The sequence below is a fragment of the Pseudomonas sp. NFX183 genome (genome assembly GCF_047943075.1).
GTDB lineage: Bacteria > Pseudomonadota > Gammaproteobacteria > Pseudomonadales > Pseudomonadaceae > Aquipseudomonas.
The window spans coordinates 4,016,245-4,930,208 of sequence record NZ_CP181333.1 but is presented as its reverse complement, the minus strand read 5'-3'; the positions used below and the strand labels follow the sequence as shown (position 1 = coordinate 4,930,208).

Below are 913,964 nucleotides of genomic sequence, written 5' to 3'. Positions count from 1 at the left end.
GTGGTGCCTTCGCGAATCTGTGGCGAGAAGGTTTGTGGCACCTGCACATACACGCGCAGGCGGCTGACATCGGCCACCGCAAACAGCTCCTTGCCGGCGGTCCCGCCCGCGCTGATCAACGCGCCTACGTCAGTGCTGCGCGCGGTGACCACACCGGCAAACGGCGCGACCAGATGCTGGAAGCCCTTGGTTGCGACCAGCTGGTCGACATTGGCCTTGGCCGCCGCCACTTTGGCTTGCTTGGCGGTCAGGTCGCCGGTGCGTTCATCCACGTCCTGGCGCGACACCGAGTCGTTCGCCAGCATGGCCTGCCAGCGTTTGGCGGTTGTTTCGGCGAGGTGCTCATCGGCTTGGGCCGAGGCCAATGTGGCACGGGCCTGCAGCAGTTGCTGGTCGAGTTCCGGGGTGTCGATTTCAGCCAACACTTGCCCGGCTTTGACGCGGGTGCCGATGTCGACATTCCAGGATTTCAGGTAGCCGTTGACCCGGGCGAAGATCGACGCGCGTGAATACGCCTCCATCCGCCCCGGCAGGTTGAGCACCGGGCCCTGGGCTTGCACCACCGGCTTGATCAGGTTGACGCTGGGCAGCGCCTGGGCGTCGGTCCAGGTCTTGAGGTCGCGCGATTCACTGGCGCGCACGCCGATGCCGACACCGACGATAACAACCACCACTGCCGCGCCCACGATCAGCCACAGCAGGCCACGGGAAGACTTGGATTTAGAAACGGAAACGGACATGTCAAACCCCTTGGGTAACGGTGGTCGCACGCGTGGCGTGCTGGCGACGCCCGTGGACAAGACTGAAAATCAACGGAACCAGAATCAACGTGGCGACGGTGGCAAACGCCAGGCCGCCGATCACCGCGCGGCCCAGTGGCGCGTTCTGCTCGCCGCCCTCGCCCAGGCCCAAGGCCATGGGCGCCATGCCGATGATCATCGAAATGGCCGTCATCAACACCGGCCGCAGCCGCGTGAAGCCGGCTTCGAGCGCGGCCTGCACCGCATCGCCGTGCACCGCCAGGCGTTCGCGACAGAAGCTCACCACCAAAATGGCGTTGGCAGTGGCCACGCCCATGCACATGATCGCCCCGGTCAGCGCCGGCACCGACAGCGGCGTGTGCGTGACAAACAGCATCCACACGATGCCCGCCAATGCCGCCGGCAACGCAGTGATGATCACAAACGGGTCGGCCCAGGACTGGAAGTTGACCACGATCAGCAAGTAGATCAGCACCACCGCGCCGAGCAGGCCGAACAGCAAGCCACTGAACGCGGCGTTCATGGTCTGTACCTGGCCTTGCAGGATGACCTTGGAGCCGGTCGGTACTTCACCGGCGTGGGCGGCGATGATCTTTTGGATATCGGCGGCAACGCCACCGAGGTCGCGGTCCTGAATCGCGGTCAGCACTTCGACCACCGGCTGGATATCCGATTGGGTGAACACCGAATTACTGTGGCTGCGCTGGATATTCGCCAGGCCGCCCAATGTCTGGTCGGTGGCCGCCCCGCTGCCGCCACTCAACGGCAGGTTGTGCAACGCCGCCAGGCTTTCAAGGCTGTACTGCGGGGTTTGCATCACGATCGGGTAGGAAATGCCGTTGGCCGGGTTCAACCAAAAGGTCGGCGCCACTTGGCTGGAACCGGCGAGGTTGACCACCAGGCTGTTGGTCACGTCACGCTCGGTCAAGCCGACCAATTGCGCGCGGGTGCGGTCCACGTCGATATTGAACGTCGGCAATTGCCGCGACTGCTGGATGCGCGCATCGACCACGCCCGGCACCCGGCGAATATCCCGCAGCAACGCGCTGGCGTACGTGAAGTTGCCCGCCAGGTTATTGCCGGTGATTTGCAGGTCAATCGGCGCCGAAGAGCCGAAGTTAAGGATCTGCCCGACGATGTCCGACGCCGGGAACGAGAACACCGCACTGGGGAACTCGCGTGGCAGGGTTTCGCGCAATATGCGCATGTATTCTGCCGTCGGGCGGTGGCCTTCATTGAGGCTGATCTGAATGTCGCTGTCCTGGGAGCCCACGGTGCCGGTGTTGTTGTACACCACGTTGATGCCACTGATCGACAGGCCGATGTTGTCGACCAACGCCTTGAGCTCATTGGCCGGGACCTTGCGCCGGATCGCGTTCTCGATGTCGGCGATCAAGTGCGCGTTGCTTTCCACCCGCGTGCCCACCGGGGCACGCACGTGCAGCAGGATCAGCCCGGAATCGACCTCCGGGAAGAAGTTGCGCCCCAGGAACGGCACCAGCGCAAACGACACCGCAACAAACGCCAGCAGGCCGATCACCACCGTGCGGCGATGGTGCAAGGCACTGTCCAACACGCTGTGGTAGCGCTCGCGAAAGCCTTCAAAACGCCGCTCGAAACCACGTTGGAAATTCACCAGCGGATTGCGCGACGGCGCGTGCCCGTCCTCACCGTGCACATGCGGCTTGAGCAGGTAGTTGGCGAGCGTCGGCACCAGCGTACGCGACAGGATGAACGAGGCAATCATGGCGAAAATCACCGCCTCAGCCATCGGTACAAACAGGAAGCGCGCCACGCCGTCGAGGAAGAACATCGGCACAAACACGATGCAAATACACAGCAGCGAAACGAACGCCGGCGTGACGATCTGCGCCGCGCCGTCGAGGATCGCGGTCTCCACCGGCTTGCCCTGCTCCAGGTGCCAGTTGATGTTCTCGATGGTCACCGTGGCGTCGTCCACCAGGATGCCGACTGCCAGCGCCAGGCCGCCGAGGGTCATGATATTGAGGGTTTCGCCCAGAGCCGAAAGCGTGGCAATCGAGGCCAGGATCGCCAACGGAATCGACGTGGCGATGATCACCGTCGAACGCCAGCTGCCAAGGAACAGCAGGATCATCAGGCTGGTCAGCGCCGCCGCGATCACGCCTTCACGGGCCACGCCGCTGATGGCCGAGCGCACGAACAGTGACTGGTCGCCGATCAGGTCGATGTTCAGGTCAGGCGGCAAGGCGGCCTTGTTGTCCGCGAGCTTTTCCTTGATCCCGGCGATCACGCCCAAGGTCGATGCCGAGCCGGTCTTGAGCACCGGCAGCAGCACCGAGCGGTTGCCGTTCACGTGCACGATGTTGGTTTGCGGCGGGTTGCCGTCGCGCACGGTGGCCACATCGCGGATCAGCACGGTGGTGCCGTCGGCGGTCTTGATCGGCAGGTTTTCCAGGTCATGGAAATCCGACGGTGCGTTGTTCAGTTGCAGGTTGAATTCGTAGCTGCCGATCTTCTGCGTGCCCACCGGCGTGATCAGGTTCTGCGTGGCCAGGGCGGTGGCGACGTCTTGCGCCGACAGGCCGCGCGCCTGCATGCGCGCCGAATCAAGGTCGATCTGCACCTGGCGGCTCTTGCCGCCAAATGGGTATGGCAGCGCCGCACCGGGCACGGTGGTGAGCATCAGGCGCACCTGGTTAAGGCCAATATCGCCCAGGCGCTGCTCGCTCAAACCCGCGCCCGACAGGGCCAACTGCACGATGGGCACGGTGGAGGCGCTGTAGTTGAGCACCAGCGGCGGCACGGTGCTGGGCGGCAGTTGCCGCAGGATCGCCTGGGACACCGACGTGACCTGGGCGTTGGCCGTGCTGATGTTGACGCCGGGCTGGAAGAAGATCTTCACGATGCCGTAGCCATTCATCGACTGCGCTTCGATATGGCGAATGTCGTTGACGGTGGTGGTCAGCACGCGCTCGAACGGCGACGTGATGCGCCCCGCCATCTGGTCGGGCGGCAGGCCGGTGTACTGCCAGATCACCGCGATGACCGGAATGCGGATTTCGGGAAAGATGTCGGTCGGCGTTCGCCAGGCCGCCAGCGGGCCGATGATCAGGATGAAAATAGCCAATACCAGAAAGGTATAGGGGCGCCGCAACGCGATGCGCACGAGGCTCAGCATAGGAGGTGATCCAGACAGGGGTTGGATGATCAAGCAGGCAGAGCCGTGCCGTTTTCCCGCCTCGCCCCACGCGTTTCCTGGGGAGCTTGTAACGACATCCGGTCACAAAGAGGCATATGCCACGATATCTAATTTAGTGGCGTACGCAACTAATTTGTTTCAAGCTGTCTCAGTCTTCATCTGCAAGCCATCTTCGGTCTGAAAGGCCTTGTCCTGACAGGTCGCGCAGGCATAATCACCCGCTTCGTGTTTTGTATCAGAGAGTATCTGCCCTTGAAATCTGCCCCGCCTTGTTCCGAGAGTCCCAGCGCCTGCGTGAACGGTGCCGTGCGCCGCACGTCCCGTCGCCTGGGCCAGATCTATGACGAGGCGTATGCGCCCTGCGGGTTGAAAGCCACTCAATACGCGGTGCTCAACCGCATCGCCAAGGCCGGCACGCCGAAGATGGGCGAACTGGCGCAAGCCCTGGTGATGGATTTGTCCGCCCTGGGCCACACACTCAAGCCTTTGGTGCGCGATGGCCTGGTAGAGCTGCGTGTGGACGAGTTCGACCGCCGCACCCGCCGCGTGCTGCTGACCGAGCAAGGCCAGCGCACGCACGCGGCCGCCAAGCGCATCTCGACGCAAATGGCCGAGCGCTTTGATCAGGCGTTCGGCCGTGAAGCGGCGGCGCAGCTGCGCCAGACCCTGGATTTTATCGCCTCCGACGAGTTTGCCCGCACGCTCCTGGCCAAGGACGATTAAGCCATCCGCCTCGAAGACATCCTCGCCGACCACCTGCACGTGGTGTTCTGCGGCATCAACCCGGGCAAGGGCTCTGCCGCCCTCGGCCTGCACTTCGCCAATCGCAGCAACCGCTTCTGGCGCACGTTGCACCTGGCGGGTTTTACCCCGCATGAAATCCGCCCGGAGGATGCGCGCACCCTGCTCGACTATCACTGCGGCTTGACCACCCTGGTCGAGCGCCCGACGGCGAGCGCGGGGGAATTGGCGCGACATGAATTCACCGAAGCGGCGACGGCGTTTGAACACAAGATCCGTCGTTGCCAGCCGCGGTGTGTGGCGTTCCTGGGCAAGGTCGGTTACAGCGCGTTGTCCGGCCAGCGCGAGATCGCCTGGGGGCTGCAGCCGCAGCTATTGGGCGGCGCCTCGGTGTGGGTGTTGCCCAACCCGAGCGGGCGCAACCTGGCGTTCAGCCTGGAGCAACTCGTGCACGCCTATCAGCCGCTGCGCGCGGCCATTGCGCAGGCCGGCCCGGTGCCTTTAATCTCTTGAGCCAAACACCCTGAGAGCCTTGGAGGCTTCATGAAACTGGTCGGCATGCTGGACTCGCCTTACGTTCGTCGCGTCGCAATCTCCCTTGAACTGTACGGCGTGGATTTCGTACACGAGTCGCTCTCGGTGTTCAGCACCTACGCTGAATTTTCTGCAATCAACCCGGTGGTCAAGGCGCCCACGCTGGTGCTCGATGATGGAACGGTGCTGATGGATTCCAGCCTGATCCTGGACTACTTCGAAACCCTGGCGCCGACCGACAAGAAGCTTGTGCCACCCAACGCCGGTGCACGCGCCAAAGAGCTACAAGTGCTCGGCCTGGCCCTGGCGGCGTGTGAGAAAACCGTGCAGATCGTCTACGAGCACCACTTGCGCCCAGCGGAAAAACTGCATGAACCGTGGCTCGATCGCGTAACCGGGCAGTTGCTGGCCGCTTATTCGCTGCTGGAAACACACCTGGCCCAGGCGAGCGGTGAACGCCTGAACCAGGCCGCGCTGACGGCGGCCGTGGCCTGGTCGTTCACGCAGTTAAAACTGCCGACGCTGCTCAAGGCCCAGGCGTATCCCAACCTGCAACGCCACGCCAATCAGCTGGAACAGCATCCGGCGTTCAGGAAATACCCCATCGAATAACTGGCCTAGACCCAGCCCCCATCCACAATAAAGTTTTGTGCCGAACACATCGCCGACGCATCGGAGGCAAGAAACAGCGCCATGTTGGCGATGTGTTCCGGCAGCACACTGCCTGGCAAGCACTGGCTGCGGCTGATCAGCTCCCTGGCCGCATCGTCCACCCACATCGCCAGCTGTTTTTCGGTCATGACCCAGCCGGGCACCAGGGTGTTGACGCGGATACGGCTGGGGCCCAGTTCCCGCGCCAGCGCTCGGGTCATGCCATGGGCCGCCGCCTTGCTGGCGGCGTACACCGGGTAGCCCGCCGACGCCATCATCCAGCCGACCGAGCCCAGGTTGATAATCGCCCCGCCGCCCGCGCTTTTCATCATCGGCACCACCGCCTTGGCGGCAAAAAAGGCGTGTTTGAGGTTGACGGCGATCAGCCTGTCGAACATGTCCGAATCGACTTCTTGCAGCGTATGACGCACGTCGTTGGCTGCGTTGTTCACCAGCACGGTGATCGGCCCCAGCGTTTGCTCAAAACGGGCGATCGCCGCTTTGTAGGCGATTTCATCAGTGATGTCGCAACACACGAACTCAACGCTATGCCCTTGGGCACTCAACACCGCCGCGAGCCGCTCGCCCTGGCTTTGCGCGCGGTCCACAAAGGCCACCTTGGCGCCTTGTGCGGCGAAGGCGCGCACCATGAATTCGCCGATGCCCGAGGCACCTCCGGAAATCAGTACGGTCTTACCCTTCAGGTCGGGATAAACGGCGTGTGCAGTACTCATATAACGCTTGCCTCGATCAATTAGTCTTATTTTATTTGGCGTATCTGGTGTTTAAGGCTATAAATTCGCTGTCAACTCGACGAAATATCGCACATTAGTAGAACTATTCCACTGAAAACAACAAAAGGAAGTTCGACCATGAAGCACCCTCGACACCTGCTTTCAGGCCTTGCCTTGTCCACGCTGGTTGCCAGCGGTGGCGCCCAGGCCGCCGGGCTTAGCAGTGAACACAAGCCTTTCGGCAAAACCAACGACGGCACCGCCGTCGAGCAATACATCTTGCGCAACAGCCATGGCATGCAAGCCACGGTGATCACTTACGGCGGCGTATTGCAGTCGCTGAAAGTGCCGGATAAAAACGGCAAGGTCGATGACGTGGTACTCGGTTTCGACGACGTGCAGGGCTATCAGAGCGGTACGGCCTTTTTCGGCGCGAGCATCGGCCGCTTCGGCAACCGTCTGGCCGCCGGGGCGTTCGAACTCGATGGCAAGCGTTACCAGGTGCCGCTCAACGATGGCCCCAACTCGCTGCACGGCGGTGCCCAGGGTTTCGACAAGCACGTGTGGCAGGCCGAACCGGTCAAGGGCAAGGATTCGGTCGGCGTGAAGCTGAGCTACCTGTCCAAGGACGGTGAAATGGGCTTCCCCGGCAACCTGAAGACCGAGGTCACCTACAGCCTCAACGATAAAAACGAACTGCACATCGACTACAAGGCCACCACCGACAAACCGACGGTGCTGAACCTCACCAACCACAGCTACTTCAACCTCGCCGGCGCAGGCAATGGCGACATCCTCAAGCAAGTGGCGACCTTGCATGCCAGCCACTACACACCGGTAAATGCCACGTTGATTCCGACCGGCGAACTGGCTCCGGTCAAAGGCACGCCGATGGATTTCCTCAAACCCACGCCGATCGGCCAGCACATCAAGGACGACCATCCGCAGCTCAAGTTCGCCGAGCCCAAACAGGGTGGGTTTGACTTCAACTGGGCGCTGGATACCAAAGGCGATATCAAGCAACTCGCCGCCGACGTACACGACCCCGCCTCCGGCCGACGTTTGCAGCTCTACACCACCGAGCCCGGCGTGCAGTTCTATACCAGCAACTTCCTGGATGGCACGGTGAAGGGCAAGGCCGGCAAGGTGTATGCGCATTGGAGCGCGTTTACCCTGGAAACCCAGCACTTTCCGGACGCACCCAACCAGCCAACGTTTGCATCGACCCGGTTGAACCCTGGGCAGACCTACACCCAGAACACCGTGTTCAAGTTCTCCGCCGATTGAACTGAGGGAGCGTGCTTGCTCGCGAAAGCGGTGGTTCAGTGCCAGACGCAGTGACTGACACTCCACTTTCGCGAGCAAGCCCGCTCCCACATTCAGTGCTCACTGAGCATGGCTCAGCAGTGGTTCATCGGTTTGGCCACTGCTCAGTTCCAGAGGCCGATTTTTTCCAGTTCCTGCTTGAAGTTCTCGCGGGTGATCAGCGTCACTTCATCCATGGCGGTATACTTCGGTGGTTCCTTGCCGGTGGTGACCCAGTCGAACATCATCTTCGCGGTGTTGTAGCCTTCGATGTGCGGGCTGGGCAGCATTGAGCCGAAGAAGCCGCTGTTGGCTTTCTTCAGTTCGCCGATGGCGTCGGTGCCATTAATGCCGATGCCGATCACATTGGCCGCGGCAAAGCCTGCGGTTTCGGTAGCGCGTACGCCGCCGAGCACCGTGTTGTCGTTCATGCCGCCGATGATCAGGTTTTTCGCGCCGCTGGGCAGCTTGACCAGAGCCGAGTTGGTGGCGTCCATGCTGCCCGGGACGTCGAGGGTCTTTGCGGCGGTGAACAGGATGTGCTCCTTGGGAAAGCCTGCATCTTCCAGGGATTTGACCGAGCCGTCGGTACGCTTTTTACCGGTGTCGAGTTCGTTGAAGGTGTTGATCACCGCATAAGTGTCCTTCCAGTCCCAACCGCGTTTTTTCGCTTCAGCCGCCATCGCCGCGCCCTGCTTCTGGCCGACTTCAAAAGCGGCCATGCCCAGGTACGGCACGTCCTCCATGAAGTTGCCCTTGGCATCGACAAAGCGATCGTCCACGGCAATCACTTTCAGGCCGTTGACACGGGCCTTGGCGACGATGGCCGGGCCGAGGGACACGTCCGGCGGGCAGATCACAAAGCCCTTGGCGCCGTTGGCCGCCAGGCTGTCGATGGCCGCCAGGGTTTTCTCGCCATCGGGCACGGCGATCTTGATCACGGTAAAACCATGTTCCTTGCCGGCCTTTTCGGCAAACGCCCATTCGGTCTGGAACCACGGCTCTTCAGCCTGCTTGACCAGAAAACCGATCTTCACTTCTTCAGCAGCCAGCAACAGGCCGCTCAGGCTCAGGGCTGACACCGCCACAGCGGCGCAGCACAGGGAACGCAAACCACGACGACGATTCATACGGGTGACTCCTTGTTGTTGTTTTTGAATGTCAGGATTTAACCGGCAAAGCGGTGACAGGGTGTGCCGGGCACATCGACCTCGATGGCCAATACCGCGCCATCCAGGGGGTGATCCAATGGGCTGGCGGCGCTGGTGATATAGAGCGTGGTGAGAGTCGGCCCACCAAATACGCAACTGGTGGGGCGGCTGACGGGCAGTTCGATGACGCGGTCCACTGCGCCGTCGGGCGTCAGGCGCAGCAGGCAACTGCCGTCCCAGCGTGCATTCCAGACATAACCCTGACTGTCCATCGCCGAGCCGTCCGGCCCTCCGCGTGGATGCGGGCCAAACCAGACGTGCGCCGGGTCGAGTTGGCCGCCCTCCTGGATCACGTGTCGGTAGAGCGTGCCGTCCAGACTGTCGCCGAAATGCACCTGGCTGCCGTCCTCGCTCCACAGCAAGGTGTTGGGAATGCCCAGGCCGCGCAGCAGCGGCGTGACCTGCGCATCGGCATCGATGCGAAACAGCCCACCGGAACGTCGCGTGATCGGCAGGTCTTCGCCCCGCTCGCCAATGTTGTTCTGCATGGTGCCCAGCCATAGGCGGCCCTGGGCATCGCAGCGCGCTTCATTGCCACGGTTGCCGGGTTGCGGGTCGGCCACACACAGCAGCGTCAGCGCTTCGGTCGACAGGTCGAGCCGGTAGACGCCGCTGCTCAAGGTCACAAGCGCATCGCCGCTTTCACAGGGGATAAACGCCGAGACGTGCTCGGGCAGCTGCCAGATCTGCAACTGCCCGTCCATCAGGCGCAACGCCTGTTTGCCGATGATATTGACCCAATACAGCGCCTGGGTCGGCGCATCCCAAAACGGGCCTTCGCCCAACTGTGCACGGTGTGCGGTAACGGCATTAAACGGCATGTGACCTCCTGTTTTTTACAGCGGCTCGCGCGATGGCGTGCCATCGACCAGCCGCTGGATGCGCAACGGGTTGGCGTTTTTCAACGCGTCGGGCAGCAGGCTATCAGGGTAATTCTGGAAGCACACGGGACGCAGAAAGCGGTCGATGGCCAAGGTACCGACCGAGGTGCCGCGCGCGTCCGAGGTGGCCGGATAGGGCCCGCCGTGGACCATCGCGTCGCAGACTTCAACGCCGGTAGGGTAGCCATTGAGCAGGATGCGGCCGACTTTTTGTTCCAGCAACGGCGTCAGTTCGGTGAACTGCTCAAAGTCGGCCGGCTCGCCGATAATCGTCGCCGTCAGTTGGCCGTGCAGCCCTTGCAAGGCGGCGCTGAGTTGGGCTTGATCAGTCACTTCGACCACCACCGTGGTCGGGCCGAACACCTCTTCCTGCAGCACTTCATCGCCGTCGATCAGCAGGCGGGCGTCGGCCTTGAACAGCTGCGGCTGCGCCTGATTGCCTGCTTGAGCGCTGCCCGCCAGATGCTGGATGCCCGGGTGCGCGAGCAGCTTTTCCAGGCCTTTGCCATAGCTGCTCAAGGTGCCGGCGTTGAGCATGGTTTGCGCCGGCTGATCATTGATCAGGCTGGCCACCTGCTGGGTGAATGCGCTGAACTGCGGCGATGCGATGCCGATCACCAGGCCTGGATTGGTGCAGAACTGACCACAGCCTTGCACCACCGAGGCCGTCAGGTCGCGGGCGATGGTGTGCGCCCGCGCCTGCAATGCCTGCGGCAATACGATCACCGGGTTGATGCTCGACATCTCGGCAAACACCGGGATCGGCTGCGGCCGGGCTGCGGCCATGTCGCACAAGGCGCGACCGCCCTTGAGCGAGCCGGTAAAACCCACCGCCTGGATCGCCGGGTGCTTGACCAGCGCCTCACCGACGCCGCCGCCGAAGATCATATTGAACACGCCCGCCGGCATTTCGGTGGCCTGGGCCGCGCGCAGGATTGCATCGGCGACCTGCTCAGCCGTAGCCATGTGCCCACTGTGGGCCTTGAACACCACCGGGCAACCCGCCGCCAGCGCGGCTGCGGTGTCGCCACCGGCGGTGGAAAATGCCAGCGGAAAGTTGCTCGCGCCAAACACTGCAACCGGGCCCAGGCCAATGCGGTATTGGCGCAGGTCCGGACGCGGCAACGGCTGACGCTCGGGCAAGGCTTTGTCGATGCGTGCGCCGTAGAAATCGCCACGCCGCAGCACGGTGGCAAACAGACGCATCTGGCCGCTGGTGCGCCCGCGTTCGCCTTTGATACGCGCGGCGGGCAGTGCCGTTTCGCGGCACACCAGCGCGATGAAGTTATCGCTCAGCGCGTCCAGCTCGTCGGCTATTGCGTCGAGAAACTGCGCGCGCCGCGAGGCACTCAACGCGCGGTATGCCGGGTAAGCCGCGGCGGCCGCCGTGGCGGCGGCGTCGACTTCTTCGGGGGTCGCCTGGAAAAAATCCTGCGGCAAGGCTTCGCCGGTGCTGGCATCGACACTGTGCAGGGTCACGCTGCCGAGGGCGCTGCGCTGGCCGCCGATGTAGTTGTGGCCGAGGAATTGGGTCATGTTGATCTCCTTAAAGGGTGATGACATTGCCGGGCTCGAACACCGCGTCGGCCTTGCCGACCGTGTTGACCAGCGGCGCGCCGAATTCGGCCTGGCTGATCTCGAACACATCGCCCGGCTGCGTACGTATACCGTCGGCAAATGACAAGGTAGCAGTGCCGAAGAAATGAATGTGCACGTCACCCGGCTTGAGGAATTGACTGTATTTGAAGTGGTGATACTCAAGATTTTCCAGGCTGTGGCACATGTTGGCCTCGCCACTGAGGAATTCGTTTTGCCAGATCACTTTGCCGTCACGCAGGATGCGGCTGGTGCCCGCCAGGTGCTGCGGCAACTCGCCTACGCGTAACTCCGGACCATAGCTGCAACTGCGCAACTTGGAGTGGGCCAGGTACAGGTAGTTTTTGCGCTCCATCACGTGATCAGAGAACTCGTTGCCCATGGCGAAGCCCAGTCGATAGGGTTTGCCGTCGTGGCCAATCACGTAGAGGCCACCGATTTCCGGCTCTTCACCGGCGTCTTCGGCAAACGGCGGCACCGGGAAAGCCTGGCCCGGGCGTACCACGATGCTGCCGTCGCCTTTGTAGAACCACTCCGGTTGCACACCCGCTTGGCCAGACGCGGGCTTGCCGCCCTCCACGCCCCATTTGAAGATGCGCAGGGTGTCGGTCATCGCACTGTCGTCGCCGGCCTGCTGGTGCATCTTGTCCCGCGCCGAGGCGCTGCCCAGGTGGGTCAGGCCGGTGCCGCTGATCAACATGTGGGCCGGGTCCGGGTGATCGAGTGGCGGCAGGATTTTCAGGTCAGCCAGCAATGCGCGGTAATCGTAGCTGTCGCCCAGGCCCAGCTTGTCGACCTGCTGCGCCAATTTGACGCCCGCCTCGATGGCCGCCAACGCCAGCTCACGCATGCTGCGGGCCGTCTGCACCTCGCGCAGCTTGGTGCCTTCTACTACGCCGACACGGCGCTCACCGTTGCGTAACTCAAACTGAACTAAACGCATGAAATGTCTCCTTGATTAAGTCCGCGTGGCACCCCGGGCGCTGGAGGCAAATTGCTCGGTGGGCAGCACGTGCTTGCGTTCCAGCACGCGGTACACCACGCCGGTCAGCAGTAACCCGAATACCATCACACCCGACAGGAAGTACAAGCCCGAGGCCAGGTTGCCGGTGTACTCCTTGAGCGCGCCGATCACGAACGGGCCGATATAGCCGCCGAGGTTGCCCACCGAGTTGATCAATGCAATGCCCGCCGCCGCACTGGCGCCGGCGAAAAAGCGCCCCGGCAGGGTCCAGAACACCGCCGTGCAGGAGAACAGCGCGAACGCCGCCAGGCACAGCGCGGCCATTTGCAGCACCGGCAAGCTCAGCCAGGCACTCAAGAACAGCCCGATGGCGCCCAGCACATACAGCACCGCGAGATGGCCGTAGCGATCATTCAAACGGTCGGAGCTGCGCGGAATGATCAGCAGGCCGAGAATGCCGAAGATATACGGCACCGCCGAGACGAAACCGGTGACCAGGTCACTGCCGCCAAACTGCTTGATCAGCGTCGGCAGCCACAGGCCGAGCCCATAAATGCTCAAGGTCACGGGCAGGTAGAACAGCGCCAGCAGCAGTACTCGTTTGTCTTTCAGCGCATGCAGCGGGTTGCCGTGGCGGGTCTGGCCGTAGGCTTGCAGGTCTTTATTCAGCTCGCCGGTGAGCCAGGATTTCTCGTCCTCGCTCATCCACTTGACCTGCTGGGGGCCGTCCGGCAGCCAGCGCAGCACCGGCCAGGTCAGCAACAGCGCCGGCGTGCCGATGACGATGAACAACCACTGCCAGCCATGCAGGCCGAGGATGCCGTCCATGCCCAGCAAGCCGCCGGACACGGGGCCGGTGATCATCATCGCAATGGGTTGGGAGAGGATGAACAGCCCGAGGATCTTGCCGCGATGGCGCACCGGGAACCACTGGGTGATGTAGTACAGCACGCCCGGAAAGAACCCCGCCTCCGCCGCGCCGAGCAGAAAGCGCATCACGTAAAAACTGTGCGGCCCCTGCACAAAGGCCATGCCGATAGTGATCGCGCCCCAGGTCAGCATGATGCGCGCAAACCAGCGCCGGGCGCCGAAGCGGTCGAGCATCAGGTTGCTGGGAATCTCGAACAGGAAGTAGCCAATGAAGAACAGCCCCGCGCCCAAACCATAGGCGGCGTCGCCAATGCCGACATCGGCGCCCATGTGCAGCTTGGCAAAACCCACCGCCGAGCGGTCCACGTAGGCGATCAGGTAGAGCAGGATCAGGAAGGGAATCAGTTTCAGCGTGATGCGCCGAATAAGCCGCAGTTCCTGGCTCATGGGTCGATCTCCGATTGTTGTTTTTATAGAAGCTCGGGGGTTACCGCTGGCCAAATTCAGGCAGGGCGATACCTCATTTGAAGCCGACTATATAGTATGACTATTTACAAAACAACTCTTCCAAAGCCTCGATTTTGCGCTTATGTTTAGCCGTATATAGAACATATAGTCATACAATAAGAGAGACCACCATGCCTGATAAAAAGCCCACCCTCCGCTCCGCCCAGTGGTTTGGCACCGCCGACAAGAACGGCTTCATGTACCGCAGCTGGATGAAGAACCAGGGCATCGCCGACCATCAGTTCCATGGCAAACCGATCATCGGTATCTGCAACACCTGGTCGGAGCTGACGCCGTGCAACGCGCACTTCCGCCAGATCGCCGAGCATGTCAAACGTGGTGTGATCGAGGCAGGTGGCTTCCCGGTGGAATTCCCGGTGTTCTCCAATGGCGAATCCAACCTGCGCCCCACCGCCATGCTCACGCGCAACCTGGCGAGCATGGACGTGGAAGAGGCGATTCGCGGCAACCCCATCGACGGCGTGGTGCTGCTCACCGGCTGCGACAAAACCACCCCGGCGCTGCTGATGGGCGCGGCCAGTTGCGACGTGCCGGCCATCGTCGTCACCGGCGGGCCGATGCTCAATGGCAAACACAAAGGCCAGGACATCGGCTCGGGCACGGTGGTGTGGCAGCTCAGCGAACAGGTCAAGGCCGGCACCATCACCCTGGACGATTTCCTCGCGGCCGAAGGCGGCATGTCGCGCTCGGCCGGCACCTGCAACACCATGGGCACGGCCTCCACCATGGCGTGCATGGCCGAGGCACTGGGCACTTCCCTGCCCCACAACGCGGCGATCCCGGCGGTGGATGCGCGCCGGTATGTGCTGGCGCATATGTCCGGCATGCGTGCGGTAGAGATGGTGCGCGAAGACTTGAAGCTGTCGAAGATCCTCACCAAGGAAGCGTTTGAAAACGCGATCCGCGTGAACGCGGCCATCGGCGGTTCGACCAACGCGGTGATCCACCTGAAGGCCATCGCGGGGCGCATCGGCGTCGAACTCGACCTGGATGACTGGACGCGCATGGGCCGCGGCGTGCGGACCATTGTCGACCTGCAGCCGTCGGGGCGTTTCCTGATGGAGGAGTTTTACTATGCCGGTGGCCTGCCCGCCGTGTTGCGCCGATTGGGCGAAGCCAACCTGATCCCGCATCCGCATGCGCTGACCGTCAACGGCAAGTCCCTGGGCGAGAACACCAAGGACTCGCCGATCTACGGCCAGGACGAAGTGATCCGTACCCTCGACAACCCGATCCGCGCCGACGGCGGCATCTGCGTGCTGCGCGGCAACCTCGCGCCGTTGGGCGCCGTGCTCAAACCATCGGCCGCCAGCCCCGAGTTGATGCAGCATCGCGGCCGCGCGGTGGTGTTCGAGAACTTCGACATGTACAAGGCGCGCATCAATGACCCGGAACTGGACGTGGATGCCAATTCGATCCTGGTCATGAAAAACTGCGGCCCCAAGGGTTACCCGGGCATGGCCGAAGTCGGCAACATGGGCTTGCCGGCCAAGCTGCTGGCCCAGGGTGTGACCGACATGGTGCGTATTTCCGATGCGCGCATGAGCGGCACCGCTTACGGCACGGTGGTGTTGCACGTGGCACCCGAAGCCGCCGCCGGTGGGCCGCTGGCCACGGTGCAGGAAGGCGACTGGATCGAACTGGACTGCGCCAATGGCCGCCTGCACCTGGACATCTCCGACGCAGAGCTGGCGGCACGCATGGCCGAGCTGCCGCCACCGCAGAAGCTGATCGTCGGCGGCTACCGTCAGCTGTACATCGACCATGTGCTGCAGGCCGACCAAGGCTGCGACTTTGACTTTCTGGTGGGTTGCCGTGGGGCTGAAGTCCCCCGTCATTCCCACTAATTGGGATGCTATGATGCCGCCTATTTAGCCAGGGCCTCCCGTTCGTTATGGATCACCAGCCGTCCAAGCCGCGCAAGAGCATGCATGCCCAGATCGTTCAGGACTTGGGCATGCACATCGTTTCCGGTCGCTTCAAACCCGAAGAACGCCTGCCCATGGAGGCCACGCTGTGCGAGGAGTACAAGGTCAGCCGGTCGGTGTTGCGCGAGGCGACGCGCGTGCTCAGCGCAAAGGGCCTGGTGTATTCCAAACCCCGGGTGGGCGCGGTGGTGCGGCCACGCCTGAAATGGCATTTGCTCGACCCTGACGTGTTGTCCTGGCTGATGCAGACCACGCCTCACAGTGAGTTTTTCAACACCCTGGCCGGCGTGCGGCGCATCCTCGAACCGGAAATCGCCGCCATGGCCGCGACCACCGCCACCGATGAAGACATTGCCACCATCGAACAAGCCTACCTGGGCATGGAAACCGCCAAGACCCACGACGACCTGCTGCAGGCCGACCTGGACTTCCACCGTGCGATTGCCGACGCCACCCGCAATGACCTGCTTGCCTATATGTGCAACATGCTCTCGCTGCCGTTGCGCGAGTCGATCAACATCACCAACCGCCGCCCGGACATCCAGGGCCTGAGCCTGCCGCGTCACAAGGCGATCCTCACGGCGATCCAGAACCGCGACGCCCTCGGCGCCCGCCACGCTTCGCTGGTGCAACTGGACGACACACGCGTGGCGCTGGACACGGTGATGAACGTGCTGACCCCGCTGTAAATGCACGACGGGCGTCACCTGATTGAGCCAATCGGCTACTGAACAGCGTCCACCAGCGAAATCAGCCGCGACTCAATCGACGCCTCAACGATCTCAAGCACCGCAAGTGTCACCGGCAGTTTGAACCGGCGCCTGCCAGCGCTGCCCGGGTTGACGTACAACGTTGCGCCGCGCCACACGATCAAGGGTTTGTGCGAGTGACCGGTGATCACCAGCCGTGTGTGCGGGTCGAGTAACGCGGGCACGTCGGCAATGTCATGCACGACCAGGGTTTTCCAGCCGTCAAGATCAATGCTCAGATGGTCAGGCACCTGCTGCGCCCAGGCCGCGTCCTGATCATTGTTGCCGCGCACCACATGCACCGGCGCGATCTGCGCCAGGTGTTCAAGGATGTCCGGCCCGCCGATATCGCCCGCATGGATAATCTGCTCGCAGCCTTGCAGCGCCGCGATCGCCTCAGGCCGCAGCAAGCCGTGGGTATCGGAAATCACGCCAATTTTCATAGAGCCTCATAAGGGTTATGAACATTGACCGCACTCGCCTTAAACGATTCAGGTCAACAGCGAACCTTCCCCCCAAACCAGCGTCCGAGCTAAGGCATTGTTGCTTACCGCTCGCCGCGAGGACCTCGTTTGAAAGCCGCCATCATCAAAAAATACCGCCTGATCATCAAGACCATGGGCTATGTGGGCTGGGCCCTGTTCTGGCTGTTGTTGTGGGATGTTGCCGTGACGGTGGATTTCATGCTGTTTCTCACCACCAAGATCAATTTGCCGCTGATGCCGTTGACCTTGCTGGGTTCGGCGCTGGTGGTGCTGATCAGTTTTCGCAACAGCAGCGCTTACAACCGTTGGTGGGAAGCCCGCACGCTATGGGGCGCGATGGTCAATAACTCACGCAGTTTTGCCCGACAGGTGCTGACGCTGCTGGACGACCCGGACGGCGAAGTGAACCCGGCCAAAGCCACGCTGCTGCGCCGTCATGTGGCCTATGTGAATTGCCTGGCGGCGCACCTCAGGGGCAAGCCGTGCCCCGACGAGGTGCGCGCGTTCATCCCGGCCGAGGAGTTCGCGCGCAACGGTGCGACCAACAACTTCGCCAATGACATCCTTACCGGCTCGGCGGCATTGCTGGCCAGGGAGTATAAGGCCGGCCACCTGGACAGCATCCGCCTGTCGCGAGTGGAGTCAACCCTGGTGGACTTGTCCAATGCCCAAGGTGGCATGGAGCGCATCGCCAATACGCCGCTGCCCTACCCTTACGTGTATTTTCCACGGCTGTTTATTTCTCTTTTCTGCCTGATCGTGCCGGTCGGGTTGGTGGAGTCCTTGGGCTGGTTCACCCCGCTGGCCTCGACGGTGGTGGGCTTTATGCTGCTGGCGATCGAGCGTATCGGCACCGACCTGCAAAGCCCGTTTCACTCCAGCGAGCACCAGATCCAGATGGAAAGCATCTGCGAAACCATCGAGAAAAACCTGCAGTCGATGCAGCGCGATGCGTTGGGTGGCGAGCGCATCGGCTGAGCGCATCAGCAGGCTCACGAAGGCAGGTGGTGCTCGTCAGGCGCATTTCATCTGCCACCGCCGGTTCGGCGCGCGATGCGCCAAGGCCCGCATGACAACCGTTGGTATGGCGTTTGCTGGAGAAACCGCGCATCCCACCGCCCGGAGGCGTCATGCAAACCGACCTGATGACATTCAGCGAGCAACTCGCCCACCTGACCAGCCTGGATGCGTGCCTGGCGCATGTGCAAGCGGCGACCAACCGGTTGGGGTTCAACACGCTGATCTACGACTTTGCGCCAGTGCCGGTCAGCCATGAAGGCGCGTTGATCACCCCGTCGGTGTTCAAGGCGCTGAATGCACCGCTGGACATGCACGACCTGTGGTGCACGGGCGGCTATTACCAGATCGACCCGGTGCAGCAATGCGCCGCGCGCAGAACCACGCCGTTTGTGTGGTCGTTCGGCAGCGACACCCCGTGGAACGTCGCCCTGACCGACGCCCATCGCCCGGTGGCCCACTATGTCCGCGACTACGGCCTGAGCACCGGCCTGACGGTGCCGCTGCACTTGCCGGATGGCGGCTTTGCCACGCTCACCGCGATCATCGACGGCACCCCGGCGCAGGCCGAGCAGCAGGCCCGGCAAAGTCTTGGTGACATGCTGGGAATGGCACACACCTTCCAGGCCCGGGCCAGCGAACTGCTGGCACCGGCGCAGCGCTGTTGCACGCATGTTCACCTCACCCGGCGCGAGCGCGAGTGCCTGCAGCATTCGGCCAAGGGGCTGTCGGCCAAGTGCATTGCAGCCGCCCTCAACCGCTCCGAGGCGACGGTCAACCTGCACCTGGTCGCTGCCGCGCGCAAGTTGGGTGCGCGCAATCGCGTCGAAGCCGTGGCGCGTGGTTTGCATTACCGGCTGGTGGAAGTTTGAGAACCTATCACTTTTACCAGTGCACCTGACGCGCCGTTTTGGCTAGCCTGTACCGCATCGATCCCAATGAGGTACAGAACATGCTGGTTCGCGAAGGTTATGCCGATTTCCGTGGCTATCGGACGTGGTTCCGGGTCACCGGCGACTTGAATTCAGGGCGCCTGCCCTTGATCGTCGCCCACGGCGGCCCGGGCTGCACCCATGATTACGTCGACAGTTTCAAAGACCTGGCCGCCACGGGCCGTGCGGTGGTGCACTACGATCAGGTCGGCAATGGCCGCTCGACCCACTTACCCGGCGCCTCTGTCGATTTCTGGAGCGTGGAACTGTTCCTGGCAGAGCTGGACAACCTGGTCGAGCACCTTGAGATCAGCGACTACGCGCTGCTGGGCCAGTCCTGGGGCGGCATGCTCGGCGCCGAGCACGCGGTGCGCCAGCCTGCCGGCTTGAAAGCATTGATTATTGCCAACTCGCCAGCCTCGATGGACTTGTGGTGTGAAGCGGCCAATGAACTGCGCCAAGCGCTGCCGCCCGAGGTGCAGGCCACCTTGCTGCGCCATGAAGCCGCCGGCACCACCGACACCGCTGAATACCTCGCCGCAGCGGAAGTGTTTTACGCGCGCCATGTGTGCCGTACCCAACCGATACCGGCCGAAGTTGAGCGCACCAATGCCGCCATCGAAGAAGACCCCACCGTCTACCACGCGATGAATGGTCCCACTGAGTTCCATGTGATCGGCAGCATGCGCAACTGGACGATCATTGATCGCCTGGCGCGAATCCTGGTGCCCACGCTGCTGATCTCCGGGCGCTTCGACGAAGCCACACCGGCCACGGTGCAGCCGTTTGCCGACGGCATCCGCGACGTGCGCTGGCAGATTTTCGAGCAGTCCAGCCACATGCCGCATGTTGAAGAGCGTGAAGCGTGCATGGCGTGTGTAGCCGAGTTTCTCGCCTCCCTGAAGTGAAGAGTGGCGAGCAGGCTTGCCCTGCGTTGGGCTGCGAAGCGGCCCCAATAAAAACACCGCGGTCTGCCAGCCAGAACGCGGTGTTTGTTTTCAGGACTGCTTCGCAGCCCAACGCAGGGCAAGCCTGCTCACCACACAAAGCCTGCTCACCACACAAAGCCTGCTTGCCACACAAAAAAGCCTGCTTGCCACTTCAAGGCGGTTTGCAACACCATCATCCCAAAGCCTGTAACAGACTATTACCCAGTAGAATGTACTAACCAGTTACTTATCTTGCTAACATTCGACCTTTAGTCACTCACCTTCGAGTCCTGTCGACATGAAACGAGCATCCCGCGCCGCTGGCGCCTCACGATATCTCCTGCTGGGCCTGGGCATCATCATTGCCCTGCTCGGCGTGGCCCTGGCCGTTGGCGGCGCCAAACTGGTCAGCCTGGGCGGTTCCTGGTACTTCCTGATCGGTGGCGTGGCCATGGCCGTTTCCGGCCTGTTGATCGCGCGACGCAACCCGGCTGGCGCGTGGTTGTTCGCCGCCTTTCTGGTGGGCACGGCGGTCTGGGCGGTGGCGGATGTAGGGCTGGTGTACTGGCCGCTGTTCTCGCGGCTGTTCATGTTTGCGGTGATCGGCGTGGTGGTGGCGTTGGTGTATCCGCTGCTGGTCGGCAAGCCGGCTCGCGGCGCGTATGGCATTGCTGCCGTATTGGCAGTGGGCGTGGCCGTCGCTGCAGGCAACATGTTCGTGGCGCACCCAAGCGTGGCGCCCACCGGTAAAGGCCCGGGCATCACGCCGGTGGCTGCCGCCGACGCGCAGAAAGACTGGGCCCACTACGGCAACACCGAAGGCGGCAGCCGGTTTGCCGCGCTGGACCAGATCAACCGCGACACCGTCAACAAGCTCAAAGTGGCGTGGACCTACCACACCGGCGACGTTGCCATCAGCGACGGCAACGGTGCCGAAGACCAACTGACGCCCCTGCAGATCGGCAACAAAGTGTTCATCTGCACACCGCACAACAACCTGATCGCACTGGACGCCGACACCGGCAAAGAGCTGTGGAAGAACGAAGTCAACGCCAAATCGGCGGTGTGGCAGCGTTGCCGTGGCATGGCGTATTTCGACGCCACCGCGCCCATTGCCCAGCCGACCCAACCCAACAGCTCGCCGATCATGGCTGCCAGCGTGGCGGCCGGTGCCCAGTGCCAGCGTCGCCTGCTGACCAACACCATTGATGCACGCCTGATCGCGGTGGATGCCGACACCGGCAAATTCTGCGAAGACTTCGGCACCCACGGCCAAGTGGACCTCAAAGCCGGCCTGGGCGATGTGCCGGACAGCTACTACCAATTGTCGTCGGCACCGTTGATGGCCGGCACCACCGTCGTCGTCGGTGGCCGCGTCGCCGACAACGTACAAACCGACATGCCAGGCGGCGTGATCCGTGGTTTCGACGTGATCACCGGCCAAATGCGCTGGGCCTTCGACCCGGGCAACCCCGAAGACAAGCAAGCGCCAGCCGCCGGCAGCACCTACGTGCGCAGCACGCCGAACAGCTGGGCGCCGATGTCGTACGACCCGCTGATGAACACGGTTTTCCTGCCGATGGGCAGCTCGTCCACCGACATCTATGGCGTTGAACGTACCCAACTGAATCACAAATACGGCGCCTCGGTGCTGGCGCTGGACGCCTCCACCGGCGCAGAAAAGTGGGTGTACCAGACCGTCCACAACGACCTGTGGGACTTCGACCTGCCGATGCAGCCGAGCTTGATCGACTTCACCCCACCGGGCAGCGACAAGGCAGTACCGGCTGTAGTGATCGGCACCAAGGCCGGGCAGATCTACGTGCTCGACCGCGCCACCGGCAAGCCGCTCACAGACGTCAAGGAAGTGCCGGTCAAGGCCGCGAACATTCCCAACGAGCCGTACTCGTTGACCCAGCCTAAATCCGTGGGCATGCCGCAGATCGGCGCGCAAACCCTGAACGAATCGGACATGTGGGGCGCCACGCCCTACGACCAGTTGCTGTGCCGTATCGACTTCAAGGGCATGCGCTACGAAGGCCTGTACACCGCGCCGGGCACCGATAAATCGCTGAGTTTCCCAGGCTCCCTGGGCGGCATGAACTGGGGCAGTATTTCCACCGACCCGGTGCATGGCTTTATCTTCGTCAACGACATGCGCCTGGGCCTGTGGATCCAGATGATCCCGTCGCAGAACAAGGCCCAGGCCTCGTCCGGTGGCGAAGCGCTGAACACCGGCATGGGCGCCGTACCGCTCAAGGGCACGCCGTATGCGGTGAACAAAAACCGCTTCCTCTCGGTGGCCGGCATCCCGTGCCAGGCGCCGCCGTTCGGCACCCTGACCGCCATCGACATGAAGACCCAGCAGATCGCCTGGCAAGTGCCGGTGGGCACGGTTGAAGACACCGGCCCGCTGGGCATCCGCATGCACCTGCCGATCAAGATTGGCCTGCCGACCCTCGGCGGCACGCTGTCCACCCAGGGCGGCCTGATCTTTATCGCCGGCACCCAGGACTTCTACCTGCGCGCCTTCAACAGCGGCAACGGTGATGAAGTCTGGAAAGCCCGCCTGCCGGTGGGCAGCCAAGGCGGCCCGATGACCTATGTGTCGCCGAAAACCGGCAAGCAATACATCGTCATCACCGCCGGCGGCGCGCGCCAGTCCACTGACCGTGGCGACTACGTGATCGCCTACGCCCTGCCATAACCCCGTGTTCGCGCGGTGTCGCCCTCCGGCACCGCGCTTTTTGTCTGGAAAACCACGCATGACCCCCACTTCTCATCTGCCCCTTGGCCGCCTGGTGCTGGGCCTGGCCTTTGCTGCCGCCCTGCCCGTTCAAGCCGACGACACCACCCTGACCGGCGACTGGGGCGGCCTGCGCCGTGAACTCGACGAGCAAGGCATCCGCTTCACCGGCGACTACAGCGGCGAAACCGCCTACAACGCCGACGGCGGCCAACACCGTTCGGCGCGGTACTCGCAAAACATCAAGCTTGGCGTGCAGTTCGACCTGGGCAAGCTCTACGGTTTCAACAACGGCGACCGCATCCAGCTGACCATCAACGACCGGCGCGGCAACAGCGCCTCCGAAGACCTGGTGGGCAACCGCCTGCCGATCCAGGAAAACTACGGCGGCCTCTACACCCGCCTCACCGAGTTGAGCTACGAACGCACGCTGTTCACCCCCGCGCTGAACATCAAGCTGGGCTACATGGCCATGGGCAATGACCTCGGCGGCCTCGACAGCGGCATCCTGTGCAACTTCATGAACGCCGGTTTCTGTGGGCACCCGCTGAACATGTCCGGCGGCAGCGGCTGGACCAACTACCCGAATGCGCGCCTCGGCGCGCGGGTGAAATACGATTTCTCGCCATCCTGGCAACTGCGCGTGGCAGCGTTCAATGTCGACCCGGACAGTAACGGCAACTCCAGCCGCGCCTGGCGTCTGGACCCTAAACGCACCACCGGCACCGTGGTACCGATCGAGTTGGTCTACAAACACGCGGGCACGCTGCCGGGCGAATACAAGCTGGGTTACTACTACGACAGCTCCGACGTCAAACGCATCGGTAGCAACAAAGAAGTCAGCGGGCGCGGCGGTCACTACCTGCTGATCGACCAGGCCGTGTGGGCGTCCAGCACATCAGCCGGTCGCGTGCTGCACGCCTTCGGCCAATACTCGGCCGCCAGCGAGGCTGCCTCGCCGTTCAGCAAGTGGTATGGCGCGGGCGTGGTGCTGTACAAACCGTTCGAAGGCCGCCCGCGCGACACCGTCGCCCTGGGTTATGGCCGTGCGGTGCCGAACCCGCGCAGTCGGGATGTGCAGGAATTGGCGGCGTTCAACGCGGGCACCGACTACCCCAACCTGAACAATGCCGAGCAACTGATCGAACTCAGTTACGGCTACCAGGCCACGCCGTGGCTGACGTTGCGCCCGGATGTGCAATACATCATCGAGCCGGGGGCGTTTTCCGGTGAGAACATCGACAACGCGCTGGTAGTGGGTTTACAGGTGAAGGCCACTTTCTGACCGGATAAGGGCCGAGGCGCGAGCGCCAGCTGCGTCTCGCGCCTGTCAGGTCACAGTGGTTGTGTCACCATTTACCGAATCAAACGCCATCCCGACTACCCCTGCGCTCTCGAAGCGACGCTTTACCTCTTCGCTGACGATGATTGCACCCAGATAGTGCTTAAGCCTGAAAATATCTCGTCCACCTACGTTTACCGGATCAATAACGAGCCTGGTAAAGCCGCGATAATCCCCCGCCCGGTCCGGCCGCACCGGATCATCCACGGCATACCGCTGATATTCCGAGCGTTGTTGATCAACGCACTCAACCTGCGTCTCGATGATCATCACGAAATAGTCCTGTTCAACGTGCGTGTTCGCGATGTGCACCGGCTCAAGTACGAGATGGTGATAAGGCTTATCCACCTCCGGCAAGCCCACTAATGCATCACGTGCTCTTCTGCTCAATACCGGGACACTGCCATAACCCGCCAGCGCGTAATCAACCTCAACCCCTTCGAACCTGACGTCGAGGGTGTACGTGCCAGGCTCCATGTAATTGGGCGGCGGATTACTGAAGTGCCAGTTATTAACGTGCCGTATGTCTCCAAGCACCCATTTCTCCGGCACGGAGTGATCCGGCCTGAGTAAGTAATACCGCATGTCCTTATCCTTTCCCCGCGTCTGCCGACATTATGAAGCCGCTGTGTGCTGATACTCACGCGGCGTACACCCAAACTCCCGTCGAAACACGGTGTGCAGGTACTGCGCCGATTTGAAGCCGCAGCGCGCCGCGATGTCGGCAATCGCCAGGGTTTGGTTTTCCAGGCCCTTGGCGGCGGCTGCGAGTTTGAAGCGCAGGATCTCATCGTGCACGCTGCAGCCGCGCGCCTTGCGAAAGTGTGATTCGAGGGAGGAGCGCGAAACGCCAACATAGGCCGCCACTTGGGCGGTCTTGATGCCCTGGCAAGCGTACTGGCGGATAAACAACAGCGCCTGCATCACGTACGGGTTACCCAACGGTTGATGCAAGCTGGACGCCTGCACATTGATCGCATCCGGCGGCACCAGAATCTGTGTGCCCGCGCAGGGTTTGCCGTGCAGCATCTGGTGCAGCAGCGCCGCGGCCGTGCGGCCCATGGTCTCGGTGCCCTGGATGACTGAACTCAACGGCACGCGCGTCAGCGTGCGAGTCAGCGGGTCATTGTCGATGCCGATCAATGCGACTTCTTCGGGCACGGCAATGCCGGCAGTGAGGCAGGCTTGCAGCAACTGCCGTGCGCGGGCGTCGGTGACGGCAATGATGCCGATGGGCTTGGGCAAACTGTGCAGCCAGGCAATCTGCTGTTCCACGGCGCTGTCCCACAACGGTGCGCTGGTGCCCAGGCCGCGGTAGACCTCCACGTGCAGGCCATCGCGTTGCAACAGACGGCGGAAGGCTTTCTCACGCTCCTGGGCCCAGCGATTGGCCTGGGCTTCCGGCAGGCTGAAACAGGCAAAACGGCGCAGGCCTGCCTCGATCAAATGCTCATACGCCAGCTTCATCAACGCACGGTTGTCGGTGGCTACATAGGGAATGCCCTTCGGGTAGGCACGCGCATCCTGATAGGAGCCGCCCACCGCCACCACCGGCAGCTTGATGTCGGCCAGCGCCTCGCCGATCAGCGGGTCATCAAAGTCGGCGATGATGCCGTCGCCCTGCCAGCGTTCGATGCCCTTGAGGCGACACAGAAAGTCTTCTTCAAGAAACAGGTCCCAGGACACGCGCGTGCTGCTCAGGTAATTGCCGATGCCGGTGATGATGCCCCGGTCGTAGATCTTGCTGCCATTGAACAGCAAGGCGATGCGGTGAACAGGCGGTAGGGTTTTCATTGTTTTTATCCTTAAAGCCGGTCGCCACAGCCTAGACCTCTCTAGTCAAAATCGCACCATGGCTTGGTGATTTTCATAATCGGCAGTCCCGATGCCGTTGCTAGTATCGAGTCACCGCCAAGAACAATAAGGAAATCGCCATGCCGTACTTCCCCGGTGTCGAGAAGGTTCGCTTCGAAGGCCCCAGCAGCGACTCTGCCCTCGCCTTTCGCCACTATGACGCCAACAAAATCATCCTCGGCAAACCCATGCGCGAGCACCTGCGCATGGCAGCCTGTTATTGGCACACCTTCGTGTGGCCAGGGGCGGATATGTTTGGTGTAGGCACCTTCAAACGCCCCTGGCAGCGCACCGGCGACCCGATGGAACTGGCCATCGGCAAGGCGGAAGCGGCGTTCGAGTTTTTCTCCAAACTGGGCATCGACTACTACAGCTTTCACGACACCGACGTTGCCCCCGAAGGCACCTCGATCAAGGCGTACCGCAACCATTTTGCGCAAATGGTCGACCACCTGGAGCGCCACCAGGAACAGACCGGCATCAAATTGCTGTGGGGCACCGCCAACTGCTTCAGCAACCCGCGCTTTGCCGCCGGCGCTGCCAGCAACCCGGACCCGGAGGTGTTCGCCTACGCCGCCGCGCAGGTGTTCAGCGCAATGAATGCCACGCTGCGGCTCAAGGGTGCCAACTATGTGCTGTGGGGCGGCCGCGAGGGCTACGAAACCCTGCTCAATACTGACCTCAAACGCGAGCGCGAACAGCTCGGACGCTTTATGCGCATGGTGGTGGAGCACAAGCACAAGATCGGCTTTACGGGCGACCTGTTGATTGAGCCCAAGCCCCAGGAGCCGACCAAACACCAATACGATTACGACAGCGCCACGGTGTTCGGTTTCCTGCATGAGTACGGCCTGGAACACGAGATCAAAGTGAATATCGAGGCCAACCACGCGACCCTCGCCGGTCACAGTTTTCATCATGAGATCGCCACCGCCGTGTCCCTCGGGATCTTCGGCAGTATCGACGCCAACCGTGGCGACCCGCAGAACGGCTGGGACACCGACCAGTTCCCCAATAGCGTCGAGGAGATGACCCTGGCCACCTACGAAATCCTCAAGGCCGGCGGGTTCAAGAACGGCGGCTACAACTTCGATTCCAAAGTCCGCCGCCAGAGCCTGGACGATGTCGACCTGTTCCACGGCCACGTCGCCGCCATGGATGTGCTGGCCCTGGCGCTGGAGCGCGCAGCGGCAATGGTGCAGAACGACCGGCTGCAGCAGTTCAAGGATCAGCGTTATGCCGGCTGGAACCAGCCATTGGGCCGGGCGGTATTGGCCGGTGAGTTCAGCCTGGAGTCACTGGCCGAGCACGCCTTTGCACACGAGCTGAACCCGCAGGCCGTGAGTGGCCGGCAGGAGATGCTTGAAGGCGTGGTCAACCGGTTTATCTATACCTGACAGGGTGTCTGCCTGTGGCGAGCGGGCTTGCCCCGCGTTGGGGCGCGAAGCGGCCCTGAAACCTGACACCGCGGTATTTCAGGTAGAACGGGTCGCCTGGAATGGGACTGCTGCGCCGCCCAACGCAGGGCAAGCCCGCTCGCCACAACTACACTGTTCGCCTACAGTCGTCACACCGTGTCTTTCCAACAACAATAAAAGGACGCACCACCATGAAGTCATTTAAACGCACCTTGCTCGCCACTGCTCTGGCCATGCTCGCCCTGCCGGTGATGGCCGATTCCGCCCATCCAAAAATCGGTTTCTCCATTGACGATTTGCGCCTGGAACGCTGGTCCCGTGACCGTGATTACTTCGTCGCCGCGGCCGAAAAACTCGACGCCAAGGTCTTCGTACAATCGGCGGATGCCAATGAACAGAAGCAAATCTCGCAGATCGAAAACCTCATCTCCCGAGGCGTCGATGTGATCGTTATCGTGCCTTTCAACGCCACCGTGCTGACCAACGCCGTTGCCGAAGCCAAGAAGGCCGGTATCAAGGTGGTGTCCTATGACCGCCTGATCCTCAACGCCGATATCGACGCCTACATTTCCTTCGATAATGAAAAAGTCGGCGAGATGCAAGCCAACGGAGTGCTGCAAGCGGCGCCCAAAGGCAACTACTTCCTGCTCGGCGGCGCGCCCACCGACAACAACGCCAAGGTGCTGCGCGAAGGCCAGATGAAAGTGCTGCAACCGGCCATCGACAAGGGCGACATCAAGATTGTCGGCCAGCAGTGGGTCAAGGAATGGAACCCCACCGAAGCCCTGAGCATCGTCGAAAACGCCCTGACCCGAAACGACAACAAGATCGACGCCATCGTCGCCTCCAACGACGCCACCGCCGGCGGTGCGATCCAGGCCTTGGCCGCGCAGAAACTCGCGGGCAAAGTGCCGATTTCCGGGCAAGACGCCGACCTCGCTGCCGTCAAGCGCGTGATCGACGGCACCCAGACCATGACCGTGTACAAGCCGCTCAAACTGATCGCCTCAGAAGCGGCGAAACTCTCGGTGCAACTGGCGCGCAATGAGAAACCCACCTACAGCTCGCAATACGACAACGGCAGCAAGAAGGTCGACACCATCCTGCTCACGCCTACGCCGTTGACCAAGGCCAATATCGATCTGCTGGAGAAAGACGGGTTCTATACCCAAGAGCAGATTGCCGGGCAGTGACCGCCATGGCCGACTACTTGCTGCAAATGAACGGCATCGTCAAAACCTTTGGCGGTGTCAAGGCGCTGAACGGCATCGATATCAAGGTACGGCCGGGGGAATGTGTCGGCCTGTGCGGTGAAAACGGTGCGGGCAAATCCACCTTGATGAAGGTGCTGTCGGCGGTTTACCCGTATGGTACCTGGGACGGTGAAATCCTCTGGGATGGGCAGCCACTCAAGGCCCAGTCGATCAGCGAAACCGAGGCCGCGGGCATCGTCATCATCCACCAGGAGCTGACGCTGGTGCCGGACCTGTCGGTGGCCGAAAACATCTTTATGGGCCACGAACTGACCTTGCCCGGCGGGCGCATGAACTACCCGGCGATGATTCATCGTGCGCAGGCACTGATGCGTGAACTCAAGGTGCCGGACATGAACGTGGCGCTGCCGGTTTCACAGTACGGCGGCGGCTACCAGCAACTGGTGGAAATCGCCAAAGCCTTGAACAAACAGGCGCGCCTGTTGATCCTCGACGAGCCCTCTTCGGCCCTGACCCGCTCGGAAATCGACGTACTGCTGGACATCATCCGTGACCTCAAGGCCAAGGGTGTGGCCTGCGTGTATATCTCGCACAAGCTCGATGAAGTGGCAGCGGTGTGCGACACCATCGCGGTGATCCGCGATGGCAAACACATCGCTACCACCGCCATGGCCGACATGGATATCCCGCAGATCATCACCCAGATGGTAGGCCGCGAGATGAGCAACCTCTACCCCACCGAGCCTCACGAGGTCGGCGAGGTGATTTTCGAAGCGCGTAATGTGACCTGCTATGACGTGGACAACCCCAAGCGCAAACGCGTCGACGATATTTCCTTTGTGCTCAGGCGCGGGGAAATCCTCGGCATTGCCGGGCTGGTGGGGGCTGGGCGCACGGAGCTGGTGTCGGCGCTGTTCGGCGCGTACCCCGGCCGCTACAGCTGCGAAGTGTGGCTCGATGGCCAGGTGATCGACACGCGCACACCGCTCAAATCGATCCGCGCCGGGCTGTGCATGGTGCCCGAAGACCGCAAGCGCCAAGGCATCATTCCCGACCTGGGTGTGGGCCAGAACATCACCCTGGCGGTGCTCGATACCTATGCGCACCTGACCCGCATCGACGCCGAGGCCGAACTGGGCAGCATCGACCAGCAAATCGCGCGTATGCACCTCAAGACCGCCAGCCCGTTTTTGCCGATCACCAGCCTGTCCGGGGGCAATCAGCAAAAGGCCGTGCTGGCAAAAATGCTGATGACCAAGCCCAAGGTGCTGATCCTCGACGAGCCTACGCGTGGGGTGGACGTGGGCGCCAAGTATGAGATCTACACACTGATGTGCGCGCTGGCGGCCGAAGGCGTGGCGATCATCATGGTCTCCTCGGAGCTGGCCGAGGTACTGGGGGTTTCCAACCGCGTGCTGGTGATCGGCGACGGCCAGTTGCGCGGTGATTTCATCAACCAGGGCCTCACCCAGGAACAGGTGCTCGCCGCCGCGCTCAGCCATAACAATAATGATCGGAAGACCGCGTAGATGAACCACGTCAAACAGCTGTTTACCCGCTACAAAATGCTCGCCCTGGTGATTGCCGTAGCGTTTATCTGGCTGTTTTTCAGCTGGCAGACCGAGGGCGGTTTCGTGACGCCACGCAACCTCTCCAACTTGCTGCGGCAGATGTCGATAACTGGCATCCTGGCGTGCGGCATGGTGCTGGTGATCATCAGCGGCGAGATCGATTTGTCGGTGGGTTCACTGCTCGGATTGCTGGGCGGGCTCGCGGCGATTCTGGATGTGGTCTATCACATCCCGCTGCTGGCCAACCTCAGCCTGGTGGCACTTTGCGGCCTGATGCTCGGGCTGGCCAACGGTTACATGACCGCCTACCTGCGCATCCCGTCGTTTATCGTCGGCCTGGGCGGCATGCTCGCGTTTCGCGGGATTCTGCTGGGGATTACCGGCGGCACCACCATCGCGCCGGTGTCACCGTCGCTGGTGTATGTGGGCCAAGGGTATTTGCCGCACAGCGTAGGTATCGGCCTTGGGATTTTGCTGTTCGCTCTGACCCTGTTCCTCACCTGGAAACAACGGCGTAACCGCGCCCTGCACAGCCTGGCCGCGCACTCCCTGATGCGTGATGGGCTGCGCGTGGCTGTGATCGGCGCGGTGCTCGCGGGGTTCGTCACCACCCTCAACAGCTACGACGGCATCCCGGTGCCGGTGCTGTTGTTGCTGGTGCTGCTCGGCGTATTCAGCTACGTCACCAGCCAGACCGTGTTCGGCCGCCGCGTGTATGCGGTGGGCAGCAACATGGAAGCCACGCGGCTGTCGGGCATCAACGTGCAGGCGGTGAAGCTGTGGATCTTCGGCATCATGGGCGTGATGTGCGCCCTCGCCGGCCTGGTCAACACCGCGCGCCTCGCGGCGGGCTCACCGTCGGCGGGCAACATGGGTGAACTGGATGCCATCGCCGCGTGCTTTATCGGCGGCACCTCGATGCGCGGTGGCTCGGGCACGGTGTATGGCGCGTTGCTCGGCGCGCTGGTGATTACCAGCCTGGATAACGGCATGTCGATGCTGGATGTGGACAGTTACTGGCAGATGATTGTGAAGGGCAGCATTCTGGTGCTGGCGGTGTGGGTGGATGTGAGTACGCGGGCCGGGCGGCGCTGAATCACAGCCATAAAAAAAGCCACTCGAATGAGTGGCTTCTTTTTGGCTGGTCTAGCTCAGCACAACATCACGCATTGCCGGGATGTAACCGTAATCGTAGGCCTCCTGCACAAACGAACGGTCCCCCTTCAATACGATCCTCACGGTGGGCGCCTCGGTGCCGCCGATACGGTAGTCACCGCCGGTGGTGGGCACGCTGTCGATAAACGACGTCACCAGGCCATTGGGCATCACGCAATGGGAATAGGTTTGGAAAGGTTGCGATGGTGGGTTGCCAAGTACCAGCCCCGAGCCATTCATCGGCGTGTAGGGACCAAACAGATGATCGCCAACAAACCCGTAGACGCCATCCGGCCCCGTCACGCCGTCGGCGTAGGTGAACTTGTGACTGATGGTGAACAGGTAGTACTTGTTGTCCTGGAACACATAATGCGGGCGTTCGGTTTGATCGTTCACGCCCACCGCCGTCACCAGTGGCGGCAGGATTTCCCATTCGTCACCGTTGAGGTCCTTGGCGACAGCAATGCCAATGCAACCGACCTGGTACCGCGCACCGCCGACGCCTTCATGGCCAGGTGGCACCAGGCCGAGTTCATCCGGGCCTACTTCGTGAGTACCGCGCTCGCCCGCGACATTGCCTTCAAACACCATGTACAACTTGCCGTCGTTGGGGTCGATAAACGGGCTGGGGTCGCGAAAGTTCCACGTCGCATTCTGCGCTTCGGTCTGGTAATACGTGCCATCAGCCTCGAACAGCGACTTGACGTCAGTGAAGCCCTCAAGCGTAACGCCGCTGTCCGACGTGACGACCCGGCCCCTGACCTTGGCAATCGTGGCCCCCGGCGTTACGCAGGTGTAATACAGGTCGATATCGCCATTGTCGTTGAGCAGGATCGGCGTACCTGCCCATTCGCGGGTGGTCGGCGAAACCCCCTCAGCCATCACGCGGCCACCGAAGATCCAGTCCTTGCCGGTGCGCGAGTACCAGTAGCACATGCGCGCATGGCCGTGGCGGTCTTCCCAATCACGCTTGATATCGTAACGGCCATCGGCATTGATGAATTGTGGATCATGCGGGCGACGGTCTGCGGTCAACGTGAAGATAACCGACCAACCATTAATTGATACCACCGTGCCATCCAGTTCACGCAATGGCATGGTGTCCCAAATAAACACGGTGTCACTCATGACAGGGAAGTCAGGACTCACTAACGGCTGTGTAGTCGTCGGGTCATTTTCATTAACTTTTAGCGCATCGGCCCGAGTCCAGCGAGTGGGTGTGTGATTCGCAGGTTTCATGATGATGTCCTTTTACTGACGCTTTAGTGACAAGCGAAGATTAAATAACACTGACAGCCGGCAACTGCATTGCGACTGAAAAGAGCGAGCCGTAGTTGGCTCTATATGTGCGAAACAAGGTTTAACATGAAGCCTATTGATGACAACATTAAGAATTATTTAAGTCACAAGTGCCACCACTGTATTTATATCCTTGATATAAATACAGTGGCACGCTTCATAAGTGATCGATCAATAGACAGCGAGCTGCTCAACTACCAAACACCAGCGCTACCGCCTGAGCCCCAGCGTTCTTTTGCGTGAAATCCTTGGCCTGTGCTGCGGTTTTCAAGGTGTAGTTATAGTTGGAACGCGCTGTCCACTGGGCGTTAGGCGACTTCTGGTTGGTGATGCTGGGCACACTGTTGATGTCGGTGAACGTACCAGTGCCTTTATCGTCCAACATGCCGTTATTCTGGCTGCCCTCGCCGAAGTAATTACTTTCAGAAAGGATATTGGCGTTTTGCGCCAGGGTAAAACCCAGGTGAAAGTTATTCACGTAGTTGTTATACACGTGAAAATAACCGTAACGCATCAAACCCGGCGCGCGCACTTCCATGTTGTCGAAGCGGTTATGGCACAGCGTAAGACGCGGGTAACCATTGAAAGCTGCGTTGTTGTCATCGGCTGGGTGGCCGAAGATCAAGCCGTATTTGTGGTTGCCAAAAAAGCAGTTGCTGATGGTGGCGTAGTCGGCCTTTTCGCCGATATATACCAGTTTATCTTCACTGCCGTCCGTGGTGGACCAGGTGTGGCCGACAAAAGAGCAATGGTCGATCCAGTATTTACTGCCGTAGTTCAGGTACACCTGGATATCGTCATTGGCCTTAATACTTGCCGAATGCTTGAAGATAATGTTCTGCAGAATAATATTCTGCGACTGCGCCGTGGCACGCAGGTGGATGTTCTCCAGCGTACGGTTCTGGAAGGAGCCGATCAGGGTCTTGTTGGCGCCCATGTTCACTTTGGTCAGGCTCGACGCCGAGATATTACTGTTGATCACCAGCACCCGCGGGGTGGTGTCGCCAATATTGGCCTTGAGTTGGTCCAGCGTGGTGATACTGACCACCTGGCCCGCCCAACCACCAGTGACTTTTGCCGCAAGGGCGAAACCGGTCAAGCCGATGAGCTTGCTTTCTGGATACGACATGAGTTCCCTCTCTTTCATAAAAAGCGGCTCGACAGTGCGAGCCTGTGCATTCAAGTTAATCCGTTAACTTGCACACATTGTTCGGCATGGCTGGTAATGCCGGTTTTGGCTGATCAGCGCTTAAACACTGCGTTTATATACAGTAGTAGACATTCAGTACGCGGTCAACCCACGAGCACCACCAATGAGTAGGAAATGGCTTTTTTTCTGGTTTTTAAAAGGCCAGCAAGGCGCGTCGCTTTTAATCGCAGGACGTTTCCTAGACAATCCCTGCCGCCTTGTGCCTGTTGGAATCGGTGGCTAGTCTGCGGTCCGTCGCTGCATTTCAGCGACCGGGTTTAGCAGCCTGACTTCAATAGGCACACGGTTCACTTCTGCTTTTATGGTGGCTGTGCGTGGGGCACCTTCGGGTGCGCTGGTTTTCCTATTGACCGGTCTGCTAACCCGCGTACAGCTGCCACCCTCGTTTAGCAGCGTTGGCGGTAGCTTCCTTGTTCAATAGGAGTTACACCATGAATAAAGTCGTCCCCGACCCACCCCTCAGTTCAGCCAAGGCCCGCGCCGCATTCAACCGCGCCATCGACCATTACCTGCCTGCCCAGGGTGTTCCCATCGAAGACTTGAGCTTCGAAGACGCCCTGCTCTACACCGAGAGCCTGCTCGACAGCGCGTCGGCCACCACCCTCAATTGCAGCGAGCTGCTGCCAAACCCCGAGCGGGCGAAGATTCTGGCGGTGTGGCATTTGCTGGAGATGGCCAGGACCACGGTCGACCGCTCTATCGAGTGCCTGAACCCCGCCCGTTAAAAACTGTGGGAGCTGGCTTGCCTGCGATGGCGGTGTGTCAGTCAGAAGATCTTTTACTGATACACCGCCATCGCAGGCAAGCCAGCTCCCACAGTAGATCTACGGTGATCTTGCGTTACTTGGACACCGGCATCGCAAACTCCGCGCCCTGCTCGATGCTCTCCGACCAGCGCTGCATGATCGACTTCTGCTTGGTGTAGAAGCGCACGCCTTCAGTGCCGTAGGCATGCATGTCGCCAAACAAGCTCTTCTTCCAGCCACCAAAGCCGTGCCAGGCCATCGGCACCGGGATCGGCACGTTGATGCCGACCATGCCCACTTCGATACGCCGTGCAAACTCGCGAGCAATGTTGCCGTCGCGGGTAAAGCAGCTGACGCCGTTACCGAACTCGTGGTCGTTGACCAGCTTGATCGCCTCGCCGAAGTCATTCACGCGCACGCAGGCCAGCACCGGGCCGAAGATTTCTTCGCGGTAGATGCTCATGTCTTTCGTCACGTGGTCGAACAAGGTGGCGCCGAGCCAGAAGCCGTTTTCCAGGCCGGGTTCGGTGGGCACGTAGTCACGGCCATCGAGCAGCAGTTGCGCGCCGGCCTGCACGCCTTGTTCGATGTAGCCGCTGATGCGTTCCAGTGCGGCACGCGAGACGATCGGGCCCATCTCGGCTTTCAAATCGCGGCCGTCGGTGATGCGCAATGTCTTCGCGCGCTCGGTCAAGGCAGCGATGACTTTATCGCCCACATCACCCACCAGCACCGCCACCGATATCGCCATGCAGCGCTCGCCGGCACTGCCGTAGGCGGCGCCCATCAGCGCGTCGACGGTTTTTTCGATGTCCGCATCGGGCATCACCACCATGTGGTTTTTCGCGCCGCCCAGGCCTTGCACGCGCTTGCCGTTGCGCGCGCCGGTTTCATAGATGTATTGCGCAATCGGCGTGGAGCCGACAAAGCTCACGGCCTTGACGTCCGGGTGTTCGAGCAGGGCATCCACCGCTTCCTTGTCGCCCTGCACCACGTTGAATACGCCCTTGGGCAGGCCGGCTTCGCGCAGCAACTCAGCCATGAACAGCGACGCGCTCGGGTCGGTCGGGCTGGGCTTGAGGATGAAGGTGTTGCCCGCCGCGATGGCGATCGGGTACATCCACATCGGCACCATCACCGGGAAGTTGAATGGCGTCACGCCGGCCACCACGCCCAAAGGCTGGCGCATCGTCCAGTTGTCCATGCCACGCGACACCTGGTCGGAATGTTCGCCCTTGAGCAGGTTGGGAATGCCGCACGCGAACTCGAGGATGTCGATGCCCCGGTCGACTTCGCCCTGGGCGTCGGTGAACACCTTGCCGTGTTCGGCGACGATGATGCGCGCCAGGTCGTCTTTGCGTTCACGCAGCAGGTGCAGGTATTGGAACAGTACGCGGGCACGGCGGATCGGCGGGGTGTCGGCCCAACCGGCGAAGGCGGCCTGGGCGGCGGCGACAGCCTCGCCCACGGTCTGGCGGCTGGCCAAGGCCACGCGAGCGGTCACCTCACCGGTGGCCGGGTTGTAAACGTCCTGATAGCGATCATCGCGGGAAACGCGCTGGTCGTTGATGTAATGCTCGATGGTGCTCATGGCAATTGGTCCCAGGTCGGTAACGTTGGAGCCCACGATAGGCTTTCAGTTTGTTCCGAACCAGAGCAGAATCCAGAACTTATTGTCCTCATAAGCGAACAATAGAATCATGGAAAAGGCTGAGATCGAAGGGCTGTGGACCCACATTCATTGGTTGTCGGTGCTTGAGGAGCAAGGCACCTACACCGCCGCCGCCGCGCGCCTGGGCGTGAGCAAGTCCGCCGTCAGCCAGCGCATTTCAGACCTGGAGAAAGCCACCGGCACCCGGCTGGTCACCCGCACCACGCGCAGCGTGCGGCTGACCGATGCGGGCCTGTCACTGACCCGCGAAGTGCGCAGCGCCTATGCGCACATCGCCCGTAGTTTCTCGTCGGTGCGCGACGCTGCCGGGGAAATTCGCGGCCTGGTGCGCCTCACCGCGCCGGTGGCGTTTGCCCGCCAGCAGCTGGTGCCGCACCTGTCCGAGTTCCTGCAGCTTTACCCGCAGGTGCGCATCCAGCTGGACGTCTCGGATGCCTTGAGTTCGCTGGCGGCCGAAGGCTACGACCTGGCGGTACGGCACGGCTTCCAGGTGCCGGAAACCCATGTGGCGTGGAAGCTGTGCGACACCGGCTCGGTGCTGGTCGCCACGCGCGAGTACCTGCAACAGCACGGCGAACCGCGCGAACCTGGCGACCTCACCGCGCATAACTGCCTGTACTACCCGCGGGGCACCGACCAGCCGGCGTGGACCTTTGAACGCGGCGGCAAACAGGTTGAACGGGTGACTGTGCCGATCGCAGGGAGTTTTTCGACCAATAACAGTGAAGCGCTGCGCGACTCGGCGGTGAACCACCTGGGTATCGCCCTGCTCCCGGATTTCAGCGCGCAGGCCGCACTGGCCGATGGCAAGTTGGTGCAGGTGCTCAAGGGCTGGACGCTTAAGGGCGCGTTTGCCGATGAGATTTACCTGATTCGACCGTACTCGCCCCATGTACCTAAATCGGTCAGTACATTAGTTGGCTATCTAAAGGATAAGTTGTCCGGCGGTTTTCGGTTCATGGGTAAGTAACACACTTATGCAGACGACTTAAGCGGAACCATTCTCGACAAGCACTTAGTGCCGAACGACTTATAGCCAGCGGCAATAATACAAATAACCAACATTAAGACCTTGTATTGAACTTGCTACTTGCCAACGCCTGCAACAACGGGTTCTTGACGCTTTAAAAAAAGCCATACAACTACTTGTAAAACGTAGATAAATATCGCTGTGTAAACCTCGCCAACCTGCCGGTTTTAAACTCCTTGCGGCGCAAACTTGCAAAAAAACCACAACCGGCTACGTTCATGAATACCGTGAAAGCCATCAGCCATTACGCACACAACCAGCCCGACGGGCGAGGAACTCTATTGCTCTGAAAACAGCGCTTAATACTGACACGGAACTTAGTCTTAACTCTCAAAAGGGATGCTTTGATGAAGCGCAGCCGGTGGTACCGTGCGTTCTCGAAAAAGGGGCCAGCCGAACATTTTTGGCTGTCGTTGATAGGCTTTGCTGTGCTGGTGATCGCCAGCTTCCTGTTGTTTGAACAACAGATCCAGGACTTCCTGATTCACCTCAACCTGTACCAACCTTCGACGCCTGCCCAGGCATTCAACCTGGCACTGCTGCTGCTCGCCCTGCTCGCCCTCGATGTGGTGTTGCCAGTGCCGTCAAGCCTGGTGGCGTTGCTGGCGGTGGCCATGCTCGGCAGCCTTGGCGGTTACCTGGTGATTTTCATTGGGCTGTGCCTGGGCGCCGGGTTGGGCTATGCGCTTGGCGCCGGCTATTTGCGCTTGCTGTCCGGCCGCCTTGGCTTGCCTCAGCGCCAGCCTGGGCAGTTGGCGTATCGGCTGGGCACGTTGTCGCTGATTTGCCTGCGCGGCGTGCCGGTGCTGGCGGAAACCTCGGTGGTGGCCGCCGGCATGCAACGCTACCCGCTGCGCGCATTCTTGCTGATCACCACCCTGGCCAATGCCGGACTGGCACTGGCTTACACCGCCATCGGCACGTTGCTGATCGAGCAGAACTCGCTGCTGGTCACCCTCCTCGCCAGCATGGTGTTGCCGCTGGCGTTTATGGCCGGTTACAGCCTGCTCAAACGCAAACCCGATGGGCAGCAGCCGCTGCGCGGACGGTTCGAGGTCAGTTACGACTACCCGGTGATGTTCACCGATCACGTGTTTGATCCGCTCAACCCGTGCCTGCACCGCGCGCTCGTCACCCAGCACGAGGCGCCGGTGACGGTGATGGTGTTCGCCGATGCGCAACTGCTGCACAGCGCGCCACAGTTGCTGGCGCAAATCGACGCCTATTTCGCCGCCCATGCAGACCTGCATTTGCAAACCGCCCCCATTGCCGTGCCGGCGGGTGAACTGAGCAAAACCTCACGCGTGCTGGAGCAGCTCTACACCGACATGCTGCAACACGGGCTGGACCGGCATTGCTACGTGCTGGCCCTGGGCGGCGGCGCGGTCCTGGATGCGGTGGGCTACGCCTGCGCCACCTTCCACCGTGGCATTCGCCTGATCCGTATCCCCAGCACGGTGCTGGCCCAGAACGACGCCGGCATCGGCGTGAAAAACGGCATCAATGCCTTCGGCCAGAAGAACCTGCTGGGTGCCTTCTACCCTGCCACGGCGGTGATCAACGACTTCCAACTGCTCACCAGCCTCACCCGCCGCGACCAGATCGCCGGGCTGGCCGAAGCGGTCAAGGTGGCGCTGATCAAGGACCAGGCGTTCTTCGCGTGGATGGAACAACACGCCGATGCCCTCGCCCGTTTTGATCACCCGGCCAGCCGCCATGCGATTCGCCGCTGCGCCGAGCTGCACCTGGCGCACATCACCGGCGCCGGCGACCCATTCGAACGCGGCAACGGCCGGCCGCTGGATTACGGCCACTGGGCCGCGCACAAATTGGAAAACCTCAGCCACCACCGGCTGCGCCATGGCGAAGCAGTCGCGGTGGGCATGGCGTTGGATGGGCTGTATGCGAATGCCTTGGGGCTGTTGAGCGATACCGACACTGAGCGTGTGATGAGCCTGCTGCGCAAACTGGGCTTCAACCTGTGCCCGCCGGAGCTTGCCTTGAAAGATGCGCAGGGTCGCTCGCCGCTGTTGCTGGGGCTTGAGGAGTTCCGCCAGCACCTGGGCGGGCAACTGTCGATCCCCATGCTCAACCGCATCGGCCAGTCGGTGGACCTGCATGAAATCGACAGCGCGACGATGGAGGTCGCGCTGCAACGGTTGTCGACCGCAAGCGAAGCAGCGCTGACGCTGGGCGAGGGTTACGCACAATGAGCCCGATGAAAACCTGGATGACCCTGGGCCGCGTCTCCAACCTGCCCACGGTATGGACCAACACCCTCGCTGCGGCCCTGCTCGCCAGCAGCGCCGGCGCCCTGGCACCGCCGTCGTCGCTGGTGTGGGGGTTGCTGCTGATCACGCTGTCGCTGCTGTACCTGGCCGGCATGCTGTTGAACGACTGGCTTGACGCCGACTGGGATCGGCAACACCACAACCCGCGTCCGATCCCCCTGGGCCTGGCCAGCCGGCAACAAGTCGGCCTGGCCACGGCGCTGCTGCTGATACTCGCCGCCGCAGCGGTACTGGGCCTGAGCCGCTTGATCGACAAGCCGCATTGGTTGCTTGGCAGCGTGGTGCTGTTGGTGGGCTGCATCGTCGGCTACAACCTGCTGCACAAGAAATACGCCCACAGCGTGTGGCTGATGGGCGCCTGTCGCTCGGCGCTGTACCTCACGGCAGCGGCCAGCCTGGCGGTGCCGCCGGAGCCGATCTGGCTGTGCGCGATGCTGCTCGGCGTGTACATCAGCGGCCTGACCTACCTGGCGCGCCAGGAGCATCGCAACCAGCTGATCAGCCGCTTGCCATTGCTGCTGATGCTCAGCCCACTGGCCCTGGCGTTCTACTCCAACACGCTGTGGTTCTGGCCGGTATTGCTGCTGTGGCTCGGCTGGTTGGGCTGGCATTACTGGAAACACCTGGCCAACCCGCAACAACGCCAGGTGCGTGTCTTTATCGGCGCTGGCCTGGCCGCCCTGCCGCTGTTCGACGCGCTGGTGCTGGCGGTGGCCAACCAACCGTTGGGCAGCCTGTTGTGTGTGCTGGTGTTTTTCCTGCTTCCCCACTTTCAGCGCTGGATCAAGCCGACATGAACATGCGCCAGGATGGCCTCGCCGCACACCTTCAAGCCCTGACCCAGCAACTGAACGCCGCCGAACTGGATTGGTGGCAGCAGGCGCAGGCGCAGCTTGCCCAGCAACCCAGCGCCACCCTGGCGGCGTTGTTGAGCGGCCAATGCAAGCGTCTGCTGCCCGCGCCGGCCGTCGAGTTGGCACGTGCACTGGTGGCGGCCAAGGCACTCGAACACACCCCGGCCACCGAGCAGGTGCCGTTGCTGCGTCAGCTGTTCCTGTGGGGTGACGACCAGGAAAAAATCGCCCTGCTGGGTGCGCTCGACTGGCTCGACAGCGACGGCCTTTGCGTGGAGCTCGCCCTGCAGGCCGGGCGCACCAGCAACCCGCAGGTATTTGCCGCCCTTGCCCTCGATACGGCTTACCCGTCACGCCATTACCCGGAGCGCGCCTTTCACCAGTTGGTACTCAAAGCGCTCGGCATGGGCCTCGACGTCGGGCTCTTGATGGGCCTCACGCAGCGCCAGGGCGTCACGCTCAACCAGCTGGCCCTTGACCTGCTCGATGAACAGCTCGCGGCCGAGCGAACCGTGTCCCCCGGGCTGCCCACCGTCATCGCCTTCGACCTGCTCAGCCCGGCGCAACACCAGCGCCTGCGAAGCCTGAACCTGCCGCCGCAATGGCGCGCCTGCCTGACCTGACACCGCACAACGCCGCCCCTGCCCTTGACGAGGATTCACCATGCTCAAGTACTTCGATCCGCATATTCATATGGTCAGCCGCACCACCGACGACTACCAGAACATGGCCGCCGCCGGCATCACCGGCGTGATCGAACCGGCGTTCTGGCAGGGCCAGGCGCGCACCAGTGTCGGCAGTTTTGTCGACTACTTTGACACGCTGCTGGGCTGGGAACGCTTTCGCGCGAGCATGTTTGGCATTCATCACTTCTGCACCATCGGCCTGAACCCCAAAGAAGCGAATGACCTGTCGATCGCCAATGAAGTGCTGCAGATTCTGCCGCGCTACCTGGTCAAGGACGGCGTGGTGGCAGTGGGCGAAATTGGCTACGACGACATCACCCCTGAAGAGGACCGTTTTCTCGCTGCGCAGCTGGAGCTGGCCAAGCAATTCAACCTGCCGGTGCTGGTGCACACGCCGCACCGCGACAAGATCGGCGGCACCAAACGCACCCTCGCGGTGATCCGTGAAGTAGGCATCGCCGAGCACCTGGTGATCATCGACCACCTCAACGAACTGACCTTGCCGCTGGTGCTCGACAGCGAGTGCTGGCGCGGCCATTCCATCTACCCCAACACCAAGATGTCGGAGCAGCGCATGGTCGCGCTGCTCAAGGAATACGGCACCGAAAAAATGGTGGTCAACAGCGCTGCAGACTGGGGCATCAGCGACCCACTCAAAGTGCCCAAGACCGGCCAGGCGATGTTGGCCGCAGGCTTCAGCGAAGCCCAGGTGGAGCAGGTGCTGTTCCATAACCCGGTGGATTTTTTTGCCCAAAGTGGCCAGCTCGACAAGGCGCTGGTGAGCACGCCGCTGCCCATCGACCAGCGCAAGCAATGGCAGGAAAACTCCGCCCTGCGCGGCCAGGAACCGGTGGTCAAATGAGTGCCGGCAGCGGCTGGACGGCCGCCCAACTCGGGTATTGCAGCAATGTGCACCCGACCCGCGACCTGGCCGGGTTACGTGCCTCGATCAAGCAGCACTTTGAAGGCGTGCGCAGTTTGCGCGGGCTGCGGCAACAGGACAGCGGCCTGTGGATTTGCGCTCATGCGGCGGCGCAGCTGCAACAGGAATCGGCGCGCGTGCCGTTCCTGGCATTGCTCAAGCACAGCGGCTTGCGCCTGACCTCGCTGAACGGTTTTCCCTATGGCGAATTTCATCAGGGCGCCGTCAAAGCCGACGTCTACCTGCCCAATTGGGCCGACCCACAACGCCTGGCCTACAGCCTGGACCTGGCGCGCATCCTCGCCGATGCCTTGCCAAACGACTGCCGCCACGGCGTGATTTCCACGGTACCGCTGGGCTATGCCGCCACCTGGACGCCGGCATTGCAGGCGCGCGCCGACGAGCATCTGAGCCAACTCACCGCCGCACTCGCCCACCTGCATTGGCAAACCGGCAAGAAAATCGTGTTCTGCCTGGAAATGGAACCGGACTGCGTGCTGGAAAACACCGAGCAGGCCATCGCGTTTTTCCAGCGCCGACACGCCATGGACCCCAACCATGCCTACTTGGCGTTGTGCTTCGATGTGTGCCACCAGGCGGTGATGTTCGAAGACTGCTACCAGTCGCTGGAACGGCTGCGCGCGGCCGGGGTGCCGGTGGGCAAGGTCCAGCTGTCCAACGCGATGATTTGCCGCTTGCCATCGGACGATGCCAGCCGGCGCGAACACGTGCTGAAGACCCTGAGCAGCTTCGCCGAACTCACCTACTTGCACCAGGTGAAAGCGCTCACGCCCCAGGGCCATCGAGTGGCCTGGCCAGACCTGCCTGCCGCCCTGAATGACTGCACCGGGTTCGACGAACTGCGCATCCACTTCCACATCCCGCTGTTCAGCGACCACCTGTTGTTGCCCGAACTCAGCGGCAGCCAGGTTGCCCTGGCGCAGACCTTCGATTACCTGGCGGCGCATACCGATTTTCGCCCGGTGCTGGAGGTGGAAACCTACAGCTGGGGCGTGCTGCCCGTTGAATTGCGGCCCGCTACCGAGGCCGCTCAACTGGCCGGCATCGCCGCCGAACTGCGCTGGGTCGAAGAGCAACTGCGCCAGCGCAATCTGTTGCATGTGCGGGAGGCGTACGCCGATGCCCTCTGAACAACCGCTGCTGCTGATCAATGTGGTCGGGCTGACGCCCTCGCTGCTGGGCGAAGCGACGCCGCACATCAACACCCTGCTCAAGACCGCCAAGATAGCCAACCTGCAACCGGTGTTCCCCGCCGTGACCTCGACGGTGCAGGCCTCGATCCTCACCGGCGCACCGCCGTCGCAGCACGGGATTGTCGGCAATGGCTGGTACTTTCGCGATCAGGCCGAGGTGCGTTTCTGGCTGCAACCCAACGCGCTGATCCAGGGCGAAAAGGTCTGGCACACGCTCAAGCGCGAGCTGCCGGGCTTTCGCTGCAGCCAGTTGTTCTGGTGGTACAACATGTACGCCGACGTAGACGCCGCCATCACCCCGCGCCCGCATTACCCGGCCGATGGGCGCAAACAGTTCGGCCTGTATTCGTCACCGCCCGGGCTGCATGAGCAGATCGAGGCGCAGATTGGCGAGTTCCCTTTCCATGGCTTCTGGGGGCCGGCGGCGGGCATTGCATCAAGCCGCTGGATCGTCGATTGCGCGATGGCCGAGTTCCAGATCAATCGCCCTCACCTGCAATTGATCTACTTGCCTCACCTCGACTACAGCTTGCAGCGCGTGGGGCCTGAGCACCCCTCGATTGCCGATGAAGTGCGCGCCATCGACGCCGAGGTGGGGCGCCTGCTGGCCTTCGCCGAGGCGCAGGGGGCGGCGGTGATGGTGCTGTCGGAGTACGGCATCGAAGCGGTCGAGCAGTCGGTGTCGATCAACCGCGTGCTGCGCGCCGAAGGCCTGTTGCAGGTGCGCCAATCCTTGAGCTGGGAATTGCTCGACCCGGGCGCCAGTGCGGCGTTTGCGGTGGCCGATCATCAGGTTGCGCACATCTACGTGAAGCAGGCACAGGACATTGCGCGGATCAAAGCCTTGCTGCAGCGCCAGCCCGGTATCGAGCAGGTGCTCGATAAAGCCGAGCAACGCACCTGGCAGCTCGATCACTCGCGCAGCGGCGAGCTGGTGGCCGTGGCCGCCGCGGGTTACTGGTTCGATTACTACTACTGGCTGGATGAGCGCAAGGCGCCGGACTTTGCGCGCACCGTGGACATCCACCGCAAGCCTGGCTACGACCCGGTCGAGCTGTTCATCGACCCGGCAATTCGCTTCCCCAAACTGAAAATGGCGCGCCGCCTGCTGCAAAAAAAGCTCGGCTTTCGCTACTACATGGACTTGATCGCGCTGGACACCACGCTGGTGCGTGGCAGCCACGGCCGCCTGCCCAGCAGCGCACAGACCGGCCCATTGCTGATCACCAATTGCGACCTGGCGTTACCGCAGCAGCTTGCGGCGACGGCAGTCAAGCAACTGCTCCTGGAACATTTCCTGGGGCGCCCACACCTCGAACTGGCCAATGCCAAGGAGCTTCCATGCGGCGAGCCTTATCTATCACTGTCCTGAGTGCACTGGCCGGATTGGCCCAGGCCCAAGGCGCAAGCACGGCCTTCGACTGCACGAATTTTCTGCAGTTTGGCGGCAACCTCGACAAGACGCGAGCCACCTTCACCCAGAGCCCCGAGACCCTGGCCTGGAACTGGTTTGTCTGCCTCAACCAACCGGCTGCGGCACAAAGCCCTGATCGGGCCTGGGAAACCATGAAGCCTTCAGACCAGGTTTACCTGGCCAATGGCACGCAACCCCTGCCCTACGCCCAGCGCACACCCGTGCCCGCCGCGGTGCTGACGCAAGCCCAGGCGATGGGCATGAACGTCAATCGTCTGTTTCACAACCTCAACGCCACGCAACAGGTGGACGGGCTGATCCTGGAAATGGGCGGCCAGGTGCCGCAAGCCCAGAAAGGCCAGGCGGTGCGGTTTCAGCTGCTGATGGGCCCGGACACCTTCAACTACATCGTGCAACAGAAGGTTTACAACGTGAATGGCCAGGCCGCCTTGACCAGCGACCTCAACTTTCCCTCCACGGCCTGGGAACTGAAGGCCGCCTGGCTGTGGATCGGCAACAACCCGACCTACCAGCAGCAACTGACCAACGATGGCTACTACATCGCCCAGACCTACTACCAGCAAGGCAGTGAGTACGTGGTCGGCTATGCCGCGTTGAGCGGCTTGCATGTGATCAACAAGTTGAACCCCGACTGGGTGTGGACCACCTTCGAAAACCGCAACAACAGCAAGTACACCGTGACCAACGCGATCCCGCCCACGCCGATGACCAACAGCACCGGGCCGACCCCGGCGGCGCAACCGGTCAATACAAGTTTTCAGGCAAGCAACCCGACGCTGGCGCAATACGAGTTGATCGGCGTGCAATCCAATACCACGCCCACGCTGCTCGCCAACTCCCAATTGGAATCGGCGTTCCAGAACCAGTCGTCGTGTTTCGCCTGCCACGGCACCGCCGCGTATTCGCCGACCAAGGGCTACTTCAATTTCGCCCTCAAACAAGACGGCGGCATCGTTTACCCAACCGCCGCACTGCCGGCTTCCGACTTTGTCGGGTATCACAAACTGGACTTTGTCTGGTCGCTCAAACGCGCCCAGTGGCAACGCTAAGGAGCCTCACATGAGCGTATTGAATTTCCCGCGTATCTACCTGGGCGGCCATATGTTCTGGAACCCGCCGACCGCCAACAACAACGACATGTACCCGCTCTACGATGCGGTCAAAATGCAGATGAACTGGCGGTTCCTGGAAGCCTTCAAGATCACGCCGCTGAACGCTGCCAGCCAACTGCTGCCGTGGACCATCGCGCCACTGGCGCCAGCCGCCGTACCGGACTACGTGATGCAGGTGCCGGGCAATGCCGGGCAGTTGGCATCCCCCATGATTCCCGGCGAGTGGAACCTGTTCGGCGATAACGCCTGCGGCACCGTGAGCTACAACCAGACCCAGTCGGTGATCACCGGCGGCGAATTACCCGACGGTGGTTACGTCAGCCAGGACCCGCTGATCAATCAAAGTTATCAGCTGCTCGGCAATCCGTTTGGCGGCGCGCCGACGTCGCCGGCGCGTTTTGTCGACGTGAGCCCGTGGCAGAACACTTTCACCGCGCTGTACTTCGACAAGCTGGTGCTGGGCAATGCGCAATGCGGCCTGACGCTCAACCGCGAGCATCGCATGCTCGACCGTTTCCTCAATTTCAACTGGGCCAACCTCGGCGGCCTGGCGTACGTGACCACCACCTGGCAGACCTGCTTTGCGAAAGAAAACCTGGAGTGGGTGATCGGCAACTCGGCCTTGCTGCAAAACCTGCAGGCGCAGATGGCGCAACAACAGGCCAAGGGGCTGATGTTCCGCTTTACCACCTACCTGACCTGCTACGACAAGAACGGCGTCTTCAACAACTACCCACCCATCAACACCCACAGCGCCACGCCCGAAGCCCAGGCCAAGGTACAGGCCATGTATCAACAGGCGCTGGATAACGTCGGGGATATTTTCTTCAACCCGGCCTATAGCCGTACCGTCGGCAGCCTGGGGTTGTGGTTTGAGGATGAATTTCCCACCGCGCCGGCAGGCAGGCGCCTGGTGCCGGCCGCCAAGGTGGCGATCTACAAAACCTCACCGGGCACCACCAGCCAGGTTCAACTGGGCGTGATCTCGGCCCAGGCCCATGGCAATACCTTGTCGCTGGACCTGGGCAACGCCTTTCCGTTCTACCCCATCGACAGCAAAGCCGACATTCCGGTCGCGGCCAAGTACCAGGCCGGCAACTACCAGATCGGTATCCGCCAAGGCACGCAATTCAGCCCATTGGCCAGCTTTGGCTATGACGATTACCAGCAATTGGCGTTCGACAAGCGCGCCGGCATCCTCGACCTGCCGCTCACCGTCGAGGCCCAGGCTCAGCTGCAATCCGGCACGCTGGAACTGCAACAGCAAGGCACCACGCCGGTCATCGCCGCGACCCAGCAATTGTGGACCGCCGAGGTGGTAGAGAGCGCCAGCTTTATCGACGTGGGCGACACCAAGACGTTGCAGGTGATGGTGCAATACGACGGCCAGCCCGCACCGGCCGGCACCACGTTGTGGGTGGCCGAATACGGTAATGCCTACATGCTGTGCACCACCGATTACTACCTGGCGTTCAGTAACGCAGCGGACTTTTCGCTGTTCAACAACGACCCGCAGAACCCGGCCAACAACAGCCCCTGCCTGCCGCAATTCGTCGGTGCGAAGACCTTGGCCGGCCAGATCACTGAAGGCACGGGCCGCCAGCTCATGGCAACCCGGCTGGCGGTGCCCGCCGATCAAACCGTGCCGGTGACCTACCAGCAATTCCTGCCGACGCCCGCCGCTGTCGCCCTAAGCCCGACGCTGACGTTCGCCAACCCGATCACCCTGCAACGCACGTTGCAAGACCCGCTGAACAGCCCGGTGCAATTTAGCCTGACCAAGATCCAGACCGACGCCAATGGCATCGCCAACCTGACGGTCACGGCCCAGGCGCCGGGCTTTCCGACCTTGCGTTTCTTTGTCCAGGACGGCCAGCAGGAACCGGAGATTCCTTTCAGCTTTCCGCTCAACCAGGCCTTTACCGATTTTCTCGCGCCGCTGCGTGTGCTGCCGCTGGAACCGCAGATGCAGCAGGATTTCGTCAACGCGTGGAACCTGATTTATCAGCGTGAAAATGCCGGCCAACTGATCTGGGAGACCTTCATCTACCCGTTCATCCTGCAGCCGTTCTATTACCTCTACCCGATCATGAGCAAGTACATGCCGCTCAATAACCTGACGCGCATCGAGGGCGCCGTCGACCAACTGATCGTGTTGATCAGCAAGGCCTATCAGGAGGAAAGCACGCTGGCGATGCCCATCACGCGGGACATGCCGCAAAGCCGTCGCGCCGTGCTGGAACTGTGGGCGCAGGCGTTGGTGAAGCGTAACTATCCGCCCGTCCCGCTGAGCATGAACGACTACGCGTAAGCCACGCACAGGACCACCGGGTGACGCCCCTGTCACCCGGTTTTCAAAGGAGTGTGTTATGAACGCCAGCCTCTTGAGCCGACTGTTGCTATTGCTGATGCTGCTCAGCCCCGGCGCCTTTGCCAGGGACGACAGCGGCAAGCCCTCGGCATTGGCCACGCAACTCAATTGCCAGCCGCCCACGAGCGCGCCCGCGGCCACTGCCAGCCAGGACCAGTTCGATCAATACAGCTGGCAGCTTTTTGTTGCCTTGAACTGGCCGGCACAGGACGGGCAGCGCGGCGCGCCCAACTGCAGCAAACAACCCGGCGACCCCGGCTACACCGTGTGGCAGACCTACAAGACCGTCAGCGAAATTTTCCTGCCGGGGGCCGCCAACCCCGGGCCGTGGAATAGCCCGCTGACCGCCAGAAGCCTGGGCATCATCAACATCGCAGCGCTGAAAAACAGCTCACTGGTCAACTCCATCGACCAGGCGGTGGGCGGCTGGTTGATCGATCAGGCAGGCAACCCGACCTACTACGATATTTCGGCCAACCAGGCGTCCTACAACTACATCGTCGGCAATAACTTCTACAACGCGAATGTGGTGTCCAGGGCCAATACCATCAACTTCCCCAATGGCGTGATCGAGGTCAAATCCAGCTGGCGCGTGCTCACCGCCCGTGACAATGCCAGCCATTACCTCACGCAGTTTGCCCGCGTGGCGCGGTTCAACAGCCAGGGGCAACGCATTGGCGTCGGCGAGGCGTACCTGGGCCTGGTGGGCTTGCACATCATCACCAAGGTCAACGGGTACCCGCAGTGGATCTGGTCCACCTTCGAGCAGGTCGAGAACGTGCCGCCCAAAGCCAAAGTCAACGGTCAATGGGTCGATCAACCGGCGCCCGGCACGGCCTATTCCTACTTCAATGCGGCCGCGCCCGCCGCCGCGCTGAATCAGTCACCCTGCAATTGGCAAACACAAGGCGCCCAGCTGGTCTGCGTGCCCAAGCCCGGCACCACGTTCCAGACGCCCAACCCGCTGAACCGCGTGACGCCCATTGCGGATGTGACGAGCTGGGTCAACAACAATTACCGCAACGATCCAGGCCTGCAACGCAGCGTGTTGAAGTACTACCAGTTGATCACCACCCAACGCCCGCTGATGCCGAACAACCCAGGCAACCCACTGGGCCAGCCGACCCCGGCGCTGTCGGCCAACGTGACCATGGAAAGCTATATCCAGCCCACCAGCAGTTGCATGAACTGCCATTCGATGGCGACACCGGTGAAGAGCCCGTTCAAGTCCGACTTCTCCTACCTGTTCAAATTTGCCAACAGCCCCATCACCCCACACGCCACGGGCAAGGAATAGACCATGAGCATCCTCAACGGACCACGACTGAATTTCTGGGGCGGCATCCGCACGGACGTGAGCTTGCCGAACAACTCGCCGACCATTCCTTTTAATGGCAACAAGCAATGGCCGCTCTTCGATCTGACCACGTCGACCCTGGCACCCGGCGCGCAGTCTTACACCGATGACCAGTTGAACAGCATGATCAACGCGCCCGACGGTAACTACTACACCGCCGGCGGCTGGAACCACTACGGCCAGCACGTGGTGGACATGCAGAACGCCTTGATCAGTTCCCAAGGCAGCCCCGGCAATATCAGCACCACGGGTGACCAGGTCGGTCAGCCGGTGTACCTGCTCGGTTCGGTGGACCCGGTGAGCGGCCAGGCACCGGTGTCCGGGCCGATGATGGTGGATCTGGACCCCAGCGCCTCGACCACCACGCAGATTTTTGTCGGCGGCCTGCAAATCGGCAGCAACGACAATATCCAGCTGCTGATTCGCTGCAATGCGGTGTGCAGCAGTTTCGACGTGACCGGGCGCGTGCTCGAGCCGGCAAAGATGGACGCTCCGGGTTCGTTCCACGCCAGCGGCACGTTCCAGCTGACGTTCCCGCTGAACAGTATCGTCAGCTGGAACCCGAACAGCAGCGGCCTCAAGGCGATCATCCAGGCGCCGGGCGCGACGGGCATCGTCCTGCGTTTCGTGATGTTCGAGATGTGCCCGCAGATGACCACCGCGCAGCTCGATGCCGATTATGCTGCCGGTAAATACACGCCCAACCCGAGCATTGGCCGGGTCATCGGTACGCTGGCCCCGGCGTTTGCCGGCGAGCCGCTGAGCTGCCAGCCGGGGCGGCAATTGGTCAACGCGGCCACGAACAACGCCGCCTATGCGGCGCTGGGCAATAACGGGCTGTTGAGCCTGGACATGGTCAACGTGATTCCCAAGCAAACCTTCCGCGCGGTACGGGACGACATCACCAGCCCGATCGGGCCGAATGCGAATTATGGGCCGGTGACCATTTCGGCCGGTGCCGCGCCGCTGATCACCCTCAACCCGACTGCCAGCCCGCTGGTCAATTACTACGTGTATGGCGGCATCGTCGATGTGGCGCTGACCACCAGCCAGCAGCAGGCCGTCAGGACCACGCCGTTGGCGATCAACGCCCCTGGCCAGGTGGCCGGGACTCAGTTGCAGGCGACCGAGTCGACCTATCGGGTGTATGCGGATCAGCGCAACGTGTACCTGGAGGATTACCCCAACGGCCTGACGATCACCTTGCAGGTTCGCTACCTGGGCGGGCCGGTGCCCGGCGCCACCAAAGTCAGCCTCGCAGCGAGTGCGCCGGGCGTCTACGAGCAGAAGCAATACACGGACTTTCTCAACTTTCCGACCTCGCTGACGGTGAATGCTGGCCAACAGACGGTGAGTTTTCCCGTTACGCTCAAAACCGGCAGCGCCGCCCAGGCGGGCTTCGTGGCCCTGACCTACACGGCCAATGGCGTGGACAACGGCGCCTTTTTCACCAACTTCCGAAAATACGCTCAGACCGACTTTGGCATCGCCAGGGGCAGCGTCATTACCTGGCAACAGGTGTACCCGAATGTGCTGCGCTTTCACTACCTGGCCTTCCCCGCCATGTCGCGCTACGTGCCGTTGAACCAGCCTGACGCGATCATGGGCGCGAAGAACGCGATCCTTGCGCGCACCTCGGACGCCTACAAAGGCACCACGCTGTTCATGCCGGTGGTGCGCTCGATGTCCCCCGCCCAGCGCGCACTGCTGCGGGCCTATCTCACCGGCAGCCCGTGGCAGCCACCGCAATAGGAAGCGAACGCTATGACACTTCATATTCCCGCACAGCCCATCGAAGCCCTGCGCCCGAGCAGCGTTATCGCCGAAGGCCTGCTCAACCCGCGTGGCATGTGCCTGCAAGCCGATGGCAGCCTATGGCTGGCCGAAGCCGGCTCAGGCGTGGCGGACCAGCCGTTCAGCAGTCGCATCAGTCGGCTGCAGCCCGACCCACTGAGGCCTGGGGCCTATCTGCCCGGCGAAGTGCTCGCACAGGGTTTTCGCAGCATGAACCTGCAGGCGCGCATGCTACGCGATGAAATCATGGGCCTGTCCGACATCGCCTGTGGTGACGGACGTTGCCTGGCCAGCCAAACCGATTACGTCGGCGGTTCCAGACTGCTCGACCTGCAATACAGCCCGCCCGAGCCGGTGTTCCACAGCCGTGGCAACCTGAACGCGCTGTGCTACCACCCGACGCGACGCAGTTGGCTGGCGGTGAAACCGGATACCAATCAACTGGTGGAGTTCAGCCACGGCGAGCAAGAACGTGTGCTCGCGCAATTGCCCGTTCTGGATGAGGATCAGGAAGCTGTTCCTGTCACCCTGGTGTACGAGCCGCACACAGACGCCGTGTTGATCAGCCTGTTCTCCGGGGAATTGCACGGCGACCCCGCGCGCAAAGGCATCGACTTTGCCGACTACGCCGGGCAAGTGATTCGAGTGCACCCGGCCAGTGGGCAAATCGAAGTGGTGATTCGCGGCCTGCAACTGCCCACCGGGCTGGCGCTGTGCCCGCAAGGCAATCTGCTGGTGCTGGAGCTGTGCAGCCATCTGCAACAGCCCTTGCTGCCGGACTGGAACGGCGAGCCGCTGCACGGAGGCTTTACCCGCTTTACCGGGCGACTGTTGCGCTGTGACCTGCGCAACGCGACAGTTGAAGTGCTCGCGCGCGGGCTGGATACGCCGTCCAACCTGTGTGTGATGCAGGACGCGGTAGTGGTGAGCGAAGGCATGGGCTTGACGGGCCGACCGCTGCCGACACCCGACGGCACTGTGGCGCCGCTCAGTGGCAGGCTGCGGCGGGTGCAGCTATGAGGCTAGAGCGCATCCTCTAACAGCAGAACGGTCGCGGGGCCGGCGCGAAAAGACGGATTGTGCCTGGCTGCTTCAACCATATGAGCGGCCTCATGGTGGGCGGTCAGGGCGTCCTTCGAAGCCCACTTTTCGATCAAGACAAAACTGTCGGGGTTGCCGACCACGGGGTGCAAATCGTACTGCAGACAGCCCTGCTCAGCCCTGACCAATGGGGCCAGTTTGGCGAACGCTGCACGTTGCTCGGCGCCCTTGCCGGGCTGCGTATTGATAATGACGACAAGCCGCACTTCATCTGACATGCAAACACCACCGCAAAGTTTGGTTAAGGAAGCCGCACAGTACGTGAGCACGCCGCCAAGGTGCAAAAAAGCCTAACCGAGGAGCGCATTTCACACGGTTTTCACAGTCGGGCGCATAGGCTCAACTCAGCTCCTAAGTGAACACCTTTAAGCCCGCGCCCCCATCGTGGGCTTTTCTTTGTCTGCGATTCTCATTGGATACTCGCCTTATCGTCGTACCACAGCACTGGCTGCGCGGTTTTTTTGCTCCATTTAACCTGTTTACTGAACTGGATGAATGAGCGATGACGCTGAACCAATCGCCACCCAGCGCAAGAGGTTAAGCACGCGCATAGATAATTTGAATTAGTCAGTTGCCCGCCCGGTCAAGAACTATGAACGCAGTAAATCTGACGAGGTAACAGCAATGACTATCCAAGCAGAGACACTCGTAGCATTGACCGAAGCGCTTCAGGAGCGCGGCCTGAATCTGGTTTCAGATGTGCACTTCACCCGCGCGCCGTATCGGCAGAACCACCGCTGGATTTGCACCGTCGCGTAACGCTGCATTTTGCCGGCGGTCAGGCTTAATGGCCGACCGCTGGCACCGCGTTGATCACCCTAGTTCGAGCGGCTTTCGTTACGATTTTGTTGTTTTTTAACGCCCTTCCCGGTTTTTCGCTCGTATTGGTGATGACAGAACCAGACGACCAGAAGCAGGCCAGCCAAGCCAAAAATGAACAGTAACAGCTCTAGTGCGGGACCTTCGTGTGAAAACATTTTTCGTTCCTCATCCTGAAGTCGTGCAAACCGAAATCGGTCGCACCCGAAATTATTCGTAACAATTCGAACATTTTCAGGTTAATCGCCAAAACCACGCCTGGCAACCCCGAGTCGGCTTAAAACCATTGATCTAGACGGGTTGCATGGGTGATCACGTTCTGCAGGCAATAAAAAACCCGGCGCAGTGGCCGGGTTCGCTGAAGTGAAATGATCAATTATCGGGGTGTTCACTCGCGACTGAATCAGCCGCGTCCACATCCGACATATCCTCTTCCAGCGGCGCGTCGTCGTCAGGCGGCAATGGGAGCGCGCCCTCATCTTGGCGCGGATCGTGGCCCGTTTCGTTGTCTGTGCCGCGCGTCACGGCTTGTTGGGAAAGGTTTCCTGGCGCCTTCTCGTTGATTTCCATGTTGACTCTCCGCTTTGGCGCACGGGAAATGCGCACTTAAGCTTGAGAGACGGCGCAGCATTCAGAGTGCAAAGCATTAGACGAATGGTGCCGATCAGCGCTCGGCATTCAGGCTTTCAGCTTTGGATGTTTACTACCGCACGCAGGTAGAGCCGCTTTAAACCTGGTGGGCCGCCAGCGATGGCGACGCACAACGTGAAACAACTCACATTTATGCAACGCCGATATTGAAGGTCAATAATTGACCAACCTATATTTCGTTCCACCCGAGCGCTCACCTCTATACGGATATTGTTCTGCGCCAGCTCGGGTCCCCACTTGAGCGCAGGCAATCAAACATTGAGGTTTGCCATGCGTCTTTCCAAACTCGCGCCAGCCGCCACCCTGCTCAGCCTGCTTACCCTGCCCACCCACGCTGCCGACCTAACCGCCCTGACGGGCGCCCTGTCGTCTGCCCTGGGCGGCGCCAGCAACAGCAACACCCTCAACACCACTAACGCCTCCTGCCAGCAACAGATCCGCGACCTGCAGGCAAACATAAATGCGGCCAATGCCAAGGGTGACACCTTGCGCGCGACGGCCTTCCAGGCAGCGTTGACGCAAACCAACAAAAGCTGCAGTAATTCCAACTACAACGCTCAGGCGCAGGTGGACACCCACCCTCAACGCCAACAAAACATGAACAAGGCCGCGGATGCGATCAATGCCATCGGTGGTTTGTTCAAGTAAAAAGAAATAATCGGAGGCTCCTGCGTCGAGCGTCTTTTATCCCAGAAATGCAGAAGCCCCGCTTTAACGGGGCTTTTGTGTGAGTCAAGCAAGAGCCTTTCTCATGCACTTTGAAACCGCAGCAATACTATTTTTGCAAATGGTGAAGGCTGTGGGTCGGTGTAAGCGGGACGCTTCTGAAGGACCGTCCGAGGCGGGATCGTAGGATTGCTGCGCTTAAGTGAGCAATATTACGCGTACCAGTAGGGCATTTTTGTCGTGCTGAATTCAGCTTTTCAATCGGCTGAAGACTTTTAGATCAAGCGCTGCGAGCCTCAACGCTCATGCTCGCGACTTCATTTGAACGGCTTCATTTGAAGTGGCTTCGAGGCTGGCAGCGAATGTTGGGGTTATTCGATTACAAGCAAGACCTTGGATTGGCATAGCAGAGAGGAGTTCTCTCCAGGGATCTCAATGGAGATGCTGTAGCCACCTGGTTCCAACGAAGACAAATCAGCATTGAAGGAGAAACCTGACTTCAAGAGCTTCTGATTGTTGAATGCCTTTGCCACGTCCGGCCGATCAATAACAGTATGATCCTTGAATGCGACAGGATCGCCCTTATAACCGTTCAGGCGAAGTTTGATTTCCTTCGAAGCACTTTGGTTCACGCTATCGAAAGCCCAGCCGTTGAATTGAACAACGCTGCGCGGAACGTAAATACTTGCACCGGTCTTTCCGGCGATGGTGTCAATGGCGCATTTATCAGATGGGTTATAAGTGGTTTTGGTAGCTGCCGCGTTTTCCTTGCTTCCTTCCTTTTCATTGCATCCAGTCATTGTCGCTGAAGTTATAGCGAGAAAGCTCAGTGCCGCAATCATCTTGTACATGTTTTTTCCTGAGGGGCGTCAATGTGTGTAGCGTTGATTTCTTCAATATATAAATGCTTGGCAGTGCAATCGGCGCAGCTCGAAAAATGCACGACTCATAAGCGGCACAGTCTTCGTCCTTGCTGCTAAAGACATCAACCTCAGCGGTGGGATTATGTAGCGGTTGGCAGCGCAGTACAAGAGTGCGGGAACGGCCTGACAGCAGTTCTCATGCCTTTTCATGGCGCAGTTGGATGGGCAGGTACTGGGTAAAAACGCATCTGTCGGGCACCACCTGCGTAGGGTGCGCAACGGGTCGACACGCTGCAGGCGCCCCTGCCCCCCGCCGGATTCGACCGGGTGAGCGCGCCAAACCCTATCGGCGAGCAGCGCTACAGAAAAGCCAACTACTGAGTGTGTTTTACGCCCAGCCAAGGTCCTTATAGAAACCTTGTTCCGCTCAGAAAAGTCGGTTTTGTAATCTCAAAACACGCGCTCCTGGCGAGGGTTGTACTACAGCGGAAAATATTCGTTCGGCATTCAAACCTTGAAGTCTTCGGCCATTAGCTGCCACGTCAGGAAGAAACTTGAGCGAACACGCGAGACGCTCACAAGAATATTGTATGAACGGGTGCATCCACTTTGATCGCTGGCGCGTAGATTCAATACCCTCACTCGGAGGGCATACGAGCCAAGGAGATACACCATGCACGCCTTTTACAAAAAAATTGCTGCAGCAGCCTGCTTCGCTATTCTCTCCGTAACTGCAACCGCAAGCTTCGCCGCCGACTCTGTGATGGTCGGAGGCGCAGCGATGTACCCCAGTAAAACCATCGTGGAAAACGCGGTCAATTCAAAGGACCACACAACGCTGGTTGCAGCAGTCAAGGCTGCCGGGTTGGTTGATACGCTTAATAGCAAAGGCCCATTCACCGTATTCGCGCCGACAAACGAAGCCTTTGCCAAGCTGCCCGCAGGCACCGTCGATACGCTGGTCAAGCCTGAACACAAAGCCGACCTGACTAAAATCCTGACCTACCATGTCGTACCCGGCACTCATACATCGGCACAACTTAAGGCCGACGCCAAAAAGAACGGCGGCACCGTTATGCTGAAAACAGTTCAAGGTGAGTCGCTGAATATCAAGCTGCACGACGGCAAGCTTTGGGTGATAGATGCCAAAGGCGGTAAGGCAAGTATCAGCATCGCAGACGTGATGCAGTCCAACGGCGTGATCCACGTTGTCGACTCGGTCTTGATGCCTTAAACGCTCTTCAAGCCCGGCAGACGCGCAGTTTGCCGGGTAGTGAGGCCTGTCAATAACCGGCCGGTGATCATGGCCGTGTTCACGAGCCATGCCGAAACGTTCACAAACCTTAGCCGGCGCACCGCAACGTCAATGTCTCGATATTCATCGTAAGTTTCTGCGTTGAAGCCAGGTACTGATTGCCTCAACAAGTTCGTTCTTGCACTCCACCGGCAACCAATGCCCGCCAGATAAGCTCGTCACAGTGAGGTCTGCGCAGGCCGCACGCATTGGCTCGCCCAGCTGATTACCCTTGATGGTATTCATCGGGTCGTAGTCGCCGTTCACAAACAGTACGGGCAGGGACAGGCTGCCGCCATTGGGCGCTCGATGGGCATAAGCGATGTTGGCATCGTCGTTCAAATACCACGCGCAGGGCGCGCGGAAACCATGCTCCTCAAAACTGCGCACCAGTGCTGCGAAGTCCGTCTGCGGCCAGAGCGCGGGGTCAGGCTGGGTGGGCGGGGCTCGGTGCGCTGCGCCAAACCGCCCTCCTTTGCTGGTGACTTGGGCGTTTGATGCGACTTTAGTGATGCTCGCAGGGTCGCCTCGTCGATAGATCGAAGCCAGTGATGCGGCTTTATCGGCATCAAGGTCGGCAACGGCGGACGCGAAGTGCGTGTTGTAATAGCGGTAGTAGTCCCATTGACCGTCTGGATACTCGTCTGCCGGATAGATTGTCCGGTCAACCAGCGGGACGAGCGTCGGCAGCGCGTTGGTGGTGGGGAAGTACGGGACCGAAATCAGCACAACGCCGCGGCTGCGTTGGGGCTGATGAGCGACCAATTCACCCGTCACAACGCTGCCCCAATCGTGGCCCACCCAAATGGCGGGCATTCCACCGAGATGGTCATGAAGCTCTGCCATGTCCGCCACGATGTTTTCAATGGTGTACGCGCGGGTGTCCGCCGGCACAGAAGAGCCACCATAGCCGCGCATGTCGGGTGCAACGCAGTGCCAGCCCTGGGCAGCGAACGCTTCCATCTGCGCGCGCCAGATCAGACCGAGCTCCGGCCAGCCGTGCAGGAACATCATCAATGGCCCCTCGGCAGGCCCCGACGCCACATAGTGCGTCGTATGACGGGGCGTGCTGAAGACGTGCGAAGTCAGTTTGGAAGTGGACACAGGATCTCCTGATGCTAACCGGCAGATACAAGCGAAGCGGCGGCGCCACGCTGCGTCGCCTGTACCCAGAATAACGCCTTTATGTCATCACGGCGCGGTGTTGCACTGGAGGCCGCCTGAAGCCCTTGGCATGGCTGCCCACGGATTTTAGGTGGACGCCATTGCCGTTATATCGCAATCCAGGCAGTGACCTCGCCAGACACTCACAAACTTTTCACAGTCGAGCGCCTATGGTTAACCCAAGCTCCTGGTGAACATCCCTTTAAGCCCGCTGATCCCCATCGCGGGCTTTTCTTTGCGCGCAATTTGGCTGTTGATATTGCGACCCGATTGGAACTAGATCGCCTCAACCTTCCTACATTCAGAAATCTCGGGCAACGCCTGGTCTGCAGAGATTTTATTAAGCTGCCAATGCAGCTTGACAGCGTTTGATTGGTTTACACGCACTCTGGCGCTGCTGGACGTGAGGCTGATGTACGAGGCATCTGAGCTTTTAACGTCGATGACAACGGCGGTGGTGCCGCCCTCAAGATCAGAATTCCCCAGGATTCCAGCTTTCCATTTCTGAGTGACCCTGTGCTCACCTGGTGTAACAGGTACGGCTATGTAACCACCGTTCTCCAGAGACGCTACGTGCTTGCCATCCAAAGAAATCAAGGCAGACATTAAGCCCATGTCGTAGTTACTGGGCCTGTAGACATAGATGACACCCTGTTGTGAATCCACGTTTTCAAGAGGTGTAAATGTTGGCCCGGTGATCGTGCAGGCGCTTAAGAGCCCCAACCAGACAAGTGCTGAGATCTTCCATACTCGATTCATAACTGCTCCATTCTGATCCAGCGCTTGAAGATCAACACTGCAAGACTGTCAATCAAACTTTTTGTGCTGATCTTGCACGTCCCCCACTCTCCCCCCAAATGTTAGCGGTAAGCCACAAATGGTAAGCGAGGGCTTTAGTTCCTGCCTAGAATCGCCATGCATTCGAAGATCGGTGACAGCCCGCTACGTCGTGATCGCCGCGCGTCGAACAGCCGAATGAGTGCGCTGATGCCGATGCGGCGGATGGGCCCAGCATTTGACTGCCGGGCCTGAAAGGTAAATTAAAGCAGTGCGACGCCAGCCACCTGCTCGGGCACACGGACAAGCGAATAACAGAGATGGTTTATCAGCGCGTCGGGCAGATCGTTAAGCCAACACGCTGACCGCAATTTGCAATGAGTTGCGGAAACCGCCTGAAATGATGCGAAAACGATCAGTAGCTAGGCTGCTTGATTCTCAAACCCCGGAAACGCAAAAGCCCCGCTTTCGCGAGGCTTTTGTGTAAATCTTGGCGGGAAACCAGGGATTCGAACCCTGGGAACGCTATTAACGTTCGCCGGTTTTCAAGACCGCTACGTATATAAAGACGGGCTGACGCCTTGAGGGCCTGCAGAGTTCCTTTTCTCGAAGCAATTGATAAGGCTTGAAGGCGCATTCCACCTGGGGTACTTTTTTAGTTTAGGAACTGCTTTTCTAAGCAAATTGCCCCATAAAAAACCCAGCTAGCACTCCAGACCACCCAGGTCAACAAAAACTTGACAGGCCGTTTTTTTATGAGATGATTTTATAGATTAGTGTTTTTAGCTAGTGTGTTTCTGAGTTCGAATCTCAGTGCCTTGCTGTTCCCCCTACTGTTTCTTAGTTTTTTGCGTTTCATCAGCGTTTTAGTGCAAAAAAAATCAGAACAGAGCTTTAAATCAACAAAAAAGGGGGTACTTATGAATAATAAATCTCAACGTCGTACAAAAAGCAATGTCATCACTTATGTTGCATGTTTTTTTGAGACAGTATGGGCAGCAATGGTATCGGTAATGGCGGCCAGCACGAGCGGTGTACAGGGTATCCTGTCACTAGCTAAGAACATTATTTCTCTTCGCTGATTCCTGCGCACCTTTAATTAGATGCTTCGGCCTCACTTCTCAAATACCTTCTGACTGGTACTCTTATTCCTTCTTAGGAGAACCAGACATGCCCAACTCAGACCTGCTCCCCTCTCTTCTGTCCAAGCTCTACGAAAACCAGCTGGCCCTTGAGGCTTCCATCATGGAGATATCGAACTGGATCGAGCAGCGTGGCTCCGCCGAGGTAGCCGAGAACGTGCGCGGAGCTCTGGACACCATTGATGACAACGAGAAGTTCATCAAGCTGACCCTGGCGGTCCTTATGTCGCCCGAGTGAAGTTGATCTGACGCTGAGCGCTTCACTACTTGCAAGCAACCGACCACAGCTGATCGAGCTTCGTAGTGTAGCTCTGGCTCATCATGTCCCGGCGCATCCCCCAGTCGGGGTTTGTCGGTACACTGGCCGATCGCAGCGTCCCCCTTCCCCACCTGTCATTGATCTGGTCCAGCACGGTCATCACTCTGGTGGCCTCGACTGGCTGAGACACCGCGAATAGATCGTCCGTGTATTCACCTGGCTGGCAAAGGTTGAGCAACATCACCTCGGCTTTACTGTACTTGAAGCCAGGTCGAAAAATCCGGTCAAGGGCGTCAACTGCAGCCTTTGTCAGCAGGCGCACGTCGTCAGTTGGATACGGCATATCCACCACTACCCCATTGGCATACTTGGCTTCTTCGGGGTTGAACATGCCTGTGCGGATGCAGACACGGACCTTTTTGCACAGCGAGTTTTGAGCTCGCAGCTTTTCAGAGGCGCGCATCATGTAGGTGGCCACCGCCTCCTTGATCGGCGGCAACTCGGTAAGGCGCTTTCCGAACATCCGGCTACAACAGATTTCCTGCTTGGGTGGGTCGGGCTCGTCCAGTTCCAGGCATGAGGTGCCGGCCAGTTCGCGGGCGGTCTTCTCGATGACCACGCTGAATTTTTTGCGAAGCGTCCAGGGGTCGGCCTTGGCCAGATCCATCGCTGTCTTGATGCCCATCGTGTCCAGGTGAAGCTTCATCTTCCGGCCGACACCCCACACCTCTGAGACGTCGGTGTTGCGCAATACCCAGTCACGCTTTACCGGGTCAGTGATATTCACTACACCGCCGGTCTGGGCCTGCAGGCGCTTCGCTGTGTGGTTGGCCAGCTTGGCCAGGGTCTTTGTGTGGGCGATTCCGACGCCCACCGGGATTCCGGTACACTGAAAGACCCGTGCGCGGATCTGGCGTCCGAGGACATCCAGGCTGGCAATACCGCTCAGGTCGGCGAAGGCCTCATCAATGCTGTAGATCTCGACGGCGGGCACCATGCTCTCGATCAGCGTCATGACCCGCTCACTCATGTCCCCGTACAGGGCATAATTTGATGAAAACGAGACAATGCCGTGCTGCTTGAGCTTGTGCTTGATCTGGAAATACGGCTCGCCCATCTTGATGAAAGGCTTCGCGTCGTAGCTTCGGGCGATGACACAGCCGTCGTTGTTGCTTAGCACCACGATTGGCACCTTTGCCAAGTCAGGGCGGAACACACGCTCGCAGCTTGCATAAAAGCTGTTGCAGTCAATCAGCGCAAAGACAGGTGTCTGTTCAGACATGGCTGCGTACGGTGCTGGTGATCACGCCCCAAATCGACAGCTCGTCGCCCTCCAGAATGTACCGCGCCGGGTATTTCGGGTTCTCCGACAGAAGGATCACCTCTCTCCCGCGCTTACACAGACGTTTGCAGATGGGTTCATTATTCAGCAGCGCCACCACTACATGCCCGTGTGCCGGCTCAATAGACCGGTCCACAACCGCCAGGTCACCCTCAAAAATTCCCGCGCCCTGCATGCTCTCGCCAGTGATGGCGATCAGATAGACGTGCGGCGCCCTGATATTTAAGACCTCATCCAATGAGATGTTCTGCTCAATATGGTCGGCCGCCGGCGATGGAAAGCCAGCTGGTACCCGAAAAGAGCAAAAGGGCAGCTTCGTGCCGCCCTCGGCGATAGGACCTAAAATTGCGAAGCTCATGATGCAGCCTTTTACATACACTGTACGAATGTACAGTTAATAACGCAGATGGCTTGCGGTCAATTTGGCGTAAGAGATATCTGACAAGCGGCCCCGTCAGACAAACTCATCTGCGTAAGCGGCGACAGCCTCTTCTGTGAGTTCCCGCCACTCACCGCTGTCGATTACGCCGCGCTCTTTCATATCGTCAGCCAGGGACAGGCGCCTCTCGTAACGATCTTCAGCTGTCGCCGATATGAAGTCGGGTTCATTGCGCAAGGCGAACCACGCCTGCATTGCGTTGATTTGCTCGCTGTGGATCGTCATGACGAATACTCGAGGCCAGTGTCTACAGTGTAGAGATTGGCCAGCGCCCAACTGTTCAGCAGGTCCGACAAGCGGAGAGCATCATGTGCGGAAGACTTACCCAGTACCGGGGAATTCACGACTTCGTGGCAGCGTTGAGCATGCCTAACGCTCTGGCTAACTCTGTCGGTGAATTGCCAGTGGAGCGTTACAACGTAGCCCCCACAACCCAAGTCGCCCTGCTCCACCTACAGGGTGATCTGCTGCACGCCGACATGGTGCGCTGAGGTCGGCGGCCACACTGGGCCAAGGTCAGGGCCGCACCGATCAATGCGCGCGTCGAGAAAGTAGCCCATGGACGGTTCTTTCGTGCGATCTGTCCGCACCGGGCAATCGCACCCATCAACAGCGGCTGCGCTTGTCGCGATGGCGACTGTAAAGACGCTACCACCACGCCCCCGGCGCTTTCCGTCTGATCAGGGACAGCGCTGGCGGCCCAGTTCGGCCACGCCACAGGCACCCTGAATGGATCGCCGAACGGATGGGAAAAGCAACCGGCAACATGATCCTCTAGCACCATGGGGAATGGATTAACGAGGATGGGCCGGACGCGGTGGGCGTGCTACAGCTGGCACTAAAGCTTCCGCCGACGCCAGTTTTACACTTGACGCCTTAAAGCCCCATGACTGGCGCAACGGACCACTGCAGTGGGGCTTGATCAGGTACGCAATGGTTCTCGTACAGAGCGCATCGGTACAAGCCGCGCCGAGGTATCGCCCAGACGAATCGAAAGCGTCCGCTTACTATCTTTGCCGGCAATGCTTCCAACCACCACCTCACGCATCACGTGTTCACTGACAAGAACTTTAGCGTGTCGGGTGAAGCCTCCTCGATCAAGCGGTCAGTTCCCGGTACCGCGCGGCAGCTGCGTCCTCGACCGCAATAAACAGCGCCTCGATGGTCGCCGGGGTCAGCGCATGGGCTGCATCTACCCCTTCGACAAAACCTTTAGCGCGCGCCAGGGCCAGCTTCAGGGCTTGCAAATCCTCAGCACGCGCCTGGCGTGACAGGTGGTTTTGCATCTTGGTGCGAAGCCCAGCCGGTAGGCTTATCGCGTCCAACTGCTGGCTGACGTTCATCTCGCAACTCCCTGCACTTCGGCTAATATTGTGGCCAATTCGCGCAACGGGTACTGAGCTTGAATCAGCTCGCAGCCTGCGCAGTGTCGCACCGGGTCATGAGCATTACTCGGCCATTGCGTGGCCAGGCATAAACGGCAGCGTACCGCTTCCTCGCTCATGATCCATCGCTCATTCAACAGGCCTAAAGCGAAATCAGCACACAAGTCGGGCGACAGTGGGCTAGAAACAGGACACTGAACCTTTATGTATTCATCCATGCGGACTCGAACCCTTTAATAAGACGGTAATGGAATTCCCGCCCGTGCTCTGGGGATAAGACCTCGCCGGCGATCAAACCGTCCAAAAAACCAATCAACTGGTTATACAGACTGGGCGGCGCCCGCTCAGTCAAGGACTGGATCCGGAACGCCTCTACGTGGTGACGCACTCTAAATAAGATGTACTCGGGGTCTGCTAGGGTCATGAGGTCGTTGAAAAATTGCTGGGCGTTATCGATGGCTAGTGGATGAGTGAGGGGCGCGTACATAATTATTGTTGCCTTTGTAGATGGACTGCACGTTGAAGCGGTTATGCGAAACTGGTAACGCAGTCTAGGGCTGCCTGGCTGCCTATACCAATAAAAAACGCCCCCGTCAAGTCAATACGTGCAGCCCCTTTTTATAAGTGGATTATTGTTAACGCCTGACTGGGAGAATGCCACTCATGGAGAATCCTCCGACACAGCCCTCAGAATGTTTGCCAAATCCCGCAACGGATATTGTATGTTGCCAATTTCACAGCCATCGGAATGGACCATCGGAATTTGAGCATTGCTGGGCAGTTGTGTGGCAAGGCAGTAGCTGCAGCGCACGGCTTCGTCACTCATAAGCCACTTATCATTCCACAGTCCGAGTGCAAAATCGGCCGTCGTTGTGTCGGCCACTGCCGGCGGTAGATCTGGATTTAGGATCATACTCCACCTCGCCATGCGCTGGTCAGCGTCGCCATTCGTATTCGGGCAACCAAATTCCTCGGGGAAGACTTTGTTATCGTTCAGCCACGTAAAGACCTGGGCACATGCTCGGACGATCTCTGGATCAAGTCCCCACACCTCGGTAACGGCGGAGCGAACATGTCTTCCCGCGTTCCACAAGGTGAACAGAAAACTGGCTACCGTACGGCCCTGCCTGGTGTCCTTCTGAGCGGTTAACAGGAGTTGCTCAAGTGCTTGTTGAGTTTCGGAATCGAAAGTAAGTGACACGGCGTAATTTCCTTTTTACGTGATCGATGGACTTACGAAGAGCTACTGCGGGGGTAGGGTATACCCTGCCTGAGGCCGACTTTCCATTCAGCTATCAAAGCTCTACCTTTGACATAGATGATTGCAGCGACTAACGCGATACGCTTCAGCGATGCACAGAGCCCACGCCGCTTCGGCTTGTCCGCCAGAAGGTAGCACAGGTTAACTCGCTGATGGCCACACCATAAACACCGACTTGTAACACCGGAGCGTGACTGGTGATAGTACGGGTGGCGTGGACTGTGTGGGCCAAAGCCGACGCTGAGGGGCGCCAACCGCTGCTGCTCGCGATTGACGCATGCACTGATGGGCCCTGACAGAATATGCACACTCGTCGACAGGTGAAGTGAATAATCTCCACAACTACCAATCCATGCAATACAACTTGGATACCGGAGACTAAGGTTGACTAGTATTAGTGGGTGAAGGTGTCGTAAGCACTCACCAATATTCTGAAATAGCCCCCTGTACTACACTGAAAGGTTCCACGCAGCGTCACTTGATGCCCTCGCAGATTTTCCCGATTCACTTTTCGCAATCCATCTGCCGTAAAATTGGCGTTTTGAGAGCTCCATAGACTCCAAGCACGCTCAGCTGCAGACATAACGGGTCATTCGATAGAAATTTTTGATTGATCTGTCAGAGGTTAAGGCCGATAGATAAATAATACTGGCAGCGTCGCTGGTTTTTTCCCTATGGAGTCACCATGAATCTACGTTCCATTAATATCGCTCCCAGATCCGCTCTCTGCTTCGGCCTTATCACTATGCTTGTAATTGCACTTGGAGCCTTTTCGTACGTACAGCTCGGAAAATTGAGAGGAACAGAGCAGGACATTGAAAATAATTGGCTCGCAAGCATACAGACTGCTGACGATATACAGATTGCACTTTTGGGCGCCCGTTTAGAGAGCATTCGCTTACTAGCCACTTCGAGCCTAGAAGAAAAAGCGACAGCTTCAGAGCATCTTCAGGACGCGCAGAATATACTTAATAAGCAAACCGAATACTATCGAAACAATTTAATATCCGATGAAGACGAACGAGCGAAATTTAATGAAGCCGCTACGACGATGGAGAAATATATAGACGGGCTCAAAACCATACTCGAATTAGATGGCACGCAGCATGAGAAAGCCGTTCAATTTGCAAATACTGAACAGCGTGATCGCGCCAACGATTACCAGGCTAAGCTTACAGCATTGAGAGATCACAACGTCAAAGGAGCAGCTACAGCAGGGACTACAGCGACGGCTGTATACTCAAACAGCATTACAATTGTCGACTCAGTGATTGGTGCTTCATTAGTTCTTACCATATTTCTTGCAATTGCACTTACTCGAAGTATAGTTCGCCCTATGAACTCCTCTGTAAAGATGGCAGAAGAGATAGCAGCAGGCGACCTTAGGCTTGTTCTTGAGGTAACCGGAAATGATGAGTCCGCAAGGTTAATGCGAGCGCTCAATACAATGCAAGGAACCTTGCGTGATACCATCAGCGAGATATCTGAGGCTGCCACGCAGCTTAGCACTGCCGCAGTTGAGATGAGCTCGATAACAGAAGGCGCAAGCTTTACCCTTCAGCAGCAAAATAGTGAAATCGAACAGGCTGCAACTGCGGTGACCGAGATGAGCGCCGCGGTTGATGAGGTTGCTCGCAACGCTATTTCCACATCAGAATCAGCTCGTGAATCCAACAAAGCTGCAGCGGCAGGAAACAATAAAGTTGGTGAAACACTCAAAGCAATGCGCAGCTTAACGGACAGAATTGAGATCACGTCGGAACAAGTACAACTGCTAGCTGGACAAACGCAAGAAATAAGTACAGTTTTAAGTGTAATTCGAGCAATCGCGGAGCAAACCAACCTCCTAGCGCTAAACGCTGCTATTGAAGCTGCTAGAGCAGGTGAACAAGGAAGAGGATTCGCAGTGGTTGCGGATGAAGTTAGAGCTCTTGCTCATCGAACCCAAACTGCAACTCAGGAAATCGAACAAATGATTTCAAGCATTCAGGCAGGTAGTGCGCAAGCTGTAGAATCGATGATTAGTAGCACCCATGAGGCGCATAGCACTAGGCAAACGGCTGATGAGGCTGGCCAGTCGCTCAAAGCTATCACATCAGCTGTTCAGCTGATCGATGATCGGAATCAGCAGATCGCGACTGCATCGGAAGAGCAGGCTCATGTAGCAAGAGAGGTAGATAGAGCTCTCATAAGCATTAGAGAACTCAGCGTTCAAAGTAGCGAAGGAACCCATCAGACTCTTCTAGCAAGTAACGAGCTTTCGAGACTTGCAATATCACTCAATCAGATGGTCGGTCGTTTCAGAATTTAAATACCAAACCCACCGTCAGCCCTGCCATTTAATTTAATCGGCTATCGCCCTGAGATATGCCTGGCACGCGCGCAGCGCGATCAGTCCGTTGTCCCCATCGTCGGTGATGGCGATAATTCGTTGCGCATGCGCTGGGTCAAGTTGGGCTCGACGGGCTGCATGAACCACGCCGACGGCGCCGGCGGCGGTAGGCACGTTACAGCCACTGGCTGGATCATCGGCAAGGAGGACCGACAGCCGCACATCAGCAGTGGCAAGGCGGTCGCGCAAAAGAGCCTGGTTGCGTTGAGCATCGGATAGTTCTCGAGTGTGTTGTTGATCCTGGGCCGCGAGATCCTGCTCGATGGCCAAGCGTTTGTCCTGTTCGGCGCGGGCCTGGGCCGCTGCGGCATTGCTGATCGTTGCCAAATCATCCTTGTGCAGGCCGGCCTGCTCGGCGAGCTTCTCTCCCATGCGCCAGTCCTGCACCTGCCAGGTCACGCCCGCGGCGCCGGCCATCAGCGCCAGGATCAGCAGCACCAGGCTCGCCAGCTTCTGCACCGGCGTCACGCCAGCACCTTCTTAGCCCGCTCCCACAACTGCAGGCGATCTTCCAGGCCGTTGAGCCCACCGTTAATGCGGCGGGTGATCTTCGTGAATTCACCCTGATCCGCCAGCGTGTTGAGCCCCTTGGTGGACCAGAACCAGGCCGCAGACATCGCCGCGTGCTGGGGCAGTTCGAGCAGTTCGGGCTCGTTGATCAGCTCCAGGCCCATCGCTTCACCGCACGCGGCATAGTTGGCCCGGCCGGTGATCTGGATCAGGCCGCGGCCACGGTACTTAGAACCGTCCCCCTTAACGGTGTTGCCCAGATCGGCGCGACCTTCATAGCCGGCCTGCTGGGCTGTGGGTCCCCAGACCTCGCGCACGTAACGCAGTTGCCCCGATTCATGCCCGACCTGGGCGATAAACGCGGCCAGGCGCAACTTGCCGACGATGCCATAGCGGCCCATGGCCGTGTTCAACACAGGAACGAAAACGCCGGTTTGGCGGCCGGCGTTCGGGAGGATTTGCAGCAACTGCTGCTCGGTGATCGGCATAGCTTTTCTCCAGGCGAAAAAAAACCGCTCAAGGCGGTATCGGTGGGCTTCTTTGTGGGGGGCTCTGCTTAAGCCTGTGCAGCCTTCAACGCAGCGAGTTCTGCGCGCAATTCTTTGACAGCCCCCATCAAGTCCGTGATCAACGCCATCGGTTCGAGTTGCTGAACGCGGGGTTGGCCGTCGTCGCCAATCCCATCTTTTTCGCCGGTGACGGCAAGCGGATTGACTTCCTGCGCCTCGTGCGCGATCAGGCCTTGGTAAACGACGTTATCTCCCTTGAAAACATCGCCGAAATTTTTGCGCTGGTAGGTGACGATCCGGTAAGCGTCGATACGGTCCAGGTAAGATGCCTGCGGCGCGTCCTTGATGTATTTTTTGAAGCGGTAGTCAGAGCCGAACAGTGTCATGGTGCCCACGTACGTTGCGCCGATGTACACGTCAACGTTTGAGCCGGTCCAGTTGAAGTTATAAGAGTTCGCTGTGTAAGCCCCGTTCAAACCAGTGCGGCAACGAATTCCACGAACCGGAAGCTCTACTGAAACCTCGTTCGTTACAGCTAACGTACCTACCGCCACACCCGTTGCAGATATAGTGGGAACGCTCAATATCCCAGCATATGAGTAGGTCATGGTTGGGCCACCGGCAGTATTGCCGGCGTTTACTGAGCGCCAGGAGAAGCCGCCGTCACCATTACCTTTGTTTACAATGAAATGCCCCTCCCCCAGCCCGGCAGCATTCCAGCCCATATACAAGCCCTGAATGTTGTACCGGCCTGACGCCGCCTGCACGCCTACCTCAGTGAATATAGCGCGGCCATCAGTCACGCCAGTGCCACCCTTAGAGATTGGTAAGGCGGACGGGAGAGTTCCATTCGTTCCGCCGAGGGCAGCATAAATCTCCGTCGACATTGCATTCATTTTAGCGGCGGCGCTCCGGGTGGTATCACCACCGGCGCCTGTAGGCGCTGTACCTAAGTTAATTTCCTGTCTTGCCATAATAATCTCCAAGTAACATATTCATCGAATCAGTGATAAGAGTATAAAAAGTGTGTTACTTCAATTAAACGGAAACGGTAGGCTCGCCGTCTCTACAACAAGAGCAGTCGGCAACCTATCAGTCGCAACTTGTGAAAAGTTTGGAGGCATCGGCGTACCGGTAATAACCACCGGAGTATCTTGGGGCGTTCCCCCTGCTGGCCCAAACATGAACTGCATCCCTCCAACGATTCCGTATGCGCCTTCACTCCCGCCGTATCGATAGGTAGGGTAGCTTTCATTATTGCCGTACACCCATATTTGGCAGCCGCGAGTCCATGGGAGATACGCCGCGTATTCAATCCCGGCCCGGAGGTTCATCGTAACCTTCGCCGTCAATATGTTTACCTGATAATTTGGCGGGGTCTGACGCTGCTCTACTGTGAGAACTGCCCCGGCGTAAGGTCTGCTCGCAGTGGGGATTGGATACATCGTTGCTTGCGTACCTGTAGGCGGAGGAGCCTGGACCGCAGCTACAATATTCAGGGGCGGCTGCAGCGAGTTGAAAGACGCGCTCGCATCACTGAACTTGGCCTTCAAATACCCGCCTCCAGGGAACACATCCTGCATTAGATCAAAGCAATAAAACCTCGTGCTAGTGCTTGCGTTTGTGTAAAGAAAAACCATTGAGTCGCCAATGATCTTTGTACCCTGCAAGCACCCTGGCCCAGTTAAAAACACAATCGGTGATTTTGCACCGGTAACTGTGAACCCATAAATAACATCAGCAAACGATACACTTTGGCTAACAGTTGGCTCCGTCCAGTTGCCGCCCCAACTTGGATCTACGTTACCGCTCTTTAACTGTCTACGCCTCCAAGTCTCAATAACAACCATGTACCCACTTTTAACGAGTCCATAGGTGATACGGCTAGTATCGAAAAGCAGAGTTCCATCGCTCTTTTTGACTGCAAGCTGAGGCATTAATAGTACCCGTAATAAATTATGCAATTAACTGAGAAGTTTCCCCAGCCATTGGTGTTATACGAATACGCCCATGAGAGGACACCGTTAACAATGGTGGCAGCAGGCAGCTTACCTTTCTCCTGCTGCCTATCTTGTAGAGGTACGACGATAGGGTATTGGGTTTTCCCTGGAGGTGGCGCAGGCAGAGCGAGAGACCCATTCACGGCGTTTGTAACTACCGATCCTTGGGTCTGACTGATGCTCATGGTCATATCAACCTTAACCAAACCCGTTACTTGATCTTTAATAACTAGTCCGACCATTTTTAAAGACTCAAGTCAATGCCAACTACACCGTTAGCGTAAATGAATTTAAGGGCTGTATTGGTCAGCCTCATGGTGCCGACGTTCGGAATATTCCCGTTCATTTCGAAAGTGCCATCAAACGACAGTCTCCAGCCCGCCCTCCCCGGGTCGTAGTTGTTGGATTGGATGTAGTTGCCGATCTTGGCGTTGGTAATCGTGCCGTCCTGGATGAAAGCCGACTTAATGAACGTCTGCCCACCCTGTACCGCAAAGGGCACGATGCCGGCTTGCCCGATGGCGAACCGGTCGGCGTCGATGATGAACTGCGACTGCAGACCGCCCGGCCCGTTCTCCAACCCAAGACCGATACCCGCGTACTTGTAGAGGCCGGTGGCAGCCTCGTACTGCAACCGCACAGTCCAATTCGCAGTGACCTTGCCGTCGACGGTTTGAATGGCCGTGGCATTGGTCTGGATGGCCAGGGTGTTGCCACCCACCGAGGTCTTTAGCGTCTCGATGCTGGACGCGAGCACGCCCTCGCCGCTGATCCTTGCGGTTTGCTCTGCTGCAACTGCCGCGGCGGTCGCCGCCACCTTCACCTCGACGGCCTCGGTTTTCTGCCCCTGGACAAGATCCCCCTCGATCAATGCTGACTGAGTGGACCAGACCCCAACGTAGGCCGCTTCGGAACCCATCAGCGCGCTATCGTCGCCCTGCATCGGTGGATTGACCTGCAGATAGATGCCGTCAACGCGCTCGGCCGTGGTTGAGACCTTGCCGTCGAGCGTTTTAACCGATGCCTTCAGCGTGCTCAGACCCGACGCCGTGGCAACCACGCCGGTGACTGGATCGTTTACCGTCGTCCTCACCGCATTCAGCTGCGACGCCTGAGCGCTGATGTCCTGGCCGTGCTGATTGATCGTCGCCGAGTTCTGCTGAACCTGCGTCACCAGGGCGTTTACCGTCTGCGTTACAGTGCCGATATCGGTCCAGTAGGTTGCGTTCGGCGGCGGGTTGTTTGCCGGTACCGGGCCGTTTGCCTGGTACAGGTGCTGCCCCACTCGCACAATGTCGTTCAAGGCGTAGGCCTTGCTGGGAACGTACTCAAGGGCGTCGACGATCTGGTCAATCAGGCCTTCCAGCTCCTGCTTGGCCGTGTTGATGCGGCTGTTCACCGAACCCGGGCCATTGCCGTCGACAAGGTTGATACGGTCGTTGAGCGTCTTCCCAAGCGATGTTTCGTTGATCTGCCCCTTGATCTGTTCAAGTATCGGGCCAGCGTCCGAACTGGCCTGGCCCATCACACCATTCACCACCGGGTAGAACGGACCTATGTTGCTGGTGCGGTCCACCAGGCGCGCCCAGAAGAACAACGTAGCGCCCGCCAGCAACTGCTGCATGCGATAGTCGGCCTGCGGGTACGCCAGGTCGGCCAGCTTGGTAGCCGCCGCCAGGTTGTTCGCCGGGCCATACCACAGCTCGGTGCGCTGGGTGTCATCTGCACCTGCTGGGAAGCCCCACTTAATGCTGATGCCGAACAGTTCGCTGGTGGTGCGCAGGAACGACACCGCCGGCGGCAGGCCCGTTTTGCCTTGCAGGTTGGTGAGGTTCGAACTCTTCCAGACTGAGGAAATTTCAAAGGCGCTCACCGAGCGCACGCGAGCCAGGTAGGCGCCCGAGTAGATGCCGGTGACATCGACGCTGGTCGAACCAGTGCGCTGCACCTTGATCCAGTTGCCGCTGTCCTTACGCCACTCCACGTCGTACGCGACGGCGCCGATGACGGCTGGCCACGAGATGTCCATGGTGCTGATCGCGATGCCCTGATTTACGGCATAGCTCGATGTCAGGGTGACGCTGGCCGGCGCCGGAACCACGGTGATCGGGATAACGCTGATCGGCCGATCTTCCAGGCGCGCGCCGGTGTCGATGTGCGCAAACTTGCTCGGGTCGTACTGCACGGCCGAGATCTCGAACACGCCAGGCTCTGGCCGGGCCACGCTCAGGACCCGATACAGCGGGATCGCCAAGTCGTCGGCATCCAGCGCCCACACCAGTTCAGCTTCGGGCGTCACGGAATAAGCCACGGTCACCGTGACTTTCCGGCCACTCACCAGTTGCACAGTCCGCCCCTCACACTTGCCATCAGGCAGGTTGAGGATCAGCCGGTCGCCGGGCTTGGCCTGGGTGTCGCGGTCCAGGGTGATGACCTTGCCATTCACAGCCGAGATGCGCCCGCCCACCGGCCGACCGGCCAGCAGTTCGTCAGCGATCGGAATTACGTAGCCGGGCAGCGGGATACGACCGTCGAGGCCGACCTTGAAGGTGACCGCCCGATCCTTGGAGTTTGTGAGCAGCGCCCACTTACCACGGCGCTGGGCCTCGGATTCGCGGGTGCAGCCAATCGCGCTGATCTCCAACGGATTGTCGCCATAGCGCCGCTGCAGCTTCTGGTCAGTCACCGCCGTGACGTCGGTGTCGTAGTTGTTCAGCGGGTTGTCGTAGCTGACCAGCGCGCGGGTATAGCGGGTGCGCTCCGACGCGCTGGAATAGGTGAACTTGCCATCGAGCACGCTTGCGCGGGTGTAAGCGAAGTCGAAGTCCGTGGCTCGCGGCATATCCGACAGGGTGAATACCTGGCCCTGAGCCCAGTAGGTCATCCCTCGGTAGATCGCCGAGATATCGCGCAGTAGCGACCAGGCATCAGCCTTGCTCTGCAGGTTTAAATTGCAGATGAAGCGCGGCTCCTGGCCACCCTTCCCGTCCGGCACCAGATGGTCGCAATACTGCGAGATGCGGTACAGCTCCCACTTGTCGACCATCCACGGCTTGATGCGGCGGCCCAGGCCGAAACGGTCGTTCGTTGTGATGCCGTAGGTGTGCCAGACAGGGTTGTCCGTCCAGGCCTCCTTGAACGTCCCATCCCAGACACCTGTGTAGCTACGCGATCGGGGATCATAGTTACTCGGCACCTGCCATTTTCGGCCATCACACTCGAGCGTTACCGCTGGAATATTGCGGAACTGCTCGGCCGAAAACTCGATGAAAAGTAGGGCCGTATTTGGGTAACGAATCTTTGCGTCGATCACCTCGGTGAAACCGGCGATCTGCATCGTGTCGGAGATTTTGTTGTTGTTCTGGTTGGGCGTCAGCCGGGTGATCTTCAGCAACCATCCAGTCGTTGCGCGCGGCAGATCGATTCGCCGGCTGCGCTCGTACAGGCTGGTGGTCTTTCCGGAAACCCCCTCGCTCAGCACTTCCTGGTAGGCGCCGCCGTCAGTGGCCAACTCGATCTTGTAGCCGATCGCGTAACCCTTGATGTTGCTGCCAGCATCCACAGATTGAAGCGCTGGCCATGCAAAGCGCACGCGCACAGCCGAGAGCTGTGTGTTGCTGATGGAACGGACCCATGGAGTACCGCTACGCAACTCGGCGCCAATAGTGGTTTCGTTCGCGACAGATGGAATGCCCTGGATGTAGGTTTGGTCTACCGCTCCTGCTCGCCACTCCCACTTCACATTCGGGAAATTGATGTTTCCCTGAGGGTCTTGCAGGGGGGTGTTGTCGAGATAGATGTCGCGCGCCGTCGGTATGCCTTCGAACTCACCCTCGCCCACCGCGATCAGCATTTTCGCGATAGCAACAGAGCGCAGACTGTCCGGCGCTTCGGTTGGTATTTTCGGTTTCTCGGAACCACCCTTGGCGCCGTAGATGTCGAGCTTCTTTGCTGCGCCCATGCTTTCCTCCAGGCAATAAAAAACCGCCTCAAGGGGCGGCGCTGTTCAGCAGGTGCGGGCTACATTTGGTCTTCCGCGTAGATTTCGGCACTGATGATCGCGCCGCCCCAGCGTCGGCGGCCGGCACACAGTGCTGCCGGGTTGCCGGATGCCGTGGTGTTCTTCGCGCTACCGAAGGCGTAGCCGGGAGTATTCTCCGGCGCCGCACTGGTCTTGAGGCCGCCGGCCTGGGGGCTGAGCATTTGGATAACGCCGCCCAGCACCATCGAACCGCCCATCATGATCAAGGCTGAGCCAAACGGTGCCCCCGCGCCAAAGGTTCCACCGGTGATGACCAGCCCGACAACGATCAGTACTGCGCCGACAATGGTTTGCAGCGCTCCGCCGCGCTTACTGCCGGTTATCACCGGGGCAATGCGAATATCACCCTCCCCCGAGAACTCAAGTTCCTTCTCAGCTAGGTTTGTCTTGCCGCGAAATACGGCGAACTCGATCCCACGGGACTTCGCGTTGGACAAGAATCGCTCGAACCCTGGAATTTGCACGCACAGGGCCTTAACTGCTTCTGCCGGCGTCCTTACGGCCATCCGAAAGGACTTACCAAACTGACGAAGCTGTCCGTAGAGCAGGATCGTGGTCATAGGCTGATAATTAACGGCAAGTGCCGCCATTTGCTTTTCTCCAGGCAATAAAAAGGCCCGCAGAAACGAGCCTTGATCAATTTGATGCGCTGCAATACGCGCTAGTTTAAGTACCGCCAGTCTCTTACTGGCGATCCAGTAACTCACCAACAAATAGTGCGTTGTCTCAGAAGCTACGCCTCTGGGCCGATTTAAAGTTACTCTCCAACGAATGAACCTAGCCCTCAAAATGGCAGCCTTACCGGACCACCTCGTTCGCTAAGCAACCTGGGTCGCAAACCTGCCCACCGCGTCGACCACTCGCTTCGCACCATCCTGAATTTCGACAATGACCTGACCTGCCTGGGTGGCGAGCTCAAGGCCCTGTTCAGCTTGTGATTTGCTATTCGCCATTTCAGTGACGGTCTCATCTACCAGCTTCTGATTCTGTAAAACTACCGATGCGATTTCTTCTGTCGCCGTGCTGGTTCGCCCAGCCAATTGTCGAACCTCGTCGGCCACAACGGCAAAGCCTCGACCCTGCTCACCTGCGCGAGCGGCTTCAATCGCAGCGTTTAAAGCCAGAAGATTGGTTTGCTGAGCGATGCTGCTAATCGTCTGAATAATCGAGCTGATCAACAATGACTGTTTGCCCAGCGCTTCTACTCCCCCAGAGGCTGCCTGCATGTCAGCGGCGATTTTACGCATTGTGTGCATAGTGTCGTTTACGACAACAGCTCCTCGCTGTGCGCTGATATCAGTTTGCTGGGATATCTCAAACGCTGTTTGGGCTGCCCCGCTGACTTCTTGCTCACGGGCCACCTGATCCGTCACCACAGTCGCGAACTTTACTACTTTACAAAGTTTACCTTCGGTGTCGTAAACAGGGTTGTAGGTTGCTTCCAGCCACACCGTTTGGCCGCGGCTGTCTAAGCGCTCGAATCGGCCGGCAATAAACTCACCTCTATTCAACGCTGACCAGAAATCCTTGTATTCCTGGGATGAAACTTGCTCTGGTTTACAGAAAACTCGGTGATGGCTCCCTTTTGCTTGTTTTAGGCTGTAGCCCATAGCTTGTAAAAACTGATCATTTGCCATCAGTACATTTCCAGAGAGATCGAACTCGATCACCGCTGTAGAACGTAGTAGCGCCTCAATAAATGACGCATTTTCCGAAGCTTTTTCTACTCGAGAAGTAATGTTAGTAGCGTAGCAAGTAACATGACTCAACTGGCCACTCTCATCTTTGATTGGCTGCCAATGTGCATGAATCCAGACTAATGAGCCATCAGCATGAAGGTACCTATAATCGTCGGTGATCGATCTGCCTGCGGCAACCGCGGATCGGAAGTTATGAAAGCACTCTAGTTTGGATACGTACTGCGGCACAATCTCTGCCATTGCGCGACCTAAAAGACTATCCGGAGCATAGCCCAGTGCTTTTCCAAAATTGTCGTTACATGCCGTAATTCTAAACGTTGAGTCGATACTCAAAGTTAACATTTCACGGTTAAGGCCATCGCGCAGCTGGCGCAGCTCCAACAGCTCATTATTTTGAAATTGAAGCTGTTTCTTAAGGTTAGCGTTGAACATAGGAAATCGCCTCTGTGATCACACCAGTCCTATCGGCATCTTCTGGCGAAAATTGAGGACATCCGAGGGGAAAACGGTTTTGCTGTGCACAGTATAGTTGAGCGACGATGCTGCAACATCTAGAGGCTGCAGAATTCAGCGACTCTGGCGCTAAATAAAATTATTTCAATTGGCTCATGGCGTCTTTGTGCCGGAGAATCAAGCTGGTTCGGTCATACCAAGATCCGCCAAAGACAATGATCTCAGATGGCCTTCCGTAAAGATGGTGTAGTAGGAATGGACCGACGCCGAACGTACCCGACTCTTCATCGGGCAGTGCCGGGTCTGTGCCCAGGTAAATCCCAGCGTGGTTCGGGTGAACAGTCCGCCCGACATGCATGACGATTAGGTCGCCGCGCTGTGGCCGGTCGACTCGCACAAAGCCGGCTGCCGCGTAATGCTGCTCGTACAGGCTTACGTTCTCTGCACTCTCCCACCAGCCATCGACGCGCTGGAAGGCTTCAAACTTCAGCCCCCATTCCCGCTGATACCAATCGGCGCAAACCTGCCAACAGTCCCAAGCGCCGTGCACGAACGGGCGCTTGAGCAGCGGCGTGCTACCCGCCGGCGTAATCGTGCGCAAGTCACCCTCGGGCCAAGACAGGATGTGCCATGGCAAAGCCGTGGCCTCACACATGGCCAAGTCATGCGGTGAGGGCCTGCTGGTGGCGTCCGGGTGCGAGTGGACGATGCCGATCACCTCGCCCAAGTCTTCCGCCGCGGCGTAGTCCTCGGGGTCAAGCCGGAACTCTTCGTTCGGCTCCTTGGCTATGTTCCGGCACGGGAAGTACTTCTGCGCGCGGCCCACGGCCAACAGCAGGCCGCAGCACTCTCGCGGATACTCCGTCGCCGCATGCGCCTGGATGGCCGCAATGATGTGCTTGCGCATGGTCAGCTCCGGGCAATGAGAGACACGGCGGGGAATCCGCCAAAGGACAGTTCGTTGTTCTCGCCGAATCGCAACTTGCAGGACGACAGGCAGCCCTTGCACTGATCCTTGGCCGGATCATCCGTGGGGTTGTCTTCGTCGTCGAACATGGCCGCGCCGGTGTAGCCGCAGTCCGGCCCTCGGTAACCATTGGTCATGGCCCAGTGGCAGAACGTCGTCATCTGGCGCCCGGGAAGTCCATGGTTGTCGATCTCACCAGGAGACGACAGCTCCCAGACCACCGCCTCGCCGTCCTCGCTGGTCTTCTGGTCGATGTACCAGATCTCCAGCGCCTCCTGGGTCGAGTCTGCAGTCGGATTGCCCTCCGGGTAGTTCGCTGCATCCAGATACTGCGCCAACGTCTCGCGGACAGTGAGCTTGAACTTCAGCAGGTCCTCGAACGCCAGGCACAGCGCTGTGACACGCCCATTGATGTTGCCGGCGGCAAATGTCGGGCGAGTGGCTGTTCCGTCGCTGCTGGAACCGATACCTTCAATTTGCACCGGCCAGGCCGCGTACTCGGCACCCTGCCACCAAATCGACTTAGCCGGCAGATCGGCTTCTGATCCCTCGTATGCCAATAGTTCGTCCGGCGTGTGCGGGATAGCATGACCGTGGAAGCGCAGGTAATCGGCGCCGTATTCGGTACCGTCAATTTCGAACAGGCGAATCTCGCCGCCGGGCTCCAGTTTCTGGATGTCCGTGATCAGTGCCATGGGTGGTTATCTCAGGGATGAAAGGTTTGCTGGAAGGTAGCGGTGATGGCGTAGACCTGGCCGCCGCGGTGCACTGGCTTGTAGCCGTTGCACTTGTAGAGGCCAAGCTCGCCGAGGGGCGGCGTCCAGAGAAAGCCTTTTGCCCCCTTATGCCTGTCGAGGAACTTCCTGATCTCCAGGATTCGCGTGCCCATACCGGTAAACGTCACCGGCCAGGATTCCGACTGATTGTTCAGTCCATCCTCGACCGACTGCTCATAGCCATCGCCGAACTTTTTGGTCCGGACGCGCTGGGTAATCTCCCCTTCCGCGCCCTTCTCCGTTGCCCATGTAAATCGTTCGATTGCCATCAGCGCCCCTTGATTGCTTTGTTGATAACGCCGCCCTGGCCCATGTCCTTGTTGCGCATCTGCTGGTACTTCTGCTCCACAAAAGCCGCCAGCTCCTTGCCGAACAGGTCGTAGCCAGGCGCGTCGGCGGAGGATGATGCGTTGCCGTCTCCGTCGATATGCACCGCGACGTTGATCTGCGTTGCACCCGCCCCGCCACCGCCCATGGCCATAACACCCAGCTTGCCGCTGGATGTGCGAGTCAGTGGCATGATCGCCTCTGCTCCAGCCTCCCCCATAACGCCGGTTTTGCCGTTGGCCATGCCAAAAGCTGTGGGTTTACTGACGACCGAGTTGGTGAAAGCGCCGCCGTCGGCGAACATCTGCACTCCGCCCGACCAGGCGCCGCCCAATGCTTGCGGGAAGTAGGACCCGGAATAGCCGCCAGCCGAGGCGCCAAGGTTTGAAGACGCGGCACCAGCTGATCCAGCAGCCAGCCCATTGCCAACGGCGGCACTGCCGCCCAAGTAACTCGCCGCGGAACCCACCAGGCTGCTCAGTAATGCCGAGCTGGCCTGACGCGTTGCTATGCGCGCCATGTCAGCCAGGATCGATTTTGCAAAGTCCGAGAACGATGCTTTACCAGTCATGGCGAAGTTGACTACCGCGTCTTCCATCGAACTGAAGGCGTTGCCGAACAGGCTTTTCGTCTGCCCGGCGATGTTCCGCGCCGAATCCAAATAGTTGTCCCAAGCCGCTGTCGCGCCCTTCGTCCAGTCGCCCTGGGCGCTCTCCACATCCGCGTAGTTCTGCCGAATCTGGTCAGTGGCAGCTTTATTCGCGTCGGCGAGCGCTTGCGACTTACGCTTGAACTCTTCCTCCGACATGTTCCGCGACGGGTCAGACTTCTGGTTGGCAAGCTCCAGCGACTGCTGAGCAAATCGGTCCTGTTGGTTGTTCAGTTCGCCGCTGAGTGCGTTCTGACGGTCACCCTGGCCTACGCCAATCACGGCGCGCTGCCCGGCAAGCTCCAGGGCTCGTTGTTGCTGCCCCAGTGCCTGCACGTAGGTGCTGATCGCGCGCTCTTGCTTCGCCAGGCGCCCGGTCTCGTTGGTCGCCAGCACTTCAAGCTGGCTATCAGCGTCCTTCTGTGCCTTGACCATTCCCGCTCGCGCGTCAGCGATCTTCTGGTCGAGCTGGATGGTCTGCGCGGCCAACGTGGTCTTCATCCCCTTTGCGGCTTCAAGGGCGGCGATCTCGGCCTCGTAGGCCGCCGTTGTCTGGTCGAGCTGATTGCCGATAAGCGCCTGGCGCCGCAGCAGATAGTCTTCCTCGGACAGCAAGCCAGCCTTTTGAGCCGCTTCCAGTTCCTTCTGGTAATTTTTGTAGGTGTCGGTGATCGCCGACAGGTCGTTCTTAGCGTTGTTGAAACTGGTTAAGTCCACCTGGGAACCGGCGGCCTTCGGGTCTTTGAACTTGTCGTTGATATTGGCGATGTTTTTGTCGACCGTTGCCTGAGCCAGGCGAGGATCGTTCGGCGCTACCTTGCGGATATCGTCGAGCTGTTTCTTGTAGTCCTTGAGGGCGTCGGCGCGTTTCTGCTCATTCGTCCATGACGATTTAGTCAAAGCATCGATTTTAGCCATCGATGATACGGCTTCGCCTTGGGCCTTGGCTTGGTCACCCTCCCACTTCGCGATATCGGCTTGGGCCGCCTTCTCATCTTCCAGCATATTCAGGCGATCTTGCCGAAACTCAATCAGCGCGTCTTTGGACTTTTTGTTTTGGAACAAACCGTCCATGTTATGCGCTTCAAGCAGGTCCGCCTTCGCGCTTTCAATATCCGCGTTGATGTCGCGACGACCAATATTCTTGATCCCGTCGGCGGCGCGCGCCACGGCGTTGTACGCCTTCTCCCAAAGACTGAGGTTTGCCAGAATCTTTGGAGTGCGCTCATTGATCGCATCAGCGTAGGCATCGGTCGCGAGCTTCACGGCGCCGGCGTGATCGCCTTGCTTTTCCAGGGCCACGATTTGCGAGTAAACCGAGGCAGTCAGGTAGTGGTACTGCTCGTTTAGCGCGGCGGACGCCTTGACAGGGTCGTCCGCCAGCTTGGAGAACTCCCCTACTGTCTCACTCACAGCTTTGCCAGTGGCTTCCTGCATCGACACGGCGGCCTGAGTGATCTCGGTAAAGCTCGCACCTGCGATCTTTCCGTTGTCAGCCAGCAGGGCCAGGACAGAGGCTGCTTGCCCCGTAGATCCGACAGTAGCGCTGACCTGGCGCGCCATATCGCCGAGCTGTCCGGCACTGACGCCTGCGTAGTTGCCGGTGAGGATCAGCGACTTGTTGTAATTGTCGGTTTCGGCTCTACCCTGAACAAATCCATAAGCGAGTGCGCCGACCGCTGCGACAGCCAGCCCAATAGGCGCGGCCATTGCCGCGATCCGAATTGCCGATGAACCGGCATTGGTCCCCAGCTCCAGAATGTTGTGCGCTGCAACGCGGATGTTGCCTTCAGCCAGAGCGTTTCCCAGCTGAACCACGTTCTGCCGGGCGGCCTTGGTGTTCAGTCCGAGGCCGGCAAACGCCGAACTTGTCTTGTCGATCTCGGCATACTTGCCATCGATCTTCTTTAGGGCTTGGTTGTATTGCTCTTGGTTGATACGGCCCGCATCCAGGTGCTTGCCCAGTTGCTCGACCTGGGTATCCAGCTTGGCCAATGCGGCGCGGGCCGGGTCAATGGCACCCAGCAGGCTGTTCAGGGCCTTCTGTTCGTCCATTGCAGACTTGGCCAAGGCGATTTGCTGCTTATCGAGCTGCGCCGAGATCTTCGCCGCCTCGGCCTCGCCGTAGGCGCCGGTCTTGGTCAACTTGGTGAGCGCGTCACGCTGCTTTGCCAGGTCCTGCGTAGTCTTGGCGCTGGTGGAAAGCGACTTCTCCAGCGCCTGCATTTCGTTCATCAGCGAAACGGCGGACTGCTCGGCCCGGCCGCCGGCCTTCGCCATATCATCCAGGCTCGCTTTAGCCTGGATTGCATCGGCCGAGTCGATCTTGACGCCGAGTTCTGCAATGTTCATCGACTCACCTTGAATAAGTGCCCGTGCTCACGGGCTGTTTTCCCTTTCCTCCGCCATGACGCGCAGGGCTTCGCCTTCCAGCACCTGAAGGTCAGGGAAGATTTCAGCGAGTTTCTTTTTCTTGATACCGAGGAAGCCGGCCACGTCGCGGATGCAGTTGTAGTCGAGACCGATCGCGCCGCCGGAGCCCGCGCGCCACTGAGTCGACATCCGGCTGAACAGGAAGAACGCCGGCCAGTTGCAGGGCCAGACCTCGACATCCTCATCGTCAAGGTCGGCAGCCGTCAGCCCGAGAACACCCAACTGCTCAGCAGATGGGCCGCTTTCGTACATTGCTTTGGCTGCCGCCCTCAGTTTCCCAGGCGCGCCTGGCTAAAAGCGCTCTGGTAGGCGTTGATTACTGCTTCGGCGGTGCCATAACAGGACTTCACAAGAGCATGGATGCTCTTGTCGTCGAACTTGTCATCGAAGCCCCACCCGACGACGAGATCCTTGATTTGCTGCACCTGAAGCTCGGTCTCGGCAGAGACGACATCAGACAATGTGGTCCCTTCAACGAAACTGGCGCGCATCTCCTTGCCCTTCGCGCTCCAATCATCAAACAGGGCGGCAAGTCCCGGCCGATCCCGATACTTGAAGGTGAACTCAATTTTTTCGGGCTCCTCCCCGACAATTGGAATCTGCACGAATGCCTTGAATGTAGGGTTCTGGGCGATCCTGATCTTTGCCATGGGAAGTCCTTATGCGCCAGCCAGATAACGAAGCGAACGAGCGGAAAGCCCGATGCTGATCGTGCGCGTCATGACGTTGTTGCGCTCCATGGTCGGGTCAGGGGTGATGCTCACATAGCCCGGATAGAGGATCTGATCACCGTTACGCAGCTTCATGCGGACGACCGCCAGCTCCTTGGTGTCGTCATAACCTTCGACGGTTTCCACATACTGAGCTGTCGGCTGGTCCTCTACTACGATGGTGATCGTGGTGGGGTTGCGGTTGGTCGGGAACTGTTTGTCGTCATCGTCTTCCAGATAGCCGACAGTTTGGTACTGCTGCTCACCACCGGACGATGTGAAGGACGTGACCTTCGAGATCTGCGTCCAGCCGGACACAGGAATCACTGAGCCGGCACCTGCGCCGACGGTGTACTTGTCTGTGTTGGTGGTGTTGAGGCCTGCCAAGGAAAAGGCATCGGCAGTAATCCCGGATGCTTTTACAGCGCGATCATTGATGAGCGCCCAGCCAGAGTTGACCAGCAAGATGTCGCCCATTTCAATGCTGTGTCCAACAGATGCAGCGACTGGAGGTTTGGCATTGGTCAAGGCGGTGAATGGGACAGCAGATCCCAAAACGCTGGCGATCTCCAGCACAGCGCCGTTCGGCAGCGGGAAGCGTGCGGCCATGGTGTATTTCCTCTTGAGTGCCCGCCTGACGGCGGTAGGTTATGCCCCAGCGGGCGGTTGGTCTGCGACACCCAGATAGGTGAAGCTGGCCGGGACCGTGTAGGTCGCCGACTCGGTAATAGTTGGTCCTTGATCTACTGGCTCGGTGATCAAGCCCACGAAACCGTTGCGGGCCAGTGGCGTGTCGACGCGAAACAGCCGGGTCAGTTCGTCAATAAGCGCTTCAGCAGTGGCCATGGCCTGCGCAGAGGGGCAGACGATGCTGACCTGATAAACACCGGCGTACTCGTAGGCCTCCCCGCCGAGATAGCGGCAGATTGTGCTGGCCGGCAGTTGGAAAGCTCGCAGATACGTTTCAGAAGCGCTTGGTGTAAAAGGCTGGTTTGGGTAGGCCACTCGTATCGGGCGCGCAGCCGCCCATGCGGCCAGCTTCGTTTCGATTGCCTGACGGGCGCGTGCGTGACTCATACCTGGTTGTTCCTGATGGCCTCCAGCACTATCTGCTGAAAGCGAGCCACGGTTACCCGGACCATGCCGCCGGGGGCCTGGGTGGAATGGCCGAACTCCAGCGGAATCGCGTAGGGCAAGTTGTTTACGATGAAAGCCGTTTCGCCGGCCTTAAACTCAATGGCGCCCGCCACAAGCCGCGCAGTCGCCTCAGCTCCTGTCGGGTCCGGGTGAATGCGGAAGCTGTTGTCGACAGAGCCAATAGAGAAATTCCAGTTCGCCCGAAAGCGGCCGCCGACATAGTCCTGACCGGCGACCAGGCCATTCACGTTGAAATTCTGGTCGCGCTCAGTCTTTGTCAGCGGCTTGGCGTATTTCACGCCGCGCTTGAGGTTGCCTGCCTTCGTGAAGTTCGACTCGTTCAGGTTGATGAGCGTGTTACGGACGGCGACTTTGAAGTCGTAGTCATCGGCAGCGCGGGAATTGGCATCGCGATGAGCGACGTTGGCAGCCCATATTTCAGGGTTGCCCACCGGCGACATGCGGATGATGCTGCTGCCAATCTCGATGATGATTTCTCGCAAGCTCGCGTCGATGGCTTCGCTGGCCTGGGCGGCGAACTCGGCAAGGCTCAGGGCGAAGCTACCGGACTGGCCGGCGCCTGCCCGGCTCACGACCGCACCTGCAGTTCATACAGGATCGGGGTGCCGGCGGGGTTAACCTCTTTCAGCGGCGGGACGATTGACCAGGTGCGGCCTTGGGCTACGACTTTGTCGAGCAGACCCGGTACCCAAGCCAATCCTTGCGCGGCGATCTTGAGCTTCTTGTCGCCCTGCTTGATGAGGCCGTTGTTTTGGAATTCTTGGCCGGTGAAGTCGAGCAGGATGCCTTGGGCGATTTGCTCGACAGTTGCGCCTGGCGCTTCGCCGCCGATATCCGGGTCGTACTCGCCCGGCTCCGTCTTGCTGATGGTCACGGGCTGGCCGAACTCTGTGATCATATCCAGAGCCATCGCGGCCATTTCGTCGTAGAAGGTGGCCATGGTGGTCTCCGTTGCAGCTATGCGCGGATCGCGAACAACCCGCGCTTTTGTAGGTAGTCGGCAAACTGCGTAGCGCTCGGTCGATCAGGCGCCGCCGGCAACAGTCGGCCGCTGGTGTTGGAAATCGTCGCGTATTCGCGGGTTACCGCACCTTCGACACGCTCCAGCGTCACAGCGCCTTTGCGCCTGTCGATTGGGTCGATGTCGTCCTGATGGATCTCGGCGGCCAGGGCCATCTGCCCGTACTGGATGCGCGCCGGAAGGTAGTTGTTCGGCTTGATTTCGTGATCCAGCAGCACTTCCCGGCGCGGCCAGGACAAGGCCTGCTCGCCACTGGTCTTGCGGCCTTTCCAAGTCATGCCGTCCATCACCAAGGCGGCCCGGCGCAGCAACGCTTCCTGCTCGGGAGCGCCCGTAGGGATGACCGTGCCGAACTTCACGGCATACAGGGCCAGGTCTTCAGCGCTCGCGTAACTTTCGGCGTCAGGCTTGCCGGTACCGTCCTCGATGATGAGTGTCATGCGTCAACTCGCTGGAATGGTTTGAAGATTGGCCGCCGGATCACCGACAGCCCGCAGTATTACTCCTTGGGCAGCTCAGCGACGAGTTTTTCCAGGGATTCTTTCGAGGCGTTGGCCCGATACTGGACCTTGGCTTCATCGAGCCTTGCTTTCAGCGCCGCGATTTCACCGGCCTCGTCAGCCGGCAGCGTGAGGGCAGACTTCTTCAGCGCTTCAACCTCTCCGCGAAGTGCGTCGACAGTGAAGGCCAGGCCGTCACGTTCAGTGGTCAACTCATCAACCGAAGCATGGATGGTGCCGAGCACGTCAAACAAGCGCAACGCCAGGTCGCCTGACTCGGGACGTTGAATCTCGCCAGCTTCCAGGCCGTCAACAAGGATCTGGATCGATCCATGCTCAGCACGCAAAGTCGCGATCACCTTTTCCAGTTCGGCTTGGTTGCCCGCACCAACAATCTGCGCCCGCTTGGCTTCCTTCACCGACACGTCAATGCCGACTGCTCCGTACGCTTCAACCACGCTCGGCCAATCGCCAATCACCAGCACGCTGGTCACACCCGCTTCGGGCTTATCGAAGTGTTCCGGATTGCGGTAACGCTTCTCCGGGTCGAAGCCGCTCAGCTGGTTGCTGTAAGTCAGTTCCATGTGTTTCTCCAAGGCGGCCATTGCTGACCGCGCGTTGAGTTTGAGGCTTAACCGCCAGTAACAGGAGGCGTTGCGGTCAGCGTAATCATCACGCCGGCGGTGACTTTGTTGCTGCCCGCATGCTTGACCCAGTTGGCAGCGGAGCCGACGGCAGCCAGGGTTGGGTTGGAACCGCCGGTGGTGGCTTTCCAGCTATAACCCAGCACATCGATGTTCACGGTGCCTTCCGCGCGGTAACCGATGCTCAAGTTTTCTTCATCATTCACTTCGTAGGAACGGAATCCCGGCGCCTGCGACTCGGTGATGGTTACGGCGTTTGGCAGCAGGCCGAAGATCACATCCGCCGGCGCGGTGTCGGTCACCAGTACAGGCTTGCCCAGCGTGCCCGGCAGGCCGCCGTAGATCACTACGCCGGCCTCTTCGTAGATCTTGTTGGTGATGGCTTCGTCGACGATGTCGAAGTAGGCGCTGGAGTGCATGACCCACAGAGCAATGCGGCCGAACTTGTCGCCGAACTTGCGCATACCGCGAGTCAGCGTCTTCTTGCCATCGGTTTCAATGTTGGCCGAAACCACCATATCAGCGTTGGAGCCGATGGCGGCACGCAGGCCAGCAGTTGCGTACTGGATGAAGCCTTCCAGGGTCGCATCAGCGACGTCGGCGCCGACGATCTGGGAGAACTCCTCGACCGGACGACCGCGGCGCTTGAATGCCTCTTCGGTGGTCTGGTACGGGCCGTACTTCCAGGGAGCTTTGACGCCGACAGCTTCGCCGGCGCTGATCTTCTTGGCAGTTACCTTGCCGTCAGAGTTGACGTCGCGATGCTCCAGAGAGCCGTTCAGCTTGTAGAGCGCGCGCTTGCGGAAGTCGCCTTCGATCAGCTCGTTGTCCAGCACCATCGCGCCGTTGGACGATGCGTTGAACACGTCCAGGTTGTCCTGGACACGCTCCAGGTATGCGGTTTGCGCCTCATCGTTGTAGATGATCAGGTCGCTGTTAACGGTTGTAGCCATGGGTCAATCCCCTTACTTGGGCAATGCGAGATATGCGGTTTGGCCGTGCTTGCGCTGAAAGTCGCGCTTCTGCTCGGAGGTCATTTCGGAGCGCTTGAATGCAGCCTTGCCGCCACCCCCGCCCGGGGCAAATGTCCCTGAAGCCCTTGGCCACAGGTGAGGTGCGCTTTCGCGCAGAGATTCCGCCCATTCGAGCGGAGTCAGAGGGGTCTTGCCGTCTTTACCGAGGATGACCTGGCCGGATTCATCAACGGCGACTGCATCGCCATCTTCGTTAAGGGTGAACACGCCTTTGGCGCGCAGGATGATGTCGTCGGTTGCTTCAGGTAGAGCGCCAGCTTTCAGTGCTGCTCCGCGCACGGAGTCGCCCAGGACTTTGCCCTGGAACTTGGCCGCGAAGGATTCGGCCTTCTCGGCGCGCTCGCTGATGGTCTTCAACTGCTTGTCGTAGTCACCGCGCAAGCGCTCGGTGCGGCGGCTGAAGACCTCGTCCACCTTGCCCTCGGTCAGCAGCTTGGTTTCTTCATCCTGGCCCGCACGACTGAGCAGGCCTTTGACGGCGTCAATGTCGATGCCTTCAAATTGGGTCTCGAACTGGGTCAGCTTGCCGGAAGTTTCCTTCAGCTTGCCCAGCAGTTCCGAGTTCTTGGTTTTGAGACCAGACACAGATGCTTCAACGGCAGTCGCGATAGCGGCCTTGATTGCCGGGTTTTCCAGGTCGATTTCGTTTTCTTCTGCCACGTTGATGCACCCCTTGGGTTTGGATTAGCCTGCCTCGCAGGCAAATGAAATCGCGTCCCTATTTCAGGGGCGATAAAAATGGTGAAAGTTATGGCGCGGATGGACACAAGGCTGGAAAGCGAAGGAGCTGAATTTCTCGTGCTAGGGCAATTGCTGATTCACAAAATCGCCGCTTACAAGACTTATACCAACATGTCTGGATACGACATCGTGGCTACCGACGCTGCGCAAAACTCTTCCGTTCGAGTTCAGGTAAAAAGCCGTTGGAGAACAGGTGCGACTGGATTCCCCATCAAAAACTTCGATTGCGAATTTGTGGTCGCGGTATTCCTCAATCGCGGATCTCCAGACGGAAAAAAGCAGCCTATCCCACCGCATTACTATGTTTTGCCAGTAGCAACGATCCAGGCCCTTCCTAGATCTGAGGGCTGGAGCAAGGTGGACCTGAAGCACTTGCCCGATCTTGAGCAGTACAGAGAGGCGTGGGGCTTGATATCAGACGCCTTAGGATCAATTCGGGCCGACGCCTGCCCTTTGGAACGCTAGTGGTTCCAGTGTTTTCATCTGCGCGAGAGTCAATGGCGCAAAGTTGCGATCAAGCTGCAGCTCTGCGAAGCGTTCAACGCTTAGACCACCCTCGCGAAACAGCTTGGCCCGCATAGGACCGATTGCCTCGTCCTGGAACGAGGCTGGCTGCTGCTGGAGCCAGTGGTAGTAATCGATGTCAGCACTGACCTGCTTTCCGCCGTCAGCACCTACCGAGGCACGCGTTGCGCCCTTGGCGAACATCGCGCTGAGCTTGGTCAACAGAATGAAGGTGGTGCGGCAGTTAGGGTGGAAAGGCGGTCTTGGGCCGGAATCCACCGGAAACTTGCGTTTGTCCATCGAGCGGCACAACTGGCTGGTCTTGCTATCCAGCGTGGCCACCATCTGGATCTCTTGCACGATATCCGTGTTGGCCTTTGCGACCTCCATCCGCGCCTGGGAGGCCACATGCTGAATCGCGGTATGCACGACCGTGCTGGCATTGCGGTTGGTGGTGGCCAGGATGCCGTCTTTGTACCCTGCCGCCTTGGTGCCGCGAATGTTGCGAATGATCTGGAAGTTCGTCTGCCCTTCGATGAAGCCCTGCCGGATCGTGCCGGTGACGCGCTCACGCTCTGCACTGGTCCAGCCCTTGATGAAGGCCTTAAGCAGCTTCCCGCCGCCGGTGCCACGTACACTGAGCGGGTTCGTCAGCACTGCGGTGCGAATTGCAGCGGCCGTCGGCGCGACCACATCCAGCGAAACGCCAACCGGCGCCGACCTGGCAAGGCTGGTCGCCTCAAATTCGGCCTCGTAGTTGGCGATGTCCACCAGGTCGAGGTTCAGTTGCGCGCTGTAGCGGTCGAAGATGCCCAGCAGCAGGCTATCCACCTCTTTCAGCAGCGCTTCCAGGCGCTTGACGTTGTACTCAGTCAGGTCCGACTGGATCAGCCGATCCCGTATACATCGGTCAATCTCCTTGAGGAAGGGTGCAAACTTGCCCACCTCCCCCGCCTTGAGCTTTTCGAGGAAGACCGCGTGCCGGATCGTGGCGTCAAGGATTGCTTGGTTTGCCGCCATTTGGTTTGTCCTCATCGTCCAGGCCTAGACCGTCGCCCTGCTCCTGCAATTCGCCGTCGATCTGCAGGTCTGTACGCTCTGGCGCAATCAGGCCAAGTTTGCGCAGGTAGGCCCGCAAGTCGGCCTTAGCGAAACCGCGTTGCTGCCAGAGCGAAACCAACGCAGCGATCATCTGCGGATCAGCCGTCAGCTCTACGAACTCTTGATTGACCTGGTAGGCAACCTTTTTGTCGGCAATCCCCATGTAAGCGCAGCACCACATGATGGCTCGCGTGTATGCCTCGCTGACGTTTGCCACACAGCCAGCGAGCACCGATGTGGATGCCGACTGATCGCCGCGCGACTCGGTAGCTGTCTTGGTGGCAAGTGAAGCCACCACCATCCGTGCGCCGAGTTCGATCATCATCTGGTTCTTATCGGCCATTGCCTCCTTGACCAGCGTGTTCGGCGCCGGTTGTGCGTAGCCGAATGCACCACCCGCCGGCAGCATCATCGGCGCCCTGGAGCCGACATAGACGCCGTTCTTCTCCATCCAGTCGCGCCACTGCTCATCAAGGCCGCTGATCCACGGCTGAGCCTGACCACACCAGAAGACGCTGTCTTCGTAATCGGCACTGTTCCGGTAATGGCCCAGGTTGATCATGGCGATGTCGTACAGCGGCGACTCGTCGATGCTTGGGTCGTTGTTCTGCGCGCCGACGAAGGTGAATGGGATCTCCTTGAGGCGACCGGTTACGCCTTCGGGCTTGAACTCGTCGATGACCGCAAGCGGCCCGCCACCTTTCGGACCGGACCGGCGCCAGACGCGGCAAACAAAGCCGTCATCCTCAAGCGCCAGCTCCCGGTACTGCTCAGCCGTCTTGTAGCCGAAGCCGTCAGGAATCTCCGGCGACTCGCGCAGGACCACCAGCGTCAGCACGCTGTGACCGTTCACCATGCCTGTGCGCCAGTTGATGATGTCTTCAGCGCAGTAGGACAGGATCACCGAGTGCCCGCCGATGCCGTCGTCCTGATGATAGTCGACGTACAGACCGTGGCGACCAGCTTCAAGCACCTTTTCAAGCGTGCCCTGGGAGTGTTGATAAATGCTCACTCCGGAGCCGTTGGCGTTGTCCTGCAGGTATTCCAGTTTCTTCGGCACCGTGAGTGTCGGGTCTTTATGGAAGGCCAGACCCAGCAGCCCGTTACGGGTGTGCCCGGTTGCGTTCTTGAACACCGCCCGCTCGCGGTAAGCCCGATTCCGGTCTTCGTTCTCCGGCGACTTGTCGTGCGCGTTTATGTACGGCAGCCGATCGACTACCCGGTGCTGGCCCGCGCAGACGTCGCGAACGGTCGCCCAGCGGTCCAGGACTGCCGTGTATTCCGCCCGTTTGAAGGAGACGTCGTTGCTCATCGGGCGTATCCCATTTTGATAGCGGTGACCGGTTTGATGATCGGGTACTCGCGGTGGATGAAGTAGCCGCCGGCGTCGTTCGCGTGATCGATGCCGGCGGTTTTGTCTGGCTCCCCGTTCGCGCCCCACACCTGCTGCTCCAGGCCATCGGCATAAGTTGGGCAGGTGAACGGGTTGACCAGGTAGCGGCGCTCGCCCTGCGCATTGCAGAAGACGGCGTTCATTGCGTTGATTCGGTCCTTCACGGGCGGGTTTGCCGCTGGAGCGATGACCGCGAACCCGGCCTGCTTGAGCATGGCAAGGTCGGTGATGCTGGCGTTCAGGGACTTGCGTGAATCACCCGAGGCATCCGGGTAAATCCTGATCTCGCACGTCTTCTTGAAGTCGTTGCCGTCGTGCTGCCAGTAGCGCTCTTTGATCCGGCGGATCATGTCGGGCGTGTCGTAACCGTCGATAAGCTCATCCACGGCCCTGGGCAACCCCTGGTCGCGCTTGACGTGGGTGATCGCCGCCATCTTCCCGACGTTGAAGTCCATACCGATGAACAGCGGCTCGCCGGGCTGCACGGTGTCGAAGCACCCGTTGAGCTTGCGGTCGTAAGCCGTGTAAATCGTTCCCGACGTAAGGTTGACGAACTGGCCCTTGAGGTACGCCATGATCAACTGGGGCGGATATGACTCCATCAGAGAGGCGATGTAGTCATCCGGCAGGTTCAGCTCGTTGTCGAACGTGCTGGCCTGCACCAGGCCGTACATCTCTTTCAGTGACGGCTTGTCGCGCAACTGCTTCACGAATTGCAGGAAGACAAACTTAAAGCCTTCCGGCGTCGTGGTGACGTCCACGCCGTTCTTCAGCCCCGGAAGGTTGTAGCGCATACGGGCAATGATCTTGCGCCAGGCCTGCTGAGCCTTGATGGCAGTCAGTACGTCAAGCTCATCCACCAGGGCGTGACCAATCTTGAAACCGACAATCGTCTGCGGTTTCTCCATCGACCGGCAAATCACAGTGCCGCGGTACTGCCGACCGCTGTAGATGTGAACCTCGTGGTTCGCCTGGTTGATCTTGGTCTTGAGCCCCCAGTCGTAGGCCACCTCATCCATGGTCGGATAGAAGATGTCCCGGATCTGCGGGTAAGTCGGTGCGAAGTAGCCAGCGTTGACGCCGGGCCACTCCATGAAGTGCTTACTCAGTGCCGAACAGCCCACCCAGGTCTTGCCTGAGCCGAACCCGGCAACGAACGCACGGAATTTGTGAGGCAGCGTGAGGAACTGAGCCTGCGGAACGTTAAGGCTCGGCATTCGGCTTCCTCGCATCCACCACGTCGACCTGGATGCGGGTCGGGATCACCGGTTCATCACCGGCCTCTTCCTTCCGTGCCCGGTTGACGTAGATGTCGCCGCACTCTTTGGCAGCCTGCTCCAATAGCTGGGCAGTGAGCGCCATGTTCTTCATGCCTTCGGCTTTCTCAGCCATGCGGCTCAGGGCGCGCAGTCGGAAGGCTCGATTGGCGATCGGGATGTCTTCAGTCTCTTCGCGGAACCGCTTGCGGCTCTCTCGGAACATCGTTGCCCACTTCTCGCCCAGCGCCTTACCGGCTGCCTTTGTTGGGTCGTGTGATTCGCACTGCTGACGAGTGACAACAACGTTGAATTCTTTTAAGACCGCCTCAACCACCTGAGAAGGTGTGTCAAAGCACGCGAGAGCCTGAACAATAAAGGCTTTCACCTCACTTCGAAGAGCTGCCATTGGCGATCATCCGTCTTAACCTGTCTAAAATCAGGCCGACTTGAGCAGACAGGTTCCGCAGGCCCTCGATATGTTCAATTTCCCCACCTCAGCAGGACTGTTTGCAGCGTCCACCAACGCTTGAACGTCAGGGCTTGCACCATAACGGCGGACGACACCGACGAACTCTTCAACGTCGTGGCCCTGCAGCTTGATCTTCGGTGCGCCGTCTTGGGTGAATGCTGGTTGAGCGTACTTGTCGGTCGCATGAGCCAGGTGATACAGCTCGTGTTCGATCAGGGCGCAGAACTCAAGGTCGCTGCACTGGGCGCAGTAGTCGGCCGCCAGGGTGATGATGAAGGCCGGCACGTCGCCGAACCAATCACGCATCTGTTGCTCCATCCGGGCTTTCTGCCAACCGCCGGCGCGGAACGCTACCTGTTCGGCCTGGCCAAGAACTGTGAGTCCCTGTTTCTCGAAGCTCGACGACGCCCACATGAAACGGATACCTGCATCCAGCAAATGGGCATGGTCTTGGTTGTAAAGGCTGCCGGTGTCGGCAAGTATCTCGGCTTGTAGCCAGTCCCATACCTCCGGCGCTGGTGTTAGGCGAATTAGGAAGTCTGGCAGATCGGCCAGATGAAGCGCTGAGGGAGGGGGTCTCGGCCAACTCAAAATCACACCTTTCCAAACTTGAAATAAGTAGCTAATACCTGCAAATATGTGACTCGCATAGCTAAGGAGCAGCAAATGGTGATGTCATGCCATGACCCCCGAAGACTCGTTAAGCATATTGAAAATGCATACCCTGATGCCAGTCGGTCTGCGGTCAATGCGGTCGGAGCCCTACAGTTTGTATTTCCTGATGGCATGGTAATCAACATCTATCCAAAGGGAACCATTCACTTCCAAGGGAAATCCAGCGCCATTCGGGCGAGAGTGGAAGCTCAAATCTCATTTATTAACAGACGATAGCGAGCAGTATCGGTGTTGATTCACCGCTGGCTACCTCAAAGTCACAATCGATCAGGCCGTTTTAGTGGGCAATGGTATTCATTGAGATACCATCTCATAGGCCTGCATGGTGACCATGGAGCAATCCAATGATCAAGCCTTTAGGAACGCTGGTAGACAACGCTGCCGTGGCATCGGCAATAGCCTTGTCGATAGCGCTTACCGCAGTATTGATATCCGGGATCACTGGCGTACTGTGAAGCAGTCGGACGAGGTTGCTCAGTTGCAAAGCCTCGCGCCACGTTTGGGCGCATTCGAAAAATATGGCGCGTTGGGTACGGCGTACCGTTAGCCGCTCGTCACACCAATTAAACTTTCTGAGCGCCAGTGCCGACCTATATTTAGGTGCAAATAAAAAATTTGGAGCGCTAGTGAATAAAGAAGAAATTGAACGAGAGCTTGCCCATGCCGCAAATAATTACAGGCAGCTGGCAAGTACCCTCGCAATGATCAAAGGCACTCCACTTGCTCAAGATCCATCTTTCATAGACCAAATTGAGCACCTCAAAGGTGCAATGATTGCTCTTCAAGCGCAAGTTCGCCGGCTGAGCGTCCTCGATGGAGCAATGCATAGTCCTGCTCCAAGAGGGAAGCACGCGCTGCACCTCGTCAAGCGATAAACGTATAGAGCGATGTCGCACTCACTTACTCTTGCTTATGACGATCTGAGCGTTCATCTAGCCTGCTCAGGAGGCCAGCAACCTAATCTACTTAACTAAGTAGGCAGCGCACCCGCAGTACGCCATCACTGGGGTGCTCGGTTTAGGACTTCATCCGCTTTGTCGGCAGCTTTGGCAGCAGTCGTCGCAGCCTTCGTGGCTTGGTCGGCGGCGGTACCGGTTCGGCGGCTCAGCTCTTCTAGGCGCTTGTCGCGCTCAGTCATGGCGGTATCGTAGGCTTTTCGCATGTCGGTCACTTGGCTGCTCTGCTTATCAGCGAGCGACCAGTATGCGGCTTGGTAACCCAGTACTGCCCCACCACCCACCAGCACTACAGCAATGGTCCAAACTTCGGCCCGGCGCCACCAGCGGCGTGCGATAAATTCCAATGCGCATCTGTCCATTAGGCGATTCCTCCCAGCTTGGTGCGAAGGCGGGTGATCTCATCGCTCTGCTGCGTCACGCGGTCAGTGAGTTGAGCTACCTGGCTGGTGAGCGCTTCGATCTTACCTTCCATGCGCCCAACGGCAGCTGCCAGGTCATTCCGCTCCTTCGCGAATTGATCGGCGCGGGCCTCGGCTTCTTTGCGAGCGGCGCGCTCCTGGTTCAGCAACTCGTTTAGTCGCTTCAGTGTGCCGATATCGGCGCTGTCCATTGCTCGGTCAGTTGCATCCTTAGAAAGGAACCGGCGCAACCATAGCAGGCCGCCCAGTACCACGGTGGCACTACCGCCCAGCCAGGTAGCTGTGCCTGGGCCTAGGTCAGTAGGGTCCATCTTCACTCCAAACCGCATTTATTCCCATTCTGGGATTCAATAATTGCATGTTCCGCATCATTCAGAAGCGGAGACAAAAAGATATTTCCACACAAAAAATCAGATAATTCCTACATCAATTTTACTTCGGATAGGGAATATTGACGTCGAAATGAGTAATTGAGCAGAGAGGATCACCTTTTGTTAGTCATTACTAGAACTCCCAATAAGCGCTTGCGTATAGGCGACGAAATCCAAATCAACGTGGCTAAGGTCGTTGAAGATACGGTGTATTTAGCCCTCAGCGCACCCGAACGCATATCAATCAAAGCGGTGAGTGGTATTCACGACGATGAAATACCCAAGCGTCCGAACGGAGCAGTAGAACTTGCTTGAAACGAGGTTAGCAGGCTGCACTCCCTGCTCAGAGCGAGGGGTGGCGGGGCAGAAAACGAAAAAGCCCGCATAATGGCGGGCCAGTTATTACAGCTAGTATCGAAATCCCACTAAAGAAACAGCTCTAAAAAGGGAAAATTATGAGCATTGGATACATACTAATTAGTATCAAACTTGTCAACCATAATTCTGGCGCTAATTGGATACCGAATGAAAAGTCAATGACCGTCCGTCAGTTGCGGAAGTACGTTTTAAGCAAATTTAGCAAAGTTGACGACTGATCAACCTGCAAGGCGCTACTCGACCTCGGTCAAGCGGCGCTCCAAAAAAACTTATCCTTTTATCCTTCTCCAGACTCACCAAGTATTTGCAGTTTCATCGCAGAAATTTCTGTTACGAGAACAGTAATGCGAGAAGACTGCGCATCATTCATAACCACCCGCTCAATTTGCTCGATCTGAGTCTGAGCCCTGACCGCGGGTACCTAGCCGCTCACTGGGCTGAATTGAGGGTACAGATCTTTTCTGTGCCTCTTATCGGGAAAAATCCAGCGAATGCTGGGTGCCCGAATAGGGACGTCACAATCAATGAAATTAAAGTGAGGTCGATACTAAATCGACGCCCAACTCAGTGTGCAGATCATGCGGAAGGCCTAGCGCCAAATATTCCAAAAACTTTGGTTGTCGAATATGAGGGACGGCGAGAGGTTCGAAGCAGCACTCCTCTCCATTGGCATTGGCCGGAGAGATCTAGATACGTGCGCACTTTGCTCGGGATCGGGTCGATGAGGACACCTTATCTGCCCCGTTTGCGCAGCGTTCGGAAAAGAAAGCCAGCCATGGATGCGAAAAATGAAGCGGCGCGGCCATTTTTTTCACACAAACTCAAAACGCGTAAGATCGACAGCATGGGCGAATAATCTCTCACTTTCTCACTCGACGCAACTCCATTTTGTGATAAAAGGAGATTTTTTATAGCTACAGTTGCTAAGCATCAAGTATTTCAGGGGAATTGTTAGCGGCTTTAGGCGACCCTAAACATATGAGCTCGCTTTCGGCACCAATCCTACCGAATAAAGCTATGACCATCATAGATAAATGCAGTCGAATTGGTGATGAGCATCTGATATGTTCACACACATATGTGTTCCAAGCGGAGGTGATCATGGATGCTGCCGATTCGACCCCAGATTATGAAGAGGTGCGCTTGAAGCGCGTGGCAGAATTTTGCTCATGCGACCAAGAGAGTGATGAGGTTTTCGAAAAGTTAATCGCTATCACTTCAGAATATTTCAACGTACCGATCGCACTGATATCCATTGTAGATGAGCATAAGCAATGGTTTAGAGCTCGGATTGGAATCCCAGAACACTCAACATCTCGCGGTATTTCGTTCTGCGCGCACTCGCTTTTTGACAAAAACCCTTTAGAGGTTTTAGACGCTAGAATGGACGAACGCTTCAAAGATAACCCTATGGTAAATGGACCACCTTATATTAGGTATTACGCTGGCGCGCCTCTTCTTACAGATGACGGCTTCTCTCTCGGTAGTCTCTGCATTATCGATACATCTCGTAGAGAACCAATGAGCAAACGAGACATGGGAATGCTCGTTTATTTCGCTCAACTCGTAATTATGCGAATGACGGGCTTACGCTCACGCACCTACATTGACCAGCCAACTGGCCTATTTAATCGACTCCGATTGGAAGAAGATATAAGACTCGTCAGCACCACTGACGAAGAACATTATCTTTATGCTGTGGACGTTATCTCACCTAAATTTCTAAACGACGTTGTAAAAGCTCTCGGGTACAGTTTCTCACAGGAACTAATGCTCAACGTCAAGACTCGCCTTCAAGCGATATTACCAAAAGGTTGCGTCTTATATAAAATCAGCCCTACACGATTTGGCTTTCTTCTACATGCGATAGACCCTATAGAGACTCTGTGTATGAAGATACTTTCAGATTTCGAACGGCCGGTTGATTGCAAAGGGATTCCCATACAGATGCAGACAGGCATTGGCGTGTTACCTCTTATCGACTCAGGGGAGAAAGACTGGCTTCGCTTAGTGGTTGGAGCTGCTGACGACGCTAGAGTTCGCAATCTGGGATGGTCACTGTATCAACCGAAGTTAGATGCAGCACAGAAACGGGCGTTTGTGCTACTAAGCTCATTATCTGAGGCCGTCCGGTCAGCCAGCCAATTAAATTTGGTTTTCCATCCGAAAGTACACCTGTCGGATTTTTCCTGCGAAAGTGTTGAGGCGTTAATCCGCTGGACCCACCCGACACTCGGCCCTATAGGTCCAGCTGAATTTATTCCTTTGGCTGAAAAGACTGCATTAATGCGACCTCTGACTTTCTGGGTACTTGATGCAGTTGCCACGCAAGCAAAAGAGTGGAAGGATCAAGGGATTAAATTGAGAGTGGCCATGAACGTAACTGTTGGCGACCTTGAAAATTCGAATTTCGTAGATCGAATCGAAGACCTTATAGGCGAGAGCGACCTTGATCCAGACGATTTAGAGCTGGAATTCACTGAAAGCATGCTTATGTCCGAACCCGTAACGGTAATAGCGCAACTGGAGCGCGCACGAAAATTGGGCATAGAGGTCTCTGTGGACGACTTTGGCACTGGTTACAGCAACTGGTCATATCTACGACAGCTTCCAGTTAACACGGTGAAACTTGACCAATCACTAATTAGCAACCTCAATGCAAATGAAAAAGACAAGCGACTCGTTAAGACATTGATCGAGCTCGCTAAAGGACTGGGATATCGGGTAGTAGCAGAGGGAGTTGAAACCGAAAAGATTCTGTCCCTCATTAGCCAATGGGGCTGCACCGAGGCCCAAGGGTACTTGATTACTAAGCCTCTGAGCGCAGGTCTATTGACCGAGTGGTTGCAACAGGGAGGTTTTCGACCTGAATCTCGATAAGGCGAGAGCACCCAATTTTGTGCTATGCCGAGGCGCCTTTGATCTCTCAGCCTCCGCGCTGAGTCCCGCCTCTATACGCGCTTAGAAAACGTCGACTCCAGCATTGAGAACCTTCAATTCTCCGTCTAGTTTTACTAGACCCAATCAGGGACGACTGAAATCGGAGATAGGATATGCGTGGATATAAGGGAGTATTCGTTGTGGCGTGTCTAGCTGCGGGAATCATGTCACAAGCGGGCATCGCTAGCGCCGAGGGGGATATTGCCACAGACGTGCGCACGGATGTACGTAATGCAGACAAAGAAGCTGACCGCGCCGAGCATGATGTTGATAAGGAAGCGAAGCATCTAGAAAACGAGCGGCACAAGGGCGATCGCCACGTAGATAAAGAGATGAAGAAAGACCTCTAAAAAACATGACCATGGCGGCGGGCAGCCCTAACATCGGCTCCCCGCCATCTCAATAGTGCGCCCCATCCTATGCAGCAACAGTTTCAATTAATCCTTCCGCATCGAGCAGGTCTTGAGCAGCGGTCAGCGCAGCATTCACCTGGTCGTCTAACACTTTACGGATAGACGAACGCCAGCGGTGGCGTGTCGATTCCGGCTTACCATCATTGTCCCAATTAGTAATGTTGTACCAGGCAGCGGGTAGCACCGCGGCGGAGCGCTTGCCCTCGGCACCGGACACCTGCGGGATGGCCCAGGTAAGTACAGCGCACTCACGGAACCGTTTCGGCGCCGGCGTCTTCACCGAGTTCAGCAGTTCCAAAATGGCGCCATGCTTTCGTTCCTGGTGCGTCGAGTACTTAGCCACAAGTGCCCGCCAGTGCGCCGGGCTCAACGCCTTGTGTAGCCGCCCGAACACCCAGCAGTCCTGAAGAAACGCAGCCTCCTTGCCGACGATCTCCCCCTTCTGCTTAGCGCACTGCACCTTCGGTTCAAAGTCGCAGCCGCCGGCGGAAGTGATGGTCTCAGCCGCGAGGGCTCGAACTACTGCTGAAACGACGTTGCGATAGGTCATGCGGCTTCCCCTTTTTTCAGCTCTCTGGTCATTGCCCGGTATTTGGCCTTGATGGCCTTGATCTCATCCACGGTGTACTTGCGCGCCTCATGAGGCCCTTCGATCCATGCGACCTTCTCGGCACCAATGCGCAGCACAAGGCGGATGCGGTACTCCACGGCGTTGCCGGAAAGGTTTCGGTTGCACTTCACGCACTGACGGTGGATGTTCGACGGCTCGAAGCGCAGCTCTGGGCAGGCGCCGACGGATCTATAGTGCCCAGCGTCCCAGCGGCTGCCAGTCATGAGATCGTTGTCAATGGGCGTCGAGTCGCAGCTGATGCATGGCAGGTGCGCGTCACGCAGGCGCACGTACTCGTTCACCGCGGCTTGGGCTTCGCGCAGGTGGTCCGCCCTACTCTTCATCTTCTCCTTGCGGACCTTGATGTCCTTGCGCTCAACGTCGGCCAGCGCCTTTCGTGCCCGGACCTGATTGACCGGCGCATGAGCCAGCGCACAAGCAATTTCACCACAAACCGCCTGGAAGTCTCGAACCGGGGTGAACTTGACCCGGCATACGGCGCAGCACTTCTGGCGGCGCGCCCGGGTCTGGATCCCGCCGGACTTGAGCGGCGTGGTGCGCTTCAGTTCGGTACGCTTCATGCCGCCTCCTTGAATGCTTCAAACTCTGCCATTTCGGTCAGGCGCTCTTCCGTGAGCGTTGGCCAGTCATGCAGCATCAGGTACGCGCAGCACTGGCGCCAGAAGTCTTGGAATGTCTCCTCCCCCATTGAGTCGTACGAGAGACTGCGAGGTGTCTTGCGCGTGAGCTGGCCCAGGCCAGGGATGTCGAACAACTCCTCGTCGCAGTACACGCCCGACTCCAGTTGCAAGGCCTTAATGGCGTCGTGGGACTGCTTGCCAGAGAACCGGTCGATGTTCTGGCTCAGCACCCGGCCCAGGCCGTGGACCAAACCATTGAACCGTGGGTTGCGTGGCTGCTTGAGGTCGGCACGAATCTTCGTGTTTATCCGAAAATCGCGCTCGCGGAGTATCGACCGGTCAGCGTCGGAGGACGGCACGAACGCTGCCACCTCCTTGCCAGTAGCCGGATCGACCAGGCGGCGCAGCACCAGGTACACAGGCATTGGGCGTGGCTTGGCTGGCTTGGTCATAGCCGCTCCTCCCTACCACTACCGCGGAAGCAAAGATCCAGACCAAAACCAAATACGCCAAGTACCACCACCACACCCAAAGGCACAGAAAAGAACGCTATTACCAGGCCAACCGCCAGTGCTGGCACGGCGGCGAAGAACAGCCCTGCAAGGAAGTTGCTCATGACGGCTCTCCCTTGCCCATGACGGCGCGTCGACCTTCGTGGAACGCCATTACCTCCTGCATTCCGTTATCCAATGCGACGATCTCGCGGTCGAAGTAGGCCTGGCTGTCGGTCTCACCCTCTGGAGGTAGCTCGCCCGGGCCGGCCAGCGAGTTGTAGATCCACGCCATTGCGGCGGCCGGGCCCTTGCCATGCTCTTCCTCGATGAGGGCCGAGCGCATGGCGAGGAGGTAGCGACCAAACAGCAGATCCAATTCCTTGATACGCATGCGGGCCAACTCGTTCTCTGCCAGCAGCTCCAGGGCCACCTCCTCCACGGTCTTCTCCCCGAGGAATTCCTGCAGCGCCTCGGTGTTGCGCTTCCAGTCGGCGCAGTCGGCCCGGAATGACGCGGCTTCGGCCCAGAGCATTTTCTGAAGTTGTTGCTTGTCGATGGTCATGCTCGTGACTCCAATTCCTGGGCCTGCTTGATCAGCAGCGCGCGGCGATCCGCCAACTCGTTGGCAGCTGCAATCCGTATTTCGTCCATCTGCTGTGCGCTGGCTTTGCGCATTTCCAGCATCGAGCTCTTAACGATCTCGAGCTTTGCGCGAAGGGCGGGCTCCGGCCGGGTGACGTTGCCAGTGAGCAATCCGGCAATGGCCCGGCCATCTTCGGTGATCGGCTCAACGCTCAGGTCTGCCAGGTACTTCTGGGCGCGTTCGCGCGGGATGCGCTTCAGCTCCATCGCCTTGGTCACAGCCTGCACACGCCGGTTGGCGTCGAAGCCCACGGATACGTGCCAGTTGACCGGCTTCGCATCTTCGCGAGCCTGGCTCACGAACCTCTGGTAGGCGTCAATGAACGCCATGCGCGCGCCGATTTTGTCGCCGCCATCCAAGATGGGTTTCGCGGCTGCCAGGGCCAGCTGGATCTCATCGGTCAGCACCACGGTTTCAAATTCGTCGTTGGTGGTCATGGCGATGGCCCAGGCCTCGTCCTTGCCCGGGCGCCCGTCGGAGGACTGGACGCGCTGCAGGATGTCGGCCATCGCCAGCTTGCCCTTCACCTCGAAGCGGCAAGCCTTCAGTGCGCCTTTCACGACAGGCACCGGATACGCACAGAGGTCTTCAGCCATCATCGCGGCAGTGCCCGGGTTCATTTCCTGGCCCATGGCCTCGGCGGTGGCGCAGATGGCGGCGGCCAGCCCGGCAACCTGCTGGTCATTCATTTCAAAGGTATTCATTGCGGTCACCTGCTTGGCGTTTGGCCATTACCATCTGGGCGGCCTGCTCCGCTGCGGAGTGGTTCGCCTCTGTCCGTTCCATCTGGCGGGCGGTTGTCCCGTTGATACGCTGCCCGGTCACCCACTGGGTGTGATAGCTCTCGGCGTTGGCCAGCAGCTCGTTGAGGCTGTGGCACTTGCGCAGTACAGCGGCATCGCTGGTTTTCAGGAAGTGGGCAGCGACGTGATGGGCGACATCGGCGCCGAGGCGGTCGACCAGTTGGCCGAGCTGGCCGCCGACCTTGGCATTCCACACCGGCCAGGCGCTGTAGCGCTTGCGGTATGCCATGGCGTAATTCGCCCAGACCTTGAAGGTTTTGCAGGTCTGGTCTTTGGGGCCCGGCATGTCGGCGGGGATCTCAACCCGTGGGGCATCGGTGCGATCAGCCACCAGCATCAAGCCGCGGGAGTGAGCCGGAACAACCTCGGCGGGAGCCGGGGGTGCAATTGGTTCATTGACCGGTTCCATGACTGGTTCAAGAGAGTTACTGATTCTGGGTGCAGCTGCTGCACTACCCCCTGGTGCAGGAGATTCACTAGGGGGTGAACCTGCTGCACTACCCGGGTGAATCTGCTGCACTACCCCTGGTGCAGGAGGTGCACCACCCCCTTCGAGGGTCAGGAAGTAAACGTTCGACGAATTCCCTTTTGGGCCTCCCTTCCGGATCTCCTTGCGCAACAGTCCCGCCTCACACAGAGCGGTGATGTGGTTCATGACAGAGCGCTTGCTGATCTCGCACTGATCGGCGATGTGCTGGTAGGACGGCCAGCACTCACCAACGTCGCTGGCGTTGTCGGCCAACTTGATCAGCACCAGCTTGCGCAGTGGATTACCGACGCGAAGTTTCATCGCGGCGACCATAAGGCCCATGCTCATGCTGCACCTCCGGCGAACGCGCGGAAATCAATCGTCCGCACGCCCTTCCAGCTATTGCAGGACATGCAAAGGGTCTGGAGGTTGCCCAAAGAAGCCTCTCCACCTTGGCTTTCAGGTACGACGTGATCAGCCCTCAAACGCATCAGCACCGAGCAGCCACAGCGCAAGCACGCGTGACCGTCACGGGCGAATACCCGAGCACGCAAGCCAGAAGGGATTGGTTTCTTTTTCGTCCTGCGCCGGGGCGGGAGGGCCCGTGGTTGGTGCGCGGTGACGTGACCCATACGGTCCGGGTTCCACTCACAGCCTTTTTCCGTGAGTCGGAATGCTTCAGGACGAAGCTCAATCAAACCGGCCTCTTCAAGGGCCTTCAGCATGCGGTAAGCGGTGTCTGGCTTGTGGGTGAGCAGCGGCAACTCCTCAGTGATCTTGGCCTTGCTCAGCGCGAAGAAGACCCCGTCATAGGTATTGATTGGCTTGGTCCAGCTCGGGCAGCCGTAGACGAAGGCGAACAGCAGGGCCTGCTGAGAATTCAGCCCCCACTCCAGCGCCTTCACCTGGTTAATCGTGACGGTGTATTGCATGTCAGGCCTTCCCGACCTTTGCGGCCAATTCGATGAAGCGATCCACGTACCAGTGAGGCTGCGTCTCGCGGGGGCATTGAGGGCTGGTGAGGTTCTTGCCGTAGGCCAGGCCCTTCCCGGTCACGGACCAGAAGTCGATCATTTCCTGCTTGGAGTTTTTGCGCCGCAGGACCTTGAGGAAGCCGTGGGCCTCCAGTGCAAGGTTGAAGGCGCGGGCGGTGCTGGCGATGGCGTGATCTTTGATCAGGGCGGTAATTGCCTTGGTGGGCATCGAAGAGCCGCCAGCGGCATCAGGGGCGGCGTCAACGGCGTAGCCTGGAAGAAACTTGGCGTCCAGGCCGTTGTTGGCGGCGATCATGGCCAACATCAGCATCTTGCTGGAGTTGGCCGGCTTCAGCAGGCGGTCGAAGCATTCCAGAATGGCGAGTTCGCCAATGACCTTGGAGTTGTTCGTCTCTTGGGCGGTGTAAGAGCCGGTCTTTCGAATGGTCGGCAGCACCTGGCCCACCACCCACTCTTCGAACTGCTCAGCAGCCGGAAGCTTGGACTTCATCACAAGACGGTAGAGATCGCGCTCAGGGATGATTTGCACTGCGCGGACCTGACCTCCCATTTCGGTATGGCAGGTACTGACCGCTTTGCAGTGAACATTGATCGCTTTCGACGTGTTGGAGTAGCCGAGGGTTTCGGCGATATCCTTGGCGATGAACCAAGGCTCTCCGAGGCCGTCGTCAATTACGCGGACAGGGAAGCCGTGGAAGTCGAAAGGGGTCACAGGCTTAATCCGCGCCACGTTTTGAAATTGCGGAAAACGTGGCGCGGGAATATTGGGGGTATTGATCGATTCAGTGTGTTGGTGCATGATTTGCTCGAATTGTTTACCGCTGTAGAAAAAGCCGACCTCTAACGTTGGCTTTTTTGTGCCTGCTAGTCAGGCTATGGATTTCAGTGGCCGAGCCGCCGCGAGCAGTTGCTCAGCTCTACGCCCCAACTCCCCCGCCTTCGCTTCAACCTGACGGCACTGCTTGGCGAACGCTGGCAAGTGCGGAAGGTCCAGTTCGCACATCACTTGATCATCAAAAACTTCGCTGCCGGTATCGATCACATCGCCCAGCGCGCGGATCAGCGCACCGAAGCTTTTGTTCGCACATTGGTCGCTGGTCATCTGGCGGGCGCCGGTCAGGCCGTGGCGGCTTGCAAGCTCGTTTACGCAGTGGTCGCGGAATTCGGGTTCAAGGGCGTTGACCCAGGACTCTTCCAGCCACGACGGCATTTCCTGATCGCCAGACAGCCAGCGCTGAACACGCTTGAGCCAGCGACCGGTAGCCTTCACAAACTCATTTACGTCGGCGGTCAGTTCCGCAGAGTTGAAGTCAGGAACGTCTTTCTTCTGGGCGCGCTCCGGGATCGACAGGTGCAACTCGCGACTCAACGCCTGGGCGAAGTCGTCCTGGCTCAGGCTGGTGCGTGCGATCTGGTTTGCAGCGTGGGCGACCAGCACCTGATCACGGGTTTGTACGGTGTGTCTAGAACTGGACGTTTTCATGAGGCCTGCCCTCTTCTAACCTGGCTTCAATGGAGCGGCGGACAGAGACGTCAGGCGGCTGTCTTACGTGCGGGAATAGGGCGTATCTCATTTGCCTGGATCGACCCGTCGTCCATCAGCGTGATCGAGATATCCCGACTAGAGTGATACATCTGAGATACGGCGCTTTGCTGGATACCCAGAGCCTTGGCGAGATCGCTCTGGGTTCCGTGCGATGACAGGTATTCCCCGAGGGATACAGTCTTCATCATCTGAGTCTCCGGTTGAGTTGCAGCCATATTAGCACTGCTGTTTTAAACTAAACAAGGAAAGGATTAGCAGTGCTGTTTGCAGAAATATCAGCGCTGCTACTTAATCACTCGCATGACCAAGCCCATTCGAACCCCTCTTAACCAAGAGCAGCTAAATGATGCCGCTCGCCTAAAAGACGCGTACCGCAACGCGGTTAAGGCGTCGAAGGATAAAGGCGAAAGCCCGGCACTCAACCAATTTGAAGTTGGCGCAAGGTGTGGCTGGAGCTCACCGCAGAGCACTGTAAGCCAGTACCTTAATGGAAAGGTCGCACTCAACTTGGACGCCCTCATCAAGCTGGCAGAGGTATTCGGCGTCAAACCTTGGGATATAAGTCCATCACTTGCAGACGGTATCAGGCGCGCCGCTGGCGAAACGGCAGTCCACATGCACAGTGGTAGGGATCTAGCCGCAAATAGCCCCTTTCCTGCCGGCAGTGATATCGAAGCAGCGGAAGAAAAATACGCCCACGTACCGCAGTACAGCGCCAAGGCGGCTGCCGGCATCGGACATGAGAATCCGCACGTCGAGTCAATAGCCACTCTCGCGTTCAAGCGCGACTGGCTGCGAACCAAAGGTGTGAAGCCAGAGAGTTTGATCGTGATTTATGCCGACGGCGATAGTATGTGGCCAACGATCAATGACCATGACGTCCTGCTGCTTGATACCTCTAAAACCGAGCCTGTCGATGGTCAGGTGTTCGTTCTCACTAGTGCGGACAAAGGCTCGATCGTTAAACGAGTCGTGAAGACACCGCTCGGCGGCTGGATCCTCAGAAGCGATAACGATGACTGTGATGACTACGCCGATATTGTGCTTGTCCGCAGTGAAGTGAATGAGCACCGCATCATCGGCAAGGTTATCTGGAGAGGTGGAGACCTGTGAATCTCACCAAGCCAAACCAAGACCTAAAGCACGACCTACAAGCATCGCCTCCGACCTCAAGTGGTCAGCCGTAGAGCTAATGAGAATTTTGGAGCGGCTGACGCTTGCCGGCAATGAGGCGGGTACCCAAGCCGTGCTGAAGATGTGCACGGTGCTTTTTGCGGACGAGGATCGGCTGGCCGGGTATGCGGACGAGGTGAAGGCGGCCAGATAAATCGAAGCAAGCCTGAATAGGCGCATAGTTTGGCGCGGAGGGATGCTGTAGCCTCTCGCTTTCGGACGGGCAGCCATAGTCTTAAATAGACAGAATCACGCACGGAAGCAACAATGGAAGACATGAGCAAAGCATCGCTACAAGTCGTTTATGACGGGCCCGCGCTTCAATCGCACGAGATGGAGGTGCGTGATCTTGCGCCCGCCCTTCTGGCTCTCGGGGAGCTTTTCGAAGAGGCAAACGCCACGCTCAACGATGGCCGAACCAAGCTCTCCGTCAGCGTCAAAGGATCATTTAAAACTGGCAGTTTTGGAATTGATCTTGGCGTAACGCAGAGTCTGATTCAGCAAGCCCAGGATCTTTTTGCCGGTAGCCCGGTTACCGCAGCGGCGAATCTGATCGCCCTGCTCGGCTTTACGAGCCTAACAACGAGGGGTGTTTTTCAGCTCATCAAGTGGGTTCGCAATCGAGATATCACAAAAGTTGAAATCCTTAGCGATGGCGTTGTCAGGGTTTTCTGCGATCAGGAGCATTTCGACACCGAGGAAAAGGTCTTAGCGCTGTTCCGAAATTGGAAGCTACGCAAGGCTTTCCAAGACGTAGTGCACAAACCGCTCCAGCGGCCGGGAGTTGATTACTTCGCCGTTCGCGAGCCTGATGGCGATTTCGTAGCGGCATCAGAAACGGAAGCCGAAAACTTCATCGCTCCCGAGCAGGAAGAGGAGCGACTTGATGAGAGTGAGCGAGTGGCCAGCCTTCAGTTGGTGAACATCGCCTTTCGCGACGAAAATAAATGGAGATTCCACGATGGCGCGTCCACGTTCTACGCATCAATTGTTGATCCAAGTTTCCTTTCGATGATTGAGAGTGGCGATCTGCGATTTGGCAAGGGAGATATCTTAAGGGTTCGCCTAAAGGAAATTAAAACCCTTGTGGGCGATCAGTTGAAGGCCGAGCACCAAGTTTTGGAAGTGCTTGACCATCGCCGCTCTGGCACTCAGCTAAAGCTTCCAATTCAACACCCCGATTGAATCAAGCCCGGCCCAGCGCCGGGCTTCTTGTATCTACTCTACCCTGGCCCGCCCATACATTGCGCAGTACTGCAAAGCAATGCTCCCGCGTGCTGCACCAGCCTTCTCCACTCATCGCTAGTTATGAGGTCCGCTCGCTCCATTGCGTCAGCCCGCCTCAGCAATTCGAAATATTTAAACTCTGCGTCCATTCGACTTGCAGCCAACGCACATAGCTCGCGCCAAGCTGTGAGGGCTAATTTTCGCTGCTCCTCTCTCATAGGAAACCCGCCATCGACATTCCGGATATGCGTCAGATTACAGGCGTCAATAGCGTGATGCTGCTAAAGGCGACCAATGGTGGCCGTACGCCATGATTGGCAAAGTGTCGGCTCTATTACGGGAGGGATTCAATGCGTTTGAAAAACTGCACTCCGCTTGCTGCTTTGACCATGGCCTTGGCTGGCTACGCCGCATCGCAACAGAGAACTCCAGTCGCACAGGTCGCTGCAGGTCCTGCCAAGGCGCCGCATGTGTTCAAGGCTATTGATTTCTAATATGACCCAAATTCACCTGAGGCCGTCAACTTCTCTAGGCAACTGGATCTTCCTGCATGGCAGTGCGACCTGGAGACGACCACTAGCAATGCTATGGTTTGATATGCGAGCGCTCAAACTATAGCCGTATACAACAACTCGCTTAGCGCATGCTTCAAGCACGCTAGGGCACAGGGTGATGAAGCAGTTAATCGCCTAAAGGCCGCCAAAGTACCGGCCACACAGGCCGAACTGAGCAAGGACCTATACCCAAAGTGGTCGGCCTACATGGTCACCATGAGTGCCTATCGCACTACGGGCCAACAAGCCAAATCCGCGTACCAGGCCGCGAAAGAAGCTCTCGCGACAGAGGTGAAGTTTTCTAACTGACCTTTAGCCGAAGCATCCAAGCCTGCCAAGTGCGTGCTTTTTTATGCTTCGCACCGACAGGAGTACATCCGTACTCTTAAAGCTTGCCCTTCCTACGGGCATGAAATACTGTTTATGCATACAGCCAAACAGCGGAGCGTCATCTATGGCAAAGCACAAATCTCAAGCACCAAAAGAACCGTCGACCTATGAATTGCTCGGCATGCGCGTACAGCGAGCGGTCAATGCGACCAAGGCGCAGGCATCCAAATCTGCGCTCTTGGAGCGCTCCACAAATGACGATCCGGCTGATTGGGACCGCGTGCTGGACGAAATAGCGGAAAACGATAACGTGACCATCGCCCATCGGGATGACGGATTAATTCAGCTGCTATGGACGTAACCTGGAGAAGACTGAGCCTGCCCTCAATAGAGCCCGCACTTGCTGCGGGCTTTTTCATGTTCGCGCAAAATACATTAGCAGTGCTGTTTACTTCAATTATCAGCAGTGCTAATTTATCTTCACCGAGTCACCCAACAGCGACTCGCCAGGGCCTTGCAGCCCAACGCTCTTTAGCGAAACCCCTCGCCGGATCACCGCCGGCCCAGATTCAAAGGCAGCGATGAACCGGCCTAAACGGTTCAGAGGGTTGGCAACTGACCCGGGCGTGCAGCGTAAAGCGCCAAGTACAGTTATCCAGCGGGAGAACAAACCGAAAGGCCCGCGGCTGGAAGAACATTTGATTCAAGCCGGTGACCGACGCCAGTAGCGGGTCACGGCCAGCTCCAAAAGATTTGAATTAGCGATCCCAATAGCCTCGGCTGGGAACGCCGGACCTCATGCACCCTGCCCACCTAACCGGGCAAACGAGCTGCAGCGTGCTTGTTGTAGGGACCTGTGATCCAAGGCGAATAGATGCTGATTGACGCCCTGAGGAGGAAGCTCACCGCCAACCTACGAAGATGAACGGCCAGCCCTGCAATCAGCAGCGGGCAACGAGCCACACCGCTGACGCAACAAACCCAGGCCGTCGCCAGTAGCGGGCCTGGGCCCCCTTCCCCACCTCTATTACGTCAGCACTCCTCCCCCGCGCCCATCGGCAACCAGCGGGAGGCATGAGTGTTGACGAATACAGGTGAACAACCCGCCACCTTGGAGGCGACCATGAACGCAGCATTGAATATTTGCCAGGAGCGTTACGACGCTCAGTTGCCTCCAGAGGTCAGCGAGAGCAACGAGGTGGCTGACTGGCTTGAGCATTCGGCGGAGCGCTTGGTGTGCGGCGTCGACATCAACTGGAAACGGCGCTTCGGCCAGCCGCAGGTCGTAACGTTCGACCGGTTCTGCACGGTCCTGCAAGGCCACCTTAACCAACGCCAGATCGACGGCTTGGACCAGCGTGATTCGTTTGCCCGCCTGCTGCTGTCGGCGATGCTTGGCAGCCAGAGCGACGCACGGTCCCACGCCGCGGACCTGCTGGGCCAGCAACGGCCAATTGAAGCAATCGAGAAGATCGCTGTAGCGCTGCTGAGGCCGTATGCCGAAGACGCAGTAGCTGCGGAAAGGGAAGAGCGCGAAGACGACGTGGATGCCGATGTATGAGCCCGCACATCTTGATCGACGAAGCGCTGGAGGCGCTTGAACACCCAAGCTGCGAGCCCGGCTCCCAAGCCGTCGTGGCACGGATGATCACCAACATGCTTACCGGCGACGCGATCACCGTCGAAGAATTCAACCACTACTGCCAGCGCCTGCTGAAGATCACCAGGCAGCGCAAGGAGGCCGCATGACCACCGCACCGGTTAAATCGCTGATTGATGAGCAGCTTGAAGACGTTGAGTCAAAGCTGATCATGCTGGGCTTCGGCCTCCCCTTCAATGAAGTGATCGGCCAGCCGCGTGAGCGTGCTGTGGCCACCTTGCCGAAGCGCCTGGCGGCGACCATGAAGGGCGGTCGAATTGCGGTGAGGGTTCGGCCGTGACCACCCGCCAGCGCACCCGGCGTCTGCTCATCTGGCGCGGCTCCTTCTCTGCCCTCGCAGTCTTCACCCTCCTGATGTTGCTCAGCGCTCTCGCTGATCGGATCACCTCCTAAACACTTACAGCGCCCCTCTCCGGCGGCGCGGAGACCAATCATGTCCGAACAGAACATGCATATCTGGAACAAGGTCGATAAGACCGACACCAGGTTCACCAAAAAAGCCAAGGTCAACGGCCAGGACATCACCAGCTTGAGCGGTACCGCGATGGCCATGAAGGCCACCGAGTTGTTTGGTCCGGTCGGCATCGGCTGGGGCTGGAGGATTGTCGAAGAGCGCTTCGATGAGGGTCATGAAATCTTCATCGGGGAAGGCGACAAGCGCGCATGCATAGGTCGCGAGATTGGTCACACAGTCAAAATTGCGCTCTGGTTCATGCAGGACGGCCAGCGTGGCGAGATCGAGCAATACGGCTGCACTCGGTACCAGTACAAAACTACCTACGGCATGACCACTGACGGCGAAGCGCCAAAAAAATCGCTCACCGACGCCATCAAGAAATCGCTTTCGATGCTTGGGTTCAGCGCCGACGTGTTCCTCGGGCTGTTCGATGACGACGCGTACGTCACTCAACTCAAAGAAGAGGAAGCGATCGCAAATGCCGACGACAAGGACGCTGAAATTCTTCGGCAGAAGCAGGAGCGCGTGGACTGGCTCGCCTCAGCAGTTGAGACAATCGGCAAGGCCGTCACTACGTACGAACTGAAAACCTTGAACGTGAAGTACATCCGCGAAGCCACTCGCCGCAACGAGCCCGCTTTCATCGCCCGCATCACTCGCGCATTCGAAGAACGCAAAGCCAGCCTTGAGAAAGGCAAGGAGGCAGCAGCATGACTCAACTGTACGCACTCACCGGCAAACTCGCCGAACTCCAAGCCATGGCCGACACCGATGATGAAGGCCTTAAAGAGGCTTTGCAGCACGCGATGGACGAAGTCCAGGGCGACTTCAACGACAAGGCCGACAACATCGTTATGTTGCGCCGCAATATCGAAAGCGACGTGACGGCCATCGAAAACGAAATCGAGCGCCTGGCCGAACTCAAGCGGATCAAGTCCAACAGTGTGTCGCAGATCAGCGACTATCTGCGGCGCAACATGGAAGCCGCCAACATCAAGTCGATCAAGCGTCCGCTCTTCACCATCACACTGGCCATGGGCAGCGAACGGGTGATCGTGGATAACGAAGATGCAGTGCCGGACGAACTGACCACTGTGAAGTCGAGCATTGCTCCGGACAAAAAAGCCATTGCCGCCAAGCTCAAGGAGATCCGCGAACATAACGAAGCGGTGCGCAAGCGCATGGCAGCCGGTGAAGACGCTGAACACGAACTTCTACCCGAACCTACCTGGGCTCACTTGGAGCGCGGCGACAGTTCGATCCGAATCAAGTGAGGTCGCCATGTACGTCAGCAACCACCTCAACCTGTTTGAGCAGCACCGCCAGGACGCCTACTCAATATCGGAGCGCACGGCGGAGTTCTTGGCCGCTGGCGGGACAGTCGCGCAGTTGCCAAGCCCGCCACGCAAACCACTGCCACCGCCCCGCTCCACCAAGATCGATCCCGAAACCATCCTCAAGCGCCGCAAGCCGTCTATCACAGCGGCAGAACGTAAGGCGCTGCGCAAACTCGCGGTGGCACTATGAGCAAGCGCAAACCGCATAACCTGCATGCACGCATAGCCCGATCGTGCCGCTCGCTGCTGGCATCCAATCACGTCGCAGTGGTCAACATCGACCCCAGCGGCCGCCAGGGCATGATCAATTACAAGTCGCTGAAGAACATCGCGCCGGGGAAGATTGGCCAGGCCGTCTGCGGTATCCCCCACCGATGGACGATCTACCTCAGCGCCCTCTGCATTGACGCCCGCGGCGACCGGTACAGCAAGTCGGTGGAGGTGGCGCCCGATGGTGTTTACCTCTCCGACCACCTGGAAGACGTGATCGAGCATTGCTACAAGAAGCTGCGCGACGAGGCGAATCAAAGCCAGATGGTGGCTTCGGGCTGGATCGCCATACCTGAAGCAATATCGCTGGACGAGGCGCACGCCGCACGGATATTCGAAGCGGTCGGCGCCTGGCAACAGGTGAAGGTCGATTCATGCGCCGCATAGCCCGCATCCAGCAACGCAAACGTCAAACCTGGCTCGCACTGCCGGCCAGCGGAATAGAAGAGGTAGGCCATGGCAGCAGTACCCCAGAAAGAACGCTCGGCGAAGTCTGCCAGAAAGCGTTTGGCACTTGCCGAGGAAGAGTTGAGGCTCAGGGTCCGCCCAGGCACCCGGCAAGCGCTGGCCGACCTGATGGAGTGGTCAGGCATTACTGAGCAGGGCGAGGCGATGACGCTGATGATTCATCACCTGCACGCGATGGGCTCCGCGAAGTGCCAGCCGCTGCTGAATCCGCCGCGCCACGAAATCGAGATATCGCAAAACGTGGCGCGGGAATTTCGCAATAAAAGCCTGCTCGCCATCCAGAAAGACCCGGGCGACGAGATCATCGAACCAGCATAACCCACCCTACTTGCTGCATCCGGTTACTTGCGACCGCTCGCACCGAAGAAAGGAAGCACCAGCAAAAATAGCCCCCCTGCAAGAATGCCAACACCAAAGGTATGCACAAAACCTTCTGAGTTGGTGGCAATGATGGCTGCACCAGCGATCGCCCCGGCGCAGCCCACTATCCGTATGTTTTTGCTCGGCGACTTCAGTTCCATTGCAGTGATGCTCCCTATTAAGAATGCGCTGAGTTTATCGCAGCGCCCTTCAAATAAGAATCTTTCTCGCTGCATCCGGTAACCGGAGGGCGGCGCCTATCTGAGGTAACCGCAATGCCAATTCTCCACAGCGCAATCCACAAAATCGACAAGAAGCCCGACGGCAACCCGGCGGTGCTGCATCTGGCCTCAACTGAGCAGGTTGAAAGCCAGGCCCGCGACGATCTGATGCAGCAGTTCAACGAAAACTACAACGCCACCGCTGGCAAGGCCTGGGGGTTCTTTCAGGCCGAGTCGGGTGCATATCCCCTCAGCGGCTGGCTGAGCAAGTACCTGGCCGGCGGCTCCACCTTCTTGGAGTTCAGCACCACCGCGGTCGAACACCTTACCAAGCTGATGGAAGAATCGAACCTTTCCACCGGTGGGCACGCGCTCTTCTGCCATTACCAGCAAGGTATGACCGATTACCTGGTCATCGCCCTGGTGCAGGAAACAGAAGCGGTGACCATGACCGAAAAACTCCACCTGATAACGGTGAAGCGCCTGGACCTGGACCACATCCGCCTGGCAGCACGGATCAATATCAGCGAATGGCAGAACAACCCGCGGTCGCTGCAATACATCTCCTACCTCAAGGGCAAGCAGGGCCGCAAGTTCAACGAGTACTTTCGCGATTTCATCGGCTGCCAGGAAGGAATCGACGGCCCGGGCGAGACCCGCACGCTGTTGAAGGCTTTCAGCGACTTTGTTGAGAGCGAGGACATGGTCGATGAGGAGGCCCGCGAGAAGACGACCACCCTAGTCAACTATTCCATGGCCCAGGCCAAGATCGGGGAACCAATCACCCTCGACGAGCTGTCGGGGCTGATCGACGAAGACCAGCCGAAGAACTTCTACGACTTCATCAAGGCCAAGGACTACGGGATTTCAGAGACCCTTCCGCCGGACAAGAAGACGCTCAACAAATTCCGGCGATTCACTGGCCGGGCCGAGGGTATGTCGATCAGCTTCGAGGCCCACCTGCTGGGCGACAAAATCAAGTTTGACGTAGCCGGTGGCACGCTGACGCTGCGCGGGCTGCCCACTCAACTGACCGAGCAGCTCAAGCGCGCGGCAGCCTGACACCAACCGCAGCGCCGCGCTCTCGACGGAGGGCGGCGCCTGACTGGAGTATCAGCCTTGAAACTGGAGATCAAAGAGCTGTACCGCTGCGGTGAGTGCCGCGAGATCCATGACGATGAGGACGAGGCCCGCGAGTGCTGCATGCCGGCCGTTTACACGCTCTACGTCTGCCCGGTGTGCGCTGAGAATCATGACCAAGCGGAAGATGCGATGTCCTGCTGCAATGCGGACGGAATCAGTTGCCCTCAATGCCGACGAGATTACCCGTCGATCTCAATCGATTACCAGGCAATCAAGATCGCCGGGCACTGCAACGCTTGCAACCCGCTGTTCACCATTGAGCAGCAGCTCGCAGTTCAGGATCTGCACTACCAGTACACCGGTAAGCGCGAACATCTTCACGAATGATCCGGCTCCATGTCGGTCCACCCGTAATACCCCAACCCAAACCAAATTGCCACCACCGGCCACCGGAGGGAGGCGCATGACTGGAGATAATCCATGGACGACCAGTTCTACCTACAAGACAGCCGCCGTCATGCCTACGTCGGCGACGGGTTGTCGTTCTGGGGCTTTGGTGGCTCCGGGTACGTCACCGACTTGGCCAAGGCCCAGGTGTTCACCCGTGACGGCGCTTGCGATCACCGAGACACCGACATCCCTTGGCCCAAGGCTTACGTCGACGCCATGGCGCGCACTGGTGTCGATTGCCAAAATGTCACCTTGAGCGAGGCGCTGGAACAACACCCCGACGCAGCCGAGTTTTTCATCCAGAAGCCGCAGTGCTGGAACGGCAACAACCTGATTTGGCTTTGTGAGGACGGGGTATTCACCAGCGACCTGTCGAAGGCAGTCGTAGTGCCGAGAGCTCACACCGTCACCTGGATCGGTAAGCTCGGTCAATCAGGCGCAGTGGTCTGGCCCAAACCCTGCATCGACGCCCGCTCCCGGCGCCTTGTTGAGCGCGACGACGTGAATATCAAGGAAGCCCTGCGCGGTACCGGAATCAAGTTGGCCAAGCCGAAGAGGCCTAAAATGATAATGTTCAATTGCGTTGGCTGCGGCCGGTTCATCAGCGACGCTCAGCGCTATCGGGAAGACTGTCGGAACTGCGGAACAAGCAACACGCCTTGAGGAGCATTAACGCGCACGCTTAATGCTGCCCTGTTGCATGAGCTGTTCAAACTCAGCAAGCATAGTGACCGCCATGAACTGCAGCTCACCGTACTGAGCGGCTATCTCGTCGGTCTGGAATGGCCAGTTTTTCTCGTAGAAGTCTTCCGCCGCTACCGCCGCTTCATCTTTCGCGATTTGAAGATCACGAATACCTGCTTCGTAGTTGTACTCACGCACACCTACCTCCTTGATCCGGCTCCATGCCGGTCACTCAAAATAAATTAGTATGAAAATTCGATCATTGTTTCCGTGATGACACTCAATCAAGTGACAGACTGTTTGTCCTTTAAATCTAGATATTTTTGGGTTCTGTAATACCACAACAGTATACCAACAAATGCAACTATTAATGAAACGCACTGCAGCCATCCGTAAAGATAAGCCAGACCTTTGAGCTTGTTAAAATAGCTTTTGACCAATTCCAAATTAGCATTGAGTTTTGCATTTACTAATTTTGCCTCATCAAATCTTGACTGTATTTTATCTCTAGTCGCCTCCAGGCTCGGCATAGCCCCCACCAACTCCTGGAGTGTTGTCGTTCCAGAATTCAGGTCAGCAATAACCTTAGAAAGACGATTCGAATCTGTCTTAATCGCGTCTAGAGTCGCTAAGAACTCGACCTGCTGAATGGTCAAACTATCAATTTTCAATTCAAGATCATCTGATCTCTTATTCAAATCAAAAAAGAAAAAGACAAAACATATCATCCCTACAATCGAGAGAAACTTATACAGATTATCCGTTGGTGCCTGCATGACTTGTCCCTAATAGCGCTCAAAATGACCCTACCTAATACCCCATATCAACAAATCACGCCAGCCGGCGATGATCAGTTGACGTCCAATATGAGCAACAATCGCATCGCGTCTTCTATCGATTGAATGCTGATTGCCCAATGCTCAGCGTCTTTGTGTGAGTTGTCGGTGAAGCTTTCTGGGAAGAGTGCCTTTGTGGCCGCTATCTGAGTTCGATACCGGTCAACAACTGGCGGCCGCCAATGAAAAAGCAGCCTCTTGCGTGACGGCATGATCGAAAAACACCACGCACCACCTTGGCGAACAGCAACAGAGCGGACTTTTCCCTGCTTAGCCGTACTGCAACTGACACTTTTCAGGCAGGTGAAGGTGCCAACCAGTAACGCGAAAGCCTCCCTGGCGCCGCCAACTCGGATGTACTCGTAAAACTCAGCGATTCGCTCCGAATCGTCTGGACCTTCCAGCATCACGCATTCCTCCAACGTAACCCCCTAAATCACTGTAGCCGTTTAGCGACGAGGCACCTCTATGTCCGCACAACAGAAGAAACACCCCTTCGATTTCAAAACCCAATACGGACTCGGCTTCAACCCTCAGGACGATGAGATCGTTGTCGACTTCTTCTGTGGCGGCGGCGGTGCCGGTACCGGCTTGGAAATGGGCCTGGGCCGCGCTGTGAACGTGGCGAAGAACCACAGCCCGCAAGCGATCAGCATGCACACCATGAACCACCCAGGCGCACAGCACTTCACCACCGACGTGTTCGAGGGTGACCCTGACACCGAGTGCGGCGGCAAGCCTGTCGGCTGGTTCCACATGTCACCGGACTGCACGCACTTTACCCAGGCCTCAGCCGGCCAGCCGCGGAAACGTGAGATCCGCAGCCTGTCGTGGATCGGCCTCAAGTGGGCAGGCATGAAGCGGCCCAGGGTCATCAGCCTGGAGAACGTGAAACAGATCCTGCAATGGGGCCGGTTGATCGCCAAGCGCGACAAGGCGACCGGCCGCGTGGTCAAGCTCGGCGGCGAGATTGCCGCACCTGGTGAGGTGGTCCCTGTGGGCCAGCAATTCCTGATCCCTGACCCGAAACAGCGCGGCAAGACGTGGCGCCGTTTCGTGGCCCTACTCGAAGCTATGGGCTATGTCGTTGAGTGGAAGGTCATCAAGGCCTGCGACTTCGGCGCGCCGACCAGCCGGGAACGCCTGTTCATGATCGCCCGGTGCGACGGCCAGCCGATTGTGTGGCCGGAAGCGACTCACGCAAAGAACCCCGCCAGGGGCCAACAAAAGTGGAAAACGGCCGCTGACTGCATCGACTTCACCGACCTGGGCAAAAGCATCTTCGGTCGCAAGAAGGACCTGGCCCCGGCCACCCTGCGCCGCGTTGCCAAGGGCATGAAGAAATTCGTCATCGATAGCGCGGAGCCGTTCATTGTGCCGATTGCCAACTGGTCCGGCGAGGCAGTGCAGTCAGCCGATGAGCCGCTGCGCACAGTCACTTCCTACCCGAAGGGCGGCGCCTTCTCGGTGGTCAGCCCGATCATCGCACCGGCAACGCACCAGGGCAGCGACCGAATCAACGAACCGCTCGACCCGTTACCGACGGTGACCTGCGCAAACCGCGGCGAGCTGACGCTGATCAGCCCGTTGATGATCGGGGCCGGCGGCCCCGAGTATTCCGGTAAGCCGGTGAGCGTCGACCAGCCGACCGGTACGGTCACGACCCAGAACCACCGCGCGATCGCAGCGGCGCACCTAGTGAAGTTCCGCCTCGATGACGCGAGCAAGGCGCTGGACGAGCCACTGCCGACCATCACCAGCGGTGGCAACTATCAGCGCCCGGCCGGCGCAGCCCACGCCATGGGCATATCCACGGTGTTCATGGCCCAGATGAATGGCGGCTTCAACACCACGGTCGCCAAGAGCACCGAAGAACCGATGACCACGGTGACAAACACCGGCAGCCAGCAGCAGTTGGTCAGCGCGACTTTGATCACGAACACCACGGGCCATGCTCCCAGCGATCTTGCCGGGCCAGTGCCGACGGTGACCACCGGTCAACACCACGCATTGGTTGCAGCAAACCTGGTGCACATGCGCGGCAACTGCGATGCACGGGACGTAAATGATCCACTGCACACCATCACCGCCAGCGGCCAGCACCACGGGTTGGTCAGCGCATTCATGGAGCGGGCATTCGGCGGAAGCATTGGCCAGGGCCAGGAAGAACCGGCGCCGACCATTACAGCCTGCGGCGGTGGCAAGAGCTCGCTGGTGTCGCTCACGTTATCGCCTGAGCACGAAGCCGGTGCCCTTCGCGTCGCCGCCTTCCTGATCAGCTACTACGGTACCGAGAACATCAGCGCATGCGACTCGCCGGCGCCGACGATAACCACCAAGGACCGCTTGGCCATAGTCACCGTGATGGTCAAGGGAACGCCCTATGTGATCGTCGACATCTGCCTGCGGATGCTGAAGCCGTCCGAGCTGTACAAGGCACAGGGCTTTCCCGCCGACTACATCATCAGCCACGGTGCCGATGGTAAGCCGTTCACCAAAACTCAGCAGGTGCACATGTGTGGCAACAGCGTCAGCCCGCCGCCGATGGCCGCGCTGGCACTGGCCAACGATCCATGGCGCGCCGCCGAGAGACAATCCGAAGCAGCATAGGAGTACATCCGTACTCCTCTCGCGAAACCTGCATATTTCAGGAGAGCACCTGCTGACTAATGGCGACTGTCCGAAGCTGCTGGAACAGCCCTGAGGAAATGTCTCCACGCTTCATAGGCGTAATGATGCTTCTGAGCAGACTCCAGCCACTCAGGCCCGGTCATCTGCCCAGCCGACACCAACATCATCATTTTGCTAGTGGCAGCATCGAGTTCTACGAGCAACTCGTGGTATTTGAATCGAACGTCTTCCATCCCGCTTTCCTCAGAGGCTCATCCAAGTGGGACTCATAACGAATCTGATTCATTTTGGATCCAAAAGAGTGACAAGTCAGTCGCTCGAAAGATTCACATCAGTTGATAAGCGGTTGAATTCGAAGCTAGAACGACCTTTGACGTCGCTCTTTTGGGGGAGAAGCAAGGTTGGGTACGGACTGCGAAACTCTCTCGCGAGCAAAATCCAAGCCCCAGACCAGAGCCTGGGACATCGTCTGCCCAGGGCGATCAAGAAAACTATCTTCAAAAATCATCATTCCAGTCTGTCCGTAAATACCAACGAATAACTGGGTCTGATTGGTCTTTGACAGTCGGACTTGGATGTTCAGCAAGATGCCAGATGGAAGTCGCTCATCGTGATTGCGGCAATGCAATTCAGGATCGGCCCAATTCCAGTAGATCTGACCGCGGGTACGCATGGTCCGGCCTCATTAGATGTGTGTCGCTCAAGATTACACCAATGCCGGTGGATAGATACGTATGGCGCCGAAGGTTCCGCACATCCGACCAATGGTCATTAATTAACCCCTCCCCTTCACAGTCAGCCGCTATAGCGGCAAGGACAAAGTCATGCCTGAAGAAAGTGAATCAAGCCTGCGCCAGCGCATCACCACGTACATGAGCGGCGCCGGCGGATCCCGCGATAGCTGGTTCTGCACCTGGTGGTTTCGGTTCCACATCGAGCCATTCACCACCAAGCAGGTCCGCCGCGAACTGGAGCTGATGAAGCGCGAAGGCTTGGTCGAGTCGGACCACGGCCAGAGCAACAACACCAAATGGCGGCTCACCAAATACAAACCTGACGAGGTGACGACATGATCGCCACCCTCTGGTTCGCCTACGTCTTCATCTACAAGGGGCCGAGGCCATGAATACCTATCGACACACCTTCGCAGCCGTATGCCCTTCCGACGGCGAAACGATCCTCTACCGGCTAGAATTGCGCTCGAGCGCCATGATTCGCGTCGAGCACATCAAGGCGACGACAGCGCTGATCACCAAAGGCTGGCATGAACAGATTGCCGACAGCCTGGCGGAATCCTTGGGCGGCGATCAGACCATTATCGCCACGCACCAGGGAGTCGAAATCGAAACGGTGAGGCTCAGCGGATGAACCACTACCACGGCACGCCGGTTGGCGGTAAGCGCGAGGATGCTGCAAAGTTTCTGGCCGGCCGTCATGCACTGGTGCCGTTTCCACGTCAGGATGACGTGGGAATTGTCGCAGATGTCTGCCAGTCATTCGTGTTCGACAACGGTGCATATTCGATCTGGACCAAGGGCGGAACACTGGATGTCGACGGTTATACCCGATGGGTTGAGCAGTGGCATCGACACCCTGGCTTCGATTGGGCCTTGATCCCTGATGTAATTGACGGCGACGAGACTGCGAATGTTGCGCTCCTGTCAGAATGGCCGAAGGAGTTGCGGGGCGTTCCTGTCTGGCACCTGCACGAATCGCTTGATCGCCTACAGCGCCTTGCTGCTGGCTGGCAGACCGTGGCTATCGGAAGTTCGGGACAATGGTCAAGTCCAGGCACCGGCCAATGGTGGAAGCGAATGGGTGCGGCGATATATTCCATCTGCGATGAGCATGGCCGCCCATCCTGCAAGCTCCACGGACTGCGCATGCTCGACCCGGCGATATTCCAGCATTTACCCCTGGCCTCTGCAGACTCAACGAACGCTACCGTGAACGGCGGCGGCATCAGCAGGTTCGGCATGTATGCCCCTCCGACCGCCGGCCAGCGCGCCAATGTCATCGCCGATCGCATCGAGTCGCACAACAGTTCCCCGATCTGGCAGCGAGAAACCCAGGCCGAAATGGCGCTGTAACCCCAATCCCCCTACATGCCTGCCGGTGAGCGGCGGGCGAGGTATTCCTATGGGTCACGCACTCGATGGGCGGCCGCTGGCCGTCCGACTGCAAAAACGAATTCAGAAGTTCCAGGGCTGCACTGCGCAGTCCTTGATTATAGACATGACCCTGCACCAGCAGGCGCTCGATGAAATAGAAAGGCTGGCACAGGAGGGCGAGCGCCTACTCAAAGCACTTTCTGCGCTGACCCAGATTGCTGGTGAGTGCGAACAGATCGCCAGCAACTATAGCGGCACCATCGACGGAATCTTTGAGCACGGCGGCGACGATCACGAAGACCCGAGTTGCGCGATATTCCATCGCCTGTACTACGCCATGTTCGACGCTCGAGCCGCAATCAAGAACGCCACGACCTAACCCACCTTCTGCCGCCCAGCGCGGCAAGGACACCCCATGTACGCAACGAAACTCACCCTGCTGATGCTGGGCGCTCTGCTCTACGTGTCAGCCACGGCCTGCTGGTTCTTTTGGATCGGCCCCTGCCTGCTCATGGATGGCGAAACGGCAGATATCCTCGGTGCCTTTGTAGGCACCTGCATCTGGCTGCTAATCACTTGCGGCATGGTCATCCACATCATCAAGACAGCGCGGCCCACCGCGGGCGGCGGGAGGTAGGCATGCAAGCAGAGATCCTGTCGGACGATGAACTCGCCGACCTTACCGGCTACAAGCGTCGATCTGATCAGCGCAAATGGCTTCAGGATCGCAACTGGGTTTTCATCGAGAGTCGCGGCGGCCGGCCGCTGGTTGGCCGGATGTTCGCGCGGATGAAGCTTGGCATGGTTAACGCCGCAATCGCAGATCCAATCCCGCCGTCCACGCGACCGGCTTGGACGCCAGATTTCTCCAGAGTGAACTGATATGCGCCCCCGGAAAACGGAAAACAGGGACTTGCCGCCAGGAATGGTGCGGCGTAAGCGCCCAAGGAAAAATGGCAAGGTCTGGATCGGTTACTACTACCGTGACTCAGCGGGAAAAGAGATCCCGCTTGGAACAGACCTGAGCAAAGCCCGCCTGAAGTGGGCCGAACTGGAGGCCAAAGAAAAGCCGGCCGATCTGACAACGATGAAGGGCATCTTCGACCGATATGTGCGCGACGTCATCCCAAAAAAGGGGGAGCGGACCCAGAAAGACAACCTGGCCGAACTAAAACAGCTGCGTCCCACCTTCGACAGCGCGCCCATCGACTCTATAACTCCCGCCAACATCGCGGGTTATCGCGATGCGCGCTCGGCAAAGGTCAGGGCGAACCGCGAAATCGCCCTACTCTCCCACGTATTCAACATGGCGCGGGAATGGGGGCTGACCGAACGGGAAAACCCATGTCAGGGGATCAGAAAAAACAAGGAGACTCCCCGCGACTATTACGCCAATGCGGTGGTATGGGATGCGGTCTACGGGATGGCAGAGCCTGAGCTCAAGGAAGCGATGGATCTGGGCTATTTGACCGGCCAGCGACCTGCTGACGTGATCATCATGCGCAGCGACGATACAGAGGGGGATTACTTCCTGGTGACGCAGGGCAAGACCGGCCTAAAACTGCGGATCTCGATGCGCACGGAGGTCGGGGAAAACAGCTTAGGGCGGTTGATTAAGGAAATCACAGAGAGGAATGCGCACCACTCTTCAAAATACCTGCTGATCAACAAGCATGGTAAGAGAATGACGAAGGGGATGTTGCGCTTGCGCTGGGACAGAGCGCGTGAGAAGGCGCAACAGAAAGCAATTGATCAGGGAGACCCATTGCTCGCGGCGAAGATAGGCGGGTTTCAGTTTCGTGACATCCGGCCTAAAGCGGCCTCGGAAATCCTCGATATCGGTGATGCAAGCCTACTGCTCGGGCACAGTAAACAGGAGATCACGAAGAGGGTTTACAGGAGGATCGGCGCGACCGCCAAGCCCTCTAAATAAGCGAAGTTTCGGAACACCTGCCCGAAAGTTTCGGAACGCCTGTTGTTCGCGCCACTTTTCTTCTCAAACCCCGGAAACGCAAAAGCCCCGCTTTTGCGAGGCTTTTGTGTAAATCTTGGCGGGAAACCAGGGATTCGAACCCTGGGAACGCTATTAACGTTCGCCGGTTTTCAAGACCGGTGCATTCAACCACTCTGCCAATTTCCCTTTTGCATCACAGGATTATAGTAGCCCATCCCGTGTCAGCGGGCGCCATAATACCCGAATGAAACACACTGTCAAACTCTCGGCATCGCTTGTTACAGAGCGTCTGTTATGATCTTTGCGACTGAACGTTTCAAAACTGAAGGAGTGTCGCCATGCGCGAACAGAATTACGCAGTGAATGGTAACGCGCAGGCTGAGCAGCTTGAAGTCAGCCGCGTGTTGCGCAATACGTACGGTTTGCTCGCCCTTACCCTCGCATTCAGCGGCGTAATGGCGTATGTAGCGCAGCAAATACGCGTTGGCTACCCGAACATCTTTGTCGTGTTGATCGGTTTCTACGGTCTGTTTTTCCTGACCAACAAGCTGCGTGACTCGGCCTGGGGTCTGGTGTCGGCGTTTGCCTTGACGGGTTTCATGGGCTTTATCCTCGGCCCAATCCTTAACCGTTACCTCGGCATGGCCGGCGGCGCGGAAGTGGTCAGCTCGGCGTTTGCCATGACGGCCCTGGTCTTTGGTGGTCTGTCGGCCTACGTGCTGATCAGCCGCAAGGACATGAGCTTTCTGGGCGGCTTCATCACCGCTGGCTTCTTCGTGTTGCTGGCAGCAGTGGTCGCAGGCATGTTCTTCCAGATCAGCGGCCTGCAGTTGGCGATCAGCGCAGGGTTTGTGCTGTTCTCCTCTGTGTGCATCCTGTTCCAGACCAGCGCCATCATCCACGGCGGTGAGCGCAACTACATCATGGCGACCATCAGCCTGTATGTATCGATCTACAACCTGTTCATCAGCCTGTTGCAGATCTTCGGCATCATGGGCCGTGATGACTGATTGCTAGCGCCATAAAAAATGCCCCGCATCGAAAGATGCGGGGCATTTTTGTTTCTAACGGTTCAGTACCGATTAGGTTCCATTTCCAGCTCAACCTTGAAGCGTCCAGCAATGTCCTGCTGGATACGCAGCGCCAGGTCGGCAATATCGTGCCCTGTCGCCCCACCATAGTTGACCAGCACCAGTGCCTGCATCTTATGTACGCCCGCATCGCCATCACGAAAGCCCTTCCAGCCGGCCTTATCGATCAGCCAGCCGGCCGCGAGTTTCATCTGCCCGTCAGCCTGCGGGTAAGCCACCAGGTCCGGATAAAGCGCCTGTAGCTCTGCGGCCAGCGCTTGGGACACCAGCGGGTTCTTGAAAAAGCTCCCGGCATTACCCAGCTCGGCCGGGTCCGGCAGTTTTTCCCGGCGAATGCTGCAGATTGCGCGGCTGACGTCGCTGGGCGTCGCCTCGGTGATCCCCTGCCCGGCCAGGCGCTGCTGCACCGGGCCGTAGTCGAGCTTCAGGTGACTGGTGCGACTCAAGGCAAAACGCACGCGCAGAATCAACCAGCGCCCGGTTTCGTGTTTGAACAGGCTGTCGCGGTAAGCGAAGTTGCACTCTTGCAGGCTGAAATCGCGCAGATCGCCCGTTTGGCGATCCAGAGCGGTCAAGCCGGCAAACACATCCTTGATCTCTACACCATAGGCACCAATGTTCTGCATCGGCGCGGCCCCGACAGTGCCGGGGATCAGGCTGAGGTTTTCCAGACCGCAGAAACCGTGCTCCAGGGTCCACAGTACAAACGGGTGCCACGCTTCGCCCGCCTCGGCTTCGACCACCACCTGCTGCCCATCATCCTGCAACACGCGAATGCCCTGGGTCGCCATGCGCAACACCAATGCTTGAATGTCCTGGGTCAGCAATAAGTTGCTGCCGCCACCGATCACCAGCAGCGGCACTGCGTGCGCAGCCGCATAAGCCAGGGCTTCACGGACATCGGCGTCACTACGGGCCTCGGCAAACAATTGGGCGCGTACGTCGATGCCAAAGCTGTTGAATGGCTTGAGCGATACCTGCGCAAGCACCTGCAAGGTCATAACCGCCCCTTCAATTCGATTACCAATAAATCACAGGCGCGCTCGATCAGGTCAAGAACCCGTTCAAAGCCTTGTTCACCTTCGTAGTAAGGGTCTGGCACCTCGTCTACTTCAGACTCAAAACGGCGCAGGAACAAGTCCAGCTCCGCTTTACCCTGCCCGGGGTGCAGCGCCTTGAGGTTGCGCAGGTTGCTGTGGTCCATAGCCAGTATCAGGTCATAACGTGCAAAGTCGGCACGCGAGACCTGTTGGGCACGCTGAGCCGACAGATCATACCCGCGCACCAACGCCGCACGCTGGCTACGCTGGTCCGGAGGGTTGCCGACATGCCAATCACCGGTGCCCGCAGACGCCACTTCGACCTGGCCTGCCAAGCCCGCTTCGCGCAGTTTACGGCGCAATACGCCCTCGGCGGTCGGCGAACGGCAGATGTTGCCCAGGCAGACAAACAGAACCTCCATCAGGCCCCCAGCAGGCGACGGACGCGCTCAAGGTCTTCGTGGGTATCGACGCCGGCCGGCGGTGCTTCCAGCGCGTCGCCCACATGGATACGCACGCCGTGCCACAAGGCACGCAGTTGCTCCAGAGACTCGGTGTTTTCCAACCAGCACGGGCCCCAGCTGACAAAGTCATGCAGGAAACCGGCGCGATAGGCATAGATACCGATGTGGCGGCGGTACGGCACGCCCTCCGGCAAGACGTCGCGGCTCCTGGCAAACGCGTCGCGCGCCCAAGGCAGGGTCGAGCGGCTGAATGTCAGCGCCAGCCCATTGATGTCGCTGACCACCTTGACCACGTTCGGGTTGAACAGGGTGTCGATGTCTTCGATAGGCTCGGCCAGGGTCGCCATGCGCGCTTCGCCATGGGCAGCCAGGTTGGCGGCGACCTGATCGATCACGCTCGGCGGGATCAATGGCTCGTCGCCCTGCACGTTGACCACAATTGCATCCGCCGCCAAGCCCAGCTGTGTGGCGACTTCGGCCAGGCGGTCGGTGCCGGAGTTGTGGTCTTCGCGGGTCAACACCGCTTCGGCGCCAAAACCTTTGCAGGCCTCGATGATGCGTAGGTCATCGGTGGCCACCACGACCCGTTCGGCGCTGCTTTTGCAGGCCTGCTCCCACACCAGCTGGATCATCGGCTTGTTGCCGATCAATTGCAGCGGCTTACCCGGCAAGCGGGTCGATGCATAGCGCGAAGGAATGACAACGGTAAAGGCGGTGGTCATTTATCCAGACGCTCATCGGTGGTCAAGGTACGGGCTTCGCTCTCCAGCATCACCGGGATGCCATCACGGATCGGGTACGCCAGGCCGGCGCCTTTGCTGATCAGCTCGGTTTTGTCGGCGCTGAGCTTGAGCGGGCCTTTGCAGATCGGGCAAGCGAGGATGTCGAGCAGTTTGGTGTCCATGAGCGTTTCCTGGGTAAAAGCGATTTAAGGCAAGAGTCGGGCGGGCAGCAAGCGCATCAGTTGCGTGTCGAACCAGGCGACAAACGCCGGTGACGGCAGCGCATCCACTGCAAGGTACCACCAGTCGGGACGGGCAAAGGCGCGGCACTTCACCGCGTCCTTTTCGGTCATGACCAACGGCAATGTCGGCGTAAAATTCAAGACGTCGGCGCTGTAGGGCGCGTGGTCGGCAAACGCATGCGGTATCGGCCGCCAGTGTAGCGTTTCAAGGGTAGTGAAGAAACGCTGCGGGTTGCCAATACCCGCGACCGCATGGACCTGTTGGCCTACCGGAAAATAATCGGCGGGCTGGCGCTCACCGGTTTTCAAATTGATCAGTGCCGTGGGTTGGAGACGGAAGGCGAAGCCATCCTCGCGATCGGACGCGGCACCGTTATAGAGCAGCGCATCGACGCTCTGCAGACGCTCGACCGGCTCGCGCAAAGGTCCGGCCGGCAAGCAACGGCGGTTGCCGAGGCCACGGGCAGCATCGATCAACACCAGTTCAAGGTCACGGGCCAGGCGGTAATGCTGCAGGCCGTCGTCGGAAAGAATCAGGTCAAGCGGCTCGCTGGCCAGCAGCGCTTTCACCGCGCGACTGCGGTCTGGGTCAATCATCAGCGGGACGCCGCTGCGCTGCACGATCAGCAACGGCTCGTCACCGGCCACTTCAGGGCTGTGGCTGGCCTCGACCCGCCACGGCAACTGCGGCGGTTTGGCACCGTAACCGCGACTGACCACCCCTACCCGCAAACCAGTGCGCCGGCAGTGATCGATAAGCCACAGAATCAGCGGCGTTTTGCCCGTTCCGCCCACAGTGATATTACCGACCACCACCACCGGTACCGGCGATTGGTAGATCGCGCCCTCGCCCGCGAGAAAACGCGCACGTTTGCGCTGCACCACACGCCGATACAAAGACTCCAGCGGCCGCAGCAGCGTGAGTGCCGGGTGGCCTTCGTACCAGGCCTTGAGCAAACGATCGGACATGGCCATCAGGGTTGGGTCGCCGCCTCTACGGTGGTCATGCGCAGATGGGTGAAGCCGAGCTTGCCGGCGGCATCCATCGCGGTGATCACGGCCTGATGCTGGGTTTTGCCGTCTGCACTGATCGAAAGTGGCATGTTGGTATCGCCGCCGGATTCTTTCTGCAAGGCGTCCATCAGGCTGGTGAGGTCATTTTTCTCAAGCAATTGGTTATTCACCGAAAACACCCCGTCGGCGCTGATGGCAATATCCAGTTGCTTGGCGTCCTGGTCCTCGGCCGGCGAACCGCTCACCGCTTCCGGCAAGTCGACACGCAGCTGGGTTTGCCGGGTGAACGTGGTGGTGACGACGAAGAACAGCAGCAGGATGAACACCACGTCAATCAGCGACGCGAGGTTGATATCAACGTTTTCCCGTTGCTTGCGGCGAAATTTCACACCCGGCCCTCGACGAAATCGACATCACGATCGCCCTGCACCACTTCCACCAGTTTGATGGCTTCCTGCTCCATGCCTACCACGAGTTCATCGATGCGGCGTTGCAGGAAACGGTGGAAAAACACCGAGGGAATACCGACCATCAGGCCCGCAGCCGTAGTAATCAGGGCCTTGGAGATACCGCCTGCCAATACCGCGGCATTAGTGGTCATGCCTGAGCCCATGAATGAGCTGAAAATATCAATCATGCCCAACACCGTACCCAACAGGCCGAGCAATGGCGCCATGGCCGCGATGGTGCCCAGCGCATTGATATAGCGCTCCATCTCATGGATGACCCGCGCGGCGGCTTCCTCAATGCACTCTTTCATGATCTCGCGACCATGTTTGGAGTTGGCAAGACCGGCAGCCAGGATTTCACCCAGGGGGGAGTTGGCGCGCAATTCCTTGAGTTTGTCTTTATCCAGTTGTTTGTTTTTGATCCAGCCCCACACCTGCCCCAGCAAATGCTCGGGCGTGATGCGGCTGGCACGCAGGGTCCACAGGCGTTCGGCGACGATGCCGAGTGCGGCGATGGAGCTCAAGATGATCGGCAACATCATCCAGCCGCCGGATTTGACCAATTCCCACACAGTGAATGTCCCCTCGAAAAAGTGCGCCACTTTACCATATAGGTTCGTCAGCGGGGCTCGTCAGCCACCGGCCCGCCCGTCGCGGGCCTGGGTCTTGGGCGAGGTTGATTTAGGGTAACGCTTCACGCCAGAAGCGGCGTTGACTGCGAGCAACTTCAGGTGGTTCAAAGGCGCCCAATTGCACACGCACGGCGCCTTGCTCGGCGCTGTCGTACACGCGACTGCCCAACGCCTGATAACGCGCCAGCACCTGCGGGTGCGGATGACCGAACGCGTTGCCACGCCCCCGTGAGATCAGGACCGATTTGGGCACCAGCTGTTCCAGTAAGGGCCAGGATGAAGAACTGCGACTGCCATGATGCGGCGCCTGCAGCCAATCGGTCCGTACCGCCAGGGGGGACGCGAGGAAAGCCCGTTCGGCAGCGCGGTCGATATCGCCGGTCAACAGCAGGCGTTCGCCGTTGGCCTTTACACCCAACACACAGGATTTCGGGTTGCTGCTAGTGGCGCCAGGCCACTGCCACAGTTCAAACGCTACACCGTCCCACTCCCACTGCTCGCCACTGACGCAGGGTTGAGTATCGAGCAATGCCGGCAAGCCTTGGGTTTCTCCTCCGATCACCCGCTGGACTGCAAGCCCCTGGGCAACGGCTGGCGCACCGCCCGCGTGATCCGCGTGAGCATGGCTGATCACCAGCAGGTCCAGGGTGTCGACCCCGAGTTTTTTCAACGCGGGCAGCACCACGCGCGCGCCAAGATCAAACTCGCCGGAACGCGGCCCCGCATCGTAAAGCAAGGTGTGATGACGCGTGCGCAGGATCAGCGCCTGCCCCTGGCCGACATCCAGTTGCACCACTTCAACCTGCCCAAAAGGCACGGCCTGCCTGGGTGGAAAGACCGCCAGCAACAGCATTGGCCAGCCCAGCAGCCGAAACGGCACGCCTTGGGGCAGCAGCAACAACACCGCGCCCACCAGGCTTACACACCAATACACCAGGGGCACCTCGGCCGGTATCCAGGCTGGCTGCTGGCTCGCCAGCAGCGTCAGCCCCCTGAAAAGCCCATCAAGTGCGCCGCCGGCCAACCACAGCAAGCTTTCACCCACAAACGGAATCGCCAGCAGCGCAGTCCCCAGCAGGGCCAATGGCAATACCACCAGGCTGATCCATGGCACGGCAAACAGATTGGCCACTGGCGCACTCAGGCTTACAGGCAAGCCAAGCACCAGCAGGAGCGGAAACAAACCGATGGCAATCAACCACTGTGGACGCGTCCATGCGTGCCACAGACTCCATGGGCCCAGGCGCCCGCTGAACGCCAGTACCAGCACCGCGACGGCCGCGAACGACAACCAGAACCCCGGCTGCAAACTCGCCAACGGTTCCAGCACCAGCACGGCGTCGAGCGCCAACAACAGTGGCCACCAGATCCCCAAATGCCGGAAACGCAGACGCCACAGCAATACCAGGCCGACCATCACACAGGCGCGTTGTACCGGCACACCAAACCCAGCCAACAGGCCGTAACCCAGCGCGGCGGCAAACGCCAGGCCACACGCCCATGGCAGCCACGGCAAGGCTCGCGGCCAACAGCCGTGGCGCGCAAGCCCGGCCACCAGGCCGTAGATCAACCCCGCCAATAAGCCGATGTGCTGGCCGGAGATCACCAGCAGGTGCACGGTTCCGGTGTCCTGCAATACCTGCCAGTCCCCGGCAGCCAGCCCGGAGCCATCGCCCAATACCAGCGCCGCCAAACCCGCCTCGCGCCCTTGGGCGTCCACCGCCGCCAAGCGCTGCCGGACAGCATCGCGCCAGGCATTGCGGGCTGGCGCCAGGCGCTGGCCGTCCTTGACCGATCCCGTGGCGCCGATGCGCTGGGCCAGCAGCCAGGCTTCGTGGTCAAAACCGTGAAAATTGAGCAGCCCCGCGGGCCGCTTCAAGGTGATCGCCAGGCGCCAACGCTCACCACTCTTTACTGGCGGGCCACCGTGCCAGGACACCCGAATGCGCTTGGGTAAGCGGGCTGTGCGTGACCGGCTGTCGGTCAGTTCAAACCGTACGCCAGTGCTTGTCTGCTGCGGCAGCCCGGTCACGCGGCCTTCTACCCAACGCGTCTGACCATCCAGCGCCGGCTTCAGACGGTCGTCCAAGGCCCACTGCGCGCTCAGACACGCCCAGCCCAATCCGAACAGGAAAAAGGCCACCGGGTAGGTGCGAAAAGGCAACAACATCAACGCAATCACCCACATGGCCAGTAGCCATCCGGTAGACGGCAGTGCGGGTAAAAGTCGCAACGAAAGCAGGCCAAGTCCGAGCGCAAACATGCCGATTTTCATGAATCATCCCTTGCAAGTGATCCACTCAGTCTTAGTCGCTCGCCCAGCGCTGCCGATGATGTTTTGTCACAAAGTCTGAATTTTCTGTTTATAGAATGCGGGCATACTTGCCCCTCGAACTGACCTGGACCCCTTATGCCCCGGCGCTTATTCAAACGGTACATGCCCGATCCCACGAGTATCAGGGAACACAAGTCTTTACGATTTCTCGGCACGTTGCTGCATGACCCCAACCTCTGGCACCTGAACCGGCACTCCGTTGCGCGTGCCATGGCGGTGGGCCTGTTCGCGGCATTCATCCCGATTCCGCTGCAGATGTTGTTGGCCGCGATCCTGGCGATTGTGGTGCGCGGCAATATGCCTATCGCCGTCAGCCTGGTGTGGCTGACCAACCCGATCACCATGCCGGTGGTGTTTATCTGCACTTACCTGACCGGTGCCTGGCTGATGAACGTGCCGCCGCGCAGCCTGCCGGACAACCTCACCTGGGAGTGGATCAGCGGCCAGTTGAGCACGCTGTGGCAGCCATTCCTGTTGGGATCGGTGGTCGTGGGGCTGGTATTGGGCGCGCTGGCCTATTGCCTGACCATGGGCTATTGGCGTTGGTGGGTCGCGCACCAGTGGAAGAAGCGCAAACAGCGTCGCGCGTGAAGGCTAACGCGCCAGCAGACGCAAATGCACACGCAGGCCTTGCCCGGTATTTTCCGCCCACAAACGCCCGCCCTGACGCTGCACGGCATTGCGGGCGATGCTTAGGCCCAGGCCGAAACCGCCATCACCGGGCCGTGACCCTTCCAAGCGTGTGAACGGCGCAAAAATACGCTCCAAGTCACGTTCATCAATGCCGGCGCCCTGATCCTGGAGCCAGATATGCCAGTAATCAGCGTCTCGACAGCCATCAAGCTGCACCCGCCCATGCGGGGGAGAATGCCGAATGGCGTTACGCAGGATGTTTTCCAAGGCCTGAGCCAGCGCGTTCAGGTTGCCCTGTACCCAGCAGTCCGCGGGCAACCGGCAGGGTAAACGCGACGCCGGCCAATCACTTTCAAAGCAGGCGTTTTCCCTCAGCATGTCCCACAGGGCCGGAAGTTGAATATCTTCATTGGGCAACGGCGTGCGTTCGCTGTCCAACCAGGCCAGCTGCAGGCTGTCCTCCACCAGGCGCTGCATGGCATCGATTTCCCGGCCCAGGCGCTCACGCAACTGCGTCAAATCCTGTTCACTGTCGCAGGCCACGCGCAAACGGCTCAACGGAGTGCGCAGCTCGTGGGACATGTCCCGCAACAGTTGTTGCTGCAACACCACCGTGCCCTGCAAGCGCTCAGACATATGGTCAAAGGCCCGGCCCAGTTCGCCCAGCTCGTCCTGACGACTGGTAGCTTCGCGCGACATGCGCGTATTCAATTGATCGGCGCGCCAGGCATTGGCCTGCTCACGCAATTGATTGAGGGGCATGATCAAAAGCCGATAAAGCCCAATACACAGCAACAGCGTAAACAGGCCGGGGATCACGCCATTGGTCACCACGCGCCAAAACAGCTGGTAGCGCCCCGGCATGAAACGTTGGGGCAGCTCAATCACCAGCGAACCCGCGCCTGGGTCGACCGGAAACGGGATTTTCATCCACGGCAGGCCTTTGACATGCCGGCTGACCGGCCACTCCAACCCGCGCAGAAAGGTCAGGCGCTGACTTTCCTTGTCGCTCAGTGGCGTACTGCTCAGAGACTGCAAGTCGTTGCCGATCACACCGATCCACGTGGCCTCACGCCTGGCCATAAGCGCTAACCAGGCATCCACGCCTGCCCTGCCCTGGGTACTCCAGGCCAGTTCGGCGCCTGCGGCATAACCCCGCAGAATCTCGCGCGACTCCTCGGCCACGTAGGCATTCTGCTCTTCCATGTAGCGGCCCCAGGACCAACTGAGCCAAACCATCAGCAAACAGAACGCGATCAGCAGGCAGGCCAGTTTCCAGAATAACGAATGCTTGCCCGGCAACCGCTCAACGCCCTTCATCATGGCCGCTCAGTACGTAACCCTTGCCCCACACCGTGCGCACTTCACACTCGCCGTAGCCGATGGTCTTGAGCTTGCGGCGAATCTGGCTGACATGCATGTCCAGACTGCGGTCGTGGGGCGCATAACCGCGCTGCAACACATGCTGATAGAGGAAGGCCTTGCTGAGCACTTCGTCAGCATTGCGGTGCAGGGTTTCCAGCAGACGGTATTCGCTGCGGGTCAGCCCGGCACAGTGCGCCTGATAGAAGACGTCGCACAGCTCATCGTCAAAGCGCAACATGCGACTGTCCTCGCGCACCGCCAGAGGCGTGGGCAGCGGGCGCCGGTCCAGGGCCACGCGGCGCAAGATGGCTTCAATGCGCACCCGCAGCTCGATCATACTGAATGGCTTGGGCAGGTAGTCGTCCGCACCGAGGCGAAAGCCACTGATACGGTCGGCTTCTGCGCCCAGCGCCGACATCAGGATCACCGGGATCGCGTGGCTCTGGCGCAGGTGGGTGAGGATCGACAACCCGTCCATCTCGGGCAGCAGGATATCCATCAACACCACGTCGAACGCCTGGTCGCGGGCCATTTGCAGACCTTGCTGGCCATTCTGGCACCAGGTCACCTGGAAGCCACAGCGGCCCAGATGCTCATGCACATAAGCACCCAGCACAGGGTCGTCTTCGATTGTCAGGATACTGGGTGAGCCAGCTGCGGGAGTCATTAGCGTCTGCAAGTCATTCTCAATCGCTGATTATTCAAGATTAAACTGCCCCAGGCAATCGCCGCCCGGCTCTCAATGGCCCGAAGATTGCGGTATGTCATTAATTTGCGAGATTCCAGGCCGCGCAAATGGCTACACTGCGCAAGTGGCGTGGGCCGGATGCCCGCGCAGATAATCGAAAACAATGTGGTAGCAGGAGAGTGGCGTGCTTAGAAGAATGGGGATAAAAGGCCGCGTACTGTTGCTGACCTTATTACCGACCAGCCTGATGGCCCTGTTGTTGGGGGGGTATTTCACCTGGATGCAGCTCTCGGAGTTGCAAACCCAATTGCTGCAACGTGGCGAAATGATTGCCGAGCAATTGGCGCCGCTGGTAGCCCCGGCCCTGAGTAGCAAGAACACCGACCTGCTGGAACGCATCGCCACCCAGTCGCTGGAACAACCGGACGTGCGCGCCGTGTCGTTTCTGGCGCCAGACCGCTCGCCCCTGGCGCACGCCGGCCCGACCATGCTCAACCAGCCGCCCGTCGGTAACAGTTCCCACCTGCTGCAGCGCACCGGCAATGACGCCACGCGCTACCTGCTGCCGGTATTTGGCCGCCACCGCAACCTCGCCGGCGAGCTGATCCCCGATGAAGCCGACCGTTTACTGGGTTGGGTCGAGGTAGAGCTGTCGCACAATGGCATGCTGCTGCGCGGCTACCGCAGCCTGTTCGCCAGCTTGCTGTTGATTGCCATCGGCCTGATCTGCACCGCCGCGCTCGCGCTGCGGATCAGCCGCACGATCAACTCACCGATTGGCCAGATCAAGCTGGCCGTGGCCCAACTCAAGGACGGCAACCTGGAAACCCGCTTGCCACCCTTGGGCAGCCAGGAGCTGGACCAGCTGGCCTCGGGCATCAATCGCATGGCCGAAACCCTGCAAAATGCCCAGGAAGAGTTGCAGCACAGCATCGATCAGGCCACCGAAGACGTGCGCCAAAACCTGGAAACCATTGAAATCCAGAACATCGAGCTGGACCTGGCGCGCAAAGAGGCCCTGGAGGCCAGCCGTATCAAGTCGGAGTTCCTGGCCAATATGAGCCACGAGATCCGCACCCCGCTCAATGGCATTCTCGGTTTTACCCACCTGTTACAAAAAAGCGAACTGTCGCCGCGCCAACTGGACTACCTGGGCACCATCGAAAAGTCCGCCGACAACCTGCTGGGCATCATCAACGAAATTCTCGACTTCTCGAAAATCGAGGCCGGCAAGCTGGTGCTCGACAGCGTGCCGTTCAACCTGCGCGACTTGCTGCAAGACACCCTGACCATCCTCGCGCCCGCCGCCCATGCCAAGCAGCTGGAACTGGTCAGCCTGGTGTACCGCGACACCCCGTTGGCGCTGGTCGGCGACCCATTGCGGCTCAAGCAGATCCTCACCAACCTGATCAGCAATGCGATCAAGTTCACCCGCGAAGGCACTATCGTTGCCCGCGCGATGGTCGAGAACGAACAGGAGGACAGCGTGCAACTGCGCATCAGCGTGCAAGACACCGGCATCGGCCTGTCCAACCAGGACGTGCGCGCACTGTTCCAGGCGTTCAGCCAGGCCGACAACTCCCTGTCGCGGCAACCGGGCGGTACCGGCTTGGGCCTGGTGATCTCGAAACGACTGATCGAGCAGATGGGCGGTGAGATCGGTGTCGACAGCACGCCGGGCGAAGGCTCTGAATTCTGGATCAGCCTCAACCTGCCGAAAACCCGCGATGACGTCGACGATCTGCCCAGCGCGCCACTGCTGGGGCGTCGCGTGGCGGTGCTGGAAAACCACGAGCTGGCGCGCCAGGCCCTGCAACACCAACTGGAAGATTGCGGCCTGGAAGTGACACCGTTCAACACCCTGGAAAGCCTGACCAACGGCATCACCAGCGCGCATCAGACCGAGCAGGCCATCGACCTTGCCGTGCTCGGCGTCACGGCCAATGATATTCCGCCCGAACGCCTCAACCAGCATTTGTGGGACCTGGAACACCTGGGCTGTAAAGTGCTGGTGCTGTGCCCAACCACCGAACAGATGCTGTTCAATCAATCGGTGCCCAACCCCAACAGCCAGTTGCAGGCCAAACCGGCCTGCACGCGCAAATTGCGCCGCGCACTGGCCGACCTGATCAGCCCGCGCCCCTTGCGCAGCGAACCCGGCGAGCCGCTGTCCAGCCGCGCGCCGCGCGTGCTCTGCGTGGATGACAACCCGGCAAACCTGCTGCTGGTCCAAACCCTGCTCGAAGACATGGGCGCCAAGGTGCAGGCGGTAGAAAGCGGCTATGCCGCCATTGACGCGGTGAAACAGGAAACGTTCGACCTGGTGCTGATGGACGTACAAATGCCCGGCATGGACGGCCGCCAAAGCACCGAGGCTATCCGCCAATGGGAAAGCGAGCGCCACGGCACGCCGTTGCCGGTGGTCGCCCTCACCGCCCACGCCATGGCCAACGAAAAACGCGCGTTGCTGCAAAGCGGCATGGACGACTACCTGACCAAACCCATCAGCGAACGCCAACTGGCCCAAGTGGTGCTGAAGTGGACCGGCCTGGCCCTGCGCAACCAAGGCCCGGAACGCACCAGCGACAGTTCGGGCACAGGCGTGAAACTTTTGGTACTGGACCATGAGGAAGGCCTGCGTCTGGCGGCCAACAAGGCCGATCTGGCCGCCGACATGCTCGCCATGCTGCTGGCCTCTCTGGAAGCCGACCGCCTGGCGATCACCGTCGCCCGCGAAGCCAAAGACAACAATGCCCTGATCGAGCGCGTCCACCGGCTGCACGGCGCCACCCGCTACTGCGGCGTGCCGCAATTGCGCGCCGCCTGCCAACGCGCGGAGACCTTGCTCAAGCAGGATGACGCCAAGGCCATGGCGGCCCTGGATGAACTGGACATGGCGATTGCCCGCCTGGCCAGTGAGGCGCGCGTCAGCGCCTGAGTTTATTTTATAAGCGCGGGCGCTTGCGGCACGGGTTTGCTCCTGTCTTCAAGGGTCTGCGTTTGCAACTCGCAACTTGCAGGGAGCTTTTTAATGCGCGTCATTCTTTTCAGCAGCCAGACCTACGACCGCGACAGCTTTCTTGGCGAGCCACTGCCGGCCGGCCTTGAGCTGCAATTTCAGCCTGCGCGACTCAACCTCGACACCGTGGCCCTGGCCGAACACCACGAAGTGGTTTGCGCGTTTATCAATGACGACCTCAGCGCCCCGGTGCTGGAGCAGTTGGCCGCAGGCGGCACGCGCCTGATTGCCCTGCGCTCGGCCGGTTACAACCATGTCGACCTGCCCGCCGCCCAGCGCCTGGGCCTGACCATCGTGCGGGTCCCGGCCTACTCGCCCCACGCGGTGGCCGAGCATGCCGTGGCGCTGATTCTCGCCCTTAACCGCCGCCTGCATCGCGCCTACAACCGCACCCGCGATGGCGATTTCAGCTTGCACGGGCTGACCGGTTTCGACCTGGTGGGCAAGACCGTCGGCGTGGTCGGCACCGGGCAGATCGGCGCCACGTTCGCCAAGATAATGGCCGGCTTCGGCTGCCAATTGCTGGCCTACGACCCTTTCCCCAACCCGCAAGTGCAGGCCCTTGGCGCACGTTATGTGAGCCTGCCCGAGCTGCTGGCGCACGCGCAGATCATCAGCCTGCACTGCCCGCTGACCGCCGACAGCAAACACCTGATCAACGCCCGCTCCCTGGCGCAGATGCAGCGCGGCGCAATGCTGATCAACACCGGCCGTGGCGGGCTGGTGGACACGCCGGCGCTGATCGAAGCCCTCAAGGACGGCCAACTCGGCTACCTGGGGCTGGATGTGTATGAAGAAGAGGCCCAGCTGTTTTTCGAAGACCGCTCCGACCTGCCGCTGCAAGACGACGTGCTCGCACGCCTGCTGACGTTCCCCACCGTGATCATCACCGCGCACCAGGCATTTCTCACCCGCGAGGCCCTGGCGGCCATCGCCAGCACCACATTGGGCAATATTGCCGCGTGGGCCAAAGGCCAGCCGCAGAACCTGGTCGAAGGATGATCGGCGGTCACATACCAGGCTCATGATAGGCCGGCACCCATGGTAGGATGCCGCGCCTATTTGGAGGATCCATGGCCGAACACGATTTCCGCTTCAGCTTGCTGAGCCCGCAACACACCCTGATCGAATGCCGCGCCCTGGTGCCGGGCCGTTATCAAGTCACCGGCAACGGTGGTTCGATCAAACACGGCGACGTACTGATCGTCACCCTGCGTGGCAGTAAAACCCTGTCGATGCGCCTGACCGTCGAAGGTGATGCGCGCTACTCCATCCGCCCGGCAGGCCAATGGGTCGCCATGGCCCAGGGGCCGAAATTCGGCGAGCTGGAGATTCATACCTGGAAGGTCAACTGCGACAGCTGCGACACCGTGCTGGAATTTGAATTCGCGGTAGAAACCAAGCTGACCAAAGAGCCGCTGCAACCTGCCGCCAACGCGCGCATCAAGGCATTGGGCTGGGCCAGCGAAGGCGACAAGCACCGCTGCCCTAAATGCCAGCAGGCCGCGCAATGAAAGGCCTGCTGCTGCTCGCGGCCGTCGGCATTGGCCTGACCGGCTGCGCCGGCGATGCGGTGAAGCTCAAGCAGGATCACAGCTACGTGGTGGAATGGATTGGTGAACGGCCGCTGATGGATTACGCGCACCTGACCGTCACCCTTGGCGCCGATGGTCGCGCCTACGGCAATGGCGGTTGCAACCACTGGTTTGCGCCGTACACCGTAGAGGGTGACAAGCTGAACTTCGGCAAGATCGGCAGCACTCGCAAACTCTGCGCCGAGGCCTTGATGGAGCAGGAGCACCGCTTCTTCCAGGCCCTGCAAGGCGTCGAGCGTTGGGACATCTCGCCGATCGAGCAGACGCGTTTCTGGCCGGCTGAAGGCAAGCCTATTCGGCTGTGGCTTGAAGAAGGCTGATCGACTTCATTGCACACCGGTTTTGCTGTGGGAGCTGGCTTGCCTGAGACAGCATCGACTCGGTATCACAGGCATACCGGGTCGCCCGCATCGCAGGCAAGCCCGCTCCCACACAGTTAACCGCGTAGGGCTTTGAGCTTGGCGAGCACGCCTTGCGCCGTCTGCTCACCCATCAACTGCTCGCGCACCTTGCCCTTGTCATCAATGATGTAGGTCACCGGCAACGCCTCGCTGCGCGGGATATCGAAAATCTCTTCCGGGTTCTGCGCCAGTACGGTGAACTCGATCCCCAGCTTCTCGCTGGCGGCCTTGAGTTCTTCACCCTGCACATTGTCAAAGTTGACCCCGAAAACCCCAACGTTCTGCCCTTTGAGCTGCTCGGCCAAGGCATTGAGTTCCGGGATCTCCGTGCGGCACGGGCCACACCATTCCGCCCAGTAATTGAGCACCACCCACTGTTTGTCCAAGCGTTCTGACGCGACCTTCTTACCGTATTGGTCAACGCCGTAGTCGTTACCGCAGCCGCTGAGCAGCAGGGTTGTGATGATCGCCAATGCACCGATCAGTCGCCTTGTCATGGGGTAATCCTTCGCAAAAAAATGAACGTTGGCTGCGACCTATCGCCTCTTACGGTTTAAGGACAGGACGCTGCGCAGGTAGAATACTCGCCACCTTACGCAAGATGCGACCCGCACATGACCGATCTGACGCTTTATCACAACCCGCGCTGCTCGAAATCCCGCGGTGCGCTCGAACTGCTGGAAGCCCGCGGCCTCACACCCACCGTCGTGCGCTACCTCGAAACCCCGCTGAACGCCGCGCAATTGAAGACCCTGCTGGGCAAGCTGGGCATCAGCGCACGCCAATTGCTGCGCACCGGCGAAGACGAATACAAAGCTCTCAACCTGGCCGACGCCAGCCTCAGCGAGGCGCAACTGATCGCCGCGATTGCCGAACACCCGAAGCTGATGGAACGCCCGATCCTGGAAACCGCCGATAAAGCCGTCATTGGCCGCCCGCCGGAAAACCTGCTGGAGCTGCTGCCGTGACCGCGCCGTATGTGCTGGTGTTGTATTACAGCCGCAATGGCTCGGTGAGCGAAATGGCCCGCCAGATTGCTCGCGGTATCGAGCAGGGCGGGATGGAAGCCAGATTGCGCACCGTGCCGGCGATTTCCACCGAGTGTGAAGCGGTGGCACCGAGCATTCCCGACGAAGGCGCGCTGTATGCCAGCCTCGATGACCTGAAAAACTGCTCGGGCCTGGCCCTCGGCAGCCCGACCCGCTTTGGCAACATGGCCGCGCCGCTCAAGTATTTCCTCGACGGCACCAGCAACCTGTGGCTGACCGGCGCCCTCGTCGGCAAGCCAGCCGGCGTGTTCACTTCCACGGCCAGCCTGCACGGCGGCCAGGAAACCACGCTGATGTCGATGCTGCTGCCATTGCTGCACCATGGCATGTTGATCACCGGCCTGCCCTACAGCGAACAAGCACTGCTCGACACCCAGGGCGGCGGCACGCCGTACGGTGCCAGCCATCACTCGGGGCCCGACGGCAAGCGCATGCTCGACCAACACGAAATCACCCTGTGCCGCGCCCTCGGCCTGCGCCTGGCCACCACCGCCATGTTGCTGGAGAACGGCCGTGGCCAGAAAGCCTAAGGCCCTGCCGCCCCAGGCGTGGCTGGAACCACGGGTCAACGTCGCACGCGTGCTCAGCCTGCTGGCGTTTCTTGGGCTGGTGGGGTTGCTGTGCGGGTATTACCTGTTCGTCGCCGACCTGCACGGCGCGCGCCCGTGGGTGATTCTGCTGATCGAACTGGTGCCGCTGCTGGTGCTGGCGCCGGGCATGCTGCTCGGCAGCGCACGCGGGCATTCGTGGATGTGCTTTGTGGTGAACTTGTATTTCATCAAGGGCGCGCTGGCGGCCTATGACCCAAACCGGCAGTGGTTCGGGGTGCTGGAAATGCTCGCGAGCCTGGCGGTGTTTTGTACCGCACTGTTATATGTGCGCTGGCGGCATCAGTTGAATCGGCGGCTGGCGGCAGATTTGCAGCCGGCCTGAAGACCGCTATCGCAGGCAAGCCAGCGCCCACATTTTGAACGCGCCGCCGATCAAATGTGGGCGCTGGCTTGCCTGCGATAGGATCAACTCGGCCTCAATGATTCACTGTGTAAGCCAACATCATCGACAACTGACACATCGGCCGCCCACTCTCGGCGTGCCATTGGTTGAACGCGCCCTGCACCGTCGCCAAATCCCGCAGGCTGGTCGGCACTTTGTCGACGATCTTCTGCGCATTCAACGCCGCCACCACGTCATAGCTCGGTACAAACGTGTCCTTGCCCACCATGCGCAAAAAACGCGGCGCCGACAGCCCGCCCAACTGGTGGCCGTGCTTGCTCAGGTACTTCCACAGACCGACGATATCGGTCACCGGCCAGTCGGCAACAAACGCGCCGAAGCTGCCCTTTTCCTGCTCAATGTCCAGAATCATCTGCGCATTGCGCGGCACGCTTTTGAGCTTGCCCAGGTGACGAATGATGCGCGTGTCCTGCATCAGGCGCTCCAGGTGTTCGGCGCCCATCAGCACGACCTTTTCCGGGTCAAAACCGAAAAACACCTGCTCGAACGCGGGCCACTTGCCATCCACCACACTGTGCTTGAGCCCGGCACGAAATACGCGCAGCGCCAGGGTCGACAGGTAGCGATCGTCACTGATTTTGCGCAACTGTGCCGGGGTCTTGGGCACAGGCAGGTGGGCTTCCAACTCGGCCGCTGAACCAAAACGGTTCAGACAATATTCGTGCAGCCACTTGTAATCGCGCATGCCCTCTCCTGGCAATTGAATTGAAGACGGCGCCCGTAAGCGCCGTCTTTCAGAGCGTTGAAACGTGTTAGAGGTTCACAACATTGACGAAGCGCGACGCGGCGCTCTCATCGATTTTCAGGCTGGTGAAGTCGAACAGGTTGCGGTCGGCCAGCTGCGAGGGGATCACATTCTGCAGGCTGCGGAAGATGCTTTCAGTGCGCCCCGGGGTCTTGCGCTCCCAGTCCAAGAGCATTTCCTTGACCACCTGGCGCTGCAGGTTTTCCTGGGAGCCGCACAGGTTGCACGCTATGATCGGGAATTGCTTGAAGTCGGAGTAGGCCTGGATGTCTTTCTCGTTGCAATACGCGAGCGGCCGGATCACCACGTTGCGGCCGTCATCGGCGCGCAGCTTGGGCGGCATGGCCTTGAGGGAGCCGTTGAAGAACATATTGAGGAAAAACGTCTCGACGATGTCATCACGGTGATGACCGAGGGCCATCTTGGTCGCGCCGATCTCATCGGCAAAGGTGTAGAGCGTGCCACGGCGCAGACGCGAGCACAGCGAGCAGGTGGTCTTGCCTTCCGGGATCAAATCCTTGACCACCGAATAGGTGTCTTTTTCGACGATGTGGTACTCGATGCCCAGCGCTTTCAGGTAGGCAGGCAATACGTGCTCGGGGAAGCCCGGCTGTTTCTGGTCCATGTTGACAGCGACGATCTCGAACTTGATCGGCGCGACCTTTTGCAGGTGCAGCAGCACGTCGAGCATGGTGTAACTGTCTTTGCCGCCGGAGAGGCAGACCATGACCTTGTCGCCGTCCTCGATCATGTTGAAATCGGCGACCGCTTCACCGGCCAGGCGACGCAGGCGTTTTTGCAGTTTGTTCTGGTTGACCGTAAGAGTGCCCATGGCGCTTGGATCCGCTAGAGGTGTGTGACGAAAAGCCGGGTATTTTACCTTCATGACCGACCGAGTTCCATTGTGGGAGCTGGCTTGCCTGCGATAGCGGTGTCACACAACCATTAAAATTCGCTGGCCCACCGCTATTGCAGGCAAGCCGACCTTCACAGTGGACCGAGTCATTACTGACAGACCTCACCGCGATTAGCGCCACTCTTTACAGCGCAATTTGCTCTAAAGCCCTACAGTTTTTCCGGTCATCACTTCCTATACTGCGACGTAAGGTCGCACAACTATCCGGGACCTTTGAGGCCTTTGGCCCGTGGGCGCTCCGATGGGGGGCGATGGTAATAACGACAGGAGTGACTGGCATGATCCATCACGTCGTGGGGCTGTTTACCCATCCCGACCAGGAATGGCGGGAAATTCGTGGCGATAAGGAAGAAAGTATCGGCCACATGTACCTGACTCACACCCTGATTCTCGCGGCGATCCCCGCCGTTTCGGCGTTTATCGGCACTACCCGGGTGGGCTGGGTCATCGGCAGCCGGGCGGCGGTGATGCTGACCCAGGAAAGCGCTCTATGGATGACCCTGATGTCGTACGCGGCCATGCTCGGCGGCGTGGCGGTAATGGGCGCGTTCATTCATTGGATGGCCCGTACCTACGACGCCAGCCCCAGCATGGCGCGGTGCGTGGCATTTGCCACCTACACAGCGACCCCGCTGTTTATCGGTGGGCTGGCGGCGTTGTATCCGCATATGTGGCTGGGCATGGTCGTCGGCACGGCCGCCATCTGTTACACGGTGTACCTGCTGTATGTGGGGCTGCCCACGTTCATGAGCATCGACCCGGACGAGGGGTTCCTGTTTTCCAGCTCGGTGCTGGCGGTGGGCCTGGTGGTACTGGTGGCGATCATGGCGTTCACCGTGATCGTCTGGGGCTTGGGCGTAGGCCCGATCTACACCAACTGAGCGGCTGACCCCGCAGGCAAAGCCACCGCAAGGTGGCTTTGTGCGTCATGCATGACCATTCGGCGCCTGACAGATTCGGAAACACCTGCTTTTGCGGCATACTGGGCGCCTCTGGAGAGATGGTCAGCATGCCCGAGCAGCTCAATACCCGCGTCGAAGATTGTTTCCTGCAAGCCGAATCCTTTTTTAAACGAAGCTTTAAACGCCCCCAGGTCAGCCTCAAGCTGCGGGGCCAGAAGGCCGGTGTCGCGCATTTGCACGAGAACCTGCTGCGCTTCAACCCACAGCTGTACCGTGAAAACAGCCAACATTTCCTCAAGCAGACCGTGGCCCATGAGGTTGCGCACCTGATCGCCCATCAATTGTTTGGCGAACGCATCCAGCCCCATGGCGAGGAATGGCAATTGATCATGCGCGGGGTATACGAACTGCCGCCGGATCGCTGCCACACCTATGCAATCAAGCGTCGGCAAGTCACGCGTTACATCTATCGCTGCCCGTGTGCCGACAGTGATTTCCCGTTTTCAGCCCAGCGCCATGGGTTGGTGAACCAGGGGCGACGGTATTTGTGCAGGCGGTGCCGGCATACCTTGGTGTACACCGGGGAAACCCGGGTGGAGTGAGGGCCCCATCGCAGGCAAGCCAGCTTTCACATTTTGAGCGTGCCGCCGATCAAATGTGGGAGCTGGCTTGCCTGCGATAGCGGCCGAACAGTTAACCAATCACCTTGGCCAGCCGCAATTCTGCAATTCGTTGCGCACTGAGCCCAAGCTCTTCCAACACTTCATCCGTATGCGCCCCCACCGCCGCCCCAATATGCCGAGGCTCTGGCAACCCCTCTGAAAATTTCAACGGGCATGCGATTTGCGCCTGCGTCGAACCATCGCCGCGTGGCACCTGGCTGATCAGCTTCCGCGCCTTCAACTGCGGGTGCTCCACCGCTTCACTCAGGCTCAAGACCGGCTCAACACACGCATCCACCCCGGCAAACAGCTCACACAACTCAGCAAAACTACGCGTCTCGAACTCAACCTGCAGCGCCAGCTTCAGGGCTTTTTGCTGTTCCGGCCTGGGCGAGAACCCCTGCGCCGCCAACTCCGGCCGCCCCAGCGCCGCGCACAGCTGCTGCATAAACGCAGGCTCCAGGCTGCCGACGGACATCCAGCGCCCGTCGCGCGTGCGGTAGTAATCATAAAAACTGCCGCCGTTGAGTACCTGAGTCTCCCACTCCGGCTCGACCCCACAGGCCAGGTAACCCGCGCCGGCCATGGCGTTCAGGCTGAACGAACAGTCCGTCATGCTCACATCCAGGTGCTGGCCAGCGCCGCTGTGCTGACGCGCTATCACCGCCGCCAGCAACCCGACCACCGCGTGCAGCGAACCACCGGCCACATCCGCCAATTGCACGCCCAGCGGCAGTGGCCCGCTGTCCTGGCGCCCGGTGTGGCTGGCAATGCCGGCCAGCGCCAGGTAATTGATATCGTGCCCGGCGCGGTCCTTATAGGGGCCAGTCTGGCCGTAGCCGGTGATCGATACGTAGATCAGCCTGGGGTTGATCGCCTTGAGCGCCGCATAACCCAGTCCCAAACGCTCCATTACGCCGGGGCGAAACTGCTCAAGGACGATGTCGTAGTCCTTGACCAGCTCACGCACGATCTCCAGCGCCTCGGCCTGCTTGAGGTCCAGCGCCAGGCTGCGCTTATTGCGATTGAGGTAGGCGTGGCTGGCCGATGTGCCGTGATCATGCGGTGGCAGAACGCGCAACAGATCCACGCGCGTAGGCGATTCGATCCGCAGCACCTCGGCGCCCATGTCCGCGAGCATCAAGGACGCGAACGGGCCAGGTAGCAAGGTGGAAAAATCCAGCACTTTGAGGGACGCCAAGGGACCTGACATGGAGACTCCATTTCGGTTTCGAATGCCCACAGCGTAGGCAGGCTTGATCCTACCGGCAATCGTCAGAACGATCAGCAAGGGTGACCGTTTTGATCACGGCGGGCTTTTTCGACGCGGCGGCTTTATCATTGGCCCACGTTTGCTTGCAGAGTGTTCCATGAAGTTCGCAATTGCGCTGTTTTCCGCCGCCCACGCGCCCTCCTCGCGCCGCGCCTTGCTGTTTGCCCAAGCGGCGATTGCCGGTGGGCATGAAATAGTGCGGCTGTTTTTTTATCAGGACGGCGTGTACAGCGCCTCCAGCAACATCGTCGCGCCCCAGGATGAGCAAGATATTGCCCGGCAATGGCGCGAATTTGTCAGCGCGCACCAGCTGGACGGCGTGGTGTGCATTGCCGCCGCCTTGCGCCGTGGCGTGCTCAATAGCGAAGAAGCCACGCGCTATCAACGCAGCGCGGTGAACCTGGATGCGCCGTGGGCCTTGTCGGGCCTTGGGCAATTGCACGATGCCGCCCAGGCCGCCGACCGCCTGATCTGTTTTGGAGGGCCGTGACATGTCCAGATCCTTATTGGTAATCAGCCGCCAGGCGCCATGGTCCGGGCCAAGCGCGCGCGAAGCCCTGGATATTGTGCTGGCCGGCGGGGCGTTCGACTTGCCGATCGGCCTGCTGTTTATGGACGACGGCGTGTTTCAACTGGCGCCGCAGCAAAACGCCAACGCCGTGCAGCAAAAGGATTTGAGTGCCAACCTGCAGGCGTTGGGCCTGTTTGGCATTGATGACGTGTTCGCCTGCGGCCACAGCCTGGCCGAACGCGGGCTCACAGCCCCTGCCAGCGCCCAGGCACTGAGCAACGACGCTATTTGCAAATTGATTGACCGTTACGACCAGGTGATTACCCTCTGATGTCGACTTTACATGTGGTGTCTCATTCACCGTTTACCGATAGCCGCCTCGCCAGTTGCCTGCGCGTGTGCGGCAGTGCGGACGCGATTATGCTGTGCGGCGACGGCGCCTACGGCCTGCACAACGCGGCGCTGCAAACCAGAGGCGTGAAGGTTTTTGTACTGGCCGAAGACATGCAGGCGCGCAACCTGCCGCTACCGGACTGGGCCGACAGCGTGGACTACCCGGGTTTTGTGCAGCTGTCCATCGACTACGACAAGGTCAACAGCTGGCTATGAACACCCTGACCGTAGGCGAACGCACCCTCGAATTGGACAAGGACGGCTACCTCGTCGACCTCAATGACTGGTCTGCAGAGGTCGCCAACGCGCTGGCCGCCGCCGAGCCCCTGGAATTGACCGCCGCCCATTGGGAAATCCTCGAACTGCTGCGCGGGTTCTATGAAGAGTTCCAGCTGTCCCCGGCCACGCGCCCACTGATCAAGTACACCGCCTTGAAGCTGGGACCGGAAAAGGGCAACAGCCTGCACCTCAACACACTGTTCAACGGCACTCCCGCCAAACTCGCCGCCAAGTTGGCGGGCCTGCCCAGGCCGACGAATTGCTTATGACCGACTTTGCCCCGCTGACCTTTGAAACCCCTGCCGAACACCCGTTTGCGCAGTTCGTGCGCATCCTGGGCAAAGGCAAGCGCGGCGCGCGCAACCTCACCCGTGAGGAAGCCCGCGAAGCCATGGGCATGCTGCTCGACGAGAAGGTCGAGGACACCCAGCTCGGCGCCTTCCTGATGTTGCTGCGCCACAAGGAAGAAAGCCCGGAAGAGCTCGCAGGTTTCACCCAAGCCGTGCGCGAACGCCTGAACGCGCCGGCGCTGAAGGTGGATGTCGACTGGCCAACCTACGCCGGTAAAAAACGTCATCTGCCGTGGTATTTGCTGGCAGCCAAGTGCCTGGCGCAAAACGGGGTGCGCATACTCATGCACGGCGGCGGTGCGCACACCGCTGGCCGGTTGTACACCGAGCAATTGCTGGAAGGTTTACAGATCCCGTTGTGCCGTAACTGGCAGCAGGTCGAAACGGCGCTCGAACACGGCAACCTCGCGTTTATCCCCCTGGGCGACTGGGCACCACAACTGCAACGCATGATCGACCTGCGCAACACCTTGGGCCTGCGCTCGCCGATCCACTCGCTGGCGCGCCTGCTCAACCCGCTGAATGCGCGCTGCGGCCTGCAAAGCATTTTCCACCCCGGTTACCAGGGCGTACATCGCGATGCCAGCGGCCTGCTTGGCGACAATGTGATCGTGGTCAAGGGCGATGGCGGCGAAGTCGAGATCAACCCGGACACCATCAGTCACCTGTATGGCACCACTGGCGGCCAAAGCTGGGATGAAGAATGGCCCGCCCTCTCCGCCCAACGCCACGTCAAACCTGCCAGTCTGGAACCCGAACACCTGAAAGCCGTGTGGCGGGGTGACGCTGAAGACAGTTACCCGCAACTGGCGCTGATCGCGACCATGGCCCTGGCATTACGCGGTATCGGCCATCCGCGAGAGCAGGCGTTCGCATTGGCCCAGCAATACTGGGATGCGCGGGACAAATCGATTTAATCGATCATTCCCCCGCAGTCTTTGCGCTTTTAGTTCGAACTCATCCCTTTACACTGGCCTCCAACGCTTATTAGCCAAGGAGCCAGTCATGGGTTTGCTGATCGAAGGACACTGGAAAGACCAGTGGTACGAAAGTAGCGCAGACGGCGCTTTCCAACGCGAGCAGGCACAGCGCCGCAATTGGGTGACCGCCGACGGTGAGCCCGGCCCGAGTGGCGAAGGTGGCTTCAAGGCCGAAGCCGGTCGCTACCACCTGTATGTTTCCCTCGCCTGCCCCTGGGCGCATCGCACCCTGATCCTGCGCAAGCTCAAGGGCCTGGAAAGCCTGATCGAGGTGTCCGTGGTCAGTTGGTTGATGCTGGAAAACGGCTGGACCTTCGACAAGGCCCACGGCTCTACCGGCGACAAGTTCGACGATTTTGCCTACATGCATCAGCGCTACACCGCCGACACCGCCGACTACACTGGCCGCGTGACCGTGCCGGTGCTGTGGGACAAGAAGCTCAAGCGCATCGTCAGTAATGAGTCGGCGGAGATCATCCGCATGTTCAACAGCGCGTTCAACCACCTGACCGGCAACACGCTGGACTTCTATCCCGAGGGGCTTCGCCAGGCGATTGACGCACTGAATGAGCGCATCTACCCCGCCGTGAACAACGGCGTGTACCGCGCAGGCTTCGCCACCTCGCAAAAGGCTTATGAAAGCGCGTTTGACGATGTGTTTGCCGAACTGGACCACCTGGAGCAGCACTTGGGTAAGCACCGCTATTTGGCCGGCGAATACCTGACCGAAGCCGATGTGCGGCTGTTCACCACGCTGATTCGCTTTGATGCGGTGTATTACAGCCACTTCAAATGCAACCTGCGGCGGATTGCCGATTACCCGAGTTTGTCGAACTGGCTGAGGGAGATGTATCAGTGGCCAGGCGTGGCCGAGACGGTGGATTTTGCGCATATCAAGGGGCATTACTACGCGAGCCATCGCACCATTAATCCGACGGGGATTGTGCCGAAAGGGCCGTTGCAGCATTTTGATGCCGGGCATGATCGCGAGCGGCTGAGCGGTAAAGCCGTCTGGAACTGACCCTCCTCTTCCGGTAGCGATTGGGCTTTCGTGGCGAGCGGGCTTGCCCCGCGTTGGGCTGCGCCGCAGCCCCCGTAAAAACACCGCGTTCTGCCAAGCAAACCGCGGTGTCTGGTTTTAGGGCCGCTGCGCAGCCCAACGCGGGGCAAGCCCGCTCGCCACATTCAAACCACGCACTCCAAGAGCCGTGTCAGACCTGGGACTGTGCGCCTTCGAACCACTTCAGCTTTTCGCGCAACACCACCACTTCACCGACGATCACCAGTGTTGGCGCATGCACTTCATGCTCCGCCACCATGCGCGGCAAATCCGCCAGGGTGCCGGTGAAGACACGCTGATTGGAGGTGGTGCCCTGCTGGATCAATGCCGCCGGCGTATCCGCCGAGCGACCATGCTTGATCAGTTGTTCGCAGATGATCGGCAAGCCGATCAAGCCCATGTAAAACACCAAGGTTTGCGAGGGGCCAACGAGGTCATGCCAAGGCAGGTCCGAGGTACCGTTTTTCAAATGCCCGGTGATAAACCGCACCGACTGCGCATAGTCGCGATGGGTCAGCGGAATCCCGGCATACGCCGCGCAACCACTGGCTGCCGTGATACCCGGCACCACCTGAAACGGAATGCCGTGGGCCGCCAACTCCTCGATCTCTTCGCCACCACGGCCAAAGATGAACGGGTCGCCACCCTTGAGACGCAGCACACGCTTGCCTTGCTTGGCCAAGTCCACCAATTGCTGGTTGATCTGGTCCTGCGGCACGGCGTGGTCGGCGCGACGCTTGCCGACGTAAACCCGTTCGGCATCGCGACGGCACAGCTCGAGAATGGCCGGCGCCACCAAGCGGTCGTACAGCACCACGTCGGCTTGCTGCATCAGGCGCAAGGCGCGGAAGGTCAGCAGGTCCGGATCACCCGGGCCTGCGCCCACCAGGTAAACTTCGCCCGGCGCATGCGGCGGTTTCCCGTTGACCTTTTCGATCAGCAGGCGCTCGGCTTCATCGCCCTGCCCGGCCAACTGGCGGTCGGCAATCGGGCCCTGGAAAACTTCTTCCCAGAACGCGCGACGCTGCTGCACATCCGGATACAAACCTTTGACCTGGGCACGAAAACGCGCCGCCAACCCGGCCAATTGGCCATAGGTGGACGGAATCCAGGTTTCCAGCTTGGCGCGGATCAGGCGTGCCAGCACCGGCGCATCGCCGCCACTGGACACTGCAATCACCAAGGGCGAACGGTCGACAATCGCCGGGAAGATCACGCTGCACAAGGCTGGCGCGTCCACCACGTTGACCGGCACGCAGCGACGCTTGGCATCACTGGACACTTGCGCGTTCAGCGGCTCGTCGTCGGTCGCGGCGATGATCAGGGTGCAACCGTCGAGGTCGGGCTCCTGATAACCGCGCAAAATCAGTTCCCCGCCACTGCCCAGCACCAGTTCACGCAACTGGTCTTCGATCTGGGGAGCAACCACCCGCAACAACGCACCGGCGTCGGCCAGCAGCCGGGATTTGCGCAAGGCAATCTCCCCGCCACCGACGACCAACACACGACTGCCGCGCAGGTTATGAAACAGCGGCAGAAATTCCATTTAGCCGATGACCTCAACGCCCGCCATGTAAGGCTTGAGCACTTCAGGTACACGAATCGAACCGTCAGCCTGCTGGTAGTTTTCCAACACGGCTACGAGCGTACGGCCGACGGCCAGACCCGAACCGTTGAGGGTGTGCACCAGCTCCGGCTTGCCGGTTTCCGGGTTGCGGAAACGCGCCTGCATGCGACGGGCCTGGAAATCACCGCAGTTGGAGCACGACGAAATCTCGCGGTATTTGTCCTGGCTCGGCACCCACACTTCGAGGTCGTAGGTCTTCACGGCACTGAACCCCATGTCGCCGGTGCACAGCGCCAGGACGCGATACGGCAGCTCCAGCAGTTGCAGCACGCGCTCGGCGTTGGCGGTCAGGCCTTCCAGGGCTTCCATCGAGGTCGACGGCTCGACCACTTGCACCATCTCGACTTTGTCGAACTGGTGCTGGCGGATCATGCCGCGGGTATCGCGCCCCGAAGCACCGGCTTCACTGCGAAAGCACGGGCTGTGGGCTACGAACTTGATCGGCAGCTGCTTGGCGTCGAGGATCTCGCCGGCGACGATGTTGGTCAGCGACACTTCGGCCGTCGGGATCAGGTACAGGTCGGCTTCGCCGTCGCGGCTGATCTTGAACAGGTCTTCTTCGAATTTCGGCAGCTGGCTGGTGCCCATCAGCGCCGGCGCCTGCACCAGGTACGGGGTGTAGGCCTCTTCGTAGCCGTGCTCGGCGGTGTGCAGGTTGATCATGAACTGCGCCAGGGCGCGGTGCATGCGCGCGATCGGGCCGCGCAGCAAGGCAAAGCGTGCGCCGGACATTTTGGCGGCGGTTTCAAAATCCAGACCACCGGTCAGCTCGCCGAGCGCAACGTGGTCCTTGATCTCGAAATCAAAGGCCTTGGGCGTGCCCCAGCGGCGCACCTCGACGTTGCCGTCTTCGTCTTCGCCAATCGGCACCGATTCGTGCGGCAGGTTGGGGATGCCCAGCAGGATCGAGTCCAGCTCGCTCTGAATGCCTTCCAGCTCGACTTTGCCGTCGGACAGCTCAGTGCCCATACGCTCGACGTCGGCCATCAGCGGCGCAATGTCTTCACCGCGCTGCTTGGCCTGACCGATGGATTTGGAACGTGCATTGCGCTCAGCCTGCAGTGCTTCGGTGCGGGTCTGGACGGTCTTGCGCTGTTCTTCCAGCGCTTCGATGCGCGCAACATCCAAGGCAAAGCCACGGGATGCCAGGCGGTCCGCTACGTCCTGAAGGTTGCTACGTAACAGTTTGGAATCGAGCATGTCGGTCTCTCGTTATCAAAGTTTGGTCAAGGACAGGCCAGCCCAGGTGGCGAGCAGCCCGCCGAACACGCTGATGCCCAAGTAGCCGAAGGCGACCAGGGCTTGCCCGCTTTCCAGCAGGCGCAGCGTATCCAGTGAAAAGGATGAAAAGGTCGTCAGACCGCCTACAAAGCCGACAATCAAGCCGGCGCGAATCTCAATCGGCACTTCCGGGCGCAACAGGAACCAGCCGTACAACAGCCCGATGATCAAGCAACCCACCAGGTTGACCGCCAGGGTCGCCGCATAAAAATGCTTGGGCCAATTGGCGCTCACCCAGGTACCGGTGGCGAAACGCAATAATGTACCAGCGATGCCGGCTACGGACACGGCAAGAATGGTCTTGAGCACTACTTTCTCCGCTGTTTGGGGCTGAGGCGATCGAGTTGGGCGAGGTGATTGAGCTTTTCACCAATCTTCAGCTCCAGCCCACGGGGCACCGGCTGGTAGAACGGCTGCGGCTCAAGCTCATCGGGAAAATAATCTTCACCGGCGGCATAGGCGTCCGGCTCGTCATGGGCATAGCGGTATTCGTCGCCGTAGCCCAATTGTTTCATCAGCTTGGTCGGGGCGTTGCGCAGGTGCAACGGCACTTCCAGCGAGCCGTGTTCGGCCGCGGCGCGCAGGGCCGACTTGAAGCCCATGTACACGGCGTTGCTTTTGGGTGCGCACGCCAAGTAAGTGATGGCCTGCGCGACCGCCAACTCGCCTTCCGGGCTGCCGAGGCGTTCCTGCACTTCCCAGGCGGCGAGGCACAGGCTCAGCGCGCGCGGGTCGGCATTGCCGATGTCTTCGCTGGCCATGCGCACCACACGGCGCGCCAGGTACAACGGGTCGCAGCCGCCGTCGATCATCCGCGCAAACCAGTACAGCGCGCCGTCAGGGTTGGAGCCGCGTACGGATTTGTGCAGCGCCGATATCTGGTCGTAGAAGGCTTCGCCGCCCTTGTCGAAGCGCCGGCGGGTGTCGCCCAGCAGGCTTTGCAGGAGGTCGACGCCGATCTCGCTGTGGTCTTCAGCCAGATCCGACGCGTTTTCCAGCAGGTTGAGAAAGCGACGACCGTCGCCATCGGCGGCGCTCATCAAAATCTTGAAGCCTTCGTCGCTGAGGCTGAGCTGGCGCTTGCCCAGGCCCTTGTCTTCGCTCAATGCACGCTGCAACAGCTTGCGCATCGCCGCTTCGTCCAGGCTCTTGAGCACATAGACCCGCGCCCGCGACAGCAGCGCGTTGTTGAGTTCAAACGACGGGTTTTCGGTGGTGGCGCCGATAAAAATCAGCGTGCCGTCCTCCACATACGGCAAAAACGCATCCTGCTGCGACTTGTTGAAGCGATGCACCTCATCAACGAACAGGATGGTGCGCTTGCCATACTGCCCGGCCTGCTGCTTGGCCACCTCAACCGCCTGGCGGATCTCCTTGACCCCCGCCAACACCGCCGAAACCGTTTCGAAGTGCGCATCCGAGACCTTCGCCAGCAAGCGCGCCAGGGTGGTCTTACCCACGCCTGGCGGCCCCCAGAAAATCATCGAGTGCAGCGCACCCTGCTCCAGGGCTTCGCGCAATGGCTTGCCGCGAGCGAGCAGGTGTTCTTGCCCGACGTACTCGTCCAGGTTGGTCGAACGCAAACGCGCGGCCAAGGGTTGAGCAATCGGGTCACTTCGAAACAAATCCATGGGCAGCGCTTGAAACCTCTAAACAGTTTATTCCTGGATCACGTCGGCACCCTTGGGGATGACGAACTTGAACTTGGAGGCATCGACAACGCCGTTGGCCTTGACCGCGGAGAACAAGATATCGGTGCGCTGACCAACGCTGTCGATCAGGCGCATGTTGTTGATCACGCCATTGCCAAACGATAGCTGCAGGCTGTCGAACAACGTGTCCTTGGACTTAGGCTTGAGGGTGAACTCAATCACGTTGCTGGTTTGCTTGGAGGTGATATCAAAACTGTCGCTGATTTTCGACACATCGCCCGACAGCAGCAGCGCCGGCGTCTGGTTCAGGCGCGGGTCGAGCTTTTTGATGGTCGCCTGCTCCAGGTCCGGGTCCCACAAGGTGACTTTCTGGCCGTCGGAGACGATGGTCTGCTCGTTCGGCGCGTCGGTTTTCCAGTAAAACAGGCCCGGGCGCTGCACGGCCATTTCACCGGCGGTTTCCTGCAACTGGGTGCCGCCGCCATCCAGGGTCAGCTGGGAGAAGCGCGCCGTCAGGGTCTTGGATTTGTCCAACAGGTTGGTCAGGCTGGCCACGGAGGCCGGATCAGCGTGGGCCGAAACAGCAGTCAGGGCCAGGGCCGGCAACAACAGCATGCGGATAAGACGCATGGGAGTCCTCATTGAGTCGTTAAGGCGAGCCGCGTGCTGCCACGCGGCACGAGATCAGTCGCGCATCTGCCCGGGGGCGATGACTTCGCGCGAGCCGTTGGTGTTCATTGCGGTCACGACGCCAGCGTTTTCCATGGCTTCGATCATGCGGGCGGCGCGGTTGTAGCCGATTTTCAGTTTGCGCTGTACCGCAGAGATCGAGGCACGGCGGCTTTCAAGCACGAACGCCACGGCTTCGTCGTACAGCGCGTCGGTTTCGGCGTCGTCGTCGCCACCGCTGCTGCCACCGTCGAAGCCGCTGCCGGCCTCTTCGACACCGGCGAGGATGTCGTCGTTGTATTCCGGCGCGCCGCGCAGTTTCCAGGCTTCCACCACGCGGTGTACTTCGTCATCGGAAACGAACGCGCCGTGAACCCGGATCGGCAAGCTGGTGCCGGGCGGCATGTAGAGCATGTCACCGTGACCCAACAGTTGCTCGGCGCCGCCCTGGTCGATGATGGTGCGCGAGTCGATCTTGCTGGAAACCTGGAACGCCATCCGCGTCGGGATGTTGGCCTTGATCAGACCCGTGATCACGTCCACCGATGGCCGCTGGGTCGCCAGGATCAGGTGAATGCCGGCAGCCCGGGCTTTCTGGGCGATACGTGCGATCAGCTCTTCAACCTTCTTGCCGACGATCATCATCATGTCGGCAAATTCGTCGACCACAACCACGATGGTCGGCAGCTTGGTCAGCAGCGGCGCTTCGTCGTGGATATTTTCGCGCTTGTACAGCGGGTCGGTCAGCGGCGTGCCGGCGTCCTGGGCTTCCTTGACCTTGGCGTTGAAGCCGGACAGGTTTCGTACGCCCATCTTCGCCATCAGCTTGTAGCGGCGCTCCATCTCGGCCACGCTCCAACGCAAGGCGTTGGCGGCGTCCTTCATGTCGGTGACCACCGGGCAGAGCAGGTGCGGAATGCCCTCGTAGATCGACAATTCCAACATCTTCGGGTCGATCATGATCAGCTTGGCGTCATCCGGGCCGGACTTGAACAGGATCGACAGGATCATCGCGTTCACGCCTACCGACTTACCGGAACCGGTGGTACCGGCAACCAGCAAGTGCGGCATTTTCGCCAGGTCGGTGATCACCGGCTTGCCGCCGATATCATGGCCAAGGGCCAGGGTGACCGGCGATTTGAAGTTGTCGTATTCCGGCGTCGACAGCACTTCGGAGAAGCGCACGATCTGCCGGTCTTCATTGGGAATCTCGATGCCCACGGTGGTCTTGCCGGGGATCACTTCCACCACACGCACGCTGGTCACGGCCAGGGAGCGGGCCAGGTCTTTGGCCAGGTTGGAAATGCGGCTGACCTTGACGCCGGCGGCGGGCTGGATTTCGTAACGGGTAATAACCGGGCCCGGGTGGATCGAGTCGACGGAAACTTCGACGCCGAATTCCTTGAGTTTGATTTCCAGCAGATGGCCGACGGCCGCCAGGGATTCCGGGGAATAATTGAGTTGTTTCTTTTCGGCCGGGTCGAGAATCGAGATCGGTGGCAAGGTGCCTTCCACGGCGCTGTCGATAAACAACGGGGCCTGCTTCTCTTTCTGTACGCGATGGCTGGGCTCGGGAGCCTTGGGCGGCGCCGGGGCGATTACCGGCGGCACCTGCTTCTCGCGGTCCGACATATGTTTGCTCAGGGCTTGCTCGCGCTCGATCAGGCGTTCCTTGACCTTGGCCTGCTCGCGTCGGTCTGGTGTGCTTGGGGCCACCACTTCGCTGACGCGGGTGTCCACCTCGCGCAGCTGCGCAACCATGCGTTTGCGATCAACGCGCGCCGACCACCAGCGGTTGGCCGCACCCTGGAACAATTCGAGCAGGTCGAGGGTGATCTTGCCGGTGACGTCCATCACCTTGAACCACGACAGGTCGGTGAATACCGTCAGGCCGAACAGGAAAAGCGCGATAAACATCAAGGTGCTGCCCTGGATATTCAGGCTCTTGCGCGCCAGGTCGCCAAGGCTCTCGCCCAGCGCACCGCCCGCGCCCGCCGGCAAACCGGTAGGCGCATGAAAGTGGATATGCGCCAGGGCCGCACCGGACAGCACCAGAAACACCAGGCCGATCAAGCGCCAGGAGAACAGCCAGCCGCTCCACTGCCACGGCTCGTGGCGCTGGCGGAAGATCTGCCAGGTCTTGATCGCCAGCAACAGCGGGAAGATATACGCGAAGTAACCCAGCACCATGAACAGAATGTCGGCGCTGTAGGAACCGGCAGGTCCACCGAAGTTCTGCACGTCTTCGATCTTGCTGTTGTGGCTCCAGCCCGGATCGTCCTTGCCATAGGTCAGCAAGGCCATCATCAGGAACAGGCACAGGGCGCCGATGGCGATCAGCGCCCCTTCCTTGAGTCGGTAGTGCAGGTGCTGGCGCCAGGCCGGCACGACTGCTGCTTTAGGTGTTGCGGCGGATTTCTTCAAAACGGGTCTTTTCCTGCGCCTTTAGCGCGTCCATCTGTTGAATGACTGCACACTACCGCTCAATCCGAGCGGCTGAAAAATGAACGAACGTCGCTGAATCTACTTTTAACACTGGGTGATGAAAGGGTGAAATGGCGATAACGCCACAATGGCCGCATTGTACGGGTTTGCGCCCGCGATGCCACGCCCTTGCCGATCACTGAGCAGCATAGACAAATGAAGTGTCACAGCATGTTCAATTTGAGCATGCATTGTCTTTGCTGACAAAGGCTTATGAGCTGTTTTTAGCAATCCAGGCAAGCTTGGCAAATGGCCTGCATTGCCTGGACCCGATTACGACCGCGCCTCGGGCACAGAGTTGCAGAAACACGCGCTCACGCTAATCCTCGTCGATCCCCGATTCGGGCTGGCCCCACAGCGCTGTGTCGACAATAATCACCCCTGCCGCGGCAGGCGACCCGTCTGCCACTCCCCTCCCCTTCCGTAAGCCTGGATGCCATGCTGACCTGGTTGCAACGCGACTCCCTGACTTTTCCGCCGCTGGCCAAGGCCATGCGCGAACCCAATGGCCTGCTTGCCGCCGGCGGCGACCTGTCGGCCGAACGCCTGATCGAGGCTTACCGCCATGGCTGCTTTCCATGGTTCTCGCAAGGTCAGCCGATTCTTTGGTGGTCACCCGACCCGCGCACCGTGATATTCCCCGACGAACTGCATGTCTCGCGCAGCCTAGGCAAACTGCTGCGCCAGCAGCGTTATAGCGTGACGTTCGACCAGGACTTCGCTGCCGTCATCCAGGCGTGCGCCGCACCGCGCAGCTACGCCGATGGCACTTGGATCACCGAGGGCATCCAGAGCGCCTACCTGGAGCTGCACCAGCGCGGCTACGCGCACTCGGTGGAAGTGTGGGATGACGGCGAACTGGTTGGCGGCCTGTATGGGCTGGCGATGGGCCAACTGTTCTTTGGCGAATCCATGTTCAGCCGTGCCGACAACGCGTCGAAATTCGGTTTCGCCACCCTGACCCGGCAGTTGCAGGCCTGGGGTTTTGTGTTGATCGACTGCCAGATGCCCAATGATCACCTGCACAGCCTTGGCGCGCGCGCCATACCGCGCAGTGATTTCGCGGCCTTCCTGCGCAACCATTTGGACCAACCCAGCTCTGGACCGTGGGTTTCCTAGGCGACTTTCTCGCACCTGGCTTACACTTATTTCAAAGCTTATCCCGAGGGTTGATCATGACCGAGCTGGCGCGCTTGAAGTTTTATGCCACTCAAGCCCACTCTTGCAGCTATCTGCCCGACGAGCAGGCCACCACGCTGTTCCTCGACCCCAGCCAGCCAATGGACGTGCACGTGTACGCCGACCTGTCAGAGATGGGTTTTCGGCGCAGCGGCGATCACCTGTACCGCCCCCATTGCCAGAACTGCAATGCTTGCGTGCCGGCACGCATCCCGGCTGCGCAGTTTTTGCCGGACCGTAACCAGAAACGTATCCTCAAGCGCAATGCCGACCTGACGGTGACCGCCACCAAGCCTCAGTACAGCGAAGAATATTTCGATCTCTACCAGCGCTACATCGAACAACGCCATGCCGACGGCGATATGTTCCCACCCAGTCGCGATCAGTTTTCGACATTCCTGGTGCGCGACCTGCCGTTTTCTCGGTTCTATGAGTTTCGCCTGGACGGACGCCTGCTGGCGGTGGCCGTGACCGATCTGCTGCCCAACGGCCTGTCGGCGGTGTACACGTTCTACGAGCCAAGCGAAGAACGTCGCAGCCTGGGACGCTTTGCAATTCTGTGGCAAATCGGTGAAGCCTTGCGCCTGGAACTGGAGGCGGTGTACCTCGGTTACTGGATAAAAAACTGCAAAAAGATGAACTACAAGACCCAATATCGGCCGATTGAGCTACTTATTAATCAAAGATGGGTCACGCTTAACTAGAACCCCTTGGCTTAAACACCCTTTTTCGGGCACAATGCACGCCGCTTTTGCCTGGCGCAGTTGCACCGGGCCATTCACTGGATACCGAGGGCTTTACTGCATGTCGAAAGAAGACAGCTTCGAAATGGAAGGCACTGTCGTCGACACCCTGCCCAACACCATGTTTCGTGTGGAGTTGGAAAATGGGCACGTCGTAACCGCGCATATCTCCGGCAAGATGCGCAAGAACTACATTCGTATTCTTACCGGTGACAAGGTGCGCGTCGAGCTGACGCCCTATGACTTGAGCAAAGGGCGCATCACTTACCGCGCTCGTTAATCAAGTCAATACAAAACGCCCGGTTCTGCCGGGCGTTTTTGTGTGTGCGCGATTAATAAGGGAGTTGCTTGCCTGGCGATAGCGGTATGACAGTAAGCGCGTCGCTGACTGACCCATCCAATCGCAGGCAAGCCAGCTCCCACAGTTGATCTTCAGTGTTTGAGACAGACAGCAAAAAGGCGCCCTTGGGCGCCTTTTTGCTTTGTTGCGGTCAGCGATATCAGGCCATTTCGGCCGTGGTTTCGAAATCGAAGGTCAGCTCGCCGTCCTTCAAATCGATATGCACCACGCCACCATGGTCGGAGAGCTCGCCGAACAGGATCTCTTCGGCCAATGGCCGCTTGATCTTGTCCTGGATCAGACGTGCCATTGGGCGAGCGCCCATTGCCGCGTCGTAACCACCCTCCGCCAACCAATTGCGCGCCGCGTCCGTTACGTCCAGCTGCACGCGCTTGTCTTCCAACTGCGCTTGAAGCTCGGTAAGGAACTTGTCCACCACGCTTTTGATGACCTCATGGCTGAGGCGACCAAACTGGATAATGGTGTCCAGGCGGTTGCGGAACTCCGGCGTGAAGCTTTTCTTGATCACTTCCATCGCATCAGAGGAGTGATCCTGATGCGTAAAGCCGATCGAAGCCCGCGCGGCGGTTTCAGCACCGGCGTTGGTGGTCATGATCACGATCACGTTGCGGAAGTCCGCCTTGCGCCCGTTGTTATCAGTCAGGGTCCCGTGGTCCATGACCTGCAGCAGCAGGTTGAAGACTTCCGGGTGGGCCTTCTCGATTTCATCGAGCAGCAACACGCAGTGCGGCTGCTTGGTGATCGCCTCGGTCAACAGACCGCCCTGGTCGAAACCGACGTAGCCCGGAGGCGCACCGATCAGGCGCGACACCGTGTGGCGCTCCATGTATTCGGACATATCAAAGCGCACCAGCTCAATGCCCATGGCCTTGGCCAACTGCCGCGCTGCCTCGGTTTTGCCGACGCCGGTAGGGCCTGCGAACAGGAACGAACCGACCGGCTTGTCCGGCGACTTGAGGCCCGCGCGCGACAGCTTGATCGCGGTGGACAGCGAGTCGATGGCCGCATCCTGACCGAACACGGTGAGCTTGAGGTCACGCTCCAGGTTACGCAGCAGTTCCTTGTCGGAACTGGTGACGTGTTTTGGCGGAATCCGCGCGATCTTCGCCACGATGTCCTCGACCTGAGGCACGTCGATGCGCTTCACGCGCTTCTCGACGGGTTGCAAGCGCTGGTAGGCACCCGCCTCATCGATGACGTCGATAGCCTTGTCCGGCATATGCCGGTCATTGATGTAGCGTGACGCCAGCTCGGCCGCTGCGCGCAACGCCTCATCGGTGTACTCGATGCCATGGTGCGCTTCGAAACGCCCCTTGAGCCCACGCAGGATGCCGATGGTGTCTTCAACCGAAGGCTCGGACACGTCGACTTTCTGGAAGCGACGCGCCAAGGCGCGGTCTTTCTCGAAGACCCCGCGAAATTCCTGAAAGGTGGTCGAACCGATGCAGCGGATATCACCCGACGACAGCAACGGCTTGAGCAGGTTGGAGGCGTCCATCACCCCACCGGAAGCCGCACCGGCACCAATGATGGTGTGGATCTCATCGATAAACAGGATCGCCTGCGGGCGCTTTTTCAGTTCACCGAGCAGCGCCTTGAAGCGCTTCTCGAAGTCGCCACGGTACTTGGTCCCGGCGAGCAATGCGCCCAGGTCAAGGGAGTAGACGACACTGTTGGCCAGCAGGTCAGGCACCTGATTATCGACAATACGTTTGGCCAGGCCTTCAGCAATCGCGGTTTTACCCACGCCCGCCTCGCCCACCAGCAATGGGTTGTTTTTGCGACGACGCGCGAGGATCTGCGCTACACGCTCAACTTCAAGCTCGCGGCCCACCAGCGGATCGATCCGCCCCTGGCGCGCCAACTCGTTGAGGTTGCTGGCATAGGCATCCAGCGGGTTGCTTGAAGAAGAAGACTCACCGCCCTCGTCGTCCTGCATATCCTGCTCACCCTCGGAATGATCGCCGTGCCCTGGCACTTTGGAGATACCGTGGGCGATGTAGTTGACGACATCAATACGCGCAACGCTCTGCTGCTTGAGCAGAAACACTGCCTGGCTTTCCTGTTCGCTGAAGATAGCCACAAGCACATTGGCGCCTGTGACTTCACGCTTGCCGGAGCTCTGGACGTGGAATACCGCACGCTGCAAGACCCGCTGGAAGCCCAGGGTTGGCTGGGTTTCGCGGTCCTCGTCATGCACGGGGATCAGTGGCGTAGTGGAGTCGATAAACTCCTGCAGGTCATGCTTGAGTTTGTCGAGGTTGGCGCCGCACGCACGTAGCACGGTGGCGGCAGCTTCGTTATCCAAAAGTGCCAGCAGCAGGTGCTCGACGGTCATGAATTCATGACGCTTCGAACGGGCCTCCTTGAAGGCAAGATTGAGGGTGACTTCGAGCTCGCGGTTTAACATAGCTTCACCTCATACCCAAGTGGTCGGCGTTAACCGTCCTTCTCGATTTCACAGAGTAGCGGATGCTGGCTTTCCCTGGCGTACTGGTTGACCTGCATGGCCTTTGTCTCGGCGATGTCGCGGGTAAACACTCCACATACTGCCCGTCCTTCTGTGTGAACGGCCAGCATTACCTTGGTCGCCAACTCGCGGTTCAGGTTAAAAAACACCTCGAGCACTTCGACCACGAAATCCATCGGTGTGTAGTCATCATTGAACAAAACCACCTTGTACATCGGCGGCGCCTGTAAGGCAGGCTTCGCTTCCTGAACAGCAATGCCCGCAGAACCGTCGTCGTCATGTTCCTGATCGGGGCGATCCTGATTGAATGTTAGTCGAATCTGGCTGTTTGCATGCATGGAAAGAAAGGTTCGTCAGTGGTTCAAGTACAGTGATGGGGGCGACCTGTCAGAATTTCAACTCTGACCCAATGGTCGCCTTGACTATCGGCGAATCAGTGTTACAACCAATAGAGCCCACAGTGGGTAAAAAAGGTCCGCGCAGTCAACCTTATTTATTCGGGTTAGGACGGATAAACTGGATGATACTCCAGTGATGGAGTCTGGTGCAGAGGGATATGGTATGTCTGGCGTCAAGATCAATGGCAAGGTCAAATGGTTTAACAATGCCAAAGGCTACGGTTTCATAAATGCAGAAGGAAAACCCGAAGAAGATCTCTTTGCGCATTATTCAGCGATTACCATGGACGGGTACAAGACGCTGAAAGCGGGCCAAGCAGTGACATTTGAAACCATTCAGGGGCCCAAGGGACTGCACGCGGTTGCAATCTCGGCGGCCGAGGCGCAAACAGAGGCGCAGCCACCTGAAGAAATGCACGAAAAGAAGCTCAAGACAGATCAGCCCACTCAATCAAAGAAGAAGCAAACGGCCTGATCAGTTTTTTCAGTAAGTGCCCCACAAAAAACCGGCCATTCCGAGACTTCAGAATGGCCGGTTTTTTATCGCCCGTGATTTACATATGCGAAATCAGCGCATCACCAAAGCCCGATGACGACACCAGCTTGGCGCCGTCCATCAAGCGCTCGAAGTCATAGGTCACGGTCTTGGCCGAAATCGCGCCATTGGTGCCCTTGATGATCAAGTCGGCGGCTTCGGTCCAGCCCATATGGCGCAGCATCATTTCCGCCGACAGGATCAATGAGCCCGGGTTGACCTGATCCTTGCCCGCATACTTGGGCGCCGTGCCATGGGTGGCTTCGAACATCGCCACGGTATCGGACAGGTTGGCCCCCGGCGCAATACCAATCCCTCCCACCTCCGCCGCCAGGGCGTCGGAAAGGTAGTCACCGTTCAGGTTGAGGGTCGCGATCACGTCATATTCGGCCGGACGTAGCAGAATTTGCTGAAGCATGGCATCGGCAATGGCGTCCTTGACCACCACGTTCTTGCCGGTTTTAGGATTTTTGAACTGCATCCACGGCCCACCGTCGAGCAGCGTCGCACCAAATTCCTCAGCCGCCACTTCGTAGGCCCACTCCTTGAAGGCGCCCTCGGTGAACTTCATGATGTTGCCTTTGTGCACAATGGTCAGCGAATCACGGTCGTTATCCACCACATATTGCAGGGCCTTACGCGCCAGACGTTTGGTGCCCTCTTTGGAGACCGGCTTGACGCCAATCCCGCAGTCCTGGTCGAAGCGGATCTTGGTGACGCCCATTTCTTCCTTGAGAAACTTGATCACCTTGATCGCTTCCGGCGAGCCGGCCTTCCACTCGATGCCGGCGTAAATATCCTCGGAGTTCTCACGAAAGATCGTCATGTCTACATCGCCAGGCTTTTTGACCGGGCTGGGCACACCTTCAAACCAGCGCACCGGGCGCAGGCACACATACAGGTCGAGTTGTTGACGCAGGGCCACGTTCAACGAACGAATGCCACCGCCGACCGGCGTGGTCAGGGGCCCCTTGATGGAGACCACATAATCCTTGACCGCATCCAGGGTTTCCTGGGGCAGCCAGGTGTCCTGATCGTAGACTTGAGTCGCTTTCTCGCCCGCGTAAACCTCCATCCAGGAGATCTTGCGCTTGCCGCCGTAAGCCTTTTCAACAGCGGCGTCGACCACCTTGATCATCACCGGGCTGATGTCGACGCCAATACCGTCGCCTTCTATATAAGGGATGATCGGTTGGTCAGGAACATTGAGAGAATGGTCTGCATTGACGGTGATTTTGTCGCCGACTGCCGGAACCTGAATCTTCTTGTATCCCATGCTGAACTCCATCTATGGATTGAACACCTGGCTGCGTTCGAGCCTACTCCAGATATATGGCGACTGAAACCTCACGCCACGCTCATTTGCATCGAAAACAGCATATTTGGTCGCCTACAAGCCTGAAAGCAAAGGCAAAATCGCCAATCTTGAGCACATCGTGCGACGTTAGTCGTACCTGGCAACCTGCGACCTTTAGACCAATGGACGACGCACCTTTTGTATGAAGGCTCGGCGTAAGCATAGCGACGTATGTATAATGCCGCCGCTGACCCAAGAGTCACGACAGCTGACCGCTCTAGACAGTAGCCTTCAGCCAGAAAGCAGGACTATTACAATAGTCCACCCGCTTGACGCTCGACTGATGCAACCCAACATCACCGCGAAGAAACCTCGACATTTCGCTCATGGATGACTTTGAACGAACGCGCTCCACCCGGCGCATCTCGAGTTTCTGCGCACGCTTTCAGCAAAGAAGAGAGTTAATCCGAATATGCCCACCCGCTCGAAGATCATCTACACCTTCACCGACGAAGCCCCAGCCCTCGCCACCTATTCATTGCTGCCTATCGTAGAGGCCTTCACCGCTTCCGCTGATATTGCTGTGGAAACCCGCGACATTTCCCTCGCCGCGCGCATCCTCGCAAGCTTCCCCGAGCAACTGGGCACCAAGGCTATCCCGGACCACCTCGCCGAACTGGGCGACCTGGCCGTTACGCCTGAAGCCAACATCATCAAGCTGCCTAACATCAGCGCCTCGACCCCGCAGCTGCAAGCGGCGATCAAGGAGCTGCAGGCCCAGGGCTACGCCCTGCCGGACTACCCGGAAACCGTAACCACCGACGCGGAAAAAGAAACCCGTGCACGTTACGACAAGGTCAAGGGCAGCGCCGTGAACCCGGTACTGCGCGAAGGCAACTCTGACCGCCGCGCGCCGCTGTCGGTCAAGAACTACGCACGCAAGCACCCGCACAAAATGGGCGCCTGGGCTGCAGACTCCAAGTCGCACGTCGCTCACATGAGCAACGGCGACTTCTACGGCAGCGAAAAAGCCGTACAGATCGAAGCCGCTGACGCAGTGAAGATCGAGCTGGTTGCCAAAGACGGCACCGCCACCGTGCTGAAAGAAAAGACTTCGGTACAAGCTGGCGAAATCATCGACACCGCCGTGCTGAGCAAAAAAGCCCTGCGCGCGTTCATCGCCGCCGAAATCGAAGACGCCAAGAAACAAGGCGTGCTGCTGTCGGTTCACCTTAAAGCCACCATGATGAAGGTCTCCGACCCGATCATGTTCGGCCAGATCGTTGCCGAGTTCTATAAAGACGCCCTGACCAAGCACGCTGCCGTGCTGGAGCAGATCGGCTTCAACCTGAACAACGGCATCGGCGACCTGTACGCTCGCATCAAGGCCTTGCCGGCCGAGCAGCAAGCGCAGATCGAAGCCGACATTCAGGCGGTCTACGCCGCTCGCCCATCGCTTGCGATGGTCAACTCCGACAAAGGCATCACCAACCTGCACGTGCCGAGCGACGTGATCGTCGACGCCTCGATGCCGGCCATGATCCGTGACTCCGGCAAGATGTGGGGCACCGACGGCCAGCTGCACGACACCAAGGCGGTGATCCCGGATCGCTGCTACGCCACCATCTACCAAGCCGTCATCGAAGACTGCAAGGCCAATGGCGCTTTCGACCCAACCACCATGGGCAGCGTGCCAAACGTTGGCCTGATGGCAAAGAAAGCCGAAGAGTACGGCTCTCACGACAAGACCTTCCAGATCAAGGCTGACGGCGTTGTCCGCGTCACCGACAGCAAGGGCAACCTGCTGATGGAACAGACTGTTGAAGCCGGCGACATCTTCCGCATGTGCCAGACCAAAGACGCGCCGATCCAGGACTGGGTCAAACTGGCCGTCAACCGTGCCCGCGCCAGCAGCACCCCGGCCATTTTCTGGCTGGACCCACAGCGCGCGCACGACGGCGTCGTGGTCGAGAAAGTTCAGGCCTACCTGAAAGACCACAACACCGACGGCCTGGACATCCGCATCATGTCGCCGGTCGACGCGATGAAGTTCACCCTGGAGCGCACCCGCAAAGGCCTGGACACCATCTCGGTGACCGGCAACGTACTGCGCGACTACCTGACCGACCTGTTCCCGATCATGGAACTGGGCACCAGCGCCAAGATGCTGTCGATCGTGCCGCTGATGAACGGCGGTGGCCTGTTCGAAACCGGCGCCGGCGGTTCGGCTCCGAAACACGTGCAGCAGCTGGTTGAAGAGAACTTCCTGCGCTGGGATTCCCTGGGCGAGTTCCTGGCCCTGGCAGCATCCCTTGAGCATTTGGGTGTCACTTACAACAACCCGAAAGCCCTGGTGCTGTCCAAGACCCTGGACCAGGCCACTGGCCAGTTCTTGGACAACAACAAGTCGCCATCGCGCAAAGTCGGCAACATCGACAACCGCGGCAGCCACTTCTACCTGGCGCTGTACTGGGCTCAAGCCCTGGCCGCCCAGACCGAAGACACTGCACTGCAAGCGCAGTTCGGCGAATTGGCCAAAACCCTGAGCGACAACGAGGCGACCATCGTTGCCGAGCTGAACGCCGTGCAGGGCAAGCCAGTGGACATCGGCGGCTACTACGCGCCGAACCCGGAGCTGACCAGCAAAGCCATGCGCCCAAGCAACACCCTCAACGCGGCGATTGCCAAGTTGAAGTAAGGTTGTAAGGATGCAAAGAAGCCCCGGCCCCGTGCCGGGGTTTCTGTTTTTGCCGTTCTACGCAAGAAGCCGGATCAAATGTGGGAGGGGGCTTGCCCCCGATAGCGATGGATCAGTCGAGCTATTGGTCACTGACACACCGTCATCGGGGGCAAGCCCCCTCCCACACTGACCGCAATTGTGCCCAAACACCGCGTCATATCTTGAATCGAGGCCTCCCATGACCTGGCAACCCCACATCACCGTCGCCACCCTCGTCGAAGACAACGGCCGCTTCCTGATGGTCGAGGAACTCAAGGGCGGCCGCGCCGTGCTCAACCAGCCCGCAGGCCACCTGGACCCGAACGAAACCCTGACCGAAGCCGCCGTGCGCGAAACCCTTGAAGAAACCGGCTGGGACGTCGAGGCCACCGGCATTGTCGGGATCTACCTGTACACCGCGCCCAGCAATGGCGTGACCTACCAGCGGGTCTGCTTCACCGCCAAGGCGCTGAAACACCACCCGGACTATCAACTGGACGACGGCATCGTCCGCGCCCGCTGGCTGACCCGCGACGAGCTGATGGCCCTGCGCGATGACTGGCGCAGCGAGTTGATCATCCGTTGCATCGATGATTATTTGAGCGGCCAGCGCCACAGTCTGGAACTGATCCGCCCTTCTCTTTAGCCTTGCGGACGCGAGCCTGCTAGAATCGCGTCCTTTTTAAAGACACCCGTTGAAATCCTATGCGTGATCCAGCCCCTTCTGACACACAAAAGAAGCGCGTCATCGTCGGTATGTCCGGCGGCGTGGATTCTTCCGTTTCCGCCGTTCTGCTCATGGAGCAGGGTTATGAGGTGGAAGGCCTGTTCATGAAGAACTGGGAAGAAGACGATGGAACGGAATATTGCACCGCCATGGACGACCTCGCAGACGCCCAGGCCGTGTGCGACAAGATCGGCATCAAGTTGCACACCGCCAATTTCGCCGCCGAGTACTGGGACAACGTGTTCGAGCACTTCCTGGCCGAATACAAGGCCGGCCGCACGCCGAACCCGGACATCCTGTGCAACCGCGAAATCAAGTTCAAGGCGTTTCTCGACTACGCCATGATCCTTGGCGCGGACCTGATTGCTACCGGCCACTACGTGCGCCGTCGCGACGTGGATGGCCGCACCGAGCTGCTCAAAGGCCTGGACCCGAACAAGGACCAGAGCTACTTCCTGCACGCCGTCGGCGGCGAACAGATCGCCAAGACCCTGTTCCCGGTGGGCGAGCTGGAAAAACCCGAAGTGCGCAGGATTGCCGAGAAACACGGCCTGGCCACCGCCAAGAAAAAGGACTCCACCGGGATCTGCTTTATCGGCGAGCGCCGCTTCAGCGACTTCCTCAAGCAGTACCTGCCGGCGCAACCGGGTGAAATCAAAACCACCGAAGGTGATGTCATCGGTCGCCACCACGGCCTGATGTACCACACCATCGGCCAGCGTCAGGGCCTGGGCATCGGCGGTTTGAAAGACGCAGGTGAAGAGCCGTGGTACGTGCTGGTCAAGGACCTGAAAAACAATGTGCTGATCGTTGGCCAGGGTAATGAACACCCGCTGCTGTTCTCGGGCGCACTGCTGGCCTCGGAGATCTATTGGGTCAACCCGATCGACCTGAGCACGCCGCGCCGCCTGACCGCCAAGGTGCGCTATCGCCAGAGCGACCAGCCTTGCACCCTGGAGAAAACCGCCAGTGGCTATCGCGCCACGTTCGATGACCCGCAACGCGCGGTCACGCCTGGCCAGTCCGTGGTGTTTTATGACGGCGAAATTTGCCTGGGGGGCGGTGTGATTGAAGTCGCCGAACCCTGGAGCAACCCGGCATGAGCCCGACCCAGGAGCAACTGACCGCACTCGGCGGGGTTTTCCTCGCTGCGGTACTGGTCGACAAGATCGCCAAGACCGGCCAGGTGACTGAGGCAGGCCTGACCTGCATGCTCGGCAGCCTGCTGATCCGCGACCCCAAGGACACCCTGGAAGTCTATGGCGGCGACGACCTGGCGCTGCGCGAAGGCTATCGCGCGCTGATCGGCGCACTGGAGCGCGATCCGAGCACCTTGCAGCGCGAACCCCTGCGCTACGCCCTGTCGATGCTCGGCCTTGAGCGCCAATTGGCCAAGCGTGACGACATGCTCGAGACCATCGGCAAGCGCCTGCCGCAGATCCAATCCCAGGTCGAGCACTTCGGCCCGGCCCACGAAAACGTGATCGCCGCCTGCGGCGCGCTGTACCAGGACACCTTGAGCACCTTGCGCCAACGCATCCAGGTGCACGGCGACATGCGCAACCTGCAGCAACCCAACAATGCCTCGAAAATCCGCGCCCTGCTCCTGGCCGGTATCCGTTCGGCACGGTTGTGGCGCCAGTTGGGCGGTCATCGTTGGCAGCTGGTGATCAGCCGACGCAAATTGCTCAAAGAGCTTTACCCGTTGATGCGCAACGAATAAGTCGCAGCAACCAGGATTTTTATCGCCTCACGCGTAATACGCCGGTCAGTTGGCAACGGACCGGCGGATTTTTTCATGTATGATACGCGCCCCATTTCGTTGCCCGACTGTCCGAGAACACCCCATGCAGCTTTCTTCGCTCACTGCGGTTTCCCCTGTTGACGGCCGCTACGCCGGCAAAACCCAGGCCCTGCGCCCTATTTTCAGCGAATACGGCTTGATCCGTGCTCGTGTTCTGGTTGAAGTGCGCTGGCTCCAGCGCCTGGCCGCCCACCCTGGCATCAGCGAAGTGCCGGCGTTCTCCGCCGAAGCCAACGCGGTGCTGAACGCCCTGGCGGAAAACTTCGCTCTGGAGCACGCCGAGCGTGTCAAAGAGATCGAGCGCACCACCAACCACGACGTAAAAGCCATCGAATACCTGCTCAAAGAGCAAGCGGCGAAGCTGCCGGAATTGGCCAAGGTCAGCGAGTTCATCCACTTTGCCTGCACCAGCGAGGACATCAACAACCTGTCCCACGCCCTGATGCTGCGCGAAGGCCGCGATGACGTGATGCTGCCGCTGATGCGCCAGACCGCCAACGCCATTCGCGAACTGGCGATTCGTTTCGCCGACGTGCCGATGCTGTCGCGCACCCACGGCCAGCCGGCTTCGCCGACCACGCTGGGCAAAGAACTGGCCAACGTGGTGTACCGCCTGGAGCGTCAGATCGCTCAAGTCGCCGCCGTGCCGCTGCTGGGCAAAATCAACGGCGCCGTGGGCAACTACAACGCCCACCTCTCTGCCTACCCGGAAATCGACTGGGAAGAAAATGCTCGCGCGTTCATCGAAGACGAGCTGGGCCTGGGCTTCAACCCGTACACCACGCAGATCGAACCGCACGACTACATCGCCGAGCTGTTCGACGCGATTGCGCGCTTCAACACCATCCTGATCGACTTTGATCGCGATATCTGGGGTTACATCTCCCTGGGCTACTTCAAGCAGCGCACCATTGCCGGTGAAATCGGTTCCTCGACCATGCCGCACAAGGTCAACCCGATCGACTTCGAAAACTCCGAAGGCAACCTCGGCATCGCCAACGCCCTGTTCCAGCACCTGGCCAGCAAGTTGCCGATCTCCCGCTGGCAGCGCGACCTGACCGACTCCACCGTGCTGCGCAACCTCGGCGTGGGCTTCGCTCACAGCGTGATCGCGTACGAAGCCAGCCTCAAAGGCATCAGCAAGCTTGAGCTCAACGAGCAGAAAATCGCCGCTGACCTGGACGCGTGCTGGGAAGTGTTGGCCGAGCCGATTCAGACCGTGATGCGCCGCTACAACATCGAAAACCCGTACGAGAAGCTTAAAGAATTGACGCGCGGCAAGGGCATCAGCCCCGAGGCGCTGCAAACTTTCATCGACGGCCTGGATATGCCAGCCGCTGCCAAGGCCGAGCTGAAACTGCTCACCCCGGCCAACTACATCGGCAACGCGGTGGCCCAAGCCAAGCGCATCTGATTCGCGCAAGCCCTCTTGAGACGCCCGGCCGCGCCGGGCGTTTTTATTCCTGTCTTAAAAGTGCTTTCTTTCAATAGGTTACACATGAATCCTGATATTCCTCTTCAACTTCTGGGCGGCATCACGGCACGCGAATTCCTGCGCGACTACTGGCAGAAAAAACCGTTGCTGATCCGTCAGGCCATCCCTGATTTCGAAAGCCCGATCGACGCCGACGAACTGGCCGGCTTGGCCCTGGAAGAAGAAGTTGAATCGCGCCTGGTGATCGAACACGGCGAGCGTCCGTGGGAGCTGCGTCGCGGCCCATTCGCCGAAGACGCCTTCAGCACCCTGCCCGAGCGTGAGTGGACCCTGCTGGTGCAGGCCGTCGATCAGTTCGTGCCGGAAGTCGCCGAGTTGCTGGAGCACTTTCGCTTCCTGCCAAGCTGGCGCATCGACGATGTGATGATCAGCTTTGCCGCACCCGGCGGCAGCGTTGGCCCGCACTTCGATAACTACGACGTGTTCCTGCTGCAAGCCCAAGGCAAGCGCAACTGGAAAATCGGCCAGATGTGCAACTCCGAAAGCCCGCTGCTGCAGCATGCCGACCTGCGCATGCTCGCCGAATTCGAACAAAGCGAAGAATGGGTGCTGGAACCGGGCGATATGCTCTACCTGCCGCCACGCCTGGCACACTTCGGTATCGCCGAAGATGACTGCATGACCTATTCGGTAGGCTTTCGCGCGCCAAGCGCCGCTGAAGTGCTGACCCACTTCACCGACTTCCTCAGCCAGTACCTGACGGACGAAGAGCGTTACACCGACGCCGACGCCCAGCCGGCAAGCGACCCGCACCAGATCCAGGGTGACGCGCTGGACCGCCTGAAGAGCCTGCTGGCCGAGCACATGAGCGACGAGCGCATGCTGCTGACCTGGTTTGGCCAGTTCATGACCGAGCCGCGCTACCCTGAACTGGTGGCGGGCGAAGAATTGGGCGAAGAGGACTTCGTCAACAGCCTGGAAGGTGGCGCGATCCTGGTGCGCAACCCAAGCGCGCGCATGGCGTGGTCGGAAGTCGATGACGATGTACTGCTGTTCGCCAGCGGCCAGAGCCGTTACCTGCCAGGCAAACTGCGCGAGCTGTTGAAGCTGGTGTGCTCGGCCGACGCCCTGCACAGCGAAAACCTCGGCGAGTGGCTCGCAGACGAAGACGGTCGCGACCTGCTGTGCGAATTGGTCAAGCAAGGAAGCCTGGGATTTGCCGATGAATAAGATTCACGTAAGTGTCGCGGACTGGCGAAAGGATATCGACGAGATTCGGCGCATTCGTGAAGCGGTGTTTATCGCTGAACAATCGGTTCCACCTGAGCTTGAGTGGGACGCGGACGACGCCGACGCCGTGCATTTTCTGGCGTTCGAAGGCGATTTTCCGATTGGTACTGCGCGCCTGCTGCCCAGTGGCGAGATCGGGCGTGTGTCGGTGCTCAAGGACTGGCGCGGCCTGAAGGTTGGCGACAAGCTGATGGAAGCGGTGATTGGGCTTGCCGAGCAACGCGGCCAGACCAAGCAGTTTCTGAGTGCGCAGGTGTACGCGGCGCCGTTCTATGAGCGGCTGGGCTTCAAGATTGTCAGCGATGAGTTTCTTGAAGTCGGTATTCCGCATGTGGACATGGTGCGCGAAGGCTGATCCCTGTGCCGAGCGGGCTTGCACCGCGCTGGGCTGCGCAGCGGCCCTAAAACCAGACGCCGCGTTCTTTCTGAAAGAATGCGGCGTTTTTTTTTGGGGCTGCTGCGCAGCCCAACGCGGGGCAAGCCCGCTCGCCACAACAAGCTCGTTCGCCACAACGAGGCCGCTCACTGCACCAAGCCGGCTCACGACTAAACTTGCGACCTGCCAGGCCGACAAACTGGCACTATCACGCTAAATGACTCGCAGAGATAACGGACATGTCCCTACGCACCCTGCTCACCGCCCTCCTCCTGACTGTCAGCGCCTCGGCAATCGCCGACACCGCGGTCGTCAACCTGAGCAACCGCACCAGCGCCGACCTGCTGCCCGTGGCGCAGAACTTCATCGGCAAGGACGGCAGCGTCAGCGCCTACGGCAACCAGCTGATTGTGAAAGCCGACCCGGGCAAGATTGAGGACCTGCGCGCGCTGCTCGCGCAGTTGGACACACCCGCCAAGCGCCTGCTGATTACCGTCGACACCAACGAAAACAACCAGCAGAACAGCGGCGACAACCAGACGCGCATCATCAGCTACGGTACCGCCAGCCGCGACGGCGGCATCCAGCAGATCCAGGCCAGCGAAGGCGTGCCCGCGGTGATCCAGGTTGGCCAGAGCGTACCGCTGACCACTACTCAGCCCGACGCCTACGGCCGCCCGCAAAACCAGACCCAGTATCGCAACGTCACCCAGGGCTTTTACGTCACCGCCAGCGTCACCGGCGAGACCGTGCACCTGGCCATCAGCACCAACCGTGACCGCATGAGCCAGGAACGTCCCGATGTAGTGAACGTTCAGAGTACCGACACAACTGTCAGCGGCAGGCTGGGCGAGTGGATCCCCCTGGCTGGCGTCAACCGTGAGACCCAGGCCGACAAATCCTCTACAACCCGCAATTACTCTACTCAAGGCCGTGATGACCTGACTTTGCGGGTCAAGGTCGACACCTTGAACTGAAGCACCAAAAACTGACTGATGAGTCGTCTTAGACTAAAGATGTAGTGCTTTAAAAAAAGCACTACAAAACATTTGACGATCCAAAAAAGCCTGTGCATGATGGCCTCGCTCCCGCTAATCAGGGGCCCTGGCAAGGGCCTTCGGATCGCCGCTCTAAGCTACCCACCTGAGCCGATTCGTGTCTGTACCGCCCACAAGGTGTGTTTGACGAGGTTGCGACTGGAACGAAGTTGTCCCGAGGGACGGAAGCTAACCAGGTAACCCGGCTACACACTGATGGATCGTACAAAGGCCCACGATGCCCGAAGACCGTTCGCAGTTCGCCCTTACCTGCTCAACTCCCCCTTGAGCCTGTCGTTCATCCCGTCGCCCTCCCCGCCAAACCCGGCTTGACCGCCAAGCTTCTGGTCAGCGAGCAGCCATCACCACGCACTGAGTACGTGGCTGGCAAATGGAATTTTCCACCTAGACCTATGCGACGAGGTTTTTCCCATGGCACTGACACGCGAACAGCAAATTGCAGCCCTTGAAAAAGATTGGGCTGAAAACCCACGCTGGAAAGGCGTAACCCGCGCTTATTCCGCTGCTGACGTCGTCCGCCTGCGTGGCTCGGTTCAACCTGAGCACACCTTTGCAAAACTCGGCGCCGAGAAGCTGTGGAAGCTGGTCACCCAGGGTGCCAAGCCGTCCTTCCGTCCCGAAAAAGATTTCGTCAACTGCATGGGCGCCCTCACTGGTGGCCAGGCAGTCCAGCAGGTAAAAGCCGGTATCCAGGCGATCTACCTGTCCGGCTGGCAAGTGGCAGCGGACAACAACTCCGCTGAATCCATGTACCCCGACCAATCGCTGTACCCGGTGGACTCCGTGCCAACCGTGGTCAAGCGCATCAACAACTCGTTCCGCCGCGCCGACCAGATCCAGTGGAAAGCCGGTAAAGGCCCGGGCGACGAAGGCTACATCGACTATTTCGCACCAATCGTGGCGGACGCTGAAGCCGGTTTCGGCGGCGTACTCAACGCCTACGAGCTGATGAAGAGCATGATCGAGGCTGGCGCTGCCGGCGTGCACTTCGAAGACCAACTGGCGTCGGTGAAGAAATGCGGCCACATGGGCGGCAAGGTACTGGTGCCGACTCAGGAAGCCGTACAAAAGCTGACTGCTGCTCGTCTGGCTGCTGACGTTGCAGGCACCCCGACCATCATCCTGGCCCGTACCGATGCCAACGCCGCTGACTTGCTGACGTCGGACTGCGACCCGTACGACCAGCCATTCGTAACCGGCGAACGTACCCAGGAAGGCTTCTATAAAGTGCGCGCCGGCCTCGACCAGGCCATCGCTCGCGGCTTGGCCTACGCGCCGTACGCCGACCTGATCTGGTGCGAAACCGCCAAGCCGGACCTGGACGAAGCGCGTCGCTTTGCTGAAGCGATCAAGAAGGAATACCCGGACCAGTTGCTGTCCTACAACTGCTCGCCTTCTTTCAACTGGAAGAAGAACCTGGACGACGCGACCATCGCCAAGTTCCAGCGCGAACTGTCCGCCATGGGTTACAAGCACCAGTTCATCACCCTGGCCGGCATTCACAACATGTGGCACAGCATGTTCAACCTGGCGCACGACTACGCCCGCAACGACATGACCGCCTACGTGAAGCTGCAGGAGCAGGAATTCGCTGACGCCGCCAAGGGTTACACCTTTGTGGCGCACCAGCAGGAAGTGGGCACCGGCTACTTCGACGACATGACCACCGTGATCCAGGGCGGCACCTCGTCTGTGACCGCGTTGACCGGTTCGACCGAAGAAGAGCAGTTCCACTAAGTAGCGAGTACACGGCCATTGCGGCCCCATGGAAGACCTAACCGCATTGCCGCACAACAATCACGCCCCGACTGGTTCGGGGCGTTTTTTTGCCAGGAAAAAACGCCCTGAGACACAGGAGATTAAAAATGTGGGGATGCATGCAACCTGAAGGTTTTGCGCAAAACATTGATCCAGAGCGGTGTTTGCCCGAATCAAATCAGTTAAAAGATCCCCACCAGCAACTAAGCACCAATCAAGCAAGTAACGGCAACTTCCCCCGCCACACGAGAAACATTCGCTTAAACCCTGCGCAAACAATATTCATTATCATTTAGCGCATGAAAACTTCGTTACCCGTTAAACAAAACAGAATTGATTAAATGCCCGCTAATCCCCGCCCCACAAGGGCTACAGCCCCAAGAAGGTGCACTATGTGCTTATTCCATCGAATAATTTCGCTATCGGAATTTTACTTGCCCGGTGTTTAGCCATAAAATCACCGCGATTGATTGCAGTGCGACATATCGTCACTGCATCGTTACTTTTTCGAGCTCAGAGACCTTTGCTCTCTGTTAAGGATTTCCAGCATGACCGAAGCGACAGGACTCATGGCCCACAACTGGGGCTTTGCCATTTTCCTCCTCGGTGTTGTCGGCCTTTGCGCCTTCATGCTTGGTGTCTCCAGCCTCCTCGGGTCAAAAGCCTGGGGCCGCAGCAAAAATGAACCGTTCGAGTCCGGCATGCTGCCTACAGGTGGCGCCCGCTTGCGGCTCTCAGCCAAATTCTATCTGGTCGCGATGCTGTTCGTGATCTTCGATATCGAAGCCCTCTTTCTCTTTGCCTGGTCTGTGTCCGTCCGCGAAAGCGGCTGGACCGGATTCGTCGAAGCCCTCGTTTTCATAGCAATTCTGTTGGCAGGCCTTGTCTACCTATTTCGAGTGGGCGCCCTTGACTGGGCTCCGGAAGCTCGTCGCAAGCGGCAAGCGAAGCTGAAACAATGAGGCTTTGGCGATGCAATACAATCTCACCAGGATCGACCCGGATGCTCCTAACGAGCAGTACCCAATCGGCGAACGCGAAACCGTTTCCGACCCGTTAGAAGACCAAGTCCACAAAAACATCTACATGGGCAAGCTCGAAGACGTGCTGAGTGGCGCGGTCAACTGGGGGCGTAAGAACTCCCTGTGGCCGTACAACTTCGGTCTTTCGTGCTGCTACGTGGAAATGACCACCGCCTTCACGGCGCCCCACGACATCGCGCGCTTTGGCGCCGAAGTTATTCGGGCATCACCGCGCCAGGCGGATTTCATGGTTATCGCCGGCACCTGCTTTATCAAGATGGCGCCGATCATTCAGCGTCTCTACGAGCAAATGCTCGAGCCAAAGTGGGTTATCTCCATGGGTTCGTGCGCCAACTCCGGTGGCATGTACGACATCTACTCCGTCGTTCAAGGGGTGGACAAGTTCCTGCCCGTGGACGTCTACGTGCCTGGCTGCCCGCCCCGCCCCGAAGCATTTCTGCAAGGCTTGATGCTGTTGCAGGAATCGATTGGCAAGGAGCGTCGCCCACTTTCCTGGGTTGTCGGCGATCAAGGCGTGTATCGCGCCGAGATGCCGTCACAAAAGGAACAGCGCCGCGAACAGCGAATCGCAGTCACCAACCTGCGCAGCCCCGACGAAGTCTGATCCAGCACCGCTTCTTTTATAGAACGAAAACCTGGCTTCATTCTTTACGTTGACCGAAAGCGATAAAAAACCATGACTACAGGCAGTGCTCGACGCATCCCGCCTTATAAGGCAGACGACCAGGATGTGGTTGTCGAACTCAATAACCGTTTTGGCCCTGACGCCTTCACCGCCCAGGCCACACGCACCGGTATGCCGGTGCTGTGGGTGGCGCGTGCCAAGCTCGTCGAAGTCCTGACTTTCCTGCGCAACCTGCCCAAGCCGTACGTCATGCTCTATGACCTGCATGGCGTGGACGAGCGTCTGCGCACCAAGCGCCAGGGGCTGCCGAGCGGCGCCGATTTCACCGTGTTCTATCACTTGATGTCGCTGGAGCGTAACAGCGACGTGATGATCAAGGTTGCCCTGTCCGAAAGCGACCTGAGCATTCCGACCATCACCGGCATCTGGCCGAACGCCAGCTGGTATGAGCGCGAAGTCTGGGACATGTTCGGCATCGACTTCCCGGGCCACCCGCACCTGACGCGCATCATGATGCCGCCCACCTGGGAAGGTCACCCGCTGCGCAAGGACTACCCTGCGCGCGCTACCGAATTCGATCCGTTCAGCCTGACGCTCGCCAAGCAGCAGCTGGAAGAAGAGGCTGCACGCTTCCGTCCGGAAGACTGGGGCATGAAACGCTCCGGCACCAACGAGGACTACATGTTCCTCAACCTGGGCCCGAACCACCCTTCGGCCCACGGTGCCTTCCGGATCATCCTGCAACTGGACGGCGAAGAAATCGTCGACTGCGTGCCGGACATCGGCTACCACCACCGTGGTGCCGAGAAGATGGCCGAACGTCAGTCCTGGCACAGCTTCATTCCGTACACCGACCGTATCGACTACCTCGGCGGCGTGATGAACAACCTGCCGTACGTGCTCTCGGTCGAGAAGCTGGCCGGCATCAAGGTGCCGGACCGCGTCGACACCATCCGCATCATGATGGCCGAGTTCTTCCGGATCACCAGCCACCTACTGTTCCTGGGTACCTATATCCAGGACGTTGGCGCCATGACCCCGGTGTTCTTCACCTTCACCGACCGTCAGCGCGCCTACAAGGTTATCGAAGCCATCACCGGTTTCCGTCTGCACCCGGCCTGGTACCGCATCGGCGGCGTGGCGCACGACCTGCCAAACGGCTGGGAGCGCCTGGTCAAGGAATTCATCGACTGGATGCCCAAGCGTCTGGACGAGTACCAAAAGGCCGCGCTGGACAACAGCATCCTCAAGGGTCGTACCATCGGCGTCGCGCAGTACAACACCAAAGAGGCCCTGGAATGGGGCGTCACCGGTGCCGGCCTGCGCTCCACCGGCTGCGATTTCGACCTGCGTAAAGCACGCCCGTACTCCGGCTACGAGAACTTCGAATTCGAAGTACCGCTGGCGGCCAACGGCGATGCCTACGACCGTTGCATCGTGCGCGTCGAAGAAATGCGCCAGAGCCTGAAGATCATCGAGCAGTGCATGCGCAACATGCCGGCAGGTCCGTACAAGGCGGATCACCCGCTGACCACGCCGCCGCCGAAAGAACGCACGCTGCAGCACATCGAAACCCTGATCACGCACTTCCTGCAAGTTTCGTGGGGCCCGGTCATGCCGGCCAACGAATCCTTCCAGATGATTGAAGCGACCAAGGGTATCAACAGTTATTACCTGACGAGCGATGGCGGCACCATGAGCTACCGCACCCGGATTCGTACCCCAAGCTTCGCGCACTTGCAGCAGATCCCTTCGGTGATCAAAGGCGAGATGGTCGCGGACTTGATTGCGTACCTGGGTAGTATCGATTTCGTTATGGCCGACGTGGACCGCTAAGCATGAACAGCACGCTTATCCAAACAGATCGTTTCACCCTGAGTGAAACCGAGCGCTCGGCCATCGAGCACGAGCTGCATCACTACGAAGACCCGCGCGCGGCGTCGATCGAAGCCTTGAAGATCGTCCAGAAGGAACGTGGCTGGGTGCCGGACGGCGCCCTCTACGCCATCGGCGAGATCCTCGGCATCCCGGCCAGCGACGTTGAAGGCGTGGCCACGTTCTACAGCCAGATCTTCCGTCAGCCGGTGGGCCGCCACATCATTCGCGTGTGCGACAGCATGGTCTGCTACATCGGTGGCCACGAGTCAGTGGTCAGCGAGATCCAGAACAAACTGGGCATCGGCCTGGGCCAGACCACCGCGGACGGGCGCTTCACGCTGCTGCCGGTGTGCTGCCTGGGCAACTGCGACAAGGCGCCGGCGTTGATGATCGACGACGACACATTCGGTGACGTGCAGCCTGCTGGCGTGACCCAATTGCTCGAGGGCTACCCATGACCCTTACATCTTTCGGCCCGGCCAACCTGATCAAGCGTTCGGCCGAGACTCACCCGCTGACCTGGCGCCTGCGTGACGACGGCGAGCCTGTATGGCTCGATGAGTACCAGGCCAAGAACGGTTACGCCGCCGCGCGCAAAGCCTTCGCCGACATGGCTCAGGACGACATTGTCCAGACCGTGAAAGACGCCGGCCTCAAAGGCCGCGGCGGTGCAGGCTTCCCCACGGGCGTGAAGTGGGGCCTGATGCCCAAAGACGAATCCATCAACATCCGCTACCTGCTGTGCAACGCGGATGAAATGGAGCCCAACACCTGGAAAGACCGCATGCTGATGGAGCAACTGCCCCATCTGCTGATCGAAGGCATGCTGATCAGCGCCCGTGCGCTGAAAACCTACCGGGGCTACATCTTCCTGCGTGGCGAATACACCACCGCCGCCAAGCACCTCACCCGTGCCGTGGAAGAAGCCAAGGCTGCAGGCCTGTTGGGCAAGAACATCCTGGGTTCCGGTTTTGACTTCGAACTGTTCGTGCACACCGGCGCCGGGCGTTACATCTGCGGTGAAGAAACCGCACTGATCAACTCCCTCGAAGGCCGCCGCGCCAACCCGCGCTCCAAGCCGCCCTTCCCTGCCGCCGTGGGCGTGTGGGGCAAGCCGACCTGCGTAAACAACGTGGAAACCCTGTGCAACGTGCCGGCGATCATCGCCGACGGCGTGGACTGGTACAAATCGTTGGCCCGCGAAGGCAGTGAAGACATGGGCACCAAGCTCATGGGCTTCTCCGGCAAGGTCAAGAACCCTGGCCTGTGGGAACTGCCATTCGGCGTGACCGCACGCGAGCTGTTCGAGGACTACGCCGGCGGCATGCGCGACGGCTACACCTTGAAAGCCTGGCAGCCAGGCGGCGCCGGCACCGGTTTCCTGCTGCCTGAGCATCTGGACGCACAAATGTATGCCGGCGGCATCGGCAAGGTCGGCACCCGGATGGGTACGGGCCTGGCGATGGCGGTGGACAACACCGTGAACATGGTCTCGCTGCTGCGCAACATGGAGCAGTTCTTCTCCCGTGAGTCCTGCGGTTTCTGCACCCCATGCCGTGACGGTTTGCCCTGGAGCGTGAAGCTCTTGATGGCGATCGAGAAAGGCGAAGGCCAGCCAGGCGACATCGAGACCCTGCTGGGTCTGGTCGGTTTCCTCGGCCCAGGCAAGACCTTCTGTGCTCACGCACCTGGCGCCGTGGAACCACTGGGCAGCGCAATCAAATACTTCCGCTCTGAATTCGAGGCTGGCATCGCACCTGCGCGCGCCGGCGATCTGAATCAGGTGGTCACACCGACCATGGTCGGTGCGTAACGTTTAAAAAAGGCGAAGGGCCCGTGCGCTTCGCCTTCTCATGTGCTGACGCCTTTATGGCTGTGTAGATGCACATGAATAACAAGATTCCATTAGCCACGCCCGCTGACAACGGGCCAACGAAGAACTTTGAACCATGGCCACTATCCACGTAGACGGCAAAGCGCTCGAAGTCGATGGGGCAGACAACCTGTTACAGGCATGTCTCTCACTAGGCCTCGACATTCCTTATTTCTGCTGGCACCCAGCCCTTGGTAGCGTTGGTGCCTGTCGCCAGTGTGCGGTCAAGCAGTACACCGACGAGAACGACACCCGTGGTCGTATCGTCATGTCCTGCATGACGCCAGCCACCGACAACACCTGGATCTCCATCGAAGATGAAGAATCCAAGGCGTTCCGCGCCAGCGTTGTCGAATGGCTGATGACCAACCACCCCCACGACTGCCCGGTCTGTGAGGAAGGCGGTCACTGCCACCTGCAAGACATGACGGTGATGACCGGCCACAACGAGCGCCGTTATCGCTTCACCAAGCGTACCCACCAGAACCAGGACCTCGGCCCGTTCATTTCCCACGAAATGAACCGCTGTATCGCCTGCTACCGGTGCGTACGCTTCTATAAAGACTACGCCGGCGGCACCGACCTGGGCGTATTCGGCGCTCACGACAACGTGTACTTCGGTCGCGTTGAAGACGGCGTGCTCGAAAGCGAGTTCTCCGGCAACCTCACCGAGGTCTGCCCGACCGGTGTGTTCACCGACAAGACTCACTCCGAGCGCTACAACCGTAAGTGGGACATGCAGTTCTCGCCGAGCATCTGCCATGGCTGCTCCAGCGGTTGCAACATTTCCCCGGGCGAGCGTTACGGCGAACTGCGTCGCATCGAAAACCGCTTCAACGGTTCGGTCAACCAGTACTTCCTGTGCGACCGTGGCCGTTTCGGCTATGGCTACGTCAACCGCGAAGACCGCCCACGCCAGCCACTGCTGGCCGATGGCGCCAAGCTGAGCCTGGACGACGCGCTGGATAAAGCCGCCGAGCTGCTGCGCGGGCGCAACATCGTCGGTATCGGTTCGCCACGCGCCAGCCTCGAAAGCAACTACGCGTTGCGCGAGCTGGTGGGTGCCGAGCACTTCTACTGCGGTATCGAAGCCGCTGAGCTGGAGCGCATTCGCCTGGTCCTGCAAGTGCTGAACGACAGCCCGCTGCCGGTGCCGAACATGCGCGACATCGAAGACCACGACGCCATTTTCGTACTCGGTGAAGACCTGACCCAGACCGCCGCGCGTATCGCGCTGTCGCTGCGTCAGTCGGTCAAAGGCAAAGCCGAAGACATGGCCGACGCCATGCGCGTTCAGCCTTGGCTCGACGCTGCGGTAAAAAACATCGGCCAGCACGCGCTGAACCCGCTGTTTATCGCAAGCCTGGCTGAAACCAAGCTCGACGACATCGCCGAAGAATGCGTCCACGCCGCACCGGATGACCTGGCCCGCATCGGTTTCGCCGTGGCTCACGCCCTGGACGCCAGCGCGCCTGCCGTCGAAGGCCTAGACACCGAAGCCGGTGAACTGGCCCAGCGCATCGCCGACGCCCTGCTGGCCGCCAAGCGTCCATTGATCATTGCCGGCACCTCGCTGGGTTCCAAAGCACTGATCGAAGCCGCTGCCAACATCGCCAAAGCCTTGAAGCTGCGCGACAAGAACGGTTCCATCAGCCTGGTCGTGCCGGAAGCCAACAGCCTCGGCCTGGCCATGCTCGGCGGCGAATCCCTGGACGCCGCGCTGCAAGCCGTGACTGACGGTCAAGCCGACGCCATCGTGGTACTGGAAAACGACCTGTACACCCGCACGGATTCGGCCAAGGTCGACGCCGCGCTGGATGCGGCCAAAGTGCTGATCGTTGCCGACCACCAGAAGACCGCCACCAGCGAACGTGCCGACCTGGTACTGCCCGCCGCCACCTTCGCCGAAGGCGACGGTACGCTGGTCAGCCAGGAAGGCCGCGCTCAGCGCTTCTTCCAGGTATTCGATCCGAAATACATGGACGCCAGCATCCTGGTTCACGAAGGCTGGCGCTGGCTGCATGCCCTGCGCGCTACCCTGCTGAACCAGCCGATCGACTGGACCCAGCTTGACCACGTCACCGCAGCGGCCGCCGCAAGCGCCCCGCAGCTGGCACGTATCGTTGATGCTGCACCGTCTGCCTCGTTCCGCATCAAGGGCTTGAAACTGGCCCGTGAACCGCTGCGTTACTCCGGTCGTACCGCCATGCGCGCCGACATCAGCGTGCACGAACCGCGTACACCGCAAGACCCTGACACCGCGTTCGCCTTCTCCATGGAAGGTTACTCGGGTTCGGTCGAGCCACGTCAGCAGGTGCCGTTTGCCTGGTCGCCGGGCTGGAACTCGCCACAGGCCTGGAACAAGTTCCAGGACGAAGTGGGTGGTCACATCCGTGCTGGCGACCCGGGCACGCGCCTGATCGAAAGCACCGGTGACTCGCTGAACTGGTTCACTGCCGTACCGCGTCCGTTCAACCCGGCCCAGGGCACCTGGCAGGTTGTGCCGTTCTTCCACTTGTTCGGCAGCGAAGAGACCTCTTCCAAAGCCGCGCCGGTTCAAGAGCGCATCCCGGCCGCTTACGTGTCCGTGGCCAAGTCCGAAGCCGACCGCCTGGGCGTCAACGACGGTGCCCTGCTCAGCCTGAACGTCGGTGGCAAGACTCTGCGTCTGCCGCTGCGCATCAATGACGAGTTGGGCGCGGGCCTGGTTGCACTGCCTAAAGGCCTTGCCGGCATTCCGCCTGCGATCTTTGGCCAAACCGTTGACGGTCTGCAGGAGGCAGCGCAATGACCTGGTTCACCCCTGAAGTGATCGACGTGATCATCTCGGTCGTCAAGGCCATCGTGATCCTGTTGGCCGTGGTCGTTGCGGGCGCCCTGCTCAGCTTCGTCGAACGTCGCCTGCTGGGCTGGTGGCAGGACCGTTACGGTCCTAACCGCGTTGGCCCATTCGGCATGTTCCAGATCGCTGCCGACATGCTCAAAATGTTCTTCAAGGAAGACTGGACCCCGCCGTTTGCCGACAAGGTGATCTTCACCCTGGCACCGGTCGTGGCCATGAGCGCCTTGCTGATTGCCTTCGCCGTTATCCCGATCACCCCGACCTGGGGCGTCGCGGACCTGAACATCGGCTTGCTGTTCTTCTTCGCCATGGCCGGTCTGTCGGTCTACGCGGTGCTGTTCGCCGGTTGGTCGAGTAACAACAAGTTCGCCCTGCTGGGCAGCTTGCGGGCTTCGGCCCAGACCGTGTCTTACGAAGTGTTCATGGGCCTGGCGCTGATGGGCATCGTGGTGCAGGTCGGCTCGTTCAACATGCGCGACATCGTCGAGTACCAGGCGCAGAACCTGTGGTTCATCATTCCGCAGTTCTTTGGCTTCTGTACCTTCTTCATCGCTGGCGTCGCCGTGACTCACCGTCACCCGTTCGACCAGCCGGAAGCGGAACAGGAACTGGCCGACGGTTACCACATTGAATACGCCGGCATGAAATGGGGCATGTTCTTCGTCGGTGAATACATCGGCATCATCTTGATCTCGGCATTGCTGGTCACGCTGTTCTTCGGCGGCTGGCACGGCCCGTTCAACATCCTGCCGCAACTGGCGTTCTTCTGGTTCTTCTTGAAGACGGCGTTCTTCATCATGCTGTTCATCCTGCTGCGCGCTTCTATTCCGCGCCCACGCTATGACCAGGTGATGGATTTCAGCTGGAGATTCTGCCTGCCGCTGACCCTGATCAATTTGCTGGTGACGGCTGCTGTTGTGTTGTTGAACACGCCAGCCGGCGCGGTTCAGTGAGGATTTGACCCATGTTCAAATATATTGGCGACATCGTTAAGGGTACCGGTACCCAGTTGCGAAGCCTGGTGATGGTTTTCGGCCATGGCTTTCGCAAACGCGACACCCTGCAATACCCGGAAGAAGCGGTGTACCTGCCGCCGCGCTATCGCGGCCGTATCGTGCTGACCCGCGACCCCGATGGCGAAGAGCGTTGCGTAGCCTGCAACCTGTGCGCCGTGGCGTGCCCGGTGGGTTGCATCTCCCTGCAGAAAGCTGAAACCGAAGACGGTCGCTGGTACCCGGACTTCTTCCGCATCAACTTCTCGCGCTGCATTTTCTGCGGCCTCTGCGAGGAAGCTTGCCCGACCACCGCGATCCAGCTGACACCGGATTTCGAGATGGCCGAGTTCAAACGTCAGGACCTGGTGTACGAGAAAGAAGATCTGCTGATCTCTGGTCCCGGTAAAAACCCTGATTACAACTTCTATCGTGTTGCAGGTATGGCCGTTGCCGGTAAGCCGAAGGGCGCCGCACAAAACGAAGCCGAGCCGATCAACGTGAAGAGCTTGCTGCCTTAAGGAAGAAAGATGGAATTCGCTTTCTATTTCGCGTCGGGTATTGCAGTGGTGTCCACGCTTCGCGTGATCACCAACACCAACCCTGTGCACGCCCTGCTCTACCTGATCATTTCGCTGATCGCCGTGGCCATGACCTTCTTCAGCCTCGGCGCACCGTTCGCCGGTGTCCTGGAAGTGATCGCCTACGCCGGCGCCATCATGGTGCTGTTCGTGTTTGTGGTGATGATGCTCAACCTGGGGCCGGCTTCAGTCGCCCAGGAACGCGTCTGGCTCAAGCCCGGCATCTGGCTTGGCCCGGTCATCCTCGCAGCGCTGCTGCTGGGTGAACTGCTGTATGTCTTGTTCGCTCACCAGAGCGGCCAGGCCATCGGCCACACCACCGTAGACGCCAAAGCCGTGGGCGTCAGCCTGTTCGGCCCGTACCTGCTGGTGGTCGAACTGGCTTCGATGCTGCTGCTCGCTGCAGCCATCACCGCCTTCCACTTGGGCCGCAACGAAGCCAAGGAGCAATGACGATGCCTGCTATCCCTTTGGAGCATGGTCTGGCGGTCGCCGGCATCCTGTTCTGCCTTGGCCTGGTCGGCCTGATGGTTCGCCGTAACATTTTGTTCGTGTTGATGAGCCTGGAAATCATGATGAACGCTGCGGCACTGGCCTTCATCGTGGCGGGTAGCCGTTGGGGCCAGCCGGATGGACAAGTCATGTTCATTCTGGTGATCAGCCTGGCAGCCGCCGAGGCCAGTATTGGCCTGGCGATCCTGCTGCAACTGTATCGTCGCTTCCACACGCTTGATATCGACGCTGCCAGTGAGATGCGCGGATGAACATGATCTTTCTGACTTTCGTATTTCCCCTGATCGGTTTCCTGCTGCTGTCGTTCTCCCGTGGACGCTGGTCGGAAAACCTGTCTGCCCTGATCGGTGTGGGTTCCATTGGCCTGTCGGCAATTGTCGCCGCCTACGTCATCTGGCAATTCAACGTGGCACCGCCCGAAGGCGGCCACTACACCCTGGTACTGTGGCAGTGGATGTCGGTTGAGGGCTTCAAGCCCAACTTCGCGATCTACATCGACGGCCTGTCGATCACCATGCTCGGCGTGGTGGTGGGTGTGGGCTTCCTGATCCACCTGTTCGCGTCCTGGTACATGCGCGGCGAAGCGGGCTACTCGCGCTTCTTCTCGTACACCAACCTGTTTATCGCCAGCATGCTGTTCCTGGTGCTGGGCGATAACCTGTTGTTCCTGTACTTCGGTTGGGAAGGCGTGGGCCTGTGCTCGTACCTGTTGATCGGTTTCTACTACAGCAACCGCAACAACGGTAACGCGGCACTCAAGGCGTTCATCGTTACCCGCATCGGCGACGTGTTCATGGCCATCGGCCTGTTCATCCTGTTCCAACAAGTGGGCACGCTGAACATCCAGGAACTGCTGGTGCTGGCGCCGCAGAAATTCCAGGTCGGTGATTTCTGGATCACCCTGGCGACCCTGATGCTGCTGGGCGGCGCGGTCGGTAAATCTGCGCAGCTGCCACTGCAAACCTGGCTGGCGGATGCGATGGCCGGTCCGACTCCGGTGTCTGCACTGATCCACGCGGCAACCATGGTAACCGCCGGCGTCTACCTGATCGCGCGTACCCACGGCCTGTTCACCCTGGCGCCGGAAATCCTGCACCTGGTGGGCCTGGTGGGCGGCGTGACGCTGGTACTGGCCGGCTTCGCCGCGCTGGTGCAGACCGACATCAAGCGTATCCTCGCCTACTCGACCATGAGCCAGATCGGCTACATGTTCCTGGCCCTGGGCGTTGGTGCCTGGGACGCGGCGATCTTCCACCTGATGACCCACGCCTTCTTCAAGGCGCTGCTGTTCCTTGCCTCCGGTGCGGTGATCGTTGCCTGCCACCACGAGCAGAACATCTTCAAGATGGGCGGCCTGTGGAAGAAACTGCCGTTGGCCTACGCCAGCTTCATCGTCGGCGGTGCCGCTCTGGCTGCCCTGCCGTTGGTGACCGCAGGTTTCTACTCCAAAGACGAAATCCTCTGGGAAGCTTTTGCCAGCGGTAACCAGAACCTGCTGTACGCAGGCCTGGTCGGTGCCTTCATGACCTCGCTGTACACCTTCCGCCTGATCTTCATCACCTTCCACGGTGAAGCCAAGACCGAAGCACACGCAGGCCACGGCATCTCCCACTGGTTGCCACTGTCGGTGCTGATCATCCTGTCGACCTTCATCGGCGCCATGATCACCCCGCCACTGGCCGGCGTACTGCCGCAAAGCGCTGGCCATGCCGGCGGCGCAGCCAAGCACAGCCTGGAAATCGCCTCGGGCGCCATCGCCATCGCCGGTATCCTGCTGGCGGCGCTGCTGTTCCTGGGCAAGCGTCGTTTCGTGACAGCGGTTGCCAACAGCGGCATTGGCCGTTTTCTGTCGGCCTGGTGGTTCGCCGCCTGGGGCTTCGATTGGATCTACGACAAGCTGTTCGTCAAGCCATACCTTGCTATCAGCCACATTCTGCGCAAAGACCCGCTCGACCAGACCATCGGTTTGATCCCGCGTGCCGCCAAGGCCGGTCACACCGCCCTGAGCCGCAGCGAGACTGGCCAACTGCGTTGGTATGCAGCTTCCATGGCCGTCGGTGCCGTGCTGGTGATCGGCGCCATCGTTGTGGTAGCGGTCTGACTATGAACATTGCGTACTTTGCGAACTTGCGAAAGGAAACGAGCCCGTCATGATTCTGCCCTGGCTAATCCTGATCCCCTTTATCGGCGGCCTGCTCTGCTGGATGGGTGAACGCTTCGGCGCCACCCTCCCCCGCTGGATTGCGTTGCTGACCATGTCCCTGGAACTCGCACTCGGCCTCTGGCTGTGGGCGCATGGCGACTATTCATTTGCTCCGGCACCGGGTGTCGATCCCACCTTCGCGCTTGAATTCAAGCACGTGTGGATCCAGCGCTTCGGCATCAACGTGCACCTGGCCCTCGACGGCCTGTCGCTGTTGATGATCCTGCTGACCGGCCTGCTGGGTATCCTCTCGGTACTCTGCTCCTGGAAAGAGATTCAGCGTCACGTGGGCTTCTTCCACTTGAATCTGATGTGGATTCTGGGCGGCGTTGTCGGCGTGTTCCTGGCGCTGGACCTGTTCATGTTCTTCTTCTTCTGGGAAATGATGCTGGTGCCGATGTACTTCCTCATCGCGCTCTGGGGTCACAGTTCTTCGGACGGCAAGAAAACCCGGATCTACGCGGCGACCAAGTTCTTCATCTTCACTCAGGCTTCCGGCCTGATCATGTTGGTGGCGATCCTGGGTCTGGTACTGGTCAACTTCAACAACACCGGCGTGATTACCTTCAACTACGCCGACCTGTTGAAAACCAAGATGTCGCTGACCACCGAGTACATCCTGATGCTGGGCTTCTTCATCGCGTTCGCGGTGAAGCTGCCGGTGGTGCCGTTCCACTCCTGGCTGCCTGACGCGCACGCCCAGGCGCCGACCGCAGGTTCTGTGGACCTGGCCGGTATCCTGCTGAAAACCGCTGCGTACGGCCTGCTGCGTTTCGCCCTGCCGCTGTTCCCGAATGCCTCGGCCGAGTTTGCGCCGATCGCCATGACCCTGGGTCTGATCGGGATCTTCTACGGCGCGTTCCTGGCCTTCGCACAAACCGACATCAAGCGTCTGATTGCCTTCTCGTCCGTTTCCCACATGGGTTTCGTACTGATCGGCATCTACTCCGGCAGCCAATTGGCGCTGCAAGGCGCAGTGATCCAGATGTTGGCCCACGGTGTTTCGGCCGCTGCCCTCTTTATCCTGAGTGGTCAGCTGTACGAGCGCCTGCACACCCGTGACATGCGTGAAATGGGTGGCGTGTGGTCGCGCATCGCGTACCTGCCGGCGATCAGTCTGTTCTTTGCCGCCGCGTCCCTGGGCCTGCCGGGCACCGGTAACTTCATCGGCGAGTTCCTGATCCTGATGGGTTCGTTCGTGCACACGCCGTGGATCAGCGCCATCGCTACCTCCGGCCTGGTATTTGGTTCGGTCTACTCGCTGATCATGATCCACCGTGCGTACTTCGGTCCGGCCAAGTCCGACACCGTCCTGCACGGCATGGATGCTCGCGAACTGATCATGGTGCTCGGCCTTGCGGTGCTGCTGATCTACATCGGCGTGTACCCGCAACCGTTCCTGGACACTTCTGCCGCGACGATGCATGGCGTGCAGCAGTGGTTCGGCACCGCCTTCACTCAACTCGCTTCGGCACGGTAAGAGCGCTATGGAATTCACGATCCAACACTTTATCGCGCTTGCGCCGCTGCTGATCACCAGCCTCACCATTGTGGTGGTGATGCTGGCGATCGCCTGGCGCCGCAATCACTCGCAAACGTTCCTGCTGTCCTGTGCCGGTTTGAACCTGGCGCTGCTGTCGATTATCCCGGCACTCAAGGTTGCGCCACTGGCGGTCACCCCGCTGATGATGATCGATGACTTCGCGCTGCTGTATATCGCGTTGATCCTCGTCGCCACACTGGCGTGCGTGACCCTCGCCCACGCCTACCTCGGCGAAGGCGGCACGGGCTACCCGGGCAACAAGGAAGAGCTGTACCTGCTGATCCTGCTGGCTGCGGCCGGCGGCATCGTGCTGGTCAGCGCTCAGCACCTGGCCGGCTTGTTCATCGGCCTGGAATTGCTGTCGATCCCGACTTACGGCCTGGTGGCCTACGCCTTCTTCAACAAGCGCTCCCTGGAAGCCGGCATCAAGTACATGGTGCTGTCGGCCGCCGGCTCGGCGTTCCTGTTGTTCGGTATGGCCCTGCTCTACGCAGAAGCCGGCAGCCTGAGCTTCACCGGTATCGGTCACGCCCTGGCCGCCAGCAACAGCCCGGCGCCGATCGCCCAACTGGGCCTGGCGATGATGCTGATCGGCCTGGCGTTCAAGCTGTCCTTGGTGCCTTTCCACCTGTGGACCCCGGACGTGTACGAAGGCGCCCCGGCGCCGGTGGCGGCGTTCCTGGCCACGGCCTCCAAGGTTGCGGTGTTTGCAGTGATGGTGCGTCTGTTCCAGATCTCGCCTGCTGCCAACACCGGCGTGCTGAGCAACGTGCTGACCGTGATCGCCATTGCGTCGATCCTGTTTGGTAACCTGCTGGCCCTGACCCAGAACAACCTCAAGCGTCTGCTCGGTTATTCGTCCATCGCCCACTTCGGCTACCTGCTGATCGCCCTGGTGGCGAGCAAAGGCCTGGCCGTGGAAGCCATCGGCGTGTACCTGGTCACCTACGTCATCACCAGCCTGGGCGCGTTCGGTGTGATCACACTGATGTCCTCGCCGTACAAAGGCCGTGATGCCGATGCCCTGTACGAATACCGCGGCCTGTTCTGGCGCCGTCCGTACCTGACTGCCGTGCTCACCGTGATGATGCTGTCGCTGGCCGGTATCCCGCTGACCGCAGGCTTTATCGGTAAGTTCTACATCGTCGCGACCGGTGTCCAAGCCCACGAATGGTGGTTGGTTGCCTCCCTCGTGCTGGGTAGCGCCATCGGCGTGTTCTACTACCTGCGCGTGATGGTCACCCTGTACCTGATCGAGCCAAACCTGCGCCGTGTGGACGCCGAGCTGCACTGGGAACAAAAAGCCGGTGGCGTGATGCTGCTGGCCATCGCCCTGCTCGCGTTCTTCCTGGGTGTGTACCCACAACCGTTGCTCACCCTGGTGCAGCACGCGGTACTGGGCGTTTGATCGCTTAGGACTATGCAGTAAACAGAACGGCGCCTTCGGGCGCCGTTTTTGCGTTCTGGGGGAATGTATTGGGCAAGGTGTCTGGAGTTCTTGTTACCTATCCGTTATTTGGGTTAGGGCCGGTCGCGGCTAAACCGGCGTCCTGCCGGTTTACCCGCTCCGTACTACCTGCGTTCGACCAGCGTGGTTTAACGGGGCGTCTAAGATCAAAGTCAAAAGCAGATCAAGATCAAAAACAGAGCAAGGCGGCCTGACAGCCGACCTGATCCTTGAAGCTGAACCCAATTCCAATGTGGGAGCTGGCTTGCCTGCGATGGCATCTACTGGTTATGCCTGATACACCGAGTTGTCTGCATCGCAGGCAAGCCAGCTCCCACAGAAAAGCAAAGCAGTGCGGTGCTGGCAGATGCACTCGGTCGGAGTGGTTAGATCAAAAGCAAGGCCGAGACGGCCTGGCAGCCGACCTGATCCTGGAGGCCGAACTCAATCAAATGTGGGAGCTGGCTTGCCTGCGATGGCATCTACTGGTAATGCCTGATACACCGAGTTGTCTGCATCGCAGGCAAGCCAGCTCCCACAGAAAAGCAAAGCAGTACGGTGCTGGCAGATGCACTCGGTTGGAGTGGTTAGATCAAAAGCAAGGCCGAGACGGCCTGGCAGCCGACCTGATCCTGGAGGCCGAACTCAATCAAATGTGGGAGCTGGCTTGCCTGCGATGGCATCTACTGGTAATGCCTGATACACCGAGTTGTCTGCATCGCAGGCAAGCCAGCTCCCACAGAAAAGCAAAGCAGTACGGTGCTGGCAGATGTACTCGGTTGAATTGTGGGAGCGGGCTTGCTCGCGAATGCGTTGTGTCAGTGACACATGAGCTGGCTGACCCACCGCTTTCGCGAGCAAGCCCGCTCCCACATTTGGATTTCAGTACATCAGGTAGGGAAATCAAAGCGAGAACACACCATGAAACGTGAAATCTTTTCCGAACTGGTCGAGGGCTTCGACGCGCTGGCTGAAGAACGCCAAGGCAAAGTCACCCTGCGCACCCACAAGGTCCATCTCAACAACCTGGCCCCGCTGACGGCCGAAGAGGTGGTCGCCGTACGCCAACAGCTCAACCTCTCCCGCGCGGTGTTCGCCATGTACCTGCGCACCAACCTGCGTACCCTGGAGAACTGGGAGCAAGGCCGAGCCAGGCCGAATGCCCAGGCCGCTACCTTGATTCGCCTGGTTGCACGGTTTCCGGAAACAGTGGCGCACCTCGCTGCGCTAGGCTGACAAATCAAGCTCCGACAGGTTCGGGGCGGTTGGCTAGTATCTAGCGGCCGCCAAGCATCTCGGCAACGGTCTCGCTGCCCGGCAACCCCTCAACCCACCCACACCGATGGCGCCACGCGCGGTGAACCCTCAGTCCAGAACAGCGAGTGGCTCGCGAGGGCCAACGGATCAATCCACCCACGCAGTTGCGACATGCTGTAGGCCAAGCTGACGATTCCGTTTGCCTTGTGAGGCGTCGGGGTCGTTGGGTAAATCCCCTTTTTGAGCAGGGGCCACCTAAGCTCAAGATCTACCGCCCAGCCGAGGCGGCGTGCCCCTCCAATCGTGATCCGAGACGCCCCGCGCGCCCAGCAAGGGAGCGTGCCCTAACGAGGCTGCAACAGCAGCGCCACCAACGCACTCCAGCCCGTCTGGTGCGAGGCGCCCAGGCCGCGCCCGGTTTCCCCGTGAAAATACTCATGAAACAGCACCAGATCACGACTGGCCGGGTCCGCTTCCAGCTGCGCATACCCCGCCATCGATGGACGCAGCCCGTCCTCATCCCTCAGGAACAATCGCGTCAGACGCTGACTGAGGCCGTCTGCGACTTCTTCGAGGGACGCCAGATAACCACTCCCCGTCGGGTACTCCACCGAGAAGTTGTCCGCGTAGTACCGATGAAACTCGCGCAACGATTCGATTAGCATGTAGTTCACCGGCATCCACAAGGGCCCGCGCCAATTCGAATTGCCGCCGTACAACCGTGAGTCCGACTCGCCAGGCTGGTAACGCGCGCACAAGGTGTCGCCGTTCATCTTCAGCGCCAGTGGCTCCTGGGCAAACGCCTTGGACAAGGACCGCACACCAAAGCCTGACAGAAACTCCTGGTCATCCAGCATGCGGCGCAACAAATCCTTGGTCCGTTCGCCACGCAACAGCGCCAGCAACAGGCGATTGCCCTGCCCCGGCTCGTTCCAGCGCGACACCAACTTGGCCAAGTCCGGCCGGTGATGCATGAACCCCAGCAGCCGCTCACGCAAGCCTTCCAGGCCTTCATGTTCGCGCTGCTCCAGCACCAGCACGGCAAACAAGGGCATCAGGCCGACGATGGAACGCAAGCGCACCGGTTCGTTCTGGCCGTCGGGGCGGTGCAGCACATCGTAGAAGAACAGATCCTGCTCATCCCACAGCCCTTCGGCGCTGTCGTCGACGCGGTTGATGGCGCCGGCGATGTACAGGAAGTGCTCGAAAAACTTCACCGCAATATCGACGTACACGACATTGCGCTTTGCCAACTCCAGCCCGATCCGCATCAGGTCCAGTGCGTAGGCCGCGACCCACGCCGTGCCGTCGGCCTGATCCAACTGGTAACCCGGCGGCAAGGTCGCCGAGCGGTCGAACAAGGCAATGTTGTCCAGGCCCAGGAACCCGCCCTGGAACAGGTTGCGGCCTTCGGCATCCTTGCGGTTGACCCACCAGGAAAAATTCAGCAGCAGCTTGTGGAAAATCCGCTCAAGAAAGTCCATGTCGCCGACACCCGTCAACGCCTTGTCCTGCTGATACACCCGCCAACTGGCCCAGGCATGCACCGGCGGGTTGGCATCGTCAAAACGCCATTCATACGCCGGCAGTTGGCCGTTGGGGTGCATGAAGCGGTCCTTCACCAACAGCAACAACTGCTGCTTGGCATACCCAGGATCAATCAGCGCAATCGCCACCGCCTGGAAGCCCTGGTCCCAGGAGGCGTACCACGGGTATTCCCAGGTGTCGGGCATGGAAAGGATGTCGAAGTTGGACAGGTGCCGCCAATGGGTATTGCGGATGTGCAGGCGCTCCGGCGGTGGCGCCGGTTGGGCAGGGTCGCCGTCGAGCCATTGGTTCACGTCGAAATAGTAGAGCTGTTTAGACCACAGCAAACCCGCCAGGGCCTGGCGCTGTACATTGCGCGCGTCCGCATCGGAGATGCCGTGTTGCAAGCCCGCGTAGAACTGATCGGCCTCCTCGCGGCGCTGTTCGAACAGCTTGCGCGCGTTGATCTGGGGCGCATCGGTGGGCGCAAACCGCAGGTACAGGATTTTGCTTTCCAGGCCCGCCAGTTCGAGGATGAAACGTGCGGCGACCTTGGTGCCCGCATCGCGGCGAATCGCCGACTGCACGCCAGCCACCACGTAATCGTTGATGCCATCCTTGAACGGCCCAGGTGCCGGCTGCCCGTCCAGGCGCTGATAGTTGCTCTCGTTTTCGCAGAACAGCCACTCCACGCCGTCCTGGCCCCAGGCGCTGAGGTGGCGATCGGAAAGCTCGTGATGACGGGCCAGCACCTGATCGCCGTCCATGCGCAACTGCGGCTTGGGCGCATCCAGGGTCCAGCTCCAGTCATTGCGCGCCCACACCTGGGGCAGCACCTGCAGGCGCGTCGGCTGGTCCGAGCGGTTATGCACGGTGACGCGCATGAAAATATCGTCGGGCTGATGCTTGGCGTATTCAACGCTGACATCGCAGTAGCGGTTGTCTTCGAACACGCCCGTGTCGAGGATTTCATACTCGGCATCCGCAAGCCCACGGCGCGCGTTCTCGGTGGTCAGGTCGGCATAGGGAAAGGCCGCATGCGGGTATTTGTAGAGCATGCGCATGTAGGCATGACTGGGTACACCGTCGACGAAAAAGTACAGTTCCTTGACGTCTTCACCGTGGTTGCCCTCGGCGTTATTCAAGCCGAACAACCGTTCCTTGAGGATTGCGTCGCGCTCGTTCCACAGCGCCAGGCCCAGGCACCAGCGTTGCGCCTTGTCGCTGAAACCGGCCAGGCCATCTTCGCCCCAGCGATAGGCGCGGCTGCGCGCGTGGTCATGCGGGAAGTAGGCCCAGGCATCGCCGTCTGCGCTGTAGTCTTCGCGCACCGTGCCCCATTGGCGTTCACTCAAGTACGGGCCCCACTCGCGCCAACGCTCGGCCTCTGGCGTCGCCAGGCGCTGGCCTTCAATCGTTTCAAGGATGTTGGTTACGGGTGCGGCCGTCATTGGGTCCTCCATCACTGACACAGTGACGGGCAGTGTAGAACCCATCCACGCTAGGATGCACATGAAGTCTCCTCCGCCCGGGCAAAAAAAAGGCCGCTGATCAGGCGGCCTCGGTTTTTTCAACGCGGTAAAAGTGCGAACGTGCTTAGAAGATCGCGTAGGTGTAGTTGAAGATCAGGCGGGTTTGATCCTGATCCGCAGTGCCGGTGTTGTGACCGTGATAAGTACCGGTCCGGAAGGTGGTGCCGAAGCCTTTGAGCGGGCCTGCCTGCACGACGTAATCCAGGCGGAAGTCGGTTTCGTTTTCTTTCTGGTCAGGGCCGCCAGCGACTTTGGACTTGATGTCCGTACCGTCCAGGTAAGCCACGGAAGCCTTCAGGCCGGGTACGTAGGCCTTGAAGTCATACGAGTACTGACCGAAGTTGACTTGCTCGCCCGCACGGGAGAACTGGCCAACCACGGCGTCGGTGAACAGGTAGAAGTCGCTGCCGCCCGCGCCTTGTTGCTGTGGGTCGGCGAGGCTGCCCTGGTTGACCCAGACGAAGCCGCCGTCGTCGCTCACGCCAATGTGGCCAAGCATCAGGCTGCTGCCGCCCAGTTGGTAAGTGAACGCGGCGCTGTAGGTTTTGTTGTCCACTTCACCGGCGTGCTTGGCGTAGCCACCGTTGTTGTTGAACGCATAACCGCTTTCGCCATTCTTGCCGTCGCTGGTGCTGTCGAAGTAGCGCAGGTCAGTCTTGAACGATTGGTCATTGCCCAGCGGCAATACATGGACCAGGCCGAAATAGTTCTGTTTGTAGAAGTCTTGCAGGTTGGCGTAGTAGTACTGCAGCGTCAGGTTTTTCGCGATGGCGTTGTCGGACGAGCCGAACGGTTTGTAGTCCACGCCACCGAACTTGAAGCTGTCGCTGTCACGCGTACCGCCGGCCACACTCAGGCCCGTGGAGTTGCTGGACGCACGGCCTTCGGCCTTGTTCAGCTCACCGCCAGTGAAGGTTACGTTCGGAATGTCGCTGGAGGTGAGGATGCCGCCGTCAAAGGTCTGTGGCGCAACACGGCTGTCGTTGGAGACCAGAATAGGCAGCACCGGCGCCAAACCACCGCCGACGTGCAACTCGGTCTGGGAAATACGGAATTTCACGTTGCCGGCGGCGCGACCGAAACTGTCGGCCGGTTCAGTGCCGTTGTTCTTGGTCGGGAAGAAGCTGTTGCCGTTCCCTGCCAGGCCTGGGCCTGCGGCGTGGCCGTCGCCACCATCAAGACGCAAGGCGCCGAACGCCATGACGTCGAAACCGACACCAAGGGTGCCTTGGGTGTAGCCGGATTTGTAGTCGAAGCGCAGCAGTGTCGCAGCTTCGCGCAGATCGTTGTTGGTCCCCGAGCGGTTGTCTGCGCTGTAGTACATGGTCCGCGAACTGATGGCGGCGTGGCTGTCTTCAAGAAAGCCACTGTGACCTGTGCCAGTGCCCAGAGAACCGAGCCCGAAGTCATCCGCGCAGGCGTGTTGCGCGAGCAATGCAGCGGTGATGGATAACGCCAGTGTAGAAATTTTCATGCGTGACGGCCCCTAAACATTTTTTTATGTGCGTTGTGTGCAAAACGGCGTTTTCATCCCTACAAACGTGACGATTGTTTCATGAGCACCGCGGCGCTCCTCGTGAAGAATTTGTTAGAAAAGTGCCTGTGAAAATGAAATTTCGCCGCCAGGGTTTTTTGTCATATTCACGTCATCTCATTCATTTGCAGAATGAAGTCCAGAGGATTCTTCGTTTGCAACACTGGCTCAAGCTCAACAAAATCCAGCGATAGGCCAAGTTCACGCCCCTAGCCATCAGGAATTTTTCTATGCCCACCACCGCACATGTCAGCCCCGACGACATCCGTAGAGGCTTTTCCAAAGCCATGTCCGACATGTACCGAGATGAAGTTCCGCTGTACGGGGCGCTGATGGCCCTGGTGGCCGAGACCAATAGCCGGGTGCTGGCCGGTGATTCGGGGCTTTCCCGGCAGTTGCAGCGCACGGGTGAAATCGAGCTTCTGGACATGGAACGCCACGGCGCCATTCGCCTGGGCACGGCCATGGAACTGGCAACCATCCGCCGTCTGTTTGCCGTGATGGGCATGCAGCCGGTGGGCTACTACGACCTGACGCCCGCGGGCGTGCCGGTGCATTCCACTGCGTTTCGCGCCGTGCATGAACGCTCACTGCAGGCCAGCCCGTTCCGTGTCTTTACTTCACTGCTGCGTTTGGAACTGATTGAAAACCCTGAGCTGCGCGCCTTTGCCGAAAACGCCCTGGCCAAACGCAACATTTTCACCCCGGGCGCCATGGCGTTGATCGAACAAGCGGAACGCGACGGCGGCCTCGACGCCCAAGACGCCGATGCATTTATCCGCCAAGCCCTGGAAACCTTTCGCTGGCACCACACCGCCACGGTCACCGGCGCGCAATACCAGCAACTGAGCGACCAGCATCGCCTGATCGCCGACGTGGTTGCGTTCAAGGGCCCGCACATCAACCACCTGACCCCGCGCACCCTGGACATCGACCAGGTGCAGGCCGCCATGCCCGGCAAAGGCATCACCCCCAAGGCTGTGATCGAAGGACCACCGCGTCGTCACTGCCCGATCCTGCTCCGCCAGACCAGCTTCAAAGCGCTGGACGAGCCGATCGCCTTCACCGACGCGAAGGGCAGCCACAGCGCGCGCTTCGGCGAAATCGAACAACGTGGCGTCGCGCTGACCCCCAAGGGCCGCGCCCTGTACGACCAGTTGCTGAACGCTGCGCGCGACGAATTGGGCGCCTTCCCGAACGAGGCCAACGCCGCGCGGTATGTGCAATTGATGGAGCAGCACTTCGAGGCCTTCCCCGACAACCACACTCAGATGCGCGAGCAAGGGCTGGCGTACTTTCGCTATTTCGTCACTGAGCAAGGCCTGGCGGCGCGCGGCCAAGCCAATCAACCGGCCACACTCCAGGCGCGCATTGCTGCCGGCCATGTGGACGTGGAACCGCTGGTGTATGAGGATTTTCTACCGGTGAGTGCGGCGGGGATCTTTCAGTCCAATCTTGGCGATGCGGCGCAGAGTCACTATGCGGCGAATTCAAACCAGGCCGAATTCGAGAAAGCACTGGGCTGCCGAACGATTGATGAGCTGAAGCTGTACAGCGAGACGCAACAGCGCTCGATGGATGAATGCATCCAGGCGCTGCAGGCATGAAATGAGAGTGCCCACCCGGCTCACCAGCGCAATCCTTGCGCCGCAACAGTCCCCAGAGCCGGGTGGGCGGTGCGCATGATAGACAGTGAAAAGCGCCCTGTCCCTCAGACAATTCTGAACAAATATGTCCGCGCCCTGTAGGAGCGCGGACTGCAACTACGCCAACTGCTGCACAATCTTGTCTTTGACCAGCAGGCGCTTCTTCTTCAATTTTTCCAGTTCTTCGTCAGCCCCGCCTGAAGACTCGAACGCCAGCACCTCCTTGTCGGCGGCGTCGTATTGCTCGAGCAGCGTGTTCAAACGGTCATCGCCCCTCCTGCGTTCGTGAACGACTTCCTTGGTCAAACCCAGATCCTGATACAGGTCGTGTTTCACTGGCATGGAGTACCTCCGCAAGTTGATCAATGGCCTACGCGTTTGAAGCTAGCCCATTGCGAGGGGTCTTGTCATGTCCGGGGTCATTACATCCCCGTTCGTCGTAATGCGGGCGATGCGATCAAACCTTTGCCACGCCCTGCCCTCCACTGTAGATCGCCACCCGAGGGAGAACGGTTTCATGAAACACGCTGCCACTGCTGTCGACACCCAATGCATCAACACGATTCGCACCCTGGCCATGGACGCCGTGCAGAAGGCCAACTCCGGCCACCCCGGCACGCCGATGGGCCTGGCGCCAGTGGGCTACACGTTGTGGAGCCGCTTCCTGCGTTATCACCCGCAGCATCCCGACTGGCCTAACCGCGACCGTTTTGTGTTGTCAGTGGGGCACGCGTCGATGCTGCTGTATTCGCTGCTGCACCTGGCCGGTGTGGTGGAGATTGATGCTCACGGCAAGCGCTCCGGCCAGCCGGCAATCAGCCTGGACGATATCAAGCAGTTCCGGCAGATGAGTTCCAAGACCCCGGGCCATCCCGAGTACCGCATGACCACCGGCGTTGAAACCACCACCGGCCCCCTTGGCCAGGGGTGCGCCAACAGTGTCGGCATGGCCATGGCCGAGCGTTGGCTGGGCCAGCGTTTCAACCGCGACGGCAGCGTACTGTTCGATTACAGCGTCTACAACCTGTGCGGCGACGGCGACATGATGGAAGGCATCAGCAGCGAAGCGGCCTCGATTGCCGGGCACCTGAAGCTGGACAACCTGTGCTGGATCTACGACAACAACACCATCAGCATCGAGGGCCATACCGAACTGGCGTTCAGTGAAGATGTGATCAAGCGCTTCCAGGCCTACGGCTGGCACACCCTGCACGTCACCGATGCCAATGATTTGCAGGCCTTGAGCAGCGCCCTGGAAACCTTCAAGGCCAACACCGGCGCACCGACCCTGATCGTGGTCGACAGCGTGATCGGCTACGGCTCGCCACACAAACACAACACCGCCGCCGCCCATGGCGAACCGCTGGGTGCTGATGAGATCCGTCTGACCAAGGCTGCCTACGGCTGGCCCGAGGATTCCAGCTTCCTGGTGCCCGACGAGGTCCGCACCGTGCTGCGCGATGCGCTGCTTGAACGCAGCCAGCCGCAGTATGAAGAATGGACCCGCCACGTGTCGCAGCTGGAACAGCACGAACCGGAACTGGCCGATGAACTGCGCCGCATGCGCGCAGGCGAAATGCCCGAGCATTGGCAGGATGAGCTGCCCAGCTTCGACACCGACGCCAAAGGCGTCGCCAGCCGCGCAGCCGGTGGCGAGGTATTGAATGCCTTTGCCCAACAGGTTCCGTGGCTGCTCGGCGGCTCCGCAGACTTGTCGCCATCGACCAAGACCAACCTGACCTTTGATGGCGCCGGGCGGTTCAGTGCCGATGATTACAGCGGGCGCAACCTGCACTTCGGCATCCGCGAGCACGCCATGGGCGCGATTGCCAACGGCATGGCGCTGTCGTACCTGCGACCGTACACCTCGACGTTCCTGGTGTTCAGCGACTACATGAAACCGCCGATCCGCCTGGCGGCGATCATGGAATTGCCGGTGGTGTTTGTGTTTACCCACGACTCGATTGGCGTCGGCGAAGATGGCCCGACGCACCAGCCCATCGAGCACCTGACGCAACTGCGCGCAACGCCGGGGCTACTGACCCTGCGACCCGGCGACGCCAACGAAACCCTGGAGCTGTGGAAGGTCGCACTGGCGCAGACCCATCGGCCAAGTTGTGTGGTGTTGTCGCGTCAGACGCTGCCCACCCTGGATCGTACGAAATACGCGGCGGCGTCCGGTGCGGCCAAGGGCGCTTATGTCCTGGCGGGCGCGGATAACCCCAAAGTCCTGCTGCTGGCGACAGGCAGTGAAGTCAGCCTGGCGGTTGCGGCTTATGAGCAGTTGAAAAGCGAAGGCATTGCCGCGCAGGTGGTGTCGATGCCCAGCTGGGAACTGTTCGAAGAACAGGACCAGGCATACCGCGACAGCGTGTTGCCGCCGGCGGTAAAAGCCCGGGTCGTCGTGGAACAAGCCGGCCCGCTGGGGTGGGACCGTTACGTCGGGCAGACCGGCGCCAAAGTGGTAATGAGCACCTTTGGTGCCTCGGCTCCCTTGGCCAAGTTGCAGGAAAAGTTTGGATTTACCACAGAGAACGTGGTGAAGCTGGCCAAGGAGCAAATGGCTAACGCCTGATAAAAAATGCGCAAGCGGCTGGCCCGCTTGCGCATTTTGACCTGATTGGCAGTTAAGTCAGTTCTCGCACCAGAAACGGCGCAGTACGGCTGACCTTGCTTTTGGCCACCTTCTGCGGCGTGCCACTGGCCACCACCTTCCCGCCTTGCATGCCGGCCCCCGGCCCGATATCGATTACCCAGTCACTCTGCGCCACGACGCGCATCTCGTGCTCCACAACCACCACCGTATGCCCCGCCTCGACCAGATGATTCAGCTGGCTGAGCAAGCGGTCCACATCGCGTGGGTGTAACCCGGTGGTAGGCTCGTCCAGGACATACAACGTGGCGCCGCGCGCATTGCGTTGCAGCTCGGTCGCCAGCTTGATGCGCTGCGCCTCACCGCCGGACAGCTCGGTGGCCGGCTGGCCCAAACGCAAATACCCCAGGCCAATATCGCGCAACACCTGCAACGAGCGCAGCACGCCAGGCTGCTCGGCAAACACCGCCACCGCCTGCTCCACCGTCAGCCCCAGCACCTGGGCAATGCTCAACCCCTGCCATTTGATCGCCAGGGTCTCAGGGTTGTAGCGCGCACCGTGACAAGTCGGGCACGGCGCGTACACGCTCGGCATGAACAGCAACTCGACACTCACAAACCCCTCACCCTCGCAATTGGGGCAGCGGCCCTTGGCGACGTTGAAGGAGAACTGCCCGGCGTCATAGTGGCGCTTCTTCGCCGCCGGCGTGGCGGCGAACAGTTTGCGCACGTTGTCGAACAGCCCGGTGTAGGTCGCAAGGTTGGAGCGCGGCGTACGGCCGATGGGTTTCTGGTCCACCTGCACCAGGCGCCGGATCGACTCCAGACCCGCAGTGATACGCCCGCCGCTGGTTTGCGGGATGTCGTCTTCCAGGCTGGGCTCTTCGTCGGCTTCCACCACACGGCCCAACCCCGCGCCCACCAGTTCCAGCAGCGCCTGGCTGACCAGGCTGGATTTGCCCGAGCCCGAAATACCCGTGACCGCCGTGAAGCATCCCAGTGGGAAGTCCACGCTCAGGTCATTGAGGTTGTTGCGCGTCACGCCTTCGAGCTTCAACCAACCGGTGGGCTCACGGCGCGCCTGGCTCGGTGGGCGCCGCTCGGCAAACAGATATTCGCGCGTCTGCGACGCCTCGATATCCGCCAGGCCCGCTGGCGGGCCGCTGTACAGCACTTGCCCGCCGTGCTCGCCGGCAGCCGGCCCCACGTCGATCAGCCAGTCGGCGCGGCGCATGGTTTCCAGGTCATGCTCAACCACAAACAGCGAATTGCCTGCGGCTTTCAAGCGCTCCAGCGCGGTGAACAACGCTTCGCCATCCGCCGGGTGCAGACCCGCCGATGGTTCATCCAGCACATAGATCACGCCGAACAATTGCGAGCCCAATTGCGTGGCCAGGCGCAGGCGCTGCAGCTCGCCGGATGACAACGTCGGCGTACTGCGCTCCAGGGACAGGTAGCCCAGGCCCAGCTCGATCAGGGTGCTCACGCGTTCAAGCAAATCCTCGGCGATGCGCTGGGCGGCCAGGCGTTTTTCCACCGACAGCTTCATCTTGTCCTGCCCCGCCGCGACCGGCCGCAGCAACTCGGCCAACTGCGACAGCGACAGTTGCGACAGCTCACCGATATCCACCCCGGCAAACTTCACCGACAGCGCCGCGCGGGTCAGGCGTTTGCCCTCGCACATTGGGCAGGCGCTGCCCTGCATGAACTGCGAGACGCGCTTTTTCATCAGCGCACTTTGGGTGTGGGTGAAGGTGTGCAGGATATAGCGCCGCGCGCCGCTGAAGGTACCCTGGTAACTGGGTTCGAGCTTGCGCTTCAAGGCCGCGCGGGTCTGTTCGGGCGTGAAGCCTGCGTACACCGGCACGGTCGGGGTTTCTTCGGTGAACAGGATCCAGTCGCGCTGCTTTTTCGGCAGGTCGCGCCAGGGAATGTCCACGTTATAGCCGAGCGTCACAAGGATGTCGCGCAGGTTCTGCCCTTGCCACGCCAACGGCCACGACGCCACCGCACGCTGGCGAATGGTCAGCGACGGATCGGGCACCATCAGCGCCTCGGTCACCTCATACACCCGGCCCAGGCCATGGCACTGCGGGCAAGCGCCCTGGGGCAGGTTCGGCGAAAAGTCCTCGGCGTACAGCATGGCCTGGCCCGGCGGATAACTGCCGGCACGCGAGTACAACATACGGATCAGGCTCGACAAGGTCGTGACGCTGCCCACCGAAGAACGCGCACTCGGCGTGCCGCGCTGCTGCTGCAGGGCCACGGCCGGCGGCAGGCCTTCGATGGAATCCACATCCGGCACGCCGACCTGATCGATCAGGCGCCGTGCGTAAGGTGCTACCGATTCGAAATAGCGACGCTGGGCCTCGGCGTACACCGTGGAAAACGCCAGGGATGATTTGCCGGAGCCCGAGACGCCGGTGAACACCACCAGGGCGTCCCGCGGAATGTCGACGTCGACGTTACGCAGGTTATGTTCGCGAGCGCCGCGCACTCGCACAAAGCCAAGGTGCTGGCCGGTGACGGGAGGGATGTTGCGCTGTGAAGTCATGGAAGACCTTATCGGACAGTGAGCACGCTGCGCACCCGTTGTGTGAGGGATTCGGGGCTGTAGGGCTTGCTCAGCAGATGAATGTCGGGGCTCAGCAGATGATTGCTGGAGAGAATGTCGCGGGTGTGCCCGGAGGTGAACAGCACCGCCACCGGCGGTACCTGGGCGCGGGCCCAGTCGGCTAAGTCAGTGCTTTTGACCCGGCCGGGCATGACCACGTCGGTAAAAATCAGGTCCGGCTGCACGCCGCCCTGCAGCGCTTGCATTGCGCGGTCGCCGTCTTCGGCGGTGAGCACGGTGTAGCCCGACTGCTCGAGCAATTCCACCACCGTCACCCGTACATCGACGTTGTCCTCGACCACCAGAATGGTTTCCTGGCCGCCCGCGTGCGGCACAGCCTCAACGGGGTGGCTGTCCGGGTCCTCGGCGCCGAGGCTGCGCGGAAAGTACATTTGCACCACCGTGCCCTTGCCCTCCTCGCTCCACACCTCGACATGGCCGCCGCTTTGCCGCACGAAACCAAACACCATGCTCAGGCCAAGGCCGGTGCCATGGCCCTCACGCTTGGTGGTAAAGAACGGCTCGAACACCCGCGCCAGGACCGCCGACGACATGCCCACGCCAATATCCGTGACGGCCAGGCGCACATATTCGCCAGGCAGGACGCTCTTGCCCGCACAGTCGTCGGGGTTGAGGATGATGTTATCGCCGGTGATGCGGATCACGCCCTCGCCTTGCATGGCGTCGCGGGCATTGATCGCCAAATTGAGCAACGCGTTTTCCAGCTGGTTGCGGTCGACGTTGATGCACCAGGAATCCTGGGGCAATTGCACATCGATATGGATGGTTTCGCCCAACGCGCGCTGCAGTAATTCACCCAAACCTGCGTAGATGCGCTGGGGGTTGTAAACAGCCGGCGACAACGGCTGGCGTCGAGCAAAGGCCAGCAGTTGCGACGACAGTTTGGCGCCGCGCTCCACCGCTGCGATGGCGGCCGTGACACGGCGCTGTACCTGGGCATTCTCGGGTTCGTGCCGGGCCAGCAGGTGCAGGTTGCCGGCGATCACTTGCAGCAGGTTATTGAAGTCGTGGGCCACGCCACCGGTCAGGCCGCCGATGGCTTCGAGTTTTTGCGACTGACGCAATTGCGCTTCGGCCGAGGAGCGCGCTTGCACTTCGGCCGCCACGCGTTGCTCCAGGTTATGCGTCAATTCCTGGCGCAAGCGTTCGGAGTTCACGTGGCCGGTGGTCTCCACCACAATCGCGAGCACACCGGCCGGTTGTTGGTCGTCGCCGGCGACGGGACTGTAGTAAAGATCCATCCAGACATCTTCCGGCTTGCCATTGCGCAGCAGCACCAGTGCCTTGTTGTTGAACGATAACGTGCCGCCCGCCAGACAGGTGTCCACGACATGCCGGTTGAACTCGGCCACTTCCGGCCAGCCCAGCTCCACGGGCGTGCCCAACAGAAACGGATGCCGGCCGCCGGCAAATACCGAGTAGCTGTCGTTGTAGATCATGTACCCAAGCCGCCCCCACAGCATCACCATCGGCATGGGGGATGCCAATAGCATCTGCACGGCGCTGACCAGACTCTTCGGCCAGGCGTGGATCGGGCCCAGGTCAGTGGTCGACCAGTCGAAGGCGCGGATCCGCTGGGCCATTTCACCGCCCCAGCCTTCGCAGCCATGGGTGTTGGATAAAAATTGCATCTATGGGCTCGTGGCGAAGAGAAGGATGGATGAGTGATGCAGTTACGCTGATAAAAACTTGGAGTCTGACTGCAATAATTCGTTTCATTGCATATAGCTTATCCGAGAAGGACTGAGCAACTGCCGTCAGTGAAAATCCCGGCTGCGCACATTAATCCCATCCAGCAGCGGCGTCAGATCGGTCAGGCGCCCGGCAATCAAGTGCCGCACCTCGCCTACCGCCTCCCAGCGCCCGTCGACTTTCAACAGGCGCGAACCGACCAACGCCTGACGCTGACGCTCGGCCAAGTCACGCCAGACCACCACATTGAGGTTGCCGAACTCATCTTCCAGGGTAACGAAGGTGACCCCGCTGGCGGTGCCCGGGCGTTGCCGGCCAGTGACCAGCCCCGCGACGCTGACGTTGCGCCCATGCGCCACCGCCATCAGCTCGAGGGAACTGCGACAGCGGCGTTTACGCAGCTCATCACGCAGCAACGCCAAGGGATGCGGGCCAAGGGTGGTGCCGACCGTGGCGTAGTCGGCCTGCAGGTCTTCGCCAACCGTTGGTGCCGGCAGCTGCACCGCCGCTTCGTCGGGGCTGGGCAGGCCAGCGAACAGCCCCAGCTGTTTATGCACCCCGGCCACTTCCCAGCGCGCCGTGTGCCGGTTGCCGGCCAACGCGCGCAAGGCGCCCGAGTCCGCCAGCAACGCCTGGGCGCGAGCATCCAGCCCGGCGCGTTCGTCCAGGTCGGCAATGTCGCTGAACGTACCACGCTGGCGGGCCGCTTCGATGCGCCGCGCGTCCTCCTCGCGAAACCCCGAGATCATGCGCAAGCCCATGCGGATCGCCGGTTGCTGGCCGTCGATGGGTTCCAGGCTGCAATCCCAGTCACTGGCCAGCACATCCACCGGGCGGATCTGCAAGCGATGCCGCCGCGCATCCTGCAGGATCTGGTCCGGGCTGTAGAAACCCATGGGCCAGCTGTTGATCAGTGCACAGGCAAAGGCCGCCGGCTCATGGCATTTGAGCCAGCAACTGGCGTAGGTCAGCAAGGCAAAGCTGGCCGCGTGGGACTCGGGAAAACCATAGCTGCCAAAGCCTTTGATCTGCTCGAAGATTTGCGCGGCAAATGCCTCGCTGTAACCGTTCTTGAGCATGCCGGTGCGCAGGCGCTCCTGATGCGGCTCAAGCCCGCCATGGCGTTTCCAGGCGGCCATGGAACGGCGCAACTGGTCGGCCTCGCCGGGGCCATAGTCGGCGGCGACCATGGCGATCTGCATGACCTGTTCCTGAAACAGCGGCACGCCCAAGGTGCGTTCCAGCACCGCCTTGAGTTGCGGTGAGGGATACGTCGTCGGCTCTTCGTTATTACGCCTGCGCAAATACGGGTGCACCATGCCGCCCTGGATCGGCCCCGGCCGCACGATGGCGACCTCGATCACCAGGTCATAGAATTTTTGCGGCTTGAGCCTGGGCAGCATCGACATCTGCGCGCGCGACTCGATCTGGAACACGCCAATGGTGTCGGCCTTGCTGATCATCGCGTAGGTGGCGGCGTCTTCCTTGGGAATCGTCGCCAGCGCCAGGTCCAGGTTGCGATGCCGGCGCAGTAAATCGAAGCAGCGGCGGATCGCGCTGAGCATGCCCAGGGCCAGAATATCCACCTTGAGCAGGCCGACGGCGTCGAGGTCGTCCTTGTCCCACTGGATGATGGTGCGCTCGGCCATGGCGGCGTTTTCCACCGGCACCAGCGTGTCCAGCGGGTATTCGGAAATCACGAAGCCGCCCGGGTGCTGGGACAAGTGCCGGGGGAAGCCGATCAATTGCTGCGTCAGCGTGAGCACGCGGCGCAGGAGCGGGCTTTGCGGGTCGAAGCCGCCTTCGCGCAGGCGCTCCAGGGGCGGCGCATCGTCACTCCAGCGCCCACAGCATTCGGCCAGGGCGTTGATCTGGTCCGGCGGTAAGCCGAGGGCCTTGGCCACATCGCGCACTGCGCCGGCCGCGTGGTAGCTGCTGACCACCGCCGTCAAGGCCGCACGGGTGCGCCCGTAGCGCTGGAACACGTACTGCAGCACTTCTTCGCGGCGTTCGTGTTCGAAGTCGACGTCGATATCCGGCGGCTCGTTGCGCTCCTTGGACAGGAAGCGCTCGAACAGCATGCTCATCAGGCTCGGGTTGATCTCGGTGATGCCCAAGGCAAAACACACCGCCGAGTTGGCCGCCGAGCCCCGGCCCTGGCACAGGATCGAACGGCTGCGGGCAAAGCGCACAATGTCGTGCACGGTGAGGAAATAACTTTCGTAACCCAGCTCGCTGATCAGCGCCAACTCATGGTTGATCTGCTGCAAGGTCTTGGCATCGACACCCTGCGGCCAGCGCTGGGCAATGCCTTCTTCAGTGAGCTGGCGCAACCAGGATTTCGCGTTCTGGCCGGCGGGCACCAGCTCGCGCGGGTAGTGGTAACGCAATTGGCTGAGGTCGAACGTGCAGCGCCGTGCAATGGCCAGGGTTTCATCCAGCAAGGCTTGCGGGTACAGCGCGCCGAGGGCGTCGAGGCTGCGCAGATGCCGCTCGCCATTGGGGTGCAGGCGTGTGCCGGCGTCGGCCACCGTGACGTGATGGCGGATGGCAGTCATGGTGTCTTGCAGGGCGCGGCGTCCGCGCGCATGCATGTGCACATCGCCGCAGGCCACCGCCTTGATGTGCAGGCTGGCGGCCAGGGCCAGGCGCTGCTCCAAGTGGCGCGCATCGTTCTGGCCGCAATGCAGGTGCACCGCCAGCCACAGGCGATCGGCGAAGGTACGCCGCAGCCACTGGATCGAGGCCTGGGTGTCGCTGTCTTCGGCAACCCACAGCGCCAGCAGGCCAGGCAGAGGCTGGTCGAAGTCTTCCTGCAGCAGGCGATAACGACCTTTTTCGGCACGGCGTCGGGCCAGGGTGATGAGCCGGCACAAGTGCTGGTAGCCACTGAGGTCTTCTACCAGCAACACCAGTTTGGGGCCGTTCTCGATGCGCACCTCGCTGCCGATAATCAGCGGCATGTCCACCGCCTTCGCCGCCTGCCAGGCGCGCACGATGCCCGACAAGGTGCATTCGTCGGTGATCGCCAAGGCGCTGTAGCCTTGGCGCTTGGCGCGCTCGAACAACTCCAGCGCACTCGACGCGCCGCGCTGGAAACTGAAATTGGACAGGCAATGCAGCTCGGCGTAGCTCATGCAAACCAGCCTTGCAGCCACAACCCATCGCTTTGCCCGACGGTGCGATAGGCCCAGCCTTGCTGCCCGGCGCGGGTCTGGATCAGGTAATAGTCGCGGCGAATATCGGCGCCATCCCACCAACCGGATTCGATGCGTTCCGGGCCCATCAGAATCTGTACGCCCTGCTCGGCCAGCAAGGTCGGCTCGTGCAGCAACCAGCCCGGGCGCTGCACCTTGTTCAAGGTGGGGCACGCGCGGCTATCGGCGGCGGCTTGCCAGGCGCATTCGGGGCGGTGGTCGGCATGAAAGCGCAGGCCTTGCACAGCCTCATCGCCCAGGCGTGCGCGCAGGCGTTCGCGCAGTTGCTCCCAGGGCAACGTCTGTTGCGGGCGGTCGTCGAACAAGTCCTGGCGCTGCGGCACGAACACCGGCAGGTCCTGGGCCACCAGGCGAAAGCCGCGAACCGGCGAGGTGACTTGCACCTGCTCCAGACGGCCGCGGGCCAGTTCGAACAGCATCGCCGGTTCGCGCTCGGCGCTGAGCAGGCCGACCTTGATCACGCTGTCAGGCGCCTGGGCGTGTTCCAGGTGCAGGTCGAAACGCTGCACGCCGCTGTCGCGACCGCAGAGGAAGGCCGACAGGTCACCGGTCAGGCGGCGCAACGGAAACAGTAAGGCCTGGTGGGATTGCACATCGAAATTCAGCTCGATGCGTGCATCGAACTGCTCCGGTGGCTGATAAAACGCCAGTGGCAGCGGCCGCTGTCCGCTCAGCGCATCCAGGTGCTTGAGCAAGCCGGCATCAAAGCGCCGCGCCAGCGTGTGGCGGGGCAACGCCTGCACCTGGGCCAGCGTGCGCAGGCCCATGCGTGACAAGGCGGTGGCGGCTTGCGGGTCGAGGCCTGAACGGTCGACAGGCAGTGGCGCCAGGGCTTGGTGCAGCGCGTGATCATCGGCCACGGCCAGGCCATCGTAGATATTGGCCAGCACCCGCGCCGCTGCCGGATTGGGCGCGGCGACGATACGGTGGCGAAACCCCAACGCGGTCAGCTCGTTGCGCAACCGCGCCTCGAACTGCGGCCACGGCCCGAACAGGCCCAGGCTCGATTCGATCTCGAACAGCAAGGCGCGCGGGTAATACACACTGACCTGGGAACTGAACCGGTAAGCCCAGGCCGCCAGAAACTGCTGCCAGCGCTCGATTTCTGCGGGGTCGTATTCGGCGCTGGCGAAGGTCTTGGCCAGCGCATGCGCAGCCGTCAGCGATTGCCCGGGGCGCAGGCCCAGCGCGCGGGCGGCGGCATTGACGGTTTGCAACACGCGGCGCTGCGGCGTGCCGGCCAACAGCACCAGCGGTTGATCGGGCTCGGGATGCACACGCTGCACCCCGTCCAGCGCCAATTGCGGGAAGACAATACACACCCAGCGCATGGCAACCTCAGTGCCCCGCCAGCGCAATCGGCGCCGGATGGGCCAGCCCGCCCCGGCATTTGAGCACCCGCACTTGCGCAGGTTTTGCCTCAATGGCAAGGCGCAAGGCGGCGGGCGAGGCATTGATTGCCTCGTGTAAAGAGCGCCAGGCAAACGCCAGGGTCTGCCCGGTTTCGGCCGCCACCTGCAAACGGCGCAAGGCGCGGTCATCGGCCTTGCGCGGCCAGCACAGCACGGCGCCGCAACTGCCGGAACGCAGGCATTGTTCGACGGCCCACAAGGTATCGCGCTCCTCGGCCTGGATCACCGAAAGCTGGCGCAAATCCACCCCGGCGTTCTGCCAGGCGTGCGGGTACGGCGTGTACGGCGGCGCGACCAGCACGATGCGCTCCCCTGCCGTTGATAAGCGCGCCAGGGTCGGCAACACCAATTGCAACTCGCCGACCCCTTCCTTGGCCATCAGGATTTCGCTCAGGGCCGCCTCCGGCCAGCCGCCGCTGGGCAGCACCGCGTCCAGCGCCGCCAGCCCGGTGGGGTGCACGCTGGCCGGCGGCGCAACCGGCCGGCCCTTCCAGACTCGGCCGCCATTGAACAGCGAGTCCAGAGCAACGACGGCGCCCATCAGCCTTGCCTCACCAGACCGCAGAACACCCCTTCGATGGCCAGGTCCTGGTCGGGGCCTACCTCGATGGGTTGATACGCGGGGTTACGCGGCAGCAGGCGCACATGCTCGCCATGGCGCTCGAAGCGTTTGATGGTGACCTCGCCGTCCAGACGCGCCACCACAATCTGGCCGTTCAAGGCTTCGGCGCTGCGACGTACGCCGACCAGGTCGCCGTCGAGAATGCCGTCTTCGATCATCGAATCGCCCTGCACCCGCAACAGGTAATCCGGGGTTTTCGCAAACGTGGCGGGGTCCAGTTGCAGGCGGTTGTGCACTTCAGCGTCGGCGCCAATCGGCAAACCGGCGGCGACGCGGCCGAGCACGGGCACATCCAGCCATTCGGGGCGTGCCGGCTGGTTGAGCAGGCGGATGCCCCGGGCCTGGTTAGGGTTGACCTCGATGTAACCGGCTTCCGTGAGGGCCACCACGTGCTTGCGCGCAACGCTACGGGAGGCAAAACCGAACGCCTCGGCGATCTCGGCGAGGCTGGGGGGCTGGCCTTGCTGCGCGATACGGTCGCGGATGAAGGTCAGGATGGCAGTGCGGCGGGGGGTCAGGGTCGTCATGGAGTACATTTGTACTCTTGTAGGAAATCTCTGACAATAGCCGTCAGTCGGGAGCGCTTGAGTGCCTGTCCGAGGGCAGCAACGCACCGGTACTCAGCGCAAGCCTGCCCCCCGAGTCAGCCATAAACTGGCCAGGTCTCAACTATTTTTGCGCCGCGCACCGCCAGCAAATCCCCAAACTGCAACAGCCCATACTCACTCTGCGTGGGCCGCAGTGGCGCGTTCGGGGGGGATGTTTGGGCGTGTCGTCACAGGCGGTGAGCAGGCCGAGGACGGCCAGTAATAAAGCAACGCAGCGCATGGCCACCCTCTCTTCTCAGGCTATGGAAGCTGCTTGCACACTAAGGCAGCAACGCCACGGCGTTGAGGGTTTTGGCGGACACAAAGGGGGCTTGGTGGGGCAGTCGAATGCGGGGCGTTGGCCACCCCGCATCCAGCGGTTCGCTTAGAACGCGATACCGACCTTGAAACCGTACTCGTCACGCTTGAGCTTGGTGTTGTCGGCGACATAGGAGTCGTCGTCAAGCTTGTATTCGGTACGGGTGTAGTACAGGCCCGCCATCACTGGCAGGTCGCCTTTCTGGTTCATCAGCAGGCTGACTTCAGCGTAAGGGTTGGTGCGGTCCTTGAGGTCCACGGTGTCGCTGCCCACGCCATCGACCTTGAGCTTGGCACGGCCGTCGATGGTACGACGGGCACCGGCTTCGACGCGCAGAGTCATGTCATCGAACTGGTGGTTGTAACCCAGGGCAGCTTTGGCGAACGGCGACTTGTTGGTGAGCTTGACGTCGTAGTCATTGGTGTCCGGCTCGTAGCGGGTCCAGCTGTAGCCGCCACCCACAATCACGTCGACAAAGTTGCGCGCGTCGAGCGCGGCACGCCAGCCGAGGTCCAGGTCAGCCTGGCCTTCCTTGAGTTTGTTGTCGCTCTTTTCGCCGTACTTGGCTTCGATCCCGGCCTGGTAGATAAAGCCGGATTCAGCGGTGAGCTTGTTGCCGAAGTTGTAGAACAGGCCCGCTTCAGGCATGTGGTCCTTGTCGCTGTCGCTGCCGCCTTCGAGCTTGAAGTCGTTGTAGCTGCCCTGCAGACCGAAAACCGAAATCGGGCCCGTCGGTGCAGCGGCGAACACCACGGCAGGCGCAGCGACCAGCGCCAACAGCGAGGAGCCCTTGAGGAATTTTCCGAATAGCTTGGACATCGTTTTACATCTCCTTGTCTGGTGAGCAAATTATTCAGGAATCGCTTCGAACCTCGGCTTTCGCGAAAGGTTCGAATTAATTTGCGTCGATTTGGAGAAAAAACGGTTCAGCGCAGGCTCTATCTCAAGCTTCTTTGGAAGCCGCCATCACTAGGCCATTAAGGCTCTCGCGAAGAAGAGGATGCACCGGCAGGCGAATACCCAAGGTGCCATGCAGCACTGCCAGCAGCTCATCGACACTCTCGATTGCGCGCTTTTCACTGGGCTGATCCAGGCAGTGGACCGCGTAGTGGGCGTTATTCAATGTGTAGCGTTTACCCGGCGCGAGCAGCGCAGCTTTCAATTGGCCGACAAACACCGAATCCGGGTGCGTCGACACGTACCAGTTGCCGATTTCATAGTCCCTATCCGCCTGCACCTGCAGGTCAAACACATACAAGCCACGCCACTCCTCGCCCACCTTGGCCCACAAGGTGTAATCGGCGCCATTGCACGTCAGCCGATAGGGTTCGTGGGCAGTGGCCTGGGTCGCCTCGGTGTCCAGCTGCAAGGGGCTGCTTGGCACCATGCCGCCGAAGCCGACGTCGGTGACATAGCGCACGCCTTCCAGGGTAACCAGGCTCAGGCGATGGGTGCGTCCGGTGCGCGCATCTACCGGCCCGCCCATCACGACCCAGCCGGTGAGGCCGCGCGCCTCGAAACCCAAATCCTGCAAGAGCGCGAGAAACAAGTGGTTCAACTCGAAGCAATACCCGCCACGCCCATCGAGCAGAACCTTTTGCTCGATGCTCGGCAAGTCGATCGGCACCGGGCAGCGCAGCAACGTCGACAGGCTTTCAAAGGCGAACGTGCACACATGGCGAAGTTGCAATTGCTGCAGGGTTTGCAGGGTCGGCGGCGGCGGCGTGTCGTAGCCCAGGCGTTGCAGATAAAGCTGGCGATGAGTCAAGCGGGGCATGGCGCGATCCTTGAGCGCGGGGCGAAGCGCTCACTATGCAGGGCCAGTGTGCGACTTGTCATTTTGACTGAACCTTTTTGAACACTCACCGATCCATCTATAACAAGACAGGGAGGCAACATGAGTACCGCAAAAATCTACACCATTAATTACCAGCTGCACGGCCAACCGAAGTCCTTTGTGGTGCGCGCGGAGGTGATGAACAACGCCGAGGCGTGGCATTGGGCAGCGGTGGATGCCGACATCGCCCATGTCAGCCGCATTGGGCGTGTGGGTCACGAACAGGTGAAAAAAACCACCCGGCCCTGGGCGGAAAAGTTCGGTATTACCGACGTCACCTGGGTGCCGCCCAAATAAGCAAAAGCCCCGCAATGGCGGGGCTTTTTGTGTTTCTTTAGTTAGTTTTCAAGTCGCCCAGCGGATCATAGGGCGGCTTTTTTTTCGGCTGTTTTTCCTTGTCCAATGGCGCGATCGCAGGGCCGATGGGATCGACTTGCGGGTCGGCTACATCCGGGGAGTCCGGGTCAAAACCCAGCTCGTCCTTGCCACTGCCATGCTCGTTTGAACGCGGGCCTTTCGGGGGATTACTCACGGCGATCTCCTGGTTTTAAAGCGGGCGGGCTTTGTCGTGAAGGTGTTCGAGGTCTTGCTCGACCTGTTCCACATCGTCGTCCTGACGCTGCGCCGGGTCGTTGGGGCGTAACGCATCGTTATCGCGCTCCTCCTCACCAGGTGTGCGATCAGGGTCAGGGGTGCCGGGCGGCGGCTGTTTGTATTCGGGCATGATGGTTTACCTCACGGGGGCTACACAGATGTAGAGAAACCGCGGCAAGCCATCGTTCAACTTGATTGCGCAAAGCATGCGAAGATGCCACCCCGCCCCTCTTGAGACCAGACCCGGATGTTCGAGCTCAAACCCTGCGACCCCGCCACCTTCCGCCAGCAGACCCGCCGCAGCACCCTGATCATTGCCGTGCTGTTCGTGGCCCTGGCAATGCTGCTGTCGAGCCTGGCGGTCATGCTGTTCGGTGAACCTGGCGGTGACAACTTTCGCTTCAATGTCGGCGGTGTGTTTGCCGGGGTGCTGATCACCGTCGCGTTGGTGCGCGGGCCGTTCTGGACCCAGCCCTGGCTCGCGCCGGCGGTGTATGGCTGGCAGCTCAAGCGCAGTTTGATGAGCGTCACCAACGTGATGCACAAGGTCACCGAAGGCGTGCAGGCCAACGACCCGACGGCGATCAAGCTGCTGCGTTTTTACCACTTGGGGCTTACGCAGATGCATGCGCTGGACGCCAACTCCAGTGCCCAGGCGCAATTGCTCGGCGAGATCGACGCCCACCAGGCGAAGATGCAGGCACTGGGCATCGACACCGAGCAAACACGCCTGGACCCCGCATGGCTGGACAGCCTTAAAAGCGCCTAAGCCAGCACGCCGATGCGCTGTTCATCCAGCACCTGTACGAAGTCTTCTTGAAGGGACACACACCCCCTCACCGTGTCAGTTGGAAACCTGGGTGCGCCAGCAAAATACCGCGCTCACCGCGATGGCCGCGCCCGCCAGGCCGAACACCCACGGCGCTGACGCCACCGGCAGCAATAGGCCCGCCAGCAACGGCCCGAGGCCCGCGCCGACATCACGCCACACCGCATTCGAGGCCAGTGCCGAGACGCGCATCGAGCCCGGGTTGCGCTCGGCCACCAGGGTGGTCACCAGCGGCAATTGCAGCGCGCGCAGCACCAATACCGCCGCCGCGCCGACGATCACCCAATAACTGCCGAACGCCGTCAGGGCCAGAGCACTCAAGAATGAAAACAGCAACAGCATCGACGTGGCGCCAAAGCGCTGCGCCGCCCGGCCGCCCAGGGGGCTCAGGAGCATTTCCGAGGCATACCGCAGGGCCATCAAGCCGCCGGCGATCAGCACCGCATCGCCGCCGAGAATCTTTTGTGCCTGGATCGACAGGCCAAAAATAAACAGCCCGTCCAGCGCCACGCCCTCGATAAACGACCAGGTCGCCACACTGTCGGGCCACTTGAAGCGCCGCCCGGTGCCGTGCAAATCATGCCCGGCGGTGGGCAAGCCACGCGCCACCCACAAGCCCGCCAGGCAGCAGCCGGCAAGCATCACAAAGATCGGACGTGGACCGGCCCATAAGGTCAACCAGCCACCCAGCGGCAGCGCCAGCATCGGGCCGAGGGCGATCATCGCGCGTGAACGCCCCGCGCGGCGGGCTGCGCCAGCGGGCTCGGACGTTGCCAACACTTGGGTCGACAGGTTCAGCGCGGCAAAACACAGGCCCCAGATCAGCCGCAGGCCCAGCAGCGCAGCGAACCCCGACAGCAGCGAGTTGCCCAGGGCGCACACCGTCGCCGCGCCGGCAGCAATCATGCACGTCAGCCGGTCACCGTTGCGCGCATAGAAATTGAGCACATGCCGATAGCCAAAAATCCGCACCAGGCGGTTGGCTGCCAACAACACCCCGGCCTGCGCCAGCGTGATGCCAAAGGCCTGGGACTCCATCGGCAACAGCAAGTACAGCAACACGTCGCTGGGCAGGCATAACGCGAGGGTCAGCGCGGCGCGTCGGGACGTGGTATCGGCAGTGCGTTGGGCCAGGCTGGACATAAATCTGAAACATCCTGAAATATTCAGGCCGCCACGTTAGCCTTCCCATGGCGGACTTTACAACGCCCAATCACGCCTTTTTCCCATAGGGCAACAAACGCAAACCGCTGGCCACACTGCCCACCAACGCAAACACGCAACCCAACCACAGCGCGTATTGCGGGCCACTGCCCAGGGACAGGTGAAAACACAACGCCACCAATGACGCCCCCAGCGTTTGCCCAAGCAGCCGCGAGATCGCCACGATGCCGCTGGCCCCGCCGCTGCGGGCCAAGGGTGCGCTGGTCATGATCGCCTTGAGGTTGGGCGATTGAAAAAAGCCAAACCCGGCGCCGCACAGCGCCATGCGCCAGCCGATATCAAAGGCCGACGCGCCGCCGCCCAGGGTGGCCAGCGCCGCCATCCCCGCACTGAGCAGCAACAGGCCGATGCCGCACAACACGCCCAGCGACACGCGATCTGCCAGGCGCCCTGCGACCAGGGCCATGACCGCAACAACGGCCGGCCACGGCGTCATCAGAAAACCGGTTTCCACCTGGCTATGACCAAGCACCGCCTGCAACAGAAACGGCAATGACACAAAGGCCAGGCCCTGAGCGCTGAACGCACAGATCGCCGTAAGGGAAGACAGCGCAAACACCGGGCGCTTGAACAGATCCAGGGCCAGCATCGGCGCCGGGTGTCCGGCCTGGCGGCGTAACAGTAACGCACCGCAGACCAGCGCCACGGCGATCAGGCCCAGGGTCAATGCGCCCTGAACGCCGTGCACCGCCGTGCCCAGGCCAAGCACCAGCAAGGCGAACAACCCGGCACACAGCAGCGCGGCGAGGCGGTCGAACGCGTGACCGGTCATGGGCAGTGTCGGCAATGACCGCAGGCCCAGACCCAGGGCCAAAAGGCCCAACGGCACGTTGATCAGGTACAGCCAGTGCCAGCTGGCCACCGACAGAATCGCCGACGCGGCAGTCGGCCCGAGGGTGAACGCCAGCCCCACCACCAGCGAGTTATAGCCAAGGCCGCGCCCGAGCATTTTTGCCGGGTAGATATGCCGCAGCAATGCGGTATTCACGCTCATGACCGCCGCCGCGCCCAGGCCTTGCGCCACGCGCGCGGCCGTCAGGGTCAGCAACGACCCGGCCAGCCCGCACAACAGCGACGAGACAATAAACAGCAGCAACCCACCGAGGTATACCCGACGGTGCCCCCACACATCACTCAACGAAGCGAATGGCAGCACCGTGGCGATAATCGCCAGTTGGTAGGCGTTGACCACCCAGATCACCGAGGCCGAGTCGGTGCCGATGCCTTCGGCCAATGTGGGCAGCGCGGTGTTGACGATGGCCGTGTCGAGGGTCGCCATGCCGATCCCCAAAGAAAGAGCGATCACAGCCGGCAGGCGTTTATTGAAGGGCAACCCATCGGCAACAGAAGACATGAACAATCCGGCACTGGTAACAAAGGCCCCTAGAGTACGGGCAGATGCGGATTTTTTCAGTGGCCAATTGCCTGGCTGTCAGAGTTTTCATGTTTACCGCCGCTTCGTGGCGAGCGGGCTTGCCCCGCGTTGGAGTGCGTACGCTCCCCCTCCAGTCGCCGCGGTGTATCTGACAAACCCGGTAGGCAGCCTTTGGGGCCGCTTCGCAGCCCAACGCGGGGCAAGCCCGCTCGCCACAGGTTATTCACTCGCCACAGCCCCCACTATCAACTCACCGCCCAACCAACCGGCCTGGACCACGCCTGCTTCCTCGCCCAGGCGCGCCACCAAAAATTCACACAACCGGGCACAACGGCCGTCGCCCTGCACATGCAGCAAAGCGTCGAGCTCCAACGCCTGCACCTGCCGCAAGCGCGAGGTGAACTGGCGCCGCCATACACGTCGGGGTTATGCGGGAACACCGTCTTCAACGTCGCGGTGCGTGACCGCCGGCGCCGGCTGGTGAACAGCGTTAACGCCAGGCGTGTATCCGCTCTGTGTCGCAAACACGACAGAACGTCATGCCGGTGTATCAAGGTGGTGCGCGGATACACAGTGAATAATTAACCGCCCGATGTACGCCAAATTATTCGGCATCCCGAACGACACAATTAGAAATATTCGCCTTTCCGAACGAAGCCCTCCAAGCGGCCTCGATGACCCTAAAAATCACCATAAATTTCATGCGGTTGTTGTCATCTTTGTTACATGCCAACTGGCATACATTCTGCTTTATCCCTGTTTCTGGTAATAAAATGTTTCAGCTTTGAGACAGTCTCATCAACTGAAACACAATCCGTGGCACGCCAATAAAAACGACAACGCCCCAAAGGAGGGCGACCTTTTCGACTTTTTGATCGACATCAACTTTCCAAGACTGCTGCTGCACATCTGTACCCAAAAGGGCGAATGGCCTGATCGCCAATAACAAGCCTGACTATAAAAAGGACGAATTGATGAGCTCAAGCAAGAACCACGCAGTGTCCTTCATGGACGCAGAACCCCTGGCCCCGGCGTGCGCCGAAAGCGCCCTTGGTTTTGGCCCCTTCCTGTTACTCGCACGCCAGCACGTATTGCTGCGAAACGGTGAGCCCGTCACCTTGGGCAGCCGCGCCCTGTGTTTGCTGATTGCCCTGGCCACCCGCGCCGGTGAACTGCTGGAGAAAGCCGAGCTGATCTCGTTCGCCTGGCCCAAGGTGGTGGTGGAGGAATGCAACCTGCGCGCGCAGATTGTAGCGCTGCGCCGAGCCTTGGGCGACGATGGCAACTTCAGCTATATCGTCACGGTGCCGGGCCGCGGCTATCGCTTCGTGGCGCCGGTGACCGTGCAGGCGGCCGGCGAAGACCATCTGCCGGTGCCCCACGCGCGCGTCCATGAGCCCTCTGTCGCGCCGCCGTCCTGCGAGGTGATTGGCCGCGATGAGTTGGTCGACAGCCTTGCCGACCAGGTGCTGACCCAGCGGTTCTTGACCATCACCGGCCCTGGCGGCATCGGCAAGACCACCGTCGCCATGGCCGTGGCCCATCAGTTAGCCAACGAACTCAAGCTGGACACCTGCTTCGTCGACCTGGCGCCGGCCACCAGCGGGCAATGGGTCACCGGCCTGCTCGCCAGCGCCCTGGGCATCCAGACCGTCAGCGACGAGCCGCTGCGCAGCATCGCCGCCACCCTGGCCGACCGCCGCCTGTTGCTGGTACTGGACAACTGCGAACACGTGTTGCCGGCCACCGCCGATGCCGTGGAAACCCTCTTGCGCAGTGCCCCTCAATGCTACGTGCTGACCACCAGCCGCGAGCCGCTGCGCGCCGAGGGCGAGCGCGTGCACGACCTGGCGCCGCTGCAAGTGCCCGACGAACACAGAACACTCAGCGCCGTCGAAGCCCTGAAATGGTCTGGCGTGCGCCTGTTTGTGGAACGCGTGCGCGCCCTCGACCCCGACTTTGTTTTCAACGACACCGACGTGGCGGCCGTCAGCGCCATCTGCCGCAAGCTCGACAGCAATGCGCTGGCCATCGAAATAGCAGCCGCGCGGGTACGCACCTTTGGCATCCAGGACCTGGTCGGCCTGCTGGACGGCAGCTTCCGCCTGCAAATGACCGGCCGGCGCACCGCCCTCGCCCGCCATCGCTCACTGAGCGCGACCCTGGACTGGACCTATTCGATGCTCAGCGGCGACGAGCAGGCGATGCTGCGCCAACTGGCGGTCTTCACCGGCTCCTTCACCCTTGATGCCGTCAAGGCCATGACTGCCAGCAGCGCCCTCGACCCGCGCAATGCCCTGCCCTTGCTCGAAAGCCTGATGGACAAGTCACTGCTCCTCGCCGGCGAATCGCAGTTGCTCAAACGTTATCGCCTGCTGGAAACCACCCGCGCCTACGCCCTGGAAAAGCTCGCCGAACAGGGCGAAACCAACGCCACCGCCGAACGCCATGCGCGCTATGCCCTTGGGGTGTTGCAGGAAGCCGGGCAGACCCTGGATGGCCTGTCACCGCAAACCTGGGTCGCGCTGTATGGCCCCGAGATCAACACGGTGCGCTCGGCACTCGACTGGGCCTACTCAACGACCGGCAACCTGCCATTGGGGATTGAACTGACGTTGGGCGGCGTGCCGTTATGGCTGCGCCTGTCGCTGGTCAGTGAGTGCCGCAGCTGGGTTGACCAGGGCCTGGCCAGCGACGCCAGCACCCCGTTGCCGGCGCGCCAACGCATGCTGCTGAACACCGCGCTGGCCAGCGCGCTGATGCTCACCGACGGCACGGGCGGCCCGCTGCGTGAAGCGTGGCGCCAGGTGCGCGAGGACGGCCGCGAACTCGGCGATGCCGAGCACAAACTTCGCGCGCTGTGGGGGCTCTGGGGTGACCGTTGCGCGTGTAACCAGTACGCCGAAGCGCTGGAGTTGGCCGAGCGCTACATTGCGTTGAACAACAGCGGAAACCAGCAACTGCTGGGCAAACGCATGCGGGCGGTGGTGCTGTTTCACATGGGCGACCTGGCGGGCGCCCGACAAAATATCGACGAAGCCCTGGGTTCACCGTCGGCCCCGCGCTCGCACATCATCGACGCGCTGTTTGATCAGCGCATCGCCGCACGTTGCCTCAAGGCGAAGGTGCAACTGATGGAAGGCGACGTCGACCCGGCCCTGCGGCTGATCGGCACCTGCGTCGATGAAGCGGTGTCACTCGATCACCCGGCGACCCTCTGGTACACCCTGTGCCTGGGGGCGATCCCCCTGGCGCTGCTGGCGTCCAACCTGCCGAAAATGCGTTATTACCTGGGCCTGCTGCAGGACAGCACCACCCGCCAGGACTTGCATATCTGGCGGCAATTTCGCCTGTGTTTCGAGAGCATCCTGCTGATCCGCCAGGGCTCGCCGGAAGAAGGCGTGCCGCAACTAGGCCAAGCCCTGCAGCACCTGCAGGGCCAGGGCGATGGTCAGCTCTACAGCCTGTTTCGTTGTGAATACGCTTTGGGGTTGGCGCGCCTGGGCCTGGAAAAACTCGCGCTGGAGGTGTTGGAGGAGACGCTGCAATTGGCTATCGGCCGCCATGAGCGCTGGTTTGTGCCGCAGATGCTGCGGATCAAGGCCCAACTGACACTGCGCCAAGGCAACTACGGGTCGGTGGACACGGCCACGGTGCTGCTGCGCCAGGCGTGGGTGGATGCACAGCTGGCCGGTGCGCACTTCTGGCGGGCGCAGATTGCCACGGACCTGGCGCGGTTGCAGGAGCCCAAGTCACGCATTGCTTCTTTGCCCAGGTTTCAGCATCGCTGAGGGCATCGCCGGTATTTGGGTGATGGCCGCCTTGGGTTGCGCCCTTACGGCGGGTCACTTTGGAAAAGCCCAAAGTAAGCAAAGGGCTCTTGCCCCACCACTCGGCACCTCGCCTAGGCTCGGTGTGCGCTCACGCAGGCTTTGGAGCGTGGTTTAACGGGGCGCCTAAGATCAAAATCAAAAGCGAAGCACGGCGGCCTGACAGCCGACCTGATTCTGAAAGCTGAACTCAATCAAATGTGGGAGCTGGCTTGCCTGCGATGGCACCAACCCGGTGTACCTGATGGACCGAGGTGCCTGCATCGCAGGCAAGCCAGCTCCCACAGAAGAGCAAAAGCAGTGCGGTGGTGGAGGCTGAACCCGGTCAACTTGTGGGAGCGGGCTTGCTCGCGAAGGCGATGGACCAGTGACACATGAGCTGACTGAACCACCGCATTCGCGAGCAAGCCCGCTCCCACATTTGGATCTCTGTGCTTCAGATAGAAATGCGTTGCTGTGCTTTTGATCCGCTTTTGTCTCTACCACTCAGTGCTTTGCTGAAGCCCTCGGAGTGGACCAACAACAACCACGACATCATCTGGCGCGCGGGCGACGGGTATGGCGGTGAGTATCACGATGTAGACAAACCCTGAGACGTGTCGGATAAGGCCCCCATCGGATGGGGGCCCATTCGCGGGGTGCACTCAGTTGGTGTCGAAACCCAACTGGCGGTACAGCGTTTTCATGTCGTAGTAATCGGTGCATTCGACAATCTTGTTGGCCTCAATCCTGATCACGCAGGTGCCGTCGACATTGATCTTGCGGTGAGTCGCCTGATAGCCGAACAGTTCGCCCTCATGGGTGCCCGTCATATGCCACTGGATCGTCCCGCCGCGCTCGCCAAGGCTGATCAAGTCGCGGATAACCTCGAAATCGGGCAATGCCTTTCTGATCAGGTCGAAAAAGTCGCCCAGCGCCGGGCGCCCTCGCATGATTTGCCCTGCGGCCTTGTCTTCATAGACGGTCGCCTCGGAAAAGATCGCGAGAAACCGCTCTTTGTCGGCGGTAGACCAGCTGTCGGCCCACTCCTGGATCAATGCACGGTGTTGATCTGTCATGGTGAATCTCCTGGGAAAGTTGGAACAGTGCAGCGCCACCCAATTGGTTGACGCCTGCGTCCATCGCCCGTGACAGATACACCTTCAGCTCCTGCTGAGCAGATACTCCCTCCGTACCAAAGCGCCAGATAAGCGTAGTCCGCGCGACGATTAAATCAACCGCGCCGCGACCAGCCAGTCCGCTACCGCCTGGAACGAAGCATCCGGCACCGGATCACCGGGCACAGTCTTGCGCGCGATCTCAGCCGCCAGGTTCTTGTCCGGCGCGTGCGGAATACCCAGGTCGTAAGCCTCCTGCAACATCAGCAACGCCTCCTCCGGTGAGGCCCGGCACACGATCACCGGCACTGGCGTCTCACCGCGCACATAGCGCACACCAATCACCCAGCCATCGGTGGTGCCGATCATCATCGACGCCCTGCCCAGCCCCAGCTTGGTCGCCAACGCCTGCATTTCATTGCGCTGGCGCCGCCGCTCGCTCTTGATCAGCGGGTCGCCGTCGATGTCCTTGCGTTCGCGCTTGGTTTCGCTGCGGGTCATTTTCATGTCGCGACCGAACAGCCAGCGCTGCATGATCACGTCCACCGCACCGACCAGGATGAACGCGCACAACACGGTGAACACCAGCGGCTTGAGCACCAGGAAAAACGTCGACTCCATGCACTCCGCGCCACAGCGTGACGACTCCATCAGTGCCTGCAACGCATGCTTGCCGATCACATAAAACGCGATCGCCAGCACATGCACCTTGATCAGCCCCTTGATGAACTCCACCAGGTTGCGCAAGGCAAAAATTTTCTTCAAACCCTCGGCCGGGTTGATGCGTTTGAACTCGGGCTTGATCGGGTCCACCGAGAACACAAAGCCGCGCATGGTGATGATATTGGTCAGGATCACCACGCCGGTGGTCACCGCCATCACCGGCAAGGTAATACCGATGACCAGTTGCTCGGCATGGTCGAGCACCCGCGGCCACACCGTGGCGAACGGTTCAATGTAGATTTGCGCGGTGAGGTCGATCAGCGCCGTGACCTGGGCCTTGGCACGCGGCGCCAGGATCGAGATGCACAGCGTGCAAAACAGGATAACCATGCCCGACACCAGGTCCTGGCTCTTGGCGACCTGGCCTTTCTGACGTGCGTCCTTAAGCTTCTTGTCCGTGGCCGGCTGGGATTTTTCTTCGCTGGTATCGGCCATCGGCTACTCCATTCCCGCCAGGGTTTTGAGCAATTCGACAGTGCCGCGAAATTCCGCCAATTGGTCGAGCATCAACGGAATCAGAAAGCCGATGTAGATCACCATCAGGATCGAGAAAAACAGGTTTTTCACCGGCAGCGACAAGTCGAACATATGCAGGTTCGGCGCCATCCGCGACAGGTAGGCAAGCATCAGGTCGGTGATCAGCAACGAGATCAGCAAGGGCGAAACCATCAGCACGCCGACGCGCATGATCTGGTCGAGAATCGACAGCACCGCCAGCAACGCCGAGCTGGCGAATACCGGGGTGAATGAAGTCACCGGCCATAACTGGTAGCTGTGGTAATAGCCGTCGACCATCAGGATAAAGCCGCCGGACATGAAGAACAGCGTGATCAACATCACCGTGAGCAAGGTCGCCATCACGCTGGATTCACCGGATGACAACGGGTCCACCAGCTGCGCCATGGTCGAGCCGCGTTGCAGGTCGATCAACTCCCCCGCCACTTCCGCGGCCCAGAACGGAATGCCGAACAACAGGCCGATGAGGATGCCGATCAGAAACTCCTTGATCAGCAGCCCGGCGATGAACACGCTGCCGTGCTCGGGCATTCGGGTCAGCGCGTCGAACACCGGAAAGAACATCGGGATCGAAATGGCCACCGCCACACAGCCACGAATCATGCCGGTCAGGCCCAGGCGGTTGAACGCCGGGGTGATCACCACCACCCCCATGGCGCGGCAGGCGGCAAGCGAGGCGGCGCTGATCACCGGGTAGGCGACCTCCAGAAACTGCGCGGTAAGGCTGGCATCCATGGGCGGTCAGCGCGTCCACAGCGGGAAGTTATCCAGCACCTGGCTGCCCAGCTCCGCGACTTGCCCGGCCAGCACGGGGCCGAGAAACACGATGGTCAACAGCACCGCCACCAGCTTCACCACCTGCGGCAAGGTCTGGTCCTGGATCTGTGTCAGCGCCTGGAACAGCCCCACGCTCAAGCCCACGATAATCGCCACGCCCAGCGCCGGTGCCGAGAGCATCAGCACGGTCATCAGCGCCTGTTTCATCAATGACAGGAAAACGTCCTGGCCCATGGGTCGTGCCTCAGCCGTAACTCAGAATCAAACCGTGCATCAAGCGCGACCAGCCACTCAGTGACACGAATAAAAAGATCTTCAGCGGGATCGAAATCAGGTTCGGCGAGACCATCGACATGCCCATCGCCATCAGCACGTTGGACACCAGCAAGTCCACCACCAGGAACGGGATGTAGAGCAGAAAGCCGATCTCGAAGGCGCGGGTCAGTTCCGAGCTGACAAACGCCGGAATCAGCACCACCAGGTCATCGTCGCGCAGGTCGGCGCGGGCTTCCGGCGACCAGATGGTCTCGGTGGCCTGCACAAAAAAACCGCGCTCGGACTCATTCGCAAAACGCTTCAAATGCGCCTGCAGCGGCGGGCGCAGCGCATCGCCCAAGTCCTTGAGTTGCTCGACATGCTCGATATTGAGGTCGCGCCCCTCCACCTGGCGGTACATGTCGCCAATCAACGGCGTGGTCACGTACACCGACAGAATCAGCGCGATGCCGTACAGCACCAGGTTAGGCGGCGTCTGCTGCACCCCAAGGGCGTTGCGGATCAGGAACAGCACCACCGAAATCTTCATGAACCCGGTGAGCGTGACCACTGCCAACGGGATCAGCCCGATCGTCGCAACAACCAGGATGATCTCGATCAGGTTCGGCTGATAACCGGTCATGGGGTGGCAAAACTCAGCAGGCGCACGCCCAGGCCGTCACCGATTTTTACCAGTTGGCCCTGGCCGACGCGACGCCCGTTGACCATCAGGTCAACGCTGTCCACGCCGGGCGTGTTGAGCTGCAACAGGCTGCCCGCACCCAGTTCTCGCAATTGCGCCAGGGTCAGTTCCAGGCTACCGACCTGGCACACCAGTTTGAGCGGCAAGTCATCCAGGGCCGCGGCGGCATCAACATCAGTCATTGTGTTCTCCATGTGCAAAGGGGGTGCTTGTAGTTCTTCCTGCAACCGCAATTCGTCACCCTGGTATTGGCAGCGGGCCTGCAAGCGCCCGTCCAGGTCGAGCAACAAGCCCGAGCCCTGCTCCAGCATCAGCACATCGCCGGGCCGCAGGCTGCGCAATTCGCCCAGGGTCAGCCACTGCCGCCCGGCCACCACCGCCAGGGTCTGGCGCAGGGCGGGCAGCGGGTCGGGTTCGATCTGGCCGTATTGCGCCAGCAGCTGCGCCACCAGCACGGCAGCGCCTTCGCTCAGGTCCAGTTGCGCGCTCATGGCCGGCTGGTTGCCAAAGGTCAATTCGAGCGCCAGGTGCACGGCATACGCGCACTGATCGTCAGTGGCCTCGACTAACTGCACCGGGTGGCCGAGCACCGGTTCCAGGGTCTCGATCAGGTCGAGCACCGCCAGTTCCAGCAGCAACGAGCGTGGCAACGATGGCAGCAACTGCGCATCGAACTGCAACGCCAGCGGCACCAGTACTTGCTCCAGCGCGGCCGACGACAGACGCAGGCGCACCGGGGCGCGACCCAGCAGCAAAAACACATCGCGCGAATTGCCCAGGCCTTGCACTTGGGCGGCCCAGCTCACGCGCAACGCTTGCCCGGCGCAACGGCCCTGCCAGGCGCGACGGCGACGGTGCAGCTGGTTATGCAGCGCCAACAGCGCCGGGTCGTACTGCGTCAGCCAGGGTGCCAATGGGCCGGCAAGGGCGGTGATCATGTGCCGGTGCCTTCTTCGCGCAACTCACCGACACGGCGTTCATCACTTTCACGCCCTTGCAGCAGGCTTTGCCAGGCTTCGGACTGGCGTTGACGGCTCAGGCGTTCCTGGCGAAACAGATCACGCTCGCGCTCCTGGCTTTGCAGGGTGGTGGACACGTGGTGCACGTCGTTCTCGAGCACCTGCTGGTCATCCGACAGGCCGTGCAAACGCTCCTGAGCCGCCTGCCAGCTCGCCACCGACAGGCCCTCGGTCAAGGCTGCATAAACCTGACGGGCTTCCTCGGCAATCGCTTCACGGTGCAGGCGCAGTTGCTCCTTGGCGTCGGTCAACACGTCGTGGGTCTGCGCGCAGCGTTGCTGTTGGGCGGCCAGTTGGTTGGCGGCGCGTTGTTCACGCAGCACCCGCAGGGTTTGCAGGGTGCGCAATTGGTCGGTTTTCATTGGGCTGTCTCCATGTTCATGCCAATACAAATCTGCGTGGCGAGCAGGCTTGCCCTGCGTTGGGCTGCGTAGCGGCCCCTTGCAAACTCACCGCGTTCTTCCCGAAAAAAATTCAGTGCCTGGTTTTGGGGCTGCTTCGCAGCCCAACGCAGGGCAAGCCTGCTCGCCACAGCAAGCCTGCTCGCCACAACAAACCTGCTTTTCACAAACATTTGCGCCACTCTTTAACAGGCTCATGCCAACACCTGACGCATGCGGATCAGGGTCTGGTCCAGGCTGCTCGGCTCGCCGGCGTTCTGGCGCAGGAACGCTTCGATGGCCGCATGGCGGTTGATGGCTTCGTCGGCCAGCGGGTCGCTGCCGGCGGAGTACTCGCCGACGCGGATGAGCATTTCGATTTCGCCGTAGCGCGCCATCAGCTCACGCATGCGCATGGCCAGGCGTTTGTGTTCTTCACCGGCGACCTGCTCCATCAACCGGCTGCGGCTGCGTAACACGTCCACCGCCGGGAAGTAGTTGCGCTGGGCCAGTTCCGCGCTGAGGGCGATATGCCCGTCGAGGATCGAACGGGCTTCTTCGGCCACCGGGTCACTGGCCGCATCCCCTTCCGTCAACACGGTGTACAGCGCGGTGATGCTGCCCGTGGGGCCGGGGCCGGCGCGTTCGAGCAGGCGCGGCAAGGCCGAGAAAAACGACGGCGGATAACCGCGACGGGTGGGCGGTTCGCCCACGGCCAGGCCGATTTCGCGTTGGGCGCGGGCAAAACGCGTCAGACTGTCCATCAGCAGCAATACATTGCGGCCCTGGTCGCGGTGGTACTCGGCCAGCGTGGTGGCGACAAACGCCGCACGCACGCGCTCGGCCGCCGGACGATCCGAAGTCGCAACCACTGCCACGGTGCGCGCGCGCGCCTGTGCGTCGAGTTGCACGTCGAGCAGTTCGCGCACTTCCCTGCCCCGCTCGCCGATCAGGCCGATCACAATCACATCGGCTTCGCTGTTGCGGATGATGCTGGCGAGCAACGACGACTTGCCCACGCCCGGCTCACCAAAAATGCCCATGCGTTGGCCCTGGGCCAGGGTCAGCAAGCCGTCGATGGAGCGAATACCCAGCGCCATCGAACGCACGATCAGTTGCCGCGAAAACGGTGCGGGCGGCTCGGCATGCAGGGGGTAACGCTGCAAGGCCAGGGTCGGCGGGACGCCATCACCGTCGAGAAAATCGCCCATGGGGCTGATCACCCGGCCCAGTTGCGCATCGCCCACGGCAACGCCCAGGGTTTCGCCGGTCGCCGTGATTTGCGTGCGGGTCGACAGGCCTTCCATGGAGCCGATCGGCGACAGAATCGCCTCGTCGCCATCAAAGCCGATCACCTCGGCGCTCAAGCTGCGGCCACTGCCGGGGTCGCGCAGTTGACACAGTTCACCGATGCTCGCACCGGCCACACTGGCGCGCAGCAATACACCGCGAATGCTCAACACGGTGCCGTGCATCGGCCGTGGACGGGCCTGGGCCAACCGTTCAGTCAGGCGCGGCAGCAGCTGTTGCAGGTTCATGCCACACCTTCTTCGGCAAAGGGCAGCAGGCTGCGGCGCAGGGTTTGCAACTGCGCTTCCAGGCCCAGTTCGACGGACCCGGCGGGGCTGTTGAGGCGCGCCTGACCGGCGCTCAGCTGCTCGTCGGCGTCCACGGCAATCGCCAGGCCTTCGTGCTTGAGGCGTTGACGCAAGGCCTCGACGTCGGTCGGCGGCACCCACAGGGTCAGTGCCTGGTCCTGGCGAAATGCACTCAGGGCCTGGCGGGTGCAACGCACGACCCGGTCGGCGTTGTCCAGCTCACCCAACACCTCGCGCACGATGCCCAAAGCCAGGTCGGCCAGCGACGCTTCCAGGCTGCTCAAGTAGTGCTGCACCTGGGATTGGGTCTGCACCAGCAACTGCGCGACTTGTTCGGCGCCTGCCTGGCGCGCGCTTTCAAAACCCTCGGCGCGGGCGGCGTGCAGCCACTGGTCGCTGTCGGCCTTGATCTGTTCGGCCTGTTCCTTGGCGGCTTGCAGAAAGGCAAATCCATCGGTCCACAGCGCTGCTTCTTCAGCACGCAGGATGCGCGCAGTGGGCCGGCTCGGTAATTCACTCATGGGCGTTGTCCTCGGCCGCAAGGCTCGCAGCAGCGGCCTGAACGATTTCCAGGTCGCGGGGCAAGCGTGCGCTGTGGCCCTGGGGGAAGGCGAAACGCAGGCGCAGCCAGCCCTGCAAGTCGGCGTGCTGGGCGTGCAACCAGGCGGCAACACAGCCTTGGCCGTCGCGGTCGATGGCCTCAATCAGCTCCGATGGCTCGCGCAGCAGGTCCGCGGCGCCACCAAGTTGGCGCTGCGCCAACGCCTGGCTGAACACCTCGGCACCGAGTCCCTCGCGCAATTCGTTGACCACCTCACGGCGGATCTCGCGGCTCAGGGTCGAGGCATGCCAGATGGCACCGCACAACCGTGGCAGGCGTGAAAACTGCGCAGGTGACAACAGCAACACCGCCAGGTCGGCGGCGGACGGCGTCACCAGGTGCGCAATTGGCGCCAACTGATAATGGTTGACCAGCAAATGCTCCAGGCGCTGACGAAAACGCGCCTGGCCTTGCAGGGCCTGCAGCACTTCATCGGGCAACTCATCGGCGAAACAGGCGCCCAGGCTCGGCCCGCGCACAAACTGCAGCGGCTCGGCGAGCAGCCCCTGCCAGCGCTCAACCAGGCTCATTCACCCTCCTTGAGCACATACATCGCCTGGGACTGACGCCGCGCCCAGTGTTGGCGAGCCAATACCCCAAGCGCGCCGAGGGCAATCAGCAGCAAGCCGCCAAACATCACGCGTGCCTGCGCCAGGTTGTCTTCCAGCAACCACAGCCCCATGAAGCGCGCCAACCGCGGTTGCGCCGGGTTCTGGCTGATGGCGACGGCGGCCTTGATCGCCGTCACCGAGACGCCGTCGTAGCTCAGGCCGGAAATGCCGTTGGCGACCAGGGTCTTGATCTGCGGGATCAGCGTATTGATGTCGGTGCCCGGGTCGTAACGCACCAGCACCGAGGCCGACGACGGTGAAATCACGCGCTTGAGCAGGTCGTTGTCGGGCAACACCACGTGCACGCGGGCGGCGACGATGCCGTCGATCTGCGACACCGAGTGCGACAGTTCTTCGCTCAGCGCATAGATCATCTGCGCGCGTTCCTGCACCGGCGACGACACCAGGCCATTGCCCTTGAACACCTCGCCCATGTTGGAAAAGCTCTGTTGCGGCAGGCCGGCGTTGTCGAGCAGCGTCATGGCCTCGGCAAAGCGCTCCTCGTCCACCACCACTTTGAGCTGGCCGTTGTCCTGGGTCTTGCGCTCTGCCGGGATGCCACCGCGCAGCAGCACCGCGACCATGGCGTTGGCATCGCGCTCGCTGAGGTTGGTATAGAGGTCGGTGTTGCACGCCTGCAAGAGGCTGGCGAGCAGGCCGATCAGCAGCAGGCGCAGCGCGCGGTTTGGGCTTGGCATGGCGTTATTGACCCTTGAGCAACGTGTTGGCGGACCCGGAAATCTGCGTCGCACCGCGCACCACCATCTGGGTTTCGATGGAGTAATCGAACATCTTGCCCAGGGAGTGCACGATCTGGTCGACCTGTTGCTCGCCGACTTTTTTGCCCGGCTCGCCCTGCGGCGAAGCACTTGCCGTGCGGATGTCCACCGAGGCCGGCGGCGGCGCCGACGGGTTATTGGTGAGCACGTCGGCGCGTTCGGAAAACGCGCGCGTACGGTCGATGAAACTGTTCATGCGCTCCATCAGGCCCGAGCCGATCTGGTGCGGGCTGGCGCCTTCGGGCATGCCCTTGGCGGTATTGGCCATGTGCTCGAACAGGTTCTGCGAGGCCCCGGCGGGCCCCGCACCGGCGGACGGCGGCAAGGCCGTGGCGCCGGCGGCGAGACTGATAGTCATAGGGGCTCCCTACTCTTCGTCGTCATCGGACATGGCGTCGTTCAGCAGTTCCTGCATCTTCGGCATGATGATGAACTGACCGCCGATGGTGACGGCCTGGGTGATCAACGCATCGTTGAATTCGGCGTCGCTGGTCTCCGACGGTTTGTCGGCGGCCTTGGCGTTATCCACCGCGGCGTTGAACTTGGCTTCAGGGCTGGCGCCACCGGGGGCGAGGTTGCTGTCTACGGCCGTTACGGACATGGTGCTGCTCCTTTACTGGGTTGGGGTTTCAGTACTGACTTGCGCGCCACGGAACACCCGCACCCCGCGCTCGCGCGCCACCGGGGCGGCCACGACCGTGGGTTGCAGGTGGTCGACATGCTGTTGCACCAGCGCCAGGTACGGCGGCGGGCCGGAAACAAACACTTCATCGCCCTCGGGGCCGTTGCGCATGGAGAGTTGCTGGCCGAACACGTCGAGGGTGTTCAGGTAGGCCTGCAACTGGTCCAGGTTCAGGGCGCTGGCCATGAACAGCTTGGTGCTGATTTCATCGCTGGCATTGAGGTACAACAGGTTGCCGTCGAAGTACCAGGTCAGACCGTTGGTGCTGCACAAGGTCTGCAGGAACTCACCGGCGGTGGCTGCGCGAATGGTGCTGCGCGCCTTGCCGCGCACCTTGTCGGAAAGCACCAGCGGCACGTCGAGGTTGTGACCGAATTCTTCCAACGCGCTGCGAACGTCCTGATCGACCAGCACGTAGGCGTAGGGCTGCGAGAACCACGCGGGCTCCTCGGCCGCGTTGGCAAAACCCGCACCGAACAGGCATAGGAGCGCCATCAAAAATATGCTTACATGGCCTGCGCCTTCGCCCGACGAGTTGTGACGATGACCCACAAATTTCTGCTCGCCAGCACCTTGCTGCTGGCTGCCTGCTCCAGCAAACCTGCGACCGATACCGACAAATCCCTGCAACTGGCCAACGACCTGAGCAAGCGCGGCGACTACAGCAGCGCGGCTGCGTTGTACGAGCGCGCCACCCAGCAACCGGGTGCCGGCATTGAGCTGTGGCTCAAGCTCGGCCAGGCCCGGCTCGACGCCAAGGACGCGCTGGGCGCCGAACGCGCCTTCCAGCAGGCGCTGGGGTTTGATGCCCACAACGCCGACGCCCTGCTCGGCCTTGGCACTGCGCAGTTGCAATTGGGCAAGACCCAACGCGCCGTCACGGCGTTGGGGCAGGCTGCCGAGATCAATCACCTGCCGGTGGCCTACACCCGCCTGGGCATTGCCCACGTGCTGAATGGCCAGGCCAGTGCCGCACAAACCGCCTTCGCCAAAAGCCTGAGCCTGCAGCCCGACGACCTCGACAGCCGTTGCAACCTGGCGCTGGCTTATGCGCTGGGCGGGCAGCCGCAACAGGCGCTGGATACCATTGCGCCCGTCACCCAATCGCCGCGCGCATTGCCACGGCATCAGCGCAACGAGCTGTTGGTGATGGTGTTGGCCGGGTATGAGCAGCGGGTGGCCAGCCTTCCCCTTGATGACATCCCTGCCGCAGAACGTGCGCGATTGGTGGTGGAGGCCAAGCGGATCAAGGCGATCAGTTATCCGGTGGCGCAGGCCAAGGAATTGGGGTTGGTGGACCCGCGTTGAGCCCGTGGTGATTAAGGGTGTTGTGGTGAGCGGGCTGGTTGAGGTGAACGGGCTTGTTGTGGCGAGCGGGCTTGCCCCGCGTTGGGCTGCGAAGCGGCCCCTTGCAGTCTCGCCGCGTTCTTTCAGATAGCACTCAGGGCCTGGTTTTGGGGCTGCTTCGCAGCCCAACGCGGGGCAAGCCCGCTCGCCACAACAAGCTCGCTCGCCACAGGACTTCGTCAGAACACAGGAAACGTGGCCCTCAACAGTCATTGTTGGCCTCCGGTCGCGCCGGCTTTGGCTTCTTGTTGGTCCTTGCGGCGTTGCAGCTGCTCGCGGTCGAAGCCTTCGATGTAGACCTGCGCGGCGCGGCCAACAGGGGCGGCCATCGCCGGGCCGGTGGTGCGGCCTTGGGTCAGATCCTGTCTGCGCTCGACCATCTGCATCAAATTCAAATTATTCGCGCAGCCCAGCGGCAGCGTCGGTTTGAAGTCTTCGTCCAGCCCGATTGCGTCCTTGGCCGCCGGTTGCTGGCACTGGCTTGGCAAGCCATCCGCGCGAAACTCCGGCGCGTAGTACACCGGCGCCAAGTGGGTCTGGCAGCCCATCAGCGCCAGGGGCAAGAGCATCAACACACGCAAAGCAGTCATCGCAGGCCCCCTCATCAATTCATGTAAAAACCGAACGCGCCGCCGCTGCGCGGGCCGCTGGCTGCGGCGGTCGCCGGTTGTGCGTCCAGCGGCGTGGCGAGCGTGCGACTGCGCACCGGCTCGACCAGGTACGGGGTAATCAGGATCACCAGCTCAGTTTCATTGCGCTGGAAACGCTTGGAGCGAAACAGGTTGCCCAGGATCGGCAAGTCGCCAAGCAGCGGCAGCTTCTCGATGTCCTGGCTGCTCTCACGCTGGAACAGCCCGGCAATCGCGAAGGTCTGCCCGCTGCCGACTTCCACCCGCGTGTCCGCACGGCGCACGCTGAAGGACGGCACATGGAAGTTGCCGAAATCGACGGTGCCGCCGCTGACCACGCTGCTGACTTCCGGGCGTACTTGCAGGGCGATGCGACCGTTGGGCAACAGCGTCGGGTTGAACAGCAGCGACACGCCGAACGACTTGTATTCGATGCCCACCAGGTCACGGTTCACCGGCACCGGGATCGCCACTTCGCCACCGGCGAGGAAGCTGGCGGTCTGGCCGGTCATGGCGGTGATATTCGGCTCGGCCAATATCTGCAAAATGCCGTTGGCCTGCAGCGCGTCGAGCATGCCGTCGATGTTCACATTGCCCGAGCCGGTGCCTGCCGTTGCCAGGCCACCGGCCGTTGCCGCTGCCAGGCCGCCGCCGGTGATCAGGCCAAAGGAGAAGGTGCCGTTGCTGAACATCGCGTTCCAGTTCACGCCGTAGTGCAGCAATTCGGAGCGCGAGACTTCGGCAAACCGTACGCGCAGGTTCACCTGGGCCGCGCCTGCGTATTCGGTGGTGTTGATTGCGCTCTGGAAGCCCTGGCCCTGCGGGTTGAGCAGCGCGTTAAGGTCCGTCGCTTCGGCCACCGAACCGACAGTGCCCTTGGCGATCAGGCGGTTGCCGGCGCCGCTGATCTGCGCGCCATTGCCGGGGTGCAAGGCCTGCATCGGCGTGGTCACCGCGGCCGTACCGCTGCTGACCGACAAGGTCAGGCCGGCCAGTTGTTTGCCGTCATTGCCAAGGGCGATCAGGCTGGTAGTGCCTGGCGCCTTGCCGAAAATATAAATCGTGCCCGGCGACACCACCTGCAGGTCGGCCACGTTCGGCTCGGCGACCAGTACCGAATCCACCGGCGCCACAAAATGCAGAATGCGCCCTTCACCGGACGCCAGGTTGATCGAACCTGAGGCCCCGTTGGCAATGTCCTGAGCCTGACTTGCAGCGGTGACCAGAGCCAGCAACAACATACAAAAACGCATCATGAGGCAGACGCCAGGGAGGTGACGGAAGCCGCGGCAGGCGCGCGGCGGTTGGAAATATCGGTGAGGCTGATGGTCACCAGCGCTTGCAGGTTGTACTCGGTGGCCAGCTCGCGGAACGACAGCACCGCCAGCTCCAGCTCACCGCGCAGCACCAGACGGCGCAGGCTGCGCCGCAGCTCCGGGTGCACCAGCAACACCGCGCTGTTGACCTCGCGGGTGTTTTCACAGGCCTGGCGCAGTTGCGCGAGCAAGGCGCGGCTGACGTCTTCGGGGATCAATTCGCGCTGCGGCTCCTGGCGACGCAGGGACGCGCGCAATTGGTCTTCCAGGCCCGGCGCCAGCACCAGTGCACCGATTACCCGGTTACGGTCGGCGTACTGATGGCTGATCTGGCGCGCCAAAGCCGCGCGCAAATGTTCGGCCAGCCGCCCGGCATCGGTCTCGCGGGCGCCCCACTCCACCATGGCTTCGAGCAAGGCGCGCTGATTGCGGATCGACACGCCTTCGCCGACCAACAGGCGCAAGGTCTCGGCAACGCGCTGCAAGGGGACCAGGCGCAAGGCTTCCTTGACCAGTTCGCCGTACGTGGCTTCGGTGCGCTCGAGCAGCAGGCGGGTTTCCTGGATGCCGAGGAAGTCGGCGGCATAGCGGCGCAGGCTGCGTTCCAGCACGCCGCGCAAGACTTCGTCGGGCAGCAGGAAACCGATGCCGGCGTTGCGCAGGGTCTCTTCGTGCTGGCGCTCGACCCAGTGGGCATTACGGCCGTTGAGCGGCGAGTCGGCTTGCACGGTGGCGATGTCCAGCAGTTGCACGTGCACCGGGTCGTCCTGCACAAGCAAGCCATTGATCGGCAGTTCGCCTTCGCTCACCGGCACGCCTTCCAGCGACACGCGGAAACTGCCCGGCGTGGCCTTGGCCTCCATGTAGATGCCCGGCACCGGCACATCCACGCCCAAGTCAGTACGGATGTCGTGACACAGCGCTTCGACACGCTGGCGCAGCAACTGGCGCGGCGCGCTCTGGGACAGGCCGCTGCCCAGGGTGAGCAGCACGCGAGTATCGGGCAGCAGGTTGTCATCCAGTTCGGCCTGCGCCTCGACCACCGGTTCCGGGGTTTCGGCCAAAGCTTCCAGCTCGCCCTGTGGCTGGAGGGTGTGCCGGCGGTACATTACGAACGCTGCGCCGCCAAAGGCTGCGGACAAGCCGAGGAATACCCAGGTCGGAAAACCGGGCAACAGGCTCACACCGATCATGATCAATGCCGTCAGGCCCAGTGCCCGGTAGCTGGCGCCCAGTTGCTTGATGATCTCGCTGCCCAGGTCGCCGGCTTCACCGTCGCTGTTGACCCGCGTGACCACCGTGCCCGCCGCCACCGAAATCAGCAGCGCCGGGATCTGCGCGATCAGGCCGTCACCCACGGTCAGCAGCGAGTAGGTGTGCACCGCTACACCGAACGGCATGTCGCGTTCGATCATGCCGATCAGCATGCCGCCGAGCAGGTTGACCGCCAGAATCACCAGGCCGGCGATGGCGTCGCCTTTGACGAATTTCATCGCGCCGTCCATCGCGCCGAACATCTGGCTTTCGCGCTCCAGCCGCGAACGCCGACGACGCGCTTCGGCCTGGTCGATGTCGCCATTGCGCAGGTCGTTGTCGATGCTCATCTGCTTGCCGGGCATCGCGTCCAGGGTGAAGCGCGCGGCCACTTCCGCGACGCGTTCGGCGCCTTTGGTGATCACCACAAACTGCGCCACGGTGATGATCAAAAACACCACCATGCCGACCACGACCTGGCCGGCGATCACGAAGTCACCGAAGGCCTTGACGATATGGCCGGCATCGCCGTGCAGGAGGATCAAGCGGGTGGTGGTGATCGACAACGACAAGCGAAACAGGGTGCTGAGCAGAATCAGCGGCGGCAGCGCGGAGAATTCCACGGAATGGCCGATGTAGAACGCAACGATCAGGATCAGGATGCTCAGGGCAATGTTGAGGCCGATCAGCAGGTCCACCAGGTAGGTGGGCAGCGGGATGATCATCATCACAATCGCCATCAGCATGAATGCGACGATGATCACGTCGGTGCGCTGCGCCGCCATGCGCGCCAGGTTGTTCAGGCGGTTGAGGGCACTCATGCGCCGGCCCTGCGCGCAGCCAGGTAGCGTTTGAAGCACTGCCGCGCTTCGTCCTTGCGCTCGCCGTACCACAGCGCGCGGGCGCGCAGCAGCAACAGGCTGGCGGACTCGCCTTCCAGCGCCACCAGACGATCGAGGGCACCCAGGGCACGGCCGGCGTCGCCGCTGTCGGTGAACGCGAGCACCAGCGAGCGCAGCAACACGCCGTCTTCTGGCGCGACGCTGACGGCGATCAGCAGCATCACCAGCGCGCGTTGGGACTGGCCGTTGCGCCGGTACAGCTCGCCAATGCCTTTGAGCAATTGCACGGCGTCGTCGTTATCGCGGGCCATCAGGCATGTACCTCCGAGCGTTGCTGTTCGAGGGTGCGGCGCATCTCGATCTCTTCGCTGATCAGGTCATGGGCCAGCTCCTTGATGTCCGTCTCGGCATCGAGGGACGGCAGGATGTGTTCCATCACGTGTTCCAGCAGCTCCAGGGAGCGGGCGCTGCCGAACAGCAAGGAGTCAACGCCCGCGGCGCTGGTGAGTGCTTCGAGGTCGCTGCGCAGCGAGCGGCGGGTTTGGGTCTTGCGAGTGTTGAGCACCGCTTCGAACGCAGTGGCCTGGCGTGAGTTGACCGGGCGAACGGCTTCGACGGGGGCGCTGCGTGCGTCGCTGGGGATGAGCGGGCGGGGTTCGACTTTCATGCGGGGGCCTGCGAACAGCGTTCATGGCTAAATAGGTACTCTGCCCCAAGATCTCTAGCGCCTGACAGATAGCTTTCGCGGGCAAGCCCGCTCCCACATTTGAATTGCGTGGCGGGGGGGACGCCGTCGCGGGCAAGCCAGCTCCCACGGGTGGGTTGGGTGCGTTCCATGGGGCCACTCATAAGGTGAAGGTGAAGCGCTCTTCGCCACGGGCGAGGATCACTTGGTTGTTCTCGATGCGCTCCAGCACCCAGTTGTCCGCCAGGGCCGCGCCGGGGTACAGGCGTTTGCCGCTGTCGTTGATCACGTAGGGGTTGGTGCCGAACCACACGGCCTGGAAGCGCACACGCGGGCGTGCGGCGTCGGCGCGTACGCTGACGCGAGGGTTGAGGACGATCTGTTGGCCGTAACGCTCATCGAAGGCTTGTTGCAGGGCCAGCCATTGAGGTTTTTGCGACTGTTCGAAGCTGCCGACGGCACTGAGCTGGCCGTTGGCGTCAGTGACCTTTATTGCATCCAGGTGGGCAGCCTGGAGTTGCTGCTCCAGCCAGGTTTTGGCGTGTTCACGCGATGGTTTTTTCAGCGCAGGCACCTGCGCCGCGACCGCGGCTTGGGTGAGCGGCGTGTCGTTGCGCACCGCCAGCGCCCCCGCACATAAAAACAGCAGGACGATCGCGACAATCCAGGGCGTAAATGTGCGTGTGGCGTCCGAAGGTTTTTCCTCCCCCTCAGGCGAGGCCAGGCTGACACCTGCCGTGCCGATACGCAGCTGCAACGGCAGTCGCGCGCGATGGCCGCTGCCTTGGGGAATACGGACATTTTTGCCAAGCACCACATCGCCACCCAACGCTTCGACTGCCACCTGGCCGCCCTCGAACCGCAGGCGCAGATGCAGGCCGGCGATGCCGGGATCGCTGAGTACCAGGTCGGCCGCGAGGTCCGCGCCGAGGGTGTAGACAGGCTGGTCGAGCACCAGGGAACTGCCCTGATGCAAACCGCTGGTCACAGTCAGGGTCGGTGCGCCAATACCAGCGACCGGACCCAAGGAAATCAAGGCTGTCATGTTCGGGTTTGCCCCCTTGAGCATGTGCAACGGGGTCAACAATCAGAAGGTGAAAACACTCAGCAGGTAAACGGGCAGCGCCGGCGCCGCCCGTTTTGGCGAATCAGTTCTGCGGACGCTGTTTGGTGGCGTCGAGTTCCGCTTTTTTCGCGGTACTGATTTCAGTGATCTTGGCCGACTTCTCGATAGCCATGTTGAAGGTCGCTTCCATCTTCGCGATAGCGTCGTCGGCGCCGCCGGCTTTTACTGGTGGGACATCAGCCATGTTCATCTCCTTGCATCGATAGGGAAGTTATTCAGTTGCGCAACAGCAAGCTGAAAGTATGCAAACCGGTGAATGCCCAAAACGTCAGACAGTGAGCCTTCGAACCGTCGTTGGTTTGCATGGGCCCCATACTACTCACGATCAAAACGCCTTCGCTGTGAAAGCTTGTGAAACGTTTCGCTTACAGGGTGTGAAAGGTTTGGCTCAACCTGGCAGTGAGAAAAACTCATGCCGCTGAGGCCGTTGAACTTTTTTAAAAAAATCCATACACGCAAAAGACCCAGTGTTTACGGGCCTCTGACGGCATCACTTGAACAGTTTGCGAACTTTCAACCCGTGGTTGAGTGTTCGATCCGGGACGTTCTCAGCGCTAATTTCGCGACCACTTCACATTTTTCGCTAATAGCCCTTTGCCCAACTTTGCGGATACTTCCATTTGTAACAAAAGCGACTTGATCATCGCGTTTGATAGCTCGGCGCGAGTGGCCTTAATCCCCGCGAGCAACTAATTGCCTGCGCCGAATTAGTACAGTTGCACTAATAGCCGAAATCATTAGTGCGCAGGCCCTGATATATGAAAGAACTTCCAGGTGATCATTTATGCCAGCGATCCCAAGTAGTCGTGACCCTGTTGAAACCCCGGGCACAGACGGCTCGCAGAAAAAATTCGAAACCGCGTTGAGTATGCACAACAGCTGACCGACAGGTGTCGCACCAGCGTTAGTGTGGCAAGCGGCTTTGTTATGGCGAGCAGAGTTGTTGTGGCAAGCGGGCTTGTTGTGGCGAGCGGGCTTGCCCCGCGTTGGGGCGCGAAGCGGCCCCTCCTACAAACACCGCGCTCTTTCAGGCAAACCGCGTAGCCGGTTTTGGGGCCGCTGCGCAGCCCAACGCGGGGCAAGCCCGCTCGCCACTGCAAGCCCGCTCGCCACAACGGGCCCGCTCGCCGCAACAGGCCTGCTTGCCACGACGAGCCCGCGCCTACAGTTTTAGGCTTGCGGCGTACAGCTAATCGCACTCAGGTCCAGGTGCCCGTCCTTCAGCGGTGGGCACCAGTAGTACCCGCCCGTCAACGGCTTACTGATGCGATACAGCCCATCCACTATCCCGTCTTCCAGCCCGCTCATACGCCGCAGCTGCGCTTCAAACGCATCAAAGGAATGCCCAAACGCAAGGAACATCAACCCCGCCTGACCGTTCTCGGCCCAAGGCATCGAGCGGCGCACCACGAAGGCTTCCGGGGTGAAACTTTCCTGCGCCGTGCGTTTGGTGTGCGCGGACTCGGGGGCGTCGTCCAGCTCTTCGTTATCGCCATGGCGGCGGCCGATGATGTGGTCGCGCTCTTGCGCAGGCAAAGCGGCAAAACCGTCGAGGTCGTGCTGCCACTGCTGGATCGCGGCAAAGCTGGCGCCGCTGTCGGTCATCGCGGCTTCGACCGCGGCGTCGTCGTGGGGGTTTTCAGTGCCGTCTTCATAGTCGGTCAAATCGAAGCCGGTCTTGTAGCGGAAACCTTCGGTCATCTGCACCAGGCGAAAGGCCGGCGCCAGGGCCTTTTCAACACTGCGGCTGCGCAACAGCAGCTCACCGCGATCCACACCATGCAGCCACACCCACAGCGCCTGCTGGGTGGAGGGGTTATGCGCCCCCGGGCCGCTGACGACAGGGAACGCGCGCAAGCCGTCAATGGTTGCGCCCAGTACAGTCACCAGCGGCTCACCCAAACCCACCACCGCGGCCGAATCCGTCAACTGCACCAGCGCGTCCAATGCGGTGGGTACGGCTGCCAGGCAATCCACGGCAAAAAACAGATGGCGTGCCTGCAAGGGCACCGGTGCGGCAAGAATGCCCGGCTGGTACTGACTCATGTGAACTCCTTCAAGAAAGCCGCGTAGTTTAACCGCCGCACGCCTGCTTTTGCTCAGGCTTTTCCAGATCAAGCGGGGTCCAGACCCAATTGCGCCTTCAACTGCGTCCAGCCCTTGGGCGTGACCCGTACCGCGCGGGAATCTTTCGAGCGGCGCAACCAACCGGCTTCGCACATCGCGCTGAGCAACTGCACGCCCAACGGCCCGGCCAAATGGTTGTAGCAGCACCGGGCAAAGCGCAGCGCCTGAGCCTCGCGACTTTGAGGTTTGAGCGCTATCGCCGACACAGGCGCAATCGCGCTGAGGCCGGATTCGCCGCCGGCACCCTCAACACCGCGCGACAAATCGGCGCAGCGCTGGGCGTGGCGCTGGCAGGGACGCTGCTGTAATGCGTCTGGCGCTTGCCACACAGCCCTTGGATGGGTGACTCTCTAGTCATGTTTTGCAACTATTCCAGGGGTAGCGACATGACCACCAGTAACCTGCTCGCCCAGCTGTTTCCGACCTGCGCCGCCGATATTCCCGAGCAATTTCGCCTGGCGGCGCCCATTGAACAGCGTGATTACCTGGTCGACGGCCAGTTGCAGGTGTGGAACGGCCCTTTGGCCCAGGTACTGAGCCCGGTGCAATTGGGCGATGAGCGCGTGCATATCGGCAGCACGCCACTGCTGGACGCCGACACCGCGCTGACCGCCCTCGACGCCGCCGTGCGCGCCTATGACCGAGGCCAGGGCGAATGGCCGACGATGCGCGTGGCCGAGCGCATCCAGCATGTGGAAGCCTTTTTGCGGCGCATGCGCGAACAGCGTGACGCGGTGGTCAAGCTGCTGATGTGGGAGATCGGCAAGAACCTCAAGGACTCGCAGAAAGAATTCGACCGCACCTGCGACTACATCACCGACACCATCAATGCCCTCAAGGAACTCGACCGCCGCAGCAGCCGCTTCGAGCTGGAACAGGACACGCTTGGGCAAATCCGCCGCGTACCGCTGGGCGTGGCGCTGTGCATGGGGCCTTACAACTACCCGCTGAACGAGACCTTCACCACGCTGATCCCGGCGCTGATCATGGGCAACACCGTGGTGTTCAAGCCGGCCAAGCTTGGCGTGCTGTTGATTCGCCCGCTGCTGGAGGCGTTCCGTGACAGCTTTCCGGCCGGGGTGATCAACGTGATCTACGGCAGTGGCCGTGAAACCGTCAGTGCGCTGATGGCCAGCGGCAAGATCGATATCTTCGCGTTCATCGGCACCAACAAGGCCGCCAGCGACTTGAAAAAGCTGCACCCCAAACCACACCGTCTGCGCGCGGCCTTGGGCCTGGACGCGAAAAACCCTGGCATCGTGCTGCCCGAGGTGGACCTGGACAATGCAGTCAACGAGGCCGTCACCGGCTCGCTGTCGTTCAATGGCCAGCGCTGCACTGCGCTGAAAACCCTGTTTGTGCACGAAGATGTCGTCGAGCGCTTTATCGAGAAATTCAACACCAAGCTGGCGACATTGAAGCCAGGCATGCCGTGGGAAGACGGCGTCTCGCTGACGCCGCTGCCGGAAGTCGGCAAGGTCGATTACCTCAACGCGCTGGTGGCCGATGCGGCGCAGCATGGCGCCAAGGTGGTGAATGCCAATGGCGCAACCAGCCGCGGTTCGTTCTTCTACCCGGCGGTGCTGTACCCGGTGAACCCGCAGATGCGCGTGTACCACGAGGAGCAGTTCGGGCCAGTGGTGCCGATCGTGCCTTATCGTGACCTGGGCACGGTGATCGACTACGTGCTGGACTCGGACTTCGGTCAACAACTGAGTATCTTCGGCACCAACGCCGTGGAGGTCGGGCGCCTGGTAGATGTGTTTGCCAACCAGGTGGGCCGTATCAACATCAACGCCCAGTGCCAGCGTGGCCCGGACACGTTCCCGTTCAACGGCCGCAAGAACTCGGCCGAGGGCACGCTGTCGGTACATGACGCGTTGCGCGTGTTCTCGATCCGCACGCTGGTGGCGACCAAGTTCCAGGAGAGCAACAAGGCACTGGTCAGCGATATCCTGCGCAACCGTGACTCAAGCTTCTTGACCACCGACTACATTTTCTAACGATGGCGCAGTTCACAATGTGGGAGCGGGCTTGCTCGCGAAGGCGCTGGATCAGTCAACGATGTTTCGACTGACACTGCGCATTCGCGAGCAAGCCCGCTCCCACCCTTTAAACCGCGTTCGCACTGACTACTGAGGCCACGTTTATACCGATGAACCTGCATTTGCCCGCGTTCGCCCGGCGCCTGCTGCGCCCCTTGCTCGACCCCTACCGCCGCTATCGCCATGCCAAGCTGATCCACGCCGTGCGCGTGTCCATCGGTTTGCTGGCCACCATTTTGCTCACCACCGGCATCAACCTGCCGCACGGCGAGTGGGCCTCGGTGACCATGCTGATCGTGATCGGCGGTTTGCAGCACCACGGCAATATCGGCAAAAAGGCTGTGGAGCGTGCTTACGGCACCTTGATCGGCGCCAGCGTCGGCTTGTTGCTGGTGGTGCAACAGGCCTATTTCGGCCAGCCGCTGCTGACTTATCTGTTGATGTCGGTGGTGTGCGGGTTCTTTTCGTATCACGCCATCGGCAAGGGCGGTTACATCGCGCTGTTGTCGGCGATCACGGTGTTTATCGTGGCGGGGCACGGGGATAATCCGATATCCGACGGCTTGTGGCGCACCGTCGACATTCTGATCGGCATCGTCTTGGCGCTGGCGTTCTCCTTCGCCCTGCCGTTGTACGCGGTGTACTCGTGGCGCTACAACCTGGCCAGCGCGTTGCGTGACTGCGCGCAAATCTATAGCCGAATCATCAGCGGCCAGTCGGTCACCGATGATGAACACTTGAAGCTGCTCAACCGCTTGAATGCGGCAATGCTGCAGTTGCGCTCGCTGATGCCGTCGGTGTCCAAGGAAGTGCGCATCTCCATGACCGAACTGGATGCGATCCAACGGCATCTGCGCATGTGCATCAGCACCCTGGAGATTCTCGGCAATACCCGGCCCGACCCGCGCGACGAACAGACGATGGCGCGGATGCAGGTGATGTTGAAGGCGGAGCACCGGCAGATTCGGGTGCAGTTAGTGGGCATGGCGCGGGCATTGAAGCTGGGGTTTACCGAGCGGCTGGAACGGCCTGCCACGCATGCAACGGATGACGAGGCGCTGGAAGCGCCGGTACAGAATGCGCTGGACGGGTATCGGTTGTTGACGTTGCAACTGGCGGCGAATGTGGATGCCATGCGCCAGCGGTTGGCCAAGACGGCGAGTCACTGGAAGATTTGACGAGAATGCAAAAGGGACAGCGTACGGTTAAGTAGCGCTGTCCCGACGCACGCTCAAGCATGACGGATGATCAGGTCAGACGGGTGATGCGCACCGAATTGACGATAAAGTCATTGCCACCCTCCGCACCACTGCCGCCCCCTTTGGCCTGGTAGTTATAAAGCACAACTTCCGCACCGCCCATACTGCCGACAAACTCGGCATCCAGCACATACCATTGCTGCCGAGGTATGGAGACTGGGCCTTTGAGGGTTTGCCCAGCCACAAATATAGCCAGGAGCGGGTCGTTATAACCCGACTGATTATAAATAGTTGCATCAACCCGATAACGGTGAGCGCTATTGAAATTACGCACCGCATTGAACAAGACACCCGCGTTCGATGCCGGCCAGAGTGCGGTGACAACTTGAAAGCCTGTGCCTGACATGTAACCACCCGCCGCACCTGCACCGGCACTCCAGGGTCCATAGCTTCCACCCGGAAAGTTGGATACAGCGTCAGTCCACGAATCGTTAATTATGTAGCTCGCTGTTGGAAACACTACGGCTCGCCATTTGTCCGTGCCGCCATCGTAGGCCACTCGAGTCTCAATCTGAAACCTGGAGTTCCTCGGCAGCGCCGTCAAAACATTACGCAGCACTGCCTGATTCACCAGGCCATTTATCGCATCGTGAGTCGTGACCACATAATCCGTCAGCACCTCCTGCGATCGCCCCTCTCCCGTCAACGTCATCCATACACGCTGGCCTGCTTTACTTAACGGCCATTGACTCAACGCCAACTGAGCATTGCCCGCGAAGTTGTTCAAGTCGATGACCGTTCCATTGGCTTGATGATTAATTGTGGGTGTCGGCAACAGGGCTGGCGCAATTGCACCGACTGTGACGGTTTGAACGGTTGACTGAGCTGTTCTTCCACCCCGTTGAATCGAATACTGCAACTGCACCCGGCTATTGACACTGTTATGCAGCACTTGAGCCGCCGTCAGATCGAACACTACGGTGCCACTCGCATGACCACTCAGGGTTGTTTGATATTGACTGCCATCCTGATAAATCCAACTCAGTGTGATGCTGTCCGTGGCGAGCATGCCAGGGTATTTAACTGTCACGCCGGTGTTGTATTGAATGGCCAACGGGTCAACTGTCGTCGCTTGCGCAGTGTTTGAAGCGCCGTTGAGTGTTGGGTAGGGCAACACATCGGGAGTCGGTGTGCCTACCACCCTGACCACAGTGGTGCCCGACCGTCCCAGTGGCGAGCCCGTGCCGGTTTGCCACTCGAACCTTAGGCTGACCGTGGCATCCGTCAGCGCGCTGAGCACGTCGTTGCCGATAGGAACGGTCTCCCCTCGCAGGTTTCTGTCGGTGACCGCCGGCAAACGAAGCGTACGGGTTGACTCGCCATACTCGGTCACCTGGGTGATCACCACTGTGAGCACAACGCGGTTGCTCGGGCTCGGTGTCGGCGTCTTGCGCGGCAATGCGACCAGCGCCGCAAACCGTGCCGCGCTGAACTGGTCCAGATCGACGACGGAGGCTTCGACTTCGTTGACCGTGAAGATCGGCGGATCAAGCAGGCTGGGGTCCAGTTCGCTGTTGAGGATGTAGGGTCGGGAATAGGCGTACTTCTCGCCGGAGGTGTTGTTCACCACATCGCGCACCATAAATTGCACACCCACCGGGCCGTACGGGTTGCCCGCCTGGATAACCGAAGGGCTGATGAAAACCCTGATCGGCCCCAGCCCGGCAGCCTCGTCGGGGCTGACCACATGGTCAATGGTCGTGGCGCCATAGGCGACGGTGATGGTGTCGTTCTTGCGGATGTTTTCGTACTTGGTAATCAGGCACCACAGCCCGCTTGTGATATTGGTCGGATTAAGGATCGCACCCGCCGGGAACCCCTCAACCGACAGGATCAAGCCTCTGTGGAATTGTTCGGATGCCCAGAACGTGAGGCCACCGGGACGCTTGGTCTTCACCAGGTAAGTTTCAGGCATGGAGCGCAGTAATTGCCCGCTGGCAGCGCGCTTTACCTGGCCGAACACCGGGAATTCGCCTTCCGGAATTTTGGTCTTGGGGATGGACAGGTTGTAGCGATCAGTCACTTTGGTGACGATGGCCGAGGCCACCGCAATGCTCGAGTCCCGCCAGTAGATCGCGTAAAGATCGTTGACCGTGGCCGCGTACCAGTTCTCGAAGGTAAAGAGCGCATTGGGGTCGGTTTCGCGCTGACCCAGCCCCCACTTCGCGGTTTCCGGGTACAGGGCCTCAGCCAGTGAAACAGACGGATAGACCGAATACGGCGGCGGTGAGAGTTCTTCAGTGGGGGTGGTCATGGCCATCACCTTGCTGGGTTGGGACGCGCGCAAATGGCGCGACGGGCAAGGTCGATGAAGCGCTTGGGACAGGCATCGAATCTACTGTCAGAACTGACAGTAGCGACAAATGGTAGGGCCCGTTTCACGGCGTCAGCGAGCCGCCAGGCTGGCAAGTCGTTGCAAGCGTTAACGAAAAAGGGACAGCCTGCGTTGACGCAGTGCTGTCCCATGCACGTCCTGTGTGTGTTACGTGAGGCACTAAAGACCTTAAACCGGGACGAAACTCACACTGTCCGAGCCGTTATTGACAACCAGTGCTACACCGGCGGCGGGCGAGAAGGCTATGTTTGCAGCGTTGCTGAACCCGGTGAGGCGTTTAGTAACCTGGTTTGTGTTGGTGTTGATGATGTACACCGAATCGCGATTGGACCCAATGCCGCCAGGGCCCACGCCGCCCACCCAGAGTTCCGGAGCATTCGGGTTTCGCGTGATGCCCCACGCCCAATTGATACCCGTGATTTTCTGGATGATGACGTTACTCATAAGGTCCACAACCAGGACGCCATCAACGTCACTGACATAGGCGTAGCGCGCCGGCGTGCCCGCACTGAAGGCAATTTGCACGGGCCGATTGGTACCGCTGATTCTCGCCACGAGCGCATTGCGGGTACCGGCGCTGAGGATATCCAACACCGAGGCTGAAGCGACGAGCACCTGTGTTTGTTCCGGGTTGACCGCCACGCCGAACGGGTTCACCCCAACGGAGACCCGACCCAGAACGGCGCCCGAGGCGGCATCATGGACCGACACGAAGGAATTTCGGGTGCAGGCAACAAACAATCGCGAGCCATCCGCCATAATGGCGAGCCCCGAAAGGTCGTTGCCGCCCGCGATCTGAACTGTCGAAAGGATCCTGTACGTGGAGGTATCAATGACGGTGTAACTTGACCCATCAAAATTGCCCACATACAGACGCCGGTTGTCTGGACTGAGCACCGACAGGAACGCCGAGTTCACATTAAAGAGGGTGTAAATGACTTTACGCGCCTTGATATCAATCACTGAAACCGAATGGCTAAACTGACAGGTTACAAAAGCCCGCAGCCCATCGCTGGTGATACTGATCCCGTGGGGGGCCATCCCGACGTCAACCGTCTCGGTCAACCCGCCGCCCTGGGCTTGAAACGTCAGCTCCTGAATAGCCGAAGATTGTGTCTTGGTCCCCGTCGTCACCTCATAAGACAGCTTGATGAGCTGGCCTGGGCTTTGCGCGAGGATTTGGGCGCTGATGGAAAACAGCACCAGGCCGCTGCTGACCCCGGCCTGCACAGGAATACTGGCGACAGTACCATCGGCAAAGGTCCATTTGAGCCTGATGATCTGCGCCTCAGTCATGCCCTGATACGCCACGGCCACAACGGCGCCACTCGGATAGTTGCTGGCGAGGACAATCTGGGGCCCCGTTTTGTTATCGAAAGCAGGCGCCAGCAGCCGCAACGCTGGCGTACCGACCACTTGAACCACACTGGTGCCCGAGCGATTGAGCACCACTCCCCCAGCGGTTTGCCACTCAAAGCTAAGGCTGATCTTGGCCTCCATCAACGAGCTGAATACGCCGTTGCCGATGGGAATGCTCTCGCCCCGCAGGTTTCTGTCGGTCACCGCCGGCAAGCGAATTGTTCGGGTTGACTCGCCGTACTCGGTAACCTGGGTGATCACCAATATGAGCACCACACGGTTGCTCGGGCTCGGCGTCGGCGTCTTGCGCGGCAAGGTGACCAGCGCCGCGAAATGTGCCGCGCTGGACAGATCCAGATCAACGACGGAGGCTTCGACGTCGTTGACCGTGAAGATCGGCGGGTCCAGCAGGTTGGGGTCCAGTTCACTGTTGAGGATGTAGGGCCGGGAATAGGCGTACTTCTCGCCGGAGGTGTTGTTCACCACATCGCGCACCATAAACTGCACGCCTACCGCGCCGTACAGGTTGCCCGCCTGGATAACCGACGGGCTGATAAAAACCCGGATCGGCCCCGGCCCGGCGGCCTCGTCGGGGCTGACAACATGGTCGATGGTCGTGGCGCCGTAGGCGACGGTGATGGTGTCGTTCTTGCGGATGTTTTCGTACTTGGTAATCAGGCACCACAACCCGCCGGTAATGTTGCCGGGATTAAGGATCGAACCCGCCGGGAACCCCTCAACCGACAGGATCAAGCCTCTGTGGAATTGCTCCGCAGCCCAGAACGTGAGACCTCCGGGACGCTTGGTTTTGACCAGGTAGGTTTCAGGAAGGGAGCGCACCAATTGACCGCTGGCAGCGCGCGTGACCTGCCCGAACACCGGGAATTCACCTTCCGGAATCTTGGTCTTGGGGATGGCCAGGTTGTAGCGATCAGCCACCTTGGTGACGACAGCCGAGGCCACCGCAATACTCGAATCGCGCCAGTAAATCGCGTAAAGATCGTTGACGGTGGCCGCGTACCAGTTCTCGAAGGTAAAGAGCGCGTAGGGGTCGGTTTCGCGCTGGCCCAGACCCCAGGTCGCGGTTTCCGGGTAAAGCGCCTCAGCCAATCGGACAGCAGGGTAGACCGAATAAGGGGGTGGAGACAGTTCTTCAGTGGGAGTGGTCATGGCCATACCTTGCTGGTTTAGCGCGCTGAAACGGCGCGACGGGCAAGGTGAATGAGGCGCTTGGGGCACTCATCGAATCTACTGTCAGAACTGACAGTGGCGACGAATGGTAGGCTTGCAGGAAAAATCCGACAGGCAACAACAGGATCGACAATCTGTTGTTACCCACCCATTTTCTTACATTTTTTTCACGATTTATTCACATCCGCAGACGTAGGGTGAAGCCTCATCCGTTACAAACGTTGCACATCAAGCCCGCCGCCCCAGCGGGCTTTTTTTTGCCCTGAATAAAGGCTTATCGCGCTGCCTTGGTCGCGGGCGCAACCGCTTGTTCACGAATGGCGCGCTGGGTATCCAGCACCTTCGCCAACGCGGTTTCAGCCTCAGCGCTTTGCTGCGGCACACGAATCGCGGCCGACACCAGGGTGATCAACTTGGCCATTACCTCGGCGTCCGTGGCCGGGCGGCCCAGACTCATGGAGTTCATCAGCAGGCGCAGTTCCGTCCCCGCCATCACCCCGGAAATCGCCTTGAGGGCAAATTGCAGGCGCACGCCAAGCTCATTGCGGGGCAGGTCCGGCAAGGCCAGCGCAAACGCTTCGAAAAAACGCTGAAACACCGGCTGGTAATGAACCTTGAGGTATTCCTGGATAAACGGCGAGGTGTCGCTGTAAACCCGACCCAGGAAGCGAATGAATGAGCGCCCTTCCCCGCTGGCCGGGTCACTGCGCTCCAGGCCCATGGCTGGGGCGAACAGCACGCCAAGCAAGGTATCGCAATCGAGGGGCCCATCGGATTCGGCTTCACAGCGCGCGAGCAGTTCCAGGCGCTGCTCGTTGAGCGGCTCCAGGCGCTGCATCAGCAGGGTTTTCATCAGGGAATCCTTGTCCCCGAAGTGGTAGTTCACGGCGGCCAGGTTCACCTGGGCGCGCTCTGTAATCTGCCGGAGCAGAACGGCGTCGTAGCCGTACTTGATGAAGAGAGCCTCTGTCGCATCCAGCAGTCGAGTCTTGGTAACGTTTGGAGCGCTGAGTTTCTTCGCGACCATAGGAGTTCCACGGGGGAAATATTGTTTTAAAAAATAATTTGATTTTTTATACCGGGGCGGCCCTTCGAAAGCAAGTACTGACACTGCGCTATCCATCTAAAAGCCTGTATAACCGGGACTTCTGCGACTCGCCGAAGGGATCGCGAGTCACCTGAACGCTTGCGCGATAAAATCGTTTCAAAGGGTAAAACCGCTCTACATCCATGGCTGGCGAAGCGCATGGAACGCGGTTACTATTCAAACAATATTTTAAAAACAAGAAATAAAACCAGTCCGTGACGCGTACCAGGCAGCTCCCGAACTTGTTACAAGGATTTACCGGGCGCAAGCGGCACCGTCGAGACTGCAGGCGTAGTCATGATGACAGAGACCCCCGCGCAACCAGGCTTGATCTCCCTGCAAGGCATCGGCAAACGCTATCAGCTTGCCGGCCAGGAACTGAACATCCTCAATGATGTGTGCCTGTCCATCGCCAGCGGCGACAGTTGCGGCATTCTCGGCGCCTCCGGCTCCGGCAAAAGTACCCTGCTCAATATCCTCGGCCTGCTGGATTTGCCCAACTGCGGCCAGTACCACTTCGCCGGCCACGATATTTTCAGCGCCAGCCCCGATGAGCTGGCGGCAATCCGCAACCAGCAGATCGGTTTCGTGTTCCAGAGCTTCAACCTGCTGCCGCGCCTCAGTGCCCTGGACAACGTCGCCCTGCCCTTGAGTTACCGCGGCGTGTCGCGCCACGAGTCGGTGGAACAGGCGTTGCGTATGCTGGAACAGGTCGGCCTGGCCGAGCGCGCCCACCATCGCCCCGCCGACCTCTCCGGCGGCCAGCGTCAACGCGTGGCAATTGCGCGTGCGCTGGTCGGCAAACCCTCGGTGATTCTTGCCGACGAACCCACCGGCAACCTCGACAGCACCACGGCCCAGGAGATCATGGATCTGCTTCTGGGCCTCAACCGCGAGCAGCAAGTAACACTGATCATCGTCACCCATGACCCGCATATCGCCGAACGCCTGGAGCGCAAGATCCTGGTGCGCAATGGCGTGGTGCATGAGGCCGGGCGCCTATGAGCTTGCGGGTCGAGCAGAGCCTGAGCCAACTGCTGCACGAAGCGTTCGTGAGCCTGCGCACCCTGGGCAAGCGCTCGGTCCTGGCGCTGCTGGGCATCGTCATCGGCAGTTCATCGGTGGTGGCCTTGATCAATATCGGCCATAACGCGGCGGTGGATGCCGCGATGATTTTCAAGGACATGGGCACCGACACCCTGGTCGCCCAGTTTCCGCCCAAAGGCAACAGCAGCGCCCCGATGCGCGCCAGCCTCGACCTTGAGGCCGTGCGCGACACCGTGCCGGGCATTGCCCATATCGGTGCTCTCAGTGTGTTCGGTGGCCCCATCGTGTTCCACGGCCGCACGGCTAACGCCAACCTGGTCGGCACCACAGCCGATATCAAGGACGCCATGCGCCTGGTGGTGCGCGACGGGCGATTTCTTTCGCCCTTCGACGCCAGTGAAACCTACGCCGTGATCGGCGACCAGCTCGCTCAGGCCCTGGGTATGCCGGGTGATCCGCTGAAACCGGGCGACCGCATACGCATCAACGACTACCTGTTTCTGGTAGTGGGCATCCTGCACAACCAGGCCCGCGCCATGCTCATGCCAGTGCAGGCCAACGAATCGCTGTTCATCCCCGCCGAAGGCATGCGCCGCATCTACCCGACGCCGCAGATCGGCAACGTGATTATCCGCGCCACGCCAGGCCAGGACATGGAGCGCATCGCCCGCGACGCCTCCAGCGCCTTGAAACGCCAACTCACCGACCACGATGTCGACATCCAGGTGCCCCAGCAAATGATCGATGGCATGACCCGTCAGAGCCGCACGTTCGCCTATTTGTTGCTGGCGCTGGGTGCGATCTCGCTGGTAGGCGGCGGCGTCGGTGTGATGAACGTGATGCTGATGAATGTCTCGGAGCGCCGCCGTGAGATCGGTATCCGCATGGCCCTGGGTGCGCGTCAGCGTGATATCCGCAACCTGTTCCTGCTCGAAGCCGTGACCCTGACGGCCGTCGGTGCACTTTGCGGCGCGGTGCTGGGCATGAGCGCCGCCTGGCTCTACGCCTGGCTGTCGGGCTGGGCGTTTGCCCTGGCCGCCGCCGCGCTGCCCCTCGGGGTGGGCAGTACGTTGCTGGTGGGCTTGTTCTTTGGCATCTACCCGGCGGTGTCCGCCTCGCGGCTGCAGCCGGTGGAGGCCTTGCGTGATGAATAAATGGCCGCTGTTACTGCTGATCGCAAGCCTGCCGGCCATGGCTGGCGACGTGGTGATCAACCCGTCCGCCCCCAGCAGCACCCGCAGCGGTTACGAGCGCGGTGTGTCGTTGAATGCCCAGGTCACCACCCTGACCCTGGGTGATGCGGTGTACCTGGGCTTGCGCAACAACCCGGCGATCCGCAGCGCGTACCTGCAACGGGTGGCGCAGAAGTTCGACCTGCGCGTGGCCGAAGATGTGTTCAACCCCAAGCTCACGCTCAACAGTTATTACCGCCAAAGTCGCGGCACCGCCGATAACTCACGCAATGCCAACCTGGCCCCGAACGCCACCTTGCTCGGCGAATACGGCACGCGGCTGAGCATGGCCTGGACCCAGCAACTGAACAACGCCGATCGCGCCGGCCGCTACCGCAGTGACGGCCTCGACCTGGCGCTCATCCAGCCGCTGGCGCGCGGCGCCGGCTGGGACGCCACCACCGCGCCGTTGCGCCTGTCGCGCCTGTCGGAACAGGCCAATCGGCTCAACCTCAAGGCTACCGTGGCGCAGACCATCAGCCAGATCATCGCCACCTACCGCGAACTGCTGCGCGCCCAGGAGCAGTTGAGCATCGTCCAGGATGCGCTCAAACGCTCCAACACGCTGCTGGAGGTGAACAAGGCATTGATCAGCGCAGGCCGCATGGCCGAGTTCGAAATCGTGCAGACCGAAGCCGACATCGCCACCCAACAACTCGGCGTCGAAGAAGCGCAGAACCAGCTCGATACCAGCCGCCTGGCCCTGCTGCGCCTGTTGGCGCTGGACCTGTCGACGCCCATCCGCGCCAGCGAGGCGCTGGAGGCCAGGCCGATGACCATCGACAAGCGCCAGGCCTTCAACCTGGCGCTGACCCAGCAGCCGGAATACCTCGCCGCCTTGCTGGGCAGCCAGCAGGCCGACCTCAACCTGGTGATCGCCAAGGATTCCGGGCGCTGGCAGGTCGACCTGGTGGCCGGGGCCAACCAGATCCGCGATGCCTACAGCAACAACGACAACGGCAATGGCATCGGCAACGGCAACGGCAACAACCGCACGTGGAACAGCTACGCTGGCGTGCAGGTGCAAATCCCCATCGGTGACATCAGCACGCGACAGGCCGAGGTGCGCGCGCGGGTCAACGTAGAGGACCAGGAGATCCGTATCACCGATGCGCGTCAGGAGCTGGAACGCAACGTCAATGACGTGGTGCGCGACCTCGGCACCCGCTGGCGCCAATATGAAATCTCCCAGCGCGCTGTTGAGCTGTCGCGGCGCAAGATCGAAATCGAACGGGAAAAACTCAGTGCCGGGCGCTCCACCAACTTTCAGGTGTTGAGTTTCGAGACCGACCTGCGCAACGCCGAGAACGCGCAGCTCAATGCACTGATCGCTTATTTGAACGCCCAGACCCAGCTCGACCTGACGCTGGGCATGACGCTGGAAAGTTGGGAAATCGCCCTCAATGACTACTGATAAAAAACGCCTGCTGGGCGCTGTATTGGTCGTGCTGCTGACCGGCGCAGGCATTGCCGTGCTCAGCCATCGCAGTGACGCCGGGCAAGCCCAGACGGCCGAGCAGTGGCTGGCGGTGAAACCCGACGCACTCGTGCACCAGATCGGCCTGGTGGGCAAGATCGAACCCGAGTCCACCGTCACCCTGACGGCGCCGTTCGACGGCAACGTGCTGGACAACCTGGTCGAGCAAGGCCAGCGTGTCGACGCCGGCCAGGTGCTGCTGCGCATGGACCCGGCGACCCTCGAAGTGCAGCTGCGCGACGCGTTGTCCGCCCAGCTCAAGGCCCGGCGCACCGTGCAAGAGATGCAAGACTGGGACAGCAGCCCCGCCGTCAGCCGTGCGCGCCGCAGCCTGCGCACCGCCGAAATGACCGCCGGCAACACCCAGCGCAAACTCACCGAAAGCGAAAACCTGTTCAAGCGCGGCATCATTCCGCGCAACGAACTGGACGACCTCAAACAACAGACTCAACAGCAGCAACTGGACCTCGCCTCGGCCCGCAGTGAACTGCAGCAGGCGCAGAGCCAGGGCCAGGGCGAATACAAGCAGATCGCCGACATGGAACTGACCAATGCCACGGTCAAGTACGACGCCCTGCACAAACTGCTCGATGGCAAGGAGGTCAAGGCGCCGTTCTCCGGCATCGTGGTGCCCGCCCCCGGCAGCACTACGTCGACGCCAGGCGGTGGCAACAATAACGCGCCGGTACAGGCCGGCAGCAAAGTCAGCCAGGGCCAGGTGCTGTTCGGCCTGGCGAACATCGAACGGCTGAAAATCGTCGCCAAGGTGTCGGAGCTGGACATCAACCAACTGCACCAAGGCCAGGCGGTGGAAGTGATGGGCGATGGCTTCGACGGTGAGCGGCTGACCGGCTCCGTGAGTGTGGTCAGTGGCTTGGCGATTGCCAGCGACAGCCAGGGCAGCGCGCAGTTTCCGGTGACGTTGTCGATTCCCAAACTGACACCGCAGCAATTGCAACGCGTGCGACTGGGCATGAGTGCGCGATTGACCATCGTCACCTACAACAACGCGCAGGCGATTGTGGTTCCCAGCCAGGCGATCAACCGCGCTGACATGACCGTGGAGTACCGCGCGACGATGGATCAACCGGTGGAACGGGTGAAGGTCACCACCGGGCAGTCGACCGCGCAGGGGGTGGAAGTGTTTGGCCTCAAGCCTGGTTTCGTGAAGATTGGAAGTTGAAACGCCGATCAACTGTGGGAGCGGGCTTGTCGGATCGCCGCACCGCTGCGATGGCATCAACTGCTTATGCCTGATGTACCGAGTTGCCTGCATCGCAGGCAAGCCAGCTCCCACAGAAAAGCAGAGCACAGAAGTCTGCCGGCTGAACTCGCTCCCACATTAGATATTTGTCAGCTTCAACGCCAACGCCTTGGCCTGAATCGCCACGTCGGTCACCGCTGTGCTTTCCCACCACATCCCGCGCAACGGCGGGCCCATGGCGAACAGGCGCCGGCTGACATTGCCCTCGGCATCCAGCACAGCGCCCGACACGTCCGCCGCAATCCCCAACGCCAATGGCCCGGGCTGGATCAACCCACGCTTGAGCAACTGCTGGGGCAACGGCCGGGCCACGCGGCGCCAGTCGTACTCAATGCCACTGGAATTGATCAACGCCGCCCCCGACACCTGCGTCACCTCCTGCTCGCCGCGACGACGCACGCGGACAGTCACACCGCCGTCCGAGGCCACCAGGCCCTTGAACAACGCTGCGTGAACCCGCAACCGCCCTTCGTCCTGCAACCGTGCCACCAATTGCGCGCTCAACGGCGGCGAACGGTGATGATGACTTTCCCACCACGGCCGTACATGGCGCACGAACTGGCGTTTTTCGACGTCGCTGGCCTGGCTCCACAAACGGGCAACATGCGCGCGCACGGTGTCCAGCGGCGCCTGCCAATCGATGCCTTGCTGCAGCGCACGGCGGCATTGGCGGCGCACCTCGCGCAGCAATTGCCTCGGGCTGCGCAGGCGATGGTCCTCGGCGAGAAAATCCACCCAGCCCGGGGGCTGGCGCCGTACATGCGGCAGCAGCCCGTGGCGCGAAAAAATCTCGATCGGGCCACGATGGCCGGCCTGCTCCAGCGACACCACGGCGTCCACCATGGTCAGCCCGGAGCCGATGATCAGTACCGTCGATTGCGGGTCGATCAGGGTCATCGCCTGCACATCCCACGGGTCGACGGCTGCCGCGTTCAAGCCGCTGGAGTCGGTCTGCGGCGTACGCGCTGCGGGAAACATGCCGGTGGCCAATACCGCGAAGGCGCCGCGCAGTTGCTGGCCGTTATCAAGTGTCAGCACTGTGGCGCTCTCATCCATGTGCAGGTCGATGACCTCGCCACGCACATGCTCCACCGTCGAAGCCGACAACGCCTTGGCTTCGGCCAGCCGCTGCTGCGCGTACAGCCCAAAGATCCCGCGCGGCGGGAACAGCTCACTGATCGGCACCGCTTGCTGGTGCGCCTGCGGCCACCCACCGGCGCCGATGTAGTCGGTGAGCCATTGAGTCAGGTCGTCGGCGTTATCCGGGTCGACGCTCATGCGCGCGGCGTTGCCGTTCAAGGTGTGGCCCAGCTCGACCGCGCTGTAGGCCTCGCCACGGCCCAGTTCGGCGCGGGGCTCAATCACCAGGATGCGACGCTGCCCAGGCAGGCGCAGCAATTGCACGGCCAACATCGTGCCGCTCAGGCCGCCGCCGATGATCAAGACATCAGCGTTGCGGGTGGATTCAGTCATGCACATCGCCCTTACTGTTTACCCAGATAAATATCGTGCAAATCGCCGCGCGCCCGCAGTTCAGCGGCGCTGCCACCCAAGACCACCCGCCCAGTATCCAGCACGTAGCCCTGGGACGCATAGGTGAGCGCAACGTTGATGTTCTGCTCGGCGATCAAAAAGCTCACCTGCTGCTCACGGTTGAGCTGGGCGATGATCGCGAAAATTTCCTGCACGATCATCGGTGCCAGGCCCATCGACGGCTCGTCGAGCAGCACCAGGGTGGGCCGCGTCATCAACGCGCGGCCGATGGCAACCATCTGCTGTTCGCCGCCGGAGGTCAGCCCGGCACGCGTGTGGCGCTTGGTCTTGAGGCGTGGAAACCAGGCGTAGATGCGTTCCATGTCATGCTCCATAGCCTTGCGGCTCAGGCGCCGCACAAAGCCGCCACTGCGCAGATTGTCTTCGACCGTCAGCTGGCCGAACACATGCCGGCCCTCCAACACATGGACCATGCCCTCACGCACGCGCTGGCTGGGGTCGATGCCGGCAAGGTCGCGGCCGGCGTATTCAATCACGCCCCGGCTGACCTCGGCCCGTTCGGCACGCACCAGCCCCGAGATCGCCTTGAGCGTGGTGCTTTTGCCCGCGCCATTGGCGCCGAGCAAGGCAACGATGGCGCCCTTGGGCACGCTCAAGGACACCCCGGCCACCGCCAGGATTGCGCCGTCATAGATCACTTCGATGTCATCGACCGTCAACAGCGCTTGGCTGGCGGACTCGGCGGCGGGTTGGCTCATGAGTTATTCATCTCCGGTGCAGGTGCGCGGCGTCAGGCCTTTTTCCTTGGCGAACGCGGCGGATTTTTCGTCGATCAATGGGCGCAGCAACGCGCGGTCGGCGGCGATCCAGTCGCTGATCAGCGTCCAGTTGGCGCCGTCCCATTGCTGCACCCGCGCCGAACCGCCGCCTTCATGGTCGCGGCACGACAATTTGAGGTTCTGCATCAGGCCCAGGTAGCCCATGTCCTTCAAGCGCGCGTCGTCGATGTTCAAGTGTTCCAGGCCCCAACGGCCTTCTTCGCCGTTGAGCGGGCGCTTGCCGAATTTGGCCTGGCCGGTGCGGATCGCTTCCACGGCCACGGCGGCGTTCACCAGGCCGGAGTTGTAGTAGACGCTGCCGAAGTTTTTCAGGTCCTTGAGGTCACTGTGGCCCTTGTCGAGGACGTACTGCTTGAGGCGTTTGTGGATCTCGAAGTCGGCACCGGCCGGGTATGGCGTCAGCGCCAGATAGCCTTTGGCGGACGCGCCGGCAGGCAGCACGTCTTCGCTGGAGCTGGCCCAGATATCGCCGATGATATGGTCGACCGGGAAGCCAAAACGTGCGGCGGTTTTCACCGCTACCGGCGTGGAGACGCCCCAGGTGCGCAGGAACACCCAGTCCGGGTTCGCCTGACGGACCTGGCGCCATTGCGCCGACTGTTCATTGCCCGGATCGGCCACCGGAATCTGGATATTTTCAAAGCCGTATTTCTCTGCCAGCAACTTCAGCGGGCCAAGGGTTTCGCGCCCATAGGCCGAGTCGTGATAGACCGTGGCGATCTTCTTGCCCTTGAGTTTGTCGAAACCGCCTTCGCGCTGGGCGATGTAGTTCACCAGGGTTGAGGCTTCGCTGTAAAAGGTCAGCATCACCGGGAAGTTGTACGGGAACACCGTGCCGTCGGTGGCTTCGGTACGGCCGTAACCGAGGGTGATCAGCGGGATCTTGTCCACCTCGGCACGCTCACTCAGCGCGTACGCCGCCGGGGCGCCATTGGGTTGATAGACCGCGACCGGCGCGCCATCCAGGCCATTCTTGAAGCGCTCGTAGCACTCGATGCCCTTCTCCGCCGTCCACTCGGTTTCGCATTCCTGCCACACCAGTTTCACGCCATTGATGCCGCCTTCGACCTCGTTGATATAACGCAGGTAGTCGATCATCCCGGCCCACACCTGCACGCCGCTGGAGGCGTACGCGCCCACACGGTAGGTGGCCAGGGGAATGAATTGCTGGTCGGGCGAGGCCGTCGCCTGGGGCACAGCGCCCGCCAAGGCGGCCAGCGCAAAGGCGGCGCCGACCAGGGAACGTTTCAAGGTTGCACGCATATTGGATTCTCTTGAGGGAATGTTAGAAGCGCAGCGGCCACTGCCGCAGACGGTCACGCAGGTTGTGCAACAGACGAATCAACCCCTCGGGTTCCTTGATCAGGAACACGATGATCAACACGCCAAAGATGATTTTTTGCAGGTTCTGCAATTGCCCCGCATCCACCGAGCCGCCGAACAAGGCCTGCCCGGCATGGCTGAGCAAAATCGGCAGCAGGCTGATAAACGCCGCGCCGACGAAGTTGCCGGCAATGCTGCCCATGCCGCCGATAATGATGATGAACAGGATCTGGAACGAGCGGTTGATATCAAAGCTGCTGGCACTGGCCGTGCCCAAGTAAGCGAAGGCCCACAGTGCACCGGCAATGCCTAAGTAGAACGAACTGACGGCGAACGCCAGGCGCTTGTAACGCACCACCGGGATACCGACCACGGCGGCGGCGGTGTCCATGTCGCGGATCGCCATCCAGTTGCGGCCGACCTGGCTGCGCACCAGGTTGACGGCGGTCCAGGTCAGCAGCAACACCGTGACCAGCGTCAGCAGGTAACGCCCCAGCGGCGTGTTGAGGTCATGGCCGAACAGCGCCAGTTGCGGCGCAGAAATGGTGCCAGAGGAGCCGTAGTTGTAGAACCAGGGGAATTTGACGAACAGCCACTCCAGGAAAAACTGCGCGGCCAAGGTGGTGACCATCAGGTAAAAACCCTTGATCCGCGAACTGGGCAGGCCGAACAACAGCCCCACCAATGCGCTGATCACCCCACCACCGAGCAGCGCCACCGGCAAACCGAGCGCCGGCAGACGCAGCAAAAACCCGTAGGTGGCGAACGCGCCGACGGCCATGAAACCGGCCGCGCCCACCGAGGTTTGCCCGGTGTAGCCGGTGAGCAGGTTCAAGCCCAGCCCGGCCAGCGACAGCACCAGAAACGGGACGAGGATCGCATTGAGCCAATAGTCATTGCCCCACAGCGGCACGACAACAAAGGCCAGCGCCAACAGGCCGATCAGGCCCCAGGGCACGCGTCGCTGGATCAACACCAACGGTGCGGTTTGTTGAACGACAGGAATCGACATGGGTTCAGACTCGCTCGATGGCGCGCTCGCCGAACAGGCCGGCGGGACGGATATACAGGAAGGCCAGGGCCAGTACGTAGGCAAACCACGGCGTGATGCCGCCGCCGATCAGCGGGCCGATATACACCTCGGCGAGGTTTTCCGCCGCGCCGACAATCAGCCCGCCGACAATCGCCCCGCCAATCGAGGTAAAGCCGCCGATGATCAGCACCGGCAAGGCCTTGAGCACCACCAGCGACAGCGAAAACTGCACCCCTTGGCGCGCGCCCCACAGCAGCCCCGCCACCAGCCCGACCACGCCGGCCACGGCCCAGACGATCTGCCAGATGCGGTTGAGGTTGATGCCGATGGACAGCGCCGCCGTGGTGTCATCCGCCACCGCGCGCAACGACACGCCGATGCGTGTCTTGTTGAACAGCAACGCCAACACCGTGACCAGCACCACCGCCGCCGCGGCGGCAATCAGATCAAACTGGCTGAGCATCAGTGGCCCGACAAACAGCGGCACGTCGTCAATGCCCAAATCCAGCGCGCGCACCTGCGAGCCCATCAAGCCCTGGGCCAGGCCTTCGATAATGAACGACAGGCCCAACGTGGCCATGAACAACGTGATCTGCGAACGGTTCACCAACGGGCGCAACACCAGCCGCTCGATCAGCAAGGCGCCGACGATCATCACGATCACCGTCAGCAGCAGCGCCAGGGCGAACGGCACGCCTTGGTCATGCAGGCTGACAAAGGTCAGCGCGGCGAACAGCAGCATCGAGCCCTGGGCGAAATTGAACACGCCGCTGGCCTTGTAGATCAGCACGAAGCCGATGGCGACCAGCGAGTACAGGGTGCCGGCGAGCAAGCCGCCGAGCAGGGTTTCGAAAAAGAACGTCATCAGTGTGCGACTCCCAGGTAGGCGCTGATCACTTCGGGGTTGGCCTGAACCTCGGCGGGCGTGCCGTCGCCGACCTTGCGCCCGTAGTCGAGCACCACCACATGGTCGGACAGGCCCATGACCACGCCCATGTCGTGCTCGATCAACACCACGGTGGTGCCCAGGTCGCGGTTCACGTCGGCGACGAAGCGCGCCATTTCGTGTTTTTCTTCGGCGTTCATCCCGGCCATGGGTTCGTCGAGCAGCAGCAGGCTGGGGCCTGCGATCAACGCGCGGCCCAACTCCACGCGTTTTTGCAGGCCGTAGGACAGGTTGCCCACCAGCACATCGCGGTGGGCTTGCAGCTCCAGGAATTCGAGGATGCCCTGGGCACGCAGGCGGAAGGCCTCGGCCTCACGCCGGGCGCGCGGCAAGCCCAGGGCCTGTTCGATAAAGGTGCTGCGCATATGCCGCGACAGGCCGGTGAGGATGTTGTCGAGCACGCTCATTTTTTTGAACAGCGCGTTGTTCTGGAAGGTGCGGCCGATGCCACGGCGCGCCGCGCCCAATGGGTCGATGCGGTGAAAGTGTTGTTGATCGAAGACGATCTCGCCGGCGTCAAAGCGGTACACGCCGTTGAGCACATTGAGCAACGAACTCTTGCCGGCGCCATTTGGCCCGATCAGCGCGCAAATCTCGCCGCGCTGCACGTCAAACGACAAGGCATTGATCGCCTTGACGCCCTTGAATGACAACGAGATGTCGCGTACCTGGAGAATGGCCTGGCTCATGCGATGTCCCGTTTGAATTCGGCCAGCCATGTCGGCTCGGCCTTGGATTTAAGCGGTTGCCAGATGTAGGACAGACGCTGAAAGCCCAGCAGCCTGCGCACGCGGTTTTTCAGCAAGCGGCGCAGGCCACTTTGCGGGTGGGCGATGGCCCAGTCGCACAGGCGTCGGCGCTAGGTACCGTGGGGCGCGAGGCGGCTTTCGATGTCGTCGGCCAGGTGGTGCAAACGCTCAGGTGATAACAGCAGGCCAGTCGGAGCGACTTCACTGCGATCGCGGCGGGCCGAAGCGAGGTTTTCCGGAAAGGCCAGGCCATGGCCGCTGTTGAGCCACTGCTCCAGCACCACAGCCAACCCGCCCTGCCAGTGAGTGCCCTCCTCGCTCCACAACGCGCTTTCGCCGGTGGGTTGCCACCAGCGCTGCAAGTGCTGCGCCGGGTCCAGCGGGCCGAGCAACTGGGCGAAATCCAGTCGATTGGCAGACGCCCAGTGCCGCACTTGCCGGCGGTCCTGCACATACGAATGGGTAGGGCGAATACGCCACAGCTGTTGGTAAAGGACTTCGGGCTCGAGGCCATCGGCCAGGGTCACCACCTGCCCGCCGACCGATTGCGCAGCCAACGCCAACAACAGCAGGTTCGGCTCGAACGCGCCGCTGAGGGCCAGCCGCGACTGCTCGCCAAAGCCTTGCTGGCGCAACCCATCGGCCAGGCGCTCGACGTCGCGCAAGGCGTCAATCCACCGCCAGGCATACCACTGGCCCTGGCGCTTGTGGCGCAGGGCCGTCTGCAAGGGCGTGATTTGCGCCCAGTGGCGCAGGTGTTCCAAAGGCTCGGACAGGTTGCCGAGCAGTTCGGCGGGCCATTCCAGGCCCAGCGGACGTTTGAGTTCGTGCACGCTCATAGGGGTGATGCTCCTATTAAAGTGATGTGCGTGCGGTGGTCCGCTGGCGGAGTTATTTGGATCAATACAGTTCTACTGTGGGAGCTGGCTTGCCTGCGATAACGGTGTGTCAGTCGGCACATTTCCAGCTGACCCGACGCTATCGCAGGCAAGCCAGCTCCCACATGGATTGGGTTTGTTCAGTTATAGAGCGCTGGCCTTAAGATCCCTGTAACCGGCACCCGGATGATTCGGCGCCAGCCGTGCGCCATCGCCGAACAACTTCTCGCGCAAGGTGCCCTGGGCGTATTCGGTCTTGTACACGCCGCGCTTTTGCAGCTCCGGCACCAACAGGTCCACGGCGTCGATAAAGGTTTCGTGGGTCAGCGCATAGGCCAGATTGAAACCGTCCACGTCAGTCTCCTCGACCCATTCCTGCAGCAGGTCGGCCACGGTTTCAGGGCCACCGACAAACAACGGGCCAAAGCCGCCAATGCCAACCCAGTCGGCCAGTTCGTTGGGCGTCCAGACTTTGTTCGGGTCCGCCGTGGAGAAGGCCTCCACCGCCGACTGAATGGCGTTGGTGTGCACGTGCTTGAGCGGTTCATCGGGTTTGAACTGGCTGAAGTCGATACCGGTCCAGCCAGAGATCAGTGCCATCGCGCCTTCGTAGCTGACGTAGGATTTGTACTCGTCAAACTTGGCCTTGGCCCTGGCGTCCGTCTCGCCGACGATCACCGTCTGCAAGTTGAAAATCAGGATTTTCTTCGGGTCGCGCCCGGCTTCTGCGGCACGGCGGCGGATATCGGCCACGGTCTTTTTCAGCAACACCTTGGACGGTGCCGCGACAAACACGCACTCGGCCTGCTCGGCGGCGAACTGCTTGCCACGGCTGGACGCCCCGGCCTGGTACAGCACCGGCGTGCGCTGCGGCGACGGCTCGCACAGATGAATACCGGGCACCTGGAAGTGTTTGCCAACGTGGCGGATTTCGTGGATTTTGCTCGGGTCGCTGAAAATTCGGCGCTCGCGATCACGCAATACCGCGCCCTCTTCCCAGCTGCCTTCCCAGAGTTTGTAGCAAACCTCCAGGTATTCCTCGGCGTAGTCATAGCGTGCGTCGTGTTCGGTCTGGGCTTTCTGGCCGAGGTTTTTGGCGCCGCTTTCCAGGTACGAGGTGACGATGTTCCAACCGACGCGACCCTTGGTCAGGTGATCGAGGGTGGAAAGCCTGCGGGCAAACGGGTACGGGTGCTCGAACGACAACGAGGCGGTCAGGCCGAAACCCAGGTGTTCGGTGACCAGTGCCATCGGCGCAATCAATGACAACGGGTCATTGACGGGCACCTGCGCCGCCTGGCGAATCGCCGCGTCACCGTTGCCGTTGTACACGTCGTAAATACCCAGCACGTCGGCGATAAACAACCCGTCGAATTTGCCGCGTTCGAGGATTTTGGCCAGGTCGGTCCAGTACTCCAGGTCTTTGTACTGCCACGAACGGTCACGCGGGTGCGCCCACAGCCCGGGCGATTGGTGGCCGACGCAGTTCATGTCGAAGGCATTCAAGCGGATTTCACGGGACATCAAAGCGCTCCGTTGAGGTGGTAGTTGCCGACAATCTGGTATTTGCTGCGCAACGGATCATCAAGGCTGGGCGGCAGCGCGGTGCGCTGGCCGGTGAGTTCGAACTCGGCATTGCTGGCGAAAATCAGCGCTTCGGCGGCGGCGATCTGCGCTTCGGTGAGGGCCACCGGGCTTGGGTCGGTGGCGGCGCGCTCAAGCAAGGCAGCGGCCACATCGACGCGGATCTGCCAATCGCCGAAGCGGCTGATCACGTAGGGGTCATCGCTTCGCTCAACCGTGCGGCGGGTGCTTTCCAGCAGTTGGCGCGCGTGATTCAGTGCGGTCATGGGGTCAGGTTCCTCAGTTCCAGGCGTGGCGGGCGGGCTTCACGCCGTTGAGCACGAAGTTGCCGATCAGGTGGTATTTCCAGCGGGCCGGGTCGTGCAGGGTGTGGGTGCGCGCATTGCGCCAGAAGCGGTCGAGGTTGTGCTTGGCGGTCACCGAGCGAGTGCCGGCGAGTTCGAAGAGTTTGCTGCTGGCGAGCAAGGCGGTTTCGGCCGACAGCACTTTGGCCTGGGCGACGACCAGCGAGGCGTGGGCCACGGTGTCTTCGTTCGGCTCGGCCAGGGCCAGGTCGACCGCCTTGCCGGCTTTGGCAAGAATGGCTTCGGTGCCGTGCACGCGCCATTGCAGGTCGCCAATCGCGGCGATGGTGAATGGGTCTTGCCAGCCGTGTTCCTGTTGGCTGTCGATCCAGGGCCGCGCCTGGCGCGCGTGGATTTTGGCGTGTTCAAGCGCGCCAAGGGCGATGCCGGTGTCGACGGCGGCCTGGATGATCTGCGAGATCGGGCCGTTGGCGGTGGGTTGGTCAAAGGCCAGGTGAGCCGGGATCACTGCGGTGCGCGGCACGCTCACGCCGTCGAGTGTCACCCCGCCGCTGGCGGTGGTGCGTTGGCCAAAGCCGTCCCAGCTATCAACCACCGTGAGCCCCGGCGCATCGCGTTCAACGAACGCAATAAAGGCCTGGCCGTTTTCATTGTTGCCGACGGTGGGCACGATATGCGCGAACAGCGCGCCGGTGCAGTAGAACTTCTCGCCGTTGATTTGCGCGGTGTCGTGCTCAAAACGGATCTGGGTATCAAACGTGCCGGCGTTTTTGCTCTTGGCTTCGGAGAAGGCATTGCCGAACCGATAACCGGCCAGGACCTTGCCGAAGTAGTGGCGCTTTTGTTCCTCTGTGGCGGTTTGCAGCAGGATGTCCACCACGCCCAAATGGTTCTGCGGGATTTGCCCCAGCGATGGGTCGGCGGCGGAAATCAACTTGATCACCTCGGCCACCGTCACATAGGACACCTCGGCGCCGCCATAGGCTTTAGGAATGGTGATGCCCCACAAACCGCTGGCAGAAAACTCGTCAAGTTCGGCCACCGGCAAGCGCCGCTCGCGGTCGCGTGCACTGGCGTCGACGGCAAAGCGTGCGGCCAGGCGCGTGGCGACCTCGATGGCCTCGGCGTCCGAGCGAATGATATGGGCAGGTTGTTGAGGGTGGGCTGACATGGGCCGACTCCAGGCTCCGGTGAGATGACCTGGGTGATTGCAGGAGTCGTGCCTGAATTTAATCGCCAATAAAATCAGGGTGTTGCGGCTAAAACCTTGAAAGGCCTGCGTGTGCAGGCGAGCAAAGTGTCCATCCACTGTTGCCTGGCAGACAGTTAGATCACCACGTTACGCACGAAGCGCACCGCCACCTCACCATCATTGCGATAGCCGTGGGCCTGGCGGCTGGCGAACATGAAGAACTCACCGGTGGCCACGTGTTTTTCTTCGTCATCGAGGATCAGGGTCAGGCGGCCTTCGAACACAAACAGCTGCACGCTCCAGCCTTCCGGGTCGGGTTCCGGGCTGTAACGGTCGCCCGGTTCCAGGCGCATCTCCCACAACTCCACCTCGCGCCGGGCAGTGGCCTTGGCCAGCAATACGGCTTTACTGCCGGGAATGTCGCCGGCCCACGCCAGCTCGTTGATGCGGCTGTGATCGCCGGCATCCGGCGCCTGGATCAGGTCGCTGAAAGCCACATCCAGGGCTTCGGCGACGCGGTCCAGGGTGGACAGGCTGACATTCTTCTCGCCCGCCTCGATGGCCACCAGCATGCGCCGGCTGACGCCGGACTTTTCCGATAGCGCGGTCTGGCTCATGTCGGCAGCATGCCGCAAACGACGGACGTTCTGGCTGACGTGTTGCAGGACCGACGCCCGATGTGGATTTTCTTTGTGCACTATATTGCTCAATAGGTAGGTGTGCGCAGTATACTGCCCAGCGTGCGGCGCATTGTGCGGTCCGTGCCTTTCCCTTGCAAGACCGAGCCGCCATGACTGCCCCGAACCCTTCCTCACGCTTCAACCGTTTCAGCAAAGCCGAATGCATTCTGGTGGTGATCACCATGATCTGGGGCGGCACCTTTTTGCTGGTGCAACATGCGATGACGGTCAGCGGACCGATGTTTTTCGTGGGGCTGCGGTTTGCCGCAGCGGCCATCGTGGTTGGGTTCTTTTCGTTGCGCACCCTGCGCGGCCTGACCTTGTTTGAATTGAAAGCCGGCGCCTTCATCGGCACCTCGATCATGTTCGGCTACGGCATGCAGACCATCGGGCTGCAGACTATTCCGAGCAGTCAGTCGGCGTTCATCACCGCGCTGTATGTGCCGTTCGTGCCGCTGCTGCAATGGCTGGTGCTGGGTCGCCGCCCGGGGCTGATGCCAGCCATCGGCATCATGCTGGCGTTTACCGGCTTGATGCTGCTCACCGGCCCGGCCGGCGCGTCGCTGAACTTCAGCCCCGGCGAAATCGCCACGCTGATCTGTGCCGTGGCGGTGGCCGCCGAAATCATTCTGATCAGCGCGTTTGCCGGGCAGGTGGATGTACGCCGGGTGACCGTGGTGCAACTGGCCACGGCGTCGTTATTGTCGTTTCTGATGGTGGTGCCGATGGGGGAACCCTTGCCAGGTTTCTCGTGGTTGCTGGTATTCAGCGCGGTAGGCCTGGGCTTGACCAGCGCGGTGATCCAGGTCGCGATGAACTGGGCGCAGCAGAGTGTCTCGCCGACACGCGCCACCTTGATCTACGCCGGTGAACCGGTGTGGGCCGGCGTGATCGGACGGATGGCCGGTGAGCGCTTCCCGCCGATCGCGATGGTGGGGGCGGCGTTGATTGTGGCGGCAGTGATTGTGAGTGAGCTGAAGACTAAAGGGCAGAAGGCCATCGAACTGCAGGATGAAAGGGAACAGGAGCAGCAGGGGTAAGGTCTGACTGCTGGTAATGGCTGTAAGATCGCCATCGCGGGCAAGCCCAGCTCCCACAGGAAGCCGTGGTGACGGCTGCAATGGCGCCAGCTGAAACAATGCCAAACGGGGGTTTTTCAGCCTACCTTGTAGGATCCTGCCACATCTTGGCGTTTGGTGATCGACAAAGCGGCACGTATGATGCATCCCAAACTCCCGCAGATTAGAAGCCTATGTCCCTGATAGTTCTACTGCTTCTGCCTTTTATTGGCAGCTGTCTGGCGGCCTTGCTGCCGCACAATGCACGTAACACCGAATCCCTGTTGGCTGGCCTCGTGGCCCTGGTCGGCACCATTCAAGTCGCCCTGCTCTACCCTCAGATCGCCCACGGTGGCGTGATCCGCGAAGAATTCATGTGGTTGCCCAGCCTTGGGTTGAACTTCGTGCTGCGCATGGATGGGTTTGCCTGGCTGTTCTCGATGCTGGTGCTGGGCATCGGCTCGCTGGTGTCGCTGTATGCGCGCTACTACATGTCGCCGGACGACCCGGTGCCGCGTTTCTTCGCGTTTTTCCTGGCCTTCATGGGCGCCATGCTCGGGTTGGTGATTTCCGGCAACCTGATCCAGATCGTGTTCTTCTGGGAACTGACCAGCCTGTTCTCGTTCCTGTTGATCGGCTATTGGCACCACCGCGCCGATGCCAGGCGCGGCGCCTATATGGCGCTGATGGTCACCGGTGCGGGCGGCCTGTGCCTGTTGGCCGGCGTGATGCTGCTGGGGCATATCGTCGGCAGCTATGACCTGGACCAGGTGCTGGCGGCGGGCGATCAGATTCGCGCGCACTCGCTGTACCCGGTCATGCTCGCCCTGGTGCTGATCGGCGCCCTGAGCAAAAGCGCACAGTTCCCCTTCCACTTCTGGCTGCCCCACGCGATGGCGGCACCGACGCCGGTTTCGGCGTACCTGCACTCGGCGACGATGGTGAAAGCCGGCGTGTTCCTGCTGGCCCGCCTGTGGCCGTCGCTGTCCGGCAGCGAAGAATGGTTCTGGATCGTCGGCGGTGCCGGCGCCATCACCCTCCTCCTCGGCGCTTACTGCGCCATGTTTCAAAACGATCTCAAGGGCCTGCTGGCCTACTCCACCATCAGCCACCTCGGGCTGATCACCCTGCTGCTGGGCCTCAACAGCCCGCTGGCCGCCGTCGCTGCGGTGTTCCATATCCTCAACCACGCCACGTTCAAGGCCTCGCTGTTCATGGCGGCGGGCATCATCGACCACGAAAGCGGCACCCGTGATATTCGCAAGCTCAGCGGTCTGGTGCGCCTGATCCCGTTTACCGCGACCCTGGCGATGGTGGCCAGTGCGTCGATGGCCGGAGTGCCGTTGCTCAATGGCTTCCTGTCCAAAGAGATGTTCTTCGCTGAAACGGTATTTATCTCGGCGACCGCCTGGGTGGAAATCGCCCTGCCGATGATTGCAACCATCGCCGGCACTTTCAGCGTCGCCTATGCGCTGCGCTTTACCGTCGATGTGTTCTTCGGCCCGCCCGCCACCGACTTGCCGCATACGCCCCACGAACCGCCGCGCTGGATGCGCGCGCCGGTGGAACTGCTGGTGTTCACCTGCCTGCTGGTGGGCATCTTCCCGGCCCAGGTGGTCGGCTCGATCCTCGCTGCCGCTGCGCTGCCGGTGGTCGGTGGTGTGCTGCCCGAGTACAGCCTGGCGATCTGGCACGGCTGGAACGCGCCGATGATCATGAGCCTGGTGGCGATGTCCGGCGGCGTGGTGCTCTACCTGCTGCTGCGCAAACAGCTCAAACGTGGCCGCTTCAAGTACCCGCCGGTCATCAGCTACTTCAACGGCAAGCGTATGTTCGAGCGCAGCCTGGTGGTGATGATGCGCGGCGTGCGCCGGATCGAAAAACGCATCAGCACCAAACGCCTGCAGACCCAGCTGTTCCTGCTGGTGATGGCGGCGGTGATTGCAGGTTTGATCCCGATGCTCAACAGCGGCCTCAGCTGGGGCGACCGGCCGAAGATCCCGGGCTCCATTGTGTTTGTGACCCTGTGGCTGCTGGCGATTGCCTGCGCCCTCGGCGCCGCGTGGCAAGCCAAGTATCACCGGCTGGCAGCCCTGACCATGGTCAGCGTGTGCGGCTTGATGACCTGCATCACCTTCGTGTGGTTCTCGGCGCCGGACCTGGCGTTGACGCAGCTGGTCGTCGAAGTGGTGACCACCGTGCTGATTCTGCTGGGCCTGCGCTGGCTGCCACGGCGGATCGAAGAAGTGTCGCCATTGCCCAGCTCGTTGCGCAAGGCGCGCATTCGCCGCCTGCGTGACTTCCTGCTGTCCACCGTGGTGGGCGGCGGCATGGCGCTGCTGTCCTACGCGATGCTGACCCGCCAGACCCCCAACGATATCTCCTCGTTCTACCTCAGCCGCGCCCTGCCCGAAGGCGGCGGCAGCAACGTCGTGAACGTGATGCTCGTCGACTTCCGTGGCTTCGATACCCTCGGCGAAATCACCGTGCTCGGCGCCGTGGCGCTGACGGTGTATGCCCTGCTGCGGCGCTTCCGTCCGTCCAAAGAAAGCATGCAACTGCCCGCGCAACAGCGCCAGTTGGCGCCGGACGTGGCCACCGACCTGGTCAACCCGCGCCAGGCCAGCGACACCGCGCTGGGCTTCATGATGGTGCCGGCGGTGCTGGTGCGCCTGCTGCTGCCAATTGCGCTGGTGGTGTCGTTCTACCTGTTCATGCGCGGTCATAACCAGCCGGGCGGCGGCTTTGTCGCAGGCCTGGTGATGTCGGTAGCGTTCATCCTGCAATACATGGTTGCCGGTACGCAGTGGGTTGAGGCGCAGATGAGCCTGCGGCCAATGCGCTGGATGGGTTTTGGCCTGCTTTCGGCAACCCTGACCGGGCTCGGCGCGCTGTTTGCCGGTTACCCGTTCCTCACCACCCACACCTGGCATTTCAGCGTGCCGGTGCTCGGCGATATCCATATCGCCAGCGCTCTGTTCTTCGACGTCGGCGTGTACGCCATGGTCGTCGGTTCCACGCTGCTGATGCTCACCGCCCTCGGCCACCAGTCCGTGCGGGCCCACAAACCGAGCAACCAGGCCAAAAAAGTGGTTGCCGCAACGCAAGGAGCCGCCTGATGGAAGAAGTCATCGCAATTGCCATTGGGGTCCTGGCGGCCTCCGGCGTCTGGCTGATCCTGCGGCCACGGACGTTCCAGGTGGTGATGGGCCTGTGCCTGCTGTCGTACGGGGTCAACCTGTTCATTTTCAGCATGGGCAGCCTGTTTATCGGCAAGGAGCCGATTATCAAGGACGGCGTGCCGCAAGACCTTCTGCACTACACCGATCCCCTGCCCCAGGCGCTGGTACTGACGGCCATCGTGATCAGCTTCGCCATGACCGCGCTGTTTCTGGTGGTGCTGCTGGCCTCACGCGGTCTGACCGGCACTGACCATGTAGACGGTCGGGAGCCCAAGGAATGACGTGGATCAATCAACTGATCGTCGCGCCGATCCTGCTGCCGTTGCTGACCGCCGCGCTGATGCTGATGCTCGGCGAAAAACGCCGTCCGCTGAAGGCAAAAATCAACCTGTTTTCCAGCATCATCGGCCTGGGCATCGCCGTCCTGCTGCTGTACTGGACACAACAAGGCGGCCCCGGCTCCATCGGTGTGTACCTGCCGGGCAACTGGCAGGTACCGTTCGGCATCGTGCTGGTGGTGGACCAACTGTCGGCGATGATGCTGGTGCTCACCGGGATTATCGGCGTGAGCGCGCTGCTGTTCGCCATGGCCCGTTGGGACCGCGCCGGTACCAGCTTCCACGCGCTGTTCCAGATCCAGATGATGGGCCTGTACGGCGCCTTCCTGACGGCGGACCTGTTCAACCTGTTCGTTTTCTTCGAAGTGCTGCTGGCGGCGTCCTATGGTTTGATGCTGCACGGCTCGGGCCGTGCGCGGGTGTCGTCGGGGCTGCATTACATCGCGATCAACCTGCTGGCCTCGTCGCTGTTCCTGATTGGCGCGGCGATGATCTACGGCGTCACCGGCACGCTGAATTTTGCTGACCTGGCACTGAAAATCCCCTTGGTGCCAGAGGCCGATCGCGGCCTGTTGCACGCAGGCGCGGCAATTCTGGCAACAGCGTTCCTGGCCAAAGCCGGCATGTGGCCGCTGAACTTCTGGCTGGCGCCCGCCTACTCCTCGGCCAGCGCGCCGGTGGCGGCGATGTTTGCGATTATGACCAAGGTGGGCGTGTACACCGTGCTGCGCCTGTGGACCCTGCTGTTTTCGGAGCAAGCCGGTGCTTCGGCGCTGTTTGGCGGCGACTGGCTGGTGTACGGCGGCATGGCGACGATCATTTGCGCAGCATTGGCGATGGTAGCGGCGCAGCGGCTGGAACGCATGGCCAGCTTGAGCATTCTGGTGTCGGCCGGGATTCTGCTGTCGGCCGTGGGCTTTGCTCAGCCAAGCCTGACGGCCGGAGCGCTGTTCTATCTGGTCAGCTCGACGCTGGCATTGAGCGCGCTGTTCCTGCTGGCCGAACTGATCGAGCGTTCGCGCTCGGCCAATGACCTGCCGCTGGACGAGGAAATCGATGCGTTGCCCAAGGCCATGGAGTCGTTGCATCCACGGCCCGGCGTGAACCTCGACGATGAACAGAAAGCCGTGGTCGGCCAGGTGATTCCATGGACCATGGCGTTCCTGGGTTTGAGCTTTGTCGCCTGTGCGCTGCTGATTATCGGGATGCCGCCGCTGTCTGGTTTTATCGGCAAGCTCAGCCTGTTGAGCGCGCTGGTCAACCCGCTGGGGCTGGGGAATGCGGTGGATGAACCCATACGCCCCGCCGCCTGGGGCTTGGTGACATTGCTGATCCTGTCAGGCCTGGCGTCGCTGATCGCCTTCGCCCGCCTGGGCATCCAGCGCTTCTGGACGCCGGAAGAGCGCCCCTCTCCGCTGCTGCGCCGCTACGAGTGCCTGCCGATCTTCTTCCTGCTCGGCCTGAGCATCCTGCTGACTTTCAAGGCCGAGCCGTTGATGCGCTACACCCAGGCCACCGCCGAAAGCCTGAACAACCCGGAACACTACGTGATGGCCGTCCTGGCGACGCGCCCGGTGCCGAGCCCTGAAGCCAAGACCGCCGCCCTGGAGGTGCAGCCATGAAGCGTCTGTTCCCTGCCCCCTGGTTATCGCTGGCGTTGTGGCTGTTGTGGCTGGTGCTGAACCTGTCCGTCAGCCCCGGCAACCTGCTGCTCGGCGCGCTGCTGGGCTTTCTTGCCCCGCTGCTGATGGCGCCGCTGCGCCCGTTGCCGATCCGCATCCGCCGCCCCGGGGTGATCCTGCGCCTGTTTCTGGTGGTGGGCCGCGACGTGATCATCTCTAATCTGCAAGTGGCCTGGGGTGTGCTGATCTGCGGCTCGCGTGCGCCGCGTTCGCGCTTTATCAAAATCCCGCTGGACCTGCGCGACGCCAACGGCCTGGCCGTACTGTCGATGATCACCAGCGTCACACCCGGCACGGTCTGGTCGGAACTGGCGCTGGACCGCAGCATTCTGCTGTTGCACGTGTTCGACCTTGAGGATGAAGCGCCCTTTATCGAGCACTTCAAAACCACCTACGAGCGGCCCCTGATGGAGATCTTCGAATGAGCGCCCTGCTCTCCAACGCGATCCTGATCAGCCTGTTCCTGTTCTCGCTGGCCATGGTGCTGACACTGGCGCGCCTGTTCAAAGGCCCGTCGGCACAGGACCGGGTTCTGGCACTGGACTATCTGTACATCCTGGCGATGCTGATGATGCTGGTACTCGGCATCCGCTACGCCAGTGACACCTACTTTGAAGCGGCGCTGCTGATTGCGCTGTTTGGCTTTGTCGGGTCGTTCGCCCTGGCGAAATTCCTGCTGCGTGGCGAGGTGATTGAATGATGCCGTTATGGGTTGAAGCCAGCGTGGCGCTATTGCTGGTGCTGAGCAGCGTATTCGCACTGATCGGCGCGATCGGTCTGCTGCGCATGAAGGACTTTTTCCAGCGCATGCACCCGCCGGCGCTGGCCTCTACATTGGGTGCGTGGTGTGTGGCGTTGGCGTCGATCATCTACTTTTCGGTGCTCAAGTCCGCGCCGGTGCTGCACGGCTGGTTGATTCCGATTCTGCTGTCGATCACGGTGCCGGTGACCACGCTGCTGCTGGCTCGCACTGCACTGTTCCGCAAACGCATGGCCGGGGACGATGTGCCCGCAGAGGTCAGCAGCCGCCGCTGATCGGCCAGGCGCACACAGTAAAACATGTGGAAGCGGGCTTGCTCGCGAATGCGGTACATCAGTCACCCATGTATTGACTGACACTGCGCATTCGCGAGCAAGCCCGCTCCCACATTGATTTGCGCTAGGCGAAGGATCGGATTCTGGCCGCCAGCTCTGCCAACTCAGCATCATCCGCCCGTACATGATCGTGGGACGAGATATAGCCCTCATACGCCTCGAAGAACTTGTCCACCTTCGAACTCAACGGCTTGAACGCACTGTCCGAGCCCGTGCCATGCATGGGAAACAGCTTCGCATGCAGGTGATCCACCCCATACCCTTCCAGCATCATCCCGGTGCGCGCCACATCCGGAAACGCCCGGTCGATCTGCAGTGCGGTTTTTTTGGTGGCGACAACAAGGTCGGCCAGCACCTTATCCGACTGCGCAAACGCATAACTGCCGTAATGTTGCTTGGGGATCACCACGCTGAAACCCGGCGTGTTGGGGAAGATCGACAGGAACGCCATATGGTGTTCGTCCTCCCACAGAATGTGGGCTGGAGAGGTCTTTCGGACAATGCTGCAAAAAATACAATCCATTCAAATCACCGCCAGTTTCATCATGGGTTTGGTCGTGGCGATCATCTAAAGCCATGAATGGACGAGCGTCAAAACAAAAGACAATTTTCCGAAAGCTCTTACGAAATTGAGATCAGAAACGCCACGGTGATGGGCCGCCCTGATCGATGAGCTGATCATCACCCGTATCCCGGTGCTGTTGGGACAAGGGATTCCCTTATTCAGCCAGATTGGTAGTGAGCGTGAACTGCGCCATGTCGGCACGTATGCGTCGCAGAATGGGTTTGGCAAGGTGCTCTGGGACGGTAAAGGGGCCAATCAACAGCCCCAATCACACGTCAAACCAAGGTCACCGCGTTGGCGTAGATGTCAGTCGGTGGACTCCCGCCTTGCCTACCCCACACTTCCTCTCGCCCATTGATCACTGCAAGCGAATGGCCCACCATTTGACCGTTAACCGGAACGCCATGAGTCACAAGACCCAGTTGCCCACGCGCCAAGTTTTCAACAGTGGTTTTTTGGATGTGGGCACTCAGGCCCAGGCGCACGAACCCATTGTAATTGTGACCAAAGGGCTCACCGTCATTGATGCTGTATAACGCGCTCTCGAAACCTCGCGCGGCATAACCGTCGTTATTCTCCATTTGCGCCCGTTTAGCACTCACGGCATACAGAAAATTAGCATCTGCCACCATCGCCGGATTATCGCCACTGAACTCAGATCTATAGGTTGCCTGCGCCAGCTCATCTTTGGACAGGTGGTACCAGCGGTCATCCCGCATCTGTATGTTCCAGCCATCACCCGCTGCGATTACCTGCTTGTAAATATCGGTCGGCTTCTGGCCAAACTTCATCATTGCGACCTTTATGGCTGCCACCGTCGTGCAATTGCTTTTATTTGGCCCCTGCTTGAAACCACTCCAGATATTGCCGGGCTCATTACCCACGCCAGGTCTTCTGCCAGGATTACTCCTGTCGGTGTAGAGGTCATCAAGACTCATCCTCTGAGTGGGAGTGTTATGACTTACCTGCCGCGGATGACGAAGCCCAGGTCCGTTATGTGCACGGGGGTGGCCAGTGTCATGCGACCGGCTGGACAGAGACTCTCGCCCCGCATCCGGGAACAGGTGCTGTATAGACTGAAAAACTGCCGCTTGGGAGGCTATGTAGACGTCCAAGGTTTGAATCAGCTTGTGGAGATCGTTCTTGAACGTACCGCTGTCCACCTTTTCCAGAAGCGCCTTCAAACTGAAAGATAACCGTTGAGCCATTTGCGCCTTGGAACCTGTCGCATCAAATAACTCATTGAGCTGCTGTTTGACCGCAACCACTTCGGCCGCAGGCGCAACGGAAACCGCCCTGGGTCGCACCCCATTTGGCGCATACCCGGCGCCCACACCTCCCGTCCCTGCCGCCCCTGAATTCCACATCTGCAACGCTCCCGATTAAGTGAAAAGCCCGCAGGGCTCTCACCCGCTCAGTGGTAAGTCGGATGCGGACAGTTCCATACCTTATGTAGGCTCGCTGCCCTGTCCATCGCAGAACTTTCAACGACAATTCGAGGAAGCGCTGGCGTGCCCTTCGATAGCATTGCCTGGGTAACGCTGATGCACCGAGGCGTCTGCATCGCAGGCAAGCCAGCTCCCACAGAAAAGCAAAACCCAGGCGGCATTGCAGCCGACCAAATTGTGGAAGCTTAAATCGGTCGAATTGTGGGAGCGGGCTTGCTCGCGAAGGCGGTGGGTCAGTCGCCAGATTCATTGGCTGATGCACCGCATTCGCGAGCAAGCCCGCTCCCACACTGGATCAAGTGAGCCGTTAAAACGATGTGCAAAAAAAAACGCCCCGAACCAGTCGGGGCGTTTTCATTCAGCGTTTACCAATCAAGCTTGATCAGCCAACCGCCACGTCGTCCCGCCCTTGCCGTCTTCCAACACCACACCCATCGCGGTCAGTTGGTCACGGATACGGTCGGATTCCGCCCAGTCTTTGTTAGCCCGCGCAGCCAGACGCGCCTGAATCAGCGCATCAACTTGCGCCGCATCCACACGCCCTTCAGCGCCGGCTTGCAGGAAGTCATCGGCTTCCATCTGCAACACACCGAGCACGCTGGCCAGCTCTTTCAAGCGTGCAGCCAGCCCGGCCGCTGCATCCAGATCAGTCTCGCGCAAGCGGTTGATCTCACGCACCATCTCGAACAGCACCGCACAGGCTTCCGGCGTGCCGAAGTCGTCGTTCATCACTTCGGTAAACCGTGCCACGAACGCTTCGCCGCCGGCAGGCGCCACGGCTGGCAGGCCTTTCAACGCGTGGTAGAAACGTTCCAGGGCGCCCTTGGCGTCCTTGAGGTTGTCTTCCGAGTAGTTGATGGCGCTGCGGTAGTGGCTCGATACCAGCAGGTAACGCACCACTTCCGGGTGGTACTTTTCCAGCACGTCGCGAATGGTGAAGAAGTTGTTCAAGGACTTGGACATCTTCTCGCCATTGATGCGGATCATGCCGCAGTGCATCCAGGCGTTGGCGTACGTCTTGCCGGTAGCGGCTTCGCTTTGGGCGATTTCGTTTTCGTGGTGCGGGAACTCAAGATCGCTGCCGCCGCCATGAATGTCGAAAGTCTCGCCCAGGCAGCAGGTGGACATCACCGAGCACTCGATGTGCCAGCCCGGACGCCCGGCGCCCCATGGCGACTCCCAGCTCGGCTCGCCGGGCTTGGTGCCTTTCCACAGCACGAAGTCGAGCGGGTCTTGCTTGGCTTCGTCGACTTCGATGCGCGCGCCGATGCGCAGGTCTTCGATTTTCTTGCGCGACAGCTTGCCGTAGCCCATGAACTTGGCGACGCGGTAGTACACGTCGCCATTGCCGGGGGCGTAGGCATAACCCTTGTCGATCAGGGTCTGGATCATCGCGTGCATGCCCGGGATGTGATCCGTGGCGCGCGGCTCCATGTCCGGCTTGAGAATGTTGAGGCGCGCCTCGTCCTCGTGCATGGCAGCAATCATGCGTTCGGTCAGCGCGTCAAACGACTCGCCGTTTTCGTTGGCACGGTTGATGATCTTGTCGTCGATGTCGGTGATGTTGCGCACATAGGTCAAATCATAGCCGCTGAAACGCAACCAGCGGGTCACCAGGTCGAAGGCAACCATGCTGCGGCCGTGGCCGATGTGGCAGTAGTCGTACACGGTCATGCCGCACACGTACATGCGCACCTTGTTGCCATCCAGCGGCTTGAAGACTTCTTTGGTCTTGCTGAGTGTGTTGTAGATCGTTAACACGACAACTCCCTTAAATCACTGGCCCCACGAATCACGCAAGGTCACGGTACGGTTGAATACCGGCTGACCAGGTTTCGAGTCCTTGATATCTGCGCAGAAGTAACCTTCGCGCTCGAACTGGAAACGATCTTCCGGCTGTGCGTCGCCAAGCGATGGCTCGGCACGACAACCGGTGAGCACTTGCAGGGAATCAGGGTTGATGTTGTCCAGGAAGCTCGCGCTGTCTTCAGCCTTTTCAGGGTTCGGCGAACGGAACAGACGATCGTACAAACGCACTTCGCACTCGATGCTGGCAGCCGCCGGCACCCAGTGGACCACGCCTTTGACCTTGCGGCCCTCAGGGTTCTTGCCCAGGGTTTCGGGGTCGTAGGAGCAACGCAGTTCGACGATGTTGCCATCGGCGTCCTTGATCGCTTCATCGGCGCGGATCACGTAGCTGCCGCGCAGACGCACTTCGCCATTCGGCTCCAGGCGCTTGTAGCCCTTTGGCGGCTCTTCCATGAAGTCATCACGGTCGATGTAGATCTCACGCGCGAACGGCAGCTTGCGCACGCCGAGTTCTTCTTTTTGCGGATGACGCGGCAGTTCGAGGTTCTCGACCTTGTCTTCCGGGTAATTGGTGATCACCACTTTCAACGGACGCAGCACGCACATGGCGCGCGGTGCGTTGGCGTCGAGGTCCTGACGGATGCTGAATTCGAGCATGCCGTAGTCGACCACGCCGTCGGAGCGGTTGGTGCCGACCATCTCGCAGAAATTACGGATCGACGCCGGGGTGTAACCGCGACGACGGAAGCCCGACAGCGTCGACATGCGTGGGTCGTCCCAGCCATGCACGTGCTTTTCATCAACCAGCTGCTTGAGCTTGCGCTTGCTGGTGATGGTGTAGTTCAGGTTCAGGCGGCTGAATTCGTACTGACGCGGGTGCGCCGGCACCGGCAGGCTGTCGAGGAACCACTCGTACAGCGGGCGATGGCTTTCGAACTCCAGGGTGCAGATCGAGTGGGTGATGCCTTCGATGGCGTCCGACTGACCGTGGGTGAAGTCGTAGTTCGGGTAGATGCACCACTTGTCACCGGTCTGGTGGTGGTGGGCATGGCGGATGCGGTACATGATCGGGTCGCGCAGGTTCATGTTCGGCGAGGCCATGTCGATCTTGGCGCGCAGCACGCGGGCGCCGTCCGGGAACTCACCGGCGCGCATGCGGTTGAACCAGTCCAGGTTCTCTTCGACCGAACGGTCGCGGAACGGGCTGTTCTTGCCCGGCTCGGTCAGGCTGCCACGGTATTCCTTGGCTTGCTCCGGGGTCAGGTCGTCGACGTAAGCCTTGCCGGCCTTGATCAGCTCGACGGCCCAGTCGAACAACTGGTCGAAATACTTGGAGGCGTAGCGCACTTCACCGGACCACTCGAAGCCCAGCCACTTGATGTCGCTTTCGATGGCATCGATGTATTCCTGGTCTTCCTTGGCCGGGTTGGTGTCGTCGAAACGCAGGTGCGTGACGCCACCGAACTCCTGGGCCAGGCCGAAGTTCACACAGATCGACTTGGCGTGGCCGATGTGCAGGTAACCGTTAGGCTCAGGCGGGAAACGGGTGACGATCTGCGTGTGCTTGCCCGAATCCAGGTCCGCCTGGATGATCGGGCGCAGGAAATTGACCGGGACGGCAGGTCCGGCCTTGGAATTCGAGGTAGGGTCGACAGTGGGCTTGCTCATAGGATCCTTGAACAGACGAAGTGCTTGGCCAGAAGTAGGGGCCGATAAAACAAAGGGCTTATGATAGCCGAAGCTGTCAAGCCGCTGACAGAGCGTGGTCGAAAACTGCTGCATTTAATGCATCGGCGGTAAAAAACCACCTCGAAATTCCTGCAGGTCACGCTAAACTGCGCGCCTTGGCCTCTGTTTAGCCAATCAGGTAAGGCGCTCAGGCGTCCAAACCCACGAATTCCCTGAAAAGAGTAGTGAACATGACTCAAGTCAAACTGACCACCAACCACGGTGACATCGTCATCGAGCTGAACGCCGAGAAAGCGCCGATCACCGTCGCCAACTTCATCGAATACGTTAAAGCCGGCCACTACGAAAACACCGTTTTCCACCGTGTCATCGGCAACTTCATGGTCCAGGGCGGCGGTTTCGAGCCTGGCATGAAAGAAAAGAAAGACAAGCGCCCAAGCATCCAGAACGAAGCGGACAACGGCCTTTCCAACGACAAGTACACCGTCGCCATGGCCCGTACCATGGAGCCGCATTCGGCCTCCGCGCAGTTCTTCATCAACGTCGCCGACAACGCCTTCCTGAACCACAGCGGCAAGAACGTGCAGGGTTGGGGCTACGCGGTATTCGGTAAAGTGACCGAAGGCCAGGACGTTGTCGACAAGATCAAAGCCGTGCAGACCACCGGTAAAGCCGGTCACCAGGACGTTCCGGTAGAAGACGTTATCGTCGAGAAAGCCGAGATCGTTGGGTGATATTGCTGATTTCAGATTTGCATCTGGAAGAGGACCGCCCGGATATCACCCGGGCGTTTCTGGATTTGCTCCACGGGCGCGCCCGTGGCGCCCAGGCGTTGTACATTCTGGGCGACTTCTTTGAAGCCTGGATTGGCGACGATGGCATGACACCGTTCCAGCGTTCGATTTGCGCGGCCCTGCGTGAGCTGAGCGACAGCGGCACCCCGATTTTCATCATGCACGGCAACCGTGACTTCCTGATCGGCAAGGCGTTCTGCAAAGCTGCAGGCGCCACCTTGCTCAAGGATCCGAGTGTCGTGCAGTTCTACGGCGAGCCTGTGCTGTTGATGCACGGCGACAGCCTTTGCACCCGCGACGTTGGCTACATGAAGCTGCGGCGCATCCTGCGTAACCCGATTGTGCTGTTTTTCCTGCGGCACCTGCCATTGCGCACCCGCCACAAGCTGGCGCGCAAGCTGCGCAGTGAAAGCCGCGCGCAGACACGCATGAAAGCCAACGACATTGTCGATGTGACGCCCGAGGAAGTGCCGCGGGTGATGCAGCAATTTGGCGTGCGCACCCTGGTCCACGGCCACACGCACCGCCCAGCGATCCATAAGCTGCAGATTGGTGATCAGGCGGCCAAGCGCATTGTGCTGGGGGATTGGGACAAGCAGGGCTGGGCGTTGCAGGTAGACGAGCAAGGGTTTGCGTTGGCGGCGTTTGACTTCGTCAATCCGCAGCTGGCGCTGCCTGGCGCCTGATTCTCAGACACAACACCCATCAAATGTGGGAGCTGGCTTGCCTGCGATAGCATCACCTCGATGTATCTGATGTACCGAGGTGCCTGCATCGCAGGCAAGCCAGCTCCCACATTGACCGAGTTCGGTCTTTCGATCAGTGCCCCGAAGCCTCGGGCCCGGCCTTCGCCGCAAACGGCGGTTTCGCCAGCCACACAATCACGATCAAGCCCATGAACATCCAGCCCAGCAGCGTGAAGTAATCCACGGTGGACATCATGTACGCCTGGCTGGTGAGAATCTGGTCCAGCTGCGCATAGGCCTTGTGCCCTGCCCCGCCGAGTGCCTGCAAGGCATCACGGGTTGCCGAGTCGTAGGTGGTCATGTTCTCGCTCATGTACGCATGGTGCTGGTCGGCGCGGCGAATCCAGATCCAGGTGGTCAGCGAGGCCGCAAAACTGCCGCCCAGGGTCCGCAGGAAGGTCGCCAGGCCCGCGCCGTCGGCGATTTGCGCCGGCGGCAGGTCGGACATCAAGATGCTCAAGGTCGGCATGAAGAACAGCGCCACGCCAATGCCCATGAACAGCTGCACCAGGGCGATGTGGGTGAAGTCCACCTCATTGGTGAAACCGGCACGCATGAAGCAGCTCAGGCCAATTGCCAAAAATGCCAGGCCCGCCAGCAAGCGCAGGTCGAACTTGTGCGCGTACTTGCCCACAAACGGCGACATCAGCACCGGCAGAATGCCGATCGGTGCCACCGCCAGGCCCGCCCAGGTGGCGGTGTAGCCCATCTGGGTTTGCAGCCATTGCGGCAGGATCAGGTTGATGCCGAAGAACCCCGCATAACCGAGCACCAGCACAATGGTGCCGATGCGGAAGTTGCGGTAGGCAAACAACCGCAGGTTGACCACCGGGTGCTTGTCGGTCATTTCCCAGATGACGAACACCGCCAGGGCTATCGCCGAAATCACGGCACCAACGATGATGAAGTTGGATTCGAACCAGTCCAGGTCATTGCCCTTGTCGAGGATGATCTGCAGCGCGCCGACACCGACGATCAAGCTCAGCAGCCCGACGTAATCCATCGGCTGGTAACTGGTGACCACCGGACGTTTCTTCAACTGCGAACGCACCACCAGCACCGCGAAGATGCCGATGGGCACGTTGATAAAGAAGATCCACGGCCAGCTGTAGCTGTCGGTAATCCAGCCGCCAAGGATCGGGCCGGCAATCGGCGCCACCACCGTGACCATCGCCAGCAGCGCCAGGGCCATGCCGCGCCTCGCCGGCGGGTAGACCGCGATCAGCAACGTTTGAGTCATCGGGTACAGCGGCCCGGCCACCAGGCCCTGCAGCACCCGAAAGCCGATCAGCTCAGGCATCGAGGTGGAAATACCGCAGAGGAACGAGGCCAGCACAAACAGGATGGTCGCCCACAAAAACAGCTTCACCTCGCCAAAGCGCCGGCTCAACCAGCCGGTCAGCGGCAAGGCAATCGCGTTGCTCACCGCAAACGAGGTGATCACCCAGGTGCCCTGCTCCGAACTCACGCCGAGGTTGCCGGAAATGGTCGGCAAGGCCACGTTGGCGATCGTGGTGTCGAGCACCTGCATAAAGGTCGCCAGCGACAGGCCAATAGTGGCCATCAACAGGCTGGGTGGCGTGAACGAGGCGTTATTGCTCATCAGCGTTGCACAGCCTTGGGCGCGGCGAGGCTGTTGTCATGGATCAGCTGAGTGATCATGGCATCGGCTTCGGCCAATTGGCGGTCATACACGTTGGTGGTGAACGAGGCCTTTTGCGGCGCCTGCTGCGCCAGCACCGGGCCGCTCTTGTCGTGCAGGTCCACGTTGACCACGGTGCTCAAGCCCACACGCAGCGGGTGCTTGGCCAGCTCGTCGGCGTTGATGTGAATACGCACGGGCACCCGTTGCACGATCTTGATCCAGTTACCGGTGGCGTTCTGCGCCGGCAGCAAGGCAAACGCGCTGCCGGTACCGGCGCCCAGGCTGTCCACGGTGCCGCTGTACTTCACGTCACTGCCGTAGATATCCGACTCGATGTCCACCGGCTGGCCGATACGCATATCGCGCAGCTGGGTTTCCTTGAAGTTGGCGTCGATCCACAACTGGTTGAGCGGGATCACCGCCATCAACGCGGTACCCGGCTGCACGCGCTGACCCAATTGCACCGTGCGCTTGGCCACATAGCCGGTTACGGGTGCAATCAAGGTGCTGCGGGCGTTGGTCAAGTACGCCTGGCGCAGTTGCGCGGCGGCGGCCTGCACGTCCGGGTGGGACGAAATCACCGTGTCGTCCACCAGCGCGCTGGAGGTCTTGAATTGTTGCTGCACGTTGGCCAGGGCGCTTTGCGCCGAGGTCAGGTCGTCACGGGCGTGGGACAGTTCTTCCTGGGAGATCGCGCCGCCGGCGGCGAGGTTCTTACGACGGTTGTAATTGTCCTGGGCCTTCTGCACGTTGGCTTGCTGCGCCAGCACCTGGGCTTTCATGCCATCAACGTTGCTGTACAAGCCCCGCACCTGGCGCACGGTGCGCGCGAGGTTGGCCTGGGCACTTTGCAGGCCGACAGCGGCGTCATTGGGGTCGAAGTTGATCAGCACCTGGCCTTCGTGGACCAGGTCGCCGTCGTCGGCGCCGATGCTGACCACGGTGCCGGTGACCAGCGGGGTGATTTCCACCACGTTGCCGTTCACATAGGCATCGTCGGTGCTTTCGTTGAAGCGCCCGTAAAGCTCATACCAGGCCCACACGCCGATCACGCCAAGAATCACGATCAGCGCCAGGCCGATCAGCATGATTTTGCGTTTGCGTGGGTTGCTGTCTTTTTGCTGCTCTTTGGGTTGCTCTGTTGCGTTGTTGCTTTCGGCAGTGGCCATGACAAATACCTCAAATTATTCCGTGCGTGTAGCTGGGGTGGTTACGGCCACGTTATCGGCGTTGTACCCGCCACCCAGGGCTTGCATCAATTGAATCGACAGATCGATCTGCGCAGCATTCAAGGCCGCCAACTGACGCTGGGCCTGCAGCAATTGCTGCTCGATGCTGAGTACATCCAGGTAATTCCCGATCCCCGAGCTGTAGCGCTGAACCCCGGTGTCGTAAGACTGCTGGGCAATGTCCGCGGCGTGTTGCTGGGCCTGGATCTGCCGACCGGTGTCGCGCAATTGCGAAAGGGTGTTGCCAATATCGCCCAAGGCTTGCACCAGGGTTTTGTTGTACTGGGCCACCGCCAGGTCGTAATCGGCGTCGCGGGCATCGAGGTCGGCGCGCAGGCGGCCGCCGTCGAAGATCGGCAACGAGATAGTCGGCGCAATGCTGAAGAATCGGCTGGACGAGCCAAACATCGCGTCGCCCAACAACGACTCGGCCCCGGCGCTCGCGCTCAGGTTGAGGTTGGGGTAGAAGCGGGTCTTGCTGGCGGCGATATTCTTGCTTGCTGCCTCGACGCGCCAGCGTGCGGCGATCAAGTCCGGGCGACGGCCCAGCAACTCGGCCGGCAGCACAGAAGGCACGGCAACGGCGCTGGGTTTGAGCACGTTCGGGCGGGTCAGCTCGCTGCCACGGTCGGGGCCTTTGCCGAGCAATACGGCCAGGGCGATCTTGGCGCTTTGCAGCTGTTTTTCTGCATCGATCAATTGCGACTCAGAGCTGGCTTCCAGGCTTTCGGTCTGCTGGTACTGGTACTGGCTGTCGATGCCGGAACTCAGGCGGCGCTTGCTCAGGTCGAGCATCTGGCGGGTGCGCTTGAGGTCGTCGGCGGCCAGGTCACGCACGATATGCGCCTGGCCCAGGTCGCTGTAGGCCTTGGCCACGTTGGCGGCCAGGGTCAGGCGCGCGGCTTGCTGATCGACTACGGCGGCACGCGCCTGGCCCAACGCCGCTTCCCAGGCGGCGCGCTGGCCACCCCACAGGTCAAAGTTGTAGTTGAAGCTGGCGCCGATGTTACGCACGGTGGCGTAGGCATCGCCCTGCCCCAGCGGGTCCTGATCCTTGGCCAGGCGCGAACGGCTCACGCCGGCGCTGGCATCCAGGGTTGGCATGCGGGCGGCATCGGCGGCGTAGGCAGCGGCTTGCGCCTGGTGGGCACGGGCGCTGGCGACTTGCATGTCAGGGCTGTTTTGCAGGGCTTCATGGATCAAGCCGTCCAGCTGCGGGTCGCCGAGGCTCTTCCACCAATCGGCCGTCGGCCAGGCGGCGCTCGACAAGGTCACGCCACTGAGGGACTTGCCGGTTTGCAACGTGTTGGCGTCGAGGCGTTGGCCCTGGGTGTCGAGGCCGCTGAAGTTGGCACAACCGGCCATGCTCATCGCCACCAGCACCAGGCTAAGTGCGCGTGTGTTCATTGATTACCTACCCGCTGGATGACGATGGCGTCACCGGCAGCTATCAGAATTTTCGTGAGGATTTTTTCCAGGGTTTGCAACTCGCCGGGCTGCAGGGCGCCGGCCAGCTCATTCATCGCCTGCGCGCCGATGTGCGGCAGCATGTCTGCCAGGCGCTGGCCGTCTTCGGTCAGCACCAGCTGCACCTGGCGCCGGTCCTGCTCGGAACGCTTGCGCGCCAGCAGGCCCTTTTGCTCCAGGCGGTCGAGCATGCGGGTCATGGAACCGCTGTCCAGCGACAGGTTGCGACACAGCTCGGCGGGCGTGTCGACCTCGTACTGGGCAATGATGATCAACACTTTGAACTGCGCGGCGGTGACGCCATGCGGTTCCATATGCGTGTCGATAATGCGGTCCTTGAGCAGCGCGGCGCGGCCCAGCAACAGGCCGAGGTGGCAGTTGCGAAAGCTGTCAGGGGTGAAGTGGGTCATCGAAAGTCACCTTATTACTGCCTAGGCAGTGAATGTATGACAAGATGTTACTGCTTAGGCAGCGAATGTCAAATGGAATTATTAGCTTGCTTGCTAATTGACCGACAGGTGGGCTGCACCACAAACGAACGTGGGAGCTGGCTTACCGGCGATGGCGGTCTGTCAGTCAATGAATCATCGACTGATGGACCGCCATCGCCGGCAAACCAGCTCCCACAGTGTTTGTGCGTGAGGGTTTAGAAATCGCGCTTGTAGAAGATATCCAGTGAACTGGCCACGCCACTGGCCACTTCCAGGTACACCTTCTTGCTCAGCAGGTAGCGCAGGGCAATCGTACTGGCCGGTTCGAACACCCCGACCCCATACCGCAGGCTGAGTTTTTCGGTGATTTTGCCGCTGGCCACCACGGCGGTGTTATTGCCGGTGCCCTGGGTGTCGAGGTCGAAGTCCTGAATACCCAGCTTGTTGGCGATGTCCGAGGTGACCCCGGCGCTGCCCATCAACCCCAGCCCCAAAGCGGCTTCGGCCAGCATGTTGTTGTCTTCGCCGGTGTTGTTGCGCGAACGCCCCAGCACCAGATACGAGAGTGCATCCTCCTGAGGCATGGTCGGCTCGGAGAAGATCTGCGTGGTCGGCTGTTCGGCGCTGCCGCTCAAGCGAATACCGGCCGTCACCGTTCTGGACGGTTCGGTAACGACGCGCACCGCTTCGACATCCAGGAATGGTTGGTCCAATGGCCCTGCAAACAACAGCCGCGCGCGGCGCACGTCCAGCCGCTGCCCGTAGGCACGGTAGCGGCCATCGTTGAGCCACAGCTCGCCTCGGGTGTCCATGTTGTCGCCGATGTGCACATGGCCCTGCACTTTGGCGGTGAGCCCGAAGCCCGCGAAGTTGAGCTGGTCTTCGCCCACCACCACGTCGATGTCCATGGCCATCGCCATCGGCGCCTTGCCCTCCTCGGTCTGGCTGCCGACGATCACGGTGTCATCGGAGACCTTGACGGTGGACGGCGGCAATTCACGCACGGTGATGTCGCCACGCGGGATGTGCACCTTGCCGGCAATCGCCAGTTTGTCGTTTTTCAGGCTGATTTTCAGGTCCGGCGCCACTTCCAGCTTGGCGTAAGGCTCAACCGTAACCGGCAACTGCGCGCCTTGCAGGCTGAGGTCCACCACCAGCGCCTGGCCCCAGTCGATCTGCCCCTTGAGGCTGCCCTGCCCGGCCTTGCCGCTGTGCCACGCGCCATTCAACTGCACGCTTTCGCCGGCAATCAGGGCCTGCACGTTCAAGCCTTCAAGGCTGATCGGCAACTCCGGCCCGGAGACTTCACCGCCCACCAGATTCACGTTGCCGTTGACCTGCGGTGCCAGCAAACCACCGGAGATACGCCCGTTGCCGTTGAGCTTGCCGGTGAGTTTGTCCACCATCGGCACAAACGGTCGGGCCACGGCGAGGTCCAGGCCGTTGAGGCTGAAATTACCGGTGATCGGCTTGTTCTTCGGCAGCGGGTTGATCTGCGCCTGCACCAGCAACTCGCCGAGCTTGCCGCCACGGAAGGTCAGCTGAGTGTCGATGCGTTTAGGGTTGAGGGTGGTTTCCAGCTTCAGGGTGTCGTAGGGGAAATCCACCCACTGAGCCTTGTCCTTGACGCGCAGAGTGCCACCGCTGGCATCCACCGCGATCACGCCTTTAGGCCCGCTGGCGGGCAGGTCGAGCTGCACGTCGGCGTTGAGCTTGCCTTGCCAGGCGAAATCCTTGGGCAGAAAGGCAGCCAGGCTGTCGATGGGGAATTGCTTGAGGTGGTAACGCAACTTCGGCTCAGGCATCAGGCGCTGGTCTTCACCGCACAGGCTGGAAGGGCCAGACACCCAGCAATGCGCCGCAAAGGTCAGCTTGCCGTCCGCCAGGCGTTCGATCTTGGCCGGGGCTTGCAGCTTCCAGTCCTGGCCACCGGCTTGAACGTCACCGCTGGCCAGGCGCCCGCGCCAGTTACCTTTGTCGAGGTTGCCATCGAGCGCCAGGCCCAGCCTGACCAGCGGCCCGGCCAGGTCCAGCTGGACTTTCTGGCTTTTGATATCCCCTTGAGCGCTGGCGGTCAGGGTGCCGACCTGGGTGTCGCCGGCCTGAATGCCACTGCCCTTGAGGTCGATCTTCGCGCGCTGGGCGTTGTCGAGGGTGGCGTTGAGGGTGAGGTTTTGCAGTTGATTGTCGGCGAACGCCAGTTGCTGGCCTTTAAGGTCGAGTTTGCCTTGCGGCGCCTTCAACGTACCGGCCACATCGACGCGCCCGTTGATCTGCCCACGCAGTTGCGGCCACAACTGGGCCAGGCGCGTCAGCTTGATGTCGATCTGCCCGGCCACACGTTGCTGCAGACTGCCGCTGCCATTGATGCGGTTATCGCCCAGGCGGATGTCCAGGTTGGCCAGGGTCCATTGCTCGCCTGCGCCGTCTGCCTTGGCCGCCAGCACGGCAGTCTGACCGCGCAAGCGGCCCTTGAGGTCGAGGTCGGCGTTGAGCTTGAGTTGTTCCTGTTTGAACTCGCCCTTGCTGCGCAGCGGCCCGGCCAACGTACCCGGCAACTCCGCGACCCAGTACGCCGGGTTCAGCGCCGACAGGTCCAGCGCGGTGTCCCAGGCAATGCCGTCGGCAAACTGCAGGCTCAGGTGGCCTTCAGCCTTGCCTTGGCCGGCCGTCAATTTCAGTTCGGGCAGGAAGAGTTGCTTGAGGTCGCCACTGAACGGCGTGACCACATTGAATTTGCCGGCCGGGCCGTCGAGGTCGGCCTTGAGGTTGCCGAGGTAATTGCCGTCTTTGTAGGAAATCTCGCCGTTGAGCGTATGCAGCGCGAACTGCGGCTCATCAATCAATGGATAGAGGCGGTGCCAGGGAAAATCCAGCCAATCGATCTTGGCGTCGGCGCTGAAGCCTTGTTGCCAGTCCAGATTGGCGCTGAGCTTGAGGCTTTGCTGGTCGCCGGCATTCAAATCCAGGCCGGCGATCTGCGCGCCCTTGGCGTCAACCTTGCCCTGCAGCAGCAGGTCCACCGGGCCTTTTTCCGCTGGCAGCACGGCCTTGCCCAGCAGTTGATAACCGCTGCTCAGGTCACCCTTGGCGGTGAGGTCCAGTTGATTGAGTTGCAGGGTGTCGGGCAAGTCGGCGCTGGGTTTGAAGCCATCGGCGCTGATGTGCAATTGCGCGGGCAAGTTCTCCACCAGTGGTTGCAGCTCACCGCTGAGTTTGGCGGGCAGGTAGCCACTGCTGTCGGCGTCGAGCTTGAGGGTCTTGAGCAAGTCTCCGTCGAGCTTGAGCGCAACCTTCCACGGCGCGCCGCCGGGCGCGTACGGCAGGCTCAGGTTGCCCGTGGCGCTCAACGGCCAGTTGCCGGTCGGTCGCAGCAGACCGGCCAGGTCCAGCACCAGGTCATCGCGTTGCAGGTGCACCGAGTCGATCTGCAGGCCCGCAGCGGTCCAGTGCGCCGCGAGCTGCAAGCCCTTGAGCTCTTCGCTGCCATTGAACAGCAGGCTACCGACGCGAACGTCGCCCAACTGGATCGCCACCGGCAGTTTCAACTCCGGCAGCTGGATCGGCCCGCTGCTGCTGTCATCGGTACTGGGTGGGAATTGCAGGCTGACCTGTTCCACGTCCAGCTGGTTGATGCACAGGGTCATGCGCAGCAGGCAGGCCGGCGACCAGTCGAACTTCGCCGCATTCAGCTCGACCCGGCTGGTGTCTTGCTGCCACAACAGGTGGTCGACACGCCACTGGCCACCCAAATGCCCCTGGAAATTCTCAACCGTCAATCCGGGCACCTGCCGCAAGGCCCAGCGGCTGCCCGCTTGACTGCCGAGTACCGCCCACAGTGCCAGTAACACCACGGCGAAGACTGCCACGATGGCCAGCCCCGCTATTTTCAAACCACGCATCACAGCTCAGGCCCCATGGAAAAGTGCAAACGAATGCCGCCCGGATCTTCCAGGGCATGGGCCAGGTCGAGGCGGATCGGGCCCACCGGCGACACCCAACGCACGCCCACGCCCACACCGGTTTTCAGGCTCGGCATGTCCAGGCTGTTGAAGGAGTTGCCCTGGTCGACAAAGGTCGCGATCCGCCATTTTTCGGCGATGGAATATTGATATTCGGCACTCAGCGCCACCATGTAGCGGCCGCCGATGCGGTCACCGCGATCGTTTTCGGGTGACAAGGTCTGGTACTCGTAGCCACGCACGCTCTGGTCACCACCGGCAAAAAAGCGCAGCGATGGCGGCACCGATTTGTAGCCGTTGGTGGCACTGCCGCCAAACTGCGCACGGCCGAGGAAACGGTGGTTGTCCCACAAGGTGGTCAAGCCCTTGATCGTGGCGGTGCCGTAAAGCAGGTTGGTGTCAGAACCCAGGCCTTCCTTGGCGACCTTGGCGTCGAACATCAGGCGATAGCCATTGTGCGGGTCGATGCGGTTGTCGCTGCGCAGGTAGGAATAATTGATCCCCGGCATCACCAGGTTACTCAGGCCCGAGTCATTGCCCAGGCGGTATTCTTCGCGCTGGTATTTGAGCGAGATGACCCGCGTCCAGCCGCTGGGCAATTTGCTGTGCCATTCAGGGCCGAGGGTGAGCAATTTACTCAGGGTGTCGGTATTGGCGATTTCTTCATTCTGGTAACCGCCGGCAAACCGCAGTTTGTCGGTGAGCGGTGGGTCCAGCGGGATGTCGTACCACAGGCCGACGTTCTGGCGCGGCGCCGACAGCTCGGCTTCCCAGCCATAGCTGTGACCTTGTGGGTTGACCCAGTGACGCGTCCAGTTGGCTTTGCCGCGCGGGCCGACGTCGGTCGAGTAACCCAGGCCCAGGCCCATGGTGCGCGGCTTGCGGGTGTCCAGTTGGACCGCCACCGGGATCACATCGTTGGCCGAGGCTGCGGGGCTTGCGTCTACGCGCACGGCTTCGAAAAAGCCACTCGCCTGCAGGTTCTGGTTGAGTTCGGCGATCAGCTCGGAGTCGTAAGGGTCGCCGCTTTTGAACGGCACCATGCGTTGCAGCAGGTCTTCATCAAACGGCGTGTCGCCGGCGAAGCTGACCTTGCCCATGCTGTAGCGCGGGCCGCTGTCGTAAATGAGTTCGATATCGGCGACGCCGGCTTTGGGGTCAACCGAGAGTTTCTGGCTGGTAAAGCGCCCGCTGAAAAAGCCGTAGCGCGAGGCCTGGTTCTGGATCAGACGCTTGGCGTCTTCGTAGTGGCCGTGGTTGAGCACGGCGCCGGATGTGAGGTCGCTGCTGTCGGGCACGCGAAAAGCCTTGAGGCTCGCGGCCTGGCCGTCAACCCGAATGGTCACGTTGCGCAAATGCACCGGCTCGCCGGGGTCGATGGTGAGGATCAGGCGTAGATTCTTGCCGCCTTTTACATCACTGACGATTTGTGGCTGATAGTAGCCCAGCGCCTGGGCCGCCTTGCGGGCCTGCTCTTCGGCGCCGCGGCTGAACCGCAGCAGGGCTTCTTCATCACGATCGCCTACCCCGCCGATATAGCCTTCGATGTTGGCTTTCAACGCGTCGTTTGTAGGCTTGATCCGCACGTCCAATTCGCTTTGCGCCAAGGCGCCGCAGCTTGTGAACAGCAGAATCAAGCCGCTGGTAAATCTTCCTGGAAACTTCATAGGCGCGGATGCTACACGAGCTGGGGAGAGACTTTGAACCCGGAATTATCTGAATAATTCTGCATTAAGCCGTTGCAACATGTAACGACTGCGGATTGGGGTGGAAAAACACGTGCTCCAGGACAGGCCCTATCGCCACTTCGCCGATTTCCTCATAGCCCTGGCGCTTATAAAAATCCAGGTAGCGTGAGTTGCCGGTATCGAGCACTACGCCTGAGGAATGCGGGTCGTCGGCGCACCAGTTGTGCACGGCCTCAAGCAACTGCTCGCCATAGTGTTTGCCCTGAAATTGCGGGTGGATGCCCAACAACGGCAGTACGTGCACCGACTCGGTCGGCAGGCACGCCAGCACCGCGTGATGGTATTCCAGGTAACGGCGAGTGCCGCGCACGCCAGTGCTCAACCACATGCGCAATTGCCACGCCCAGCTTTCGGTAATGCCCAGGCGCCGTTGCGGTGGCGCAATCAGGGCGATACCGATCAGCCGGTCGTTGACGAACAGGCCGATGGCGGGCAGTTTCTGAAAGAAATGCTGCTTGACCAGCTCACGCACCGTGGCGCGTACCCGCTGTTCATAGCCTGGGCGTTCAGCTTCGAAGATGTAGGCGAACGTCGGCTCATGCCGATAAGCCTGGTAGAGCATGGAGCGCGCTTCGCGCGAATAGCCGCTGTTGAGCAGGCGGATCTCGGCAAGGGCCGTCGAAGTGTCAGGCATACAGTCAATCTCCCTGGGCGCCATTCAGAAGATGGCGTTCTTATGGGTACGAACCTACGCAGCACCAGTCGTTCCCAGACATTAGCAGTGCATCTGCTCGACCGCCACGCTGGCCCCCGTCGGACTTGTCGGCTAGCATCGCCCTTTTGCCAGACTGGACTGCCGACCATGAAAATCGTCTCCTTCAATATCAACGGGCTGCGCGCCCGCCCTCATCAGCTGGCGGCGCTGATTGAAAAGCATCAACCCGACGTGATCGGCCTGCAGGAAACCAAGGTTCATGATGACCAGTTCCCGCTGGCCGAAGTGCAGGCCTTGGGCTACCACGTTTATTACCACGGCCAAAAAGGCCATTACGGGGTGGCCCTGCTCTCGCGCAAAGAAGCGCTGAGCGTGCACAAAGGTTTTGCCAGCGATGAAGAAGACGCCCAGCGCCGCTTCATCTGGGGCACCTTCGCCGATGAGAACGGCAACCCCGTGACCATCATGAACGGCTACTTCCCCCAGGGCGAAAGCCGCGACCACCCGACCAAGTTTCCGGCCAAAAAACGCTTCTACGAAGATTTGCAGCACCTGCTGGAAAGCCAGTTCAGCAATGACCAGGCCTTGGTGGTGATGGGCGACATCAACATCTCCCCGCAAGACTGCGACATCGGTATCGGTGCCGACAACGCCAAACGCTGGCTGAAAACCGGCAAATGCAGCTTCTTGCCGGAAGAACGCGAGTGGATGGCCCGCCTGAAAAACTGGGGCCTGGTGGACAGCTTCCGCCACCTCAACCCGGATGTGGCCGACCGCTTCAGTTGGTTTGATTACCGCAGCCGTGGGTTCGAAGATGAGCCCAAGCGCGGCCTGCGCATTGACGTGATCATGGCGTCCAACGGCCTGGTGCCGCGGGTCAAGGATGCCGGCGTGGACTACGAGCTTCGGGAGCTGGAAAAGCCGTCGGACCACGCGCCGATCTGGCTGGAACTGAGCTGACGCGACTCAATGTGGGAGCTGGCTTGTGTGGGAGCTGGCTTGCCTGCGATGCAGGCACTTCGGTCTTCCAGCTAAACCGAGTTGATGCTATCGCAGGCAAGCCAGCTCCCACCTTTGGGGTGGTTGTGTGCCAGTCACACCGTTGAAACCTTACTGACTTAATCTCCCGGCACTCCCTTTGGCTTAAGAAGGTGCCGGCATGATGCTGCGCGTTCTGCTCCTGTTGATCCTGCCCCTCTACGCAGTTGCCGCTGCCCTGCCCGTTCCCGACCAAGGCCCCGCGTTGCGCATCCAGGGTTCCAACACCATTGGCGCCGCGCTCGGGCCCGCGCTGGTCATGGGCATGATGCAATACCAGGGCTTGCAGGCGGTGCACAGTGAACCGGGCGAAGGCGCCAATGAACAGCGCGTGATCGGCAAGACCCGCCAAGGCAGGACGGTCGCCATCGAGGTGGCGGCCCACGGTTCCAGTACCGGGTTCGCGGCGTTGAAAAACCTCAGCGCCGATCTCGCCGCGTCGTCGCGCCCAATCAAGGACAGCGAACTGGTGGACCTTGAACCCTTGGGCGACCTGAAAAGCCCCGAGGCTGAGCAAGTGATCGCCATTGATGGCCTGGCGATTATCCTCAACCCGCAAAACCCGTTGAATACCTTGAACACCGAGCAACTGGCGCAGATTTTCAACGGCGAAGTCGACACGTGGGAGGCACTGGGCGGCATCGGCGGGCCGATTCATTTGTATGCCCGGGATGATCAGTCCGGCACCTACGACACCTTTAAGGAACTGGTGCTACGCCTGCGCGGTAAACCCCTAGCACCTGCCAAGCGCTTCGAATCCAGTGAGCAACTGTCCGACGCCGTAAGCCAGGACCCTCAGGGCATCGGCTTTATCGGCCTGCCGTATGTGCGCCAGGCCAAGGCCGTGGCAATCGTCGATGGCGACTCACAACCGATGTTGCCGTTGAACAGCCTGATTGCCACCGAGGACTACCCGCTGTCACGCCGACTGTTCTTTTACCTGCCGCCCTCGAGCCGCAACCCGTGGGCCAAGGCGCTCGTGGACTTTACCCAGAGCAGCAAAGGCCAGGCGATTGTCGCAGCCAACGGTTTTATCGCGCAGCAGGTGCAGGCGATCAGCGTGGAGCCGCGCCCGTCGATGCCTGCGGACTATCAAGCCATCGCGCGTGAGGCCCAGCGACTGAGCGTGAACTTTCGCTTCGAAGAGGGCAGCGCCAGCCTCGACAACAAGGCGCGCCAGGATTTGCAGCGGGTGGTGGCGTACCTGAAAAGCCACGACAAACTCCACAAGCAGGTGACGCTCGTAGGGTTTGGCGACGCCAAGAATGACCCACAGCGCGCCGCGCTACTGTCGAAGTTGCGGGCAATGGCGGTGCGCCGCGAACTGGTGAGGAACGGTGTGGTGCTGCGCGATATTCTCGGTTTCGGCGCGCAGATGCCGGTGGCGGCGAACACGGCGGACGAGGGGCGGATCAAAAACCGGCGAGTGGAGGTTTGGGTGCACTGACGCCTGGCGAGCAAGCCCGCTGTGGCGAGCGGACTTGCCCCGCTGGCTACATTTACTGCCCGCTGCGCATCAGCTCTTTGGGCACGTACTTGCCGATCTCGAACTTGCCGATCGCCGCACGGTGCACTTCATCCGGGCCGTCGGCCAGGCGCAAGGTGCGTTGCATGGCGTACATGTAGGCCAGCGGGAAGTCGTTGGAAACCCCGGCACCGCCGTGAATCTGGATGGCGCGGTCGATCACTTTCAACGCCACGTTCGGCGCCACCACCTTGATCTGCGCGATTTCGCTTTTCGCAACTTTGTTGCCCACGGTGTCCATCATGTACGCCGCTTTCAAGGTCAGCAGGCGGGCCATGTCGATTTCCATCCGTGAGTCGGCGATCTTGTCGATATTGCCGCCCAGACGGGCCAATGGTTTACCGAACGCGGTGCGGCTGACGGAGCGTTTGCACATCAGTTCCAGCGCGCGCTCGGCCATGCCGATGGAGCGCATGCAGTGGTGGATACGGCCTGGGCCAAGGCGGCCCTGGGCAATTTCGAAGCCGCGACCTTCGCCGAGCAGTACGTTTTCGTACGGCACGCGCACGTTGTCGAACAGCACTTCGGCGTGACCGTGCGGGGCGTCGTCGTAACCGAAGACCGGTAATGGGCGCACGATTTTCACCCCCGGAGCATCCACCGGCACCAGGATCATCGAGTGCTGCTGATGACGCGGTGCATCCGGGTTGCTCAGGCCCATGAAGATCAAGATCTTGCAGCGCGGATCGCAGGCGCCGGAGGTCCACCATTTTTTGCCGTTGATCACCCACTCGTCGCCCTGGCGCTCGGCACGGGCGGCCATGTTGGTGGCGTCTGAGGACGCCACGTCCGGTTCGGTCATGGCAAAGGCCGAGCGAATCTCGCCGCGCAGCAACGGCTCGAGCCAGCGTTGTTTTTGCTCTGCGTTGGCGTAGCGCACCAGCACTTCCATGTTGCCGGTGTCGGGGGCTGAGCAGTTGAACGGCTCCGGGCCCAGCAGCGAGCGGCCCATGATCTCGGCCAGTGGTGCGTATTCGAGGTTGGTCAGGCCGGCGCCCAGTTCGGATTCGGGCAAGAACAGGTTCCACAGGCCCTCGGCTTTTGCCTTGGCTTTCAACTCTTCCATGATGGCGGTGGGCTGCCAGCGGTCGCCTTCGCTGACCTGGCGTTCGAACACCGGCTCGGCCGGGTAAACGTAAGCGTCCATGAATGCGGTGACGCGTTCACGCAGTTCCTGAACCTTGGGCGAATAGGCGAAATCCATGAGCAGCTCCCTTCTCTGAGAGGTTGTTTAGGTCATGCAATCGATGCTAGAACAGCGCTGATAATTTACCTAGCCTATTCTCGGCGTGTATTAACATTCATCACCGATATATGATCGGCGCCTGAGCACCTGACAAATCGCCACCTAACAATAAGAGCGCAACGAAATGAATCTGAGCAAGGTCGACCTCAACCTCTTTATTGTCTTCGATGCGATCTACACCGAAGCCAACTTGACCCGTGCCGGGCAGATCGTCGGCATCACCCAGCCGGCGGTGTCCAACGCGCTGGCGCGCTTGCGCGAAACCTTCAATGACCCGTTGTTCGTGCGCACGGCCCAAGGCATGGTACCCACGCCGATGGCGCAGAACATCATCGGCCCGGTGCGCAATGCGTTGTCGTTGCTGCGGGTGTCGGTGCAGGAAAGCCGGATTTTCAACCCGCAGCAGGCGGCCAAAACCTACCGCATCAGCATGACCGACCTCACCGAAGCGGTGATTCTGCCGCTGTTGTTCCAGCGCCTGCGCCGCCTGGCGCCGACGGTGGTGATCGAGAGTTTCCTGTCCAAACGCCGCGAAACCACCAAGGAACTCGCCGCGGGGCGCCTGGATTTTGCCGTGGATGCGCCGCTCAACACCGACCCGCAAGTGCGCCACGTCAAGCTGATGGAAGACCGCTACGTGTGCGCCATGCGCAAGGGCCATCCGATGGCGGGCAAGGACAAATTCACGCTGGATGACTACCTGTCGCTGACGCATATCCATATCTCCAGCCGCCGTAACGGCCTGGGCCATGTGGACCTGGCCCTGGGCAAGATGGGCATCCAGCGCAAGATCGCCCTGCGCTCTCAGCATTACCTGATGGCCTCGCAAGTGTTGCAGCAGACCGACATGGTGATGACCGTGCCCGAGCGCTTTGCCCGGCGCCATGAATTGCACTGGTTCAACCTGCCGGTCAATGACGTGCCGCCTGTAGAAACCCACTTGTACTGGCACGAAAGCACCGACCAGGACCCGGCCAACCGCTGGATGCGCGAGCAAATGATCGAGTTGTGCCAACAGGTGACGGCGCATGAGAAAAAGCTCGATGGCAAGCAAGCCTGACCTGTGGCAAGCAGACCTTTTGTGGTGATCAGGCCCTGTGTGACAAGCAGTCCCTGTGTGGCAAGCAGGCCCTGTGTGGCGAGCAGGCTTGCCCTGCGTTGGGCTGCGTAGCAGCCCCAAACCCAGGCGCCGCGTTTTCCCTGAAAAATTGAGTCAATGTTTATTGCAGGCGCGTCACACCCAACGCACGGCAAGCCTGCTCGCCACAACACGCCCGCTCATAAGGTTGGAAAGGCAGGTTGACGTTCACGTCAACCTGACATTAGCTTAGCGCCAAGACCTTCTTGAGCGCCCCCATGAGCACGACCTACAGCATCTCCGACCTCGCCCGCGAGCTCGACATCACCACCCGCGCCATTCGCTTCTATGAAGAACAAGGCCTGCTGGCCCCGGAACGCCGGGGCCAGGAGCGCATCTACTCGGCGCGCGACAAGGTCAGCCTCAAACTGATCCTGCGCGGCAAGCGCATCGGTTTCTCCCTGGCCGAGTGCCGCGAGCTGATCGAACTCTACGACCCCAGCAGCGGCAACCACATTCAACTCAACAGCATGCTCGCCAAAATCGCCGAACGCCGTGAGCAGCTTGAGCAACAACTGCTGGATATCGAACAGATGAAGCTGGAACTGGACACCGCCGAAGAGCGCTGCACCCAGGCCCTGGCGCAGACCATGAGCCAGGTTGGCCAATAACGATAAGGTAGCCATCATGCCCCTCCCCTCACACGTACGCCTGGTGGAAGTCGGCCCGCGCGACGGCCTGCAGAACGAAGCCCAGCCCATCAGCGTGGCCGACAAGGTCCAACTGGTGGATGCCCTGACCGACGCGGGCTTGAGCTATATCGAAGTGGGCAGCTTTGTCTCGCCCAAGTGGGTGCCGCAGATGGCCGGGTCGGCGCAAGTGTTTGCGCAAATACAACGCAAACCCGGCGTGACCTACGGCGCACTCGCGCCGAACCTGCGCGGTTTTGAAGATGCCGTGGCCGCGGGCGTAAAGGAAGTCGCCGTGTTTGCGGCCGCGTCCGAGGCGTTTTCCCAACGCAACATCAATTGCTCCATCAGCGAAAGCCTGGAGCGCTTTGCGCCCATCATGGCGGCGGCCAAGCAGCACGGCGTCAGCGTGCGCGGGTATGTGTCGTGTGTGTTGGGTTGCCCTTACGAAGGTGACATCGCGCCGGAACAGGTCGCGGCGGTCGCGCGCGAGTTGTATGCCATGGGCTGCTATGAAGTTTCCCTGGGCGACACCATCGGCACTGGCACGGCGGGCGCTACGCGGCGGCTGTTTGAGGTGGTCGGCGCGCAGGTGCCACGGGACAAGTTGGCCGGGCATTTTCATGACACCTACGGGCAGGCGATTGCGAATATCTACGCCAGTGTGCTGGAAGGGATCACGGTGTTCGACAGCTCCATCGCGGGCCTCGGCGGCTGCCCCTACGCCAAGGGCGCCAGCGGTAACGTGGCGACTGAAGACGTGGTGTACCTGCTCAACGGTCTGGGTATCGACACCGGCATCGACCTGCAGGCATTGATTCTCGTGGGCCAGCAAATCAGCAGCGTGCTCGGCCGGCCCACCGGGTCGCGGGTTGCCAAGGCGCGTAACGCCAGTTGAGTAGAGCGGCTGTGACAATGTGTTACCGCACCGCTACATATCGAGTAACACGGGAACATATTTTGTCGCATTCGCTGTAGGCGATTTCTTATAAAAAATTCAACCTGCTGATTTTAAAGGCTTTTTAAAAGTTGGCACGGCTTCTGCTATCTCTATTGCATAACAAGAATAAAAAGCGCCAAACCTAATAAAAATAAGACGAAACGACTCTGACATAACAAAAACAACACGGCAGAGACGCAGCTAACAGATTTTTTTGGAGAAGATGTGCTTCGCAGGGTACGGCATGCCGAAACCCGCAACCGGTTAGAGAAAAATAAAACTACCTCAGGTAGCTGCCACTGGTTGGATCGGTAACGAAGAAGCAGATCAGCGCTCAAAAAAATACGTTTGCTCTTGACCCCGAATGGGGGTCGCCCAAAACAGCGGTAAAGGGTAACGGCTGCCAAAAACAATAACAGGCCGCCCCTCAATAATAAAAAAGAGCACGCAACGACAAATTAAAGGGGACCTTCGGGTCCCTTTGTGCTTTCCGGGATTCGACAAACGCTCGTCTGGCATCGATCAAAAAGCGTGTTCGCGAAGGCGGTGCGTCAGCGACAGATGAGCTGGCTGACCCTGCGCATTCGCGAGCAAGCCCGCTCCCACATGGGTTTGGGTTGTTAGTTGGACTGGGTTTTCAGTTCCTCGATCGAGATTTCGCGCATGCGAAATTTCTGGATCTTGCCCGTCACCGTCATCGGAAACTCTTCCACGAATTTGAAATGCTTGGGCGTCTTGAAGTGCGCGATGCGGCCCTTGCACCAGGTTTGCAGCTCCAGCTCGTTGGCCATATGGCCCGGATGGAACTTGACCCAGGCGACTATCTCTTCACCGTAGCGCTCATCCGGAATGCCAATAACTTGCACATCTGCCACCGCCGGGTGGGTGAAGAAAAACTCTTCGAGCTCGCGCGGGTACACGTTTTCGCCACCGCGAATGATCATGTCCTTGTTGCGCCCGGCAATACATACGTAACCGTGTTCATCCATGGTCGCCAGGTCGCCGGTGTGCATCCAGCCCGCGTCATCGATGGCGTCACGGGTGCCGTCGGGGTTGTTCCAGTAGCCGAGCATGACGCTGTAGCCGCGCGTGCACAGCTCGCCGATTTCACCGCGCGCGACGGTATTGCCGGCGGTGTCGATGATCTTGTTTTCCAGCTGCGGCTGGGTGCGGCCCACGGTGGTGACGCGGCGCTCCAGGTCATCGTTGGCACCGGTTTGCAGTGACACCGGGCTGGTTTCGGTCATGCCATAGGCAATCTGCACTTCCCCCATGTGCAGCTCGCTGATGACGCGGCGCATCACCTCGATAGGGCATGTGGCCCCGGCCATGATCCCGGTGCGCAAGCTTGTCAGCTCGAATTCGCCGCGGCGAGGGTGATCGAGGATGGCGATGAACATGGTCGGCACGCCGTAGAGGCCGGTGGCGCGCTCTTCGGCGACGGCGCTGAGGGTCAGCAACGGATCAAAGCCATCATTCGGGTAGATCATCGTGGTGCCGTGAGTGATGCAGCCGAGGTTGCCCATGACCATGCCAAAGCAGTGATACAACGGCACCGGGATCACCAGCCGGTCCTGCGCCGTGAGGCCCAGGCTTTCGCCAACCATGTAACCGTTATTGAGAATGTTGTGATGACTGAGGGTGGCGCCCTTGGGAAACCCGGTGGTGCCGGAGGTGTATTGAATGTTCACGGCCTGGTCGAAGTGCAGGCTGGCCTGGCGCCTGTGCAGCTGTTCGGGCGGGACGCCAGCCCCCAGGGCCGCCAGCTGCGACCAGGGCAAAAAGCCCTGGGGTGGGTTGGGGTCGAGGCTGATCATGGCGCCCAGGTTGGGGCTCAGTGCTTGCAGCATGGCGTGGTAATCGGAGCTTTTGAATGACCCGGCGCACACCAGCCATTGGCAACCGGACTGCTTGAGCACGTACTCCAGTTCACTGCTGCGGTAGGCCGGGTTGATGTTGACCAGGATCACACCAAGCTTGGCACTGGCAATCTGGGTGATACACCACTCTGCACAATTGGGCGCCCAGATGCCCAGGCGGTCACCGGCTTGCATGCCCAGGGCCAGGAACGCACGGGCGTGCAAATCAACCGTGTGAGCCAGTTGCCGCCAGGTGTAGCGGCGTTGCTGATGGCGCACCACCAACGCTTCACCCTCGGGATAGCGCGAGACCGTGTTATCGAAGGCCTGACCAATGGTCATGGCCAGCAAGGTCTTGTCCTGAGAACCACGGCTGTAGCTCTGATTCGGTTGATCCATAACGACCCCTTTTGTCTTTTTTGTAAGGTGGACGGCGGCTGCTTGACGTAAACGTAAACTACGATTGACAGCCTCGCAACGCAAGCTTACGTTAACGTAAAGGTGAGCGCCCTCCCCGGCGCTCAACCACACAACAACAAAGCTCACATTAAGGTGCCTGTCCATGAGTTACCCGTCCCTGAACTTCGCCCTCGGCGAAACCATCGACATGCTGCGCGACCAGGTGCAGTCCTTCGTGGCCAAGGAAATCGCGCCTCGCGCGGCTCAAATCGACAGTGACAACCTGTTCCCCGCCGATATGTGGCGCAAGTTCGGTGACATGGGCCTGCTCGGCATTACGGTGCCGGAAGAGTACGGCGGCGCCGGCCTGGGCTACCTCGCCCACGTGGTGGCCATTGAAGAAATCAGCCGAGGTTCGGCGTCAGTCGGCTTGTCCTATGGCGCGCACTCAAACCTGTGCGTCAACCAGATCAACCGCAACGGCAGCCACGAACAGAAGCTCAAATACCTGCCGAAGTTGATCAGCGGCGAGCATATCGGCGCCCTCGCCATGAGCGAGCCGAATGCCGGCTCCGACGTGGTCTCGATGAAACTGCGCGCCGAAAAACGCGGCGACCACTATGTGCTCAACGGCAGCAAGACCTGGATCACCAACGGCCCCGACGCCAACACCTTCGTGATCTACGCCAAGACCGACGTGGAAAAAGGCCCTCACGGCATCACCGCGTTTATCGTCGAGCGCGACTGGAAAGGCTTCAGCCGCAGCAACAAGTTCGACAAGCTCGGCATGCGCGGCTCAAACACCTGCGAGCTGTTTTTCGATGACGTGCAAGTGCCCGAAGAAAACATCCTCGGCGCACTCAATGGCGGCGTGAAAGTGCTGATGAGCGGCCTGGACTACGAACGCGTGGTGCTGGCGGGCGGCCCGATCGGCATCATGCAGGCGTGCATGGACCTGATCGTGCCGTACATCCACGACCGCAAGCAGTTTGGCCAGAGCATCGGCGAATTCCAGCTGATCCAAGGCAAGGTCGCCGACATGTACACCCAGCTCAATGCCAGCCGCGCCTACCTCTACGCGGTGGCGCAGGCGTGCGAGCGCGGTGAGACCACGCGCAAGGACGCCGCCGGGGTAATCCTGTTCAGCTCCGAGCGCGCCACACACATGGCCCTGGACGCCATTCAGATTCTGGGCGGTAACGGTTACATCAACGAATTCCCCGCCGGGCGCCTGCTGCGTGACGCCAAGCTGTACGAAATCGGCGCCGGCACCAGTGAGATTCGCCGGATGCTGATCGGCCGCGAACTCTTCAACGAAACCCGCTGAAGGAGCGCCCATGGCCACCTTGCACACCCAACTCAACCCGCGCTCGGCAGAATTTGCCGACAATAGCGCAGCCATGCGCCTACAAGTCGACGCCCTGCACACCCTGCTCGCCCACGTGCAGCAAGGCGGTGGCGCCAAGGCTCAAGAGCGGCACACGTCGCGCGGCAAACTGCTGCCCCGTGAGCGGATCAATCGTTTGCTCGACCCGGGCTCGCCGTTCCTTGAACTGAGCCAACTGGCGGCCCATCAGGTGTACGGCGAAGACGTGCCGGCGGCCGGGGTGATTGCCGGGATTGGCCGCGTGGAAGGCGTCGAATGCATGATTGTGGCCAACGACGCCACGGTAAAAGGCGGCTCCTACTACCCGCTCACGGTAAAAAAACACCTGCGCGCGCAGACCATCGCCGAGCAGAACCGCCTGCCGTGCATTTACCTGGTGGACTCCGGTGGCGCCAACCTGCCGCGTCAGGATGAAGTCTTCCCGGATCGCGAGCACTTCGGCCGGATCTTCTTCAACCAGGCGAATATGAGCGCCCAGGGCATCCCGCAGATTGCGGTGGTGATGGGCTCGTGCACGGCGGGCGGTGCCTACGTGCCGGCCATGGCCGACGAAGCGATCATGGTGCGTCAGCAGGCGACCATCTTCCTCGCCGGCCCGCCGCTGGTGAAAGCGGCGACCGGCGAAGTGGTCAGCGCCGAAGACTTGGGCGGCGCCGACGTGCACTGCAAGATCTCCGGTGTGGCCGACCACTATGCCGACAGCGATGAACACGCGCTGGCCCTGGCCCGGCGCAGCGTGGCCAACCTCAACTGGCGCAAACAGGGGCAGTTGCAGCAACGCCCGCCGGTGGCGCCGCTGTACAGCAGCGAAGAGCTTTACGGCGTGATCCCGGCCGATGCCAAGCAGCCGTTTGATGTGCGCGAAGTGATCGCGCGGCTGGTCGACGGCTCGGTGTTCGATGAGTTTAAGGCACTGTTTGGCACCACGCTGGTGTGTGGTTTTGCGCACTTGCACGGCTACCCGATGGCGATTTTGGCCAATAGCGGAATTCTGTTCGCCGAAGCCGCGCAAAAAGGCGCGCACTTTATCGAACTGGCCTGTCAGCGCGGGATTCCGCTGCTGTTTTTGCAGAACATTACTGGCTTCATGGTCGGCCAGAAGTACGAAGCCGGCGGCATCGCCAAGCACGGCGCCAAGCTGGTGACCGCGGTGGCCTGTGCCAAGGTGCCGAAATTCACGGTGATCATCGGCGGCAGCTTTGGTGCCGGTAACTACGGCATGTGCGGCCGGGCTTACGACCCGCGCTTTTTGTGGATGTGGCCCAATGCACGCATCGGCGTGATGGGTGCCGAACAGGCGGCCGGCGTGCTGGTGCAGGTCAAGCGTGAACAAGCCGAGCGCGCTGGCGCAAGCTTCAGCGCCGAAGAGGAAGCCGCGATCAAGCAGCCGATCCTCGACCAGTATGAAACCCAGGGCCACCCCTATTACTCCAGCGCGCGCTTGTGGGATGACGGCGTCATCGACCCGCTGCAGACCCGCGACGTGCTGGCCCTGGCCTTGTCCGCTTCGCTGAACGCCCCCATCGAGCCGAGCCGCTTCGGCGTGTTCCGCATGTAAATGGAGCTGTACCCCATGAGCGATTTCAACACCCTCGAACTGATCACCGACCGCCGTGGTTTTGCCACGCTGTGGCTAAGCCGCGAAGCCAAGAACAACGCGTTCAACGCCGAAATGATCCGCGAACTGATCATCGCGCTCGACCAGGTGCAGGGCGATTCGTCGTTGCGCTTTCTAGTGCTGCGCGGGCGCGGCAAGCACTTCAGTGCCGGTGCCGACCTGGCGTGGATGCAGCAATCGGCCGAGCTGGACTACCACACCAACCTGGACGACGCCCGCGAGCTGGCGGAGTTGATGTACAACCTGGCCAAGCTGAAGATCCCGACCCTGGCCGTTGTGCAGGGCGCGGCCTATGGCGGCGCGCTGGGCTTGATCAGTTGCTGCGACATGGCCATCGGCGCCGATGACGCGCAGTTCTGCCTGTCGGAGGCGCGCATCGGCCTGGCTCCGGCGGTGATCAGTCCGTTCGTGGTGCAGGCCATCGGCGAACGTGCGGCGCGGCGTTATGCCCTGACCGCTGAGCGTTTTGGCGGCCAGCGGGCACGCGACATTGGCCTGCTGGCAGAAAGTTACCCCGCCGGTGAGCTGGATCAGCACGTCGAACACTGGATCGCCAACCTGCTGCTCAACAGCCCTGCGGCGATGCGCGCCAGCAAGGACTTGTTGCGCGAAGTGGGCAACGGCGCCCTCACCCCGGCGTTGCGCCGCTATTGCGAAAACGCCATCGCACGGATTCGCGTCAGCGCCGAGGGGCAGGAAGGCTTGCGCGCCTTCCTGCAAAAACGTCCGCCCAGCTGGCAAGCACAGGAGCCGCGTTCATGAGCCCACTGACGACTGTGCTGGTGGCCAACCGCGGCGAAATTGCCTGCCGAGTGATGCGCACCGCCAAGGCCATGGGCCTGACCACCGTGGCGGTACACAGCGCCATCGACCGTGATGCGCGCCACAGCCGCGAGGCGGACATCCGTGTCGACCTGGGTGGCAGCAAGGCCACCGACAACTACTTGCAAATCGACAAGCTGATTGCCGCCGCCCAAGCCAGCGGCGCCCAGGCGATCCATCCCGGGTATGGGTTTCTATCGGAAAACGCCGGTTTTGCTCGCGCGATTGAAGCGGCCGGGTTGATCTTCCTCGGCCCGCCCGCCTCGGCCATTGACGCAATGGGCAGCAAGTCGGCCGCCAAGGCGCTGATGGAAAAAGCCGGCGTGCCGCTGGTGCCGGGTTACCACGGCGAAGCTCAGGACCTGGACACCTTCCGCGCGGCCTGCGAGCGCATCGGCTACCCGGTGCTGCTCAAGGCCACCGCGGGCGGTGGCGGCAAGGGCATGAAGGTGGTCGAGGACGTCAGCCAACTGGCCGAGGCCCTGGCTTCCGCCCAGCGTGAGGCACTGTCGTCGTTTGGCAACGGGCAGATGCTGGTGGAGAAATACCTGATCAAGCCGCGTCATGTGGAAATCCAGGTCTTTGCCGACCAGCACGGCCACTGTTTGTACCTCAATGAGCGCGACTGCTCGATTCAGCGTCGCCATCAAAAGGTCGTGGAAGAAGCGCCGGCGCCGGGCCTGAGCGTTGCACAGCGCAAAGCCATGGGCGAAGCCGCCGTGCGCGCGGCCCAGGCCATCGGTTATGTGGGCGCGGGCACGGTGGAGTTTTTGCTCGACGCGCGTGGCGAGTTTTTCTTCATGGAAATGAACACGCGGCTGCAGGTGGAACATCCGGTGACGGAGGCGATCACCGGCCTCGACCTGGTGGCCTGGCAGATCCGTGTCGCCCAGGGCGAGCCGCTGCCGATCACCCAGGACCAGGTGCCCTTGATCGGGCACGCGATTGAAGTGCGCTTGTATGCCGAAGACCCGGCCAATGATTTTCTGCCGGCCACCGGGCAGCTCGCGCTGTACCGCGAGTCTGCACCCGGCCCGGGCCGTCGCGTGGACAGCGGGGTACAACAAGGCGACAGCGTTTCGCCGTTCTACGACCCGATGCTGGGCAAGCTGATTGCCTGGGGCGAAGACCGTGAACAGGCGCGCCTGCGCTTGTTGAGCATGCTCGATGAGTTCGCGGTGGGTGGGCTCAAGACCAACCTGGGCTTTTTGCGGCGCATCATCGGCCATCCGGCGTTTGCGGCGGCTGAATTGGATACCGGGTTTATTCCGCGCTATCAGGCTGAGTTGTTGCCGGTGCCGGGCGAGTTCAGCGACGAATTCTGGCAGGCCGCAGGCTCAGCGCTTATGCAGAGTCTGCCGGCAGGTGATGGGCCGTGGGCGGACACGCGGGGGTTTCGCGCGGGGCTGCCTGCCGAGGTTTCGCTGCATTTGAGCAGCGGCGCGCAGGATCGTCAGGTAACGTTGGGTGGAGGCGCTGCGCAGTTACGCGGCGAGCAGTTGTGGCTCGAGCACAACGGCGTGCGCCGTGCCCATCTGGCGGTGCGCGGCGAAGGCTGCGTGTACCTGCGCTGGGAGGGCGAGATGCATGCAGTGAGCCTGTTCGACCCGATTGCAGCGGTCGAGGCCAGCCAATCTCATCAGGGTGGGCTCACGGCGCCCATGAACGGCAGCATCGTGCGGGTGTTGGTGGACGTCGGCCAGGCCGTCGAAGCCGGTACACAATTGGTGGTACTGGAGGCGATGAAGATGGAGCACAGCATTCGCGCGCCGCACGCTGGCGTGGTCAAGGCGCTGTTTTGCCAGGAAGGTGAAATGGTTGCCGAAGGCAGTGCCCTGGTGGCGCTTGAAACAGCGGACTAAAACTTCGCCGTGGCCTGCACGACAACGCCGAGGATTCGGCAGTCGTCGGTGAACAGCTGCTTGGGGTAGGTGGGATTGAGCGGCACCAGGTAACGCTGGCCGCTTTCTTCCATTAACTGGCGAAAGGTCGCCCGGGGGCTGTCGGCCCATTGGGCGACCACCAGTTTGCCGGGTTCGGCGTCAATGGCCGGGTCCACCAGAATCAACATGCCAGCGCCAATGCTCAAACCACTGGGGGCAGTCATCGCGTCTCCCGTCACGGGCAGCCAGTAGGCTTCGCCCCGGGCGTGGTAATCGGTCAGTTCAAAACGTGCGGCGCCGTAGGCCGGGCGCTCTTCACGTATTTCGCAGACGCCCTTCCAGTCGCTGACCGGGTAGCGAAAATACGGGTTGTAGTGTTTTTCCAGGGGCGGGGCCTGATCGGCTTTCTGCCGAATTTCCAGCGCAACCTCCAGATACTCCAACCCTAACTCGGCGAGCACCCGGTTCATGTCCGCCAGGCTTGGCACGCGGCGCTTGTTGAGCCAATGGCCCACGCCGCCCTGGGACATGCCCAGGCGTTCAGCCAGTTCATCCTGCGTGACCTTGCGGTCTTTCATGTTGGCTTTGACCAACGCTATCCAGTTATCCATGGGCCGTGACAATACGTTGTGCAGATGCCACGACAATAAACAGTTTGTAGTAATCCATCAAATGACATAAATACGATTCGTATTACTATCAGGCGCAGGTTTTCGACATTCACTCAGAGTAGCCACCCTCATGACGACCCGCCCGTATCATCTGCCCGGCACCGCTGAAACCGAACAACTGTCGGGGCTGCGCACCAGCGGCGCGGCCCAGCGCGCATTGGATCATTACTTGAAAGAGGATGTGTCGGCACCGCTCCCGGAAGAGAGCTTCTTCGACATCAAGCCCAACGTCAGCCACGAGGATGCCCTGGTGCATGCTTCGGAGCTGTTACGCAGCGCAGCAGCGGCGGCCTACGAACTGGCGAGCAGCCGGCAGGGCAACCAGCGGGACCTGGCGTTTTCAGTGGTGTATTTGATTGATATGGCGAAGGTGATGGTGGAGCGGACGTTGCAGTCGCCAGCGGCTCAGGCAAACGCATAACAGACACGAAGCAAAAATATTTCTATCCCACGGATAAAAACATTTGACTTGCAAATGATAATGATTATTATTGGGCTCAGCTGATCGCGAGATCAGTCGATAGACCAAGGGACCTTAGGTCGGACTCTTGGAATATCTCCTCATCAGGCTAATCACGGTTTTTGACCCGGCTCTTTGGCCGGGTCTTTTTTTTGCCAGTTTCCCTGGCATGGCTTCAGGCTAATGAAGACTGTGTGTTGCTTGATGGCGCGCATGGTAGCAAAAGACCATCTTCAAAAGAAAGCCGAACGAGCGCTCCAGGCCCGATCTTTCCGAAATAGCGCTTGAGAATCAATCTCATAGATTCTAAGCTGCTGCTGCGTCAGGGATGATGCCCCCCCTCCCCCGTGCAAAAATATTGCATCAAGATTTTGCCTGACTCCTGTGTAAGATATCCGCCACAACACTCATATTCAGGCAATCAGACTATGACCGTGGCCTTGACCTCCATCAAGATCAGCACCGACTTCGACAGTGGCAACATCCAGGTTCTGGATGCGAGTGATGCCTATCAGTTATTGCTGGCGATCAAACCCGACACCCGCAGCGCACACTTCCAGTGGTTCCACTTCAAGGCCGAAGGCATGCACGTGGGCCACACCCACACCTTTCGCCTGAGTAACGCGAGTCAGTCCTCTTACAAAAACGCCTGGAGCGGCTACAACGCCGTGGCGTCCTACGACCATATCAACTGGTTTCGCGTTCCCACGCGCTTTGATGGCGAAACATTGCACATCAGCCTGGAAACCCGCGAAAAACAGGCCTGGATCGCCTACTTCGAACCCTACAGCCGCGAGCGTCACGACGCCTTGATCGAGCAGGCCTTGAACCGCGCCGGTACCCAGTTACTCGCCACCGGCAAAAGTGCCGAAGGCCGTGATATCCAACTGCTGCGCCGCGGCAAGGGTGGCGAGGGCCAGCGCAAGGTCTGGATCATCGCCCAGCAACACCCCGGCGAGCACATGGCCGAATGGTTCATGGAAGGCGTCATCGAACGCCTGCAACAGGACGGTGACGCCGAGCTGAAAAAACTGTTGTCCGTGGCTGACCTGTACCTGATCCCCAACATGAACCCCGACGGCGCCTTCCACGGCCACTTGCGCACCAATGCCATGGGCCAGGACCTCAATCGTGCCTGGCAGAGCGCCAGCCAGGAAATCAGCCCTGAAGTGCTGTTCGCCCAGCAGCAGATGGAAAAATACGGCGTCGACCTGTTTCTCGATATCCACGGCGACGAAGAAATCCCCTACGTGTTCACCGCCGGCTGCGAAGGCAACCCCGGCTACACGCCTCGCATCGAAGCGCTGGAAAAACACTTTCGCAACCACTTGAGCGCATTGACTCGCGATTTCCAGACCACCCACGGTTACACCCGCGACCTGCCGGGCGAGGCCAACATGACGCTGGCCTGCAATGCCGTCGGAGAGAAATTCGACTGTCTGTCGCTGACCCTGGAGATGCCCTTCAAGGACAACGACGATGCGCCCAACCCGAAAACCGGTTGGTCAGGTGAGCGCTCCAAACAGCTGGGCAAGGACGTATTGAGCACGGTTGCCGATATCGTCACGGCACTGCGCTAAGCCGCCCCGCCCCCGGCATCAGTCCTTGGTGCCGGTCATGCTTTGCAGCACGCCGTCACGGCGAATCAAGCCGTGAAACAGCGCCGCCGCCAGGTGCAACAGCACCGTCAGAAACAGCAGATACGCCAGATACCCATGGGCCTTGCGCAACACCGCAAACAACGGCGCATTCGCACCCACCAGCGCCGGCAACTGCACTGAACTGCTGAGCATCACCGGGTCACCGGCCGCCGAAATCATCGCCCAGCCCAGCAGCGGCAACACCAGCATCAACGCGTACAACAGCACATGAGAGGCCTTGGCTGCCAACCTTTGCCACAGCGGCAAATCATCCGGCAGCGGCGGTTGCCGAGTGGAAAAACGCACCACCAGCCGCACGATCACCAGCGCCAGAATCGCAATTCCCAGCGGCTTATGCAGGTGAATCAGCCACTCATGGCGCTCCGACACCGACGCCGCCATGCCCGCACCGATAAACAACATAGCGATGACCATCAGCGCCATCAGCCAATGCAGCACACGCGCCAGCGGCGCGAAATAGCGTGGTTGAACATTCATGGCTTCGACTCCTGAGGGGCGCTGTGCAGCGGGCTGACTTCACCGGCACGACGCACGTACGAGCTGGCGTAGGCTGCCGAACGCGCCGCCAGCAGCGGGTCGTCGGAGGCCTGGATACCACTGGGCAAAATCAGCGGATCAAAGTTGATATCACGGCAATCGCCGTCCGCTTGCGGCTGGCTGCTCTGCAGTACCAGGGTGCCGGCGTTGAGCACCTTGTGTTCGCCGGTCCAGGTTTTGCTCGCATCGTCCAGCGGGTCTCCGGGGTTGGCCAGGGTCATGTTCAACTGCCAACGCAGCGGGCCCAATGCTAGGCGCTGCACCAGGTCTTTTTCAAGAAAGTCGCTGCCTGAAGGCGCGATATCGCCCGCTGCATCCTGGCTCTGCGGCACGACGCCCCAACGCACTGCCTGGCGCTTGCCGTCAGCGCTGACCAGATAAAACGCATTGATGCCGTTGTAGGTCTCTGTCGCATAGCTGGCCGACGGCTTGGCCGTCTTGACCCACGCCAGGAACGGCGCGGTCTCCGGGTGCGCGGCAAAAAACGCCGGCATGCCCGCCGGGTTCGGCTTGCCGGTGGCCGGGTCTGGCGCGCCCGCCTTGAGCATCTGGTAAAAGGCTTCAGGCGTGCCCACCGGGAACACCGGCATGCTGTTCATCCCCGTGCGCCATTGCTGGCCGTTGGCTTGGCTGAACTGCAAGGCAAAGCTGCGGATCGGCACACTGCTGTCCGGCGCGTAAGGGTTGCCGCTGGGCAAGGCAAATCGACCAATCACCGGCGTTTTCGCTTCGCTGAACACTTGGGCACTCGAATACGCCCGCGCCTCGGGGCTGCTCTCGAAGTAACCCGCCACGCACACGCCCTTGGCATGGTTGCGGCGAAAGCCAGGGTGCAGGCCGTTATTGGTTTCCAGGGCATTAACCAGGGTTTTGGGGCGCAGGCGCTGTGGGTCGAGGGTGCCGTTGACGTAGGCAAACGCCCCGGCAACAACGGCAACCACGGCACCGATACCGGCGAGCCGTGCGATCAGGCTCGCGGTACTCAACGCAGGACGGGGCGGTGATGAGTGATCTACCATGAAGTGACTCCAGGGCCAGAGGCCTAAGCGGTGAAACATAAGGTCGGAGCATTAAGACGAACGCCGATCCGCTCTATTCCCACGCCCTGTGTTTATTTTTCAGGCTTGGGAATAACCTTCAACGTCAGACGTCTCCCTAGTCCCAGCGTAGCGACCAGCCAGATTCCCATGCACGAACTCGACGAACAGTTACGTGAACTGATCCCCAGGATGCGGCGCTTTGCCGTGTCCCTGACCCGTAACACCAGCAGCGCCGACGACCTGGTGCAGTCGACCCTGGAACGCGCAATCACCCGCTGGGCCGATAAACGCATCGAAGGCGACCTGCGCGCGTGGCTGTTCTCGATTCTTTACCGGCAATTCCTCGACGCCCACCGCCGCAGCCGGCGTTACGCGCGCATGCTCGACTTCTTTACCGGCCGTGACGACGCGCAACCTTCGGTGGAGCGCACGGTGATGGCCCAATCGGCCTTGCAGGCTTTCGACCAACTCAACACCGAACAGCGCGCCCTGTTGCTCTGGGTGTCGGTCGAAGGGTTAAGCTACAAGGAGGTTGCCGTCATCCTCGAGGTGCCCGTCGGCACCGTCATGTCGCGCTTGTCCCGGGCGCGCCAGGCCCTGCGCCAACTCAGCGATGGTGAAATTGCCAGCCCTTCCCTGCGGATACTCAAATGATCAGCCTGCCCCCCAGCGAACGCGATTTGCATGCCTACATCGATCAGCAACTGCTGGAGAGCGATCGCCGCGTGCTTGAAACCTACTTGGCGGCCCACCCCGACGTCGCCGCCCAGGTGCATGCCTGGCAACAGGATGCGCAAGCACTGCGCGCGTCATTGAGCGGGGCCTTGCAACAACCGGCCAACCCCGAGCTGGACCCGGCGCTGATTCGCCAACGCATCAAACACCAATCGCGCCGCCACTTCGCCACGGCTGCCGTGCTGTTGATCGCCGTCAGCCTGGGCGGTGTTGGCGGCTGGCACGCCCGCGAAGCGACCCAGCCTGCCCTGTTGCCGATGGCCGACGCGATGCAGGCGTTCCGCCTGTTTGCCCAGGACGGCATCATGCCCGCCGACTACAACGCCCAGGACGGTGGCTCGATGCAGGCCTGGCTGGATCGCTACTTCAACCAGGCGCACCGCCTGCCGGACTTGAGCCAGGCAGGTTTCAAGCCGGTCAGCGGGCGCTTGCTCACCACTGAGCAGGGCGCTGCCGCCATGGTGCTGTACGAAGACCCGCAAGGCCGGCGCATCAGCTTCTACATCCGCCCGCCCGGCCCGGAAAACGGCTTTCTGCCCCGCGGCAGCCGCAGCGCCGATGGCTTGCAGGCCGAGTACTGGTCCGGCAGCGGCTACAACTACGCGATGGTCAGCCCGGTGGGCCAGCCAACCACGCAGATGATGAAGTTCTAAAAGCCCACGTCCAGCACCACGTTGTCCAGATAGATGCCGCTCGGCGGCGTGGTCTGGTCGGTATAGACCTTGGCGTTGTAGTTGAACACCTGGCTGCCCGTGCCCAGGCCGTTGCCAGGGTTGACCTCGGCCGTTGAACTGGCCCGACGCGCCGTGCCCACGCTGCCCCAGCGGGTCGTGCTGGCACTCTTGAAGATGTCGTAAGCAAGGAAGTTACCGGCGGACACCATCTGCCGGCGGCCACCCACACTCACCGGGTTCTGCCCGTCACTGAGGCCCACGGTGTAGGCGCTGCCCTTGGTACAGGCCACGCTGGCCTGCCCGTTGACGGTGGAAAATGCACTGACCACCGGCGCGCTGCCAAAGGCGATGGCGGGCGTAGTGATCTGGCAGTCATTGACCACGGTCATGCTCACATTCAGCGTGGTGGTGCCGTTGTTGATCTCGCGGCCCGCGCAAATCCCACCAATGCCAATGCCCGAACAGTAGTTCCAGTTCCAGGCGATATTCAGGGTTTCGCTGTACACACCTGCAGCCACGTTACTGCCGATGGTGGTGGCGAAATACAGCGGCACAACTTTGGTGCCCGGCCCGAACACCAGGCCAAGGGAGGCGGCAATGCCGCCACTGCCGCCAAAATCGAACGCGGTGCCGCGCGTCATTGGGAACGCGGTGGTGTTGTTGGCGTAGATCGTATAGCTGATGACGTCCCCGGTCGGCCCGACCAGGCCGCCTTGCGCGGAACCGGTGACGGTCGCATAGAAATGGTCACTTGAGGTCAAGACTGACAGCAGCGCCGACGTGCAGCTCAAGCCAGCGTTGGTGGTCGAACTCGGCTGGGAGGTGGTGCGCACGGTCATTGAACTCACCGTGGTGCCGAAACTGGCCGGTACGGTGGCGCCCACCGTGCACACCGCCTGCACCTGCACCGACACTCCCAGGCTTGCCAACAACAGTAACCGCAACAGCCAATCCTTGACCCGCACACACACACTCCTTATGTCATTGGCACACCAGTGGCCCAATCAGCGGTACCTGCTCCTGCGTGGTATCCAGTTCGAACGTCGCCTGGCAGGTCTGGCCATCGCCGACGGTGACCTGCAAGGTGTTGTGCGCCGCCAGGTTTTCCAGGTAGACCAGGCCGTCCCACCCCACCACCGCCAGCGCGCCGCTTTGCTCGTGCCGCACCTGGCTGCCCAGGGGCAACTCCTGATGCTGGGCGTCGACCAGGGTGATGCTCGCCGCGAGCACCTGGCGCACCGGAAACTCCAGCAAGTAGCCACTGCCCCGGCGCACGGCCACACGTTGCTCGACGTTGGGCACTTGCATGTTGGCCGGCAGGTTCAGCGGGTCGATCTCGTATTTGGCCCGGTAGTAGGCGCTGGTCCACGGCACCAGCAAGTGCCCGTTGCGGTCGGTCTCACCCACCACTTGGTTCTCGTAGCGCACCGGTACGCCGCCGACGCCATCGGTGCTCACCACCACAAACGCATCGTCGACACGGTTGGCGGCGAACACGTGGTGGTCCATCCACACCAGCGAGCCACTGGCATCCGCCCAACGGGTTTGCGCGTCGCGGTTGCCATACACGCCGGCCTGCAATTGCACCGACTGCAGGCGCCAGGTCAGGTCGGCCTGTCGATAAGCCGGCCCGTCACCGCTGGCGTAACCCAGGTTAAAGCCCACGCCGCCCTCGGCCGGCACTGCCCGGCTGTAGTTGACGCGCTGCTGGCTTTCTCCGGTTTTGCTGCGTTCGCTGCCCACGCTGAGGCTGCCGTAGATGTCGAAGGGCACCACCACTTGGGCCTGCACTGCCCAGCTGCTGTCACCAACTTCGTGGTTGGCCGACAGGTAAAAACTGCTGTTGCGCCACAGCGCTTTGCTCCAGGTCATGTTCACCAGGCGGGTGCGAGAATCATCCGCCGCCTGCACATCGAAATAGCCCACGCCCAGGCTGCCGAAGTCGTTGAGGTTCAGGCTCAAGGTCGCTTGCTGGCTGCGCTTGCTGAGGCTGGCATAGGGCGTGTCGACCAGGCTCAGGTCGGCGTATTCATCGCGGCGCTCTACCCGTTGATAAGACACGCTGTAACGCTGATTGCTGTATTGGTAGCCCAGGCTCAGTTGCTGGCCTGTGCGCCCGTCGAACTGGCTTTGGCTGACGGCGGTATTGAGCACGCCGAAGTTGCCCATGCGCAGGTTGCCGCCGACACCGCCCAGGGCCAGGTCACCCGCGGCTTCGGCGTGGCTTTCCAGGGTAAACGCATCCGACAGCCCGTACCGAAAGGTACCGCTCGCCACGCCAGCGCCGTAGCCAAAATCGCGCACGGTGTAGTCGCGGCGCAGGTTCCCCGCCGCCACCGAAAAGTCCGACAAGCCCTTTTGCAACAGCGTACTCGTGACGTAGAACGGCACCGTGGTCGAGACCTGCCGGCCCAGGGCGTCGGTGGTCACCACCACCGCCTCACCCGCGCCGTTGATGAACGGCACGTTGGTCAGGGTGTACGGCCCAGGCTGCAGGTCGGCGCTGCTGGTTTTGTAGCCGTTGATAAACAGGTCCACCGACGACGGCACGGCGGCCTCACCGGCAAACTGTGGCAGCGGGTAGGTGACCAAATCCGGACGCACGCCAAAATCGCGCGACACCTGTACCCCGCCAAGACGCACTGAGGTGCTCCACGGCAAAGCGCCGCTGATCACATCGCCGGCCTCATAGGTCAGCAGGCGCTCGTCGTCGGAAAACCGCCACGTGGTGTCATAACGCCGATAGCCGTTGTACAGGCTGCTGCCGGCTGTCTCCCGGCCAAGGGTGGTGCGGTACTGGCCGGTGTTGGACAAGGTGCCCCAGGTGTCGAACAATCTGACTTCGTTGAAGATGCCGAGGTAGGTGCCGGCGTCATCGGTGTCGTTGAGGTAGGCATCATAGTTGAGCAGCGCGCCAAAGCTGGTCAGCGCCTGGGTGCGCGGGTAATTGTCGCGACTGCCGATAAATTGCTCCGGCAACCAGGCCGGCGGCACGCTGAGCATCAGGCGCTGGCCCTGGCTGTCGTAATCGGTGTGCATGCCTGGCAGGTTTTCCAGCGCAACCTCGGCGGGCACCTCACCCGGCAGCTTCATACCGATGTCCTGCAACACCGACGCCGGCAAAAACAACTGCCCGGCACGCTGATTGACGGCGACCACGCGCCCGGTATCCCTCTGGTTGACCACCAGTTCCAGAAACAACTGCGCATCGGCAACAGCCTCCATACTGCTGGGAGGGGGCGGCAATGGCGCGGCCACACTTGGCACCGCAAGCACCAGGCCAGACAGGCCACTCACCACCCACACCGATCGCCATAAACCTCTCGCCCGTTCATGGCTCACCAAGGCTTTGCGTCCATCAATGGACATCTCCATCCGTTAACACCAAGGGCTGCTCCATGCCCTACCGCACTGATTTATCGCCCGGGTGCAAGGTTCTCCAATTGCGTCGCACCATTGACTCGCACCTGCAGCGGCTGATCAGCCGGCAGCCCCTCCGGCACCGGCCAGCGCATGGTTGCGCCCGGCAGCACATAGCCCATCAGGCCTTCCACCAGCGGCCGCGGCTGGCCGCCCTGTTTGAACGTGGCGTCGGTCAAGCGCGCGTGCACGGCGCCCTGGTTGCGCATTTCGACGTAGTTGCGCCCGCCCACCGTGACCTTTTTCCAGCTCAGGTCCGGCTTGCCGGCGCTTTTGGGGTCGCGCTCGCGTGTACCGTCGACCTTGCTCCAAAGGCCCGGGCCATAGGCGAACAGCGGCACCGAATAGCGCATCTGGAAGCGAATCGCGGCGGCCGTCTTGCCATCAGCCGGGGCCGCAGGCGGCGTGGCCGGGGGGATTTCATCGATGATGATCCGGTAGGCCAGTTCCCGGCCCGGCGGCACCTCTTTGGTCCGGGTCAGGCGCACCAGCTGTTTCTGCCCCGGCTCGATCTTCGCCACCGGCGGGCTGCCGATCACGTCGCGCTGGTTCTGGTACTGCTCATCAAAACCACTTTGGGTCCAGGCAAACACGCGGATTTGCAGGTTGGCGGTCTCCGTGCCGCGATTTTCCAGCCACAGGGCGCTGGCCTGTTGGTCGGCCTCCAGCACCGGGTCAATCGGCCAGATCAGCACGGAGCTTGCCGCCTGCGCCTGCCCTGCCGTCAACGCCAACAACGCGCTCAAACCTGCTGCCCAAAAGTGCCGGGAAGCTGCATCCATAAGTCTTACTCCTCATTGCCAATCGCCTTACCACGACAGCTGCACCTGCAACGTGTCGCTGTACGTCCCCCCAGGCGTATTACCCGGTAACTGCACTCGCCCATAAATCGGCAAGGTGATGCTGGCTGCGTTGGTGTAGGCCACGCTCACGCTTTGGCTGATGCCCAGGCTCTGGCTGAACGCCGCGTCCCGAAACAGTTGATAAGCCACTTGGGCAGTGCCGCTATTGAGCTGCATCCGCCGACCGCTGTTGTTGTGCAAACCGCCATCGACACTCATGCTCAGCGCAACCCCCGGTGTACATTGCAGGGTCACGCCCGCCGTGAGTGCGACAGACGCGGTGCTGGTCGCCAGGGCCGAATAAGTGCCGAAGGCCAGGCTGCCGTAGTTCGTGCCGCCACCCACCACCAGGCATCCAGGGGTGATGGTCGCGCTGACCTGGAACGACTGACTGGTCACCGCCAGCAGCGACACCGGCATGCCCCAGCCGATGCACACCACACACGCCGCCCACCCTGCCCGACTCATGGCACTCAGAACGTCAGCGTCACGTTGACCGTGTCGGTGTAAGTCCCGGCCGGCAGCCCGGCCTTGCCGTTGGCCTTACCGTAAATATTCACCGCCTGGGCCACGCCCGTGCTGGGTGCCAGGTTGATCACCCCACCGATGGCGAGCAAATTGGAGTGACCACTGTCGGTGAACAGGTCATACGGCACGTAATTGGCCACACCGTCGTACAGCGCGCGGCCACCGCCCACGGACTTGCCGTCGTTGGCGCCGGCAGACACGGTCAGCGTCGGTGAAGTGCCCGCCGAACACAGAATCGACAACGCGCCACCGCCGCCGCCCAGCACCTGGCCGTCGGCTTCAGTGAACAGGCTGTTGGCCGTACCGAAGTTCAAGTTACCGAAGCTCATCCCGCCGGTGGCCGCCGCGCCATTGACCTGGCAGCTGCTGGTCAGCACCAGCGTTGCGGTGACGGTGCCGGCGACCGTGGCCGCCTGCGCACCCGACACCCACACCAGTGCCATCAATGGAAAAACTGCTTTCGATACAAGTGCATGCATGATGTTCATCCTCATGATTTACCAATCCAGAGTCACCGTCAGGGTGTCTGTGTAGATGCCGGCCGGTAGGGCCCTGGTATTCGCCACCACCGAGCCAAATACCGGGATCGGTACTTGCGTGCCCTTGGTCACGACGAAATTGCGTTGTTGGCCAACGCTGTAAGTGCTGTGGCCCAGCGGATCAGCCGACAGCCGATACGGAATGGTCTGACGCCCGTTGCTCAAGCGTCGCGTGGTGCCATCGCCGTGCGCGCCGCCGTCGATAGTCACGGTGAAACTGCTGACCACCGACGGGTTGCAGGACACCGACAGCGGCGCCTTGTCGCCATCGGAAACGGCTGCGCCCAGTGGGTTGATCCAAGTCGGCCCCTGGCTGCCAAAGTCGAGCATTGCCGTGCCGCCCACAGGGCTCACGGGCGCGCTCACGGGCGCGCTTGCGGCGCCCTTGCTCACCTCACAACTGGCGGTTATCACCAGCCGCGCATGAATCTGCCCGGCCACGGCCGCCTGGGCGTCCTCCGCCAGTAGCAACAGGCCGCCCATGGCCACGAGGGCCCAGCCCCGGCTTACCATGTGACCGTGACCTTGAGCAGGTCGGTGTAGCGGCCGACGGCGGGGATGTCCTTGAGCGGTTCGATGCGGCCATATAAGGGCAAGTCGACGCTGCCCGAGTCCGGCACGCGGCCACTGAGCGGTTCATTCACGGGCAAGGCAATACGTCGCGCGGCGTCGGCGTAAAGGCGATAGGGAATAGGTTTGCTCGAGGGGGTCGCGGCGCTGAGGTAGCGCACTTCGCCGACGCCGCCATGCAGGCCGCCGTCAACGCGCATTTGATAGGGTGTGTCCGGGTTGCATTCCAGGCGCGGCTGGCGCTGGCTGATCAAGGCCGCACTCAACGGGCCGGCCGGGTCATCCAGACGCGGGCCGCTGCCAAAGTCCAACACGCCCAGCTGCTCGATACCCGCATCGCGGGTGATGCCCACCAGCTGGCAGCCCCGTTGCACGTCGATGCGCACTTCTACCTGAAGTTGCGCAGCGTAAACCGTGTTACAGAGTATGGCGCCCATCACTGCCAATACTGCTCGTCCCTTCACAGCCCCAATTCCTTATACAGGGGTGACAACTGTGTATGAGGTTAGCCATTTAAGGAGAAACCGCCAGTTTGCCCAGGATTGCCCCCATGCCATGCTTTTTCGAGATAGCTGGCGGCGCGCTTCTCTAATGGTCAAATCGCTTCGGGCGCCCTAAAGTGAGCGACCACCGCACGACAGAGTGACTTGCATTGGCTGTGCTTCCCCTGATTCATCGTTTGCTGGGCAAAAAAACCGCCGTCCTGGCCCCCTCGCCTATCCCGGCGTTCTTTGAGAACAAAGCCAGGCAACAGGGCTATACCCTGAGCGCAGGCCAAAACCGGGCGATTGCCGCCCTCGCCCGCGAGACCCAGCACCTGCTCGCCAACCTTGCAACGCGCAGCCTGTACCTGCACGGCCCGGTGGGGCGCGGCAAGAGCTGGCTGCTCGATGGGTTCTTCCAGGCGCTGCCGATTGCCGACAAGCAGCGCGTGCACTTCCATGCGTTTTTTGCCCGCCTGCATCGGGGCATGTTTGCGCACCGTGAGCACGACGACGCCCTGGGCGTGACCCTCGATGAGCTGCTGGCGGGATGCCGGGTGCTGTGTTTCGACGAATTCCATGTTCACGATATCGGCGATGCCATGCTTATCAGCCGGTTGTTCAAGGCCTTGTTCGAGCGCGGCGTGCTGGTGCTGGTGACCTCAAACTATGCACCCGAGGGGCTGCTGCCCAACCCGCTGTACCACGAACGCTTCAAACCGGTGATCGACCTGATTGCCGCGCGGATGGACGTGCTGGAGGTCAGCTCACCCCAGGATTTTCGCAGCTTGCCCCAAGCACATGCCGAGCAGCACTTCAGCGCCGGCCAGTATGTTTGGCCGGGCACGCCCGCCCAGCGTGAAATGCTCGGACTGCCCACCACCGATTGCCCTGCGCAACGCCTGACCGTCGGCAACCGCCAGCTGATATGTCGCCACCATCAGGCGCCAACCCTCGCGTTCACCTTCAACGACCTGTGCGAACAACTCACGGCCGTGATGGATTACTTGCTGCTCTGCGAGGACTTCGACCACTGGATTGTCGACGGGCTGCCCCAGTTGGCAGACTGCCCGATTGCCGTGCAACAGCGGTTTATCAACCTGGTGGACGTGCTGTACGACCAGGACAAACGCCTGACGCTGATCGGCCAACACCCCTTGGCGCATGCCCTTGAAGGGCAGGCCATCGACCTCGCTCGCACCGCGAGCCGCCTGAACCAATTGCAAACCGTCTGCCCGCAACCGGCGCCTCACCCGGTATCATGAGCGCCTTTTTACGCCCTCTTGCCGAGTGACTGCGCCGTTCATGAATACCCTCGCCCAACTCAAGGCCGGCCAACTGGCTGGCATCACGCGCCTGGACCTGTCCTGCGGGCTGACCGAATTCCCGCGGGAAATCTTCGAACTGGCCGACTCCCTGCAAATCCTCAACCTCACGGGCAACGCCCTGAGCAGCCTGCCCGACGACCTGCATCGCCTGTCGCACCTGCGCGTGCTGTTTTGCTCGGACAACGCCTTCACCGAGCTGCCGGCGTGCCTGGGCCAGTGCGCACAGCTGAGCATGATCGGCTTCAAGGCCAACCAGATCAGCCACGTGCCCGCCGCCGCCCTGCCGCCGCAGTTGCGCTGGCTGATCCTCACCGATAACTGCATCAGCCAATTGCCCAGCGAATTGGGCAAGCGGCCGTTGCTGCAGAAACTGATGCTGGCCGGCAACCAACTGGCGCACCTGCCGCAAAGCCTGGCCAACTGCCACAACCTGGAACTGATCCGCATCGCCGCCAACCGCCTGACGCAACTGCCGCAGTGGCTGCTGACGCTGCCGAGCCTGACCTGGCTGGCCTATGCCGGTAACCCGGTGGAAATGGCCGTGGCTGTGGCGGGCGATGACGCGACACCGAACATCCCCTGGTCGGAACTCGAACTGGGCGAAGTACTGGGCGAAGGCGCCTCGGGGATCATTCGCAAGGCGGCGTGGCGACCGCGGGGGTTGTCAGTCGCAGTCAAACTGTACAAAGGCACGATCACCAGCGACGGCTCTCCGCTGCACGAAATGCAGGCCTGCATCGCCGCCGGGCTGCACCCCAACCTGATCAAGGTGGAAGGCCGCGTGGTGGGCCATCCCGATGACCAGGCCGCGCTGGTGATGGACCTGATCGACCCGAGCTATCGCAACCTTGCCGCGCTGCCGAGCCTGGCGTCCTGCACGCGCGATATCTACGCGCCCGACACGCGCTTCAGCCCCGAAGTGGCCTTGCGCATGGCGCGCGGCATAGCGTCGGTGGCGGCCCATTTGCACCGCCACGGCATTACCCATGGCGACCTGTATGGCCACAACATTCTGTGGAATGCCGAAGGTGATTGCTTGCTCGGGGATTTTGGCGCGGCGTCGTTCCATGCCACGGCGGACACCTTGGAAACCCAGGCGTTGCAGCGTATTGAAGTGCGCGCGTTTGGGGTATTGCTGGGGGAGTTGCTGGAGCGGGTTGACACGCCGTTCAACGACCAGGCGTTGGTCGCGCTGCAGAACAGCTGCTGCCAGCCTGATGTGTTGGCGCGGCCGAGCTTTGAAGAGATCGAGACCTTGCTGCAATCTCTGCCACGCCACTGATCAAATGTGGGAGCGGGCTTGCTCGCGAATGCGTAGTGTCAGTCACTGATTGGGTGACTGACACACTGCATTCGCGAGCAAGCCCGCTCCCACATTTTTTACCGCGTTCTATTCAGCGATAAATCAGCCAGCCAGGCCGACGAACATATCCTGCACGTCGTCATGGTTGTCCAGGCCTTCCAGGAAGGCTTCGACTTCGGCCATCTGCTCATCGGTCAAACCACTCACCGGGTTCTTCGAGATGTAGCCCAACTTGGCCGACAACACCGTGAAACCCTGCTCCGGCAGGGCTTTCTGCACGGCATCCAGGTCGGTGGTTTCGGTGATGAACAGGGTCGTGCCCTCTTCTTCGCCGTCTTCAAAGTCCTGGGCGCCGGCTTCGATAGCCGCCATTTCCGGATCAGCGTCCGGCGTGTCCGGCGACGCTTCGATCAGGCCGACGTGGTTGAAGTCCCAGGCCACAGAGCCCGAAGCACCCAACTGACCTTTGCGGAACGCCACGCGGATTTCCGCCACGGTGCGGTTGATGTTATCGGTCACGCACTCGACGATCAGCGGCACCTGGTGCGGGGCGAACCCTTCGTAGGTCACGCGGTGGTACTGCACGGTTTCACCCAGCAGGCCGGCGCCTTTCTTGATCGCGCGCTCCAGGGTTTCCTTGGGCATCGAAGCCTTTTTGGCTTGCTCAACCACCAGACGCAGGTGGGCGTTGGTCGCGGTGTCGGCTCCGTTGCGGGCAGCAATGGTGATTTCTTTCACCAGCTTGCCGAAGATCTTGCCCTTGGCATTGGATGCCGCTTCTTTATGTTTGACTTTCCACTGTGCGCCCATGACTCACTCTCTTCTGTCCATCGCGCCGAGACGTCTACTGGCCGGCGCTTTGGGGGCAGAGTTTATAGGGCAAAAAAAATTCGTTCCAGCAAAAAACCGTCAACACGCCAACTCGAAAAACGCCTGAATCAGGCGCAGTGAGCGGCGTCGCTGCATGCAACCGAGCATGTGCCGGTTGACCAGCCCGTCGCCCTGCAAGGAAATGGCATGCACGCGCGGATCGCGGCTGACCTCCATTGACGACACGACCCCCACGCCCAGTTCAGCGGCGACGGCTTCGGTCACCGCCTCACGGCTGTCCAGTTCGAGCAAGACTTTGGGCTGCACAGCGGCGCTGGCGCACGCGCTGTCGAAGGTGCGCCGGGTAATCGAGCCGGGCTCGCGAAGCACCATGATCACTTCATGCAATTGCTCCAGGCGAATGCCCGCCGGGTCGGCCAGCCACGGATGCCCTGCCGGCACCAAGGCGCAGATGCGCGATTCGTTCAGGGCTTGCAGGTGCAGGCCATTGCGCGGTTCCACCTCGGTGAGCACCGCCACATCCGCATGCTCGGACAACAGCGCCGCCAGGGTTTCCTGAGCATTGCCCAAGCGCAGGTTCACGGTGATGCCCGGGTAGCGCGCACGTAACCTGGCGATCATCGGCATCACCAGATGCGGGCCGTCGGCCGCCACCTCCAGGCGCCCGGTGAGCAACTGACGGTTGGCTTCCAGCAGGGTCTGGGCCTCGTCCACCAGGCCGAAGATCGCGCGGGTGATCGCCGCCAGGCGCGTGCCCTCCTCGGTCAACTCCACCCGCCGCGCCGTACGCCGTAACAACGGGATCTGATAGTGCTCCTCCAGAGCCTTGATGTGCCCGGTCACCGCCGGCTGGCTGATGAACAGCCGCGCCGCGGCCCGGGTGAAACTGCCCTCGCGGGCTACGGCATCGAATGCACGCAGTTGGAACAAGTTCATAGCTATCGGCCTCACTGATAGCTCGCATAACAACAAACAATTTGATTGATAACAAGCCAAACTGCAATTTAGGCGCCGTAGATTCAACCCCCGAGACTTGCGAGGACTTGAGATGACCACCGCCACGCCCATTCTGCTCACACCCGGCCCGCTGACCACGTCCGTGCGTACGCGTCAGGCCATGCTGGTGGATTGGGGTTCATGGGACCAGCGATTCAACCAACTCACCGCCAGCGTCTGCGAGCAGTTGCTGGCGATTCTCAACGCTGCCGACAGTCATCACTGCGTGCCCCTGCAAGGCAGCGGCACCTTTGCCGTCGAAGCCGCCATCGGCACCCTGGTGCCGCGCAATGGCAAGGTGCTGGTGTTGATCAACGGCGCCTACGGCAAGCGCCTGGCCAGGATCTGCGAAGTGCTCGGCCGCGATTTCAGCACCTTTGAAACCGCCGAGGATGAACCGACCACTGCAGCCGATGTGAGCCGTCTGCTGCTCGCCGACCCGGCCATTACCCACGTGGCGCTGATCCACTGCGAAACCAGCACCGGCATTCTCAACCCGCTGCCGCAGATCGCCGAGGTGGTGAAAAGCCACGGCAAGCGCCTGATCATCGACGCCATGAGTTCCTTCGGTGCGCTGCCAATTGACGCTCGCGAAGTGCCGTTCGACTCGCTGATCGCCGCCTCGGGCAAATGCCTGGAAGGTGTGCCGGGCATGGGTTTCGTGTTTGCCGACAAACAGTCGCTGGCCGCCGCCCAAGGCAACTGCCACTCCCTGGCGATGGACCTGTTCGACCAGCACCGCTACATGGCCAAGACCGGGCAATGGCGCTTCACCCCGCCAACGCACGTGGTCGCCGCCCTGCACGAAGCGCTGCTGCAATACCACGAAGAGGGTGGCCTGCCGGCGCGTCACCAACGCTACGCACGCAACTGTCAGGCGCTGCTGGACGGCATGGCCGAAGTGGGCCTGCGCAGCTTCCTGCCGGCAGCGATCCAGGCGCCGATCATCGTCACCTTTCATGCGCCAAAAGACCCGCGTTACCAATTCAAGGACTTCTACGAACGGGTCAAGGCCAAGGGTTTCATCCTTTACCCCGGCAAACTGACCCAAGTGGAAACCTTCCGCGTGGGCTGTATCGGCCACGTCGATGCGGCCGGCATGCGCGCAGCGGTCAAGGCGATCGCGCAGGTGCTGCAAGAAATGGAAGTGCTGGACGTCTGATTGCCCCATTACCCACAGGATTTGAACCATGAACTATCAAAACCCCAACACCCTCCAGGCCGTTGTCCTCGACTGGGCCGGCACCGTGGTCGACTTCGGCTCGTTCGCCCCCACCCAGATCTTTGTCGAAGCCTTCGCCGAATTCGATGTGCAAGTCTCCATCGAAGAGGCCCGTGGCCCGATGGGCATGGGCAAGTGGGACCATATCCGCACCCTTTGCGACCAGCCGCAGGTGGCCGAGCGTTACCGCAAGGCGTTCGGCCGTACGCCGACGGATGATGACGTGACCGCCATCTACCAGCGCTTCATGCCATTGCAGATCGAGAAGATAGCCGAACACTCGGCGCTGATTCCCGGCGCCCTCGACACCATTGCGCGGCTGCGTGTGCAAGGCATCAAGATCGGTTCCTGCTCCGGCTACCCCAAGCAAGTCATGGACAAAGTCGTCGCCCTGGCCGCCACCAATGGCTACTTCGCCGATCACGTGGTCGCCACCGACGAAGTGCCCAACGGCCGCCCATGGCCGGCCCAGGCACTGGCCAACGTGATCGCGCTGGGCATCGATGATGTGGCGGCTTGCGTAAAGGTCGATGACACCGTGCCGGGCATCCTCGAAGGCCGCCGCGCCGGCATGTGGACAGTGGCGCTGACCTGCTCCGGCAACGCCCTGGGCCTGACATATGAGCAATTTCGAAACCTGGACGCCGCCACCCTGAACAGCGAGCGCAAACGCATCGAGAAACTCTTTGAAGGCTCGCGCCCGCACTACCTGATCGACACTATCAACGACCTGCCTGCAGTGATCACCGATATCAATCAGCGCCTGGCGCGCGGTGAAATGCCGCAAAGCCACTGATTGAGGTCAAAACAACGGCATTTACGCCAGGCAAAGCGCTCAAAACCGGCATACAGTTAAAGGACTCCGTCACCAAGAACGGAGGTTTGCCCTGATGAGTGAGGAACACAGCGATGCCGTGGAAAAACTCCGATACACGCTACAGCACCATGTCGATTGCGCTGCACTGGTTGATGGTGGTGCTACTGGCGGTGGTTTACGCCTGCATAGAGTTACGCGGCCAGTTTCCCAAAGGCAGTGGCGCGCGTACGTTGATCGTCGAAATGCACTTCATGTTTGGCCTCACCGTGTTCGTGCTGGTGTGGCTGCGCTTGTTCGCGCGCAGCCTGGGCGTTGCGCCGAAAATCGTGCCGGCCCCCCCGCAATGGCAAAGCCTGTTGGCCACGCTGATGCACGTTGCGCTGTATGCGTTGATGATCGGCATGCCGATCGCCGGCTGGCTGATTGTCAGTGCCGAGGGGCATTCGGTGATGTTCTATGGCATTGAGCTGCCGCCGTTGATCGCTGAAAACAAGGCTCTGGCCAAAGAGATTGAGCACTGGCATGTGCTGTTCGGCAAGGTCGGCTACTGGCTGATCGGGCTGCATGCATTGGCCGGGATCATTCACCACTACATCCTGCGCGACAACACGGCGCTGCGGATGATGCCCGGTCGAGTCAAAACCGGCGGCTAAGGCTCTACGCAAACCCACGGCGACCTTGCAGGCCGCCGGTATGCACGAAGATCAGACGAGTGCCGGGAGGAAAACGCCCGGCCTCGATCTGCTGCTTGAGCGCCAGCAAGGCCTTGGCGGTGTAAAGCGGCTCCAGCGGCACACCACTGGCCTGTTCCGTGGCGTGCATGAATTCAAGCAATAACGGATCGACCTTGGCGAAACCGCCTCGGCTTGCGTCCACTAATTCATACCCTTGCTGCACGATAGCCTGCACGTTTTGAGCGACGCCGTGGTCGTCCGGCACCGCCATTGCGCCATAGACCGTGCGCGCGCCCGCCTCGGCCAACGTCAACCCGGCCAGGGTCGTACCGGTGCCCGCCGCCAACCACCACGCGTCGTAGTCGGCCCAGCCCAGGGTGTTCAATTGCGCGCGCACTTGATCGACCAATACCGCGCAGCCCAAGGCACCGGCGATTCCACCGCCGCCTTCCGGCACGGGGTAAAGTTGCGGGTATTGTGCGTGCCACGGCAACCAGAAATCCGCCGCATGCCGCGCGCGATAGCCGCCGTAACCGAGCCAATGCAGCTGCATGCCGAAGGCTTTCAGGTCGAGCACAGTGGGTGTGTCTTGCGGATGGCCGCGCAACAGGCCTACGGTCGGGAAACCGAAGCGTTTGCCGGCCGCCGCCAGCGCGTGCAGGTGGTTGGAGTGCGCGCCGCCGAGGCTGATGACTCCGCGGGCTCCGGCCGCCTGGGCATCGGCCAGGTGCTGGGTGAGCTTGAACCATTTGTTACCGCTGATCAGCGGGTCGATGCGGTCCAGGCGCAGCACGGCCACCTCGACGCCGTTCAGCCAATCCAGCTGCAACAGTTCAAGGGGCGCGTGGGGAAGCCAGTCGAAAGGGCCCATCGGGAGGCATCTGAATAGAAAAAGGGGCGGTAGTCTAACACCGCCCCTTTTTCCGTCTTACAGCTCGGCAGCGAGGCGCGAGCCCTGGTTGATGGCGCGCTTGGCATCCAGCTCGGCCGCCACGTCGGCGCCGCCGATCAGGTGCACGTTCTGGCCTGCGGCGACCAGGCCGTCCTGCAGCTCGCGCAGCGGGTCTTGCCCGGCGCAGATGACGATGTTGTCCACCGCCAGCAGCTGCGGCTCGCCTTCGGCGCCGATGCGGATATGCAGACCCTGGTCATCGATGCTCAGGTATTCGACGCTGTTGAGCATCTGCACCTGTTTGTTCTTCAGGCCTGTGCGGTGGATCCAGCCGGTGGTCTTGCCCAGGCCGTCGCCGACCTTGGAGGTTTTGCGTTGCAGCAGGAACACTTCACGCGCCGGCGCATGCGGCGCCGGCTTGATACCGGCCACGCCACCACGGGCTTGCAGCTGCGTGTCGATGCCCCACTCTTTCCAGAACGCTTCGCGGTCCAGGCTGGTGGACACGCCGGCGTGCACCAGAAATTCAGAGACGTCAAAGCCGATCCCGCCAGCGCCGATCACCGCCACGCGCTTGCCCACCGGCTTGCGCTCAAGAATCACGTCCAGGTAACTCAGCACCTTGGCGTTGTCGATACCCGGGATGGCCGGGGTGCGCGGCGCAATGCCGGTGGCGAGGATAATCTCGTCATACCCGCCCGCCGCCAGTTGCGCGACATCCACACGGGTGTTGAGGCACACCTCAACGTGTGTGGTCTGCAATTTGCGCTTGAAGTAGCGCAGGGTTTCAAAGAACTCCTCTTTGCCCGGCACGCGCTTGGCGATATTGAACTGGCCGCCGATTTCGCTGGCGGAATCGAACAACGTCACTTGGTGGCCGCGCTCCGCCGCCACGGTAGCCGCTGCCAGGCCTGCAGGACCGGCGCCGACCACGGCGATTTTCTTGATCTGCTTGACCGGCAGGTAGTTCAGCTCGGTTTCGTAGCAGGCGCGCGGGTTGACCAGGCAGGTGGTCAGCTTGCCGCCAAAGGTGTGGTCCAGGCAGGCCTGGTTGCAGCCGATGCAAGTGTTGATTTCATCGGCGCGGCCGGCCGCCGCCTTGTTGACGAACTCCGGGTCAGCCAAAAATGGCCGCGCCATCGAGACCATGTCGGCATCGCCTTCGGCGAGGATCTGCTCGGCAATGTCCGGCGTATTGATACGGTTGGTGGTGATCAGCGGAATCTGCACCGCACCGCGCAGCTTGGCGGTGACTTTGCTAAACGCGCCACGCGGCACTTTGGTGGCGATGGTCGGGATGCGCGCTTCGTGCCAGCCGATACCGGTGTTGATAAGGGTCGCACCGGCCTGCTCGATGGCCTTGGCCAACTGCACGATTTCTTCCCAGCTGCTGCCGCCTTCGACCAGGTCGAGCATCGACAGGCGGAAGATAATAATGAAGTTCGGGCCCACGGCTTCACGCACGCGGCGCACGATGTCCACCGCCAGGCGCATGCGGTTTTCGTAGCTGCCACCCCAACGGTCGGTGCGATGGTTGGTGTGGGCGGCCAGGAACTGGTTAATGAAGTAGCCTTCGGAACCCATAATTTCCACGCCGTCGTATTCGGCGACCTGGGCCAGCAGCGAGCAAGTGACGAAATCCTGGATCTGCTTTTCGATGCCTTCTTCGTCCAGTTCCTTGGGCTTGAACGGGTTGATCGGCGCCTGGATCGCGCTCGGTGCGACTTGCTTGGGGCTGTAGGCATACCGCCCGGCGTGAAGGATCTGCATGCAGATCTTGCCGCCCGCTTCGTGCACGGCCTGGGTCACGATTTTGTGCTTCTGCGCTTCCTCGTCAGTGGTCAGCTTGGCCGCACCGGCATACACGCCGCCCTCGTCGTTCGGGCCAATCCCGCCGGTGACCATCAGGCCGACACCGCCACGGGCGCGCTCGGCAAAGTAGGCGGCCATGCGCTCGAAACCACCTGGCTTTTCTTCAAGGCCTGTGTGCATCGAGCCCATCAGGGTGCGATTGCGCAAGGTGGTAAAACCCAGGTCCAACGGGGCCAGCAGGTGCGGGTAGGCAGCAGCGGTCATGGTACAGCTCCACAACGGATCATCACGGGACGTGGCAGGCTCGAATGGCCTGCCATCGGTTTATGTCCCACAGACTAAGAGGCGATGGACTGCCGCTCAATGACTGAAACTGACAAGTTATTGATCCAAATGCACAGCGCCCCTTGGCAAGCAGGTGCCTGAGCCCTACCCTAGTCGGCGAACCCTGCACACGGTCTGTTGTCTGTTGCCCCATGCGTAAACTTCTAGCGTTCACCCTCGTCATGGCCCTGGTTGCCGCCGTCGCCGCGTATCTGGTCTGGACCCAGGAGCGCCCTGTGGCGCATTACCTGTCGGACCTGCGCATTTCCCTGGCCGTCAATGAAGGCGAGCCTGCCGATCGTGGCAACTTGCTGGGCATTCAGCCGGAGTTGTTCCCCGCCGATTACCAGAGCCTGGAGCGCCTGCACCTGAAGCTCGCGGCGTACCTGCAAAAGGCCCGTGATCAGGGGCTGATCAATCAAAAGACCATCGTGGTCCTGCCCGAACATATCGGCACCTGGCTGATGCTCAGCGGCGAAAAAAACGAGTTGTACCAGGCGGTCCATTTAAAAGACGCGATGAACTGGCTGTCGGCCAGCAACCCTCTGCAGTTTGCGCGCGCATGGATCAGCGCCACCGGCGATAACCGCATGGATGACGCCTACCTGCGTATGAAAGCCTCCGCCATGGCGCGCGACTATCAAGTGTTGTTCGGCGGCCTGGCCAAAGAGTTTGGCGTCACGCTGGTGGCCGGCTCCATCACCCTGCCCAACCCGAGTGTCGAACAAGGCCAACTGCATGTCGGCCATGGTCCGCTGTACAACGCCAGCCTGGTGTTCGGTGCCGACGGTTTGCCAGTGGGCCAGCCACAGCGCCAGTTCTACCCCATCTACGATGAGCGCGGTTTTATCCAACCGGGCGATGAAAATATCGTCAACGTGGTCGACACCCCGGCCGGGCGCCTGGGCATCCTGATCGGCAGCGACAGCTGGTACCCGGACAACTACCGCAAACTCAACGAGCAAGGCGCGCAGTTGGTCGCCGTGCCGGCATTTGTGACTGGCCGCGACACATGGGATCGCCCATGGCGCGGGTTCAAAAGCGTGTCGACGCCACCCGAAATCAGCCTCAAGCCCGAGGAACTCAGCGAAGGCGAAGCGTGGCACCGTTTGACCCTGATCAGCCAACAGCCGATCAGCCAGGCAAGCGCTGGCATGAGCGTGTTCTTGCGTGGACAGTTCTGGGACTTGGGCACTGCGGGGCACAGCTTTCTCAGCAGCAACGGGCGAGTCAACGCCGACAGCGGCGCCCGTGGCGCACGCCTGCTGAACATCTGGTTGTAGCGCCTTGAAGCCGGTGCGCCTCGGGGATCTGTCGGTGGGCTTCGTGCACACCCTGGCGGACGCCATTCAAAGCCACGGCCTGGACCCGCAACCGCTGCTGCTGCAATACGGCCTGGACGCCGCGCGCCTCGCCGAAGCCGGTGCGCGTCTGTCGATCCCACGTTACATGCGCCTGGGCCATGCGGCCATCCAACTGACCGGCGACCCGGGCCTGGGCTTGCGCATGGGCCAGCTCAGCCGCTTGAGTCAGGCGGGCCTGGCAGGCGTCACCGCCGCGCAAGCGCCCAACGTGCGTGAAGCCGCGCGCACATTGACCCGGTTCGAGGCGCTGTACGGCTCCAACTATCGCGGGCAGTCGAGTTTTCACGAAGATGCCGAAGGGGCGTGGCTGCGGTTCTATTCCATCAGCCCCTACAACGCCTACAACCGCTTTGTGGTGGATTCGATCATCGCCGGCTGGCTGCAGCAATTGTCCAGCCTGGCCCAACAACCGGTGCAGGCGCAGCGCATCGACATCGAATTTGAAGCGCCCCCGTATTGTGACCAGTACGCCGTGCTGGGCGACGGCCCGGTGCAATTTGGCGCCGACGCCAACCAACTGCGCCTGAGCCAGCAAACCCTGGCGATGCGCAACCCGCAGCATTGCCCGAGTACCTGGCAGCTGTTGTTGAAGTTGTGTGAAGCAGAGCTGGAGCAGTTGACGCGCACCCGCAGCCTGCGCGAGCGCATTACCCGTTTGCTGGGGCCGATGCTCAATGGCGGCCGGGAACCCGACCTGGAAGAAGTGGCGGCACGCTTGAAGCTGCCCACCTGGACCCTGCGCCGCAAACTGGCCGAAGAAGGCACGCAGTTTCGCGCGATTCTCAACGACACCCGTCGCGATCTGGCCATGACCTACATTCGTGACACGGAATTGGCGTTCGGCGAAATCGCCTACTTGCTCGGTTTTGCTTCAGCCCAAGCCTTTCAACGGGCGTTCAGGCGATGGAACAACCAGACTCCAGGGGAATTTCGCCGCAGTCAGCGGCATTCCGCCTGAAGTCGGTATTACAGCTCGGTGGCGTCATCGACCGGATCCAGCGGATCCAATTCAAACGCGTGGTACTCCAGCAGTTCTTCTTGGTAATCGTCCATGGTGGACTCCTTGTGGGTTTAAAGCGGCTGCCAATAAATGACCCGCACAGCCAGCCTAAAGTGCCGTGATGACGAAAAAATGTCTGCGCCATGACGTTCCTGCACATCCTGATTAAACGTAGCAGCGCTGGGTTGATTTAGCGCTCGACATTTGACGTGCGATTGCAATCATTGCAAATGCAACCAGATTTCCATTAGGGTACGAACCTCTGTTGCCCGGAGCTTCAACCCATGCCCGCCTCTACCGCTAACGCCGCGCAGCTGTGTATTGACGCACTGAACGCCGCCGAACCATCGCGCAGTTCGCCGCTGTACACGGTGATGACCATGGCCAATACCCTGGAATTCAGCCGGCACGCCTGGGTGATTCGCGGCCAGTCACGCAGCCGGCGTGTGGGTAGCTGGCCCAGCTGGTTCGCGCGTAATACCGGCGAAAAACCACTGCTGTACCTGCACAGCGCAGCGTCGGCGGCGCAGCTGTGTGCGTTGTCGGATGAGACCGCGCAGCGCGGCATCCTGTGCAACGACATCGAGAACCAGCCTTCGCCCTGGCCCAAGGGCGCGCAACCCTCCCTGCCGCTGTGGCTGGCAAACCATCCGCGTTGCACACCGTATGATCCGGCCTCGGGTGAGGAAGCCCGCGCGATTGTGCTGGCGGGGTTACGCGCGCTGTATGTGGACGGCAAGCCGGGCTTTTATTACCTGGCACTGCATGATCAAGAGACCGCCGTGACCTTGGATGCGCAAGACCGTGAGGATGCGCTCAAGGGCATGTACCCGATCCAACGTTGCCAAGGGGATGTGCGGTTGCTCGGTGCAGGTCGGGCGCTGGTGGAAGTCGCTCATGCTGCACAGTTGCTTGAACAGGACTGGAGCATCACGGCGCAGCTGTGGAGCTGCCCCAGCTACACGCGACTGGCCCGCGAGGCTGCGGCCGCTGCGCGCTGGAATCGGCTGCACCCCATGGCGCCCCAGCAGAGCTGTCACTTGCGTGAAAGCCTGGCCGGGGATACCACGCCGGTCATCGCCGTCACCGGTTATCCGCAGCCGATTGTCGATCAGTTGGCGCCGTATGTTGACGCGCGTTTTGTGGCGTTGGGCGCAGGCTCGGTGCAGGCCGCTGCGCCGAGTTGTTTCTGGATCGTAGTGTGTGCGTTGAGGGCGTTGGCGGATGAAGGGCGTATTGACGCACAACAGGTGGAAATAGCGATGAAACGCTATCCACTTAAATGAATGGGAAACGCGATAAAAAATGTGAGGGCGGGCAAGCCCGCTCCACATTGGATCTGCACCGCGTCTCAGATCTTGCGTCGGTTACGGGTTTGCACCCCCGCCTCCACCGCCAACCCCGCCGTACGCTCCAGCGTATCGGCAAACAACTGGCGCTGCTCCGGCTCGATTTGCGAAAGGAACAACTCGTCGACGGTGCTTTCGTAGATCGTCCACATTTTTTTGCGCAACACCCGACCCGCGTCGGTGATCGAGGCAAACGCCGCTCGGCCGTCGCCGTCTGAACGCGAACGCACCACCAGGCCGTCCTTTTCCAGACGGTCCACCAGGCGCGTCAGGTTGTAGCGCTCGATTGCCAGCACATCGGCCAGTTCGTGCATACGGCGAGTGCCCTCGGGGCCGCTTTCCAGGCCCCACAGCGCGTCATACCAGGCGTACGGCGGCAGGCCCGCCTCAGCCAGCCGACGCTCGATTTCACGGATGACCGTCCTGTGGGCCCTGACAAAACGGAACCATACATCAGGCTCATTCGACGACATGCAACACCATCCGGGGAATTTCAAGAAGGTTGCAATAGTAGCTCATCCCGCGCTAGATTCAGGCATGTCGTTGCAATTGCAACTACATTGGCGCCACTCCCACAAGGAGCTCGCTGCTTCAAATCCGCCTACCCTGGAGCTTCACATGACCCCTAATAACGCTGTAAGGCTGGACGACGATCCACAGGAAACCCGTGAGTGGCTGGAGTCCATCGAATCGGTGCTGTCCACCGAAGGCCGCCCGCGCGCCCATTACCTGATAGATCAGTTGCTGGATTTCGACGTAGCGCGCCATGGTGACTTCTACGGGCGGGTGACCAGCCCCTACGTCAACACCATTCCCGTCGACCGCCAGTTGCCCTACCCCGGCAACCTGGCCATCGAGCGTCGCACCAACGCGTTTATCCGCTGGAACGCCATGGCCATGGTCTTGCGCGCCGGCAAACATTCCGGTGTGGGTGGGCATATCGCGACTTATGCGTCAGCTGCTGTGCTGTACGACGTAGGCTTTGACCACTTCTTCCGTGGGCGTACCGACACGTTCGATGGCGACCTGGTGTACATCCAGGGCCACTCTTCTCCTGGCATCTATGGCCGCGCGTATCTGGAGGGGCGCATCAGCGAAGCGCAGTTGGACAACTTCCGCCGTGAGGCCGGTGGCAAAGGTTTATCGTCCTACCCACACCCGCGCTTGATGCCGGACTTCTGGCAATTCCCTACCGTGTCCATGGGGCTGGGGCCGATTACTGCGGCCTACCAGGCGCGATTCATGCGTTACCTGGAATTTCGCAACCTCAAGCAACACCAGGGCCGCAAGGTCTGGGCCTTCCTCGGTGATGGCGAAATGGACCAGCCGGAATCCCTCGCCGCCATCTCCCTCGCCGGTCGCGAGAAACTCGACAACCTGATTTTCGTGGTCAACTGCAACCTGCAACGCCTGGACGGCCCGGTGCGCGGCAATGCCAAAGTGATTCAGGAATTCGAAAGCCTGTACCGCGCCGCCGGTTGGAATGTGATCAAGGTGATCTGGGGCGGTGGCTGGGACGCGCTGCTGGAAAAGGACCAGAGCGGTCTGCTGCGCCAACGCATGATGGAATGCGTGGACGGCGATTATCAGAACTACAAATCGCAGAACGGCGCCTATGTGCGCGAGCATTTTTTCGGTAAATACCCCGAGTTGCTGGCACTGGTTGCAGACATGTCCGACGACGAAATCTGGAAACTCTCGCGCGGTGGCCACGACCCGGACAAGGTCTACAACGCCTACGCGGCTGCCGTGCGCCACCAGGGCCAACCGACGGTGATCCTGGCCAAAACCGTCAAGGGCTTCGGCATGGGTGAAGCCGGCGAAGGCCAGAACATCAACCACCAGCTGAAGAAAATGGGCGCCGAGGCGGTAAAAGCTTTCCGCGACCGCTTCGGCCTGGAAGTGGCGGATGACCAGCTCGACGAGATCCCCTACCTCAAGCCCGCTGCCGACAGCGAAGAAGCCCGCTATTTCGCCGCGCGTCGTCAGGCCTTGGGCGGCTATGTGCCCGCGCGCCACAGTGCCATCGAGTCATTGCAAATCCCCGAACTGAGCGCATTTGCGACCCAACTCAAAGACACGGGCGAGCGCGCCATTTCCACCACCATGGCCTTTGTGCGCATCCTCGGCACGCTGCTCAAGGACCCGCACCTGGGCAAGCTGATCGTGCCAATCGTGCCGGATGAATCGCGCACCTTCGGCATGGAAAGTCTGTTCCGTCAGATCGGCATTCATTCAGCGGTGGGTCAGCTTTACACCCCACAGGATGCCGGGCAACTGAGCTACTACAAGGAGAGCAAGGACGGACAGATCATGCAGGAAGGCCTGAACGAATCCGGCGCCATTTCCTCGTGGATCGCAGCCAGTACGTCCTACAGCAACCACGGCCTGATGACCGTGCCGTTCTACATTTTCTATTCGATGTTCGGCTTCCAGCGCGTCGGCGACCTGGCCTGGGCGGCGGGCGATGCGCGGGCGCGCGGGTTCCTGCTGGGGGCCACGGCGGGGCGCACCACGTTGATGGGCGAAGGCCTGCAGCATGACGACGGCCACAGCCATATCCTGTCGTCGGCGATCCCGTGCTGCGTGTCGTATGACCCGACGTTCGCCTACGAGCTGGCGGTGATCATCCGCGAAGGTATGCGGCGCATGTACGTCGAGCAAGAGGACATTTACTACTACATCACCCTGCTCAACGAGAACTACCCACACCCGGCCATGCCCGATGGCGTGGAGCACGGAATTCTCAAGGGCATGTATCAACTGAGCAGCCACCCGCAAGCGCAGGTGCAATTGATGGGCAGCGGCTCGATTTTGCGCGAAGTGATCGCCGCGGCCGACTTGCTCGAAACGGACTTCGCCGTGCACAGCAACGTGTGGAGCGTCACCAGCCTGACCGAGCTGCGCCGTGACGGGCACGCGGCGCAGCGCTGGAACCTGCTGCACCCGGAAAGCGAGCCACGCGCGAGTTACGTTGAGGAATGCCTCGCCGGGCAAGCGGGGCCGGTGGTAGTGGCCACGGACTACATGAAATTATTCGCCGATCAGGTTCGTCCCTTCGTCCACGGCCGTCGCTTTGTAGCGCTGGGCACCGATGGGTTCGGGCAATCGGACACCCGCGAAACCTTGCGTGAGTTTTTCGAAGTCGACCGGCACTTTATCGTGCTGGCGGCCTTGAAGGCACTGGCCGATGATGGCGTGATCGGCCGGGACACCATCACTCAGGCCATCAGGCGCTACGGGATCAACGTCGACAAGGCGGATCCCGTAGCAGTCTGAGTTACTGCGCGGGCGTGGGCAGCGGCGGAATCGCCTCTGTCGGCGCCGGCAGGCTCGGATTGGTCGGCGCCGGTGCCGGCTCGCTTGCCGGGGTTGGGGCTGCCTCTTCCTTGGGTGCAATCGGTGCCGTCTCGGCGGGCGGCGTCACCGTTTGCGAAGCAGCTGGCGCTGCCGGTTCTTCCTTCGGTGCCTCGACCTTCTCGGCTACCGGCGCCGCCTTGGGTTCCGGCACACCGAGGTCAGCCTTGGGCTTCTCGGGAATATGCTCGGCCTTCTTCACTTCCTGCGGCAGGAATACATCCACCAGCGCGAAATAACGGTCGTAGAACTTGGGCGCCGAGACCGTCTCGCTTGCCACCTTGACCATCGAGTCATCGGTGGAGCCGATCGGCATCGACACCGAGCCCAACACACCCACACCGAGGCTTGCGGAGTTGTTGACCTTCTTCAGCGCATAGCGATCCTGCAAGGCGTTGGCAAACATCGTCGAGTGGTTATTGCCTTTGCCGTCATCGGCACACACCACGTTGAAGCTGATCTGCAAGTGCGTCTCGCCGGTCTGCTGAAAGCTCTTGTTACCCACGACCAGCTTCGGATCGCTGCTGGTGATGATGTAGCCCTGGCTCAGCAGGGCACGCCGCGCCGCTTCGCAGGCCGCCACATCGCTGACCGGGTAATCACGGGAGAACGTACCGGAGTCGTCGAAATTCTCATGTTCATAAATAGCGGTCTTGGGTGACGAGCAGCCCGCGGCGCCCGCCAGCACCAGCGCCAACCCGAGGCTACGCAAGTGAAATGATGTCGACATCGAAAATCCTGAGGAAAACAGTCCGGGCGGTATTGTGCAACAGAACGGGGTCCTGGCGCGCGCATTCCTGTCGGTAAAACGTCACAGGCCTACAGGACGGTGCCTGCAGGAAAAAGCCCGGCGCCCATATGGTCGATAAACACACGCAGTTTGGCTGAAGCATGGCGACTTGCTGGCCATAACATCCAGAAGCTGCCGCGGTGCTCGAGAAAGTCATCCAGCACCCGCTGCAAATGCCCTTGCTGCACCGCGTCCCTGACCATGTAATCCGGCAGGCAAGCGATGCCCAAGCCTTCGTGCACCACATGGTTGAGCGATTCAATGGTCGTGCTGACCAACGGTGTGCGCAAAACAGGTTCTGCAGCGCCTGGCACAGGACGTAATGGCCATGGCTCCAATTTGCCGGTGGCGCAGAATTTGTGGCGCAGGCAAGCGTGGCCGCTCAAGTCCCGGGGCTGCTGCGGGGTGCCGTGTTGCTCGAAATAGGCTGGCGTCCCCACCAGCACCAGACGGTAGTGCCCCAGATGACGCGCCATCAAGCGCGAATCTTCCGGCCTGCCTGTACGAATCACCGCGTCGAAGCCTTCCTCGATCACATCCACCATGCGGTCGGAAAAATCCACATCCAGTTCGATGTCCGGGTACGCACGCATGAAATCGCTGAGCACCGGCATCAACAGCCCACGCACCTGCGGCACGCTGATCCGCAACTTGCCGCGCGGCGTGAGGGTGGCCTCGGTCAGCTCCTGCTCCGCGGCCTCGACTTCGGCGAGAATCCGTCGCGAACGCTCGAGAAACAACGCCCCCTCGCTGGTCAAGGTGATGCTGCGCGTACTGCGGTGAAACAGGCGCACGCCCAGGCGCTCCTCGGTGCGTGCGATGCTTTTGCCCACCGCCGAGGAAGACACGCCAAGTACGCGGCCAGCGGCGGTGAAGCTGCGGGTTTCCGCGACATGCACGAATACCGAGAGACTGCTCAGGCTGTCCATGGGCTTACCTAATTGCGGACGTGGATGTCCGATAAGTTCGGAACCTTAGCCTGTTTTTCCGCAGCTCACAGCCCCCTACCCTGCTTCCTGGCCTTTTTTCATGGATAGCGTGCGATGAGCAACAGCCCTGCAATAACCGATTCGGCCCCCGCCAACCAACGCCAGGCCCTGCCACTGGGTGGCTTGCTGGCGTTGGCTTCGGCCGGGTTTATCACCATTCTCACCGAGGCAATGCCCGCCGGGCTCTTGCCGCAGATGAGCGAAAGCCTGGGCGTCTCGCCGGCACTGGTGGGCCAATTGGTCACCCTGTATGCCCTCGGCTCATTGCTCGCAGCCATTCCTCTCACGCTGCTGACCCGAGGCTGGCGCCGACGGCCATTGCTGCTGATTGCGATCGGCGGCTTTGCCCTGGTCAACAGCGTGACAGCGTTTTCCAGCCATTACGGGGTGACCCTGGTGGCACGTTTCTTCGCCGGTGTTTTCGCCGGGCTGCTCTGGGCGCTGCTGGCGGGATATGCCAGCCGCATGGTTGCGCCGCACCTGCAAGGGCGGGCGATTGCCGTGGCGATGCTCGGCGCGCCCCTGGCCTTGTCTCTGGGTGTGCCGGCGGGCACGTTCCTGGGCACCACCGTTGGCTGGCGCTTGAGTTTCGCAATCATGACCGGGCTGACGCTGTTGCTGCTGATTTGGGCGCGCTGGCAGCTGCCGGATTTTGCAGGCGAACCTGCGGGAAAACGTCTGGGGCTGCGCCAGGTCCTGAATTTGCCAGGCATTCGTCCGGTGCTGTGGGTGACCTTTACCTACGTGCTGGCCCACAACATTCTCTATACCTACGTGGCGCCCCTGCTGGGGCCCGCCGGAATCGCCGCCGAGATTGATCGTGTGCTGCTGGTATTTGGCCTTGCCGCGCTGCTGAGCATCTGGCTGGCGGGCGTACTGATTGATCGATGGTTGCGGGTGTTGCTCGTGGCCAGCTGTACGCTGTTTGGCTTGATCGCCCTGGCGCTGGCGTTCTGGATCGAGTCGCCAGTGGTTGTCTACGGCGCCGTGGCGTTATGGGGCCTGGCGTTCGGCGGCCTGCCAGCATTGCTGCAAACCGCACTGGCCAAGGCGGCCGGTGCATCGGCGGATGCAGCGCAGTCGATGCTGGTCACTGTGTGGAACCTTGGGATTGCCGGCGGCGGGTTGGTCGGAGGCGTATTACTTCAAGGCTGGGGCGTGGGCACCTTCGCGTGGGCGGTTGTGCTGCTGATGCTATTGGCTGTGATCGCCAGTCTGAAGAGCAACTAATAAAAAGCCCCCGGTCCTTTCAGAGCGGGGGCTTTTTACTTCAAACCGACATCAGAATTTCTTGATGTCAGCCTTGGTTTCCAACTGCTTGCGGTAGGCGGCAAAGTCTTGCTGGCCAATACGGGAAGCGAGGAAGCGGCGGTATTGCGCCTTTTCTTCGTCCGTAGGCGCAGCGGCTTCGTTGACGCCGTTCAAGCGCACGATCACCAGGCTACCGTCCGCCAGGGTCACGGTAGTGAAGGTCGGCTTGTCCTTGCTCGCAGGCTTGGGCATGCGGAACAGGGCTTGCAGCACGGCCGGGTCGATCGCTTCCTGGCTACGGGTAGCCGCTTCAGTGACTTTCCAGGCCTGGCCGTCGATCGGCTGGTTCAGCGCAGTTTTGCCATCACGCAGGCTGGCGATCAACTCGTCAGCATGAGCCTTGGCAGCCGCGCTGGCGCGCTCTTTGGTCATCTGCGCACGGATAGCGGCAGAGACGCTTTCCAGTGGCAATTGCGTAGGCTTCAGATGCTCTTTGGCCCGCAGCACAATGATGGTTTCCGGGTCCAGCTCAATGGCGGTGCTGTTGGCACCTTCATCCAGCACTTCCGGGCTGAATGCAGCAGTGACCACCGCACGGTTGGCGGCAACACCTTCGCCACCTTCACGGCCAAACGGCGCCGAGGTGTGCACGGTGAGCTTCAGGTCAGACGCCGGCTGAGCCAGGTCGGAGGCCTCGAATGCCGCATCTTCCAATTGCTTGGTAGCCTCGACAAAACGTTGCTCAACCTGCTGAGTTTTGAGCTCGCGCGTCAGCTTGTCTTTCAGGCTGGCGAACGACGGCACTTGCGGTGCTTCAACGCCCAACAGCTTGATCAGGTGCCAACCGAAGGTGGTGCGTACCGGCGCTGACACCTGGTCCTTGTTCAAGGCGTACAGGGCAGTTTCGAAGTCCGGATCGTAGACGCCAGGGCCCGCGAAGCCGAGGTCACCGCCATTGGCGGCCGAACCTGGGTCCTGGGAGAACTCCTTGGCCAGGGCGTCGAACTTCTCACCCTTGGCCAGGCGTGCCTGGATTTCTTCGATCTTGGCCTTGGCTTGCGCGTCGGTTGTTTTGTCGTTGACTTCAATCAGGATGTGCGCGGCACGACGCTGTTCAGCGAGGTTGGCGGTTTCTTTCTGATAGGCAGCCTGCAGCTCATCGTCCTTGACAGTGACCTGGTCGAAGAACGAAGACTTCTTCAATTCCAGATAGTCGATAACCACCTGGTCCGGGGTCATGAACTCTTTGGCGTGCTGGTCGTAGTAAGCCTTGACCTCATCGTCGGTGAGCTTCACCGCCGTAGGGTCGGCCTTGATGTTGACGGTGGCGAAGTCGCGGGTCTGTTTTTCCAGACGGGCGAAAGCCAGCACTTCAGCGTCCGTGACAAAGCCGCTGCCGGCAAGACCTGCGCGAACCTGGCCGATCAGCATTTCCTGGGTCAGCATCTGACGGAATTGCAGACGGCTGTAGCCCAGTTGACGGATCACCTGGTCAAAGCGTTCGGCGTTGAACTGGCCGTCCACCTGGAATTCCGGCGTCTGCAGGATCACTTGGTCAAGCGCCGCTTCAGAGAAGCCGAACTTGGAATCGGCAGCACCTTGCAGCAGCAGTTTGCGATCGATCAGCCCCTTGAGGGCCGCATCGCGCAGCAGTTTTTCGTCCAGCAGGGAAGCATCGAAATCCTTGCCCAGCTGTTGCATCAGCTGGCGACGTTGCATGTCGACGGCCTGGCTCAATTCGGTTTGGGTGATCTCTTCACCGTTGACCTTGGCCACGTCCTGCTTGTTGTTGGTCGAAGCCTGGAAAATGGCCTCGATACCGGTGAACGCCATCAATGCGACGATGATCCCGATAATGGTCTTGGCAATCCAGCCTTGTGAGTTGTCCCTGATATTTTGCAGCATGCGTCCCCCAGAAACGGTTGATCTTCAAAAATTAGGCAACCGTGGAGCGTGGGTAGAGTCCGGATAGAAGAAAGGCGCATCCGAGGATGCGCCTTCTCGTAACTGGCGGAGCGGACGGGGGTTTGAACCAATACCCCAAGCCCTGACGACCCGATGGATACTTGGGTCAGCTGCCGCTCCGCTGCCAGGCCAGACCTGCGTCTGACCCGGGTAGGTAAGGCTTGAGCGAAGCTTAGTTAACGGCTTCTTTCAGGGCTTTACCGGCTTTGAAACCTGGTTTCTTGGCAGCAGCGATTTGCAGTGCTTTGCCAGTCTGTGGGTTACGGCCAGTGCGAGCTGGGCGGTCGGTCACAGAAAAAGTACCGAAGCCTACCAGTACTACAGAGTCGCCGGCCTTCAGAGCGCCAGTGACGGATTCGATTACTGCGTCCAGCGCACGGCCAGCAGCAGCTTTCGGGATATCAGCGGATGCGGCGATAGCATCAATCAGTTCCGACTTGTTCACTCTAAGTCCCCTTATATATCTATTGAGTATGATTCTAAGTTTTTTGGTGAAAGCAAAAACCAGTGCTGAATGGCCTACAGACACTTAAGAGCCGCTTTATAACAAGGGCTCTAAAAAGCTGTCAAGGAAGCCACCCGGCTTAATCGCATTAATGCGTGCTAATTCTTTCCTTGGAATCAGACTCGCGTTTTTCATCCTTCGAGACTATCTCCGGAGCCACATCCGGCAAGGGCTCCGGCGCGTATTGCAGCGCAATTTGCAGGACCTCGTCAATCCATTTAACCGGTTTAATCTGAAGATCCTGCTTGATGTTGTCCGGAATTTCCTTCAAGTCGCGAACATTCTCTTCAGGAATGATCACCGTCTTGATACCACCGCGGTGTGCAGCGAGCAATTTCTCTTTCAGACCACCAATGGCCAATACCTGACCACGCAGGGTAATTTCCCCTGTCATTGCCACATCGGCTCGCACAGGTATGCCGGTCAACGCCGATACCAGTGCCGTGCACATGCCTACGCCAGCGCTAGGACCGTCTTTGGGCGTCGCCCCTTCCGGCATATGGATGTGGGTGTCGTGCTTCTCGTGGAAGTCCAGGGGAATCCCCAGGCTCTTGGCGCGGCTGCGCACCACGGTCTGTGCGGCAGTGATGGATTCGACCATCACATCACCCAGCGAACCGGTCTTGATCAACTGGCCTTTGCCCGGAATCACAGCGGCTTCGATGGTCAGCAATTCGCCACCCACCTGAGTCCACGCCAGGCCGGTCACCTGCCCTACCTGGTCTTGCTGCTCGGCCAGGCCGTAACGGAATTTCTTCACACCCAGGAAGTGTTCAAGGGAGTCGGCGACAACCTTCACAGAGAAGCGTTTTTCCAGCGCGTGTTCTTTGACCGCCTTGCGGCAAATCTTCGCAATCTGGCGCTCAAGGCCCCGTACACCCGCCTCGCGCGTGTAATAACGCACGATGTCGCGAATCGCTTCGACCTCAAACTCGATCTCGCCTTTTTTCAAGCCGTTGGCTGAAATCTGTTTAGGCGCGAGGTATTTGACGGCGATGTTGATCTTCTCGTCTTCGGTGTAACCCGGCAGACGAATCACCTCCATCCGGTCCAGCAGCGCTGGCGGAATATTCATGGAGTTAGAGGTGCACAGGAACATTACATCGGACAGGTCGTAGTCGACTTCCAGGTAATGGTCGTTGAAATTGTGGTTCTGCTCGGGGTCGAGCACTTCGAGCAATGCAGAGGCTGGATCGCCGCGCATGTCGCTGCCCATTTTGTCGATTTCATCGAGCAGGAACAGCGGGTTGCGCACGCCCACCTTTGTCATCTTTTGAATCAATCTTCCTGGCATCGAACCGATGTAAGTACGGCGATGGCCACGAATTTCCGCTTCATCACGCACACCACCGAGGGCCATGCGCACGAATTTGCGGTTGGTGGCGTTGGCGATGGACTCAGCCAGGGACGTTTTACCGACCCCCGGAGGCCCCACCAGGCACAACACCGGACCACGAATTTTCTTCACGCGCTTTTGCACAGCGAGGTATTCGAGGATGCGTTCTTTGACCTCTTCGAGGCCGTAGTGGTCGGCGTCGAGGATGTCTTCAGCGCGAGCCAGGTCCAGACGCACTTTGGTCTGAGCCTTCCACGGTACCTGCACCAGCCAGTCGATGTAGGAACGCACCACGGTGGCTTCGGCAGACATTGGCGACATTTGCTTGAGCTTGTTCAGCTCAGCAGTGGCCTTGGTCAGCGCGTCTTTTGGCAGGCCGGCAGCATCGATGCGCTTTTTCAGCTCTTCGATTTCGTTGTGGCCGTCCTCGCTGTCGCCGAGTTCTTTCTGAATGGCCTTCATCTGCTCATTCAGGTAGTACTCGCGTTGGCTGCGCTCCATTTGTTTTTTCACGCGACCGCGGATGCGTTTTTCAACCTGCAGCAGGTCGATCTCGCCATCCAGCAGCGCCAGTACGTGCTCGACACGAGCCGGCAAGTCGATAATTTCGAGGATGTCTTGCTTCTGCTCGATTTTCAGCGCCATGTGCGCGGCCATGGTATCGACCAGGCGGCTTGGCTCATCAATGCTGTTGAGAGAGGACAGGACTTCAGCCGGGACTTTTTTGCCCAACTGCACATACTGCTCGAACTGCGAGAGCAGGCTGCGCACAAACACTTCAGATTCGCGCTCAGGGGCTTCGACTTCGTCGATCAGCGCCACTTCGGCGCGCAGGTGGCCGTCCACCTCCATGAAACGCTCGACCGCACCACGTTGCTCACCTTCCACCAGCACCTTGACGGTGCCATCGGGCAGCTTGAGCAATTGCAGGACGGTAGCAACGGTACCGACGCGATACAGGGCGTCTTCGCCTGGATCATCATCAGCAGGATTTTTCTGGGCCAACAGCAGGATCTGCTTGTCGCCCGTCATCGCGGCCTCGAGGGCTTCGATAGACTTCTCGCGCCCCACGAACAGCGGGATAACCATGTGCGGATAGACGACGACATCACGCAACGGCAGGAGAGGCAATTCGATGGTTGTCTTCATGATTTCGCCTCTATGACAGTTGAAAAGTAAGCTTGAAAACAAGATGGGGGCTGCATGCAAAAAAAACAAGCTCAATGCCAGCAGTTAAACGCATGAATAAACGCGAATTAAAAAACTGCTGCAAAAAACAGCCCCAAAAAAGAAGGGGCCCCGAAAGGCCCCTTGCTTGTACTGCAACTGCAAAACGCTTAAGCGTCTGGTGCAGCCTTGGCAGCCGGCTCACTGTTTTCGTAGATATACAGTGGCTTGGATTTGCCTTCGATAACGCTTTCGTCGATCACCACTTTACTCACCTCGGACTGCGAGGGGATTTCGTACATGGTGTCGAGCAAAACGCCTTCGAGAATCGAGCGCAAACCACGTGCACCGGTCTTGCGCTCCAGTGCCCGCTTGGCCACTGATTTGAGTGCGTCGGTACGGAACTCGAGGTCTACACCTTCCATCTCGAACAGCTTGGCGTATTGCTTGGTCAGGGCGTTTTTCGGCTCGGTGAGGATCTGAATCAAAGCAGCCTCATCCAGCTCGTCCAACGTGGCCAGGACCGGCAGACGGCCAACGAATTCCGGGATCAGACCGAACTTGACCAGATCGTCAGGCTCGACTTCACGCAGGGACTCGCCCACCTTCTTGCCTTCTTCCTTGCTGCGCACTTCCGCACCGAAACCGATGCCGCCACGCGTGGAACGTTGCTGAATAACCTTTTCCAGACCGGAAAACGCACCGCCACAGATGAACAGGATGTTGCGCGTATCAACCTGAAGGAATTCCTGCTGCGGGTGCTTGCGACCACCTTGAGGCGGAACGGAAGCAACCGTGCCTTCGATCAGTTTCAACAGGGCCTGCTGCACGCCTTCACCGGAAACATCGCGGGTGATCGACGGGTTGTCGGACTTGCGCGAAATCTTGTCGATTTCGTCGATGTAGACAATACCCATCTGGGCCTTCTCCACGTCGTAGTCGCACTTCTGCAGCAGTTTCTGAATGATGTTCTCGACGTCCTCACCCACGTAGCCAGCCTCGGTGAGGGTGGTGGCGTCGGCGATGGTGAACGGAACGTTCAACAGGCGAGCGAGGGTTTCTGCAAGCAAGGTTTTACCCGAGCCTGTAGGGCCGATCAGCAAGATGTTGCTCTTGCCGAGTTCGACTTCGTCACCTTTCTTGTCACGCTGGTTCAAGCGCTTGTAGTGGTTGTACACCGCTACGGCCAGAACCTTCTTTGCACGCTCTTGACCAATCACATACTGATCAAGGATGCCGCTGATTTCTTTAGGCGAAGGCAATTTATGCGCGCTGCTTTCGGCCTGAGCTTCCTGCACCTCCTCGCGGATGATGTCATTGCACAGGTCGACGCACTCGTCGCAGATAAACACCGAGGGGCCGGCAATCAATTTGCGTACTTCATGCTGGCTTTTGCCGCAGAAGGAGCAATAGAGCAGCTTGCCGTTGTCCTCGCCGTTGCGGGTGTCAGTCATTCGTTCGATCCAAATCCGATAGGCTTGCAACACAAGATGAAGGCTTATGCGGGCTTTTTCAAGCCCGCCGGTGGTCGGACATGCCGACCAGCCCTATTTTGAGGTGCTTATATTAAGCGGGGCGCTTTTCGATCACTGCGTCGATCAACCCATAGGCGCGTGCAGCTTCCGCGCTCATGAAGTTGTCGCGATTGGTGTCACGCTCGATTTCTTCCAGGGTGTGCCCGCTGTGCTTGGCCATCAACGTGTTGAGGCGCTCACGAATAAACAGGATTTCCTTGGCGTGAATTTCGATGTCCGACGCCTGGCCCTGGAAGCCGCCCAGCGGCTGGTGAATCATCACGCGCGAGTTAGGCAGGCAGTAACGCTTGCCCTCGGCACCCGCGGTGAGCAGGAACGCGCCCATGCTGCAGGCCTGACCGATGCAGGTCGTCGACACGTTTGGCTTGATGAACTGCATGGTGTCGTAGATCGACATACCCGCCGTCACCGAACCGCCCGGGGAGTTGATGTAAAGATGGATGTCCTTGTCCGGGTTTTCCGCTTCAAGGAACAGCAGTTGCGCGCAGATCAGGTTGGCCATGTAGTCCTCTACAGGGCCGACCAGAAAGATCACTCGTTCCTTGAGCAGGCGCGAGTAGATGTCATAGGCGCGTTCGCCACGAGCAGATTGCTCGACAACCATCGGGACCAGGCCGCCTGCGGCCTGGATATCAGAGTTCTGCTGAATATAGGAATTACGGAACATGCTCTGCAGTTACTCCCAAATAGTCATGTCTTGAAAACGCATAAGCCAGCGCGAGGCTGGCTTATGGTTGTATTTCGAACGAGTTGGACAATCAGTCGGCTTGTGCTGCTTCCGCCGGTTTGACTGCTTCTTCGTAAGAGACCGCTTTGTCGGTCACCTTAGCCTTCTGCAGAACAGTATCCACAACTTGTTCTTCCAGCACAACCGAACGTACTTCGTTCAGCTGCTGGTCGTTCTTGTAGTACCAAGCCACGACCTGCTCTGGCTCCTGGTAGGCGGAAGCCATTTCCTGGATCATTTCGCGAACGCGATCTTCATCAGGCTTGAGGTCGAATTGCTTGACCACTTCAGCCACGACCAGACCCAGCACAACGCGGCGCTTGGCTTGCTCTTCGAACAGCTCGGCCGGCAGTTGGTCAGGCTTGATGTTGCCACCGAACTGCTGAACCGCTTGAACGCGCAGGCGATCCACTTCGTTGGACAGCAGAGCCTTAGGCACTTCGATCGGGTTGGCGGCCAGCAGACCGTCCATGACCTGGTTCTTGACCTTGGACTTGATGGCCTGACGCAGTTCACGCTCCATGTTCTTGCGAACTTCGGTGCGGAAGCCGTCGATACCGGTTTCCTTGATACCGAATTGAGCGAAGAACTCTTCGTTCAGCTCTGGCAGCTTAGGCTCGGAAACACTGTTGACGGTCACGGTGAACTCGGCGGCTTTGCCGGCCAGGTCCAGGTTCTGGTAGTCAGCAGGGAACGTCAGGTTCAGAACGCGCTCTTCGCCAGCTTTGGCGCCAACCAGGCCGTCTTCGAAGCCAGGGATCATGCGGTTGGAACCCAGCACCAGCTGAGTGCCCTTGGCGGAGCCGCCAGCGAATACTTCGCCGTCAACCTTGCCAACGAAATCGATGTTCAACTGGTCTTCGTTCTGAGCAGCGCGATCGACCGCTTCGAAACGGGTGTTCTGCTTGCGCAGGATTTCCAGCATGTTGTCCAGGTCGGCATCGGCCACTTCAGCGCTCAGGCGCTCTACGGCGATGTCTTCGAAACCAGCAACGGTGAACTCCGGGAACACTTCGAATACGGCAACGTATTCCAGGTCTTTGCCGGCTTCCAGGGATTTAGGTTCGATCGAAGGCGAGCCAGCCGGGTTCAGCTTGTGCTCGACAACAGCTTCGTAGAACGAAGCCTGGATCACGTCACCTACAGCTTCCTGACGCGCATCGGCGCCAAAACGACGCTTGATTTCGCTCATTGGCACTTTGCCTGGACGGAAACCAGCGATCTTGGCCTTTTGGGCAGTCTGCTGCAGACGCTTGTTGACCGCAGTCTCAATACGCTCTGCCGGCACGGTGATGCTCAGGCGGCGCTCGATAGCAGTAGTATTTTCAACAGAAACTTGCATGGATATTCCTCGTTGCACAGACGTTAGCCGGCCGTTTCCGACCCCAGAATCAAGGGCATGCATTCTAGTGGGTCAAACTCAAGAAGTCACCCTACTGAAAACGGGTAGAAAAACAGCAGGCCATTTATAGGTTCAAGTGCACGCATGCACTTTATCCCGTTAGCAAATACAGCTCATCACGCCAGGGCTCTGCATCAGCCTTCTATATATAGAAGAGCGTGGATGCGCCCCCTTGGCGACCGACCTTGCGTGCAAGGCCGAAGGGCGCGGCAGCAGCATCGAGACACACAAATACGACGAAACGCCCCACCCTGGAAACTCAAGACACTTAAACAAAAACGGCACAGCCCTTTTCAGGTACTGCGCCGTTATTCGCTATTAAATAGCTGCACTGACCCTGATATAGCCGGGAATCAGTTCTACACGCTCAAAACCGGCAACGATTCTAACGCCAAGGCATTGAGAATGCTTGCTTTTTCTTGGCGTCAAGACACCGCTCGTGGCAGATGGAAATTTTCGGCGCAAAAAAAAGCGCCAGATCATTGATCTGGCGCTTTTTCTGAATATGGGGTGGACGAAGGGGATCGAACCCTCGACAACGGGAGTCACAATCCCGTGCTCTACCAACTGAGCTACGCCCACCATATTGCATTAACAAAGAACTCAAACATCTTCTTTGTCGAACCTCGCATCCCCTGACGGCGGTGCAAAGCTTTAATTGGTGCGGATGAAGAGACTCGAACTCTTACGCCTCGCGGCGCTGGAACCTAAATCCAGTGTGTCTACCAATTCCACCACATCCGCGCTTGAAGCTCTTAAAGCAAAGGCGCCAGATGATTAATCTGGCGCCTTTTAAAATATGGGGTGGACGAAGGGGATCGAACCCTCGACAACGGGAGTCACAATCCCGTGCTCTACCAACTGAGCTACGCCCACCATATAGCGCTACTTGTGCCAAAGCTGCCTAATGGCGCACCCGGCAGGACTCGAACCTGCGACCATCCGCTTAGAAGGCGGATGCTCTATCCAGCTGAGCTACGGGCGCCTGATTAATCTGTACTCTTGGAGGATTACAAACTAAGTGCTTCCAGCCTTGCACGACAACAATTGTGCTCGACCTTCTTAACCAGTGCTAGGCTGTGCCCGACAAGTGCGACGAATAGTATAGACGCCTCGGAAACCCGTCAAATCTTTTTTGAAAAAAATTCATTTTATTTAAGGGGTTAGGGCAATTTGCAGACCAAGCGCCTTTGCCCTCACGTCTTGGCATGCGAGAATGCGCGCACTTTTCTTCCCCCTCTCGATGGTTAATCACGCGTAATGACTGCACAACTTATCGACGGCAAATCAATCGCCGCCAGCCTGCGCCAGCAGATCGCCAAACGAGTCACCGAGCGTAGCCAGCAAGGCCTGCGCACGCCTGGCCTCGCGGTGATCCTGGTCGGCAGCGATCCTGCCTCTCAGGTTTATGTCTCGCACAAGCGTAAAGACTGTGAAGAGGTCGGCTTTATTTCCAAGGCCTACGACCTGCCGGAAGACACCACCCAGCAGGCCCTGACCGACCTGATCGACAGCCTCAATGACGACCCGGGCATCGACGGCATCCTGCTGCAGCTGCCACTGCCCGAGCACCTGGATGCTTCCAAACTGCTGGAGCGCATCCGTCCCGACAAAGACGTCGACGGTTTCCACCCCTATAACGTCGGCCGCCTGGCCCAGCGTATCCCGTTGCTGCGCCCGTGCACCCCGAAAGGCATCATGACCCTGCTGGAAAGCACCGGCGTCGATCTGTACGGCCTCGATGCCGTCGTCGTCGGCGCGTCCAACATTGTCGGTCGCCCGATGGCCATGGAGTTGCTGCTGGCTGGCTGCACCGTGACCGTCACTCACCGTTTCACCAAAGACCTCGCTGGCCATGTCGGCCGCGCCGACTTGGTAGTGGTGGCTGCCGGCAAACCCGGCCTGGTCAAAGGTGAGTGGATCAAAGAAGGCGCCATCGTCATCGACGTGGGCATCAACCGCCAGGAAGACGGCAAGCTCGTCGGCGATGTGGTGTACGAAACCGCCCTACCCCGCGCCGGCTGGATTACACCAGTGCCAGGCGGGGTTGGCCCGATGACTCGAGCATGCCTGCTGGAAAACACCTTGTACGCGGCAGAAACACTGCACGACTGATAAGTGACTGCCATGAAAAGCCCCGCCTGACAGCGGGGCTTTTTTATTGGTCGCAATTAACCGACGACCTGCCGGTGGCTGCGCTACCCGCCTGGCCTGCCTCGTTTACAACACTGAAAGTGGGCTATTTGCCTGTAAGCACCCTGCCCTGACTATGTGGGCAACTTCACCCGGCGCACGCGGGTAAAACCGTCGGCCTAAGCCGCCTTGAAAAAAACCTGGCGCGATGACCAGGTTTTTCTAAAAATAGGTACAACCCTGACCAATCATCGGCTTACAGCCTTTCTTTAAAGGCTCTCTATCGCTTTCTGATCCATACTCCTAAAATGTAACGGCATTTGTCATATAACCCGTTCCTGAACGGTATTTCCTTACTTTTTAGCGAGTTCACCCGCGTGAAAATTCGTCTCTCTATTGTCAGCCTATTTTTTGCATTTACAGGCACCTTCGCGCACGCAGCCGAAACCACCTTGGCCCCGCGCGACACCTCCAAACTGCAGATCGCTTCCGGCAGCGCCATGCTGGTTGACCTACAGACCAACAAAGTCATCTATTCCAGCAACCCCGACGTGGTCGTGCCCATCGCCTCCGTCAGCAAACTGATGACCGGCCTGATCGTGCTTGAAGCCAAGCAGAACATGGACGAATACATCGACATCAACATCAAAGACACGCCAGAAATGAAAGGCGTGTTCTCGCGCGTGAAAATCGGCAGCGAAATGCCGCGCAAGGAAATGCTGCTGATTGCCCTGATGTCGTCGGAAAACCGCGCTGCCGCCAGCCTGGCTCACCACTACCCAGGCGGCTACCCAGCCTTTATTGCCGCGATGAACGCCAAGGCCAAGGCCTTGGGAATGACCAGCACGCACTATGTCGAGCCCACCGGGCTGTCGATTCACAACGTGTCCACCGCGCGCGACTTGAGCAAGCTGCTGGCCTATGCGCGCAAGTTTCCGATGCTGAGTCAGTTGAGCACCACCAAGGAAAAGACCGTGTCGTTTCGCAAACCCAACTACACCCTGGGTTTCTCCAACACTGACCACCTGATCAACCGCGCCAATTGGGACATCAAGTTGACCAAGACCGGTTTTACCAATCAGGCTGGCCACTGCCTGGTGCTGGTCACCAGCATGAGTAACCGCCCAGTGTCGCTGGTGATTCTGGATGCCTTTGGCAAATTCACCCACTTTGCCGATGCCGGGCGCATTCGCAACTGGGTCGAGACTGGCAAGAGCGGTTCGGTGCCGGACGTAGCGCTGCGCTACAAGGCCGACAAGAACCTGAAGAACCGCCCGAATGCCGCAGAAGTGCGTCGCTAAGCACTACAGCTCCCACATGGGGTTCAACGTATTTTCAGACGTTGTGCAGTTTTACTTCCTTTGCGCCAACACCTTGAGCGCCTGCGCCGCCGCCTGCTCCTGGCCGGCTTGGGCGGTCGCGTTCGCCGCCGCCCGCCAGCGCTGCTCATCCACATTCGCCGGCAGCTGGCTCGGACGCTGAGTCAGGATGGCCCAGTTGCCTGCGCTCTTCCACGCTGACTCAAAGTCGCTGAAGCTCATCACCAAACGCCGGTCCATGCCCGAGCGCAACAGCACCGTGCTCTTCTGTTGATTGAACCCCACCACCACGACATAACGTGTGCCGGACCAAAAGCTCGGGTTGATCCGCGCCATCACCGGGTAACCCGCCGCCACCTGCGCCAGCACGGCCGTCAGCTGGTTGTCCAGCGGATACACCATCAGCCCGTATTCACGCGCCAGCACCTGCATGTTGCGTTCCAGGTCCGCCTCGCCGCCTGGCAAGTGCAGGGGCTTATCCAGCAAGCCGGGTGTCATGACAATGCCTTGTTGCGACAGCATGCTGGCTAAAGCCGAGGGGCCACTCAGGTAGGCCTCGCTGCGAAAGGTCGGCACGCCGTTGAGTTCGACACGCTCTGGCAGGCCCGCCAACCTCGACGGGTGGCCGGAACAGGCCGCGAGCCCCAGGGCGCAGGCCAGCAGCAAGGATGTTTTAACGTTCGACCGTAACCGCAATTTTTTACTCTCTTGATCAACTGCCGGTAAGGGCCCTGATCATAGGATGCTCCGCACGGCGGGTATAGCCCGAGGCGTCAGTAAAATGCGCTGGATAGAGCAAACAAGTTGGATGGACTCGACCATTGGTCAATAGCAGGCAACCGTCAGGTAGCTAGACTGTCCATTGAGAAGACTGTGTGTGCCCCCTGCGGGGCGAAAGGAGGCCCGAATGAGCCTTGCAACAACGATTTTCCTGTTGATCTGCGGTTGGCTGGCGGTAGCCAGCGCCATGTTGTGGGGGGTCATGCGCGTGACTCGCCGGCATCATCACCCCCACGTCAAACCCGCTGCACCGGCCAAACACCCCAAGGCCGCGGTGCATCACGCCTAGCCGGGCATGCAATTGAAGTCTTGAGTCGCTGCCACTTCCTTGCCGTGCCCGTCCTTGAGGACGGCACGCACGGTGGTGCCCAGGCTCGATTCAGTCAGGGTGTAGTGCTCACCCGCCTGGAAATGCTTGTACTCGACCCGGCCCTGGCAATCCTGCTGATTGTCATCGCCTGCCTCCTCCTCGAATAAGGTCACATCCAGGCGATGGTCACCCGGTGTTACCTCAAAAAAGCGCCCGTCGTCCACGCGCTTGCCGTCGACACGCTCGGCCATCAGGTCATTCGGCGCCTCTTCTTTCAAACCAATCCAGGCTTCACTCGGGTCAGCCTTGGGAATCGGGCCGGCGCAGGCCGACAACAACAAAACAGCACCAAGGGCTGGGATCAACAACAATGGTTTAAGTGACATGGCAGGGCTCCAAAGGACATCAGAAAAAAACGTTGGACGGCGTCAAAATGTGTCGCGTCCGATGGGAGACAAGCTTGGAGAGCTGCCCTTTGTAGAACAAATGAATACATATGAAACGATCTTCAGCCGTTAACTAAATGTTCCTTCACCTGGCTGAAAGGTGCGTGTTAGGTGGGTCGGGCAAGACTGCCGGGGTTTGCAATTCTGCTCCCTCGGAGGTTCACGCATGCTCGGGCTGGTAAAGACCGCACTGCAAAAGCCGTACACGTTTATCGTGTTGGCCATATTCATCTGTATCGTCGGGCCGATGGCGGCCCTGAAAACCCCTACGGATGTTTTCCCCGATATCGGCATCCCCGTCGTCGCGGTGGTCTGGCAGTACAACGGCCTGTCGCCGGACGCCATGGCCGGTCGGGTGATCTACACCTACGAACGCTCCCTGAGCACCACCGTCAACGACATCGAACACATCGAATCGCAATCGCTGCCCGGCATGGGCATCGTCAAGATCTTCTTCCAGCCTGGGGTCGACATCCGCACCGCCAACGCGCAAGTGACCGCGGTGTCACAAACCGTGCTCAAGCAGATGCCACCGGGTATCACGCCACCGCTGATCCTCAACTACAGCGCCTCCACGGTGCCGATCCTGCAAATGGCGTTCTCCAGCCCCAGCCTTTCGGAAGCCAAGATCCGTGACCTGGTGCAGAACAACATTCGCCTGCCGCTGAGCGCCCTGCCCGGCCTGGCCATGCCCACGCCAATGGGCGGCAAGCAGCGCCAGATCACCCTCGACCTCGACCCGCAAGCCCTGGCGGCCAAAGGCTTGTCGGCGCAGGACGTGGGCACCGCCCTGGCGCTGCAGAACCAGATCATCCCGGTGGGCACCGCCAAGCTCGGCCCCAACGAATACACAATCCTGCTCAACAACAGCCCCAAGGCGATTGATGAACTCAACGACCTGCCGATCAAGACGGTCGATGGCGCACTGATCACCATCGGCCAAGTGGCCCACGTGCGTGACGGTTCCCCGCCGCAGACCAACATCGTGCGCGTCGACGGCCACCGCGCGGTGCTGATGCCGGCGTTGAAAAACGGCAGCATCTCGACCTTGTCGATCATCGACGGCATCCGCCAGATGTTGCCGCGCATCAACGAAACCCTGCCGCCGTCGCTGAAGACCTCGCTGCTGGGCGACGCCTCGGTGTTCGTCAAGCAATCGGTGGGCAGCGTGGCCCAGGAAGGCATCATCGCCGCACTGCTGACCAGTGCGATGATCCTGCTGTTCCTCGGCAGCTGGCGTTCGACGCTGATCATCGCCGCGTCGATTCCCTTGGCCGTGCTGTCGGCGATCGCGCTGCTGGCGGTCACCGGGCAAACCCTCAACGTCATGACCCTGGGCGGGCTGGCGTTGGCGGTGGGGATTCTGGTGGACGACGCCACGGTTACCATCGAAAACATCAACTGGCACCTGGAACAAGGCAAGGCGGTGAAGACCGCGATCCTCGACGGCGCCGCACAAATCGTCGGCCCGGCGTTCGTCTCGCTGCTGTGTATCTGCATCGTGTTCGTGCCGATGTTCCTGCTGCAAGGCATCGCCGGCTACCTGTTCCGGCCAATGGCGCTGGCGGTGATTTTCGCCATGGCCAGCTCGTTCATCCTTTCGCGCACCCTGGTGCCGACCCTGGCGATGTTCCTGCTCAAGCCGCACACACCGGAACAAGGCGCTGGGCATCACCCCGAAGATGCATTCATCAACCACCACGAAGGCGATCAGCACAAAAAACCGCGCAACGCCGTGCTGCAATCGGTGCTCAATTTTCAGCAAGGCTTCGAGCGCCACTTCTCGAATATCCGCGACACTTACCACGGCTTGCTGATTCTCGCGCTGGGCAACCGCAAGCGCTTTATCGTCGGCTTCCTGGCCTGCGTGCTTGCCTCGTTCCTGCTGCTGCCCAGCCTGGGCCAGGACTTCTTCCCGGCCACCGACGCCGGCGCCCTCGCCCTTCACGTGCGCCTGCCGCTGGGCACGCGGATTGAAGAAAGCGCCGCCGCCTTCGACCGTATTGAAGCGCGGATTCGCGAAGTGATACCCGCCGAAGAACTCGACACCATCGTCGACAACATCGGCATTCCGCTCAGCGGCATCGACATGGCCTACAGCAGCAGCGGCACCATCGGCCCGCAGGATGGCGACATCCAGGTCACGCTGAAAAAAGACCACGCGCCCACCGCCGACTACGTGAAAAAACTGCGTGAAGCCTTGCCGGAAAGCTTCCCCGGCAGCCACTTCGCGTTCCTGCCGGCGGACATCAGCAGCCAAATCCTCAACTTCGGCGCACCGGCCCCGCTGGACGTGAAAATCTCCGGGCGCAGCGATGAAGAAAACCGCACCTACGCGGTGGAACTCGAACGTCGCCTTTCGCACATTCCGGGCATCGCCGACCTGCGCATCCAGCAGTCCACCGGCTACCCATCGCTGCAAGTTAACGTTGATCGCATGCGCGCCAATGGCCTGGGCATCACCGAGCGTGACGTGACCAACAGCATGGTCGCCTCCCTCGCCGGCAGCTCGCAAACCGCGCCGACCTTCTGGCTCAACCCGGCCAACGGCGTGTCGTACTCCATCGTGGCGGCAACGCCGCAATACCGCCTCGACAGCCTGCCGTCACTGGAAGCCTTGCCGGTCACCGGGGCCGATGGCCAGTCACAAATTCTCGGCGGCGTAGCCACCATCGAACGCGTGCAAAGCCCGGCAGTGGTGACCCACTACAACATCGAACCCACCCTGGACCTGTATGCCAACGTGCAAGGCCGCGACCTCGGCGGCGTGGCGCGCGACGTGCAAAAAGTGCTGGATGACACCGCCTCCATGCGCCCCAAAGGCGCGGTGATCAGCCTGCATGGGCAGATCGATGCGCTGCACGAAGCCTTCAGTGGTTTGAGCTTCGGCCTGCTCGGCGCCGTGGTGCTGATCTACTTGCTGATCGTGGTCAACTTCCAGTCGTGGGCCGACCCGTTCGTGATCATTACCGCCTTGCCGGCCGCGCTGGCGGGCATCGTATGGATGCTGTTCCTCAGCGGCACTTCGCTGTCGGTGCCGGCGTTGACCGGGGCCATCCTGTGCATGGGCGTGGCCACCGCCAACTCGATCCTGGTGGTGAGCTTCTGCCGTGAACGCCTGGCCGAACATGGCGATGCGTTGAAGGCCGCGATGGAGGCCGGTTACACGCGCTTCCGGCCGGTGTGCATGACGGCTCTGGCGATGATCATCGGCATGTTGCCGCTGGCGTTGTCCGAAGAACAGAACTCGCCCCTTGGCCGGGCGGTGATTGGCGGCTTGATCTTCGCCACCGTCGCCACCCTGTTGTTTGTACCCGTGGTCTTCAGCCTGGTCCACGGTCGTCACCCTACTCGCGCTGCTGCTGGAGAAACTTCACATGTCGTCTGATCACAAACCCTCGCGCAAGCGTCTGATGCTCATGGGTGTCGGCGGCCTGACACTGGCCGCCCTGTTGGTCGCCAACGGCCTGCACGCCCGCACGATGCACGAACAGTCGGTGAGTGCCTGGACCGAAACCGCCGCCATCCCGCAAGTGATGGTGTTCCAGCCCAAACAAAACATGGCCGGCGACACCTTGCGCCTGCCCGCGCACCTTGAGGCCTGGAGCAAGGCGCCGATCCATGCACGCGTCAGCGGCTACTTGAAGGACTGGAAAGCCGACATCGGCACCCAGGTCAAAGCCGGCCAAGTGCTCGCCGAAATCGACAGCCCCGACCTCGACCAGCAAATGGCGCAGACCCACGCGCGGCTGGTGCAGGAGCAAGCCAACGCACGCCTGGCCGAAACCACCGCCACGCGCTGGCAGAACCTGTTGGCCAGCCATTCGGTGTCGCGTCAGGAGGCCGATGAAAAAACCTCCAACGCTGCCGCCGCCAAAGCCAATGCCGAGGCGGCCGCCGCCGACTACGCACGCCTGTCGGCACTGGAAAGCTACAAGACCATCCGCGCGCCATTCGCCGGCACCATCACCGCGCGCAATACCGATATTGGCCAGTTGATCAAGGCTGATACCGACAGCGACCCGGAGCTGTTCAACATTGCCGATACCCATCAACTCAGACTTTACGTGCCGGTGCCGCAGAACTATGCAGCCGTGATTCATCCAGGGTTAGAAGCCGAGCTGACGGTGCCCGAGCATCCCGGCGAGCACTTCAAGGCGCGCCTGATCGGCGACTCCACGGCCATCGACCGCCGCTCTGGCACCCTGCTTGCGCAGTTCGTCGCCGACAACCCCAACGGCGAATTGCTGCCCGGTGATTACGCCGAAGCCACCCTGCCCATTCCGGCGGATACCCACGGCGTGAGTATCCCGGCCAGTGCACTGATCTTCCGCGCCCAAGGTACCCAGGTTGCGGTGCTGGACGCGCAAAATCACGTGCACCTGCAAGGCATCCACATCGGCCTCGACCTGGGCGAACGCCTGGTGATCGACCAAGGTTTGAAACCCGCCGACCGCGTGGTCGACAACCCGCCCGATGCCCTGCGCGAAGGCGACCCCGTGCAACTGGCCGACGCCGGAGGTGCGCATGCGCCCAAGGCTTAAACCCCTGGCGGCGTTGATGCTGCTGCTGTTGCAGGGCTGCTCGATGGCGCCCACCTACAAGGTGCCGTCGGTGGACCTGCCGGCCGGCTATCGCGAACAGACCAGCGATGGGCCGTGGCACAGCGCGCAACCGTCCGACCAACTGGCGCCCGAGTGGTGGAAGCTCTACAACGACCCGCGCCTGACCGACCTGCAGCAGCAACTGCTCAAAGCCAACCCGGATCTGGCGGCGGCGTTGGCGCATTTCGATGCGTCCCAGGCGTATGCCAGCCAGTTGCACGCCGGGTTGTTCCCGCAAATTACCGCCAGTGCGCAGCCGCTGCGTCAGCGGCAATCGGATACACGACCACTGCGCGGGGATACGCAGCCGTCGGTGTACAACAGCAATACGGCGGGCTTCTCGCTGAGCTACGACCTGGACCTGTGGGGCAAGATTCGCAACCAGGTCGCAGCCGGCGATGCCCAGGCGCAAGCATCCGGCGATGATTTGGCGGTGGCGCGCCTGAGCCTGCAGCACCAGTTGGCGACGCTGTATGTGCAGCTCAACGGGCTGGATGCGCAGAGCCGGATTCTGAACAGCTCACTGGACGATTTCAGCCAGGCGTTGCAACTCACGCGCAGCCGTTACGAAGGCCAGATTGCCTCGGAGCTGGACCTCACCCGTGCGCAAAACCAACTGGCCGAAGCCAAGGCGCAACTGGACGAAGTGCGCGGGCAACGCAACCTGACCGAACACGCGATTGGCGAATTGGTGGGCGTGGCGGCCAGTAACTTCAGCTTGCCGCCCAGCCAGCAATTGATTGCGCTGCCAGGGATTCCATCGCAGCTGCCCAGCCACCTGTTGCAACGGCGCCCAGACATCGCGGCTGCGGAACGCCGAGTGTTTGCTGCCAATGCCAACATCGGCGTGGCGAAGGCCGCGTGGTACCCGGACTTCAGCTTGACCGGGTTGATTGGCGGGCAAACTCAGGGGGTTGGCAACCTGCTGTCCGCCGGTAACCGCTACTGGGCGCTGGGGCCGTTGGTGAACTTGCCGATCTTTGATGGCGGACGCTTGAGTGCCAATGAACGTCAGGCCAAAGCCGAGTTTGAAGAGGCGTCGGCGCAGTACCGCAGCCATGTGCTCAAAGCCGTGCGCGAGGTGGAAGACAACCTGGCGCAGCTAAGAGATTTGCAGCAGGAAGCGCAGGACGAACAGGCGGCGGCGGATGCGGCAGAGCATACGCAGTCACTGGCGATGAACAGCTATCAGGCGGGAGCCGTGAGTTACCTGGATGTGGTGACGGCGCAGACAGCGGCGTTGCAGGCGCAGAGGACGTTGCAGGCGGTGCAGACGCGGCAGTTGCAGGCGAGTGTGGGGTTGGTGACGGCGCTCGGCGGTGGATGGCAACCGGGCGCCTCAGATCGCTCGTAGGTTCAGCTCGGTTCCAGATGTGAGAGGGGGCTTGCCCCTCTCACAGGGGTTCTGCGCCAGACACACAATGTATGAACACCTCAGATCCAATGTGGGAGGGGGCTTGCCCCCGATGGCGGTGTGCCATAAGGCTTATTTGTAACTGATACACCGCTATCGGGGGCAAGCCCCCTCCCACAGGGGGTCTGCGTCAGATACACAATGTATTAACACCTCAGATCCAATTTGGGTGGGGGCTTGCCCTCTCACAGGGGTTCTGCGCCAGACACAAAATGTATCAACACCTCAGATCCAATGTGGGAGGGGGCTTGCCCCCGATGGCGGCCCTCCAGACACATCCTGCCAAAAGCCTGTCGATCACTCCTGGATTACCCGATCTAGCCTCTCAACACCCACCCAGAGAGAGGCCAAGGAATGCCTGACTTACCCGCTTCACACCGCCTGCGCATTGGACGCTTCAGCGAACCCAACCGCATCTACCTCATCACTACCAACACTCACGAACGTCTTCCCATCTTTAGCAACTTCCACCTGGGTCGCCTGGTGGTCTGGCAATTTCGGCTGGCCCAATACCAAGGGCTCGCCAACTCCCTGGCGTGGGTGATCATGCCGGACCATTTCCACTGGATTATCGAACTGCAAAAAGGCTCGCTGGCAGACTTGATGCGGCATGTGAAATCCAAGAGCACGCGGTCGGTCAATGGCGCAAGTGGGCGCAAGGGAAGACTCTGGCAGGAAAGTTTCCATGACCGCGCGCTGCGCAAGGAGGATGACGTGGTGAAAATGGCCAGGTATGTGGTGGCCAATCCACTGCGGGCCGGGTTGGTGAAGCGGATTGGCGACTACCCGTTATGGGACGCAATTTGGGTCTAATGCCCAGCAAACCCGTTCAAACAACACAGCTCAAATGTGGGAAGGGGATTGCCCCCTCCCACATTTTTCAACCGCCTGTCAGGCAGCGAGTTTGCCGCTGGCGATCGCTGCCGAAGCGGCCACCATCGCCCTCAACAACACCGCACACCCCGCCGCCAGGTCATCCGGTGCGGCGTTCTCGATTTCGTTGTGGCTGATGCCGCCTTCGCACGGCACAAAGATCATCCCGGCCGGGCCGAGTTCGGCGACGAAGATCGCGTCGTGCCCTGCCCCGCTGACGATGTCCATGTTCGACAGCCCCAGCCCATTCGCCGCATCCCGCACAGCGTCCACGCAGCCTTTATCGAAATACAACGGCGGGAAATCGGCGGTGGGTTCCAGCTCAAACGTCAGCCCATGTTTGGCACAGGTTTCGTCGATCACCTTGCGCACCTGGGCAATCATCGAATCCAGGCGTGCCGGCTCCAGGTGACGGAAGTCCAGGGTCATGCGCACTTCACCGGGGATGACGTTGCGCGATCCAGGATAAGCCTGCAGGCACCCGACAGTGCCACACGCATGCGGCTGATGCCCCAACGCCGCCGCATTCACCGCCGCCACCACGGCCGCCGCGCCCACTAACGCATCTTTGCGCAAGTGCATCGGCGTCGGCCCCGCATGCGCCTCAACACCGCGCAGTTTCAGGTCGAACCACTTTTGCCCCAGAGCCCCCAACACCACGCCGATGGTTTTCTTTTCATCCTCAAGAATCGGCCCTTGTTCAATATGCGCCTCGAAGTAAGCCCCGACCTTATGCCCACTGATCGGCCGCGTGCCCGCATAGCCAATTGCATTAAGCGCATCACCCACGCTCACGCCCTCCACATCCACCTTGGCCAAGGTCTCGGCCAGGGTAAATTTCTCGGCAAAAACGCCCGAACCCATCATGCACGGTGGAAAACGCGAGCCTTCCTCGTTGGTCCACACCACCACTTCCAGCGGTGCTTCGGTTTCGATCTTGAGGTCATTGAGGGTGCGCAACACTTCCACGCCCGCCAACACGCCGAAGCAACCGTCGAACTTGCCACCCGTGGGCTGGGTATCGATATGGCTGCCCGTCATCACCGGTGGCAAGTTGGGATTGCGCCCCGGGCGCCGGGCGAAGATGTTGCCGATACCGTCGATGGTCACGGTGCAACCAGCTTCCTCGCACCACTGCACAAACAGGTCACGGGCTTTGCGGTCAAGGTCGGTGAGGGCCAGTCGGCACACGCCGCCCTTGGGTGTGGCGCCGAATTTGGCCAGGTCCATCAGCGACTGCCACAAGCGATCGCGGTTGATGTGCTGATGGGTGGATTGCAGAACGTCGATGGCAGCGTTCATGGGGATCTCCTCAGGCTACATTTCTTATGAATTGACGCGATTCCAACGGTTGGAAATGGGGTCTGAAATGTGGGAGCGGGCTTGCTCGCGAAGGGGCCGTGTCAGTCGCTGCAAATGTCGGCTGGAAGACCGCATTCGCGGGCAAGCCCGCTCCCACATTTGGATTGCATTTCAACCTTTTACAGAGGTGTTTTTACTGCGAGCGGCAAGGCTCTGCGCTTGGCATTCAACCCGTAATACAGAACGCCGCCCAACGCCGATCCGGTAAACCACCCATAGCTGTAAAACCAGCTGAACGCGTCACTGCCCAGCGACAGCAGGGTCAGCACCACCGGCACGCCGAAGGCGATAAAACCGCTCCAGTTCCACGCCGGGTACACGTCGTCACGGTACAAACCGGCCAGGTCGAGCTGCTGTTTGCGGGTAATGAAGTAGTCCACCACCATGATCCCGGCAATCGGCCCCAGCAGGCTTGAATAGCCCAGCAACCAGTTCGAATACACGGTTTCCAGGCTCACGTCCGAGACGATCAGCCCGAGTTTTTTCAACAGTTCGTGGCCCATCAACGCAAGCCCCACCAGGCCAGTGAGGATCACCGCAGTGGTGCGGTTGATCAGCTTGGGCGCGATGTTCTGGAAGTCGTTGGTCGGTGAGACGATGTTCGCCGCAGTGTTGGTGGACAAGGTGGCGATGATGATCAGCAGCATCGCGATGGCCACCCACACCGGGCTCTGGATGTGCCCGATCAAGGTCACCGGGTCGGAGACGCTGACACCCACCAGTTTCACTGACGCGGCGGTCATGATCACGCCAAGGGCCGCGAACAGGAACATGGTCAGCGGCAGGCCAAAAATCTGCCCGAGAATCTGGTCCTTCTGACTCTTGGCGTAGCGGCTGAAGTCGGGAATATTCAGCGACAGCGTCGCCCAGAAACCCACCATCGCCGTGAGCCCCGCCATGAAGTAACCGGTGAGGCTCGCGCCTTCGGGGCGCTTGGGTGGAATCGCCATCAGCTCGCTGAGTGACACATTCGGCATCGCCCACACCAGCAGGCCGATCCCCACGGCCACCAGCAGCGGCGCAGACAGGGTTTCGAGGCGTTTGATCGACTCGGCGCCGCGCAGCACCACCCACAGGTTCAGGCACCAGAAAATCATGAAGCCGATGACCTCACCCGTACCGCCAAGGGATTTCCAGCCCTCGAAAATCGAGCCCAGAAACAGGTGAATCGCCAGCCCGCCGAACATTGTCTGAATGCCAAACCAGCCGCACGCCACCAGCGCGCGAATCAGGCACGGCACGTTGGAGCCGAGGATGCCAAACGACGAACGCAACAAGACGGGAAACGGAATGCCGTACTTGGTGCCGGGAAACGCGTTAAGGGTCAGCGGGATCAGCACCACGATATTGGCCAGCAAAATCGCCATCAGCGCCTCGCCCACCGACAAGCCAAAGTAGGCGGTGAGCACCCCGCCGAGCGTGTAAGTGGGCACGCAGATCGACATGCCGACCCACAGCGCGGTGATGTGCCACTTGTTCCAGGTGCGTTCGTGCACCTTGGTCGGTGCCATGTCGTGGTTGTAGCGGGGGCTGTCGAGGACGTCAGCGCCGGCGTCGAGTTCGTACAGGCCGTTGCGTTCAATGACTTGCGATCTGTTCTGTTGCATGGCCGCTCCACGGTTTTTTCGAATTATTGTTGCTCACCCAACGCTGAGCGCAGGGTGGCCGGAGTACCTCGTAAACAACATGACATCACGGGCCCGGCCAGCCGCCACTGCACTCAATAACCGTGCCGACCTGCCACCGTGAACCCGCACCGCTTATATAACGTGCTGATGTTAATCAGCTTTCCGATTGCGCCTTCGGAACGTGCCGCATCACTCAGGCTAAATAATGCGAAGTTGCCGAACTGTCAGGACTCAATCTGGTGCAACACAATTATTTTTATTTCCTGTCGCCGTCAAGGGGCATGTCTCAAGCGTCTGATTTGCAATAAGAAATGTTGCTCACATTGAGAACCTGTCAAGTGCGTCAAAATGGTGAACGGCCGCCACATTTTGGTGAATTTATATTTTTATCCATATAAATCAATTACTTAAATGCGATATAAGCTTATAAAAAATCTTCTTGCTCATTCGAAAAACTCGGGCTAGTTTCTATTCCTGTCACCGATGACAGGATTTAATTGATCATCGGCAAGCAGCATTACAACACTTAGAACTGGCACAAGCCGGTCAAGCCTGTGAGGAACTCGACATGTCGCTGTTGATCCGTGGCGCCACCGTTATTACCCATGATGAAAGTTACCGCGCCGATGTGTTTTGCGCAGGCGGTCTAATTCGCGCTATTGGCACGGATCTGGATATTCCCGCCGGCACTGAAATACTCGATGGCAGTGGCCAATACTTGATGCCCGGCGGCATCGATCCGCATACGCACATGCAATTGCCCTTCATGGGCACCGTGGCCAGTGAAGACTTTTTCAGTGGCACCGCGGCAGGTCTGGCGGGCGGTACCACCTCGATCATCGACTTTGTGATTCCCAACCCGCAGCAATCCTTGATGGAAGCTTTCCACCAGTGGCGCGGCTGGGCGCAAAAGTCTGCCTCCGACTACGGCTTTCACGTGGCGATCACCTGGTGGAGCGAGCAGGTGCGCGAGGAAATGGCCGAGCTGGTCAGCCACCATGGCATCAACAGCTTCAAGCATTTCATGGCCTACAAGAACGCGATCATGGCGGCCGATGACACCCTGGTCGCCAGCTTTGAGCGCTGCCTGGAACTCGGCGCGGTGCCGACGGTGCACGCAGAAAACGGTGAGCTGGTGTATCACCTGCAACGCAAGCTGATGGCCCAGGGCATCACCGGGCCGGAAGCGCACCCGCTGTCGCGCCCGTCCCAGGTCGAAGGCGAGGCCGCCAGCCGGGCGATTCGTATCGCCGAAACCATCGGCACGCCGCTGTACCTGGTGCACGTATCGACCAAGGAGGCGCTGGATGAAATCACCTACGCCCGTGGCAAGGGCCAGGCGGTGTACGGCGAAGTGCTCGCCGGCCACCTGCTGCTGGACGACAGCGTTTACCAACACCCTGACTGGCAAACCGCCGCCGGCTACGTGATGAGCCCGCCCTTCCGCCCGCGCGGGCATCAGGAGGCGCTGTGGCACGGCCTGCAATCGGGCAATCTGCACACCACCGCCACCGACCATTGCTGCTTCTGCGCCGAGCAAAAAGCCGCCGGCCGTGACGATTTCAGCAAAATCCCCAACGGCACTGCCGGTATCGAAGACCGCATGGCGTTGCTGTGGCACGAAGGCGTCAACACCGGGCGCCTGTCGATGCAGGAGTTTGTCGCGCTGACCTCCACCAACACCGCGAAGATCTTCAATCTTTACCCACGCAAAGGTGCGATTCGCGTGGGTGCCGATGCTGACTTGGTGCTGTGGGACCCCGAGGGCACACGGACGATTTCGGCCAAGACCCACCATCAGAAAGTCGATTTCAACATCTTCGAAGGCAAGACCGTACGCGGCGTGCCGAGCCACACCATCAGCCAGGGCAAGCTGGTCTGGACCGACGGCGACCTGCGCGCCGAACGCGGTGCCGGGCGGTATGTAGAACGCCCGGCGTATCCGTCGGTGTTTGAGCAGTTGAGCAAGCGGGCGGAGCATTCCAGGCCTGTAGCTGTGAAACGCTGATACCGCCAATCGCGGGCAAGCCCGCTCCCACATTTGATCGGGTTCACACAATCCAACTGTGGGAGCTGGCTTGCCTGCGATGAGGCCAGTCCAAGCGACAAAAAATCAATGCCCGCCAGAGGCAAAAAACCGTGAGGCCAATACCGTGATCCAGACCCTGACCCACCTCCCCCATCCCCATGAAGATGGGCCGACACTCGCCAGCCATTTCACCGACCTGGCGCCGCCCCTCAATGCCCGCCAGGCTGCACTTGAAGCGTCGCGCTGCCTGTATTGCTACGACGCGCCGTGCGTAAATGCATGCCCCAGCGAGATCGACATCCCGTCGTTCATCCGCAATATCCACACTGAAAACGTTCAGGGCGCTGCGCAGAAGATTCTCTCGGCCAACATCCTCGGCGGCAGTTGCGCACGGGTTTGCCCCACCGAAATTCTGTGCCAGCAAGCCTGCGTGCGTAACAACGCCGAAGAATGCGCGCCGGTGCTGATCGGCCTGTTGCAACGCTACGCCATCGACAACGCGCACTTCAGCGAACATCCCTTCCAGCGCACCGCACCGACCGGCAAGCGCATCGCCGTGGTCGGCGCCGGGCCTGCGGGGTTGGCCTGTGCCCATCGCACCGCCCTGCACGGCCATGATGTGGTGATTTTTGAAGCGCGGGAAAAGGCCGGTGGCCTGAATGAATACGGGATCGCCAAGTACAAACTGGTGGATGACTTTGCCCAGAAGGAGCTGGACTTCCTGCTCGAGATTGGCGGCATCGAAATCCGCCACGGCCAGCGCCTGGGTGACAACCTGACCTTGAGCGAACTGCACCAGCAATTCGACTCCGTGTTTCTTGGCCTCGGCCTCGCCGCCAGCAAACAGCTCGGCCTGCCACACGAGGACGCTCCGGGCCTGCTTGCCGCCACCGACTACATCCGCGAACTGCGCCAGGCCGATGACCTTAGCCAACTGCCGCTGGCCGACCGCTGCATCGTGCTTGGCGCGGGCAACACCGCCATCGACATGGCCGTGCAAATGGCCCGCCTCGGCGCCCGCGATGTGAACCTGGTGTACCGCCGTGGCTTGGCGGACATGGGCGCCACCCACCATGAGCAGGACATCGCCAAGGCCAATCAGGTGCGCCTGCTGACCTGGGCCCAACCCGAAGAAGTGTTGCTGGATGATCAAGGCCACGTGCGCGGCATGCGCTTCGCTCGCACACGCATGGACAACGGCCGCTTGCACCCTACCGGCGAGACCTTCGAGCTGGCTGCCGATGCGATTTTCAAAGCCATCGGTCAGGGCTTCGACAACGAGGCATTGCACGACCCGCTGGCCCAGCAACTGCACCGCGTGGGCGAACGCATCTTTGTTGACGAACACCTGCGCACCAGTATTCCCGGGGTGTATGCCGGCGGCGATTGCGTCAGCCTTGGCCAGGACCTCACCGTGCAGGCGGTACAACACGGCAAGCTGGCGGCTGAAGCCATGCACGCCCAACTCATGCTGAATGTGGAGGCTGCGTAATGGCCGATCTTTCGATTGTGTTCGCCGGTATCAAAGCTCCCAACCCGTTCTGGCTGGCCTCCGCACCGCCCACCGACAAGGCCTACAACGTGGTCCGCGCCTTTGAAGCCGGCTGGGGCGGCGTGGTCTGGAAAACCCTCGGTGAAGACCCGGCGGCGGTCAACGTGTCGTCACGCTATTCCGCGCACTACGGCGCCAACCGTGAAGTATTGGGCATCAACAATATCGAGTTGATCACCGACCGCTCGCTGGAGATCAACCTGCGCGAAATCACCCAGGTGAAAAAGGACTGGCCGGACCGCGCGCTGATTGTGTCGCTGATGGTGCCCTGTGTTGAAGAATCCTGGAAAAACATCCTGCCGCTGGTGGAAGCCACCGGCTGCGACGGCATCGAGCTGAACTTCGGTTGCCCCCACGGCATGCCCGAACGGGGCATGGGCGCAGCGGTCGGCCAGGTGCCGGAGTACGTGGAACAGGTGACGCGCTGGTGCAAGACGTATTGCTCGCTGCCGGTGATCGTCAAGCTCACGCCAAATATCACCGACATCCGCGTGGCGGCGCGTGCGGCGTATCGCGGCGGTGCGGACGCGGTGTCGCTGATCAACACCATCAACTCCATCACCAGTGTCGACCTTGAGCGCATGGTGGCCCTGCCGGTGGTCGGCACCCAAAGTACCCATGGCGGGTATTGCGGCTCGGCCGTCAAGCCGATCGCGTTAAACATGGTCGCGGAAATCGCCCGCGACCCGCAGACCCAAGGCCTGCCGATTTGCGGGATTGGCGGCATCGGCAACTGGCGCGACGCGGCGGAATTCGTCGCGCTGGGTTGCGGCGCGGTGCAGGTGTGCACGGCGGCCATGTTGCATGGGTTTCGGATTGTGGAAGAGATGAAGGACGGGCTGTCGCGGTGGATGGACAGCCAAGGCTACAAAAGCCTGCAGGAATTTTCCGGGCGCGCGGTGGGCAATACCACCGATTGGAAGTACCTGGATATCAATTATCAGGTGATTGCCAAGATTGACCAGGAAGCCTGCATTGGCTGTGGGCGTTGCCACATTGCCTGTGAGGACACGTCGCACCAGGCTATCGCGAGCTTGAAGCAAATGGATGGCACGCATAAATACGAGGTGATCGATGATGAGTGCGTGGGCTGCAATCTGTGCCAGATCACCTGCCCGGTGGCCGATTGCATCGAGATGGTGCCGATGGACACGGGCAACCCGTTTTTGAATTGGACGCAGGACCCACGTAATCCGTATCGGGAGGCTGTGTAGTCCTTTAAACCGCTATCGCAGGCAAGCCAGCTCCCACATTTGATCGGTGAACACATTCAAGTGTGGGAGCTGGGTTGCCTGCGATAGGGCCTTCAGCCTTCACACAAGGCTTAAGGCTCCAACCCAATGCCGCGCAAAATCACCGCGGTCACCGTCTGAATCGCCTTTTCGAACTGCATATCCGACAACGGCTGGTGATCATTCAGAATCTTCACCTGGTGGTCAAAGTCGGCATAGTGCTGGGTCGATGCCCAGATCATGTACAGCAGGCTCGACGGTTCCACCGGCAGGATGCGTTTGTCCTCCACCCACTGGCGAATTTTCGCTTCTTTCATCTTGGCCCAGTCGTACAGGCTTTCGTCCAGCGCCTCACCGAGCGTCGGCGCGCCGTGGATGATTTCGTTGGCCCAAACTTTCGAGCCATACGGCCGCGTACGCGAGCGCTGCATCTTGGCGCGGATGTAGCTGCTGAGCACCACCCGCGGGTCATCGAAGGTTTCAAAGCTCAAGGCATCCTGCTTCCACACCTCCAGCAGGTCGAACAGCACCGCGCTGTACAGTTCGCTTTTGGTGGTGAAGTAGTAATGCAGGTTGGAGCGTGGCAGTTGCACTTCTTCAGCGATGTCAGCCATGGCGGTGCTGCCGTAGCCTTTTTCAGCGAAGATTTTCTCCGCCGCCAGCAGGATTTTTTCGACGTTGACCCGCCGAATTCCGATCTTGTGATTGCCCATAAGGGCTCCCCGACAACAACATGGCCTCAAGACTACCATCGGCTCTAGATCGCGGCGACAAGGCATAATGAAACTTCTACGCGAACCTTTCCCCTCCAAAACGGATTGGTTAGGATCGCGATCCCCATGAAGGATCATTGCCATGACTATCCGACCTCGCGTGGCCGCCGACGACCCTGTGCTGGGAGCACTGTGGGAACGCTCGGTGCGGGCCACCCATGACTTCCTCCCCGAGGATGACATCCAGCGTTTACTGCCGTTGGTACGCGACGCTTACCTGCCGATGCCGGCCCTCGACGTTTGGGTCTATGAAGACCAGAACGGCATCGCCGGTTTCATCGGCACCGGCGGGCACAATGTAGAAATGCTGTTTATCGACCCCGATCGCCGTGGCCAGGGCATCGGCCGCCAATTGCTCGACCACGCCCGCGCGCGCCACGACACGCTGACGGTGGATGTAAACGAACAAAACCCGCAGGCCGTGGGCTTCTACCTCCACTATGGTTTCATCCAGGTCGCGCGCTCGCCGCTGGATGGCGAAGGCAAACCCTTTCCCTTGCTGCACATGGCCTTACCGACTCTCTAAACCTGAAGGTATTGAACAATGTTGATCAAGAAAACCCTGACCACCGTCGCCCTGCTCGCCTCCTTGCTGGGCGCCTCGGCGGCCTTTGCCCATGCCCACCTCAAGAGTTCGACACCGGCGGCTGACAGCTCCGTCGCCGCGCCCGCTGACCTGCGCCTGACCTTCACCGAAGGCGTCGAAGCGACGTTCACCAAAGTGTCCCTGAGCAAGGACGGCACCGAAGTCGCGATCAAAGGCCTGGAAACCCCGGACGCCGACAAGAAAGTCCTGGTGGTCACGCCGGCGGCACCGCTGGCCGCCGGTACCTACAAAGTGGAATGGCACGCCGTGTCCGTGGACACCCACAAGAGTGAAGGCAGTTACAGCTTCAAGGTCGGCCAATAACCCATGGCGACCCTGCTGGTGCTGTGCCGCTTCCTGCATTTCATCGTCGTGCTGTTGATGTTCGGGGCCTGTGTGTTCAGGCCCTGGCTATTGGGCGCTGAACCGCAGCCGGCGCTGGACCGGCAACTGCTGCGCATCTCCCGCGCGCTGGCCTGGATGGGGCTGGGCTCTGGCGTGGCCTGGCTGCTGCTGATCACCGCCAGCATGGCCGGCAGCTGGGACGCGGCCTTGCAACCGGCCACCGTGCAGTTGGTGCTGGGCAAAACCTTTTTCGGCCAGGTGTGGGTCTGGCATCTGTTGCTGAACCTGTTACTGGTGATCGCGCTGATCAAACCCTGGCCGGCCCTGCGCCTGCCATTGACTGCGCTGCTGTTGGCAACGCTGGCACCTGTCGGCCATGGCGCCATGCTTAATGGCTTGAGCGGGCAATTGCTGATCCTCAACCAGGTGGTGCACCTGGTGTGCGTCGGCGCCTGGCTCGGTGGGCTGCTCGTGCTGGTGCTGATCTTCAGGCAGCCGCGGGGCTATGCGCTGCAGCCGATTCTCAAACGCTTCAGCGGCGTGGGTTATGGCCTGGTCGCCGGGTTGCTGGTGACGGGCTTGATCAACGTGCGCGTACTGACCGGGCAACTGTGGCCCACACCGCTGTTCAACGGGTTCGCGCTGATTCTGTTGATCAAAGTGCTGCTGGTGCTGGGCATGTTGGCGCTGGCGTTGCTGAACCGGTTGCGCATTGAACGCTGCGAAGAACGCCAAGGCAGTTTGAAGGCCAGCGTCATGCTGGAATGGTTACTGGGTGTTTCAGCTGTAGCCGCCGTTTCGCTGCTGGGCACACTGCCGCCGATGGTCATGGCCAACTGAACATCGCTTTTGGAATGCAATCCCTGTGGGCGCTAGCTTGCCTGCGATGGCATCCACTCGGTGTACCTGACACACCGAGGCGTTTGCATCGAAGGCAAGCCAGCTCCCACATTGACCGTGCCCGCTTTTGATCGGCACACGCCACGTCATCGTACAACTTCCGCTTGACACCCCACAAAAACCTCGTAAATATCCCGCCCAATGTTGTACGACGACGTATAACAAATAATAAAAACAACAAAAGAAAAAGGGAGCTTCTCTGTGAGTCAATTCGCCCGCAATTCCTCCTCGCGTATCGGCCTTATCGGTCTCGGCAGCCTGGCGTTCACCCTGCCCCTCAGCGCACATGCCGATGGTTTTCTCGAAGACGCCAAAGCCTCGCTGAACCTGCGCAACGCCTACTTCAACCGCAACTTCACCAACCCCACTTACCCGCAAGCCAAGGCCGAGGAATGGACGCAAAACTTCATCCTCGATGCCAAATCCGGCTTCACCCAGGGCACCGTGGGCTTTGGGCTCGACGTGCTGGGCCTGTATTCGCAAAAGCTCGATGGCGGCAAAGGCACGGGGGGCACTCAGTTGCTGCCGATCCACAGCGACGGCCGGCCGGCTGACAATTTCGGCCGTCTGGGCGTGGCCCTGAAAACCAAACTGTCGAAGACCGAACTGAAAGTCGGCGAATGGATGCCGGTGCTGCCGATCCTGCGTTCGGACGACGGCCGCTCGCTGCCTCAGACCTTTCGCGGCGGTCAGGTCACGTCCAATGAAATTGCCGGCTTGACGCTCTACGGCGGGCAGTTTCGCGGTAACAGCCCCCGTAATGACGCGAGCATGGAAGACATGTTCATGAACGGTAAAGCCGCGTTCACCTCCGACCGTTTCAACTTTGGCGGCGGCGAGTACAGCTTCAACGACAAGCGCACCCAGGTGGGCGTCTGGTATGCCGAGCTGGCAGATATCTACCAGCAGCAGTATTTCAACCTGACCCACAGCCAGCCAGTAGGCAACTGGACCCTGGGCGCCAACCTCGGTTATTTCACCGGCAAGGAAGACGGCAGCGCCCTGGCCGGCGACCTCGACAACAAGACCGTGTCCGCCCTGCTCTCGGCGCGCTACAACGGCAACACGTTTTATGTCGGCCTGCAAAAGCTCACCGGTGACAGCCTGTGGATGCGGGTCAACGGCACCAGCGGCGGCACGCTCGCCAACGACAGTTACAACGCCAGCTACGATAACGCCAAGGAAAAATCCTGGCAGGTGCGCCACGACTTCAACTTTGTGGTGCTCGGCATTCCGGGGCTGACCATGATGAACCGCTATATCAGCGGCAGTAATGTGCACACCGGGGCGATCACCGACGGTAAGGAATGGGGACGCGAATCGGAACTGGCCTACACCGTGCAGAGCGGCGCGCTGAGGGACTTGAACGTGCGGTGGAGGAACTCGACCCTGCGTCGGGACTTCAGCAACAATGAATTTGATGAGAATCGGATTTTTATCAGCTATCCGATTTCGCTACTGTAAGGCGATGAATGTGGGAGCTGGCTTGCCTGCGATAGCGGTGTATCAGCAAAACATCTGTCAACTGACAGACTGCTATCGCAGGCAAGCCAGCTCCCACGTTTGATCGCACTCGTCAGCAAGGGCGTTGACAAGCCAGGGACGACCTAACGATACTTTCGGCAAGTCATACGACAACCTACAACAACAATGGAACCCTCATGACCACCTCTACCACCACGCCTGTTCCATTCAACCGCCTGTTGCTCACCGGTGCTGCCGGCGGCCTGGGTAAAGTCTTGCGCGAACGCCTGCGCCCTTACGCCCAAGTCCTGCGCCTGTCGGACATCGCCAACATGGCGCCGGCGGCCGATGCATCCGAAGAAGTGCAACCCTGCGACCTTGCCGATAAACAAGCCGTGCACCACTTGGTGGAAGGCGTCGACGCCATCCTGCACTTCGGGGGCGTTTCAGTGGAGCGCTCGTTCGAAGAAGTCCTCGGCGCCAATATCAGCGGCGTGTTCCACATCTACGAAGCCGCTCGCCGCCACGGTGTGAAGCGTGTGATTTTCGCCAGCTCCAACCACGTGATCGGCTTCTACAAGCAAGGCGAAACCCTCGACGCCCGCTCGCCTCGCCGCCCGGACAGTTACTACGGTTTGTCCAAGTCCTATGGCGAAGACATGGCGAGTTTCTACTTCGACCGCTACGGCATCGAGACCGTGAGCATCCGCATCGGCTCCTCGTTCCCCGAACCGCAAAACCGCCGGATGATGCACACCTGGCTGAGCTTCGATGACCTCACTCAGTTGCTCGAACGCGCGCTGTACACGCCGAACGTCGGTCACACGGTGATCTACGGTATGTCGGATAACCTCGATACCTGGTGGGACAACCGATACGCCGCACACTTGGGTTTCACCCCCAAGGACAGCTCCGAAGTGTTCCGCGCGCAAGTCGAAACCCAGCCACCAGTCGCCGCCGATGACCCGGCCAAGGTCTATCAGGGCGGCGCCTTCTGCGCGGCGGGGCCGTTCGGTGACTGACTGCACACCCAAGGGAATGAGTTGCCATGACTGCTGAACTGATTGTTGACGCCCGCAATGCCGTGGGCGAATGCCCGGTGTGGGTGCCTGAGGAAAACGCGCTGTACTGGGTGGACATCCCCAACGGCGGCCTGCAACGCTGGAGCGCTGCCAGCGGCCACAGTGCCGCCTGGAAAGCCCCGCAGATGCTCGCCTGCATTGCGCGCACCACGGCGGGCAACTGGGTCGCCGGGATGGAAACCGGGTTTTTCCAACTCACGCCACACAATGACGGCAGCCTGGACACCACCGCGCTGGCGAGTGTCGAGCACCCGCGCCCCGACATGCGCCTCAACGACGGCCGCTGTGACCGCCAGGGTCGCTTCTGGGCCGGCAGCATGGTGTTGAACATGGGCTTGAATGCGCCCCAGGGCACGCTCTACCGCTACGCCTGCGGTTCCGCGCCGCATGCCCAGCTGGACGGGTTTATCACCCTCAACGGCCTGGCATTCAGCCCGGACGGCCGCACGATGTATGCCTCGGACTCACACCCGCTGGTGCAGCAGATCTGGGCCTTCGATTACGACACCGAGACCGGCACGCCCTCCAATCGTCGCGTGTTTGTCGACATGCAGCAGTTTCTCGGTCGCCCCGACGGCGCGGCCGTCGACGCCGACGGCTGCTACTGGATCTGCGCCAACGACGCGGGGCTGATTCATCGCTTTACCCCCGACGGTCGCCTGGACCGTTCCCTCGCCGTGCCGGTGAAAAAACCCACCATGTGCGCCTTTGGCGGCAGCCGCCTGGACACCTTGTTTGTCACCTCGATCCGTGATGACCAGAGTGAACAGTCGCTGTCCGGCGGCGTATTCGCTCTCAACCCCGGCGTCCAGGGACTGCCCGAACCGCGCTTCACCCTCTAGCTGCATTGCTGTGCCTTGAATACAAAAATAACAACACAGGAGTGACATTCCATGGACTTCAAACGCACCTTGCTCGCCGCCACACTCGTTGCCCTCAGCAGCGCCGCCCACGCGCTGGAAATCAAGTTCGCCGACATCCATCCCGCCGGTTACCCCACCGTCGTCGCTGAAGAGAACATGGGCAAAGCCCTGACCCAGCAAAGCAACGGCGAACTGACCTTCAAGTACTTCCCAGGCGGTGTCCTGGGCTCTGAAAAAGAAGTCGTCGAACAGGCCCAGGTCGGCGCAATCCAGATGACCCGGGTCAGCCTCGGCATCGTCGGCCCGGTGGTGCCGGACGTGAACGTGTTCAACCTGCCGTTCGTGTTCCGCGACCAGGCGCACATGCGCAAGGTCATCGATGGCCCGATCGGCGACGAGATCCTCGCCAAGATCACCGACTCCGAATTCGGCCTGGTAGCCCTGGCCTGGATGGACGGCGGCACGCGCAATATCTACACCAAGAAACCGGTGCGTTCGATCGCAGACCTCAAGGGCATGAAGATTCGCGTGCAAGGCAACCCGCTGTTTATCGACGCCTTCAATGAAATGGGCGCCAACGGCATTGCCATGGACACCGGCGAGATCTTCAGCGCATTGCAGACCGGCGTGATTGACGGCGCGGAAAACAACCCGCCAACCCTGCTGGAGCACAACCACTTCCAGAACGCCAAGTTCTACACCCTCACCGAACACCTGATCCTGCCCGAACCCATCGTGATGTCGAAAATCACCTGGAACAAACTCACCCCCGCGCAACAGGACATGGTGAAAAACGCCGCCAAGGTTGCCCAGGCCGATGAGCGCGTGCTGTGGGACGCCAAGTCCGCCAGCAGCGAAACCAAGCTCAAGGCCGCCGGCGTCGAGTTCATCACTGTCGACAAAAAGCCCTTCTATGAGGCCACCGCGCCCGTTCGCGCGAAGTACGGCGCAGCTTACGCCGACATCATCGAGCGCATCGACGCCGTCGAGTAAGCCCCCTCCTCCTCTTAGCTAGGCCCGGCGCGGTCCGCACTGACGTGCCCGGTTACGGTGAACGCCATGAAGAATCGACTGCTGCGCTTCAACGACCGCCTCTACATGACCTGCATCTGGGTCGCCGGCCTCTCGGTATTGGGCGTCGCGCTGATCATCCCCTGGGGCATTTTCGCCCGCTACATTCTCGGCACAGGCGCAAGCTGGCCAGAGCCCAGCGCCATCCTGCTGATGCTGGTGTTTACCTTTATCGGCGCCGCCGCCAGCTACCGCGCCGGGGCGCATATGTCGGTGGCCATGATCACCGACCGCCTGCCGCCGCGCCAACGCCAACTCGTCGGCATCGTCTCGCAACTGTTGATGGCGACCATCTGCCTGTTCATGACGATTTGGGGCAGCAAGTTGTGCCTGTCCACCTGGAACCAGTTCATGAGCGCCATCCCTACCCTGCGCGTGGGCATCACCTATATGCCGATCCCGATTGGCGGCTTGCTGACCCTGGTGTTCGTGCTGGAAAAACTCCTGCTCGGCGACCAGAGCCACCGGCGCGTGGTGCGCTTTGACCTGGTTGAAGAAAGCGAAGGGGCTGCCTGACATGGACGCATTGATTCTGTTGGGCAGCTTTATCGCGTTGATCCTGATCGGCATGCCGGTCGCTTACGCCCTGGGGCTGTCGGCGCTGATCGGCGCGTGGTGGATCGACATTCCGTTCCAGGCCTTGATGATTCAGGTGGCAGGCGGAGTGAACAAGTTTTCGCTGATGGCGATTCCGTTCTTCGTGCTCGCCGGGGCGATCATGGCCGAAGGCGGCATGTCGCGCCGGCTGGTGGCGTTTGCCAGCGTGCTGGTGGGCTTTGTGCGCGGCGGCCTGTCGTTGGTCAACATCATGGCCTCGACGTTTTTCGGCGCCATTTCCGGCTCGTCAGTGGCAGACACCGCCTCGGTCGGCTCGGTGCTGATTCCGGAAATGGAACGGCGCGGCTACCCCAGGGAGTTCGCCACGGCGGTGACCATCAGCGGCTCGGTGCAGGCGCTGCTGACCCCGCCCAGCCACAATTCGGTGCTCTATTCCCTGGCGGCCGGCGGCACGGTGTCGATCGCTTCGCTGTTCATGGCCGGCGTGGTCCCGGGCCTGCTGATGAGCGCGTGCCTGATGGTGCTGTGCCTGATCTTCGCGAAGAAACGCGACTACCCCAAAGGTGAAGTCATCCCGCTCAAGCAGGCGTTGAAAATCTGCGCCGACGCGCTGTGGGGCATGATGGCGATGGTGATCATTCTTGGCGGCATCCTCTCGGGCATTTTCACCGCCACCGAGTCCGCCGCGATTGCCGTGCTGTGGGCGTTTTTCGTGACCATGTTCATTTACCGCGACTACAAATGGCGCGAGCTGCCCAAGCTGATGCACCGCACGGTGCGCACCATTTCCATCGTGATGATCCTGATCGCCTTCGCCGCCAGCTTCGGCTACATCATGACCCTGATGCAGATCCCGGCGAAGATCACCACGATGTTCCTGACCCTGTCGGACAACCGCTACGTGATCCTGATGTGCATCAACATGATGCTGTTGTTGCTCGGCACTGTGATGGACATGGCGCCGCTGATCCTCATCCTCACGCCCATCCTGCTGCCGGTGATTCTCGGCATCGGCGTCGACCCGGTGCACTTCGGCATGATCATGCTGGTGAACCTGGGCATCGGCCTGATTACCCCGCCAGTGGGCGCGGTGCTGTTTGTCGGCGCGGCGGTGGGCAAGGTCAGTATCGAGAAAACCGTGAAGGCCCTGCTGCCGTTTTATGGCGTGCTGTTTCTGGTGCTGATGGCCGTCACCTACATCCCGGCGCTGTCGCTATGGCTGCCGGGCCTGGTGCTGTAACCCTTTCTCCGAGGCCGAGGTTCAACTGTGGGCGCAGGCTTGCCAGCGTCCACAAATCACCTCTGTGTTGGTTCATTCATGCGGCGAGACACCCCATGCCCTCAGACTTGATCGAGCTCAGCGACCCACTCACCCACCTCACCCTGGCCCCGGCCCTGGGTGGCAGCATCGTCAATTGGACGGTGCGCGCCACCGGGCAGCCGTTGTTGCGACACAGTGACGAATACGCGGTAAATACCGGTTTACCCGGCAAGTTGGGGTGCTACCCGTTGGCGCCCTGGTCCAACCGGATCGCCCAAGGCGGTTTCGATAACCCCGACGGCTGGCTGGCACTCACAGCCAACAGCCTGACCGATCCGTTGCCGATTCATGGTTCGGCCTGGCAACAGGCGTGGCACGTGGTCAGTCAGGCGGCGGATGAAGTGGTGCTGGCGCTGCGGTGCGACACACCATTCGCTTATCGCGCCGAACAGCGCTTTGCCTTGCGCGACGGTGAGCTGAGCATTGGGTTGCGCGTAACGCATCTGGCCGAACAGGCGGCGTGGCATGGCTTGGGCTTGCACCCTTACTTGCCGCGTACGCCGGGCACGCGGTTGCAGGCCAAGGCTGGGCAGGTATGGCTGAGTGATGCCTCAAAGCTGCCCACAGGATTGGCGCCGGTGCCGCAGGCCTGGGATTTCAGCGCATTGAACACCCTGCCCGAAGGCCTGGTGGACAATGGGTTCTGCCAGTGGGACGGGCATTGCCGGATCGAGCAGCCGGCCTTGGGCTATACCCTGGAATGCCGGGCGACCGGGGCGGATTACTTCCTGCTGTATTGCCCGCCGGGGTTGGCATTCTTTTGCATTGAGCCGGTGAGCCATCCGGTGAATGCGCATCACCTGCCCGGCAGGCCGGGGCTGAGGTTATTGGAGCAAGGCCAGTCGACCCAACTCGATTTCACCCTCACATACAGTGCCCATGGGGACGCGGGCTTGCTCGCGAAAGTGCTAGGTCGGTAACCACGCGATTTTCTGGCACTGCGCTTTTGCGAGCGCGCCCGCGTCCACGCGGTGATTGCGCGGTGTCAGGGCGGGGTGTTTTTCAGGCGCCCCGCCGTGTCGATACTCACCACCACCGATAACCCCGGCCGCAGGCGCTCGCTCTCGGCCTGACCCGGGTCAACGGTGATCCGCACCGGCACGCGCTGGGCGATCTTCACAAAGTTGCCGGTGGCGTTGTCCGCCTGCAACAGGCTGAATTCCGAGCCGGTCGCCGGGGAAATGTGCTGCACCGTGCCATGAAACTTGCGGTGGTTCAGCGCATCCACCGTGAAGGTTACCGGCTGGCCCACCTGCACATTGTCCATCTGGGTTTCTTTCATGTTGGCGATCACCCACAGCTGGGGCGGCACCAATGCCATCAACTGCGCACCGGAGTTGACGAAGGCGCCCAGGCGTACGCCGATCTGCCCGAGCTGGCCGTCACGCGGCGCGAGGATGCGGGTGTTGGACAGGTCGATGCGCGCCAGCTCCACTGCGGCGTCGGCGCTGGTCACGGCGGCCTCCAGTGAACCGCGATTGACGATCACGGTTTGCAGGTCCTGCCGGGCGATTTCCAGGCTGGCCTGGGCCTGGGCCACGGCGGCGATGGTCTGGGCATTGGCGGCGCGCGTCACGTCCAGTTCACGCTTGGACACCGAGCCATCGCTGATCAGCTCTTCGTTACGGCGCAAGTCAGCGGTACTTTTACGCGCCTGGGCCTGGCTGTCGACCAGCGCGGCCTGGCGCAGCTTGATGGTGGCTTCGGCGCTGTTGCGTTGCTGCACCACGTTGGCCAACGAGGCTTTCTGCACCGCCAGTTGCGCCAGCGCCTGGTCGAGGCGCTGCTTGTAAATGCGATCATCCAGGCGCACCAGCAGGTCGCCGGCCTTGACGAACTGGAAGTCCTGCACCGGCACTTCATACACATAGCCGCTCAGTTGCGGGCCGATAATCGTCACCTGGCCGCGCACCAGTGCGTTTTCAGTGCTCTCTACGGCGCTGCTGAAAGGCGGCAATTGCCAGGCATACAGCACGATCAGCACGCCGACGATGGCAATCGCGGCAAAGCCCAACGATGAGATGATGCGCACCCGCAGTGAGCGTGGCTCAGTTGCGGTTGCTCCCGGTGGAGCGGTGCCTTCCGGGGTGGAGGCGATGGCGTTGGTGGTGGTCGTGGTTGTTTCGGTCATGAAGTAACGCCGCTGGGTTGAACGGGAGGGGCTGCTGCCTTGGTGGTGCTCATCAGCCACAGACTGCGGATGAAGATCCAGAGCATGGTGAGAATCGCGATGATCGCAATCAACATGAACACATCGTTGTAGGCCATCACATTCGCTTCACGCGTGGCCGCCGTGGCCAGGCTGCGAATGCCCATCAGGTTGCGCAATTGCGGGTCGGCGATGACACCGCCATACGCCGAACCGCCGCTCTGCACCCGCGCAGCCACACGCGGGTCCAGTAAGGTCAGGTGTTCGACGATCATGCTGGAGTGATACTTCTCGCGCACGATCTGGAAAGTGCCCAGCAACGCTGCGCCTATCAGGCCGCCAAGGTTCTGGCAGATGCCGAACATCACCGAAAAACTCACCAGGTTGCGCGGGTTGGTCAGCACGTTGCGCGTGCCCAGCACCATGGTCGGCCCCAGAAAAAAGGTGCCGCCAAAGCCTAGCAGGAACTGGCTGATATACAGGTTCTGTGGACGGGTCAGGTTGCTTGAGAAGCTGTCCATCACCGAGCCGATGGCCATCAGCGCCAGGGAGATGATCAAGGGCATCAACAGGTGCGCCGGGTTGATCGTCAGCGCACTGACCACCAGCCCGGCAATCGCCCCGGCCAGCATCACCACGTACAGCGTGTGCATCTGCTGGTAGCTCATGTTCAACATTTGCATGAAGCCCACGGCGCCAGTGGATTGCTCCGACAACACCATGCGAATCAATACCACGGCCAGGGCCAGGCGAATCATCACCCCACTGCCCAGCCAACGGGTCATCAGCAACGGGTTGGTGCGGTTATGCTCGATGGCCAGGCCGGCCATGATCAGCACCAGGGAACAGGCCGAGGCCACGCCGATCCACGGGGCTTCCAGCCACCAGTCGATACGCCCCAGCGACAGCACCGCGCACAGCAGCGCCACGCCGGTGGCGAGGATGCCGAAGGTGAGGAAGTCGAGTTTTTCAAAGGTCTTGAAGCGATCACCGGGCGGCAGTTTGAGCAGGAAGACGCAACCCAGGCAGATCAGCGCCATGCCCAATTCGAACAGGTACAGCCCGCGCCACTCGGCAATTTGCAGCAGGTCTTCAGAGAACAACCGCGCCAGCGGCAGTGCCAGCTGTGCGGTGCCCAGGCCGAGCACCAGGGCTTTCATGCGCCACTTGGCCGGGAACGCCTGGATCATGTAGTACAAACCCAGCGAACTCAGCGCCGCGCCCACCATACCGTGGGCCGCCCGCACCGCGATGGCGGAGCTGAGGTCGTTGACGAACAAGTGGCCAAAGGTGACCAGCGCATACAGCACCAGAAACACCTCGGTGAACGCGCGCAGGCCGAACTGCTGGCGAAACTTCACCAGCAGCAGGTTCATGCACACGTTAGTCATCACATAGGCGGCGGGCAGCCAGGCCATCTCCGCCGTGGTCGCGCCCAAGGCGCCTTGCAGGTATTGCAGGTTGGCGATCACCAGCGCGTTGCCCAGCCCACCAGTGATTGCCACCAGCACGCCGACCATCGCGAACAACCAGCGCTTGGGCGTGGAGTGCAGCGGCGTCGACGGCGAGCCGGGCAGGCTCGGTCGCTCGTGGGGCTGCCAGGTGTGGGGGGTGTATTTGTCCATTCGGTGGCCTTGATAAGCCGACGTGCAAGGTCGGTGAATCCATTACTCAGGGAGTAGTAAACCTGAGAGACGTGCATCTTGCCATGTCAGGGCAGCAATTGAACGCTTGAACGGGCACGCTCAAAACGGTGGGAAGCAGGCTTGTCGTGGCGAGCGGGCTTGCCCCGCGTAGGGGCGCGAAGCGGCCCTTGATGCTGACGACGCGATTTTTTTGAGAACTGGGGTGACTTTCTGGGGCTGCTGCGCAGCCCAACGCGGGGCGAGCCCGCTCGCCACGCAGGATTGTGGCGTCTCTGGACAGTTTCAACTTCAGGTCAGAGCGCGGCCTTGAGCAGCATGCCGGCGGCCACTACCACACACAGGCTGGCAAAGCCGACTTGCAGGGTGCGCGCCTTGATCACCGAACACAGGCGCCGCCCAATCAGCATGCCCACGATGCTCGCGCCGATAAACACCCAGCCCACAGGCTCGATGCTCACCCCAGCATGAAACGCACCCGCGACGCCGATCAGCGAGATCAGGCTGATCACCATCAACGAGGTGGCGACGATGCCGCGCATTTGCACATCGGTGAGCTGCTTGAACGCCGGCACGATCAGAAAGCCGCCACCCACGCCAAGCAAACCCGACACGGCACCGGTCACCGCACCCAGCGCGGCCAACGTGGCGCTGCACTTGGCCGTCCAGGCCAAGCGCCCGGTCTGCTGATCAAGCATGCAGTTCTTCTGGCCCCACGATGCGGCGCCATGATCGCTGGGCCCGGCCTCGACCTTTTCGCGCTGCAACATGCGCCAGGCGACCAGCACCATCAATGCGCTGAACAGCCCCATCAGCACGGGCTCCGGCAGTTGATGGGCGAAAAATACACCCAAGGGCGAAAACACTGCGCCGAGCAACGCGATCAATAAGGCCGCGCGGTAACGCACCAGACCATGGCGCAAGCCGTCGATTGCGCCGACCGCCGCCGCCGCGCCCACCGCGAGCAATGACACCGGCGCCGCCTGGGTCATCGTCAAGCCCAACCCCAGCACCAGCGCCGGCACCCCAAGGATGCCGCCGCCCGCGCCCGTGAGGCCCATGACCAGGCCCATCAACAGGCCTAAAACACTTGCCAGCAGCATTCAGTCCACCTTGCTCAGACGGGTCAGCCACTCGCGGCCCTTGAGCATGCCGTTCCAGTAGAACCACGGCAGCAGCGTGGCCTTGAGAAACCACATCGAACGGCGTGCCTGGGTCGGGTCCAGTGGGAAGGTCGGCAGCAGTTTGCCGCCGTAGCCGAACTCGGCCAGCACCACCTTGCCCTTCTCCACCGTCAGCGGGCAGGAGCCGTAGCCGTCGTATTTCAGCGGCAGCGGCGCCTGTTTGCGCAGGGCCAGCAGGTTTTCAGCGACCACCACGATCTGCTTGCGCACAGCGGCGGCGGTCTTGGCATTGGTGGTGCCGCACACATCGCCCAGGCCAAAGACGTGTGGGTAACGCAGGTGTTGCAGGCTGTGGGGGTTCACTTCACACCAGCCGCCGGCGTCGGCCAGCGGGCTTTGGCGGATAAAGTCCGGGGAGACTTGCGGCGGGACCACGTGCAGCAGGTCGAAGGATTTCTCTTCAACCGTGACCGTGCCCGCCGCGTCTTTTACCTCAAACCAGGCCTTGCGTGCCGGACCATCGACCTTGACCAGGTTGGAATTGAACGCCAGGCGTGCCTGGTATTTTTCGACGTACTTCATCAACGGCGGCACAAAGGTCGCGACGCCAAACAGCGCGGCGCCCGCGAGATCGAATTCGACGTCGATGTTTTTCAGGTGGCCTTGTTTAAGCCAGTGATCGCAGGACAGGTACATCGCCTTTTGCGGCGCCCCTGCGCATTTGATCGGCATGGCCGGCTGGGTAAAGATCGCCTTGCCGCCCTTGAGCTGTTGCACCAGCTGCCAGGTGTAGGCGGCGTGCTCGTAGCTGTAATTGGAGGTCACGCCGTTTTGGCCCAAGGTGTCTTGCAGGCCTTCGACCTTTTCCCAGGCCAGGCGCAGGCCGGGGCATACGATCAGGTTGTTCCAGGTGACGCGCTGGCCGCTGCCGAGCACCAGGGTCTGCGCCTCGGGCAGCAGTTCGGTGACCGCGGCCTGCACCCAGGTGACGCCATTGGGCAGTACATCGGCGAGTGGGCGCCGGGTCTTTTTGACGTCGTAGGCGCCGCCGCCCACCAGGGTCCAGGCCGGCTGGTAGCAGTGAAATTCGCTCGGTTCGATCAGGGTGATGTTCAGGTGCGGGTCACGTTTGAGCAGGCTGGCCAGCAGGCCGATGCCCGCCGAACCGCCGCCGATGACTACGATATCGCCACTGATGGTAGGGCCACAGTGTTGGTCATTCATGGTCAATCGCCTTTCTTTTACATGCACACAAGGGTCGCTGCCGGATGGCGTCACGCCCAGCTTTTCATGACCGCGCCGCAGTACAGCCCGGACAGGGTTTTCATCACTTGAATCACTTCATGGCTGGCCAGCCCGTAGAAAATGTATTTGCCGTCCCGACGGGTGGCGACCAACCCTTCGTCACGCAGGATGCCCAACTGTTGAGACAGCGTGGGCTGGCGCACGCCGGTCAGCGCTTCCAGTTCACCCACGTTGCGCTCGCCCTGGGTCAACTGGCACAGGATCAACAAACGGTCCTCGTTGGCCAACGCCTTGAGCAAGGAGCAGGCCTTGGACGCCGATGCGCGCAACTGGGCGACTTCGCCCTCACTCAGAGTAGATTCCATTTGCTTCGGGTCCTTTACGTCACTTAAGCTCAAAACATTATGTGTAAACGTAAACTGATTGTAACGACTTTTTTCTTCACTGTTTTTCTTCCTCAACAGGGACAGCCGCCATGCCAGCGTTGATTCACGCTTTTCTGGACGAGGCATCGTCGACCTTCACCTACGTCATCCATGAAACGGACGGCGGCCCGTGTGCCATCGTCGACTCGGTGCTCAATTACGACCCGGCGTCCGGGCGCACCGACACGACCCAGGCCGACAAAGTCATCGCGTTTGTGCGTGAGCACGGCCTGCAGGTGCAATGGTTGCTGGAAACCCATGCGCATGCCGATCACTTGTCTGCCGCGCCGTACCTGCGCCGTACGCTGGGCGGCAAGATCGCCATTGGTCAGTCGATCAGCAAGGTCCAGGATGTGTTCAAGAACTTGTTCAACCTGGAACCGGAATTTCGCGTCGATGGCTCGCAGTTCGACCATTTGTTTGCGCCGGATGAGGTCTTTCATATCGGCAACCTGAAAGCGCAGGCGCTGCATGTGCCCGGGCATACCCCGGCGGACATGGCCTACTTGATCGACGACCGCTTGATTCTGGTGGGTGACACGCTGTTCATGCCCGATGTGGGCACGGCGCGCTGCGATTTCCCGGGTGGCGATGCGCGGCAGTTGTATGGGTCGATGCGTAAGTTGCTGGCGTTTCCTTTGGAAACCGAACTGTACGTGTGTCATGACTACCCGCCTGAAGGCCGCGAGGCCAAGTGCCTGACGACCGTGGCCGAGCAGCGGTCGGGGAATATTCATGTGCATGACGGGGTGGATGAGGCGACGTTTGTTGCGATGCGCACGAAACGTGATGCCGGGCTGGGGATGCCGACGCTGTTGTTGCCGGCGATTCAGGTGAATGTGAGGGCGGGGCATATGCCGCCTGCCGAGGGGAATGGGGTGACTTACCTGAAGATTCCGCTTAACCAGCTGTAAGGACGCCGAACCCCCTGTGGGAGCTGGCTTGCCTGCGATAGCGGTATTGCTGACACCCATTTGTCAGCTGACCCACCGCTATCGCAGGCAAGCCAGCTCCCACATTTTTACAGCGGCGCGGCTGAGGTTATGTGCCCAGGCTGATGCCGTTGGCCGGCAGGGGCAACGCGGTCTTGTAGCGCACTTGCTTGAGCGCAAAGCTGGAGCGAATGTTGGCGACGCCGGGCACTTTGGTCAGAAAGTCCATCATGAAGCGCTCCAGCGACTGGATCGTCGGCACCAGCACGCGGATCAGGTAGTCCGGGTCGCCGGCCATCAGGTAACACTCCATCACTTCCGGGCGGTCCGAGATCGCGCCTTCGAACTGCTGCAACGCCAGCTCGTTCTGCTTTTCCAGGCTCACATGAATAAACACGTTGACGTGCAGACCGAGCAAATCGGCATCGAGCAGCGTGACCTGGTCACGAATCAACCCCAGCTCCTCCATCGCCTTCACCCGGTTGAAACACGGTGTGGGTGACAGGTTGACCGAGCGGGCGAGGTCGGCGTTCGTGATGCGCGCGTTCTCCTGCAGGGCGTTGAGAATGCCGATATCGGTACGGTCCAGTTTGCGCATGAGACAAAATCACCTGTTTATTATGTTTATGCAGTTTTTTTATCCGCAAATGATCACGAGCGCAACGAAACAGAGATAAATATTCTTCTACGCCACGCCTATGATTGTTGTAGGACAAGATTTCTCCTACCCGGAGACAGACTGTCAGCTAGCGCGCCCACTACAAGAAATTCACAAGATAGAGCGTAGAAAGCCATGACCCAGCAGTACGAACCACTGCGTCTGCACGTACCCGAACCCTCGGGCCGCCCAGGCTGCAAGACCGACTTTACCTACCTGCGTCTGACCGACGCCGGCCTGGTGCGCAAACCCGCCATCGACGTAGAACCCGCCGACACCGCCGACCTGGCCAAGGGCCTGATTCGCGTACTCGACGACCAGGGCCAGGCCCTTGGCCCGTGGGCCGAAGGCATTCCCGTCGAGATCCTGCGCAGAGGCATGCGCGCCATGCTCAAGACGCGGATCTTCGACAACCGCATGGTGGTCGCCCAGCGCCAGAAAAAAATGTCGTTCTACATGCAAAGCCTTGGCGAAGAAGCCATCGGCAGCGCTCAGGCCCTGGCCTTGAACATCGACGACATGTGCTTCCCCACCTATCGCCAGCAAAGCATCCTGATGGCGCGCGAAGTGCCGCTGGTGGACCTGATCTGCCAACTGCTGTCCAACGAGCGCGACCCGCTCAAGGGCCGTCAGTTGCCCATCATGTATTCGGTCAAGGACGCTGGCTTCTTTACTATTTCCGGCAACCTCGCCACCCAATTCGTACAAGGTGTGGGCTGGGGCATGGCCTCGGCGATCAAGGGCGACACCAAAATTGCCTCGGCCTGGATCGGCGACGGCGCCACCGCCGAATCCGACTTCCACACCGCCCTCACCTTCGCCCACGTCTACCGTGCGCCAGTGATTCTTAACGTGGTCAACAACCAGTGGGCCATCTCCACCTTCCAGGCCATCGCCGGCGGTGAAGCCACCACCTTCGCCGGACGCGGCGTCGGTTGCGGTATCGCCTCGCTGCGCGTGGACGGCAACGACTTTATCGCGGTGTACGCCGCCTCCGCCTGGGCGGCCGAGCGTGCGCGCCGCAACCTGGGGCCAACGCTGATCGAGTGGGTTACCTACCGCGCCGGCCCGCACTCGACTTCCGATGATCCGTCCAAATACCGTCCCGCCGACGACTGGAGCCACTTCCCGCTGGGCGACCCGATTGCCCGCCTCAAACAGCACTTGATCAAGATTGGCCAGTGGTCCGAAGAGGAACACGCGGCGGTCAGTGCCGAACTTGAGGCCGAAGTGGTCAAGGCGCAAAAAGAAGCCGAACAGTACGGCACCCTGGCCGGTGGCCAGATTCCAAGCGCCGCGACCATGTTCGAAGACGTTTATAAAGAGATGCCGGAGCACTTGAAGCGCCAGCGTCAAGAGTTGGGGATCTGACCATGAACGATCACAACAACAGTATCGAAGTGGAAACCGCCATGACCACCACCACCATGACCATGATCCAGGCCTTGCGCTCGGCCATGGATGTGATGCTTGAGCGTGACGATAACGTGGTGGTGTTCGGCCAGGACGTCGGTTACTTCGGCGGTGTGTTCCGTTGCACCGAAGGCTTGCAGAACAAGTACGGCAGCTCGCGGGTATTCGACGCGCCGATCTCCGAAAGCGGCATCGTCGGCGTCGCGGTGGGCATGGGGGCCTACGGGCTGCGCCCGGTGGCAGAAATCCAGTTCGCCGACTACGTCTACCCCGCGACCGACCAGATCATCTCCGAGGCTGCACGCCTGCGTTATCGCTCGGCCGGCCAGTTCACTGCGCCGCTGACCATGCGCATGCCCTGCGGCGGCGGCATCTACGGCGGCCAGACCCACAGCCAGAGTATCGAAGCGGTGTTCACCCAGGTCTGCGGCCTGCGCACGGTGATGCCGTCCAACCCGTATGACGCCAAAGGCCTGCTGATTGCCTCAATCGAAAACGACGACCCGGTGATCTTCCTTGAGCCCAAACGCCTGTACAACGGCCCGTTCGACGGCCACCACGACCGTCCGGTAACGCCGTGGTCGAAACACCCGCAAGCGCAAGTCCCGGAGGGTTACTACACCGTGCCACTGGACGTGGCCGCCATCGTGCGTCCAGGCTCGGCCGTCACCGTGCTGACCTACGGCACCACCGTGTATGTGTCGCAAGTGGCCGCCGAAGAAACCGGCATCGACGCCGAGGTTATCGACCTGCGCAGCCTGTGGCCGCTGGATTTGGAAACCATCGTCAAGTCGGTGAAAAAGACCGGCCGTTGCGTGGTGGTGCACGAAGCCACCCGCACCTGCGGTTTTGGTGCCGAGCTGGTGTCGCTGGTGCAAGAGCATTGCTTCCATCACCTGGAAGCGCCGATCGAACGCGTCACCGGCTGGGACACCCCCTACCCGCACGCGCAGGAGTGGGCGTATTTCCCAGGGCCGTCCCGCGTGGGCGCGGCGTTGAAACGGGTCATGGAGGTCTGAATGGGCACGCACGTTATCAAGATGCCGGACATTGGCGAAGGCATCGCAGAAGTTGAACTGTCGGTATGGCACGTAAAAGTCGGCGACCTGGTGGTTGAAGACCAGGTGCTGGCGGATGTGATGACCGATAAGGCGATGGTGGACATTCCCTCGCCGGTGCACGGCAAAGTGATTTCCCTCGGCGGCGAGCCGGGTGAAGTCATGGCCGTGGGCAGTATCTTGATCAGCATTGAAGTGGAAGGCGCGGGTAACGCCAAGGATGTACCGGCGGTGGCTGCACCGGCAAACGCTGCACCTGCGCCTGCGCCGGTTGCTGACGCCAAACCCGCGCCAGCGCCAAGCAAGCCTGCGCCCGTGGTTGCGGCTCAGGCACACGTGGCCCGGGAAGCTGACGAACGCCCACTGGCCTCCCCTGCCGTGCGCAAACATGCCCTGGATGCTGGCATCCAGCTACGCCTGGTGCAGGGCTCTGGTCCGGCGGGCCGGATTCTGCACGAAGATTTGGAGGCTTTCTTGCTCCAGCGTCCGGCGCAAAATAAAGCCGTTGCCAACCCCTACGCCGAACGCACCGACGAAGAACAAATCCCGGTGATCGGCATGCGTCGCAAGATTGCCCAGCGCATGCAAGACGCCACCCGGCGCGCCGCGCATTTCAGCTATGTGGAAGAAATCGACGTCACCGCCCTCGACGAGCTGCGCGTGCACCTCAACGAGAAGCACGGTGCCACGCGTGGCAAGCTGACCCTGTTGCCGTTTATCGTGCGCGCCATGGTCGTGGCGTTGCGCGACTTTCCGCAGATCAACGCGCGGTATGACGACGAAGCCCAAGTCATCACCCGCCTTGGCGCGGTGCATGTGGGCGTCGCCACCCAGAGCGACGTCGGCCTGATGGTGCCAGTGGTGCGTCACGCCGAAGCGCGCAGCCTGTGGGGCAATGCCGAGGAAATCGCGCGTTTGGCCACCGCCGCACGCAATGGCAAGGCCAGTCGTGACGAGCTGTCGGGTTCGACGATCACCCTGACCAGCCTGGGCGCGCTGGGCGGGATCGTCAGCACGCCGGTGCTGAACCTGCCGGAAGTGGCCATCGTCGGCGTCAACCGCATCGTCGAGCGGCCGATGGTGATCAAGGGCCAGATCGTGATTCGCAAGATGATGAACCTCTCCAGCTCCTTTGATCACCGCGTGGTCGACGGCATGGACGCGGCGCAATTCATCCAGGCCATTCGCAGCCTGCTCGAACAACCCGCCAGCCTGTTTTTGGAGTAAGGCATGTCCCAGACATTACACACCACGCTGCTGATCATCGGTGGCGGCCCTGGCGGCTACGTGGCGGCGATTCGCGCTGGCCAGTTGGGCATCCCGACCATTCTGGTCGAAGGCCAGGCGCTGGGCGGCACTTGCCTGAACATCGGCTGCATTCCGTCCAAAGCCTTGATTCACGTGGCTGAGCAATTTCAGCAAACCGTGCACCACAGCCAGGGTTCGCAGTTGGGCATCGAAGTCGACGTGCCGACGCTGGATATTCGCAAGAGCGTGGAATGGAAAGACGGCATTGTCGATCGCCTGACCACGGGCGTCGCCGCGCTGCTGAAAAAGCACAAAGTGCAGGTGATTCACGGCTGGGCCAAGGTGGTCGACGGCAAGACCATCGACGTCGGTGACCAGCGTATCCACTGCGAACACCTGCTGCTGGCCACCGGCTCGAAAAGCGTCAACCTGCCGATGCTGCCGATTGGCGGGCCGATCATCTCCTCCACCGAAGCCCTGGCGCCCACGCATGTGCCCAAGCGCCTGATTGTGGTGGGCGGCGGCTATATCGGTCTGGAGCTGGGCATTGCCTACCGCAAGCTTGGCGCCGAGGTCAGTGTGGTCGAGGCGCAGGAACATATCCTGCCCGCCTACGACGCTGAGCTGACATTGCCGGTGGCCGAATCCCTCAAGCAACTGGGCGTGAAGCTGTACCTCAAGCACAGCGTCACCGGTTTTGAGAACCAGTGCCTGCAAGTACGCGATCCAGAGGGCGACACCTTGTCGCTGGAGACCGATCAGGTGCTGGTGGCTGTGGGTCGCAAACCCAATACCCAGGGCTGGAACCTGGAAGCGCTGAACCTGGACATGAACGGTTCGGCAATCAGGATCGACAGCCGTTGCCAGACCAGCATGCGCAACGTGTGGGCGATCGGCGACCTGAGCGGCGAGCCGATGCTGGCCCACCGCGCCATGGCTCAGGGCGAGATGGTGGCCGAACTGATCAGCGGTAAATCCCGCGAATTCAACCCGGCTGCGATCCCGGCCGTGTGCTTTACCGACCCGGAACTGGTGGTGGTCGGCAAGACCCCGGACGAAGCCAAGGCCGCGGGCCTGGACTGCATCGTGTCGAGCTTCCCGTTTGCGGCCAATGGCCGGGCGATGACGCTGGAGTCGAAAACCGGCTTTGTGCGTGTGGTCGCGCGGCGTGACAACCACCTGATCGTCGGCTGGCAAGCGGTAGGCGTGGGCGTCTCCGAGCTGTCTACCGCCTTCGGCCTGAGCCTGGAAATGGGCGCGCGTCTGGAAGATGTGGCCGGCACCATCCATGCTCACCCGACGCTCGGCGAAGCTGTACAAGAGGCGGCTTTAAGAGCCTTGGGCCACGCGCTGCACCTGTAAATCCGCGGTGAGGCTATCGCGGGCAAGCCCGGCTCCCACAGGGGAATGCATTCCAAATGTGGGAGCTGGCTTGCCTGCGATAACGGTGGATCAGCCCACACACATGCTGAACGGCCCACCCACCTGCTCCCACACCGGCCAATAATGCAGTATTGTTGCGCCCATCCAGAAAAAAACCGACAAGCCTGCCTTCGACCAGGCGGTTGACCAGAGATAGAGGGTGTCATGGGTAACGAAAGCATCAATTGGGACAAGCTGGGTTTTGACTACATCAAGACCGACAAGCGGTTTCTCCAGGTCTGGAAAAACGGCGAATGGCAAGAAGGCACCCTGACCGACGACAACGTGCTGCACATCAGCGAGGGCTCCACCGCCCTGCACTATGGCCAGCAATGCTTTGAAGGCCTCAAGGCCTATCGTTGCAAGGACGGTTCGATCAACCTGTTCCGCCCTGACCAGAACGCCGCGCGCATGCAGCGCAGCTGTGCACGCCTGCTGATGCCGCACGTGGCGACCGAAGACTTCATCGAAGCGTGCAAACAAGTGGTCAAGGCCAACGAACGGTTCATCCCGCCGTACGGCAGCGGCGGCGCGCTGTACCTGCGCCCGTTCGTGATCGGTACCGGTGACAACATCGGCGTGCGTACCGCGCCGGAGTTCATCTTCTCGGTCTTCGCGATCCCGGTCGGTGCCTACTTCAAAGGCGGCCTGGTGCCGCACAACTTCCAAATCTCCACTTTCGACCGCGCCGCCCCACAAGGCACCGGCGCCGCCAAAGTGGGTGGCAACTACGCTGCCAGCCTGATGCCGGGTGCCGAAGCGAAAAAATCCGGTTTCGCCGACGCGATCTACCTGGACCCGATGACCCACTCGAAGATCGAAGAAGTCGGCTCGGCCAACTTCTTCGGGATCACCCACGACAACCAGTTCATCACGCCGAAATCGCCTTCGGTGCTGCCAGGCATCACCCGCCTGTCGCTGATCGAGCTGGCTCAGTCGCGCCTGGGCCTGAAAGTGGTTGAGGGCGAAGTGTTCATCGACAAACTGGATCAGTTCAAGGAAGCCGGTGCCTGCGGCACAGCCGCCGTGATCTCGCCGATCGGCGGCATCCAGTACAACGGCAAGCTGCACGTGTTCCACAGCGAAACTGAAGTCGGCCCGATCACCCAGCAGCTCTACAAAGAGCTGACCGGCGTGCAAACCGGCGACGTCGAGGCGCCAGAAGGCTGGATCGTCAAGGTCTAAGCCCAAAAGCCAGCAACACCACAAAACCCGTGTGGGAGCTGGCTTGCCTGCGATAGTGGTCTATCAGTGACTGAACAAGTTGACTGATAGACCGCCATGGCGGGCAAGCCCGCTCCCACATTTGCGTTACGGTGTTTTCAGGATTGCGGCGGGATATTCACGGCGACCTTCTTGCCCATACTGATCCTCGGCTCCACCCCATACCCCAGCGCCTCATAAAACCCCACCACCGCATCATTGCCGCCCGTAATCTGCAAATTGATCTTCATGCACCCCAGTGCAGTCAGCGCCTGTTCGGCATACCGCACCAACGAAGCCCCCAGGCCCTGCCGGCGATAATCGCTGTGCACCGCCACCGAATACAGCCAACCACGATGCCCGTCGTAACCGGCCAGAATGCTGCCGATCACAGCCTTTTTATCCGTGGCCACAAAAAACAACCCATCGTTGACCGCCAGCTTCTTATCAATCGCCAACGTCGGCAGGTTGTGCGCGGCGTCGTACCCGAACGCCTGCTGCCACAGAGCCACCACTTGCGCACGGTGCTGACGGTCGCGATACGGCCCGATGGGGTGGCGGGATAACAATGCTTTCTCCATCACCAGCGTGCGCTCGTTACCGTGGTAGACGTCGCGCACGGTGTGGAAACCCATCTTGGTGTAGAACGGCTCGGCGGTCAGCGAAGACGGCACGCTCAAGACCGTCACCCCGGCCTCTCGCGCACGCAGTTCGATCTCAATCATCAGCAACCGGCCAATGCCCTGCCCCTGCAATGCCGGGTTGACGAATACCGAGCGCACCACATTGGCATCCAGCGCCGCAGTGGCGACGATCACCTGCCCCTGCACCGCCACCAGCACAACCCGCCGCTGGAGCAAGGCCAGCACGGCGTCAGGGGTAAAATTGCTCGCCACGCGAGCGATCACATCCGCCGGGTAATCCCGCGCATTGCTGCTGTGTAAGGCCGCCAGGATGACCTGGCTGATCCCCTCGGCATCGGCTGCCTGGGCGAGACGAACGGCGGTAGACATGATTGCTCCTGGCTGAAAACAGATTTCATTAGCACCGCCATACTAATGTGGGAGCTGGCTTGCCTGCGATAGCGATCTATCTGTTAGTACAGTTGGCACTGATACACGGCTATCGCCGGCAAGCCAGCGCCCACGAAATCAACAGTGGGAGGGAGCTTGCTCCCGATAAGGGCGTGTCTGGCGATGCATTCGGTGACTGACACACCGCTATCGGGAACCAGCCCTCTCTCGCATTTTTAACCGTGCCCGCTGGAAATCCGCTTGCCCGGCTTGGTCCCAATCAGCTTTGCCTGCCCATCGCGCTGCTTGCCCGTCCGCGCCTCGCTGATCAACCCTGGAATCAACTTGCCCTCCGGCAGGTTCTTCCAGAATCGACTGGGTAAATGCCCTTCCATCACCTTGGGGTTCAAGCGCGCCGGGTTGAAGATATGGCTGTAGTAAGTCAGCCACATGGCGCTGTGAGGGTCTTCGACCTTTTGCGCCAGTTGCTGCCAGGCTTCGGGGCATTCACGTTGATGAATCAACTGCTGACCGTCGTAATAGACCCCATCCAGCGGCGTGGCGATCATCCAGCGATGGCGGCCCATGCGCCCGATAAAGTGCTGACTGGCTGATTTCAATATGTCATGGGCCGGCTCATGCCAGGCCACGTACTCCGGCAACTCCGGCCCGGCCTCCGGGGGCAGCGCGATAAACCGCACAAATGCGTGCAGGTGATGAGCTTCGCGACTGACCTGCTTGATCCGTCGTTGCAACTCACTGCCCAGCTTGTCCCCGGCCAGCATGGCGGTACGGTCGCCATGGCTGACACGCCACAGCACCTCGTAGAGCAAGCTCCAACGCTGATCGCCGTGATAGCACGCGGCCGATTCCAACAACGCCAACAGCGCCTTGGGAATTCGCGCCTGGAACGGCCCAAGCTGCGCAGGAATCGGCTCGTCAGTGGCAAACAGGTCCGCCACCTCGGCCTCGCCCCAGCTCACCTGACTGGGGTCGACCTGATGGCTGAGCAGCCAGCGCGCCTGTTCGCGCCAGGTGCTGAACAGGTTGTCGCATTCCAGGCTGATCATCCCCACAGCCCCATTTGCTGAGGCTGCGGGCGGTCGCGCAGTTGCTCGCGCAACAACACGCTGGTGGTGTCGGCCTGTTGTGGGTGGTAGTCGCTGGTGATGAAAAACGGCTTGGCCTTGGCCAGCACGCAGCGCATGCGCGCCAGGTCTTCGAAACGGATCTTGCGTTCGCGGCGCAGGTCCACCAGGCGCTGGGTGGTGCGCAAGCCGATGCCGGGGATGCGCGCAATCAACGTGGGTTCGGCGCGATTCAAGTCCAGCGGAAACACCTCGCGATGCTCCAGCGCCCAGGCCAGCTTGGGGTCGATGTCCAGCGCCAGGTGACCGGGGCCTTCAAACAGTTCGTTGGCGCTGAAACCGTAACTGCGCAACAGAAAATCTGCCTGATACAAACGGTGCTCGCGCATCAGCGGCGGCGCCGCCCGGGGCACGCTTTTCGGGCTGTTGGGAATGGGGCTGAACGCCGAATAATAGACGCGGCGCAACTTGAAGTTGCCGTACAGCGCCTCGGCGCCGTGCAGGATGGTGCTGTCGTCGGTTTCATCGGCGCCGACGATCATCTGCGTGCTCTGCCCGGCCGGCGCGAAACGCGGCGCGCGCGGCTCGTTAAGCACGGTTTGTTCACCGGTGTAGATGGTTTGCATCGCCTGTTTGATCGAAACGATCTGCTTCTCCGGCGCCAGGGTTTGCAGGCTGGCATCGGTGGGCAACTCGATGTTCACGCTGAGCCGATCGGCATAGCGCCCGGCCTCGGCGATCAGTGCCGGGTCGGCTTCGGGAATGGTCTTGAGGTGGATATAGCCGCGAAAATCATGCTCTTCGCGCAACAGCTTGGCGACCCTGACCAGTTGCTCCATGGTGTAGTCGGCCGAGCGAATGATGCCGGAACTGAGAAACAGCCCGCTGACGCAATTGCGCCGGTAGAAATCCAGCGTCAGGGTGACCACCTCCTCCGGGCTGAAACGCGCACGGGGCACGTCGCTGGAGCGGCGGTTGACGCAGTATTGGCAGTCGTAAAGACAGAAATTGGTCAGCAACACCTTGAGCAACGACACGCAACGGCCGTCCGGGGTGTAACTGTGGCAGATGCCCATGCCGTCGGTGGAACCCAGCCCGGCCTTGCCCTCGGAACTGCGCTTGGGCGCGCCACTGCTGGCGCAGGAAGCGTCGTACTTGGCGGCGTCGGCGAGGATACTGAGTTTTTCGATCAACTGCATGGAGAGCTACCGATACTGGTTTTTTGTACAGTACCAGTAGCTCAACCTTGGCGCCAGTGCCGTCTGTAGGACTGTGCTCGATCAGCTCGCAGTTGCAAGAAGCAGGTCCTGCGCCGAGCGTGCTTTGCCCCGATGGCGATCGTTTTCATACAACGACGCCGCGATCTCATCCGCCCGAATCGGCAGTACCGACAGCAAGGTATCGCTCAAGCCATGGCTGGCCTGGCTGAAGCCCTGGATATAAATGCCGGCCTTGCAGCGCTCGTCGGTGACGATGCGGTAGTCGCGCGCTACCTCGAAGTCGCCCATATAGGCTTCCAGCGGCGCGAGCAGTTCGCGGTGCATCTGGCGCTCGTAACCGGTGGCCAGGATCACCGCGTCGTAATGGCTGACGCTGGTTTCGCCGCTGGCGTTGTTGCGCAAGGACAGTTCGATGCCCAGCGGGCTGGCGCTGGCTTTCTCGACCACGGTCATGGTGCGGAACGCCTGACGGGCGACACCGGAGACTTTCTGGCGATAGAAAATGCCGTAGATGCGCTCGATCAGGTCCAGGTCAACCACCGAATAGTTGGTGTTCTGGTACTCGGCCACCAAGCGTTCGCGCTCGGCGCCGACCTGCTGGAACACCAGGTCGGTAAACGCCGGTGAGAACACTTCGTTGACGAACGGGCTGTCGTCGGCGGGCTTGAGCGCCGAACCGCGCAGGATCATGTCGACCTGCACCGACGGGAAACTGTCGTTCAAGTCGATAAAGGCTTCAGCCGCGCTTTGCCCACCGCCGATGATCGCAATGCGCATCGCCTTGCCTTCAACACACGGCTGCTGGGCCATGCGTGCCAGGTATTGGGAGTGGTGGAACACGCGGCCATCATCCTTGAGAGCCTTGAACGCCTCAGGCACACGCGGCGTGCCACCGGCACTGACCACCACCGAACGGGTGGTGCGCACATGCTGTTCGCCCAGCGCGTCACGGGAGATCACGCGCAGTGCTTCAACGTGTTGCTGTTGCAGGATCGGCTCGATGGCCAACACTTCCTCGCCGTAGCGCGCCTGGGCCTGGAACTGCCCCGCGACCCAGCGCAGGTAGTCGTTGTACTCCATGCGGCACGGGTAAAAAGTGCCCAGGTTGATGAAGTCCACCAGGCGGTCGTGGGCCTTGAGGTAGTTGACGAAGGAATAGGGGCTGGTGGGGTTGCGCAAGGTCACTAGGTCCTTGAGGAACGAAATCTGCAGTTCGCTCTGGGTCACCAGGGTATTGCCGTGCCAACGGTAATCGGCCTGTTTGTCGAGAAACAGCACGTCCAGTTTGCCCTGGGCTTTTTCGCGCTCCTGCAGGGCGATGGCCAACGCCAGGTTCGAAGGGCCGAAACCGATACCGATCAGGTCGTGAACCGCGGGCGAAGCAATTGCCTGTGTCATTCCAGTGTCCTCTGGATAAGCCCCTTGGCGGTGGGGCGGGAATACCTTCAAGACCTGCACAACAGGTCATGTGTTGATAGGAAACGAGGACAGTGAAATAAAATTTAACTGATCATTGATCAGTGCGCGTCCCACTCGCGCATGCGCACCCGGCAATGCTTCATGGCGTTGACGATGTGTTTTTCCACCAGGCTGCGGGAAATACTCAGGCGTTCGGCGATTTGCGGGTGGGACAGGCCGTCGAGTTTGCGCAGCAGGAAGCTGTCGCGGCACGTGGCCGGCAGCTCGGCCAGGGCACGCTCGAGCATTTCCAGGCGCTGGTCCTGATCGTGGCAGGCATGCGGCGAACTGGTGGCGAAACGCTCTTCGGTATCCAGTACGTCCAGGGGTTCGGACTGGCGCAAGGCGTTACGCCGATGACCGTCGATTACCAGGTTCAGCGCGGTGCGGTACAAAAACGCACGCGGTTGTTCGATCGGCGTGTCACTGGAGCGCTCCAGCACTCGGACATAAGCGTCATGCACCACATCCTCGGCCACCTGACGGTTGCCCAGCTTGGCGTTGAGGAAACACACCAGCTCGCGATAGTAGTTTTCCACCATGACTCCCGGCCGTCAGGGGGGACGGCATCAAATCCTTGAGTACTAAAGAAGACAGGCCATAGATGATGGCAGTTTGAGTGCGTGCAATTTATAGTAATTCTCATCTACTTTTAAAGAAGTCTTGCATCAATGCGCGAGTTTTTTATTCCATAGAGCTGTTTCCGTGTATGTAAACGCCTAAATCTGCGAGCAATTTTCTCGTATAACACTCAGCCCCCCGCAACTGCGGCCCTCACTTCCTGGCTGGAACCAACGCATGAAACGCCCTCGCCCCGCTCGACGCGCCCTGCTCGCTGTCGCGTGCCTGATCCCCCTCCTTGCGGTGGCCGCCTGGCAGGTGCTGCCGCCCGGCCGCGATACGCTGTCCACTGTCACCGTCACCCGCGGCAATATTGAAAACAGCGTCACGGCGCTGGGTACGCTGCAACCGCGCCGGTATGTCGACGTCGGCGCCCAGGCATCCGGGCAGATCCGCGAGATCCATGTCGAGGCCGGGGATCAGGTCAAAGAAGGCCAGTTGCTGGTGGAAATCGACCCTTCCACGCAACAAGCCAAACTCGACGCCAGCCGCTATTCCATCGAAAACCTCAAGGCCCAACTGCAGGAACAGAAGGCCCAGCACGAACTCGCGCGCCAGAAATACCAGCGTCAACAGCGCCTGGCCGCCGGCAACGCCACCCGCGAGGAAGACGTGCAAACCGCCAAGGCCGAACTGAGTGCCACCCAGGCCCGGGTCGAGATGTTCCAGGCACAGATCCGCCAGGCCCAGGCCAGCCTGCGCAGCGACGAGGCGGAGTTGGGCTATACCCGCATCTACGCGCCCATGAGCGGCACCGTGGTGGCGGTGGACGCACGGGTCGGCCAGACCCTCAACGCCCAGCAACAGACGCCGCTGATCCTGCGCATCGCCAAGTTATCGCCGATGACCGTGTGGGCCGAAGTTTCCGAAGCCGACATAGGTCACGTCAAACCCGGCATGACCGCCTATTTCACCACCCTCGCCGGTGGCAGCCGACGCTGGACCAGCACCGTGCGCCAGATCTTGCCGATACCGCCCAAGCCGCTGAATGAAACCAGCCAGGGCAGTGGCAGCCCCAGCAGCGCCAGCAAAAGCGGCAGTGGCCGCGTGGTGCTCTACACCGTGCTGCTGGATGTGGACAACGCCGACAATGCACTGATGGCCGAAATGACCACCCAGGTGTTTTTCGTTGCCAGTCAAGTCAAGGACGTACTCACCGCCCCCGTGGCGGCCTTGCTGGGCAGCCACGGCCCCGACCGGCCGTTCGCGCGGGTGGTGGCCAAAAACGGCGACATCGAGGAGCGCCCGGTGCGCCTGGGTATCAGCGACCGCCTGCGGGTCGAAGTGCTTGAGGGCTTGAACGAAGGCGATCACCTGCTGATCGGCCCGGTCGATGGCAACGGGGGTTGACTTGACCACGCCGCTGATCGAACTCAAGAACATCCGCAAATCCTACGGCGGCGGCGACAGCCCGCAGGTCGACGTGTTGCGCGGGATCGACCTGTCGATCCATGCCGGGGAATTCGTCGCTATCGTCGGCGCGTCGGGCTCCGGCAAATCCACGTTGATGAACATTCTCGGCTGCCTTGATCGCCCCACCGTGGGCGACTATCTGTTCGCCGGCGAAAACGTCGCGCACCTGGACAGCGACGAACTGGCCTGGCTGCGCCGCGAAGCCTTTGGTTTCGTGTTCCAGGGCTACCACTTGATCCCGTCGGGCTCGGCTCAGGAAAACGTCGAAATGCCGGCGATCTATGCCGGCATCAGCGCCGCCGAACGGCACGCCCGCGCCAAGGCGCTGCTGACCCGCCTGGGCCTGGCCGACCGCACCGGCAACCGCCCGCACCAGCTCTCCGGTGGCCAGCAACAACGCGTGTCCATTGCCCGCGCCCTGATGAACGGCGGGCATATCATCCTCGCCGACGAACCCACCGGCGCCCTCGACAGCCACAGCGGCGCCGAGGTGATGGCGCTGCTGGATGAACTGGCGGGCCAGGGCCACGTGGTCATTCTGATTACCCACGACCGCGAAGTGGCGGCGCGTGCCAACCGCATCATCGAGATCCGTGATGGCCTGATCATCAGTGACTCGGCAACCCGCGATACCCACGTGCCCGCCACCGCCCACAGCGGCGCGCTGCAAGCCGTGGACCTGCGCCAGCGCCTGGCCGACGGTGCCGAACACAACGGTGCCTGGAAAGCCGAACTGGTGGACGCCGTGCAAGCGGCCTGGCGGGTGATGTGGATCAACCGCTTCCGCACCGCGCTGACACTGCTGGGCATCATCATCGGCGTGGCGTCGGTGGTGGTGATGCTGGCGGTGGGCGAAGGCAGCAAGCGCCAGGTCATGGCGCAGATGGGCGCGTTCGGCTCCAACATCATTTACCTGAGTGGTTCCTCGCCCAACCCGCGCACGCCGCTGGGCATCGTCACCCTCAACGATGTCGCGGCCCTGGCGGCGCTGCCTCAGGTCAAGCGCATCATGCCGGTCAATGGCAGCGACGCGGGTGTACGGTTCGGCAATCTGGACTACCTCGCCTACGTGGGCGGCAACGACGTCAACTTCCCGGAGATTTTCAACTGGCCGGTGGTCGAGGGCAGCTACTTCACCGAGGCTGACGAGCGCGCCGGGGCCACCGTCGCAGTGATCGGCCACCGTATCCGCGAGAAGCTGTTCAAGAACGTCGCCACCCCGATCGGCCAATACATCCTGATCGAGAACGTGCCTTTCCAGGTCATCGGTGTGCTGGCTGAAAAAGGCTCCAGTTCCGGCAACAAAGACAGCGATGACCGTGTCGCCATTCCCTACACCGCCGCCAGCGTGCGCCTGTTCGGCACCTACAACCCCGAATACGTGGCAATTGCCGCCGCCGATGCGCGCAAGGTGCATGAGGCCGAACTGGCCATCGACCAGTTGATGCTCAAGCTGCACAACGGCAAGCGCGACTACCAGTTGACCAATAACGCGGCAATGATCCAGGCCGAGGCGCGCACGCAGAACACCTTGTCGTTGATGCTCGGCTCGATTGCCGCGATTTCCCTGCTGGTGGGCGGTATCGGCGTGATGAACATCATGCTGATGACCGTGCGCGAGCGGACGCGCGAAATTGGTATCCGCATGGCCACCGGTGCGCGCCAGCGCGACATCCTGCGCCAGTTCCTCACCGAGGCGGTGATGCTTTCGGTGGTCGGCGGGCTGTTCGGCATCGCCCTGGCGCTGCTGGTCGGCGGCGTGCTGGTGCTGACCGAGGTGGCGGTGCAATTTTCTTTGTTGGCGGTGTTTGGCGCGTTTGGCTGTGCGTTGGTCACCGGTGTCGTATTCGGCTTTATGCCGGCCCGTAAAGCTGCCCGGCTCGATCCGGTTAAGGCGTTGACCAGTGAATAAACGATGCATTCCACCGCACCTGTCCTTGCTCAGCCTGTGCCTGTTGCTCAACGCCTGTACCGGCAACCCGCCCCAGGTCGACAGCGGCATCGCGCCGCCCGCCGCGTGGCAATACGCCGAGCGACAGGCCACGCAAGCGACCAACCAGCGTTGGTGGACGCAATTTGGCAGCCCGCAACTCAATCGCCTGATCGACCAGGCCCGGCGCGACAGTTATGACGTGGCGGCCGCCATGGCGCGCGTGCGCCAGGCCCAGGCCAGCGCGGTGATTGCCGGTGCGCCGTTGTTGCCCGAGGTGAATTTCAACCTCTCCGCCAGCCGCGAAAAGCTGCTGCGCGGCAGCGGCAATTCTTCCCTGGACGCTACAGAAAGTAATAAAACCGTCGACAGCTTCGACGCCGACCTCACCGCCAGCTACGAAGTGGATTTCTGGGGCGGCCGTGCTGCCGCCCGTGACAGTGCCCTGCAGAGCCTGCGTGCCAGTGAGTTCGACCAGGCCACTGTGGAGCTGACGCTGCTCAGCAACGTCGCCGACCGCTATGCGCAAACCCTCGCCGCGCGCCAGCGCCAACAGATCGCCGAGCTGAACCTGGCGAATGCGCGCACTGTGCTCGACCTGGTCCAGACCCGCTACGACGCCGGCTCGGCCACAGCCCTGGAACTGGCGCAACAGAAGAGTCTGGTGGCGAGCCAGCAACGGCAACTGCCGCTGATTCAGCAAGTGGCCGAAGAATCGCTGATCACCCTCGCTGCCCTCCTCGGCCAGCCCGTGCAAGCGTTGAACCTGGGCGCCGAGTCGTTCCAGGCGCTGACCTGGCCGACCATTGGCCCGGGCGTGCCCAGCCAACTGCTGAGCCGCCGCCCCGACCTGGCCCAGGCCGAAGCGCAGCTTGCGGCGGCCAGTGCCGATGTCACGGTGGCCCGTACGGCGATGCTGCCCACGGTGACCTTGGGCGCCACGCTGGGCTCGGGGTCCTACAAGGCCGAGGAACTGCTGCGCAGCCCGTACTACAACCTGACCTCGGGCCTGGTGGCGCCGATCTTCAACAATGGCCGTTTAAGCGCCGAACGCGACAAGGCCCGTGCCCGTCAGGATGAGCTGCTGCAGACTTATCGCGGCGCAATCATCAACGGCTTTGCCGACGTGGAAAAGTCCCTGAGCAACATCACGCGCCTGGATCAGCAGCGCGATTGGCAAAGCGAAGAACTGCAACAGGCCCAGACCGCCTTCCGGATCGCCGAAAGCCGTTACCAGGCCGGTGCGGAAGACTTGCTGACGGTGCTCGAAACCCAACGCACGCTGTACGCGGCGCAGGACTTGACTGTGCAACTGCGGTTATCGCGTCTTCAAGCCAGCATTGCGCTGTACAAGGCATTGGGTGGCGGGTGGAACGCCGGTTTCTGATAACGAAACTCCGTTGTCCTACACAAACCGTTTAACAAACCTACATTCTTTGACCCGAGGTCCTTGGTAAAAAAGCCGTCTTCAAACGGCTGCCCGGACCCTCTTGATGAAACCCAGCGTTGTTGTAAAAAGCCTGGCGTGCGTCTGCCTCTGGCTGATGGCAAGCCGGGCTTTTGCCGAGCCTCTGATCGCGCCCACGGCGATCGACTGGCTGCTGGATTGTCCCTTCCCTGCCTTTGAACGGCCGGACCCTGAGGTGCTGGAGCGCACCCAATGCGGCAGCGTCAGCGTGCCCCGTGACCACGCCGCGCCCAAGCGTGGCACTGTGCGCCTGGCCCTGACCCGGGTCGGCGCCCGGCAACCGCTGAGCCGCGAGGGTGTGGTGTTCATTCAGGCCGGCGAGCCGCAAAAGGGCCAGGGCGCAACCTTCGTCCTCAAACTGGTCAGCCGCTGGGAGTCCTACGCCACGGCGGCCTATCGCACCCTGACCAACCGTTATGACGTGATCGAACTGAGCCCCCGCGACCTGAGCCAGGAAACCGGTGTGGAACAGGCCGCGCGCGATATGGAGTTTGTGCGCGAACAACTCGGCGAGGCGCGGCTCAACTTCCTCGGCAATGCCCAGGCCACCCGACTTGGCAGCCGGTACGCCGCGCTGTTTACCGAACGCGTCGCGCGCATGGTCTTGGTCAACGCCGGGCACGCGGAACCCGCCACCTCTGGCGTCGAGCAATTGTTGCTCAAGGAATCATCCCGACCCGACGCCGTCGCAGCCGGGTGCGTCAACCGCTGGGTCGCGGATTTTCTGGTCAACGGCCAACAGCCGCCTCCCTCTACGCGCTGTCTCGACCCCGGCCGCTGGGAATAATCACTGCGATTACGACCTCTTCGCGCCGAAAACGACACCCTGCGTTGACGCTCTCGACCAATCGTTATTAAGTGCTATTAATCCGCATTAATAGGATCAATAGACGCCCATGCTCAGCCGCCCGTTGCGACGCAAACGCCAGAAGCTCTCCGATGTGATTGTCGAGTCGGTCAAGCGCTCTATCGTCACTGATGCCTTGAAACCCGGCGACCGCCTGCCCACCGAGCGCGAGTTGATGGAAAGCTTCCAGTGTTCCAAAGGCTCGGCCCGTGAAGCGCTCAAAGCGCTGGAAGTGGAAGGCCTGGTGAGTACGCGCACCGGTCCCAGTGGCGGCGCGTATCTGAACCAGGCCGGCACCGAGCCCGCCAGCCGTGCGTTGCGCAACTACCTGCATTTTCAGCACCTGGACGGCGAGCAGGTGTACCAGCTGCGCAAGGTCATCGAAGTGGAACTGGCAGTGTCGGTGCTCGGACGCTTGAGCGAGGACGACTATCAGGCCCTGCAAGACAACGTGGACTTGTGCAGCTCGCCAGAGGACAGCGAGGCCGGCCAGCGCGAACAGCGCCTGGCGGAGCTGGAGTTCCACAACCTGCTGGCCAAGGCCTGCCCCAACCCGCTCTTGAGCTTCATGGCGCAGTTTCTCAACGACCTGCTGCGCGACCTGGTGGTGCTGAAAAAAGCCTACAAACCCAAGCGCAAGCAGTTCGACGCGGCCAACCTCGATTACCACAAGCAGTTGCTGCTGGCCTTTCGCGCAGGTGATGAAAGCGCCGTGCGCAGCTTGATGCATGAACACATGTGCGACGCCGAACACCATATGACCGCGCTGGAAGGCGAGGTCAGCCCGCACTTCCTATTGGAGTTCGATCACTCTTAAAAACACTCCACGCCCACCAGTAATAACCCAATCACTGTGGGAGCTGGCTTGCCTGCGATGCAGACACCTCGGTGCATCAGTTGAACTGAGTCGATGCAATCGCAGGCAAGCCAGCTCCCACCGTTGACCGCGTTCAAATCATCCAATAACAGGCCTGCCCACAGGCCCTTGCTCCACCGTATCGCCATTGCCGCTCCTGCCAATAACTAAACCAGGGAGTCACCCCATGCAGCGTCGTACGTTGTTGAAAGCCAGTCTTACCGCAGCCGCCGCCCTCAGCCTTCCGCTGGGCGTGCGCTCTGCATTCGCCGCCGAACCCTTCACCTTTTACGGCCTCAAGTCCATGTCTGGCGCCTTTGCCAGCTATGGCAAGTTTGCCGACATGGGTTCGCGGCTCGCGGTGGAACAACACCCCGAGATTCTCGGCCGCCCGCTCAACTACAAGGTCATCGACACCGAAGGCAACGCTGGCAAGGCGGTGCGCAAGGTCCAGGAGGCGATCCAGCAGGACGGCGCACGGTTCTTCCAGGGCTGCACGCTGTCGTCATCGGCCCTGGCGGTGGCCAAGGAAGTCAGCAAGGTCGGCGGCGTGTTCATGACCCCGGTGGGCGCCGATGAGGTGACCGGCAAGGACTGCAACAGTGCGACTTTCCGCTGGTCGGTGCCCACCTACGGCGCGATCCGCGAAACCCTGGTGCCGCTGATCAAGCTGCTGCCGGACGCCAAGCGCTGGTACACCATCACCCCGCAGTACGTGTTTGGCGAAGCCTTGCTCGAAGGCGCCAAAAACGTGCTCAAGGAAAACGGCCTGGAACACGTCGGCAACAGCTATCACTCCTTGCAGGAACAGGAATTCTCCGGCTACCTGACCAACGCCATCGCCGCCAAACCCGACGTGCTGGTGCTGCTCAACTTCGGCAGCCAGTCGTCCAACACCCTGCGCCAGGCGGTGAATTTCGGCATCAAGGAGCGCATGAAAGTGCTGCTGGTGTGGTCCGCCGGCCTCGACCAATTCCAGGAACTGGGCAGCGATGTGCTCGAAGGCGTGTACCTCGGCGCGCAGTACTGGCACCAGGTCGACAGCCCGCTCAACCGTGAACTGGTCAAGCTGACCCAGGCCAAATACGGCATCAACCCCACCTACCCGCTGGCCGCCGACTACATCAGCACCAAGGTCATGCTCGACACCATCATTGCCACCGGCAGCTTCGACGGGCCGACGGTAGCCAAGGCCATGCAGGGCCTGAGTTTTGAAGGCCCCACCGGTAAGGAATCGATCCGCGCCGGCGACCATCAGGTGATCAAGGATTACTACCTGATGATCGGCAAAGCCGCCGGCGACATGGCCGACAAGGACGACCTGGCCAAAGTGCTCAGTGCCGGCCAGTCGTTCCCGCCGGTGGAAGCCACGGGCTGCGTGCTCGGCTGATCCGCTAAACCATCACCGGTTGTACACGACAGGGCCGCCCGCGCGGCCGCCTGTCCGAGGGTTCCTGCATGCTTAACCTTTACCTGTTCCAGATCCTCAACGGCCTTGGGCTGGGGATGATCTACTTTCTGATCGCGGTCGGGCTGACAATCATTTTCGGCCTGCTCAACTTCGTCAACTTCGCCCACGGCGCGTTCTTCCTGCTGGGCGCCTACATCTGCTACACCGCCGTGAGCCTCACCGGCAACTTCTGGCTGGCGCTGCTGATCGCGCCACTGGTGGTGGCGGCGCTGGCCTGGGTGATCGAGCGACTGTTGATCCAGCGCATTTATCACTTGCCGCACATGTTCCAGATTCTGGTGACCTTAGGGATCGCGCTGATCATCCAGGAAGCCAGCGTGATGATCTGGGGCCCGGTGGGCAAAAGCGTCGCCGTGCCGGAACTGCTGCGCGGCGTGCTGGTGGTCGGCGACTTCGTCTACCCCTACTACCGCCTGTTTCTCATTGTGTTTTCCGGGCTGGTCGGCCTGGGCCTGTGGCTGCTGCTGGAGCGCACACGCTTCGGCGCCCTGGTGCGCGCCGGCAGTGAAAGCACCGAGACCGTGTCGCTGCTGGGCACCAACATCTTCCGCCTGTTCTCGATGACCTTCGCCCTCGGCGTAGCCCTGGCCGGCGTCGCCGGTGTGCTGTTTGCGCCCTTGCGCGGCGCCCAGCCCTTCGTCGGCCCGGAGATTCTCGGCGTGGCGTTCGTGGTGGTGGTGATCGGCGGCATGGGCTCGTTCAGTGGTGCGCTGGTTGGCGGTCTGCTGGTGGGCGTGGTGCAAAGCCTGATGACCACACTTTGGCCCCAAGGCGCGAGCCTGATGATCTACGGCGCGATGGCCGTGGTGATTCTGGTACGGCCTTACGGCCTGTTTGGGAGAGCCTGACATGAGCGAGAAAAATCCCCTGCCGTTTGCCAAGACCCAATCAAAAACGATGTTGCTGTGGGTACTGGCGGTACTGATCGGTTTGCCGTTGATATTGCCTTCGGCGACCCTGGCCACCGAGATCCTGATCTTTGCCATGGCCGCCCTGGCCTGCAACCTGCTGCTTGGCTACACCGGGCTATTGTCGTTCGGCCAAGGCATCTTTTTCGGCGCCGGCGCCTATTGCGCTGCACTGTTGATGATCCACCTGCAACTGGGCCTGTTCCCTGCCCTGCTCGGCGCCGCCGTGGCGGGTGGTTTCCTCGCGCTGCTGGTGGGCGCCCTGGCAATCCGGCGCACCGGCATCTACTTCGTGATGCTGACCCTGGCGTTCAGCCAGATGGCCTACTTCGTCGCCTACACCCTGAGCGACTGGACCGGCGGTGACAACGGTCTGCTCAGCGTGCCGCGCCCGGAAATCCGCCTCGGTGACACCGTGCTGCTGTCGCTGGCCGACGCCCGCGCGTTCTATGGCTTTGTCGCGGTGCTGTTCCTGTTGATCTTCATCGGCGCACGCCGGGTCATCGCCTCGCCGTTCGGCAGCACCTTGATGGCCATCCGCGAAAACGAAACCCGCGCCTCGGCCATCGGCTACGACACGCGCCACTTCAAGATCCTGGTGTTTGTGCTGTCCGGCGCCGTCACCGGCATCGCCGGGGCGCTGTACGCGATGCTGCTGCACTTTGTGCCGCTGTCGAACATCGACCTGGCGATGTCCGAGAACATCCTGATCATGACCATCGTCGGCGGCACCGGTTCGCTGTTCGGCTCGTTGCTGGGCGCCGGTTCCATCGTGCTGCTGGGCGACTTTCTCTCCGACCTGTGGCCGCGCTGGCTGATGCTGCTCGGCATCATCCTGATTCTGGTGGTGATCTTCATGCGCGGCGGTTTGTGGGGCGGGCTGTCGTCACTGTTCGAACGCGTACGAGGCAGCCGCAAGGCCGACGTTGTGAGCAAGGAGAAACTGTCATGAGCATCCTGCTGGAAACCAAGAACCTGGAACTGGCCTACGGTGCGTTCCACGCGGTGAACGGCGTCAACCTCAAGGTCGAAGCCGGCACCATCCACACCATCATCGGCCCCAACGGCGCCGGCAAGACCAGCCTGTTTCACTGCCTGACCGGCGAACGCCAGGCCACTGGCGGGGCGATTCATTTCGACGGCCAGAACCTGATGCGCAAACCCGCCCACGCCCGCGTCGGCCTGGGCATGGCGCGTTCGTTTCAGCTCACCAGCCTGTTCCAGAACCTCAGCGTGCGCGAGAACCTGCGCCTGGCCGCCCAGGGCCGCGACGGTGCGCGCGCCCTGAACTTCTGGCGCCGCGTCGACAGCAAGCGCGAGCACCTGGAAATGGCCGACCAAGTACTCGAACGCCTGCAACTCACGAGCCGCGCCGACACCCTGGCCGGTGAGCTGTCCCACGGCCAGCAGCGTGTGCTGGAAGTCGGCATGTCGATCTGCTCCAAGCCAAAACTGTTGATGCTCGACGAACCCACCTCGGGCATGGGCATCGATGACATCCCGATCATGACCCAGTTGATCAGCGACCTCGGCCGCGACCACACGGTGCTGTTGATCGAACACAACATGAGCATCGTCATGTCCATCAGCCAACGCATCACCGTGATGAGCCACGGGCAGATCCTGGTGGAAGGCACGCCGGAGTTCGTGCGCGCCGATGAACGTGTGCGTACTGCTTACCTGGGAGAGGCCGCCTGATGCTGATCGTCGAGAATATCCATTCCTACTACGACAAAAGCCACGTACTCGAAGGCGTGTCGCTGACCGTCAACCCCGGCGAGCTGGTGACCCTGCTGGGCCGCAATGGCGCCGGCAAGACCACCACGCTGCGCAGCATCCTCGGGATTATCTGCCCGCGCCAGGGCCAGATTCACTTCAACGGCCAAGCGCTGGTGGGCCAGAAGATCTTCGAAATCGCCCGCCAGGGCTTGGCGCTGGTGCCGGAAAACCGCGGGATTTTCCGCCTGCTGAGCGTCGAAGAAAACCTGCGCATCGCCGTGCGCAAGACCAGCCGCTGGCAGCTGGACGACGTGTACGGCATGTTCCCGCGCCTCAAGGAACGCCGCAAAAACGCCGGCCACGCGTTATCCGGCGGTGAGCAACAGATGCTCGCCATCGCCCGCGCGCTGCTCAACGATCCCAAGCTGCTGATCCTCGATGAACCCACCGAAGGCCTCGCGCCGGTGATCGTCGACGAACTGGTGAAAATCCTGCGCAAGGTCAAGGACGACGGCCTGCCCGTGCTGCTGGTGGAACAGAACCTGATGGTCTGCGACAAGCTCGCCGACCGCCATTACGTGCTCGAACAGGGCCGCGTGGTGTACGAGGGCAGCGCCGCTGCCTTCCGCGCCGACCCAAGCATCAAGAACCGTTATTTGGCCCTGAGTGCCTGACCGGAGAGTGCCCATGAATAGTTTTGCGCAACCGCTCAAGAGCAACGCCCCGCTGATCAACCGCGACCGCCTGTGGCAATCGCTGATGGACCTGGCCCAACTGGGCGCCACCGTCAAAGGCGGCGTGTGCCGCCTGGCGCTCACCGACCTCGACCGCCAGGCCCGCGACCTGTTCGTGCACTGGTGCGAGGCGGCTGGGTGCAGCGTCAGTGTTGACGCCATCGGCAATATTTTTGCCCGGCGTGCCGGGCGCAATCCCGCCCTGCCCCCGGTGATGACCGGCAGCCATATCGACACCCAGCCCACGGGTGGCAAGTTCGACGGCTGCTACGGCGTGATGGCCGGGCTGGAAGTGATCCGCACCTTGAATGACCTTGGCATTGAGACCCAAGCACCGATCGAGGTGGTGGTGTGGACCAACGAAGAAGGCTCGCGTTTTCCGCCGTGCATGATGGGCTCCGGGGTGTTCGCCGGTCAGTTCGACTTGCAGGAAACCCTCGACAAACAGGACGAGCACGGCCTGTCGGTGGGCGCCGAACTACAGCGCATCGGCTACGCCGGCTCGCGCGCGGTGCTTGGCCACCCGGTAGGCGCGTATTTCGAGGCGCATATCGAACAAGGCCCGGTGCTGGAAGACCAGGCCACCACCATTGGCGTGGTCATGGGTTGCCTGGGCCAGAAGTGGTTCGACTTGACCCTCACTGGTGTCGAAGCCCACGCCGGCCCCACGCCCATGCACCTGCGCAAGGACGCCCTGGTCGGCGCCGCCGAAGTCGTCAGCGCGGTCAACCGTATCGCCCATCAGCAACAGCCACACGCCTGCGGCACGGTCGGTTGCCTGAGCGTGCACCCAGGCTCGCGCAATGTGATTCCCGGCCAGGTGCACATGACCATCGACCTGCGCCACCTGCACGCCGACAGGTTGCAAGCCATGGTCGATGAAGTGCGCGGCGTGATTGAAGCCACGGCTGCACGCCACGGATTGACGTTTGCGCTGACGCCCACCGCCGACTTCCCGCCGCTGGATTTCGCCCCGGCCTGCGTCAACGCCGTGCGTGACGGCGCAACGGCCTTGGGCTTGAGCCATATGGACATCGTCAGCGGTGCCGGGCATGACGCGATTTTCGTCGCCGAACTCGGCCCGGCCGGGATGATCTTTGTACCGTGCGAAGGCGGCATCAGCCATAACGAAATCGAAAACGCCGCGCCGGATGACCTGGCAGCAGGCTGCGCGGTGCTGCTGCGCGCCATGGTCAACGCGGCGCAGGGGGACCTGGCATGAGTGAGATGGGGCAACTGACAGCGGTGCAACTGCTGCAGCATTTTCGCGACAAAAGCCTGTCGCCGGTGGAGGTCACCGAAGATGCTTTGCTGCGTATCGAGCGCTACAACCCGGTGGTGAACGCCTACTGCCATGTCGATCCTGAGGGTGCCTTGCGCGCCGCGCGCGCTTCGGAACAACGCTGGCTCAAAGGCCAACCCTGCGGCGCGCTGGACGGCGTGCCCGCTTCGATCAAAGACCTGACGCTGACCCTCGGCATGCCCACCCGCAAGGGGTCACGCACCACCTCCGCCGACGGGCCGTGGGACGTGGATGCGCCCTTCTCGGCCCTGATGCGCAAGGCCGGTGCGGTGCTGCTGGGCAAAACCACCACCCCGGAATTCGGCTGGAAAGGCGTCACCGACAACCCGTTGTACGGCATCACCCGCAACCCGTGGGACACCCGCACCACCGCAGGCGGCTCGTCCGGTGGCGCGGGCGCGGCGGCGGCGTTGAACCTGGGCGTGCTGCACCAGGGCAGCGATGCCGGTGGCTCGATCCGCATTCCGTGTGCGTTCACCGGCACCTTTGGCATCAAGCCGACCTTCGGCTACATACCGCAGTGGCCGGCCAGTTCGATGACGATTCTGTCGCACCTGGGGCCGATGACGCGCACGGTGGAAGACACCGTGCTGATGCTGCAAACCGTCGCGCAGCCGGATGCGCGCGATGGCCTGATCGGTGCGCCACGGACCACGCCGTGGCTAAAGCCGGGTGCGGATTTGCAAGGCTTGCGTGTGGCCTACAGCCCGACCTTCGGTTATGTGGATGTCGACCCGCAGGTGGCCAACGTCGTCGCCCAAGCCGTGCAAGGGTTGGTGCAACTGGGCGCGCATGTCGAGCAGATCGACCCGGGGTTCAGTGACCCGCTGGAGGTGTTCAGCACCTTATGGGCCGCCGGCGCCGCCCGCCTGACCAGCACGATGAGCGAGGCGCAAAAACAGCTGCTCGACCCCGGCCTGCTACGTATCGCGCAACGCGGCGAACAGCTGAGCCTGCGCGACTTCAACGACGCACTCGAAGCCCGCGCGGCACTGGTGGCGCGGATGGCGGCGTTTCATGAGCATTACGACGTGCTGGTGTCGCCGATGATGCCCATCACTGCGTTCGAGGCGGGGCACAACGTACCACCGGGTTCGGGCCTGAACGAATGGATGGAGTGGACGCCGTTTACCTATCCCTTCAACCTCACCCAGCAACCGGCGGCGTCGGTGCCGTGCGGGTTGGCGGCGAATGGCTTGCCGGTGGGGCTGCATGTGGTGGGCGCGCGGTTTGCCGATGAGCAGGTGCTGCGGGTGTGTCAGGCCTATACCCACGCGTTCCCCACGGAACACCTTGAGGCACCTCGGGTGTTCTGAACTGCGGCGTTCGACCGCGCACTGCGGTGTGCATCGGCGGTTGCGCCTGGCTTATAATTCGCGCTTCATTTTTTGTTGCGCGGGTTGTTTCAGATGCTATTTACAAGGACCGTTCTGGCGAGTGCAGCGCTCGCCCTCCTGCCCATCGTGGCCCACGCTGCAACGCTGGATTTGAGCTACGAAGCGCCCGTCACCGAGGCCGCGCCACAGGCTGCACCGGCGACGGCCAAATCGTTGTTCCCCATCAAGACCCAGGCGCCGGTGACCTTCGACTACCACTGCAAGGGCCCGCGTTGCCAGTATGAAGATGACCTGGAGCCGCGCCACGAGGACCAGACCACACAGAGCTGGTCCATCGGTATTCAATAACGATCAGGCGGCTTTTTGCTGGGATGCTATTAGCGATGGGGGGCTTTGGGGGCGTATCCGTTATTGGGTGATGGCTGAGGTTGGTTTCGCCCTTACGGCGAGTCACTTTGGAAAAGCCCCAAAGTAACCCAAGGGCTCTTGCCCCACCACTCGGCCAGCGTGGTTTAACCGGGCGCCTAAGATCAAGATCAAAAAGCAGAGCACAGCGGCCTAGTAGCCGACCTGAGTGGTAGAAGCAAAACCGAGGTGGCCTGACAGCCGACCTGATCTTTGAAGGCTGAACTCAATCAAATGTGGGAGCTGGCTTGCCTGCGATGGCGTCAACAGGGTGTCACTGACACACCGAGGTGCCTGCATCGCAGGCAAGCCAGCTCCCACAGAAAAGCAAAGCAGTGCGGTGGTGGCGGCTGAACTCGGTCAAATTGTGGGAGTGGGCTTGCCCGCGAATGCGGTGGGTCAGTGACACATGAGCTGACTGACACACAGCATTCGCGAGCAAGCCCGCTTCCACATTTGGAGCTCAGTGCATCAGATATAAATGTGTTGCTGTGCTTTTGCTTCTACCACTCAGGTCGGCTACTAGGCCGCCGTGCTCTGCTTTTGATCTTGCTTTTGATCTGACAGGCCCCGTCAACCACGCTGGCCGAACGCAGGCTTGAATCCGTGGGTAACCCGGCAGGACGCCGGGTTAGCCGTGTTGGGCCATGGATGGCCCATCGCGGCGGCCCACGGATTCAAGCCTGCGTTCGGGCACACCGAGCCTAAGCGAGGTGCCGAGTGGTGGGGCAAAGACCTTTTGGTTACTTTTGGCTGGGCCGGCATTCCGGGCGTTTGCCAAAAGTGACCCGCTGTAAGAGCGGAACCGCCAGCCGCCGTTACCGCAGCAACGGATATGCCCCCCATCTACCTAAACAAGCCCCACCCCCATCCACTACAATCCCCGCCATTCATCCCCGGGGGCTTCATGGACATCGAACTGGCACGCACCTTCCTCGAAATCACCCGCTGCGGCAGCCTGGCCGCTGCCGCCGAGAAACTGCACGTCACCCAGACCGCCATCACCGCACGCGTGAAAAACCTCGAAAGCCAGCTCGGCAGCACGCTGTTCATCCGCAACCGCGCTGGCGCCCGCCTGACCGCCGACGGTGAGGCCTTCGTGACATACGCCAACCAGCTGCTGCAAACCTGGGAAGCCGCAAAACGCGACCTGCCGTTGCCCGACGGTTACCGCAATGTCCTGCACATCGGCGGCGAAGTCAGCCTGTGCAACCCACTGATGCTCGGCTGGGCCCAAGCCCTGCGCGAACACATCCCGGGGCACGCCCTGCGCACCGAAGTGCGTGAAGGCGAATACCTGCTGCGCCAACTGGAACTGGGCGTACTCGATGCCGCCCTCGTGTTCCAACCCCAGTATTGGCCGGGCCTGCAGGTAGAACAGGTGCTGGAAGAAAAACTGATCCTGGTGCAACTGGTGAGCAAGCCAGACCCTTACGTCTACATCGATTGGGGCCCGGGCTTTCGCCAGCAACATGACACCGCCCTACCCGATAAGGCGCCGCGCTGAGCTTCAACCTCGGCCCGCTGGCGCTGCAGTACATCCTGGAAAACGGCGGCGCCGGGTATTTCCGCACGCGTGTGGTGCAAAGCTACCTGGACAGCGGCGTGATGCAGCGCGTGCCGAAAGCGCCGGAGTTCAGCTTTCCAACCTACCTGGTCTATTCACGCGCGCGCGATTCAGCCGTGTTGCAACAGGCCCTGGAATTGCTGCGCGGCGTGGTCAAGGCCGAAAGTGACTGGTCGCAACGCTGGGACCCGCTGATTTGAATCACCCTGAGCCTGCGCGCGTGCTAGCCTGCGGGTGTCTCCTTTTGCAGCCTGACCGATGAACAAGAAAAAGTCCGTCACCATCAGCGACATCGCCAAACGGGTCGGCATGACCACCATCACCGTGTCCCGCGCGCTGAGCAAACCCGACCTGGTCAAACCCGCCACCCTGGCGCGCATCCTCGAGGTGGCGCGGGAGCTGGATTACGTGCCGAACGCTTTCGCCCGTGGGCTCAAGCGCAGTGAAAGCCTGATCATCGGCGTGATCACCGCCTCGGTGGACAACCCGTTCTACAGCGAAATGATCAAGGCGATTTCCCGCGAGGCCAAACAGCACGGCTACACCATCATGCTGGTGGACACCGACGAACTGGAAGAGCTGGAAAGCAAGGCCGTGGACACCCTGCTGGGCTACCGCGTAGCGGGGATCATCCTGTCGCCGGTCTCCGACGAGCCAAGCTACCAGCCCGATTACCTGGAGCGCCTGGGCAATGGCAAAACCCCGGTGGTGCTGCTCGACCGCACGCTCCACGACAGCCCGTTCAGCCGCGTGGTGCTCGACAACTACCACAGCGGCATCCAGGCCGCGCACTACCTGCTGCGCCAGACGCCCGAGCTCAAGCGCCTGCTGGTGCTGACCGGGCCTGCGCATTCACGTATCACCGTGGAACGCCTCAAGGGCCTGCGCGAAGTGCTTGCCGACCATCCACATATTCAAGTTGAAGTGCAGGCCGGCGACTACACGCTGATGCCGTCGTACCTGCACACCCTCGACTACCTGGCCGAACACACGGCGCCGGACGCGATCATGGGCTTCAACCAGTTGATCACCCTCGGCGCATTGCGTGCGTTGCGCATGCACAACATCCCGCACGACAGCCTGACCATCTGCGGCATCGACCGCCTGCCCTTCGCCGATATCTTCGGCGTGCCCATCGCCTGCGTGGCCCATGACGCGTCCCTGGCCGGCAGCAGCGCGGTACGCCTGCTGCTCGACCGCCTGCAAGACCCGTACAAGCCTCGGGACAAAGTGGTGATCACCGGCGTATTGGAAAACGGCTAGCGGCTGGTGTAGCCGCCATCGATCGGCAGGCTCACGCCGCTGATCATGCTGGCGGCGCTGCTCAGCAGGAACAGCACCGGCAAGGCCACTTCGACGGTTTGAGCAAAACGCCCCAGCGGAATCGCCGCCAGCGCCGGGTCGCGCTTGGCTGGTTCGGACCAGGCCATGGTCGCCATGGGCGTGAGCGTGACCGTGGGGTTGACGCTGTTGACGCGAATGCCGAAGCGGCCCCATTCGGAGCATTGCACGCGGGTGATTGCGTCCAGTGCGGCTTTGGAAGCGCAGTAGGCCAGGTGATCGTCCAGCGCGACCAACGAAGCTTGGCTAGAGACGTTGACGATGCTGCCGGCGACTTTCGCCTCGATCATTTTTGCCGCGACACGGCTGGCAACCTGAGCGGCGCCACGCGCGTTGACCTGCATCACCTGATCGAACGCATCGACGCTGATCGCGGCAGCGGGTTCCAGTCGGGAGATGCCGGCGCAATTGACCAGGCCGTGCATGGCCGGCAGGTCTTGCAGGGCCTGGTCGAGGGCGACGCTGTCGGCGATGTCCACGCATACGCTGTGGCAGCCCAGGGCTGCCAGGGCCTCGGCGTCACGCCCAAGCGCAAAGACCTCGGCCCCGCTGGCGATCAGTTGCAGGGCGATTTCGTGGCCGATACCGCTGGTGGCACCGGTGACGAGGATGCGCTGGTGGGTGAAGTTGAAGGTCGTCGTCATGAGTACAAATCTCAAAAACAATGAAGATCCCCTGTGGGAGCTGGCTTGCCTGCTCCCACATTTGGACCGCGTTGTATCAGTTGGTTTGCATGGCGTGCATGATCGGTTTGAGCGCTGGATACAGCTTTAAGTATTCGCTAAACGCCTGGTCATAAACCGCGACATTTTCGCGCTTGGGCTGCGCCCGCAGCTCCAGTTGCACCCAGCCCTTCTCCATCGCCCCATCACTCACCAACCCCACCGTGTGCGCCGCCAGCAACGCTGCGCCCAGCGCAGCTTCCACCTCTTGCACAATGGTGTAGACCGGGTACCGCGTGACGTCCGCGATGATCTGCATCCACAAATCCGAATGACTCGCCCCACCCACCACAATCAGGCGCGGGTCCAGTGAGTGCGCGCCCTGCGTGCCGGCCTCGATGTTGTGGCGCAGGGCGAAACTCACGCCTTCAAGCACCGCGCGGTACAGGTGGATGCGGCTGTGGTACAGGTTCAGCCCGACAAAACTGCCGCTGGCGCGGTCGTCCCACACCGGGCTGCGCTCGCCCATCAAGTACGGCAGGAACAGCAAGCCTTCGCTGCCTGCCGGAACCTTCATAGCGCTCTGCTCCAGCAGCGCCAGGCTGTCCTGCCCGGTGGCCTTGGCCTGCAGCTCTTCGGCCTGACAGAACTGTTCGCGAAACCAACTGACCGACGCCCCGGCGGTGATCGCGCCGCCAAAGATGTACAGGTCTCGATGGCCGTTGTAGACATGCGGCATGCTCACCAACCCGTGGCGCGCGTCCACTTGCTGGTTCAAGTAGCCCCAGCACATGCTGGTGCCGATCATCGCCACGTGGTTGCCCGGTTGCGTGACACCGGCGGCCAACGTCGCCATGGCAGCGTCCACACCTCCGGCGAGGATCGGCGTACCCGCGTGCAAACCCAGGCGCGCAGCCCACGCGTCCAACAGACCGCCCACGACTTCACCGGAATACACCAGCCGCTCGGGCATCATCGCCAGGGGAATGCCCAATGCCGCGAGCATCTCTTCAGACCAGCCGCGCTGCGCCACATCGTAGACGCCGCCAATGTTGCCAGCGCTGCTGTGGTCCACCGCCAACTCGCCGGTCAAGCACCAGTTGATGTAACTGTTGGGCGGCAGCAGGTAACGCGTTTGCGCCCACACCTGCGGCTGGTGCTGCTTGAGCCAGAGCATCTTGGTGAAGCCGTAGTAACTGTCCACCGAGTTGCCGGTGACCGCGAACAAACGCTGCAAATCCACCTGCTCACGCACCCACGCCACCTGCTCACCGGCGCGGCGGTCCATCCAGATCAGGCACGGGTGCAGCGGTGTGATTTGCGCATCCACGGCAATCCCCGAGCCGCCGTACAGGCTGCTGATGCACAGCGCCTTGACCTGCGCTGGCGCCACGCCGGCCTTGGCCATGCACTGCGCCACGCAGGCTTCAACAGCACCCAGCCACACCTGCGGCCATTGCTCGGCCCAGCGCACTTTCGGGGTATCCACGCGATACCCCTGGCTGTGCTGGGCGATGATCGTACCTTGGCCATCCACCAGCAGCGCCTTGGTGCTCTGGGTTCCTATATCGACTCCTATGACGTACTCCATCGTTCAGACCACCGGCTTCAACAGCACCTTGATCGACTTGGTCGAGTTGGCCAGCTCGAACGCTTCGGCAAAGTTATCCAGCGGGAAGTCATGGGTGACGATGCCTTTGGAGGTGACCAGCCCGCGCTCGAACAGGTCGATGGCAATCGGGTAGCAATACGGGCCCAGGTGCGCGCCGCGTACGTCCAGTTCTTTGCGGTCGCCAATGATCGACCAGTCGACGCTGGTCTCGGCGCCAAACACGCTGAACTCGACAAAGCGCCCGAGCTTGCGAATCAGGTCCAGGCCCTGGGTCACGCCGGCCGGTACGCCGGTGGTTTCGATGTACACGTCGCAACCATAGTTATCGGTGAGGCCGTTGATGATCTCGCGAGCGTTGTCGCGCGATGGGTTGATCACTACGTCGGCGCCGAATTGCTTGGCCAGCTCCAGGCGCGCGTCGACCATGTCGATCACCACCAGTTTTTTCGGCGTCTTCAACGCGGCGACCTGGACCATGCACAGCCCGAGCGTGCCGGCGCCGGCAATCACCACCACGTCATCGAGCTGGATTTCACCGCGGTTGACGGTATGGATCGAGCAGGCCATCGGCTCCACCAGCGCCGAGTCTTCCAGCGACACCGACTCCGGAATCTTGTGCACGATGGCGGTCTTGGGGATGCGCATGTACTGGGCCATGCCGCCTTCGGCCACTTCACGCTGAAAGCCGAAGATGTTGTGCACTTCGCACATCCAGTACTTGCCCGACTTGCAGAAGCGGCACTTGGCGCACGGCACGATCTGCTCGGCAATCACTTTGTCGCCGACGGCGACTTCAAAATGTTCCTCGGCGCCCTCACCCACTTCCTCCACATAGCCGAAAAATTCGTGGCCCGGCACCACCGGCGCCTTGACCCACGGGTTGTCGCCGCCCCAGAACATCGCCGCGCCGGAGTGACATTTGCAGTCACTGGCGCAGATGCCGCACGCGGCAATGCGGATCACCAGTTCATGGGAGCGCGCCTTGGGTTTGCCGATGCGCTCCAGGCGGTAGTCTTTCGGGCCGTGGCAGACGACGGCTTGCATTTGGGTGTGCTTGTCCATGGTGTTCGGTCCTGTCTGGTAGGAATTTATTTATGCCGCTGACGGCTGATAAAGATCGCCAGCAAAATGATTGCGCCTTTGATCACGCTCTGGACGTAGGGCGAAACGCCGAGCATGTTCAGGCCGTTGTTCAACACGCCCAGGAGCATGGCGCCGAGCAAGGTGCCAACGATGACCCCGCGCCCGCCGGCAATCGACGCGCCGCCGAGTACCACCGCGGCAATCGCATCGAGTTCAAACGACACACCGGCATTCGGCTGGCCGCTCATCAAGCGTGACGTCAGCACCAGCCCGGCAATCGCGGCGGTCAGGCCGCTGATGCCGTACACCAGCAACTTGAAGCGCGCCGCCCGTACGCCAGACAACCGCACCGCTTCTTCATTGCCGCCGATGGCGTAGATGTAGCGGCCGATGCGCGCGTGTTGCAGCAACACGTAGGCGGCTGCGTAGGTCATCAGCATGATCAGGATCGGCACTTCGATGCCGAACAGGCTTTGGCGGCCAAAGAAACCGAACCACTCCGGCAGCCCGGAAATCGGGTAGCCGTCGGTGTACATCAGGCCCAGGCCACGGGCGATGCCCATGGTTGCCAGGGTGACGATGATCGGCGGCATGTGCAGGTAGGCGACGAACAGCCCGTTGCCGATACCAAAGGCCACGCCGATCAGCATCCCGGCGCCTATCGCCAGGCCTGGCGGCAAGCCCGCGACCATCAAGCCGGCGGTCAACGTGCCGGACAGCGCCATCACCGGCCCCACCGACAGGTCGATCCCGCCGGTGAGAATCACGCAGGTCATGCCCACGGCGATGATCGCGTTGATCGACACTTGGCGGGCGATGTTCGACAGGTTGCTGGCGGTCAGGAACGTGTCGCTGGCGAGGATCATCACCAGGGTCACCACCACCAGCCCCACGAACGGATAAAACGCCGGCGAACGCACCAGCCGCGCCAGGTTCAGGCGCAGCCGGCCGGTGTCGCCGGTGTTAATGGACATATTCACTTGAGCCCCCTGTTGCATAGCGCATGACCTCTTGTGGGTTGACGGCGGACGCTTCGAGTACCTTGACGATGGCGCCCTTGTGGAACACGGCGACGCGGTCGCACATGCCGATGACTTCGGGCAGTTCGGAGGAAATCATGATGATTGCGTAGCCCTGCTCGGTGAGGCTGCGCATCAGCGCGTAGATCTGCGCCTTGGCGCCAACGTCGATGCCGCGCGTGGGTTCGTCGAACACCAGCACGTCGCAGTGGTGGTTGATCCAGCGCGCGATCACGACCTTTTGCTGGTTGCCGCCGCTGAGGTTGAACACTCGGCTTTCGCCGCTGGGCGCTTTGATCGACAGTTGGCGCATCAGGTCTTCAACACTGGCGCATTCCCTGGCCTTGTCGATCAGCCCGGAGGCGTTCTGGTACTTGGGCAGGTTGTTCAGGGAGATGTTTTCGCGAATGCTGAAGTCAGTGATCAAGCCTTCGCTCTTGCGGCTTTCGGGCAGCAGGCCGATGCCGTGGGCCAAGGCTTGCGCCGGGTCGTCGAGGGTGATTTTCTCCCCGCGCAACCACACCTCTTTGCTCACCGACGGCAGCGCGCCCATCATGCCCAGCGCCAGTTCGGTACGGCCGGAACCCACCAGCCCGGCAAAGCCGAGGATCTCGCCCTTGTGCAGCTGGAAGTGGTTATGCGGACCGTTGCGTACCAGCTGGATGTCCTTGACCTCCAGTAACAGCGGGCCGCGTGCATCGGTCGGCTTGGGCGGAAAACTGCATTCCAGGCGACGGCCGACCATCATCTCGACGAGCCGATCGATGTCACTGTCGGCCACCTCGGTCACGCCGACATTGCCGCCGTCGCGCAATACGCTGATGCGATCGCACACTTGGAAGATTTCCTCCAGGTGATGGGAGATAAAAATCACCGCCACGCCCTGGCGTTTGAGTTCGCGCATGATCTCGAACAGCAGCTCGGCTTCGCTGGGCGTCAGCGTGGCGGTCGGCTCATCGAGCACCAGCAAACGTGCATCCAGGGCCAGGGCCTTGGCGATTTCGACAAACTGCTGCTCGGCCACGCTCAGGTGCTTGACCGCGCACTGCAGGTCGATGCTCACGCCCAAGCGCTTGAACAATGCTTGCGATGCCTCGACCATCTCGCGCTTGCGCAGCAGGCCGAAGCGGTTACTCAACTCGTGGCCCAGAAAGATATTTTCCACCGCCGTGAGGTAGGGAATCAGGCTGAATTCCTGGAACACGATGCCAATGCCGGCAGCGATCGCATCGCGGTAGGTCGCGAACTGCTGCGCCTGGCCGTCGATCAGGATCTGCCCTTCGTCCTGATGCTCGACACCGCCGAGAATCTTCATCAGGGTTGATTTGCCCGCGCCGTTTTCCCCGAGCAAGGCATGAATCTCGCCGCGCTCCACTTGCAGGTTGATGCCCTTGAGGGCCTGCACGCCCGGGTAACGCTTACAGATATTTTCCAGCTTCAGAAGACTGCTCATACCGCCGACCTCGTATTCAGAAGGAGACCTCAAGCCCCACGTGTGACGTGGGGCCCGGGCGATTTACCAGCTGAAGTCCTTGGCCTTGGCCTGATCGATCAGGGTGATGTCCACCGGAATGGTGGCAGGCACTTGCGAGCCCCACTTCTTGGCCAGCGCGATGCCAAGGGCCAAGCGGATCTGATCGCGTGGGTACTGCGCCGAGGTGGCGATGAACTTGCTGCCGGGCTTCTGGATCGCCTTGATCGCTTCCGGCGCGCCGTCGACGCTGACCAGTTTTACGTCCAGGCCACTGGCTTCGATGGCCGACAAGGCGCCGAGCGAGCCGTTGTCGTTGACGCTGAAAATGCCCTTGAGCGTAGGTTGGGCCTGCAGCATGTTTTCGGTGACAGTCAGCGCCTGGTCACGTTCCTGCTTGCCGTTCTGGATGCTCACGATCTTGATGTCCGGGTGCTTGGCCACCGCCTCTTTGCAGCCGCGCACACGCTCGAGGATCGGCACCACGGCGATGCCGTCGAGGATCGCGATGTTGCCTTTGTCGCCGATGTTCTTGGCCAGGTATTCACAGGCCTGGAAACCGGCATCGAAGTTTTTCGAGCCGACAAAGGAATCCAGTGGGCCGTCGGCTTGCGCGTCTACCGCAACCACCACAACACCGGCGGCGTGGGCGGATTTGACCGCCGATTGCACGCCGACCGAGTCGGTGGGGTTGATCAACAGAATGTCGATGCCCTTTTGCAGCATGTCCTCAACGTCGCTGACCTGCTTGGACACGTCGTGACGGGCGTCGGTGATGATCAGTTTTGCACCGATGGTCGCGCCGGCTTCTTCGAGGGCGTTTTTCATGGTGACAAAATAGGGGTTGTTGATCTCCTGGAAGGAGGCGCCGATGCGGATCGGTTTGGCGGCGTCGGCAAAGGCTGGAGCCGCGCTGCCGAGGGTGATGCTGACAGCCAGTAAACACAGGGTTTTGGGGAGCATTTTCATGGCGTGATTCTCTGTTTTGTTTTTATTGTTAGAGCAAATGTTATCGTTAACATTTTGCGAGAAGCTAGCAAGTAAATCAGGGCTGTGCAAGCCCCCACTGGTCGCTTCGGGTTCGCGGTCCATGTGGGAGCTGGCTTGCCTGCGATGCAGACACCTCGGTGTGTCAGGCACACCGAGTGGATGCCCGCGCAGGCAAGCCAGCTCCCACATGGGTTTCCTGCACAGCGCAAAAACTCGCACATTCCCCACCAGCAACTAAGCTCAGCCTCCAACAAAAAATACCGAGCTGACCGCCATGGCCCACCCTACCGAGACCTTCCGCACCCGTTATCGCGCGGCCATAAGCCGCCATTACCACCCATGGCTGCACGCCGGTTTCGTCCTCGGCTATGGCATTTTCTGCATCACCCTCGCCTGGTCCTCCACCGAACGCATCACTCCGCTGCAGTGGCTGACGGTGCCCCTGGCCCTGGTGTTCTTCAACCTGTGCATCTACCTCGTGCACCGCCACCTCGGCCATCACAAACACACCCTCGCCCGGCTGTTTTATGCGCGGCACACCGGCGACCATCACAGTTTCTTCACGCCCGGCCACATGACCTACGACAGCCCTCGGGACTGGCGCGTGATCCTGTTCCCGGCGTGGCTGATCGTGCTGCACAGCCTGGCCATCACCCTCCCCGCCTGGTGGATGCTCAAGCAGCTGAGCCCCAACATCGCCGGGCTGTTTGCCGGCTGCATGATCCTCGGTTACTTGCTCTACGAGGTGTTCCACGCCTGCGAACACCTGCCTGCCAACCACCGCGTGGCACGCCTGCCGTGGATCCGCCAGATGCACCAATTGCACGCGCTGCACCACCGCCGCGAACTGATGCAGGGGCGTAATTTCAATATCGTCCTGCCGCTGATGGATTACCTGTTCGGCACTCTGCACTGGGAACCGAACGCCCACGACAACCAGGAACAGTCATGAGCCACCGCCGTCAACATCTTCGTCATGGGCTGTTCGTTGTATCGCTTGCGCTGATCGCCTTTCTGCTGTTGATGCCCACCCAGGTACAACCGGTGAACTGGGCCCCGCCCAAGGCGCCCTCGATGAAGGACGGCACCTACGCCGAGAATCAGCGGCTCAAGGCGGTGCAAAGAATCGGCGCCTCGGACATCGCCGGGCCCGAGGCCTTGCTGCTGGATGCCCAGGGGTTTCTGATCAGTGGCCTGCAGGACGGGCGCATCATCCGAACATCGCCCGACAGCCACACCCTGGAAGTGTTGGCCAACACCGGCGGACGCCCGCTCGGCCTGGCGTTGCACCCGGATGGGCGTTTGATCATTGCCGATGGGGTCAAGGGCTTGCTCGCCCTGGATACCAATCGGCAACTCACGCCGCTGAGCAGCAGCGCGAATGGCTTGCCGTTTGGCTTTACCAATGACGTGACGGTCGACGCCAGCGGGCGTTTTGCCTATTTCAGTGACGCGTCAAGTCGCTGGGGCTATGGCCAGGATGGTGAAGCCGTGATTGAACATGGCGGCGATGGTCGGCTGTTGCGCTATGACTTTGCCACCGGCCTCACCGAGGTGTTGCTTAACCAACTGCAATTTGCCAACGGTGTGGCGCTGGGGCCGGATGAGAACTATGTGCTGGTGAACGAAACCGGCGCCTACCGCATCAGCCGCTACTGGCTCAAGGGTGAGCACGTGGGTAGCCACGACCTGTTTATCGACAATCTGCCAGGCCTGCCGGACAACCTCAGCTTCAACGGCAGCGATCGTTTCTGGGTCGCGCTGTATTCGCCGCGCAACCCCTTGCTGGATGGCTTCGCCGGCTATCCGTTGCTGCGCAAGGTGATGGTACGGGCGCTGATGGTGGTGCCCAAGCCCATTGAGCGTAAGGCTTTTGTGCTGGGGCTGGACACCGACGGCAAGGTCATCGCCAACTTGCAGGATGGCAGCTCGGGCAATTACTCGCCCATCACCACCGCGCGTGAATACGGCGACTGGTTGTACCTGGGCTCGTTGAAGAGCACGAGCATGGCGCGCCTGCCACTGAAGCAGGCACTGGCCCGCGAATGAAAAGGGCAGCCCGGATGGACTGCCCCTTCATGCTTGCGTCAATGGATCAGTGGATGATGTCCTGGGTGCAGATGTGCCCAAAGGTCACGTATGCCACATTGTCACCGCCCACCCCCACACCAGGGAACTCGTCCAGCTCGATACGCCAGCCGCCGAAGTTGAAGGTGGTGTCCCAGTTGTATTTCACGCCGGTGCTGCTGTCCGGGTATTGCACGCGGTAATCGCCGAAGCATTCACCGAGCGCGGCGCTGGCCAGGGAGGTGCCGGCGCTGTTGGTGCTGGCCTTGAAGTCGGTCCAGTGGTACTCGGCGCCCACAAAGCGCTTGTCCACGCGCAGCACTGGCGTCACCCCCAACAGAGGCGCGCCCGTGGAGTCGGACCAGTTGGTGGTCCAGTTCAACGTGCGCGCGGCCTGGGTCGCCATCCAGAATATCGAGGCCGGCACCCGCACGATGTTGTCGCCCTTCACATCCGACGCATTCAACCGTGGCGTAGAGCCTAGGCTCAAGGCGTACTGCTTGGTCGGGTCTTGTGCCACGCCCGGGTTGGCACGTACGCGCACCTTGACGGTGGTGCCCGGCGTGACGCTCGGGTAGGTCGACGTGGAACCGGCCGGCACGGTGACCCAGTTGGCACCGTCGAAACGCTCGAAGAGCCATTGGTTGCGGCTGCCATTTTCATCACCCGCCAGGTACATGCTCACGCTTTGGCCGCGCACCGCCTTGAAGTCGAAGTAATCAACGTCACTGGCGTTGTCGAGGTTGCCGGTCACCTTGTTCATCGAGTCCGGCAGCGCAAAGGCATTTTCCGGTGTGTCGTTGGGCTCAAAGGCGTCGATGTTGGTGTCCACCGCCACGCCAAAACTGAACTGCGCGTTGGTGGCGGTCTTGGCCACCATGAACCAGTAGTAATCACCCGCCGGCAGGATGCCGCCCAGGTATTCATCGGCATTGCCTGGGTTATCGGACGTATCGATCAGTTGCGGGTTGCCCTGGCCGTCATCGCGGAACAGGCTCAGCGACATATCGGCGCCCGCGCTCTGGTTGATCAACTGCACCAATACACGGGCGTTGTGCGGCAGGTTGAAGTGGTACGGAAACTCCTGGCCTGTTTGCACTTGGTCGATGGTGTAGAGGGTGTTGATATCCAGGGTCGGAAACAGCGGCTCAAAGGCGGCGACGGCAGCACTTTTCAGGTTGGCCTGGCTCGGCTTTTTCAACTCGCCGATGGCAGTGGTGAAAGGTGCGGACTTGGCCGCTTTGCCAGCGAGTTTTACCTTGCCGTTTTTGGCGTCCAGCAGCTTTTGCAGAAGCTCGTCCGGGATCGGCACGGGCGTCAGCGTGCCACCCGGTTTCAGCGCATCGATCACGCCTTGGTTGACCGTACCGGGGGTGAGTATCGAAAGGGTTGGCTCGGCCAGGGCAGAGGCCGAAATAAAGCAGGAGGCCATCATGGCCGCGCCCAGCATAAGGGCTTTTGTCGGTTTCATTTTTTATCCATCCATAGTTAAAAAATTGAAGCTCAGGTGATCGGTGACATCCGGTCACCTGGGATGGAATGTAGAACATGACTGTATGTATGTACAGTATTTTTATGGGTTTTTTCACGCTCGGTTTGAACCGATCCAACACAGGCCGTCGGCTTACCAGACACGCCAATACGGCCCGGACACAAGTCCAGGGGCGCGCACTCACATTGGGAACTTGCCTACCTGACAGAGAAAAAGCGCCTGCACAAAGGCGCGTTAATACCCGGTCATTTCCAGATACCCCACCCCGCCCTCAAACTGCACCGGCCCCTCCCAGTACGGAATGCTCAGGTTCATCCAGGCCTTCGGGTTGACGGCCTGGGGGGTGATATCCAGGTGCTTGCCGGGGATTTTCAGTGACCAGCGCGTCGGAATGTGGCGCCCGTCGATTGCGGTGGTGGTCAGTGGCGTGAGCTGGATATCGGCGTTGTGCAGCGTCTCGGTGCGGCCCTGTTGATCAATCCAGGTGCCGGTGAGATAGCCCGCGCCGTCTGTTTGCCGAACGCGAAACAGCATCAACTGCTCGCCGCGATCCAGGTGCAGGGAAAACCAGTCCCAGCCGGTCTGACTGGCCGCCAGTGGCTGGCTGCTCCATTCACGGTCGAGCCACGCCGGGCCGCTGACCTCATAGGTGATGCCGTCGATGCTGACAGTGCCGGTCGCGTTGAAAAACGGCTGGCTGTAGTAGTACGACGCCTGGCCCTGATCGGATTTGCGGCTGTAGCCGTTGTCACCTTGCAGCACCAGTGGGCGGCTGGAGGTCAGGTGCAGGTCGTAGGCAAATTGCGCGCCGCCGGCCTTGAGTTGCATCTGCGCCAGAGGGCTTGCGGCGCCGGGGCGGGTCGCGAAATTCCAGTCGTCGATCCAGGCGTTGAACGGCACCGCCTGGGCGCCGGCCTGGCCGATCCCGCCACGCGCGTAGCGTTCGGCAGCGTAATGGTGAGTGGCGGAGGTGACGGCGGCGTGGCCGAGCCAGATCGTGGAGTCGTGCCAGCCGGGCTGCGTCGGCCCCGCCTTCAACGCGTTGCGAAACAGCGTCCATTGCACGCCGAACACATTGCCCTGGGCGTCCTTGAGGTTAGCGGTGACGTACCACCATTCAATGCGAAAACCGTCATGGGGGCCGTGGTCCTCGGGAAAACTGAAGACCTTGCCGGGCACCACCTGAGCAAAGTTCGCCGCATCGCTGCCCAGGCCGGCGAAGCTTTCCGGCGGCGCGGGGGCTTTGTCGCACGCGGCCAGCAACAGCAAGGCGGCCCACAACCACGCTTTAATCTTCATTGGCAAACGTCCTCAGCAAATCCGCCGGGCGACTGCGGTACAACTGCCACAACGGCCAGGCCGAGGCCAACAAGGTGACCAGCAACGCCAACCCCAACAACTGAGCAAGCTGCCACGGGAACACCTGCAATGGCAGGCGCCAGCCGAATGCCTGCACGTTGATCACCGCGTCCAGGCACCACGCCAGCACCAGGCCCAGCGGCAACGCCAGCACCAGGGTCAGCACCGCCAACAGCCAGGTCTGGCCCAGGTTGAGCAACATCAATTGCCGACGCGTCACGCCCAGCGCCCACAGGGGCGCGAGTTGGCCCAGTCGGCTTTGGCTCTGGGTCAGCAGGCTGATAAACAGCGCCACGCCGGCCACGCCGAGGGTCAGGCTGTTCAAGGCGGCGGTGGCGGCGAAGGTGCGTTCAAACACCTGGCTCGACCAGCCTTTGAGTTGTTGCTGATCGACGATGCGGCTGTCATCCAGGGCAAACGTGCGCTGCACCTCGCGCACCAGCGTTGGCACGTGTTGCGGCTGCACCCGCAGGTTGAAGCGGGCCGGTGTCAGCGTCGGCCAATGCGCCAGCAGGTGGTGCGAATTGACCAGCAGATGGCCTTTGGGGTTGCCGTAGTCGGCGTAAATCCCCACCACCTTGGGCGACCAGAGCCCCTGAGGCGTGGGAATCGCGACGGCATCGCCCAGTTGCACCTTCAAGCGCCTCGCCAATTGTTCGCTGAGCATGACCGTGTCGCCTTGCAGCAACTGGTCCCAAGGCGTGCTTGCCGCCTCCAGCAACGGCCAGTGCTGGCGGTAGGTTGGGTCGTCGATCACGCCGAACACATCCGCCGGCCAGCCCTGCAGTTGCACGGCAACCTGCCAGGTCGGTAGCACCGCCTGCACCAAGGGTTGCTGCGCCAACCACGTCGCGAGTTGCTCGGCCTGAGCCGGGTTTTGCGGGTTGAGGTACAGCTCCGCCGTCAGGCGCTGCTCCAACCAGTTATTGAAGGTCTGGCGAAAGCCCGAGGTCATGGAACCCGCGCCGATATTCGCCGCCAGAGCCAGCAGCAAAGCCATCAGCGCCAGGCTCAAGGCCGGCAACTGCTGGCGACAGTCGGCAAGAAACCACTGGCCGAGCACGGAGCGGCTACGCCCGAGCACCGCCGTCAGAAGCCCATTGAGCACCACCGGCAAACCGAGTGCCGCGCCCAGCAGCAAGGCGGCCATCAACACAAAACCGGCCGCCAGGCTGTCGCCCAACCCTAGCGCCAGCAGTGCGATGACCAGCGCGGTAGCCGCCACCCAACCCTGGCGTCGCAACCAGCGCGCGTGCGCGTCATGCCAGGCCTGGGCATTGGCCAGTGCCAGCAGCGGCAAGCGCGCCGCCCGCCACAGGCTGCTGCCGCCTGCCAGCAGCGCGCCGACGAGGCTCAGGCCCAGCCCGGCCATCCACCACCACGGGCTGAGGCTCAACTGGCCCGGCACCTCGGCGCCGTACAGCCCACGTAAACTTGCGGCGACATCCGGCAGCAGCAAGCTCGCCAACAGATACCCGCTGGCGACACCGAGCACACCGCCGAGCAACGACAACACGCCGAGTTCGACGCCCAGGCTGAGGATCAGCATGCGCGCGCTGACCCCGCAGGCGCGCAAGGTCCGCAATAACCCGCGCCGTTGTTCCAGCGCCAGGCCGATCGCGGCGTGGACAATAAACAGCCCCACCACAAAGGATAAAAAGCCCAGGGCGTCGAGGTTCAAATGAAAGCTTTCGGTGAGGCGCGCGAGGTTGTTGTCTTCACCCTGCTTGAGTTGCAGCGCGGCCGGAGGCGTGGGATGACCGGCGGCAAAAGCTTTGTCCAGCAGCAGGCGCGACAGTTGCCCCGGCATGCCCAGCAGCGGTTGGGCAAAACCGATATCGGTCAGCAACAGGCCCGGAGCCATGTCCTGCTGAACCTGCAACGGTGGCAAGGCTTGCCCGCTCGCGGTCAGCGGTTGCTCGCCCTCATGCAACCCCAGGGCCGCCAAGGTTTGCGGTGCGATCCAGGTACGCCCCGGCGGATTGAAAAACGCGATCATTTGCGCCTGGCTCAACCGCTGCCCCGCCACGGCCCCGCCGCCGGGCAACGACAGCGGGTCGATGCCCATCAGTTGCAGGCGCAGGTCCTCATGCCCCTTGAGCTGCAAGCGGCCCTGCACCACGGGCGATACCGGCCACCCGGCACGGCGCAGCTCGGCAAACAGCGCCTGGGGGAAGCTGGCAGCGTCCGGCGCACTGAGGCTGGCTTGCGGCTCACCGCCGATCAATTGACTGGCGCGTGCATAACTGTCCCGCGCCTGGCTGTTCAGCGCCTGCACCCCGGTCAACAGTGCGGTGGCCAGCCACAGGCCGGTCAACACGCTGAAAAACTGCACCGGGTGACGCCGCCAATGGCTCAGCAGTGCGCGCAACGTCCAATAAAAAACGCTCATCTCAACGCGCGTCCGCGGGCACGACACGGCCGCGATGCAGTATCACTTGCTGGTCCAGGCGCGCTGCGATGCGCGGGCTGTGGGTGACCATCAACAGGCTGGTGGCGCTGTCACGCAGCAGGTCCAACAGCAATTGCAACACTTCATCGCTGGTGGCTTCGTCCAGATTGCCGGTCGGCTCATCGGCCAGCAGCAAGCCGGGGCGCGAGGCCAGCGCGCGCCCCACCGCCACCCGTTGCTGCTGGCCGCCGGACAGTTGCTCGGGGTAGCGCTTGAGCAAGTCGCCCAGCCCCAGGCGCTCCACCAACTGTGCCTGCCACTGCGGATCAAAGCGCCCTGCCAGCCGCGCCTGGAACGCCAGGTTGTCCTCGACGCGCAAACTGCCGATCAGGTTGAATTGCTGGAACACCAGGCCGATTTCGGTGCGCCGCCAGTGAGCCAGCTGCGCCTCGGTCAGTTGATCCAGGCGCTGTGTGCCGACCTGGATGCTGCCGCCGTCCACGCGGTCGAGCCCGGCCACCAGATGCAGCAGCGTGCTTTTGCCGCTGCCCGACTCGCCCATCAGCGCAAGGCTACTGCGTTCACCCAGGTGCAAATCGACGCCCGCCAACACCGTCAGCGGGCCCTGTGGGGTGGCGTAGCTTTTAAGGACACCGTGCACCTGCAACATAAGAGCGCTCACGTGAAAGACTGCAAACGAGAATAACGGCTCATAGTCGCGCCCACGCAATTTTTTCACATTGATTTCACCGCCCGCCTACCCTCGCCCCACTAAATTGCCCACCACACGCCAAGGCCCGGCAACTCGTTAGTTGCCGGCCGTGGCCACTTTTAACCGCTGGATGTTCAGCGAAAAGACAGCAGCCCTATGACAGCCTCTTGCTTAACTTCGGGCATCCGTCGAAGCGTTGCGCCTACTTCAATAAAAACAGTGCAGTACAGTGCCCATGGTGAATGATGTGGTTGACCTTACCCTGACCAAACCGCGCTCGCGCCGCGGCTATATCAAGTGGTTGCGAAAGTGGTGGGCGGGCCTTGCAGTCATCGCGCTGCTGCTCGCCGGCTTCCTGCTGTGGCCCTCATCACCGCGTGACCTGAGCGTGGGCAATCGCTTGCTGAACTCGCAAGTGCTACCCAGCTGGCGCGATGGTGACATGATCGTGCTGGTGCGCCATGAAGAGCGCTGCGACCGCTCGACAAACCCCTGTTTCGGCGGCCCCGAAGGCCTGACAATCGTCGGCACCCAACGCGCGCAGGAACTGGGCAAGGCCTTCCTCAAACTGGGCATGGAAGGCAGCGACGTGCTTGCCAGCCCCGCATTGCGCACGGCCCAGACCTCACACTTCATGTTCGGCAATGCAGAGCTGACCTCCGGGCAGCAGGCGATCTGCGGCGCGGCCATTGGCGAAGAACTGCTCAGCCACAAGCAGCCCGGACGCAACCTCGTATTTGTCACCCACAGCGGCTGTATTGCCGACTTCGAAAAGACTCTGAGTTACCCGCGCGCAGCGTTTCCCGAGTACGGCAGTGCCCTGTTCGTTCGGGTCAAGGCCAACGGCAAATTCGAGACCCTGGGCATCATGAACAACTCCGCGTGGCCCGCCGTCCTGAAACAACTCTAGACACTTTTTTACATATACCCACCTGTATGTTCAGCAAACCGACAGCCCTCTTCTGGCATGTTTAACTGCGCCTGTTACTTCAGGACGTCATGAATATTTTCAGTGACTTAGTGAACTTAGTGACTCTTTCTACTATTACTTACATGCCTCAATACTCCACCGTTAAACGTCAAGGAGCGACGTTTTGATGACCCGTTTGAAACCTCTGCCGCTATTGTTGCTGGCCTTCGCCGTGTTCTATCTGCTGCCCTTGGGCCTGCACGGTTTATGGATCCCGGATGAAACCCGCTACGCCCAGATCAGCCAGGAAATGCTGCTGAGCGGCAACTGGGTGGCGCCTCACTTCATGGGCGTGCGCTACTTCGAAAAACCTGCCGCCGGCTATTGGCTGATCGCCATCGGCCAGTGGGTGTTTGGCGAAAACCTCTTCGGGGTGCGCATTGCCTCGGCCTTGACCACGGGCCTGAGCGTTCTGCTCGCGTACCTCATCGCCCGCCGCCTGTGGAACGACCCGCGCAAGAGCTTCGCCTGTGCCCTGCTCTACATGAGCTTCGGGCTGGTGGCGGGGCAAGCGGGTTACTCCAACCTCGATCCGCAATTCACCCTGTGGGTCAACCTCAGCCTGGTTGCTCTGTGGTTCGCGCTCGACAGCCGTACCCCACGCGGCCGGCTCGGCGCCTGGGCAGTGCTGGGCGTGGCCTGCGCCATGGGGTTCATGACCAAGGGCTTTCTGGCCTGGCTGTTGCCGGTGCTGATCGCCGTGCCGTACATGCTCTGGCAACGACGCCTGGGTGAACTGTTGCGCTATGGCCCGCTGGCGATCCTGGTGGCGGTGGTGCTGTGCCTGCCGTGGGTGTGGGCGATCCATCTGCAGGAACCGGACTACTGGCGCTTCTTCTTCTGGCACGAGCACATCCGCCGCTTCTCCTCCAACAATGCCCAGCACGCCAGGGCCTGGTGGTTCTTCCTGCCGATCATGGTGGTGGCGTGCCTGCCATGGGCGGCGCTGTTGCCCGCGACAGTGGTCAACGCCTGGAAAGACAAAGGCGAGCCGGCGATTATTTTTCTGGCCTTGTGGCTGCTGCTGCCGCTGGGTTTTTTCAGCCTGAGCAACGGCAAGCTGCCGACCTACATCATGCCGTGCCTGCTGCCGCTGGCGTTGCTGATGGGGCATGCGTTGATCGACCTGATCAACCGCGGCAAAACGCGCAGCCTGCGCATTAACGGCCTGTTCAATTTCGCCATCGGCCTCGGCGCGATGGCGACCCTGATTTACCTGCAAATCGACAAACCGCTGTACAGCAACAGCCACGCCGAGATGTACAGCCTGTCGCTGACCTTCATCGTGCTGTTGGGCTGGATCCTGGCAAATCTGCTGCAAGCCTTCCGCCCGATGACGCTGTGGGCCATGCCTGCGCTGGCCATCGGCGTGCTGGTGGCGCTGCTGCCTGCCGGCATGCCGCAAGAGATCACCGATACCGAAATGCCCGACCAGTTCGTGCTTGAGCATCTGGATGAACTGCAACAAACCCATGCTTTGATCAGCAATGAACTGGGTTCGGCCTCGGCTTTGTCCTGGCGCTTGCGCCGCCCTGACGTAGCGTTCTACGACACAGAGGGCGAGCTGCGCTATGGCCTCAAATACGCAGATTCGGTGCACCGCAAAGTCAGCTTTGAAAATGTTCAGCCCTGGCTGAGCGAAGCCCGCCAACAAGGCTCGGTCGGCGTATTGATGCGCGTCAGAAGCACCAGTGAACATCGCGAAGAAGGGCAACTGCCACCCGGAGGCCAGCGCTATCGCAAGGGCGCCATGCTGCTGATCATCTATCCCAAACTTCCTTGACGTCATGCCCACCGTGAGAGCCGCCGATGAATTTCTGGAAAACCGATCGCGGCGCGCTGGTGCTGCTGCTGGGCGTCTCGGCGTTACTCCTGCTGCTGGGTCTGGGCAGTCGCGATTTGTGGGGGCCGGAGACCCGTTGGGCCAACATCGCGCTGCAGATGCTGCAAAGCGGTGACTACTTCGACCCCTACCTCAAGGGCGCACCGTATTACGACAAACCGCTGCCCTCTTATTGGCTGATTACCGCGTGTGCCAACTTGATGGGCGGGCTCGGCCCGTGGTCGCTGCGCCTGTCGTCCGTGATCGCGGCCTGGCTGAGCATCTGGCTGGTCTACCTGATCGGCGAGCGCCTGTTTCGTAAAGGCACCGGGCTGATTGCCGGCTGGATGCTGGCGACCACCTTCTACTTTCTGTTCTGGGCACGCGTGGCCACGGCCGATGTGCTGACCGTGTGTGGCGTGCTGTCGGCGGTCTGGTGGTATTGGCGCGGGCCGGATGACACGCGGCTGGGACGCTACACGGTATTTTTCCTGCTGCTGGCGGCAACGTCGCTGTTCAAAGGCTTGATCGGCTTTGTGTTGCCGGGCCTGGTGCTGTTGCCGCATCTGCTCAGCGAACACCGCTACCGGCGCCACCTCAACCTGCGCCTGCTGCTGGCCATGCTGATCGCGGCGGCGTTCTATTCGGTTCCCTTCGTGTTGTCCCACTTTTACGGGGCCCCCACCTATGGCGAGAGCGGCCTTGAACTGGTGTTCAAGGAAAACGTGGTGCGCTTTTTCGACCCCTTCGACCACATGGGGCCGATCTATACCTACCTGATCTACCTGCCCGCCTACACCCTGCCCTGGGCGCCGTGCTGGTTGCTTGGCCTGTGGCTGGCGCTGCGCCATTGGCGCCAAACACCGCCCAACGTGCGCTGGCTGGTGTGGGGCCTGGGCCTGCTGTTTGTGTTCTTTACCGCCAGCGGCAGCCGCCGCAGTTATTACGTGCTGCCCCTGGTGCCTTTCGCCCAGCTGCTGGCCGCCTGGTGGCTGAGTGAACGCCTGCAGCAACAACCGGCCCGTTGGCCGCGCTGGCAGAAGGCTTTTGGCATCACCGCCGGGGTGTTGCTGCTGGTGCTGGGCGTGGTCTACCCCTGGACCACCGGCAACGGCGGCGTCACACGATTCGCCGAGGATGTGCACGTCGAGGCGGTGAAAAGCGCGCCGTGGAATCAGTGGCAGATGGTGCTGGTGGAAGTCGACAACAAGGTGCCGATGTACCTGCAAAACGGCGGCAAGCCGTTTTACTACGTGAGCGAAACCCAGGACTTCCCACGCCAGGGCGACAGCGCCGCCCTGATGGCCTGGCTGGAAAAAACCAGCGGCCAGGGGTTCGACCCGCAGCACACGATCATCGTCGCGCAATACTCAAAGGAAGACCCGACGCCGTTGGCCTACCTGGGCACGGATCATCAGGTGATCACCACGCAGCCGGACAATGGCGAGCGGCTGTTCCAGAAACGTTCGGGCGGCAGCGTGGCGTTTATTCCTGTGCCACGCTGACAGGCCCACTCAGGCGTTGCGGGTCTTCAGCTGTGCGTTGAACATGGACAGGCGACGGGCTTGGTGCGCTTGGTGGTGGGTCAGTGAGTTGGCTGAGCTGGCGTGTATATCCGTTATTGGGTGATGGCTGAGGTTGGTTTCGCCCTTACGGCGAGTCACTTTGGAAAAGCCCCAAAGTAACCAAAGGGCTCTTGCCCCACCACTCGGCACCTCGCCTAGGCTCGGTGTGCCCTCACGCAGGCTTTGGAGCGTGGGCCGCCGCGATGGGCCATCCATGGCCCAACACGGCTAAACCGGCGTCCTGCCGGTTTACCCACGCTCCAAAACCTGCGTTCGGCCAGCGTGGTTTAACGGGGCGCCTAAGATCAAGATCAAGATCAAAAGCAAAGCACGGCGGCCTAGTAGCCGACCTGAGTGGTTAGATCAAAAGCGGAAGCGAGGCGGCCTGACAGCCGACCTGATTCTGGAAGCTGAACTCAATCAAATGTGGGAGCTGGCTTGCCTGCGATGGCATCGACTGGGTGTCACTGATACACCGAGGTGTTTGCATCGCAGGCAAGCCAGCTCCCACAGAAAAGCAAAGCAGTGCGGTGCTGGCAGTTGAACTCGGTCAAATTGTGGGAGCGGGCTTGCTCGCGAAGGCGGTGGGTCAGTCAGCTTATGTGTCACTGACACACCGCATTCGCGAGCAAGCCCGCTCCCACATTTGGATCTCAGTGGATCAGATGGATCATGTGTTGCTGTGCTTTTGCTTCTACCACTCAGGTCGGCTTTCAGGCCGCCGTGCTTTGCTTTTGATCTTGCTTGTGATCTGACAGGCCCCGTCAACCACGCTGGCCGAACGCAGGCTTGAATCCGTGGGTAACCCGGCAGGACGCCGGGTTAGCCGCGTTGGGCCATGGATGGCCCGTCGCGGCGGCCCACGGATTCAAGCCTGCGTGAGGGCATGCCGAGCCTAGGCGAGGCACCGAGTGGTGGGGCAAAGACCTTTTGGTTACTTTTGGGGCGTTTGCCAAAAGTGACCCGCTGTAAGAGCGGAACCATACGAAGCCGTTACCGCAGCAACGGATATGTACTCCCCCCCAAAAAAAACCCAACCCCACCCCTCAAATCCGCCGACGCCGCCCAAGCTGCGGAATAGCCGTCTGCACAACATCCACACACTCCACCCGTGTCGCAGTGCAAGCTGCAAGCTGCGCCAAAGTCGGCTGACTGAACAACGTCCGCGCATCCACATCCAACCCCGCCTTGCGCATACGCGCCACCAAACTCACCGCCAGCAACGAATGCCCGCCCAGCTCGAAGAAATGGTCATGCCGCCCTACTCGCTCCAGCTTCAAGACCTGCGCCCAAATCCCCGCCATCAAGGTTTCCACCTCACCCACCGGCGCCTCATACGCACGGCTGACCACCGCCTCCAGCCCCGGCTCAGGCAGCGCCTTGCGGTCAAGCTTACCGGCGGGATTAAGCGGCAATACCTCAAGCTGCACAAAAGCCGCCGGCACCATGTACTCCGGCAATTGCTCCAGCACATAGGCCCGCAAGGCCTCCAGGCTCGGCGCCTGAGCGCGCAGGGTGAAGTAAGCCACCAGCCGCTCATCGCGAATCAGCACCGCCACCTCGCGCAACGCCGGATGCGCCGCCAGGCGTGACTCGATCTCCCCCAGCTCCAGACGCACACCGCGCAGCTTGACCTGAAAGTCATTGCGCCCCAGAAATTCCAGATTGCCGTCCGGCAAGTAACGCACCAGATCGCCCGTACGGTACAGCCGGTCACCCGCCACGAACGGGCTGTCGATAAAGCGCTCGGCCGTCATCTGCTCCAGCCCCAGATAACCCCGGGCTACGCCAACGCCGCCGATATGCAGCTGGCCGCTGACGCCCATCGGCACCGGCGCATCGTGTTCGTCCAGCACATACAGGCGCGTGTTGTTGATCGCACGGCCAATCGGCAGCTGCAAGGCCGGCACCGGATCGCCGGGTTCCAACGTCCACGCGCTGCTGTCCACCGTGGCTTCGGTGGGCCCGTAGACGTTATGCAAACGCGCCTTGGGCAGGCGCGCCTGCACGCCACGGGCCAGGGCTTCGGTGAGTTCGCCACCGCCGCAAAGCACGTCGGTGAGGCTGGTGCACAATGCCGACTCTTCCAGCTCGAGAAACTGCTGCAACATCGCCGGCACGAACTTGATCACCGTGATCTGCTGCTCGCGAATCACTTGCGCCAGATAAGCCGGTTCACGGTGGCCGTCGGGCCGTGCAAGTACCAGGCGCATGCCGTTGGCCAGCGGCCAGAACAGCTCCCACACCGAGCCGTCGAAGCTGAACGGCGCACGTTGCAGCAACGCGCCGCCTTCGGCATTCGGGCACAGCCGGGAGCCCCAGTGCATCAGGTTGCCCAGGCCGCGATGTTCGATCATCACGCCTTTGGGCGTGCCGGTGGAACCCGAGGTGTACATCACGTAGGCCAGGTTGGCGACGCTCAAGCCGGGCACCGACGGATTGCCGCTGGGCGCCTGGCTCCAGGCGTTCTGGTCAACGTCGATCACCGGGACAGACACCGCGCCCGGCAAGTCGCGGGTGGCGGCGTGCACCAGCAGGGCCACCGGTTGGCTGTCGTTGAGCATGTAGGCCAGGCGCTCGCGCGGATAGCCCGGGTCGAGCGGTACATAGGCGCCGCCCGCCTTGAGAATCGCCAGCAAACCCACCACCAGGTCCAGCCCGCGCTCGACACACAGCGCCACCCGCGAATCCGGCTCAACCCCGCGTTCACGCAGGTGGAAGGCCAGTTGATTCGCGCGCTCATTGAGCTCGCGGTAGGTCAGTTGCCGCTCGCCGGCCTGTACCGCGATGGCATGGGGAATGTGCCGCGCGTGGGCTTCAAACAGCGCCTGCACGGTCAGGGTTTCGGGGTAGCCGGTTTCGGTGGCGTTGAGGTCCACCAACAGCCGGTGCAGCTCGCTGGCAGGCAGCACCGGCACCGTGCGCAATGGCGTGGCCGGTGCGTGTTCGAGTGCGTCGACCAGGCCATGCAGCGTCGTGTCGAGGTATGCCAACAGCCGCTGGGCGCCGACCTTGCGCGGCGCCTTGGCCTTGAGCCGAAAGCCGCTGGCAACGTCGTCAACGGTGAGCATCAACGGGTAACTGAGGATGTCTTCACTGCTGAGCAGCGCAATGCCCGGCACCAGGTTCAGGCGTGGGTCGGCGTCGGTGTGACGGTAGTTGAGCAGGCTGTTGAACAGCGGCGACGCACTGCTGCAACGCTGGGCCAATGCAAGCGAAGCCTGTTCATGGGCCAACAAGGCGCTGAGCTGGGTGTGGGTGTCGTTGAGCGCAGCGAGCACGGTTTGCCCGGCCAGGCGCACGCGCAACGGCAAGGTATTGATGAACATGCCCAACGCGCGATCGGCGCCCTCGCCGGCTTGCAAACGGCCGAGCAGCACGGTGCCGAACACCACGTCATCGCGGCCCGCGACACGGCTGAGCACGTGCGCCCAAGCCAGATGAAACAGGCTGGCAGCGCTGACGCCAAGGGCACGCGCCTGGGCCCGCAGGCGTTGGTTGAGCGCGTCGCCGAGGGGCTGTTCGGACTCCTCGATTTCAGCGCGGTCCGCCTGCCGCTCCTGCAAGCCGAACGCCAGGGTCGGCTCGTCGACATCCGCCAGGCGCTCGCGGAAGAACGCCTCGTGGGCGGCCTGTCGTTCCGGCGCCCGGGTCTGTGCGACCACATTGCGATACGGCACCGGCACCGGCAGTTGCGCCTGCTCCCCAAGCAGGTGCGCGCGGATTTCGTCCACCAGCACGGTGGTCGAGGTGGCGTCGTTGACCAAGTGATGGAAACGTAGCTTGGCCACCCAGCGCCCGTTATGCGGCTCTTCGGCGTAATCCAGGGCCATCAGCGGCGCCTGGCGCAAGTCCAGCGGCTGATGCTGTTCGCGCAGGGGTTGAACCCGCAATTGTGCATTGCGCCACACCACTTGCATGGGCTGTTCCAGGGCATCCCAAGCCAGGCTGGTACGCAGGATATCGTGACGGTTGATCACCTGTTGCAAGGCCTGGGCAAACGCGTCGAGCTGCGCGCGACTGGCGAAACTGAACAGCGCATGTTGCTGATAGGGATCGCGTTCGTCGGTGAGGTGGTGGTAAAGCAAGCCTTCCTGCAACGGCGCCAGCGGGTAGATTTCCTGCACATTGGCCGCCCCTCCCGGAATGCCGGCGACGATGCGATCAATGCCGGGCTGATCCAGTTCGGCCAGCGCGAGCATGTCTGGCGTGATGTGCGTGCAACCCGCCGGGATGCGGTTAGCCGGCACCTGTCTGTCGCTGCCGGCACTGGCCGCCGCCAACGCTGCCAGGGTGGGCTGGCCGAACAACACCTGCACGTCGGCGCGCAACCCGGCATCACGCATGCGTTGCACCAGTTGCACCGCCAGCAGCGAGTGCCCGCCCAACTCGAAGAAATGATCATGGCGCCCTACCTGCTGCACGTGCAGCAATTGCGTCCAGATCTGCGCCAGGGTGGTTTCCACGCCTTCGCGTGGCGCCTCAAACAACCGCGTCACAAAAGCCGCCTGTGTGGGCGCCGGCAAAGCCTTGCGGTCGAGCTTGCCGTTGGCGGTGAGCGGGAAAGCCTCCAGCTTCACGTAGGCCGCCGGCAGCATGTAGTCAGGCAACGAGCCTTGTAGATGGGCACGCAGCGATTCGACAGTGACGCTGGCGCGTTCGACATACCACGCCAGCAATTGCCCCTCACGAAACAGCACGGCGGCTTCCATGACGGCCGGGTGCGTGGCCAGCGCAGATTCGATTTCCCCCAGCTCGATACGCACGCCGCGGATTTTCACCTGATCGTCATTGCGGCCCAGGTACTCGAGATTGCCGTCGGGCAGCCAACGGGCCAGGTCGCCGGTGCGGTACATCCGGCCGTTGCTGAAGGGGTCATCGAGAAAGCGTTCGGCAGTCAGTTGCGGACGGTTGAGATAACCGCGCGCCACGCCCTTGCCGCCGACGTACAACTCCCCCGCCACACCGATGGGCACCGGGCGTTGCTGCTCATCAAGCAAGTAAACGCAGGCGTTGGCGACCGGTGCGCCGATATGCAGCGGCCGGCCCACTTCGACACGCCCGGAGGTGGCGACCACCGTGGCTTCGGTGGGCCCGTAGTTGTTGATCACCTCGAACGTCTGCGTTCGGCTGAACGAGCGAAGCCGGTCGCCGCCGATCAGCAATGTACGCAATGTAGGGTGTTCCAGGCGCTGACTGAAGGCGTACTCGGCCACCGGCGTCGGCAAAAAGCACACCTGCAACGGCTGCGCGCGCCACCAGTTGAGCAATGCATCGATGTCCTGCGCGTCATCCTGTGCCGGCGGCAGGTGCAGCGTCGCGCCCACACACAGCGCCGGCCAGACTTCCCAGGCCATCGCATCAAACCCGAAGCCGGCCACGCTGGCCGTGTGGCTGCCGGCGCGCAGGTCGAACGCCCGGCAATGCCAGTCCACCAGGTTCGCCACCGTATGGTGCTCGACCATTACGCCCTTGGGCTGCCCGGTGGAGCCGGAGGTGTAAATCACGTAGGCCAGGTTCGACGGCGTGACGGCGACCCGCGGACTGTCGCCCAGGTGCACGGCCGGGTGCTCCAGGCGGATGACCGGCACGTCCAGCAAAGGCAGGCGATGCAGCAAATCCTGCTGGGTCAGCACCGCCACGGGCGCACTGTCGTGCAACAGGTAGTTCAGGCGTTCGGCAGGATGGGCCGGGTCCACGGGGACATAACAGGCGCCGGATTTGAGGATCGCCAACAACCCCACCAGGGTGTCCAGGCCACGCCGGGCCACAATCGCCACGCGATCGTCCAGCTGCACGCCGTGTTCGAGCAACTGCCAGGCCAGCGCATTGGCCTGTTGATCGAGCTGGGCGTAGGTCAACTGCTGGCCCTGGTGCACCGCCGCGATGGCCTGCGGCGTGCGTGCGGCTTGCGCTTCTATGCGCGCGTGCAGGGTTTGCGGTTCGGTGGCGGGTTGTGCGGTGGCATTCCAACGCAGCAATTGGGCCTGTTCGGCCGGCGTGACCAGCGACAACTCAGCCACGCTCAGCGCGGTGTCTTCCAGGCCTTGTTCCAGCAGCCAGGTAAAGCGCTGCGCCATCGCTTTCACGTCGTCGTGCTGGAAATACGCCTCGTTGTACACACAATGCAGGCACGCGGTGTCCTGGTAACGGTTGCTGCGCAGGTGGATGGCAATCGGCAGCGGCTCATGATGGTTGGAAACCTTGACCGCGCGGGCCTGGACCTGACCGTAACGCAGGTCGTGGTCGTCCTGCTCGAAGGACACCGACAGGTCGAACAACTGGCCGCGATCTGTACGCCGCAGGCCCAGCTCACGGTTCATCTCGCTCAACGGGAAGCGTTGATGACGGAAATCCTGCTTGAGCTGGTCACGTATGCCACGCACCAAGGCGCTGAATGACAACTGCTCGCTGAACTGAAAACGCACCGCACTCACCTGGGTGAACAAACCCACAGTAGACCGAAAACGCGCGTTGGAGCGGTTGAGAATCGGCAACCCCACTACCCACTCATCGCGTTGGCTGGTGCGGGTGAAATACACGTACATCGCCGCCAGCAACACATGAAAGGCCGAGGCCTGATAACGGTTGGCCACTTGTTCCATGCGGTTGAGCAGCGCCACCGGAAACGCTTGCACCAGCGTATTGCTCGGCGCCTGCGCGTTATGCCGAGGCGTCAACAGCGGCGCGGGCAGCACCTGGTATTTGTCCAGCCAATAGGCACGGTCACGGGCATAACGCGCCGATTGCAGGTAGCGCTGGTCGGTGTCGATGAAGTCGATATAGGACGGCGCCAGTGGCTCCGGTTGCCGACCTTGCTCCAGGTCGCTGTACAGCCGCGCCAGGGATTGCAGCATCTGGCCAAAGCCCCAGCCGTCGAGGATCAGGTGGTGAGCCTGGGTTCCCAGGCGGTAGTGATCATCGTCGAGTTTGACCAGGAAAAACCGAAACAACGGTTCACCGCTCATGGCATACGGGCGGGCCATTTGCGCCTGCATCAATGCCTGGGTCGCGGCCTGCGGGTCGGGCAGCGCAGAGTAATCGTACTGGCCCACTTCCACGGCCATCGCAGGGACGAAGGTTTGCCGAGGCAGACCCTGGTCGTCGCTATGCAGCTGGGTGCGCAATGCATCGTGTTTGGCCACCAGCCGCTCGACGGCGCGCTGGATCAACTCGGGGACCACCGGCCCGGCGAAATCGACATAGCCGCCGATGTTGTACAGCGGTGAGTCGCCCACACGCAGTTGGTCGAGCCAGATGTCCTGTTGGGCAGCGGTGAGGGGGAAGCTGGCCGGCTGGCGGCTGAGATGCGTCATAAGATCCTTCTCATGGGAGGTCAGGCACTGGCCGCGCGAGGGCCCATTTCGCCGAAATTGCCGGATTTGAGCATGGGGGTTCGGGCCTGTCTGTCACCCGAAACCCGGACACCACAAAGGCGCAAAACGGCCTTGACTGAGGGTTCATTGCTGAATCGATTAAACGCTTGTAGGAAATTGGCTATTTGTGACCGCTACCAATGCTTAAAAGAATTTTTTAAATAAACATATTTCTCATATAAATCAGCACGTTAATTAAATCTAAAAAGCATAGGCGGTTTTTCGTGGGCGGAATGAGCTGTCAGAAACGTCGAATTAATGACGTGGTTTTTATGGCAGGTTGTGTCCCTCGTTTCCGCTGCATACGTAGGACAAATCCCTATGGCTAAATAAAATCTCGAACGCCGAATTACGTTCAAGGAGCACGGACCGCGCCTCACAAACCCAGGGCGCCCCGTCGACGGTTTTCGACATCAAGGATGAGATGGCTATGAGTCTGACCCGCAGTATTGGCGACACACAGAGCCCGCATTTCTACGCCGAAATGGGTGAGTTGATTTCAAGCAGCGGCCACCAGCACTTCGCCGCCAACATGTTGCACCTCGTGGACAAGTGGGTGCCGATTCATCTGGTGGACCTCAGTGAATGGACCCTCGACGAGCTGCGCGACAGCGTGCGCGAGATCAAGCTCCTGGGCAGCGCCGGCGTTAAAAATGACCTGTCTGCGCCGCAGACCCTGCACCCCATCAAAGACCACCCGCTGCTGCGGCAAATGCTGCGCATGCAGGACCCGCTGTTGATTCAAATGAAGGCCAAGGCCAACAGCGCGCACCCGCGCGGCAGCTCACACCAGTGCAACCTGGTGTCGCGCCAGGGCAATCGACGCTGCGTGATTTCGTTCTATCGCCCGCCGACGCAGCCGGGGTTTTCCCTGGCGCAGTTGTCGTTCCTCAAGTGCCTGTCGGACACCCTGCTGCCGTTGATGGAACGGCACGCGCAGATCCTGCGCCAGGCACCGCACACCGAGATCGAGCCGGCGCACAACCCGCTGGAGCAGTCGCAGCTGCAGCGCGAGTTCTACAAGCGTTTGTCCTTAAGCGATATCACCCTCTCGGCGCGCGAGCAGGAAGTGTGCCTGGGCCTGTTGACCGGCGGCACCGTGCCGCAAATGGCGGAAAAACTCAGCGTGAAAAACAGCTCGATCGAAACCTACCTCAAACGCGCCGCAGCCAAGTTGGGCGTCAGTGGCCGACATGGCCTGGCCAAATGGATGGTTGGCGCCTGATGAACAAAGGGATGCTCACAACGCTAGGCGTGGCCTGGATGCTCGGCGGTTGCTCGCTGATCCCCGAGTACCAGCGGCCGGCGCCGCCTGTGCCGGCGCAGTACCCGCAAAGCGGGGTTTATCGCCTGGCGCAATCGGGCACCGTGGCGATAACCCAGGACTGGCAGCAGGTGTTCCACGACCCGGCCTTGCAGCAGTTGATCGCCAACGCGCTGCTCAACAACCGCGACCTGCGCGTTGCGGCGCTGAATGTGGAGGCGTTCCAGGCGCAGTACCGCATCCAGCGTGCGGACCTGTTCCCGGCCCTATCCGCCACAGGCGCCGGCAAACGCCAGAAGTTGCCGGGCGATGTGACCGGCACCGGCAAGTCTGCGATTACTTCCAATTATTCCGCCACGTTGGGGCTCAGCGCTTATGAACTGGATTTGTTCGGCCGTGTGCGCAGCCTCAGCGAGCAGGCGATGCTCACGTACCTGGGCACCGAAGAGGCGCGACGCAGCGCGCAGTTGAGCCTGGTGGCCAACGTCGCCAATGCGTACCTGACCTGGCGCGCCGACCAGGAACTGCTGGCCCTGGCCCAGCAAACCCTGGATGCCGACGACCACAGCTGGCAGCTCACCAGCCGCAGCAAAAGTGCGGGCAAGGCCTCGGCGCTGGACGTGGTGCAAGCGCGCACCGCGGTGGAAAGCACACGTGCGAGCGTGGCCCGTTATGAACGCCAGGTCGCCCAGGACCTGAACAACCTCGCCCTGCTGGTGGGCGCGCCGGTGGATGAGCATTTGCCGGCGCGCCCACTCGCCGATGAGCTGGTGGCGCGCGTGCCCGCAGGGTTGCCGTCCGACTTGCTGCAACGGCGCCCGGATATCCTCCAGGCCGAATATCAGTTGCAGGCCGCCAACGCCAATATCGGCGCGGCGCGCGCAGCGTTCTTTCCATCGGTGACCCTCACGGCCAACGCCGGCAGCACCAGCACGCAACTGTCGGGGTTGTTCAAGGGCGGCTCGGGCACCTGGACCTTCCAGCCGCAGATCAACCTGCCGATCTTCAACGCCGGCAGCCTGCGCGCCAGTCTCGACTACGCAAAACTGCAAAAGGACATCACCGTGGCCCAGTACGAAAAGTCGATCCAGACGGCTTTTCAGGAAGTCGCCGACGGCCTCGCCGCCCGCCAGACCTTTAATGACCAGCTGGATGCACAACGCGATTTCGTCGCGTCCAACCAGGCCTATTACGACCTGGCCCAACACCGCTACCGCAGCGGCGTGGACAGCAACCTGACGTTTCTCGATGCACAGCGCTCGTTGTTCAGTTCGCAACAAGCGCTGATTGTCGACCGGCTGGCACAGTTGGTGGCGGAGGTAAATCTGTATACGGCGCTGGGTGGCGCGTGGGGGGATAGGCCGGTGCTGGCGACGGCAAAATAAAGCGGGTTTGGATGTGGGCTAGCCACATCCTTTGTGCAGCGTTCAAGGGGTGCGCTGTGCCACCCGCCACACCTTGTTGCCCACATCGTCTGCCACCAGCAACGCGCCTTGTAACCGGCCTGCGGGTTGCGGTTCCACGAACCCTGTTCACCGACAAACACGCCATCGGCGAACGCCGTTGGTAATCGGGCACCTGGTGGCTGCCGATTTCGTCACGCTCGTTGACCACTGTCCACAGTTGGGTGGAGCCAGGCTTCCAGATGGCGGCGCGGCCTTCTTCGGCGTCGAGGCCGTTTTCACCGACATTGCTGTTGGAGCCCACCGTCACATAGAGCCGCGTGCCGTCCGGGTTGGCCAGCAGGTTTTTGGTCCAGTAATGGTTGATCCCGGCCGGCAGCCCGGTGACCTTTACCGGCGTGGCGTCTATGTGGGTCTGGCCCGAGGTAACGCCATCTTGACCACCGCGTCGGCGTTGCCGATGTACAGCTCATCGCCCGCCAGCGCCATGCCGAAGCATGCGCTTGGCCGGCTTGTGACAACCACTCCGGCCGCGCTGCAAATCACAGCCAACGGCCCATCGCCAGGCTGAACGGCGAGAACTCGGCAAACTGCCAGCGCAACGCCAACGCTGCCGGGCGCCGTACCGCATGTTCCACGGTCAGCGTCCATAACCGCTGCGCACCGTCGAACATGGCCACTTCGGGGCCGCTGAGGATCAGCGCGGTGCGCCCGGCAATCTGCAGCACGTCGCCCGATTCGAAGTCGATAAACAACAGCCCCGCCACCGGGTTGGCCGACAGGTTGCCCAAGGTGTTGAAGAACAGATTGCCGGCGAAGTCGGGAATGGTCAGCACATTGCCGTCGACGCGCACGAAGCCGGTGTTGCCGCCGCGATGGGAGACGTCTACCGAGCGTGCGCCCTCCTCGTCAACGTAGCTTGCGACAAAGAAGGTGTCAGCGTTGCGGATAAGGTGTTGCGCGGCGTCATCCAGCCCGTCCAGAGGCTCGACCAAGGTGCCGGGTTGGCGCGCGATGCCCTCGACCGGGCGTTGTTGAATGTACTTGGGGCAGTTGCCGAACGTGTGCACCACCTCGACCGAAAAGCCAGCGTGACCAAGGCTGCCCACGCGCCCGTTCATGCGGTTGCGGCGGCGGGTTGTGAGGTCGATGCCCAGCAGGCCCACGGACGCACCGCGGTGTAACGCAGCCAGCGCCGGGTCGCCCTTGGACGGCAAGCTGTCGATCTGCAAGGTGTGCGGGTCGGGTGAATGGGCAAACCCCGGCGCGCCTTCGAGTAGCGTCGCCCAAGGGATGCCTTGCGCATCCACCACCGCGAGCATCAAGTAGGGCAACAGCGGATAAAAATCCCGATGCTGCTCCGGCAAATGGTCGCGGATCACCTTGGGCCCCACGACTGCCATGCGCTCGGCAACGCCGGCGCTTTGCTGCATCTGCCGTTCGCCGGCATGCCAGGGAGAGGGTTCGATCAGGTTCATGGCGCACACCTCAGTGTTGGATGGGTGAATGCTGCGCTCTGTCGCCCATCGAGAGAATGCCCACGCTTGGCAATCCAGCATTACGCCAACTGAAACGCCGGATGGTCACGCAGCGCTGCCACGCAGTGATCGACAAAACTGCGCACGCGCATCGGCGCGTTGCGGCCTTCGCGGTACACCACGTGCACCGCCAGCGCCGGCGGTTCAAAGGCCGGTAGCAGGCGACGCAACTGGCCGCTCGCCAACTGGTCATGCACCGGGTAGCTGAGGCAGCGAATCAGCCCCGCACCGTGCACGGCGGCATTGATCGCGCCTTGCACCGTGGTGCAACTCAAGCGTGCGCGCGCCTTCAATGAGCCGCCTTTGAAGCCCCAGTCAACCTGATCGGCACTGGCGATCAGGCGATGCTGCTTGAGGTCGTCGGGATGCGCCGGCTCGCCGTGAGCGGCCAGGTAGTCGGGGCTGGCGCAGAGAATCGGGCGCACCTGCCCTACCCTGCGGGCGATCAGTGACGAACTGGGCAGTTCACCGACCAGGATTGCCACGTCCAGCCCCTCTTCATGCAGGTTGGGGTAATAGTCGTGATAGCGGGCAACGAGACGCACGTCGGGGTAACGCTCCATATAGCCAGCCAACACCGGCGCCATGATGTAGCGGCTGAACAGAAACGGCAGAAAAACTTGCAGGTTGCCCTGAGGCTGCGCGTGCAAACCCTGGGCCGAGGCTTCGGCGGCGTCCACCGCGGCCAGCAGGCGCACGCAGTCGGCCAGGTAGGCGCTGCCCGCGTCGGTCAGGCTCACACCTCGCGTACTGCGTTGCAGCAACTGCGCGTGCAGGCGCGCCTCCACACGCGCAATCGCACGCATCAGGGTCGGGCTGGAGACGTGTGCGTGACGGGCCGCCGAGGCCAGGCTCGGTTGCCCGGCGAGCGCCGCAAACAGCTGCATGTCGCGATAACGCTGCATCAGCTGCGCCGCCTTAGCGCCGGGTTCAGGGCCGCGTCCTGCCCGAGGCGCTGAGTGAGAAAGTCGACAAAGGTATGAATTTTGGCCGGTACCCGCGCGCTCTTCTGGAACACCACCTGGATCGGCAGCGGCGCCGGCTCAAAATTCTCCAGCACAATTTCCAGTTCTCCCGCCGCCACCGCCGCTGCGACTTGATAGGACAGCACCCGCGTCATGCCCCAACCCAACCGCGCCAGGTTGATCGCCGCGTTATTGGCCGTGACCACCAGACGCGGCTCGATAGGCACGGTCAGCGGTTGGCCGCCCTCGATAAACCGCCACTCGCTCACCAACTGGCTGGAGGACGACGTGACGATCTTCGCTTCACGCAGTTGCTCTGGCCGCGCCGGCCTGCCGTGCTGGTCGAGATACCCTGGCGCAGCACACACTACGCGGCGCACTTCACCCACCTTGATCGCCTGCTGCCCGGGCTCTTGCAGATGGCCGATGCGCACGGCCACCTCCACGCCTTCATCGACCATGTTCACCACGCGGTCGACCAGCAAGGCGTTGATGCTCACCTGCGGAAAACGGTCCAGGTAATCGCCCAGCACCGGCGCCACATACAACTCGCCAAACAGCACGGGCGCGGTGAGCGTCAGGTGACCGCGCGGGATGGAATAACTGCCTGCCGCCGCGTCCTCGGCCTCGTTCAGTTCGGCGAGGATGCGTCGGCAATCTTCCAGGTAGCGCTGGCCGGCTTCGGTCAGGTGCAGGCTGCGCGTGGTGCGCGCCAGCAGTTGCGTGCCGATGCGTTGTTCCATGGCGGCAATGGCCCGGGTCACGCTGGGCGGCGAGGTTTTCAGGCGGCGTGCGGCAGCGGCGAAGCCCGCCTCCTCGGCGACCGCGAGAAATACCTGCATTTCATGAAATCGGTCCATCGGCGCTCACTCTTCTGGCCACAGATCATTTACGGCGCTTGCAGCCCCACTGCCGTGCGCGGCATGCCGACAAAGCCTGGCAAGGCCTCGATGCTGGCGAGCCAGGCACGCACCTGAGGGTAGTCGGCCAGCGACACATTGCCTTCCGGCGCGTGGGCGACGTAGGTGTAGAAGGCAATATCGGCAATACTCGGTTGCTCGCTGGCCAGGAAGCGGCTTTGGCCCAATTGCTGCTCCACCAGCCTCAGCAGGGCGTGCGAGCGACTGATGGCGCTGACGGTGTCGACCTCGGCGCCAAACACCACGGCCAGTCGCGCGGCCGCCGGCCCGGCGTGAAGTTGACCGGCGGCGGCCGACAGCCAGCGCTGCACGCGCGCCTGGCCGGCAGGATCACTCGGCAGCCATTGTCCGTCGCCGTAGGTGTTCGCGAGGTAAACCAGGATCGCATTGGAATCGGCCAACACCGTGCCATTGTCATCAATCACCGGCACCTGGCCGAAGTGGTTGAGGCGGGCCATAAAGTCCGGGGACTTCTGCGCGCCCTGCTTGAGGTCTACCAGAATAAACTCGCGGGGCAGCCCCAGCAGCGACAACATCAGCTCCACTCGGTGGGAGTGGCCGGACAGCGGGAAACCATACAGTTTGATTGCAGACTGGGACATGAAAGGCTCCAAGGATGAGGTATCGACGCCCCGCATGTTCCACCGCTGCGCTGATCGAGGGAATCATCAGGATTTACAATCCAGCATTTCAGCGGACGAAACAATCACTGCGCGAATAATTCCATGATCAGGCTGAACAGCGTGATCTTCACCGCGCTGTCCAGCTCGGTCCAGGCCAGTCCGGTGCTGGCCTCATACACCCCCAGCTCGAGGTGACGCGACACGCAATTGGCCGGCAACACCCCGACGCACAACCCGGCAGACACCAGCGCGAGCATGGTAGTGAACTCGCCCAGCTCCGAGGCGATGTTCTCCCACACCGTGCCGTTCGGTGATGCGGTGCAGGCATTTGAGCTGGCGGCGGACAAGACCCAGGCGATGAAGGTGGTGCTGGACTTTGGTGTGGCAGATCTGGATTGAGGCCTTCCCGCCAAACCCTGGAGGAGCTGTCGGGCTTCAGCGAGGCTGTGATAGCGGTGGTTCAGTCAGCTTATTCGGCGACTGATACACCGTTATCGCAGGCAAGCCAGCGCCCACATTTGGGCGGTGCTGGCTGCTGTGTCAGCGCTCTTGCAGCCGGTCGCGCAAAAACCGGTGGTGGGTGGAAAACAGCCGCCTATAGGTGAGCAACACCGCACCTACCGTGCCCAGCGCCGACGACGCGGCGATCAGAAACATGATCACGATCTGATACCGCACCGCGTCCACCGGGCTCTCTCCCGCCAGTACCTGGCCGGTCATCATGCCGGGCAGGCTGACGATGCCAACCACCGTCATCTGGTTCAGCGTCGGGATCATCCCGGCGCGTACTGCCTGGCGGATGGCTTCCTGCGCGGCTTCCCAGCGCGAACCGCCCAACGCCAGGATCATCTCGATGGTGTTGCGCCCCGAGGTCAGTTCCTGGGTCATGCGCTCGATGCCCAGTGACACGCCGGTCAGGGTATTGCCAAGGATCATCCCCAGAATCGGGATCGCATACTGCGGCTCGTACCACGGGTGGATGCGGATCACCGCAAACAAACCCACCGCCGTAACCAGCCAGGAACTGCCCCACACCGACAGGATGCTGTCGACCCGTTGCCCGCGATAGGTCCTGCGTCCACGCCCGGCCGCCGACAGGCCGGCGATCAAGGTCATCGCGCACATCAGCGGCAGCACCACGTACCAGTAGGCAAACTCGAACACCCAGCCCAGCAGATAACCGATGGCCAACAACTGCACCACCGTGCGCACCGCCGCCCACAGCAACTGGCGACCCAGGCCCAGGCGCAACAGCAAAGACAGCGCGCCGTTGATCAGGATCAGCGAGGCGGCGATACCCATGTCCAGCGCGGTGAGGTTTTGATAGTTCATGGTTGGGCCACTGCGCTCAGCACGCCGACGCTCATCTGCAGGTGGATGGCGCTCATGCGTTGGGCCTGGTCGAGGTCGTGGGACACCCAGATGAAAGCACGCGAGGTGTCGCCGGCAAACCAGGCGTCGATCAGCGCTTCCACATCACGGGAAGACGTAGGATCAAGGGCCGCTGTGGGTTCGTCGAGCAACAGCACTTCGGGGTTGAGTTGCAGCGTGCGGATCAACGCGACCACTTGGGCTTCACCGCCCGACAGGTCACCGGCATTTTTGTGCAGAAAGTCCGCCGTCTTCCCGGCATGCCCGAGCAGCGTGGTGACCGCCTGCAGGTCAAAGCGGCGCTTGCGCAACGTCTTGAGGCTGAACGGGAAACGCAGGTTGTCTTGCACCGTGCCCTCAAGCAGCGCAGGGCGTTGCGAGAGGTAGCTGATGTGGCTGCGGTAATGGGGAATTTCGGCGTTGGCAACGGGCCGGCCATTCCACAGAATCTGCCCCGCGGTGGGCGCATCCAGCAGCGCCAGCGCACGCAGGAACACGCTTTTGCCGGAGCCGGAAGAGCCGGTGATCGACACGCGGTCGGCGCTGTTCAAGGTAAAGTCTGTCGGCTCAAGCAAGGCCACTTGGCGACGCTCGTCCACGCGCGTGAGGGCGCGGGTTTCTATCAGTGCGCTCATGGACGCGGTGTTCCTCTTAAATCCTGTTGGGCGCAATGGTGCGGCAGGTGCACGAAGATTTCATGAAAAAATTCAAACTATCGCCGTTCATGTCGTTCACACCTTCACGTGCAATGTAAACAGGAGGCGACATGCAATACCGACAACTGGGCCATTCAGGCCTGCTGGTGTCCGAAATCATCCTGGGCACCGTGCCCTTCGGCGGCCGCGCCGAGTTTGAAAAGTGCGGCGCGGTGGACGTGCCGCAGGCCAAGCGCATGTTCGACATCGCGTTCGACGCCGGCGTGAATATGGTCGACACCGCTGACCTCTACTCCCACGGCCTGGCCGAAGAAGTGGTGGGCAAGGCCTTGGGCGACAAGCGCCACGACATCCTGTTGGCCACCAAGGGCCGCAGCCCGGTGGACAAGAACCCGAACAACTCCGGTTCCTCGCGCTACCACTTGATCCGCGCCTGCGAAGCCAGTTTGAAGCGCCTGGGCACCGACCACATCGACCTGTACCAATTGCACAATTGGGACGGCATGACGCCCATCGAGGAAACCCTCGAAGCGCTGCGACTGCTGGTCGGTTCGGGGAAGATCCGCTACTTCGGCACCAGCAACTTCACGGCCTGGCAAATGATGAAAACCCTGGGCAAGGCCGAGCTGCACGGCATGCTCAAGCCCATCACCCAGCAGATTTACTACACACCGGAATCGCGCGAAGCCGAATATGAACTGCTGCCGCTGGCGCTCGACCAGTCCGTCGGCACGCTGGTATGGGGCCCGATGGGCGAAGGCCTGCTGACCGGTTCGACGCGGCGCGGGCACAAACCACCGGCCAATACCCGCCAAGGCAGTGACTGGCCGGAACCCTATGTGCATGACCAGGAACGCGCGCTGGATATCATCGAAACCCTCGCCGCCGTAGGCGACGAGCACGGTGTATCGGTGGCGCGCACTTGCCTTGCGTGGCTCAAGGATCGCCCGGGCATTACCTCGCTGATCGTCGGCGCCCGCACCGAAGCACACTTGCGCGACAACCTGGCGGCGACCGAACTGAAACTCACCGAAGAACAGTCTTCACGCATCGAGGCGGTGACGCGGCGACAGCCGTTGTATCCGTACTGGCATCGCTTCACCGCCGGGATCGACCGTTTTGACCCGGCGGAGCAGCCGTTCCTGGCCGAGCATCAAAAGACCATGGATGCGCGCAAGGACAAGTAAGAGCAACACAACAAAATGTGGGAGCGGGCTTGCCCGCGAAAGCGGTGGTTCAGTCAGCACATTGGCTGACTGACACCGCGCTGTCGCGGGCAGGCCCGTTCCCACACGTGCAGGGTTGCACTGAGCGCCAATGCTGCCTATATTTCCCGCCTGGCGCTCTCTACGCCACCTTCCGCGGAAAGGGCTGCGCCCAAGACACTCACGCTGCATTTCATTTCTACGACTCCCAACCTTAAAGCGGAAAAGGTATGTGCAAGGAGATCGTATGTCGCAACGCCCTGTATCCTCCAACACCGATGGCCGTCTTAACCTTGAGCAGCAGCGCAAGCGCGCCAAGGAACTGTTGCCGCGCCTGAAAAGCCAGGACCCCACCGCCACGTTGTCCCAGGCCCAATGGCAAGTCGCCCGGCAACTGGGTTTCAGCAGTTGGCCCAAGCTCAAGGCGCACGTCGACGCCCTCGACTTCGCCGCCCGCCACCCCGCGTTTGAGGCCAGTGATGAAGCCCGCACCACCCACTGGCGTTGCGGCAGCGACATTGCCCACACCCTGCAGGTGGCGGGGTTCAAAGGCCAGTTCCAGATGCTCACCGACCCGCTGTGCATGGGGCCGGTGCGTGACCTCCCCGGCGACGCGTTCCGTGCGATGCGCAGCGCGTTTATCAGCCAGGCGTTCGCCCTGGACCCCACCGAAGCCGCGCGGCGCATCAGTGATGAATACCACCAGCTTGAGGTCTTGGCCGACGCCGATCACAGCGTGCTGTGGTGCGAGGCGGATGCCTATGACCAGCTGTTCCTGATCCGTGCGTTGGCCGGGCTTGAGCAGGCACCGCGCAAGCTTGAGCTGATCGAAGTGCACCGCATTCCCGGCGTCGAGCGGTTTATCGGCATTGGCCAACTGGCACCCGACGTCCTCGCGTGGTTATGGCCACAGCGCCGGTTGATCGACGATAAGGCCGTGCAGCTGGCAAAGCAGGCCTGGTCGGCTTATTGCAATCCCTCGCCGGTCGACTGGGCGCAACTGGCTCACGGCAACCACCGCGCCCTGCCCTTGCTCGCGCCCGCGCTGAGGCGTCAATTGCAGGAGCTGCCAGGCATGCGAGATGGTTTGTCACTCACCGAACGCTTGTCCCTGCAGTACATCGCCGAAGCCGGGCCCGTGCCCTTTGGCCGGGTGTTCGCAGAACTGATGGGCAAGCGTGAGCCGCTGCCGTTTCTGGGCGACATGATGTTCCATGCGTTGTTGCGCCCGTTGATCGATGGTGACGCGCCGTTACTGGTCGAAACTGCGACCGAGCACGATTGGCCGCGTCGCCCACTCGCACTGACCCCACTGGGGCAAGCGGTGCTGAACGCCGACGCCTATTGGCTGGACCATGCCAGCCATACGCGTTGGGTTGGCGGGGTGTGTCTGGAACCCCGCCAACCCCACTGGACGCTGGATGACGACCACCAACCTTTATGGCGTGATTGACGGCCGCGGTTCGTGGATCGGGCACCCGTTGTGCTCGGCCCTGAACCCGGACGACATCTCGTAAGCAGGTTTACGCACGCGCATTACTCCGCCCAACGGGCGATGCGCCGCCAGCCCGTGCCACGGGCTGAAGGCCATGCCGTCGTCGATTTTCTGGACGTTTTCAGGGCTCCAGGCCGCCTGGGGTTCGAGGTCGATGCGCGCCACGGTCACGTACGGGCTGAGGTCCTCGGGCCATTGCACGGAGGCATCCTCGATGGGCATTTTTTCCAGGTCAGTGGCCAGTTGCACGCGCACCTCCCAGGTGCCGCCGCTCTGGGCAAAGTAAGCCTCAACGGCTGCGCGCAGGCCGTCGGGGTTGTCGCCAAAGTCCACGTGCAAGTCGGTCAATGCCGTCAGGTTGGACGACACCGGCACCACAGCGATTTTGGCGTAGTAAGGGCCATAGAGCATCGGCACCACGCTGGAAAAGCTTTCGCCAAGAATATGGGTCTGCGGATGGCCACCAAGGCTTTTCAGCGTGCCGCTTTCGCCGCCCATGGATTCAAGGGTGGCTTCCACGCCTCGCAGCAGCGCCGAGAAGGCTTTTTTCATGCCCGGTGCCTTGTCAGTGGTCTTGGCCAACAATTTCAGGGTTTTCAAAAAAGCCTTGGGCGTCGCGGCCGTGAAGGCCTTGGCGTTTTGCATGACGAAATCCTGGGTGACCTCGCCATCACTGCCCGGCAATCGCGGGCCGTCCACGCCGACGATCTTGATTGCCAGCCCGCGGGGCGTGGACACCTTGTCATCGAGAATATCGCCAGGGTTGGTCGAAAAGCGCAGGTACACCGGCAACCTCACCGGTTTGGCAAACGCGCCCTGGGCCAGTGTGGCGGGCAGGTTTTCCAGCACGCTGATGTGCCCGCGTAGCAAGCCATGGGCCTTGGCGTGGACACTGCGAGTGGCGTGGCCACTGTCGCGAAAGGTCGTTTCCATGATGCCGTGCAGCGCTTCGGCCAGCTCCTTGCTGGTCTGCGCTTCATCATCGGGAATCTGTTCGAATGACGGCTCAAAAGCCAAAGGCTGAATTGCTGGGTTGACTGCAGGTAGGTCGTTCATCAGGCGTCTCTCCGCTCGGCAAGGTATTCACGGCAGGCTTTTTTAATAGGCAGCGACGACTGAATAAATGCGGCCGTCTTGATTGATAGGGCCGAGGCAGAGAAACGGATGTTCAACAAATCCGCACGGCGTCGGACGAGCGGTTAGCCTGCCGCCCGGAAGCCCGCTCGAACCTTTTGCCAAGCGTACTCGTCGTAACGTTATCCCTCACCGATAAAGCCCTCAGGTGCAGCCCATGCTCATCTATCCAAAAGCCCACTTTCACCCCTACACCCACGCGAGCGGCGGCTGGGGCTCGGCACAGTCGGTGATGAAAATCCTCTGGCGCGAGCAAGCCTTTGCCAAGGCCACCAAAGCGCTGCTCAAACAGAACAAGCCCGATGGCTTCGCCTGCGTCAGTTGCGCCTGGGCCAAACCCGGCAAGCCACATGCCCTGGAGTTCTGCGAAAACGGCGCCAAGGCCACGGCCTGGGAACTGACCTCGCTCAAGACCTCACCTGCGTTCTTCGCCGAACACTCGCTCAGTGAACTGCGCCAATGGTCTGACTACGCACTGGAGCAACACGGTCGACTGACCCATCCGATGCGCTACGACGCGGCCACCGACCGCTACCGCGAAACGTCATGGGAGGAGGCTTACCGCGAGATCGGTGCGCAATTGCAAACGCTGCAACCTGACAGCGTGGTGTTTTACGCCTCGGGCCGCGCCTCGCTGGAAACCTCGTTCATGTACCAGCTGTTCGCCCGGGCCTATGGCACCAACAACCTGCCCGACAGTTCAAATATGTGCCACGAAAGCACCTCGGTCGGCCTGCAGGAAAGTATCGGCATCCCTGTCGGCAGCGTGACGCTGGAAGATTTCGAGCACACCGACTGCCTGTTTTTCTTCGGCCAGAATGTCGGCAGCAATGCCCCGCGCATGCTTCACCAGTTGCAGGATGCGCGCAAACGCGACGTGCCGATCATCACCTTCAACCCCTTGCGCGAACGCGGACTGGAACGCTTCGTCAATCCGCAATCACCGGTAGAAATGCTCACCCCCGAATCCACCGTGATCAGTACCCAGTATCACCAGGTGGCGATCGGTGGCGACACGGCCGCCCTGCTCGGCCTGGCTAAAGTGCTGCTGGAGCTGGACGACCAGGCGCAGCGCGACGGGCGTGCGCCGGTACTCGACTACGCCTTTATCGCCGAACACACCGAAGGCTTCGAGGCGTTTGCGGCGATGGTTCGCGCCGCGCAGTGGCCGACCATCGAGCGCCGCTCCGGCCTGAGCCGCGGCGCCCTGGAAGCGGCCGCGCAGGTGTACGCGCGCAGTAACCGGGTCATGATGATCTACGGCATGGGCCTGACCCAGCATCGGCACGGGGTGCAAAACGTGCAGATGCTGGTGAACCTGTTGCTGATGCGCGGCAATTTCGGCAAGCCGGGCGCAGGCATCTGCCCGGTGCGCGGCCACTCCAATGTGCAGGGCCAGCGCACGGTGGGCATTACCGAAGACCCGAAAAAAGTCCCGGTCGAGCTGATCGAGCAGCAGTTCGGTTTCAAGGTGCCGGAGCAAATGGGCCTGTGCACGGTGGACGCCTGCGAAGGCATTCTGGCCGGGCGTGTGCGCGGCTTCATCGGCCTGGGCGGCAACTTCCTGCGCGCGATTCCCGACACCTCGCGCATGGAGCCGGCCTGGCAAACCTTGCAACTCAATGTGCAGATCGCGACCAAACTCAATCGCACGCACTTGCTGCCCGCGCAACACCAGTGGCTGCTGCCGTGCCTGGGGCGTATCGAAATCGACCGGCAGCAGGGTGTCGAGCAAACCTGGGCCACCGAGGACAGCACCGGCTGCATCCACGGCTGGCATGGCAGCGCCGAACCGGTCAGCGCCCACGTGCGCGCCGAGGCCAGCATCGTCGCCGGCCTGGCCCAGGCCACGTTGCCAGCGGGCGGCTCGATTGACTGGCAGGGCTGGAGCGCGGACTACTCAAAAGTGCGCAGCGCCATTAGCCTCATCTACCCGCAGATCTTCCACGACATGGAAACCCGCATGGCCGAACCGGGAGGTTTTCACCGCCCCATCGCCGTTGCGCAGCGCGAATGGCTGACCGACAGCGGCAAGGCACAGTTCGTGCTGCCCGCCACGCTCAATGAAGACGATGACGTCAACACCGATGTGCTGGCGCGTGACGTGCTGCAACTGATGACGCTGCGCAGCAACGACCAGTTCAACACCACGATCTACGGCTACGAGGATCGCTTTCGCGGCATCAGTGGCACGCGCGAGGTGATCTTCATGCACCGCAACGATATCGCGCGGCTGGGTTTCGAGAACGGTCAGGGGGTGATGTTGACCACCGCCATAGAGCCTGAGGTCAAGCGCCAGGTCGGCCCGCTGGAAATCGTTGCGTATGACATCCCCGAAGGCTGCGCCGCGGCGTATTACCCCGAATGCAACCCGCTGGTGCCGCTCTGGCACCATGCCGAACGCAGCAAGGTGCCGGCGGCCAAATCAGTGCCGATACGCTTGAGCCTGCCGATTGATCAACGCTTGGGCGAGAGCCCGACCGCGCAGGCCACCACCGCCGGATCGCCCTGGTAGATCGCGCGTGGCACCGCTGACGGCACGCTGGTCCGGCTGTCAACGGCGCGCAGCACCGGGCGTTCGACGGTTGGCAGGCTATGGTCCGGATCGACCACTTCCATGCAGCGACGCAGCGAGTTGAAATCCGGCGATTGCGACAGCGACAAGTGCAGGGTCTGGCTGACCGATACCGACACCACCGAGCTTTGCGCACATTGCCCGTCGTAGATCAGCGTGTGGCGAATCAGCGGGTTGTCATGGCAATACTTCAACAGGTTGACCTGCCGCGAGTGCACCAGCGCGGTGTTGATGATCAACAGGTCGAACGCCACGACGCCCGAACGTGTCAATACCTGCAGTTCGTCGAACGAGCTCAAGGGGACGATACGGTGATAGCCCAGCTGGTTGAGCATTTTCTCGATCTTGATCCGTTGCAGAATGTCTGCATCGGCAATCAGAAGGCGTAACGCTTTATTGGACATAGGTAAACCTGACAGTTGGGCATCCGCGTCGTTCATTCAACGCTGACCACGTTACCTGTCAGGGGTGAAACCTGACTTTAAGGCGATTCTGAAACGGTAACCGGGTACAGCCGCGCACTTTTAAGAATCGCCTGAAAGCCCCCGCTGCGCCCTGCCCCTACCATGGGCCGCGTTCCCCCACGCTCCCATGGATTCATCTGTGCTCATGTTTTTACTCAGAATGATGATTTTAGCCTGCGGATTGCTGGCCCTTGCACCGCCGCCTGCCAGTGCAGCGCTGAAGGTCGAAGGCACGCGCCTGATCTATTTCGGCCACGACCGCGAAGCCAACATCGGCGTGGTCAACCAGGCTGCACGGGAAGTGGTGGTGCAAACCTGGATCAGCGGCGAGGACGAAGCCAGCAGCCACAGCGTGCCGTTTGCCGCCACCGAGCCGTTGGTGCAACTGGGCGCTGGCGAGCATCATCAGTTACGCATCCTGTATGCCGGTGAAGGGTTGCCCAGCGACCGTGAATCGCTGTTCTGGCTGAACATCATGGAGATCCCGCTCAAGCCGGAAGACCCCAACAGCGTGCAGTTTGCGATACGCCAGCGGCTCAAGCTGTTCTATCGGCCACCCGCGCTCAAAGGCGGCTCGGCCGACGCGGTGCAGCAGCTGCAATGGCGCAGCAACGATGGGCACACCGTCACGGTCAGCAATCCCAGCGCCTTTCACCTGTCGCTGGTGAACCTGCAAACCGACGGCCAGGTGCTCAGTGATTACCTGCTGCTCAAGCCTTTCGAGCGCAAAACCCTGACCGCGCCAGGCCCGTTGCCCAAAGGCACCACCCTCCACTTCACCGAAATCACCGATATCGGTTTGCAAGCCCGCCACAGCGCGGCGCTCAACTGATGGTTCGCGGGGTATTTGCACCAATGTCACTCACCAAACGAATACTATCCATGCTGCTGTGGGCCTGCGCAGTCCTGCCCGCCACCAGCCATGCGCTGGCCTGCCGTGAGGACGGCAGCGACTCGATCATTACCAAAGAAGCCTTGGGCACCGCCCTGGCGGTGGCGGCCGATGCGCCAAACGGCAGCATTATCTGGGAGTCCGGCCCACGCTCCACCAATGTGATTTGCAAAGATGACTACTACTACGGCCGCGAGGAAATCTACTTCTACGTCAACCCGGCCAACGTCAGCATCGGCACGGGTATCCGCGTGGGTATTCGCTATAACAACCAGCCGATCACCCAAAGTACCGGCAAGGTCGGCACCGGGTTCTTTTCCGACCGCGGCTGCAATCTGACCAACTGCAAAGGCTGGGAAAAGGCGCGCTTCACCCTCAACTTCAGCGTATTCATCGAGAAATACGACCCGACGCCTCCCAGTGGCCAGGCCAGTACCCTGACCGAGTATCGGGTGTTCCAGCTGGACGGCGTGCGCGGGCTGAACTCAAGGCCCAACAGCAACTTCAACTACGTGGTCACCGGCATGAACGGCATCCGCTTCGTGCCCTGTACCCCCGAGCTGACGATCAGCCCCAGCGTGGTCAGCTTCCCGATGCCCTCGCGCAAGTTTGCAATCGGCGAAGTCGCCAGCACCGCAAACTTCAGCTTGAACCTGCGCAAAGGCTGCGACACGCCTTATACCGTCAGCGCGCGCTTCGCCACCACGCCGGGTGGCGGCAGTGTGATCAATGGGTTGCTGGTACCGGACAACAATAAATCGGTGGGCATCGCCCTGTCCCGCGCCGAGAGCCAACAGCAATTGCCGTTCGACAATTGGTTCACGCTGCAGAACCTCATGGGCCTGGGCCAGAGCCACGACGAATTCCGCGCCGATTTGAAATGGCGCACCCTGCCGATTCCCGGCGCATTCGAGGCCGCGGTGGTGGTGGATATGTATTACAAATAGCTGATTTTTAAGGATCGTCTTATGCCACGCGACACGGCCGACGCTTAAAGTCCGCCGATGCGATTGAAAAGTTATCTGCTCCAGATCAACCCCGTCCTCTCCCGACCCGAAGCAGCCAGAAGGCTGCTTCGTATTTTCGCGACCGTGCTGCTCATCGGCATCCTCAGCGGCGTTTACACCTTTCTGCTGTCCACCTTCAACAACGATATTTCCCAACGCCGTGGCTACATGAGCAGCGCCATCGCCGAAGCCCATACGTTTTTCACCAATCGCGAGGCGCTGCTTGAAAGCCTCAGCCTCTCGGCGGTGCGCAAGCAGTCGAGGATTTCCCCCTCCTCTCCCGAAGAGGAGCATGTGCAGCTGGGAGACACGCCGGGCAACCAGTGGAGCATCTGGCTGACGGCACGCCTGCGCGACTACCTCAAGGCCAAGCAACTCAACCTGCTGTACGTGAACGCCGGCCCTACCCCGCAGGTGACACGGGTGTATGACGCGACCGCGCAAGTCCTGCCGATTTCCAAGTGCATGCTCAACCGCCTCAAGGCCTTGCAGCACAGCGATCCGTCCACCCTCAACGAGTTGTGGCTGAGCGACCGCACCGAACACCATTCGCACCTGTACATATTCATCCGTCTGGATCGCCAAGACCCCACTTCCGGCTGGCTGGGTCTGGAAATGGAAAGCCGTGAAGTGTCCTCGACCCTCAGCGACCAGAGCGCCGGCGAGTTCATGATGCTCAACTCCCAGGGCATGCTGGTATTTACCAACAGCGACGACACGCAGATGCGCCAGCAACACCTCAGGCCCAAGGAAGAAAGCTTTTTCGGCTTTGTCGGCAACGGCTTGCTGCCCGATCACCTGGTGATCCGCAAGCACCTGAAATCCTCGGACTGGCAGTTGATGTATTCCATCGACCTGCGCGCGGTGGTCACCGGCTTGTGGAAACAGCTACTGGGTTCGCTGCTGTTCTGCCTGTTCAGCCTGACGCTGATCTGGCTGGTGATGCGCCGCGTCGACCAGCGCTTCATCATTCCCTCGATCCATCGCATCCAGGCGCTGATCGAAAGCGAGGCGTTCGGCCGCGATGTGATCCAGACCGCGCCTGTCGCCCTGTGCGTACTGCGCCGTACCGACGGCCAGGTGGTGCTGGAAAACACCCTCGCCCAGCAATGGCTGGGCCACGGCCCGGAGCGCGAGGCGTTGCGCGCCGGTTGGATCGCGCAAGCCTACGCCGGTGAGCCGTCCGAACGCAGCGATTACTTTGAAACCATCGACGGCCGTCACCTGTACCTGAGCAGCGCGCCGACCCGTTACAGGGGCGAAGACGTGCTGTTTTGCGCCTTCAGCGATATCAGCGCACGCAAACAAGTGGAAGCGGCGCTGGAAGAAGCGCGGCAGTCGGCAGACGCCGCCAACGCCGCCAAGACCTTGTTCCTGGCGACCATGAGCCATGAAATCCGCACGCCGCTGTACGGCGTGCTCGGCACCCTGGAATTGCTGGCGCGCACACAACTGGACGCCCAGCAGAAAGACTATCTGCAGGCCATCGAAGGGTCTTCCTCGACCTTGCTGCAACTGATCTGCGACGTGCTTGACGTGTCGAAGATCGAAGCCGGGCAGCTGGCTCTTGAAATGAGCGAGTTTTCGCCGCTGGACCTGGTCCACGAAATCATTCAGGGCTACGCCGCGGCCGCCCAGGGCAAAGGTTTGCAGCTGTATGCCTGCTTCGACCCGAAGCTGCCGGAACGGCTGATCGGCGACGTGACACGCATTCGCCAGATCCTCAACAACCTGCTCAACAACGCCGTGAAGTTCACCGACTACGGGCGCGTGGTGCTGCGCGTCAAAGTGCTTGGCCGCGATGGCGAGCGCTCCAGTGTGTTGTGGCAAGTCTCGGACACCGGCAAAGGCATCGCCCAGGAAGACCAGGCGATGATTTTCGAGCCCTTCTACCAGAGCGAAGGCAACACTAACGTGGTTGCCGGCACCGGCCTGGGCCTGCCGATCTGCCAGCGCCTCACCGAATTGATGAACGGCAATATCCGCATGGTCAGCGAACTGGGTCTGGGCAGCAGCTTCAGCCTGATCCTGCCGCTGGAAGAAGCGCCGACGCCACCGATGACACCGCTGCTGGCCGAGACGATCTACGTGGTGTCGCCCATCCCGGAACTGGCGCATTCGATCAGCGGCTGGCTGCGCCGCTGGGGTGCCCGCGCTCAGACCGGGCTGCCGACGCTGCCGGAAAGCCATCTGCTGCTGCAAGTGCATCCCGGCAGCGTCGATCCATCGCTGGCGCCCGAGTGGCCGGGCCCGGTGATTCACGTCAGCAGCCATGCCTGCACCGCGCTGGAGGCCGAGGCCGGCGCCTGGCACGTCAACCTCAACCACTTGGGCGCTGTTCATCAGGCCGTGAGCCAGGCCCAGGGGCTGTGGGTGGCTCGCGCTGGTGAGCAGACGCGTCAGCGTGACTTGAACAAACTCAACCTGCACCTGCTGGTGGCCGAGGACAACATCATCAACCAGCTGATTTTGCGTGACCAACTCGAAGAACTCGGCTGCACCGTGGAGCTGGCGGCCGATGGTCAGGAAGCGTTGCAGCTGTACACCGCCGGCAACTTCGACGTGGTGCTGACGGACGTGAACATGCCCCACATCAACGGCTATGAACTGGCGCGCGAACTGCGTCGTCAGGGCTGCCCGTTGCCGATTATCGGGGCCACCGCCAACGCCATGCGCGGCGAGGCCGACCTGTGCCTGGCCGCCGGCATGAACCATTGCCTGGTCAAACCCTTTGCGTTGCGGGCTCTATTCAACTCCCTGGCGCCTTATGCACGGATCACCCATGAAGCCCCTTAGTATTTTGATTGTTGAGGACCATCCCCTGCAGCACATCTACCTGCAGCACCTGCTCAGTGAGTTGGGGGATTTCATGCTCGAAACCGCCGAGGACGGTAAAGAAGCGCTGGAGCGTCTGCGCCAGCGCGATTTTGACCTGGTACTGACCGACCTGCTGATGCCCGGCATGGACGGCGTGCAGTTTATCCAGTGCCTGGCCAGCCTGCGCTGCAAGCCGGCGCTGGCGATCATGAGCGCGGCGTCGCGGCGCATGCTGATGGCGGCCAGCCTGGTGGCGAAAAACCTCGATGTGGAAGTGATCGGGCTGATCTCCAAACCGGTCGCCGCCGACGCCCTGCGCAGCCTCGTCGACCAACTCAGGAACACAGTGCGCAAGCCCTCCCCCGAATTGCCCGAGCACCTGGACATCGACCGCCACACCCTGGTGCACGCCATGAGCAGCGGCCAACTGCAGGCCTGGTTCCAACCGAAAAAGTCCCTCGCCAACGGCCGCATCGTCGCCGCCGAAGCCCTGGTGCGCTGGATGCACCCCGAGCAAGGCGTGATGCTGCCCGCCGCGTTCCTGCCGGCGATCAAGGCATTCGAGCTGGAGGAGCGATTGTTGTGGGTGGTACTCAAACAGGCGATCCACGCCCAGGAACGCTGGCGCCAGCGTGGCTACGAAATACCGGTGTCGATCAACTTGCCCACGCACCTGCTCAACAGCCATGACCTGGCCGACCGCTTGCTGGAATTCGTGCTGCACCACGATGGCATTCCGGGAATGATCTGCTTCGAACTGATGGAATGCTCGGTGCCCCAGGACATCAGCAACTTCTACGCCGGCGCCTGCCGCCTGCGCATCAAGGGCTTCGGCCTGTCCCAGGATGATTTCGGCAAGGGCTACAGCTCGTACTTGAACCTGGTCTCCACGCCGTTTACCGAATTGAAGATCGACCAGGCACTGGTGCAGGGCTGCCACGACAACGAGGGCATGGCGCAGGCCCTGGCAAGCATCATCGCGCTGGGCCGCAAACTTGGTCTCACGGTGGTGGCTGAAGGGGTGGAAACGCCGCAGCAACTGGCTCTGCTGCGCAAGGTCGACTGCAATCAGGTGCAGGGTTTCCTGATTTCACACGCGGTCTCTTCAGAACAATTTCAACAACTTCTGAACAATGATGGCCCCGCGACATCTCACTAGCTAGCGGCCGCGGATTATCTGTTCGATAGTAAGGAGTCAGCTCCATCCTGTGCCGATTTATCCTGCGCCTGCGGAAACCCCTGATGAAGCACAACAACGCGGTCCTCGAAGCCTTCACCCGCAGCTCGTCGCGCCTGAACAAAGGCCTGATGGTGCTGCTCGGGATCGCGTTGCTGTTGGTGCTGACCAACTACTGGTCACTGCAACGCGGGGTCGAAACCCGTTACGGCGCCACGCGTTTTCATTTTGCGCGCCTGATGGAGAACCTGGCGGAGCAGGAGTCGTACCTCAAGAGTCTGACGCATCCGGGCATCCAGGCCGAACTGTTGCGCGCCACCAACGTTCAGGTCAGCCTCAAAAGCCGCATGGTCGACAACCACCGCACGCTGTACGAAGGCCAGAAATATTCGTTTTCGGTGCCGTTCAGCGTCAAGTTTGACGAGCAGCAGATCAGCGCTGCCGCCCGGTCGCAGATTTTTGCCCTGGGCGCACACCTCACCAGCTATTACAGCGCCTTCTGGTCGTCATCACCCTATGAAGCGCCACAAACCTTTCTGCTCAATCGTCAGACGCCTTACGCCATCACCATTCCGTCGGTGGGCTACCAGCGTCGAGAAAGTACCGAGGAAACCGGCAACCTGGTGGCGCTGGTCAACGCGGTGCAACAGACCCTCGAGCAGACGCCGCAGCCGCTGGAACAGAACCGCGTGTACTGGCAGGCCGGTCCCGCACCTGCGCACCTGCTGGCCTATATCGGCCTGCCCCTCGACGGCCAGGGCCAGGCGGTGGTCGGCACCTTGCTCGACGTGGCTCAGGTTGACGATGTGCAGCGCGCCCTGGACCACTCGGCCTTTGACCGCTTCACCCTGATTGCCCCCGACGGCAGCCGGCTGGTCGGGCCAGACGTCGGTGTGCCGCTCAGCGATGGCGTGCACTTCAGGGCCGACGGCTTCGAATTCAAGATTACCCAACGCGGCGACCAGCCCTGGAGCGCAATCTATGGGCTGAACTACTCGCACTTTTTCCATTCGGCCTTGTGGCCGCTGAGCAGCCTGGCCCTGTTGCTGGGCATCCTGATTACGCTGTGCTGGGGCGGTAACCGCTGGTACCGGCGCCAGGTGATCAACCCCGCGCGCCTGGCGCACGAACGCATCGCCGAAAGCGTGGCGTTCAGCCGCGTGATCATCGACACCGCGCCCACTGGCCTGTGCGTGGTGCGGCGCAGTGACGGCAAGGTGTTGATCGAGAACCAGCGGGCCCAGCAATGGCCAGGCACCGCGCGGCTGGTCTCCGCATTGACCGGTGTGCATGACAGCGCCGACAGCGGCGAGACGCACCTGGAGATCGAAGGCCGCCACCTGCAGATCGGCTTCGTCTCCACCCGTTACCAGGCCGAAGACGTGCGCCTGTATGCATTCAACGACATCACCCGGCATATCGAAGATGCCCAGTCGTTAGAGGACGCCCGCCACGCCGCCGATGCCGCCAACGAGGCCAAGACGCTGTTCCTGGCGACCATGAGCCATGAAATTCGCACGCCGTTGTATGGCGTGCTCGGCACTCTGGAACTGCTCGGCCTGACCGACCTGGACCCGCACCAGAAAACCTACCTGCAGACCATACAGCGTTCGTCCGCGACGCTGTTCCAGCTGATCAGCGACGTGCTCGACGTGTCGAAAATCGAGTCCGGGCAAATGGCGATTGAAGCCGTGGAGTTCTGCCCGCTGGACATGCTCGAAGACACCCTGCACACCTACGCCGCCTTCGCCCAGCGCAAGGGGTTGCAGCTTTACAGTTGCATCGACCCGCAGCTGCCCGACAGCGTACTGGGCGACCCGATGCGCATTCGCCAGATTCTCAACAACCTGGTGAGCAACGCGCTCAAATTCACCGACATCGGGCGCGTGGTGATCCGCGCCCGGGTCACGGCGTGCGACGCCGAGTACGTCAACCTGGAATGGCAGGTCACCGACTCTGGCGTGGGCATCCCCGAGGCGCAGCAGGCCAAGCTGTTCGATGTGTTTTACCAGGCTCCCGACACCGCCGGCGAAGGCGGCGCCGGGCTGGGGCTGCCGATTTGCCGCTGGCTGGCGCAAATGATGGACGGCGAGATCAAAGTGGTCAGCGAGCCCGGCCTGGGCAGCAGCTTCACCCTGAAAATACGCCTGCCGCTGAGCAGCGGTGCGCTGACCAACCCGCCGCTGATCGAACCCAGCGCGACGCCTGTGTATGTGCAGGCGCCGGTGCGCGAGCTGGCGCAGTCGCTGTGTGACTGGCTCAATCGCCTGGGCATTGCCGCGGCCCTGGCGGCGCCCACGCCGGAACAGGACAGCCGCCAGGCGGTGCTGGTCGATCTGCTGCCCAGCGAGCCCGCCCGCCAATGGGCCGGGCAACGCGTGCTGTGCCTGCCCGGCGCGCACAGCCCGCCGCTGCACACGGCGCAGGGCTGGGTCGTGGACGTGCACGACGTACGGGCTATCGCCACCACCGTGTCGCTGGCCCAGCATGGCAAGCATGAGCAACCGCCGGCGGCCCTGCCACAAAGCGCCGGGCAGCTTGGGTTGCGCATCCTGGTGGCCGAGGACAACCCGATCAATCAGGCGATCATCAAGGAACAACTGGAGGCGCTCGGCTGCTCGGTGACCCTGGCCGCCAACGGCGAGCAGGCGCTGCAGTTGTGGCAACCGCAAGCCTTCGACCTGGTGTTGACCGACGTGAACATGCCCTTGATGAATGGTTATGAGCTGGCCCGCACGCTCAGGGCGCATGACCCGCAATTGCCGATCATCGGCGTGACCGCCAACGCCATGCGCGAGGAAGGCGTGCGTTGCCTGGCGGTCGGCATGAACGCCTGGATCGTCAAACCCCTGAGCCTGCAAACCCTGCGCGCGCAGTTGGTCAAGCTGTGCCAGATCAAGGCGCCGGTCGAACCGCCGCCCGCGCCGTTCGACGACCACGTGCAGCTGTCGGACAAGATGCGCCCGCTGTTCATCAGCAGCGTGCAGCAAGATTTGCAGCGACTCGGCGCGGCACTGGCGCAGCGTGATGCGCGCGCGCTCGCCCAACTGCTGCATTCGGCCGCCGGCGCACTGGGCGCCGTGCAGGCGCTCCCTCTGGCCCAAGCCTGCATCGAGCTGGAAAACGCACTGAACCGCGGCAGCCTCGACACCACGCTTGAGCTCAAGGTGAAGGCGGTGATGCAACGACTGTCGGCCGTCCTGGACACTCTCCAGCCCGGGCACACTTCCCTCACTTGAACTGGCACTACGGACGGCCCTTTATGAAAAAATTCAACGTGGTTATCGCGGACGATCACCCGATCGTGCTGCTCGGGGTACGCGAACTGGTGGAGCGCGACACGCGCTTTCAAGTCGTGGGCGAAGCGGTGTGTTCGGCGGGCCTGATCGAGCTGTTGCAGCGCCAGGGCGCCGACATCGTGATCACCGATTACAACATGCCCGGCGACTCGCCCTACGGCGATGGGCTGAAGCTGGTGGAGTACCTGAAACGGCATTTTCCGCAGGTGCAGATTTTGATCCTGACGATGATCTCCAACCACCTGATCCTCACGCGTCTGCAAGAGCTGGGCGTGGTCGGCATCATCCAGAAAAGCCAGTTGCACACCGAGATTCAACTGGCGCTCAAGGCGATTGCGCAACAGAGCGCCTACCGCAGCCTGGAGCCGCCCAAGACCTCGGTGATCGAGACCCTCACGGCCATCGACCAGCGCTTTACCAGCTTGTCGCCCAAAGAGTTCGAGATCTTGCGTTTGTTTATTTCCGGCATGAGCGTGAGTGATATTGCGCGCAGCCAGAACCGCAGTTCAAAGACCATCAGCGCACAAAAAATATCGGCCATGCGCAAACTTGAAGTGAGCAGCGACCAGGACCTTCTCGCCTATTGCCTGGCGCGCAATATCTTCAACTAAGCACACCGTGCAAGCCATTCCCGGGCAATGGCTTGGCCCCCTGTTTGCGGGCTCAAAAACTGCCTTGCGGTGCAACTAACCCGTCTATTGCGCGGCTTATAAGAATCGTCTTATTCGCTCGCAGCGCCTGCCCTCTTATTCTTTCCTCGCAGTTCAACAACCGCATTTTCCAACTAACACTTACGGACATCATCATGAAGAAGTTTTCCCTGGCTGTTATCGCCTCGGCCATTATCGCCGCCTCCGGCAGTGCATTTGCCGATGATCCGGCACCGACGCCTACCCTGGGCGGCAGCGGTAAAATTACCTTCACCGGCGTGATCAACAACGACGCCTGCTCGGTAGACGGCGCCAACTCCGATCGCAGTATTTCGGTGGACATGGGCAACGTTTCGATCAAAGACATGGGCACCGCGGAAAACCCAACCGCCGGCCGTGTAACTGCCAAAGACTTCAACCTGAACGTCAACTGCAACCAGGGCACCAAAGTCGCGATGATCTTTGACGCCAACAACGGCGGTTCGGGCCTGGTCACCGGCAAGAACGTACTGGCGCTGAACGCCGGTTCCGCTTCGGCTAAAAACGTCGGTATCGCCCTGCTCGACAGCAATGGCAGCTTGATCGACCTCAGCTCGCAGGCCACTGCGCGCATCGAAAGCACCATGCACGGCACCGGGACTGCCGGCGGCGACGCCACCCTGAGCTTTGCGGCTGCCTACGTCACCACCGGTGCTGCCGGCGCATCCACCGCCGGTCGCGGTGATGCCACCCTGCCGTTCATCCTGCAATACGAGTAACCCCGGCGCCCCGTGCACCGAACGCGCGAGGCCAAACGGCCTCGCCATTCTTTTTTTGATTACACCGGATAACCCTCATGCTGCCTCGTTCTATTGCCGCATGCCTGGGGCTGCTGGGCATGCTTCTGGCTACCCAGGCCGCCGCCAGCATTTCATTGAATGCCACCCGCATCGTGTTCGATGGCGACCACAAAGAAGCCAATATCACCGTGCGCAACGGTAACCAGGATGTGTTGATTCAGTCCTGGGTCGACATGAATGACTCCAGCGGCAGCCGTGCTCCGTTTGCCGTCACCCCGCCACTGGCCCGGGTGTTCGCCAAGGAACAGCAACTGCTGCGCATCTTGTATGAAGGCACGGGCATGCCCACGGACCGCGAGTCGGTGGTGTGGTTGAACGTGCAGGAAATTCCCAAGGCCAGCGAGACCGAGAACACCTTGCAGTTGGCCATTCGCCAACGCATCAAGATTTTTTTCCGCCCTGCCGGCCTGACCGGCAGTGCGTTGCAGGCGCCTGCACAGCTGGAGTGGACATTGGTCAAGCACGGCGCGCAAACGCTGTTGCAGGTGAAAAACCCGACGCTGTACCACGTGTCCATGGCCGACGTTAAGGTGCAGGCACAACTGGCGAGCGACTCGACCATGATCGCGCCCGGCGAGCAAAGACAGTTCGCGCTCAAGACGGCGCCAGCGCCCGGCCCGGTGCAACTGTCGTTTTCCAGCATCAATGACTACGGCGCACAGAATCATTACACCGCGCCACTTTCGGGCATCGCTGCACACGCCACCGAATCACGCCTCAACCCCTAAGCACTTTCTCTAACCCACAGGCTCACGTCGCGTGCGTGCTCGCGTGCCCGCCTGTTCGCCAATCAGGGATGTCACAGGTCTTCGCATGTCTTTTCTTTCCAGTAACAGGCCCGCGCGTGGCGCACTGAAGTTGAAGACGCTGTCGTTCGCGATTGCCGCCGGCCTGCCGGCCTGGGCGATGGCCGAGGACACTGCGCAAACCTTCAACACCACGTTCCTGCAAGGCTCGCAGTCAACGGTCGACCTGCAGCAATTGCTCTCGGCCAACAGCGTGCTGCCGGGCAATTACCGCGTCGACCTGTACAGCAACGAAGTGCTGGTGGGCCGGCGCGATATCGACTTCAAGCGCAACCCGAAAAACGACCGGGTCGAAGCCTGCCTGACCCTCGATCTGCTCAAGCAGCTGGGCATCGACATGCACCGCCTCCAGGCCGAAGGCAAAATCGACCCGCAGCAGCCGCAGGAATGCTATGCCCTCGCCGAGATGATCGAGGAGGCCAGCGTGCGTTACGACAGCAGCCGCCTGCGCCTGATGGCGAGCATTCCGCAGGTGGCCATGCAGCGCGGCATGCGCGGTTACGTCGACCCGCAACTATGGGATGACGGCGTGCCCGCAGCGTTTATCAACTACCAGCTCAACAGCAGCCGCACCGCCGGCGACTACAAAACGCGCCTCTCCAATAACCTCGGCCTGCGCAACGGTATCAACCTGGGCGCGTGGCGCCTGCGCAATGAATCGAACTTGAGCGGCGGCACCGGGCGCTCGAACACTTACACCAGCAACCGTACTTACCTGCAGCACGACGTGACGGCGATCAAGGGCCAGTTCAGCGCCGGTGAGATTTTCTCCGACACCGACCTGTTCGACAGCGTGCGTTATCGCGGCCTCAAACTGGCCTCCGATGACGGCATGCGCGCCGACAGCGAGCGCGGTTATGCGCCGGTGATCCGTGGCGTGGCGCAGACCAACGCGACGGTGGAAATCCGCCAGAACGACTACATCCTCTACACCGCCAACGTCGCGCCGGGGCCGTTCGAGATCAACGACATCTACCCCAGCGGCTCCAACGGCGACCTGCAAATCACCGTGATCGAAGCCGACGGCACGCGCCGCGTGACGATGCAGGCGTTTTCCAGCTTGCCGATCATGGTGCGTGAAGGCCAGGTCAAGTACAGCCTCTCGGCGGGTACCTTCAAGAGCAACGCCGACGGCCTGGCGAGCCCGCGTTTTCTCAGCGGCACCCTGGCGTACGGCCTGACCAGCAACCTCAGCGGGATTGTCGGGTTGCAGGCCAGCGAGGACTACAACGCACTGTCCATTGGCGCCGGCAAGAACACCTCGTTCGGCGCCTTCTCGCTGGACACGACGCATTCCTCCAGCAAGGCGCAGGGGAAAACCACCCAGGGCAGCAGCGTGCGGGCGCTGTATGCAAAGACTTTCACTGGCACCGACACCAACTTCACCCTGGCCGCCTACCGCTACTCCACCGAGGGCTACCGCACCCTCAGCGACCATGTCGAAGACAACAGCCAGGACGTGCGTGTGCGCACCGGCCACTCAAAAACCCGCACCGACCTGACCATCAACCAGAGCATCGGGCGCAACAACGAATTTGGCAGCGTGTACGTGAATGCCAGTGACCAGCGCTACTGGAACCGCGGCGGCTCGCAGAGCTTTTCGGCCGGCTACACCAGCAACTGGGGCGACCTGAGCTACAACCTCGGCGTAACGCGCACCAAGCAGATCGTCACCTGGGGCCAGCCGAGCAGCGACACGCAGTTGAACCTGTCGATTTCGTTCCCGCTGGGCAGCCAGGCCCGCGCGCCGCGCGCGTTTGTCACCACCAGCCGGCAGCACGGCGACACCACCACGCAGGCGGGCATCAATGGCTACGTCGCCGATACCAGCGACACGTTTTATTCGGTGCAGGCCGGTCACAGCGACACCAGCGGGGATTCCGGTTCGGTGAACATCAACAGCCGGACGTCCGTGGCGGATGTGAGCCTGGGCTACAGCCAGGGCCAGGGTTACAACTCGCAGAACCTCAACCTCGCCGGCTCCGTGGTCGCTCACGCAGGCGGTATCAACCTGGGGCAGACGGTCAGTGAGACCTTCGCACTGGCCGAAGTGCCAGGCATTTCCGGCGCGAAGATCAGCAGCTACAGCGGCGTAGAGACCGGCTATAACGGCTATGCAGTGATCCCCAATGCCCAGCCTTACCGGGTGAACTGGGTCAGCCTGGACACCCGCGACCTGGGCGGCAATGTGGAAATCACCAACGCCACCCAACAAGTGGTGCCGCGCCGTGGCGCGATCGTGGTGGCGCACTACAGCGGCACCACCGGGCGCCGGGTGTTGTTCGAGTTGTTTGATGCGCAGCACAAGCCTCTGTCGTTCGGGGCTTCGCTGGAAGACTCGACCGGCAAGCAACTGGCGATTGCAGACCCGAATGGCAACGCGCTGGCGTTGGTGGAAGAGGATCAGGGCACGCTGATCATCAAGTGGGGCGATCAGCAGTGCAGCGCAAGCTATGCGTTGGCGCCGCAGAACAAGGCGCTGAACTATGAGCGCCAGGCGTTGGTGTGTGGGCCTTGAAGGGGAGTTCTCTATAACATCTAACTGATGTTTGGAGATCCAATTGTGGGAGCGGGCTTGCTCGCGAAGGCAGTGTATCAGTTGATATATCCGGCGACTGATACTCCGCCTTCGCGAGCAAGCCCGCTCCACATGGGTCATGTGTTTAGGCTAAGGTGCTGCCGATGCGCCCTCCTCTTCGAGACTTGCCCATGCGTAACCTGATTTTCGCCGGTGCCTGCCTGCTGGCCACAGCCCTCGCAGGCTGCCAGCAAACCCCACCGGCCAACGACCAACTCGACGCCGTGCTCTGGACCCAGACCTCCATCGAGCACGAGTTGATCTACCGCCAGCTGTTCGCCAACGCCACCCGCCAGCTCGACGTGGCCCTGGCCGATCCGACCTGGGACGCCCTGCCCTTGCCGCCACGCAACCTCAACGGCCTGCCCCCGGCCGTGGTGGTCGATATCGACGAAACCCTGCTCGACAACGTGCCGCTCAATGCCCGCGACATCATCAACAACCAAGTCTATTCATACGCACGCTGGAACACCTGGGTCGACCAGGCCAAGGCCCAGGCGTTGCCGGGCGCAGTGGCGTTTCTGCAAGCGGCCGAGCAAAAAGGCATCAAGGTTTACTACCTCACCAACCGCGAACACAGCCAGGTCGCGGCCACGGTCGCCAACCTGCGCCTGCGCGGCTTCCCGGTGGACAGCGACGAGCAAGTGCTGGCCGCCAGCACGCCGACCGGCCACTGCGAAAGCGCGGGCTATGGCAAGAACTGCCGCCGCCAATGGGTCGCAAACAATGCCCGCGTGCTGCTGATGGCGGGTGATTCGCTGGGGGACTTCGTGCAGGCCGAACACAACACCCTCGCGGACCAGCGCAAGGCCGTCGCTCCCTATGTGAAATGGCTGGGGCAGCGTTGGTTCCTGCTGCCCAACCCGAGTTATGGCAACTGGTACAGCGCCCCGTACGGGGATGATGAGCAATTGCCGTTCGAGCAGAAACGCAAACTCAAGCAGCAGGCGTTGCAGCTGCAGGAGTAAGACGCTGGAACGCTGGCCGCTCGCGCAGGAAAAAAGGCAGTAAGCGCCTGCCGCATGCATGTGCACCTACCTGTCCGTTCAGTCAGTGCCCATGGCCGCGCAACTTTGGCAAACTACGGCGCGACGCTGCCGCTGCGTGCAGCCCAACAAGGATGGAACAATGACTGGCATGGACTCGATCATTCGACAATTTTCTGCCGAAGGCGCCACCCATCTCTACTCCAGCCCGCCCTCGGTCTTGACACCCGCCGACCTGTACCGTGCCAAGAGCGATGGGCCTTTCCGAGAGGCTATCGCCGGCAGCAATATTTACCTGATCACCGCGCGGCGGCGGGTGCTGATCAACCCTCATGACATCTACCTGCTCGGGCGATCGGCGCACGGCAGTTTTATCGTGATGGATGAACAGGGCGTGCAGTCCATCCCCTTCCGTTATGACATCCCACGGATCGGGCCTGACGATCAGGATGAGATTGAACAGGTGTTCGTCGCGCCCAACGGCACGCACCTGACCATCCTGTCGACCTCACGGCAAATGACCACCGCCGCGCATATCGTGGTGGCCAACGCCACCAGTGCCCTGCAAGCAGACCATCGGGACATGAACGTGCTCTATGTCGGCCAGGGCATCGGCAAGATTCACGCGCGTACGGCGGTGGACCGGTTGTTGAACCACACCACCTTGCAACGCATCCTGGCAGAAACTTCGACCAACAGCCCGGAGCTGGAGGTTTCCATTCTGCTCTACCGGTTCGAGCACGGCCGGACGATGATCAGCAACGGCGGTGACTTCAACGCTGAACCGACGGCCAGCGAACAACAGGACTCGGCGCATTTCGACCGCCTGCGCAGCGTGCGTTTGAATCGCGATGAGGTCATCACGCTGGCGGAAGCGGCGCTGATCAATCACTTCAAGCCGCATTACAACACGTTGCTCAAGGCCACGAATTTCGCCGCCAGCAACAAGATCAAACCGCTGAAAAAACTGCTCGCCAAGGGCATCACCGGGCTGACCGTAGAGATCTGCAGCGCCACGCTCAATGCCCGACTGGGCACCCGCGACGCGCTGCCCATGGCATTGAACACCTTCATGCCGGCCGACGTCCTTGAGGGCTGCAACCTCGACACCGAGCAGCAAAAGCAAGCCTGGGCTGAAGAACTGCGGGTCATGGCGCACACGCACTACGCGAGTTTCCCCCTGACCACACCCCAGGAGCGCGACACCTTCATGCATGGCATGGTGTGGATGGGCGAGTCGGTGCGCGAACAGATCTGGCCACTGCCCGGCAAGGGTGCCTAGGTACCTGCCAACAAATGATGCTCCTGTAGCAAACGGACTTGTTGTGTCTGCCGGACGTGTTGTGGCGAGCGGGGCTGTTGTGGCGAGCGGGCTTGCCCCGCGTTGGACTGCGCAGCAGCCCCAAAACCTGACGACGCGGTTTACCCGTTATACCGCGGCGGTTGGATTGGGAGCGCTTCGCACTCCAACGCGGGGCGAGCCCGCTCGCCACAGTAAGCCCGCTTGCCACAACAGCCCCGCGCGCCACAACAAGCCAGCTCACTTCAAATCAAAGGGTACGGGCCGCGATAGCTTCGACTTCCACCAACGCCCCCGGCAAGGGCAACGCCACCACTTGCAACGCCGTACGCGCCGGCTTGTTCGGCTGTTCAGGCGTGCCGAAGAACTGCGTATAACCACGCTGCAACCCGGCAAAGTCCAGCTTGCCACCGGTTTCTTCAGCGCCGACCAGAAACACCCGCAACTGCACGATATCGCCCAGGTCCAGGTCTTGTTGTTGAAGGATCTTGCGCAGCTTGTTGAACACCGACACCGTCTGCACTTCGGTGCTGCCGTACGCGGCTGGCGTGCCTGCCGGTGCCTGCGCGTCGGCAAGATCCGGCAAGGTGCCGCTGACGAAAATCAGGCTGGCAGACGCCGGCACAGTCACGGTTTGCGAGATCGGAAAATCACCGACGCTGGTACGTTGAATGCTGTCGCTCATGAGGATGCTCCTTAAGACGCGGCCAATGCCGCACGCTGTGTTTGTTGCGTCACGCGGTCAGCCAGTTGCGCAACCACATGGCGCGCCGAGTTGGCCGCCGATTCCTGCCAGATGCCCACGCCGCTTTGCACCAGACCGTCTCCGGCGAAATACACGCGGCCATGGGCCTGTTCGAGCAAGGCACTGGCGTCGGCGGGGAAGTGTTCGCGTTGCAGCCACGGGCCTTCGCTGTAGGGAATCTGTTCCCAGGACACGGCCAGCGGGTTGCGCAGGTGTTTGGCGTAACCCGGATGCAACAGCTCCACGGCCTCCCTGGAGGTGGCGTACTGCGTATCGAACGGCTGCGCGCCAAACACGTCGGCGCCTTCCCCGGTCACGTAACCGGCCACCAGCAAGCCTTCGCGGGTGTTGAGGTCGTTGCTCGGGTACCAGAGCAGGCGCGCCGGGTGTTCGATCCAGGACAGGCCGCCGTAGGTGCGGTAGTCGGTTTCCCAGAAGCGCGGCGATTGCCACGCCACTTTGGTGGCCTGATCGCTGCGGGTGCTGAGCAACGCGGCTTTGATCGGGTCGCTGAAATCAGTATCGAGTTTGGCCAGCAACGGCAGCGGTAAGGTCGAGACCAGGTAATCAGCGCGCACCACCTGTTCGCGGCCGCTGTGTGTGTCGTGGTAAGTCACTGCCACGCCATGTTCCAGCTGGCGGACCTGCCTGACCTGAGCGCCCAATTGCACGTCTTCGCTGACGCGTTGGTAGAAAGCGTCGGTGATGCGGTCCATGCCGCCGACCGGCTGGAACATGGTTGCCGAAAACTCAGGGAACTCAGTGTGTAATAACGCGCCCCACAGTTCGGGGTGCAGCAAGCGGTCCAGCGCCAGCGGGCTGCGGCTGGCGGGCAATGCGCCGGGATGCGCGGGCGATTCCAGGTGACCGGCGCGCAGGCTGCCCTCATAGGCCAGTTCTTGCGACAGATCGCCGTAGACCTGCAAGAAGGCCAGCAAGCGCGTGCGCTCTTCGCCGCTCAACACATCATCGAGTGCATCACGCTGCACGGCTTTGGCGAGCAAACCAGAGAGGTGCCCACGCGCATCATTGATCGCCTGTCCAACGGTGAACGCCGGCTGTTGCAGGTCCGGGCGCACCTGCGCGCCATGGCTGCTGTTGACCAGCACTTCCAGCGGCACGCCCAGCTCGCTGCAGTAATCCAGAATCGTACGGTGCTGGCTGGGAATCCTGGCCGGGCCGGCGTTGAAATACAGGCCCTGATCAAATGCCACGGTTTGCGTGCGGCCGTCCTTGTAGTCCACGCGGTCGCCATGGCGCAGGGTCCAGGTGCGCCCGCCGACGCGATCGCGCGCTTCCAGCACTTGCACACTGAACCCGGCGCGGGTCAGTTCCAACGCAGTGACCAGCCCGGCAATCCCCGCCCCCAGCACCAGCACGCGGGTGCCCTGCCCCAGGCCGGGCTTGAGTTTCAGCGGCTGCGGGCGTCGGTGCGACGACGGCCCCAGCCCCAATGCTGCAAGCGCATCCTTGACGGCCGGCTCACCGCCTACCGCGGCGATGCTCGACAGCGCTTCACGTCGTGTCAGTCCCATGATCGATGCTCCTAGTCCGGCAGGCCCGGTGGGTTGATCAGCGACTTATCGACGCGCTCGATGTCCAGGCCCCAACGTTGCAGCACCTGTTCGTATTGGCCGCCGGCAATCGCGCCTTCAAGCGCCGTGTGAATCGGCTGGACCAGGCCGTTGTCCTTGCGCGTGGTCACGGCGATATCCGCTTTCAGCGGCCAGCCACCATTGACCGTGCCGACAAGCTTGATGCCGCCGGTGATGGCCGCCGAATAGGCGTACACCGAGTTAGGCCCGAACAGCGCATCGCTGCGCCCCGATTGCACCGCCAGCTGCGCGGCGGCCTGGTCGTCGAAGTACTGCAACAGCGCAGGCTTGATGCCGGCCTTTTCATTCGCCTCGTTCCACGCCAGCAGGACTTTTTCCTGGTTGGTGCCGGAGCCGACAATGATCTTCAGCCCGGCAATGTCCGCGGCCTGTTTGATCGCGGTGATCTTGCTGGTGCTCTTGACGTAAAACCCCAGCACATCCTGGCGATACGTGGCGAAGTCAAAACGCTTCTTGCGCGCCTCGGTCACGGTGACGTTGCTGATCACCGCGTCGTATTTGCCTGAGCTGACGCCCAGCGGCCAATCCTCCCAACTGGTCTGCACCACGTTGAGTTGCAGGCCGAGGCTGTCGGCGACCAGCTGCGCGGTGTCGGCCTCGCTGCCGATGGTGGTCTTGTCGTCATTGGCCAGCAGCGCCAGCGGTGGCCCGGCCACGCCGGACACAGCCACGGTGAACTTGCCCGGCTGGGCAAATTTGAAGCCTGGCGGGATCTGCGCGATGGCTGCTTCGTTGCGCGGCACATGAATGCGCACGCGGTCGGGGCTGAGGTCGACCTGTTGCACGGCAAAAGCGCTTTGCGCGGTGCTGACGGCAAGCGCCAGCAGGGCCACGCGGGCGGTATGGATGAACATGGCAGTCACTCCTTGAACTAAAGCACCTTGCCGAGAAAGGCCACGGTGCGGGGATGTCGGGGTTGGCGGAAAATCTGTTCGGGCGGGCCCTCTTCGATCAGTTGGCCGTCGCATAGGAACACCACGTGGTCGGCCACCTCACGGGCGAAACCGATCTCGTGAGTGACGATCACCAGGGTCACGCCCAGTTGGGTCAGGCCCTTGATCACATCGAGCACCTCGCCCACCAGTTCCGGGTCGAGGGCTGAAGTAGGTTCGTCAAACAGCAGCACCTTGGGGTCCAGTGCCAAGGCGCGGGCGATGGCCACGCGCTGTTGCTGGCCGCCGGAGAGCTGGCGCGGGTAGGCATCGACCTTGTCCGCCAAGCCAACCTTGGCCAGCAACTCGGCGGCCTTGAAGTGAGCTTCGGCTTTACGCCAGCGCTTGTGGGCCAACGGCGCTTCGGCGATGTTTTCCCAGGCGGTGAGGTGCGGGAACAGGTTGAAGTTCTGGAACACGAAACCCACGTCGATGCGCCGCTTGAGAATCTCGCGCTCTTTCAATTCGTAAAGCAGGTCACCCTTGCGCCGATGGCCGACGTATTCACCGTCGATGGTGATGTGCCCGCTGTCGATCTTCTCCAGGTGGTTGATGGTGCGCAGCAAGGTGGATTTGCCCGAACCGGACGGCCCGAGAATCACCGTGACCTTGCCCGGGTCAATGGTCAGGTCGATGTCTTTGAGCACCTGCTGGTTGCCAAAGCGCTTGCCCACGCCCTGGATCTGGATGCGCCCGGCGCGTGCGTCACTCATGGGTTTTCTCCTTGAGCCAACGGCGGATGCGTTGCAGCGGCGTCGGCGGCAGCACGCGCGCGGTGCCACGCGCAAAGTGGCGCTCGACGTAATACTGGGCGCTGGTCAGCACGGTGGTGATGATCAGGTACCACACGGTGGCCACGATCAGCAGCGGGATCACTGCCTGGGTGCGGTTGTAGATGACCTGCACGGTGTAGAACAGCTCCGGCAAGGCCAGCACGTAGACGATGGACGTGCCCTTGACCAGGCCGATGATTTCGTTGAAACCCGAGGGCAGAATCGAACGCAGCGCCTGGGGCAGAATGATGCGGAAGATACGCCGCGAGGCCGGCAAGCCCAAGGCTGCCGCCGCTTCATGCTGGCCGGCATCCACGCCGATCAGGCCGCCGCGAATGATCTCTGCCGCGTAGGCCGCTTGCATCAGGCTCAGGCCCAACACCGCCACGGTGAATTGACTGAGCACATCCACCGTCGACCATTCGGCGAACACCACGCCGGTGAACGGCACGCCGAGTACGATGTGGTCATACAGGTAGGCAAAGTTGTAGAGGATGATCAGCACCAGCAGCGCCGGCATCGAGCGGAAAAACCAGATGTAGCCCCAGGCCAACGCCGCCAGCAGCGGCGAGCCCGACAGCCGCGCCAGGGCCAATGCAGTGCCGAGGATGATGCTGAACACGGTGCTGAGCAATGTCAGCAACAGCGTCTGGCCCAGGCCACGCAGCACCGACGGCGAGAAGAACCACTGGCCGAACACGCCCCACTCCCAACGCGGGTTGGTGGCCAGCGAATGCACGATGGCCAGCAGCACCAGCGCGGCAAAAATCGACCCGGCCCAGCGCCACGGGTGCCGGGCCGGCACCACGTGCAAGGCTTTGATCGGCGTTGCGACACGCGCCTGGCGAACCGGGTAGTCGGTGACCTCATCGATCAGGTCATAGGTTTTGGCGACAATGGGCATGGTCTATTCCTCGCGAGTTGCGGCCTTAGAAGGCGTAAGTCAGCCGGGTGTAGTAGTACCCGCCGGTAAAACCGTAGGGCGAATACGTGCCGTAGCTGGCGAGCATGGTGCTGCTCGGCACGCCTTGTTTTTTGGGGTATTGGTCGAACAGGTTCTTGGCGCCGACGGCGACGTTCAGGTCTTTGGTGAGGTTGTAGCCAAGGTCGAGGTCGGTGATCCACTTGGCGCTGTAGACCCGGTCGAGGCTGCGGTCGGCGGAAACGTTGACCTCTTTGTAAGAACCGTAACGGGTCAAGGCCAGGTTGAGGCTGAAGCGATCGATGCTCCAGTCACCGCCCAGGATCAGCTTGGTCTTGGGCTGCACATCGGTGATCAGGCCGCGGGCCTGGCGGTCCATCAGGTCATAGGAGGTGCCGAGGATGTCGGTGGACGCCTTGTAGTTGAGGATCTTGGTCTGGTTCCAGTTGAACGCGGCCGTCCACTTCAGCGAGCCGTACGGGCCGATGTCCTGGTTGTAGTTGCTGACCAGGTCCACGCCTTTGGTGCGGGTGTCGGCGCCGTTGATGAAGTACTGGCCGCCGGAGGTGGAGTTGATGCCGTTGTTCTGCAACACCTGGGTGACTTCCGGGCCGAGCAGGGTGCCGGTCAGGGTGATGCGGTCACGCAGGTTTATCACGTAGGCGTCGGCGGTGAAATTCAAGCGGTCGGTGGGCGTGAGGGTGAAACCGAGGCTGAAGTTGGTCGAGCGCTCGGGTTTCAAGCCCTCGGCGCCCAAGGCCTTGGCCGCCGCCGACCCCACGGGCAACACGCCGTAGTTGATCGATTGATACACGCCGTCGACCACGCCATAGGTCGTGGAGCGCGCGCTGAACAGGCTGTTGGCCAGGGACGGCGCGCGAAAACCATTGCTGACCGTGGCGCGCACGGCGAACTGCGGGGTGAAATCGTAGCGCGTGGTCAGCTTGCCGCTGCGGGTTGCGCCGACGCCTTCGTTGTAATGCTCATAGCGCAACGCGGTGCCCAGGTACCAGTCCGGCAGCGGGTTGAAGCCCACATCGACATAGCTGGCGAGGCTGTTGCGCGAGGCGCTGCTCTCTTCCGCCGGTGAAATGCCGTTGGTGACCTGCGCCCCGGACGACGCGCAATTGCCCGGCGCCACGCAGTAACCGCCATTGGCATAGGACGCGTAGTCACCGGCCTGCACCTCATAGGTGTCGCGCCGATGCTCGAAGCCGTAAGACAGGTCCAGCGGCTTTTGCAGGCCAATGTCGAAGCCGCGCTTGAAGTCGAGGTTGGTGGTCAGCTCGGTGGAAATCCAGGTGCCGGAGGTAAAGCTGTTGGGCGTGTACTCGCCCAGCGACGGGTTCTGGTTGTGGGTGGTGCCCTGCTCCGCTTCGTTGCGCCCGTAGGTGGTGGACAGATCCCAGTTCCACTCGCCGACCGTGCCCTTGCCGCCGAACGCGGCCTGGAAATCGTCCTCGTCGATGTACCAGGTCGGCGTGTAGCCGGCCGGGTAACCATTGGGCCCGGTGGTGATGGTGTTGGTGATGGTCGGCAGGCGGAAGTTCTGGCCTTGCTCGGCCTTGCGCCGCGAGTAGGTGGTGAAGGAATACAGGCTCAAACTGTCATCAATCGGCAGTTCGGCGTTGTAGCCCAGGGTCAGCAGGTTGGTCTTGGGCGTGCCGTAACCGCCATAAGTGGACTTGCCCGCCAGGCCATAGGCTTGCTCGTAGGTATAACCGTTGGCGCTGGCCTTGTTGTCGTCATTCTGGCTGCGTGCGTCCAGGGCCAACTGCACGATGCCGCCGTTGCCGATTTCGAAACCCTTGTTGAGGCTTTGCTGCACGGTCTGTTTCTTGCCGTCGTAGCCCTGGCCGATGTTGGTCACAGCGGTGCCGCTGGTGTCGGCCTTGAGGATCACGTTGATCACCCCGGCAATGGCGTCCGAGCCGTATTGGGCGGCAGCGCCGTCGCGCAGCACTTCAACGTGGTCGATGGCGCTGATCGGGATCAGGTCCAAGTCAGCGGGAGCCGCGCCGGTGTTGATGCCGTTGATGTTCAGGGTGGCGCTGGTGTGACGGCGCTTGCCGTTGACCAGCACCAGCACTTCGGCGGCACTCAGGCCGCGCAGGTTCGGGGCGCGGGCAATACCGCTGGCGTCCCAACCGGTTTTTTCCGGCAGGGTCAGCGACGGGATCACCGCGCTCAAGGCTTCCATCAAACCGGGCTTGCCGGTGCTTTGCAGTTGCTTGGCGCTGACGACATCGATTGGCACCGGGCTACTGGTGACGGTGCGCTGCTCGGCGCCACGGTTGCCGGTGACCACCACGGTGGACAGGGTGCTGTCGTCCTGGGCCTGAGCTGCACTCGCCAGCAGGGCCAGCGCCAGGGCGGTGGTGGGGTGTAAAACGTGCTTCATGGCCACTCCAGACTTTCCAGATCGCGAAGTCGGGCGCTCGCGCGGTCGGGCGCGGTGCTCGGATTTTTCGAGGGTGTTTCGGCGATTGGAAACTAGGTGTGGGGCGAGCGAGGGGTTTGAATGGGCAACATACGTTGAACTCCGTTCCAACGATTCTGCCGCAGGGTCTTTACCCGGTTATGGCGCGCAGAATCTGAATCACGCTGGGTACCATCCGAGGTCAGGGGTAGGCTGTTGCGATCAAACATAACGGAATGGATTTTAAAAATATAATGCTATTTGGGCATAAGCTAATATTCTCTACTTTCATTATTTATTAATAATTTTATTCGTATTGGTAATGTTTTATTGAGATCAGGCGCGGGTTGCCAGCGTGGTTTAACTGAGCACCCAGGATCAAAATCTACAGCTCGGCGGGCTGACAGCCGACCTGATCCTGGAGGCTGCACTCAATCAAATGTGGGAGCTGGCTTGCCTGCGATGCAGACAACTCGGTGTATCAGGCATATTCGGTTGATGCCATCGCGGGCAAGCCCGCTCCCACATTTGGATCTCTGTGCATCAGATAGAGATGTGTTGCTGTGCTTTTGCTTCTACCACTCAGGTCGGCTACCAGGCCGCCGTGCTCTGCTTTTCCAAAGCCTGCGTGAGGGCACACCGAGCCCAGGCGAGGTGCCGAGTGGTGGGGCGAGGACCTTTTGGTTACTTTTGGGTCCGTACAGGTCCTTCCAAAAGTGACCCGCTGTAAGAGCGGAACCAATAGCAGCCGTTACCACAGCAACGGATATGTACACGAGCTACCACCATCCCAGGCAACCCAGCCCCAACATTTTCCACCCCATTGCTTCACTTCATCTCGCCGGCCGCAGCAACTGCATCTGCTGGCGATAATCATCCGTCACCTGCCGCGCCTGGCTGCTGCTGGTAATCACCCGAGGCGTAATCAACACAATCAACTCCGTGCGATCCTTGGACTTGCTGGTGTTACCAAACAACCACCGCAACCCAGGAATCTTGCCCAGATACGGCACAGCACTGACACTCTGCGCGTTGTCCTGCTTGATCAACCCGCCCAGCAACACCGTCTGCCCACTTTGCACCGCGACCTGCGTCGACACCGACCGCGTCGATATCCGCGGATTCACCGGCGTATCACTGGTACCACTCTGAGTTTCGGCATCACTGACCTGCTGCTGAATATCCATGTACACCAACCCGCCCGGATTAATGCGCGGCACCACATCCAGAATCACCCCGGTCTGCACGTACTCGACGCTGCTCAAGGTGGAATCGGCGTTGCCGGTATTCACCGTGGTCTGACTGATAGGAATGTTATCCCCCACCTGAATCTGCGCCGGCTGGTTATTCATCACCACCAGCGACGGCGCCGACAGCACCTGAGTGCGCCCATTGGTCTCCAACGCATGCAACGCCACCTGCAAATTGGCGCTGACAAACGAATAAAACAACGAATCCGACGCCCCCAGCCCTGCCCCGCCGCCCCCGAGCGCCCCCTGGCTGCCCGAGGCATTCGCCACCGTATTACTTCCCGAATTCCCCGCCAGGCGCCCCAGATACCACTGCACCCCAAGGTCCAGTTCCCCGGTCAACTTGACCTCAAGAATGCGCGTCTCGATCTGCACCTGAAGCGGCGGATTATCGAGGCGTTTGATCGCCGCTTCGATCTCCTTCCACTGCGCCGGACGCGTGCGCACCAGCAGTTGGTTACTGCTCTTCTGCGCGGTAATCCGAGTTCCGGCTTCAAGACTTTTATCCGGCGCAGGCGCAGCAACGTCCGGTGCTTGCTCAGGCTCCTCGGCAGGCGGCGGCGCATCTTGCAACCCGCCGGCATTGCTGTTGAGCGACGACAACGTCGCCGTGCGCAACCCCGGCGCAACCTTCGCCGGCGCGTCGTCCTTGATCGCGTCATTGCCATAGATCTGGCGCAGGTACCTGGCCAGGTCCGAAGCCTTCATATTGCGCACATCGTAGACATACATCTGCGGCTCGTTACCGCCGCCCTCGTCGATGGTGCGGATCCAGTCACCCACCTCGCTGAGGTACTGCGGCTGTGAAGAAATCGCCACCACCGAATTGGTGCGCTCAATCGGCAAAAACCGCAGCATGCCCGCCAACGGCATGCCACTGTCCGGGCCGAACATGGCTTGCAGCTCGGGCATCAACTCGGCCACTGACGCGCGTTGCAGGCCGAACACACCCACCGACATGCCCTTGAGCCAGTCCACATCAAAGGTGTCGATGGTTTCCTGATAATTGGCCAGTTCCTCCGCGGTGCCGGCCAGGCTGAGGATATTGCGCGCCGGGTCCACCAGCAAAAACGCGTTCTCGCGGGCAAACGGCTTGAGCAGCTTTTGCATCTCGGTGGCGGAGATATACCGCAGTGGGAACAACCGCGCAGAGAGGCCGCTGGACGGCGCGGCCACGTGCATTTGCGGCACCAGCTTGCCGGCCACGGCCTGGTCGGCGGGCAGGATCACATAGCGCTGGCCCTGGCGGATCATCGCGTTGTCGGTCCAGGACAGCAGGGTTTCCAGAATCGACAACGCCTGCTGCTTGTCCACCGGTTTGGAGGTGGAAAAGCTGACATTGCCCTTCACGCCCTGGGCGATGCTGTAGTTTTCGTGCAGCAGGTCGCCCATCACGCTGTTGATCACCGCTTCGATCGGCTGGTCGGCGAAGTTGAACACGATGTCGCCGCCCTGCTCCTTGGCGCTCGGTGATGCGGTGGGCGGGCGCACGAATTGCTGGTTGCCACGGATCACCTGGCGCTGTGGCGCTGACCTGGCTGCAAGCGGTGGGCTTTCAGGCGCAGGCGCCTCAGTCGGCGGCCGTTGCGAACCGGTGCCCTGCATGGCTTCGTGCAGCAGGTCGTCGTCCGCGTCGGGGCGGTCGGGGAAGGCGCCACAGCCGCCCAGTGCGAGGGCGGTGGCCAGGCAAAATGTTGAAGTGCGCATGTCGATCAAGGGAGGGGCTCGCGGGGAAGAGTAATCGGGGGCCGGGTGGACGGCGGCGGCAGGCGCTTGGCATAGAGGTTCAAGGTTTGCGTGCGGCCATCCAGGGCAAAACGGGCGTATTGCGGCGTCAGGTGTTCCAGGCGCCAGCCGTTGGGCAGCGTCTGGCCCAGGCGCACGGTCAGCGGGCGGCCGTCGGCCTGCTTGAGCATCGCCATTTGCAGGTTGCCAGTGATCATGATGCCGCTGAGGGTCAGGTTGGCCAGGCTCGAGACTCGGGCTTTGCCCACCACGCTGTCGGGGCTGCGATCAGGGCTGAACAGCGGCGTTTGCCACGTGGCGGCGAGGCTGTCGAGTGTCACGCTTGGCGCCACGCGCGCACTGACCGCAGGGTGCGCACGCGCGACGGGTTCGGGCAGCCACTGCGGTTCATCGCCAATGCTGCTGAGGATGACCGCCATCAGCACGCCGAGTAACCCGGCCAAGCCGAGCAAGCCCCATTCCAGGGGACGCAGTGCGCCGATCATCGCGCCACCTGCGGTTGCAGATAGCCGCGCACCAACAGGTGCACCAGCAGTTTTCCCGCCCCGCCGCTGGCTGGCGCCTGCTGGCCGCGACGGATGCGCAGCTCATCCACAAACAAAAACGGCGGCTGGTACTCCAGCTCATGCAGCACGGCTTCCAAGGGCTCGATGGCGCAGTTCAGGGTCAGGCTGACTTTGACCTGACGATACGGCTCGCCCTCGTCTTGCTCGGGGGTGATGGGCTTGCGTTGGGTCAGGCTGCAGCCGCCGCCGAGCGTGGCGTGGCTGTTGATCAGGTCGGCAAGACGCTGCATCAGGTCGGCGGCCACCACGTCGGGGTCATCGCCTGGCAACAGGCTGGTGCTGCTGGCCGGGTCCTGGCGGGCCTGTTGCAGTTGCTGGCGCAGCGCATCGCCCTGGCGCACCACGCCGGCGTAGCGTTGCTGCTGCTCGCGCAACTGCTCGGCCTGTTCGCCCATGTCACGCAAGGGGCCGGCGAACCAGCTGTCGATCAACAGCCAGTAGGCCGCGCCGACGACCACGGCCAGCAGCAGCAAGGCCGCGCCGCGACGTTCACGGGGTGTGAGGGGTCGGCGCATCGGCGGCCTCCTGGCGTAGGTGGGCACGCAAGGCAAACTGGTCCTTGCCGGTGCGCGCATCGGGTTGAATCACCCCTTCGAACTGGGCGTTTTCCAGGCTGTGGCAACCCTTGATGCGGGTGATCAGCGCGCTGGCCTTGGCGCTTTGCCCGGAGATGGAAATCTCGCCGTCCTTGACGTCCAGCTGGTCGAGCCAGGTGTCGGCGGGCAGGCAGGTGGTGAGGTCATTGAGCAAGGCGGCCAAGGGCGGCTGCGCCAGTTTGCGCCGGGTCAGGTATTGCGCCGCGCCACGGGTATTGAGCAGTTGCTGGCGCAAGGCGTGCACCTCGGCAACCTGGGCTTTTTGCTGCTGCACGCTGGCGCGCATGGCGTCGAGCACGCGCTGGCGGTCGTTGAGCCACAGCAACATCGCCGCAATCAGCAAGGCACCGCACAGCCACGGCAGGCTGCGTTGCAGGCCTTTGCCGGTGGGGCGTTGGCGCGGGCGCAGTGGCGCGGGGAGCAAGTCGATGCCCAGGTGGTTCACATCCACCCGATGAGGGTGCACGCCAAGGGCGGCGCAGTCGGTGAGGATCTGGTCCAGCTGTTCGCGCAGGATCGCCACCAGCGTGACCTGCAGGTGCGTGGCGGTGCGTTGCTCCTGGCGCGCGACGAAGTACAGCTGGTCAGCCTCGAAGGGCGTGTAGCGATCCAGCTCGTACCCGACCACGGCGGTCAGGTTGCGCGCGGCGGCCAGCGGCAGCTGCACGGTTTGCAGCAGCACCGCGTCGGGCGCGAGCATCAGCACCTGGCGCGCGCTGGCGAGTGTGACCGGCTCGCTCAGTGGCCAGTGGCAGACCTGCTCAGGCGGCTCGCTCAGGGCCAGCCATTTCGGGACACAGGCGCGCAACTCTGCGAGCCACAGGCGCCAGCCCTGTTGCAGCAGGCTGCCGCGCCAGTGCCGGGCGATGGGTTCCAGTCGATTCATTCTTGCCAACGCAGCACCCGGTAGGGTTGCGCGCTGTCCTCCGAGGGGCTCAATAAAACGGTGAGTTGCAGGCGTGCCTGGTAGCCGCCGGGGCGCTGTGCGTGGCTGTCGACCACCAGCACCACACCCGGGTCGGCGCCTTCGGCGTTCTGACGCGGCAAGTTCAGCGCCTTGCGCATCAGCGGGCTGGCGAAGGCCGGATCGGGTCGATCCAGATCACTCCACAGGGTGATTTCCGGCAGCAATTGGCTGTACAGCGTTTGTGTCATGCCGGGCAGCTGGCGCACTTCTTCCAGCACCCGAAACGGCGGCAGGCCGTGCTTGCGGCGCGCCTCAAAGGCTTTGATCAATTGGTCGGCCTGGGCCTGGGTGGCGCCGCAGGCCAGGGCCAGGCGCATCAAGTCATCGGCCTCGGCGTTGATCAGGTAGAGCTTGCCGCGCTCGCTGCGCAGGCTGACGTGCAACTGGGCATCGTCGAAGGTCAGCAGGATGTCACGGCCGTCGGCAATCCAGCGCCGATCGGCCATGACCAGGGCGATGCCGGCCTCGGCAGCCAGCACGGTCTGGGTGTGCTGGCGCAACCACAGGGCCTGACGGCTTTGCAGTTGTACCCAACCGGCCAGGCCGCCGAGCAACACACTGAGCAAGGCCAGCGCCCACAGCACCAGCAGCAGCGCAGCGCCGCGTTGGCGCCTCATTCCTCCAGCGCCCCGCTGGCGAGGTTAAGACGCAGGGCAATCACTTGGGTAACCCACGGCAGCGGGCCGTCGATACGCGCGGCAATGCGCACCGCAGCGGGCAAACGCTTGGGCCACGGCCATTGGTTGATCCATCCGGTGGCTTGGCCCAAAGGCGATACGCCGCGGTAACTGAACTGCAAGTCCCGGACGTTTTTGAGCAGCACTTGCGGCTCACTGCGGGCGACGTTGGTGTGCGATTCGAGCTGAGCGAACGACACCTGCAATGCCTGTTTTTGCGCTTGCAACGTGAACCGCTGAATGCCGCCGCCGAGCACACCCGGCAGCGTCGCCACAAACTGCAATCGCTGGGGCGTGCCGACAAAAAAACCATCGGTCTGGCTGTCATCTTCGGTGACGTCCAGCGGCAGCGCTTCACTGATCGCCGTGCGTAAAAACTGCTGGGCGGCGCGCATCTCATCCAGGCTGGTGGTGTAGCGCTGGGCCTTGGACACGGCGCGATTGGCGCCCAGCAACGCCCCGCCCACCAGCACCAGCAGTACCGCGAGCAGGCTCAGCACCACGAGGATTTCCAGCAAGGTGAAGCCCTGCTCGCGGCGCTTCACAGGCGCGCCTTCAAGGTACTGAAACGGGCCTGGTGCGGCCCTTCGCTGACGGTCAGGTCGAGGCGAAAAAGGTGCGGCTGTTGTCGGGTCTGGGTCAGTTGCCAGTGGATGCCCTGCAAGTCACCTTCACTGACACCCTCAGCCAGCGGCCCCGCCGCTTCCTGGTCGAGTACCGTCAGCGCCGCATGGGTGAGGCGGTCGCTGTGGGCGACTTGCGACAACGAGCGCGCGCTTTGGCCAAAGGCGACCAGCAACACTGTGCCGCACACCGCCATCAAGGTCAGTGCGGCGAGCATTTCAAGCAAGGTGAAGCCTGTCTGGTATTTCATGGCAGCGCCCTGGACTGCACGCTGCCGGTCAGCCAGCCCACGTCGATGCGCCAGCGCCGGCTGCCATTGGCCAACAACAGGTGGCCGCCGGTTGAGCTGCCGTCGGGGTAAAACTCGACAGCCGAGCCGGCCTGTTCGGCAGTGTGCAAGCTCACCTGCAGCCCTGCCGGCCAGTGTTGCAGCGCGCGGCCCGGCGCCTGGAAGGTCATTTTCTGCAGATCGAATTCAGTGCGCGCCGCCGTGCCGCTGACAACCGCCCCGGCCCGCGTGGTGCGCAGCGCATCGACCATCTGCCCGACCACGCGACGCTCTTGCGCCGCCTGCAAACCCTGGCGCACGCCCAGCCCCAGCAACCCGGCGGCGAGGCCGATCAACAGGATGACCACCAGCATCTCCAGCAGGGTAAAGCCGCGCTGGGCCATGGCGAGGTTATTCCCAGTTGCCCAGGTCGGCGCTGTAGCCATCGCCGCCCGGCTGGCCGTCCTGACCGTAGAAAATCAGGTCGAAGGCGCCGTGCTCGCCGGGGTAGCGATAGCCGAAGGCATGGCCGAACGGGTCCTTGAGGTCGGATGGCTTGGCGTAGGGGCCGGCCCAGCTGGATGCGTTGGCGGGCTTGTCCACCAGCTGTCGCAGGCTGTTGGGCGGCGCGCCGACGTCAAGGGCATAGCTGTCGATCTTCATGCTCAGGCCGGCCAGTTGCGCCTTGCCTGCGCCGTATTTGCCCTTGTCCACGTTGCCGCCGACCTGGCGCACCACAATGGTCGCGACAATGCCCAGCAACACGATCACCGCGAGCATTTCGAGCAGGGTGAAACCGCTTTGGCGGCGTGTCGATCCGAGTTGAAGGTGTCGCATGGGAGTGGCTCCTTGAAGGTTCATATATTGCTGGTCAGGCTCATCAGCGGCAGCATGATCGCCAGCATGATTACCGCCACCAGCACGGCCATGACCACGGTCAGCGACGGCACCAGCGCGGCGAGCAGGCGGTCGATGCCGCGTTTGGCTTCGACGTCGAACACCTCGGCGACCTTGAGCAGCATGCTGTCCAGTTCACCGGCCTGTTCGCCGACTTCAATCATTTGCAGGGCCAGGTCTGGCAGCAGCGGTTGCGCGCCGAACGCGCTGGCGAGGGTGCCGCCGCCTTTTACCGATTCCGCCGCATCCGCCACTTGGGCCTGCAGCGCCCGGTTGGTGCAGACTTGGCGGGCAATCACGAGTGCCTGCAGCAAGGCCACGCCGTTGCTGAGCAGGGTGCCGAGGGTGCGCGTCAGTCGGGCGGCTTCGACGCGTTGCAGCAGCGGGCCGATCACGCGAACGCCGAGCAGGCGGCGGTCGTAGCGCTGCCTGCGCAGCGGATCACGCAGGCGTGCCGCCACGATCCAGATGGCCGCCACCAGTGCGCCCAGGACCCACACGCCATAGGCGCCGAGGAACTGGCCAAGCGCGAGAATGACCTCGGTGATCAGCGGAATCGGCACGCCCAGGTCCTGGAAAATCGGCACGAATTGCGGCACCACGTACGCCAGCAACAGCGCCAGCGAACCCACTACACCGACCACCAGGAACGCCGGGTAGATCAGCGCATTGATGACGTCGCCGCGCAGCAATTGGCTGCGTTCCAGGTAGTCGCCCAACTGATGCAAGGTGCTTTCCAGCGCGCCACCGGCCTCACCGGCACGCACCATGCTCAAATACAGCGCCGAGAACGTGTCGCCCTCCTCCTCCAGCGCGGCGGATAACGGCTTGCCCGCCTTGACGTGGTCGCGGATACGCTCGATCAGCGCGCGCACCTGGGGTTGGCCGGGTGGTTTGAGCAGCAGGCCCAACGCGCGCTCAAGCGGCTGACCGGCGCCGAGCAACGTGGCCAGTTGCTGGGTAAAGCTCACCAGGGCTGCGCCCTTCAACGGCCCGCGCACAGTGCGCAGCAGCGGGCTGCCGGCCACTTCGATGTGCAACAGCAGTAAACCGCGTTTGTGCAGGACGGCGATGGCAGCCGCCTGGTCCTGGGCTTGCAGCGTACCGTTGTGGGCCACGCCCTGGCTGTCCAGCGCGCGAAACTTGAACAGGCTCACGCGCCCTCTCCACGGGTGACGCGCAGCACTTCTTCCAGCGAGGTGACGCCCGCCAGCGCCTGGCGCAGGCCTTCTTCATGCAAGGTGCGCAGACCGGCGCGGCGCGCGGCCTGCTCCAGCGTGGTGGCGTCGGCGTGGCGCATCAACAGGCTGCGCAGTTCGTCGTTCATCACCAGCAACTCGGTGATCGCACTGCGACCGCGATAACTGCCCTTGTAGAGCAGGATCGGGCGCTGGTCGGTCAAGCGATCCAGGCCATGTTCTTCGATCAGTTCCGGCGCGGCTTCGAATGCCACGCGGGTCGCCGGGTCCAGGCGCCGTACCAGGCGCTGGGCGAGAATGCCGCTGACCGTCGAGGCGATCAGGTAGCTTTCCACGCCCATGTCCAGCAAGCGCGTGATGCTCGCGGCGGCGCTGTTGGTGTGCAGGGTGGAGAGCACAAGGTGGCCGGTGAGCGAGGACTGGATGGCGATGCGGCAGGTCTCCAGGTCGCGGATTTCGCCGACCATGATCACGTCCGGGTCCTGGCGCACGATGGAGCGCAGCGCGCCGGCGAAGTCCAGGCCAATGGCGGGCTTGACCTGGATCTGATTGATGCCTTCGAGCTGGTATTCCACCGGGTCTTCAACGGTGATGATCTTGCGTTCAGCGGTGTTGAGCCGCGACAACGCGGTGTAGAGGGTGGTGGTTTTGCCCGAGCCGGTGGGCCCGGTGACCAGCAGGATGCCGTGCGGGCGTTCGAGCAGGTCGAGAAATGCCGCCAGGCGTTGGCCGTCAAAGCCCAGGCTCTGGAAGTCGAACTGCACGGTTTGCCGGTCGAGCAGGCGCATCACTACCGATTCACCGAAGCTGGTGGGCACCGTGGACACGCGCAGGTCCAGCGCCTTGCCCTGGACGCGCAGCATGATCCGCCCGTCCTGAGGCAGCCGCCGTTCGGCGATGTCCAGGCGCGCCATGATCTTGACCCGCGAGATCACCGCCGCCGACGAACTGGCCGGCGGCGCTTCGGCGTCGTGCAGCACACCGTCGATGCGGTAACGCACCTTGAGCTGGTTTTCGAAGGGTTCGATGTGGATATCCGACGCGCGCTGTTCCACCGCACGCTGCAGGATCAGGTTGACCAGGCGAATCACCGGCGCTTCGGAGGCCATGTCCTTGAGGTGTTCGATATCTTCCAGCGCCCCGCCCTGCTCATCGAGGTTTTCGATCAGGGTGCCCATGGCGGAGCGGCCCTGGCCGTAGTAACGCTCGATCAGCGTGTCGACTTCAGTACGCGGGCCGATGGCCAGCCACACCGGCACCTGGCAGGCGTAGGCCAGGGCTTGAAAGGGATAGAGGTGCGCCGGGTTGGCCGCCAATACGCGCAGGCCACCTTGGGCCCAGCCCATGGGCACAACCTGGTAGTGGCGCATAAAGCGCTCAGTGAGGGCGGGCAACGGGTCGAGCAGCGGCGGCGCGGCATCGGCCAGCAACAGCGGCGCGCCAAGCAGGTCCGCCCAGGCGCGGGCCAGTTCGATTTCGGAGACCAGCCCCAGACGCGCGAGCAGGCCGAGCAGGTCGCCGGCGTCCGTAGACAGGCGCCGGGCGCGCTCCAGGTCGACCGTTTTCAGCCCGGCGTGCCGCATCAGCCACGCGCACACGTGGTCGGTGTGCGGGATCTGCAGAGTGCAGGCATCGGTGGGCATTGACGACATAGTGTGGGGTGTCTAGTTGCGAGAAAGTATGGCTATTTGGAACTACTGGCCAATACCGGAGAAATGCCATTAGTTCGCCACGCCGCAGTCGGGGTTAACCGGGTTAATCGACTGAAAGTTGTAAATCTAGTTCCTGATGGCTGGAAACAAACTGAAAAGAATACGCATTGGCTGTCCCGGATTTCCGGTACAGCCATTGATTTAGGGCCTTTTGAGTGAATCACCAGAAGTGAGCTAGTTGCAATTAGCCACTTCACTAGTTATTCAAGTGCTCTCACGCTCAATCAAGCGACACTCCAGAAGATTTAATCGCACAACTTCATCCTCCACTGGCAGAACACCCAAACTTTCAAGTACCCGCGTGGCGGCTAATATTCCGATGTCCAGGGCTGGCGGTTTTATCGTGCTCAGACTTGGCAAAAGCATTTCGGCAAAGGGGTAATCACCAAAACCGAGCACGGCGCAGTCTTGCGGGATGTTCAATCCGGCCCGCTGGCCTGCCAGCAAACCACCGGCGGCCAGGTTGTCGTTGGCGAAGAAAATCGCATCCGGCGGCGTGGCATGGCTCATCAGCACCTGCATTGCCTGCTTGCCGGCTTCGAAAGGCGCCAGGTCCGCATCCGGGGCATACACCCAAGGCTGCACACCCAGTTGGGCGGCGGTGGCGGCATAACCGTCGCGCCGCTCCAGCGCACTGAAGTCGCCGGGCGCACTGTTCTGCACGAAGGCGATGCGCCGATACCCTTTGGCATGCAGGTAGCGCGCAGCACTGACGCCCACCTCGTAATGGGAGAAGCCAATCTGCAAGGGTTCGCGCGTGGGCACGTAATCCCAGGTTTCCACCACCGGAATGTCTGCCTCGGCGATCATTTTTTCAGTGCCCGCGCTGTGGAAACGACTGGTCAGTACCAACGCCGCCGGCGACCACCCGAGAAACGCGCGCACCGCGCTTTCTTCCTGGTCGGCGCTGAAGTAGCTGGACGCCAATAGCAGCTGATAACCATGGCGGCTGAGCATGTCACTGAAGCCCTGGATGGTGTTGGCAAAGATCGGCCCGGAGATGTTGGGAATCACCATGGCCACGATCCGCCCGCGCGCCGAGGCCAACCCACCGGCCACCAGATTCGGCACATAACCCAACTCGGCCACCACCGCTGCGATACGCTCCCGGCGCTCTGGCGAGACCTGCTCTGGCTGATTGAAATAGCGCGACACGGTGATCGCCGACACCCCGGCCTGGCGCGCCACGGTATTAAGAGTGACGCGCCCGGCGCCACGGCGTTTGCGCGGTTTTTCTTCGCTCAAGAGGCAATCCTGTTAGAAACGAAAAAGCATATAGGACTAATTTTTTAGTATTTGACGCTCTAAACCAGCCCCAACAATAATGCCGATGTTAGCGCTACCAAAGCGCTTTGTCTGCTACTCGCTCGAGCGAATGCCCAAGACACGACACAGGCGCTGACGGTCGCAGAACCGCAGCGGTTCAGGGCATTTTTGGAGCGGGCACAGCATGCACAACTTTCCACGTCACACTCATTTATTGTTTCTCGCCGGGCTGAGCGCCCTCCCCGCGCCGGGCGTATTTGCCGCCGATGAGCAAGAACCCACGCTCAAATCCGTCACGGTTACCGCGACGCGGCGTGAAGAGTCGCTGCAAAAAGTCCCGGTGGCGGTCTCGGTACTCGATGGCGAACAACTGGAGCGCGATAACCGCAACGGCGTGGCGAGCATCGTGCAGCAAGTGCCGTCGCTGAACTTTCGCACCGGCGCGTCGAACAAGGACACCTCGTTGTTCGTGCGCGGCGTGGGCACCATTTCCACCTCCCCAGGCGTTGAACCGACCGTGGCCACAGTGATCGACGGCGTGGTGTATGCGCGCCCAGGCCAGGCCACCCTCGACCTGCTGGACCTTGAGCGCATCGAAGTGCTGCGCGGCTCGCAAGGCACCTTGTTCGGCAAGAACGCCTCGGCCGGCGTACTGAACATCACCAGCAAGGCACCCACCGCCGAGACCCACGGCTATATTGACCAGTCGTATTACAGCGGCAATGAAAGCCGCACGCGTTTCGGCATTGGCGGCAGCCTGGTGCCGGGGGTGCTCAAGGGCTCGATCAGCACGCTGTTCGGCAGTTACGACGGTAATGTGGATAACAAACACAACGGCCAGGAGGTCAACGGTTACAACCACAAAGGTATTCGCGGCAAGCTGGAATTCACCCCCAGTGATGAAGTGAAACTGACCTTGATCGCCGACTACATGCAGGCCCATGACGACGGCCCGAATGGCGTGGTGAGCAAGTCGCTGACACCCGCGTTTGCCAATGCGTTGAGCCCGGTGCGCGCGTCCAGCGACAACCGCGATATCAACACCGACACGCGCAGCCATGTCGAAGACACCAACAAAGGGTTGTCGGCGCAGCTGGACTGGAACCTGGGCGACTACACCCTGACTTCGATCACCGCCTGGCGCGGCTGGGACAACACCCAATACCAGGATGGCGACCGCCTCGGCACCGTAACCGCCGCCTTCCCCGGCACCGCCGACAAGGGCGAGCTGGCCTTCGACCAGTACTCCCAGGAACTGCGCCTGGCCTCGCCCAAGGGTGAGTTCCTGGAGTACGTCGGTGGCCTGTTCTACCTGCATGGCAAGGACGAAGAGACCTACCAGCGCACGCTGACCACCCCGGCGCGCACCGACCGCGGCATTGCCGATTACAGCACCACCAGCGACAGCTACGCGGCATTCGGTGAAACCACGCTGAATTTCACTTCACGCTTTCGCGGCATCGCCGGCCTGCGCTACACCCACGACGAGCTGAAATACGATCACCGCCGCGTGTCGACCTCTGCCACCACGGTAAGTGGCATTCAACCGGCCACCCGCAGTGCCGGTTCGGTAGACGAGGACGGCTGGTCCGGGCGACTGGGCGTGCAATTCGACATCAGCGACAGCATCACCAGCTACCTGACCTACTCACGTGGCTACAAAGGCCCGGCGTACAACGTGTTTTTCAACATGCAGCCGCGCGACACCAACGCCCTCAAGCCAGAAACCTCCAACACCTGGGAAGCCGGGATCAAGGCCACCAGCTGGAACAATCGCCTGACCACCAACCTTGCGGTCTTCCACAGCGACTACGACAACTACCAGGCCAACTTTTTCGACACGGTCGCAGGCCAAGTCGTGACGCGCCTGATCAACGCCGGCAGCGTCAGCACTGAAGGTGTCGAACTCGATTACGCCTTGCAGGCCACCCAGCAACTCAAGCTGTCCGGGGCCCTGGCTTACACCCGTGCGCGTATTGACGAATTCGCCTGCCCCGCCGGTGCGGCGGCAACGTGCAACGTGAATGGCAAACCACTGCCGTTCAGCCCGGACTGGAAAAGCTACGTGCGCGCCGACTACAGCATCCCGCTGGATAACGGCCTGGACGTTGAGCTGGGCACCGACTACAGCTGGCAGAGCGAAGTGCAGTACGACATCAGCCAGAACCTCGACACCAAACAAGGCGCCTACGGCATCTGGAACGCCAGCGTGGCCCTGGCCGATTACAGCAATGGCTGGCGCGTGGCGCTGTTGGCCAAGAACCTCGCCGACAAGTCTTATTCACCGCTGCTGGCCAGCGGCGGCAACTACATCTACCGCGCCGTGCCCCGTGACGATGAACGTTACTTCGGCGTGCAACTGCGCAAGGATTTTTAAGCATGAGCCGTCAATTGAAACTCGGCGCCTTTCTCATGGCCACCGGGCACCACGTCGCCGCCTGGCGCCACCCGGACGTGCCGGCCAACGCCGGGCTGGATTTCGCCCAGTACAAACGCCTGGCGCAGATCGCCGAAGCGGCCAAGTTCGACGCGCTGTTTGTGGCCGACAGCATTGCCGCCGCCACGGGTGAGATCGCCAGCCAGATGGCGCGTTCGGATCACTTCGAGCCGCTGACGTTGCTCTCGGCGTTGAGTGCGGTAACGGCGCATATCGGCCTGATCGCCACGGCGACCACCAGCTACAACGAGCCCTACCACGTGGCCCGCAAATTCGCCTCGCTGGACCACCTCTCCGGCGGGCGCGCCGGCTGGAACCTGGTGACCTCGGACAATGCCGCCGAGGCGCAGAACTTTGGCCGGGATGAGCACCTGGGCCATCGCGAGCGTTACAGCCGGGCGCGGGAATTTCATGAGGTGGTGACTGGCTTATGGGACAGTTGGGAAGACGACGCTTTTGTGCGCGACAAAGCCAGCGGCCACTACTATGACCCGACGAAACGGCACGTGCTGGACCACGTCGGCGAGCATTTCCGGGTCAAGGGCCCGTTGAACGTGGCCCGCTCGCCACAGGGCCAGCCGGTGGTCGTGCAGGCGGGTTCTTCCGAAGCCGGCCGGGAGCTGGCTGCGCAGACCGCCGACGTGGTGTTCACCGCGCAAACGTCGCTGGCCAATGCGCAGGCGTTTTATGCCGACCTCAAAGGGCGCCTGGGCGGCTATGGGCGTGAGGCGGACGCGCTGAAAATCATGCCCGGCGTGTTTGTGGTAGTGGGGCCAACCGAGGCTGAGGCACAGGCGAAATTCGAGGCGTTCCAGGCGTTGGTCGAGCCCGAGGTGGGCGTGACCTTGCTGGGGCGGATGCTGGGTAATTTCGACCTGTCCAAGTACCCGTTGGACGGGCCGTTGCCGTCGCTGCCATTGACCGACAGTGGGCAACGCAGCCGCCAGCAATTGCTCAGTGACCTGGCGAATCAGGAGCAACTGACGCTGGCGCAACTGGGCCGGCGGATTGCCGGTGGTCGCGGGCATTACAGCCTGATCGGCACGCCGCTGCAGATTGCCGATGAGCTGCAACGCTGGTTCGAAAACGCTGCGGCCGATGGTTTCAATATCCTGGTGCCGCATTTGCCGGGAGGGCTTGAGGATTTTGCCCAGTGGGTGGTGCCCGAACTGCAGCGGCGCGGCCTGTTCCGGACCGAATACACCGGCAGCACACTCAGAGAACACCTCGGTTTAGTGCGCCCGGCGAATCGTTTCAAGGCGGCTCAGGCATGAAAATCCCTTTGCTGTTGCTGGCCCTGCTGGCCGTCACCGACACCGCGCTGGCGGCCGACCCCGCCACCCTGCGCATCGGCTACCAGAAAGGCTCTATCGCCCTGGTACTCGCCAAGGAACACGGCTTGCTGGAAAAGCGCTTTGCACACACCGCGGTGAAATGGATCGAGTTTCCCGCCGGCCCGCAGATGCTTGAGGCACTGAACGTGGGCGCACTGGATGTAGGCTCTACCGGCGATATCCCGCCGCTGTTCGCACAAGCGGCCGGTGCCGACCTGGTCTACATCGGCGCCGAACCGCCCAAGCCAACCGCCGAAACCCTCCTGGTGCGCAACGACAGCCCGCTGCACTCGGTTGCCGACCTCAAGGGCAAAAAAGTGGCGTTCCAGAAGGGCTCCAGCTCCCACAACCTGATCCTGCGCGCCTTGAATAAAGCCGGCCTGCGCTATCAGGATATTCAACCGGTGTACTTGCCCCCGGCCGACGCACGCGCGGCGTTCGAGCAAGGCAGCGTCGACGCCTGGGCGATCTGGGAACCCTATTCGTCATTGGCTTTGAGCCAGAGCCCGAGCCATGTGCTGGCCAACGGCGAGGGCCTGGGTTTGTCGGGGCCGATGTACACCGCGCGGCGTGAGTATGCGCAGGCGAACGGCGCGTTTATCCAAGCGCTGCTGGGTGAACTCAGTGCCGCCGAAGCGCTCACCCGCAGCCAGCGTGAAGACAGCTTGAAGGTGCTGACCGCCTTTATGGGCCTGCCTGCCGAGGTGATTGCCCGCTATATGGATAACCGCCCGCCTTCGCCGATCCTGCCGATTGACGAGACGGTCATCCAGGCGCAGCAAGCGACGGCGGATCTGTTTTATCAGAACCGTTTGTTGCCCAAGGCCATTGAAGTGAAGAAAGCCGTGTGGAGCGCTGAAGCCAACTGAGGCCAGGCATTGTGGGAGCGGGATTGCTCGCGAATAGAGCGTGTCAGCCAACACATCAGGTGGCTGACCCACCGCATTCGCGAGCAAGCCCGCTCCCACAGTTTTAACTGCATTTCACATCAAGCCACGCAGGGCACGGTGGTCAGTAGCAGGTTGAGTGGCGTCAGGCTTGATTTCGGGTACTTTTTTCCACGAGGCACATCGGTGTGCCGGCCACCGGCTCGCGCATGATCTGCACCTGCACATCGAATACTTGACGCATCAGTTCGGCGCTGATCACTTCGGCGGGCGCGCCGTGCGCGACCAGTTTGCCGCCGTGCATCACCGCCAGGTGGTCGGCATAGCGGCAGGCCTGGTTGATGTCGTGGAGCACGGTGATCACGGTCTTGCCTTCGGCGGCCAGTTCGCCCATCAGGTCGAGCAGTTCGACCTGGTGACTGATGTCGAGGTAGGTAGTGGGTTCGTCGAGCAGCACTACCGGTGCGTTCTGCGCCAGCACCATCGCCAGCCACGCGCGTTGGCGCTGGCCTCCGGACAAGTCCGCCAGGGCGCGGTCGGCCAGGGCGTCGAGTTCCAGGCGCTGCATGGCTTGGGTCACGTGGGCCTGGTCGTTGCCGCTCAGGCGCCCCCACAGCGAGTTATGCGGGCTGCGGCCATAAGCGATGAGTTGGCGCACGCTGACGCCTTCCGGCACCGGCAGCACCTGGGGCAAAAATGCGATCTGTTGTGCCAACTGACGAGCGGACAGGCTGGCGTAGGCTTGATCCCCCAACGTCAACTCGCCCTGGCTTGGCTTGAGGATGCGCGCGAAGGCCTTGAGCAAGGTGGACTTGCCGCAGCCATTGGGCCCGATCAACGCAGTGACACGCCCCGGTGGCGGCGCGAACGACAAACCCTGCACGATGCGCGTGGCGCCGTAGCCGATATCGAGTTGATGTGCTTTTAAAATGCTCATGTCATCAGCCCTTGAACCGTGCCAGCAACCAAAGAAAATACGGCGCGCCAATCACCGCCGTCAGCACCCCCGCAGGGATTTCGCTGGGCGCGATCAACGTGCGCCCGAGGGTGTCGGCCAGCACCAGCAACAGCGCGCCGATCAGCATCGCCGCCGGCAGCAGATACAGGTGATGCCCGCCCACCAGGCGCCGCGCCATGTGCGGCGCGACCAGGCCGATAAACCCAATCGGCCCGATCACCCCCACGCCGAGGCTGGTCAGGACCACCGCGCACGCCATCGCCAACCAGCGCGTGCGGGTCAGTGCGGTGCCCAGGCTGTGGGCGGCTTCGTCACCCAGGGCGATCAGGTTCAGCGGTTTGGCCAGGCACAAGCCCAACGGAATCAGCAGCAGAAACGGCAACACCAGCGCCACATGGTGCCAGTTGCGGCTCCACAAACTGCCGGTCAATGCGAGCAAGGCGGTGTTGATATCCAGCGGATGGGAGAGGATCAGAAACTCGGTAACGCTGGACAACGTGACCGCAATCGCCACGCCCGACAGTGCGAAACGCACCCCGGAAAAACTCACGCCCGTGTTGTACAGCGCGAGCAGCAAGGCGCCACCCGCACCGCCGAGGCAGGCCACCAGGGGCAGCCAGGCAATCGGCATATGCGGCCAGCCGATGATCGCCACTGTCAGTGCCAACCCGGCGCCCTGAGTGACGCCGAGGATTTCCGGCGAGGCCAGCGGGTTGCGAATCACACCCTGGACAATCGCCCCGGCCAGGCCGAACGCGCAGCCGGCGAGGATGGCGATCAGGCTGCGTGGCAGGCGATGGTTCCACACTTCGAAGTCGAGGGCGTTGTGGGCCAGCAGACGGTCCAGCACCGTTTCCGGGGTGAGCCACACCGTGCCGGCACTGAGGCTGACACCGGTCGCCACCAGCAACATGCCGAGCAGCAGCCATAGGCGCAATCGGGGTTGGGTCATAGCGCGCGCCTGGCAAGAAAGAGGAAGAACGGCGCACCGATCAGCGCGGTCACCACACCCGCCGGGGTTTCCACCGGAAAGGCCACAGCGCGGCTGAGCAAGTCGGCGCCGAGCACGATCGCCGCGCCCAGGGCTGCACTCAGCGGGATCAGCCAGCGGTAGTCATTGCCGAGAAATTGCCGAATGATATTCGGCGCGATCAGCCCGACAAAACCGATGGGGCCGACGGCGCAGACGCTGGCCCCCACCAGCAACAGGCTGGCGAAAAATACCTGCAGACGCAGGCTGGCGATGCCCACGCCCAGCGAGCGTGCAGCGTCTTCGCCCAGGTTGATCAGGTTCAGGCGCGGCGCGCACCACAGCGCCCACAGGCCGCCGATCAAGGTGCAAGGCCAGAGTAATTGCACCTGGGCCGCGCCGACGTTCGCCAGGGAGCCGGCCAGCCAGTTCAGCACGCTTTGTGCCTGAGCCTCGACCAGAATCACCGTGAGCCGCGTCAATGCTGCGCACAGCGCCGCCACGGCCACACCGGCCAATACCAGCCGGCCTTGGGCGGTGGCGGGCGACCACGCACCGCCCAGACTGAACACGGTAATCCAGGCCAATGCGCCGCCCACGCAGGTCATCAACAATGCGCCGCCGGCAAAGGGTGGCGCGACCAAGCCGGTCGAGAACAATGCCAACCCCAGCGCCGCACCCGCCGTTACACCAAACAGCGACGGCGATGCCAACCGGTTGCGGGTAATGCCCTGCATCAGCGCACCGGCCAGGCCCAGGCAGGCACCGACCAAGGCCGCGCATACCGCTCGCGGCACCCGCAACTGGGCGACGATATAGGCCATATTGCCGCCCACGCTGCCCTGGTGAACCAAGCCATTCCAGGCATCCGCCGCCGTGAGGGTGAACGGCGACCAGCTGTACAAAGAGAGCCAGAACAATAAAGCGCCCAGCAGCACGATACTCGCTGCCGCGAGACTTCGGCCCATGCTTATTGGCTCAGTACGGCTTTGCCGCCTTTGAGAATGGCCAGGGCGTCTTCGGCGATTTGCTCCGAGGCCAACACACCGCGATTGCGCGCCCAGCTGTCGCCGTCGACTTCGGCCACATGGTGGTTACGCACCGCACCGAGCACTTGCCACAGCGGCTGCTTGCTCCAGGTGTCGACGATGCTTGGGCGGCGGTAGTGACCGACCAGCAACCAGCCCGGATCCAGCGCGAGCAATTGCTCCAGGCTGACAAACTCGGTGGGGGCGGCGTTGGCGCGCACCGAAGGTACTTTCAGGCCAATGGCTTGCAGCACGCTGCCGGCATAGGAGTCCGGGCCGTGCACGGAAAAGCTGTCTTCCCGGGCGACGCCGAACAGCACGCTGGCACCGGCGGGTATCTGCTTGGCAATCGCCTGCAAATGCTCGCGGTTCTGCGCAATACGCGCCTCCATCTGCGGGCTTTTGCCCAGGGCCTTGCCGATCAGTTCGGCGGATTTGAGGCTGCCCTCGTAATCCTCGCCACGCGAAGGCAACAGCAAGGTGGGCGCGATGCTCGACAGGTCGCTGTACAGCGCCTGGTGGCGATTGAGGTCGGCGACGATCAGGTCCGGCTTGAGCCGGGCGATTTCCTCGATGCTCGGCTGCGAGCGCAGGCCCACCGATTTCCATTGGCCGATGGCCTGGCGCACGCGTGGCAGCACTCGGTTGGCGTCGCCATCATCGGCAGCGCCTACGGGCGTAACGTCAACAGCGGCGAGGCTGTCGAGAAAGGAAAACTCCAACACCACCACGCGCTTGGGCACATCCGGCAAGTGCACTGCGTGCTGGCCATCATTGAGGTCGATGGGTGCAGCGCTTAACACGCTGGAAGAGAACGCCAGGAGGCAGGCGGCAAGGGTCGGGATGGAGCGCAGCATTCGCATGACAGGGACCTCGGCGTTGGAACACCCCGGCTGGACAGGCTGGGGAAAACGGCGGGTACTATTCCATATCGGGGCGATGCAATCAAAAAACATTCTTATTAACGCTTTTTCATTTACAGGCGTTGTACATCCTGTTGGCAGTTGGGCTGCTGTGGCGAGCGGGCTTGTTGTGGCGAGCGGGCTTGCCCCGCGTTGGGCTGCGCAGCAGCCCCTATTCAGTCACCGCAGTTTTTTCAGTCAGAACTCATTGGCAGGTTTTGGGGCCGCTTCGCAGCCCAACGCGGGGCAAGCCCGCTCGCCACATCAATCACGCTTGCCTCGACAAGCCCGCTTGCCCTCAAGTTGCGCAGTTAGAAGTCGACGGTGGCCGAAAGCAAGTACGTACGCGGTGTCGACAGGGTCAGCCCCGGTTCGCTGTCATCCGAGGCTCCGGCCGAGCTCCAGTAGCGCTTATCGGCGACGTTCTCGATATTGGCGCGCAAGGTGATGTGTTTGTCATCCACCTTGAAGGCGTAACGCGCGCCGACGTCGATGCGGTTCCAGGCATCAATTTCTTTCACGTTGGACTGATCCAGGTACTGCGAGCTGGAATAAATGCCCCGGCTGGTCAGGGTCAAACCCTCGAGCGTCGGCACATCCCATTCCGCCCCCAGGTTCACGTTGTACTTGGGTGTGGCCGGTGCGCGGTTGCCGTCGTAGGTGCCGTTGGTGGTATGGGTCAGCTCGCTGTCGATGTACATCACGCCACCGAGCAGGCGAAAGCCCTTGAGCGGCTCGCCAAACACACTCAGCTCCACCCCGTCGTTCTGGCGTTTGCCGTTGGGGCCGAACACTCGCGTGGTGGCGTTGGTTTCATAGGCTGGCTGTTTGATGCGGAACACGGCGGCGGTGACGGCAAAGGCGCCCGCGTCGTATTTGGCACCGACTTCGACCTGCCGGCTGATAAACGGCGGGAAGATTTCGTCTTCGTTGATCGAGGTAGAAGGTGCGATTTTGCCCTGGCTCAGGCCTTCCATGTAGTTGGCATACAGCGACAACGTGTCGGTAGCCTTGAAGAGGATGCCACCCGACGGCGAGACTTTTTCCTCGTCATAGGCGGTGTCACCTTTGACGTTGTCGGTCCAGTCATCCACCTTCACCCGCTGCCAGCGCGCGCCGAGGGTCAGCAGCAATCGGTCGTCAAAGAAACCCAGGGTGTCGGACAGCGCGACACCGCTGAACTTATTCTCTGTGTAGACCTTGGAATCAAAGCGCGTCGGCCGCGAGGGGGTCGGGGTTTGCACGGGGTCGTAAAGGTTACTTGGCGCCGCCGCGTAGCGCGCCCCGCCATTTTCAAAGTCCATATAAAAGTAGCTGGCAGCCAGGTTGAGCTCATGGCTGACGGGGCCGGTGTGCAACCAACTGCGCACGCCCGCCGTGGCGGTGCGCACGTTTTCGTCACGGGTAAAATCACGCGGCTGCACGCTGAAATCCCCGGCGTTGTTGGTGACGGACACCGCGTGGCGCAGGAAGTCGTGATTACTTTTCCGCGCGCCAACACCGCCGTAGAGCATCACGCTATCAGTGAGGTCGAACTCGCCGTTGACGGTGCCGAACGTGTCGTTGGTGCTGGCCTTGCTCCAGGGTTGCGCGTAGTTGCGGCGCACATCGCTGGCACTCGGCACGCGGGCATTCGGGCCGATCTGGACACGCTCCTGCGGGGCATCGGTGTCACGCTCGGTGTGACCGATGTCAGTGGAAAGGCGCAGGCGATCGCCACGAAAATCCAGGCCCAGAACGGCCATCTCACGGTCGACACTCTGGTGGTCCCACTCGGTGTCGCCAGACTGCTTCACGCCGTTGAAACGGATGCCGAATTTGTTGTCCTCACCAAAGCGCCGGCCCACGTCCACCGCACCGCCAGCCTGGCTGCCGGAAGCCCAGGTGCCGGTAAACGAATTGATGTCTTTGTCGGTGGCGCGCTTGGGCACCACGTTGATTCCGCCGCCGACGCTGCCGCGTGGTGAGATGCCGTTGAGCAACTGGCTCGGGCCTTTGAGGATATCGACGCGCTCGGCCATTTCCATGTCGATGGTGTACGTCGGCAACACGCCGTACAGGCCGTTGTAGGCCACATCACTGTTGAACAGACTAAATCCGCGAATGGTGAACTGCTCATAGCGCCCACCGGCCGGGTTGGTGGCGCGCACTGAGGGGTCGCTGGCGACCAGGTCGCCGAGGGTGCGCGCCTGCTGGTTCTTCACCGCTTCCTCGGTGTAGGTGGTCATGCTGAACGGCGTTTCCATGAAGTCCCGCGAACCGAGCAAGCCCTGCGAGCCACGACGCGCCACTTGCCCACCAGCGTAGGTATCGCCGCCCTCCCGCCCCGCGCTGCCGATGATTGACGTCGGCGCCAATTGCAGGCTGCTGCCTTCGGGCACCGGCACCAGCCTGTACGCCTGCTCACCCATCGGTTGCAATTGCAGGCCGGAGCCTTGCAACAGGTAAGCAAAGCCCTCCTCCACGCCATATTCGCCGGCCAGGCCACTGCTGCTGCGACCGCTGACCAACGCAGGATCTACCGACAGATTAACCCCCGACAACCCGGCGAAACGGGTCAGCGCCGCGCTCAGGCTGCCAGCCGGCACCTGGTAGCTGCGCCGAGCACTGCTGTCTTCGGCGTAGCTGATCGGGACGAATAATGGGCTGGCACTGAGGCTCAGCATCAGGCTCAAGTTCAGTAACGGGCGCAGGCGCGAGGGTGGGACGGCGGGCATTGGCGGAAGCTCTCGATTTGATTCACTTGCCATGAATGACAGGCGAGGTGAAAAAAAGGGACAGGCATCGGCCATTTTTTTTCAGACAATGAAGCGCTCAACTGATCGGTACTTTTAGCCCCACCTTGCCCCGGTCCAGCGCCTGGTATTCCCGCAGGCTGGCGACATTCAGTATCAGCACGAAATCCACTTCGCCGGTGACGGGGTAGCAATGGCGCGCCTGGGGCAGGATCGACCCGTCGAAACCGTCCAGGACGTGCCTGATTAAACCTGCTGGTGGCACTGATGGGACTGTTGCTGCTGGCGGTGGTTGGCAGCTAAACGCTTATGTGCCAGGGTTCTCCCGGCCATTACCCTGAGCATTTTCGTCTTGCATAGAAGCCACCCATTGCTCAGGATGGCGGCCTGATTTCAACCTCTGCAAGAAGGCTCGACGCATGAAACTATTGCGTAAATGGCGCGAACATCAAGCGCGCAAGGCATTACGCGCGCTCTCCCCCCTGGAGCGTTCGACGCAGAAACTGCGCAACCGTTACCCCGACTACAGCTTTGGCATAGGGACCTACGGGGACCTGAAGGTTCACGACTGGCATGAAGGCACGACCTTGCGCGTGGGTGCCTACACGTCCATTGCCGGCAATGTCGAAGTGTACCTGGGGGGCCATCATCGCACCGATTGGCTCAGTTGCTATCCCTTCCCGGCCAAGGTCAAAAGCCTCGCGCACATCACTGATTTTGGTGGCAGCAAGGGCGACGTGATCATTGGCAATGATTGCTGGATCAGCTCGCACGCGAAGATTCTGTCCGGCGTCACCATCGGCAATGGCGCGGTCGTCGCGGCCGGCTCGATTGTGACCAAGGACGTTGCCCCGTACGCCATCGTGGGCGGCAACCCCGCCAAACATATCCGCTGGCGCTTCGATGAGCCCACCCGCCAGATCCTCGAACAGTCCGCCTGGTGGGAATGGCCGGAAACCGAGGTGCGCGCGATCGCTCATTTGCTCTGCAGCACGGATATCGACCCGTTTGTGGATTACCTCAAGCAGCGCGCCACTGGCGCCTGACGGGTGCCGACAGGCAGCCCACGGAAAAAATAGCGCGCATGAAAAAGCCCAACCTTTGCAGGTTGGGCTTGATCAAGAATATGGTTTCTGCCACTCCATTACAGACGAAACCGACCTACTTCCTGTTTAAGTCCTATCGCCAACTGATTCAAATCGTTGCTGGTGCGCAGAAGATCTTGCACAGACTGATTATTTTGCTCAGCCATCTGTGCAGATCGTTCGACGTTACGTGCGACGTCCTGACTTGCAGCTGTTTGCTCACGCAAGGCCAAAGAAATCTGTTCGACCACCTCGAGCACTTGGCCAGAGCTTTGACTAATTTCGGTAATAGCCTTGCCAGCTGACTCCGCCATTTCCACACCCTGGCTAACTTCCATCACGCCGCTGCGCATACTCTCCACAGTCTCACGGACTCCGAGCTGGATCTTGTCGATCATGCCGGCAATTTCCTTGGTAGATTTACCGGTGTTCTGCGCGAGCAACCGTACCTCGTCGGCGACTACTGCAAAGCCGCGGCCTTGTTCACCCGCTCGAGCAGCCTCAATGGCAGCGTTGAGGGCGAGGAGATTGGTTTGATCTGCGATGCCTTGAATAACACTGATAATGGTAGATATCTGCTCGGAATGGTGGCCCAACTCTGACACTTTGGTTGAGGCATGCTGCACTGTCTTCGCGATACCATTCATGCTGGTCAGTGTGTTCTGGATGACAGTGGATCCATCTATTGATTGCTGACCAGAGCGATGAGCGAGTCCGCCGGCCTCGCCTGCGTTGTTGGATACATGGTTGATACTTACCGTAAGTTCTTCAACCGTGGCCGCCATCGCGGATGCCGAGTTTGATTGTTCGTTTACCGCGCTGGAAAGCTGCTCCGAAGCTCCTGAAATCTTCTGTACGGATTCAATCAATTGACTGGCAGCTTGATTGATCTGCTGAATCATTTCCCGCAGGCGCGTTTGCATGCGATCAAATGCCCTGGGCAGTTCATCGCTGCTGCTGGTATCAATCACGGTGTCCAATCTACCTTCGGCAACCGCTGTCGCCGCGTCTATAGCCACTTGCAGGCGGGCGCGCGTGGTGCGGCCTAAAGCATAGGCGAGGATGACCGCCAAAAAGGCCGCAATCAAACCACCGGCCACCAGAATCGTAATCGCGCGATCCTTGGCGTTGTTCATCTCTTGAGTGCGGCTTGCCAACAGAACGTCTTCTGCCTGCGATAGCTCTGCAATAATGCCGCGCATGCCATCCATTTTGGCTTTGTCTGCGCCGCTGCTTATGCGCTGATTCAGCGAATCACCGGAGGTGCCGCTTTGCGTCAGCTCACGCCGTTGCGCGATGATCGAATGAACGTCTTCGTCCAGCCACCGCTTTTGTAGCTGCTCCAATGAGGCAAGCCGTTTCTGCTGCTCGGCGTTATCAATCGTCAGTTCTTTGAGCGTCGCAAGACTGCTAGAGAATATACTTTCACCGGCAATCTGGGGCTCAAGAAAGTTGTCCTTGCCGGTGATGACGAAGCCGCGCATACCGGTCTCGATATTGATCAACTGTTCAAGGGCTATCTTGGACTGACTTAACACGCGATAACTGTGGACGTTGCTGTTGATCGCACTGTCGACCTGTCCAAACCCACGGTATGCGCTGATGACAAGGATGCCCAACAGAAACACGATGGCGGCAAAGCTGAGGTAGAGCTTTTGGGAAATACTGAGTTTGCTATACATATGTATGCACTCGAATGGTGGAGCATCCTTGGCTCGGACTTTTAGATTTTTAATGCAAAGATCGAATGATGTCGTATCGACATCACTCTTTATCGACTGCTAGTGCCCTAGCTTGAGTGGCGCTCTCAACAGGCATCAAATTTACTGGAGTGCGCCTTAAGACATGAGTCTGGGCATCACGTTTAATCAACAGAAAGCCCCCATAGCAGGCTGCCACCCCTCACGGGAAGCGGAGCCAAAGCTGCAGAATGGTTGGAGTCCGCTCGATCACTGCTTGTCTCCCACTCATAACCTGTAGCCGCTGGTGGACCGGTGATCGAGCTTCTAGCAAAAAAATGGCTCATTGACATCATCGCAACCATCCGACAACCCCTATTTAAGTGTAGGAATGTTGAAACAGCGGTTAGGAAAACCCCTACCCCAATGCGCTGGTCACAAAATCGACGGCAGCGATGAGCAAGACAAAAGCGCCAAAAAGGACTGCTTACCCATAACTTAATAACTCCTCCAGTGCGAAGTTAAAATGCTTTTCACATAACCCTGACAGGCCCGCAGCGCGATCAATCCTTGGTCGCCGGCGTCGGTGATGCCGATAATTCTTTGAGCATGCGCTGGGTCAAGTTGGGCTCGACGGGCTGCCTGAACCACGCCGACGGTGCCGGCGGCGGTAGGCACGTTGCAGCCACTGGCTGGGTCGTCGGCAAGGAGGACTGACAGCCGCACATCAGCAGTGGCAAGGCGATCGCGCAAAAGAGCCTGGTTGCGTTGAGCATCGGATAGTTCTCGAGTGTGTTGTTGGTCCTGGGCCGCGAGATCCTGCTCAATGGCCAGGCGCTTGTTCTGTTCTGCGCGAGCTTGCGCGCTGGCGGCTTTAGCTATTGCGGCCAAATCATCCTTGTGCAGGCCGGCCTGCTCGGCGAACCAATCGCGCATCTGTTGCTCCATCCGGGCTTTCTGCCAACCGCCGGCGCGGAACGCTACCTGTTCGGCCTGGCCAAGAACTGTTCTGCCCTGCTTCTCGAAGCTCGATGACGCCCACATCACCCGGATGTCTGCATCCAATAGGTGGGCATGGTCTTCGTTGTGAATGCTACCGGTGTCGGCAAGGATCTCGGCTTGGAGCCAGTCCCACACCTCTGGAGCTGGGGTCAGGCGAATATTGTGAGAAGACAAAATCTAAGGGATCGAGCAACGAAGCAGCAGGCATCGGCCTTTTCACGACTCCCCCATAACGTCTTTGTGAATCGCCCCTAGTTTCGTAGACACCTCCAAGCCTTAAAATGAGGCCCATTAGGAGGTGCCATGAGCAACCAGCGTTATCCCGAAGAATTCAAAATCCAGGCGGTCAAGCAAGTGACCGAAAAGCAGCTTCCTGTCTCGGAGGTGGCTGCACGATTGGGTGTGTCTGTGCACAGCCTCTATGCCTGGGTTAAGCGCTACACCAAGCCTCAGGAACAGCGCGTTGAGGAGGATGATCAGAGCGCTGAGGTTCGTCGTCTACGTGCCGAGCTGAAACGGGTGACGGAGGAGCGAGACATCTTAAAAAAGGCCGCCGCGTACTTTGCCAAGGAGTGCGGCTGAAGTACGCCTTTATTAAGCAGCAAGCGGGTCATTACGCGATTCGACGGCTTTGCCTGACGCTCAAGGTTCATCCCAGCGGCTACTACGCGTGGCTATCAGAACCAAAATCTGCGCGAGCCAAGGACGATCAGCGACTGCTTGGATTGATCAAACACTCCTGGCTGGAAAGCGGTGGCGTTTATGGCTATCGAAAGATCCATGATGACCTGCGAGAGGTTGGTGAGAGCTGTGGCCGTCACCGGGTGGCTAGGTTGATGCGCCTTGAAGGTTTACGTTCTCAGACTGGGTATCGACGGAGGCCTGGAAAATACGGCGGTAAGCCAGCCGTTGCCTCACCGAACTTACTGAAGCGCCAATTCGATGTCAGAGAACCCAACAAAGTTTGGGTCACAGACATTACCTACATCCGAACATATGAAGGCTGGCTGTATTTGGCCGTGGTGCTCGATCTGTTTTCACGCCAGATCATTGGTTGGTCAATGAAGTCGCAGATGACCAGCGACGTAGCCATTGATGCACTGCTGATGGCGGTTTGGAGACGTAAGCCGAAGCAAGAGGTGATGATCCACTCGGATCAAGGCAGTCAGTACAGCAGCTCAGACTGGCGAAGCTTCTTGAAAGCTAACAACCTGGTAGCCAGCATGAGTCGTCGAGGTAATTGCCACGACAACGCTGTGGCGGAGAGCTTTTTCCAGTTGCTGAAGCGGGAACGGATCAAGCGTAAAATCTACACTACACGCCAGGATGCTCGAGATGATGTGTTCGATTACATCGAGATGTTTTACAACCCAAAACGACGCCACAGTTTCAACAATCAGCTGTCACCGGTAGAGTTTGAAAAGCGTTACGCAGCGAGCCTTGAGAGTGTCTAGAAAACCCGGGGCGATTCAGAAACCTACAAAGCACTCACGGCATCTGATAAACGCTGCGAACCCTACAGGCAAGATATTTCAAGACTGGAGAGCAAACTCGCTATATCGGCACTGGATGTATTCTCGACTCGAGGAGAGCAGCGCAAAGAGACACTGGCGGCGCTGGAACGGAGCAAAGACTCATTGGATGCTTGCATGGGGATAAAACGTTAACTGCCTGATCTCACCCCAGCTCCTTAACGGCTATTCAACTCACCATGATGTGGGTTTGTACGTGTGCGTGCCCATGCAGCTCCGCGACGATCCGCCCTTGAGGGATTCCGGCGACCCGAGCAGCGTCGACAGCCTTGGCGATGGCCACATCCAGGTCGGTCAGTGCCTTGTTGATGTCCTGGCTCATCGGCAGCGCGTGGCGCAGGCGGGTTACGTTGCTCATCAGCTGAACGGATCGGCAGGTTTCGCGATCGAGCGCACAAACCACATGTAACCCTGCTGCAGATTGGACTTTGCCAACGCTAACAGTCGCGGGTCAACGCCTTCAATCTGGCCGATCTGCTTGAACAACTCGCCGGCGTCGGCTTCCAGAGCTTTGATCGAGTTCATGCCGTCGATCTCGGACTGACTCAGGTCGCGGTAGTCGGTGATTTTCTTGTGCTGGTTATCCATGGGGGATTCCTCATGATTGCGCGCCACGATTTGGCGCATTCGAAAACGTGGCGCGGATTACGGCGCCTGCCGCTCTACCGCTTCGCTGACCTTCTCGGCCGCCTTGCTAGCGGTATCAGCCACCTGGACTGCGGAGCGTGAAGCGTCTTGCACCTTCACTGCAGCGTCCTGGGTCTTCTCGGCCAGGGTAGTCAGTCGCAGGTCGCGCTTGCCCAGTGCGACGTCGTAAGCGGCGCGAACCTCGGCAAGCTGTTTGGTCTGCTCGCTACTGGCGGACCACACGCCGGCTTGGTAGCCAAGTGTCAGCCCGCCGAACACCAGCAGGATCGCAATGACCCATACTTCGGCGCGCCGCCACCAATGGCGGGCGATGAAGTTGATTGCGCATCTGTCCATCAGTTGATGCCTCCCAGCTTGGTTCGCAGTCGGGCGATCTCTTCGCTCTGCGAGGTGACCGTTGCCGTGAGCTGCGCGACCTGGCTTGTGAGAGATTCGATCTTCCCTTCCATGCGCCCTACTGCAGCGCGTCGTCAGGATTTTAAATCTATGCCACCGCAAGTGGCGCGATGCTGAAAAGCGGCCGTGGCTGGAGAGCGTGCCGATGATATCGATGCTTGAGGAAAAGAGGTCTGCCCGGAAACCCTACCCGATGTCCTGGGAAGAGCAGGCGATTCTGTTCCCTGAACTGCCGGATCACCTGTTGAGGATGGCCCTCTATAAGGTGAACACGGGGTGCCGGGAACAGGAAGTGTGCAAGTTACGATGGGAGTGGGAAATACGGGTGCCGGATCTGAACACCAGCGTGTTTTTGATACCTGCCGGATTCGGTGGGCGAAGTGATAAAGCTGGGGTAAAGAACGGCGATGAACGCCTGGTGATCCTGAATAGAGTGGCGATGAATATCATCGACAAGCAGCGCAGCCTGCATAAAGACTTGGTGTTCCCCTACGGACAGCCAGATCAATATGGGGCCACCACCATGGACAGAATGAACGACACGGCCTGGAGGAAGGCCAGGAAGCGCGCGGCGGACAAGTGGGAGGTAGCCAACCAGTCGCCGGCGCATCCAGGGTTCGGGGCATTCCGGATTCACGACCTGAAGCACACCTTTGGCAGAAGGCTACGTGCAGCGGGCGTGACAGAGGAAGATCGGAAAGCATTGTTGGGGCACAAGAACGGCAGCATTACGAGCCACTATTCTACCCCGGAGCTGCAGCACCTGATTGAGGCTGCGAACAAAGTGTCGGCAACTGACTCTAGGGGGCCAGCGCTGACTATCTTGAGAAGGAAATCGGGCTGATCCCCCGCAAAAGTCCCTACGCATGAAAAAGCCGAACTGGTTAGAGTTCGGCTAAGTCATTGAAAAATATGGTCGGGACGGAGTGATTCGAACACTCGACCCCTAGCACCCCATGCTAGTGCGCTACCGGACTGCGCTACGCCCCGACTAGGCGTGTTACTGGATTCGCTTCGCTACGAAGCGATCCGGAATATACCGCAAGCTTTTGAAATGTGGAAGTATTTTAAAAGCCGACGTTATTTCTTCAAAACCACCAGCACATCTTCGAGTTCGGAGATCATCTGGCGGATCAGTTGCTTGTATTGGGTGGTGTCGTCTTTGGCTTCATCACCGGACATGCGCTGGCGCGCGCCACTGATGGTGAACCCCTGGTCGTACAGCAACGCACGGATCTGTCGGATCATCAGCACATCCTGGCGCTGATAATACCGACGGTTCCCGGTGCGTTTGACGGGGTTGAGTTGAGGAAACTCTTGCTCCCAATAGCGCAGCACGTGCGGCTTGACCGCACAGAGCTCGCTGACTTCACCAATGGTGAAGTAGCGTTTGCCTGGGATGACGGGTAGTTCGTCGTTATGACTTGGTTCCAGCATAAGCCTCAACTCGGGCCTTCAACTTCTGCCCTGGACGAAAGGTGACCACACGGCGAGCCGTGATCGGGATTTCTTCTCCCGTTTTTGGATTGCGGCCAGGCCGCTGGCGTTTGTCCCGCAGGTCAAAATTGCCGAAACCGGACAATTTGACCTGTTCGTTGTCTTCCAGAGCGTGCCTGATTTCTTCAAAAAACAGCTCGACCAATTCCTTGGCTTCGCGTTTGTTCAGACCCAGCTCTTCGTACAGACGTTCCGCCATCTCAGCTTTCGTCAAAGCCCCCATACGTCACTTCCTTAACGTGGCGTTCAACCTTTGTTCAAGCGAGGTGAGGATATTTTGTGTCGTGGTATTCACCTCATCGTCATTAAGAGTGCGCGATGGATGCTGCCAGGTCAAGCCAACTGCAAGGCTTTTTCTATGCGGATCAATGCCTTTACCCTGATAGACGTCAAATAGCCTGAGGTCTGTCAGCCATTCCCCTGCATTTTCACGGATTACATCCAGAACGGCAGTGGCGGCGACTTCGCGATCGGCGATCAGGGCCAGGTCACGACGCACTTCAGGGAAGCGCGACAACTCGCTGAATTTAGGCATCTTGCCCGACGCGACTTCCGCCAAGACTAGCTCAAAAACGAATACCGGACGGTCCAGACCGAGGGTTTTCGACAACTCCGGGTGGATGGCACCTACGTAGCCCACCAGGCGCCCTTCGCGTTCGATACGCGCAGTCTGGCCTGGGTGCAACGCTGGGTGGCTGCCCGGCACGAACGTGAAATCGTCAAGCGCGCCGGCAAAGCCCAATACCGCTTCCACGTCAGCCTTGACGTCGAAGAAGTCCACGGCGTCGCGGCCTTGGGCCCAGCCCTCAGGCAGGCGGCTGCCGCACACCACGCCAGCCAGCATCGGTTCTTGTTTCAGGCCGTCGAGTTGGCCGACAAAACGCAGACCGCTTTCGAACATGCGCACGCGGTCTTGCTGACGGTTAAGGTTGTGGGACAGTGCCTTTACCAGGCCCGGCCACAACGACGAACGCATGGCCGCCATGTCGTTCGAGATCGGGTTAGCCAACAGCAGTGGCTCGACGCCCGGGTTGAACAGCTCGAACTGTTTAGGATCGATGAAGCTGTAGGTCACCGCTTCCTGGTAGCCACGGGCGACCAGCAGGCGACGCAGCTCCGGCAGGTGCGCACGGGCTTCAGCTTTAGGCTGCGGCGCCAGGCGCGCTTGCGGGTAGCGAACCGGCAGGCGGTTGTAGCCATACAGGCGGGCCAGTTCTTCGATCAGGTCGACTTCCAGGCTGATATCGAAGCGATGGCTTGGCACTTCGACGTGCCACTGCCCTTCCCCGCTCGCGGCAATGCTCAGGCCGAGGGCCGACAGCAGTTGCTCGATCTGAGCCGGCTCGATTACCAGGCCGAGCATTTGCTCGACGCTCTTGGCGCGCAAGGTGATCGGTGCAACGGATGGCAGGTGCTGCTCGCTCACGGTTTCAGTGATCGGGCCAGCTTCGCCGCCGGTGATTTCCAGCAGCAGGCCAGTGGCGCGCTCCAGGGCTTCACGCGCCAGCTTCCAGTCCACGCCACGCTCATAGCGGTGCGAAGCATCAGTGTGCAGGCCGTAGGAACGGGCTTTGCCAGCGATGGCGATCTGATCAAAGAACGCACTTTCAAGGAAAATATCACGCGTGGTCGCGGACACTCCGCTGTGCTCGCCACCCATCACGCCAGCAATGGCCAGGGCGCGGGAATGATCGGCGATCACCAGGGTATCGGCGCGCAGGGCCACTTCCTGGCCGTCGAGCAAGACCAGTTTCTCGCCTTCTTCGGCCATGCGGACGCGAATGCCGCCGTTGATTTCGGCGAGATCGAACGCGTGCAGCGGTTGGCCCAGCTCCAACATCACGTAGTTGGTGATGTCGACGGCAGCGTCGATGCTGCGTACGTCGGCGCGGCGCAGGCGCTCAACCATCCACAGCGGGGTTGGCTTGGACAGGTCGACGTTGCGGATCACACGGCCCAGGTAACGCGGGCAAGCGTTGGGAGCCAAGACCTCGATCGGGCGCACTTCATCGTGCACAGCGGGCACGGCGGCAACCACCGGACGAGTAACCGGGACGTTATACAACGCACCCACTTCGCGTGCCAGACCGGCCAGGGACAGGCAGTCGCCACGGTTCGGGGTCAGGTCGACCTCGATGCTGGCGTCTTCGAGTTCCAGGTAAACGCGGATGTCCTGGCCCACTGGCGCGTCGGCCGGCAGTTCCATCAGGCCGTCGTTGCCTTCGCCCACTTGCAGTTCAGCCTGGGAGCACAGCATGCCGTTGGATTCAACGCCACGCAGCTTGGCTTTCTTGATCTTGAAGTCACCCGGCAGTTCGGCGCCGATCATGGCAAACGGAATCTTCAGGCCCGGGCGCACGTTAGGCGCTCCGCACACGACCTGAAACGTCTGCGCGCCGTCACTGACCTGACACACACGCAATTTGTCGGCATCCGGGTGCTGCTCGGTGCTCAGCACCTCGCCCACCACGACGCCGCTGAAAACACCGGCGGCCGGCGTGACGCTATCGACCTCAAGACCGGCCATCGACAGACGAGCAACCAGCTCGTCGCGATCTACCTGCGGGCTTACCCAGCCACGCAGCCATTGTTCACTGAATTTCATCCTGCTCTCCTAAAGATTCGTTACGACTAGCGAAATTGCGCGAGGAACCGCAAGTCGTTGTCGAAGAACAGACGCAAGTCGTTCACGCCGTAACGCAGCATGGCCAGGCGCTCAACGCCCATGCCGAAGGCAAAGCCCGAGAACTCTTCCGGGTCGATCCCGGACATGCGCAGCACGTTAGGGTGAACCATGCCGCAGCCCATCACTTCCAGCCAACCGGTCTGTTTGCAGACCCGGCAGCCTTTGCCGCTGCACATCACGCATTCCATGTCGACTTCAGCGGACGGCTCGGTGAACGGGAAGAACGAAGGACGGAATCGCACCGCCAGCTCTTTTTCGAAGAACACCCGCAGGAATTCTTCGATGGTGCCTTTGAGGTCGGCGAAATTGATGTCGCGATCAACCAGCAGGCCTTCGACCTGGTGGAACATCGGCGAGTGGGTGATATCCGAGTCGCTACGGTACACACGGCCTGGGCAGACGATGCGGATCGGCGGCTTGGTCGCTTCCATGGTGCGGACCTGTACCGGCGAGGTATGGGTGCGCAACAGCATGTTCGCGTTGAAATAGAAGGTGTCGTGCATCGACCGGGCCGGGTGATGGCCTGGGATGTTGAGCGCCTCGAAGTTGTGATAGTCGTCTTCGACCTCAGGGCCTTCGGCAATGCCGTAGCCGATGTGGGTAAAGAACTGCTCGATACGTTCCAGAGTCCGGGTGATCGGATGCAGACCGCCCGAGGCCTGGCCACGGCCAGGCAGGGTCACGTCAATGGACTCGGCGGCGAGTTTGGCCGCAAGATCGGCCTCCTCGAGCGACGCCTTGCGCGCATTGAGAACCTCTGTGACACGCTCCTTGGCAACGTTGATCAGCGCACCGACTTGCGGACGCTCTTCAGCCGGCAAATTCCCCAGGGTCTTCATCACCTGAGTCAATTCACCTTTCTTGCCAAGGTAGTGAACCCGGATTTGCTCCAGGGCATTTACATCTTCAGCGCTTTGCACAGCCTCAAGGGCTTGAGCGACGAGCGCGTCCAGGTTTTCCATGTACAGACTCCAGATACAAAATAGGGGAAGAGCTTGAAGGCTCTTCCCCTATTTATGACGTTTACCACCTTGAGCTGCAGGAGCAGCCCAGGGTGACTGTCGGGGGTACTTAAGCCAAGGTGGCTTTAGCTTTCTCGACAATCGCAGCAAACACCGCTTTATCGTTCACGGCCAGTTCAGCCAGAACCTTACGGTCGATTTCGATGGACGCTTTTTTCAGGCCAGCGATGAAACGGCTGTAGGACAGACCGTTAACACGAGCACCAGCATTGATACGAGCGATCCACAGAGCGCGGAACTGACGTTTTTTCTGACGACGGTCACGGTAGGCGTATTGGCCTGCCTTGATTACCGCTTGCTTGGCAACACGGAATACGCGTGAGCGCGCGCCGTAGTAGCCTTTAGCGAGTTTCAGAATTTTTTTGTGACGTTTACGGGCAATGACGCCACGCTTTACACGAGCCATGAGTTACTTCCTCTAGTCTTGATCCAAAAATTAACGAAGGCGCAGCATGCGCTCGACTTTTGCCACGTCAGACGGATGCAGCAAGCTGCTACCGCGCAGTTGACGCTTACGCTTGGTCGACATTTTGGTCAGGATGTGGCTCTTGAAAGCGTGCTTATGCTTGATACCGTTAGCAGTTTTCAGAAACCGCTTAGCAGCACCACTTTTAGTCTTCATCTTTGGCATGTTCGGATACTCCGCATTCAGTTGATAAACATAATCAGAAGGCCTGCCGTGCCCTGTTGATTACTTCTTCTTTTTCGGGGCGATGACCATAATCAGCTGGCGTCCTTCCATCTTAGGATGCTGCTCGACGGAACCATACTCCAGCAGGTCAGCTTCAACCCGCTTGAGGAGTTCCATCCCCAGCTCCTGGTGGGCCATCTCACGGCCGCGGAATCGCAAGGATACCTTGGCCCTGTCCCCATCACTCAGGAAACGTACCAGGTTGCGCAGTTTTACCTGGTAATCCCCTTCCTCCGTCCCTGGACGAAACTTGATTTCTTTTACTTGAATCTGCTTCTGGTTCTTCTTCGCTGCGGCAACCTGCTTCTTCTTCTCGAAGATCGACTTGCCGTAGTCCATCACCCGGCAAACGGGTGGGATTGCATCGGCGGAGATTTCCACCAGGTCCAATTTGGACTCTTCAGCAATACGAAGCGCTTCATCAATCGAGACGATGCCAATCTGCTCGCCGTCAGCGCCAATTAACCGAACCTCGCGTGCCGAGATATTCTCGTTGATCGGGGCTTTCGGTGCAGCTCGTTTATCTTGTCTCATTTCACGCTTAATAATAATTACTCCGAATCTGGGCGACCACGCCGGGAAACCGCTTGCGCGAGGAACTCAGCGAACTGGGCGACGGGCATCGAGCCCAGGTCAGCACCTTCACGAGTACGCACAGCGACAGTCTGCATCTCGACTTCCCGATCTCCGATAACCAAAAGATAGGGAACCTTGAGCAAAGTATGCTCGCGGATTTTAAAGCCGATCTTTTCATTTCTCAAGTCGGACTTGGCACGAAATCCGCTTTCGTTGAGAGTTTTTTCAACTTCAGCCGCAAAATCTGCCTGTTTATCAGTGATATTCATGATCACTGCCTGGGTCGGAGCAAGCCACGCAGGGAACGCACCCTCGTAGTGCTCGATCAGGATTCCGACAAACCGTTCGAACGAGCCAAGGATCGCTCGGTGCAACATAACCGGGTGTTTCCGGCTGTTGTCTTCGGAGACGTATTCGGCTCCCAAACGGATCGGCAGGTTAAAATCGAGCTGCAAAGTACCACATTGCCAGACACGACCAAGACAATCTTTCAGCGAGAACTCGATTTTCGGACCGTAGAAGGCGCCCTCACCCGGCTGCAGATCGTACGCAAGGCCCGCGCTGTCTAGGGCTGCGGCCAGTGCAGCTTCGGCGCGATCCCACAGTTCGTCGGAGCCGACGCGTTTTTCCGGACGAGTGGACAGCTTCATTTCGACTTCGGTGAAGCCGAAATCGCGATAAACGTCCATGGTCAGCTTGATGAACGCGGCGGATTCAGCCTGCATCTGCTCTTCGGTGCAGAAGATGTGTGCATCGTCCTGAGTAAAGCCGCGCACGCGCATGATGCCGTGCAGCGCACCCGATGGCTCGTTACGGTGGCAGGCACCAAACTCGGCCAGACGCATCGGCAACTCGCGGTAGCTTTTCAGGCCCTGGTTGAACACCTGCACGTGGCATGGGCAGTTCATCGGCTTGATGGCGTAGTCGCGGTTTTCCGACTGAGTGGTGAACATGTTGTCGGCGTAGTTGGCCCAGTGCCCGGACTTTTCCCACAGGCTGCGGTCAACGACCTGCGGAGTCTTGATCTCCAGGTAGCCGTTTTCGCGCTGAACCTTGCGCATGTACTGCTCGAGCACCTGGTACAAGGTCCAGCCGTTCGGGTGCCAGAACACCATCCCAGGCGCTTCTTCCTGAAGGTGGAACAGGTTCAGGCGCTTGCCGATCTTGCGGTGGTCGCGTTTTTCGGCTTCTTCAATGCGCTGGATGTAGGCCGCCAGCTGCTTTTTGTCAGCCCAGGCAGTGCCGTAGATACGCTGCAGTTGCTCGTTCTTTGCATCGCCGCGCCAGTAGGCGCCGGACAGTTTGGTCAGCTTGAACGACTTGAGGAAGCGCGTATTCGGCACATGCGGGCCACGGCACATGTCGACGTATTCTTCGTGGTAGTACAGGCCCATTGCCTGCTCGTCCGGCATGTCTTCCACCAGACGCAGCTTGTAGTCTTCGCCACGCGCGGTGAACACGTCGATCACCTCGGCGCGCGGCGTGACCTTCTTGATTACGTCGTAATCTTTTTCGATCAGCGCGTGCATGCGCGCCTCGATAGCGGCCAGGTCGTCCGGAGTGAAAGGACGTTCGTAGGCGATATCGTAATAGAAGCCTTCATCGATAACCGGACCGATCACCATTTTTGCGGTGGGGTACAGCTGTTTGACCGCATGGCCGATCAAGTGCGCGCAAGAGTGGCGAATGATCTCCAGCCCCTCTTGATCCTTGGGCGTGATGATTTGCAGGCTGGCGTCGCTGGTGATCAGGTCGCTGGCGTCTACCAGCTTGCCGTCGACCTTGCCGGCTACGGTGGCCTTGGCCAGGCCTGCACCAATGGAAGCGGCGACCTCGGCTACGGATACCGAATGATCGAATGAACGTTGACTGCCGTCGGGAAGAGTAATAGTTGGCATGGCGCCTCCTCTCCTAGTGGTGACCCCTACCAAAGGTCACGTGGGTTGGGATGAGCCAGTACAAGATCCAACACCAGGCCGTTCAATGATGAACGCCTGCCTTACAGCGGCAGGAGCCTTTCGGCCAACCGATAATCGAACCAGAGTGACTGGAGTGAGCTAAAAAGAACATGGCAAGGCGGCAACTTGGCACGCCTGGAAATAGCCAGGCCGAGGATGCTAGCACAGATGAACGGTCATCGTGCTGGCGCCGCCTTTCTGAAAGACAAATTCGAGGCTTTATAGGTGCAAAAGTGAACTTGAGCTGTACGCCATGCCTCAAACACACCGAGAATCGCTGTTCGTCCTCGACCCAAAGGAGCATCCACATGATGCGTTTCACCTCGACCCTCGCTCTCGCTGCTTCCCTGGCCTTCCTGTCGCTCGGCGCCCAGGCAGCCGCCCCATCGAACTGGCCAACCGGCGCTCGCGACAACTTCATCAAAGATTGCAGCTCGGCAGCCCAGCAAAGCGTGGACGCCAAAACTGCCAAAGACCATTGCGAATGTGGCGCTGACAAGATCAACGCCGAATTGAGCACCGCAGAGATCAAGGAGCTCATGACCAACCAGAACGCAGATCCGGCGCTTAAGAACAAAGCTGTCGCGGCTATTTCGTCCTGCAAAGTCGTGAAGAAATAATCAGAACGACCACTGATCAGACGGCCGTCGCGCTGAAAAAACAGCCCGAAAACTGCCATTTCGCACAAATTACGCAGCTTTTACGGCTTTTTTTAACAGCTGATATTTCGCACCAAAGCCCCGTAAATCGGGGCTTTCAGCCAGCCCAGGCAGCAAATGCAACGCTATTGATTAGCAAACAATGCCTTGGGGGGGCTCCCAAGTCGAACATTTCGACTATGATAGCCAAGTGTGCCCAGTTGGCCTGAGCAGCACAGCACTACTGAAAATATATGTTTCTTGGAGATACACCATGTCTAATCGCCAAACCGGCACCGTTAAATGGTTCAACGATGAAAAAGGCTTCGGCTTCATCACTCCTCAAGGTGGCGGTGACGACCTGTTCGTACACTTCAAAGCTATCGAAAGCGACGGTTTCAAAAGCCTGAAAGAAGGCCAAACCGTTTCCTTCGTGGCTGAGAAAGGCCAAAAGGGTATGCAAGCTGCACAGGTTCGCGGCGAGTAATTCTCCGCTGAGCTAAAAAAAACCCCGTCCATGCGACGGGGTTTTTTATGGGCGCTACAAAAGTGCCGAGGTTCTTAGCCGCAGTTGACTCGCGTGATCACCAGATTGTCATCGGTGTTCAGGTTCAGGCGGTCGGAGCGGTATTCCAGGGTGATCATGTCATTAGGCTTGAGGATACGTGCGTTCTGCGCACCGGCACGTGTACGCGCCTGCTCCAGCAATTGGGGCGAGGCTTTCTGGCCGATCGCGAACTCGGCGGCCTTCGCCTCACAGCGGCTATGACCGGCATCGGCCACGGCGGCGTCTTTGGCTGGCTCAGAGGTACCCGGGGTGCTGCAACCCGCCAACGCGAATGCTGCCAACAAAGTACCGAATGATGCGAGCTTCCAAGGCATGAAGCCTCCTATGATAAAAATGGACAGAGATCGTGCGACAGCGATCTGGGGGATTGGTTTCAAGACGTGAATCGCCCGCAGGCAAGTCTGCCTGACTCAGGCCGAGCATTCGCTCGGTCAATCGTCACCAGATATGAATGTATTCAGTAGATGTCGATGTAGTCGAACGGCGGCTTCGGCCAGTTCTGCTTGAGCGCGTTGAATATCTGCATGACCCAGACTTCATCACTGGCCGCTACGTTACCGACATAACCGGAGCCTTTGGCCCAGGTCTCAAGGCGAAACAGCAAGCCGGCGATATCAGTGCCGCCCACCACGCCTGACGAGATGTAGGCAATCCCGGCCTTGGTCACCCGCAGCTGGGTATGCTGGTCATCGCTGGCGCTGGCCAGCAACTGACGAACAGCCTCCAGCGTCAGGTTCTCGGGGTTGTTCAAATCGATCTGCACCTGGCGTTCCCCGGCAATTAAACAGGGCCACAGTGTCGCACAGCACATGCCTCATGCCTAAGTAGCAGTGCCAAACGCCACCCAAAAATGGTTAACTGCGCCGGTAAAAGCCGCGTTTTAGCGCACTGCCCAGTACTTTCAACCCCGCGAGACACCCATGACCACTGTTACCCTCCAAGCCGACATCAAAGCCAAGTGGCCCCAAGGACAAAGCTCCTACAGCCCCGGAAGCCCGGAGGAGTTGGCAATCATCGGAATCGACCTGCTGGTCAAGGAACTCGGCACTCAGGCTGCACAGGCCTTCATCGGCCAGGTATTCGAAAAATACCCGGCCGATCACATGGGCGCACACAACCCAGAGCGCGAATAAGAACCGGCCGACGAACGCCGACCGGCACACACATTACTTCAGACGCGCCAGACGCTCGGTCAGCAGATCGAAGAAGCCCTGAGCATCGCCGTTCTCGACCCAGAAGGCATTCTTCGGCTGCTTCAGGCCATCGTACCAATCGACAATGGTCTGGCCGAAGGTCGGGCCTTCACGGCTGTCCACCACCACATTGACTTCACGGCCGCTGAACAGCTCAGGTTTGAGCAGGTAGGCAATAACGGTGGCATCGTGAACCGGGCCGCCTGGAATGCCGTAGTGCTCCATATCGCCTTTGACGTATTCATTCAGAATATCGCCGACGACTTTGCTCGCGTTGTTGTTGATATCGGCGATTTGCTTGAGGCGCGCTTCACTGGTCAACACCTTGTGGGTGACGTCCAGTGGCAGGTAAGTCAACTTGACGCCGCTTTTGAGCACGACCTCAGCCGCAATAGGGTCGGCAAACAAGTTGAATTCGGCCACCGGCGTGATATTGCCGCCGTTGAAGTGCGCACCGCCCATCACCACCACTTCCTTGATGCCTTGGGTGATTTCCGGAGCCTGGGTCAACGCCAGCGCCAGGTTGGTCTGTGGGCCGAGCATGGCGATGGTGATGCTGTGGGGCTTGGCGGTGCTCAGGGTCTTGATCAGGTAATCAACGGCATTGCCTTCGGCCAGGCCTTTTTTCGGCTCGTGCACGGTAACGCCCGAAATACCCTCTTTACCGTGAATATTCTCGGCGTAGATCGGCGTGCGCAGCATCGGTTTTGGCGCCCCTGCGTACACCGGAATATCCTCGCGCCCTGCCCATTCGCGGGCCAGGCGCGCATTGCGGGAGGTTTTGTCGAGGCGCACGTTACCGGCGACGGTGGTCAGCGCACGAATATTCAATTCCTGTGGAGAGGCCATTGCAAACAGCAAGGCCACTACATCGTCAGCACCCGGGTCGGTGTCGATGATCAGGTCGATTTTTTCCGCCGCGTGGGCGCTGGCTGCTGTGAGCGCGGACAAAAGCAGGACACTCCGAAACAGGTTTTTCAGGGATGGAAGACCACGTTGCATGAAACACTCCTTGTCGTAGGAAATCTCTAGAAAGTTACGCCGGACACCAGCGCGATATTGCAATAAGGCTGGCACTCGCCGGTGCGCACGACGGCGCGAGCCTTGCGGCTCAGTTGCTTGAATTCTTCGTGGCTGACCAGGCGTCGCTCGCCCAGGGCTGCCTGCTCGGTCAGGGTGTTGAGCGCAGTGAGTGCAGGCGGTTGCTTGAGCAGGATTTCTTCGGCCAGTACGTGGCTTTCCACCTGCATCTCGCTGAGCACAATGCGCAGGGTGCTGATGAAGTCAGGAATACCTTGGGTCAGCGCCAGGTCGATCAGCTCGACACCCGGCGGCACGGGCAAGCCGGCATCGCCGATCACCAGGACGTCACCGTGACCGAGAGACGCAATGACACGCGACAGGGCAATATTGAGCAGCGGTGTCTTTTTCATGAGGGCACAAAACCTTGAACGTCATGCAGCGTGGGAATAGAGGGTTGCGCACCGGCGCGAGTCACAGACAGCGCTGCGGCCACCTGACCAAAGCGGATGGCCTCGGCTTCGCTCTTGCCATTAGCGAGCGCGGCGGCAAACCCGCCGACAAAGGTGTCGCCCGCCGCCGTGGTGTCCACCGCCTTGACCTTGGGCGCCACCAGATGCTCAAAGCCTTGGCCATCGGCAAACAATGCGCCCTGGGCACCGAGGGTGATGATGACCTTGCCCGCGCCTGCCTTGATCAACTGCGTCGCAGCGACCTTGGCACTGTCGAGAGAGTCGACCGTCACGCCGCTCAAGGCGGCGGCTTCACTTTCATTGGGAATCAGGTAGTCAATCGAGGCATACCATTCGGCCGGCAAAGGGCCGCTGGCGGGTGCCGGATTGAGGATCACCGTCTTGCCCAGTTCACGTCCGCGCTTGAGGGCCTGACCTACCGTGTCCATCGGCGATTCCAGCTGGCAGACGATGACGTCGGCGCCCTGCAACACTGCGTCAGCCCGTTGCAACGAGGCTGGCGTCAGCGCACCGTTGCCGCCGGCCACGATCACAATTGCGTTCTGGCTGCTGTCATCCACCACAATCAACGCCACGCCGCTGGAGCCGTCTACCGTGCTCACGGCCTGACAATCAATGCCCTCCACCACCAGCGCATCACGCAATTGGGCCCCGTAGGCATCAGTGCCGACACAGCCGATCATCGCCACATCAGCGCCCAGACGCGCAGCAGCCACTGCCTGGTTGGCGCCCTTGCCGCCGGGGACGGTAGAGAACGTTTGGCCGATCAGGGTTTCACCGGCACGCGGCAACCGACTGGCGCGGGTGACCAAGTCCATGTTCAAGCTGCCTATTACCACTACTTTTGCTGGCATACATCAGTACTCATCAATTCGGTTCAGCGGTATTGGGCGAACACACCGGCGACCGGCGCCGTCGACTCACGCAAAACAATACTCGGCGTCACGATACGTTGATCGATCGGCAGTTGGGGGGTTGCAATTCTTCGCAGCAAAAGCTCGGCCGCCGTTTCGCCCAGTTGCACGATCGACTGCCCGACCGTGGTCAGCGCCGGGTACACGTAACGGCCCATTTGAATATCATCGAAACCAATCACCGACAATTCGCCGGGCACGCGAATATTGCGCTCTGCCGCAGCGCGCAACACGCCGAAACCGATCATATCGTTACTGGCAAAGATCGCGCTCGGCGGATTGTCCGACAGCAACTGCACGGCTGCGGCATACCCGCCGATGCTGGTGAAGTCGCTCTCTTGAGTGCGATTGGCCGCCACTTGCACGCCCGCCTCACGCAGCGCCCGGTGATACCCCGCCAGACGCATTTGCGCCACGCGGGTGTGGCCGGGGCCACCAATGCAGGCGATGTCGCGGTGACCGAGTTCAAGCAAGTGCCGGGTCGCCAGGTAGGCGCCCTCCTCGTGGTCGATGCGCACCAGATCGACATCGATGCCATCCAGCGCACGGTCGACGATCACCATGGGCGTGCGCACTGCGCTCAAGCCAGCGGCAAGGCCGCTGTCGTCGCCCCCTACCGAGGTCACGATCAAGCCGTCGATGCGCTTTTCGAGCAACACACGCAAGTAGCTGCGCTGTTTTTCAGCGTTGTCGTCGGAGTTGCAGAGGATCACGCAATAGCCATTACGCTCGCAGTAATCCTCGATCCCGCGGGCCAACTCGGCAAAATACGGGTTGAGGCTGTTCGGCACCAACAGGCCAATGGTGGCGGTGGTCTTGGCCTTGAGCGATCGCGCGACCGCACTGGGCACATAGTCGAGCTGCTTGATTGCCGCTTCGACCTTGATCCGCACAGGCTCACTCACCGGCCGCGTCTTGTTCACCACATGGGACACGGTGGTGTAGGAAATACCCGCAAGCGCTGCCACATCCTTGATCGTCGCCATGGTTCAGACTCGCCGGCTGGCGCGCTGGCTGCGGTAAGTGTCGAGGACCACGGCAATCACGATCACAGCACCGGTGATGATGCGTTTGGTGGGCTCCGTAGCACCGATCTGCGCAAGGCCAGCGGCCAGTACCGAAATGATCAACACGCCGAAAAAGGTGCTGATAACCGAACCGCGTCCGCCCATCAAGCTGGTGCCGCCGATCACCACAGCGGCGATCACCTGCAGCTCCAGGCCGGAGCCGGCATTCGGGTCCGCCGCTTCCAGGCGCGAAATCTGGAACAGTGCCGCCACACCGGCCAACAGCCCCATCAGGCTGAATACCAGGATTTTGTACGGCTTGGGATTGATCCCGGCCAGGCGCACGGCCTCTTCATTGGTGCCGATACCGATCAGGTAGCGACCAAACACCGTGCGCGTCAACACCAACTGAGCGGCAATGATCACCAGCAAGGCAATGATGAACGACGGCGAAATTCCGAAGGCAATCGGGTTCGACAGCCAGGCAAACGAATCACCAATATAGGCGGTGCGCGAGCCAGTCATTTGGTACGCCACGCCGCGCGCCATCTCCAGTACGCCGAGGGACACAATAAACGAGGGGATTCGCCAGGCCACAGTAATCGAGCCGGTGATGGTGCCTGCCACTGCCGCACAGCCCATGCCCAGCAGCGCTGCCGGCAGCACGCTCCAGCCCCAGCCGAGAATCGCCACACTGACCGCCGACGCGGCCAACGCCAGCACCGAGCCAACCGACAGGTCGATGCCGCCGATAATCAGGATGAACGTCATGCCCACCGCCAATACCATCAAGTCCGGTATCTGGTTGGCCAGGGTGCTGAAGGTGTCATAGGACAGGAAGTGATCGCTCAACACTGAGAACAGCGCGATCATCGCCAGTAAGGCGCCAGCCAGGCCCAGGTAAGTGCCCAGGCCGTAGAAGTTGCCGCCGGTTTTACCCGGGGAAGTTGTGGTTTTCATGGGGTATCCCTAAGCGCTGCGTCGTTGAGCAGCGCGTCACGTTTTTGGTAGCCGGCAAAAGCGGCGGCGAGCAATTCGTCCTGGGTCCAGCTGTCGCGCTCGAAGGTTTCGATCAAGCGCCCGGCGGACAGCACACCGATGCGGTCACAGATCAGCATCAGCTCACGCAGGTCGCTGGACACCACCACCAGCGCTTTGCCCTGGCGCGTCAATTCGCCGAGCAAGGCATAAATGTCGAACTTGGCGCCGACGTCGATGCCTCGGGTCGGCTCATCGAACAGCATCACCGCGCAATCGCGCTCCAGCCAACGGCCGATCACGACTTTCTGCTGGTTACCGCCCGACAGCTCGGACACCAACTGCGCCGGACTGGAGCTGCGGATGCGCATGGCGTCGATCTGGCGCTTGGCCAAGGCGGTTTCGTCGCGGCTGTTCACCACGCCGCCGCCGGAAATTTCCGGCATGTTGCCCAAAGCAATGTTGGCGCTGATCGACTGGGTCAACAGCAGGCCTTCGCCCTTGCGGTCTTCGGTGATCAGGGCAATGCCATGGCCCACCGCATCCACCGGGGAACGAATGCTCACCACCTGGGCCGGCGAACCCAAGGCGACAGTGCCGCTGTCCGCCAGGTCCGCGCCGAAGATCAGGCGCAACAGCTCGGTGCGGCCGGCGCCGATCAGGCCGGAGATGCCATAGATCTCACCGGCGCGCACTTCAAAGGACACATCACGCACCTTGTCCGAGCGGGTCAGCCCTTTCACGGTCAAGGCGGGGCCGCCGATAGTGCGCGGGCCCAGGTCGATCTGTTCACCCAGCTCGCGCCCGACCATCAGGGTGACCAGTTGCTCACTGTTGTAGTTGGCCATCGGCTCGACGCAGACCAGTTTGCCGTCGCGCAATACCGCAATACGCTGGGCAACACGGGCCAGCTCTTCGAGCCGGTGTGAAATATAAATGATCGCCACGCCCCGAGCCTGCAGGCGAGTGATTTGTTCAAAGAGCATTTCGACTTCGCGCGCGGTAAGCATCGCCGTGGGTTCGTCGAGAATCAGTACGTGGCAGTCGCCGATCAGATTGCGGGCGATTTCGACCATTTGTTGATGGCCAATGCCCAAGGTGCCGACCAGCGTGTCGGGGTCAATCGCATCCAGGCCGACCTGGGCCATGGCTTCGATCGCGGCTTTGCGCAGTTGCTTACGGCTGATCCAGCCACATTTGCTGGGCAGGTTATCCAGAAACAGGTTTTCGGCCACGGTCAGTGTGGGCAGCAGGTTGAGTTCCTGCATGACCATGCGCACGCCCAGCTCTTCAGCCTGGGTGCGGCTGCCGGGACGGTAGTCCTGACCATTGAACTGCATATGCCCGGTGGTCGGCGTGACCAGCCCGCCGATAATTTTCGACAGCGTACTTTTACCTGCGCCGTTCTCACCGGTCAGCGCCAGCACTTCCCCACGATTGAGCGTCAGGGTGATGTCGGACAGAACCGGTTGGGCATAGGTCTTGCCGATACCGCTGACCGAGAGGACAGCGTTCGGGGCGGAAGATGACATAGGAAAATCTCCAGGCGCCCACTCAGGACGAGCGGGCGCTGTTGGGTGCTGCCAGGATTACTTCTTGAGGACGAGTTCGACCGGGGTTTCGATCACACCGTCTTTGGCATCGACTTTCTCACCCTTGACCAGCTTGAGCGCGTTCTGGATACCGAACACGGCTTGCTGGGCGGCAGCCTGGTCAGCGGTCGCAAGCACACGGCCATCTTGCAGCATTGGTTTGATGGCTTCGATGTTGTCGTAGCCTACGACCAGCACTTTGCCGGCTTTACCCGCAGCGCGCACGGCAGAGACAGCGCCCAAGGCCATGTTGTCGTTACCCGCCAACAGTGCCTTGAGGTCCGGGTATTCGCTCAACATGGCGGAGGCGACTTTCTGACCCTGGTCGATTTCCCAGTTGCCCGACTGAGTGGAGACGATCTTCATGCCGGCAGCGTCCATCGCGTCCTTGTAGCCTGCGGTGCGCTGCTGCGCGTTGGTGGTGGTCGGGACACCTTCGATGATGCCGACCTTGTCACCCGCGGCCAGTTGCTTGGCCAGGTAGTCACCGACCAGCTTGGAGCCTTTACGGTTATCCGGGCCTACGAACGGAATATCGAGGTTTTTGCTTTTCAGTACATCCGGATCAAGGCGGTTGTCGATGTTGACGACCTTGATGCCCGCATCGGAAGCTTTCTTCAATACGGTGACCAACGCCTTGGAATCAGCCGGAGCAATCACGATGGCGTTTACTTTGGCGAGGATCATCTGGTTGACGATATCGATCTGCGCGCTGGTATCGGTTTCGTTCTTGATCCCGTTGGTGATCATGTCGAAATCACCGGCGTGGTCTTTTTGATACTTCTTGGCGCCGTCCTGCATGGTCACGAAGAATTCGTTGGCGAGGGACTTCATCACCAGGCCGACCTTGGGTTTGGCGGCGGCGTCATCGGCAAAAGCAGAGGAAAGGGGCAGAGCAGCGGATGCAGCGGCAAGCACAGCGACAGCAAGAAGACGTCCAGCAAATGGCAGCTTCATGGGTTCACTCCGATCTTATGATTATTGTGAGCAACGCTTGCACGGCAGACCGTCTCGCAAACGTTTGCGTTAGTCAAACTATGAGAACCTTGTCGAGATTTGTCAACGGGTGAAAAACGCCTTTCATCCAAGCCCATTGCTACCTGCCATTGCGCCCCATTCGGTGGATGCGACTAAACATCGCCCTCGCCCGCCCGTTCTCTAAAACGACAGCCTGTGACACTCATGTCATACGCAACCTGTCGATATGCCCTGATGGCCTTCGGACAACCGAACACGATACTGCCTCCCCGTTCGGAAAGCCGGACGTGTGCTTTTTCATGTCCTCTGGGATATCTGTAAATAGTGTTTTAAATCAACAGCTTAATTTATAGGCACGAACACAATCAGCTTGGTACAAATCCTGCTTTTTCCTGGCACCTCGTGGCGTTCAGAACCGCCCGGGTGTTCTAGATGAACCTGCGACCGCACTCATCAAAAACCAGAGAGAAAAATAATGAAATCTGCACTGAAGTCTTTTGTTCCGGGCGCACTCGCCCTCCTGCTGCTGTTCCCCGTTGCCGCTCAGGCAAAGGAAGTTGAAACTAAGACCAAACTGTCCAATGTGGTGATTCTTGCCACCGGCGGCACTATTGCCGGCGCTGGCGCCAGCGCTGCCAACAGCGCCACTTATCAGGCGGCCAAGGTCGGCATCGAGCAATTGATCGCTGGTGTTCCTGAGCTTAGCCAGATTGCCAATGTGCGCGGCGAGCAAGTGATGCAAATTGCGTCCGAAAGCATCAACAATGAAAACCTGCTGCAACTGGGTCGCCGTGTTGCCGAACTGGCCGACAGCAAGGACGTCGACGGCATCGTGATTACGCACGGTACCGACACCCTCGAAGAAACCGCCTACTTCCTGAACCTGGTGGAAAAAACCGACAAGCCAATCGTGGTGGTCGGCTCGATGCGTCCAGGCACCGCCATGTCGGCGGACGGCATGCTCAACCTGTACAACGCCGTCGCCGTCGCTGGCAGCAAAGATGCACGCGGCAAGGGCGTGCTGGTCACCATGAACGATGAGATCCAGTCGGGTCGTGACGTCAGCAAGATGATCAATATCAAGACCGAAGCGTTCAAGAGCCCATGGGGCCCGTTGGGCATGGTGGTTGAAGGCAAATCCTACTGGTTCCGCCTGCCGGCCAAGCGCCACACCCTGGATTCTGAATTCGATATCAAAACCATCAAAAGCCTGCCGGACGTTGAAATCGCTTATGGCTACGGCAATGTGAGCGACACCGCCGTCAAGGCCCTGGCTCAGGCTGGCGCCAAAGCCATCATCCATGCCGGCACTGGCAATGGTTCGGTGTCTTCCAAGGTCGTCCCTGCCCTGCAGGAACTGCGCAAACAAGGGGTGCAGATCATTCGCTCGTCCCACGTGAACGCCGGCGGTTTCGTGCTGCGTAACGCCGAACAGCCTGACGACAAGTACGACTGGGTGGTTGCCCATGACCTGAACCCGCAGAAAGCGCGGATCCTGGCGATGGTTGCGCTGACCAAGACCCAAGACAGCAAAGAGCTGCAACGGATGTTCTGGGAATATTGATTTCTGATAACACTGTGGAGGCGGGTTTACTCGCCTCTATCTTCCCTTGAAACTTCCCCGCCACAACTCCCCGCGCAAGCCCTGAGTTTTAAGCAGTTGCGAAATTCCTTATAGTTAAATACTGTATACACATACAGCAAACTAAGGAATGCTCCGTGGCAAAGTCCTCTTCCGCAGCCCCAACCCCGCCTGACGCTTACGCACGCTTGGCCGTTCGTGTGCAAAAAATCATCAATTCGACCAATGCCCAGAAAGCCAAGGCAGCCTTGATCTTCCGTTTACCGGAAGAGCCCGAAGATGAATGGGCGCGCTTGCTGGAAGAAATTGCAGAGAACGACAACGTCACCCTCGCTTATCGGGACGACGGTGGTGTGCAGATTTTCTGGGTTGTGCCGAAGGAAGATTGATTCAATGAGTGTTCGCTTTACTGCGTTGTTTTGTCTGTTTTTTGCCATTACTGCCAACGCCCAGGCGCCTCGAACCTTCAGCGAAGCCAAGAAAGTTGCCTGGAAACTCTATGCGCCACAATCCACAGAGTTTTACTGCGGCTGCAAATACACCGGCAACCGGGTGAATTTAAAAGCCTGCGGGTATATTCCACGCAAAAATGCCAACCGTGCCGCACGCATCGAATGGGAGCATATCGTTCCAGCCTGGCAGATCGGCCATCAGCGTCAATGCTGGCAGAACGGTGGACGCAAGAACTGTACGCGCCGCGATGATGTGTTCAAGCGTGCAGAGGCCGACTTGCACAACCTGGTGCCGAGCATCGGGGAGGTCAATGGTGACCGCAATAACTTCAGTTTTGGTTGGCTGCCTGTGCAAACCGGACAGTACGGCTCATGTTTGACCCAAGTGGACTTCAAGGCAAAAAAGGTCATGCCGCGCCCTTCCATTCGCGGAATGATTGCCCGGACCTACTTTTACATGAGCAAACAATATGGTTTGCGCCTGTCGAAACAGGACCGCCAACTATATGAAGCCTGGAACAAGACTTACCCGGTACAAACCTGGGAGCGCCAGCGCAACCAGACCGTGGCCTGCGTGATGGGGCGGGGCAACGAGTTTGTCGGCCCGGTTAACCTGAAAGCCTGCGGTTGAGGGCGGGAGGAGCTCCCGCCCGGTCTGTTGGTTACTGTGCAGCCTTGTGTTCAATCACCTGGGACTCGGTGTCATTTTTCTTGGCGCGGGCCAGTTTTTCGGTCAGTTGCGCCTGCTTGGCTTCGGCTTCGGCCTTACTGGCGAACGGCCCCAACAGGACATCGTCCTTGCCGTCTGTTTTCACGATATAAAAATTAAACCCATGTTCCAGCAACCAGGCAGTCAAGTCAGTGATTGCCTGGAGCTTGTGGTCCGGCGGGCCGACCCACACATCCCATTCCTGAGCGGCAATCGCGCCGGTGTCTGGCTGGCTTTCAGTCACGGCAGGCTTGGCCTTGGGCGCTTCGACAGGTTTGCCTTCACCGCAACCGGCCAATGCCAACACCGCAATTGCCATCGCTACTTTACGCACTGCCCTGCTCCTTTGAGGATAAAGAGGCAACTTTATCATTCACTGTCTATTCTGGCCGTCATAAACGTTGGCTTAAACAATGCGAATGATGTATCGCAGACCTGTATGATGCCGCCATGGGAATTAATGTCGCCTCTATGCGTCCTAAAAGAGGCAGTCACAGGGAAGCGCTTAGCAGTAAGCTACACACATCCGACATCTGCCCTGTCTGAAACATGTGTCCTTAAAAGTAATCAAGGAGAAGTCCATGCTTATACTCACCCGCAAAGTCGGTGAAAGCATAAACATCGGTGATGACATCACGATCACCATTCTGGGCGTCAGCGGCCAGCAAGTACGAATCGGCATCAACGCACCCAAGGACGTTGCCGTGCATCGCGAGGAGATTTACCAGCGTATCCAGGCTGGCCTGACGGCTCCGGACAAAAACCAGACTCCTTGACGCACTCTCAGTAGCCAGCCCTTTCGTTCACTGTAACGGCTGGCGAAGACCCTTAAAGGCTGCTCGAGTCTCTTGCGTGAACAGCACGCTTTGCGCCTTGCGCTTCGCCCCAAGATGAAACTGTCTTGACGACTTGAACTTGTTGCGTAATCCACAGCCGAATCTTCTGACTCTTATCCTGCCGTCCGAGTGCATTCAGGAGCACGTCGATGAGGCACGCCGCCCCCAAGCCCCTCGTTTCCAAGTCCTGGTGGATCGTCCTGCTGATAGGGCTGGTCTTCGTGACGCTGGGTTATGGCCTGAGATACGAAATTGAAAGTAGCAGTGCCTCCCATGGTAGCTCTTGGCCTGATCTGGCGCTGTTTCTGTGCGGTTACCTGTTTGCGTTCTGCCTCAAGCCTATTCAGAAGGCGATTCTGCGCAAGTTGTGTCAACGCGCCGCTCAACGAACGCACCACAAAACTGCACGATGACGCCTCCTTGCGGGCTATCAGATCACCGGCATTTACAGTGTCGCAGCAAGACCTATGCTTGGGCTTGCACGGTCAGTATTAAGGGCTGAAACAGATGGATAACCTGAGTAAATCCGAAATTGAAACTGCGCTGGCGGCCCGCCTGCCCAGTTACACAATCGCCTGCACACTGCACGCTGACGGCACATTGTCGGCTGTTCTCAGCGGCCCTGAAACCGACCACTTTGCAATCACCGGTATCGTGCGCGCGCACTATCGCGGCCCAGAAGCGATAGCCCGGCTGGCGAACGAAATCCTCAGAGAAATGGTGATGTCCCGCCAGGGCCTTCGCAGCAGCCGACTGCAGGCCCTACCGGAAAACAGCGTAAGGTCAGACCGACCCGGCAGCTGATGAATCAGGAGCGATAACGGGTTTGGCTTTCGTGTATCAAGCCACGACGATCGATAAACTCAGCAACCCGTCATCGTTACGATGCACGCGCACGCGCTCATACCCCTGAATCGACGCATGTACCGTGACCATGGGCTGCAAGTGCGTCGAGGTCACGACTACCACGTCAGCCCCCGCCGCCTCCGCGGCGCGAATCCCCACCGTCGCATCCTCGAACACCAGGCAGTCCTGCACCGGTACGCCCAGACGCTGCGCACCCAGCACATAACAAGCCGGATCCGGTTTGCCGCTGGCGACATCCTCGGCTGTTACCAGCACTGCCGGCGGCGCAATGCCCGCCGCTTGCAGGCGGCGCAACGCCAACTCCCTGGGGGCAGACGTGACCAGCGCCCACTGATCGCCAGGCAAACTGTTCAGAAACTCGACAGCGCCTGGAATCGCGACGACACCCTCGACATCGTTGATTTCCGCCTCGGTTATCCACTGCGCTTCAACTTCAGCGTCCACGCCTGGCAATGCCTGTCGGGTGATCGTATCAATGGCTCGTGCACCGTGAATGGTACTCAGAAAAGCCGCCACCTCCAGGCCGTGGCGTTCAGCCCAGATACCCCAGACCCGTTCGGCGGCGGCGATAGAGTTGAGCAAGGTCCCGTCCATATCGAATAAAAAGGCGCGGTAGCGTTGGGTAAATGCGGCTGGACCTTGAATAGACACTGCGGGGTTTCCTTTTTATCGCTGACAAATGCTGACTCCGATGCAATCTACGGATCACGTCAACACTTGTAAACGTTGCAGAGCACTGCCCTCCCCCTTTGCATTACAAGCATGTAATGAAGCTGTAAGTCTTGTCAGCACCCTCACTTCATACAGTGACGTCGTCAGTCACCCCCACCGGGTGACACACCTGCACACTGATGAAGGGCCGCACGATGAAACCTGCAAGCACACTCTGCCTGATCGCCGCCAGCTTGTTGATGCTGGGCACCGGTACCGCCATGGCCGGCACCGTCGCACCGATCAAAGCCAACAACGTGGTCCTGGTGCACGGCTCCTGGGCGGACGGCTCGAGCTGGTCCGAGGTGATCACCCGTCTTCAGGCCGCCGGCCTGCATGTCACCGCCGTACAGAACCCGCTGACCTCGGTGGCCGATGACGTCGCCGCCACCAACCGCGTACTCGATCAACAGGACGGTCCTACCGTCCTGGTCGGCCATTCCTACGCCGGCACCGTGGTCAGCGACGCCGGCGCGAACCCGAAGGTCAGCTCTCTGGTGTATGTGGCAGCCCGCGCGCCGGACGCCAATGAAGACTTCGTCGCGCTCTCCGCCAAATACCCGAGCATGCCGGTGCGAGCCGGCGTTGAAGAGCACGACGGTTACCTGACCCTGAACCAGGACGCGTTCCTGAAGTACTTCGCCGCCGACGTGCCCCGCGCCAAGGCACTGGAGCTGTACGCCGTACAACAACCGATTACCAAGACGCTGTTCAGTGATCGCACCGTGAATGCCGCCTGGCACACCAAGCCGTCCTGGTACGCCGTGTCGAGCAATGACCAGACCATCAACCCGGAGCTGGAACGCTTCCTCGCCAAGCGCATGAACGCCACCACCATCGAGCTGCCTTCGAGCCACTTGTCGTTGGTGTCCCACGCCAAGGAAATCACCGACCTGATCCTCGAAGCGTCCGGTCGCCAGCCTTGAATCCGTTGATTACGAACTTGTCATGATCCTGTTGGTTGGCTGTTTGGGGCGCCTGGTTACTGTGAACTCACTGCCAATCCCGGCAGCCGACCCTTTAAGAGAACTACTGCCATGAAACTGTTTATCCTGGGCTTCGCCGCGCTGCTTGCCACCGGTTCCGCATTTGCCGCCGACACCTCTTCCGCCAACAACGTGATCCACGACAAGACCGGCTTCTTCGTGCACCTGGACGTCGACAAAGTGCTGTCGAGCACCGACACCTACGGGCAGTGCGGCATCGTCCCCGCCCGCCTCGATTACCTCGACCACCAGGGCCGTGAACATGTGCTGGACTACCAGGTACAGGGCATCGGTTGCGCCAGTGACAATTGATCGGGCTACACTTGCGCCACGCACAGAATCAGGGCACTTCCCATGAATATCCTTGTAGTCGAAGACGAACCCAAGGCCGGCAATTACCTGCTCAATGGGCTGCAGGAACTGGGTTACTCCGTGAGCCTTGCCCGTGACGGTGTGGACGGGTTGCACCAGGCGCTGGAAACGTCATTCGACGTGATCGTGCTGGATGTGATGATGCCGAAAATGGACGGTTGGGAAGTGCTGCGCCGCCTGCGCAAGGAGGCCGACACGCCGGTGCTGTTTCTCACCGCCCGCGACGACATTGCCGACCGCATCAAGGGCCTGGAACTGGGTGCCGATGATTACTTGATCAAGCCGTTCTCCTTCGCCGAGCTGGTCGCGCGTTTGCGCACCTTGACCCGCCGCGGCCCGAGCCGCGAAGAAGAACAGCTGCACATCGCCGACCTGCAGATCGACGTGCTCAAACGCCGCGTCACCCGCGCCGGCACGCGCATTACCCTGACCAATAAAGAGTTCGCCCTGTTGCATCTGTTCGCGACCCATCAGGACCAGGTGCTGTCACGTTCGATGATCGCCTCACGCGTCTGGGACATGAACTTCGACAGCGACACCAATGTAGTCGACGTCGCCGTGAGGCGCCTGCGCCTGAAAATCGACGACCCGTTCCAGCTCAAGTTGATCCACAGCGTGCGGGGCATTGGCTACCGCTTCGACACTCAGCCATGAACAACCGCCGCCACTACTCGCTCACCCTGCGCCTGGCGCTGATCTTCGCCCTGCTCGCCTTTGCCCTGCTGGCCACCCTGGGCGTGGCGCTGTACCGCGAACTTGAGCGTGAACTGATCAAGCGTGACGATGCCGCGCTGATCTATCGCGCCGACCAGTTGCGCAACCTGCTCAACGACAGCAACACCCTGGACCTGATCAAGACCAAGCCGGAGCTGTTCCGGAACATGCTGGGCAACAGCGAGTCGGTGCTGAGTATCGCGGCGCCGGGGCAGAAGCCGTTATTGCTGGTCAACCCAGGCAACATTGAAATGCCGAACGTAACGCCCGTGCCAAAGGACCATGAACTGGGCTTTTCCGACGTGCACCACTTACCTGGAGTGAACGGCGTCCCCTTCGCCACCGTCGCCGCTTCCATTGATTCCGGAGACCTGGGAAGCCTGCAAGTCACCACGGGACGCTTGATGACCGAACGTACCGCCATGCTTGCCAGCTATCGCCTGAGCGTATTTATCCTGGCCAGCATCGCGGCGATTATCCTCGCCCTGGTCGGTTACCTGCTGGTGTACCGAGGCCTGCTGCCGCTGCGGCGCCTGGCCACACACGCGCAAGGCATCGGCGTGGGCAACCTTGCCGAACGACTCGACAGCCACGGTGCGCCAAAAGAACTTCTGCCGATGATCGACTCTTTCAACACCATGCTCGAGCGGCTGGCCAAGGGTTTTGTGCAACTGGGCCAGGTGTCGACCGACATGGCCCACGAACTGCGCACGCCGATCAACAACCTGCTGGGCGAAACCCAGGTCGCGCTCCAGCAGAGCCGCAGCATCGAAAGCTATCAGCAATTGCTGGCCTCCAATGTCGAAGAGCTCGAACGCCTGGCACGGATGCTCGACAACATGCTGTTTCTCGCCCGCACCGATCCGGCCAGCGCCTTGCGCCAGCGCCAGGAGCTGAGTGCGGCGGATGAAGTGCAACGCATGGCTGATTACTTCGAAGGGTTGGCGAACGATGTGAATATCAGCATCCTCGCGCAGGGCGAAGGCGTGATCTGGGCTGAACCGATGCTGCTGCGCCGGGCGCTGGCAAACTTGTGTGCCAATGCCATCAAATACGGCGCCCCCGGTTCGGAGCTGGTGATTCAAGCCACGCCAAATACCGAAGGCATCCGCCTGAGCGTCAGCAATCAGGGAGAGACCATCCCCGCCGAACACCTGCCCAGGCTGTTCGAACGGTTTTATCGGGTGGACGAATCGCGGGAACGCTCGGCCCAGTCCAACGGGCTGGGTTTATCGATCGTCGCGACCATCATGCAGCTGCATAACGGCCGCTACAGCGTCACCAGTGAAGGCGCATTGACATGTTTTGAGCTGATTTTTCCAAAGCGGGAACACTGAGCAGTGCGTGCCAGAACCCTGGTGTTATTTTGCAAAGTTTTGTAGGTCGCAGCCGTTCCCATCTGCCTCTACTCTTGCCCAGAGCGCTGTCTCAGATCATTCAAAACAGGTGTCACGCTTTGGAGAACAAACAGCATCAATCAGGCGGGACGAACACGCTGACTCAGGGTAGAGCCGGTGCAGGTAATAACGGAGATTCTGGTATGGAAAAACGCTTGGGTTTACTGGAAAAAGGGCTGGCTGACATGAAAGAGAAGCTGATCGCCGTTTCGAACAGGGCAGAAGCCATTGAAAGGCACTCCACCACCCATGAAAAACACTATGCAACCCGCGCGGACCTGGCAACCACAGAGCTGAACCTGATCAAATGGTATGTGGCCACTGCGTTCGCGATGACGGGGTTGGCCTGCGCCATTACCTTCGGGCTGACCCGAGCGTTGGCCGGTTGAGGCAAGCCTGGCAGGTCAACTGACCTGCCCACCGGTTTGCACGATATCCACCTGCGTATCCCACGCCGTCTGTAGCGCAACCCGCAAACCTTCAACCATTGTCACCAGTGCCATAGAGGGCTGCGCCGCACCAGAGACCTGATCCGGCAGGCTGGGGGGGACGTGGATAAAGCCACTGCGTATCGCCGTGCCGGCCAGGGCATGCTGCAACAGGTAAAACACCTGATTACACACAAAGGTCCCCGCCGTCTGTGATACCGACGCCGCGATCCCGGCCTCGCGCACAGCCTTGACCATCGCTTTGATCGGCAAGGTCGTGAAGTAGGCCGCCGGCCCCCCGACCACCACTGGGGTATCGACCGGTTGGGCCCCCAGATTATCAGGGATGCGTGCGTCGTTCACGTTGATCGCCACACGCTCCATGGAGAAATCGCTACGGCCGGGGGCGAGGCCTGTGGCAATCACCATCACCGGGTCAAATTCGGCGATCAACCGCGTCAGGCACGCCCCCGCCGTGGCAAACGCACAGGGCAGTCGACGCGCCACAATGTGCACATCTTCGCTCAGTCGCACGCCGTCCAACTGGCGCGATGCCTCCCAGGACGGGTTCATCAGGTCCTGGTCAAAGGGCTCGAAGCCCGTCAGCAACACAGTTTGCATTTTTGGCCTCACATCAACAGGTAGAGCAGCACGATATTGACCACCAGCATCATCAACGCCGTCGGCAGTTGAGCCTTGATCACTGCGTTCTTGTCCGGCAACTCCAGCAACGCCGCCGGGACGATATTGAAGTTGGCAGCCATGGGCGTCATCAACGTGCCGCAATAGCCGGAGAACATGCCGATTGCCGCCATCACCGCCGGGTTACCGCCATACACGCCCACCAGCACCGGTACGCCGACACCGCCGGTCATCACCGGAAACGCCGCAAAGCCGTTACCCATGATCACCGTGAACAGCGCCATACCCAGCACGTAGACCATCACCGCTACCAACTTGAAATCAAGGTTGATGTAGGTAGTGGTGACATGCGCAACGGCCGTGCCCACTCCGGCTTCATTAAACAATAGCCCCAGCATTGCAAGCATCTGCGGCAACACCATGGCCCAGCCGAGGGCCTCGGTCAGGCGCCGGGATTCACGCAAGGCTTGCACCGGTGTATCGCGGGTCAGCCAGCAAGCCAGGCCGAGGGCGATCAGACAGCCGATGCCCAAGGATACAAAGGTGGTGTTTTTCGGGTCCAGCAGCGGCACGCCGCCGATCTCGGTGTGTTTGAGCAACACCGAACCAATCACGGTGGTCAGGGGAATGGCCAGCGCGGGAATAAACAATTTATGCCCCAGGCGCCCGGCACTCGCGCGGGAGGCCTTGTCATGCAGTTCGGCATGCTTGCCGCGGCCGACGCCACCCAAGCCTGCGATCAGCGCCATCACCACCACGCCGACACCAACGACCACCGACGGCAAGCGCTCCCCCACCAGGAATGGAACGGCAAACAAGAGCCAGAACAGCGCGGTTGACCAGCGTTTAGGGTGGGTTCGATCCAGCAGGATCATTCCTGCAGTTATCAGCAATAGAACACCGGCAAGCCAGTACAGGTACTCAATGGAGATGATCATTGTGCAGCCTCCACCGGCGTGGCGGCGGGCGTCATCTCACGCGCAAGCCTGCGATCAAACCGGTGCAGGCGAATGGCATGGATGATAAAGGCGCAAATCGCCGTTGGAATGCCCCACACCGCAATGTGCAGTGGCTCCACATCAATCCCCGAACCCAGCAGGAAGGTGTGCATCAACGCGATCGCACCAAAGGCGACAAAGATGTCCTCACCGAAAAACAGCCCGACGTTATCGGTTGCCGCACACATGGCCAACACTTTGTGGCGCAACGTATCCGGCAGTTTGCCGTAGCGTTTTTCCGCCGCCCCTTCGGCCATGGGCGCCAGCAACGGCCGCACCATTTGCGGATGCCCGCCCAGGCTGGTCAGGCCCATGGCGGCGGTGGACTCGCGCACAAACAGGTAGATGATCAACAGGCGCCCGACCGTGGCTCGCTCGAAACGCGCGATCCAGTTTTGTGCATGCAGGCGCAGGCCATGGCGCTCCAGCAAGCCAATGACAGCCAGGGGCAATAACAGGATCAGTTGCAGCGCGCGGGTCTGAAGGAAACCATCACCCATGCTGGCGAGAATTTTTTCCAGCGGGAAGTGGGCAGCCAGCCCGGTGGCGATGGCTGCGGCGGTGACCACCAACAGCGGATTGAAGCGCAAGACGAAGCCAACCACGATGACAAGTACGCCGATCAACGGCCATAGGTTCACAACAGTTTGCATGACGAAGAGGTCCTTGAATGCGCGCTGCGGCGCCATTACAGCAGGATGTGAACAAAGGGTTCACAGCATGAAAGTGGCATGCAGCCCGGCGCGGTTTTTATTGTTGACCCGATAGGTCGAGCGTCAGTGGCGGCAACTTTGCTGCCTGGGGGCGGGAGGTGTCCAACAAGAAAAATTGTTGCTGCAAACCAATAAATTTTGTGGGTGATTGGCGCCGGGCGATCCGGCGCCGTACGAAAATTCAGCCGAGGCGTTTCTGGAAAAAGTGCCGCTGGTGACCCGCCGGGTAATCAGCGATATGGCCAAATTCACTGAAGCCCAGCTTTCGATAAAACCCCGGCGCCTGGAAGCTGAAGGTGTCCAGCCAAATCCCGACACACTCCCGCTCACGGGCCAGCTCTTCAGCGGCGCGCATTAAACGCGTGCCGGTACCTTGGGTACGCATCTGATCCGGGATGCTCAACAGCTCAATGAACATCCACCCGTAGGAAATTTTTCCATAAAGGCCACCGACAACCTCTTGTGTCGCGGGGTCTCGCAACAAAATCCCGATGGTTTCGAACGCCATGTTGCCCGTGTGACCGAGGTTGTACGCCCTCAGCGGTTTGAGGATGGCCTCACGCTCCTGCGCCGTTACGTCGAACGACACTTCCATTGCCACTTCCATAGCGTGCTCCCTGGTATGAATTGAGTCGGCGACCAGTATGCAGGCTTACTGCGGCTTGACCAGCCTCGTAATCCGGGCTGATCTGCGCCAGGATCATCGAGGCTGCCGCCCCCAATGCCACTGCGTCCTGCCCTGCACTCCAAGGTGCTCCAACACCCTTGGTTACCGCAGGAACACGCCTTGCCACCCGGAATCACCATCATGTGCCCGATCTCACCAGCATTGTGCCAGTGGCCGGAATACCGGCGGTTATCCAGGTACAAACCGGCACCGAGACCGCTGCCGATAAACAGGTGCACAAAATTCGTCAGCTCGCTGGCGACGCAATAGAGGCGTTCAATTGTGATTGATCGCGGCGCGCCACGGCTTGCGAAGGCCTGTTGCCCAGCGTGCCGACCGCACATGCGCTACTGGAACCCTTCACGATGATTCAAGGGTTCTATGTGAGCGCAGCGCAACTGGCTGTGACGCGCGGGCGCAATCCGGATCAGCCGCGGTATTTGAAGAAGGTGACGCAGACGCGGTAATTCGAGCGTGCGGGCCCAGGGCTGACCCGGTATTGTCGAGTGCGATCGACCTTCACTGAAAAAGGCCAACACCGGTGACTTCATCCGTTACACCTGTTTCAAGCGTGCAAACCCGTTTGATCGCCCTGGTGGTCGCCGTGACCTTTTTCATGGAGAACCTCGATGCCACCGTCATCGCCACCGCCTTACCCACCATGGCGTCCGCGTTCGGGGTCACGGCGGTCGATATGAATATCGGCATCACCGCGTACATTCTTGCCGTGGCGATCTTCATCCCGCTGTCCAGTTGGATCGCCGACCGTTTTGGCGCACGCCGGGTGTTCGCCGGTGCGATCATCATCTTCACCCTGGCTTCGCTGCTTTGCGGGTTGAGCCAAAGCCTTGAGATGTTCGTGATCGCCCGGGTGCTGCAAGGCGTAGGCGGCGCGCTGATGGTGCCGGTGGGGCGCCTGGCGGTGCTGCGCAATACCGACAAAAAAGACTTGGTGAACATGATTGCGGTGATCACCTGGCCTGGGCTGGTCGCGCCGATTCTAGGGCCGTTGGTGGGTGGTTTGATCGTGACCCACGCAACGTGGCCGTGGATTTTTTACGTGAATCTGCCTCTGGGAATACTGGCCCTGGTTGCCGCATTGTGGCTTGTGCCCAAGGGGCGCGAGGCCAGCGTACGGCGATTCGATGCCAAAGGCTTTGTGCTGCTGGCAGGTGCGTGTGTGGCAGTGCTGGGCGGGCTGGAATGGCTGGGCAACCAGACCAGCGAAACGCTGATCCCGGGTTTTGTACTGGTGGCCACGGGCACGTTGCTCGCGGCATGGGCCGTGCGTCATTGCCGCCAGCATGCCGAACCGTTATTACCGCTTCAGACCCTGTCCATCGGCACCTTTCGCGTGAGTGTTCTTGGCGGGTCGCTGTTCCGTCTCGCCATCAGCGCCCTGCCCTTTCTACTGCCCCTGTTGTTTCAAGTGGGTTTTGGCCTTTCTGCGGTGGATGCCGGCTTGCTGGTGCTGGCGGTGTTTGCCGGCAACCTGGTAATGAAACCCTTCACGACGCCCATCATGCAACGCTTCGGGTTTCGCCCGGTGCTGCTGGTCAATGGCGCTATTGGCGTCGCATTGGTTGCAACCTGTGCCTTGTTCACGGTGCAAACGCCCTTACCGCTGATTGCGGCCGTGCTGTTCGTGGGTGGGCTGTCACGGTCGATGCAGTTTACTTGCTACAACTCAATCGGCTTCGCCGACGTGCCCAAGGCGCAGATGAGCGAGGCGTCGGCGCTGTTCAGCATGGCGTTCCAGCTGGCGATGGGTCTGGGGGTCTCCATGGCGGCGCTATTGTTACGGGCGTCGATGGCTGTGCAAGGGCACGCCGTGCACGCGGCCGTCGGGGACTTTCGGGTGGCCTTCGTGGGCGTGGCGCTGCTTGGGCTCGTGGGATTGATTGACGTGTATCGTTTACCGATGGGCGCCGGCGAAAACGTGCTGAATCGCGCCAAAACGACGGGACCGTGAAGAATCCTGTTCCAGACCTATACTCACTTGAGCTGTTGCGCGTTTTGCGCACCGCTCACGGCAGTATTGCCGACCAAGAGGTAGCCGCTATGTACGCAGGACAAATGAATATGACCACAACAAATGGTGAAATACGCTGCCAGATGGTTGTTCAAATCATCTGCCTTTTGTCGGTTGCCACGCTGTTCTGCTGACCCATCAGTACTGCCTGCCTTTCAACCTCCGCTGCGTATAACCGCGCGGGGGCCGCGTTCGCGCTGAAGATCTTAAATAATAGGCCTCAACGGCTTGAACACCCCGCCAGAACATTCAAGGCCTTGGCGTATCGGACCAGACGCGCGCCTAGCTCAACAAACAGACGAAAGCCGAAAATAAAGCCGACAACGACAAACCAGATGGATAAATAGGTGAGCTTTTCCGCGTCGGCGGAATCGCGCCCACACCGATATTGGCTATTTTGAGTAAACCTCAATCACATCGACGCGGCGTGTGATCAGCACCGATGCACTCAGGGCGATTCGAACAAGAAGGCGGGCGCCGAACGGGGCGTGGGTAAATCGCAGACAACAAAAAAGGGCCCACCTTTCGGTGAGCCCTTCTAGACCGCCCAGCAGAGCGGATTTTATTTGGTAGGCGCGATTGGACTCGAACCAACGACCCCCACCATGTCAAGGTCTGCTGGGAGCGAGCTCCCAGCCCTGCTGCTCTTGGATTTCACAGAACGCCCATTCACATTATGAGGCGTCAACAATGGCTACTTTCCGCTCCCTTCCATCCGGCAACTGGAACGCTCAGGTACGCGTAAAAGGTAAATCTCCCCAGTCGAAAACCTTCAGCACGAAGGCCGAAGCAGAGTCATGGGCAAACCAGCTCGAAGCCGTGACAATGGAGCACAAGCACCACACCATCTATACGTTGGGCATGATCTACTGCGAAACGATGCTCAAGGGTAAAGGTAGCTACAACCACGCACTGAAGATCGTGGAGCATCTTGGCAGGCACTTCACTCAGCCCATTAACGAAATCACGCCACAGATGGTCAATGACTTCAAGATTATGCGATTGAAGAAGGTGAAGCCGTCCACGTGCAGGACGCAGCTCGCATTTATGTCCCGATTCTATAGGTTCGCCAAGCGCGGCCTGCTGATCGACATTCATAATCCTGTAAGTGATATCGCACTCCCAAAGCCAGACCGGTCTTCGGACAAGGTGATTAGGGCAAGTGAGCTTGAGCGTTTGCTGGAAAAGCTCTCTCCCACCATGAAACTCATCGTAGAACTAGCATACGAAACTGCGATGCGACGCTCTGAAATCCTGAAGCTAACGAAAGACTGCCTGCACCTCAGTGATCGCATTGCCGATGTGATCGACGGGAAGAACGGTACACGGTCTGTCCCCCTCACCCGCCGAGCTGTTGAAATTCTCCACCTCGCCCAACTTTGGGCCACTGTGGGAGGTCACCCGAACGGTCAAGTGTTCACCGTCACACCGCACGCCGTAACTCAGGCTGTGCGCTTAGCGCGCGTAAAGGCAGGTTTAGATAGTAGCGTCAGGCTGCATCAACTCAGGCACACCAGAATCACGAACGTCGCGAAAAAGGGATTCAACAACGCTCAGATCATGATCGTATCTGGGCACCGTGATACACGGTCGGTTGCGCGATACTCCCATCTAAACGTGAGGGACGTATTGCACCTGATAGACTAATCAAACCGGGTGGCCAGCCATGTTGAATTACCAGCTGGCTGCCCTCCCCATATACATGGCTCGGCAGATACAAGACAAAGTGCTGGACCATTAAACCACGAAAGCCTTCCACAGCTTCCGCAACACAGTGATATACGGATGAGGCAGGTATGAGTGAGAGACTCCTTGATCAAATGCATCGCTAGACATTAGGACTCTGCCGCCATCTTCGGTGTTTACGGTAGCCGAATTCATATTAGAGCGATGTTCGAAGAAATCAAAAACCTCAACTTCGACCTAGCAAAATAGCTGAAGAAAAAGTTGACAAACCCGTCCAACATATTGACAAAAATGCGCTTACTAGTATATAGTATGCAAATATAGGGAGAAACCTAGGAGCACTCTTAGCGACCTGCTTTTCTTCTACCGTCAGTGACTGTTAGTTACCTCTCCCTTAATTATTAGGCCACTCCTTCAGCGGGCGGCCTTTTTATTGCGCATCACCCAACACATACTCCAACTTTTTATCACCAACTCTAAACGGAGCGATTTTTTATGCCTGTAGAAAAACAATGCGTTGTCTGTAACAAATCACTAGCCGGCAAACGTAGTCACGCGGTTACTTGCTCATCTACCTGTCGCGGAGTTCGCTGGAGGGCAAACAAAACACCAATGGTGGCTCTGAAGCTAGCATTCCGCATCAATCACTTTGAAGCAATCAAAGAAGCTGCCAAGGCATCTGGCGCGTCTATTAACAAGTACGTGCATGGCCGTCTAACTAAAGACTTGGAGCTTTCACAATGAAGGTATTCCTCAATGAACAGGCTGTTTTCCAACTAGAAGCACTAATGCGCCGGACCGGGCATAAAAATCATCAGCATTGCCTACAGGTGCTACTGACCACGGTCACGAACAATCTACGTCGTGCTGACGCGAAAAAAGCTGCAAATATCTAACCCCATCAATCCTAAAACACTTTAACCAAGTCAGAGGGTAGAACATAATCAAATAAGGAAAATCAATGCCTAGCTACTTAGCCATCCACAAACCATCCCAGTTGATTCTGAAAGCAATCATAACATCTCATACACCGACACCAGATGAACATCACGATTTTCATCCTGTTTCAACCACAGTGTTGAGTCGTTACTACAAACAGGCAACCAAATCACACCGCAATGGTGTACAGGTTACAGTCGGAGAGTTGATGGCCGCCTGTCCTTCTTTCATGGAACAAATCAGTAAAGGTAAGCAGGGCAAGATAAAACTTGTTGCCACTAGAATTCGTAAAGAGCTAACACCGGTGCAAGATGATCGTTTGTTCAGCATTCAACGTTGGATCATCAACAACCCAGGTGGTAACCATCATGACCTTTCAGATGTATTCAACACGGGCGCCGTCGCCGCCAAAGCGTACCTAGACAAATACCGATGAGAGCTTCTGCAAGGCGTTTATACCCTCAATAAACGCCACTTGACACCCTAGCCTAAGTTGGCGTTTTCGTCCCCCTTACACGCCTTGATTCATATGAATTGAAATGCCGTTTTTAACCGTATGCCTGATACCTTTATACACAAAAAACCACAAAAGGATAAACAATGAATATCAAAAATGATATTGATCTTAGTAAACACCTTGCTATCAAACAAATTGTGCACTTCACTCACTTGAAACAATCAGCGATTTCAGTTGGTGACAAGATTGAAGTTCGACGTAATACTGACGTGATTGATCGTTTGACCACTGAATACGGATTATCAGCGCTACATGAAGCGCAGGAGAATTCAAATGAGCAGCAGTAGTTTGGATTATGTCGGCAGAGGAATCACAAAGGCATTTGAGCGACGACGTGCAATGCAACAACAAACAATGCAAGAAGCACAAGTTGCAGATAAGGCTGATGACAACAACTATGTGATCACCACCAATGTTACAACCAAGAAACTTAGCGATGAACAATATAAACAAACCATGGTGCAAAACATGATTGCACTGATCCACAAAAGGAAAATTAAAAATGACTAATTCAAAGATTACTATAAAAGGAACTCCACCTAAGTGGGACGATGCTGAATACGAAGCCCGCGCTGACGGATGGGTAAATGTCTACCGAGGTACTACCCAGTGCATGGAACATGTACGGTCACCACTTCCTCATGACTTTCTTGAGTTGGTAGCTTCGAAAGTAGCAGAGGGCTATACAGTAGCTCGTAATCAAGGTGTTACACACGATGCACTTAATCATTCGTGCTGGATGATCAAGCCAGAAGAAAGACAGCAAGAAGATATTGGTGTAATTCGAATTCGAGTCAAAGCTGAGTATGTTGAATTCCTGCAAGCTGAACACGTTCGATATCAAGACTTGCTACGTCAACAGCTTATCCAAGCATCGGAAGCGAAAGAGCAGAAGAAGGTTGTTGATGCTCGCAACAAGCGACTGTTAGAAATCGACAAAGAGGTGAGTGACACATATTCCCCACTTGTCATTCCGGGGTGATCCAGTGATCCAGTGACAGACGCTGCAAGCGATACCTGCAAAAAGCCCCCATAACGGCTTTACAGAGCGTGCTCATGCAACCTAACCAACGATGGCCCCAGCAGATTAACCAGTCTGTGCGGGGCTTTTGCACCTCATTTAAAGCATGCTTATGCTTTAGATAGCTAGAAACCGGGATGGCCTATCACAAAATTTAGCTCCAGCTGTGAGCAACGAGAATTTCATTTAGATGCTTATTTTTCCTTTAGAAAACTGTTTTTTGCTTAGAAAAAGAAAGACGCTTGACGCACTTTTTCTAAAATGATTCCATTCAATTCAGACGGAAACGCGAGTGACTCTTACCGCCTGTGATTCACCGAAACCAACTGGCAGCTACCCAAGAGGAATGCCTATGAAATAAAACTAAACTGGAGACTGACTATGGAAGCACCAAGCCCAAAACTTTTAACAAACCTACAACTTGATGCCTTAAGCAACAGAATTGGCGCCAACGCTGATCAATGGCTCGCAAAAAAGCTGAAACCGATTAAACCCAAAAAGCCGAATCCAGACAAAGTCGCCCGACGCCCACCAAAAACTATATCAAACCCATTTTCTGGCCATCTGATGTCTCTCTGTGATGATAGGAAGAAAGCTTATCCATTGTTCGCCATGGACATCATCGAAGGCATCGCACGACTTGATTGGCATGACCGAAAAATCGGTAAAGGTGGTATTTCCAAACCGCTAAGCGTACGACGGATCATCACCGTCCTTGAATGGCTGCCAGAGATCACCAACGAAGCGATTGAAGAATTTCTCGGCCTTAAAGAGCGCCATGCACGCCGTTATGTGAAAGCCGCTGAACTTGCAATTCCTCGCATGATGAAATGTCGCCCGGATTCGCTACGATATGAAATGGATGGTATCGAGCCGCCTCGCAAGCCGTGCCAGTGGGAAGGCTCGGACGAGCTGATTACACCAAGTCCTGAGGAGCTCGCCAAGCTGCATCGCGATCTGCGCACGCTTACCGAATATGCTACCGCTGAAGAATATGAACGGCAGTATCCTAATAAATATATGGGTGCTGTTGTGGTTGCTCTGCCCAAGCGAGAGCTCGTTCACCAGCTACTAGAACAGGGTAAGGCCGTCAAAGCTATCGAACGTGAAGCCGGTGTCAGCGCCAAAACCATTCGCAGGTGGCGTGACGACCGGGCCGCGTGAGGGGGGGGGGGGAATATCGGCCGCATGTATATAGAGTGAAGCAAAGCGAAACGACGCTTCTTTCTTGTTTGGAGATTGTCCAAAGTATAGGTGTGTTAGAGATGTTCTCTTTAAGGGGAATACCCCTTAGATATTTCCTAAAGAAAGTAAATAGAAGAGAGGGACAAGATCCCTCAAATCAAAAAACATGGTCTTAAAGAATAACTGTTCTGTCGTAACGACAGAGAATATATTCTGAGCAAACTCAGAAGGAAGATCAAGAGCGAGAGGGGCTTCGCTTCTCCTCTCTTCTGAAAAGCATTCGCCTACCGGCTCACTCGCGGACACTGATTGTATTGAAGAATTAAAAACTTTATCAGTCATTTCTGATTATCAATCAGGCATGATAGCCATCTCCTGTGTGTACACACAGAAATAGACTCGATGAGCATTCACGGAGAAGAGCAACAGCGAACAAGTATCGCACATTGACTTCACACAGTGTTGACGAAGAACCCAAAAACTTCTAGACACTCGACATTTATCAGGAGCGGTATCAGGTTGCAATCATTCCCTTTCAATTCCAGATGAAAGACTAACATGGTCGCAAACACTGATTTTTACAAGTAGCCCGCCATACTCAATGAATCGCCCCGGGTTTTCTAGACACTCTCAAGGCTCGCTGCGTAACGCTTTTCAAACTCTACCGGTGACAGCTGATTGTTGAAACTGTGGCGTCGTTTTGGGTTGTAAAACATCTCGATGTAATCGAACACATCATCTCGAGCATCCTGGCGTGTAGTGTAGATTTTACGCTTGATCCGTTCCCGCTTCAGCAACTGGAAAAAGCTCTCCGCCACAGCGTTGTCGTGGCAATTACCTCGACGACTCATGCTGGCTACCAGGTTGTTAGCTTTCAAGAAGCTTCGCCAGTCTGAGCTGCTGTACTGACTGCCTTGATCCGAGTGGATCATCACCTCTTGCTTCGGCTTACGTCTCCAAACCGCCATCAGCAGTGCATCAATGGCTACGTCGCTGGTCATCTGCGACTTCATTGACCAACCAATGATCTGGCGTGAAAACAGATCGAGCACCACGGCCAAATACAGCCAGCCTTCATATGTTCGGATGTAGGTAATGTCTGTGACCCAAACTTTGTTGGGTTCTCTGACATCGAATTGGCGCTTCAGTAAGTTCGGTGAGGCAACGGCTGGCTTACCGCCGTATTTTCCAGGCCTCCGTCGATACCCAGTCTGAGAACGTAAACCTTCAAGGCGCATCAACCTAGCCACCCGGTGACGGCCACAGCTCTCACCAACCTCTCGCAGGTCATCATGGATCTTTCGATAGCCATAAACGCCACCGCTTTCCAGCCAGGAGTGTTTGATCAATCCAAGCAGTCGCTGATCGTCCTTGGCTCGCGCAGATTTTGGTTCTGATAGCCACGCGTAGTAGCCGCTGGGATGAACCTTGAGCGTCAGGCAAAGCCGTCGAATCGCGTAATGACCCGCTTGCTGCTTAATAAAGGCGTACTTCAGCCGCACTCCTTGGCAAAGTACGCGGCGGCCTTTTTTAAGATGTCTCGCTCCTCCGTCACCCGTTTCAGCTCGGCACGTAGACGACGAACCTCAGCGCTCTGATCATCCTCCTCAACGCGCTGTTCCTGAGGCTTGGTGTAGCGCTTAACCCAGGCATAGAGGCTGTGCACAGACACACCCAATCGTGCAGCCACCTCCGAGACAGGAAGCTGCTTTTCGGTCACTTGCTTGACCGCCTGGATTTTGAATTCTTCGGGATAACGCTGGTTGCTCATGGCACCTCCTAATGGGCCTCATTTTAAGGCTTGGAGGTGTCTACGAAACTAGGGGCGATTCAGTATTCTCAAGCTTCGGTAATAGAAATTAGTCGAACAAAAAATATTACAAACCTAGAACGACCGTTCAGGATTAGTTATAGTTGCTCTCACCCACTCTTCAGAGAGCAAAAGCCATGAGCCAGCACACCACCCCAATCGACGTAGTTGCTTACTGCCGAGTGTCCAGCCAAGGACAGGGTGAGAGTGGTTTGGGTCTGGAGGCTCAACGGGAGTACATCAACCGTGCTGCCACACAAAATAACTGGAACATTGTTGGCGAGTTCGTGGACGTTGTTTCGGGCAAGCTGGCGATTGAAGATCGCCCTGAGGGCGCCAAAGCTTTAGCACTGTGCAAGCAGGCAAAGGCGAAATTGATTGTAGCTAAGCTTGACCGTCTCTCTCGCTCTGTTCACCACATAGCCCGTCTGCTGGATGAAGCTATGGACTTCAAAGTGGCAACCATGCCACAGGCAGACAAGTTTCAGCTCCACTTATTTGCAGCACTGGCAGAACAGGAACGCTCATTCATTGCGAGCCGTACCAAGGAGGCTCTGGCAGCGCTCAAGGCACGATCAATTGCAGGGGATCAGCAGGCACAACAGAAGGTGGCTCGTCGCACCGAGGCACTGGAGAAAGGTCGTACGGATGCCAACAGGGCGAAGGCCAACGAAGCCATTCAAGAGCGCGTAAACTCCTTCAGCGAGTCGGTACGTGATCCCATTGATTTGTGCATTCTAAAAGGTGCCAGAACATTGCAACAGGTGGCTGACTGCCTGAATGGCAAAGGCATCACCACCTGCCGGGGAGGGAAATGGTCTCCTACCCAAGTGAGTCGGGTGATGCAGAACCTGGCCCTCACACTCCCTTCGAAAGGAGACGCTCTGTAGCATTCTACTGAGCCGATCAAGTGACAACTCGTCACAACTTTGACCCAGTACAAGCACTTCTGTAGTTACTGATCACAATCACTCAAAACCGCCAAGACAAGCTCACAGCAGCTCTCATGGCCATTCATCCGTGCCAACTCTAATCGGATTTGGCGAATCTGTAGATGGACGCCCCCGCCAGAATTCAAGACCGTCAAACCCATCAGACCAATATCCAACCCGCACCTACTTCCCGAATTTCGAGACTCGGGGGTTGGCTGGTCTACAACTACGGCGTGCCCACCGAGAAGATTTTCATGGGGGGGGCTGCGGTACCGATGGTCATTAACTGGCAACAGTAGTCTCTGGAAGACTGGCATAACTCCAGCGGAATAAATGCCTGTGTCCGCACCCAACGCAAACTTTCACTTCATCATGGCTGACTGTTTCCAAAGCCAAACGCTGTCCGCAACCTTTACACGGAATAGAAAACAACCCTGCCCGATCAAGCCTGAACCTGTCCTCATCCACCTTCTGAATAAAATACCTTGCCCTACACTGGTCTTGATAGCACTCGATCTCCCCCTCGTCGGCGATTTGAGCTTGACTGGCGTACATATCCGAATTGCAGAGATCACACTTCAGTGTGGTGACCGAATTCATCGTTATTACGGCGCTAGCAGTAGCCACTCGCTCAATCTCATCCGCAATTGACTCAATCATGGGTGCGGTGATTTCTGGAGGGGCGCCAGCTTCAGAAAGCGAAGTCATGTGCAAAAACTTCCCGAGCTTGTTGTAGTGCTTATTCAACCACTTGGCGGTAAACATTTTGTAATCGCCGAGAGAGAGCCATTCCCCAGACGGTTGACCATCAACAGTATTCAGGCAGATATCAAGCGACGCATCTTGATCTGCACGAGGTTCGAAGCTCAGCAAGAGCTTCATTGCCTTCGGAGGCTGCCAAGTTTGATAAACCGATAAAGGAAGCTGCTCGCCAATATGGCTGAGTTTTTTATAAACGATACGCTCAAGGCAGAACCGAAGCTCTAGGCAAGCATGGCGTAGAGAGTTCTCGTCCCCGGCTGTGATAAATTTCCTTGCCCGCATCAGAAACTCTTCCACACCATAGATGCTCATTGCAGTCATTCCTTTTGAAGTGAACTTGTGAGCTTACCGACTGTTGTGGCTGACTGCCATCACGTCACTCCGCTGGCCTAGAGTCGATATTGCTCCGGTTGGTGCGCTCCTCATATTGGTAGCTCATCCGCGCAACTTTCCGCTCGCTCTCGCGCAGGTACACGTCACCTAGGGGCCATCGTAGGTATTCATATTGGACCTTCAGTGCAGCAAGCTCAATCGAACCATACCTATGCATGATGACCGGCTTGGCAATATTCTGGTGGCCTTCCATAAGTCGCGGCGTGTCGTTTCGATTTCAGAACACAGCAGGATGCACTGGCGTTTCAGCATCTCTTCGTAGGTATGCAGCCTCCAGCTCAAACCACTGTCATCGATGAAATCATTCTCCATAAGACCACACGCCAAATATGCATGTACAAACAGTGTTCTGATATATGACCCGGCTCAATCCGTGGGTGATGGGTGGCAACTCTCCCAAAGTAAAGAGCCGTTTCGCTCCGCTGACTGATCAGGACAGAAAGGAGCGCTACCGAGGGAATCAGCCGCTGTAACCAAGCATGCGGTGATTGTTTGCTGATACCGTTCGAGCAGCGGCGTTTGGTACGACCGTTTAACCACATTGAGGCGAGCCTTTAATGCCTCGCCGTCTGGATGACCGCACGCCAGAAGTCTTCCTACCCGCCCCATCGCACGGTGATACATCGGTTCAAGGACAACCCAGTTCGACATCGACTCGCTCATCACTTCTATTTCCCTGACCGCTGAACGTATACGCTTTCGTTCCAACTTGGTTAGGCTTGGAGTGCTATTGAAGACGCTCAACCCTGTTACCGTCAGCGGCTGGAAAATAGCGTCATCAGTCTTGATGCCCTGTCCACGAACACGCATGTGGAGCTTTGTGCGTTTCTGATGACAACCTTTAGCAGCCAACATCCCTGTGATGGTTGAAACAATGCCGGAAAGCTCGTTCGACGACGGCTCGCGACCACATGAAATAGTGATATCGTCAGCGAATCGAGAGTACTGGAAGCCTCGATCCCAGAGGTCCCCCACAATCTTCGGTTCAACATCCCAGAAAATCAGGTTGGCTATGTAGCCGCTCGTACTAGCACCTTGGGGAGTGCTTCCATCGCGAGTGCAAATTGACGACAGTAACGCCGCTACACTCGCTCCAAATCCGAAGAGCCCACGAAATAAGGCATCAACGTGGTTTTTCAATATGGACGGGTAGAAGTTACGGATATCTTGGAGGATGACGAACCTTGCTCCGGCATGCACAGTCGCATTGCTATGAATGCTCCGTGGGGACTTAAGGTCCCTTATGCCTCCGTGAAGATAAGCGGGGAAGATCGCTTTGGATAACACCCGGTCAACGAGCTTTCGCTGAACCCGCTTGAGTGGCTCGTGCGCATCATAAGTATCACGTTTCTTACCTTTCTTCTCTTGAGGTACATGGCGGTACATTCGATCAGCACGGATCGCAAGGCGCTCTAGCAAACGCTCGCTCTCGCCCAGCGCCAAGGCTAATGCCTGAATACTGTGAATCGGTTTGAAGGGGTATGTAGGAGCGTCCATATTCCGATCCCTAAAATGAAGAAAGGCCGATACTCAGATCGGCCTTTCAGAATTCGAATGATGTGATTTGTTGCGTCATGAGAAAATAACCTCAAGGATTTTACCTACGACGTCGTAGGCTCCATCCCAGTACTCCTGATTACGTTCCCAGATCTCCAAAAGCGCTTGGCGAATCAGAAGCCCCTCCACCGCATTGCGGATTCGTTTCAACCGACTGCTTCTACCTTCGCTGCTATGAGAACGCTCACTTTCAACTGTAACGCGGGTGTCTTGGATATTGTGCTTTTTCAGAATAGTCCGAGAACGGACTGCTTTCTTCTTACGCATGGTTGTAGCTCCTTCGCCGGCGAAATTGCCGCCGCCAAAGCATTCCGGGCCGAATGGAACTTCCAAGACACCACTACAAACCACAGTTCTGCTTATTGATATTGATTTATCAATATCGATAAGCCGTCGCCGCCCAAAACTTCGTCACCATAGAATTCATCTGTCAACACATACCAATTGCGAAAACCGAACAGCTTTACGTTAACGAGGAACACTTCGCCAGCGCATAAAGCAAACGCTAACGCGGAACACCTCGATGACGCGCGGCTCAAGCATAGGGCATACACATAGGACGACCTAGGGGACTGAGTCGTTGCGGAGAGGTAGCTTTGAAGAACACCAAAGCCGGTCAGTTTCCCGACCACCAACTGCAAGCCCAGAGAATATTCACCATGTTTAAAGAGCACCTGGACGGTACGTCCAGCGACTTCTTTATACCCCACGCCAAGTCGCTTGGCAACAAGATATGTCGATATGCCATTACGAGCGAAGGAAGCGCGAAAGCACTTTGAGATTATTTGCTATAAAAACATTTATAATCAAGTATTTAACTATATAAGACGCCCCACCAGCCACACTCGGCAACATCACCCCCGCACTGAAACGACTTGATATGAACGCAGACCCCATCACCACAGCCACACTCAATCACCCTTGATGGACATCAAAAAAATTCAGCGGGGCAGGGTTGGTCAAGATTATTTCTGGCTGGATGAGAACAATCGCCCATCGAGTTGCGATCCTAATTCAGTGGCGAGCAAGATGCAGATCAGCTCACGAGTATCCAGCCAGTGCTTTGATATGTGGCCCATACCTTCGTAGCGAGATAAGCGAGCAAGCCCAGCATCAACAAGTAGTTACGTGCAAGGTAGTAGCGAGAGGGCGCCCTCCTCTCTTTGAGCCGAGCAATGAAGTATTCACGATAAACCGGGTCAGTTTGCTGGAGAGCAACAATATTTAATCCTAGGGACGTGACGTTTGACTCAATGCGCTTGAAGCCGCAAATGGCACTAGTGGCGAAGATGAGAAGTGAGACCATTAAGAAAGTCTCTGTGTTGATACCAACCCTAGCGTACGGGTTTGTTTGGGCAAGGTAGGCACAGATCGCCAGCGTTGCACCGAGAATGAAATAATCCAGCTTGTTTGCCGCCTCCTTATGCATGCTGGTCAACAGCTCGATCCTTTCGTTGATCCTCTCCATGTTTCGTTGCTCCCGGCTTGCGTAGGTGTTCAGTCTAACGGCGATGCCGTCTATGTGCCATCACGCAGGGAGAACTGCTAGCATCCTCCCATTCAATGGGACGTGGTGCTTACGATGGATGATGAAGGGGATTTCAAGAAGGCGCGTGGCTTCCTGCTCACGTATTCGGCGCTGGTGTTGGCGCTCTGGTATTTCGGGGCCGACCTCACACAGTTCAAGCTGATGGGCAACGAGATCAAACTTCACCAGCGTACTGAGAGTGTCTGGCTGGTGCTTGCAGCCCTCAATGCGTATTTCTGGTTTCGGCTCTACCAACACATACCGCGTAACGGCTTGTACTTCGACGAGTCGATGAACAACCTTTACGACACTACTTTGGTTTGGTTCGGCAGCAAAATAAGGCGTCGTGAGCTGGCTCAGTTCGCGAAGGTAACCTTCGCTTCATCGCACACCGCATCTGAAAAAATGAAGGTCACTTGGTACGGTGGACGTGCTACTGGCCGTGACACCTTGGAAGAAGAACGGAGGCACAACGGGCCAGAAACACCAGAGCTGCACCAGCTATCCCGTGGACAGCGTACCGCCATGAATCTCCGCGTAGGGTACAAGTACATGGAAAAGGGGGAGTGGTCTCTGTTCCCTACCTACATCTCTCTACCTTACGAGCCAAATGCAGCAGTGACTTGGCCGGTAAAAGCCTTAACCATAGTCATAGGTGCGTTCGTGACCCCATGGTTTACTAACTACATCGCTCCTCTGCTTTTGGGCGGTATCAGCACAGGCTTTGCCTTGTGGAAGTGGTGTGACATGAATTTCTTCACCACTACGCTGCCTCACCTTGCCCAATCATGTGCAGGGCTAACCAATTGATTTAACTGGGGTTATACAAGTGCCGATATAGCGTTTTAATATTATACAGGTACGTTCTTCAACCTTGCTTATGGCTTGTCCAGCAGGGCGCCAACCACTGGCACTACGATTGAGATTACGACGGCTAATCCGGAAAGCACGGTCGCCCATTTGAATTTACTGCTTTCCTCTTGCAGCCCTGCCAACACAGACGCAAGAAGCGGGAAGTTCACGCAGTGCCTGTCAGGACCAACACCCAACGAGAAGAATACGACCTTACTAGCATCATCTCTTTTGTAGCCGTACTTCTGCTCCAAGTGGTAGTAGAGCCTTCCAAAAACGATGTCGCTATCCACGCCCAACTCCCTAGCAATCATCTTGCAGTCGATGGGAACATGGATTTTACTCACCCGCCCGTTTTGAACGTCGGACTCCTGCGCGAAGTTCTTAAACTCTTCGTAGTACAGCTTGTAGATAACGTTGAGAATCTTGAGATCAGAGGGTGGCTTCATGCGATACATCCTTGTGAGCGATGATCAAGCTTACCGCATCTAGGTCGGACCGTCTTGCCAGCACCTACCACCGGAATTCAAGCGCTTCGCCGTACTCCAAGACGACCGATCAACGGCGTTCACATTGCCTAGTGTGAACGAACCCGATATTTTGTGAACGTTCTGTAGGAAATTCAGACAACAAAAAAGGGCCCACCTTTCGGTGAGCCCTTCTAGACCGCCCAGCAGAGCGGATTTTGTTTGGTAGGCGCGATTGGACTCGAACCAACGACCCCCACCATGTCAAGGTGGTGCTCTAACCAACTGAGCTACGTGCCTGCTGTGAGGCGGCATTCTACGGAATTCCGGAGGGGTGTCAACATCTTTTTTGCAGCTAACCCTATGAATATGCGAATTATTTATTTGCGCCGAGTGCACCGGTGATTTTCGGGTGGCTGGCAGGCAATTTTCAACTCAGGTAGGATCGGCGCACTCGTAAAAAATATAAAACAGAGGTTCCAGGATGGCGAACACCCCCTACCCCCAGTCGTATTACGCCGCGTCCGCGAATGCGGTTCCGCCTCGCCCGGTACTGCAAGGTGACGTCGAAACCGATGTGTGTGTGATTGGCGCCGGCTACACCGGCCTTTCCAGCGCGCTGTTTCTGCTGGAGAACGGTTTTCGCGTCACCGTGCTGGAAGCCGCCAAGGTGGGGTTTGGTGCGTCGGGCCGTAACGGCGGGCAAATCGTCAACAGCTACAGCCGCGACATCGATGTGATCGAGCGCAGCGTCGGCCCCAAGCAAGCGCAGCTGCTGGGGCAAATGGCGTTTGAGGGCGGCAGGATCATTCGCGAGCGCGTGGCAAAATATCAGATCCAGTGCGACTTGAAGGATGGCGGTGTGTTCGCCGCCCTCAACAGCAAACACATGGGCCACCTGGAATCGCAGAAACGCTTGTGGGAACGCTACGGGCATACGCAACTCGAGTTGCTGGACGAACGCCGTATCCGCGAAGTGGTGGCCTGTGACAACTATGTCGGCGGCTTGCTCGACATGAGCGGCGGGCACATTCACCCACTCAACCTCGCACTGGGCGAAGCGGCTGCCGTTGAATCCCTGGGCGGCACGATCTACGAGCAATCGGCCGCGGTGCGCATCGAGCGCGGCGCGAACCCGGTGGTGCACACCGCCGAAGGCAAGGTCAGGGCCAAGTTCATCATCGTCGCGGGCAACGCTTACCTGGGGAACCTGGTGCCGGAGCTGGCGGCCAAATCGATGCCTTGCGGCACGCAAGTCATCACCACGGCACCGCTGGGTGATGAACTGGCCAAGACGCTGCTGCCCCAGGATTATTGCGTCGAAGACTGCAACTACTTGCTCGACTACTACCGCCTCACCCGCGACAAGCGCCTGATCTTCGGCGGCGGCGTGGTGTACGGCGCACGTGACCCGGCCAACATCGAAGCGATCATCCGCCCGAAGATGCTCAAGGCCTTCCCGCAACTCAAGGACGTGAAAATCGATTACGCCTGGACCGGCAATTTCCTGCTGACCCTGTCGCGCTTGCCGCAGGTGGGTCGTCTGGGCGACAACATCTATTACTCACAAGGCTGCAGCGGCCATGGCGTGACGTACACGCACCTGGCAGGCAAGGTGCTGGCGGAGGCACTGAGAGGTCAGGCGGAGCGTTTTGATGCGTTTGCCGACCTGCCGCACTACCCGTTCCCAGGCGGGCAACTGCTGCGCACGCCGTTTGCGGCGCTGGGCGCCTGGTATTACGGGTTGCGGGACAAACTGGGGTTCTGAGTACGCAGTGGGAGCCGGCTTACCGGCTCTTGCAGCAGAAAGCCAAATCGCAGAAACAAAAAACCCCGGTCTTTCGACCAGGGTCTTTGCTATCGGATCAAAGTCAGCCAAAGGCTTTCTTTGTGCTTCAAGGCGTTCAGTGGGCCTTGAGGCAGATATGGCGCAGCGGACGGGACTCGAACCCGCGACCCCCGGCGTGACAGGCCGGTATTCTAACCGACTGAACTACCGCTGCGTATCGCTTGACCAGCTGAGCGTAAACCCTCAACCGTCTTTAAACATCTGATCGATCAGCCTGGGCTGTTCAATCTCAAGCTCGACATGTCGAACCTGGAAAATATGGCGCAGCGGACGGGACTCGAACCCGCGACCCCCGGCGTGACAGGCCGGTATTCTAACCGACTGAACTACCGCTGCGCGTCGGTGCAACCTTTAACGTTGCGTCTTGCCCTAGGGCAAAACTCTCAAGAAGTGGTGGGTGATGACGGGATCGAACCGCCGACCCTCTGCTTGTAAGGCAGATGCTCTCCCAGCTGAGCTAATCACCCTTTGCTTCGTTGAGGCCGCGAAATTTACGCAGGTAGCGGACCTAAGTCAATAGCCTGCTTGAAGTTTTTCTGAAAAAGACAAAATTGCTTCAAGACGGCTATCTGCCCTACTCGCTGTAAATCATCTTCTTGCTCATGCCACCGTCCACCACAAACTCTTGCCCGGTGACAAACCCCGCCTGGCGCGACAGCAACCACGCCACCATCGCCGCCACATCTTCAACCGTACCCACCCTGCCCGCCGGATGCTGAGCATGATCGGCATCCGTCAAAGGCTCGGCACGTCGGGCCGCCGGATCACGCGCATCGATCCAGCCAGGGCTGACGGCATTGACCCGCACCTCCGGCCCCAGGCTCATGGCCAAGGCATGCGTCAGGGCCAGCAGGCCGCCCTTGCTCGCCGCATAGGCCTCGGTGTCCGGCTCCGACTGACGCGCCCGGGTCGATGCCAGGTTGACGATGGCACCGCCATGGGCACGCAGGTACGGCGCGCAGTGCTTGGCCAACAACATCGGCCCACTGAGGTTCACCGCCAACACGCGGTTCCAATAAGCCAAATCGAGGCTTTCCAGGGTGATATTGCGCGGATCGGCCACGGCCGCGTTGCACACCAACGCGTCCAGCCGCCCGAACTGCCCCAGCACTTCTGCGACACCTTGGGCCACTTGTTTCTCGTCGGCGACGTCCATGGTGATAAACCAGGCATTGTCGCCCAGCACCTTGGACACCTTGGAGCCGCGCTCGCGGTCCAGGTCGGTCAACACCACCTGCCAACCTTCGCTGATCAACCACGCCGCGATCCCGAGACCAATGCCCCGCGCCGCGCCCGTCACCAGTGCGACGCGGCCGTTACCGACCGCCGCAGCATCCATGGACCACTCGATCACAAGGCCGCCAGCCCGCGGGCCAGGTCTGCCTGCAAGTCGGCCACATCTTCCAGGCCCACTGCGATGCGGATCAGGCTGTCGCGGATGCCGGCCGCTTCACGCTCTTGCGGCGCCAGGCGACCATGGGAGGTGGTGCTCGGGTGCGTGATGGTGGTCTTGCTGTCGCCCAGGTTGGCGGTGATCGAAATCAAGCGAGTGGCGTCGATAAAGCGCCAGGCACCCTCTTTGCCGCCCTTCACTTCGAAGCTGACCACGGCGCCGAAACCACGCTGCTGGCGCTGGGCCAATTCGTGTTGCGGGTGGCTCTTGAGGCCGGCGTAGTGCACTTTCTCGATGCCATCCTGCTGCTCCAGCCACTCGGCCAGGGCCTGGGCATTAGCGCAATGGGCCTTCATGCGCAGGCTGAGGGTTTCCAGGCCCTTGAGGAAGATCCAGGCGTTGAACGGGCTCAGGGTCGGGCCAGCAGTGCGTAAGAAACCCACCACTTCTTTCATCTGCTCGCCACGCCCAGCCACCACGCCGCCCATGCAACGGCCCTGGCCGTCGATGAACTTGGTCGCCGAGTGCACGACGATGTCTGCGCCCAGCTTCAACGGCTGCTGCAATGCAGGCGTGCAGAAGCAGTTGTCGACCACCAGCATCGCGCCCTTGGCGTGCGCCACTTCGGACAATGCGGCGATGTCCACCAACTCGGCCAGCGGGTTGGACGGCGACTCGACGAACAGCAATCTGGTGTTGGCCTTGATCGCCGCATCCCAACCGGACAGGTCTGCCAGCGGCACGTAGTCCACTTCAATGCCGAAGCGCTTGAAGTACTTCTCGAACAGGCTGATGGTCGAACCGAACACACTGCGTGACACCAATACATGGTCGCCAGCGCTGCACAAGCTCATCACAACGGCGAGGATGGCCGCCATGCCAGTCGCCGTGGCCACCGCCTGCTCAGCGCCTTCGAGGGCCGCAATACGCTCCTCGAACGCACGAACGGTCGGGTTGGTGTAGCGCGAGTAGACGTTGCCCGGCACTTCACCGGCAAAACGCGCGGCGGCGTCGGCGGCGGTGCGGAACACATAGCTGGAGGTGAAGAACATCGGGTCGCCATGCTCACCTTCCGGGGTACGGTGCTGGCCGGCGCGCACAGCCAGGGTATCGAAAGCTACGCCATCGAGGTCGCTGTCCAACCGACCGGCATCCCATTCCTGACTCATGCTGCGACTCCTTACTCAATTCTTTATTTAAGATACAAAACCGGCCCCTCAGGGCCGGTGTTTACTCAGTTGTTATACAGATCGATGATCGCGCTGACCGCCTGGGTCTTGATCTTCGACGAGTCGTTGCGCGCCTGTTCGATCTTGTTCAGGTAAGCCTCGTCGACATCGCCGGTCACGTACTTGCCGTCGAACACGGCGCAATCGAACTGCTCGATCTTGATCTTGCCGCCGCCAACCGCTTCGATCAGGTCCGGCAGGTCCTGATAGATCAGCCAATCGGCGCCGATCAGGTCGGCCACATCCTGGGTCGAACGGTTGTGGGCAATCAGCTCGTGGGCGCTCGGCATGTCGATACCGTACACGTTCGGGTAACGCACAGCTGGCGCAGCAGAGCAGAAATACACGTTCTTGGCACCCGCTTCACGGGCCATCTGAATAATCTGCTTGCACGTGGTGCCACGTACGATGGAGTCGTCCACCAGCATCACGTTCTTGCCGCGAAATTCCAGCTCGATTGCGTTGAGCTTCTGGCGAACCGACTTCTTGCGCGCCGCCTGGCCCGGCATGATGAAGGTACGGCCGATGTAGCGGTTCTTGACGAAACCTTCGCGGAACTTGACGCCCAAATGGTTGGCCAGCTCCAGCGCAGCGGTACGGCTGGTGTCCGGAATCGGGATTACCACGTCGATGTCGTGCTCAGGACGCTCGCGCAGGATTTTCTCGGCCAGCTTCTCGCCCATGCGCAGACGCGCTTTGTATACCGAAACGCCGTCGATGATCGAATCCGGACGCGCCAGGTAGACGTGTTCGAAAATGCACGGGGTCAGTTTCGGCGCAACAGCGCACTGACGGGTGTGCAGCTTGCCGTCTTCGGTGATGTACACCGCTTCGCCCGGGGCCAGGTCGCGGATCAGGGTGAAGCCCAGCACGTCCAGGGACACGCTTTCGGAGGCGATCATGTACTCGACGCCTTCGTCGGTGTGACGCTGGCCGAACACGATCGGGCGGATGCCATGCGGATCGCGGAAACCGACGATGCCGTAACCGGTGACCATGGCCACGACCGCGTAACCACCGACACAACGGTTGTGCACGTCAGTCACGGCGGCGAACACGTCTTCTTCGGTTGGCTGCAGCTTGCCGCGCTGGGCCAGCTCGTGGGCGAACACGTTGAGCAGCACTTCCGAGTCGGAACTGGTGTTGACGTGGCGCAGGTCAGATTCGTAAATCTCCTTGGCCAGTTGTTCAACGTTGGTCAGGTTACCGTTGTGCGCCAGGGTAATGCCGTAAGGCGAGTTGACGTAAAACGGTTGAGCTTCGGCCGAGGTCGAGCTGCCCGCAGTCGGGTAACGCACATGGCCAATGCCCATGTGCCCGACGAGGCGCTGCATGTGACGCTGATGGAACACGTCACGCACCAGGCCATTGTCCTTGCGCAGGAATAACCGGCCGTCGTGGCTGGTCACAATACCGGCAGCGTCCTGGCCGCGGTGCTGGAGGACGGTTAGCGCGTCATACAGCGCCTGATTCACGTTCGACTTACCGACGATACCGACGATGCCACACATGCGACGCAACCCCTACTTAATGAATCTTGACTGAACACTGCTTACTGAGGCGTTTTGGCCGGCAAGAGGTGTTCCTTGAACGGAAGATCAGCGGGTACGCTGATTCCGCTGGCCAGCCACTGACTGCTCCACCCCAGAATGAGGTTCTTGGACCAATCTGCAACCAATAGAAATTTTGGCACGAGTACCGACTCCTGCCACCACGAATCCTGCTGTACCGGCCCCAGGCTCAACAGCCCGACCGCCACGACCACCAGCAACGCGCCACGCGCAGCGCCGAAGGCCATGCCGAGAAATCGATCGGTCCCGGAGAGGCCGGTGACACGTATCAACTCGCCAATAAGATAATTGACCATTGCCCCCACTAGCAGCGTGGCGATGAACATGATGGCGCAGCCCGCGATGACGCGAGCCGAAGGTGTCTCGATGTAACCGGCCAGGTAAACCGACAATGAACCACCGAACATCCAGGCTACGACTCCTGCGATGATCCAGGTCAGCAACGACAATGCTTCTTTTACGAAGCCGCGGCTTAGACTGATCAAAGCGGAGATGGCGACGATTGCAACGATCGCCCAATCAACCCAGGTAAATGGCACAGTGCAGCCTACGTACGGATAAGGCGGCGCATTTTAGCAGAGCGCCGGGCTGTCGGTAAGCTGTGATTGCGGGTGCGTTGCAAATCAATGGGTTGAGTAGGGCGAAGGCCCCCTCAGGACCACCAAATACAATGTGGGAAGGGGCTTGCCCCCGATAGCGATGGGTCATCATCAGAGATGCTGACTGACCTACCGCCATCGGGGGCAAGCCCCCTCCCACATTGAGTGCATTCCAAGCTGAAACGGGGGTGAAATCAGCCGCGCTCAGGCTGAAAACGCACCACAAAGCCATTCAGGTTCTGCTGGCGACCCAGCAAGTCGCGCAGACGGTCCGCCTCGGCGCGCTCGATCAGCGGCCCGATAAACACGCGATTCTTGCCATCGGCACTGCGGATATAGGCGTTGTATCCCTGAGCACGCAGCTTTTTCTGCAAGGCTTCGGCGCTCTCGCGATTGGCCAGGCTGGCGAGCTGGATCGACCAAGTGATCGGCAGGCCATTGGGATCGATACGGCTTTGACCAACGTCCGGCTTGCCCGGCGCGGCAGGTTGCGGCGCAACCGGCTTGGGCGCTGGTGCCGGCGCGGCCGGCTTGGCGGCAACCGCAGGCGCTGCCGGAGCGGGCGCAGCTGCGGGTGCGGGCTTGACCACCGGCACACTCGGCTGCACCGGCATGCTCGGCGCCTGCTGCGCAGCCACATCCGCATCACTCGGCACAGGCTCCTCAGGCAACGCCTGCGGCTCGGGCACCACCACCGGCTCGACCTGTACTTGCGGTACCGTCGGCGCCTGGGGCGCAGCCGGCGCCTCAACGACTACCTGGCGCTGCTCGTCCTGACGCGAAAACAGCATCGGCAGAAAAATCACCGCCAACGCCACCAGCACCAGGGCTCCAACCATTCGCTGCTTGTATGCGCTATCCAGTAATGCCATGTGCAGCTTCCTCCGTGGAGCGCCGGGCCAACCACTCTAGCGCCTCGGCAACACAATAAAATGATCCGAACAACAGAATCTCGTCCTCGGCCGTTGCCACCGCACACTGCGCTTCAAGCGCAGCGGTGACGCTTGCATACGACGCCACTGGCGCACCAAGGTTCTGCAAGGCCGTTTCCAATTCAGCGGACGGCCGACTGCGCGGCGTATCCAGCGGCGCAACCGCCCAAGCCTGGACATTGCCCAGCAACGGAGCAACCACGCCGTCCAGGTCTTTGTCAGCCAACAGCCCGAACACCGCCAGGCGGCGACCCACCGGCGGCGTACGCGACAGGCGTTGTGCCAGGTACTCGGCGGCATGCGGGTTGTGCCCCACATCCAGCAGCAGGTTCAGGCGCTTGCCCTCCCACTCGAAGGTGCGACGATCCAGGCGCCCGACCACCCGAGTGGCCAGCAATGTCGCGGCAATCTGCTCGGCATGCCACGGCAAATCCAGCAGCAGGTAAGCCTGCAACGCCAGCGCAGCGTTTTCCATCGGCAGGTTCAGCAGCGGCAGATCATGCAGCTCTACCACCTGGCCGCGCGCATCACGCCCACGCCATTGCCAATGTTGAGCACCGATGTCGAGATTGAATTCGCGGCCGCGCAGGTAAAACGGGCAATCCAGCTCGCGCACCTTGTCGAGCAAGGGTTGGGGCGGGTCCAGATCACCACACAGGGCAGGCTTGCCCTGGCGGAAGATCCCGGCCTTTTCATAGGCGACCGACTCGCGGGTATTGCCCAAGTAGTCGGCATGGTCGACGCCAATGCTGGTGACCAGCGCCAGGTCGGCATCCACCACGTTGACCGTGTCCAGACGCCCACCCAGGCCGACTTCGAGAACCACCACATCCAATTGCGCACGCTCGAACAGCCAGAACGCCGCCAGGGTGCCCATTTCGAAGTAGGTCAGGGAAATTTCGCCGCGCCCGGCATCCAATGCGGCGAAGGCCTCGCAGAGCTGCTCATCAGTGGCTTCGACGCCATTGAGTTGCACCCGCTCGTTGTAACGCAGCAGGTGCGGGGAATTGTAGACGCCGACTTTCAGCCCTTGGGCTTGCAGCAGCGCCGCGACAAAGGCACAGGTAGAGCCTTTGCCGTTGGTGCCGGTCACCGTGATAACACGCGGTGCCGGCCGGCCCAACCCGAGGCGGGCCGCTACCTGTTGCGAGCGCTCCAGGCCCATGTCGATGGCTGACGGATGCAACTGCTCAAGGTAGGCGAGCCATTCGCCCAGGGTACGTTGGGTCATAGGTTTGCAGGCACCGGCGGTACAACGATCGGTTCGACTTTAGGCGCGACGTACACGGGCGTCGGCAGACCCATCATTTGCGCCAGCAGGTTACCCAGGCGTGGACGCAGCTCGCCACGGGCAATGATCATGTCAATCGCGCCGTGCTCCAGCAGGAACTCACTGCGCTGGAAACCTTCCGGCAGTTTTTCGCGAACGGTCTGCTCGATCACGCGCGGGCCGGCAAAGCCGATCAGGGCCTTGGGTTCGCCGACAATCACGTCACCCAGCATCGCCAGGCTGGCGGAAACGCCGCCATAAACCGGGTCAGTCAGCACGGAGATGAACGGAATGCCTTCTTCACGCAGACGCGCCAGTACCGCGGAGGTCTTGGCCATTTGCATCAGGGAAATCAGTGCTTCCTGCATGCGCGCGCCACCGGAGGCGGCGAAGCAGATCATCGGGCAACGGTTTTCCAGGGCGTAGTTGGCGGCACGTACGAAACGCTCACCGACGATGGCGCCCATGGAGCCGCCCATGAAGGAAAACTCAAACGCCGACACCACCACCGGCATGCCCAGCAACTTGCCGCTGACGGAAATCAGCGCGTCCTTTTCACCAGTCTGCTTTTGCGCGGCGGTCAGGCGATCCTTGTACTTCTTGCCGTCGCGGAACTTGAGACGGTCAACCGGCTCCAGGTCAGCGCCCAGCTCGGCACGGCCATCGGCGTCGAGGAAAATGTCGATGCGGGCGCGGGCGCCGATACGCATGTGGTGGTTGCACTTGGGGCAAACGTCCAGGGTCTTTTCCAGCTCCGGGCGGTAGAGCACCGCGTCGCAGGATGGGCACTTGTGCCACAGACCTTCAGGAACCGAGCTTTTCTTCACCTCGGAACGCATGATCGAAGGGATCAGTTTGTCTACTAACCAGTTGCTCATGCTTTCTTTCTCCAGTACCGGTGGCTTGAACACAGCCCCGCGTATGCCCTTGAGCTAAATTCATATGTGGCGATGACACAGGCTGGACGGGGTCAGACGTTCGACCAGCCACTTCCTGCCTGTATCCTCAGCCTTCCAGACAACCTGCAGCGCGGGTTGCCACTACATTTCCGGGCCTCCCGCAGGCGGCGCCGATGCTGTTTTACACAGTGGTAGTTATGGACGGCGGCAGACTGCGAGCCGTCACATCACACCATTGCTGTTGCGCACCGCTTGCATGAATGCGCGAATCTTGTGGTGATCCTTGATGCCCTTGCCCTGCTCCACCCCACCGCTGACGTCGACGGCGTACGGCCGAACCTGCTCGATGGCAGCCCCGACATTCGCGGGGTTGAGCCCGCCGGCCAGGATAATCGGCTTGCTCAGCCCCTCTGGAATCAGCGTCCAGTCGAATGCTTCGCCCGTACCCCCCGGCACGCCTTCGACATAGGTATCCAACAGAATGCCACGAGCGCCAGTATAGGCAGCGCACGCGGCGGCGATGTCATCCCCGGCCTTGACACGCAGCGCCTTGATATACGGGCGTTGGTAGCTTTCACACTCGTCGGGGCTTTCATCGCCGTGAAACTGCAGCATGTCCAGTTGCACGGCATCCAGGGTTTCGTTGAGCTCGCAGCGACTGGCGTTGACGAACAAGCCAACGGTGGTCACGAACGGCGGCAACGCGGCGATGATTGCACGCGCCTGCAACACATTCACCGCCCGTGGGCTCCTGGCATAAAACACGAAACCGATGGCATCCGCCCCCGCCTCGACTGCCGCCAGCGCGTCTTCTATGCGGGTGATCCCGCAAATCTTGCTGCGAACGGCTGACATGTCGTAGAAACCTCAGGGGTTGAACCGAGAAAGTCCCGGATGGTAACAAAAGCTATTCCGGGCGTCAGCCGCCAAGTTCGCTGAAACCTGTGAGGAAGTGTGGCCCGATGAAACGATCCGGCAATTCGAACTCGTCGCGGTACTCCACGTCCACCAGATACAGGCCAAAAGGATGCGCCGTCACCCCACCTGTGCGGCGGATGCGACTTTCCAACACTTCTTTGGCCCACTCCACCGGGCGCTCGCCGGTGCCGATGGTCATCAACACGCCTGCAATATTGCGCACCATATGGTGCAGGAAGGCGCCGGCGCGGATATCCAGCACGATCATCTTGCCGTGACGGGTCACCCGCAGGTGATGGACTTCCTTGATCGGCGACTTGGCCTGGCACTGGCCGGCACGGAACGCGCTGAAATCATGCACACCGACCAAATGCTGCGCGGCCTCGGCCATGCGCTCGGCGTCCAGCGGGCGATGGTTCCAGGTGATTTCCTGGTTGAGGTGCGCCGGACGGATCTGGTCGTTGTAGATCACGTAGCGATAACGCCGGGCAATTGCCTTGAAGCGCGCATGAAAATGCGCAGGCATGACCTTGGCCCAAGTGACGCTGACGTCATGGGGCAAATTGATATTGGCGCCCATCACCCACGCTTTCATCGTGCGCTCGGCCTGGGTGTCAAAGTGCACTACCTGGCCACAGGCGTGCACACCGGCGTCGGTTCGCCCGGCGCACATCAGCGACACCGGCGAGTCGGCGACCTTGGACAAGGCATTTTCGAGGGTTTCCTGCACCGTCAACACACCCGAGGCCTGGCGCTGCCAGCCGCGATAGCGTGAGCCTTTGTATTCCACGCCCAGGGCGATGCGGTTAAAGCCTGCGGCCGCCATTTCGGCGGCCGCGTTATCTATATTTGCCAAGAACTGAGAGCCCGATGAGTTGCGCAAAGGCGGCCATTATAAAGGCGGCGCACGCATGAGGGGCGCTTTTGTTGCGAGGCCACACGCCAAACCAACTGTGGGAGCGGGCTTGCTCGCGAATGCAACGTGCCGGTCGCTCAATCAGCTAACCGGCACGTCACGCTCGCGAGCAAGCCTGCTCCCACACTGGTGTTACACCACCCTTCAGATTTTGCCGAGCATTTCCTTGGCTTCACCGCGCTGGGCTTCATCGCCCTCAGTCAGCACTTCGGACAAGATGTCGCGCGCGCCGTCGGCATCGCCCATGTCGATGTACGCCTGGGCCAGGTCGAGCTTGGTGGCCACTTCATCGGTGCCAGAGAGGAAATCGAACTCCGGCTCATCAGCGCCCAACGCCGCATCTTCAGCGGTAAAGGAAGGCTCGATCGGCGGATGCTCGAGGCTCTGGGACAGGCGATCGAGCTCCGCGTTGACATCGTCCAGCTCGGACGTGAAGGCATCCGGCTTGGCGGCCGGCGGCGCTTGCGGTTCGTCAGCCAGGGACAGGTCGAAGTCTTCCGGCAGGTCGAAATCATCCAGTGCGGCAGGGGTAAGGGTCGGCGGCTCAACGGCCGGCACATCCTTCATCTGGTCTTCAAGGCCCGAGAGGAAGTCATCGTCCGACTGCGTGGACGACGGCGCGTCCAGCTGCAAGTCCAGATCGAAGTCCGACATATCATCCGGGGCAGGCTTGGCTTGCGTCTGGCGCTGCAGGACCGACTCGAAACTCGACTCATCCTTGGGGCTGACCACGGCCGGCGAAGCGGCTTCCAGATCGTCCAGGCTCAAGTCGAAATCCGTATCGAACGCGTCGGGTTCCGGGGCCGGTGCTGCCGGTTTGTCTTCGAGCAGGTTTTTCACGTATTGAGCGTCCAGCGCCGCCGCGGCCACCGCAGCACTGACGCCCGCGGCCAACACGGCCATGGCCGGGAAGCGACTCTTGAGCTGCTCGACCTGAGCGTGGTTTTCACCCGTGGCCACCAGTTGACGCTCTTGCGTGACGAAGCCGTCCTTGTCGCTCTGCAGACCGTAGACTTCCATCAGCTTCAAACGCAGGTCACTGCGCTTGGGCTCGCGCTTGATCGCCTGCTCCAACACATCGGCGGCCTGATTCAGGTGACCACGGTCGATATGGGATTGAGCTTGTGCCAGCGCGTCGCTGGAGTTTACCGGGGCTACGGCGACCGCCAACGGCGCCAGCACGGAAGCCACGCTCGGCACCACCACAGGCTCAACCACGGGGGCAGGCGCAGGCGCGGCAGCCAGCTTGACGTTCGGCGGAGGCACTTCCAGGCCTTCGAAGCTGTCCGGTGGCAGGTCGTGATCCACACTCGGCGAGAACTGTGGCTCTTCAGCCAGCGCCCGCGCCATACGCAGGTGCTTTTCCTCTTCGAGGCGGGCGTTGCGGTGACGGGCCCACAGCAGCAGGAGCAACAACACCAGCAAGCCGGCAGCACCGCCGATGACCCCAAGGACAATCGGGTTGGTGAGCAGATCGTTGAATTTACCTTCGGTGGTGCTCGCCGGCGCGGCATCCGGCTTGATCGGCTCGGGCGTAGCCACCACGGCAGCCGGCGTCGCATCGGGTGCCGGCGCTGCCGCCGCAGTGGCCGCAGGCTCGCCTGGCAGCTGCGCGGGGATGGTTGCTGTCGTGGGCGCAGTGCCCGGCACTGCCGGGTTACCGCCCTGAGCCTGCAACTTGGCCAGTTGATCGTTTTTCAGTTGAATCAGCTTTTGCAACTTGTCCAGCTGGCTTTGCAGGTCGGCTGCGCGGCTTTTCAGCTCGGCATTGTCGCGGCGCGTGGTGTCCAGTTCTTCCTGGGTCATCGCCAGCTTGTCGCTCAATGCCCGACCGTCAGCGGCCCTGCCCTTGGCACCTTTCTTGGCGGACTCGGCCGACACCAGGCTCAAATTGTCCTTGGCATTGGTGCTCGAGGGCGCATCGCTTGCCTGGGTGCGCCGAGTGGCGTCGAGTTGCTGCTTGCCGGCGGCCTGATTATTGGCCGTGCGACGCCCCTGTCGCCAGGCGGCATTTTGCGCAGTGACTTCGGCAATCGCCTCCGGCTGCGGCAAGCTGGTGGCTTGCTGGCGATCCGGAAGACGCAGCACCTGGCCGGTTTTCAGGCGGTTGATATTGCCGTCGATGAAAGCATCAGGGTTGAGCGCCTGGATCGCCAGCATGGTTTGCTGGACCGACGCGCCGTTGCGGTTCTTCGCGGCAATTTCCCACAAGGTATCGCGAGAAGTCGTGGTGTGCTGCGCAGCTTTGCTGATCGGGGGCGCCGTGTTGGCAGGTGCCGACTGGGTCGGCGCACTCAAGCGCGGTGCAGGAGCGCTGGCGGTCGGTGCCGGCTGCTCGAACTTGGCCGGGTCGAGCAGCACACTGTAGTCGCGCATCAGGCGGCCGTTGGGCCATTGCACTTGAAGCAGAAAACGTACGTAGGAATCAGGCAGCGGCTTGCTGGAGGTAACGCGCACCACACTGCGGCCATTGGGGTTGATTACCGGGGTAAACGTCAGATCATTCAGAAACGCCTGGCGATCCACGCCGGCGTCCACAAACGCCTGGTCAGACGCCAGGCTCGGGGTGATCTCGGAGGCGGTGAGGCCGCCGACGTCGAGCAATTCGATTTCCACCGCCAACGGCTGGTTCAACTTCGACTTGAGGGTCATCTCCCCAAGCTGCAGCGCCTGCGCCATACCGGAAGACAGCGCCGAGGCGGCCGCTATTGCTAACACCAGTTTGCGAACTTGAACCATAGCCTCATCCTTTGTTTGAACACTCCCCGGCCTGCGAGAAGGTTGGTAACCGCTGCCATAAGGCATGGCGAGCCGATAGGTTACCGACGCGCTTCTGTTTCGCTTGGGGCCAAGCATAGCGCCTGGCTAGAATCAATCTACAAATTGCGGCCAAGTATCTTTTACACAAGGCCTTTTATCAACAACTGCGCCAGCTGCACGGCGTTCAATGCCGCGCCCTTGCGTACGTTATCTGACGTCAGCCACAGATTTAGTTCCGCCGGGTCGTCAACGCCCGCACGCACTCGTCCAACGTAGACCACATCCTGGCCGACCGCATCCCCAACGGCCGTAGGGTAGTCGCCCTCTTCCACCAGCTCGATCCCCGGCGCTGCCTCCAGTGCACGGTTGACAGCGGCCAGGTCGACCGGCGCGCCCAACTGCAATGACACTGTCAGGCTATCGCCAAAAAACACCGGGGCTTGAACGCAGGTTGCGGAAATCTTTAGCAGAGGTGTTTCCAGCACGGCGCGCAGTTCGTGTACGAGGCGTTTCTCCAGGGCTGTATGACCTTGGGCGTCAGGCGTGCCGACTTGCGCCAGCAGGTTGAAGGCCATCTGCCGATCAAAGAACTTCGGCTCCAGCGGGCGCACGTTCAGCAGCTCGGCGGTCTGGCGGGCCAGCTCGCTGACGGCCTCGCGACCCTGGGCCGAAACGGCCAGGTTGGCAGTGACGCTGACGCGCTGGATATCCAGCACGCCGCGCAACGGCGCCAGAACCACCGCCAGGTTGGTGGCCGACGGACTCGGGCTGCCGAGCTGGAAGGGCTTTTTCAGGCCCTTGAGAATATGCGCGTTGGCTTCCGGCACGACCTGAGGTGCCTGATCGGCCGGCAAGGCGCCGGAGAGGTCGATCACCGAGCAACCGGCCGCCGTGGCGCGTGGCGCGAAACTCAGGGTCACCGCCGGGCCTGCCGCGAAGAAGGCCAACTGGGCTTTTTTGAAGTCGAACTCATCAACTTCTTTGACCCGCACGTTTTTGCCGCGAAACGGCACCGAGGCGCCGGCCGAGTTGCTGCCCGCCAGCAGATACAGAGTGCCTACCGGAAAATCCAGCTCTTCGAGAATCTGCACCAGGGTTTCACCCACGGTGCCGGTTGCACCGATCACGGCGATTTCAAAGGTCTGGGTCATGGTGGCTGCCTCGGGCATTGCGGGGGGAGCGGCACTTTACCGGGTGGTGGGGAGTGAGGCAATTGGGCTGGGCCCTGGGGTGAGGCTGATGGCCCCATCGCGGGCAAGCCCGGCTCCCACATTTTGATTTGTGAACACAGTCAAATGTGGGAGCTGGCTTGCCTGCGATGAGGCCCTCAAGAGCAATAAAAAACCCGCGCCTGTCACCAGAACGCGGGTTTCTCACTCACCAGCAGCGATCAACGCTCCAGCAAAATCCGCAGCATGCGACGCAGCGGTTCAGCCGCGCCCCACAGCAGTTGGTCGCCGACGGTGAACGCGCCCAGGTACTGAGTCCCCATGTTCAGCTTGCGCAGACGGCCAACCGGTACATTCAGGGTGCCGGTGACCTTGGTTGGGCTCAGCTCCTGCATGCTGATGTCGCGGTTGTTCGGCACCAGCTTGACCCATGGGTTGTGCTGGCTGATCAGCCCTTCGATATCGGCGATCGGCACGTCTTTGTTCAGCTTGATGGTCAGCGCCTGGCTGTGGCAGCGCATGGCGCCGATGCGCACGCAGATGCCGTCCACCGGAATCGGGTTCTTGAAGCGACCGAGGATCTTGTTGGTCTCAGCCTGGGCCTTCCACTCTTCGCGGCTCTGGCCGTTCGGCAGTTCCTTGTCGATCCACGGGATCAGGCTACCGGCCAATGGCACGCCGAAGTTTTCGGTCGGGTAGGCATCGCTGCGCATGGCTTCGGCCACACGGCGGTCGATGTCGAGGATCGCGCTGGCAGGGTCGGCCAGTTGATCAGCCACAGCGGCGTGGGTGGCGCCCATTTGCTTGATCAGCTCGCGCATGTTCTGCGCACCGGCGCCGGAGGCCGCCTGATAGGTCATGGCGCTCATCCACTCGACCAGGCCAGCTTCGAACAAGCCGCCCAGGCCCATCAGCATCAGGCTGACGGTGCAGTTGCCGCCCACGTAGTTCTTGGTGCCAGCGTCCAGCTGCTGGTCAATCACCTTGCGGTTCACCGGGTCGAGGATGATCACGGCGTCGTCCTGCATGCGCAGGCTCGAGGCGGCGTCAATCCAGTAACCCTGCCAGCCGGCTTCGCGCAGCTTGGGGAAGACTTCGCTGGTGTAGTCGCCACCCTGGCAGGTTAAAATCACGTCGAGGGTTTTGAGCTCTTCAATGCTGTAGGCGTCTTTGAGCGGAGCAATATCCTTGCCCACGGACGGCCCTTGGCCACCCACGTTCGACGTGGTGAAAAACACCGGCTCAATAAGATCGAAATCCTGCTCTTCCAGCATCCGCTGCATGAGCACGGAACCGACCATACCGCGCCAACCGATCAGACCTACACGTTTCATCGCAACTACACCTTGTTAAAAAGTGGGCCGCCTTTCAGCAACAACTGCAAGCGGGCCCGAGAGATTACAGATTCCGCAGCGCGGCGACTACTGCGTCGCCCATTTCTTGCGTCCCAACCTTGGTGCAACCCTGCGACCAGATGTCGCCGGTGCGCAAACCCTGGTCCAGCACAAGGCTCACAGCCTTCTCGATCGCATCCGCCGCTTCACTCAGGTTGAAGCTGTAACGCAGCATCATCGACACCGACAAGATGGTCGCCAACGGGTTGGCAATGCCTTGGCCTGCAATATCCGGCGCCGAACCGTGGCACGGCTCGTACATGCCTTTATTGTTGGTGTCCAGGGACGCCGACGGCAGCATGCCGATGGAACCGGTGAGCATCGACGCCTGGTCAGACAGGATGTCGCCGAACAGGTTGTCGGTGACGATCACGTCGAACTGCTTGGGTGCACGCACCAGCTGCATGGCGGCGTTGTCGACGTACATGTGGCTCAGTTCGACGTCCGGGTAGTCCTTGGCCACTTCTTCGACGATTTCGCGCCACAGTTGACTGGAGGCCAGTACGTTGGCCTTGTCGACCGAGCAGACCTTCTTGCCGCGCACGCGGGCCATGTCGAAACCGACACGGGCGATACGGCGGATCTCGCTCTCGCTGTACGGCAGCGTGTCGTAGGCCTGACGCTCGCCATTTTCCAATTCACGCACACCGCGTGGCGAGCCGAAGTAGATACCGCCGGTCAGCTCGCGCACGATCAGGATGTCCAGGCCCGCCACCACTTCCGGCTTGAGGCTCGACGCATCGGCCAGCTGCGGGTACAGAATCGCCGGACGCAGGTTGCCGAACAGGCCCAGTTGCGCGCGAATCTTCAGCAGGCCGCGCTCCGGGCGGATGTCACGTTCGATTTTGTCCCACTTCGGGCCGCCCACGGCGCCGAGCAGTACGGCGTCGGCTGCACGGGCGCGGTCCAGGGTTTCGTCAGCCAGGGGCACGCCGTGCTTGTCGATGGCGGCGCCGCCGATCACGTCGTGGCTCAATTCGAAGCCCAGGCTGTACTTGCTGTTGGCCAATTCCAGGACTTTGACCGCTTCGGCCATGATTTCCGGACCAATACCGTCGCCAGGAAGAATCAGAATCTGCTTGCTCATGCGTTCCTCATTTCATCAAGCGACCCGCCCGTGGGCAGGTCGGGAAAATTAATCAGCGTTCGGCAAACACCACCAGCACGTCGGTGCTGAAGGTGCCGTCGGCTTGAATCTCGTAGTAATCGCGTACTTCCTGGCCCATCGCCTGCTGCAACTCAAGGATCGCGGCGCGCAATACCTCGGGCGTACGCATGCGCTCCACCCACGAGGTGTATTCCAGGCGCAGGCGCTGACGGCTGCTGTTGCGGACGTGCAAGCCGGCTTCGCTGAGCTGGCGCATCCATTCGGCGGCGGAGTAATCGCGCACGTGGCTGGTATCGCGCAGCACTTCGACGGTTTGCAGGTAAGTGTCCAACAGCGGGCTGCCCGGTGACAAGACATCGACAAATGCCGCGATGCCGCCAGGCTTGAGCACCCGACGCACCTCGCGAAAAGCCAGGCCAAGGTCGCTCCAGTGGTGGGCCGAGTAACGGCTGAACACGAAGTCGAACTCGCCATCGGCAAATGGCAGGCGCTCGGCGGCGCCATGCACGGTGCGGATGTTGTTCAGGCCACGCTCTTTTGCGGCGGCTGCCACCACGTCGAGCATTTGCTGGGACAGGTCGTAGGCCACCACTTCTTTAACCAGCGGCGCAACGTGGAAGCTCACATGCCCGGCACCGCAACCCAGGTCCAGCAGTCGTGCGGCGCCCTGCCCGGCCAGTTCGGCCTGCAGCAGTGCGAATTCGCTGCCTTGAGCGTGCACGGCACTGCTCAGGTAGGCCGAGGCCTGTTCGCCGAATTGTTTTTGCACGACTTGGGTGTGGGCGGTGTTGGTCATGGTGGCTTTCCTTGGGTTTTGGGGTGGTTGTACGACCGCTATCGCAGGCAAGCCAGCTCCCACAGTTGGAATGCATTCCAAGGTGGGAGTCGGGCTTGCCCGCGATGGGGTCCGCACGGTTACCGCAAATCAGGCATCGCGAAACAACCAGGGCTGGCTCGCCCGGTGCTTGGTTTCAAACGCGGCAATCGCATCGCCGTCCTGCAAGGTCAGGCCGATATCGTCCAGGCCATTGATCAGGCAGTGCTTACGGAACGCATCAACTTCAAAGTGATAGACCTTGCCGTCCGGACGGGTCACGGTCTGCGCGGCCAGGTCAACGGTCAGTTGGTAGCCGACATCGGCTTCGACCTGCTTGAACAGCTCGTCCACTTCGGCGTCGCTCAAGATGATCGGCAGCAAGCCGTTCTTGAAGCTGTTGTTGAAAAAGATGTCGGCGTAGCTCGGCGCGATGATGCTGCGAAAGCCATATTCTTCCAGGGCCCACGGCGCGTGTTCACGGCTGGAGCCGCAACCGAAGTTCTCGCGGGCCAGCAATACGCTGGCGCCTTGGTAACGCTCGGCGTTGAGCACAAAATCCTTGTTCAACGGGCGCTTGGAGTTGTCCTGGTAGGCGTAGCCCACGTCCAGGTAGCGCCACTCATCGAACAGGTTCGGGCCAAAGCCAGTGCGCTTGATCGACTTCAAGAACTGCTTGGGAATGATCTGGTCGGTGTCGACGTTGGCACGGTCCAATGGCGCGACAAGACCGGTGTGTTGGGTAAAAGCTCTCATCGGGTATTCCTCAGATCAATTCGCGAACGTCGATGAAACGACCGTTGACGGCAGCGGCGGCGGCCATGGCCGGGCTGACCAGGTGGGTACGCCCACCGGCGCCCTGACGCCCTTCGAAGTTACGGTTGGAGGTGGACGCGCAATGCTCGCCCGACTCCAAACGGTCCGGGTTCATCGCCAGGCACATGGAGCAGCCCGGCTCGCGCCATTCAAAACCGGCCTCAAGGAAGATCCTGTCCAGGCCCTCGGCTTCGGCTTGCGCTTTGACCAGGCCCGAACCTGGCACCACGATGGCTTGCTTGATGGTCGAGGCCACTTTGCGGCCTTTGGCGATCACCGCCGCGGCGCGCAGGTCTTCGATCCGCGAGTTGGTGCAAGAACCGATAAACACGCGGTCCAACTGGATGTCGGTAATCGCCTGGTTGGCTTTCAAGCCCATGTACTTCAAGGCGCGCTCGATGGAACCACGCTTGACCAGGTCGGTTTCCTTGGCCGGGTCCGGCACGTTCTGGTCAACGGCAAGGACCATTTCCGGCGAGGTGCCCCAGCTGACTTGCGGCTTGATCTGGGCGGCGTCGAGCTCAACCACCGTGTCGAACACTGCATCGGCGTCAGAGACCAGGTCTTTCCAGGCTTCGACCGCTGCGTCCCAATCGGCGCCTTGCGGGGCGAAGGGGCGGCCTTTGACGTATTCAACGGTTTTTTCGTCCGCCGCGACCATGCCGACACGGGCACCGGCTTCGATGGACATGTTGCAGATGGTCATGCGGCCTTCGATGGACAGGTCGCGGATGGCGCTGCCGGCGAACTCGATGGCATGGCCGTTGCCGCCGGCGGTACCGATCTTGCCGATCACGGCGAGCACGATGTCCTTGGCGGTCACGCCAAACGGCAAGGTGCCTTCGACTTTAACCAACATGTTCTTCATCTTTTTGGCGACCAGGCACTGGGTGGCGAACACATGCTCCACCTCGGAGGTGCCGATGCCATGGGCCAGAGCGCCGAACGCGCCGTGGGTGGAGGTGTGGGAGTCACCGCAAACCACGGTCATGCCTGGCAAGGTGGCGCCCTGCTCCGGGCCGATCACGTGCACGATGCCCTGACGCACGTCATTCATCTTGAATTCGGTGATGCCATATTCATCGCAATAGTCGTCGAGGGTTTGCACCTGCAAACGCGACACCTGGTCGGCAATGGCCTCGATGCCGCCCTTGCGCTCCGGGGTGGTCGGTACGTTGTGGTCCGGGGTGGCGATGATCGAGTCGACGCGCCAAGGCTTGCGCCCGGCCAGCCGCAGGCCTTCGAACGCTTGGGGCGAGGTCACTTCATGGATGATGTGACGGTCGATATAGATCAGCGACGAGCCATCGTCGCGCCGTTTCACTTCATGGGAATCCCAAAGCTTGTCGTAAAGCGTTTTGCCGGCCATCAGTCGGTCCTCATCATCGGTCTTTCTATGCCCCGGGCCTTGAGACATTCAATAACCCTTTGGCTTGTGAGGCTGATGGTATGGCGCTACATTAAATAACTCAAATTCATATTTTTTATGCTTTGGATTACCAACTGGAATACCTCAATGGACTTGGCCAACCTTAATGCCTTTATTGCCATCGCCGAGACCGGCAGCTTCTCCGGCGCCGGTGAACGCCTGCACCTGACCCAACCGGCCATCAGCAAGCGCATCGCCGGGCTGGAACAACAATTAAAGGTACGTTTATTCGACCGCCTGGGCCGTGAAGTCGGCCTGACCGAGGCCGGGCGTGCCCTGCTGCCACGTGCTTATCAGATTCTCAATGTGCTGGACGACACCCGCCGCGCGCTCACCAACCTGACCGGCGAAGTCAGCGGCCGCTTGACGTTGGCCACCAGCCACCACATCGGCCTGCACCGCCTGCCACCGATTTTGCGCACCTTTACCCGCGAGTACCCGAATGTGGCGCTGGATATTCAGTTCCTCGATTCGGAAGTGGCCTACGAGGAAATCCTCCATGGCCGCGCTGAAGTGGCCGTTATTACCCTGGCGCCCGATCCGCACAACCTGGTACGCGCCACACCGGTGTGGGACGACCCGCTGGATTTCGTGGTAGCGCCCGAGCACAGCCTGACCGCCAATGGCACGGTCAACCTGGCCGATATCGCCAAACACCCGGCGGTCTTCCCCGGTGGCAACACCTTTACCCACCATATTGTCAGCCGCTTGTTCGAAGCCCAGGGCCTGACGCCGAATATCGCCATGAGCACCAACTACCTGGAAACCATCAAGATGATGGTGTCCATCGGCCTGGCCTGGAGCGTGTTGCCGCGCACCATGCTTGATGAACAGGTGGCAAGTATCGCTTTGCCGGGCATACAGCTCAGTCGCCAGCTAGGCTATATCGTGCACACCGAAAGGACGCTGTCGAACGCTGCGCGGGCTTTCATGAGCCTATTGGATGCACAGGTCGATCTGCCAGGGACACCGGCATGAAGCTGTGCGGCCTCAAGGTCTGAATAAACCGCGCCGAACGCCCATTGAGCCAAGGCCCTTTGATAATGCGCAACCCCGTCGATTCCGTGCCACCCCTGCCCCGCATTTACGCCCTGGACCCTCAAGAGGCGGAACGAAGCTGGGACAGCGCCCCGCAGTTGCTGGCAGCCCTCAATGCTGCCCGCCTGGGCGCATGGTGCTGGGAAATCGACACCGGCAGGATCAGTTGGTCACGCGGCACCCAGGCGCTGTTCGGCTACGATCCGCGCCAGCCGCTGCCCAAAGACCTGGATTACCTGGATCTGCTCGCGCCGTCGGACCGCGCGCGCGTGGTGCGGGCCTTTCACGCCGTGCTGGCGGGCGAGCCGTTTGAGCAGGCCATGCACCACCACATCCAATGGCCGGATGGCAGCCATCACTGGCTGGAAATCAACGGCAGCCTGGCACCGGACAAGACCGGCCGGCGCCGCATGATCGGCGTGATCCGCGAAACCACTCGCCAGCGCGAGCGCGAGCACGCCCTTATCCACTCGGAAAAACGCTTCGCCACGCTGTTTCATCTGTGCCCCAATATGGTCCTGCTGACCCGCCAGGCCGACGGCCTGATCAGCGAGGCCAACCAGTATTTCGAGATGCTCTTCGGCTGGCCCGTGGCCCAGGCCATCGGCCGCACCACGCTGGACCTGGGCCTGTGGCGTGACCCGCAACAGCGTGCGCTGCTGGTCAGGGCCACCCAACGCAAGGGCGAACCCATCAGCATGGAAGTGCAGTTCTGCGCCAGCAATGGCCAGATCCACGACGGCACCTTGAGCGCACAAAAAGTCGAGCTGGAGGGTGAGGCCTACCTGATCAGCACGTTTGTCGACACCACCGAACGCAAAAACGCCGAACAGGCGCTCAAGGACAGCCAGGAGCGCCTTGACCTGGCCCTGGATTCGGCACAGCTGGGCACCTGGGACTGGCATATCCCCAGCGGCATGCTCTATGGCTCGGCCCGCGCGGCGCAACTGCACGGCCTGGAGGCGTTGCCGTTTCACGAACCTTTCGATGCGTTTTTTGAAGGCATGTCCGATGAAGAACGCGAGGGCATGCGCAACGCCTATCGCAGCCTGCGCGAAGGCCCGGGCGGCAACTACCAGTTGACCTACCGCGTCCAGATGGAGGACGGCAGCGCTCGTTACCTGGAGAGCCGCGCGCGGCTGTATCGCGACGAATCGGGCAAACCGTTGCGCATGGCCGGCACCTTGCTGGATATCACCGACCAGGTGGAACGCGAGCAGCGCATCACCGCCTCCGAAGAAAAGTTCGCCAGTCTGTTCCAGGCCAGCCCCGACCCGATCTGCGTGACCTACCTGGACAGCGGCGCCTTTATCGAAATCAACCCCGCGTTTACGCAGACCTTTGGCTGGACCGCCGCCGAGGTGCTCGACAAAAGCGCCGACCAGATCGGGCTGTGGGATGACTCGAGCAAGCGCCTGCAACGTATCGAGCGGGTGATTCGCGAGCAGTCATTAAACAATGTCGCCATTGGGGTGCATCACAAAAATGGTCAAAGCCTGACCTGCGTGATTTCCAGCCGCTTGATCAAGGTCGGCGACCAACCCTGCATCGTCACGACCCTGCGCGATATCACCCAGCAACAACGCTCCGAGGCCGCCCTTAAAGCCAGCGAAGAAAAATTCGCCAAGGCCTTCCATTCAAGCCCCGACGCCATCTCCATCACCGAACGTGACACCGGCCGTTATGTGGAGGTCAATGACGGCTTCTGCCGCCTCACCGGCTACCGCGCCGAGGAGGCCATCGGCCTGACGCTGTATCAGATCGGCATCTGGGCTGATGAGAATCAGCGTGCGGCGCTGCTGGCCGAACTGCAGATCAAGGGCCGAATTCATCACCTGGAAATGCTTTGGCACAACAAACGTGGCGAATTGTTGGCCGTGGAGGTGTCGGTCGAACCGATCACCCTCAATGAAACGCCGTGCCTGCTGCTGACGGCGCGGGACGTGAGCCTGCTGAAAAACGCCCAGGCGCAGATCCGTCACCTGGCCTATCACGACCCGCTGACCAACCTGCCCAATCGTGCGTTGCTGATGGACCGCCTGAGCCAGCAGATCGCCCTGCTCAAACGCCATAACCTGCGGGGCGCCCTGCTGTTTCTCGACCTCGATCATTTCAAGCACATCAACGATTCCCTCGGCCACCCGGTGGGCGACACCGTGCTGAAAATCGTCACCGCACGCCTCGAAGCCAGCGTGCGCATGGAAGATACGGTGGCGCGCCTGGGCGGCGATGAGTTCGTGGTGCTGCTCAGCGGCCTGGAAGGTACACGCGTGGAAGTCAGCGCTCAGGTACAGGAACTGGCGGACACCCTGCGCGAATTGCTCTCGGAACCGATGTTCCTCGACGGCCATCGCCTGCAGGTCACGCCGAGCATTGGCGTGGCGCTGATCCCCGACCACGGCTCGACACCCGCAGACCTGCTCAAGCGAGCCGACATTGCGCTGTATCGGGCCAAGGATTCAGGACGCAACACCACGCAGATGTTTCATAACAGCATGCAGAAAACCGCCAGTGAACGCCTGCGCATGGAGACCGACCTGCGTCTGGCGCTGTCACGCGGTGAGTTCAGCGTGCATTACCAGCCTCAAGTGGATGCGCGCGGCAACCGCATCATCGGTGCCGAAGCGCTGGTGCGCTGGCAGCACCCGCAACTGGGAGCGCAGTCACCCACCGAATTTATCAAAGTGCTGGAAGACAGCGGCCTGATCCTGGAAGTCGGCACCTGGATTCTTGATGAAGCCTGCGGCGCCTTTGCCCAATTGATCGCCGATGGCCTGGTGGACCCGTTGAATTTCAGCCTGTGCGTGAATATAAGCCCGCGCCAGTTTCGCCAGAACGACTTCGTGGAGCGGGTGGAGCGCTGCCTCAAGCAGCATCACCTGCCGTATAGCCTGCTGAAACTGGAAATTACCGAAGGCATCGTGATTCAGAACCTGGATGACACCGTGGCCAAGATGCGCCGCCTGAAAAAACTCGGCGTAAGTTTTGCCATGGATGACTTCGGCACCGGCTATTCGTCGCTGACCTACCTCAAGCGCCTGCCGGTGGATGCGTTGAAGATCGATCAGTCCTTTGTGCGCGACGCCACCCACGACCCCAACGATGCCGAAATCATCCGCGCCATCGTCGCCATGGCGTGCAGCTTGAACCTGGAAGTGATCGCCGAGGGCGTGGAAACCCCGGAACAACTGGCATTCCTGCAAAAGCTGGGCTGCCATTTGTTCCAGGGGTATTTACACAGCCGGCCTTTGCCCATCGAGGCGTTCAGGAAGCTATTGGTGTGACCCTTACACCAGCTTCAATGCGCGAAACCCGCCGTTCATCCATCGCGATGACGCCAGGTCCTGCTTTCGCCCATAGAAATCCAGCGCACCATTGATGACCGCGACCGAGTGGCCAGTGTCCGCCAGCGTGCCGACCGCGCCGCGGGCCAGTTCTTCAACCGTGCTTTCACGTATATAGGCATACAACCCAAGCCGCCGAAGCGCCTCCCCCGGGTGCTCGCCGTCGTTGAGGGTGTGCAGGGCCGTTGCATAACTCTGCCCGGCGCGCATGTCGTTATTTTCCAGGTGCGCGCGCTTGGCACTGACCGCGTACAAGAAGTTGGCGTAGTTGATCAACTGCGTATTGCTGCCGTGGAAGTTTGACGCGACGATGGCCTGGCGCAGCTCATCATGGGTCACCGTCAGCGTGAAGGAGTCCCTCATGACCACCTCAAAACCGTCGGCGGTGACTTGGATGCGCTTATAGATCCCCTGGGGGTCCTGCCAGAACCGGATGATCGCCGCCTTGATCGCCGACACCGTGACGCAATTGCCTTCCACGCCCTGATAAAAACCACCCCAGATCTGTTCGGGCGTCATGCCGGACACGACATCGGACACCTGCCGGGCGTTGTCGGGTGCCGCCGGCTTGTCGTCGAACAATACGTACCCGTAACCCTGCCTGGTCTGGCGCCGCTCGTCGTAATGATGGCTTACACCGTCCATCACCAGCGCCGAGCCAAAGTTGTGAGTCTCCATGACCCCCACCGCGCCCTTTGCCTGCATGGCACTTGACGGCACGTACTGGCACAGGCCGAACAGGCCCATGCCCTGCAAACACCGCAGGACGGTTTCGCCCTCCAGCGTTTTTGCCAGCGCGGCTTCAAACGTCGGGTAATTGCCGGTCAGTTGCTTGCGCTTTACGAACGCCGCGAACACAAAGTTGGCATCCTTGACTGCCCCGCTATCGTCGCCGCTGAACCTCGAAGCCTGCGTCGCCTGCGCCAACTCCTGGCGAGACAACTGAACCTTGAACTCGTCCTTCATGGTGATGTGATAGCCATCGCCCGTGGCAGTCAGCGCATTGAACATGCCAGCCGGGTGTTGCCCGAAGGTTGTCATCATCAGTTTGATGACGGCTGCGTGGGTGCTGGTGTCAAAGTGCTCGCCAAACTCCCCCCGCGCCGCATTGAATGCACGGATGATATGCGCAGGTTTTTCCCCCGCACGTTTTGACGAAAACACCGAAGCCGCGTCGTCGTACCCGTTGGCCGGCGAGCCTGGGCCATTACTTGCTGTGATATTCATTCACTGATTTCCTGAGACTTACCGAAGCAATAACCTGCAAAACACAATCGGGGCGAGGCGGCGTTGCGATGGGTTGAGCCGCCCGCATCGCCTGTGGTCGCCCCCTAGAAAAGCGCTATCGCTTGACCACGGGCAGGCGTGGCGCCCCTGCGCCCCCACAACTCTTCGCGGCCGTTGATCACCGCCACCGAATGCCCGGTGCGATTGCACATGCCCAATTGCCCACGGGCGAGTTCCCGCACAGAGACCGTTTTCATGTGCTTGCGCAGCCCCAGCCGCATGAACCCCTCCCCTGGCCCACGCTCATCCTCACCGTTATTCAGGCTGCGAATCGCCGCCTGATAACTTCTGCCCGCCGTGTAATCGTTGTTTTCCATCTGTGCACGCTTGGCACTGACCGCAAACAGAAATTGCGCATCCTTGAGCATGCCCTTGTCCTGCCCTCTGAACCTGGCGCCTCGCGCACCTTCGGCCAATTCACGGTCAGTCAGCGTGAGCTGAAAGTCATCGCGCATCACCACTCGATAACCGCCGCTGAGGCGGGTGACTTGTTGGTAGATATCCGTGGGGCTTTGACCAAATCGGTGCATCGCCGCCTTGATCGCCGACACCGTCACGCAGTTGCCATCAGGCCCTTGGCGAAACCCACTCCAGATGTTGTCCGGCTTCGCACCGCCGCGCTTGTTTGAAAGGCACGGGAGCGCGGCTTCGGAATTGGGCCTGGGAGTGACCGGCTCATGCACTACCGACGGATTGACCGGTGGCGTGGGTATAACGGGGACTAACTTATCTTTGCCTGCCGACAACACCCTCAGTATCTGAGTCAATAAAGAACTCAACAGCACCGCAAACGACTGCACCGCATCGCGTTCATTATGGCCGCGCACCCGACGCGCTGAACCGTTGATAGATGGCCGACAAACAGTCGCAGCAGTCTTTCTTTCAATCACGTTCAAGTGAACATCCGCTGCATGATTGGCACTTGTTAAATCACTATTGATCACCTGCCGGACATCGATGACACGCGCGATATTATTAATTAAACAGTTAGACATATTCCCCCCCATTGAGCAGGCGCCTCTTCGCAACTTATAGCCACAGAGGCGCCTGCACGCTTCAAGAAGTTAAACCAAGTGTGGGACTATCAGGCCTTGAACATTGGCTTGGTATTTAACCGCCAGTTTCTTGGATCAAAATAATCTTCAACCGGGCCTGGACTGGTTAAGTCCGGAACCGGTGTATCAGGCAAGGGCTTTGGGGCGATGTCCGGCACCACGGAGGGCGTTGGCTCTGGCTTAACCACCGGCGTGACGATGCCTGGCACCGCATGTGTGTGGTCTGGCTTGATCTCGGTCTTTGGCGCAGGCGGCACGCCAGGCTTGGTGTCCGACTCGACCTCAGGCGTGACGGTGCCGGGTACCTCAGGGGTGTGTTCTGGCGTGATGTCAGCCTTCACGTCCGGTGTCACACCCGGCTTGATCCCCGGTTGCGGGCCGGTTTCAGGCAATGGCGACAGATCCAGCACACGCTTCAGTCGTGGGACGTTGTTCACAACCGCCTGCGCATCCGTGCAATGGCAATGACCGGCGTTCACATTGACGTGTACGTTGGTCTTACCGTCATTCGTCACGGTAATCGCCGGCTCGGGCGCGGGCAGATGTGGCAGCGCAGCTGGCGCCTTGAGAGCAGCAGGCACTACCACCGCAGCGTCCATCAGCTGCAGCTTCGCTTGCGGCTCCGACACCTGCGGTTTCGCCGGCAAGTTGCCCACATCCGGCGAACTCGGCTGCTTGGCGACCTCGGAATTCACCGGCACCGTGCGCGCCTCAGGCTTGGCGTCTGGCACAACGCCCGGGCCGGACAGCAGCGCGGGCGTTAAATCCTTTCCGGCGACCATTTCGCGTATAGCCTTGAAAACCTGCTCGAGCATGTCAAATAACCGCGTGAGCGCAGCACCCGGAATCATCAGTTCGTTGGGCGAGAACCGGGAGTTATCAGTACTCAGCGGCGTATTGGCAACACGCGCACCGGATACCTGCACCTCTGTCGTTTCAGCAAACTTAGCGGATGAAATACTGTTGCTATCAAGGACAGACGCGTTAACTTTCATGAACGATGGATTATTAACCGACAGCGACATTTAGCAATTCCTTATTCAACAGAGCCTGGCCGTATCAGCGGACCAGAGAAGTGAGAGTGTTAATAGCTGAAAACAACCACGTTGCTTCACAGTCCTTACTTTCGTGGAAAGTTAGGCTATCGAGTTCCGCCAATCGCAGCTCATATAAGGAAACCAATGCGCGTTATCAGACGTTGCCGCATGAACTATCGCGACAAACCGCGAGGCAAGCCGCTCTTGGCGCTAAAAAATCGTCACACCCGTTAATACACTGCAGGCATGCAACTCACCGACAAGATTAAACCGCCTGTTCGTCAATCTTTTGTGCTAGCCCACAAACGAAAAAAGGGCGCCAATGGCACCCTTTTTTAGTGACCGTGAACAATCAGGCTGCAATGGGGTGTTGCATGCCCAGCAGGTGGCTGACGTTCTTCAAATCCGTCTCGCGCCGCAAGGCGGTAAACAGCACCACTGCTTCGGGATAATTGCGCGTCAGCATCGCCAGCCATTGCTTCAACCGGCCAGGCGCCTGCTTTTCAGTCAGTTGCGCCACTGATTGGGTCCAGAACGCCTGAAGCATCGGCTGCATCTGCGCCCAGGTCATTTCCACCACCTCTTCGCCCGCCTTGGCTGCCACAATTTGGCGCGCCAGGTCAGGCCGTGCCACCAGGCCGCGACCAAGCATGATGTCTTCGACGCCGCTGATTTCACGGCAACGCTTCCAGTCTTCGACGCTCCAGATATCCCCATTGGCGAACACCGGCACCTTGACCACGTCCTGCACCCGCGGGATCCACTCCCAGTGGGCCGGCGGCTTGTAGCCGTCGGTCTTGGTACGCGCATGCACCACGATATGCGCCGCGCCGCCTTCAGCCAGCGCCGTAGCGCACACCAGCGCACCGTCCGGGCTGTCGAAGCCAAGGCGCATCTTGGCGGTCACGGGGATATGCGCGGGCACGGCACGGCGCACATGTTCAACAATCTGATTGAGCAGCTCCGGCTCCTTGAGCAGCACGGCGCCGCCGCGCGACTTGTTGACCGTCTTGGCCGGGCAGCCGAAGTTCAGGTCAATCACCTGGGAACCCAGCTCGCACGCCAGGGCGGCGTTTTCGGCCAGGCACACCGGGTCGGAACCCAGCAATTGCACACGCAACGGCACGCCCGCCGCGGTGTGGGCACCGTGCAGCAGTTCCGGGGCGAGCTTGTGGAAATAGGCGGGGGTCAGCAGGCGGTCGTTGACGCGGATGAACTCGGTCACGCACCAGTCAATACCGCCCACGCGGGTCAGCACATCGCGCAGGATGTTGTCGACCAACCCCTCCATGGGCGCCAAAGCAATTTGCATGAAAAACACTCAACAAAAATCGTGGCGCAGTTTACTGGGTTTCCTGCAAAAAACGTTAACCCCCTGTCAGCGCAGGACCGTAGCCGTCGAGAAATTCGGCCGGCATACGCTTGGGCTTGCCCGTGGAGAGTTCGATGCAGACAAACGTGGTGTGCGCGCGCAGCAAGGTCGCGCCGTCGCGAGGACGGACCAGCTGGAAACGGCGGGTCATCTTCAGGCGCTGGTCCCAGTCGACGATCCAGGTCGCCAGCTGCAGCTCATCACCTTCGTAGCCGGCCGCCAGGTAGTCGATCTCATGGCGCACCACGGCCATGGCGCGGTCGAGCCGGCGGTATTCGGTAAGGTCCAGCCCCAGGCGCTGGGAATGGCGCCAGGCGCAACGCTCCAGCCACGACACATACACCGCATTGTTGGCGTGCCCGAGGCCGTCGATGTCTTCAGCGCCAACCTGCAGATCGATGATAAATGGCGTTGCCAAGTCCCAGCCCATGCCTTGCTCCAGTCGATTGATGTCGGCGGGGCAGTGTATCAGGCAGTTTGCCGCGCCTGTAGACGACGGCCGGCCAACAGGGCAAGCACACCCTCGATCACCCGCGGATCGGCCAGCACTTTCTGGTGCCCGCCTTGTTCCAGGCGCAACAGGCGGCTGTCGAACCAGGCCTCGTGAATAGCTTGCGAGGCTTTGACCGGGACAAAAGTGTCGTCTACGGCGTGCACGATCAAACCGGGAATATTGAGCTGGTAGTGAGCCACGTCCAGGTGTTTGAGCGGCATGCCAAAGGTCAATTCAACTTCCTGGATAAACGCCGAGCGCGCCCGTGGCGGCAACCCGACCATGCCGGCAAAACCGCGCAGCACGTCGAGAAAGCGCGAAGGCGCCGCAATGCTCACCAGCGCCTCGGTACGCAGGCCCAGCTGCACCGCCAGCATCGCGCTGGCACCGCCCATGGAATGCCCCACCACCGCGTGCAACGGCGGCAACTCGGCGGCGGCTTCGAGCATGGCGCGGGCGAACAGCAGCACATGCGCCTCGCGCCCCGGTGAACGGCCGTGGGCCGGACCGTCGAGGGCAATCACCGAATAGCCGTTATCCACCAACGCCGTGATCAGGCTGGCGAACTGTGTGGGGCGCCCTTCCCAGCCGTGCATCAGCAACACGGCGGGGCCCTGGCCCCAACGCAACGCCGACAGGCCGAAACGCAAGGTGATGCGCTCCGATTGCGCCAGCAGCGGCAACTCCCAGTCGCGCGGCGGCAGGTTGCGTGGCGTCATGAAGGTACGACGCAACTTGCTGGCCACCAGGTGCGGCGCCACGCGGCCGACGGTGCCATTGAAGCCTCGAATCCAGGTTAATGCGCCCATCAGGCGACTCCTTTTTCAGCGCACCGCCGATTTGGCCGCGCGCAACACGCGGTCCGACAACTCGCCCGGGCCGAGCGCGCGGGCCAAGGCCAGGCCGCCGATCATCAAGGCCATATCCGCCAGGGCTTTGTCGGTGTCCTCCGGGCTGGCAGCCAATTGCGCGGCCATCAGCTCCGTATGCTCGTTGAGCGCCTGGCGAAACTCATCCGGCAAGCGGCTCATCTCGCCCACGGTGGCGGGTATCGGGCAGGCCTGGTCCGTGGAGTCACGGTGCTTGCGCGACAGATAAAACGCCGCCACCAGGCCTCTGCGCTCCTCACCGGTGAGTTGCGCGTCCATGTCGTCAATCGACGCGCGCCGCCGGGCGAGCAACTGGGTGAAGGCCTCCAGCATCAACGCGTCCTTGCTTTCAAAGTGCGCGTAGAAGCCGCCGACCGTAAGCCCGGCCGCGCCCATGACTTCGCCGACACTCGGTTCGGCCGGGCCGCGCTGGATCAACGCCGCGCTGGCAGCCTGCAAAATGCGTTCGCGGGTTTGCGCTTTTTTATCGCTCATCGTTGCCTCCGTCTCTCATGGGTTGAATATTATTACCATAATAATATTTCGCAAGCCACCCGCATGACCGCTCGTCCGAGCAGCACAGATCACATCAAAGGAATAAACCGCCCGCCCCAGGCGTTCTTAGTGCAATGAACTGCACATCGCAGAGAACGTCATGGCCTGGCGGCAGCAAAACCAGAACTGCGCGTGGGTCGCCGCAGAAGCCCCCCCTACGTGTTCGCCAACGAATACACCGCCAACTTCAAAGGTTGAAGGCGAAGGCGTGGGCAACCAGCCGTTCGGCAAATTCTTCAACGACGCCGACGGGCATGCCGAGGCCAACTTCCTGGAGGCCCTGTGCGCCAATGACTGGGTGTTCGATGCGGGGTATCAGGAGATCGTGGTGAGCCTCAACAACTCACCGTGCCGGCAATGCTGCGTGCTGTTCAGGCAGTTCATGGAGGACATCCTGCTGCGCTTTCCAAACACACGGCTTGCGATTTCACGCTTGCCCGGCATTCGCGTCGAAATGTGCAACGTCGCACTGGAGGACGCCCAGAACAGAGGTCCGCAGGTTGATCGGCAAAAGGAACTGGCGCGCATCAACGAATCCCTGTGCACCGCCAATGGGTTACGCAGGATGCCGTAAACGGCCGCGGGAAAAACCCAAACGCCAGACAAACAAAAGGGCCATTCAATAATTGAATGACCCTTAAAAATCCCGCAGAGCGGGTAATCGTGGCGTCCCCTAGGGGACTCGAACCCCTGTTACCGCCGTGAAAGGGCGGTGTCCTAGGCCACTAGACGAAGGGGACACAAACCTTCTATACAACTGACCAGCGCTGAGAGCCGATCGATTCAAGGACGGTGTGGCCAGACCTTGAACCTGTAAATTGGTGGAGCTAAACGGGATCGAACCGTTGACCTCTTGCATGCCATGCAAGCGCTCTCCCAGCTGAGCTATAGCCCCGGATTTTTCGCCTCGCGGCGCAGCAGACCTTTCGAGCTGCTTGTTGAAACTGGCGTCCCCTAGGGGACTCGAACCCCTGTTACCGCCGTGAAAGGGCGGTGTCCTAGGCCACTAGACGAAGGGGACAAAACCTTCTGTACATCTGATCAGCGCTGAGAACTGATCAATTCAAGGACGGTGTGGCCAGACCTTGAACCTGTAAATTGGTGGAGCTAAACGGGATCGAACCGTTGACCTCTTGCATGCCATGCAAGCGCTCTCCCAGCTGAGCTATAGCCCCTCATCGGTGAGGACGGGGCGAATCTTAATGGCGGTTTGGAAACGTGTCAAATTTATTTTCAACTATTTCCAAAATTTTTTGCCGGGATAACAATCACTTACCGACGAAACCCCGGAAAACCGGGGTTTCGTCGTTACAACAGCCGACTTAAGCGATAGCGCCCAGCAGCTTTTCCCACTCTTTGTTTTCTTTCTTCGACACACCACCAAGCAAATCAAGGGCTTGGCGCAGACGGAAACGCGTCAGGTCCGGGCCGAGGATTTCCATCGCATCCAGTACCGACACCGAACTGGCCTGCCCGGTAATCGCGGCAAACATCAGTGGCATGGCATCGCGCAGTTTCAGCTCAAGGGACTCGACCACCGCCTGAATCGTCGCAGTGATTGCATCCTTCTCCCACTGACGCAGGCTTTCGAGCTTCCACAGGATCAACTGCATCAGCTGGCGAACCTGATCGCCCGAGAGTTTCTTGGACTCGAACAGCTTGGCATCCGGGTTCACGCCACCGGCAAAGAAGAAGCTGGCCAATGGAGCCACCTGGCTGAACGTCTCCACCCTGCCCTGCACCAACGGCGCGATCTTCATCATGTACTCGGGGTTCAGCGCCCATTGCTGCACGCGGCTGGCGAACTCTTCCACCGGCAGGTCGCGCAGCCATTGGCCGTTGAGCCATGACAGCTTCTCGATATCGAAAATCGGCCCGCCCAGGGATACGCGCGACAGGTCGAAGTTATCGACCATTTCCTGCAGAGAGAACTTCTCACGCTCGTCCGGCATCGACCAGCCCATGCGGCCCAGGTAGTTGAGCATCGCTTCGGGCATAAAGCCCATGCGCTCGTAGAACGTCACCGAGGTCGGGTTCTTGCGCTTGGACAGCTTGCTCTTGTCCGGGTTACGCAGCAGCGGCATGTAGCACAACTGCGGCTGTTCCCAGCCGAAGTATTCGTAGAGCAGGATCAGTTTGGGCGCCGACGGCAGCCATTCTTCGCCGCGCAGCACGTGGGTGATGCCCATCAGGTGGTCGTCGACCACGTTGGCCAGGAAGTACGTCGGCAGGCCGTCGGTCTTCATCAGCACCTGCATGTCCATGCGGTCCCACGGAATCTCGACGTCACCGCGCAGCATGTCCGGCACCACGCACACGCCTTCGCTCGGCACTTTCATGCGAATCACGTGAGGTTCACCGGCAGCCAGGCGCTGGGCCACTTCTTCTTTGGATAGCAGCAGCGCACGGCCGTCGTAACGCGGGGTTTCGCCACGGGCCTGTTGCTCGGCACGCATCTGGTCCAGCTCTTCGGCCGTGCAGAAGCACGGGAACGCATGGCCCATGTCGACCAATTGCTGGGTGTACTGTTTGTAGATGTCGCTGCGCTCGCTCTGGCGATACGGGCCGTGCGGGCCACCGACGTCCGGGCCTTCGGCCCAGGTGATGCCCAACCAGCGCAAGGCATCAAAAATCTGCTGTTCCGACTCACGGGTCGAACGCAGTTGATCGGTGTCTTCGATCCGCAGGATGAATTCACCGCCGTGCTGCTTGGCAAAGCAGTAGTTGAACAGGGCGATGTAAGCAGTGCCGACGTGGGGATCCCCAGTAGGCGATGGCGCAATGCGCGTGCGGACGGTGGTCATGGCAGGTCTCGAATGGGCGATATAACTGAAAATTGAAACAAGGGGCGAATGGTAACAGCCTGGGGGATTTCTGGAAAACCGAGGCGCGGCCATCGGGGGCAAGCCCCCTCCCACACTTTGGCGTGTGAACGCCGTCAAATGTGGGAGGGGGCTTGCCCCCGATGAGGCCCGCTCATTCACCGCAAATCAAACAGCCAACAACCGCTCGCGCAACTTGCCGATCTCATCGCGCATCTGCGCCGCCGCTTCAAACTCAAGATCGCGCGCCAGCTGGTACATCTTCTCTTCCAACTGCCGGATACGCTTGGTGATCTCACTCGGCGAGCGCAATTCATTCTCGTACTTGGCGCTTTCTTCGGCGGCCTTGGCCATGCCTTTGCGCTTCTTGCTGCGCGAGCCCGGCACGGTGGCGCCTTCCATGATGTCGGCGACGTCCTTGAACACGCCTTTGGGGATAATGCCATTCTCCAGGTTGAAGGCGATCTGCTTGTCACGGCGGCGTTCGGTCTCGCCAATCGCGCGCTCCATGGAGCCGGTGATACGGTCCGCGTACAGAATCGCCCGGCCATTGAGGTTACGCGCCGCCCGGCCGATGGTCTGGATCAGCGAGCGCTCGGAGCGCAGGAAGCCTTCCTTGTCGGCGTCCAGAATCGCCACCAGCGACACCTCCGGCATGTCCAACCCTTCACGCAACAGGTTGATGCCCACCAGCACATCAAAGGTGCCCAGACGCAGGTCGCGGATAATCTCGACGCGCTCCACGGTGTCGATGTCCGAGTGCAAATAGCGCACGCGCACGCCGTGGTCGGCCAGGTAATCGGTCAAGTCTTCGGACATGCGCTTGGTCAGCGTGGTGACCAGCACCCGCTCTTCCAGGGCCACACGTTTGGTAATTTCCGACAGCAAGTCATCAACCTGGGTCAGCGCCGGGCGGATTTCGATTTGCGGGTCGACAAGACCGGTCGGGCGCACCAGTTGCTCAATCACGCGGCCCGCATGTTCGGCTTCGTAGTTACCCGGTGTGGCCGAGACGAAAATCGTCTGCGGGCTGATGCTTTCAAACTCGTCGAAACGCATCGGCCGGTTGTCCAGTGCCGACGGCAGGCGAAAACCGTATTCCACCAGGGTTTCCTTACGCGAGCGGTCACCTTTGTACATCGCGCCCACCTGCGGCACGCTGACGTGGGATTCGTCGATCACCAGCAAGGCGTCGTCCGGCAAGTAATCGAACAAGGTGGGCGGCGCCTGCCCGGATTCGCGACCCGAGAGGTAGCGCGAGTAGTTTTCGATGCCGTTGCAGTAACCCAGCTCCAGGATCATTTCCAGGTCGAACCGCGTGCGCTGCTCCAGGCGCTGGGCTTCCACCAGCTTGTTGTTGGCGCGCAGGTAGTCCAGGCGCTCGACCAGCTCGGCCTTAATGCCCTCGATCGCGCCCATCAGCGTTTCGCGCGGCGTTACGTAGTGGCTTTTCGGGTAGAAGGTGAAGCGCGGCAGCTTGCGTATCACCTCACCGGTCAACGGGTCGAAGGCCGACAGGCTTTCGACTTCATCGTCGAACAGCTCGATGCGAATCGCTTCCAGGTCGGATTCGGCCGGGTAGATGTCGATCACATCGCCGCGCACACGGAAGGTGGCGCGGGCGAAGTCCATGTCATTGCGGGTGTACTGCAAGCTCGTCAGGCGCCGCAGCAGCTCGCGCTGGTCGAGTTTGTCGCCGCGATCGACGTGCAGCACCATCTTCAAATAGGTTTCCGGGCTGCCCAGGCCGTAGATGCACGACACCGTGGTGACGATGATCGCGTCCTTGCGTTCCAGCAGCGCCTTGGTCGCCGACAACCGCATCTGCTCGATGTGGTCGTTGATCGACGCGTCCTTCTCGATGAAGGTGTCAGACGATGGCACGTAGGCCTCGGGCTGGTAGTAGTCGTAGTAGGAAACGAAGTACTCCACCGCGTTGTTCGGGAAAAACGCCTTGAACTCGCCATACAGCTGGGCGGCCAGGGTTTTGTTCGGCGCCAGCACCAGGGTTGGGCGATTGGTCTGCGCAATCACATTGGCAATGCTGAAGGTCTTGCCTGAACCGGTCACCCCAAGCAGCGTCTGGTGCGCCAGGCCGGCTTCAATGCCTTCAACCATCAGGCGAATGGCTTCGGGTTGATCGCCGGCGGGTTCAAAGCGGGTGACGAGCTGGAAATCCGACATAACGTACCTCGTGAAGTCACCCCAGACTCGAAACCGCCAGGGACGAAAAAGCTCAGCAACCCGCGAATAGTCAACGCAGGTTGCAGGAAAAAACCATGATAGCTGTAGAAGTGGAGGCAAATGTGACGGGTTTCAAGGCAATCTTCCTACCTGCCGTCGCCGCCCCATGTTGCAATAAGACTAACGGTCGGCAAATAAACCGAAAAACTTGGCCGAAAAGCCGTTTCGGTTGTCGCCCTGAGCCTGGATGGCCTCTATACTAGCTCCCCGTTTGTGCACCGCTCTAGTGCATTCGGCTGGAGCGCGACACGTCCCTCCATTCCCCCATAGAGCTGCCGCAAAAATGAGCCTGTTCTCCGCTGTCGAAATGGCACCACGCGATCCAATCCTGGGCCTCAACGAAGCATTCAACGCCGACACACGAACCACCAAGGTCAACCTTGGCGTGGGCGTTTACTGCAACGAGGAGGGGAAGATTCCACTCTTGCGTGCCGTTGCCGAAGCGGAAGCCATTCGTGTGGCGCAACACGCCGCCCGTGGCTACTTGCCGATCGACGGTATCGTTGCCTACGACCAGGCCGTGCAAAAGCTGCTGTTCGGCGCCGACTCGCCCCTGCTGAGCGCTGGCCGTGTGATCACCGCGCAAGCCGTCGGCGGCACCGGCGCGCTGAAGATCGGCGCAGACTTCCTCAAGCAACTGCTGCCCAACGCCGTGGTTGCCATCAGCGACCCTAGCTGGGAAAACCACCAGGCGCTGTTCGAAAAAGCCGGCTTCCCGGTGCAAACCTACCGCTATTACGACGCCGCCACCCACGACGTCAACCGCGCCGGACTGCTCGAAGACCTCAACGCCCTACCGCCACAGTCCATCGTGGTGCTGCACGCCTGCTGCCACAACCCGACCGGCGTCGACCTGAGCCCGGCCGACTGGCAAAACGTGCTGGACGTCGTCAAGGCGAAAAACCTCGTGCCGTTCCTCGACATGGCCTACCAGGGCTTTGGCGACGGCATTCACGAAGATGCCGCCGCCGTGCGCCTGTTCGCTGAGTCGGGCCTGACCTTCTTTGTGTCCAGCTCGTTCTCCAAGTCGTTCTCGCTGTACGGCGAACGCGTGGGTGCGCTGTCGATCGTCAGCGAATCCAAGGAAGAAAGCGCGCGCATCCTGTCCCAGGTCAAACGCGTGATCCGCACCAACTACTCCAACCCGCCGACCCACGGCGCGGCGATTGTGGCGGCGGTGCTGAACAACCCTGAGCTGCGCGCCCAGTGGGAAGCGGAACTGGCCGAAATGCGCCTGCGCATCCGCGGCATGCGTGAGCAGATGGTGGCTGAACTGGCCAAGGCTGCCCCGGGTCACGACTTCAGCTTCGTCGGCCGCCAGCGTGGGATGTTCTCCTACTCCGGCCTGACCGTGGAGCAAGTCACCCGCCTGCGTACCGAGTTTGGTATCTACGCGCTCGACACTGGCCGCATCTGCGTAGCGGCGCTGAACCAGTCGAACATTGGCGCAGTGACCCAAGCGATTGTTCAGGTGCTGTAAGCCTGCAACGGTTGTGACAAAGGGGAAGCCATTCAATGGCTTCCCCTTTTTTTGTAGCCAACGCGCCTCCCGTGGCAAACAGGCTTCCTGCGGCCCGCAGGCTTCCCGTGGCGAGCGGGCTTGCCCCGCGTTGGGCTGCGCAGCAGCCCCATAAAGCCCCCCGTGAACTTACTGAAAGAACCCGATGCCTGAACAAGGGGCCGCGACGCCCCCCAACGCGGGGCAAGCCCGCTCGCCACAGGAAGAAAACCTCGCTGCCTGCCGCGACCAGCCCTAGACTGAACCCCAACTGCCCCTTTGCTGTGAGAGCCTTATGAGAAACGACGACCTGGACCTGCGCGCCGACCGCGACGAACTGCATGACTTCACCCCGCGCGCCCCGCAAGCCAAGCGCCAGAAAAGCCTGGTGCTGCAAGTGGCACTGGGTGTGTTCCTCGGCGGTCTGGCCCTTTGGTTGGTACAACTGGGCGCCACGGCCATCATGGCAAAACTCGCCATGGGCACCCTGCAATTTGGCGGCTAAACACACGATCAACAGGTGGGACTGGCTGGCCTGCGATGGCGTCAGTCCAGCCTGCACGGCCTTAGCCGATACACCGCTATCGCAGGCAAGCCAGCTCCCACATTTGATCTAAGTGGCTACCAGACCACGTTCCTCCAACAGCTTTACAAAACTGTTCAAACTCTGCGACACCGTGCCCCGGCGCCAGATCAGCCAGGTATTGAGGAGGCGGAACGCGTCGCTCAGCGGCCACACACTCACCGCCGTAAACCCCGGCATGCTCTCCAGCATGCTGCGCGGCATCAGTGCCAGGCCGGCTCCGGCACTGACGCAGGCGAGCATGCCGTGATAAGACTCCATTTCAAAGATCTTGCCCGGCACCGCGCCATCCTGTGAGAACCAGCGCTCGAAGTGATGGCGATACGAGCAGTTCGAGCGAAACGTGTAGATGCTCTCCCCCGCCACATCCTGCCCGCGCGTGATCGGCGCATGGTGCAGCGGCGCAATGACCACCATCTCCTCCTCAAACACCGGCACGCCTTCCAGCGTGGCATGCAGCACCGGCCCGTCGACAAACGCGGCCGCCAGGCGTCCCGACAACACGCCCTCGATCATCGTGCCGGACGGCCCGGTGCTCAGGTCCAGCTCGACCTTGGCGTGTTTCTGGTTATACGCCGCGAGCAACGCCGGAATGCGCACCGCCGCCGTGCTCTCCAGCGAACCCAGCGCAAACGCGCCCTGGGGCTCCTCCCCCGCCACCGTGGCGCGGGCTTCTTGCACCAGATCAAGAATGCGCCGCGTGTAGCCGAGGAAATTCCACCCGGCCGGCGACAGGCGCAGGCGACTCTTCTCACGGATAAACAACTCCACGCCCAGGTCCTGCTCCAGTTGCTTGATACGCGTGGTCAGGTTCGACGGCACGCGATGAATCAACTGCGCGGCGGCGCTGATGCTGCCTTGCTCGGCAACGGCCTTGAAGATTTCCAGCTGCACCAGGTCCAAGTCATTCTCCAATCGTGAATGTATTGCTTAATATTATTCAGTTTCCAGAAAACATGCAGCCCCGTAGGCTGAACCCATCCACTCATTCAGCCGGACGGTGCCATGAACGCTATCTCTCACCAGACTCACGCCTTGTCGATCAACCCCGCCACTGGCGAAACAGTCGGCAGCTACCCTTACGAAACCGAGGCGCAGTTGGACGCGGCGCTTAACCGCGCCACTGAGGCCTTCCGCAGCTGGCGCCGCCAACCAGTAAGCCAGCGCGCCGAATTGCTGCTGGCCCTGGCCGCTGCGTTGCGTGAGCAAGCCGAAGACATGGCGCAGATGATCACCCTGGAAATGGGCAAACCCATCGCCCAGGCCCGTGCCGAAATCGAAAAATGCGCGCAACTCAGCCAATGGTATGCCACCCACGGCCCGGCCATGCTCGCCCCGGAACCCACGCTGGTGGACAACGGCAGCGCCCAGATCGAATACCGCCCACTGGGCCCGATTCTCGCCGTCATGCCGTGGAACTTCCCGGTCTGGCAAGTGCTGCGCGGCGCCGTGCCGACCCTGCTCGCCGGCAACACCTACGTGCTCAAACATGCACCCAACGTGATGGGCAGCGCCTACCTGATGAAGGCGGCGTTTCAAAAAGCAGGCTTCGCCGATGGCCTGTTTGAAGTGGTCAACGTGACCAACGACGGCGTGTCCAAGGCCATCGCCGACCCACGCATCGCCGCGGTCACCCTCACCGGCAGCGTCCGCGCCGGCGCCGCCATCGGCTCCCAGGCCGGCGCCGCGCTGAAGAAATGCGTGCTGGAACTGGGCGGCTCCGACCCGTTCATCGTGCTCAACGACGCCGACCTCGACGCCGCCGTCCAGGCCGCCGTGATCGGGCGTTTCCAGAACAGCGGCCAAGTCTGCGCTGCCGCCAAGCGCCTGATTATCGAAGAAGGCGTGGTGCAAGCCTTTACCGCCAAATTCCTCGCCGCCAGCCGCGCTTTGGTGATGGGCGACCCGACCGAAACCAGCACTTACGTCGGCCCAATGGCCCGCTTCGACCTGCGCGACGAACTGCACGGCCAAGTGCAGGCCACGTTGGAAGAAGGCGCAACCCTGCTGCTGGGCGGCAACAAAGTGGCCGGTACCGGCAACTACTACGAACCGCCGTGCTGGCCGACGTCACCGACCAGATGACCTCGTTCAAACAGGAACTGTTCGGCCCCGTGGCCTCGATCATCACCGCCCGGGATGCCGACCACGCCGTGGCCCTGGCCAACGACAGCGAGTTCGGCCTGACGGCGAGCGTCTTCACCACCGACGCGGTGAAGGCACGGGATATCACCAACCAGCTGGAAACTGGCGCTGTATTCGTCAACTCGTTCAGCGTGTCCGACCCGCGCGTAGCGTTTGGTGGAGTGAAAAAGAGTGGGTTCGGGCGCGAACTATCGCACTTTGGCGTGCGTGAATTCTGCAATGCACAGACCGTGTGGCTGGATCGCAAATAAAACAGACAACCCCCTTCAACTGTGGGAGCGGGCTTGCTCGCGAAGGCGGTGTATCAGTTGGCAAATTTGTCGACTGACAGACTGCATTCGCGAGCAAGCCCGCTCCCACTCAAGCCAGCTCCCACTTTTGATTTGCGGTGTTTGTGGCCGTGCGTGAATTCTGCAACGCGTAGCCCCTGTGGCTGGATCGCAAATACGCGAGTCAGTCGCTCAACAGCGGCAGCGTCACCACAAACTCACTGCCCTTGCCCTTGCCCTCGCTTTTGGCGGTGACCTTGCCGCCATGCGCTTCAACCAGTTCGCGCACCACCGTGAGCCCGATCCCCAGGCCCGAGCCGTTGAAGCCGATGGCGTGTTCATCCTGCACGTAAGGGTCAAAGATCAGCGGCAGCGCCTTGGCCGAAACGCCAATACCGTTGTCACAAATGCTGATCCGCAGCGCGTCCGTCGCGGTCACAGCCAGCACTATCGAGCCGCCCACCGGCGTGTACTTGGCTGCGTTGGCCAGCAAGTTATGCAGAATCTGCGCAAGGCGCCCAGGGTCTGCGCTCATCATCAGTTGGCCGTCAGGCAGGCGGGCCTCAAATTGCTGCTTCTTCGCCCGCATCACCGGCCCGCAGGCATCAATAGCACTTCTGAGAATTTGCAGGATGTCCACATCGCGGCGCTCGATGCGCAGCTTGCCCGTGCTGACGCGGGACACGTCCAGCAAGTCGTCGACCAACTGGGAAATATGCTGCACCTGACCTTCAATCAGCTCACGCATGCGCGGCAACTGGTCGCTGGGCAGGCGAACCATGCGCTCGGCGATCATGCTGATCGGCGTCAATGGGTTGCGCAGCTCATGCGCCACCATCGCCAGGATGCTTTTCTGCTGGCCCAGCGCGCGCTCGGCCGTGGCCTGCAAGTCTTGAGCACTGAGCGCCGCGATCACCAGCTGCGCATTCGCCTCGCGAAGCTCCTGGTAAAGGCGTTGTTCCTCCAGGGGCGGCGGGGTTGCGGCGTCCGACTGAGCAAGCAGGATCGCCAGCACCAGCTGCTGATTGGCCTCGATCACCTGCTCGACGTGCTGGGTATCCACCAGACGGCTGCTGGCGTCAGTCAGTTGCTGCTGCAGGGCGGCCAGCACTGCACGCGCCTCAACGGTTTTTTGGCCAATGAGGAACAGCTCGTGAGCCGCCGTGGTCAGCTCACTGTCAGGCTTGCCGTCGCCGCCACTCACGAGTCGGGCTCACACATGTTTGGTTTCCGCCAAAGCTTGTCGGGTCGGTCGGCCGCCCAACAGCCCCTCCTGCTCCGGCAGCATGTCGCGAATCTGCAGGCCGTTATCGTCGATGTGGTACTGGCGCAGTTGGTCGGAGTGGGCGCTGGCGCGCACTTTGACCACGGCCATGATGCGCAGTAACCGGCTTTGTACTTCGATATAGCGCTGCACGATGATCGCGTCGGTCAGAAACGCGGTGCCATAAGGGCTGAAGCGCAGGTCGGTGTAACGGTCTTCGAGCTCCGAGGTCATCAACACGCTGACCCCAACGGCGGTCAGCGCAGTGACCATGCGTGACAGCGACTCGCGAAAATCCGCACGGAAGGTAGGCGCCAACGCCAGCTCAAAGCCTGACAGCGAGTCAATCACCACACGGGTGGCTTTCAACCGGCTGATTTCACTGAGCAGCAGTTGCACGATTTCGTCGATGGACAGGTCCGGCGCGCGGCTGTCCACCAGACTGACTTTCCCGCTCTTGATCAACTCGGCCAACTGAGGGTTCTGCGAATGGTTGGGCCGTTGCTCGAACGCCGCAATCACCCCGGTTTCGCCGTTGCGCACGCCTTCAGCGAGGAAGGTCGCCGCCAGGATGCTCTTGCCCGATCCGGACGGGCCGGCCACCAATAGCGAATAACCACGAGGCAGGCCGCCGCCGAGCATCTCATCAAGCGCCGGCACGCCCATTTTCAGGCGGGTGATCGGGAACGTCGACGGCGCTTCAACCAAACGGTTGACGGCGGCCGGCGGGAACACCTTGACCCCCGAGGTGGCAATACGAAAGGTGTGCAGCCCCGGCAAGGTCGGTTGGCCGCGCATCTTCATGATTTCCATCTTGCGCACCATCGAATTGCGCTCAACGCTCTGGCGCAGCCAGATCAGGCCATCGGCCACGGTGAAAATCGGATTGGTGTCCGTCTCGGTGAAATATTCGCCGATCAGGAAGGTGGTCGCCTGCCACGTGGTCATCAACATGCCCAACTGCTGGATGAACTGCGGCAGGTTGTTGTTCGGGTTGTGCTGCGTCTGACTGGCCAGCACCACGGAGCGGAAGGAATCGACAAACACCAGCGACGGCGAATGCGCCTCGACCTCGCTGACAATGCGCCGCAATACCTCGTCCAGGTCGCCCGCCAGGGTGTCGTCGGCCAGGTTGATATAACGAATCGACCGGTTGATGGCGGCGTCGTCGAAAAAATCGAATTGCTGCTGATAGCGCAGCATCTTCAGCGGCGGCTCACCGAGCACGGTAAAGAACAGCGCCGGACGCTCCGGCGTGGCCAGGGCAAACATCATCTGGTGCGCGAGAGTAGTTTTGCCGCAGCCTGGCGGGCCGGCGATCAGGTTGAACGAAAACTCCGGCAGGCCACCGCCCAGGACCTCGTCCAGTCCTGGCACACCCGTGGCCAGACGGTTGATAGTCACTTTGGTGCTCATGGCGAAATTTCCTGCGAAGAGGTGTCGCTCGAAGAAGGCTGCCACACGCCAACCAGCAGACGTGCGGTGAGTGAAGGCCCGATCAGCGTGGTCAGAAGCTCGTAGAGGGTCGTCAGCAACACCTCACCGAAAAACAGCGCATCGGCTTCGTTCTGCTCCACGAGTACGGATTTGAGCGCAATCAAGTCCATCGCGGCCGGCACACTGTCATAGGTGGCGGCCAGGCGTGGATGGGTCGAGACGCACAGTTGGAAGCTGCGACGGTACAGCGCGGCAACGCCTTGCTGGCCGATGATGGGCGCCAGTGCTGCGCTCACATCCTGCAAAATCGAAACAACCGCCGCGGCGATGCTTGCAGCGTCAGCCTGCGGACCAACACGGTGCGCCAGAGACGCTACGATCCGGCGGCTCTCTTCGCTAAGCGTGGGCATGTCTGACTAATATCTGATGGACAGAGACCGATGGTACACCCTATATCCGCAGATAGAGACCCCGCCGGCCTGCCAATTGCGCGCGGACAGGCTCCCCCTGGCGGGCATGATCGACTACCATACCGCGCCGGTTCCCACACGGGACTAATAGGGAATCCGAAGCGCGTTCATTGCGCCAATCGGAACTGCCCCCGCAACTGTAGGTGCTGAGCCTGCTCCACATCGCCACTGGGTATTGCCCGGGAAGGCCGGAGCGTGGCGACGACGCATCAGTCAGGAGACCTGCCGGCCCAGCAAAATCACTAACCGGCGGGGTGTCCGGGAAGTACCTCCGCGCCCTGCGATGCACGCAGCGCTCCAGGGTGTATTTCCGAGCCGTACCTCCCCCGTTCCACGTACGGTTTACCCGGAGATTGCCCGATGCTGCCACGCGTTACCGCCCTGATCACCGCCCTGGGCTTTTGTGCCCAGGCCCAAGCGACGCCCACTCACTACCCGCTGACGGTGCAGAACTGCGGCAGCACCCTGGCCTTTGAGCAGGCGCCTACGCGCACGGTGACCATCGGCCAGGCCGCCACCGAGATGCTTTACGCCTTGGGCGTGGGCGACAAAGTGGTCGGCACCTCGCTGTGGTTCAACAACGTATTGCCGCAATTCAAGGCGCAGAACGACGCCATTGAGCGTCTGGCCAACAATGAACCCAGCTTCGAAGCGGTGATCGCCAAGCGCCCGCAACTGGTGGCGGCCGAGCTGGAATGGGTGGTGGGCCCGCAAGGCGTGGTCGGCACCCGCGAGCAGTTTCACGAGCTGAAGATCCCCACCTACCTGCTGCCCTCCGACTGCGAAGCCAAGGACAACCGGGTGGGCGCCGACGGCACGCGGCTGGAGCCGTTTCGCGTCGAGACCGTCTATAAGAGCATCAGCCAATTGGCCGAGATTTTCGACGTACAGGCGCGCGGCCAACAATTGAACGACGAGCTCAAGGCGCGCCTGGCCAAATCCATCGCCACCGCCCACAGCAAAGGTCTCAAGCAGGCCAGCGCATTGGTGTGGTTCTCCAGCTCGGAAATGGCCAGCGACCCGTACGTGGCCGGCCACAAGGGCGTGCCCGAATTCATGCTCCAAACCCTGGGCCTGCACAATGTAGTGCAATCCGATGAAGAGTGGCCCGCCGTCGGCTGGGAGACCATTGCCAAGGCCAACCCGACCTTTCTGGTGATCGCGCGCATGGACCGGCGCCGCTACCCGGCCGACGACCATGAAAAGAAACTCGCCTTCCTGCGCAGTGACCCGGTGACGCGCAACATGGACGCGGTGAAAAACAACCGCATCATCATCCTCGACGCCCTGGCATTGCAGGCCAGCGTGCGCACGTTCGATGGCCTGGAACAGCTTGCCGGCGCCATTGACGGCTACGACCTGCACAAATGATGCGTACCCTTCTCGCCTTGGCGCTGCTGTTGCTCGCCGTGCTCGCCGGGGTAGCCATCGGCGAAACCGCCATCGCGCCGCAGGTGGTGTTGCAAGTGCTGGCCAACAAACTGTGGGCGGCCGGTTATGTGCTCGACCCAATCGACGAAGGCGTGGTGTGGAATTACCGCCTGACCCGCGCCCTGGTCGCCGCCGCGTGCGGTGCTGGGTTGGCCACGTGCGGGGTGATCTTGCAGTCGCTGTTGCGTAACCCGTTGGCCGATCCTTATCTGCTGGGCATCAGCGCCGGCGCCTCGACCGGCGCGGTATTGGTGGCGCTGATCGGCGTCGGCGGCGGGCTGGTTTCGCTGTCGGCAGGTGCGTTTGTCGGCGCCATGGCGGCCTTTGCGCTGGTGATTCTGCTGGCGCGCGCCAGCGGCTCGGCGAGCGGCACCGGCCAGATCATCCTCGCCGGCATCGCCGGCTCACAGCTGTTCAACGCCCTCACCGCGTTCCTGATCACCAAGTCCGCCAGCTCCGAGCAGGCACGCGGCATTATGTTCTGGCTGCTGGGCAACCTCAGCGGGGTGCGCTGGCCGTCGGTGTGGCTGGCGGTGCCGGTGACCGTCGCAGGCCTGGCGGTGTGCCTGTGGCATCGGCGTGCGCTGGACGCCTTCACCTTCGGCACCGATTCGGCGGCCTCGTTGGGCATTCCGGTGCGCCGGGTGCAGTTTGTGCTGGTGGGCTGTGCGGCGCTGGTGACGGCGGTGATGGTGTCGATTGTCGGCTCCATTGGCTTTGTCGGGCTGGTGATTCCGCATGCCGTGCGCCTGCTGGTCGGTACCGGGCATTCACGGCTGCTGCCGGCCAGCGCCTTGGGCGGCGCGCTGTTTTTGATCGCTGCCGACGTGCTCTCGCGCACGCTGATCAAGGGCCAGGTGATTCCGGTCGGCGTGGTTACCGCGCTGGTCGGCGCGCCGGTGTTTGCATTGATCCTGATCGGCCGGAGAAATGCGCGATGACGGTGCTCAGTTGCACAGGGCTGGGGTTCAAGGTGCGCGACGCCGAGTTGCTGCGCGATATCCACCTTGACGTTCAGCGGGGTGAAACTTTGGGCATTGTCGGGCCGAACGGTTCCGGCAAGTCCACCCTGCTCAAACTGCTCGCCGGTTTGCGTGCACCGGCTTGCGGTGAAGTGCTGTTGGGCGGCCAGCGCCTGGGCCGCCTATCCCGGCGCGCCATCGCGCAGCAACTGGCCGTGGTAGAACAGCAGGCTGATACCGACGATGCCATCCGCGTGTTCGACGCCGTGGCACTGGGCCGCACGCCCTGGCTGTCGGCATTGAGCCCGTGGTCGGACGCGGACGCGGCCATCGTCAGCCAGGCGCTGCACGACGTGGATGCCACCCACCTGAGCAAACGTGCATGGCGCAGCCTTTCGGGCGGCGAACGCCAACGCGTGCACATCGCCCGCGCCCTGGCGCAACGGCCGCAGATTCTGCTGCTGGATGAGCCGACCAATCACTTGGATATCCAGCATCAACTGGCGATCTTGAAGGGCGTGCAGGCCTTGCCGGTGACCACCTTGATTGCGCTGCATGATCTTAACCAGGCGCTGACCTGTGACCGTTTGGCGGTACTGGATCACGGCTGCCTGGTGGCATTGGGCAAGCCGCTGGAGGTGCTGACGCCGCAGCGATTGCAAGAGACATTCGGGGTACAGGCGCACTACCTGACGGACCCGTTTGACGGCGCGCAGATCCTGCGGTTGCGCTCGAACTGATGAGCTGACCGCGGCCCCTAAAAACACCACCGATCAAGTGTGGGAGCTGGCTTGCCTGCGATAGCGGTGGGTCAGTGGCACATCAGTCGGCTGACCCTCCGCCTTCGCGGGCAAGCCCGCTCCCACAGTTTGACCGAGTCCATCTGCCAGTGCCGCACTGCTTTGCTTTTCTGTGGGAGCTGGCTTGCCTGCGATGCAGGCGCCTCGGTGCATCAGGTACACCGGGGTGATGCCTTCGCAGGCAAGCCAGCTCCCACATTTGATTGAGTTCGGCTTCCAGAATCAGGTCGGCTGCCCGGGGTCCTTGAAGCAGCAGCGCAAAAGCACATCTGCTTTTCTGTGGGAGCTGGCTTGCCTGCGATGCAGGCGGCTCGGTCAATCAGGTACACCGGGTTGATGCCATCGCAGGCAAGCCAGCTCCCACAGTTGATTGAGTTCAGCTTCCAGAATCAGGTCGGCTGCCCGGGGTCCTTGAAGCAGCTACAGCGACCGCTGCATATGCGTCGTCCGCCAAACCGGGTCCGCCTCGACATCAACAATTTCAAACCCTTGCCGAAGCCAAAAATCAATCGCACCAGCAAGAAACGGATGAGTATGCAGGTAAACCATCTCCACCCCCTCCCCCCGCGCCTTCGCCTCCAGCGCGCCGTACAACTCACCCGCCAACCCGAATCGGCGCAACGCCGGCGCCACAAACAGGCGCACCACCTCCACCGTCTTGAGGCCCTGGTAATTCAACTGGGAGAAGCGCCCGTCGTAGGGCACATAGCCGATGGCCGCAACAATTTGGCCATCAACGCGGGCGATCAGGAACTGGCCGTCGCCATGAACATACACCGCTTCAAATCGCGCCAGATCGTCCGGCATGCCGGCTGCGCTGAGCTTGGGAAAAAGCTCGCTGCGAGCCTCAAGGACAAAGTCCAGCACTGCTGGAATGTCGTCGCAGGTCACGTCCTGAATGACCGGTCGCTCGTTCATACAACTTTGATCTGGCTGATCCCTACCACCTGCGCCTGCTCCAGAATCTCCTCGGGCGTCGCATCCGCAGGCGGCAGGATCAACCCATTCTCCGCATCGCCAAAATGCAATTGCAGTAAATGCATCGCCGCCTCGTGCACGGGCAGTTCAGGCTGTTTGAGTTCAAACACGTGGGTGCGGGGCTCGTCGTTGAACAGGTAGTTCAGGGTGTATTCGCGCATGGTGGCATCCTTGTGATGGGAGTAAGCAACTGCATATCCTGACCTACCGATCAGGTTTCAAGTTCAACCGGGTGAGGCGCCTAACCCCGCAGATGCCACTCAACCTACCTTACGCCCGCTCTATCCGGCCCGAATAACAGCCTTGCTTGGCGTTGTGAACATGGATGTAACCGACCGCTGGGTTGGCCAACATTCGCTCGATCACCGGCTCTATCTCCTGCCCCGGCGCGACATCGGCCTCCAGCAGCATGCCGTCCTCAGAAAACGCCCGAAGAGACAGCAGCCGGATTCGCATCACCTCAGGCACTTGATTCACCGCGTCGTAGGCCCGCGTCGCGCCCTCTCGAACGAATATTGCGTGCGAGGCGCGGTAGGGTGAGTTCGCGGGTTGGCTGACGTGATTGAGCAACAACATACTCTGCCCGACCTCGGCGTCCTTCATCTCTATGCGGTCAGGAAAGCCTGGCTGACAGTCGACATAGCAACGCTTGATGCCACGCGAGGCGAGTTCGTCATCGGGCAACCCAAACAAGCTGGAAAAGGTTCGGGGGCAAGCCCGGTAATTCGAAAGTTCATGATAGAGGCCTCTCAGGGTAGGCACCTATCAGGCGATACCCGCGGCATCATGCACTATCCGATTCTTGCGCCGAGATTCACCCGCACAGGGTGCTCATGCATTGTCCCGCACGTAGCGAAGATAACCGTTGGCCGCCGTCCCCACACAAACAAATCCCGCGTGCTCATACAGCAGCCGGGCAGGGTTATCTGGGCGTACGTGCAACCCCAGTTGATTGAAGCCACTCTGTTTGGCCTTGAGCGCATAAGCGTCCAGCAGCGCCCGGCCCACCCCGTTGCGCCGGCAGGCCTCGCTGACATTGAGGGTGTACAGCTCGGCGGCGCCTTGCTCGGGCGCCCATAACGAGTAGCCCGCAAACTGCCCGTCAAGCATCGCGACGGTCAGCCGGTCAAAGTTGTCTGCCCAGAGGGTGAGGTGTCGCTCAAGTTGCAGCCGCCATGCGGATTCATGCGCAGGCTCCCAACACTGGATGTAGGCTTGCTCGCCCCGGTAGATCGATGGCAGGTCGGTGACAGCGGCCGGCCTGAGTGTTACGGGAGAATCACACATTGCACCGCCCTTGATGACTGACGATCTGGACGCGTGAGATTACCTGCCTTGCTGCAAAAAAGGGATTTCATCTTGTTCGCCAACCGCTCTGCTAGCATCCGCGCCAGCCCACCACGGAGTCGCCCCTATGCTACGGATTGCAGCCTGCACCCTCCTCGCCAGCTTGTGCGCCCCACCGGTCCTGGCCGAACAACGCCTGCAGTGCGCCGACGCCACGGTGACGATCGGCGTGGACGCGACGTTGCCCTTGCTGACCAGCGAAAGCGCTGAAGTTTTCCTGCGCGTAGAACGCGGCCCGCGTGCAACGCTGCTGCGCTACTACAGCATCGACTTCATCGGCGGCGCCTGCGACTCCGACGCCAATGGCGAGCCGCGCATCGTCTACCAGGCCGTGTGCAACGGAACAGCCTGCCACACCCTGTCGAATTGGGGCGTCATCAACCCCGTGACCTTGCAGGTGCTGCTGATACCCGCCGATGACAGCCTGGAGCCCGCCACGCGCCTGCTCGGGCATCGGCCAGCGCTTACGGCTGCGCCGTTGAATGTGAGTGTGGAGGCGCATCGATTGGGGTTGGCGACGCCTTGATGCGAGCCGTGATCCACGCTCGGCTATGCAACAGCACCGCCTGCGCCATCGCCACCGGAAAATGAATAAACCCGTGGGCTGATTCCGGTAGCAGATGGGCTTCAACCTCCGCCACCGCTGCCCATCGCTCAGCGAGATGAAGCGTGTCGTCCTTGAGCGGGTCCAACTCCCCCACAAACATTAACGCCGGCGGCAACCCCGTAAGGTCGCCATACAGCGGTGACAAGGGTGGCTGGCGCCGCGCCTCATCACTCAACCCCGGCGTGAGCATACGCAGCGCCTCGACCATTCCCGGCCCGTCCAGCAACAATGTCTCCGGCCCCGCCGTGCGCACGCTCGGTGTGCCGGTCAAGTCATAAACCCCGTAATACAGCACCGCCCCGCTCACCCGCTTGAGCAAATCCGGCCATTGCTTAAGCGCCAGCAAGGTTGCCGCCGCCAGATGCCCACCGGCGGACTCACCCACGACAAACACCGGCAAATCAGCAAACTCGTCACTGGTGAGCAGCCAACGCGCAGCATTCAGGCAGTCCTCCATCAGCCCTTCAACCGGTGTGTCGACCGCCAGCCGATAGTCCACCGACACCACCGCCACGCCACACGCCTGCACCATGCCCAGGTTCAGGTCGTCGTCCATCTGCGCATTGCCGATCACCCAGCCGCCGCCGTGGATATCCAGCACCACGCCTTTGGTTTTCCCCTCGGGCCGCAGGATGCGTACGGGCACCGAGCCGACCCTTCGGGTTTCGGCCACAGGCGCTTTCTTGAGGGCTTGGCTGACCCGCAACAGCGCCTGAATCACACGCGGCGTGACGCGGTTGCGGATTTTAAAGCGCGGCATCCAGGCAAGCTTCTTGTTGAAGTCGCGCATCTGCTCCAGCTCAGGCTCGCTGGCAGGCCACGGTGTGTAGGCCATCAGCGATTGTTCCGCAAAATCGAGAAATTCAACGCCGCCGCCACACTCAGCCACGCCAGGTACGGAAACAGGATCAACCCGGTGATCAAGTCCAACCGCAACGCCATCACCACCAACGCCGCTACTACGAGCCACAGCAGCACGATCACCACCATTCCGGCGAAGAGGTTATGCGCGCCGAAAAACACCGGCGTCCACAGCGTGTTCAGCGCAATCTGCGCCGCCCACAAGCCCAAGGCCAATTGGCTGCCGGGGATCATCGTCAGGCGATAGCCCGCCCAGGCGAGTAGCAGATAGATGACCGTCCAGGCCACCGGAAACAGCCAGTTGGGTGGCGTGAAGCTGGGTTTGACCAGGCTTTCGTACCACTGGCCGGGCTTGAAAATAACGCCGGTGCTGGCGGCGGCGGCGCAGGCGATGAGGAAAATCAGGAAGATCATGGGCTATCCACTCTCAGGGTTCATTTGAAGATAGGACGCATGGGGAGCCGGTAAAAGTTCACAAATCATCCGGCGCCACGATCTTCAGCCAAGGCCAGCGCGCTTGATAACTGCGGGCCTTGGCGGCGAACAACTCAGGCTCCGGGTGCAGCGGGTTAATGCGCAACACGCCCTGCTCCACATCCGCTAAGCCATAGGGCGCATACACCTCGCCGGTGTCGATCTCCAGCCCGATGCAGGTGCCCGCCACCAGGTAACGGTCCACGCCCTGTTTAGCCGAGTGCAACTGTGGATAAGGCCGACCAAAGCGCTCGCCGTACCAAAGGTGCACCCGCGCCTGGTTCTTGACCTCGACGTTGACGCCCAAATCCTCAAACAGCCGTTCGGCGGCGCGGATCACTTTGTCCTCCGCTTCGTAGGACAGATCCGTGTCGAAGTAAAAGACGTCGTAGTCCTTTACGCCCTGAGCCGCAGGCAAGTTTGACTGATGGTTCCATACGGCCTGGAACAGGCAGCCCGCCGTGAGCATGCACTGCTCCACACCGAGGTCGGGCAGGCGCGCGGTGATCTGGGCGTTGATGGGGTTGGCCATGGCCAGTTCGAGCAGGGTGTTGACGGTCAATGTCATGGTTAATCCTTGGGTGTTCAGTGCGGCTCAAGCCACCGACCCTACACGATTGGCGGGAGGGTTTCGTGACAGCAATATTTCTATACACTTTGCCCGCCCGCCACCAATCGTCAAGGATAAAACGATGCGAATCAGAGAAATGGCCCTCATCACCGCCGCCGCGTTGCTGCTCACCGCCTGCAGCGACAGCCCATCGGACGCCGACATTCAAGCCGCGCTGCAACCCAGGCTGGAAGGGGCTTCCTGCGTAAAGGCGGCGATGTTCAACAGCTTCCCGGTGACCTTGAGTGACAGCGTCATGAGCGGCACCTCCAGCGCCAACCAGCCGGCCTTCGATGCGCTGACCAACGCCGGCCTGCTGGCCAAAAGCGACAAAACCTACACCCTCACCGACGCCGGCCGCGCTGCCTACGTGCAGCAGGAATCCGGGTTCTGTTACGCCCAGGGCTATGAAATCGCCAAGGTCCAGAACATTGCCGCCAACACCAACCCCATGGGCGCCGCCGTGGACAAATCCTGGGTGGTGACCGTCGACATTCGCCAGAAAACCATCGCCGACTGGGCCAACACCCCGGCGATTGAAAAACTGGCCCGCAACCCGGAAAACCTCTCCGAGGTGCCAAAGACCTACCACGTGGTGGTCGGGCGCCTGAAGGGCGAGCAAACGCTGAAGCTGATCGACCCACGGTTTTCGATCATGCGTGGGGTTGGGGTGAATCAGGCCTTCTAACCAGGGACGGTTGTGGCAAGCAGACTTGTTGTGGCTTGAAGGCTTGCTGTGGCAGGCAGGCTTGTTGTGGCTTGAGTGCTTGTTGTGGCGAGCAGGCTTGCCCTGCGTTGGAGTGCGCAGCGCTCCCAACCCAGCCACCGCGGTCCAACAGTGAAACTCGGTCGCCTGTTTGGAGGGGCCGCTTCGCACCCCAACGCAGGGCAAGCCTGCTCGCCACAAAGGTGTTTCCTCAGCTTGGGAAATTGCGAACGGCCCGCAGCACCTTGCCCCATTGCCTACGCGTGCGTCAGAATCCGCCGGCTTGTGCGCTGGGGTGGCCGTCTCTAAGGTGGCTCGGTCGCTGAATGTTCAGTGATCGGGTTTAGTAGCCTGAGTGGGTATTGAAAAGTGCATGAGCGTCATCAATCAGACATTGCGTCTGTGCTTGATGGTGGCTGTGCGTAGGGCGTCTTCGGGCGCGCCGGCTTTGATATCCACCGGTCTACTAACCTGCGCACAGCTGCCACCTTTTCGTTTAGTAGCGAAAGGATGGCGGCCAAAACCAGGATATCGTTATGACTCAAGCAAAAACTGACTCAACCACCCTCTTCACCGTCGTCCCCGACGCCAGCACCGAAACCCTCATCACCAACAGCTACGAAACCTTCACCAGCGTCAGCACCCTGCTGCTCGACCTGTCCGAAGGCCTGTGCGGCAAACACCGCGACATCGCCCTGGCCATCCACCAACTGAGCGAACTGGGCGTGCTGCTCACCGCCAAATTGCTCGACCGTGAAGCACCTTGCCCTGGCTGACCAACAGCCCACGGCAGCGCCGCTGACGGCGCTGCCTTCAATTAACCCCAGGGAACGAATCAACGTACTGAATGGTGAAGTCTGGAAAGGAGTCAACAATCTGGATCTTGTAGTCGGGGAAGCTCTCGACTGTTTTCCACTTGCCGGCCGAATCGGGAAAACTGCTCACCTGTTTTACCTTAAGGTCAGGGAAACTGTTTACCACCTTGACCTTATAGTCCGGGAAGCTACTGACAAACTTGATGTTGCCGTAAATCTTTGACACATCAACAGTCGTATCCGCTTGAGCGCTGAAGGCACACGCCAGCAGCAGTGACGCGAGAGCAACTTTGAACATGGCAGCCTCATCCTGAGAAATAAAAAGGCGCCCAGTTTAACGACCTGCGCGCACAACGTCCTGCATTGCCGGTTCTTAACCCTTCAACTCACCCGCGCGGTTACTCGCCGCATCGTCGTAAGCCACATACAACGACTCGGCGATCTGGCTTTTGATGGCTTTGGTGGCTTCCAACCCCAACACAAACCCTTCAGCCTTGCCGCCAGCGCGGTTGAGTTCTTCGTGGGTGGAAGCACCGGTGATGGCGTCGAGCAGCTTGATGGCGTGAGGGCCTACGCCTTTAGGGAGGGAGATTTGGTCGATGGACATGGCGATACCTTGATAAAAAAATGATCGGGAGCGCATGGACCACTGCCGGGGGATGCCATGGTAGACCGGTTAGCGTGGAAAGGGGCTGCTTTCGGCCAAAAGCAGACCATCATGAGTGACGGCTTTAGACCCATAGCGGACATCTTTAGCTCGGGCTACTTCGCAGCCGAACGCCGGTGGCGTTCGATTCCCCCAGGGTCGCGAGTTAATGCTTAATTGAAGCCTTTAAGACTGAATTCTAAAGGCTTTTGAATGATAAATCTTTGATTAAAGAAAGTCTTTCATATCAATGTCCAGACTGGATCTTGATTTTATTCTCGCAAGAAGTGTATCAACTTTCCCAAAGTCCAATACGCGAACCCCTGCTGTTATGTCGGGATCCTCCAAGACTGCAAAGAATATATCTTTGATAGCGATATTTTCTGAGTATAGCTCTTTAATAACTTTGGCGTTGGGGCGGACCCACTTTTCTACTGGTATTATTTTTTCCAGTCCATCAAAGATATATTGCGTCCTGTAATTGTTGAGGTTCGCGGTGTATTCTGAAGTTATAGCTTCCCAAGCCGACTTGTGGAGATTTTCATGTTTGTCTTGATATGATATAGCAAGATAAAATGGAGTACCATTAAGCGTCCCCTCTCTCCAGCAGCTATAATCCAGTTCGCTGCTTGAATGTACATCACTTGAAAGGATAAAAATTGGATTGCCGTCTTCATCTTCGAATGGCTCCGAATTCTCTTCGATAGCCCAAAGTCCGATTTTAAATTTATTAAAAAATTGGCAGGTGCTAATTGCATTGACTTGTTCGTTTTTACTGACAGTCAGGGCTTTCGCCTCGAGTGCAAATTTTTGAGTGATAACGGACTCAAAAAGCAATGGATTCATATCATTTAAAAACTCGAAAACCTTAGCAAAAGATGAAGCCAATGGACTTTCAAAAATTTTTTTAAGTAAGCGCCGACTGGACTCATTGAATATTATGTACTCTGCAGCGAAGTACTCTAACAGTGTTTTGTGGAAGAATTTATATTCTGTACCATCTCGTTGCATAAGAGGGACGGCGACAAAGAGATCATCTAAGAAACTTGATGTTGAAGTAGGTATTGCCAAACTGATCTTGGACGCGTCATTGATGAAGCTGTCAGCCTCGCTAAGGCTCTCAAATGAGGTCTTCGTTCTAAGCATCATATAATGACAGAGGGCCCGAAGCAGCTTTCTGAAATCCTCAAATCCAAGCCCTGATTTTTTCTCCCGCGCGTATCCGTTTTTATTAATTAAATCGTGTCCTTTGTACAGGGCGTGGTATATCTCATCGTAAAATGTCGATACCTTATCTGCGATTGAATTGTTTACTCCGTAAGTCCTATACAGCAACGATACTAAAAGGGGGCTTTCGATAAACTTAGAGGGAATGCTAGCTATATCTCGACTGAGCCTTTCCCCGACATCTAATCCGGATATCTTGTCGTATCTTCTTAGTAAGGACAATGCTTGCTCCTGGGTGAAAGGAGCAAACTTCAAGGAGGTTGCATTGATCAAATCAGGGACTATTTCTTGTGGGCGCGTGGTAATAATAATCGCGTTATTCCCGCCTTTCAATGACATCTCGCGAAGTTGATTTGCAAGCACATGCTGGTGAGCAATCGAGACCTCGTCGAAACCGTCGAGTATTACGAAAAACTTACCTAATTTCAAAAGTCTATAGAACAACTTACGGTCAAATTTTTCGTCAGGAAAATCAAGCTCTGTCACGATGTTATCTGTGAAATTTAGCTGCGAATCTACTTTTCTAAGATCGAAAAGTATTGGAATTCGGCCTGATTTGAATAGCAGTTTTGCAACGATAAATTTTGAAAAGGTACTCTTCCCCATTCCTGCGCCATCAACGATGATAGTGGGCCTCACCGGAGAAGACACGAGCTCGTCTGCGGTAATTAAGTTGCCAGCCGTGTCGAAGTGGGTATTTCGCACCATATAAAGAGGTTCGTACGCTTCATATATATCCAGCTTTAACTGAGGAAACGTTATAGAAGTTATCTCTCCCACACGCTCCGACAGCTTTATTAGGTAGCGCTCCATTGTAGAAGCGAGCGCGTCGGCATTAAGTTTTCCTTTCAGATTCTTTTCTGCAGCCCACGCCCTGACCCTCTCAACAGTCGGAGATAACGCTGCGTTTATTAGCTCCATCCCCGGCCTTGCTGCTTCACTAACTATTTTTTGCTCTATTGACGACATCGCTATTTCCTTATAGTTACCATTAAAATATTTATTAAATTTCAATCTATATTGAGAGCAGAGTTTTGCATGAGGAGATTTTAAGCACTTAATCATCCTATAGACAGTCGACGCAGCATAAGAAAAATTTCGCAGTTTTCTCTTTCTAACTCACCGGAGATGGTATGTCTAGCAAACTAAATATCGAGGTCACTCAATACCGTCTTTAGCCCTGTGTGCGGTTGCAATGTCAATTGGCGAAGCGGTTTGTCCTGCTGTGTGGTTAAGCGCTTAGAACCGGCGATTGTCAGCAACACAAAGCTCCGCCACTCACTCGCATGGATTTAAGTAGCGCCTGCGCGTGTCGTGTACATTGAGCAGCCGGCAGTTAATGGCCGATCTTTGCCTAAACCCACCGTCAGCTTTCGGTCGAAAACGGCCAGTTGGATATGGCCGCTTTTGGCCGAAAGCAGCCCTTCCCGACAACCCGCTACCAAACAAACATAGATACATCTGTTATTTTCCCACCCTCCCCACCAACACCCCAAATAACTCCCCCCGCGGCATCTCACTCACCGCAATCCCCGCATTCTCAAACCACGCCTTCCCCGCCTCCGGATGCGGCCCGCTCAGCACCACCACGCCCTTCTCATACTGATACCGCGCCGCCGCCACATCCCCATTGCGATAAGTCGCAATCACCGTATACGGCGCGTGCCCATCAACCTTGGGAAAATACGGCCCGTCCTGATAGAACACACTGTCCTGCATGCCATCCCACATCACCCGCACCGCCGCGTCTTCAATCCCGCGCACTTCAAACCCCGGCCGCCCGGCTTCGGAGTCGAGGTCCTGGGGTATCAACCCAAAGTTGCTGTTGTCCGCCAGATAAGCGCCCATGCATAACCCCAGGTAGCGCCCGCCGTTGGCCACGTATTCACGAATGGCGTCCACGCGCGCATCACCGAAGCTGTCGAGCGCGGCGGTAATATCCTGTCCGCCGCCCGGCTGAACATAGAGGTCGTAGCGCGCGAGGTTTTGCGGGGTGATGTCGATGGCTTCGTCCGCGCCGACAAAGTCGATCTGGTAGTTCGGGCTGAGCCGCAGCAAGGCGTTTTTGACGTTCTCGGAACAGTCGTCACACCCCGCCGGGCCACGGTAGATGGCGACATGGGTGATGGGCGTCGCGCCTTGCGCCCATGGCGATTGCAAGGTGGCGAGTGCAAAAAACGCGACGGCGATAGCAGACAGTTTCATGGCGGCAGGCTCAGCGAACAGTGGGTCGGGGCTGTTCAAAGCCTATATCGAAGGTTTTTTTGAATACGTAAACAGTTGTAAATCGGCTAGTGTCGCCTGAACCCACATCCGCCAGAGGGCATGCAATGGAGCTGACATTCAGCCACGTCGATGTATTGGTCGAGGACCTCGAACAGGCGTGCGCGTACTACGCCAACATTTTCAACGCCAACCTCTCCACCACTCAAGTGTGGAATCGCGGCGGCTTTCATGTGCGGTATGCGGTTGTGCTGATGGGCCAGGAGCGTTTCATGCTGGTGCAGCCGCTGGCGGGTAACTTGCGCGAGCTGTTGGACGCATACGGCGAAGGGATGATTTACCGGCACTGCTACACCACGCCGGACATCGAGGTGGCCTATGCCGAGTTGGTCGCCAAGGGCGTGCAACCGGAGGATGAGAACGGCCGGCCATTGGCCCTGGAGGATCTGCAGTCGCCATCCGGCACGCGCATCATTTGGTTGCCCAAGCGCTTTGGGCATTTCTCCATCGAGATTCTGGAAGAAAAAGGCTTGCAGGCCTTTATGCTGGCGGCGTTTGCTTGAGCGGCGTTGCATTACCCCTTTACATGAGGATTACTGTAGGCCGTGCCTGACTCAGAGATCGCCGCCATGTTTGAACTCGCCTCCCTCGTCACCTACGTCGCCGTGGTGATCGGTCTTTTCCTGATCCCCGGCCCTTCGGTGCTGTTGGTGCTCACGCGTACGATTCAAGGCGGGCGCAAGGTGGGCATCGCCACCGGGCTGGGGGTGGCTTGCGGCGATTTGATTCACACACTGTGCGCGGCACTGGGCCTGTCAGCGATTTTGATGACCTCGGCGGCGGCGTTCAACGCGGTGAAGTGGTCCGGTGCGGCGTATCTGATCTACCTGGGCGTGCGGGCCTTCATGGCCAAAACCAGCACGCACGCGCGCCTTGAGTTACCAGCGGTGACGCCGCGTCAGGCGTTTTTCCAGGCGATCGGGGCCGAGGTGTTGAACCCGAAAACCGCGATCTTTTTTCTGGCCTTTTTGCCGCAGTTTGTTCATCCCGAATCCGGCTCGTCGCTGGTGCAGTTTGCGGTGCTGGGTTTGATTTTTTCGGTGCTGAGCGCGATTTACACGAGCTTGCTGGCGATCTCGATTCGCCCGTTGAGTCGCGGGTTCAAGGGGCTGTCAAAGTTGCGTCGCTGGGAAGGCAAAATCATCGGCACGCTGTTTATGGGGCTGGGGTTGAAAGTGGCGTTTCAGCAGCGATAGGCAGGCGCGATGAAATTTCACGGTTTTGTACTCGGGCATATAGAGGTTGAGGTCGAAGGACGCGCCTGTGACCTGCACAATTTCTATGTCGCCAGCGACATCCATTACGCGCTGCCTGAGCGCACGCTGTCGCTCAGGTTTACACGACGGACCGAGGACTGGGTGCCGCCCGAAGAGCCACGGGAGATCACCGTCACCTTCCATGGCGTGAGTTATTTCTCGGCCGAAGGGCGCCATGACAGCCCGATTGAGGATGACACGGTGCTTCACGCCATCGGCATTGTGGCGGCCGACGCCGAGACAGAAACGTTCTACCTCTGCGACACCTTCCCGGCCGATCATCACGTGGTCGTGTGCTTCGCATCGGGTCTGACCTTGCGGCTGCATGCCGTTGAGGCGTGGTGTGACATTCAGGTCTAAGGCGTTTCACTTCGAACCGATGGGAACAACTGGCTAACCCGTGAATACGGGCCGGATGATGTGATGACTTTTTTTGAATCTCAGGACCTTTGATGCCCCCAACCAAACGCGACACCGCCCGCCTCGAACGCCGCCTGGTCGCCACGCTGACCGAAGCCTGCGAAACCGCCAAGGCTGAAATCCCGGGCTTCGAGTGGCTGACTCACACGGTTGATTACGCTGCGTTCCCGCAAAGCCTGCGGGTGATTTGGGTGTTCGATACGCGGGCCAACAAGGATCTGGCCCTGGCAAACGGGGCGGACCAACGTATGCGCGAACTGACGGCTGCTGCGTTGGAAGACGCCGAGGTGGCCTCGGTGAAAATCGAGCGCTGTGTACGCTTTGATTCTGAAGAAGCCTGCAACCTCCAGCATGGCGGTGATTGGCGGGTGCGACTGGCCTGACGCAGCTCTAATGTGGGAGCTGGCTTGCCTGCAATCGCCATAGATATCTACACAACTTCTGAAGGCAACCAATTTCTCCCAGTGGCGAGCAGGCTTGCCCTGCGTTGGGCTGCGAAGCGGCCCCAGTAAAGGCACTGCCATTTTCCTGAAAGAACTCAGCGTCTGGGTTTGGGGCTGCTTCGCAGCCCAACGCAGGGCAAGCCTGCTCGCCACAACAGCGCACTCTGTGCTGCGGTAGCGGTGGATCAGTGGCATAGGCTTACGCTGACACGCCGTCATCGCAGGCAAGCCAGCTCCCACAGTTGATCGTTGTTGCCCGCCAATGCTGCGTGGGCGCTGATCATTCCAGTGGCCGCAATGACGAGGTCACCAGCAAATCTCGTGTATAGGCATGCTGCGGTGTCTCAAACAGCTGCTCGGTACTCCCCGCCTCCACCATCAAGTCGTGCGCCAACGCGCGTACCACGGCCAGGTCATGGCTGATCAGCAACATGGCTTCAAGCACTCGGCGGCGCTGGGTGAAGGGTTTGCGCAGTGGTGCATCCGGGGTTCGAGTGACCTGGATTTGTCGTCGTTTTCGTTGAAGCGCTTTGCGAACAGCTGAGAAGCCGCACACAGCTCTCGGTGGTCTGTAGGGGCTAAGGCTTTGTGACGCGCGGGCTTTTTGTGGCGAGCGGGCTTGCCCCGCGTTGGGCTGCGCAGCAGCCCCAATAGAGCAGAGCGCAGTGCGCCAGACGTTACTCCGGCGGCTGGTTTAGGGCTGCTTCGCAGCCCAACGCGGGGCAAGCCCGCTCGCCACATCAGGCCCGCTTGCCACACCGAGCCCGCTCGCCACGAGGGTTACGCGTGCCTGCTGAGCCTTTTATTTGGCGAAGGCGTACTCGCCGCCCTGCTCCACTGCCTTGCGGTACGCCGGGCGCGCCTGGAAGCGTTGCACCCACGCGGCCAGGTTCGGGTAGGCCTGCAACTTGCCTTGGGCCTTGGCGATTTCGCCGATGAAGCTCATCTGGATATCCGCGCCGCTCAGCTCGTCACCCACCAGGTATGGCGTGTCCGCCAGCACGTCGTTCAGGTAGCCCAGGTAGTTGGCCAACTCCGACTCGATGCGCGGATGCAACGGCGCGCCCGCTTCACCCAGGCGGCCGACGTAGAGGTTGAGCATCAGCGGCAGCATCGCCGAGCCTTCGGCGAAGTGCAGCCATTGCACGTATTTGTCGTAGGTGGCCGTGGCCGGATCGGGCTGCAGGCGGCCCTGACCATGACGGCGGATCAGGTAGTCGATGATCGCGGCGGATTCGATCAGCACAAGGTCGCCGTCTTCGATCACCGGGGATTTGCCCAACGGGTTGATGGCCTTGAGTTCGGGCGGGGCAAGGTTGGTTTTCGGGTCGCGCTGGTAGCGCTTGATCTGGTAAGGCAGGCCGAGTTCTTCGAGCAGCCACAGAATGCGTTGCGAACGCGAGTTGTTGAGGTGGTGGACAGTGATCATAAGGGCTCCGCTGAACGAGAGTGGGTATCCAGGTAAGAGACTACGCTGTCGCGGTGGAGTGCCATGGATTAATTCGCAACCATCGCCCACAACGACGCGCCGACCCCGGTGATGCTCTCCCCGGCGATCAACCCGGCCGCCGCGGTAATCGCAAAACGTTCGGTGAGACTCGGCCAGCGGCAGCTCGCCAACCACGTCAGCACTGCGCCGAGCGCCATCATCAGCGACACCGAAGCCGGCAGCACGAAGGCCAGGCCCAAGGCCGCGGCGCTGGGCAGATACCGGGCGCGTCGGGCCGACAAAGTGCTGTCGAGAATGCCCAGCAACACGCCGACCGCGCCTGCCAGACCAATCGCCCAACGAATACTCACCGACAATGAATCCAGGCCATGGGTCAGGGTTTGCGCCACGGCTTTCCAGGTGGCGACCGCAGGTGCCGGCCACTCTTCGGTGAGCAGCATGCTTTGCGGGTCAGGGATCAACGCCAGGTAGGCAAACACACCGACGATGCTGCCCACAAAAATCCCCAGGATTTGCGCGATTACTTGCTTGCGCGGCGTGGCGCCAATCGCCTTGCCAACCTTGAAATCGTTCATCAAGTCCGTGCATTGCCCGGCCGAGCCGCCGGCGGTGTTGGCACTCATCAAGTTGATCGGCACTTGCCCCGGCGCAACGATGCCGAAGCTCAGCTGGGACAATTGCCCGATGGCGCCAATCGGCGGAATGCCGGTGGCGCCGACCACGCGCGCCGCCACGGCGGCCAGGCAAATCGCCAGAGGAATGGTCAGCAAGGCCATCCACAGGTTGATGCCGAACAACAGCGCCTGCAGGCTCACCACCAGCACAATCGCCAATGCAAAACCGGCGGCAGGCCCAGCCTTGGGGATCGCCCAGGGCGTGCCGCCGCCGGCTTGGGTGGACGTGTGCAAGCCCCACAGGCGGATCGCCAGCGAGGCCAGCGTCGAACACACCATCAGGCTCACGCCGGGCCACAACAACCACTCCACCAGCGCGGCAAATTGCGGGCCGCTGCTATCTGCCGGCAGGCTGACCAGGCCTTGCGCCAACAGCCACGGCCCCAGCCCGCCCCAGGCGAGCAAGGCGCCAAGCAGCAGGGTCAGGCCCACGCGAATACCGATGATGCCGCCAAAGCCGAGCAACAGCAGCGAAGGGTCGGCGGTAAACGTCAGGCGCTCCAACGCCGCGCTGGGCGACCAGCGCGGCAAGGCCCACATAAACGTGTCCACCCATTTGACCAGCCCGGACAGCACCGCGGCGCCGAGCAGCACCTTCAAGCGCGTGGCGGCTTCGCGGCCGTGGTTGTAGATGTGCAGCAGGGTTTCCAGGGTGGCCATGCCTTCGGGAAATTTCAACGCGTTGTCATTGAGCAGCGAGGGCCGCAGGTACCAGGCAATCCAGATACCGAGAAAGCTCACCGAGAACACCCAGGCGATCATCGGCAAGGCGTCCAGCGTGTGGCCGGTCAACAAGGTGTAGGCCGGGATCGGTGCCACCAGCCCGCCGGAGATAATCGAGGCGGCGGCCGAGGCAACGGTCTGATTGATGTTGCTTTCGTGCAGTGTCCACGGCAGTTGCCCGGGGCTGCGCCTGGCCAGGCCCTGCCAGATGGCGTAGCCAACCAGCAAGGCGATGATCGACATGTTGAACGACCAGCCGATCTTGAGCCCCGCGTACACATTCGAGGGCGTGAGCAGGATGCCCAGCACGACCCCGGTAATCACCGCGCGCAGGCTGAGTTCGCGTTCCACGGGGGCGGTCAGGTCGGGTGATGGCGGGGTCGAAGGCATGCGGATTCCTTGCGGCAATGGAACAGGGCGACTTGATAAGTGAGCCCTGTTGGCGCTGAAGGTTCATCTAACGCGTGGTGCTTTTACTCAGAGTGCACTGTGTTGGGGGCGCAGCAGGATCGATTAGAGCGATGGGGTTTTCTGATAGACCTCGTTGTCTGGGTTTGGGGCCGCTTCGCGGCCCAACGCGGGGCAAGCCCGCTCGCCACAGGGGGGCATCATCGGGCCAGGCGAAAGCGCGTGGTGCTTTTGCTCAGAGTGCACTGTGTTGGGGGCGCAGCAGGATCGATTAGAGCGATGGGGTTTTCTGATAGACCTCGTTGTCTGGGTTTGGGGCCGCTTCGCGGCCCAACGCGGGGCAAGCCCGCTCGCCACAGGGGGGCATCATCGGTCCAGGCGAAAGCGCGCGGTGTTTTCACTCAGGGCGCGGCTGCCTTTGCTTAAGGTGTCGGCCGCCTGGTTGACCGCGCGCGCGCCGTCGAGCAAGCGTCCTGCGGCCTGATCGACTTGCTGGATATTGCCGCTGACTTCATCCGCCGTCGTCGCCTGTTCTTCCACCGCCGCCGCGATCTGCGCCAGGGTGTCGGTGACGTTTTGCACCGCGCCGGCAATCTCGCCCAGGCGTGTGCCCAGGCCGGTGACGGACTCGGCGTCAGTCAGCGCCTGGTCACACGCGGCGCCCATCAGCGTGACCGCCTGGCTCACCGTCGCGCGCAAGCTGTCCACCGTGCCGGCGATCTGCGCCGTAGAAGCCTGGGTGCGTTGCGACAGGCTGCGCACCTCGTCCGCCACCACGGCAAACCCGCGGCCTTGCTCGCCTGCGCGGGCCGCTTCGATGGCGGCGTTCAGTGCGAGCAGGTTGGTCTGTTCGGCAATGCCGCGAATGGTGTCGACCACTGACTGAATCTGCTGGCCCTGCTGGCTGACTTGTTCCAGCGCATTGGCCGTGTCGGTCAGGCGCTGGTTGAGTTGCTGGATACTCGCCGTGGTGCGCTGGCTGTCGCGGCTGCTGTCTTCGGCGATACGCCGGGTTTGCTGGGCGCTGCCCGAAGCCTGTTCGCAGCTTTTGGCGACGCCCATCGAGGTGGCCGCCAGTTGCGTGGCAGCGGCGGCGATCTGGCTGATCTGGTGTTGCTGGTCTTCGACGTCGGTCAGGGTGCTGCCCGATTGCGCGTTGAGGGTGAGCACCGCCGAGCCCAGTTGCTGGGTCTCGTGGTTGACGCCCAGCAGGCTGGTGCGCAGCTGCACCACGGCGACGTTGAGCGCGGTGCTGATCGCCGCCAGTTCATCGCGACCTTCCACCGCCACTTCGACGCACAGATTGCCGTCACGCAGGGACTCGGCGAGCGTGGTGATGCCACTGGCACTGCGACGAATCGAAGCCTGCAGGCAAATGAACAAGTACAAAGCGGCCAAGACCAGCAGGCTGAACGTGGCCACCACCGGAATAAACTCCCTGAGCGAGCGGTCACGGTAATAACTCAAACGCTCATCCAGCGAGTGCAGCGACTGGCTGCGCAGTGCGCCCAACGCGCCGAGGATGCTGTCGACACTGCGATCAAAGCCTGCGGTGTCGAGCTTGATGGTGCCGCCAAACACGCCGTCGTCCAGGCCTTTGAGTTCGTTATCAAGCAATTGCAGGCTGGTGTCGTATTGCGCCGTCCACGGTTCCATCCCCGAGTATTGCTTGGCTTTGAGCGACGCGGCGGCCTTGACCAACTGGTCACGTGCATCGCCGATTCGGCCGCGCAGGTCGCGCATCTGCAAGCGGCTTTGCAAGGTGAATTGCCCGGAGGCAATCGAGGACTGCCCGACGCTCGCGGTGCGGCCGATACGCTCGATCAGGTCCGGCGTATGCTGGGTGGAAATCTGCATCAGCAAGTAGGTTTCCAGCCATGGGTCGAGGATCAGGCCGGATTCCAGGGTGATCTGCTCGCGCAAGGTTTGCATCGCGGTCAGGGCGGCGGTGAAGCGGTCATAACCGTCCGGCCACCAGCCCACGGTGCGCAGCGATTGGGTGTCCATGCCCTTGACCGTCGCCTGCAAGGCCTCAAAGCGGGCCAAGGTGTCAGCGCTGGCGTTGTGGGCCTTGAGCGCATCGCCCAAGGCTTGCAGGCTTTGCACAATGGCGGGGTTGCCGGCATCGACGTTGTCCATCGCCGCCTGCGCCGCGGGGGTTGGGGTGTGCAGAATATCCAGCGCTTTCCAGCGGGCAGCCAGGTTGCGTTGTGCGGTCAACTGGCCATCCAGGGTGTCCAGGGCCAGCAGTTGGCGCACGCCGGACTGCTCGCTGGAAATCACCGCTAATTTGTCGCGATAGTCCTGGCCGATCAGCCACAGGCTACCGGCCAGGGGCAGCATGAACAGGAAAAACAGAATCTGAAACTTGCGCGCAAAACCGAAACGGCCAAGCAGGCGGATACCCGGTGATAAAAGACTGTGCATGGCCGACCCACTCCCCCAAACAACCTGGATATGACTAGAAGCAAAATGCCATGTCATTGATTGGGAAGGTACTAGCAAGATACGGGCCGTTGGTGGCGGGTCGCGAAATAGGCGGCTTGCCGAGGTGACAGCCCGGTGGCATGCGCGAAAATGGGGCAAAAGCACTCAGTGCGCAGAGTGGAACGGTAACCCGGCTTTCCAGAGAGGCTGGCGTGCCCTGGAATGCCCTCGGCACTGACCTGCCCGACCTAGCGTGCAAGGACATCTGAAGCCGCCATGGACATCCAACGGCTACTGAAGAAAAGACAACTCAACGTACAAGGGCAAGTTGAATCGGTGCCGGCGAGCTATTTGACCAACATGTACTGACTGAAATTATTGATGTGATCATCCAGATTGTCCTCAAGCATCATCCGGTACTGGTCACAAAAATACTTCAGCATCGCTTCCCGCGCCTCGGCCATTTCGGCGCCGGATTTGAAGTTGCGTGCACTGGCCCAGGCGTTGAAGCGCGTGGTGCCGAACATCATCGAGGCGCTGACCTCGCCGAGGTTTTCACAGGTTTTGAGTTGTTCGTTCGACAGTTCGATGTGTGCGTCGGCACGGTCGTAGAAGGCTTGGTCGGTGGTGTCGGCCATGGCGGGGTTCCCGGGTGAGCAAATGATGGCGGCTATTGGAGCATATCCAGCGGCCGGATAGGAGACGCCTCCGGGTGGAGGCGTCCTTGCACGTCACGCCAACGCAAGCACCAGACGCTCAAGCCCGATGCCGAACCCGGCGCCTTCGCGGTATGCGCCGCCGCCCACCACTTGTTGCTGAGCACCCAACGCGGGGCAACGCACCTCGAAGCCATTGCCTTGCAGGTAGTAACTCAAGCCGCGTTTGACGGCCAGGTTAAGCTCATAGTCAAGGCCCAGCGTGTCGAGAAAACCGGAGCACAGCGCTTGGCTGCGCTGCAACGCCAGCGCGGGCTCAGGGCTGAGAATTTCCAGCCCCAACTGAGTGAACTCGCGGTAGCGCCCAGCTTGCGGCCGCTCATACCGGTAACACCGCGCCACGTAGAAAAACATCGCCTCCTCGCGCGTGCCAAGCAATTGCGTGTTGCGTTCCTGGAACAGCGCCGTGGCTTCCGGGATCAGGCAACACTGACGTCCGGCCTTGTCATCGAAGGCCCACATCTGCCCGATGATTTCACTGCCGCCGGCTTTTTCGATAAACGTGTCCTGGCCCCACAGGGCCGGCACGATGGCCTCTTCAGCGCCCGCATCGATGAAGATAGCTCCGAAAACGCGCCTCGATCTCACGCATCGTCGCGGCTTCTTTACCAGTCACTATTCGGGTTCCACGTAGCATTGTCATCCGTTGAATCTCCCTTTCTACAAGCAATAAAAAAGGCGCCGTGGGCGCCTTGGGTGGTGGTTCATTGAGTGATCAGAGGTTCTGGTCAATCAGTGAGCGCAAGCAACCGCGGCACCTTGGGCAAGGTCCGTGGGGGTGATGGCGGTTGCTTAGCGAAAATTCAGTCATGGGCGATCCTTGCACAGGTGGGTGAGGCGTGACAAGCCGGCGTTAAACCAGCGGCGTCAGCTGACTCAATTGCGCAGGCGTCGGAAAACCCAACGTGCGATAGCGTGCCGGGTACAAGCTCGCCGGCGCCAGCAGGTCACCCACCTTGGCCTCAAGCTCAGCCCATTCGACCACCCGGGTCTGGGCGGTGCCATCGGGCTGGATCTGCACCAGCGCCACGCGGTCGGTCTTGGGCAGCAGGGTGTCGACGGTTTCTGTCCAGCTACAGATCGAGAAGGTCTTGCCGTGACTGTCCTTCAACTCGAATAACGCATAGGTCGCGACAAACACGTCGATCTTCTGCTCATCGTGCAGGGTGTCGAGCTGCTCTTTCTGCGCGTGGTAGTTGCCCTGCAGCAGCATGTGTTCGAGGCTCGCCATGCGCGCCTTGAGCGCTTCATCCTGACTGATGAAAGGCACGATCCGTTGATCGTCATAGGTGTAGACCTGGCTGGACACCGCGCGCCCGCCTTCCATGGCCTTGAAGCTGACCTCGACCATGTGCCGAATGCCCTCTTCATCCTTGTCACCGGTCACCATCAGGATGTCGCGGGTCGGGATCATGAACACAGGACGGCCCTTGATGGCCGCACGCTGCAGGACATCCGGCAGCAGCACGCGGCTGGTGTCATAGCCGTCATTCCAACGGCCGAGGTAGAGGCCGGGCACAATTTCGTCGAACGCGTCCTGGGTCGCTTCACGCAGATTGCTCACCGCCACCGCCAACGCCTCGTCCAGGCTCACGCCCCACTGTGGATCAGGCCCCTCGGTCAGGGTGGACGTGGTCTCGGGGTAGTCCACCGCCAGCAGGGTCACGCAGTCGGTGCCCAGCGCCCGGTGGACGGCGGTGTAAGGCGCATCCCAGCCCTTATTGCGTACGTGATAAAGGCGCACTTCTTCGAGCATCGCCAGGTTACGAATCACCGGCCGCAACAGCGGCCTGACGCCTTCGAAGGTGGGCGGGGCTGGCTTTTTGTAGCCGAGCAATGTCGATACATACCCTTTCAATACGTCAGATTTGTGCGCTTTTTCGGCGTTCTGATAGTCATTGAATGCGTTATGCAGGTTGAAGTAGCTACCGTCGCCATGTTTGAGGCGGAACTCTTTGGGCACGTACTCAAGAGGCTCGCTGAAACCCGCTTCGCGAGCCGCCTTGATGACTTTCTCGGCGAATGCGTCTTGGGTCAGCGGGCGATTGAACAGTTTGTCGAGCAGAGAGCCGAACATGCGCAGCGTCCTCCATGGGTGCGAGCCGTCCATCATGGGCGGCGCAAGAGACCGGGTAAAGCGCCGGTCTGGGATGTGTGACCCTGTTCACTGTTGCCAGTTCAAGCCAGCAGTTGGGTGATCCAGCGCGCCTGCTGTTCAATCTCCTGCACCTTGTGCTGGGGCACCGTCTGCCGGGCCTGCTCGAAGCTGGCCAGGGTCTTGTGCTTCTGACGCAACATGCGTTGCCACTTGCCCAGGAACTCCGGGCTGCGCGCTTGCATTTGCAGCGGGCCGAAGTACAGCTGTTGCGCCGTGTAGATCAGCGGCTCAGCGCGTTCGGCGACGATGATTTCGTAGTAAAACCGGTTCTCGCGCAGCAGCTCCTCACGCACGATCTGGTAGCCGTTGTCCATCAGCCATTGGCGCAGGGGTTGTTCGCCGCCATTGGGTTGCAGGATCAGGCGTTCCTGACCGCTCAGGTGCGCCCTGCCGCTGTCGAGGATGTCGCGGATGGTTTCGCCACCCATGCCGCACAGGGTGATCGCGGTGATTGCGTCCGCCGGTTCAATGGCCGCCAAACCATCAGCCAGCCGTACGCTGATGTGCTGCTGCAGAGCGTTGTCGCGTACCGTACGTTCGGCCGCGTGAAAGGGCGTGGCCGCCACTTCCCCCGCCACCGCCGCCGCGATCACGCCGCGACGCATCAAGGCTACCGGCAGGTAGCCGTGGTCCGAGCCAATATCGGCCAGGCGTGCACCCGCCGGCACGTTTGCCGCCACGCGCTCCAGGCGCATGGACAATGTGTGTTCGTTCAACGGTTGTTCCTTATCAGCACGACATTACACACCCGAAAACCGATCCCGGCTGTTGGTCAGGTGCAGCACCATGGCCGCGCGCGCGGCGTCCGGGTCCTGGCGCTTGATGGCATTGAAGATCGCTTCGTGCTCCAGGTTCGCCAACTGACCGAGCTTGGCAAAATCGGCGCCGCCGCGCTCGGCGCCCTTGACCTGGGTGCGCGGGATCATCGCATTGCCCAGGTGCAGCATGATTTCAGTGAAGAAGGTATTGCCGGTGGCCTCGGCGATCAGTTGGTGAAAGCGCTTGTCCTCCTCCACACAGCTGTCGTTGTTCGCCAGCGAAGCCTGGTAGTCATCCAGCGCTTCGCGCATGCGCACGAGTTGCTCGTCACTTCTGCGCACAGCGGCCAGCGCCACCGCTTGCACCTCCAGGCCCAGGCGCAGCTCGAGCATATTGCGCACGCTGGCGACGGTGTCCACATGCAGGCGCAAGCCCTGTTGCGCCTGTTGCTCCAGTACGAAGGTGCCGATGCCGTGGCGGGTCTCTACCAGACCTGAGGCCTGCAATTTGGAAATGGCTTCGCGCACCACCGTGCGACTCACCCCATGCTCAAGCACGATGGTGGATTCGGACGGCAATTTTTCACCGGGCTTGAGCTGGCCGAGCAGTATGCGCTGGGTCAGCGCATCAACCACGCCTTGGGCCAGGTTATTGGAACGTCTACGGACCAGGGTTCCGTTTTCAATGGGCATCGCTAGGGTCCACGGGGTTGGGCTGGACGGAGCTTAACACCCCGCCTGGCGGCGACGCTGAGTTGATTCAAAAAATGCCGCACTTGTATGACAACCAAACTTGATAGCGCTTAACCCAAAGGGCGTCAGTGTCGCTTAGCGGGTCACGCTTACACCTTCCCGACACACGCGAAACGGTATAAAAACCCAGTAAAGCTGGGCAAATAACCAAAATACCTATTCCAACGCTGCGCTTATAAGAACAAATACACCCCACGCCGCATTGCGAAAAAAAGAAATGCACTTGTATGATGTCTATCAACAAGACACACAAACCCGCATAAAAATAAATCAGGGGAGTTTTGAATTGTGACCAATTCAAACCATGTATCTGCCGCTTCACCCAGCGACTCAGTACTCACGCGCGCCGTGAGCAAAGTGAAGGGCCATGTGCTCCCACTGTTCGTGATCATGTTCATCCTCAACTACATCGACCGGGTCAATATCGGCTTCGTGCGCACGCACATGGAGCATGACCTGGGCATCGGCGCGGCCGCCTATGGCCTGGGCGCCGGGTTGTTTTTTATTGGCTATGCGCTGTTTGAAGTGCCCTCCAACATGCTGCTGCAAAAGGTCGGTGCGCGGATCTGGCTGACGCGCATCATGTTCACCTGGGGCATCGTTGCCACGCTGATGGCGTTCATCCAGAACGAAACACAGTTCTACATCCTGCGCTTTCTGCTGGGCGTGGCCGAAGCCGGGTTTTTCCCTGGGGTGATCTACTACTTCACTCGCTGGTTGCCGGGCGTGGAGCGCGGTAAGGCCATCGCGATCTTCCTCAGCGGTTCGGCGGTCGCCTCGCTGATTTCCGGCCCCTTGTCGGGCGCATTGTTGCAAATCGAAGGCTTCGGCTTTCACGGCTGGCAATGGATGTTCGCCATCGAAGGCCTGGCGTCCGTGGCGCTGGGTTTCTTCGTGTGGTTCTGGCTGGACTCCAAACCCCACGACGCCAAATGGCTGACCCGCGAAGAACAGGACACGCTGGTCGGCGCCATCGACCAGGAACAACGTGAGCGGGAAGCGCTGACCACGGTCAAACCGACCATTGGCAAACTGCTCAAGGACCGCCAGATTCTGCTGTTCTGCGCCCTGTACTTCTGTATCCAACTGACGATCTACGCGGCGACCTTCTGGCTGCCGAGCATCATCAAGAAAATGGGTGACCTGAGCGACATACAGGTGGGGTTCTTCAACTCGATCCCGTGGCTGATCTCGATCATCGCCATGTACGCCTTCGCCTCGCTGTCGGGCAAGTTCAAGTTCCAGCAAGCCTGGGTGGCCGCCGCGCTGTTGATTGCCGCTGCGGGCATGTTCATGTCCACCACCGGCGGGCCAATCTTTGCCTTTGTGGCGATCTGCTTCGCGGCGATCGGGTTCGAGTCCGCCTCGTCGCTGTTCTGGCCGATTCCCCAAGGCTATCTGGATGTGCGCATCGCCGCGGCCGTGATCGCGTTGATCAACTCCATCGGCAACCTGGGCGGTTTCGTGGCCCCGACCACGTTTGGCTTTCTGGAACAAACCACCGGCTCGATCCAGGGCGGCCTCTACGGCCTGGCCGGCACCTCAGTGCTTGCCGCGATCCTGGTGTTTTTCGCCAAGACGTCGCCCTCGCCCGTACTGATCTCTGCCAGCGCTGCGCCAACCGGCGCCGCCATCAGCAAACCTCTTTGAGCTTACTTAGGACATTGCCATGAACACTCCCGTAGTCACCCATTTGCAAGTCATCCCGGTGGCAGGCCACGACAGCATGCTGCTCAATCTGAGCGGCGCCCACGGGCCATTCTTTACCCGCAATATCGTGATTCTCAAGGACAGCGCCGGCAACACGGGCGTCGGCGAGGTGCCCGGTGGCGAGCGCATCCGTGAAACCCTTGAAGATGCGCGCAGCCTGGTGGTCGGCCAGCCAATTGGCCAATACCAACGCATCCTTAACCAGATGCGCAGCACCTTTGCCGCTCGCGACGCCGCCGGCCGCGGCCTGCAGACCTTTGACCTGCGCATCACCATTCACGCCGTCACCGCCATGGAAGCAGCGCTGCTCGACCTGTTGGGCCAGTTCCTGGAAGTGCCGGTGGCGGCGCTGCTGGGTGAAGGGCAGCAACGTGATGCGGTAAAAATGCTCGGCTACCTGTTTTATGTCGGCGACCGCACGACCACCTCTCTGGCCTACCGCAACGAGGCGGACGCCGATGATGAATGGTTCCGCCTGCGTCATGAGCAAGCCATGACCGCCGAGTCGGTGGTGCGCCTGGCCGAAGCCGCCAAGGCCAAATACGGTTTCAACGACTTCAAGCTCAAAGGCGGCGTCCTGAGTGGCGATGAAGAAATCGAAGCCGTCACCGCCCTGGCCGAACGCTTTCCCGATGCGCGCATCACCCTTGACCCCAACGGCGCGTGGTCACTCAAAGAAGCCATCCGCCTGTGCCGCGACCAACACCACGTGCTCGCCTACGCCGAAGACCCCTGCGGCGCAGAAAACGGCTACTCGGGTCGCGAAGTCATGGCTGAATTCCGCCGTGCCACCGGGCTTAAAACCGCGACCAACATGATCGCCACCGACTGGCGCGAAATGGGCCACGCGATCCAGCTGCAATCAGTTGACATCCCGCTGGCCGACCCGCACTTCTGGACGATGCAAGGCTCGGTGCGCGTGGCGCAGATGTGCAATGAATGGGGCCTGACCTGGGGTTCGCATTCCAACAACCACTTCGATATTTCCCTGGCGATGTTTACCCAAGTGGCCGCCGCCGCACCGGGAGACATCACCGCCATCGACACCCACTGGATCTGGCAGGACGGCCAGCACCTGACCAAGGCGCCACTGAAAATCGAAGGCGGCTACGTCAAAGTGCCCACCCAGCCTGGCTTGGGCGTGGAGATCGACATGGATGCAGTGGCCAAGGCCCACGAGCTGTACAAAGGCATGGGCCTTGGGGCGCGAGATGACAGCGTGGCGATGCAGTTCTTGATTCCGGGCTGGCGCTTCAATAACAAGCAGCCGTGCCTGGTGCGCTGAGCCTCAGCGCAAAGTCGGTCAATGTGGGCGCCGTTAAGCCATCATGGTTTACCGGCGACCACTGGCTTAGCGCTTGTCGCCTGATTGAGCGCAATCGGCTGCACAGTCAGCTCAACGCCTAACGCCAGCATCAGCTTGTGGATCGTCTCATAGCGGGTCTTCGAGCCGCCCTTCAGGGTTTTATACAAACTCTCGCGGTTGACCCCGGCCGCCTCAGCCACCTTGTTCACGCCCTGGGCTTTGGCAACCTCGGCAAGCGCCTTCATAAACACCTGCGGGTCTTGCGACTTCATGCTTTGCGCCAGATAAGCACTGATAACTTGCGGGCTGTCGAGAAAGCGCGACGCCTCATAAACCTGGGTGCCGGAGGTATCAAGATCGAGGATCGGCATGTCCTCGGGTTTGAATTTCGATTCACTCATTTCATTGACCTCTCAGGGCATCGAGTATCTCTTTTGCCCGTTTGATTCCCCGCTTCTGATCGGTTTTATCGCTGCCCCATAACATCAGGTAAGCGGTGATCCCCGTCCTTACAAAATAAATCCTGTAACCAGGCCCGACGAAAACACGCATTTCACTCAGGCCTTCGCCGACTGGCTCGCAGTCGCCAAAATTGTTGTCTTCGGCGCGGTCCAAGCGCGTCAGAACAGCCGTTTTCCCCCAGATATCCTTCATACCGTCGAGCCATGTATCGAACTCCGGCGTCCTGCCGATCAAGTTAGTCACAGATTCACATGTAGCCTACTGGCTACTCCTTGCCGATGCTAGTTAATTTTTTGTTCCGGCGCGATCCGGAACAAAAAACCTAGCTCAGCCCACGCATAATCAGACTGTCGATACTGTTAGCGCTTATGTCCTTTACGTTTAAAGCGCCCGATCGAACAGCGGCGTCACGTCATAGCGCTGCTTCAGCATCTGCGCATCCACCAGGAAATCCGCCGTGGCCTGCGCCTCGCTGACTATCGTCGGCGAAATCGGCAGCACCTTGATTGCGTCACGCTTGAACCACACCTTGGCGATCTGCGGCGCAGACTGGTTGGCTTTCGACCAAGCCTCGGCGTACTCGTCGACATGGCTGTTGCTCCACACACGAGCGCGGGTAAGGCGTGCGACAAAGTCTTTGATGATTGCGCCTTTCTGCGCCAGCGCCGGCTCATACGCAACGATGTAGGTCGGCGCGCTCATCAAGCCCTTGGCGTTGCGGATCAGGCTGCTGCCCTCTTTCTCCTGCAGCGACACGTAGGGTTCCCAGGTGCCGAACGCGTCGATGTCGCCTTGGGTCAACGCCAGACTGGCCTCGGCCGGCAGCAGGTATTTGAAAGTCACGCTGTTGCGCGGCACGCCGGCTTCGTCAAGGGCTTTGTAGGCCAGTTGCTGGCTCCACGAACCGTTCCAAATTGCGATGGTTTTGCCTTTCAGATCGGCCACCGACTGGATGCCTTTGCGCGCCACGATGCCGACGCCGTCAAGGCTGGTCTGGGTGCTGGCGACCACTTTCACCGGCGCGCCATTGGCCGCCAGGCTGATCACCGGCGTGTCACCGACAATCCCCACGTCCAGCGCGCCGCTGGCAACCGCCGAGGCCACAGGGGAGCCGGTATTGAAGCGCTTGAAGTCGATCTTGTAGGGCAAGTCCTTCAACTCGCCTGACAACTCCAGAACAATGCGGTTGGAGAAAAACTGATCGCCCACGGTGAGCGTCAGGGGCTCTGCCGCCTCGACAGAGGGACCGTGCAGCGTAAGAACGGCCAGGCCGAGCAGGGCAAGCAAGTGTCGACGATTGATCATGAACGCACTCCACACACGTGAGGGCTGACTCAACCATCTGTGGGCGTGCAGTCTGGTGATGAGAAAAGGGATTGGAAGGTCGCCAAGTACAGCGCCCGTAGAAGCTAACGCAATAAAATCACGGGGTTTAATACTGTTGCGCACTATCGATAGAACCGCCGCACAGCTTGATAGCTATTTTTCGTATTAAAAACTTTGCGAACCGTGGGTTAGGGTGACGGCACCAGACCACTGGACCCCAGCACCTGAGCCACTTTCTGCAAGGTCCATTGCATGTCGATTTCTGCGTTGAATATTTGGGGCGCTGCGCCCTCCTCCCGTTACGAACAACTGGCTGCACCGTTTCGCCCGCTCTTTGCGCAGATCCTTGCGCAAGCCGCAGAGGCCGATCAGACACGCGCCAGCCTGGCGATTGTTATCCGCCAACTCAACGAACTGGGACTGCCCCGCTGGCGCTTGCCCGTGAGCCACGGTGGCCAGGGCGCGACCTTTGCCGAACTGCTTGCGTTGCTCACCGAACTGTCCGCCGCCGACTCCAACATCACCCAGGCCCTGCGCGGGCATTTTGGTTTTTGCGAGGACGTCCTCTGTGCCAAAGACCTCGACTGGCGCGCCAAATGGCTGGACCGGCTCGGCCAGGGCGCGCTGCTCTCTCCCGGCAGCACCGAAGTCGGCAACCAGACCCGAGGCGACTTCGAAACCCGTCTGCACCGCGATGCCGACGGCACCCTGCGCATCAGCGGCAGAAAGTTCTACACCACCGGCGCGCTCTACAGCGACCTGATCAACACCGTCGCCACGGGTGAGGACGGCACGGTGTATTCCGTCGTCGTCGACCTCAAGGCCCCCGGCGTGCACATCGTCGATGACTGGAATGGTTTCGGCCAACGCCTCACCGCCAGCGGCACCTGTATCTTCGAGAATGCCCCGGTGGAGGACGACCTGCGCCCTACCCACCAACGCTTCGGCTACGGCCAGTCGTTCTACCAGATCTACCACCTCAGCACCCTCGCCGGCATTGCTCGCCGTGCGGCGCTGAGCGGTGCACAAGAACTCAGCCAGCGCGCCAGGACCTTCACCACTGGCAACGCCGACACCGCAGCGCAAGACGTGCAGTTGCTGCAAGTCATCGGCGAAGTCGCCAGCCAGGCCTACGCCGCGCACGCCATCACCCAGCAAGCGGCGCAGCGCCTGGAGCAGACAGCGCAGTCTGTGATCGCCCACAAGCAAGTGCTGCACGACGATGACCCACACGTGGCATTGGCGGAGCTGGAAGTGTGCCTGGCAGTCAACCCGGTAGTGGACGCAACACTTGCGGCGACCACCGCACTGTTTGACGGGCTGGGCGCCAGCGCCACGGCCAGCAACAAAGCGCTGGACCGGCTGTGGCGCAATGCGCGCACGCTGGCGAACCATAACCCGCGCGTGTACAAGTCGCGGATTGTGGGCAATTACCTGGTGAATGGCTTGCTGCCGCCGGCGCAGTGGCGCGTGGGGGTGGCCAAAGCCTGATCAAACAACACAGAGCAAATGTGGGAGCTGGCTTGCCTGCGATGGCATCACCTCGGTTTAACGGCAAGAACGGGGGCGCCTGCATCGCGGGCAAGCCCGCTCCCCCATTGGATAGGGGTGGGCTTACCGGCTCACAAACGCCACCACCCGCGCCAGCATCCGGTCACACGCCGCCAGTTGTTCCAGGCTGATGAACTCATCCGGCTTGTGGCCCTGCTCCATGCTCCCCGGTCCGCACACCACGGTCGGGATGCCTGCCTGGTCAAACAGCCCGCCCTCAGTCCCGAAAGCCACAGTGCCGTAGTCGCGCGAGCCGCAGAATTGCGCAACCCACTCAGCCGCCTGGCTCTCCAGCGACGTCGCCAGGCCCGGGTAGCTGGATAACTCGCTGAAGCTGATCGCACACTGCGCGCTCACTGCCTGCATTGCCGGCAGCAGCGTGTGTTCGGCGTAGCCGCGTAACTGGTCCGCAACCTGCCAGGGGTTTTGGGTCGGCAACGCGCGCACTTCAAAGTCAAAACTGCAATCCTGCGGCACGATGTTCAACGCCTTCCCGCCGGTTATCACACCGGTTTGTACGGTGGAAAATGGCGGGTCAAATCGCGCATCAAGGTGCTGCTCAGCCTTGAGCGTTTCACCGAGCCGCACCAGCTCACTCATCAACCGCGCAGCGTATTCGATGGCGTTCACGCCGGACGGCGCATAGGCCGAATGGCACGCCGCGCCATGGATCTGGCAGCGCATGCCCAGCTTGCCCTTGTGGCCCAGCACCGGCTTGAGCTCGGTGGGCTCGCCAATCACGCACAGCAGCGGCTTGACCGGTTGCGCGTGAAACCTTTCGATCAGCGAGCGCACGCCGAGGCAGCCGACCTCTTCGTCATAGGACAGCGCGATATGCACCGGCATGCGCAGCGGCGCCTGCACCAGTGCCGGCACGCAGGCCAACACACAGGCGATGTAGCCCTTCATGTCCGCCGTGCCACGCCCGTACAACTTGCCGTCTTTTTCCGTCAGGTCAAACGGCGCCACCGTCCAGCGCTGACCGTCCACCGGCACCACATCGGTGTGCCCGGACAACACAATCCCCGGCACGCCGGCCGGGCCAAGGGTTGCCAGCAGGTTGGCCTTACTCTTTTGCGCGTTGAACACCAACTCGCAGGCCACGCCGTGGCCTTGCAAATACGTGCGCACAAAGTCGATCAAGGCCAGGTTGGATTCACGGCTGGTGGTGTCGAAACGCACCAGTTGCGCCAGCAGGTCGCGGCTGTTGCTCATCGGTCATCTCCCGGTACCGCATAGCCCGGTGCCTGGTGTGGGTTGATGGCGCGGTCAATGTAGTCCTGCAGTTGGCTGCGATAGGCCTGCCACAATTGGTCGAGGGCGCCGATCGGATCGTCATCGGCCCAGTCCACGCGCAAATTGACGATGGGCCACAGCAGGTCATCGACCACCACGAGGGCGGCCGAATGCACCGGGCCGGCTTCACCGCCTTTGGCCTGGCCCGCCTGCATCGCGGCAAGCAATCGGTCGGCCAGGTGCCCGGAGGCGTTTTCGAACGCCCGCACCATGGCCTCGATCACGCCGGGATGGGCGAGCATATTCCCCGCGGCCACGCATTGCTCACCACTCAACGCCGCATGAATGCCAAGGGTCTGCGCGCCGCTGAAATACGCCGTGCGGCCTTGGTTATCGATCACCGTCACCTGGCGATACTGGCTGTGATCCTGGCCGGCCAGCACCGTTTCCAGCGCCTCACTCGGCGCCAGACCCTGCCCTAGCCTATCCAGGATATGCGGCCCCAAACTCGGCAAAGTGATGTTCTGCGACGCCACCGCGCCCACGCCGGGTCGCAGCCATGGGCAACGGGCGCCAACGGCAATGCTTGAAGAGCTGATCGCAATGCCCAACTGGCCGGTTTCGGCACAGCGAGCGACAACGGAAAACGTCATAAAAAGCCCTCAGTCGAGCACCGAAGGGTCGGCGTCGATCATCAATTGCTTCATTTCTTCAAAGTGCTGCCGCGAAAAGTCCGCGATACCTTCCCAGCCGCGTGCGGTTTTCTCCGCCACGTCATCCGACAACACCCTCAACGGTTGCCCGGTGGACCACGCCGTCACCAGGATCTGGCAGGCACGCTCCAGGGTCCAGATATCGTCAAAGGCCTCACCAATGGACGCGGCCGTGACCATCACGCCATGGTTGCCCATCAGCAGGCGGCTCTTGCCGTCGAGCAGCGCGGCCAGGCGCGCGCCTTCGGCTTCGGTGTCAGCCATGCCGCCGTACAGCTCGTCCACAGCCACGCGGTTGAAATAGCGCGCGGTGTTCTGGTCAATCGCCGGAATGTGCGGTTTGGCCAGGCACGCCACCGCCGTGGTGTAGACCGGGTGCAAGTGCAGCACGGCGCGAGTTTGCGGCAGCAGTCGGTGGATCTGCCCGTGGATCGACCAGGCGGTGGCGTCCACATGCGGGTGGTCGGCGCAGGCCGGGTCGTCGGCGTTCAACAGCAACAGGTCGCTGGCGCGAATGCGCGAAAAATGCTTCCACTTCGGGTTAAGCAAAAACTGTTTGCCGTCGGCCGATACCGCCGCGCTGAAATGGTTGGCCACCGCCTCATGCATGCCCAAGTGGGCAATGATGCGGAAGGTTGCCGCCAGGTCGATGCGCGCCTGTTCTTCAAGGGATAACGCCATGAATCTGTCTCCGCAAGGCGCGACCGCAAGGCTGCGGCCACGCAATAGGCTTACTTGGGCATCAACGCTGCGATGTCGGCATCGGTCGGCGCTTCAAAGTTGTACTTCTTGAGCAAGGCCGCGTATTCCGGAGTCGCCCGGTACTTTTGCAGCCCGTCGAGCAGGGCTTTTTTCACCTCGTCGTTGCCCTTTTTCACGCCGAAGCCGTTGAGGACCGGGTAGATCAGCGTGTCGGACGAAATCACCACGCGGCTGCCGAGCTTGTCGACCACACCCCGCGCCACGGCGGCATCGGTGATCTGCGCTTCAACGGCGTGGGCCAGCAAGGCCTGGGTGGTTTGCGGGTCGGTGCTGTATTCACTGATCGCAATCGGTTTCAAGCCCTTGGCCACGCAGTACTCATCCGACAGTTTGTGCATCTGCGCCAGCCAGGACGTGGCGCCCATGGAGCCGATCTTGTGGCCGCAGAACTCTTCCGGCTTCTTGGGTTGGAACGCACTGTCCTTGAGGGTCAGGATCGACTCACCGCTTTTCAGGTAAGGGATCATGTCGATGACTTTGACCCGCTCCGCCGTGATGTACATCGACGAGTTGGTCACATCGAACCGCCCGGCCTGCAGGCCGGTGATCAGGTTGGGGAAGCGCGTGTCGAGGGTTTCGACCTTGCGCCCCATGACCTTGCCCAGGCCGTCCATGAACTCGATATCAAAGCCTGCCGGCGTGTTGTTATCCATGTACTCGTACGGGAAGAAGGTCACGTCGGAACCGGCGATGATCTTGCCTTCCTGCTGGAACGCCGAAGCCGCCAACGAGGTCAGTGCAACCGCGGCGCCCAACAGGCACACGGCAAGAGGGCGAAGACTTTTTTGAGACGCTGTCATGGTCATTACCTGCAAGGATTTTAGGGGGTTAGGCAGTCGCGGAGTCTTGGCCGGCCTGTTGCACAAAGAACGATGCGCCACGGGGTTTCTGCGGCAGGCGCAGGTGGTTGTTGGTGGAACGCACCAAGCCACTTTCTTCACCGGCCACCAGCAGGCCGGCGTGTGCACTGGGCAGCGGGTTTTCGCCGAATGGCAGCGCGTCTTCAGCGGCGTAGACGCTGATGAACAGGGTGCGCGGCAGTTCGGTCTCGTTAGGGCTGGAAGCATGTAGAAGGCGCGTGTGCATAAAGCACACGGAACCGGCCGGGCCGTAGCAGGCGACCGGTTGCTGGCAATGTTCTTGAACCACGGCATCGTCCACCGAGCCGGTAAAACGCTGGTTCTGCCAGTGCGACCACAACGGGCCTTTGTGGCTGCCGGGGATCACATTCAGTGGGCCGTTTTGCGGGGTCACTTCGCTGACCATCAGCAAGGCAGTGACGATGTCGTCGTTGCTGTGCGGCGTGAACAGAAAGTCCTGGTGCCACTTCACCTGCGTCGCGGTGTGCGGCAGTTTGGAGTTGATCTTGCTGTGGTGAAAACGCGCGCCGCCAGCGCCCACCAACTGCGCGGAAATCGCCGCCATCCGCGAGTGCAGTGCCACGCGCTCATACGCCGAGGAAATCTCAGTGGGCGAACTCACGCGGCGCAACGACGGGTGATCGGCGCGATGATCGCCTTCCAGGTCGAAGCGCGCGCGGCCATCCACGGTGGCGCCCCAGCCCTGGTCGTGGCTGCGGCTCTCTTCCACCCACTGGTCGAAGTCGTGTTGCAACGCGGCCACTTCGTCCAGCGACAACACGCCCTCCACCACCAGGAAGCCGTCGCGCTGGAATTGTTCGATTTGAGCTTGCTCGATCATTTTGTGTGAGTCCTGAACATTAAAGAGATCACGCCAGCGAGACGTCCTTGAGGAACGCCTCCACGCGTGGGTTGTGGCCGCTGCGCAGGGCCTGGGGCGTGTCGTCGCAGACCACGCGGCCCTTTTCCATGAACACGATGCGGTCGGAAACCTTGAAGGCGAAGTTCATCTCGTGGGTGACGATCACCATGGTGATGCCCTCCCCGGCCAAGGCTTCGATGACCTGCAGCACTTCGTTGACTTTCTCGGGGTCGAGCGCCGAGGTGGGCTCGTCGAACAGCATGATCTGCGGGCGCATCATCAAGGCGCGGGCAATGGCCACGCGTTGCTGCTGGCCGCCAGACAACTGGTGTGGGTACTTCCAGGCGTGATCAAGCATGCCGACCTTGTGCAGCAGCGCGTAGGCCTGTTGCTTGAGCTCATCGGTGCGCCCCAGGCGATGGTATTTCGGCGCCATCAGCAGGTTGTCGAGCACGCTCAAGTGCGGGAACAGGTTGAAGCTCTGGAACACCATGCCGATGTTCAGGCGGTGCTCGGCGTGCTCAATAAATTGAGGTTTATACGCGCCGACTTTGTGCAAGTGAATGAACGGCAGGCCGTTGATATGAATCTCGCCGTTGTCCAGTTGCTCCAGGCCGTTGAGCAGGCGGATCAGCGTGGTTTTACCCGACCCGGACGGCCCGATCACCGACACCACCTCACCCGGCTGCACCTGCAGGTTGACCGAGCCCAGCACTTCAATGTCGTTGTAAGCCTTATGCAAGCGGGCGGCTTGCAGCGCGGCGACGCCAGTGTTGGCCGGGCGCTCCGGCGCCGTGCGTTGTTGGGTGGCCAATGCCAGCACCGCCGCGTCCGGCACGCGGGACACGTTGCGCTGGTTGACGTCGAGAAAGCGCTCCAGGCGTTTGAGCAGGAAGTCGAACACGGTGACGATAAACACGTAGAAAAACGCCACCGCCGCCATGGTTTCAATCACCAGGAAGTTCTGCGAATACAGGCGCTGGCCGACCATCAAAATCTCGGTCAGCGAGATCACCGACACCAGCGAGGTGAGCTTGACGATGGAGATGTACTCGTTGGCCAGCGACGGCAACGCCACGCGCAACGCCTGGGGGATCACCACGCGCCACTGGGTGCCAAAGAACTTCAAGCCCAACGCCCGCGCCGCTTCGCCCTGCCCTTTGGGAATCGAGAGCAAACCACCACGGTGGATTTCGGCCACGTACGCCGTCTCGCAGATCACCAACGCCAGCAGGCCGGACCAGAACGGGTCGGCCAGCACGGCCGAGGTGCCAGGCAGCGCCTGGGGCAGGTTGTAGATAAAGATCAGCAGCACCAGCAGCGGCAGGCTGCGGAACAACCAGATATAGCCTCGGGCCGGGACGCTGAGCAGCCCATGTTTGGATTGTTTGGCCAGCGCCAGCAGAAAGCCCAGGGCAATACTCAGGACCCAGGTCAGGGTGCTGAGCTTGATTACCGTCCACGTCGCCCGCCAGAACTCGGGATCGGCGAGCAAACCAAACATGTAGTGCCAGTCGAATGTCATCGTCGCGGTGCCTTGCTGAAAAGAAATTGATCTGCATCGATGGGATGAGAGTCGTGGGGACGGGGGTGCAGGGTCAATTCGTAAAACCCGGCTCACTGGGTAGGCAGAACCTATGCAGCCTAAAAACACCGAAACCCTGATGTGGGAGCTGGCTTGCCTGCGATTGCGGTGGATCAGCTGGCACATCAGGCACAGACAGACCGCTTTCGCAGGCAAGCCAGCTCCCACATTTGATTGATTTTGTCCTTGGGGTCGCAGGGTCAGGCCAAAAGAGTGCACCGCCGAGCAAGTGGCGCAGCCCGCGCCACCTTTTGGTGCAATCTCAGCTCACACCACTCAAGACCCGCACCGCATGCGGGTCAAAAAAGCTCGGCGGCGCCATACCGGGGATGTACTGGTCGGACACAAACATCCGGCAGCGCTCGGCGAACGCCGACACCACACGCGACAGCTGGGTGTTGCTCGCCGTGGCGTAGCCCAGCCGCATCGGCCGGTGCGAGCCGGCCAGGCGCAGGCGAATCACGCGTTTGCCATCCTGGGACACATTGGATTTGGGCCGCGCATTCGCGAAGGAATAGCCAATGCCATTGCCGACCATCGCGCGCACCGTTTCGAGGTTGGTGGAGCGCATGATGATGTTGGGCGTAGTGCCCGCCTGCATGAACAGGCTGAGGAAATAGTCGCGGCTCCAGGGCGTGTCGAGCAGCACCACCGGATACGCTTCAAGGTCTTGCATGCTCACCGCCGGCAAGCTCGCCAGCGGGTGATACTCGCCGACCATCACATACGGCGGCAGGTGCGCCAGGGCTTGGAAGTCGATGTCGGGGCTGGTCACCAGGTCGTAGGTCAGGGCGATATCCAGCTCACCGCTGCGCAGTTTTTCCAGCAATTCCTCGTGGTTGCCTTCGGCCTGGGTCAGCCGTACGCCGGGGAAGGCGCGGCCAAAACCAAACACCAGTTCGGGGGTGATCATCGGCGCCAGCGACTCCAGGCAACCCACCCGCAAAGGCCCGCGCACAGTGTTCAACGACTCCGAGGCGATGGTGTAGAGGTTGGTCATCTGCTCCAGAATCAGCTTGGCTTCCTGCATCACCTGGCGCCCCACCGCCGTGAGCGAAATGCCCTGGGCGTGATGGCGGATAAACAGCTGGATGCCCAGCTCCGCTTCCATATGGGTGATGGCGGCCGAGATCGACGGCGACGACACATGAATGCGTTCAGCCGCAGCACTGATGCTGCCCGCCTCTCCTGACGCCACGAAATACTCCAGTTGACGCTGAGTAATACGACTGAGCATTACGCCTGCCCCTCAACAATGACTGTACGCGGGGTGTTGCAGGGTTCGTGCCGGGTCAGGCGCGAACCGATGACCTGCACGGGCTTCGGTTTTTCCTAAGCACTACCGCGCACAAATGCTGGTTTCGCAGGCACCTGGGCAATGTGAAGCTGAACTCATCCTGCGTCCGATGAGTTGCCCCTATGCCCACCCACACCCGCATCCGCATGTTCAACACCAAACAGACCTACCCCAACCAGGCGCTGGACAACGACTTGTGCCAGGCCGTGCGCGCCGGCAACACCATCTATGTGCGCGGCCAGATCGGCACCGATTTCGACGGCAACCTGGTCGGCCTTGGCGACCCGCGCGCGCAAGCCGAGCAAGCGATGAAAAACGTCAAGCAACTGCTTGAGGAGGCCGGCTCCGACCTGTCGCACATCGTCAAGACCACCACGTACTTGATCGACCCGCGTTACCGCGAGCCGGTGTATCAAGAGGTGGGCAAGTGGCTCAAAGGCGTGTTCCCGATCTCCACCGGGCTGGTGATTTCCGGCCTGGGCCAGCCGGAATGGCTGATGGAAATCGACGTGATCGCCGTTGTGCCGGATGACTGGGCCGTATGAGGGCGGTGATTGCCCGTGAGCCGGGCGGGCCTGAGGTGCTGCACTGCGTAGAGCGCCCGATGCCAACGCCCGAGCCAGGCGAGGTGTTGATTCGCGTGGCCGCCGCAGGCGTCAATCGCCCGGACCTGATGCAACGCAGCGGCGCACCGATTCCGCCTGGTGTTACCGACGTGCTCGGCCTGGAAGCGGCGGGCATCGTCGTCGCGGTAGGCCATGGCGTGGATGAGTTTGCCCCTGGCGACCGCGTGATGGCGCTGCTCAACGGCGGCGGCTACGCCGAGTACTGCGTGGCACAGGCGGCGCACTGCCTGCCGGTGCCGGCGGGGTTGTCACTTCAGGATGCCGCAGGCGTGCCGGAAGCGGCGTTCACCGTGTGGCACAACCTGTTTGAACTGGGCCGCCTGCGCAGCGGCGACAGCGTGCTGATCCACGGCGCCGCCAGTGGCGTTGGCAGCTTTGCCGTGCAGTGCGCGCATGCCGCCGGGGCGCGGGTGATTGCCACCGCCGGCGGCGCGCAGAAAGTCGCGATGCTGCAAGCGCTTGGCGTGTGGCGCGCGGTGGATCGCCACGTTGAAGATTTCGTCGAGGGGGTGAACGACTGCACTGAAGGACGCGGCGTGGACGTGGTGCTGGATAACGTCGGCGGCCCTTATGTTGCGCGCAACCTCGCCGCCATGGCGATGGGCGGGCGGCATGTGAGTCTGTCGTTCCTGCAAGGCGCGAAGATCGAGTTGGATCTACAGGTACTGATGCGCAAAAACCTCAGCCTCACCTCTTCCACTCTGCGCCCTAAAAGCCACGCCGAAAAAGCCCGTTTGGCGGTGTGCATCCGCTCGCGTTTTTTACCCTGGCTCGCCTCCGGCCTGGTGCGCCCGCAGATCCACACGCAGCTGCCACTGCTGCACGCCGCCGAGGCCCATCGCCTGCTGGAGGCCAACGCCAATGTCGGCAAAGTCGTGCTGACCGTCGCGCAATAACTGGAGCGCAAGCCATGTCCCACCGCGTGTTTTTCCTCAATGGCCCTAACGCCAACCTGTACGGGCTGGACAAAAACGGCACCTATGGCAGCGAAAGTTTCGCCAGCATCCAAGCACGCTGCCAACGCCACGCCGCTGAGCTGGGCCTGACCCTGGACTTTCGTCAGAGCAACCATGAAGGCGTGCTGGTGGACTGGATACAGGAAGCGCGACTGAACGCCGACGCCATCGTGATCAACGCCGCCGGGCTCACCTACAGCTCGGTACCGATCCTCGACGCGCTGCTGGCCTTCGACGGCCCGATCATCGAAGCGCACATGAGCAACATCTGGAAGCGCGAGAGCTTTCGGCATCATTCTTACGTGTCCAAGGCGGCTACCGGCGTCATCGCAGGGCTTGGGGCGTTGGGTTATGAGCTGGCGCTTACGGCGGTGGCCACGTTGTTGAAAACCCAATGAACCGCCTCACCGCAGATCAACTGTGGGCGCTGTCGAGCTTTAGCGAGGCGGCGAAGGGGTCACCGCAGTGCACCTGATTACCCGTGCACCTGCATCGCAAACTGGCTGACGCAGCCACTCGTCGAAAAAATCAGGCTGAAAAAGCGTGTATTCAGGGTGCATCGGTGATGCATCGAGAATGAGGCTGCTAGCGACTGCCCCATGGGGTTTGGATTTTCCTAACCTCTGCCTTCAAAAAGCATAATTTCGCTCCTTCCACTGCGTGATCACACTGAGGCTGTCGATGCTTGCGCGTCGCCCAAACCGACCGAGGTCGTTCACTTTTAGGAAACGCACATGTCAGTGGAAACAATCAACACCCTGGTAGTGGGCGCAGGCCAGGCCGGCGTCGCCATGAGCGAGCACCTTTCCCTGATGGGTGTGCCGCACCTCGTGCTGGAGCGCAGCCGCATCGCCGAACGCTGGCGCTCGGAGCGCTGGGACTCGCTGGTCGCCAACGGCCCGGCCTGGCACGACCGCTTTCCCGGGCTGAAATTCGAGGGCATTTCCCCCGAAGCCTTCCCGCCGAAAGAGCGCATGGCCGACTACTTCGAAGCCTACGTCGAGAAGTTACAGGCCCCCGTGCGCACCGGCGTGGAAGTCCAGCGCGTGGAACGCCATGTGGGCCGCCCCGGCTTCAAGGTCACCACCTCCGCGGGCATCATCGAAGCCGCCAATGTGGTGGCCGCCACCGGCCCGTTCCAGCGCCCATCGATCCCCACCATCGTCCCGGCCACCGCGCCCGTGCACCAACTGCACTCTTCCACCTACAAAAACCCTGCGCAATTGCCCGAAGGCGCCGTGCTGGTGGTCGGCGCCGGCGCCTCCGGCTCACAAATCGCCGAAGAGCTGCAAAAGGCCGGCAAAACCGTGTACCTCTCGGTGGGCGAACACTACCGCCCGCCCCGCGCGTACCGCGGCCGCGACTACTGCTGGTGGCTCGGCGCGCTGGGCCTGTGGGACGAAGTCAAAATTCAGCCGAAGAAAAAGCACGTGGCCTTTGCCGTCAGCGGCTACGAGGGCGGTAAGACCGTGGACTTCCGCCGCTTGGCGCACCAGGGCATCCACCTGGTCGGCGTCACGCGCGCGTGGAACGAGGGCGTGATGACCTTCGAACCGGGCCTGGCCGACAACGTGGCCGAAGGTGACCGCGCCTACTTTGATGTACTGCGCGACGCCGACGCCTACATCGAGGCCAACGGGTTGCCGTTCCCATTGGAGCCCGACGCCTGGAAATTGCTGCCCGACCCGGAATGCCTGGTTAACCCGATCCTCAGCCTGGACCTGGCCGAGGCCGGCGTGACCACTATCCTTTGGGCGACGGGCTTCAAGTTTGATTTCAGCTGGTTGAAGGTCGATGCGTTTGACGAAAAAGGCGAGCCGTTTCACAAGCGCGGGATCTCGGCGCAGAGCGGGATTTACTTCCTCGGCCTGCCGAATCTGGTGAACCGCGCGTCGTCGTTTATCTACGGGGTTTGGCACGACGCGAAGTACGTGGCCGACCATATTGTTTTGCAGAATGAGTACATGTCCTACACCAAGCCCTGAAACAGCAAAGTCCGAGGCGACAGCGCCTTGCTCCGTTGCCTACGCTTGCGTCAGAATCCGCCGGCTTGTGCGCTTGGGTGGGCGTCTCTAAGGTTGCTCGGTCGCTGAACACTCAGTGATCGGGTTTAGTAGCCCGAGCGATAACATAAAGTGCATGAGCCTCATCTGTCAGATGTTCTTGTCTGTGCTTGATGGTGGCTGTGTGCAGGGCGCCCTCGGGCGCGCCGGCTTTGTGTGTTTCCCCGGTCTACTAACCTGCGCACAGCTGCCACCCCATCGTTTAGTAGCGAAGAGGTGTTGGCCCTAATCAGGTACAACACACATGTTCAAAGTCACACCCAACCCTCCGAACGAGCCGGACCTGAAGCTGAACCAGGCGGCGCATCGCGCGATTGATCGCTATCTCAATCCAGAAAATGACCCACCTTTACCACCGACAGGCCTGTTCAGCGTTGCCGCCGATGCCAGCAACGAAACCCTGATCACCAACGGCTACGAAACCTTCTCCTCAGTGACCGTCTTGCTGCTTGACCTGTCGGAGGACCTGACCGGGAAACAGCGCGACGTGGCGCTGGCGATTCACCAGTTGAGTGAGTTGGGGGTTTTGTTGATGGACAGGCTGATGGAGCGTGAGGCTGCTGTAGCGGGTAGCTGAGCTTTCAACTGCATGACCCGAATAAACAACCGGGCTTACTCGCGAACATGTCGGGCCGGCAAATATTGATGTCGACTGACCCGCCGCTTTCGCGGGCAAGCCCGCTCCCACAGGGGTTCTGCGCTTAACTGATGGGTAGTGGGGAACAGGCCACCGTTAAAGGCGTGGCCTGCCGCCTGTTCTGTCTAACGCAAGCGAATACACGGCAACCGATACCTCACCTCGACCAACTGCACACCGCCCCTCTCAAGCGTGCGCTCACTGCCCGCCTCCTCAACACAGCCTACCCGGCGATAAAACCGGACAGCCCTTTCATTACGGGCCAACACCCACAGCGTTAACTGTTCAAACCCCTGCTCCGCTAAATACTGTAAGCCCGCGTTCCACAACGCCAGCCCGACGCCCGTGTGCCAGTGCTCCGCGACCACGTAGATGGCCATGACCTCACCTACGTTCTGCGCAGCAGCATCCTCATCACGGCTGGCGCCGACGGATACCCAGCCGACTACCTGCTTGTTAACCTGCGCCACCCAGACTTTTGATTCGCCCGACTCAATCGAGGCCATCCAAAATGACTCGCGCCTGGCCAACGTCGAGCTCAACGCACCCAAGTAGTCGGCGGGCATCAGCTCGCGATAGGCGTCCTGCCAACTGCTGATGTGCACCTGGGCAATCGCCCTGGCGTCGGCGGGTGAGGCGTGACGAATCATCGAAGCGCTCCTTGTTCGGATATCAAGGGGTTAGCGTAAGCCGGCCTCGATGACGATTTTGCGATGCACAGCCCCTCGTGCCATCCATACACACTACGGGCCAGTTACGCCGCGCGCCGTAAGGTGCTGACGGACGTAATAATTGTCGAATTCACTGCTTTCGACGAATTGGAAACCATGGCGGGTATAAAACCGGTTCGAGGCGCTTTCTTTGAGAGCACCCACTTTGATCGGCAGTGCAGCCGCATCCGCTTCTTTGAAAATCAGAGCAAGCACCGCAGCACCTACCCCTGCCCCTTGCGCACTCGGCCTCACGTACAGGTGGTCGAGCACGAGTTGATCGGGGTCGTGCTTGACCACGACAAAGCCGACCCGGTCTCCAGCGACCTCGATGTAACGGGTGTTGTGGGCTTCGAAGCCGCTGACAAAGCGCTCACGCGCCCGCACCGGATCAAACCGCCCGACACGCTCCAGGCTGTCGCGCATCGCCTCGATTCGAATGGCAACCAAGTCGTCCACGTCGCCGGGTTGAGCGAGGACTAACTTCACTGGGGTGTTTTGATCGCGTGTGATGAGCATGACGTTGCACTCTACATAGGCGCAGGAGTAAGACCACGTTTATACGGTTTCCCGAAGCGTGGTCTACCTTGTTTTTTTTAAGCGCACCTCAGGCTCAGGCGCGCTTGGGCAACTTCCAGTTCGGCCGGATGAAGTGGCAGGTATAGCCATTGGGTATGCGCTCCAGATAATCCTGATGCTCCGGCTCCGCTTCCCAAAACGGCCCTGCGGGTTCTATCTCAGTCACCACACGGCCTGGCCACAACTTGGAGGCATCCACGTCGGCAGCAGTGTCTTCGGCGATGTCGCGTTGCTGTTCGCTCAGGTAATAAATCGCTGAACGATAGCTTGGCCCAAGGTCATTGCCCTGGCGGTTAGGCGTGCTGGGGTCGTGGATCTGGAAAAAGAACTCGAGAATCTGCCGGTACGTGATCACCGCAGGATCAAACACGATCTCAATCGCTTCAGCATGATTGCCGTGGTTGCGATAAGTGGCATTCGGCACATCGCCGCCGGTGTAGCCGACTCGCGTGCTGAGGACGCCGGGGTAGCGCCGCAACAGGTCCTGCATGCCCCAGAAGCAGCCGCCGGCAAGGATCGCGGTTTCGGTTTGGTTGGTCATGGTCTGCCCTTGTGCTGAATGAGTACCGGGATAGTTATGGGGCTGCGCTGGGCAATAGCAAGGGTGAACGTCGGGTCGCGCTCGCCTCACTGATAAAATTCCCGGCCAGCAAAATGGCCGCACAGCGCTGCGCAGCCGTGAGGCAATGGTTCATACACCCCTGCGCGCTGACATCCGCATGACTTCAAAATGCCGCCATGGCGTCATATTTCTGCAATGAAACCATGCGATTTTTGTCGGCGGAAATAGGACATAACAGCCAGCTCTAGCACGCTAAGCCGCTGTTTTAATTATGGAAAATGGACTTTAAGGAAAGCCGATGTCGATGTTTTGTCAGATTATGGATAAATCTGAGAGTGGTGGGTGCGGGTGCAAGATCCCATCCAGCGTGTTAACGAAAATTCTGTCGCAAACTGCAGCAGCCAATACGGTGTCGGATGACAAAGTGGTATTGGGCTTTGAGTCTTCTGACGATTGCGCCGTCTATGACGCAGGTGAAAAATACCTTTTATTCACCACCGATTTTTTCTCCCCGATAGTCAACGATCCTTATGTCTTCGGCCAATTGGCAGCCAGCAATGCTGTCAGCGATATCTTTGCTTCAGGCGGGAGCCCACTGATTGCCAACTCGATCATGGCGTTCGACCCGGAACTGGTGTCGGCCGAGCAGGTAACGCAGATGATCCTGGGCGCCCAGTCGGTGATGAACAAGTTCAATGTGAGCATCGTCGGTGGCCATACGATCAAGAACAGCCAGCCCTTGTACGGTTTCTCGATCATTGGTGAGGTGGAAAAACACCGGCTGAAGAAAAACAACACCGCCAGGGCCGGAGATTTGCTGGTCATGACGCGTCCGATCGGTGTCGGCATCCTCGCCAATGCCCTGAAGACCGGCGTGATTGAGCAAGAGGATATTGCCGCGTCGACGCTTGCCCAGATCACCGGCGACAACGCGTTTGGCCGCACGCTGAGCGAAAGTCCTGAAGTCAGCAGTTTGACTGATATCACCGGGTTCGGCCTGATCGGCCATATCAGTGAGATGGTCGGGCTGGGGCAACTGGATGTTGACCTGGACACGAGCGGCCTGGTTTTTTATGACGGTACAGAGTCATTGGCGGTGGCGGTGACGTCGGCTGACAGCGGTATTTTTTCTAACCTAAAAAAGTACGCGCAGAACGTGGAGTACCTGGCTGATCTTCCCTTGGCTAGAAAGTTTCTGTTGCATGACCCGCAAACGAATGGCGGTTTGCTGTTCACGGTGAGTGCCGAAGGGTTTGAAACGAACCGTCGAGCGTGGCAGGCGCTTTGCCCTGATCTGATTGTTATTGGTCGGATGAAGGAAGGGACCGGCAAGATCAAGGTCTGCTGAGATGGTAGCCGTGACAATCTACCCGGTGATGGTCGGTGTGGGCGTGATGGCGGGTTTTATGTCAGGTCTGTTCGGTATCGGTGGGGGCATCATCGTGACGCCCCTGTTGGTGCTGATTTACCCGATATTGTCCGGTCAGAAACTGCCGATTGAAGTCGTGACGGGGCTGTCTTCCGCACAGGGCTTCTTTTCGTCCCTCGTGTCGTTCGCGCTGCACCGCATCAAGTTTCAGCCGGATTGGCGAGTGATCAGAAGCTTTGCCGTACCGATGGCTGTCGCCAACTTTTTTGCCTCGCTGAATGCTGATGCTTTCAGCGAAAACTTCATCCTGTTCGTCTTCGGCCTGCTGGGGTTGATGTCGTTGTTGGTCACGTACCTGTTCCGTAAACCGGTGGCCCTGTTGTGCAACCATCAATCGCTGTCGTTGCCACTGATAGGGCTGGTGCTGGGCGTATTGTGCGGGCTGGTTGGACAGGGTGGCGGGTTCATCTACCTGCCTGTGCTGATCAGCTTGTTTGGTCTGCAGATAAAGCAGGCCATTTCGACCTCGGCGCTGATCGGCATCATCGGCGCAAGTGGGGCGTTATTCGGCAGAGTGGGTTCAACCATGGATTTTCTCGGCTACACCGGTGAGTTGGTACTGGGGATATTGGTGGGGGGTTTGCTCGGCGCCATGCTTTCTCATCGGTTGGACTCGAGGCACCTGAAACAGGCGCTGAATGCTTTCGTTTTGCTGTGCTCGCTCCAGCTCATGCTGCGCGTGCTTATTTGACCTGTGAGTCTCTGTTCGCATCTGCGAGCAGCATCCTGAATGACATAAAAAAAGAAAACCTGGAAGTGTTTGATATGGATATTGCTGTGGATGCAGTTTATGCCGACGTCTGTGGGTCGGCTCCGGTTTCAATGGGTGTGAGCAACATGCTTCAGGCGTTGTTTTCGACCCGCCAATGCGCCAACCCCAATGCCAATCATGCCCTGGGCGTTGCGTTGCTCGAACGCGTCGAACGGGCGCGTGGCAGCATCGCCAGCCTTTTGAACGTGGACGCCGACTGCCTGATTTTCAACAGCGGCTCCAGTGAGGGCTGTGCCCAGGTGTTTCATGGTTTTTTCGAACGCTACAAACATGAGCAACCCTTGGTGTTGTACTCAGCGATCGAACACGCCTGCACCCTGCAGAACATAAACCGCTACGGCCTGGAAGGCCTGCAAGCCATAGCGATCGGGCATCAAATGAACGGACTGCTCGACACCGAGCAATTGGAGCAGCTGCTGCGTGCCCATGCAGGTCGCCCGACATTGGTTTGCGTTATGGCCGTGCATAACGAAACCGGCGTGATTCAACCGATCGAAGACATCGCCCGACAAGTGAAGGCTGGAGGTGGCTTGCTGTTTTCGGACATGACCCAGGCCATCGGCAAAATCCCTGTGGACCTGCACGCATCCGGCGTTGATTTCGCCATTGCGTCAGGACACAAGTTCGGGGCGTTGCCCGGTGCCGGTTTTCTGTACGCCAGAAGCCGCTACGGGTTGTCGCCATTGATCGTTGGGGGCGGCCAGGAAGGCGGGTTGCGCGGGGGTACTCAGAACTATCCGGGCATTCTTTCGATTGAAACCGCGTTGCAGGAAAAACAGCACACCTACGGCACCGGCAGAGTCGCGGTACAACAGAGCCGGGAAACGTTTGAGCGTACGCTGCAAGCGATGCTGGGCGAAGTGGTCGTGATCGGTCAGCAAGCACCGCGTGTGCCTTGTGTGAGTTTTGTTGCATTGCCAGGGGTCAATACAAAAAAACTGCAGTGGGCCTTGAACACACAGTCGATCTACATCACCGGTGGGTCGGCATGCTCGGACAAGAAACTGAGCCTGTCCAACACGGTTACACAACTGGGATATCCCGACCGGATCGCCGGGGCCACGGTGCGCATTTCCATCGACGAAGCACAGTGTCAATTCGCCTATGAGCGGATTCTGGAGGGTATCGCCCAAGCGCTGAAGCTGTCTTCGACTGTCCCGGCAGCTCACACTGTGACCCACGTGTCATGAAGGTGGTGACCTCAGGCTCGGCGTACCTGGACATCGACGCGTATGCCTGCTGCATTGCGTACGCCGAGCTGTTGAATCACCAGGGCGTTGATGCTCGGGCCGTCAGTAGCGCCCCGCTCAATGTCAGCATCTCCAGGACCGTGCTCGAATGGCAATCATCTCTGGACGATTACCGGCCGGGAGCGGGTGATGAGTTCGTGTTGGTGGATGTCTCCGACTACCACCATTTCGACCCGCTGGTGGTGCTTGAGCAGGTGGTGGAAGTCATTGACCATCACCCAGGCTTTGAAAACTATTGGGCGCAGAAGCTCGGACCGGCGGCAGACATCCTGCCGATCGGCGCAGCGGCAACGCTGATTTTTCAGCGTTGGGAAGCGGCAGAGCTGTTGCCGCTGATCAGCGAAAAAAGTGCTGCGTTGCTGGCCACGGCCATTTTGGACAATACCCTGAATTTCACCGGGCAGTTGACCACCCAAGCGGATATCCGGGCGTATGAAGTCCTCGCAGGGCGGGCGAAGCTGGAGGCCGACTGGCCCGAGCGGTATTTCTCCGAGTGCCAAGCCACTGTCGAGTCAGACCTGATTGGCGCGTTGGCGGTTGATGTGAAGCGGCTGAAAGCCGAGAGCAACCTGCCGCAGGTTTTCGCGCAGCTGGCGGTATGGGATGCCAGTGTGCTCATCCGAACGCATCGTGCAACGATCGGTGACTGGCTGGCGGCGCAGGGTGAAGACTGGCTGTTGAACGTCATCAGCATCCGCGAGTGCAAAAGCTACTTTCTGGCTGAGCCTTTGGTCAGCCAACAAAAGTTGAGCCATTTGCTGCCAATCGAATGGCAGGCCGCAATGGCGGTGCTGGAGCCCGCGCTGCTACGCAAGGAACTGTTGAAGCTGGGGTTGGCCGCGTCTGCGTTGTGAGTAAACCGCAGCTGGTTTTGTAGTTGCGTCGAAGGGCTGTTTTTGGCCGACTTCTGCCAGTCAGTGAGACCTCAACTTGCGCCAGCAAAATACTCGCTTTCCTCATGGGCATTTTTCCAGGATTCAAGAGCATTGATCACGTCTTGGCTGACAAGGGTGCCATTGTCCACGAGGCACAGCACTTCTGAAGCGACAGCCTTGTTTTGAGGGATAGTTCCGAGCTGGTAGCCTGGAAAGTAAGACCCTGCGCTTGCAAAGCGAGGACGGATGTTCACTACGATGAGTGGCGCGATCACGACGCTATTGGTCTCGTCGTGGAGAACCTCAAGCTTGATCAAGAAAAGAGATAGCCCATTAGGATCTGAGTCATAGTCAGTCTCCAGGCGGAATGTTACTCGCTCCGTCTCCTGAGGCTTTACTTCGTGGTGGACCTTTATGCGCGAAACTGCCCCTTCCTCTTTGTATATCTTCAGGTCGTACGTTGCCGAGATAGGTACAAGACTATGGTGGTGATTAGTCAACGTTTCCCAGTGCTTGAGCGTGGTTGCCCTAACTTCTTTTATAAAAGTGACTTGCGTACCGCGATTGACCAGCTTCAGCTCTAAAGAGGTGATGTAGTCGTCGTTTTCGCCGCTACAGCTTTCAACTTCATACAAATCAACAATCTTGAGACCCGGAGCAGTATCCACCAGATGCTTTGGCACAGGGTTCAAGATTGAAGCTGCAAGCAGTTGTTTGTAAAGCCTCAACGCTTTTCGATCAATGATGTCCGCGTGCGCCATTTTATGATGTTTGTCGCAGAGAACGATTAGGTTGCTTGGATCATTATTCTCACGGTTGTGATCGATATGGTGAATTTCCAGGTAAGTGTGCTCAGTACACTGATTAATTGCGCAGCAATGACCACTCTCAACTTTAATTGCTCTGGCAACCTCTGCCGCAATGGTGGGGCGTTTCGTTGTGTAGATGCTATCCATGCTCTTACTCGCAGATATCTGAGTTATTTTTTTATCGAGAAATTCCAGCAAATCAGTCAGTTGCTCAAGATCGACTACCGGGTGCGGTGTACCCCTGCCAAGAAAGCTTCCCTAAAAATCGGGGTCAACCCCCATCAAGACGTGCGCCGGCCTTCCAGGCTGGAAAACACATACATACCCACCAGCATCGCCACTACGAAGATGAGAATTTGCCAGTGCCCGGTAAACAGAATGGCAACCGCTGGCCCAGGGCAGATACCCGCCATTCCCCAGCCAATACCGAACACCACGCTGCCCCCTATCAAGCGCACGTCCAACTCCCGGTTAACAGGTAACTGCATGGGCGCCGCGAGTAAGGACAGCTTGTTCTTGCGTGCCCAACTCATAGGGATAACCGCCACGGCGATGGCCCCGACCATCACCAAGGCGAGTGACGGGTCCCAGGCCCCGGCCACATCGAGAAACGCCAACACCTTGGCGGGGTTGGCCATGCCGCCCAAGAGCAGGCCCAGGCCAAAGATCAGCCCGGCGAGAAATGCGGTCAACTTGAGCATCAGCTTCAAACCCCCAGCACATGACGGATGAGGTACACCGTTGCAAAGCCGGCGGCCATAAAGCACACAGTCGCCACCAGGGAGCGGGGTGACAATCGAGAGATCCCACACACGCCGTGACCACTGGTACAGCCGGAGCCGTACCGGGTTCCCAAGCCGACGAGCAGGCCCGCCATCAACAAGGCCGGCCACTGTGCCGTGATCTCGATCTGTGGCAACACGCTAAACAGCCCCCACAGCAATGGCGCAATCACCAGGCCAAGAAGAAACAACGCTTTCTCGCCCCAGCCCTCACTGCCAAACCGCATCACGCTTCCCAGCAAGCCGCTGATACCTGCGACTCGGCCATTGGCGAGAACAAACACGCTGACGGACAGCCCGATCAAGGCGCCTGCGCCTAATGAAGTCCAAGGCGTGAAGTTGATCCAATCAATGCTCATTTTGCATTTCCTGCACAGGAGGGTGAGTGAGGGCTGTTGATCAGCGAAGCATCATAACCATCCGTGCGGGTCTGGGTCTGCGCAAATCAGGTTTTGCTGCCGCCCCCATGAAAATGGGTGAAGCGCTGCTCCCAGTAAAAACGAAGAGTAAAAACGGGGTCAGACCACCTTTTATAATAGTGGTCTGACCCTATTCTTCTCCTATTCTTCTCTGAGTCGTTTTCAGCCGTTCGCGATAGACAGCAATCGGCCAGAAGCCGTCACTCAATCTACAAAATCAGGGGCGGTTCACTGCGCCTCCTCCAACAGCCAATGCGCAAATGCCTGGATGGGCGGGCGACTCAGCTCAAGGGGTTCAGGTAACACGAGGCAAAACGTCTTGGCGACATTCTCCTTCTGCGGCCATGGGGCAACCAGCCGGCCCTGCGCCAACTCCGCCTCCACGTACATCCGCGGTACGAGTGCCACACCCAGGCCAGCCAGTGCTGCCTCAATCAACATCGCATGCAAGTCGTAGCGTGCGCCCATCGCTGGGTTACTTAGGACAATTCCGGTTTCCTGGGCATAGCGCTGCCACGCATCCGGGTTCTGTCGTCGGTGTAATCGCGGCAGTGAATCCAGCGCCGTTGCCTGCTTTCCCTGCTTCAGTAGGACAGGATGACAAACCGGAATTAACACTTCGTTCAACAAGCGATGCGTGTGCATGCCTGTCCAGGCCGGGTGCTCAAAATGGATGGCTGCATCAACACCACTACCAGCAAGTACGAACGGCTCCATGCGTTCCGAGAGGTGTACGCAGATATTCGGGTGTTGCTGGCTAAAGCCAGATAAACGAGGGATGAGCCAGCGCAAGGCAAAGGTCGGGCTGACGGCGATATCCAGACTTGCACCGTTCTCGGGCTGGCCCATCAAATACTGGCTGTCCCTGTCTAGACGATCGAGCAGTTCGCGAACTTGCACCGCGTATCGCTCACCGTTAGGCAAGAGTCGCACGCGGTTGCCCACGCGCTCGAAAAGGGTGACTCCCAGAAAGACTTCCAAGCGACCTATTTGCCGACTGATTGCGCCCTCGGTTAACGCCAACTCATTGGCGGCGCGGGCAAAGCTGCCATGACGGGCTGCTGTCTCAAAGGCAATCAGCGCAGCGTTACTGGGTAGCTTTCGACGCATGGTCCTTTCCTTGAGTCAAGATAACCAACTTGATGTTAAGTCACTGATGGGTGCCGAAAATTCGTTTTATCAGGTATTACCACACCACTAGCATGATGAAACATCAATCTATGTGGTGACTTTATGATTTACACAGTCGAATGCAACTACGCTGAACCTGACAGCGAAGCCGAGTGGAATGAGTTTTACACCCTGGAAAAACTGCCCGCGCTGATTTCGGTGAGCGGTTTCAGCTCTTCACAGCGTTTCAAAGCCTTGAGCGGCAATTGCCCGGCCTACTTGGCCTTGCATTCCGTTGAGACGCTCGCTGTATTGCAGAGCGACGAATACCGCGTAAAGGGAGGTGGCAATTTTTCTCGCTGGCATTCTCACATCACTGATTGGAAACGCAACCTCTATGCCGCAGAAGGCCGTGCAGTTGCCGTGGGCGCGGACGAGTTCCTGTTGATCAGTGAACAAGGCCCTCACGTACTGATTGAACTAGGCCTTACACCTGTAGCACTGCACGCCTTTGCGTTGGACAAGTCTCCTGCACACCGTTGGCTGGCCAAACTGGATTGCACTCAGGCCAAAGCCAACGATCTGCAGGGGCTTAATGTCTATCGCGCCATGACGGAGCAGCTACAGTCATGAATAAGGCAGAAATACCTAACTGGAGGCTCCCCAGCCAGCAAGTCGGTGAGTTTTCGATCACAGCCATCAGCGACGGCTACTTGGGAGCGAACCTGGATTTTCTCGCCAACATCGCTCCCTCGGAGGCGGCCCGACTGCAGTTAGCCGCCGGAATCAGGGAGCCTGCGTCGATCCATATCAATTGCTATCTGGTACGTGGGCGTGGCCGAACGATTCTGATCGACGCCGGCGCCGGTGGATTCAATCACTGGGGCGGCGAGTTGCTGACGCATCTTGCACTGGCCGGAGTGCAGCCTGCCGACATAGATACGGTTCTGTTGACTCACGCGCACCCCGACCACGTAGGTGGCTTGTTAAACGCAGAGGGAGACATGGCCTTTGGTAATGCTGAGTTGGTTGTGCATCAGCGAGAGCTAGCGTTCTGGGAGGACGATGGTCACCTTGGCAAGGCCAGTGAACGTGCGCGTGGAAACTTTCTGTTTGCACGAAGGGTGTTCGAACGGTACCGGAAAAATCTGCGCCCGTTCGCCACCGATGATGTCTTGCCGGGCATCAGCGCGATGCCATTGCCTGGGCATACCGTCGGGCATTGCGGCTACCGATTTGAGTCCGGTGCACGCAGCTTGCTGATATGGGGCGATATTGTTCATTTTCCTCAGATTCAGATTGCGCGCCCCGATGTCACGATTGCCTTCGACCAAGATCCCCTGCTATCGGCGGCCACGCGAACGAGACTGCTGGATTTGGCCAGTTCAGATAACTTGATGGTCGCTGGCATGCACTTAGGAGCGCTCGGCTTTGCTCATATCAAGCGCTCAGGGAGCACCTACGCCATTGCTTACGAAACGTAAGTCAAGTACGGGCAGCAAACTGTCTTTCGATAGTTTTTCTTCGCGGCTGAAAACTTGCCAGGAACGATAAAGGGAGCACATTTGTTTGCACGACTCTGACGTCCGCTTTTGGCCGATTGCGGCCAGACATAGGATTCAGCCCCATGATTTTACCGGCCAACAAGCCTGCGTGCTCTCTGACGGTGAGACTGAGACAGCGTTTTGTCCTCGGCGCAGTGAGCCAGGAGCGCGGTCATCGCAATGTCTACAGGAAAGCCATCCTCCAGCCATTTAAGCGCCAGTCCCGACCAATATTCGGAATGTGACGTCAAGGCTGTGATCACCAGCGGCTGCAACGCAATGTCAGTAGGTAGCGTATATTTTTTGCTAAGAACGCTTACCGCATCTGGCAAATCGAGTACCGCCATTTCGAAAGGTTTCTCAAGCAGCGGTAATAGCCAGACATAGCTAAATTCTTCGTTCATCTTTTCCCCCGATTGCTAATGGTCGCTTTTTGCCGTAGCACAAGAGGAGGAATCAACCCAGCGCAGAACAGTGGTCGCCAATGGCGGCAATATCCGGGTGCGCCGAAAACAGACTTTATAGAAGGCTCAAGGTTGATTACCTTCGTGTTGTGAGTTCAGGCGTCCAAGACCGTAGTAGTTCATGAATTCGCGCATAGTCGGTGAAAGCGTCTCTTGTGAAGCAATCTGCCAGAATTTTCTTTACCCAAGAACCGGCTCAAACCGCTTGATGAGTTCCTGCGCTGTATTGTGATGGCCAACACGCAGCCAGTGCCTGAACATGTATTCGTTTTCCTGCCGCGATAGCTGTGCTGCTTGGATTAGTCTGAGTGAGTACCGAAAGTTCAGTGGCCATAATTGCTTTAGAAAATCGAGTCTCTGAGCGTTTGGAAGGCCCACTAACCACTGCTTCACATCCTTATCCACCTGAGCATTACTAGAACGCGACGCCACCTGCCCCGGTGTGAAACGAGAGTCGTCCATGGTGTGCAAGGCCTAAGCGTATAAGGGAAGGTCACATTCTGTCCTATGCATAGGAATAACGGGCAGCTTATTTTTACGCTATTGACCGATTGCTGCCCCTCCGTAAAGGGCAGCTTTGGGTCGAGAGCAGCCTATCTCGCAGCGCATACCACCATAAGCCAACAGCCCCCGTGAAGCCAAAACACCTCGACCAGATAGCAAACGCTTCACACCTATAACTCTGGTAAAAGCACTCCAACCAAACCCCATCTTTCTCGGAACCTCGCCATGCCGCGCCTTCTCCCCCTTCTGCTCTCGCTTTTACCCAGCCTGGCCTACGCCCTCCCCGCCCTGAAAGACACCACGCTCTACACCACCACCGTCCACGACTGCGAGGACGTTAATCTGGCCACCTGGCAGCATCCCACCCGCGCGTTGCTGGAGAAGAACAACTTCCAGCTCGAACGCATCCAGCTGTGCAACGGCGGCCATTACCCGATTTTCCAGGTGCAAGCGCCCTACGACCCGCGCGGTCAGACCAAGGATTTTTTCCTGCCGTTGTATGAGCACATGCGCAAGGCCAACGGTAAATGGCCTTACGCATTGGTCGACAGCAGCGACGCGGTGGTGGTGTACGTCAGCTACCCGAAAGACGATGAGATCTCCCTGGATTACGAGGGTTTCGAAGCGCCGTAGAAGCGCGTTTCAATCATTGCAGGCGGCCCGGTAAGGGATGCATTGCGAGGGCATTTCAGGTAATGATGCGCCACCCAAATCAAGGACGATAAAAACAATGAAAACCGCGCTGCGCGCCCTGTTGCTGCTGTGCCTGTCCACGCCCGCCTTCGCGGCCGAAAGCCCGGTGGGTTTCAAGACCGCCACGCTGCCCGATACCACACACCAGCGCCCGCTGGAACTGGTGGTCTGGTACCCCGCCACCACCACAGCCCAACCCGAGCTGATCGCCGACAACGCGGTGTTCATCGGCGCCCTCGCCGTGCCCGACGCGCCACCGGCTGCCGGCGAGCATCCGTTGGTGGTGCTGTCCCACGGCTACGGCGGCAATTGGGGTAAACAGGTGTGGCTGGCCAGTGCCTTGGCGCACCAGGGTTATATCGTGGCCGCGGTCAATCACCCCGGCACCACCACCAAAGACCGCAGCCCGCGAGCCGCCGCGCAACTGTGGCTGCGCCCGGCCGACCTGAGCCGCGCTATCGACGCGGTTTTGGCTCAGCCGCAGCAATTTGGCGCCGTCGCACATAACCGGATTGCTGCGGTGGGCCACTCCCTCGGCGGCTGGACCGTGATGGAAATCGCCGGGGCACGCTTCGACCCCGACCTGTTCAACCGCGACTGCGCCGACCACCCGAAGTTGGGCGGCTGCATCGGCTACCAGCAGATGAACCCCGCCGCCACGCCCGCCGGCAAGGCCCAGTTGGCCGCTGACTTGAGCGACAAACGCATCACCGCCGTTGTGTCACTGGACCTTGGCCTGTCGCGAGGCTTCACCCGCGCCAGCCTGGCCGCACTGCCGGTGCCGGCGCTGGTGATTGCCGGGGGCGTGCCAACCGAGGACATGTCGCCTGAATTGGAATCCGCCGACATGGTCAAGCGCATGCCAACACCCTCCACGCAGTACGTGGAGATCAGCGACGCCACGCACTTCAGCTTTATGTCGATCTGCAAGCCGGGTGGCATGGCATTGATAGAAGAAAGCTCGCCGGGCGATGGCATGATTTGCCGGGATGGCGAAGGCGCGCGGCCACGGGCGGTGATTCAGCAGCAGGTGGTGGCGCTGATTACTGGGTTTCTGGCACGGCCCATTCACCCTTAACCAAGACGTGTGGACAGGCAATGAATAGCCCAATCAATCTGCTCTTCGTGTGCAGCCGCAACCAGTGGCGTAGCCCTACCGCAGAGGCCATCTGGCGCCGTCGCCCCGGCTTCAATGCGCGCTCGGCGGGCACCAGCCCGAATGCGCGCAAAACCATCGGCGCCGCGGATATTCGATGGGCAGATGTGATCTTCGTCATGGAGCGTAAACACCTGCATCGCCTGCAGGCAGACTACGCGCGGTTGCTTGAACACAAGCCGCTTTACTGCCTGGATATTCCGGATGACTTTCGCTACATGGACCCTGAACTGATGGAGCTGCTTGAAGACACCGTCGCGCCTTATCTCAACACCTAGGCGTGGTGCACTGGCCCAACCTATGCAACAGCCGTGGCCCGGTCACCTCGCAGCGCCGGGCCGTGTGATGCTTGATCAGAACGGTTTAGTCGGCAAGTACTTACCATCCAGGGTAATCACCGCACGCGAGCCGCCGTCCGGGTCTTCGACCTTCTTGACGTCCAGCTTGAAGTTGATCGCGCTGATGATGCCGTCGCCAAACTTCTCGTGAACCAGTGCCTTGAGCGTGGTGCCGTAGACCTGAATCATTTCGTAGAAGCGGTAGATGGTCGGGTCGGTCGGGACGCCGTTTCCGATGCTGCCGCGCACGGGGATGGTTTGCAGCAGCAGCACGGCGTCCGCGTCGAGGCCCAGGGTGTCGGCAACGGTTCTGGCGGCGTCGGCCGGCAGCGGATGCTGGCCGAGCAAGGCGGCGGTGACGAAGGCTTCGTGCAGGCCAGTGCCTTCGGCGATCTGGGCGAACGACAGGTCTTTGCGGGCCTTGGCCAGCAGGATGACGTCGGTCAGGGCAAGGCGAGTGTTCTGGCTGATTTGTGACTGGATCATGGGGTTATCTCCGTGGTTAAAACTGTGGGTAAAACGGCTGATGGGGAAAGCGCCAACGCTCAACTGTGCGAGCTGGCATATCGGATCGCCGCACCGCTGCGATGCAGACACCTCGGTGTATCAGGCAGGGTAATCGGCCAGCGGCACAAAGGTGCCGGTGCGGCTATCGAAGGCCTGGATGCAGCCGCTTTCGATATCGTAGACCCAGCCATGCAGGGTCACGCGCCTCTCTTCGAGGGCCAGGCGCACCGAGGGATGCGTCTGGATATTGGCCAATTGCGCGATCACATTTTCGCGGACCATGGAGGCGACTTTGGCGGGCTGATCGACATGCTGGCGAGCCTCGTTGACCACCCGGCCGGAGTCGGCGTAGCGCAGCCAGCTGGCCACGGCGGGCATGTGGTCCAGGCATTTGCAGGTGGCGATGGCGGTCATGGCGCCGCAATCGGAATGCCCGCAGATCACGATGTCGCGGACCTGCAAGGCCGCCACGGCGTACTCCACTGACGCCGACACACCGCCCGGCTCCGGGCCGTAAGACGGCACGATATTGCCGGCGTTGCGGATGACAAACAGCTCGCCCGGTTCACGCTGCGTGACCAGCTCGGGCACCAGGCGGCTGTCGGAGCAGGAGATGAACAGCGCCCGTGGGCTCTGCTGGTTGGCCAGGTCTTTGAACAGGCCGGCGCGCTCGGGGAAGGCACTGCGCTGGAATTTCAGGAAACCGTCGATGATGTCTTGCATGGGTAACTCCTTTGAATCGCGATGCGATGGAGCAAAGGTTACGGAGCCCGTGCAATAAGGTAAAAGTCTCATATATGATCCAGCACATTAGATAATCTTATGAGTAAAAACATGCTGGCACGCCATATCCAATACTTCTTGGCCGTTGCAGAACACCAAGGCTTTACCAAAGCGGCGGCTGCCCTGCATGTCTCGCAACCGGCGCTGTCCCAGCAAGTGCGGCAGTTGGAGGAGAGCCTCGGTGCGCAGTTGTTTGATCGATCCGGCCGCCAGACGGGCCTGACCGACGCCGGTGAGGTGTACCTGCGCTATGCGCTGCGGGCGGCGCAGGAACTGCAGCAAGGCAAGCGCGCGATCCATGACGTGGCCGATCTGAGCCGCGGGACGTTGCGGATTGCCGTCACGCCGACGTTCACCACCTACCTGGTGGGGCCGCTGGTGGAGGCCTTTCACGGCCGCTATCCAAACATCACGCTGAACGTGCATGAGGTTGCCCAGGAACAGATGGAAAACCTCCTGCTGGCGGACGAACTGGATGTGGGGATTGCGTTTGATGAGGTCCACGCGCCCGACATCGACACCACGCCCCTGCTGGTCGAAACCCTTGCGCTGGTCGTCGGCAAGCAGCACCCGCGGGCTAAGGAACGGTTTATTGGGCTGGAGGCGTTGAATGGCGAATCACTGATTTTGCTGGGCAAGGAATTCGCCACCCGCGAGCAGATTGACCGCTATTGCAGCACGCACGGCATTCGCCCACGCGTGGTGATGGAAGCCAATGTGATTGGCGCGCTGATTGAGGTGGTGCGCCGGACCACGCTGTCGACGCTGTTGCCAGCGGCGATTGCACGGGCGCACCCGCAGTTGGTGGCGATTGAGCTGGGGCCGCAGCGGTTGCAGCGCACCGCCGTGTTGATGCAGCGCAAAGGGGGTTATCAGCCGGCGGCGGCGCGGGCGTTTTTGGCGTTGGCCAGGGACGTCGCCGAGGGGCTGACCTGACAGGGCAAACGTGCCTACTTGCCAGGCCCCCAAACAATGGCCTGAGCCACCACGACGTACTCGCCGTTGAAGGTGGCCGCTGGCGAGCCATATAACTGATAGCCCAGCGCAAGGGCTTCAGAGACACGGTGACAAAACGCGGCATCATCCTTGCCCGTCAGTAGCCGGTAAACAGGTAATCCATTGGGCGGCGTGGTTTGCATGGTGTGGTTTTCCTGGTCGACATGAAAGTATCAGGCCCGAACGCATCGTACAGCCCGTGAACGAACCGACAGCAGCATCCATGATTTCCTGCTTCGGCTCAATTCTGCCAATCCGATAAGCACAGCGGAGAGCGCGCGCTCGTCAGGAATGTTAAGGGTGTACGGCTTGATCATGGGGGCTGCCGTTGAGTTCCGTATCACATCGCCTTGAGTAATACTGGACCGGCACCAGCCCCCGATGTATTCCCCGTGTAACCTGGTCGAGTAGCGCGAATAGTCATGGATAGAACTAAACACAGCGCTTTCGCCTATCAGGCGGTGTACCGCTACCTGGTCGAGTTGATCGACGCCGGCCCGCCAGACGGCGAACGCAAACTGCCGTCTCTGCGCCAACTGGCCGAGCGCCTGGGTGTGTCGGTGTCGACCACCCAAGCCTGCTCGACCATGTGTTTATCGGCTCGGACTTGCACGCGGTATTGGGCGCAGCGCTCAACGCGCTGGACCTCGCCGGCACGGTGGCGTTGGTGGAGTCGCCGTGTTCGTGGGCGATCCTGCGTCAGCTGCAGGCGGCGAATATCCGGGTGATCGAGTTGCACCTGGATGCGCTCGGGCGGTTCGACCTGGCCGCGCTGGAAGGATTATTGCAGCGCGCGCCGATTCGATTGGCAGTGCTGTCGTCGACGGTGAATATTCCCCAGGGGGGCGTGATGCCTGCGCAGGACAAACAGCAAATTTGCCGCTGGCTGGCAGAGCGGGATATCTGGCTGTTCGAAAACGACACCTACGGCGAGTTGTATTTCGAGCCGCAACCGGCGCGCTATCGCGACTTTGCCGACCCGCAGAAGCTGTTGGTGTTTTCGACCTTCGACAAAATCATCGGCTCGGAAGCGCCCTATGGGTACGTACTGAGTCGCGGGCAAGGCTCGCAGTTGCAGCGAGAGTTTCTCAAGCGCGGGTTCCGCCTGTCGCCTATCCGTCAGAAGGCGATCGCCAAACTGTTCACGTCCAAGCGCATCGACCCACATTTGAAAGCGCTGCGGGCGCTGCTGTTGGAGCGCATGACCCAACTTGGCGCGCTGCTGAGCGAACACGATCAGTGGCAGGTACACCGCCCCCACGGCGGCGCGAGTTTCTGGCTTGAGGCCTCGCCCGCCGTCGACATGCGCAAGGTATTCGAGCGTCTGCGCGCCGAGCGCATCATTATTGCGCCCGGCGAGCTGTTCAGTCAGCAAGGCGCCTGGCGGCATCACCTACGCCTGAGCTACACCCTCGACTGGGGCAAGGATATCGCCCAGGCCCTAAATCTGTTGGCCCAGGCGATGCGTCAAAGCCCGTAGCAATGCCGCGCCTCGGGGAAACGCCCGTGGCGTACGTCATCGGCAAAGCGCTCGCAGGCATCGCGAATCACCGCGCCGACATCCGCGTACTGTTTGACGAAACGTGGCAGGTGCTCACCGCCCAGGCCCAGCACGTCTTCGGTGACCAACACCTGGCCGTCGCAGGCGGGCGAGGCGCCGATGCCGATCGTCGGCATTTTCGCGTCCTGGGTGATCTGCCGGGCCACACCTTCGGCCACGCCTTCCAGCAGCAGGCTGAAAGCGCCCGCCTCCAGGTTGGCACGCGCATCTTCAGCGATCACCGCAGCGATTTGAATCGTGAGCCCTTGCGCCTTGAAGCCGCCCATCACATTCACAAACTGCGGCATCAGCCCCACATGGGCCATCACCGGAATGCCGCGCGCCACCAGAAACTCAACCGTGCTGGCCAGCGCCTGGTTGGCTTCCAGCTTGACCGCATCGCAACCGGTGCGCGCCAACACCTGGGCGCAGTTGCGAAACGCCTGCGCGTGGGATTCCTGGTAGCTGCCAAACGGCATGTCGGCGATGACACAGGCCAGGCGCGTGCTATCGACCACCGCGCGAGTGTGGCCGATGATTTCTTCGAGCTGCATGCTCAAGGTTGAAGGCCGGCCATAGCCGACCATGGCCGTGGAATCACCGACCAGAATGAAGTCGACCAACGGGTCGATCAGCTTGGCGATGGTGCTGGAGTACGCCGTCAGGGAGACGATTTTCTGCTGGCCTTTCATCGCGACCAGTTGCGGGACGGTGGTGCGTTGGGTGCGGGTATGCGTGCTCATCAAATGGCTTCCGTTTGCGCTGAATACCCGGCCTGATTATTGGCAAAACACCCGGTGATTCAATGCACAGATCGGCGCTGAAAAGCGACCCAGATGCCAAGACGTTCCGTTGTGGCGAGGGCCGTTGCGCGTTCGCCAACAGCACCGGGGTCACGTAGAGAGGTTTATTTGCCCTCGATCAACCGCAGCGCCAACGGCGCGCTGAACGTGCCGGCCGCCGGCCCGCCGTGGCAGTCGGCGATGGGCGAAGAGGCGCCGTCCGAGTTGCCCGGCAGCTTGATCCACAGCGCCAGCAGGTTGGGCGTGACGACGCGCGGCAGCATGCCCAGCTTGCGCGCGGGCGGGTTGCACCAGTCGCCACGGACGGCACCGTTGCCGTTGCGGCTGGTGTCGACGACCACGGCCTTTGTGTAGGCGTGATTGGCAAAGAGCCTGGCGTTGATCCGGTCGGCGTAGTCACGGGATTGATCGAGCGTGTAGAAATTGGAGACGTTCAGCGCAAAACCGCGTGCGTTTTTTATTCCGGCCGCATGCAGGGTATCGGCCATCTGCGCGGCGGGCTTCCAGTGCGCGTTACCAGCGTCCAGGTACACATCCGCCTGGGGCGCGCGTTGCTTGAAACCTGAGACTGCGTAGTTGAACAGCGCCAGGCGCTCGTCTCGCTGAGATTGGCTGAGGCACTGCATGTCCGGCAAGGCGTCGGGCTCCAGGATGATGATCGCCGGTTTGCGGCCAACGCCGTTGATCAGGTGGTCGATCCAGGCGCGATACGCTGCCGCATCGGCCGCGCCGCCTGCAGAGGCGCCGCCGCTGCAGTCACGGTGCGGCAGGTTGTAGGCGACCAGAATCGGTGTGGCGCGGGCCGTGGCGGCGGCGGATACGTAGCGGTGCACACGCGGCTCAAGTTGATCGCTGCCCTGGCTGCTGCCGGTCAGCCACAGGGCACTCGGCACCTGGGCAATGGCAACACGGATGGTTGCCGCGTCGGGCGCCTGCGGGTTGTGTTTTACCCACTGGGCAGCGTTCGATTCGGGATTGATGTAGAAGGCGTCGCCGGCGTGGGCGGCCGGTAGCACCGATAACAACACCAGACTGGCAACACCAACGATGAACCTGAGCATATGTTGACTCCACAAGGCCGGGGCCTGACGCACTGCCTCAAGCTGATATCATGCGATCAATTACCCGCTGAGTAGCACACCATGAACCGCCAGAAAAAACTGCAGCAGCTCTTCAAGGCCAAAGCGAAAAAGGCCAGCGCCAAATTGGCCCCCAAGAGCAAAGATAAATACATCAGCAAAGCCGACCGCGCCAAACTCGAAGCGCAGGCCGATCAAGCGTCAACTGCTGCCACCGACACGCCCAGCTGAAGGCGTCCCCGCTTCATATTTGCCCCAGATACGTCGCAGGTGCCGCGCCGAACCAAAGCCCGCGCGCTCGGCGACGGTTTCCATGTCCAGGGTCGACTCAACCAGTAATTCACGCGCCACGGTTAAACGCAGGGTGTGCAGATAATCCAGCGGACTGATGCCGACGTGTTCGTGAAACAGTCGCGCCAGGTGCCGGCTGCTGGTGCAAGCCAGGCTGGCCATACGCGTGACGGTCCACGGCTCACACGGGGCTGCGGCGACGGCGTCCTGCACCCGATGCACGGCGGGATGCAGGTGATTGCGCCCGGCGATCCAGGCCGACAGCTGTGGATCGGCACCGCTGCGGCGCATGTACACCACCATGTCCCGCGCAACCGCGCAGGCCAGTCGCGGCCCGGCCAGCTCGGCAACCCAATGCAGCATCAGGTCGATGCCGGCAGTGACGCCAGCGCTACAACTGATGTTGCCATCGGTGACGTACAAGCGGTTTTCCAGTACTCGAGCCTTGGGCGCCATGGACTGCAAAGAGGCGCACAGCGCGTGGTGCGTGGTGCATTGGCGTCCGTCCAGCAGCCCGGCGCGGGCGGCGCTCAAGGCGCCCGCACAGACGCAGACCAGTTTCTCGCCAGACGGCGCGAACACCGCTTGCAGCCACTGGGTCAGCACGCTGCTGGCCGAGTCAAATTCCTGCAGACCCGCCTTGCTGACCTTCGACGTGGAGCCCACCAATACCACCAGCGTGCCCGGCGCCAGGGTTGGCGGAAGCGGCGCCAACCCGGTCAGGGGCAAGCCGATGGACGTTTGCAGCGTTTCAACCGGGCTGACGTACTGCAAGTCGAACTCGACGGCCGTCGAGTCCTCGACCTGAGCGGCCAGGCGCAGCACTTCGGCGGGACCGGCCAGGTCCAGCATCAGCACGTTGGGCAACAGCACAAACAGCACCGGCACGCTCACGGGGTCAATCCTCCAATGCCTGGGCGACCGTGACGATGCGCGCAAAGCGGCCTTCCAGCACCAGCTCCGTACGCTCGCGTAGTTCGGCTGCGGTATAGACCCGGCCGCTGCGCGCGTGGGTCATCGGGAAGGTCAACGTCGCTTCGCTGACAAAATCCACACTCAGGCCACTGTCCGACGCCTGCCGCGTGGTGGTTTCACAGCACTGTTCGGTGCGGATGCCGCTGATGATCACTGTGGTCACTCCCATTTCCGTGAGCCACGCCGCCAGGGGCGTGCCGGCGAACGCGCTGTGAAAGCGCTTGTGAATGACCCGGTCAGGGTTGATCGACAATTCGCTCAATGCCCGAACATTGCCCGACGCCAGCGAAAAATGCCCCTGGTCTTCCACATGGAAGACTTGTATCACCGGGATGCCCTGTTGAACACACCCATCAATGAGGGCCTGCTGCTTTTCCAGGTAACCCGGCAGGTCATTTTCGGACCAGTAGCTTGAATGGCGGAACGAATGCTGGGCATCAATAACAATAAGGGCTTTGCGGCTCATGAGGTGTCCTGTTGGCGTACAGTTCAGTGAATGATGCAAGCCATACTAGGCAGTGCGGCAGGTGAGCAACAGGCACGTGCCGGACCACTTGAGGACGTATTCGGACATCCATTGTCAGCGACGCAAAGCACCTTGCGAGGTTTCACGCAGGGTGGTCAGGGCAATCAACGCACAGACCGCCGCGCCGGCCATGAAAAACCCCGGGATCAGCAAATTGCCGGTCGAGCCGATCAGTGCTGTGACGATGTAAGGCGTGATCCCGCCGCCCAGGATGGCGCCCAGATTGATGCTGAGGGCCATGCCGGTGTAACGAACCCGAGTGGGAAACTGCTCGGCATAGGTCGGGTAGCCCACCGACTGGATCACCGGCATCGGCAGCGTCGCCACAAAAAACGCCAGGACCGCGATGAACAGGCTGCTGTTGTTCATCAACACCATCATCGGAATAACCAGCACCGCATAACCGACAAAGCCGATGGCCAGGGCTTTCTTGCGCCCAATGCGATCCGACAGCCCGCCCCAGAACGGCATCAGCGCGGCCATGCACAGGCTGACGCCGGCGATGACCCAGTAGATCTTGGACTTCTCGAAATGCAGGTAGGTGGTCAGGTAGATGTTCATGAACACCAGGCCGATGTAGTAGCCGGCGTTCTGTGCAAAGGCGAACACCACCACGCGCAACACCGCCGGCAGGTTCTGCGTGAGCACCTCCTTGACCGGCGCGGTGGGCGGCTTTTCCACGGCGAGAAAGGCTTTGAACTCAGGCGTCTCCTCGACGTTGTGGCGCATGATGCACGAGAAGATCACCAACGGAATCGCCAGGAAAAACGGGATACGCCAGGCCCAGGCTTGCAGCTGCTGTGCATCGACCAGGCCGGTGGTGATGCCGCAGATGATCGCTGCCATCGACCCGCCAATCGCAACACCCACCGGCGTGAAGGCACCGTAGAAGCCACGGCGGCCCTTGGGTGAAGACTCGGCCAGAAAGGCCGCAGCGCCGATCACCTCACCGCCGGCGAAAAAGCCCTGCGCCAGCCGGATCAGCACCAGCAGGATCGGCGCAGCAATCCCCACGTGGGCCGCCGTCGGCAACAGCCCGATCATCGCGGTCGCGGTGCCCATTCCGATGACGGTGCTCAGCAATACTTTGCGCCGACCGATGCGGTCCGCCAGCCGCCCGAGCAGAATGCCGCCCAACGGCCGGATCAAGAACGCACTGCCAAACACCGCCAACGTGGCCAGCAGCGCGGCGGCGGCGTTATCACTGGGGAAAAACAACGGCGCGATAATCGTCGCCATAAAGCCGTACACACCGAACTCGTAATACTCCACTGCAGTGCCCGTCGCGGCGGCGATGGCTGCCCGCTTGGCGATCCTGGTGGCGCTGCTGTCAGCGGTCTTGTCGAACTCGCCCAAACGCGGCGATGGGATGGGAGTAGCGATCACGCGAGACATAAACACCTTCCACTCTGACCGTTGGTCATTTGAGTTATTGAGGTGGACAGTTCCACCCAGAAGTAAACCCGTCAGGTTGCGAGGGGTTTTAATGCTCGACAGTAAGAAGTGTGAACGTGGGCTTAATCATCTAGCGCTCCTGTTTTTATTATCGGTAGCGACGGTTTTTGCTCAGTGGGCGGCCTCCAGTCGTTGCAGCGCGTGTGCACGCGCCACGAACAACGCTTGAGCCGTGGGTAAATCAATCAGCGAGAATCGAATGTCATCGCCGGGCATCAGTTGCGCCAGTTTGGGTAAATCCACACTGGCCACCTGGGCGATACGCGGGTAGCCACCGGTGGTTTGCCGGTCTGCCATCAGCACAATCGGCTGGCCGCCGGCGGGCACTTGCACGGTGCCGAATGCCACGCTTTCGGACAGCAGCTGACGGGGCTGCGTCAGGTCCAGCGCAGCGCCCTCCAATCGAGACCCCATGCGATCCGAGGCAGCGGTCAGCTGATAGGGCTCATGCAGGAAGTCATGGCGAGCCGTTTCGGTGAAGTCAGCCCATTCGCGCCCCGGCAGCACCCGAATGCAAGCTGGACGTGTCGGCGCGCCAAGCCGCCAGCCCGCAGGAATATTCAACCGCACGGGGTTTGCGAACGATGAGCAAATGGGGATCACATCGCCGGCTTGCAGTGCGCGCCCCGACAGCCCGCCAAACCCTCCCCGGCTATACGTGCTGGCGCTGTTCATCACTGGCGTGAGCAGATAACCGCCGGCCACGGCCAGATAAGCCCGCGCGCCGTACTCACGCTTCTCGAAGCCAAGCATCGCGCCCGGTTTGACGCGCACGGCGTGCCCCGGTTGCAGCGCAACACCGTCCAGGCGCGCGCCCAGGTCAGCCCCGGCCAGGGCGATCAGCGCCTGTGCCTGAAAGCACAAGACCGGGCCTTGAAGGGTGATTTCCAGGGTTGCAGCAGTGGTCGGGTTGCCCACCAACAGGTTGGCCAGCGCATGCGCGTCCTGGTCCATGGCGCCGTTGACCGGCACGCCCCAATGCTGGAAGCCCACGCGGCCGGTGTCTTGAAAGGTGGAAAACAGACCGGGCCTGATCACTTTGATGGTCATCGCTGCGCTCCGGCCAGTTGTTCAAATTCACGGGCGGTGATGGGCACGAAGCGCACCTGATCGCCACCGCTCAACAGGCAAGGCGGCTGATTGGCCGGCGAGAACATCGACAACGGTGTACGGCCTACTATGTTCCAGCCACCCGGCAAATCAGCGGGGTAAATCACGCTCTGACAATTGGCCAGGCCCACGCTGCCGCGCGTGACCTGCGTGCGCGGTACGGCGCGGCGCGTCAGTTTCAGCGCAGGCTCGTGCATGCCGATATAGGGATGGCCCGGTGCGAAACCCACCATCAATACATCGACCCACTGCCCGCTGTGTGCGGCGATGACTTCGCTGGGTGTGATGGCGCAGGCATTGGCGATGTCCAGCAGATCCGGCGCGTAGTCGCCCTCGTAGCACACCGGGATTTCCAGGCGCTTTGGCGTGATGCGCGCCAGGTTGTGCTGTTGAGTCAGGGCGTTTTCCAACACCTGGGCAATAGCGTCGTAGGGCACTGATCCGGGGTACAGTCTGGCGATGATAGGCGGGGCATAATGCACGCCCACGGACACCATCGCCGGGATCACATCGGTCACGCCGCCAAGCAGCCCACGCGCCAACAGGTCATGCAGCGTGGCACTGAACGCCACGGCACGGCGGTTGGCCGGCGCGCTGAACAGCGTTGCAAACACCACCACGATGCAGCTGTCGCCACACGGCTCGAACTGCCAGCGCTGTTCGGCACGCACAGGCCGAAAATCACAGTCAACGTCAGACATCACGTCACTTCTCTCATGCGGCAGGCATGCAGCTTCACGTCTTATTGACGCCGTCGCTCGGGTGGCGACGGTCGCGCGGATGGCAACTACTTGGCGAACAACTGGCTCATGTCCTTGAACGCCTTGAACTCCAGCGCGTTGCCGCACGGGTCAAACAGGAACATGGTGGCTTGCTCGCCGACCTGGCCCTGAAAGCGGATGTAGGGTTCGATCACAAACCGGGTTTCACGCGCTCTGAGCCGATCGGCCAGGGCTTCCCATTGGTCCCAGTGCAGGATGATGCCGAAATGCGGGACCGGTACGTCATGACCATCGACAGGGTTGGAGTGCACCGATGCCTGGGATTCAGTCTTGGGGTGTTCGTGGATGACCAACTGGTGACCGTAAAAGTCGAAATCGACCCACTGCGCGCTGGAGCGACCTTCGCGAAGGCCAAACACGTCGCCGTAGAAGTGGCGGGCGGCGGCGAGGTCGTAGACGGGAATAGCTAAATGAAAGGGCGAAAGGCTCACGGTGGCTACCTGCGGGTTCTGTTATTCAGAACTCGATTCTTCACCAGAAAGACCGTGCGATAAAGCGCATATCTTTCGTCCTGAGCCTCAATTTTTTCGATGCTCACGCCCTACTTCGGCGCACCGAGCACTTCCATGATGCACGCCCTGAATAACGCGAAGAGCGGCAGTTGGCGCTGGGTGTACTTGGTGAGCAAGACGATTTCGCGATAGAAGGTAAGGTCGTCCAATCGCAAAACCCGCACGTCGCTGCCGTGTTCCAGCCACAAGCCGGCCAGCGGCACCAGGGACACGCCGAGGCCGCTGCGGACCATCTTGACGATGGCATCCAACTCATCAAGCTCCAGCGCCTGCTGCGTCTGGATCTTTTGCTCCTTGAGAAACTGCGTGACCTGGCGGCCACCGAACGAGCCCCGGTCGTATCGCACAAACGGCTGCTCGCGCAGGATCTGCAACGGGTCATCGCCCGGCACGTCCTTGGCGGTGATCAGCACAAAAGGCTCGCGGGCGATGACCTCGACATTCAGCTCCTTTGGCAGGTTGAACGGCGGGCGAATCATGATCGCCAGGTCCAGTTCACCGGCATCGACCTGGCTGAGCAGGTTCAGCGAAACCCCCGGCACCAGGTTGACTTCAATGAACGGCGCACGCTGTTTGAGGGCCACCAGCGCCTTGGGCAGGATGCCGGTCTGCACACTGCCGATGGCGCCGATGCGCAACGAACCGTGGAAGTTGTTGGCCCTGTCGGGCGTGCCCATGCGCGAGAAAATATCGAGGATTTCCTCCGCCAGCGGCACCGCACGCTGCCCTGCCGAGTTGAGGGTGGCGGAGCGGCCGGTGCGGTCGAACAGCTTCACCCCCAGCGCGTCTTCAAGGTGCTTGATCTGCGCGCTCACCGCCGATTGCGTCAGCCCTACCTGCTGACCGGCAGCGGCAAAAGTGCCGCGCCGCGCGGCGCTGACGAAGGTCCTGAGTTCTCGAATCATGCCGCATACCTCACTGGTTCGCTCAGCAGCCGCTCAGCGCCACCTGCGGCCGCTCGCCCGCAAAGAAGAAGGGACGCAACCGCACGCCCACACCGTTACCAATAAACGCCGCCACCAACCATACCCAGCCATGCAGGCTGCCCGAGGCGATGCCGCTGAAGTACGCGCCGATATTGCAACCGTACGCCAGGCGCGAACCGTAACCCAGCAGCAAGCCACCGATCACCGCCGCCACCAGCGAGCGCGCGGGGATTTTCAGGCTGGGCGCAAAACGCCCGGCCAGGCCGGCCGCCAGCAGCGCACCAAGGACGATGCCGATGTCCATCACGCTGGTGATGTCTTCCCACACCGGTGCGGCCAGGGCCTTGGCATTGCCCGGCACCTGCCAGAACGCCCAGCTGGCCACGTCCACACCCAAACCGCTGGCGACCTTGGCGCCCCACAGCGCGAACGCCGAGGTAATGCCCCACGGCCGCCCGGCCAGCGCCAGGGTGGCGTAGTTGAGCAGCGCCAAACCAATCGCGCCCCATACCAAGGGCCACGGCCCGCGCAGGAAACGGCGCAGGCCGGTGTGCTCGCTGGTCACGCCTTCTTCCAGTTGGCCATGACGGCCCTTCTCCAGGCGCACGGTGACGGCTGCAATGATCGCGAACACCGCCAGGCTCAAGAGCAGCGCTGGTACGACGCCGAAGCTTTTGACGATGGACACCGCCGGGAACGCCGGCAGTGCAAACCACCAATCAACATGGTGGGTGGCGATCAACGACCCGCAAATGAAGAAGAACAACGTCACCAACATGCGCGCATTGCCGCCGCCCACGGTGAACAACGTGCCTGAGGCACAACCGCCGCCCAGCTGCATGCCAATGCCGAAGATAAACGCGCCAAACACCACCGACACGCCGGCCGGCGCCACCAGCCCAACCACCGGCTGACCCAACAGCGTGCCTGCCCCCAGCGCCGGGAAAAACAGCACGACCGCCACCGCCAGCATCACCATCTGCGCTCGCAAGCCGGCGCCACGCCGATCATTGATGAACACGCGCCAGGCCGAGGTAAAGCCAAAGGCGGCGTGATACAGGGTCAAACCCAGTGCCGCGCCGACCACCAGCAACAGCACCTGGCGTGAGCCGACACTGCTTTGCAGGAACACCGCGCCCGCCACCAGGAGGATAAACGCCAGCAGCGGCGCGATGGGTTTGCGCGCGGGGGCAAGGGAGAGAGAGGTACTCATCGGGGATCTCGGGTTGTTTGAGTTTGAAGGTTTGCAATGGGGGGCGAGTATAAACCGAGGGCCGTGGTGTGGTGCGCTCGCTTATTTTGGCCAGCGGGCTTCCTGTGGCGAGCGGGCTTGCCCCGCGCTGGGGCGCGAAGCGGCCCTAAAACCTGCCAGCGAGGTCTTACTGGAAAATCGCGTTAACCGAACTGGGGCTGCTTCGCAGCCCAACGCGGGGCAAGCCCGCTCGCCACAACAAGTAGCCTTTATGAAGAAAAATTTATACAGCCAAACTGTAGAGTTTTCCTGCACGGGTGCTACGGTTAAGGCATGACCAACTCTTCTCCTGGCGCCGCCACCCTGGCCGCCGAACTGCGCATCTCACTGGGCAAGCTGATCCGCCGCCTGCGCGAACAGACTCACCCCGATGATTTCACCACCGCGCAAAAGTCGGTGTTGCTGCGCCTGGACCGCGATGGCCCGACGACCGTGTCCGCCCTCGCCCGCGCTGAAAGCGTGCGGCCGCAGTCGATGCGCATCACCGTGGCCGGGCTTGAGGCAATGCAAGCCGTCAGCGGCAAGCCTGACCCATCCGATGGCCGGCAGACGCTGATCGAACTGACGCCCACCTTGCGCAAACACCTGACCCAAAGCCGCGCTGCCAAAGACGATTGGCTGCTGCACGCGCTGCAGGAACAGCTGTCACCCCAGGAACAACACGAACTCGCCGCTGCGGTGAAACTGCTGGAGCGCCTCGCCGACTTTTGAATCACCCGATTGAGGAAATAGCATGGCTGTCACCTCGCTGGATGCAACAACCGCCCTGATCATCGTGGACCTGCAACACGGCATCGTGGGTTACCCTTTTATTCATTCCATTGGCGAGGTGATAGAGCGGTCGCGTGCACTGCTCGACGCCTTTCGCGAACGCGGGCTGCCGGTGGTGCTGGTGAATGTCAGCGGCTTTGCGCCGGGACGCACCGAGCGGCCGCGTCGCAGCACTGAGCTGCCAGCCGATTGGGCCGATTTGATTGCGCAACTCGGCCAGCAGCCCAGCGACATTCTGGTGACCAAACGCAGCTGGGGCGCCTTCGCCAACACGGACCTTGAAGCGCAGTTGAAGGCGCTCAATGTCACGCAAGTGGTGATCACTGGCGTCGTCACCGGCACCGGCGTCGAAGCCACCGCGCGGCAGGCGTATGAATTTGGCTTCAACGTGACCCTGGCCATCGATGCCATGACCGACGTCAGCCCCGAAGCCCACGCCTACAGCCTGCAGCACGTGTTCCCCAAGCTGGGCGAATCGGGCACGGCGCAAGCCATCATCGAGTTGCTCGACAACCGGGGGAACTGAAGCCGTCATGAGTTTCCTCGGCACGTTCCGTTCCCTGCGCAGCCCCAACTACCGCATCTGGGCCGCCGGCGCGCTGGTGTCCAACGTCGGCACCTGGATGCAACGCACCGCCCAGGACTGGCTGGTGCTGACTCAACTCACGCCGCACAACGCCGCCGCGGTGGGTATCGTCATGGCGCTGCAGTTCGGGCCGCAACTGTTGTTGCTGCCGTGGACCGGGTTTGCTGCCGATCACTACGACCAGCGCAAACTGTTGATCTTCACTCAGGCGGTGATGGGCCTGCTGGCGCTGACGCTGGGCGTGTTCACCATCACCGGCTTCGTGCAGCTGTGGCATGTGTACGTGTTTGCGTTTTTATCCGGCTGCGCCTCGGCATTCGATGCGCCGGTGCGGCAGATTTTCGTCGCGGAACTGGTGGGCGAGAAGGACTTGTCCAACGCCATCGCACTCAACTCCACCTCGTTCAACATGGCGCGCATGATCGGCCCGGCTGTGGCCGGCGTGACCATCGCGTCAGTGGGCACTGGCTGGGCGTTCCTGCTTAATGGCTCGAGCTTTTTTGCGGTGCTTGCATCGCTGTTTTTCCTGCGCGTCTCAACTCAACACACCAAGGTGCGCGCGCTGCGTACCAAAGGCAGCCTTACCGAAGGCATGCGTTACGTGTGGGCACGGCCGGACCTGAAGGCGATCCTGCTGATGCTGTTTCTGATCGGCACCTTCGGCATGAACTTCCCGATTTTCATCTCGACCATGGCCGTCACCGTGTTCCACGCCGACGCGCGCGGCTACGGGCTGCTGACCTCGACCCTGGCCATCGGCACCATCGCCGGTGCGCTGATTGCCGCGGGCAGCGAACGACCCCGGTTCAAGTCTTTGCTGACCGGCGCGGCAGTGTTTGGATTTGGCTGCGTGCTTGCAGCCCTGGCGCCCAATTACTGGACGTTTGCGATTGCGCTGGTGGTCATCGGCGTGGGCGCCATGACCTTCAGCAACACTACCAACAGCCTGATGCAACTGACCACCGAGCCCGCGATGCGCGGCCGGGTAATCGCCCTGCGCGTCGCCGTCGCCTTGGGCGGCACGCCAATTGGCGCGCCCATCGTCGGTTGGGTCGCCGACCACTTGGGCCCGCGCTGGGCGCTGGTGGTCGGCGCGGTGTCAGGCATCCTGGCGGTGGGCGTGGCGCTCTACACAATCAAGCGCCAGCTGGATCGGCCGCAGGTGATCACGTCCGACCCACCGACCCCGTGACCGGCAGATTGCCCAGCAGCTTGAGGCCAGTGCTCTTCACAAACGTCTCGTAGTCCATCGGCTTCTGGATGCGCGTTTCAGCGTTGGGCAGCACATAGGCCCAGGCACGTTTCGACGAGGCGTCGTACACCAGCTTGAACAGGCGCGTCGGCACCCAGACCTTGTTGTCGCCGATGGTGCTGTAGCCCGCGTCGAACAACGGGCCGGTGAACACAAACACATCGCCGCCGGCACGCACGGCAAACTTGCGCACATCCGCCTCCACCTTGCTCCAGATCTTGCGGTTGTTGGTAGGGTCTTGCGGCACCATGTTCGACAGCGCGAAGGATTGCGCCATGGCATTCGCGCTCGGCGCGTCGGCTGCCGGGGACTGATGACCACGGTCCACGGCCGGGTGCTGGCTGCGGTAGTCGCTCAACTCGGCGCGAGCGCCTTTGGGGATGCGCGGGTCCGCGTAGAACTGGTTGGTGCGTTCCTCGCCTTTGGCGTCCTTGAGCTGCGCGGCGTTCAAGCGCTCGACCACCACCAGCGGCGTCTTGCTCGTTTGCGAGTAGAGCACCGCAAAATTATCGGAACACAACGCCATGGGTTTCATGATGCTGGGCACGGTGGCGGTGTTGATCGGTGTGGCACCGGGGAACAGATCGGCGCAGCTGGCGAACGTGGGTTGCTGTTGCTTGCTGGAATAGAGGTCGAGGGCCGCGCGCTGGCTGGTCGAGCCTGCGCGTGAAGTGTGTGCCTGGGCGGGTGGCTTGATAAGGTCGAACAAACCACGGGCATCTGCCCCGGTGGAAAGCAAAACAAGGGCTGACAGCCCGACTGCAATTTTGCGCAGGTGCATGCATGACTTCTTTGAAAGGGAGTAAGCGGCAGGCTCCGCTGGCGGAGCCAAGTGGATGATCTTGCGAGGTTTATTGACCCCCGCAAGGCATTTTAGTGCGGCCGCTTCACGCGTTTTTCAGCAACCCTGTCAATGCCCGCCCCGCGCGCGCCTGGCTTGAACGCATGGGTCCGCGCGCGCCAGGCAATCGCAAACGACAGCGCGACCAACAGCGCCATTGCCCAGGGAAATGAGGCAACGCCCCAGGTATCGAGCAGTACGCCGCCCACCACGCCACTGCCGGCAATCGCGCTGTTCCATGCCACCACGTTCAGCGACAGCGCCACGTCTGCGCCGTCACCCGCCGCGTCCGCGAGGGCTGTTTGCAGCAAGGTCGCCGCGCCGCCAAAACTCAAACCCCACACTGCCACGCCGAGGTAAATCACCTGCGGCCTATTGCCTACAAAACCGAACACCACGCTCACGGCCGCAAACGTCGCCAGACTGACCAGCACGGTACGGCGCAACAGCGGCTCGACCAACTTGGCCGTCAGCCAGATTCCCGCCAATGCAGCAATCCCGAACACCAGCAGCACCACATCCACGCGGTCGCCCAAGCCGGCCGGCGCCACGAACGGGGCAATATAGGTGTACAGAATGTTGTGCGCCAGCATCCAACTGATCACCACCGCCAGCACGGGCCGTACACCGGGCGTGGTCAGCACCTTGCCGAGCGACACACGCTGGTGCGCGGCCTGGGGCGGATAGTCCGGGACTTTCACCAGCACCCACACAATCAACATCAGCGTCAGCGCCGACATGAGGCCGAACGTGGTACGCCAGCCCACCAGCCCGCCCAGCCAGGTGCCCAGCGGTACACCCAGCGACAGCGCAATCGGCGTGCCGACCATCGCCAAGGCCAGCGCTCTGCCCTGTTGATGCGGCGCGACCATGCGGCGGGCGTAACCAGCCAGCAGGCTCCAGGCCAACCCCGCCGCCACGCCGGCGAAGAAGCGCGCCACCAGGGTCACGCCATAGTGCGACGACAGCGCCGTGATGGAATTGAACAGCAGAAAACCGACGATGGTCAGCAACAGCACATTGCGCCGGCGCCAGCCGCGGGTGGCAATGGTCATGGGGATCACCGCCAGCACCGAACCCAGCGCGTAGGCGGTGACCATCTGCCCGGCCAACGACGGCGAAATCGCCACGCCCTCGCTGATCAACGGCAACAGGCCGGCGGGCAGTGTTTCGGTGACGATACAAATGAAGCCGGTCATGGCCAACGCGAGCAATGCGCCGATGGGCAGGCGGTCGGACGCGGCGGATACGCTGAGTGAGGGTGTCACAGGCAACTCCTTAAAGCCGAGGCGATTTAAATACTGATCGTTACAGATCTTGCGTGCAGGGTGAGCGCGTTGTCAATGACTTATGTATCGACTAGTATTTATATGTATCTAACAGGAGAAACGAAATGGCACAAATGGGCCGCCCGCGTAACTTCGACCGTGAGCAGGCCGTGGAACAGGCCATGCATCTGTTCTGGCAGCACGGCTACGACGCCACTTCCCTCGCCCAGCTCAAGGCCGGCCTGGGTGGCGGCATTTCCGCGCCAAGTTTTTATGCGGCGTTCGGCTCCAAAGAGGCGCTGTTCGATGAGTGCGTGCAACGCTACCTGACCACCTACGCTCAGGTTACCGAATGCCTGTGGGACGAAACCCTGCCGCCGCGGCAGGCCCTCGAAACGGCGCTGCGCCAATCGGCGCGCATGCAGTGTGACAACGCCCACCCCAAGGGCTGCATGGTCACGCTGGGGGTGATGAGTGCGCCGAGCCCGGAAAATGCACGGGTCACCGACGCATTGACCCACTCACGCGCACGGACCCGGGCAGGGATTGTGGCGTGCGTGGCGCGAGGTGTGAGTGCCGGGCAGTTGCCGGACACGATCAATGTGGCGGCAATGGCGACGGTGTATGACAGCTTTCTGCAGGGTGTTTCCATTCTGGCGCGTGACAATGCGTCGTTTGAAACCCTCAATGTAGCGATCAGCCAACTCCTGCTGACATGGGACATCGCCGCGTCTACGGCGCCGCCCACACGTCCCGATACGCCAGCAAAAAATCCACAGACGCCCGCACCCGGTGCGGCACATAGCGCCCGTGGGGGTACAGCAACGTAAACGGTCGCGTGCGCCCGCCAAACGGCTTCAACACCTCCAGGAGCGCGCCGTCAGCCAGTTCGTGTTCGACGATGAACTTGTAGGTCTGAAACAGCCCCGCGCCATGCTTGGCCAAGGTCACGCCGCCCAGCACGTCATGAGAAACGCTGTAACCCGCCTCCCCGGCAAACGCCTGTTCCTGGCCTTGCACCTGGAACAACCAGGGAATGCGTCGGCCATTGCTGGGCAATTCAAACTGAATGCACTCGTGCGACGGCAGATCCTCCAACGTCTGCGGCGTGCCGGCGCGCTGCAGGTAGGCCGGCGCCGCCACCACCACCAATTCAGCGTCTTCCAGCAGCCGGGCGAAATGAAGAGATAGCCTTGAGCTACTATTCGAGTGCGATCGTAGGACTGCCGAACCGAGAGCGTCAACGCGTGATGGCGCACCAAATCCAAGGCAAAAAAAAGCCTGCATCTCTGCAGGCTTTTCTCTATCTGGCTCCACGACCTGGACTCGAACCAGGGACCCAATGATTAACAGTCATTTGCTCTACCAACTGAGCTATCGCGGAATGCGCCGTATGTTACTGATTAAAAAGAAGAAGTCAAGCACTGAGGCATATTTTCCAGAATTACTTCCGTCAACCGCTGTGAACGTCTATACCGGGCTGGCCATTTCCTTGGCCAGGTCCAGCCAGGCGCGGGCGGCGGGCGGCAGGTGCGCACTGGCGCGCCACGCCAGGGCGATGTGCCAATCAGTGTGCGCCTCGTCCAGGGCAATCAAGGCGATGCCGGGTTGTTGATGCTTGTGCGCAAGCATGCGCGGCAGGAAAGCGACGCCTAGCCCCGCCGCCACCAAGTCGACGATAAAGTCGATCTGGCCGCTGCGTGCCGTTACCCTCGGCGTCACGCCCTTGCGTTCACAGGCCGCAAGGATCTTGGCATTCAGGGCGAAACCCGCTTCGAACAGGATAAACGGCGAATCCGCCAGGTCGTTGAAATCAATGCGCGTACATTGGGCGAGTGGATGGCTCATGGGCAGCACGGCCATCAAGGGTTCGTTGCGCACCGACTGATAGTCGAAATCTTCATCCATGGGCAACAGCAGCGCCGCCAGATCGACCTCCCCGGCTTCCAGGCATTCACGCAATTTCTTGCTGCCATACTCGGTAAGCTCGATATCGATATCCGGGTACAGCCTGCGGTAAGCGGCGAACATCGCGGCAAACAACACGCCGCAGCCCACGGGCGGCAAGCCAATGCGCAATACGCCGCGCTTGAGCCCGCGCAGGTCGTTGATCTCGGCCACCAAATCGTTGCGTTCAGCGAGCAACACCAGCGCGCGGCGGTAGGCAATTTCGCCAGCGGCGGTCAGTTCGTTCCTGTGGCCGAGGCGATTGAGCAGCGGCGTACCCAACTCATCTTCCAGCGTCTTGACCGCCTTGCTCACGGTGGACTGAGTCAGGGACACCACTTGGGCCGCCTGGGAGAAACCGCCCTGGCGCACCACTTCGACAAAGGCGCGCAATGTTCTGAGGTTCATCGGTATTCCTTTAGCGACTGGCTGCTAGCGATAAAAGTTGTTTTTATCATGCCAGATCTTTCCTTATGCTGAACCCACCTTGCCTAGTGGAGACCCTGTTGATGATCATCTCGTCCGCTTCCGATTACCGCGCAGCCGCAAAGCGCAAACTGCCGCGCTTTCTGTTCGACTACATCGACGGCGGCGCCTACGCCGAACACACGATGCGCGCCAACAGTTCGGATTTGGCCGAGATCAGCCTGCGCCAGCGCGTCCTGCGCAATGTCGACAACCTGAGCCTCAAGACCCACCTGTTCGGCCAGGAACAGGCCATGCCCGTGATCCTGAGCCCGGTGGGGCTTACCGGCATGTACGCGCGGCGCGGTGAGGTGCAAGCGGCAAAGGCAGCGGCGAACAAGGGCATTCCGTTTTGTTTGTCGACGGTGTCGGTGTGTTCGATTGAAGAAGTGGCGTCGCAGAGCCCGCAGTCGATCTGGTTCCAGCTCTACGTGCTCAAGGACCGTGGGTTCATGCGCAATGCGCTGGAGCGTGCGCAGGCTGCCGGGGTCACCACACTGGTATTCACCGTGGACATGCCGACGCCTGGCGCGCGTTACCGCGATGCGCACTCCGGCATGTCCGGGCCGTTCGCGGCATCGCGACGCATGCTGCAAGCGGTCACCAAACCGCAATGGGCCTTCGACGTAGGCCTGATGGGCCGCCCGCACGACCTGGGCAATATCTCAAAATACCTAGGCAAACCTACTCATCTGGAAGATTACATCGGCTGGCTGGCCAACAACTTCGACCCGTCGATCAGTTGGAAAGACCTGGAGTGGATCCGTGAATTCTGGACAGGCCCGATGATCATCAAAGGCATTCTCGACCCGCAGGATGCCAAGGATGCGCTGAGTTTCGGCGCCGACGGTATCGTGGTCTCCAACCACGGCGGCCGTCAGCTCGATGGCGTGCTCTCTACCGCCAGAGCCTTGCCGCCGATTGCTGATGTGGTTGGCGATGACCTGACGGTACTGGTCGACTCGGGCATCCGTTCCGGGCTGGATGTGGTGCGCATGCTCGCACTGGGTGCCAAGGCCTGCCTGCTGGGACGCGCAACGGCCTACGCGCTGGCCGCCGATGGCCAGCACGGCGTTGAAAACCTGCTGGACATCTTCGCCAAGGAGATGCGCGTGGCCATGACGCTGACCGGCGTGACGTCGATTGACCAAATTGACAGCACTACGCTGGTTCAATCAGCCAAATAACTGACGTCAGTACCCAACGACTGTTTTTACTCTGTAAAACGGTCGTTGATTTATAAGAAGTTTTAATAAGTTAAACGAAATGGCATGAATCTCGCTCTAATCCCTTTCAAGCAGGTTAGGCGATGACAAGACGTGCGGCGGTATCCAGGGGTTATAACCCATGGTAAAGCGGTTTAAACTGTTACCAATGTTTTACGGAACTGAAGGAACAGTAAGACGCTTGGCACTCGCCACTCTCACGCAGCCTGTAAGACAGTTAAGTGCTTAGAGGCAGATAGCTTATGAAAACACCGACCCAGACTCACGCAATTGACTTCGACAGTGCCAAATTGCAACGCCTGGGTTTTGGTCAGCCATCTCTCCTGCCACCCCGTCGACCGACGTCGTTTGCCCAGCTTCGTCAGCAATTGAGCCAACAATTGCAAGTCAGTCTGGAGCCCCAGCGCATCCTTGGCCTGTTCTTTCGCGAGATTCAGCGCCTGGTGCCTTTGGACGCATTGCAGTATCGCCACGAAGCCAGCGACCTGCGCCTGGAATTTGGTCATCGCGGCCACCACTCGGTGAGCTATGCCTTGAGCCATGAAGGTGAGCACTTGGGCGAGCTGGTCTTTCGACGCAATCAACGCTTGCTGGAAGACGAACTGGTCCAGCTTGAAGCGCTGCTGGCAACCTTGCTTTACCCGATGCGCAATGCCCTGCTCTACCGCGCCGCCACTCGCAGCGCTCTGCGCGACCCGTTGACCGAAACCGGTAATCGCGTGGCCATGGACCAGACCCTGCAACGCGAAATCGACATGGCCCGACGGCACATGAACCCGTTGTCCCTGCTGATGCTGGACATCGATCACTTCAAGAAGATCAACGACACTCACGGCCATGCAACCGGCGACACCGTTCTGCGCGCGGTGGCCGGGGCGATCAAAAGCCAGCTGCGCAATGTCGACATGGTGTTTCGATTTGGCGGGGAAGAGTTTCTGATCCTGCTCTCCAACACCGGCCGGGACGCGGCAGGTATGGTCGGCGAGCGCCTGCGCAAGGCGGCACAAGCTCAGGACTATTGGGCGGAGACCACACGGGTCGAACTGACGGTGAGCCTGGGGTGTTCGACGCTGTTGGCCGCCGAGTCTGCCGAAAGCCTGTTGCGCCGTGCCGACAACGCCTTGTACGTGGCCAAGCGTGAAGGTCGCAACCGCTTGGCAATGGCGGGGTAAACACCCCGCCATCACGCTTACATCACGCCTCGCTGGCGACGCGAACCTGACGTTCGCGAGTGGCCGCAGGCGCCTTTGCTTTTTCGTTCTCCAACCGCATGCAGCTTTCCAAGAACAGGTACATGTAGTCGTAGCTCTTGCACACCGCCTGGCGCAGCTCTACCTGCAGGGCTTTGCTGGGATTCGTCCCGGCCAGGGTGCAGATGATTTCCAGCGCTTCCCATGGGTGGGCGTCGTCATACTGCGCGTGCATCTTCAACCACTTCATGGCGCGCTTGCGGTCTTCCTCAGGGAAGGCTGCCGCGTAAACACCGGTCGAGCACACCACCGCCGACCACTCACCGGTTGCACCTTCGATCGCGTAGTTGGTGGCGGCAATCGCGACAATCAACGAATCGGCCGAGCTGGTATGCCAGCACCAATGGCTCAGTGCGTGCAGTTCAGGCGGTACGTTCTGCGCTTGCAGTTCTTCCAGGCTGACGCCGTGGGCACGGGCCCAATGCACCCAATAGTCGGCGTGGTTGAGCTCCACGCGAATATTGCGCATCAACCACCGGCGCGCCATATCCTCCCCAGGATGACGGGCAAACTTGGTCTTGGTGAGGTTTTGTGCCATGTACAAGGCAAACTGTTCAACCACTGGCCAGCCACCGATCAGGTAGTGACGCAGGGTCTTGGCGCTGAGCGTGTTGTCACGCATGCGCTGATACAGTTCGTGCTCGACAACTCGGCGCTTGCTCTCGCTACAGTCCTGGATCAATTGCTGCGCCCAGGCGGGGTAACTCGAGGCTTCCATAAGCGGGCCGGTTCTGTTGAATGTGTCGATCACTGTAAGGCTCCTTTTTAAGTGTGATTGTACAGACCAGCAAAGTTTCAGCGGAATGTGCCGGGCGCCTTGAATAACAGAGGCTGCGGCCGCACAGGTCGACACTGCAAGCTGTCAAAGGTAAACAATTGCGGGCGTTCAATCAGGTAGCCCTGAGCGTAATCCACACCTATCTCCAGTAACGCCTGTTCGATTTGCGGTGTTTCAACAAACTCGGCAATTGTGCGCTTACCCATGACATGGCCGATGTGGTTGATCACTTCGACCATAGCGCGGTTAATCGGGTCGTCCAGCATATCCTTTACGAAACTTCCATCGATCTTCAGGAAGTCTACAGGTAAATGTTTCAGATAGGCGAATGAGGACATTCCGGCGCAAAAATCGTCGAGCGAAAAATGGCAACCTAAGGCTTTGAGTTCATTAATAAAGCGAATTGCACTGCCCAAATTCGCTATAGCGCTGGTTTCGGTTATTTCAAAACAAATCATTTCAGGCGGAATGCTGTAAGCCTCGAATTTCTCACGTAAAAACCCAAGAAAATCGTCATCTCCAATAGTTATCCCTGACAGATTTATCGCACACATGGCCATAGGTCGGCCCGCACGCTCGTGCATGCAACGGGCGATGATCTTGAATACGTTCTCCACCACCCAGCGGTCCAGCGAAGTCATTAAACCGTAACGTTCGGCGGCCGGGATAAAACTGTCGGGAAGGATGATCCGGCCTGCCTCGTCGTGCAGGCGCAGCAGGATTTCAATATGGCCATTGCCGCCATCGGTTTGGCCCAGCGGGGAGATTTCCTGGGCGTAGAGGCAAAAACGATTTTCCTCTAACGCCATGTGCAGGCGCTGCACCCAAGCCATCTCGCCAAAACGCACAGACAACTCCGAGTCATCCGCGTGGTAGACCTGCACACGGTTGCGGCCCTTTTCCTTGGCCATGTAGCACGCCATGTCGGCGGCTCGTAACGAGGCTTCCAGCGTGGTCGGGGTTTGCGAAATGTGCACCAGGCCAATACTGACGGTGGTCATGAAGGGCCGCCCCTTCCACACAAAATGCAGGCTTTGCACGGTATGGCGCAGGCTCTCGGCGATCTTTTCCGCCACAGGTACCGGGCAGTTCTCCAGCAGAATGCCAAACTCGTCCCCGCCCAGCCGCGCCAGCGTGTCGCCCTCACGCAGGTCCGATTGCAGCAGTGCGCAGATGTGGCGCAGCAATTCGTCCCCCGCTGCATGACCGCAGGTGTCGTTGACCAGTTTGAACTGGTCAAGGTCGAGGAACATCAGCGCATGCCGTCCGCTTTGTTGGCGCCCCGCAGGGTGCAGCACTTGCTCAAGGAGATACTCGAATTCGCGGCGGTTGGCCAGGCCGGTCAACGCATCGTGGGTCGCTTGCCAGGAGAGGTTGGCAATGTATTGACGCTCCTGAGTCATGTCGTGCAGCACCAGCACCGCGCCGCTGACCTTGCCTGCACTGCGAATCGGCGCGCCCACCAACGTCACTGACACGGTACTGCCGTCCAGGCGCTGGATCAGCTTCGAATGTTCGCTGCCACCACTGAGCTGGCCCTTGATAATGTGCTCCAGCAGCGTAAAACCGTCCGGCTCGGCGTTCTCGTCCAGCAGCTTGAACAGCGCCGCCAGGGGCAGCCCTTGGGCCTGCGCCGAGCGCCAGTGAGTCAGTGCCTCCGCCGCAGGGTTCATGTAGGCAATGGCACCGTCGACGTCGGTGGTGATCACGCCGTCGCCGATCGACTCAAGAGTGATCTGCGCTCGCTCCTTCTCCACCTGCAGCGCGTCGGCGAAGGCATGGCGCTGGGTCAGCAACTTGTGGGTGCGCAGCAGGGCCAGCACGATCAGGCCCAGTGCGGTGGCCAGGTTAGTGATCAACAGCAGACGCAGGATGACCCGCGAGCCCTCGCCCAGAGCATCACTGAAGGCCTTGGCAGCCGGCGTAACGCCGTCGTTGATGGCGGTGATGCGCGTTTTCCAGGCGTGCACGTCGGTGCTGCTGGCCTGGTCAGCGCTGATCGCCCGATGCATGGCGCGCGCCAGGTCATCCAGTTGCACCAGGTAACCGTCGCCCACGGTCCACAGCTCGATGGCCTTTTCCAGATAACTGAAATGGCGGAAGTTGAGGTACAGCCAGATCAGGCTGGAAACGTCATCAGGGTGGTTGCCGCCCTTGAGGATACCCAGGCGCGCGGCCGTCAGGTCGGGGGTGGGCCGGTCGAGGGCAATGCGCAATTCATGCCCGCCTTGGGGCACTGAGATGGCTTGCTGGTATTTGAGGTAAGTGGCCGGATCGCGGTTGTCGGCGTAAAGGGTCAGGTAGTAGATCGCATCTTTCTGGCCCTTGGACCACAGGCTTTCACCGGCCACATACCCGCGTACCGCCGAGAGCATGTAAAGGCTGACGCAACCCAGCAATGCCTGGAACAGTACCACCGCGATAAACGGCCAGACGATGCCCAACAACCGAGGCGTACTTAACGTCGTTCCGAGAGTGCGCTTTTGCTTCATGAGGTCCCTTGCACAAGCACTACCAAAAACAGGCGAGTGATTAACGCTCCTGACAGCACAATCTTGGCTAAATTCGCTCGATCCGCTCAAGGGCGCCGGCTCGATTCAGCGCCTGAACCTTGAACGGCGCAGGAAAGCCGCTATTTCCTGGGGAGACTCTTGTGCCTGCCAGGGTCAATCATTGCAAACCCAACATCACCTAACTTGCTGCAAATGTCCGTAGAGCTTGGCGTACAGGCCACCGTCAGCGATCAACTGCTGATGATCGCCATCCTCGGCGATGTGCCCACCATCAAACACCAGTACCCGGTCAGCCTGTTTCACCGCTGAAAGCCGGTGCGCGATGATCAGTGTAGTACGCCCACTGAGAAACCGCGCCAGCGCCTGGTGCAGGTTGTACTCGGTGGCGGCGTCCAGGGCGGACGTGGCCTCATCCAGAATCACCACTTTGGGCTCGGCCAACACCATTCGCGCAATGGCCAGGCGTTGACGCTGACCGCCGGAAAAGCGTACGCCGGAGCGCCCCACTACGCTGTCCAGCCCCAACGGCAGTGCCTTGACGGTAGCATCCAACTGGGCGATTTCCAGTGCCTGCCAACAGGCCTGGTCGCTGCGGGTGCGCCCCATGGTCAGGTTGGCACGCACGGTGTCGTTGAACAACGCCGGGTGTTGCAGCACCACGGCGACGTTTTCGCGGATGGTCGCAAGCCCGATTTCCTGCTGGGTGGCCCCGCCGAAGCGAATGCTGCCGGCTTGCGGCGTATACAGCCCCAGCAGCAGTTGTACCAGGGTACTTTTGCCGCCGCCACTGGCGCCGACAATCGCGACCTTCTCACCCGGCGCAATGGCCAGGTTCAACTGGTCGAGCACCAGTTCGTCGCCGTAGCCGAAATCCAGGCCGCGCACCTCGATGCCGACGGTCTCACGCCCGGTGAACGGGTCTGCGCCGCCGGCATACTGCGGCTCGTCGGCGCGCGCCAGCAGCTCGTTGATCCGCGTCAGCGCCCCGCCCGCCGCGTAGTAAGCGTATTGCAGGTTCAACAGTTGCTCCACCGGCCCGATCATGAACCACAGGTAGCTGAACACCGCGAGCATCTGGCCGATGGACAGGTCGGAAAACAGCACGGTGAGCATCGCCGCTGCGCGGAAGATGTCGATGCCAAACTGAAACAACAAGCCACTGGCACGGCTGGAGGCGTCGGTTTTCCATTGGGAGTGGATCGCGTAGTCGCGCACTTCCTGGGCGCGCTGGCCGAGGCGCCCGAGGAAAAAGCCCTGGCGGTTGCCCGCACGCACTTCCTGAATCGCGTCGAGGGTTTCGGTCAGCGCCTGGGTGAAGCGCGAGGTGCTGTCGTTTTCAAGCTTCTTCAAGTGTTTGACGCGTTTGCCCAGCTGTACCGTGGCGTAGATCACCAGCGGATTGAACAGCAGGATCAGCAGCGCCAGCTGCCAGTGCATCCACACCAGAATCGCCGACGTGCCGACCAGCGTGAGCATGGCCACCAGGAAGCGGCTGAGGGTCTCGCCGACAAATTTGTCCAGCGTATCCAGGTCGGTGACGAGGTGCGTGGTGACCGTGCCGCTGCCCAGGCTTTCGTATTCGCCAAGGGAAATACGCTTGAGCCGCTCGATCAGGCGCACGCGAATGCGATAGACAATGTCCTTCGCCAGCCGCGCAAACAGGCGCGCCTGCACCACGTTGAACACCAGTGCGCCGCAACGCAGGCACAGTGTCACCAACAACATCAGGCCGATATAACCGGCAGCCTTCTGCCAGCCCAGGGGCAACGCGTTGTTCATCACCTTGAGCGCTGCATCGCCACGGCCCAGCAACACTTCGTCGACCAGCAGAGGCAACAGCAAGGGAATCGGCACGCTGCACAACGTCGCCAGCACAGCGACGCCATTGGCAATCCACAGCGATTTTTTGTGGCGCAGGGCCAGACGGCGAATTTCCGCCCAGGTCAGTCGGTCGGTCCGGTCGGGCTGGTCATGCACAGGTGGCTCGCTCCAACCAGCGGGCGAGCAATGGCGACAGTTCGGACAGCGGCTGGTAGCCGTTGGTCAACAAGGCCAGCTGACCGTTACGCTCCGCCAGCAAGGTCGGGAAACCGGCAATGCCCAGATCCTGTACCCAGGTGAAATCAGCGGCCGTCGCGGCGTGCTGCTCGGCGCGGTCGAACGCGCCGGCAAACTCGATACGCGGGATGCCCGCCTCCTCGGCCAGTTCGACCAGCACGCTGGCCAGGGTCACATCGCGGCCCTCGACGTAAAACGCGCGCTGGATCAGCCCCAGCAGCTTCCACGCGCAATCCGGCGCCAGGCTGCGCGCCGTGACGATGGCGCGGCACGCGGGCTCGGTGTCATAGACAAAACCATCGGGCAACGCGCCTTCACGCGTGAACGGCTGACCGGTGGCTTCGGTGACCGCCTGCCAGTGCTCAAGGATGTAGCGCCGGGTGGTCGGCTCCAATGCCGCGCCACTGCCGGTGCGCAAACCACCCACCACCAGGTGCAGCTCAACGCCCGCAGCCAGGGCCTGCTCGACCAACGCTTCGGCCACCGGGGCAAAGCCCCAGCACCAGGAACACATCGGGTCCATCACATAGAGCAAGCGCGCGGGCATGGGTCAGGCCTCGGAAGGGGTTTGCTTATAGTTGAAGCCAATCGGATGCGGCATATTGCGGGCCTTGGCCAGCTCGATCTGCTTTTGCCGGTCAATCGCGCTGCGACGGGTCTTCTCCGGCAGCTTATCCCAGCAATGCGGGCAGCTGATGCCAGCCACATAGTGCTCGGACGCGCGGTCTTCGACGCTCACCGGTGTACGGCAGGCATGACATTGATCGTAGTCGCCTTCGCTCAAGTCGTGGCGCACGGTCACGCGGTTGTCGAACACAAAGCAGTCGCCCTGCCATTTGGTCTCCGCCTGCGGCACCTCTTCGAGGTACTTCAGAATGCCGCCCTTGAGGTGGTAAACCTCGTCAAAGCCTTCGCTGAGCATGTAGCTCGAAGCCTTTTCACAGCGAATGCCGCCGGTGCAGAACATGGCGACTTTCTTGTGCTTGGCCGGGTCGAAGTTGGCTTTGATATAGTCGGGAAATTCGCGAAAACTGGTGGTTTTCGGGTCAATCGCGCCTTCAAAGGTGCCAATGGACACTTCGTAATCGTTACGGGTGTCGATCAACAGCACTTCCGGGTCGCTGATCAGCGCGTTCCAGTCTTTGGGGTCGACGTAGGTGCCGACTTTTTTGTTCGGGTCGACGCCTTCGACGCCCAGGGTCACGATCTCTTTCTTGAGCTTGACCTTGGTGCGGTAGAACGGCTGCTCATCGCAGTACGACTCTTTGTGGTCGATGTCGTCCATCCGTGGGTCGTTCTTCAGCCAGGCCATCAGGCCATCGATGCCTTCGCGGCTGCCGGAAACGGTGCCGTTGATGCCTTCTTCGGCGATCAGCAACGTGCCTTTGATGCCGTTGTCGACCATCGCCTGCAGCAGTGGCTCGCGCAGGGCGACGTAATCTTCGAGGGTGACGAACTTATACAGTGCCGCCACGACAATCGGTTGAGTCATGGGTGTTCTCTCCAGGTGGCTACCCTCGTAAGGGGTGAACCGGATAACGGCAGCTGGGTTTTTAGCCGCAAGCTGCAAGTAAAAGCAAAAAAAACGCGCCGACTAGGCGGCGCGTTGGGGATTGTAGCAAGAAGGCAGCTGCGAGGGCTCTAATCTTGTCGCGTGCAGCTGACAACTTGTGGCTGCTTCAATGCCCTCCGGCGCAGGTCGGCGAGGCCGGGGCTGCGTCGATTTTCGCCCATTCTTCAGGCGTGTAGGTATGCAGCGCCAACGCATGAAACTCGCTCATCAGGTCACCCAGCGTGGCGTAGACCGTCTGATGGCGCTTGACGCGGTTAAGCCCCTCGAACTGCTGGCTGACCAGCACGGCCTTGAAGTGGGTCTGCAACCCACGGCTGTGCATATGGCTTTCGTCCAGCACGCTCACGTGTTGCGGGCTCAGGGCGGCGAGCGCCGTTTCGATACGCTGTTGCATGGTCATTCCTGCTTACTTCTTCTTGGCCGGTGCGGCGGCTTTTGGCGCCAGCTCGTTGGTCATGTCTTCCAACAGCTTGTTGACTACCGGCACAGCGCTTTCCAGCTTGGCCTGGGTCATCTGGGCCGATTGCTGGGTCAGTTGCGGCATTTTTTCCAGGACTTTTTTACCCAGTGGCGACTGGTAGAAGGCAACCAGATCCTTAAGTTCGGATTCGCTGAAGTTGGTGGTGTAGAGCTTGACCATGTCCGGCTTCAGCTTCGGCCAGCCGATGGCTTGGTCCAGCGCGGCGTTGGCCTTGGCCTGGTAGCTGTCCAGTACGGACTGCTTGGCGGCAGGCGCCTTGGTCTGTTCGAAACGCTGGGCGAACATTTGCTGCACTTGCATGTACACCGGGGTACCCAGCTTGTCAGCGTGGGCCAGGGTAAGGAAGGCTTCGGCACTGGCGTTATGGCTGGCGGTATCGGCAAAAACTTGGCCGCTGGCGCAAACCAGAGCAACCGCGGTACAGATGGCACGAAGACGAGTCATCGAGTTTCCTTTTCTAGCAGGCGAGGTAAGACCCCAAGGGCGACCATTCTGCGCCTAAAAAACCTCGCGGCTCAACCCCAGGCCTTGTTCGGCCTGGATTTGCAGGACTTGCCTGCGATGAAAAGTCTTTTATGGAACCCCCAAGGCCTATCACGGCCTAAACTGCGCAAACGAACCTGAAGGAGTGTGCCCGATGAGCCGTATCGAAACCGACAGCCTGGGAGAAGTGCATGTCCCGGATGACGCTTACTGGGGCGCGCAGACCCAACGCTCGCTGGTGAATTTCGCCATCGGTGAGCAACGCATGCCTTTGGCCGTGCTGCATGCCCTGGCCCTGATCAAGAAAGCAGCGGCGCGGGTCAACGACCGCAACGGCGATTTGCCTGCCGATATCGCCCGCCTGATCGAACAGGCCGCCGATGAAGTGCTCGACGGTCAGCATGACGATCAGTTCCCACTGGTGGTCTGGCAGACCGGCAGCGGCACCCAGAGCAACATGAACGCCAACGAAGTCATCGCCGGCCGCGCCAACGAGCTGTCGGGCCAGACCCGCGGCGGCAAAAGCCCGGTGCACCCGAACGATCATGTCAACCGCTCCCAAAGCTCCAACGACTGCTTCCCCACCGCCATGAGCATCGCGACGGTGCAGGCGATCAACACGCAACTGCTGCCGGCGATCACCAACCTGTCGGGTGGGCTGGCGGAACTGTCGGCGCGGCACATGAAGCTGGTCAAGACCGGCCGCACCCACATGATGGACGCCACGCCGATCACTTTTGGCCAGGAAGTCTCGGCGTTTATCGCCCAGCTCGACTACGCCGAACGCGCGATCCGCAGCGCCCTGCCCCCGGTGTGCGAACTGGCCCAGGGCGGCACCGCCGTCGGCACCGGGCTCAACTCGCCCCACGGCTTTGGCGAGGCGATTGCTGCCGAGTTGGCCGCCTTGTCGGGGCTGCCCTTTGTGACCGCCCCGAACAAATTCGCCGCCCTCTCCGGCCACGAGCCGCTGGTAACCCTGCACGGCGCGCTGAAAACCCTGGCCGTGGCGCTGATGAAAATCGCCAACGACCTGCGCCTGCTCGGCTCCGGCCCGCGCGCCGGGTTGGCCGAGGTCAAGTTGCCAGCCAACGAGCCGGGCAGTTCGATCATGCCGGGCAAGGTCAACCCGACCCAATGCGAAGCGCTGTCGATGCTGGCCTGCCAGGTGCTGGGCAATGACGTGACCATCGGCATTGCCGCCAGCCAGGGGCACTTGCAGTTGAACGTGTACAAGCCGGTGATCATCCACAATCTGCTGGAGTCGATCCGCCTGCTGGCCGACGGTTGCAACAACTTCCAGGAACACTGCATTGCCGGCCTTGAGCCGGATGCAGAACAAATGGCCGAACACCTGGAACGCGGCCTGATGCTGGTGACCGCCCTCAACCCGCACATTGGCTACGACAATTCGGCGCAGATCGCCAAGAAGGCGTATGCCGAGGGCCTGACACTGCGTGAAGCCGCGCTGGCGCTGGGCTTCTTGACTGATGAAGAGTTCGACCAGTGGGTACGCCCGGAAAACATGCTCGAAGCCGGCCACTGACCTCAGGTTTTTGATTCGCTTTTGATCTAAGGCGCCCCGTTAACCACGCTGGCCGCACGCTGAGCCTATGCGAGGTGCCGAGTGGTGGGGCGAGGACCTTTTGCTTACTTTTGGCTGGGCCGGCATTCCGGTCCTTCCAAAAGTGAGCCGCTGTAAGAGCGGAACCCTAGGTAGCCGTTACTGCAGCAAAGGGTATATACGCCGACTAATATCCCAGCCAACTGGCATGCCGCCTTCGCGAGCAAGCCCGCTCCCACAGTTAACAATGTTGCGTCAGCGAGATCGGGTTGCCCCAGAGGCCACCATCGCAGGCAAGCCAGCTCCCACATTTACACCGTTTCCCCCCCCTAAAGCCGCGGCGACGACCCGGCCGCCACGCCAGGCATCAAGACGCCAGCCGTACCCGCCGAGCCCTGAGCCCCGCCAGCAACGACGGCGCCAGCGCCACCGTCGACGACCCCAGCACCACCACCAGCGCCCCGACATAGCCCAAGGCGTTGATCTCTTCGGCCTGCACGAACGCCGGCCATAACCACGCTGCCAACGCCACTGCCACAAACGTCACCAACGGCGTCAGCGCCAACGTCGCACTGACCCGCGAGGCCTCCCAATGCGCCAACGCCTCGGCAAACGCGCCGTAAGCCACCAGCGTATTCATGCAGCACGCCAGCAACAGCCAGCCTTGCAGCGGGCTCAACTGCAGCGCCTCCAGCGGATGCGCCCACGGCGTGAGCAGCGCGGCGCACGACAGGTAGATCACCATCATCACCTGCAGCGAATTCCACACCGTCAGCAACTGCTTCTGGCCCAAGGCGTAAAACACCCAGGTGGTAGTGGCGAGCAGAATCGTCAGCACCCCGGCGGTGTAGGTGCCAAGGGAGATGAGCATTTCCACCAGGCGTTGGTTGAAGAACAGCCCGAAGCCGATGATCAACACCACCAGGCCTACACCCTGCCCCAGGCTGAAACGCTCCTTGAACACAAACACGCTGGCGACCATCAGAAAGATCGGCCCCATCTGCACCACCAACTGGGCCGTGCCGGGGCTGAGCATCTTCAGGCCTACCAGGTACAACACGTAATTGCCCACCAGCCCGCACACCGCCATGGCTACCAGCCAACCGCCCTTGGGGCCGAGCACTTTGCGACTGGGCAGGCGCTGGGTGAGGGCCAAGTAGATAAACAAGCAGCTACCGGCGACAACCAGGCGAAACCAGGTGACGGTGACCGGGTCCATCACCCGCAGCACTTGTTTGAGTTTGATCGGCAGGATGCCCCACAGGAACGCGGTCAGCAGGGTCAAGCCAAAGCCATAGACCCAGCGGCCGGAAGAGATGTGCATGAGTGCCCCGAATGCCTGAGGAAGTGGAGGCAGCATTCTAGGGGCAAGCGCACGAATTGGGATACGGCACAATTCAAATGTGGGAGCGGGCTTGCTCGCGAACACGGTGGGTCAGCCTTGCATGTGTTGACTGATACACCACTTTCGCGAGCAAGCCCGCTCCCACATTTTTAAGCCGGGTTTCTTCAGTGGGATCTAGCGTACGGCTTCGAAGAGCCCGGTGGCGCCCATGCCGCCGCCCACGCACATGGTGACGATGCCGTAACGCAGGTTGCGCCGTTGCAGCTCGCGCACCAAATGCCCGACTTGTCGCGAACCGGTCATGCCGAACGGATGCCCGATGGAAATCGAGCCGCCATTGACGTTGTATTTGGCGTTGTCGATCTCCAGGCGGTCACGCGCATACAGGCACTGCGAGGCAAACGCCTCGTTGAGTTCCCACAGGTCGATATCCGCCACCTGCAAGCCCTTGGCCTTGAGCAACTTGGGCACCGAGAACACCGGGCCAATGCCCATCTCGTCCGGCTCGCAACCGGCCACGGTAAACCCGCGGAAAAACGCCTTGGGCTTGAGCCCCAGTGCCAGGGCTTTTTCCAGGCTCATCACCAGTGTCATCGACGCGCCATCGGAAAGCTGCGAGGAGTTGCCAGCCGTCACCGAACCGTCTTCGGCGAACACCGGGTTCAGCCCTTGCAGGCTGGCCAGCGTGGTGTCCGGGCGGTTGCAGTCATCGCGATCCACCACGCCTTCAAGGATCTGCACCGCGCCGGTGTGCTTGTCCTCAACCTTGTAGGTGACCGGCATCGGCACGATTTCATCGTCGAACAAACCGTCAGCCTGGGCCTGCGCGGTGCGCTGCTGGCTCTGCAAGGCGTAACGGTCCTGCGCTTCGCGGCTGACGTTATAGCGACGCGCGACGATTTCGGCGGTCTGGCCCATCGGAAAGTAAATGCCCGGCACCTGCTCTTTCAGCAGCGGGTTGATCAGGTTGTCGGTGTTGACGCTTTTGAGGGTCAGGCTGATCGATTCGACGCCACCGGCGACGATGATGTCGCTGCAACCCGAGGCAATCTGGTTGGCCGCGATCGCGATCGCCTGCAAGCCCGAGGAGCAGAACCGGTTGAGGGTCATGCCGGCCGTGCCGGTGCCCAATTGCGAGAGCACTGCCACATTGCGCCCGATGTTGTAGCCCTGCGCGCCTTCATTGGAACCGGCACCGACGATGCAATCCTCGACCGTCGCCGGGTCGATGCCATTGCGGCTCAGCAGTGCATTCACGCAATGGGCCGCCATGTCGTCCGGACGGGTCTGGTTGAACTTGCCACGAAAGGATTTGGCCAGGCCGGTTCGCACACTGTCGACGATCACTACTTCACGCATGGGCTACCTCGATCTTGTCGTTGTTGGGAGATCAACCGAGGATAAATCCAGGCCCTCCCCACCGCGATGATCATTCACCCCGCCTATACAAAAGCATGGCAATGAGCAGGCTGGTTCTGCCAAGTGGGAATGTTGTGGCGGACACGCTGGTTGTGGCGAGCAGGCTTGCCCTGCGTTGGGGCGCGAAGCGGCCCTGATCCAGACGCCGCGCTCTTTCATTTAGAACGCATTAACCGACGATGGGGCCGCTTCGCAGCCCAACGCAGGGCAAGCCTGCTCACCACAAAAAGCCTGCTCACCACAAAAAGCCTGCCTGCCACAGGTCAGCGCCCGCCAACGCTATTTTTTCTTTTTCTTCTTGTCGTGCTTGTCGGTTTTGTCGAACGCCTCTTCCAGCGCGCGGTTGATGGTGCGCAACACCTTGACCCGCGCCCAGCGCTTGTCGTTGGCTTCCACCAGCGTCCAGGGCGAGACTTCAGTGCTGGTACGGTCGACCATATCGCCCACGGCGGCACGGTAGGCGTCCCACTTGTCGCGGTTGCGCCAGTCGTCTTCGGTGATTTTGAAGCGCTTGAACGGGATATTCTCGCGGGCCTGAAAGCGCTCCAGCTGGGTGTCCTTGTCAATCGCCAGCCAGAACTTGACCACGATCACACCGGCGTCGCGCAGCTGCTCTTCAAAGTCATTGATCTCGCCATAGGCGCGCATCCAGTCCGCCGGGGTGCAGAAACCTTCGATGCGCTCCACCAGCACGCGCCCGTACCACGAGCGGTCGAACACCGTGAACATGCCGCGCGCCGGAATCTTCTGCCAGAACCGCCACAGGTACGGTTGGGCACGCTCGTCTTCACTCGGCGCGGCAATCGGCACGATGTGGTACTGACGCGGGTCCAGCGCCGCCGCCACACGCCGGATCGCCCCGCCCTTGCCCGCCGCATCGTTGCCTTCGAACACGGTAACCAGCGCGTGCTTGCGCATGCGCTTGTCACGCATCAGGCCGGAGAAACGCGCCTGCTCGGTGATCAGCTGTTCTTCGTAATCGTCCTTGTCCAGGCTCAAAGTCATGTCGAGGCTGTCGAGCAGGCTCTTCTGATCCACCGAGGCCAACAACGGCGCCGGGTTCATGCCGCTGGCCTTGCCCTTGGGCAACTTCAGCGCATTTTGCAGGCTTTCGAGCAGGATCTTGCCCACGGTGAGGCTGCGGTAGTGCGCGTCAACGCCTTCGATCACATGCCACGGCGCATAGTCGCGGCTGGTGCGGCGCAGGATGCGCTCACCAAAATGCACAAACTTGTCGTAGGTCTGGGACTGCTGCCAGTCCAGCGGGCTGATACGCCAGCTGTGCAGCGGGTCATCGGCCAACGCCTTGAGCCGCGCTTTCATCTGTTTCTTGGACAGGTGGAACCAGAACTTGAAGATCAACGCGCCTTCGTCGCAGAGCATCTTTTCGAGGCGCTCGGCACCGGCGATGGCCTGGTCCAGGCGTGCGTCCTTGATCTCGCCGTGCACGCGGCTTTGCAGCATCTGGCTGTACCAATTGCCGAAAAAAATGCCCATGCGGCCTTTGGCCGGCAATTGCCGCCAGTAGCGCCAGGCCGGCGGGCGCGCCAGCTCTTCGTCAGTCTGCTGGTCAAAGGTGCGCACTTCGATCAGGCGCGGGTCCATCCATTCGTTGAGCAGCTTGACGGTCTCGCCCTTGCCGGCGCCCTCAATGCCGTTGATCAAGATAATCACCGGGAAGCGCTTCTGCTGCTGCAGCTCGTACTGCACTTCCAGCAACGCTTCGCGCAGGGCCGGCACTTCGGCCTCATAGGTGTCTTTGTCGATGGCGTGACCGATTTCGGCGGATTCGAACATGGGCAGCTCCGTTTCAAGATGGATCAAGACTAGCGGATTGGGCAACAACGCGCGGGAGGAAATTCCACGCCAACGTGCCGTGGGTCATTTCAAAGCCCATTGATCAGCTAGAATGGCCGCCTTGCTGTTGCCCGCTGTTATTTTATGAGCCGCCCATGACCCCCATCACCCACGCCCAGCTCGACTGGGACGACCAAGGTCGCCCGCACTCGCGGGTGTTCGACGATGTGTATTTTTCCGACCAGTCGGGCCTTGAAGAAACCCGCTACGTGTTCCTCGAACAGAACCGTCTGCAGGCGCGCTTTGCCGCCCTGCCGGTGAACGGGCGGCTGGTGATCGGCGAAACGGGGTTTGGCACCGGCTTGAATTTTTTGTGCGCCTGGCAGCTGTTCGAACAGCACGCGGTGGCGGGCGCGCGTCTGCATTTTGTCAGCGTGGAAAAGTACCCGCTGAGCCACGCCGACCTGCAACGCGCCCTCGCCCTCTGGCCAGAGCTTGCGCCCTTCGCCGAGCAACTGCTGGCGCACTACATTGCCATCCACCCAGGCTTCCAGCGGCTGGTGCTGGATAACGGCCGCGTGACGCTGACCCTGTTGATCGGCGATGCCCTGGAGCAGCTGCCGCAACTGGATGCCCAGGTCGATGCGTGGTTTCTCGACGGCTTCGCCCCGGCAAAAAATCCCGACATGTGGACCGCCGAACTGTTTGCCGAACTGGCCCGCCTGGCGGCACCCGGCTCGACCATCAGCACCTTTACCAGCACCGGCTGGGTACGCCGGCTGATCAACGCCGCCGGGTTCAAGATGAAACGCACGCCAGGCATCGGGCATAAGTGGGAGATCCTGCGCGGTGAATTCCTCGGTTGGCCGGCCGAAACGCCGCCACCGGCCCACAGCAAACCGTGGTTCGCCCGCCCGGCGCCGGTGCCTGGTGAGCGCAGCGCCCTGGTGATCGGCGGCGGCCTGGCCGGGTGCGCCACCGCGGCCAGCCTGGCGGCACGTGGCTGGCGCGTGAGCCTGCTGGAGCGCCACGGCGCCCTGGCACAGGAAGCGTCGGGCAACCCGCAAGGCGTGCTTTACCTCAAGCTCTCGGCTCATGGCACGGCGCTTTCGCAGCTGATACTCAGCGGTTTCGGCCACACGCGACGCTTGCTTGAGCACCTGCACCGCGGCGTCGATTGGGACGGTTGCGGCGTGCTGCAACTGGCCTTCAACGCCAAGGAAGCCGAGCGCCAGGCCCAACTGGCCGCCGCGTTTGCGCCGGGCCTGCTGCACCTGCTTGACCAGGCTCAAGCCCAGGCGCGCGCCGGCGTGGCGCTCGAACACGGCGGGCTGTTTTACCCCGAGGGCGGCTGGGTGCACCCGCCGGCATTATGCCAATGGCAAGCGCAGCACCCGTTGATCGACGTGCTGCCGCATCACGAAGCCCTCGAGTTGCAGCGCGTTGACGGTCAATGGCAAGCCCTGGCCGGCGACAGCCTGCTGGCGAGCGCGAGCGTGGTGGTGCTGGCAGGTGCCGCCGAGATCAAGCGGTTTGCGTTCAGTGCCGACCTGCCGCTCAAACGCATTCGCGGGCAGATCACACGGCTGGCAGAAACGACGGCGAGCCAGGCGCTGGCCACCGTGGTGTGCGCCGAAGGCTATGTCGCCCCTGCGCGCCTGGGTGAACACACCCTGGGCGCCAGCTTCGACTTCAAGAGCGACGACCTGACGCCCACAGCCGCCGAGCACGCCGGTAATCTGGAGATGCTGCGGGAAATCTCCCTCGACCTGGCCGACCGTCTCGGCGCCGATGCCTGCTCTGCCGAGCACCTGGAAGGCCGCGCCGCCTTCCGCTGCACCAGCCCCGACTACCTGCCGATTGTCGGGCCGCTGGCCGAACGCGAGGCGTTCGACCAGGCCTACGCGGTCCTGCGCAAGGACGCTCGCCACGTGCCGCCCACACCCTGCCCATGGCTGGACGGCGTTTACATCAACAGCGGCCATGGCTCGCGTGGCCTGGTCACCGCGCCGCTGTGTGCCGAACTGCTGGCAGCCTGGCTGGACGCCGAACCATTGCCCTTGCCCAGCAGCGTGGCCGAAGCTTGCCACCCCAACCGTTTTGCCTTGCGCGCGCTGATCCGCAGCAACGCCGGCAAGCCTTAGACCTGGCTGAATCACGGGATCACACAGGGCGACAGGTCGCCGAGTTTCAGCGCCTCCTTGGTCAGGCGCTCAGCTTCGCCCTTATGCGCCGCCTGCTGTTCGCGCAGGATCTGGTTCATCTGGTCAAGGTAGTCGGCGTCGTTGAGCGCGGTGCTTTTTTCAAAGACCGCCTGCAGGCGTTGGTCAAAGGGCTCGTTCAACGCCTCGAACGATCGGCTGAAGGCGACTTTCAAGTGACTGTCCCATAACGGCAGCTCCACCAGGTAGTTCAAGAGCTTGGGTGAGCGCTCCGCCGCCCGGAGTTGTTCTTCGGCAGTGTTCAGCGCTTCGACCGTGACGCCGCCCAGGCGGGCAAAGCGCATGTGCAGCGGCTGACCCGGCAAATGAAACTTGCTGGCCAGCCCTGTTCGGTAGGCCAGGCTGACTTCCAGCGGGTCAGCCTCCGGGTGCGCCTGACTGTGCGATCGTGCGTAGCTGTCCAACTGATCCAGACGAAACAGGCCCTTGGCCAACTTCAGCAGCGGCTTGGCGGTCAACTTGCCACCTTCGACCCCTTTGGCAGCTTCGTGGATCTCCACCAGCACCTCAAGGTTGCTGAAGTTCAGCGCCGCACTGTCATCGCAATTGAGTGGCGTGGCGGCCCGGTCAAAAATTTCATCGCGTAGCTGCGTGTCAGTTCCGGCCGCCTCCAGCACCCGCCAGACGCGTCGTTCCAGGTCCTCCCGCACCAGTTGAGCATCGCCGGTGCCACCCAGTTCGGCCAATAACCGGAACAGGCTCTCAGACTCTGGCTCTTGCTGAAGTCCCGTCCAAACCGCCTCTTTTTGTGTGTACCGCGCAACCGCGCTGTCGGCCAGCCATAATTCCCGGGCTTTCTGCTCGTTGAGGCGAGCGATGTCATCTTCCAGGAAGCCCATGCCTACGCCGGTTCGGCTCCGATAATCGGCCAGGGTCTTTCGGCTGGCTTCATCCAGCGGGTTGTGGCGCAGGTTGATGGCTTCAGCCACAGGGCGTGGCGCGGTGAACAACCAGCCAGGCACGGCCGAGATCTCGTTGTCGCGCAGGTCGAGGTAATGCAGGTAAGGCAGGCGCGGTACCCCACCGGGAAACGCGCGCAGACGACAATGACGCAGCATCAGCTCACGCAACTCGAACATGTGGCCGATGGCAGGCGGGTCAATCAACGGGTTGTTGCTCAGGTTCAAGACCTGCAGGCCGCGCAGGTCAGCCAGCTTGGCGCGGGTGTGTTCGGTGAGTTGCAGGTGGTTGTCGTTGAGGTACAGGTGTTTGAGCGCGGGCATCTGTGACAGTACTTCCGGCAGGCGTGTCACCTCGTTGCTGCGCAGCTCCAACGCCTCGAGCTGCTTGAAGTGCTTGAGAAAATACGCCACGTCATCGTCGAGCCCCATTCTGTTCAACGACAACTGCCGGACATGGGCAAAGCTGACCTGCGCCGGCAAGGTGGGCAGTCGGCCCACGACCAGGCCATCGAGTACCAGGCTTGGGACCTTTACCCCGCTGGCATCGGGTAACAGGAGCCTCTGTCGCCAGCCCTCCTCGATGACCTGCATCGCCTGATGACGGCCCAAGCGGTAATCCGCCTGGGGATGGGGTAAACCGGCGAGGGACGTCTCGTCATTGCGCCACGCCTTGAGCGCCCGATGCAGGGCCTCGAACTGTCGCTCCAGCGCCTCCACGGACTGGGCGCGTGCCAGGTGATCGGGGCCTTGACCGTCCAGGAACGTCGCCACCTGCCGCTCGTCAAAACCGGGATACAGCCTGTTGACTTTGCGCACCAGCGCCGCCGGGTGCCGCGTCGAGCGCACCATGGCCTGAACGCACGGCACCGGCGCCGGTTCAGGGAGTGCACGCTCGGGCCATAGATGGCGTGAAAGCACGTGGCGTTCGTCCTCGGCGCACGCCTGGATCGCATCGCGCAATCGACTGGCACGCTCTGCCCCCGACAGGTTCAGCGCTGCCAATTGCGCAGGCGACAAGGTGGCGAGCAGAGCCTGGTAAAACCCGTCCGGGCCTGAGGCCTTTTCGCCCAGTGGCGCACCTTTGTCGTCGAACGCCTGGACCCCATCGCCAGTCTCGACCAGTGTGCGCTGCCACCGTGCATGCTGGCTGCCAGAGGTGCCTAGCAGGTCGCCGATCAAACTGTCCCGGCGTACCTGCACGTGCAAATCCTGCGGCCACCCCGCGACCTTCGCCAGCAGGTGAACGGCCAGCTGTCGCGAGGGGGCTGTCGCCAGCTCCGGCAGATACAGGCCGATCAGCGCCTGGTCTTCTTCCTGCACCGCCAACGCTTCGCGTACCCGTTGTGCGAGCGACAGCGGCACGCGCCGGGTGCTGCGCAGTTGCCAGCGATGCACGGTTGGCGTTTTGGACAACAACTCCCAGGCGATGCGATTGGGCAAGAGCGGGAAATGCGCCTTGAGCAACCCGTGATCTGAATGGGTAATGCCATCCGCTTCCTGATACAGCTGCTGGAAAACCTCTCGGTGGGTGCGCTTGAGCGAGGCCAGTAACTGGCGCGCAAGCACCGCGCCCTGCTCGTCTGGCGGTACCGAGCCGCCCAGCAAGGTGTCGATCTCGTCCGGCGGCAGCACGTCGAGCAGAGTCGCCATCACTGCGCCGTCTTTGAGCGCCTGTTCAGTGATGTGGATGCTCAAGTGTCCATGCTCGAAGGTTGCGTTGCCGGGAAAACGTTCGAGCCGCGCCCCTTGGCGGTCCAGCACCTCGAAAAACCGTCCCTGCGGCCAACCTGGCATCAGCGGCAACGCCAGCAACTGAACGCGCGCGGTGCTTGCATCCGGGCGTGGCTGATGTTCCAGCTGCCAGATCAGATCGCGGACTTGCTGGTTCAAGGCGAAACGCGCCACACAATCATTGAAGCGCTCCGGCAGCGGCCTATTTTGCAGGGCCAGGGCGTGCAGGCGGGAGGGGCCCATGTCGACAATGCTCGCCACGTATTTCAATTGCTCGGGGGGCAGCGCGGCCAGGCGCGGGTTGAGCCGAGTGAGGATGTAGGACGGGGGCACCCACTCCTGAGTGTGTTCGAACGCAAACCGCCAACCGCCCTGGCGGTTGTGCAGCAGGCGCGGACGATAGGCCGTGGTCCGCGTCGGGTGAAGCACATGCCAGTAACCCGACCGCGTATCGTAGGCCACCGAATACACCACGCCCTTGATCCTGACATATGAATGACCGCCGGCCTGGTAGATCCCACGGCTATTGGCCACCGTCAGGGCATCGACATCCAGCGTCCGCCCGTAAGGCTTGAGCCGCCGACGCCACAAGCGAGGACCGGCATCAGGCAGTTGCACGGCTTCGACCGCTTCAAAGAACTCCGCGGGATTGGACTTGAACGCCCTGAACACCTTGCCCGCCACCTTCACACCATTCGCAAACAGGGCCATGGCCGCGAGGTTTTCGGCCACATTGACCAAGTGTTCCAAGCCTTCGGCCTGGTCGCTATGCGTCCAATCATCCACGCCCTCGAAGACCTCGGCGAGCATCTCGCCGACGGCGACGCCCAACATCAATTGCCCGAGCACCGGCACCATCAGGCCGGCGATGTTCAGCATATTCAGGCCCGCCTCCTGATAGCCTTGAAGGCGTTTCTGGCGTGCCTGCTCATCCACTTGCGCCGTCGGCACGGCCAATGCAACGGCGTCCAGCTGGATCTTGCGGGTCAAGGCGCCGAAAAAGAACGGCTCCAGGCCAGTGTCCACCTCCACGGGCTCCACGCGTTCCAGTGTCCTGCGTTTGTCAAAGCGCTGGAAAAACCCGAACCGCTCGGCCTCATCCAGGTAGCGAGTGAAGAAGCTGCGATAGGCCGGCACCTGAAGCTTGAGCGTCAGGTAGACGGTCAGATCACCCAGCGTGGGGTATTCGTACCACGGGCGCACGGGCTCGCCTGGCATGTACACCAGCAAGGGCCCCTCGGCAAAGCCGTGCGTGGAAGCATGGCCGAACACCAGCACGCTCCACAGGCATGCCCCATGCACATTGATCCCTTGCCAGACCAGTGGCCTTTCATGGAACAGCACATGCTGCAGGTTCCGCGCGGGCAAGCGTGTATTGAGCAGGGCTTGCAACGCGGTATGGCCGGACTCACTGATATCGCCCTTGGCATGGGCAATCTGCAAGTCGATTTGCATGTCCTTGATCTTGCACTGGCCGACCTCGCCGACCACCGGGTTGTAGGCCCGTTCAGCGCCGTCCTCGTCGTCGCTCCCCGCGAGGTTGAACACCTCACGCAGGTGCCGCTGATAGGCCGCGCCCAGGTCCAGTTCGCGGCAGTACCGCGCAAAGGCTCCAACGCTCAGCGTTGACACGTGTTGGCCCGCCGCTCCCGTTCGAATCACCGCGCCTACGGGCAGCCCCTTCGCCTCGGCCTGGTCCTGGGTAAAATTCTGCATGGCCGCCTGCAGCAGGTTGTGCTTGTCCAGGGACATCGTCTGCAGCCGTACGCCACGGCCGACGGTCAACGCGGCGAAGTGCCGATTGGGCAACTCCAGCCAGTCACGTTCGACATTCAGTCCTGCATGCCCCTTTGTTGCCAGGAGCGCTTTGAGTCGCTCGGCACAAAATGACCTGAGCGGCGTTACACGGCGCAACAGGCTCGCGGCCCGCTCGCGGGGCTGCTGACTGCTGGCATGCGCCGCTTCGAGCGCCTGGCGCGTTGGGGCGGCGGCACTTACCAACCATGGGGGCAGCGTATGCTGCAGCACGTTGGCCTTGTCCAGGTCGCCAGTGATTTCCAGCAGCGCAGCGGTTATTTTCTCCTGAGCGACAGGCGCAGCGGCCTGGCTTAGAGCCGGTTGATGGGTCATCGGCAACAGTCCTTATTGCGTTGGATAATGACCCGGACAATAGCCCTCGCACCGGCGCTGAAGGGTTCAAATAGTCGGTTGATAACGCGGTGCATCCCCCCACTTTTTGCATCCGTGATTGACCTATGTACCGACCCTTGACGGGCGCCCCGCTGGCGCGCGACGTGGCTTGCGGCCACTCAAGGCTCTTTGCCTTATAACGTATTGTTCTAAAACTCCGTGAATCTGCTCGGGTCAGTCTCTGGGTACCCACCCTTTTGGTGCGGTGCCTTTTTGTCTGTCCCCAACGGAAAAACCGGTAAGGAATATATGTGCGGATTAGCTGGCGAGTTACGTTTTGATCACCAACCTGCCGACCTGGCAGCGGTGGAGCGGATCACCCATCATTTAGCACCACGCGGTCCTGACGCGTGGGGCTTCCATGCCCAAGGGCCGATTGCCCTGGGCCATCGACGCCTGAAAATCATGGACCTGTCGGACGGCTCGGCCCAACCGATGGTCGACGCCCAACTGGGGCTGTCCCTGGCCTTCAACGGCGCGATCTACAACTTCCCGGAATTGCGTCAAGAGCTGGAAGCCCTGGGCTACGCCTTCTATTCCGGTGGTGACACCGAAGTGCTGCTCAAGGGCTACCACGCCTGGGGCGAAGCACTGCTGCCCAAGCTCAATGGCATGTTTGCGTTTGCCATCTGGGAGCGCGACGCGCAGCGCCTGTTCATCGCCCGCGACCGCCTGGGTGTAAAACCTTTGTACCTGTCGCGCACCAGCCAGCGCCTGCGCTTTGCCTCGGCACTGCCGGCGTTGCTCAAGGGCGGTGATATCAACCCGATGCTCGATCCGGTCGCGCTTAATCACTACCTGAACTTCCACGCCGTGGTACCGGCACCGCGCACGTTGCTGGCAGGCGTTGAAAAACTGCCGCCAGCCAGCTGGATGCGCATCGACGCCAACGGCAAGACCGAACAGAAAACCTGGTGGACCCTGCCCTACGGCCCCCATGACGATGAAAAAAACCTGACCCTGGAAGACTGGACCGACCGCGTGCTCGACAGCACCCGCGAAGCCGTGGCCATTCGCCAACGCGCCGCCGTGGATGTCGGCGTGCTGCTCTCCGGCGGTGTCGATTCGAGCATGCTCGTCGGCCTGCTGCGTGAAGTCGGCGTACAGGACCTGTCGACCTTTTCCATCGGTTTTGAAGACGCCGGCGGCGAGCGCGGCGACGAATTCCAGTATTCGGATCTGATCGCCAAGCACTACGGCACCCGCCACCATCAACTGCGCATCGCCGAAAGCGAGATCATCGAGCAACTGCCCGCCGCATTCCGTGCCATGAGCGAGCCGATGGTCAGCCACGATTGCATCGCCTTCTACCTGCTGTCGCGGGAAGTGGCCAAGCATTGCAAAGTGGTGCAAAGCGGCCAGGGCGCCGATGAACTCTTCGCCGGTTACCACTGGTACCCGCAAGTGGATGGCGCCAGCGATCCCTATGCCGCCTACCGCGATGCCTTTTTCGACCGCAGCTACGACGACTACGCGGCCACCGTCGCCCCCAAGTGGCTGACCGCCAACGATGCTGCCGGTGACTTTGTGCGTGAGCACTTCGCCATGCCCGGCGCCGACGCCGCCGTGGACAAGGCGCTGCGCCTGGACAGTACCGTGATGCTGGTGGACGACCCGGTCAAACGCGTCGACAACATGACCATGGCCTGGGGCCTGGAAGCACGTACGCCGTTTCTGGACTACCGCCTCGTCGAATTGTCAGCCCGTGTGCCCGGCAAATTCAAATTGCCCGACGGTGGCAAGCAAGTCTTGAAAGAAGCCGCGCGCCGCGTGATCCCGAGTGAAGTCATCGACCGCAAAAAAGGCTACTTCCCGGTGCCGGGCCTCAAGCACTTGCAGGGCGACACCCTGAACTGGGTGCGTGAACTGCTGCTGGACCCGAGCCAGGATCGCGGCCTGTTCAACCCGGCCATGCTCGATCGCCTGCTGACAGACCCGCAAGGCCAACTGACGCCGCTGCGCGGTTCAAAGCTGTGGCAACTGGCGGCGCTGAACCTGTGGCTCAGCGAACAAGGAATCTGATTGATGAAACCTCTTGCAGCGGCCTACAGCCAACGCTTGCTGAAGGGCCAGGCGCCGACCTACGAGCGCCTGCAAGCCCGCCTGGCTGAAGATGGCAGCCCCATGGGCGCCGAACCGATTGCCGTGCATTGCGGTTGGGGCCGGTTGTTGATCGGCCATACCTTCCCGGACCCGGCGAGCCTGGCCCAGGAACTGCTCAAGGAACAGCCCGGCGAGCGCGACATAGCGCTGTATGTGGCAGCGCCCCAGCAGATTCTGGGGATCGATCCGCAGCAGTTGTTCCTTGACCCGTCCGACACCCTGCGCCTGTGGTTCAGTGACTATCGCCCCGCTACCCGCGTGTTTCGCGGTTTTCGTATTCGCCGGGTACAGACCGAAGCCGATTGGGCGGCGGTCAACGTGCTCTACCAGGGGCGCGGCATGTTGCCGGTCGACGCTGAACGCCTGACCCCACGCCATCAAGGCGGCCCGGTGTATTGGCTGGCCGAAGACGAAGACAGCGGCGCGGTGATCGGCAGCGTGATGGGCCTGAACCATCAGAAAGCCTTTCACGACCCGGAAAACGGCTGCAGCCTGTGGTGCCTGGCGGTTGACCCGCAGTGCACGCGCCCCGGCGTGGGTGAAGTGCTGGTGCGCCACTTGGTGGAGCACTTCATGAGCCGCGGCTTGAGCTACCTCGACCTGTCGGTGCTGCACGATAACCGTCAGGCCAAAAGCCTCTACGCCAAGCTGGGTTTTCGCGCGCTGACCACCTTTGCGATCAAACGCAAGAACGGCATCAACCAGCCGCTGTTTCTGGGCCCGGGCCCGCAGGCCGGGTTCAATCCCTATGCGCGCATCATTGTCGAAGAGGCCCACCGACGTGGCATCGATGTGCACGTGGATGACGCCGATGCCGGCCTGTTCACTCTCAGCCATGGCGGGCGCCGCGTGCGTTGCCGTGAATCATTGAGCGACCTGACCAGTGCCATCAGCATGACCTTGTGCCAGGACAAAAGCCTGACCCACAAAGTGCTCAAAGCCGCCGGCTTGAACCTGCCGTCGCAGCAATTGGCGGGCAGTGCCGACGACAACCTGGAGTTCCTCGACGAACACCAGCGCATCGTGGTCAAGCCGCTGGATGGCGAGCAAGGCCAGGGCGTGGCGGTGGATTTGCAGACCATCGAGGATGTGCAGAAAGCCATCGAAACAGCGCGCCAGTTCGACAGCCGCGTGCTGCTCGAGAGCTTCCATGAAGGCCTCGACCTGCGCATTCTGGTGATCGGTTTTGAAGTGGTTGCCGCTGCAATTCGGCGCCCGGCCGAGGTGACCGGCGACGGCCAGCATTCCATCGGCGCCCTGATCGAAGCCCAAAGCCGTCGTCGCCAAGCGGCCACTGACGGTGAAAGCAAGATCCCGCTGGACGACGAAACCCAACGCACCCTGCACGCCGCCGGCTTTGACTACAGCAGCATCCTGCCGCGTGGCCAGACCCTGGCCGTGCGCCGCACCGCCAACCTGCACACCGGCGGCTGCCTGGAGGACGTCACGGCGATTTTGCACCCCACATTGGTGGACGCTGCCGTGCGCGCGGCGCGTGCGCTGGACATTCCCATGGTCGGCCTGGACCTGCTGGTGCCTGCCGCCGATCAACCTGAGTATGTGTTTATCGAAGCCAACGAACGGGCCGGGCTGGCCAACCATGAACCGCAACCGACGGCGGAGAAGTTTGTGGATTTGCTGTTTCCGCACAGTCAGCCGACCGCCCAATAACCTGTGGCGAGGGCCCGTCGTGGCTAGCGGGCTTGTTGTGGCGAGCGGGCTTGCCCCGCGTTGGGGCGCGAAGCGGCCCTGACCCTGGCACCGCAGTCTTTCAGCCAGAACGCGTTGGCAGGTTTTGGGGCTGCTTCGCAGCCCAACGCGGGGCAAGCCCGCTCGCCACACAAAATCCGCTCGCCCCCATTCATCAGGAGTCTTTATGAGCCGAACCATCCCCGAACCGGATCTCAACTACCTGCAGAAGGTGCTGCTGGAAATGCTCGCCATTCCCAGCCCTACCGGCTTTACCGACACCATCGTGCGTTACGTTGCCGAGCGCCTGGAAGAGCTGGGGATTCCCTTTGAGATGACCCGGCGCGGCACGATTCGCGCCACCCTCAAGGGCCAGAAAAACAGCCCCGACCGTGCCGTCTCGGCCCACTTGGACACCATCGGCGCCGCCGTGCGGGCGATCAAGGACAACGGCCGCCTGACCCTGGCGCCCGTCGGTTGCTGGTCCAGCCGTTTTGCCGAAGGCAGCCGCGTCAGCCTGTTCACCGACAACGGCGTGATCCGTGGCAGCGTGCTGCCGCTGATGGCCTCCGGGCATGCCTTCAACACCGCCGTGGATGAAATGCCGGTGAGTTGGGACCATGTCGAACTGCGCCTGGACGCCTACTGCGCTACCCGCGCCGACTGCGATTCGCTGGGCATCAGCATTGGCGACTACGTGGCGTTTGACCCACTGCCCGAGTTCACCGAAAGCGGCCACATCAGCGCGCGCCATCTGGACGATAAAGCCGGCGTGGCTGCCCTGCTCGCCGCGCTCAAGGCGATCATCGACAGCGGCGAACCGTTGCTGATCGACTGTCACCCGCTGTTTACCATCACCGAGGAAACCGGCAGCGGCGCTGCAGCGGCATTGCCTTGGGATGTGAGTGAATTTGTCGGCATCGACATCGCACCGGTCGCGCCAGGCCAGCATTCGAGTGAACACGCCGTGAGTGTGGCGATGCAGGATTCCGGCGGGCCGTACGACTATCACCTGTCCCGGCATTTGTTGCGCCTGGCCTCGGAAAACGACCTGCCCGTTCGTCGCGACCTGTTCCGCTACTACTTCAGCGATGCGCATTCGGCGGTCACCGCCGGGCACGACATTCGCACTGCGCTGCTGGCGTTCGGTTGCGATGCAACCCACGGCTACGAGCGCACGCACATCGACAGCCTGGCGGCCTTGAGTCGCCTGCTGAGCGCGTACATCCTCAGCCCGCCGGTATTTGCCAGCGATGCGCAGCCGGCGCAGGGTTCGCTCGACCGCTTCAGTCATCAGATCGAACACGAGACGCAGATGGAGAGCGATACGCGAGTGCCATCGGTGGACAGTCTGGTAGGACAGAAGTCCTGAGGCTGGCAACCTGCTACTGGCAAGACGGGTCCCGGCGCAGTAGCATCGCCGGGATTCTACCTCTGAGGCTTTTATGCTGATTCCCTACGACGCACTTGAAGTCGACACCCTGACCCGGCTCATCGAAGACTTCGTCACCCGCGACGGCACTGACAATGGCGATGAAACGCCCTTGGAGACCCGCGTGCTGCGCGTGCGCCAGGCGCTGACCAAAGGGCAGGCGCTGATTGTGTTCGACCCTGAAAGCGAGCAATGCCAGTTGATGCTCAAGCACGACGTGCCCAAGCATCTGTTCGATTGAGGAGGTGCTAGGGGTTGGTTTCAGGTTGCGTGGCTTGGCGCTCGAGGATTTTCTGATACACCTCGGCGCGGTGCACGTTGACCCCTACCGGTGCCTGGATGCCGAATTTCACCTGGGTTCCGTTCAGCTCGAGGATATGCAAGGCGATGTCATCGCCGATGGAAATGATTTCGCCTACGGCGCGGCTTAAGACCAGCATGGCGGTTGTCCTTTTGGAGTGACAGGACCTTGACCATGCGCGCTCGGAGGGGGGGCGACAATGGCTTGCCGCTAAATCAGGCGAGGCCTACGCGAGCTGGTAATTTGCCTGACAGACATCGGCCTCATTGGGCCGGTCGGGTACCTATCCGTTACCGGGGTGGCGCCGGCTAAGGCGCAATCCAGCTGCGCCGCTACCGGCATAACGCATAGGTACACGCCCAACACCTCAGGCCTTGACCGCCTGAGCCTTGGCCCGCATCTTGTCTGCCATGCTGGTCATCTCGTCATACAGCAACTGCGGATTTTTCTGCTTCAACGCCCAGGCCATGCGCCCTTGCTCGTGCGGCAAAATCATGAATTCACCCTGTGCCACGCGCTGGTAGATATAGTCGGCAATGTCAGCCGCCGAAATGGGCGAACTCTCCAGCAACTTGCCCACCTGCGCCTTCATCGCCGGCGTCGGCCCGCGAAACGAATCCAGCAAGTTGGTCTGGAAAAACGATGGGCATACCACATGCACGCCAATTTCCTGATGCTTGAGCTCGACCAGCAAGCTCTCCGACAACGCCACTACCCCGGCCTTGGCCACGTTGTAATTACTCATGGCCGGCCCCTGCATCAATGCCGCCATCGACGCAATATTGATGATCCGGCCCCTGCTCTTCTCCAACAACGGCAGGAACGCCTTGCAGCCCTTGACCACGCCCATCAGGTTAATCGCGATTTGCCAGTCCCAATCCTCCAGCGACAACTCGGCAAAGAAGCCCCCTGACGCCACACCGGCATTGTTGACGATCACATCGATACCGCCCAATTTCACCTCGCACGCCTGTGCAAAGGCGGTGAGCTGGCTGTAATCACGCACATCGCAGCGCTGCACAAACCCATCGCCACCCGCCTCGCGCACCAGCTTGAGCGTTTCCTGCAGGCCCGGCTCGCTGACATCCGACAAGGCCAGCTGCCAACCCTCACGGGCCCAGCGCAGCGCGATTTCGCGGCCCAGGCCGGACCCGGCGCCGGTGATCATCATGCGATTTTGCATAGGAAATAAGCCTTGTGGTTCACGTAGGAAGTGACCGGCAGTGTAGCGAAGGTTTTTGCCACACCCACGCACCATCCAATTGATGAATGCCTCGGGCAAACCTGAGGCCAGGTGCGAGGATGGCTTATAGCGTAAGTTCAATAATTTTCAACTAAGCGCGCCTAATTGCGAACGCATTAAAAGAAATAAGCAACTTTGCAAAATGCTTTAAAAAAGCAGGGAATTTTCTTTGAAGTGACAGAGTCGGAGTTATTAAGGCGTCCGTAAATAACTCCACGGGCCTGTCGTTAATAACCGGTCTTTTCAGAAGGCCCTATAAGGAAAAAAACCATGAGCCTCATTCTGATCATTATCTTGATCCTGCTGTTGGTCGGCGGCCTGCCGGTATTCCCGCACTCGCGTAACTGGGGCTATGGCCCGTCGGGTATCCTGGGCGTTGTCCTGGTAGTGCTGGTGGTGCTGTTGCTGCTCGGTCGGATATAAATTCCGCACAAAAAAAAGAGGCCTCATTGAGGCCTCTTTTTTTATGCCCGGTTAATTAATCCGGCTTGCCGTCAATCACGCCGGCCGTGTTATCCAACAGGCTCTTGGTGGCCGTCTGCAGGAACGACTCGAGTTTCTGCTTGAGCGCCGCTTCGTCCGGTGACTCGGGAATCACTTTACCGGTCGGGTTCGCGCCCAACTCATATTCCCACAGCTTGGGCGGCATCTCCTTGGGCAGTACCAGAATGCGGTCTGCGGTAACCAGCGCCACCGTCTGATCGCTGCCCGACGGTTTGATCACGCCAAAGCCCTTGTCGCCTTCCGGCAGGTTCAGCAGGTCGCGGCCCCAGCACTGGTGCAGGGTGTCGCCACCGAGGCGGCCCATGATGGTCGGCACGATGTCGATCTGAGTGCCCACGGTGTGGTCTCGCTCGCCGAACTTCTCCTGCATGCCCGGTGCAATCATCAGCATCGGCACGTTGAAGCGGCCCAGGTCCATTTCGGTGATCTGCTGTTCGTTGCCAAAGCCGTGGTCGCCCACGATCACGAACAGGGTTTCCTTGAAGTAAGGCTCTTTGCGGGCCTTTTCAAAGAACTGGCCCAAGGCCCAGTCGGAGTAACGCATGGCCGTCAAATGCTCGTTGAGGCTGCCACGGTCGGTGACTTTCTCGACCGGCAGTGGCGTCGGCAACGCGTACGGCGTGTGGTTGGACAGGGTTTGCAGCAGTGCGTAGAACGGCTTGCCGCCTTCGCGGGCTTTCAACTCTTCCAGGCCACGGTTGAACATGTCCTGGTCGGACACGCCCCACGTCGGGTCGGAGAACACCGGGTTGACGAAGTCATTACGCCCGATGAAGTTGGTCATGCCCTGGTTACTGAAGAAGCCCGACTGGTTGTCCCAGGCGAAATCGCCGTTGTAGACATACACGTCGTCAAACTTGCGCGCGCTGAGCAACTGCGGCAGGCCCGACAGCTTGTGGCTGCCTTCCGGGGTCTGCATCAGGTATTCGAAGCCTGGCAGGTTCGGGAAGCACGCCATGGTGGCAAACATGCCCTGGTGGGTGTGCGTGCCGTTGGAGAAGAAGCGGTCGAACAGCAAGCCTTCCTTGGACAACTTGTCGAAGTACGGCGTGATGTTGCCCGGGCGGCCCAGGGCGCCCACCGAGTGACCGGCGAAGCTTTCCATCAGGATGACCACGACGTTCTTGATCGGCAGGGTCTTCTCGGCCGGTGGCGTGTAGTCACGGCGCACGGCGGCGGTGTCGGTATCCACCAGTTTCTCTTGCGGCAGCACCAGCATGTCACGCACGGTCTGGGTGGCCAGCGGCTGGTCCAGGGTGGCCTTCCAGATGTTGGAGCGTTCCTCGGAGAAGCGCGCCTTGGCCGCAGCGATCAGCGACAGCGTGCCGTTGAGGCCCAACTGGTTGGCGAAGTTCGATTCGGTGGTGTAGACATCCCCCCAACGCAGCGGCGGGCCTTGGCGCAAGGTGCCGCGGATGGCGACTACGGCGATCAGCAGGCAGACCACAAACACGGCGATGCGGCTGTACCACGGTGCCACTTGGCGGGTACCGATGCTGCCGCCGCTGAACGGGCCGCGAGGGCGCGTTGCACGGTCGGCACCTTTGAAGGCCATGCTCAGGATCAGCGTGCCCACGGCCCAGGCCAGCAGGTAACGCACCACCGGGAAACCGTACCAGAGCATGCTCATCACGGTTTTCGGGTCTTCCTTTACATACTGGAAGACCAGGCCGTTGAGGCGCTGGTGGAATTCGCGGTAGAAGTCCATTTCCATCAGCCCCAGGAACAGGGCAATGCTGGACGCGACGGTCAGCCACAAACGGAAGAACCCGCGTGCCGCCATCGCCCGTACGCTGAACAAGGCCAGCAGCAGCGGGACCAGCACGTACATCACCAGGCGTATGTCAAAACGCAGCCCGTTGGCGAACGCTTCCAGGAAGGTCGAGGCCGGCGTGTCGAGGATCATCTCGCGGTTGTAGACCAGCAGCGCCAGGCGCAGCAGGGAGAACATCACCATCATGACCAATGCGCAGAGCAGCGTGTACGCCAGATGGGATTTGACGGTCGGTTGCAGCAGGCGATTTGAAGCTCGCTGCTGACTCAGGGCGTCCGGGTTTGCCATGTCGTTTCAGGACCCATTGGAAGTTTAAGTTGCGAAAAAATGCAGTGGCGTCCGTCCCTCGCCCAGGCTGGCTGGGGTAGGCGGTTAACGCGGTGGCGCAAATGGTGCCCGATCAATGGCATCAACGCTATTAATTACTGAACGTGCGCCGCGCTTGTGCCTTTAAGGGCACTCGACATAGAGCCTTGGCAGCGTGATAAAGCCGGCGAATTGTCTTGGAAAAGATGTGAAAATTTCGTACAGCGAATACTTTCGACACACAAAACTCTGAATACGCTGGAAACGAATGTGGGAGCGGGCTTGCCCGCGATAGCGATGTGTCAGCCCGCACAACTGTGGCTGATAAACCGTTATCGCGGGCAAGCCCGCTCCCACATTGACAGGGCCCACTCAGGATCAGAGCGGGCCCAGGTGTCGTCAGATCCGCACGTTACCGCGTGGCCCGGCGATTGCCCAGATGATCAGGCCCAAGACAGGCAGCAACAGGATCAGCAAAATCCACAGCACCTTGGCACCGGTGCTGGCGCCGCTTTTGAACACGTTGATGATCGCCCAGATATCCAGCGCCAGGATGATCAGGCCAATCAAGCCATTAAAAGTGGAACCCATGGTGTCGCTCCTAAGTGAGGGCATGCACTTGTAGGATAGTCAGCCCTGGCAGGGGTTCCGTTTTATTTCAGACGTGAACGGCAACGCGCAGGGCTTCCAGGGAAGGCTCGGCCTTGATGCCGACTTCAGCGCACAGTTCCAGCACGCGCGGCAGGTCGTTGCCGTAGACCAGCACCGCCTGAATCTCGTCATCCAGCAACTGACTGAAGTTGAGCAGCACATAGCCACCGTCCTCCGGGCTCAGGGCGCTCATCTGGATCTGGATGCGGTTCAGTGCCGTCAGGTCTTCGGTCTTGGCCAATTGCTTGGGCTTGAGATTAAACGCCACGCCCGGGCCGAACGACGCGACGATCTGTGCAAACAGGTCGCCATAGGTGTCGGCTTGAAACAGCACCGTGTCCGGCAGGCTACCGACCACGACCCACTCACCCAGTGGAATCGGGAAAGTGTCGTCGTAGTTGATATCCGGGTTGGCCGTCAGGAAAGCGGCAGGGTCCGCGTAGGCCTGGGCCGCTTCCTCGGCAATGCGTGCCACTTCGTCCTCGCCCATGACGCCGGCGCTGATTTTGCTGATGAGTTCGACGAGGGCGGTTTGCATGGGAAGGTCCTGTGGCGAGCTGGTTTTTGAGGGCGCGTAGCCTACACCAGTTTTTGCAACTGCGCCGCCGTATCCGCCGCGCCCATGGTGTGCGCCGCCGCCAGTGCCGTCGCACCCTGAGCATCGGTGGCCTTAGGGTTGGCACCTTGGCCGAGCAGGTAGTCGAGCATTTCGACACGGTTGAACATCGCGGCCATCATCAACGCCGTGCGGCCATCCGAGGAGGCGCCGTCCACCGGCGCGCCGCCGTCGATCAGCGCCTTGACCACGGGCAGGTTGCCCTTGAACGCCGCACCGGCCATCGGCAGTTGGTTCTTGTCGTTGGCGATCAGCGGGTCGGCCTTGAACTCCAGCAGCACTTTCACCGCGTCGGCGTGACCGTGATAGGCCGCGAGCATGAGCAAGGTGTCGCCATTGTGATTGCGCAGGTTAGGCGGCAAGCCTTTGGCCAGCAGTGCGGCGAGCATGGCGGCATCGCCTTTGCGGGCCACGTCGAAGACCTGCTCGGCAAATTCAGCGGCTTCGTCTTCGGTCATTTGTTTAGGCTGGTCTGACATGTGGGGCTCCTTGTCTGGTTGCTTATAGGCGCCCAGTGTCGCGATGGAGTTCCCCACTGTCATGGCTTTTTTGCCAAAAGCGCTCATAGGCAGAATCAATAGCGCTGCTTTCAATAACGGAAATGCCCGCCCTGAATCTGCGCCAACAAGTCGCCGGTGACCGGCACATAGCAATCCGAGCCCGGCAGCCACGCATACACCGGGTCATTGCCGGCCTTGCCCGGGTCGAAGGCCTCCTCCTTGAGACGCACTTTCTGATACTTGAAGGTGCCGGTGGTTTCCATCTTCACCTTGATCCGCAGGAACAACGGCACCGCGTAATGCGGCAACTGGCCGTGGGCGAATTGCAGCAATTCACGCATGTCCAGCGAGGCCAGGGATTCGCTTGGCGTGATGGCGACCATGCCGGCGCGGCCATTGGTGTTTTCGATCTCGACGCCGTAAGCGACCACTTCGGCGATCTGCGGATGTTGCAGCAACACGTTCTCCACTTCGGTGGTCGAGACGTTTTCGCCCTTCCAGCGATAGGTATCGCCCAGGCGATCGACAAATTGCGCATGGCCAAAGCCGATGCTGCGCAACAAGTCGCCGGTATTGAAATAGCGGTCGCCCTTTTCGAACACGTCGGTCAGCACCACCTTGCGGTTCTTTTCCGGGTCGGTGTAGCCGTCGAACGGTGACTTTTCATCGATCCTGGCCAGTAACAACCCCTGCCCGCCCGTTTGCACCTTGCGCATGAAGCCGTCGCTGCCACGCACCGGTTCACCGCTGTCGTTGCTGTAGTCCACCAGTGCCCAGTGCTGCAGGCAAAAGCCGATGGTGTTGTCGAAATTCAGCACGTTGGTGAATCCGATGTTGCCGTCACTGGCGGCATACAGTTCGCAAACATGCTCAACGCCATAACGTTGCTTGAACTGCGCCCACACGCCGGGACGCAGGCCATTGCCGACCATCTTGGTCACGCGGTTATCGAGATCCTGAGCGCTGGCGGGCTGATCGAGCAGGTAGCGGCACAACTCACCGACATAGCCCAGGGTGGTTGCGTTGAATTTGCGCGCATCGTCCCAGAACTGGCTGGCACTGAATTTACGCCGGATGGCAAAGCCCGAGGCCCCGACAATCGCCGAGCCCCAGCACACGCACAGGCCGGTGGCGTGGTACAGCGGCAATGTGCAATAGAGGACGTCATCCGGGCCCATGTCCAGCGCGATACTGCCGAAGCTGACGGCGGTTTTGGTCCAGCGCCCGTGCTTCATGATGCCGGCCTTGGGCAAGCCGGTGGTGCCGGAGGTGTAGATATAGAAGCAGGGGTCGTTGAAGAACACTTGTCCGGTACTGGCGGGGTTTTCCACCGAGCCGTCGGCACTGGCGGCCATCAGGTCGGTATAGCCTTCAGGAGGCGTGCTTGAATGCTGATCGGCGACAAACCAGGTCCTGTGCGCGGCGATTGCCACGTGCTCACGCACGGTCGTGTAGGCCGCCACCAACTCTGCGCCCACCACGATTGCCACCGGGCTCACCAGATTCAGGCTGTGCACCAGCGTTGCCTGGGTTTGCGACGTATTGAGCATTGCGCAAATGCCACCCAGCTTGGCTACGGCCAACACGCTCAACAGCAGTTCAGGGCGGTTTTCGATGAACAACGCGACCACATCCCCCTTGCCGATGCCCTGCTCGTGCAGGTGATGGGCAATGCGGTTGGCACGCTGGTTGGCTTGGGCGTAGCTGAGCACACTGTCGCCATACAACAGCGCCGCGCCATCAGGGTTACGAGAGGTGGCCTGTTCGAATTGCCATCCCAGGCCGCAGGGCTGGCTGGGATCGGTGACGTTCGCGGCGCGCATGCCGCGTACCACGCGTGGCAGGGCCCGAACTATCGCCGGCACCTTACGCAGTAGCTTGCCCCAGGTGATCATGTCGTCGTGCGGATGGCTCATGGCGGAACGTCCTTTTTCTTATTCTTCGTATGATCCAGACACAGCCTCGGCCCTGTAGGAAGAGGTCAAATGCCTTGCAGGAAAATACGCCTGCCATTCTTCGGCTGTACATGTGGGATTTGAAAAGTTTTGTATCCCGTACCGCCCAGCATGAAATAGGGAATTGCGCGGCGCCGATGCGGTCATTAACTGTAACGGGGAGCAAAATGCCCGGCCCCGATAACGCAAAATGCAGGATGCACGATGGCCTTTCATGCAAATTGCACGAAAGTGAAAAACCTATAAAATTTTAACCTGTTGATTTATAACGATTTTTTAGACAATTCAATACTGGCACAATCACTGCACCTATCACTCCATGCTTGCCAACTTGAGCCAACGGAGCTGATAGACATGAGCCTGATCCAAGATAAATTCGCTTCTGTATTCTCCCAATACGACGTCACCACTCAGCCACGCCCAGACGGCGGGATCCTGTTGACCCTGCGCAACAGCGAAGGCAAACAGGTCAAGCGTTCGATTTCGTACCAACAACTGCACACCGCTGACCAACTGACCTGGGTCATAAGCGCCATTCGCCGCGACCTGGCCGAACAAGCCAGCGAGCTGCCACAGATCTCGATGCTGCAAAGCCAGAATCGCTTTGCCCTGCCGACCTACCATTCGGCCTGAGTAATCTGAGCAAAAAAGGCCGCGACGCCGTTGAGCGTCGCGGCCTTTTTTGTGCCTTCAGCAAAGCCCCTGGCGGGCAGCTGCGTTCATCGCCTGCACGCGGTTGGTGACTTGCAGCTTGAGGTAGATGTTACGCAGATGGAATTTAACCGTGGCTTGGGAGGTGGCGCGAATCTGGCTGATTTCCCAGACGGTCTTGCCTTCCGAGGCCCAGCGCAGGATCTCCAGCTCTGTCGGCGTCAGGGGTTTGCCGGCCAGGCTCAGGCGTTTTCCAACGGCGCTCGGCACGGCAAGCGCACGACACGGCTGCTCTGGGCCACTCATCACTCTCTCTCCTGTATCAGTGGATGCCATACCACCTTTCGGATTCCTGCGATTGACAGGCGGTATAAACATTGAGTCGGGAGAGTTACATAACGAATAGATTAAAAGCATAAGGCGCCGCATAAACAGCTACGTCTTACATTTATATAAGTTCCTTCCCACAACAACTTCCAACCTGCCGGGGTTGAACATTTAACTATTCGCGCTTAATCGTCCAAGCCTGGAAAACCAGCGGCACTGTGCTCGCCGGTGAACTGAGGCACACACCCTTCGGTTGTATGGAATAAACGTAGCGCCACACAGTGCGGATTTTCACCCACGTCGAGCCAATGCGGCATTCCGGCCGGAACCACCAGCACGTCATTCTTCTCACAACGCACGGCGTAGACGTACTCGCCCACGAGCAGGCAGAACAAGCCTTGGCCCGCGACGAAAAAATGCACGTTGTCTGCACTGTAGCGACGCGCCTTGAGGCCTTCAGCGCGCAATTCGGCGCGCTGCGGATGGTCGCCCGTCACGCTCAATACCTGAGCAGAGCGGTAGCCGAGGGCATCGATCTGCGACTGGTACACCGCGATCATTTCAGCGTCACTGGCGCCCTTTTCGAGGGGACTGGGCTGCCAGCGGTCAAAACCCACGCCGTGCTCAACCAGGGTCGAGACGATATCGTCGAAGTGGGTCAACACCTTGTTCGGGGTATCGGGTGTGACGAGCGGGTAAACAGCGACATAACTCATTGCACGGTTCCTTTATTCGGCTCTTGCAATCGAAAGCCAATGATTAGGGCGGCGGCCAGGGCCGCAACACTGGCGATGCTGAAGGTCAGGGTCGGCCCCAACAGGTTCCAGCTATAACCGGCATACAGCGCGCCCAATGCGCCGCCAGTGCCGGCCAGTGCGGCATACAGCGCCTGGCCCTGGCCTTGCTGGCGAGCGCCGAAGCTGCGTTGCACAAAGGCAATCGCCGCCGCGTGAAAACTGCCAAAGGTGGCCGCGTGCATCACTTGCGCCAGCAGCAGCACCCAGAAAAATTCGGCGAATGAGCCCAGCAACAACCAGCGCACGGCGGCCAACAGGAAACTTGCCAGCAGCACCCGTCGCACCGAAAAGCGCGTGAGGATGCGGCTCATGGCCAGAAACATCAGCACTTCTGCGACCACGCCCAAGGCCCAGAGCATGCCGATCACGCCACGGCTGTAGCCCAGATGTTCGAGGTGCAGGGTGAGAAAGGTGTAATACGGGCCGTGGCTCATTTGCATCAGCGCCACGCAGGCATAAAACGCCAGTACCCCAGGGCTGCGCAGTTGCTTGAGAAAACCGTCACCGGCCAGGCGATTGTCGTGGGTCGCGGGTTGCGCATTCGGTACCCACAGGCTGGCACCGATGATGCCGGCCATGATCACCACGACCACCACCGGGTAAATGTCCAGGCTCAGCCAGTCGAACAGGCGGCCCATGATCACCACGGTGAGGATGAAACCAACCGAGCCCCACAGGCGGATCTGGCTGTAGCGCGAGGTCTGCTTTTGCAGGTGGGCCAGGGTGATCACTTCAAACTGCGGCAACACGGCGTGCCAGAAGAACGCATGCAGGGCCATCACCAGCGCGAGCCAGGCGTAGGTCTTGCTGAAGAAAATCAATGAAAAGCTGACCAGCGTGCACACCGCGCCAAACCGGACGATGGCCAGGCGCCGCCCGGTGTAATCGCCGAGCCAGCCCCACAGGTTGGGCGCCACGCAGCGCATCAGCATGGGGATAGCCACCAACTCACCAATGCGTGCGCTGGAGAACCCAAGATGATCGAAGTACAGGGCCAGGAACGGCGCGGTCGCCCCGAGCAGGGCGAAGTAGAACAGGTAGAAGCTGGACAGGCGCCAGTACGGGAGGGTCGGGCTCACCATGCACGGGGCCGCTTCGCGGCCCTGCCTGAGCAAGCCCGCCCGCCACCGGCTGTCACAGCTGGCCCAGCACCGGCGTATTCACGTGCACATCGGCATTTTGCCCGCGGTTGCGCAGCAGGTGGTCCATCAACACGATGGCCATCATGGCTTCGGCAATCGGCGTGGCACGGATGCCGACGCACGGGTCATGGCGGCCCTTGGTGATCACATCCGCCGGGTTGCCGTGCACATCAATCGAGCGGCCTGGCGTGGTGATGCTCGACGTGGCCTTGAGGGCCAGGTGCGCAACGATCGGTTGGCCCGAGGAAATACCGCCGAGGATGCCGCCCGCGTTGTTGCTGAGGAAACCCTGCGGGGTCAGCTCATCGCGGTGCTCGGTGCCGCGCTGGGACACACAGGCGAAACCGGCGCCGATTTCCACGCCCTTCACCGCGTTGATGCTCATCAGCGCATGGGCCAGCTCGGCGTCGAGGCGGTCGAAGATCGGCTCGCCCAAGCCAGGTTTGACGCCTTCGGCAACCACGGTGATCTTCGCGCCGACGGAGTCCTGGTCGCGGCGCAACTGGTCCATGTAGGCTTCCAGTTCCGGCACTTTGTCCGGGTCGGGGCTGAAGAAAGCGTTGTCGTCGACGCTGTCCCAGGTCTTGAACGGGATCTCGATCGGACCCAACTGGCTCATGTAGCCGCGGATCACGATGCCCTGAGTGGCCAGGTATTTCTTGGCGATGGCACCGGCGGCCACACGCATCGCGGTTTCGCGCGCCGAGCTGCGGCCACCGCCACGGTAGTCGCGTTCGCCGTATTTGTGATGGTAGGTGTAGTCGGCGTGTGCCGGGCGGAACAAGTCCTTGATCGCCGAATAGTCCTTGGACTTCTGGTCGGTGTTGCGAATCAGCAGGCCGATGGCGCAACCGGTGGTGCGGCCTTCGAACACGCCGGAGAGGATTTCGACTTCGTCGGGCTCCTGGCGCTGGGTGGTGTGGCGGCTGGTGCCGGGCTTGCGGCGGTCGAGCTCGCGCTGCAGGTCGTCCAGAGACAGCTCGAGGCCTGGCGGGCAGCCGTCGACAATGGCAACCAATGCCGGGCCATGGCTTTCGCCCGCGGTGGTGACAGTGAACAGCTTGCCGAAGGTATTGCCGGACATGCAGGGCGCTCCGTGAAATCAGTTGAATCAAGTCAACCGTAATAACTTAAGGCGGCCAGTATACGCAGGCTAACCGACTAGTTCATCCTCGAAACCTTACCGGTAGACGTTGGTCCAACCGGCACCTTCCTGATGATGGCGCGATGATGCTGCGAGTTCTGCTTTTAACCCTCACCCTGTTTTCCAGCCTGGGCTTCGCCGCCTCCCCTGTCGTGCTGCAACGGCCGATCAGCCTGGACACCGGCAACGGCGAGCTGTTTGGCTCGCTTTTACTGCCCCAATCCGACAAACCAGTGCCGGTGGTGTTGATCATTGCCGGCTCCGGGCCTACCGACCGTAACGGCAACAGTGCCGACGGCGCACGCAACGACAGCCTCAAGCGCCTGGCCTGGGTGCTTGCCCGACACAACATTGCCAGCGTGCGCTACGACAAGCGCGGCGTGGCCGCCAGCCTGGCGGCCACGCCGGATGAACGCAACCTGACCCTGGATGCCTACGTATCCGATGCCGTGGCCTGGGGCAAGCTGCTCAAGGCCGACAGCCGCATGGGCCCGCTGATCGTCCTGGGCCACAGCGAGGGCGCGCTGGTTGCCGCGCTCGCCGCACCGCAACTGAATCCGGCCGGCGTTATTTCTCTGTCTGGCAGTGCGCGGCCGGTGGATCAGGTGATCCGCCAGCAGTTGGTCGATCACCTGCCCCCTGCCCTGTTGCTGCGCAGCAACGAGATCCTCGACCACCTCAAGGCCGGCCAAGTGGATGCCGATGTGCCCGGCCCGCTGGAAGGTATTTTCCGACCCAGCGTGCAGCCTTATCTGATCAGCCTGTTTCGCGCCGACCCGTCAGCCGCGTTCGCCAAGCTGACCATGCCGGCCTTGATCATCCAGGGCACCAACGATATTCAGGTGGGCGTCGCAGATGCCCGGCAACTGAAAAACGCCAAGCCCGACGCGCACTTGACGGTGATCGAAGGCATGAACCACGTCATGCGCATCGTGCCCAAGGACGTGAAAGAGCAACTGGCCTCCTACAACGACCCGAAACTGCCGCTTGCCGCCGAGCTGGGTGAGCGCATCGTGCGCTTTATCGACGGACTTCAACCCCGTTAAGCGACTATTTACCTCCAGTCCTGAGAAAAACGGCCGATAAGCCCAGGGTCGACAGTAAAAAGACTGTCGACCTGCAGGGCTTGGACAGGATCGCGCCGCATGACAACCACAGAAGCTACACCAGAACCTATTGCCGACACCGCGGCTGAAAAAACCGAGGCCGTCGAGGCAGCGGCCCTGCCGTGGGCGGACGTGCAGGCCGAACATTTCAAGATGCTGCGCCTGGCGCCCCTGGCCACCGACCGTGCCACCGGTGCGCGGCCGTTGCGGTTCGTGCAGTTCGGCTATGCCGAACGCAATGACAAACACCACAGCCTGTTGCGCATGGTCATCCAGTTGCCGGGCCAGCGAGTGCGCCGCGAGCAGAACCACTTGGATATCTGGGTCGATCACGATAAGCACCGCGTGCACTTCGGCCCGGGCAACAGCCTGGAAATCGAACCGGCCAACCGCGGGATCGGTCGCTTCCTCGTCGCTCAAGGCGCGGCGTGGGCAAAAAAGAAGTGGTCACACTACCGCGTCGACGGCGTGGACCTGGCCAATAAAGACGCGCTGAACGAAGCCACGCGCCTGCGCCGCGATCACTTCCTGCGCATCCAGGGCTTTGATGTGGCCTACGCCGATGTGCAACACCTCAAAGGCAACGTGCAGCCGGGCAAAGTCAGCGACGTGCTGGACAGCTGGAACACCGAGAAGGTGCAGTTCGTGGAAATCCTCGAAGCCGCGCAGATGCTGCAGCAGGCCGAGCAGAACCTGGCCGAGCAAGAAGTGAAACTGCGCAAGGAAGAGGAAAAGGTCACCAAGTTCAAGCGTGAGGACAGCGGGCTGCGCTTTACCATCACCTGTTTGGTGGCGTTTACGGTGTTTCAGGCGGGGTTGCTGATCTGGATTGCCACGCACCGGTAGCACATTGGAACGCAATTGAAATGTGGGAGCGGGCTTGCTCGCGAAAGCGGTGTATCAGTCACTGATAAGTTGACTGTCATACCGCCTTCGCGGGCAAGCCCGCTCCCACATTCAGGGTCGGTTTCTACAGTTGGGTGGGTTTAAATCCGAGCAGCAAATACCGCTTGATGCGCGCGGCACTGCTCGGCCGTCAGCATGAACACACCATGCCCGCCGCGCTGGAACTCCAGCCAGGCAAAGTCGACTTCCGGGTACAACGCCTCAACGTGCACCTGGCTGTTGCCAACCTCGACAATCAACAAGCCTTTCTCGGTGAGGTGGTCTGCGGCCTCAGCCAACATCCGACGCACCAGGTTCAAGCCATCATCGCCGCAGGCCAGGCCCAACTCCGGCTCGTGCTGGTATTCGTCGGGCATGTCGGCGAAGTCTTCGGCATCCACGTACGGCGGGTTGGACACGATCAGATCAAACCGCTGACCCGGCAAACCGTCGAAGCCGTCACCCTGCACGGTGTAGACGCGCTCGTCGACGCCATGACGCTCGATGTTCTGATTGGCCACCTCCAGCGCTTCGAAGGACAGGTCGCCCAGCACCACTTCGGCGTCCTGGAACTCGTAGGCGCATGCGATACCAATGCAACCGGAGCCGGTGCACAGGTCGAGGATGCGCGCCGGTGGCTGGGCCAGCCAGGGTTCGAAGCGGTTTTCGATCAGTTCGCCAATCGGTGAACGCGGGATCAGCACACGCTCGTCGACGATAAACGACATACCGCAGAACCAGGCTTCCTTCAACAGGTAAGCGGTGGGTACACGCTCATGGATACGGCGGTGCAGCAAGCGCTGAACGTGGGAAATTTCCTCTTCTTCCAGGTTGCAGTCCAGGTAGCTGTCGGCAATTTCCCAAGGCAGGTGCAAGGCACCGAGCACCAATTGCCGGGCTTCGTCCCAGGCATTGTCGGTACCATGGCCGAAAAACAGGTCTTCCCCATGGAAACGGCTGACAGCCCAACGGATATGGTCGCGCAGTGTGCGCAGGCGGGATGTGATCACGGGGACAAGCTCCTGGAAAAAACGACTGGCGATTCTAACAGCCTTCGCCTGTACCGACGATGTACGAAACCCCTTCGCCATCCGTCGGATTTCATCCAATTTGCCATCGCAGGCTTAAACAAGCCGCCCCCTTGACATGGCTGCACGTCAACAACGGCGTACCTTACGATGGTAGCGATTCACAGAACCGCTCAGCCAGTGGACAATGTCGCAAAAGCCCCCCTCACAGGAGCCCCAGAATGTCCGTTCCAAAGACGATGTTTCAACTCAGCGGTCGCGGTTACGCAGCAGCCAACCTGAACCATGCGACCCTCGTGATCATCGACGCCCAAAAGGAATACCTCAGCGGTCCACTCGCCCTCTCGGGCATGGACGCGGCGGTCGAAAACATCAAGCAGTTGGTTGCCGCCGCGCGCAATGCCGGGCGTCCGATCGTGCATGTACGTCACCTTGGCACCGTCGGTGGCCTGTTCGACCCGCAGGGCGAGCGCGGCGAATTCATTCCCGGCCTGGAACCACTCGGCGACGAAACCATCATCGGCAAACTGCTGCCGAGCGCGTTTCACGGCACCGGGCTGGAAAAACACCTGCAAGACCTCGGCTCCCTGGACCTTATCGTCTGTGGTTTCATGAGCCACTCCAGCGTCAGCACGACCGTGCGCGCCGCCAAGAACCTGGGCTTTCGCTGCACCCTGGTGGAAGACGCCTGCGCCACGCGCGACCTGCCTTACAAAGGCGGCATCCTGAGCGCTGAACATGTGCAACAGACCGAAATGGCCATCATGGCCGACAACTTCGCGACCCTCGCATTGACCAAAGATCTGATCTGATTGACCTTCTGATGAGCGGCGCGGCGTGTTTATTGCCCCGCTCATCCGCAAAACCTTTTCATTTTCTGCAATTGCCTCTGGTACAGGAACAACCTGTGTATCTTCCGGTCGAAGGGCCGATACCCTGGAGGAAAGGTCGGAATGAAGATATCCGATGGTTTTGACGCTCGTCGCTTGCGCCCCAAGGGCCCGAGCAACTGGCGTCTGCGCCTGGTGGCCGGCTTTGCCGCGCTGCTGGCCATTGTAGGTTTGCTGCTGGCAGGTGCCGGTGGCGCCGGTTTGTTTGGTCATTCGCCGGCACTCGGCGAACTGAATGCCAGCCCGGGCGGCTCGGCAATTTTGTTGGTGATCGGCCTGTTGGTGCTCTGGCTGGGCGTCTGGTTATGGCGTCGCAGCCGTCGGCGGATGCGCCAGCCGTTGTCGCTGAACATCGCCTCACACCTGATGAAAAAGCACGACTGATGGCGCTTGGATAGCGTTTCCTGCGCCCCGGCCGCCGCGATTTAGGTAAACTGCCCGCCCTTCGCGGAGGCTGACATGCAAGACGACGATTTTTCCCTGTTCAAAAACGAGCTGCGCGGCGTCAAGCCGATCAAGCACGACCGCGCCGACACCGGCAAACCCAAGACCGACCGGGCGCAGATCGCCAAGCTGCGCCAGGCCGCGACCGTGCGCACCGATGCCACCACCGTGGATGGCCTGTCGGACCAGTTCGTAATCGACGTAGGCCCCGAAGACGAGTTGATGTGGGCCCGCGACGGCGTGCAGGAAAGCCAGATGCGCAAGCTCAAGATCGGCCAGATCCCGTTCGAGGGCAGCCTTGACCTGCACGGCATGAACGTCGAAAAAGCCCGCGAAACCCTCTGGGCCTTCCTGGCCGAAGCGACCAAATTCGAAATCCGCTGCGTGCGCGTCACCCACGGCAAGGCCGTGCGGTTGGATGGCAAGCGGCCGATGATCAAGAGCCACGTCAACACGTGGCTGCGCCAGCATGCCCAAGTGCTCGGTTTTACCTCTTGCCAGGCCCGCCACGGCGGCGCGGGCGCGGTGTATGTGATGCTCAAGCGCACCATGATGGAGGGGCGCGACGAGTAACAAGTGCCATCGTCAGGCTTGCAGCGATGTGTCCGCCACCGTAACCTTGCGCTTTGCGAAAATCCCACAGGTAGTTTCATGTCCCTGGAACAGAATTACACAGCGATCCTCGGCCAACTCGGCGAGGACGTTTCCCGCGAGGGCCTGCTCGACACGCCAAAGCGTGCCGCCAAGGCGATGCAGTATCTTTGCCGCGGCTATGAACAGACACTCGAAGAAGTCACCAACGGTGCCTTGTTCAGCTCCGACAACAGCGAAATGGTGCTGGTCAAGGACATCGAGCTGTACTCGCTGTGCGAACACCACCTGCTGCCGTTTATCGGTAAGGCTCACGTCGCGTATATCCCGAGCGGCAAAGTGCTGGGGCTGTCGAAAGTGGCGCGGATTGTCGACATGTATGCGCGCCGCCTGCAGATCCAGGAAAACCTCAGCCGCCAGATCGCTGATGCCGTGATGCAAGTCACCGGCGCGCTGGGCGTGGCCGTGGTGATCGAAGCCAAGCACATGTGCATGATGATGCGCGGTGTAGAGAAACAGAACTCTTCGATGATCACCTCGGTGATGCTGGGTGAGTTCCGCGAAAACGCGGCCACGCGCAGCGAGTTTCTCAGCCTGATCAAGTAACAGGCTGTGCAGGAAAAGACCGGCGTTCATCGCCGGTTTTTTTTCGCCTGCAAATTTCAGGTAAGCTGCGGCCCCTTCTTCATGGGCAAGAGGTTTTCAGCCATGTTCGTCAAAGCACTTCGAGTGGGCCTCGGCCACGTCATCATCGCGGGCGACTTCATTACCCGCCCACGCAAAAAGCAGCGCCCCGCCGAACAACAGGCGCAGGTGAACGCTGCGGCCAAGGACCTGACCCTGTATCAGTTCCACGCCTGCCCGTTCTGCGTGAAGACCCGTCGTACGTTGCACCGTCTGAATGTGCCGGTGGCGTTGAAGGACGCCAAGAACAATGCGCAAGATCGCCAGACCCTGCTGGAGCAAGGCGGCAAGATCAAAGTGCCGTGCCTGCGCATTGAAGAAAATGGCCAGACCACTTGGATGTATGACTCCAAGGTGATCATTGATTACCTCGACAAGCGGTTCGCCGCAGTCTGATAAACACCGCGGTCAGTGTGGGAGCGGGCGTGCTCGCGAAAGCGGTGGATCAGTCGAATCATCAGTGACTGCCCACCCTTGGCGAGCAAGCCCGCCCCCACGTTTGGACCTGTGTTCAGTCCAGCATCGCCACATGTTTGGGATGGCTGGCCACACGCTTGAGCCACGCCTGCACCGCCGGGTACGGCGTCAGGTCAAAACCCCCTTCATGAGCCACGTGGGTGTAGGCGTACAGCGCGATATCGGCAATCGAATATTGCTCGCCTACCAGGTAGGGCGTGGCTTGCAACTGACGCTCCATCACCCTCAACGCCTTGTAGCCGCCCTTATGGGTGTTTTTGTATTCCTCCAGTCGGTCTTGCGGCATGTTCAGGTAGAACTGGATAAACCGCGCCACCGCGATATAGGGCTCATGGCTGTATTGCTCGAAAAACTGCCATTGCAGCACTTGGGTACGCAGGCGTGGCTCAGCCGGCAGAAACTCGCTGCCGTCCGCCAGGAAGTTCAGGATCGCGTTGGACTCCCACAGGCAGGTGCCATCTTCCAGTTCCAGCACCGGGATCTTGCCGTTGGGGTTCTTGGCCAGGAATTCGGCGGTCTGGGTGTCGCCCTTGAGAATATCGACATCGATCCATTGGTACTCGATGCCCAACAGATTGAGCATCAATTTGACCTTGTAGCAGTTGCCCGATTTGTAATCGCCATAAACCTTGTACATGGGGCTCCCCTTATGCCGCTTGCGCGTGCTGTGCTTGACGGACCACCGCGGCCAGGCGCTTGAGACCTTCGTCCAGACGGGCCGGGTCGATATGGCTGAAATTGAGGCGCAACGAGCCGAGGTGTTGATCGGGCTCGGAAAAGAACGGTTCACCGGGCATGAACGCGACGTCCTGATCCAATGCTTGCGCCAACAAGGTGCGGGTGTCGAGCGGTTGTTTCAAGGTCAGCCAGAAGAATAATCCGCCCTGAGGCGTCTGCCAGTCAGCCAGATCGCCAAAATGACGCTCCAGCGCGGCCTGAAATGCATCGCGACGCTCGCGGTAAAAGCGGCGCAGTTGCGCCAGGTGCTGCTGGTATTTCTGGGTGCCGATCCACTGCATGGCCTGCCACTGGCCGACGCGGTTGGTGTGCAGGTCCGCCGATTGCTTGAGCTTGAGCAAATGCGGGAACAGATCCGGGCTGGCGATCAGGTAGCCGACGCGCAGGCCCGGCAGCAGGGTCTTGGAGACGGTGCCGGTGTAGATCCAGCTGGCTTTTTTCAGGCGGCCGGCGATGGGCTGCGCACTGGCGCCGTCGAAGCTCAGTTCGCGGTAGGGTTCGTCTTCGATCAGGGTGACGCCGAACTCATCGAGCAAAGCGGCGACGGCCGCGCGCTTGGCCTCGCTGTAGCGTACGGCCGAAGGGTTCTGGAACGTCGGGATCAGGTAGATGAACGCCGGGCGATGGTGTTCAAGAAGGCTGCGCAAGGTGGCGAGGTTCGGACCGTCGGCCTCCAGTTGCACGGTCAGGCAATCGGCGCCGAACAGTTGGAAGATCTGCAACGCCGCCAGGTAAGTCGGGCCTTCCAGCAGAACCTTGGTGCCCTTGTCGATATACAGTTTGGCGGCCAGGTCCAGGGTTTGCTGGGACCCGCTGACCACCAGCACCTGGCTCGCCTGGCACGGTACGCCCAACGCGCGGGCCTGGGCGGCGAGCAGTTCGCGCAACTGCGGTTCGCCTTCGCTCATGCCATATTGGCCGAGGGTGAGCGGCATGCCGTCCCAGTTCAGTGCCGGCAGCATGGCTTCGGCCGGCAGGCCGCCGGCGAACGACATCACTTCCGGGCGCTGGGCTGCGGCAAGGATTTCACGGATCAAGGAGCTTTTGAGGCGCGTAACACGTTCAGAGAAGGCCATAAGGTCACCGGTGGCAAAGCGCATGGAAAATACGTCAAACTGCTTGACCGAAATTACGCCGACTTGAGTAGATACGTCAATATGCTTGACCTTAAAACCCAGAGCAGCCAGCAACAAGCCATGGAAGCGTTCTTTTTCGGCTACCAGGCCTTTACCGCCAAGGCCGACGAGATGCTCGAGCGCCGAGGCCTGAGCCGTGTGCACCAGCGCATCGTGTTTTTTATCGCGCGCTACCCCGCCTTGAGCGTGAAGCAACTGCTGGAGTTGCTCGGCGTGAGCAAGCAGGCGTTGAACATACCGTTGCGACAGCTGCAGGAAATGCACTTGGTAAACAGCGTGGCGTCCGAGACCGACAAGCGTAAGCGCCTGCTGGAATTGAGCGACGAGGGCCAGCGCTTCGAGCAGTCCCTGCGCCGCGAACAGGTGAAGCTATTGCAGCGCGCCTTCAGCGAAGCCGGCGAAGACGCGGTGGCGGGATGGCTGGCGGTGAATCAGGCGCTGAGTGCCGTGAATTAGCCTTTCATCTTGTTTCGAACACATAATCGAAAACATTATTTGCTTTATTTGTATACAAAAGCATAATTCGCTTCGTGCGAGTTCCTGACCTATTGGTCAACAAAAACCCGCCAGTACCTCAAAGCGCTGTTGCCCACACCTGTGACCGGCGCTGGAAATAACAATAAAACTCTTGAGGAGTACTCGCTGTGGAAAGCCGCAAATCCGAAGCCCCAACGCTGGACCTCTCCGCGCCGCAAGGCGGTTGGCTGGAACGCCTGTTCAAACTGCGTTTGCATGGCACCACAGTGAAGACCGAACTGATCGCCGGCCTCACCACGTTCATCACCATGGCCTACATCATCTTCGTCAACCCGAACATCATGGCCGACGCCGGCATCGACCACGGTGCGGCGTTTGTCGCCACGTGCATCGCCGCGGCGCTCGGTTGCCTGCTGATGGGCCTTTACGCCAACTGGCCCGTGGGCCTGGCGCCCGGCATGGGCCTGAACGCGTTTTTCACCTACACCGTGGTCGGTACCATGGGCTATCACTGGGAAACGGCGCTGGGCGCGGTGTTTGTTTCCGGGGTGTTGTTCATGGGCCTGACCCTGTCCCGTGTACGTGAGTGGCTGCTCAACAGTATTCCCGTCAGCCTGCGCCACGCCATGGGCGCCGGTGTCGGCCTGTTTCTGGGGGTGATCGGCCTGAAAACCGCCGGCATCATCGTCGACAGCCCGGCCACGCTGATCAAGCTGGGGTCGCTGCACGAGCCTGCGCCCCTGCTGGCGGCGGTGTGCTTTTTGCTGATCGCGATCCTCAGCTACCACCGCGTGTTCGGCGCAATCCTCATCAGCATCATCGCCGTCACCCTGGCCGGATGGGGCCTGGACCTGGTGCACTACAACGGCATTCTCTCCACCCCACCCAGCCTGGCGCCGACCTGGATGGCCATGGACGTGAAGGGTGTATTCAATGTCAGCATGATCAGCGTTGTATTTGCGTTTCTTTTTGTACACATGTTCGACACTGCCGGTACACTGATGGGCGTTGCGCAACGCGCCGGGCTGGTGGGCGCCGATGGCAAGATTCATAACCTGTCCCGCGCGCTGAAAGCCGACAGTGCCTCCAGCGTGTTTGGCGCCATGGTCGGTGTGCCGCCGGTGACCAGTTATGTAGAAAGTGCTGCCGGTGTCGCCGCGGGCGGTCGCACCGGGTTGACCGCCGTGACCGTGGGCGTGCTGTTTGTGGCGGCAATGTTTTTCGCGCCCTTGGCGGGCATGATTCCTGCGTATGCCACCGCCGGTGCACTGATTTACGTAGCAATGCTGATGATGGCGAGCATGGCCCATATCAATTGGGATGAAGCCACCGACAGCATCCCGGCCATCGTGACCGCGATCATGATGCCGCTGACGTTCTCGGTTGCCGACGGTATCGCCCTGGGCTTCATCACATATGTGGCGCTCAAGGCCGGCACCGGCAAGTACCGCGAGATTTCCATCAGCCTGTGGGTGCTGTGCGCGATTTTCATCGCGAAGTTCATCTTCCTGTAGTTCGCAGGAAACGGCCGAAAACCGCCTCACCTTCGGGTGGGGCTTTTGTACGAATGGAGGACTGTAAATGACCCTGGAAACCTGGCTGCTGTTCAGTGGCGCTGCATTGATCGTGATCCTGATCCCCGGCCCGCTGTCGCTGTTGATGATCAGCAACAGCCTGAACTACGGCCTGCGCCGGTCCTACCCGGCGTTTCTGGGCGGCGTGTTCGCCTCGATCTGCCTGTTGAGTGCCTCGGCATTGGGGCTGGGTGCATTGCTGCTGGCCTCGGAGCAGTTGTTCAGCGCCCTGAAGGTCGTCGGTGCGCTGTACCTGTTTTACCTCGCCTGGCAGAGCTGGCAGCAATCGCGCCAACCGGCCCAGGGCGCCGTGGTGCCCCAGGCCGTGGCCACACCGCGTTTTCGCGCCTTGTTCGGTCGCGCGTTTGTGCTGGGCGCCAGCAACCCCAAGGACATCCTGTTCTTTGCCGCCTTCTTGCCGCAGTTTCTCAGCAGCGAGCACGCGTTCCTGCCGCAATTGCTGATCATGATTGCCACCTGGACCGTACTCGACTTGCTGTGCAAGCTGGCCTACGGCCTGGGTGCCCATGGGGCTGCGCGCTACCTGCGCAGCGGCAGTGGCCAGAGCTGGTTCAATCGCGTCAGCGCCGCACTGTTCGGCGCCGCGGGCATGGTGTCGCTGATCAAGGCGAGGACGGGCTCACTTTGACAAAGTAGACGCTCGGGCGGGCCGCCTGCGTCGTAGGCCATTGAATGCCGGCGACGATCCGCGCCAGGCGATTTTCGTTCATGGCGCTCTTGACGCCCATCAACGCAACCGACCGGGGATGCGTATTGATTGCGGCGTCAAACCACCGGTCCGTCAGCCGGGTTTCCAGCCTCACCGTGCCTCTCTCGATCCAATGGATGGACACGTAGTACAGCGTGTTTGAAGGGGAAGAAGGATGGGTCGCGATCAACTCATGCGTGGGCTTGCGCCCGTGCCTGAGCTGCAGTTCCTGCACGTTGAACCCTTGCTGCTCCAGCGCGCGCTTGACTGCGGCGCGCAGCGCGATGATCCGCTGAGGCTTGACCTCACCACCGCCGGATTGCAACGCAGGGTCTAACCCGACGGCCCGGAAGTCGACACGCGTGAAACCGGGGGCCTTGCCCTCGTAACCGATGTGCAGCGCCCTGCCCGCCCTTTGAATGGGCCGTAACATTCTTAGCAAATCATCCGTCTGACCCGGCCCGTTGGGAGTCGACATCAGCCAATTGTCCAGCGTCGAACGAATATTGAGCAGGTGCGTGGCCGTCGCCGAGCGCGAAGAATCGGCCAGTTCAATCAGCCTTGCGGCTGCCAATGCCTGGCTGCGGCGGGTCATGCTGGGGAACGCCTGCCCCACGGACTGCTCCAGCGGCCGGTCAAACAACGGGGCATGCACCTGCCACTCACCCGATACGCCGCGTGATATCGGAATGGGCTGTTCCCCCATCGCAGTGCTCGTCCAACGTTCAATATCAACACGGGCAAGCGAGACCAGCGGCTCATTGCGGGTGATAAACGCGATGCCATTCCAGGGCGCATTGTCGCCCTGGTGAAGCACTCTGTAATAACCCGCCCCCGAAGCGGCGAGGCTGTCATACCGGGGTCCGATGTAGACGGCATCGTAGGGAAATCCCGGCGGCTCCATGTGCACATGAAACGTGCCGAACGCCGAGAGGCCGGACACCTGCCCCGTCGCATCCGGAACACGCCATTCGAACCAATAGGGGTCCGGTGCCGGTGACCGATAGATGCGGTTGTGCGTGGCGGCGCGCACCGTCGGTGGCTGCCAGTCCGGGGGCGCCTGCACTGGCGCACGCCACGGGCTGAGCAGCGTCGAACTCGTCCCCGCCACCGGCTGAGGCGCATCCGCGCCCAGTAACCATTCCCCGGGCTGGTGCACGTTCACTATCAGTTCGTCTTGCCCAGGCGCCTGCCGGTATTTCAGGCGCAACGCGTGTTCGTTGCCGCGCCGATAAAGCGGGTAATGGTGCGAGTCATCCGCCACGAACAGCTCGCCATCTTTGACATACACGCCTTTTTCACCAACACCTTTCAACGCCACAGCCCCTTGAGGCACCCCCTTGATTCTGAAACGCTCCAGGCCCTTGAGTTGAGCCACCGGTGGCGGCGCCAGGCGGTCAAGCCCGCTGGCCCTCATGCGCAGGCGATGGATACGCCCCAGCACAGCCCGCGCGGCGGGCCGCGCCATACGAGCCGCCGCAACCGGCGCCCTGGCGGGGCCGGGAATAAAGTTAAGTAACAAATCGATCGCCAGAAACGCGCTCATAAAGCCCACATCGACCGCCGTGTGAGCGTCGCCAAAGCGGTGATAACGCCGCGCCATAAGCAGCAATTCATGGAATTGATTAAAAATCCCGTACATCGGGCAGAAAAACCCCACCAGCGCCCGCGTACGTGCCTCGCTTTGCTCACCAAGGCGGCGCGCGCGGTAGGCCTGCAGCGCCTTGCCAGAATGGCTGGCGGCTTGAGTGCGGCGCTGCAGCTCGAGCACGCTGGCGTGGTAGAGCAATGCCCTGGCGTCGCTGTGAGAGGTGGCGACAATCGCCAGCCAGCCCTGCGGATCACTGGCAATCTGCTCAAGGGTGTGGGCCTGGATCTCATCGAGCAACGCCGTCGGCTCCAGGTGCTTGATGTTAAAGGAGCGAATAAAGCCAAGCCCCCGCCAAATCCCCTTCACCATAAAAAATGCAGGCGGCAGATCAAGCGTGCTGAACAGGTGACCTGGGCTATCGGCGCGGTCCGGATGGTGGGTGATTGCCTCAAATGCCCAGCCAGGTGCGACCTGTCGCGCGAGCACTTTGGCGTTATCGGCCGATGCGCCGATACGGTTCAATGCAGCAAGGGCCTGTTGCAGGTCGCTGTACTCGGTGAGAACCCAGGCTTGCGGGGCATCGGGCCAGTAGACCACGCAACACCCGGAGCGCTTGTCGTGCACCACCACAATGCCTGCGACATAGCGGTCGTGCTGCATCGTATGGCCCACCAGGTGCACCACGTGCAGTTGCAACTCATGCGGGTTGTTCAGCAGGTCTGGCGGCATGCGGGCCGCCATGGCGGTGCTAAACACACTTTGCGCGTTCGCCGACAGCCCGCCTTGCCGCGCCAGGAACAGGTGGTGGTCAACGCCTGCGTGCCACGCGCGATTCAATAAGGGCGGGATGCGTCCTTCGCTGAGGGCGCGGTCGGTGCCGGCAGGCGGATAAAAAGCGCGGTTGATCAATGCGTCGTACTGCCCGCCGATATCCAGCGAAGCGACCATCTGGATCAAATACCCGGCATTGAGCCGGTGTCGCCATTCAGGTTGCAGAAAGCGGGCGCGGTTCAATCGCCATTGCGTCCAGGGCGCCAGCGGGTCGAGGTTGTGCAGCGCCAGTTGCAGCAGACTGAAGGAGGTACGCGTAGCGGTCGGGGTGAGGACGATGGTGCGATCACCGACAGTGCAGCCGCTCGCCCACCCACAAAACTGGCCATGAACATCATCAGGCATTTCAATAAAGGGCTGGTCGATCAGCCACGACGCAGGGACGCCGTCCTGCTGCAAACGGGCGGTCAAGGCACGGCGGGCAAACGTGTCCAAATCGGGCAGGTGCTGCTCAAGCCGCGCCTGGAAGGCGAAGGCGCTGCTGAGGTAAAAACGCTGCGAACGTTTGAAGCGTTTACGCTGGGCACGCGTGGCGCCCACCCAGCCCGCCGGCAATTTTTGCGCTTCAGACGCGGCCTTGCGCAGTAACTCGATGTTCGCCTGAGCCTGGCTCAGGGCGCTATTGGCCGGAACCTTGAGCTGTTGCGCCAGCCCCGCCAGCAACAACGCGCGACTGAGCCCGACCTGCGTCACTTCGCTGAATATACGCGTGATGTCTTCAGTGCTTTTGTGCAGGCGATCGTAGCAACCGAGCAATTTTTTCAACGCGGCCAATGCAGGCTTGCCGTCGATGGGGACGTAGCGCACAGCCAAGGTTTCACGCAGCGCATGTGCGCGCAAATCGCTGCGCTTGTCATGCTCGATACCGCCCCACAGCACCGAGCCGTCCCGGCTGCCGAGGCTCGCCTTGACGCTTCGGGTCAAGGCATCCAGCCCGGCAAAACCCAGCACCCCGCCCTCTTCCCCAAAGGCGTAGAGCACCACCGGAAGCTGGCGGGCCGGCACCCTCAGCGCGGCCGCGGTGGTCACCAGCCACATATTATGCAGGGGATAAAAAGCATCGGGCTCACTGCCCACGGCGATTGAAAGCACCTGGGTTTGGCTGCCCGGGCGTGCCGCGGGCGAAGGCGGGTCCAGCACGTCGATAATCAGGTCGCGGTGGGCCGTGCCCAGCAGTTTGAGACGGTGTTGCAGCTGAACCTCGCAGCGCAGTGCCTCGGCTTGGGCATGCATGAACAACGAAGCACGCCTGGGCGTTTGCGCGCCACCGGGGCGCTCGGTCCAGAACTTCAGATCGAGCAGCCGGTGCTCTGCACCCTGCAGCAACGAACTCAGCGCCTGGGCATGGGCCGCGAGCTGCGCCTTCAGCGCTGTGAATTGCTGATAAGCGAGGGTCTCGATGCCGGGCTCATACGGATCCAGCAAGGCCAGCAGACCTTTTTCGTAACGCTTGACCTGCTGCTGCGCAGTGCGCAAGGCCAAGCCGGGTGAGGTACTGGCAAAGATTATTTCTGCGCTGCGTCGTTGCTGGTCCCATTTGAGCAGCGGGTCAGCAAGAGCGCCAAGCCGAGCGCTGCCAACCCACTGCTTTCGCGCCCCTTCCACCTGCGCGAGTAACGCGGTGACAGCCACCGGCCGAGTCGGTTGTGCAGCAACAAAGGGAGGATCGACCCTCACGGCACACGCCAATTCGGTGTTCCATTGCCCGCGCAACAACGCCTGCGCGCTCAGCGCCACCGCATCGTCGAGCACCTCCAGGCCGCGCACAAAACCGCCCGCCGCAGACAACTGCGCGGGCGGGCATAACCCAGTGCGACGACTTGCCGCCACCCCCTGCCAGAGCGTGTCCAACTGCGCTCGGCCCAGCGGCAACAGGCCTTCCTGCAGGGCGGCAAAAGACGGGTACTCGTAGAACGTGCGGGCCACACCCGGCAGGTACACCACCTGCGGCGCCTGCGCGGGATCACCCTCACGATAAAAGTGCAATACGCCTGGCATCACCACCGCGGGTGTTCCGGGCCACATCAGCAGGCCCACCCGTACGCTGGCCCAATCCCCGCCTGCACGTTGGCGTGCCGTCGCAGTCGGGGCATCGATCACGGCCTGCACCAGGCTCATGCCCGCCGGTGACAGCTCATCCAGTTGCCGTGCCATGAAGGCCCGGTCAGCGAACAGTTCAGTGTGCAGCTCGACCCAGCGCTCGCGGCGTGTGAGCCATGAGCCCCGCGCCAAGGTGTCCCAATAGTGGTCTGCCGCCTGCACCAGCCGCTCAAAAAGCCGCATCGCAATGACGCGCTGCAAGGCTTGCAAAGGGGTATAGGGCAACCGACGGCTTGGCTGCCCTTTTATGCTGAGCGTGGTGAATTGATTGACATTGATAGGCACCGAGGGCCGTGCCAGCAGCGACAGGGCCCGCTCGGTCAAGCTGTTGATGATCTGTGGTGCGCCTGGGCGCTTGGTCTCGGTAAACAGCAGAGTGTCCGGTTCCATCTCAAATGCTTTGCGCAGTTGAGCACGGATCACTCGCAGGATTTTGGGCGAGCGCCCTATCAGCTGTGCCAGTGCGCGTACCGATTCGCCGCAGCGCCAATCGGCAAGAGCGAGCTGATTGATCAGGCGGCTGGGATGGGTAAACCGGTTGATCCGCCGGGTCAGTTGATCTCGAATGGCCTGCAAATCGGCTTGGGCAGCAACGACAGCATCAACGTCTTCGGGCAGGGAACTGAAAGAGGGCAAAACGCCTGGGTGATCTGGGGACGAGGCCATGGGTGTTTTCTTCTGAGGAAAACACCCAGCCTAAGCATCACCGACACTCAAGAGGTGCTAGATAGTTGAACGCGCAACAGGCAAAAAAAAGCCCGCAGTGTGGGCGGGCGAAAAACCAACGAAGAGCTTTGGGGGTGTGAAGCGAGGTGACGCTCAGCTACCGCGATAAGTGGAGTAGCTGTAAGGCGAAATCAGCAGGGGCACATGGTAATGGTCCTGTTCGGCGCTGATGCCAAAACGCAGCACCACCACATCCAGGAAAGCCGGTTCGGGAAGCTGCACACCGCGGGCCCGGTAATAATCGCCGGCACTGAATTGCACCTGGTACACACCGCTGCGGTAATCGTCACCTTGCAGCAACGGCGCGTCGCAACGGCCGTCGCTGTTGGTCACGGCGGTAGCGACCAGCTCCAGTTGCGCGCCTTCGACGCGGTACAGTTCAACCTTGATCGCGCTGCCGGGGCAGCCATGTGCGGCGTCCAAAACGTGTGTGGTCAAGCGTCCCATGGCGTCTTTGCGCCTCCCGTAGGCAGTAGAAAAGTGATCCGCACTCTTTCAGGGCAGTGAAAAAGCCGGCGATGGCTGATTAAGACACTTTCTAAAAAAATTGTACACAATAAATTCAACAAATATCCCGCACCTCGCAGCCACCGGTTCGCCGACCACCGCGGTGCACCTGATAAAACCCACTGAGGCGATCGCCGGCCAGCCAGCGCCTACCGCTGGACATCCGCGAAAAACTTTTTAGCGTTTAGCTGACCAGTCAGGCAGGTTTCTTGCAATAGCTTGAGTGCGCGCCGCTCAGAAAAAATGCAGAAATGCGGGCTTACAAAGTCGGCGATAAGTTGTATACAATCACTCATCGCTACTACGACGAACAAGAAGGAAGACTGCAGTGAGCGCTGACTACCCACGCGACCTGATCGGTTACGGCAGTAACCCTCCTCACCCCCACTGGCCGGGCAAGGCACGCATCGCGCTGTCTTTCGTACTCAACTACGAAGAAGGCGGCGAGCGCAACATATTGCACGGCGACAAAGAGTCCGAGGCATTCCTTTCGGAGATGGTCTCGGCCCAGCCGCTGCAAGGCGAGCGCAACATGAGCATGGAGTCGCTGTATGAATACGGCAGCCGTGCCGGCGTGTGGCGCATCCTCAAATTGTTCAAAGAATTCGATATCCCGCTGACCATCTTCGCCGTGGCCATGGCCGCCCAGCGCCACCCGGATGTGATCCGCGCGATGGTCGCCGCCGGCCATGAGATCTGCAGCCACGGCTATCGCTGGATCGACTACCAGTACATGGACGAGGCCCAGGAGCGCGAGCACATGCTCGAAGCCATCCGCATCCTCACCGAGCTGACCGGCGAGCGCCCATTGGGCTGGTACACCGGTCGCACCGGCCCCAACACCCGGCGGCTGGTGATGGAGGAAGGCGGCTTTCTGTACGACTGCGACACCTATGACGACGACCTGCCCTACTGGGAACCCAACAACCCCACCGGCAAGCCGCACCTGGTGATCCCCTACACCCTGGACACCAACGACATGCGCTTTACCCAGGTGCAGGGTTTCAACAAGGGCGACGACTTTTTCGAGTACCTCAAGGATGCCTTCGACGTGCTGTATGCCGAAGGCGCTGACGCACCGAAGATGCTTTCCATCGGCCTGCATTGCCGCCTGATCGGCCGCCCGGCGCGCCTCGCCGCCCTCAAGCGTTTTATCGAATACGCCAAGGGCCATGAACACGTCTGGTTCACCCGCCGCGTCGACATTGCCCGCCACTGGCACGAAACCCACCCGTACACGGGAGCGGCGAAATGACTGCGTTCCGAACCTTGAAACCGTCGAGCCTGAGCCGCGATGCATTCGTGACAGCCTTCGCCGACATCTACGAACATTCGCCATGGGTGGCCGAAAAGGCCTTCGACCTGGGCCAGGATTCTTCAATCGACCAGATCGAAACCCTGCACCAGCGCATGAGCGACATCCTGTTGAGCGCCGATCATGCCAGCCAGCTGGCCTTGATCAACGCTCACCCGGACCTGGCGGGCAAAGCTGCCGTCCAGGGCCAGTTGACCGAAGCCAGCACGAATGAACAGGCTGGCGCCGGTATTCACCAATGCTCGAGCGAGGAGTTTTCTCGCTTCACCGAGCTGAACGATGCCTACAAGGCCAAGTTCAAGTTTCCCTTCATCATGGCGGTAAAAGGCAGCAACCGGCACCAAATCCTCGCCGCGTTCGAAACGCGCATTCACAATTCGGTGGAAGCCGAGTTCAAATGCGCCCTGGCCGAGATCAACAAAATCGCGTTGTTCCGATTACTGACCCTTTAGCAGACCTGGCCCGAGCGCTCATGACGCCCAGGGCCTGGCGAGCATCCCAAGCCACTTTATTTAAGGCAGACAAGAAGAATGAAAGCTTACGCCGTACCTTTCGAGAAGTTCGTCAACTTGGCCGACGCCCGTCTGGGCACCAAGATCCTTTCGGTGACCGATGACTGGTTCGCTGACGCCAACCGCCTGTTCCAGCCGACCCCGGCCGTGTGGAAGGAGGGCGTTTTCGATGACAACGGCAAGTGGATGGACGGCTGGGAGTCGCGCCGCAAGCGCTTCGAAGGCTACGACAGCGCGGTGATCCGCCTGGGCGTGCCCGGCTCGATCAAGGGCGTGGACATCGACACTTCATTCTTCACCGGCAACTTCCCGCCGTCGGCGTCCCTGGAGGCGTGCTTCCTGGCCTCGGGCGATCCTGATGAAAACACCCAGTGGGTGGAAGTGCTGTCGGCCGTCGAGCTGCAAGGCAACAGCCACCACTACCACGAAATCAGCAACGACCAGGCGTTCAGCCACCTGCGTTTCAACATCTACCCGGATGGCGGCGTAGCCCGTCTGCGCGTGTATGGCGTGCCGTTCCGCGACTGGTCGTCGGTGGGCGACAACGAACAAGTCGACCTGGCCGCCGCCTTGAACGGTGGGCGCGCGCTGGCCTGCTCCGATGAACACTTCGGCCGCATGAGCAACATCCTCAACCCGGGCCGTGGCATCAACATGGGCGACGGCTGGGAAACCGCACGTCGTCGTACGCCAGGCAATGACTGGGTCATCGTCGCGCTGGGTCACCCGGGCGAGATCGAGAAAATCATCGTCGACACCCTGCACTTCAAGGGCAACTACCCGGACACGTGCTCCATCCAGGGCGCGTTCGTCAAAGGCGGCACCGACAGCCAGATCGAAACCCAATCGCTGTTCTGGCGCGAACTGCTGCCGGCGCAGAAGCTGGAAATGCACGCCGAACACACCTTCGCCGAGCAGATCAAGGCGCTGGGCCCGATCACTCACATCCGCCTGAATGTGTTCCCCGATGGTGGTGTGAGCCGCCTGCGGGTCTTGGGCAAAGTAGCTAAATAAGCGGTGAGCCCATCGCAGGCAAGCCAGCTCCCACATTTGAATGTATTTGCAAATCAAAATGTGGGAGCCGGGCTTGCCCGCGATAGCAATAGAACAAACAACACAGACCTCGGATAAGAGACAGCCATGCGCACACTAGTGATCGAACCCCTGACCAAAGAGGCCTTCGCCCCTTTCGGAGACGTTATCGAAACCGACGGCAGCGATCACTTCATGATCAACAACGGGTCGACCATGCGCTTTCACAAGCTGGCAACGGTAGAAACCGCGCAGCCTGAAGACAACGCGATCATCAGCATCTTCCGCGCCGACGCGCAGGACATGCCGCTGACCGTGTGCATGCTGGAGAGACACCCGCTGGGCAGCCAGGCTTTCATACCGCTGCTCGGCAACCCCTTTCTGATCGTGGTCGCGCCACTTGGCGATGCACCTGTATCGGGCTTGGTCCGCGCCTTCGTCACCAACGGCAGGCAGGGCATTAATTACCATCGCGGCGTCTGGCACCACCCGGTGCTGACGATCGAAAAGCGGGATGACTTCCTGGTGGTTGATCGCAGTGGCACCGGCAATAACTGCGATGAGCATTTTTTCAAAGAGGATGAGCGGTTGATCCTCGCCCCCCACCAATAAGAGAAGGTCTGATCACTCGACAACAGAGTGACAGGCGAGAGGTAAAGACTGTGGAAGCACATTTGATGGAATGGCTGAACCTTAGCGTGCGCTGGGTTCACATGATCACCGGCGTCGCCTGGATCGGCGCTTCGTTCTACTTCGTCTGGCTGGAAAACAACCTCAATCGCGTCAACCCCAAGGACGGCCTGGCCGGTGAATTGTGGGCGATTCACGGTGGCGGTATCTACCACCTGGAAAAATACAAACTGGCCCCGCCGACCATGCCGGACAACCTGCACTGGTTCAAATGGGAAGCCTATTTCACCTGGATGTCCGGCATCGCGCTGCTGTGCGTGGTGTTCTACGCCAACCCGACCTTGTACCTGCTGGCCCCGGGCAGCAGTCTCAGTGGCCCCGAAGGCGTACTGCTGGGCATCGGCTCACTGTTCGTCGGCTGGTTCATCTACTCCTTCCTCTGCGACTCGGCCCTGGGCAAACGCCCTGCCCTGCTCGGCCTGATCCTGTTCGTGCTGTTGATTGCTGCCGCGTACGGCTTCAGCAAAGTGTTCAGCGGGCGTGGCGCGTACCTGCATGTGGGTGCGGTGATCGGCACCATCATGGTCGGCAACGTGTTCCGCATCATCATGCCCGCCCAGCGTGCGCTGGTAGCGGCCATTGCCGAGAACCGCACGCCGGACCCGGCGCTGCCCGCCAAAGGCTTGCTGCGCTCACGGCACAACAACTACTTCACCCTGCCTGTGCTGTTCATCATGATCAGCAACCACTTCCCGAGCACCTACGGCAGCCAATACAACTGGCTGATCCTGGCCGGTATTGCGGTGGCAGCCGTGTTGGTACGGCACTACTTCAACACCCGTCATAACAGCCAGAAGTACGCGTGGACCTTGCCGGTTGGCGCACTGGCGATGATTTGCCTGGCGTACGTGACCGGTCCGAAACCGGTGTCGACGGCTCCGGATGTGGCCAAGGCTCCGGCTGCCATCGAGTACCAGCCGCTGCCGGAAACGGCACTGGGTGGCGGGCTCAAACCGGCTGCGCCAGCGGCACCCGCACCGGCCCCCGCCGAAGCAGCACCGGCGCAGGCATCGATTGATTTTGACAAGGTGCATGGGGTGATTCAGGAACGCTGCGCCGTGTGCCATTCGGCCAAGCCGACCAGCCCGCTGTTCAGTACCGCGCCGGCGGGCGTGATGTTTGATACGCCGCAGCAGATTCAGCAATTGGCTCCGCGCATTCAGGCGCAAGCCGTGGCCAGCCAGATCATGCCGCTGGGCAACATCACCCAAATGACTCAGCAGGAGCGCGACCTGATCGGCACCTGGATCAATCAAGGAGCCCGCACAAACTGACAGCCTGATACAGATCCAAATGTGGGAGCGGGCTTGCTCGCGAATGCGATCGTTCAGTCACTGATGAGTTGAATGACACACCGCTTTCGCGAGCAAGCCCGCTCCCACAGGGGATTTGCGCCGGTTTACCGATCGCGTTTCAAATGGCAATTGAATGCCAAACAACACAAAAATAAAAAGATTCGAGGTGTTGCATGTCCCAGTTAGAACCGCAGACTCCTGCCGCGCCCGCCATGGTGCGGCTGCCCCTCTTGCAACTGATTCTGGTAGGCCTGCAACACGTCTTGCTGATGTACGGCGGCGCCGTCGCCGTGCCCCTGATCATTGGCCAAGCCGCCGGTTTGAGCCGTGAAGAAATCGCCTTTCTGATCAACGCCGACCTGCTGGTAGCCGGTATCGCCACCACGGTGCAGTCGTTCGGCATCGGCCCGGTGGGCATCCGCATGCCGGTGATGATGGGCGCCAGTTTTGCCGCCGTCGGCAGCATGGTGGCGATGGCCGGCATGCCCGGTATCGGCTTGCAGGGGATCTTCGGCGCAACCATTGCCGCCGGGTTCTTCGGCCTGCTGATCGCGCCGTTCATGTCCAAGGTGGTGCGTTTTTTCCCGCCGTTGGTGACCGGCACCGTGATCACCGCCATCGGCCTGTCGCTGTTTCCGGTGGCCGTGAACTGGGCCGGTGGAGGCAGCGCCGCCGCCACGTTCGGCTCGCCGGTCTACCTGGCGATTGCCGCACTGGTACTGGGCACCATCCTGCTGATCAACCGCTTCATGCGTGGCTTCTGGGTGAACATCTCGGTGCTGATCGGCATGGCGCTCGGCTATGGCCTGTGCGGCATGCTCGGCATGGTTGACCTCAGCGGCCTGGCGCAGGCGCCGTGGGTGCAGGTGGTGACGCCATTGCATTTCGGCATGCCCAGGTTCGAGTTGGCGCCGATCCTGTCGATGTGCCTGGTGGTGGTCATCATCTTTGTCGAGTCCACCGGCATGTTCCTCGCCCTGGGCAAAATCACCGGCCAGGATGTCACCCCAAAAATGCTGCGCCGTGGCCTGCTGTGTGATGCCGGCGCATCGTTTTTTGCCGGCTTCTTCAATACGTTTACCCATTCCTCGTTCGCGCAGAACATTGGCCTGGTGCAGATGACGGGCGTGCGTTGCCGCTCGGTGACGATCATGGCCGGCGCGTTTTTGATTGTGCTCAGCCTGTTGCCCAAAGCCGCCTTTCTGGTGGCCTCGATTCCACCCGCGGTACTCGGCGGCGCGGCAATTGCCATGTTCGGCATGGTCGCGGCGACCGGGATCAAGATCCTGCAGGAAGCCGATATCGCCGACCGGCGCAACCAGTTGCTGGTGGCGGTGAGCATCGGCATGGGCCTGATCCCGGTGGTGCGTCCGGAGTTCTTCGCGCAATTGCCCTTATGGATGAGCCCGATTACCCACAGCGGAATTGCCATGGCCACCCTCAGCGCGTTGTCGCTGAATGTACTGTTCAACATTCTGGGAGGTGCTGAACGCCCCGTTGTCGCCCACACGCATTGATTCCACCTGTTTTTAAAAACAACAAAAATAATAAACAACAGGAAACACACACATGCACGCCATCCACCCAGGGCCGGCCACCCGCCGCGCCCTATTCTTGCCCCTCGCGCTCTCTAACAGCGCACTTGAGCCAAGGCCTGGGAGCCAGTATTCTCCGCGCCCGCTCGAATCGACTCAAAAAAAAACAGCGAATGTAAAAGCTGACTGCAGGGCCAACTTATCCCGGCCCCGCAGTGGCTGCCAAAGTGCGCAAAAGCCCCCTGAATTCGACTGCAGTTTGTGCAGCCGACGGGGATTTTTTGGCTTTTTGAACACCTTGGCGCAGCTCTTGCTAAAAGCATTAAAGCTGACCAGACAGACGATTTTTGCAGCGAACCAAAAGGCGCCACACCAGAGCGCCTGCGTAGAAAAACAACCATAAAACTTTGACTCGGGAGCAACCGAATGAAACCTATGTTGAAAGGCCTGATGCTGGCAGGATCCCTGCTGGCCGGTGGCCAAGCCGTGGCGGGCGATCTGTTGCAGTGGCAAAACAACAGCCTGACGTATCTATGGGGCAAGAACTTCACCGTCAACCCGCAGATTCAGCAGACCGTCACGTTTGAACATGCCGATGCCTGGAAGTACGGCGACAACTTCTTTTTCGTCGACCGCATCTTTTACAACGGCAAGGGAGACGGCAACGTCGGCCCAAGTACCTACTACGGCGAGTTCAGCCCGCGTTTGTCGTTCGGCAAGATTTTCGACAAAGACTTGTCATTCGGCCCGATCAAAGATGTATTGCTGGCCTTCACTTACGAGTTCGGCGAAGGCGATAACGAGTCGTACCTGTCGGGCCCGGGTTTTGACTTGAACATCCCGGGTTTCGACTACTTCCAGCTGAACTTCTATCAGCGCCAGACCGAAGGCAATCGGCCGGGTGACGGCGTATGGCAAATCACTCCGGTCTGGTCTTACACCATCCCCGTGGGCAACTCCAACGTGTTGATCGACGGCTTCATGGACTGGGTCGTGGACAACGACAAGAACGCCCGTGGCACTTACCACGCCAACCTGCACTTCAACCCGCAGGTTAAATATGACCTGGGCAAGGCGCTGCACTGGGGCGAGAAGCAGCTGTATGTGGGTTTTGAATACGACTACTGGAAGAACAAGTACGGGATTGAAGATTCCGGCGCGTTCAAGACCAACCAGGACACGGCGAGCTTCCTGGTCAAGTACCATTTCTAAATAACACTGCAAAACAAATGTGGGAGCGGGCTTGCTCGCGAAGGCGGTGTGTCAGTCACTGAATCTGCTGACTGATCCACCGCCTTCGCGAGCAAGCCCGCTCCCACATTTAGTTAACCGTCAGCCCAAGGAATTTGGACAATTCCTCGCGCTTGGCCAACGCGTCTTTCCTGCCCAATTCAATCAACTCGCTGCAATACCCCGCCTCGAACAGCAAGTAACTCAGCACCCCTGCCCCGCTGGTTTTGGTCGCGCCCGGCCCGCGCAAGAACAGGCGTAACGCTGCGGGCAACTCCTGGCGATGCCGCGCGGCGATCTCGTCGATCGGCTGGCTCGGCGCGATCACCAACACCTCCACCGGGGCCAGGCCCTGGATCGCCGCATCCGCCGGCAACACGTGGCTGAACTGGTTCAGACGCTCGAGCAATTCGATATCGCTCTCCAGGCTGTCAATGAACGTGCTGTTGAGCATGTGCCCACCGATCTGCGCCAGGGTGGGTTCCTGGCCGGTGTAGGTGCGTTGCGTGGAAGGCTCATTGCCGCGCGGATTGCCACTCACGCCCACCACCAGCACCCGACTGGCGCCCAGGTGCAAGGCCGGGCTGATCGGCGCAGATTGGCGCACCGCGCCATCGCCGAAATACTCCTGATCGAGTTTGACCGGAGCAAACAGCAAGGGGATCGCCGAACTGGCCAGCAAGTGTTCAACCGTGAGTTGGGTAGGCATGCCGATACGCCGATGGCGCAGCCACGCATCGATAGTGCCGCCGCCCTGATAAAACGTCACTGCCTGCCCGGACTCATAGCCGAAAGCGGTGACCGCGACCGCGTGCAGGTGGTTGTTACGGATGGCCGCATCGATGCCGTCCAGGTGCAGTTTGTCTTTGAGCAATGCGCGCAACGGTGTGCTGTCGAGCAACGCGACCGGCACCTGAGCCCCCAGGCCGAGCAAGCTGTGGATCAAGAAACGACTGGCCTGGCGGATAACTCCAGGCCAGTCGCTGCGCAGCACCCGATGGCTGCAAAAGCCCTGCCAGAACGCCGTGAGGCGCTCGATGGCAGCAGTGAAATCAGTCGCGCCGCTGGCAAGACTCACCGCATTGATCGCCCCCGCTGACGTGCCGACGATCACCGGAAAGGGATTGGGCGCCCCTGGCGGCAGCAATTCGGCAATCGCTGCCAAGACCCCCACCTGATACGCCGCTCGCGCCCCGCCGCCGGAAAGAATCAAGCCTGTGACCGGTTCAGTTGGGCGCATTGCATCACTCCATGTGGGGTAGAAACGTTATCGACGGCGTTTTTCGTACAGCTTGGGCTCACCCGGTGGCCGGCTCTTGAAACGCCGATGGGTCCACAGGTATTGCTCCGGGCATTCGCGAACCGACGCCTCGACCCACTGGTTGATGCGCAGGCAGTCGACCTCATCGGTTTCGCCCGGGAAGTCGGTCAACGGCGGGTGGATCACCAGGCGGTAACCACTGCCATCGGCCAGGCGTTCCTGGGTGAACGGCACCACCAGCGCCTTGCCCAGGCGGGCAAATTTGCTGGTGGCGGTGACGGTGGCGGCCTGAATGCCGAACAGCGGCACAAAGATACTTTGCTTGGCGCCGTAGTCCTGGTCCGGTGCGTACCAGATGGCGCGGCCGGCGCGCAGCAACTTGAGCATGCCGCGCACGTCTTCGCGCTCTACCGCCAGGGAATCGAGGTTATGCCGCTCGCGGCCACGGCGCTGAACGAAGTCGAACAGCGGGTTGCCGTGCTCGCGGTACATGCCATCGATGGTGTGTTTCTGGCCGAGCAGCGCCGCGCCGATTTCCAACGTGGTGAAGTGCAGGGCCATAAGAATCACACCCTTGCCATCGAGCTGCGCCTGCTTGAGGTGCTCCAGCCCTTCGACATGGGCCAGGCGTGCCAGGCGCTGACGCGACCACCACCAGCTCATGGCCATCTCGAAAAACGCGATGCCGGTGGAAGCGAAATTTTCCTTGAGCAGCTTCTTGCGCGCTTTGGCGGATTTTTCCGGGAAGCACAGTTCCAGGTTGCGCGCGGCGATGCGGCGGCGCTCGCCAGCCACGCGGTACATGCCCGCGCCTAATAAACGACCAATGGTCAACAACGCGCGGTATGGCAACTGGGTGATCAGCCACAGCAGGCCGAGCCCCAGCCATAGCAGCCAAAAACGCGGGTGAAAAAATACAGCTCGAAAACGCGGGCGATCCATTACAGATTCCGGTAAAGACAGGGCCGCGCATTCTACAACGTTCGACTCGGCTTGCGGCCCGTGGATGTTCTCGTTATAAGTCTCGACACTTTTCGTGACAAGCCGCTTTTGCCGACCATGAGCCAAACCGAACCGCTAGACCAAGATCCCGTGTTCCAGCTGAAAGGCAGCATGCTCGCCATCACCGTGCTGGAACTGGCCCGCAATGACCTCGATGCCCTGGACCGCCAACTGGCCGCCAAGGTTGCCCTGGCGCCGAACTTCTTCAACAATGCCCCGCTGGTGTTGGCCCTGGACAAACTCCCGGCCGGCCAGGGCGCGATTGATTTGCCCGGGCTGATGCGCGTTTGCCGCTCGCATGGTTTGCGCACCCTGGCGATTCGCGCCAGCCGTATTGAAGACATCGCTGCGGCAATCGCTATTGAACTGCCAGTACTGCCACCGTCGGGTGCCCGCGAGCGACCGCTGGACCCGAGCGAAGGTGAAGTGAAGAAAAAACCGGAGAAACCGCCGGAGCCCACCGTCAAGCCTACAAAGATCATCACCTCTCCCGTACGCGGCGGGCAGCAGATTTACGCCCAGGGCGGCGACCTGGTGGTGATCGCTCCCGTCAGTCCGGGTGCGGAACTTCTTGCCGATGGCAACATCCATGTATACGGCCCGATGCGCGGACGTGCCCTAGCCGGCATCAAGGGTGATACCAAGGCCCGTATTTTTTGCCAGCAGTTGACCGCTGAGCTAGTGTCCATCGCAGGCCAGTACAAGGTTTCAGAAGATTTGCGCCGTGATCCGCTGTGGGGGGCCGGGGTACAAGTCAGCCTGTCGGGCGATGTGTTGAACATCATCCGTCTTTAACGGATACTGCCGCATTTTCCAAGCATCTCTAGACTCTGATAGCACAGCGAAACCGGCAAGATTTGCGTAGGAATATTCGAAGTTGGCGTTTCCCATTGGGAAACCACATCTTTTCCTACAAAGGCTGTCCGCCTGCAGCGAGTTCCAAGAGATGTTTTTCAGGGGCTGAAAAGTCCTTTTTCCTTAGGGGTGAAACACCTTGGCCAAGATTCTCGTGGTTACATCCGGCAAGGGTGGTGTGGGTAAGACCACCACCAGCGCCGCTATCGGTACCGGCCTCGCTTTGCGCGGCCACAAGACAGTCATCGTCGACTTCGACGTCGGTTTGCGTAACCTCGACCTGATCATGGGCTGCGAACGCCGCGTGGTGTACGACTTCGTCAACGTGGTGAACGGCGAAGCCAACCTGCAACAGGCCCTGATCAAGGACAAGCGCCTTGAGAACCTGTACGTACTGGCCGCCAGCCAGACCCGCGACAAAGACGCGCTGACCAAAGAAGGCGTAGGCAAAGTCCTCGCCGAGCTGAAAGAAACCTTCGAATACGTGGTATGCGACTCGCCGGCCGGTATCGAAACCGGTGCTCACCTGGCGATGTACTTCGCCGATGAAGCCATCGTGGTGACCAACCCGGAAGTCTCTTCGGTACGTGACTCGGACCGCATGCTGGGCCTGTTGGCCAGCAAGTCCAAGCGCGCCGAAGAAGGCCAGGACCCAATCAAGGAGCACTTGCTGCTCACCCGCTACAACCCTGAGCGCGTCAGTAACGGCGAAATGCTTGGCGTTGAAGACGTGAAGGAAATCCTCGCAGTGACCCTGCTGGGCGTGATCCCGGAATCCCAGGCCGTCCTGAAGGCTTCCAACCAGGGCGTTCCGGTGATTCTTGACGACCAGAGCGACGCCGGCCAGGCGTACAGCGATGCCGTTGATCGCTTGCTGGGCAAGACCGTGGAACATCGCTTCCTCGATGTTAAGAAGAAGGGATTCTTCGAGCGTATCTTTGGAGGCAACTAAACAATGAAATTTCTCGACTTCTTTCGCGCCAACAAAAAGCCAAGTACCGCGTCGGTAGCGAAAGAGCGTCTACAGATCATCGTGGCGCACGAACGCGGCCAACGCAGTACCCCGGACTACCTGCCAGCCTTGCAGAAGGAACTGGTCGAGGTGATCCGCAAGTACGTCAATATCGGCAACGATGACGTGCATGTCGCCCTGGAAAACGACGGCAGCTGCTCGATTCTGGAACTCAATATCACCCTGCCTGATCGTTAATCGAAAAGGCAGCCGCCACGGCGGCTCGGTCACCTTGATCCCTTTTGGGGACCGGGTGGGCGAGCCGCCGTTGGCGTTTGTTACGAGGCTGTTTAATGCCGCTGTCCACTCTCCATATCCTGCACCAGGACGACGCTGTCCTGGTGGTGAACAAGCCGACCCTGCTGCTCTCGGTGCCCGGCCGCGCCGACGACAACAAGGATTGCCTGATCACCCGCCTGCAGGAAAACGGCTACCCCGAAGCCCGCATTGTCCATCGACTGGACTGGGAAACCTCAGGGATCATCCTGCTTGCGCGGGATGCCGATAGCCACCGCGAACTGTCGCGCCAGTTTCACGACCGCGAAACCGAAAAGGCCTACACCGCCCTGGCGTGGGGCCAGCCGGCACTCGACAGCGGCAGCATCGATCTGCCCCTGCGTTACGACCCGCCGACCAAGCCACGCCACGTGGTCGACCACGAGTTCGGCAAACACGCGCTGACCTTCTGGAAAGTATTGGAGCGTTGCGGCGACTGGTGCCGCGTCGAGCTGACGCCGATCACCGGGCGTTCGCATCAGTTGCGCGTGCACATGCTGTCGATCGGGCATCCACTGTTGGGTGACGGCCTGTACGCCCATGAACAAGCCCTGGCCGCCTGGCCACGCCTGTGCCTGCACGCGAGCATGCTGAGCTTCACCCACCCGCAAAGCGGCGAGCGGCTGCGCTTCGAGTGCCCTGCGCCGTTCTGAGTGGGCAATGAGATCAAAAATGTGGGAGCGGGCTTGCTCGCGAATGCGGTGTGTCAGTCATAGATAGGCTGGCTGATCCACCGCATTCGCGAGCAAGCCCGCTCCCACATTTGTTCTGTGCACTTCTTGCCATCGAACGGTAAACTCCGCGCATTGCTGTCTGGAGCTATTTATGCGCGAAGCGTTGAATCAAGGCCTGATCGACTTCCTCAAGGCCTCCCCTACTCCTTTTCATGCCACTGCCGCCCTCGCCCAGCGCCTGGAAGCGGCCGGTTACCAGCGTCTCGACGAGCGCGAAACCTGGACCACCGAGGCCAACGGTCGTTACTACGTGACCCGTAACGATTCGTCGATCATCGCCTTCAAGCTCGGCCGCCACTCGCCGCTGCAAGGCGGGATTCGCCTGGTCGGCGCCCACACCGACAGCCCGTGCCTGCGCGTCAAGCCCCAGCCGGAGCTGCAACGCCAGGGCTTCTGGCAGCTGGGCGTGGAAGTCTACGGCGGCGCGCTGCTGGCGCCGTGGTTCGACCGCGACCTGTCGCTGGCCGGCCGCGTGACCTTCCGCCGTGACGGCAAAGTCGAAAGCCAACTGATCGACTTCAAGCTGCCCATCGCGATCATCCCCAACCTGGCCATTCACCTGAACCGTGAAGCCAACCAGGGCTGGGCGATCAATGCGCAGACCGAGCTGCCGCCGATCCTCGCGCAATTTGCCGGTGACGAACGCGTGGACTTTCGCGCCGTGCTCACCGAGCAACTGGCGCGTGAACATGGTTTGAACGCCGACGTGGTGCTCGACTACGAGTTGAGCTTCTACGACACCCAAAGCGCCGCGGTGATTGGCCTCAATGGTGACTTCATCGCCGGTGCGCGCCTGGACAACCTGCTGTCGTGCTACGCCGGCCTGCAAGCCTTGCTCACCAGCGAAACCGACGAAACCTGTGTGCTGGTGTGCAACGACCACGAAGAAGTCGGCTCCTGCTCGGCGTGCGGTGCCGATGGCCCGATGCTGGAACAGACATTGCGCCGCCTGTTGCCTGAGGGTGATGAATTCGTACGCACCATTCAGAAATCACTCTTGGTGTCGGCGGACAATGCTCACGGCGTGCACCCCAACTATGCCGAGAAACACGACGCCAACCACGGCCCGAAACTCAACGCGGGCCCGGTGATCAAGGTCAACAGCAACCAGCGCTACGCCACCAACAGCGAAACCGCCGGCTTCTTCCGCCACCTGTGCATGGCCCAGGAAGTACCGGTGCAGAGCTTCGTGGTGCGCAGCGACATGGGCTGCGGCTCGACCATCGGCCCGATCACCGCCAGCCACCTGGGCGTGCGCACGGTGGACATCGGCCTGCCGACGTTTGCCATGCACTCGATCCGTGAGCTGTGTGGCAGCCATGACCTGGCGCATTTGGTGAAGGTGCTCGGTGCGTTTTACGCGAGCCACGATCTGCCCTGATGTCGGGGCGCGACCATCGCAGGCAACCCGCGCCCCACTTGATCTGTAAATACAGTCAAATGTGGGAGCGGGCTCGCCCGCGAAGGCGGTCCATCAGTGGGCAGATTCAGTCACTGACACCGCATATTCGGGGGGCAAGCCCCCTCCCACATTCAGTTGTGGGTACACATGACCTGCATCATCTGCACTTTCCATAATCCGACCTAGACTTGTCAGTATTCCCACTCTGACAAGGCCGTCGCCCCATGATCTCCATGTCCTCCTTCCACGCCATGCTCATCCCGATCCTCATCGGCATGATCCTGCTGGCCGTCGGCTTCAACTTTCGCGACAAGCCGGTGGGCGTGTTTGGCATGTGGATTGGTATGCTGCTGATCCTCGGCACCGTTGTTTACAAGATCCTCGCCAAACTGGCGGAATGACAAATGCACTCGCATTGGGCATAACGGCCTCGTACACTCGGTCAATTCGTCGTTTTCAAGGTTGACCGCCTCGTGCTCTCGCGTCTTTTTGCTCTGCCCTGCTACTGCCTGATTGCCCTGCTGATGTTGCTGCCGATAGCGCCTGCCCAAGCCGTGAGCTTGCCCGGCCTGCTCGGCAGCGCCAACAAGACCCAACCCCAGGCCGATGTGCCGCTGGGGCAGTCGCTGGACGAGGTGATCAAGACCCTCGAAAACGACCAGCAGCGCACCCAGCTGTTGAGCGACCTGAAGAAACTGCGCGAAGCCACGCAAAAAGCCCAACCCGCCGCTGAACAAGGCGTGCTCGGGTTGATCGGCAGCACGCTGTCCGACCTCGAACAGCAGTTCTCCGGCGCCGACAGCCCGGTGCAACGCTGGTCCAACGAGGTCGAACTGGCCAAGGATGAACTGGGCGCCCTGATGCTGCCCGCCAGTGAATGGCTGCCGATCATCTTCGGTTTTGCCGTGATCCTGGCCGTGTGGAGCCTGCTGGCCGCCGCGCTGATCTGGCTCAGCCACCGTCTACGCGAACGCTTTGGGCTGCCCGAAGAACTGCCGCAACACCCGCGCACCTGGGACATGCTGCGCTTCGCCCTGCGCAAGTTGGGGCCGTGGCTGATCGCCTTGGTGATCACCGTTTACCTGAGCTACGCCCTGCCTTCGTCCCTGGGTAAATCCCTGGCGATGGTGCTGGCTTACGCGCTGGTGGTCGGCACCTGCTTCTCGGCCATCTGCGTGATTGCCTTCTCCGTACTCGACGGCCCGCACCGCCACCGGGCGCTGTATATCCTGCGTCACCAAGCGTTCCGTCCATTGTGGTGGATCGGCAGTTTCGCCGCCTTTGGCGAAGCCCTGAGCGACCCACGGCTGGTAACGGCCCTGGGCCAGCATCTGGCCCACACGGCGGCGACGGTCGCCAATGTGATGGCGGCGCTGTCCACCGGCGTGTTTATCCTGCGTTTTCGCCGGCCGATCGCGCACCTGATCCGCAACCAGCCGCTGTCGCGGCGCCTTACGCGCCGTGCCCTCACCGATACCCTGTCGATCATCGGCACCTTCTGGTACTTGCCGGCATTGTTGCTGGTGGGCATTTCATTGTTCGCCACCTTCCTGTCCGCCGGCGACACCAGCACCGCCTTGCGCCAGTCATTGTTGTGCACGGTGTTGCTGGTGTTGTGCATGGTCATCAACGGCCTGGTGCGCCGCCATGCGCTCAAGCCACAACGCGGGCACAAGCGCCACGCGCTGTACTCCGATCGCCTGAAAAGCTTCGTGTATACCCTGGCTCACTTAGTGGTGTGGCTGGTGTTTATCGAACTCGGCCTGCGCGTATGGGGCCTGTCGATGATTCGCTTTACCGAAGGCGACGGCCATGAAATCAGCGTCAAGCTGTTTGGCCTTGGCGGCACGCTGTTGTTTGCCTGGCTGATCTGGATCCTCAGCGACACCGCCATCCACCACGCCCTGACCCGCTCGCGCAAAGGCCTCGCGAACGCGCGTGCGCAGACGATGATGCCGTTGATCCGCAACGTGCTGTTTGTGACCATTTTCATCATCGCCGCCATCGTGGCGCTGGCGAACATGGGCATGAACGTTACGCCGCTGCTGGCCGGTGCCGGTGTGATCGGTATTGCCATCGGCTTTGGTGCACAGTCGCTGGTGGCGGACTTGATCACCGGCCTGTTCATCATCATCGAAGACTCGCTGGCCATCGACGACTACGTGGACGTCGGCGGCCACCTTGGCACCGTCGAAGGCCTGACCATCCGTACGGTGCGCCTGCGTGACATCGACGGCATCGTGCACACCATCCCGTTCAGCGAAATCAAGAGCATCAAGAACTACTCGCGGGAATTTGGCTACGCGATCTTCCGCGTGGCGATCCCCTACAACATGGAAATCGACGACGCGATCAAGTTGATGCGCGACGTCGGCCAGAAAATGCGCAACGACCCACTGCAACGCCGCAACATCTGGTCGCCGCTGGAGATTCAGGGCGTGGAAAGCTTTGAGTCCGGCAGCGCGATCCTGCGGGCGCGGTTCAAGACCGCGCCGATCAAGCAGTGGGAAGTGTCGCGGGCGTTCAACCTGGCGCTCAAGCGTCAGCTGGATGAAGCCGGGCTCGACCTGGCGACGCCGCGCTTGAGTGTGCAGGTGGTCACTGCCGGCACCGTGCAGGAGAAAGAACCACAACAATAAAGAGGGAGAGGTACTTATGCGTTTGAACGGTCTGACACACCCATGGGTTTTCGGAATGCTCTGCGGGCTAGCCAGCAGTGCAGTGATTGCCGCCAGCAGCGGCCAGGAGAGCGCCCGGGAGGAAATCGCCGCGCAGGCAAAAATCCTTGAACCGGCGTTACTGGAAACCCGCCGCGATATCCACGCCCACCCCGAACTGGGCAACACCGAAACCCGCACCGCCGAGCTGGTCGCCAAGCAACTGCGCGCGTTGGGCCTTGAGGTAACAACCGGCGTGGCGCGTACCGGCGTCGTCGCGATCTTGAAGGGCGCCCTGCCCGGCCCAACCGTGGCCCTGCGCGCGGACATGGACGCGCTGCCGGTCAAGGAAGTCGCCGACCTGCCCTTCGCCTCCAAAGCCAAGGGCACCTACCTGGGCAAGGAAGTCGACGTGATGCACGCCTGCGGCCACGACGCCCACACCGCGATCCTGCTGAGCACGGCGAAGATTCTCACTGGCATGCGCGACCGTCTGCCAGGCACGGTGGTGTTTTACTTCCAGCCGGCCGAAGAAGGCCCGAGTGACTTTATCCCCGACGGCAAAAACACCTGGGGCGCGAAGATGATGGTGCAGGAAGGCGTGATGCAAGCGCCCAAGCCCGACGCCGTGTTCGGCCTGCATGTGTGGGCCGGCGTGCCTGCCGGGCAAATCGCCTACCGCCCGGGCCCGACCCTGGCCAGCTCCGATGACCTGCGCATCAAGATCCTCGGCAAACAGACCCACGCCGGGCGCCCTTGGGACGGCATCGACCCGATCACCGTCGGCGCGCAGACCATTGTCGGCCTGCAAACCGTGGTCAGCCGTCGCACCGACATCTCGTCATTTCCATCGGTGGTGAGCATTGGCACCATCAACGGCGGCACGCGCTACAACATCATTCCCGAGTCGGTGGACATGAGCGGCACCATTCGCTCCTACGACTACGGCATTCGTCAGAAGCTGCACGCCGACGTGCGCCAGACGGTAGAGAAAATCGCCGAGAGTGGCGGCGCCAAGGCCGAAGTCACGATCATCGAGAAGTACGACCCGACCATCAATAACCCGGCGCTGACCGAGAGCATGCTGCCAAGCCTGCGCTGGGCGGCCAAGGATGATGTGGTGCAGGCCCCATTGGTGGGCGGCGCGGAGGACTTTTCGTTCTATGCCAAGCAAGCGCCGGGGCTGTTTGTGTTTCTGGGGGTGACGCCAAGGGATCAGGACATGAGCAAAGCGGCGCCGAATCATAATCCGGGCTTCTTTGTGGATGAGTCGGCGCTGGTGGTGGGCGTGCGGACGCTGGCTTCGTTGGCGACGGATTATCTGTACACCCATACGCCGCAGTAAGGCTGTATGTGGGAGCGGGCTTGCTCGCGAATGCGGTACGCCAGTCACTGAATGGGCTAGCTGATACACCGCATTCGCGAGCAAGCCCGCTCCCACATTGGATTGCAGCGTGTCAGCCCGCCAGCGCAGCGCCATCCATCTTCTGGCGCAGGCTCAGCGGGCGCATGTCGGTCCAGACTTCCTCGATGTAAGCCAGGCACTCTTTTTTCATGCCGCTCTTGCCCACGGTGCGCCAGCCTTCCGGCACGGCCTTGTAGTCGGGCCAGATGGAATACTGCTCTTCGTGGTTGACCACTACCTGAAACAGGATGTCGTCGCGGTCAAATACTGAGGTCATTGCTGTTCTCCATCGCTCATAGAACTGGCTGCGCACCACGCGCAGCGCTGATATCTGTAGAAACGTACCAAGCGTGCGAAAAATTAAAGGTTGGCGACCGCTGCCGCCAGGGAGCGGCCGAAGATCTCGGCAACGCGGTCGATTTCGGCGGCGGTGATCACCAGCGGCGGCAGGAAGCGCACCACACTGCCGTGCCGGCCGCCCAGCTCCAGAATCAGCCCACGCTTGAGGCATTCGCGCTGCACCAGCGGCGCCAGTTGGCGATGAACAGGCGGATGGCCCTGGATATCGACTGCGCCGCTCGGGTCGACCAGTTCCACGCCGAGCATCAGCCCACGTCCACGAATATCCCCCAACTGCGGGAAGTCGCGCTGCAGAATGCGCAGGTGCTCGCCAAGGCGTTCGCCCATGGCGGCGGCGTGGCCGGCCAGGTCGTGTTGCTTGAGGTAGCGCATCACCGCCGAGCCCGCCGCCATCGCCATCTGGTTGCCACGGAATGTTCCGGCGTGTGCGCCCGGCAACCAAGTGTCGAGCCAGTCGCGATACACCACCACCGCCAGCGGCAAGCTGCCGCCGATGGCTTTGGACATCACCACCACATCCGGGATGATGCCGGCGTGCTCGAAGGCAAACATCTTGCCGGTGCGCCCGAAGCCGCTCTGGATCTCATCGACGATCAGCGCCACACCGGCTTGCTCGGTGATGCGGCGCAGGCCGCGCAGCCAGTCAAGATCGGCCGGGATCACACCGCCTTCGCCCTGCACCACTTCGACAATCACTGCCGCCGGCAACAACACGCCGGCTTCCGGGTCATTGAGCAGGTTTTCCAGGTAATGCAGGTTGACCCGCACACCTTCGGCGCCGCCCAGGCCGAAGGGGCAACGGTAGTCGTAAGGGTAAGGCAGAAATTGCACGCCATTGCCGAGCAAAGCGCCCAAGGGCTTTTTCGGCCCCAGGCTGCCCATCAGGCTCAGCGCGCCTTGGCTCATGCCGTGATAACCGCCCTGGAAAGACAACACGGTGCTGCGCCCGGTGGCGGTGCGCACCAGCTTCAGTGCGGCTTCGACGGCATCGGTGCCGGTGGGGCCGCAGAACTGAATTTTCGCTTCACGTGCCAGTTCGGTCGGCAGCAGGCCGAACAGGTCCTGCACGAACTGGTCTTTCACCGGAGTGGTCAGGTCGAGGGTGTGCAGCGGCAGTTCGTCGCTCAGAACCTGCTGAATGGCTTCGATCACCACCGGGTGGTTGTGGCCCAACGCCAGGGTGCCAGCGCCGGCCAGGCAGTCGATGAAACGACGGCCTTCAACGTCTTCCACATAGATGCCCTTGGCACGCTTGAGCGCCAGGGGGATACGCCGAGGATAGCTGCGGGCGTTGGATTCCTGCTGGCGTTGGCGGGCCAGTATCGGAGTTTCTTCAAATTGGTAGAGTGTTTCTGCGCACGCCGGGCTGGCGTGCACCGGGGCGTCTCCGATACGGCTGGTAGCGACTGACATCTCTCGATCCCTCAATACGCGGGTGGGGTGACCAAACTGGCGATCCGCGCGCGCGCGGATTTCATGTTCTGGAGACGCACCAGGCGGTGGGGGATTTAGGCTTGTTGTGGTTTTTTGAGGTGGGGCATATCCGGTTTTTTGGTGATGGCGGGCAGGGGTTTCGCCCGTACGGCGGCCTAGTGGTTAGATCAAAAGCGAAAGCAAGGCGGCCTGATTCTGGAAGCTGGGACTCAATCAAAGGTGGGAGCTGGCTTGCCTGCGATGGCATCAACTGGTTATGTCTGATACACCGAGGTGTCTGCATCGCAGGCAAGCCAGCTCCCACAGAAAAGCAAAGCAGTGCGGTGCTGGCGGGCTGCACTCGGTGAAATTGTGGGAGCGGGCTTGCTCGCGAAGGCGGTGGGTCAGTCAACTCATGTGTAGCTGACACACCGCATTCGCGGGCAAGCCCGCTCCCACATTTGGATCTCTGTGCATCAGATAGAGGTGTGTTGCTGTGCTTTTGCTTCTACCACTCAGGTCGGCTTTCAGGCCGCCGTGCTTTTGCTTTTGATCTTGCTTTTGATCTGACAGGCCCCGTCAACCACGCTGGCCGAGCGCAGGCTTGAATCCGTGGGTAACCCGGCAGGACGCCGGGTTAGCCGCGTTGGGCCATGGATGGCCCATCGCGGCGGCCCACGGATTCAAGCCGGAGCGAGGGCACACCGAGCCTAGGCGAGGTGCCGAGTGGTGGGGCAAAGACCTTTTGGTTACTTTTGGCTGGGCCGGCATTCCAGGCGTTTGCCAAAAGTGACCCGCTGTAAGAGCGGAACCGCCAGCCGCCGTTACCGCAGCAACGGATATGTCCAACCCCCCAAATAAGGCGCTCAAATCCCCCGATACCGATCATTCAACGCATACAAAATCGCACACGTCTCCCCATCCAAAACCCCACCATAATCCCGACTCCGAAAGTGCATCTGAAACGCCCGCGTCCTCAGCTCAAACGCCCGGCGATTCTGGGCCGGCTTATACCCATACCGCTGAAAGGCCCGCTCCACCTCAACCTCCGGCGGCAACCCAAGACAAAACCGCCGCTGGTACATGCCCCGCGCCGCCTCATCAAACCAGGCCCCAACCCCTGCCTCGAACAAACACCGCCAAGGCAACCGAGGCCCCGGATCGCTCTTGCGCCAATAGGCAACATCCGAATGCCCAAGCACATCGGCAGGCCCAATCTGCGGATAGCGCCCAAGCACATCGCGAACCAACGCAATCAACACATCAACCTGTTCTTCGCCATACGCTGGAAACGTAAACACTCCCCCCTCATCCCGCGCCAAATTAACAATCTCGACACCAATCGACCGGCTATTGAGATCATCCCGTCCACCCCAATGACTGACCCCGGCATGCCACGCACGCTTATCCTCGTCCACCAGCCGAAACACGCGCAATTCGTCATGGCCGGTGGCGCGGTAGCCAGGGTCATCCGGATCGGGCAGCAAGTAGTGAGCGCTGACACCCTCTTGCGTGAGCGTACGCAGGGATGAAGCAAAAGGCGCCGCGGTGTAATGCAAAACCACCTGCCGCACGGGCTCAGCGTTACGCTCATTGAAACCCCTGGCGGGGAAACTGCTATCGACCACCAACATAAGAACCGTCCTTTTCAGTACAGGCCGAGTCATTCAGCCCGCTCAAGCGCAAAAAAATTACCGCCATCCTGAAGGGAAGAATGTCAGGCGGGCGGTAACTATTTGGTGCTTGAAGAAAAGTGCTCAGCGCCGCAGCGGCATCCCCAGATCGACCCGCAAGCCATCTGCCTGACTGTCGAATTTCAGCGAGCAGGAGCAGCGCTGCACAATCGCCTGCACAATCGCCAGACCCAGCCCGCAGCCCTCGCTGCTGCCATTGCGCCAGAAGCGTTGAGTCAGGTATTGCAGGTCCTCACTGGAAATCTGCTTGCCATGATCACGCACGCGGAACACCACCGTGTCGGCGGTGGTGAACACACTCAGCTCCACCCGGGTATCACCCGGCGTATGGCGCAGCGCGTTATCCAGCAGGTTGCGCAAGGCCGCGACCGCCAGGGCCACTGGCATTTCCACCGGGGTATCGGTGAGGTTGGCCGACAGGATCAGGTCGATACGCCGGTTGTCGCCGGCGTTGGCATCCTGGATCGCCAGCCGCGCGACCTGTTCGGCGCTCGATTGCAGGCCGTCATCGAACGACAGGCTGCCTTCCACCCGCGCCAACAGCAGCAATTGCTCCAGGGTACGATGCAGCCGGTCAGCGCCCTCCTCGGCGTGGGCCAGGGACTGATCACGCGCCGCGCCGTCGGTCATGCGCGCCACTTGCAGGTGGGTCTTGATCGCCGTCAGCGGGCTGCGCAGCTCATGCGCGGCATCACCGGTGAGACGGCGCTCACGCTCGATGGTCTTGGCGATGCGTTGCAACAGTTGGTTCTGGGTGTCGAGCAGCGGTTTAAGCTCGCTGGGCAAGGGGTGAATCTGCAAGGGTTCGAGCGAATCGGCGCTGCGGCGCATCAACGCGTCACGCATGCGGTTGAGCGGCAACAGGCTCTGGCCGATGCCCAGCCACAGCAGGCACAGGCAACCCAGCAAGGCCACGCCGACCGGCACCGAAGCCGCCAGCAGGATCGACAGGTTCAGCGCCTCGCGCTCCACCTGGCGGTCGGCCGTGGTGATCAACAAGTCCCCCCGGGACAGAGTGAAACTGCGCCAGCCGACGCCGTCGATGACTTGATCGCGAAAGCCACTCTTGCGCGACTCCAGGCCTTCATCCGGGGTCATGTGGCTGCGCGCCAGAACTTCCCCACGCAGGGAGCTGACCTGGCAGGCCATGCCACCCGGCACATTCAGTTGCTCGGTGCGCAGGTGCGTACCGCCGCTCACACTGGCCAGGCCCGGCATCTGCTCGGTCAGCCCCGCGACCATGCGCGCCGACGCCACCAGACGCTGGTCGAGGGAGAACATCATCTGGTTGCGCAGATCGTTGAGCATCCAGGCCGCCGCCAGCAGCCAGATCAGCACGAAAGCAGCGCCCAGCTTGAATGTCAGGCGCAGGCGCAGGCTCATCACGAGGCGTGTTCTCCATCATCGGCCACGCCACCATCGGCCGTGCCCAGGCGATAACCGAGGCCGCGCACGGTCTCGACGATGCCGTTGCCCAATTTGCGCCGCAGGTGATGGATATGCACGTTGAGGGCGTTACTTTCCAGTTCGTCGTTAAAACCGTAGACGCTGTCCTTGAGCTGTTCGCTGGACAGCACCCGGCCTTTGTTATGCAACAATGCCTGCAACAACGCTTGTTCGCGACGGGAAAGATCCACCGGCTCGCCGCCCAGGAAAGTTTCGCGGCTGCTGGGGTCGTAGGCGAGGCGGCCGTGTTCGATCAGGTTAACCCGGCGCCCCGCCACCCGCCGCAGCAGGGTTTGCAGGCGGGCGGCAAGCTCGCGCAGGTCGAAGGGCTTGAGCAGGTAATCGTCGGCACCGGCTTGCAGGCCGTCGACACGGTTGGTCACAGAATCGCGCGCCGTCAGAATCAGCACCGGAATCTCCAGTCCCTGGCTGCGCTGTTGTTGCAGCAGCTTGAGGCCGTCTTCGTCGGGCAAACCGAGGTCGAGCACCATGATGTCGAACGTGGCCGCCTTGAGCATCGCCCGTGCAGCCGCGGCCGTGGCCACGCGTTCGACGGTAAAGCCCTGAGCGCCGAGGCCGGCCACGATGCCGCTGGCGATCAGTTCGTCGTCTTCACAGACCAGTACGTGCATGGTGAACCCTTCATGAAAGATGGGGAGAATTAAAGGTGCAGCGGATTAAGCGCCGATTATGCCGTGAAAAGAGGCGCGCTCAGACACGCCCTTCACTTTAGAATAGCCCCCGGTTAATCATCGGTTAATCAACGCCACACATTGTGTCCCTAACTTGCACCAAACTAAGGCTTGACCATGCGGCATCTGTTTACCTTTCTACTGGTAATGTTCGCGGGATTCGCCCAGGCCGCGCCGGGCAACCCTTTTGAAAGCAAACCCGATTTCCTCCCGGTGGGCAAAGCCTTCACCTTTACCTCCGAACGCCTGGAGTCTGGCGAGACCCAGCTGTATTGGCAGATTGCCGATGGTTACTACCTGTACCAGCAACGCATGAAGTTCGACGGCCTGGCCGAAAAGCCGGTATTGCCGCAGGGTGAAGCCCACAGCGACGAGTTCTTCGGTGAGCAGCAAGTGTATCGCCAGGGCCTGGAAGTGAAGATTCCGGCCGGCGCTACCGGCCAGGTCAAACTCGGCTGGCAGGGTTGTGCCGATGCCGGCCTGTGCTACCCGCCGCAGTCGATCACCGTGGACCTGGGCGGCAACCCCGCCGTCGCCGCCACCGCACAAGCCCAGGACCAGAGCCTGGCCAGCGGCCTGCAACAGCGCAGCCTGGGCTGGAGCCTGCTGGTGTTCTTTGGTCTGGGCCTGCTGTTGGCATTTGCCCCGTGTTCGCTGCCGATGCTGCCGATTCTCGCAGGCCTCGTGGTCGGCAGTGGCGCGAGCCAGCGTCGTGGTTTCGCCCTGGCCAGCAGCTACGTGATATGCATGGCGCTGATATATGCAGCGCTGGGCGTACTGGCCTCGCTGCTCGGCGGCAACCTCGCAGCATGGCTGCAAACGCCGTGGATTCTTGGCAGTTTCGCCGCGCTGTTTGTGATCCTCGCCCTGCCAATGTTTGGTTTCTTTGAACTGCAATTGCCGGCCTTCCTGCGTGATCGCCTGGACAACGTCAGCCGTCAGCAAAGCGGCGGCAGCCTGGTAGGCGCCGGCGTGCTCGGTGCGCTCTCCGGCTTGCTGGTGGGGCCGTGCATGACCGCACCACTGGCCGGCGCGCTGCTGTATATCGCCCAGAGCGGCAATGCGTTGCACGGTGGCTTGATTCTCTTCGCCATGGGCATCGGCATCGGCATCCCGCTGTTGCTGCTGGTGACGGTGGGCAACCGCTTCCTGCCGAAACCGGGCACCTGGATGAACGTGCTCAAGGGCGTCTTCGGCTTCCTGTTCCTGGGCACCGCAGTGCTGATGATTCGCCCGGTGGTCGGCGAAAGCCTGTGGCTCGGCCTGTGGGGCGTATTGGCCCTGGGGATGGCTTACTGCGGCTGGGGCCTGGCGCGCGAATACGGGCTGGCGGCCAAAGTGTTTGGCGCAGGCTCCCTGGTGCTGGGCCTGTGGGGCGCAGTGCTGGTGGTGGGCGCGGCCGGTGGCAGCGACGACCTCTGGCAACCGCTGAAAGTCTACGGTGGCTCGCGGGCTGCCGCCGCACCGAGCGCCCATGACGCGTTCATGACCATCAATAACCCGGCCGAGCTGCAAACCCAGCTCGACAGTGCCAAGGCCCAGGGCCAATGGGTGCTGGTGGATTACTATGCCGACTGGTGCGTGTCGTGCAAGATCATGGAAAAACAGGTATTCGGCAAACCGGAGGTGATGGACGCCCTTAAAGATGTGCGCCTGCTGCGCCTCGACGTCACCGCCGACAACGCTGCCAGCCGTGAGCTGCTGGGTCGCTACAAGGTGCCGGGGCCACCGAGCTTTGTGTGGATCGGCCCCAACGGTGAAGAACGTCGCGCCCAACGCATCACCGGCGAAGTGGATGCCGCCGCCTTCCTGCAACGCTGGACGCAAACCCGAGACGCACGCTGATGCTGACCCTGACCATCGGCACCTTTGCCATCGCCCTGAATCACATCCTGCTGATCAGCGCGTTGATTCTCGCCACCCTGGTGGGCTGGCGGGTGGCCAAGCGTGGCGGCGAAAACCCCGAATCGGTGCTGTTCACCCTGTTCCTGCTGGGCATGTTGGCCGCGCGCGTCAGCTTTGTCGTGATGTACTGGAGCGATTACAGCCGCGATCCCCTGCAGATGGTCGACCTGCGCGACGGCGGTTTCCTCGCCTGGCCCGGCGTGATTGCACTGGTACTCGGCGCACTGTTGTACGGCTGGCGCCGCCCTGCCCTGCGCAAACCGTTGAGCGCCGGGGTGGTCACTGGCTTGGTGTTCTGGGGCCTGACCAGTTTATCGCTGAGCCTGTACGACAAAGGCGCGCAACTGCCGGACATCACCTTGCGCAACGCCAATGGCGACGTGGTGCAACTGGCCGACTACAAAGGCGGCCCTCTGGTGATCAACCTCTGGGCCACCTGGTGCCCACCGTGCCGCCGGGAAATGCCGGTACTGGAGCGCGCCCAGCACCAGCGCCCCGACGTGACCTTCCTGTTCGTCAACCAGGCCGAAAGCATGCAAAGCGTCAGCACCTTCCTCGCGACCCAAGGCCTGACCCTCGACAACGTACTGTTTGACGCCAGCGGCCGACTCGGCCAGGCCGTGGGCTCCATGGCCTTGCCGACCACGCTGTTCTACCAAGCCGATGGGCGCCTGATCAACAGCCACCTCGGTGAGCTGTCCCAAGCCAGCCTGGCCCGTGCCATGGAACCCTTCGACACCGCCCCTGAAAGGAAACCGACATGCCAAGCCTCCGCCACCTGCTGACCCTGCTGCCGCTGACGCTCGCGGCCACCCTGGCCCAGGCCGAAGACTGGCCGGCACCGATCAAACAGATCGAAGCCAAAGGCGCCAAGATCCTCGGCAAGTTCGATGCGCCCAGCGGCCTCACCGGCTACGCCGCGCAGTACCAGAACCGTGGCATGGCGCTGTACCTGACCGCCGACGGCAAAAGTGTGATTGCCGGCAACCTGTACGACGCCGAAGGTAAAGACCTGAGCAGCGCGCCCCTGGAAAAACTGGTGTATGCGCCGATGGCCAAGGAAGTCTGGGCCAAGATGGAACACAGCAACTGGATTCAGGACGGCGATAAAAACGCGCCACGTATCGTCTACCTGTTCAGCGACCCCAACTGCCCGTACTGCAACATGTTCTGGGAACAGGCACGGCCGTGGGTAAAGGCCGGCAAGGTGCAGTTGCGCCACATCATGGTGGGCATTATCCGCGAGGACAGCCCAGGCAAGTCGGCTGCGCTGTTCGCCGCCAAAGACCCGCAAAAAGCCCTGGAAGAACACGAAGCCGCCGGCAAAGGCAGCAAATTGCAGGCGCTGGACAAGATCCCGGCGGACATCGAAGCCAAGCTCGATGCCAACATGAAGTTGATGGAAGAGCTGGAATTGTCGGCGACGCCGGCGATTTTCTATCTGGATGACAAGGGCGGGTTGCAGCAACAGCAAGGCGCGCCGTCGCCGGACAAACTGGCGAAGATTCTGGGGCCCAAGTAATCGGCGTTTCCCTAAGACTGTTTCGGGCTTGCGCAACAGAAAACGAGCAAAGCAAGTTCATAAAAACCGGATGAAAACTTGAGCCTGACGCAGAAAATCCGATGCCCAAAGAGGGCATCGGATTCTATTTGATAAAGCCAACGATCAGCTCATAAACACAGCTGTTTGAGATCAGGCACGTCTGCCCGATGTCTCTTTGCGCTACTGCCGATTGGCGACGTCGAGATCCGCCTCATCCTCACCGAGGCCAGACAGATGAGTGCCTGTGATCAACGGCCCATAGCGGCGGCTGAATTCCCAGTTGTAGGGCACGTGGTCTTTGCTGATCCCGTTGTCCCAATTCACCGACCATGTCATCAGGCCCTTGATCGACAACCCTTTGGCGTCCAAACGCTTGAATGCATTGGTCACGGCTGCGGGGTTGATCACATAACCGGTGGCGGCTGCGTCGACGTTGGCCGGCAGACCAATGACGAACTTGTCCGCCGGGATTTTGGTAAACCCTCGCGTTCCGCTCACCAGACTTTCGGTCAGGTAAAACAGGAAATCCTCTTTCATCGCGTCGTTGTTCTGGGCAATCCAGGCACCGTTGCCGTTGTTGGCCTCCTGCACCCAGATCCCGTCGCCCCCTTGGTTGTAATACTGCGGGGCAATGAAGTCGTAATAGCCTTCCAGCGCCTGGATGTAACCGACGTATTTGCCGGCGGTGGTCAGGTAAGGAAACTCCGGCGCCATGCTGATAATGAAGTGTTTGCCTTCACCGGCGTAATGGTCCTTGACCAGTTTCAACGCGGCGGGCAGGACAGTCTTGTTGTCGGCGAAATCAATCGCGCTCTGTTCAAGATCGATGTCCAGGCCATCAAAGCCATAGGTTTCCACCAGGCGGATAATCTCGTTGGCCAGTGGCTGTTCGTTGCCTTTATGCAACTCGATGTGCGCATCGGCGCCGCCAAGGGAAATCAGCACCGCCCTGCCCTGACTGTTTAGCACGCCCACCTGGCGGCGGAACTCGGCGTCGGAAAGGTTGTACGGCTTGAACGTTGGGATACCGTTGCCTTTCATGAAGGCCACGGCCACCACGTTGTAATCCTTCGGCACGTCCGCCAGGTTCATATTGGCGAATTGGCCACGCTGGTAACCGTCGCTCGCGCCGGCAGGCCAGTTGTGCCAGAAGCCCATGAGGATCTTTTTGCCGGCAATGCTCGGCATCAGCGAAGCGACATCGTTCAGCGGCGATTTCAGTGAGGTGAAGTCAATATTTGTCATGTTCTAATCCTTCAGAACGTATGGGTTTAACGGCGCGGGCTTATTTGAAGTCCACGTCGAAGGCTTGATAGAAGGCGTTGCCGGTGTTGGCGACGATCCACATCAATACGATCACATGCTTGCCCTTTTTGTTGGCCGGCAGTTTCACTTCGTGATTGACCTTGGCCTTCAGTTCACCTGCATGGCTGAAGTACGGCACCTGGGCGTAGAAGTCTTCGGCGAACGGCTGGGCTTCCAGTTGTGCGCGGGTGATGCGCTGTTTCGGATCCCAGCCATCCTTGGTGATCAGCCAGCGATAGCCACGGGTAGTGTGCGGCGCGGTGTATTCCCAGGTGACCTTGAAGGTCTGACCCGGGTCGACATTGAGCAGCGGCCAGGTGAAAGCACGGTTGAGTTTCTTGGCCATTTCCTCGTTGGTGAAGTTGATGCAGTCACGGGCATCGGTCTTGCCGCCGCTGAGGATGAAGCCGTCGGCGGGTGGGGTGACGCTGTCACTGTCGGTTTGATAAGGCGCCGGGAACGGGCCGGCAATCAGTGCCGGAAAGTTCTTGCCGCCCTCCATTTCATTGACCTGCCAGGTAGCCAGCAGGCCGAGATCCACAGCGACTGCGCCACGGCTGGAAGGGGACGTGACACGACCATGGCGAAGAGGTGTCTGGGTGTGTGGTTTGTTCATGTGTGACTCCATTGATAGTGATTAAGAACTCTCCCTTCCTGAAGGAGAGAACCTCAACCTAACGGAGTTGCCTTTTTTTGCCACAGGCCCGTTTTTCACTCATTTGCTTCCCATCAGGCAACAGCCCTTAAAACACTGTATATAAAAACAGTATTATGGAAATCACCTACGCCACTCGAGGTCGATATCCTACAAACAAAGGCGGAAATAAGCACAATTTCTCTCACCGCCAGTTGTTCCAGTTTTCCTTAAAGCCCCTCCAACTCCGCCATCAAATCACTCAACCGATCGACCTTCTCGGCACTGATCTCATTCGCCGCCAAGCCCTCGATATACTCAGCCAACTCCGCCACCGTGCTGCACTCAAACATCGCCCGCAGCGGTACATCGCGTTGCAGGGTTTTCTGCACGCGGGAGGCAATCTGTGTGGCCAGCAACGAATGCCCGCCCAGCTCGAAGAAGTTGTCCTGTACGCCCACCCTGTCGACTTTCAGTACCTCGGCCCAGATAGCCGCCAACGTCGTTTCCAGTTCGTTGCGCGGCGCCAGGTAGTCCTGACTGTGCAACTGGCCGATCTCCAGGGTCGGCAGGGCCTTGCGGTCGAGTTTGCCGTTGGCGTTCAGCGGCAGGCGCTCGAGCCATAACCAGTGCAGTGGCACCATGTATTCCGGCAGCTCTGCGCGCAGGCGTTGCTTGATGCGGTCCAGGCGCTCGCTCGGGTTGAGGCTTTCATCCGCCGCCACCAGGTAACCCACCAAGTGCTTGCCGTTGACGCCCTCTTGTACACCCACCGCGGCGTCACGCACCTCCAACTGTTCATGCAGGCGCGCTTCGATTTCACCCAGCTCGATGCGGTAGCCGCGAATCTTCACCTGGTGGTCGATACGCCCCACATATTCCAACACGCCATCGCTGCGCCGACGTGCCAGGTCGCCGGTGCGGTAGAGACGCTCGCCGGGTGCGCCAAACGGGTTGGGCACAAACACCTGCGCCGTGCGCAACGGATCGCTGACGTAACCACGGCCCACACCAGTCCCCGCCACACACAGCTCGCCAACCGCGCCCTGTGGCACCAACGCCAGTGCGCCATCGAGCACATACAACCGGTTGTTGTCGGTCGGTGTGCCAATCGGCAAATAAGTGCTTTGGGTTGACGCCAGATCGACGCGGAAGAACGCCACGTCATCCGAACATTCCGCCGGGCCATAAGCGTTGACCAGGCCAATGTCTGGATACCGCAGCAACCACTGATGCGCCAGCTCCGGCGGCATCGCTTCGCCCGTCGGCAGCATCCAGCGCAGGCCGTCCAGGCTCATGCGTTCCTGGGCGAGCATGCCCTGGATCAGCGACGGCACGCTTTCCAGCACGGTAATGCCCTGGGCCTGCACATGGGCCAGCAAACCTTGCGGATCATGGGCGACCGTATTCGGCACAATATCCACCCGCGCGCCAAACAGCGGCGCAGCGAGGAATTGCCACACGGAAATATCGAAACTTTGCGACGCAGTTTGGGCGATTACATCCGCCGGGCTCAGGTCCAGATACGGCACCTTGCTCAACTGGTTATTCAGCATGCCGCGCTGCTCGACCATCACGCCTTTGGGCAGGCCGGTGGAGCCCGAGGTGTAGATCACGTAGGCGAGGTTGTCCGGGCCGCTGTAGACACCTGGATTTTCCCCACGGCCCGGCACTTCCTCCCACACCAGCAACTGGCAGTCGGTACCTTCCAGCAATTCAATTGCCTGCGCGCGACACGCCTCGGTGCACACCAGCAACGGCGTGCGGCTCAAGTCGATGATGCGGCTCAAGCGCTGGCTTGGAAGGCCCGGATCCAGCGGCAGGTAGCCGGCGCCGGCCTTGAAGCTGCCGATGATCATGCCCAGCAAGTCGAGGTTGCGCTCGGCCAGCAATGCCACCGGCTGGTCCAGGCCAACGCCTGCTGCGCTCAGCGCGTGACCCAAACCGTTGCTGCGCCGATTCAATTCGTCGTAACTCCACTGCTGGTCGAGACAGCTGGCGGCGATACGCTGTGGATGCTCGGCCACCTGCGCCTCGAACAACTCGATATAGCTGCGCTCCAACGGGTAGACGTGCTCACTCTGGTTGCAGCCGTCGAGCAGGAATTCACGTTCCTGCGCGCCAATCAACGGCAGGTCGGCCATGTCGCCATGGAAACCCTGCACCAGCGCCAGCAGCAGGCGTTTGAACTCGCCGAGCATGCCCTGCACGGTGCTTTCGTCGAAGTAACGCTGGTCGTAGGACAGGTGCAAACCGAGGTCATCGCCCGGGTAGCACACCGCGGTCAGCGGGAAGTTGGTGTGGGTGCGGCCGGAATCCGAGGTGGCGTTCAGGCTTTGCGCGTGGTCCAGCACCGAGACTTCCACCGGCGCGTTCTCGAACACGAACAGGCTGTCGAACAGCGGTTGGCCCTTGGGCAATTCGCTGTGTTCCTGAATGGTCACCAGCGGCAGGTACTCGTACTCGCGCAGCTGCATGTTGCTGTCAAGCAAGCCGCTCAACCACTGGCGCACGCTGCAGCGCTGACCGTCTTCAGGCAGTTTCACCCGCAGCGCGATGCTGTTGATGAACAGGCCGACAGTGCGTTGCATCTCGGGCATGTCCACCGGGCGCCCGGCCACGGTAACGCCGAACAACACGTCACGCTCGCCGCTCAAGCGACGCAGCACCAACGCCCATGCCGCCTGGGCGAAGGTGTTGACGGTCAGTTGATGGGCCTGCGCCAGTTCACGCAGTTGCGCACCGTCGCGTACCTCCAGGCGGGTGTAGCAGTCGCCCACCACCATGCCGCCGCTATGGCCCGCATGTTCACGCAGGAACGGCCGGTCGCTCGGGATCGGTGTGGTGCGCTCGAAACCTTGCAGGTTGTGCTGCCACCACTGGCGCGCTTCGGCGAGGTTCTGGCGTTGCAGCCAGGCAATGTAATCGCGGTAGCGCGGCGGTGTGGCCAACTGTGCTTCGCGACCTTCGCCCAGGGCCATATAAATTTCAAAGAAGTCATTCATCAACAGCGAACGGCACCAGGCATCGATGAGGATGTGGTGGTTGCTCATCATGAACCAGTAGCGCGCTTCACCAACGCGGATCAGACGCAGGTGAAACGGCGCCTGGTTAAGCAGATCGAAACCGGCTTCACGCTCGGCCTTGAGCAAGGCTTGCAGGCGCGGCTCCTGTTCACTTTCCGGCTCGGCGCTCCAGTCCAGGTACTCGATCGGCGTGCTGCCCGGCTTGTGAATCACTTGCAGCATGTCTTCGCCGACGTTCCAGCAGAACGACGCGCGCAAGGCTTCGTGACGGGCGATCACCGCCTGCCAGGCTTGGGCAAACCGCTGCGGGTCGAGCGCGCTGTTGATGCGGTAGCGGTCCTGCATGTAGTAGAGGCCCGTGCCCGGTTCCAGCAAAGTGTGCAGCAGCAGGCCTTCCTGCATCGGCGTCAGCGGGTACACGTCTTCGATGGCGCTGGCCGGCACCGGCAGGCTGTCGAGTTGTGGCTGGGTCAGGTGCGCCAGCGGGAAGTCCGACGGCGTGAGGCCGCCGGCAGCGTCGCTCAGGCAATGCGCGATCAGGCTTTGCAGTTCGCCCAGGTAGGCCTCGGCCAGTTCGCGGATGGTCTGTTGATCGTGGCGCTCGCGGCTGAAGGTCCAGCGCAGCACCAGTTCGCCGCCGTACACCTGGCTGTCGACGCTCAACTCATTGGGCAACGGCGCCTGCGGGTCATGCGCCAGGCCGGCTGGCTCATCCAGCGGGTGGAACAGCGCATCGGCGCCGAAGCTCTGGTCGAACTGGCCGAGGTAGTTGAAGGTGATGTCGGCGCTTGGCAGTGCAGCCATGGTCTGCTTGCACAGATCGTCCGCCAGGTAACGCAGCACGCCATAGCCCAAACCTTTATGTGGCACGCCGCGCAGTTGCTCTTTGATCGCCTTGATCGACGCGCCCTGCTCAACTTGCGGGGTCAAGCGCAATGGGTAAGCGCTGGTAAACCAGCCGACGCTGCGGGTCAGGTCGATGTCATCAAACAAGGTTTCACGGCCATGGCCTTCCAGCTGGACCAGCGCTGAATCGTGACCACTCCAGCGGCACAGCACACGGGCCAACGCCGTCAGCAGCAGGTCGTTGACCTGAGTGCGATAGGCGCTTGGCGCCTGTTGCAGCAACTGGCGGGTGTGTTGCGCGTCCAGGCGCACGCTGACTGTGTCGGCATCCCGAGTGAGCAGCGAACCGTGTGGGCGATCCACCGGCAATACCGCCGCAGCACCGGCCAACCGGTCTTGCCAAAGGCTCAACTCTTCACGCAGGGATTCACTGCTCGCATAGGCCTGCAAACGCGCAGCCCAATCACGCAAGGCGCTGGTCTTGGCCGGCAGGCTGACCGATTGGCCGTCGCTCAGTTGGCGGTAGACCGTTTGCAGGTCCTCAAGCAATACGCGCCACGACACGCCATCCACCACCAGGTGATGAATCGCGATCAGCAGGCGTTGCTGACCCTGCGGGCCATCCACCAGCAAGGCGCGCAGCAGCGGACCGTGTTCGAGGTCGAGGCTGCGTTGGGTATCGGTGAACAGCGCGGTGCACTGCGCCATATCGCGCACTTGCGCCTGCATCAGCACGCCGCCGTGCGGCACGGCCAAGTGCTCGGCGTGCCATTGGGCGTCGCGCGGCGTAAAGCTCAGGCGCAGGGCGTCGTGGTGTTCCAGCACGGCCAGCAGCGCTTGCTCCAGGCGATGAGGGTCGAGCAGTTGCAGCGGTTTGAGCAGCAACGCCTGGTTCCAGTGCTGACGATTCGGAATCGCCGTATCGAAGAACCAATGCTGGATCGGCGTCAGGCCCGAGCTGCCCGTCAGCACCCCTTGTTCGGCGCTGACCCGCTCGGACCGCGTGGCCACGGCCGCGAGGGTTTGCACGGTTTGATGCTGGAACAGGTCGCGCGGGCTGAAGTGAATCCCGGCCTGCCGCGCACGGCTGACCACCTGGATCGACAGAATCGAGTCACCGCCCAGTTCAAAGAAGTTATCGTCAAGACCGACTTGCTGCACGTTCAACACCGCGCACCAGATCGCGGCCAAGGTGTGCTCCAGTTCGTTGCGTGGCGCCACGTAGTCTTGGCGGTTCGCCTCCGGGTCCGGTTGCGGCAAGGCGCGGCGGTCGAGCTTGCCGTTGGCGGTCAGCGGCATGCTGTCCAGCACGATCAGGTGCGCAGGCACCATGTAGTCCGGCAGTTGCGTCTTGAGGTGTGCCTTGAGCGCGTCGCGCAGTGTGCCGTGGTCGGCGTCGCTGACCAGGTAAGCCACCAGCTGTTTGCCGCTCGGCGAATCCAGCGCCAGCACCACCGCTTCGCGCACCGCGTGGTGTTCCAGCAGGCGGGTTTCGATTTCGCCCAGTTCAATGCGGAAACCGCGAATTTTCACCTGATGGTCGATACGGCCCAGGTACTCCACCAGGCCATCGGCGCGTTGGCGCACCAGGTCGCCGGTGCGGTACAAACGCCCGCCATTGGTAGCAAACGGGTCGGCGACAAAACGCTCTGCGGTCATGCCCGGGCGTTGGTGGTAACCCTGCGCCAGACCGGCCCCGCCGACATACAACTCGCCGGTCGCACCTTGCGGCACCAGCGCCAGGTCGGCGTCGAGAATGTAGGCCACGCGGTCGCCGATGATGCTGCCGATCGGCACGCTGCCAGCGCCCTCCTCCACGTGCTCGGGCGCCAGACTGGCCAGCGGCATGACCACGGTTTCGGTCGGGCCGTAGGCGTTGAAAAACACCTCGGGCTGGAACGCTGCGCGGATACGCTGCAAGTGTTCGCCGGTCAGCGCCTCACCGCCGGTGATGCACATGCGCACCGGCAAGGTTTGCTGCTGAGTCGCCAGCCACTGCGCCAACTGGCTGCCATAGCTTGGGGTGAAGCCGAGGATATTGATGCGATGGGTGCGAATCAGCGCGCAGATTTCTTCGGCATCCCACTGGCCCTGGGCGCGCAACACCACCTGCGCGCCGCTGAGCAGCGGCACCAGCAAACGCTCGGTGGCGGCGTCGAAATTGATCGAATAAAAGTGCAGTTCGCAATCGTCCGCACGCATGCCAAAGCGCTTGATCACCGCCTGGCAATGCATGGCGATTTCACCGTGGGACACCACCACGCCTTTGGGCTTGCCGGTGGAACCTGAGGTGTAGATCAAGTACGCCTGATGCTGCGGCAAGCTGATAAAGGGCAGCTCGTCGGCCGAGTAATTGGCGAGCATCGGCAGGTCATCTTCCAGGCACCAGCACGCCACCGTCGCCGGCAGCTCACTAAGGGTTTCGAACAGTGCCGCGTCACTGAGCAGCAGGCCGATGCCGCTGTCTTCGATCATGTAGAGCAAGCGGTCCAGCGGGTATTCCGGGTCGAGCGGCACATAGGCGCCACCGGCCTTGAGGATCGCCAACAAGCCAATCACCATTTCCAGAGAACGCGGTAACGCCAGGCCGACGCGCACCTGCGGGCCGACGCCGCGCTCGCGCAGCATCCACGCCAGGCGATTGGCGCGGGCGTCCAGTTCGCGGTAGGTCAGCGTTTCTCCGGCAAAGGTCAGTGCCGGCGCATCGGCACGCTTGCTCGCCTGCTGACTGAACAACTGATGAATGCACTGATCGAGGCGATGCTCGCCCGCTTCCATACCCAGGCTGTCCTGCAACGCGCGCTGCTCGACGGCGGTCAGCAACGGCAATTCGCTGAGGCGCTGCTGCGGGTTGGCGATCAATGCTTCCAGCAAGTTGCGCCAATGCTCGGCCATGCGCGCAATACGCGGTTCGTCGAACAGGTCGGTGCTGTAGGTCAGGCAGCAACCCAGGCGATGGTCGAGGTCGGTGACTTCCAGGTTGAGGTCGAACTTGGTCGCACGCGCGTCGTTGGCCAGGTACTCGACGGTCATGCCGGCCAGTTGGCGGCTCTGCTGGAATTCCCAGCGCTGCACGTTGCACATCACTTGGAACAGCGGGTTGTAGGCCGCGCTGCGTGGGGGTTGCAGGGCTTCCACCAAATGATCGAACGGCAGGTCCTGATGGGACTGGCCTTCAATCACGGTGTGGCGCACCTGCTCGAACAACTCGCCCACCTTCATCTGCCCATTGAGCTGGCAACGCAGCACCTGGGTGTTGAGGAATGCGCCGATCAGGCCCTCGCTTTCCGGACGAATGCGGTTGGCCACCGGCGCGCCGATGCGCAGGTCGGTCTGGCCGCTGTAGCGGTAGAGCAACACGGCCAGGGTGGCGGTCATGGTCATGAACAGGGTCAGGCCGCGTTCGGCATTGAAGGCGCGCACACGGGCGGCCAGTTCATCGCTCAGGTCAAAGCGGTACAGCTCGCCCTGGTGGCTTTGCACCGGCGGACGCGGGCGGTCGCCGGGCAGTTCGAGCAGTGGATGCTCATGCCCAAGCTGCCCGATCCAGTAGTCGAGTTGGCGCTGACGCTCGCCGGACTCCAGCCATTGGCGCTGCCACACGCTGTAGTCGAGGTACTGCACCGGCAACGGCGCCAGCGGCGAATCGCGCTCGTCGATAAAGGCCTCGTACAGCGCGCTGAGTTCACGCGCGAAGATGTCCATCGCCCAGCCTTCGGTGACGATGTGGTGCAGGGTCAGCACCAGGTAGTGTTCCTGCTCGCCGGCCTTGACCAGGCACGCGCGCAGCAATGGCCCGGTTTCCAGGTTGAAAGGCGTATGGGCTTCGTGGTCGGCAAGTTGTTGCAGGCGCAGCTGACGCTCGGCTTCAGTGAGCGCCGAGAAATCCTGCCAGTCCATGCGCAGGCCGGTTTGCGGCGCGACCTTTTGCTGGGCCACGCCGTCGAGGCTCGGGAAGGTGGTGCGCAGGGTTTCATGACGCATGATCAAGGCTTGCAACGCCGCCTCGAAACGCCCCACGTCCAGCACGCCACGCAGGCGCGCCATGCCACCGACGTTGTAGGCCGGGCTGTCCGGCTCCATCTGCCAGAGGAACCACATGCGCTGTTGGGAATAGGACAGCGGCACCGGCGCGCTGCGGTCGACCTTGGCGATAGCGGTTTGCTGGTTGCGCTGGCCCGAAGCCTGGATCAGCCCGACTTGCTCGGCAAACGCGCCCAGCTCGCTGGCTTCGAACAAGGTGCGCAGCGGCAGCTCGACGTCGCAGGCCTGGCGGGTGCGCGAGATGATTTGCGTGGCCAGCAACGAGTGACCACCGAGGGCGAAGAAGTCGTCGCCCAGGCCAATGCGAGGCAGGCCGAGGACTTCGCGCCAGATCGCGGCAATCTGCTGCTGCAACGGAGTTTGGGGTTCGATGTGTTCACGGGTTTGCCACACCGGCGCCGGCAAGGCACGGCGGTCCAGTTTGCCGCTGGGGCTCAGCGGCATCGCCTCCAGCCGCATCAGTTGCGCGGGCACCATGTATTCCGGCAGCTCGGCGGCCAGGGCGGTTTTTACCTGCTGCTCGTCCAGCGCGGTGCTGGCGGTGTAGTAGCCGATCAGTTGCTGGTCACGCACCAGCACCACGGCTTGGGCGATGTCGTCCATGGCCAACAGGCGTGCTTCGATTTCTTCCGGTTCCACGCGAAAGCCACGCAGTTTGACCTGCTGATCGAGCCGGCCGAGGTAGTCGAGTACGCCGTCAGCGCTCCAGCGCACACGGTCACCGGTGCGGTACAGGCGTGTGCCCGCCTCGCCCAGGGGGTCGGCGACGAAACGTTCGGCGGTCAACCCGGCGCGGCCGAGGTAACCGCGCGCCAGGCCGATGCCGCCGATGCACAATTCGCCCGGCACACCGGCCGGCAATGGGTTGAGGTGTTCGTCCAGCACGCGACAGATCACATTGCCCAGCGGCCGGCCAATCGGCGAGCGCTCGCCGTCTTCGGCCTGGCACTGCCAGTGGGTGACGTTGATCGCGGTTTCCGTCGGGCCATAACGGTTGTGCAATTGCACCGCCGGCAACTGTGCCAAGACGCGGTTGCGCAGTTCGGCGGGCAAGGCTTCACCGCCGGAGAACAGGCGGCGCAGGCTGGTGCATTCGGCCACCAGCGGCTCATCGATAAACAGCTGCAACAGCGGCGGCACAAAGTGCAGGGTGGTTACGCCGTGTTCCTGCACCAACTGCGCAATGCGGTGCGGGTCGCGATGCTCGCCGGGACCGGCCAGCACTAGGCGGCAACCGGTGATCAATGGCCAGAAGCACTCCCACACCGACACGTCGAAACTGATCGGTGCTTTTTGCATCAGCACATCTGTGTCGTTGAGTTGATACGTGGCTTGCATCCACTGCAAACGCTCGGCCAGCGCCGCATGGGTATTGCCCACGCCCTTGGGCTGGCCGGTGGAGCCGGAGGTGTAGATCACGTAGGCGAGGTTGTCGCCATGCAGATGCAAACCCGGTGCCTGGGTCGGCCAGCTGTCGAGGTGCAGGCTGTCCATGGCGATCACGCACACACCTTCGGGTGCCGGTAGCAGATCGAGCAGTGAGGTTTGGGTCAACAGCAGGTGCACCCCGCTGTCCTGGAGCATGTAGGCCAGGCGGTCGGCGGGGTAATCCGGGTCGAGCGGCACATAGGCGCCACCGGCCTTGATGATCGCCAGCAAGCCGATCAACAGTTGCGGCGAGCGTTCGGCGGCGATGGCCACGCACACATCCGGGCCAACGCCCTTGTCACGCAGGTAATGGGCCAGGCGGTTGGCCTGGGTGTGCAGTTGGGCGAAGGTCAGGTTGCCGTCCTGCCAGACCAACGCGGTGTTGTCCGCGGTGTGTTGGCTGAGCAGCTCGGGCAGCCACTGCTGCGCCGGCGTGCACGGCGCGGCGCTCCACGGCTGTTGTTCGTCGGCTTGCATCAGCTGCAAGTCGCCGATGGCCTGTTGCGGTTGCTCGCACACGGCGTGTAGCAGACTAATGAAGTGCTCGGCGAGACGCCGGATGGTGTTGGTTTCGAACAGCTCATCGGCGTAGTCGAACGACAGGCTCAAGCGCCCGTTGCGGTCTTCTTCGCTGTGCAGTTGCAGGTCGAACTTGGCCTCGCGGCTGTGCCATGGCAACTCATCGGCGAGCATGCCCGGCAGGCGGCGCAAGGCACTCAGGTCGCGTTGCTGGTGGTTGAACATGACTTGGAACAGGCCCTGTTCGCGGGCGTGCGGGAAGGCTTCCAGCAGTTGCTCGAACGGCAGGTCCTGATGGGCCTGCGCCCCCAACGCCGTCTGGCGCGTTGCAGCCAACAGCTGGTTGAACGGCAGCCGCCCATCCAGCTCGGCGCGCAGCACCAGGGTGTTGATGAAGAAGCCGATCAGGCCTTGGGTTTCCTGGCGCGGGCGGTTGGCATTCGGCACGCCGATGCGAATATCGCGCTGGCCGCTGTAGCGGTAGAGCAGGCTTTGGAACGCCGCCAGCAGCAGCATGAACGGGGTGGCTTGGTGGTCTTGGGCGGTCTGGCGAATCGCTGCACTGAGGCCGGCCTCCAGGCGCACGCTATGGCGCGACGCGCTGTGGCGTTGTTGCGCCGAGCGCGGATGGTCGGTGGCCAGGCTCAGGCTCGGATGTTCCTCGCCCAACTGGGTTTTCCAGTACGCCAGTTGCCGCTGGCCTTCGCCTTCGGCCAGCCATTGGCGCTGCCAGCTGCCGTAGTCGGCGTATTGCAGGGCCAGTGGCGGTAGCTCCAGGGTCTGGCCTTGCGTCGCGGCGGCATACAGCCGCGAGAATTCGTCGATGAGGATATTCAGCGACCAACCGTCGGCAATGATGTGGTGCAGCGTCACCAGCAATTGGTGGTCTTCATCGTCCAGGCGCACCAGGGTCACCCACAGCAGCGGGCCTTTTTCCAGGTCGAACTGGGTGCGCGCTTCGTCTTCGCGGATCTGCTGCGCGCGCGCCTCACGCTCGGCGCCCGGCAGGTCGCTGAGGTCGATAATTTGCAGGTCGAATTCGGCGCTTGCCTGCACACGCTGGAAGGCCTGACCGTCGCGCTCGTAGAAGCGCGTACGCAGGGCTTCGTGACGCTGGATCAAGTGCTGGAAGCTGGCGCGCACCGCGTCTTCGTCCAACTCGCCGCGCAAACGCAAGGCGCCGGGGATGGTGTAGGCGCTGCTCTGCGGGTCAAGTTGCCAGGTGATCCACAGGCGGTTTTGCGCCAGGGATTGCGGCAGGTCGTCCTGGCGCGATAAGGCATGAATTGCGCCTTGAGCAACGCCGCCGTCCTGCTGCAATTGCGCAACGCTTGCGGCAAAGCTCGCCAGGGTCGGCGCTTCGAACAGCATGCGCAGGTTCAGCTCCAGCCCCAGGGTTTCGCGCAGGCGGGCGACCACTTGGGTGGCGGTGATGGAGTTACCGCCGAGCAGGAAAAAGTGGTCATCCGCCGCGACGGTTTCGACCTGCAACTGCTCGCACCAGATGGCGGCGATCTGGTTTTGCAGATCGGATTCCAACGCCGCATCGCTCGTGTGCGCTTTAAGGTCGGGGAACTGCGCGTAGCTGTCGAGGCTGCCATCGGCGTGGCGAACGGCACAGGCCGAGCGCTGCACCTTGCCGCTGGAGGTCTTCGGCAAGGCGCCGGGGTTAAGCAGCACCACCACGCTCGGGGCTTCTTGATACGCCTCGGCAACGGCTTGGCGGATGGCTTTGATCAGCGCCTCGGGCGGCAGGATTTTCTGCACGCTGCGGCTGATTTCGGCGGCGATGCCGATGCCTTCAAGGCCCTGGTCATTCACTGCAAAAGCGGCAACGCGGCCTTTGCGCACCACTTCCACTTCGCGCTCGATGGTTTGTTCGATGTCCTGCGGGTACAGGTTATGGCCGCGCACGATCAGCAGGTCTTTGAGACGGCCGGTGATGTACACCTGGCCCTCGCGGATAAAACCCAGGTCGCCGGTGCGCAGCCAGGTGCGGCCGGCGTGCTGTACAAACGTCTTGGCCGACGCTTGCGGGTTGCGCCAGTAGCCGTGGGCGATGCTCGGGCCGCTGGCCCACAGTTCGCCGACGTGGTTATCCGGCAGTTCGCTCAGCGTGTGCGGGTCGGCGATCAACACCGCGTGCTCCGGCTGGCTGGTGCCGCAACTCATGATCGCGTTGCCCTGCCCCGGTTCGGCGCGGTTGGCGGCCAACGCCTGTTCATCCAGGCGCAAGGCCGGGATGCCGTGGCCGCGGGTGCCGCCAGCGACGAACAGGGTCGCCTCGGCCAGGCCGTAGGAGGCGAAGAAATTGTTCGGGGTGAAGCCACACGTCGCAAACTTCTCGGCGAAGCGCTCCAGGGTATCGAGGCGGATCGGTTCAGAGCCCGAATAGGCCACGCGCCAGGTGCTCAAGTCGAGACGCTCCAGGGCTGATTCGCTGACCCGCTCGCTGCACAGGCGGTAGGCGAAGTCCGGCCCACCGCTGATGGTGCCGCGGTATTCACTGATCGCCTCCAGCCAGCGCAGCGGCCGGCCAAGGAAGTACGCCGGCGACATCAACACGCACGGCACACCGCTGAAGATCGGTTGCAGCAGGCCGCCGATCAGGCCCATGTCGTGGTACAGCGGCAGCCAGCTGACGATCACGTCATCCGGGTTGAGGTCGATGCCAAAACCACGGCGGATCAGCACTTCGTTGGCCACCAGGTTGCCGTGGCTGACTTGCACGCCTTTGGGCAATGCGGTGGAGCCGGAGGTGTATTGCAGGAAGGCGATGTCGTCGGCGTGCAGTTCGGGTTCGACCCAGCGCTCGGCGAGCTGTGCATCCAGGGTGTCGACGCTCAGCACCGGGGGTGCGTTTTCGATCTGCGCCAGGCCGTCGCCGAGGCTGGCGATGGTCAGCAGCACGCGCGGTTCGGCGTCGCTGATGATCGACAGCAAGCGCTCCTGATGATGCCGGCGCGTGGACTCTGGCGGATACGCCGGCACTGCGATGACCCCGGCATACAGGCAGCCAAAGAACGCCGCGACGTAGTCCGGGCCGCTGGGGAACAACAGCACCGCGCGCTCGCCCAACGCCGCATTGGCCTGCAAGGCGGCGGCGATGGCGCGGGCGCGCAGGTCCAGGTCGCGGTAGCTGAGCACAACGTTTTGCTCGGCAGAGTCGGCGAGGAAGCGCAGGGCCACCTGGTCCGGGGTCTGCGCGGCGCGACGTTGAAGGGACTGGACCAGAGTGCGGGGAAGTTCGAAGGCGTCCATCATGGGGTTCCTGCCTGAAATCGGCTTACGGGAAAATCGAGAAATAGAGAGCGTTCAGCCGGCGGCCAGCTGCCGCGCCGCGTCACTGCGCCAGCGTGCGAGGTGCTCGTCGGCGTAACGCCGCAGGCAACGCAGCACGGCGCTTTCGTGCTGCACGAGAAAGAAGTGGTGGCCGTCGAACATGTCCAGGGAAAAGCCGCTGGCGGCGTCGGCCTGCCAGTCAAGCAACTGGTCGGCGCGCACGCTGTCTTGCTTGCCGCCAAACACGTGGATCGGCATGCCCAGCGGTTCGCGCTGGCCGTAGGTGAAGCTGCCGCAGAGCAGGAAGTCGGCGCGCAGGATCGGCAGCATCAACTGCATCAATTCGGGGTTGGCCAGGGCCTCTTCGGCGGTGCCCTGCAGTTCGCGCAGGCGGGCGATCAGTTGTGGGTCAGTCTTTTCAATGGCGTAGTCGCTCACATCACGGCGCGCCGGGCCGGCGGTGCCAGAGGCAAACAACGCCAGCGGCTCAGGCGCACCGCGCTCGCGCAGGGCGTGGGCCAATTCGAAGGCGAGCAGGCCGCCGAGGCTGTGGCCGAACAGGGCATACGGGCCGTTCAGGTCGCGGCTGATTTCATCCGCCAACTGTGCTGCCAAGGCCCTGATGTCGCGCTGCAACGGCTCATCCATGCGCATGCCGCGCCCCGGCAATTCCAGTGGGCACACTTGCAACCAATCCGGCAGAGCCCGACGCCAACGCGCATAGACCATGGCGCTGGCCCCCGAATAGGGCAGGCAAAACAGGCGCAGTCGCGTGGCGGCACTCATCGGCTGAGCGCTCTCATCAGGCTGAGGGTGCCCGATAGGCTAAAGGCTCCAAACTGAAACACGCTGTATGCACCGTACAAACCCATGTCGTCCTCCTGCGGGCGCTGATCCTTGGCCGTTTGTTAACGGACCTGTCACCCATGAGAACGGACGGTGCCGGCAAATAATTAGTCTGCGGGCAAGCGCGAGACCTGGTTCACACCTTTCAGGAAGGCATAAGATTAGTTCGTCTTCTCATTTGACAATCATTATCATTAAGCATAATTTGTTGCCCGATGTGTAGGAGGCCTCAGCACGGACGCCCTCCCCTAACCTCTTTTGCGACAAGGTGATTTCCATGACGGAACAAGTATTCACAGGCAGGTGCGACTCACCGCTTCTCCAGGCATTCGTCGACAATCGTTTGATTCTGGTGAAGATCGCGGCACGCATTACCGGCTGCCGCTCGCGCGCCGAAGACGTGGTGCAGGACGCCTACTTCCGGCTGCAATCGGCGCCGACGATCACCTCATCGTTCAAGGCCCAACTGAGTTATCTGTTCCAGATCGTGCGCAACCTGGCGATCGATCACTACCGCAAGCAGGCCCTGGAACTCAAATACTCCGGGACCGAAGAGGAAGGCTTGAATGTGGTCATTCACGGCGCTTCACCGGAAACCTCGCACATCAATTTCAACACCCTGGAAAACATCGCCGACGCCCTGACGCAATTGCCGCAACGCACCCGTTACGCGTTCGAGATGTATCGCCTGCACGGCGTGCCGCAAAAGGACATCGCCAAGGAACTCGGCGTCTCGCCGACCCTGGTGAACTTCATGATTCGTGATGCGCTGGTGCATTGCCGCAAAGTGTCGGGCAGCCACAGCGATACGTTTGCACGGCGAGTCTGAGTGTGGGGAAAGGGCTTGTTGTGGCAAGCCTGATCCGCGCTCAGTGCGCCGCTGTCACATCAATGCGATACGGCTCGAAGATCTTCAACAGCTGCCCGTTATCGCGCAGGCGCTTGAGCATCTCGGCAAACGCCGCCCCGGTAATCGGTGCCTTTGGCCGCAGCAACGCGTAGTGGTGGTACACCTGGTCAATCCGCTCCGAGACCAGGAACTGCCCGGCCATGTCCGCGTTGCGCACCATGAAATCACTCAAGTACGAACGCGTGACCAGTGCGATGTCCGCACGCCCGCGCGCCACCATCAGCAAGTTGCTGTCATGGGAATAGGTCAACGTGGCGTTGAAATGCTCGGTCATGTACTTGGGGTCGGGGTTGAAGTTGGCAAAGGCGTAGTGATAACCGCTGAACACGGCCAGACGCTTGCCGTTGAGGTCGGCGAAATAGCGCTGATCGCGACCGGGCTCACGTTGGGCGACGAAAATTTCCGCGTCCTCAAGCCCCATGTCCACGGCAGTGTGGTCAATGTTCTGCCAGCCCCAGTCGGGGTTTTCGAAGATCGCCATGTCGACCCGGCCTTGCTCGAAATCGCGAAAACGCCGCGGGATAGACGTCGGCACCAGTACAAACTGGTAGTCGGTTTGCGAGGCGTTCAGCGCCTCGACCAGTTGCGGCAGTAAACCGGTGTCGGCGCCTTGCTCGGGGCGTACGGTGTAGGGCGGAAAATGCGCGGCGCCGATCCTCACCAATTGCGCAGCCGAAGCCGGCATCCACCCCGCGGTGCCCAGTGCCCATAAAGTTAGTCCTGCAGCCAGCCGCCATGGCGAAAACATTGAGGCACACACCGTTTAATACTCTGATGGCGATAAGCTAGGCGTTTTTGTCAGGTGAGACAACTTTCCATCGGCAAATTAATGGCTTGCGCCTCAATCGGCCTTCAGCACCATCAGCAGGGCTTCTTCGGCCAATTGCTCCAGGGTCAGGCTGCCTTGGGCGCGGAACCACGTAGTGGTCCAGGACAACGCGCCGGTGAGGAAACGCCGGGTGATAAATACATCGCCCCTGATGTAACCGGCGGCCTTGGCCTCGCCCAGCACCTGCAACCAGATGTCTTCGTACACATCCCGCAGCGCCAGCACCTGAGCCTGGCCATCGGCCGACAGCGAACGCCATTCGTAGACCAGCACTGCCATGGCTTCGCCGCTGCCGCCCATGATCGACTGCAGCTCACAGCGAATCAGCGCCAACACGCGTTCACGCACGCTGTTCGCTTCCTCGAGTGAGGCGCGCATCATCGCGGTGTTGTAGTGGATGGTTTCCTCCATCACCGCGCGCAGGATCTCGTCCTTGCTCTTGAAGTGATGAAAGATGCTGCCGGACTGAATGCCCACCGCGCTGGCCAGGTCACGCACGGTGGTGCGCTCAAAACCTTTGTTGCGAAACAGGTGAGCTGCGGTTTGCAGCAATTTGCCCCGGGCACTGTCGGGGTCGGTCAATTGGCCGGCATCGACCATGGTGCGCATCACCCTCAGGGCTTTTTGCTCATCCATGCCTCTCTCCTTCACGTGTGCTGACGTCGTGGGCGGCAATTTAGGCCGTGGCCGCCACCCAAGCAAGCGCTTGGGCAAAACTTGTGCACGGAGTTTACAAACCAAGCGCTTGCTTGGTAGTCTCGACGCCAGCCATTCGAGGACGGATTTCTCATGAGCAAGACGGTACGTATCGGCTGCGCCAGCGCCTTCTGGGGTGACACCTGCACCGCCGCCGCCCAGCTGGTGCACGGCGGCGCGCTGGATTACCTGGTGTTCGACTATTTGGCGGAAGTCACCCTGTCGATTCTTGCCGGCGCACGGATGAAAGACCCTCAGGCCGGCTACGCCACGGATTTCGTCGAAGTGCTCACGCCGCTGCTGGGCGACATCCAGCGCCAGGGCATCCGCGTGATCAGCAATGCCGGCGGCATCAACCCGCAAGCGTGCGCCGCCGCCCTGCAAGCGGCCTGCGACAAGGCGCAAATCCCGCTGAAAATCGCCGTGCTGCTGGGCGATGACCTGCAACCGCAGCTCAAGCACCTGCACGGCGTCAGCGATATGTTCAACGGCGCGCCGCTGCCACCGATGTGCGTGTCGGCCAACGCCTACCTCGGCGCGCCAGGCATTGCCAAGGCACTTGAGCTGGGCGCCGACATCGTGATCACCGGCCGCGTGGTCGACAGCGCCGTGGTCAGCGCCGCATTGGTGCACGAATTCAACTGGTCATGGCAGGACTATGACCATCTCGCCCAGGCTGCACTGGCCGGGCATATCATCGAATGCGGCGCACAGTGCACCGGCGGCAACTTCACCGATTGGCGTGACGTGCCGGACTACGAGCACATTGGTTTTCCCATCGTCGAGGTCAGCGCCGACGGCCAGTTCACCGTCAATAAAGTCGACGGCACGGGCGGGCTGATCAGCGAACTCAGCGTGGCCGAACAGTTGCTGTATGAAATCGGCGACCCGCGCGCCTACCTGCTGCCCGATGTGATCTGCGACTTCAGCCAGGTCAAACTGCAGCAGCAAGGCAAAAACCAAGTGCGCCTGCACGGCGCCAAAGGTTTGCCGCCCACCGATCAGTACAAAGTCAGCGCCACCTACCCGGACGGTTTTCGTTGCACCGCCAGCTGCCTGATCGCCGGGATCGACGCGGTGGCCAAGGCCGAGCGCGTCAGCCAGGCGATCATCAACAAGACCTCTCAACTGTTCAGCCAGCGCGGCTGGGCGCCTTACACCGAGGTCAACATCGAATTGCTCGGCAGCGAAGCCACCTACGGCGCGCACGCCCAGCGTCAGGATTGCCGCGAGGTGGTGGTGAAACTGGCAGTGCGGCACCCGAGCAAACAGGCGCTGGTGCTGTTCGCCCGCGAGATCGCCCAGGCAGCCACCGGCATGGCGCCGGGGTTAACCGGGATTGTTGGCGGCCGCCCGACGGTGTATCCGCTGATTCGGCTGTTTTCGTTCCTGATCGATAAATCATCCTGTGAGCTGGTGATCGACTTCCAAGGCCAGCGTCACGCCATTGAACTGCCCGCCTCTGCGCCACTGGTCACCCCGGCTGAGCCGATCGACCCGCCCAAGCCCCAGGGCCGCGCCGACGCCAGCGTGCCCCTGGTGAAACTGGCCGTCGCGCGCTCCGGCGACAAAGGCAACCACAGCAATATCGGCGTGATCGCCCGCCACCCCGACTACTTGCCGTGGATCGCCGAAGTGCTGACCCCGCAAGTGATCGTCGACTGGATGAGCCACGTGCTCGACCCCTTCCACGGCCGCGTCGAACGCTGGTACTTGCCCGGCAGCCACAGCCTGAATTTCCTGCTGGAAAACGCCTTGGGCGGCGGCGGTATCGCCAGCCTGCGCATCGACCCGCAGGGCAAAGCCTTCGCGCAGCAATTGCTGGAAATTCCCATCGCCGTGCCGCAACACATCGCCGATCAACTCAAATAAAAGGAGCGTTGCCGTGGCCTTCGACTCAATCTTCAAAGCCGACCTGTTCCACGGGCAAACCGTGATCGTCACCGGTGGCGGCAGTGGCATTGGCCGCTGCACCGCGCATGAACTCGCGGCCCTGGGCGCTCAAGTGATTCTGGTGGGGCGCAAACCGGAAAAACTGCAAACGGTGGCCGCGGAAATTGCCGAAGACGGCGGCACGGCCCATTGGCAGGCTTGCGATATTCGCGATGAAGACGCGGTGAAGGCGCTGGTCACGCAGATTATCCACGCACACGGGCCGATTCACGGGCTGGTGAACAACGCTGGCGGCCAATACCCGTCGCCCCTGGCCTCGATCAATCAAAAGGGCTTTGAAACCGTGCTGCGCACCAACCTGGTCGGCGGTTTCCTGATGGCGCGCGAAGTGTTCAACCAATCCATGAGCAAACACGGCGGCGCCATCGTCAACATGCTCGCCGACATGTGGGGCGGCATGCCCGGCATGGGCCACTCGGGCGCAGCGCGTTCGGGCATGGACAACTTCACCAAAACCGCTGCGTTCGAATGGGGCTACGCCGGGGTGCGCGTCAACGCCGTGGCGCCGGGCTGGATTGCCTCCAGCGGCATGGACACCTACGAAGGCGCCTTCAAGGCGGTGATCCCGACCCTGCGCGAGCACGTGCCGCTCAAGCGGATCGGCACCGAATCGGAGGTCAGCGCGGCCATCGTGTTCCTGCTCAGCCCCGCCGCCGCGTTCATCAGCGGCAGCACCTTGCGCATCGACGGCGCCGCCAGCCTGGGCAGCCGCGCCTGGCCGCTGCCCAAGGCGCAACCGCCGAGCGAGCCGTTCAATGGTTTCCACCGTGCCTACCTGCCCGATGTGCTCAAGGCGGAGCAATAAACCATGCCGGTGATTGAAAGCTTGATCGACGCCCACAGCCCGCAGTTCGCGCAAAACCGCGAGGCGATGCTGGCCGCCATCGCGCAGTTGCGCCAGCTGGAGCACGCCCTGCTCAGCAAGGCGCAGGAAGCCAAAGCCAAGTTCGACACGCGCGGCCAACTGCTGCCCCGCGAGCGCCTCAACCTGCTGCTGGACCCCGGCGCGCCGTTCCTGGAACTGGCCAGCCTGGCCGGCTACAAACTCCACGACGACAAAGACGGCAGCGCAGCCGGCGGCGGTTTGATCGCCGGCATCGGCTACGTCAGTGGCGTGCGCATGTTGGTGGTGGCCAACAACAGTGCGATCAAGGGCGGCACCATTTCCCCCACGGGGCTGAAAAAATCCCTGCGCCTGCAACAGATCGCCATGGAAAACAAACTGCCGGTGGTGACGCTTGCCGAAAGCGGCGGTGCCAACCTCAACTACGCCGCCGAGATTTTCGTCGAGGGCGCCCGCAGCTTTGCCAACCAGGCGCGCATGTCGGCCATGGGCCTGCCGCAAATCACCGTGGTGCACGGCTCGGCCACGGCCGGCGGTGCATATCAGCCGGGGCTGTCGGATTACGTGGTGGTGGTGCGCGGCAAGGCCAAGCTGTTTCTCGCCGGACCGCCGCTGCTCAAGGCCGCCACCGGCGAAGTGGCCACCGATGAGGAACTCGGCGGCGCCCAGATGCACGCGCAAACCGCCGGCACCGCCGAATACCTGGCCGAAAACGACGCGGACGGCGTGCGCATCGTGCGCGAAATCGTCAGCCTGTTGCCTTGGGATGAGCGCCTGCCGCGTGCGCCAACACGCAGTTACACAGAACCGCTGTACCCCATCGAAGAGCTGCTGGGGCTGATCCCCGACGACCCGAAAAAACCCTACGACGTGCGCGAAATCCTCGCGCGCCTGGCCGACGGTTCCAACTTCCTCGAATTCAAGGGCGAGTTCGACGCCCACACCGTCTGCGGCCATTTGCACATCCAGGGCCGCGCCGTCGGCGTGATCGGCAATAACGGCCCGATCACGCCCAAAGGCGCGAGCAAGGCCGCGCAATTTATCCAGCTGTGCGACCAGAGCCGCACGCCGCTGCTGTTCCTGCACAACACCACCGGTTTCATGGTGGGCACCGAGTCAGAGCAACACGGCGTGATCAAGCACGGCGCGAAGATGATTCAGGCAGTGGCCAATGCGCGGGTGCCTAAACTCACGGTGGTGGTCGGCGGCTCCTACGGCGCCGGCAACTACGCCATGTGCGGCCGCGGCCTGGACCCGCGCTTTATCTTCGCCTGGCCCAACAGCCGCACGGCGGTGATGGGCGGCGCGCAGGCGGGCAAAGTGCTGCGCATCGTCACCGAGGCCAAGCAATTGAAGGAGGGTTTGGTGCCCGACCCCAAGGTGCTGGACATGCTCGAACAGGTCACCGCGCAGAAGCTCGACAGCCAGTCCACCGCGCTCTATGGCAGCGCGAATCTGTGGGACGACGGGCTGATCGACCCACGCGATACCCGCACGCTGCTGGGTTACCTGCTGGACATTTGCCATGAGGCCCAGAGGCGGCAGTTGCAGCCCAACAGTTTCGGTGTGGCGCGTTTCTAAAGGAGAACAACAACAATGATTTTTACCCAGGAACATCAGGAACTGCGCCGCACCGTGCGCGCCTTCGTCGATCGCGAGATCAACCCGCATGTGGACGAATGGGAAAAAGCCGGGCGCTTCCCCATTCACGAGATCTTTCGCAAGGCCGGTGACCTCGGCCTGCTGGGCATTTCCAAGCCGGAGCCATTCGGCGGCATGGGCCTGGATTACAGTTATTCCATTGTTGCGGCCGAAGAATTCGGCACCATCCGCTGCGGCGGCATCCCGATGTCCATCGGCGTGCAGACCGACATGTGCACCCCCGCCCTCGCCCGCTTTGGCAGCGATGAACTGCGCGACGAGTTCCTGCGCCCGGCTATCAGCGGCGAGCAGGTCGGCTGCATCGGCGTCTCGGAAACCGGCGCCGGCTCCGACGTCGCCGGGCTGAAAACCCACGCACGCAAAGACGGCGACGACTACGTGATCAACGGCAGCAAAATGTGGATCACCAACTCGCCCAGCGCCGACTTCATTTGCCTGCTGGCCAACACCTCCGACGACAAGCCGCACATCAACAAGTCGCTGATCATGGTGCCGATGAACACGCCGGGCATCAGCGTCAGCCCACCGCTGGAAAAACTCGGCATGCACAGCTCCGAGACTGCCCAGGTGTTCTTCGACGGTGTGCGCGTGCCGCAGCGCAATCGCATCGGCCACGAAGGGGCGGGTTTCATGATGCAAATGCTGCAGTTCCAGGAAGAACGCCTGTTTGGCGCGGCCAACATGATCAAGGGCCTGGAATACTGCATCGACAGCACCATTGAGTACTGCAAAGAACGCCAGACCTTCGGCAAAGCGCTGATCGACAACCAGGTCATTCACTTTCGCCTGGCCGAACTGGCCACTGAAATCGAATGCCTGCGCGCGCTGGTCTACCAGGCCACCGAGCAGTACATCAAAGGCCAGGACGTGACCCGCCTGGCGTCCATGGCCAAGCTCAAGGCCGGGCGCCTGGGCCGCGAGGTCAGCGACAGCTGCCTGCAATACTGGGGCGGCATGGGTTTTATGTGGGACAACCCGGTGGCCCGCGCCTACCGCGACGTGCGGCTGGTGTCGATTGGCGGCGGCGCTGACGAAATCATGCTGGGCATCATCTGCAAACTGATGGGCACCCTGCCTGGGAAAAAATCATGAATACCCTGCTGCTCGAACCGCATAACGGCGTGCTGCACATCACCCTCAATCGCCCGGCGCATCGCAATGCCATGAGCCTGGAGATGGTCAACGAACTGCGGGCGGTGTTGGCGCAGCTCGACAGCCAGGTGCGCGCGCTGGTGATCAGCGGCGCGGGCGGGCATTTCTGCGCGGGGGCGGATGTGAAAGACATGGTCACCGCCGGCGGCACGGCGCGGTTGCAGGCGCTGAACCGCGCGTTTGGCACCTTGCTGCAAGAAGTTGAGGCGGTGCCGCAAGTGGTGATCGTGGTGCTGCAAGGCGCCGTGCTGGGGGGCGGGTTTGGGCTGGCGTGTGTGAGTGACATTGCGATCGCCGATCACCAGGCGCGATTCGGCTTGCCGGAAACCAGCTTAGGCTTGTTGCCAGCGCAGATTGCGCCGTTTGTGGTCAAGCGGATTGGCCTGACCCAGGCGCGCCGGCTGGCGCTGACGGCGGCGCGGTTTGATGGGCTTGAGGCGCAGCGCTTGGGCGTGGTGCATTTTGCAGAGAGCGATGCGCAGGCATTGGCGCAGCGCCTGGATGAGGTGTTGGGACACGTGCTGCAGTGTGCGCCGGGCGCAAATGCGCGGACTAAAGCGCTGTTGCTGGCCAGTGCCGACGAGCCGCTTGAGGCGGTGCTGGATCGCGGGGCGCAGTGGTTTGCCGAGGCGGTGACGGGCGTGGAAGGAATAGAGGGGACGCAGGCTTTTGTGCAGAAGCGTAAGCCAGGTTGGTGCAAATGACGCCATCGCAGGCAACCCAGCTCCCACCGTTGAAACGCCTTTCAAGGTGGGAGCTGGCTTGCCTGCGATGGGGCCAGAACAAACACCCGATTACCCAGGGATAAACCAATGCCCCCATTCAGCAAAATCCTGATCGCCAACCGCGGCGAAATTGCCTGTCGCATCCAGCGCACCGCCCAGGCCCTGGGCTACCGCACTGTGGCCGTCTACAGCGATGCCGACGCCCAGGCCCTGCACGTGCAGATGGCCGACGAAGCCGTCAACATCGGCCCGGCGCTCGTCCAGCAGTCGTACCTCAACATCGCCGCCATTCTCAACGCAGCCAACATCACTGGCGCCGACGCCATCCACCCCGGCTATGGCTTTCTCTCCGAAAACGCCGACTTCGCCCGCGCCTGCCAACACGCGAACATCACCTTCATCGGCCCAAGCGTTGAGGCCATCGAACTGATGGGCAGCAAGCGCCTGTCCAAACTGGCCATGCTCGAGGCTGGCGTGCCGTGCATACCCGGTTACCAAGGCGGCCGCCAAGACGACGCCGGCCTGCAAGAGCAAGCCAAGCGCATTGGCTACCCCCTGATGATCAAGGCCAGCGCCGGCGGCGGCGGGCGCGGCATGCGCCTGGTGCACGACGCCAGCCAACTGCTCGACGCACTGCGCACCGCCCGCTCGGAAGCGATGAACGCCTTTGGCAGCGACGAACTGATCCTCGAGCGCGCGCTGATCGACCCGCGCCATGTCGAAATTCAACTGTTCGGCGACAGCCACGGCCAGCTCATCTACCTGGGCGAACGCGATTGCTCGATCCAGCGCCGCCACCAGAAAGTCATCGAGGAAGCCCCCTGCCCTGTGATGACCCCGCAACTGCGCCACGCCATGGGCGAAGCTGCGCTGAAGGCCGGGCGGGCGGTCAATTACGTGGGCGCCGGTACCGTGGAATTCCTGCTCGACCGCGACGGCCAATTCTATTTCCTGGAAATGAACACGCGCCTGCAAGTGGAGCACCCCGTTACCGAGCTGATCACCGGCCTCGACCTGGTGGCCTGGCAACTGCAAATCGCCGCCGGTGAACCGCTGCCACTCACACAGGCCGACGTGACCCTCAGCGGCCACGCCCTGGAAGTGCGCCTGTACGCCGAAGACCCGGCCCAGGGCTTTGTGCCGCAAACCGGTGACGTGCTGCGCTGGGAGCCTGCCGTCGGCGTGCGGACCGACCACGGCGTACTCGAAGGCCAGCGCATCAGCCCGTTCTACGACGCCATGCTCGGCAAGATCATCGCGCACGGCGCCACCCGTGAAGAAGCCCGGCGCAAGCTGCTGCGAGCAGTCCAAGACACGGTATTGCTGGGCGTAACGACCAACCAGCGATTGCTCGCCGATCTGCTTGAACACCCGGACTTTATCGCCGGCGATTTCAGCACCGGATTCATCGCCGCGCACTTCAGTGACATTCCCCGCCAGGCAGCCACGGATGAACAGATCGCCCTGGCCGCCTTGCTGTTTTATCAACACAGCGCCGGTACCTACTCCCCAGGTTTAACGGGCTGGCGCAACAACGCCAGCGTGCCTTGGACTTATCGGCTGGATATTAACGACGCACCCCGCGAGGTCGCCGTGAGCGTTTTGCACGCCAACCACCTGCAGGCCAACGGCATCGACATTCGCAACCTCAGTACCGACGGCCGTCGGGCCACGCTGGAGATCAACGGCGTGCGCCGCCGCGTCGCCTATCACCTCGACGATACCCAGCTCTGGCTGCCCGGCGTGCGGGTGATCAACCGTACCCAGCAGGTCGCCAGCCGCCAGGCCGATGCCGGCAGCGGCACCGTCAAGGCGCCGATGGACGGTGCCATTGTTGATATTCGGGTCAGCGCCGGTCAGCGTGTCAGCCAGGGCCAGCTGCTGCTGGTGCTCGAAGCGATGAAGATGGAGCATCCGCTGACGGCCGGCATCGACGGCGTGATCAAAAGCGTACAGGTGATTGCAGGCGCTCAGGTGCGCAACCGCCAGGTTTTACTGGAGATCGAAAAGCCCTAGGCGGAACTACAAGGCCCGGCTACGCTCTATCCCCATCAGGAAGGGACGAGTACGGGAACCTGCGCGATGCCTCATTGGCTGATTATTGACCTTGAAGCCACAACGGATGAAGGCGGCTGGCCCGTGACGGAGATGGAAGTCATCGAGATCGGCGCGAGCCTGGTGAACCGCCAAGGCCGTGAACTGGATCACTTCCAGCGCTTTGTGCGGCCGCTGCGTCGGCCGTTGCTGACGCCGTTCTGCCGACAGCTCACCCACATCACCCAGGCCAACATCGACGCCGCTGCGCCGATGACCGACGTGTGGCCACTCTTCGAACGCTGGCTGGGCCAACATCACACGCGCCTGGAAGGCTGGGCCAGCTGGGGCGACTACGATCGCAAGCAGCTTGAACTCGAATGGCAACGCCATGGCCTGGCCAGCGCGCTCGCACAAACGCCGCATGTGAACCTCAAGCAGCGCTTTGCCAAGGCCCGGCGCCTGGATAAGCCGCTGGGTCTCAACGGCGCGCTGCAATTGGCGGGGATGCAGTTTCAGGGTCAGCAGCACCGGGCGCTGGAAGATGCGCGCAACACCGCGCGCCTGCTGCCATTGATTTTGCCGGTCTAGGCAGCGCGCAAAGGCTTGGGCATACTGGCCGGCCTTTTCCAATATCCTGCTGTTCTGTAGGAGCCGGCGTGCCGGTAATGGCGTGCGCCTGAGCGAAGCCAGGCACGTCCATACGGAGCAGCAAGCCTTAATCCACTTTTCGAGGATTCACCCATGTTTAAAGTCAACGAATACTTCGACGGCACCGTCAAGTCGATCGCTTTCGGCACCGCAGAAGGTCCGGCGACCATCGGCGTAATGGCACCGGGTGAATACGAATTCGGCACCGCCCAGCGTGAAATCATGCACGTGGTGTCTGGCGCCCTGACCGTGAAACTGCCCGACGCCGACTGGGAAACCTTCGCTGCCGGCAGCCAGTTCAACGTACCGGCCAACAGCAAGTTCCAGCTGAAGGTCGCGGTAGACACTGCTTACCTGTGCGAATACCGCGGCTAAGGGTTGCACCGGTCAAAAAAATGCCCGTCTCGCAGGAGACGGGCATTTTTTATGCGCGAACGTGTTACTCGATGACGGTCACCGGCATGCCCACTTCCAGACGGCCGAGGTCATCGTTGACCAGGTTCTGGCCGAACAGGGCGCCGTGTTCCGTCTTGCGATAGGCATCGAGCGTGGCGAAGGGTTCGCGATCGGCGCTGCGTTCGCCGGTCGCCGGGTCGATCGTGGTGAGGATGCAACGTGCGCAGGGCTTGACCACTCGGAACTCAACGTCGCCGATACGCAGGCGCTTCCAGCCGTCTTCGGCGTACGCTTGACTGCCTTCGATCACCAGATTGGGACGAAAACGCAGCATTTCCATGGGCCGGCCGACCTGCCGGGAAAGGTCGTCCACGGACGCCTGGCCGATCAACAACAGCGGGTAGCCGTCGGCAAACGCCACTTGGTCGTTATCTTTGCCGAAACCGGCCTCGGTGGTGCGTGCACGGGCCAGTGGCATCTGCACCAGCCGCGTGGCTTTGCCGATAAAGTCACTGACCCAGGCCGCCGCCGCATCGCCGGCATCCGGCACACGCAGGGTATCGCGCCAGATCGTCACCCCGCGCAGTTCGGCGTCGCTGCCGGGCAAGGCCACCTCCAGCGGCGCCATGCCTGGCGTGCTCAGGGTCAAGCCACCGGCGCTGTTCCACAACGCCGACAACTGGCTCATCTTCGCCACCGCCCGCTGCGTCAGAAATCGCCCGCTGGCTGCGTCCACCAACATCCAGCGTCGATCCCCGTCCAGCCCGAGTTGATCCAGACCGATCTGCTGCAAGGCTTCGGCCTTGCCGGACTTCAAGGGATAACGGTACAACGCGCTGAGACGAAGCATGAGCCTGCGTTCCTGAGGGGACAAAGCGCCACCCTATAGCAGGCAGCCCCCGGAATCAAAGGACGACGCCCCCACAGCCAACAAGCAGGTGCAACGCGCAGACTCAGCGTGGCAGCAGATGTATTACGGCGAGCGGGCTCTTTGTGGCGAGCGGGCTTGCCCCGCGTTGGGCTGCGAAGCAGCCCCAGAACCAGACGCCGCAGTTCTACTGAGACACCGCTGCGTCCTCATGGGGCCGCTGCGCAGCCCAACGCAGGGCAAGCCTGCTCGCCACAAAGAGCCAACTCGCCCAACTACAGCTTCCCCTTAAAGACAATCAGGCCGGCACTTCATCCAGCATCAGGCGTTGGCGCACCACATCCACCAGCTTGTCGGGCTGGAATTTGGACAGGAAGTTATCGCAACCGACCTTTTTCACCATCGAGTCGTTGAAACTGCCCGACAGCGAGGTGTGCAGCACCACGTAAAGCCCACGCAGGCGCGGATCGTTGCGGATTTCGGTGGTCAGGCGGTAGCCGTCCATCTCCGGCATTTCGGCGTCGGTAAAGATCATCAGCAGTTTGTCGGTCATCACCTGGCCGCTGTCGGCCCAGGCCTTGAGCATGTTCAGCGCCTTGAGGCCATCACTGGCGATGTGCATTTTCACCCCAAGCTGGCCAAGGGTGTCGCGCAGTTGCGACAGGGCCACATTGGAGTCGTCCACCAGCAGCACTTCGCGGCCACGGGCGCGCTCCAGCACCGGGTCTTCGAGTTTCTCGCGGGAGACCTTGGCGTTGTACGGCACGATTTCGGCGAGGACTTTTTCCACGTCGATAATTTCCACCAACTGGTCATCGACCTTGCTGATGGCGGTGAGGTAATGCTGGCGACCGGCGCTGGCCGGTGGCGGCAGGATGGCTTCCCAGTTCATGTTGACGATGCGGTCCACACCGCCCACCAGGAACGCCTGCACCGAGCGGTTGTACTCGGTGACGATAATCGTGCTGTTGGGCCCCGGCACCAGCGGACGCATGCCAATCGCCTGCGACAGGTCGATCACCGGCAGGGTCTGGCCGCGCAGGTTGACCACGCCACACACAAACGGATGACGCTGGGGCATCAGGGTCAGCTTGGGCAACTGCAGGACTTCCTGCACCTTGAACACGTTGATCGCGAACAGCTGCCGCCCGGCCAGGCGAAACATGAGAATCTCCAGGCGATTCTCACCCACCAGTTGCGTGCGTTGATCTACCGTGTCGAGAATGCCGGCCATTAAAAGCTCCTGATGTGGTGTGTGTGCGGCTGGTTCAGCGGGTCGGGTATCGCGACCCTGCCGACCAACGCGCCGTCTTTGAATTCTTCGCGAGCATGCTTGCGTCTATGCTCGTTATCGGCGGCGATCGCCAGAGCTTGACCCCGGTAAAATGCCACGTAAATTCATTGATGTCACACTGACATCATGGTTTACTGCAACGGCCTCTTCAAATGGCACTGCAGCAACGTCGCGCGACCTTCAAATCGACGTGAGGTTCCGCTGCGTAAGGGAATCCCCTATACACAATCAGGCCTAACCTGATATTCGCGATATCTAATAGCCATTAATGTGACGCCATTCTCATTGCATGAATGGAGTCAGGCTTTTGTTTGCCATCCCAAGCCCTCGGCCCACGGGTCTTTCAGAGATTGCCGTGGCGGCATCCAAAGTTGTGCAAGCGACCCGAATGACCAGGGCCACTCTCGGCTACCGTGATCATTCTAATAACGGTCCTACTCGAATTTCGGAAGCGGGCTACAGATTTCAGTCATATTTCAGCGGTAGGTTTACGCCATTCACCCGGTGCGGCATCTCATCACCCGAGCTTATGTTGCGGAGACATGCATGATGAATAACGCAAACGAATGGCAAACTGCACTTCCCGAATTCCTGCTTGAGGCCGAGATGCTGCTGGCCAAGTCGCAAGAGTGCTTGAACCACTTGCACCTGATTCGCAACGACAGCGATGCCATCGACTGCATGAAAATCAGTTTGAGCAAGCTGGCTGAAAAGGCCGAAGGCCTGGCCCTGCAGGCGATCAGCGAATTCTCTCGGCATATTCAAAACCTGATTGCCAATGCCGCCTGCCCCATGGAACTGCATGACCAGGCGCTGAACGCCTTGCACGACTGCCTGACATTACTGGCCTGGCAACTGGAGTTGATCGACACCCGCACCGGCGAACTGGCCCTGGATGAAAGCGAGCAAACTAAATTGATTGCGACAGTCACCTTGCAGATCCCGCAAAAAAACTTCGGTTATAAACCGCAGCAACGCTTACATCACACCTCATGAAGGGGTGAGAGGTCGTATTTAATCAGTGAGTTATCTAATAACGACAGCAACATATCAATTAGCCATCAGCGCTATAACTCTGCACACCCACTTCATTAATACAACGGCCTGCTGTTTCAACTCCGGGACCCTCTAACGCGCAGACTAGGGCCCTGAGTATTTATGCGTGGTTGTTAACCCCTCAGGCGAGTCGCCAGGCGACCAACGGTAATAGTGGTGGTACTATGCCCCGCTCGAAGTGAATCAACTTCATGATGTATAAAAGATGTTTCGGCACCGCATATCAAACAAAGCCCCGTCAGCCGCCGTGACCGGTCTTCCCGCAGCGAACCTTCATTGGCTCCATCCGCTATGTACGCCAGCTTAAAGTCACTCATCGCAAGATCCGTGTCCCGCAGCAATGCCCGCCGCATCGTTCTCGCCCTGTGCCTTTGCTCATTGCTGGTCAGCCTGTGGGCCTATACCCGTTCCGCGCCGTTGCCGTTATTGATCCCTTTGCTCAACCTGGCCACGTTGCTGGTGGTGGGCGTGCAACAGTGGCGCTCGCGCAAATCGATAAAATTCCAGCCGCAGGAATTGGCCGATCGCTTGCTGCAAGTACAGGAAAACGAACGGCATCGCCTCAGCCGCGAATTGCATGACGATATCGGCCAGTTGCTCACTGCCGCCAAGCTGCAAAGCGAATGGCTCAAGCGCCGCTTGCCGCCAGACCTGCAAAGCCAGTGCACGGTGCTGTGCAACACCTTGAATGAAACCCTGGCCAAAGTGCGCGACGTCTCGGCCATTCTCAACCCCAGGCAGCTGGCCAGCCTGGGGTTGGAAGCCAGCCTGCGCGCGCACCTGCTCAAGACCCTGGAAAACACCCCGGTGCACTGGAGCCTGGAATGCCAGCAACGGCTGACCGGTATTCCCGAAGAGATGGCCGTGGCGGCCTTTCGGATCACCCAGGAAGCGGTGACCAACATGCTTCGCCATGCCCAGGCGCACAACTTGCTGGTGCGCCTGCAACGCCTGCCCGAAGGCCTGTCGCTGATGATCTGCGATGACGGCCAGGGCTTCTCGCCTGCCATCAACCCCGGCCTGGAAGGCCAACGGGGCATGGCCGGCATGTCCGAGCGGATAGATCAGTTAGGGGGCACTTTGTCCGTCAACAGCCAGCCTGGCAAAGGGACCCGGATCGACGCACTTTTCCCCTGGGCGCCGCGCGCCCTCGAACGGGCCAGTTCCCCTAAGGTTCTCGAGTGACCTGCAATTTACTCCTGGTGGATGACCACGCACTGATTCGGGCCGGCGTACGCGCCCTGATCCAGGATATTCCCGGCTACACCGTGATCGGTGAAGCCAATGATGGTGCGCAGTTACTGGAAAAATTCAGTGCACTGCAGCCGGATATCGTGCTGCTGGACCTGTCGATGAAGCACGTCGGTGGCCTGGACGCATTGCAGCAACTCAAGGCGGCCTACCCCAAAAGCAAAGTGCTGATCCTGTCGATGCACACCGATCCGGAGCTGATCATGCGGGCGCTGGAGTCCGGCGCCCATGGCTACCTGCTCAAGGACACCACCGCCAACGAGCTGGAACACGCCCTGCTCGCCCTGCGCAACAACGAACGCTACCTGAGCCCGGCGATTGCCCACACCGTGATCAATCAGGCGCTGATCCGCAGCCAGGGTCCCACTTCCCCCGTCGCCCACAGCCACAACCTCACGGCGCGTCAGCTGGAAATCCTGCGCCTGATCGTGCGCGGCAAATCCACCCGGGAGATCGCTCACGGCCTGGGCCTGAGCATCAAGACCGTGGAGGCGCATCGCTCGCAAATCATGAAGCGCCTGCAGATATTCGACGTGGCGGGCCTGGTGCTATTCGCCGTTCGCGAGCAGATCATCAGCCTGGACGATTAGCGGCGAATTCAGCGGCAGGTGCACACGCAAGGCCTTGGGCAGTGCAGAGAACCGCAGGTCATCGCCTTTTAACGGTTCACCGTCCAGGTTGATGTACAGCCCTTCGGCCACCTTGATCTCGACCCACGGCAGGCGCGCGCGCACAAACATGTTGTCCAGGCCCCAGCCGTCGCTCATCAGGGTCATCAGCGTGCCAACCACCTCCTGAGGTGCCGGCAGAATGCTGATATCCAGCAAGCCGTCGTCGGCCAACGCGCCAGGGCACAGCACATGGCCGCCGCCCGCCTGGCGACCGTTGCCGATCCCCAGCGCGAGCAGGTCGCCCTTCCAATGAAAGCCCGGCCCTTCCAGCTCGCCATAGGCGGCCTTCAGTTCACTGAAACGCGTCAACCCGGTGAACAGGTACGCCGCGCCGCCGAGGACTTTTTTCAGGTCTTCGGAGGTGTTGGCCGTGACCTGGCTGCCAAACCCGCCGGTGGCCATATTGAGGAACATTTGCCCGCCGGCCTGGCCGAGGTCGATGGCCCTGGGCGGTACGTCCAGCAGCGCCAGCGCGTGCGCAGGCTGCAGCGGAACGCCGGCGGCGCGGGCAAAATCATTGGCGGTGCCCAACGGCATCAGCACCAGGCTGGCGTCGGTCTTGGCCAGCGCCATGGCTTCGGCCACATCACGCAAGGTGCCGTCGCCGCCGCCGGCGATCAGGTGGGTATAGCCGTCGGCCAGGGCCTCATTGACGATGCGCTGGGCGTCGCCGCCCTCCCAAGTGACCCGCACCGCCAGCTCCCAGCCCTGCTCACGACGGGCCTGCACGGCGGCGCGCACATCCTCGTTGAGGGCTTGCTTGCCGTGCAGGATCAACAGTGCCTTGGGGGTGGTCATGCGGGGATTCTCCTGGGTTCAAAGGTGCTTGAAGGATGTGGACATTGGCCGGAGAGAAAAAAGCCATCGGGGACGCAAATTTATTGGCCGCCTGGAAGTTATCCATCGCGTTGCACGTCGATACCTTGCCGTTGGGCACAGGTTCTACGCCATCCCATCGCTTGCCGTCGGCAGACAGCTCATGCAGCTGGATTGAACAGTCGGCGTAAATGCTCGCCTGCACCCTGTAATCCGTCACAGGCCGAGGCGCAAATGTCAGGCGGCACCTATCGAGTACGCCTGGTGTACCGAGGTGTCCGCATCGCAGGCAAGCCAGCTCCCACAGGAAAGCCAGCCCGCAACGTCGGACAGGTGCAGCAACCTACGTCAGCTTTTGTGCAACTTACTCATCAATTGCGCTTCAGCCTGGGTCAAGCCACACGACTGCGTCAGCTCATCCACGGTCGCGCCCATGCCCACCAGCTTCGCCGCCTGGGCGAACGACAGGCTCGAAGGGTCGCGTTGTTCGATCTGCGCCAGCTTGTCCGGCAGCGGCCCGAGAATCGCGCGCAGTTCATGCACCTCGTCCCCGACCTTTACCGCAGTCTGCTGGAAGTGATCCACGCGCTTGACCAGGTCAAGAATGCGCCGGTCACGCACGGCATCGCGCTCGGCCTGTTGCTGGGCCAATTCGCGTTGCTGGCGCATATAGCGCAGCAGGAACGCCACGGTCCCGGCCCACAACAGGGCCAGGACAATCACCGCCGCTTCAAAAAACAATCAGATGTTCTCCAGGTCCTGCCATTCTTCTTCGCTCATCATCTTGTCCAGCTCAACCAGAATCAGCAGTTCGCCGTTCTTGTTGCACACGCCCTGGATGAACTTGGCCGATTCTTCGTTGCCCACGTTCGGCGCGGTTTCCACTTCCGATTGGCGCAGGTAAACCACTTCGGCCACGCTGTCGACCATGATCCCGACCACCTGCTTGTCGGCTTCGATGATGACGATACGCGTGTTGTCGTTAACCTCGGTCGGCACCAGGCCAAAACGCTGGCGGGTATCGATCACGGTCACCACGTTGCCGCGCAGGTTGATGATGCCCAGCACGTAGCTCGGCGCACCCGGTACCGGCGCGATCTCGGTGTAGCGCAACACTTCCTGCACGCGCATCACGTTGATGCCGTAGGACTCGTTGTCCAGTTTGAAGGTTACCCATTGCAGGATTGGATCATCGACCAAACCTTGTGCGGATGCTGACTTGTTCATTCCTCGGACCCCTTCAAATACCGTTTTCACGGCGTATGTACTTCGCTGACCGCACTTGCATGCGGGCCTTATTGTTCAATCAACTGCGTTTGTTCTGTGGCATCGCTTTTACCGCGCCGCTGGCGATCAACTCAGCCAGCTCCGCGACATCGAGCAACGCGCACATGTGTTCAATCACGGTGCCGGCCAACCACGGCCGCTGGCCCCGGTGGCTGCGCCATTTGATTTCATTCGGGTCCAGGCGCAACGAGCGGCTGACTTGATGCACCGCCAGCCCCCACTCGTAGCCCTGAACCGAAATCACGTACTGCAAACCCTGGCGGAAGTCATCGCGGTAACGGTCGGGCATGACCCAGCGTGCGGTGTCCAGCACCTTGAGGTTACCGGCCTGGCTTGGCAGGATGCCGAGAAACCACTCCGGTTGCCCGAACAGCGGCGTCAGCTCCTGACCTTCCAGCGAATAGATCGAGCCCAGGCACACCAGCGGCACCGCCAGGGTCAACCCGGCGACGTCGAACAACAGGCATTCGAACGGCTCGGCGGCCCACGCCGGGCGACCATCCGCGGTGACTGGCGGCGGCGTGATGCTCGGCGGCAGGTGGACTTCCACCACCGGCTCGACCACCACGGGCGCCACGACCGCCGGCGCAATCGGCGCTATCGGCTCAACCACAGGCACGAGGTATGCATCGCGGGCTTGTTCTTCGAGCACTGCCAACTGGAACTCATCCAGCGTGCCTTCGGCCTCTACAACCGGTTCAAGCACCAGAATCGGTTCCGGCAGTTCCTCTTCGGTCGCGTCCTGCAGCAGGGCATCCAGGTAGGATTCCAGCGCCAGTTGCGGCCGGGTCTTGAATTCAACGGGACGGTTCATCACGCCACCTGCGCCACAAGCTGTTGCGACAGCAAATGCTTGAGCAACGCGCGGTACGCCAGCACGCCACGGCTTTTGCCATCGAACTGCGAAGGCGTCAGTCCCGCGCGGCTGGCGTCACGCAGGCGCGTGTCGACCGGGATGTAGCCATTCCAGATGGTGTCCGGGTAGGCATCGCGCAATACCCGCAAGGTGCCAAGGGACGCCTGGGTACGACGGTCGAACAACGTCGGCACGATGCTGAACGGCAGCGCCTGCTTGCGCGAACGGTTAATCATCGCCAGCGTACTGACCATGCGCTCCAGACCTTTGACCGCCAGGTGCTCGGTCTGCACCGGGATCACCAACTGCTGGCTGGCCGCCAAGGCGTTGACCATCAGCACGCCCAGCAGCGGCGGGCTGTCGATGATCGCGTAGTCGAAGTCCTGCCACAGCTGCGCCAGCGTCTTGGCGATCACCAGGCCCAAACCGCTCTGCCCCGGCGACTGACGCTCCAGGGTCGCCAGCGCAGTGCTGGACGGCAGCAGGGAAATGCTTTCGTTACTGGTGGGCAGCAGCAATTGCCCCGGCAAGTCGGCAGGCACGCTGCCTTTGTGCAGGAACAGGTCGTAGCAGCTGTGTTCCAGCGCATCCGGGTCGTAGCCGAAATAGCTGGTCATCGAGCCATGCGGGTCGAGGTCGACCACGACCACACGCTTGCCCGCCTCGGCCAGCAAGCCGGCTAAAGCGATGGAGGTGGTGGTCTTGCCGACTCCACCCTTTTGATTGGCAACTGCCCAGACTCTCATTCGGTTGGTTCCTCCCGGCAGGCGATGGCGCGACCGAGACATTGCATAAGTTATTGAGCCGGTGACGGAGAATTGACGGCGCTCTGACGAACCGACGGCTTAACGGTTGGCGTAGCAGTTTGTGTGCCAGCCCGCTTCAGTGCCGCATCCGGTGTTGCATTGGCCGTGCCGGTGCCGGTCAGGCTGCGGCGTACATCCAGGTTGCGCGACACCACCAGCACCACGCGACGGTTGCGCGCGCGGCCTTCGGCGGTGGCGTTATTGGCCACCGGCTGGAATTCGCCGTAGCCCACCGACGCCAGCCGACCAGGGTTCACGCCCTGCATTGCGAGCATGCGCACGATGCTTGCGGCGCGCGCCGACGACAGTTCCCAGTTGGTCGGATACTGCGCGGTCGCAATCGGGAAATTGTCGGTAAAGCCTTCCACGTGGATCGGGTTTTCAAACGGTTTGAGAATCGCCGCCACCTTGTCGATGATGGTGAACGCCTGGTCGCTCGGCATCGCATCGGCGCTGGCGAACAGCAGGCTGGAATTCAATTCGATTTCCACCCACAACTCGTTGCCGCGCACAGTCATCTGATTGGATTTGATCAGGTCGCCAAACGCAGCGCTGATGTCATCGGCAATGCTTTTGAGCGGGTCGCTGGTGCCACCGATGCCGGCGGCGGTTTCGTCGCTGTCGTTGACCAGCGGCTTGGCCGGGGTCACGGTCTTGGGCCGCTCTTCGCCAATGGGGATTGGCTTGAGGGCACGGTCGGCGTCGTTGAACACGCCGATCAGCGCCTGGGAAATGACTTTGTACTTGCCTTCGTTGATCGACGAGATGGAGTACATCACCACGAAAAACGCGAACAGCAAGGTAATGAAGTCGGCGTAGGACACCAGCCAGCGTTCATGGTTGACGTGCTCTTCAGGCTCGCGGCGACGACGGCTCACAAACTCCCTCCTACACAAAGCATGCCCATCAATCCATGAAGCCCTGAAGCTTCAATTCGATGGAGCGCGGGTTTTCACCCTCGGCAATCGACAAGATGCCTTCCAGCAACATTTCGCGGTAACGCGACTGGCGCATGGCAATCGACTTGAGCTTGCTCGCCACCGGCAGCAACACCAGGTTGGCACTCGCCACGCCGTAGATGGTGGCGACAAACGCCACGGCAATGCCGCTGCCCAGCTGCGACGGGTCGGCCAGGTTGCCCATCACGTGGATCAAGCCCATCACCGCACCGATGATGCCGATGGTCGGCGCGTAGCCGCCCATGCTTTCAAAGACTTTGGCGGCGTTGATGTCGCGGCTTTCCTGGGTGTAGAAATCCACCTCGAGGATGCTGCGGATCGCCTCCGGTTCGGCGCCGTCCACCAGCAATTGCAGGCCTTTGCGCGCGTAGCTGTCGGGCTCGGCATCGGCCACGCCTTCCAGGCCCAGCAGGCCTTCCTTGCGGGCGGTGAGGCTCCAGTTGACCACGCGGTCGACGCCGCCTGGCAGGTCGACGCGTGGCGGGAAAATGATCCACACCAGAATCTGCATGGCGCGCTTGAACGAACTCAGGGGCGATTGCAGCAACGCGGCGCCCACGGTGCCGCCGATCACGATCAGTGCCGCCGGGCCGTTGGCCAAGGCGCCAAGGTGGCCGCCTTCAAGGTAGTTGCCGCCGATAATCGCGACAAACGCCATGGTGATGCCAATCAGGCTCAAGACATCCATCAGAGGCAGGCCTCCACCAGATGCTTGCCGATGTCGTCCAGGCTGTAGACGGCGTCGGCCAGGTCAGCCTTGACGATGGCCATGGGCATGCCATAGATCACGCAGCTGGCTTCGTCCTGGGCCCAAATGGCGCTGCCGCCCTGCTTGAGCAGGCGCGCGCCTTCACGGCCGTCGGCGCCCATGCCGGTAAGCACCACCGCCAGAACTTTGTCGCCGTAGGACTTGGCCGCCGAACCGAAGGTGATGTCCACGCACGGCTTGTAGTTGAGGCGCTCATCGCCCGGCAGGATTTTGATCGCGCCACGGCCATCGACCATCATCTGCTTGCCGCCCGGGGCCAGCAGCGCAAGGCCAGGACGCAGGATGTCGCCATCCTCGGCTTCCTTGACGCTGATGCGGCACAGCTTGTCCAGGCGCTCGGCGAACGCTTTGGTAAAGGCAGCCGGCATGTGCTGGATCAGCACAATCGGCGCAGGGAAGTTGGCCGGCAGTTGGGTCAATACCCGCTGCAAGGCCACCGGGCCGCCGGTAGAGGTGCCGATAGCGACAAGCTTGTAGGCTTTGCGCTTGGGCGCAGGCGAATGCGCGCTCGGTGCAGCGGCGCGCACCGGCGGCGCCGCAGGGCGTGCCACGGGCGCAGGTGCCGGGCGCGCAAACGACGACGTCGGCGCAGCAGGCGCTGCCACCGGGGCCGGCGCCGGCGCACTGGACAGGCTGCGACGGTTACTGCGCGAAATGCTGTGCACCTTCTCGCACAGCATCTGCTTGACCTTCTCGGGGTTGCGCGAGATGTCTTCGAAATTCTTCGGCAGGAAGTCCACGGCACCCGCGTCCAGCGCATCCAGGGTGACCCGGGCGCCTTCGTGCGTGAGCGAGGAGAACATCAACACCGGAGTCGGGCAGCGCTGCATGATGTGCCGAACAGCCGTGATGCCATCCATCATCGGCATCTCGTAGTCCATGGTGATCACGTCCGGCTTCAACGCAATGGCTTGATCAATCGCTTCTTTGCCGTTGGTGGCCGTGCCGACCACCTGGATCGTTGGATCGGCGGAAAGAATTTCCGAGACGCGGCGGCGGAAGAAACCCGAATCGTCCACCACCAGGACCTTGACTGCCATAAACACTCCGTTAGGCGGGGCGGGCATTACCGCCCAAGCCCCACCAGAATCAAATACGCCGTGCGGCGTAACGCTTGAGCATGCTCGGAACATCGAGAATCAGCGCGATCCGACCGTCACCGGTGATGGTCGCACCCGACATGCCCGGGGTTCCCTGCAGCATTTTGCCCAACGGCTTGATGACCACTTCTTCCTGGCCAACCAGTTGATCGACCACAAAGCCGATACGCTGGGTGCCCACGGACAAGATCACCACATGGCCTTCGCGCTGCTCTTCATGCTTGGCCGAAGCCACCAGCCAGCGCTTGAGGTAGAACAGGGGCAACGCCTTGTCGCGCACGATCACCACTTCCTGGCCGTCCACCACGTTGGTGCGCGACAGGTCGAGGTGGAAGATCTCGTTGACGTTGACCAGCGGGAAGGCGAACGCCTGGTTGCCCAGCATCACCATCAGGGTCGGCATGATCGCCAGGGTCAACGGCACCTTGATGACGATTTTCGAGCCTTGGCCCTTGGTCGAGTAAATGTTGATCGAGCCATTGAGCTGGCTGATCTTGGTCTTCACCACGTCCATGCCAACGCCACGGCCAGACACGTCGGAAATCTCGGTCTTGGTCGAGAAGCCCGGGGCGAAGATCAGGTTGTAGCACTCGGTGTCGGTCAGGCGGTCGGCGGCGTCCTTGTCCATCACGCCACGCTTGACCGCGATATTGCGCAAAATCGTCGGGTCCATGCCTTTGCCGTCGTCGGTGATCGACAGCAGGATGTGGTCGCCTTCTTGCTCGGCGGCCAGGATCACCTTGCCGTTGCGCGACTTGCCCGAGGCTTCACGTTCTTCCGGGGTTTCGACGCCGTGGTCGACGGCGTTGCGCACCAAGTGGACCAGCGGGTCGGCCAGGGCCTCGACCAGGTTTTTGTCGAGGTCGGTTTCTTCACCCACCAGTTCCAGGTTGATTTCTTTCTTGAGCTGGCGCGCCAGGTCGCGAACCAGGCGCGGGAAGCGACCGAAGACTTTCTTGATCGGCTGCATCCGCGTTTTCATCACGGCGGTCTGCAAGTCAGCGGTGACCACGTCGAGGTTCGACACGGCCTTCTGCATGGCTTCATCACCGCTGTTCAGGCCCAGGCGCACCAGACGGTTACGCACCAGCACCAGTTCGCCGACCATGTTCATGATGTCGTCCAGGCGTGCGGTATCAACCCGTACGGTGGTTTCGGCTTCACTGGCAGGCTTCTCGGCCACCGGCGCCGCACCAGCCCGTGCAGGCGCCGGGGCGGCTGCGGGGGCTGCGGGGGCTGCGGGGGCTGGAGCGGGTTTGGCGGCGGCCGGTGCGGCGGCTTTGGCAGGCGCGGGTTTCGCCGCTACCGGGGTGGCGGTCGCCGCGGCGGCCGGGGCCACTTCGGTGAACTTGCCTTTGCCGTGCAATTCATCCAGCAAGGCTTCGAATTCGTGATCGGAGATCAGCCCGTCGCCAGCCGGTTCTGCCGGTTCTGCCGTGGCGGCAGGCGCGGCGGCGGTGGCCGCGACTTCCGGCAAGGCTTCGGCCGCAAAGGTGCCTTTGCCATGCAACTGGTCGAGCAACGCTTCGAATTCGTCGTCGGTAATGTCGGTGTTGGCAGACGCCGCCGGTGCTTGCGGCGCAGCGGCAGGTGCCACGGCGTCGGCGGCGAACTGGCCTTTGCCATGCAATTGGTCGAGCAGCGATTCGAACTCGGCGTCGGTAATGTCTTCGCTGGTCGGCGCTGCAGGCGCAGTGGGCGCTTGCGGTGCTTCAGCTTCGGCCTTCACCGCACTGAGGGAGTTGAGCAACTGCTCGAACTCGCTGTCGGTCACATCCGGCTCAGCCTCGACAACCGGTTCAGGCGCCGCTGCCACAGGTGCCGCCGACGTGGCCGGTTCTGCCAGGCGTGCCAGGGCCGCCAGCAGTTCCGGCGTGGCCGCAGTGATCGGTGCACGTTCGCGCACTTCACTGAACATGCCGTTGACCGCATCCAGCGCTTCGAGAATCACGTCCATCAGTTCCGAGTCGACGTGCCGCTCACCCTTGCGCAGGATGTCGAACACGTTCTCGGCGATGTGACAGCACTCCACCAGCTCATGGAGCTGGAGGAAGCCGGCGCCCCCTTTTACAGTGTGAAAACCGCGAAAAATTGCATTGAGCAGGTTCGCATCATCCGGTCGGCTTTCCAGCTCGACCAGTTGCTCGGACAGTTGCTCTAAAATTTCGCCGGCCTCTACAAGGAAATCCTGAAGGATTTCTTCATCGGCGCCGAAGCTCATGTGGGTGCTCCTTAGAAGCCTAAACTGGATAACAGGTCATCTACGTCATCCTGACCTGACATAACGTCTTCACGTTTATCGGCATGAATCTGCGGACCTTCACCCTTGGCGAGATGTTTTTTTGGATCTTTTTCCGAGAGGATCGCTTCGCGGTCATGTTCGATACCGGCAAAACGGTCTACCTGGCCGGCCATGAGCACCAGTTTGAGCAGGTTGCTTTCCACTTCGGTGACCAATTGGGTCACGCGCTTGATCACCTGACCGGTGAGGTCCTGGTAATCCTGGGCCAGCAGAATGTCATTGAGGTTGCTGGAAACCGTGCGGTTTTCCTGCTCGCTGCGTGACAGAAAAGCGTCAACCCGACGCGCTAATTCACGAAACTCTTCAGCCCCCACTTCACGACGCATGAAGCGGCCCCAGTCAACGCTGAGCGCCTGAGCGTCGGTGGCCATGCCATTGACCAGCGGCGTGGCGTTTTCCACCAGGTCCATGGTGCGGTTGGCCGCCGCCTCAGTCAGCCTGACCACATAGGACAGGCGTTCGGTGGCATCGGTGATTTGCGAAATTTCTTCGGCCTGGGGCATGTGCGGGTCAATCTGAAAATTGACGATCGCACTGTGCAGCTCGCGCGTGAGCTTGCCCACTTCCTGATACAGGCCGCGGTCACGGGTCTGGTTAAGCTCATGGATCAACTGCACCGCATCGCCGAAGTGGCCTTTTTCAAGGCTTTCGACCAACTGGTGAGCATGCTTTTTCAGGGTCGACTCAAAGTCTCCCTGTGACGTTTCTTTATGCTCCATAGCTCCCCCGTGGCAGCATCAATGACCGATGCGTTCGAAGATTTTTTCAATCTTCTCTTTCAAGGCCAGTGCAGTGAATGGCTTGACCACGTAGCCGTTTACCCCGGCTTGGGCGGCTTCGATGATCTGTTCACGCTTGGCTTCGGCGGTCACCATCAACACAGGCAGGCTGCGCAGTTTTTCATCGGCGCGCACGTGACGCAGCAGGTCGATACCGGTCATGCCCGGCATGTTCCAGTCGGTTACCAGAAAGTCGATGCTCCCGCTGTTGAGGATCGGAATCGCCGTAATGCCGTCATCCGCCTCGACCGTGTTGGTGAACCCAAGGTCACGCAACAGGTTTTTTATGATCCGCCGCATCGTTGAGAAGTCATCAACGATGAGGATTTTCATGTTCTTGTCCAATTCGACCTCCAAGCAGTCTTAAACGCGCCCAGCACCTGGACGCGCCATTTCAATCAACAGGCGTTACACAAAAAGGACTGCCCAGGGCACCACGGTACGAACCCGCGAAGGCATGAAGCCTTCGCGGTAGCGTCTGCAGTGTCCCCACACTGCCTGTCAGCGCGCGCGCCACTCTCCCAATCGCCCCCGCAAGCGGGCTGCGCACTGGCTGTGCAACTGGCTGACACGCGATTCGCTGACCCCCAGGACCTCACCGATTTCCTTGAGGTTCAGCTCTTCGTCGTAGTACAGCGCCAACACCAGTCGCTCACGCTCCGGCAAATTGGCAATCGCTTCCGCCAGCGCGCCCTGGAAACGTTCGTCCTCCAGGTCGCGTGACGGTTCGAGATGAGCACTCGCGCCGTCCTCGTGCAGCCCTTCGTGTTCGCCGTCCTGCAACAGGTCGTCGAAACTGAACAGGCGGCTGCCCAAGGTATCGTTCAAAATCCCGTAGTAATCGTCGAGACTCAATTGGAGTTCGGCCGCAACTTCATGATCTTTAGCGTCACGACCGGTTTTTGCTTCAATTGCACGAATTGCGTCACTGACCATGCGCGTATTGCGGTGTACCGAACGCGGCGCCCAATCCCCTTTACGCACTTCATCGAGCATCGCGCCACGGATACGGATACCCGCATACGTCTCGAAACTCGCGCCTTTGCTCGCGTCGTATTTGGTCGACACTTCGAGCAGACCGATCATGCCGGCCTGGATCAGGTCTTCGACCTGCACGCTGGCCGGCAGGCGTGCCAGCAAGTGATAGGCAATGCGCTTGACCAGGGGCGCATAGCGCTCGATCAATTCGCCCTGGCTGTCACGCGCCGACTTTTTGTAAAGGTTGTAGCCGCTGGATGTCATAGCACAGGTCCCGCGCTCGTCTGATGCACCAATCGCTCGACGAAAAACTCCAGATGCCCCCGAGGGTTGGCGGGCAACGGCCAAGTATCGACCTTCTGGGCAATAGCCTTGAACGCCAGCGCGCACTTCGAACGAGGGAACGCTTCGTAGACCGCACGCTGCTTTTGCACAGCCTTGCGTACACACTCGTCATAGGGAACTGCGCCTACATATTGTAAGGCGACATCCAGGAAGCGATCCGTGACCTTGGTCAACTTGGCGAACAGGTTGCGCCCTTCCTGCGGGCTTTGGGCCATGTTGGCCAGCACGCGGAAGCGGTTCATGCCGTAGTCACGGTTAAGCAGTTTGATCAGGGCGTAGGCGTCGGTGATCGAGGTGGGTTCGTCGCAGACCACCAGCAGCACTTCCTGGGCGGCGCGCACGAAGCTGACCACGGACTCGCCGATGCCGGCGGCGGTGTCGATCACCAGCACGTCGAGGTTGTCGCCGATATCGCTGAACGCCTGGATCAGGCCGGCGTGCTGCGCCGGGCTCAGGTGCACCATACTCTGGGTGCCCGAGGCGGCCGGCACGATGCGAATGCCACCGGGGCCTTGCAGCAGCACATCGCGCAGCTCGCAGCGGCCCTCGATCACATCGGCAAGGGTGTGTTTGGGTGTCAGCCCCAGCAGAACGTCGACGTTCGCCAGGCCCAGGTCAGCATCCAGCAGCATGACGCGACGGCCAAGCTCTGCCAGGGCCAGGGACAAATTCACTGACACGTTAGTTTTCCCGACGCCACCTTTGCCGCCGGTCACCGCGATCACCTGTACGGGATGCATGCTGCCCATTTTATTTCTTTACCTTGTCTTGCTTAGACGCAGGCTACATGGCTTGGCCGCGTGAATCGCTTGCAGACCATCGATGTAGATACATTTCATGGTGTTCATCCTGGCCTTAACCGACCCGCTTGGCGGGGTTGTGGTAAAGGTCGGCGAACATATCGGCCATCGCTTCCTCGCTAGGCTCTTCTTGCATTTGCACACTGACAGCACGGCTGACCAGCTGATGACGGCGCGGCAGATGAAGATCATCCGGGATCCGCGGCCCGTCGGTCAGGTAGGCGACCGGTAATTCATGACTGATGGCCAGGCTCAGCACTTCACCCAGGCTCGCGGTTTCATCGAGCTTGGTGAGGATGCAACCGGCCAGGCCGCAACGCTTGTAGCTGTGATATGCAGCGGTAAGAACCTGTTTCTGGCTGGTGGTTGCAAGCACCAGGTAATTTTTTGACTTGATGCCACGCCCGGCCAGGCTTTCGAGCTGCATGCGCAGCGCCGGGTCACTGGCTTGCAGGCCGGCGGTGTCGATCAGCACCACGCGCTTGCGCAGCAGCGGGTCGAGGGCGTTGGCCAGCGACTGGCCCGGGTCAACGTGGGTCACCGTCACATTGAGGATGCGGCCCAGGGTCTTGAGCTGCTCCTGGGCGCCAATGCGGTAGCTGTCCATGCTCACCAGCGCGATATTCTGCGCGCCGTACTTGAGCACATAACGCGCTGCCAGCTTGGCCAGGGTGGTGGTCTTGCCCATGCCGGCTGGGCCGACCATGGCAATCACACCGCCCTCTTCCAGGGGTTCGATTTCCGGGGTGACGATCATGCGTGCCAAGTGCGCCAGCAACATGCGCCAGGCCTGGCGTGGTTCTTCAACTTCGGCGGTCAGCGCCAGCAGGTCGCGGGACAACGGGCCAGACAGGCCGATGCGTTGCAGGCGACGCCACAGGTTGGCTTGTTGCGGTTTGCTGCCTTGCAACTGGTTCCACGCCAGCGAGCCCAACTGCACTTCGAGCAGCTCACGCAGGCCGTTGAGTTCAAAGCGCATCGAGTCGAACACGCGCTGGTCAACTGCGGCAGCCGGGGCCGGCGCTGCAGGACGTGGCGGTTCTTTGAATGTCGGTTCAACCAGCGGCTCGGCAGCGGTCAGCGGCAGGCCGGCGAACAACTGGCGGTTGGTGCTGGCATCGCTGTCGCCACGCATGCTCAATTCAGCCTGGGCCGAGACAATTCGCGAGGCCGTCTTGCGCAGCTCGTCTTCGAGCTCCATGTTCGGCACACGCGGCGCCAGCGCCGAGGGGGTGTAATCCAGGGCAGCCGTCAGCTCGACACCGCCGGCAATACGACGGTTTCCGATAATCGCGGCATCGGCGCCCAGCTCATCACGTACCAGTTTCATGGCCTGACGCATATCGGCGGCGAAAAAACGCTTAACTTGCATAACCCACTACCTCAGCCGTTGGGCCCTACTGTCGCGACAATAGTCACTTGCTTGTTGTCAGGAATTTCCTGATAAGCCAAAACGTGCAAATTCGGCACTGCCAGACGTCCAAACCGCGACAACATCGCGCGGACCGGGCCCGCCACCAGCAGAATTACCGGGTGACCCGCCATTTCCTGGCGCTGCGCGGCCTCAATCAAAGAACGCTGCAGTTTTTCCGCCATGCTTGGCTCCAGCAGAACGCCCTCTTCCTGGCCTTGTCCCGCCTTCTGAATACTATTGAGCAATATTTGTTCCAACCTTGGCTCCAAGGTGATCACAGGCAGCTCAGACTCAATCCCTACAATGCTTTGCACGATTGCACGGGACAATCCGACCCGCACCGCCGCCACCAGCGCGGCGGTATCTTGACTCTTGGCGGCGTTGTTCGCGATGGCCTCGGCGATGCTGCGAATGTCGCGCACCGGCACCTGTTCGGCGAGCAAGGCCTGCAACACCTTGAGCAATTGCGACAGCGACAGCACGCCCGGCACCAGTTCTTCGGCCAGTTTTGGCGAGGCTTTGGCCAGCAACCCCATCAATTGCTGGACTTCCTCGTGGCCGATCAGCTCGTGGGAGTGCTTGTACAGGATCTGATTGAGGTGCGTGGCGACCACCGTACTGGCGTCTACCACGGTGTAACCCAGCGATTGCGCCTGGCTGCGCTGGCTGACTTCGATCCACACCGCTTCCAGGCCAAAAGCCGGATCTTTGGCGGTTATGCCGTTGAGCGTGCCGAACACCTGGCCGGGGTTGATCGCCAGTTCGCGGTCGGGGTAAATCTCGGCTTCGGCGAGGATCACGCCCATCAGGGTCAGGCGGTAGGCGCTGGGGGCCAGGTCGAGGTTGTCGCGGATGTGCACGGTCGGCATCAGGAAGCCCAGGTCCTGGGACAGCTTCTTGCGCACGCCCTTGATCCGCGCCAGCAATTGGCCGCCCTGGTTGCGGTCCACCAGCGGAATCAGGCGGTAGCCGACTTCCAGGCCGATCATGTCGATCGGGGTCACGTCATCCCAGCCAAGCTCTTTGGTTTCCTGGGCGCGGGCCGGCGACGGCAGCAGGTCCTGCTGGCGGGCGATTTCCTGCTGGGCCTGCACCTTGACCTGGTTTTGCTTGCGCCAGAACAGGTACGCACCGCCGGCGGCCATGGCCGCCATGCTCAGGAACGAGATGTGCGGCATGCCCGGCACGATGCCCATGATCGCCATGATGCCGGCGGCCACGGCCAGCGCCTTGGGCGAGGCAAACATCTGGCGGCTGATCTGCTTGCCCATGTCTTCGGAGCCCGAAGCACGGGTCACCATGATCGCGGCGGCTGTGGATAACAACAGTGATGGCAATTGCGCCACTAAACCGTCACCGATGGTCAGCAAGGCGTAGACCTTGCCCGCATCGCCGAAGGTCATGCCGTGCTGGAAGATACCAACCGCCATGCCGCCGATCAGGTTGATGAACAGAATCAACAGGCCGGCGATGGCGTCACCGCGCACGAACTTGCTCGCACCGTCCATGGAACCGTAGAACTCGGCTTCCTGGGCCACTTCCAGACGGCGGGCCTTGGCCTGGCCCTGGTCGATCAGGCCGGCGTTGAGGTCGGCGTCGATCGCCATTTGTTTGCCGGGCATGGCGTCGAGGGTAAAGCGCGCGCTCACCTCGGAAATCCGCCCGGCGCCCTTGGTCACCACCACGAAGTTGATGATCATCAGGATCGCGAACACCACGATACCGACCACGTAGTTACCGCCGATCACCACTTCACCGAACGCCTGGATCACCTTACCGGCGGCGGCGTGGCCGTCCTGGCCGTGGAGCATCACCACCCGCGTGGACGCCACGTTCAGCGCCAGGCGCAGCAGGGTCGCGATCAGCAGGATGGTGGGGAATACCGCGAAATCCAGCGGCCGCAGGGCGTACACGCAGACCAGCAGCACGACGACGGACAGGGCAATGTTGAAGGTAAAAAACACGTCGAGCAGGAACGGCGGCATCGGCAACATCATCATTGCCAGCATCACCAGCAACAACAACGGCACACCCAGGTTGCCCCGCGACAGATCAGTCAGGGTGCCACGGGCCGTGTTGAGCATTTGAGAGCGATCTACCACCGGTATTCCTCGTGTTCCTTGAAGCAAAGTTTTGACGCTGAAGCGCGCCCTGGAGGCGGTATTGCAAGAAGCCTTCCAACTTTTGCATTCCAGCTTGAATCCCTTTACCCACGGGGTCGCTGGCTGACAAGAACGTCGAGTGCGAACCGATTCAAGTGTGGGAGCTGGCTTGCCTGCGATTGCGGTGTGCCAGTCACCTGAAGGGCTAGCCGTGAGTCAGTCATCGCAGGCAAGCCAGCTCCCACAGTTGGATCTGTGTGCCTCTGCTGCTAACGAGGCAATTCCGACAATATTTGGGGTTGCCCCTGCGATTTCGCTTTTGGTCTGGAAAGGTCACAACGAGAAGGCGCGCCGGGCATTGCGCAGCTGATTGAGGTCGGAAGGTTAAGGGCCGAGCGCGTGCTGGACTGCACTGCTCGCCCCTGCGCTCTTGCGCAGGGGCGAGCAATAAACTGCCTAGAGAACTTCGACCTTTTCGGCCTGTGGCCCTTTCGCCCCCTGAGCGACGTCGAACTTTACTTTTTTACCTTCTTCAAGGGTCTTGAACCCTTCACTGACGATGGCCGAAAAGTGAACGAACACGTCAGACCCGCCCCCATCCTGAGTAATGAAACCAAACCCCTTCTCCGCGTTAAACCACTTCACTGTGCCTGTTGCCATTGCCGCTCTCCTTACATCGGGTTCCATGACCCGCACGGGTCGCTAGATAATCTTGATATGCGACGCGAAGATGCCCTTGGGCCGATGGATCCTCGCGAATTGCACGCGTAGGCCCGTTTTCAACCAAACCCCGCACGAACTTTTGAGATCCACCTGCACCGGCTCATCGCCGCCATCCAGTGCAATCAAGCCTTCCCCGGTTTTCCGGCTATAAGATTTGATCGTGCCCGTTACCGCTTCCATTACCGCTCCCTCTGCATCTCTACAACGACCTGTGTGCAGTGTGCTGCCATGGAACCGCGAGCAGGCGGCGCTGGCTACTGTCAGAGTTGACAGGTAGACGGGGGTGAACGACGAGTGGTAGCGGATAGCGCGACGAACGTACCGTGGCGAGCAGGCGTTTTTTGTGGCGAGCGGGCTTGCCCCGCGCTGGGCTGCGAAGCGGCCCTAAAACCGAACGCTGAGGTGGGCCTGAGGGAACGCGGTGAGCCTATTGGGGCTGCTGCGCAGCCCAACGCGGGGCAAGCCCGCTCACCACAAGAACCAGCTCGCGACCAATTCAGGATCAGGAATCGCGGCGCAAATCCGGCGGGATCGGCAGATCCTTGAGCGGCTCGGGCCGCTTGCCCTTGCCCGCGCGGTATTGGCGGATCTGGTAGACATAGGCCAACACCTGCGCCACGGCCAGGTACAAGCCCGCCGGGATTTCCTGATCGAGGTCGGTGGAATAGAAGATCGACCGCGCCAACTCCGGCGACTCCAGCAACAGAATGTCGTTGGCCACGGCGATTTCGCGGATTTTCAGCGCGGTAAAGTCGCTGCCCTTGGCCAACAGCATCGGCGCGCCGCCCTTCTCCGGGTCGTACTTGAGGGCCACGGCGTAGTGAGTCGGGTTGGTGATGACCACGTCGGCATCCGGCACTGCCGCCATCATCTTGCGCTGGGACATTTCGCGCTGCAGCTGGCGAATGCGCTGCTTGACCTCGGGCCGACCTTCCTGGTCTTTGTGCTCGTCGCGCACTTCCTGCTTGGTCATCAGCAGCTTCTTGTGGCTTTCCCACAGCTGGATCGGCGCATCCACGGCGGCGATGATGATCAACCCGCAGGCCATCCACAGCGCGCTCCAGCCCACCACCTGCACGCTGTGGATGATCGCCGACTCCAGCGGCTCATGGGCGATGCGCAGCAAGTCGTCGATGTCGGACGACAACACCGTCAGCGCCACAAACAGGATCAGGATGAACTTCGCCAACGCCTTGAGCAGTTCCACCAGCGCCTTGCTGGAAAACATGCGCTTGAGCCCAGCCGCGGGGTTCATCCGGCTGAACTTGGGCGCCATGCTGCCAGCGGCAAACAGCCAGCCGCCCAGGGACACCGGGCCGATCAACGCGGCCAGCAACAAGGTGATGAGCACCGGCTGCACCGCCAGGATCGCGATTTTGCCCGAGTGCAGCAGGTACTGGCCCATGGCGCCGGGGCTGAGCAGCACTTCACGCGGCAACGAGAAGTTGAGTTTCATCAACTCCATCATGTCCAGCGCCAGACCGCCGCCGTAAATCAGCAGGCCACCGGCGCCGGCCAGCATGACGGCGAGGGTATTGAGTTCTTTGGAGCGGGCAATCTCACCCTTTTCCCTGGAGTCCTTTTTGCGTTTGTCCGTGGGGTCTTCTGTTTTGTCCTGACCACTCTCGCTCTCGGCCATGGCTCAACGCGCCCGTGCCAGATCACGTAAGAACTGCAAGGCGTCGGTCGCCAGCGGTTGATACTGATTGAGAATGTCGGCCATGCCGATCCAGAAAATTCCCATGCCCAACACCAGGGTCAGCGGGAAACCAATCGAGAAAATGTTCAGTTGCGGCGCCGCGCGCGTCATCACGCCGAACGCGATGTTAACCACCAGCAGCGCGGTGATCGCCGGCAACACCAGCAACAGCGACGCGCCCAACACCCAGCTCAGGCGCCCCACCAGTTCCCAGAAGTGACTGACCACCAACCCCGAGCCCACCGGCAAGGTGGTGAAGCTTTCGGTCATGACCTCAAACACCACCAGGTGGCCGTTCATGGCCAGGAACAGCAAGGTCACCAGCATGGTCAGGAATTGCCCGATCACCGCCACCGACACGCCGTTGGTGGGGTCGACCATGGACGCAAAGCCCATGCCCATCTGGATCGAGATGATTTGCCCGGCGATCACAAACGCCTGGAAGAACAATGTCAGCGAAAAGCCCAGCAGCGCGCCAATCAATATCTGCTCGGCGATCAGCAGCAAGGCACTCAGGTCCAGCGCGTTCACCGGCGGCATCGGCGGCAGGCCGGGCACGATCACGACGGTAATGGCAAAGGCGAAATACAGGCGGATACGCCGCGGAACCAGGGTGGTGCCGAACACCGGCATGGTCATCAGCACCGCCGTGACGCGGAACATCGGCAAGATGAAAGACGCCACCCAGGTGCTGATCTGGGTGTCGGTCAGTGCCAGCACAGATTGCATGGGGTCAGCCGATCAACTGCGGAATACTGCCGTACAGCTGCAGGATATATTCCATGAAGGTTTGCACCAGCCACGGGCCGGCGACGATCAAGGTGATCAGCATCACCAGCAACCGCGGGAGGAAGCTCAAGGTCTGTTCGTTGATCTGCGTCGCCGCCTGGAACATCGCTACCAGCAGGCCGACCAACAGGCTCGGCACCACCAGCACGGCGACCATCATGGTGGTCAGCCACAGCGCTTCACGGAACAGGTCGACCGCTACTTCTGGGGTCATGGCACTACACTCCGCCGAAACTGCTGGCCAGCGTGCCGATAATCAGCGCCCAGCCGTCCACCAGCACAAACAGCATGATCTTGAATGGCAACGAAATAATCAGTGGCGAGAGCATCATCATGCCCATGGCCATCAGCACGCTCGCCACCACCAGGTCGATGATCAAGAACGGGATGAAGATCATGAAGCCGATCTGGAACGCGGTCTTCAGCTCGGAGGTGACGAAGGCTGGTACCAGAATGGTCAGCGGCGCCTGATCCGGCGTGGCGATGTCGGTGCGCTTGGACAAGCGCATGAACAGCTCAAGGTCGCTGGAGCGGGTTTGTGACAGCATGAAGTCCTTGATCGGGCCCTGGGCTTTGTCGATCGCATCCTGGGCGCTGAGTTTTTCCGCCAGATAGGGTTGCAGGGCTTGCTGGTTCACCTTGTCGAACACCGGCGCCATGATGAACAGCGTCAAAAACAAGGCCATGCCGGTGAGGATCTGGTTCGACGGCGTCTGCTGCAGGCCCAGGGCCTGACGCAAAATCGAAAAGACGATGATGATCCGCGTAAAGCTGGTCATCAGCATGACAAACGCCGGGATAAAACTCAGCGCGGTCATGATCAGCAGGATCTGCAGGCTGACCGAGTATTCCTGCGCGCCGGCGGCGTTGGTGCCCAGCGTGATCGCCGGGATCGACAACGGGTCGGCCGCAAACGCCAGCGGCGCGGCCAGCAACAGCATGAGCGTCAATAAAACGCGCATTACTTCTTATCCTTCTGATCCTTGCCCAGCAACTCCATCAGGCGCTGGGCGAATTCTGGCGTGGCGGCCTCGGCCTTGGCCACTTCCACCGGCGACTTGAGCACATGCAGCGGGGTGATACGGCCGGGCGTGATGCCGAGCAGAATCTGCTCTTCGCCGACTTGCACCAGCACCAGACGATCACGCGGGCCGAGGGCGCGCGAGCCGATCATCTCGATGACCTGGCCATTGCCCGGGCCGATGCGCTGCACGCGGCGCATCAACCAGGCCAGCACGAAAATCAGACCGACCACCAGCAACAGGCCCAGCACCAGTTGGGTCAATTGCCCGCCGATGCCGCTGCTGACCACGGGCGCCGCAGCCGCCGCTTGCGCAACCGGCTCAGCCGCCAGGGCGCTCAATGGCAGCGCCAGAAACAGTCCCGCCATCGAATACTTCATATCAGCGCAACTTCTTGATGCGTTCGCTTGGGCTGATCACGTCCGTCAGGCGGATGCCGAACTTTTCGTTGACCACCACCACCTCGCCATGGGCGATCAGGGTGCCGTTGACCAGCACGTCCAGCGGCTCGCCGGCCAGGCGGTCGAGTTCGATCACCGAACCCTGGTTGAGCTGTAACAGGTTGCGGATGTTGATTTCGGTGCTGCCCACTTCCATGGAAATCGACACCGGGATGTCGAGGATCACATCCAGGTTCGGGCCGTCGAGGGTCACCGGGTCGTTGTTCTTCGGCACGCTGCCGAATTCTTCCATTGGCAGGCGCTTGCCGGCCGGCGCGGTGGCGGCGTCGGCGGCCAGCAGCGCGTCGATGTCGTCCTGGCCGACATCGCCGGTTTCTTCCAGCGCTGCAGCCCACTCGTCAGCCAGGGCCTGGTCTTCGGCGGAAGTGTTTTCGTGTTCGGTAGCCATTACATGTCCTCGGCGAAGCAAAAATAATTGGTGATCAGCGGCGGTTGATCGGTTCGATCACTTGCAACGCCAGGTTGCCTTTGTGCGAACCCAGCTTGACCTTGAACGACGGCACGCCGTTGGCACGCATGATCAGTTCTTCCGGCAATTCCACGGGAATCACGTCCCCCGGCTGCATGTGCAAAATATCGCGCAGACGCAGCTGGCGACGGGCCACGGTGGCGCTCAGCGGTACGTCGACGTCCAGCAGGTCTTCGCGCAGGGCCTTGACCCAGCGCTCGTCCTGGTCGTCCAGGTCGGACTGGAAACCGGCGTCGAGCATTTCCCGCACCGGCTCGATCATCGAGTACGGCATGGTCACGTGCAGGTCGCCGCCACCGCCATCGAGTTCGATGTGGAAGGTGGAGACCACTATGGCTTCGCTGGGGCCGACGATGTTGGCCATGGCCGGGTTCACTTCCGAGTTGATGTACTCGAAGTTGACTTCCATGATCGCCTGCCAGGCTTCCTTCAAGTCGATGAAGGCTTGCTCAAGCACCATGCGCACCACGCGCAGTTCGGTCGGGGTGAATTCACGGCCTTCGATCTTGGCGTGACGGCCGTCGCCGCCGAAGAAGTTGTCCACCAGCTTGAACACCAGCTTGGCGTCGAGGATGAACAGCGCGGTACCGCGCAATGGCTTGATCTTGACCAGATTGAGGCTGGTGGGCACGTACAGCGAGTGCACGTACTCGCCGAACTTCATCACCTGCACGCCGCCCACCGCCACGTCCGCCGAACGGCGCAGCATGTTGAACATGCTGATACGGGTGTAGCGGGCGAAACGTTCGTTGATCATTTCCAGCGTCGGCATGCGTCCACGGACGATGCGATCCTGGCTGGTGAGGTCATAACTTTTGACGCTGCCGGGTTCGGCAGCCATTTCGGTCTGTACCAGACCATCGTCGACGCCATGCAACAGCGCGTCGATTTCATCCTGGGACAGCAGGTCTTGCACGGCCATGTCGTGATCCTACTGCAATACGAAGTTAGTGAAGAGCGCCTGCTCGACCACGACTTTGCCAAGCTCTTTCTGGGCCACTTCCTGCACGCTGGCAGTGACCTTCTGGCGCAGCATTTCCTGGCCTACCGGCGTGGCCAGGCTGTCGAAGCTCTGCCCGGAGAACAGCATCACCAGGTTGTTACGGATCACCGGCATGTGCACTTTGAGCGCATCCAGGTCCGCCTGGTTACGCGCCAGCAAGGTGATGCTCACCTGCAGGTAGCGTTGACGGCCGTTCTGATTGAAGTTGGCCACAAAGGCCGGCAGCATCGGTTCGAAGATTGCCGGTTGCTTGACGTTACTGGCGGTTTCGGCGGCGGGTGCCGGTTTGCTCGCACTGCTGTGCATGATGAACCAGGTGCCGCCAATCGAGGCGCCGATGGCCAGGAGCAGGCCCAGCACGATCAGCAGGATAAGCTTGAGCTTGCCTTTGCCTTTGCCTGCGGGTGGAGTTGCTGCGTCGTCGCTCTTCGCCATGCCAATAATCCGTCACTATTCTGGAATTCATAGATCTACGGAAAGGCAAGAGCAAGTGTTATGCCAGAGTTGTCTGGTAATCGGGGAAGCGAGAACACCACGAACCAAATGTGGGAGCTGACTTGCCTGCGATGACGGTGGCTCAGCTCACATCTGTGTGACTGATAGACCGCCATCGCAGGCAAGCCAGCTCCCACATTGACCGGGTTTCAACAGGTGTCAGGCGTAGTAATCAACGGCGCTGGAGCCGATGATGGTCTGGGTCACGGGCGCGACGGCGGCTGCCACTTCGGCGTGATCACCGGCATCCCCGCCATCACCCCGCCCGCCGCTGCCACTCACGCCGCGCGCCTGGTTCTGCTGCTGTTGATCCTGGCCCTGGCCCTGCCACCCACGCGACTGGTCGGAGACGTTGACGTCGACCTGCCCCATGCCTTGCTGGGCAAACATCTCGCGCAGACGGCCGGACTGGGTTTCCAGTGCTTCACGCACCACGGCGTGACCGCTCATGAACGTGACTTGGGCCTGCTGGTCCGCGGTCATGTTGACCTTGATGTCCAGGCGCCCCAACTCTGCCGGCTGCAATTGAATTTCTGCCGACTTGAGGTTGGCACTGGACAGGTACATCACGCGGTTGACCACTTCCTCGGTCCAGCCGCTCTGGTGCATGGCCAGCGGCGCGTTCGCAACCGGTGGCAAGGCATTCGCGGTTTTCGGCGTGGCGGCCTGGGTCAATGCGGCGAGGCGGTTGGCGAAATCATCCACGCGGGTGTCGCTGCTGGCGTCCTTCAAATCCTTGAGGCCACCTTCGATCAGCCCGCTGAAGGCTTTGTCGCCGCCCTGGTCAGTGCTGTCCTTGGTGGCTTGCTGATCGACCATAGTCGCCAGGCCCGCAGCAAAGCTCTGCGCAGCGGTCGGCTGATCCTGCGTGGTGGTCGGTGCGGCTTTCTGCGGCGTCTGGCTACTGGCCGAGACGTGACCGCCCTGCTCCATCGCCAGGCGCACAGCGGGCATCGAGTCCAGCGGATCCGCCTCCGGGTCGAACGCCGGCTGCTTGGCGTCATCGGTGGCAGCCACAGCGGGCGCGACGACTGGCTGGGCCTTGTCGTCCTTGGCGGCTACAGGTGCCGGCGTTTCTACCGGGACGGGCACGGGGACCGGTGTGACCGCGGCAACCACTGCCGGGTCAACCACGGGATCAACCGGAGGCTGCTGCGCCACCGCCGGGTCGGCGGTTTTGTCGTCGTCATTGCTGGCGCTGTCGTCGGATTTGGCCGGCGGCTTGGCAGGCAAGGGATTGCCGCTATCGGCAACGGCCGGCTTGCTGGCGGCAGGCTTATCGTCGCCTGCAGCCGGCTTGGAGGGGGTGTCCGAGGGCTTGTCACGCGTGACTTTGGCCGGGGCGTCGTCGCTCTTGAGCGTCGGTTTCGGGCTTTGGTTTGCAAACACTTGCGCGAAGCCAGGGCCCTTGCCTCGTGGGTCCGCAGCCGCTACCGAGGGGGTGGCGGCCGGCGCTTGAGGCTTGGCCGCAGCGGCAGCCTGAAGAAGCGAATTGGGGGCGACTGGCATAGGTAAGGGTCTCCACTGCACTGGGATCGGGGATGCAGTATCCAGAGGTAGAGCAAGAGTTGGGCCAGGTTTACCTCGAGCCCTCAATCACAGCTGAAAACGCTGACGCTCGTGTTCGTACAACGGCCGAACCAGCGCGAATTCCTGGTCGATTTCGTCGACCAGTTCATCCAGGTCCACGCGTGTCAGCTGCGCAGAGCCGTCTTCGAGCCGGCGGCAAAGTTCTGCCAACCGCACCGCCCCCAGGTTACCGCTGCTGCCCTTGAAGCTATGCGCGATCCGTCCCAGCGCCTTGGCATCGTCGCGAGCCTTGCGCAACGCTTCGACGCGCTTCTGCGAATCGTCAAGGAAGGTATCCAGCAGTTTCGGGTACTCGCCTTCCATCACTTCCTGCAAACCCGACAACACATCGGGGTCCAGATGAATCTCAGCCACTTGTTCGCTCCTTGATCAAGAATCGGCGGATTATGCCAGAGCCCCCCAGCAAAACTCCACGCACACACTGCGCCCGCCATCGGACCAGCGTACATCGCTGCTCAACTGGCGCACCAGGCTCAAGCCGCGGCCAGACAGACGGTCGACATCCATCGGCCGCGCCAGCACCTGCTCCACGTCAAACCCCGGGCCGCTGTCCTCAATGCGCAGCGTCATTTTGCCGCCCGTGGCGGTCGGCACCACCTGCACATGCACCCGCACGTAACCGCTGTTCAACTGCCCCAGCCGCTCATTGCGCTGGCGGTAGTAGTCGGCGAACCCCTGGGCATCACGCTTGAGGCGCGAATCCAACCCCAGCACACCATGCTCCAGCGCGTTGGAATACAACTCGGCCATCACACTGTAAAGCGCCCCGCTCTGCCCCCGCAGACCCTGAATCTCCAGCAGCAACTGCAGCAGATACGGCAACGGGTTGTAGCTTTTGAGGGTCTGCGCACGGAATTCGAAACTCACCGACCAATCCAGCGGGCACGACTGCCCGCTGTCGGCGTAGACGGGCTCGGCCGCACGCAACGGCTGGCCGGCCTGCAGGGTGATTTCCACCATGCTGACGTCATCGCGCGCCTGGCCACGAAACGCCGCCAGCGCCCGCTCGATGTCTTCGAATAACCGGTCGGGCTCGCGGTTGGCCGCGAACACCTGCTGCAAGCGCTCGGCGCCGAACAGCTGGTCATTGGCGTCAGCCGTGTCGAGCACACCGTCGGAGAGCAAAAACACCCGGTCGCCCAGCGCCATGGGCCAGACCTCGGTGCCGTCATCGAACGCCTGCGCCGACAACACACCCAGTGGCAGGTGCCGCGACACCAATGGCGTGCGCTTGCCCGTGGCGACTTCATGCACATAGCCTTCGGGCATCCCGCCGTTCCACACCTCCACCACGCGCCGCTGAGCGCTCAGGCACATCAGCGTGGCGCAGCAGAACATGTCCACCGGCAGGATGCGTTTGAGCTTGGCGTTCATCTCGCGCAGGGTCTGCGCCAGGCCGTAGCCCTTGGCGGTCATGCCGTAGAACACTTCCGCCAGGGGCATGGCCCCCACGGCGGCCGGCAGGCCATGGCCGGTGAAGTCGCCGAGCAAAACATGCATGTCGCCGGAGGGTGTGTACGCCGCCAGCAGCAGGTCGCCATTGAACAGGGCATAGGGCGATTGCAGGTAACGAATGTTCGGCGCCGCATTGATACAACCCGAATGCGCCACCTTATCGAACACCGCCTTGGCCGCGCGCTGCTCGTGCAACAGGTAGTCGTGGTGCCTGGCGATCAGGTCACGCTGCTGCAAGACCGTGGCCTGCAGCCGGCGCAGGCGGTCCATGGCGTTGATTTTCGCTGCCAGGATCAACTGGTTGTAGGGCTTGGGCAGGAAGTCATCGCCGCCCGCGTCCAGGCACTGGGCCAGCGCCTCGCTTTCGCGCAGCGAGGTCAGGAAGATGATCGGAACCAGCGCCTCACCGGCGAGCTGCTTGATGCGCCGCGCGGCTTCAAAGCCGTCCATCACCGGCATCAGCGCGTCCATCAACACCAGTTGCGGGCGCTCGCGGGTAAACACCTCGACCGCTTGCGCGCCGTTGGTGGCGGTGAGTACTTGATGCCCCTGACGCCGAATGATGGTCGACAGCAACAGCAAATCGGCGGCGCTGTCTTCGGCGATCAGGATCGTCAGCGGTTCAAGGACCGGGGCTAGGCTGCTCAACTGAGATCGAACAGTTTGTCAAAGTTGGAAATGGCGAGGATCTTGCGCACATCGGAGTTGCTGTTGATCACCTGGACTTCGGCATTGTCGCCACCGGCATGGTCACGCAACAGCAGCAACATGCCCAGGGCCGAGCTGTCCATGTAGGTGGTGTCTTTGAGGTCCACCACGTAGACCTCGGGCACCTTGTAGAACCGCTCGTAGGCGTCACGAAAGGCTTGATGGCTACCGAAATCGAATCGCCCTTTGACGGTAATCGTCAATTTTTTCCCATCCAGGGATACTTCTGACACGACTGACATGCGACTGCTTCCTTGTCATTGGCAATGTGCAACAAGGTTTAGCAGGTGATCGAGGTATGGGCAACACAGCAAATCAAATGTGGGGGCTGGCTTGCCCGCGATAGCATGACCCACCTCGGTGCCTGCATCGCGGGCAAGCCCGGTTCCCACAGTAGGCCGGTGGTGGCCGTTAGTACTGTGATTGGCGGGGAAGTCGCTGTGACAGCTCGTCGAGCAGCTTCTGCTCGCGCTTGTCTTCAAGCGCCCGCGCTTCGTCGATGTAGCGCTGCACCAGTTTGCGCAAACCTTCGACCCGAGCGAACGCCGCCTGCCATGCCTCGCGGGCTTTATCGAGGTTGTTCTGGTGCCAGGCCAGGCTCTGGCGCTGTTGGCCTACGGCGGTTTCCAGCTGATTGAGGAAGCCCTGGTAGCCCATCAGCCATTGGCCGGAAACCCCCTTGCTGCCGCGCTCGATCCATTGCTGCTGGTATTCGCCGCGAAAGCGCTCCAGGTCGCCGAGCTTGCTTTCTGCCAGGCGCACCTGCCCCTGAAAGTAGCCCAGGCGTTGCGCGGCGGTTTTTTCGGCCTTCTCCGCCATGTCCACCACTGGGGCCAGGCGCGAGGAACGGGTGCTGGCCATGGCTTAACCGCCTGGCGCCGGGGCAAAGATCGAGCCCAGATGCGCTTCGCTTTCGCCCATGCTGATCTTGTCGTTGAGGCCCTGGCGCAGGTAGGTCACCAGCTGCGGTTGCAGGGCAATCGCCAGGTCGGTTTCGCGATCACCGCCGGCCACGTAGGCACCCACGCTGATCAAGTCGCGGCTTTGCTGATAGCGCGACCACAGTTGCTTGAAATGCTGGGCGCGGGCCATGTGCTCCGGCGTGACCACCGCCGGCATCACCCGGCTGATCGACGCTTCGATATCGATGGCCGGGTAGTGCCCTTCTTCGGCCAAACGCCGCGACAGCACGATGTGGCCGTCGAGCACGCCACGCGCCGAGTCGGCAATCGGGTCTTGCTGGTCATCGCCTTCGGACAGCACGGTGTAGAACGCCGTGATCGAACCGCCGCCGGCCTCGGCATTACCGGCGCGCTCAACCAGCTTGGGCAGCTTGGCAAACACTGAAGGCGGGTAGCCTTTGGTGGCTGGCGGTTCGCCGATGGCCAGGGCGATTTCCCGCTGGGCCTGGGCGAAACGCGTGAGCGAGTCCATCAGCAACAGGACGTTCTTGCCCTTGTCACGAAAATATTCGGCGATGCGCGTGCAGTACATGGCCGCGCGCAAACGCATCAGCGGCGCATCATCGGCCGGGGATGCGACGACCACCGAACGCTTGAGGCCTTCTTCACCGAGGCTGTGCTCGATGAATTCCTTTACTTCACGGCCCCGCTCACCGATCAGCCCGACCACGATGATGTCGGCCTCGGTAAAGCGCGTCATCATGCCGAGCAACACCGACTTCCCCACACCGGTACCGGCAAACAGGCCCAGACGCTGGCCGCGGCCGACCGTCAATAAACCGTTGATGCTGCGAATGCCCACGTCCAGCGGCACGCTGATCGGGTTGCGGTTGAGCGGGTTGATGGTCGGGCCGTCCATCGGCACCCAGTCTTCGGCCTTCATGCCGCCTTTGCCGTCCAACGCGCGACCGGCGCCGTCGAGCACGCGGCCGAGCATGCTCATGCCCATCGGCAGGCGGCCGGTATCGGCCAGCGGCACCACGCGGGCGCCGGGGGCGATGCCCGCCAGGCTGCCGACCGGCATCAGGAAAATCTTGCTGCCGGAAAAGCCCATCACTTCGGCTTCGACCTGCACCGGGTGGTAACTGTCGTCGTTGATCACCAGGCAGCGGCTGCCCATGGCGGCGCGCAGGCCTTCGGCTTCGAGGGTCAGGCCGACCATGCGCAGCAGGCGCCCTTCGAGGATCGGCTGGCCGGGCAACTCAGTGGCCTCGGCGTAGCCGCTCAGGCGCTTGGCGAAGCTGGTGCGTTCAAGGCGCATCGGCGGCATCCAGGTCCACGCTCATATCAGGCTCGGCCGGGTGCAGGGACTGTTCATGCAATTGATCGAACATTTTCGCCATGATCTGGCTGATGCGGGTTTCCACCGTGGCATCAATGCGGCTGTGCTCGGTTTCGACGCGGCAGCCACCGGGCAGCAGCGCCGCGTCCTCGACGATGCGCCAGGTTTCTTCATGGCGCTCGCGCAGGGCTTTGACCTGTTCGAAATCCTGCGGGTTGATGTACAGCCGCACATTGCCGACGCCCAATGGCAGCAGCTTGAGGGCTTCGCGCATCACGCTTTCGATGTGGCTGGAATCGAGCACCAGCTCGCGCTGGATCACTTGGCGCGCGATGTGCTCGACCAGCCCGACCATGGATTTTTCCAGCTGCGAATCCTGTTCGGCGATCGGGTCGAACAGGTTGCCCATCAAGCGCTCAAGGCTGGCCAGCTTGACGCTCAGCGCCTCCTCGGCCTCTTGGCGAACTTTGAGGGTGGTGCTGCGAAAACCGTCTTTTTCACCCGCCGCGAAACCCTCGTTGTAGGCCTCCTGGCGGATGGCTTCCAATTCTTCAAGGGTCAGTGGCTGGACTTCATCGAGCGGCACTTCTTCCATTTCGGCCGGCGTTTCAACCACCGGCTCCGGTTCAGGTTCCGGCACATGCGGATCGAAACTGGGCAACGACCAGATATCGAACCCGCCGACATCCCGCGCGCGAATCAGATCGCTGGGCGTCTCATCTTTGTTCGACATGGGCAGCGCCTTAGATCATTTCTTCGCCGCCCTTCCCGCCGAGAACGATTTCTCCGGCTTCGGCCATACGGCGGGCAATGGTGAGGATTTCCTTCTGGGCGGTTTCCACGTCGCTGACACGCACCGGGCCTTTGGCTTCCAGGTCGTCACGCAACAGCTCGGAGGCACGCTTGGACATGTTCTTGAAGATCTTCTCTTTGACGTTTTCGTCCGAGCCCTTGAGGGCCAGCACCAGCACGTCCGAAGACACTTCGCGCAGCAACGCCTGGATGCCACGGTCGTCGACATCAGAGAGGTTGTTGAACACGAACATGAGGTCTTCGATCTGGCCGGACAGGGTGTCGTCGATCTCGCGGATCGAGTCCATCAACTGACCTTCGACCGAGCTGTCGAGGAAGTTCATGATATCGGCCGCGCGCTTGATGCCACCCAGGGTGGTGCGCGAGGCGTTGGAGTTGCCCGAGAACTGCTTCTCGAGAATCGTGTTGAGTTCTTTCAATGCCGCCGGCTGCACGGTGTTCAGCGACGACACGCGCAGGATGATGTCCAGGCGCACTTTATGGTCGAAGTGGCCAAGCACTTCACCGGCCTGGTCCGGGTCCAGGTAGGCGACGACGATGGCCTGGATCTGCGGGTGCTCGTAGCGGATCACGTCGGCAACGGCGCGCGGCTCCATCCATTTCAGGCTGTCCAGGCCACTGGTGTTGCCGCCCAGCAGGATGCGGTCGATCAGGCCGTTGGCCTTGTCTTCGCCCAGCGCCGAGGTGAGCATCTTGCGGATGTAGCTGTCGGAGCCGACGCCCAGGCTGGTCTGGTCGCCGACGATCTCGACGAACTCGCTCATCACCTGCTCGACTTGCTCACGGTGCACATTGCGCATTTGCGCCATGGCCACGCCTACGCGCTGAACCTCTTTGGGGCCCATGTGGCGCAGCACTTGTGCGGCGTCGGTTTCACCCAAAGACAGCAGCAACACGGCGGCTTTGTCGACTTTGGTGAGCTTGGCAACAGCGGCTCGATCATTCATCTGCGTTAATCCACTCTTTCACGACCTGAGCCACACGGCCCGGGTCTTCTGCTACCAGACTCTTGATTGCGTTCAACTGAGCGTCATAGCCTTCGCTCGGGCTTGGCAACAGGATGCTTTGCGGGCCACCGAGGCTGACGCGGTCGTTGGCCAGTTCGCCGTCCAGGCCGCCCATGCCACCCAACTCAACGTCACTGCCAGCCAATGCCAGCTGCTTCTTGCCATGGCCGGTGATGTTGTTGAGCACCGGGCGCAGCACGCCGAACACCAGCACCAGGATGAACAACACACCCAGCACTTGCTTGACGATGTCCCAGAACCACGGCTGCGTGTAGAACGCCGGGTCGGCGATCACTTCGCCGCGCTCGGCGGAGAACGGCATGTTGATCACACTGACACTGTCGCCACGGCTGGCGTCGAAACCGACGGCGTCCTGCACCAGACGGGTGAAGCGCGCCAATTCGTCGGCGCTCCACGGCGCACGGGTGACGGCGCCGTCAGCGGCATTGACCTTGACCTGATCATCGACCACCACCGACACCGACAGGCGATTGATTTTGCCCTGCTGCTGCTTGGTGTGGCTGATGGAACGGTCGAGCTCGAAGTTCTTGGTGGACTGGTTACGCTTGTCCGCCGGGTACGGTGCGAGCATCGGCTGGCCGGTGGCCGGGTCCATGATCTGCTGGCCGTTGGCGTCCAACAGTGGCTGACCAGGCTGAATCGCACCCGCTGTCGCGGCGGCGCCACCGGTGGTTTGCGGTGCAGTGGCCGGGGCCGGTGGCTGGTTGCTCAGGGCACCCGGCACACCTTGCGGGCCATTGCTGGCGGTGCGTTGTTCGCTGGTCGATTGCTCGCTGCGCAGCGCCGGCTGGTCCGGGTTGAACTGCTCGGAGGTCGATTCGACCGCACTGAAGTCCACGTCGGCAGACACTTCAGCTTTATAGCGGTCGTTGCCCAGCACCGGCTGCAGAATGTTGTGCACGCGCTGAGTGAGCATGCTTTCCATGCGGCGGCTGTAGTCGAACTGCTTGCCGGCCTGGGTCAGCGCGGAGTTCTCGGCCTGGTCGGACAGCAGGTTGCCCTTCTGGTCCACCACGGTGATTTGCGACTTGCTCAATTCAGGAACGCTGGTGGCCACCAGGTTGATGATCGCCAGGACCTGGCCAGGCTCCAGGGAGCGGCCGGAAAACAGTTCGACCAATACCGAGGCGCTTGGCTTGCGCTCGTCGCGCACGAACACCGAGCTTTTCGGAATCGCCAGGTGCACGCGGGCGCCCTTGACGTTATTCAAGCTTGAGATGGTGCGTGCCAGTTCGCCTTCCAGGCCACGACGGTAACGCGTGGCCTCCATGAACTGGCTGGTGCCCAGGCCCTGGTCCTTGTCGAGAATTTCAAAACCGATATTGCTGTCGGACGGCGTGACGCCGGCGGCCGCCAGCTTCATGCGCGCACGCGCCACGTCATCGGCCTTGACCAGCAAGGCCCCGGAATTGGGCTCCACGGTGTAGGCGATGTCGGCGGCGGCCAGGGTTTCCATGATCTGCTTGGAATCCATCCCGGCCAGGCTGCCGTACAGCGGGCGGTAATCAGGTTGCTGCGACCACAGCACCACGGCAAAACCAATCGCCACGCTGGCAGCCAGGCCGACCATCAGGCCCACCTGACGCAACATGGTCATTTCGGAAAGGTTTTCCAGGAACGACAGGCCAAACAGCGGCGGCTTGCCGTCTGCCTTGGCGGGTACGTTGTCCACGACTGCTTCTGCCATGACTTAAATCTCGTCCTTAAACCGGCATCTGCATGATGTCTTGATAAGCCTGAACCAACTTGTTACGCACTTGGGTCAAGGCCTGAAAGGAAACGCTGGCCTTTTGCGAAGCGACCATCACATCGGTGAGGTCCACGCCGCTTTTGCCGATCTCGAAGGCGGTAGCCAACTGATTCGAGGCTTGCTGGGTATCACTGACTTTGTTGATTGCCTGACCGAGCATGTCGGCAAAACTGCTTTGGCCCAATTCCGGCGCAGGCGCGACGGATTTCGGTTGAGCCATGGCATCCATTTGCATGGAGCGCATATCCAACATCAACCGATTGAACTCAATACCCTGGCTCATGACCTTCTCTCTCCGACGACCCGCAATTTTTTGACACTACGCAGCGGTTACTAGGTGTGGTAGCAACAAGGGTGCCAGCTCCGTGGCTATTCGTAAGAAAAGGCGACAAACCCTGTCAGCCTGAGTATTTCCAAGACGGCGATTTGTCAGGTCGCGAACAGGTAGGCTTCGACATCCATCCCCGCGTCGCGCATCTGCGCCAGCTTGTAGCGCAAGGTGCGCGGGCTGATGCCCAGGCGCTCGGCGGCTTCCTTGCGGCGGCCGCGCTCGGCACGCAGGGTGTCGATGATCATCTGGAATTCGCGGCGACGCAGGTCGTCGCCCAGGGCGCCGCCAGACTCGGCGTCGGCCACGACTACCGGTGCCGGCGCCAGGCTCGGCAACGGCGCCGCGCCACTGCCCATGGCCAGGCAGAAGTCCTGCGGCTGGATCAACCCGCCCTGCTGCAAAATCAGCGCGCGCTGGATGGCATTGTCCAGTTCCCGCACATTGCCGGGCCATGGGTAGCTGATCAGGCAGGCCTGGGCCTCGGCCGACAGCCGCGCCTGGGCATGCTTCATTTTTTTGACGTGGTTGTTCAACAGGCGCTCGGCCAGCGGAATGATGTCCGCCGGGCGCTCACGCAGCGGGCGCCAGGCCAGCGGGAACACCGAGAGCCGGTAGAACAAGTCTTCACGAAAGCGCCCCGCCGCCACTTCACCCGCCAGGTCGCGGTTGGTGGTGGCGACCACGCGGATGTCCAGCTGGATGGGCTTGCGCGCGCCGACGCGCTCCACTTCGCGCTCCTGCAGCACCCGCAGCAGCTTGGCTTGCAGGCCCAGGGGCATTTCCGAAATTTCGTCGAGCAGGATGGTGCCGCCGTCGGCCTGTTCGAACTTGCCGGCCTGCGCGGCAATGGCGCCGGTGAACGAGCCCTTTTCATGGCCGAACAGCGTGGCTTCGAGCATGTTGTCGGGAATCGCCGCGCAGTTGATCGCAATAAACGGTTGTTTGGCGCGGCCCGACTGCTGGTGAATGTAACGCGCCAACACCTCTTTACCGGTGCCGGACTCGCCGGAAATCAACACGGTTGAATCGCTGCGCGCCACCCGGGCTGCCAGCTCCAGCAACTGAGCGCTGGCCGGCTCGAAGGCAATCGGGCCTTCGCCCTCGGCATTCGACACCACGCCCAGCGCATGCCGGGCGACCAGCTCGATCAGCGCCTTGGGCTCGAAGGGTTTGACCAGGTAATCCGCCGCCCCCTGGCGCATGGCGTCCACCGCCCGCTCGACGGCGCCATGGGCTGTCATCAGCAACACCGGCAGTTGCGGCTGGCGCGCGCGCAACACGCCGAGCAACTGGTGGCCGTCCATGCCGGGCATGTTCACGTCACTGACCACCAGGCTGAAGGACTCTTGCTCAACGGCCTCCAAGGCATCCTCAGCAGAACCGACCGCCCGGTAGTCATGGCCCGCCAACAGCAGCGTGTCAGCCAATGCTTCACGCAGGGCGCGATCGTCTTCGACCAATAAAACCTTGATAGCCATAGTCCTTTTACTCCGCGCTTGCCGCGCTGGAAAACAGCGGCAAGGTCATCAATGCACAGGTGCCACGCCCCAACCGGGAGTGCAGCTGCAATTCTCCCTGATGTGCACGCGCCACTGCCTTGACCACGGTCAGGCCCAGGCCCGTGCCGTTGGTCTTGGTGGTAAAAAAGGGTTCGCCCAGGCGCTGCAGCACGACCGGGTCGATGCCGCTGCCGCTGTCGCTGATGCACAGGCGCAGGGTTTGGTCGCGGGTGTAGAGGTGCACTTTGAGCCGCGCACCCGGGCCGCTGGCCTGGGTGGCGTTTTCGATCAGGTTGAGCAACGCGCCGACCAGCGTGTCACGGTTGCACAGCAACTCGCCCAAGTGGCTGTCGCACTGCCAGCGCACGTTGACGTCCTGGATATGCGTGGCGGCTGCCGCTTGCAGCGACTGCATCAGCGCGGATGGCGTGACGCGGTCGGTCAGCGGCAATTCGCCGCGGGCAAACACCAGCATGTCGCGCACCTGGTGCTCCAATTCATGCAGGCGCTCCTTGAGGCGACCGGCAAATCGCTGGTGGGTGGCGGCTGGCAATTGCTCATCAGTCAAATGACTGGCGTAGATCAACGCGGCCGACAACGGCGTGCGGATCTGATGCGCCAACGAAGCGACCATCCTCCCCAGCGACGACAAACGCTCATGGCGCGCCAACTGGTCTTGCAAGTGACGGGTTTCAGTCAGGTCGTTGAGCAGCACCAACTGGCCGGGCTCGGCGTCCAGGGAACGGGTGGCGATGGACAGACGCCGACCGTCTTTGAGGGAGATTTCATGGCCGTCGTCTTCGCGCGGCGCAAAGCAGCGTGTAATCACCTGGCGCCACAGCTCGCCTTCCAGCGGCTCGCCCAGCAAGTCACGCGCGGCCGGGTTGGCTTCGCGGACACGGCCCATTTCATCGATGACGATTACGCCGCCGGGCAACAGGTCGAGGAGGTTTTGCAGACGGTTGGCCAGACGCTCTTTCTCGGCCAGCTCTTGCATGCGCTGGGCGCTGACCACTGCCAGTTCGCCTTTAAGCTCGGAAACCCGCGCTTCCAGCAGACTGTAAGAGTCGGTCAGTTGGCTCGACATCTGGTTGAACTGCGAGAACGCCTGTTCAAGACCCTGCCGGGTCAGCGGCTCTGCGCACGGAACCAGCCCAGAAATAGCAGGGGCTGTAGAAAGTTTGGCGGCGTGGGGCATCATGCTCTCTCGCTGGCTGACCGTCAGTTAAACGGAACGTTGCGAGGGCTGTAGCAATACCCGTGCCGAAAAAAATAGACCTATCTATCAGTCAGTTAAAAAACAGGCGTCAATCATCCGCCTGTTCGTCACCTTCGCGACGGCTCATGCCGTACTTGCGCATCTTCTCCACCAAGGTGGTGCGACGGATGCGCAGGCGTTCGGCGGCGCGCGCGACAATGCCATTGGCATCGTCCAGCGCCTGCTGGATCAGGCCTTGTTCGAGGCTACCGAGGTAGTCCTTCAAGTCCAGGCCCTCGGGCGGCAGCATGGCGGTGGAACCGAAGTCCGGCGTATGGCCGTTGATGGCCACGCGCTCTTCCAGGTCACTGCGCAGGCTGTCTACCAGTTGCTCGTCTTCGTCGTCGACGTAGCGGAATTTCTTCGGCAGCTCGACCACGCCGATCACACCGTACGGGTGCATGATGGCCATGCGCTCGACCAGGTTGGCCAGCTCACGGACGTTGCCCGGCCAGCCGTGACGGCACAGAGACATGATCGCGGCGGAGTTGAAGCGAATCGAGCCGCGCTTTTCGTGTTCCATGCGCGAGATCAGTTCGTTCATCAGCAGCGGGATGTCTTCCACGCGCTCACGCAGCGGGGCCATCTCGATAGGGAATACGTTGAGGCGGTAGTACAGGTCTTCGCGGAAGCTGCCGACCTCAATCATGCTTTCGAGGTTTTTGTGCGTGGCCGCGATGATGCGCACATCGACGCTCTGGGTCTTGTTGCTGCCCACGCGCTCGAAGGTGCGCTCCTGCAACACGCGCAACAGCTTGACCTGCATCGGCAGCGGCATGTCGCCGATTTCGTCAAGAAACAGGGTGCCGCCATTGGCCAGTTCGAAACGCCCGGCACGGCTGGTGATCGCCCCGGTAAAGGCGCCCTTCTCGTGGCCGAACAGTTCGCTTTCGAGCAACTCTGCCGGGATCGCCCCGCAGTTGACCGGCACGAACGGCCCGTCGCGGCGCTTGGAGTGATAGTGCAGGTTGCGTGCGACCACTTCCTTGCCGGTGCCGGACTCGCCGAGGATCAATACGCTGGCGTCGGTATCGGCCACTTGCTGCATCATCTGGCGTACGTGCTGGATCGCACGGCTGGTGCCGACGAGGCTGCGAAACAGGTTGGGTTCGCGATGACGACCGCGCTCGCGGGCCTGGTCATACATCTCGCGGTAGACCTGGGCACGGTGCAGGGAGTCGAGCAATTTGCTGTAGCTGGGCGGCATTTCCAGGGTGGAAAGCACGCGGCGGCGCTGGTCTTCCGGAAGGTCCACGGAAGAAATATCGCCCATCAGCAACACCGGAAGGAACTCATCCCAGGTAGACAGTGTCTTTAACAAGCCCAGAACTGCGCCAGGAGCGTTGACCGTCCCGATCAACACACAGATGACTTCACGGCTCGACGACAAAGAGCTGACCGCCTGCTGCCAGTCATGGCTACCGCAGGGCAAATTTTCTTCACCAAGAAAATTCAAAATTACCGCTAAATCGCGGCGGCGGACGCTATCGTCATCAATCAGCAGAATTTTGGTTTCACGCCACATGCAATAGCAACTTCCCTAGTAAAACGCTCTGCCCCAGAGTGAGGGCAATCTAGACGTTTGTAAGATTTCTTACCCTACTAGACGTCTGAAATCTGAAAACAGCACTAGTTAAGTCAAAAATGCTGGCACAGTCAAATATATGACGCGCCGTTCGGATTAACTGAGCCCATTCAGCCGAACAGATGGTAAACCTTTGACGCGCTTTCCGCTCGGTTGATCTGCGACATCTCTTCGAAAATCGCCTGGCGTTCGCCAGTCGTCACCTCAAGCAACTGCTGATACACCGCCAGCAAGCTTTGCAGCTTTTCCCGCAGGGCATCCTCGTCCACCGGCGCATTGTTGAGCGCCTCATCGATCACCGCACGACACCCCATATCCAGTTCGCCGATAGCGTCCCAGTTACGGTGGGCCAGTGCGTCAACCAAGGCTTCGCGGGTCTCGTCAATCCGTTGCAGGGCGTGGCTCATGACATCATCCTCAGGCCAACAGGCCTACAGTGTTGCAATACCGTCCCAGCCTTCCTTGAGCGTAATCATCAGGCCGGCTACTTCGTCGATCATGGCGACATCGCTCTTGCTGTTGGCTTCCAGCAGGCGCGTGGTCATGTAGGCATACAGATTGTCCAACTGCTGCAACGCGGCCGGATCATCGGTTTTTTCCGGATTAAGGCCATCACGCAAGCCGATCAGGATGTCGATCGCCTTGCCCAGCAGCAAACCTTTTTGCGCGATATCACCACGAGCCATGGCGCCTTTGGCCTGAGCCATGCGATCCAACGCGCCTTCCATCAGCATCTGGACCAGACGGTGCGGGCTGGCTTCGGAGATCTGGGCATGGGAATTGACCTTCTGGTATTGGCGAAGGGCTCTCATGGGATTCATGTTTCTACCTCGTGACAGGCAACAGCTAAATAGGATGGGCTCTGACTAATATGTCGACTGGGTCGCAAAAAACTTTAACCGCAAGTCGGCTGAAGGCGGCGCCCGATGGCGGTAATCACCAGCGGGCGGCTTCATCGGGATCAACTGTCCGAAGACGTCTTGTTCAGCGCGTTGAGCGTGCTCATGACACTGGAACGCTGACTGGTGAGCTGGGCCACCAGGTTGTTCATCGTCGTGTACTTGGCGGTCAGGCTGGTCTTCAGGGCAGCCATACGCGCGGTCAGGGTGTCCTGCTGGTTCTGCAGGTCCTTGAGATCGTCCGACAGCGTCGACGAACGCGTGGCCAGCACGCCGGTGTTGCTCAGTGCATAGCTGTCGGTCGCGCTTTTCATGCGCGCCAGCAAGCCATTGTCACCGTTGAAAATGCCGCCGATGTCGGTGGGGTTGGTGGCAATCGCTGCACCGAATACCTTGTCGTCGATACTTAACTTGCCGGTGCCGGAGTCCGTGTTCACGCCAAATTGCGCCAGGGACTTCAACGTGCCCGTGCCCGTCATTGCGTTCAGCTCGCTACGCAACGCGGTCTGCAGGGAGCGCATGGTGGCATCGCCTGTCAGCGCAGCGCGCGTGGTGGAACCGTCCGCGTTGGTGGTGACCGCGGTCTCGGTGTTCATGGCCGTCATCAACGCGTTGTAGGTGTCGACAAAACCCTTCACCGAACTTTTGAGGGTGTCGTTGCTGCGGGTGACCGTAATGGTCGATGACACGCGCGTAACGCCGTCAGGGAGCGTCCCTGTAACCCCGGCAGGCAGAGGCGACACCGCCGTCAACTTGATGCTCACACCACTGATCGCCTCGGTCAGGGTATTGCTCTTGGATTCCTGAGCCGTGCCGTCAATGGTGTATTTAGCGTTTTGCGGTGGATCACCCACAACCGACGAACCCGCTTCCAGGCCGGAGTTACCCCCCAGGGTAATGTCCGTGCCGGCGCCGGTATTGGTCGAGGTCATGACCAGGCGAGAACCGGTGGCGTCAGTCAGGATGTTGGCACTCAGGCCAACACTGCTGTATTGCGCGTTGATCGAGTCACGCACTTGTTGCAGCGTCGCGCCTGGCGGAACACTGACCCCGTAACTCTGACCTGACTGGGAAATTTCCAGGGTCGTCGCGGTGGTGCCGGTATTGACGACGGTTTTCGCGCCGGTTGAATAATTCTGAGTAGCAACCTTCGAGGCGGTCGCCAACTGGTTGACGATCAGCTGATAACTGCCCGCAGACGCACCGGCACCCAAGGTGACGGTGGACACGTTGGCATCCGACGTCGTCGCCGTCAGGCCGCCGATACTGGCGTCCTTGGTCATGTTGTCCATGGCACCACGGAAGGCATCCAGCGCGGCTTGAATCTTGCCGATCGAGGACAGCTGGGCAGTCGACGTTTGCGTCTGCTTGTTGATCTGCGATTGCTTCGGCGCCTGTTCCGCGTTCACCAATGCCGTCACGATCTGCTGGGTATCAATGCCCGTAACGGGGCCGCTAACTGATATATCACCCATGATTCTTCTCCTGATCCGGGGCTGGCGCTTTATTGACGGACGAAGCCTAAAGCAGCTACAGCAACAAAATTCATGCCAGCTCAGACTTTGGCGTCAAACAATACGCTGCTGGCGTCATGAAGGCTTTGTGCGAGTTTCAATGCCGTTTCCGATGGGATCTGACGAATGACCTCGCCGCTTTCGGTCGCTATGACCTTGACGACTACCTGATGGGTGGAGTCATCAATGGAAAAGTCCAGGTTGCGCTGGGCAGCCTGGACGAATTTGCGAATATCCGTGACCGCCTGTTCAAGGTCGGACGGCTTCGAGTCCTGCTTGGGTTGGACCGTGGCAGCCAAAGGATCAACCCTGGTTTTCTGCGGGTCGTTGTTCACGGGAGCAGGAGCGCTCTGTGGCGCCACTGCCGGATAAGACAGGTTCAACTTCACGCTCATGTCCATGCCCAATCTCCTCATCACGCAAAAGACAAAAGGGCACGTAAACGCGCCCTTCCGTCATTCATCTACCGATGGCTATTACTGAAGCAGCTTCAGTACAGCGGAAGGCAGTTGGTTGGCCTGGGACAGGATCGCAGTGGAAGCCTGTTGCAGGGTTTGTTGCTTGGTCAGCTGAGCAGTTTCTGCAGCGTAGTCAACGTCCTGGATCTGACCGCGAGCGGCGCTGGAGTTGTCCGAGATGCTCTGCAGGTTGGCAACGGTGTTGTCGAAACGGTTTTGTACAGCACCGAGACCGGCACGCTGGGAGTCGATGTCCGAGATCGCCTGGGTGATCACGTCGATCGAGTTCTGTGCGTTGGCAGCAGTGGTGATGTCAGTGTTGTTGACGGTGGTTTTGGTGGAGTTGGCAGCAGTACCAGTAGCTGCGAACAGACCGGTCACACCGGCGCCGCTCAGCGAGTAGCTGCTGGAGGAGTTCAGCGACACTGCGCCAGTAGCGACGATCGGGCCAGCGTCCAGTGCAACGGCTGTGCCGAATGCACCGCTGCCGTCCTGAGTAGCGACCTTGACACCTGCAACAGCACCGGCATCGCCAGCGTTGAAGGTCAGGTTCTCACCGGTATCGGACTTGACCGACAGAGCGTTGGTGGTCGAATCGTAGTTAACGGTGATGCCCAGTTTGGCAGCGTTGGACTTCAGCTGGTCAGCCAGGTCCGATGTGCTGGTCACGCCAGTGAACTGGACAGCAGTACCGCTGCCGACTTTCAGGGTGAAGTTGGCGCTGGCAGGGCTGGCAGCAGCAATGGCAGTGGAGTCAACGGAGAACTGGGCAACAGTGCTGGCAGTAGCAGCCAGGCCGCCGACAGCGCCGTTCATTTGAGCAGCGATCTGCTTGGCGGAAGCGCCGGCAGCGATGGTCAGGTTGGTCGACTGGCCGCCACCGGTAACGGTGATTGCGCCGCCGGCAACGCCGGTTGCACTTGGCGCTACGCCTTGAGTTTTCAGCTGCTGCGAACCAATGTTGTTGGCTGCAACGTTACCGATGCTCATGTCGATGGTCTGGTTGGCGTTGGCGCCGACCTGGAACGAAGTAGTACCGAAAGAACCGTCCAGCAGGTTCTTGCCACCGAAAGTAGTGGTGGTAGCGATACGGGTCAATTCAGCAGTCAGCGCTGCGTATTGAGCCTGGTTCGACTTACGGTCTTCAGCGCTTGGCGAGCCGTTGGCGGATTGCAGAGCCAGGGTACGCATGCTTTGCAGGATGTTGGTGGACTGCTGCATTGCGCCTTCAGCGGTCTGAGCAATCGAGCTACCGTCGTTGGCGTTTTTGATTGCAACGCCCAGGCCGTTGATCTGGCTGGTCAGACGGTTGGAGATTTGCAGGCCGGCCGCGTCGTCTTTGGCGCTGTTGATACGCAGGCCGGAGGACAGACGCTGCATGGAAGTTTGCAGGGCGCCGGAAGCCTTGTTCAGGTTGTTCTGAACGTTCAACGAAGCAAGGTTAGTGTTTACTGTTAAAGCCATGACGAAATCCTCGTGGGTGGTGTACTGCGGCTTCCGGCCCTGGCAACCGCCGGGTGTGGCCTAGAGAACCTTCGTAATAGTTATCGTCGTGAATGCAGGTTGCTTGAGGACTTTTTTGATTTTTTTTACTAGCAACGGGCCATCCTTTGTAATTCAAGCATTTACGATAGCCCAAACGCCCGCAAATGCTGGGTTTTCTGGCGCCAAATAAAAAACGCCCAGGCTTTTACAAGCCTGGGCGTTTTTGTGTGCAGCTCTATCAGGGCATCACGGACGATAGAGAATCGCCGAACCCCACGACAAGCCAACCCCAAATCCGCTGATTGCGACACGCTTCCAGTCGCCGTCCATCATGTGCTTTTCAAGCAGCAGTGGAATGCTGGAAGACACGGTATTGCCGGTCTCGACCATGTCCTTGATGAATTTCTCCACCGGGGCGTCTTCAAAACGCCGCGCCACGGCGTCGACAATCGCCGCACTGCCCTGGTGAATGCAGAAGGCATCGATTTCGTCTGCCTTGAGCTGCGATTCGTTGAGCAGCTCATGCAGATGCGCCGGCACTTTGAGCAGGGCAAAGTTAAACACCTGGCGGCCATTCATGAAAAACACGCCGTCGCTGACCTTCAGATGCGGCGCACCGGAACCGTCAGTGCCGAACTTCGACTTGCCGAGCAACCACGGGGCATCTTCACCCATCCAGGTGGCAGTGGCGGCATCGCCGAAGAGCATGGTGGTGTTGCGGTCTTCCGGGTCAACGATCTTCGAATACGGGTCGGCGGTGATCAGCAGGCCGTTTTTCAGGCCGGTGGCTTCCATGAAGCCTTTCATCGCGTAGATGCCGTAGACATAGCCCGAGCAACCCAGCGAGATATCAAACGCCGCCACGTGGGTCGGCAGGCCCAGTTTGTCCTGGACGATGGCGGCCGTGTGGGGCAAGCCTTCCTCATCGCCGTTTTGGGTCACGACGATCAGCGCGTCGATCGACTCGCGCTTCAAATCAGGGTTGTTGGCAAACAAGGCGTTGACCGCCTCGACGCACAGGTCGGAGGTTTCCTGCGCAGCATCCTTGCGCGGCAGGAACGCCGAACCGATCTTGCCAATGATGAAGTCCTCATCCTTGGCGAATTTGGCGCCCTGGGCGTAGTTATCGACCCCGTCTGCCGGCACGTAACTGGCGATGCTTTTTATGCCAATCATTGTGGCTTCCCAATACTAAATAGCTGGATAACACCCCTCGGGCTACGCCGGGAGCGCTGACAATAAAGGGGATAACCCCGTAAAAATATCGCTGAAAGCCCCCGCGCAAAGACCCTGCGACGACTTATCCTTTTCACACGATACAGTGAAGATGCGCTTTATGACTCACAGGTCACTCAATTTTGTGCGCTTTGTGCAAAACCCTGCAACATTCTCGGCCCCAGAAACAACAACGGCCCACCCTGTTGCCAGGGTGGGCCGCTTGTTCGCTCGCCGGTTACATGCGGCTGAACAGGCTCAACTGGGAGATCTTCACAAACGCCAGCTGCGAAGCCTGCAGCATGGTCTGCTGCAATGTCAGGTCAATGGCCGCCTGGCCCATGTCAACGTTCGCCAGCGATGACATGGTGGAGGTGTTGGCCAGCCCCAGGCTGGTGTTTTCCTGGCTCTGGATATCCAGGGCGTTCTGGCGCGCGCCAATCGAGCCACGCACCTGGTCGATCTGCGCCGAAGCGTTGGCCAGGTTACCGATGGAGGTATTGATCACGTCCTTGAGATTGTTCATGGCAACCGGGTCGCCATCTGCCGGGGTTTCCAGCGCCTTGCGCAGTTGGCCCAGCGTGTCCAGGGCGTTCATGTTCTTGTTGCTGGTGGCATTCACCGAAAACTGATCACCCGCCCCCGGCGCGCCGCTCACATCAAAGGTCACCCCGGCAGCCGTGATCGACGTCGCGCCGGTGGCCATGGTGCCCGTGGCAATCGACTTACTGTTCGCCGAGTACGGCTGGGCGTACACCTCATAGTCATTGCCGCTGGTGAACTTGATCACCGCGCCCGAGTTCGGAAAGGTGCTGGCGTAGGCTGCCTGGTCGGTGACCCGGCCACCGGTCAACTGCGCCGTAGACGGATTACTGGCTGTACGCGAACTGCTGAACGTGTCCGGCTTGCTCTCCAGCGTAAAGGCCTTGCCCGCCACCAGCGCGTCAGACGGCGCGCCCGAGGCCACATCAGACCCAAGGTTCAGGCTGATGTCGAACTTGACCCCGCGCAGGTTGACGCTGGACGCGCCTTCCTTGGTGGAATCAAATGTGCCGTTACCGGTGATCTCGGACGTTACGTCGTTGCCGTCCTTGTCGGTCACGCTGTATTGGGTACTGCTGGAGAAGGTCAGCTTGTACGGCTGGCCATCGGCAAAATTCTTCGTGTAAGCGGTGCCCGAGGTGACCAGGCCCGCCGAAATCGCGATTTTGCCGTCGTTGACCGCTGGCGGCAAAATCGTCGCCTGAGTGCGGCCGGTGTTGCCGGAGCTTTCCAGCAGCGTCTTGCCGGTATCGCCCGCGGCAACCGTCAAGTTGCTCGACACTTGCAGGCTCAGCGGCGTCTCATCACCCTGGTAGGTGTAGGTGCCATCGTTGTTACGGCTGTAGGGCGGCGTGTCGGTCTTGGCCCCGGAAAACATGTAGTTGCCACTGGAATCCTTGGTGTTGAGCAAACCCAACACCTGGTCTTCGAGCGCGCCGACCTGAGCGGCGATAGCCTTGCGGTCGTCATTGCTGAGCTTGAGGTTACCCGCCTGCAACGCCAGGCCGCTGGCGGTTTGCATGGCCGTGTTGATGCTCGACAACACGCTTTCCTCGTTGGTCAGCGAGTTTTGCAGGCTGGTGATGTTGCCGTTGTACTGGCCCAGCATGTCTTTCTGCTGTTGCAGCATCAGCAATTGCGCGGCGGCTACCGGATCATCCGAAGCGGTCTGCACGCGCACGCCGGAGCTGGCCTGGTCCTGAGCCTTCACCACACCCGAATAGTTATCCTGATATTTGGCGGAGCTGGTGTCGAAATACTGCTGTGTAGAGATACGCATCGTTCCAGACTCCTTTAAAGGGCGTTGATCAGTGTGCTGAAGGTTTCTTGCGCGGCCTTGATGATCTGCGACGACGCGGTGTAGTACTGCTGGAACTTGATCATGTCGCCCGCCTCCTCATCCAGGTTGACCTGGGACACCGAGTCGCTGGCCGCCTTGTTCGCGGCCAGCAATGCGCCGGTGGCGGTGCTGTCGGTGTTGGCCTGGGCAGCCTTGGAACCGACTTGGGACACCAGCCGGCTGTTGGCACTGACCAGGCTCACGCCCGCATTGCCATCTACCGCGCCGACCGTCGCCTTGCTCTGCAAACCCAGCAATTGCTGAGCGTTGCGGCCATCGGAGGTGGCGCCGCTGTTGAACGAGAAAGTCGTGCTGTCGCCGTTGGCGGGTGCGCCCGCCACCGTGGTGTCGAAACTGAAGCTCTTGCCTGGAATCAACGTACCGCTGGCATCACGCATTGGCACACTGATAGAGACCTTGTTGCCCTGGCCCGGAATGATGCTGCCGGTGCCGATCGAGTTGCCCTGGGCATCGCTCACTGTGTAGGACTGGGTGCCGTCTGCCGCAGGCTTGCCAAACACCATCTTCACTGGCATCGAGTTTTCGATCCCGGTGCGCAATTGCGCGCTGGCGGCGCCACCATTGATATCGATCGGCAGCGTCAATGTCGGTGGTGTGAACGTGCCGGTGCCAGTGTTGGTAGTACTGGAATTACCGGCCAGTGGCGCCGCGAACGCGAGCTTGTTCGGGTCCTTGAGGTCGACACTGATGTTGCTGGCCCCGGTCGCCGTCGGGCTGACCTTGAAGCTGTCACCGGCAGCCATCGGCCCCTTGCCATCCAGTGCCAGGGTGAAGCCGTCGATCACGGGCGGCGGCGTGGTGGTGGTGTCGAACGAGCCCATGGCTTTGCCGTCGGAGCGCACCACGTTGTACTGGTTGCCGCTGGTGAAGGTGACTTTGTAGTCGAAGGTCGAGAGCTTGCTGCTGTCGGCAATCGTCACATTCAGGTTGCCCGAGCCTGCGCTGTTGCCCGAGGCTGCCTGGCTACGCTGGGTGATGGCCGCGGCGCTGTTGATGTCGCTGAACAACGAAGAACCGAAATCGCTGTTCAGGTCCAGGCCCTGGCCCAACTGGCTGTTGACGCTGTCAGCGGTGGCAATGGCAATGCGGCCCAGGTCATTGATGGCCGGCATCAGCGCATCACTGCGATAACGCAACAGGCCGCCGATGCTGCCGCCGGACACCACGTTGCCGATGTCCATCGGCGTGTCGCCCATGTTGAGCTGAATGGTGTACTGGCTGTTGTCGGTTTTGCTCGGCACCGCCGAAATCGTGTTGGCCACACCGCCTTCGACCAGCGACTGGCCGGTGCCGGTGGTGATGCTGAACTGGCCGTTCTTCTCGGTGGCCGTTACGCCGATCAGCTCGTTGAGCGAACGCACTGCCTCGTTACGCGCATCCAGCAGGTTGGCCGGCGCACTGGTCGACGAGCCCTGGGCGGTTGAAATTTGCGTGTTCAGCGAGGCAATCGACGAGGTCAGCTTATTGACCTGATCACTCATGGTGCTCAGCTGACTGTTGATGCTTTCTTTTTGCTGGGTCAGTTGGGTGGAGATCGCGTTGAAGCGGTCGCTCAAGGTCTGGGCGCTGGTCACCAGCAGCTGGCGCGCAGACACGTCGCTGGGGGTCGCTGCCGCGGTTTGCAGGGACGCGAAAAACGCGCTGAGCACGGCAGACATGCCGGTGGACTTGTCAGACAGGGTCTTGTCAATCGCAGCCGCCTGGCCCGCGTAGGCGGTGGCGTCGCTGTTGAGGGCCGTGCTGCTCTGGTAAGCGGCGCCCAAAAAATCGTTATAGATGCGGCGCACATCCGCCAGGGTCGTGCCGCTGCCGATGTACACGCCACCGTACTGATTGCTGGCGCTGGCGTTCTGGGTGGTCTGCTGACGCGAGTATCCCGGGGTGTTGACGTTGGCAATGTTGTTACTCAGGACCGACAACGATCCTTGAGCGGCGTTGAGCCCCGACATCCCGATATTGAGCAAACTCATGATTCAGACCTTATAAATGAGTGGATGCGCCCGCGGCAGCGTAATCCTGGTAACTGTTCATCGTTTTGGCGATCTGCGAAATCTTGCTGGCGTAGTCCGGGTCGGTTGCATATCCGGCTTTTTGCAACTCGCGCACAAACTGTTCCGGGTTGTCGGCTGATTTCACAACTTCTTTATAGCGATCATTGCTTTGCAGCAATGTCACCAGATCGTGGAAGCTGTCCTGATAGGAGTTGTAGGAACGGAACTGCGCCGTTTCCTTGACCATCGACCCATCACGAAACTCGCTGGTAATTGCACGCGCCTGGCCGCCCTGCCAACTCTGCCCGGCCTTGATGCCGAACAGGTTGTGACTGCTGCTGCCGTCCTCGGCGCGCATCACTGATTTGCCCCAACCGGTTTCCAGCGCGGCCTGGGCCACCAGGTACTTGGGATCGACACCGATGCGCGCGGCGGCCGCCTTGGCCATCGGCAGCATGGTGGCGACAAATTCATCCTGCGAGCTGAAGGCTTTCTTCGCCGGCGCCAGCGGTGGCTGGGCGATGGCGCGACCATACACCTGCATGCGCCCGCTCGGTACGGCAATGCTGCGCGCGCTGCTGTTGACCACGTTGTCGGCGGCGGCGCTGTTACGCAGCGGCGCGCTCTTGGCATCGATGGCGACCGGCGCGTTCGGCACGATACCGGCCAACAGACGGTCAGTCAGCTTGCTCGGCAAGGCGATACGGCGCTGGTTCATCAGCTCCATGTCGTTGGCGTGCGTACTCGCGCCTTCAGGCACGGCCACGCGATAAGCCCACAGCGGACGCTGGCCATTGGAGCGGCCCAACGGCCCTGCGGCCTGGGTGCCTGCGGCGATTTCAGTCGGCACATCGACCTTCTTCGCCGGCGCCGGCGCCGCCTCCGGGCCCTGCAACGTGGCCGCCTGGGCGTCCACCGGCTTGTTCTTCTGCATCTGGCGCATCAGCACGTCGGCCAGGCCAATACCACCGCCTTCGCGAGACATCGAAACCGCCAACTGCTGGTCGTACATTTCCTGGTATTGCTTGGCCGCCGGCGTATTCAGCGGGTTGTCCTTGCCCAGCGCTTCCGTAGCCGAGCGCATGGACTTGAGCATCTCGCTGAGGAACAGCGACTCGAACTCCTGCGCGACTTTGCGCATGTTGCCTTCGCTGTTCTTGTCGGCGCCGACCTTGAGCTGGTTAAGCCGGTTCAGGTCGGAGTAAGACCCCGAATCCGCCGTGCTGCTGATCCCGCTCTGGCGCATATCCATGACCATGGCTCAGATCACTATCAGGTCGGCTTGCAAGGCGCCGGCCTGTTTCAGCGCTTCGAGGATCGCCATCAAGTCGCCTGGGGCTGCGCCCACCTGGTTCACCGCGCGGACAATCTCGTCCAGTGTGGTGCCGGGGCCGAACTTGAACATCGGCTTGGCTTCTTGCTGAGCATTCACCCGCGACCGCGGCACCACCGCCGTCTGGCCATTGGACAAGGGCCCAGGCTGACTGACGATCGGGTCTTCGGTGATGGTCACGGTCAGGCTGCCGTGGGTCACGGCCGCCGGCGATACCTTGACGTTCTGACCGATCACGATCGTGCCGGTACGCGAATTGATGATGACCTTGGCCACCGCCTGGCCTGGATCGACCTCAAGGTTTTCCAGGATCGACAGGTAATCGACGCGCTGGCTTGGGTCCAGTGGCGCGGTGACGCGGATCGAGCCGCCGTCAATGGCCTGAGCGACGCCAGGGCCGAGCATGTCGTTGATCTTGTCGACCACGCGCTTGGCGGTGGTGAAGTCCGAACGGTTGAGGTTCAAGGTCAGGCTGTTGCCCTGGTTGAAGCCGCTGGGCACGGTGCGTTCCACCATGGCGCCACCTGGAATTCGTCCGGCAGACGGCACGTTAACGGTGATCTTCGAACCGTCACGGCCCTCGGCGTCAAAACCACCGACCACCAGGTTGCCCTGGGCGATGGCGTAGACGTTGCCGTCGATACCCTTGAGCGGCGTCATCAGCAACGTGCCGCCGCGCAGGCTTTTGGAGTTACCGATGGACGAGACAGTGATGTCCACCACCTGACCCGGCTTGGCGAACGCCGGCAGATCGGCACTGATGGACACGGCCGCAACGTTTTTCAGCTGCACGTTGCCCGAGCCCGCCGGCACCTTGATGCCGAACTGCGAGAGCATGTTGTTGAAGGTCTGCAGGGTGAACGGGGTTTGGGTGGTCTGGTCACCCGTGCCGTTAAGCCCCACCACCAGGCCGTAGCCGATCAGTTGGTTGGAGCGCACGCCGGAAATACTGGCGATGTCTTTCAACCGCTCAGCAAAGGCCCCTGTGCTCAAGGCCAGCAACAACGCGGCAGCCATCAGCTGTTTGAGTTTCAAAGTGGCCACCTAGAAAGGGAACAGCGGGCTAAGGAAGAAACGGTCGAACCAGCCCGGCTGACTCGCATCAGCAAACGAACCCGTACCCGAGTAGGTAATGCGTGCATCGGCAATCCGCGTCGACGGCACGGTGTTGTCGGTAGAAATATCATCGGCGCGGACCATGCCCGCAATGCGCACCAGCTCGTCGCCGGTGTTGAGGGTCATCCACTTTTCACCGCGTACGGCGATGATGCCGTTGGGCAGTACATCGGCGACGGTCACGGTGATCGAACCGGTCAGGCTGTTGCCCTGCCCCGCCGCACTCTTGCCGTTGGTGGCGCGGTCGCCGCTATAGCCGGCGTCCAGGCTCAGGTCACCGCTGCCCAGCGGGTTATTGGTGTTGGGCACGCCACCGAACAGCGACGTCAGGCCAATGCTGGTCTTGCTGGTCTTGCCGATCTGCGAGTTGGCGTTTTTGCTGGCCTGGGTTTTCTCGTTCAGGGTGATGGTGATGATGTCACCCACGCGGAACGCCTTGCGGTCGCTGTACAGGTTCTGTTCGAAACCGGCCTGGTAGATCGAGCCATTGTTGGCCGCCGCCGGCAACGGCGTGCGCGGCAACACCGGCGCGTAGTACGGGTCATTGGGTTTTGGCGTCGGGGCGACACAGCCCGCGAGCACGGCGATCCCACTCAATGCCAGAACAGAAACATAGCGATTCATGACCCTAACCTCACGGTGTTGCAGGCGCCGTCGATGGCGCCCCATAGACTTGATTACAGATTCTGCGTTACGAACGAAAGCATCTGGTCGGCGGTGGAAATCACCTTGGAGTTCATCTCGTAGGCGCGCTGGGTGGTGATCATGTTGACCATCTCCTCAACCGTGCTGACGTTGGAAGTTTCCAGGGTGCTTTGCAGCGTGGTGCCAAAACCGTTCAGGCCAGGGGTGCCGATTTGCGGCGCGCCGCTGGAGGCGGTTTCCAGGAACAAGTTGTTACCCATCGCTTGCAGGCCGGCCGGGTTGATGAAGTCGGCGGTTTGCAGGTTGCCGATCACTTGCGACGCCGGGTTGCCGGCCACGGTGATCGACACGGTGCCGTCGTTGCCGACAGTGAAGGTCTTGGCGTCCGCGGGAACCACAACAGCCGGCTCCAGGGCAAAACCGTTGGCCGTGACGATCTGGCCATTGGAGTCGAGGTGGAACGTGCCGTCACGGGTGTAGGACGTGGTCCCATCCGGTTGCAGGATCTGGAAGAAGCCGCGCCCGTTGATGGCCATGTCCAATGGCTGACCGGTTTGCTGCAGGTTACCGGCGCTGAAGTTCTTCTGCGTGCCAACGATCTGCACACCGGTACCCAGTTGCAGGCCCGACGGCAATTCGCTGTCCTGGGTCGATTGGGCGCCCGGCTGCTTCTTGATCTGATAGAGCAAGTCCTGGAACTCGGCGCGGTCACGTTTGAAGCCCGTGGTCGACACGTTCGCCAAGTTGTTGGAAATGGTGGTCAGGTTGGTGTCCTGGGCGGACAAACCGGTTTTGGCAACCCATAGAGCCGGAAGCATGCTGTTCTCCTTCGTGCGCCTGTTTGTTGGCGCTGCGCTGCAAAATTAGTAGTCGGTCAGTAACGCGCCAATCAGCTCATCGCCAGAACGCGGGTCATGGCCTGGTCGTCTTCCTTGGCGCTGTTCATCATCTTGATGTGCAGCTCGAACTGCTTGGAAAGCGACAGCACCGCGGTCATTTCTTCAACGGCGTTGACGTTGCTTGCCTGCAGGAAGCCCGACGTCAGCGTGACGTTGGCGTTCGCCTGGGCCGGCTGGCCATCCTTGGTGTGGATGGTGCCGTCCAGGCCCTTGGTCATGTTCTTGAGGTCCGGCTGGACCAGCTTGATGCGGTCCACTTCAGCCATGACCCGCGGGCCTTCGCCCATGGCGCGGATGCTGATGGTGCCGTCGGCCCCCACTTCGATTTTCTGCTGCGGCGGCACCGCAATCGGGCCACCGTTGCCCATGATCGGCATACCGTTGCCGGCCCGCAGCACGCCCAGCGCATCCACATTCATGCTGGCGCTGCGCACGTAGGCTTCACTGCCATCGGGGGTTTGCACGGCCATCCAACCGTCGCCGCTGACCGCTACATCGAGGTCACGACCGGTTTCGATCATGGCGCCCGGGGAGAAGTCGGTGCCCGGACGCTCGGTCATGGCAAACGCGCGCGCCGGAAAGCTGTCACCAAACACCGGCATCGAACGCGCCTGCTCCAGGTCACGCTGAAAACCGTTGGTGGAGATGTTCGCCAGATTGTTGGCATGGGCCTTCTGCGCCAGTGCATTCTGGCTGGCGCCGGTCATTGCCACATAAAGGTACTTGTCCACGCTCTATCCTCTTTCTGACGGACGCTTGCCGCCCACCGCTGTACTGATGAGGCTTAAGCAATTTGCGAACCAACTTTTAAAAACGAGGAAAAGTCCAGGCGGGACGGGGGTTTGCGGGGAGGCATGGAGATTGTGAGGCTGGACGAGAGTCGAAAAAACGGCGGACTACTGCCGCCTGCGGCAAGCACAGGTCTTGAAGATGACAAATAACAAATGTGGGAGCTGGCTTGCCAGCTCCCACAGGGGATGCGTTCACTTATCGGCCTTAAGGATTTCGTAATCGCGCAGCTTATTGGCGATGGTGGTGTGCGACACGCCCAAGCGTTTGCCCAGTTGCCGGCTACTGGAGTGCTCGGCATATAAAGCCTCCAGCACTGCCTTTTCAAACCGCCCGACAATCTGCTCCAGCCCTCCCTCCAACGAGAAATCGCCAAGCGGCTGACGCACCCCGTAATCCGGCAAGCGAATATGCTCAGCCTTGACCGTCCCGCCTTCGCACAACGACACCGCCTGAAACAGCACGTTTTCCAGCTGGCGCACATTGCCCGGCCAGTGATAGTGGCTGAGCCGATCCATCGCAGCCGGTGCCAGCTTGGGCAGCGGGCAGCCGATCTGCCGGCTGGCTTGATCGAGGAAATGCTCAACCAACGGCGCCAACCCATCCAGGCATTCGCGCAGCGGCGGGATATGCAGCGACAGCACATTGAGGCGGTGATAAAGGTCCTGGCGGAATTCGCCGCGGGCGCAAAGCTCAGACAAGTCCACCTGCGTCGCACAGATCACCCGCACATCCAGGTAGACCTCTTCATCACTGCCCACCCGGCGAAAGCATCCGTCCTGCAGAAAACGCAGCAATTTCACCTGCAGACGCGCGCTCATTTCGCCGACGCCATCGAGAAACAACGTACCGCCTGCCGTCAGCTCCAACAGACCCAACTTGCCTTCGGCCCGCGCGCCTTCAAACGCACCAGGCCCGTAGCCAAACAGCTCGGTCTCGGCCATTGACTCCGGCAAGCCTGCGCAATTGAGCGCCATCAATGGCGACTGCCCACGCGGGCTGGCCAGGTGACAAGCGCGGGCCAACAGCTCTTTGCCGGTGCCGGTTTCGCCTTCTATTAATAGAGGCGCATCCAAAGGCGCCATGCGCCGCGCCTCACGCACCACGGCCGCCATGACCCTGGAGCTCTGGAAGATGCTGTCGAAACCACGCAATTCCTGCTTGCGCACGTTGTAGATGCGCTCCCCGACGCGGTCGGCGCGGTGCAGGGTCAGCACGGCACCCGCCATGGCTTCGCTGTCATCGTGTTCGGAGGATTGCAGCGGCGCGATGTCCGCCAGGAATACGTCGCCCTTGACCTTGACCCGCAAGCCATTGATCCGCGACTTGCTCGCCCGCACCAGTTCCGGCAGATCGAAGTCCTCGGCATAGCGCGACAGTGGAATGCCCGGCACCTCGTCCACGCGCACCCCGAGCAACTGCGCCGCCGCGCGGTTGGCGGCAACGATGGAGCCGCCCATGTCGATCGACAGCACCGGAAATTCCAGGGCGCCAAGCAGCGCATTAAGCTCCATATGCCGACGCTCGCTGGGCATCAGCCCTACCCGCTTGACGCCAAACACCCCGGCAATGGCTTCAAATTGCGGGCGCAGCGCCTGGAATTGCATGTTCACCAGGTTGGGGCAAAACAGGTAAATCGCATTGCCATGTTCGCCGCCGACCTCGCCCTTGGCGACGTTGACGCCGTACTCCACCAACAGGTTGAGGATGTCCCGCAGGATGCCGATGCGGTTCTGGCAGTGCACTTTAATACGCATGAAAAAGCCCGAAAGGTGGGAAGGCGCCGCGTCTTTTTGCCGCTGGGCGCAGATAGTCGTCAAGATTATGTGACAGCCCGTGAGCATTTCACAGCCCAAGACAACGACGAGCCGGGCTATCGTAACGAATACTTTACAAAAAACGGTAACATTTCCTACAGCATTAGGCCGCAGCCCGATGGAATCCGGCGCCTCAAGGGTTATCAATAGGCTCATCGCAGGACATAACAAGAACGAATGCCTAGCAGGAGAGCCGTATGAAGCAAACGCACTACGTGGCCCGCGAGCCCGATGCGCAAGGTTTTATCCACTACCCGCCGGAAGAACACGCGGTGTGGAACACTCTGATCACGCGCCAGTTGAAAGTGATCGAGGGCCGCGCCTGCCAGGAATACCTGGACGGCATCGACAAGCTCGGCCTGCCGCTGGACCGTATTCCGCAACTGGGTGAAATCAACCAGGTGCTGGCCGAGACCACCGGCTGGCAAGTCGCCCGCGTGCCGGCACTGATCCCCTTCCAGACCTTCTTCGAATTACTCGCCAGCAAGCAGTTTCCGGTGGCGACCTTTATTCGGACCCGCGAAGAACTGGACTACCTGCAAGAGCCGGATATTTTCCACGAGATCTTCGGCCACTGCCCGCTGCTGACCAACCCCTGGTTCGCCGAATTCACCCACACCTACGGCAAGCTCGGCCTGGCCGCGACCAAGGAACAGCGCGTGTACCTGGCGCGCCTGTACTGGATGACCATCGAGTTCGGCCTGGTGGACACCCCGCAAGGCCGGCGCATCTACGGTGGCGGCATTCTGTCGTCGCCCAAGGAGAGCGTGTACTGCCTGTCGGATGAGCCCGAGCACCAAGCCTTCGACCCGCTCGAAGCGATGCGCACGCCGTATCGGATCGACATCCTGCAACCGCTGTATTTCGTCCTGCCTGAGCTCAAGCGCCTGTTCGACGTGGCGCAGGAAGACATCATGGGCATGGTCGAGCGCGGTATGCAGTTGGGTCTGCACGCGCCGAAATTTCCGCCCAAACCCAAAGCGGCTTGAACCTTATGTTTTCAGGCCAGGTGAGTCTGTTCCCTGGCCGCGCGTTGCTTTAGGGTGACGCCACTGACGACCGTTTTTCAAACACTCGAATTCAGGACACTTCCCATGACCACCTTGAACCAAGCCCACTGCGAAGCCTGCCGTGCCGACGCCCCGCAAGTCAGCGATGAAGAGTTGCCGGTACTGATCAAGCAGATTCCCGACTGGAACATCGAAGTCCGCGACGGCGTGATGCAGCTGGAAAAGGTTTTTCTGTTCAAGAACTTCAAATTTGCCCTGGCCTTTACCAACGCCGTGGGTGAAATCTCTGAAGCCGAAGGCCACCACCCAGGCCTGCTCACCGAGTGGGGCAAAGTCACCGTGACCTGGTGGAGCCACTCGATCAAAGGCTTGCACCGCAACGACTTCATCATGGCCGCGCGCACGGACGAAGTGGCCAAGGACGCCGAGGGCCGCAAGTAATGCATTTCGATGCCATTGGCCGCGTACCCGGCGACCCGATCCTCGGGCTGATGGACCTGTATGCCCAGGACAGCAACCCGAACAAGTTCGACCTGGGCGTCGGCGTCTATAAAGACGACCAGGGCCTCACGCCGATCCCGCACTCGGTAAAACTCGCCGAACAGCGGCTGGTAGACACCCAGACCACCAAGACCTACATCGGCGGCCACGGCGATGCGGCATTTGGTGCGTTGATCAGCGAACTAGTGCTCGGCGCCGACTCGGCCTTGATCCGCGACCGCCGTGCCGGCGCAACGCAAACCCCAGGCGGCACCGGCGCCCTGCGCCTGAGCGCGGACTTTATCGCCCATAACCTGCCGGGGCGTGGCGTGTGGCTGAGCAACCCGACCTGGCCGATCCACGAAACCATCTTCGCCAAAGCCGGGCTCAAGGTCAGTCACTACCCCTATGTGGGCGCCGACAACCGCCTGGATGTGGCCGCGATGTTGGCAACACTTGCCACGGTGCCCGAGGGCGACGTGGTGTTGCTGCACGCGTGCTGCCACAACCCGACTGGTTTTGACCTGTCCCAGGCCGACTGGCGCCAGGTGCTGCAGATCGTGCGCGAGCGCCAATTGCTGCCGCTGATCGACTTCGCCTATCAAGGCTTCGGCGACGGTCTGGAGCAAGACGCCTGGGCCGTGCGATTGTTTGCCGCCGAGCTGCCGGAAGTGCTGATCACCAGCTCCTGCTCGAAAAACTTTGGCCTGTACCGCGACCGTGTCGGCGCGTTGATCGTGTGCGCGGCGGATGCTGAAAAGCTCACGGATGTGCGCAGCCAGCTGGCAAACACCGCGCGCAATCTGTGGTCGACGCCGCCGGATCATGGCGCCGCCGTGGTCGCGACCATCCTTGGGGATGCCGAGCTGAAAAAGCGCTGGAGCGACGAAGTCGAAGCCATGCGCTCACGGATCGCGCAGCTGCGTTCAGGCCTGGTAGAGGCGCTGGCGCCCCACGGGCTGGCCGAACGCTTTGCGCATATCGGTGCCCAGCGTGGGATGTTTTCCTACACCGGCTTGAGTGCCGAACAGGTCAAGCAACTGCGCGAGAAGCACAGCGTGTATATGGTCAGTTCGGGGCGGGCTAACGTGGCCGGGATTGATGCGACGCGCCTGACCCTGCTGGCCGAGGCCATCGCCGACGTCTGCAACTGAAGAAACGGGGAATAAATGTGGGAGCGGGCTTGCCCGCGAATGCAGTGTGACAGTCACCCAATATATTGACTGACACTCCGCATTCGCAGGCAAGCCAGCTCCCACATTTGAACGGAGTGAGGCCTTTAGCCCGCAACCATCTCGGCTTTGAGCTGCGCCTCTTTCGCCTGCGCATCCGCCAACCGATACAACTCGATCTGCCCGTCCCAGTGCTCGATCAGCGCCGTGCACGACTCCACCCAGTCCCCGCAGTTGAGGTAATCCACCTCGCCCACCTTGCGAATTTCCGCGTGGTGAATATGCCCGCAGACCACGCCATGCAGCTCGCGCCTGGTGACTTCGTGGGCGATCGCCTCCTCAAAGTCGCTGATAAAGCTCACTGCCGTCTTGACCTTGTGCTTGAGGTACGCCGACAGCGACCAGTAGCCGTAGCCATACCGCGCCCGCCAGTGATTGAGCCAGCGGTTCAGCGTGAGTGTGAACTCGTAGGCCGAGTCGCCGAGAAACGCCAGCCAGCGGTGGTAACGGGTGATCACATCAAACTGGTCGCCGTGAATTACCAGCAAGTGACGGCCATCGGCGGTGACGTGCACCGCTTCGTCCACCAGTTGGATATTGCCCAGGATCAGCTTGGAATAGCGCCGCAGGAACTCGTCATGGTTGCCGGTGACATAGATCACCTCGGTGCCGCGCTTGGCCATGGTCAGCAAGCGGCGGATCACGTTGGTATGGGCCTGAGGCCAATACATGCCGCCGCGCATTTTCCAGCCGTCAATGATGTCGCCCACCAGGTACACCTTGTCGGCGTGGTAGCCCTTGAGAAACCGCGACAAGTGTTCGGCCTGGCAGTCCCGTGTGCCCAGGTGCACGTCGGAAATCCACAAGGTACGAACCCGTTGTTTAGGACCGGGTTTGGCGAATTCGGCACGGGTCATGGGCATCCCTCGACGCTGTTTTAGCGAGCTTGCGCCCTGGTGGTTAACAGCCCATGACAGCGGTGCGTCAGTCTGATGACAGCGCCTGGCGCCCGTGAAGCATTGTAGACTGGCGCCCTGCACCCTCAGGAGACCGCGATGAGACCGACGCTCACGCTGCGCCACTACCTCGAAGAGCCTCTTGCCCACAGCCATGACCATGCGCAGTTGGTGTTCGGCCTGTCCGGGCACCTGGACCTGGAAGTCGATGGCCGAGGCAGCCAGGTGCGCGAAAGCAGCGTGATGGTGCTGCCCTTTTCCGCTCACCACGCCTGCGGCAGCCGCGATGGCAGCCGGTGCCTGGTGCTGGATGTGCCCACCGAACACTGGGTGCTGCACTCCTTGGGCGAGCATGCCGACGCCAGCCGCCGCCTGCTCGATCAACCGGCGCGCCTGACTCTGGATTCGCGGCAAAGCCAGCTGGTGCAATGGCTGGCGCACAGCCCGGTGGATGACCCGTTGATCGTGCAGCAAGGCGCGGTGCTGTTATTGGCCAGCCTCAATCACCCGCTGGCCCAACCGATGCCGGGGCGGCGCCTGCCGTATGCGGCGTTTGATGCGCATATCGAACGACACGTTGCGCATCCGTTGCAGGTCGCGGACCTTGCGCGCATTGCCGGCCTGTCGGTCGCGCGCCTGCACGCGCGCTTTATCGCCGAGTGCGGGCAGACGCCGATGGACTACATTCGCGGGCGTCGCCTGCAGATGGCCTTGAACCTGTTGCGCAACACGCCGCTGCCCATCGGCGACATTGCCGAGCGCGTCGGCTACAGCTCGCAAAGTGCGTTTGCCGCCGCGATGTTGCGCGAATTTGGCGCATCACCGGGGGCATTGCGGCGCTCATCATAGTCTTGCGACAAAAAACGCGAGCCGGACGACAGACGCCCACGCCCTCAACCCTCTAGACTGCGATTCTGTCACCCAGTTGGTTCAAGGATCGCAATGACTCCCCGCTCAGCCCTTGGCGCCCTGCATATCGGCGCACTGATGTTTGGCCTCACCGGCGTATTCGGCAAGCTGGCGGCGGCCTCGCCCGCCATCATCGTCTTCGGCCGGGCGGCCTTCGCCGTGGTGGCGCTCGCCGTGTTTGCGCGATTCGCCAGCAACACCACCTGGAAGACACTCCAGATGCGCGACTGGCGCCGTCTGCTGATCAGCGGCGTGCTGCTCGCGGCGCATTGGGTGACCTTCTTCATCGCGGTCAAAGTCGCCGGCGTTGCCGTCGCCACGCTTGGGTTTACCGCGTTCCCGGCGTTTACCGTGATTCTCGAAGGGCTGATCTTCCGCGAGCGCATTCGCGCCAATGAAGTGCTGCTGGTGGTACTGGTCAGTGTCGGCCTGATCCTGGTGACGCCAGACTTCAACCTCGCCAGCGCAGCCACCGGCGGTCTGCTCTGGGGCATTGCCTCGGGTTTGCTGTTCTCGTTGCTGTCGCTGAACAACCGCGCCAGCTCCGGGCGCATCCCCGCGGTGCAGGCGGCGCTGTGTCAGAACCTGGTGGTCGCGGCATGCCTGCTGCCGGTGGCGGCACCCGGGCTGGCGGATGTGCGGGCAATTGACTGGTTGTGGATCGGGCTGCTCGGGGTGTTCTGTACCGGCCTGGCCCACAGCCTGTTTGTCGCCAGCCTGGCGGTGATCAAGGCGCGCACCGCCTCGGTGGTGTTTGCCATGGAGCCGGTCTACGGCATCACCGCGGCCTGGGTGCTGTTTGCCGAAACCCCGACCTTGCGCATGCTGCTGGGCGGCGCGCTGATCATCGTCGCCATCGTGCTTTCCGGGCTGATGGGCAGCACCAGCCAAGCCAAGGCGCCTGCGGCGACGGCATGACTTTCAGGCTTTGCGGTCGTTGTGGCCCAGATCGCGCTGCGGGTCGATCTGGTCACGCACGCGCTGCTTGAGCACCTTGGCTTCGGGGAAGCCACCGTCGGCCTTGCGCTCCCAGATCTGCACGCCATCGCAGGTGATGCGAAACGCGCCGCCGGTGGCCGGCTCCAGCGCCACACGACCCAAGTCATCGGCAAACGTACTCAACAACTCCTGGGCCAGCCACGCGGCGCGCAACAGCCACTGGCACTGGGTGCAATAGGTGATGACGATCTCGGGTTTGCTCAGCGACATAATTTGAGAGGTTCCTGGCATAACGGGCTGGGTGGATCGGGTGGCTATAATACCGGCCTTTCGCCCAGCCTCGAGATCCATGATGCGCCGCCTGTTGTCTTGCCTGTTTCTGTGTTTGCTTCCACTGCTCGCCGACGCCGTTGAAACACCCCGCCCCAAAATCGGCCTCGTGCTGTCCGGCGGCGCCGCGCGTGGCCTGGCGCATATTGGTGTGCTCAAGGCTCTGGAGGAGCAAGGGATCCAGATCGATGCGATTGCCGGCACCAGCATGGGCGCGGTGATTGGCGGGCTGTACGCCTCGGGCTACAAGATTGATGAGCTGGAAAAGCTCGCGCTGAATATTGACTGGCAACAAGCGCTGTCCGACGCACCGCCGCGCGAAGACGTGCCGTTTCGACGCAAACAGGATGACCGCGACTTTTTGGTCAAACAGAAGCTCAGTTTCCGCGACGACGGCAGCCTCGGCCTGCCACTCGGCGTGATTCAGGGTCAGAACCTGGCACTGCTGCTGGAAAGCATGTTCGCCCACAGCAGCAACACGCGTAACTTCGACAAGCTGCCGATACCGTTCCGCGCAGTGGCCACCGACATCACCACCGGCGAAAAAGTCGTGTTCAACAAAGGCCACCTGCCCCAGGTGATCCGCGCGAGCATGTCGATCCCGGCGGTGTTCGCCCCGGTGGAAATCGACGGCCGGCTGCTGGTGGACGGCGGCATGACCGACAATATCCCGCTGGACGTGGCCCGCGAGATGGGCGTCGACATCGCCATCGTGGTCGACATCGGCACCCCGCTGCGTTCGCGCAAACAACTTGCCACTGTGGTCGATGTGCTCAACCAGTCGATCACCCTGATGACCCGGCGCAACTCCGAAGAGCAACTCAAGGCGCTGCACCCCAAGGATGTGCTGATCCAACCGCCGCTGGCGGCCTACGGCGTGACGGACTTCGGCCGCGCCAAGGACATGATCGACGCCGGCTACCGCGCCACCCGCGCGCTTGATGTACGCCTGGCGCACCTGCGCCCTGCTGAGCCTGTCGACCCGCAACTGATCGCGGCCCGCACACCCGGCGAGCGTACCCCCGTGATCACCGCCATCAAGGTGGAGAACGACTCGAAGGTCAGCGATGACGTAATCCGCTACTACATCCGCCAAAACCTGGGCGAGCCGCTGAACCTGGGCCGTCTGCAAACCGACATGGGCACCTTGTACGGCCTGGACTACTTCGAGCAGGTGCAATACCGCGTAGTGAAAAAGGGCCAGGACAATACCCTGGTGATCAGTGCACGCGGCAAACTCAGCGGCACCGACTACTTGCGCCTGGGCCTGAACCTGTCGGATGACATGCGCGGCGACAGCGCCTTCAACCTCGGCGCCAGCTACCGCATGAATGGCATCAACCGCCTCGGCGCCGAATGGCTGACTCGGGTGCAGATCGGTGATCGCCAAGAGCTGTACAGCGAGTTCTACCAGCCACTGGATGTCGGCTCACGCTACTTCGTCGCGCCCTATATCAGTGCCCAGGCGCAGAACGTTGAACTGATTCTGGACAACGACCCCATCTCCGAATACCGCCTGGAGCGTTATGGCTTTGGCTTGAACGTCGGCCGCCAGATCGGCAACAGCGGCGAGATCCGCTTCGGCGTCGGCGAAGCCTGGGGCAAGGCGGACGTGCGCATCGGCGACCGCGACCTGCCGAGCGTGAGCTTCAGCGAGGGCTTCTATGAACTGAAGTACTCGTTCGACTCGCTCGATAACGTGTACTTCCCGCACACCGGCGAAGACATCGGCCTGGCGTTCCGCGAATTCGAGCCAGGGTTAGGCTCGGACCAGCGCTATCGACAGTGGGAGTTCAAACTGGACAAGGCCATGAGCCGCGGCCCGGACACGCTTATACTGGGCGGCCGTTACGGGCGCACGCTGGATAAATCCGACGTGGTGGTGTCCAGCTTCCTGCTGGGCGGTGCACGGCAATTGTCGGGCTTTCGCGAAGATGCAATCTCGGGGCAGAACATCGCCCTGATGCGCGCGGTGTACTATCGCCGCCTGACGCCGCGCTCGTATTTGCCGTTGGATTTCCCGCTGTACCTGGGGGCCTCGGTGGAACGCGGCCGGGCGTGGAACAACGACAATCAATTCGACAGCGGTTACATCAACGCTGCGAGTGTTTTCCTGGGGTTTGATACGCCGCTGGGGCCGCTGAATTTCAGCTATGGGTTCAATGATGACAATCAGCAGGCGGTGTACCTGAACCTCGGCCAGACGTTCTAGCCAGCGCACAAAAAAAGTGGGAGCTGGCAAGCCAGCTCCCACTTTTTAATTTCTGGTGAATCCCGGATCAGGACTTTTCCAGGTTCGCCAGGATGTGCCCATGCACACGCATGCACACGCGCAAATCCTCTTCATCCACGCCCACAAACAGCTCATGGCGCAACGCTGTGGCAATGGTTTCAATCTGGTCGATCAATGGGCGGGCGGTGTCGCACAGCAATATGCGTTTGGCACGACGGTCTTCAAGCACCGCCTGGCGTTGCACCAGACCCTGGCCTTCAAGGCTGTCGAGCAGGCGGGCCAGCGTCGGCCCTTCGACGCCAACACTTTGAGCCAGCTCGCGCTGAGTGGGCGCTTCCGCAAAACGGGCCAGGTGCAACAGCACCAGCCAACGCGCCTGGGACAAACCCAGCCCCGCCAAGCGGCGGTCCAGTTCGGCGCGCCAACCTCGGGACATTTGCGCCAACTGCATGCCAAAGCGGTGTTGATCGGTTAAAGGCATAAAAAACTCATGGTTTAGACTGAAAATAAAGTGTGGCTAATTATTAGTCAGCTAAGCATGAGCCATGCCAGGAGGCAAGGGCCGCTATGTACTGATTCGTTACATTGGCGCAATTGGCACACTAAATTTCGAATTCCGACTGCAAAGCAGCCCGCACGCAATACAAAACACCCTCAGGCACACGCCCGGTAAACAGCGGCGCGATCTCCGCAACTGGTGGCAATTCGCCCTCTCCGTCGAGGAATGCATCCTGGATTTCACCGAGCAGATCTTCCGGCAAATCAAGGGCTTGCTCCAACGACAACTGCTGCTTGCCGATGGATTCGGCCAGCAAGGTGTAGACGTTTTTTTCCGAACATTGCAGTTGGCCGGCAATCTGGATCGGGGTCATGCCGGCACGCGCCAGGCTGATCAGTTCGTGGCGAATATCGGCGACTTCCTTCGGCGCCTCGGCCTGGCCGCCGAGCACTTCGAGGAAGGCTTGCCCGTAGCGTTCCAGCTTGCGCGCGCCGACGCCGCTGACCCGGGCCATTTCGGCCATGGTGGTCGGCTGCTCGCGCAGCATCTCCAGCAACGTGGAGTCGGGGAAAATAACGTAAGGCGGCACACTGTGTTCCTGCGCAAGTTTGCGTCGCAGGGTGCGCAAGGCTTCCCATTGCTCGCGCTCTTCGCCACGGACCAACTGGCTGGCCTGGCTGGTGCTGCTCTTGGCCGTGGTCTGCGGTTTGAGGTCGCGACGCAGCTCCAGGCTCAATTCGCCCTTGAGCAATGGCCGGCAACTGTCGTTCAAGCGCAGGCCGCCATAGCCTTCGAGGTCGATGTCCACCAGGCCGCGGGCGACCATCTGGCGGAACAATGAGCGCCACTCGCCTTCAGCGCGGGCTTTGCCGACGCCATAGACCGAGAGTTTTTCGTGGCCGAAGCTGCGCACTTTTTCGTTGTCCTTGCCCAGCAACACATCCACCAGATGGCCCACGCCATAACGCTGGCCGGTGCGATAAATAGCCGACAACGCCTGGCGCGCCGGCTCGGTGGCATCCCAGGTCTGCACGCCGTCCACGCAGTTGTCGCAGTGGCCGCACGGCTCGGGCATGTCTTCGTCGAAGTACGCCAGCAGCGTTTGGCGGCGGCAGCGCGTCTCTTCACACAGCGACAGCATCGCGTCGAGCTTGTGTTGCTCCAAACGCTTGTGACGCTCGTCGCCCTCGGAGTTCTGCAGCATCTGCTTGAGCATCACCACGTCTTGCAGGCCATAGACCATCCAGGCATCCGCCGGCAGGCCATCACGGCCGGCGCGACCGGTTTCCTGGTAATACGCCTCGAGGGACTTGGGCAGGTCCATGTGCGCGACGAAGCGCACGTTGGATTTGTCGATGCCCATGCCGAACGCGATGGTCGCCACCATGATCAGGCCTTCCTCGTTGAGAAAGCGCTTCTGGTGGGCAGAGCGGGTTTCATTGGGCAGGCCCGCGTGGTACGGCAGCGCCGGATAGCCTTGCTCGCAGAGGAACGCGGCCACTTCATCGACCTTCTTGCGCGACAGGCAATAGACGATGCCCGCATCGCTGCGCCGCTCGGACAGGAACGCCAGCAACTGCTTGCGCGGCTGCTCCTTGGGCACGATGCGGTAGAAAATGTTCGGCCGGTCGAAGCTCGATAAAAAACGCTCGGCGTTCTGCAAATGCAGGCGCTCGACGATTTCTTCACGGGTGCGTTTGTCGGCAGTGGCCGTCAACGCGATGCGCGGGACGTCGGGAAACAATTCCGCCAATTGGCCCAGTTGCAAATATTCGCGACGAAAATCGTGGCCCCATTGCGATACGCAGTGGGCTTCATCGATGGCGAACAGGGCGATTTCCAGGCTCTGCAAAAACGCCAGCATGCGCGGCTGCACCAGACGCTCAGGGGCCAGGTAAAGCATCTTGACTTCGCCGCGCTTGATGCGCGCGGCCAGGTCGCGCTGCTGCTCGGCGCTGAGGGTGGAGTTCAAGGACGCGGCGGCGACACCAAGCTCTTCAAGGGTGGCGACCTGATCGTCCATCAACGCAATCAACGGCGACACCACCACGGCCAGGCCGTTACGCAACAGCGCCGGCACCTGGAAGCACAACGACTTGCCGCCGCCGGTAGGCATCAGCACCAGGGCATCACCGCCACTGGCCACGCGCTCAATGATCGCACCCTGGCGGCCACGAAAACTGTCGTAGCCGAAGATGTCCTTGAGGACGCGTTGAGCCTGCTCGAGCATGTAAAACTCCAAAATGGTGCCGAAATCCCTCTGTACAGGCTGGCCGAAAAACCCCGGCTTCACGGGAAATAATCCGTAAGCGAAGTTTTCGCGGGTGGGCGCTGGGCCTGCAGGGGCATCACAAAACGCGGCAGTATACCCGAGCGTCGGTCCGCAAAGGGCGCCACTGACGAACAGCGACTGCTATCTAAACCTGGCAAATATGCCTTGCAGCTGGCCTGGGGGCTCAAGAAAGCCTAGAATTGCGCATCGTTTATTCCCAAGGTATGCCGTAATGTCCTTCGCTGAGCAACTAACCCGCCTGCAAGCCTTCCTCGACGCCGATGAGCTGCATGACGAGGCGCTGGACTACGTGGCCGCCCACGGCTACCTGACCGCCCTGTCGATCTCTTCCGACATCGTGCCGGACCGTGAGTGGATCGACGCCTTGTTCGCCGAAGAGCCGCACTACGCCGATGCCGCCCAACGCGAAGAAATCGAATCCACCCTGCTGGCCCTCAAGGCCCACATCGGTCGCCAGCTGGCTTCCGACGAGGAATTCGAGCTGCCTTGCGAGCTGGACCTGGGCGAAGACCCGGATGACTCAGACCTGCGCGGCTGGTGCATCGGTTTCATGGAAGGTGTGTTTCTGCGCGAAGCGGCCTGGTTCGAAACCGCCGAGGAAGAAGTCAGCGAAATGCTGCTGCCGATCATGGTCGGTTCGGGTCTGTTCGACGACCAGCCGGAATTCTCCGACATCGCTTCCGACGCCAACCTGATGGACGACATGATCGTACAGATCCCGGAAGCCCTGACCGCCCTGTACCTGTTGTGCAACGCCCCTGACGAAAAACCGGCGATCCTCAAGCCACGTCACCACTGAGTCGTTTGCCCGTGTCCCCCATGGGCAATCGCTCGCTGCTCCTGCGTTACGCACTGCTGGCCATCGGCTGGTTGAGCGTGGCGCTGGGAGTGATCGGCATCTTCCTTCCCGTATTGCCGACCACGCCCTTCCTGCTACTCGCCGCCGCCTGCTTCGCTCGAAGCTCCCCGCGTTTCTACCACTGGCTGGTGGAACACCCGCGCCTGGGCCCGTGGATCAAAGACTACCTGGACGGCAATGGCATTCCGCTCAAGGGCAAGGTCTACGCACTCGGCCTGATGTGGTTGAGCATTGGTTTCTCCTGCTACCTGGTGCCGCTGCCATGGGCACGCGGTTTCATGCTGACCAGTGCCGTGCTGGTGACTGTCTATATCCTGCGCCAAAAAACCCTGCCGCCCCGCGAACGGTAGGAGCGGGCTTGAGTGGGAGCCGGGCTTGCCCGCGATAGCATCGCCACGGTGCAACGTTCACACCGCAGCGCCTGAATCGCAGGCAAGCCAGCTCCCACACCAGCCAGCAGCTACATAAGCCAGATCCTGCACACGACCTTGGTCGACACTGACTAACCCCAAGCATCATGCGAGACTGTCCCACCGGGCCTGGAATGCCTGGGTGTTCTTATGCTCGGAGTTACCATGACGCTGTCCAGCGGGCTGATCGCCGCCGTTGCCCTGGCCTATATGGCCATTATGTTTGCTATCGCCTTTTACGGTGACCGCCGCCATGCGCCGTTGCCGCCGAAGGTGCGCGCCTGGGTGTACAGCCTGTCGCTGGCCGTCTACTGCACCAGTTGGACCTTCTTCGGCGCGGTAGGCCAGGCCGCCGAACAGCTGTGGGCATTTTTACCGATATATCTAGGACCGGTGCTGCTGTTGGTGTTGGCACCCTGGGTGCTGCAGAAGATGATTCTGATCAGCAAGCAGGAAAACATCACCTCTATCGCCGACTTTATCGCCGCGCGCTACGGCAAATCCCAGTCGCTGGCGGTGGTAGTGGCGCTGATTTGCCTGGTCGGCGTGTTGCCCTACATCGCCTTGCAGCTCAAAGGCATCGTGCTGGGCGTGAACCTGTTGATCGGCTCCGGCCCCGACACCACCGGCACGCGCGCCCAGGACACGGCCCTTATCGTGTCGCTGGTGCTGGCGCTGTTCACCATCGTGTTTGGTACGCGCAACCTCGACGCCACCGAGCACCACCGTGGCATGGTGCTGGCGATCGCCTTTGAATCCTTGGTCAAGCTGTTCGCCTTTCTCGCTGTCGGCGCGTTTGTGACCTACGGCTTGTACGACGGATTCGGCGACCTGTTCAGCCAGGCGATGCTGGCCCCGCGCCTTGAGGAATACTGGAAAGAAACCATCAACTGGCCGTCAATGGTGGTGCAAACCGGCGTGGCAATGATGGCAATTATCTGCCTGCCCCGGCAGTTCCACGTCACCGTCGTGGAAAACATCGACCCGCAGGACTTACGCCTGGCCAAGTGGGTGTTCCCGGCCTACCTGATCCTCGCCGCGCTGTTCGTCATCCCCATCGCCCTTGGCGGCAAAATGCTGCTGCCGGGTTCGGTATTGCCGGACTCCTACGTGATCAGCCTGCCCATGGCCGAGGCACACCCGGCCCTCGCTGTGCTGGCATTTATTGGCGGTGCGTCGGCAGCGACCGGCATGGTAATCGTGGCCAGCATCGCCCTGTCGACCATGGTGTCCAACGACATGTTGCTACCATGGCTGCTGCGACGCTCGAGTGCCGAGCGGCCGTTCGAAGTGTTCCGCCACTGGATGCTCTCGGTGCGCCGGGTCAGCATTGTGATCATCCTGCTGCTGGCCTACGTGAGTTACCGGCTGCTCGGCTCCACCGCGAGCCTGGCGACCATCGGCCAGATCGCCTTCGCGGCAGTCACCCAACTGGCCCCGGCGATGCTGGGCGCGCTGTATTGGAAGCAGGCGAACCGGCGCGGCGTGTTCGCTGGGTTGGCGGCGGGCACGTTTTTGTGGTTCTACACCTTGGTCCTACCGGTCACGGCGAAAAGTCTTGGCTGGTCGCTGAGCCTTTTCCCTGGGCTGACGTGGATGCATTCACACCCGTTTGGCTTCTCCGTGACCTCGCTGACCTTGGGCACCGTGTTCTCGCTGGCGGGTAACTTCACGCTGTTTGTGTGGGTCTCGATGCTGTCGCGCACACGGGTGTCGGAGCACTGGCAGGCCGGACGCTTTATCGGCCAGGAAATCAGCCAACGCGCCAGCGCGCGCTCGATGTTGTCGGTGCAGATCAGCGACCTGCTCAGCCTGGCGGCGCGCTTTGTCGGTGAAGAACGTGCCCAGCAGAGTTTTATCCGCTTCGCCTATCGCCAGGGCAAAGGCTTCAACCCCAACCAGAATGCCGACAACGACTGGATTGCCCATACCGAACGCCTGTTGGCGGGCGTGCTCGGCGCCTCTTCGACACGCGCCGTCGTAAAAGCCGCGATTGAAGGGCGGGAAATGCAACTGGAGGACGTCGTACGTATCGCCGACGAAGCCTCCGAAGTGCTGCAGTTCAACCGCGCGCTGCTGCAAGGCGCCATCGAAAACATCACCCAGGGCATCAGCGTGGTCGACCAGTCGCTGAAGTTGGTGGCCTGGAACCGGCGCTATCTGGAGCTGTTCAACTACCCCGACGGTTTGATCAGTGTGGGCCGGCCGATTGCCGACATCATTCGCTACAACGCCGAGCGCGGCCTGTGCGGGCCAGGGGAAGCCGAAGTGCACGTGGCGCGACGCCTGCACTGGATGCGCCAGGGCCGTGCGCATACGTCCGAGCGCCTGTTTCCGAATGGGCGCGTGATCGAGCTGATCGGCAACCCAATGCCCGGCGGCGGGTTCGTCATGAGTTTCACCGACATCACCGCGTTCCGTGAGGCCGAACAAGCCCTGACCGAAGCCAACGAGGGCCTGGAACAACGGGTGACCGAACGCACCCATGAACTGTCGCAACTGAATGTGGCGCTCACCGACGCCAAAGGCGTGGCCGAATCCGCCAGCCAATCGAAGACGCGCTTTCTGGCGGCAGTGAGCCACGATCTGATGCAGCCGTTGAACGCGGCACGATTGTTCTCCGCCGCCCTCTCCCACCAGAACGACGGCCTGTCTGCCGAAGCCCGCCAGTTGGTGCAGCACCTGGACAGCTCGCTGCGCTCTGCCGAAGACCTGATCAGCGACCTGCTGGATATCTCGCGCCTGGAAAACGGCAAGATCAATCCCCAGCGACAGCCCTTCGTCCTCAACGAGTTGTTCGACACCCTGGGAGCAGAATTCAAGGCCCTGGCCCACGAGCAAGGCCTGCGTTTTCGCCTGCGCGGCAGCCGTTTGCGAGTGGACAGCGACATCAAGTTACTGCGACGAATCCTGCAGAACTTTCTTACTAACGCATTCCGCTATGCCGACGGCCCGGTGCTACTTGGCGTACGCCGACGCAAGGGTGAACTGTGCCTGGAAGTGTGGGATCGCGGCCCTGGCATCCCGCTGGATAAACAACAGGTGATCTTCGAAGAGTTCAAGCGCCTGGACAGCCACCAGACCCGCGCCGAAAAGGGCCTGGGCCTGGGCCTGGCAATCGCCGACGGCCTGTGCCGAGTGCTCGGCCATCGTTTGAGCGTGCGTTCGTGGCCGGGCAAAGGCAGCGTGTTCAGTGTGCGTGTGCCGTTGGCGCGTAACCAGGCCAGCCCCAAGGTCAAGACCACGCAGGATAACGGGCTGCCGTTGAGCGGGGCCCAGGTGCTGTGTGTGGACAATGAAGAAAGCATCCTGATCGGCATGCGCAGCCTGCTCACGCGCTGGGGTTGCGAGGTGTGGACCGCTACCGATCAGGCGCAATGTGCGGCGTTGCTGGCCGAGGGCGTGCGCCCGCAACTGGCGCTGGTGGACTACCACCTGGACCACGGCGAGACAGGCACGGAGTTGATGGGCTGGCTGCGCGCGCAACTGGCGGAGCCGATTCCCGGGGTGGTGATCAGCGCCGATGGGCGCCCGGAAATGGTGGCCGAGGTGCATGCCGCAGGGTTGGATTATTTGGCCAAGCCGGTGAAGCCTGCAGCGTTGCGCGCGTTGTTGAGTCGGCATTTGCCATTGTAGGAATGACTGAACTCAACCCCCTTGTGGGAGCTGGCTTGCCTGCGATAGCAGTGGAGCAGTCACCACCGCTATCGCAGGCGGGCCAGCTCCCACATTGACCGTGTGCTACTCCGGTAAGTGTGCGACGCCATCGGAGTCGGTCATCGCCCGTTCGAGCAAATCCGCTGGCAGGCTCTTGCTCGCACGCGCACCCAGCAACCTTAACTGCTCGGTTCGGCTGACCAGATTTCCACGGCCATCCGTCAGCTTGTTTCGCGCTGCGCTGTAGGCCTTATCCAGCTGCTGCAGGCGGTTGCCGACTTCATCCAGATCCTGAATAAACAGTACGAACTTGTCATACAGCCAGCCGGCGCGCTCGGCAATCTCCCGCGCGTTCTGGCTCTGGCGTTCCTGCTTCCACAGGCTGTCGATCACCCGCAGGGTGGCCAGCAAGGTGGTGGGGCTGACAATCACGATATGGCGGTCGAACGCTTCCTGGAACAGGTTCGGCTCAGCCTGCAACGCGGCGGAGAACGCGGCCTCTATCGGCACGAACAACAGCACGAAATCCAGGCTGTGCAGACCTTCGAGGCGCTTGTAATCCTTGCCGGCCAAGCCTTTGACGTGATTGCGCAGGGACAGCACGTGCTGTTTCAGCGCCGCCTGGCCGATCACATCGTCATCCGCTGCAACGTACTGCTGATAGGCGGTGAGGCTGACCTTGGAATCGACCACCACCTGCTTGTCGCCGGGCAGCATGATCAACACGTCCGGCTGGAAGCGCTCGCCGTCCGGGCCTTTGAGGCTGACCTGGGTCTGATACTCGCGGCCCTTCTCCAGCCCGGCATGTTCAAGCACGCGCTCAAGAATCAGCTCGCCCCAGTTGCCTTGGGTTTTCTGGCCCTTGAGCGCGCGCGTGAGGTTGGTGGCCTCGTCCGACAGTCGCAGGTTCAGTTGCTGCAGGCGTTCAAGCTCCTTGGCCAGGGAAAAGCGCTCGCGCGCCTCATTCTGGTAGCTTTCTTCCACGCGCTTTTCAAACGACTGGATGCGTTCCTTGAGCGGGTCGAGCAACTGGCCCAGGCGTTCCTGGCTGGTTTCGGCAAACCGTTGCTCACGTTCGTCGAAGATCTTGCCGGCAAGCTCGGCGAACTGCGCACGCAGCTCGTCCCGCGAGCCTTGCAGGTCAGCAAGGCGTTGTTGATGGCTTTCCTGTTGTTCGCGCAGTTCGGCGCGCAACGCCGAGGACAGCGCATCGAGGCGGCGCAGCTCGGTTTCCTTGGCGCTGCGGTCGAGGTTCCAGGCGTGGGCGGCGTCGCGGGCGTTATCGCGGTCGATCTGGAGCAATTCGACTTCACGGCGAACGGCCGCCAGGTCAGCTTGTTTGGCGGCGTTGGCCTGGCTCAGGTCACTGATCTCGTCGCGGCTGGCGTCGAGTTGCGCGGCCAGCCCTTCCTGGGCCAGTTGCGCGGTGGCCAGGCGCTCTTCGAGCAGTTCCCAGCCGGTCATGCGCGCGCTCAGCCGCCGTTGGAGCTGCCAGCACAGGGCCAATAAAGGCACTGCAGCGCCAGCCAGGCCCAAGGCAATACTGGTCCAGTCAAAAGCCATCGCCATTTCTGCCATCACCGAAAAAGAGCAAGGTTAACCAAGCGTGGGGCTTGAGGACAGCTCAGTCTTCGACCTGCCCCAGTTCGCGCTGGGCGCGGCGGTCGCCGGCACGGGCAGCCAGGCGCAGCAGGTCATGGCCGATACGGCGGTCGCGGGCATTGCCGCACTCACGGCACATCAGCTGGCCCAGGCGGCTCTGCGCGGCAACCACACCTTCACGGGCCGGCTGCTTGAGCAAGCGCCCGGCGAAGTGCTTGACGTTGGTGCTGTGCCCCAGGCGCGGGCTGTCGAGCAGCCATAAGGCGACTTTCAAGGAGAAACGCTTGGGTGCGGTAACAGTCTGAGGGGTGTCGGTAACAGATGGTGATACTGAGCGAAACTTCATAAAGCACTGCGGGACAGAACGGAAGGCGCGCCACTCTACTCTTTTTTTCCTACAGGTAAAGCTGAAAAATCCCTGCACGCCCGTTCTAGAGCAAGCGCTTGGGACAATCCACAGAAGCTGTGGATAACTCAGTGGACAACCCACCTTTAACGCGCGCAAAGGCCCATGGAACGGGGGCCGCAGTCAAACTGACGATTTTTTCACCAATAAAAAAAAGCGATATTTTTCATTGACTTAAATTTTCATTGCAGGCAAATGGCGGCGCTTCCAGGCCGTTGACAGACGGGTTACATACCTCGCAACTAATGTGCACAAGTACCCACCCACTGGCTATATGGCGCCGGTTTTTTGCTTCGACACGTCCTAAAAATGTTACCGACAGGCCAAACCAGGCACTTTTCAAATCCTCGCCGGCTCGCCACACTGGCCCACTCCCACACGCAACCTACCAAGGCTCGATGAAAGGAATCCTCTTATTCGCCGTGTTGCTGCTGGCCATCTGTGTAACTTCATTGGCGGTCAATGCCGCGCTGCCCTCCCCCGACGGCGCGCTGTTTGCCATCGCCATCCTGGTATCAGCGGCGTTTACTGCCGTAATGCTGTGCATAGAGTTGAGTGAAGGCCGAATCAACGACATGCGCGAGGTGATGAATGTGATCGAGACCGGCCGGTCCTGGCGCTTGACCCTGGCGGCCTACGGACTCGGCTGCTCATTGGCCGCGGCGGCCACCGTGCTGGTCTATCGCGGGTTGTTGGGCGGCTGAATTAAGTTTCTTGGCTAGCACACTTCCCTTCCGTGTTTCAATCCGTTACTATCCGCGGCGTTAGTACCAAGCTGAAAGTCAATTCTGGTCGAACAACTCCCCTGAACAACACGGGATCGACCACCTCGATGGTTTCCAGGTATTCCTTGCGACGACACTGCCTTTGAACAAGCAAAGGGTGCCGCGAAGTTTCAATACTCTGAACGAACCAGCCTGCAAATTGATCAGGATCTTCACCCCGGGCCCAGAACCTTTGCCCCTGTTGTGTTGCCTGCCCTCCTAAGTACCTACCTGCCAGCCCAAGCGCGCCTAACTTATTAGCGCTTCAAACTGGCTGCTTTGTTCCAGTCGGGTTCTTCGTTTGATCAATGGTGATCAACGTTACTGGAACGTTTTAACGTTGCACGGTTCTTAACCGTGTCATTTGTAGGAACACCAATAATATGTCCGCTCAAATCCACACTCAGGATGCCATTCGCACCCTCACCAACGCTTTTGCACCAATGAACTGCCTGATCATGGCCGCTCGCAAAGGCTGCTTCAGCTTCACCCTGGTCAACGAACACGGCATCGCTCGTCACAGCGAACGCCTGTACCCCGATCAATACTCCAGCGCAGAGCCGCTGCAGGCCGTGATCGAGCGTACCCGTCAGGCATTGATTGCCTGATCGACCCGAATCGCTGAAACCCAAAAGACCCTGCTTGAAACGCAGGGTTTTTTATTGCCCGAAATTCGGCTTTTGAGTACTTGCACTAAGTTCGAATAGATATAAACGTTATAACTAAATGAAGAAGATGTTTTAAAAACAGACCTTTACATCATAAATATGACACTACACTTCAACTCAAGCGGCATGATCCGCTTGCGACGAGCCTGAGGTCCGATTCACTGCTGCCAAGCTCCCCTCTCAGGCTTCGTCGACCACTTCCATGGATTGAGGCTCGTATGGGTATCGCCGCCAGCGAATTGTGTCGTTATGTGATCAGGCCGACGTTGATTTATCTCGGCCGCCATAACCCGACAGCTGAATCCCTGCTGCTGGGCATTGCCGCCAGCCAATCGGAACTCGGCTCCGCCCTGCATGATCGGCGCGGCCACGGCCTGTACAGCATCACCGAACCTCGTCATCGCGCCCTGTGGGACGACTACCTTGCCCAAGACCCCGAGCGCGCCAGCCTGGTACGTGGGCTGGCCAGTCAACATGCATTCCTCAGCGCGCCCCAGCTTGAGCTGACCGTCAACCTGCGCTACGCCACCGCCATTGCCTGGCTGCTGGTAGAACAGCATCGTCCTGCCCTGCCGCCACCGGGTGACGTATTGGCCATGGCACGTATCTGGAAAGAAATATTTCACCCTCAAGGTCGGCTGCGGGATTTCACCCAAGCCTGGCAAACCTGTGTTTTACCCATGAATCAGGCCATTTGTTGATCAGGCGTTTTGCAAGATTCGGCTAAAACCTTCGAATCTGGTCGGATTGTCCTACAAAACCGCTCTATCTCCGACATTACGGCCTATAGCGCTAACTTAAAATTATTGATACTTTCCGCAGCGGTGATCACCACGGAGTTCTAATAATGAAAAAAGTAATGCTCAAGACCACACTTAGCCTCACCGTTGCCATGGCATCCTCCCAACTGTTCGCAAGCGGCTTTGCCCTGAACGAACAAGACGTCGCCGGTATGGGTACGGGGTTCGCAGGCCGCTCTTCTTCTGCCGATAACGCCAGCACTGTGTACGGTAACCCTGCCGGTATGGCCCGCCTCGAAGGCCAGCAGATTACCGGTGGTGTAGCCGCTATCGATGCCTCGACTGACATCAAAAACGCCAGCGGCCGTTCTTTCGGCAGTAACAAAGGCGACATGGTGCCCTTCACGGCGGTCCCGTTTGGTTTCTACACCAACAAACTCAATGATCAGTGGGCCGTCGGCGTTGGTGTTTACGCACCTTTCGGCCTGGTTACCGATTATGAGAGGGGCTTCCAGGGTCGCTCGTTCGGCAGCTACAGCAAAGTGTCGGTCATCACCTTGCAGCCAACCGTCAGCTACGCCTTCAACGATCGTGTTTCCATTGGTTTTGGCCCGACCATCAACCGTATTTCCGGCAAGCTGGAATCTGAGTTGGCTCTGTCGACAAACCCGGCTGTCCCGAATACCAACGTCACGATCAAAGGTGACGACACGGCTGTTGGCTTCAACGTCGGCGTGCTGGTACAAGCCACCGATACCACGCGCGTGGGCCTGACTTACCACTCCAAAGTCAGCTACAAGCTTGAAGGCCACACCGAAGTATCGGCACCGACCCCGACGGCTCCACTGCTGGCAAGCGGCCGCTACGATGCGTCGTTGAGCATTGATACGCCTGAGTCTTACGACCTGTCCGTGACACAGGACCTGAGCGATGCCTGGAAACTCTACGCCGGTTCCACCTGGACTCGCTGGAGCCGCCTGAAAGACATCACTGTCGACAACGAGGGCGTTACCCGAGCTGGCGGCCTGGTCGCTCCGCAGATCGTGGGTACCATCACCGAGCCACAGAACTGGCATGACACCTGGGCCTATGCCTTGGGTACTTCGTACCAAGTCACCAAACAAGTGGTACTGCGTACCGGCCTGACTTTCGACCAGTCGCCAACCAACAACACCGACCGTTCGCCACGCATCCCTACCGGCGACCGGACCATTTTCAGTGTTGGCCTGGGCTACGAAGTAATGCCGAACATGATCGTCGACGTGGCTTACTCCTACCTGAAGGAAGAGCCAGTCAAGGTCAACAAGACCAACGCACTGGGTTCGTCCTACAGCGCCAAGTACGAAAACAGCGCCAACGGCTTCGGCCTGGGTGTGACGTACAAGTTCTGATCCAACGCGTATAAAAAAGCCCCGCTCTCCTGCACAGGAGGCGGGGCTTTTTAATGGCCGGCGATCAGGGCTTCGAGGCCAGCGCTGCCTCCACCGCCTTGATCAGGTCCGGGCTGTCCGGCTTGGTCAAACTGGAAAAGTTGGCAATCACCTTGCCCTGGCGATCCACCACGTACTTATAGAAATTCCACTTCGGCGCGCTGGTCTGCTGCGCCAGAATCTTGAACAGGTGCACCGCATCCGGCCCCTTGACCGTCTGCGGCTCGGTCATCGTGAAGGTCACGCCGTAATTCACGTAGCAAACTTTGGCGGTCTCTTCACCGGTCTTGGCTTCCTGCTTGAAGTCGTCGGACGGCACGCCGATCACTTCCAGCCCCTGGCCCTTGTAGCGCTGATACAAGGCTTCGAGGCCTTTGAATTGCGGCGCGAAACCACAAAAGCTGGCGGTATTGACGATGACCAGGGGTTTGCCGGCAAAGCGCTGGCACAAATCGATGGATTCCTTGGCCCGCAACTTGGGCAATTGCCCCTCCAGCAACGGCGGACAGTTGGCGGCCATGGCCAGACTGCCTACAGCCATCAGGACGGGTACAGCGAGCCAGCGCATCAGCATGTCGAAGGTCCTTGAGTCAGATCAGACACAGAACTTAACAGATCGACATCCCCAGTTGCATCAATGCCAGCCCGCCGTGCTGCCAGCCCCACCAGGCCAGCAGCAACAGAACCAGGCCTGCCGAGATCAGCAACCCTCTTGCCGTCAAACTCATGCCGCCTCCATCTGCGCCTGCAAGCGCGCCACCGGCCGCTCGCGCACCGGCCAGTTGAGGGCCGCAGCGAGCAAGCTCAAAAGAATCGCCACCTGCCAGATCAAATCGTAGTTGCCGGTTCGATCATAGACCACCCCGCCTAACCAGCCGCCGAGGAACGAACCAAGCTGGTGGAACAGAAACACAATCCCACCGAGCATCGAGAGGTTTCGCACGCCAAACAGCGTCGCGACAGTGCCGTTGGTCAGCGGCACGGTGGACAGCCACAGAAAGCCCATGGCCATGCCGAACAGGTAGGCCGTCACTTCGGTCACCGGCGCCCACAGGAACAGCACGATCACCACCGCGCGCAACAGGTACAGGCCGGTGAGCAAACGCGGCTTGGACATGCGCCCGCCGAGCCAGCCAGCGGTATAAGTGCCAAACACGTTAAACAGGCCGATCAACGCCAATACCGTGGTACCCACCGTGGCCGGCAGATGCTGGTCCACCAGGTACGCCGGCAAGTGCACGCCGATAAACACCACCTGGAAACCGCAGACAAAAAAACCGAACGCCAGCAGCCAGAAGCCGGAGTGCGAGCAGGCCTCTTTCAGGGCTTCACGCAGGGTTTGCTGGCCGACCATCGCCGGCAGCGGTTTGTCCTTGAGCATTGCCACCAACGGCAGGATCAGCGCCACCATCAGGCCCAACGCCAACAAAGCGGCCGACCAGCCCAGCCAACTGATCAGGCCCAGGGTGCCCGGCACCATCGCAAACTGGCCGAACGACCCTGCGGCGCTGGCAATGCCCATGGCCATGCTGCGTTTTTCCGGCGGCACGGCGCGGCCGACCACACCGAGAATCACCGAGAACGAAGTGCCCGACAGGCCGATCCCAATCAGCAAACCCGCGCTGAGCGACAGCGACCACGCGGAATCCGACATGCCCATCAACACCAGCCCCGCGGCGTACAGCACCCCACCGACAAACACCGCCTTGGTCGCGCCGAAGCGGTCGGCCAAGGCGCCGGTAAACGGTTGCGCCAGGCCCCAGATCAGGTTTTGCAGGGCAATGGCGAAGGCAAAGGTTTCACGGCCCCAGCCAAATTCCATGCTCATCGGCGACAGGAACAGACCAAAGCCGTGCCGCACGCCCAACGACAACGCCAGGATCAGCGCACTTCCCACGAGAACCCAGCCACTGGTGCGCCACATCGAGGTCATTTCTTATTCTCCGCTCGCGGGTATATACCCGCTTGTAGTCGAACAAATCCGCGCTCAGGCGAGTTCGTCCAGCAAGGCCAACAAGGTTTCACGCTTCTCGGCGCCCAACTGATCTATCAATTTCTGCTGCGCCGCCTCCCAAGCCGGCAACGCGGCAGCCAGGCGTTCTTCGCCGGCGACGGTCAACACCACCAAGCGGTTGCGCAAGTCATCGCCCTCGACCAACTGCACCAAACCCTCGCCCTCCAATACCCGCAGGTTGCGCCCCAGGGTACTGCGGTCCAGGCCCATGGCTTCGGCCAGGCTGGAAATGCTCGGTTGATCGAGGCGCTGCAGGTTACACAGCAAAGAATACTGGGCAACGTTGATCCCGAAGCCGTCGAGAGCGCCGTCGTAATGCCTGCTGACGCCACGGGCGGCACGTCGCAGGTTGGTGCATAAACATTGGGAGGCAAGCATGGAGCGTGTATATACCCGCGATTATGAAAATGCAAGAAAGTGTTACAGCGCCAGGCCGACCAAAACCGCGACTTCCAGCAACTCCAACAATGCGCCGGCGGTGTCACCCGTGGTGCCACCCAGCCGGTTGACCATCAACTGACGCAGCCCGATAAAGCACAGCGCAGCGAGTAAAACAGCGATCCCGCCACTGAAACCGCCGATCAGCACACAGGCCAGACCGCTGAGGATCAGCACCTGTTGGCCGACGATCCTGGGTAAATGATCCGACAGTGCCTGGCCCAAACCGCCTGCACGCACGTAGCGCGTGGTAAGGAACAGCGCCAGCATCGAAGCGCGCCCGATCAGCGGCGCCAGAATCAGCGCCGCGCCGTTGTGCTGCTCGATCAAGGCCACCAGTGCGGTGAATTTGAGCAACAACACCAGCCCCAGAGTGACCACGGCAATCGGCCCGCTGCGCGGGTCTTTCATGATAGTCAGCGTGCGCTCGCGGTCGCCAAAGCCACCGAGCCAGGCATCGGCGCTGTCCGCCAGGCCGTCCAGATGCAAGCCGCCGCTGAGCAACACCCAGGCTGTCAGCACCAGCGCCGCATGCAGCAATAACGGTGCGCCCATCAGGGCGGTGTTCAGGGCCCACAACAGCAGCCCGAACAGCAACCCCACCACCGGGTAAAACAGCAACGAACGCCCCAATTCCTGAGGCTGCGGCATGCCGGGCAGGCGAATCGGCAGGCTGCTGAGAAATTGCAGGGCGATCCAGAACGCCAGCATCCTCAGACTCCTTCCTTCAGCAGACCGTCGGCCATCACCTGCAGGCTGAACAGCCCACCGTGGCCGACCTCGACATTCAGCAGCTGCTCACGTGGCAAACCGCGCGCATGCGCCAGCAGCAGCCGCATCACGCCACCGTGGCTGATCAACAGCACGCGCTGTGCGGCATATGCCTGATGCAACCGTGAGACGGCGCCGAGAACGCGTGCAGAAAAGTCGCTGACGCGCTCGCCTTCAGGCGGTGTAAAGCTGTAGGGATCAGCCCAGAACCGGCCCAGTCCTTCGGCATCGGTTTGCATCAGCGCCGCCGCGCTCTGCCCTTCCCAGGCGCCGAAGTGCAGCTCCTGCAGATCCTTTTCCAGGCTCACCGGCACCCCAAGCCGTGCGCCCAGCTCGTGGGCGAACAGCGCGCAGCGTTGCAGTGGCGAACTGACCAACCGGTCCCACGGCCCCTGCTTTGCCACGGCGGTGCGCATCTGCTCCCAGCCTTTGGCGGTGAGCGCGTCGTCCAGGCTGCCGCGCAGGCCGCCGCCCAGCTCGGTTTCGCCGTGGCGCAGCAGGTCCAGGTGCAAGGTCATGCCGGGCGGTCTGCCACGGCGGCTTCGGCGAACGTCGCCATCTGCCCGTGCAGCGCGCACGCCAGGCGCAACAATGGCACCGCCAGCGCCGCACCGCTGCCCTCACCCAGGCGCAGACCCAGTTCCAGCAGCGGTTGCGCGTCGAGGCTGTGCAGCACATGACGATGACCGGGCTCAGCGCCGCGGTGGCCGAACACCAACCACTCCCGGCACGCCGGATTCAGGCGTGTGGCCACCAGCGCCGCGACCGTGCAGATAAACCCGTCCACCAGCACCACGATGCCCTCCTGGGCGCAGGCCAGATAAGCCCCCACCAACGCGGCAATTTCGAAACCACCCAGGTTGAACAACGTGTTCAGCGCGTCGTCACGTTGCGCCGCATGCAAGGCCAGCGCGCGTTCAATCACCGCCACTTTGTGGCTGACGCCCTGGGCGTTCAAGCCGGTGCCCGGGCCGGTCAGGTCGCTCACCTGGCAATCGAGCAACGCGCACGCCAAGGCGCTGGCGGCGGTGGTATTGCCGATGCCCATCTCGCCGCCGATAAACAGCTGTGCGCCGTTTTGCAACGCACGGTGCGCACTGTCACGCCCGGCTTGCAGCGCAAGTCGCCCTTGCGCTGCGGTCATCGCCGGGCCGTTGACGAAATTGGCCGTGCCGGCGCCGATATTCAGATGACGCACACCCGGCAGATCCAACGACGGCGTGACGGTGCCGAGGTCGACCACTTCCAGCTGCGCATTCAACTTCCGCGCCAATACGCTGATGGCCGCGCCACCGGTGACAAAGTTGTGCAACATCTGGCCGGTCACTTCCTGTGGAAATGCCGATACGCCTTCTGCAACCACGCCGTGGTCACCGGCGAAGATGGCGATCCACACCTGATCCACCGCAGGTTTGACCTGGCCTTGCAAGCCGGCCAATTGCACCGCGATGGCTTCGAGCTGGCCGAGCGAGCCGGCTGGCTTGGTCAGTTGCTGCTGGCGAGCCAGCGCGTGTTCATGCGCCGAAGTGTCGACGGCCTTGCAGGGGTTGAGCCACCAGGAGTCAGTCATAACGCAGTACCTTTCAAAGTCAGGGGCAGGCCGGCGACGGTCAGGACCACACGCTGACACCGCTCGGCCAAGGCTTGATGCAGCCAACCGGCTTCATCCACATAGCGGCGAGTCAATTCGCCCAGCGGCACGACACCCATTCCGGTTTCGTTGCTGACAAAAATGATTTCACCCGGCAGCGAGGCCAGGGTTTGCAGCAGTTGATCGCGCTCGAACGCCAGGCGTGCGGGGTTCTCCAGCATCAGCAAGTTGGTGAGCCACAGGGTCAGGCAATCCACCAGCAGGCAGCGGTCGGCGGCGGCGCTTTCGCGCAGTACACGCGCCAGCTCGATGGGTTCTTCGATCAGCCCCCAATGATCGGGACGGCGCTGGCGATGCAGTGCGACGCGCTCGTTCATCTCGCCGTCCAGCGGCTGGCTGGTGGCGATATAGACGACATGCAAGCCACTTTCACTTGCCAGCTTTTCGGCGAGGCGGCTCTTGCCGGAACGGGCGCCACCGAGGATCAGTTGATACATGGAAAGGCACCTGTGTCGGCCGACTGATAATGTGAGGCGGGCACTGCCCCGTGTGGCAGCGGGCTTGCTCGCGAACGCGGTGGGTCAGTCAGCCGATTTGTCACTGAAGCCCCCCATTCGCGAGCAAGCCCGCTAATACTTCTGAGGTGAGGTGCATCAGCTGAACCGAGGCTGGCGGGCCGGCGCCTGCTGGGGGATTGGGTGTACACCGTCAGATCCCGCATAGCTTGCGCAACAGTTCGGTGTCCAGATGGTGCTCCACCAGGTCCGCCAGGCGCTCAATATCGCGCTCGCGCAGGGCGTGGTAATCCACCTCTTGCACATCCTGCAGCCCGGCCCAGCGCAGTAACGCACTGCACGCCGCCGGGGTTTCGAACACGCCGTGCAGATACGTGCCAAGAATCTGACCGTCTTCACTCAGGGCGCCGTCACTGCGGCCGTCATCCAACAGCACGGCGGCGTTCGACAGGGCACTGCCGGAGGTCACGCCCGCATGGATTTCATAACCACTGACTTCGGCATCTTCCAGCAGCAACCGTCCGCGCACATTGCGCAATTGTTTCTCTTGTTCCAGCGTGGTGCTGAACGCCAGCAACCCCAGGGCCTCGCTGGAACCGGCCAACCCTTCCAGGCCGAGCGGGTCATGCACCTGCTCGCCGAGCATCTGCAGGCCGCCGCAAATCCCCAGCACCTTGCCGCCGTAGCGCAAGTGCCGCGCAACGGCAGTGTCCCAGCCGTTGGCGCGCAGATAAGCCAGATCGCTGCGCACGCTTTTCGAGCCCGGCAGGATGATCAGGTCGGCAGCCGGAATGGCCTGACCAGGGCCGATAAACTGTAAATCCACCTGGGGATGCAAACGCAGCGGGTCAAAATCCGTGTGGTTGCTGATGCGCGGCAACACCGGCACCACCACCTTGAGTACTTGGGCGGCCTTGTCGATCTGGCGCTGGTCGATGCCGTCTTCGGCTTCCAGGTGCAGGTCCATCACGTAGGGCAGCACGCCCACCACCGGCTTGCCGGTGTGCGCTTCGAGCCAATCGAGCCCCGGCTGCAACAGCGCGATATCACCGCGAAAGCGATTGATAATGAAGCCTTTGACGCGCGCCTGCTCGGTCGGCGACAGCAATTGGAGGGTGCCGACCAGATGCGCAAACACCCCGCCGCGATTGATATCGGCGATCAGCAGCACCGGGCAATCCACGGCCTCGGCGAAACCCATATTGGCAATGTCATTGGCGCGCAGGTTGATTTCCGCCGGGGAGCCCGCGCCTTCCACCATCACCACAGGGTAGGCCTCGCTCAACCGTGCATGAGAGGCGAGCACCGCCTGCATCGCGATGGCCTTGTAGTCGTGATAGGCCACGGCGTTCATGCTGGTCACGGCACGGCCATGGATAATCACTTGGGAGCCGGTGTCACTGTTGGGTTTGAGCAGCACCGGGTTCATGTCGGTGTGCGGCGCCAGGTTGGCGGCCTGGGCCTGCACGGCCTGGGCGCGGCCGATCTCGCCGCCCTCAGCGGTGACGGCGCTGTTGAGCGCCATGTTCTGCGGTTTGAACGGCACCACGCCAATGCCTTGGCGTACCAGCCAACGGCACAGCGCGGTCACCAGCGTGCTTTTACCGGCGTCAGACGTGGTGCCTTGCACCATCAGCGTACTCATGCGGCGTCCTTGTAAGCGGCCAGGGCCTCATCGAGTCGCAACCAATCGGCCTCCGTGTCGGGCAGACCGAAGCGCAGGCTGCTGTCGTGGACAAACAGGCGCAGCAGGATGCCGCGTTGGGCCATGAATTCGTGCAGGCGTTCGGCGTGTGGGGTGATCAGCCATTGGAACAACGCGCAGCCGCCCTTAGGCTCAAAGCCGTGGCGCTCAAGCAGCGCAAACAAGCGCTGGCCAGCCTCGATACAGCGATGACGCTGTTCGGCATGCCCGGCCGTATCGCGCAGGCACACCTGGCCAAGCACCCGTGTCGGCCCACTGACTGCCCACGGGCCGAGCTGTTCGGCCAACAACTTGAGCAGCATGCGTTCCGCCAGCACAAAGCCCAGGCGCACACCGGCCAGGCCGAAGAACTTGCCGAATGAGCGCAACACAATCAGGCCGACTTGATGGGCCTGGCTGGCGAGGCTCATTTGCGGGGTCACGTCCATAAACGCTTCGTCCACCACCAGCCAGCCGCCGCGCTGGGCCAACCGTGAGTGCCAGTCGAGCAGGCGCTGCGGCGGCAGACTCAGGCCGGTGGGGTTATTTGGATTGACCACCACCAGCACGTCGAGGCCGTCGAGAAAAAAGTCGACTTCCTGCTCCTGCACTTCGCGCACCACGTAACCGGCGCGGCGCCAGGCTTCGGCGTGTTCGGCATAACACGGCGACAACACGCCGACCTTGCCGGAGCGACGCAAACGCGGCAGCAACTGAATCGCCGCCTGGGAACCCGCCACCGGCAACACGTGGGCGGCGCCGTAGTACTCGCTGGCGGCCTTTTCCAGGCCGTCGTCGGTTTCCGGCAATCGCGCCCAGGCCCGCAGCGGAATCTCGGGAATCGGCCACGGCCAGGGCGCCAGGCCGCTGGACAGGTCGAGCCAGTCCGCTTCGGCAATCCCGTACTGAATCACTGCCCTGCGCAGCCGGCCACCGTGCTCAAGCATAAAATTGCGCCCCCGCGCACAGGATCAACAGCCATAACCATACGCCGCGCTGCACCAGTTGCCAGCCACGGTCGATGGCGTCGGCATCGGCCGCCGGGCCTTCGCCCAACTGCGCACGCTGATGCAGTTCGCCGTGATAAATCGCCGCGCCGCCCAATTCAACACCCAAAGCGCCCGCACCGGCCGCCATCACCGGCCCGGCGTTGGGGCTGTCCCAGGTCGGCGCCTGGGTGCGCCAGCATTTAAGCGCCAGGCGGGTTTTGCCGAGTACCGCGTAGGTCAACGCCACCAGACGCGCAGGAATGTAGTTGAGCACATCGTCGATTTTTGCCGCCGCCCAGCCGAAACGCTCAAAGCGCTCGTTGCGATAACCCCACATGGCATCGAGGGTGTTGCTCAGGCGATAAAGCACCACGCCGGGCACACCGGCCACGACAAACCAGAACAGCGCGGCGAACACCGCATCGCTGCCGTTCTCGAGCACCGATTCAGTCGCGGCGCGCGCGACTTCAGTGCTGTCCAGTTCGCTGGTCTGACGGCTGACGAGGTAGCTCACGCGTTTACGTGCTTCATCCAAGTCACCACTGCGCAACGCCTGGGCGACGGGAATCACGTGCTCGCCAAGGCTGCGCATGCCCAGCGCCATGTACAGCGCCAGAATCTCCAGCACCCAGCCGATATACGGCGCCCACGACAGCGCGGTGGCCAACAACGTCAGCGGCACCACCGCGATAAACCATGCGGTCACGCCGTGGCTGCGCCACCCGCGGCCGCCGCTGTTGAAACGTTTTTCGATGCGCCCGGCAAAGTTGCCGAACGCCACCAGCGGATGCCAGCGCCTGGGCTCGCCCAGCAGCGCATCCAGCGCCACCGCAGCGACACACAGCAAGGCCACACTCATTGAGTCACTCCCCACACATTCTCATACACCATGTCACTCAGCGGCCGTGGTTCGGTCCAGCCTTCGAGTTGCAACATCGGTGCCGGGTAGAACTCGGCCACCGGGCCCAGGCACAACACGGCCAGGGGCTTTGCACCCGCCGGCAACCCCAGCAGGTCGGCCAGGGCCTGGGGTTCGAACAACGAAACCCAGCCCATCCCAAGGCCTTCGACGCGGGCGGCCAGCCACAGGTTCTGGATTGCACAGGATAACGAGGCCATGTCCATTTCCGGCAAGGTGCGCCGGCCAAAGATGTGCCGCTCGCGATCATCCATCAGCGCAGCCACCAGCACTTCGGCGCAGTCGTGGATGCCTTCGACCTTGAGCTTCATGAATTCGTCGGAGCGCTGGCCCAGGGCCTCGGCGGTGCGCACGCGCTCTTCTTCCACCAGTTGCTGGATTTGGCCGCGCAGGGCGCGGTCGCTGATGCGGATGAATCGCCACGGTTGCATCAAGCCGACGCTGGGCGCCTGGTGTGCGGCCTGGAGCAGGCGTTGCAGCAACTCGGGGGCCACGCTGCCGCCGGTGAAGTGGCGCATGTCACGGCGTTCGGCGATGGCGCGGTAGACGGCCTGGCGTTCGGCTTCGGGGAAGGCGTTGTCAGTCATGGCCCTATCGCGGGCAAGCCCGCTCCCACATTGGATTGAGTTTCAACTTGGTCAGTTGTGGGAGCGGGCTTGCCCGCGATAGCGGTCTCAGGGCCAGGCGCAAACAATGCAGCCACCGCCGCCGGGTTGGAGGGGAAGTAAAAGTGCACGTAGGAAGCCGTCATCCGCCCCTGCCTATAAACCGCCTCGGCGCCACGCCCGCCGTTAGGGCTCAAGCCTCGGGCGATCGGCTGCCACTCGGTGCTGGTCAGCGAATGGTGATAGGTATGGCCGCGCAGCACGCCTTCCGGCAACTCGACACTTTGCAAAGCCAGCGCCGCCAGCTTCTTTTGCATCACCGCGTCGCCCTGCAGCAGGCCAACCAATTCGGCACGGTTGCCGTCGACATCGGTCAGCGAGTCCAGCAGGTAGAGCATGCCGCCGCACTCGGCGAGCAACGGTTTGCCCGCCGCGTGATGCGCGCGAATGGCGTTAAGCATCGAGGTGTTTTCCGACAGCGCCTGGTGGTGCAATTCCGGGTAGCCACCGGGCAGATAGAGGCTGTCGGCCTCAGGCAATTGGTTATCGTGAATCGGCGAGAAGAAGCGCAACTCGGCGCCCATCGCACGCAGCAGGTCGAGGCTGGCGCCGTAGGTAAACGCAAAGGCTTCGTCGCGGGCCACGGCGATGCGCACGCCCGCCAGCAGCGGCTCGGCCTCGATCACTTCGGGCGCGGCGAACGTCACCGGTGGCGGCACGGCGACTTCGCAGCTGCTGCCCAGGGCTTGAGCGGCGGCGTCCAGGCGCATATCGAGGTCATTCAATTCGCTGGCTTGCACCAGGCCCAGGTGGCGGCTGGGCAACTCGATGCCGGTTTCACGCGACAACGCGCCGTACCAGCGCAGGCCTTCAGTGAGGCTGCCTTCAAGCAATTGCGCATGGCGCAGGGTGCCAACGCGGTTGGCCAGCACGCCGGCGAACGGCAGGTCCGGCTGATAGCGCGCCAGGCCCAAGGCCAGCGCGCCAAAGGTCTGGGCCATGGCGGTGCCGTCGATCACGCCCAGCACCGGCACACCAAAGTGCCGCGCCAGGTCGGCGCTGGAAGGCGTACCGTCGAACAGGCCCATCACGCCTTCGATCAGGATCAGGTCAGCCTCGCCCGCCGCTTCCCACAGCAAACGGCGACTTTCCTGCTCGCCGACCATCCACATGTCCAACTGGTACACCGGCGCACCGCTGGCGCGCTCGTGAATCATCGGGTCGAGAAAGTCCGGCCCGCACTTGAACACGCGCACCTTGCGCCCCAGGTTGCGGTGCAAACGGGCGAGCGCGGCGGTGACGGTGGTTTTGCCCTGGCCGGATGCCGGTGCGGCGATCAGTACGGCCGGGCAATGACGGGGCTGATTCAAAGTTCGACGCCCTTCTGTGCCTTGATACCGGCCTGGAACGCGTGCTTGAGCATGCCCATTTCGGTGACGGTGTCGCCCATTTCGATCAACTCAGGCTTGGCGCCACGGCCGGTGACCACCACGTGCTGCATCGGCGGGCGGGCTTGCAAGTCGCTGAGTACCTGGTCCAGATCAAGGTAGCCGTGCTTGAGGGCGATGTTCAGTTCATCCAGCACCACAAGGCCGATGGAAGGGTCTTGCAGCATTGCGCGGGACACCGCCCAGGCGGCTTCGGCGGCGGCGATGTCGCGCTGACGGTCCTGGGTTTCCCAGGTAAAGCCTTCGCCCATCACGTGAAAGCGCACTTGCTCGGGGAAGCGGCGGAAGAACAGCTCCTCGCCGGTGCTGTTGCGCCCCTTGATGAATTGCACCACGCCGCACTGCATGCCGTGGCCCATGGCACGGGCAAGCATGCCAAACGCCGAGCTGCTTTTGCCTTTGCCGTTGCCGGTCAATACCAGCAGCAAGCCGCATTCGTTCGGGGAGTTGGCGATGCGCTCGTCGATCACGGCTTTTTTGCGCAGCATGCGCGCCAGGTGGCGTTCGTCGCGGTCGGGGGAATCGGTCATGGCAGCTCTCCGTTGGGGCTGGACAAAAAACGGCGGGCAGGAAAATAGACAAACAGACAGCCAAGCATCGCCCACCGTGATGCTGTTGGATGATCCAGGCCGGTCTCCGGACTCATGAGTGGCGCTTGCTCAGCGAGCGAGCAGGCCGACGGCGCGCCTTCCCATATCACGCGGATACAGTGGCAAAAGGCACCGTTTTGACTCATTTACCGTTGCGGGGGCAGCGCCGGAATCGCGGCAGCACTGTGTACAAGTGCGCTCACTCACCGGCTTCCCTGTTTCACTCTGTCGACCCACAGGTCACAGAGCACCTGGAACAAGCCGCGAAGGTTAGTGGGTTGGGGGTGGAGCGTCAATTAAAGCCGGCCTTGCACTTGAACGATCGGACCGGCAAACGCCTCTACCCTTACAGGTATCAAGGAGAAAACCATGCATAAAACCAGACTTGCCTTACTGATCATGCTCGCCGGCACCCTCGCCGCCTGCGGTGAAAGCTCTACCCTGCAGGTGTCCGACGGCACCGGGCCTGCGCCCAAGCTGCCGGAGCCGAACAAAACCCTGATCCCCACCGTAAACATTGCCCCGGCGATTGGCTGGCCAGACGGCGCGAAGCCTACGGCCGCCGCCGGCACTCAGGTCGCGGCGTTTGCAGACGGCCTGGATCACCCGCGCTGGCTGTATGTATTGCCCAACGGCGACGTGCTGGTGGCAGAAACCAACGCGCCGCCCAAGCCGGATGATGCCAAGGGCATTCGCGGCTGGGTGATGGAGAAGGTCATGGGGCGCGCCGGTGCGGCCGTGCCGAGCCCGAACCGCATCACCCTGCTGCGCGATGCCGACCACGATGGCGTGGCCGAGACCCGCACCGTGTTCCTGGAGAACCTCAACTCGCCGTTCGGCATGACCCTGGTCGGCAACGACCTGTACGTGGCGGACTCGGACAAACTGCTGCGCTTCCCCTATCAACCGGGCGAAACCGCGATCAAGGCTGCCGGCACCACGGTGGTTGACCTGCCGGGCGGCAGCATCAACCACCACTGGACGAAAAACGTGGTGGCCAGCAAGGACGGCAGCAAGCTGTACGTGAGTGTCGGCTCCAACAGCAACGTCGGCGAAAACGGCCTGGCAGCCGAAGAAGGCCGCGCGGCGATCTGGGAAGTCGACCGTGCCACAGGCCAGCACCGTATTTTCGCCTCCGGCCTGCGCAACCCCAACGGCATGGCCTGGGAACCGCAGAGCGGCAAGCTGTGGACGGCGGTGAATGAGCGCGATGAGATCGGCAGCGACCTGGTGCCGGACTACATCACGTCGGTCAAGGATGGCGCGTTTTATGGCTGGCCATTCAGCTACTACGGGCAACACGTGGATGTGCGCGTCACGCCGCAGAACCTGGACCTGGTCGCCAAGGCCATCGCTCCGGACTATGCCGTGGGGCCGCACACCGCATCATTGGGCCTGACCTTCGCCGAGGGCAGCAAACTGCCGGCGCAGTTCAGCAACGGCGCGTTTATCGGCCAGCACGGTTCGTGGAACCGCAAACCGCACAGTGGCTACAAGGTGATCTTCGTGCCGTTCGAAGGCGGCCAACCCAAAGGCCAGCCGGTGGATGTGCTGACCGGGTTTCTCAACAGCGATGAGAAAGCCATGGGCCGACCGGTCGGCGTGGTGATTGATCAGCAGGGAGATTTGCTGGTGGCCGATGACGTGGGGAATAAGGTGTGGCGGGTGTCGGCAGCCAAATAGCCGATCCCGGGTACAGCCTAAAACCAATGTGGGAGCGGGTTTGCCCGCTCCCACATTGGGATCTGCACTCGCCTTACGGGTTACGCGCCAGACTCGCCGGCAACACGCGCTTGGCGCTCAGGTAGGCATTTTGCCAATAGGCTTTGGACAGCGTATCCAGCTTCACCGTGCCGCCGGTCTGCGGTGCATGCACGAATCGCCCTTCGCCCACGTAGATGCCCGCGTGGCTCACCTTTGAGCCGCCGCCAGTGGCGAAGAAGATCAGGTCGCCGGTCTGCAGGTTATTTTCGCTCACGTCCTGGGCACGCATCACGATCAATTCACGGGTGGTGCGCGGCAGGCTGATGCCCGCGGCGTCACGGTAGACAAACCCGATCAGGCCGCTGCAATCAAACCCGGAGTCCGGCGTGTTGCCGCCCCAGCGATAAGGCGTGCCGACCAGGCCCAGCGCACGAAAGAGCACGTCTTCGGCTGCCGGCGAGAAATTCTGCGTGGAGTAATTGAACACCGGCTTGGGCTTGACCGCTACAGGAGCGGGCGGCGGTGGACGGCTTGCGCAGGCGCTGAGGAGCGCGGCGCAAACAAGAAGAATGAGGCGGGCTGAGGTCGACATGGGCAGAACAATCCTGGTCTGGATGCGGCTTTTCGCTGCCGAACGCTGAAAACCAGAACGCGCAAGCAAAGCTCGCGCGAACGGATTACAACAATATCCAGGGATTCTAGCGCTTACACGTCAAACTTCAAGTATCACTTTAACTTTACTTACTAGCGGTAACCGTCGTCGGGGCCATGGCGAGTGCGCGCTTGGCTTCGATGAAGGTTTTGCTCCAGTAGCTGTCACCCAGGTTGTCGACGCGCACACCGCCACTGCGACGGCTGCTGGAGTGAATAAACTGGTTATCGCCCAAGTAGATACCGGCGTGGCTCACACGGCCACGGCCCGCCGTACTAAAGAAAAGCAGATCACCGGGCTTGAGGTTATTGCGTGCGACCAACGGTGCATCCACGTTGATCATTTCGCGGGTCGAGCGAGGCAGGTTCATGCCGGCCTCTTCACGAAACAGGTAGCCGATGAAGCCGCTGCAGTCGAAACCGGCTTCAGAGGTACCGCCGAAACGGTAACGGGTACCGATCAGGGACATGCCGCGTTCAAGGATGCTGTCGGCCAGAACTGGAAGCTGGTAAGGCTTGCTGCCGGCGAAGTCGGCGAGTTCTTTTTCAGTTGCAACTTCTTCCTCGTAAACAGTGGAAGACTGCGTTGCAACGAACTTTGCCTGGGACTGTTGTGCTGGTTTTTGCTGCTCAGCCACGTTTTGAGTGTGGGTGGCGCAACCAAACAACAGGGTAACGAGTGCGAGAGGCACGAGGGGTGCGAAGCGATTTAGCATGGGCACGACCGTGGCTGGTATGTAAAGAAGTCGAGACTATGCCCACTATCACATCGATTTGCAAATTCAATCGTGATCTATGTGACTTCTTGTTTGAACGATGACATCTAACCGCTTAACACCCATTACACGCCTTTTGCGTGGCCAAAGCGGCCCAAACGCAGGTTTTCTGGCGCCTGAAATTTGCCGAAAGCCGCGCACTACAAGGGCTGGCTACCAGCCGAGGGTTTCCTTGAGGAAGGGGATGGTCAGCTTGCGCTGGGCCTGCAACGAGGCCTGATCGAGCTGTTCGAGCAAATCGAACAATGCACTCATGCTGCGGGTGCCGCGAGTGAGAATAAAATGCCCGACTTCGTCGGTAAGGTGCAGGCCGCGACGAGATGCACGCAATTGCAGGGCACGCAATTTGTCCTCGTCGGACAATGGGCGCATCTGGAAAATCAGCGCCAGGGTCAGGCGCGACTTGAGGTCGGCCAGCTTCACCGGCAATTCACGCGGCGAGGTAGACGCGGCGATCAACAGGCGCCGGCCGCTGTCACGCAGCCGATTGAACAGGTGGAACAGCGCCTCTTCCCAATCCGCCTTGCCGGCAATCGCCTGCAGATCATCCAGGCACACCAATTCGTATTGCTCCAGGTGGTCGAAGATGCCGATACCACGGTCCATCAACTCCGCCAACGGCAGGTAAACCGCCGGTTCGCCCATTTGCTCGAAGCGCAGGCACGCCGCCTGCAACAGGTGGGTACGCCCCACGCCGTGCTTGCCCCACAGATAGATCAGGCTTTCAGTCCACCCGGCGTCGGCTTCGCAAAGCCGCTCGACATAGCCGAGTGCAGCGGCATTGGCGCCTGGGTAGTAATTGATAAAGGTGGCGTCGTCACGCAGACGCACACCCAAGGGCAGCTGAATCGGTTTCATGCTGACTGAACGGCTCCAAACGAACCGTTAGTGGCCTCTGTGTAAAGTTTGCAAAGTTTATACCCGTGACGCCGGGCGCACAATGCAGCAGACCACAAGCAAAATCAAAGGTTTGCGTTAACTTGGGCGATTTGCGCAAATTGTTTGACGCCCTGCCCGTAGAAACAACAAACCCGGCCTGGGCCGGGTTTGTGACGAAGCGGTTACAGGTCGGGGTCTTCAACCCCGGTGTACACATCCGAATCCTTGTACAGATCATGCACATGGCGCACCAGCACCATGATCACCGCCGCCACCGGCAGCGCCAGCAGGATGCCCGTAAAACCAAACAGCTCACCGCCAGCCAGGATCGCGAAGATTACCGCCACCGGGTGCAGGCCGATCCGGTCGCCCACCAGCAAGGGCGTCAACACCATCCCTTCAAGGGCCTGGCCGACCATAAACACCGCAACAATCCCGAGCATCGGGTACAGGTCCCCGCCAAACTGGAACAACCCCGCCACCAGCGCCGCGCCAATCCCGATCACAAAGCCCATGTACGGCACGATGGCAGCCAGACCGGCAATCAAGCCGATCAACAGGCCCAGCTCCAGGCCGATCGCCATCAACCCCGCGGCGTAGATGATCCCCAGCGCGAGCATCACCAGCAACTGGCCCCGCACAAACGCGCCCAGCACCTCATGGCACTCCTCCGCCAGGGAGACGATGCGCTCCTCGTTATTGCGCGGCAGCAGGCTGCGGATCTTGGCCATCATGATGTCCCAGTCACGCAGCAGGTAGAACGCCACCACGGGGATCAGCACCAGGTTGGTCAACCAGCCGATCAACGCCAAACTGGACGCCGTGGCCTGACTGAGCACGACACCGACAATATCGGTGGTCTGCCCCATGTGCTCACTGATCGCCGCCTTGACCTTGTCGAACTTCCAGAAACCGTCCGCCAGCCCCAGCTTGGCCTGCGCCCACGGCATTGCCGTGTGCTGCAGCCAGTCAAGCATCTGCGGCGCCAGTTCATACAGGCGAAACAGCTGCTTGGCCAGCATCGGCACCAGCACCAATACCAGCGCGGTGATGATCAACGTGAACAAGGCAAACACCGCTACCACACCCAAGGTGCGCGACAGGCCGGCCTTCTCCAGACGATCCACCACGGGATCGAACAGATAAGCCAGCAGCAGCGCGACCAGGAACGGCGTCAGGATCGAATGCAGCAAGAACACAAAAACGCACAGCAGGACAATCCCGCCAAGCCACACCCAACGACGCGTATCCGCCATAAACCACTCCATTATTTGCTTCTATCTATAGAGGAAGAACACTTACCACCGAAAACGCAGCTGAGCCTGAGGTTCAGGTGCTGCGGGTGCCTGGGCACCCTCTGCCACCGGCGGCTGAACAGCAGCTTCGCCCGCAGGCACTTCCTGCAACTTGGCCAGGCTCAACTGAGTACGCAACTGATCAGCACTGCCGTTGACGCGGTACACAATGCGAGTGCCGTCGACCAACTGCGGCTGACCACCAAAAGGTTCGAGCAGATGGCCCAGTGCAGCGTAGCGTTCCAGGTTCATGCCCTGCACTTCGAGCAATTGCTCACTGCTCACGCCGGGCTTGACCGCAAAACGTGGCGCCAGCTTTTGGCTGACAGCGAGCAATACGGCGTCGGCCACGGCAGCGGTGTCGGCGCCCTGGGCGGTGCCCTGCTCAGTCTTGTCGCCCAGCCACAGGCGCCATTTGGCCTGCCACTGGTTGCCTTCCTGACGGGCGTGCACCGCGAGCAACGCGTCGGCACCGTAGCGCTCGGAGGCTGCACGCAGTGGCGTGGCATCGGCGCTTTCCAGATTCGGCGCAGTGGCGACGACCTGTTCATCCAGATCACCCAACGGCAGGCGCAACGGCAAACCCCGGTGTTGCGCCGCACGGCGCAGGGCACCGGCAACGGCTTGACCATCACCCACCAGGCTGCTGCCTTCGGTGGAGTCGTTCAGCCACCAGCCGAGAATCGACGGCCGATTACTGCCCCAGATCGACAGGCCCGCTGCACGCAGGGCGCGATCGGTGCTCACCGGGTCGAAATCCACCTGCAGGCTCTCGGGTGGGCCAGCGTCGTAGCCATATTGGCTGATGATTTGCTGCGGATCTTTGCGAATTGCCGCCAGGCCCGGGCCTTCGGCGGCCTTGGCGTCGCCGGTCAGGCGGATCACCAGGGTTTGCACGGCTCGCTGGGTCGCTTGGTCGCGCTCTTGGGGCGACTGGCTGCTGACCGGTTCAAGCACTTGATACAGGCCATTGAGGGTTTCGGCATGACTCGCCAGGCTGACCAACGACAAGCAGCCTACAAAGAAGAATTTACACAGACGCATGGAAGATTCCCGAACGACAAATTTAGCGGCTGGAACAGACCGCGTGAACCCGGCTTGCCAGGCTGTGACCACAGCAGCCGGTAAAACATTCACAGGGTCGCGGTAAGTTTTCGTACTGTCATAACGATAGCGGGTTAAAGGCTATACCTTAATACGCGCCACCACAGAGACGATTAGCAATTTTTTAACCGCGCTTTTTAACCTTTATGGCCCTGCCCGTCGGCCCGAGGATGGCCGCTGCCCCTCAAGCCTGATAAAATCGCGCGCCTTCGCAGACCGTCAACGGCTGGGCCTCTTCACGAAAGCCTTCGCCAGCTCGGTCGTTACCCAGAAATCCCCCCTAAAGGCCTGGATCATGAGCAAGCAACCCTCCCTGAGCTACAAGGACGCCGGTGTAGACATCGACGCCGGTGAAGCATTGGTCGAACGCATCAAGAGCGTCGCCAAGCGCACTGCGCGCCCCGAAGTCATGGGCGGCCTGGGCGGTTTTGGCGCCCTCTGCGAAATCCCGGCCGGCTACAAGCAGCCTGTGCTGGTCTCCGGCACCGACGGCGTGGGCACCAAGCTGCGCCTGGCCTTGAACCTGAACAAGCACGACAGCATCGGCATCGACCTGGTTGCCATGTGCGTCAACGACCTGGTGGTGTGCGGCGCCGAGCCACTGTTCTTCCTCGACTACTACGCCACCGGCAAGCTCAACGTCGAGACCGCGACCCAGGTCGTGACCGGCATTGGCGCGGGCTGCGAACTGTCGGGTTGCTCCCTGGTCGGCGGCGAAACCGCTGAAATGCCAGGCATGTACGAAGGCGAAGACTACGACCTGGCCGGTTTCTGCGTCGGCGTTGTCGAAAAATCCGAAATCATCGACGGCTCCAAAGTCGCTGCCGGTGACGCCCTGCTCGCGCTGCCATCCTCGGGCCCGCACTCCAACGGTTACTCGCTGATCCGCAAGATCATCGAAGTGTCCGGCGCCGACATCGAGAACATCCAACTCGACGGCAAGCCGCTGACCGACCTGCTGATGGCGCCGACACGCATCTACGTCAAACCACTGCTCAAGCTGATCAAGGACACTGGCGCCGTCAAAGCCATGGCCCACATCACTGGCGGCGGCCTGCTGGACAACATCCCACGCGTTCTGCCAAAAGGCGCCCAGGCGATCGTCGACGTGGCCAGCTGGCAGCGTCCTGCGGTATTCGACTGGCTGCAAGAGAAAGGCAACGTCAACGAGACCGAGATGCACCGCGTGCTGAACTGCGGCGTCGGCATGGTCATCTGCGTGGCTCAAGAGCATGTTGAAGCGGCGCTGAACGTTCTGCGTGAAGCGGGCGAGCAGCCATGGGTCATCGGCCAAATCGCGACTGCCCCGGAAGGCGCAGCTCAGGTTGAACTGAAGAACCTCAAGGCTCATTGATGTCTCAGACCTGTGATGTCGTGGTGCTGCTTTCCGGCACCGGCAGTAACTTGCAGGCCCTGATCGACAGCACGCGCACCGGCGACAGCCCGGTGCGCATCGCTGCGGTGATCTCCAATCGCAGCGACGCCTACGGCCTGCAGCGCGCCAGGGACGCGGGCATTGAAACCCGCTCCCTGGATCACAAGGCTTTCGAAGGCCGCGAGGCCTTCGACAGCGCCTTGATCGAACTGATCGACGCCTTCAACCCCAAACTCGTGGTCCTCGCCGGCTTCATGCGCATTCTGAGCGCCAATTTCGTGCGGCACTACGAAGGGCGCCTGCTCAATATCCACCCTTCCCTGCTCCCCAAGTACAAAGGCATGCACACGCACCAGCGTGCGCTTGAGGCTGGCGACAGCGAGCACGGCTGCAGCGTGCACTTTGTGACCGAGGAACTCGATGGCGGCCCTCTGGTCGTACAGGCAGTGGTTCCGGTAGAGTCTGCAGATTCAGCGCAGACACTTGCGCAACGGGTTCACACCCAGGAACACAGGATTTACCCGCTGGCTGTTCGCTGGTTTGCCGAGGGGCGGTTGATTCTTGGCGATCACGGTGCATTATTGGACGGCCAATTACTTGCGGCCAGCGGCCACTTGATTCGAACCTAGGAGATTTTATGCGTCGCGCCTTGCTCTTCGCTTTTGCGCTGTTCGCCTTGCCTGCCGTGCAAGCAGCAGACCTTCACCCTTTCTCCGCCAGCTACACCGCCGACTGGAAACAGTTGCCCATGAGTGGTTCGGCCGAACGCAGCCTGACCAAGAATGACAATGGCACCTGGACCTTGAACTTCAAGGCTTCCATGATGATCGCCAGCCTCACCGAAACCAGCGTGATCCTGTTCGACAAGGACGCACTGCAACCCAAGAGCTACAGCTTCGAACGCGGCGGCCTGGGCAAGGCGAAGAAGATCAACCTGGATTTCGACCACGCGGCCAACAAGGTCACCGGTTTCGAAAACAAGGACCCGGTCAACGTCACGCTCGAAAGTGGCATGCTCGACAAATCGACTTATCAGCTTGCCCTGCAGCGCGACGTCGCCGCCGGCAAAAAAAGCATGAGCTACCGCGTGGTCGAAGGCACCGACGTCGATACTTATGACTTTCGCGTGATCGGCCCGGAAAAGGTCCAGACCAAAGCCGGCGCCATCGATGCGATCAAGGTTGAGCGCGTGCGCGACCCCTCCCAGAGCAAGCGCATCACCCAGATGTGGTTTGCCAAGGACTGGGGCGGCATTCTGGTTGCCCTGCGTCAGGTGGAAACCGACGGCAAGGAATACAACATCATGCTGCTGGACGGCACCGTTGACGGCAAGGCTGTCAAAGGGAGCTGATCGGCTGATGGGCTGAAAAACGAGCCTCGCTGAATGCGGGGCTTTTTTTCGCCTGCAGGTTGTGTGTTGGAGCCTCTACCGCTATCGCAGGCAAGCCAGCTCCCACACTGGAATGCATTTCAACGGTGGGCGCTGGCTTGCCTGCGATGGCGTTGGAGCGGGCAGAACAAGGCTAAAGACCAAGAAGAACATGAAACTTTTGTCATAAAACTCAGCCCCCTGCGACGCAATGTCGCGGATTACGGGGCCTGCGGGACAGTTGCAGTTTGTGCAATGAATTGTTGCGTGCAAAATCGGTTTACTTAGCAAGCTAACAAAACATATAAAAGAGGCCTGCGACGACTTGCCGCAGATCAACCAGAGATTGGAGCAAGCAGATGACTGTAAAAGTAACTGAACGCGACGATGCACACATGTCTCACGAAGCACTGGGCCATGGGATTCACATCTGGGATGTCCATCAACAAGACCAACTGGTCGGCATGTTCCACAACGAGAACGAAGCCCACAATTATAAAAACGAGCTCGAATCTCTAGAGATGAAACGCCAGGCACAAAGCTCCTGAATACTGAAATCCGCTAGGCCCCCAGCCCCACGCAGCCAGGGTGCCTATAAACACAAACCCCGCCTTTTGAGCGGGGTTTGTGTTTATAGGCTTTGGCGTTGGGCGCGCCTGGCACGCCCGATTGTTTTAACGCCTTACCACATCAAGTCATCCGGGATCTGGTACGCGGCGTATGGATCATCCTCATCCGGCACCTGGCTTTCGGTGAGGATATTGAGCTGCACGATACGCTCCGGCGCACGCTCCTGAATCTTCAGCGCCGCCTCACGCGGGATCACCTCGTAACCGCCGCCATGGTGCACGATTGCCAGGGAGCCGTTGCTCAGCTTGTTGCGCATCAGCGTGTTGACCGACAGGCGCTTGACCTTCTTGTCATCCACGAAGTTGTAGTAGTCCTCGGTGGTCAGCTTGGGCAGGCGCGAGGTCTCGATCAATTGTTTGACCTGGGCCGTACGGGCCTTGGCCTCGGCTTTTTCCTGCTGCTGGCGGTTCAGCTCCTGGTCGCGCTTGACCTTCTCGGCGTGCGCCTCGGCGGCCAGGCGTGCCTGGGTGTCGTCCACTTCGGCTTGGCCCTTGTGGACCAGGCGCTGCTGCTTCTGTTTCTCTTTGCCGACCTGCTTGGCCTGCTTTTGGTTGACCAGACCTGCTTTAAGCAACTGGTCGCGAAGGGAAAGGCTCATGGTGCTTACTCACTTAGGCAACTGCTTAACCGCAGCTGGACAGATTCTTTTCCTGGCGTTTGGCCTCACCCCACAGGGCGTCCAACTCTTCGAGGGTGCAATCTTCTATGGATTGATGCGTATCGCGCAATGCCTGTTCGATAAATCGGAAACGTCGTTCGAACTTGGCATTGGCGCCACGCAACGCAGCTTCCGGGTCAACCTTCAGATGCCGGGCCAGGTTGACCGCTGCAAACAGCAGGTCACCGACTTCATCGGCAATCGCCACCGGGTCGTTATCGGCCATGGCTTCGAGCACTTCATCCAGCTCTTCGCGCACGTTGTCCACCACCGGCAAGGCGGCGGGCCAGTCGAAGCCGACCTGGCTGGCGCGCTTTTGCAATTTGGCGGCGCGTGACAGCGACGGCAACGCCGTGGGCACGTCATCGAGCAGGGACAGCTGCAGTGGCGCGTCGGACTTTTCCGCGCGCTCCTCAGCCTTGATCTGCTCCCAACGCTCCTTGACCTGCTCTTCGCTCAGCTGAGGAATATCCAGCGGCGCATACAGGTCACCCGTGGGGAATACGTGAGGATGGCGGCGAATCAACTTGCGGGTGATGCTGTCGATCACCCCGGCAAATTCAAAGCGCCCTTCTTCCTTCGCCAACTGGCTGTAATACACCACCTGAAACAACAGGTCGCCCAGTTCGCCTTGCAGGTGATCAAAGTCGCCGCGCTCGATGGCATCAGCGACTTCGTAGGCTTCTTCCAGGGTGTGCGGGACGATGGTTGCGTAGGTTTGCTTGATGTCCCACGGGCACCCGTACTTTGGGTCTCGCAGGCGGTTCATCAGGTGCAGCAGGTCTTCAAGTGAATACATCAGTCAATCTCTGTCCGCGTTCAGTGGGAGCTGGCTTGCCTGCGATGCAGGCGACGGGATGTAGCTGGCAGACCCAGGCGATGCTATCGCAGGCAAGCCAGCTCCCACATAAAACTGCCCCACATTTTCAGTCCGCGCTCATCCAGCTGCTCATGGTGTGCGATTACGCCGCGTCTCAATGATGTTCGGCAACTGGGAAATCCGCCCCAGCAACCGACCCAACGCGTCCAGGCCCGGAATCTCGATGGTCAGGGACATCAGCGCCGTGTTGTCCTCTTTGTTCGAGCGGGTATTGACCGCCAGCACGTTGATCCGCTCATTGAGCAGCACTTGCGACACGTCACGCAGCAAGCCGGAACGGTCGTAGGCGCGAATGATGATGTCCACCGGGTAAGTGAGCACCGGCACCGGGCCCCAGCTGACCTGGATGATCCGCTCCGGCTCGCGCCCGCCCAGTTGCAGCACCGAGGCGCAATCCTGGCGGTGAATGCTTACGCCACGGCCCTGGGTGATGTAACCGACGATCGCGTCGCCCGGCAACGGCTGGCAGCAGCCGGCCATTTGCGTCATCAGGTTGCCCACGCCCTGAATCTGGATATCGCCGCGCTTGCCCGGTTTGTAGCCGGTGGCTTTGCGCGGGATCAGCTCCAGCTGCTCGCTGCCGCGCTCTGGCTCGACCAGTTGCTGCGCCAGGTTGACCAGTTGCGCCAGGCGCAAGTCGCCGGCGCCAAGGGCTGCGAACATGTCCTCGGCAATCTTCATGTTGGCTTTTTCGGCCAACTTGTCGAAGTCCACCTGCGGCAGGCCCAGACGCGCCAGCTCGCGTTCGAGCAAGGTTTTACCGGCCGCGACGTTCTGGTCGCGCGCCTGCAATTTGAACCAGTGGACGATCTTCGCCCGTGCCCGCGATGTGGTGATGTAGCCCAGGTTCGGGTTCAGCCAGTCGCGGCTCGGCGTACCGTGCTTGCTGGTGATGATCTCGACCTGTTCACCGGTCTGCAGGCTGTAGTTGAGCGGCACGATGCGCCCGTTGATCTTGGCGCCCCGGCAGTTGTGACCGATTTCGGTGTGCACGCGGTAGGCAAAGTCCAGGGGCGTGGCGCCCTTGGGCAAGTCGATGGCGTGGCCGTCGGGGGTGAAGATATAAACGCGGTCGGGCTCGATATCCACCCGCAGCTGTTCGGCAAGGCCGCCGATGTCGCCGAGTTCTTCGTGCCACTCGAGCACTTGGCGCAGCCAGGAGATTTTCTCTTCGTACTGGTTGGACCCGGCCTTGACGTCGGTGCCCTTGTAGCGCCAGTGCGCGCACACCCCAAGTTCAGCCTCTTCGTGCATGGCGTGGGTGCGGATCTGCACCTCCAGCACCTTGCCCTCAGGGCCGATCACCGCAGTGTGCAGCGAGCGATAGCCGTTTTCCTTGGGGTTGGCGATGTAGTCGTCGAACTCCTTGGGAATGTGCCGCCACAAGGTGTGGACGATACCCAGCGCGGTGTAGCAGTCGCGCATTTCCGGCACCAGCACGCGCACGGCGCGCACGTCGTAGATCTGGCTGAAGGCCAGGCCCTTGCGCTGCATTTTGCGCCAGATCGAATAGATGTGTTTGGCGCGGCCGCTGATATCGGCGTCAACGCCGGTGGCCTGCAACTCGGAACGCAGCTGGCCCATCACGTCGGTGATAAAGCGCTCACGGTCGAGCCGCCGCTCATGCAGCAGCGTCGCAATCTGTTTGTATTGATCGGGCTCGAGGTAGCGAAAGGACAAGTCCTCCAGCTCCCACTTGATATGGCCGATGCCCAAGCGATGCGCCAGCGGCGCGTAGATGTCGAAGACTTCGCGGGCCACCCGGTTGCGCTTTTCGTCGTCGGCGGTCTTCACCGCACGGATCGCGCAGGTGCGTTCAGCCAGCTTGATCAGCGCAACGCGTACGTCGTCGACCATCGCCACCAGCATTTTGCGCAGGTTCTCGACCTGGCCCTGGGTGCCCAGCACCATCGACTGGCGCGGGCTGAGGCTGGCACTGATAGCCGCCATGCGCAGCACGCCGTCGATCAGTTTGGCCACGACCGCGCCGAAACGCTGGCTGACCGTCGGCAACGGGATGTGCCCTTCACGCACGCCGCGATAGAGCACGGCGGCGATCAGCGAATCCTGGTCGAGCTTGAGATCGGCGAGGATTTCGGCGATTTCCAACCCGGTGCGAAAGCTTGACGTGCCCTCCGCCCAGAGGTTTTTGGCCGCATTGTCTTGTTGTTCAGACTCACGAGCGAACTCGCAGGCTGCTTTCAAGGCTTCACGGTCCAGTGCCGGGTCGACACTGACGGCATGATCCAGCCATGCCTCGAGATTGATACTGCCGTCGGTGTTGATCGGCTGGTGTGCTCTCACCTGTACCATCTTGCTTACCTTCCCTACGACGCACCTTTAATGCGCCAAAAATCATCGCTGACCTGCTTTACCTGAATAAAGCTTACACACACTCCCTGGCAGGTCACGGCCTTGGAGAATGCAGGCCAGTCGGATTAAACGGGCATCCTAGCCCGCTTCAAATAACGCCATGGCCTCGACATGCGCGGTTTGCGGAAACATGTCGAGGATCCCGGCACGTTTTAGCCGGTAGCCCTGCTTGACCAACTCAACCGTGTCCCGCGCCAGCGTGGCCGGGTTGCAGGACACATACACCAGACGCTTGGCCTTAAGGGTCGCGAGCTTGCGCACAACCTCCAGGGCACCATCACGGGGTGGGTCCAAGAGTACCGCAGAAAAGCCCTGTTTGGCCCACTCCGCGTCAGTCAAAGGCTGGGATAAATCGGCCTGAAAAAACTGCACATTATGCAAATTGTTGCTGACGGCATTCTGCGCCGCCCGCTCCACCATGGTCTGCACGCCTTCTACCGCGACCACTTCACGCACTTGCCGGGCCAGTGGCAAAGCGAAGTTGCCCAGCCCGCAGAACAAATCCAGTACCCGCTCGTCGGGCTGTGGCGCCAGCCATTCCAGGGCCTGGGCGACCATCGCGGCGTTGACGCCGGCGTTGACCTGCACAAAATCCCCGGGCCGATAAGCCAACTCCAAATCCCATTGTTCCAACCGATAACCCAACGCCGAATCCGTCTCGACCGGCTCCGGCTGGCCCTCGCCATGCAGCCACAACTGCGCGTCATGGAAGGTGCAAAATTCCTGCAGGATCAGCAGGTCTGCCTCGGACAACGGCGCCATATGCCGCAGCAGCACGGCAATCGACGAGCCGCTGAACAACTCCACATGCCCCAGCGCCTGCGGTTTGCTCAGGCGGCGCAGCATGTTCGGCAAACGCTGCATGATCGGTTGCAAGGCTTGTACCAGCACGGGGCAATCATCGATGGCGACGATGTCCTGGCTGGCCACCGCGCGAAAACCCACTTCAAGTTTTTTCGCCTTGGCATCCCAGCGTACCGCCACGCGGGCGCGTCGGCGGTAGCCGAACTCCGGGCCACTCAAAGGTTCGGCCCACACCTGCGGTTCGACATCGGCGACGCGAGACAGTTGTTCGGCGAGCATGCGCTGTTTCAGGGCAAGTTGTTCGGCGTGGGGCAAGTGCTGCACGCTGCAACCGCCGCAGCGGCCAAAATGGGCGCAGGGTGCCGGACGGCGCAGTTCGCTGGCCGTGAACACGCGCTCGGTGCGGGCCTCGACCACTTTGCCGTGGGCGCCCAATACCCGTGCTTCGACCTCTTCGCCGGCGAGCGCGCCATTTACAAACCAGGTGCGGCCTTCAAAGAACACAATGCCGCGGCCGTCGTTGGCCAGGCGCTCGATGGTCAGGCGCTGCTTCTTGCCTACCGGAATTTGCGGGGCCCGGCTGCCGCCCGTCGGTTGAAAGCGCAGGCCTCTCTCGTGCTTGGCCATCAGTTGGGTTCGTCGAAAATGCCGGTCGACAAGTAACGGTCGCCTCGGTCACAGATGATCGCGACGATCACTGCGTTTTCCACTTCCTTGGACAAACGCAACATACCGGCCACGGCGCCACCGGAGGACACGCCGCAGAAAATGCCTTCTTCACGCGCCAGGCGGCGGGTGGTGTCTTCAGCTTCGCGCTGGGCCATATCGATGATGCGGTCCACACGCGTCGCGTTGTAGATCTTCGGCAGGTACTCTTCTGGCCAACGGCGAATGCCGGGGATAGCCGCGCCTTCCATCGGCTGCAGGCCAACGATCTGGATCGCCGGGTTCTGCTCCTTGAGGTAGCGCGAGTTGCCCATGATGGTGCCGGTGGTGCCCATCGAGCTGACGAAATGGGTGATGGTGCCCTGGGTCTGACGCCAGATTTCCGGACCGGTGGTGGTGTAGTGCGCCTCCGGGTTATCACCGTTGGCAAATTGGTCGAGCACCACGCCACGGCCTTCGGCAGCCATGCGCTCGGCGAGGTCGCGGGCGCCTTCCATGCCTTCTTCCTGAGTGACCAGGATCAGCTGGGCGCCGTAGGCGGTCATTGCCGCCTTGCGTTCGGCGCTGCCGTTGTCGGGCATGATCAATACCATCTGGTAACCCTTGATGGCCGCGGCCATGGCCAGGGCGATGCCGGTGTTACCCGAGGTGGCTTCGATCAGGGTGTCGCCGGGCTTGATCTGCCCGCGCAGTTCAGCGCGGGCAATCATCGACAGCGCCGGGCGGTCCTTGACGGACCCGGCCGGGTTGTTTCCTTCGAGCTTGAGCAACAGGGTATTGCTGGTTTCACCCGCCATGCGTTGCAAGCGGACCAGGGGCGTGTTGCCGACGCAATCGGCGATTGTAGGGTACTGCAAGGTCATGGCGTATTCGCAATCCAGACTGCGGGGGCGAACATCATACCGGGAAAGGCTGGCGGGCCATATCACGCAAAGTATGGTGCTTATGGCTTATAGGAATAAGCGAGTGGTGTGTGGCCTGTAAGGGCGCTATCGCGGGCAAGCCCGCTCCCACAGGTATCCGGGGTCAATGTGGGAGCTGGCTTGCCTGCGAAGGCCGCACCTCGGTGAACCGGCTACCCCAACTGCCCGTCGCCATGATTTTTACGAAACACCTCTTCTCCCATCGCAGCAATCTGCCCCTCAATAAGCGCCTCAAACGGTTTGAGCAATGCATCAAAAGACGCCGGCGCCTCCAGCACCTGCAATGCCTGCACAATCGCCTCCACCGTCGACAACGCACCTGGCCCGGGCGCCTTGCGCAGCCGGTAGCGGGACACCGCACCCTCGGCCAGGGTCACTCGAGGCAAGGCCGCCAGTAACGGATTGAGGTGCAACAATTTGCGCGCCTTGCGCCAGGTACCGTCAGGCACCACCAGCAGCATGGGTTCGTCACTCCGTGTATAGGCCTGCAACGGCTGCGCATCCTCAGCGGGAAACAACAACCGCGCCTGGTAGCCGGGCGGGTTCAATAAGGTCGGCAAATCCTCAAACACCTCGCCCACCACCAATTGCGCATTGTTCAACCCCAACGCTGCCAGCCGCGCGGTATTGAGCGCATGGTTGACCTCACTCGGGTGCTGCAACAGCAACACGCGGGTGCGGCTGTCGAGGCTGGGGATCAGCGCGCACAGGCAATGGGTGACAGGCCGCAGGCAGCGGGAGCATTGGGGTCGGGACATGGTTTCAGGCCTGGTTGAGCTGTGCTTTGAGTAAATCGCGGAAGGTCTGGATCAGCGGCTCGCGGCTACGGCCCCGGCGCATGATCATCGAAAATGGCGCCTGATAGCCGAAGGTCGCCGGCAACAATACGCGCAGGTCGCCCTTGTCGGCCCAGGCCTGGGCGTAATGCTCGGGCAGGTAGCCGATGTAGGCGCCGGACAGCACCAGAATCAACTGAGCTTCCATACTTTCCACCGTTGCCGCGCTGTGTTTGAAGCCATGGCGCGCCAGTTCAGCCTGGCTCCAGTAGCCGCGCCCGACCATGCGCTGTTGGGTGATCACTTGTTCGGGGATGCGCCGTTCGTTGAACAACGGATGGCGGGTACTGCAATACAACCAGTGTTGCTCGCGGTACAGCGGCATGTAGATCAGCCCGCTCATGCGGTTGGAAAAGGCGCCAATGGCCAAATCCAGACGATTGTCCTGCACACCCAGTTGCAGTTCGTAAGGGCTCATCACCGACAGGTGCAAATGCACGGCCGGGTGTTCCTGGCTGTAGGCGCCGATCACCTCAGCGAACGGCAGCGCCTTGTCGCTGACGGTGGAGTCGAGCACGCCCAGCTTCAGTGTGCCGCGCAACTCGCCTTTGAGCGCTGCAGCGTATTGCTCGAAGCCTTCCAATTCGCCCAGGAGGCGCAGGGTTTCCTGATGGAACAGCTCGCCCTTGCTGGTCAGGCTGAACCCGCCGCGCCCGCGATGGCACAGCACCAGGCCCAACGCCGACTCCAGCTGGCTCATATAAGTGCTGATGGCCGACGTCGACAGGTTGAGTTCGTGCTGGGCGTTGGCAAACCCCTGGTGGCGCACGACGCTGACGAAGATGCGCAGGAGTTTCAGGTCGGGCAAGGCGTTGGCCATGGGTTCTCCAGATTCAGCGAATGCACGCGATCCCATTGTGGGAGCTGGCTTGCCTGCGATGGCGGCGTATCAAAAAAAGCTATGTGGCTGACCCTCCGCTATCGCAGGCAAGCCAGCTCCCACACTGGGCCGGGGCTCGACAGAAAGGATCGGTTGCGCCCAACACAGGCCGGTGAGTTTACCTCAGGCATTAGTTTAGAAATATCTGAACTAAGTATTTGCCCTTGCCGATTCTTCCCGCCCTGGGCTTTTCGCAGAATCGGCCCCTAATAAACAAAACAACGATGAGGCAATCCCGTGGACAAGATTTTTCACCAACCACTGGGCGGCAACGAAATGCCGCGCTTCGCCGGCATCGCCACCATGATGCGACTTCCCCACCTGCAAACGGCCAAAGGCCTGGATGCCGCCTTTGTCGGCGTGCCCCTGGACATCGGCACTTCGCTGCGCGCCGGCACCCGTTTCGGGCCGCGGGAAATCCGCGCCGAATCGGTGATGATCCGCCCTTACAACATGGCCACCGGCGCCGCACCGTTCGACTCCCTGTCGGTTGCCGACATCGGCGACGTGGCGATCAACACCTTCAACCTGCTGGACGCTGTGCGCATCATCGAAGAAGCCTACGATGAGATCCTCGAGCACAACGTGATCCCGATGACCCTGGGCGGCGACCACACCATCACCCTGCCGATCCTGCGGGCGATCCACAAGAAACACGGCAAGGTCGGGCTGGTGCACATCGATGCCCACGCCGACGTCAACGATCACATGTTCGGCGAGAAAATCGCCCACGGCACCACCTTCCGCCGCGCGGTGGAAGAAGGCTTGCTCGATTGCGATCGCGTCGTACAAATCGGCCTGCGCGCCCAGGGCTACACCGCCGAAGACTTCAACTGGAGCCGCAAACAGGGCTTCCGCGTGGTTCAGGCTGAAGAATGCTGGCACCACTCGCTCGCGCCATTGATGGCCGAAGTGCGTGAAAAAGTCGGCGGCGGCCCGGTGTATTTGAGCTTCGACATCGACGGCATCGACCCAGCCTGGGCACCGGGCACCGGCACGCCGGAAATCGGCGGGCTGACCACCATCCAGGCGATCGAGATCATCCGTGGTTGCCAGGGCCTCGACCTGATTGGTTGCGATCTGGTAGAAGTTTCGCCGCCTTACGACACCACCGGCAACACCTCGCTGCTTGGCGCCAACCTGCTGTACGAGATGCTCTGCGTACTGCCCGGCGTGGCGCATCGCTGATGAGCACGCACGAGGTGCTGCAGGCCGCGGCCGACCTGGTCTCGGCCTTCGCGCGCAATGACCGCGCCGCCTACTTCGGCGCGTTCACGGCCGATGCCAGCTTCGTGTTCTACACCCTCCCCCAGCCGCTGCTCAGCCGCGATGCCTACCAGGCGTTGTGGGACAGCTGGCGCCAGGACGAGGGGTTTGAGGTGCTGTCCTGCACTTCAAGCAACGCCTTTGTCAGCCTGCAAGGTGACGTGGCGATTTTTATGCATGACGTGGCCACCGAGCTGCGCATGAACGGGGAGCAATTTTTTAGCCAGGAGCGCGAGACCATTGTCTTCACACGACAAGGGTCTGGCACACAACAAAAACAAGGCCTGTGGCTGGCCTGTCACGAACATTTGTCCGCTATGCCGGAAGGGCTGCCGCCCCCTTAGCCAATGTGATCGGAGCTGATCATGAATAATAAAAACAACGATAAAAGTATTCGAACGATAGAAACCAACGGGGTCGAACAGATCCCGGACCACGAACGTACTGCCGGGCCCAAGGATCTGTTCCGACTGATCTTTGGCGGTGCCAACACCTTTGCCACCGCCGTGCTGGGCTCGTTTCCGGTGCTGTTCGGCTTGTCGTTCCAGGCCGGCGTCTGGGCGATTGTGCTGGGCGTGCTGGTGGGCGCGGTGATCCTGGCGCCGATGGGCCTGTTCGGGCCGATCAATGGCACCAACAATGCCGTGTCGTCCGGTGCGCACTTTGGTGTGCACGGGCGGATTGTCGGCTCGTTTCTGTCGCTGCTGACGGCGATTGCCTTCTTCTCACTGTCGGTGTGGAGTTCAGGCGATGCGTTGGTCGGCGGTGCGAAACGGCTGATCGGCCTGCCGGAAACCGACCTGACGCTGGGCCTGGCCTACGGCCTGTTCGCCCTGCTTGTGCTCACCGTGTGCATCTATGGCTTTCGCTTCATGCTGTGGGTCAACCGCATCGCGGTGTGGGCGGCGAGCCTGCTGTTCCTGCTGGGCATCTTCGCGTTTGCGCCAGCCTTCGACAGCCACTTCGCCGGCACCTTCGGGCTCGGCCAGACCGGCTTTTGGGCGGCCTTCATCGGCGCTGCGCTGGTAGCCATGAGCAATCCGATTTCCTTCGGTGCATTCCTCGGTGACTGGTCGCGCTACATCCCGCGTGAGACGCCGAAAATACGCATCATGCTGGCGGTCGTGCTGGCTCAGATCGCTACGTTGATCCCGTTTCTGTTCGGCCTGGCCACCGCGACCATCGTGGCGATCAAGGCACCGGACTACATTGCGGCGAACAACTACGTCGGCGGTTTGCTGGCGGTGGCGCCCACCTGGTTTTTCCTGCCGGTGTGCCTGATCGCGGTGATCGGCGGCATGTCCACTGGCACCACCTCGCTGTATGGCACCGGCCTGGACATGTCCAGCGTGTTTCCGCGCCTGCTGTCACGGGTCAAGGCCACGTTGCTGATCGGCGTGATGTCGATTGCCTTCATCTTTATCGGACGTTTCGCCGCCAACCTGGTGCAGAGCGTGTCGACTTTCGCCGTGCTGATCATCACCTGCACCACGCCCTGGATGGTGATGATGATCATCGGCCTGATTGTGCGCCGCGGCTTCTACTGCCCGGACGACTTGCAGGTATTCACTCGCGGTGAAACCGGCGGGCGCTACTGGTTCAGCCATGGCTGGAACTGGCGCGGGCTGGGGGCCTGGATCCCGAGTGCGCTGGTAGGTTTGTGCTTCGTCAATTTGCCAGGGCAGTTTGTCGGGCCGCTGGGCAACCTGGCCGACGGCATCGATATCAGCCTGCCGGTGACGCTGGGGCTGGCCTCGGTGGTGTACCTGAGTTTGCTTCGCCTGTTCCCGGAACCAGCGGCTGTTTATGGCCCCCAGGGGCCGCTTCGCAGCCTAACGGGAGCAAGCTCCCTCGCCACAAAAAGCGCCTCAATAGCCTAAAAAAATAATCGGAGACCCGCCGTCATGGCTTTGGATTTATTCGTCGTACTCATCTACGCCGCCGGCATGCTCGTGCTCGGCTATTACGGCATGCGCCGCGCCAAGACCCACGAAGACTACCTGGTGGCCGGCCGCAATCTGGGCCCGTCGCTGTACATGGGCACCATGGCCGCCACGGTATTGGGCGGTGCATCCACCGTCGGCACCGTGCGCCTGGGTTATGTGCATGGCATCTCGGGCTTCTGGCTGTGTGCTGCGCTGGGGGCCGGGATCATCGCGTTGAACCTGTTCCTGGCCAAACCGCTGCTCAAGCTTAAGATCTTCACCGTCACCCAGGTCCTGGAAAAACGCTACAACCCCATGGCCCGCCAAGCGAGCGCGGTGATCATGCTTGCCTACGCGTTGATGATTGGGGTGACCTCGATTCTGGCCATCGGCACCGTGCTGCAAGTGCTGTTCGGCCTGCCGTTCTGGGTCTCGGTGCTGCTGGGCGGTGGCGTGGTGGTGGTGTATTCGACCATCGGCGGCATGTGGTCGCTGACGCTTACCGACATTGTGCAATTTGTGATCAAGACCGTCGGCCTGATGTTTATCCTGCTGCCGATCTGCCTGTACCGCGTCGGCGGCTGGGACCAACTGGTGGCCAAGCTGCCGGCGTCGAACTTCAGCTTCACCGAAATCGGCTGGGACACGATCATCACCTACTTCATGATCTACTTTTTCGGCATCCTCATCGGTCAGGACATCTGGCAACGGGTGTTCACTGCCCGTGACGAAAAGGTCGCGCAGTACGCAGGCACCTTCGCCGGCTTCTACTGCATCCTCTACGGCCTGGCCTGCGCGCTGATCGGCATGGCTGCTCATGTGCTGTTGCCGAATCTGGATAACGTCAACAATGCCTTCGCCGCGATCGTCAAAGCGTCGTTGCCTGACGGCATTCGCGGGCTGGTGATCGCCGCCGCACTGGCCGCGATGATGTCCACCGCCAGCGCCGGCTTGCTTGCCGCCTCCACCGTATTGACCGAAGACCTGCTGCCGCGTTTGCGCGGTGGCAAGCAATCGAGCCTGAACATCAACCGCTTGTTCACGATGCTGACGGGCATTGCCGTGCTGGGTATCGCCCTGGTGGTCAACGATGTGATCAGCGCCCTGACCCTCGCCTACAACTTGTTGGTGGGTGGCATGCTGATCCCGCTGATGGGGGCGATTTTCTGGAAGCGGGCGACGACCTCGGGGGCGATCGCGTCCATGGCCCTGGGCTTTGTGACGGCACTGGTGTTCATGTTCAAGGATGGCTTGGACGCGAACACGCCGATCTACTACAGCCTGGCGGTTGGATTGGTGAGTTTTGTAGGCGTGAGTCTGTTGTCGCGGCGCCCGCAGGCTGCGGCGGCCAGGGCAATTTAAGGCAGCACAGGCATCAGAGCGGTTTCTTCAGCGGGTGCGACGTCGGATGTCGCACCCGTTTTTTTGCCTGCCACACACAACTGTGGGAGCGAGCTTGCTTACGAAGGTGGTGTATCAGCCAACATTTGCGTTGACTGACAGACCGCCTTCGCGAGCAAGCTCGCTCCCACCTGTTGAATCCTGTTGGAACCCGGGCTTATCTGCGACGGGGCCGGCGCTGCTCGTCATCCGTGCGAATCGGCACCGGTTGCAGCGGAGGCTCGATCAGTCCGAGCGCGACGCCAACGTCATGGAGCCAGTTTTGGATTTTCTCTTTCATGGTTGCCCCCTTTGCGGGTAATGCGGGTCGGCGCGAGTTTTGTCGCCTTTTCCTACAGTGATAGTAGTACTAAGTCCTACGTAATGCTTGAACGAAACCACAACGAACTATTACTGAATTGATTCAAATCCTGACGGATCGTTCAAGCAATCGCGCGCGTGTCCTGCAATAACTCGGCTTTGCCTTCCTGCTGCAGGTCAATCCATGCATTGAGGTTAGCGCCGAGCATACCCTTTCGCCACATCAGCCAGGTCGTTGCAGTAGCAAAAGGCCCCGTCAGGGGATGAACGGACACGCTGTCCTTGCCTGGCAGGCTTTCCAGCATGGATTCAGACATCAATGCCACACCGGAACCGGCAATCACGCAGGCGAGCATACCCTGATAGGACTCAATCTCGATCGCCCGGCCCATGGCCACGCGCTCGTGGGAAAACCAGGTCTCCAGCCGCGTGCGGTACGCGCAACTGCGGCGAAAGGTGAACACCGAGCGCCCCGCTACATCCTGCGGCCCACGCACGGGCGGGTGATCAGCCTCGCAGATCAACACCAGGCGCTCTTCGCACAGTGGCACACCGTCCAAGGTGGCGATGGTCAGCGGGCCATCGACCAATGCCGCATCCAGACGCCCAGTGATCAAGCCTTCCAACAGTTCACCGCTGGGCGCCGACTGCACCTGCAGGTTTACCATCGGATAAGCCTTGTGATAGCGCGCCAACAACCTCGGCAAATGAATCGCGGCAGTGCTGTACATGCTGCCCAACACAAAATCGCCGGCCGGTTGCCCGCCCTGGACGGCGCCGTGGGCTTCATCGTGCAGCGCGATCAGACGGGTGCTGTAGTCCAGCAGCACTTTGCCGGCGGGAGAAAGCTGCAAGCGTTGACGCTCGCGCACAAACAGTTCCACGCCCAGTTGCTCTTCCATTTGCTTGAGCCGTGTCGACAGGTTCGACGGCACACGGTGCAGGCGCTCAGCCGCGCGGGTGATGGAGCCCTCTTCTGCCACGGCCTGGAAAATCCGCAATTGACTGAACTCCATACCTTTCTCCAAAACTGAACAAGTTACTCACTATTATTCATTTTTACAGAAAGTCAATTCGCTTTAGCCTGAAGGTCTTCGCGTGCTTGCAGGAAACCAGAACATGTCGCCGCTGATTCGCTTACTCGCCAGCTTTGTCGCCCTGATGATGGCCATGGGCATTGGACGCTTCGCCCTCACACCACAAATGCCGCATCTGCTGAGCGAAGGGCAGATCGACCTGACCGGCGCAGGCCTGATCGCTGCCGCCAATTACCTGGGCTATTTTGTTGGCGCGGTGGATTCGATCTTCGCCCGCAGCCACCACCACGTGCGGGGGCGGATGTACGGCGGGTTGTGGCTGTGCGTACTGCTGACGCTGGCGTCGTATTGGGCGCAAGGGTTTTGGCCGCACCTGCTGCTGCGCTTCGGCACGGGTGTCGCGAGTGCCTGGGCGTTGGTGATGATCACCAGTTTGAGCCAACCGCTGGCAATTGCCGCCGGCCGTCCACGCTTGGGAGCCCTGGTATTCGCCGGGCCAGGGCTGGGGATTTTGCTCACCGGTCTACTGGCTTTGGGCTCGAACCTGCTGGGACAAAGTTCGGCCTCGCTGTGGCTGGTGTATGGCGTGGTGGCGTTGGTCATGCTGCTGGCAATCCGGCCGTTCTTGCCTCAGCCGATGCCCGCCGTCGCACACACTGCCAGTGCAGGCAGCAATCAAAGCATTGCGCACCTGTGCTGGATCTACTTTCTGTACGGTCTGGGCTACATCATCCCGGCGACCTTTCTGTCGCAGATGGCCAGCGCGCAATTCAACGGCGCCTGGCAGGCGGATCTGTTCTGGCCATGCTTTGGTCTGGCGGCTGCCGTTGGCGTGGTCGGGGTGAGCTTGCGCCGCAATAACACGCACACCACCCGCCGCTGGCTGATGACCACCTTGTGGCTGCAAGCGACCGGCGTGTTTGCCTGCTTGCTGGGCAATGGCTGGGGCCTGGCGCTGGGCGTTTTGCTGTGTGGTGCGCCGTTCCTGGCGTGCATGATGCTGGTGATGCAACGCCTGCGTGAGGTCGCGCCCCACGGCTATCAGCGCAGCACCGGGCTGCTGACCGCCAGCTTCGCCATCGGTCAATTGAGCGGCCCGCTGCTGGCCTCGGTGAGCAGCCACCTGAGTGGCGGCCTGCAACCGGCTCTGGGGATTGCCGGCGCAGGCCTGCTGGTGGCCGGCGCGCTGCTGCTGCGCCCTACTGTCTCACTCAGCCAGCCACCAGTGGCGCCGGTACGCGAACCTGTTCTCGGCGCGTCAGCACCAGGAAAAACAGCCCACCCAGCAAGCACCCGGTAAACCAGGCGAAGTTGGCCATGCCCTGCAACGCCGGGGTGAAGGTGATCGCAACGCCCGCCAGCGTCGCGGGCACCAAGGCTTTGACCGCGGTCCAGTTCACGCCGCCGTCGAAGTAATAGCGCCCGCTGGGGCTGTCATCGAACAACGCGTCCACATCGATCTTCTGTTTTTTGATCAGGTAGAAGTCCACCAACAGGATGCCGAACAACGGCCCGATACACGCCGCGAGGATGTCCAGCGTGTAGTGAATCATCAGCGGGTTGTTGAACAGGTTCCACGGGGTGATGAAGATCGACGCCACCGCCGCAATCATCCCACCGGCGCGCCAGCTGATTTTGCTCGGCGCGACGTTGGCAAAATCAAACGCCGGCGAGACGAAGTTGGCGACGATATTGATGCCGATGGTGGCGGTCACGAAGGCAAACGCGCCGAGCAGCACGGCCATGCTGTTGTCGATACGCGAAACGGTGGCAATCGGGTCATGCAGCATTTCGCCAAACACCGGCAAGGTGCCCGAAACGATAACGACGGTGACCAGTGAGAACGCCAGGAAATTCACCGGCAGCCCCCAGAAATTACCGCGACGCACGTCGTGCATGCTGCGGCAGTAGCGGCTGAAATCGCCGAAATTCAGCGTTGGCCCGGAGAAATAGGACACCACCAGCGCCGTCGCCACGACCACCTGCCCAAAAGTCTGCCAGCCCGAGAGGGATTTTTCCGCCAGGGTAAAGCTGATATTCGCCCAGCCGGCCTTCCACACAATCCAGCCGGCCAGGGCAAACATCACCGCGTAGACCACCGGCCCCGCCCAGTCGATAAAGCGCCGGATGGATTCCATCCCAGCCCAGAATACGGCGGCTTGCAATACCCATAAGGTGAGGAAACTGAACCAGCCCAAGTAGGACAGGCCTGCAAAATGCGGCTCTGCATATACCGCCATCTGCGGGAAAAAACGCAGCACCACGATGATCAGGGCACTCGAGGCCAGATACGTTTGAATCCCGTACCAGGCCACCGCGATCAGGCCGCGAATCACCGCCGGAATATTTGCTCCGAACACGCCAAAGGCCAGCCGGCAGATGACCGGATACGGCACCGCCGCTTGCTGGCTCGGCTTGGCGACAAGGTTGGCAATCAACTGCACGATACAAATACCCGCCAGCAAGGCGATCAGCACCTGCCAACTGGCCAGCCCAAGCGCGAACAAGCTGGCGGCAAACACGTAGCCGCCGACGCTGTGCACGTCACTCATCCAAAAGGCGAAGATGTTGTACCAGGTCCACTTTTGCGGCAGCGGACCCAGGTCCTGGTTGTACAGGCGCGGGCTATAGCCTTTGGGCAATTGTTCGGTCATCGCTTGGCTCCTCGAAATACCGGCCTGCGCTGCCGTAACGGTGTGCATACGGGAGGCGGCCTGGTTTGTATACGAGGTGTTCAGCAGAATGCGTGCCAATGGCACACAATCCCTCTGGAACGGTGCTCCAAAGGGATTTAGGAAGCGCTAAAGGATGGGGCTGCGCTCAGCAACGGTGCACGTGGATCCTGTACACAATCAGCGTTGCACCCGATGTGCACACAGGTACCCAACCGTGCAGCAAATAGCAGTCAGGACGGTACCCCAAGCCATATCCATGAGCGCCAATTCAGCGGACCAGCCCTGCAGCGTCGCCCAATTGCTCAGGTCATACGTGCCGTAGGCCACCAGACCAAGCAGGGCTCCCAACCGCGCTGCGCGCTGCCAACTGCCGCTCGGCAGGACCACAAACACCACACACCCGATGGCATACAGCAGGTAGAACACCACGGCGGGGAACAGGCGCGGCTGATCGAGCATCAGCGAGCCAAGCAGGGATTTGTAGGTCGGGCCCATGAGGACGCCGAGCCAGAGGCCGTCGAGCACCAGAAACGCAAGCAAGGTGCCGAGGTAAGCGAACAGGGTTTTCTTGGACATTGAAGCGACCTCTGCTGGAGCTGGCTTGCCAGTGCTGGCCTCCCTCAGGACACCACAAAACCACTGGCCTCGTCGCCGGCGAGCCGGCTCCTACAGAAGAACAAAGCGCACTCAGCTTAGTTCAATGCGATCCGCGTGAATCACAATCTGACCTTGCTTGTAGAGCGCACCAATGGCCTTTTTAAAGTTGCCTTTGCTGACGCCGAACAAGTTGCTGATCACCGCCGGGTCGCTTTTGTCGCTGACCGGCAGAGTGCCGTTGTTTTCACGCAACTTGGCAAGAATCTTCGAGTTCAGGCTGGAGGCCGCTTCCTGCCCAACCGGCTGCAGGCTCAGGCTGATGTTGCCATCGGCGCGAATCTCTTTGATGAAGCCTTTCTCTTCCTTGCCCGGGCGCAGGAACTTGAACACTTCGTTTTTGTGGATAAGGCCCCAGTGCTTGTTGTTGATGATTGCCTTGAAGCCCATGTCGGTGGCTTCGGCCACCAGCAAGTCGACTTCCTGGCCCACCTGGTAGTTGGCCGGTGTCTTGTCCAGGTAGCGATCCAGCCGCGCGGTGGCGGTGATGCGCTTGGTGTGCTTGTCGAGGTAGACGTGCACCACGCAGTATTCGCCGGCGGTCAGCTGACGTTTTTCTTCTGAATACGGCAGTAACAGATCCTTGGGCAAACCCCAATCGAGGAATACACCGATGCTGTTGACTTCGACGACTTTCAAACTGGCGAATTCGCCGACTTGAACTTTCGGCTTTTCAGTCGTTGCGATAAGTTTGTCGTCGCTGTCCAAGTAAATGAAAACGTTAAGCCAGTCTTCATCTTCACTGGGAATATCTTTCGGGATATACCGATTGGGCAAGAGGATTTCGCCATCTTGCGCACCGTCCAGGTACAAACCAAAGTTAGTGTGTTTTACCACTTGCAAGCTGTTGTAGCGCCCGACTAAAGCCATTTCCAAATACCCTCGTTACGTGGGCGGCATTCTACCCGAGTTGCGCCCGGCACGCGCGCGCACCTGAAAAATCGCGGGCTGGCGTGGCGTTCCAGTGGCACCGCCCCACTCGTCAGATCAGATCCTTGAATTTTGCCGCCAGCCAGGCACTGATCCCTCAAGTGGTTTCGAATTAAAACAGTAAGTTAGGCGACTATTTCATCGACAAACTTCGATAATTACCGCCTGACCCAACAATTCCCAGGGGATATTTGCCAAGCAATTGTCAAGTATTTCCTGTACGATGCCTGGCCAAGTTAATTTTCTACAGGTTAGTGGCCGCCATGCGCGTAAAAGCATCCAACAGCAAAGCAAAGCCAGCTCCAGCCGTTGAAACCAGCGAATCGATCAACAGCCAGATTGCTGCGTTCCTCAAGTCCGGCGGCGAAATCCAGCAAATTGCCAAGGGCGTCAGCGGCCAGACTTTCGGCCCGTCCAAGCAAATCAGCCTGGGCAAAAAGTAAAACCCGCGCAACATCCGCCCGCGTTGCACCTAGTCCCTAAGCGTCTTGCCCTCAAGGCGCCAGGACTAGAGCTCGAAATACCCTCTGTGTATCACCCTGCTGTGCGCTAATCGACGAACGGGCCTCACCTTCAGGCGTTCGCCGGTATGCTTGCACACGTCTAGTACGGGCATCTGCCCGATTTCCTCTGTCACTGCTCCTCGCTTTTCATGGAGTGAAGCATGCTCAAGCCCTGCTTTTTTCTGATAACTGCCCTTGCGGCAACCCCTTTAGCGCAAGCGCAGGTTTTCCAGCGTGAACTGGGCGATTTCGACCTGAAACTGGGCACGACGCCAAGCCGCAGCATGGCCCAAGGCCTGGTAAAGCCGACTGCCCCCGGCAGCGACTCATTTCACGGCGGGCTGGACCTGAGCCATGACAGCGGCCTGTATATCGGCCAGTTCTCACCGAATATGGGGCTGTCGTCGGCCAATAACCTTGAAGTCGATTCCTACCTGGGTTTCAAACGTCCCTTCGACAAAACGCTGGGCTATGAAGTCGGCTTGATTCACTACAGCTACCCCAAGCTCAGCCCTCTGGACAGCCAGGAGTTCTACGGCGGCCTGAACCTGCTGGGCAATCGCTTCGGCGTCTCCTTCAGCAACGACCCTGATCGCCAGGACAGCACGTTGTTTGCCGACCTCGGCGGCACGCAGCCTTTCGGCATCGGCGTCAGCGTGAAGTACACCACCCATCAGTTGGGCACCCCTGCCTCGGTGGAAGGCGGCTCGATCAGCAGCTTCAGCGATTGGTCGGTGCAGTTCTCCCGTGCGTGGAAAGGCATCGACCTGGACCTGATCTACAGCGATTCCAGCCTCAGCGGTGGCGATTGCTCAGCCTACTCCGGACACAATTCGCAATGCGACGGCCTGTTGACCTTGAAGGCGGCGCGGTCGTTTTATTGACGGGCTGAACTGTCGCACCTCGCTCAGGTTCACATGCATTAACCCTCTCTGCGCAAGGACTCGCCCATGCTGCGTCGGCTTAAATTACTGGTGGTATTGCTGACCCTGAGCCTGGTGCTCGCCGGCTGCAATCGCGTGGGCCTGGCCTACCGCAATCTGGACGTCATTATCCCCTGGACCCTCAACGACTACCTGGACATGAACGCCGGGCAGAAGAGCTGGTTCAACGACACACTCAAGGACCACCTGGCCTGGCATTGCACCACTCAATTGCCGGGCTACCTGGACTGGCTTGATCGCCTGCAACAGATGGTCGACAACAATCAGGTTACCGACGCCGCACTGCAAACCCGTACCGTCGAGGCCAAACAGGCGATAGCCGAGGTGGCGCGGGAAATAACGCCGTCAGCCATCCAATTGCTGCAAGGGCTGGATGACCAGCAGGTCAAGGAAATGAGCGACGCCCTGGCCAAAGACCTGCGCAAGCGCCAGGACGAATACCTCAAGCCGCCCCTGGCGCAGCAGATCAAGGAGCGCGCGCAACGCATGAGCAAACGCCTGGACGCCTGGATTGGCCCGCTCAGTGCCAGCCAGCAGAACCGTGTGACGGCCTGGTCTATCGCTTTGGGCGAACAGAATCAGGAATGGATCGGCAACCGCGCCCGCTGGCAGGCGCAATTCATCGCCGCGGTGCAGCAGCGCAAAAGCGCAGACTTCCCGCAGAAGATGCAGCAATTATTGGTGGATCGCGAAAGTCTGTGGACCCCGGAATACAAGGCTGCCTATGCGCGGACGGAAACGGCGGCGCGCAATCTGATTGTCGACCTGATGGCGGAAAGTACGCCGCAGCAGCGCATGAAACTGACGCAAAAAATTGATGGCGTACGCAGCGATTTCAAGGCCCTCAAATGCCTGAAGGCTACCGCCAACTGAGGTTGGCAAGGGGGACAAGTCCCCCTTGCTCAATTGATCGGCGGATTGCCTGTCAGGCAATTTGCGCCTTCGACGCCACTTCATCAAACGTCGCCGGCTCCAGCGCATCCGACTGGTCATCGAGCACCTGACGCGGGTGGTCATTGCCGGGGATAGAGCTGTCAATCAGCGCCAGCAGTTGCGCGCCGCGCGCGGTCAGGATGAAGTTCTCACCGTTTCCGCCCTCTTCCTCTGGCCGTGACTCAATAAACCCGCGCTTGAACAGCAGCGCCTCATAATCTGCAGCGGTCTTTTTCAGCGTGTCCAGGTTACCGGTGGCTTCACCCGCCGTGGCCTTCTCGGCAGCTTCCTGCTCGGCATACTTGCGCGGGGCAAAGCTGCCTTCGCCGTTCTGCACTTCATGCAGCAGACGTTCGATCAAATCCCAATTGTAAGTCGTCATCCTGATTCCTCCTGCAGGCCGGTAGGAAAGTAGCCCGTCTACAGGTGTGACATGCCCCGTCACTGGCCGTTCAGCTGGATAGACCGCCGTCATTTCTCTGAACTTTCCAGACGTTCGCCACCTCAACTGAACACACTGCCAAGGAGGTCCGACCATGAAAACCCTGATGAACCTGGCCATCGCCGCCACGCTGCTGACTGCCCTGCCCGCTTGGGCCTGTACGCCTGAAGAAGCCACGGCAAAACGTGAGCAACTGGCGCAGGAGGTGACCAGGCTCACCCAGCAGAACCCCGCCAAAGCCAAGGAAATGAATGAAGAGCTGCAGAAAATGGACATGGACACAACCTCTGCCGACCTGCCAGACAAATGCCAACTGATCGATCAGCGCCTTAAAGACCTGGATAAAGCAGCCGCCGAGACAAAAAACTGAAGACCAAAAAAAACCGGACATCGTCCGGTTTTTTTATATCGGTGCAGCCTTACTCGGCAGCCGGCGCTTCTGGCTTGCGGCGCTTGAGCGGCGCCATGCCGTCCTTGCTTACGAGCGACAGGTTGTCGGTCTTCGGCCGGTTGGCAATTTTGCGCTTGGTCGGCGACTTGGCACCGGCTTTCTTCTTGTCGCCCTTGGCGTCGACTTTTTTCTTCTTCACGCCAACCGCCTTGCCCGACGCCTTGACCTTCTTCGGCCCGGTGTAGGTGCCTTTGACTTCCTTGATGGTGCGGCGCTCGAACGACTGCTTGAGGTAGCGCTCGATGCTCGACATCAGGTTCCAGTCGCCATGGCAGATCAGCGAGATTGCCAGGCCATCATTGCCGGCACGCCCGGTACGACCGATACGGTGCACGTATTCGTCGCCGCTGCGCGGCATGTCGAAGTTGATGACCATGTCCAGGCCGTCCACGTCCAGACCGCGCGCAGCCACGTCGGTGGCCACCAGGATCTTCACGCCGCCAGCCTTCAGGCGGTCGATGGCCAGCTTGCGGTCCTTCTGGTCTTTCTCACCGTGCAGCACAAACGCTTTGTAATCCTGTGCCACCAGGCGACCGTAGATACGGTCCGCCGCAGCCCGGGTGTTGGTGAACACGATGGCCTTCTGATAGGTCTCGTTGGCCAACAGCCAGTTGAGGATCTGTTCTTTGTGCACGTTGTGGTCGGCGGTGACGATCTGCTGACGCGTGGTGGCGTTCAGGTCGCTGACGTTGTTGACCTGCAAGTGCTCAGGGTTGTTCAAGACCTTGGCGACCATGTCACGCAGGGTCGAGCCGCCAGTGGTGGCGGAGAACAGCATGGTCTGCTGGCGATTGACGCATTCGGCCACCAGGCGCTGCACGTCATCGGCAAAGCCCATGTCGAGCATGCGGTCGGCTTCGTCGAGCACCAGCACTTCGACTTCCTTGAGGTCGAGGTTGCCGGCGTTGAGTTGCTCGATCATGCGGCCTGGGGTGCCGATCAGAATGTCCGGGACCTTGCGCAGCATGGCGGCCTGGACCTTGAAGTCTTCGCCACCGGTGATCAGGCCGGATTTGATGAAGGTGAACTGCGAAAAGCGCTCGACTTCTTTCAAGGTCTGCTGGGCCAGCTCGCGGGTAGGCAGCAGGATCAGGGTTTTGATGCTGACGCGGACTTTGGCCGGGCCAATCAGTCGGTGCAGAATCGGCAGGACGAAAGCGGCGGTTTTGCCACTCCCGGTTTGAGCCGTCACCCGCAGGTCACGCCCTTGGAGCGCGAGCGGGATGGCCGCTGCTTGCACAGGCGTAGGCTCGACAAATTTAAGCTCGGCCACGGCTTTGAGCAGGCGTTCGTGCAGGGCGAATTGGGAAAACACGGGTGCTACCTCGAAGAAATACAAAATATCAGCTGCATAGGGTAACGGTTTCGGGCGTCCAAACCGAGTTTCTTTACGCGAACGGGGCTAATCAGCTGCTTTTTTGTCAGCTCATTTGTCTACAACGTCAACTTTGTCGCACTTAAATGCTCTAATCGGCCCGTGTTGTCTTACAGAAGAATCGGTTTCACCCATGGATATCAAACAGTTCTGGCTCAACGTCCAAGACCTTTGGGGCGCCCTCGATCAACACCCGCTGCTGCATGCGAGCCTGGGTTTGCTGGTGTTGCTGGTAGTCGCCCTGCTGCTCGGCCGGGTCGCGCGCTACCTCATCCTCCACGCCGTCAAATTGCTCGGCCGGCAACCGGCGCTGCACTGGCTTAATGATCTGCGGCACAACAAAGTCTTCCACCGCCTGGCACAGATGACGCCGTCCCTGGTGATTCAGTTCGGCCTGTATCTGGTGCCGGACCTGAGCAAAACCGCCACGCTGTTTATCGGCAATGTCGCCCTGGCATTCACCATCCTGTTCATGACGCTGGCCGTGAGCGCCCTGCTCAATGCGCTGCTGGATATCTACGCACGTACCGAACATGCCCGCACTCGCTCAATCAAGGGCTATGTGCAATTGGCGAAAATGGTGCTGTTCGTGTTCGCCGCAATCATTATTGTCGCCACGTTGATCGACCGTTCGCCGCTGTTGCTGCTGTCGGGGTTGGGTGCGATGTCGGCGGTGATTCTGTTGGTGTACAAGGACACGCTGCTCTCGTTCGTCGCCAGTGTGCAATTGACCAGCAACGACATGCTGCGGGTCGGCGACTGGATCGAGATGCCTCAGGTCGGCGCCGACGGTGATGTAGTGGACATCACGCTGCACACGGTCAAGGTGCAGAATTTCGACAAAACCATCGTCTCCATTCCTACCTGGCGCTTGATGTCAGAGTCGTTCAAGAACTGGCGCGGCATGCAGGCGTCCGGCGGTCGCCGCATCAAGCGCAGCCTGTACATCGACGCCAGCGGCGTGCGTTTTTTGCGTGACGATGAAGAAGTGCGCATGACCCAGGTGCACTTGCTCACCGACTACATCAGCCGCAAGCAGGCTGAACTCAAGGCGTGGAACGAGGCTCAGGGCAATAGCGCGCAACTCTCTGCCAACCGCCGCCGCATGACCAACTTGGGCACCTTCCGCGCCTATGCCCTGGCCTACCTTAAAAGCCACCCGGACATTCAGCCGAACATGACCTGCATGGTGCGCCAGATGCAAACCACCGCTCAGGGCGTGCCGCTGGAAATCTACTGCTTCACGCGCACCACGGCGTGGGCGGATTACGAGCGCATCCAGGGGGATATTTTTGATTACCTGCTGGCGGTGCTGCCGGAGTTCGGTTTGAGCCTGTATCAGCAGCCAAGTGGCAATGACTTGCGCGCGGGCATGTTGCCGGCGGTGCTGGGGGCCAGTCATCTGCCGACCTTGGAACACAGCGCGGTATAACACCAACGACCTTCTGTGGGAGCGGGCTTGCTCGCGAACGCGGAGAATCAGTCAACCGATCACTGACTGACCTACCGCCTTCGCGAGCAAGCCCGCTCCCACAAAGGGATTCAAGATTGGGCTAACTCTTTACGTACGCCCAACCGGCTGATCCACACCGCCGCCAAAATCACCAACCCGCCCAACGCCAGCCGCCCCAGCGGTTCATGCTGGTTCCAGATCAGCAAGTTCAGCAGCAACCCCACCGGCACATGCAGGTTGTTCATCACCGCCAGGGTGCCGCCGTTGACCAGGCAAGCGCCCTTGTTCCACCAGTACATGCCCAACGCGGTGCTGACCAACCCGAGGAACACCAGCACGCCCCATTGCAGGGGCGCTTGTGGCAGGAAGTCGGCCTTGCCGAACAGCAGGAATGCCGGCAACACCACGATCAAGGCGCCCAGGTAGAAGTAGCCGAAACGTCGGTAATGCGGCAGGTCGCTTGGATAACGCGCCACCAGATGTTTGTACATCACCTGCCCGGCGGCGTAGGTGAAGTTGGCCAGTTGCAACAGCAAAAAGCCGCCGAGGAAGTGCGGCGTGATCTGGTCAAAGCGAATCACTGCCGCGCCGCCCACCGCCACCAGCGCCGCGATCAGCGCCCAAGGATTAAAGCGACGGTTAAGCGCGTCTTCGATCAGCGTCACGTGCAACGGCGTGAGGATGGTGAACAGCAGCACTTCCGGCACCGTGAGCACCCGAAAGCTCAGGTACAGGCACACGTAGGTCACACCAAACTGCAGCGCGCCGATCACCAGCATGCCGCGCATGAACCTTGGCTCTACCGAGCGCCAGCGGGTCAGCGGGATGAACACCAGCCCGGCCAGCACCACGCGCACCAGCACTGCGAAATAGCTGTCGACGTGACCGGCGAGGTATTCGCCGATCAAGCTGAAGGAAAAAGCCTGAATCAGGGTGACAACCAGTAAATAGCCCATGCGCGCCTCGTTTCGAATGGGCGCGACTTTAAGGGTTTTCGGTGTTTGAAGAAACTCGAGGCAAAAAAAACCCGACCTCGCTAAAGCGGCAGTCGGGCAGGAGCACTCAGGAGCAACAAGTGCAAAGGGAGGTTCGATACGCGTACTTGAAGGGTTTGCGTGGAGCGATATAAACACCGCGCGATTATGTGACGATTAAACGATCAAGCGACCTGTGCCAGCAGCGCCTTGGCGTGGTTAATGCCTTTTTCCTGGAAGTCCCCGCTCAGGTTCACCCCTTCAGCATGAATGAAGGTCACGTCGTGAATACCGATAAAGGCCATGACCTGACGCAGGTACGGTTCCTGATGATCGGAGCTGGCGCCGGTGTGGATGCCGCCGCGCGCGGTCAACACAATCGCGCGCTTGCCAATGAGCAAACCCTGAGGGCCGGTGGCGGTGTACTTGAAGGTCACACCGGCACGCAACACGTGGTCCAGCCAGGCTTTGAGGGTGCTGGGGATCGCGAAGTTGTACATCGGCGCAGCCATCACCAGCACATCGGCGGCGAGCAGTTCGTCGGTCAATTCGTTGGAGCGGTCCAGGGAGGCCTGTTCGATGCCGCTGCGCTGTTCGGCGGGTTTCATCCAGCCGCCGAGCAGGTTGGCGTCCAGGTGCGGAACCGGGTTAAGCGCCACGTCACGCAGGGTGATCTGATCCGTCGGATGAGCGACCTTCCATTGGCTGATGAATTGCTGGGTCAGCTGACGGGAGATCGAATCCTGTTGGCGTGCGCTGCTTTCGATGATCAGAACATTGGACATGGCTGGGTAGGCTCCATCTGTAAATGCTGTAAGGCGATGGAGAAAAGATTAACCAGGGCTCATTCGATAAAAAAGCGCAAAAAACTGCTACAACCCATCTAGAAATTTGTTTATAAGCGGAGTATTGCTGTGAGCATGCTCCGCTGCTGCTTTATTTTGGGGCACATGCCAGCGCGATACGCATCTTGATAATGGCGCGACTGAACTTGACCGTGGTGTTGGTGCTTTTGCCCGCCGCCACCGTGACCTTGCGATTACGCGGCGATTCCGGGCCGTTGGTGAAGGTTACCGAACACACCGCGTCATTGGTGCCGTAGTTGTTTAGCCGGATCGAACTGATGTCGCCGTCCACGTCGGTCGCGGTGTAGTCCACTTGCACGCCGTCGATCTTTTTCGTGACGTCGATGGGGTAGGCAAATGCGCTCATCGGCAGCAGCGCCAGCAACACACAACAGAATTTTCTCATTCGGCAGTCTCCAATAAGGACCGCCAGCTTAGGACAAGAGGAGCTC

Annotated in this window: 844 protein-coding genes, 16 tRNA genes, 21 pseudogenes and 2 riboswitches (1 of these 883 running past the window's edge); of the genes and pseudogenes, 366 read left to right on the top strand and 515 right to left on the bottom strand. The window is 60.8% G+C overall.

All coding sequences use genetic code 11. From position 1 onward, the window contains the following. On the bottom strand, positions 1-740 hold the 5' portion of the coding sequence (locus ACM530_RS23165; protein ID WP_416363255.1) for an efflux RND transporter periplasmic adaptor subunit. It extends 430 nt beyond the left edge of the window; 740 of the gene's 1,170 nt are visible here — the first part of the coding sequence; it begins with the start codon at positions 738-740; its stop codon lies beyond the left edge, outside the window. Position 741: 1 nt separating this feature from the next. Next, positions 742-3,921, bottom strand: coding sequence for an efflux RND transporter permease subunit (locus tag ACM530_RS23160; protein ID WP_369302973.1), 3,180 nt, complete (start codon positions 3,919-3,921; stop codon positions 742-744). Between the two features lie 327 nt (positions 3,922-4,248). On the opposite strand from ACM530_RS23160, the gene ACM530_RS23155 reads away from it, so the two are divergent. The 3 genes from ACM530_RS23155 to ACM530_RS23145 are packed head-to-tail and all read left to right on the top strand — an operon-like array spanning position 4,249 to position 5,829. Next, positions 4,249-4,665 carry a MarR family winged helix-turn-helix transcriptional regulator gene (locus ACM530_RS23155; protein WP_369302974.1) on the top strand — a complete coding sequence of 139 codons (417 nt, stop codon included), beginning with the start codon at positions 4,249-4,251 and terminating at the stop codon, positions 4,663-4,665. 3 nt (positions 4,666-4,668) lie between these two features. Next, positions 4,669-5,196, top strand: a complete 528-nt coding sequence (gene mug, locus ACM530_RS23150; protein ID WP_416365115.1) for a G/U mismatch-specific DNA glycosylase — start codon at positions 4,669-4,671, stop codon at positions 5,194-5,196. Positions 5,197-5,226: 30 nt separating this feature from the next. Then, positions 5,227-5,829, top strand: coding sequence for a glutathione S-transferase (locus ACM530_RS23145; protein WP_416363254.1), 603 nt, complete (start codon positions 5,227-5,229; stop codon positions 5,827-5,829). A gap of 5 nt (positions 5,830-5,834) precedes the next feature. Here ACM530_RS23145 and ACM530_RS23140 read toward each other — a convergent pair whose 3' ends face one another. Next, positions 5,835-6,602 carry an SDR family NAD(P)-dependent oxidoreductase gene (locus ACM530_RS23140; RefSeq protein ID WP_416363253.1) on the bottom strand — a complete coding sequence of 256 codons (768 nt, stop codon included), beginning with the start codon at positions 6,600-6,602 and terminating at the stop codon, positions 5,835-5,837. Positions 6,603-6,740: 138 nt separating this feature from the next. Here ACM530_RS23140 and ACM530_RS23135 point away from each other — a divergent pair, with 138 nt between their 5' ends. Beyond that, on the top strand, positions 6,741-7,889 hold the full coding sequence (locus ACM530_RS23135; protein ID WP_416363252.1) for an aldose epimerase family protein: 1,149 nt from the start codon (positions 6,741-6,743) through the stop codon (positions 7,887-7,889). Positions 7,890-8,032: 143 nt separating this feature from the next. On the opposite strand, the gene ACM530_RS23130 is transcribed toward ACM530_RS23135, so the two are convergent. From ACM530_RS23130 to ACM530_RS23110, 5 genes are read right to left on the bottom strand one after another with little or no spacing between them, the layout of a single operon-like run. Continuing rightward, positions 8,033-9,037, bottom strand: a complete 1,005-nt coding sequence (locus ACM530_RS23130) for a substrate-binding domain-containing protein (RefSeq protein ID WP_416363251.1) — start codon at positions 9,035-9,037, stop codon at positions 8,033-8,035. Positions 9,038-9,075: 38 nt separating this feature from the next. After that, complete coding sequence (locus tag ACM530_RS23125; protein ID WP_416363250.1) at positions 9,076-9,939, bottom strand: SMP-30/gluconolactonase/LRE family protein; 864 nt, start codon at positions 9,937-9,939, stop codon at positions 9,076-9,078. Between the two features lie 15 nt (positions 9,940-9,954). Further along, complete coding sequence (locus ACM530_RS23120) at positions 9,955-11,535, bottom strand: aldehyde dehydrogenase (NADP(+)) (RefSeq protein ID WP_416363249.1); 1,581 nt, start codon at positions 11,533-11,535, stop codon at positions 9,955-9,957. A gap of 10 nt (positions 11,536-11,545) precedes the next feature. Next, positions 11,546-12,538, bottom strand: coding sequence for an AraD1 family protein (gene araD1 / locus ACM530_RS23115; RefSeq protein WP_416363248.1), 993 nt, complete (start codon positions 12,536-12,538; stop codon positions 11,546-11,548). A 15-nt stretch (positions 12,539-12,553) separates the two neighbouring features. Next, positions 12,554-13,876: an MFS transporter gene (locus ACM530_RS23110; RefSeq protein ID WP_416363247.1), complete on the bottom strand. Its 1,323-nt coding sequence runs from the start codon at positions 13,874-13,876 to the stop codon at positions 12,554-12,556. Positions 13,877-14,067: 191 nt separating this feature from the next. Here ACM530_RS23110 and ACM530_RS23105 point away from each other — a divergent pair, with 191 nt between their 5' ends. Both ACM530_RS23105 and ACM530_RS23100 read left to right on the top strand, forming a co-directional pair. Continuing rightward, positions 14,068-15,804 (top strand): IlvD/Edd family dehydratase, encoded by a 1,737-nt coding sequence (locus ACM530_RS23105; RefSeq protein WP_416363246.1) that lies wholly within the window; start codon positions 14,068-14,070, stop codon positions 15,802-15,804. 47 nt (positions 15,805-15,851) lie between these two features. After that, positions 15,852-16,574, top strand: a complete 723-nt coding sequence (locus ACM530_RS23100; RefSeq protein WP_145164836.1) for a FadR/GntR family transcriptional regulator — start codon at positions 15,852-15,854, stop codon at positions 16,572-16,574. 35 nt (positions 16,575-16,609) lie between these two features. On the opposite strand, the gene ACM530_RS23095 is transcribed toward ACM530_RS23100, so the two are convergent. Then, positions 16,610-17,077, bottom strand: coding sequence for a metallophosphoesterase family protein (locus ACM530_RS23095; protein ID WP_242198533.1), 468 nt, complete (start codon positions 17,075-17,077; stop codon positions 16,610-16,612). Between the two features lie 129 nt (positions 17,078-17,206). Here ACM530_RS23095 and ACM530_RS23090 point away from each other — a divergent pair, with 129 nt between their 5' ends. The 5 genes from ACM530_RS23090 to ACM530_RS23070 all read left to right on the top strand — a co-directional run bounded on the left by ACM530_RS23090 (position 17,207) and on the right by ACM530_RS23070 (position 24,028). Beyond that, positions 17,207-18,097 (top strand): bestrophin family protein, encoded by an 891-nt coding sequence (locus ACM530_RS23090; protein WP_145164832.1) that lies wholly within the window; start codon positions 17,207-17,209, stop codon positions 18,095-18,097. A gap of 152 nt (positions 18,098-18,249) precedes the next feature. Continuing rightward, positions 18,250-19,008 (top strand): helix-turn-helix transcriptional regulator, encoded by a 759-nt coding sequence (locus ACM530_RS23085; protein ID WP_416363245.1) that lies wholly within the window; start codon positions 18,250-18,252, stop codon positions 19,006-19,008. An 80-nt stretch (positions 19,009-19,088) separates the two neighbouring features. After that, complete coding sequence (locus ACM530_RS23080; protein WP_416363244.1) at positions 19,089-19,976, top strand: proline iminopeptidase-family hydrolase; 888 nt, start codon at positions 19,089-19,091, stop codon at positions 19,974-19,976. Between the two features lie 319 nt (positions 19,977-20,295). Then, positions 20,296-22,704 carry a glucose/quinate/shikimate family membrane-bound PQQ-dependent dehydrogenase gene (locus ACM530_RS23075; RefSeq protein WP_416363243.1) on the top strand — a complete coding sequence of 803 codons (2,409 nt, stop codon included), beginning with the start codon at positions 20,296-20,298 and terminating at the stop codon, positions 22,702-22,704. Positions 22,705-22,762: 58 nt separating this feature from the next. After that, positions 22,763-24,028, top strand: coding sequence for a carbohydrate porin (locus ACM530_RS23070; RefSeq protein WP_416363242.1), 1,266 nt, complete (start codon positions 22,763-22,765; stop codon positions 24,026-24,028). Between the two features lie 45 nt (positions 24,029-24,073). Here the strand turns inward: ACM530_RS23070 and ACM530_RS23065 are convergent, their stop codons facing one another. Both ACM530_RS23065 and ACM530_RS23060 read right to left on the bottom strand, forming a co-directional pair. Continuing rightward, positions 24,074-24,670, bottom strand: coding sequence for an imm11 family protein (locus tag ACM530_RS23065; protein WP_416363241.1), 597 nt, complete (start codon positions 24,668-24,670; stop codon positions 24,074-24,076). A gap of 30 nt (positions 24,671-24,700) precedes the next feature. Then, positions 24,701-25,879, bottom strand: a complete 1,179-nt coding sequence (locus ACM530_RS23060) for a XylR family transcriptional regulator (protein ID WP_145164819.1) — start codon at positions 25,877-25,879, stop codon at positions 24,701-24,703. A 140-nt stretch (positions 25,880-26,019) separates the two neighbouring features. On the opposite strand from ACM530_RS23060, the gene xylA reads away from it, so the two are divergent. The 4 genes from xylA to ACM530_RS23040 all read left to right on the top strand — a co-directional run bounded on the left by xylA (position 26,020) and on the right by ACM530_RS23040 (position 31,237). Further along, positions 26,020-27,336 (top strand): xylose isomerase, encoded by a 1,317-nt coding sequence (gene xylA, locus ACM530_RS23055; protein WP_145164817.1) that lies wholly within the window; start codon positions 26,020-26,022, stop codon positions 27,334-27,336. A gap of 212 nt (positions 27,337-27,548) precedes the next feature. Beyond that, positions 27,549-28,550: a D-xylose ABC transporter substrate-binding protein gene (gene xylF, locus ACM530_RS23050; protein ID WP_416363240.1), complete on the top strand. Its 1,002-nt coding sequence runs from the start codon at positions 27,549-27,551 to the stop codon at positions 28,548-28,550. 5 nt (positions 28,551-28,555) lie between these two features. Continuing rightward, positions 28,556-30,100 carry a D-xylose ABC transporter ATP-binding protein gene (xylG, locus tag ACM530_RS23045; protein ID WP_404483210.1) on the top strand — a complete coding sequence of 515 codons (1,545 nt, stop codon included), beginning with the start codon at positions 28,556-28,558 and terminating at the stop codon, positions 30,098-30,100. After that, positions 30,101-31,237 carry a sugar ABC transporter permease gene (locus tag ACM530_RS23040; protein WP_416363239.1) on the top strand — a complete coding sequence of 379 codons (1,137 nt, stop codon included), beginning with the start codon at positions 30,101-30,103 and terminating at the stop codon, positions 31,235-31,237. It begins immediately after the preceding gene. A gap of 51 nt (positions 31,238-31,288) precedes the next feature. Here ACM530_RS23040 and ACM530_RS23035 read toward each other — a convergent pair whose 3' ends face one another. After that, positions 31,289-32,536, bottom strand: a complete 1,248-nt coding sequence (locus ACM530_RS23035; protein ID WP_416363238.1) for a glycoside hydrolase family 68 protein — start codon at positions 32,534-32,536, stop codon at positions 31,289-31,291. A 250-nt stretch (positions 32,537-32,786) separates the two neighbouring features. After that, the gene (locus ACM530_RS23030) at positions 32,787-33,725 is read right to left on the bottom strand and encodes a pectate lyase (protein ID WP_416363237.1); all 939 of its coding nucleotides are present in this window, start codon (positions 33,723-33,725) and stop codon (positions 32,787-32,789) included. Positions 33,726-34,237: 512 nt separating this feature from the next. On the opposite strand from ACM530_RS23030, the gene ACM530_RS23025 reads away from it, so the two are divergent. After that, a complete protein-coding gene (locus ACM530_RS23025; protein WP_416363236.1) occupies positions 34,238-34,531 on the top strand; it encodes a DUF6124 family protein in 294 nt (97 codons plus the stop codon). A gap of 115 nt (positions 34,532-34,646) precedes the next feature. On the opposite strand, the gene ACM530_RS23020 is transcribed toward ACM530_RS23025, so the two are convergent. Then, a complete protein-coding gene (locus tag ACM530_RS23020) occupies positions 34,647-36,143 on the bottom strand; it encodes a CoA-acylating methylmalonate-semialdehyde dehydrogenase (RefSeq protein ID WP_416363235.1) in 1,497 nt (498 codons plus the stop codon). 109 nt (positions 36,144-36,252) lie between these two features. Between ACM530_RS23020 and ACM530_RS23015 the strand changes: the two genes are divergently transcribed. The 12 genes from ACM530_RS23015 (at position 36,253) to ACM530_RS22960 (ending at position 52,310) form a co-directional block, all read left to right on the top strand. Further along, positions 36,253-37,194, top strand: a complete 942-nt coding sequence (locus ACM530_RS23015) for a LysR family transcriptional regulator (RefSeq protein WP_416363234.1) — start codon at positions 36,253-36,255, stop codon at positions 37,192-37,194. Positions 37,195-37,601: 407 nt separating this feature from the next. After that, positions 37,602-39,467 carry a 3-dehydroquinate synthase gene (locus ACM530_RS23010; protein ID WP_416363233.1) on the top strand — a complete coding sequence of 622 codons (1,866 nt, stop codon included), beginning with the start codon at positions 37,602-37,604 and terminating at the stop codon, positions 39,465-39,467. A 5-nt stretch (positions 39,468-39,472) separates the two neighbouring features. Continuing rightward, a complete protein-coding gene (locus tag ACM530_RS23005; RefSeq protein WP_416365114.1) occupies positions 39,473-40,342 on the top strand; it encodes a UbiA family prenyltransferase in 870 nt (289 codons plus the stop codon). After that, entirely contained in the window at positions 40,339-41,022 is a 684-nt protein-coding gene (locus ACM530_RS23000; RefSeq protein WP_416363232.1) for an EboA domain-containing protein, read from the top strand. Before ACM530_RS23005 ends, ACM530_RS23000 begins: the two co-directional genes overlap by 4 nt. Before the next feature lie 40 nt (positions 41,023-41,062). After that, a complete protein-coding gene (locus ACM530_RS22995) occupies positions 41,063-41,947 on the top strand; it encodes a TatD family hydrolase (RefSeq protein ID WP_145164796.1) in 885 nt (294 codons plus the stop codon). Next, positions 41,944-43,158: a metabolite traffic protein EboE gene (eboE, locus tag ACM530_RS22990; protein ID WP_416363231.1), complete on the top strand. Its 1,215-nt coding sequence runs from the start codon at positions 41,944-41,946 to the stop codon at positions 43,156-43,158. Before ACM530_RS22995 ends, eboE begins: the two co-directional genes overlap by 4 nt. Beyond that, entirely contained in the window at positions 43,148-44,593 is a 1,446-nt protein-coding gene (locus ACM530_RS22985; protein WP_416363230.1) for an alkaline phosphatase family protein, read from the top strand. The genes eboE and ACM530_RS22985 overlap by 11 nt, the downstream gene beginning before the upstream one ends. Further along, positions 44,563-45,705 carry a hypothetical protein gene (locus ACM530_RS22980; RefSeq protein ID WP_416363229.1) on the top strand — a complete coding sequence of 381 codons (1,143 nt, stop codon included), beginning with the start codon at positions 44,563-44,565 and terminating at the stop codon, positions 45,703-45,705. The genes ACM530_RS22985 and ACM530_RS22980 overlap by 31 nt, the downstream gene beginning before the upstream one ends. A 10-nt stretch (positions 45,706-45,715) precedes the next feature. Then, positions 45,716-48,079, top strand: a complete 2,364-nt coding sequence (locus ACM530_RS22975) for a hypothetical protein (protein ID WP_416363228.1) — start codon at positions 45,716-45,718, stop codon at positions 48,077-48,079. Between the two features lie 58 nt (positions 48,080-48,137). Then, positions 48,138-49,436, top strand: a complete 1,299-nt coding sequence (locus tag ACM530_RS22970; RefSeq protein WP_369303001.1) for a hypothetical protein — start codon at positions 48,138-48,140, stop codon at positions 49,434-49,436. Between the two features lie 3 nt (positions 49,437-49,439). Next, the gene (locus ACM530_RS22965) at positions 49,440-51,248 is read left to right on the top strand and encodes a hypothetical protein (RefSeq protein ID WP_416363227.1); all 1,809 of its coding nucleotides are present in this window, start codon (positions 49,440-49,442) and stop codon (positions 51,246-51,248) included. Between the two features lie 12 nt (positions 51,249-51,260). Next, on the top strand, positions 51,261-52,310 hold the full coding sequence (locus ACM530_RS22960; protein ID WP_416363226.1) for a hypothetical protein: 1,050 nt from the start codon (positions 51,261-51,263) through the stop codon (positions 52,308-52,310). Positions 52,311-52,312: 2 nt separating this feature from the next. On the opposite strand, the gene ACM530_RS22955 is transcribed toward ACM530_RS22960, so the two are convergent. Further along, positions 52,313-52,609, bottom strand: coding sequence for a putative quinol monooxygenase (locus ACM530_RS22955; protein WP_416363225.1), 297 nt, complete (start codon positions 52,607-52,609; stop codon positions 52,313-52,315). Between the two features lie 406 nt (positions 52,610-53,015). Between ACM530_RS22955 and ACM530_RS22950 the strand changes: the two genes are divergently transcribed. Then, positions 53,016-53,150 carry a hypothetical protein gene (locus ACM530_RS22950; protein ID WP_369303005.1) on the top strand — a complete coding sequence of 45 codons (135 nt, stop codon included), beginning with the start codon at positions 53,016-53,018 and terminating at the stop codon, positions 53,148-53,150. A 432-nt stretch (positions 53,151-53,582) separates the two neighbouring features. Here ACM530_RS22950 and ACM530_RS22945 read toward each other — a convergent pair whose 3' ends face one another. Then, positions 53,583-53,780 carry a hypothetical protein gene (locus tag ACM530_RS22945; RefSeq protein WP_145164776.1) on the bottom strand — a complete coding sequence of 66 codons (198 nt, stop codon included), beginning with the start codon at positions 53,778-53,780 and terminating at the stop codon, positions 53,583-53,585. Positions 53,781-54,131: 351 nt separating this feature from the next. Between ACM530_RS22945 and ACM530_RS22940 the strand changes: the two genes are divergently transcribed. Continuing rightward, complete coding sequence (locus tag ACM530_RS22940; protein ID WP_416363224.1) at positions 54,132-54,509, top strand: DUF1090 family protein; 378 nt, start codon at positions 54,132-54,134, stop codon at positions 54,507-54,509. Positions 54,510-54,898: 389 nt separating this feature from the next. Here the strand turns inward: ACM530_RS22940 and ACM530_RS22935 are convergent, their stop codons facing one another. Next, complete coding sequence (locus ACM530_RS22935) at positions 54,899-55,378, bottom strand: hypothetical protein (RefSeq protein WP_242198585.1); 480 nt, start codon at positions 55,376-55,378, stop codon at positions 54,899-54,901. Between the two features lie 685 nt (positions 55,379-56,063). Here ACM530_RS22935 and ACM530_RS22930 point away from each other — a divergent pair. Then, entirely contained in the window at positions 56,064-56,624 is a 561-nt protein-coding gene (locus tag ACM530_RS22930) for a fasciclin domain-containing protein (protein WP_369303007.1), read from the top strand. A 144-nt stretch (positions 56,625-56,768) separates the two neighbouring features. On the opposite strand, the gene ACM530_RS22925 is transcribed toward ACM530_RS22930, so the two are convergent. After that, a complete protein-coding gene (locus ACM530_RS22925; protein ID WP_416363223.1) occupies positions 56,769-57,788 on the bottom strand; it encodes an alpha/beta hydrolase in 1,020 nt (339 codons plus the stop codon). A gap of 336 nt (positions 57,789-58,124) precedes the next feature. Continuing rightward, positions 58,125-58,607 carry a DUF2846 domain-containing protein gene (locus ACM530_RS22920; RefSeq protein ID WP_416363222.1) on the bottom strand — a complete coding sequence of 161 codons (483 nt, stop codon included), beginning with the start codon at positions 58,605-58,607 and terminating at the stop codon, positions 58,125-58,127. A gap of 296 nt (positions 58,608-58,903) precedes the next feature. Between ACM530_RS22920 and ACM530_RS22915 the strand changes: the two are divergent. The 3 genes and pseudogenes from ACM530_RS22915 to ACM530_RS22905 all read left to right on the top strand — a co-directional run. Next, a pseudogene (locus ACM530_RS22915) lies at positions 58,904-58,990 on the top strand (integrase); the annotation flags it as partial. A 555-nt stretch (positions 58,991-59,545) separates the two neighbouring features. Then, the gene (locus ACM530_RS22910) at positions 59,546-59,707 is read left to right on the top strand and encodes an L-serine ammonia-lyase, iron-sulfur-dependent, subunit alpha (RefSeq protein ID WP_218570666.1); all 162 of its coding nucleotides are present in this window, start codon (positions 59,546-59,548) and stop codon (positions 59,705-59,707) included. Positions 59,708-59,795: 88 nt separating this feature from the next. Next, entirely contained in the window at positions 59,796-60,005 is a 210-nt protein-coding gene (locus ACM530_RS22905) for a hypothetical protein (RefSeq protein ID WP_145163928.1), read from the top strand. Positions 60,006-60,030: 25 nt separating this feature from the next. Here ACM530_RS22905 and umuC read toward each other — a convergent pair whose 3' ends face one another. The 3 genes from umuC to ACM530_RS22890 all read right to left on the bottom strand — a co-directional run bounded on the left by umuC (position 60,031) and on the right by ACM530_RS22890 (position 62,032). Continuing rightward, positions 60,031-61,308 (bottom strand): translesion error-prone DNA polymerase V subunit UmuC, encoded by a 1,278-nt coding sequence (umuC, locus tag ACM530_RS22900; protein ID WP_242198592.1) that lies wholly within the window; start codon positions 61,306-61,308, stop codon positions 60,031-60,033. Next, positions 61,301-61,726 (bottom strand): LexA family protein, encoded by a 426-nt coding sequence (locus ACM530_RS22895; RefSeq protein ID WP_242198595.1) that lies wholly within the window; start codon positions 61,724-61,726, stop codon positions 61,301-61,303. The genes umuC and ACM530_RS22895 overlap by 8 nt, the downstream gene beginning before the upstream one ends. 96 nt (positions 61,727-61,822) lie before the next feature. After that, a complete protein-coding gene (locus ACM530_RS22890; RefSeq protein ID WP_242198598.1) occupies positions 61,823-62,032 on the bottom strand; it encodes a hypothetical protein in 210 nt (69 codons plus the stop codon). Between the two features lie 83 nt (positions 62,033-62,115). Between ACM530_RS22890 and ACM530_RS22885 the strand changes: the two are divergent. Beyond that, positions 62,116-62,421, top strand: a pseudogene (locus ACM530_RS22885) (SOS response-associated peptidase family protein); the annotation flags it as partial. Positions 62,422-62,904: 483 nt separating this feature from the next. On the opposite strand, the gene ACM530_RS22880 reads toward ACM530_RS22885, so the two are convergent. Together ACM530_RS22880 and ACM530_RS22875 are read right to left on the bottom strand one after the other, a co-directional pair. Beyond that, on the bottom strand, positions 62,905-63,150 hold the full coding sequence (locus ACM530_RS22880) for a hypothetical protein (protein ID WP_242198600.1): 246 nt from the start codon (positions 63,148-63,150) through the stop codon (positions 62,905-62,907). Positions 63,151-63,853: 703 nt separating this feature from the next. Further along, a complete protein-coding gene (locus ACM530_RS22875; RefSeq protein ID WP_242198602.1) occupies positions 63,854-64,393 on the bottom strand; it encodes a hypothetical protein in 540 nt (179 codons plus the stop codon). 745 nt (positions 64,394-65,138) lie between these two features. On the opposite strand from ACM530_RS22875, the gene ACM530_RS22870 reads away from it, so the two are divergent. After that, complete coding sequence (locus tag ACM530_RS22870; RefSeq protein WP_242198604.1) at positions 65,139-66,764, top strand: methyl-accepting chemotaxis protein; 1,626 nt, start codon at positions 65,139-65,141, stop codon at positions 66,762-66,764. A 33-nt stretch (positions 66,765-66,797) separates the two neighbouring features. On the opposite strand, the gene ACM530_RS22865 is transcribed toward ACM530_RS22870, so the two are convergent. From ACM530_RS22865 to ACM530_RS22760, 22 genes and pseudogenes are all read right to left on the bottom strand, one after another. Beyond that, positions 66,798-67,313 (bottom strand): lysis system i-spanin subunit Rz, encoded by a 516-nt coding sequence (locus ACM530_RS22865; protein ID WP_242198606.1) that lies wholly within the window; start codon positions 67,311-67,313, stop codon positions 66,798-66,800. Continuing rightward, on the bottom strand, positions 67,310-67,843 hold the full coding sequence (locus ACM530_RS22860) for a glycoside hydrolase family 19 protein (RefSeq protein WP_369301027.1): 534 nt from the start codon (positions 67,841-67,843) through the stop codon (positions 67,310-67,312). The genes ACM530_RS22865 and ACM530_RS22860 overlap by 4 nt, the downstream gene beginning before the upstream one ends. A 68-nt stretch (positions 67,844-67,911) precedes the next feature. After that, positions 67,912-68,838 carry a tail fiber domain-containing protein gene (locus ACM530_RS22855; RefSeq protein WP_242198610.1) on the bottom strand — a complete coding sequence of 309 codons (927 nt, stop codon included), beginning with the start codon at positions 68,836-68,838 and terminating at the stop codon, positions 67,912-67,914. 60 nt (positions 68,839-68,898) lie between these two features. Beyond that, positions 68,899-69,801: a hypothetical protein gene (locus ACM530_RS22850; RefSeq protein ID WP_242198612.1), complete on the bottom strand. Its 903-nt coding sequence runs from the start codon at positions 69,799-69,801 to the stop codon at positions 68,899-68,901. A 307-nt stretch (positions 69,802-70,108) separates the two neighbouring features. Further along, the gene (locus ACM530_RS22845) at positions 70,109-73,825 is read right to left on the bottom strand and encodes a phage tail tip fiber protein (protein WP_416363221.1); all 3,717 of its coding nucleotides are present in this window, start codon (positions 73,823-73,825) and stop codon (positions 70,109-70,111) included. 59 nt (positions 73,826-73,884) lie between these two features. After that, the gene (locus ACM530_RS22840; protein WP_145164116.1) at positions 73,885-74,496 is read right to left on the bottom strand and encodes a tail assembly protein; all 612 of its coding nucleotides are present in this window, start codon (positions 74,494-74,496) and stop codon (positions 73,885-73,887) included. Positions 74,497-74,724: 228 nt separating this feature from the next. Next, positions 74,725-75,159: pseudogene (locus tag ACM530_RS22835) on the bottom strand (methyl-accepting chemotaxis protein); the annotation flags it as partial. 102 nt (positions 75,160-75,261) lie between these two features. Continuing rightward, a pseudogene (locus ACM530_RS22830) lies at positions 75,262-75,948 on the bottom strand (PAS domain-containing protein); the annotation flags it as partial. A gap of 250 nt (positions 75,949-76,198) precedes the next feature. Continuing rightward, positions 76,199-76,966: a C40 family peptidase gene (locus ACM530_RS22825; protein ID WP_416363220.1), complete on the bottom strand. Its 768-nt coding sequence runs from the start codon at positions 76,964-76,966 to the stop codon at positions 76,199-76,201. Between the two features lie 2 nt (positions 76,967-76,968). Then, positions 76,969-77,721 carry a phage minor tail protein L gene (locus ACM530_RS22820; RefSeq protein WP_145163898.1) on the bottom strand — a complete coding sequence of 251 codons (753 nt, stop codon included), beginning with the start codon at positions 77,719-77,721 and terminating at the stop codon, positions 76,969-76,971. 11 nt (positions 77,722-77,732) lie between these two features. Next, positions 77,733-78,071: a phage tail protein gene (locus tag ACM530_RS22815; protein ID WP_145163896.1), complete on the bottom strand. Its 339-nt coding sequence runs from the start codon at positions 78,069-78,071 to the stop codon at positions 77,733-77,735. Next, positions 78,071-81,130: a phage tail tape measure protein gene (locus ACM530_RS22810; protein WP_369301029.1), complete on the bottom strand. Its 3,060-nt coding sequence runs from the start codon at positions 81,128-81,130 to the stop codon at positions 78,071-78,073. Before ACM530_RS22810 ends, ACM530_RS22815 begins: the two co-directional genes overlap by 1 nt. A gap of 27 nt (positions 81,131-81,157) precedes the next feature. Then, positions 81,158-81,463, bottom strand: coding sequence for a DUF1799 domain-containing protein (locus tag ACM530_RS22805; RefSeq protein WP_242198619.1), 306 nt, complete (start codon positions 81,461-81,463; stop codon positions 81,158-81,160). Between the two features lie 17 nt (positions 81,464-81,480). Continuing rightward, positions 81,481-81,861, bottom strand: coding sequence for a phage tail assembly chaperone (locus ACM530_RS22800; RefSeq protein WP_145163892.1), 381 nt, complete (start codon positions 81,859-81,861; stop codon positions 81,481-81,483). 9 nt (positions 81,862-81,870) lie between these two features. Beyond that, complete coding sequence (locus ACM530_RS22795; RefSeq protein ID WP_028616716.1) at positions 81,871-82,530, bottom strand: phage tail protein; 660 nt, start codon at positions 82,528-82,530, stop codon at positions 81,871-81,873. A gap of 39 nt (positions 82,531-82,569) precedes the next feature. After that, positions 82,570-82,998, bottom strand: a complete 429-nt coding sequence (locus ACM530_RS22790) for a phage tail terminator-like protein (protein WP_416363219.1) — start codon at positions 82,996-82,998, stop codon at positions 82,570-82,572. Next, a complete protein-coding gene (locus tag ACM530_RS22785; protein ID WP_416363218.1) occupies positions 82,995-83,651 on the bottom strand; it encodes a hypothetical protein in 657 nt (218 codons plus the stop codon). Before ACM530_RS22785 ends, ACM530_RS22790 begins: the two co-directional genes overlap by 4 nt. Continuing rightward, complete coding sequence (locus ACM530_RS22780) at positions 83,648-84,019, bottom strand: hypothetical protein (protein ID WP_416363217.1); 372 nt, start codon at positions 84,017-84,019, stop codon at positions 83,648-83,650. Before ACM530_RS22780 ends, ACM530_RS22785 begins: the two co-directional genes overlap by 4 nt. Positions 84,020-84,036: 17 nt before the next feature. Next, positions 84,037-84,540 carry a DnaT-like ssDNA-binding protein gene (locus ACM530_RS22775; RefSeq protein ID WP_416363216.1) on the bottom strand — a complete coding sequence of 168 codons (504 nt, stop codon included), beginning with the start codon at positions 84,538-84,540 and terminating at the stop codon, positions 84,037-84,039. A 59-nt stretch (positions 84,541-84,599) separates the two neighbouring features. Next, positions 84,600-85,184 (bottom strand): hypothetical protein, encoded by a 585-nt coding sequence (locus tag ACM530_RS22770; RefSeq protein ID WP_416363215.1) that lies wholly within the window; start codon positions 85,182-85,184, stop codon positions 84,600-84,602. 47 nt (positions 85,185-85,231) lie between these two features. Next, positions 85,232-86,197, bottom strand: a complete 966-nt coding sequence (locus tag ACM530_RS22765) for a major capsid protein (protein WP_042572010.1) — start codon at positions 86,195-86,197, stop codon at positions 85,232-85,234. A 12-nt stretch (positions 86,198-86,209) separates the two neighbouring features. Next, positions 86,210-86,938 (bottom strand): hypothetical protein, encoded by a 729-nt coding sequence (locus tag ACM530_RS22760; RefSeq protein ID WP_416363214.1) that lies wholly within the window; start codon positions 86,936-86,938, stop codon positions 86,210-86,212. A gap of 78 nt (positions 86,939-87,016) precedes the next feature. Between ACM530_RS22760 and ACM530_RS22755 the strand changes: the two genes are divergently transcribed. After that, entirely contained in the window at positions 87,017-87,484 is a 468-nt protein-coding gene (locus ACM530_RS22755; protein ID WP_242201983.1) for a hypothetical protein, read from the top strand. On the opposite strand, the gene ACM530_RS22750 is transcribed toward ACM530_RS22755, so the two are convergent. Genes ACM530_RS22750 through ACM530_RS22730 form a run of 5 tightly spaced genes read right to left on the bottom strand, consistent with a single transcriptional unit; the run spans position 87,449 to position 92,336 of the window. Beyond that, positions 87,449-88,543, bottom strand: coding sequence for a minor capsid protein (locus ACM530_RS22750; protein WP_416363213.1), 1,095 nt, complete (start codon positions 88,541-88,543; stop codon positions 87,449-87,451). The genes ACM530_RS22755 and ACM530_RS22750 overlap by 36 nt on opposite strands. Then, positions 88,518-89,936: a DUF4055 domain-containing protein gene (locus ACM530_RS22745; protein ID WP_145163873.1), complete on the bottom strand. Its 1,419-nt coding sequence runs from the start codon at positions 89,934-89,936 to the stop codon at positions 88,518-88,520. Before ACM530_RS22745 ends, ACM530_RS22750 begins: the two co-directional genes overlap by 26 nt. Then, on the bottom strand, positions 89,933-91,234 hold the full coding sequence (locus ACM530_RS22740; RefSeq protein ID WP_145163871.1) for a terminase large subunit domain-containing protein: 1,302 nt from the start codon (positions 91,232-91,234) through the stop codon (positions 89,933-89,935). Before ACM530_RS22740 ends, ACM530_RS22745 begins: the two co-directional genes overlap by 4 nt. Continuing rightward, the gene (locus ACM530_RS22735) at positions 91,221-91,682 is read right to left on the bottom strand and encodes a DUF2280 domain-containing protein (RefSeq protein ID WP_242201978.1); all 462 of its coding nucleotides are present in this window, start codon (positions 91,680-91,682) and stop codon (positions 91,221-91,223) included. Before ACM530_RS22735 ends, ACM530_RS22740 begins: the two co-directional genes overlap by 14 nt. A 30-nt stretch (positions 91,683-91,712) precedes the next feature. Beyond that, positions 91,713-92,336 carry a putative metallopeptidase gene (locus ACM530_RS22730; RefSeq protein ID WP_242201979.1) on the bottom strand — a complete coding sequence of 208 codons (624 nt, stop codon included), beginning with the start codon at positions 92,334-92,336 and terminating at the stop codon, positions 91,713-91,715. Between the two features lie 710 nt (positions 92,337-93,046). Here ACM530_RS22730 and ACM530_RS22725 point away from each other — a divergent pair. Continuing rightward, positions 93,047-93,295 carry a hypothetical protein gene (locus ACM530_RS22725; protein ID WP_416363212.1) on the top strand — a complete coding sequence of 83 codons (249 nt, stop codon included), beginning with the start codon at positions 93,047-93,049 and terminating at the stop codon, positions 93,293-93,295. Positions 93,296-93,420: 125 nt separating this feature from the next. Here the strand turns inward: ACM530_RS22725 and ACM530_RS22720 are convergent, their stop codons facing one another. Next, the gene (locus ACM530_RS22720) at positions 93,421-93,738 is read right to left on the bottom strand and encodes a hypothetical protein (protein WP_145163864.1); all 318 of its coding nucleotides are present in this window, start codon (positions 93,736-93,738) and stop codon (positions 93,421-93,423) included. Beyond that, positions 93,738-94,109: a chemotaxis protein gene (locus tag ACM530_RS22715; protein WP_025856073.1), complete on the bottom strand. Its 372-nt coding sequence runs from the start codon at positions 94,107-94,109 to the stop codon at positions 93,738-93,740. Before ACM530_RS22715 ends, ACM530_RS22720 begins: the two co-directional genes overlap by 1 nt. Positions 94,110-94,268: 159 nt before the next feature. On the opposite strand from ACM530_RS22715, the gene ACM530_RS22710 reads away from it, so the two are divergent. The 3 genes from ACM530_RS22710 to ACM530_RS22700 all read left to right on the top strand — a co-directional run bounded on the left by ACM530_RS22710 (position 94,269) and on the right by ACM530_RS22700 (position 97,837). Then, positions 94,269-94,484 carry a carbon storage regulator gene (locus ACM530_RS22710; protein WP_416363211.1) on the top strand — a complete coding sequence of 72 codons (216 nt, stop codon included), beginning with the start codon at positions 94,269-94,271 and terminating at the stop codon, positions 94,482-94,484. Between the two features lie 1,164 nt (positions 94,485-95,648). Next, positions 95,649-97,427 carry an EAL domain-containing protein gene (locus ACM530_RS22705; RefSeq protein ID WP_416363210.1) on the top strand — a complete coding sequence of 593 codons (1,779 nt, stop codon included), beginning with the start codon at positions 95,649-95,651 and terminating at the stop codon, positions 97,425-97,427. 173 nt (positions 97,428-97,600) lie between these two features. Continuing rightward, the gene (locus ACM530_RS22700) at positions 97,601-97,837 is read left to right on the top strand and encodes a hypothetical protein (RefSeq protein ID WP_416363209.1); all 237 of its coding nucleotides are present in this window, start codon (positions 97,601-97,603) and stop codon (positions 97,835-97,837) included. A 67-nt stretch (positions 97,838-97,904) separates the two neighbouring features. Here ACM530_RS22700 and ACM530_RS22695 read toward each other — a convergent pair whose 3' ends face one another. The 12 genes and pseudogenes from ACM530_RS22695 to ACM530_RS22640 form a co-directional block, all read right to left on the bottom strand. Continuing rightward, entirely contained in the window at positions 97,905-98,450 is a 546-nt protein-coding gene (locus tag ACM530_RS22695) for a hypothetical protein (protein WP_416363208.1), read from the bottom strand. Beyond that, a complete protein-coding gene (locus ACM530_RS22690; protein WP_145163855.1) occupies positions 98,447-99,091 on the bottom strand; it encodes a recombination protein NinG in 645 nt (214 codons plus the stop codon). Before ACM530_RS22690 ends, ACM530_RS22695 begins: the two co-directional genes overlap by 4 nt. Continuing rightward, positions 99,088-99,603, bottom strand: coding sequence for a hypothetical protein (locus ACM530_RS22685; RefSeq protein ID WP_416363207.1), 516 nt, complete (start codon positions 99,601-99,603; stop codon positions 99,088-99,090). Before ACM530_RS22685 ends, ACM530_RS22690 begins: the two co-directional genes overlap by 4 nt. Next, positions 99,600-99,767: a hypothetical protein gene (locus tag ACM530_RS22680; protein ID WP_416363206.1), complete on the bottom strand. Its 168-nt coding sequence runs from the start codon at positions 99,765-99,767 to the stop codon at positions 99,600-99,602. The genes ACM530_RS22685 and ACM530_RS22680 overlap by 4 nt, the downstream gene beginning before the upstream one ends. Next, the gene (locus tag ACM530_RS22675; protein WP_416363205.1) at positions 99,764-100,207 is read right to left on the bottom strand and encodes a hypothetical protein; all 444 of its coding nucleotides are present in this window, start codon (positions 100,205-100,207) and stop codon (positions 99,764-99,766) included. The genes ACM530_RS22680 and ACM530_RS22675 overlap by 4 nt, the downstream gene beginning before the upstream one ends. Continuing rightward, positions 100,204-100,992 carry a hypothetical protein gene (locus tag ACM530_RS22670; RefSeq protein ID WP_145163849.1) on the bottom strand — a complete coding sequence of 263 codons (789 nt, stop codon included), beginning with the start codon at positions 100,990-100,992 and terminating at the stop codon, positions 100,204-100,206. The genes ACM530_RS22675 and ACM530_RS22670 overlap by 4 nt, the downstream gene beginning before the upstream one ends. After that, complete coding sequence (locus ACM530_RS22665) at positions 100,979-101,908, bottom strand: helix-turn-helix domain-containing protein (protein WP_416363204.1); 930 nt, start codon at positions 101,906-101,908, stop codon at positions 100,979-100,981. Before ACM530_RS22665 ends, ACM530_RS22670 begins: the two co-directional genes overlap by 14 nt. Next, entirely contained in the window at positions 101,905-102,192 is a 288-nt protein-coding gene (locus ACM530_RS22660) for an HNH endonuclease (RefSeq protein ID WP_416365113.1), read from the bottom strand. The genes ACM530_RS22665 and ACM530_RS22660 overlap by 4 nt, the downstream gene beginning before the upstream one ends. Positions 102,193-102,201: 9 nt before the next feature. After that, positions 102,202-102,492 (bottom strand): annotated as a pseudogene (locus ACM530_RS22655) (phage replication protein); the annotation flags it as partial. A gap of 1 nt (position 102,493) precedes the next feature. Beyond that, a complete protein-coding gene (locus ACM530_RS22650; RefSeq protein WP_404488446.1) occupies positions 102,494-103,354 on the bottom strand; it encodes a Bro-N domain-containing protein in 861 nt (286 codons plus the stop codon). A 69-nt stretch (positions 103,355-103,423) separates the two neighbouring features. Continuing rightward, the gene (locus ACM530_RS22645) at positions 103,424-104,038 is read right to left on the bottom strand and encodes a hypothetical protein (RefSeq protein ID WP_369301059.1); all 615 of its coding nucleotides are present in this window, start codon (positions 104,036-104,038) and stop codon (positions 103,424-103,426) included. A gap of 50 nt (positions 104,039-104,088) precedes the next feature. Then, complete coding sequence (locus ACM530_RS22640) at positions 104,089-104,286, bottom strand: Cro/CI family transcriptional regulator (RefSeq protein ID WP_369301440.1); 198 nt, start codon at positions 104,284-104,286, stop codon at positions 104,089-104,091. A gap of 115 nt (positions 104,287-104,401) precedes the next feature. Here ACM530_RS22640 and ACM530_RS22635 point away from each other — a divergent pair, with 115 nt between their 5' ends. The 13 genes and pseudogenes from ACM530_RS22635 (at position 104,402) to ACM530_RS22575 (ending at position 111,895) form a co-directional block, all read left to right on the top strand. Further along, on the top strand, positions 104,402-105,214 hold the full coding sequence (locus tag ACM530_RS22635) for a LexA family transcriptional regulator (RefSeq protein ID WP_369301060.1): 813 nt from the start codon (positions 104,402-104,404) through the stop codon (positions 105,212-105,214). Continuing rightward, a pseudogene (locus tag ACM530_RS22630) lies at positions 105,211-105,428 on the top strand (hypothetical protein). The gene ACM530_RS22635 and the pseudogene ACM530_RS22630 overlap by 4 nt, the downstream one beginning before the upstream one ends. Before the next feature lie 113 nt (positions 105,429-105,541). Then, entirely contained in the window at positions 105,542-106,459 is a 918-nt protein-coding gene (locus ACM530_RS22625; protein WP_056861762.1) for a hypothetical protein, read from the top strand. A gap of 392 nt (positions 106,460-106,851) precedes the next feature. Next, positions 106,852-106,995, top strand: coding sequence for a hypothetical protein (locus tag ACM530_RS22620; RefSeq protein ID WP_369301061.1), 144 nt, complete (start codon positions 106,852-106,854; stop codon positions 106,993-106,995). A 514-nt stretch (positions 106,996-107,509) separates the two neighbouring features. Next, positions 107,510-107,746, top strand: coding sequence for a DUF1654 domain-containing protein (locus ACM530_RS22615; protein ID WP_369301063.1), 237 nt, complete (start codon positions 107,510-107,512; stop codon positions 107,744-107,746). A 762-nt stretch (positions 107,747-108,508) separates the two neighbouring features. After that, positions 108,509-108,946 (top strand): hypothetical protein, encoded by a 438-nt coding sequence (locus ACM530_RS22610; protein ID WP_369301065.1) that lies wholly within the window; start codon positions 108,509-108,511, stop codon positions 108,944-108,946. Next, a complete protein-coding gene (locus ACM530_RS22605) occupies positions 108,943-109,134 on the top strand; it encodes a hypothetical protein (RefSeq protein WP_145163824.1) in 192 nt (63 codons plus the stop codon). The genes ACM530_RS22610 and ACM530_RS22605 overlap by 4 nt, the downstream gene beginning before the upstream one ends. Then, positions 109,131-109,325 carry a hypothetical protein gene (locus tag ACM530_RS22600; protein ID WP_145163822.1) on the top strand — a complete coding sequence of 65 codons (195 nt, stop codon included), beginning with the start codon at positions 109,131-109,133 and terminating at the stop codon, positions 109,323-109,325. Before ACM530_RS22605 ends, ACM530_RS22600 begins: the two co-directional genes overlap by 4 nt. A gap of 153 nt (positions 109,326-109,478) precedes the next feature. Then, a complete protein-coding gene (locus tag ACM530_RS22595; RefSeq protein ID WP_416363203.1) occupies positions 109,479-110,216 on the top strand; it encodes a hypothetical protein in 738 nt (245 codons plus the stop codon). Further along, positions 110,213-110,776: a siphovirus Gp157 family protein gene (locus tag ACM530_RS22590; protein ID WP_145163819.1), complete on the top strand. Its 564-nt coding sequence runs from the start codon at positions 110,213-110,215 to the stop codon at positions 110,774-110,776. Before ACM530_RS22595 ends, ACM530_RS22590 begins: the two co-directional genes overlap by 4 nt. 7 nt (positions 110,777-110,783) lie before the next feature. Then, the gene (locus tag ACM530_RS22585; protein ID WP_416363202.1) at positions 110,784-111,029 is read left to right on the top strand and encodes a hypothetical protein; all 246 of its coding nucleotides are present in this window, start codon (positions 110,784-110,786) and stop codon (positions 111,027-111,029) included. Continuing rightward, complete coding sequence (locus ACM530_RS22580) at positions 111,026-111,496, top strand: hypothetical protein (RefSeq protein WP_416363201.1); 471 nt, start codon at positions 111,026-111,028, stop codon at positions 111,494-111,496. The genes ACM530_RS22585 and ACM530_RS22580 overlap by 4 nt, the downstream gene beginning before the upstream one ends. A gap of 69 nt (positions 111,497-111,565) precedes the next feature. Beyond that, the gene (locus ACM530_RS22575; protein WP_416363200.1) at positions 111,566-111,895 is read left to right on the top strand and encodes a hypothetical protein; all 330 of its coding nucleotides are present in this window, start codon (positions 111,566-111,568) and stop codon (positions 111,893-111,895) included. Positions 111,896-111,918: 23 nt separating this feature from the next. On the opposite strand, the gene ACM530_RS22570 is transcribed toward ACM530_RS22575, so the two are convergent. Then, positions 111,919-112,098 carry a hypothetical protein gene (locus ACM530_RS22570; RefSeq protein WP_416363199.1) on the bottom strand — a complete coding sequence of 60 codons (180 nt, stop codon included), beginning with the start codon at positions 112,096-112,098 and terminating at the stop codon, positions 111,919-111,921. 114 nt (positions 112,099-112,212) lie between these two features. On the opposite strand from ACM530_RS22570, the gene yejK reads away from it, so the two are divergent. The 3 genes from yejK to ACM530_RS22555 all read left to right on the top strand — a co-directional run bounded on the left by yejK (position 112,213) and on the right by ACM530_RS22555 (position 114,354). After that, the gene (gene yejK, locus ACM530_RS22565; protein ID WP_416363198.1) at positions 112,213-113,220 is read left to right on the top strand and encodes a nucleoid-associated protein YejK; all 1,008 of its coding nucleotides are present in this window, start codon (positions 112,213-112,215) and stop codon (positions 113,218-113,220) included. Positions 113,221-113,277: 57 nt separating this feature from the next. Continuing rightward, positions 113,278-113,628 carry a hypothetical protein gene (locus tag ACM530_RS22560; protein WP_416363197.1) on the top strand — a complete coding sequence of 117 codons (351 nt, stop codon included), beginning with the start codon at positions 113,278-113,280 and terminating at the stop codon, positions 113,626-113,628. 93 nt (positions 113,629-113,721) lie between these two features. Next, a complete protein-coding gene (locus ACM530_RS22555) occupies positions 113,722-114,354 on the top strand; it encodes a hypothetical protein (protein ID WP_416363196.1) in 633 nt (210 codons plus the stop codon). A gap of 6 nt (positions 114,355-114,360) precedes the next feature. On the opposite strand, the gene ACM530_RS22550 is transcribed toward ACM530_RS22555, so the two are convergent. The 3 genes from ACM530_RS22550 to ACM530_RS22540 form a co-directional block, all read right to left on the bottom strand. Then, positions 114,361-114,573, bottom strand: coding sequence for a hypothetical protein (locus tag ACM530_RS22550; RefSeq protein ID WP_416363195.1), 213 nt, complete (start codon positions 114,571-114,573; stop codon positions 114,361-114,363). 86 nt (positions 114,574-114,659) lie between these two features. After that, entirely contained in the window at positions 114,660-115,151 is a 492-nt protein-coding gene (locus tag ACM530_RS22545; RefSeq protein WP_416363194.1) for a hypothetical protein, read from the bottom strand. A 74-nt stretch (positions 115,152-115,225) separates the two neighbouring features. Continuing rightward, on the bottom strand, positions 115,226-115,618 hold the full coding sequence (locus ACM530_RS22540; protein ID WP_242199519.1) for a hypothetical protein: 393 nt from the start codon (positions 115,616-115,618) through the stop codon (positions 115,226-115,228). A 61-nt stretch (positions 115,619-115,679) separates the two neighbouring features. On the opposite strand from ACM530_RS22540, the gene ACM530_RS22535 reads away from it, so the two are divergent. Then, positions 115,680-117,821 carry a DNA cytosine methyltransferase gene (locus ACM530_RS22535; protein WP_242199517.1) on the top strand — a complete coding sequence of 714 codons (2,142 nt, stop codon included), beginning with the start codon at positions 115,680-115,682 and terminating at the stop codon, positions 117,819-117,821. A 379-nt stretch (positions 117,822-118,200) separates the two neighbouring features. On the opposite strand, the gene ACM530_RS22530 is transcribed toward ACM530_RS22535, so the two are convergent. After that, the gene (locus ACM530_RS22530; RefSeq protein WP_242199513.1) at positions 118,201-118,515 is read right to left on the bottom strand and encodes a hypothetical protein; all 315 of its coding nucleotides are present in this window, start codon (positions 118,513-118,515) and stop codon (positions 118,201-118,203) included. Positions 118,516-118,666: 151 nt separating this feature from the next. On the opposite strand from ACM530_RS22530, the gene ACM530_RS22525 reads away from it, so the two are divergent. Genes ACM530_RS22525 through ACM530_RS22495 form a run of 7 tightly spaced genes read left to right on the top strand, consistent with a single transcriptional unit; the run spans position 118,667 to position 121,886 of the window. Further along, positions 118,667-118,915, top strand: a complete 249-nt coding sequence (locus ACM530_RS22525; protein WP_416363193.1) for a hypothetical protein — start codon at positions 118,667-118,669, stop codon at positions 118,913-118,915. 49 nt (positions 118,916-118,964) lie between these two features. Continuing rightward, positions 118,965-119,210 carry a hypothetical protein gene (locus ACM530_RS22520; RefSeq protein WP_169918285.1) on the top strand — a complete coding sequence of 82 codons (246 nt, stop codon included), beginning with the start codon at positions 118,965-118,967 and terminating at the stop codon, positions 119,208-119,210. After that, the gene (locus ACM530_RS22515; protein ID WP_416363192.1) at positions 119,207-119,932 is read left to right on the top strand and encodes a hypothetical protein; all 726 of its coding nucleotides are present in this window, start codon (positions 119,207-119,209) and stop codon (positions 119,930-119,932) included. Before ACM530_RS22520 ends, ACM530_RS22515 begins: the two co-directional genes overlap by 4 nt. 49 nt (positions 119,933-119,981) lie before the next feature. After that, complete coding sequence (locus tag ACM530_RS22510) at positions 119,982-120,332, top strand: hypothetical protein (RefSeq protein ID WP_242199507.1); 351 nt, start codon at positions 119,982-119,984, stop codon at positions 120,330-120,332. 36 nt (positions 120,333-120,368) lie between these two features. Continuing rightward, entirely contained in the window at positions 120,369-120,590 is a 222-nt protein-coding gene (locus tag ACM530_RS22505; protein WP_242199505.1) for a hypothetical protein, read from the top strand. A 2-nt stretch (positions 120,591-120,592) separates the two neighbouring features. Beyond that, positions 120,593-120,835 carry a DUF4224 domain-containing protein gene (locus tag ACM530_RS22500; RefSeq protein ID WP_242199503.1) on the top strand — a complete coding sequence of 81 codons (243 nt, stop codon included), beginning with the start codon at positions 120,593-120,595 and terminating at the stop codon, positions 120,833-120,835. Position 120,836: 1 nt separating this feature from the next. Next, positions 120,837-121,886, top strand: coding sequence for a tyrosine-type recombinase/integrase (locus tag ACM530_RS22495; protein ID WP_242199501.1), 1,050 nt, complete (start codon positions 120,837-120,839; stop codon positions 121,884-121,886). Between the two features lie 116 nt (positions 121,887-122,002). Here ACM530_RS22495 and ACM530_RS22490 read toward each other — a convergent pair. Beyond that, positions 122,003-122,093, bottom strand: a tRNA-Ser gene (locus ACM530_RS22490). A gap of 152 nt (positions 122,094-122,245) precedes the next feature. Here ACM530_RS22490 and ACM530_RS22485 point away from each other — a divergent pair. After that, positions 122,246-122,917 carry a Bax inhibitor-1/YccA family protein gene (locus tag ACM530_RS22485; RefSeq protein ID WP_416363191.1) on the top strand — a complete coding sequence of 224 codons (672 nt, stop codon included), beginning with the start codon at positions 122,246-122,248 and terminating at the stop codon, positions 122,915-122,917. A 62-nt stretch (positions 122,918-122,979) separates the two neighbouring features. Here ACM530_RS22485 and murB read toward each other — a convergent pair whose 3' ends face one another. From murB to ACM530_RS22445, 8 genes are all read right to left on the bottom strand, one after another. Next, entirely contained in the window at positions 122,980-123,999 is a 1,020-nt protein-coding gene (murB, locus tag ACM530_RS22480) for a UDP-N-acetylmuramate dehydrogenase (protein ID WP_416363190.1), read from the bottom strand. After that, positions 123,996-124,460 carry a low molecular weight protein-tyrosine-phosphatase gene (locus ACM530_RS22475; RefSeq protein ID WP_242199496.1) on the bottom strand — a complete coding sequence of 155 codons (465 nt, stop codon included), beginning with the start codon at positions 124,458-124,460 and terminating at the stop codon, positions 123,996-123,998. Before ACM530_RS22475 ends, murB begins: the two co-directional genes overlap by 4 nt. Further along, the gene (gene kdsB, locus ACM530_RS22470) at positions 124,460-125,224 is read right to left on the bottom strand and encodes a 3-deoxy-manno-octulosonate cytidylyltransferase (RefSeq protein ID WP_416363189.1); all 765 of its coding nucleotides are present in this window, start codon (positions 125,222-125,224) and stop codon (positions 124,460-124,462) included. Before kdsB ends, ACM530_RS22475 begins: the two co-directional genes overlap by 1 nt. Then, the gene (locus ACM530_RS22465) at positions 125,221-125,406 is read right to left on the bottom strand and encodes a Trm112 family protein (protein ID WP_003174668.1); all 186 of its coding nucleotides are present in this window, start codon (positions 125,404-125,406) and stop codon (positions 125,221-125,223) included. The genes kdsB and ACM530_RS22465 overlap by 4 nt, the downstream gene beginning before the upstream one ends. A 24-nt stretch (positions 125,407-125,430) precedes the next feature. Beyond that, a complete protein-coding gene (gene lpxK, locus ACM530_RS22460; RefSeq protein ID WP_416363188.1) occupies positions 125,431-126,441 on the bottom strand; it encodes a tetraacyldisaccharide 4'-kinase in 1,011 nt (336 codons plus the stop codon). Then, entirely contained in the window at positions 126,441-126,869 is a 429-nt protein-coding gene (locus ACM530_RS22455) for an ExbD/TolR family protein (RefSeq protein WP_416363187.1), read from the bottom strand. The genes lpxK and ACM530_RS22455 overlap by 1 nt, the downstream gene beginning before the upstream one ends. Further along, positions 126,866-127,501, bottom strand: coding sequence for a MotA/TolQ/ExbB proton channel family protein (locus tag ACM530_RS22450; protein WP_106579832.1), 636 nt, complete (start codon positions 127,499-127,501; stop codon positions 126,866-126,868). The genes ACM530_RS22455 and ACM530_RS22450 overlap by 4 nt, the downstream gene beginning before the upstream one ends. A 109-nt stretch (positions 127,502-127,610) precedes the next feature. Then, positions 127,611-129,836 (bottom strand): DNA internalization-related competence protein ComEC/Rec2, encoded by a 2,226-nt coding sequence (locus ACM530_RS22445; RefSeq protein ID WP_416363186.1) that lies wholly within the window; start codon positions 129,834-129,836, stop codon positions 127,611-127,613. A gap of 135 nt (positions 129,837-129,971) precedes the next feature. On the opposite strand from ACM530_RS22445, the gene ACM530_RS22440 reads away from it, so the two are divergent. Continuing rightward, positions 129,972-130,487 carry a DUF2062 domain-containing protein gene (locus tag ACM530_RS22440; RefSeq protein WP_145164745.1) on the top strand — a complete coding sequence of 172 codons (516 nt, stop codon included), beginning with the start codon at positions 129,972-129,974 and terminating at the stop codon, positions 130,485-130,487. 3 nt (positions 130,488-130,490) lie between these two features. On the opposite strand, the gene ACM530_RS22435 is transcribed toward ACM530_RS22440, so the two are convergent. Then, positions 130,491-131,849 carry a histidine kinase sensor domain-containing protein gene (locus ACM530_RS22435; RefSeq protein ID WP_369303059.1) on the bottom strand — a complete coding sequence of 453 codons (1,359 nt, stop codon included), beginning with the start codon at positions 131,847-131,849 and terminating at the stop codon, positions 130,491-130,493. Beyond that, on the bottom strand, positions 131,836-132,561 hold the full coding sequence (locus tag ACM530_RS22430; protein WP_416363185.1) for a response regulator transcription factor: 726 nt from the start codon (positions 132,559-132,561) through the stop codon (positions 131,836-131,838). Before ACM530_RS22430 ends, ACM530_RS22435 begins: the two co-directional genes overlap by 14 nt. Before the next feature lie 205 nt (positions 132,562-132,766). Here ACM530_RS22430 and ACM530_RS22425 point away from each other — a divergent pair, with 205 nt between their 5' ends. The 4 genes from ACM530_RS22425 to ACM530_RS22410 all read left to right on the top strand — a co-directional run bounded on the left by ACM530_RS22425 (position 132,767) and on the right by ACM530_RS22410 (position 137,516). Beyond that, positions 132,767-135,520 carry a response regulator gene (locus ACM530_RS22425; RefSeq protein ID WP_416363184.1) on the top strand — a complete coding sequence of 918 codons (2,754 nt, stop codon included), beginning with the start codon at positions 132,767-132,769 and terminating at the stop codon, positions 135,518-135,520. 93 nt (positions 135,521-135,613) lie between these two features. Next, the gene (locus tag ACM530_RS22420; RefSeq protein ID WP_416363183.1) at positions 135,614-136,603 is read left to right on the top strand and encodes a 2-hydroxyacid dehydrogenase; all 990 of its coding nucleotides are present in this window, start codon (positions 135,614-135,616) and stop codon (positions 136,601-136,603) included. Between the two features lie 71 nt (positions 136,604-136,674). After that, the gene (locus ACM530_RS22415; RefSeq protein WP_106579838.1) at positions 136,675-137,115 is read left to right on the top strand and encodes a hypothetical protein; all 441 of its coding nucleotides are present in this window, start codon (positions 136,675-136,677) and stop codon (positions 137,113-137,115) included. Continuing rightward, positions 137,112-137,516, top strand: a complete 405-nt coding sequence (locus ACM530_RS22410) for an META domain-containing protein (protein ID WP_416363182.1) — start codon at positions 137,112-137,114, stop codon at positions 137,514-137,516. The genes ACM530_RS22415 and ACM530_RS22410 overlap by 4 nt, the downstream gene beginning before the upstream one ends. 116 nt (positions 137,517-137,632) lie before the next feature. Here ACM530_RS22410 and ACM530_RS22405 read toward each other — a convergent pair whose 3' ends face one another. Next, positions 137,633-138,094 (bottom strand): redoxin domain-containing protein, encoded by a 462-nt coding sequence (locus ACM530_RS22405; RefSeq protein WP_416363181.1) that lies wholly within the window; start codon positions 138,092-138,094, stop codon positions 137,633-137,635. Between the two features lie 117 nt (positions 138,095-138,211). Between ACM530_RS22405 and arsC the strand changes: the two genes are divergently transcribed. Genes arsC through ACM530_RS22390 form a run of 3 tightly spaced genes read left to right on the top strand, consistent with a single transcriptional unit; the run spans position 138,212 to position 139,579 of the window. Further along, a complete protein-coding gene (gene arsC / locus ACM530_RS22400; RefSeq protein ID WP_145164734.1) occupies positions 138,212-138,565 on the top strand; it encodes an arsenate reductase (glutaredoxin) in 354 nt (117 codons plus the stop codon). Continuing rightward, a complete protein-coding gene (wrbA, locus tag ACM530_RS22395) occupies positions 138,562-139,176 on the top strand; it encodes an NAD(P)H:quinone oxidoreductase (protein WP_106579842.1) in 615 nt (204 codons plus the stop codon). The genes arsC and wrbA overlap by 4 nt, the downstream gene beginning before the upstream one ends. Beyond that, entirely contained in the window at positions 139,160-139,579 is a 420-nt protein-coding gene (locus ACM530_RS22390) for a DUF2069 domain-containing protein (protein ID WP_262207340.1), read from the top strand. Before wrbA ends, ACM530_RS22390 begins: the two co-directional genes overlap by 17 nt. Positions 139,580-139,673: 94 nt before the next feature. On the opposite strand, the gene ACM530_RS22385 is transcribed toward ACM530_RS22390, so the two are convergent. Continuing rightward, complete coding sequence (locus ACM530_RS22385) at positions 139,674-140,345, bottom strand: DNA-3-methyladenine glycosylase I (protein ID WP_119736245.1); 672 nt, start codon at positions 140,343-140,345, stop codon at positions 139,674-139,676. Between the two features lie 67 nt (positions 140,346-140,412). Further along, on the bottom strand, positions 140,413-141,237 hold the full coding sequence (ttcA, locus tag ACM530_RS22380) for a tRNA 2-thiocytidine(32) synthetase TtcA (RefSeq protein WP_416363180.1): 825 nt from the start codon (positions 141,235-141,237) through the stop codon (positions 140,413-140,415). Positions 141,238-141,599: 362 nt separating this feature from the next. On the opposite strand from ttcA, the gene ACM530_RS22375 reads away from it, so the two are divergent. Both ACM530_RS22375 and ACM530_RS22370 read left to right on the top strand, forming a co-directional pair. Then, entirely contained in the window at positions 141,600-142,202 is a 603-nt protein-coding gene (locus ACM530_RS22375; RefSeq protein WP_416363179.1) for a Yip1 family protein, read from the top strand. A 128-nt stretch (positions 142,203-142,330) separates the two neighbouring features. Then, positions 142,331-142,825, top strand: a complete 495-nt coding sequence (locus ACM530_RS22370) for a SprT family zinc-dependent metalloprotease (RefSeq protein ID WP_064454959.1) — start codon at positions 142,331-142,333, stop codon at positions 142,823-142,825. Between the two features lie 91 nt (positions 142,826-142,916). Here ACM530_RS22370 and ACM530_RS22365 read toward each other — a convergent pair whose 3' ends face one another. Next, positions 142,917-144,098, bottom strand: a complete 1,182-nt coding sequence (locus ACM530_RS22365) for a CaiB/BaiF CoA transferase family protein (protein ID WP_416363178.1) — start codon at positions 144,096-144,098, stop codon at positions 142,917-142,919. 157 nt (positions 144,099-144,255) lie between these two features. Between ACM530_RS22365 and tusD the strand changes: the two genes are divergently transcribed. The 6 genes from tusD (at position 144,256) to ACM530_RS22335 (ending at position 147,692) form a co-directional block, all read left to right on the top strand. Continuing rightward, complete coding sequence (tusD, locus tag ACM530_RS22360; protein ID WP_145164727.1) at positions 144,256-144,648, top strand: sulfurtransferase complex subunit TusD; 393 nt, start codon at positions 144,256-144,258, stop codon at positions 144,646-144,648. A gap of 1 nt (position 144,649) precedes the next feature. Then, positions 144,650-145,000 carry a sulfurtransferase complex subunit TusC gene (gene tusC, locus ACM530_RS22355; protein ID WP_145164725.1) on the top strand — a complete coding sequence of 117 codons (351 nt, stop codon included), beginning with the start codon at positions 144,650-144,652 and terminating at the stop codon, positions 144,998-145,000. Then, entirely contained in the window at positions 145,000-145,278 is a 279-nt protein-coding gene (gene tusB, locus ACM530_RS22350; protein WP_416363177.1) for a sulfurtransferase complex subunit TusB, read from the top strand. The genes tusC and tusB overlap by 1 nt, the downstream gene beginning before the upstream one ends. Continuing rightward, positions 145,275-145,610, top strand: coding sequence for a TusE/DsrC/DsvC family sulfur relay protein (locus ACM530_RS22345; protein ID WP_145164721.1), 336 nt, complete (start codon positions 145,275-145,277; stop codon positions 145,608-145,610). Before tusB ends, ACM530_RS22345 begins: the two co-directional genes overlap by 4 nt. Next, complete coding sequence (locus ACM530_RS22340; protein WP_242199477.1) at positions 145,607-146,608, top strand: glycosyl transferase family protein; 1,002 nt, start codon at positions 145,607-145,609, stop codon at positions 146,606-146,608. The genes ACM530_RS22345 and ACM530_RS22340 overlap by 4 nt, the downstream gene beginning before the upstream one ends. Before the next feature lie 88 nt (positions 146,609-146,696). Then, positions 146,697-147,692, top strand: coding sequence for a glutathione S-transferase family protein (locus tag ACM530_RS22335; RefSeq protein WP_416363176.1), 996 nt, complete (start codon positions 146,697-146,699; stop codon positions 147,690-147,692). 190 nt (positions 147,693-147,882) lie between these two features. Here the strand turns inward: ACM530_RS22335 and cysG are convergent, their stop codons facing one another. The 6 genes from cysG to ACM530_RS22305 are packed head-to-tail and all read right to left on the bottom strand — an operon-like array spanning position 147,883 to position 155,384. Beyond that, positions 147,883-149,277 (bottom strand): siroheme synthase CysG, encoded by a 1,395-nt coding sequence (cysG, locus tag ACM530_RS22330; protein ID WP_119736257.1) that lies wholly within the window; start codon positions 149,275-149,277, stop codon positions 147,883-147,885. After that, positions 149,278-150,558, bottom strand: coding sequence for a serine--tRNA ligase (gene serS, locus ACM530_RS22325; RefSeq protein WP_145164715.1), 1,281 nt, complete (start codon positions 150,556-150,558; stop codon positions 149,278-149,280). It abuts the gene before it with no gap. Positions 150,559-150,573: 15 nt separating this feature from the next. Further along, positions 150,574-150,948, bottom strand: a complete 375-nt coding sequence (crcB, locus tag ACM530_RS22320) for a fluoride efflux transporter CrcB (RefSeq protein ID WP_034098661.1) — start codon at positions 150,946-150,948, stop codon at positions 150,574-150,576. Next, positions 150,948-152,270, bottom strand: a complete 1,323-nt coding sequence (locus ACM530_RS22315) for a replication-associated recombination protein A (protein WP_106579856.1) — start codon at positions 152,268-152,270, stop codon at positions 150,948-150,950. The genes crcB and ACM530_RS22315 overlap by 1 nt, the downstream gene beginning before the upstream one ends. A 27-nt stretch (positions 152,271-152,297) precedes the next feature. Beyond that, positions 152,298-152,921 carry an outer membrane lipoprotein chaperone LolA gene (gene lolA, locus ACM530_RS22310; RefSeq protein ID WP_106579857.1) on the bottom strand — a complete coding sequence of 208 codons (624 nt, stop codon included), beginning with the start codon at positions 152,919-152,921 and terminating at the stop codon, positions 152,298-152,300. 54 nt (positions 152,922-152,975) lie between these two features. Beyond that, positions 152,976-155,384: a DNA translocase FtsK gene (locus ACM530_RS22305; protein WP_242199473.1), complete on the bottom strand. Its 2,409-nt coding sequence runs from the start codon at positions 155,382-155,384 to the stop codon at positions 152,976-152,978. A gap of 498 nt (positions 155,385-155,882) precedes the next feature. Between ACM530_RS22305 and aat the strand changes: the two genes are divergently transcribed. From aat to infA, 3 genes are all read left to right on the top strand, one after another. Further along, positions 155,883-156,563: a leucyl/phenylalanyl-tRNA--protein transferase gene (gene aat / locus ACM530_RS22300; protein ID WP_416363175.1), complete on the top strand. Its 681-nt coding sequence runs from the start codon at positions 155,883-155,885 to the stop codon at positions 156,561-156,563. 56 nt (positions 156,564-156,619) lie between these two features. Next, complete coding sequence (locus ACM530_RS22295; protein ID WP_145164694.1) at positions 156,620-157,327, top strand: arginyltransferase; 708 nt, start codon at positions 156,620-156,622, stop codon at positions 157,325-157,327. 100 nt (positions 157,328-157,427) lie between these two features. Further along, positions 157,428-157,646, top strand: a complete 219-nt coding sequence (gene infA, locus ACM530_RS22290) for a translation initiation factor IF-1 (RefSeq protein WP_002553999.1) — start codon at positions 157,428-157,430, stop codon at positions 157,644-157,646. Positions 157,647-157,866: 220 nt separating this feature from the next. Here infA and clpA read toward each other — a convergent pair whose 3' ends face one another. Then, the gene (gene clpA, locus ACM530_RS22285; RefSeq protein WP_416363174.1) at positions 157,867-160,137 is read right to left on the bottom strand and encodes an ATP-dependent Clp protease ATP-binding subunit ClpA; all 2,271 of its coding nucleotides are present in this window, start codon (positions 160,135-160,137) and stop codon (positions 157,867-157,869) included. A 29-nt stretch (positions 160,138-160,166) separates the two neighbouring features. Next, positions 160,167-160,535, bottom strand: a complete 369-nt coding sequence (gene clpS, locus ACM530_RS22280; protein WP_005789091.1) for an ATP-dependent Clp protease adapter ClpS — start codon at positions 160,533-160,535, stop codon at positions 160,167-160,169. A 223-nt stretch (positions 160,536-160,758) separates the two neighbouring features. Here clpS and cspD point away from each other — a divergent pair, with 223 nt between their 5' ends. After that, the gene (gene cspD, locus ACM530_RS22275; RefSeq protein ID WP_145164692.1) at positions 160,759-161,070 is read left to right on the top strand and encodes a cold shock domain-containing protein CspD; all 312 of its coding nucleotides are present in this window, start codon (positions 160,759-160,761) and stop codon (positions 161,068-161,070) included. A 79-nt stretch (positions 161,071-161,149) separates the two neighbouring features. Here the strand turns inward: cspD and icd are convergent, their stop codons facing one another. Beyond that, entirely contained in the window at positions 161,150-162,406 is a 1,257-nt protein-coding gene (icd, locus tag ACM530_RS22270; protein WP_122729012.1) for an NADP-dependent isocitrate dehydrogenase, read from the bottom strand. Positions 162,407-162,899: 493 nt separating this feature from the next. Here icd and ACM530_RS22265 point away from each other — a divergent pair, with 493 nt between their 5' ends. The 23 genes from ACM530_RS22265 to ACM530_RS22155 all read left to right on the top strand — a co-directional run bounded on the left by ACM530_RS22265 (position 162,900) and on the right by ACM530_RS22155 (position 190,370). Further along, the gene (locus tag ACM530_RS22265; protein ID WP_416363173.1) at positions 162,900-165,125 is read left to right on the top strand and encodes an NADP-dependent isocitrate dehydrogenase; all 2,226 of its coding nucleotides are present in this window, start codon (positions 162,900-162,902) and stop codon (positions 165,123-165,125) included. A gap of 220 nt (positions 165,126-165,345) precedes the next feature. Continuing rightward, on the top strand, positions 165,346-165,792 hold the full coding sequence (locus ACM530_RS22260) for an NUDIX hydrolase (protein ID WP_124417848.1): 447 nt from the start codon (positions 165,346-165,348) through the stop codon (positions 165,790-165,792). Between the two features lie 59 nt (positions 165,793-165,851). After that, positions 165,852-166,976, top strand: coding sequence for a tRNA 2-thiouridine(34) synthase MnmA (gene mnmA, locus ACM530_RS22255; protein ID WP_145164690.1), 1,125 nt, complete (start codon positions 165,852-165,854; stop codon positions 166,974-166,976). Beyond that, positions 166,973-167,596, top strand: coding sequence for a high frequency lysogenization protein HflD (hflD, locus tag ACM530_RS22250; RefSeq protein ID WP_046068637.1), 624 nt, complete (start codon positions 166,973-166,975; stop codon positions 167,594-167,596). Before mnmA ends, hflD begins: the two co-directional genes overlap by 4 nt. A 124-nt stretch (positions 167,597-167,720) precedes the next feature. Beyond that, the gene (gene purB / locus ACM530_RS22245; protein ID WP_119736269.1) at positions 167,721-169,091 is read left to right on the top strand and encodes an adenylosuccinate lyase; all 1,371 of its coding nucleotides are present in this window, start codon (positions 167,721-167,723) and stop codon (positions 169,089-169,091) included. An 84-nt stretch (positions 169,092-169,175) separates the two neighbouring features. Beyond that, positions 169,176-170,342: a JmjC domain-containing protein gene (locus ACM530_RS22240; RefSeq protein WP_416363172.1), complete on the top strand. Its 1,167-nt coding sequence runs from the start codon at positions 169,176-169,178 to the stop codon at positions 170,340-170,342. Further along, entirely contained in the window at positions 170,335-170,757 is a 423-nt protein-coding gene (locus ACM530_RS22235; protein WP_145164686.1) for a GNAT family N-acetyltransferase, read from the top strand. The genes ACM530_RS22240 and ACM530_RS22235 overlap by 8 nt, the downstream gene beginning before the upstream one ends. Before the next feature lie 260 nt (positions 170,758-171,017). Continuing rightward, positions 171,018-171,755, top strand: coding sequence for a secretin N-terminal domain-containing protein (locus tag ACM530_RS22230; RefSeq protein WP_416363171.1), 738 nt, complete (start codon positions 171,018-171,020; stop codon positions 171,753-171,755). Between the two features lie 492 nt (positions 171,756-172,247). Next, the gene (aceA, locus tag ACM530_RS22225) at positions 172,248-173,573 is read left to right on the top strand and encodes an isocitrate lyase (protein ID WP_003219577.1); all 1,326 of its coding nucleotides are present in this window, start codon (positions 172,248-172,250) and stop codon (positions 173,571-173,573) included. A gap of 569 nt (positions 173,574-174,142) precedes the next feature. Next, the gene (locus tag ACM530_RS22220) at positions 174,143-174,556 is read left to right on the top strand and encodes an NADH-quinone oxidoreductase subunit A (RefSeq protein WP_003219575.1); all 414 of its coding nucleotides are present in this window, start codon (positions 174,143-174,145) and stop codon (positions 174,554-174,556) included. 10 nt (positions 174,557-174,566) lie between these two features. Beyond that, entirely contained in the window at positions 174,567-175,241 is a 675-nt protein-coding gene (locus ACM530_RS22215; protein ID WP_003174719.1) for a NuoB/complex I 20 kDa subunit family protein, read from the top strand. A gap of 72 nt (positions 175,242-175,313) precedes the next feature. After that, on the top strand, positions 175,314-177,098 hold the full coding sequence (gene nuoC / locus ACM530_RS22210; protein ID WP_106579871.1) for an NADH-quinone oxidoreductase subunit C/D: 1,785 nt from the start codon (positions 175,314-175,316) through the stop codon (positions 177,096-177,098). 2 nt (positions 177,099-177,100) lie between these two features. Further along, positions 177,101-177,598: an NADH-quinone oxidoreductase subunit NuoE gene (gene nuoE, locus ACM530_RS22205; protein WP_056861694.1), complete on the top strand. Its 498-nt coding sequence runs from the start codon at positions 177,101-177,103 to the stop codon at positions 177,596-177,598. Next, positions 177,595-178,953: an NADH-quinone oxidoreductase subunit NuoF gene (gene nuoF / locus ACM530_RS22200; RefSeq protein ID WP_106579872.1), complete on the top strand. Its 1,359-nt coding sequence runs from the start codon at positions 177,595-177,597 to the stop codon at positions 178,951-178,953. The genes nuoE and nuoF overlap by 4 nt, the downstream gene beginning before the upstream one ends. Before the next feature lie 136 nt (positions 178,954-179,089). Further along, positions 179,090-181,804 (top strand): NADH-quinone oxidoreductase subunit NuoG, encoded by a 2,715-nt coding sequence (gene nuoG, locus ACM530_RS22195; RefSeq protein WP_242199461.1) that lies wholly within the window; start codon positions 179,090-179,092, stop codon positions 181,802-181,804. Further along, on the top strand, positions 181,801-182,808 hold the full coding sequence (nuoH, locus tag ACM530_RS22190) for an NADH-quinone oxidoreductase subunit NuoH (protein ID WP_053256843.1): 1,008 nt from the start codon (positions 181,801-181,803) through the stop codon (positions 182,806-182,808). Before nuoG ends, nuoH begins: the two co-directional genes overlap by 4 nt. 11 nt (positions 182,809-182,819) lie before the next feature. After that, positions 182,820-183,368, top strand: coding sequence for an NADH-quinone oxidoreductase subunit NuoI (gene nuoI / locus ACM530_RS22185; protein WP_003174725.1), 549 nt, complete (start codon positions 182,820-182,822; stop codon positions 183,366-183,368). Between the two features lie 9 nt (positions 183,369-183,377). Then, positions 183,378-183,881, top strand: a complete 504-nt coding sequence (nuoJ, locus tag ACM530_RS22180; RefSeq protein WP_017137519.1) for an NADH-quinone oxidoreductase subunit J — start codon at positions 183,378-183,380, stop codon at positions 183,879-183,881. Between the two features lie 2 nt (positions 183,882-183,883). Beyond that, positions 183,884-184,192, top strand: coding sequence for an NADH-quinone oxidoreductase subunit NuoK (gene nuoK, locus ACM530_RS22175; RefSeq protein WP_003219560.1), 309 nt, complete (start codon positions 183,884-183,886; stop codon positions 184,190-184,192). Continuing rightward, positions 184,189-186,042, top strand: coding sequence for an NADH-quinone oxidoreductase subunit L (gene nuoL / locus ACM530_RS22170; protein WP_145164680.1), 1,854 nt, complete (start codon positions 184,189-184,191; stop codon positions 186,040-186,042). Before nuoK ends, nuoL begins: the two co-directional genes overlap by 4 nt. 49 nt (positions 186,043-186,091) lie before the next feature. Beyond that, positions 186,092-187,624 carry an NADH-quinone oxidoreductase subunit M gene (gene nuoM, locus ACM530_RS22165; protein ID WP_106579875.1) on the top strand — a complete coding sequence of 511 codons (1,533 nt, stop codon included), beginning with the start codon at positions 186,092-186,094 and terminating at the stop codon, positions 187,622-187,624. A 7-nt stretch (positions 187,625-187,631) separates the two neighbouring features. Beyond that, on the top strand, positions 187,632-189,095 hold the full coding sequence (gene nuoN, locus ACM530_RS22160) for an NADH-quinone oxidoreductase subunit NuoN (protein ID WP_145164678.1): 1,464 nt from the start codon (positions 187,632-187,634) through the stop codon (positions 189,093-189,095). Between the two features lie 960 nt (positions 189,096-190,055). Next, positions 190,056-190,370, top strand: a complete 315-nt coding sequence (locus tag ACM530_RS22155) for a helix-turn-helix domain-containing protein (protein ID WP_416363170.1) — start codon at positions 190,056-190,058, stop codon at positions 190,368-190,370. Between the two features lie 365 nt (positions 190,371-190,735). On the opposite strand, the gene ACM530_RS22150 is transcribed toward ACM530_RS22155, so the two are convergent. Both ACM530_RS22150 and ACM530_RS22145 read right to left on the bottom strand, forming a co-directional pair. After that, positions 190,736-193,369: an MGH1-like glycoside hydrolase domain-containing protein gene (locus ACM530_RS22150; protein ID WP_416363169.1), complete on the bottom strand. Its 2,634-nt coding sequence runs from the start codon at positions 193,367-193,369 to the stop codon at positions 190,736-190,738. Between the two features lie 145 nt (positions 193,370-193,514). Beyond that, the gene (locus tag ACM530_RS22145; protein WP_145166144.1) at positions 193,515-194,924 is read right to left on the bottom strand and encodes an OprD family outer membrane porin; all 1,410 of its coding nucleotides are present in this window, start codon (positions 194,922-194,924) and stop codon (positions 193,515-193,517) included. A gap of 290 nt (positions 194,925-195,214) precedes the next feature. Here ACM530_RS22145 and ACM530_RS22140 point away from each other — a divergent pair, with 290 nt between their 5' ends. Next, positions 195,215-196,591, top strand: a complete 1,377-nt coding sequence (locus ACM530_RS22140) for a VOC family protein (protein WP_416363168.1) — start codon at positions 195,215-195,217, stop codon at positions 196,589-196,591. A gap of 156 nt (positions 196,592-196,747) precedes the next feature. On the opposite strand, the gene ACM530_RS22135 is transcribed toward ACM530_RS22140, so the two are convergent. Then, positions 196,748-196,972 carry a DUF465 domain-containing protein gene (locus ACM530_RS22135; protein ID WP_145166142.1) on the bottom strand — a complete coding sequence of 75 codons (225 nt, stop codon included), beginning with the start codon at positions 196,970-196,972 and terminating at the stop codon, positions 196,748-196,750. Between the two features lie 175 nt (positions 196,973-197,147). On the opposite strand from ACM530_RS22135, the gene tkt reads away from it, so the two are divergent. Beyond that, complete coding sequence (gene tkt / locus ACM530_RS22130; RefSeq protein ID WP_416363167.1) at positions 197,148-199,205, top strand: transketolase; 2,058 nt, start codon at positions 197,148-197,150, stop codon at positions 199,203-199,205. Positions 199,206-199,257: 52 nt separating this feature from the next. Here the strand turns inward: tkt and uvrA are convergent, their stop codons facing one another. The 9 genes and pseudogenes from uvrA to ACM530_RS22085 form a co-directional block, all read right to left on the bottom strand. After that, the gene (uvrA, locus tag ACM530_RS22125) at positions 199,258-201,777 is read right to left on the bottom strand and encodes an excinuclease ABC subunit UvrA (protein WP_416363166.1); all 2,520 of its coding nucleotides are present in this window, start codon (positions 201,775-201,777) and stop codon (positions 199,258-199,260) included. An 8-nt stretch (positions 201,778-201,785) separates the two neighbouring features. After that, complete coding sequence (locus ACM530_RS22120; RefSeq protein WP_416363165.1) at positions 201,786-203,489, bottom strand: ATP-binding protein; 1,704 nt, start codon at positions 203,487-203,489, stop codon at positions 201,786-201,788. A gap of 126 nt (positions 203,490-203,615) precedes the next feature. Further along, on the bottom strand, positions 203,616-206,708 hold the full coding sequence (locus tag ACM530_RS22115) for an error-prone DNA polymerase (RefSeq protein ID WP_416363164.1): 3,093 nt from the start codon (positions 206,706-206,708) through the stop codon (positions 203,616-203,618). Next, on the bottom strand, positions 206,684-208,099 hold the full coding sequence (locus ACM530_RS22110) for a Y-family DNA polymerase (protein WP_262207387.1): 1,416 nt from the start codon (positions 208,097-208,099) through the stop codon (positions 206,684-206,686). The genes ACM530_RS22115 and ACM530_RS22110 overlap by 25 nt, the downstream gene beginning before the upstream one ends. 7 nt (positions 208,100-208,106) lie before the next feature. Next, on the bottom strand, positions 208,107-208,721 hold the full coding sequence (gene imuA / locus ACM530_RS22105; protein ID WP_262207389.1) for a translesion DNA synthesis-associated protein ImuA: 615 nt from the start codon (positions 208,719-208,721) through the stop codon (positions 208,107-208,109). Beyond that, positions 208,721-209,338 carry a transcriptional repressor LexA gene (gene lexA / locus ACM530_RS22100; RefSeq protein WP_106579904.1) on the bottom strand — a complete coding sequence of 206 codons (618 nt, stop codon included), beginning with the start codon at positions 209,336-209,338 and terminating at the stop codon, positions 208,721-208,723. The genes imuA and lexA overlap by 1 nt, the downstream gene beginning before the upstream one ends. A 107-nt stretch (positions 209,339-209,445) precedes the next feature. Further along, positions 209,446-209,544 (bottom strand): annotated as a pseudogene (locus ACM530_RS22095) (hypothetical protein); the annotation flags it as partial. Between the two features lie 230 nt (positions 209,545-209,774). Further along, positions 209,775-210,527: an outer membrane beta-barrel protein gene (locus ACM530_RS22090; RefSeq protein WP_145166135.1), complete on the bottom strand. Its 753-nt coding sequence runs from the start codon at positions 210,525-210,527 to the stop codon at positions 209,775-209,777. A gap of 124 nt (positions 210,528-210,651) precedes the next feature. Further along, entirely contained in the window at positions 210,652-211,485 is an 834-nt protein-coding gene (locus ACM530_RS22085; RefSeq protein ID WP_416363163.1) for an arylamine N-acetyltransferase family protein, read from the bottom strand. 120 nt (positions 211,486-211,605) lie between these two features. On the opposite strand from ACM530_RS22085, the gene ACM530_RS22080 reads away from it, so the two are divergent. After that, entirely contained in the window at positions 211,606-211,842 is a 237-nt protein-coding gene (locus ACM530_RS22080; RefSeq protein WP_106579910.1) for a DUF6555 family protein, read from the top strand. Between the two features lie 37 nt (positions 211,843-211,879). Here ACM530_RS22080 and ACM530_RS22075 read toward each other — a convergent pair whose 3' ends face one another. Next, complete coding sequence (locus ACM530_RS22075) at positions 211,880-212,077, bottom strand: DUF6021 family protein (protein ID WP_416363162.1); 198 nt, start codon at positions 212,075-212,077, stop codon at positions 211,880-211,882. Positions 212,078-212,092: 15 nt separating this feature from the next. Then, the gene (locus ACM530_RS22070; protein ID WP_178119767.1) at positions 212,093-212,269 is read right to left on the bottom strand and encodes a hypothetical protein; all 177 of its coding nucleotides are present in this window, start codon (positions 212,267-212,269) and stop codon (positions 212,093-212,095) included. A 117-nt stretch (positions 212,270-212,386) separates the two neighbouring features. On the opposite strand from ACM530_RS22070, the gene ACM530_RS22065 reads away from it, so the two are divergent. Continuing rightward, a complete protein-coding gene (locus tag ACM530_RS22065; RefSeq protein ID WP_242199441.1) occupies positions 212,387-212,908 on the top strand; it encodes a DUF3087 domain-containing protein in 522 nt (173 codons plus the stop codon). Positions 212,909-212,983: 75 nt separating this feature from the next. Here ACM530_RS22065 and ACM530_RS22060 read toward each other — a convergent pair whose 3' ends face one another. The 3 genes and pseudogenes from ACM530_RS22060 to ACM530_RS22050 all read right to left on the bottom strand — a co-directional run. Continuing rightward, the gene (locus tag ACM530_RS22060) at positions 212,984-214,111 is read right to left on the bottom strand and encodes an MFS transporter (RefSeq protein ID WP_416363161.1); all 1,128 of its coding nucleotides are present in this window, start codon (positions 214,109-214,111) and stop codon (positions 212,984-212,986) included. A 70-nt stretch (positions 214,112-214,181) separates the two neighbouring features. Continuing rightward, positions 214,182-215,546 (bottom strand): MFS transporter, encoded by a 1,365-nt coding sequence (locus ACM530_RS22055; protein WP_416363160.1) that lies wholly within the window; start codon positions 215,544-215,546, stop codon positions 214,182-214,184. Between the two features lie 240 nt (positions 215,547-215,786). Beyond that, positions 215,787-215,984 (bottom strand): annotated as a pseudogene (locus tag ACM530_RS22050) (DUF2063 domain-containing protein); the annotation flags it as partial. 557 nt (positions 215,985-216,541) lie between these two features. On the opposite strand from ACM530_RS22050, the gene ACM530_RS22045 reads away from it, so the two are divergent. Further along, entirely contained in the window at positions 216,542-219,358 is a 2,817-nt protein-coding gene (locus ACM530_RS22045) for an ATP-binding protein (protein WP_416363159.1), read from the top strand. A gap of 683 nt (positions 219,359-220,041) precedes the next feature. On the opposite strand, the gene ACM530_RS22040 is transcribed toward ACM530_RS22045, so the two are convergent. The 14 genes from ACM530_RS22040 to ACM530_RS21975 all read right to left on the bottom strand — a co-directional run bounded on the left by ACM530_RS22040 (position 220,042) and on the right by ACM530_RS21975 (position 229,633). Further along, positions 220,042-220,455 carry an ester cyclase gene (locus ACM530_RS22040; protein ID WP_145164102.1) on the bottom strand — a complete coding sequence of 138 codons (414 nt, stop codon included), beginning with the start codon at positions 220,453-220,455 and terminating at the stop codon, positions 220,042-220,044. Between the two features lie 150 nt (positions 220,456-220,605). Continuing rightward, complete coding sequence (locus tag ACM530_RS22035) at positions 220,606-221,652, bottom strand: EscU/YscU/HrcU family type III secretion system export apparatus switch protein (RefSeq protein WP_262207680.1); 1,047 nt, start codon at positions 221,650-221,652, stop codon at positions 220,606-220,608. 3 nt (positions 221,653-221,655) lie between these two features. After that, positions 221,656-222,468 carry a type III secretion system export apparatus subunit SctT gene (gene sctT, locus ACM530_RS22030; RefSeq protein WP_106578746.1) on the bottom strand — a complete coding sequence of 271 codons (813 nt, stop codon included), beginning with the start codon at positions 222,466-222,468 and terminating at the stop codon, positions 221,656-221,658. Positions 222,469-222,474: 6 nt separating this feature from the next. Continuing rightward, complete coding sequence (sctS, locus tag ACM530_RS22025; RefSeq protein WP_003208314.1) at positions 222,475-222,744, bottom strand: type III secretion system export apparatus subunit SctS; 270 nt, start codon at positions 222,742-222,744, stop codon at positions 222,475-222,477. 10 nt (positions 222,745-222,754) lie between these two features. After that, positions 222,755-223,408, bottom strand: a complete 654-nt coding sequence (gene sctR, locus ACM530_RS22020) for a type III secretion system export apparatus subunit SctR (protein WP_017137580.1) — start codon at positions 223,406-223,408, stop codon at positions 222,755-222,757. Next, a complete protein-coding gene (sctQ, locus tag ACM530_RS22015; RefSeq protein ID WP_145164097.1) occupies positions 223,405-224,406 on the bottom strand; it encodes a type III secretion system cytoplasmic ring protein SctQ in 1,002 nt (333 codons plus the stop codon). The genes sctR and sctQ overlap by 4 nt, the downstream gene beginning before the upstream one ends. Then, entirely contained in the window at positions 224,403-224,849 is a 447-nt protein-coding gene (locus ACM530_RS22010) for a hypothetical protein (RefSeq protein WP_416363158.1), read from the bottom strand. Before ACM530_RS22010 ends, sctQ begins: the two co-directional genes overlap by 4 nt. Positions 224,850-225,082: 233 nt before the next feature. Continuing rightward, on the bottom strand, positions 225,083-226,405 hold the full coding sequence (locus tag ACM530_RS22005; RefSeq protein WP_416363157.1) for a FliI/YscN family ATPase: 1,323 nt from the start codon (positions 226,403-226,405) through the stop codon (positions 225,083-225,085). Next, on the bottom strand, positions 226,402-226,986 hold the full coding sequence (gene sctL, locus ACM530_RS22000) for a type III secretion system stator protein SctL (protein ID WP_242199432.1): 585 nt from the start codon (positions 226,984-226,986) through the stop codon (positions 226,402-226,404). The genes ACM530_RS22005 and sctL overlap by 4 nt, the downstream gene beginning before the upstream one ends. Continuing rightward, positions 226,979-227,596: a type III secretion protein gene (locus ACM530_RS21995; RefSeq protein WP_416363156.1), complete on the bottom strand. Its 618-nt coding sequence runs from the start codon at positions 227,594-227,596 to the stop codon at positions 226,979-226,981. The genes sctL and ACM530_RS21995 overlap by 8 nt, the downstream gene beginning before the upstream one ends. After that, the gene (sctJ, locus tag ACM530_RS21990; protein WP_106578752.1) at positions 227,593-228,375 is read right to left on the bottom strand and encodes a type III secretion system inner membrane ring lipoprotein SctJ; all 783 of its coding nucleotides are present in this window, start codon (positions 228,373-228,375) and stop codon (positions 227,593-227,595) included. Before sctJ ends, ACM530_RS21995 begins: the two co-directional genes overlap by 4 nt. Positions 228,376-228,379: 4 nt before the next feature. Continuing rightward, positions 228,380-228,814 carry a hypothetical protein gene (locus ACM530_RS21985; RefSeq protein ID WP_145164086.1) on the bottom strand — a complete coding sequence of 145 codons (435 nt, stop codon included), beginning with the start codon at positions 228,812-228,814 and terminating at the stop codon, positions 228,380-228,382. Between the two features lie 9 nt (positions 228,815-228,823). Continuing rightward, positions 228,824-229,057 carry a hypothetical protein gene (locus ACM530_RS21980; protein WP_119739909.1) on the bottom strand — a complete coding sequence of 78 codons (234 nt, stop codon included), beginning with the start codon at positions 229,055-229,057 and terminating at the stop codon, positions 228,824-228,826. Positions 229,058-229,069: 12 nt separating this feature from the next. Beyond that, positions 229,070-229,633: a type III secretion protein gene (locus tag ACM530_RS21975; RefSeq protein ID WP_416363155.1), complete on the bottom strand. Its 564-nt coding sequence runs from the start codon at positions 229,631-229,633 to the stop codon at positions 229,070-229,072. 48 nt (positions 229,634-229,681) lie between these two features. On the opposite strand from ACM530_RS21975, the gene ACM530_RS21970 reads away from it, so the two are divergent. Then, on the top strand, positions 229,682-230,446 hold the full coding sequence (locus ACM530_RS21970; RefSeq protein ID WP_416363154.1) for a tetratricopeptide repeat protein: 765 nt from the start codon (positions 229,682-229,684) through the stop codon (positions 230,444-230,446). Positions 230,447-230,694: 248 nt separating this feature from the next. Here ACM530_RS21970 and ACM530_RS21965 read toward each other — a convergent pair whose 3' ends face one another. The 9 genes from ACM530_RS21965 to ACM530_RS21925 form a co-directional block, all read right to left on the bottom strand. After that, positions 230,695-231,075: a hypothetical protein gene (locus ACM530_RS21965; RefSeq protein ID WP_106578757.1), complete on the bottom strand. Its 381-nt coding sequence runs from the start codon at positions 231,073-231,075 to the stop codon at positions 230,695-230,697. A gap of 14 nt (positions 231,076-231,089) precedes the next feature. Beyond that, positions 231,090-232,370 (bottom strand): type II and III secretion system protein family protein, encoded by a 1,281-nt coding sequence (locus tag ACM530_RS21960; protein ID WP_416363153.1) that lies wholly within the window; start codon positions 232,368-232,370, stop codon positions 231,090-231,092. Further along, positions 232,367-234,505, bottom strand: a complete 2,139-nt coding sequence (gene sctV, locus ACM530_RS21955) for a type III secretion system export apparatus subunit SctV (protein WP_416363152.1) — start codon at positions 234,503-234,505, stop codon at positions 232,367-232,369. Before sctV ends, ACM530_RS21960 begins: the two co-directional genes overlap by 4 nt. Continuing rightward, the gene (locus ACM530_RS21950; RefSeq protein ID WP_145164076.1) at positions 234,502-234,837 is read right to left on the bottom strand and encodes a tetratricopeptide repeat protein; all 336 of its coding nucleotides are present in this window, start codon (positions 234,835-234,837) and stop codon (positions 234,502-234,504) included. The genes sctV and ACM530_RS21950 overlap by 4 nt, the downstream gene beginning before the upstream one ends. Further along, on the bottom strand, positions 234,837-235,193 hold the full coding sequence (locus tag ACM530_RS21945; protein ID WP_262209189.1) for a hypothetical protein: 357 nt from the start codon (positions 235,191-235,193) through the stop codon (positions 234,837-234,839). Before ACM530_RS21945 ends, ACM530_RS21950 begins: the two co-directional genes overlap by 1 nt. A gap of 178 nt (positions 235,194-235,371) precedes the next feature. Further along, positions 235,372-236,256: an FHA domain-containing protein gene (locus tag ACM530_RS21940; RefSeq protein ID WP_416363151.1), complete on the bottom strand. Its 885-nt coding sequence runs from the start codon at positions 236,254-236,256 to the stop codon at positions 235,372-235,374. 103 nt (positions 236,257-236,359) lie between these two features. After that, the gene (locus tag ACM530_RS21935) at positions 236,360-236,521 is read right to left on the bottom strand and encodes a hypothetical protein (protein WP_016969018.1); all 162 of its coding nucleotides are present in this window, start codon (positions 236,519-236,521) and stop codon (positions 236,360-236,362) included. A gap of 986 nt (positions 236,522-237,507) precedes the next feature. Beyond that, positions 237,508-238,383 carry a Dyp-type peroxidase gene (locus ACM530_RS21930; RefSeq protein ID WP_416363150.1) on the bottom strand — a complete coding sequence of 292 codons (876 nt, stop codon included), beginning with the start codon at positions 238,381-238,383 and terminating at the stop codon, positions 237,508-237,510. A gap of 68 nt (positions 238,384-238,451) precedes the next feature. Continuing rightward, the gene (locus ACM530_RS21925; RefSeq protein WP_416363149.1) at positions 238,452-238,727 is read right to left on the bottom strand and encodes a hypothetical protein; all 276 of its coding nucleotides are present in this window, start codon (positions 238,725-238,727) and stop codon (positions 238,452-238,454) included. A 123-nt stretch (positions 238,728-238,850) separates the two neighbouring features. On the opposite strand from ACM530_RS21925, the gene ACM530_RS21920 reads away from it, so the two are divergent. Continuing rightward, a complete protein-coding gene (locus ACM530_RS21920; RefSeq protein WP_416363148.1) occupies positions 238,851-240,467 on the top strand; it encodes an NADP-dependent glyceraldehyde-3-phosphate dehydrogenase in 1,617 nt (538 codons plus the stop codon). Positions 240,468-240,625: 158 nt separating this feature from the next. Beyond that, positions 240,626-241,687, top strand: coding sequence for an FUSC family protein (locus tag ACM530_RS21915; RefSeq protein WP_416365112.1), 1,062 nt, complete (start codon positions 240,626-240,628; stop codon positions 241,685-241,687). 70 nt (positions 241,688-241,757) lie between these two features. Here the strand turns inward: ACM530_RS21915 and ACM530_RS21910 are convergent, their stop codons facing one another. From ACM530_RS21910 to ACM530_RS21900, 3 genes are all read right to left on the bottom strand, one after another. Then, complete coding sequence (locus tag ACM530_RS21910; RefSeq protein ID WP_416363147.1) at positions 241,758-244,022, bottom strand: hypothetical protein; 2,265 nt, start codon at positions 244,020-244,022, stop codon at positions 241,758-241,760. 249 nt (positions 244,023-244,271) lie between these two features. Then, positions 244,272-246,632 (bottom strand): YncE family protein, encoded by a 2,361-nt coding sequence (locus ACM530_RS21905; RefSeq protein WP_416363146.1) that lies wholly within the window; start codon positions 246,630-246,632, stop codon positions 244,272-244,274. 295 nt (positions 246,633-246,927) lie between these two features. Next, positions 246,928-247,680: a TetR/AcrR family transcriptional regulator gene (locus ACM530_RS21900; protein WP_145164059.1), complete on the bottom strand. Its 753-nt coding sequence runs from the start codon at positions 247,678-247,680 to the stop codon at positions 246,928-246,930. A 357-nt stretch (positions 247,681-248,037) separates the two neighbouring features. Between ACM530_RS21900 and ACM530_RS21895 the strand changes: the two genes are divergently transcribed. Genes ACM530_RS21895 through ACM530_RS21880 form a run of 4 tightly spaced genes read left to right on the top strand, consistent with a single transcriptional unit; the run spans position 248,038 to position 252,679 of the window. After that, on the top strand, positions 248,038-248,745 hold the full coding sequence (locus ACM530_RS21895; RefSeq protein WP_416363145.1) for an ABC transporter ATP-binding protein: 708 nt from the start codon (positions 248,038-248,040) through the stop codon (positions 248,743-248,745). Then, positions 248,742-249,941 carry an ABC transporter permease gene (locus tag ACM530_RS21890; protein ID WP_145164055.1) on the top strand — a complete coding sequence of 400 codons (1,200 nt, stop codon included), beginning with the start codon at positions 248,742-248,744 and terminating at the stop codon, positions 249,939-249,941. Before ACM530_RS21895 ends, ACM530_RS21890 begins: the two co-directional genes overlap by 4 nt. After that, entirely contained in the window at positions 249,934-251,433 is a 1,500-nt protein-coding gene (locus ACM530_RS21885) for a TolC family protein (protein ID WP_416363144.1), read from the top strand. Before ACM530_RS21890 ends, ACM530_RS21885 begins: the two co-directional genes overlap by 8 nt. After that, positions 251,423-252,679 (top strand): efflux RND transporter periplasmic adaptor subunit, encoded by a 1,257-nt coding sequence (locus ACM530_RS21880; RefSeq protein WP_416363143.1) that lies wholly within the window; start codon positions 251,423-251,425, stop codon positions 252,677-252,679. Before ACM530_RS21885 ends, ACM530_RS21880 begins: the two co-directional genes overlap by 11 nt. Positions 252,680-252,838: 159 nt before the next feature. Here ACM530_RS21880 and ACM530_RS21875 read toward each other — a convergent pair whose 3' ends face one another. The 11 genes and pseudogenes from ACM530_RS21875 to ACM530_RS21825 form a co-directional block, all read right to left on the bottom strand. After that, the gene (locus ACM530_RS21875; protein WP_416363142.1) at positions 252,839-254,233 is read right to left on the bottom strand and encodes an FAD/NAD(P)-binding protein; all 1,395 of its coding nucleotides are present in this window, start codon (positions 254,231-254,233) and stop codon (positions 252,839-252,841) included. An 11-nt stretch (positions 254,234-254,244) separates the two neighbouring features. Beyond that, positions 254,245-255,012 carry an ABC transporter ATP-binding protein gene (locus ACM530_RS21870; RefSeq protein WP_416363141.1) on the bottom strand — a complete coding sequence of 256 codons (768 nt, stop codon included), beginning with the start codon at positions 255,010-255,012 and terminating at the stop codon, positions 254,245-254,247. A gap of 3 nt (positions 255,013-255,015) precedes the next feature. Further along, positions 255,016-256,356 carry an ABC transporter substrate-binding protein gene (locus tag ACM530_RS21865; RefSeq protein WP_262209162.1) on the bottom strand — a complete coding sequence of 447 codons (1,341 nt, stop codon included), beginning with the start codon at positions 256,354-256,356 and terminating at the stop codon, positions 255,016-255,018. A 22-nt stretch (positions 256,357-256,378) separates the two neighbouring features. Beyond that, positions 256,379-257,428 carry a branched-chain amino acid ABC transporter permease gene (locus ACM530_RS21860; protein ID WP_262209161.1) on the bottom strand — a complete coding sequence of 350 codons (1,050 nt, stop codon included), beginning with the start codon at positions 257,426-257,428 and terminating at the stop codon, positions 256,379-256,381. A gap of 4 nt (positions 257,429-257,432) precedes the next feature. Then, positions 257,433-258,314: a branched-chain amino acid ABC transporter permease gene (locus ACM530_RS21855; RefSeq protein WP_145164041.1), complete on the bottom strand. Its 882-nt coding sequence runs from the start codon at positions 258,312-258,314 to the stop codon at positions 257,433-257,435. Beyond that, complete coding sequence (locus ACM530_RS21850) at positions 258,314-259,084, bottom strand: ABC transporter ATP-binding protein (protein ID WP_416363139.1); 771 nt, start codon at positions 259,082-259,084, stop codon at positions 258,314-258,316. The genes ACM530_RS21855 and ACM530_RS21850 overlap by 1 nt, the downstream gene beginning before the upstream one ends. Further along, positions 259,081-259,983: pseudogene (locus tag ACM530_RS21845) on the bottom strand (acyl-CoA synthetase). Before ACM530_RS21845 ends, ACM530_RS21850 begins: the two are co-directional and overlap by 4 nt. A 183-nt stretch (positions 259,984-260,166) precedes the next feature. Beyond that, on the bottom strand, positions 260,167-261,546 hold the full coding sequence (locus tag ACM530_RS21840; RefSeq protein WP_145164036.1) for an LLM class flavin-dependent oxidoreductase: 1,380 nt from the start codon (positions 261,544-261,546) through the stop codon (positions 260,167-260,169). Continuing rightward, a complete protein-coding gene (locus ACM530_RS21835; protein ID WP_145164034.1) occupies positions 261,546-261,872 on the bottom strand; it encodes an acyl-CoA dehydrogenase in 327 nt (108 codons plus the stop codon). Before ACM530_RS21835 ends, ACM530_RS21840 begins: the two co-directional genes overlap by 1 nt. Positions 261,873-261,885: 13 nt before the next feature. Continuing rightward, positions 261,886-263,082: an SfnB family sulfur acquisition oxidoreductase gene (locus ACM530_RS21830; protein WP_242199399.1), complete on the bottom strand. Its 1,197-nt coding sequence runs from the start codon at positions 263,080-263,082 to the stop codon at positions 261,886-261,888. A 155-nt stretch (positions 263,083-263,237) separates the two neighbouring features. Next, positions 263,238-263,801 (bottom strand): helix-turn-helix domain-containing protein, encoded by a 564-nt coding sequence (locus tag ACM530_RS21825; protein ID WP_106578787.1) that lies wholly within the window; start codon positions 263,799-263,801, stop codon positions 263,238-263,240. 92 nt (positions 263,802-263,893) lie between these two features. On the opposite strand from ACM530_RS21825, the gene ACM530_RS21820 reads away from it, so the two are divergent. From ACM530_RS21820 to ACM530_RS21790, 7 genes are all read left to right on the top strand, one after another. Further along, positions 263,894-264,823, top strand: a complete 930-nt coding sequence (locus tag ACM530_RS21820; RefSeq protein WP_179608732.1) for a DMT family transporter — start codon at positions 263,894-263,896, stop codon at positions 264,821-264,823. Positions 264,824-265,035: 212 nt separating this feature from the next. Continuing rightward, entirely contained in the window at positions 265,036-267,960 is a 2,925-nt protein-coding gene (locus tag ACM530_RS21815) for a monovalent cation/H+ antiporter subunit A (protein WP_106578789.1), read from the top strand. Further along, positions 267,960-268,304, top strand: a complete 345-nt coding sequence (locus ACM530_RS21810; RefSeq protein ID WP_007986256.1) for a Na+/H+ antiporter subunit C — start codon at positions 267,960-267,962, stop codon at positions 268,302-268,304. The genes ACM530_RS21815 and ACM530_RS21810 overlap by 1 nt, the downstream gene beginning before the upstream one ends. Further along, the gene (locus ACM530_RS21805) at positions 268,301-269,983 is read left to right on the top strand and encodes a monovalent cation/H+ antiporter subunit D (RefSeq protein ID WP_416363138.1); all 1,683 of its coding nucleotides are present in this window, start codon (positions 268,301-268,303) and stop codon (positions 269,981-269,983) included. The genes ACM530_RS21810 and ACM530_RS21805 overlap by 4 nt, the downstream gene beginning before the upstream one ends. Continuing rightward, positions 269,980-270,468 (top strand): Na+/H+ antiporter subunit E, encoded by a 489-nt coding sequence (locus ACM530_RS21800; RefSeq protein ID WP_145164024.1) that lies wholly within the window; start codon positions 269,980-269,982, stop codon positions 270,466-270,468. Before ACM530_RS21805 ends, ACM530_RS21800 begins: the two co-directional genes overlap by 4 nt. Then, the gene (locus ACM530_RS21795; protein WP_106578792.1) at positions 270,465-270,743 is read left to right on the top strand and encodes a K+/H+ antiporter subunit F; all 279 of its coding nucleotides are present in this window, start codon (positions 270,465-270,467) and stop codon (positions 270,741-270,743) included. Before ACM530_RS21800 ends, ACM530_RS21795 begins: the two co-directional genes overlap by 4 nt. Continuing rightward, positions 270,740-271,078 carry a Na+/H+ antiporter subunit G gene (locus tag ACM530_RS21790; protein ID WP_416363137.1) on the top strand — a complete coding sequence of 113 codons (339 nt, stop codon included), beginning with the start codon at positions 270,740-270,742 and terminating at the stop codon, positions 271,076-271,078. The genes ACM530_RS21795 and ACM530_RS21790 overlap by 4 nt, the downstream gene beginning before the upstream one ends. Before the next feature lie 124 nt (positions 271,079-271,202). Here the strand turns inward: ACM530_RS21790 and ACM530_RS21785 are convergent, their stop codons facing one another. From ACM530_RS21785 to ACM530_RS21770, 4 genes are all read right to left on the bottom strand, one after another. Further along, positions 271,203-271,661 carry an HIT family protein gene (locus ACM530_RS21785; protein ID WP_145164020.1) on the bottom strand — a complete coding sequence of 153 codons (459 nt, stop codon included), beginning with the start codon at positions 271,659-271,661 and terminating at the stop codon, positions 271,203-271,205. A gap of 317 nt (positions 271,662-271,978) precedes the next feature. After that, a complete protein-coding gene (locus ACM530_RS21780; protein ID WP_416363136.1) occupies positions 271,979-273,070 on the bottom strand; it encodes a hypothetical protein in 1,092 nt (363 codons plus the stop codon). Positions 273,071-273,523: 453 nt separating this feature from the next. Beyond that, positions 273,524-274,912 (bottom strand): cysteine--tRNA ligase, encoded by a 1,389-nt coding sequence (gene cysS / locus ACM530_RS21775; RefSeq protein WP_145164016.1) that lies wholly within the window; start codon positions 274,910-274,912, stop codon positions 273,524-273,526. A gap of 15 nt (positions 274,913-274,927) precedes the next feature. Next, a complete protein-coding gene (locus ACM530_RS21770; protein WP_145164014.1) occupies positions 274,928-276,628 on the bottom strand; it encodes a glutamine--tRNA ligase/YqeY domain fusion protein in 1,701 nt (566 codons plus the stop codon). 251 nt (positions 276,629-276,879) lie between these two features. Here ACM530_RS21770 and ACM530_RS21765 point away from each other — a divergent pair, with 251 nt between their 5' ends. Together ACM530_RS21765 and lpxH are read left to right on the top strand one after the other, a co-directional pair. Next, positions 276,880-277,383, top strand: a complete 504-nt coding sequence (locus tag ACM530_RS21765) for a peptidylprolyl isomerase (RefSeq protein ID WP_106578797.1) — start codon at positions 276,880-276,882, stop codon at positions 277,381-277,383. Then, the gene (gene lpxH, locus ACM530_RS21760) at positions 277,380-278,129 is read left to right on the top strand and encodes a UDP-2,3-diacylglucosamine diphosphatase (protein WP_416363135.1); all 750 of its coding nucleotides are present in this window, start codon (positions 277,380-277,382) and stop codon (positions 278,127-278,129) included. Before ACM530_RS21765 ends, lpxH begins: the two co-directional genes overlap by 4 nt. A gap of 133 nt (positions 278,130-278,262) precedes the next feature. Here the strand turns inward: lpxH and ACM530_RS21755 are convergent, their stop codons facing one another. From ACM530_RS21755 to ACM530_RS21725, 7 genes are all read right to left on the bottom strand, one after another. Next, on the bottom strand, positions 278,263-279,792 hold the full coding sequence (locus ACM530_RS21755) for a DHA2 family efflux MFS transporter permease subunit (RefSeq protein ID WP_145164010.1): 1,530 nt from the start codon (positions 279,790-279,792) through the stop codon (positions 278,263-278,265). Continuing rightward, complete coding sequence (locus ACM530_RS21750) at positions 279,792-281,003, bottom strand: efflux RND transporter periplasmic adaptor subunit (protein WP_179608734.1); 1,212 nt, start codon at positions 281,001-281,003, stop codon at positions 279,792-279,794. Before ACM530_RS21750 ends, ACM530_RS21755 begins: the two co-directional genes overlap by 1 nt. Positions 281,004-281,018: 15 nt before the next feature. After that, positions 281,019-282,470 (bottom strand): efflux transporter outer membrane subunit, encoded by a 1,452-nt coding sequence (locus ACM530_RS21745; RefSeq protein WP_416363134.1) that lies wholly within the window; start codon positions 282,468-282,470, stop codon positions 281,019-281,021. Then, positions 282,467-282,940, bottom strand: a complete 474-nt coding sequence (locus ACM530_RS21740) for a MarR family winged helix-turn-helix transcriptional regulator (protein WP_145164004.1) — start codon at positions 282,938-282,940, stop codon at positions 282,467-282,469. The genes ACM530_RS21745 and ACM530_RS21740 overlap by 4 nt, the downstream gene beginning before the upstream one ends. 236 nt (positions 282,941-283,176) lie before the next feature. After that, the gene (locus ACM530_RS21735) at positions 283,177-286,863 is read right to left on the bottom strand and encodes a translocation/assembly module TamB domain-containing protein (RefSeq protein WP_416363133.1); all 3,687 of its coding nucleotides are present in this window, start codon (positions 286,861-286,863) and stop codon (positions 283,177-283,179) included. Then, the gene (locus ACM530_RS21730; protein ID WP_416363132.1) at positions 286,863-288,590 is read right to left on the bottom strand and encodes an autotransporter assembly complex protein TamA; all 1,728 of its coding nucleotides are present in this window, start codon (positions 288,588-288,590) and stop codon (positions 286,863-286,865) included. The genes ACM530_RS21735 and ACM530_RS21730 overlap by 1 nt, the downstream gene beginning before the upstream one ends. A 64-nt stretch (positions 288,591-288,654) precedes the next feature. Next, positions 288,655-289,305 (bottom strand): GNAT family N-acetyltransferase, encoded by a 651-nt coding sequence (locus tag ACM530_RS21725; protein WP_416363131.1) that lies wholly within the window; start codon positions 289,303-289,305, stop codon positions 288,655-288,657. A 168-nt stretch (positions 289,306-289,473) separates the two neighbouring features. Between ACM530_RS21725 and xthA the strand changes: the two genes are divergently transcribed. Continuing rightward, positions 289,474-290,286, top strand: a complete 813-nt coding sequence (gene xthA, locus ACM530_RS21720; RefSeq protein ID WP_416363130.1) for an exodeoxyribonuclease III — start codon at positions 289,474-289,476, stop codon at positions 290,284-290,286. A 199-nt stretch (positions 290,287-290,485) separates the two neighbouring features. Next, positions 290,486-291,811, top strand: coding sequence for a substrate-binding domain-containing protein (locus ACM530_RS21715; protein ID WP_416363129.1), 1,326 nt, complete (start codon positions 290,486-290,488; stop codon positions 291,809-291,811). 52 nt (positions 291,812-291,863) lie between these two features. Here ACM530_RS21715 and ACM530_RS21710 read toward each other — a convergent pair whose 3' ends face one another. Further along, the gene (locus tag ACM530_RS21710) at positions 291,864-293,093 is read right to left on the bottom strand and encodes an acyl-CoA dehydrogenase (RefSeq protein WP_145163992.1); all 1,230 of its coding nucleotides are present in this window, start codon (positions 293,091-293,093) and stop codon (positions 291,864-291,866) included. Positions 293,094-293,259: 166 nt separating this feature from the next. Here ACM530_RS21710 and ACM530_RS21705 point away from each other — a divergent pair, with 166 nt between their 5' ends. From ACM530_RS21705 to ACM530_RS21695, 3 genes are all read left to right on the top strand, one after another. Next, positions 293,260-294,195, top strand: coding sequence for a LysR family transcriptional regulator (locus ACM530_RS21705; protein ID WP_017136514.1), 936 nt, complete (start codon positions 293,260-293,262; stop codon positions 294,193-294,195). 296 nt (positions 294,196-294,491) lie between these two features. After that, the gene (locus ACM530_RS21700; RefSeq protein ID WP_106578810.1) at positions 294,492-294,884 is read left to right on the top strand and encodes a MerR family transcriptional regulator; all 393 of its coding nucleotides are present in this window, start codon (positions 294,492-294,494) and stop codon (positions 294,882-294,884) included. A gap of 16 nt (positions 294,885-294,900) precedes the next feature. Beyond that, complete coding sequence (locus ACM530_RS21695) at positions 294,901-295,800, top strand: hydroxymethylglutaryl-CoA lyase (RefSeq protein ID WP_416363128.1); 900 nt, start codon at positions 294,901-294,903, stop codon at positions 295,798-295,800. A 662-nt stretch (positions 295,801-296,462) separates the two neighbouring features. Here the strand turns inward: ACM530_RS21695 and ACM530_RS21690 are convergent. Beyond that, positions 296,463-298,100, bottom strand: coding sequence for an AMP-binding protein (locus ACM530_RS21690; RefSeq protein ID WP_416363127.1), 1,638 nt, complete (start codon positions 298,098-298,100; stop codon positions 296,463-296,465). 163 nt (positions 298,101-298,263) lie between these two features. Between ACM530_RS21690 and ACM530_RS21685 the strand changes: the two genes are divergently transcribed. Genes ACM530_RS21685 through ACM530_RS21670 form a run of 4 tightly spaced genes read left to right on the top strand, consistent with a single transcriptional unit; the run spans position 298,264 to position 303,789 of the window. Then, positions 298,264-299,427, top strand: coding sequence for an isovaleryl-CoA dehydrogenase (locus ACM530_RS21685; RefSeq protein WP_242199379.1), 1,164 nt, complete (start codon positions 298,264-298,266; stop codon positions 299,425-299,427). A 10-nt stretch (positions 299,428-299,437) separates the two neighbouring features. Continuing rightward, positions 299,438-301,045 (top strand): carboxyl transferase domain-containing protein, encoded by a 1,608-nt coding sequence (locus tag ACM530_RS21680; protein ID WP_416363125.1) that lies wholly within the window; start codon positions 299,438-299,440, stop codon positions 301,043-301,045. Positions 301,046-301,060: 15 nt separating this feature from the next. Further along, on the top strand, positions 301,061-301,867 hold the full coding sequence (locus tag ACM530_RS21675) for a gamma-carboxygeranoyl-CoA hydratase (protein WP_242199373.1): 807 nt from the start codon (positions 301,061-301,063) through the stop codon (positions 301,865-301,867). Then, the gene (locus ACM530_RS21670) at positions 301,864-303,789 is read left to right on the top strand and encodes an acetyl/propionyl/methylcrotonyl-CoA carboxylase subunit alpha (protein ID WP_416363124.1); all 1,926 of its coding nucleotides are present in this window, start codon (positions 301,864-301,866) and stop codon (positions 303,787-303,789) included. The genes ACM530_RS21675 and ACM530_RS21670 overlap by 4 nt, the downstream gene beginning before the upstream one ends. Here ACM530_RS21670 and ACM530_RS21665 read toward each other — a convergent pair. Beyond that, the gene (locus ACM530_RS21665) at positions 303,786-304,421 is read right to left on the bottom strand and encodes a LexA family protein (RefSeq protein ID WP_416363123.1); all 636 of its coding nucleotides are present in this window, start codon (positions 304,419-304,421) and stop codon (positions 303,786-303,788) included. The two genes, ACM530_RS21670 and ACM530_RS21665, sit on opposite strands and share 4 nt — an antisense overlap. A 130-nt stretch (positions 304,422-304,551) precedes the next feature. Between ACM530_RS21665 and ACM530_RS21660 the strand changes: the two genes are divergently transcribed. Continuing rightward, on the top strand, positions 304,552-304,902 hold the full coding sequence (locus tag ACM530_RS21660) for a DUF6124 family protein (protein WP_416363122.1): 351 nt from the start codon (positions 304,552-304,554) through the stop codon (positions 304,900-304,902). Between the two features lie 467 nt (positions 304,903-305,369). Continuing rightward, on the top strand, positions 305,370-306,521 hold the full coding sequence (locus ACM530_RS21655) for a M14-type cytosolic carboxypeptidase (protein WP_416363121.1): 1,152 nt from the start codon (positions 305,370-305,372) through the stop codon (positions 306,519-306,521). 18 nt (positions 306,522-306,539) lie between these two features. Here ACM530_RS21655 and ACM530_RS21650 read toward each other — a convergent pair whose 3' ends face one another. Both ACM530_RS21650 and ACM530_RS21645 read right to left on the bottom strand, forming a co-directional pair. Next, positions 306,540-307,079, bottom strand: a complete 540-nt coding sequence (locus ACM530_RS21650) for a cytochrome b (RefSeq protein ID WP_106578819.1) — start codon at positions 307,077-307,079, stop codon at positions 306,540-306,542. After that, the gene (locus ACM530_RS21645; protein ID WP_416363120.1) at positions 307,076-308,158 is read right to left on the bottom strand and encodes a catalase family peroxidase; all 1,083 of its coding nucleotides are present in this window, start codon (positions 308,156-308,158) and stop codon (positions 307,076-307,078) included. The genes ACM530_RS21650 and ACM530_RS21645 overlap by 4 nt, the downstream gene beginning before the upstream one ends. A gap of 168 nt (positions 308,159-308,326) precedes the next feature. Between ACM530_RS21645 and ACM530_RS21640 the strand changes: the two genes are divergently transcribed. Then, complete coding sequence (locus tag ACM530_RS21640) at positions 308,327-308,833, top strand: sigma-70 family RNA polymerase sigma factor (RefSeq protein WP_106578821.1); 507 nt, start codon at positions 308,327-308,329, stop codon at positions 308,831-308,833. After that, a complete protein-coding gene (locus ACM530_RS21635) occupies positions 308,830-309,567 on the top strand; it encodes an anti-sigma factor family protein (protein ID WP_416363119.1) in 738 nt (245 codons plus the stop codon). Before ACM530_RS21640 ends, ACM530_RS21635 begins: the two co-directional genes overlap by 4 nt. On the opposite strand, the gene ACM530_RS21630 is transcribed toward ACM530_RS21635, so the two are convergent. The 7 genes from ACM530_RS21630 to ACM530_RS21600 are packed head-to-tail and all read right to left on the bottom strand — an operon-like array spanning position 309,564 to position 315,924. Next, the gene (locus ACM530_RS21630) at positions 309,564-310,553 is read right to left on the bottom strand and encodes a spore coat U domain-containing protein (protein ID WP_404483379.1); all 990 of its coding nucleotides are present in this window, start codon (positions 310,551-310,553) and stop codon (positions 309,564-309,566) included. The two genes, ACM530_RS21635 and ACM530_RS21630, sit on opposite strands and share 4 nt — an antisense overlap. Positions 310,554-310,569: 16 nt before the next feature. Further along, entirely contained in the window at positions 310,570-312,963 is a 2,394-nt protein-coding gene (locus tag ACM530_RS21625; protein WP_416363118.1) for a fimbria/pilus outer membrane usher protein, read from the bottom strand. A 41-nt stretch (positions 312,964-313,004) separates the two neighbouring features. Next, positions 313,005-313,790 (bottom strand): molecular chaperone, encoded by a 786-nt coding sequence (locus ACM530_RS21620; RefSeq protein ID WP_242199352.1) that lies wholly within the window; start codon positions 313,788-313,790, stop codon positions 313,005-313,007. A 27-nt stretch (positions 313,791-313,817) separates the two neighbouring features. Continuing rightward, positions 313,818-314,318, bottom strand: a complete 501-nt coding sequence (locus tag ACM530_RS21615) for a spore coat U domain-containing protein (RefSeq protein WP_404483382.1) — start codon at positions 314,316-314,318, stop codon at positions 313,818-313,820. Positions 314,319-314,323: 5 nt separating this feature from the next. Then, positions 314,324-314,857: a spore coat U domain-containing protein gene (locus ACM530_RS21610; RefSeq protein ID WP_404483384.1), complete on the bottom strand. Its 534-nt coding sequence runs from the start codon at positions 314,855-314,857 to the stop codon at positions 314,324-314,326. An 18-nt stretch (positions 314,858-314,875) separates the two neighbouring features. Further along, positions 314,876-315,430 (bottom strand): spore coat protein U domain-containing protein, encoded by a 555-nt coding sequence (locus tag ACM530_RS21605; RefSeq protein WP_416363117.1) that lies wholly within the window; start codon positions 315,428-315,430, stop codon positions 314,876-314,878. Then, positions 315,424-315,924 carry a spore coat U domain-containing protein gene (locus tag ACM530_RS21600; protein ID WP_164487989.1) on the bottom strand — a complete coding sequence of 167 codons (501 nt, stop codon included), beginning with the start codon at positions 315,922-315,924 and terminating at the stop codon, positions 315,424-315,426. The genes ACM530_RS21605 and ACM530_RS21600 overlap by 7 nt, the downstream gene beginning before the upstream one ends. A gap of 215 nt (positions 315,925-316,139) precedes the next feature. Here ACM530_RS21600 and zapE point away from each other — a divergent pair, with 215 nt between their 5' ends. Next, on the top strand, positions 316,140-317,234 hold the full coding sequence (gene zapE, locus ACM530_RS21595) for a cell division protein ZapE (RefSeq protein WP_416363115.1): 1,095 nt from the start codon (positions 316,140-316,142) through the stop codon (positions 317,232-317,234). A 40-nt stretch (positions 317,235-317,274) separates the two neighbouring features. Further along, the gene (locus tag ACM530_RS21590; RefSeq protein WP_416363114.1) at positions 317,275-318,579 is read left to right on the top strand and encodes a protein kinase; all 1,305 of its coding nucleotides are present in this window, start codon (positions 317,275-317,277) and stop codon (positions 318,577-318,579) included. Positions 318,580-318,702: 123 nt separating this feature from the next. Here the strand turns inward: ACM530_RS21590 and ACM530_RS21585 are convergent, their stop codons facing one another. Both ACM530_RS21585 and ACM530_RS21580 read right to left on the bottom strand, forming a co-directional pair. After that, on the bottom strand, positions 318,703-319,410 hold the full coding sequence (locus ACM530_RS21585) for a YebC/PmpR family DNA-binding transcriptional regulator (RefSeq protein WP_090402660.1): 708 nt from the start codon (positions 319,408-319,410) through the stop codon (positions 318,703-318,705). 99 nt (positions 319,411-319,509) lie between these two features. Then, on the bottom strand, positions 319,510-320,367 hold the full coding sequence (locus ACM530_RS21580; protein ID WP_416363113.1) for a LysR substrate-binding domain-containing protein: 858 nt from the start codon (positions 320,365-320,367) through the stop codon (positions 319,510-319,512). Between the two features lie 112 nt (positions 320,368-320,479). Here ACM530_RS21580 and ACM530_RS21575 point away from each other — a divergent pair, with 112 nt between their 5' ends. The 3 genes from ACM530_RS21575 to ACM530_RS21565 all read left to right on the top strand — a co-directional run bounded on the left by ACM530_RS21575 (position 320,480) and on the right by ACM530_RS21565 (position 323,119). Beyond that, positions 320,480-321,589, top strand: a complete 1,110-nt coding sequence (locus ACM530_RS21575) for a 2-aminoethylphosphonate--pyruvate transaminase (RefSeq protein ID WP_416363112.1) — start codon at positions 320,480-320,482, stop codon at positions 321,587-321,589. Positions 321,590-321,617: 28 nt separating this feature from the next. After that, positions 321,618-322,445, top strand: coding sequence for a phosphonoacetaldehyde hydrolase (gene phnX / locus ACM530_RS21570; RefSeq protein WP_404483394.1), 828 nt, complete (start codon positions 321,618-321,620; stop codon positions 322,443-322,445). Between the two features lie 113 nt (positions 322,446-322,558). After that, positions 322,559-323,119 (top strand): cytochrome b, encoded by a 561-nt coding sequence (locus ACM530_RS21565; RefSeq protein WP_242199336.1) that lies wholly within the window; start codon positions 322,559-322,561, stop codon positions 323,117-323,119. Positions 323,120-323,123: 4 nt separating this feature from the next. On the opposite strand, the gene ACM530_RS21560 is transcribed toward ACM530_RS21565, so the two are convergent. Both ACM530_RS21560 and ACM530_RS21555 read right to left on the bottom strand, forming a co-directional pair. Continuing rightward, positions 323,124-324,011 carry a 1-aminocyclopropane-1-carboxylate deaminase/D-cysteine desulfhydrase gene (locus ACM530_RS21560; protein ID WP_404483396.1) on the bottom strand — a complete coding sequence of 296 codons (888 nt, stop codon included), beginning with the start codon at positions 324,009-324,011 and terminating at the stop codon, positions 323,124-323,126. Positions 324,012-324,068: 57 nt separating this feature from the next. Next, entirely contained in the window at positions 324,069-326,108 is a 2,040-nt protein-coding gene (locus ACM530_RS21555; RefSeq protein WP_242199334.1) for an NADPH-dependent 2,4-dienoyl-CoA reductase, read from the bottom strand. Positions 326,109-326,320: 212 nt separating this feature from the next. On the opposite strand from ACM530_RS21555, the gene ACM530_RS21550 reads away from it, so the two are divergent. The 3 genes from ACM530_RS21550 (at position 326,321) to ACM530_RS21540 (ending at position 329,818) form a co-directional block, all read left to right on the top strand. Beyond that, on the top strand, positions 326,321-327,451 hold the full coding sequence (locus ACM530_RS21550) for a carbon-nitrogen hydrolase family protein (protein WP_145163943.1): 1,131 nt from the start codon (positions 326,321-326,323) through the stop codon (positions 327,449-327,451). A 4-nt stretch (positions 327,452-327,455) separates the two neighbouring features. Further along, a complete protein-coding gene (locus ACM530_RS21545; RefSeq protein WP_262206041.1) occupies positions 327,456-328,490 on the top strand; it encodes an AraC family transcriptional regulator in 1,035 nt (344 codons plus the stop codon). Positions 328,491-328,816: 326 nt separating this feature from the next. Continuing rightward, complete coding sequence (locus ACM530_RS21540; protein WP_416363111.1) at positions 328,817-329,818, top strand: transketolase-like TK C-terminal-containing protein; 1,002 nt, start codon at positions 328,817-328,819, stop codon at positions 329,816-329,818. 65 nt (positions 329,819-329,883) lie between these two features. Here the strand turns inward: ACM530_RS21540 and ACM530_RS21535 are convergent, their stop codons facing one another. Further along, on the bottom strand, positions 329,884-330,354 hold the full coding sequence (locus ACM530_RS21535) for a MarR family winged helix-turn-helix transcriptional regulator (RefSeq protein ID WP_416363110.1): 471 nt from the start codon (positions 330,352-330,354) through the stop codon (positions 329,884-329,886). Between the two features lie 145 nt (positions 330,355-330,499). Between ACM530_RS21535 and aceE the strand changes: the two genes are divergently transcribed. Next, positions 330,500-333,160, top strand: a complete 2,661-nt coding sequence (gene aceE, locus ACM530_RS21530; RefSeq protein ID WP_416363109.1) for a pyruvate dehydrogenase (acetyl-transferring), homodimeric type — start codon at positions 330,500-330,502, stop codon at positions 333,158-333,160. Position 333,161: 1 nt separating this feature from the next. Here the strand turns inward: aceE and ACM530_RS21525 are convergent, their stop codons facing one another. After that, positions 333,162-333,968 (bottom strand): DUF2242 domain-containing protein, encoded by an 807-nt coding sequence (locus ACM530_RS21525; RefSeq protein WP_416363108.1) that lies wholly within the window; start codon positions 333,966-333,968, stop codon positions 333,162-333,164. Positions 333,969-334,057: 89 nt separating this feature from the next. Further along, complete coding sequence (locus ACM530_RS21520) at positions 334,058-334,957, bottom strand: LysR family transcriptional regulator (RefSeq protein WP_145163933.1); 900 nt, start codon at positions 334,955-334,957, stop codon at positions 334,058-334,060. Positions 334,958-335,071: 114 nt separating this feature from the next. Between ACM530_RS21520 and ACM530_RS21515 the strand changes: the two genes are divergently transcribed. Further along, positions 335,072-336,247, top strand: coding sequence for an MFS transporter (locus ACM530_RS21515; protein WP_416363107.1), 1,176 nt, complete (start codon positions 335,072-335,074; stop codon positions 336,245-336,247). Positions 336,248-336,298: 51 nt separating this feature from the next. On the opposite strand, the gene ACM530_RS21510 is transcribed toward ACM530_RS21515, so the two are convergent. The 10 genes from ACM530_RS21510 to ACM530_RS21465 form a co-directional block, all read right to left on the bottom strand. Continuing rightward, positions 336,299-338,173 carry a SurA N-terminal domain-containing protein gene (locus ACM530_RS21510; protein WP_145163929.1) on the bottom strand — a complete coding sequence of 625 codons (1,875 nt, stop codon included), beginning with the start codon at positions 338,171-338,173 and terminating at the stop codon, positions 336,299-336,301. Positions 338,174-338,405: 232 nt separating this feature from the next. Continuing rightward, positions 338,406-338,678 (bottom strand): HU family DNA-binding protein, encoded by a 273-nt coding sequence (locus ACM530_RS21505; RefSeq protein WP_003174819.1) that lies wholly within the window; start codon positions 338,676-338,678, stop codon positions 338,406-338,408. A 148-nt stretch (positions 338,679-338,826) separates the two neighbouring features. Further along, positions 338,827-341,223, bottom strand: a complete 2,397-nt coding sequence (gene lon, locus ACM530_RS21500; RefSeq protein WP_119739770.1) for an endopeptidase La — start codon at positions 341,221-341,223, stop codon at positions 338,827-338,829. 188 nt (positions 341,224-341,411) lie between these two features. Next, positions 341,412-342,695, bottom strand: coding sequence for an ATP-dependent Clp protease ATP-binding subunit ClpX (clpX, locus tag ACM530_RS21495; protein ID WP_017136464.1), 1,284 nt, complete (start codon positions 342,693-342,695; stop codon positions 341,412-341,414). 112 nt (positions 342,696-342,807) lie between these two features. After that, the gene (gene clpP / locus ACM530_RS21490) at positions 342,808-343,443 is read right to left on the bottom strand and encodes an ATP-dependent Clp endopeptidase proteolytic subunit ClpP (RefSeq protein ID WP_083357884.1); all 636 of its coding nucleotides are present in this window, start codon (positions 343,441-343,443) and stop codon (positions 342,808-342,810) included. A gap of 91 nt (positions 343,444-343,534) precedes the next feature. Continuing rightward, complete coding sequence (tig, locus tag ACM530_RS21485) at positions 343,535-344,845, bottom strand: trigger factor (protein WP_106578847.1); 1,311 nt, start codon at positions 344,843-344,845, stop codon at positions 343,535-343,537. Positions 344,846-345,411: 566 nt separating this feature from the next. Continuing rightward, positions 345,412-345,487 (bottom strand) — tRNA-His (locus ACM530_RS21480). Between the two features lie 77 nt (positions 345,488-345,564). After that, a tRNA-Leu gene (locus ACM530_RS21475) sits at positions 345,565-345,649 on the bottom strand. 56 nt (positions 345,650-345,705) lie between these two features. Next, a tRNA-His gene (locus ACM530_RS21470) sits at positions 345,706-345,781 on the bottom strand. A gap of 32 nt (positions 345,782-345,813) precedes the next feature. Beyond that, positions 345,814-345,890, bottom strand: a tRNA-Arg gene (locus tag ACM530_RS21465). 275 nt (positions 345,891-346,165) lie between these two features. Between ACM530_RS21465 and folD the strand changes: the two genes are divergently transcribed. Beyond that, positions 346,166-347,020 carry a bifunctional methylenetetrahydrofolate dehydrogenase/methenyltetrahydrofolate cyclohydrolase FolD gene (gene folD, locus ACM530_RS21460; protein WP_106578848.1) on the top strand — a complete coding sequence of 285 codons (855 nt, stop codon included), beginning with the start codon at positions 346,166-346,168 and terminating at the stop codon, positions 347,018-347,020. A 395-nt stretch (positions 347,021-347,415) separates the two neighbouring features. Next, complete coding sequence (gene pbpG / locus ACM530_RS21455) at positions 347,416-348,339, top strand: D-alanyl-D-alanine endopeptidase (RefSeq protein ID WP_145163788.1); 924 nt, start codon at positions 347,416-347,418, stop codon at positions 348,337-348,339. Between the two features lie 51 nt (positions 348,340-348,390). Here pbpG and ACM530_RS21450 read toward each other — a convergent pair whose 3' ends face one another. Then, entirely contained in the window at positions 348,391-349,053 is a 663-nt protein-coding gene (locus ACM530_RS21450; RefSeq protein ID WP_145163786.1) for a peptidase C39 family protein, read from the bottom strand. 211 nt (positions 349,054-349,264) lie between these two features. Here ACM530_RS21450 and ACM530_RS21445 point away from each other — a divergent pair, with 211 nt between their 5' ends. Next, positions 349,265-349,426, top strand: coding sequence for a hypothetical protein (locus tag ACM530_RS21445; protein WP_178119724.1), 162 nt, complete (start codon positions 349,265-349,267; stop codon positions 349,424-349,426). Here ACM530_RS21445 and ACM530_RS21440 read toward each other — a convergent pair. Continuing rightward, positions 349,423-349,833 carry a hypothetical protein gene (locus ACM530_RS21440; RefSeq protein ID WP_106578850.1) on the bottom strand — a complete coding sequence of 137 codons (411 nt, stop codon included), beginning with the start codon at positions 349,831-349,833 and terminating at the stop codon, positions 349,423-349,425. The two genes, ACM530_RS21445 and ACM530_RS21440, sit on opposite strands and share 4 nt — an antisense overlap. 226 nt (positions 349,834-350,059) lie before the next feature. Here ACM530_RS21440 and ACM530_RS21435 point away from each other — a divergent pair, with 226 nt between their 5' ends. The 4 genes from ACM530_RS21435 (at position 350,060) to ACM530_RS21420 (ending at position 356,724) form a co-directional block, all read left to right on the top strand. Further along, positions 350,060-353,281 carry an efflux RND transporter permease subunit gene (locus tag ACM530_RS21435; protein WP_416363106.1) on the top strand — a complete coding sequence of 1,074 codons (3,222 nt, stop codon included), beginning with the start codon at positions 350,060-350,062 and terminating at the stop codon, positions 353,279-353,281. Next, positions 353,271-354,437: an efflux RND transporter periplasmic adaptor subunit gene (locus ACM530_RS21430; protein ID WP_416363105.1), complete on the top strand. Its 1,167-nt coding sequence runs from the start codon at positions 353,271-353,273 to the stop codon at positions 354,435-354,437. Before ACM530_RS21435 ends, ACM530_RS21430 begins: the two co-directional genes overlap by 11 nt. Beyond that, positions 354,421-355,851: an efflux transporter outer membrane subunit gene (locus tag ACM530_RS21425; protein ID WP_416363104.1), complete on the top strand. Its 1,431-nt coding sequence runs from the start codon at positions 354,421-354,423 to the stop codon at positions 355,849-355,851. Before ACM530_RS21430 ends, ACM530_RS21425 begins: the two co-directional genes overlap by 17 nt. A gap of 414 nt (positions 355,852-356,265) precedes the next feature. Continuing rightward, entirely contained in the window at positions 356,266-356,724 is a 459-nt protein-coding gene (locus ACM530_RS21420; RefSeq protein WP_416363102.1) for an REP-associated tyrosine transposase, read from the top strand. Between the two features lie 78 nt (positions 356,725-356,802). Here the strand turns inward: ACM530_RS21420 and ACM530_RS21415 are convergent, their stop codons facing one another. Both ACM530_RS21415 and ACM530_RS21410 read right to left on the bottom strand, forming a co-directional pair. Beyond that, a complete protein-coding gene (locus ACM530_RS21415) occupies positions 356,803-358,086 on the bottom strand; it encodes a Zn-dependent hydrolase (RefSeq protein ID WP_416363101.1) in 1,284 nt (427 codons plus the stop codon). A gap of 179 nt (positions 358,087-358,265) precedes the next feature. Then, positions 358,266-359,753: an NCS1 family nucleobase:cation symporter-1 gene (locus ACM530_RS21410; RefSeq protein ID WP_145163773.1), complete on the bottom strand. Its 1,488-nt coding sequence runs from the start codon at positions 359,751-359,753 to the stop codon at positions 358,266-358,268. A gap of 589 nt (positions 359,754-360,342) precedes the next feature. Here ACM530_RS21410 and hydA point away from each other — a divergent pair. The 3 genes from hydA (at position 360,343) to preA (ending at position 364,569) form a co-directional block, all read left to right on the top strand. Then, on the top strand, positions 360,343-361,782 hold the full coding sequence (gene hydA / locus ACM530_RS21405) for a dihydropyrimidinase (protein WP_416363100.1): 1,440 nt from the start codon (positions 360,343-360,345) through the stop codon (positions 361,780-361,782). 145 nt (positions 361,783-361,927) lie between these two features. Continuing rightward, the gene (locus ACM530_RS21400) at positions 361,928-363,295 is read left to right on the top strand and encodes an NAD(P)-dependent oxidoreductase (protein WP_416363099.1); all 1,368 of its coding nucleotides are present in this window, start codon (positions 361,928-361,930) and stop codon (positions 363,293-363,295) included. Beyond that, positions 363,295-364,569 (top strand): NAD-dependent dihydropyrimidine dehydrogenase subunit PreA, encoded by a 1,275-nt coding sequence (gene preA / locus ACM530_RS21395; RefSeq protein ID WP_416363097.1) that lies wholly within the window; start codon positions 363,295-363,297, stop codon positions 364,567-364,569. Before ACM530_RS21400 ends, preA begins: the two co-directional genes overlap by 1 nt. 110 nt (positions 364,570-364,679) lie before the next feature. Here preA and ACM530_RS21390 read toward each other — a convergent pair whose 3' ends face one another. Next, a complete protein-coding gene (locus ACM530_RS21390; RefSeq protein WP_145163765.1) occupies positions 364,680-365,300 on the bottom strand; it encodes a TetR/AcrR family transcriptional regulator in 621 nt (206 codons plus the stop codon). Between the two features lie 142 nt (positions 365,301-365,442). On the opposite strand from ACM530_RS21390, the gene ACM530_RS21385 reads away from it, so the two are divergent. From ACM530_RS21385 to ACM530_RS21340, 10 genes are all read left to right on the top strand, one after another. Next, positions 365,443-365,886, top strand: a complete 444-nt coding sequence (locus ACM530_RS21385) for a GNAT family N-acetyltransferase (protein WP_242199306.1) — start codon at positions 365,443-365,445, stop codon at positions 365,884-365,886. A gap of 18 nt (positions 365,887-365,904) precedes the next feature. After that, on the top strand, positions 365,905-366,270 hold the full coding sequence (gene copC, locus ACM530_RS21380) for a copper homeostasis periplasmic binding protein CopC (RefSeq protein WP_106578862.1): 366 nt from the start codon (positions 365,905-365,907) through the stop codon (positions 366,268-366,270). A gap of 3 nt (positions 366,271-366,273) precedes the next feature. Next, on the top strand, positions 366,274-367,131 hold the full coding sequence (copD, locus tag ACM530_RS21375; RefSeq protein ID WP_416363096.1) for a copper homeostasis membrane protein CopD: 858 nt from the start codon (positions 366,274-366,276) through the stop codon (positions 367,129-367,131). Between the two features lie 261 nt (positions 367,132-367,392). Then, positions 367,393-368,655 (top strand): OprD family porin, encoded by a 1,263-nt coding sequence (locus tag ACM530_RS21370; protein WP_242199303.1) that lies wholly within the window; start codon positions 367,393-367,395, stop codon positions 368,653-368,655. 197 nt (positions 368,656-368,852) lie between these two features. After that, complete coding sequence (locus tag ACM530_RS21365; protein ID WP_416363095.1) at positions 368,853-369,677, top strand: NAD-dependent epimerase/dehydratase family protein; 825 nt, start codon at positions 368,853-368,855, stop codon at positions 369,675-369,677. Between the two features lie 26 nt (positions 369,678-369,703). Beyond that, the gene (locus ACM530_RS21360) at positions 369,704-370,579 is read left to right on the top strand and encodes an SMP-30/gluconolactonase/LRE family protein (protein ID WP_262206071.1); all 876 of its coding nucleotides are present in this window, start codon (positions 369,704-369,706) and stop codon (positions 370,577-370,579) included. Positions 370,580-370,630: 51 nt separating this feature from the next. Further along, positions 370,631-371,593 carry a TRAP transporter substrate-binding protein gene (locus ACM530_RS21355; protein ID WP_242199301.1) on the top strand — a complete coding sequence of 321 codons (963 nt, stop codon included), beginning with the start codon at positions 370,631-370,633 and terminating at the stop codon, positions 371,591-371,593. 66 nt (positions 371,594-371,659) lie between these two features. Next, complete coding sequence (locus ACM530_RS21350) at positions 371,660-372,187, top strand: TRAP transporter small permease (protein WP_145163746.1); 528 nt, start codon at positions 371,660-371,662, stop codon at positions 372,185-372,187. A gap of 1 nt (position 372,188) precedes the next feature. After that, on the top strand, positions 372,189-373,469 hold the full coding sequence (locus tag ACM530_RS21345) for a TRAP transporter large permease (protein ID WP_416363094.1): 1,281 nt from the start codon (positions 372,189-372,191) through the stop codon (positions 373,467-373,469). Between the two features lie 95 nt (positions 373,470-373,564). Then, positions 373,565-374,470, top strand: a complete 906-nt coding sequence (locus ACM530_RS21340) for an aldose 1-epimerase (RefSeq protein WP_416363093.1) — start codon at positions 373,565-373,567, stop codon at positions 374,468-374,470. Positions 374,471-374,535: 65 nt separating this feature from the next. Here ACM530_RS21340 and ACM530_RS21335 read toward each other — a convergent pair whose 3' ends face one another. From ACM530_RS21335 to ACM530_RS21315, 5 genes are all read right to left on the bottom strand, one after another. Next, a complete protein-coding gene (locus tag ACM530_RS21335) occupies positions 374,536-375,681 on the bottom strand; it encodes an HlyD family secretion protein (protein ID WP_416363092.1) in 1,146 nt (381 codons plus the stop codon). Continuing rightward, a complete protein-coding gene (locus tag ACM530_RS21330; protein WP_262206076.1) occupies positions 375,678-377,324 on the bottom strand; it encodes an MFS transporter in 1,647 nt (548 codons plus the stop codon). Before ACM530_RS21330 ends, ACM530_RS21335 begins: the two co-directional genes overlap by 4 nt. A gap of 314 nt (positions 377,325-377,638) precedes the next feature. Further along, on the bottom strand, positions 377,639-378,445 hold the full coding sequence (locus ACM530_RS21325) for a sulfite exporter TauE/SafE family protein (RefSeq protein WP_262206077.1): 807 nt from the start codon (positions 378,443-378,445) through the stop codon (positions 377,639-377,641). Then, on the bottom strand, positions 378,446-379,690 hold the full coding sequence (locus ACM530_RS21320) for an FAD-dependent oxidoreductase (protein ID WP_416363091.1): 1,245 nt from the start codon (positions 379,688-379,690) through the stop codon (positions 378,446-378,448). A gap of 50 nt (positions 379,691-379,740) precedes the next feature. After that, positions 379,741-380,076: an ArsR/SmtB family transcription factor gene (locus tag ACM530_RS21315; RefSeq protein ID WP_145163734.1), complete on the bottom strand. Its 336-nt coding sequence runs from the start codon at positions 380,074-380,076 to the stop codon at positions 379,741-379,743. A 110-nt stretch (positions 380,077-380,186) separates the two neighbouring features. Here ACM530_RS21315 and ACM530_RS21310 point away from each other — a divergent pair, with 110 nt between their 5' ends. After that, complete coding sequence (locus ACM530_RS21310; protein ID WP_416363090.1) at positions 380,187-381,050, top strand: MBL fold metallo-hydrolase; 864 nt, start codon at positions 380,187-380,189, stop codon at positions 381,048-381,050. Positions 381,051-381,177: 127 nt separating this feature from the next. Here ACM530_RS21310 and bkdR read toward each other — a convergent pair whose 3' ends face one another. Continuing rightward, complete coding sequence (bkdR, locus tag ACM530_RS21305) at positions 381,178-381,666, bottom strand: Bkd operon transcriptional regulator BkdR (RefSeq protein ID WP_106578875.1); 489 nt, start codon at positions 381,664-381,666, stop codon at positions 381,178-381,180. 195 nt (positions 381,667-381,861) lie between these two features. On the opposite strand from bkdR, the gene ACM530_RS21300 reads away from it, so the two are divergent. The 5 genes from ACM530_RS21300 to ACM530_RS21280 all read left to right on the top strand — a co-directional run bounded on the left by ACM530_RS21300 (position 381,862) and on the right by ACM530_RS21280 (position 388,052). Further along, positions 381,862-383,097: a 3-methyl-2-oxobutanoate dehydrogenase (2-methylpropanoyl-transferring) subunit alpha gene (locus tag ACM530_RS21300; RefSeq protein WP_404483525.1), complete on the top strand. Its 1,236-nt coding sequence runs from the start codon at positions 381,862-381,864 to the stop codon at positions 383,095-383,097. A 2-nt stretch (positions 383,098-383,099) separates the two neighbouring features. Then, a complete protein-coding gene (locus ACM530_RS21295) occupies positions 383,100-384,158 on the top strand; it encodes an alpha-ketoacid dehydrogenase subunit beta (protein ID WP_416363089.1) in 1,059 nt (352 codons plus the stop codon). After that, positions 384,159-385,424 (top strand): dihydrolipoamide acetyltransferase family protein, encoded by a 1,266-nt coding sequence (locus tag ACM530_RS21290; protein ID WP_416363088.1) that lies wholly within the window; start codon positions 384,159-384,161, stop codon positions 385,422-385,424. Positions 385,425-385,427: 3 nt separating this feature from the next. Next, positions 385,428-386,807: a dihydrolipoyl dehydrogenase gene (lpdA, locus tag ACM530_RS21285; RefSeq protein ID WP_416363087.1), complete on the top strand. Its 1,380-nt coding sequence runs from the start codon at positions 385,428-385,430 to the stop codon at positions 386,805-386,807. Positions 386,808-387,032: 225 nt separating this feature from the next. After that, positions 387,033-388,052: a branched-chain amino acid aminotransferase gene (locus ACM530_RS21280; protein ID WP_416363086.1), complete on the top strand. Its 1,020-nt coding sequence runs from the start codon at positions 387,033-387,035 to the stop codon at positions 388,050-388,052. A 137-nt stretch (positions 388,053-388,189) separates the two neighbouring features. Here ACM530_RS21280 and ACM530_RS21275 read toward each other — a convergent pair whose 3' ends face one another. From ACM530_RS21275 to ACM530_RS21255, 5 genes are all read right to left on the bottom strand, one after another. Beyond that, positions 388,190-389,083, bottom strand: a complete 894-nt coding sequence (locus tag ACM530_RS21275; RefSeq protein ID WP_416363085.1) for a GNAT family acetyltransferase — start codon at positions 389,081-389,083, stop codon at positions 388,190-388,192. Between the two features lie 236 nt (positions 389,084-389,319). Then, on the bottom strand, positions 389,320-390,153 hold the full coding sequence (locus tag ACM530_RS21270; RefSeq protein WP_416363084.1) for a TIGR03915 family putative DNA repair protein: 834 nt from the start codon (positions 390,151-390,153) through the stop codon (positions 389,320-389,322). Next, positions 390,150-391,370 (bottom strand): putative DNA modification/repair radical SAM protein, encoded by a 1,221-nt coding sequence (locus ACM530_RS21265; RefSeq protein ID WP_416363083.1) that lies wholly within the window; start codon positions 391,368-391,370, stop codon positions 390,150-390,152. Before ACM530_RS21265 ends, ACM530_RS21270 begins: the two co-directional genes overlap by 4 nt. A gap of 81 nt (positions 391,371-391,451) precedes the next feature. Next, entirely contained in the window at positions 391,452-392,789 is a 1,338-nt protein-coding gene (locus tag ACM530_RS21260; RefSeq protein WP_416363082.1) for a lysine N(6)-hydroxylase/L-ornithine N(5)-oxygenase family protein, read from the bottom strand. A gap of 119 nt (positions 392,790-392,908) precedes the next feature. After that, on the bottom strand, positions 392,909-393,391 hold the full coding sequence (locus tag ACM530_RS21255; protein WP_145163719.1) for a sigma-70 family RNA polymerase sigma factor: 483 nt from the start codon (positions 393,389-393,391) through the stop codon (positions 392,909-392,911). Positions 393,392-393,647: 256 nt separating this feature from the next. On the opposite strand from ACM530_RS21255, the gene ACM530_RS21250 reads away from it, so the two are divergent. The 15 genes and pseudogenes from ACM530_RS21250 (at position 393,648) to ACM530_RS21180 (ending at position 410,691) form a co-directional block, all read left to right on the top strand. Then, the gene (locus tag ACM530_RS21250; protein ID WP_262209225.1) at positions 393,648-394,820 is read left to right on the top strand and encodes an efflux RND transporter periplasmic adaptor subunit; all 1,173 of its coding nucleotides are present in this window, start codon (positions 393,648-393,650) and stop codon (positions 394,818-394,820) included. Continuing rightward, positions 394,804-396,795, top strand: coding sequence for a MacB family efflux pump subunit (locus ACM530_RS21245; protein ID WP_416363081.1), 1,992 nt, complete (start codon positions 394,804-394,806; stop codon positions 396,793-396,795). Before ACM530_RS21250 ends, ACM530_RS21245 begins: the two co-directional genes overlap by 17 nt. Then, a complete protein-coding gene (locus tag ACM530_RS21240; RefSeq protein WP_416363080.1) occupies positions 396,788-398,200 on the top strand; it encodes an efflux transporter outer membrane subunit in 1,413 nt (470 codons plus the stop codon). The genes ACM530_RS21245 and ACM530_RS21240 overlap by 8 nt, the downstream gene beginning before the upstream one ends. Positions 398,201-398,306: 106 nt before the next feature. Further along, positions 398,307-399,068: an alpha/beta fold hydrolase gene (locus ACM530_RS21235; protein ID WP_369303052.1), complete on the top strand. Its 762-nt coding sequence runs from the start codon at positions 398,307-398,309 to the stop codon at positions 399,066-399,068. 109 nt (positions 399,069-399,177) lie between these two features. Then, the gene (locus ACM530_RS21230) at positions 399,178-399,945 is read left to right on the top strand and encodes a FadR/GntR family transcriptional regulator (protein ID WP_416363079.1); all 768 of its coding nucleotides are present in this window, start codon (positions 399,178-399,180) and stop codon (positions 399,943-399,945) included. Positions 399,946-400,171: 226 nt separating this feature from the next. Further along, positions 400,172-401,374, top strand: a complete 1,203-nt coding sequence (locus ACM530_RS21225; RefSeq protein ID WP_416363078.1) for an ABC transporter substrate-binding protein — start codon at positions 400,172-400,174, stop codon at positions 401,372-401,374. Between the two features lie 68 nt (positions 401,375-401,442). Next, entirely contained in the window at positions 401,443-402,303 is an 861-nt protein-coding gene (locus ACM530_RS21220; RefSeq protein WP_015884776.1) for a branched-chain amino acid ABC transporter permease, read from the top strand. A 1-nt stretch (position 402,304) separates the two neighbouring features. Continuing rightward, on the top strand, positions 402,305-403,315 hold the full coding sequence (locus tag ACM530_RS21215) for a branched-chain amino acid ABC transporter permease (protein ID WP_416363077.1): 1,011 nt from the start codon (positions 402,305-402,307) through the stop codon (positions 403,313-403,315). Further along, positions 403,312-404,061 (top strand): ABC transporter ATP-binding protein, encoded by a 750-nt coding sequence (locus ACM530_RS21210; protein ID WP_416363076.1) that lies wholly within the window; start codon positions 403,312-403,314, stop codon positions 404,059-404,061. The genes ACM530_RS21215 and ACM530_RS21210 overlap by 4 nt, the downstream gene beginning before the upstream one ends. Then, positions 404,061-404,756, top strand: a complete 696-nt coding sequence (locus ACM530_RS21205) for an ABC transporter ATP-binding protein (protein ID WP_145163701.1) — start codon at positions 404,061-404,063, stop codon at positions 404,754-404,756. Before ACM530_RS21210 ends, ACM530_RS21205 begins: the two co-directional genes overlap by 1 nt. Positions 404,757-404,769: 13 nt before the next feature. Further along, positions 404,770-406,038, top strand: coding sequence for a Zn-dependent hydrolase (locus ACM530_RS21200; RefSeq protein ID WP_404483540.1), 1,269 nt, complete (start codon positions 404,770-404,772; stop codon positions 406,036-406,038). After that, positions 406,035-407,435 carry an amidase gene (locus ACM530_RS21195; RefSeq protein ID WP_416363075.1) on the top strand — a complete coding sequence of 467 codons (1,401 nt, stop codon included), beginning with the start codon at positions 406,035-406,037 and terminating at the stop codon, positions 407,433-407,435. The genes ACM530_RS21200 and ACM530_RS21195 overlap by 4 nt, the downstream gene beginning before the upstream one ends. A gap of 93 nt (positions 407,436-407,528) precedes the next feature. Further along, entirely contained in the window at positions 407,529-407,804 is a 276-nt protein-coding gene (locus tag ACM530_RS21190; protein ID WP_416363074.1) for a hypothetical protein, read from the top strand. Between the two features lie 964 nt (positions 407,805-408,768). Then, positions 408,769-409,628: pseudogene (locus ACM530_RS21185) on the top strand (LysR family transcriptional regulator). A 58-nt stretch (positions 409,629-409,686) separates the two neighbouring features. Then, entirely contained in the window at positions 409,687-410,691 is a 1,005-nt protein-coding gene (locus ACM530_RS21180) for a LacI family DNA-binding transcriptional regulator (RefSeq protein ID WP_416363073.1), read from the top strand. Here ACM530_RS21180 and ACM530_RS21175 read toward each other — a convergent pair. From ACM530_RS21175 to ACM530_RS21150, 6 genes are all read right to left on the bottom strand, one after another. Continuing rightward, a complete protein-coding gene (locus tag ACM530_RS21175; RefSeq protein WP_416363072.1) occupies positions 410,688-411,413 on the bottom strand; it encodes an SDR family oxidoreductase in 726 nt (241 codons plus the stop codon). The two genes, ACM530_RS21180 and ACM530_RS21175, sit on opposite strands and share 4 nt — an antisense overlap. Positions 411,414-411,489: 76 nt before the next feature. After that, entirely contained in the window at positions 411,490-413,022 is a 1,533-nt protein-coding gene (locus ACM530_RS21170; RefSeq protein ID WP_416363071.1) for an FGGY-family carbohydrate kinase, read from the bottom strand. A 3-nt stretch (positions 413,023-413,025) separates the two neighbouring features. After that, positions 413,026-414,105, bottom strand: a complete 1,080-nt coding sequence (locus ACM530_RS21165; RefSeq protein ID WP_416363070.1) for an alcohol dehydrogenase catalytic domain-containing protein — start codon at positions 414,103-414,105, stop codon at positions 413,026-413,028. Positions 414,106-414,131: 26 nt separating this feature from the next. Beyond that, positions 414,132-415,124, bottom strand: a complete 993-nt coding sequence (locus ACM530_RS21160; RefSeq protein ID WP_416363069.1) for an ABC transporter permease — start codon at positions 415,122-415,124, stop codon at positions 414,132-414,134. Then, positions 415,090-416,598 (bottom strand): sugar ABC transporter ATP-binding protein, encoded by a 1,509-nt coding sequence (locus tag ACM530_RS21155; RefSeq protein ID WP_416363068.1) that lies wholly within the window; start codon positions 416,596-416,598, stop codon positions 415,090-415,092. Before ACM530_RS21155 ends, ACM530_RS21160 begins: the two co-directional genes overlap by 35 nt. 63 nt (positions 416,599-416,661) lie before the next feature. Further along, entirely contained in the window at positions 416,662-417,585 is a 924-nt protein-coding gene (locus tag ACM530_RS21150; RefSeq protein WP_242199259.1) for a substrate-binding domain-containing protein, read from the bottom strand. A 295-nt stretch (positions 417,586-417,880) separates the two neighbouring features. Between ACM530_RS21150 and ACM530_RS21145 the strand changes: the two genes are divergently transcribed. Together ACM530_RS21145 and ACM530_RS21140 are read left to right on the top strand one after the other, a co-directional pair. Then, positions 417,881-418,558 carry a sterol desaturase family protein gene (locus tag ACM530_RS21145; RefSeq protein WP_416363067.1) on the top strand — a complete coding sequence of 226 codons (678 nt, stop codon included), beginning with the start codon at positions 417,881-417,883 and terminating at the stop codon, positions 418,556-418,558. Then, entirely contained in the window at positions 418,555-419,655 is a 1,101-nt protein-coding gene (locus ACM530_RS21140; protein ID WP_416363066.1) for an SMP-30/gluconolactonase/LRE family protein, read from the top strand. The genes ACM530_RS21145 and ACM530_RS21140 overlap by 4 nt, the downstream gene beginning before the upstream one ends. Positions 419,656-419,701: 46 nt before the next feature. Here the strand turns inward: ACM530_RS21140 and ACM530_RS21135 are convergent, their stop codons facing one another. The 4 genes from ACM530_RS21135 to ACM530_RS21120 all read right to left on the bottom strand — a co-directional run bounded on the left by ACM530_RS21135 (position 419,702) and on the right by ACM530_RS21120 (position 425,586). Next, complete coding sequence (locus ACM530_RS21135) at positions 419,702-421,144, bottom strand: hypothetical protein (protein ID WP_416363065.1); 1,443 nt, start codon at positions 421,142-421,144, stop codon at positions 419,702-419,704. 255 nt (positions 421,145-421,399) lie between these two features. Continuing rightward, on the bottom strand, positions 421,400-422,464 hold the full coding sequence (locus ACM530_RS21130) for a lipocalin-like domain-containing protein (RefSeq protein ID WP_416363064.1): 1,065 nt from the start codon (positions 422,462-422,464) through the stop codon (positions 421,400-421,402). Further along, positions 422,454-424,916: an FtsX-like permease family protein gene (locus ACM530_RS21125; protein ID WP_416363063.1), complete on the bottom strand. Its 2,463-nt coding sequence runs from the start codon at positions 424,914-424,916 to the stop codon at positions 422,454-422,456. Before ACM530_RS21125 ends, ACM530_RS21130 begins: the two co-directional genes overlap by 11 nt. Before the next feature lies 1 nt (position 424,917). Continuing rightward, positions 424,918-425,586 (bottom strand): ABC transporter ATP-binding protein, encoded by a 669-nt coding sequence (locus ACM530_RS21120; RefSeq protein WP_145163684.1) that lies wholly within the window; start codon positions 425,584-425,586, stop codon positions 424,918-424,920. A gap of 277 nt (positions 425,587-425,863) precedes the next feature. Here ACM530_RS21120 and ACM530_RS21115 point away from each other — a divergent pair, with 277 nt between their 5' ends. The 3 genes from ACM530_RS21115 (at position 425,864) to ACM530_RS21105 (ending at position 429,925) form a co-directional block, all read left to right on the top strand. After that, positions 425,864-426,538 (top strand): histidine phosphatase family protein, encoded by a 675-nt coding sequence (locus ACM530_RS21115; RefSeq protein WP_416365111.1) that lies wholly within the window; start codon positions 425,864-425,866, stop codon positions 426,536-426,538. A gap of 187 nt (positions 426,539-426,725) precedes the next feature. Then, a complete protein-coding gene (gene arnT / locus ACM530_RS21110; RefSeq protein WP_416363062.1) occupies positions 426,726-428,381 on the top strand; it encodes a lipid IV(A) 4-amino-4-deoxy-L-arabinosyltransferase in 1,656 nt (551 codons plus the stop codon). Positions 428,382-428,407: 26 nt separating this feature from the next. Beyond that, a complete protein-coding gene (locus ACM530_RS21105; RefSeq protein ID WP_416363061.1) occupies positions 428,408-429,925 on the top strand; it encodes an ArnT family glycosyltransferase in 1,518 nt (505 codons plus the stop codon). Positions 429,926-431,031: 1,106 nt separating this feature from the next. Here the strand turns inward: ACM530_RS21105 and ACM530_RS21100 are convergent. Then, the gene (locus ACM530_RS21100; RefSeq protein WP_416363060.1) at positions 431,032-437,301 is read right to left on the bottom strand and encodes an amino acid adenylation domain-containing protein; all 6,270 of its coding nucleotides are present in this window, start codon (positions 437,299-437,301) and stop codon (positions 431,032-431,034) included. A 490-nt stretch (positions 437,302-437,791) separates the two neighbouring features. Here ACM530_RS21100 and ACM530_RS21095 point away from each other — a divergent pair, with 490 nt between their 5' ends. Both ACM530_RS21095 and adeC read left to right on the top strand, forming a co-directional pair. After that, positions 437,792-438,586, top strand: coding sequence for a helix-turn-helix transcriptional regulator (locus ACM530_RS21095; RefSeq protein ID WP_106578919.1), 795 nt, complete (start codon positions 437,792-437,794; stop codon positions 438,584-438,586). Continuing rightward, positions 438,586-440,010: an AdeC/AdeK/OprM family multidrug efflux complex outer membrane factor gene (adeC, locus tag ACM530_RS21090; RefSeq protein WP_416363059.1), complete on the top strand. Its 1,425-nt coding sequence runs from the start codon at positions 438,586-438,588 to the stop codon at positions 440,008-440,010. Before ACM530_RS21095 ends, adeC begins: the two co-directional genes overlap by 1 nt. Positions 440,011-440,052: 42 nt before the next feature. Here the strand turns inward: adeC and ACM530_RS21085 are convergent. From ACM530_RS21085 to ACM530_RS21060, 6 genes and pseudogenes are all read right to left on the bottom strand, one after another. Further along, positions 440,053-440,523 (bottom strand): annotated as a pseudogene (locus tag ACM530_RS21085) (sorbosone dehydrogenase family protein); the annotation flags it as partial. A gap of 47 nt (positions 440,524-440,570) precedes the next feature. Then, on the bottom strand, positions 440,571-441,506 hold the full coding sequence (locus ACM530_RS21080) for a pyridoxamine 5'-phosphate oxidase family protein (RefSeq protein ID WP_416363058.1): 936 nt from the start codon (positions 441,504-441,506) through the stop codon (positions 440,571-440,573). 80 nt (positions 441,507-441,586) lie between these two features. Further along, positions 441,587-442,471 carry a LysR family transcriptional regulator gene (locus tag ACM530_RS21075; RefSeq protein WP_416363057.1) on the bottom strand — a complete coding sequence of 295 codons (885 nt, stop codon included), beginning with the start codon at positions 442,469-442,471 and terminating at the stop codon, positions 441,587-441,589. Beyond that, on the bottom strand, positions 442,471-443,391 hold the full coding sequence (locus tag ACM530_RS21070) for a LysR family transcriptional regulator (protein WP_416363056.1): 921 nt from the start codon (positions 443,389-443,391) through the stop codon (positions 442,471-442,473). The genes ACM530_RS21075 and ACM530_RS21070 overlap by 1 nt, the downstream gene beginning before the upstream one ends. A 29-nt stretch (positions 443,392-443,420) precedes the next feature. Further along, complete coding sequence (locus ACM530_RS21065) at positions 443,421-444,053, bottom strand: glutathione S-transferase family protein (protein ID WP_416363055.1); 633 nt, start codon at positions 444,051-444,053, stop codon at positions 443,421-443,423. Between the two features lie 104 nt (positions 444,054-444,157). Further along, positions 444,158-444,361 (bottom strand): annotated as a pseudogene (locus ACM530_RS21060) (LysR family transcriptional regulator); the annotation flags it as partial. Between ACM530_RS21060 and ACM530_RS21055 the strand changes: the two are divergent. Continuing rightward, positions 444,336-444,473, top strand: coding sequence for a hypothetical protein (locus tag ACM530_RS21055; RefSeq protein ID WP_242199534.1), 138 nt, complete (start codon positions 444,336-444,338; stop codon positions 444,471-444,473). The pseudogene ACM530_RS21060 and the gene ACM530_RS21055 sit on opposite strands and share 26 nt — an antisense overlap. Before the next feature lie 141 nt (positions 444,474-444,614). On the opposite strand, the gene ACM530_RS21050 is transcribed toward ACM530_RS21055, so the two are convergent. Continuing rightward, positions 444,615-445,406: an ABC transporter permease gene (locus ACM530_RS21050; protein WP_145165900.1), complete on the bottom strand. Its 792-nt coding sequence runs from the start codon at positions 445,404-445,406 to the stop codon at positions 444,615-444,617. Next, complete coding sequence (locus tag ACM530_RS21045; protein ID WP_416363054.1) at positions 445,403-446,080, bottom strand: ATP-binding cassette domain-containing protein; 678 nt, start codon at positions 446,078-446,080, stop codon at positions 445,403-445,405. Before ACM530_RS21045 ends, ACM530_RS21050 begins: the two co-directional genes overlap by 4 nt. A gap of 131 nt (positions 446,081-446,211) precedes the next feature. Between ACM530_RS21045 and ACM530_RS21040 the strand changes: the two genes are divergently transcribed. Together ACM530_RS21040 and ACM530_RS21035 are read left to right on the top strand one after the other, a co-directional pair. Next, complete coding sequence (locus ACM530_RS21040) at positions 446,212-447,288, top strand: aldo/keto reductase (protein ID WP_262210259.1); 1,077 nt, start codon at positions 446,212-446,214, stop codon at positions 447,286-447,288. A gap of 265 nt (positions 447,289-447,553) precedes the next feature. After that, on the top strand, positions 447,554-448,759 hold the full coding sequence (locus ACM530_RS21035) for a DUF1835 domain-containing protein (protein WP_416363053.1): 1,206 nt from the start codon (positions 447,554-447,556) through the stop codon (positions 448,757-448,759). On the opposite strand, the gene ACM530_RS21030 is transcribed toward ACM530_RS21035, so the two are convergent. Then, complete coding sequence (locus tag ACM530_RS21030; protein ID WP_372241502.1) at positions 448,745-449,860, bottom strand: catalase family protein; 1,116 nt, start codon at positions 449,858-449,860, stop codon at positions 448,745-448,747. The genes ACM530_RS21035 and ACM530_RS21030 overlap by 15 nt on opposite strands. Positions 449,861-450,092: 232 nt before the next feature. Between ACM530_RS21030 and ACM530_RS21025 the strand changes: the two genes are divergently transcribed. Next, on the top strand, positions 450,093-452,450 hold the full coding sequence (locus tag ACM530_RS21025) for an FdhF/YdeP family oxidoreductase (protein WP_416363052.1): 2,358 nt from the start codon (positions 450,093-450,095) through the stop codon (positions 452,448-452,450). Here the strand turns inward: ACM530_RS21025 and ACM530_RS21020 are convergent. Continuing rightward, positions 452,393-452,914, bottom strand: coding sequence for a chemotaxis protein CheY (locus tag ACM530_RS21020; RefSeq protein ID WP_145165906.1), 522 nt, complete (start codon positions 452,912-452,914; stop codon positions 452,393-452,395). The genes ACM530_RS21025 and ACM530_RS21020 overlap by 58 nt on opposite strands. 220 nt (positions 452,915-453,134) lie before the next feature. Between ACM530_RS21020 and ACM530_RS21015 the strand changes: the two genes are divergently transcribed. The 11 genes from ACM530_RS21015 (at position 453,135) to ACM530_RS20965 (ending at position 469,307) form a co-directional block, all read left to right on the top strand. Beyond that, positions 453,135-453,806 carry a molecular chaperone gene (locus ACM530_RS21015; protein ID WP_416363051.1) on the top strand — a complete coding sequence of 224 codons (672 nt, stop codon included), beginning with the start codon at positions 453,135-453,137 and terminating at the stop codon, positions 453,804-453,806. A gap of 50 nt (positions 453,807-453,856) precedes the next feature. Continuing rightward, on the top strand, positions 453,857-454,813 hold the full coding sequence (locus tag ACM530_RS21010; protein ID WP_256676528.1) for a fimbrial protein: 957 nt from the start codon (positions 453,857-453,859) through the stop codon (positions 454,811-454,813). A gap of 57 nt (positions 454,814-454,870) precedes the next feature. Next, positions 454,871-457,669: an ATP-binding protein gene (locus ACM530_RS21005; RefSeq protein WP_416363050.1), complete on the top strand. Its 2,799-nt coding sequence runs from the start codon at positions 454,871-454,873 to the stop codon at positions 457,667-457,669. After that, positions 457,656-458,849: an EAL domain-containing protein gene (locus ACM530_RS21000; protein WP_106578938.1), complete on the top strand. Its 1,194-nt coding sequence runs from the start codon at positions 457,656-457,658 to the stop codon at positions 458,847-458,849. Before ACM530_RS21005 ends, ACM530_RS21000 begins: the two co-directional genes overlap by 14 nt. Positions 458,850-458,932: 83 nt before the next feature. Continuing rightward, positions 458,933-462,106 (top strand): response regulator, encoded by a 3,174-nt coding sequence (locus ACM530_RS20995; protein WP_416363049.1) that lies wholly within the window; start codon positions 458,933-458,935, stop codon positions 462,104-462,106. Positions 462,107-462,129: 23 nt separating this feature from the next. Beyond that, entirely contained in the window at positions 462,130-462,777 is a 648-nt protein-coding gene (locus ACM530_RS20990; RefSeq protein WP_416363048.1) for a response regulator, read from the top strand. Positions 462,778-462,971: 194 nt separating this feature from the next. Further along, on the top strand, positions 462,972-463,574 hold the full coding sequence (locus ACM530_RS20985) for a fimbrial protein (RefSeq protein WP_145165911.1): 603 nt from the start codon (positions 462,972-462,974) through the stop codon (positions 463,572-463,574). A 77-nt stretch (positions 463,575-463,651) separates the two neighbouring features. Continuing rightward, a complete protein-coding gene (locus ACM530_RS20980) occupies positions 463,652-464,383 on the top strand; it encodes a molecular chaperone (RefSeq protein WP_416363047.1) in 732 nt (243 codons plus the stop codon). 85 nt (positions 464,384-464,468) lie between these two features. Beyond that, positions 464,469-466,979, top strand: coding sequence for a fimbria/pilus outer membrane usher protein (locus ACM530_RS20975; RefSeq protein WP_404483587.1), 2,511 nt, complete (start codon positions 464,469-464,471; stop codon positions 466,977-466,979). A 191-nt stretch (positions 466,980-467,170) separates the two neighbouring features. Then, positions 467,171-468,007, top strand: coding sequence for a 5'-nucleotidase, lipoprotein e(P4) family (locus ACM530_RS20970; RefSeq protein ID WP_416363046.1), 837 nt, complete (start codon positions 467,171-467,173; stop codon positions 468,005-468,007). A gap of 160 nt (positions 468,008-468,167) precedes the next feature. Then, entirely contained in the window at positions 468,168-469,307 is a 1,140-nt protein-coding gene (locus tag ACM530_RS20965) for a hypothetical protein (protein WP_416363045.1), read from the top strand. Positions 469,308-469,575: 268 nt separating this feature from the next. Here the strand turns inward: ACM530_RS20965 and ACM530_RS20960 are convergent, their stop codons facing one another. The 18 genes from ACM530_RS20960 to ACM530_RS20875 form a co-directional block, all read right to left on the bottom strand. Continuing rightward, positions 469,576-470,010: a RidA family protein gene (locus ACM530_RS20960; protein WP_145165915.1), complete on the bottom strand. Its 435-nt coding sequence runs from the start codon at positions 470,008-470,010 to the stop codon at positions 469,576-469,578. An 11-nt stretch (positions 470,011-470,021) separates the two neighbouring features. Further along, on the bottom strand, positions 470,022-471,605 hold the full coding sequence (locus tag ACM530_RS20955) for a flavin monoamine oxidase family protein (protein ID WP_416363044.1): 1,584 nt from the start codon (positions 471,603-471,605) through the stop codon (positions 470,022-470,024). Positions 471,606-471,616: 11 nt separating this feature from the next. Next, positions 471,617-472,540: an ABC transporter substrate-binding protein gene (locus ACM530_RS20950; RefSeq protein WP_416363043.1), complete on the bottom strand. Its 924-nt coding sequence runs from the start codon at positions 472,538-472,540 to the stop codon at positions 471,617-471,619. Positions 472,541-472,557: 17 nt separating this feature from the next. Then, positions 472,558-473,331: an amino acid ABC transporter ATP-binding protein gene (locus ACM530_RS20945; RefSeq protein ID WP_416363042.1), complete on the bottom strand. Its 774-nt coding sequence runs from the start codon at positions 473,329-473,331 to the stop codon at positions 472,558-472,560. Then, positions 473,324-474,295 carry an amino acid ABC transporter permease gene (locus ACM530_RS20940; RefSeq protein WP_106578952.1) on the bottom strand — a complete coding sequence of 324 codons (972 nt, stop codon included), beginning with the start codon at positions 474,293-474,295 and terminating at the stop codon, positions 473,324-473,326. Before ACM530_RS20940 ends, ACM530_RS20945 begins: the two co-directional genes overlap by 8 nt. Before the next feature lie 25 nt (positions 474,296-474,320). Beyond that, positions 474,321-476,714, bottom strand: coding sequence for a TonB-dependent receptor plug domain-containing protein (locus ACM530_RS20935; RefSeq protein ID WP_416363041.1), 2,394 nt, complete (start codon positions 476,712-476,714; stop codon positions 474,321-474,323). An 851-nt stretch (positions 476,715-477,565) separates the two neighbouring features. After that, a complete protein-coding gene (gspD, locus tag ACM530_RS20930) occupies positions 477,566-479,689 on the bottom strand; it encodes a type II secretion system secretin GspD (protein ID WP_416363040.1) in 2,124 nt (707 codons plus the stop codon). Positions 479,690-479,694: 5 nt separating this feature from the next. Then, positions 479,695-480,213: a hypothetical protein gene (locus ACM530_RS20925; protein WP_416363039.1), complete on the bottom strand. Its 519-nt coding sequence runs from the start codon at positions 480,211-480,213 to the stop codon at positions 479,695-479,697. Next, positions 480,210-480,809: a type II secretion system protein GspM gene (gspM, locus tag ACM530_RS20920; protein WP_242151007.1), complete on the bottom strand. Its 600-nt coding sequence runs from the start codon at positions 480,807-480,809 to the stop codon at positions 480,210-480,212. The genes ACM530_RS20925 and gspM overlap by 4 nt, the downstream gene beginning before the upstream one ends. Then, the gene (locus ACM530_RS20915) at positions 480,784-481,776 is read right to left on the bottom strand and encodes a type II secretion system protein GspL (RefSeq protein ID WP_262210295.1); all 993 of its coding nucleotides are present in this window, start codon (positions 481,774-481,776) and stop codon (positions 480,784-480,786) included. The genes gspM and ACM530_RS20915 overlap by 26 nt, the downstream gene beginning before the upstream one ends. Then, complete coding sequence (locus ACM530_RS20910; protein WP_416363038.1) at positions 481,773-482,474, bottom strand: type II secretion system minor pseudopilin GspK; 702 nt, start codon at positions 482,472-482,474, stop codon at positions 481,773-481,775. The genes ACM530_RS20915 and ACM530_RS20910 overlap by 4 nt, the downstream gene beginning before the upstream one ends. After that, a complete protein-coding gene (locus ACM530_RS20905) occupies positions 482,471-483,079 on the bottom strand; it encodes a prepilin-type N-terminal cleavage/methylation domain-containing protein (RefSeq protein ID WP_416363037.1) in 609 nt (202 codons plus the stop codon). Before ACM530_RS20905 ends, ACM530_RS20910 begins: the two co-directional genes overlap by 4 nt. Then, the gene (locus ACM530_RS20900; RefSeq protein WP_145165885.1) at positions 483,076-483,408 is read right to left on the bottom strand and encodes a type II secretion system protein; all 333 of its coding nucleotides are present in this window, start codon (positions 483,406-483,408) and stop codon (positions 483,076-483,078) included. Before ACM530_RS20900 ends, ACM530_RS20905 begins: the two co-directional genes overlap by 4 nt. After that, the gene (locus ACM530_RS20895) at positions 483,405-483,830 is read right to left on the bottom strand and encodes a pilus assembly FimT family protein (protein ID WP_416363036.1); all 426 of its coding nucleotides are present in this window, start codon (positions 483,828-483,830) and stop codon (positions 483,405-483,407) included. Before ACM530_RS20895 ends, ACM530_RS20900 begins: the two co-directional genes overlap by 4 nt. Positions 483,831-483,837: 7 nt before the next feature. Then, entirely contained in the window at positions 483,838-484,287 is a 450-nt protein-coding gene (gene gspG / locus ACM530_RS20890) for a type II secretion system major pseudopilin GspG (protein WP_145165883.1), read from the bottom strand. After that, the gene (gene gspF, locus ACM530_RS20885; RefSeq protein ID WP_416363035.1) at positions 484,284-485,480 is read right to left on the bottom strand and encodes a type II secretion system inner membrane protein GspF; all 1,197 of its coding nucleotides are present in this window, start codon (positions 485,478-485,480) and stop codon (positions 484,284-484,286) included. The genes gspG and gspF overlap by 4 nt, the downstream gene beginning before the upstream one ends. Then, positions 485,477-487,174, bottom strand: a complete 1,698-nt coding sequence (gspE, locus tag ACM530_RS20880) for a type II secretion system ATPase GspE (protein ID WP_416363034.1) — start codon at positions 487,172-487,174, stop codon at positions 485,477-485,479. The genes gspF and gspE overlap by 4 nt, the downstream gene beginning before the upstream one ends. Positions 487,175-487,438: 264 nt before the next feature. After that, the gene (locus tag ACM530_RS20875; RefSeq protein WP_416363033.1) at positions 487,439-488,479 is read right to left on the bottom strand and encodes a LacI family DNA-binding transcriptional regulator; all 1,041 of its coding nucleotides are present in this window, start codon (positions 488,477-488,479) and stop codon (positions 487,439-487,441) included. Between the two features lie 205 nt (positions 488,480-488,684). Here ACM530_RS20875 and ACM530_RS20870 point away from each other — a divergent pair, with 205 nt between their 5' ends. Genes ACM530_RS20870 through ACM530_RS20860 form a run of 3 tightly spaced genes read left to right on the top strand, consistent with a single transcriptional unit; the run spans position 488,685 to position 493,140 of the window. Further along, positions 488,685-490,877: a TonB-dependent receptor gene (locus tag ACM530_RS20870; RefSeq protein WP_416363032.1), complete on the top strand. Its 2,193-nt coding sequence runs from the start codon at positions 488,685-488,687 to the stop codon at positions 490,875-490,877. A 2-nt stretch (positions 490,878-490,879) separates the two neighbouring features. After that, complete coding sequence (locus ACM530_RS20865) at positions 490,880-492,211, top strand: LLM class flavin-dependent oxidoreductase (RefSeq protein WP_416363031.1); 1,332 nt, start codon at positions 490,880-490,882, stop codon at positions 492,209-492,211. Next, a complete protein-coding gene (locus ACM530_RS20860; RefSeq protein ID WP_416363030.1) occupies positions 492,208-493,140 on the top strand; it encodes a sulfonate ABC transporter substrate-binding protein in 933 nt (310 codons plus the stop codon). Before ACM530_RS20865 ends, ACM530_RS20860 begins: the two co-directional genes overlap by 4 nt. Positions 493,141-493,303: 163 nt before the next feature. On the opposite strand, the gene fecE is transcribed toward ACM530_RS20860, so the two are convergent. The 6 genes and pseudogenes from fecE to ACM530_RS20830 all read right to left on the bottom strand — a co-directional run. Continuing rightward, the gene (gene fecE / locus ACM530_RS20855) at positions 493,304-494,095 is read right to left on the bottom strand and encodes a Fe(3+) dicitrate ABC transporter ATP-binding protein FecE (RefSeq protein WP_416363029.1); all 792 of its coding nucleotides are present in this window, start codon (positions 494,093-494,095) and stop codon (positions 493,304-493,306) included. A gap of 4 nt (positions 494,096-494,099) precedes the next feature. After that, entirely contained in the window at positions 494,100-495,068 is a 969-nt protein-coding gene (locus ACM530_RS20850; RefSeq protein ID WP_145165875.1) for a FecCD family ABC transporter permease, read from the bottom strand. Next, a complete protein-coding gene (gene fecC, locus ACM530_RS20845) occupies positions 495,065-496,054 on the bottom strand; it encodes an iron-dicitrate ABC transporter permease FecC (protein ID WP_416363028.1) in 990 nt (329 codons plus the stop codon). Before fecC ends, ACM530_RS20850 begins: the two co-directional genes overlap by 4 nt. A 2-nt stretch (positions 496,055-496,056) precedes the next feature. After that, positions 496,057-496,971, bottom strand: a complete 915-nt coding sequence (locus ACM530_RS20840; protein WP_370004784.1) for a Fe(3+) dicitrate ABC transporter substrate-binding protein FecB — start codon at positions 496,969-496,971, stop codon at positions 496,057-496,059. A gap of 356 nt (positions 496,972-497,327) precedes the next feature. Beyond that, entirely contained in the window at positions 497,328-499,733 is a 2,406-nt protein-coding gene (locus tag ACM530_RS20835) for a TonB-dependent siderophore receptor (protein ID WP_416363027.1), read from the bottom strand. 97 nt (positions 499,734-499,830) lie between these two features. Continuing rightward, positions 499,831-499,962, bottom strand: a pseudogene (locus ACM530_RS20830) (Lrp/AsnC ligand binding domain-containing protein); the annotation flags it as partial. Between the two features lie 208 nt (positions 499,963-500,170). On the opposite strand from ACM530_RS20830, the gene ACM530_RS20825 reads away from it, so the two are divergent. Then, the gene (locus ACM530_RS20825; protein ID WP_106580540.1) at positions 500,171-500,797 is read left to right on the top strand and encodes a CatB-related O-acetyltransferase; all 627 of its coding nucleotides are present in this window, start codon (positions 500,171-500,173) and stop codon (positions 500,795-500,797) included. A gap of 98 nt (positions 500,798-500,895) precedes the next feature. Here ACM530_RS20825 and ACM530_RS20820 read toward each other — a convergent pair whose 3' ends face one another. Together ACM530_RS20820 and ACM530_RS20815 are read right to left on the bottom strand one after the other, a co-directional pair. Then, positions 500,896-502,518, bottom strand: coding sequence for a methyl-accepting chemotaxis protein (locus ACM530_RS20820; RefSeq protein ID WP_416363026.1), 1,623 nt, complete (start codon positions 502,516-502,518; stop codon positions 500,896-500,898). Between the two features lie 495 nt (positions 502,519-503,013). Further along, a complete protein-coding gene (locus ACM530_RS20815) occupies positions 503,014-503,652 on the bottom strand; it encodes a putative metallopeptidase (RefSeq protein ID WP_416365110.1) in 639 nt (212 codons plus the stop codon). Between the two features lie 168 nt (positions 503,653-503,820). On the opposite strand from ACM530_RS20815, the gene ACM530_RS20810 reads away from it, so the two are divergent. Next, positions 503,821-504,971 (top strand): IS3 family transposase gene (locus tag ACM530_RS20810; protein WP_104502081.1). Its coding sequence is split into 2 segments (ribosomal slippage): positions 503,821-504,055 and positions 504,055-504,971, totalling 1,152 coding nucleotides; the frame shifts between segments, so codons are not numbered across the junction. A 247-nt stretch (positions 504,972-505,218) separates the two neighbouring features. On the opposite strand, the gene ACM530_RS20805 is transcribed toward ACM530_RS20810, so the two are convergent. The 4 genes and pseudogenes from ACM530_RS20805 to ACM530_RS20790 all read right to left on the bottom strand — a co-directional run. Then, positions 505,219-505,407, bottom strand: a complete 189-nt coding sequence (locus ACM530_RS20805; RefSeq protein WP_416363025.1) for a hypothetical protein — start codon at positions 505,405-505,407, stop codon at positions 505,219-505,221. Beyond that, complete coding sequence (locus ACM530_RS20800) at positions 505,407-505,637, bottom strand: hypothetical protein (RefSeq protein WP_416363024.1); 231 nt, start codon at positions 505,635-505,637, stop codon at positions 505,407-505,409. Before ACM530_RS20800 ends, ACM530_RS20805 begins: the two co-directional genes overlap by 1 nt. Before the next feature lie 57 nt (positions 505,638-505,694). Further along, complete coding sequence (locus ACM530_RS20795; protein WP_369301002.1) at positions 505,695-506,033, bottom strand: hypothetical protein; 339 nt, start codon at positions 506,031-506,033, stop codon at positions 505,695-505,697. After that, a pseudogene (locus ACM530_RS20790) lies at positions 506,017-506,161 on the bottom strand (chemotaxis protein); the annotation flags it as partial. The pseudogene ACM530_RS20790 and the gene ACM530_RS20795, both read right to left, overlap by 17 nt. Between ACM530_RS20790 and ACM530_RS20785 the strand changes: the two are divergent. Further along, a pseudogene (locus tag ACM530_RS20785) lies at positions 506,155-506,937 on the top strand (tyrosine-type recombinase/integrase); the annotation flags it as partial. The pseudogenes ACM530_RS20790 and ACM530_RS20785 overlap by 7 nt on opposite strands. Before the next feature lie 69 nt (positions 506,938-507,006). Here ACM530_RS20785 and ACM530_RS20780 read toward each other — a convergent pair. The 9 genes from ACM530_RS20780 to thrS all read right to left on the bottom strand — a co-directional run bounded on the left by ACM530_RS20780 (position 507,007) and on the right by thrS (position 514,463). Further along, a tRNA-Pro gene (locus tag ACM530_RS20780) sits at positions 507,007-507,083 on the bottom strand. Positions 507,084-507,173: 90 nt separating this feature from the next. Then, the gene (locus tag ACM530_RS20775; RefSeq protein ID WP_003174972.1) at positions 507,174-507,530 is read right to left on the bottom strand and encodes a MerR family transcriptional regulator; all 357 of its coding nucleotides are present in this window, start codon (positions 507,528-507,530) and stop codon (positions 507,174-507,176) included. Continuing rightward, positions 507,511-507,813 (bottom strand): integration host factor subunit alpha, encoded by a 303-nt coding sequence (ihfA, locus tag ACM530_RS20770; RefSeq protein WP_002553164.1) that lies wholly within the window; start codon positions 507,811-507,813, stop codon positions 507,511-507,513. The genes ACM530_RS20775 and ihfA overlap by 20 nt, the downstream gene beginning before the upstream one ends. Positions 507,814-507,816: 3 nt before the next feature. Continuing rightward, entirely contained in the window at positions 507,817-510,195 is a 2,379-nt protein-coding gene (gene pheT, locus ACM530_RS20765; RefSeq protein WP_416363023.1) for a phenylalanine--tRNA ligase subunit beta, read from the bottom strand. Between the two features lie 26 nt (positions 510,196-510,221). Continuing rightward, positions 510,222-511,238: a phenylalanine--tRNA ligase subunit alpha gene (pheS, locus tag ACM530_RS20760; protein ID WP_057721572.1), complete on the bottom strand. Its 1,017-nt coding sequence runs from the start codon at positions 511,236-511,238 to the stop codon at positions 510,222-510,224. Between the two features lie 109 nt (positions 511,239-511,347). Beyond that, positions 511,348-511,704: a 50S ribosomal protein L20 gene (gene rplT / locus ACM530_RS20755; protein ID WP_053257052.1), complete on the bottom strand. Its 357-nt coding sequence runs from the start codon at positions 511,702-511,704 to the stop codon at positions 511,348-511,350. Positions 511,705-511,734: 30 nt separating this feature from the next. After that, positions 511,735-511,929, bottom strand: a complete 195-nt coding sequence (gene rpmI / locus ACM530_RS20750) for a 50S ribosomal protein L35 (protein WP_002553160.1) — start codon at positions 511,927-511,929, stop codon at positions 511,735-511,737. A 60-nt stretch (positions 511,930-511,989) separates the two neighbouring features. Further along, positions 511,990-512,541 (bottom strand): translation initiation factor IF-3, encoded by a 552-nt coding sequence (infC, locus tag ACM530_RS20745; RefSeq protein ID WP_015884933.1) that lies wholly within the window; start codon positions 512,539-512,541, stop codon positions 511,990-511,992. Then, entirely contained in the window at positions 512,541-514,463 is a 1,923-nt protein-coding gene (gene thrS, locus ACM530_RS20740) for a threonine--tRNA ligase (RefSeq protein WP_119742672.1), read from the bottom strand. Before thrS ends, infC begins: the two co-directional genes overlap by 1 nt. Positions 514,464-514,831: 368 nt before the next feature. Here thrS and ACM530_RS20735 point away from each other — a divergent pair, with 368 nt between their 5' ends. Then, entirely contained in the window at positions 514,832-515,143 is a 312-nt protein-coding gene (locus ACM530_RS20735; protein WP_106580537.1) for a hypothetical protein, read from the top strand. 292 nt (positions 515,144-515,435) lie between these two features. Then, positions 515,436-515,648, top strand: coding sequence for a cold-shock protein (locus tag ACM530_RS20730; protein WP_003234260.1), 213 nt, complete (start codon positions 515,436-515,438; stop codon positions 515,646-515,648). Between the two features lie 74 nt (positions 515,649-515,722). Here ACM530_RS20730 and ACM530_RS20725 read toward each other — a convergent pair whose 3' ends face one another. Both ACM530_RS20725 and ACM530_RS20720 read right to left on the bottom strand, forming a co-directional pair. After that, the gene (locus tag ACM530_RS20725) at positions 515,723-516,043 is read right to left on the bottom strand and encodes an I78 family peptidase inhibitor (protein WP_106580536.1); all 321 of its coding nucleotides are present in this window, start codon (positions 516,041-516,043) and stop codon (positions 515,723-515,725) included. A gap of 143 nt (positions 516,044-516,186) precedes the next feature. Next, positions 516,187-516,492, bottom strand: a complete 306-nt coding sequence (locus ACM530_RS20720; RefSeq protein WP_145165847.1) for a hypothetical protein — start codon at positions 516,490-516,492, stop codon at positions 516,187-516,189. Between the two features lie 157 nt (positions 516,493-516,649). On the opposite strand from ACM530_RS20720, the gene ACM530_RS20715 reads away from it, so the two are divergent. Continuing rightward, positions 516,650-516,862, top strand: a complete 213-nt coding sequence (locus ACM530_RS20715) for a hypothetical protein (RefSeq protein WP_032886978.1) — start codon at positions 516,650-516,652, stop codon at positions 516,860-516,862. 33 nt (positions 516,863-516,895) lie between these two features. On the opposite strand, the gene ACM530_RS20710 is transcribed toward ACM530_RS20715, so the two are convergent. The 7 genes from ACM530_RS20710 to ACM530_RS20680 are packed head-to-tail and all read right to left on the bottom strand — an operon-like array spanning position 516,896 to position 523,863. Further along, on the bottom strand, positions 516,896-517,924 hold the full coding sequence (locus tag ACM530_RS20710) for a nucleoside hydrolase (protein ID WP_106580533.1): 1,029 nt from the start codon (positions 517,922-517,924) through the stop codon (positions 516,896-516,898). 26 nt (positions 517,925-517,950) lie between these two features. Further along, on the bottom strand, positions 517,951-518,355 hold the full coding sequence (rbsD, locus tag ACM530_RS20705; RefSeq protein WP_145165845.1) for a D-ribose pyranase: 405 nt from the start codon (positions 518,353-518,355) through the stop codon (positions 517,951-517,953). Beyond that, complete coding sequence (rbsK, locus tag ACM530_RS20700) at positions 518,352-519,269, bottom strand: ribokinase (protein WP_404483688.1); 918 nt, start codon at positions 519,267-519,269, stop codon at positions 518,352-518,354. Before rbsK ends, rbsD begins: the two co-directional genes overlap by 4 nt. 23 nt (positions 519,270-519,292) lie before the next feature. Then, positions 519,293-520,315, bottom strand: a complete 1,023-nt coding sequence (locus ACM530_RS20695; protein WP_145165843.1) for a LacI family DNA-binding transcriptional regulator — start codon at positions 520,313-520,315, stop codon at positions 519,293-519,295. 3 nt (positions 520,316-520,318) lie between these two features. After that, positions 520,319-521,296, bottom strand: a complete 978-nt coding sequence (locus tag ACM530_RS20690; RefSeq protein WP_145165842.1) for an ABC transporter permease — start codon at positions 521,294-521,296, stop codon at positions 520,319-520,321. After that, complete coding sequence (locus ACM530_RS20685; protein WP_145165841.1) at positions 521,293-522,846, bottom strand: sugar ABC transporter ATP-binding protein; 1,554 nt, start codon at positions 522,844-522,846, stop codon at positions 521,293-521,295. The genes ACM530_RS20690 and ACM530_RS20685 overlap by 4 nt, the downstream gene beginning before the upstream one ends. Before the next feature lie 57 nt (positions 522,847-522,903). Beyond that, the gene (locus tag ACM530_RS20680; RefSeq protein ID WP_145165840.1) at positions 522,904-523,863 is read right to left on the bottom strand and encodes a sugar ABC transporter substrate-binding protein; all 960 of its coding nucleotides are present in this window, start codon (positions 523,861-523,863) and stop codon (positions 522,904-522,906) included. A gap of 496 nt (positions 523,864-524,359) precedes the next feature. Here ACM530_RS20680 and ACM530_RS20675 point away from each other — a divergent pair, with 496 nt between their 5' ends. The 3 genes from ACM530_RS20675 (at position 524,360) to ACM530_RS20665 (ending at position 526,549) form a co-directional block, all read left to right on the top strand. Beyond that, positions 524,360-525,448 carry an asparaginase gene (locus ACM530_RS20675; protein WP_106580526.1) on the top strand — a complete coding sequence of 363 codons (1,089 nt, stop codon included), beginning with the start codon at positions 524,360-524,362 and terminating at the stop codon, positions 525,446-525,448. Between the two features lie 155 nt (positions 525,449-525,603). Next, positions 525,604-525,855 (top strand): DUF1654 domain-containing protein, encoded by a 252-nt coding sequence (locus tag ACM530_RS20670; RefSeq protein WP_106580525.1) that lies wholly within the window; start codon positions 525,604-525,606, stop codon positions 525,853-525,855. Between the two features lie 4 nt (positions 525,856-525,859). Beyond that, positions 525,860-526,549, top strand: a complete 690-nt coding sequence (locus ACM530_RS20665; RefSeq protein ID WP_242195142.1) for an endonuclease — start codon at positions 525,860-525,862, stop codon at positions 526,547-526,549. Positions 526,550-526,580: 31 nt separating this feature from the next. On the opposite strand, the gene ACM530_RS20660 is transcribed toward ACM530_RS20665, so the two are convergent. After that, complete coding sequence (locus ACM530_RS20660) at positions 526,581-526,946, bottom strand: SPOR domain-containing protein (protein WP_242196379.1); 366 nt, start codon at positions 526,944-526,946, stop codon at positions 526,581-526,583. A gap of 262 nt (positions 526,947-527,208) precedes the next feature. Between ACM530_RS20660 and csrA (ACM530_RS20655) the strand changes: the two genes are divergently transcribed. From csrA (ACM530_RS20655) to ACM530_RS20645, 3 genes are all read left to right on the top strand, one after another. Next, on the top strand, positions 527,209-527,403 hold the full coding sequence (gene csrA, locus ACM530_RS20655; protein ID WP_003192511.1) for a carbon storage regulator CsrA: 195 nt from the start codon (positions 527,209-527,211) through the stop codon (positions 527,401-527,403). Positions 527,404-527,612: 209 nt separating this feature from the next. Then, positions 527,613-527,876 (top strand): hypothetical protein, encoded by a 264-nt coding sequence (locus tag ACM530_RS20650; protein WP_145165837.1) that lies wholly within the window; start codon positions 527,613-527,615, stop codon positions 527,874-527,876. A gap of 94 nt (positions 527,877-527,970) precedes the next feature. After that, complete coding sequence (locus tag ACM530_RS20645) at positions 527,971-528,267, top strand: hypothetical protein (protein WP_416363022.1); 297 nt, start codon at positions 527,971-527,973, stop codon at positions 528,265-528,267. Positions 528,268-528,303: 36 nt separating this feature from the next. On the opposite strand, the gene ACM530_RS20640 is transcribed toward ACM530_RS20645, so the two are convergent. Beyond that, positions 528,304-528,981 (bottom strand): HAD family hydrolase, encoded by a 678-nt coding sequence (locus ACM530_RS20640; RefSeq protein WP_262210350.1) that lies wholly within the window; start codon positions 528,979-528,981, stop codon positions 528,304-528,306. A gap of 215 nt (positions 528,982-529,196) precedes the next feature. Between ACM530_RS20640 and ACM530_RS20635 the strand changes: the two genes are divergently transcribed. The 5 genes from ACM530_RS20635 (at position 529,197) to ACM530_RS20615 (ending at position 532,899) form a co-directional block, all read left to right on the top strand. Then, positions 529,197-529,967 carry an alpha/beta fold hydrolase gene (locus tag ACM530_RS20635; protein ID WP_416363021.1) on the top strand — a complete coding sequence of 257 codons (771 nt, stop codon included), beginning with the start codon at positions 529,197-529,199 and terminating at the stop codon, positions 529,965-529,967. 111 nt (positions 529,968-530,078) lie between these two features. Beyond that, the gene (locus ACM530_RS20630; protein WP_145165834.1) at positions 530,079-530,339 is read left to right on the top strand and encodes a DUF2790 domain-containing protein; all 261 of its coding nucleotides are present in this window, start codon (positions 530,079-530,081) and stop codon (positions 530,337-530,339) included. Between the two features lie 42 nt (positions 530,340-530,381). Further along, positions 530,382-531,053, top strand: a complete 672-nt coding sequence (locus ACM530_RS20625; protein WP_145165833.1) for a heavy metal response regulator transcription factor — start codon at positions 530,382-530,384, stop codon at positions 531,051-531,053. Next, positions 531,050-532,450 carry a heavy metal sensor histidine kinase gene (locus ACM530_RS20620; RefSeq protein WP_416363020.1) on the top strand — a complete coding sequence of 467 codons (1,401 nt, stop codon included), beginning with the start codon at positions 531,050-531,052 and terminating at the stop codon, positions 532,448-532,450. Before ACM530_RS20625 ends, ACM530_RS20620 begins: the two co-directional genes overlap by 4 nt. 203 nt (positions 532,451-532,653) lie before the next feature. Then, positions 532,654-532,899, top strand: coding sequence for a hypothetical protein (locus ACM530_RS20615; RefSeq protein WP_145165831.1), 246 nt, complete (start codon positions 532,654-532,656; stop codon positions 532,897-532,899). A gap of 15 nt (positions 532,900-532,914) precedes the next feature. Here the strand turns inward: ACM530_RS20615 and pcp are convergent, their stop codons facing one another. From pcp to ACM530_RS20590, 5 genes are all read right to left on the bottom strand, one after another. Next, the gene (gene pcp, locus ACM530_RS20610) at positions 532,915-533,559 is read right to left on the bottom strand and encodes a pyroglutamyl-peptidase I (RefSeq protein WP_416363019.1); all 645 of its coding nucleotides are present in this window, start codon (positions 533,557-533,559) and stop codon (positions 532,915-532,917) included. Positions 533,560-533,567: 8 nt separating this feature from the next. After that, positions 533,568-534,518 carry a DUF979 domain-containing protein gene (locus ACM530_RS20605; RefSeq protein ID WP_416363018.1) on the bottom strand — a complete coding sequence of 317 codons (951 nt, stop codon included), beginning with the start codon at positions 534,516-534,518 and terminating at the stop codon, positions 533,568-533,570. Then, positions 534,515-535,231: a DUF969 domain-containing protein gene (locus tag ACM530_RS20600; protein ID WP_416363017.1), complete on the bottom strand. Its 717-nt coding sequence runs from the start codon at positions 535,229-535,231 to the stop codon at positions 534,515-534,517. Before ACM530_RS20600 ends, ACM530_RS20605 begins: the two co-directional genes overlap by 4 nt. Positions 535,232-535,472: 241 nt before the next feature. Continuing rightward, positions 535,473-535,898, bottom strand: a complete 426-nt coding sequence (locus ACM530_RS20595) for a GNAT family N-acetyltransferase (RefSeq protein ID WP_416363016.1) — start codon at positions 535,896-535,898, stop codon at positions 535,473-535,475. Then, positions 535,865-536,302 (bottom strand): ROK family protein, encoded by a 438-nt coding sequence (locus ACM530_RS20590; protein WP_416363015.1) that lies wholly within the window; start codon positions 536,300-536,302, stop codon positions 535,865-535,867. Before ACM530_RS20590 ends, ACM530_RS20595 begins: the two co-directional genes overlap by 34 nt. A gap of 272 nt (positions 536,303-536,574) precedes the next feature. Between ACM530_RS20590 and ACM530_RS20585 the strand changes: the two genes are divergently transcribed. Both ACM530_RS20585 and ACM530_RS20580 read left to right on the top strand, forming a co-directional pair. Then, positions 536,575-537,930 (top strand): MFS transporter, encoded by a 1,356-nt coding sequence (locus tag ACM530_RS20585; protein ID WP_416365109.1) that lies wholly within the window; start codon positions 536,575-536,577, stop codon positions 537,928-537,930. Further along, positions 537,927-538,124 (top strand): hypothetical protein, encoded by a 198-nt coding sequence (locus tag ACM530_RS20580; RefSeq protein WP_145165826.1) that lies wholly within the window; start codon positions 537,927-537,929, stop codon positions 538,122-538,124. The genes ACM530_RS20585 and ACM530_RS20580 overlap by 4 nt, the downstream gene beginning before the upstream one ends. 433 nt (positions 538,125-538,557) lie before the next feature. On the opposite strand, the gene ACM530_RS20575 is transcribed toward ACM530_RS20580, so the two are convergent. Then, positions 538,558-538,657, bottom strand: a tRNA-Val gene (locus ACM530_RS20575). Between the two features lie 23 nt (positions 538,658-538,680). On the opposite strand from ACM530_RS20575, the gene ACM530_RS20570 reads away from it, so the two are divergent. From ACM530_RS20570 to ACM530_RS20545, 6 genes are all read left to right on the top strand, one after another. After that, positions 538,681-539,637 (top strand): tyrosine-type recombinase/integrase, encoded by a 957-nt coding sequence (locus ACM530_RS20570; RefSeq protein WP_416363014.1) that lies wholly within the window; start codon positions 538,681-538,683, stop codon positions 539,635-539,637. Between the two features lie 1,000 nt (positions 539,638-540,637). After that, positions 540,638-541,051: a hypothetical protein gene (locus tag ACM530_RS20565; RefSeq protein WP_416363013.1), complete on the top strand. Its 414-nt coding sequence runs from the start codon at positions 540,638-540,640 to the stop codon at positions 541,049-541,051. 164 nt (positions 541,052-541,215) lie between these two features. Further along, complete coding sequence (locus ACM530_RS20560; protein ID WP_416363012.1) at positions 541,216-541,419, top strand: hypothetical protein; 204 nt, start codon at positions 541,216-541,218, stop codon at positions 541,417-541,419. Further along, positions 541,406-541,642 (top strand): hypothetical protein, encoded by a 237-nt coding sequence (locus tag ACM530_RS20555; protein ID WP_416363011.1) that lies wholly within the window; start codon positions 541,406-541,408, stop codon positions 541,640-541,642. Before ACM530_RS20560 ends, ACM530_RS20555 begins: the two co-directional genes overlap by 14 nt. Then, complete coding sequence (locus ACM530_RS20550; protein WP_416363010.1) at positions 541,635-542,114, top strand: hypothetical protein; 480 nt, start codon at positions 541,635-541,637, stop codon at positions 542,112-542,114. Before ACM530_RS20555 ends, ACM530_RS20550 begins: the two co-directional genes overlap by 8 nt. 420 nt (positions 542,115-542,534) lie before the next feature. Further along, positions 542,535-543,317, top strand: a complete 783-nt coding sequence (locus ACM530_RS20545) for a helix-turn-helix domain-containing protein (protein ID WP_416363009.1) — start codon at positions 542,535-542,537, stop codon at positions 543,315-543,317. Positions 543,318-543,958: 641 nt separating this feature from the next. On the opposite strand, the gene ACM530_RS20540 is transcribed toward ACM530_RS20545, so the two are convergent. Then, positions 543,959-545,109, bottom strand: a protein-coding gene (locus ACM530_RS20540) for an IS3 family transposase (protein WP_104502081.1) whose coding sequence is annotated in 2 segments (ribosomal slippage) — positions 543,959-544,875 and positions 544,875-545,109 — 1,152 coding nt in all. Because the reading frame shifts where the segments join, the coding sequence is not laid out codon by codon here. 176 nt (positions 545,110-545,285) lie between these two features. Here ACM530_RS20540 and ACM530_RS20535 point away from each other — a divergent pair. Further along, complete coding sequence (locus ACM530_RS20535) at positions 545,286-546,038, top strand: recombinase family protein (protein WP_416363008.1); 753 nt, start codon at positions 545,286-545,288, stop codon at positions 546,036-546,038. 324 nt (positions 546,039-546,362) lie between these two features. Here ACM530_RS20535 and ACM530_RS20530 read toward each other — a convergent pair whose 3' ends face one another. From ACM530_RS20530 to ACM530_RS20515, 4 genes are all read right to left on the bottom strand, one after another. Next, positions 546,363-547,154: a hypothetical protein gene (locus tag ACM530_RS20530; protein WP_416363007.1), complete on the bottom strand. Its 792-nt coding sequence runs from the start codon at positions 547,152-547,154 to the stop codon at positions 546,363-546,365. Positions 547,155-547,601: 447 nt separating this feature from the next. Then, positions 547,602-548,732, bottom strand: coding sequence for a reverse transcriptase family protein (locus ACM530_RS20525; RefSeq protein WP_416363006.1), 1,131 nt, complete (start codon positions 548,730-548,732; stop codon positions 547,602-547,604). A 75-nt stretch (positions 548,733-548,807) separates the two neighbouring features. Beyond that, positions 548,808-549,059 carry a hypothetical protein gene (locus ACM530_RS20520; protein ID WP_416363005.1) on the bottom strand — a complete coding sequence of 84 codons (252 nt, stop codon included), beginning with the start codon at positions 549,057-549,059 and terminating at the stop codon, positions 548,808-548,810. Between the two features lie 769 nt (positions 549,060-549,828). Then, positions 549,829-550,260: a hypothetical protein gene (locus tag ACM530_RS20515; protein ID WP_416363004.1), complete on the bottom strand. Its 432-nt coding sequence runs from the start codon at positions 550,258-550,260 to the stop codon at positions 549,829-549,831. 114 nt (positions 550,261-550,374) lie between these two features. On the opposite strand from ACM530_RS20515, the gene ACM530_RS20510 reads away from it, so the two are divergent. Next, positions 550,375-551,130 carry a hypothetical protein gene (locus ACM530_RS20510; RefSeq protein WP_416363003.1) on the top strand — a complete coding sequence of 252 codons (756 nt, stop codon included), beginning with the start codon at positions 550,375-550,377 and terminating at the stop codon, positions 551,128-551,130. Between the two features lie 68 nt (positions 551,131-551,198). Here the strand turns inward: ACM530_RS20510 and ACM530_RS20505 are convergent, their stop codons facing one another. Together ACM530_RS20505 and ACM530_RS20500 are read right to left on the bottom strand one after the other, a co-directional pair. Then, a complete protein-coding gene (locus ACM530_RS20505) occupies positions 551,199-551,621 on the bottom strand; it encodes a hypothetical protein (RefSeq protein WP_416363002.1) in 423 nt (140 codons plus the stop codon). Between the two features lie 241 nt (positions 551,622-551,862). Further along, a tRNA-Val gene (locus ACM530_RS20500) sits at positions 551,863-551,939 on the bottom strand. A gap of 184 nt (positions 551,940-552,123) precedes the next feature. Between ACM530_RS20500 and ACM530_RS20495 the strand changes: the two genes are divergently transcribed. Then, positions 552,124-553,407, top strand: coding sequence for an NAD(P)/FAD-dependent oxidoreductase (locus ACM530_RS20495; protein WP_106576691.1), 1,284 nt, complete (start codon positions 552,124-552,126; stop codon positions 553,405-553,407). Between the two features lie 158 nt (positions 553,408-553,565). Here the strand turns inward: ACM530_RS20495 and ACM530_RS20490 are convergent. The 19 genes from ACM530_RS20490 to leuC all read right to left on the bottom strand — a co-directional run bounded on the left by ACM530_RS20490 (position 553,566) and on the right by leuC (position 572,645). After that, positions 553,566-553,642: transfer RNA gene (locus ACM530_RS20490), tRNA-Asp, on the bottom strand. A gap of 105 nt (positions 553,643-553,747) precedes the next feature. After that, positions 553,748-553,824: transfer RNA gene (locus ACM530_RS20485), tRNA-Asp, on the bottom strand. A 55-nt stretch (positions 553,825-553,879) separates the two neighbouring features. Beyond that, a tRNA-Val gene (locus ACM530_RS20480) sits at positions 553,880-553,955 on the bottom strand. Positions 553,956-554,062: 107 nt separating this feature from the next. Continuing rightward, complete coding sequence (locus tag ACM530_RS20475; RefSeq protein WP_106576690.1) at positions 554,063-554,827, bottom strand: SDR family oxidoreductase; 765 nt, start codon at positions 554,825-554,827, stop codon at positions 554,063-554,065. An 11-nt stretch (positions 554,828-554,838) separates the two neighbouring features. Continuing rightward, a complete protein-coding gene (locus ACM530_RS20470; protein ID WP_416363001.1) occupies positions 554,839-556,050 on the bottom strand; it encodes an O-succinylhomoserine sulfhydrylase in 1,212 nt (403 codons plus the stop codon). A gap of 65 nt (positions 556,051-556,115) precedes the next feature. Continuing rightward, entirely contained in the window at positions 556,116-557,621 is a 1,506-nt protein-coding gene (gene purF, locus ACM530_RS20465; protein WP_058426877.1) for an amidophosphoribosyltransferase, read from the bottom strand. Between the two features lie 41 nt (positions 557,622-557,662). Further along, positions 557,663-558,220, bottom strand: a complete 558-nt coding sequence (locus ACM530_RS20460) for a CvpA family protein (protein ID WP_003192538.1) — start codon at positions 558,218-558,220, stop codon at positions 557,663-557,665. Positions 558,221-558,474: 254 nt separating this feature from the next. Beyond that, a complete protein-coding gene (locus ACM530_RS20455; protein WP_262210364.1) occupies positions 558,475-559,152 on the bottom strand; it encodes an SPOR domain-containing protein in 678 nt (225 codons plus the stop codon). Continuing rightward, a complete protein-coding gene (gene folC, locus ACM530_RS20450; protein ID WP_416363000.1) occupies positions 559,136-560,443 on the bottom strand; it encodes a bifunctional tetrahydrofolate synthase/dihydrofolate synthase in 1,308 nt (435 codons plus the stop codon). The genes ACM530_RS20455 and folC overlap by 17 nt, the downstream gene beginning before the upstream one ends. Next, complete coding sequence (gene accD, locus ACM530_RS20445) at positions 560,440-561,360, bottom strand: acetyl-CoA carboxylase, carboxyltransferase subunit beta (RefSeq protein WP_106576687.1); 921 nt, start codon at positions 561,358-561,360, stop codon at positions 560,440-560,442. Before accD ends, folC begins: the two co-directional genes overlap by 4 nt. 243 nt (positions 561,361-561,603) lie before the next feature. Beyond that, a complete protein-coding gene (locus tag ACM530_RS20440; protein WP_145166127.1) occupies positions 561,604-562,236 on the bottom strand; it encodes a phosphoribosylanthranilate isomerase in 633 nt (210 codons plus the stop codon). A gap of 64 nt (positions 562,237-562,300) precedes the next feature. After that, positions 562,301-563,125: a tRNA pseudouridine(38-40) synthase TruA gene (truA, locus tag ACM530_RS20435; RefSeq protein WP_106576685.1), complete on the bottom strand. Its 825-nt coding sequence runs from the start codon at positions 563,123-563,125 to the stop codon at positions 562,301-562,303. Between the two features lie 234 nt (positions 563,126-563,359). Continuing rightward, positions 563,360-565,954, bottom strand: coding sequence for a FimV/HubP family polar landmark protein (locus tag ACM530_RS20430; RefSeq protein ID WP_416362999.1), 2,595 nt, complete (start codon positions 565,952-565,954; stop codon positions 563,360-563,362). Between the two features lie 161 nt (positions 565,955-566,115). Then, positions 566,116-567,126: an aspartate-semialdehyde dehydrogenase gene (locus ACM530_RS20425; RefSeq protein WP_369301083.1), complete on the bottom strand. Its 1,011-nt coding sequence runs from the start codon at positions 567,124-567,126 to the stop codon at positions 566,116-566,118. Between the two features lie 239 nt (positions 567,127-567,365). Continuing rightward, on the bottom strand, positions 567,366-568,478 hold the full coding sequence (gene asd, locus ACM530_RS20420) for an aspartate-semialdehyde dehydrogenase (protein ID WP_058412147.1): 1,113 nt from the start codon (positions 568,476-568,478) through the stop codon (positions 567,366-567,368). A 64-nt stretch (positions 568,479-568,542) separates the two neighbouring features. Next, positions 568,543-569,625, bottom strand: coding sequence for a 3-isopropylmalate dehydrogenase (leuB, locus tag ACM530_RS20415; RefSeq protein ID WP_021491199.1), 1,083 nt, complete (start codon positions 569,623-569,625; stop codon positions 568,543-568,545). Between the two features lie 52 nt (positions 569,626-569,677). Next, positions 569,678-570,442: a class I SAM-dependent methyltransferase gene (locus ACM530_RS20410; protein ID WP_416362998.1), complete on the bottom strand. Its 765-nt coding sequence runs from the start codon at positions 570,440-570,442 to the stop codon at positions 569,678-569,680. Positions 570,443-570,571: 129 nt separating this feature from the next. Continuing rightward, complete coding sequence (gene leuD / locus ACM530_RS20405) at positions 570,572-571,216, bottom strand: 3-isopropylmalate dehydratase small subunit (protein ID WP_094953214.1); 645 nt, start codon at positions 571,214-571,216, stop codon at positions 570,572-570,574. Between the two features lie 10 nt (positions 571,217-571,226). After that, entirely contained in the window at positions 571,227-572,645 is a 1,419-nt protein-coding gene (leuC, locus tag ACM530_RS20400) for a 3-isopropylmalate dehydratase large subunit (RefSeq protein ID WP_416365108.1), read from the bottom strand. Positions 572,646-572,792: 147 nt separating this feature from the next. Between leuC and ACM530_RS20395 the strand changes: the two genes are divergently transcribed. Together ACM530_RS20395 and ACM530_RS20390 are read left to right on the top strand one after the other, a co-directional pair. Further along, positions 572,793-573,683 carry a LysR family transcriptional regulator gene (locus ACM530_RS20395; RefSeq protein WP_106576678.1) on the top strand — a complete coding sequence of 297 codons (891 nt, stop codon included), beginning with the start codon at positions 572,793-572,795 and terminating at the stop codon, positions 573,681-573,683. 65 nt (positions 573,684-573,748) lie between these two features. After that, entirely contained in the window at positions 573,749-577,027 is a 3,279-nt protein-coding gene (locus ACM530_RS20390) for an EAL domain-containing protein (protein ID WP_416362997.1), read from the top strand. Positions 577,028-577,030: 3 nt separating this feature from the next. Here ACM530_RS20390 and ACM530_RS20385 read toward each other — a convergent pair whose 3' ends face one another. The 7 genes from ACM530_RS20385 to ACM530_RS20355 all read right to left on the bottom strand — a co-directional run bounded on the left by ACM530_RS20385 (position 577,031) and on the right by ACM530_RS20355 (position 583,695). Then, entirely contained in the window at positions 577,031-578,314 is a 1,284-nt protein-coding gene (locus ACM530_RS20385) for a hypothetical protein (RefSeq protein WP_416362996.1), read from the bottom strand. A 104-nt stretch (positions 578,315-578,418) separates the two neighbouring features. Next, entirely contained in the window at positions 578,419-579,369 is a 951-nt protein-coding gene (locus ACM530_RS20380; protein ID WP_416362995.1) for a hypothetical protein, read from the bottom strand. 89 nt (positions 579,370-579,458) lie between these two features. Further along, entirely contained in the window at positions 579,459-580,454 is a 996-nt protein-coding gene (locus ACM530_RS20375; RefSeq protein WP_416362994.1) for a hypothetical protein, read from the bottom strand. Positions 580,455-580,818: 364 nt separating this feature from the next. Continuing rightward, positions 580,819-581,778 carry a tRNA dihydrouridine synthase gene (locus ACM530_RS20370; RefSeq protein WP_404483745.1) on the bottom strand — a complete coding sequence of 320 codons (960 nt, stop codon included), beginning with the start codon at positions 581,776-581,778 and terminating at the stop codon, positions 580,819-580,821. A 55-nt stretch (positions 581,779-581,833) separates the two neighbouring features. Continuing rightward, positions 581,834-582,268 (bottom strand): acyl-CoA thioesterase, encoded by a 435-nt coding sequence (locus ACM530_RS20365; RefSeq protein ID WP_106576673.1) that lies wholly within the window; start codon positions 582,266-582,268, stop codon positions 581,834-581,836. Positions 582,269-582,306: 38 nt separating this feature from the next. Next, positions 582,307-583,140: an alpha/beta hydrolase gene (locus ACM530_RS20360; RefSeq protein ID WP_145166115.1), complete on the bottom strand. Its 834-nt coding sequence runs from the start codon at positions 583,138-583,140 to the stop codon at positions 582,307-582,309. Between the two features lie 15 nt (positions 583,141-583,155). Next, complete coding sequence (locus ACM530_RS20355; RefSeq protein WP_083357717.1) at positions 583,156-583,695, bottom strand: TetR/AcrR family transcriptional regulator; 540 nt, start codon at positions 583,693-583,695, stop codon at positions 583,156-583,158. A gap of 268 nt (positions 583,696-583,963) precedes the next feature. Between ACM530_RS20355 and ACM530_RS20350 the strand changes: the two genes are divergently transcribed. Beyond that, a complete protein-coding gene (locus tag ACM530_RS20350) occupies positions 583,964-584,329 on the top strand; it encodes a hypothetical protein (protein ID WP_416362993.1) in 366 nt (121 codons plus the stop codon). Positions 584,330-584,419: 90 nt separating this feature from the next. Here the strand turns inward: ACM530_RS20350 and ACM530_RS20345 are convergent. The 6 genes from ACM530_RS20345 to uvrB form a co-directional block, all read right to left on the bottom strand. Beyond that, positions 584,420-584,495, bottom strand: a tRNA-Glu gene (locus ACM530_RS20345). A gap of 79 nt (positions 584,496-584,574) precedes the next feature. Further along, a tRNA-Ala gene (locus ACM530_RS20340) sits at positions 584,575-584,650 on the bottom strand. Between the two features lie 50 nt (positions 584,651-584,700). After that, positions 584,701-584,776: transfer RNA gene (locus tag ACM530_RS20335), tRNA-Glu, on the bottom strand. A gap of 78 nt (positions 584,777-584,854) precedes the next feature. Next, positions 584,855-584,930: transfer RNA gene (locus tag ACM530_RS20330), tRNA-Ala, on the bottom strand. A 147-nt stretch (positions 584,931-585,077) separates the two neighbouring features. Beyond that, positions 585,078-586,559, bottom strand: coding sequence for a glutamate--tRNA ligase (gene gltX / locus ACM530_RS20325; RefSeq protein WP_053128828.1), 1,482 nt, complete (start codon positions 586,557-586,559; stop codon positions 585,078-585,080). 186 nt (positions 586,560-586,745) lie between these two features. After that, a complete protein-coding gene (gene uvrB, locus ACM530_RS20320; protein WP_124418047.1) occupies positions 586,746-588,761 on the bottom strand; it encodes an excinuclease ABC subunit UvrB in 2,016 nt (671 codons plus the stop codon). A gap of 343 nt (positions 588,762-589,104) precedes the next feature. Between uvrB and ACM530_RS20315 the strand changes: the two genes are divergently transcribed. Both ACM530_RS20315 and ACM530_RS20310 read left to right on the top strand, forming a co-directional pair. Next, positions 589,105-590,301, top strand: coding sequence for an amino acid aminotransferase (locus tag ACM530_RS20315; protein ID WP_145165990.1), 1,197 nt, complete (start codon positions 589,105-589,107; stop codon positions 590,299-590,301). A 313-nt stretch (positions 590,302-590,614) separates the two neighbouring features. After that, positions 590,615-590,824 carry a hypothetical protein gene (locus ACM530_RS20310; RefSeq protein WP_078738148.1) on the top strand — a complete coding sequence of 70 codons (210 nt, stop codon included), beginning with the start codon at positions 590,615-590,617 and terminating at the stop codon, positions 590,822-590,824. Between the two features lie 108 nt (positions 590,825-590,932). Here ACM530_RS20310 and ptrR (ACM530_RS20305) read toward each other — a convergent pair whose 3' ends face one another. Then, positions 590,933-591,805: a putrescine utilization regulator PtrR gene (gene ptrR, locus ACM530_RS20305; protein WP_404483756.1), complete on the bottom strand. Its 873-nt coding sequence runs from the start codon at positions 591,803-591,805 to the stop codon at positions 590,933-590,935. Positions 591,806-591,907: 102 nt separating this feature from the next. Here ptrR (ACM530_RS20305) and ACM530_RS20300 point away from each other — a divergent pair. Next, positions 591,908-593,298, top strand: a pseudogene (locus ACM530_RS20300) (aldehyde dehydrogenase family protein). Between the two features lie 202 nt (positions 593,299-593,500). Here ACM530_RS20300 and ACM530_RS20295 read toward each other — a convergent pair. Genes ACM530_RS20295 through ACM530_RS20285 form a run of 3 tightly spaced genes read right to left on the bottom strand, consistent with a single transcriptional unit; the run spans position 593,501 to position 596,427 of the window. Next, positions 593,501-594,520 (bottom strand): sensor histidine kinase, encoded by a 1,020-nt coding sequence (locus ACM530_RS20295; RefSeq protein ID WP_416362992.1) that lies wholly within the window; start codon positions 594,518-594,520, stop codon positions 593,501-593,503. A 9-nt stretch (positions 594,521-594,529) separates the two neighbouring features. After that, a complete protein-coding gene (locus ACM530_RS20290) occupies positions 594,530-595,996 on the bottom strand; it encodes an ATPase domain-containing protein (RefSeq protein ID WP_262207776.1) in 1,467 nt (488 codons plus the stop codon). Beyond that, positions 595,993-596,427, bottom strand: a complete 435-nt coding sequence (locus ACM530_RS20285) for a hypothetical protein (RefSeq protein WP_416362991.1) — start codon at positions 596,425-596,427, stop codon at positions 595,993-595,995. The genes ACM530_RS20290 and ACM530_RS20285 overlap by 4 nt, the downstream gene beginning before the upstream one ends. A 111-nt stretch (positions 596,428-596,538) precedes the next feature. Then, a riboswitch (cobalamin riboswitch) is annotated at positions 596,539-596,732 on the top strand. A gap of 115 nt (positions 596,733-596,847) precedes the next feature. Here ACM530_RS20285 and ACM530_RS20280 point away from each other — a divergent pair. Genes ACM530_RS20280 through ACM530_RS20270 form a run of 3 tightly spaced genes read left to right on the top strand, consistent with a single transcriptional unit; the run spans position 596,848 to position 599,620 of the window. Continuing rightward, positions 596,848-597,858, top strand: coding sequence for an ABC transporter substrate-binding protein (locus ACM530_RS20280; RefSeq protein ID WP_416362990.1), 1,011 nt, complete (start codon positions 596,848-596,850; stop codon positions 597,856-597,858). Further along, the gene (locus ACM530_RS20275; RefSeq protein WP_119742591.1) at positions 597,855-598,859 is read left to right on the top strand and encodes a FecCD family ABC transporter permease; all 1,005 of its coding nucleotides are present in this window, start codon (positions 597,855-597,857) and stop codon (positions 598,857-598,859) included. Before ACM530_RS20280 ends, ACM530_RS20275 begins: the two co-directional genes overlap by 4 nt. After that, positions 598,856-599,620, top strand: coding sequence for an ABC transporter ATP-binding protein (locus tag ACM530_RS20270; RefSeq protein ID WP_416362989.1), 765 nt, complete (start codon positions 598,856-598,858; stop codon positions 599,618-599,620). The genes ACM530_RS20275 and ACM530_RS20270 overlap by 4 nt, the downstream gene beginning before the upstream one ends. 480 nt (positions 599,621-600,100) lie before the next feature. Here the strand turns inward: ACM530_RS20270 and ACM530_RS20265 are convergent, their stop codons facing one another. The 4 genes from ACM530_RS20265 to ACM530_RS20250 form a co-directional block, all read right to left on the bottom strand. Further along, on the bottom strand, positions 600,101-600,598 hold the full coding sequence (locus tag ACM530_RS20265) for a GNAT family N-acetyltransferase (protein WP_169367240.1): 498 nt from the start codon (positions 600,596-600,598) through the stop codon (positions 600,101-600,103). Then, positions 600,595-600,819: a hypothetical protein gene (locus tag ACM530_RS20260; RefSeq protein WP_145166000.1), complete on the bottom strand. Its 225-nt coding sequence runs from the start codon at positions 600,817-600,819 to the stop codon at positions 600,595-600,597. Before ACM530_RS20260 ends, ACM530_RS20265 begins: the two co-directional genes overlap by 4 nt. A 109-nt stretch (positions 600,820-600,928) precedes the next feature. After that, the gene (locus ACM530_RS20255) at positions 600,929-601,342 is read right to left on the bottom strand and encodes a DUF1203 domain-containing protein (RefSeq protein WP_416362988.1); all 414 of its coding nucleotides are present in this window, start codon (positions 601,340-601,342) and stop codon (positions 600,929-600,931) included. Between the two features lie 147 nt (positions 601,343-601,489). Beyond that, positions 601,490-601,945 carry a GNAT family N-acetyltransferase gene (locus tag ACM530_RS20250; RefSeq protein WP_416362987.1) on the bottom strand — a complete coding sequence of 152 codons (456 nt, stop codon included), beginning with the start codon at positions 601,943-601,945 and terminating at the stop codon, positions 601,490-601,492. A gap of 127 nt (positions 601,946-602,072) precedes the next feature. Here ACM530_RS20250 and ACM530_RS20245 point away from each other — a divergent pair, with 127 nt between their 5' ends. Then, entirely contained in the window at positions 602,073-602,531 is a 459-nt protein-coding gene (locus ACM530_RS20245; protein ID WP_416362986.1) for a hypothetical protein, read from the top strand. On the opposite strand, the gene ACM530_RS20240 is transcribed toward ACM530_RS20245, so the two are convergent. Genes ACM530_RS20240 through ACM530_RS20230 form a run of 3 tightly spaced genes read right to left on the bottom strand, consistent with a single transcriptional unit; the run spans position 602,470 to position 604,515 of the window. Then, a complete protein-coding gene (locus ACM530_RS20240) occupies positions 602,470-603,447 on the bottom strand; it encodes an alpha/beta hydrolase (protein WP_416362985.1) in 978 nt (325 codons plus the stop codon). The two genes, ACM530_RS20245 and ACM530_RS20240, sit on opposite strands and share 62 nt — an antisense overlap. Beyond that, positions 603,447-603,887 (bottom strand): tryptophan-rich sensory protein TspO, encoded by a 441-nt coding sequence (gene tspO / locus ACM530_RS20235; RefSeq protein WP_124418050.1) that lies wholly within the window; start codon positions 603,885-603,887, stop codon positions 603,447-603,449. Before tspO ends, ACM530_RS20240 begins: the two co-directional genes overlap by 1 nt. A 58-nt stretch (positions 603,888-603,945) precedes the next feature. Then, positions 603,946-604,515, bottom strand: coding sequence for a nucleotidyltransferase family protein (locus ACM530_RS20230; RefSeq protein WP_124418051.1), 570 nt, complete (start codon positions 604,513-604,515; stop codon positions 603,946-603,948). A 124-nt stretch (positions 604,516-604,639) separates the two neighbouring features. On the opposite strand from ACM530_RS20230, the gene ACM530_RS20225 reads away from it, so the two are divergent. Next, positions 604,640-605,245: a hypothetical protein gene (locus ACM530_RS20225; protein ID WP_169367243.1), complete on the top strand. Its 606-nt coding sequence runs from the start codon at positions 604,640-604,642 to the stop codon at positions 605,243-605,245. Positions 605,246-605,799: 554 nt separating this feature from the next. After that, positions 605,800-606,039, top strand: a complete 240-nt coding sequence (locus tag ACM530_RS20220; protein ID WP_416362984.1) for a DUF6124 family protein — start codon at positions 605,800-605,802, stop codon at positions 606,037-606,039. Positions 606,040-606,076: 37 nt separating this feature from the next. Here the strand turns inward: ACM530_RS20220 and ACM530_RS20215 are convergent, their stop codons facing one another. From ACM530_RS20215 to ACM530_RS20200, 4 genes are all read right to left on the bottom strand, one after another. Beyond that, entirely contained in the window at positions 606,077-606,376 is a 300-nt protein-coding gene (locus ACM530_RS20215) for a hypothetical protein (protein ID WP_169367244.1), read from the bottom strand. 75 nt (positions 606,377-606,451) lie between these two features. Next, on the bottom strand, positions 606,452-606,685 hold the full coding sequence (locus ACM530_RS20210; RefSeq protein WP_106576648.1) for a hypothetical protein: 234 nt from the start codon (positions 606,683-606,685) through the stop codon (positions 606,452-606,454). A gap of 267 nt (positions 606,686-606,952) precedes the next feature. Then, positions 606,953-608,920: an NACHT domain-containing protein gene (locus tag ACM530_RS20205; protein WP_416362983.1), complete on the bottom strand. Its 1,968-nt coding sequence runs from the start codon at positions 608,918-608,920 to the stop codon at positions 606,953-606,955. Between the two features lie 495 nt (positions 608,921-609,415). Next, positions 609,416-610,156: a BPL-N domain-containing protein gene (locus tag ACM530_RS20200; RefSeq protein ID WP_416362982.1), complete on the bottom strand. Its 741-nt coding sequence runs from the start codon at positions 610,154-610,156 to the stop codon at positions 609,416-609,418. Positions 610,157-610,281: 125 nt separating this feature from the next. On the opposite strand from ACM530_RS20200, the gene ACM530_RS20195 reads away from it, so the two are divergent. From ACM530_RS20195 to ACM530_RS20180, 4 genes are all read left to right on the top strand, one after another. After that, positions 610,282-610,737 carry a VOC family protein gene (locus ACM530_RS20195; protein ID WP_416362981.1) on the top strand — a complete coding sequence of 152 codons (456 nt, stop codon included), beginning with the start codon at positions 610,282-610,284 and terminating at the stop codon, positions 610,735-610,737. Positions 610,738-610,803: 66 nt separating this feature from the next. Next, a complete protein-coding gene (locus ACM530_RS20190) occupies positions 610,804-611,430 on the top strand; it encodes a LysE family translocator (protein WP_416365107.1) in 627 nt (208 codons plus the stop codon). Positions 611,431-611,439: 9 nt separating this feature from the next. Then, positions 611,440-611,850 (top strand): hypothetical protein, encoded by a 411-nt coding sequence (locus tag ACM530_RS20185; RefSeq protein ID WP_416362980.1) that lies wholly within the window; start codon positions 611,440-611,442, stop codon positions 611,848-611,850. Between the two features lie 92 nt (positions 611,851-611,942). Next, positions 611,943-612,293, top strand: coding sequence for a hypothetical protein (locus ACM530_RS20180; protein WP_145158591.1), 351 nt, complete (start codon positions 611,943-611,945; stop codon positions 612,291-612,293). 340 nt (positions 612,294-612,633) lie between these two features. On the opposite strand, the pseudogene ACM530_RS20175 reads toward ACM530_RS20180, so the two are convergent. Further along, a pseudogene (locus tag ACM530_RS20175) lies at positions 612,634-612,783 on the bottom strand (hypothetical protein); the annotation flags it as partial. Here ACM530_RS20175 and ACM530_RS20170 point away from each other — a divergent pair. Then, positions 612,766-612,897, top strand: a pseudogene (locus ACM530_RS20170) (N-methyl-L-tryptophan oxidase); the annotation flags it as partial. The pseudogenes ACM530_RS20175 and ACM530_RS20170 sit on opposite strands and share 18 nt — an antisense overlap. 258 nt (positions 612,898-613,155) lie before the next feature. On the opposite strand, the gene ACM530_RS20165 reads toward ACM530_RS20170, so the two are convergent. The 8 genes from ACM530_RS20165 to ACM530_RS20130 form a co-directional block, all read right to left on the bottom strand. After that, positions 613,156-613,782 carry a glutathione S-transferase family protein gene (locus tag ACM530_RS20165; RefSeq protein WP_200624961.1) on the bottom strand — a complete coding sequence of 209 codons (627 nt, stop codon included), beginning with the start codon at positions 613,780-613,782 and terminating at the stop codon, positions 613,156-613,158. Between the two features lie 68 nt (positions 613,783-613,850). Then, on the bottom strand, positions 613,851-615,590 hold the full coding sequence (locus tag ACM530_RS20160; RefSeq protein ID WP_416362979.1) for an OPT family oligopeptide transporter: 1,740 nt from the start codon (positions 615,588-615,590) through the stop codon (positions 613,851-613,853). A gap of 384 nt (positions 615,591-615,974) precedes the next feature. Continuing rightward, positions 615,975-618,035: a methyl-accepting chemotaxis protein gene (locus tag ACM530_RS20155; RefSeq protein WP_416362978.1), complete on the bottom strand. Its 2,061-nt coding sequence runs from the start codon at positions 618,033-618,035 to the stop codon at positions 615,975-615,977. 347 nt (positions 618,036-618,382) lie between these two features. Continuing rightward, positions 618,383-618,673, bottom strand: a complete 291-nt coding sequence (locus ACM530_RS20150) for a DUF3144 domain-containing protein (protein ID WP_119742530.1) — start codon at positions 618,671-618,673, stop codon at positions 618,383-618,385. A 93-nt stretch (positions 618,674-618,766) separates the two neighbouring features. Then, positions 618,767-619,339, bottom strand: coding sequence for an ATP phosphoribosyltransferase regulatory subunit (locus ACM530_RS20145; RefSeq protein ID WP_416362977.1), 573 nt, complete (start codon positions 619,337-619,339; stop codon positions 618,767-618,769). A 265-nt stretch (positions 619,340-619,604) separates the two neighbouring features. Further along, positions 619,605-620,828 carry a DUF1444 family protein gene (locus tag ACM530_RS20140; protein ID WP_416362976.1) on the bottom strand — a complete coding sequence of 408 codons (1,224 nt, stop codon included), beginning with the start codon at positions 620,826-620,828 and terminating at the stop codon, positions 619,605-619,607. 101 nt (positions 620,829-620,929) lie between these two features. Next, the gene (locus tag ACM530_RS20135; protein ID WP_416362975.1) at positions 620,930-621,625 is read right to left on the bottom strand and encodes a tRNA (adenine(22)-N(1))-methyltransferase; all 696 of its coding nucleotides are present in this window, start codon (positions 621,623-621,625) and stop codon (positions 620,930-620,932) included. Positions 621,626-621,649: 24 nt separating this feature from the next. Continuing rightward, positions 621,650-622,360 carry a FadR/GntR family transcriptional regulator gene (locus ACM530_RS20130; RefSeq protein WP_242195306.1) on the bottom strand — a complete coding sequence of 237 codons (711 nt, stop codon included), beginning with the start codon at positions 622,358-622,360 and terminating at the stop codon, positions 621,650-621,652. 348 nt (positions 622,361-622,708) lie between these two features. Between ACM530_RS20130 and ACM530_RS20125 the strand changes: the two genes are divergently transcribed. Together ACM530_RS20125 and gudD are read left to right on the top strand one after the other, a co-directional pair. After that, positions 622,709-624,070, top strand: coding sequence for an MFS transporter (locus tag ACM530_RS20125; protein WP_416362974.1), 1,362 nt, complete (start codon positions 622,709-622,711; stop codon positions 624,068-624,070). Between the two features lie 19 nt (positions 624,071-624,089). Further along, positions 624,090-625,415, top strand: a complete 1,326-nt coding sequence (gene gudD, locus ACM530_RS20120) for a glucarate dehydratase (protein ID WP_145158609.1) — start codon at positions 624,090-624,092, stop codon at positions 625,413-625,415. Positions 625,416-625,456: 41 nt separating this feature from the next. On the opposite strand, the gene ACM530_RS20115 is transcribed toward gudD, so the two are convergent. The 3 genes from ACM530_RS20115 to ACM530_RS20105 all read right to left on the bottom strand — a co-directional run bounded on the left by ACM530_RS20115 (position 625,457) and on the right by ACM530_RS20105 (position 627,203). Then, positions 625,457-625,837 carry an addiction module antidote protein gene (locus tag ACM530_RS20115; RefSeq protein WP_242195316.1) on the bottom strand — a complete coding sequence of 127 codons (381 nt, stop codon included), beginning with the start codon at positions 625,835-625,837 and terminating at the stop codon, positions 625,457-625,459. Position 625,838: 1 nt separating this feature from the next. Further along, positions 625,839-626,141 carry a type II toxin-antitoxin system RelE/ParE family toxin gene (locus ACM530_RS20110; RefSeq protein WP_242195319.1) on the bottom strand — a complete coding sequence of 101 codons (303 nt, stop codon included), beginning with the start codon at positions 626,139-626,141 and terminating at the stop codon, positions 625,839-625,841. Positions 626,142-626,279: 138 nt separating this feature from the next. Further along, positions 626,280-627,203, bottom strand: coding sequence for an ABC transporter substrate-binding protein (locus ACM530_RS20105; protein ID WP_416362973.1), 924 nt, complete (start codon positions 627,201-627,203; stop codon positions 626,280-626,282). A gap of 273 nt (positions 627,204-627,476) precedes the next feature. On the opposite strand from ACM530_RS20105, the gene ACM530_RS20100 reads away from it, so the two are divergent. Then, the gene (locus ACM530_RS20100; RefSeq protein ID WP_416362972.1) at positions 627,477-628,715 is read left to right on the top strand and encodes an acyl-CoA dehydrogenase family protein; all 1,239 of its coding nucleotides are present in this window, start codon (positions 627,477-627,479) and stop codon (positions 628,713-628,715) included. Positions 628,716-628,838: 123 nt separating this feature from the next. Here ACM530_RS20100 and argE read toward each other — a convergent pair whose 3' ends face one another. The 7 genes from argE to ACM530_RS20065 all read right to left on the bottom strand — a co-directional run bounded on the left by argE (position 628,839) and on the right by ACM530_RS20065 (position 636,030). Next, complete coding sequence (argE, locus tag ACM530_RS20095; protein ID WP_416362971.1) at positions 628,839-629,990, bottom strand: acetylornithine deacetylase; 1,152 nt, start codon at positions 629,988-629,990, stop codon at positions 628,839-628,841. Then, positions 629,987-630,664, bottom strand: a complete 678-nt coding sequence (locus tag ACM530_RS20090; RefSeq protein ID WP_416362970.1) for a DUF1028 domain-containing protein — start codon at positions 630,662-630,664, stop codon at positions 629,987-629,989. Before ACM530_RS20090 ends, argE begins: the two co-directional genes overlap by 4 nt. Positions 630,665-630,673: 9 nt before the next feature. Continuing rightward, positions 630,674-631,405, bottom strand: coding sequence for a class II aldolase and adducin N-terminal domain-containing protein (locus ACM530_RS20085; RefSeq protein WP_145158619.1), 732 nt, complete (start codon positions 631,403-631,405; stop codon positions 630,674-630,676). Positions 631,406-631,455: 50 nt separating this feature from the next. Next, the gene (locus ACM530_RS20080) at positions 631,456-632,286 is read right to left on the bottom strand and encodes an ABC transporter substrate-binding protein (protein WP_145158621.1); all 831 of its coding nucleotides are present in this window, start codon (positions 632,284-632,286) and stop codon (positions 631,456-631,458) included. A 28-nt stretch (positions 632,287-632,314) separates the two neighbouring features. Continuing rightward, positions 632,315-633,187 carry a phytanoyl-CoA dioxygenase family protein gene (locus tag ACM530_RS20075; protein WP_416362969.1) on the bottom strand — a complete coding sequence of 291 codons (873 nt, stop codon included), beginning with the start codon at positions 633,185-633,187 and terminating at the stop codon, positions 632,315-632,317. A gap of 28 nt (positions 633,188-633,215) precedes the next feature. Further along, on the bottom strand, positions 633,216-634,733 hold the full coding sequence (locus ACM530_RS20070) for an amino acid ABC transporter permease/ATP-binding protein (RefSeq protein ID WP_416362968.1): 1,518 nt from the start codon (positions 634,731-634,733) through the stop codon (positions 633,216-633,218). A gap of 322 nt (positions 634,734-635,055) precedes the next feature. Next, positions 635,056-636,030, bottom strand: a complete 975-nt coding sequence (locus ACM530_RS20065; RefSeq protein WP_145158627.1) for a LysR family transcriptional regulator — start codon at positions 636,028-636,030, stop codon at positions 635,056-635,058. 182 nt (positions 636,031-636,212) lie between these two features. Here ACM530_RS20065 and ACM530_RS20060 point away from each other — a divergent pair, with 182 nt between their 5' ends. From ACM530_RS20060 to ACM530_RS20040, 5 genes are all read left to right on the top strand, one after another. Continuing rightward, positions 636,213-636,635, top strand: a complete 423-nt coding sequence (locus tag ACM530_RS20060) for a RidA family protein (RefSeq protein ID WP_253397581.1) — start codon at positions 636,213-636,215, stop codon at positions 636,633-636,635. Continuing rightward, a complete protein-coding gene (locus ACM530_RS20055; RefSeq protein WP_416362967.1) occupies positions 636,632-637,612 on the top strand; it encodes an NAD(P)H-quinone oxidoreductase in 981 nt (326 codons plus the stop codon). Before ACM530_RS20060 ends, ACM530_RS20055 begins: the two co-directional genes overlap by 4 nt. A 14-nt stretch (positions 637,613-637,626) precedes the next feature. Then, positions 637,627-638,070 carry a type II 3-dehydroquinate dehydratase gene (locus tag ACM530_RS20050; RefSeq protein WP_416362966.1) on the top strand — a complete coding sequence of 148 codons (444 nt, stop codon included), beginning with the start codon at positions 637,627-637,629 and terminating at the stop codon, positions 638,068-638,070. A gap of 336 nt (positions 638,071-638,406) precedes the next feature. After that, entirely contained in the window at positions 638,407-639,657 is a 1,251-nt protein-coding gene (locus ACM530_RS20045; RefSeq protein ID WP_416362965.1) for a flavin-containing monooxygenase, read from the top strand. A 322-nt stretch (positions 639,658-639,979) separates the two neighbouring features. Then, complete coding sequence (locus ACM530_RS20040; protein WP_416362964.1) at positions 639,980-640,312, top strand: DUF6124 family protein; 333 nt, start codon at positions 639,980-639,982, stop codon at positions 640,310-640,312. A gap of 185 nt (positions 640,313-640,497) precedes the next feature. Here ACM530_RS20040 and ACM530_RS20035 read toward each other — a convergent pair whose 3' ends face one another. From ACM530_RS20035 to msrA, 3 genes are all read right to left on the bottom strand, one after another. Continuing rightward, entirely contained in the window at positions 640,498-641,022 is a 525-nt protein-coding gene (locus ACM530_RS20035; protein WP_416362963.1) for a GNAT family N-acetyltransferase, read from the bottom strand. Positions 641,023-641,115: 93 nt separating this feature from the next. After that, positions 641,116-641,601, bottom strand: a complete 486-nt coding sequence (locus ACM530_RS20030) for a GNAT family N-acetyltransferase (RefSeq protein WP_416362962.1) — start codon at positions 641,599-641,601, stop codon at positions 641,116-641,118. 94 nt (positions 641,602-641,695) lie between these two features. Further along, positions 641,696-642,202 (bottom strand): peptide-methionine (S)-S-oxide reductase MsrA, encoded by a 507-nt coding sequence (gene msrA, locus ACM530_RS20025; RefSeq protein WP_145158649.1) that lies wholly within the window; start codon positions 642,200-642,202, stop codon positions 641,696-641,698. 319 nt (positions 642,203-642,521) lie between these two features. Between msrA and selD the strand changes: the two genes are divergently transcribed. The 4 genes from selD (at position 642,522) to ACM530_RS20005 (ending at position 646,528) form a co-directional block, all read left to right on the top strand. Next, positions 642,522-643,571, top strand: coding sequence for a selenide, water dikinase SelD (gene selD / locus ACM530_RS20020; RefSeq protein WP_262207851.1), 1,050 nt, complete (start codon positions 642,522-642,524; stop codon positions 643,569-643,571). Between the two features lies 1 nt (position 643,572). After that, positions 643,573-644,343 carry a sulfite exporter TauE/SafE family protein gene (locus ACM530_RS20015; protein ID WP_416362961.1) on the top strand — a complete coding sequence of 257 codons (771 nt, stop codon included), beginning with the start codon at positions 643,573-643,575 and terminating at the stop codon, positions 644,341-644,343. A 74-nt stretch (positions 644,344-644,417) separates the two neighbouring features. Beyond that, positions 644,418-645,614: a cysteine desulfurase family protein gene (locus tag ACM530_RS20010; protein ID WP_416362960.1), complete on the top strand. Its 1,197-nt coding sequence runs from the start codon at positions 644,418-644,420 to the stop codon at positions 645,612-645,614. Then, positions 645,611-646,528, top strand: coding sequence for a DHH family phosphoesterase (locus tag ACM530_RS20005; RefSeq protein WP_416362959.1), 918 nt, complete (start codon positions 645,611-645,613; stop codon positions 646,526-646,528). Before ACM530_RS20010 ends, ACM530_RS20005 begins: the two co-directional genes overlap by 4 nt. A gap of 71 nt (positions 646,529-646,599) precedes the next feature. Here the strand turns inward: ACM530_RS20005 and ACM530_RS20000 are convergent, their stop codons facing one another. The 4 genes from ACM530_RS20000 to ACM530_RS19985 all read right to left on the bottom strand — a co-directional run bounded on the left by ACM530_RS20000 (position 646,600) and on the right by ACM530_RS19985 (position 649,669). Beyond that, on the bottom strand, positions 646,600-647,505 hold the full coding sequence (locus tag ACM530_RS20000) for an HNH endonuclease (RefSeq protein WP_416362958.1): 906 nt from the start codon (positions 647,503-647,505) through the stop codon (positions 646,600-646,602). 134 nt (positions 647,506-647,639) lie between these two features. Next, positions 647,640-648,059 (bottom strand): DUF6691 family protein, encoded by a 420-nt coding sequence (locus ACM530_RS19995; RefSeq protein WP_369301162.1) that lies wholly within the window; start codon positions 648,057-648,059, stop codon positions 647,640-647,642. Between the two features lie 5 nt (positions 648,060-648,064). Beyond that, on the bottom strand, positions 648,065-648,499 hold the full coding sequence (locus ACM530_RS19990) for a YeeE/YedE family protein (protein WP_416362957.1): 435 nt from the start codon (positions 648,497-648,499) through the stop codon (positions 648,065-648,067). Between the two features lie 288 nt (positions 648,500-648,787). Continuing rightward, a complete protein-coding gene (locus ACM530_RS19985) occupies positions 648,788-649,669 on the bottom strand; it encodes a LysR substrate-binding domain-containing protein (protein WP_145158665.1) in 882 nt (293 codons plus the stop codon). A 123-nt stretch (positions 649,670-649,792) separates the two neighbouring features. Here ACM530_RS19985 and ACM530_RS19980 point away from each other — a divergent pair, with 123 nt between their 5' ends. After that, positions 649,793-650,302, top strand: a complete 510-nt coding sequence (locus ACM530_RS19980; RefSeq protein ID WP_145158667.1) for a sugar ABC transporter — start codon at positions 649,793-649,795, stop codon at positions 650,300-650,302. Next, positions 650,299-651,153, top strand: coding sequence for an MBL fold metallo-hydrolase (locus ACM530_RS19975; protein WP_016704671.1), 855 nt, complete (start codon positions 650,299-650,301; stop codon positions 651,151-651,153). The genes ACM530_RS19980 and ACM530_RS19975 overlap by 4 nt, the downstream gene beginning before the upstream one ends. A 149-nt stretch (positions 651,154-651,302) precedes the next feature. On the opposite strand, the gene ACM530_RS19970 is transcribed toward ACM530_RS19975, so the two are convergent. After that, positions 651,303-651,617 carry a hypothetical protein gene (locus ACM530_RS19970; RefSeq protein WP_416362956.1) on the bottom strand — a complete coding sequence of 105 codons (315 nt, stop codon included), beginning with the start codon at positions 651,615-651,617 and terminating at the stop codon, positions 651,303-651,305. Positions 651,618-652,406: 789 nt separating this feature from the next. Between ACM530_RS19970 and ACM530_RS19965 the strand changes: the two genes are divergently transcribed. The 3 genes from ACM530_RS19965 (at position 652,407) to ACM530_RS19955 (ending at position 654,308) form a co-directional block, all read left to right on the top strand. Beyond that, complete coding sequence (locus tag ACM530_RS19965; protein WP_262207871.1) at positions 652,407-652,814, top strand: hypothetical protein; 408 nt, start codon at positions 652,407-652,409, stop codon at positions 652,812-652,814. Positions 652,815-652,911: 97 nt separating this feature from the next. Continuing rightward, positions 652,912-653,952: an alpha/beta hydrolase family protein gene (locus ACM530_RS19960; RefSeq protein ID WP_416362955.1), complete on the top strand. Its 1,041-nt coding sequence runs from the start codon at positions 652,912-652,914 to the stop codon at positions 653,950-653,952. A 20-nt stretch (positions 653,953-653,972) separates the two neighbouring features. Then, complete coding sequence (locus ACM530_RS19955; RefSeq protein ID WP_145158679.1) at positions 653,973-654,308, top strand: low molecular weight protein tyrosine phosphatase family protein; 336 nt, start codon at positions 653,973-653,975, stop codon at positions 654,306-654,308. Positions 654,309-654,383: 75 nt separating this feature from the next. On the opposite strand, the gene cynS is transcribed toward ACM530_RS19955, so the two are convergent. Then, a complete protein-coding gene (cynS, locus tag ACM530_RS19950; protein WP_404483859.1) occupies positions 654,384-654,854 on the bottom strand; it encodes a cyanase in 471 nt (156 codons plus the stop codon). Between the two features lie 120 nt (positions 654,855-654,974). Further along, the gene (locus tag ACM530_RS19945; RefSeq protein ID WP_404483861.1) at positions 654,975-655,598 is read right to left on the bottom strand and encodes a carbonic anhydrase; all 624 of its coding nucleotides are present in this window, start codon (positions 655,596-655,598) and stop codon (positions 654,975-654,977) included. Between the two features lie 111 nt (positions 655,599-655,709). Between ACM530_RS19945 and cynR the strand changes: the two genes are divergently transcribed. Then, positions 655,710-656,594 (top strand): transcriptional regulator CynR, encoded by an 885-nt coding sequence (gene cynR / locus ACM530_RS19940; RefSeq protein WP_416362954.1) that lies wholly within the window; start codon positions 655,710-655,712, stop codon positions 656,592-656,594. A 14-nt stretch (positions 656,595-656,608) separates the two neighbouring features. Here the strand turns inward: cynR and ACM530_RS19935 are convergent, their stop codons facing one another. After that, positions 656,609-656,797, bottom strand: coding sequence for a DUF1737 domain-containing protein (locus tag ACM530_RS19935; RefSeq protein ID WP_145158687.1), 189 nt, complete (start codon positions 656,795-656,797; stop codon positions 656,609-656,611). 279 nt (positions 656,798-657,076) lie between these two features. Here ACM530_RS19935 and ACM530_RS19930 point away from each other — a divergent pair. Further along, positions 657,077-658,134 (top strand): annotated as a pseudogene (locus ACM530_RS19930) (aminotransferase class I/II-fold pyridoxal phosphate-dependent enzyme). Here ACM530_RS19930 and panB read toward each other — a convergent pair. Further along, positions 658,122-658,937, bottom strand: a complete 816-nt coding sequence (gene panB / locus ACM530_RS19925; RefSeq protein ID WP_416362953.1) for a 3-methyl-2-oxobutanoate hydroxymethyltransferase — start codon at positions 658,935-658,937, stop codon at positions 658,122-658,124. The pseudogene ACM530_RS19930 and the gene panB sit on opposite strands and share 13 nt — an antisense overlap. 164 nt (positions 658,938-659,101) lie before the next feature. Beyond that, positions 659,102-660,058 carry a glycoside hydrolase family 6 protein gene (locus tag ACM530_RS19920; RefSeq protein ID WP_416362952.1) on the bottom strand — a complete coding sequence of 319 codons (957 nt, stop codon included), beginning with the start codon at positions 660,056-660,058 and terminating at the stop codon, positions 659,102-659,104. 81 nt (positions 660,059-660,139) lie between these two features. On the opposite strand from ACM530_RS19920, the gene ACM530_RS19915 reads away from it, so the two are divergent. Then, a complete protein-coding gene (locus ACM530_RS19915; protein ID WP_416362951.1) occupies positions 660,140-660,307 on the top strand; it encodes a DUF2986 domain-containing protein in 168 nt (55 codons plus the stop codon). Here the strand turns inward: ACM530_RS19915 and ACM530_RS19910 are convergent. The 8 genes from ACM530_RS19910 to ACM530_RS19875 all read right to left on the bottom strand — a co-directional run bounded on the left by ACM530_RS19910 (position 660,278) and on the right by ACM530_RS19875 (position 667,866). After that, positions 660,278-661,261, bottom strand: coding sequence for a GlxA family transcriptional regulator (locus tag ACM530_RS19910; RefSeq protein WP_416362950.1), 984 nt, complete (start codon positions 661,259-661,261; stop codon positions 660,278-660,280). The genes ACM530_RS19915 and ACM530_RS19910 overlap by 30 nt on opposite strands. 4 nt (positions 661,262-661,265) lie before the next feature. Next, complete coding sequence (locus tag ACM530_RS19905) at positions 661,266-661,808, bottom strand: cysteine hydrolase family protein (protein WP_416362949.1); 543 nt, start codon at positions 661,806-661,808, stop codon at positions 661,266-661,268. A gap of 114 nt (positions 661,809-661,922) precedes the next feature. Then, on the bottom strand, positions 661,923-663,263 hold the full coding sequence (locus tag ACM530_RS19900) for an MFS transporter (protein ID WP_416362948.1): 1,341 nt from the start codon (positions 663,261-663,263) through the stop codon (positions 661,923-661,925). A 171-nt stretch (positions 663,264-663,434) separates the two neighbouring features. Next, a complete protein-coding gene (locus ACM530_RS19895) occupies positions 663,435-664,373 on the bottom strand; it encodes a biotin-dependent carboxyltransferase family protein (RefSeq protein WP_416362947.1) in 939 nt (312 codons plus the stop codon). Continuing rightward, a complete protein-coding gene (locus ACM530_RS19890) occupies positions 664,370-665,134 on the bottom strand; it encodes a 5-oxoprolinase subunit B family protein (RefSeq protein ID WP_416362946.1) in 765 nt (254 codons plus the stop codon). Before ACM530_RS19890 ends, ACM530_RS19895 begins: the two co-directional genes overlap by 4 nt. An 86-nt stretch (positions 665,135-665,220) precedes the next feature. Beyond that, complete coding sequence (locus ACM530_RS19885) at positions 665,221-665,646, bottom strand: VOC family protein (RefSeq protein ID WP_119742438.1); 426 nt, start codon at positions 665,644-665,646, stop codon at positions 665,221-665,223. Between the two features lie 110 nt (positions 665,647-665,756). After that, positions 665,757-666,632: a LysR family transcriptional regulator gene (locus ACM530_RS19880; protein WP_416362945.1), complete on the bottom strand. Its 876-nt coding sequence runs from the start codon at positions 666,630-666,632 to the stop codon at positions 665,757-665,759. A gap of 22 nt (positions 666,633-666,654) precedes the next feature. After that, positions 666,655-667,866 (bottom strand): YeeE/YedE family protein, encoded by a 1,212-nt coding sequence (locus tag ACM530_RS19875; protein ID WP_416362944.1) that lies wholly within the window; start codon positions 667,864-667,866, stop codon positions 666,655-666,657. 312 nt (positions 667,867-668,178) lie between these two features. On the opposite strand from ACM530_RS19875, the gene ACM530_RS19870 reads away from it, so the two are divergent. From ACM530_RS19870 to ACM530_RS19860, 3 genes are read left to right on the top strand one after another with little or no spacing between them, the layout of a single operon-like run. Further along, positions 668,179-668,616, top strand: coding sequence for a MarR family winged helix-turn-helix transcriptional regulator (locus ACM530_RS19870; protein WP_416362943.1), 438 nt, complete (start codon positions 668,179-668,181; stop codon positions 668,614-668,616). A 22-nt stretch (positions 668,617-668,638) separates the two neighbouring features. Next, positions 668,639-669,202 carry an isochorismatase family protein gene (locus ACM530_RS19865; protein ID WP_416362942.1) on the top strand — a complete coding sequence of 188 codons (564 nt, stop codon included), beginning with the start codon at positions 668,639-668,641 and terminating at the stop codon, positions 669,200-669,202. Between the two features lie 7 nt (positions 669,203-669,209). Then, positions 669,210-670,454 (top strand): MFS transporter, encoded by a 1,245-nt coding sequence (locus ACM530_RS19860; protein WP_416362941.1) that lies wholly within the window; start codon positions 669,210-669,212, stop codon positions 670,452-670,454. On the opposite strand, the gene ACM530_RS19855 is transcribed toward ACM530_RS19860, so the two are convergent. Both ACM530_RS19855 and ACM530_RS19850 read right to left on the bottom strand, forming a co-directional pair. Next, positions 670,429-671,295, bottom strand: coding sequence for a DNA/RNA non-specific endonuclease (locus ACM530_RS19855; protein ID WP_416362940.1), 867 nt, complete (start codon positions 671,293-671,295; stop codon positions 670,429-670,431). The two genes, ACM530_RS19860 and ACM530_RS19855, sit on opposite strands and share 26 nt — an antisense overlap. A 92-nt stretch (positions 671,296-671,387) precedes the next feature. Next, complete coding sequence (locus tag ACM530_RS19850) at positions 671,388-672,623, bottom strand: MFS transporter (RefSeq protein ID WP_416362939.1); 1,236 nt, start codon at positions 672,621-672,623, stop codon at positions 671,388-671,390. A gap of 125 nt (positions 672,624-672,748) precedes the next feature. Here ACM530_RS19850 and ACM530_RS19845 point away from each other — a divergent pair, with 125 nt between their 5' ends. Next, complete coding sequence (locus tag ACM530_RS19845; protein WP_416362938.1) at positions 672,749-673,453, top strand: TetR/AcrR family transcriptional regulator; 705 nt, start codon at positions 672,749-672,751, stop codon at positions 673,451-673,453. On the opposite strand, the pseudogene ACM530_RS19840 reads toward ACM530_RS19845, so the two are convergent. From ACM530_RS19840 to ACM530_RS19830, 3 genes and pseudogenes are all read right to left on the bottom strand, one after another. Beyond that, positions 673,356-673,799: pseudogene (locus tag ACM530_RS19840) on the bottom strand (LysR substrate-binding domain-containing protein); the annotation flags it as partial. The gene ACM530_RS19845 and the pseudogene ACM530_RS19840 overlap by 98 nt on opposite strands. 132 nt (positions 673,800-673,931) lie before the next feature. Further along, positions 673,932-674,007, bottom strand: a tRNA-Asn gene (locus ACM530_RS19835). Between the two features lie 86 nt (positions 674,008-674,093). Further along, positions 674,094-674,978, bottom strand: a complete 885-nt coding sequence (locus ACM530_RS19830; RefSeq protein WP_179676986.1) for a LysR family transcriptional regulator — start codon at positions 674,976-674,978, stop codon at positions 674,094-674,096. Between the two features lie 101 nt (positions 674,979-675,079). Here ACM530_RS19830 and lldD point away from each other — a divergent pair, with 101 nt between their 5' ends. Together lldD and ACM530_RS19820 are read left to right on the top strand one after the other, a co-directional pair. After that, a complete protein-coding gene (gene lldD / locus ACM530_RS19825; protein ID WP_416362937.1) occupies positions 675,080-676,222 on the top strand; it encodes an FMN-dependent L-lactate dehydrogenase LldD in 1,143 nt (380 codons plus the stop codon). A gap of 281 nt (positions 676,223-676,503) precedes the next feature. After that, positions 676,504-677,433 (top strand): GGDEF domain-containing protein, encoded by a 930-nt coding sequence (locus tag ACM530_RS19820; protein WP_145158725.1) that lies wholly within the window; start codon positions 676,504-676,506, stop codon positions 677,431-677,433. A 22-nt stretch (positions 677,434-677,455) separates the two neighbouring features. Here the strand turns inward: ACM530_RS19820 and ACM530_RS19815 are convergent, their stop codons facing one another. The 7 genes from ACM530_RS19815 to ACM530_RS19785 all read right to left on the bottom strand — a co-directional run bounded on the left by ACM530_RS19815 (position 677,456) and on the right by ACM530_RS19785 (position 685,358). After that, on the bottom strand, positions 677,456-678,229 hold the full coding sequence (locus ACM530_RS19815) for a TenA family transcriptional regulator (protein WP_372241439.1): 774 nt from the start codon (positions 678,227-678,229) through the stop codon (positions 677,456-677,458). A gap of 77 nt (positions 678,230-678,306) precedes the next feature. Continuing rightward, positions 678,307-680,781, bottom strand: a complete 2,475-nt coding sequence (locus ACM530_RS19810; protein WP_416362936.1) for an EAL domain-containing protein — start codon at positions 680,779-680,781, stop codon at positions 678,307-678,309. 195 nt (positions 680,782-680,976) lie between these two features. Next, complete coding sequence (locus ACM530_RS19805) at positions 680,977-682,779, bottom strand: ABC transporter ATP-binding protein (RefSeq protein WP_145158731.1); 1,803 nt, start codon at positions 682,777-682,779, stop codon at positions 680,977-680,979. Beyond that, complete coding sequence (locus tag ACM530_RS19800) at positions 682,772-683,374, bottom strand: DsbA family protein (protein WP_416365106.1); 603 nt, start codon at positions 683,372-683,374, stop codon at positions 682,772-682,774. The genes ACM530_RS19805 and ACM530_RS19800 overlap by 8 nt, the downstream gene beginning before the upstream one ends. A gap of 36 nt (positions 683,375-683,410) precedes the next feature. Next, positions 683,411-684,352 (bottom strand): rhodanese-related sulfurtransferase, encoded by a 942-nt coding sequence (locus ACM530_RS19795; protein ID WP_416362935.1) that lies wholly within the window; start codon positions 684,350-684,352, stop codon positions 683,411-683,413. A gap of 187 nt (positions 684,353-684,539) precedes the next feature. After that, a complete protein-coding gene (locus ACM530_RS19790) occupies positions 684,540-684,833 on the bottom strand; it encodes a BolA family protein (protein WP_262207922.1) in 294 nt (97 codons plus the stop codon). Positions 684,834-684,839: 6 nt separating this feature from the next. Beyond that, positions 684,840-685,358: a DUF2059 domain-containing protein gene (locus tag ACM530_RS19785; RefSeq protein ID WP_003175221.1), complete on the bottom strand. Its 519-nt coding sequence runs from the start codon at positions 685,356-685,358 to the stop codon at positions 684,840-684,842. A 193-nt stretch (positions 685,359-685,551) separates the two neighbouring features. Between ACM530_RS19785 and ACM530_RS19780 the strand changes: the two genes are divergently transcribed. Next, positions 685,552-686,940: a class II fumarate hydratase gene (locus tag ACM530_RS19780; protein ID WP_416362934.1), complete on the top strand. Its 1,389-nt coding sequence runs from the start codon at positions 685,552-685,554 to the stop codon at positions 686,938-686,940. A gap of 385 nt (positions 686,941-687,325) precedes the next feature. Here ACM530_RS19780 and ACM530_RS19775 read toward each other — a convergent pair whose 3' ends face one another. From ACM530_RS19775 to pap, 3 genes are all read right to left on the bottom strand, one after another. Continuing rightward, on the bottom strand, positions 687,326-688,282 hold the full coding sequence (locus ACM530_RS19775) for a DMT family transporter (protein WP_416362933.1): 957 nt from the start codon (positions 688,280-688,282) through the stop codon (positions 687,326-687,328). Between the two features lie 195 nt (positions 688,283-688,477). Continuing rightward, complete coding sequence (locus ACM530_RS19770) at positions 688,478-689,662, bottom strand: thiolase family protein (RefSeq protein WP_262207924.1); 1,185 nt, start codon at positions 689,660-689,662, stop codon at positions 688,478-688,480. Between the two features lie 339 nt (positions 689,663-690,001). After that, positions 690,002-691,519 (bottom strand): polyphosphate:AMP phosphotransferase, encoded by a 1,518-nt coding sequence (pap, locus tag ACM530_RS19765; RefSeq protein WP_145158741.1) that lies wholly within the window; start codon positions 691,517-691,519, stop codon positions 690,002-690,004. 155 nt (positions 691,520-691,674) lie between these two features. Here pap and mnmC point away from each other — a divergent pair, with 155 nt between their 5' ends. After that, positions 691,675-693,663 carry a bifunctional tRNA (5-methylaminomethyl-2-thiouridine)(34)-methyltransferase MnmD/FAD-dependent 5-carboxymethylaminomethyl-2-thiouridine(34) oxidoreductase MnmC gene (gene mnmC, locus ACM530_RS19760; protein WP_416362932.1) on the top strand — a complete coding sequence of 663 codons (1,989 nt, stop codon included), beginning with the start codon at positions 691,675-691,677 and terminating at the stop codon, positions 693,661-693,663. 11 nt (positions 693,664-693,674) lie between these two features. Here mnmC and ACM530_RS19755 read toward each other — a convergent pair whose 3' ends face one another. Continuing rightward, complete coding sequence (locus tag ACM530_RS19755; RefSeq protein WP_416362931.1) at positions 693,675-698,504, bottom strand: NEL-type E3 ubiquitin ligase domain-containing protein; 4,830 nt, start codon at positions 698,502-698,504, stop codon at positions 693,675-693,677. A gap of 309 nt (positions 698,505-698,813) precedes the next feature. Here ACM530_RS19755 and ACM530_RS19750 point away from each other — a divergent pair, with 309 nt between their 5' ends. The 4 genes from ACM530_RS19750 (at position 698,814) to ACM530_RS19735 (ending at position 704,029) form a co-directional block, all read left to right on the top strand. Further along, positions 698,814-700,586, top strand: coding sequence for an N-acetylglutaminylglutamine amidotransferase (locus tag ACM530_RS19750; protein ID WP_404483927.1), 1,773 nt, complete (start codon positions 698,814-698,816; stop codon positions 700,584-700,586). Between the two features lie 3 nt (positions 700,587-700,589). Beyond that, positions 700,590-702,338, top strand: a complete 1,749-nt coding sequence (gene ngg, locus ACM530_RS19745) for an N-acetylglutaminylglutamine synthetase (protein ID WP_145158748.1) — start codon at positions 700,590-700,592, stop codon at positions 702,336-702,338. Positions 702,339-702,543: 205 nt separating this feature from the next. Further along, positions 702,544-703,728, top strand: coding sequence for an osmoprotectant NAGGN system M42 family peptidase (locus ACM530_RS19740; protein ID WP_145158752.1), 1,185 nt, complete (start codon positions 702,544-702,546; stop codon positions 703,726-703,728). A gap of 73 nt (positions 703,729-703,801) precedes the next feature. Then, complete coding sequence (locus ACM530_RS19735) at positions 703,802-704,029, top strand: YheU family protein (protein ID WP_064453367.1); 228 nt, start codon at positions 703,802-703,804, stop codon at positions 704,027-704,029. 7 nt (positions 704,030-704,036) lie between these two features. On the opposite strand, the gene csrA (ACM530_RS19730) is transcribed toward ACM530_RS19735, so the two are convergent. Together csrA (ACM530_RS19730) and ACM530_RS19725 are read right to left on the bottom strand one after the other, a co-directional pair. Further along, positions 704,037-704,228, bottom strand: coding sequence for a carbon storage regulator CsrA (gene csrA, locus ACM530_RS19730; protein WP_106576545.1), 192 nt, complete (start codon positions 704,226-704,228; stop codon positions 704,037-704,039). 228 nt (positions 704,229-704,456) lie between these two features. Next, positions 704,457-705,272, bottom strand: coding sequence for an SDR family oxidoreductase (locus ACM530_RS19725; RefSeq protein WP_262207934.1), 816 nt, complete (start codon positions 705,270-705,272; stop codon positions 704,457-704,459). 330 nt (positions 705,273-705,602) lie between these two features. Here ACM530_RS19725 and ACM530_RS19720 point away from each other — a divergent pair, with 330 nt between their 5' ends. Next, complete coding sequence (locus tag ACM530_RS19720; protein ID WP_003236711.1) at positions 705,603-705,755, top strand: DUF3309 family protein; 153 nt, start codon at positions 705,603-705,605, stop codon at positions 705,753-705,755. Positions 705,756-705,810: 55 nt separating this feature from the next. Here the strand turns inward: ACM530_RS19720 and ACM530_RS19715 are convergent, their stop codons facing one another. The 5 genes from ACM530_RS19715 to ACM530_RS19695 form a co-directional block, all read right to left on the bottom strand. Next, positions 705,811-707,898, bottom strand: a complete 2,088-nt coding sequence (locus ACM530_RS19715; protein WP_106576543.1) for an LTA synthase family protein — start codon at positions 707,896-707,898, stop codon at positions 705,811-705,813. Between the two features lie 417 nt (positions 707,899-708,315). Continuing rightward, positions 708,316-708,507: a PLDc N-terminal domain-containing protein gene (locus ACM530_RS19710; RefSeq protein WP_003172956.1), complete on the bottom strand. Its 192-nt coding sequence runs from the start codon at positions 708,505-708,507 to the stop codon at positions 708,316-708,318. A gap of 67 nt (positions 708,508-708,574) precedes the next feature. Continuing rightward, the gene (locus ACM530_RS19705) at positions 708,575-709,105 is read right to left on the bottom strand and encodes a hypothetical protein (RefSeq protein ID WP_145158758.1); all 531 of its coding nucleotides are present in this window, start codon (positions 709,103-709,105) and stop codon (positions 708,575-708,577) included. Positions 709,106-709,146: 41 nt separating this feature from the next. Then, positions 709,147-709,662 carry an ankyrin repeat domain-containing protein gene (locus tag ACM530_RS19700; protein WP_124418126.1) on the bottom strand — a complete coding sequence of 172 codons (516 nt, stop codon included), beginning with the start codon at positions 709,660-709,662 and terminating at the stop codon, positions 709,147-709,149. A 110-nt stretch (positions 709,663-709,772) separates the two neighbouring features. Further along, on the bottom strand, positions 709,773-711,599 hold the full coding sequence (locus tag ACM530_RS19695) for a long-chain-acyl-CoA synthetase (RefSeq protein ID WP_145158760.1): 1,827 nt from the start codon (positions 711,597-711,599) through the stop codon (positions 709,773-709,775). 393 nt (positions 711,600-711,992) lie between these two features. Between ACM530_RS19695 and ACM530_RS19690 the strand changes: the two genes are divergently transcribed. Next, the gene (locus tag ACM530_RS19690) at positions 711,993-712,271 is read left to right on the top strand and encodes a DUF3509 domain-containing protein (protein WP_016970113.1); all 279 of its coding nucleotides are present in this window, start codon (positions 711,993-711,995) and stop codon (positions 712,269-712,271) included. 57 nt (positions 712,272-712,328) lie between these two features. On the opposite strand, the gene ACM530_RS19685 is transcribed toward ACM530_RS19690, so the two are convergent. The 4 genes from ACM530_RS19685 to aroC form a co-directional block, all read right to left on the bottom strand. Beyond that, positions 712,329-712,595 carry a response regulator transcription factor gene (locus tag ACM530_RS19685; RefSeq protein ID WP_262207943.1) on the bottom strand — a complete coding sequence of 89 codons (267 nt, stop codon included), beginning with the start codon at positions 712,593-712,595 and terminating at the stop codon, positions 712,329-712,331. 206 nt (positions 712,596-712,801) lie between these two features. Further along, entirely contained in the window at positions 712,802-713,332 is a 531-nt protein-coding gene (locus tag ACM530_RS19680) for an acireductone dioxygenase (protein ID WP_416362930.1), read from the bottom strand. Then, positions 713,329-714,495, bottom strand: coding sequence for an MFS transporter (locus ACM530_RS19675; protein ID WP_416362929.1), 1,167 nt, complete (start codon positions 714,493-714,495; stop codon positions 713,329-713,331). Before ACM530_RS19675 ends, ACM530_RS19680 begins: the two co-directional genes overlap by 4 nt. Before the next feature lie 52 nt (positions 714,496-714,547). Then, positions 714,548-715,639 (bottom strand): chorismate synthase, encoded by a 1,092-nt coding sequence (gene aroC / locus ACM530_RS19670; RefSeq protein WP_369301212.1) that lies wholly within the window; start codon positions 715,637-715,639, stop codon positions 714,548-714,550. A gap of 143 nt (positions 715,640-715,782) precedes the next feature. Between aroC and ACM530_RS19665 the strand changes: the two genes are divergently transcribed. Continuing rightward, complete coding sequence (locus tag ACM530_RS19665) at positions 715,783-716,745, top strand: alpha/beta hydrolase (protein WP_416362928.1); 963 nt, start codon at positions 715,783-715,785, stop codon at positions 716,743-716,745. 99 nt (positions 716,746-716,844) lie between these two features. Then, positions 716,845-717,651 (top strand): hypothetical protein, encoded by an 807-nt coding sequence (locus tag ACM530_RS19660; RefSeq protein ID WP_242195510.1) that lies wholly within the window; start codon positions 716,845-716,847, stop codon positions 717,649-717,651. Between the two features lie 140 nt (positions 717,652-717,791). On the opposite strand, the gene prmB is transcribed toward ACM530_RS19660, so the two are convergent. After that, entirely contained in the window at positions 717,792-718,700 is a 909-nt protein-coding gene (prmB, locus tag ACM530_RS19655; RefSeq protein WP_416362927.1) for a 50S ribosomal protein L3 N(5)-glutamine methyltransferase, read from the bottom strand. 239 nt (positions 718,701-718,939) lie between these two features. Between prmB and ACM530_RS19650 the strand changes: the two genes are divergently transcribed. The 5 genes from ACM530_RS19650 (at position 718,940) to ACM530_RS19630 (ending at position 721,723) form a co-directional block, all read left to right on the top strand. Further along, complete coding sequence (locus tag ACM530_RS19650) at positions 718,940-719,530, top strand: cysteine hydrolase family protein (protein WP_106576532.1); 591 nt, start codon at positions 718,940-718,942, stop codon at positions 719,528-719,530. A gap of 141 nt (positions 719,531-719,671) precedes the next feature. Then, positions 719,672-719,992 carry a hypothetical protein gene (locus tag ACM530_RS19645; RefSeq protein ID WP_053257227.1) on the top strand — a complete coding sequence of 107 codons (321 nt, stop codon included), beginning with the start codon at positions 719,672-719,674 and terminating at the stop codon, positions 719,990-719,992. A gap of 75 nt (positions 719,993-720,067) precedes the next feature. Beyond that, positions 720,068-720,625 (top strand): Smr/MutS family protein, encoded by a 558-nt coding sequence (locus ACM530_RS19640; RefSeq protein ID WP_064453382.1) that lies wholly within the window; start codon positions 720,068-720,070, stop codon positions 720,623-720,625. Between the two features lie 78 nt (positions 720,626-720,703). After that, the gene (gene folE / locus ACM530_RS19635; protein ID WP_003442011.1) at positions 720,704-721,249 is read left to right on the top strand and encodes a GTP cyclohydrolase I FolE; all 546 of its coding nucleotides are present in this window, start codon (positions 720,704-720,706) and stop codon (positions 721,247-721,249) included. A 102-nt stretch (positions 721,250-721,351) separates the two neighbouring features. Next, positions 721,352-721,723, top strand: coding sequence for a glutathione S-transferase N-terminal domain-containing protein (locus ACM530_RS19630; RefSeq protein ID WP_094951448.1), 372 nt, complete (start codon positions 721,352-721,354; stop codon positions 721,721-721,723). 115 nt (positions 721,724-721,838) lie between these two features. On the opposite strand, the gene ACM530_RS19625 is transcribed toward ACM530_RS19630, so the two are convergent. Beyond that, on the bottom strand, positions 721,839-722,441 hold the full coding sequence (locus ACM530_RS19625) for a glutathione S-transferase family protein (protein WP_145158772.1): 603 nt from the start codon (positions 722,439-722,441) through the stop codon (positions 721,839-721,841). 10 nt (positions 722,442-722,451) lie between these two features. Then, positions 722,452-723,618, bottom strand: a complete 1,167-nt coding sequence (locus tag ACM530_RS19620) for a PLP-dependent aminotransferase family protein (protein WP_404483949.1) — start codon at positions 723,616-723,618, stop codon at positions 722,452-722,454. Between the two features lie 81 nt (positions 723,619-723,699). Between ACM530_RS19620 and ACM530_RS19615 the strand changes: the two genes are divergently transcribed. The 3 genes from ACM530_RS19615 (at position 723,700) to ACM530_RS19605 (ending at position 726,378) form a co-directional block, all read left to right on the top strand. After that, positions 723,700-724,134, top strand: a complete 435-nt coding sequence (locus ACM530_RS19615) for a MarR family winged helix-turn-helix transcriptional regulator (protein WP_145158776.1) — start codon at positions 723,700-723,702, stop codon at positions 724,132-724,134. A gap of 188 nt (positions 724,135-724,322) precedes the next feature. After that, positions 724,323-725,669 carry an NCS2 family permease gene (locus tag ACM530_RS19610; RefSeq protein ID WP_145158778.1) on the top strand — a complete coding sequence of 449 codons (1,347 nt, stop codon included), beginning with the start codon at positions 724,323-724,325 and terminating at the stop codon, positions 725,667-725,669. Between the two features lie 67 nt (positions 725,670-725,736). After that, complete coding sequence (locus tag ACM530_RS19605) at positions 725,737-726,378, top strand: LysE family translocator (protein WP_169367315.1); 642 nt, start codon at positions 725,737-725,739, stop codon at positions 726,376-726,378. Here the strand turns inward: ACM530_RS19605 and ACM530_RS19600 are convergent. Beyond that, positions 726,353-731,626, bottom strand: coding sequence for a dermonecrotic toxin domain-containing protein (locus ACM530_RS19600; protein ID WP_416362926.1), 5,274 nt, complete (start codon positions 731,624-731,626; stop codon positions 726,353-726,355). The two genes, ACM530_RS19605 and ACM530_RS19600, sit on opposite strands and share 26 nt — an antisense overlap. Positions 731,627-731,779: 153 nt before the next feature. Beyond that, positions 731,780-732,133, bottom strand: a complete 354-nt coding sequence (uraH, locus tag ACM530_RS19595; RefSeq protein WP_106576519.1) for a hydroxyisourate hydrolase — start codon at positions 732,131-732,133, stop codon at positions 731,780-731,782. 388 nt (positions 732,134-732,521) lie between these two features. On the opposite strand from uraH, the gene puuE reads away from it, so the two are divergent. The 7 genes from puuE to ACM530_RS19560 all read left to right on the top strand — a co-directional run bounded on the left by puuE (position 732,522) and on the right by ACM530_RS19560 (position 739,784). Continuing rightward, positions 732,522-733,448 (top strand): allantoinase PuuE, encoded by a 927-nt coding sequence (puuE, locus tag ACM530_RS19590; protein WP_145158784.1) that lies wholly within the window; start codon positions 732,522-732,524, stop codon positions 733,446-733,448. After that, positions 733,445-733,960 carry a 2-oxo-4-hydroxy-4-carboxy-5-ureidoimidazoline decarboxylase gene (gene uraD, locus ACM530_RS19585; protein WP_404483960.1) on the top strand — a complete coding sequence of 172 codons (516 nt, stop codon included), beginning with the start codon at positions 733,445-733,447 and terminating at the stop codon, positions 733,958-733,960. Before puuE ends, uraD begins: the two co-directional genes overlap by 4 nt. A 78-nt stretch (positions 733,961-734,038) precedes the next feature. Further along, positions 734,039-735,034 carry an allantoicase gene (gene alc / locus ACM530_RS19580; RefSeq protein ID WP_242195532.1) on the top strand — a complete coding sequence of 332 codons (996 nt, stop codon included), beginning with the start codon at positions 734,039-734,041 and terminating at the stop codon, positions 735,032-735,034. 126 nt (positions 735,035-735,160) lie between these two features. Continuing rightward, a complete protein-coding gene (locus tag ACM530_RS19575) occupies positions 735,161-735,664 on the top strand; it encodes an ureidoglycolate lyase (RefSeq protein ID WP_106576515.1) in 504 nt (167 codons plus the stop codon). A 50-nt stretch (positions 735,665-735,714) separates the two neighbouring features. Continuing rightward, a complete protein-coding gene (locus ACM530_RS19570) occupies positions 735,715-737,016 on the top strand; it encodes a urate hydroxylase PuuD (protein ID WP_416362925.1) in 1,302 nt (433 codons plus the stop codon). 194 nt (positions 737,017-737,210) lie between these two features. Then, positions 737,211-738,554, top strand: coding sequence for a nucleobase:cation symporter-2 family protein (locus tag ACM530_RS19565; RefSeq protein ID WP_416362924.1), 1,344 nt, complete (start codon positions 737,211-737,213; stop codon positions 738,552-738,554). Between the two features lie 444 nt (positions 738,555-738,998). After that, a complete protein-coding gene (locus tag ACM530_RS19560) occupies positions 738,999-739,784 on the top strand; it encodes an outer membrane protein OmpK (protein ID WP_416362923.1) in 786 nt (261 codons plus the stop codon). Positions 739,785-739,893: 109 nt separating this feature from the next. On the opposite strand, the gene ACM530_RS19555 is transcribed toward ACM530_RS19560, so the two are convergent. Together ACM530_RS19555 and ACM530_RS19550 are read right to left on the bottom strand one after the other, a co-directional pair. After that, positions 739,894-741,042, bottom strand: coding sequence for a patatin-like phospholipase family protein (locus ACM530_RS19555; RefSeq protein WP_416362922.1), 1,149 nt, complete (start codon positions 741,040-741,042; stop codon positions 739,894-739,896). A gap of 27 nt (positions 741,043-741,069) precedes the next feature. Continuing rightward, positions 741,070-742,005, bottom strand: a complete 936-nt coding sequence (locus ACM530_RS19550) for a lipid A biosynthesis lauroyl acyltransferase (protein ID WP_242195546.1) — start codon at positions 742,003-742,005, stop codon at positions 741,070-741,072. Positions 742,006-742,122: 117 nt separating this feature from the next. On the opposite strand from ACM530_RS19550, the gene minC reads away from it, so the two are divergent. The 8 genes from minC to ACM530_RS19510 all read left to right on the top strand — a co-directional run bounded on the left by minC (position 742,123) and on the right by ACM530_RS19510 (position 750,346). Then, on the top strand, positions 742,123-742,860 hold the full coding sequence (gene minC, locus ACM530_RS19545) for a septum site-determining protein MinC (protein WP_106576509.1): 738 nt from the start codon (positions 742,123-742,125) through the stop codon (positions 742,858-742,860). Between the two features lie 199 nt (positions 742,861-743,059). Beyond that, complete coding sequence (gene minD / locus ACM530_RS19540; protein ID WP_003175251.1) at positions 743,060-743,872, top strand: septum site-determining protein MinD; 813 nt, start codon at positions 743,060-743,062, stop codon at positions 743,870-743,872. 3 nt (positions 743,873-743,875) lie between these two features. After that, positions 743,876-744,130 carry a cell division topological specificity factor MinE gene (gene minE / locus ACM530_RS19535; RefSeq protein ID WP_003175252.1) on the top strand — a complete coding sequence of 85 codons (255 nt, stop codon included), beginning with the start codon at positions 743,876-743,878 and terminating at the stop codon, positions 744,128-744,130. 95 nt (positions 744,131-744,225) lie between these two features. Then, on the top strand, positions 744,226-744,861 hold the full coding sequence (locus ACM530_RS19530) for an RluA family pseudouridine synthase (RefSeq protein WP_416362921.1): 636 nt from the start codon (positions 744,226-744,228) through the stop codon (positions 744,859-744,861). Between the two features lie 172 nt (positions 744,862-745,033). Beyond that, positions 745,034-746,323 carry a M18 family aminopeptidase gene (locus tag ACM530_RS19525; RefSeq protein WP_145158799.1) on the top strand — a complete coding sequence of 430 codons (1,290 nt, stop codon included), beginning with the start codon at positions 745,034-745,036 and terminating at the stop codon, positions 746,321-746,323. A 245-nt stretch (positions 746,324-746,568) separates the two neighbouring features. After that, on the top strand, positions 746,569-746,745 hold the full coding sequence (locus tag ACM530_RS19520; protein WP_178119653.1) for a hypothetical protein: 177 nt from the start codon (positions 746,569-746,571) through the stop codon (positions 746,743-746,745). A gap of 72 nt (positions 746,746-746,817) precedes the next feature. Beyond that, on the top strand, positions 746,818-748,983 hold the full coding sequence (locus ACM530_RS19515) for a mechanosensitive ion channel family protein (RefSeq protein WP_145158801.1): 2,166 nt from the start codon (positions 746,818-746,820) through the stop codon (positions 748,981-748,983). 16 nt (positions 748,984-748,999) lie between these two features. Further along, the gene (locus ACM530_RS19510) at positions 749,000-750,346 is read left to right on the top strand and encodes an amidohydrolase (protein WP_404483972.1); all 1,347 of its coding nucleotides are present in this window, start codon (positions 749,000-749,002) and stop codon (positions 750,344-750,346) included. 112 nt (positions 750,347-750,458) lie between these two features. Here the strand turns inward: ACM530_RS19510 and ACM530_RS19505 are convergent, their stop codons facing one another. From ACM530_RS19505 to ACM530_RS19485, 5 genes are all read right to left on the bottom strand, one after another. Beyond that, positions 750,459-750,683 carry an MbtH family protein gene (locus ACM530_RS19505; protein WP_028617283.1) on the bottom strand — a complete coding sequence of 75 codons (225 nt, stop codon included), beginning with the start codon at positions 750,681-750,683 and terminating at the stop codon, positions 750,459-750,461. 83 nt (positions 750,684-750,766) lie between these two features. After that, positions 750,767-752,179, bottom strand: coding sequence for an aspartate aminotransferase family protein (locus tag ACM530_RS19500; RefSeq protein ID WP_416362920.1), 1,413 nt, complete (start codon positions 752,177-752,179; stop codon positions 750,767-750,769). An 866-nt stretch (positions 752,180-753,045) separates the two neighbouring features. Then, the gene (locus ACM530_RS19495) at positions 753,046-753,813 is read right to left on the bottom strand and encodes an N-acetylmuramoyl-L-alanine amidase (protein WP_416362919.1); all 768 of its coding nucleotides are present in this window, start codon (positions 753,811-753,813) and stop codon (positions 753,046-753,048) included. Between the two features lie 123 nt (positions 753,814-753,936). After that, positions 753,937-755,256 (bottom strand): ATP-binding protein, encoded by a 1,320-nt coding sequence (locus ACM530_RS19490; protein ID WP_145158811.1) that lies wholly within the window; start codon positions 755,254-755,256, stop codon positions 753,937-753,939. Next, positions 755,256-755,951 (bottom strand): response regulator transcription factor, encoded by a 696-nt coding sequence (locus tag ACM530_RS19485; RefSeq protein ID WP_106576501.1) that lies wholly within the window; start codon positions 755,949-755,951, stop codon positions 755,256-755,258. Before ACM530_RS19485 ends, ACM530_RS19490 begins: the two co-directional genes overlap by 1 nt. A gap of 177 nt (positions 755,952-756,128) precedes the next feature. On the opposite strand from ACM530_RS19485, the gene dsbD reads away from it, so the two are divergent. The 3 genes from dsbD to dsbG are packed head-to-tail and all read left to right on the top strand — an operon-like array spanning position 756,129 to position 759,438. Continuing rightward, positions 756,129-757,856 carry a protein-disulfide reductase DsbD gene (dsbD, locus tag ACM530_RS19480; protein ID WP_416362918.1) on the top strand — a complete coding sequence of 576 codons (1,728 nt, stop codon included), beginning with the start codon at positions 756,129-756,131 and terminating at the stop codon, positions 757,854-757,856. Beyond that, positions 757,856-758,701: a TlpA disulfide reductase family protein gene (locus ACM530_RS19475; protein WP_106576499.1), complete on the top strand. Its 846-nt coding sequence runs from the start codon at positions 757,856-757,858 to the stop codon at positions 758,699-758,701. Before dsbD ends, ACM530_RS19475 begins: the two co-directional genes overlap by 1 nt. Next, the gene (gene dsbG / locus ACM530_RS19470; protein WP_106576498.1) at positions 758,677-759,438 is read left to right on the top strand and encodes a thiol:disulfide interchange protein DsbG; all 762 of its coding nucleotides are present in this window, start codon (positions 758,677-758,679) and stop codon (positions 759,436-759,438) included. Before ACM530_RS19475 ends, dsbG begins: the two co-directional genes overlap by 25 nt. 267 nt (positions 759,439-759,705) lie before the next feature. On the opposite strand, the pseudogene ACM530_RS19465 reads toward dsbG, so the two are convergent. From ACM530_RS19465 to ACM530_RS19450, 4 genes and pseudogenes are all read right to left on the bottom strand, one after another. Further along, positions 759,706-760,704, bottom strand: a pseudogene (locus tag ACM530_RS19465) (chitinase); the annotation flags it as partial. Between the two features lie 40 nt (positions 760,705-760,744). Then, on the bottom strand, positions 760,745-761,380 hold the full coding sequence (locus ACM530_RS19460; protein WP_416362917.1) for a lytic polysaccharide monooxygenase auxiliary activity family 9 protein: 636 nt from the start codon (positions 761,378-761,380) through the stop codon (positions 760,745-760,747). Between the two features lie 248 nt (positions 761,381-761,628). Continuing rightward, the gene (locus ACM530_RS19455; RefSeq protein ID WP_416362916.1) at positions 761,629-774,525 is read right to left on the bottom strand and encodes a non-ribosomal peptide synthetase; all 12,897 of its coding nucleotides are present in this window, start codon (positions 774,523-774,525) and stop codon (positions 761,629-761,631) included. 51 nt (positions 774,526-774,576) lie between these two features. Beyond that, the gene (locus ACM530_RS19450) at positions 774,577-775,329 is read right to left on the bottom strand and encodes a thioesterase II family protein (RefSeq protein ID WP_416362915.1); all 753 of its coding nucleotides are present in this window, start codon (positions 775,327-775,329) and stop codon (positions 774,577-774,579) included. Between the two features lie 337 nt (positions 775,330-775,666). On the opposite strand from ACM530_RS19450, the gene ACM530_RS19445 reads away from it, so the two are divergent. Beyond that, complete coding sequence (locus tag ACM530_RS19445) at positions 775,667-776,218, top strand: RNA polymerase factor sigma-70 (RefSeq protein WP_145158825.1); 552 nt, start codon at positions 775,667-775,669, stop codon at positions 776,216-776,218. Positions 776,219-776,258: 40 nt separating this feature from the next. Here ACM530_RS19445 and ACM530_RS19440 read toward each other — a convergent pair whose 3' ends face one another. Then, on the bottom strand, positions 776,259-777,047 hold the full coding sequence (locus ACM530_RS19440) for a substrate-binding periplasmic protein (RefSeq protein WP_416362914.1): 789 nt from the start codon (positions 777,045-777,047) through the stop codon (positions 776,259-776,261). Positions 777,048-777,140: 93 nt separating this feature from the next. Then, on the bottom strand, positions 777,141-777,764 hold the full coding sequence (locus ACM530_RS19435; protein ID WP_262206763.1) for a TetR/AcrR family transcriptional regulator: 624 nt from the start codon (positions 777,762-777,764) through the stop codon (positions 777,141-777,143). Between the two features lie 153 nt (positions 777,765-777,917). Between ACM530_RS19435 and ACM530_RS19430 the strand changes: the two genes are divergently transcribed. The 8 genes from ACM530_RS19430 (at position 777,918) to ACM530_RS19395 (ending at position 787,220) form a co-directional block, all read left to right on the top strand. Further along, the gene (locus tag ACM530_RS19430) at positions 777,918-779,696 is read left to right on the top strand and encodes an acyclic terpene utilization AtuA family protein (RefSeq protein ID WP_416362913.1); all 1,779 of its coding nucleotides are present in this window, start codon (positions 777,918-777,920) and stop codon (positions 779,694-779,696) included. Positions 779,697-779,709: 13 nt separating this feature from the next. Next, a complete protein-coding gene (locus tag ACM530_RS19425) occupies positions 779,710-780,582 on the top strand; it encodes an SDR family oxidoreductase (RefSeq protein WP_416362912.1) in 873 nt (290 codons plus the stop codon). 3 nt (positions 780,583-780,585) lie between these two features. Continuing rightward, on the top strand, positions 780,586-782,202 hold the full coding sequence (gene atuC, locus ACM530_RS19420; protein WP_416362911.1) for a geranyl-CoA carboxylase subunit beta: 1,617 nt from the start codon (positions 780,586-780,588) through the stop codon (positions 782,200-782,202). A 15-nt stretch (positions 782,203-782,217) separates the two neighbouring features. Further along, positions 782,218-783,375 (top strand): citronellyl-CoA dehydrogenase, encoded by a 1,158-nt coding sequence (gene atuD / locus ACM530_RS19415; RefSeq protein WP_145158837.1) that lies wholly within the window; start codon positions 782,218-782,220, stop codon positions 783,373-783,375. Continuing rightward, positions 783,372-784,139: an enoyl-CoA hydratase/isomerase family protein gene (locus ACM530_RS19410; protein WP_369301239.1), complete on the top strand. Its 768-nt coding sequence runs from the start codon at positions 783,372-783,374 to the stop codon at positions 784,137-784,139. Before atuD ends, ACM530_RS19410 begins: the two co-directional genes overlap by 4 nt. A 108-nt stretch (positions 784,140-784,247) precedes the next feature. Further along, positions 784,248-786,176 carry an acetyl/propionyl/methylcrotonyl-CoA carboxylase subunit alpha gene (locus ACM530_RS19405; RefSeq protein WP_416362910.1) on the top strand — a complete coding sequence of 643 codons (1,929 nt, stop codon included), beginning with the start codon at positions 784,248-784,250 and terminating at the stop codon, positions 786,174-786,176. 66 nt (positions 786,177-786,242) lie between these two features. Beyond that, positions 786,243-786,785 carry an exonuclease domain-containing protein gene (locus ACM530_RS19400; RefSeq protein WP_119742324.1) on the top strand — a complete coding sequence of 181 codons (543 nt, stop codon included), beginning with the start codon at positions 786,243-786,245 and terminating at the stop codon, positions 786,783-786,785. 153 nt (positions 786,786-786,938) lie between these two features. After that, positions 786,939-787,220, top strand: a complete 282-nt coding sequence (locus ACM530_RS19395; RefSeq protein ID WP_106576484.1) for a pyrimidine/purine nucleoside phosphorylase — start codon at positions 786,939-786,941, stop codon at positions 787,218-787,220. Between the two features lie 64 nt (positions 787,221-787,284). On the opposite strand, the gene ACM530_RS19390 is transcribed toward ACM530_RS19395, so the two are convergent. After that, positions 787,285-788,091, bottom strand: a complete 807-nt coding sequence (locus ACM530_RS19390; RefSeq protein ID WP_416362909.1) for an MOSC domain-containing protein — start codon at positions 788,089-788,091, stop codon at positions 787,285-787,287. 316 nt (positions 788,092-788,407) lie between these two features. Next, on the bottom strand, positions 788,408-789,343 hold the full coding sequence (locus ACM530_RS19385) for a chemotaxis protein CheV (RefSeq protein WP_017134971.1): 936 nt from the start codon (positions 789,341-789,343) through the stop codon (positions 788,408-788,410). A gap of 606 nt (positions 789,344-789,949) precedes the next feature. On the opposite strand from ACM530_RS19385, the gene ACM530_RS19380 reads away from it, so the two are divergent. The 3 genes from ACM530_RS19380 (at position 789,950) to ACM530_RS19370 (ending at position 792,300) form a co-directional block, all read left to right on the top strand. After that, positions 789,950-790,399, top strand: coding sequence for a hypothetical protein (locus tag ACM530_RS19380; protein WP_404484015.1), 450 nt, complete (start codon positions 789,950-789,952; stop codon positions 790,397-790,399). Positions 790,400-790,750: 351 nt separating this feature from the next. Further along, positions 790,751-791,644, top strand: coding sequence for a sensor histidine kinase (locus ACM530_RS19375; RefSeq protein ID WP_369301244.1), 894 nt, complete (start codon positions 790,751-790,753; stop codon positions 791,642-791,644). Then, positions 791,641-792,300, top strand: a complete 660-nt coding sequence (locus ACM530_RS19370; protein WP_242195599.1) for a response regulator transcription factor — start codon at positions 791,641-791,643, stop codon at positions 792,298-792,300. Before ACM530_RS19375 ends, ACM530_RS19370 begins: the two co-directional genes overlap by 4 nt. Here ACM530_RS19370 and yegS read toward each other — a convergent pair. From yegS to ACM530_RS19110, 52 genes are all read right to left on the bottom strand, one after another. Further along, entirely contained in the window at positions 792,259-793,179 is a 921-nt protein-coding gene (yegS, locus tag ACM530_RS19365; protein ID WP_106576480.1) for a lipid kinase YegS, read from the bottom strand. The two genes, ACM530_RS19370 and yegS, sit on opposite strands and share 42 nt — an antisense overlap. A 366-nt stretch (positions 793,180-793,545) precedes the next feature. After that, positions 793,546-793,938 (bottom strand): DUF2802 domain-containing protein, encoded by a 393-nt coding sequence (locus tag ACM530_RS19360; RefSeq protein WP_145158849.1) that lies wholly within the window; start codon positions 793,936-793,938, stop codon positions 793,546-793,548. Continuing rightward, positions 793,939-794,424, bottom strand: coding sequence for a chemotaxis protein CheW (locus ACM530_RS19355; protein WP_106576477.1), 486 nt, complete (start codon positions 794,422-794,424; stop codon positions 793,939-793,941). Between the two features lie 79 nt (positions 794,425-794,503). Further along, positions 794,504-795,298, bottom strand: coding sequence for a CheW domain-containing protein (locus ACM530_RS19350; RefSeq protein ID WP_369301249.1), 795 nt, complete (start codon positions 795,296-795,298; stop codon positions 794,504-794,506). Then, on the bottom strand, positions 795,298-796,086 hold the full coding sequence (locus ACM530_RS19345) for a ParA family protein (RefSeq protein WP_014719332.1): 789 nt from the start codon (positions 796,084-796,086) through the stop codon (positions 795,298-795,300). The genes ACM530_RS19350 and ACM530_RS19345 overlap by 1 nt, the downstream gene beginning before the upstream one ends. A 50-nt stretch (positions 796,087-796,136) precedes the next feature. Further along, on the bottom strand, positions 796,137-797,024 hold the full coding sequence (gene motD / locus ACM530_RS19340; RefSeq protein ID WP_145158853.1) for a flagellar motor protein MotD: 888 nt from the start codon (positions 797,022-797,024) through the stop codon (positions 796,137-796,139). Between the two features lie 28 nt (positions 797,025-797,052). Continuing rightward, positions 797,053-797,793: a flagellar motor protein gene (locus ACM530_RS19335; RefSeq protein WP_416362908.1), complete on the bottom strand. Its 741-nt coding sequence runs from the start codon at positions 797,791-797,793 to the stop codon at positions 797,053-797,055. Beyond that, complete coding sequence (locus tag ACM530_RS19330) at positions 797,793-798,914, bottom strand: protein-glutamate methylesterase/protein-glutamine glutaminase (protein WP_145158858.1); 1,122 nt, start codon at positions 798,912-798,914, stop codon at positions 797,793-797,795. Before ACM530_RS19330 ends, ACM530_RS19335 begins: the two co-directional genes overlap by 1 nt. Before the next feature lie 49 nt (positions 798,915-798,963). After that, positions 798,964-801,195 (bottom strand): chemotaxis protein CheA, encoded by a 2,232-nt coding sequence (locus ACM530_RS19325; RefSeq protein WP_416362907.1) that lies wholly within the window; start codon positions 801,193-801,195, stop codon positions 798,964-798,966. Positions 801,196-801,206: 11 nt separating this feature from the next. After that, positions 801,207-801,995, bottom strand: a complete 789-nt coding sequence (locus ACM530_RS19320) for a protein phosphatase CheZ (RefSeq protein WP_145158861.1) — start codon at positions 801,993-801,995, stop codon at positions 801,207-801,209. An 18-nt stretch (positions 801,996-802,013) separates the two neighbouring features. Next, entirely contained in the window at positions 802,014-802,388 is a 375-nt protein-coding gene (locus ACM530_RS19315) for a chemotaxis response regulator CheY (RefSeq protein WP_005790040.1), read from the bottom strand. 168 nt (positions 802,389-802,556) lie between these two features. Next, the gene (gene fliA / locus ACM530_RS19310) at positions 802,557-803,297 is read right to left on the bottom strand and encodes an RNA polymerase sigma factor FliA (protein WP_016973417.1); all 741 of its coding nucleotides are present in this window, start codon (positions 803,295-803,297) and stop codon (positions 802,557-802,559) included. Continuing rightward, positions 803,294-804,127, bottom strand: coding sequence for a flagellar synthesis regulator FleN (gene fleN / locus ACM530_RS19305; RefSeq protein WP_003192912.1), 834 nt, complete (start codon positions 804,125-804,127; stop codon positions 803,294-803,296). The genes fliA and fleN overlap by 4 nt, the downstream gene beginning before the upstream one ends. A gap of 106 nt (positions 804,128-804,233) precedes the next feature. Further along, the gene (gene flhF, locus ACM530_RS19300) at positions 804,234-805,550 is read right to left on the bottom strand and encodes a flagellar biosynthesis protein FlhF (RefSeq protein ID WP_106576470.1); all 1,317 of its coding nucleotides are present in this window, start codon (positions 805,548-805,550) and stop codon (positions 804,234-804,236) included. Positions 805,551-805,561: 11 nt separating this feature from the next. Continuing rightward, on the bottom strand, positions 805,562-807,676 hold the full coding sequence (flhA, locus tag ACM530_RS19295) for a flagellar biosynthesis protein FlhA (protein ID WP_145159571.1): 2,115 nt from the start codon (positions 807,674-807,676) through the stop codon (positions 805,562-805,564). A 474-nt stretch (positions 807,677-808,150) separates the two neighbouring features. Continuing rightward, complete coding sequence (locus tag ACM530_RS19290) at positions 808,151-808,354, bottom strand: cold-shock protein (protein ID WP_145158863.1); 204 nt, start codon at positions 808,352-808,354, stop codon at positions 808,151-808,153. A 42-nt stretch (positions 808,355-808,396) separates the two neighbouring features. Further along, positions 808,397-808,597 carry a cold shock domain-containing protein gene (locus tag ACM530_RS19285; RefSeq protein WP_145158865.1) on the bottom strand — a complete coding sequence of 67 codons (201 nt, stop codon included), beginning with the start codon at positions 808,595-808,597 and terminating at the stop codon, positions 808,397-808,399. A 322-nt stretch (positions 808,598-808,919) separates the two neighbouring features. Beyond that, positions 808,920-810,056: a flagellar biosynthesis protein FlhB gene (gene flhB / locus ACM530_RS19280; protein WP_145158867.1), complete on the bottom strand. Its 1,137-nt coding sequence runs from the start codon at positions 810,054-810,056 to the stop codon at positions 808,920-808,922. Between the two features lie 3 nt (positions 810,057-810,059). Next, positions 810,060-810,845 (bottom strand): flagellar biosynthetic protein FliR, encoded by a 786-nt coding sequence (gene fliR / locus ACM530_RS19275; protein WP_064453451.1) that lies wholly within the window; start codon positions 810,843-810,845, stop codon positions 810,060-810,062. Positions 810,846-810,849: 4 nt separating this feature from the next. Continuing rightward, on the bottom strand, positions 810,850-811,119 hold the full coding sequence (gene fliQ, locus ACM530_RS19270) for a flagellar biosynthesis protein FliQ (RefSeq protein WP_003214552.1): 270 nt from the start codon (positions 811,117-811,119) through the stop codon (positions 810,850-810,852). Between the two features lie 4 nt (positions 811,120-811,123). Beyond that, the gene (gene fliP, locus ACM530_RS19265; RefSeq protein WP_106576465.1) at positions 811,124-811,867 is read right to left on the bottom strand and encodes a flagellar type III secretion system pore protein FliP; all 744 of its coding nucleotides are present in this window, start codon (positions 811,865-811,867) and stop codon (positions 811,124-811,126) included. Continuing rightward, a complete protein-coding gene (fliO, locus tag ACM530_RS19260; RefSeq protein ID WP_369301253.1) occupies positions 811,867-812,307 on the bottom strand; it encodes a flagellar biosynthetic protein FliO in 441 nt (146 codons plus the stop codon). Before fliO ends, fliP begins: the two co-directional genes overlap by 1 nt. 1 nt (position 812,308) lies before the next feature. Beyond that, positions 812,309-812,776, bottom strand: a complete 468-nt coding sequence (fliN, locus tag ACM530_RS19255) for a flagellar motor switch protein FliN (protein ID WP_057700902.1) — start codon at positions 812,774-812,776, stop codon at positions 812,309-812,311. A 34-nt stretch (positions 812,777-812,810) separates the two neighbouring features. Then, positions 812,811-813,779 carry a flagellar motor switch protein FliM gene (fliM, locus tag ACM530_RS19250; RefSeq protein ID WP_010166091.1) on the bottom strand — a complete coding sequence of 323 codons (969 nt, stop codon included), beginning with the start codon at positions 813,777-813,779 and terminating at the stop codon, positions 812,811-812,813. A 9-nt stretch (positions 813,780-813,788) separates the two neighbouring features. Beyond that, the gene (gene fliL / locus ACM530_RS19245; RefSeq protein ID WP_145158871.1) at positions 813,789-814,295 is read right to left on the bottom strand and encodes a flagellar basal body-associated protein FliL; all 507 of its coding nucleotides are present in this window, start codon (positions 814,293-814,295) and stop codon (positions 813,789-813,791) included. A 219-nt stretch (positions 814,296-814,514) separates the two neighbouring features. After that, complete coding sequence (locus ACM530_RS19240) at positions 814,515-815,864, bottom strand: flagellar hook-length control protein FliK (RefSeq protein ID WP_416362906.1); 1,350 nt, start codon at positions 815,862-815,864, stop codon at positions 814,515-814,517. Positions 815,865-815,951: 87 nt separating this feature from the next. Next, positions 815,952-816,299 carry an Hpt domain-containing protein gene (locus tag ACM530_RS19235; protein WP_106576461.1) on the bottom strand — a complete coding sequence of 116 codons (348 nt, stop codon included), beginning with the start codon at positions 816,297-816,299 and terminating at the stop codon, positions 815,952-815,954. Positions 816,300-816,329: 30 nt separating this feature from the next. Beyond that, positions 816,330-818,048, bottom strand: a complete 1,719-nt coding sequence (locus ACM530_RS19230; protein WP_262208266.1) for an ATP-binding SpoIIE family protein phosphatase — start codon at positions 818,046-818,048, stop codon at positions 816,330-816,332. Further along, complete coding sequence (locus tag ACM530_RS19225) at positions 818,045-818,350, bottom strand: STAS domain-containing protein (protein ID WP_106576459.1); 306 nt, start codon at positions 818,348-818,350, stop codon at positions 818,045-818,047. Before ACM530_RS19225 ends, ACM530_RS19230 begins: the two co-directional genes overlap by 4 nt. Positions 818,351-818,519: 169 nt before the next feature. Next, a complete protein-coding gene (gene fliJ / locus ACM530_RS19220) occupies positions 818,520-818,969 on the bottom strand; it encodes a flagellar export protein FliJ (RefSeq protein WP_145158877.1) in 450 nt (149 codons plus the stop codon). A 3-nt stretch (positions 818,970-818,972) separates the two neighbouring features. Further along, entirely contained in the window at positions 818,973-820,331 is a 1,359-nt protein-coding gene (gene fliI / locus ACM530_RS19215; protein WP_145158879.1) for a flagellar protein export ATPase FliI, read from the bottom strand. After that, a complete protein-coding gene (gene fliH, locus ACM530_RS19210) occupies positions 820,321-821,085 on the bottom strand; it encodes a flagellar assembly protein FliH (protein ID WP_145158881.1) in 765 nt (254 codons plus the stop codon). The genes fliI and fliH overlap by 11 nt, the downstream gene beginning before the upstream one ends. Positions 821,086-821,095: 10 nt before the next feature. Beyond that, positions 821,096-822,112 (bottom strand): flagellar motor switch protein FliG, encoded by a 1,017-nt coding sequence (fliG, locus tag ACM530_RS19205; protein ID WP_106576455.1) that lies wholly within the window; start codon positions 822,110-822,112, stop codon positions 821,096-821,098. Continuing rightward, positions 822,105-823,880 carry a flagellar basal-body MS-ring/collar protein FliF gene (fliF, locus tag ACM530_RS19200; protein WP_145158883.1) on the bottom strand — a complete coding sequence of 592 codons (1,776 nt, stop codon included), beginning with the start codon at positions 823,878-823,880 and terminating at the stop codon, positions 822,105-822,107. Before fliF ends, fliG begins: the two co-directional genes overlap by 8 nt. Positions 823,881-823,896: 16 nt before the next feature. Further along, complete coding sequence (gene fliE / locus ACM530_RS19195) at positions 823,897-824,226, bottom strand: flagellar hook-basal body complex protein FliE (protein WP_016972029.1); 330 nt, start codon at positions 824,224-824,226, stop codon at positions 823,897-823,899. A 146-nt stretch (positions 824,227-824,372) separates the two neighbouring features. After that, positions 824,373-825,752 carry a sigma-54-dependent transcriptional regulator gene (locus ACM530_RS19190; RefSeq protein WP_416362905.1) on the bottom strand — a complete coding sequence of 460 codons (1,380 nt, stop codon included), beginning with the start codon at positions 825,750-825,752 and terminating at the stop codon, positions 824,373-824,375. Positions 825,753-825,759: 7 nt separating this feature from the next. Then, on the bottom strand, positions 825,760-826,971 hold the full coding sequence (locus ACM530_RS19185; RefSeq protein ID WP_416365105.1) for a sensor histidine kinase: 1,212 nt from the start codon (positions 826,969-826,971) through the stop codon (positions 825,760-825,762). Between the two features lie 109 nt (positions 826,972-827,080). Next, positions 827,081-828,556, bottom strand: coding sequence for a sigma-54 dependent transcriptional regulator (locus tag ACM530_RS19180; RefSeq protein WP_071483261.1), 1,476 nt, complete (start codon positions 828,554-828,556; stop codon positions 827,081-827,083). Positions 828,557-828,726: 170 nt separating this feature from the next. Further along, complete coding sequence (locus ACM530_RS19175) at positions 828,727-829,023, bottom strand: flagellar protein FliT (RefSeq protein WP_145158887.1); 297 nt, start codon at positions 829,021-829,023, stop codon at positions 828,727-828,729. Between the two features lie 24 nt (positions 829,024-829,047). Further along, positions 829,048-829,437, bottom strand: coding sequence for a flagellar export chaperone FliS (gene fliS, locus ACM530_RS19170; protein WP_106576450.1), 390 nt, complete (start codon positions 829,435-829,437; stop codon positions 829,048-829,050). A 140-nt stretch (positions 829,438-829,577) separates the two neighbouring features. After that, complete coding sequence (gene fliD / locus ACM530_RS19165; protein ID WP_242195629.1) at positions 829,578-830,990, bottom strand: flagellar filament capping protein FliD; 1,413 nt, start codon at positions 830,988-830,990, stop codon at positions 829,578-829,580. A gap of 80 nt (positions 830,991-831,070) precedes the next feature. Further along, the gene (locus ACM530_RS19160; RefSeq protein WP_416362904.1) at positions 831,071-831,430 is read right to left on the bottom strand and encodes a flagellar protein FlaG; all 360 of its coding nucleotides are present in this window, start codon (positions 831,428-831,430) and stop codon (positions 831,071-831,073) included. A 75-nt stretch (positions 831,431-831,505) separates the two neighbouring features. After that, entirely contained in the window at positions 831,506-832,951 is a 1,446-nt protein-coding gene (locus ACM530_RS19155; protein WP_145158893.1) for a flagellin, read from the bottom strand. Positions 832,952-833,218: 267 nt separating this feature from the next. Then, a complete protein-coding gene (locus ACM530_RS19150) occupies positions 833,219-834,148 on the bottom strand; it encodes a ketoacyl-ACP synthase III (protein ID WP_145158895.1) in 930 nt (309 codons plus the stop codon). A 277-nt stretch (positions 834,149-834,425) separates the two neighbouring features. Next, on the bottom strand, positions 834,426-836,009 hold the full coding sequence (locus tag ACM530_RS19145; protein WP_262208277.1) for a flagellar hook-associated protein 3: 1,584 nt from the start codon (positions 836,007-836,009) through the stop codon (positions 834,426-834,428). 14 nt (positions 836,010-836,023) lie between these two features. Further along, positions 836,024-838,060 (bottom strand): flagellar hook-associated protein FlgK, encoded by a 2,037-nt coding sequence (flgK, locus tag ACM530_RS19140; protein WP_416362903.1) that lies wholly within the window; start codon positions 838,058-838,060, stop codon positions 836,024-836,026. A 10-nt stretch (positions 838,061-838,070) separates the two neighbouring features. Further along, positions 838,071-839,339 (bottom strand): flagellar assembly peptidoglycan hydrolase FlgJ, encoded by a 1,269-nt coding sequence (gene flgJ, locus ACM530_RS19135; protein WP_416362902.1) that lies wholly within the window; start codon positions 839,337-839,339, stop codon positions 838,071-838,073. Positions 839,340-839,342: 3 nt separating this feature from the next. Beyond that, complete coding sequence (locus tag ACM530_RS19130) at positions 839,343-840,431, bottom strand: flagellar basal body P-ring protein FlgI (protein WP_145159575.1); 1,089 nt, start codon at positions 840,429-840,431, stop codon at positions 839,343-839,345. Between the two features lie 27 nt (positions 840,432-840,458). Beyond that, the gene (gene flgH / locus ACM530_RS19125; protein ID WP_003214607.1) at positions 840,459-841,154 is read right to left on the bottom strand and encodes a flagellar basal body L-ring protein FlgH; all 696 of its coding nucleotides are present in this window, start codon (positions 841,152-841,154) and stop codon (positions 840,459-840,461) included. Between the two features lie 53 nt (positions 841,155-841,207). Beyond that, on the bottom strand, positions 841,208-841,993 hold the full coding sequence (flgG, locus tag ACM530_RS19120) for a flagellar basal-body rod protein FlgG (RefSeq protein WP_005790105.1): 786 nt from the start codon (positions 841,991-841,993) through the stop codon (positions 841,208-841,210). 71 nt (positions 841,994-842,064) lie between these two features. After that, the gene (locus ACM530_RS19115; RefSeq protein ID WP_242195642.1) at positions 842,065-842,805 is read right to left on the bottom strand and encodes a flagellar basal body rod protein FlgF; all 741 of its coding nucleotides are present in this window, start codon (positions 842,803-842,805) and stop codon (positions 842,065-842,067) included. A gap of 252 nt (positions 842,806-843,057) precedes the next feature. Next, a complete protein-coding gene (locus ACM530_RS19110; protein WP_106576441.1) occupies positions 843,058-844,620 on the bottom strand; it encodes a sigma-54-dependent transcriptional regulator in 1,563 nt (520 codons plus the stop codon). A 257-nt stretch (positions 844,621-844,877) separates the two neighbouring features. On the opposite strand from ACM530_RS19110, the gene phhA reads away from it, so the two are divergent. The 3 genes from phhA to ACM530_RS19095 all read left to right on the top strand — a co-directional run bounded on the left by phhA (position 844,878) and on the right by ACM530_RS19095 (position 847,324). After that, on the top strand, positions 844,878-845,669 hold the full coding sequence (phhA, locus tag ACM530_RS19105) for a phenylalanine 4-monooxygenase (RefSeq protein WP_145158906.1): 792 nt from the start codon (positions 844,878-844,880) through the stop codon (positions 845,667-845,669). Between the two features lie 105 nt (positions 845,670-845,774). Further along, positions 845,775-846,131 (top strand): 4a-hydroxytetrahydrobiopterin dehydratase, encoded by a 357-nt coding sequence (locus tag ACM530_RS19100; protein ID WP_106576439.1) that lies wholly within the window; start codon positions 845,775-845,777, stop codon positions 846,129-846,131. Further along, entirely contained in the window at positions 846,131-847,324 is a 1,194-nt protein-coding gene (locus tag ACM530_RS19095; protein ID WP_242195645.1) for an amino acid aminotransferase, read from the top strand. The genes ACM530_RS19100 and ACM530_RS19095 overlap by 1 nt, the downstream gene beginning before the upstream one ends. A 125-nt stretch (positions 847,325-847,449) precedes the next feature. Here ACM530_RS19095 and ACM530_RS19090 read toward each other — a convergent pair whose 3' ends face one another. Next, positions 847,450-848,259, bottom strand: a complete 810-nt coding sequence (locus ACM530_RS19090; protein WP_145158911.1) for a UDP-2,3-diacylglucosamine diphosphatase — start codon at positions 848,257-848,259, stop codon at positions 847,450-847,452. Between the two features lie 138 nt (positions 848,260-848,397). On the opposite strand from ACM530_RS19090, the gene ACM530_RS19085 reads away from it, so the two are divergent. Both ACM530_RS19085 and ACM530_RS19080 read left to right on the top strand, forming a co-directional pair. Further along, complete coding sequence (locus tag ACM530_RS19085) at positions 848,398-849,147, top strand: AraC family transcriptional regulator (protein ID WP_416362901.1); 750 nt, start codon at positions 848,398-848,400, stop codon at positions 849,145-849,147. Positions 849,148-849,240: 93 nt separating this feature from the next. Beyond that, entirely contained in the window at positions 849,241-850,125 is an 885-nt protein-coding gene (locus ACM530_RS19080; RefSeq protein ID WP_145158915.1) for a DMT family transporter, read from the top strand. A gap of 3 nt (positions 850,126-850,128) precedes the next feature. Here the strand turns inward: ACM530_RS19080 and ACM530_RS19075 are convergent, their stop codons facing one another. Next, complete coding sequence (locus ACM530_RS19075; RefSeq protein WP_242195653.1) at positions 850,129-850,416, bottom strand: SelT/SelW/SelH family protein; 288 nt, start codon at positions 850,414-850,416, stop codon at positions 850,129-850,131. Positions 850,417-850,498: 82 nt separating this feature from the next. On the opposite strand from ACM530_RS19075, the gene ACM530_RS19070 reads away from it, so the two are divergent. Then, positions 850,499-852,688: a patatin-like phospholipase family protein gene (locus ACM530_RS19070; protein WP_416362900.1), complete on the top strand. Its 2,190-nt coding sequence runs from the start codon at positions 850,499-850,501 to the stop codon at positions 852,686-852,688. Between the two features lie 67 nt (positions 852,689-852,755). Here ACM530_RS19070 and ACM530_RS19065 read toward each other — a convergent pair whose 3' ends face one another. Continuing rightward, positions 852,756-853,190 carry a MarR family transcriptional regulator gene (locus ACM530_RS19065; protein ID WP_106576432.1) on the bottom strand — a complete coding sequence of 145 codons (435 nt, stop codon included), beginning with the start codon at positions 853,188-853,190 and terminating at the stop codon, positions 852,756-852,758. A 121-nt stretch (positions 853,191-853,311) separates the two neighbouring features. Next, complete coding sequence (gene recQ, locus ACM530_RS19060; protein WP_416362899.1) at positions 853,312-855,438, bottom strand: DNA helicase RecQ; 2,127 nt, start codon at positions 855,436-855,438, stop codon at positions 853,312-853,314. Positions 855,439-855,712: 274 nt separating this feature from the next. On the opposite strand from recQ, the gene ACM530_RS19055 reads away from it, so the two are divergent. The 3 genes from ACM530_RS19055 to ACM530_RS19045 all read left to right on the top strand — a co-directional run bounded on the left by ACM530_RS19055 (position 855,713) and on the right by ACM530_RS19045 (position 860,406). Further along, positions 855,713-856,300 (top strand): YecA family protein, encoded by a 588-nt coding sequence (locus tag ACM530_RS19055; protein ID WP_106576431.1) that lies wholly within the window; start codon positions 855,713-855,715, stop codon positions 856,298-856,300. A gap of 20 nt (positions 856,301-856,320) precedes the next feature. Continuing rightward, entirely contained in the window at positions 856,321-856,710 is a 390-nt protein-coding gene (locus ACM530_RS19050) for a YbaN family protein (RefSeq protein ID WP_119742268.1), read from the top strand. Between the two features lie 225 nt (positions 856,711-856,935). Next, positions 856,936-860,406, top strand: a complete 3,471-nt coding sequence (locus ACM530_RS19045; protein ID WP_145158923.1) for a PAS domain-containing hybrid sensor histidine kinase/response regulator — start codon at positions 856,936-856,938, stop codon at positions 860,404-860,406. A gap of 105 nt (positions 860,407-860,511) precedes the next feature. Here ACM530_RS19045 and rmuC read toward each other — a convergent pair whose 3' ends face one another. Continuing rightward, a complete protein-coding gene (rmuC, locus tag ACM530_RS19040) occupies positions 860,512-861,876 on the bottom strand; it encodes a DNA recombination protein RmuC (RefSeq protein WP_178119661.1) in 1,365 nt (454 codons plus the stop codon). 175 nt (positions 861,877-862,051) lie between these two features. Continuing rightward, complete coding sequence (locus tag ACM530_RS19035) at positions 862,052-862,375, bottom strand: hypothetical protein (RefSeq protein WP_043293316.1); 324 nt, start codon at positions 862,373-862,375, stop codon at positions 862,052-862,054. 458 nt (positions 862,376-862,833) lie between these two features. Here ACM530_RS19035 and ACM530_RS19030 point away from each other — a divergent pair, with 458 nt between their 5' ends. The 4 genes from ACM530_RS19030 to ACM530_RS19015 all read left to right on the top strand — a co-directional run bounded on the left by ACM530_RS19030 (position 862,834) and on the right by ACM530_RS19015 (position 865,998). Further along, complete coding sequence (locus ACM530_RS19030) at positions 862,834-863,139, top strand: hypothetical protein (RefSeq protein WP_242195657.1); 306 nt, start codon at positions 862,834-862,836, stop codon at positions 863,137-863,139. A 443-nt stretch (positions 863,140-863,582) separates the two neighbouring features. Next, the gene (locus ACM530_RS19025) at positions 863,583-863,807 is read left to right on the top strand and encodes a hypothetical protein (RefSeq protein ID WP_106576426.1); all 225 of its coding nucleotides are present in this window, start codon (positions 863,583-863,585) and stop codon (positions 863,805-863,807) included. Between the two features lie 278 nt (positions 863,808-864,085). Then, the gene (locus ACM530_RS19020; RefSeq protein WP_106576425.1) at positions 864,086-864,568 is read left to right on the top strand and encodes a hypothetical protein; all 483 of its coding nucleotides are present in this window, start codon (positions 864,086-864,088) and stop codon (positions 864,566-864,568) included. Positions 864,569-864,714: 146 nt separating this feature from the next. After that, positions 864,715-865,998 carry an OmpP1/FadL family transporter gene (locus ACM530_RS19015; protein WP_242195659.1) on the top strand — a complete coding sequence of 428 codons (1,284 nt, stop codon included), beginning with the start codon at positions 864,715-864,717 and terminating at the stop codon, positions 865,996-865,998. Between the two features lie 64 nt (positions 865,999-866,062). On the opposite strand, the gene ACM530_RS19010 is transcribed toward ACM530_RS19015, so the two are convergent. The 13 genes from ACM530_RS19010 to cobO all read right to left on the bottom strand — a co-directional run bounded on the left by ACM530_RS19010 (position 866,063) and on the right by cobO (position 877,541). After that, positions 866,063-866,611, bottom strand: coding sequence for a glutathione peroxidase (locus ACM530_RS19010; protein ID WP_145158931.1), 549 nt, complete (start codon positions 866,609-866,611; stop codon positions 866,063-866,065). Positions 866,612-866,761: 150 nt separating this feature from the next. Beyond that, positions 866,762-867,970, bottom strand: coding sequence for an MFS transporter (locus tag ACM530_RS19005; protein ID WP_404484072.1), 1,209 nt, complete (start codon positions 867,968-867,970; stop codon positions 866,762-866,764). A gap of 54 nt (positions 867,971-868,024) precedes the next feature. Then, on the bottom strand, positions 868,025-868,429 hold the full coding sequence (locus tag ACM530_RS19000) for a MarR family winged helix-turn-helix transcriptional regulator (protein ID WP_106576421.1): 405 nt from the start codon (positions 868,427-868,429) through the stop codon (positions 868,025-868,027). 42 nt (positions 868,430-868,471) lie between these two features. Further along, the gene (locus ACM530_RS18995; protein WP_416362898.1) at positions 868,472-869,200 is read right to left on the bottom strand and encodes an adenosylcobinamide-GDP ribazoletransferase; all 729 of its coding nucleotides are present in this window, start codon (positions 869,198-869,200) and stop codon (positions 868,472-868,474) included. Between the two features lie 2 nt (positions 869,201-869,202). Then, positions 869,203-869,778: an alpha-ribazole phosphatase family protein gene (cobC, locus tag ACM530_RS18990; protein ID WP_416362897.1), complete on the bottom strand. Its 576-nt coding sequence runs from the start codon at positions 869,776-869,778 to the stop codon at positions 869,203-869,205. Continuing rightward, the gene (gene cobT, locus ACM530_RS18985; RefSeq protein ID WP_416362896.1) at positions 869,775-870,830 is read right to left on the bottom strand and encodes a nicotinate-nucleotide--dimethylbenzimidazole phosphoribosyltransferase; all 1,056 of its coding nucleotides are present in this window, start codon (positions 870,828-870,830) and stop codon (positions 869,775-869,777) included. The genes cobC and cobT overlap by 4 nt, the downstream gene beginning before the upstream one ends. Further along, positions 870,827-871,348 (bottom strand): bifunctional adenosylcobinamide kinase/adenosylcobinamide-phosphate guanylyltransferase, encoded by a 522-nt coding sequence (gene cobU, locus ACM530_RS18980; RefSeq protein WP_416362895.1) that lies wholly within the window; start codon positions 871,346-871,348, stop codon positions 870,827-870,829. Before cobU ends, cobT begins: the two co-directional genes overlap by 4 nt. A gap of 211 nt (positions 871,349-871,559) precedes the next feature. Continuing rightward, the gene (locus tag ACM530_RS18975) at positions 871,560-873,011 is read right to left on the bottom strand and encodes a cobyric acid synthase (RefSeq protein ID WP_416362894.1); all 1,452 of its coding nucleotides are present in this window, start codon (positions 873,009-873,011) and stop codon (positions 871,560-871,562) included. Then, positions 873,008-873,997, bottom strand: a complete 990-nt coding sequence (gene cobD / locus ACM530_RS18970; RefSeq protein ID WP_416362893.1) for a threonine-phosphate decarboxylase CobD — start codon at positions 873,995-873,997, stop codon at positions 873,008-873,010. The genes ACM530_RS18975 and cobD overlap by 4 nt, the downstream gene beginning before the upstream one ends. Further along, on the bottom strand, positions 873,990-874,898 hold the full coding sequence (gene cbiB, locus ACM530_RS18965) for an adenosylcobinamide-phosphate synthase CbiB (protein WP_242195673.1): 909 nt from the start codon (positions 874,896-874,898) through the stop codon (positions 873,990-873,992). Before cbiB ends, cobD begins: the two co-directional genes overlap by 8 nt. Then, positions 874,895-875,545 carry a 5,6-dimethylbenzimidazole synthase gene (bluB, locus tag ACM530_RS18960; protein ID WP_416362892.1) on the bottom strand — a complete coding sequence of 217 codons (651 nt, stop codon included), beginning with the start codon at positions 875,543-875,545 and terminating at the stop codon, positions 874,895-874,897. Before bluB ends, cbiB begins: the two co-directional genes overlap by 4 nt. Further along, entirely contained in the window at positions 875,542-876,933 is a 1,392-nt protein-coding gene (locus tag ACM530_RS18955; protein WP_416362891.1) for a cobyrinate a,c-diamide synthase, read from the bottom strand. The genes bluB and ACM530_RS18955 overlap by 4 nt, the downstream gene beginning before the upstream one ends. Continuing rightward, the gene (gene cobO / locus ACM530_RS18950; protein WP_060756089.1) at positions 876,930-877,541 is read right to left on the bottom strand and encodes a cob(I)yrinic acid a,c-diamide adenosyltransferase; all 612 of its coding nucleotides are present in this window, start codon (positions 877,539-877,541) and stop codon (positions 876,930-876,932) included. The genes ACM530_RS18955 and cobO overlap by 4 nt, the downstream gene beginning before the upstream one ends. 79 nt (positions 877,542-877,620) lie before the next feature. After that, positions 877,621-877,871, bottom strand: a riboswitch (cobalamin riboswitch). A gap of 99 nt (positions 877,872-877,970) precedes the next feature. On the opposite strand from cobO, the gene ACM530_RS18945 reads away from it, so the two are divergent. Further along, a complete protein-coding gene (locus ACM530_RS18945) occupies positions 877,971-879,284 on the top strand; it encodes a PQQ-dependent sugar dehydrogenase (protein ID WP_416362890.1) in 1,314 nt (437 codons plus the stop codon). A 73-nt stretch (positions 879,285-879,357) separates the two neighbouring features. On the opposite strand, the gene ACM530_RS18940 is transcribed toward ACM530_RS18945, so the two are convergent. The 5 genes from ACM530_RS18940 to ACM530_RS18920 all read right to left on the bottom strand — a co-directional run bounded on the left by ACM530_RS18940 (position 879,358) and on the right by ACM530_RS18920 (position 883,950). After that, positions 879,358-879,897, bottom strand: coding sequence for a C40 family peptidase (locus tag ACM530_RS18940; protein ID WP_145158957.1), 540 nt, complete (start codon positions 879,895-879,897; stop codon positions 879,358-879,360). Positions 879,898-880,042: 145 nt separating this feature from the next. Further along, positions 880,043-880,672 (bottom strand): C40 family peptidase, encoded by a 630-nt coding sequence (locus ACM530_RS18935; protein ID WP_106576408.1) that lies wholly within the window; start codon positions 880,670-880,672, stop codon positions 880,043-880,045. Positions 880,673-880,885: 213 nt separating this feature from the next. Further along, positions 880,886-881,590, bottom strand: a complete 705-nt coding sequence (gene hda, locus ACM530_RS18930; RefSeq protein ID WP_017134884.1) for a DnaA regulatory inactivator Hda — start codon at positions 881,588-881,590, stop codon at positions 880,886-880,888. A 203-nt stretch (positions 881,591-881,793) separates the two neighbouring features. Further along, a complete protein-coding gene (locus ACM530_RS18925) occupies positions 881,794-882,867 on the bottom strand; it encodes an AI-2E family transporter (protein WP_416362889.1) in 1,074 nt (357 codons plus the stop codon). A 42-nt stretch (positions 882,868-882,909) separates the two neighbouring features. Continuing rightward, a complete protein-coding gene (locus tag ACM530_RS18920) occupies positions 882,910-883,950 on the bottom strand; it encodes a DUF2066 domain-containing protein (RefSeq protein ID WP_106576406.1) in 1,041 nt (346 codons plus the stop codon). A 355-nt stretch (positions 883,951-884,305) separates the two neighbouring features. On the opposite strand from ACM530_RS18920, the gene purM reads away from it, so the two are divergent. From purM to ACM530_RS18900, 4 genes are all read left to right on the top strand, one after another. Next, entirely contained in the window at positions 884,306-885,364 is a 1,059-nt protein-coding gene (gene purM, locus ACM530_RS18915) for a phosphoribosylformylglycinamidine cyclo-ligase (RefSeq protein WP_145158963.1), read from the top strand. Further along, positions 885,364-886,014, top strand: coding sequence for a phosphoribosylglycinamide formyltransferase (gene purN, locus ACM530_RS18910; RefSeq protein ID WP_145158965.1), 651 nt, complete (start codon positions 885,364-885,366; stop codon positions 886,012-886,014). The genes purM and purN overlap by 1 nt, the downstream gene beginning before the upstream one ends. Before the next feature lie 8 nt (positions 886,015-886,022). Beyond that, positions 886,023-886,736 carry a DUF3108 domain-containing protein gene (locus tag ACM530_RS18905; RefSeq protein WP_106576404.1) on the top strand — a complete coding sequence of 238 codons (714 nt, stop codon included), beginning with the start codon at positions 886,023-886,025 and terminating at the stop codon, positions 886,734-886,736. A 377-nt stretch (positions 886,737-887,113) separates the two neighbouring features. Then, positions 887,114-887,302, top strand: a complete 189-nt coding sequence (locus tag ACM530_RS18900) for a hypothetical protein (protein WP_145158967.1) — start codon at positions 887,114-887,116, stop codon at positions 887,300-887,302. Positions 887,303-887,436: 134 nt separating this feature from the next. On the opposite strand, the gene ACM530_RS18895 is transcribed toward ACM530_RS18900, so the two are convergent. The 7 genes from ACM530_RS18895 to ACM530_RS18865 all read right to left on the bottom strand — a co-directional run bounded on the left by ACM530_RS18895 (position 887,437) and on the right by ACM530_RS18865 (position 895,344). Further along, positions 887,437-887,982, bottom strand: coding sequence for a DUF2058 domain-containing protein (locus tag ACM530_RS18895; RefSeq protein WP_014719402.1), 546 nt, complete (start codon positions 887,980-887,982; stop codon positions 887,437-887,439). Positions 887,983-888,007: 25 nt separating this feature from the next. Next, positions 888,008-888,841, bottom strand: coding sequence for a nucleoside triphosphate pyrophosphohydrolase (mazG, locus tag ACM530_RS18890; RefSeq protein ID WP_262208308.1), 834 nt, complete (start codon positions 888,839-888,841; stop codon positions 888,008-888,010). Between the two features lie 150 nt (positions 888,842-888,991). Next, positions 888,992-891,235 (bottom strand): GTP diphosphokinase, encoded by a 2,244-nt coding sequence (relA, locus tag ACM530_RS18885; protein ID WP_017134872.1) that lies wholly within the window; start codon positions 891,233-891,235, stop codon positions 888,992-888,994. A gap of 138 nt (positions 891,236-891,373) precedes the next feature. Then, positions 891,374-892,726, bottom strand: a complete 1,353-nt coding sequence (gene rlmD, locus ACM530_RS18880) for a 23S rRNA (uracil(1939)-C(5))-methyltransferase RlmD (RefSeq protein WP_416362888.1) — start codon at positions 892,724-892,726, stop codon at positions 891,374-891,376. Further along, positions 892,726-893,628 (bottom strand): cysteine synthase CysM, encoded by a 903-nt coding sequence (cysM, locus tag ACM530_RS18875; protein ID WP_416362887.1) that lies wholly within the window; start codon positions 893,626-893,628, stop codon positions 892,726-892,728. Before cysM ends, rlmD begins: the two co-directional genes overlap by 1 nt. A gap of 212 nt (positions 893,629-893,840) precedes the next feature. Next, complete coding sequence (locus tag ACM530_RS18870) at positions 893,841-894,446, bottom strand: tRNA-uridine aminocarboxypropyltransferase (protein ID WP_416362886.1); 606 nt, start codon at positions 894,444-894,446, stop codon at positions 893,841-893,843. Positions 894,447-894,450: 4 nt separating this feature from the next. Then, positions 894,451-895,344, bottom strand: a complete 894-nt coding sequence (locus ACM530_RS18865; protein WP_049712094.1) for a LysR family transcriptional regulator — start codon at positions 895,342-895,344, stop codon at positions 894,451-894,453. A 297-nt stretch (positions 895,345-895,641) separates the two neighbouring features. Between ACM530_RS18865 and speB the strand changes: the two genes are divergently transcribed. The 4 genes from speB to ACM530_RS18845 are packed head-to-tail and all read left to right on the top strand — an operon-like array spanning position 895,642 to position 899,957. After that, positions 895,642-896,592 carry an agmatinase gene (gene speB / locus ACM530_RS18860; protein ID WP_064453522.1) on the top strand — a complete coding sequence of 317 codons (951 nt, stop codon included), beginning with the start codon at positions 895,642-895,644 and terminating at the stop codon, positions 896,590-896,592. Then, positions 896,592-897,014: a YybH family protein gene (locus ACM530_RS18855; RefSeq protein ID WP_404484108.1), complete on the top strand. Its 423-nt coding sequence runs from the start codon at positions 896,592-896,594 to the stop codon at positions 897,012-897,014. The genes speB and ACM530_RS18855 overlap by 1 nt, the downstream gene beginning before the upstream one ends. Before the next feature lie 21 nt (positions 897,015-897,035). Then, positions 897,036-898,550 (top strand): purine-cytosine permease family protein, encoded by a 1,515-nt coding sequence (locus tag ACM530_RS18850; protein WP_416362885.1) that lies wholly within the window; start codon positions 897,036-897,038, stop codon positions 898,548-898,550. Positions 898,551-898,574: 24 nt separating this feature from the next. After that, positions 898,575-899,957 carry a sodium:solute symporter gene (locus ACM530_RS18845; protein WP_106576395.1) on the top strand — a complete coding sequence of 461 codons (1,383 nt, stop codon included), beginning with the start codon at positions 898,575-898,577 and terminating at the stop codon, positions 899,955-899,957. Between the two features lie 196 nt (positions 899,958-900,153). Here the strand turns inward: ACM530_RS18845 and ACM530_RS18840 are convergent, their stop codons facing one another. Both ACM530_RS18840 and ptrR (ACM530_RS18835) read right to left on the bottom strand, forming a co-directional pair. After that, entirely contained in the window at positions 900,154-900,276 is a 123-nt protein-coding gene (locus ACM530_RS18840; RefSeq protein ID WP_256347311.1) for a PA1414 family protein, read from the bottom strand. Between the two features lie 142 nt (positions 900,277-900,418). Next, positions 900,419-901,312: a putrescine utilization regulator PtrR gene (gene ptrR, locus ACM530_RS18835; RefSeq protein WP_119742222.1), complete on the bottom strand. Its 894-nt coding sequence runs from the start codon at positions 901,310-901,312 to the stop codon at positions 900,419-900,421. Between the two features lie 103 nt (positions 901,313-901,415). Here ptrR (ACM530_RS18835) and ACM530_RS18830 point away from each other — a divergent pair, with 103 nt between their 5' ends. Next, positions 901,416-902,633 carry an MFS transporter gene (locus ACM530_RS18830; protein WP_416362884.1) on the top strand — a complete coding sequence of 406 codons (1,218 nt, stop codon included), beginning with the start codon at positions 901,416-901,418 and terminating at the stop codon, positions 902,631-902,633. Here ACM530_RS18830 and ACM530_RS18825 read toward each other — a convergent pair. The 3 genes from ACM530_RS18825 to ACM530_RS18815 all read right to left on the bottom strand — a co-directional run bounded on the left by ACM530_RS18825 (position 902,545) and on the right by ACM530_RS18815 (position 905,532). After that, a complete protein-coding gene (locus ACM530_RS18825) occupies positions 902,545-903,987 on the bottom strand; it encodes an NCS1 family nucleobase:cation symporter-1 (protein WP_416362883.1) in 1,443 nt (480 codons plus the stop codon). The genes ACM530_RS18830 and ACM530_RS18825 overlap by 89 nt on opposite strands. A 198-nt stretch (positions 903,988-904,185) precedes the next feature. Next, positions 904,186-904,584, bottom strand: a complete 399-nt coding sequence (locus ACM530_RS18820) for a DUF2177 family protein (protein ID WP_242195716.1) — start codon at positions 904,582-904,584, stop codon at positions 904,186-904,188. A gap of 111 nt (positions 904,585-904,695) precedes the next feature. Beyond that, the gene (locus ACM530_RS18815; protein WP_017134857.1) at positions 904,696-905,532 is read right to left on the bottom strand and encodes a S1 RNA-binding domain-containing protein; all 837 of its coding nucleotides are present in this window, start codon (positions 905,530-905,532) and stop codon (positions 904,696-904,698) included. 323 nt (positions 905,533-905,855) lie between these two features. Between ACM530_RS18815 and ACM530_RS18810 the strand changes: the two genes are divergently transcribed. The 3 genes from ACM530_RS18810 to ACM530_RS18800 all read left to right on the top strand — a co-directional run bounded on the left by ACM530_RS18810 (position 905,856) and on the right by ACM530_RS18800 (position 907,912). After that, positions 905,856-906,035 carry a hypothetical protein gene (locus ACM530_RS18810; protein ID WP_003193095.1) on the top strand — a complete coding sequence of 60 codons (180 nt, stop codon included), beginning with the start codon at positions 905,856-905,858 and terminating at the stop codon, positions 906,033-906,035. Between the two features lie 221 nt (positions 906,036-906,256). Continuing rightward, entirely contained in the window at positions 906,257-906,979 is a 723-nt protein-coding gene (locus ACM530_RS18805) for a TorF family putative porin (protein ID WP_145158989.1), read from the top strand. Positions 906,980-907,045: 66 nt separating this feature from the next. After that, positions 907,046-907,912: a DUF6279 family lipoprotein gene (locus ACM530_RS18800; protein ID WP_416362882.1), complete on the top strand. Its 867-nt coding sequence runs from the start codon at positions 907,046-907,048 to the stop codon at positions 907,910-907,912. Positions 907,913-907,964: 52 nt separating this feature from the next. Here ACM530_RS18800 and ACM530_RS18795 read toward each other — a convergent pair whose 3' ends face one another. Beyond that, positions 907,965-908,354 carry a transcriptional regulator gene (locus ACM530_RS18795; RefSeq protein ID WP_145158993.1) on the bottom strand — a complete coding sequence of 130 codons (390 nt, stop codon included), beginning with the start codon at positions 908,352-908,354 and terminating at the stop codon, positions 907,965-907,967. A gap of 154 nt (positions 908,355-908,508) precedes the next feature. On the opposite strand from ACM530_RS18795, the gene ACM530_RS18790 reads away from it, so the two are divergent. Further along, positions 908,509-908,784 (top strand): hypothetical protein, encoded by a 276-nt coding sequence (locus ACM530_RS18790; protein WP_416362881.1) that lies wholly within the window; start codon positions 908,509-908,511, stop codon positions 908,782-908,784. Between the two features lie 49 nt (positions 908,785-908,833). On the opposite strand, the gene ACM530_RS18785 is transcribed toward ACM530_RS18790, so the two are convergent. Further along, entirely contained in the window at positions 908,834-910,180 is a 1,347-nt protein-coding gene (locus ACM530_RS18785; protein WP_106576386.1) for a DEAD/DEAH box helicase, read from the bottom strand. 193 nt (positions 910,181-910,373) lie between these two features. Between ACM530_RS18785 and ACM530_RS18780 the strand changes: the two genes are divergently transcribed. After that, positions 910,374-911,672, top strand: a complete 1,299-nt coding sequence (locus ACM530_RS18780) for a mechanosensitive ion channel family protein (protein ID WP_119742212.1) — start codon at positions 910,374-910,376, stop codon at positions 911,670-911,672. Positions 911,673-911,782: 110 nt separating this feature from the next. Here the strand turns inward: ACM530_RS18780 and ACM530_RS18775 are convergent, their stop codons facing one another. From ACM530_RS18775 to ACM530_RS18765, 3 genes are all read right to left on the bottom strand, one after another. Next, entirely contained in the window at positions 911,783-912,649 is an 867-nt protein-coding gene (locus ACM530_RS18775; RefSeq protein WP_262208329.1) for a carboxylate/amino acid/amine transporter, read from the bottom strand. A gap of 203 nt (positions 912,650-912,852) precedes the next feature. Next, positions 912,853-913,452 (bottom strand): FMN-dependent NADH-azoreductase, encoded by a 600-nt coding sequence (locus ACM530_RS18770; RefSeq protein ID WP_145158999.1) that lies wholly within the window; start codon positions 913,450-913,452, stop codon positions 912,853-912,855. Positions 913,453-913,603: 151 nt separating this feature from the next. After that, positions 913,604-913,918, bottom strand: a complete 315-nt coding sequence (locus ACM530_RS18765; RefSeq protein ID WP_145159001.1) for a 3-phosphoglycerate kinase — start codon at positions 913,916-913,918, stop codon at positions 913,604-913,606. Between the last annotated feature and the right edge of the window lie 46 nt (positions 913,919-913,964).

Bases quoted from the DNA above. Each gene is read 5' to 3' on its own strand.
- ACM530_RS22140 (WP_416363168.1), top strand. From the start codon at position 195,215: ATGCCCACCACCGCACATGTCAGCCCCGACGACATCCGTAGAGGCTTT.
- ACM530_RS19330 (WP_145158858.1), bottom strand. From the start codon at position 798,914: ATGGCAGTCAAGGTCCTGGTGGTGGACGATTCGGGTTTCTTCCGCCGC.
- nuoN (WP_145164678.1), top strand. From the start codon at position 187,632: ATGGAATTCACGATCCAACACTTTATCGCGCTTGCGCCGCTGCTGATC.
- ACM530_RS23010 (WP_416363233.1), top strand. From the start codon at position 37,602: ATGAAGCGCAGCCGGTGGTACCGTGCGTTCTCGAAAAAGGGGCCAGCC.
- ACM530_RS22845 (WP_416363221.1), bottom strand. From the start codon at position 73,825: ATGGGCGCAGCAAAGAAGCTCGACATCTACGGCGCCAAGGGTGGTTCC.
- ACM530_RS19505 (WP_028617283.1), bottom strand. From the start codon at position 750,683: ATGACCTCAGTATTTGACCGCGACGACATCCTGTTTCAGGTAGTGGTC.
- ACM530_RS22665 (WP_416363204.1), bottom strand. From the start codon at position 101,908: ATGAGCATGGGCCTTATGGTCGCCGCGATGAAACTTCGCGTCGGTAAT.
- ACM530_RS19960 (WP_416362955.1), top strand. From the start codon at position 652,912: ATGAAAACCGCGCTGCGCGCCCTGTTGCTGCTGTGCCTGTCCACGCCC.
- ACM530_RS22230 (WP_416363171.1), top strand. From the start codon at position 171,018: ATGTCCCTACGCACCCTGCTCACCGCCCTCCTCCTGACTGTCAGCGCC.
- ACM530_RS22775 (WP_416363216.1), bottom strand. From the start codon at position 84,540: ATGACACTCATCATCGAGGACGGTACCGGCAAGCCTGACGCCGAAAGT.
- ACM530_RS23110 (WP_416363247.1), bottom strand. From the start codon at position 13,876: ATGAGCCAGGAACTGCGGCTTATTCGGCGCATCACGCTGAAACTGATT.
- ACM530_RS20195 (WP_416362981.1), top strand. From the start codon at position 610,282: ATGGAGCTGACATTCAGCCACGTCGATGTATTGGTCGAGGACCTCGAA.
- ACM530_RS21620 (WP_242199352.1), bottom strand. From the start codon at position 313,790: ATGGATGCAGCTTCCCGGCACTTTTGGGCAGCAGGTTTGAGCGCGTTG.
- ACM530_RS19185 (WP_416365105.1), bottom strand. From the start codon at position 826,971: ATGCCCCACGCCGCCAAACTTTCTACAGCCCCTGCTATTTCTGGGCTG.
- ACM530_RS22855 (WP_242198610.1), bottom strand. From the start codon at position 68,838: ATGGCAAGACAGGAAATTAACTTAGGTACAGCGCCTACAGGCGCCGGT.
- ACM530_RS21740 (WP_145164004.1), bottom strand. From the start codon at position 282,940: ATGACCCACTTCACCCCTGACAGCTTTCGCAACTGCCACCTCGGCCTG.
- lldD (WP_416362937.1), top strand. From the start codon at position 675,080: ATGATCATCTCGTCCGCTTCCGATTACCGCGCAGCCGCAAAGCGCAAA.
- ACM530_RS19665 (WP_416362928.1), top strand. From the start codon at position 715,783: ATGATGCTGCGAGTTCTGCTTTTAACCCTCACCCTGTTTTCCAGCCTG.
- ACM530_RS23025 (WP_416363236.1), top strand. From the start codon at position 34,238: ATGAATAAAGTCGTCCCCGACCCACCCCTCAGTTCAGCCAAGGCCCGC.
- ACM530_RS21510 (WP_145163929.1), bottom strand. From the start codon at position 338,173: ATGCTGCAAAATATCAGGGACAACTCACAAGGCTGGATTGCCAAGACC.
- ACM530_RS20055 (WP_416362967.1), top strand. From the start codon at position 636,632: ATGAGGGCGGTGATTGCCCGTGAGCCGGGCGGGCCTGAGGTGCTGCAC.
- ACM530_RS21870 (WP_416363141.1), bottom strand. From the start codon at position 255,012: ATGAGCCAACCCGCCGCCGAGTCCGCCAGCCAAGCGCTGTTGACGGTC.
- ACM530_RS20645 (WP_416363022.1), top strand. From the start codon at position 527,971: ATGGATAACCTGAGTAAATCCGAAATTGAAACTGCGCTGGCGGCCCGC.
- ACM530_RS20000 (WP_416362958.1), bottom strand. From the start codon at position 647,505: ATGGATAGCATCTACACAACGAAACGCCCCACCATTGCGGCAGAGGTT.
- ACM530_RS22475 (WP_242199496.1), bottom strand. From the start codon at position 124,460: ATGGAGGTTCTGTTTGTCTGCCTGGGCAACATCTGCCGTTCGCCGACC.
- ACM530_RS19975 (WP_016704671.1), top strand. From the start codon at position 650,299: ATGAATAAGGCAGAAATACCTAACTGGAGGCTCCCCAGCCAGCAAGTC.
- ACM530_RS20280 (WP_416362990.1), top strand. From the start codon at position 596,848: ATGCTGCCACGCGTTACCGCCCTGATCACCGCCCTGGGCTTTTGTGCC.
- tspO (WP_124418050.1), bottom strand. From the start codon at position 603,887: ATGATCTTCCTGATTTTCCTCATCGCCTGCGCCGCCGCCGCCAGCACC.
- ACM530_RS19085 (WP_416362901.1), top strand. From the start codon at position 848,398: ATGAGACCGACGCTCACGCTGCGCCACTACCTCGAAGAGCCTCTTGCC.
- ACM530_RS20310 (WP_078738148.1), top strand. From the start codon at position 590,615: ATGAGAAACGACGACCTGGACCTGCGCGCCGACCGCGACGAACTGCAT.
- ACM530_RS23070 (WP_416363242.1), top strand. From the start codon at position 22,763: ATGACCCCCACTTCTCATCTGCCCCTTGGCCGCCTGGTGCTGGGCCTG.
- ACM530_RS18895 (WP_014719402.1), bottom strand. From the start codon at position 887,982: ATGAGCCTTTCCCTTCGCGACCAGTTGCTTAAAGCAGGTCTGGTCAAC.
- ACM530_RS21190 (WP_416363074.1), top strand. From the start codon at position 407,529: ATGCTATTTACAAGGACCGTTCTGGCGAGTGCAGCGCTCGCCCTCCTG.
- ACM530_RS21425 (WP_416363104.1), top strand. From the start codon at position 354,421: ATGCGCCCAAGGCTTAAACCCCTGGCGGCGTTGATGCTGCTGCTGTTG.
- ACM530_RS20685 (WP_145165841.1), bottom strand. From the start codon at position 522,846: ATGTCATCTTCCGCCCCGAACGCTGTCCTCTCGGTCAGCGGTATCGGC.
- purN (WP_145158965.1), top strand. From the start codon at position 885,364: ATGTCTCAGACCTGTGATGTCGTGGTGCTGCTTTCCGGCACCGGCAGT.
- ACM530_RS21200 (WP_404483540.1), top strand. From the start codon at position 404,770: ATGAATAGTTTTGCGCAACCGCTCAAGAGCAACGCCCCGCTGATCAAC.
- ACM530_RS22145 (WP_145166144.1), bottom strand. From the start codon at position 194,924: ATGAAAATTTCTACACTGGCGTTATCCATCACCGCTGCATTGCTCGCG.
- ACM530_RS22215 (WP_003174719.1), top strand. From the start codon at position 174,567: ATGCAATACAATCTCACCAGGATCGACCCGGATGCTCCTAACGAGCAG.
- ACM530_RS20065 (WP_145158627.1), bottom strand. From the start codon at position 636,030: ATGCTCAGTCGTATTACTCAGCGTCAACTGGAGTATTTCGTGGCGTCA.
- ACM530_RS19575 (WP_106576515.1), top strand. From the start codon at position 735,161: ATGCGCACACTAGTGATCGAACCCCTGACCAAAGAGGCCTTCGCCCCT.
- ACM530_RS22580 (WP_416363201.1), top strand. From the start codon at position 111,026: ATGAGCAAGCGCAAACCGCATAACCTGCATGCACGCATAGCCCGATCG.
- atuD (WP_145158837.1), top strand. From the start codon at position 782,218: ATGATTTTTACCCAGGAACATCAGGAACTGCGCCGCACCGTGCGCGCC.
- ACM530_RS23040 (WP_416363239.1), top strand. From the start codon at position 30,101: ATGAACCACGTCAAACAGCTGTTTACCCGCTACAAAATGCTCGCCCTG.
- ACM530_RS18825 (WP_416362883.1), bottom strand. From the start codon at position 903,987: ATGACCGAACAATTGCCCAAAGGCTATAGCCCGCGCCTGTACAACCAG.
- fecC (WP_416363028.1), bottom strand. From the start codon at position 496,054: ATGGGCCGAAGTCTCGCGGCAGCGAGTATCGTGCTGCTGGGCGCTTTA.
- ACM530_RS21815 (WP_106578789.1), top strand. From the start codon at position 265,036: ATGTCCCTGATAGTTCTACTGCTTCTGCCTTTTATTGGCAGCTGTCTG.
- ACM530_RS23130 (WP_416363251.1), bottom strand. From the start codon at position 9,037: ATGAATCGTCGTCGTGGTTTGCGTTCCCTGTGCTGCGCCGCTGTGGCG.
- fliI (WP_145158879.1), bottom strand. From the start codon at position 820,331: ATGCGCCTTGAACGCACCAGCTTCGCCAAGCGCCTGAGCGGCTACGCC.
- ACM530_RS21735 (WP_416363133.1), bottom strand. From the start codon at position 286,863: ATGCGTGGTTTGAAAATAGCGGGGCTGGCCATCGTGGCAGTCTTCGCC.
- ACM530_RS20840 (WP_370004784.1), bottom strand. From the start codon at position 496,971: ATGCTGCGCTCCATCCCGACCCTTGCCGCCTGCCTCCTGGCGTTCTCT.
- hydA (WP_416363100.1), top strand. From the start codon at position 360,343: ATGTCGCTGTTGATCCGTGGCGCCACCGTTATTACCCATGATGAAAGT.
- ACM530_RS19955 (WP_145158679.1), top strand. From the start codon at position 653,973: ATGAATAGCCCAATCAATCTGCTCTTCGTGTGCAGCCGCAACCAGTGG.
- ACM530_RS21835 (WP_145164034.1), bottom strand. From the start codon at position 261,872: ATGACCGCACTGAATCACGCGCGCCAACTGCTGGAAAGCACCCGCCGC.
- cynR (WP_416362954.1), top strand. From the start codon at position 655,710: ATGCTGGCACGCCATATCCAATACTTCTTGGCCGTTGCAGAACACCAA.
- ACM530_RS18850 (WP_416362885.1), top strand. From the start codon at position 897,036: ATGAATAATAAAAACAACGATAAAAGTATTCGAACGATAGAAACCAAC.
- panB (WP_416362953.1), bottom strand. From the start codon at position 658,937: ATGAGCACGCATACCCGCACCCAACGCACCACCGTCCCGCAACTGGTC.
- ACM530_RS21565 (WP_242199336.1), top strand. From the start codon at position 322,559: ATGCCGTGGAAAAACTCCGATACACGCTACAGCACCATGTCGATTGCG.
- tusC (WP_145164725.1), top strand. From the start codon at position 144,650: ATGTCCAGATCCTTATTGGTAATCAGCCGCCAGGCGCCATGGTCCGGG.
- ACM530_RS19650 (WP_106576532.1), top strand. From the start codon at position 718,940: ATGTCCGTTCCAAAGACGATGTTTCAACTCAGCGGTCGCGGTTACGCA.
- ACM530_RS22535 (WP_242199517.1), top strand. From the start codon at position 115,680: ATGTCCGCACAACAGAAGAAACACCCCTTCGATTTCAAAACCCAATAC.
- nuoM (WP_106579875.1), top strand. From the start codon at position 186,092: ATGATTCTGCCCTGGCTAATCCTGATCCCCTTTATCGGCGGCCTGCTC.
- murB (WP_416363190.1), bottom strand. From the start codon at position 123,999: ATGACCTTGCAGGTGCTTGCGCAGGTATCGCTCAAGCCATTCAACAGC.
- ACM530_RS21045 (WP_416363054.1), bottom strand. From the start codon at position 446,080: ATGAGCGCACTGATAGAAACCCGCGCCCTCACGCGCGTGGACGAGCGT.
- ACM530_RS21335 (WP_416363092.1), bottom strand. From the start codon at position 375,681: ATGACCGAAACAACCACGACCACCACCAACGCCATCGCCTCCACCCCG.
- ACM530_RS22370 (WP_064454959.1), top strand. From the start codon at position 142,331: ATGCCCGAGCAGCTCAATACCCGCGTCGAAGATTGTTTCCTGCAAGCC.
- ACM530_RS20595 (WP_416363016.1), bottom strand. From the start codon at position 535,898: ATGGAAGTGGCAATGGAAGTGTCGTTCGACGTAACGGCGCAGGAGCGT.
- ACM530_RS21205 (WP_145163701.1), top strand. From the start codon at position 404,061: ATGCTGATCGTCGAGAATATCCATTCCTACTACGACAAAAGCCACGTA.
- ACM530_RS18840 (WP_256347311.1), bottom strand. From the start codon at position 900,276: ATGAAAGAGAAAATCCAAAACTGGCTCCATGACGTTGGCGTCGCGCTC.
- ACM530_RS21295 (WP_416363089.1), top strand. From the start codon at position 383,100: ATGAACGATCACAACAACAGTATCGAAGTGGAAACCGCCATGACCACC.
- fecE (WP_416363029.1), bottom strand. From the start codon at position 494,095: ATGAGCATTTTAAAAGCACATCAACTCGATATCGGCTACGGCGCCACG.
- ACM530_RS19025 (WP_106576426.1), top strand. From the start codon at position 863,583: ATGTCCGCTCAAATCCACACTCAGGATGCCATTCGCACCCTCACCAAC.
- fliM (WP_010166091.1), bottom strand. From the start codon at position 813,779: ATGGCCGTGCAAGACCTGCTGTCCCAGGATGAAATCGACGCGCTGTTG.
- ACM530_RS21140 (WP_416363066.1), top strand. From the start codon at position 418,555: ATGAGCCACCGCCGTCAACATCTTCGTCATGGGCTGTTCGTTGTATCG.
- ACM530_RS21920 (WP_416363148.1), top strand. From the start codon at position 238,851: ATGACCACCAGTAACCTGCTCGCCCAGCTGTTTCCGACCTGCGCCGCC.
- csrA (WP_003192511.1), top strand. From the start codon at position 527,209: ATGCTTATACTCACCCGCAAAGTCGGTGAAAGCATAAACATCGGTGAT.
- ACM530_RS20030 (WP_416362962.1), bottom strand. From the start codon at position 641,601: ATGCTCATCACACGCGATCAAAACACCCCAGTGAAGTTAGTCCTCGCT.
- ACM530_RS21225 (WP_416363078.1), top strand. From the start codon at position 400,172: ATGCAGCGTCGTACGTTGTTGAAAGCCAGTCTTACCGCAGCCGCCGCC.
- ACM530_RS23085 (WP_416363245.1), top strand. From the start codon at position 18,250: ATGCAAACCGACCTGATGACATTCAGCGAGCAACTCGCCCACCTGACC.
- fliO (WP_369301253.1), bottom strand. From the start codon at position 812,307: ATGAAGTATTCGATGGCGGGACTGTTTCTGGCGCTGCCATTGAGCGCC.
- ACM530_RS22930 (WP_369303007.1), top strand. From the start codon at position 56,064: ATGCACGCCTTTTACAAAAAAATTGCTGCAGCAGCCTGCTTCGCTATT.
- ACM530_RS19385 (WP_017134971.1), bottom strand. From the start codon at position 789,343: ATGGCCGGCATTCTCGACACGGTAGATCAACGCACGCAACTGGTGGGT.
- ACM530_RS22010 (WP_416363158.1), bottom strand. From the start codon at position 224,849: ATGAAAACCGACCAATTGCGCACCCTGCAAACCCTGCGGGTGCTGCGT.
- ACM530_RS20215 (WP_169367244.1), bottom strand. From the start codon at position 606,376: ATGTTCAAAGTTGCTCTCGCGTCACTGCTGCTGGCGTGTGCCTTCAGC.
- ACM530_RS19895 (WP_416362947.1), bottom strand. From the start codon at position 664,373: ATGACCATCAAAGTGATCAGGCCCGGTCTGTTTTCCACCTTTCAAGAC.
- ACM530_RS20565 (WP_416363013.1), top strand. From the start codon at position 540,638: ATGCCTAGCTACTTAGCCATCCACAAACCATCCCAGTTGATTCTGAAA.
- ACM530_RS20555 (WP_416363011.1), top strand. From the start codon at position 541,406: ATGAGCAGCAGTAGTTTGGATTATGTCGGCAGAGGAATCACAAAGGCA.
- ACM530_RS21320 (WP_416363091.1), bottom strand. From the start codon at position 379,690: ATGAATGACCAACACTGTGGCCCTACCATCAGTGGCGATATCGTAGTC.
- ACM530_RS22635 (WP_369301060.1), top strand. From the start codon at position 104,402: ATGACCAAGCCCATTCGAACCCCTCTTAACCAAGAGCAGCTAAATGAT.
- ACM530_RS20985 (WP_145165911.1), top strand. From the start codon at position 462,972: ATGAAGAAGTTTTCCCTGGCTGTTATCGCCTCGGCCATTATCGCCGCC.
- ACM530_RS23035 (WP_416363238.1), bottom strand. From the start codon at position 32,536: ATGAAACCTGCGAATCACACACCCACTCGCTGGACTCGGGCCGATGCG.
- ACM530_RS19500 (WP_416362920.1), bottom strand. From the start codon at position 752,179: ATGTCAGTCGCTACCAGCCGTATCGGAGACGCCCCGGTGCACGCCAGC.
- nuoJ (WP_017137519.1), top strand. From the start codon at position 183,378: ATGGAATTCGCTTTCTATTTCGCGTCGGGTATTGCAGTGGTGTCCACG.
- ACM530_RS23000 (WP_416363232.1), top strand. From the start codon at position 40,339: ATGAACATGCGCCAGGATGGCCTCGCCGCACACCTTCAAGCCCTGACC.
- ACM530_RS21790 (WP_416363137.1), top strand. From the start codon at position 270,740: ATGATGCCGTTATGGGTTGAAGCCAGCGTGGCGCTATTGCTGGTGCTG.
- ACM530_RS22500 (WP_242199503.1), top strand. From the start codon at position 120,593: ATGCAAGCAGAGATCCTGTCGGACGATGAACTCGCCGACCTTACCGGC.
- ACM530_RS21390 (WP_145163765.1), bottom strand. From the start codon at position 365,300: ATGGGCAATCACAAGATCGGAATTCGGCGGGTCAACGTCGAAAAAATC.
- ACM530_RS21625 (WP_416363118.1), bottom strand. From the start codon at position 312,963: ATGGAGATGTCCATTGATGGACGCAAAGCCTTGGTGAGCCATGAACGG.
- ACM530_RS20530 (WP_416363007.1), bottom strand. From the start codon at position 547,154: ATGAGCATCTATGGTGTGGAAGAGTTTCTGATGCGGGCAAGGAAATTT.
- ACM530_RS22235 (WP_145164686.1), top strand. From the start codon at position 170,335: ATGAATAAGATTCACGTAAGTGTCGCGGACTGGCGAAAGGATATCGAC.
- ACM530_RS22240 (WP_416363172.1), top strand. From the start codon at position 169,176: ATGAATCCTGATATTCCTCTTCAACTTCTGGGCGGCATCACGGCACGC.
- ACM530_RS20075 (WP_416362969.1), bottom strand. From the start codon at position 633,187: ATGATCGAGCAAGCTCAAATCGAACAATTCCAGCGCGACGGCTTCCTG.
- ACM530_RS21680 (WP_416363125.1), top strand. From the start codon at position 299,438: ATGGCCACCTTGCACACCCAACTCAACCCGCGCTCGGCAGAATTTGCC.
- ACM530_RS22640 (WP_369301440.1), bottom strand. From the start codon at position 104,286: ATGAAGACTGTATCCCTCGGGGAATACCTGTCATCGCACGGAACCCAG.
- ACM530_RS20995 (WP_416363049.1), top strand. From the start codon at position 458,933: ATGAAGCACAACAACGCGGTCCTCGAAGCCTTCACCCGCAGCTCGTCG.
- ACM530_RS20915 (WP_262210295.1), bottom strand. From the start codon at position 481,776: ATGAATCGACTGGAACCCATCGCCCGGCACTGGCGCGGCAGCCTGCTG.
- ACM530_RS19460 (WP_416362917.1), bottom strand. From the start codon at position 761,380: ATGAACAAACCACACACCCAGACACCTCTTCGCCATGGTCGTGTCACG.
- ACM530_RS19810 (WP_416362936.1), bottom strand. From the start codon at position 680,781: ATGAAGCAAAAGCGCACTCTCGGAACGACGTTAAGTACGCCTCGGTTG.
- sctJ (WP_106578752.1), bottom strand. From the start codon at position 228,375: ATGCCAAGCCCAAACCGCGCGCTGCGCCTGCTGCTGATCGGCCTGCTC.
- ACM530_RS22880 (WP_242198600.1), bottom strand. From the start codon at position 63,150: ATGAACGTCAGCCAGCAGTTGGACGCGATAAGCCTACCGGCTGGGCTT.
- ACM530_RS21640 (WP_106578821.1), top strand. From the start codon at position 308,327: ATGCACGAACTCGACGAACAGTTACGTGAACTGATCCCCAGGATGCGG.
- ACM530_RS21325 (WP_262206077.1), bottom strand. From the start codon at position 378,445: ATGCTGCTGGCAAGTGTTTTAGGCCTGTTGATGGGCCTGGTCATGGGC.
- ACM530_RS20190 (WP_416365107.1), top strand. From the start codon at position 610,804: ATGTTTGAACTCGCCTCCCTCGTCACCTACGTCGCCGTGGTGATCGGT.
- ACM530_RS22440 (WP_145164745.1), top strand. From the start codon at position 129,972: ATGCCCCGGCGCTTATTCAAACGGTACATGCCCGATCCCACGAGTATC.
- ACM530_RS22795 (WP_028616716.1), bottom strand. From the start codon at position 82,530: ATGGCCGCACGCTTCCCGCTGCCGAACGGCGCTGTGCTGGAGATCGCC.
- ACM530_RS22895 (WP_242198595.1), bottom strand. From the start codon at position 61,726: ATGAGCTTCGCAATTTTAGGTCCTATCGCCGAGGGCGGCACGAAGCTG.
- ACM530_RS20380 (WP_416362995.1), bottom strand. From the start codon at position 579,369: ATGTCTAACTGTTTAATTAATAATATCGCGCGTGTCATCGATGTCCGG.
- ACM530_RS18935 (WP_106576408.1), bottom strand. From the start codon at position 880,672: ATGCTAAATCGCTTCGCACCCCTCGTGCCTCTCGCACTCGTTACCCTG.
- ACM530_RS20775 (WP_003174972.1), bottom strand. From the start codon at position 507,530: ATGCTGGAACCAAGTCATAACGACGAACTACCCGTCATCCCAGGCAAA.
- sctT (WP_106578746.1), bottom strand. From the start codon at position 222,468: ATGGATGCCAGCCTTACCGCGCAGTTTCTGGAGGTCGCCTACCCGGTG.
- ACM530_RS20475 (WP_106576690.1), bottom strand. From the start codon at position 554,827: ATGGATGCTGCGGCGGTCGGTAACGGCCGCGTCGCACTGGTGACGGGC.
- ACM530_RS19005 (WP_404484072.1), bottom strand. From the start codon at position 867,970: ATGACCTCGATGTGGCGCACCAGTGGCTGGGTTCTCGTGGGAAGTGCG.
- ACM530_RS20600 (WP_416363017.1), bottom strand. From the start codon at position 535,231: ATGCAAACTGTTGTGAACCTATGGCCGTTGATCGGCGTACTTGTCATC.
- ACM530_RS21820 (WP_179608732.1), top strand. From the start codon at position 263,894: ATGACTGCCCCGAACCCTTCCTCACGCTTCAACCGTTTCAGCAAAGCC.
- ACM530_RS20560 (WP_416363012.1), top strand. From the start codon at position 541,216: ATGAATATCAAAAATGATATTGATCTTAGTAAACACCTTGCTATCAAA.
- ACM530_RS23095 (WP_242198533.1), bottom strand. From the start codon at position 17,077: ATGAAAATTGGCGTGATTTCCGATACCCACGGCTTGCTGCGGCCTGAG.
- fliA (WP_016973417.1), bottom strand. From the start codon at position 803,297: ATGACATCCAGCGGCTACAACCTTTACAAAAAGTCGGCGCGTGACAGC.
- ACM530_RS21580 (WP_416363113.1), bottom strand. From the start codon at position 320,367: ATGAACTTGTTCCAACTGCGTGCATTCGATGCCGTAGCCCGCGAGGGC.
- ACM530_RS20200 (WP_416362982.1), bottom strand. From the start codon at position 610,156: ATGAAACTGTCTGCTATCGCCGTCGCGTTTTTTGCACTCGCCACCTTG.
- ACM530_RS21175 (WP_416363072.1), bottom strand. From the start codon at position 411,413: ATGACGACGACCTTCAACTTCACCCACCAGCGCATCCTCGTCACCGGT.
- mnmA (WP_145164690.1), top strand. From the start codon at position 165,852: ATGCGTGATCCAGCCCCTTCTGACACACAAAAGAAGCGCGTCATCGTC.
- ACM530_RS22945 (WP_145164776.1), bottom strand. From the start codon at position 53,780: ATGGAAATCAACGAGAAGGCGCCAGGAAACCTTTCCCAACAAGCCGTG.
- ACM530_RS21840 (WP_145164036.1), bottom strand. From the start codon at position 261,546: ATGTCCCGTGAAATCCGCTTGAATGCCTTCGACATGAACTGCGTCGGC.
- ACM530_RS19100 (WP_106576439.1), top strand. From the start codon at position 845,775: ATGACCACCTTGAACCAAGCCCACTGCGAAGCCTGCCGTGCCGACGCC.
- ACM530_RS19010 (WP_145158931.1), bottom strand. From the start codon at position 866,611: ATGCTGATGCGCTGGCTCGCTGTACCCGTCCTGATGGCTGTAGGCAGT.
- ACM530_RS22410 (WP_416363182.1), top strand. From the start codon at position 137,112: ATGAAAGGCCTGCTGCTGCTCGCGGCCGTCGGCATTGGCCTGACCGGC.
- ACM530_RS19190 (WP_416362905.1), bottom strand. From the start codon at position 825,752: ATGGCTATCAAGGTTTTATTGGTCGAAGACGATCGCGCCCTGCGTGAA.
- ACM530_RS21105 (WP_416363061.1), top strand. From the start codon at position 428,408: ATGAATTTCTGGAAAACCGATCGCGGCGCGCTGGTGCTGCTGCTGGGC.
- ACM530_RS20045 (WP_416362965.1), top strand. From the start codon at position 638,407: ATGTCAGTGGAAACAATCAACACCCTGGTAGTGGGCGCAGGCCAGGCC.
- ACM530_RS20395 (WP_106576678.1), top strand. From the start codon at position 572,793: ATGGACTTGGCCAACCTTAATGCCTTTATTGCCATCGCCGAGACCGGC.
- lpdA (WP_416363087.1), top strand. From the start codon at position 385,428: ATGTCCCAGACATTACACACCACGCTGCTGATCATCGGTGGCGGCCCT.
- nuoF (WP_106579872.1), top strand. From the start codon at position 177,595: ATGACCCTTACATCTTTCGGCCCGGCCAACCTGATCAAGCGTTCGGCC.
- ACM530_RS22295 (WP_145164694.1), top strand. From the start codon at position 156,620: ATGACCGAGCTGGCGCGCTTGAAGTTTTATGCCACTCAAGCCCACTCT.
- ACM530_RS21715 (WP_416363129.1), top strand. From the start codon at position 290,486: ATGATGCTGCGCGTTCTGCTCCTGTTGATCCTGCCCCTCTACGCAGTT.
- ACM530_RS19700 (WP_124418126.1), bottom strand. From the start codon at position 709,662: ATGTCAGACCAGCCTAAACAAATGACCGAAGACGAAGCCGCTGAATTT.
- ACM530_RS19795 (WP_416362935.1), bottom strand. From the start codon at position 684,352: ATGACTCAACCGATTGTCGTGGCGGCACTGTATAAGTTCGTCACCCTC.
- ACM530_RS21010 (WP_256676528.1), top strand. From the start codon at position 453,857: ATGCTGCTGTGGGCCTGCGCAGTCCTGCCCGCCACCAGCCATGCGCTG.
- ACM530_RS20130 (WP_242195306.1), bottom strand. From the start codon at position 622,360: ATGCCCATTGAAAACGGAACCCTGGTCCGTAGACGTTCCAATAACCTG.
- hflD (WP_046068637.1), top strand. From the start codon at position 166,973: ATGAGCCCGACCCAGGAGCAACTGACCGCACTCGGCGGGGTTTTCCTC.
- ACM530_RS19050 (WP_119742268.1), top strand. From the start codon at position 856,321: ATGGGCAATCGCTCGCTGCTCCTGCGTTACGCACTGCTGGCCATCGGC.
- fliH (WP_145158881.1), bottom strand. From the start codon at position 821,085: ATGTCGAACAAAGATGAGACGCCCAGCGATCTGATTCGCGCGCGGGAT.
- ACM530_RS23030 (WP_416363237.1), bottom strand. From the start codon at position 33,725: ATGTCGTATCCAGAAAGCAAGCTCATCGGCTTGACCGGTTTCGCCCTT.
- ACM530_RS21855 (WP_145164041.1), bottom strand. From the start codon at position 258,314: ATGACGTTCTTTTTCGAAACCCTGCTCGGCGGCTTGCTCGCCGGCACC.
- ACM530_RS20080 (WP_145158621.1), bottom strand. From the start codon at position 632,286: ATGACAGCGTCTCAAAAAAGTCTTCGCCCTCTTGCCGTGTGCCTGTTG.
- ACM530_RS22485 (WP_416363191.1), top strand. From the start codon at position 122,246: ATGCGCGAACAGAATTACGCAGTGAATGGTAACGCGCAGGCTGAGCAG.
- ACM530_RS20620 (WP_416363020.1), top strand. From the start codon at position 531,050: ATGAACAACCGCCGCCACTACTCGCTCACCCTGCGCCTGGCGCTGATC.
- ACM530_RS21025 (WP_416363052.1), top strand. From the start codon at position 450,093: ATGCTCATCTATCCAAAAGCCCACTTTCACCCCTACACCCACGCGAGC.
- ACM530_RS21675 (WP_242199373.1), top strand. From the start codon at position 301,061: ATGAGCGATTTCAACACCCTCGAACTGATCACCGACCGCCGTGGTTTT.
- ACM530_RS20520 (WP_416363005.1), bottom strand. From the start codon at position 549,059: ATGCGTAAGAAGAAAGCAGTCCGTTCTCGGACTATTCTGAAAAAGCAC.
- ACM530_RS22940 (WP_416363224.1), top strand. From the start codon at position 54,132: ATGCGTCTTTCCAAACTCGCGCCAGCCGCCACCCTGCTCAGCCTGCTT.
- ACM530_RS22495 (WP_242199501.1), top strand. From the start codon at position 120,837: ATGCGCCCCCGGAAAACGGAAAACAGGGACTTGCCGCCAGGAATGGTG.
- ACM530_RS22700 (WP_416363209.1), top strand. From the start codon at position 97,601: ATGCGTGGATATAAGGGAGTATTCGTTGTGGCGTGTCTAGCTGCGGGA.
- ACM530_RS20165 (WP_200624961.1), bottom strand. From the start codon at position 613,782: ATGATCACTGTCCACCACCTCAACAACTCGCGTTCGCAACGCATTCTG.
- ACM530_RS20010 (WP_416362960.1), top strand. From the start codon at position 644,418: ATGGATATTGCTGTGGATGCAGTTTATGCCGACGTCTGTGGGTCGGCT.
- ACM530_RS22950 (WP_369303005.1), top strand. From the start codon at position 53,016: ATGACTATCCAAGCAGAGACACTCGTAGCATTGACCGAAGCGCTTCAG.
- arsC (WP_145164734.1), top strand. From the start codon at position 138,212: ATGACCGATCTGACGCTTTATCACAACCCGCGCTGCTCGAAATCCCGC.
- ACM530_RS20090 (WP_416362970.1), bottom strand. From the start codon at position 630,664: ATGACGTTTTCCGTTGTCGCTCGCTGTGCCGAAACCGGCCAGTTGGGC.
- ACM530_RS22690 (WP_145163855.1), bottom strand. From the start codon at position 99,091: ATGAAGCGTACCGAACTGAAGCGCACCACGCCGCTCAAGTCCGGCGGG.
- ACM530_RS23120 (WP_416363249.1), bottom strand. From the start codon at position 11,535: ATGACCCAATTCCTCGGCCACAACTACATCGGCGGCCAGCGCAGCGCC.
- ACM530_RS22420 (WP_416363183.1), top strand. From the start codon at position 135,614: ATGCGCGTCATTCTTTTCAGCAGCCAGACCTACGACCGCGACAGCTTT.
- cobD (WP_416362893.1), bottom strand. From the start codon at position 873,997: ATGCTTGAGCACGGTGGCCGGCTGCGCAGGGCAGTGATTCAGTACGGG.
- ACM530_RS20440 (WP_145166127.1), bottom strand. From the start codon at position 562,236: ATGTCAGCCGTTCGCAGCAAGATTTGCGGGATCACCCGCATAGAAGAC.
- ACM530_RS22315 (WP_106579856.1), bottom strand. From the start codon at position 152,270: ATGGATTTGTTTCGAAGTGACCCGATTGCTCAACCCTTGGCCGCGCGT.
- yejK (WP_416363198.1), top strand. From the start codon at position 112,213: ATGCCAATTCTCCACAGCGCAATCCACAAAATCGACAAGAAGCCCGAC.
- bluB (WP_416362892.1), bottom strand. From the start codon at position 875,545: ATGACTGACAACGCCTTCCCCGAAGCCGAACGCCAGGCCGTCTACCGC.
- ACM530_RS18945 (WP_416362890.1), top strand. From the start codon at position 877,971: ATGCATAAAACCAGACTTGCCTTACTGATCATGCTCGCCGGCACCCTC.
- ACM530_RS21310 (WP_416363090.1), top strand. From the start codon at position 380,187: ATGCCAGCGTTGATTCACGCTTTTCTGGACGAGGCATCGTCGACCTTC.
- ACM530_RS21865 (WP_262209162.1), bottom strand. From the start codon at position 256,356: ATGCGTGCAACCTTGAAACGTTCCCTGGTCGGCGCCGCCTTTGCGCTG.
- ACM530_RS23020 (WP_416363235.1), bottom strand. From the start codon at position 36,143: ATGAGCACCATCGAGCATTACATCAACGACCAGCGCGTTTCCCGCGAT.
- ACM530_RS20370 (WP_404483745.1), bottom strand. From the start codon at position 581,778: ATGCAAATTGCTTTGGCGCCCATGGAGGGGTTGGTCGACAACATCCTG.
- ACM530_RS22620 (WP_369301061.1), top strand. From the start codon at position 106,852: ATGCGTTTGAAAAACTGCACTCCGCTTGCTGCTTTGACCATGGCCTTG.
- ACM530_RS19995 (WP_369301162.1), bottom strand. From the start codon at position 648,059: ATGCTCAAGTTGACCGCATTTCTCGCCGGGCTGATCTTTGGCCTGGGC.
- ACM530_RS19880 (WP_416362945.1), bottom strand. From the start codon at position 666,632: ATGATTCGAGAACTCAGGACCTTCGTCAGCGCCGCGCGGCGCGGCACT.
- ACM530_RS21800 (WP_145164024.1), top strand. From the start codon at position 269,980: ATGAAGCGTCTGTTCCCTGCCCCCTGGTTATCGCTGGCGTTGTGGCTG.
- ACM530_RS21725 (WP_416363131.1), bottom strand. From the start codon at position 289,305: ATGCCTGACACTTCGACGGCCCTTGCCGAGATCCGCCTGCTCAACAGC.
- ACM530_RS19290 (WP_145158863.1), bottom strand. From the start codon at position 808,354: ATGGCAACAGGCACAGTGAAGTGGTTTAACGCGGAGAAGGGGTTTGGT.
- ACM530_RS21080 (WP_416363058.1), bottom strand. From the start codon at position 441,506: ATGAACCTGATCGAACCCTCTCCCTGGCATGCCGGCGAACGGCAGATG.
- nuoH (WP_053256843.1), top strand. From the start codon at position 181,801: ATGACCTGGTTCACCCCTGAAGTGATCGACGTGATCATCTCGGTCGTC.
- ACM530_RS19785 (WP_003175221.1), bottom strand. From the start codon at position 685,358: ATGACTCGTCTTCGTGCCATCTGTACCGCGGTTGCTCTGGTTTGCGCC.
- ACM530_RS20365 (WP_106576673.1), bottom strand. From the start codon at position 582,268: ATGGGCTGGGACTTGGCAACGCCATTTATCATCGATCTGCAGGTTGGC.
- ACM530_RS21275 (WP_416363085.1), bottom strand. From the start codon at position 389,083: ATGTCTACCGCCGTTCGTCTCGCCCAGGCAGCCGATGCCGAGGGGATC.
- ACM530_RS19690 (WP_016970113.1), top strand. From the start codon at position 711,993: ATGAGCCTGATCCAAGATAAATTCGCTTCTGTATTCTCCCAATACGAC.
- ACM530_RS19175 (WP_145158887.1), bottom strand. From the start codon at position 829,023: ATGAGCCACGCCCTGCAACGGATTGACGAGACCCGCGAAGCCTTGGTT.
- folC (WP_416363000.1), bottom strand. From the start codon at position 560,443: ATGACCCAACGTACCCTGGGCGAATGGCTCGCCTACCTTGAGCAGTTG.
- ACM530_RS22995 (WP_145164796.1), top strand. From the start codon at position 41,063: ATGCTCAAGTACTTCGATCCGCATATTCATATGGTCAGCCGCACCACC.
- ACM530_RS20050 (WP_416362966.1), top strand. From the start codon at position 637,627: ATGTCCCACCGCGTGTTTTTCCTCAATGGCCCTAACGCCAACCTGTAC.
- rbsK (WP_404483688.1), bottom strand. From the start codon at position 519,269: ATGCCAGCAAAAGTAGTGGTAATAGGCAGCTTGAACATGGACTTGGTC.
- ACM530_RS19705 (WP_145158758.1), bottom strand. From the start codon at position 709,105: ATGCAAACCGCCCTCGTCGAACTCATCAGCAAAATCAGCGCCGGCGTC.
- ACM530_RS22430 (WP_416363185.1), bottom strand. From the start codon at position 132,561: ATGACTCCCGCAGCTGGCTCACCCAGTATCCTGACAATCGAAGACGAC.
- ACM530_RS19435 (WP_262206763.1), bottom strand. From the start codon at position 777,764: ATGGATGAGCAAAAAGCCCTGAGGGTGATGCGCACCATGGTCGATGCC.
- xylF (WP_416363240.1), top strand. From the start codon at position 27,549: ATGAAGTCATTTAAACGCACCTTGCTCGCCACTGCTCTGGCCATGCTC.
- copC (WP_106578862.1), top strand. From the start codon at position 365,905: ATGTTGATCAAGAAAACCCTGACCACCGTCGCCCTGCTCGCCTCCTTG.
- ACM530_RS22920 (WP_416363222.1), bottom strand. From the start codon at position 58,607: ATGAATCGAGTATGGAAGATCTCAGCACTTGTCTGGTTGGGGCTCTTA.
- ACM530_RS21690 (WP_416363127.1), bottom strand. From the start codon at position 298,100: ATGGATCAACCGAATCAGAGCTACAGCCGTGGTTCTCAGGACAAGACC.
- ACM530_RS20860 (WP_416363030.1), top strand. From the start codon at position 492,208: ATGAAAATCCCTTTGCTGTTGCTGGCCCTGCTGGCCGTCACCGACACC.
- ACM530_RS22070 (WP_178119767.1), bottom strand. From the start codon at position 212,269: ATGCCCGAATACAAACAGCCGCCGCCCGGCACCCCTGACCCTGATCGC.
- nuoC (WP_106579871.1), top strand. From the start codon at position 175,314: ATGACTACAGGCAGTGCTCGACGCATCCCGCCTTATAAGGCAGACGAC.
- ACM530_RS20085 (WP_145158619.1), bottom strand. From the start codon at position 631,405: ATGGCGTTATCCCTTGAAGAACAGGCGCGCATCGACCTGGCGGCAACC.
- ACM530_RS23075 (WP_416363243.1), top strand. From the start codon at position 20,296: ATGAAACGAGCATCCCGCGCCGCTGGCGCCTCACGATATCTCCTGCTG.
- ACM530_RS22755 (WP_242201983.1), top strand. From the start codon at position 87,017: ATGGTGAAAGTTATGGCGCGGATGGACACAAGGCTGGAAAGCGAAGGA.
- atuC (WP_416362911.1), top strand. From the start codon at position 780,586: ATGCCGGTGATTGAAAGCTTGATCGACGCCCACAGCCCGCAGTTCGCG.
- ACM530_RS21780 (WP_416363136.1), bottom strand. From the start codon at position 273,070: ATGTGGAATTCAGGGGCGGCAGGGACGGGAGGTGTGGGCGCCGGGTAT.
- ACM530_RS22385 (WP_119736245.1), bottom strand. From the start codon at position 140,345: ATGCGCGATTACAAGTGGCTGCACGAATATTGTCTGAACCGTTTTGGT.
- ACM530_RS22135 (WP_145166142.1), bottom strand. From the start codon at position 196,972: ATGCCAGTGAAACACGACCTGTATCAGGATCTGGGTTTGACCAAGGAA.
- ACM530_RS22065 (WP_242199441.1), top strand. From the start codon at position 212,387: ATGTTCGAGCTCAAACCCTGCGACCCCGCCACCTTCCGCCAGCAGACC.
- ACM530_RS20800 (WP_416363024.1), bottom strand. From the start codon at position 505,637: ATGGATAACCAGCACAAGAAAATCACCGACTACCGCGACCTGAGTCAG.
- ACM530_RS18830 (WP_416362884.1), top strand. From the start codon at position 901,416: ATGTCGCCGCTGATTCGCTTACTCGCCAGCTTTGTCGCCCTGATGATG.
- ACM530_RS21585 (WP_090402660.1), bottom strand. From the start codon at position 319,410: ATGGGCGCACAGTGGAAAGTCAAACATAAAGAAGCGGCATCCAATGCC.
- minE (WP_003175252.1), top strand. From the start codon at position 743,876: ATGAAATTTCTCGACTTCTTTCGCGCCAACAAAAAGCCAAGTACCGCG.
- ACM530_RS22345 (WP_145164721.1), top strand. From the start codon at position 145,275: ATGAACACCCTGACCGTAGGCGAACGCACCCTCGAATTGGACAAGGAC.
- ACM530_RS18805 (WP_145158989.1), top strand. From the start codon at position 906,257: ATGCTCAAGCCCTGCTTTTTTCTGATAACTGCCCTTGCGGCAACCCCT.
- ACM530_RS19790 (WP_262207922.1), bottom strand. From the start codon at position 684,833: ATGACCATGCAACAGCGTATCGAAACGGCGCTCGCCGCCCTGAGCCCG.
- mazG (WP_262208308.1), bottom strand. From the start codon at position 888,841: ATGTATTCACTTGAAGACCTGCTGCACCTGATGAACCGCCTGCGAGAC.
- ACM530_RS20425 (WP_369301083.1), bottom strand. From the start codon at position 567,126: ATGACCCAGACCTTTGAAATCGCCGTGATCGGTGCAACCGGCACCGTG.
- ACM530_RS22735 (WP_242201978.1), bottom strand. From the start codon at position 91,682: ATGGCAGCTCTTCGAAGTGAGGTGAAAGCCTTTATTGTTCAGGCTCTC.
- ACM530_RS22120 (WP_416363165.1), bottom strand. From the start codon at position 203,489: ATGCAATTTTTATCCAACACCCATGGCTGCGAAGGCTGGGGCGGTGAA.
- fleN (WP_003192912.1), bottom strand. From the start codon at position 804,127: ATGGGCAGCATGCATCCCGTACAGGTGATCGCGGTGACCGGCGGCAAA.
- ACM530_RS21145 (WP_416363067.1), top strand. From the start codon at position 417,881: ATGGCCCACCCTACCGAGACCTTCCGCACCCGTTATCGCGCGGCCATA.
- ACM530_RS22975 (WP_416363228.1), top strand. From the start codon at position 45,716: ATGAGCGTATTGAATTTCCCGCGTATCTACCTGGGCGGCCATATGTTC.
- ACM530_RS19865 (WP_416362942.1), top strand. From the start codon at position 668,639: ATGGCTGTCACCTCGCTGGATGCAACAACCGCCCTGATCATCGTGGAC.
- ACM530_RS20360 (WP_145166115.1), bottom strand. From the start codon at position 583,140: ATGGGCGCATTAACCTGGATTCGAGGCTTCAATGGCACCGTCGGCCGC.
- ACM530_RS20355 (WP_083357717.1), bottom strand. From the start codon at position 583,695: ATGAGCGATAAAAAAGCGCAAACCCGCGAACGCATTTTGCAGGCTGCC.
- ACM530_RS20225 (WP_169367243.1), top strand. From the start codon at position 604,640: ATGCGAATCAGAGAAATGGCCCTCATCACCGCCGCCGCGTTGCTGCTC.
- ACM530_RS21940 (WP_416363151.1), bottom strand. From the start codon at position 236,256: ATGACAGCCTTGATTTCCTTGGGTCCGGTCGCTGGTATTGGCGCACCG.
- folE (WP_003442011.1), top strand. From the start codon at position 720,704: ATGTCCCTGGAACAGAATTACACAGCGATCCTCGGCCAACTCGGCGAG.
- minC (WP_106576509.1), top strand. From the start codon at position 742,123: ATGAGCCAAACCGAACCGCTAGACCAAGATCCCGTGTTCCAGCTGAAA.
- ACM530_RS19285 (WP_145158865.1), bottom strand. From the start codon at position 808,597: ATGGAAGCGGTAACGGGCACGATCAAATCTTATAGCCGGAAAACCGGG.
- ACM530_RS19510 (WP_404483972.1), top strand. From the start codon at position 749,000: ATGCGTTTGAACGGTCTGACACACCCATGGGTTTTCGGAATGCTCTGC.
- ACM530_RS19395 (WP_106576484.1), top strand. From the start codon at position 786,939: ATGTTTAAAGTCAACGAATACTTCGACGGCACCGTCAAGTCGATCGCT.
- ACM530_RS19410 (WP_369301239.1), top strand. From the start codon at position 783,372: ATGAATACCCTGCTGCTCGAACCGCATAACGGCGTGCTGCACATCACC.
- ACM530_RS18940 (WP_145158957.1), bottom strand. From the start codon at position 879,897: ATGTCGACCTCAGCCCGCCTCATTCTTCTTGTTTGCGCCGCGCTCCTC.
- ACM530_RS19870 (WP_416362943.1), top strand. From the start codon at position 668,179: ATGACCAACTCTTCTCCTGGCGCCGCCACCCTGGCCGCCGAACTGCGC.
- ACM530_RS22670 (WP_145163849.1), bottom strand. From the start codon at position 100,992: ATGAATACCTTTGAAATGAATGACCAGCAGGTTGCCGGGCTGGCCGCC.
- ACM530_RS22465 (WP_003174668.1), bottom strand. From the start codon at position 125,406: ATGGACACCAAACTGCTCGACATCCTCGCTTGCCCGATCTGCAAAGGC.
- ACM530_RS22150 (WP_416363169.1), bottom strand. From the start codon at position 193,369: ATGACGGCCGCACCCGTAACCAACATCCTTGAAACGATTGAAGGCCAG.
- ACM530_RS19945 (WP_404483861.1), bottom strand. From the start codon at position 655,598: ATGCAAGACATCATCGACGGTTTCCTGAAATTCCAGCGCAGTGCCTTC.
- ihfA (WP_002553164.1), bottom strand. From the start codon at position 507,813: ATGGGGGCTTTGACGAAAGCTGAGATGGCGGAACGTCTGTACGAAGAG.
- ACM530_RS20505 (WP_416363002.1), bottom strand. From the start codon at position 551,621: ATGAAGCCACCCTCTGATCTCAAGATTCTCAACGTTATCTACAAGCTG.
- ACM530_RS20850 (WP_145165875.1), bottom strand. From the start codon at position 495,068: ATGACCCAACCCCGATTGCGCCTATGGCTGCTGCTCGGCATGTTGCTG.
- ACM530_RS21730 (WP_416363132.1), bottom strand. From the start codon at position 288,590: ATGAAGTTTCCAGGAAGATTTACCAGCGGCTTGATTCTGCTGTTCACA.
- ACM530_RS19980 (WP_145158667.1), top strand. From the start codon at position 649,793: ATGATTTACACAGTCGAATGCAACTACGCTGAACCTGACAGCGAAGCC.
- cspD (WP_145164692.1), top strand. From the start codon at position 160,759: ATGTCTGGCGTCAAGATCAATGGCAAGGTCAAATGGTTTAACAATGCC.
- ACM530_RS18855 (WP_404484108.1), top strand. From the start codon at position 896,592: ATGAGCACGCACGAGGTGCTGCAGGCCGCGGCCGACCTGGTCTCGGCC.
- ACM530_RS22590 (WP_145163819.1), top strand. From the start codon at position 110,213: ATGACTCAACTGTACGCACTCACCGGCAAACTCGCCGAACTCCAAGCC.
- ACM530_RS22645 (WP_369301059.1), bottom strand. From the start codon at position 104,038: ATGAAAACGTCCAGTTCTAGACACACCGTACAAACCCGTGATCAGGTG.
- ACM530_RS21880 (WP_416363143.1), top strand. From the start codon at position 251,423: ATGACTACTGATAAAAAACGCCTGCTGGGCGCTGTATTGGTCGTGCTG.
- ACM530_RS22820 (WP_145163898.1), bottom strand. From the start codon at position 77,721: ATGGCACTGATCACGGACATCCAGAAACTGGAGCCCGGCGGCGAGATT.
- dsbG (WP_106576498.1), top strand. From the start codon at position 758,677: ATGCCAAGCCTCCGCCACCTGCTGACCCTGCTGCCGCTGACGCTCGCG.
- ACM530_RS20820 (WP_416363026.1), bottom strand. From the start codon at position 502,518: ATGTATAGCAAACTCAGTATTTCCCAAAAGCTCTACCTCAGCTTTGCC.
- ngg (WP_145158748.1), top strand. From the start codon at position 700,590: ATGAAACCTCTTGCAGCGGCCTACAGCCAACGCTTGCTGAAGGGCCAG.
- rlmD (WP_416362888.1), bottom strand. From the start codon at position 892,726: ATGGCCAAGCACGAGAGAGGCCTGCGCTTTCAACCGACGGGCGGCAGC.
- ACM530_RS21575 (WP_416363112.1), top strand. From the start codon at position 320,480: ATGACCACCGCCACGCCCATTCTGCTCACACCCGGCCCGCTGACCACG.
- ACM530_RS22810 (WP_369301029.1), bottom strand. From the start codon at position 81,130: ATGAACATTGCAGAACTCGGCGTCAAGATCGACTCGGCCGATGCAATC.
- ACM530_RS19875 (WP_416362944.1), bottom strand. From the start codon at position 667,866: ATGAGTACCTCTCTCTCCCTTGCCCCCGCGCGCAAACCCATCGCGCCG.
- thrS (WP_119742672.1), bottom strand. From the start codon at position 514,463: ATGCCAACTATTACTCTTCCCGACGGCAGTCAACGTTCATTCGATCAT.
- ACM530_RS19755 (WP_416362931.1), bottom strand. From the start codon at position 698,504: ATGACCCATCAACCGGCTCTAAGCCAGGCCGCTGCGCCTGTCGCTCAG.
- ACM530_RS19130 (WP_145159575.1), bottom strand. From the start codon at position 840,431: ATGGCTGCCGCGTTGTTGCTGGCCTTGAGCACAGGGGCCTTTGCTGAG.
- ACM530_RS23015 (WP_416363234.1), top strand. From the start codon at position 36,253: ATGGAAAAGGCTGAGATCGAAGGGCTGTGGACCCACATTCATTGGTTG.
- ACM530_RS19695 (WP_145158760.1), bottom strand. From the start codon at position 711,599: ATGAGCCATCCGCACGACGACATGATCACCTGGGGCAAGCTACTGCGT.
- ACM530_RS20835 (WP_416363027.1), bottom strand. From the start codon at position 499,733: ATGCCCGCCGTCCCACCCTCGCGCCTGCGCCCGTTACTGAACTTGAGC.
- ACM530_RS20585 (WP_416365109.1), top strand. From the start codon at position 536,575: ATGGAGAACCTCGATGCCACCGTCATCGCCACCGCCTTACCCACCATG.
- ACM530_RS22505 (WP_242199505.1), top strand. From the start codon at position 120,369: ATGTACGCAACGAAACTCACCCTGCTGATGCTGGGCGCTCTGCTCTAC.
- ACM530_RS22365 (WP_416363178.1), bottom strand. From the start codon at position 144,098: ATGTCAGGTCCCTTGGCGTCCCTCAAAGTGCTGGATTTTTCCACCTTG.
- phnX (WP_404483394.1), top strand. From the start codon at position 321,618: ATGAACTATCAAAACCCCAACACCCTCCAGGCCGTTGTCCTCGACTGG.
- recQ (WP_416362899.1), bottom strand. From the start codon at position 855,438: ATGCTCGAGCAGGCTCAACGCGTCCTCAAGGACATCTTCGGCTACGAC.
- ACM530_RS22445 (WP_416363186.1), bottom strand. From the start codon at position 129,836: ATGAAAATCGGCATGTTTGCGCTCGGACTTGGCCTGCTTTCGTTGCGA.
- folD (WP_106578848.1), top strand. From the start codon at position 346,166: ATGACTGCACAACTTATCGACGGCAAATCAATCGCCGCCAGCCTGCGC.
- ACM530_RS21995 (WP_416363156.1), bottom strand. From the start codon at position 227,596: ATGAGCCTGGTTGAGCGCTGGCAGGGGCTGCTCGCCGAGCCGCTGCAG.
- ACM530_RS19965 (WP_262207871.1), top strand. From the start codon at position 652,407: ATGCCGCGCCTTCTCCCCCTTCTGCTCTCGCTTTTACCCAGCCTGGCC.
- ACM530_RS19485 (WP_106576501.1), bottom strand. From the start codon at position 755,951: ATGCACGTACTGGTCTGTGAAGACGACGAACTGATCGCCAGCGGCATC.
- ACM530_RS19775 (WP_416362933.1), bottom strand. From the start codon at position 688,282: ATGCACATCTCTTCCGGCCGCTGGGTCTATGGCTTTGGCTTGACCCTG.
- pap (WP_145158741.1), bottom strand. From the start codon at position 691,519: ATGTTCGAATCCGCCGAAATCGGTCACGCCATCGACAAAGACACCTAT.
- ACM530_RS19620 (WP_404483949.1), bottom strand. From the start codon at position 723,618: ATGGCCTTCTCTGAACGTGTTACGCGCCTCAAAAGCTCCTTGATCCGT.
- ACM530_RS21645 (WP_416363120.1), bottom strand. From the start codon at position 308,158: ATGGTAGATCACTCATCACCGCCCCGTCCTGCGTTGAGTACCGCGAGC.
- ACM530_RS19905 (WP_416362949.1), bottom strand. From the start codon at position 661,808: ATGAGCCGCAAAGCCCTTATTGTTATTGATGCCCAGCATTCGTTCCGC.
- adeC (WP_416363059.1), top strand. From the start codon at position 438,586: ATGAACAAAGGGATGCTCACAACGCTAGGCGTGGCCTGGATGCTCGGC.
- ACM530_RS21350 (WP_145163746.1), top strand. From the start codon at position 371,660: ATGAAGAATCGACTGCTGCGCTTCAACGACCGCCTCTACATGACCTGC.
- ACM530_RS23145 (WP_416363254.1), top strand. From the start codon at position 5,227: ATGAAACTGGTCGGCATGCTGGACTCGCCTTACGTTCGTCGCGTCGCA.
- ACM530_RS19735 (WP_064453367.1), top strand. From the start codon at position 703,802: ATGCTGATTCCCTACGACGCACTTGAAGTCGACACCCTGACCCGGCTC.
- ACM530_RS20535 (WP_416363008.1), top strand. From the start codon at position 545,286: ATGAGCCAGCACACCACCCCAATCGACGTAGTTGCTTACTGCCGAGTG.
- ACM530_RS19180 (WP_071483261.1), bottom strand. From the start codon at position 828,556: ATGTGGCGTGAAACCAAAATTCTGCTGATTGATGACGATAGCGTCCGC.
- ACM530_RS21280 (WP_416363086.1), top strand. From the start codon at position 387,033: ATGGGTAACGAAAGCATCAATTGGGACAAGCTGGGTTTTGACTACATC.
- tusB (WP_416363177.1), top strand. From the start codon at position 145,000: ATGTCGACTTTACATGTGGTGTCTCATTCACCGTTTACCGATAGCCGC.
- ACM530_RS20910 (WP_416363038.1), bottom strand. From the start codon at position 482,474: ATGAGGCGCCAACGCGGCGCTGCGCTGCTGCTGGTGCTGTGGGCGCTG.
- ACM530_RS22005 (WP_416363157.1), bottom strand. From the start codon at position 226,405: ATGAACCTGCAACAGCTGCTGCCGCGCCTGACTGAACGGTTGGCCCAG.
- ACM530_RS20615 (WP_145165831.1), top strand. From the start codon at position 532,654: ATGGAAAAACGCTTGGGTTTACTGGAAAAAGGGCTGGCTGACATGAAA.
- xthA (WP_416363130.1), top strand. From the start codon at position 289,474: ATGAAAATCGTCTCCTTCAATATCAACGGGCTGCGCGCCCGCCCTCAT.
- ACM530_RS21610 (WP_404483384.1), bottom strand. From the start codon at position 314,857: ATGCATGCACTTGTATCGAAAGCAGTTTTTCCATTGATGGCACTGGTG.
- ACM530_RS19350 (WP_369301249.1), bottom strand. From the start codon at position 795,298: ATGAACCGTCCCGTTGAATTCAAGACCCGGCCGCAACTGGCGCTGGAA.
- ACM530_RS20550 (WP_416363010.1), top strand. From the start codon at position 541,635: ATGACTAATTCAAAGATTACTATAAAAGGAACTCCACCTAAGTGGGAC.
- ACM530_RS19335 (WP_416362908.1), bottom strand. From the start codon at position 797,793: ATGGATGTCTTGAGCCTGATTGGCATCACCATGGCGTTTGTCGCGATT.
- ACM530_RS22955 (WP_416363225.1), bottom strand. From the start codon at position 52,609: ATGTCAGATGAAGTGCGGCTTGTCGTCATTATCAATACGCAGCCCGGC.
- ACM530_RS20695 (WP_145165843.1), bottom strand. From the start codon at position 520,315: ATGGCGACGATCAAGGATGTGGCAGCGCTTGCGGGTATTTCCTACACC.
- ACM530_RS21290 (WP_416363088.1), top strand. From the start codon at position 384,159: ATGGGCACGCACGTTATCAAGATGCCGGACATTGGCGAAGGCATCGCA.
- ACM530_RS21755 (WP_145164010.1), bottom strand. From the start codon at position 279,792: ATGAGCAATAACGCCTCGTTCACGCCACCCAGCCTGTTGATGGCCACT.
- ACM530_RS20275 (WP_119742591.1), top strand. From the start codon at position 597,855: ATGATGCGTACCCTTCTCGCCTTGGCGCTGCTGTTGCTCGCCGTGCTC.
- kdsB (WP_416363189.1), bottom strand. From the start codon at position 125,224: ATGACCACCGCCTTTACCGTTGTCATTCCTTCGCGCTATGCATCGACC.
- flhA (WP_145159571.1), bottom strand. From the start codon at position 807,676: ATGCTCAACACGGCCCGTGGCACCCTGACTGATCTGTCGCGGGGCAAC.
- fliS (WP_106576450.1), bottom strand. From the start codon at position 829,437: ATGAATCCCATGAGAGCCCTTCGCCAATACCAGAAGGTCAATTCCCAT.
- ACM530_RS19390 (WP_416362909.1), bottom strand. From the start codon at position 788,091: ATGCTTCGTCTCAGCGCGTTGTACCGTTATCCCTTGAAGTCCGGCAAG.
- ACM530_RS21430 (WP_416363105.1), top strand. From the start codon at position 353,271: ATGTCGTCTGATCACAAACCCTCGCGCAAGCGTCTGATGCTCATGGGT.
- ACM530_RS20990 (WP_416363048.1), top strand. From the start codon at position 462,130: ATGAAAAAATTCAACGTGGTTATCGCGGACGATCACCCGATCGTGCTG.
- ACM530_RS19455 (WP_416362916.1), bottom strand. From the start codon at position 774,525: ATGATGGACGCCTTCGAACTTCCCCGCACTCTGGTCCAGTCCCTTCAA.
- ACM530_RS19155 (WP_145158893.1), bottom strand. From the start codon at position 832,951: ATGGCTTTAACAGTAAACACTAACCTTGCTTCGTTGAACGTTCAGAAC.
- ACM530_RS21710 (WP_145163992.1), bottom strand. From the start codon at position 293,093: ATGGATTTCGCCTATTCGCCCAAGGTTCAGGAACTGCGTGAACGCGTC.
- ACM530_RS20525 (WP_416363006.1), bottom strand. From the start codon at position 548,732: ATGGACGCTCCTACATACCCCTTCAAACCGATTCACAGTATTCAGGCA.
- ACM530_RS20070 (WP_416362968.1), bottom strand. From the start codon at position 634,733: ATGACATTCGACTGGCACTACATGTTTGGTTTGCTCGCCGATCCCGAG.
- ACM530_RS20375 (WP_416362994.1), bottom strand. From the start codon at position 580,454: ATGTCGCTGTCGGTTAATAATCCATCGTTCATGAAAGTTAACGCGTCT.
- ACM530_RS20515 (WP_416363004.1), bottom strand. From the start codon at position 550,260: ATGGAGAGGATCAACGAAAGGATCGAGCTGTTGACCAGCATGCATAAG.
- ACM530_RS18795 (WP_145158993.1), bottom strand. From the start codon at position 908,354: ATGACGACTTACAATTGGGATTTGATCGAACGTCTGCTGCATGAAGTG.
- ACM530_RS21765 (WP_106578797.1), top strand. From the start codon at position 276,880: ATGACTCAAGTCAAACTGACCACCAACCACGGTGACATCGTCATCGAG.
- ACM530_RS21265 (WP_416363083.1), bottom strand. From the start codon at position 391,370: ATGCAGTTGATCGAAAAACTCAGTATCCTCGCCGACGCCGCCAAGTAC.
- clpX (WP_017136464.1), bottom strand. From the start codon at position 342,695: ATGACTGACACCCGCAACGGCGAGGACAACGGCAAGCTGCTCTATTGC.
- ACM530_RS21875 (WP_416363142.1), bottom strand. From the start codon at position 254,233: ATGACTGAATCCACCCGCAACGCTGATGTCTTGATCATCGGCGGCGGC.
- xylG (WP_404483210.1), top strand. From the start codon at position 28,556: ATGGCCGACTACTTGCTGCAAATGAACGGCATCGTCAAAACCTTTGGC.
- phhA (WP_145158906.1), top strand. From the start codon at position 844,878: ATGAAGCAAACGCACTACGTGGCCCGCGAGCCCGATGCGCAAGGTTTT.
- ACM530_RS18975 (WP_416362894.1), bottom strand. From the start codon at position 873,011: ATGAGTACGCTGATGGTGCAAGGCACCACGTCTGACGCCGGTAAAAGC.
- fliD (WP_242195629.1), bottom strand. From the start codon at position 830,990: ATGGGTGATATATCAGTTAGCGGCCCCGTTACGGGCATTGATACCCAG.
- ACM530_RS18905 (WP_106576404.1), top strand. From the start codon at position 886,023: ATGCGTCGCGCCTTGCTCTTCGCTTTTGCGCTGTTCGCCTTGCCTGCC.
- ACM530_RS21705 (WP_017136514.1), top strand. From the start codon at position 293,260: ATGAATCTGAGCAAGGTCGACCTCAACCTCTTTATTGTCTTCGATGCG.
- ACM530_RS19030 (WP_242195657.1), top strand. From the start codon at position 862,834: ATGAAAGGAATCCTCTTATTCGCCGTGTTGCTGCTGGCCATCTGTGTA.
- ACM530_RS22905 (WP_145163928.1), top strand. From the start codon at position 59,796: ATGCCCAACTCAGACCTGCTCCCCTCTCTTCTGTCCAAGCTCTACGAA.
- ACM530_RS20590 (WP_416363015.1), bottom strand. From the start codon at position 536,302: ATGTGCGGTCGGCACGCTGGGCAACAGGCCTTCGCAAGCCGTGGCGCG.
- gltX (WP_053128828.1), bottom strand. From the start codon at position 586,559: ATGACCACCGTCCGCACGCGCATTGCGCCATCGCCTACTGGGGATCCC.
- ACM530_RS20040 (WP_416362964.1), top strand. From the start codon at position 639,980: ATGTTCAAAGTCACACCCAACCCTCCGAACGAGCCGGACCTGAAGCTG.
- ACM530_RS19380 (WP_404484015.1), top strand. From the start codon at position 789,950: ATGATGAATAACGCAAACGAATGGCAAACTGCACTTCCCGAATTCCTG.
- fliP (WP_106576465.1), bottom strand. From the start codon at position 811,867: ATGCGCGTTTTATTGACGCTCATGCTGTTGCTGGCCGCGCCGCTGGCG.
- ACM530_RS19625 (WP_145158772.1), bottom strand. From the start codon at position 722,441: ATGTACAAGGTTTATGGCGATTACAAATCGGGCAACTGCTACAAGGTC.
- ACM530_RS20825 (WP_106580540.1), top strand. From the start codon at position 500,171: ATGAAACTATTGCGTAAATGGCGCGAACATCAAGCGCGCAAGGCATTA.
- ACM530_RS19800 (WP_416365106.1), bottom strand. From the start codon at position 683,374: ATGTGTTCCTGGTGCTGGGGCTTTGCCCCGGTGGCCGAAGCGTTGGTC.
- ACM530_RS20605 (WP_416363018.1), bottom strand. From the start codon at position 534,518: ATGATCATCTCCATTGAGTACCTGTACTGGCTTGCCGGTGTTCTATTG.
- ACM530_RS22610 (WP_369301065.1), top strand. From the start codon at position 108,509: ATGAACGCAGCATTGAATATTTGCCAGGAGCGTTACGACGCTCAGTTG.
- ACM530_RS22520 (WP_169918285.1), top strand. From the start codon at position 118,965: ATGAATACCTATCGACACACCTTCGCAGCCGTATGCCCTTCCGACGGC.
- ACM530_RS19525 (WP_145158799.1), top strand. From the start codon at position 745,034: ATGCGCGAAGCGTTGAATCAAGGCCTGATCGACTTCCTCAAGGCCTCC.
- ACM530_RS23140 (WP_416363253.1), bottom strand. From the start codon at position 6,602: ATGAGTACTGCACACGCCGTTTATCCCGACCTGAAGGGTAAGACCGTA.
- ACM530_RS21665 (WP_416363123.1), bottom strand. From the start codon at position 304,421: ATGGATAACTGGATAGCGTTGGTCAAAGCCAACATGAAAGACCGCAAG.
- ACM530_RS19405 (WP_416362910.1), top strand. From the start codon at position 784,248: ATGCCCCCATTCAGCAAAATCCTGATCGCCAACCGCGGCGAAATTGCC.
- ACM530_RS21065 (WP_416363055.1), bottom strand. From the start codon at position 444,053: ATGTCCCAGTCTGCAATCAAACTGTATGGTTTCCCGCTGTCCGGCCAC.
- ACM530_RS21950 (WP_145164076.1), bottom strand. From the start codon at position 234,837: ATGGCCCGCGATAACGACGACGCCGTGCAATTGCTCAAAGGCATTGGC.
- ACM530_RS19640 (WP_064453382.1), top strand. From the start codon at position 720,068: ATGCAAGACGACGATTTTTCCCTGTTCAAAAACGAGCTGCGCGGCGTC.
- ACM530_RS20290 (WP_262207776.1), bottom strand. From the start codon at position 595,996: ATGAGCACCAAAGTGACTATCAACCGTCTGGCCACGGGTGTGCCAGGA.
- ACM530_RS22910 (WP_218570666.1), top strand. From the start codon at position 59,546: ATGAATAATAAATCTCAACGTCGTACAAAAAGCAATGTCATCACTTAT.
- ACM530_RS22415 (WP_106579838.1), top strand. From the start codon at position 136,675: ATGGCCGAACACGATTTCCGCTTCAGCTTGCTGAGCCCGCAACACACC.
- ACM530_RS22985 (WP_416363230.1), top strand. From the start codon at position 43,148: ATGCCCTCTGAACAACCGCTGCTGCTGATCAATGTGGTCGGGCTGACG.
- ACM530_RS19750 (WP_404483927.1), top strand. From the start codon at position 698,814: ATGTGCGGATTAGCTGGCGAGTTACGTTTTGATCACCAACCTGCCGAC.
- ACM530_RS21535 (WP_416363110.1), bottom strand. From the start codon at position 330,354: ATGTCGTCGAATGAGCCTGATGTATGGTTCCGTTTTGTCAGGGCCCAC.
- cynS (WP_404483859.1), bottom strand. From the start codon at position 654,854: ATGATCCAGTCACAAATCAGCCAGAACACTCGCCTTGCCCTGACCGAC.
- ACM530_RS21660 (WP_416363122.1), top strand. From the start codon at position 304,552: ATGACGACCCGCCCGTATCATCTGCCCGGCACCGCTGAAACCGAACAA.
- ptrR (WP_119742222.1), bottom strand. From the start codon at position 901,312: ATGGAGTTCAGTCAATTGCGGATTTTCCAGGCCGTGGCAGAAGAGGGC.
- rbsD (WP_145165845.1), bottom strand. From the start codon at position 518,355: ATGAAAAAGACACCGCTGCTCAATATTGCCCTGTCGCGTGTCATTGCG.
- ACM530_RS21300 (WP_404483525.1), top strand. From the start codon at position 381,862: ATGACCCAGCAGTACGAACCACTGCGTCTGCACGTACCCGAACCCTCG.
- arnT (WP_416363062.1), top strand. From the start codon at position 426,726: ATGACCCGTTTGAAACCTCTGCCGCTATTGTTGCTGGCCTTCGCCGTG.
- serS (WP_145164715.1), bottom strand. From the start codon at position 150,558: ATGCTCGATTCCAAACTGTTACGTAGCAACCTTCAGGACGTAGCGGAC.
- ACM530_RS19095 (WP_242195645.1), top strand. From the start codon at position 846,131: ATGCATTTCGATGCCATTGGCCGCGTACCCGGCGACCCGATCCTCGGG.
- ACM530_RS21700 (WP_106578810.1), top strand. From the start codon at position 294,492: ATGAGCACGACCTACAGCATCTCCGACCTCGCCCGCGAGCTCGACATC.
- eboE (WP_416363231.1), top strand. From the start codon at position 41,944: ATGAGTGCCGGCAGCGGCTGGACGGCCGCCCAACTCGGGTATTGCAGC.
- nuoL (WP_145164680.1), top strand. From the start codon at position 184,189: ATGAACATGATCTTTCTGACTTTCGTATTTCCCCTGATCGGTTTCCTG.
- cobT (WP_416362896.1), bottom strand. From the start codon at position 870,830: ATGACTGACTCCTGGTGGCTCAACCCCTGCAAGGCCGTCGACACTTCG.
- ACM530_RS21020 (WP_145165906.1), bottom strand. From the start codon at position 452,914: ATGTCCAATAAAGCGTTACGCCTTCTGATTGCCGATGCAGACATTCTG.
- ACM530_RS21895 (WP_416363145.1), top strand. From the start codon at position 248,038: ATGATGACAGAGACCCCCGCGCAACCAGGCTTGATCTCCCTGCAAGGC.
- pheS (WP_057721572.1), bottom strand. From the start codon at position 511,238: ATGGAAAACCTGGACGCGCTCGTCGCTCAAGCCCTTGAGGCTGTGCAA.
- ACM530_RS20730 (WP_003234260.1), top strand. From the start codon at position 515,436: ATGTCTAATCGCCAAACCGGCACCGTTAAATGGTTCAACGATGAAAAA.
- ACM530_RS20060 (WP_253397581.1), top strand. From the start codon at position 636,213: ATGCCCACCCACACCCGCATCCGCATGTTCAACACCAAACAGACCTAC.
- aceE (WP_416363109.1), top strand. From the start codon at position 330,500: ATGACCCCTAATAACGCTGTAAGGCTGGACGACGATCCACAGGAAACC.
- msrA (WP_145158649.1), bottom strand. From the start codon at position 642,202: ATGACCAACCAAACCGAAACCGCGATCCTTGCCGGCGGCTGCTTCTGG.
- nuoG (WP_242199461.1), top strand. From the start codon at position 179,090: ATGGCCACTATCCACGTAGACGGCAAAGCGCTCGAAGTCGATGGGGCA.
- ACM530_RS23125 (WP_416363250.1), bottom strand. From the start codon at position 9,939: ATGCCGTTTAATGCCGTTACCGCACACCGTGCACAGTTGGGCGAAGGC.
- tusD (WP_145164727.1), top strand. From the start codon at position 144,256: ATGAAGTTCGCAATTGCGCTGTTTTCCGCCGCCCACGCGCCCTCCTCG.
- ACM530_RS21330 (WP_262206076.1), bottom strand. From the start codon at position 377,324: ATGGACAAATACACCCCCCACACCTGGCAGCCCCACGAGCGACCGAGC.
- ACM530_RS21255 (WP_145163719.1), bottom strand. From the start codon at position 393,391: ATGGTGGAAAACTACTATCGCGAGCTGGTGTGTTTCCTCAACGCCAAG.
- ACM530_RS20940 (WP_106578952.1), bottom strand. From the start codon at position 474,295: ATGCCCATTGTCGCCAAAACCTATGACCTGATCGATGAGGTCACCGAC.
- ACM530_RS19970 (WP_416362956.1), bottom strand. From the start codon at position 651,617: ATGAACGAAGAATTTAGCTATGTCTGGCTATTACCGCTGCTTGAGAAA.
- ACM530_RS19715 (WP_106576543.1), bottom strand. From the start codon at position 707,898: ATGGCAAACCCGGACGCCCTGAGTCAGCAGCGAGCTTCAAATCGCCTG.
- ACM530_RS20230 (WP_124418051.1), bottom strand. From the start codon at position 604,515: ATGACATTGACCGTCAACACCCTGCTCGAACTGGCCATGGCCAACCCC.
- ACM530_RS20210 (WP_106576648.1), bottom strand. From the start codon at position 606,685: ATGTCCATCGACCAAATCTCCCTCCCTAAAGGCGTAGGCCCTCACGCC.
- ACM530_RS19450 (WP_416362915.1), bottom strand. From the start codon at position 775,329: ATGAGTGCCGCCACGCGACTGCGCCTGTTTTGCCTGCCCTATTCGGGG.
- ACM530_RS19550 (WP_242195546.1), bottom strand. From the start codon at position 742,005: ATGGATCGCCCGCGTTTTCGAGCTGTATTTTTTCACCCGCGTTTTTGG.
- ACM530_RS21270 (WP_416363084.1), bottom strand. From the start codon at position 390,153: ATGATCAGCCTGGAATGCGACAACCTGTTCAGCACCTGGCGCGAACAG.
- infA (WP_002553999.1), top strand. From the start codon at position 157,428: ATGTCGAAAGAAGACAGCTTCGAAATGGAAGGCACTGTCGTCGACACC.
- ACM530_RS20970 (WP_416363046.1), top strand. From the start codon at position 467,171: ATGCGTAACCTGATTTTCGCCGGTGCCTGCCTGCTGGCCACAGCCCTC.
- ACM530_RS22525 (WP_416363193.1), top strand. From the start codon at position 118,667: ATGCCTGAAGAAAGTGAATCAAGCCTGCGCCAGCGCATCACCACGTAC.
- ACM530_RS22340 (WP_242199477.1), top strand. From the start codon at position 145,607: ATGACCGACTTTGCCCCGCTGACCTTTGAAACCCCTGCCGAACACCCG.
- cobO (WP_060756089.1), bottom strand. From the start codon at position 877,541: ATGACCGATTCCCCCGACCGCGACGAACGCCACCTGGCGCGCATGCTG.
- rplT (WP_053257052.1), bottom strand. From the start codon at position 511,704: ATGGCTCGTGTAAAGCGTGGCGTCATTGCCCGTAAACGTCACAAAAAA.
- ACM530_RS21070 (WP_416363056.1), bottom strand. From the start codon at position 443,391: ATGGACCGATTTCATGAAATGCAGGTATTTCTCGCGGTCGCCGAGGAG.
- bkdR (WP_106578875.1), bottom strand. From the start codon at position 381,666: ATGCGCAAACTGGACCGTACCGATATCGGCATTCTCAACGCCCTGCAG.
- ACM530_RS21125 (WP_416363063.1), bottom strand. From the start codon at position 424,916: ATGAGCGTTTTTTATTGGACGTTGCGCGCACTGCTGAGCCATTGGCGG.
- ACM530_RS21905 (WP_416363146.1), bottom strand. From the start codon at position 246,632: ATGACCACTCCCACTGAAGAACTGTCTCCACCCCCTTATTCGGTCTAC.
- ACM530_RS22840 (WP_145164116.1), bottom strand. From the start codon at position 74,496: ATGGCGGCACTTGCCGTTAATTATCAGCCTATGACCACGATCCTGCTC.
- ACM530_RS20865 (WP_416363031.1), top strand. From the start codon at position 490,880: ATGAGCCGTCAATTGAAACTCGGCGCCTTTCTCATGGCCACCGGGCAC.
- ACM530_RS21805 (WP_416363138.1), top strand. From the start codon at position 268,301: ATGACGTGGATCAATCAACTGATCGTCGCGCCGATCCTGCTGCCGTTG.
- ACM530_RS20725 (WP_106580536.1), bottom strand. From the start codon at position 516,043: ATGCCTTGGAAGCTCGCATCATTCGGTACTTTGTTGGCAGCATTCGCG.
- leuB (WP_021491199.1), bottom strand. From the start codon at position 569,625: ATGAGCAAGCAGATTCTGATTCTTCCTGGCGACGGTATTGGTCCGGAA.
- ACM530_RS21670 (WP_416363124.1), top strand. From the start codon at position 301,864: ATGAGCCCACTGACGACTGTGCTGGTGGCCAACCGCGGCGAAATTGCC.
- uraD (WP_404483960.1), top strand. From the start codon at position 733,445: ATGACTGCGTTCCGAACCTTGAAACCGTCGAGCCTGAGCCGCGATGCA.
- ACM530_RS23005 (WP_416365114.1), top strand. From the start codon at position 39,473: ATGAAAACCTGGATGACCCTGGGCCGCGTCTCCAACCTGCCCACGGTA.
- leuD (WP_094953214.1), bottom strand. From the start codon at position 571,216: ATGAGAGCTTTTACCCAACACACCGGTCTTGTCGCGCCATTGGACCGT.
- ACM530_RS20735 (WP_106580537.1), top strand. From the start codon at position 514,832: ATGATGCGTTTCACCTCGACCCTCGCTCTCGCTGCTTCCCTGGCCTTC.
- ACM530_RS21525 (WP_416363108.1), bottom strand. From the start codon at position 333,968: ATGTCGACATCATTTCACTTGCGTAGCCTCGGGTTGGCGCTGGTGCTG.
- sctL (WP_242199432.1), bottom strand. From the start codon at position 226,986: ATGAGTGAATTACCGAGCCGGCCCACTGCGCGCATCCTGCGTGCTGAA.
- ACM530_RS23135 (WP_416363252.1), top strand. From the start codon at position 6,741: ATGAAGCACCCTCGACACCTGCTTTCAGGCCTTGCCTTGTCCACGCTG.
- ACM530_RS19055 (WP_106576431.1), top strand. From the start codon at position 855,713: ATGTCCTTCGCTGAGCAACTAACCCGCCTGCAAGCCTTCCTCGACGCC.
- ACM530_RS21980 (WP_119739909.1), bottom strand. From the start codon at position 229,057: ATGTCCGTAACGGCCGTAGACAGCAACCTCGCCCCCGGTGGCGCCAGC.
- ACM530_RS20870 (WP_416363032.1), top strand. From the start codon at position 488,685: ATGCACAACTTTCCACGTCACACTCATTTATTGTTTCTCGCCGGGCTG.
- ACM530_RS22965 (WP_416363227.1), top strand. From the start codon at position 49,440: ATGAGCATCCTCAACGGACCACGACTGAATTTCTGGGGCGGCATCCGC.
- ACM530_RS22260 (WP_124417848.1), top strand. From the start codon at position 165,346: ATGACCTGGCAACCCCACATCACCGTCGCCACCCTCGTCGAAGACAAC.
- ACM530_RS18810 (WP_003193095.1), top strand. From the start codon at position 905,856: ATGCGCGTAAAAGCATCCAACAGCAAAGCAAAGCCAGCTCCAGCCGTT.
- ACM530_RS21810 (WP_007986256.1), top strand. From the start codon at position 267,960: ATGGAAGAAGTCATCGCAATTGCCATTGGGGTCCTGGCGGCCTCCGGC.
- ACM530_RS19915 (WP_416362951.1), top strand. From the start codon at position 660,140: ATGAACCGCCAGAAAAAACTGCAGCAGCTCTTCAAGGCCAAAGCGAAA.
- ACM530_RS21150 (WP_242199259.1), bottom strand. From the start codon at position 417,585: ATGAAAATGCTCCCCAAAACCCTGTGTTTACTGGCTGTCAGCATCACC.
- ACM530_RS22575 (WP_416363200.1), top strand. From the start codon at position 111,566: ATGGCAGCAGTACCCCAGAAAGAACGCTCGGCGAAGTCTGCCAGAAAG.
- ACM530_RS20430 (WP_416362999.1), bottom strand. From the start codon at position 565,954: ATGGTTCAAGTTCGCAAACTGGTGTTAGCAATAGCGGCCGCCTCGGCG.
- ACM530_RS22595 (WP_416363203.1), top strand. From the start codon at position 109,479: ATGTCCGAACAGAACATGCATATCTGGAACAAGGTCGATAAGACCGAC.
- ACM530_RS22110 (WP_262207387.1), bottom strand. From the start codon at position 208,099: ATGCGCTGGGTGTGTATTGTCTTCCCGCAATTGGCGCTGGACGGGGTG.
- ACM530_RS19475 (WP_106576499.1), top strand. From the start codon at position 757,856: ATGCTGACCCTGACCATCGGCACCTTTGCCATCGCCCTGAATCACATC.
- ACM530_RS20690 (WP_145165842.1), bottom strand. From the start codon at position 521,296: ATGAAAACCACAACTTCCCCGGGTAAAACCGGCGGCAACTTCTACGGC.
- ACM530_RS22890 (WP_242198598.1), bottom strand. From the start codon at position 62,032: ATGACGATCCACAGCGAGCAAATCAACGCAATGCAGGCGTGGTTCGCC.
- ACM530_RS19990 (WP_416362957.1), bottom strand. From the start codon at position 648,499: ATGAGCATTGATTGGATCAACTTCACGCCTTGGACTTCATTAGGCGCA.
- ACM530_RS21000 (WP_106578938.1), top strand. From the start codon at position 457,656: ATGAAGCCCCTTAGTATTTTGATTGTTGAGGACCATCCCCTGCAGCAC.
- ACM530_RS21910 (WP_416363147.1), bottom strand. From the start codon at position 244,022: ATGACCACCCCCACTGAAGAACTCTCACCGCCGCCGTATTCGGTCTAT.
- ACM530_RS18920 (WP_106576406.1), bottom strand. From the start codon at position 883,950: ATGCGTCTGTGTAAATTCTTCTTTGTAGGCTGCTTGTCGTTGGTCAGC.
- nuoI (WP_003174725.1), top strand. From the start codon at position 182,820: ATGTTCAAATATATTGGCGACATCGTTAAGGGTACCGGTACCCAGTTG.
- ACM530_RS23100 (WP_145164836.1), top strand. From the start codon at position 15,852: ATGGATCACCAGCCGTCCAAGCCGCGCAAGAGCATGCATGCCCAGATC.
- ACM530_RS21600 (WP_164487989.1), bottom strand. From the start codon at position 315,924: ATGGGCGCCATACTCTGTAACACGGTTTACGCTGCGCAACTTCAGGTA.
- cobU (WP_416362895.1), bottom strand. From the start codon at position 871,348: ATGTATCAACTGATCCTCGGTGGCGCCCGTTCCGGCAAGAGCCGCCTC.
- ACM530_RS21005 (WP_416363050.1), top strand. From the start codon at position 454,871: ATGCGATTGAAAAGTTATCTGCTCCAGATCAACCCCGTCCTCTCCCGA.
- ACM530_RS21985 (WP_145164086.1), bottom strand. From the start codon at position 228,814: ATGACTATCAGTCTCGCCGCCGGCGCCACGGCCTTGCCGCCGTCCGCC.
- ACM530_RS19725 (WP_262207934.1), bottom strand. From the start codon at position 705,272: ATGCAAAATCGCATGATGATCACCGGCGCCGGGTCCGGCCTGGGCCGC.
- ACM530_RS19020 (WP_106576425.1), top strand. From the start codon at position 864,086: ATGGGTATCGCCGCCAGCGAATTGTGTCGTTATGTGATCAGGCCGACG.
- ACM530_RS21745 (WP_416363134.1), bottom strand. From the start codon at position 282,470: ATGAACACACGCGCACTTAGCCTGGTGCTGGTGGCGATGAGCATGGCC.
- imuA (WP_262207389.1), bottom strand. From the start codon at position 208,721: ATGGGCGCCGTCGTTGCTCTGGACTCGCTGTTCAATGGCGGCCGAGTC.
- ACM530_RS20285 (WP_416362991.1), bottom strand. From the start codon at position 596,427: ATGCCCACGCTTAGCGAAGAGAGCCGCCGGATCGTAGCGTCTCTGGCG.
- ACM530_RS21360 (WP_262206071.1), top strand. From the start codon at position 369,704: ATGACTGCTGAACTGATTGTTGACGCCCGCAATGCCGTGGGCGAATGC.
- ACM530_RS21315 (WP_145163734.1), bottom strand. From the start codon at position 380,076: ATGGAATCTACTCTGAGTGAGGGCGAAGTCGCCCAGTTGCGCGCATCG.
- ACM530_RS22515 (WP_416363192.1), top strand. From the start codon at position 119,207: ATGAACCACTACCACGGCACGCCGGTTGGCGGTAAGCGCGAGGATGCT.
- ACM530_RS19720 (WP_003236711.1), top strand. From the start codon at position 705,603: ATGAGCCTCATTCTGATCATTATCTTGATCCTGCTGTTGGTCGGCGGC.
- ACM530_RS23160 (WP_369302973.1), bottom strand. From the start codon at position 3,921: ATGCTGAGCCTCGTGCGCATCGCGTTGCGGCGCCCCTATACCTTTCTG.
- ACM530_RS21890 (WP_145164055.1), top strand. From the start codon at position 248,742: ATGAGCTTGCGGGTCGAGCAGAGCCTGAGCCAACTGCTGCACGAAGCG.
- pcp (WP_416363019.1), bottom strand. From the start codon at position 533,559: ATGCAAACTGTGTTGCTGACGGGCTTCGAGCCCTTTGACCAGGACCTG.
- ACM530_RS21235 (WP_369303052.1), top strand. From the start codon at position 398,307: ATGAAACCCAGCGTTGTTGTAAAAAGCCTGGCGTGCGTCTGCCTCTGG.
- araD1 (WP_416363248.1), bottom strand. From the start codon at position 12,538: ATGCGTTTAGTTCAGTTTGAGTTACGCAACGGTGAGCGCCGTGTCGGC.
- ACM530_RS22570 (WP_416363199.1), bottom strand. From the start codon at position 112,098: ATGGAACTGAAGTCGCCGAGCAAAAACATACGGATAGTGGGCTGCGCC.
- ACM530_RS23105 (WP_416363246.1), top strand. From the start codon at position 14,068: ATGCCTGATAAAAAGCCCACCCTCCGCTCCGCCCAGTGGTTTGGCACC.
- ACM530_RS21260 (WP_416363082.1), bottom strand. From the start codon at position 392,789: ATGACACAGGCAATTGCTTCGCCCGCGGTTCACGACCTGATCGGTATC.
- ACM530_RS21180 (WP_416363073.1), top strand. From the start codon at position 409,687: ATGAACAAGAAAAAGTCCGTCACCATCAGCGACATCGCCAAACGGGTC.
- fliJ (WP_145158877.1), bottom strand. From the start codon at position 818,969: ATGGCCAGCACCCGTTCCTCGCGCCTGGCCCCAGTGGTGGACATGGCG.
- ACM530_RS21210 (WP_416363076.1), top strand. From the start codon at position 403,312: ATGAGCATCCTGCTGGAAACCAAGAACCTGGAACTGGCCTACGGTGCG.
- ACM530_RS18790 (WP_416362881.1), top strand. From the start codon at position 908,509: ATGAAAACCCTGATGAACCTGGCCATCGCCGCCACGCTGCTGACTGCC.
- clpA (WP_416363174.1), bottom strand. From the start codon at position 160,137: ATGTTAAACCGCGAGCTCGAAGTCACCCTCAATCTTGCCTTCAAGGAG.
- ttcA (WP_416363180.1), bottom strand. From the start codon at position 141,237: ATGGGCACTCTTACGGTCAACCAGAACAAACTGCAAAAACGCCTGCGT.
- accD (WP_106576687.1), bottom strand. From the start codon at position 561,360: ATGAGCAACTGGTTAGTAGACAAACTGATCCCTTCGATCATGCGTTCC.
- nuoK (WP_003219560.1), top strand. From the start codon at position 183,884: ATGCCTGCTATCCCTTTGGAGCATGGTCTGGCGGTCGCCGGCATCCTG.
- leuC (WP_416365108.1), bottom strand. From the start codon at position 572,645: ATGGCCGGCAAAACGCTTTACGACAAGCTTTGGGATTCCCATGAAGTG.
- ACM530_RS22540 (WP_242199519.1), bottom strand. From the start codon at position 115,618: ATGCTGGAAGGTCCAGACGATTCGGAGCGAATCGCTGAGTTTTACGAG.
- ACM530_RS20660 (WP_242196379.1), bottom strand. From the start codon at position 526,946: ATGGCAATTGCGGTGTTGGCATTGGCCGGTTGCGGTGAAGGCAAACCT.
- ACM530_RS19615 (WP_145158776.1), top strand. From the start codon at position 723,700: ATGCTTGACCTTAAAACCCAGAGCAGCCAGCAACAAGCCATGGAAGCG.
- ACM530_RS21035 (WP_416363053.1), top strand. From the start codon at position 447,554: ATGTCGCAACGCCCTGTATCCTCCAACACCGATGGCCGTCTTAACCTT.
- ACM530_RS21750 (WP_179608734.1), bottom strand. From the start codon at position 281,003: ATGGCCACTGCCGAAAGCAACAACGCAACAGAGCAACCCAAAGAGCAG.
- ACM530_RS18865 (WP_049712094.1), bottom strand. From the start codon at position 895,344: ATGGCCAACGCCTTGCCCGACCTGAAACTCCTGCGCATCTTCGTCAGC.
- ACM530_RS21945 (WP_262209189.1), bottom strand. From the start codon at position 235,193: ATGAAAGTCGAACCCCGCCCGCTCATCCCCAGCGACGCACGCAGCGCC.
- ACM530_RS22155 (WP_416363170.1), top strand. From the start codon at position 190,056: ATGAAACGTGAAATCTTTTCCGAACTGGTCGAGGGCTTCGACGCGCTG.
- ACM530_RS19035 (WP_043293316.1), bottom strand. From the start codon at position 862,375: ATGAAGTTTCGCTCAGTATCACCATCTGTTACCGACACCCCTCAGACT.
- flgJ (WP_416362902.1), bottom strand. From the start codon at position 839,339: ATGGTCATGGATATGCGCCAGAGCGGGATCAGCAGCACGGCGGATTCG.
- ACM530_RS19065 (WP_106576432.1), bottom strand. From the start codon at position 853,190: ATGCCTTTAACCGATCAACACCGCTTTGGCATGCAGTTGGCGCAAATG.
- ACM530_RS19685 (WP_262207943.1), bottom strand. From the start codon at position 712,595: ATGAGTGGCCCAGAGCAGCCGTGTCGTGCGCTTGCCGTGCCGAGCGCC.
- fliE (WP_016972029.1), bottom strand. From the start codon at position 824,226: ATGAGCCAGGGTATTGAGTTCAATCGGTTGATGTTGGATATGCGCTCC.
- cbiB (WP_242195673.1), bottom strand. From the start codon at position 874,898: ATGAGTGTGGCCTTGCTGTGTGTCGCTGCGGTGGCGCTGGATGCGCTG.
- ACM530_RS19315 (WP_005790040.1), bottom strand. From the start codon at position 802,388: ATGAAAATCCTCATCGTTGATGACTTCTCAACGATGCGGCGGATCATA.
- ACM530_RS20955 (WP_416363044.1), bottom strand. From the start codon at position 471,605: ATGGGACTGACACGACGTGAAGCGCTGTCGAGCATCGCCGCGGTAGGC.
- ACM530_RS20975 (WP_404483587.1), top strand. From the start codon at position 464,469: ATGTCTTTTCTTTCCAGTAACAGGCCCGCGCGTGGCGCACTGAAGTTG.
- ACM530_RS21795 (WP_106578792.1), top strand. From the start codon at position 270,465: ATGAGCGCCCTGCTCTCCAACGCGATCCTGATCAGCCTGTTCCTGTTC.
- ACM530_RS19630 (WP_094951448.1), top strand. From the start codon at position 721,352: ATGTTCGTCAAAGCACTTCGAGTGGGCCTCGGCCACGTCATCATCGCG.
- ACM530_RS21040 (WP_262210259.1), top strand. From the start codon at position 446,212: ATGCAATACCGACAACTGGGCCATTCAGGCCTGCTGGTGTCCGAAATC.
- ACM530_RS21355 (WP_242199301.1), top strand. From the start codon at position 370,631: ATGGACTTCAAACGCACCTTGCTCGCCGCCACACTCGTTGCCCTCAGC.
- ACM530_RS19830 (WP_179676986.1), bottom strand. From the start codon at position 674,978: ATGAACCTCAGAACATTGCGCGCCTTTGTCGAAGTGGTGCGCCAGGGC.
- ACM530_RS20185 (WP_416362980.1), top strand. From the start codon at position 611,440: ATGAAATTTCACGGTTTTGTACTCGGGCATATAGAGGTTGAGGTCGAA.
- ACM530_RS18765 (WP_145159001.1), bottom strand. From the start codon at position 913,918: ATGAGAAAATTCTGTTGTGTGTTGCTGGCGCTGCTGCCGATGAGCGCA.
- gspM (WP_242151007.1), bottom strand. From the start codon at position 480,809: ATGCGCCGACCCCTCACACCCCGTGAACGTCGCGGCGCGGCCTTGCTG.
- ACM530_RS22770 (WP_416363215.1), bottom strand. From the start codon at position 85,184: ATGGAACTGACTTACAGCAACCAGCTGAGCGGCTTCGACCCGGAGAAG.
- ACM530_RS20495 (WP_106576691.1), top strand. From the start codon at position 552,124: ATGGCGAACACCCCCTACCCCCAGTCGTATTACGCCGCGTCCGCGAAT.
- truA (WP_106576685.1), bottom strand. From the start codon at position 563,125: ATGGCGGCCGCAGGCTTTAACCGCATCGCCCTGGGCGTGGAATACAAA.
- ACM530_RS21685 (WP_242199379.1), top strand. From the start codon at position 298,264: ATGAGTTACCCGTCCCTGAACTTCGCCCTCGGCGAAACCATCGACATG.
- ACM530_RS22680 (WP_416363206.1), bottom strand. From the start codon at position 99,767: ATGAGCAACTTCCTTGCAGGGCTGTTCTTCGCCGCCGTGCCAGCACTG.
- ACM530_RS20570 (WP_416363014.1), top strand. From the start codon at position 538,681: ATGGCTACTTTCCGCTCCCTTCCATCCGGCAACTGGAACGCTCAGGTA.
- relA (WP_017134872.1), bottom strand. From the start codon at position 891,235: ATGGTACAGGTGAGAGCACACCAGCCGATCAACACCGACGGCAGTATC.
- ACM530_RS18925 (WP_416362889.1), bottom strand. From the start codon at position 882,867: ATGGCGGATACGCGTCGTTGGGTGTGGCTTGGCGGGATTGTCCTGCTG.
- ACM530_RS21550 (WP_145163943.1), top strand. From the start codon at position 326,321: ATGCGTAAACTTCTAGCGTTCACCCTCGTCATGGCCCTGGTTGCCGCC.
- ACM530_RS21650 (WP_106578819.1), bottom strand. From the start codon at position 307,079: ATGAATGTTCAACCACGCTATTTCGCGCCGCTGGCGCGTGTGCTGCAT.
- ACM530_RS19075 (WP_242195653.1), bottom strand. From the start codon at position 850,416: ATGTCGCTGAGCAAACCCGAGATCGTCATCACCTATTGCACCCAGTGC.
- ACM530_RS21785 (WP_145164020.1), bottom strand. From the start codon at position 271,661: ATGGATTGTATTTTTTGCAGCATTGTCCGAAAGACCTCTCCAGCCCAC.
- ACM530_RS21860 (WP_262209161.1), bottom strand. From the start codon at position 257,428: ATGTCGATTCCTGTCGTTCAACAAACCGCACCGTTGGTGTTGATCCAG.
- ACM530_RS20385 (WP_416362996.1), bottom strand. From the start codon at position 578,314: ATGAATATCACAGCAAGTAATGGCCCAGGCTCGCCGGCCAACGGGTAC.
- ACM530_RS22695 (WP_416363208.1), bottom strand. From the start codon at position 98,450: ATGACCTATCGCAACGTCGTTTCAGCAGTAGTTCGAGCCCTCGCGGCT.
- ACM530_RS21615 (WP_404483382.1), bottom strand. From the start codon at position 314,318: ATGAGTCGGGCAGGGTGGGCGGCGTGTGTGGTGTGCATCGGCTGGGGC.
- ACM530_RS22605 (WP_145163824.1), top strand. From the start codon at position 108,943: ATGAGCCCGCACATCTTGATCGACGAAGCGCTGGAGGCGCTTGAACAC.
- ACM530_RS22090 (WP_145166135.1), bottom strand. From the start codon at position 210,527: ATGTCCAAGCTATTCGGAAAATTCCTCAAGGGCTCCTCGCTGTTGGCG.
- ACM530_RS22035 (WP_262207680.1), bottom strand. From the start codon at position 221,652: ATGGCCGATACCAGCGAAGAAAAATCCCAGCCGGCCACGGACAAGAAG.
- ACM530_RS20960 (WP_145165915.1), bottom strand. From the start codon at position 470,010: ATGAGCGACAGCATTCAACGTACCAGCGTCGGTGATTTTCCGATCTCG.
- ACM530_RS19890 (WP_416362946.1), bottom strand. From the start codon at position 665,134: ATGTCTGACGTTGACTGTGATTTTCGGCCTGTGCGTGCCGAACAGCGC.
- ACM530_RS22055 (WP_416363160.1), bottom strand. From the start codon at position 215,546: ATGTCTTCTGTTGCCGATGGGTTGCCCTTCAATAAACGCCTGCCGGCT.
- ACM530_RS22815 (WP_145163896.1), bottom strand. From the start codon at position 78,071: ATGGCAATCGAACGATTTACATGGGCAACGGAGAAGGGCGCGGAAGGG.
- ACM530_RS23065 (WP_416363241.1), bottom strand. From the start codon at position 24,670: ATGCGGTATTACTTACTCAGGCCGGATCACTCCGTGCCGGAGAAATGG.
- ACM530_RS21900 (WP_145164059.1), bottom strand. From the start codon at position 247,680: ATGGTCGCGAAGAAACTCAGCGCTCCAAACGTTACCAAGACTCGACTG.
- cobC (WP_416362897.1), bottom strand. From the start codon at position 869,778: ATGACCTTGCACCTGGACCTGCTGCGCCACGGCGAAACCGAGCTGGGC.
- nuoE (WP_056861694.1), top strand. From the start codon at position 177,101: ATGAACAGCACGCTTATCCAAACAGATCGTTTCACCCTGAGTGAAACC.
- ACM530_RS19660 (WP_242195510.1), top strand. From the start codon at position 716,845: ATGACAACCACAGAAGCTACACCAGAACCTATTGCCGACACCGCGGCT.
- ACM530_RS22685 (WP_416363207.1), bottom strand. From the start codon at position 99,603: ATGACCAAGCCAGCCAAGCCACGCCCAATGCCTGTGTACCTGGTGCTG.
- cysG (WP_119736257.1), bottom strand. From the start codon at position 149,277: ATGGAATTTCTGCCGCTGTTTCATAACCTGCGCGGCAGTCGTGTGTTG.
- umuC (WP_242198592.1), bottom strand. From the start codon at position 61,308: ATGTCTGAACAGACACCTGTCTTTGCGCTGATTGACTGCAACAGCTTT.
- ACM530_RS22375 (WP_416363179.1), top strand. From the start codon at position 141,600: ATGATCCATCACGTCGTGGGGCTGTTTACCCATCCCGACCAGGAATGG.
- pheT (WP_416363023.1), bottom strand. From the start codon at position 510,195: ATGAAATTCAGTGAACAATGGCTGCGTGGCTGGGTAAGCCCGCAGGTA.
- aat (WP_416363175.1), top strand. From the start codon at position 155,883: ATGCTGACCTGGTTGCAACGCGACTCCCTGACTTTTCCGCCGCTGGCC.
- ACM530_RS21230 (WP_416363079.1), top strand. From the start codon at position 399,178: ATGCTCAGCCGCCCGTTGCGACGCAAACGCCAGAAGCTCTCCGATGTG.
- ACM530_RS22805 (WP_242198619.1), bottom strand. From the start codon at position 81,463: ATGTACGAAAGCGGCCCATCTGCTGAGCAGTTGGGTGTTCTCGGGCTG.
- gudD (WP_145158609.1), top strand. From the start codon at position 624,090: ATGAACACTCCCGTAGTCACCCATTTGCAAGTCATCCCGGTGGCAGGC.
- ACM530_RS21605 (WP_416363117.1), bottom strand. From the start codon at position 315,430: ATGGTAAGCCGGGGCTGGGCCCTCGTGGCCATGGGCGGCCTGTTGCTA.
- ACM530_RS19935 (WP_145158687.1), bottom strand. From the start codon at position 656,797: ATGCAAACCACGCCGCCCAATGGATTACCTGTTTACCGGCTACTGACG.
- ACM530_RS22720 (WP_145163864.1), bottom strand. From the start codon at position 93,738: ATGGACAGATGCGCATTGGAATTTATCGCACGCCGCTGGTGGCGCCGG.
- icd (WP_122729012.1), bottom strand. From the start codon at position 162,406: ATGGGATACAAGAAGATTCAGGTTCCGGCAGTCGGCGACAAAATCACC.
- ACM530_RS19780 (WP_416362934.1), top strand. From the start codon at position 685,552: ATGAGCCGTATCGAAACCGACAGCCTGGGAGAAGTGCATGTCCCGGAT.
- ACM530_RS20950 (WP_416363043.1), bottom strand. From the start codon at position 472,540: ATGTTCATCCATACCGCCCGCGTGGCCCTGCTGGCGCTTGCCGTCAGC.
- ACM530_RS18995 (WP_416362898.1), bottom strand. From the start codon at position 869,200: ATGCTGGCGTTCTGGATCGCCCTGCAATTTCTCAGCAGCCTGCCGATT.
- ACM530_RS20650 (WP_145165837.1), top strand. From the start codon at position 527,613: ATGAGGCACGCCGCCCCCAAGCCCCTCGTTTCCAAGTCCTGGTGGATC.
- ACM530_RS21830 (WP_242199399.1), bottom strand. From the start codon at position 263,082: ATGTCAGCCCACCCTCAACAACCTGCCCATATCATTCGCTCGGACGCC.
- tkt (WP_416363167.1), top strand. From the start codon at position 197,148: ATGAAACACGCTGCCACTGCTGTCGACACCCAATGCATCAACACGATT.
- uvrA (WP_416363166.1), bottom strand. From the start codon at position 201,777: ATGACTTCACAGCGCAACATCCCTCCCGTCACCGGCCAGCACCTTGGC.
- ACM530_RS21170 (WP_416363071.1), bottom strand. From the start codon at position 413,022: ATGGAGTACGTCATAGGAGTCGATATAGGAACCCAGAGCACCAAGGCG.
- ACM530_RS21930 (WP_416363150.1), bottom strand. From the start codon at position 238,383: ATGAGTCAGTACCAGCCGGGCATTCTTGCCGCACCGGTGCCCTTGCAG.
- ACM530_RS22960 (WP_416363226.1), top strand. From the start codon at position 51,261: ATGACACTTCATATTCCCGCACAGCCCATCGAAGCCCTGCGCCCGAGC.
- ACM530_RS21885 (WP_416363144.1), top strand. From the start codon at position 249,934: ATGAATAAATGGCCGCTGTTACTGCTGATCGCAAGCCTGCCGGCCATG.
- ACM530_RS23080 (WP_416363244.1), top strand. From the start codon at position 19,089: ATGCTGGTTCGCGAAGGTTATGCCGATTTCCGTGGCTATCGGACGTGG.
- ACM530_RS20390 (WP_416362997.1), top strand. From the start codon at position 573,749: ATGCGCAACCCCGTCGATTCCGTGCCACCCCTGCCCCGCATTTACGCC.
- ACM530_RS18775 (WP_262208329.1), bottom strand. From the start codon at position 912,649: ATGGGCTATTTACTGGTTGTCACCCTGATTCAGGCTTTTTCCTTCAGC.
- ACM530_RS22850 (WP_242198612.1), bottom strand. From the start codon at position 69,801: ATGCCTCAGCTTGCAGTCAAAAAGAGCGATGGAACTCTGCTTTTCGAT.
- ACM530_RS22980 (WP_416363229.1), top strand. From the start codon at position 44,563: ATGCGGCGAGCCTTATCTATCACTGTCCTGAGTGCACTGGCCGGATTG.
- ACM530_RS21130 (WP_416363064.1), bottom strand. From the start codon at position 422,464: ATGAAGATTAAAGCGTGGTTGTGGGCCGCCTTGCTGTTGCTGGCCGCG.
- ACM530_RS19740 (WP_145158752.1), top strand. From the start codon at position 702,544: ATGAGCCGAACCATCCCCGAACCGGATCTCAACTACCTGCAGAAGGTG.
- ACM530_RS20250 (WP_416362987.1), bottom strand. From the start codon at position 601,945: ATGTGTGATTCTCCCGTAACACTCAGGCCGGCCGCTGTCACCGACCTG.
- ACM530_RS22335 (WP_416363176.1), top strand. From the start codon at position 146,697: ATGGGTTTGCTGATCGAAGGACACTGGAAAGACCAGTGGTACGAAAGT.
- ACM530_RS21365 (WP_416363095.1), top strand. From the start codon at position 368,853: ATGACCACCTCTACCACCACGCCTGTTCCATTCAACCGCCTGTTGCTC.
- ACM530_RS21135 (WP_416363065.1), bottom strand. From the start codon at position 421,144: ATGAAACCGACAAAAGCCCTTATGCTGGGCGCGGCCATGATGGCCTCC.
- copD (WP_416363096.1), top strand. From the start codon at position 366,274: ATGGCGACCCTGCTGGTGCTGTGCCGCTTCCTGCATTTCATCGTCGTG.
- ACM530_RS21075 (WP_416363057.1), bottom strand. From the start codon at position 442,471: ATGCAGCGTTATCGCGACATGCAGCTGTTTGCGGCGCTCGCCGGGCAA.
- ACM530_RS22265 (WP_416363173.1), top strand. From the start codon at position 162,900: ATGCCCACCCGCTCGAAGATCATCTACACCTTCACCGACGAAGCCCCA.
- ACM530_RS20105 (WP_416362973.1), bottom strand. From the start codon at position 627,203: ATGATCAATCGTCGACACTTGCTTGCCCTGCTCGGCCTGGCCGTTCTT.
- ACM530_RS20630 (WP_145165834.1), top strand. From the start codon at position 530,079: ATGAAACTGTTTATCCTGGGCTTCGCCGCGCTGCTTGCCACCGGTTCC.
- ACM530_RS20805 (WP_416363025.1), bottom strand. From the start codon at position 505,407: ATGAGCAACGTAACCCGCCTGCGCCACGCGCTGCCGATGAGCCAGGAC.
- sctV (WP_416363152.1), bottom strand. From the start codon at position 234,505: ATGAGTGCCCTCAACCGCCTGAACAACCTGGCGCGCATGGCGGCGCAG.
- ACM530_RS20140 (WP_416362976.1), bottom strand. From the start codon at position 620,828: ATGTTCGGCTCTCTGCTCGACAAACTGTTCAATCGCCCGCTGACCCAA.
- ACM530_RS18900 (WP_145158967.1), top strand. From the start codon at position 887,114: ATGACTGTAAAAGTAACTGAACGCGACGATGCACACATGTCTCACGAA.
- preA (WP_416363097.1), top strand. From the start codon at position 363,295: ATGGCCGATCTTTCGATTGTGTTCGCCGGTATCAAAGCTCCCAACCCG.
- ACM530_RS20100 (WP_416362972.1), top strand. From the start codon at position 627,477: ATGTCGATTTCTGCGTTGAATATTTGGGGCGCTGCGCCCTCCTCCCGT.
- uraH (WP_106576519.1), bottom strand. From the start codon at position 732,133: ATGGGACGCTTGACCACACACGTTTTGGACGCCGCACATGGCTGCCCC.
- ACM530_RS22800 (WP_145163892.1), bottom strand. From the start codon at position 81,861: ATGGCAAAGATCAGGATCGCCCAGAACCCTACATTCAAGGCATTCGTG.
- ACM530_RS20675 (WP_106580526.1), top strand. From the start codon at position 524,360: ATGAAATCTGCACTGAAGTCTTTTGTTCCGGGCGCACTCGCCCTCCTG.
- ACM530_RS22870 (WP_242198604.1), top strand. From the start codon at position 65,139: ATGAATCTACGTTCCATTAATATCGCTCCCAGATCCGCTCTCTGCTTC.
- purF (WP_058426877.1), bottom strand. From the start codon at position 557,621: ATGTGTGGCATCGTCGGTATCGTCGGTAAGTCGAACGTGAATCAGGCG.
- tig (WP_106578847.1), bottom strand. From the start codon at position 344,845: ATGCAAGTTTCTGTTGAAAATACTACTGCTATCGAGCGCCGCCTGAGC.
- ACM530_RS21340 (WP_416363093.1), top strand. From the start codon at position 373,565: ATGCCCTCAGACTTGATCGAGCTCAGCGACCCACTCACCCACCTCACC.
- fliN (WP_057700902.1), bottom strand. From the start codon at position 812,776: ATGGCTACCGAACACGAAAACACTTCCGCCGAAGACCAGGCCCTGGCT.
- ACM530_RS19375 (WP_369301244.1), top strand. From the start codon at position 790,751: ATGTACGCCAGCTTAAAGTCACTCATCGCAAGATCCGTGTCCCGCAGC.
- ACM530_RS19710 (WP_003172956.1), bottom strand. From the start codon at position 708,507: ATGGGTTCCACTTTTAATGGCTTGATTGGCCTGATCATCCTGGCGCTG.
- ACM530_RS21165 (WP_416363070.1), bottom strand. From the start codon at position 414,105: ATGGACAAGCACACCCAAATGCAAGCCGTCGTCTGCCACGGCCCGAAA.
- ACM530_RS20035 (WP_416362963.1), bottom strand. From the start codon at position 641,022: ATGATTCGTCACGCCTCACCCGCCGACGCCAGGGCGATTGCCCAGGTG.
- flgG (WP_005790105.1), bottom strand. From the start codon at position 841,993: ATGCTTCCGGCTCTATGGGTTGCCAAAACCGGTTTGTCCGCCCAGGAC.
- ACM530_RS20935 (WP_416363041.1), bottom strand. From the start codon at position 476,714: ATGAAGCACGTTTTACACCCCACCACCGCCCTGGCGCTGGCCCTGCTG.
- ACM530_RS19445 (WP_145158825.1), top strand. From the start codon at position 775,667: ATGACGGAACAAGTATTCACAGGCAGGTGCGACTCACCGCTTCTCCAG.
- ACM530_RS21520 (WP_145163933.1), bottom strand. From the start codon at position 334,957: ATGGACAGCCTGAGCAGTCTCTCGGTATTCGTGCATGTCGCGGAAACC.
- ACM530_RS21160 (WP_416363069.1), bottom strand. From the start codon at position 415,124: ATGCAACAGGGGGCTCAAGTGAATATGTCCATTAACACCGGCGACACC.
- ACM530_RS22935 (WP_242198585.1), bottom strand. From the start codon at position 55,378: ATGTACAAGATGATTGCGGCACTGAGCTTTCTCGCTATAACTTCAGCG.
- ACM530_RS19110 (WP_106576441.1), bottom strand. From the start codon at position 844,620: ATGCGTATTAAAGTGCACTGCCAGAACCGCATCGGCATCCTGCGGGAC.
- hda (WP_017134884.1), bottom strand. From the start codon at position 881,590: ATGAAACCGATTCAGCTGCCCTTGGGTGTGCGTCTGCGTGACGACGCC.
- ACM530_RS19855 (WP_416362940.1), bottom strand. From the start codon at position 671,295: ATGCACCTGCGCAAAATTGCAGTCGGGCTGTCAGCCCTTGTTTTGCTT.
- ACM530_RS18815 (WP_017134857.1), bottom strand. From the start codon at position 905,532: ATGGCTTTAGTCGGGCGCTACAACAGCTTGCAAGTGGTAAAACACACT.
- alc (WP_242195532.1), top strand. From the start codon at position 734,039: ATGAAAGCTTACGCCGTACCTTTCGAGAAGTTCGTCAACTTGGCCGAC.
- ACM530_RS21215 (WP_416363077.1), top strand. From the start codon at position 402,305: ATGAGCGAGAAAAATCCCCTGCCGTTTGCCAAGACCCAATCAAAAACG.
- ACM530_RS21015 (WP_416363051.1), top strand. From the start codon at position 453,135: ATGATGATTTTAGCCTGCGGATTGCTGGCCCTTGCACCGCCGCCTGCC.
- ACM530_RS22825 (WP_416363220.1), bottom strand. From the start codon at position 76,966: ATGCGCAAGCACATCATTGCGGCCATCCAGGCGCATGCGGCGACGGAG.
- ACM530_RS19000 (WP_106576421.1), bottom strand. From the start codon at position 868,429: ATGCTTGCCTCCCAATGTTTATGCACCAACCTGCGACGTGCCGCCCGT.
- sctQ (WP_145164097.1), bottom strand. From the start codon at position 224,406: ATGATCACCGCCCTTGCCGGCCCATTGGCACCCTGGCTGACGCAGTAC.
- ACM530_RS22435 (WP_369303059.1), bottom strand. From the start codon at position 131,849: ATGAAGGGCGTTGAGCGGTTGCCGGGCAAGCATTCGTTATTCTGGAAA.
- sctR (WP_017137580.1), bottom strand. From the start codon at position 223,408: ATGACCGGTTATCAGCCGAACCTGATCGAGATCATCCTGGTTGTTGCG.
- gspD (WP_416363040.1), bottom strand. From the start codon at position 479,689: ATGCGCACTTCAACATTTTGCCTGGCCACCGCCCTCGCACTGGGCGGC.
- ACM530_RS21220 (WP_015884776.1), top strand. From the start codon at position 401,443: ATGCTTAACCTTTACCTGTTCCAGATCCTCAACGGCCTTGGGCTGGGG.
- ACM530_RS21655 (WP_416363121.1), top strand. From the start codon at position 305,370: ATGACCGTGGCCTTGACCTCCATCAAGATCAGCACCGACTTCGACAGT.
- ACM530_RS19160 (WP_416362904.1), bottom strand. From the start codon at position 831,430: ATGGACATGAGCGTGAAGTTGAACCTGTCTTATCCGGCAGTGGCGCCA.
- ACM530_RS21095 (WP_106578919.1), top strand. From the start codon at position 437,792: ATGAGTCTGACCCGCAGTATTGGCGACACACAGAGCCCGCATTTCTAC.
- dsbD (WP_416362918.1), top strand. From the start codon at position 756,129: ATGCGGCATCTGTTTACCTTTCTACTGGTAATGTTCGCGGGATTCGCC.
- ACM530_RS19680 (WP_416362930.1), bottom strand. From the start codon at position 713,332: ATGAGTTATGTCGCTGTTTACCCGCTCGTCACACCCGATACCCCGAAC.
- ACM530_RS21435 (WP_416363106.1), top strand. From the start codon at position 350,060: ATGCTCGGGCTGGTAAAGACCGCACTGCAAAAGCCGTACACGTTTATC.
- yegS (WP_106576480.1), bottom strand. From the start codon at position 793,179: ATGACCACCCCCAAGGCACTGTTGATCCTGCACGGCAAGCAAGCCCTC.
- ACM530_RS20980 (WP_416363047.1), top strand. From the start codon at position 463,652: ATGCTGCCTCGTTCTATTGCCGCATGCCTGGGGCTGCTGGGCATGCTT.
- ACM530_RS20965 (WP_416363045.1), top strand. From the start codon at position 468,168: ATGACTGGCATGGACTCGATCATTCGACAATTTTCTGCCGAAGGCGCC.
- ACM530_RS20220 (WP_416362984.1), top strand. From the start codon at position 605,800: ATGACTCAAGCAAAAACTGACTCAACCACCCTCTTCACCGTCGTCCCC.
- ACM530_RS19400 (WP_119742324.1), top strand. From the start codon at position 786,243: ATGCCTCATTGGCTGATTATTGACCTTGAAGCCACAACGGATGAAGGC.
- ACM530_RS20260 (WP_145166000.1), bottom strand. From the start codon at position 600,819: ATGCGCGAATACACCCTGAACTACCTGTTCAACGACGAGCCCCGCACC.
- ACM530_RS21245 (WP_416363081.1), top strand. From the start codon at position 394,804: ATGGCAACGGGGGTTGACTTGACCACGCCGCTGATCGAACTCAAGAAC.
- ACM530_RS19080 (WP_145158915.1), top strand. From the start codon at position 849,241: ATGACTCCCCGCTCAGCCCTTGGCGCCCTGCATATCGGCGCACTGATG.
- rpmI (WP_002553160.1), bottom strand. From the start codon at position 511,929: ATGCCAAAGATGAAGACTAAAAGTGGTGCTGCTAAGCGGTTTCTGAAA.
- ACM530_RS22650 (WP_404488446.1), bottom strand. From the start codon at position 103,354: ATGCACCAACACACTGAATCGATCAATACCCCCAATATTCCCGCGCCA.
- ACM530_RS22765 (WP_042572010.1), bottom strand. From the start codon at position 86,197: ATGGCTACAACCGTTAACAGCGACCTGATCATCTACAACGATGAGGCG.
- clpP (WP_083357884.1), bottom strand. From the start codon at position 343,443: ATGTTCCGTAATTCCTATATTCAGCAGAACTCTGATATCCAGGCCGCA.
- ACM530_RS22790 (WP_416363219.1), bottom strand. From the start codon at position 82,998: ATGAGTCACGCACGCGCCCGTCAGGCAATCGAAACGAAGCTGGCCGCA.
- ACM530_RS22510 (WP_242199507.1), top strand. From the start codon at position 119,982: ATGGGTCACGCACTCGATGGGCGGCCGCTGGCCGTCCGACTGCAAAAA.
- ACM530_RS21975 (WP_416363155.1), bottom strand. From the start codon at position 229,633: ATGGCGCTCCTATGCCTGTTCGGTGCGGGTTTTGCCAACGCGGCCGAG.
- clpS (WP_005789091.1), bottom strand. From the start codon at position 160,535: ATGCATGCAAACAGCCAGATTCGACTAACATTCAATCAGGATCGCCCC.
- ACM530_RS22750 (WP_416363213.1), bottom strand. From the start codon at position 88,543: ATGGCGGCAAACCAAGCAATCCTTGACGCCACGATCCGGCACGCGGTC.
- ACM530_RS19555 (WP_416362922.1), bottom strand. From the start codon at position 741,042: ATGCGCCCAACTGAACCGGTCACAGGCTTGATTCTTTCCGGCGGCGGG.
- ACM530_RS20245 (WP_416362986.1), top strand. From the start codon at position 602,073: ATGCTACGGATTGCAGCCTGCACCCTCCTCGCCAGCTTGTGCGCCCCA.
- ACM530_RS20545 (WP_416363009.1), top strand. From the start codon at position 542,535: ATGGAAGCACCAAGCCCAAAACTTTTAACAAACCTACAACTTGATGCC.
- ACM530_RS21770 (WP_145164014.1), bottom strand. From the start codon at position 276,628: ATGAGCAAGCCCACTGTCGACCCTACCTCGAATTCCAAGGCCGGACCT.
- ACM530_RS20795 (WP_369301002.1), bottom strand. From the start codon at position 506,033: ATGGACAGATGCGCAATCAACTTCATCGCCCGCCATTGGTGGCGGCGC.
- ACM530_RS21515 (WP_416363107.1), top strand. From the start codon at position 335,072: ATGAGCAACAGCCCTGCAATAACCGATTCGGCCCCCGCCAACCAACGC.
- lexA (WP_106579904.1), bottom strand. From the start codon at position 209,338: ATGTACTCCATGACGACCCTGACCCCCCGCCGCACTGCCATCCTGACC.
- ACM530_RS20410 (WP_416362998.1), bottom strand. From the start codon at position 570,442: ATGACCAACACCGCCCACACCCAAGTCGTGCAAAAACAATTCGGCGAA.
- ACM530_RS19560 (WP_416362923.1), top strand. From the start codon at position 738,999: ATGAAACCTATGTTGAAAGGCCTGATGCTGGCAGGATCCCTGCTGGCC.
- ACM530_RS18770 (WP_145158999.1), bottom strand. From the start codon at position 913,452: ATGTCCAATGTTCTGATCATCGAAAGCAGCGCACGCCAACAGGATTCG.
- ACM530_RS22545 (WP_416363194.1), bottom strand. From the start codon at position 115,151: ATGCAGGCACCAACGGATAATCTGTATAAGTTTCTCTCGATTGTAGGG.
- xylA (WP_145164817.1), top strand. From the start codon at position 26,020: ATGCCGTACTTCCCCGGTGTCGAGAAGGTTCGCTTCGAAGGCCCCAGC.
- ACM530_RS19015 (WP_242195659.1), top strand. From the start codon at position 864,715: ATGAAAAAAGTAATGCTCAAGACCACACTTAGCCTCACCGTTGCCATG.
- flgH (WP_003214607.1), bottom strand. From the start codon at position 841,154: ATGAATCGCTATGTTTCTGTTCTGGCATTGAGTGGGATCGCCGTGCTC.
- fliL (WP_145158871.1), bottom strand. From the start codon at position 814,295: ATGGCGAAGAGCGACGACGCAGCAACTCCACCCGCAGGCAAAGGCAAA.
- ACM530_RS19145 (WP_262208277.1), bottom strand. From the start codon at position 836,009: ATGCGTATCTCTACACAGCAGTATTTCGACACCAGCTCCGCCAAATAT.
- ACM530_RS20270 (WP_416362989.1), top strand. From the start codon at position 598,856: ATGACGGTGCTCAGTTGCACAGGGCTGGGGTTCAAGGTGCGCGACGCC.
- ACM530_RS21935 (WP_016969018.1), bottom strand. From the start codon at position 236,521: ATGGCTGATGTCCCACCAGTAAAAGCCGGCGGCGCCGACGACGCTATC.
- aceA (WP_003219577.1), top strand. From the start codon at position 172,248: ATGGCACTGACACGCGAACAGCAAATTGCAGCCCTTGAAAAAGATTGG.
- ACM530_RS19900 (WP_416362948.1), bottom strand. From the start codon at position 663,263: ATGTCTCGCGTGATCGCTACTCCCATCCCATCGCCGCGTTTGGGCGAG.
- ACM530_RS20625 (WP_145165833.1), top strand. From the start codon at position 530,382: ATGAATATCCTTGTAGTCGAAGACGAACCCAAGGCCGGCAATTACCTG.
- ACM530_RS18870 (WP_416362886.1), bottom strand. From the start codon at position 894,446: ATGTCCCGACCCCAATGCTCCCGCTGCCTGCGGCCTGTCACCCATTGC.
- purB (WP_119736269.1), top strand. From the start codon at position 167,721: ATGCAGCTTTCTTCGCTCACTGCGGTTTCCCCTGTTGACGGCCGCTAC.
- ACM530_RS20470 (WP_416363001.1), bottom strand. From the start codon at position 556,050: ATGAGTCAGGAATGGGATGCCGGTCGGTTGGACAGCGACCTCGATGGC.
- ACM530_RS21555 (WP_242199334.1), bottom strand. From the start codon at position 326,108: ATGACCGCTGCTGCCTACCCGCACCTGCTGGCCCCGTTGGACCTGGGT.
- fliR (WP_064453451.1), bottom strand. From the start codon at position 810,845: ATGCAATCTGTGCTGGCACTGACCGACACCCAGATCAGCACCTGGGTG.
- ACM530_RS22045 (WP_416363159.1), top strand. From the start codon at position 216,542: ATGAGCTCAAGCAAGAACCACGCAGTGTCCTTCATGGACGCAGAACCC.
- flhF (WP_106576470.1), bottom strand. From the start codon at position 805,550: ATGCAAGTTAAGCGTTTTTTCGCCGCCGATATGCGTCAGGCCATGAAA.
- ACM530_RS20895 (WP_416363036.1), bottom strand. From the start codon at position 483,830: ATGGCCCAGCGCGGCTTTACCCTGCTGGAGATGCTGGTGGTCATCCTG.
- ACM530_RS22745 (WP_145163873.1), bottom strand. From the start codon at position 89,936: ATGAGCAACGACGTCTCCTTCAAACGGGCGGAATACACGGCAGTCCTG.
- ACM530_RS18820 (WP_242195716.1), bottom strand. From the start codon at position 904,584: ATGTCCAAGAAAACCCTGTTCGCTTACCTCGGCACCTTGCTTGCGTTT.
- ACM530_RS19675 (WP_416362929.1), bottom strand. From the start codon at position 714,495: ATGGTGAGCCCGACCCTCCCGTACTGGCGCCTGTCCAGCTTCTACCTG.
- ACM530_RS22715 (WP_025856073.1), bottom strand. From the start codon at position 94,109: ATGGACCCTACTGACCTAGGCCCAGGCACAGCTACCTGGCTGGGCGGT.
- ACM530_RS19345 (WP_014719332.1), bottom strand. From the start codon at position 796,086: ATGAGAGTCTGGGCAGTTGCCAATCAAAAGGGTGGAGTCGGCAAGACC.
- ACM530_RS21195 (WP_416363075.1), top strand. From the start codon at position 406,035: ATGAGTGAGATGGGGCAACTGACAGCGGTGCAACTGCTGCAGCATTTT.
- ACM530_RS21965 (WP_106578757.1), bottom strand. From the start codon at position 231,075: ATGACTGCTTTGCGTGTGTTGATGCTCTTGCCCCTGGCGCTGATGGGC.
- ACM530_RS19530 (WP_416362921.1), top strand. From the start codon at position 744,226: ATGCCGCTGTCCACTCTCCATATCCTGCACCAGGACGACGCTGTCCTG.
- ACM530_RS22740 (WP_145163871.1), bottom strand. From the start codon at position 91,234: ATGCCGAGCCTTAACGTTCCGCAGGCTCAGTTCCTCACGCTGCCTCAC.
- ACM530_RS20265 (WP_169367240.1), bottom strand. From the start codon at position 600,598: ATGAACGAGCGACCGGTCATTCAGGACGTGACCTGCGACGACATTCCA.
- ACM530_RS19985 (WP_145158665.1), bottom strand. From the start codon at position 649,669: ATGCGTCGAAAGCTACCCAGTAACGCTGCGCTGATTGCCTTTGAGACA.
- ACM530_RS19605 (WP_169367315.1), top strand. From the start codon at position 725,737: ATGACCCTGGAAACCTGGCTGCTGTTCAGTGGCGCTGCATTGATCGTG.
- ACM530_RS20115 (WP_242195316.1), bottom strand. From the start codon at position 625,837: ATGAGTGAATCGAAATTCAAACCCGAGGACATGCCGATCCTCGATCTT.
- ACM530_RS20945 (WP_416363042.1), bottom strand. From the start codon at position 473,331: ATGAGTGACGCACGCGCCGGGCGCATCCAGATCCAGGGCGTGGGCAAG.
- fliQ (WP_003214552.1), bottom strand. From the start codon at position 811,119: ATGACCCCAGAAGTAGCGGTCGACCTGTTCCGTGAAGCGCTGTGGCTG.
- ACM530_RS19845 (WP_416362938.1), top strand. From the start codon at position 672,749: ATGGCACAAATGGGCCGCCCGCGTAACTTCGACCGTGAGCAGGCCGTG.
- ACM530_RS21445 (WP_178119724.1), top strand. From the start codon at position 349,265: ATGAGCCTTGCAACAACGATTTTCCTGTTGATCTGCGGTTGGCTGGCG.
- ACM530_RS19240 (WP_416362906.1), bottom strand. From the start codon at position 815,864: ATGCCAGTCGCCCCCAATTCGCTTCTTCAGGCTGCCGCTGCGGCCAAG.
- ACM530_RS22530 (WP_242199513.1), bottom strand. From the start codon at position 118,515: ATGCGTACCCGCGGTCAGATCTACTGGAATTGGGCCGATCCTGAATTG.
- ACM530_RS19645 (WP_053257227.1), top strand. From the start codon at position 719,672: ATGAAGATATCCGATGGTTTTGACGCTCGTCGCTTGCGCCCCAAGGGC.
- ACM530_RS20635 (WP_416363021.1), top strand. From the start codon at position 529,197: ATGAAACCTGCAAGCACACTCTGCCTGATCGCCGCCAGCTTGTTGATG.
- asd (WP_058412147.1), bottom strand. From the start codon at position 568,478: ATGAAACGTGTAGGTCTGATCGGTTGGCGCGGTATGGTCGGTTCCGTG.
- ACM530_RS21345 (WP_416363094.1), top strand. From the start codon at position 372,189: ATGGACGCATTGATTCTGTTGGGCAGCTTTATCGCGTTGATCCTGATC.
- ACM530_RS21410 (WP_145163773.1), bottom strand. From the start codon at position 359,753: ATGCAACAGAACAGATCGCAAGTCATTGAACGCAACGGCCTGTACGAA.
- fliF (WP_145158883.1), bottom strand. From the start codon at position 823,880: ATGGCAGAAGCAGTCGTGGACAACGTACCCGCCAAGGCAGACGGCAAG.
- ACM530_RS19815 (WP_372241439.1), bottom strand. From the start codon at position 678,229: ATGGAAGCCTCGAGTTACCCCGCCTGGGCGCAGCAATTGATCCAGGAC.
- ACM530_RS19490 (WP_145158811.1), bottom strand. From the start codon at position 755,256: ATGAGCCTGCGCCTGCGCCTGACATTCAAGCTGGGCGCTGCTTTCGTG.
- ACM530_RS21100 (WP_416363060.1), bottom strand. From the start codon at position 437,301: ATGACGCATCTCAGCCGCCAGCCGGCCAGCTTCCCCCTCACCGCTGCC.
- ACM530_RS21415 (WP_416363101.1), bottom strand. From the start codon at position 358,086: ATGAACGCTGCCATCGACGTTCTGCAATCCACCCATCAGCACATCAAC.
- ACM530_RS20240 (WP_416362985.1), bottom strand. From the start codon at position 603,447: ATGGCCTACACACCGTGGCCTGCCAGCGAGCCTGAGCTGGAGCAGATG.
- lon (WP_119739770.1), bottom strand. From the start codon at position 341,223: ATGAAGACAACCATCGAATTGCCTCTCCTGCCGTTGCGTGATGTCGTC.
- ACM530_RS22675 (WP_416363205.1), bottom strand. From the start codon at position 100,207: ATGACCATCGACAAGCAACAACTTCAGAAAATGCTCTGGGCCGAAGCC.
- ACM530_RS18780 (WP_119742212.1), top strand. From the start codon at position 910,374: ATGGATATCAAACAGTTCTGGCTCAACGTCCAAGACCTTTGGGGCGCC.
- ACM530_RS22780 (WP_416363217.1), bottom strand. From the start codon at position 84,019: ATGGCCACCTTCTACGACGAAATGGCCGCGATGGCTCTGGATATGATC.
- ACM530_RS20455 (WP_262210364.1), bottom strand. From the start codon at position 559,152: ATGGCATTACTGGATAGCGCATACAAGCAGCGAATGGTTGGAGCCCTG.
- ACM530_RS22040 (WP_145164102.1), bottom strand. From the start codon at position 220,455: ATGACAGATCAACACCGTGCATTGATCCAGGAGTGGGCCGACAGCTGG.
- ACM530_RS22625 (WP_056861762.1), top strand. From the start codon at position 105,542: ATGGAAGACATGAGCAAAGCATCGCTACAAGTCGTTTATGACGGGCCC.
- ACM530_RS21540 (WP_416363111.1), top strand. From the start codon at position 328,817: ATGCCCGCCTCTACCGCTAACGCCGCGCAGCTGTGTATTGACGCACTG.
- ACM530_RS20925 (WP_416363039.1), bottom strand. From the start codon at position 480,213: ATGATCGGCGCACTGCGTCCCCTGGAATGGGGCTTGCTCGGCTTGGCC.
- ACM530_RS19070 (WP_416362900.1), top strand. From the start codon at position 850,499: ATGCGCCGCCTGTTGTCTTGCCTGTTTCTGTGTTTGCTTCCACTGCTC.
- ACM530_RS22585 (WP_416363202.1), top strand. From the start codon at position 110,784: ATGTACGTCAGCAACCACCTCAACCTGTTTGAGCAGCACCGCCAGGAC.
- cysM (WP_416362887.1), bottom strand. From the start codon at position 893,628: ATGACCTTGCAGTACCCTACAATCGCCGATTGCGTCGGCAACACGCCC.
- ACM530_RS19520 (WP_178119653.1), top strand. From the start codon at position 746,569: ATGATCTCCATGTCCTCCTTCCACGCCATGCTCATCCCGATCCTCATC.
- flhB (WP_145158867.1), bottom strand. From the start codon at position 810,056: ATGGCCGAGAGCGAGAGTGGTCAGGACAAAACAGAAGACCCCACGGAC.
- ACM530_RS19320 (WP_145158861.1), bottom strand. From the start codon at position 801,995: ATGGAGCATAAAGAAACGTCACAGGGAGACTTTGAGTCGACCCTGAAA.
- ACM530_RS21440 (WP_106578850.1), bottom strand. From the start codon at position 349,833: ATGTCACTTAAACCATTGTTGTTGATCCCAGCCCTTGGTGCTGTTTTG.
- lolA (WP_106579857.1), bottom strand. From the start codon at position 152,921: ATGCGTCTTATCCGCATGCTGTTGTTGCCGGCCCTGGCCCTGACTGCT.
- ACM530_RS22080 (WP_106579910.1), top strand. From the start codon at position 211,606: ATGAGTACCGCAAAAATCTACACCATTAATTACCAGCTGCACGGCCAA.
- ACM530_RS22970 (WP_369303001.1), top strand. From the start codon at position 48,138: ATGAACGCCAGCCTCTTGAGCCGACTGTTGCTATTGCTGATGCTGCTC.
- ACM530_RS18800 (WP_416362882.1), top strand. From the start codon at position 907,046: ATGCTGCGTCGGCTTAAATTACTGGTGGTATTGCTGACCCTGAGCCTG.
- ACM530_RS22615 (WP_369301063.1), top strand. From the start codon at position 107,510: ATGGCAAAGCACAAATCTCAAGCACCAAAAGAACCGTCGACCTATGAA.
- ACM530_RS22085 (WP_416363163.1), bottom strand. From the start codon at position 211,485: ATGCCCCGCTTGACTCATCGCCAGCTTTATCTGCAACGCCTGGGCTAC.
- ACM530_RS20150 (WP_119742530.1), bottom strand. From the start codon at position 618,673: ATGGCCGACACCACCGACCAAGCCTTCTACGACCGTGCCGACGCACAC.
- ACM530_RS19045 (WP_145158923.1), top strand. From the start codon at position 856,936: ATGACGCTGTCCAGCGGGCTGATCGCCGCCGTTGCCCTGGCCTATATG.
- ACM530_RS21960 (WP_416363153.1), bottom strand. From the start codon at position 232,370: ATGATGCGTTTTTGTATGTTGTTGCTGGCTCTGGTCACCGCTGCAAGT.
- ACM530_RS22555 (WP_416363196.1), top strand. From the start codon at position 113,722: ATGGACGACCAGTTCTACCTACAAGACAGCCGCCGTCATGCCTACGTC.
- ACM530_RS19565 (WP_416362924.1), top strand. From the start codon at position 737,211: ATGTCCCAGTTAGAACCGCAGACTCCTGCCGCGCCCGCCATGGTGCGG.
- ACM530_RS19770 (WP_262207924.1), bottom strand. From the start codon at position 689,662: ATGCGTGAAGTAGTGATCGTCGACAGTGTGCGAACCGGCCTGGCCAAA.
- ACM530_RS19920 (WP_416362952.1), bottom strand. From the start codon at position 660,058: ATGCTCAGGTTCATCGTTGGTGTTGCCAGTCTGGTGTTGTTATCGGTG.
- uvrB (WP_124418047.1), bottom strand. From the start codon at position 588,761: ATGTCGGATTTCCAGCTCGTCACCCGCTTTGAACCCGCCGGCGATCAA.
- ACM530_RS20015 (WP_416362961.1), top strand. From the start codon at position 643,573: ATGGTAGCCGTGACAATCTACCCGGTGATGGTCGGTGTGGGCGTGATG.
- ACM530_RS22405 (WP_416363181.1), bottom strand. From the start codon at position 138,094: ATGACAAGGCGACTGATCGGTGCATTGGCGATCATCACAACCCTGCTG.
- ACM530_RS19225 (WP_106576459.1), bottom strand. From the start codon at position 818,350: ATGTCAGTCGTGTCAGAAGTATCCCTGGATGGGAAAAAATTGACGATT.
- purM (WP_145158963.1), top strand. From the start codon at position 884,306: ATGAGCAAGCAACCCTCCCTGAGCTACAAGGACGCCGGTGTAGACATC.
- ACM530_RS20715 (WP_032886978.1), top strand. From the start codon at position 516,650: ATGACCACTGTTACCCTCCAAGCCGACATCAAAGCCAAGTGGCCCCAA.
- aroC (WP_369301212.1), bottom strand. From the start codon at position 715,639: ATGTCCGGCAATACCTTCGGCAAGCTGTTCACTGTCACCACCGCGGGC.
- ACM530_RS19600 (WP_416362926.1), bottom strand. From the start codon at position 731,626: ATGGCCTCGTCCCCAGATCACCCAGGCGTTTTGCCCTCTTTCAGTTCC.
- ACM530_RS21635 (WP_416363119.1), top strand. From the start codon at position 308,830: ATGATCAGCCTGCCCCCCAGCGAACGCGATTTGCATGCCTACATCGAT.
- ACM530_RS20665 (WP_242195142.1), top strand. From the start codon at position 525,860: ATGAGTGTTCGCTTTACTGCGTTGTTTTGTCTGTTTTTTGCCATTACT.
- ACM530_RS20900 (WP_145165885.1), bottom strand. From the start codon at position 483,408: ATGAAATACCAGACAGGCTTCACCTTGCTTGAAATGCTCGCCGCACTG.
- ACM530_RS21850 (WP_416363139.1), bottom strand. From the start codon at position 259,084: ATGAGCCAGGCCATTCTCCAGGTACGCGACATCTCGTTGTCATTCAAG.
- ACM530_RS21970 (WP_416363154.1), top strand. From the start codon at position 229,682: ATGACCCACAAATTTCTGCTCGCCAGCACCTTGCTGCTGGCTGCCTGC.
- ACM530_RS21155 (WP_416363068.1), bottom strand. From the start codon at position 416,598: ATGAGCAGTCTTCTGAAGCTGGAAAATATCTGTAAGCGTTACCCGGGC.
- ACM530_RS20180 (WP_145158591.1), top strand. From the start codon at position 611,943: ATGCCCCCAACCAAACGCGACACCGCCCGCCTCGAACGCCGCCTGGTC.
- ACM530_RS20205 (WP_416362983.1), bottom strand. From the start codon at position 608,920: ATGTCGTCAATAGAGCAAAAAATAGTTAGTGAAGCAGCAAGGCCGGGG.
- ACM530_RS21590 (WP_416363114.1), top strand. From the start codon at position 317,275: ATGAATACCCTCGCCCAACTCAAGGCCGGCCAACTGGCTGGCATCACG.
- ACM530_RS20315 (WP_145165990.1), top strand. From the start codon at position 589,105: ATGAGCCTGTTCTCCGCTGTCGAAATGGCACCACGCGATCCAATCCTG.
- ACM530_RS22220 (WP_003219575.1), top strand. From the start codon at position 174,143: ATGACCGAAGCGACAGGACTCATGGCCCACAACTGGGGCTTTGCCATT.
- ACM530_RS21250 (WP_262209225.1), top strand. From the start codon at position 393,648: ATGAAACGCCCTCGCCCCGCTCGACGCGCCCTGCTCGCTGTCGCGTGC.
- ACM530_RS21050 (WP_145165900.1), bottom strand. From the start codon at position 445,406: ATGAACTATCAAAACCTCACCGCGCTGGACATGGGTATCGCCGCCTCG.
- gspG (WP_145165883.1), bottom strand. From the start codon at position 484,287: ATGAACCTTCAAGGAGCCACTCCCATGCGACACCTTCAACTCGGATCG.
- ACM530_RS21420 (WP_416363102.1), top strand. From the start codon at position 356,266: ATGCCTGACTTACCCGCTTCACACCGCCTGCGCATTGGACGCTTCAGC.
- ACM530_RS19820 (WP_145158725.1), top strand. From the start codon at position 676,504: ATGAAAACACCGACCCAGACTCACGCAATTGACTTCGACAGTGCCAAA.
- ACM530_RS19495 (WP_416362919.1), bottom strand. From the start codon at position 753,813: ATGTTGGTGGTCGATAGCAGTTTCCCCGCCAGGGGTTTCAATGAGCGT.
- ACM530_RS22660 (WP_416365113.1), bottom strand. From the start codon at position 102,192: ATGGGTCACGTCACCGCGCACCAACCACGGGCCCTCCCGCCCCGGCGC.
- ACM530_RS19440 (WP_416362914.1), bottom strand. From the start codon at position 777,047: ATGTTTTCGCCATGGCGGCTGGCTGCAGGACTAACTTTATGGGCACTG.
- ACM530_RS22600 (WP_145163822.1), top strand. From the start codon at position 109,131: ATGACCACCGCACCGGTTAAATCGCTGATTGATGAGCAGCTTGAAGAC.
- ACM530_RS20680 (WP_145165840.1), bottom strand. From the start codon at position 523,863: ATGAAGCTGCCATTTGCTGGACGTCTTCTTGCTGTCGCTGTGCTTGCC.
- flgK (WP_416362903.1), bottom strand. From the start codon at position 838,060: ATGAGTTTGCTCAATATCGGGATGTCGGGGCTCAACGCCGCTCAAGGA.
- ACM530_RS18845 (WP_106576395.1), top strand. From the start codon at position 898,575: ATGGCTTTGGATTTATTCGTCGTACTCATCTACGCCGCCGGCATGCTC.
- ACM530_RS21115 (WP_416365111.1), top strand. From the start codon at position 425,864: ATGGTGAATGATGTGGTTGACCTTACCCTGACCAAACCGCGCTCGCGC.
- ACM530_RS20710 (WP_106580533.1), bottom strand. From the start codon at position 517,924: ATGCAACGTGGTCTTCCATCCCTGAAAAACCTGTTTCGGAGTGTCCTG.
- ACM530_RS20510 (WP_416363003.1), top strand. From the start codon at position 550,375: ATGGATGATGAAGGGGATTTCAAGAAGGCGCGTGGCTTCCTGCTCACG.
- sctS (WP_003208314.1), bottom strand. From the start codon at position 222,744: ATGGGCCAGGACGTTTTCCTGTCATTGATGAAACAGGCGCTGATGACC.
- ACM530_RS20155 (WP_416362978.1), bottom strand. From the start codon at position 618,035: ATGCACAGTCTTTTATCACCGGGTATCCGCCTGCTTGGCCGTTTCGGT.
- ACM530_RS21695 (WP_416363128.1), top strand. From the start codon at position 294,901: ATGCCCCTCCCCTCACACGTACGCCTGGTGGAAGTCGGCCCGCGCGAC.
- lpxK (WP_416363188.1), bottom strand. From the start codon at position 126,441: ATGGCCATGTCCGATCGTTTGCTCAAGGCCTGGTACGAAGGCCACCCG.
- ACM530_RS22705 (WP_416363210.1), top strand. From the start codon at position 95,649: ATGGATGCTGCCGATTCGACCCCAGATTATGAAGAGGTGCGCTTGAAG.
- mnmC (WP_416362932.1), top strand. From the start codon at position 691,675: ATGACCCCCATCACCCACGCCCAGCTCGACTGGGACGACCAAGGTCGC.
- ACM530_RS19860 (WP_416362941.1), top strand. From the start codon at position 669,210: ATGAGTTTCCTCGGCACGTTCCGTTCCCTGCGCAGCCCCAACTACCGC.
- ACM530_RS23060 (WP_145164819.1), bottom strand. From the start codon at position 25,879: ATGAAAACCCTACCGCCTGTTCACCGCATCGCCTTGCTGTTCAATGGC.
- ACM530_RS19355 (WP_106576477.1), bottom strand. From the start codon at position 794,424: ATGAACAAGTCAGCATCCGCACAAGGTTTGGTCGATGATCCAATCCTG.
- selD (WP_262207851.1), top strand. From the start codon at position 642,522: ATGTCGATGTTTTGTCAGATTATGGATAAATCTGAGAGTGGTGGGTGC.
- ACM530_RS20160 (WP_416362979.1), bottom strand. From the start codon at position 615,590: ATGCCTTCGACCCCGCCATCACCCGACCTGACCGCCCCCGTGGAACGC.
- ACM530_RS21385 (WP_242199306.1), top strand. From the start codon at position 365,443: ATGACTATCCGACCTCGCGTGGCCGCCGACGACCCTGTGCTGGGAGCA.
- gspE (WP_416363034.1), bottom strand. From the start codon at position 487,174: ATGTCGTCAATGCCCACCGATGCCTGCACTCTGCAGATCCCGCACACC.
- fliG (WP_106576455.1), bottom strand. From the start codon at position 822,112: ATGAATGATCGAGCCGCTGTTGCCAAGCTCACCAAAGTCGACAAAGCC.
- ACM530_RS19090 (WP_145158911.1), bottom strand. From the start codon at position 848,259: ATGACCCGTGCCGAATTCGCCAAACCCGGTCCTAAACAACGGGTTCGT.
- ACM530_RS21560 (WP_404483396.1), bottom strand. From the start codon at position 324,011: ATGGGCCCTTTCGACTGGCTTCCCCACGCGCCCCTTGAACTGTTGCAG.
- argE (WP_416362971.1), bottom strand. From the start codon at position 629,990: ATGAGCAACAGCCGCGACCTGCTGGCGCAACTGGTGCGTTTCGACACC.
- ACM530_RS19150 (WP_145158895.1), bottom strand. From the start codon at position 834,148: ATGATTGGCATAAAAAGCATCGCCAGTTACGTGCCGGCAGACGGGGTC.
- ACM530_RS20005 (WP_416362959.1), top strand. From the start codon at position 645,611: ATGAAGGTGGTGACCTCAGGCTCGGCGTACCTGGACATCGACGCGTAT.
- ACM530_RS19325 (WP_416362907.1), bottom strand. From the start codon at position 801,195: ATGAGCTTCGGCGCCGATGAAGAAATCCTTCAGGATTTCCTTGTAGAG.
- csrA (WP_106576545.1), bottom strand. From the start codon at position 704,228: ATGCTGGTCTTAAGCCGCGCCGTAGGCGAAATCATTTCCATCGGCGAT.
- ACM530_RS22060 (WP_416363161.1), bottom strand. From the start codon at position 214,111: ATGTCCAGCCTGGCCCAACGCACTGCCGATACCACGTCCCGACGCGCC.
- ACM530_RS21120 (WP_145163684.1), bottom strand. From the start codon at position 425,586: ATGTTGCAGGTGCACGGTGTCCTTAAAAGCTACGCCACCCCACAGGGC.
- ACM530_RS22860 (WP_369301027.1), bottom strand. From the start codon at position 67,843: ATGCCGATCACCGAGCAGCAGTTGCTGCAAATCCTCCCGAACGCCGGC.
- ACM530_RS19430 (WP_416362913.1), top strand. From the start codon at position 777,918: ATGAGCAAGACGGTACGTATCGGCTGCGCCAGCGCCTTCTGGGGTGAC.